A 922,746-nucleotide genomic window follows, 5' to 3' on the forward strand; every position below is an offset into this window, starting at 1 on the left:
GATGGGCATCTCTTTGTTGTCCATCATCACTAAGATTAGGTATGCTTCACCGCATACCTTTTTTATTTCTATTGTTTGCTTTTTGGAGTCCCCTTTGTCAGACCATCAATTCACCCCTCAAGATGAAATCTTCATGCGACGTGCCATCGAGGTGGCCAAAAAAGCGGAGAGTGAGGGAGAGGTACCTGTTGGTGCCGTGCTGGTAAAAGATGGTGAGATTATTTCTGAAGGGTGGAACCGTTCGATTGGCAGCCATGATGCAACAGCGCATGCTGAAGTGGAGACCTTGCGCAAAGCGGGGCAGGTTTTGGAAAATTATCGACTGCTTGATACCACCTTGTATGTCACGCTTGAGCCATGCCCTATGTGTGCGGGTGCCTTGTTACATAGCCGAGTGAAGCGTATTGTTTTTGGTGCGCCAGATCTAAAAGCAGGTGCGGCAGGGACGGTGTTGAACTTGTTTGAAAGCCAAGCTTCTTACCATTATGCCGATGTTGAGCACGGGTTATTAGAGGATGAGTGTCGCGAGCAACTACAGGCGTTTTTCAAGCGTCGTCGAAAAGAGATAAAAGAGAAGCGAAATCAAGAGCGTTTGCTAGAAGAGCAGCAGTTAGAAGCAGACAAGGCGCTTAAAAAGAAATAGCAGCAAGTTTAAGGCACTCTCATCGTTAGAGTGCCAAACCAGCTTACTTGGTTATAGAGTTTACTCGGCAATCATCTGCATGAAAGCACGGTTGCGCCAAATGATCTTCTTCTTATTATTTGAAAGCATACGCTTACGACGGTTTGCAGCAACGGTCTTATCAAGGCGTTTCGATTTCAGTTTCTTCATCATTTCAATGATTTCCTATTGGTCGTCTGACTGTGTCGTTTGGACTAACGATTTAATTATAGTGTGATTCGTCTGTTTTTTCTGTCGCGCAGAGGCTGACATAGAAGAGCAATTCCAGTCTCAAGCCTTTAACTTCGGCCAATGGCCAATAACCAAGCGCAACAGAACGATAATCTTGATTGTGGTGTGTCGTTATAAGGTGCGATTGTTACTGTAATATGACACCGCCTTTATCACGGTCTTTTATCCGCATCTCTCCCTTGTGTAAGCGATAGAAAGCGCAATAAAAAAGAGCAATGCTGGAAGACATTGCTCTTTTGGTTTTATTTCGAAGGCTCAGAACCACTTACTGTTGATTCTGCAGCACTGATGCTGGACTCAGCTCCAGAAGTCTCTAAAGGTGGAATAACGATCAACCCTTCAAGACTCTCTTCTTGTTTTTTATTACGTTTATTAACATGGCCGATGATGCTTTGGTAATAACGGCGAATGTTCTCTACGTAGTTTCTTGCTTCATCACCACGAGCATAACCATAGCGAGTTTGGCTGTAGTATTTCTTCTGTCTTAGTAGAGGCAGTCTGTCTTTTACATCACCCCAAGCATCAGGATCTCCGCCTTGCGCTTTGGTTAAGCGGCGTGCGTCCATCATGTGTCCGTAACCGACGTTGTATGAAGCAAGCGCAAACCAGATCTTTTCGTGTTGCGTGATTGAATCTGGTACTCGGTTCACGATACGACGCAGGTACTCAACACCACCTTGTACCGACTGTTTAGGGTCGAGACGGTTGGTCACACCAACGCTTTTTGCTGTCGGCAGTGTCAGCATCATCATGCCACGAACACCGGTTGGTGAGCGTGCGACTGGGTTCCAGTGTGACTCTTGATACGCCAGTGCAGCAATCAGGCGCCAGTCAAACTCTTGTGAATACTTCTGAAATAGTGGCGACCATTTTGGTAGCTTGCTGTCGAGCGCGCGGATAAAGGCACGAGTATCAACGTAATCAAAAGTGCCGATATGACCGATGTACTTTTCTTCTAGCGAAGCAAGTTCACCGGATTGTTTTAGATTACCGAAGAACTCAATCAGCAATGCGTACAGGCTTTCATCTTCAGACTTCTCTAAGTACCAAGAGATAGGTTGGTCTTCAGTAAGCTCAAACGCCAATGCTACGTCTGGGTACAAACGTTGTGCTAGTGATAGTTCGATAGAATCGGCAACCGTAAATAGGCGCTCGCCCGTCGATACTTCTTTTAGCAGGTCATTGATGTCGGCATTACCTATTGCATCGTAGATGAAGTCATCGTGCGTGTTCTGTAATTGCTTAAGTGTTGGTTCGAAGTGTGAGTCTTTGACCACAACCAAAGAGGGAGTCAGAGTCTCGTTAGGTGACGCGTCTTCTGATTCAGCTTGCGCTTTGATGAATTCAGCCTGGCGTTCGTTTTCAAACTTGATCAGTTGATCTAGGTTTCTTGGACGCCATTGGCCTTTTTTGTACACCACTTGTTGGCTTACGTAGTAATAAGCAGGCGCTGCACGATAAGCTCGCGTCAGTTTGTTGTTTTGCGTTAACCCTGTAGCGATTAGGTCGATCTCGCCTTTCTTTAGGGCGGGGAATAGGCCGGATAGACGGTAAGCCGGTTTAACCTCAAGCTTCACCCCCAGCTCTTGTGCAAACTCACGAGCTAATTCGTAATCGAGACCAGCTGGGCCATCAGGACCAATGTAATAAGAGAGTTGGTTATTTAGAGTTCCGACACGAAGCACACCGCGCTCTCGTATCTGCTCAAGAACACTTTTAGGTTCAGATTCAATCTGGCATGCAGTTAGCCCAAACAGAGCGATAACTAGCAGAAAGAACTTAGACGAAAAGATGAGAGAAAATTTAGGCATCAAAATGAAATCTCGAAAAGTGGAAGCCCCTTTATACCAAACCCCGCAAGGCTGGCAAAGCAGGTTTGATTAAACAGAGGTAAAAGTGGTGATAAATACAGCAAAACTGGCATTTGCGCAGAAACATGAAAAAAATCACGCAAACGGTTGCTTTTGGTGTTACGTCACAAAAAAAAATGCTTTATAATGCGCTCGCATTGAAGAGGTGGGATCGGCATAGGTTTTTAAACCTTCGGGAATAGCTTCGAAGAAAACAGTTAGGTTTTTCCTTTAACCCACTGAATTTATTCCAATATCACCTTAATCAACTGCATAAGAGACCTAAGCACATGAGAATTTTGCGTGGCTCCCCAGCTCTATCTGAGTTTCGTGTTAACAAGCTTTTAGAGCTTTGTCGTGAATTAAGCTTACCTGTAACAGGTATTTACGCTGAGTTTGCCCACTTTGCTGATTTAACAGCAGACCTAGACGCGTCTGAAGTTGAGAAGCTAGAAAAGCTACTGACTTACGGTCCAACGATTGAAGAGCATGAACCTGAAGGTTTATTGCTGCTTGCTACACCTCGTCCAGGTACTATTTCTCCTTGGTCTTCAAAATCTACAGATATCGCACATAACTGTGGCCTAGCGAAAGTATCTCGCCTAGAGCGCGGTACGGCTTTCTACATTGAAACGTCTTCTGAACTTTCTGAGCTTCAACTTGTTGAGCTGAAAGCGATTCTTCACGATCGTATGATGGAAGTGGTTTTCACTGACTTCGAATCAGCAGCAGCATTGTTCACCGTTGCAGAACCAGCACCTTATGCGGAAGTTGATCTTCTTACCGGCGGTCGTAAAGCGCTTGAAGAAGCAAACGTTACCCTAGGTCTTGCACTTGCAGAAGATGAGATTGATTACCTACTTGAAAGCTTTGTCACTAAGCTTGAACGTAACCCGACTGATATCGAGCTAATGATGTTTGCACAAGCGAACTCAGAGCACTGTCGTCACAAGATCTTCAACGCTGATTGGACTATCGACGGCGTTAAGCAAGAAAAATCATTGTTCAAGATGATTAAGAATACGTTTGAAGTGACCCCTGATAACGTTCTGTCTGCTTATAAAGATAACGCAGCTGTTATGACGGGCTCTGAAGTAGGTCGCTTCTTCCCAGATCCAGAAACTCGTCAGTACAACTACCACCAAGAGAAAACACACATCTTGATGAAAGTTGAAACGCACAACCACCCAACGGCTATCTCTCCATGGCCGGGCGCATCGACAGGTTCAGGCGGTGAAATCCGTGATGAAGGCGCGACAGGTATAGGTGGTAAGCCAAAAGCAGGTCTAGTGGCGTTCTCTGTATCTAACCTTAAGATCCCGAACTTTGTTCAACCTTGGGAAACAGATTTTGGTAAGCCAAGCCGTATCGTTACTGCATTGGATATCATGCTTGAAGGTCCTCTTGGTGGCGCGGCATTCAACAACGAATTTGGTCGTCCAAACCTACTAGGTTACTTCCGTACTTACGAAGAGAAAGTAAATTCTCACGCAGGTGAAGAAGTACGTGGTTACCACAAGCCAATCATGCTAGCTGGTGGTCTTGGTAACATCCGTGACGAGCACGTACAGAAGAAAGAGATCCCAGTAGGTGCAAGCCTAATCGTTCTAGGTGGTCCTGCGATGAACATCGGCCTTGGTGGCGGTGCAGCATCTTCAATGGATTCTGGTTCTTCTTCTGAAGATCTTGATTTCGCTTCGGTACAACGTGAAAACCCAGAGATGGAACGTCGTTGTCAGGAAGTGATCGACCGTTGTTGGCAGCTAGGTGATGCGAACCCAATCGCATTCATCCACGATGTGGGCGCTGGCGGTATCTCAAATGCACTTCCTGAGCTAGTAGACGATGGCGAGCGTGGCGGTATCTTCAACCTACGTGACGTGCCAAACGATGAGCCGGGCATGAGCCCACTTGAGATTTGGTGTAACGAATCTCAAGAGCGTTACGTAATGGCGGTTGCAGACAAAGACATGGCAACGTTCGACGCTATTTGTAAGCGTGAACGCGCACCTTACGCAGTGGTTGGTAAAGCAACGGAAGAGCGTGAACTTAAACTTGAAGATTCACACTTCGACAACACGCCAATCGACATGCCAATGGACATCCTATTAGGTAAAACACCTAAGATGCACCGTGACGCGAAAACGCTAAAAGCGAACAACCCTGCGATTGACCGTTCTGGTATCGAAATGAACGAAGCGGTTGACCGTGTTCTTCGCCTACCAACTGTCGCAGAGAAAACATTCCTAATCACTATCGGTGACCGCTCGGTAACTGGCCTTGTTGCTCGTGACCAAATGGTTGGCCCATGGCAGGTTCCTGTTGCTAACTGTGCTGTAACAGCAGCTAGTTACGATTCTTACCACGGTGAAGCGATGTCTCTTGGTGAGCGCACGCCTGTGGCACTACTAGACTTTGGTGCATCGGCTCGCCTAGCAGTTGGTGAAGCAATCACTAACATTGCAGCGACTAACATTGGCGATATCAAACACATTAAACTGTCGGCAAACTGGATGTCTCCAGCGGGTCACCCAGGTGAAGATGCAGGTCTTTACGAAGCGGTTAAAGCCGTTGGTGAAGAGCTATGTCCAGCACTGGGTCTAACTATCCCAGTAGGTAAAGACTCAATGTCGATGAAGACGAAGTGGGAAGAGAACGGCGAGCAGAAAGAAGTAACGTCTCCGCTATCTCTTGTTATCACTGCATTTGCTCGTGTTGAAGATGTTCGTAAAACAATTACGCCACAACTACGCACTGACAAAGGTGCTTCAAGTCTAGTACTTATCGACTTAGGTAACGGCAAAAACCGTCTAGGTGCAACGGCACTAGCACAAGTTTACAAGCAGCTTGGTGATAAGCCAGCAGACGTAGACAACGCAGTACAACTGAAAGGTTTCTACGAAGGTGTTCAAGCACTAGTTGCTAACGACCAAGTAGTGGCTTACCACGATAAAGGCGATGGCGGTCTATTCGTTACTCTTGCTGAAATGGCATTCGCAGGTCACTGTGGTATTAATGCAAACATTGAAGCGCTAGGTGAAGACACACTAGCAGCGCTATTCAACGAAGAGTTAGGTGCAGTAATCCAAGTTCGTAACGATGACCTAGACGCAGTTCTTTCTACGCTTGCAGCAAACGGTCTAGAAGCGTGTTCACACGTTATTGGTTCAGTTGAAGCTTCTGATGAGCTAGTGATTAAGTCTGGCGAGTCTGTAGTGATTGAACGTAACCGTACTGAACTACGTACTATCTGGGCAGAAACAACGCACAAGATGCAAGGTCTACGTGATAACCCAGCATGTGCTGACCAAGAGCACGAAGCGAAGAAAGACAACTCAGATCCGGGTCTAAACGTGAAACTGAGCTTCGATGTTAACGAAGATATCGCTGCGCCTTTCATCAATACTGGCGCTAAGCCTAAGATGGCGATTCTACGTGAGCAGGGTGTTAACTCTCACGTTGAAATGGCAGCAGCATTTGACCGTGCAGGTTTCGAAGCGACTGATATTCACATGAGCGACATCCTTACTGGTCAAGCAGTACTGGATGAGTACAACGGTCTTGTGGCATGTGGTGGCTTCTCTTACGGTGACGTACTAGGCGCTGGTGAAGGTTGGGCTAAGTCAGTTCTGTTTAACGACTCGACTCGTGAGCAATTTGAAAACTTCTTCAAGCGTGAAGATACCTTTTCTTTAGGTGTATGTAACGGTTGTCAGATGCTGTCTAACCTGCGTGAGCTTATTCCTGGTGCAGAGTACTGGCCACGTTTCGTTCGCAACGAATCTGAGCGTTTTGAAGCACGTTTCAGCCTAGTTGAAGTTCAGAAATCTGATTCTGTATTCTTCAACGGCATGGAAGGTTCTCGTATGCCAATCGCAGTTTCTCACGGTGAAGGCCGCGTAGAAGTGCGTGACAACGACCACCTAAACGCGATTGAAAATTCAGGTACGGTTGCTCTACGTTACGTTGATAACCACGGTAACCCGACGCAGCAATACCCGAATAACCCGAACGGTTCGCCAAACGCTATCACAGGTTTAACCACGACGGATGGCCGCGTGACTATCATGATGCCTCACCCAGAGCGTGTATTCCGTACAGTCGCTAACTCTTGGTCTCCAGAAGGTTGGGGCGAGAATGGTGCTTGGATGCGTATGTTCCAAAACGCACGTAAGAACGTGGGTTAATCATGCCGCGTTGATCTAGATTAGATTAAGCAAAAATCAAAAGCGCAGAGCGAAAGGTCTGCGCTTTTTTGTTTCATTTGGTCAGTATGTTTGAAGGTTGCTCAACAATTAATTGTTATTATGAACGAGGAAGTTGTTTTTATCATTAGATCTATTTACTCTCAGAGTAGATGACATCACTTCGGTTCAAATAATTGAATTGCTTCGTTTGGTAAGGCAATTTTTGATAAAGACTCAGTCAGTTCCTCCTCCAATTTATCAAGTAGAGCGTACCTTTTTGAGTAAAGGTTACGCTTACTTCTTTTTAAATGAGTCAGGTCTTTGCGCTCTAATTTAACTGGAATCTGATAAAAGAACTTACTCACTTTTTGTCCGCTCATCTCTTCCCACAAAGAGTCATAATCACTGCTAATAGCACTTCTTTTTGAACCCAAGTATCGCAAAGCTTGATATACATGGCCTTTATTTGATACTGCGATCACTTTGTTCACTTCAAAATACCTAGCAAACATTAAGCTCAAATTGAGCATTAGAGCTTTAGGGCGAAGGCCGTGAAGTGTTCGAGTTATTTCTTTAATCTTAATCTGACTATCAATGACATGACGGTTGGTCCCTTGTAAGCAACCTATGTGTAACACTCTGTCATTTTCATCTTCAGAGAGGTTGCACGTAATTGAATATATGGTCTGGCCAGAATGCAATTCTACAAGCTTAATGCCGATAGACCCCTCTCTTGACTCACCTGGATAAAGCTCAATCGTGTAAGGTTGACCATTTCGATCTTTGAAGGTTGTTATCTCGAATGGTTTTTCATAAAGGTTGATAACTTTGCTATCAAACTTATCAGTTAAAATTTGAAAATGCGATCGTATCAGCTCTAGCCTCTGGGTGGATGAGAAACTAGGAGAGATGAATGGTTTCAATGGCTTTTCAAAGAGCTTGTAGTCGTTTTCAAAGACTGCTGTTAGTTTTTTATCCTTCTGCAAATCGTACATTCCTTGAGTAACTTGGCGATTGAGCAATCCCCACATAACAAATCGAATGTTTTTACGAATGTAGTCTACTCCATAACAATGCGGGTGAACTTTCTTTGATAGATTGTGGAGTTTTTTTAAACTGTGCATGAGAATTTTTTTCGAAATGAGTGGATCAATTGAGATGATTATATAAAACAATAAAACACTGTTCAAAATCTCATGACCATTTAATTAGGTGTTAGCAGGGAGTTTGACCCTCTGAGCTGTTTCTGCCATGTGTCACAGGGTAAGATGAATTTGTTAGAAAGTGTGTATGTTAGTGGATTAAGGGGCGACATACTTTTGGATACTAGCAAAAGAATGAAGAAAGCCGCTGGATTTCACCCCAGCGGCTTCGTATTTTCTAGCATCTAATGCTTGATTAATTGTTGCTGTGTAGCTCGCTGTTCAGTTCAACAGCAGACTTGTTCGCTAGACACTCAATTTGACCAGTGATTGAGTTGCGACGGAATAGCAGGTCAGAAACGCCAGCTAGGTCGCGCGCTTTAATGATTTCTACTTCGTTGCCTTCTTTATCTAGCATGCGAACTTTTGTACCCGCAGTCACGTAAAGACCAGACTCAACAGTACAACGGTCACCCATTGGGAAGCCAAGACCAGCGTTTGCGCCTAGTAGGCAGTTTTCGCCGATAGAGATAACCATAGTACCGCCACCAGACAGAGTACCCATGATAGAAGCGCCGCCACCGATGTCTGAACCGTTACCTACAACAACACCTGCAGAGATACGACCTTCAACCATGCTTACGCCTGTTGTACCCGCGTTGAAGTTGATGAAACCTTCGTGCATTACCGTTGTGCCTTCACCCACATGTGCGCCAAGACGAACACGAGAAGTATCAGCAATACGAATACCTGTTGGTACCACGTAATCCACCATTTTAGGGAATTTGTCTACGCAATCTACAGACAGAGAGCGACCAGCTAGGCGAGCTTCGATTTGACGATCCGCTAGTTCAGGAAGGTCGATTGGGCCTTCGTTTGTCCATGCGATGTTGTGCAGTAGTCCGAAGATGCCGTCTAGTACAGTACCGTGCGGCTGAACTAGGCGGTTAGAGATAAGTTGTAGCTTAAGGAAGCCTTCAGCAACAGATGCTGGCTTCTCGTCTGTCGCAAGAACAACAAGAACAAGTGGCTGTTCAGATGCTGCTGCTTTTCCTGCGAAAGATGCGTTTGCTGCATCGTCGTTTGCTGCGAATGCTTTCGCTAGTTCTGCGCTTTGTGCAGCAGAGATTTCGATAGCTTGGTTGCCTTCAGTGTAACCTGCTACTTCACCTACAGCCGCTACTAGAGCGTCGCTTGGGTTTAGAAGTGGGCTAGGGAAGAACGCTTCAATGATTTTATTGTCGCGGTTTTTGGTTGCCGTACCGAAGGCTAGTGAAAAGAAAGCCATGTTGAATCTCCATGTGTTGAGTCTTGAATTTGCTATTTCATAACAGTGGCTCGAATAACGAGCGTCGTCGTTAGCAAAGTTAATTTAATTGCGTTCATCATAAAGAGAGCGCCCTCGTTATGAAAGGGCGCATCGGGATAAAGTCTGTAAAATGATATTGCTTGTCTTTTGAGAGATATTTTTCTGCAATGAGAAAACGCTGCAGATCAATACAAATTGGCGGATATGTGAGTCAATATTTCCCTTTGAATGACCATTTAAACAAACAGTGCTTTATGAGCTTGCTCGATCCCTTCAATCAACATCTGCATACCAATAACTGCCAGTATCAAACCCATCATTCGAGTAATCACATTCAGTGCGCTTGGTCCTACCGCTTTCACGAAGCGCTCGCCAAACACAAACAACACGTAGGTTAAGGTACACAGTAGGCCGAAAGCGATGATGGTAATGACGGTTTCATAGATGCCCTCGGTGCTGGCAAAGTTCATCGCGGTGGCTATTGTCCCCGGGCCAGCCAGTATCGGCATGGCCAGTGGTGATACTGCGATACTTAGCGCCGCGTCTTGTTGGGCATCTGAGTTGACCTTCTCTTTCGCCTTCGAGTGTGTCGATTCACCTTGTAGCATGTGAAAGCCAATCAAGAAGACCAAAATACCGCCTGTGATGCGCAGGGCATAAAGCGTGATACCAAAAAGGTCGAAGATCAGCTTGCCTGAAATGGCAAACGTACTGACGATGATAAATGCGATAAACACTGAGCGGAACGCGATCGACTTAACTGTCTCCCTGTCGTTGTCGCCTGTTAAACCAAGAAAGATTGGCGTGTTAGCGATAGGGTTCATGATGGCGAAAAAGCCCATGAAAACTGTGATGGTATGGATGATGAGCTCTTTCATATTATTCCTTTAAAAAGATGCAGTTAAATACACATGTTGAATAAGAATAGATACTAGAGCAAGTGTGAATAAAAAACAGCCAGCATAGGGCTGGCTGTATAGTTTTAGTGATGGTAGTAGAGTTTTGACTGTGTGTTGGTGTCGATTTTTCAACTAACGCCTTGGCTTGAGGCGCTAAATGGTGACAATCACTTCTATCATTATGCGTTTTGAGACTCGCTTACCGCGACAGCTAGTGCAACCGTAGCACCTACCATTGGGTTGTTACCCATGCCGATGAAGCCCATCATAGCAACGTGAGCAGGAACTGAAGAGCTACCTGCAAACTGAGCGTCTGCGTGCATTCTGCCCATAGTATCTGTCATGCCGTAAGACGCAGGGCCTGCCGCTACGTTGTCTGGGTGCAATGTACGACCTGTACCACCGCCTGAAGCGACTGAGAAGTAAGGCAGACCTTGGCGAGTACGCTCTGCTTTGTAGATACCCGCAACAGGATGTTGGAAGCGTGTTGGGTTGGTTGAATTACCTGTAATGCTCACATCCACCTCTTCTCTGTGCATGATTGCGACACCTTCACGAACATCATCAGCGCCGTAACATAAGATCTCTCCGCGAGGGCCATTTGAGAAACGGCGACGTTCTGTTTCAACGAGTTCACAGGTTTGGTAGTCGTATTGAGTGCGCACGTAAGTGAAGCCATTGATGCGTGAGATTAAGTACGCCGCATCTTTACCTAAACCATTTAGGATAACTCTTAATGGATTTTTACGTGATTTATTGACGTTTAGTGCGATTTTAATTGCGCCCTCAGCGGCAGCAAAAGACTCGTGACCTGCAAGAAAAGCAAAGCAGTGGCTCTCTTCATTCAGAAGACGAGCAGCAAGCGCACCATGACCAATACCAACTTGACGTTGCTCGGCAACACTACCGGGTTTTGTGAATGCTTGGAGGCCTTCACCGATGATGTTGGCTGCTTGTTCAGCGTTGCTCGCTTTACGGAATAGAGCCATGGCTGTACCTAAGGTGTATGCATCGGCTGCACTTTCAAACGCAATTGGTTGAGTGTCCATCACCAAAGTTTTTGGGTCTACATTGTGGGCTTTACAGTATTGCTCTGCTTGCGCCAAAGAGTCGAAGTTCATTTCTGCCAATGCGCGAGTTACTGATTCATTAAGTTGAGTGTTCATAATATCTTTCCTCTAAATTGGCAAAAATTACTGTTGGCGTGGGTTCATCTTGGTCACGGCTTCATCGAAGCGACCATAAGTCCCTGTAGCAAGGTCAGCCGCTTCATTGGCTGGCACACCTTGATTAATCGCCTTCATCATTTTGCCGAGGTTGAGATACTCGTAACCAATCACTTCGCTGTGGTCATCAAGTGCAAGCTTAGTCACATAGCCCTCTGCGAGTTCTAGGTAACGGACGCCTTTTGCTGCGGTTGAGTAGCTGGTACCAACTTGGCTGCGCTGGGTTTGACCTAAGTCTTCCAATGCAGCACCGATCTCTAGGCCACCTTCAGAGAAAGCAGATTGAGTTCGACCGTAAACAAACTGCAGGAAGATTTCGCGCATCGCGACGTTAATCGCGTCACACACTAAGTCAGTATTAAGTGCTTCTAGGATAGTTTTTCCGGTGAGGATTTCAGCGGCCATCGCGGCAGATTGTGTCATGCCTGAGCAGCCGATAGTCTCGATGAGTGCTTCTTCGATAATGCCGTTTTTCACGTTGAGAGTCAGTTTTGCCGCGCCTTGTTGTGGTGCACAAGTGCCTACGCCATGGCTTAAGCCAGAAATAGCGATGACATCTTTTGGGCTAACCATGGCGCCTTCAACTGGAATTGGAGCCGAGTTGTGAAGATCACCCCTTTGAATAGGGCACATGGATTGAATTTCTGAAGAGTAATGCATAATGTTTTCTCACTAATAAAGTCGTATTGACCTAGGGCGTTGAGAAAACAGGACGTGTTGGAAGAGGTGCGGCTAATTCACTACAGATCTTGAGTATCGATAATCCAAAGGAGTAATGGAACTTGGTCTTAATAGACGCAGCCCATTTCAAAATGGAGGAGTAGCGATACATCCAACAGTATTACCTGTTTTCGATTCTGTAGGAGTCATTAGCACGGTTCAAAAGAACGGGCGGTTGAAGCAAAAGCTTAGGTGGAACCCCATCACCTGATGGCAATAGATTAGATCTTTATCACACTTTTGTGCAAGCGAATGTTTAGAGCTATTTCGACTATAAACAAGCATCATTATATTTCGATAAGTATAAAAAAACGCCAATGACTGACTCTGATTAGAGGTGTCATTGGCGTTTTTTAGAAAGCTTCAGCTAATTAAGCTGCATCTTCTTCTGCGTCTTCAACCGCTTCAAGCTTCTTCGCTTTTTTCGGAGCTGGTTTACGCTTCGCACCTAATGCGTAAAGAACTTCTTCTTTGTTCTTAGCTAGGTACATTGCAAGTTCTTCTTGCTTGCCTTCATCTTCAACTAAATCGCTTTTGCCTAACAGTTCAAAAAGCTCATCAGCCATATCCAGCATTTTGTCGTATGCGTCAGCTTCGGCTTTAGAGGTAAAAGTCATTTTCTCTTCTCCGTTGCGTTCCACCACGTACTTGACGATAACAGCCATGGTTAATCCTCTAAGTTTGATAAATTTTACTGGCTTTTTATACAGTTTCTGAGGCTAAAAGTCCAGTTGGAGCCCGCACTATGCGGTCTTAATCTTGATGTGTCGCCCAGTCTTCACAATAACTCATGAAAGATTTCAGTAATGGGCTTTGGTATTTGTCTTTGTGGACCAGCATCCAGAAGCGACGTTTCATATCAAGTGGCACATTAAGCGCTTTTACTCGGCCTGAATCGATCGCTCGCTGAGCAGCTAAACGAGACAAACAGGCAAAGCCAAGACCGGCAGAAACAGAGTTGATGATTGCTTCTGTGGTGTTGAGCTCAAAAGACTCATACCAATGCTCGATGCGTGGTGCGACGGCTCGTAGGAAAAACTCACGCGTTCCTGAACCGGATTCGCGCAATATCCAATGGCTGTCTTCTAAATCTCGCAACGCGATTTTGTCTTTTGCCACTAAAGGATGTTGATTACTAACGATAATACACATTTCATCGCTACTAAACTGGCTAGAGATCAACTCCGGATGGAGTGTTTTTCCTTCAATTAACGCGATATCCAGTTCATAATCCACCAACTTTTGACAGATCAGGGCACTGTTTGAGATGAACAAACTCTGGTCTTGGTGCTGAGTTTTTTCTCGAAAGCCAGACAAAATAAAAGGCGCAACCTGATTACCGATCGTGTCACTCGCGCCAACCTTGAGATTGCCACTTAAGGGCTGGTCATCACGGAATAGAACATCGATGCCTGCGGCCCGGTGAAGAATCTCATCAGCCAAAGGAAGCAGTTTGTGTCCTTCTTGATTGAGAATTAATCGGTTGTTGACCCGGTCAAATAGAGAGTGCCCTAGCTGTTTTTCCATTTCACCGAGTGCCATGCTAACCGCGGCTTTAGAGAGAAACAGAGCTTCCGATGCGGCGGTAAGTGTCGAATGCTGGGTAATGGTGACAAACACTTTGAGCTGTTTGATTGAGATATTAGCCATCAGGTTCCTACTTTTACGCTGCTGGTGGAATTGGTTGTTCAGTATTGATGAACGCTTGTTATATATAATTGGATATAACTTAACGAAGTGCAAGCGTATTATGGCTTCAACAAGCTGATGAGTTCACAAGTTTTGTGAATTAAGTTCAAGAGAGGCTCACATGATTCAACGTATTAAATATAGATTAACAGGAGCTCCAACACCCATGGCAGGGTTAGCACTAGCAATCGCAAGCTTAGGCTGGTGCTGGGATGGCGTTTTAGTCGCACAAGGTATTTTACACACTCCTGGTTTAGTGCAGTGGATCAGTGCGGGTATCGCGGCGGTATTACTTCTTGTTTTAGCTGTGAAATTTTTGATTCATGGCCATCTATTGCGTGAAGATCTTGCTCACCCTGTAGTGGGGAGTGTAGTACCAACATTTGCGATGGGTTGCATGGTGGTGTCAGCATCTTTAGCGCCGATTTCTCAATTTTTACAAGAAGCGATGTGGCTTGCAGCGGTTGCTCTACACGTTGTGTTCTTAGTGAGCTTTTTGTATCACAGAGCTAAAAACTTTGAGATTCACCATATGGTGCCAAGTTGGTTCGTACCGCCAATCGGTATCATTGTGGCAGACGTATCTTTCTCGGGTAACCCAGTTTTAGAGCCTGTAGCGAACGCGACTTTGGTATTCGGCTTATTGGTTTACGCTGTGATGCTACCACTGATGGTTTACCGTTTGATCTTCTCTCACGAAGTGCCAGATGCAGCAAAACCAACCATTGCGATTATGGCAGCACCAGCAAGCCTATCTTTGGCGGGATACCTAACAGTGACAGCAAGCCCTTCACCAGTGATCATTGGGTTGTTATTTGGTATTGCTGTGTTGATGACGTTCATTATCTACATGGCGTTTTTCAAACTACTTCGTCTGCCATTCAGCCCTGGCTATGCAGCGTTTACCTTCCCAATTGTGATTGGTGCAACAGCCTTGTTTAAATTGGCTGCGTGGATGCAAGCACAAGGTATTGAAGCGCATTACATTAGCCAAGTGTTTAACCTAGCTTATTTAGAGCTGATTGTTGCGACGTTGGTGGTAGGTTATGTCGCTGTTCGTTACTACATGAACTACAAACCTCACCGTGTTTTAAGTGCGGTAGCGGGCAGATTGTAAAGGGCAATAGTTCAAAAGATAAACGGACCTTAAGCTTTCGGTATTTCATAAGCTTATATTCCTCATTCAAACTCAGCACTTATGCTAATCTGGCAGTATATTGTGGCAAGATTAGCGTGAGTGCACTTTGTTTACTGTTTACCATTCCAATAAAGTTGATACTTTAAAAATTCTTCTCGTTCACTTAATCAAAAGTGACCCTTTAGCCAATCCTTTCGAAAAAGAGCAGATCTTGGTTCAGAGCCCGGGTATGTCTCAATGGCTTAAGATGGAACTCGCCAAAGAGTTTGGTGTAGCAGCAAATATCGATTTTCCTCTTCCAGCGACCTTCATTTGGGATATGTTTACCCAAGTGCTTCCTGATGTACCGAAACGCAGTGCTTTTAACAAAGAAGCGATGACGTGGAAGCTAATGAGTTTGCTACCTGCGAAGCTTGACCACCCTGATTTCTTACCCCTACAGCGCTATCTTGAAAACGACGAAGACGGCTCTAAGTTGTATCAATTAGCCGAGAAAATTGCCGATATCTTCGATGGCTACTTGGTGTATCGACCTGAGTGGATGGCGATGTGGGAAGCGGGAGAACCCGTTGCAGAATTGATTGATAGTGAAGGGCAGCAAGAGCACCCTTGGCAGCCAATTTTGTGGAAGGCACTCTACGAGCAAACGCTCTCTCAAGGCCAATCGAAATATCACCGTGGTAATTTGTATCACGACTTCATTGAAGCGTTAGCTAATCAACAAGGCCAGTTACAACACCTGCCGAAACGTCTGTTTGTGTTTGGTATTTCGTCACTGCCTCCTCGCTACATGGATGCCTTGAAAGCGCTTGGCGAGCAGATTGATGTGCACTTGATGTTCACCAATCCTTGCCAACATTACTGGGGCGATATTCGTGACCGTAAATACTTGGCGAGAGTGGAAGCGCAGCGTCGTAAGCAGTTTGCTTTGGTTGATGGTTTACCTCAGCTTGAGGGCGAAGTCTCACCACTGAAAGATGGCATTGAAGCCAATATTGAAGACGAACTGCATACCAGCCAAGCGGTCGGTAATAGCTTACTTGCGTCTATGGGTAAACTGGGCAGAGATAACCTGTTCTTGCTGTCTCAATCAGACAGCGAAGAGCATGAGTTCTTTATTGATGTCGAGAGAGACAGCCTGCTGCATCAACTGCAAGCCGATATTCTTGAGTTAGAAGAGCACCAAGACGATCACATCTTAGACTCCAGCAACCATAAACAAGTGGTTGAGCTGGGCGATCGTTCGTTGACGGTACACGCTTGTCACAGTCCAATGCGCGAGGTTGAAGTTCTTCATGATCAGTTGTTAGCAATGTTTGACGCTGACCCAACATTAAAGCCACGCGACATCATCGTGATGGTGGCAGACATCAATGCTTACAGCCCTGCTATTCAGGCGGTATTTGGTAATGCTCCGGGTGAGCGTTATATCCCTTACTCGATCTCGGATCGAACGGCAGACCAAGAGAGCCCGATTCTGACCGCGTTTATGCAGTTGGTCGCGCTACCAAACACGCGCTGCTTAGCCTCTGAACTTCTAGAGCTACTAGAAATCCCAGCGATGATGGCACGCTTTGGTATTGATGAATTTCAATTCGAGCAAGCCAAGCAGTGGGTTGAAGAAGCGGGGATCCGCTGGGGCGTCGATTCTTCTACCGCAACCGAGTTTGATTTGCCTGCCACCGAGCAAAATACCTGGCTATTTGGTATCCAGCGCATGCTACTGGGCTATGCGATGTCGGATTCTGCAGGTTTGTTTGAAACTGAACACTCTCCAATTGCAGCTTATAACGAAGTTCAGGGCATTAACGCCGAACTTGCAGGTAAGTTAGCGCACTTTATTGATAGTATTGCCCATTACCGTCAACGCCTTGCCAAGACGCAATCCATCGATATGTGGCGTGAAACCTTGCTGCAAATGATTGATGATTTCTTCGCCGTTGAGCTAGAAGGCGAGGTGGTGCTTAAGTCGATTCGTGATGCACTTTCTCAACTGAATGAACAGCTTGATGATGCCTTGTACGAACAAGAGCTATCGCCAAGCATTATCTATCAGTACTTGAATAATAAACTGTCGGGCGCGCGTATTAGTCAGCGTTTCTTAGCGGGGCAAGTGAACTTTTGTACCCTGATGCCGATGCGTTCTATCCCGTTCAAAACTGTTTGTCTATTAGGCATGAATGACGGTGTTTACCCTCGCTCAATGCCGCCAGAAGGTTTCGATTTGATGAATGGGCGCACTCGACCTGGTGACCGTTCTCGTCGTGATGATGACCGTTACCTATTCTTAGAGGCGATGTTGTCGGCGCAAGAGTGTTTATACATCAGTTATGTCGGCCGCTCGATTCAAGATAATACTGAGCGAGTACCGTCGGTATTGGTTTCAGAGTTGATTGAGTACTGCCAGCAAAACTACTGCCTAAGTGCAGATCAAGCGCTACCAAGTGATGGTTCTGGTATCAAGCTGACTCAAGCGATCAGCTTTGAGCACACCATGACGCCGTTCAGCCCGGCAGCCTTTACACAAGGTGATGCAAGTCATGTATTGAGCTACGCCAAAGAATGGCTTCCTGCAGCTAACCGTTCCGGTGAGCGCAGTGGTGAATTCAATCGTGCCTTGGATGACTATTTGCTTGGTGCGACTTATCCGTTAGAACTCGATTTGGTTGAGCTACAGCGTTTCTGGCGCTTGCCAGTGCAATACTTCTTTAATCGCCGCTTAAAGGTAGTGTTTGAGCCGCCGCTTCCGGTAATGGAAGACGATGAGCCATTCGTGCTTAATGGCTTAGAGAGCTTCCAGCTTAAAGATGCTTTGCTCCAAGTACTACTCGATCACCCAGCAGGGGCAGATGAAGCGGTTCGCTTGTTTGTTTCTGAACAAAAGGCACAAGGTCGCTTACCGGTTGGTGCTTTTGGTGATATCGAGTTTGAAACCAACCGTGTTCAAGCGGAAGATTTAGCCAAAGAGATTCGATTTGTAAGTGGGCAGCCACAACAAGATCTCGAGGTAAATATTGAATTTGACGTGCTAGGCGAGGGCAAGCCGGTTCGTTTGATGGGGTGGCTGACTCAAAATTATCAATCGGGCTTAGTACGCTTCCGTAGCGGTAAAATTCGTTCGCAAGACTACTTGGCTGCGTGGATCGATCACTTGTGTTGCGCAGTGATGGGGCACGGCAAAACGACTCATATTATTGGCTACGACAGAAAAGAAGGTGTGGTGCACCAAACGCTACAACCTATCGGCGATACGCAGCAGGCGAAGAGTTTATTGGCTGAGTTAGTACGACTGTTTTATCAAGGTATGACAGCACCACTGCCGTATTTCCCGAAAACCGCCTTGGCCGGCGTTGAAGCGGGCTTTAGCCGTGGTAAATGGGTCGATGATGAAGAGAAGTCGCTCAAGAAAATGGCCGATACTTTTAATGATAGCTTCGCTTTCACGGGCGAGGGTCGAGATAGCTACATCTCGCGTATTTGGCCTAAGTGGGACGAGGAGCTGGCGGCTGAGTCGCGTATGTATTCAACGCTTGTGTTACAGGCGGCAAGGTTGGCTGCTGCCGATCTGGAAGATCAGGAGTAAGTGGCTGTGATCGACAAGATCAGTAGCGTGTGCGCTGAATTAATGAAAAACGAAAGAGAGTCGCTGGTAAGCATTTGGGGTGCTTACTTTCCAGGTAAAGGGAATCAAGGTGAACAGAAGCAAGGTACAGGAAATAAAGTGGCCGCCAGTAAATCATTATTAGTGTAGGGCGTTCGCTGTACGGCCACAGGTCAGAGGGACCATTATTCTGTGGTTCAAAGTAACGCCATAAAGTACAAAACTCGTACGCGCTCCTGAACTCGTGGGCGCATAGTAGCGAGGCGATCCGAATTGATCCGTGAGAGAGATCGCACTAACTATTAACAAATCAGCGTAGGACGTAAATTGAATGACGTTTTCCACGCTAGGTCACATTTGTAACAACACATTTATCAGAAGGCAGTAAGGCATGACGACCACAAGCAGTGTTCAGGTAATTGCTCCACAGACACTCAATACCATGACGTTTCCACTTCATGGCGCGCGTTTAATTGAAGCATCGGCGGGTACCGGTAAAACATTTACCATCGCTGGCTTGTACTTACGCTTACTGCTCGGACACGGCACGGCAGCACCACAAGGCGAGCTCGCGGAAGCTACCCGACATCACGAGCCACTGACCGTAGATCAAATCCTAGTCGTGACTTTTACCGAAGCAGCAACCGCAGAGCTGCGTGACCGTATCCGTGCTCGAATCCATGATGCTCGGATTGCGTTTGCTCGCGGGCAAAGTGACGACCCAGTGATTGCTCCTTTGCTGCAAGAGATCGAAGACCACGCTGGCGCTGCAAAAACACTGCTCAATGCGGAAAGGCAAATGGACGAAGCTGCGGTATACACCATTCACGGCTTCTGTCAGCGAATGTTGACTCAAAATGCCTTCGAGTCAGGAAGCCGCTTTGATAATGAATTTGTGACCGATGAAAGTCACCTAAAAGCGCAAGTGGTAGCTGACTACTGGCGTAAGCAGTTTTACCCGCTGCCGATTCAACTGGCTGGTGAGGTTCGTAATATCTGGGGTTCACCGGCTGCATTATTAGCAGACGTCAATCGTTATCTGACGGGCTCTCCATTGAAGCTAACCGTCGACGCGATGTCGGGGGATTTGCAAACTCTGCACAACCAAAACCTAGATAAAGTGAAGCAACTTAAAGCGCTGTGGTGTGAATCCGAAGCGGACTTTTTGGCTTTGATCTCAGGTTCTGATGTGAACAAGCGCAGTTACACCAAGAAGTCTCTGCCGACATGGTTAGAGGCGGTGACGGCATGGGCGCAAAGTGATACCCATGATTATCAATATCCAGACAAGTTAGAGAAGTTCTCTCAAGCCACTCTAATCGAGAAAACACCGAAAGGCACTGCGCCTCAGCATGCTGTTTTTGAAGCGATTGAAGATTTCTTAAATAACCCTGCCGACTTGAAAGCTCCGTTATTAGCGCATGCGATTACTCACTGTCGAACTATGTTAGCCAAGGCAAAACAGCAGAAGCAGTGGTTATCATTTGATGACTTGTTGACTCAGTTATCCGCGTCGATTGATGTCGATGAACAATCTTTGCTGGTGGAAAGAATTCGCACACTCTACCCGGTTGCGATGATCGATGAATTCCAAGATACCGATCCACTGCAATACAGTATTTTTAGCCGAATCTATCTCGATAATCCGCAGTGCGGCTTGTTTATGATCGGTGACCCGAAGCAGGCTATTTACGGCTTCCGTGGCGCAGATATCTTTACCTATATCAAAGCGAGAAACCAAGTTAGTGCTCACTACACCTTAGGCACTAACTGGCGTTCAAGTGCGGATATGGTTAGTGCAGTAAACCAAGTGTTTATGAACTCGGATAGCCCGTTTATTTACGACCAAGACATACCATTTTTGCCTGTTGCTGCCAGTCCATCAGCCGACAAACGCCAATGGGTGATGAACGGAGAAACTCAGCACGCACTCACCTTTTGGCTACAAGAGGCTGAAGATAAGCCGTTACCTAAGGGCGAATATCACAAGGCAATGGCTGAGGCGACGGCGAGTCAAATTCAAACCATTCTGACCGCTTCTCAAAACCAGCAAGCCTATTTCGATAACGGCAAAAAACAACATGCCGTGAATGCGGGCGATATTGCTGTCTTGGTTAGAACTGGTAGTGAAGGTCGTCTGATCAAGAACGCGCTGTCTGAACAAGGCATTGCAAGTGTGTATCTTTCGAACCGAGACAGTGTATTCACCAGCTTGATTACCCAAGATATTCAACGCTTGCTACAAGCTGTGCTGACCCCTGAAAACGACCGTGCATTGCGCGCGAGCTTGGCCTCTGAGTTGTTCGCTCTGGATGCGGCTTCATTGGATGAACTCAACAATGATGAAGTGGTGTGGGAAAACGTTGTTAACGAATTTCGTGAGTATCGTAAGTTGTGGCTTCAGCGTGGCGTGTTACCAATGCTTCGCAGCGTGATCAGCAAGCGACATTTGGCGGAACGCTTGCTGGAAGAAGACAATGGTGAGCGCTCACTCACTGATTTGATGCACATAGGTGAATTGCTGCAACAGGCAAGACAAGAGCTCGACAGCGACTATGGTTTGTTGCGTTGGTTGGCAGAAGCGATTTCCGATGCACAAAATGGTTTAGGCGGTAGTGAAGATGATATTCAACGCCTTGAATCAGAGAGAAACTTGGTTCAAATCGTTACTATCCATAAGTCGAAAGGTTTGGAATATGACTTAGTATTCCTGCCATTTGTTGCGAGTTACCGAGAAGCGAGCGAAGGCAAATTCTACGACCATGATTCAGACACCACAGTACTGGATATTACCGGTAGTGATAGTGCTTTAGCCCAAGCGGATAAAGAGCGACTCGCGGAAGACCTGCGTTTGATTTATGTAGCGCTGACTCGTGCCGTTTATGGCTGTTTCATTGGCATGGCACCACTGCGTAAAGGGCGTTCAACCAAAGAGCCTACCGGCGTGCATTTGAGTGCGATGGGCTATTTGGTTCAAAATGGTCAAGAGCAAGGTATTGCCGAATTGCATCAGGCTCTTGCAGCCATTGAGAGTAAGAACTCAAGGGTCCTGCTAGCCGAAACACCAACCGCTCACGAGCAAGTGTTTGTACAAACGGAGCAAGTGAGTGAAGACTTATATGCGAACGAACTCAAGGCTTCAATCGACAGGGCTTGGCGTATCACCAGTTACTCGGGGCTTGTAAAGCAAGGCAGTCACGGTGCGAGTCATGACGCGACCATTGAGGTGTCTGGTTTTGATATTGACTCGGCAGATGAGCAGGATGAGTCTGAGTTGATTGAACCTGAACGCTCTATCTTTACGTTCCCTCGTGGTGCTCGTCCGGGTACTTTCTTGCACACCTTGTTTGAGGAAGTTGAGTTTACCGAGCCAGCAACCAGCGAACACAACACGCAAGTAATCACTCACTTATTAGAGTCAGAGCAATACGAATTAGAGTGGCTACCTGTGCTTCAACAACTGGTTGATACGGTGCTGAACACCGCATTGGATGGCAAGAACTTAAAACTAAGCGAGAAAGACTCAACACAACGCTTAGTTGAGATGGAGTTCTTACTGCCAATCGAAGTGTTGGCTGCATCTGAATTGAATCAAACCATTCAATATCACGATCCGTTATCGGCTAAAGCGGGCGACCTAGGTTTTCAAACCGTGCAAGGCATGTTGAAAGGCTTCATCGATTTGGTGTTCGAGCATCAAGGTAAATACTATGTACTCGACTGGAAATCGAACCACTTAGGAGATGATGTTGCCGTCTACCATGGTGAAGCATTGAAATCGGCGATGGCCGACCATCGCTATGATCTGCAATACCAAATCTATGCATTGGCGCTGCACCGCTTTTTGCGTAGTCGTGTTGCCAATTACAGCTACGAACAACATTTTGGTGGCGTGTACTATTTGTTTTTACGAGGAATGGACGGCCAATCTCAGCAAGGTATTTTCTCCGCTAAACCAACGCTGGCTTTACTTGATGAAATGGATCAATTGATTGACGGAAAAGTGATAGACAGACGTTCAGCACAATTGAATGACGATGAAACTGGACAGATGGGGCTTTTATAATGACAACAACGACCACTAATACCAGCATAGATACTGCGAACACAGCAAAGCCAATTTCACTTATTCCTGAGCAACTTATGGATGTACTCAAGTTTCTTGCGGATAAGGGTTCTATTCGTCAGTTGGATTATCAATTTGCTCGTTTTATTGCTCAGCAAGCTACGAGCTACCCTCAAGAGATCGGCTTTCTCGCTGGGGTAGTGAGCCATGAATTAGGCAAAGGGCATATTTGTACTCAGCTGATACAGCAGCACACGACTGGCCACGAACAAACGGCAGATCTAGCTCAGTTACTTGGGTTGTACGGTGAAACGGCTCTGCAATTGAATCAAAAGTTGTTAGGTATTGATTGGTTGGCGGTACTTCAATCGTCCAATTTAGTTGGAGCAACCAATGACTGTGTTAAGCCGCTGATGTTTGATGGGCAGCGTGTCTACTTACAGCGTTACTGGAACTACGAGGTTGTGCTGGCAGACACGTTAAACCGTTTAAGTAAGCCGGTAGAGTTCAATATTGAACAGAAAAAGGCGCTGACGGAAACCCTCAATCAGCTATTTACGCGCAGTTATCACTTTCTGTTTAATGCCTTAGCCAAGGCTGAAGCAAATCAACAAACGTCTCAGGTATTACGTCAACAGCTGGTGTGTGATCATCTTGATATTGTCGATGAGCAATCTCTGAATTGGGGGGCAATCGACCAAGCGATCGTCCAAGTGAAGCAGGTAACGGACTTAGATGTTCTAGATGGTTTAGTACCGCTATCAGCATGTTTGAACTGGCAAAAAGTGGCGGCAGCGGTGGCACTGAGTCGTCGTTTTGCGGTGATTTCCGGAGGGCCGGGTACCGGTAAAACAACCACGGTAACCAAGTTATTGTCGGCGATGGTCGAGCAATCACTAAGCCAAGGTAAAATCCCAACGATTAAGCTCGTGGCACCAACGGGTAAAGCGGCGGCACGTTTAACTGAATCAATCGGTAAAGCGATTGAGCAACTGCCATTAGCGCCTGAAGTAAAAGCCAACATACCAACGGAATCAAGCACCTTACACAGATTGCTCGGTGCGATTCCCAACCGTGCTGAGTTTAGACATAACCGACGTAATCCACTTCACCTTGATATCTTGGTGGTGGATGAAGCGTCGATGGTTGATCTGTCAATGATGTATAAGCTGGTGGATGCGCTCCCTGACCACGCAAGGCTGATTCTGCTTGGGGATAAAGACCAACTGGCTTCCGTGGAGGCTGGGTCAGTGTTAGGTGACATCTGTTCGTTTAACTCTGCTGGTTATAGCAGCGCGCAAGGCAACTTGATTGCGGAGATGACAGGCTTTGATGCGATAGCCAATTCACAGCAGACAAAAGCGGGAGTCGTTAATCCTCCGGCGATTGCAGACAGCCTATGTATGCTGCAGAAGAGTTACCGTTTCGATGCCCGCTCTGGTATTGGTCAGCTGGCAAAAGCAATCAATAACGGCTCTGCGAATCAAGTAGACCAAGTGTTTGCCAAAGGGTTTGGCGATATTGAGAACCATCCTCTATCGAGTGACAGCTATAACTTGATGCTGCGTACCTTGGTTAATGAGTATGGTGCATATCTCAATAGAATGAATGTACCGTTGGAAGAGTTAGAAACTCAAGAAGCGAGAGCCAAATCGGTACTCGATTTGTTCAGCCAATGTCGACTGTTGTGTTCTATTCGTGAAGGTGATTTTGGTGTTAAAGGCCTCAACTACAGAATTGAAAGAGCGCTTGCCGCAAGGCGTTTAGTGAATCCACACAATGATGAATTGTGGTATCACGGGCGACCTGTAATGGTAACGCGTAACGATCATGGCTTGGGTTTATACAATGGTGATATTGGTATCTGCATGCTTGAATCGGATTCAAGCCACTCTGACTCTGCACCTAGATTGAAGGTTTATTTTGAGTTGCCCGATGGCAGCGTAAAGGCGGTGCTACCAAGCCGAGTACCAGATCATGAAACGGCTTATGCAATGACGATTCACAAATCGCAGGGCAGTGAATTTGATCTGACCTTAATGATCCTGCCGCCAGATTTCAGCCCAATTTTGACGCGAGAGCTTATATACACAGGTATTACGCGTGCGAAGAAACGACTGATGATGTTCAGTGATACTAACGTATTAAAGCGTGGAATTAAGGTGAAAACAGAGCGAGTGAGTGGTTTAGGAAGCCGCTTAACTAGCTAAAGGTGATAGAGGTACATGTACAAAGCAACCATCCCTGGTTGCTTTGAGCGTGCTAGGAATCAGTGCCTAAAAACGCTCGAGTAAACGATATGTGGTTTATCTTGTATTTTGCTTGGCAATTCAAAATAAACTCTTTTAGATTTTCGCTCACAGGGAACACGCAGTGAACGTCTAGCCCTTCTAAGAATTGGTTATCAGCCATATCCCAAAAACTTTGCAGCGAGTTACAAACAATGGTTCTCATATCAATGTTGCTCTTTTTGCTGTTTATATCAACGACCAGAGCATCAAGCGCCTGCTGATCGTTAACGGGTATAGCAATCCGTGCAGTAACCACGTCGATTCGCTCAAATGATTTGTGTCATAGGGCGGTCGAGGTGGTCATTCCAATAAAAACATTTGTTATTTTGTTAAAGCGACCAAATTCTAAACAATTTTGTTTGTGAGTTAAAGTGCATACCTAATAAACCTCATATAGAAAACGATTACATTTGCAATTATTTTTCCTGTGAAGTGAGATTTTAGTCCAAAACTTTGTTTACACATTTAACGCTAAGATTTTTGAGTTACGTTGATAGTTGTATAGGCCTTGTTTTTCCATCGGTAGCTCATCAACTCCAATCTCGTAAAACCCTTGTTCACGGAACCAATGCAGGCTATGTGTGGTTAACACAAAAATTTGGTCGATATCTCGAGACTTCGATTGATGACGCATATAGTCCAGTAATATTTGCCCGCGGTTGCCATCACGATAATCAGGATGGATAGCTACACAAGCCATCTCCGCCATATGATCTTCAGGGTATGCGTAAAGTGCCGCGCAACCGATAATCAGCCCATCTTTTTCAATAATGGTAAATCGGTGGATCTCTTGCTCTAGCTGTTCTCTAGAGCGGCGTACTAAGATGCCTTGTTCTTCAAGAGGGCGAATAAGGTCAAAGATGCCGCCAATGTCGTCAATCTGAGCTTGTCTTACTTGCTCGGCGCTCGCCATCACAACTTGGGTTCCAATACCATCGAAAGAGAACAGCTCTTGGATCAGGGCGCCATCCACTTTGTAGCTGATTAAGTGGCAACGAGGTACGCCCGCACGACAAGCGGAAATTGCTCCCTTTAGGAAGCGCATGGTCCCGGTGCTCATGTCTTCAACTGGATTCTGACTTTCGGTTAAGCGCTCTAGAATGAGTTTAGCGTCTTTAGGAAAGAGCTCGGCGAGCACATTGCCGTTTTGATCTGTCACCCCTTGCTCAGAGCAAAAGCCAATAAGCTTGTCGGCTTTTAAACGAATGGCTACCTGGGTTGCAACCTCTTCAGAAAGCAGGTTAAAGCTTTCGCCTGTTACAGAACTAGCAATCGGGCCAAGCAATACAATAGATCCTTGGTCGAGTGTGCGATTAATCCCTTCGATATCGATTCGACGAATACGCCCGCTATGGCAATAGTCGGTGCCATCATCAACTCCCAGCGGCTGTGCCGTAATGAAGTTGCCACTCATCACGTTGAGTTGAGTGCCCGCCATTGGCGTGTTGTTTAAGCTCATTGAAAGACGTGCGGTGATGGCTAGTTGAAGCTGTCCAGCAGCCTGCATAGCCACACCCAGAGCATATTCATCGGTGACTCTAATGTTCTTATGATAGGGTGTGTGGCAATCTTGTTTTGCTAGCAGTTGGTTGATCTGTGGTCTTGCACCGTGAACGAGAACAATCTTTACTCCAAGACTGTGGAGCAGAGCGATGTCACTAATTATGTTACCAAAGTTCTTATCGGCAACGGCTTCGCCTCCCAGCATTATGACCATGGTTTTGCCACGGTGTGCGTTTACATAGGGGGTTGATTGTCTAAAGCCTTTTACTAGCGCAGTACTTCTTAGTTTCACAGAACAAATCCATTTTGTTTATTTATTCGATAATTTAGCATTTAAATTCAAATTTAAACAACATCTTTTTGGAATAAAGCGCAAACAATTCTCATCTAGGCTTCATTATATAAAGTGTCTCAGTGTAGAATGCGCACAGCATCTTCATGAGTAGTAACCGAATGCCACAAGCTTCAGCACAAAAGAATAAAATCGATGAGATTACTAAAGGCCTCTACAGTGAGGCTGAACAGCGCAACCAATCTCCATTGAAGCGCAAGATCATAGAGCGTTGCCTGATGGTGCTGGCTCTGGTCGGTTCGTTTGCTGTCGTATCGCTTTATGGTGATGTCATCACTCGCTTGCAAGAGGCTGCAACGCCAAATCATTTGCTTTATGGCACTTGGATTGAGCAAGATGTGGCTCATTATGCGACGGATGAGTTTGTGTTGAATGCCAATGGGGTTTCTGTCGCTGGATCGATTATCGCGACCAGTTTTGAATTTGACGGCAACTACTTCGAGTATAAAGCGGGAGATAAAACGTACCGCTTCCGAATGACCAATTCTGACAACACAGAAATGACGCTGGATTCAGAGAGTCATTACAATCCCGTCTTTCGTTTAAAAGGCCACACTGATAACTCCGTCCGATAGGTTATCTTCTTGTAAACTCTTACAAACTAAGATTGTGTTATCTGATCGTTTTTGTCATCCTCGATGAATAGAATTTTTAGGATGACTCTTGTGATTAAAAAATGGCTTCCCCTTGTCGCTGCCACTGTTTTATTTGGCTGTGCTCAACCCACCGATCTCGCTCAACAACATCTTGATGATGAATTTCCTCGCACCTTAAATAAGGTCGATGTAGTGGAGTCTAATAAACCAAGAGATTACACGGCATTTGCTGAGCAAGCTGAGATGGTTGTGTCTCGATCACCATCGATGGCGAAAATCTACGAGCCGCTATACAAGCAACTTAATGAGTGGGCGATGCTAAGTGGTGACCCAAGTGAACTCGCAAACTTTGGGGTTCAAACGGCTCAGCTTGGTGGTGGAGATAAGCAGGGCAATGTGCTTTTCACAGGATATTTCTCTCCAGTAATGGAACTGCGCTATGAAGCGAATGAAGAATACCGTTACCCGGTGTATGGACTGCCAGAGTGCGATAAAGAGTGTCCAACCCGTGAAGATATCTACAATGGCGCATTAGAAGGTCAAGGACTTGAGCTTGGCTACGCTGCCAACCGTATCGACCCGTTTATGATGGAAGTACAAGGCAGCGGTTTCGTGCATTTTGGTGATGACGATACCTTGCAGTATTTTGCTTACGCAGGAAAAAACAACAAAGCTTACGTGAGTATTGGTCGTGTTTTGATCGAACGAGACTTGGTTCCCCGCGAAAAGATGTCGTTGAAAGCGATCAAAGAGTGGGTGTTGGCGAATGATCCAGAAGTCGTTAAAGAGCTGTTAGAACAAAACCCATCTTTCGTATTCTTTGAAGCAAGAGATGACCTATCGGTAATGGGCAGCGCAGGAATCCCTCTATTACCAATGGCTGCAGTCGCCGGTGATCGCTCTATCTTGCCAATGGGAACGCCGATTCTTGCAGAAGTACCACTACTAAATGCCGACGGTACTTGGAGTGGAGCACACCAACTAAGACTGTTACTGGTTTTAGATACGGGTGGTGCGGTTAAGCAAAACCACTTGGATCTTTACCACGGTATGGGGCCACGTGCAGGTACTGAAGCGGGTCACTACAAGCATTTTGGTCGAGTGTGGAAATTGGGCTTAGATGGCAGTGCGACTGAAGCGCCTTGGGCTTTACCACCTGAAAAGGTCGAGTAAACGACAATAGAATAGGGCATTGAAAGCGAATCGCTAATCCCCTAGACTTTTTATTCAAGAGTGCGTATAAAACGCACTCTTTTCTTTTTCTCAGAAATAAATTGGCGGCAACAATGCGTGAATTGACTACTCCAGCTTCAGAAAACTATGACCAACGATTCGGTGGCACTCGTCGCCTGTATGGTAATAGTGAAGTCGACATACTTAGAGCGGCACATGTGTGTGTGATCGGTATTGGTGGCGTTGGTTCATGGGCGGTTGAAGCGCTTGCGCGTACTGGCGTGGGTGAGCTGACATTGATCGATATGGATGATGTGTGTGTGACGAACATTAACCGTCAGATTCATGCAATGTCAGGCACGGTCGGTAAGAGCAAAATCGAAGTGATGGCCGAGCGTGTTAAGCTGATTAACCCTGAGTGTAAAGTTAACCTGATCGACGATTTCATCGGTCCTGACAATCAGGCTGAATACCTGTCGAAAGAGTTCGATTTTGTATTGGATGCGATCGATAGCATGAAGGCTAAGGCTTCGCTATTGGCGTATTGCCGCAGCAACAAAATCAAAGTGATCACCACTGGTGGCGCGGGTGGTCAAATCGACCCAACGCAAATTAAAGTGGCGGATCTGACTAAGACGATTCAAGATCCGTTGGCGAAGAAACTAAAAGACACACTTCGTCGTCATCATAACTTCCCAAAGAATCCTGCGCGTAAGTTTGGCATCGATTGTGTGTTCTCGACTGAGCAGCTTAAATATCCTCAAGCGGATGGCAGTGTATGTGCTGCGAAAGCGACAGCCGAAGGTCCAAAACGTATGGATTGCGCGACCGGTTTTGGTGCTGCAACGGTAGTAACTGCGACGTTTGGCTTTGTTGCTGTTTCGCGCATAGTAGAAAAGATCATTCAAAAGCACAGTAAGTAACTCGTTACTGTACGTTTACTAAGAATTTACTGGATATAAAAATGATGTCATTCCCGAGCTCTCCATTTGGCAACGAAATTACTAGTGATGATATTGTCGCAAAAATGCAGGCTTTCAACGGTTGGGAAGACCGTTACCGTCAAGTAATTCAATGGGGTAAGAAACTGCCAGTAATGCCTGATGAGCTGAAAAGTGAGCAGGTAGTGGTATCTGGTTGTGAGAGCCAGGTGTGGTTAGTTTCGCAGAATATCGACGGTGTTTGGTACTTTTGTGCCGATTCAGACGCACGTATTGTACGCGGACTTATAGCATTAGTAATGGCGGCATATGACGGTAAAACATCAGAGCAAGTTCAAGCGTTCGACATTGATGGCTATTTCGACGAGATTGGCTTGATTACGCATTTGAGCCCTTCCAGAGGAAACGGACTTAAAGCGATTGTTGAGCAAATCAAGAACCTCGCTAGCTCGTAACTGTCCCAATACTTTTTCACAATATTGTTTTAAAGAGATTGCAGATACTTTGTTCCTCAGTTCTGGAATGACGATTTCTAACTGTATTTCGTCATTCCCTAAAGCGACGAAGAGGCATAATAAGGAATCTCGTTTGGATAGTATTGCTATTAGAGATTCCAGATACTTCGTTCCTCAGTTCTGGAATGACGAATTCTAACGGTGTTTCGTCATTCCCTAAAGCGACGAAGGAGCGTAATAGGGAATCTCGCCATCCCCTAAAGCATATCAACGGCTTTTTCTATCGCCGCTACGAGCTTTTCAACATCATCCATGTTGTTGTATATGCCAAATGAAATTCGCACGGTTCCTTTTACCTTGAGTGCATCCATTAATGGGTGTGCACAGTGATGACCAGCGCGAACGGCAATACCTTGTTGGTCGAGTAACGTCGCAATATCTTGATGGTGAACGCCATCCATCACAAAAGTAATGACGCTTGAATTGGGCTTATAACCGAGTATTTGGATGTCGTCCAATTGACTGAGTGCTTGATAAGTTTTGTGTTGTAGCTGGTGGATATGATCTTCCACGTCTTGTTGTTCAAACTGATTTAACCACTCGATTGCTGAACTTAAAGCGATAGCACCTGCTACGTTTGGTGTGCCTGCTTCGAACTTACCAGGCAATTCAGAAAACGTGGTGCCAGAAAAAGAGACGCGTTCAACCATTTTGCCACCGCCATGCCATGGCGGCATCGCTTCAAGCAATTCCAGTTTGCCGTAAAGTACGCCAATCCCTGCTGGGGCATAGAGTTTGTGCCCAGAGAATACGTAGAAATCTGCGCCCAAAGTGGCAACATCTACAGGTTCATGAACGATACCTTGTGCGCCATCGACGACAACCACGGCGTTCATCTCATGTGCCTTTTCGATAACTTGCTTAATCGGCTGGCGAGAACCCGTCACATTGGTTATCTGAGCTAGGGCAACAATCTTGGTTCGTTCCGTCAACACAGCATCAAAAGCGGCAAGATCAAACTCACAGTCAGATGTCATCGGGATTTTGATGACCTTAGCACCAGTTTGTTCTGCCACGATTTGCCAAGGGACGATGTTAGCGTGGTGCTCCATTTCGCTCACTAGAATTTCATCGCCTGGTTGAAGGGTACTTCTAGCGTAGGTTTGAGCGATAAGGTTGAGTGCTTCGGTGGCTCCGCGAGTCCAGATAATCTCTTTCGATGAGGCAGCGCCAATAAACTGAGCGACCTTGTCTCTAGCGGCTTCAAATTGGCTGGTGGCGTGCGCGGTTAAGCTGTGACTACCACGATGAACATTGGCATTCTGCTTGGAGTAATACTGGCTAATGGCATCAATAACTACCTGAGGTTTTTGTGTGGTTGCCGCGCTATCTAAGTAAATCAGTGGTTGCTGATTGATGGTTTGTGATAGCGCAGGGAACTGCTCTCGGATGTGATTGATATCAAGCATCTATTCTTACCTAAATCTTGGGAAATTGGTGCCAGCGTTATGCTGAGCTGTATCATTATTTTATCGCGACTTATTGATTGGCGCAGGCTAATCTTGTTTCTTCCAGCTACTTTCTTGTTCTTTGACTTGCGTGAGGAGTGTTTGGTTAACGGGAACGTCGATTTGATGCTTATGTGCTGTCTCTATTAGAAAGCCAGTAATGAAATCTATCTCGGTTCTTCTTTGATAGAACATGTCTTGTTTCATAGAGGAGTTATTCTTTGCCGTCGCTTGAATAACTTTGTTGACGTTAGTTTCCAATTCGTCGAACGAGCAACTAATGCCCTCTGCCTGCATAACTTGCGTCAGCTCTTCAATGATTGCGGTTAGAGTATTACCAAAGCGTGGTTCGGACAGCTCTCCATTCTTGATTTGCTCAAGGCCAGTTAGCGGGTTGATTGCACAATTGATTGCGAGTTTGGTCCACAAAGCGGTATGTATTTCTGGGTTCCAGCTGACGTTAGGCAATGCGTGATTAAGGACATCGACTAAGAAGGTGCATTTCTTTCCAGCTTGATTAAAAGCCCCTAACTGAGTTTGACCAGCACCAGTGTGAGATACACTATTACGATCAGGTTTGAATGCTGCTTGGGTGGTGGTTGCCAATACTATCGGATGAGCATCAATCTGAGTGGCTATCTCATCTACTGCTCCCATTCCGTTGTGCATGAACATAAGAATGGTATCAGGGTCGAGATATTGAAGTAACGGAGTGGTTGCTTCTTCTACTTGCCAAGCTTTGACCGTGACGATCACTAAGTCACTCGCAGATAGCTTTTCGATATTGTTGTTACTGAATGAAAGGGAAGCTTGTCCATCAAGCGATAAGTCAATTGAGTTATAAGTGGTACGACTCCACAAAGACACATTATGACCCGCTTGAAGTAGTTTTATCGCCCATAAAGAGCCGATGGCCCCAGGCCCAACAATCGTGATGTTCACAGCAATACCGAGATAAGAAAGTGATGCTGCAAGGATAGCGAGGCATTAAATGAAAGCAATAAAAAATGGCACCCGAGGGTGCCATTTTAGAAACTTTCTTAGAAGTTCGATTAGAACTTGTAAGTTACTGCTAGGTAGTGACCTACACCTGAAGAGTCAACAGTTTGAGTCCATGGGAGTGCTTCACCATCTGAAAAACCGTAGATGTCTTTGTATAGCTTCAAGCCGTAACCAACAGCGAATTGGTCTGAGTGCCAGTAGATACCGTTAAACATAGCACCGCCGTTTGACGTGTTAGTGTTGAACTTGTTACCAGCCTTGTCTTCCATACCGAATTGGTAATCGATGTAACCTTGGTAAGAGATGAATGAACCGTTCTCGAAGAAGTAGAATGGTTTGAACCAGTTAGTCGAGATTTGGAAACCGTTCCAGTCTTTGTCGTTACCGTAGTAAGAACTATATAGGTTTAGGCCAACTTTACCGAACCATGGAACCATGATGTCAGAGCCAAGACCGATCTTCTGGTTATTTACACCAGATTTACCACCCCATTCCATAAGAGATGCAACGTAAAGTTCTTGAACTGGACCGAAAGAAAGGTCTTTACCAGTTAGTCCGTCTAGAGACATACGAGGTGCGAACTTCATAAAGATTTTTTCTTCACCAGCTTTGTCGCTGCCTGGATCTGAAGTTAGGTTGAATACATCAACGTAACCGTAAAGATCAAAGATTCCCGAGCGGCCGCCAAATTCCATTTCTAAGTAATCGTGAGTTGACTCTGGGCCAGCGCCTTTCTCATCGATTGCAGCCATAAGGTTGAACTGCATCCACTTGTAATCGTTCTTGTGGATGTCGCCGTCAGAATAATCAGCCGCCATTACTGGAGCAGAAGCTGCTGCAAGTAGGCCAAGAGTTAAAAGTGATTTACGCATAATGGAACTCTCTATGTTTGAAATAAGTAACCCGCTAATCCGTGCGTGTTTATGATGTCCGAATGCCGAGCATAATAGCGATTTTGTTCTCAAATAAAAGTGAGAAGCGATGAAAATTGCAATTATTAAGGTGAACTTGATCACACTAATGATCTAAATGATGGAACTTTAAGATGGAAATGCATCTTGATGCACCACTGATTCTATTGATTTTTTGAAATTCGATTATTTTGTGGATAAATTGGTGAATTACTGCTCTAAGCAAACGATTCTACTGAATAGAGTGACATGCATATCAAAATCAACAGTATTCCTTTCTATGTAATTTTCTCTCTAAAAGCGGATAAATCTCTCCTCATATAAACCCACTTCCTGATCTATTTTTAACCAACTTCGTAATGGTGGTGGAATCAATTGATGAACGACTGACGTGATGAGTCGTCTGGAATTTGAACATGGTTGCTTTTTCTGTCACAGAACTCTTGAGACAGTTATTTGTACGAAACTCAAAGATTGCGTGAACGGTTTTTTTTACAGCGGGAACTTGCTCTGTGACATTCTTATTGCTGGCTAATTATCTATTGTCGAGGTGGATTCTGTAGCGACAACCATTAGCTAATGGAGTGTTGAATCAAGTGGTGGTGATTGATGATTCGATGGACGTCGGTTTTCACTTAATCGCGGGTGATACGACGGACTAATTGTGCTCCTAGAGTGACTGACAGTAAAAAAGAGAGGGTAGCGCAATGCTACCCTCTTTTTATTCTGTTTTCTTTTTCTCTTATTCGTGGTTGTTTTTAGCTTTTTCTAGTAAATCTGCGAAAAAGTGGCGCAGCGAATAGAGCATGATCAAACTTGGAATCACCATCAGTGCAGTCAGTATAAAGAAGGTTGACCAATCATTGAGGTAATCAACCAACTCACCACTGAAAGAAGCCAGTGTTGTGCGTCCTAAATTCCCTAAAGAGGCAAGCAAAGCATATTGCGTTGCAGAGAAAGCTTGACCAGTTACCATGGTAAGAAATGAAACGAAGGCCACCGTTGAAAAAGCAGCAGTAAAATTATCAACCATAAGAGTAGCAAGAAATAGCGGCTCATTCGGGCCTACATGAGCAATCCAAGCAAACATTAAATTACTGGCCGCCATCGCTATACCGCCGATCATTAACCCTCTAACTATGCCGAATTTTACGTTAACCATACTACCAATTAATGTGAATAGCATGGTGAGTCCCCAACCAATTAATTTTGAGTAGTAACCGATTTGTTCATTTGAGAATCCGACTTCTTTATAGAAGGTGATCGACATTCTTCCTAAGAAGGCTTCACCTATCTTAAATAGGAAGACGAATAGTATTAAGGTTAAAGCGACTCTGAAACCACTACGCTTGAAGAAGTCAATAAAAGGTTCTGCGACTGTAACTGTAAGCCAAACCACAACAGGATTGCCCACCATTTTACTATGGCGAAGCTCTGCTTCTGCTTGTAAGCTATCACGTCGAGTTTTAGGTTCCCCAACGAGTAATGTGAATAGCATTAGAATAGCGACAATACCAGCCATGCCGTAATACACCCCATTCCATCCAATAGAATCTGCATTAATAAAGGCAAGGTAACCAGGTAGAGAGTAGCCAGTCCACCAACCAACGACAGCCATTGCAGAGGCTTGTGGTAGTTTTGAAGCTTCTGATTTTGGGAAGGTATCGATACGAAATGCATCAATTGCGATGTCTTGAGTGGCTGAGGCAATGGCAATAGTGAGCGCTAACATTGAGGTAAACGCCAAATTCTCAGCAGGATTGACGCCAGCAATTAATAAGGTGCCAGCTAAAACAATAGATTGGCAGAAAAATATCCAACTGCGGCGCTGGCCGAGTATCGCGTGAAGTACCGGTAATTTGACTCGGTCTACCAGAGGTGCCCACAAAAAGTTAATGGCGTATACGGCAAATACACTACCAAAGTAACCAATTGCTGCACGGGTTAAACCTGCGTCTTTAAGCCAGCCAGACATGTTGGAGCCAATAAGAACCCACGGGAAGCCGCTTGAGCAGCCGAGCATGAACACCCACAGTAAGCGCTTATCGAGATAGCTTCGGAAAGTTTGCATCCAAGAAAGAGAGGGGGTGCCTAATGACATAGGTCGTCCTTGTATAGAAAAACGCCCTCAAGAAATAAGGGCGTTGCTTTAGATTACTTAAGAAGGGTCACTTTCGTGATGACAATTGGATCAGCAGGGATATCTGCCATACGACCCATTCTTTTAGTTGGAATGGTCGCCATCTTTTGAATTACGTCAAAGCCTTCGGTTACTTTACCAAATACTGCGTAGCCCGGGTTGCCGCCTTTCGCGTTTAGGAAATCGTTGTCTGCATAGTTAATGTAGAACTGACGAGTTGCAGAGTCTGGTGCGTTAGTGCGGGCCATTGCGATGGTTGCTGTGTCATTTTTCAGACCATTGCTACCTTCATTTTTGATCGGAGCATACGTTGCTTGTTGCTGCATGTCTTGATTGAAGCCCCCACCTTGCGCCATAAAACCAGGAATAACACGGTGGAAGATAGTGCCTTCGTAACTACCGTCTGCTACGTATTTAAGAAAGTTCTCAGAACTAATTGGTGCTTGCTCTTGGTTTAGCTCGATTGTGAAGTTACCTAGCGTCGTCTCCACATTCACTTTAGGGCCAGCCCACACGCTTACGCTCACTAACATGAGTGCGATAGAAGATAGAATACGACCCATTAGAAACGTTCCTTCATGTAAGTTTGCAGTTCTTGGTCATTAGCGATCTCTTTAAGCACTAAGTCGATAACATCGTTAAGTACCATTGCGATATCGTCGTTTGATGCGCTTAATGCTCCAGTGCGAGTTGCTGTACCATTGAATGTCTTAACCAGTTTGCCTTCTGGTGTTTCAGCCGTAACTTCAAGCGTTACTTTACCGTCCATTTGGTTTTCCATAATGGTGTGTTCTACGGTAACTAAAGCTTCTTGAATCTCTAAAACAACAGAGTTTTCGCTGTTGACGCTGGCACGAAAGCCTTGAGACTCAAATTGCTGTGCGATAGCGTTTTCTAGAGAAATGCGCATGTTTTGCTTAGCGTGAATTGGCTGAATGTTTGCTCGGCCGCTATCAACAAGTGCAACATACTGAGCAGCGCGAACATCTTTACTGGTTAGTGTGTAGGTTTTGCCTTGTACTAGGTTGCTTGAGCTTAGTGAAGCTTCTGGCATTACATTGATCTGTTCTTGCTGAGGGGCTGAACATGCTGTCAAAGCCATGATAGAAGCAGCCAAAATCAGTTTTTTCATTCCTTTATCCTTTCTAAATTCACACCAGAAGCTCGGTATTTTAAATTCTTATAAAGCAGTCTACTGCCTATTTGTTAAAATTAGCAGGTTCTCTTGTTGCTTGTAATATCTCAAATTTTTGGTTTAGTTCAAGCGTTTCAACGTTCGCTTCACCAAATAATCTTGCTAGTTTGACATCGTATCCGAGGTGTCGGTTGCCAATAACAATTAATTTGCCTCCATTGCTAAGAACATGCTTTGCATCACAGAACATTTGCCATGCAATGTGATCAGTAATCGCTTGCTGTTGATGGAATGGAGGGTTACACAACACTAGGTATGTGCTGTTTTTCTTAAAACCGTCCAAACAGTTGTTAGCAATGAACTGGAAGTTGCCTTCTTCCCCAAGGTTATCTTTTACGTTTTGACGCGCTGATTCTACGGCCATAAAGCTTTCATCGACACACGTAATACGAGCTTGCGGATTCAGTTGACCAGCTTTAACACTCAGTACACCGTTACCACAACCAAGATCGATGATATGACGTAACTCTGGATCTTGAGGGATATGCTCTAGCATATAGCGAGCGCCCTGATCGAGTGCTTCCCCTGAGTAAACATTTGGTAAATTTTTCAGGCGGATATCTTCACCATCAACGTCCCACTCAACGAATGGTTCAACTTTGTGAATAGGCTGACAGTTTGGAGATGAGAACACCAGACGGTGCTTTTTCTTCGCCAGTGATGTTTTGGTTTCACCCAAGTACTTTTCAAACAGATTCAGCGTTGATGTGTGAATCTCTTTTACCTTGTTGACACCGATCACTTGGCAGCCTTCAGGTAAAGCTTGGCGCAATTGGCTTAGTTGCCACACCAAATGGCGGTTGGTTTTTGGTAGCTGCATCAGTACCAGATCAATACCGTGAGGGATATCATCCATGGTGTTTAAAAAGTTGACGCGATTGCACTGATTACGCTGTAAGTTTTTCAGGCCGCCACGATGAGAGATAAACGAGTCGCTCATCATGGTCACATCGTGATCTTTTGAGAACCAAGCGGATAGGGCACCAAAGCTGTCGTTTAAGATCAGAATGTGTTTGCCAGGTTCAAGGTTCATCTCTTCAACATGGTTAATAATGTATTCGTCGCCCGCATCCCAAGCTTGAAGCGTTTCATTTGAACGTTTAGGGAAACGATGTAAGGTCAAGGTTCTATCGTGAAGGGTAAGTTCAGTTTTCATTACTTGGGATACTTATGTGAGAAATAACAAAGATATTGTCTCAAATGCGAGCTGAACAAGATAGGGAAAACTCGATTAAACCTATGCTGTTCGTTATTAAATACTCAGACAGTAGCCTTGTTAGGGTTTATACTCATCCCACAGATAATGCCAACCCGTTATTAAGGAATCACAATGATCCAAGAAGTTATCGAAACAAAATTGCACAATGAGTTTTCACCAAGTCACTTGAACGTGATTAATGAGAGCTATATGCACAATGTTCCGGCTGGTTCTGAGAGTCATTTTAAGGTGATTGTTGTGAGCGATGCGTTTGAAGGTTTACGTCTTATTGCTCGTCACCGAGCGGTAAATAAAGCACTTTCAGAAGAGCTAGCGAACAATATTCACGCTTTATCTATTCACACTTATACAAAAGATGAATGGTTGAAGCAGCTAGATAACGTGCCAGACAGCCCAATGTGTATGGGTGGGGGCAAGTAATAGATTTAATACATATAAAAAGAGGTGGCTATGCCGCCTTTTTTATCGCCCAAATTATCTGTTTCTTGCCGTTATATCACTCAAACTGATGGCAAATTAAACGTCTAAAAATACCTACAATGAGTAGTGTTTTTATTAACAGTGTTTCAACATAACTCATAAAATATTAGTTTGTGACAGAGTGTTAATCTCTTGTTTAAAACACCTTTCAAAAGCCAATTTATCTGTGCGGCTCGTCAAATTTATACATATTTAAGAGTCCATATGCTTCAATTCTCACCAAATAAACGTGCTATTCAAGTTATTGGTCATGGCATCAAGATGCCAAAAAATGCTAGAATACGGCACCTGATAAATCTCACATGATTTGTGTGAGAATTTTATTAAGATAATGTTGCGATTTTGGTATCTCAAATTTACCAAAACCGGACACTGTAATGTCGTGTCTAAGGGCGATTTTAAAACGTCCTGAATTTACGCAATTAAAAGAATCTTTTTCCCGATAAAGTAGTGCAAGTGCGTATGATTACAATAAAGAAGGGTTTGGATCTTCCTATCGCAGGAACTCCATCCCAGGTGATTAATGATGGTAAGTCCATCACTAAAGTCGCCTTGCTTGGCGAAGAGTACGTTGGTATGCGTCCTACGATGCATGCTCGCGTTGGTGATGAAGTGAAGAAAGGCCAAGTTCTTTTTGCAGATAAAAAGAACCCAGGTGTTGTATTTACTTCTCCAGCAAGCGGTAAAGTTATTGAAGTGAACCGTGGTGCTAAGCGTGTTCTTCAATCTCTAGTGATTGAAGTAGCAGGCAATGAGCAAATCACGTTCAATAGCTATGAAGCTAACCAACTAGCAGATCTTGACCGTGAAACGGTTAAAGCTCAGTTAGTTGAGTCTGGTTCATGGACCGCTTTGCGAACTCGTCCGTTCAGCAAGGTTCCAGCAATTGATTCTGAAACTCAGGCTATTTTCGTAACTGCTATGGATACAAATCCGCTAGCAGCTGAGCCAGAATTAATCATTAACGAGCAGTCTGATGCTTTCGTTGCTGGTTTAGATATTCTTTCAACTCTGACTAACGGTAAAGTGTACGTTTGTAAAAAAGGTACTAGCTTACCTCGTTCAGCTCAGTCTAACGTTGAAGAACATGTTTTTGATGGCCCACACCCTGCAGGTCTTGCAGGTACGCATATGCATTACCTATACCCGGTAAATGCAGAAAACGTAGCGTGGAGCATTAACTACCAAGATGTTATCGCATTCGGTAAGCTTTTCCTTACTGGTGAGCTTTACACTGATCGTGTTGTTTCTCTGGCTGGTCCAGTAGTAAACAACCCGCGTCTAGTTCGTACTCAAATTGGTGCTAGCCTTGAAGAGTTGACAGACAGCGAGCTAATGCCAGGCGAAGTTCGTGTGATTTCTGGTTCTGTACTAACTGGTACACAAGCAACCGGTCCACATGCTTACCTCGGTCGTTACCATCAGCAAGTTTCTGTTCTACGTGAAGGTCGTGATAAAGAGCTATTCGGCTGGGCTATGCCTGGTAAGAACAAGTTCTCTGTTACTCGTTCATTCCTTGGTCACCTGTTTAAAGGTCAGTTGTTCAACATGACAACGACTACAAACGGTAGTGATCGCTCAATGGTTCCAATCGGTAACTACGAGCGCGTAATGCCTCTAGATATGGAACCTACATTGCTGCTTCGTGATCTATGTGCAGGCGACGTTGATAGTGCACAAGCACTAGGTGCGCTAGAGCTAGATGAAGAAGATTTGGCATTGTGTACCTTTGTATGCCCAGGTAAGTACGAGTACGGTCAACTACTTCGTGAATGCCTAGATACGATTGAGAAGGAAGGGTAATTTTCATGGGCCTTAAAAAGTTTCTTGAAGACATCGAGCATCATTTTGAGCCAGGTGGTAAACACGAGAAGTGGTTCGCGCTTTACGAAGCAGCGGCTACAGTGTTCTACACGCCAGGTCTTATCACAAAGAAAAGCTCGCACGTTCGTGATAGCGTTGACTTAAAACGTATCATGATCATGGTTTGGTTCGCGGTATTCCCAGCTATGTTCTGGGGTATGTACAACGCGGGTGGCCAAGCTATCGCTGCACTTAACCACATGTACGCAGGCGCTGAGCTAGCATCTGTAATCGATGGTAACTGGCACTACTGGCTAACTCAAATGCTTGGCGCCTCCTTAGGAGCCGATGCGGGTGTTGGCAGTAAGATGCTACTTGGTGCGACTTACTTCCTACCTATCTACGCAACGGTATTTATCGTTGGTGGTTTCTGGGAAGTTCTGTTCTGTATGGTGCGTAAGCACGAAGTTAACGAAGGTTTCTTTGTAACTTCTATCCTGTTTGCGCTTATCGTTCCGCCAACACTTCCTCTATGGCAAGCAGCTCTAGGTATTACCTTCGGTGTTGTTGTTGCTAAAGAGATCTTTGGTGGTACAGGTCGTAACTTCCTAAACCCTGCGCTTGCTGGCCGTGCGTTCCTATTCTTTGCATACCCTGCACAGATTTCAGGTGACGTAGTTTGGACTGCTGCAGATGGTTTCTCTGGTGCAACTGCGCTTAGCCAATGGGCTCAAGGCGGCGGTAGCGCGCTAGTGAACACAGTATCTGGTGAAGCAATCACTTGGATGGATGCGTTCATTGGTAACATCCCAGGTTCTATCGGTGAAGTATCGACTCTAGCACTTATGATTGGTGCAGCGATGATCGTTTACATGCGTATCGCTTCATGGCGCATCATTGCTGGTGTAATGATCGGTATGATTGCTGTGTCTACGCTATTCAATGTGATCGGTTCTGATACTAACGCAATGTTCAGCATGCCTTGGCACTGGCACCTAGTTCTAGGTGGCTTCGCATTCGGTATGTTCTTCATGGCGACAGACCCTGTATCAGCTTCATTTACCAACAAAGGTAAGTGGTGGTACGGCATCCTAATCGGCGCAATGTGTGTAATGATCCGTGTAGTTAACCCTGCATACCCAGAAGGCATGATGCTTGCGATTCTATTCGCAAACCTATTTGCTCCTCTGTTTGACCACGTTGTAATCGAGAAGAACATTAAGCGGAGACTAGCTCGCTATGGCAAGTAATAACGATAGCATTAAAAAGACGCTGTTTGTTGTTATCGCATTGAGCCTAGTGTGCTCAATCATCGTTTCAACAGCTGCAGTTGTTCTTAAACCTAAGCAACAAGCTAACGCGGTTCTGGATCAGCAAACTAAGATCCTAGAAGTTGCAGGTGTTGACCTTGAAGGTGACATCCCAGCGCTGTACGCAGAGAACATCGAACCTCGTCTAGTTGATTTCGCTACTGGTGATTTCGTTGACGGTGATGCTTCTGCATACGACCAACGTAAAGCGGCAAAAGATCCAGCTCAGTCAATCAAGCTTTCAGCTGAAGATGACATCGCTAAGATCCTTCGTCGTGCTAACACAGGTACTGTATACCTAGTGAAAGACGGTGCTGAAACTACTAAAGTTATCATCCCTGTTCACGGTAACGGCCTATGGTCAATGATGTACGCATTCGTTGCGGTAGAAACTGATGGCAACACAGTTTCTGGTATCACTTACTACGAGCAAGGTGAAACTCCTGGACTTGGTGGTGAAGTTGAGAACCCAACTTGGCGTGCTCAATTCGTTGGTAAGAAATTATTCGACGAAAACCACAAGCCAGCTATCAAGGTAGTTAAAGGTGGTGCTCCTGAAGGTACTGAGCACGGTGTTGATGGCCTTTCTGGTGCAACACTGACCAGTGTTGGCGTTCAACATACATTTGACTTCTGGTTAGGTGATATGGGCTTTGGTCCGTTCCTAGCAAAAGTTCGTGACGGAGGTCTGAACTAATGTCTAGTGCAAAAGAAATTAAAAAGAGCATTTTAGCGCCAGTATTGGATAACAACCCAATCGCGCTACAGGTTCTTGGTGTGTGTTCTGCTCTTGCGGTAACCACTAAGCTAGAAACAGCATTTGTTATGACTATCGCGGTAATGTTTGTTACTGCTCTGTCTAACTTCTTCGTTTCTCTAATCCGTAACCACATTCCTAACAGTGTGCGTATCATCGTTCAGATGGCAATTATCGCATCATTAGTAATCGTGGTAGACCAAGTGCTAAAAGCATACCTATACGATATCTCTAAGCAGCTATCTGTATTCGTAGGCCTAATCATTACTAACTGTATTGTAATGGGTCGTGCTGAAGCATTCGCAATGAAGTCTGCGCCAATCCCATCTCTAATCGATGGTCTTGGTAACGGTCTTGGTTACGGTTTCGTTCTTATCACTGTTGGTTTCTTCCGTGAGCTTCTAGGCTCTGGCAAACTATTTGGTATGGAAGTACTACCTCTAGTGAGCAACGGTGGTTGGTATCAGCCAAACGGCTTGATGCTTCTAGCACCTTCTGCATTCTTCCTAATTGGTTTCTTGATTTGGGCGATTCGTACGTTCAAACCAGAGCAAGTAGAAGCGAAGGGGTAAGGTAGTCATGGAACATTATATTAGTCTGCTAGTTAAATCGATTTTTATCGAAAACATGGCGCTTTCTTTCTTCCTAGGTATGTGTACATTCCTAGCGGTATCTAAGAAAGTTAAAACTTCTTTTGGTCTTGGTGTTGCGGTAGTTGTAGTACTTACAATCGCTGTTCCTGTGAACAACCTTGTTTACACAAACATTCTGAAAGAAAACGCGCTTGTTGAAGGTGTCGATTTAAGTTTCCTTAACTTCATCGCATTCATCGGTGTTATCGCGGCACTTGTACAAATCCTAGAGATGGTTCTAGACCGTTTCTTCCCACCTTTGTACAACGCACTAGGTATCTTCCTTCCACTGATCACAGTTAACTGTGCAATCTTTGGTGGTGTATCTTTCATGGTAACTCGTGACTACAACTTTGCTGAATCTGTTGTTTACGGCTTCGGTTCTGGTGTGGGTTGGATGTTAGCTATCGTTGCTCTTGCGGGTATCCGTGAGAAGATGAAGTACTCTGACGTACCTCCTGGTCTACGTGGCCTTGGTATCACGTTCATTACTGTTGGTCTGATGGCGTTAGGCTTTATGTCTTTCTCTGGTGTTCAACTGTAGGGTAAGCACCCAGTAATAAGGAATAACAAATGCAAAGCATTATTCTTGGCGTAGCGATGTTTACCATTATTGTATTGGCTTTAGTGCTAGTGATTCTATTCGCTAAATCTAAGCTAGTACCATCAGGTGACATCACTATTTCAGTAAATGGCGACCCTGAAAAGGCGATCGTTACTCAACCTGGTAGCAAGCTACTTGGTGCCCTAGCGGGTGCTGGTATCTTCGTATCTTCTGCTTGTGGTGGCGGTGGCTCTTGTGGTCAGTGTCGTGTAAAAGTTAAGTCTGGCGGTGGCGACATCCTACCAACTGAACTTGATCACATCACAAAAGGCGAAGCTCGCGAAGGCGAACGTCTTGCATGTCAAGTTGCTATGAAAACTGACATGGAGATTGAACTAGACGAAGATATCTTTGGTGTTAAAAAGTGGGAATGTACTGTTATCTCGAATAACAACGAAGCTACTTTCATCAAAGAACTTGCACTAGCAATCCCTGAAGGTGAAGAAGTACCGTTCCGCGCGGGTGGTTACATTCAGATTGAAGCTGAACCACATCACGTGAAATACGCAGATTACGATATTCCTGAGGAATACCGTGGTGACTGGGATAAGTTCAACCTATTCCGTTACGAGTCTATCGTTAAAGAACATTCAATCCGTGCTTACTCAATGGCTTCATACCCAGAAGAGAAAGGCATCATTAAGTTGAACGTTCGTATCGCGACTCCGCCGCCAAACAACCCAGACGTAGCTCCAGGTGTGATGTCTTCATACATCTGGTCTCTTAAGCCTGGTGACAAGTGTACGATTTCTGGTCCATTTGGTGAGTTCTTCGCTAAAGACACAGACAACGAAATGGTATTCATCGGTGGTGGTGCAGGTATGGCGCCTATGCGTTCTCATATCTTCGACCAACTTAAGCGTCTTAAGTCTACTCGTAAGATGTCTTACTGGTACGGCGCACGTTCTAAGCGTGAGATGTTCTACATTGAAGATTTCGATGGTCTAGCGGCTGCAAACGAAAACTTCGTGTGGCACTGTGCACTGTCTGATCCTCAACCAGAGGACAACTGGGACGGTTACACTGGTTTCATCCACAACGTATTGTACGAAAACTACCTGAAGGACCACGAAGCTCCTGAAGATTGTGAGTACTACATGTGTGGTCCACCGATGATGAACGCTGCTGTTATCGGCATGCTGAAAGATCTTGGTGTAGAAGATGAAAACATCCTACTAGATGACTTCGGTGGTTAATCCACTTAAGTGATTGATATTATGGCTGACTCCTACGAGTCAGCCATTTGTTTTTCTAAGACAGCTTTTGACAACATACTGGCTTATATAAGAAAGAGTAAGGCATTCAAAATACCTATTTTTTACTCTTATTTTTCCTTATATAAATCCTCAACATTAGACAGGAGTAAGCAAGTGAGAATTTGGCTTGTTGCATTAACTTCTTTGATTTTTCTTGCGGGCTGTGAGCAGTCAAGAGAGCAAGTGCATTTGAGTGGCCCAACGATGGGCACGAGTTACAATATTAAATACATCAACAGTGATGAATTTCCTGAGTCTAATGAAGTTCATACTGAAATCGATCGTCTACTTGAAGAAGTAAACGACCAGATGTCGACGTACCGTGAAGATTCAGAGTTGAGCCGCTTTAACCAATACAAAGGTGCTGACGCATTCGAAGTGTCTGAGCAAACAGCGACGGTTGTGAAAGAAGCGATTCGTTTGAACGGTCTTACTGAAGGAGCACTGGATGTAACGGTTGGTCCATTAGTTAACTTATGGGGCTTTGGTCCTGAAGCTCGCCCTGAAGTTGTGCCATCAGATGAAGAGCTGGCGGCTCGTAAGGCTAAGATTGGTATTCATCACCTTAGCGTTGAAGGTAATATGTTGAAGAAAGACCTACCTAACCTGTATGTCGATCTATCCACGATTGCAAAAGGTTGGGGCGTTGATGTCGTCGCTGACTACCTTGATTCTATCGGTATTCACAACTATATGGTTGAAGTCGGTGGCGAAATTCGTCTGAAAGGTTTAAACCGTGAGAACGTGGGCTGGCGTATCGCGATTGAGAAACCAAGCGTTGACGAGCGTAATATCCAAGAGATCATCGAGCCGGGTGATATGGCTATCGCAACCTCTGGTGATTACCGTAACTATTTTGAACGTGATGGTGTTCGTTACTCACACATCATCAACCCTGAAACAGGAAAGCCTCTTCACCATAAAGTGGTTTCTGTAACAGTTTTAAACTCGTCTTCAATGACTGCAGACGGTTTATCTACAGGCCTTATGGTCTTAGGTGAAGAGAAAGGAATGGAAGTCGCAAACCAACATAACATCCCAGTGTTCATGGTGGTAAAAACAGCAGATGGCTTTAAAGAAGTTGCTTCTGAAGCATTTAAGCCATACTTAGGTAAATAAGGTAAGCGAGAAAATTATGAATACATTTCTGATTACATTTGGTGTTTTTCTAGCTGTGATTACAGCAATGTCTATTGGCTACATCATTCAAAAGAAAGTAGTTAAAGGTAGCTGTGGTGGCTTAGGTGCAGTTGGTATTGATAAAGTATGTAACTGCCCAGAACCTTGTGATGCGCGTAAAAAGCGTGAAGCTCGTGAAGCTTACCGCGAAGAGAAACTGGCCGAGCGTCAGCAAAAAGAAGCTGCTTGGAATAAAGATCGTATTGCTTAATCAGCGATATTGATTGGGAGCGAATTAAGCTTTCCAAGAACAGAAGCCCAAGGTATGTGCCTTGGGCTTTTTTTGTTTTTCGCTAATTGGATTCATGCTTAGAAAGGTTCAGCTACTCGTTAACTAACTGAAGATTATTGCGAGCGCACACTAGCTGGTTTCGACCTTGTTCTTTAGCGGTATAAAGCAGTTCGTCGGCGGCTTTAATCTGTTCATCTAAAGAGCCCATTTGATCGGTTACCCCAATGCTCATGGTCACTTTAATGATTTGTGAATCATGCATCACTTGGTGACTTTCAATTGCATCTCTCATGGATTCCAACTCTTCCACAAACTGTTCAAATGGGCCGCAAGATTGAATGCAAAATTCTTCTCCGCCAAAACGAACGGGTAAGTCATCTTTAAAGTGTTGCTTGATAATTTTTCCAACTTCAATCAACACCGCATCACCACCATCGTGACCATAGGTATCATTCACTTTCTTAAAGAAGTCGATATCCATCATGGCAATATTGCGCTCTTCACAACCTTTACACGTCTGATTAAATAAATAACGACGGTTCCATAGGCCAGTAAGGGCATCCTCGTTAGCGTGACGAAACAGCTCACTCGTCGCTTCTTTCATATCGAGGAGTTGATGAATTCGACAGAAGAATTCTTCTTGATTAAAGGGCTTATAGAGGAAATCATTGGCGCCAGCTTTAAGGAAACGAGCGGTCATGGTGCGGTCATCACTGCCTGATAAGCCAAGGATAGCGAGTTGGTTACGGTCGTGCTGCACTCGAATGTCACGAGTCATCGAAATACCGTCTTTATTTGGCATATCGTGGTCAGTGACCACAACGGTGATATCAGGATCGTTTTGCAGCAGTGCGAGCGCTTGCTCTCCATCTTCTGCCTGAACGGTTTGAATATATTGGTGTTCAAGAAGTTGAACGACATATCGGCGAACCACAGCAGAATCATCAACAACCAGAGCTTTATGGTGTCGATTATTCGAGATTCGTTTTACAAGCGGTAGCAAGTAACTGACCGATGACATGCTGTCTTTGAGGATGTAATCCAACACACCTTTAGCCAGAACTTGTTCTCGTAGGGTGTTGTTGAACATGCCGGTAAGCACGATGATTTTTTGCTGATAGCCGAGCACTAAATCAATGATCTCACCATCTTGGCCGTCAGGTAGGCAGTAGTCGAGCACGGCGCACAAGAAATCCGTCCCTTGCTCTAAGATAGCTTTGGCTTCAGCCACAGATTCTGCGAGCGCAACTTCATAACCATCGTTTTTAAATTGCTGGTAAAGGTAGTTTCTGAATGCGCGACTGTCCTCTACTACTAGTATTTTTTCACTCAAAAGCTATCCCTACTTATAGACTAAATACTCCTAACAATACTATCAGAAGAGTAGGTGGCGATTGAAGCTAAACCTGTTGAGCTGGACTCTAGATCATTTTAAAACCAACAATTATCCATTATACTGTTCATAGATACAGTTGTAAGGTTGAATTACTGGTTGATGTGTAGTGCGGACCAAGAGAAAGTGAGAAAAATAATCCATGTCGATATGGACTGTTTTTACGCGGCTGTAGAAATGCGAGATAACCCGGCTTACCGTAATCGACCGTTAGCCGTAGGCGGGCATGAAAAGCAGCGTGGTGTGCTCAGCACATGCAATTATGAAGCGCGTAAGTTTGGTGTTCGTTCGGCCATGCCGACAGCTAAAGCGCTACAACTCTGTCCTAACTTGTTAGTTGTGCCGGGAAGAATGTCGGTTTATGTCGAGATCTCTAAAAAGATCCGTGAGATTTTCTCTCGATATACTTCGGTGATCGAACCGTTGTCGTTGGATGAAGCATTTCTTGATGTGACCGACTCAAAGCAGTGTCATGGCTCGGCAACGTTAATAGCAGAGTCGATTCGTCGTGATATTTGGAATGAACTTAATCTAACGGCGTCTGCCGGTATTGCTCCTATAAAGTTTTTGGCGAAAGTGGCTTCGGATATGAATAAGCCTAACGGGCAATTCGTTATCCCTCCACAAGACGTGCAAGCGGTGATCGATGAACTACCACTTGAAAAGATCCCCGGTGTTGGCAAGGTGAGCATTGAAAAGCTTCACCAAGCGGGCTTTTTTACCTGCAAGGATATAAAAGAGTCTGATTATCGCGATCTATTACTGAAATTTGGTCGCCAGGGCGCCTCGCTGTGGAAGCGCAGCCATGGTATCGATGAGCGAGAAGTCATTGTCGAGCGTGAGCGAAAGTCTGTTGGGGTTGAAAGAACCTTTACCCAAAACATATCGACTTACGCCGAGTGTTGGCAAGTGATAGAAGACAAGCTGTTTCCTGAACTTGAAACTCGATTGGAAAAGGCGAGCCCAAGCAAAGCGATCATCAAACAGGGTATTAAGCTCAAATTCGCTGATTTCCAACAAACCACTATTGAGCACATTCATGCTTCTCTAGACCGCGAGCACTTCAAAGAGCTGTTAAGTGAAATACTCAAAAGGCAGCAAGGGCGAGAGATACGCTTACTGGGTTTGAGTGTGATGTTGCAGCCCAAAGACCAAATGCGTCAGCTGAGCTTTTTCTAAAGACAGAGATTGGCGAGTGCTTTTCATAAAAACCGACTTCGCTTTGCGGCATAGTCGGTTTTTATCGTTTAGAGTTATCTTGGAAGCTGTTTTACGCGCGCTAAGGTGTCGGCGAAAGGTTGTTGCTCTAACTTTCCGTAGCCAGCCATTTTGCTTGCTTTAAGCTTGGTCGAAAGTGGGGTGGCGATTCCACAGAGAAAACGAGTGATGGCTTCGTCGGTAATCAGTTGCTGGCTTGCAGAAATAAACTCATGAATCCATGTCATGACTGTCTCATCATCGACCGATTCAACATCAACGCTTGGTAAGGTTGCTACTTGACCGCGGCATACAGAGCAGTGACCGCAGGCTTTTGGCGCTTCGTTGTCTGCAAAGTAGCTTGCTAGGCGAGAGCTTAGGCACGTGTCAGCCTCAAAGAAGCTCAGCATTTGATTGAGACGATTTATCTCGCTGTTCTCTTTTGCTTTAAACAACTCTGTAAGTCGCTCAGATAACTGCATTATCTCTTCAGAAGTATTGTGGATCGCATAAACATCGGTGATCTGTTTACTTTCCAACTCAATCCAGCCTTGCTCGTTAAAGTAATCGATAGCGGCAATCACGCGTTGACGATCAGCTTGGAAGTGAGTCCAAAGAGCTTCGAAGTCGACCTGGCACCAAACTCTCGCTTGCGGAGAACACTGGAAGATCGCTTCCACGAAGCTACGACGCTCACCTTGGAACTGTTCGGTTATCTGCTGTTTAGGGCGAATGAACTTAAATTTATAGTCAGCGAAGTAGCTGTATTTAGGCTCAATGACGCCTTCAATTTCAAGGTAAACCAGTAACGTTTTGAGTGGCAGCTGACGAATGTTCGATTCACGCGAAAGCTGGTTAAGCATGATTTCCCATTGATTAGCGCTAGACGGCCCAATATTTTGGTTTTCGTAGATCTCTCTCAATACTGCTTGGATGGATATGTTGTCCGGCGTATCGCCAAACACGAAGTTCTCAAGCGTGCTCAAGCCGTGTTTATTGGCCAGTAAGATACACTCAGAAGTTTGTCCATCACGGCCAGCTCTTCCTATCTCTTGGGAGTAGTTCTCTATCGATTTAGGTAAGTCAAAATGAATCACTCGGCGGATATTTGATTTGTCCACGCCCATGCCAAATGCAATCGTTGCCACAATACAGTGCACGTCATCATTCATGAATTGCTGTTGAATAGCATCTCTATTTTCTGGTTTAAGACCGGCGTGATAAGCCACAGAGTTAACCCCGGCATTACGGAGTTGTTGAGCAACCATCTCTGCCGTTTGCTGCAGAGTAACATAGACAATGGTGGGTGCTTGCGCTGCTTGGTTGACCACATTACACAAGCTTTCTAACTTGTTAGCTTGTTCACATGGCTGAATAGATAAGTCGAGGTTTTTACGATAGAAGCCTGTCACCACAACACGATCTTCATCGATATCGAACTTAGACTTCATATCTTGAATAACAGATGTTGTGGCTGTCGCTGTGAGCAGCAGTACCTGAGGAATGTTAAGCTGCTTTTGATATTGAGGCAGCTTGAGGTAGTCTGGTCTGAAGTTGTGGCCCCATTCAGAAATACAGTGTGCTTCATCGACCACAAGCAACGAGATAGGCACTTGTGAAATAAACTGGCGAAAGCGTTCGTTCTTCAGTCGCTCGACTGAGATCATCAGGATCTTTGTGTCTCCGCTGCGTACGGATTGCATTACTTGCTGGGTGGTTTGCCTGTCTTGGCTTGATTCGATTGCAGCCGCGCTGATGCCTTTGCTGTGTAGGAAAGCGAGTTGGTCTTTCATCAAGGCGAGCAGTGGTGATATCACCAAGGTAAGGTGGGGCAACTCTAAAGCGGGTAGCTGATAACAGAGTGATTTCCCCGAACCTGTCGGGAATATTGCCGCTGTCGAGTGACCAGATAGAACATTATCAATGACTTGCTTCTGTCCGTTTCTCAGTGAATCGAATCCGAATACTTGTTTTAGCTTCTGCTCAATCATTTGTGTTCTACCTGAATTAATAAGTGTTGTCTTGATGCTAAAGCGAGCGCTGATTGACGATAGCGTCGCTTGAGGTATCAAATCTCTTGCACCTGATTGTACCTAATTCTATTCTGTAGCTCCTATAGAAAAGCACCCCAATAGTATGAATAAGTCTGAGCTCCGCCAAATAATCTTAGAGCAACTTGAATCTCGAGTACGTATCGCGCAGTCCGCTACACAGCGTGCCATTGATGCTGCGACTGATGAAGAGACAGTTCCTGAACACAAGTACGACACGTTGGCGCTGGAAGCCTCGTACCTTGCTCACGGACAAGCGGTTAGGGTACAAGAGTGCGAAGAGGATATTCAGTGTTACCGAAACCTAGTTTTACGTGACAGTGAGAAGGTAACAGTGAGTAGCTACGTTGTGGTGATTGACGATCATGATCAATATAAGCATTTTTTCATGGGGCCAAGAGTCGGTGGGCTGTCTGTTACCTGGAATGGTAATGAGGTATCTATTGTGACTGCGAATGCGCCTTTTGGTCGGGCGCTTATGGGGAAAGAAGTCGGCGACGAGATTGAGTTTAGCGTCGCTGATAAACCGTTTTGTTACGAAGTGGTTTCTATTGATTGAGCCCCGGGTAAATTGATATAAAACCTTGCCCTGACAAAGAAGCATAAACTCGGGGTATAGTAATCTGGCAGATTGATGAGAGGATGTTATGAAAAGCAATGTATTTATGAAAAACAGTGTATTAATTGCATCGTTAACAGCGGCGATCTCTGTTGTGAGCCTGCCAACATTTGCGGCTCAATGTCGAGTTGATTTGAAGAATGAGTTGCGAATCGATGACCAAAAAGTCGAAATTCATCAGGTAAATGGTGATACCGCCGTGTTCGATGATAATAATAATCTCTATATTCATGGCGAGAAAGTTGAGCTTGATGCTGACCAACAAGCGGCGATTGAAAAATATCGTGAGAGTATGAGTGAGTACATACCACGAGCTAAGCAGATGGCAAGCGAAAGTCTCGCATTAGCCAATGATGTAATTGATGATATTGCTGTTAGTTTAGACTCTCCAGAATCGTTTGATAACGTAAAAGAGTCGATGAAAACGTTTTTCGCAGACCTAGAGGCCCGCTACTACAAAGACGGTGAATTGGTTTTGCCTGCAGACAGCTTTGAGTCGATGGCCAATGGTTGGTCTGAAGACTTCGAAAAAGCTAAAGAGATTTTTAACCAAGAGTTTATCTCTAGTGCTTTTAATGCCATGTCAGAGAAGATGAAGCAAGAAGGCGGACTCAACCTGACGGAATTGACAGACAGCATGGCTGAACTCAAGCTGAAAGTTGAAGAGCGAATGAAGCAGCACGCCAAGCAGATGGAAGAAGAAAGCGCAGAGTTCTGTGACTCTCTTGATGAGATGGCAGAACAAGAGCAAGAACTGCATGAAATCATTCCAAACTTAAAAGATTATCAAGTATTCACGATTTAATTCGAGTCTAATGATGAATAGCAAGAGCACCAGTTGGTGCTCTTTTTGTTTGTATTGTTCCCCCAATGATAAGTGTCAATTTTGTGGTCTGACTCTGTTGATGATCCTTTGGTGTCTATATTTGTAGAATTATTGAACTGGAATTTTGTTAATTTTGTGGTTCTAAATAGCGCATTGATTGTAAAAATTAGAGAATTGTTCATTTATTGGTTGTGTCTATCATTGCTTTTTATTACTGTACTTCTCAACTAGTTCACTGATTCTTTGTGCGAGCAATATGGACCAACAATCTTCCTCTTCAAGAGAGCTGTTTAGTTCTCGTTTAGGCTTTATTTTAGCTGCGGCTGGTGCTGCTGTTGGCTTGGGTAACATTTGGGGTTTTCCAACTCAGGTAGCGAGTAATGGCGGTGGTGCCTTTCTACTTGTTTACCTCATCATGATTTTCGTGGTTGCGTTCCCTATGCTGGTGGTTGAAATGGCGATTGGTCGTCATGGTCAAGCCAACCCAGTTGATAGTATGCGTTCACTAACGGCTAATCCGCTAGGCAAAAAAGTCGGTGAGTTTGTTGGTTGGATTGGATTAAGTGTCCCAAGTGCCGTACTGGCGTTTTACAGCATTGTTGGTGGTTGGTTAATCTGCTTCCTAATTGGTGCTGTCGCTGATCTTATTGGGCTAGAGGCTGCTGCTGATTGGTTTAAAGGCTTCAGCGTTGAGCGTAATGTATTTGGTACTGTAGCGTTCTACGTACTGACCATTCTTATTGTACAGGGCGGTGTTAAACAAGGTATCGAGAAGTGGTCGACGCGTTTAATGCCAGCACTGTTTGTTTTGTTCGGTTTATTGTTCGTATATATCATGACTCAAGCTGGCGCAATAGAAGGCTTGAAGCATTACCTAGTGCCTGATTTTGAAAAGGTGCGGGATAGAAAGCTAATTCTAGCAGCGATGGGACAAGGCTTCTTCTCGCTAACGATTGGTGGCTGTTCAATGTTGGTTTATGGATCTTACTTAAGTAAGAAAGAAAACCTGCCAAAAATGGCGATGAACGTGACGCTAGTTGATACCGCAGTGGCTTTTATTGCCGGTTTAGTGGTTATGCCTGCGATGTTTGTTGCGATGCAAAAAGGCGTTCAAATCTATGCAGAAGATGGTTCGCTGTTAAGCTCTGACACGCTAGTGTTCACGGTTCTGCCTTTGATGTTTGATAGTTTAGGTATGCTTGGTCAGATCTTCGCGATTGTTTTCTTCTTATTGCTAACCATTGCTGCGTTGACGTCTTCTATCTCAATGCTAGAAGGTCCGGTAGCGCTAGTGAGTGAGCGCTTCAATACCAGAAGAACGCCAACAAGTTGGGTGATTGGTGGTGCAATCGCACTGTTCAGTGTGGTAATTGTCTACAACTTTGCTGCGATGTTTGGCATGGTGGCGATGATAGCGACACAGTACCTGCAACCAATTGCTGCATTGATGTTCTGCCTGTTTGGTGGGTGGGTGTGGAGCCGAGCGTCAAAAGTGAAAGAGCTTGAGCAAGGCTGTCCTGATTTTCAGCTTGGTTGGTTTGGTAAGGTTTGGCCGATGTATGTGAAGTTCGTGTGCCCAATCTTAGTGGCAACGGTAATCTGGGCTTCTTTCGGTTAATTCGCCATTATTATTTGCTTGTCTATCGTCTAGACCTGAATTTAACAAAGCCGCTCTCGTAGAGCGGCTTTGTTGTATCTGAATGGGAACATTACGGTTTGTTGATAAGAAAAAGGCGCATCCACGAGGGGATGCGCCTTTGAAACTGAGGAGATAAGTAATCGCTTACTTAATTTCCATACCTTGTGCTTGCAAGTCTGCATGGTAAGAAGAACGTACAAACGGACCACATGCTGCGTGAGTGAAGCCTAGCTCTAGAGCAATCTCTTTTAGCTCGTCGAACTCTGACGGCGGCACGTAGCGCTCTACTGGTAAGTGGTGACGGCTTGGTGCTAGGTATTGACCAAGAGTCAGCATAGTTACGCCGTGCTCACGAAGGTCTTTCAATACTTGAATGATCTCTTCTTTGGTTTCACCAAGGCCCATCATAACGCCAGACTTTGTTGGGATGTCTGGGTGCTGCTCTTTGAACTTCTTCAGTAGATCAAGAGACCACTTGTAGTTCGCACCTGGACGCGCTTTACGGTACAGGCGTGGCGCTGTCTCTAGGTTGTGGTTGAAAACATCTGGCGGATTGTCTTTCAGTAGCTCTAGTGCGACGTCCATACGACCGCGGAAGTCTGGAACCAGCGTTTCGATACGAATGTTTGGGTTTAGCTCGCGGATCTCACGGTTACAGTCTGCAAAGTGCTTAGCACCACCGTCACGCAAGTCATCACGGTCAACTGAAGTGATTACTACATACTTCAGTTTCATGTCTTGAATTGTCTTCGCCAGTTTCTTCGGCTCTTCTGCTTCAGGAGCAACAGGACGACCATGGGCAACATCACAGAACGGGCAGCGACGAGTACAGATAGCGCCAAGAATCATAAACGTTGCCGTACCGTGGTTGAAACACTCGGCTAGGTTAGGGCAAGACGCTTCTTCACAAACTGAGTGCAGGTTATTTTTGCGCATTGCTGATTTGATTTCTTGGATACGATGGCTGTCTGAAGGAAGTTTAATCTTCATCCATTCTGGCTTACGTAGTACTTCTTTCTGTTCAGCAGGCATATTCTTTACGGGAATTAATGCCATTTTGTCAGCGTCACGATATTTAACGCCTTTTTCCATTTGGATTGGTTTGCTCATGATTTTATGCTTCTGCTGTAATGTTACTGGTGGCTTGAATGTCTACTTGGTCATAGCCGAGCAGCTCTACGAGCTCTTGTATTAACTGTTGCTCAACGTTCTCTAATTCACTTGGTCCGCCTAGCTGGCTTACTTGTGCCATTTCCATACCTTGGTAGCCGCATGGGTTAATGCGTTGGAATGGGGACAGGTCCATATCAACGTTTAGTGCTAGCCCATGGAATGAGCAGCCACGTCGAATTCGTAATCCGAGTGAACAGATTTTCTTGCCATCGACATAAACACCAGGAGCGTCAGGTCGGGCAGCTGAATCTATATTGTAAGCTTTCAGAGTGTTGATTACGAGGTTCTCGATATGAGTAACCAAATCGCGCACTCCGAACTTCTTGCGGCGGATGTTAATCAGAAAGTACGCAACTAACTGACCTGGGCCGTGATAAGTCACTTGGCCACCGCGATCGCTTTGTATCACAGGGATATCGCCAGCATTTAATACATGCTCAGCTTTGCCTGCTTGTCCTTGAGTGAAGACAGGGTTGTGTTCAACCAACCACACTTGGTCTACGTCTTCTTCTGTGCGTTCGTCTGTGAACTTATGCATGGCTTTCCATACAGGTTCGTAATCCTGACGGCCTAATTTTTTTACGATTAGCTTATTTTGCAAAGCGGCACTCCCTCAAGGATTAATAAAGTGAACGCATTATAAACGCGAAACATGATTCTAACTACAGATGGACTGCAAGGTTTTTCAACTTTCTTTGTATTTATTTAAAATTAAGTTGAATGAATTTGACCGTAATAGGGTGCTATAAACAAAAACAGCGGCATTAAGCCGCTGTTTTTCATGCGTAATCGAGGTTACAGGACCATACGAACGATTTCGATCTCGCCTAGTTCTTTGTATAGCGTTTCCACCTGCTCAATTGAAGTCGCAGTGATGTTGATAGAAACAGAGTGGTAGTTACCCTTTGCACTTGGTTTTAGTGTTGGGCTGTAGTCACCAGGAGCATGACGCTGGATCACTTCTAGCACTAGTTCAGTCAGTTCTGGCTTAGCGTGGCCCATTACTTTGTAAGTGAATGAACAAGGGAACTCTAAGAGGTCTTTTAGTTTTGCATCAGAATTGATGTTCATGATTAGCTCCAAAAGGCTAGACTCTCGCAAATTGGCGGAAGTCGATAAAAAGCGTGTTCGGTCAGTAGACTCGAGTAATAAGGCGGAATATTACGTGTAAATATCACTGAACTCAAGATCAACAAAAGCCGCACATGGCGGCTTTTGTTTCGCTAAAGAGTAAATCATGAACTTACTCATTAGGTTAGCTTTCTAGCAAGCTTAGTTTTTGTTTAGAACAAAACCTTGGACTTACTTAGAACAAGCCTTTGAATAGCAGTACTAGGTAATCCCATAGGCGGCTAAATAGGCTGCCTTGCTCTACGTCTTCAAGTGCTAGTAGTGGGTATTCCGCAACATCTTCACCATCAACTTGGTAGAAAAGTTTACCAACAACATCACCTTTGCTGATTGGCGCTTCTAGCTCTTTCTCAAGTACAAAGCTTGCTTTAAGGTCTTTAGCTTGGCCGCGAGGCAGAGTGACGAAAGTATCTTCATCAACACCTAGCGCTACCGTATCTTTGCTACCCATCCAGATTTTTTCTTCTACGAAAGTTTCACCAGCAGTGTGTGGTGCTACTGTTTCGAAGAAGCGGAAGCCGTAGCTAAGCAGCTTTTTGCTTTCTGTTTTACGAGCGTTTGCATTCTTAGTACCCATCACAACCGCAACTAGGCGCATTTTGCCTTCTGTTGCTGAGCTTACTAGGCTGTAACCTGCATTGCTTGTGTGGCCTGTTTTAATGCCATCAACGTTCATGCTCTTGTCCCACAACAGACCATTACGGTTGTATTGGGTGATGCCGTTGTATGTGAATTTTTTCTGTGAGTAGATACGGTACTCATCAGGAACGTCACGAATTAGCGCCTGACCAAGCAGTGCCATATCGTAAGGCGTTGAGTATAGGTTCGGGTTGTCTAGACCGTGCACGTTAGCAAAGTGCGTGTCTTTCATGCCGATAGAGCTTGCCCATGCGTTCATTAGGTCAACGAATGCGTCTTCTGAGCCAGCAATGTGCTCAGCCATTGCTACACAAGCATCGTTACCTGATTGAATGATGATACCGCGGTTCAGTTCTTCAACTTTAACCGTTGTGCCAACTTCAACGAACATTTTAGATGAGTCTGGGAAGTTTTTAGCCCAAGCATTTTCACTGATTACAACATCGTCGTTTAGGTTGATGTTACCACGCTCAAGTTCTTGACCGATTACGTAGCTCGTCATCATCTTGGTTAAACTTGCTGGAGAAAGTTGAGTATTCATCTCTTTCTCTGCTAGTACTTTGCCTGAATGGTAATCCATCAGAACAAAACCTTTAGCGGCGATTTGTGGTGCATCAGGAACAACAATTGGAGCAGCGAATGACGATGTAGCTATTGTTGCTGAAAGCGCAACAGAAGTAGCAAAAATCGTTTTAACAAGTTTATTAGATTTAATCATTTTGAATGCAATTATTTGGTGAACTATTCATATCTTACCAGAATCACTCTGTCACACCAGAGCGCTGATTACCAGAGGTTACTGTCAGATTAATTAGCGAGTTAGCGTGTGTTTCTTGATATAAGCAGAAGGGTAACCCATCAGCTTAACCTGTTCTAATTTCTCTTGAGTCAGAGCATAGTCATGAAATGGCCCAAGCATCAGTCGGTATTGACCATCATTTGGCTGCAAGAAGCTTGCTACTGCTAGCTTTTCGCTGAGATCTTTGGCTAACTTCTCCGTTCTGTCTTCATGTTGCGATGTCGCGACTTGAATAATAAACTGTGGCAAAGCCGCCTTCTTTTTAGCGTCAGTTGGCATTGCAACTTTGATCACTTCAATCTCAACATTTGCGGTGCCAGTCCTTAAGACATCAAGCTTGTAAGCCGCAGCATAACTGAGGTCAATGATTCGCCCTTCATGGAATGGGCCACGATCATTAATACGCACAATCGTTGTTTTGTTGTTGTCGGTATTCGTGACTTTTACATAGCTTGGAATAGGCAATGTTTTGTGTGCCGCCGACATCGAATACATGTCGTAAATCTCGCCGTTAGATGTCAAATGACCATGAAATTTTTTGCCATACCAAGACGCTTTGCCTTTCTCGGTGAAGCCTTCGGTTTCCTTTACGATTTTGTAGTCTTGGCCACGTAGGGTGTAGTCACTGTTACCACCCAGGCTGTAGGGTTCGTATTGAGGATGTGCGTCCTCTAAATGCTCGACTGAAATAGGGGCATCAGGTGCAATATCTGAATCGATATCGTAACGGCCACTTGGCTTCTGCGAGGAACAGCCATTGATTAAAATCGCTAAGCCCAGAACTGAGACTATTTTTTTGACTGGCAGCTCATCAACCAAGGATGCTTTTTTTGAAAACGTTGTAATAGACATCGATTAGGTCGCCTTTGAGAATGCTTTTCTGTGTGTGTGGATCGACATTAAAATACCAAAACCAGCCATTAGGGTAACCATAGAGGTACCGCCATAGCTGACCAAAGGAAGAGGTACACCTACAACCGGTAGAATGCCACTTACCATGCCAATGTTTACAAAAATATAAACGAAGAAGCTCAGTACAATACTGCCGCCCATCATTCGACCAAAGGCCGTTTGCGCTTGGCTTGCGAGGTACAAACCACGTCCAATAATGAATAGGTAGATAGCCAGTAAGAACAAGATACCTATCATGCCCCATTCTTCAGCGATAACTGCAAAAATGAAGTCAGTATGGCGCTCAGGAATGAACTCTAGTTGAGACTGAGTCCCTTGTAGCCAACCTTTTCCGGATATACCGCCTGACCCTATCGCAATCTTACTTTGAATGATGTGGTAACCCGCACCTAATGGATCGGATTCAGGATCAAAAAGGGTTCTTACCCGTACCTTTTGGTATTCACGCATTAAGAAGAACCACAAAATTGGGATAAATGCACCTAAGGCGACAGCAGCACTAGCAATGATCTTCCAGCTAATACCCGCTAGGAATATCACGAAGATACCCGATGCCGCGATAAGGATAGAAGTGCCTAAATCGGGCTGCTTCGCGATTAAAATCGTCGGTACAAACACCATAACCAGCGAGATCGCTAAGGTTTGGAATGTCGGTGGTAGTGAACGCTTACCAATAAATCTCGCCAGCATTAAAGGCACGGCGAGCTTTAAGAGCTCTGAAGGCTGGAATCGAACAAAACCAAAATTCAGCCAACGCTGTGCACCTTTAGAGGCTTCGCCAAAGAAGAGTACGCCTAATAGCAGAATAACGCCGCCAGCGAATAGCACTGGGGCTAGAGTCTCGTAGGTACGTGGTGATATCTGAGCTAAGAAAATCATTACGCCCAAAGACAGTGCCATACGCATCGCCTGGCGATCCATCATCGCTAAGCTCTGTCCACTCGCGCTGTACATGATTAATAAGGCAAAGCCCATTAAAACTAGAATGCCGAGTAAGAGTGGCAGATCGATATGGAGCCTTTCAAATAAGGCTCTGTTTCGTCCTGTTGAAGGATCAAGTTTCATTATTTTATTGGCTCGCTTTGATAATCTTCTGCAAGGATAATGTGGTCTAGAATTCGTCTTACTACTGGGCCGCCATTCGATGAACCACCGCCAGCATTTTCGAGAACGATAGTGACAACGGCCTCTGGGTCTTCAAGCGGTGCATAGCCAGTAAACAATGCGTGGTCACGTAGGTGCTCAGCGATTTCATCGGCGTTGTACTCTTCATCTTCTTTCAGACCAAAGACTTGTGCTGTACCTGACTTACCTGCGGTAACGTAAGACATATTTTGAAATGAGCGTCTTGCTGTCCCTTTTTTACCGTGGTTAGCCAGCTTCATACCTTCTTGAGCGATATCCCAGTACTTCTTCTTAACGCCTGTTAGTGGCGGGTAAGTTTCAATGTCCGACATAACTTGCTCGTCGAATGGGTGACCGTTTTCAATTGTGGCACGCAATAGGTGAGGTGCTGTTACCTCGCCCTTATTGACCAGCACGGAGGTCGCTTTTGCAATCTGCATTGGTGTGGCCGTCCAGTAGCCTTGACCGATACCTACAGGGATTGTGTCACCTTGGTACCAAGGCACACGGTGTCTGGCCATTTTCCAGTCTCGGGTTGGCATGTTAGCTTTACTTTCTTCGTAGATATCGATGCCCGTGTAGTCGCCAAATCCAAACATCATCATCCATTTGGATATGCGGTCTATACCTAGGTCATACGCGATCTGGTAGAAGAAAGTGTCCACCGACTCTTCGATGGCTTTTACGATATCGACTTTACCGTGTCCCCAACGTAACCAATCTCGGAATGGTCGAGTTTTTGAGTTCGGGATCTTCCAGTAGCCAGGGTCGTTACGTGTGGTATTCGGTGTGATGACACCTTCTTGTAAAGCTGCAACGGCCATGAAGGGTTTGATCGTTGATGCTGGTGGATAGATACCAAGTGTGGTTCGGTTTACTAGAGGACGATTTTTGTCCTGAAGTAGTGCGTTATAACCTTTAGAAGAAATGCCATGTACGAACGCATTAGGGTCATAGCTCGGGCTTGAAACCATCGCCAATACGCCATTATCTTTTGGATCCAATACAACTGCTGAGCCACGGCGTCCATCGAGTAGCTTATGAACGTAAAGCTGAAGGTTGATATCCAGGTTCAGTACAATATCTTTACCCGGAACAGAAGGAACAAATTTGAGCGTGCGGATAACTCGCCCGCGGCTATTGACTTCAACTTCTTGATAGCCGGCTGTGCCGTGTAGCAAATCTTCGTAATAACGTTCGATACCGAGCTTACCTATATCACGAGTCGCTTGGTAATTGGCGTCTTTTTCTTCCCGTACCAAGCGCTGCATATCACGGTCGTTGATACGAGAGACATAACCAATAACGTGGGTAAGCACATCACCATACGGGTAGAAGCGCTTTAAAGTACCTGTAACTTCAACACCTGGGAATTTGTGTTGATTTACCGAGAAGACAGCTACCTGTGATTCTGTCAGCTGATTAAGAATGGGTACTGATTTAAAGCGTCGTGAATTACGGCGCTCACGGTTAAATCGTTCAATACGCTCTGGTGGGATCTCAATTAACTCTTGTAGACGGACAAGTGTATCGTCCATATCTTTGATTTTTTCGGGGGTGATTTCTAGGTTGAAAACCGGACGGTTCTCGGCAAGAAGTACACCGTTTCGATCGTAAATCAAACCACGGTTTGGTGCGATTGGCACCACTTTAATACGGTTGTCGTTAGAGCGAGTTTTATAGTCTTGATATTGATTGACCTGAATGTTGTACAGGTTAACAACCAACAATGACATCATGACTATGATGCCTGCAAACGCAACAAAAGCACGACTAGTAAATAGTCGTGCTTCTGCTTTGTAATCACGGATTTGGCTACGTTTACGTAACATTAACGCTTATTCTCGATGATAAGGGTGGTTAGCAGTGATGCTCCAAGCTCGATACAAGCTTTCAGCCATGATAACGCGTACTAATGGGTGAGGGAGAGTAAGCGCAGACAGAGACCAACTTTGGTCTGCGGCCGCTTTACATGCAGGTGCTAATCCTTCAGGCCCGCCAATCAGGATAGAAACATCACGTCCATCCAATTTCCAGCTTTCCAATTGCTCAGCAAGTTGTGGTGTGTCCCACTTTCTTCCTGGGATATCTAGAGTGACAATTCGGTTGCCTTTTGGCACCGCAGCCAACATGGCTTCGCCTTCCTTTTGAAGGATACGAGCGATATCAGCGTTCTTACCACGCTTGCCTGCTGTGATTTCAACAAGTTCTAACGGCATGTCGTGAGGGAAGCGGCGTTTATATTCGTTAAACCCTTCTTCAACCCACTTCGGCATTTTCGTGCCAACCGCGATTAACTGGATCTTCAAGTTTTAGCCCCAAAGTTTTTCTAGTTGGTACAGTTCACGATGCTCTTCTTGCATAACGTGAAGCATACTTGTACCCATATCTAGTACAACCCATTCACCTTCTTGCTGGCCGTCCATACCAAGTGGCTCAAGACCGGCTTTCTTTACTTCGTCTGCAACATGCTGAGCAATTGAAGCTACGTGGCGCTTAGAAGTACCAGTACAAACGATCATGTAATCCGTCACACTTGATTTGCCTTCTACATCGATGGTCACAATAGATTCTGCTTTCATGTCGTCAGCTTTGTCTGCAAGAAAGTCTTTTAGTTCTTCACGTAACACTGGGTGTTCCTTAAATCTGAATTTGGTTCTACTAAGATCATAACACGCTTTTATGCGTGAGATGGTATTGAAGCTGAAGGGATACAAAACTCAACGCTTAACTGATGGATTAGTGGCCAAGGCGACTGCTCATACTGAGTTTTTGTTATCAATTCTGCTTGGGTCAGCAACGCAAACAGTGAGTGTAATTGAGAAATTGAAACTCTTGTTAGCGCGGCGTTATAAAGCGGCTTTTTCGATTGCCAGATACGATGTTTTTCGAAAACCTGACCGATCGGCATGAGTTTCATTTGTTGCTGCATTTGCAGTAGCAATGCAAGTTCTCGTTGTACGCTTCGCAGCAGAATAACCGGTTCGACACCTTCAGCTTCGAGTTGTCTTAGGATTCTCTGTGCTCGATTCCCTTTCCCTGCCAGTAGGGCGTCACTCCAGTGGAATGGCGTAAAGTGGTTGTGGCGGCTCAGAGACTCTTCTAAGCGTACTAAGGTTAGCTTTCCATCTGGATACTGAAGTGCCAGTTTTTCGAGGCTTTGTGTAAGTGCAAACAGGTTGCCTTCATGCCACTGCGCCAGCATCTGAATAGCTTCAGGATCTGGCGATAATCCGACTTGGCGACAGCGTGCTTGAACAAACTGAGGTAGCCTGCTGACATCAGGCGTCAGGCAACTTACCCAATGCCCTTGGCTAGAGAGTGCTTTAAACCATTTAGCGTTTTCTTGAGCTTTTGTCAGTTTGGTGCCAACAAGAATTAGCAAGATATCGCTGTGGATATGCTCAGAGATAGCCAACAGTTCTTTGGCTATTGCGGCATTCACGCCTGACTCTGGTAGTTCAAGCTCAATGATTTGACGGCTAGAAAACAGGCTTAGCGCTTGAGTACAGTCATAGACTTGGTTCCAGTCCATACTATTATCAATCGCAAAGCGGTGACGTTCCTCGAAACCTTGTTGTTTAGCCGCTTTTTGAATCGCTTCTCGGCTTTCTTGCAATAGCAGTGGTTCATTACCAAAGATCAGGTAAACGTTGCTCAGCTGTTTAGCAAGTTGTTCTGGTAAGCGGTCAGCAAAAATACGCATCAAATCAACCTATTATTGAGCAGATTCGCTGAGCTCTGGTTGCTGTTCTGTGCTTGGTTCGATTTCAACGTCGTCAATCTCAACATTCTTGATGTTGTATTGCTTTTCAAGCTCTTTAACTTGCACAGTTTCTAAAGACTCTAGATTCATGCTACCAGCGGCAATGTTGGCTTTTAGGCGAGCCATCTGACGAAGGATTTGGCTAGTTGCTAGCTTGCGCATTTCATCTTCGATCATGTCGCGTTCAACAGATTTTGCAAGAGCCGTTAACGGGTTATCGAGGTAACTGCGGGTAACACTGGTTGAGAAGGTTTTTGCACCGAGATCTGGAATCGTTACGCGGTATGAAGCGCGGAACGTAAGTTCTTTCTCAGCAGCACGAGTATTTTGGTATAGCGATAAAGTACGCTCACCAACACTCTCACTAATGATGTGCAGGTTAGGGGTATTTTCAGCTGGTGGCACAATTTCAACATCATTCATGCGCAGTTGGCCTTTCATCATACGTGTGAACGTACTGTATTGGTCGTAACTGGTTACTGAGATCTTGTTGAGTTCTTCTGGTACTGAGTAGTCACCACGTAGGTGAAAACCACAGGCACTAAGTAGGCTAACGGTTAGAACAACAATAGTAACTTTCAATGAAGATAGTGAAATCAGGCGCATTATTTGATGGCTCTCATGAAGGTAGAATACTTATTTAAAGGCTTTAGTTTGTTGGCGTGAGGTTAGTCACTGAAAGTAAAGCGTTTAAATAAGTAGACAGGGTAATTTAATTACCCTGTCTAAAGACTGCCAAAAACGAATTAAGTTCGTTTTAGTCTACAGCGATTAGTTAGCAACGATGTTTAGAAGCTTACCCGGTACAAAGATGACTTTACGGATCGTTAAGCCATCTAGGAACTTCTTAGCGTTCTCATCGTTCAGACCAAGCTCACGAACCTGCTCTTCTGTTGCATCAGCTGCCACAGTTAGCTTCGCGCGCAGCTTACCGTTGATCATAACAACGATCGTCTTCTCGTCTTCAACTAGTGCTTTCTCGTCAAATGTTGGCCATGTTGCTGAGTCAACATCTGATTCACCAAGAGCAATCCACATTTCGTAAGAGATGTGAGGAGTCATTGGGTAAAGCATGCGAACTACTGCTTTCAGTGCTTCGTCAAGGATTGCACGATCTTGTGCTGATTCTTGAGGCGCTTTCGCCAGTTTGTTCATCAGTTCCATGATCGCAGCGATCGCTGTGTTGAACGTTTGACGACGGCCGATATCGTCCGTTACTTTCGAGATAGTCTTGTGAACATCACGACGAAGTGCTTTTTGGTCACCAGAAAGTGTTGCAACGTCAACAGATTCAGCCGCGCCCTTAGATGAGTGAGCGTGAACCAGTTTCCAAACACGTTTAAGGAAGCGGTTTGCACCTTCAACACCAGATTCTTGCCACTCAAGTGTCATGTCTGCAGGTGATGCAAACATCATGAATAGACGTACTGTGTCAGCACCGTACTTGTCTACCATCTCTTGTGGGTCGATACCGTTGTTTTTCGACTTAGACATCTTGATCATGCCTGAGTGAGCAACGTCACGGCCTTGGTTGTCTTTCGCAGAAGTGATACGGCCTTTACCGTCACGCTCTACAGCAACATCTGTAGGAGCAACCCACTCTTTAGTGCCTTTCTCGTTCTCGTGGTAGAACGCATCTGCTAGTACCATGCCTTGACATAGTAGTTGCTTGAACGGTTCGTCAGACGTTACGTAACCTGCGTCACGTAGCAGTTTGTGGAAGAAACGAGAGTACAATAGGTGCATACAAGCGTGCTCGATACCACCGATGTACTGGTCTACTGGTAGCCAGTAATTCGCTTTTTCTGGATCTAGGATATCGTCAGCTTGTGGTGAACAGTAACGAGCGTAGTACCAAGAAGACTCCATGAACGTATCGAACGTGTCTGTTTCACGTAGAGCTGGTTCGCCGTTGAATGTTGTTTCTGCCCACGACTTGTCAGCCTTGATAGGGCTAGTTACACCATCCATTACCACATCTTCAGGAAGAATCACTGGTAGTTGGTCTGCTGGTACTGGGTGAACTTCACCATCTTCAGTCGTTACCATTGGGATTGGTGCACCCCAGTAACGTTGACGAGATACACCCCAGTCACGTAGACGGAAGTTTACTGTTTTCTTACCTTTGCCTTCAGCTTCTAGCTTCGCAGCAATTGCGTCGAATGCTTCTTGGAAAGCAAGACCATCGAACTCACCAGAGTCGAACAGTACGCCTTTCTCGGTGTAAGCTGCTTCAGATACATCTAGCTCAGAACCATCTTCTGGCTTGATTACTGGAATGATATCGATTCCGTACTTAGTTGCGAACTCGTAGTCACGTTGATCGTGAGCTGGAACCGCCATTACCGCACCTGTGCCGTAATCCATAAGTACGAAGTTTGCTACGTATACAGGAACAACACGACCGTTAAGAGGGTGGATAGCCGTTAGGCCAGTATCCATACCTTTCTTTTCCATCGTTGCTAGTTCAGCTTCAGCAACTTTGGTGTTGCGACACTCTTCAACGAATGCAGCAAGCTCAGGGTTGTTCTTAGACGCTTTCTCTGCAAGAGGGTGACCTGCAGCGATACCAACGTAAGACACACCCATCAGCGTATCAGGACGAGTTGTGTACACTTCTAGTGGTGCTTCTTCACCGTTAACAGCGAAAGATAGCTCAACACCTTCAGAGCGACCGATCCAGTTGCGCTGCATGGTTTTAACCATTTCAGGCCAACCTTCAAGGTTATCTAGGTCATCTAGTAGCTCTTGAGCGTACTCAGTGATCTTAATGAACCACTGTGGAATTTTCTTTTGCTCTACTGGAGTATCACAACGCCAGCAGCAACCATCTTCTACTTGCTCGTTTGCTAGTACAGTTTGGTCGTTTGGACACCAGTTAACAGAAGATGTCTTCTTGTATACTAGGCCTTTTTCGTAAAGCTTAGTGAAGAACTCTTGTTCCCAGCGGTAGTATTCAGGTGTACATGTTGCGAATTCACGATTCCAGTCGTAACCAAAGCCAAGAAGCTTAAGCTGGTTTTTCATGTATTCGATGTTTTCGTAAGTCCATGGTGCAGGTGCTGTGTTGTTTTTTACAGCTGCGTTTTCTGCAGGTAGGCCGAATGCATCCCAACCGATTGGTTGCATTACGTTTTTGCCTTGTAGACGTTGGAAACGAGATACCACATCACCGATGGTGTAGTTACGCACGTGACCCATGTGCAGTCGGCCACTTGGGTACGGGAACATAGAAAGACAGTAGAATTTTTCTTTGTTTGGGTCTTCACTTACAACGAAAGTTTCGCTGTTATCCCAGTGTTGTTGAACCTTTTGTTCAATCTCTTGCGGGTTATATTGTTCTTGCATCGATGGTATCCGGTTATCTTGGAATTTGTGAGTTCGGTTAGAACAGAATCTTACAGATCGTCATAGAATACCTAAAGGAGCTTAGTACAACAATAGTTATACCCTTCATACTTGCAGTTGCTGACTCGTAGATGGCGTAATTTTCACTGAATTTCGCAGGGCAACTATACTTAAGAGTATGAATTGCATTTGTTTGTAAGCGAGAGTGCATAGCAGCGCTTCGTTTACTCACTATAACGTTGGTTATCTTAAGGAGGTTGTTATGCCGAAGAAAAAAGCACTCTATGAAGAAGTGGTTGAAGAGGTTATCGAAACGCTGAAGCATAGTCCTGAAGAGCTCAACAACAAAATCGAAACATCAGGCAAATATGCGAAAGCCGCCAATGACATGACTAAAGATGAGCTATCGCTGATCTCTGCTTACGTGAAGTCAGACTTGAAAGAGTTTTCTGAGAGCTACGAAGAGAGCAAAAGCGGTCCATTTTATCTGATGATTGCTGACTCTATTTGGCAGGGGCTTCTAGATATTACCGATCGCACCAAAGTCGAGTGGGTCGAGCTATTCCAAGATTTAGAGCACCAAGGCTTATATCAAGCTGGCGAAGTGATTGGCTTGGGTACACTTGTCTGTGATGAGTGTGGTCATCAAACTGAATATAACCATCCAACGACCATCATTCCATGTATCAAGTGCGGCTCGAAAGGGTTTAGTCGCAAAGCATTAAAGCCATAAACCTCCCCATATACGGCATAAACACAAAGGGTTGACCAAACGGCCAACCCTTCAAGTTATTTCATGTCGAATCTAGTTCTTTGGTTTTCTCACACCCCAGCCAATTACCAAGCTTAGTAGCACCCAAATATACAATGGCCAAGTACCGACCACGCGGTAAGGGGTTTGGCCATCTGTTGAAACAAGCTCGGCTTTCAGAACTGCCGTTTCAAACTGAGGTATTTGCTTGATGATATTGCCTTTGTAGTCCGTCACCGCTGTCACACCGTTGTTGGTTGAGCGAATTAGCGGCTTACCAAGCTCTAAGGCACGCATTTGTGCGATTTCCATATGTTGTAATGGACCAATTGAACGGCCAAACCACGCATCGTTAGAGAGCGTTAGAATAAAGTCCGTATCGTCTGTCACATTCTGTCTTACTTGATCATTAAAGATGATCTCATAACACAGAGCTGGCGCTAGATGACGACCGTTAGCAACAATGTTTGGCTGGATGAAATCGCCACGACTGAACGATGACATTGGCAAGTTAAAGAACGGTGCTAATGGACGCAATATATCTTCAAAGGGTACAAACTCACCAAATGGTAATAGGTGATGTTTGTGGTAGCGCTCGTCTGGGTCATAGCTGTATTCACCATATGGGTTAACACCAAGAGAAAGAATACTGTTGTAGTATTTCTTATCTTCAGACTGGTTCAGTACACCTGTGATGATGGAACTGTTGTTTATCTTAGCTGCGCTATCTAAGTTACGTAGGAAAGACGGTATCTCGACTTCAAAAGCAGGGATCGCGGCCTCTGGCCAGATAATGATATCTGCATCCCAGTTTTCCCTGCTTAGGTCAGTGTATTTCATCATAGTCGGCCAGCGGTGACTTGGCAGCCATTTGCTGTCCTGGTCGACATTACCTTGAATCAACACCACTGAGGTGGTTTTTTCAGGATTCGGTGTTACCCAATCGATGTTGCGAATACCAAAGCCAGTACTAAATACGACTGCAGGAATAACAACGATGCTCCAGGCTCTGTTTATAACCGCATAAGCAAACGCTGATGCTGAAACGATAATGGTAAGAGTCACTAGCTCGACACCACCAATTGGTGCGAAAGAGCCTAACGGAGAGTCGATTTGGCTATAGCCCAACCACAACCATGGGAAGCCTGTCATTACCCAGCCGCGTAGCCAATCACTGATCAACCATAGTGCCGGAGCGGCTAGGAAGAATCGGCTTAAATTATTAGTGGGGAAGAACTTATTTAAGCTCCAAGTAAAGAGCCCTGAGTATACGGCTAAATAGCCAACGAGGAGTGCCATCAAAAATAGATTGGCCGCTAGTGGCATACCGCCAAAGCCGTCAATACTGACATATACCCAGCTGATTCCTGTGGTGAACTGACCTAGGCCCCATGCATAACCAATCCAAAGTGCACTCTTAGGTGAACGATTGTGGATCAGTAGCAGTAATAAAGCTGGGCTGAGAATGGCAAGAGGCCATATTGAGTATGGAGCGAATGAGAGGGTGGTTATAGCGCCAACAAAAACGGCCGCAAGCGGCCGTAATAGGCGATGAATAAAAGTCTTAGTCATCTAATTTCTGTCATCTCTTTAGAGAGAAGTGGTTATTCTTCGATAGTCGGAAGAGGCTGCTCGTCAGGAATGGTTACCTGTAGCTGAATCACACGACGATTATCTGCTGATGTTATTTTGAAATGGTAGTTTTCGATTTCTACAATTTCGCCACGAACTGGCAGGTGACCGAGTGCTGTCATAACCATGCCGCCTACTGTATCCACTTCATCATCACTGAAAGCAGTGTCAAACGTGTTGTTGAACTCTTCAATGGTGGTTAAAGCTTTAACAGAGAAAGTATGCTTACTCAGCTTACGGATATCCAACTCTTCTTCATCGTCGAACTCGTCTTCAATTTCACCAACGATTTCTTCGAGGATATCTTCAATGGTTACTAGGCCAGAGACACCACCAAACTCATCAACAACGATAGACATGTGGTAACGCTCTTCACGGAACTCCTTAAGTAGGCGATCAACTCGCTTACTTTCAGGAACAACAACCGCAGGGCGAATCACTTGTTCGATATCAAATGGGGCACTGTCTGAACCCAGGTATTTAAGTAGGTCCTTCGCTAATAGAATGCCTTCAACATGGTCTTTATCTTCACTGATCACTGGGTAGCGAGAGTGTTGAGCATCAGTAATCAACGCAATCAATGTATCTAAATCATCGGTGCGCTCTACTGTAACCATTTGAGAACGAGGCAGCATGATATCGCGTACTCGCATCTCTGAAATTTCCATAACACCTTCGAGCATGTCGCGAGTGTCGTGGTCAATCAGGTCATTAATTTCTGAGTCGCGGATTACATCTACGAGCTCTTGGCGGTCTTTTACCTCGCCTTGAAATAGTTGGCCTAGGCGTTCAAAGAAGGACTTTCTACTCGGACCTTCAGATTTTTTACTTCCCTCAGAAGTGGGGGGGTTACCTTCGTTCATGATTTCTCAAAAAATAACGCTATCAGAAGTGTGATAGCACACATCACAACTCAGATTCCTGAAAAATACAGGTTCGATGAGTTATTGTTTCTCTGCAATCTACGTAACTAGAATCGATTCACTTTTCTAGAATATATGGGTCTTCAAACCCCATAGCTTGCATGATTTCTGTCTCGAGTGACTCCATCTCTTCAGCTTCATCATCTTCGATATGATCATAACCTAGCAGATGCAGACTGCCATGTACAACCATATGAGCCCAGTGCGCTAGCAGAGGCTTATTTTGCTCTTCTGCTTCTTTTTCGACAACTTGGCGACAGATAATGAGGTCACCTAGAAGATCTAACTCAATCCCAGGAGGAGCCTCGAATGGAAAAGATAGCACGTTAGTTGGTTTGTCTTTACCACGATATTCATGATTTAGCTGGTGGCTTTCTTCGGTATCTACGATACGGATAGTAAGCTCAGCGCTCTTTTGAAACTGAGGTATAGTCTTATCCAACCAAAACTGAATGTCCTGCTCTGTTGGAAGACCTTGCTCATTTTCGACCGCTAATTGTAGGTCTAGTTCAATAGACATCTATTTATCACCTTGTTCTGCAATCACAGAACTATTTTGTGTTGCTAATTGTGTCGTAACCGCTTGCTGAGTCTCAAGAAGTTTCGCTTCGCGCTCTTCACGTTTACGTTTCTCAAACTCTTTACGCTCTTTCTGGTCTTTCGCTTCCCATTTCTCGTAAGCGTTGACAATACGAGCAACCACTGGGTGACGAACCACGTCTTCAGATATAAAGAAGTTAAAGCTGATGTCATCGACTTCACTTAGAACTTCGGTCGCATGACGCAAGCCAGATTTTGCACCTCGAGGTAAATCGATTTGAGTGATATCGCCTGTGATTACCGCGCGCGAGTTGAAGCCAATACGAGTTAGGAACATCTTCATCTGTTCAACAGTCGTGTTTTGGCTTTCGTCAAGAATGATGAAGGCATCGTTCAGTGTACGACCACGCATGTACGCAAGAGGTGCAACCTCAATCACGTTACGCTCAATCAGTTTCTCTACGCGTTCAAAGCCCAGCATCTCAAAAAGTGCATCGTAAAGTGGACGCAAGTATGGGTCTACTTTTTGGCTTAAATCACCAGGCAGGAAACCTAACTTCTCACCCGCTTCAACTGCAGGGCGCGTCAATAGAATACGACGGATCTCTTGGCGCTCTAATGCGTCTACGGCGGCAGCGACAGCCAAATATGTTTTACCCGTACCAGCAGGACCAATACCAAAGGTGATGTCATGAGTCACCATGTTCATTAGGTACTGTGCTTGGTTTGGGGTGCGCGGCTTAATCACGCCTTTTTTGGTCTTAATGAACACTTCTTTGCCGTGTTCAATATCAGACTCTACATTCTGTTCTAAAACACCAGACTCTTTGATAGCCAGGTGAATCTGTTCTGGCTCGATGTCTGGAATCGTGCCTTTGACCGGAGCAGATTCAACATACAGGCGCTTAACAATATCGAGTGCAGCAGCAGCCGTATGAGGCTTACCAACAATAGTGAAGAAGTTGCTGCGGTAGTTAATCTCGACACCTAAACGGCGCTCAAGGTGTTTGATGTTGTCATCGAATGGGCCACAAAGGCTTGCAAGGCGATGGTTATCTGCGGGTTCTAGATTGATTTCTAGGGTAACGATTTTATTGCTCAAATTAGCCTCTCATTTTGTGCCACCCACTCTTTCCAATAAACAAAGAGCAAGAAGCCCGATTGGTACCGGGCTTCTAGTGGCGATTTCCCTATTTCTAAGATGGTCACTTAGTTAGGTAATTTCAAGCTTTGTTGGTCAGCTTTTTGCTGAACCTAGATGTTTGGCTTATGGCGTAAATGTTGCCACACCCAGCTCATCTTCACGTTTTGTGTTAGCCATCATCTGTGTTGGAGATATGATGCTGCGTAGGTCCATATCCTTCTCTGTACGAACCAACTCACCACGTAGAGAGTTTGCGAATACGTCAGTGATCTTCACATCAACAAATTGACCGATTAGATCTGCGTTACCTTCGAAGTTAACAACACGGTTGTTCTCTGTACGTGCGCGAAGTTCCATTAGGTTCTTCTTCGACGGACCTTCAACCAGCACACGTTGCTCAGTACCAAGCATTAAGCGAGAGTAGCGCATTGCTTGTGAGTTTACGGTTTGTTGTAGTTCGTATAGGCGATCTTTCTTCTCTTGCTCAGGCACGTCACATGGGTAGTCTGCAGCAGGTGTACCCGGACGAGGGGAGAAGATAAAGCTGAAGCTCATATCGAAATCAACGTCTTTGATCAGTTTCATCGTGTCTTGGAAATCTTGGTTAGATTCACCGGGGAAACCAACGATAAAGTCAGAACTGATTTGAATGTCAGGACGTGCTTTACGAAGCTTACGAATAATCGACTTGTACTCGATAGCAGTGTGAGGACGTTTCATCATCGTAAGGATACGGTCACTACCACTTTGTACTGGTAGGTGAAGGAAGCTCACAAGTTCAGGTGTATCTTCGTATACTGCGATGATGTCATCACCGAACTCAAGCGGGTGGCTTGTGGTGAAACGAATACGGTCGATACCATCGATAGAAGCCACAAGACGAAGTAGTTCTGCGAATGTGCAGATATCACCTTCGTGAGTTGGACCACGGTATGCGTTTACGTTCTGACCTAGTAGGTTAACTTCACGTACACCTTGCTCTGCAAGTTGAGCAACTTCGAACAGTACATCGTCCATTGGACGGCTAACTTCTTCACCACGAGTATAAGGTACTACGCAGTATGTACAGTACTTAGAACAGCCTTCCATGATAGAAACGAATGCCGTCGCCCCTTCAGCACGAGGCTCAGGTAGGCTATCGAACTTTTCGATCTCAGGGAAAGAGATGTCCATCACTGGCGCTTCGTTAGATAGAGAAGATTTGATCATCTCTGGAAGACGGTGCAGTGTTTGAGGGCCAAAGATAACGTCTACGTATGGTGCTCGTTGACGGATGTGGTCGCCTTCTTGAGTCGCTACACAGCCACCCACACCGATTACCACACCTTCTTTTTTATCTTTTAGCGTTTTCCAACGACCAAGCTGGTGGAATACTTTTTCTTGCGCTTTTTCACGGATAGAACAAGTATTCAGTAGTAGTACATCTGCTTCCTCAGGTACTTCAGTTAGCTCATAGCCATTTGCGGCATTTAGCAGGTCAGCCATTTTTGATGAATCGTATTCGTTCATCTGGCAGCCCCAAGTTTTAATTAGCAGTTTCTTACTCATTTTTTGTTCGCTCGATCGTTAGTTTAATTTAAGGGAGCAAATCGCCCGGTATCTATCCGCGAGAGTCTATGGCCATAATTAGGTATTCATTTTATGGCTCACCCTAGCGGCAAGCGGCGTATTGTACTGGTTTCAAAACCGACTGACTAGTAGTCTGATAAAATCTCTTCGGAAGTGGTTTTTATTCTCGTTAACACTAGATTTAGCAAGGGGTAACCCATTTTTCAAATAAGGTTTTTGGTTACAAGTTCGTTGTGAAAACGTACAATCAAAAACAGTCAAAGAATCAAACTGATAAGTACAAAATATGAACAGTTACGATATTGTGGTCGTCGGCGGCGGCATGGTTGGTGCGGCAACAGCGATTGGTTTTGCTAAGCAAGGAATGCAGGTTGCTGTGATCGAAGGTTTTGCGCCCCAAGCATTTGATGAGTCGCAAGCTATGGACATTCGAGTATCAGCGATTTCTCAAGCGTCAGTCGATTTACTTGACGATCTTGGCGCATGGCAGAACATTGCTGCAATGCGAGTTTGCTCATACAAGCGCCTAGAAACGTGGGAACACCCAGAATGTCGTACTCGATTTGATGCAGCGTCACTTGATTTGCCTCGTTTAGGCTACATTGTTGAAAACCGACTTATCCAATTGGGCTTATGGTCTCAGTTCGATGCTTATGACAACTTAGACCTGCTGTGTCCTGAAAAGTTGGACTCTATCGAATTTGGCGAAACTAATACTGTTAAGCTTCAATCTGGTATCGAGTTGTCAGCGAAGTGGGTGGTTGGTGCCGATGGTGCGAATTCTGCAGTTAGACAGCAAGCGGGCATTGGTATCACTGCTTGGGACTACCGTCAGCACTGCATGCTGATCAATGTAGAAACCGAGCTCCCTCAGCAAGACATTACTTGGCAACAGTTTTTACCTAGCGGCCCGCGTTCATTTCTCCCTTTGTGCTCTTTTAATTCAGGAGACCAGGAACTTGGGCAGGGCTCGTTAGTTTGGTACGACTCGCCATCTCGCATTAAGCAACTGTCGGCAATGAGCCCAGACAAGCTACGCAATGAAGTACTTGCTAACTTCCCTGCGGAGTTAGGGGACATTAAAGTACTTAACTCTGGTTCTTTCCCTCTTACTCGACGTCATGCGCAATCTTATTTTAAGAACAACTGCATTCTGGTTGGGGACTCAGCACACACGATTAATCCATTAGCAGGGCAGGGTGTGAATTTAGGCTTCAAAGATGTTGCAGCGCTATTAGATGTAACCAAAGAAAAAGGCGAGCTGAATCATTCTGTAGTAAGACGCTACGAGGTGATGAGAAGAGGTGACAACCTAGTGATGCAAAGCGGTATGGATTTCTTCTATAAGACGTTCAGTAATGATATTGGTCCACTTAAGTTTGTGCGTAATGCTGCACTCAAGCTGGCAGAGAACTCAGGGCCGATTAAAACTCAAGTTTTGAAGTATGCTCTGGGCCTTTAATTGAGTATTACAGACACTTTATAAAGAGAAGGAGAGCGAATGCTCTCCTTTTTTGTATTCTATGATGTCTATCGCTGCTGTGTCACACAAACTGGCGCATCTAGCTCTAATGAGTAGCCCGTGTAAACCAGAGAGCCGTCTTCTGTATTTCGCTTGAATGACTTGATGTTGTTAGTGTGCTGGTTTGCGGCGATAAGCCATTCACCGTCATGAGTAATATGAAAATCACGAGGGAAGTTGCCTTCAGAACTATAGCTATCAATAAAAATAGGCACATTCGTTGTGGATTCGATTCTGAAGCAACTGATCATCGATTGATGTCGACAAGAGACATAGAGAAATTGCTCATCCGGCGATAGTTTTATTGCAGCCGTTGCTTCTCCTTTTTCCATATTTGGAAGTGCGTCGATCTCTTCGACAATACTCCATTTCCCAAGAGTTTTCTCCACCATCAGTATCGTTTCAGAGAGTTCACAGATTACATAGGCTTTATTTTCGTCTTTGTTGAAGACGAGATGACGAGGTCCATTGCCCGCAGGGACTTTAATGGATTGCATTGGTTCGTCTAGAAACTCTTCCTGTTCTTCATCAAAGCAATAGAAATTGATTCGATCAGCGCCAAGGTCGACGGTGACAAATTGTGGTGAGTTTTGTAAGAACAGACATTGATGAGCATGTGGAGCGGTCTGACGCTCTTTGTTTGGTCCTGACCCCACCATAGCTATTGTTTTAAGTCGTTTATCGATATTGCCATTGATACTTAAACTAAAAATATCGAATGAACCTGATGAGTATTGAGAAGTAATAGCAAACTTATGGCTAGGATCTATGGTGATATGACAAGGATGATCGCCGGAGATAGCACCTGAGTTACTAGCGGTCTTTGAGCTAGCATTAGCGATATGAATCAACTGTGGCTGTTTGGGTTGCTCAACTTCAGACGCGGTATAGATACCAAGCTCGGTCGCTACGACAAAAGATGGGTTAGTACACTCTGTAATGAGTTCCAAAGGTAATAGTTGACCGTTTTCCAAGTCTAACTGAGCCTGATACACGCCTTGGCTTTTACTGGGAGTGTCTGTGTAGCAACCGATCGTTAAAGTGAGATTTTTCATAAGGCGTCATACTCAATTAGAAAGTGGAGTAGGCATTGTCTTATAAAAAAGTCATGAAGTGATTAAATGGGGAGAAATACTTGGTGACGGAGTTATCAGATTTACATATTCCAGATAAAACAAAACCCAGCTAAAAAGTTGGGTTCTATTTAATGATGGTGCGGTCGGAGAGACTTGAACTCTCACACCTCTCGGCGCCAGAACCTAAATCTGGTGCGTCTACCAATTCCGCCACGACCGCAGCAAATCTTTGTAGTCATACTGAGTATTGGTGACTCAATAAAACGTTGTGCTCATTGCTATTAGCAAGGAGTTATAAATAGTGGCTGGGCTACCTGGATTCGAACCAGGGAATGCCGGCATCAAAAGCCGGTGCCTTACCGCTTGGCGATAGCCCAACAATGACATCATTTAAGACATCTGAATAATGGTGCGGTCGGAGAGACTTGAACTCTCACACCTCTCGGCGCCAGAACCTAAATCTGGTGCGTCTACCAATTCCGCCACGACCGCAGCAAATCTTTGTAGTCATACTGAGTATTGGTGACTCAATAAAACGTTGTGCTCATTGCTATTAGCAAGGAGTTATAAATAGTGGCTGGGCTACCTGGATTCGAACCAGGGAATGCCGGCATCAAAAGCCGGTGCCTTACCGCTTGGCGATAGCCCAACAATGACATCATTTAAGACATCTGAATAATGGTGCGGTCGGAGAGACTTGAACTCTCACACCTCTCGGCGCCAGAACCTAAATCTGGTGCGTCTACCAATTCCGCCACGACCGCAGCAAATCTTTATAGTCATACTGAATATTGGTGGTTCAATAAGACGTTGTCTTTCTATTTCAAAAGAAATAGTGGTGGCTACTGCGGGATTTGAACCTGCGACCCCATCATTATGAGTGATGTGCTCTAACCAACTGAGCTAAGTAGCCAATAATAAATCTAATCGATTCACTATTTGTTCTCTAATGAAAAAGAAATAATGGTGCGGTCGGAGAGACTTGAACTCTCACACCTCTCGGCGCCAGAACCTAAATCTGGTGCGTCTACCAATTCCGCCACGACCGCAGCAAATCTTTATAGTCATACTGAATATTGGTGATCCAATACGACGTTGTATAAGTGGTGGCTACTGCGGGATTTGAACCTGCGACCCCATCATTATGAGTGATGTGCTCTAACCAACTGAGCTAAGTAGCCAATAACGAATCTAATAGACTCACTATTTGTTCTCTAATGAAAGAGAAAATAATGGTGCGGTCGGAGAGACTTGAACTCTCACACCTCTCGGCGCCAGAACCTAAATCTGGTGCGTCTACCAATTCCGCCACGACCGCAGCAAATCTTTGTAGTTATACTGAGTATTGGTGACTCAATAAAACGTTGTGCTCATTGCTATTAGCAAAGAGTTTTAAATAGTGGCTGGGCTACCTGGATTCGAACCAGGGAATGCCGGCATCAAAAGCCGGTGCCTTACCGCTTGGCGATAGCCCAACAATGATATCAATTAAGACATCTAAATAATGGTGCGGTCGGAGAGACTTGAACTCTCACACCTCTCGGCGCCAGAACCTAAATCTGGTGCGTCTACCAATTCCGCCACGACCGCAGCAAATCTTTGTAGTTATACTGAGTATTGGTGACTCAATAAAACGTTGTGCTCATTGCTATTAGCAAGGAGTTATAAATAGTGGCTGGGCTACCTGGATTCGAACCAGGGAATGCCGGCATCAAAAGCCGGTGCCTTACCGCTTGGCGATAGCCCAACAATGATATCAATTAAGACATCTAAATAATGGTGCGGTCGGAGAGACTTGAACTCTCACACCTCTCGGCGCCAGAACCTAAATCTGGTGCGTCTACCAATTCCGCCACGACCGCAGCAAATCTTTGTAGTTATACTGAGTATTGGTGACTCAATAAAACGTTGTGCTCATTGCTATTAGCAAGGAGTTATAAATAGTGGCTGGGCTACCTGGATTCGAACCAGGGAATGCCGGCATCAAAAGCCGGTGCCTTACCGCTTGGCGATAGCCCAACAATGATATCAATTAAGACATCTAAATAATGGTGCGGTCGGAGAGACTTGAACTCTCACACCTCTCGGCGCCAGAACCTAAATCTGGTGCGTCTACCAATTCCGCCACGACCGCAGCAAATCTTTATAGTCATACTGAATATTGGTGATTCAATAAGACGTTGTCTTTCTATTTCAAAAGAAATAGTGGTGGCTACTGCGGGATTTGAACCTGCGACCCCATCATTATGAGTGATGTGCTCTAACCAACTGAGCTAAGTAGCCATCTGAGAGCGAGACAATATAATATAATCTTGCTTTCAATGCCATTATCTTTTTAAAGATAATTACACTTTAAATTGTGGCTGGGCTACCTGGATTCGAACCAGGGAATGCCGGCATCAAAAGCCGGTGCCTTACCGCTTGGCGATAGCCCAACAATGATATCAATTAAGATATCTCAATATGGTGCGGACGGAGAGACTTGAACTCTCACACCTTGCGGCGCCAGAACCTAAATCTGGTGCGTCTACCAATTCCGCCACGTCCGCTTTATTTCCTAAAAACTCTGTATGGTTAAAAACAAGTGTTTAATAACGAATAGAGTGCTTAGGAAATGGTGGCTACTGCGGGATTTGAACCTGCGACCCCATCATTATGAGTGATGTGCTCTAACCAACTGAGCTAAGTAGCCATTTCCAAATTGTTGCTCATTTTGAAGCGTTGCCGCTTCGCTGTGAACGGGGCGCATTATGCGTAGTTGAGTGAAACCCGTCAACTTTTTTTTTGAATAAATCACGAATAAACATCTGTTCGGTTTCTTTTTAGTCAAAGAGGCGTATTTGTCGGCAAAAAATAGGTCAAAAAGGCGATATATATAGGAAGTTAACTTTCTGATGTCGAGCTCTTGCTAAAGAGTAAAAACAAAAAGGCCAGTGAAATTCACTGGCCTTTTAACCGATATTTAATCAGCAATTATACGTTGAAGCGGAAGTGAACAACGTCGCCATCTTTTACGATGTATTCTTTGCCTTCTAGACGCCATTTACCTGCGTCTTTTGCACCGCTCTCACCGTTAAATTCGATGAAGTGATCAAAACCAACAACTTCAGCTCGGATGAAGCCTTTTTCGAAGTCAGTGTGGATCTTACCAGCCGCTTGTGGAGCTGTTGCGCCTACAGGAATTGTCCAAGCGCGAACTTCTTTAACACCCGCAGTGAAGTAAGTTTGAAGAGTCAGTAGTTCGTAACCAGAGCGGATCACTCGGTTTAGACCTGGTTCTTCGATACCCATGTCCGCTAGGAACTCTTCACGATCTTCATCGTCAAGCTCAGAAAGCTCAGATTCGATAGCAGCACATACTGCAACAACAACGTTGTTCTCTTTTGCAGCGTATTCACGAACAGCATCTAGGTAAGGGTTGTTTTCAAAACCATCTTCAGCAACGTTTGCGATGTACATTGTTGGCTTAAGTGTTAGGAAGTTTAGGTAGCCGATTGCTGCCGCTTCTTCTTTCGCTAGTTCAACAGTACGCGCCATACCACCTTCAGTAAGAACTGGTAGTAGCTTTTCTAGTACAGTGATTTCGAATTTAGCGTCTTTGTCGCCGCCTTTTGCTTTCTTAGCGTTACGTTGAATTGCACGCTCACAGCTGTCTAAGTCAGCCAGTGCAAGTTCAAGGTTGATCACTTCGATATCTTCGATTGGAGATACTTTTCCAGAAACGTGAACGATGTTTTCGTTTTCAAAGCAGCGTACAACGTGACCGATCGCGTCAGTTTCACGGATGTTCGCTAGGAATTTGTTACCAAGACCTTCACCTTTAGATGCACCAGCCACTAGGCCAGCGATATCAACGAATTCCATCGTTGTTGGAAGGATCTTTTGTGGATTAACAATTTTTGCTAATGCATCTAAGCGTAGATCTGGAACCGGAACGATACCTGTGTTTGGTTCGATCGTACAAAATGGAAAGTTTGCTGCTTCGATGCCTGCTTTAGTCAGTGCGTTAAACAGAGTTGACTTACCAACGTTTGGTAGACCAACGATGCCACATTTAAAACCCATGATATAAACCTTATTCTGCTTTGAACGTATGTAAGCGATTTTGTGCTTTTGGTAGGCCATCTTTTAATAAGATGTCTAGGCTGCGAACCGATTCGTCAACGACGGCCTCGATACACTCTTGCTCTTTTTGTGGAGCTTTGCCTAATACATAACCTGCAACTTTATCTTTGTGTCCAGGATGGCCGATGCCTAATCTCAGACGATAGAATTCTTTATTGTTACCCTGTTTGCTGATGATGTCTTTTAGACCGTTGTGTCCACCATGGCCACCACCTTTTTTGAACTTTCCAATGCCAGGAGGAAGGTCTAACTCATCATGAGCTACCATGATCTCCTCTGGTTTAATTTGGTAGAACTTTGCCAAAGCTGCAACTGCTTTGCCTGACAAGTTCATAAAAGTCGTTGGGATCAGCAAACGAAGATCTTCACCATGAACCATGATACGACCCGTTAGGCCAAAGAACTTTGGTTCGTTCTTCAGTGTTACGTTGTGTACACGTGCTAATTCTTCAACTACCCAAGCACCCGCATTGTGGCGAGTTTTGGCGTATTCTGGACCTGGATTAGCCAGTCCAACGAGAAGTTTTATTTGTTGGCTCAAGGTATGGATCTCTCTTGGGATTTCAAAAAGCGCCGTATGATATCACAGTTTATGAAAAAGGTGCGAGCTAGCTGATGGCACCATGATTATTCCGAGCTGTGATAAACAACAGTCACCAGGTATAAAAAAAGCACTTCATCAAATGAAGTGCTTAATGTCTTTCTCTAACGAGTTTCTAAAATAAAGCTAAATAGCCTTGATTAGTTGAACATCGCTGAGATTGATTCTTCGTTGCTGATACGACGAATCGCTTCAGCAAGCATGCGAGAAAGGCTAAGTGTTGTTACTTTACCTGTTGCAGCCATCTCTGGAGATAGAGAGATAGAATCCGTTACGATAACTTGGTCTAGAACAGAGTTCTTGATGTTGTTCGCAGCAGTACCAGAGAAAACAGCGTGAGTTGCGTAAGCGAATACACGCTTAGCACCGCGCTCTTTAAGCGCTTCAGCTGCTTTACATAGCGTGCCACCTGTATCGATCATGTCATCAACGATAACACAGTCGCGGCCTTCAACATCACCGATTAGGTTCATTACTTCAGAAACGTTAGCACGTGGACGACGCTTATCAACGATAGCGATATCAACGTCACCTAGCGCTTTAGCCGTTGCACGAGCACGTACAACACCACCAAGGTCTGGAGAAACCACAACTGGGTTCTCTAGGCCACGGTTAGCCATGTCTTCTAGAAGAACTGGAGTACCGAAGATGTTATCAACTGGTACATCGAAGAAGCCTTGGATTTGCTCTGCGTGTAGGTCGATAGTAAGAACGCGGTCTACGCCAACGTTAGAAAGGAAATCTGCAACAACTTTTGCAGTAATTGGCACACGTGCAGAACGTACACGACGATCTTGACGGGCATAACCGAAGTAAGGGATTACAGCAGTAATACGGCCAGCAGAAGCGCGGCGCATTGCGTCAATCATTACCACCAATTCCATTAGGTTGTCATTGGTTGGTGCACAAGTTGATTGAATCAGGAATACATCGCTACCACGAACGTTTTCATTGATTTGAACAGCGACTTCGCCATCAGAAAAACGGTCTACAGTAGCATCGCCAAGAGAGATGTATAGACGATCAGCAATACGTTGGGCTAGTTCAGGTGTTGCGTTACCAGCAAATAGCTTCATATCAGGCACGGTGGAAACCTCGGGTTGCGTCCAGTTTTAAATAGATTGTGGGTGAGCTGAGTGGTATTCAGCCAACGTTTCTTTCAAAGGAGAAATGTTTCGTCCTTTCGCTACAAATGCGGAAACGGTGTCAGGTAGTTTTTCTAGCACCAATTCGGCTTCTTTTCTGCTGCTAAATTCAGCAAAAACGCACGAACCTGTGCCAGTCAATCTCGACGGCGCGTATTGTAGCAGCCATGAAAGTTGCTTATCAACCTCTGGGTACAGCATTCGAACAATTTTTTCGCAATCGTTTACGTATTCTTGCTCTAGAAGCGTTGATAGCGCTCGCTTTGGCGTATTTCTGGTTAATTCTGGATGTGTAAATATGTCCACAGTTGCTATGCTCACTTGTGGCTTAACCACGAGATACCATTTTTCATCCGGATTAGCTGGCAACAGCTGCTCACCGACGCCTTCAGCAAAGGCGGCATAGCCTCGTACAAACACTGGAACATCTGCACCAAGCTTCAGACCGATCTCTGCAAGTTGATCATCAGAAAGATTCAGTTGCCACAAGTAATTAAGTGCAATCAACACAGTTGCAGCATTTGAAGAGCCTCCGCCAATACCACCACCCATTGGTAGCACTTTCTTTAGCTCAATATCCGCACCGAAAGAGGTTGAGGTGTATTGCTGAAGTGCAGTCGCGGCTTTCCAAATTAGGTTGTCTTCAAGCGCTACTCCAGGTATTTCTGGCGTGATGGTTATCGAACTTGTTTCTGAGGTTGCAGTAACCGTCAGTTCATCACCAAAGTCAACGAACTGAAATAGTGTTTGAAGTTCGTGGTAACCATTATCACGTCGGCCAGTGATATAAAGAAATAGATTCAGCTTTGCTGGAGAAGGCCAGTGTGTTGGTGTTGTAATCATTTTTTCAGTGTCCACTTCGAAACTACGATGTTGATTTTGTTTTGGTCTTGCTTGAAAGAGAGTCGAGTAGGGAGCGGAATAGTCTCTACTTTGACCTTGTCTTCATCGGATTGCTGCGCATTCGGTAACTCTGTGTTGCGATAGTTTGGAAAATTCAGAGTCCATAGTTGGTTGCTGACTTGCTTAGTCAGTGACTCAAGGGTGTTCGTTGTATTTAGTTGATAGCTATCCGCTTGGTCTGGAATGCCAAGGAACCATTGTGGCAGGTGATCAACTGGGATTTTCAAGCCTGTAAGCTGTTCAACCAAAATAGAGGCGCTCGCGTGGGTGAATACTTGGTCATCATAAGTGACGACTTTGGCGCCAGATGGATCAATGGTCAGGTTTAATGCGGTCTGACCAAGGAAAGTGGTGAGTCTTAATTGGCTTTGGTTTGGAGAGTGCTTCCAAACAAAATTGAGGCTTTGGCGCTGCTCGGGAGATATGTACGCAAGCTTACCGGAAGCTTGATAGTTTTCTATCTGCAATAGGCGGCTTTGGTGTGCTTGCCATTCAACACTTGTCGGTTGTTCCGGGATAGACGAGCAACCCACCATGATTATGGTAATAAAAATAAGAGACGCGATTTTACGAAGCTTGCCCATATTTGCTCACAACTTGTTCAAATTCATCTAAAAAACGCTTCAACTATAGCATTGAATTCACGAAGTCAGGAAAACAAATCCCGCTTGCTCTTTAAATAGAGCCATGCATCAAGTAAAATTCGCCCCTTGTTTCTATTCCCTGATCGAGAACTTCTGATACATGTCTTTGCTTGCCGTAGGTATCAATCACAATACAGCGTCGGTTGAATTGCGAGAAAAAGTCGCTTTTGGTCCAGATAAATTGTCTGAGGCACTTAAGCAACTTAACGCAAATGCACACGTAAATGGAAGTGTCATACTTTCTACCTGTAACCGAACTGAAGTGTATTGTGACGTTAAAAGCGGAGCAAAAAACAAGCTTATCGATTGGTTGTCGGTTTTCCACCAAGTGAGCCCGGAAGAGCTAAAGCCAAGTCTTTATATCCATGAAGAGCAGGCTGCCATTAAACATTTAATGCGCGTTGCTTGTGGTTTGGACTCTTTGGTTTTGGGTGAGCCGCAAATCTTAGGTCAGGTTAAGCAAGCTTATACAGACTCTCGTGGTAGTAAGTCTGTCGATGCTTCAATGGAAAAGCTGTTCCAGAAATCATTTTCTGTGGCGAAGCGCGTTCGAACGGAAACAGAAATCGGCGGAAGTGCGGTGTCTGTGGCTTACGCAGCTTGTACTTTAGCCAAGCATATTTTTGAGTCGATTGCTGATTCAACCGTGTTGTTGGTTGGTGCTGGGGAAACGATTGAACTTGTGGCTAAGCACCTTTCAGCAAATGGCTGTACTAAAATGATTGTGGCTAACCGAACTCGTGAGCGTGCTTTAGGGTTAGCCGAAGAGTTTGGTGCTGAAGTGATCAGCTTAAATGAAATTCCGGATCACCTGCACAGAGCAGATATCGTGATCAGTTCAACCGCAAGCCCGCTGCCAATTATTGGTAAAGGTATGGTTGAGACCGCTCTAAAAACAAGAAAACATCAACCTATGTTATTGGTTGATATTGCAGTGCCTCGTGATGTGGAATCACAGGTTGGCGAACTGAACGATGCTTACTTGTATTCGGTTGATGATTTGCAGTCGATTGTTGATGGCAACATCGAGCAACGTAAAGTGGAAGCAATCCAAGCTGAAGCGATCGTCAGTGAAGAAAGTGCCGCGTTCATGAGTTGGATGCGATCACTACAAGCGGTCGACAGTATTCGTGAGTACCGAAAGTCAGCGAATGAAATCCGCGAAGAATTATTGAGTAAAAGTTTACAATCACTTGCCGCTGGCGGTGACCCTGAGAAAGTTTTACTTGAGCTTAGCAATAAGCTCACAAACAAATTGATCCATGCTCCAACCCGCGCACTACAAAGTGCTGCTGAGCAAGGAGAACCTGCGAAATTAACGGTCATTAGACAGAGTTTGGGCCTAGAAGACCCTCAATAATATTAGACCTCCAACAAGATAAGACATTATGAAAGCCTCGATTCTAGTAAAGCTTGAAACACTTGTTGAACGCTACGAAGAAGTTCAACACCTGCTTGGCGATCCAGATGTGATCGGTGATCAAAACAAATTCCGTGCACTATCTAAAGAGTACTCTCAGTTAGAAGAAGTGACTAAGTGCTTCCAAGCTTACCAGCAAGCTCAAGACGATCTAGAAGCTGCCGAAGATATGGCGCAGGAAGACGACGAAGAGATGCGCGAAATGGCGCAGGAAGAAATTAAAGAAGCGAAAGAAGCGATTGAGCGTCTAACTGATGAACTTCAGATTCTTCTTCTACCTAAAGATCCAAACGATGAGCGTAACTGTTTCCTAGAGATCCGTGCCGGTGCCGGTGGTGATGAAGCGGGTATCTTCGCGGGTAACCTTTTCCGTATGTACTCTAAGTTTGCAGAGAAGAAAGGCTGGCGCGTTGAAGTAATGAGCAGCAATGACTCAGAGCAAGGCGGCTACAAAGAGATGATCGCTAAAGTAAGCGGTGAAGGTGTTTACGGAGTAATGAAGTTTGAATCAGGCGGTCACCGTGTTCAACGTGTACCAGAGACTGAATCTCAAGGCCGTGTTCATACTTCTGCATGTACTGTTGCTGTTATGCCAGAAATCCCAGAAGCGGATCTTCCAGAAATTAAGGCTGCAGACCTGAAAATCGATACCTTCCGTGCATCTGGCGCGGGTGGTCAGCACGTTAACACCACGGATTCAGCTATCCGTATTACTCACTTGCCAACAGGTACAGTAGTAGAGTGTCAGGACGAGCGTTCTCAACATAAAAACAAAGCGAAGGCGATGGCTGTTCTTGCTGCGCGTATTGTACAAGCTGAAGAAGAGCGTCGTGCTGCTGAAGTATCTGACACGCGTCGTAACCTACTAGGCTCGGGTGACCGTAGTGACCGTATCCGTACTTACAACTACCCGCAAGGTCGTGTTTCTGATCACCGTATCAACCTAACACTTTACCGTCTGAACGAAGTGTTAGAAGGTGACATGCAAAGTCTGATTGATCCGGTTCTACAAGAGCACCAAGCAGACCAACTTGCTGCGCTAGCTGAGAACAACTAAACCCTATGCAATCTGCCTATACGGTTGAAAGTGCATTAAAAGCAGCAATCGTAGCGCTTCAAGAGGGTGACAATACGTCACCCTCAATTGATGCTGCGGTACTGCTTTGTCACGCTTTAGATAAACCAAGATCTTACCTGTTAACTTGGCCTGAGAAGCACCTTACCTCAGAACAAGAATCTGAATTTCAAGCCCTTTTAAAACGTCGCTTAACTGGTGAGCCTGTGGCTTACATTGTCGGTGAACGTGAGTTTTGGTCGCTGCCGTTAAAAGTTTCGCCATCTACTTTAATTCCTCGCCCGGATACTGAGCGTTTGGTTGAAGTTGCGTTGGATAAAACTTATGGCAAACAAGGTGCTATTCTGGATTTAGGGACAGGTACTGGTGCTATTGCATTGGCGCTGGCGTCTGAGATGCCAAATCGGCCAGTGATAGGCATTGATCTTCGTCCTGAAGCTCAAGCGCTTGCAACAGAGAATGCGAAACGCTTAAACATCACCAATGCTACGTTCTTGCATGGCAGTTGGTTTGATCCGCTTAGCGGTCTGGCTTCTGATGGCGATGAGGTTAAGTTCTCCCTGATTGTCTCTAACCCACCTTACATAGAGAAAGATGATCCTCATCTATCTCAGGGCGATGTGCGTTTTGAGCCGATTACTGCGCTTGTTGCTGAAGATAAAGGGCTTGCTGATATTCGCTACATTTCTGAAAACGCACGTGGCTTTTTAGAAAATGAGGGTTGGTTGGCATTTGAACACGGTTACGACCAAGGCTTGGCTGTACGTGAGATAATGCAAGCGCTAGGTTATCTCGATGTGGTTACAGAGAAAGATTACGGCGGTAATGACCGAGTGACATTAGGTCGTTATTGCTCATAGTTCGTTGTTGTTTGCTTAGGGCTAGTAGTTGCTAGCCACTCATGTAATCCTAGAAGGCGAACTTACGAAATTGATACCTTTAACGCGAAATTACATTTGACTCAGTAGTGCATTTAACGCAGAAATACAGAGCACCAACGGGTCCAATGTCGCTCGTGTTAACGAAAGCACATATAAAAATATAAAGGAATACCATGTACGAAGGTTTAAAACATTTTCACCTACTAACGATTGCGATAAGCGTGTCACTTCTTTCAATTCGTTTCGTTCTTATGATGGCGAACTCACCAAAGCTTAAGCACCCTTTCTTGCAGCGTTTCCCGCATATCAACGACTCGTTGCTATTGCTATCGGGTATTGGCTTGATTTTTATCACTGGCTTTATTCCATTTACCCCAGCTGCACCATGGCTAACAGAAAAGCTAACGTGTGTAATGGCATACATCGCATTGGGTTTCTTTGCGCTTAAACTGGGTAAGAATAAACTATTGAGAGTATTCTCTTTCTTCGGTGCGCTTGGCTGGTTAGCGATGGCTGGCAAAATTGCGATGACGAAGACGCCAACATTTTTCGGTTAATGATCTCCTTATTTCGGTTAACTACCTATGTACGAATTTTTTGACGAAGACTTTGACCAGCTAGAATTAGCTGAAGGTGCATTGATCTTAAATAAAGCGATTAACCCAGATACTCAAGACAATTGGGCTGAGCAAGAGCTAGCAAGACTGTTTAAAGAAGCTGAGTTTGCTTTGGTTCATGAAACCGATGAGCAACAGAAGTTTGAATCCTTTATTCGACTATTCTTCGATGAATGGGGCTTTGCGGGTGATAAAGACGCTTATTTCTCTTCAGAGAACGCTTTCATCGATAAAGTGCTAGAGCGTAAGAAAGGCATTCCTGTTAGTCTTGGCGCGATCTTTCTTTTTCTAGGTCGCAAGCTAGGCTTTCCTGTAGAGGGTGTCTCTTTCCCGACTCAGTTTCTTCTTAAAGTGACTTGGTATGGCCAAGCAGCAGTGTATATCAATCCTTACAATGGAGAGTACGTTGGTGAGCAGACGCTACGAGCGTGGCTGATTGGCCATGATGGTCCATTAGCTGAGCTTAAATCTGAGCATTTAGAAGTGGCTGACCATCCAACAATCATTGGCAAGTGGTTAGCGCTATTAAAGAGTGCGCTACTGAGAGAAGAGCGCTATACGCTAGCATTGAAATGTACAGACCTTGCATTAACGTTTGTACCTGACGACCCGTATGAAATCCGCGACCGTGGCTTTATCTATCAGCAGTTGGATTGTCACCAAGTGGCAGCGACGGATTACCAATATTTTATCGACCAATGCCCAGATGACCCTGCATCTGAGTTACTGAAATCTCAAGTGAACGTCATGAATGAAAAGACCGTGGTTGTTCACTAATTAATAATTATTTAGAGAGAATATGATGGAACAGAAAACAGTTCATATTGGCGATATGCCAATTGCTAACGACAAGCCATTCACGCTATTTGCAGGCATGAACGTTCTTGAATCTCGCGATCTAGCAATGCAGATCTGTGAGCACTACGTGAAAGTAACTGAAAAGCTGGGTATTCCTTATGTATTTAAGGCGTCTTTCGATAAGGCAAACCGTAGCTCAGTTCACTCATACCGTGGCCCTGGTATGGAAGAAGGTCTAAAGATCTTCCAAGAATTGAAAGACACATTCGGCGTTAAAATCATCACTGATGTTCACACTGAAGCACAAGCTCAGCCGGTTGCTGATGTGGTTGATGTTATTCAACTTCCAGCATTCTTAGCTCGTCAAACGGACCTTGTTGAAGCGATGGCTAAGACTGGCGCAGTTATCAATGTGAAGAAGCCTCAGTTCATGAGCCCGAACCAAGTTGGTAACATCGTTGATAAATTCGCAGAATGTGGCAACGACAAGATTATCCTTTGTGAGCGTGGCTCTTGCATGGGTTATGATAACCTAGTTGTAGATATGCTTGGTTTTGGCGTAATGAAGAAGTCTTCAAACGGTAGCCCGATCATCTTTGACGTGACGCACTCTCTACAGATGCGTGACCCTTCAGGTGCTGCATCTGGTGGTCGTCGTGAGCAAACGGTTGAACTTGCAAAAGCGGGCTTAGCGACCGGTATTGCTGGTCTGTTCATTGAAGCTCACCCGAACCCAGATCAAGCGCGCTGTGATGGCCCCTCTGCACTGCCTCTAGACAAGCTAGAACCGTTCTTGAAGCAGATGAAAGCACTTGATGACCTTATCAAAGGTTTTGACCACATCGATATTAAATAGTCGAACAGTATAGAATTCCAAGCCGGCGTAATTGCCGGCTTTTTTGTACCTATAGCTAAGGGAATGGCGACTACCTTGAGCTCCTTAAGCTAGCGTTAGTATGAATTTGTGATGTTATAACGTATCTTTCAGGGCTCTGATAAATCGAATAAATTTAATGAAGGTCACTTTGTAGCGCTTTCGAACTGAGTAAATCACAAATAATCTAAAAAATGATGAAAACGTTTGCCTGTGATCACTTATTAGCTCAACTGCAACTTTGTCGCTTTGTTACACACTCGATAGGGGATTATGGTGATCTATCCTACATAAATATGAAATCACTCTGTTAGGTTTACCGTCTTAATTTAAACTACTTCAAGTTTTACCATTCTCTAACCATGTTTCTAAAGTGGACATGGGCTTAAGGAGAGTGGCAGAAGCAGTGGATTCCCCTAAAAAGTTCAAAGGTATGACAATGAAGCAACGCCTTATTCTAAAGACAGCACTAAGTGCTGCAATTCTAGCGACTTTAGCTGGTTGTGCGTCTCAATCTGTTCATGATTGGAACCAAGACGAAACTTATAAGCTAACGATTCTTCACACTAACGACAACCATGGTCGTTTCTGGCAGAACAAATACGGCGAATACGGCATGTCTGCGCGTAAAACGCTGATTGATCAACTTCGTGCAGAAGTTGAAGCAGAAGGCGGTAGCGTGTTGCTTCTATCTGGTGGTGACATCAACACAGGTGTACCAGAGTCAGATCTTCAGGATGCAGAACCTGATTTCAAAGGTATGAACAAGATTGGTTACGATGCAATGGCACTTGGTAACCATGAGTTTGATAACTCACTAGACGTACTACAAAAGCAAATCGATTGGGCTAACTTCCCAATGCTATCTGCAAACATCTACGATAAAGCGACTGGCGAACGTAAGTTCCAAGCTTATGAGATGTTTGAAAAGCAAGGTATTAAAATCGCGGTTATTGGTTTAACAACTGAAGATACCCAAAAGATTGGTAACCCTGAGTTCATCGCAGGTATCGATTTCCGTGACCCTAAAGAAGAAGCGAAGAAACTGATCGCTGAACTTAAAGAAACAGAAAAACCAGATCTTATCTTTGCTGTGACTCACATGGGTCACTACGAAAATGGTCAGCGTGGCGTTAACGCACCAGGTGATGTTGCACTAGCGCGTTACCTAGACGAAGGTGACCTAGACATGATCGTTGGTGGTCACTCTCAAGAGCCTGTATGTATGGAAGGCCCTAACGTTGCGAAGAAAAACTTCAAGCCGGGTGATGAGTGTAAACCTGACCTTCAAAACGGTACTTACATCGTTCAAGCTCACGAATGGGGCAAATACGTAGGCCGTGCTGATTATGAATTCCGCAATGGCGAACTAGAAATGGTGAGCTACGACCTAATCCCAGTTAACCTGAAGAAAAAGGTTAAGATCGACGGTAAGAAGCAACGCGTACTTATCCAAGACGAGATTGCGCAAGATCCAGAACTACTAGAGTTCCTACGTCCATTCCAAGAGCAAGGCCAAGCACAGCTTGAAGTTAAGATTGCTGAAACAAATGGCAAGCTTGAAGGTGACCGTAACGTGGTTCGTTTCCAACAGACTAACCTAGGTCGTCTGATTGCAACTTCTCACATGGAGCGTGCAAAAGCAGATTTCGCAGTGATGAACTCTGGTGGTGTTCGTGATTCAATTGAAGCGGGTGAAGTAACATACAAAGATGTACTAACAGTACAACCTTTTGCAAACATCCTGACTTACACAGACATGACGGGTAAAGAAGTTCTAGATTACCTAAACGTAGTAGCGACTAAACCAATCGATTCAGGTGCTTACGCACAATTCGCTGGTATCTCAATGACAGTAGCGAACGGTGAAGTGTCTGACGTTGTTATCGGTGGTAAGCCACTTAACTTAGAAGAAACGTACCGCTTCACTGTACCAAGCTTTAACGCTGCTGGTGGTGACGGCTACCCTAAACTGTCTGACCACCCTGGTTACGTAAACACTGGTTTTGTTGACGCTGAAGTACTGAAAGAGTACCTAGAAGCGAATAGCCCAGTTGACGTGAACAAGTACGCTCCTTCTGGTCAAATTGTTTACAAGTAAATGGATCATTGAGCGCTAAATGCGATTGACTCTAGCGCCATGATAAATTTAACTAAAGCGACGCTCCGGCGTCGCTTTTTGTTTATCTATCGTTTGGATTTGTTATGACCCCTGCAATCAATATTGCCAAGAAAAAGAAAATCGCTCATACGGTGCATCAGTATCACCACGATGCCAACAATACTAACTATGGGTTAGAAGCTGTTGAAGCACTTGGGCAGGATCCTAAACGTGTATTCAAAACGCTTCTATTCTGCCTAAATGGTGTGGCGAAAGACTTGGCTGTTGCGGTGATTCCTGTCGACCAGAAATTAAATTTGAAACTTGCGGCTAAAGCGGCAAAAGGTAAAAAAGCAGAGATGGCTAACCCAGATATTGCTCAGAAAACCACAGGTTATGTAGTGGGGGGGATTAGCCCGCTTGGTCAGAAGAAAGCGCTGCCGACTTTTGTTCATTCCAGTGCGACGGAGTTTGAAACGATCTGCGTAAGTGCAGGCAAGCGAGGGTTGGAAATTGAACTCGCCCCTAAAGATTTAGCTCAACTGACTCGAGCTCAGTTTACTGATTTGTGCTTGCAAGCTGATGGCTAGTCGTCACGAGGTATGATGTATGAAATAACAAATAAAAACGCCCACTTAGTCGTGGGCGTTTTTGTATACGGAGTTACTCTACTTTTTCAGACCTAGAGTACCACCAACACGTTTTGCTGCTGGTTTATTTGGTCGGTTTGACTCTTGGTGGCGATTAGTCGGCTTGCCACCTCGATTACGATCTGAACTCTTGTTGTCTGAGTTAGAGCGCTCAGAGCGAGAATTCGATTTCCAATTTTCTGTGTTGCCTTTACTCTGGCCTCTGTTTTCACCATTCGATGAATTACGACCACGCTTTGAATTCGGCGCATGACGGAATTCATCCGCGTTATTACCACGGTAAGTACGAGTACGATTCTCTTTTTGATTACGTCGAGCAGTGGAAGCTTGGTTCTCTTCACGGCTATCAAATAGCTTAGCGTCTGTCGCCTTGCGGATACGCTGACCCTTTGCGTTAATTTTAGATGCGTCTTCTGTACTTACAGAACCTTCACACATAGCTAGAATTTCTGCGATCTCTTCCTCGCTCAAGTAACGCCACTTGCCATTAGGGATACCGTCCAAAGAGATGTTCATGATACGAACACGACGTAGTTTGAAAACTTCATAGCCAAGTGCTTCACACATGCGACGAATCTGGCGGTTCAGACCTTGCGTTAATGTGATTCGGAATGAGAACTTAGTCTCTTTCTCTACTTTACATGGCAACGTTACCGTATCCAGAATCGGCACACCCGCTGCCATTTTCTGTAAGAATTCACCTGTGATTGGTTTATCGACACGAACCACATACTCTTTCTCGTGGTTGTTACCAGCACGAAGAATCTTGTTTACGATGTCACCGTCGTTTGTCAGGAAGATCAAACCATCAGATGGCTTATCCAAGCGGCCAATCGGGAAGATGCGCTTATGGTGACCGATGAAATCGACGATGTTTCCAGGAATATCACGTTCAGTGGTGCAGGTAATACCTGTCGGTTTATTTAAAGCGATGTAGATAGGTTTCTCTTTCGAGCGAACCGGTTTGTTGTCGATCTCAACATCATCACCTGGCATTACTTTGGTGCCCATTTCTGGGATCTTGCCGTTAATAGTAACTCGACCTGCATCAATCAGTTTGTCGGCTTCGCGGCGTGAGCAAAAACCAGTTTCACTGATGTATTTGTTAAGGCGTTTAGCTTGGGATTCTTGTGACATGATATTCTCTTAGCGTTTCACAACGGAAATATAGGGAGACAAAAAAGCAACTACAGAGCAGTTGCTTTACGTTTGAATTCGTTAACTGACAACAATTTTAGCACTTGGTTTGAGTCTAGGCACTAAATATCGATCTTGGGGTGAAAGCCCGCTCCAGAATTTCGATGATCAGCTAGTGCGCTTTTGATGACGCTCTCTATTTTCTAGTTTCTTCTCATTGCTTTTTCTAAGCATGACATAAACAGCACCGGTACCACCGTGAAATTGCTGTGCTGAGTGTACACATTGCACATCGTTGATCTGAGTCAGCCAGTTAGTCACGTAGCTTTTCATCATCGCTGGTGGATTTGAGCGTTCTCCTTTCCCATGAACGATAATGACAGTGCGAACATCCATTCTTAAGCATTGGCGTAAAAATGACAGCACTTCGTTGCGAGCGTCTTTCAGCGTCTTTCTATGGAGATCGAGTTTGGCCTGAATGGGGTACTTACCTAGGCGCAGTTTTTTGTATACGCCTTCCTGAACACCATCCTTCTTATAAGCAATAACGTCGTCTGGCTTAACCATCGGAGAGTAATCGAGTGATAGGTAATCTTTCTCATCATCAGAGAGCCACATAGCGGCTTCACGCTTAGCAAGCTGAGACTCTGTAACGCGATGTACTTTCTGGTGTTCTGCGGTGTCATGGTCGATACGTTTAACATCGCCCATCATTTGTTGGAATAGCTCTAAATCGTCATCATGAGACATAGTGTGCATCTCAAGTTGGTAAGAATAGAGTAAGTATACCTAAGTTGGGGTAGGGTTTAAAAATGAAAAAACCGGAGGAGACAAGAGAAGTCAGCTCCGGTGCAAAGCGTTTTCAAATTTACCTATAGTAATGAAGCTTTAGGCTGAGCGACTCTAGTGAGGAGATTTGTCAGTCATAACTTTGTAGATGAAGAAGCCTCCATAAAACATCATGAGACCCAGAGCCCCGAAGATTACTATCATTGAAGATAGTCCCACCGCATTACCAAATAGGAGATCTAGCCAAAAGTCCATGTGTATACCTCAAAGTTATATGACATGGGTTAGTGTATTAAGTGACATTATCAATTTACTGATCTGGATCAATCCTGTTGCATAAGTTAAATACTTGTTGGTAACTGTGTGTTTTTCGTCACATTGAGCTTGTTGTTGTATGTCTTTTGCTCGAACGATTCAAGATCGCAATAAATATGATAAAAAGCCCTTGCGGATAAACTCAGAATCCGTATTATACGCTCCATCGACAGGCAATGAGCCAGTTAGATATCTCGGTGAATAGCGCAGCTTGGTAGCGCATCTGGTTTGGGACCAGAGGGTCGGGGGTTCGAATCCCTCTTCACCGACCACATTAAAGAAAGCCGTAGCAGAGATGCTACGGCTTTTTTGCATTTGAATGTTCTGTTTCGGAACTAGTGGGTAGGGGGCTTGAATGCCAGTCCAATCCAATTCCTCTTCACCGACCACTTATAGAAAGCCTGCTCAATGAGCTAACACTGATCATTTAAGCATTTTTTCGATCAGTTGAACGATCCCATAGATGGTTGACAATACCCTTAAGCACTTTTGTTTAAGGGTATTTTTTATGTTGTCACACTGGTTAATTGATGTTGACGATTTTGCTAATCCAGAATCTCTTTCTTTGTTCCAAAAAGACCTGCCGCTAGATTGGATAAACCAAGCTTTATCTGAAACGAATAAAGCGAGTATGCGCCGTAGAAAGCTACCCGCTGAACTCGTTGTATGGCTAGTCGTTGGTATTGGTCTATATCGAGATAGACCGATCACCGATGTACTCGATAAACTCGACCTCAAATTGTCTAATTCATTGGGTGAGTCTATTGCACCTAGTGCAATTCCCCAGGCGAGAAAGCGCCTCACCGCTAAACCTTTACAGTCATTATTCTCAATCACTGCAAAACACTGGACACAGTTGGAGGATGCCGCTGATACATGGAATGGTTTGAGTCTATTTTCAATTGATGGCACACAGTTTAGAACTCATGATAATCCAAGCTTAGTCGAGCATTATCAATATGTTTACTACCGTAAAGATAGGCATACTGAGTACCCAATAGTTCGAATGTGCGCACTCACATCACTACGCAGCCGCCTTATTCATGATGTGGCTTTTGGGGAAAGCTCTAAAGGTGAAATCAGTTATGCAAAAGATTTAATTTCATCATCAGTTCCGAATTCATTGACCATTTTTGACCGTTGCTATTTGAGCGCAGAACTTATGCTTAACTGGCAACAAGAGCATGGGACAAGCCACTGGATGACCCCAATAAAGTCGAATGTGAAATATGAAATCATCGAGCAACTCGATGATGATGGACATGATCTTATTGTAGAAATGAAAGTCTCCCCCCAGGCTAGAAAACAGGACCCGAGTCTTCCGGAAACGTGGCAAGCTAGGCTGGCTCTATATCCCGATGATGGTGAACGACAACCAAATCATATACAAGGGTTGCTGACATCTCTAACAGATAGAAAATACAGTTTAAAATCATTATTAGATGTGTACTTCGAAAGGTGGGAGATCGAGAATAGCTATGGCGAGATTAAGCATGACATGCTTGAAGATGAAATCCTGCTCCGAAGTCAATCTGTAGAGGGCGTAGAGCAAGAAATATGGGGTATCCTTATCGCGTATAACTTGGTTCGTCTGGAGATTAGCCGGATAGCAAAAGAGGCAGAAGTCTCGCCACTTAGGATAAGCTTCACGATGGCTCTTCGCGATATTCAAGATGAACTAATGTGGTGTGCTATCGCCTCACCAGGTTCGATTCCCCAAAAGTTGCGTGCTATGAGAGAACGAGTGAAACGTTATATCTTGCCCGAAAAACAAAAACGGCCCAAAGATAGGACCGTTCGTTTTAGCAAAACTCGCTACATTGTGCGTTCTAAACATCTTAAATGATAGGTGTTAGCTCAATGAGCAGGCTTTCGTCGTTTAGGAGCGTAGAAAATAGGATTAGAACCTAAGTGGGGTTCGTCTGATACTCGAAATAAGCTCTTTACCGACCATATTAAAGAAAGCCGTAGCACTCTTTGCAATAGGAGGGGCTACGGCTTTTTTTGTATTTGGGCTTTTTGCATTCTAGCTGCTTTGGCTGTTTATGGTTTAGAGCAGAGAGTTAGGTCTATTGAACGAACTCATTAGTAGCCACATTATTCTTCACCCAGATTAAAGCTTGTAAGCGATTCTTCACCTTAATCTTTTTGAATGTATTGTGAAGGTGCGCCTTAACGGTATTCTCACTTACATAAAGCGTGTCCGCAATTTGCGTGTTAGATGCACCATCACCGAGTAGTTTGATGATTTGCTGTTCGCGTTTAGTGAGCTTGAGGTAATAAGGGCTGGTTTTCGCGCACTGCCTCTCTCTATAGAAGCTAATGCATTGGTAAATGAGCTTCCTGCTCATCCACATTTCACCCTGTAAGATACAGGTAAATCCTGTCACTAGCTTATCAAGCGTGTCAGAGGCATAAAAAATACCAACGAGATACTGCCATTTGAGCATTTCAGAGTGAGGGAAGTCGCTGGGCGTATTGAGTAATACTTCATGAACATCACTCTCGATATCATCTCTAAGCTCTTGATATTTTTCGGGGCTTTGTTGCGTAAATCGATGGAACCAAATCAAGAAGCTACGATCTGATCAGCTACACCTTTTAATCGTCGTAGCCTCATGCCTAAACCTCGTTACAAAACAACTAACTGGAAGCAGTACAATCAAGCCTTAACCAATCGTGGTTGTCTGACCTTTTGGATTGATGAGGAAGCGATAGCCGAGTGGAAGCAAAACAAACAAGGCAAGCGTGGTAGACCTCGCCGGTTCAGCGACTTAGCCATTACTACTGCATTGATGGTGAAACGCGTGTTCTCTATGCCATTGAGAGCGCTGCAAGGATTTCTAGACTCCGTATTTAAGCTGGCTAACATCCCACTTGTTTGCCCACACTACACCTGTATAAGCCGCCGAGCTAAGGAAGCTGAGGTTTCATTTAAACCCAAAACCAGAGGAGCAATACAACATCTGGCAATTGATGCCACTGGCCTCAAGGTTTATGGCGAAGGTGAATGGAAGGTCAAAAAGCATGGTACTGATGGGAAGCGCAGAGTCTGGCGTAAGCTACATTTAGCCGTTGATACTAGCAGTCACGAAATAGTCGCAGCAGAGCTGAGTTTATCTAACGTTACCGATGGCGAAGTGCTTCCCAACCTACTTAAGCAGACACGTCGTAAAATCATTGAGGTATCAGGTGATGGTGCTTATGACACAAGACATTGCCATGATGCAATACGTATAAAGCGAGCGGTTCCGCTAATCCCGCCACGCGAAGGGGCTGCCTTCTGGGAGCAATGACACCCTCGCAATTTAGCAGTTGGTTGTCAGAAGCTTTATGGCTCCAACAATAAGTGGAAAAAGCGGTATGGCTATCACAAGCGGTCGCTATCAGAGACAGCAATGTATCGAGTGAAACAGTTGCTAGGTGGGAAATTAAGCCTGAGAAACTACAACGCTCAAGTTGGCGAGACTTACGCTATGATCAAAGCGCTGAATAAGCTTACGGGGTTAGGTATGCCTGAAACTCAGTATATTGTTTAAGAGTCAAGCACATGGGACAGGCATGTCTTCGCTCTGAATTAAGCAACAAAGCCCATCATAGAGGTTCAACACTCTAGAAAACCGATCTTCAGTACAGCGTTGTCCCCCGGTCGTAGACAAGCAAAAGAACGAGCCGCTGATGCAACACGAGTTGTAGGGAATTACATCATTAGATGGCAAGCGGAAAGGCTCTTTCAGGATACTTACGACCTAGACCATGATGAATTTTAAGGAGCCAAGGATGTCGATACTTTTCAGAAAGGCAGCGCTTATTGCGTTGTTAGCTTCCCCTTCGATTTACGCGAGCGAATTAGTTTATACGCCCGTAAACCCCAGTTTCGGTGGAAACGCTTTAAACAGTTCTCACCTATTTAATCACGCTAACGCTATCAATGATTACGAAGATCCAAGTGCTAGGGATATTTTTGATGAACAAGAATCAGCATTAGATCGTTTAGCCTCCAGCTTAGAGTCTCGCCTGATTAGCCAATTGCTTGCTGACGTGGGTAATGGCAATACTGGGCAACTAGAAACGGAAGACTTCTTTCTCAACATCGTTGATGACTCAGGGACGTTATTGGTTCAAATCGTCGACAAAGCGACTGGTGAGTCAACTGAAATCAGCGTATCGGGATTAAATCCAGACCTCTAATCACAAGGGTTGTGTTATGAAATCGATTATTATCGTCTTTCTAACCTTCGTGTTAGGAGGATGCACTTACTCTATGCAAATTCCAGAGACTTCTGAAACACCTAAGCTGATGCCGAGAGGATCGACTTACACCGATCTCAGCTCACTACCTCAGCCTCGCGGTAAAATATTGGTCTCAGTCTATGATTTTAGAGACCAAACGGGGCAATACAAACCTCAACCAAACAGTAACTTCTCAACAGCTGTACCACAGGGCGGTACATCACTGCTCACGACAGCATTGATTGATTCACAATGGTTTGTCCCTCTAGAACGTGAAGGGCTACAGAACTTGTTGACGGAACGTAAGATCATTCGTGCGGCTCAGAAAAAAGACAAAGTCGTGAATAATCATGGTGCGGATTTGTCATCTTTGAGTTCCGCTAACATTGTTATCGAAGGCGGGATTGTGGCTTATGACTCAAATATTGTTACCGGAGGGGCAGGCGCTAAGTATTTAGGTATTGGTGGTTCTGGGCAGTACAGAACGGATCAAGTCACGGTGAATTTGAGAGCCGTCGATGTTCGAACTGGGCAAGTTCTTTTGAGTGTCACTACTACTAAAACCATTTCCTCTCATGAGATCGGCTTCGGTGCATTTCGCTTTGTTGACTATAAAGAGTTGTTAGAAGTTGAGATGGGCTACAGCCAAAATGAACCAGTGAATATTGCCGTAATGTCTGCGATAGATGCGGCAGTGATTCATTTAATCGTTAAAGGAATGAAACGTGGTATGTGGTCGCCTGGTGACCCTAATGCAATGCAAAACCCAATCATTGCACGTTATTCGGAAGCGAGCACTGACATTCTTTAAATAACCGAGTAAGCAGCAAAATAGGGCTATGCGGAAAATGGATCTTACCCGTAGCCCTGTTTTTTATCTGTTACTCAGCTGATTTATTTGACGTCACAAGTAATGTCTTTGATCGGTGTCTCTGAAGTAACAAAACAAACATAAGCTTCTGCTGGATTATTGGGACCAATTCGAATGTAACCCGCCTTCACTTCATCTTCATTAAACGTAGCCGAACTAGAGTTCCCAGTTTGATTATCGTAGAAGCTTGCTTCAAAGTTTCCATTCATTTGGCTGACGATGCGGTTTCTCGTTGTCGATGTTGTGAATGTTATCGTCGCACATCGCATTGGCGGCTTCTCTGTTATGAGAAATTGCCCACTTTCTTTATCTATCACACCCCCCTTTGTATCTGGCTGAATGTCGATAGCTTGAAATTGTTCTACCGTACAAGTTTCTTTGGCAGACACTACTGTAGGCATAAGGACGGCAAAGGCTAGAGGAAAAGCGAAAAGTACTGGTTTCATTAGAACAACACCATTTATAAAAAGAGCGAAAGATGATAGCACCACTATAGCGTTGCTAAATGTAAAATGTCTGTTATTAAGGAAACGCTTTTATAATGAAAAAGTCATGGCATCAAAATTAACTAGTGATCTTCAAACTGACACTGTGCTTTTTGGCTCTTTGATTGTTGCGTCACACTGAACCCTTTATCTTCTAACAACTGCAAAAGATTACCTTCGCCAATTAGGTGTAAGGTGCCGACGACTAACAAGTAGTGTCCTTTCGTATCGAGTTTCCAGTCATTGGATGATAGTTTATTTGCCCAGTCTACGTTGCGATCTGTTAGGAATGCTTTCTCAAGCTCGGTTGGCATTTCAGACAATTCCGCAAAATCCTCAAGTTTGGACTCATCGCCCGCTTTCCAGCTTTCAATGAGGCAATGCACGACACGGTCCGTTTGGTCAAATTCTTCAAGGCTAGTCAACAACCACTCTTTACCCGAATCTTTTTGTCCTGCGATTAGGTCAATTTGAAATTGTAGAGGCTCTAAGCTGATCACCGGAACGTCTTGTATGGTTGCCTTATAGGCTAATGTTGCGTCTACACCGCCCGCCGAGCCATAGCCGAGATTCTTTAATTGCTGCATTTGTATCGATAAAGATGTCGCCCAAGGTGGAGAGCTCAATAGTTGCTGAGTCGGCATCCCCAAAGATTTTGAAATGCTTGTTAGTAACTGCTTTTGTTCTGCGCTGAGCACATCAGCCGTGGTCACTGTTGTAGTCGGGTATACGACACCTTCGGATTTCCTGATATCCGTTTCGATGATTAGGCCATCGCTCTCTTTTAATGTGTCGGTAATCTGCGTGGGAAGTGGATACATGCTTTCATCCCCAACGTGTACAGAACCTAAAATTGTTAAGGTCAGGTCATCTTTTTTGGCTTGCCAATACAGAGGTTCTGCTAAAGCGTGCTTAGTCGTAAAGGTAAGAGCGAGTAACGTTAAGTGTAAGAATGTGCGCAAAGAGAGCTCCTAGAGGAAGACGTAACTCGTTAAAAATGATTTTGACGGAGTTTTTTAACGGTTTTTTTTTGAGAACAATGTCACGTTGTTTGTAAGAAAAGTATAACAATACGCTGAAACTCTAAATCCTTTCTGACTACCAATGACACGATTTTATGAAATCGGTAAAAAAGATTGTGATTCATTTCTCAAATTTTACGTCAAAATTAAAATGACGGAAGTGCCGTTGCTTGTAACTTGATGATTTTATTTAAATTAAATTTATCAATATTTTTGAGATTTGAAGCCGATCACTTTATTAGCTCGATTTAATTCACGGTAAAAAATAAGCCCATATAGTTTATCTAACTTTCGAAGCGCTCCATTTTGCTTCTTACTCAATTTTTAATTTATGGGTGAATACGATGTTGAAGAGAAACTTACTATCTGTAGCGGTATTGGCTGGCCTAACAGGTTGTGCAGTAACGCAAGCACCAGAACAAAAAGTAGTGAATGCACTGGCTGACAATCTTGATGTTCAGTACGAAATTCTAACTAATCATGGTGCGAATGAAGGCTTGGCTTGTCAGGATCTAGGTGCTGAATGGGCGTCATGTAATAAAGTGAACATGACGCTAACCAATGACGGTGAAGCGATTGACTCTAAAGATTGGAGCATCTACTTCCACAGTATTCGTCTTATTTTAGATGTTGATAATGAGCAATTTAAGATCACTCGCGTTACTGGTGACCTTCACAAGCTAGAACCTACTGAAAAATTTGACGGCTTTGCGGCTGGTGAAGAAGTGGTTCTTCCGTTAACGAGTGAATACTGGCAACTGTTTGAAACTGACTTTATGCCAGGTGCATTCGTGACGGGGCCAAACGCAGAACCTAAGATGATTGCATCATTGAATACAGAAGATGTTGCATCGTTCGTAACTGGTCTTGAGGGTAATAACCTTAAGCGTACGCCTGATGATAATAACGTAATGGCGACAGCGGTGACGCGTTTTGAAAAGAATGCTGATCTAGCAACGCAAGATGTATCAACAACGCTATTGCCAACGCCAATGTCGGTAGAAGCGGCTGAAGGTTCAGTAAGTATTGCTGGTGGTATTGCTTTACCAAAAGACGCATTCGACGCTGATCAGTTCGCTGCAATTGAAGAACGTGCAGATGTGGTAAACGTAGATGTGAGTGGTGACCTTCCTGTAAGTGTCGCTGTTGTTCCTACTCAGTTTACGGGTGATTTAGCGAAATCTGGCGCTTATGAACTAAGCATCTCGGAAGAGGGGATTGCGATTAAAGCATTTGATAAAACCGGCGCTTTCTACGCAGTTCAGTCTATTTTTGGCCTAATAGATAGTCAGAACGCTGAATCATTACCACAACTGTCAATTAAAGATGCGCCGCGCTTTGATTATCGTGGTGTGATGGTGGATGTTGCTCGAAACTTCCACTCAAAAGATGCCATCTTAGCAACGCTAGATCAAATGGCGGCATACAAGATGAATAAACTGCACCTTCACCTAACGGATGATGAAGGTTGGCGTTTAGAAATTCCAGGTTTACCAGAGCTAACGGATGTAGGGTCTAATCGTTGTTTTGATTTGGATGAACAAAGCTGCTTACTGCCTCAGCTAGGTTCTGGTCCTACAACAGACAACTTTGGCTCTGGTTTCTTTAGTAAAGCGGATTACGTCGAGATTTTAAGCTACGCTAAAGCGCGCAGCATCGAAGTTATCCCTGAAATTGATATGCCAGCACACGCTCGTTCAGCTGTGGTATCAATGGAAGCGCGTTACACTCGTCTCATGGCGGAAGGCAAAGAAGCAGAAGCGAACGAATACCGCTTGATGGATCCACAAGATACATCGAACGTAACCACGGTTCAGTTCTACGATAAGCAAAGCTTCATTAACCCATGTATGGAGTCATCAACTCACTTCGTCGATAAAGTAATCTCTGAAGTGGCGGCAATGCACCAAGAAGCGGGCGTTCCGCTAACGACTTGGCACTTTGGTGGCGATGAGGCGAAAAACATCAAGTTAGGTGTAGGCTTACAAGATATTAATGCAGAAGATCAAGTGGCTTGGAAAGGCAATATCGATTTGTCTAAGCAAGATAAGCCGTTCCAACAATCACCACAATGTCAGTCATTGATCGCTGATGGTACTGTAAGCGATTTCGGTCATCTACCAAGCCACTTCGCAGAACAGGTTTCTAAGATTGTTGCTGAGAAGGGTATTCCACACTTCCAAGCATGGCAAGATGGTCTGAAATACAGCGAGGGTGAAGAAGCATTTGCAACCGAAAGCACTCGCGTGAACTTCTGGGACGTTCTTTACTGGGGCGGAACTTCATCAGTATACGATTGGTCAGCAAAAGGGTATGACGTGATTGTCTCTAACCCAGACTACGTATACATGGATATGCCATACGAAGTTGATGCTGCTGAGCGCGGTTACTACTGGGCAACACGTGCAACCGATACTCGTAAGATGTTTGGCTTCGCACCAGAAAACATGCCACAAAACGCAGAAACATCATTAGACCGTGATGGTAATGGTTTCTCAGGTAAAGGTGAGGTTGAAGCGAAACCTTTCTACGGTCTGTCAGCTCAACTTTGGTCAGAAACAGTACGTACTGACGAGCAATATGAATACATGGTGTTCCCTCGTGTACTAGCAGCAGCAGAGCGTGCATGGCACCGAGCTGAGTGGGAAAACGACTATAAGGTTGGTGTTGAATACTCTCAAGAAACTAACTTAGTGAATAAGCAAGCGTTGAACAGCGACTTTAATCGCTTTGCGAATATTCTTGGTCAACGTGAACTAGCTAAGCTAGAAAAAGCAGGTATTGATTACCGACTACCAGTTCCAGGTGCGAAGGTTGTTGACGGTAAGCTAGCGATGAACATTCAATTCCCAGGTGTAGAGCTGCAATACTCTGCTGATGGCGAAAACTGGCTAACGTACGATGAGCAACAACGTCCATCAGTTTCTGGTGAGACTTACATCCGCTCTATTTCAGAAAGTGGTGAGAAAGTAAGTCGAGTGACCTCAGTTAAATAATCGATAAGCACTATTAGTAGAAGAGCTCCTGACCTTTATCTTATTCAAGATAAAACGGGAGCTCTTTTTGTTTACTGCGAATTAGGTGTTTATCCAAAACTGAAACATATAGAAATCGCCTTTGTTCATATCATCAACAATGCACATAAGGTGACTTTAATCCCAAAAGTGACGCGCTTCTCATTATTCTCTTCAAAAAATAAGTCCCCTGTAAAAAACTCTAAATCAGATGTGATTCAACTATCTAAATCTAATTTTTCTTCGTGAAATAATGTGATCCCGATCTGTATACTTTTCAATCTTGAGTTTTTTATCAATTTTTATGCCTTTAAGTTATTAATTTTAAAGTGTTAAATAACTTGTCTTTTTTTGATAGTGAGAGGGAACACTCTGTTGCCCCTTTTATTTTGAAACGCAAATTAATTCGAGCAACATAGATTTCATGCCAGGGAGGCGACCAATTACTCAAGCGGTGAAGGTGAATGATATACCGAAGATATGCCGCTGAAAAAATCAAACTAAGGCAGTTTACTATGAAAAAAATTATCGCTCTAAGTGCTCTTTCTCTTGCTTTCGCTTCTAGTGCTTTTGCTGGTTCTTCTTACGTTACAGGTAACGTTCAATTTCATTCTGATTTCCAACCAAACGCTACGTCTACTCTAGAAGCTGGACACACGTTTGACTCTGGTACAACGCTACTAACAGAGTTCGATGGTATCTCTCTTGGTAAGTACGACAATGACGCAATCCAAGATAGCGGCCTAGGTAACTCTCCATACATCACTTTAGGTGTTGAGCAGATGTATAACATCAATGACAACCTATGGGTTGCAGCTGGTTACCACCACCTACTAAATAACGGCGAAACGGTTCAGTATCGTCCATTAGTTAAGATCGGCTACAACTTCGATAACGGTATCTCTATTAGTAACCGTACTCGTTACCACGCAATGGAAGACAGCAAAGCTGATGACCAAACTCGTTTTGACAACCGTATCGGTTACGCAGTAAATGCTGAACTAGCGCTTAGCTACAACAACGTATACGTAATCAGCGACGCTGATAACACAATGGACCACGAGCTTCGTGCTACATGGACTCGTCAAGGTGTTCAACCTTACTTTGAGTACCGTAACCAAGCTGACAATGCTAACAACGCATTCGTATTCGGTGCTTCTTACGGCTTCTAAGCTGATTCGCTTAGCTGCTTAGTCGATTAGATTATTAGCTGAGTGAACTTCTTTGTTAAATAGCTTGCTAGCTAATTAGCGAGGGGAATATAGCGGTACTAACAGCCCGGTTGGTACCGCGACAAGATTTGCTTTACTGTCCAAAAGCAAAGAGCCTAGTAAGCAAACCACAGTCTTGGGTTTGCTTGATACTAGGCTCTATTTTTATGCTTTAAATTTTCTACCTTAGGTGAATTGGTACTCTAGTTACCTTTATAGTGACGGTACTCAAACACCTGACCCTTATCATTAAACGCGTACACAGAGTACTCGTCTTTCTTATCGCCATATTCCATACCCGGTGAGCCCATTGGCATACCCGGAACCGCCAAACCAATCGCATTGCGTGGTGGGTTTTCTAAAAAGGCTTTCACGTCTTCTGCTGGGATGTGACCTTCAAATACATAACCATCAATCTCTGCCGTGTGGCAAGATGCCAGCTCAGGGGTGACCCCTAACTTTTGCTTGATTGGGTTCATATCATCGTGGAGTTTCTCTGTTACATCGAACCTGGAATCACGCATATGCTCCGTCCATTCTGTGCAGCAGCCGCAGTATGGAGATTTATGGTTTAGAACATCAGTAGCTAAAGCCTGTCCTGAAATTGCAGCGACTGCAGTAAGAGTCATAACTTTACGAATCATGGTTAACCTCATGAATATGGTTTTTATTGATATTAGAATGGGTGGGCTTGAACAATCTCAGCCTGTTGGCATTGCTTACCACAGTAATTGACGACATCGCCATAGCAGCTCCTGCAATTACTGGGCTAAGCAGAAATCCAAAAAACGGGTAGAGCACACCGGCAGCAATAGGGATGCCAAGCGAGTTGTAGATGAAGGCCCCAAACAGGTTTTGCTTCATGTTTCTTACGGTCGCTTGAGATAGCTCGATCGCGTTGCTTACAGACAGTGGCGACGAGTTGAGGAGTGTCATTTGTGCACTTTCAATCGCAACATCACTGCCACTGCCCATTGCGATACCTATATCGGCTTGAGCCAGTGCTGGTGCGTCGTTTATACCGTCTCCAACCATTGCTACATTCTTATATTGTTGTTGAAGTTCAACAATATGTTGCGCCTTCTGCTCTGGAAGTACCTCAGAGATAACCTCATCGATACCGACGCTTTTGCCAATCGCTTGAGCAACCGAGTCGTTGTCGCCAGTGAGTAGCACTGTGTGAATTCCGGCGGATTTTAGTTGAGCAATAGCTTGTTTGCTATCTATTTTTAATGCGTCTGAAATGCCTAATATGCCTTCCAGTTTTTGGTCGATGACGACGAAGATTGGCGTCCATGCTTGTGCGCGGCAAAGCTCAATAAAGTCATTACCTATTTGAGTATCAATACCGAGTTGGGTTAGGTATTTCAGAGAGCCGACTTGAACGTGTTTTCCGTTGATATTGGCTTGTACGCCAAGGCCTCGGCGGTTTTCAAAGTCGCTGTGTGAGAGTGCTGAAACTTCTAAGTTTTCGGCATACTGGCAAACGGCTTTGGCAAGCGGGTGTTCTGAACCAACTTCAACCGAATAGGCGTAAGTCAGCAGTTCTTGTTCTGATAGGTTGTGGTAAAACGCTTGCTGCACGCTTGGTTTACCTTGGGTTAGGGTACCCGTCTTATCAAATACCACAGCATCGATTTTGCTCGCTGACTGCAACACATCGGCATCTTTGATCAGAACGCCAAACTCAGCAGCTTTTCCGACACCGACAGTAATAGAAAGCGGAGTGGCAAGGCCTAGAGCACACGGACAAGCGATGATCAGCACAGTCGTTGATACGACAAGCATGTAGCTTGCACTTGGTTGCGGACCAATAAAGAACCAAACTAGGGCGGCAACGGCTGCGATCGCGACGACAACAGGAACGAAAATAGCAGAGATAGAGTCTGCAAGCTTGGCAATTGCAGGTTTACTGCTTTGTGCTTGGCGAACCATCTGGATGATGCGAGCCAACATAGTGCTCGAGCCAATTCCTGTCGCTTCAATAATTAAGCTGCCATCACCATTAATGGTACCTGCAGAGACACTATCATTAACTGATTTTACGTTGGGAAGCGGCTCACCAGTTAGCATGGATTCATCGATGTAAGACTCACCTGATACCACAACACCATCAACCGGCACTTTCTCACCCGGTTTGACGCGTATCTGCATACCCACTTGGATAGCCTCTACAGCAATAAGCTGCTCTTTGCCATCGACGATAACCATCGCTTTTTGAGGCTGTAAATTAATCAGTGCCTGTAGCGATTTTGTAGTGCGAGCTTTGGCTTTGGCTTCGATATAGTGACCTAAAGAAATAAGGCCAATGATCATCGCGCTTGCCTCAAAATAGACATGGTGAGAGGCTTCGGGGAACCATGATGGAATGAGCACAACCAACATTGAGTAGAACCATGCTGCGCCTGTACCCAAAGCTACTAGCGTGTCCATGGTCGCGCGTTTATGCATCAAGGATTGCCACGCGTTAGTGAAGAAGTTCCGCCCAGAGGTGGCTAGTAGCACTAGGCAGATTACACCAATGAATCCCCAAGCCAGTTGATCATTTTGTGTTGCGATGGTCATGCTGCCACCAAAGACGCCCCATGCCATTAATGGTCCGCCAAGCAGTAGCGCACTCACTGAGTTTTTCAGGAAGGCCTGTTGAGTGCGAAGTTGTTGCTCTTGCTGTTTTTGTTGTTGTGTTGCCGCATCATCAACAAACTCGGCGCCATACCCTGCGGCTTTCACCGATTGGATGAGCTTGTTTTCTATCAGGTCGCGTGTCTGAGATGTGAAAACCAAGGCTGTTTGCTCGGCAAGGTTGATCTGAGCTTGATCGACGAATTTGTTGTTTTTCAGTGCTTTTTCGACTGAAGAAACGCAACTCGCGCAGGTCATCCCCTCAAGAACAAGATGATAAGTATATTGACTTGCAACGGGTTCAGTTGGCGTTGTAACTGTGGAGGCTGGTTTTTTATCTTCTTCTAAATCTGAACGTGATGACTGGTGATTAGATTCAGAGTAGGGAGCGGCGTGATAACCGACACTTTCGACCAGCTCAATAACCTCAGATTCAGAAAGCAGAGTAACCAGTGATAATTCCTGTTTGCTGACTTCTAGGTTTGAGGCTTGCTCAGTTTGTTCAAGCGTTTTAGTCAGTTTGCTCACACACTTGCCGCAGCTCAGACCGGATAGCGAAAGGTGCAGCTGATTACCCATAGAATAGCCAAGCGTTGCTAACTGTTCGTTGAGCTGAATGTAACCAAATGGAGTCGAAATATCGATGTAGGTCGGCGATATGTCATTAATCATCGTGCTGTCGAGATCGCTAAACAGTGTGCGAACTTTCTTCGCGCAACCCATGCAATTTAGGCCGTTGAGCGCCGTTGTGTAGTGGTTCATATCGATACTCCAATTCTCATCTACGCCTAACATAAACCTTCCCGTAAGGGTAAGGTCAAACATAAATTCAAGAATTTGATCTTGGTGGAGTGCTAGCTGGTGGTTTCAGTTTGGAATGGAAGAGGGAAATTAAGAATGTGCGGCTATAATCTACTGGCTAAGACTATCTATTTAGAACTTTAAGGGCGTAATTGGCCTTTCAATAACGGCTTTCGTACAACAACAGCGCATTAATCATTCACTACTGATTGTAGATTTAAGCGGTGGTGATAAAATAGTGCCCAAAATTTAGTGATGTTTGACTATTGCAGGCCTTGTAATAGGCTCCACTAAAAGAATCACCTACATAATCAAGGTATTTAAATGACGGTTAAAACTCGTTTTGCTCCTAGCCCAACTGGCTATCTTCACGTTGGTGGTGCACGTACTGCACTTTACTCTTGGCTATTCGCTAAAAACCAAGGCGGTGAATTCGTTCTACGTATCGAAGACACAGACCTTGAGCGTAACTCTCAAGAAGCGGTTGATGCAATTCTAGAAGGCATGCAATGGATGGGTATGGAATGGGACGAAGGTCCTTACTACCAATCTAAGCGTTTTGACCGTTACAACGAAATGGTTGATAAGCTTCTAGCTGAAGACAAAGCATACAAATGCTACGCGTCTAAAGAACTGCTTGATGAAATTCGTGCAGAGCAAGAAGCAAACAAAGAGATGGCTCGTTACGATGCGAACCACCCTAAAATTATTGCCGCTAACGAAGCAGCACAAGAAGGCGATGCGTGCGTTATCCGTTTCCGCAACCCTAAAGAAGGCAGTGTAGTATTTGATGACCAAATCCGTGGTCGCATCGAAATTTCTAACAGCCAACTTGATGACCTAATCATTCGTCGTACAGATGGTGCTCCCACTTACAACTTCGTAGTTGTAGTGGATGACTGGGACATGGGTATTACACACGTTGTTCGTGGTGAAGACCACATCAACAACACACCTCGTCAAATCAACATCTACGAAGCACTAGGCGCGCCAGTTCCAACTTTCGCTCACTGTGCAATGATCCTAGGTGATGACGGTGCGAAACTGTCTAAGCGTCACGGTGCTGTATCAGTAATGCAATACCGCGACGAAGGTTACCTACCTAACGCACTAAACAACTACCTAGTACGTTTAGGTTGGTCTCACGGTGACCAAGAGATCTTCTCTCAAGAAGAGATGATTGAGTTCTTCAGCCTGAACGCAATCAGCAAGTCTGCATCTGCATTCAATACTGAAAAGCTACTTTGGTTGAACAACCACTACATCAAAACTTCTGAGCCTGAGTACGTTGCAAAATACCTGCAATGGCACCTAGACGCGCAGAAGATCGATACAACAAACGGCCCTGCTATCACTGAAGTGATCAAGCTAGTTGGCGAGCGTTGTAACACGCTTATCGAACTTGCTGAGCAGTCTCGTTACTTCTACGAAGATTTCTCTGAGTTTGAAGCGGGCGCAGCGAAGAAGCACCTACGTGGTGTAGCTAAAGGTCCACTAGAGCTTGCTCTTGCTAAGGTTGAAGCTCTTGAAGAGTTCACGACAGCAAACATCAAAGATGGTGTGATTGCTGCAGTATGTGAAGAGTTAGAGATCGGCATGGGTAAAATCGGTATGCCACTTCGCGTAGCAGTAACAGGTGGCGGTCAGTCTCCTTCTGTTGATGCAGTTATGGAGCTTGTTGGTAAAGAGCGCGTAATCGCTCGCATCAAGATGGCTCTTGAGTTCATCGCAGAGCGTGAAGCTAACGCTTAATTGAGCAGTTGTTAGATTCAAAAAAGGGTCAGTAACTTGGTTACTGACCCTTTTTATTTGTCTCAAAATTTATTGTCTAAACGACTTCGTTTATTGTCTAAACAACTCGTTTTATTGTTTAAATAGCTTCGCTATAGCTGGTCGTCGGCAATCATTTGGGTTGCTTGCGCGGCTGATTTCTTATCGAACAATATATCCATCATCGCTTTGATACGTTCCATATCGTCACCAAACTTCGAAAAGTTGCCGCTATTCGGCGCCTTAAACTCTACGTTACCAACGCGCTGTTGATCTTGATAAGCTGAGATCTTTGCGTCTGCCACAAAGGTTCTCAAATCCCAGCTCCAACGAGATACGTAATCTAGCGTGACTTCTTCAGGCTTGTGTTCAGAGCCGTCTGCGACAACCTTACATTTAACTTGATTGTTCAAACACCAATCGAGCATCGAATCAAGAAACACAGTGCGCGTCTTGGTGTCTTCTACGATGGTGATGTTTTTAATGCTGTTCGCTTCTGGCAGTGCGTTTCCTGAATATTTAGGAGCACTACAACCTGCGAGTAAAGTGACAGCAGCAACGGCTAACCAGTTTTTCATTACGTATCCTAGATTTTCTTGAAGATGATTGAAGTGTTGATGCCGCCAAAGGCAAAGTTGTTGCTCATCAGATATTCAACATCCAATTCGCGACCCGAGCCCGTGATGTAATCGAGCTTGCCGCATTGTTCATCGACATTCTCTAGGTTTAGGGTTGGGCTGAACCAACCGCTGTGCATCATCTCAAGGCTGAGCCACGCTTCAATCGCACCACATGCGCCAAGCGTATGGCCAAAGTAACTCTTAAGAGAACTAATAGGCACTTCGCCAAAGATATTCGCTGTCGCGTTACTTTCGGCGATGTCACCTTTTTCAGTTGCAGTGCCATGCGCCGAGACATAGCCAATCTTTTCAGCTGGAAGTTGTGCGTCTCTCAATGCTTTTTCCATACAGATTTGCATGGTTTCCATTTGAGGTTGGGTCACGTGGGCGGCATCGCAGTTGCTAGCGAAACCAATGATTTCGGCATAAATTTTTGCGCCGCGAGCAACCGCATGTTCGTACTCTTCAAGTATCAGAGTACCTGCTCCTTCACCAATCACTAAGCCATCACGCTCGCTGTCGTATGGGCTAGGGGATTTCTTGGGTGTGTCGTTTTTTAAACTGGTAGCGAAAAGGGTATCGAAAACGGCAGACTCAGTTGGGCATAGCTCTTCACCACCACCGGCGACCATGACGGTTTGGTAACCATGCTTGATCGCTTCATAGGCGTAGCCAATGGCTTGGCTTCCTGAAGTACATGCGCTGCTGGTGGGAATCACGCGACCACGCAGACCAAAGAACAGGCCTACGTTTACCGCTGCTGTGTGCGGCATCATTTGAACGTAAGTGGTTGCTGTGATTGCTCGTGTCGACTTCTCATTCAGCATCACACCAAACGCACCAACCGCATCAGTACTGCCGGTTGAAGAGCCGTAAGCGATACCCGTTTCACCATTGGTTAATACATCGTGACCAATTAAGCCGGCTTGCTCCAATGCATTCTCAGTAGCAACCGTTGCTAGGCGTGATACACGCCCCATGCCACGTACTTGTTTACGCTTATAGTGTTTAGGCAGTTGGAAGTCATCAATAGGCGCTGCAAGCTTAGTGTTGAGACCGTCATATTGCTCGAAGCTTGGCATATATTGAGTCGCATTTTCACAGGCTTTTAGCTTTGGCTCTATCTGTAGCCAGTCGTTACCAAAAGCAGTAACACCAGACATGCCAGTTACAACAACGCGGCGGGTCATACTAAGCCTCCATTTACTGAAATCACTTGGCGAGTTACGTAGCCTGCAATATCAGACATTAGGTAGCTGACTAGACCAGCCACTTCTTCCGGCTCACCCATACGGCGCAGTGGTACTTGAGGAAGTGCATGATCTTTCACGTGCTCGTCAACCATACCTGTGTCAATTAAGCCAGGAGCGACACAGTTTACCGTGATCTTGCGTTTTGCGAGTTCTAGAGCAAGAGATTTAGTCGCGCCAATCACACCCGCTTTTGCCGCTGCATAGTTCGTTTGACCACGGTTACCCATAATGCCTGATACAGACGCTAGCGTGACGATACGGCCACCTTTACGCTTTTGCACCATAGGCATGACACAAGGGTGAAGTACGTTGTAGAAGCTGTCTAGGTTGGTATGGATCACGCCGTCCCACTCTTCTTCTGTCATCGCTGGGAATGCAGTGTCGCGAGTAATGCCTGCATTGTTTACTACGCCGTAGTAAGCGCCATGTTCAGCAATATCAGACTCTAGCTTTTCACGACATTCGCTGCGGTTGCTGATATCAAATTGGATAAGACGTCCAGCGCCACCTTGCTCGGTGATCGATTGTAGAGTCTCCTCAGCGCCTTGTTTGTCACCCATGTAATGAACGGCGATTTCAAATCCGTCTTTCGCGAGTTGAATAGCGATCGCTTTACCAATGCCTTTGCTGGCACCAGTGACTAAAACCTGACGGGTCATGATGGGCTCCTAGTTTTCATTTCTTGTAATTTTTGTTCGGTTGGTACGTAAACATTGAGTTGGCATTGAGCTACCAACTCGCCTTGGTCTTCGACTCTTGCGGTAAATACGGCCATACCACTGTCTTCCATAAGCTGCTCGGCATAGATATCAAGGGTCTGACCTTGAGTAAACTCATCACACAGTGATTTATAGCGACGAGAGCCAAGCAGGAAACCAATAGGGGGAGTGGTGCCGTTTTTTAGCGCGTGATATCCAGACCACGCCGCTACAGACTGCGCCATAAACTCGATGCCAACATAAGCTGGGACCGTTTGAGATTCGGCATTAAAGAACAGATTATGGTCACCAATATCGACCTGACAGTGGATCGACAACGCCTCTACGCTGATAGCACGATCGATTAATATCATCGGATCATCGTGAGGGAGAAGTTGGTCTACAGAAGGGATATCAGTCATTTACTACACCAAAAATCAGGCTAATGTTGTTACCACCAAAAGCAAACGAGTTGCTTAAGATATTCTTTACTTTAAGTTTCTGGGAACAGTTTACCAAATCAACCTCAATATCTTCAGCTTTATCCTGACATTTTTGTAAGGGAAGCGGTAAGTCATATTTCAAAATATGCCAAGCAATTGCAGCCTCAATCGCACTTGCTGCGCCTAGAGTATGCCCGGTCAACGGCTTGGTAGAACTTACGGGAACCTTGTTTGCAAAAATACGATGGATGGCTTTGCTTTCCATCGAGTCATTGAGTGGCGTTGCTGTACCATGCGCATTGATGTAACCGATGTCTTCTGCGGTTAACTGTGCAGAATATAAAGCTTTTTTCATCGCTTGTTCAGCTCCATTTCCTTCAGGATGAGGCGCTGAAATGTGGTGTGCATCAGAGCTATCACCACAGCCTAATAAGGCAATTTGAGGTGTGTTTTGAGTAGAATGAACACGCTTGATCTTGGTTTTACTGAGCAACATAAATGCGGCTGCTTCACCAATATTGATGCCATCTCGAGATGCGCTAAATGGCTTACAATGTTTAGTTGAAAGGGCTTCAAGACCATGGAAACCATTGAGTGTCAGCTTACATAAGGTATCCACACCACCTACTAATACGGCATCAGCCATGCCTGAACCTAACAAGCGCTGGGCGGTCAGAAACACGCGGCCGCTGGATGAGCAAGCCGTAGAGATGACGTAGTTTGGCCCCGTCAACGCGCAGTATTGGCTAACGAACTCAGAAGTGTCCCCAAGCTCTTGTTTTGAGTAATGGTAATCTTCTGGAAACTCACCGTTTGTCAGTTTTTGTTTGAAGGCCGCTTCACCATCGGAGATACCAGAGGTACTGGTGCCTATAACAACAGCAATGCGGTCTGCGCCAAATTGTGCCTTGGCAAGTTCAATAGAATCTTTGATTTGGTTGAGAGCTGATAACGCCAGTTGGTTGTTGCGAGTGGCATACTTCACGAGAGTGGACGGAACCTCTGGTAGCGCACCTGCGATTTTGCCAACGACAGTGTGTTTGCCGTCGTTCAGCATATCACTGACTTCAATCATGTTCGGTTCACGTTCGCCTTTTAAGCACCCATGAATGTCAGTAATACTGGAGCCTAGCGCTGAGTGGAAACCACAGTCTTGGATATAAATAGGCATAGTGTTTAGCTCTTACTTGGGGTATCGACAATCGTTGAATTCAACGTTTGTATAGTAATGGTGTAGCCTTGGGTCAAATGTTTAAAAACAATGTTGCCTGCCGTTTTGTGTGTATTCGGTTTGGCTTGGTAATCAATTCGGATGATTGCCTTCTTGTCGTCATCAAACACAGTGCGGCTGTTATCTGTATCGACTAAATGCCAGCCTATACCTTGTAGTGGTTGGGCCCATGCTTCTGCAGGCCACAAGGTGAGCATCAAATTAAACAGTACCTGTTCGGGCTGCGGTAGGGTAGCACCGAGGCCAGATAGCACTTGTGTTTCAATGGCTTGGTTTTGATACTGCAGCGATAATATGCGTGTACCCCAAGAAGAAAAGCCGGCTAAAACGACCTTATCGGGTGTAACTTCAACTTGAACTGGTAACTGCTGGGTATCTTCTTGCCAGCTTGCGCTAATCAACTGACTTGCTGTTAATGAGTACCCAAGTTCTTCGGGTAGGGGCAAGGCGAGTTCTCTGTCTTGATTGATAGTGACGCTCGCACCTGTCGGTTGTTGAGAAACCAGTGAACAGGCATTGAGTAGGAAGCTAAATACGACAGCGAGCGCTATCTTGATTGTCTTGTTCATCTAAATGCCTCACGAGGTTTGTTCTTTTCTGTGGCTTGCTCATTGTTGATGGCGAGCGGGGAAAGCAGCCACGCCACAAAAATTCCGGTTAACACGGTAATCCCGAAGCTATGAATGGCATGAGTCTGACTCAGTGACAGTAAGCCGAATGACAGCAGTGTCGTGAGGCCAGATAAAGTGATTGCTAATAGGGTGCTCAGCGACTTCTTCTGCTCCGCAAAGAACAGGGTGTAGTCGATACCGATCCCTAAAATCAGAATCAAACCAAGCAGATTAAATAGGTTTAATGTTGAGCCTAAAACGCCAGTCACCGCTAACCCCGCGACACCTGCAATTAGAGATGGTAGAAGCATTAATAGGCTTTGTTTCACGCCATATCGCCAACCTAGCACCATGCCAATAGCAGCGAAGGCAATCAATAACAGCTCGGTAATTTTGACGCGGTACTCAGCAAAAAGAGAGGAGATTTCATCTGCTTTATTGAGGTATTTCACACCTTGCTGCTGAGCAAAGTCGGACTCTAACCATTGTGAGAACAGCTCAGTGTTAGTGACGTCTTTGATCATGATAACTGACGCTGCTTGGTTATTGATTGGTTTTAACCAAAGCGGGCGAATAGGTTCTGATACAGGCGACGGTAGAAACTCATCGAGCGTGATCGGACTGTATTTAGGAAGCTCTGGGAAGCTCGGCCAGCCAAGCGTAGTTTGTAGTGTGGCGCTTTGACTATCATAAAGCTGCTTAACCAGCTGATAGTTATGGTGTTGTTCTTGCTCACTTGGCAGGTGTTGATTGACGCTGCGATAGCCTGAGATAGCTTGCTGAGCGACTAAGTTATCAAGATTAGAACTGATCAATGCTAACTTATTGAGCAGCGCTTGGTTGCTTTCGGCAGTAACTAGCAGCATGTTCTGAGCACTACCTAAACCAGATATCTCAGAGATAGCTTGCTCTTGTTGTTTTAGCTCGTCAGGCATTGCTTGAAGCTGCCTGATATCGTCGTCGTAGCGAACCTGAGTGATTGACGCCAAACTTAAGACGGTCACTATCAATGGCAAGCCGATTCTAAACCTAGGATGGCTCCACAAGTTTAACCATGTGTGCCAAAGGCCAGCCAAAGGAAGCGCTCGTTCTTGGCTCGGTTTAGAGGCCAACACGGGGTACCAACACACCACGCTTGCGTAGGCGGCGATAAGTCCGATGGACGAGAATAGTGCAAGTTGTTGTAGACCAGGGAAAGGCGCAACCAGCAGCCCTAAGTATCCGATTAAGCTAGTGATTAAACCTAGGGTGATGGCAACTAAGATGTGCTTTAGCCCTTTGTCACTCTGCCATTGGCTTCCTGCGGCCAAACGGTCAGTAAGGTAATGAAACGAGTAATCGATGGATACGCCAATCAAGCTCGCGCCAAACACCAAGCTGAATAGGTGGACCTTGCCAAAGATAGCGACGGTGCTCGCCAATGCGACCAATAACCCCGTGCTAATTGAGAGTAAAGACAAGGCAAGTGGGAGTGCGCTACGAAACGTTAACCACACCAATAAAATTACGCCCGCTAATGACCCTAAACCAATAGTGCTGATTTCAGATTTCGCACTTTGGGTGCCGTAATTTGCGTAGAAAACCACGCCAGTGTGCTGAACTTTAACGTCAAATTGCTTCTCAATGTCTCGCTCTAAAGTATCTAGCGCGGGTAGTTGTTCTTGAATCGTCAGGCTATAAGGAGAGCCCGCCAGCGTTGCGGTAACGAGGATATGTGATTGCTCTTGAGATTGAGCGGTGAGATAGCCATCTTTAAGTCCAAAGTTACTCGAGCGGGTGCCAACCTCGCTTATATAGTCTCGAAATAACAGGAATGGGTCTAAGGTTAGCTCGGTCGCTGTTACGCCTGAAAAAGGGTTGTACAAGGATTGAATCACATACTGAGCTCGTGACTCAGGTGCGTGCGTCAGAGTCTTTTTTTGTTGCTCTGTTAGTAGCTGAGCTCGATGACGGAAGTAGAAGTCACTCCATTGGCTTTGCGTACTTGAGTTGATTTTACCTTGTACATGCTTGAAGAGTACTGAGCCACCAGAAAACGTGCCATGATTGAGTGCTTTTTCAAAGGCTTTAGTTGCCGCAATAGTGTTCTTGATGTCTGCTCCACTCAAGATAAACACCACTTGCTCACTCATAGAGTTGGAAATCTGCTGGAAAGCTTGTTCAACCATAGGATCTTGTTGATTTTCAGGCAGCAATTTCATTATGTTGCTTTCGATCGGCACTGAAGAAGAAAAAGCGAACTGTTTAATCAACAGTCCGCTAAAAAGCGCCGCAATTACTAGCCAGACAAGGGCGAGCTTAGAGTTGAAATTGTTGCGCTTCGGCATCTGACAATACTTCCGGTTGATGGCTTAGCTGGCTAAATTCGATCACCGTGCTATCTCCGCGAATCTCCTTTAACTCAATACGCTCAATATCACTGTTACCTTGCAGTCTGATAGCCTCAAATATTGCATTCATTGGTGCGCTTTTGGGCTTAAGAGTCAGTGTCCAAGATCCTGTGTTTTGGTCTGAGCTTTGCGCAGTTGCAGGCTGGAATGACAGTGAGAATTGGTCTTGAAGTTTTTGTGTATCACCGTGGAACACAGATAGGAAAATATGGCTGAAATAAAACGCCATTGGGTTTTCTTTATCAGTGATGATCTTTGCGGGCTGGTCGGCAAACCTTTGGCTCAACTTGTTGTCGGTGAGCACTAAGTTCACCGGAAACGGTGTGGTTTGTGTCCAGAGTAGGCCATTTGATTTGTCTAATAGGAATGTACCTTGCGACGTCAGAGGTTGGGCGAACATCTCCATATTGCGCGTTTGAGTGAACTCGCCACGAACAATGCTATTTTCGCTGAGTACCGTCTGCAGCTCTGAGATAGAACCGACAGCAGCAGCGCTCTCTTCAGCGCTTACAAGGCCACTCGTCATTATCGCTGTAAGCCCAAGTAGCACAATATTGATGTGTTTGCGGCTGCGTTTAAACAGATTCATGATTCACCTGCGGTGGGCTAGAGGCCTGAGGTTGCTGTTCAGCTGTGAGAGGTAAGCAGCCAAACTGGTGCCAGTGTTCTACTTTTTCAGTAAACACTTTCGGTGAAGCAAAGCACATTTCTTGCTCTTCAATGGTTACCGCAACCTGCATAGTGTGTGCTCGAGTCATGCGAGCACCGGTTAGGGCATCATGAATTTCATAATCGACGCGCAGGCGGTTTTCCCACTCGGTGAGCTTCGCCGTTACTTTAATTTTGTGATTAAACGGTATCGCCTTAATGTATTTTACGCGGGTATCGATGATAGGCCACATGTAGCCTGAATCCTTCATCTCATGGTAGTTGTACTCAATCTTGTCCATCATGATGCGTCGTACTTCTTCGAAAAATCGGAAGTAGTTGCCGTGATAGATCACGCCCATTGGGTCGGCATCTTGGAATGAGGTGACAAGTGTCACCTCAGATTGTAATGGATGAAGGCTTTCAGACATAAATCGCTCTCAACAATATTGCGTAAAGGGTTGGCTACTTTATAAGGTCATAACTCTATGAGTAAAGTGACCAATGCTGATTTTGAATACGAGTAATAAAGTGGCGTAGATCGCCTTCAAGCGGGCGGTCCTCGACTATAAACTCAAACTCTTTCAGTACTTCGTCGCGAATGTGCTTGAGGTTTTCACTCATATGGTGCTCATCAAGCTCATTGTGGCGTTTACGTAGTTCAAGCGCTTGCGTACCGGCTAGAAGTGACGCTGCTGCCACTTGCTCTGTCAGTTCAAGAACGCGTAAACAGTCACGAGCTGCGATGGTGCCCATGCTCACTTTGTCTTGATTGTGACACTCAGTTGAGCGAGAGAACACACTTGCAGGCATGGTGTGTTTCAATGCTTCTGCTGTCCAAGCTGACACGCCGATTTGTACTGCTTTAAAGCCGTGGTTGATTGGCTTACGTTCGCCTTCAGCACCCGTTAGATTGAATGGCAGACCGTTGTTGAACTTGTAATCCATCAGCTGCGCCATTTGGCGATCAAGCAGGTCAGCAAGGTTGGCTACGGCAGTTTTTAGCGTATCCATTGCCATTGCGATATGACCACCATAGAAGTGTCCACCGTGCAGTACGCGTTCGTTATCACCATCGATAATTGGGTTGTCGTTTGCACTGTTTAACTCGTTCTCGATAATCTGGCGAAGCCAAGGTAGGGAGTCTTGAACCACACCGATAACATGTGGCGCGCAGCGCAGAGAGTAACGATCTTGTAGGCGGTCACTGTTACGTGGCGGGCGATCTGCTTGCAGATCATCACGCAGCCATGCCGCAACTTGTTGTTGACCCGGATGGGGTTTTACTGCGAACAAGGCTTCATCGAAGTGGAAGTCATTGCCATGCATACCGACCGATACCATAGCGGTGATCTTAGTTGATAGCTGAGCTAGGTATTCCGCACGCTTGTAAGCGATACACGCTAATGCCGTCATGACAGACGTACCATTCATTAACGCTAAGCCTTCTTTTGGCTTAAGCTTGATAGGGCTAATGCCTAGCTCTTTGTAGACGTCACTGGTTGGGCGCACTTCACCTTTGTAGATGACATCACGCTCACCAATCAACGCGGCTGCTAAGTAAGACAGAGGTGTTAAGTCGCCACTGGCACCCACCGAGCCTTCTTGAGGAATACGTGGTGAGATGTTTTGGTTGATTAGGGTAACGATCTGGTTAAGCAGATCATGAGTCACGCCAGATACGCCTTGTGACAGCGAACAAAGACGAGTTGCAAGTACCGCACGTGCTTGCTCGTGAGACAGTATTTCACCCAAGCCACAACCGTGGAAGCGTGTTAGGTGAAGAGGCAGTTCATCGACAAGGCTTGGCGGAATCGCAACCGTACAAGAGTCACCGTAACCTGTTGTTACGCCGTAAATCACACCTTCTTCTTTAAGTAGGCGCTCTAGGAATGCTACACCGCGGTCGATTTTTGAAGTGAACTCGTCACTGGTGTTCATCGAGGCTTTTGCGCCCTGTGAGATAGCGACAACATCCTCAATTGTGAGGCGTTCGGCACCAAAGGTGATGCTATTTGGATTCTTTTTCGTCATGGTGCTTGCTCAATGTCCAAAAATTAAAAAAGTTATACCACTGAAGTGGTGCTTTCAGTGTGTAGTGCTGAAGTCGGTCTGCGTATTGTTGAACGACTTGCTTTAAAGATTGTTCGCGTGTTTTTCTGGGTAGCTCGATTCTGTCGCTAAAATGCTCGAAATAGACATTAAAATGCGGTTTTGCTTGTGAATCGTCACGTAACCCAAATAGCAAAAATACGGGTGCTTTGAGTACAGAGGCTAACATAAATGGCCCTTGAGGGAACGGCGCTTCCTTACCCAAGAACTCTGCCCATACCGAGCGGCTCTCTTTGCTGGTGGAAGTTCTATCCCCGACAATAACGATCCACTCACCTTGCTCTAACTTCTGCTGTAAAAGGATCGCCGTATCAGGCCCCATTGAAGTCACTTGAATTAGGTTTAGATCTGACTGCGGATTAACCGCTTTCATTACTGAATTAAAACGCTCTGCGTGTTCTGTAAAAACCAGCGCATTGATTTTGATGTTTGAGTGTCTGCGACCTAAAGCGCGACATAATTCAATGTTGCCTAGGTGTGAGCCTAAAATCAGCACACCTTGCTTATTTGCCACCATGTTTTCGAATTGGTCTTGGCCTTGGATGGTGAGGTTCTCTACTGAGAAATCGCCTTTCCATGCAGCAAGCTTGTCGAGCATGGTATGCCCAAACGAAAGCAGATGGTTGTAGCTGGTTAGTTCGCCGGGTAACTCAATATTTTGCTGTTCCGCATAGGCCTTCAACTGAAACAAGTATTGCTCAGAAGCGTTTCGCGCGCGCTTGCCCGTTAAGTGGTAGTAACGCATCACACCACGTAGAATGAGGTTGAACACACCGCGACCTAACAAGGTATAAATGGCTAATAACAGTTTGATACCTAAAACGGTGCCGCGTTCCTGGGTGCGAGACCAGTGCGGTTGCTCTGAAGTTTGCTGTTCTGAATCCGTCGATGAAGCTTGGTAACTTTCAGCAGAATCGGATTTGAAATGGCGAGCAATCAGCTTTGGTGCTCTTGGCAACATGCCGAAGAACAGGCGCGTATGCATCCAACTGATTTTGATGTTATCCCACAATGCATCGAAATGAGAGATGCCGTTTTCAGGATAGATGACTCGAGTTTCAACGAAGTCTATGTCGCAGCCTTCCCAATACAGGCGAACTAGAATTTCGATATCGAAGTCCATTCTAGAGCCAATATCGTATTTGCTAAGTACCGCTTGTGTTTGGTTGATAGGGTACGCTCTAAAGCCGCACATGCTGTCTTTAATTGATAAAGAAAGGGTTTCTATCCATACCCAAATGTGTGTCGCGTAGCGCCCGTACAGTCTCGCCTTGGGCACACTCTCGTCGTAGACAGGCTGGCCTGATATCAGACGTTGTGGCTTAGCTTGTGAGGCCTCAATTAATGTTGGTAAGGCTTCAAGGTCGTGTTGTCCGTCAGCATCAATTTGAATGGCGTGGCTAAAGCCGAGTTCGTGTGCTTTTTTGATACCGGCCTTTACTGCACCGCCTTTGCCTTGGTTCTGCTCAAGTGTCACCAAGGTTACGTGTGAGTGCTCTGCTAGGGGAGTGAGAAATTGTTTTGTAGCGAGCTCACTACCATCGTCAACGATGATGATCGGCAACTCAAAATGATGGAGTGATGACACCACCTCAGGCATGGTTGCGCCATGGTTAAAGCACGGGATAAGGAAGCAAGCCTTGTAGTTGCTTTCCTTTTTGGGGTGTTGAGAAGTAGCCTCGACGGGAGTGCTATTCACTTTTCTCTCCCAGCTTCATTTTGCCTGATGAATGGGTTTGCTCACCGTTATTTGAGGTGTAGCTGAAGCTCAACTTGCTTTTATCAGCATCCCATTTGAGTGATAGTTGGATTGTGGCGTCAGGCAAGATAGGCTCTTGGAACTTAATGACTTCCATGCCTTTAAAGAAACCAGGAACGCCTAACTCTTGGACTGCGTAGTGAAGTGCCCAATCAATTTGCGTGACGCCCGGTAGAATAGGGAAGCTCTTGAAGTGCCCCTTAAAATCGGTGATATCTCCGCTAACATTAAGTGTCAGGGTCGATTCATTTTCTACAGTGTCTACCGCAATGACGGTTGGTTTTCTTTTATCCATAGGGCGTGCTTAGAATCCTTGGGCAAATATTGGTTCTTTGACAAAAATATAAAAAGATAATCTCAGTGTAAAATACGATCAGCGGTTACTATGATTTTATTAGCTGTTCTATGTGAGACGTTAATCGCTTACCTTGGCTGTTGAGGGGAATCTCATCAACAATACGATATTTTCTTGGGATAGCGATTGGCTCCAACCACTTTCTGAGTTCTGTACGCAGCATCAACCAGAATTTACCTTTACTCATGGTCGATAAAGTGGCTTGGCCTTGATCTGATAATACCAAAACCGAGGCTAGGATGAGGCGCTCTGGTTCTTCAAATGGAATCACCACACACTCGCTTATCCAAGGCAGTTGCTCAAGACGCTTTTCTACTTCAACCAGTGATACTCGTTTCTCTTCAATCTTGATCACCCGGTCCGTTCGACCTTTCAATATGAATTGACTATCTGAGACCATTTCGCACTCGTCGGCGGTTTGATACCAGTTGTTTTTATCGATATATGGCGACAATAACTTAATGCAGTTCTCACTGTTGAGACTAGCCTCAATACAATCAAAAAGTTGCCAAGGCGTTTGAGCGCTCTCTTGCTGACGAAATGCTATGCCGCCAGTCTCTGTGCTGCCAAATACCTCTATTGGTAAATGTCCTAGTAAATCACGCGACTGATGAGCAGACTCGGTAGGCAGTGGACCACCCGAAGAGAAGACTCCTGCAAGTTGTACCTGGTTGGTCTCATGCTTTAATCGCTTCAGTAGTGCAGGGCTGCTGATCAGCACACAGTTTTTATTGGCATGAGATAGAATTTGTTCAGGGTATTCTAGGTTGTTACGAGCAAACGGAATACCAGAGCAGAGTGGCCACAAGACTCTAAATAGTAAACCATAGATATGTTGATGCGAAACCGTGCTTTGAACTTGATTGCCTTTGAGCAGCTTGCCCCAGTTTTTGTGTAGCTGTGCGGTCTCAATATCCAGCAGCTCTAGCGTTTTATTTATCGCTTTTGGTGTACCGCTTGAACCTGAAGTGAACAGGGTCAAATGGGTGGCTGCCAAATCAATGGCCGGAAGACCATCGGACTGAGGTTTTTCTACTTCAGTGCTTGAGTCCAATAAGGTTTGGATATTGCGAACGTCACTCACCTCAACTTCGCCAATCGAGTCATCAACTAGCAGGCAATCAAACTGTTCACCTAACTCAGCAAGTGCACAAGGTTGGTAGTTACCCGGTAAGATGATGTGTTTGTTCGCTGCTGCACACGCTAAAAATGCTATCGAAAATAGGTAGCTATCTTGGGTACAAATCGCAACTCGTTGAAAAGGGGATGAAGATAAAAGGTGCACGAGTTGAGATAAGTCGTCGTTAAAGGTTTGCCACGTAATCTCACTATTGTCTTCAAAGCAGACAATAGATTCAGGGACTCTGTTCTGGCTGAGAAGTTCAGACAACGAGGTGTAAGATACGGTTTGGGTCATAACAATTTAACTCTGACGAATGCGCTGTCTTACTACCCACTCCCCTGCAAAGAGCACCCCTGCAAACAGATAGCTGAGTAAGCCATTGTATAGGGTCCATACTTCTAGCGGCTGGAAGCAGGTGTAAAAAGCAATAGAGCCATTGATAACAAAGAACAAGCACCAAACTTTGGTGACTTTTCTGGTGTAATCAATGCCACTTTGTGGAAGCTCTGGCTCTTGAAGGCGAGCAAGACGTTCGATGATCGTTTGTGGTTGCCATAGGCTTGAAGCAAATACAGCCAGCATACAAACATTAACGATAACGGGATAATAGGTTAGCCAGCCATGCTGCTTAAAGGTTAAACCTAATGTCAGCAGAACAATACCAGCACTTCCACTGATCCAAGCTAGGTGTTTTAGCTCTTTGATTTTTGCCTGGTCGCCGGTAAAAATGCGAACAGCAAAGATAACGGCCAACACGATACCCACGGTTTGCAGGCCAAACTTGTTGAGTCCAAAGTAAACCGCTATTGGATATGTGAAAAGTATGATTGCCGACAGCAAAGTCAGCAGAGGACGCATTATGCGTCCTTCAATAGTTCAACCACAGACTCTACAACGTCATTAACGGTGCGTACTGCTTTGAACTCTTCAGGCTTGATCTTCTTACCTGTTACGTTCTGTAGATGAACGACCAAATCAACCGCGTCAATGCTGTCTAGGTCTAGATCAAGATAAAGATGAGCTTTCGGCGTGATATCTTCAGCATCAAGCTCGAACAGCTCAATCAGCGCATCTTTAACCTGGTTGTATACTTCTTGTTGGTTAGCTTGTGTCATAAAGATCTGTCTAGTTGTTCGTTTGAGATGAGATGTAATTCGCTAGGTTTGCAACCGATGCAAAATGCTCGCGAGTGTTTGAATCATCAGCATCAATTACGATGTTGTACTTCTTCTTGATAGCAAGGCCAAGTTCTAGTGCATCAATAGAATCTAGTCCTAGTCCATCACCAAACAGTGGAGCTTCCGTTTCAATCTCATCAATGCTCATGTCTTCAAGATTTAATGCGTCGATGATCAGTTGTTTCAGTTCGTTGTGTAATGTTTCCACTTTGGCCTACTTAATGCTTTGTCTAAATGCTGCTTTAAGGGGGCGATTCTACATTATATGAGGTATTTTCGAAATGCCGATATCGCCTGTTATGTTATTGATACGCTAAATGTTTTCTTCGGAAGGGAAAATTGTTTGTGCAAGATGATGATTAAGGCGTCTTGCGGCCGAAGTTAAATTATTTGAGCCTTCAATAAATGGTGCGACTTCTATTTTACCTTTCACCGCGACATGAAAAAAGGGCTTCGTCACAGGAACTTGATACCATTTTTTCTCTTTCGTTAAGAATGTCGGAGAAACCGTAATATGAATCACCCGTAAATCAGTTTGTGTTCGGGTGGCAATTTGTGCCGCACCACGCTGTAAGGATGTTTCAATTCCGGGCGTTGTGCGAGTGCCTTCCGGAAAAACAAGTAGCACATTCCCGCGCGAAAAGCGCTCTTCACAGCGTTCTAAAAGATCGTCGGGAGCCTGATTGGGTATGTAGCCCGCGGCTTTGACGATCCTTTTCATAAATGGGTTTTCCCAAATGGCGGCTTTAACGAGGCAATCACATTGAGGAAGTTGCGATGCGATCAATACATAGTCAATCAAACTTGGGTGATTGGCAACGATGATACAGTTGCGATCTTCTCGCAGTAGTTCCGCACCATCAATTCGATAATCTATTGCGCCTGTGAATTTCATGATCTGGCAGAAGGCATTGAATGAGAAGCGAATCAATCGTTGAGCTCTGAGCTCACGCTGAATGGTGTTAGGAGTGATGAGCGCGATAGATGGCAAGATCAAGAAGCTGAGAATTAGGCCTCCCAAGCCGAAGATGGTAAAGCAGAGGCCTGTCGCGAATACTCGCCAATATTGGTCGACCTTGCTCATTATAGTTCTCCGGCTTTCGCGTTGTTTGTCCAAGTCCAATCTTGATGCTTACCTGTTATGGTCCAGCTCTGTGAACCTAGAAGGATGTTTTGTAGCGCCTGCAAGCCTTGTGGTAAAGGAGTGGCTGAGCTTTCGTTAGCTACAGCTCTTGATACTGAGTAATCACTTCCTGAGGTGAGCACTAACCCTAGCGCATAGTCGGTATAACTTTGAGCTTCGAACTCTTGATAGAGCTCTGGCAAAGGCTGGTCGAAATCGATAACTAACACACGATGTGATGGATATTGATTCAGGTAAAGATAGGCTTCAATCAAAGCGTTGTGGAAAGTATCTTGGCCGGCCGCGATAGAGGTCAGAGGGATTGGTGCTTTCGCTGCGATGGTAGTTAACCCTGCAGCTGTATTATGCACGGACTGTGAAAACGCCATTGGCGAGGCATCATCACCTTCCAATATCGACTGGATCAAGGTTGCGGTTCGGTGCAGTTCACCATGTCGACTGGCAAAAACCAGGTAATCAATCGAGTTGTCTTTTAAGAGTGTCAATGCAGTTTGAACGGCCAATTTACTTTGTAGGCTCATTCGGCGGCGCATCATCGGTGGGATCGCTTTAAATTCAGTTGAGCCATCTTGCGGCCAATCTAAATTAGTGCTCCAGGCTTGCCATTCGGCATCAGAATTGAGACCAGCCGAGTTTGCAGACCATTTCTCAATATTAAACGACATTAATTGGGATTGATTTGACATAGAGTATTGATTTGCTTTGGGTCTAACTAAATACTATGCGTGCTTATAAATAAACACAGGTAAGGAATTTTAATGAAATTACTAAAAATAGCCGTTTCAATGTTATTCATATTGGTTCTTGCAGGGTGTGGACGTGTCCAGCCTGTAATGAATGTTGAGGATACTCCAGTTGCACATAATCTTCAAAGTAAACAGGTGAAATCAGCTATTTATGAATCTGCTGAAAATCGAGGCTGGTTAGTTTCTGAGATTAAACCTGGTTTGATCCGCGCTGAATTGTATGTTCGTTCACATCACGCAGTGGTTGATATCCCTTATAACGACAAATTTTACTCTATTCTTTATGTTGAATCAGAGAATTTGAAGTATGACGATGGTGAAATACACCGTAATTACAACCGCTGGGTTAATAACTTAAACGTTGATATTAAACGTAAGCTTGCACAAATGGCAGCTGAGTAACCCTCTATTATTTATAAGTTAGGTTTTTCGTGTCGGAATATAAATTAGATCCATTCAATGCATTAGAAGCAAAAACAGAAGCACAAAAATTATCTTTTGCTCCTATTGTTTTTCATACTGCTCGTACACTTCGTGATTTAGGTATTTTAAAAGCGCTCGATGATGCGGGGAGCGATGGCTTACCTGCTGAGACTATTTCAGAAATAACAGGTGTATCTGAATATGGTGTGAAAGTGTTACTTGATATGGCGCTTAGCGCTCATATTGTTGTTTGGGAAAAGCCTAACTATAAGATAGCCAACCTTGGTTTCTACCTGTTGCATGATGGCATGACTAACGCAAACATGGATTTCACAGCCGATGTTTGTTATGCCGCGATGATGCACCTCACTGAAGCGATTGAAGAGGGCACTCCTGCTGGTTTGAAGGAGCTAGGGGATTGGGATACGATCTACCAAAGTTTGTCTCAATTACCTGAAAAAGCGAAAGAGAGCTGGTTCAAGTTTGATCACTTCTACTCTGATCGCTCATTCCCCGTTTTGCTTGAGAAGGTTTTCAGCAAGACACCTAAATCGCTGGTGGATATTGGCGGTAATACCGGTAAGTGGGCAATGCAGTGTTGCAACCATGATTCTGATGTTGAAGTCACGATTGTTGATTTGCCACAGCAGTTAGAAATGGCAATGGCGAACGCTAAGCAACATGGCCATCAAAACAGAGTGACGCCTTTCCCGGCCAACATGCTAGATAAGCAACAAGCGCTGCCAACGGGTGCGGATGTGTGGTGGATGAGTCAATTCCTCGATTGTTTCTCGCCAATGGAAATCCTTAGCATCTTAAAGCGTGTCCGCTCTCATATGTCAGAACAAGCGACCGTTTATATCCTTGAATTGTTCTGGGATGCACAGAAATACGATGCAGCTTCGTATAGCTTAAACGCGACTTCGCTTTACTTTACCTGCTTGGCAAACGGCAACAGTCGTTTTTACTGCAGTGAAGATTTCTTAGAGATAGTTGAAGAAGCTGGCTTTGAAGTGGTCACTCGCACCGATGATATCGGTCTTGGTCATACGCTTCTTGAATTGAAAGCTAGCGCGCAATAACACATAACAAACATGGCTTAAATTAATGAAAAAACTGTCTACTCAAGTAGTGATCATCGGAGCTGGGCCATCAGGGTCTATTGCCGCGTCTTTATTGCACAAAAAAGGCATCGATGTTCGAGTAATCGAAAAAAGCGTGTTCCCTCGCTTTTCAATTGGTGAAAGCCTATTACCCGCTTGCATGGAAGTGATTGAACAGGCAGGCATGACCGACGCGGTGACCAAGGCTAACTTCCAATACAAAGATGGCGCAGCATTTCGTAAAAATGGTGTGTACACCGCGTTCAATTTTGAAGATAAGTTCTCTACTGGACCGGGAACCACTTTTCAGGTTCAACGTGGTGCTTTTGATAAGGTGCTTGCAGATACTGCTGAGGCACAAGGTGTCACTATTGATTACCAGCATGAGTTGACGGGCATTAATTTTACCGACGACAGCACTATTTTAGATGTTCAAGTACTTGATGGAGAAAGCTATCAGCTCGAAGCACAGTACGTTTTGGATGGCAGTGGTTTTGGTCGAGTGTTGCCGAAGATGCTTGATCTGGAAGAGAAATCATCACTTCCACCTCGAAAAGCTATTTTCACGCACATTAACGATCATATCGCTGAGGTGGATACTGAGCTAGATTATGACCGAAACAAAATCCTAATCTCTGTGCACCCAACCAATCCTGATGTCTGGTATTGGTTGATCCCGTTTAGCAACGGTGTTTCTTCATTTGGTGTGGTAGGGGAGCCGAAGTTCTTTGAGTCTTACCCTGAAGATAAGATTGCCGCGATTAAGCAATTGGCAATGGAAGAGCCGGGTTTGGCTGAAATATTGGCAAACGCTGAGTACCCAAACCCTGCGGGTGAAATCGGTGGTTACTCTGCCAACGTTAAACACCTTGCAACTGACAAATACGCACTACTGGGTAACGCTGGTGAGTTTCTTGATCCTGTGTTCTCGTCAGGCGTGACGATTGCCATGAAGTCGGCGCAGTTTGCGGTTGAGTGTGTGGAAAAGCAGCTCAATGGTGAGACGGTCGATTGGGAACGTGAATACGCGGACCCGTTGATGGTTGGCGTAAACACCTTCAGAACGTACGTTGAAGGTTGGTACTCCGGTACTCTGCAGGATGTGATTTTCTATCAGGATCCCAACCCTAAGATTAAACAAATGGTGTGCTCGATTTTAGCGGGCTACGCATGGGATCAAACCAATCCTTATGTGAAAGATTCAAAACGCCGATTGACGACACTGGCAGAGATTTGCCGAAGCTAGATGGTCTATTTAGTGCTTTGTAATCGTGATAGTTCTATCTCATTGCTCCAAAAATAAAAAAACAGCTGCAAATGCGGCTGTTTTTGTATCTGACTCTCTAGGTAAACTGATTGGAATTTAAGGCTACTTCAGGTCGATGCTGTTGAGGCGTCCCATGAATATGAGTAAATCAATCACGTCTTTGTGAGCGTCAAGTAGTGCGCGCTTAGTTTGGCTGTATGCGGCCAGTCGACCGTGCTTTCTGATGGAGCAGACCTTGGTTTTGTATTTGTAATCGCCGTTATCGGAGAACACGCGCCATTTGGCGATATAGCACTCATCACGATGTTCAGGGTCACTTTGTGTTGGGTTTGGCTTGAATACAATCTTAGGCTCTAAACTATGCGGAAGGCGCGTCATTAGGTAAGGCTCCTTGAGAACCTTCTTCCAAAACTTACCCCAAAGCTCTTTACCCAGCTCGTCTCTCAATTTGATGGTTTTCTTGAGTGCTTTTTCTTCGCCCATACGAACAAAACCGACAGACCGGTGCAGTACCGTGTCTTCTGGTGTGTGGATGTGGATCTTAAAAGCGGTCTTACCTTTCGAAATAAAGCGATAGCCGGTAGCACCAATTAGATTATTCTGACTCATAGCTTGCTAAATGATGATTATGTTATTAGTAAGGTTACGACAAATACGTAAAAACCGAAACTAATACCCATGAAAAAATTAAAGCCTTAACAGAGGTGCTAAGGCTTTATTAGAAACTATGAGTTTAGAGTGCTGCTAACTACATGATTTTTTGCATCACATCACCAATTTGAATGCTTCCCGCCAGGCTTGGCTGATCAATCGTCAGTTCAGCTTCGTTCTCGTAGACGCGAGAAACGGTCAGTGTGATATCGCTTTGTGATACTTTATTGCGAGGTAAACCTCGTTGGTCGATAAACGAACCTGTGTGCCATAGCTGCAGTTTGTCACCCTGTTGTACGCCATGCATTCGGCCCAAATCAATGGTCACTGTATTACCGAAGACGGCTGCAACTTCAGGAAGCGTGATCTTACAAGAGACTTCAGACTCTAAGTCCAACATGATGTTACGGCTAACACGAAGCATCATGCTGCCGTAGGTCGATGCCCAGAAACGAGCACTGCGAGTGTCAACTTCACTGGTTTTAGCAAATGGCCACTTTGCCACTTCACGATAGCTACGGGTGTAGATTTGATGACCTGTCTTACCATCAAATACTTGCATCTCTAATGCAAACTGACGGTTGATGATGTCATCTTTTAATAGCTTGGATTCGATGGTTGCCGTTAAATCGGTAATGTCACCACCGATAATGTATTGCGCGCCCGTGTCTTGAGCGATCATCTTGATCACTTCAGGTTTACGTTTGTCGATGTCGTAATTGGTGGTACCGACAGAAACAAAGCTGCGAGACTCTTTTGCTAGCTGCCTATCAACCACATGGCCGAAATCATCACCGATGTTGTAGATTCTTCCCATCACGGCTTGTTGTGGAGAGGTGACATCGATATTCCCCACCAAGAAGGTTTTCTTGTATTGGCTCTCATGGCAAGCATTTGCCGAAGGGTAGATGTCGACTCTTGCGGTGATCATTAAATTGCCACCGCGTTTCTTCTCTTTATCAACCAAGATGTAGCGTACTTCGTGGTTAGTAAATTGGTATTCCTTTTTCTTGCCATCGAGATAAGGCGTCAGGTTCGCAATACTGCCAATGTCAGCCCCCGAGAACTGAACGGCCTTATAGACCGCGTCTTCCAGAGCGTGGATCCTTGCCGTCTCTTCTGACGAGACGATGGTTGCGGTACCGGTAACTTCATACCATGAGGCATGAGCACTGAAGCTTATGATTATCAGTGAACCTATTGAAAATAAGTAAGAAATTATTTTTTTCATCTATTCGTTACCAGTTGGGTATAAATATTGCTTAACAAATAACTATAAGCTTGAAGCTGACTTAAGTGCGTTTTTCTTAATCTGAACCATTAATGAAAAGCAAAGACTGTTCCAACATTGTAATCCATTGAAAAGAATAATGGCGAGAACATATTGGAACAGGTAGCACTAAAACTATCTGGAGATTAGAGAATGAAAAAATGGCTCGTAGTAATGAGTGTCATGTTGCTGACATCATGCGCTTATTCGCCGATCTATAACGGCAAGACTGAGTATGCCGGCAGTCAGTTCATGCTGATGGACAGCCCTCGTCACACCATGGATTTCTTCGTTGAAAGCATGACTGAAGACTTGATCGTGTCGAACACCAGTATCTCAGCAAGAACGCCTATTGCGATCACCTCGTTTGTTGACCTGCAACACATGGACACAACAAACTGGCTTGGTAATTCAGTATCTGAAGGTTTCATTCATCAGTTTCAGCGTCGTGGCTTCAAGGTGGTCGATTTTAAAACCACGGGTTCTATCCAAGTGACTCATCAAGGTGACTTTGCGATTAGCCGTGACTGGAAAGACTTAGCTCAAGAGCAAGACGTTCAATACGTACTAACGGGTACTATGCTGCGCCAAGAGGGCGGTGTGCTTGTTAATGCTCGAGTGGTGGGCATGCAAACTCGTATTGTCGTGGCTTCGGCACAAGGCTTTTTGCCTGCAGACCGTATTGGCCGTGACCTCGATACTCTGAACAGTATTCGAACTCAAGATGGCGTGATCATTCGTTCTGACCCAACGATCAGTCAGCCTTATACTGTTATTCTTCGCCCTTAGGAGTTCGAGATGAAGAAGTTAATATTTGTGGTTGTTGCTTTACTGCTTGTTGGCTGTCAGCCTTTGCAGAGCATGAGACCAGACGATTTCTTGGTTGCTGTTGGTTACGCGAGTATCAGTGAGCAAAAAGGTCGCAACGACGAAGAGAAGCGCATCCGTGCGATGAGAGCCTCTAAGATCGATGCCTATCGTGAACTTGCGGAACAAGTTTATGGTATGCGAGTCAGCGGCCGTGCTGAACTTGAAGACCAACGCCTTGGTACAGAGCGCACATCAGGTGCGGTTGATGGGGTTATCCGCGGTGCAGAAGTCGTGCGCAGTTACCCAGTTGGCGATAGCTATGTGACTGAGCTTCAGTTGGATATCCGCAAGATGGATCAATTACGTAACTACGGCGAAGTTCAGGCTGTACCTGAGAAGAGACAACAAACGCTGTTCTAGTATCGGAGCATGAATAAATGATATTGGCCGCCAGTCGCTTTCCAGATGGTGTATCGGCAACCAATAACCAGCAAACGCTGCCCAAAGGGTTCGGCTAAAAGCGTTTTACTCTTTGTTGAGGGAGATTTGCTTAGAATGACTAGGCTACTTCCCCCTCGCCGCGATTAAAACGCTTTTGACTAGGCGTCCCCATCCGAACAAAATTTAACCACGAAAGTTCAACACGCCCTAACATGAATATAAAAGCGGCAAGTATGAAAATACTTGCCGCTTTTTGTTTTTGCTGTCTTGGGCGTACTTTCAGATATGTGGGTGTTTGATTGGAGTCGAAATGTAGATAGGCTGAGATACAGATACAGATACAGATACAGATACAGATAGGAAAAAACAATGGTGTTATCGAAAAGGTGTAGCTTAACTAAGCTTTTACGTTGGTTCCCAACGTTGAAATAGTGTGCGTTTGACCGCCGGCGTTGTAAGTCATACCAATTTTGCCGTGGCTTTGTTGCATCATGTTGCTGAGTTTTTTGAAGCTGAGGTGTGCTCGATTTAGGGCCTCGCCATTCACCAGGTTCGCTTGATGACAATCGTGCACAATAGACTTGATGGTTGAGACTAACTGAGCAAGTTCAGGATTCTCGGTCAGTTCTGAGATATTGCTATGGGCAGCGATGCGTTGATCGGTTGATCTTAGCTGTTCGACAAGGACCACTTTTTCCTTGGCAATTCGCTCAATATCTGTCGATTGTCGGCTTGTAATAGCGGTTTTCTCTGAACTTAGTAGCTCAGATAAGGCTTTGGCATTTTGAAGTTGGAAATTAACTAAATCTGCTAGTGCCGCCATAACGTAACCTATCAATAATCTTGTGTGTCTTAAGTTAAGCACTCAGTACAAGAGGGGAGAACTTAAAGACCTTTTAATTCGTTTTCGAACTTCATCATATTGTCGGCCAGTTTTTCTGGGTCAACTGTGTATGAACCGTTCGCGATCGCTTCTTTGATTGCTGCAACTTTTGCAGAGTCAAAGCTTGGGTTTGCTGCCATGTCTTGGTGGAGTTGACCGATCGCTTTGCCTTGTTGGCTTAGTGAAACCGCATCTTTGCTCGCTGGTGATTTAGTTGAAACATCAGAGCGTGATGACTCAGAACTAGAATCAGAGCGTACTGCTGATCGGTTAGTGGTCGTTAGGGTTTGCCCTGAACGAATGTTATCAATGCCTGCCATAGTTAAGCCTTTTTCTTCAAAAATGGGAACCTGTACAGTCAATATCGACCAAGGGTTCGATTACTTTAGCAATTTTTCGCTCTTTAGTCGAAAAGGGATATAACACTGAAGCTACGTATTTCAATGCTAGAGTCGAAAGCGAAATAGCTAACGGTACCGCCAATTGAGAAGTAGAGAGTTAAAAGTAAACCGTGACTTCAGACATGTTGGTAACAATACCTTCAATTATACGCTGTGATTTATCATTTTTCACTCTTACTTGATCACCCATAGAGCCATCAGTTAGCGCTGTGCCTTTAGTCGTAATGGTCATGCCACCTTTTACTGCCTGTATGATAACCTTCTCGTTTCGACATACGACACAAATGTCACCCCTTTCGACAACGTCACCCGGCCTTAGGTTCTTTTTTACCTTGGCGCCGATAACTTGCTCTGGAGCGGTGAAGCCTTGGCGACGGAATTTGTTAAGAGAAATCATCGCGGTTGTCAAGTCGTATTGACCGACAATCTCGCCTCTCGCGAGTGCTCGAGTAGTCGTCACAAGCGGCACCGACATCGAAAGACGTACCGGTACATAAACTCGCCACTCATCAGGAACACATTGCACTAAAACCGTAATACTGCTGCGGGTATTTGTGGTGGTTGAGGCACTTGTCTCAAGAGGAACCGGGCAGTCTGTTGCTTTGATTCTTGAGTCAACATTTGCTGAATTAACAAAGAGTTCGCCGCCTCGTGGCTGCTCAACGGTATCAATAATGTGTCGCTCTGCCGCAGACTGAATCTTCTCAATTTGTTCTGGGGTCGCAGCTTGCACAAAAAAACTAAACAATATTGATAAAATGCCGATAAACTTAGCGACAGTTTTAAAAGTAGCTCTACACATTGCTATAGAAAGAGGTGGCAAATTTGCTTTATAATACGTCATTCCGTTTCTCTGGTGGTTCGTAGCCTGCAGTAGACTAACACTTTTTATACAAAAAAGTTTGATATGGAGATGAGCTCATGACGGGTATTCTTGATTCGGTGAATCAGCGTACGCAACTCGTCGGTCAAAACCGATTAGAATTACTAACCTTTCGCCTAATGGGGCGTCAGCGTTACGGCATTAATGTCTTTAAAGTAAAAGAAGTGCTTCAATGCCCTAAGCTGACGAAGATGCCAAACTTGAACCCACTGGTTAAAGGTGTCGCACACATTCGTGGCCAAACGATCTCTGTGATCGACCTGAGCTTAGCGATTGGTGGCCGTCCGACAACGGATGTTGAAAAGTGTTTTGTGGTTATCTCTGAGTTCAACCGAACCATTCAAGGTTTCTTGGTCAGTTCAGTAGAGCGCATTATCAATATGCACTGGGAATCGATTCTCCCGCCGCCAGATGGCGCTGGTAAAGCGAACTACCTGACAGCGGTAACCAACATCGACAATGAATTGGTCGAAATTCTTGATGTTGAAAAAATCCTAGCTGAAATTTCGCCTGTTGATGAAACTATGGACAGCAAGATTGCCGAAGAAATCGCAGAAGTAGAACAAGAAAAAGAACTCGTTCGCCGCATCTTGATTGCTGATGATTCAACCGTTGCACGTAAACAGGTTCAACGAGCTATTGAGTCGATCGGCTTTGAAGTGATTGCTGTGAAAGATGGTAAAGAAGCCTACGAAAAACTGATGCAGATGTCAGCAGAGGGCAGCATTTACGATCAGATCTCATTGGTGATCTCGGATATTGAAATGCCAGAGATGGATGGCTATACGCTGACTGCTGAGATTCGCCGTCACGCTGAGCTAAAAGATTTATACGTAATTTTACACTCATCATTGAGTGGTGTATTTAACCAAGCCATGGTTGAGCGTGTGGGAGCGAACTCCTTCATTGCTAAATTCAACCCTGATGAGCTTGGTGCAGCCGTTAAAGCTGCTTTAACTAACTAAAAGAGACATTAATGACTGCTATAACAATAAGTGATCAAGAGTATCGCGATTTCAGCCGTTTCTTAGAATCTCAATGTGGCATTGTATTAGGTGACAGCAAACAGTACTTAGTGCGCAGCCGCCTAAGCCCATTAGTGGCAAAGTTTAATCTAGCTTCGCTGTCTGATTTATTGAGAGATGTAGTGACGGGCCGAAACCGTGAGTTGAGAGTGGCAGCAGTGGATGCTATGACGACGAACGAGACACTTTGGTTCCGAGATACTTACCCGTTTGCAGTGCTTGCGGATAAACTTCTACCGGAAATAGCGGCAAATAAACGTCCTATTAAGATTTGGTCTGCGGCAAGTTCTTCAGGCCAAGAACCATACTCAATGGCAATGACGGTGCTTGAGACTCAAGCTCGTAAGCCTGGTATGCTGCCAAATGTATCGATCACCGCAACGGATATCTCAGCAAGCATGTTGGATATGTGCCGCACTGGCGCGTATGACAACCTTGCTTTAGGTCGTGGTCTTTCTCCAGAGCGCCGTCGTACCTTCTTTGAAGATGCAGGCGATGGCCGCATGAAAGTGAAAGACAACGTGAAGCGCATGGTGAACTTTCGTCCACAGAACCTGATGGACAGTTACGCACTGCTGGGTAAGTTCGACATTATCTTCTGTCGTAACGTACTGATTTACTTCTCTCCAGAGATGAAATCTAAAGTGCTCAACCAAATGGCGAACAGCCTGAACCCAGGTGGTTACTTGCTTCTGGGGGCGTCTGAGTCGTTAACTGGTTTAACGGACCGCTTCGAAATGGTTCGTTGCAACCCAGGTATCATCTACAAATTGAAGTAATTGCCGCCACCTAAATATGGTGTGACATTACTGAATAATTTTAAAACCCAGCCAAGTGCCTGTCTCTTGATCACAAGTCTGGTTAATCAAGAGACTTGGCGAGTTCATACCCTTCAAGGATGGTTTGTAACCTAAGCCATCCTTGCCATAACGTCTTTATAGAAGCGCGACCTGTTCGCTTGGTATTCTTCCAACCACCTAACCGAGCAATACCGTTGTAAGCCCATGATATATTAGGCGCTTCTTTCGGTAGTTTTTTGCTCTCCAACTTGAGCCACATTAACTTCCACGCTTTGCCTTTTAATATCTGCTCACAACTGCTCTTAGATAACTCGTCTGATTCATTCATAAACCTCAACTGGAGTAACCGAGTCGCGATAAAAGCCAAAACGACGCTGAGCCTTTCTAAGTTATCCTTACTTTGCATTCTCAGTTGCTCAACTTCAGTCCCTTCACTTTTCCAGACTTTATGAAAATCTTCTATCAGCCAGCGCCGCTCATAATAACTGACGATTTTGAGTGCCTCTTCCTTGCTCGTTATCGGCTCTGAAGTCAGTAAGTGCCATGCGAGCTTATTACCACTCTCTCCTTGTTCTATACATCCCACGTAGTAAAGCGGAATGTTATCGAACTCTTTCTTGTTAGCAGGAGACTTGAGTGTCACGGGGGCATATTTGATATCTAAATGAGCCTTGCGAGCTTTACGACCGCCTTTTTGCGGTATTTCGAGCACTTTCTCTCCGGCTGATAACAGGGTAGAAGCATAGCTATAAAGACGATTATCGTGCTCTTCAATACAGCGGCTTTGCATTGAGCGAACGAGGAACCTTTGTTGTTGCTCTCGCTTGTAAGTGAGGTATTCAAATAGGTCGGCTTCTCTATCGCACACAGAAATGACATCCGAAATTTTATCGCCAAGTCGCTCAGCGACATGGCGAGAGGCTTGTTCCCACTTATAACTTTCTTTCTCTTTGTATGGTCGAGTCGCATGCTGGTGCCTTTGACCTCGCTTTTCTATATCACGAGTCCAGCGCTGTTGTTCAATTAAACCAATAACAGATTGAGTGTCGGGAGCAAAAAGTAAGGTTGAGTGTACAAACATGGCGCGATGTCGATTGCCTTGATTAGAGTGCCCGAGTTCATCTCGAATGCTGCGATGGGAGTAACTGAGAGAAGTGGTGTCTTCTAAGGCAAGAAGTGTTTGTTGCTCTAATGCTTCTTGTGCGGTGACATAAAAACCCGCTTCTGCGATATCTTCTGCTTTGATTTGCTCATTACGGATGAAGCGATAAGCCCCTTCCATTTCAGCAGGGGATATAATGAGTTTCGAGACGGGTACGCCAGGCTGCTCGGCCAGTGAGGCTGCGAGAGCAACGAGTCTTTGAGTGCGTCTAGGGTCATTAAGGTGGGCTTGACCGAACTGTTTTTGTGCCCAAAGGGTTGGCTCTATATAGGTCATGATAATCATCCTTGTCATTGCTTAGATGATCAGATCATGAAACCTAAAAATAGTTCAAAAAAAATCCCCAAGCGTGGCTTAGGGATTTGTGTATAAGAGACAGGCCAAGTGCTGGGTTTTCTTTTTCCGGCTTAACCTATATCTTTAAGTCAGAGTGATATTCCAATTTACTCTATTTTTTGGCTTGTATATTGCAAGTTTACCCACGAGTAACCTGTAAAAGCATAAATAGACCACTTTGTTTCAAAAGTTGGTATATATATTGCTTTGGTTATTTCATAACAGTCAGTTCTTGAGTTGAGGTTTAGATGGCTATTTCTTTTGACAATGCTTTGGGCATTCACCAGCACACAGTTGGTGTACGTGAGCGTAACGCTGAGGTGCTTTCCACCAATATCGCGCAAGCAAACACGCCAGGGTATAAAGCAAAGGGATTAGACTTCAAGAAATCACTGCAGGCGGCAAGTTCTGGGGCAAGCATTGGTCTTAGCCGCACAGACGGTCGGCACATTTCTGCCGAAACGACGGTGAATGGGGAAACGAAGTATCGAATTCCTACCCAACCTGATACAGGAGATGGCAACACGGTTGATTTGGATTTGGAAAGAAACCTTTTCATGCAAAACCAAATTAGGCATCAAGCCTCTCTCGACTTCCTAGGAAGTAAGTTCAAGAATTTAACTAAAGCGATTAAAGGGGAATAATTAGATGAGCTTATTTAATGTATTCAATGTGACTGGTTCTGCGATGAGTGCTGAATCTGTTCGTCTAAATACGACCTCGAGCAACCTTGCAAACGCAGACAGTGTAAGTAGTTCTGCTAAAGAAACTTACAAAGCTCGCCACGCAGTGTTCGGCGCTGAGTTAAATCGAGCACGCAACAGTGACCACACTGTGCCTGTGAAAGTATTAGGTATCGTAGAAAGCGATAAGCCGCTGAGCGCGGAGTACAACCCAGACCACCCATTAGCGAACAACGAAGGCTTCATCTACAAGTCTAACGTGAACGTTATGGAAGAGATGGCAAATATGATTTCGGCATCACGTGCGTACCAAACGAACGTACAGGTTGCTGACTCGAGTAAACAAATGCTGCTGCGTACGCTGCAGATGGGTCAATAAGGATAAGGAGGTAGCACATGGCTGGAATCAACAACAATGTTGGTCAAAGCGGCTTGTCCTATGTTGACCAGCTGAAGAGTCTTCAAGATGGCGCTAAGAAGCCCGACGAAACAACTGGTAAGCAGGATCTTAAGCAAGAAGATTTCTTATCTTTGTTGACTAAGCAACTAGCACAGCAAGACCCTTTTAAGCCGGTTAGCAATGACCAGATGATTGCGCAAATGGCTTCATTTGCGACCGTTGATGGCATCGGCAAAATGAATTCACAGTTTGAAAGCTTGAACTCATCGATGACCTCTAACCAAGCACTGCAGGCCTCCTCTTTGGTTGGTCGTGATGTATTGGTTCCTGGTGCGGCAGGTGTAAAGCAAGGTGATGGCGGTATGGCGGCAATGGTTAAGCTTCCTCAAGCGATGGACAACGTTATGGTCCGTGTTGAGAACGAAGTGGGCCAATTAGTTCGCACTTTTGATATTGGCTCTAAACCTTCAGGCGATACACGTGTTGAATGGGACGGAAAAGACGAAGACGGTAACCCATTGCCGGCCGGTAAATACAACTTGAAAGCGTCGGGTTTACTGGATGGCGAGAACACAGAGTTCCAAGTTTCCAGCTATGCGAACGTGAACAGTGTGCTTCTTGGTAAGGGTGATGGCAACGTACTACTCAATCTGGCTGGTTTCACATCGCCAGTACGACTTGCTGAAGTACTAGAGGTTGGTAAAGCGTAGCTCTTAAGTGAGTGAACATGCTAGCTAGATAGATTAGGAGAATATTGGAATGTCATATGTAGCTTTAAGCGGCCTATCCGCTGCACAATTAGACCTGAATACAACCAGTAACAACATTGCGAACGCAAACACATTTGGCTTTAAAGAGTCTCGTGCTGAGTTTGGTGATGTTTACTCAAACTCGTTGTTCACAAACGCAAAAACGACGTCAGGTGGTGGTGCGCAAGCTAGCCAAGTGGCGCAACAGTTCCACGAAGGTTCAAGTATTTATACAAACAACCCAATGGATCTACGCGTAAGTGGTACAGGTTTCTTTGCGGTAGCGAAAGACCGTATGGTGCCAGAGATTAACGAACTAACACGTAATGGTGCATTTCACTTAAACAAAGACAACTACATGGTTACGGCTAGCGATGAGTTTCTTTTAGGTTACGATGTTGATCCAAACTCGGGTGAAGTTCTTTCTTATGCGCCAAAGCCTCTCGACATTCCAGCTGAATTTGGTAAGCCAAAGCAGACAGAAAACATTGAAGTAGGGGTTAACCTTCCCGCAAACGGTGACCTTAAAGATCCGGCTGCATTTAACTTCAAAGATGCTGATACCTATAACCGTGCAACGTCTTCGACGGTATACGATTCTATGGGCCAGTCTTACAAGTTAACGACTTACTACCTCAAAGATCAGACGCAACCAAATACTTGGCAGACGTACTACACCATGACTGATGAGACTGGCGAGAAGCCACTCAACATTACTGGTGGTGATGCAACGAATGCTCAAGGTCATGTTGGTCATACAATGAAGTTCAACAATGACGGTACGTTAGCAAGCTTGAACAGTGGTCAACCGATAAACTCGGACCCACTAGGTGCTGGTGCGAACCCAATCGACTTGAACGGTGCAGATCCAACACAAGTGCTTAAGTTTGGTCTAGATTCTTCAACCCAATTTGCGGCTCCGTTTGAACTGACTAAGTTTGATGAAGATGGTGCAACAACAGGTTTCTTAACCAAAATCGATTTCGATGAGTACGGCAGTGTTCTAGGTACTTACTCAAATGGTGAAAACGTAATGCTTGGTCGTGTTGGCCTAGTACGCGTACCAAACGAGCAAGGTCTGGATAAGAAAGGCGGTACCCAGTGGGATTCTACTAACGACTCAGGTGACAAAATCTGGGGCGAATCTAACAAAGGTTCATTTGGTAGCATCAACAACGGCTCTCTGGAGCAGTCGAACATCGATATGACTCAAGAATTGGTTGATTTGATTTCTGCTCAACGTAACTTCCAAGCGAACTCTCGTTCTCTAGAAGTACACAACCAACTACAACAGAATATTCTTCAGATTCGTTAATCGTTTCTAACGTTTGAATCATCTGTGAATACCCAATTCAATGTTATTGAATTGGGTATTGTTGTTTGCTTTTTTATTTGCCGCCCTTATTGCCGCCCGGTAATGCCACTGGCAACAATTCTTCCTCAATGATCCTTTTGTGATCACCTTTCTTGTTTGTTTTTTATTTAAGTTGTTGATAAATAACAGTTAAAAATATTGGCACAGTGTTTGCTTTATTAGCCCCAGAAGATGATTTTTGGAGCAAAATTATGGATCGCGCACTGTTTCTTGCCATGAGTGGCGCTAAGCAAAATATGCAAGCTTTGCAGCTACGTGCAAACAACCTTGCCAACGTAAGTACAACGGGTTTCCGTGCTGATTTAGCACAAGCGCGTTCAATGCAAGCGTATGGCGAAGGTATGCCTACTCGTGTTTTCAGCATGACAGAACGTCCAGGACATAATTTTGCGCAGGGTAGTGTTGTTACCACTGGTCGTGATCTTGATGTCACTATCCAAGGTGATGGTTGGATTTCGGTAATGGACAACACTGGTCGCGAAGGCTTAACACGTAACGGTAACCTAAAGGTTGACCAAAACGGTTTGTTGACCAATGCCAGTGGTCACTTGGTATTGGGCGAAAATGACGCGCCAATCACACTGCCAATCCCAATCAGTAAAGTCGAAATTGGTACAGACGGTACGATCTCAGTCATTCCTCAAGGCGCTCCAGCTGAGGAATTGGAGGTTGTTGATCGTATTAAACTTGTACGTCCAGATAATCAAAGTTTGTTTAAAGATACGAATGGTCTATTCCGTTCGAAAAACCCAGATCAGGCATACGAAGCAGATGCAGCTGTCACGTTGCTAAAAGGTGCGGTCGAAGGCAGTAACGTAAATGCTGTAGGTGAAATGACCAGCCTAATTGACTTACAACGTCAGTTTGAAATGCAGGTCAAGATGATGAGCACAGCAGAGGAAATGGACAAGTCGTCTGATTCACTGCTTCGTATGAGCTAATAGAATTTAAAGGAAATTGCTATGCATCCAGCATTATGGGTAAGTAAAACAGGTTTAGACGCCCAACAAACCAATATTTCAACGATTTCAAACAACCTTGCTAACGCCTCGACGATTGGTTTTAAAAAGAGCCGTGCAGTATTTGAAGATCTGTTCTATCAGAATATTAACCAGCCTGGCGGTCAGTCGTCTCAGAACACTGAGTTACCAAGTGGTTTGATGCTAGGTGCGGGTTCTAAAGTGGTTGCGACTCAAAAGGTTCACACACACGGTAACGCGCAGACTACGTCTAACAGCCTAGACATGATGATCGAAGGTGACGGTTTCTTCCAAGTTGAAATGCCAGACGGAGAAACAGGTTACAGCCGCAATGGTCAGTTCACATTGAACGGTGACGGCGCAATCGTGACATCGGGTCAAGGTTACCCGCTACAACCAGAAATCGTTATTCCTGAAGATGCAATCTCAGTGACAGTAGGTAACGACGGTGAGGTATCGGTTCGTCTCCGTGGTGAGCAAAACAACGTAGTGGTAGGTCAGATCACTATTACTGACTTTGTAAACCCAGGCGGTTTAGAACCAGTAGGTCAAAACCTTTACTTGCCGACTGGTGCAAGTGGTGATCCACAAGAAGGTGTACCTGGTTTTGATGGCCTAGGTAATATCCGCCAGTCGATGCTAGAAACATCGAACGTAAACGTAACCGAAGAGCTTGTGAATATGATTGAAGCTCAACGTGTTTACGAAATGAACTCGAAAGTTATCTCGTCGGTAGACAAGATGATGAGCTTTGTTAACCAACAGCTGTAATCGGTTAATTCACCGCTTACTTGTTTCGTATTAATCGACGTGTTCGTCATGACTTGCTGAGAGTATATCGCCATGAAACGTATTTTTTGTTTAGCCTTGTTTTTATCTATGAGCGGTTGTTCTGTATTGGATCCAATTGAGACGCCAGCAGAAGAGAACGCGACCACAGTGGTTGATGCGGTAGAAGGTGATAAATCGGCTCAAGAAAGTTCAGGCATTGTTGATACGCTTCGCGGCCGAACGGACCCTATTGCCGGTGATCCTGCATGGGCGCCAATTAATCCAAAACAGAAGCCAGAGCATTATGCAGCGGCAACCGGTTCACTATTCAACGTAAACCATATTGGCAGCATGTACGATGATTCAAAGCCTCGCGGTATTGGTGACATCATTACTGTGGCATTGGATGAAAATACTCGTGCGACGAAAAAAGCCAATGCAGATATGTCTAAGTCGAATGACTCATCAATGGAGCCTTTGGCTGTTGGTGGTCAAGAGTTAACAATAGACAAGTACAACTTCTCGTACGACCTAAGCAACACTAATACCTTCGCAGGTGATGCTTCTGCTAATCAGAGCAACAGCATCAGTGGTTACATTACTGTGGAAGTGATTGAAGTGCTTGCTAACGGTAACCTAGTGGTGCGTGGTGAAAAGTGGATGACATTGAACACCGGTGATGAGTACATCCGCTTAAGTGGCACCATCCGTCCAGACGATATTGATTTCGACAATACCATCGCTTCAAACCGTGTTTCTAATGCTCGAATCCAGTATTCAGGTACCGGAGTGCAACAAGATATGCAAGAGCCTGGATTCTTGGCACGATTCTTTAATGTATCTCTGTAGAGCTTGAGAGGGTGTCGACATACTGACAGCCCGTGTTACTCAAAAATATTTCGCTAAGTTATTATTAATTAAAGCAATACAGACAGGTTACTCAATGAAAAAACTGACACTCGTACTATTTGGCATGCTATTTCTTGCCACCAGTGCCCATGCTGCGCGTATTAAAGACGTGGCAAAAGTGGCGGGTGTTCGTAGTAACCAACTTGTCGGTTATGGTTTGGTCACGGGTTTGCCGGGTACCGGTGAGACAACTCCCTTTACCGATCAAACATTTAACGCGATGTTGCAAAATTTTGGCATCCAATTGCCGCCTGGCACTAAGCCAAAAACCAAAAACGTAGCGGCAGTAATTGTTACCGCTGAACTGCCGGCTTTCTCTAAGCAAGGTCAGGAAGTTGACGTCACGGTTTCTTCTATCGGTTCGGCAAAAAGCCTACGTGGTGGTACCTTGCTACAAACCTTCCTAAAAGGTCTAGATGGTCAGGTGTATGCCGTCGCGCAAGGTAACTTAGTGGTCAGTGGTTTTAGTGCTCAGGGTAACGATGGTTCTAAGATTGTCGGCAATAACCCTAACGTCGGTATCATCTCTAGTGGTGCAACAGTAGAGCAAGAGATCCCAACGCCTTTCGGCCGTGGCGACTACATCACCTTCAACCTAATCCAATCAGATTTCACAACAGCGCAGCGCATGGCTGATGCGGTTAATAATTTCTTAGGCCCACAAATGGCGTCTGCGGTTGATGCGACGTCTGTAAAAGTACGTGCGCCTCGAGAAATCAGCCAACGTGTGGCTTTCTTATCGGCAATCGAAAACATTGAATTTGATCCAGCTGAAGGCTCAGCGAAAATCATCGTTAACTCTCGTACTGGTACTATTGTCGTTGGTAAGCACGTGCGCCTAAAAGCGGCGGCGGTAACACACGGCGGTATGACAGTCGCGATTAAAGAAAACTTAAACGTGAGCCAGCCGAATGCATTCTCTGGTGGTCAAACGGTAGTGGTTCCAGACTCTGATATCGAAGTCACTGAAGCCGATGGCAAGATGTTTAAGTTTGAACCTGGCCTAACATTGGATGATTTGGTTCGAGCGGTTAACGAAGTGGGCGCAGCACCTTCTGATCTAATGGCAATCCTTCAAGCACTGAAACAAGCGGGTGCGATTGAAGGCCAGCTGATCATTATCTAAGGAATAGAGCATGATTAAGAATAACAACGACATCGGCTTTATTCACGACATTGGTAGCCTAGACCGTCTTCGTCAACAGGCAGTAAACGGTGAAGAGGGCAGTGAGAAAGAAGCACTTACCGCAGCGGCAAAACAGTTTGAGGCGATTTTCACCTCAATGTTGTTTAAGTCGATGCGCGATGCGAACTCTAGCTTTAAATCGGATATGTTGAACAGCCAGAATGAACAGTTCTACCGCCAAATGCAAGATGACCAAATGGCGAGTGAGCTCAGTGCTAATGGTTCACTAGGCCTTGCGGATATGATTGTTGCACAGTTAAGTGCAGGCCAATCTAGCGACGCAACAGAAGATAAGGTTCGTAGCGAAGGCTTTGATACTTCACTGCAAAGACCTCAATTCTCAGGTCGTTCAGAAGATAGAACGTCAGAAATCCAATCTGCGTCAGCAGTCAAACAGCCGGTCTCTTTCGATTCACCAGAATCATTTGTCACTTCAATGAAGCCTTACGCAGAAAAAGCGGCAAGCGCGCTTGGTGTGGACTCATCTCTATTATTGGCTCAAGCGGCACTGGAAACAGGCTGGGGTTCTAAGATGGTCAAGAACTCTCTGGGCAACAGTAATAACCTATTCAACATCAAAGCAGACAGAAGCTGGAAAGGCGATAAAGTGGCGACTCAAACACTCGAGTTCCATGGAAAAACGGCCGTTAAAGAATCGGCTTCTTTCCGTTCTTACTCAAGTTTTGAAGACAGTTTCAACGATTATGTGAAGTTCTTGAACGAAAACCCAAGGTACGAAACGGCGCTGCAGCACCAAGGTAATTCAGAGAATTTCATCAAAGGTATTCATCAAGCAGGCTACGCAACCGACCCGAACTACGCTGATAAAGTATTGCGAGTTAAAGCTAAGATTGATGAAATGAACTAGGTCAAATCGATTGAACACCTAGAGCTTGCCAGTGGCAGGCTCTTTTCTTATATGCTGTATAAGATTCAACACCATCAAACATAGTTATCTCTTTATACTTCAATAAATTAACGCCTTTTGATTATCTTCTTTATCTGTTGGCATACATATTGCTTTTTAAACTGGTAGTTAATCAGTTTATCCTGATTTTGTTAAGTTTTTTGGGGGCATTATGGCGTCGGATCTTCTGAATGTAGGGGCACAAAGTGTTCTTACTGCTCAGAGACAGCTAAACACCACAGGTCATAACATTTCTAACGCCAATACAGAGGGCTATAGCCGCCAATCTGTGATTCAAGGTGTTAATGACCCGCGCCAGTACGGTGGTCAAACCTACGGCATGGGTGTGCATGTGGAAAATGTTCGCCGCTCTTGGGACCAATTTGCCGTCAATGAACTTAACCTATCGACAACCAATGCCGCCAACAAAGGCGACACTCAAGGCAACTTGGACATGCTGTCGAACATGTTGTCTTCGGTGGCTTCGAAGAAGATTCCAGAAAACCTAAATGAATGGTTTGACTCGGTTAAAACCTTAGCCGATACACCGAACGACGTTGGTGCTCGAAAAGTCGTAATCGAGAAGGCTGGGTTACTCACAAAAACGTTGAATGAATTTCATGAGACGGTTCGTCAACAGTCTGATTCTACGAATAAAAAATTAGATATGGGTATCGAGCGAGTCAACCAACTCGCGATCGAGATCCGTGATGTACAACGCCTGATGATGCGAACTCCTGGGCCTCATAACGACCTGCGAGATCAGCATGAAAAGCTAATTAATGAGCTTTCTGGTTACACCAAAGTAACGGTGACACCACGCTCAAATGCCGAAGGCTTCAATGTCCATATTGGTAACGGCCACACCTTAGTATCAGGCAGCGAGGCAAGCCAGCTAAAAATGGTGGACGGTTTGCCTGATGCACACCAGCGTCGTTTGGCGATTGTTGAAGGAAAGTCTTTAAAGCCGATCACCAGCAGTGACATTGATGGAAAAATCGGTGCCATGTTAGACATGCGAGACGAACACATCCCAGCAATCATGGATGAGCTCGGCCGCTTGGCAACCGCGTTTTCGTACAAGGTTAATGCTCTTCAAGAGCAAGGCTTGGATCTCAACGGCAATGTGGGTAAGAACCTGTTTACCGATGTGAACTCTGAGCTGGTGGCAAAATCTCGTGTGACGGCAAGTGGGCAATCCAAAGCGGATGTCGCTGTGTTTATTGATGATACTTCTGCCTTAAAAGGTGGAGAGTACGGTCTTAAATACGATGGTAGTGATTACGTGGTGACCAAGCCAAGTGGCGAAACGGTCAAAGTGAGTACCGATTTGAGCGGCAACGCATTTTACCTTGATGGTATGCGCGTCGAAATTCGTAATCCGCCTGAACTTGGTGAAAAGCTGTTACTGCGCCCAACGCGTAATTTTGCCGCGCAGATTCATATGGCAACCACAGATCCAAAAGACATTGCCGCACAAAGCTATGAGGCATCGACGACGTTTGCCAAGGGTACTGCTGGGTTCAAAATCCTAGAGGCAGGCCAACTGCGTGAGTTTGAAGTGATCGTATCACCCAAGGGTGAGCAATTCGCGGTGACGGATCCAAAAGGCAACATCTTAATGCAGCCTCAACCGTATCCACCACAAGGGCCAGTGACGATTAACGGCACGACCTTCGAGTTGACGGCAGGCGCGTTGGCAAACGACAAATTTACGGCAAACCTTGTCCCATCAGAAGGTGACAATGGCAACTTGCGTAAGCTGCAAGATCTCCAAACGGGCAAGATCTTGAACGATGGTGAGTCTACGATTTTAGACCTTTACCACAACCTGAATACCAATACGGGTCTGAAGTCTTCAACGGCTAATCGCTTGAGTGATATTGCGACGTTAGAAAAGCAGTCAGCCCAGGAGCGTATTGCTTCAATCTCAGGGGTTAACCTTGATGAAGAAGCGGCAAACATGATGAAGTTTCAACAAGCGTATATGGCTTCTTCACGCATCATGCAAGCTGCTAACGATACCTTTAATACTATTTTGGCTCTGAGGTAGGAAGTATAAATGTTAAATCGTATATCTAGCTTCCATAACTACCAGTCCGTACAAAATGACTTGCGCCGCCAAGAGAACAAGGTGCATCACAACCAGGCGCAACTCGCTTCGGGTAAGAAGCTGCAGTCGCCAAGTGATGACCCGTTAGCGACGCACTATTTACAGAATATTGGTCAGCAATCAGAGCAGCTTAAACAGTACGTTGATGCTATTACTCTGGTTAGAAACCGCCTTGAGCACCATGAGGTGATGATCGCTAACTCGGAAGGCTTTGCTGATGAAGCAAAACGAACCGTGATGGAAATGATCAACGGCGCGTTGTCACCTGAAGACCGTTTAGCGAAGAAGCGTGAAATCCAAGAGTTAGCGAATAACTTTTTGTACTTAGCAAACTCTCAAGACGAGTCTGGTAACTACACATTTGCTGGTACTAAGCCAAAAAGTCAGCCCTTCTTTCGCGATAACGAAGGAACGGTGACGTATCAAGGTGACGACTATCAGCGAAAGATGCGTGTAGCGAGTAGCTTTGAAATGGCGATGAATGATCCGGGCAGTAAGTTATTTATGGAAATAGATAACCCATTCGGTGATTACGAGCCTCAATACGAGCTTGAGCCCGCATCTGAATTACTACTTGGTCGTGCAACAAACAGTGCAGAAGATGGTTCTACTTATAAAGTAACCTTTGTTGATATGCAGACTGGTAAGTTTGCGTACCAACTTGAAAAAGATGGCGCTGTGGTTGCTGCTGAAGATTTTGACCCTGCGACTGGCATTGTCTACGAAGGGCTAAATATTCAGTTTAAAGGACAAGTCACTAAGGGCGATTCGATCACCTTAGAGCCGAGAGAGACATTCTCGATCTTTGACACGTTCAAAGAAGCGGCAGAGCAGGTAGAAAATCCAGTGTCCGATGCATCGGCAACGGCAAAACTGCACCAAATGACGGAAGAGTTCCATGCTGCGTTTATCCATTTAACGAAAGCGAGAACGGATGTTGGTGCCCGTTTGAGTACATTAGATATTCAAGAGCAACAGCATGAAGATTTTAAGTTGTCTTTGGCGAAAGCGAAAAGCAACTTTGAAGATTTGGATTACTCGAAAGCCATCATTGAATTCAATGAAAACTCTCGAGCACTGCAAGCTTCACAGCAAGCGTTTGGCAAAACAAAAGACCTAACCTTGTTTAACTATATTTAACGATTGATCGGTATTTAGTGGTGAACTGCTAAATACCACGGAGTCGATTCTTTGCCTTATGTGCTATGCCATACGTGCGAATGACTTCAAAAATTGCCGCTTTTTCGTACGAAGCATAATGTTTCTTGATATAGCGGCAAAAAACGGCAACAAGAGGATGAGGGCAGTTTCATCTTCTAAAAGTAAACAATCATAATCGCGTTTAATTTTCTGTAAGTTTTTGATTATTAGTAAATAAAAAAATTATTTATACAAAATTAAACTTGGCATACAACTTGTATCTGTGTTGGTTATAAATGATTAATACAGATCTTAAACCTTGTGTAAGGTTTATTGAGTAACATACGGTCAGTGCTTATCCATATGAGAGTAAAGCTGGCCGCTTCGCAGAGAGCTTGCGAACTCATAAGGAGAGCAAAATGGCAGTTAATGTAAGTACTAACGTTTCCGCAATGACAGCGCAGCGTTACCTGAACAAAGCGTCTAATGACTTAGCGACTTCTATGGAGCGTTTGTCATCTGGTCACAAGATCAACAGCGCGAAAGATGATGCGGCAGGTCTGCAAATCTCGAACCGTCTAACGGCTCAGTCTCGTGGTCTTGATGTGGCAATGCGTAATGCCAACGACGGTATTTCGATCGCTCAAACAGCAGAAGGCGCGATGAACGAATCGACTAACGTACTACAACGTATGCGTGATCTAGCGATTCAATCATCAAACGGCACTAACTCGCCGGCAGAGCGTACTGCACTGAATGAAGAGTCAATGGCACTTCAAGATGAGCTTAACCGTATCGCGGAAACCACATCGTTTGGTGGTCGTCGTCTACTGAACGGGTCATTCGGTGAAGCTTCATTCCAGATTGGTTCTAACTCTGGTGAAGCAATGATCATGGCTCTGACAAGCATCCGTGCAGATGACTACCGTATGGGTGGTACTACGTTCGACTCAGAAAACGCGAAAGATAAGAACTGGGAAGTGCCGCCAACAGCGAGCGATCTTAAGTTTGAATTCAAAACTAAAGCGGGTGAAGACATCGTTCTAGATATCAACACTAAAGCGGGTGACGATATTGAAGAGTTAGCGACTTACATTAATGGTCAATCTGACTTACTAAATGCATCGGTTACTGATGACGGTCGTTTACAGTTATTCGTAGCAGAACCAGACCTAGCTGGCGCTATGTCAATCTCTGGTGGCTTGGCATCTGAGCTTGGAATTAAGAGCGAAGGCCGTGCAACATCAGTTCAAGATATCAGTCTAACAAGTGTTGCTGGTTCACAGAACGCTATCAGCGTTATTGATTCTGCATTGAAGTACGTAGATTCACAGCGTGCTGATTTGGGTGCGAAACAGAACCGTCTAAGCCACAGTATTAATAACTTGGCAAACGTTCAAGAGAACGTAGACGCTTCAAACAGCCGAATCAAAGATACGGACTTTGCGAAAGAGACGACGCAAATGACCAAATCACAAATTCTGCAACAAGCAGGTACTTCAATACTTGCTCAAGCAAAACAATTGCCTAACTCTGCAATGTCACTATTGCAATAGTTATTGGTTGAACTTGCTGCTCGTGTTCAGACGTGAGCCATGCAGCAAGGGAAACTGGCAAGCATACTTACTAGTGAGTGTTTAGCTCTCTCATCTCTCACCTGCTATCCATTTTTACGGTAAGAATGCAACGGCGAGTCGGAAATGTGTTCATTTCTCGATGATCTCCACACAGGCTCTGACGCGCCAACTAGCCCCGGTTCTCTCAAAGGAAAAGGGGCTTTTTCCTTTCTGAAGATTGTGTTTTATTTTCCCTTCTAACGATCTTTCTTCGTTTTCTCGCTCTGCTAGTTTTAATTTTCTCTGCCGACTTTGTGAAAAACAGCTCACCTTTTTGCCTACTATTTGCCCACAGCCATGAATTTTGCTGATTGATCATTTCTGTACACAGGCTAACTAAAAAACCAGTTTGAACGTTTTTCAAACAACCCACATGCTCTCAATAACAAAAATCTACAGTTATTTTAGAAAGTTTAATTTTTTAAGTTGTTGAAATTTTTATGGTTAGTGATTTTTTTTGTGGTTTTTTAAAAGTTTTTCTAAAGCTTCTGATTTTCGAGCCGTTATTAAAAGTAACTTTGAGAGAACTACTTGGTTTTCCGAGACGTCGGAAACCGCAATACCGGAAAATCAATTGGAGAAATCACCATGGCAGTGAATGTAAATACCAACGTTTCAGCGATGACTGCGCAACGTTACCTAAACAACGCAAACAGCGCACAACAAACATCAATGGAGCGTTTAGCTTCTGGCTCTAAAATCAACAGCGCAAAAGATGACGCTGCGGGCCTACAAATCTCTAACCGTTTGAACGTTCAAAGCCGCGGCCTAGACGTTGCTGTTCGTAACGCGAACGACGGTATCTCTATTGCACAAACTGCTGAAGGTGCAATGAACGAGACAACTAACATCCTGCAACGTATGCGTGATCTTTCTCTACAATCTTCAAACGGCTCAAACTCAAAAGCAGAGCGCGTAGCGATTCAAGAAGAAGTAACAGCACTGAACGACGAGCTAAACCGTATCGCGGAAACGACGTCTTTTGGTGGTAACAAGCTACTTAACGGTACTTACGGTACACAATCATTCCAAATCGGTGCAGATAACGGCGAAGCGGTAATGCTGAACCTGAAAGATATGCGCTCTGATAACGCTCAGATGGGTGGTAAGAGCTACCAAACTGAGAACGCTAAAGACAAAGACTGGAACGTACAAGCGGGTTCAAACGACCTAAAACTATCGTTCACAGATAACTTTGGTCAAGCTCAAGAAATCGACATCAGCGCAAAAGCCGGTGACGACATCGAAGAGCTAGCGACATACATCAACGGTCAGCAAGATTCTGTTAAAGCGTCTGTAACTGAAGACGGCAAGCTACAAATGTTCGCGGGCAACAATAAAGTAAGCGGCGATGTGTCTTTCTCTGGTGGTCTTGCTGGTGAGCTAGGCATTCAAGCTTCTAAAGAAGTGACGGTTGATACTATCGACGTAACGTCTGTTGGCGGTGCTCAAGAGTCTGTAGCAATCATCGATGCGGCACTTAAGTACGTAGATAGCCACCGTGCAGAGTTGGGTGCTTTCCAAAACCGTTTCGACCACGCAATCAGCAACTTAGACAACATTAACGAGAACGTTAACGCATCTAAGAGCCGTATTAAAGATACCGACTTCGCGAAAGAAACGACTCAGATGACTAAGTCTCAGATCCTTTCTCAAGCTTCAAGCTCGATTCTTGCTCAAGCGAAGCAAGCGCCGAACTCGGCACTTAGCCTATTAGGTTAATCGATTAAAAAGCCACGTTGACTATAAGCGTCGTTGAGACAAAGCGTTGACGTAAGGCCTCCACAAATTAGCTCGTGGTGAGAGATGAGCGCTAAACAAACCCAGCTTCGGCTGGGTTTTTGCTTTTCTGCGGTTTGTAAAAGTGTATGGGGGTATGCCTAATTTGGATCGTGGATGATAAGCGAGATTCCCTATCACGGTCGTCCCTCCCTGTAGGGAATGACGGGAATCGGACGATGATGATCCCAGCATTTCTTTATTAGCAATACACATGGCTAGAGTAAGTAACGACTCATTTAGAACAAATATTTTATCGTCATTCCAGAACCGAGTGGAGTGAGAAAGCAGAAATCTAGCTTTTAGAGGAGGTGATTTTTTAGTTTTGGTTTACCACTATCAGAAATGAAGAGCTATCTGTAAGTCGGTGAGGTAATTAGCCGTCATTCCAGAACTGAGTAGAACGAGGTATCAGGAATCTAGTTTTTTGAGGAAGTGATTTCTTTAGTTTTTGTTTGCCACTATAAGAAATATTGGGTTACCTAGGGAATAAGTTGTTCAAAGGACTAAAACAGTAATTCGTCATCCCAGAATCGAGTAGAACGAGATATCAGGGATCTCTTCTGATTTTATATTCAACACCACCCTCATTAACTTAAATAACGGGGCAACTTTAGCGAATGTCGCCCTATTAATTGAATGGCGATCACACTTTTCTTTGTTATTGAAAATAATGCGAAAAAAAACACATTTTTTATTAAAGCTTCTAATTAAGGCGCCGTTAAAGGGATTGAGAGAAATGATATGTACCAATGTAAGGTGAGAGAGACAGTGGTGCGTAAACAAATTGATATGTATTTGTGTGAGGTGAGAGTCACATGAGTGCATTAAAAAATGCCTAAAGGAGATCAACTATGGCGATTAATGTAAGCACTAACGTGTCTGCAATGACGGCTCAGCGTTACCTAAATAACGCGGCTGAAGGTACTCAAAAATCAATGGAGCGTTTGTCTTCTGGCTATAAAATCAATAGCGCAAAAGATGATGCTGCAGGCTTACAAATCTCTAACCGCTTAACGTCACAAAGCCGCGGCCTAGATATGGCTGTGAAAAATGCGAATGACGGTATCTCTATTGCACAGACAGCTGAAGGTGCGATGAATGAGTCAACCAACATTCTGCAACGTATGCGTGACCTTTCTCTTCAATCTGCAAACGGTTCAAACAGCAAGTCTGAGCGTGTTGCTATCCAAGAAGAAGTATCTGCTCTTAACACAGAACTTAACCGTATCGCTGAAACAACCTCTTTTGGTGGTAACAAGCTTCTAAACGGTACTTACGGTAGCCAATCTTTCCAAATCGGTGCTGACTCAGGTGAAGCGGTAATGCTATCTATGGGCAACATGCGTACCGACACTCAAGAAATGGGTGGTAAGAGCTACGGTGTTACTGAAGGTAAAGATGCATCTTGGCGTGTAGGCGCTGGCGCTGATCTGACTATCAAATACAACGATAAGTTTGGCGAAGCTCAAGAGCTATCTATCTCTGCTAAAGAAGGCAACGATATCGAAGAGCTAGCAACTTACATCAACGGTCAAAGCCAAGACGTTAAAGCGTCTGTAGGTGAAGGCGGTAAATTACAACTTTTCGCTTCTAGCCAAAAAGTTGAAGGTGATGTGGAGTTTGGTGGCAGCCTTGCAAGTGAGCTAGGTATTGGCGCAGGTAAAGATGTAACCGTAAACGACATCGACGTAACATCAGTTGCGGGTGCAAACGAAGCGGTATCTATCATCGATGGCGCTCTAAAATCTGTAGATAGCCAACGTGCATCTCTTGGTGCTTTCCAAAACCGTTTTGACCATGCAATCAGCAACTTAGAAAACATCAACGAAAACGTTAATGCTTCTAAGAGCCGTATCAAAGATACCGATTACGCGAAAGAAACAACGGCAATGACGAAGTCTCAAATCCTACAACAGGCGAGTACTTCTATCCTAGCTCAAGCAAAACAATCACCATCAGCAGCTCTAAGCTTATTGGGCTAAACTTACCTCGGTAAGTAGCGGTAAACTCCGCTTTATGTGGAGTTTTACTGTTGGCTCATGAAGGAGGGAGGGAGAGTGTTATGGAAATACCATCTAACGCATCGAACATCCAGCCTTATGGCTCACCTAATGGCATTAAAATTGCAAGCGATGAAGGTAGTAGTGCGTCGAGTATTTCACGCCTGAAAGAAGCAACCTCTTATAGCAAGGTAGAGAAATCGAAAGAAGAAGCTACCGAAGCTGCGATTCAATTAGCTCAAGAGAGAAAAGAGTTGAATGATGAAGAGCGAGTCAAAATGGTGGAGAAGGTAAACGAGTTTATCTCCTCTCTCAATAAGGGGGTTGCCTTTAAGGTCGATGAAGAATCGGGAAGGGATGTGGTGACTATTTATGAAACCACAACCGGCGATATTATTCGTCAGATACCTGATGAAGAAATGCTTGAAATTCTAAGACGCCTAGCAGCCCAAAACTCGAATAGTAGAATATTTGAGGTGAAGGTCTAAGTCGTATTATTGAGGTGGTTTAATGAGTTTTGGCCCAATGGGGATTTCGTCTGGCATGGATATCAATTCCATGGTCAGCAAAATTGTGGATTCGGAGCGTGTACCTAAACAGCAACGAATCGACAATGAAAGAGCGCGAATCGATACCAGCATTAGTGCCTATGGAAGACTCAGAGAATCTCTCGATTCGATGAAAAACCTGATGACAAACTTTCGTCAGGAAAAAGCTTTCGCTGTACGTACAGTAGAAAGTACTGATGAAGAGCTTGTTTCTGCAACCGCGACTACTGAAGCGATCGCTGGCAAATATGCCATCGATGTGTTGCAGCTTGCCCAGAGTCATAAAGTAGCGTCAGATGTTCTATCTGATGACATGAAATTTGGCCCAGGTAAGCTGCAGGTTTCGCTTGGTGATGATAGCTTTGATGTGCAAGTTGGCGACAGATCAAAGCTAATCGATGTTGTTCGCAGCATAAACGGTGCAGATAGAAACCCAGGCGTTCGTGCATCTATTATCAATGATGTCGAAGGCCCAAGACTTATCGTCGCCTCCAACCAATCGGGTGCCGATCAACAGATCAGTATCAGTGTCGACTCTGATGCGTCTAACCCTCTCAAAAAACTCGAATACAAAACCTTTGAAGAACGTGTTGAAGCGCTAGAGAAAGCTCGTATTGCCGCTCAAGACGTACTTGGTCTCACACCTGCTGGAAAAGCCGTTGATCTTATCGATGAGGCTATCTCTGATGATGATCCGAAAGCTGAACAAGCTGTCGACGAAGACGGCAATATCATTCCAGGTTCTCAAGCGGGCTCAACGTCTCCTGCAGAAGATGGCTCTCAAAGCCTTAGCTACGGTGAACAAGCCGCTGCAGATGGTCAAGCTGCCTTAGACGCCGCTCAAGCGGCAAAATCTGTCATGCCTGAAGACAATCTCCCAGGTTGGACGGAAACCGCTTCTGGCACGTTGTTAGATTCTTATTACACACCAGAGCTTGAGCTTGACGAAAAAGCGATCGAGAAGGCGCCTGATGTACCAGGTTGGTCAAACACGGCCTCTGGCACTTTGACTGATTCATACGTGACACCGAAAGAAGCCCAGCAAAAGTTAGAAGCAGAGCAAGCACGTATCGAAGAGAAGATCGCTCAAGAAAAAGCGGATCTGGCCAGGAAAGTAGAAAGCGGCGAATTGACCGCAGAGCAAGCGAAAAATATCGAGCGTGCCAAATTAGAGCCTGAAGAGCGAGAGCGCTTAGAGAAAGTCGACAAGGCGCAAGCTGACTTGGCGCTTGCTCAACAATCTTTTGATAGTTACAGCGGCATGACCGAAGTCCAAGCTGGTCAAGATTCAATGGTGGTACTGGATGGTGTCGCTCAGCTCTCTAGTAATAACAATGTGATTGAAGATGCCGTTGAAGGCATTGATATTACGGTGAAAGGAAAGACGCCAAAAGATAAGCCGCCAGCAGAAATTGGAGTTGAGTACGACCGTAATAGTGTTCGTCAAGACATCGAAGCCTTTGTGAATTCTTACAACCAGTTTTACCAAGTGTCTAAAAACTTGGCGGGTGTCGATCCTGCGACTGGACAAAAAGGCCCACTTTCTGGTGACAGCACGGTCCGTAACGCCGACTCACGATTGAAAGGGGTATTCTCGTCAAGTATTGAAGGGGCGCCAGAGAACCTTAAGTCTTTGACAGAGTTTGGTATCACAACCACTAGGCAAGGCTCGTTAGAGATTAACTACGACATGCTCGACCGACAGCTAAACAATAACTTTGATAAGCTGGGCGAGTTTTTTGGCGGCAACAATGGGTTTGCTAAAAAAGTCGAAGATGCGATTCAGGGCATCACTGGTATTACTGGTTCAATTCGTACTCGAGAAAAGAGTCTGGTTGAGCAAAACTACCGTTTAGCAGACGACCAAAACGCCTTAGACCGCCGTATGGACAGTCTTGAAAGTCGTACTCACTCTAAGTTCACCGCCATGCAAGATGCAACCAGTAAGATGCAGTCTCAGCTTGGTAGCATGATGAATGCGTTGGGTTAATAGATGACCAGTCAGCTTCAAGAGCTTTGTGAACTAGATCAATTAATTATCTCTAAGCTCGAATTTAGTGAAATTAATGCTGAAGAAATAGCGACGCTTGTCGATAACAGAGAACAGTTATTGCAAAACGTGCTTCAATTCATCGATTCACACCCTGACGTTAAGCAAAGTTCGGAGTGGTTTGAAGCCATTTCGAGAACAAGAAAATTAGTCGAATTGATGCAGTCTGAAACTGGCCGGGTAGGGAAAACCCTGCACAAGTACCGACATGGTGCCAAGTCAGTTCAACAATACAAAAAGTTTTTATAGAAGAGGTTTACTATGCGCGGTTCTTTACAGGCATATAAAAAGGTATCAGTGGATAGTCAGCTAACGGCTGCCTCACCGCATAAGATTGTGCAAATGCTAATGGCTGGCGCTATCGAGCGTTTGATCCAAGGTAAAGCGGCAATGCAAGCGGGCAATATACCGGTGAAAGGTGAGCGACTAGGTAAGGCTCTAGACATCATTATTAGCCTTCGTAGCTGCCTTTCTATGGACGATGGTGGCGATATTGCGAAAAACCTAGATCAACTTTATGAGTTCATGATCACGCAAATTTCTGCGGCAAATCACAAAAATGACCCACAGCCTATTGATGATGTTATCGATATTATCCGCGAAATTAAGAGCGCTTGGGACCAAATTCCGAATGAATATCACAACTTGACGTCTGCTGAAGTCGGTATTTAAAGAAAAATTGCAGTTTTAACTAACCTTAGATCCGCTAATTGGTTGGTTGCCTTATTTTTTTAATCAAATAAAATAGAAGCCATTAGATAGCCTAATGGCTTTTTTTCGTTGCTGATTTCATAAATTTGTCCTCGTAAACCATAATCATAGATAGAATTCTTAATTTTATGGAATACGTTGCTCACCGTTTTTCCGCATCGCACCAAAATAAAGGCAATAATTCCTACTTATGCAAGGTTTGGCAAAACTGCTTGTGGTCGACGATAACGCTCAAGATCGTCACAATTTAAGCACAATATTAGAGTTTGTAGGAGAGAGCTGCGAAGTAATCAGCTCTGAACAAGCGCGCAACGTCGACTGGTCACTACAGTGGGCTGGTTGCATTATTGGCTCAATAAAAGGTAAAGGCTTCAACGCATTACTGAATGATAAGCTTGTTCACGCGAATCACATCCCTCTGCTTGTGATTGGCAAAAACAACCACCCGGTTGACGAGCTCACCAATTTTGTTGGTGAACTCGAGCTGCCTCTTAACTATCCCCAATTAAGTGATGCATTAAGACACTGTAAAGATTTCTTAGGACGCAAAGGGGTTCAAGTTGTCTCTTCAGCCCGTAAGAACACACTGTTTCGCAGTCTAGTGGGTCAAAGTGCTGGCATTCAAGAAGTGCGTCACTTGATTGAACAAGTTTCCTCTACCGAAGCCAATGTACTGATTCTTGGTGAATCTGGTACCGGTAAAGAGGTGGTTGCTCGTAACATTCATTACCATTCAAAACGTCGCACTGGTCCTTTTGTTCCAGTGAACTGTGGTGCAATCCCACCAGATTTGCTGGAGAGTGAACTTTTCGGTCATGAGAAGGGCGCATTCACAGGTGCAATTACGGCACGTAAAGGACGTTTTGAGTTAGCTGAAGGCGGCACGCTATTTCTTGATGAAATTGGCGATATGCCAATGGCGATGCAGGTTAAGTTGCTACGCGTACTACAAGAGCGATGCTTTGAACGTGTAGGTGGCAATTGCACTATCCAGGCGAATGTTCGAGTAATTGCGGCTACACACCGTAACCTTGAAGACATGATCGACGATGATTCATTCCGTGAAGATCTTTATTACCGTTTGAATGTATTCCCGATTGAAATGCCGGCATTACAAGAGCGTAAAGAAGATATCCCTCTTCTACTTCAAGAGCTTATGACGAGAATGGAAGCGGAAGGCAGTATGCCTATCTGCTTTACGCCTCGAGCGATTAATTCTTTGATGGAACACGATTGGCCAGGTAACGTACGTGAATTGGCGAACTTAGTGGAGCGCATGGTTATTCTTTATCCGAATAGCTTAGTGGACGTAAACCACCTGCCAACTAAGTATCGATACAGTGATATCCCTGAATTCCAACCAGAGTTTAATAGCTTTGTGTCTGAGGAAGAGCAAGAGCGTGACGCTTTGGCTGACTTGTTCTCGGAAGATTTCAGCTTCGATCAGCAAGATGATATGACTGACAACGCGAATGCACCTCAGGAATTACCACCAGAAGGGGTTAACCTGAAAGAGCTGCTCGCTGATATGGAAGTGAATATGATCAATCAAGCCTTGGAAGCGCAGGGCGGTATTGTTGCTCGAGCGGCAGACATGTTAGGCATGCGCAGAACCACTCTGGTTGAGAAAATGCGTAAATACAATTTGCAGCGTTAGTGTTCTGCTTTTCGAGAAACGGAAAAACAAACACTAAATTTTTAGCTAATCGTTCACTTTAGCTAAGCGATAAGATAAACCATAGTCGAGTTGTTGCTTGCTTAACTATGTGATAAATATAGCAAATAGCCTGACTCGTTTTGTGCGTGTCAGGCTGTTTTAGTATTTGAGGCAAATTTTTGACATGCACGTATCTAACGAACCAGAAAATCAATCACACCTAGATTCAGTTGAACAACAGGTTGAGCGCTATAAGCAAGTGCTCGATGTTATGCCTGCTGGTGTCATCTTGTTAGATACCCATGGTGAAGTAAGAGAAGCAAACCCCGAAGCGCACCGTATTCTTGGCGTCGAGTTGGTTGGAGAGAAGTGGTTTTCTGTTATCCAAAGTGCTTTTGATCCCAAAGACGATGATGGTCACGAGATCTCATTAAAGAACGGTCGAAAGGTACGTTTGGCGATTTCTGCTTCGACTACGGGTCAGCTGATTTTGATTACCGATCTGACCGAGACGCGTTTGCTGCAATCACGAGTTAGTGATCTCCAGCGTCTGTCTTCATTAGGTAGAATGGTGGCGTCACTTGCTCATCAGGTTCGTACACCGCTCTCTAGTGCAATGTTGTATGCGTCAAACCTTGCCGCTCCGAATCTACCACCGGCAACGAAGACACGTTTTCAATCTAAGCTTATGGATAGACTTCATGACTTAGAGAAGCAAGTTAATGACATGCTGCTGTTTGCTAAGGGCGGCGATAATAAGGTGGTGAAACCTTTTACTGTGGCTGAGTTGATCACAGAATTTCAGCCAATGGTCGAAGCGGCGTTGAAATCGAACCAAATTGATTACTGCCAAGAAGTGGAAGGCGAACAGACTCAAATGTTCGGCAATGCCAACGCGATTGCCTCTGCTTTAAGCAATCTAGTTTTGAACGCGGTTCAAATTGCCGGCAAAGAATCACAGATAGATGTATTTTTTAGGCCGGTAAACGGCGAGCTTAAGATATCAGTACAAGACAGTGGTCCCGGTGTACCTAAAGAGCTTCAAGGTAAAATCATGGAACCATTCTTTACCACTCGCTCGCAAGGGACAGGCTTAGGCTTGGCGGTTGTACAAATGGTATGTCGAGCACATGAAGGTCGACTGGAATTGATATCAGAAGAAGGTGATGGCGCATGCTTTACCATGTGCTTGCCACTAGAAAGAAGCGCTTCTATTGAAGGCTAATAAGTTTTAACTGAATTTACACTGGAGAATCCTATGGCTCAAAGCAAAGTGTTAATCGTCGAAGATGATGAAGGTCTACGCGAGGCCCTTGTCGATACACTCGCGCTTGCTGGCTATGAATGGCTAGAAGCAGATTGCGCAGAAGATGCTCTGGTCAAACTAAAAGCGAACTCCGTTGATATCGTTGTCTCTGACGTTCAGATGGCAGGCATGGGCGGCTTAGCGCTGTTAAGAAACATCAAGCAGCACTGGCCAAATCTCCCTGTATTGTTGATGACAGCTTATGCCAACATCGAAGACGCCGTCGCTGCAATGAAAGAGGGCGCTATCGACTATATGGCAAAGCCATTTGCGCCGGAAGTACTGCTAAACATGGTGAGCCGTTATGCTCCCGTAAAATCGGACGACAATGGTGATGCCATCGTTGCCGATGAAAAAAGCATTAAGCTAATGATGCTGGCCGATAAAGTGGCAAAAACGGACGCCAATGTCATGGTTTTGGGCCCGAGCGGCTCTGGTAAAGAGGTGATGTCGCGTTACATCCATAACGCCTCAAACCGTAAAGATGGTCCGTTCGTCGCGATTAACTGTGCGGCAATTCCTGACAATATGTTGGAAGCGACTCTATTTGGATATGAGAAAGGTGCATTTACTGGCGCTATTCAGGCGTGTCCGGGTAAGTTTGAACAAGCTCAAGGCGGTACAATTTTACTCGATGAGATCAGTGAAATGGACCTCGGCTTACAAGCTAAGTTACTGCGTGTGCTGCAAGAGCGTGAAGTTGAGCGTTTAGGTAGCCGTAAGAGCATTAAACTCGATGTTCGTGTACTCGCCACCAGTAACCGAGACCTCAAGCAGTATGTATCTGAGGGTAATTTCCGTGAAGACTTGTACTACCGTTTGAATGTTTTCCCAATCTCTTGGCCTCCACTGTGTGAACGTAAAGGTGATATTGAGCCTTTGGCGAAGCACTTGGTTGAGCGCCACTGTACCAAACTGGGTATGCCAGTTCCGGTTATGTCACCTCAATCGATCAGAAAACTCGTCAATTATCCGTGGCCGGGTAATGTGCGTGAACTTGATAATGTCGTGCAGCGTGCGTTGATTCTGAGCGAAGAAGAAAAAATTTCTGGTGAGCATATCCTACTTGAAGGGGTGGATTGGCAAGACGCCAGCGGCCTACAGCAGATTGTGGAAGGTAGCGATGTGGCAACGCCAGATATCAAGCCTATTGCGGAAGCAAACCCAATCAACAAAATCGCTTCAAGCAGTGAAGGTCTGGGGAATGAGCTTAGAGATCAAGAGTATGCGATCATCCTTGAAACTTTGATCGCATGTAACGGCCGACGTAAAGATATGGCTGAGAAACTAGGTATTAGCCCTCGCACATTGCGCTATAAGTTAGCAAAAATGCGCGATGCTGGAATAGATATCCCAAACTAAGCACAGATTAGTAGTGTCAGCTTTCTGACTAGTGTAATACGATATCTAGTCGTTTTTAGGTATGGCACGTTAATTGCTCTGTCAATAATACAGCAAAATAGATAGTCATAAATTTGACTCCTTGAGGTAGTAAATGAGAATAGATGGTTTACAAGGCGAAATGCAGGCAATGATGGTTGAAGCTGCGAGCGCGCGTCCTGCTGCGACAGGGCAAACGGTCGGTGCAGACTTCGGCAACATGCTGACGAAAGCCATCAACAATGTGAACTCATTGCAAAAGACCTCAGGGGATCTACAAACTCGTTTTGATAGCGGTGACCAAAGTGTGTCGCTGTCTGATGTGATGATTGCTCGTAATAAATCTAGTGTGGCCTTTGAAGCGACAATCCAAATTAGAAATAAATTGGTTGAGTCGTACAAAGAGCTGATGAATATGCCGGTATAAGTTGGGTAGTTAAGTAGTGGCAGATAATAGTCAAACAACAGATTTAACCGTGAGCGATGGTAACGACCACGCACTCATTGCGGGTGCTGAGCTGGACGGAGAAGGGCAAAACCCGGATCTAGGTGAACGTAGTTCATCTAAATTTGATATGGCCGTAGGTGACCTCGATTTACTTCGTCAGGTCGTCTTAGTGCTGTCTATCTCAATCTGTGTCGCGCTTATTGTGATGCTGTTTTTCTGGGTGAAAGAGCCAGAAATGCGTCCATTAGGGGCTTATGAAACCGAAGAGTTGATCCCTGTTCTGGATTACTTAGATCAGCAAAAGATCGAGTACTCGCTTGAGGGTAATACCATCTCGGTGCCAGCAAGTGAATATAACTCCTTGAAGCTTAATATGGTTCGCGCTGGTTTGAACCAAGAGCGAAACGCAGGTGATGACATCCTCATGCAAGACATGGGTTTTGGTGTATCACAACGTTTAGAGCAAGAACGCCTCAAATTAAGCCGCGAAAGACAGCTTGCGAAAGCCATTGAGCAGATGAAGCAGGTGCGTAAAGCGCAGGTTTTATTGGCGCTGCCGAAGCAAAGTGTTTTTGTTCGTCATAATCAAGAAGCCTCTGCCTCTGTATTTCTAACCCTCAAAACGGGTACTAACCTTAAGCAGCAAGAGGTTGACTCTGTTGTCGATATGGTGGCGAGTGCCGTTCCGGGAATGAAAACGTCGCGTATTACCGTGACTGATCAACATGGCCGACTGCTGAGCTCCGGCTCTCAAGACCCTATGTCAGCGGCGCGTCGTAAAGAGCACGAGCTAGAGCGTAATCAAGAGCAAGCACTGCGTGAGAAAATTGACTCTATCCTTATTCCTATTCTTGGATTTGGAAACTACACAGCTCAAGTTGATATTCAGCTCGACTTTAGTGCGGTAGAACAAACCAGAAAACGTTTTGATCCTAACACGCCGGCAACGCGAAGCGAATACACCTTAGAAGATTACAATAACGGCAATACTGTCGCTGGTATTCCTGGGGCGCTGAGTAACCAACCTCCATCAGATGCGTCTATCCCTCAAGATGTCGCTCAGATGAAAGATGGCGCCATGACTGGGCAGGGCTCGGTTCACAAAGAAGCAACGCGAAACTTCGAATTAGATACCACCATCAGTCACGAACGTAAGCAGACTGGAACGGTGAACCGTCAAACAGTATCGGTAGCGATTAAAGACCGTCAATCCATCAACCCAGATACGGGTGAAGTGGTGCACACGCCAATCCCAGCTAGCGAAATCAACGCGATTCGCCAAGTGCTGATTGGTACGGTCGGTTTTGATGAAAGCCGCGGTGACTTATTGAATGTATTAAGCATGCAATTCGCACCACAAATCACAGATGTGGTTCCTGATGTGCCAATCTGGGAGCACCCTAACTTTAATGATTGGGTACGTTGGTTTGCGAGCGCGTTGGTTATTATTGTTGTGGTGTTAGTTCTTGTTCGCCCTGCGATGAAGAAACTGCTTAACCCAGCCGCAGACAATGATGACCAAATGTACGGCCCAGACGGCATGCCAATTGGTGCCGATGGCGAGACCAGCCTAATTGGTGGTGACATTGAAGGCGGCGAGCTGTTTGAATTTGGTTCAAGCATTGACTTACCGAACCTTCATAAAGATGAAGACGTGCTGAAAGCAGTACGTGCACTTGTAGCGAATGAACCAGAGCTAGCAGCTCAAGTAGTTAAGAATTGGATGGCAGATGGCTAACGAAATTGTTCCACAACAAGCTGAAGGCGGTGAAGTGCTTGATGTCTCAAGTGTGGATATCGGCTCTATCTCAGGCGATGAGCGCGCTGCGATCTTATTGCTAAGTTTGAACGAAGAAGACGCGGCCGGCATTATTCGCCACCTAGAACCTAAGCAGGTTCAACGTGTGGGTAGTGCAATGGCGCGAGCTACAGATTTGTCTCAAGAAAAAGTAGGCGCAGTGCACCGTGCTTTCTTAGATGATATTCAGAAGTACACCAACATCGGTATGGGCAGTGAAGACTTCATGCGTAATGCACTGGTGGCTGCTCTGGGTGAAGACAAGGCCAACAACCTTGTTGACCAAATCCTTCTGGGAACCGGCTCAAAAGGCTTGGATTCTCTTAAGTGGATGGATCCTCGTCAGGTGGCAAGTATCATCATCAACGAGCACCCGCAGATTCAAACCATCGTGTTGTCTTACCTAGAAGCCGATCAGTCTGCTGAGATTTTGTCCCAGTTCCCTGAGCGTGTACGTCTAGATTTGATGATGCGTATTGCTAACCTTGAAGAAGTTCAACCTTCGGCGCTTGCTGAGCTGAACGAAATCATGGAGAAACAGTTCGCGGGTCAAGCTGGTGCGCAAGCGGCCAAAATTGGCGGCCTGAAAGCAGCGGCAGAGATCATGAACTACATGGACAACAACGTAGAAGGTGTCTTGATGGATCAAATCCGCGATCAAGACGAAGACATGGCAACGCAGATTCAAGATCTTATGTTTGTCTTTGAAAACCTTATTGAAGTGGATGACCAAGGCGTTCAGAAACTGCTACGTGACGTACCACAAGACGTTCTACAGAAAGCACTTAAAGGTGCTGATGAAGGCCTGCGTGAGAAGATCTTCAAGAACATGTCTAAACGTGCTGCCGATATGATGAGAGACGATATTGAGGCGATGCCGCCAGTGAAAGTCTCTGACGTAGAAGCGGCTCAGAAAGAAATTTTGGGTATTGCGAGGAAGATGGCAGACAGTGGCGAGATTATGCTGTCTGGTGGCGCCGACGAGTTCCTTTAATACAGAAACCTCAAAAGCCCCACACCGTTGGGGCTTTTCTTTATCCAACCTCGAACCACAGATTAATTACAGTTTAACTGCCTGAATTTGAAAGCAGTTGGACTCACTCAGAAATAGGTACTGATATGTCAGGTGATAGAAAACGCGGCTTCCTTCGCCCTGAAGAAGATAATACGGTTGCCCAACCTCAGAAATGGGGGCTACCTGATTACACCTCTGATGTGAGTAAACAAGCCAAAGAAACGGCATTTAACTACGATCCGGGTTGGATGCCAACGGTTGAAGAAGCGATCGAAGAAGAAGAGCTGATTCTGACCGAAGAACAAATCGAACTGATCAAGCAAGGCGCTTATCAAGAAGGTTTGCATCAAGGTCAGGAAGCTGGCTTCAAGCAAGGTTACGAAAAAGGCAAAGAAGAAGGTTTTGCCGCGGGCCATGCCGAAGGTAATGAAGCAGGTAAGCTCGAAGGCGTTACCGCTGGTCAAGAGTACATTCAACAACAAGTCGCTATCTTTATGGGGCTCGCAAACCAGTTTGCTCAACCTTTGGAGCTGATGAACGCTCAGGTTGAAAAGCAGCTGGTGGATATGGTGCTGACCATGGTTAAAGAGGTGGTGCACGTTGAAGTTCAGACTAATCCACAAATCATCCTAGATACCGTGAAAGAATCAGTCGAATCGCTGCCGATCTCTGGCCACGCTATCACCTTGAAGCTTAACCCGGAAGACGTCACGATCATTCGCTCTGCGTATGGGGATACGGAACTGGATTGTCGCAATTGGACATTAGTTTCAGAACCAGCACTTAACCGTGGCGATGTACAGATTGAAGCGGGTGAATCGAGTGTGAATTATCGAATGGAAGAGCGTGTGAAGAACGTTATCCAGAGCTTCTGTGGTGCTAATCGTCATCAAGGTCATGCGTAATGCTTGAGTTAGCAAATCGTCTCAGCCAATACAAAGTCGAAGGGCTAAAATCACGTCCCGTTGCTTCTGGTAAGTTGGTGCGGGTAGTCGGACTAACCCTTGAAGCAACCGGCTGCAAAGCGCCGATCGGCAGTCTGTGTTTAGTTGAAACCATGTCTGGTCAGATGGAAGCTGAAGTCGTTGGCTTCTCTGGTGATAACCTATTTCTGATGCCGAGTGAACAAATCACAGGGATCTTACCTGGTGCTCGTGTCACCCCTATGACCTCTGAAAGTGGTATTCCGGTGGGTATGGAACTGCTTGGCCGTGTTATCGACGGTGTGGGCAACCCATTGGATGGGCTTGGTCCTATCTATACTGAGCAACGCGCATCATTCAGTGCCGAACCGATTAACCCTTTGGCTCGTAAGCCAATTTCTGAACCACTTGATGTTGGTTTGAAAGCAATTAACGGTTTGTTGACGGTAGGTAAAGGGCAACGTATCGGTCTGTTCGCAGGTTCTGGTGTTGGTAAATCCGTAACACTAGGTATGATGACTCGAGGTACCACAGCGCAAGTGGTTGTGGTGGGCTTGATTGGTGAGCGTGGACGCGAAGTAAAAGAGTTTATCGAAGAGATTCTTGGTGAAGACGGCCGTAAGCGATCGGTTGTAGTTGCTGCGCCTGCCGATTCATCACCATTGATGCGACTGAAAGGCTGTCAAACGGCGCTAACGGTGGCGGAATATTTCCGTGACCAAGGTTTAGATGTCCTGCTCTTGATGGACTCACTGACCCGTTTTGCACAGGCTCAGCGTGAAATCGCACTATCTGTTGGCGAGCCGCCAGCAACCAAAGGTTATCCGCCATCGGTATTTGCTAAGTTACCAGCGCTGGTTGAACGTGCGGGTAACGGCAATGATGAGCAAGGCTCGATCACGGCTTTTTTTACAGTATTAACCGAAGGCGATGATCTACAAGACCCAATCGCCGATGCCTCACGGGCGATCCTCGATGGCCACGTTGTGTTGTCGCGTGAAATGGCAGATGCGGGTCATTATCCTGCGATTGATGTTGAGAAATCTGTCAGCCGTGTAATGCCTCAAATCACCACCGAAGAACATGTGTTGATGTCGAAAGCCGTAAGACAAGTGCTTTCTATCTGCCGTAAGAACCAAGACTTGGTGTCGATTGGTGCTTACAAGCCGGGGACCGATCCCGCGATTGATAGCGCCTTCACCTTGAAGCCGAAGTTAGATGAGTACTTGCAGCAGAAGATGAAAGAAACAGTGCCATACGACATGTGCGTCAACATGTTGAAACATGTACTGGGTGGCTAACAGGTGATTAAGGTTAGTCATGGATAACGCATTAGAGTTTCTTCTCGACCAAGCAAAAGACCAAGAAAACCAAGCGGTATTAGCGCTCAACAAAGCGAATGCGGAGCTGCAAGGTTATTACGAACAGGTTGCGCAGATTGAAAAGTATCGACTGGATTATTGTCAGCAACTTGTTGATAGAGGCAAGGCAGGGCTAACTGCCAGTCAATATGGGCATTTGAATCGCTTCTTAACTCAATTGGATGAAACGCTTTCTAAACAGCGAGAAGCGGAGCATCACTTTAAAAATCAGGTCGATAACTGCCAAAACTACTGGATGGAACTGCGGAAGAAACGTAAATCCTATGAGTGGTTGATGGAGAAGAAGCAGAAAGAGAAAGCCAAACTGCAGGATCAAAGAGAACAAAAGCAGATGGATGAGTTTTCGACTTTGCTTTATAGCCGTAAGAAGATGTGATCCCGAGCCATGAATCCTACTGGCGCTGTTCACATGGTGATTAGCCGAGTTTTCTAGGCATGTTTCTTGCTCTGTTTTATATAAAATTGCGCCTTGTGCCTGCCAAAGGTATGAAAAGCATCCGACTTTCTTTTTGTTGCCTGTTTATGGTGGCAAAGCTAGTAGATAGAGCTTGTATATATGAACGTTAGTCCTTCTTCAAATTCAGCGACCAACACAACGTCTTCGTTGTTGGACACCGGTTCTGCCGCTTCAAAGGTAGAGGAAACCGGCGACTCAAAAGGTTTCTTTGAATCTTTCAAAGAAGCTATTGGCTTTGAAGAAAGTGGCAATAAAAAAGCTGAGGTGAAAGGCACAGAAAGTGCTGAGAAATCTGATGCTAAGCAAGCGGCTAAGGAAGGTGAAGCATCAGCTGAAGTGAAGACACCTGACTCTACAGATGAAGTGAGTAAGGCGAAAAGCGAGCAAGTGGCTTCAGAAGTCGAGGGCGAGAAAACCACTGTAGAGGCTGTGTCCAGCTCAGAGCCACAGCTCAAAGCAAATTCAACCGATGATGCAGCTATCGCTAACAAGGCGGATGGGAAAGATGAGTCGGTTAAGAGCAACGACTCTATAGAACCGGTAGCGCAACCTAAAGGCCAAGCTTCATCAGCGGTAGACGAATCGACTCAAGCATCGCAAGCGGCGGCTGCGATGAATGAAGGAAACAAGTTATTAGGTCAGTTGGATGAGGCAAATAAAACGCTGAATCAGACTCCAAACGGCAAAGCCTTGCCACAACAGTCTCAGTTAGAACAGGCTCCGTTCGAAAAAGCTCAAGGTAATACTCCAGGAGCTTCTGTTGCAGGCTTATCTGCTGCAGGTGAAGTGGGTAAGCAACTCCAGCAAACTCACTCAGCGAATCAAGGTAGCGCGCTAGAAGTGGACTCTGAAATTGCTGTGCTGACTGGCGGGAAAGGCGTTTCCCAATTAACAGATGATGAAATTCGTCAGTTGATGGATAAAGGCGTTACTCCAGAGCAGATTGAAGCAAGCATGAGCCGAGATCTCAGCCAGAAAAATGCGGCACAAGCAGAAGTTGCAGGACAAAGCCAAGCACTGTCTCCAGCAGATATTGAGTTGGCAAAACAGGTAGATGCACACACCAAAGCACTCAATCAACTGAATGCTCAGATTGAGTCAAAACAGTCTGTTGTTGATGGTCTACTGCAGAAGCAGCAAAGTGGCGCAAGTTTGACAACAGATGAACAAGCGATGCTGGCTAAAACGACCGCTGAGTTAGACGTTTTGGATAAACAACTCGTAAACGTTCAGCAACAAGCAACGGCTTTATTGAGCCAAGCTCCGGGCGCAAACAATGCCTCTGCTGAGCCTGTTGCGATTGATTGGGATAATACAGATTCAAATGAAGCCAAAGCTTTAGCAGCGGCAGCTTCAACAGCAGCGGTTGCGACAGCTGCGCAGCAAACTACGGCACAAGCTGCAGCGCAATCTGCAAGTCATTCGGCTACCACTCATGCAGCGACGGATAAAGCAGCAATGTTGCACGCTAATAATACGCATGTAGCCCAACAGGCAGCTGCTCAACAAGCTAATGTCACAGCACAACAGCCACAAGCTGCGTTGGATCCGGCGTTAACCGCGCAAGGTGTGGCGCTGAATGCAGCACCCGCCGCGACAAAAGCGGGTTCAACAGATATGTTACTTAAGGCCGGTGCAGGAGCAGCTGCTCTTTCCGGTCTTGGCAAAGCTGGAACTAAGGAAGATTCGAAAGACACCACATTTGCTCAGCAGATCGCTTCTGCGGCTGGCGTGCAAGGCGGAGCGAACGCAGGTTCGGCACCAACACGAGCCGAGATTCAAGCCGCTCAACAGGCACCGTTGCAGCTGACTAAAGAGCTAGCAAACGAACAGGTCGCTGAAAAAGTACAAATGATGATGTCTAAAAACCTTAAGAACTTAGACATTCGACTCGACCCACCAGAGTTGGGTCAGATGAAGATCCGTATGACTATGAACAATGACGTGGCGAACGTGCATTTTACGGTGAACAGCCAACAGGCGAGGGATGTAATTGAACAAACCTTACCTAGATTGAGAGAGATGCTTGCTCAACAGGGTATGCAGCTTGCCGATTCATCCGTTCAACAGCAAAGTTCAGGTCAGGGGCAAGACAGATACAACAGTGGTGAGCAACAAACAGGCTCTAACCGCACAAATGATACCCAAGGTGATGAAAACCTTGATAGTGGCAGCAATCTTGAATTGAATGTCGCATCAAAGCGTGATGGAATTAGTTATTATGCCTAATATCAGGCTGAGCGCATTTAATTGATAGATAGAACCAGCTGATAGAAAGAACCGTCAGTTAATCGAAAGAACAGGAAGTTAGAGTAAAGTATGGCAGAAGTACAAGATGCACCTAAAGGAAAGAGTAAGCTCCTTATTATCATTATAGCGGTCGTTGTTTTACTGCTTGGTATCGGTGGTGCGCTGTTCTTTTTCTTAGGCTCCGATGATAGTGCCTCAGAATCTCAGTCTCAGCCAGCAACAGCTGTGGTTGCAGCAGAGCCTGTTATGTATGTGAATATTCCTCAGCCCTTCTTGTTCAATGTAACAGGTGATAAAAAAGATCGCCTAGTTCAGATAAAGGCACAGCTGATGGTGCGTGGTAGCAAGAATGAAGACCTGGCGCGTTACCACTCTCCACTAGTAGAGAGCACATTGCTCGCAACGTTCGCTTCGGCAACGGTTGACCAACTTCGCTCACCAACAGGGCGAGTGGAACTGCGTGATAAAGCGACAGAAGATATTAAAGCAAGTCTGGCTCAAGCTGTTGGCCAGCCTGTGATTGAAAAAGTGTTATTCACTGACTTCGTAATTCAATAGGTAATTTGTGACCGATTTATTAAGCCAAGACGAAATTGATGCGCTGTTACACGGCGTTGACGATGTTGAAGAAGTTGAAGATGTCTTAGAGACCGACAATGACAGTGCGGTCAATTTTGACTTCTCCTCTCAAGATCGAATCGTCCGTGGTCGAATGCCGACCCTTGAACTTATTAACGAGCGTTTCGCACGTCATATGCGAATTAGCTTATTTAATATGTTGCGTAAAACGGCTGAAGTGTCGATTAACGGCGTACAGATGATGAAATTTGGTGAGTACCAAAACACCCTGTACGTACCAACCAGTTTAAACATGGTGCGTTTCCGTCCGCTTAAAGGTACGGCGCTGATCACCATGGAAGCTCGTCTTGTTTTCATTCTTGTTGAAAACTTCTTTGGTGGTGATGGTCGCTTCCACGCCAAGATTGAAGGCCGTGAGTTTACGCCAACGGAAAGACGTATTATCCAGCTGCTGCTGAAGATTGTATTTGAAGATTACAAAGAAGCTTGGTCACCAGTAATGGGGGTTGAGTTTGAATACTTGGATTCTGAAGTGAACCCGAGTATGGCGAACATTGTGAGTCCAACCGAAGTGATCGTTGTGAGCTCATTCCATATTGAAGTGGATGGCGGCGGTGGTGACTTCCACGTAGTCATGCCTTACTCCATGGTTGAGCCGATCCGTGAACTGCTTGATGCGGGCGTTCAATCAGACAAAATGGAAACCGATGTTCGTTGGAGCACGGCACTGCGTGATGAAATCATGGATGTGCCTGTTAACTTCCGCGTTAACCTTCTAGAGCAAGATATCTCACTACGTGACTTAATGGAGCTGCGCCCTGGTGATGTCATTCCAATGAACATGCCTGAGCACGCGACCATGTTCGTAGAAGAGTTACCGACCTACCGTGTAAAAATGGGGCGCTCGGGTGAAAAACTCGCGGTACAGATTTCTGAAAAAATTCAAAGACCTCATGTGGTCAAAACTGATCTCGCTTTCCTAGGCAAAGACTTAATGTCTGAACTAGAAAACAGCGATGATAACGAATAGCAAAATAGATAAAAGTATAGGAATTGGTAATGGAACCTAGTGAAGATCAAAAGCTAGCAGACGAATGGGCTGCAGCGCTTGGTGAAGACCCTTCTGCACCGTCAATTGATGTTGACGATGTGCTTGCGGCACCACTTGATGAGCTAACTGATTCATCGTCTCCGATTTCTGAAGACGAGCGCCGCAAGCTGGATACCATTATGGATATTCCAGTCACTATTTCTATGGAAGTTGGCCGCTCTCAGATCAGTATCCGTAACCTTCTGCAATTGAACCAAGGTTCGGTTGTAGAGTTAGACCGTATTGCTGGTGAGTCACTGGATGTGATGGTTAATGGTACTCTGATTGCTCACGGTGAAGTGGTTGTGGTGAACGACAAATTTGGTATTCGTTTGACCGACGTAATTAGCCAAACAGAACGTATTAAGAAGCTACGTTAATGCGCTTATCGTCTCTAAGGTTGACGAGTTTACCTCAAGGGCTGAAGAGCTTATCTCGAGCAATAGTTGGAGTAGGGCTGTTTGCTATTCCTTCTGTTGCCTTTGCAGCAACCCCACCTTCTCTTGATTTAGCGACCACTTTTGGGTCGCTAATTTTCGTTATAGCCTTCATTTTATTTATTGCTTGGTTGCTTAAGCGCATGCAAGTGCCAGCGATGTCCAATCAACAAGGTTTAGCGATTGTTAGACAAATCCCTGTGGGCACAAAAGAGCGTATCGCTATTGTGCAAGCGGGCGATGAGCAGTTCTTGGTGGGCATTACCACTCAATCTATTCAGCTGATCTCTAAGCTTGATAAACCTCTTACTCAGGAGATGCTGGAAAAAAGTACATTCTCAAGTCAGCTTTCCCAGCTCATGAAAAAAGATGCAAACAAATAACGGACTTTTGAACTCATCTTACTTTTACCAAACCGGAGCTTTCCGTGTGGTGAAAGTGCTGCTGGTTCAGCTTACTCTTCTCTGTACCCTTTTGTTTAGTGTGTCGGTATTTGCACAGGCTGAAGACGGCACTGTTATTCCCGCCAACACCGCGGGCTCAGAGTCGGTCACCATCAGCACGATGGAACAAGACCAAGCCAAATCGACCACCATGACTACCGGTAGCTTGACGGGTAACGGGGGCGGCATTCCTGCCTTCACCATGACGACCAATGCTAACGGTGGTGAAGACTACTCGATCAACCTGCAAATTCTTGCGTTGATGACTATGCTTGGTTTTTTACCGGCAATGGTCATTCTGATGACTTCGTTCACCCGTATTGTGGTGGTGATGTCTATTCTGCGTCAGGCAATGGGTCTGCAACAAACGCCATCGAACCAAGTCATCATTGGTATCGCAATATTCTTGACCTTCTTCATCATGTCACCGGTGATCAATCAGGTGAATGAGCAGGCGGTTCAACCTTATCTGAATGAACAGATCACGGCACGACAAGCATTTGATGTTGCCCAAGGGCCGATCAAATCATTCATGCTCAAGCAGACTCGAATTAAAGATCTGGAGACCTTTGTTGAGATCTCTGGAGCGGAGGTGACCAACCCTGAAGATGTTTCAATGGCAGTGCTGATCCCTGCGTTTATCACCTCTGAGCTCAAAACCGCGTTCCAGATTGGCTTTATGCTGTTCTTGCCGTTTTTGATTATCGACTTGGTGGTGGCGTCGGTATTGATGGCGATGGGTATGATGATGTTGTCACCAATGATCGTATCGCTGCCGTTTAAGCTGATGCTGTTCGTTCTTGTTGATGGTTGGAACCTGATACTCTCTACACTCGCCGGCAGTTTTGCCTTGTAGCTGGGGGACATCATGAATCCTGAAATATTCGTAGAGTTGTTCCGAGACGCACTTTGGATGGTGTTAATCATGGTTTGCGCCATCATTATTCCCAGCCTGCTTATTGGTTTGGTCGTCGCTATTTTCCAAGCAGCGACCTCTATCAATGAACAAACATTGAGTTTCCTGCCGCGTTTGATCGTGACCTTATTGGCCTTGATGCTGTTTGCGCACTGGATGACTCAGATGATGATGGAGTTCTTTTTTGAACTCATCGAACGTTTACCTCAAGTTCTGTATTAAACTGATATGGAATACCCAACGAGCCTTGTACTAGAGTGGTTAGCCAATTATTTTTGGCCTTACACTCGCATCTCAGCCATGCTGATGGTGATGACGGTCACCGGTGCACGTTTTGTGTCGCCGCGTATTCGTCTGTATTTAGGTTTGGCGATTACCTTCGCAGTAATGCCTGCAATTCCCGCAGTTCCCAAAGAGATTGAATTGCTCTCTTTCCAAGGCTTCCTAACTGTCTTTGAACAAATTGTGATTGGTGTGGCGATGGGCTTTGTCACTCAGTTTATGATTCAAACCTTTGTTATGCTCGGTCAGATCCTTGGTATGCAATCGAGCTTGGGTTTCGCCTCTATGGTCGACCCGGCAAACGGTCAGAACACGCCGGTATTGGGTCAGCTCTTCATGCTACTTGCCACAATGTTCTTCTTGGCGACCGATGGTCACTTGAAGATGTTGCAGTTGGTGGTATTCAGTTTTAAAACTCTGCCGATTGGCAGTGGGTCTCTGACCTCGGTCGATTTTCGCGAGCTGGCATTATGGCTCGGCATCATGTTCAAAGCGGCATTGGCGATGTCATTGTCGGGTATTATCGCGTTGCTGACGATAAACCTGTCATTCGGTGTAATGACGCGTGCCGCGCCTCAGTTAAATATCTTTTCTTTGGGTTTTGCATTTGCGCTACTCGTGGGTCTGTTACTTTGTTGGTACGTCCTTGGCGGCTTATATAGTCACTATGAGCTATTTTGGATGCAAGGCGAGCAACAGATATGTCGTCTAATCCGGTTAGATTGCTAGGAGACTGAAATGGCAGAGTCAGACGGTCAAGAACGCACAGAAGACGCCACGCCCAGACGCTTGCAACAGGCCAAAGAGAAAGGGCAGGTTGCAAGGTCAAAAGAGCTGGCGTCAGCATCGGTATTAATTGTCGGTGCCGTTGCACTAATGTGGTTTGGTGAATCGATGGCGAAGGCGCTGTTCGAGGCCATGCAACGCCTGTTTTCTTTAAGCCGCGATGAAATCTTTGATACCAATAAACTACTGGAAATTGCTGGTGGTTCATTGGTGAACTTGCTGTTTCCGCTGTTCTTAATTCTGATCACCTTGTTTATTGCGGCTGTTATTGGCGCAGCAGGTGTTGGCGGGATTAATTTCTCGATGCAAGCTGCGATGCCAAAGGCGTCTAAGCTCAATCCACTCAGTGGTATCAAGCGTATGTTTGGCCTACAAAGCTGGGTTGAACTGATTAAATCGATTTTGAAAGTGGCGCTGGTATCGGGGATGGCGGTTTATCTGATTCAAGCCTCTCAACATGACTTAATGCAGCTCAGCATGGATGTCTATCCACAGAATATCTTTCACGCCTTGGATATCTTACTTAACTTCATTCTCCTGATAAGTTGCTCTCTGCTAATTGTGGTGGCCATCGATATCCCATTCCAGATTTGGCAACACGCCGATCAATTGAAGATGACCAAGCAAGAAGTGAAAGACGAATTTAAAGACACTGAAGGTAAGCCGGAAGTGAAAGGAAGAATTCGTATGTTGCAAAGAGAAGCAGCTCAGCGCCGTATGATGGCAGATGTGCCTCAAGCGGATGTCATTGTCACCAACCCGGAACACTTCTCGGTGGCTTTGCGCTATAAGCAGAATCAAGATAAAGCGCCAATCGTGGTTGCGAAAGGTGTTGATCACATGGCGATGAAGATCCGTGAAATCGCCCGAGAACATGATATCTATATTGTTCCTGCACCACCGCTTGCGAGGGCGCTGTATCACACCACTGAGCTCGAACAACAAATTCCTGACGGTCTGTTTACCGCTGTCGCTCAAGTGCTTGCATATGTGTTCCAGCTAAAACAGTATCGAAAACGTGGTGGTGAGAGGCCAAAACTGCAAGATTCTAATATGCCGATCCCACCTGATTTACGTCATTAGATCAATTACTTGAGCTCAGCCTTATGAAGCTTGATAATAGAGGCATTAATTAGCTTCTGTTTGCCAACAAAGCGCTGATAAATTGACGTTCGATATTGGTACAGTGTTTGCTATATCAATCCCGAACATTATAAGCCGGTCATGGTAGACCTGATCACTATAAACCTTGTTGCTAAAACGTTGGCAACATAGCTTAGCCCTGAGCCCGACTTGTTGGCGAGAGGCTACAACATAGCGAAACTATCTAGATTTATGAAATTCTCCCTGCCTTTTGCGGACAAGCTACCAAAAATCCCTAACCGTGCCATGCCTGCAATTGGTGCGCCTGTTATGGTACTTGCCACGCTGGCGATGGTGGTGTTGCCGATTCCTGCGTTCTTGCTGGATATGTTCTTCACCTTCAACATCGCACTCGCTATGGTTGTGTTACTGGTATCGGTTTACACTCGAAGACCTTTAGATTTCGCCGCTTTCCCGACCGTTCTTCTTATTGCGACTCTGCTTCGATTGGCTTTGAACGTTGCATCTACTCGTGTAGTTCTACTGCACGGTCACGAAGGTGGCGATGCTGCGGGTAACGTGATTGAAGCCTTCGGTAACGTAGTTATCGGTGGTAACTACGCGGTTGGTTTAGTGGTGTTCTTGATCTTAATGATCATCAACTTCATGGTTGTTACCAAAGGTGCAGGCCGTATCTCGGAAGTAAGTGCGCGTTTTACCTTGGATGCGTTACCGGGTAAACAGATGGCAATCGATGCCGATTTGAATGCGGGTTTGATCGACCAAGATCAGGCTCGTCTGCGACGTTTTGAAGTAACCAAAGAGGCCGATTTCTACGGCTCGATGGATGGTGCTTCGAAGTTCGTTAAAGGTGATGCGATAGCGGGTATTTTGATCCTGTTCATCAACATCATTGGTGGCTTGAGCATCGGTATGGCGCAGTTTGGTTTGGGTTTCGGTGAGGCTATCGAAATCTACACGCTACTGACTATCGGTGATGGTCTGGTTGCACAAATTCCATCTTTATTACTGTCGATCGCTGCTGCGATGATGGTAACGCGTCAAAATACCGATGAAGACATGGGCCAGCAGCTCATCTTCCAGATGTTCGACAATCCAAAAGCCTTGATGATCACTGCGGCGATTCTCGGCGTGATGGGTATTGTCCCTGGCATGCCACACTTCGCGTTTTTGAGCTTAGCTGCGGTTGCTGGTGGTGCGGCTTATTACATCGATAAGAAACAGAAGAAGAAGACTTTGGAGCCGAGCCTTCCTGCGGCTGTTGAGGCCAGTGGCGAGACCGGTTCACAAAAAGAGCTCTCTTGGGATGACGTTCAACCTGTTGATATTATTGGCCTTGAAGTAGGCTATCGCTTGATTCCTTTGGTAGACAGAGACCAAGGCGGAGAATTACTCGAGCGCGTTAAAGGTGTACGTAAGAAGTTGTCTCAAGATTTCGGCTTCTTGATCCCTGCAGTACACATTCGTGACAACCTAGAACTGACACCAAACAGCTACCGAATCACCTTGATGGGCGTTGCGGTGGGTGAGGCTGAGATAAAGCCGGATATGGAGCTCGCGATTAACCCGGGTCAAGTGTACGGGATGATCGACGGTGAGCCGACTATCGATCCAGCATTTGGTCTTGAAGCGGTGTGGATTCGTGAGGAGCAACGTGAACATGCTCAGGCTCTCGGTTACACCGTAGTTGATTCGTCGACCGTGTTAGCAACCCACCTCAGCCAGCTGCTTACTAACAATGCGTCGCAGCTTATTGGTCATGAAGAGGTTCAGAACCTACTTGAGATGCTTAGCCGCTCAACTCCTAAGTTGGTTGAAGGTTTTGTACCGGATCAACTGCAGCTTGGTGTGGTAGTGAAAGTGCTACAAAATCTGCTTAATGAAGCCATCCCAATCCGTGATATCCGAACCATAGTCCAAACTTTGTCGGAGTACTCGAGCAAGAGTCAAGAACCTGACATATTAACGGCGGCAGTTCGTATCTCATTGAAACGACTAATTGTTCAGGAAATCAATGGGATAGAGCCAGAGTTACCTGTAATAACCCTAATCCCTGAGCTGGAACAAATCTTGCATCAAACCATGCAGGCATCCGGCGGAGAATCTGCTGGTATTGAACCTGGTTTAGCGGAACGTTTACAGACCTCTCTTAGCCAAGCGACTCAAGAGCAAGAGCTGAAAGGGGAGCCTGCAGTGCTACTGACTTCAGGCGTATTACGTTCGACTCTAGCTAAGTTCGTGAAGAACACGATCCCAAGCTTGAGAGTGCTGTCTTACCAAGAAATACCGGATGAAAAGCAGATACGTATAGTACAAGCTGTTGGTAATTAAGCCGCCTAATTAGAACGGACAATCGAATTGAAAATTAAACGATTTTTTGCAAAAGACATGCGGACTGCTCTGCTCCAAGTGAAAGAAGAACTTGGTTCAGACGCTGTGATCATGTCTAACAAAAAGGTCGCAGGTGGCGTGGAAATTGTTGCCGCTATTGATGGCGAATCTAGCCCGTCAACAGCGAGCCCAAGACTCAACAAACCTCAGCAGCCTGTGCATAGCCAATACACGCAAATGGCCGCTCCTTCAGCTCCGGCTGGACGCCGCGAATTAGATGATGACAAGGTAAGCCTTCAGTCAAGTTCTGAAGGTGGACGCTCAATGACGAAGCGCTTTGCAAACATGCTTAAGCAATACAGTCATGGTACGGACGATGAACCTCAGCACCGCGCTGAAAACGAAGACTCTCTGTCTGCATTACTCAATCGCCAATCTAGCAATAGCCACTTGTCGAACAACAGCCATCCATCGAGCGGTAGTTTAGATTCAGCATTTGCTCGCGAAACCGGTCTTTCTAAATTGATTGCTGAAGATCGCCGAGTTGAGCGCCCTTCGCCTCGCTTGGATCCGACTCGCTATGATCGCGGTCGTGACAGTGGTCAATCCAAAGGCTCTGATACTGAAATGGAAACGATGCGCGAAGAGATGACCTCAATTCGCCGTCTGTTAGAGCATCAAGTGTCAGGACTGATGTGGCAAGAAGTTGAGCGTCGCGAACCGCTAAGAGCCATGCTTATCAAGCGTCTTGAACGTATGGGCGTGTCAGCAGAGCTTGCTGATCAGATGGCTTGTTACATTCCAGAAGATACCAAACCAGCTCGTGCATGGAAGGCGTTGTTAGCCTTGGTTGCTGACCAGATCTCCGTGACACAGAAAGATATTTTAAAACGCGGCGGAATTGTTGCTCTACTTGGCCCAACCGGCGTGGGTAAAACGACGACGGTTGCAAAGCTTGCGGCTCGCGCTGCCATGGAATATGGAGCAGACAACGTAGCACTAGTGACAACGGATACATATCGTATAGGTGCACATGAGCAGTTATCGATTTATGGTCGAATTATGGGGTGTCCTGTAAGAGTTGCTAAAGATTCTAGCGAACTGGCCGATGTAATATATCAGTTACGTAATCGTCGCCTGATTCTGGTCGATACTGCAGGTATGGGACAACGAGATGTTCGCCTATCTGAACAGTTAGACACATTGATGCAAGAGAGTGGTTCCGTTATCAATAGCTACCTTGTTTTGCCGGCTACAGCGCAACGCAAAGTACTACAAGAAACAATTGAACACTTTAGAAGAATCCCGTTGTCGGGATGCATCATGACTAAATTGGATGAATCCCTCAGTCTTGGTGAATTCATCAGTGTCGTAATACAAAATGCATTACCAGTTGCTTACATAGCAAATGGTCAACGAGTTCCTGAAGATATCGTTATAGCTCAACCAAAGTACATGATTGCTAAGGCAAATGAGCTATTAGAGAAATCTACAGAGAATGAACCTCATTACTGGAATAGCGATTCTGAAGGGCTCTAGGCGGCGGATAAATATGAATGAAAATATGATACACGATCAAGCTAGCGGCCTCCGTCGCTTAACCAAGCCTTCAATCACCAAAGTTATTGCGGTAACGGGCGGTAAAGGCGGCGTTGGTAAATCTAATGTGACGTTAGGTATGGCTATTTGTATGGCGCGCCAAGGTAAAAAAGTCATGGTGCTTGATGCCGACTTAGGCCTTGCGAATGTCGATATCATGCTGGGTATTCGCTCTAAGCGAAACCTTGGACATGTGTTAGCGGGTGAGTGTGAACTCAAAGATGCGATTGTGGAAGGTCCGCACGGAATTAAAATTATTCCAGCGACTTCAGGCACTCAGAGCATGACAGAGCTATCGCACGCACAACACGCTGGTTTGATTCGCGCATTTGGTACACTCGAAGACGAGATGGACATCTTGCTAGTAGATACCGCAGCTGGTATCTCGGACATGGTGATCAGTTTCTCAAGAGCGGCACAAGATGTGGTGGTTGTGGTATGCGATGAACCTACCTCAATCACAGATGCATATGCGTTGATTAAGCTTTTGAGCAGAGAGCACCAAGTTCAGCGATTTAAAGTTGTCGCAAATATGGTCAGAAGCTACCGTGAAGGCCGAGAATTATTTGCAAAATTGACTTTGGTCACAGAGCGCTTCTTGAATGTGAGCCTCGAACTCGTAGCATGTATTCCTTTAGATGATAAAGTACGTCAATCAGTCAAGAGACAGAAAATCGTAGTCGACGCGTTTCCTCGCTCTCCAGCTGCATTGGCAATCAGCTCATTGGCAAACAAAGCATTGACCTGGCCAATACCAAAAACACCAAGTGGACACTTGGAGTTCTTTGTTGAAAGGCTGCTGAACCGTACTGAATTTGTAGAGGAACCATTTGGTGAATAAAGCGCTTACCTACGACCAACACGCTAATCACAATAGCCAACAGGCTTTTTTTGAGAAGTACTCTGTGTTGGTTAAACGTATCGCTCATCACTTGTTGGGGCGATTACCGCCTAATGTATTGGTTGATGACTTGATTCAAGCTGGCATGATTGGCTTGATTGAAGCGCAACAAAACTATGATGGTACCAAAGGCGCAAGCTTTGAGACGTATGCCGGTATTCGAATCCGTGGTGCAATGTTGGATGACATTCGCCGAGGAGATTGGGTGCCGAGATCGGTTCATAAAAACAATCGAGAAATCAGCAGTGCAATTGCGGAATTAGAAAGCACTCTCAACCGCGACCCAAGCGATGCCGAAGTGGCAAAGCATATGGGACTCAGTTTAGAGCAGTATCATAGTGCTTTAACTGATATTAATTGCTCAAGACTGGTCGGGATCGAAGATTTAGGCGTCTCAGATGATGTAATATCTCCGAATGAAGACTCTCAAGATAACGCGCCTTTTCAAGGGGTTGCTGATGAGTCATTCCGCCAAGCTTTGATCGATTCGATAAAACAGCTTCCGGAAAGAGAAGGCTTAGTGCTTTCGCTTTATTACGACGAAGAACTCAATTTAAAAGAGATTGGGGAAGTATTAGGTGTAAGCGAGTCTCGTGTCAGCCAAATATTGAGCCAATCTATGCAGCGTTTACGCACTAAATTAAGTGCTTGGACACAGAACGACTAACAACACTGATTTTTATTCAGTGGAGGCTAATTTGAACAAAAACATGAAAATTCTCATTGTTGATGATTTTTCAACGATGCGCCGAATTGTTAAAAACCTACTTCGCGACCTAGGTTTCAACAACACACAAGAAGCAGACGATGGCTTGACCGCGTTACCTATGCTGAAAAAAGGCGAATTTGATTTCGTGGTAACTGACTGGAACATGCCGGGCATGCAAGGTATCGACCTGCTAAAACACATTCGTGCAGACGCTGAACTTAAGCACCTTCCAGTGCTAATGATCACAGCAGAAGCGAAGCGTGAGCAGATCATCGAAGCTGCGCAAGCGGGTGTTAATGGTTACATTGTGAAGCCTTTCACTGCCGCAACTCTTAAAGAGAAACTAGATAAGATTTTTGAGCGCTTATAAGCATTAAAAATAACCTGTTTTAGGCGCTTCTAGAGAGACATTAACTTTTTAGTTTCCGTTTCTCTCAAACGTTGAAGCGTCACAAATATGCGGAGTAAGGCCGAATTCAGGATGATTTCATTAGAACAAGCAAAAAAATTAGTAGAGTTGCTTGAAAACGATAAGCAGCAAGATGCTGATTCTCTTGTTAGAAGCATTTATGAAGACAACTTTAATCTTCAAGACAATCCAATGCTTCAAGAAATAGGTAGTCTGACTCGCGACCTCCATGACTCTTTGACACAATTCAACTTTGACGAGCGCATTAGCGTTATCGCAAATGATGAAATCCCTGATGCAAGGGATCGCCTTCAGTATGTCATTGATAAAACGGAAGTTGCGGCAAATAAAACGATGGACGCTGTCGATCGCTGTATGCCAATCGCAGACAACCTACACGAGTGTTTACTTCAAGTAAGGCCTCAATGGAATGAACTGATGCATGGCCGCATTGAGCTGGCACAATTTAAAGCTTTATGTCACTGCATTGATGGATTGCTTGTCCAAGTAGAGGGCGATAGTACCGAACTACGTGGGCAACTGACTGAAATCTTGATGGCTCAGGATTTCCAAGATTTAACTGGGCAGATTATTAGCAAAGTTATTACCTTGGTGAATGAGGTTGAAGGGCGCTTAGTCGAGATTCTCACCGTATTTGGTGCGAATCAGGTTGAGCCAACTCCAACATCAGAGAAGAAAGCATCGATTGCTCCAGAAGGGCCAATCATGAATCCAGAAGAGCGCGAAGACGCTGTTGCTTCTCAGGATGAAGTCGACGATTTGTTATCCAGTCTTGGATTTTAAAGGTAACGTATGAGCTACGATTTAGACGAAGATATTCTTCAGGACTTTTTAGTCGAAGCAGGAGAGATCCTTGAGCTTCTATCAGAGCAGCTGGTAGAACTTGAGAATAACCCTGACGACAAAGACCTATTAAATGCTATTTTCCGTGGTTTCCATACAGTAAAAGGTGGTGCTGGTTTCCTAGCATTAACTGAGCTGGTGGATACTTGTCATGGTGCCGAGAATGTGTTTGACATTCTACGCAACGGCCAACGCAGCGTAACATCAGGCTTGATGGATACCATGCTGCAGGCTCTAGACACTGTTAATACACAGTTCCAAGCCGTGCAAGATCAGGAACCTTTAGTGCCAGCAGATCAAGCATTATTGGATGAGCTTCACCGTCTCTGTAAGCCAGAGTCAGCGGATGAAGTCGCACCAGTAGAAGCGCCTGCACCTGTTATCCCTGAGCCTATCGCTGTTGAGCCTGAACCGGTTGTCGAAAGTCCGAGCATCAGCGCCTCTTCAGTAGACGATATCTCTGAAGATGAATTTGAGCGTCTGCTTGATGAACTTCATGGTAAAGGTGGTTCACCAACGTCATCTGCGGCTCCAACACCACCGCCAGCACCAGCTGCACCACAACCTGTGGTTGATAGTGGTGATATCACTGACGACGAATTCGAAAAGTTATTGGACGAACTGCATGGTGCGGGTAACAGCCCGACAAGTGCGGGTTCGACGCCTCCTCCACCGCCAGCTCCTCCTGTTGCTCCAGTTTCGGCGATGTCTGAAGGCGATGACCTGATGACAGACGAAGAGTTTGAGAAGTTACTTGACCAATTACATGGTTCAGGCAATGGTCCATCAGTTGAAGAACTCGATGCCGCGACTAAGCCTGCTGAAAGTAAGCCCGTTGCACCTCAAGCTGCGCCTAAGCCGCAACCCGCAGCGCCAGTTGCTGTAAAAGCTGAACCTGCACCAAGTGCACCGGCAAAAGCGGAAGTGAAAGCGCCGGCTAAGAAGCAGCAAGCGGAAGCAACCGTTCGTGTTGATACTTCTACGCTGGATACCATTATGAACATGGTTGGCGAATTGGTATTGGTTCGTAACCGACTCGTTAGCCTTGGCTTGAACAGTAACGACGAAGAAATGTCGAAAGCTGTCTCTAACTTAGATGTTGTTACTGCAGACCTACAAGGTGCGGTAATGAAGACTCGTATGCAGCCGATCAAGAAAGTATTTGGTCGCTTCCCTCGAGTTGTCCGCGACCTTGCACGTAGCCTGAAAAAAGACATCGTTCTTGAGATGCGTGGTGAAGAAACGGATCTAGACAAAAACTTAGTAGAAGCACTTGCTGATCCACTGATTCACTTGGTTAGAAACTCAGTTGACCACGGTATTGAAATGCCTGAAGACCGAGTGATGGCGGGTAAATCAAGAACCGGTAAAGTGGTTCTGTCTGCCTCTCAAGAGGGTGATCACATTGAGCTGGCTATCGTTGATGACGGTGGCGGTATGGACCCCGATAAGCTTCGTGCTATTGCGGTTAAACGTGGTCTGATGGATGAAGATGCTGCTTCTCGTTTATCAAACAAAGAGTGTTTCAACCTAATTTTCGCGCCAGGCTTCTCAAGTAAAGAGCAGATCTCTGATATCTCTGGTCGTGGTGTAGGTATGGACGTTGTGAAAACGGCGATCAACACACTGAATGGCTCAATTGATATCGATTCTGAGATGGGACAAGGCACCAAGATTACGATCAAGGTTCCACTGACACTAGCGATTCTACCTACCTTGATGGTTGGTGTTTCTGGTCACCCATTTGCGCTGCCTTTGGCTTCGGTTAACGAGATCTTCCACTTAGATCTAAGCCGTACCAACGTGGTTGATGGTCAGTTGACGATCATCGTTCGCGATAAATCGATTCCACTGTTCTACTTGCAAAACTGGCTTGCACCGAAAGCCGGTGATGTTGAGCTACGTAAAGGGCATGGTCATGTGGTTATCGTACAACTTGGCAGCCAACGTGTTGGCTTTGTTGTTGATACGCTTATCGGTCAAGAAGAAGTGGTGATTAAGCCGCTGGATAAATTGTTGCAAGGTACGCCAGGCATGGCAGGCGCAACAATTACGAGTGATGGTCACATTGCATTGATTTTAGATGTGCCGGACTTGTTGAAGCAGTACGCAGCTGCGTCAAGAATTTAATTTAAGGATAAATATGGCGATTAAAGTATTAGTCGTTGATGATTCGAGCTTTTTTCGTCGTCGAGTAAGCGAGATCATCAATTCAGAGGCTCGCCTAGAAGTCATCGATGTTGCGGTAAATGGTAAAGAAGCGTTAGAGAAAGCGAAGCAGCTAAGACCTGACGTGATTACCATGGACATCGAAATGCCTGTCATGGACGGTATCACAGCCGTTCGTGAAATTATGGCGGCGTCTCCAACGCCTATTTTGATGTTTTCATCGCTAACGCATGACGGTGCTAAAGCGACATTAGATGCTCTAGATGCGGGTGCTTTAGACTTCCTACCTAAGAAGTTCGAAGACATTGCACGTAACCGCGATGATGCCGTTGCGTTACTTCAACAGCGTGTGATTCAGATTGCGGCTAAACGTGCTTTCATGCGCCGTGCACCAATTGCACCGAGGGCGACAGCAACGACTTCAACATCCACGTCATTGCGTCAACCGGTTTCTAATGCTACTCCAGCCGCTAGACCTGCGGTCGCATCCGCTGCGAAATTCAGAGCTTCGGGTAAGAAGTATCAGCTAACGGCAATTGGTACGTCGACTGGTGGTCCGGTTGCGCTGCAGAAGATTTTAACGCGTATCCCTGCGAACTACCCGCACCCTATTGTGCTAGTTCAACATATGCCTGCGACTTTCACAGCGGCTTTTGCTAGCCGCTTGAATACCTTGTGTAAGATCGAAGTTCGCGAAGCTCAAGACGGAGACGTGTTGAAGCCTGGCGTTGCTTATCTTGCTCCAGGCGGCAAGCAGATGATGGTTGATGGTCGTGCTGGATCGGCTCGCCTAAGAATCATCGATGGCGGCGATCGCATGAACTACAAACCTTGTGTGGATGTGACTTTCGGCTCTGCTGCGAAGATCTACGGCGACAAAGTGTTGTCTATGATACTGACAGGCATGGGTGCCGATGGTCGAGAAGGTTCACGCATGTTGAAAACCGCAGGCTCGACAGTCTGGGCACAAGATGAAGATAGCTGTGTTGTATATGGTATGCCTCAAGCTGTAGCAAAAGCTGGCATTTCTACTGAAGACCTACCTCTGGACCGCATCGCGGAACGGATCTTGGTTGAAGTTGGGTTAGCTTAGGTAAATCGAGATGATTGTTTGGAGTGTTGCAAACCAAAAAGGTGGTGTTGGTAAAACAACCACGACAGTGACCATGGCAGGCCTGCTTGCTTTAAAAGGGCACCGCGTGTTGTTGGTGGATACTGACCCACATGCATCACTGACCACCTATCTGGGTTACGACTCAGATACGGTGGAGTCGAGCTTGTTCGATCTGTTTCAGCTTCGTGAGTTTTCTGCGCAGACGGTAAGACCGCTGACGTTGCAAACCGAAGTTGAAGGCATCGATATCATCCCAGCACACATGTCATTAGCAACACTTGACCGTGTGATGGGAAATCGAAGCGGCATGGGGTTGATCTTGAAGCGTGCTTTGGCGGCGTTGAAAGAAGATTACGACTACGTGTTGATCGACTGTCCGCCAATTCTTGGTGTGATGATGGTGAATGCATTGGCAGCGAGTGACCGTATTTTGATTCCGGTACAGACTGAGTTTCTGGCGATGAAGGGGCTAGAGCGTATGATTCGTACGCTAACCATCATGCAGAAATCTCGCAAAACACCGTTTAAGGTGACGATTGTCCCTACCATGTACGACAAACGAACCAAGGCATCACTGCAAACACTTACGCAGCTGAAAGAGGACTACCCAAACCAAGTTTGGACCTCAGCGGTACCGATTGATACCAAGTTTAGAGACGCAAGCTTAAAGCGCTTGCCTGCCTCTCACTTTGCATCGGGAAGCCGTGGTGTATTTGCTTATAAACAGCTGCTTATTTATCTCGAAAGGTTGGCGATAAATGAGCGAGAATAAAGATTCAACAATAGCGCGACCAGGCCTATCAAGTGAACAAGCACTGGATGACTATTTTACTGCGCTATTAGGTGATGAAAGCTTTGAAACTGATGAATTTTTAGTTGATGAGTCACAATCTGAAGAGCCAGAGCCAGAGCCAGAGCCAGAGCGTCAATTAGCGAGTCATCACTCAAGCTACGCAGAAATACGCGCAGCTGAGTTTGAAGTACCTAACCTAGAGGACGTTCAGAAGCTACTGAGCCGATTAGAGGCAACCAATGTTGTTGAGGACCTGAATCTTGACGAACTGATGGACCAGAATACGCAGAAAATCGCTCAGCAAGCAGACATGCAAATGTTTGATGCTGCGGTTGAGTCGGTTCAAGTCTCGCTAGAGCCAGAGATTCAAGACTGGAATCTTCCGGAACCAGATTTATCGATAGCGGCAGAACCTCAAGTGGAACTGCAGCCAATCGAAGAACCAACAATAGAAGCTGAGCTTCTAGTCGTTGAGCAGCAAGTCTCTGAAATCGAAGCCGATGCTCCTGACATTGAGTCCGCGACTGAGCCTGAAACACAAGCGGGCGGTGCAGGGCAGTTTACTTCTAGGGAAAGTACGGCTCGAACAGAAGACTTCCAAGTTTTGTATTTCGATGTCAATGGCGTGACCTTCGCGGTACCGCTAGATGAACTGGGTGGTATCCATCGCCTCGAAGAGGTCAATCACATTATTGGCAAACCATCTTGGTACTTAGGGTTACAAACCAGCCGAGATAGCCAGTTAGATGTGGTCGACACCGCAAAATGGGTGATGGCCGAGAAGTTAGCCAGTGACGAATACAAAGAAAACTATCAATATATAGTTATGCTTGGACAAAGCTTGTGGGGGCTTGCGAGCACTGAGCTTAAAGGCACCGAGCTGCTGAATACTGACAAAGTACGTTGGCGAGAAATGGCAGGAAAACGCCCATGGCTCGCTGGTATGGTAAAAGAAAAAATGTGTGCTTTGATCCATGTCGAAGCATTAATCGCCATGCTAAATGCAGGGCTAGATGTAAAAGCATTGAGCTAGTACCAAGACTGGTACAACAAAAGCATCAAGTTAATAATAGTGGTCGGTAACGACGGCAAGAGGATTATCTATGTCTCAAATGAGTGAAGTTGAAGTAAGAAAAGATCAAACGAATGACGAAGTACTTCAATGGGTAACATTCCAGCTAGAAGAAGAAACTTACGGCATCAATGTAATGCAAGTTCGTGAAGTACTGCGTTACAGCGAGATTGCTCCGGTACCAGGTGCTCCTGACTACGTTCTAGGTATTATTAACCTACGTGGTAACGTTGTTACTGTTATCGACACTCGCTCTCGCTTTGGTTTGATGCAAGGTGAAATCACGGATAACACTCGTATTATCGTTATTGAATCTGAGCGTCAAGTTATTGGCATCTTGGTTGATAGTGTTGCTGAAGTGGTTTACCTACGTTCTTCTGAAATCGATACAACACCAAGTGTTGGTACTGATGAAAGCGCGAAGTTCATCCAGGGCGTAAGCAACCGCGATGGCAAGCTGCTTATCTTAGTAGATCTGAACAAACTACTAAGCGAAGACGAATGGGATGAGATGGCTCACCTATAATGTTTGAAGCGCTTCCTTTAAGCCCTGCTGCACTGATTGCTGGAGTCGGGGTTTTTACGTTATTCATTGTGATTTTGATTAGCAAAGTAAAAAGTGCGATTCAAAAGCAATTGGATCAGTCACGCCTGCAAGTCCGAAATTTGGACAAAGAGCTACAAAAGTCGAGTAAGCAATTGCTAGAAGTTCGCTCTGTTGTGGTTGGCCTTGGCCAGAAAGTGACTGAACAACAAGATCTAATCGAACACCTGAATGAACGTATTGTCGAACTGGAGCATGCGGATACCGATGGACGTTTGTACACTCGTGCAACGAAAATGGTTCAGCTTGGCGCTGGGATTAACGAGTTAATTGAAGAATGTGAATTACCTAAAGCTGAAGCTGAGCTTATGATGTCTCTGCAGAATAAGCTTGCCGGTAAAGAGAAAATTCCTTCATTAAGAAGCGACCCTTCCTCGTTTGATGGGCATCCCACCGCCTCTCGTGATCGCAGGGATCCACCTCGACGCCGTTAAATTGAGCGCTACTCGTGATAAACAAATTCTGTTTGTTACACATTCCTCTAAAAAGAAGCTTCGGCTTCTTTTTTTATGCCTGAGTAACTGTTTATAGAACGATATTTATAAGTGCTTGTTAGTATTGCAATATCTCATTTTTGGTCAAAATGTGTAAATTGTGATGCAGTAGTAACAGTTTCTTACCGACTTTGTTCTACTGAAAACGCCTAGTCCTGTTTTGTCACCATATTGGTGTGCTACTATACCCCTCTCATTACTCGACTAAATTTACCTATGCTAGAAGTCTCAAATTTAACTGCTATTCGTGACGAAAGGGTTCTGTTTGAATCGTTGTCTTTTCAATTGAAGCCAGGAGAACTGGTTCAAGTTGAAGGTCGAAACGGTACAGGAAAAACGACACTCCTTAGGATTATCACTGGTTTAGGTGATCGTGACGAAGGCACTATCTCTTGGGATGGCGAGCCAATCGAATCAAGTCGAGATGTGTATCATCAAAATCTGCTTTTTCTTGGCCATCAAACTGGCGTAAAACGTGAGCTTAGCGCTTATGAGAACCTCAGTTTCTACCAGTCAATTCATTGTGGCGAAACGAACAAGGAAGAGCTTTACCAAGCGCTTGCTCAGGTAGGGCTTGCCGGACGAGAAGATGTGCCTGCGGGTCAATTGTCTGCTGGTCAACAACGTCGCGTTGCTTTAGCTCGCCTTTGGTTAAGTAAGCAGATGTTGTGGATTCTCGATGAGCCGTTGACTGCGATTGATAAGCAGGGCGTTAAGGTTCTAGAATCGCTTTTTTCTCAGCATGCGGATAACGGTGGGATTGTGTTACTCACTACTCACCAAGATATGTTTGCTGATAGCCCGAAACTAAGAAAAATAAAGTTGGGTGAGTAATATGATCTCTTCAATGACCACGATTATCCGACGTGAGCTGCTTATCGCTTTTCGACGCCAAGCGGATATCTTTAACCCGCTATGGTTCTTCATTATTGTGATTACACTTTTTCCTTTGAGTATTGGCCCAGAGCCAAATTTACTTGCACGTATTGCTCCGGGTATTGTTTGGGTTGCCGCGTTGCTCTCTGCATTGCTTTCTCTTGAGCGTCTTTTCCGTGATGATTTTCAAGATGGCGCACTTGAACAAATGATGCTGATGCCCATCCCGTTGCAGTTAGTAATATTGTCCAAGGTCATAGCACACTGGTTATTGACCGGGTTACCATTAATTTTAATTAGCCCATTGTTGGCTGTCTTGTTGTCATTAGATTTTGACACTTGGCTATCTGTCGTAATGACTCTGCTTGTTGGAACACCTGCCTTGAGCTTTATTGGGGCGATTGGTGTTGCATTGACGGTTGGGTTGCAAAAGGGCGGGGTGTTACTGAGCCTGCTAATTTTACCGCTGTACATCCCTATTTTGATTTTCGCGACCTCAGCGATTGACGCTGCGGCGTTGGGCGTTGCATACAATGGTCAATTAGCGATTCTCGGCGCAATGTTGATGGGTGCGATGACGCTAACTCCTTTTGCGATCAGTGCCGCACTTCGTGTGAGTGTGAACTGATAACGGTACCAGTATCGTATAGCTATAGATAACCAAAGTGTTCGATGAGACTCATAGAGTCAGCAAAACAGATAGCAGAACAAAGATATTATTATAATTATAGCTTTAGTAGCTGTAAGCAATATGAAGTAAGAGTGAGATTACAACATGTGGAAATGGCTCCATCCCTATGCCAAAGCAGAAACGTCATACCAGCTTGCTGGTAAACTTCTGCCGTGGTTCTCAATCCTAGCGCTATTGTGTCTATCCGTCGGTACGGTGTGGGGCCTTGCGTTTGCCCCTTCTGATTATCAACAGGGTGATAGTTTCCGAATTATCTACATTCACGTTCCTTCTGCCATTTGGTCGATGGGCGTATACATGTCGATGGCGATCGCAGCGTTCATTGGATTGGTATGGCAGGTAAGACTGTCTGACATGGCGGCGTTGGCGATGGCACCGATTGGAGCGGTATTTACCTTTATCGCACTACTGACTGGTGCCGTTTGGGGTAAGCCAATGTGGGGAGCTTGGTGGGTTTGGGATGCACGCCTAACCTCAGAGCTGATTCTTCTATTCTTATATCTAGGTGTAATTGCACTGCACCACGCGTTTGATGACCAAAAAACAGCAGCAAAAGCGGCGGGTATTTTGGCTATCGTCGGCGTGATTAACCTCCCTATTATTCACTTCTCGGTAGAGTGGTGGAACACACTTCATCAGGGCGCAACGATCACCAAGTTCGCAAAACCTTCGATTTCAAGTGACATGCTATGGCCGCTTCTTCTCAACATCTTCGGTTTCGCTTTTTTCTTTGGCGCTTTGACCATGATTCGTTTCCGCAACGAAATCATCAGCAAAGAAAGTCATCGTCCATGGGTTCGCGAGCTTGCGGCTGATAAAGCGTAGTAGGGTAGGTATTTATGTATTTTGAATCTTTGAGTGATTTCTTTGCCATGGGCGGTTACGCGTCATACGTATGGAGTGCATTTGGAATCACATTTCTCTTGATGATTATCTTACTGGTGGTAAGCGTTCGTCGTGGTAAGCAATTACTAACTGAAGTACAAGCTAAGGTTGATCGCCAAGCTCGTATCGATGCAGCAAAAAATATGGAGAACACTCTATGAACCCAAGACGCAAAAAGAGGCTGGGCATTGTCCTAGCGATCTTTTTTGGTATCAGTGCAACTATTGGATTGATTGTCTATGCACTAAACCAGAACATGGATCTGTTCTACACGCCAACTGAACTTGTGAACGGCAAAGATGGTAAGAAACCTGAAGTTGGTCAGCGCCTACGCATTGGTGGCATGGTTGTCGTTGGTTCTGTGAACCGTGATAACGAATCATTGCGAGTTAGCTTCGATTTAGCTGATGTTGGCCCCAAAGTAACAATTTTATACGATGGTATCCTTCCTGATCTTTTCCGTGAAGGCCAAGGTATTGTTGCCCAAGGTGTCTTAAAAGACGCAACGACAATTGAAGCGTTTGAGGTGTTGGCGAAGCACGATGAAGAATACATGCCTTCTGAAGTTGCGGAAGCAATGAAGAAAACACATGAGCCTTTGCAATACACGACTGAACAAAAAGAAGGAAAAGCTCAATGATAGCCGAGATCGGCCATTTTGCGATGATCCTGTCCTTGGGACTTGCATTGCTGCTAAGCGTGCTCCCATTGTATGGAGCCGCTCGAAACAACACATTACTGATGAACAGCGCACGACCTTTGTCGTGGGGCATGTTCGGATTCTTAGCGATTTCGTTTTTTATTTTGTGTTACGCATTTTACACAAATGATTTTACGATTCAGTACGTTGCAAGTAACTCAAATAGCCAACTACCTTGGTACTACCGAATTACGGCTGTTTGGGGTGCACACGAAGGTTCATTGTTGCTTTGGGTACTTATCCAAGCAGGTTGGACGGTAGCAGTAGCGACATTCAGCCGTGGTATGCCTCAAGAGTCTGTGGCTCGCGTATTGGCTATCATGGGTTTGATCAGTGTCGGCTTCTTGCTGTTCATTATCGTAACGTCTAACCCATTCCTACGTACACTGCCTTTCTTCCCTGTTGATGGTCGAGACTTGAACCCACTGCTGCAAGATCCGGGTTTGATCATTCACCCACCGATGCTTTACATGGGCTATGTAGGTTTCTCTGTTGCATTCTCTTTCGCGATTGCTTCTCTAATGAGTGGTCGTCTTGATACGGCATGGGCTCGTTGGTCTCGTCCTTGGACAATTGCAGCTTGGCTATTCCTAACGGTGGGTATCGCACTAGGTTCATGGTGGGCATACTACGAACTTGGCTGGGGTGGCTGGTGGTTCTGGGATCCAGTAGAAAACGCTTCATTCATGCCTTGGTTGGCTGGTACTGCACTGATGCACTCACTAGCGGTAACCGAAAAGCGTGGCACATTTAAAGCTTGGACAGTATTGCTGGCTATCTCTGCGTTCTCATTAAGCTTGTTGGGCACTTTCTTAGTTCGTTCGGGCATTCTGGTCTCGGTTCACGCGTTCGCGTCTGATCCGGCTCGTGGTATGTTCATCCTAGGTTTCCTAGTTTTTGTTATTGGTGGCTCACTATTACTGTTCGCAGTGAAAGGTGCATCAGTTCGTGTTCGTGGTAACTTCGATCTAGTCTCTCGTGAAAATGCGCTACTTGGTAACAACGTTCTTCTGATTGCAGCGCTAGTTGTTGTATTAGTAGGTACATTATTACCACTGGTTCACAAACAGTTAGGTCTGGGCTCGGTATCTATCGGTGCACCATTCTTCGACATGTTGTTCTTCTGGTTAATGATCCCGTTCTCGTTCCTATTGGGTATCGGTCCTCTTATCCGTTGGAAGCGTGACAATTTATCTAGGCTTGTTAAGCCAATGATTATTTCAGGCGTATTCTCGTTAGGCTTGAGTGCGCTAATGGTGACTCTTCTAGCTGACCGCTTCAGTGGTACTGCGTTTGCTGGCTGGGTAATGGCATTCTGGATCATCTTCATGCACGGTTTTGAACTGCATGAGCGTGCGACTCACCGTCATAGCTTTATGAAAGGTCTAACCAAGCTGCCTCGTAGCCACTGGGCGATGGTGTGTGGTCACATCGGTTTAGCCGTAACTGTAATTGGTATCGCAATGGTACAGAACTACAGTATTGAACGTGATGTTCGTCTGGCACCTGGCGAGAGCTACCAGCTTGAAGAGTACGACTTCCTATTCACAGGTGTTCGTGACAAAGATGGTCCAAACTACGATGGTTACATTGCTGATTTTGAAATCACAAAAGAAGGCAAGTACATCAATACGCTTCACGCAGAAAAACGCTTCTACACGACGGCTAAGTCTATGATGACCGAAGCGGCGATTGACCGTGGTGTAACGCGCGACCTTTACATCGCAATGGGTGAGCGTCTAGACGACAACAAATCTTGGGCTGTACGTATTTACTACAAACCATTTGTACGTTGGATCTGGGCCGGTTCTTTGATCATGTCTCTTGGTGGCGCTATCGCTATCAGTGACCGTCGTTACCGTTTCCGTAAGCCAACCAAAAAGTCGGCTCAAGAGCAGGAGGCTTAACTCGAATGAACAAAAAGATTTTATTCATTCCATTGATTGCGTTCATGGTTCTAGCGGGAATCTTTGCAACGCAATTGGTGCGTAACCAGTCGGGCGATGACCCGACTAAACTTGAATCGGTATTGATCGGTAAGCCAGTACCTGAGTTTGATCTCGAAGACTTAGAGCAACCTGGCAAGTTACATGACCAAGCGATCTTTAAAGGTGAGCCGCTGCTTCTTAACGTGTGGGCGACTTGGTGTCCTACTTGTTATGCAGAGCACTCCTACCTGAACAAGCTGGCTGACAAGGGCGTTAAGATTATTGGTCTTAACTACAAAGATGATCGCAACAAAGCGGTTGGTTGGTTAAAAGAGCTAGGTAACCCGTATCTAATCAGTCTTTTTGATGGCAACGGCATGTTAGGTCTAGACCTTGGTGTGTATGGTGCTCCAGAAACTTTCCTAATCGACGCTAACGGTGTCGTTCGCTATCGCCATGTGGGCGATGTAAATCCAACGAACTGGGCATCAACGCTTGAGCCGATGTACAACGACCTGTTGGAGGAAGCGAAATGATTAAGAAGGCACTGATTACTTTATTTGCTACGTTTGCGATTTCAGCGACTGTGTCTGCAGCGGCTATCGAGTTTCATGAATTCGATAACGTTGACCAAGAACAGCAGTTTAAAGAGCTGAGCAACACGCTGCGTTGTCCTAAATGTCAGAACAACACAATTGGTGACTCGAATGCTGAATTAGCGGTCGACTTGCGCCAAAAAGTGTACGAGATGACAAAAGAAGGTAAGTCGAAGCAAGACATCATTGATTACATGATTGCCCGTTACGGTAACTTCGTGACTTACAATCCGCCACTAACACTTGCGACGTCGATCCTATGGATCGGTCCATTTGCAGTGGTTGTGTTTGGATTTGGCTTGATCATTGTACGAAGCAGAAAGTCAAAATCACAAGCGGCAACAGAGTCAGATAAAGACTGGGATGCAGACAAAGAAGCACGTTTAAAAGCGTTACTCGATGAAGAGAACGACGGAGATAAACAGTAATGACTCTATTTTGGGTTTCGACCATTATTCTTTCGCTAGCAGCAATCTTGATGATTGTTCTGCCTTTTATTAATAAAAAGGCAAACAACGATGATGTGCTTCGCGATGAATTGAACAAAGCATTCTACAAAGACCGTCTTGATGAGTTAGAAGTAGAAGCAGAAGAAGGTCTTGTTGATAACCAACAGGAGCTGATCGCTGATTTGAAACAATCTCTGCTTGACGATGTCCCTGCTAAGCAAGAGATGAAAAAGACTCATATCTCAACGCTTGGCGTGGTTGTTCCGTCAATCATTTTGGTTGTTGCAGTTACTTACGGTATGTACTTTAAGTTTGGTGCGTTAGACAAGGTTCAACATTGGCAAGAAGTCAGCAATAACCTTCCTGAGCTATCTAAAAAGCTAATGTCATCAGAAGGCGGTACGCTAACTGATGATGAACTTGAAGATTTGACACTAGCACTACGTACTCGCTTGCATTACCAACCAAAAGATTCAACGGGTTGGTTGCTACTGGGTCGTATTGCGCTAGCTAACCGTGATGTACAAACCGCGATTGATGCGATGGAGCGTGCTTATAAGTTAGAGCCTAAAGACGAAGACGTTCAACTTGGCTTTGCGCAAGCACTGATGTTGTCTCCAGATGAGGCAGAGCAAAACCAAGCTCGCTTGCTTCTAAGTCGTTTGGTTCAAAACGATTACGTTGATCTTCGTGTGTTCTCGCTACTCGCATTCGATGCATTTGAGCGTCAAGATTACCCTGGTGCGGTTAAGTTCTGGAGCATCATGCAACAAATGATTGGTCCACAAGACAGCCGTTATGAAATGCTTTCTCGCAGCATCGAAAGCGCTCAGAAGAAAATGGGCGACGTGATGGGTGTTGACCAAGGCAAAAGTGTGGCAGTAACACTTAAACTATCCGCAGAGGTGGATGCGGACCCTAAGTCAGTGCTCGTTGTCTCTGTGCACCGAGCGGATGGCTCACGTATGCCCATTGCTGCGGCACGTTATCCGCTGGGTTCATTCCCTCGTACAGTTGTACTTGATGACGGTAATAGCATGATCCAAGGTCAAAAATTGTCTAGTCTTGATACTTTGATGGTGAGAGCGAGGCTTGATTCTGATGGTAATGTCTCAACCCGAGGTGGTGATTGGTATGGTGAAAGTAAAGTGGTGGAATTGGGTACGCCAGTAACAATTAACATCAACAAGCAATATTAATTGGCATTTTGCATAGGGGGTAGCTATTCCGATTTTTATATAAACGGTATAGACTTACGCCAACAATTGAGGCTAGCGATTGCTGGCCTTTTTATTATTCCTTATGGAAAGGTGATATGTCTGTCAGTGTTTTAAGACTCTCGAGTTTACTCTTTATCGCAAGCCTTACGGTGGGCTGCTCTAGTGCGCCAGATGAAAGCAATAATAACCTTGAAACCTCTGAATACGTCGAAGAGTCCCACCCGAATGATCCTTTTGAAGGTTTCAACCGAGCGATGTGGACGGTCAATTATGACTACTTAGATCCTTATTTGGTTCGGCCTGTGTCTGTCGCTTATGTTGATTACACACCTGCCCCCATTCGCACAGGAATCTCCAATTTTCTCGCCAATTTAGACGAACCAGCCAGTATGGTGAATAACTTACTTATGGGTAATGGCAGAAAAGCAGTTGACCATTTTAATCGTTTTTGGATTAACTCGACGTTTGGTTTGTTAGGTTTGATTGACATTGCTAGCGAAGCCGGGATCACCAAATATGATGATAAATCTTTCTCTGATGCAATTGGTCATTACGGTGTAGGAAATGGGCCGTATTTTATGGTGCCAGGTTACGGTCCTGTCACGACTCGTGAAGTGACGAGTCAGGTGGACAGCCTCTATGTGCCTCTGTCTTTGTTGAACGTTTGGGCCGGTCTGGGCAAGTGGGCCTTTGAAGGGATGGAAACACGTGCTCAGTTAGTATCTCAAGAAGCCTTGTTAGATGACTCTCCAGATCCATACGCGCTAACACGTGATGTCTACATCCAACGTCGTGATTTTAAAGCTGAGATTGAACCAGAAGAGGTGGATCTTGAAGAAGAAGATTTCATCGATGGTTATCTAGAAGACTACTAGAAACTCGATTTAGGAAACCGATAAAAGAAAGGCTCGATGTTGAAAACAACATCGAGCCTTTTTAATGCTTTCTACTTTTAGATCAGTAGATTAGAAGCGGTAGTTAGCTTGTACACCAACTAGCCAGATGCTACCAGTCACTTCACCTTCGAAGTTACCACCAAATGGTGCAGAAGCTGCGTCATCTTCAACCATTTTTGCGTCTTTCGCTAGGATGTAAGTGAAGCCAGCATCTAAAGTTAGTTGCTCAGACCACTGGTAGCCAGCACCAATACTTAGCCAAGTACGGTCTGTTTCTGGAATCGTTGCTGTGCGGTGTTCTTCGCTTACCGCTGAAGTGTCGTATGCGATACCAGAACGTAGGGCAAGCTTAGGTGTCATTTGGTAAGTTGTACCGATAGCAAAGCGGTAGTTGTCTTTCCAGTTTTCTTCTTTGATATCTTGAGTACGTTTTGAGCCAAACTCAGGAATATCTGCCACAAGCTCTTTGAAGCTGCTCCAATTTGTCCAGTTAACGCTCGCGTGAACCGCTACTTTGTTGGTAAGTTGGTGGAAACTTGCCAGTTCTGCTGTAGCTGGTAAAGCTAGTTCCATCGAGCCACTATATTTTGGTTTTATAGCACCTAATCCAGCGCTTTCAGCTGCAGCCTTATCGAAAGCAGCGCCATTTGCGTGGCCTTCAAGGGTTAGATCTACTTCTGATTTGTAGGTAAAACCAAGGCGGTTATTTTCGTTGATTTGCCAAGCTGTACCTACTTGCCAACCCCACGCAGTATCATCACCTTCCATATATTTCAGAGCAGTACCTGGTTGCAGTGGAGCTAAAGAGTTCGCAGTAGATACCGCACCAAAGCTACCTTCAGCCATGATGTAACGAATACCACCACCAATAGATACGCTTTCAAGTACTTGGTAAGCGGCGTTAAGGTTTAGCTCCATGGTTTTAACGCTTGCTTCGTTGCCGTGGTTTGCGCCACCGAAGTCTGTACCTAGGTCAGTTTCCATGCCGTAGTTCGTGCCAGCCGCAAAACCTAACGCGAATTTGTCGTTGTACTTATGAGAAACATAAAAGTTTGGAATTACTGCACTGTGGGCGAAGTCACTAGAGTTTGAGCTCGTTGTACCACGAGGTGTTGTAGAGGTGCCGTCAATGTCAATGTTTGGATCTACATAGATAGCACCAACTGAAACTTGAGTGCCTTCTAGGTAAGTTAGCATAGCAGGGTTACGCCATTGTGCGTCTGCACCGTCAGCCATTGCTGCTTCACCAGCGTAAGCTCGGCCCAGGCCTGTTGCTGAGTATTCTGCTAGTTGAAAGCCCGCTGCTTGAGTCACCGTAGAAGTTGAAAGTAGTCCAACTGCCACTGCAGTAGATAGAAGAGTCTTATTCATTTTCATTATTATGTTCGCTGAATTATAAGTATTTAGTGTCATGATTCTACTTTTAGAGTTATTACTTTAAAAATGAAATTCGAGTAAAACAGTGTTTTAGCGATTAAATGATAAAATATGACTGATTATTAGCTTAATAGTCTGAATGTTTCGAGTGTGTTATCGGATTTGAGCGTACACTTGTAGCTAGATATGACCTGTGTAGGCTACAGCTGTAAGCTTAAATCGATGTTGGTCAGTGGCTTAGATAATAAAAAAGGGTCGCATAAAGCGACCCTTTTGGATTTGAAATAAGACTGGTGCTAGAATCTGTGCGTGTATTGAACACCAAATAACATAGCAGTAGCTTTAGTTGTCGTATTTAGACTTAAACCATCATTTTCTGCGCCACCGTTGATCGTATCTTCAACTTTTACGTCTTCACCAAGTAGGTATGTGAAGCCAAGGTCAAGTGTTTGGTCTTTGTTGAAGTGATAGCTTGCACCAGCTGAGAACCATTGACGGTCTGAATCTGGTACTGAAACAGAAGTTAGTGAGTCTTGAACGCCTTCATCGAACATATATCCGATACGCGCTTCCCAATTTTGGTTGATGTAATAAGTACCACCGATTGAGTAGTGGTAAGTGTCTTTCCACTTGTAATCTTTGATATTGGTACCGTCAGTAGTTACTAGTGAATCAAAGTCACTCCAACTAATGTATTGGATGCTGTAGTGTACGGCAAACTTAGTGTTTTCGATACGGTGGTAACCAGAAAACTCAGCCATTGAAGGTAATGGCATTTTAAGGTCGCCAATATTATCGTTACCTTGGTAAGAAACTGTGCCACTTGCTTCGATTTCTGGGCTGTAATGGTAGCTTAAACCGAAACGGTTGTTTTCATTAAGTTCGTAAACTGTACCTACATTGAAACCTACCCCCCAGCCTGATGCGTCTACGTCCATCAAGTTTTGAGTCGTTTGGCCTACAGGAGTAAAGTTAACACCGTCAGGAGTGGTAAGAACATTCATCGTACTGTCGCGCTTTAGTTCGCCTTGACCATAAATGATGTCTAAGCCAGCACCAATGCTCCATTGCTCGTTGATACGATAAGAACCAGCGATAAGCAGATTTACAGAGCTTACGTTGGTAGTACCACCAAACGCGTCAGCACCAGGAACGACGGTAGTGCCGGCAGGAGATTTAATTACGCTACCTGTACCAGCGCCCCAGCTGTTACCGAACTCATTAGTTGTACCAAAGTTAGAGTAAGCTCCGAAACCAACTGCAAACTTTTCATTGAGAGGAACCGCAACATACAGGTTAGGAACAACTGATGTTGCATCGTTTGTTGTGTCGTCAATAGATTGAGAGCCTAGAGGTGACGAATATGTTGTACCTTTGACTTCAACTTCGGAGTCTATAACGTTAAAGCCCAATGAAACTTCGGTGCGGTCGAATAATGCAAGAGCTGCTGCATTACGAGCCATTGCTGAAGCGTTATCTGCGATTACTGCATCACCAGCGAAAGCACGGCCAAGACCAGTTGCTGATTGTGAGTTGAGTTGGAAACCTGCTGCCATCGCTTGCGAAGACGCCAGTGTAATTGTTACTGCTAAAAGAGACTTTTTAAACAGACGCGTGTTGTTGGTAGTCATTCATTTATTCCTTTATATTTCCGCCTCTATAGGGCGATTAATTTGAGCAATTGCTCAATGGTGGCTGATCCTATTCGCAAGTATACGATATACAAATCCGACCATTGGAAAATTTGAGTGGAAAATTATGGAAATGACGCCTATCTGGCACGAAAATGGTGCTAAATGCTGTTTTTTAGAGTTTTAACTCTAGAGTTATTTATTTTGTGAATGGATTGGTGCTTTATTTATAAATAAAGCCCAGCAATATCAAGAATATAATTGCTGGGCCTTTAATTGAGAGGCTTTGAGAGTTGATTAGCTCATCGGTTTGATCATTTTCGTCAGCTTTTCTGAGATTTTAGACACATCCTCGCCATTTTCACCAACGAGTATCAAACTGCTGTTATCAATCGGTGTTACCGAGCCTGACATTCCTTTTTCGTCAAAGTCGACTGGTTTGTCTGTTGGGATGCCAGTTAGAAATAGCGTAACTTTGCCTTTTTCACCCTGGAATACCATGTGTACTGCGTTAGACTTCCCAAAACCACAATGGTTCAGGTAATAGACGTGGTATGGGAAGGCTTCATCAAACTGAAAAGCAAATGGGTTCATTTTTGCATTGATTTGCTGTGATGTAACTTGTTCATCAATAGTGCTGACAAAGCTTTTTTCATCGATAACATGCTGCATCGCCGTATCAGCCAAGCTTGCGTGTGCTGGAGAGACTAACGCATTTCCCCAGTTTACCTGGCCAACTAATAGACCAGCAACAAATGCTACGGAAGCGGCCATTGCCATTGCACGTCTCGCAAACGTAGGTCTTACGACTTTGCTCTCTTCGCTTGAGGTTTGATTGAACAGAATGCGATCGGCAAGATCGTCTGGCACGTCTACATTCATTGCAGAGTGGATCTGTTTATCAAGCGATAGTACGTCATCTAAAAAGTTACTGTTGGCTTCGCTATTTGCGGTTGCATCAACAATATCTTGTGTACGCTGTTTAGGTTCCGACAATACACGACGACGAAATTCTAAATCATCCATTATGTTGCCCCCTCTCTGCTTCTTCTGTATCCAGCATCTCTTTCAATTGATTTCGAGCTCTGAATAAACGTGTCATCACCGTGTTTTTGTTGAGATCGAGAATGTCCGCGATCTCGTCACCACTAAAACCACCAATCACTTGTAAGAAGAGAGGTTCACGGTAATCAATTTCAAGTTTCATGATCTGGACTTGCAACCATTGGTGTTGATGGTGCGGGTCATCACTGACACTGGCATCGTTACCATGATCGTCGATATCAACCAGATCAAATTGTTTGCGTTCAAAACGTCGAGCATTCTCGCGGCGCAAGATAGTAATCAGCCAAGACTTCGCGGCTTTTTCATCTTGTAGGCTATCGAGTGATTTCCAAGCACGAAGGCAAGTTTCTTGCACTAAATCTTCGGCAATGCTTTTGTCTTTGCATAACCAATAGGCGTAGCGAAAGAGGTCACGGTGATAGGCACGTACGAGTGCTTCATATTTTCTTTGTTTGTCCATATCAGAGTTGACCGGACGTTTGGCTTTTTTCTTTCCAAACATTTTTATTATTGACACTCGAGCCTCCATAATTGCTCTGCGTATAGCTGTCCTCTATACGTTGTGCTTCGTTTTATAGTCTGTTTCGTCTTTAGAGCGAACGAGCGGCAGGAAATCGTAAAATCACATTAAAATTGATCTACTTCAAAATCTAAGACCCTGAAAAAGTTATAGTACACCTTGTCGTCTAGTTAGTCATTCGTGGCTAGCATGTTGAGCAAGACGGCACTTCCTTTTGAAGGCTGACTTTACTTTCTCCTAATCAGGAAACTGATTATTTCAATTGGCGTTAAGTTAATTGCTTTATACACATTCCGACCACACAGTATTGTGTGGTTTTTTTTGCCTCAAGAAACCCAATCTCCTACATCGCTATAACAGTCTTTACTTACAATAGTTTAGTATCTTAGGACAACCTTTCACCCCAAAAGGTTCGCCTGAATTTGCAGTTATATTTTCAGACAGTGAGATACTCGTATCACGTTTATTTAAACGCTCGTTTGATTTAATTAACAACTTCTTTACAATGCTTCAGGTCAGACCTCTTAACTTTAAGGAGAAACCATGGGCAAACAGGAAGTCAAAACGCGTTCTGGAGAACGTGTTGCCGTTGTCGCTGGATTACGAACCCCATTCGCTCGCCAGAGCACCGAATTTAGTCAAGTGCCTGCGGTCGACTTAGGCAAAATGGTTGTGAGCGAAATGCTCGCAAGAACTGATGTCGATCCTGCGCTTATCGAACAAGTTGTGTTCGGCCAAGTCGTGCAAATGCCAGAAGCACCGAACATCGCGCGTGAAATCGTGTTGGGCACAGGCATGGATATCAATACTGATGCCTACAGTGTGACTCGAGCATGTGCGACCAGCTTCCAAGCTGCAGTTAATGTGACTGAAAGCATTATGGCTGGCACGATTGATGTCGGCATTGCTGGTGGTGCAGATTCTTCTTCTGTATTGCCGATTGGCGTTTCTAAAAAGCTTGCCGCTAACTTGCTAGCGCTGAGCAAAACGAAAACCATGGGCCAAAAACTGAAAATCCTCAAAACACTTTCAGTAAAAGACTTGATGCCAGTGCCGCCTGCAGTTGCTGAATACTCGACTGGTTTATCGATGGGCCAAACCGCTGAGCAGATGGCAAAGACACACGGTATTACTCGTGAAGCTCAAGATGCACTTGCTCACCGTTCTCACTCTTTGGCGTCTCAAGCATGGAAAGACGGCAAGATTAAAGATGAAGTAATGACGGCATTTCCGGCACCGTACAAAAAGTACCTAGCGGAAGATAACAACATTCGTCATGACTCTACGGTTGAAGGTTACGCAAAGCTTCGCCCTGCGTTCGATAGAAAATACGGCAGTGTGACTGCTGCGAATGCAACGCCGCTGACTGATGGCGGTGCAGCTGTGATGTTGATGCGCGAAGGCAAAGCGAAAGAACTAGGCTTAGAAGTGCTGGGTTATATTCGTGGCTATGCGTTCTCAGCGATTGGTGTTGAAACGGATATGCTAATGGGCCCGACTTACGCGACCTCGCAAGTATTGAAAAACACTGGTTTAGAGCTATCGGACCTTACGCTTATCGAGATGCATGAAGCCTTTGCAGCTCAAGTTCTAGCGAATGTGAAGATGTTTGCTAGTGATGAGTTCGCACAGAAGAATCTTGGCCGTGATAAAGCGATCGGTGAGATTGATATGGATAAGTTCAACGTGCTGGGTAGTTCAATTGCTTACGGTCACCCGTTTGCAGCAACTGGCGCGCGCATGATGACTCAAACATTACGTGAATTAAAACGTCGCGGTGGCGGCTTGGCACTGAATACAGCGTGTGCAGCTGGTGGTTTAGGTGCAGCAATGATCTTGGAGGTAGAATAATGTCTACGACTCTTGATGCAACAACAGAAAAAGAAGTAGTCACTAACGCGGAGTCAACTCCAGTGACTGAAGCACCGAAAAAGAAAGCGACCGCATTCTCTCTTAACATCGACGACCAAGACATTGCTTGGCTAGCGATTGATGTACCAGGTGAGAAAATGAACACGCTACAAGCGGCTTTTGCTGAAGAGATGAAAGCGATCTTTGAACAGCTAAAAGAAAAACAAAGCCGCGTTAAAGGCCTAATTGTTCACTCTCTTAAGCCAGATAACTTTATCGCGGGTGCAGACGTTCGAATGCTGGATGCGTGTAAAACCGCTGATGAAGCACAATCTCTAGCACGCCAAGGTCAGGAGATGTTCCAAGCATTGTCTGATCTTCCTTACCCAGTTGTTGCTGCAATTCATGGTCCATGTCTTGGTGGTGGTTTAGAGCTCGCATTAGCGTGTGACTACCGTGTGTGTACCGATTCAGATAAGACTCGCCTTGGTCTGCCTGAAGTTCAGCTAGGTTTACTACCAGGTTCTGGTGGTACGCAACGTCTGCCTCGTTTAATTGGTTTGCTACCGTCACTCGACCTGATTCTTACTGGTAAGCAGCTGCGTGCTAAGAAAGCGAAATCGCTTGGTGTTGTAGATGCTTGTGTCCCAGATACGATTTTGCTTGAAGTAGCGAAAAGCTACGTTGAAAAGAATACGGGTAGCAAAAAAGGTAAGCGCCTTGCTTCTAAGAGCCAAGCTTCGACGAAAGAGAAACTTATCTCTCGCAACGGCCTTGGTCGTAAAGTGATTTTTGAACAAGCTGCGAAGAAGACCAATCAGAAAACTCGTGGTAACTACCCAGCAGCTGACGCGATTCTGGATGTGATTCGTTATGGCCTAGAGAATGGCTTTGAAAAAGGTCTTCAGTATGAAGCGAAGCGTTTCTCTGAGCTAGTAATGACTTCTGAGTCAAAAGCGCTTCGTTCTATCTTCTTTGCAACCACTGAAATGAAGAAAGAACACGGTGCAGACGCAGAACCAAAAGCGGTTAAGCGTGTTGGTGTGTTAGGCGGCGGACTGATGGGCGCAGGTATTAGCCATGTGAGTGTAGCGAAAGCAAAAGTACCGGTTCGAATTAAAGATGTATCAAATGATGGTGTCCTGAACGCGCTTAACTATAACTACAAGTTATTCGATAAGCAGCGCAAACGTCGTATTCTGAGCCGTGCCGGTCTTGAAAGTAAGATGCTTCAGCTTTCTGGTGGTATCGACTTTACTAGCTTCAATCACACAGACGTAGTGATTGAAGCGGTGTTTGAAGATCTAGACCTGAAGCAGTCTATGGTTGCAGACATTGAACAAAATGCGAAGCCAGAAACTATTTTCGCGACGAATACTTCATCACTGCCAATCCATAAGATTGCAGAGAAGGCTCAGCGTCCAGAAAACGTGGTAGGCCTTCACTACTTCAGTCCTGCAGAGAAAATGCCGCTAGTTGAGGTTATCCCTCATGAAACAACGTCAGAAGAGACTATCTCGACGGTAGTAGCATTGGCGAAGAAGCAAGGCAAAACGCCGATTGTTGTTAAAGACACGGCAGGTTTCTATGTGAACCGTATTCTGGCTCCGTACATGAATGAAGCGGCACATCTGCTACTAGCGAATGAGCCGATTGAAAAACTGGATAGTGCACTGCTAGATTTTGGCTTCCCGGTTGGCCCAATTACCTTGCTAGATGAAGTCGGTGTGGATATTGGTGCTAAGATCATCCCGATTCTAGTCAATGAGTTAGGTGACCGTTTCCAAGGCCCTGATGTGTTCGACATTCTTCTGAATGACAACCGTAAAGGCCGTAAGAGCGGTAAAGGTTTCTACACTTACAAAGGTAAGAAGAAGGAAGTCGATAAGTCTGTTTACAAGCTACTTAAGCTGCAACCTGAGCCGAAGCTAAGTGATAACGACATCGCAATGCGTTGTGTGTTGCCTATGCTGAATGAAGCGGTTCGTTGTCTAGATGAAGGCATTATCCGCAGCCCTCGTGATGGCGATATTGGTGCTATCTTCGGTATTGGTTTCCCTCCATTCCTGGGCGGTCCGTTCCGTTACATGGACCAAATTGGTATTAAGTCACTGGTTGAGATGATGAACGACTTTGCTGTTAAGTATGGCGATCGCTTCGCACCATGTGATGGCCTACTGACACGAGCTGGTCTGGATGAATCTTTCTACAAGTAATTCTCTAGTCAGCTAAATATTGAGCCCGTATCAAGCAGTTGATGCGGGCTTTTTGTTTCTGGGCAGTTTGGAATATATGAGATTCCCGACTCAGTCGTTCCTCCTTCTCGGGAATGACGGGGAGAGGTGGGGTCTGTCTGTAAGAGCTGATCGGGATGGGAGATTCTCGACTCAGTCATTTTTCCTTCTCGAGAGTTACAAGGGAGTCATGCGTTCTGTTTGGAAGAGCTGAACGGTATGGGAGACTCCCGACTCGTCCGTTCCTCCCTCTTGGGAATGACGATAGAGAGGTAGAAAGTACAGCTATTGCGTTGATAAGGCAGGTGGTAAAACAGATCTCAATCAAAACTAACGTCATCTCCTAAAGCGACGGAGGAGCGTAATAGGAGATCTGATTTTGTGCTTCATCCAATAAAAAAGGTTGATGCTTTCACATCAACCTTTTGAATTGTTAGCCTATTAATTAGCCAAGCTCAGTATCTTTCGGGCGCAATTGAAACTCATCAATAGAGCCTATTTCCACACCAGCGGATAGTTTCTCTTCCTCGCTGTGAGCGTTACCATGTGCGTGCATAATCAGTCGATTAGCAGTACGTGGCTTAAGCTGACTAACCACAAAACGCATCATATCTGAGCGAGTGAGCCCTTTGAGCTCTTCTAGTACTCGTTCTCTCTGATTGAACTCCAAGTCCTTATTACCTATCGCAACCCATAAGCGCTGAGCACGTCCTCGCAATGTCGTATCTGGTGTTGATATTTGATTCCAAAGGCCTCGTTTACTGCTGTGCCATTGGTAGTCATTGAGTTCCAACAACACCATGTAAAAGGCGTTGAGAAACTCATCGATTGAGACTAGTAAATCAGCAGGAGCAGCATTCGGCGATTGTACATAAAGCACTATGCCGGGATGTCGATTGAGCGGCATATTGCCGGTACCAACCATGTAGCCCAGTTGCTGCTTGGTGCGTATTTCATGGAAGAATGTCGCAGACATCAAATGGTTGGCTAACGAATACAGCGCAATATTCTTTGGCGAAATATCAGGGCATTGATAATAAACCACGATCGCTGAATCATCTTGATTGCAGACTACTTCACGCTGGAAGCTACCGTTTTCACCCAGCATGATTAATGGGCGCAGTGACTCTTCATAAGCCTGGTCTTTAACTCGTAGGGCATCCTTGAGTGTTTCAGCCATCTTGTGTGCATCAGCTTGTCTCCAGTCGCCATACACAAACATTTCAACATGAATCTCGGCCAAAATAGATTGAACAAATGAAGAGAGCTCATCGACTTCAATCGTTTCTAGCGCTTCAATGAGCACCGCATATGGTGGGTTGTTAGGCTGTAAAATACCCGTCATTGCGTTAAACAGTTGCGAAATTGGGCGGTCTTGCGACGCGTTATTCCAGTTTCTGAGAAGTTGATGCTTAATGGTTTCAAAGCGAGTTGGACTAAAGTCTCGTGCCTGAAAGCGCTCTAGGATCATATTGAGCAGTTGTGGTTGCTTTTCGCTGAATCCAGAGAGTGTCAGTGTCACGCCACCTTGATGGGTGTACATGTTGTAACCCATGCCCGCGATTTCAGCTTGATAGGTCTCTTTTTCAAGAGAATCTAAGAACATCTCAACACATAAGCGTGTTTTTACGATGTTTCTTGGGCTGGCTACTGAGTGTGGGCTATCGATGGCGATATACACCACACCCTTAGGAACTCTAAACTGGTGATCCTGCAGGTGCCATAACTTAAAACCATCTAGCTCTTGTAACAGCTGAGGATGCTCAGTGTCACCTTCAAGTTCTGCTGGGTCTAAGTCATAGCAAATAAACGGGTTCTTACCGGGTAGCTCAAACTGCCAACCGGGGTTAATGCAGGTAAAGCATTGAATTTGCTCAGCTGTGAAAGGAGTCACCGAGTAAGGCGTAAAGTACCATTTTGCTTCTCTGTCATATTCAAAACCTTTAGCAATAATGGTCGCACGCATATTGTCGACGGTTAAGTAAGGAAGCAGTGAACGTTGCAGATCTTCGTCGAAATGCGACATTTTATAGTCGCCATACACCACATCTTGTTCTTGATAGTGTTGCATGTTGATAACCAAATGGCTGACGACATCGAGCGGTCTTGCTGGCTCTTGAAAACGGAAAGCGGATTCTAAAACGGCACGTTTTTCAAGGTAACGCCACTCTTCAATCCCTTGTTGTTCAATCAACTTGATATATTGGAACACCGCTTGGATGATGTGATCTGTTTTGGTTAAGCCTTCGATAGTTAGTGAGCAACTCACCGTGAAATCGCGGTAGTTACTGCCGCTTGCGCCACCGCCAGCAGAGAGTGATGTTATCCAGCCTTTCTCTTTGAGCTGCATCATCAAACTGCCTTCTCCTTCGTAACCTAATAGGTGTGCGAAGAATGACAGCGGTTTGACACCGTAGTGTTCATCCATGCTCGGCATAGGGAAGGTTAAGGTCAGTTTGCGGACATCCTTAACCGGTTCTACGTGTACCTGAACTCCAGTGCTCAATTCGCCAACAATGGGCACCTCAACCTTTTTGCCCTGAAGGTTGTGATTGGGGATTGAGTTGAAGCGCTCCTCAACCCAGCTTTGCATCTCATCTAATGATTGATTGCCGGACAGTGTTAGGGTCATTAGGTCGGCGGAGTACTGTTGCTGATGGAATGTGAGAATTTCTTCGCGAATAGTAACGCCATTTCTGTCACCTAACGTATCGATATTACCGACAGAAAACTTCGAGAATGGGTGGTTGTGATTAACCAACTCTTTGGTAACTTGGTATAGGCGTCGCGCATCATCGTTGAGTTTCATCTTGTACTCAGAATCAACGGCTTGGCGCTCTTTATCTAGTGCTTCTTCGTTAAATAGAGGGGCGGTAAAGAATTGGCTAAAGCGATCTAGAGCGCCCTCGAAGGCATTTAATTCGACGTCAAAAAAGAAGCAAGTGTGCTCTGTTCCGGTCCAAGCATTGTTACTGCCACCATGTTGGCTGATAAAACTCTGAAACTCTCCGACCTTTGGATACTTTTCAGTTCCTAGAAATAGCATATGCTCTAGGTAATGCGCTAAACCTTCTCGGTCGGCAGGATCATCAAAGTGCCCGACATTAACGGCGAGTGCAGCTGCGGCTTTTTGAGCACAATGGTCTTGAACCAAAAGCACTCGCAATCCGTTATGTAAGGTGAGGTAACGGTATTGATGTTCATCGTTGGGGCTTAAATGCACTGGAGCATCTCCAAAGAAGGTGGTTTTTAAATTATGTACCCGATGGTTCGGCGTGCAAACCTCGTGATCATATTTTGGGATATGAAGTGCTTTTTTGGCGACTTCTACATCACTTTTATCGATTTTTATCAGTGATTTATTTTCTTTTAACAAGATTGTTAAGAAAGTCGAACTCTTTAGCAAGTGACTTGATATAATTATTTATATAGACTGCGGCTCCCTCTGGATTGAGGGCCAAACGCTAAGTAGCGTATCGCTGATATGGGATATATCGACTTTCGAAATGTTACGTAGACAGGACAGAACATGAAAATATTCATAATGCGCCACGGTGAAGCAGAGCATTTTGCTAACTCGGACGCAGAACGAGCGTTAACTAAGCGCGGTAAAATGGCTTCTCTTGCGGTGGCTCAAGCTGCACATGAGCAGGGCATTAGCCAGTTTGACAAAGTGCTTGTGAGCCCATACTTGAGGGCGCAAGAAACGTGGTTAGAGATATCTCAGGCGTTTTCTGGAAAGAAAGTGGAAACCTGTGATGACATCACGCCTTATGGAATGTCTGACGATGTGTTTGATTTGACCTTGGCAATGGCTGAAGTAGAAAAGCTAGAGACCATTTTATTTGTTTCTCATTTACCTCTAGTGGGCTATTTAACAGCAGAATTTGCAACCGGTATGGCGCCGCCGATGTTCCCAACATCAGGTTTAGCGTGTATTGAATTCGACCTTGAGACACAAAAAGGTGAGCTGCTGTGGAACATCAACCCATAACTTAGGGTTTGAGAGAACATAGAGCGACAGCCAGAATAGAAAAGGGCACCTCAGTAATTGAGGTGCCCTTTGTTATTTGGTGTGATGTGCTTACGACTCGTTCTATTTCTCTGGGATAGAGAGCAACACTAACAGTGCACCATTGCCGCCAAATTCAAGAGGTGCTTGGTGAAAGGCCATCACATCCGGATGCTGAGCCAGCCACAAAGGCACTTTCTCTTTTAAGATGTGCTTACCGATGCCGTGTTGAACACAGGCACACGCGACACCTTCTTTCACACAATGTGCGATCATAGCGCCAAGCTCGCGTTTGGCTTCTTGCTGCGTCATGCCGTGCATATCCAGATAGACGTCTGGTACATAGACACCACGACGAAGTCGTTTCACTTCATACTTGGAGACATCGTCACGCGCATAGCGTGTTGGACCCTCTTCGCTAAGGTGCGGAATGAACTCATCTGAGAAATAAAACTCGCTGTCACTGGCTTGTCTTGCCGTTCGAGTAATTTCTTTTTGTTTGGCATTTCTTTTTGGCTGCTGGATTATGGTATCCTGTTGCAACTTTTTAACGCCCTTTACTGCATCGCTGAACAGGGCGAAATCGTCATCGAAATCGGTGTCTTTTTTGCTCATCAGGTTATGAATTCTAATTTGAAACGTAATTAGCAGTATTGTAGCGCTTTTCGGAGACAATTTTGGATAAGATTTTTGTAGAAGAAGCGGTATCAGAACTACACACGCTTCAAGATGTGATTCGTTGGACTGTTAGCCGCTTCAATGCAGCGGGCCTATTTTATGGTCACGGCACTGATAATGCGTGGGATGAGGCGGTACAACTTATTTTACCAACTCTTTATCTGCCGATTGATGTTCCTTCACATGTATTGAACTCTCGTCTAACGAGCAGCGAGCGTCTACGTATTGTTGAGCGTGTAATCAAGCGTATCAATGATCGTACACCAACGGCTTACCTAACGAACAAAGCTTGGTTCTGTGGCCTTGAGTTCTTCGTTGATGAGCGTGTTCTTGTGCCTCGTTCTCCAATTGGTGAGCTAATTGAAGCTCAATTCCAACCTTGGTTAACTGAAGATCCGACTCGCATCATGGACCTTTGTACGGGCAGTGGCTGTATTGCTATCGCTTGTGCACACGCATTCCCTGAAGCAGAAGTTGACGCAATTGACATCTCTACTGATGCATTGCAAGTTGCAGAGCAGAACGTTCAAGATCACGGCATGGAGCAACAAGTGTTCCCAATCCGTTCTGATCTGTTCCGTGACCTGCCAAAAGAGAAATACAACCTGATCGTATCTAACCCACCATACGTGGATGAGGAAGATATGAACAGCCTGCCAGATGAGTTCACTCACGAGCCAGAACTTGGTCTAGCTGCGGGTACTGACGGCCTGAAACTGGTTCGCCGTATCCTAGCTAACGCGCCAGACTACCTAACTGATGACGGTATTCTTATCTGTGAAGTAGGTAACTCAATGGTTCATATGATGGATCAGTACCCAGAGATTCCATTCACTTGGATTGAATTCTCTAATGGTGGTCACGGTGTATTCATGATCACTCGTGAGCAGCTTGTTGCTTGCGCTGATGAGTTCTCTATCTACAAAGACTAGTTGGTAGCTATTAGGCGAATGATCCGGTCATCGGGCTGTAAGCTTAGAACCTGAAATCTAGTAAGACGTTCGATTTGAAACGTTTTGTTTAAACGCTATGCATTGCTGCATGGCGTTTTTTATTGCCTAGATTAAAGATGTTTGTATTCATATCGAAGACGTTAAGTGCAATATTTAGTTGATTAATATGAGGGCTTATTCCATATTGGTGTTTAATATTTAGTCGTTTTAGTGAGTTAAGGAGAATTCACGATGAGCTTTGATACATGGATCTACTATCTGTTAGCCGTGCTGATTTTGACGGCATCCCCAGGCCCAAGTTCTTTATTGTGCATGACCAAAGGTGTGCAATCGGGCTTCAAATTATCGATATTTACTGCTTTAGGTAGCCTAACGGCGATTACCGGAATTCTCACGCTATCGTTTACGGGACTCGGAGTCATTATTGCCTCTTCTGAAGTGGTATTTAATGTCATTAAATGGACGGGGGCGGCTTATCTTATCTTCCTCGGATGGAAATCGTTGCGCTCGAGTCAGCAAGATTATGACCAACTACCGAGTCAGCAATCAGACTCTAAAGTCGTTAAAGAGAGTATCGTTTCTCACTACGTAAGTGGCTTTATTGTCGGTGCCAGTAATCCTAAAGCGATTCTGTTTTTTACCGCACTTTTCCCGCAGTTTATTGACCCATCACTCGCGCTATTACCGCAGTTTGCTGTGTTTGCTTTAACCTTTGCTGTGATGGAGTTGTCTTGGTTATTGGTCTACGCGTATTTAGGCGCAAAGTCGTCGAATTGGTTGTTCGCGAAAGGCCGAGCTAAGGTTTTCAATCGTGTGACAGGGGGCGTGTTTATTGGAGCTGGAGCGTTGCTTTCAACGACAAGTCGAGCTTAAATCTATGATTTATCAAAGGGGTGAATAGTTACAGAAACTTCTTGGTGCTGTCATAAAAGGTTAACATTAATATGCTTGCTGCTTTTAACAAAAAGCCGATATATTGTAGTTACACCATCACGTTCTCAAGGAGAGGCATATGCAGCATCAAGAAATGATTCAACACAGTAATTTTGGCGTTATCAGCCGTACTTGGATTTTCTCTACCCTTTCTCTAGTGGGTATTCTTGCTCTAATGTAGTCAGCTAAATGGCTCTATATTTCCACTTTTCATTATGAACATATTTGTAAAAAAGTTTTTAAAGTTAGAACTCTTCCTCCTATAAATGTGGCTTTTCTCACCAGCTTAGCCACTTAACCTTTTCCTAAACGCGTCCTTCTTCTTAGTAAAATTACATTTCATAGGGCAACAAAGCCAACTTTCGCACAAAGCTAATCGTGTAACCTCATCTGAAGTTGTTACTAAACTGTGATAATCTTAAATTATCTTTTATTTACAGTGTATCTCTCATGTCTGTCTGGGATTCTATTTCATTTAACAATCGATTTACTGCATTACCTCGACTGTTCTATACCCCAATCCAACCAACTCCGTTAAGCAATGTCCAATGGCTCGCCTGGAATCAAAACCTTGCGACTGAACTCGGCTTTCCGTCATTTGAGAGCGCTTCAGAAGAATTACTGGATACCTTATCTGGCAATGTGGAACCAGAGCAATTTTCTCCGTTAGCGATGAAATACGCAGGCCATCAGTTTGGTGCTTATAACCCTGATTTGGGCGACGGAAGAGGATTGTTGTTAGCTCAAGTTGTCGCTAAAAGTGGCGAAACGTTCGACTTACACCTAAAAGGTGCGGGGAAAACACCGTATTCGCGCATGGGTGACGGGCGCGCGGTTATCCGGTCGACTGTGCGCGAGTATTTGTGCAGTGAAGCGATGGCGGGGCTTAATATCCCAACGACTCGTGCATTGGCAATGATGACCAGTGACACGCCGGTTTACCGAGAGAAGCAAGAATGGGGTGCACTGCTGGTGCGTGCTGCAGAATCACATATCCGCTTCGGTCACTTTGAGCACTTGTTTTACACAAATCAGTTGGTTGAACATAAATTGTTGGCCGACAGAGTCATCGAGTGGCACTTCCCTGAGTGCCTAGATGAAGAAAAGCCATACGCTGCTATGTTTAATCAAATTGTTGATCGCACCGCAGAGATGATTGCGTTGTGGCAAGCAAATGGCTTTGCTCACGGGGTGATGAACACGGATAACATGTCGATCATTGGACAAACCTTCGATTACGGCCCGTTTGCCTTCCTTGATGAGTATGATCCCCGCTTGATCTGCAATCACTCTGATTACCAAGGGCGTTATGCGTTCAATCAGCAACCAAGAATCGGGATGTGGAATTTATCGGCATTGGCACACTCGTTGTCACCGCTGGTGGAAAGGGCTGATTTAGAGGCGGCATTGGAACAATACGAGCCACAAATGAACGGTTATTTTAGCCAACTGATGCGTCGAAAGCTTGGTCTGCTTTCCAAGCAAGAAGGTGACAGCCGCTTGTTTGAGTCTATGTTCGAATTGATGTCGCAAAACAAAGTCGATTACCCAAGGTTCTTTAGAACTCTGTCGAACCTAGACACTTTGCCTGCTCAGGAAGTCATTGATTTGGTCATCGATCGTGATGCAGCGAAGCTATGGTTGGATAACTACTTGCAACGTTGTGAACTTGAGGAGAGTTCAGCTACAGAGCGCTGCGAAAAGATGAGGCAGGTAAATCCTAAATACATTCTTAGAAACTATTTGGCTCAACTTGCGATTGAAAAGGCCGAACGTGGTGATAGTAGTGATGTTGATGCTCTGATGGTAGTACTCGCAGACCCATATGCGGAGCACCCTGATTACGAATACTTAGCTGCTTTACCACCGGAATGGGGCAAAGGTATGGAGATTAGTTGCTCGTCTTAAATTGGCTTACCAGTACAAAACCAACAGATAGCGGTCGCTTAGTTGTGATCTCTATCTGTTTGTTCTTCTAATTTTACAAACATATCAATAATCAAATACTCGACCTGCCTATACACTATGTGAATAAGTTGTAAATTTTATAGGTTTGGGCGATGCCAACAAATACTCGAATTCTCGTGGTGGATGATGATCAAGAAATCCGCGAGTTGCTGGAAGAGTACCTTACAAAATCGGGTTTCGACGTCTCTTCGGTTGGAGATGGGGTTGAACTAGAAACTCACCTAAAGAGCCAAGGTTACCCTGACCTGATACTTCTTGACGTGATGCTTCCCGGTGATGATGGTTTTACCCTGTGTCAGCGCGTCCGTAGAAACTCCAATGTGCCCATCATTATGCTGACTGCAGTGTCGGATGAAACCGATCAGATCATTGGCTTGGAAATTGGTGCCGATGACTATATCGCTAAGCCGTTTAGTCCCCGCCAATTAATGGCACGAATTAAAGCCTTGTTACGACGTGTTCAAGTGACGGAGGACAAGCCTAGTGATGCATTGCCTAAACAGATCATCTTTGGTGATTGGACGCTTGATACACTCGCTCATAGAATTTCACACAACGAAAGCGCTGAAGAGATGGATTTGTCAGGCAGTGACTTCTCACTGTTAATGCTGTTCCTTACGCGCCCAAACGAAGTGTTAGACCGAGATACTATTTCTTTTGCGACCAGAGGACGTGAAGCACTGCCTTTTGAGCGTGGCATTGATGTTCAGTTAAGCCGTTTGAGAAGCAGGTTAGGAGATAGCGCTAAATACCCGCACTACATCAAAACCATGCGTGGTAACGGCTATATCTTGGCTGTACCTGTTCAGTATGAGCACTGAGTAAGAAGTCCGTATGAAGTGGTTGAGAAGTTTAAAGCCAAACTCGTTAGTTGCTAGAACCTTGCTTTTGACCTTGCTAGCCGTCGTCATCGCTCAGGGCATTGCAACGTCGATTTGGTATGGCGAATCCAAACAAAAAGAACTAGAGGGTATTCGCTCCGCTTCATCGAGCATGGCGAACATGTTTGCCTCAACAGTGACTTTCTTCCAGTCTCTGCCCGTCAAATATCGCCATATCGTTTTAGACCAAATTCGTAACATGGGCGGGACGCGATTCTTCGTCTCTTTCAATAAAGAGGCTTTGATTGTTGAACCAATCCCCGATACCCGCTTGAAAACCGCATCGATAGAAGCGATAGAGAGTGTCTTGAGTAGCAAGCTTAATAAGGTGGAGTCAGTTCGTGTCGATTTCTCTCGCCCAGAACATCTTCGCTTGCTTAAAAATGATATCTACTTGAGCGATCTCCCGCGATCGTGGGCGCATCATACCTTAACCTTAGAGCCGCTTAATCCGCCAATTCTGGTTGTTCAAATCGAGCTAGCCAGCCATGAGTGGGTCTATATTGCGGCGCTGTTGCCTGCACCCTATGTCAAACTGGATGACACTATTCTTGGTCGTGAGCAGGTGATCTTTTTGCTCTCTTCAACGTTGATTCTGCTGGTGTTGACCTACTTAATGATTCGCCGCCAAGTGCGCCCGCTTAAAAAGCTCGCAAGGGCTGCTAACGAGATGAGTATGGATATCCAGCAGCCGCCACTTAACGAGGAGGGGGCGACTGAATTGGTCACTGCGACTCGGGCGTTTAATCGCATGCAGCAGCGTATTCGTCGTTATGTGGCCGATAGAGAACATCTCTTCTCAGCTATCTCTCATGATTTAAAGACACCGATCACTCGACTGAGACTCAGAGCTGAGCTGTTGGAAAGCGAAGTTAAGAAAGAGAAGTTTAACAAGGATTTAGATGAGCTAGAGATGATGGTCAAAGGTGCTCTGCAAGCCGTAAGAGATACAGACCTTCACGAAAACAACGCTATTATTGACCTTAATGACATGGTTGCTTCGGTTATAGAGTCGCATAACCAGCATCAAACCTTAGTAGAGTTTGAACCCATCGTAGTTGAGCCGTTAGTCGCTAAGCCGTTAGCGATTAAACGTGTGCTGACCAATCTTATCGATAATGCAGTGAAATACGGCACATCCGCGAATGTCGATATCAGTAGCGATTCTGTGTGGGTCATCGTGACGATTCAGGACCACGGCGAAGGAATCCCAGAAGACAAACTTGAGTTGGTGTTTGAACCCTACTTTAGGCTTGCGACCGACGATCAAGGACACGGTTTAGGGCTTGGAATCTGTCGAAATATCCTGCACGGACATGGCGGAGATCTCATTATTCGCAACTCCCCTCAAGGTGGCTTAGAAGCCAAAGTCTATATCCCACGTGGCCTAGAAGTGTAATGTAACAATTGTGTTACATTGGGCTTACCTTTTGTTTCAATCTTATAAATCAGAATAAGTAGACTCTTTATTGAACCGGGCGTCGAGTCCGCTAAACATGGAAGATTATAATGAAAATCAATAAAACCCTACTTACTCTATCTCTTCTTGCTGCCTCAACATTTTCTCAAGCTGGTGAAGTGGAAGTGCTTCACTGGTGGACTGCTGGTGGTGAAGCTAAATCCGCAGCAGTACTTAAAGAGATGATTGAAGAACAAGGTCATACTTGGAAAGATTTCGCTGTTGCTGGTGGCGGCGGTGAAAGTGCGATGACCGTTTTAAAAACACGAGCAGTATCTGGTAATCCACCATCTGCCGCGCAGATCAAAGGTCATGATATTCAGGAGTGGGGTGGTTTAGGTTTTCTAACGTCTCTCGATGCAACCGCGAAACAAGAAAAATGGGATGACTTACTACCCGCGGTTGTTACCAAAGTGATGAAATGGGACGGCGAATATGTAGCAGTTCCTGTGAACGTTCACCGTGTTAACTGGCTTTGGGCAAACCCAGAAGTGCTCGAAAAATCAGGTGTGACGGTTCCAACCACATTAGATGAGTTCTTTGTCGCTGCAGACAAGATCAAAGCAGCAGGTTTCATCCCTCTAGCGCACGGCGGTCAACCTTGGCAAGACGCGACAGTCTTCGAGGCCGTGGCACTTGATGTACTTGGCAGTGAAGATTACAACAAAGCGTTCGTTGATTTGGATATGGACGTGTTATCTGGCGACAAAATGGTGGAAGTGTTCACCAAGTTCAAAAAGATGCGTGATTACATTGACAGCAACTCTCCAGGTCGTGACTGGAACGTAGCAACCTCAATGGTTATCAATGGTGAAGCGGCAATGCAAATCATGGGTGACTGGGCGAAGGGCGAGTTTACAGCGGCAGGTAAAGTGCCAGGTAAAGACTACATCTGTGCACCAGCTCCGGGCACTGACGGCCAATTTACCTTCAATATCGATAGCTTTGCCTTCTTCGAGCTAGGCGATAAAGAGAATCAAAAAGCGCAACAAGATCTTGCGAAAACTATTCTTACTAAAGACTTCCAAGAGGTCTTCAACCTAAACAAAGGCTCGATTCCAGTACGTCTTGATATGGACATGTCTAAGTTCGACCAATGTGCGTTGGATTCAATGGCAACCTTTAAAGCGAGTGCGGAATCTGGCGACCTTGTACCGAGTATGGCTCACGGCCTAGCAACGACAAGCTATGCTCAAGGCGCTATCTATGACGTTGTGACCAACTTCTTCAATGAGAAAGATGCTGATCCTAAAGAGGCAGCAGCTAAGTTAGCGAAAGCAGTAAAAGCCGCTATCTAATCTCATTTGGTCTAGTAGCAAACCCCCAGGGTGGGTAGGTTCGTAGGGAGCCTATCCGCTCTTCACCTCAATTCTGATATGCGTGATGCTGATGTGGTGCCGAGAGGTAAGCCATTGGCTCAATTGTGCAACAAGGAAAAGTTATGGAGCATGTTTTGACTGAGTCGACTCCAAAACCGACAAGGAGCCAGCCTGCACCAAAGCCCAGTTTTGCTGACAGGTTACAACATTGGTTACCTAAGATTGTGTTGGCACCGACCGCGTTGGTGACCGTGGTATGTATCTACGGCTACATATTCTGGACGGCAGCGCTGTCGTTTACTAATTCTCGATTTCTACCGAGCTTCAATTTTGTTGGCTTTACTCAATATGAAAAGCTGATGGAGAACGATCGCTGGATCACCTCAATCACCAACCTCGGTGTGTTCGGGATCCTATTCATGGTGATTGCTATCGTCTTGGGTATCGGTTTGGCGATTTTGCTTGACCAAAACATCCGTCAAGAAGGCGCGATTCGTACCATCTATTTATATCCAATGGCGCTGTCATTCATCGTGACGGGTACCGCTTGGAAGTGGATTTTGAATCCGGGCCTAGGCATTGAGAAATTGATGCAAGATTGGGGCTTTACCGACTTTAAATTTGACTGGTTGGTCGACTCTGAAATGGCGGTCTACACCTTAGTGATTGCCGCGCTTTGGCAGTCGTCAGGCTTTGTGATGGCGATGTTCTTAGCTGGCCTGCGTGGTATCGATTCCTCCATCATTAAAGCCGCACAAATTGATGGGGCAAGCTTACCCACTATTTATCTCAAAATCATTTTACCTTGCTTGCGACCTGTGGTTTTCAGCGCGGTGATCATAACTTCTCACATTGCGATTAAGAGCTTCGACCTTGTGACGGCGATGACAGCAGGTGGACCAGGGTATTCCTCGGATCTTCCGGCGCTATTTATGTATGCACACTCATTTACACGTGGACAAATCGGCCTAGGTGCTGCCAGTGCCATGATGATGCTGGCCGGTATTTTAGCGATTCTGGTGCCTTATCTTTACTCAGAGCTTAGGGAGAAAAAGTCATGATGAATAACATCAACTTCGCTCGAATGTTTATCTATTCGGCGCTGCTTTTTTTCTGCTTGGTTTACCTAATGCCGCTGTTCGTCATGGTACTGACCTCATTCAAAACCTTGCCAGACATTAAGGCGGGTAACTTGATGAGTTTACCCAAAGAGTGGGTGTTCGATGCTTGGTACAAAGCATGGGACAGCGCGTGTACTGGCGTGAAGTGCGAAGGGGTAAAAGGCTACTTCTGGAACTCGTTCCAAATGGTAATTCCTGCGGTCGCTATCTCAACGCTACTGGGTGCATTCAATGGTTATGTAGTCACTAAGTGGCAGTTCCGTGGCTCAAACCTGTTCTTTAGTTTGCTGCTATTCGGTTGCTTCATTCCATTCCAAGTGGTGTTGTTACCTATGGCGACCGTACTGGGCAAGATGGGTTTAGCAAACACCACTGTTGGTCTGGTACTTGTGCACGTTATCTACGGCATGGCGTTTACGACGCTGTTCTTCCGTAACTTTTATATCTCGATTCCTGATGAATTGATCAAAGCGGCAAAACTGGATGGTGCAGGATTCTTCACCATTTTCTTCAAGATCTTATTACCGATCTCAACACCGATCATCATGGTGACGGTGATCTGGCAGTTCACTGCAATCTGGAACGATTTCTTGTTCGGGGTGGTGTACTCAGGCTCAGAGACTCAACCAATCACCGTAGCATTAAACAACTTAGTCAACACCAGCACAGGCGTTAAAGAGTACAACGTCGATATGGCTGCAGCGATCATCGCCGCACTGCCAACATTGTTGGTGTATGTCTTCGCAGGAAAATACTTTGTTCGTGGCTTAACGGCAGGATCAGTAAAAGGATAATTACCCATGGCAACATTAGATTTAAAACAGATCCGTAAAACCTATCGCAACGCGGACAACGAAACGTTAAAGGGCATCGACATCAGTATCGATTCGGGGGAATTTTTGATACTTGTCGGCCCTTCGGGGTGTGGAAAATCCACCCTAATGAATACCATTGCTGGGCTAGAAAACATTAGCTCGGGTGAGATAGTGATTGATGGTGTCGACGTGGCTCAGGTTGAACCTAAAGACCGCGACATCGCGATGGTGTTCCAATCCTATGCGCTATATCCAAACATGACGGTACGCGGCAACATCGCCTTCGGCTTGAAGATCCGCAAGATGCCGAAGGACGAGATCGATGCTGAAGTGAATCGCGTCGCTGAAATGTTGCAAATCGAACAACTGCTTGATCGTAAACCATCGCAGCTATCGGGTGGTCAGCGTCAGCGCGTAGCGATGGGACGAGCACTGGCGCGTCGTCCTAAGCTGTACTTGTTTGATGAGCCGCTTTCTAACTTGGATGCCAAGCTGCGTGTGGAAATGCGCCACCAGATTAAGCGCCTTCATCAAAAGCTCAACACTACGATTGTTTATGTAACCCATGACCAAATCGAGGCAATGACGCTGGCTGATCGTATCGCAGTAATGAAAGATGGTGAGCTGCAACAGTTAGGCACACCACAAGAGATCTACACTAAGCCAAGCAACATGTTTGTGGCAGGCTTTATGGGGTCACCATCGATGAACTTTATCAAGACTATGGTGGATCTCGACGAAGAGCAGAACCCGATAATCAAGGTTATTGGTACGGCTGATCAGGAGCACCATATTCGTCTGCCACAAAGCATGCGTGAACAAGACGGCAAAGAAGTTGTGATTGGCCTGCGTCCAGAGCACATTACTGAGCAGCAAGGCGATGATCTGTCTGCAACCACTAAACTGGATTTGCAATTGGAAGTGCTAGAACCGACAGGGCCAGATACGATTGCGATGGTTAAGGTGAACGACCAAGAAGTGGCGTGTCGCTTATCGCCGGAATTTGAAGTGTCGGTAGGGCAGATGGCACCGCTGCATTTTGACTTATCAAAGGCGGTATTCTTTGATGCGCAGACCGAAGCGAGAATTGATTTCTAGTTTTTGAGTCAGTCGATCAATTAAAGGCTAAGCTTAGAGCAAGGCAGTATCACCAATTCGTAATTGATAATGTGATGCTGCCTTTTTGTTGTTTTAGCTCGTTTTATTTCCTCATGAAAACAGAGGGATAAACGAGATAAGTAGATTAACTGAAATAATATCGCCAATTAGTCACGGTTAGCTCTATAAAGCGGACTGAGAACAGCGTAGGATCGCCCTACTTTAGACCTAATACTAGGTGCACTTTTGTGCATAGACAGAATAAAACATGAAACTAACAGCAAAACCCTCCGCTAGTAACGCTCTACTTATCTCTATTACGACACCTGATTTTAAAGGTGACGAAGCAAAAGAGTCTCTTGCTGAACTTGCTCGATTAGTGACAACCCTAGGGTTTAAAGTGGTCGGTACTCAGTCACAACACCACAGTTCAACCCAACGACAAAACGTATTGGGTGCCGGTAAGCTTGCAGAAATTGCTCACCTAACCGGTTACCAAGGTTCGATTCAAGAAGTGGAAGACGAAGACTTCATTGATGAGTCTTTTGATTTTCATGCTGGTATTGATGAACTCGATTTTGATGACCTGCCATCTGAAGAGGTGGAGTTTGGTACTGCTGATGTTGTGGTATTTGACTGTGATTTGAGCCCATCTCAACTACGCAATGTTGAGGCTCACTTAGGTGTCGAAGTGTTTGACCGCACCGGTATCATCATCGAAATTTTCAGTCGCCACGCTCGCACTCGTACCGCACGTCTGCAAGTAGAAATTGCTCGTCTAAATTACTTAGTACCTCGACTTCGTGAAACAGCCGACGGTGACAAAGAACGTCAAATGGGTCAGGGTGCTGGTGAAACCTCACTAGAGCTTGACCGTCGTAAAGTTCGAGACCAAATTGCTGCGCTTAAGCGTGAGCTGGTAAGTGTACAAGATGAAATGAAGAACCGACGCACACAGCGTTCGGAACTTTTCACTGTTGCTCTGGTTGGTTACACCAACGCGGGTAAATCTTCTATGATGCGTGCAATGACCGCAACCGAAGTGAGTGGTGAAGACAAGCTGTTCGCAACCCTAGATACCACAGTTCGTGCACTTCAGCCGATCACTCAGCCGCGTATTCTAGTGTCAGATACGGTTGGTTTTATCAAGAAGCTGCCACATGATCTGGTTGCTTCATTCCACTCAACGCTTGCAGAAGCACACGACGCGTCACTACTGCTTTATGTGGTTGATGCTTCTGACGTTTCATTCCGCGCACAGCTTGATGTGGTACATGAAGTATTAGCGCAAGTGGGTGTTGAAGGCAGTGAAAAACTCTTGGTACTCAACAAGTGCGATAGATTGAGTGAAGAGCAGCAGCTTGCGTTGATGGACGAATTCCCTGATGCAATGCTGACCTCGACTCGTGACCCGCTCGATATCACTAAACTGCACAAGTACATCGTGGGTGTGGCTGAGCAAGGAATGATCGAAGAAGAGATTACGATTCCTTATTCTGGACAAGGCATCATCGGTGAGATCCGCTCTAATATGAGTGTGGTGAAGGAAGAGTACGACTACGAGTGCATTAAGCTGACAGTACGCTCAAGTGCTATTGATTTAGCAAGACTTAAAAAGCGTATGCAGAACTTGTAATCATCTGTTCCAGATAATATTTCAATATCCTATTGAGATAACCAGCTCTAAAGAATCTCTATATAAGGCTGCCATTTTGTTTACCGAAGTGGTGGCCTTTATTTTTCCTCCTTACCTCTATTTGTCCTCTAAATCTCTATTTCATCATTGATAGTTTGGTCAACTCTCACCCATTTATAAATATTCTATGGGTCATTTCCCACCCATTAATATTATTGGCTGAGCTCCCTGATGAGCGGCTCGATATTACCAAGCCTTATGGTTAAAGGGTTGTTAATGATTTGTGTCAATATGGCGCGCTAATTGCCTTAGTGAAAGCACGCAGTTCCCATTGAAGGGCTGTTTTGTTTACTAAGGAGAATAATAATGTTTAAGCCTCTTACCCTGCTGTCTGTATCTGCTCTGGCACTCACCAGTTTTAATGCTGCTGCAAACTGTGACCCAGGTGAAATCGTGATTAAATTCAGTCATGTAACTAACACGGATAAGCACCCGAAAGGCATCGCTGCTTCTCTACTTGAAGAGCGAGTAAACACGGAAATGAATGGTAAAGCTTGTATGCAAGTTTTCCCTAACTCGACGCTTTACGATGATAACAAGGTACTGGAAGCCCTGTTAAATGGTGATGTTCAAATGGCGGCACCTTCGTTGTCTAAATTTGAGAAGTTCACTAAGAAATACCGCATTTTCGACCTTCCGTTCCTGTTTGAAGATGTAGAAGCCGTTGACCGTTTCCAAAACTCAGAATCTGGTGAAAAGCTGAAGAACGCAATGAAGCGTCGTGGTCTTCAAGGTTTGGCATTCTGGCACAATGGCATGAAGCAGATGTCTGCAAACAAACCGCTTATCAGCCCAGAAGATGCAGAAGGCTTGAAGTTCCGTGTTCAAGCATCTGACGTATTGGTAGCTCAGTTTGAGCAGTTAGGTGCTAACCCTCAGAAAATGTCGTTCAAAGAAGTATATGGCGGCCTGCAAACTAAGGTTATCGATGGTCAAGAGAACACTTGGTCAAACATCTACGGTAAGAAGTTCTTCGAAGTACAAGACGGCGTGACTGAAACCAATCACGGCATTTTGGATTACCTAGTGGTAACGTCAAACGACTTCTGGAAAGACCTACCTGAAGATGTACGTACACAGCTTGGCACCATCGTCCAAGAAGTCTCTGAAACTCGTAACGCTGAATCTTCAAAAGTTAACCTAGCGAACAAAAACAACATCATCGAAGCTGGTGGTGAGGTTCGTACGTTGACGCCTGAACAGCGTCAAGCATGGGTAACAGCACTTCAACCAGTATGGAAGAAGTTTGAAAAAGACATCGGTTCAGATCTTATCGATGCAGCATTAGCTTCAAACCAATAACACCGCTATAGGGCGGCGGCTCCCTACCGCTGCCCTTTATTAAAACAATTATAAGCGGAGCATTTTATGGAACAGTCTCAAATGGAACAGTCTTTATTTTCCAAAGTCGGAAGAGTCACCGATTTAATTGAAGAGTCTTTAATAGCCTTCTTTCTGGGGGCAATGACCCTACTAACTTTTGCGAACGTGGTCTTTCGATACGCGTTCAATGACAACATTTTATGGGCATTGGAACTGACGGTATTCATGTTTGCATGGATGGTACTGGTTGGCGCTTCTTACGGCGTTAAAAAACACTTTCACATTGGTGTTGATGTCATCATCAACCTTGCCCCTGAAAAGCTACGCAAAGTGTACGCGTTAATTGCCGTCACTAGCTGTCTTGCCTTTTCAATCTTACTTCTCATCGGTTCATGGAATTATTGGTACCCATTCGCGACTGATCGCGCATGGTATGAAACCGATGATATCCCAATGCCAGAGATGCTGCAGTTCTTAGCTGACTGGCTGAATGAAGGTGAGCGATACGAGAAACTACCACGCTTTATCCCTTACATGGCGTTGCCGATTGGTATGGCATTACTAACGTTCCGATTCATTCAAGTTGCTTACCAAGTTGTGACGGGCAAACTCGACCGCATGATTGCAGGTCATGAAGCCGAAGAAGAGTTGGATGCGTTGAAAGCGGATGTACTTGCGGGTTCTGACGAAGACGCGACTGCAGTATTGGATTCGACTACGAACAACAAGACCAGCGCGTCGGGTACAAAGCCTAACGGTAAGGAAGACTAATCATGGCAATGTTATTTCTATTTTTGATGGTAATTGCTTTTATGTTGGTCGGTGTGCCAATTGCGATTTCCTTAGGTTTATCAAGCATCCTGTTTTTGTTGATGCATTCAGATGCGTCATTGGCATCGGTCGCACAAACTCTGTTTAACGCCTTTGCTGGCCACTACACATTGTTAGCGATTCCTTTCTTTATCTTGGCCTCGAGCTTTATGTCTACTGGTGGCGTAGCGAAACGAATTATTCGTTTCGCGATCGCGATGGTTGGCTGGTTCCGCGGTGGCTTGGCGATGGCGTCGGTTGTGGCATGTATGATGTTCGCAGCGTTGTCTGGCTCTTCACCTGCGACGGTAGTGGCGATCGGTAGTATCGTTATCGCAGGTATGATCAAAAACGGTTATTCGAAAGAGTTTGCTGCAGGGGTTATCTGTAATGCAGGTACTTTGGGTATTTTGATCCCGCCATCGATCGTAATGGTGGTATACGCGGCGGCAACCGATGTATCGGTAGGTCGTATGTTCCTTGGTGGCGTGATCCCGGGTTTGTTGGCTGGTGTGATGTTGATGATCGCTATCTACATTGCAGCACGTATTAAGAAGATTCCAGCGCAACCATTTGTGGGTTGGGGTGAGATGTTCGCAGCCGCTAAAGACGCAAGCTGGGGGTTGCTACTGATCGTCATCATTCTTGGTGGTATCTACGGTGGTATCTTTACCCCGACAGAAGCAGCAGCAGTAGCGGCGGTATATGCCTTTTTTATTGCCAACTTTATCTATAAAGACATGGGGCCGTTTGCGGATAAGAGCAACACCAAGCCAGCGCTGGTTAAAGTGTTCCAAACCTTCTTTCATAAAGACACCAAAGACACACTCTATGATGCGGGTAAGCTGACGATCATGCTGCTGTTTATCATTGCTAATGCTCTGATTTTGAAGCACGTGCTGACAGAAGAACGTATTCCTCAGATGATTACCGAATCTATGCTATCGGCGGGCTTAGGGCCGATCACCTTCTTGATTGTGGTGAACGTACTGCTCTTGATTGGTGGTCAGTTCATGGAGCCATCAGGCCTTCTGATCATCGTTGCTCCGCTAGTATTCCCAATTGCTATAGCACTCGGTATTGACCCAATTCACCTTGGTATCATGATGGTGGTGAACATGGAAATAGGGATGATAACACCGCCTGTTGGGCTTAACCTATTTGTGACCGCGGGTGTCGCCAAGATGTCGATGATGAATGTGGTCAAAGCGGCGCTGCCTTGGGTTGGCGTAATGTTCCTGTTCTTGATAATCGTAACTTACGTGCCTTGGGTATCGACATGGTTACCAACCACCTTGATGGGACCGGAAATAATCACTAAGTAGTTGTTTTAGCTTTTTATTAGAATGGAATTTAATTCATAAAAAAGAGGAGGTCGTTAGACCTCCTCATCTATATGTCTTCCTCGCTTAACATGAGGATTGATCTGTTCGTATAGCGCTCTTTTTGCTTCTAATTCTGGCATGTTTAAGTCGAGATGTTCATCGGTATAGTAAATGCCATCTATCTCGAAAGTATCGCTAATCGAAGGAACTCTAGTTTTCTCACCCATAGCCATATCCTTATTACATTTATTGCATAACGTCCTGTTATTGAATTAAGTATAGGTGATCTTGCTCGCAAATCTAATTTAGTTTGATTCTACCTTAAATGACTCTTTAGATAGCTGATGTTTTTGCATCTTATCGTAGAGGGTTTTTCTTGGTAGCTGCAGCCTTTCCATTGTCTCTTTGATACTACCGTTACATTCGATAAGCACTTGCTTTAACGTGTTTTTTTCAAATTCTGATACTAACTCGGCCAAAGACATTTCTTTGGCGGTTGTATTAGCGTTGTCTGATAGGTGAGAAAGCTTACCTAAAAGGACAAAACGTTCTGCAGTATTACGTAATTCACGCACATTTCCCGGCCAATCATGCGCTAAAAGGGCGTGTAATTCACTTTGTGGTAGAGCAGGGGCGGTTTTGCCATAGCGAGCGGCAGCGACCAACAAGAAATGATGGAACAGGGCAGGGATGTCTTCTTGTCTGCTTCTTAATGGTGGCAAATCTAAGGTCACAACGTTAAGTCGATAATAGAGATCCTGGCGGAAAGTGCCTTCTTCAGCAGCCTTCTTTAGGTCGACTTTAGTGGCCGCAATGACGCGGATATCCAGAGGTACCAAACCGTTTGAGCCCACCCTTTCGATAACGCGTTCTTGCAACACACGTAGTAGGCGTATCTGTGCTTGCATCGGCATAGATTCTATTTCATCCAAGAATAGGGTTCCGCCCTGAGCAAACTCAAACTTACCCACGCGTTTACTCTCTGCACCTGTGAATGCGCCTTTTTCATGGCCGTAGAGCTCACTCTCAATTAGGTTTTCAGGAACGGCACCACAGTTTACAGCGACAAAGTTTTGTTCTCTGCGGCTGCTTTGCTCATGCAGGGAGCGCGCGACCAGCTCTTTACCTGTGCCTGTCTCTCCAAATAACAAGATATCGGCGTTGGTGTCAGCGACATGGGTAATCACAGAGCGAAGCTCAGTCATGGACTGAGTATCACCAATGATTCTTGGTCCAAGGGTTTTACTGGCTTTGAGTGAGCGTTTGAGTTCAAGGTTTTCCAAGGTCAGCTGGCGCTTTTCAATGGCGCGTTTGGTGGTCTCGATTAAGCGCTCATTGGCAAAAGGCTTCTCGATAAAATCGTAGGCGCCGTCTTGAATCGCTTGCACTGCCATCGAGATGTCACCATGCCCTGTGATCATGATGACGGGAATCTCTTTGTCTTTATGCATGACAGTGTTGAGCAAGTCATGGCCAGAGATACCGGGTAGACAGATATCGGTAATGATCACATGAGGTAACCCGTTCTCTTGAATCGCGAGCAAAGCTGATTCCGCATCGGGAAAGAATTCGGCGTCAATATCCGCGAGCTCAAAGCTCTGCTCATTCGCTATTCTTAGTTCGGATTCATCATCAATGAAATAGACGTGACACATAGTTATTCCTTTACTCTTTTATGCTGATTATCGCTGAGTTTGTTAGCCCGTATTTGAACGGACTCACTCAGTCTGTTTTTTATTTAGTATGTTGGTTTTTATTCTTTTCGTCTTTGCTGCTATTGCTCGATAAGCGGTAATTCGATGCTAAATCGAGCGCCACCTTGTGGACTGGTCCCTGTCGTGAGCTTGCCGTTGATCCCACTGATTATTTGCTGAGATATGGATAAACCTAACCCAAGCCCGTTCTTCTTGGTGGTATGGAAAGGCTCGAAAAAGTTACCGCTTGATGAAGACGTAAAGCCAGGCCCGTTGTCATCGATGTGAATCAGCAGCGTGTTATCTTGAGCCTCATCCGTTTCTTTGATTTCTAACAAGATGGCTAATTGCTTATCGTCTTGGTCTTCCATTGCCTGAACAGCATTGGTGAGCAAGTTGATAATCACCTGTTCCAGTTGAATGGCGTTAGCGAGTACACAGGCATCGAAGGTTTCGGGTAGCTCATTAAGGTTAATTCGCTCGCTTTTGAACTGTGGCTTCATCAGTTCTTTAGAGGAGTGAAGAATGGGCAATATTTGTAAGGTATGCAGCTCTTCCGCAGTCGACTTTTTAGCAAATGAACGAAGCTGGTGGCTGATTTTCGCCATGCGATCGGTGAGTGCTGAGATACGTGATAAGTTGTCATCGACTCGGTCTGTTTTCTCTTTGGCCAGAAACAATCGCCCATTGTCTGCATAACTACGAATGGCAGCGAGTGGGTTATTCAATTCGTGACTAATACTGGCTGACATCTGGCCTAATACCGCTAGCTTGGCTGCTTGGATGAGCTCGTCTTGGGTATGTCTCAATACTTGCTCGGTTTCGATACGTTGCTTGATCTCTCCATGCAGCTCAGAGGTTCTTTCGAGCACTTGAAACTCAAGCTTTTGGTTAGCTTCAGACTGGAGTCGGTCTATCTGTGCGCGTCGGTGCTGGCGATGAAGGTTAAGTTGGATGACCAGATAAATGATCGCGAATACTAAGCTTAATACCACCATGTAGGCGACCAAATCCCACCAAACCAAGTAGGTAGGGGAGAAGACCCTGACCGTTAATCCAGGGTCAGGTAGAAAGCGTGAAGAGGTAAAAAACTTTTCTCTAACTAAAGGATGAGATGAACGAATGCTGCTGGTCGCGCCCTCTAGATCGCCAGAGAAGTGAAGGCTTTCAATCTGGGTATCGAGATATTGCTGATTCTCCCGAATGCGAGCTTGTTGTGCATTATCGAGAGGCTGAAGACTTTTGAATAGCCATTCAGGATTGCTAGACATAAAGATAATCTGGTCTTTATCATCCGCGACAAAAAAGCTCTGTTTGCCTTGCCAGCTTGCTTCTATCGAAGACAGATCCATTTTTACCACAATTACACCAATGATTTCAGCGGCATAGGAGACAGGGTAAGAATAATAGTAACCACGCTTACCTGACGTAGAACCTAGAGCAAAGTACTGTTTTTCATGCCCTTGAATGGCTTGTTGGTAATAAGGGCGAAAGGCGAAATTACGCCCGACAAAGGAATGTTTTAGGTTCCAGTTACTGGCTGCGATAGTGGTACCGATGCTATCCAATAAATAGGTGTCAGACGCCTGAATAACAGTGTTGACGTGCTCTAGATAGCGATTGGTGAGTTCAATTTGAGCAGTGTTGCTTGGTGAGTGCAGGGCATCAACCAGCTCTTTATCCTTCGAAAGTAGCTCAGGGATATGGGCAAACTTATCCAATTGGCTGGCAATGTGGACGGAAAAGCGGTCTAAGTTAGATTGGTGATCATTTAACAAACTTTGATGGCTCGTATTCCATACCCAGTGACCACCAAGGATCATTAAGACGCTGTAGGCGATCAATAACAGGATACGAATTCTCGAAGCTTGAAACATGCTGGTTCTCCGCTAAATCGGGGGCGACAATATAAAGCCTGCTTTCTCTCATTCATCACAGTAATTAGCGGTAGTTTTTACTGAAAATAGAGAGCCAGTAGATGGAGTTAGGTTAAGGCTTTGTAACGGAGATTGTTGAAAAAGTTATCGACTCTGAGGGGTAAAACAAGAGCAAGATCTCTTTTTAAGGTTTTTAGCAAAAAAAGCCCTCGATTCCCTTGAAAAAGTCGCTATTGTCCCCATTTCTGTTGTGCTAAGTGATGTTCTGAACGTTTTTGTATCATTTAGTTGGACGAATTTAGAGCATTCATCATCAAGCAGAGGTGAACGGCTCGACAGAGATTAAACAGATCGCTAGAATGTCGCGTCTAAAATTTCTGTCCTGAGGCTAATCGGAGATACCTTTCTTGTTTCCGAAAACAAGCTTCGCTGCTTTTTATTAGCCAGTGAAAACTTAGCTCTTAACAAGTATGTGAAGATGAAGATATCGCTGATTAGTCTGGTGTTTGGTTGAATGATCAATTCAAACATCAATGCTCGATTTTAAATTAGGTGTTCGGATAGAGCACTACACAAGGATGCAGCCAACAACGCCGGCTTTTGAATTAAAGCCAAGTTACGGCTCATATGCTCAGATTACTGAGCCAGTTTTGAGGTTTATATAATGCAAGTTACTGTTGAAACGCTAGAAGGCCTAGAGCGCCGTCTTAATATTACTGTTCCTGCTGCTAACATCGAAGATGCAGTTACAGCTGAACTACGCAACATCGCGAAAAACCGTCGTTTCGATGGTTTCCGTAAAGGCAAAGTGCCAATGAAGATGGTTGCTAAAATGTACGGCAAAGCAGTACGTCAAGACGTGATGGGCGAAGTAATGCAACGTCACTTCATCGAAGCGATCGTTAAAGAGAAAATCAATCCAGCTGGCGCACCAACTTTCGCACCAGTTGAAAACAACGAAGGCGCTGACCTAGTATTCAACGCAACTTTTGAAGTTTACCCAGAAGTTGAGCTGAAAGGTCTAGAAAACATCACTGTTGAGAAACCAGCAGTAGAAGTTAAAGACGCAGACGTTGAAGAGATGATCGAAACTCTACGTAAGCAACAAGCAACTTGGACTGAAGTTGACACTGCAGCTGACGCTGGTTCTCGTGCAACTATCGACTTCGTTGGTTCTATCGACGGTGAAGAGTTCGAAGGCGGTAAAGCTGAGAACTTCCCACTAGAGATGGGCGCTGGTCGCATGATCCCTGGCTTTGAAGACGGTATCGTTGGTAAAACAGCAGGTATGGAATTCGAAATCGACGTAAACTTCCCAGAAGATTACCACGCTGAAAACCTAAAAGGTAAAGCAGCTAAGTTTGCAATCAAAGTAAACAAAGTTGAAGCTCGTGAACTTCCAGAACTAAACGAAGAATTCGTTGCTAAATTCGGCGCAACTGACGGCGTTGAAGGTCTTAAAGCTGAAGTTCGTAAGAACATGGAGCGTGAGCTTAAGCAAGCTGTTAAGAACCGCATCAAAGAGCAAGCTATCGACGGCCTAGTTAACGAAAACAACATCGACGTACCTTCTGCTCTAATCGATCAAGAGATCGGTGTTCTACGTCAACAAGCTGCTCAACGTTTCGGTGGCAACACTGAAGCTGCTGACCAACTTCCACGTGAGCTGTTCGAAGAGCAAGCTAAACGTCGCGTAGTTGTAGGTCTTCTACTTGGTGAAGTAATCAAGACTGAAGAGCTAAAAGCTGACGACGAGAAAGTTAAAGCTATCATCGAAGAGATGGCTACAGCATACGAAGATCCATCTGAAGTTATTGCTTACTACGAGCAAAACGAGCAAATGATGAACAACATGCGCAACGTTGCTCTAGAAGAGCAAGCTATTGATGCAATCATCGCTAAAGCTCAAGTTTCTGATAAAGAAGTTAGCTTCAACGAGCTAATGAATCAGCAACCTGCTTAATATAGTAATATCTGACGTAGAAGGTTGACGTACGGTCAGCAATTCTGCTAACAATGGTCCGTATGATTTTATCATTCGGGCCATTTATTTTAGGGACATAAGAATATGAGCTACCAAGAAAAAAATACAATGCCATCGATTATGGACGCACTAGTTCCTATGGTGGTTGAACAGACTTCCCGTGGTGAACGTTCTTACGATATTTATTCTCGTCTATTAAAAGAACGAATCATTTTCTTAACAGGTCAAGTGGAAGACCACATGGCAAATCTTGTCGTGGCTCAACTGCTTTTCTTGGAATCTGAAAACCCAGACAAAGATATCTACCTTTACATCAACTCACCGGGCGGTAGCGTAACAGCTGGTATGTCAATCTACGACACAATGCAGTTCATCAAGCCAAACGTGAGCACAGTATGTATGGGTCAAGCTTGTTCTATGGGTGCATTCTTACTAGCGGGTGGTACTCCAGGTAAGCGTCACGTGCTTCCAAACTCACGCGTAATGATTCACCAGCCACTTGGCGGCTTCCAAGGCCAAGCGTCTGATATTCAGATTCACGCGCAAGAGATCCTAACGATCAAACAAAAGCTAAACAAACTATTGGCAGAGCACACTGGTCAGCCTCTAGAAGTTGTTGAGCGTGATACAGATCGTGACAATTTCATGTCTGCTGATCAAGCAGTAGAATACGGTTTAGTGGATTCAGTTCTTAATCACCGCGGTCAATAATTGCAGGGCAATTGTTTGACGCAAAGTGATGCAAATTGATATACACTCAAACCATAGAGAGTAAAGGCTAAGAGGTTAGCGAATGACAGATAAAAGCAAAGAGGGTGGTAGCGGTAAACTGCTTTACTGCTCTTTCTGTGGCAAAAGCCAGCACGAAGTTCGCAAGTTAATCGCAGGTCCTTCTGTTTACATTTGTGATGAATGTGTCGATCTTTGTAACGACATTATTCGTGAAGAAATCAAAGATGTTCTTCCTAAGAAAGAATCTGAATCGCTGCCAACGCCGCGTGAGATTCGTGAGCACCTTGATGACTATGTAATCGGTCAAGAATACGCGAAAAAAGTGCTAGCAGTTGCAGTATATAACCACTACAAGCGTTTACGTAATGGTGATACGACAGCTGAAGGCGTAGAACTAGGTAAGAGTAACATTCTTCTTATCGGTCCTACCGGTAGTGGTAAAACGCTACTGGCTGAAACACTGGCTCGTTTCCTAGACGTTCCTTTCACAATGGCTGACGCAACTACACTAACCGAAGCGGGTTACGTGGGTGAAGATGTTGAAAACATCATCCAGAAGTTGCTTCAGAAATGTGATTACGACGTAGCGAAAGCGGAACGCGGCATTGTTTACATCGATGAAATCGACAAGATTTCTCGTAAAGCTGAAAACCCATCAATCACGCGTGACGTGTCTGGTGAAGGTGTACAGCAAGCTCTACTAAAACTTGTTGAAGGTACAGTTGCTTCTGTTCCACCGCAAGGTGGCCGTAAGCATCCACAGCAAGAGTTCTTGCAAGTGGACACGTCTAAGATCCTATTTATCTGTGGTGGTGCATTTGCTGGCCTAGATAAAGTGATTGAACAGCGTGTAGAAACAGGTTCTGGTATCGGCTTTGGCGCTGAAGTGCGTTCAAAAGACGAAACCAAAACTATTGGTGAACTGTTCACTCAAGTAGAACCTGAAGATCTAGTGAAGTACGGTCTAATTCCAGAATTCATTGGTCGTCTGCCTGTTACGACAACACTGACAGAGCTTGATGAAGAAGCGCTAATCCAAATCCTTTGTGAGCCAAAGAATGCACTTACTAAACAGTACGCAGCATTATTTGAGCTAGAGGATACAGAGCTAGAGTTCCGCGAAGACGCGTTACGTGCGATTGCTAAGAAAGCGATGAGCCGTAAAACGGGGGCTCGTGGTCTACGTTCTATCTTGGAGGGTGTTCTACTAGAAACGATGTACGAACTGCCATCTTCAACTGATGTAAGCAAAGTTGTGATTGATGAGTCGGTAATCAATGGTGAGTCAGAACCACTATTGATTTACAGCAACTCAGATAATCAAGCAGCTGGTGCAGAGTAGGTCTTTTTTAGACAAGTCGCTCAAATTGAAAAAGGAGGTAAGCAATTACCTCCTTTTTTTTATTCTTCCATTGAATCCAGTCGTTTAAGCCCCATATACTGCTTTATAAGTTAAAGCGGAAGAGAGAAATATATGAACTTGGAACGTTCCGAGCGTATCGAAATCCCCGTGCTACCTCTACGTGATGTAGTGGTTTACCCACACATGGTTATTCCATTGTTTGTTGGTCGTGAAAAATCGATTACTTGCCTAGAGTCGGCAATGGAAGCTAACAAACAAGTACTACTTGTTGCGCAGAAAGAAGCGGACACTGATGAGCCTTCAATTGACGACCTATTTAAAGTAGGTACCGTCGCTACCATTCTTCAGTTACTTAAGCTCCCTGATGGTACGGTTAAAGTACTTGTTGAAGGTCAGCAACGTGCAAAAATTCACGAGTTCAAAGAGAGTGAGTTTTTCCTAGCGGATGCCGAATACGTTGTTACCTCAGAACTTGACGAAAAAGAACAAGAAGTGGTTGTTCGCAGCGCGATCAATCAATTCGAAGGCTTTATTAAGCTAAACAAAAAGATTCCACCAGAGGTTCTAACCTCTCTGAACGGGATTGATGAAGCAGCTCGTCTTGCAGATACCATCGCAGCACACATGCCACTTAAACTGGTAGACAAACAGCACGTACTAGAGATTCTAGATGTGACTGAGCGTCTAGAGTTCCTGATGGGCCAAATGGAATCAGAAATTGATATCCTGCAGGTTGAAAAACGCATCCGTGGCCGTGTTAAGAAGCAGATGGAAAAGTCTCAGCGTGAGTACTACCTGAATGAGCAAATGAAAGCGATTCAGAAAGAACTTGGCGAGATGGACGACGCTCCAGACGAATTCGAGACTCTGAAGAAGAAGATTGAAGAGTCAAAAATGCCTCAAGAAGCTCGTGAAAAAACCGAGCAAGAACTGCAAAAACTGAAAATGATGTCGCCTATGTCTGCTGAAGCAACAGTAGTACGCAGCTACATCGATTGGATGGTTGGCGTTCCTTGGGCTAAGCGCTCAAAAGTTAAGAAGAATCTAGCGAAAGCGGAAGAGATCTTAAACGAAGACCACTACGGTCTAGAGCGTGTTAAAGAACGTATTCTTGAGTACTTGGCGGTGCAGAACCGTATCAATAAGCTGAAAGGTCCAATCCTTTGTCTTGTTGGTCCTCCAGGCGTAGGTAAAACCTCGCTAGGTCGCTCTATCGCGGCTGCTACAGGTCGTAAGTACACGCGTATGGCACTAGGTGGCGTTCGTGATGAGGCTGAGATTCGTGGTCACCGTCGTACCTACATTGGTTCTCTTCCGGGTAAATTAATCCAGAAGATGTCTAAAGTTGGTGTTAAGAACCCACTGTTCCTATTAGATGAAATCGACAAGATGTCTTCTGATATGCGTGGCGACCCATCTTCAGCACTTCTTGAAGTACTGGATCCAGAACAAAACAACGCGTTTAACGATCACTACCTAGAAGTAGATTACGATCTGTCAGACGTTATGTTCGTAGCAACGTCTAACTCGATGGACATTCCTGGCCCGCTACTGGACCGTATGGAAGTGATTCGTCTGTCTGGTTACACAGAAGATGAAAAGCTGAATATTGCTAAGAGCCACTTGTTGGACAAGCAAGTTAAGCGCAATGGTCTTAAGCCTCACGAAATTGAGATTGAAGACTCTGCAATCATCGGCATTATTCGTTACTACACGCGTGAAGCGGGTGTACGTAGCCTAGAGCGTGAAATCTCTAAGATCTGCCGTAAAGCAGTGAAGAACATCCTACTAGACAGCGACCTTAAGTCTGTAACGGTTAACATTGATAACCTGAAAGAGTACTTAGGCGTTCAACGTCACGACTTCGGTAAAGCGGATGAGAGCAACCGTATTGGTCAAGTAACAGGCCTAGCGTGGACTCAAGTTGGTGGCGATCTGCTAACTATCGAAACCGAAGCAATGCCGGGTAAAGGTAAACTAACGCAAACCGGTTCTCTTGGCGATGTGATGAAAGAGTCTATCCAAGCTGCGATGACGGTCGTTCGTTCTCGTGCAGAAAAACTGGGTATTAACTCAGATTTCTATGAGAAACGCGACATTCACGTTCACGTACCTGAAGGTGCAACACCGAAAGATGGTCCAAGTGCGGGTATCGCAATGTGTACTGCGCTTGTTTCTAGTTTAACGGGTAATCCTGTGAAAGCTGAGGTCGGTATGACAGGTGAAATTACCCTTCGTGGTGAAGTTTTACCTATCGGTGGCTTGAAAGAGAAACTGCTTGCAGCACACCGCGGCGGCATCAAAACGGTACTGATTCCGAAAGACAATGAGCGTGATTTGGAAGAGATTCCAGACAACGTAATCGCTGACTTGAAGGTGATCCCAGTTCAGTGGATTGACGAAGTACTGAAAGTAGCGCTAGAACGAGATCCGTCAGGGGTCGAGTTTGACGTGAAAAAATAGTGATGCATAGCAAAAATAAGTAAAGAATTACGCTGATAGGCCCGAAAAGGCTTGTCAGCGTTTTTTTTGGACGCTAAGTTATTGATCAAAGCGGCAGCCCTTTTGCAATAAGGGTTGCGGCTAAATTAAAACCAAAATGGAACGTACAGTCATCGAGAAGTAGTCACAGATGACACATAGGGGAAAAACAGTGAATAAAACACAACTAGTAGAATCAATCGCAGAAAACGCAGACATCTCTAAAGCTTCAGCTGGTCGCGCTCTAGACGCTTTCATCGAAGCAGTTGGCACAACGCTACAATCAGGTGACCAAGTTGCACTTGTTGGCTTTGGTACTTTCAGTGTTCGTACTCGTGCTGCTCGTACAGGTCGTAACCCAAAAACTGGTGAAGAGATCCAAATCGCAGAAGCTAAAGTACCTGGCTTCAAAGCGGGTAAAGCACTTAAAGACGCATGTAACTAATTTCTACTGCTGAAACCTCGATTTTAAAGAGGGGAAGGCAGTAAAATGCGTTTACTGTTTGAAAAATGATGTTTCATTCTTAAACAGTATATGTGCGAAGCACATTGAACTAATTTAAATTATGCGCATCCTACTGATGCGCATTTCTTTTTCTGATAATATCGCGTGAATAGATTTTTATTTTGAAGCCAATGCTTCATATCCGGAGAGCACTTAAATTATGATGGATCGATTACGCGAAGGCGTGAATAGCATCGCGGTAAAAATTATCCTTGGGTTGATTATCCTGTCATTCGTATTCGCAGGTGTAGGCAGCTACATCACCGGTGGCGGTAACAACGCAGCAGCTAAAGTTGGCAATACAGAAATCGGTCGTGGTGAGTTCGAACAAGCTTACCAAAACGAACGTAATCGCATGCAATCTCAACTTGGCGATTACTTCGCTCAAATGCTTGCAGACCCTGCGTACGTAGAGTCTTTCCGTAAATCAGTACTTGATCGCATGATCAACGACGTTCTACTTGAGCAGCAAGCAGAGTCTCTAGGCCTACGAATCAGTGATTCTCAAATCCGTACAATGATTCTAGAAATGCCTCAGTTCCAAACTGCGGGTCAATTCGACCAAGAAGTTTACCAAGCAGCACTACGCCGTGCAGGTTTCAGCGCAGAAAGCTTCGCTGAATACATGCGTCGTGACCTAATGCGCAACCAGCTTGTGACAGCACTTCAAGGCAGTGAATTTGTTCTTAAAGGCGAAATCGACACACAAAGCAAGCTAATCGCTCAAACTCGTGACATTCGCACAGTGACTCTTTCTGTTGCTGACCTTGCGAAAGACGTTGAGCTAACTGATGAGCAGATCGAACAGTACTACACTGAAAACCCTCTAGCGTACACTCGTCCAGAGCAAGCTAAAGTGTCTTACATTGAACTTTCTGCTGAAGCACTTAAGTCACAGCTAGAAGTGAGCGACGAAGAAGCACAAAAATACTACCAAGAACACTTAGACAAGTACTCAACGGCAGAGCAACGTAAAGTGAGCCACATTCTTGTTGAAGGCGACGACGAAGCAAAAGCTCAGTCAATCCTAGACGAGCTAAATGCAGGCGCTGACTTTGCTACGTTAGCAGAAGAGAAATCTGACGACTTCGGCAGTGCAGATGTTGGCGGTGACTTAGGTTGGATCGAACGTGATGTGATGGACCCAGCTTTCGAAGACGCAGCTTTCGCTCTTCAGAATGTTGGTGATACAACTGGCCTAGTTAAGTCTGACTTCGGTTACCACATCATCAAGCTAGACGAACTAAAAGCGCCTGAATCTCAGCCATACGCAGAAGTAGCGGCAGAGATTAAGCAAGAACTTCTAGACCAACACGCAGTAGACCAGTTCTACGAAATGCAAACTGAGCTAGAAAAAGTAGCGTTTGAATTCCCAGACTCGCTAGACGATTCTGCAGAAGCTATCAATGCTAAGATCACAACAACTGATTTCATCTCTCAAGCTGATGCTCCAGAAGTTCTGATGACGCCTGCAGTTATGCAAGCTATCTTGAGCCCTGAAGTGAAAGAAGATGGCCTAAACTCTGAAGTTATCGAAGTGGCTCCTGAGCACGTCATTGTTGTACGTGTTGAAGAGACTCGTGACGAGACGGTTCTTCCTCTTGAAGAAGTGAAAGATCAAGTTGTGGCTGCGCTATCTGCTGTAAAAGCGGAAGAGCAAGCTGTTGAGCTAGGTGTTTCTCTAGTTAACGATCTTAAAGCTGGTAACGAAGCAGTACTAGCGGACAACAACCTTGAGTTCACAGAGCTTGAGACGATTGACCGTAACTCTCCACTAGCGGCTTCTGTATTTGCTCTAGCGAAGCCAGAAGAAGGCAAAGTGGTATTCGGCCAGTCTAAAGACCAAAACGGCAACATCGTTGTTGTAGAGCTGTCTAAAGTAACGGCTGAAATTAACCCTGCATACAGCACTCAAATTGGTGCTCAGTTGGAGCGTGTTGGTAACCAGCAAGATCTGACTAACGTATTAAACGTACTACGCAAAAACGCAGACGTTGAATACTACGTAGTAGGTCAAGGTCAGTAATCATCAATTGTCTTGCTAGTTAGCCACAACTCATATTTGTGAGCCAACAAGCAAGCTGATGAAAATAAGATGTATAACAAAGCGGGTCACTTAGGTGACCCGCTTTATTTTTATCTGGCGCTCATGTTATCTCTTGCTGTAAACGCATAAGTTACCTTTTTTCACAAAGGAATGGATTATGCGCACTCTATACTCAACACTACTTCTTTCACTTCTGATGTTTTTAAGCCCTACAGCACTCGCAGACAGCCCAACTAAGGCTGAGCTTTATGATGGCATTGAGGTTACGGTAAACATTAATACCGCGACCGCAGAAGAGCTATCAGCGTTACTGGTAGGTGTGGGTGATAAGAAAGCCAAAGATATTGTCGACTATAGAACTGAGAACGGTGCATTTGCTACCGCTGACGATTTGGTGAGTGTCAAAGGGATTGGTGAAGCAACGGTTGAGAAGAATCGCGAAAGAATACAGCTTTAGTTCGTTTTTTTGCTCAATACCAATGAAATGATAGCTAGGAAGCCGCCTGCCAGTGCACCTGCTAGGTGGGCTTCAATAGCCACTCTCGCGTTAATTAGCTCACCAGTCGTGCTGGAAGGGCCTACAAATTGCTCCCAAGCGATTTTAGCGACTAATCCTGATACCAACAGCCAACTAGATTTCCTGCCGTTTAAAGCCTCTCTGAGCGCGAATAAGCCAAACAATCCATGCAGTGTTCCTGATAAGCCTACATAAATCTGAATGCTTGAAAGCAACAAAGCCAATCCAGTGATTAAACTGATCATAGCTAACGCAGAGATCAGTTGTTTTCGCGTGGGTTGAAACAGATAACTGATGATCCACAAGCCTGCTAGATTCATTAGCAAGTGTGAGTAGTTGGTATGTGAAAAGTTTCCTGTTAGGATCCGCCACCATTGTCCATCGACAATCGCACTTTTATCCCAAACGACCCAAGCCTGCACTGGCTCTAGTTGGAATATGACGCATAAAAGTGAAGTGAAAATTAAAACAGGGTACACATTACATCCATGTCTCGTTATTGCCCCCAATGCAGCAAGGCGTTGAAAGCTTGTATTTGTCATTGGGTTACACCACTAGAGTCGAACGTTGAGCTTATCATTCTTCAGCACCCATCAGAAGAGCATCGTCCGATGGGAACCGCGCGTATCCTCTCGTTATCTTTAAAAAATAGTGTGACGATCGTCGGTGAAGATCTTTCAGACAATGAACAACTGAATGACATGCTGGCTGATACGCAATATCAGCACGTGATTTTGTACCCGAGTGAACACTCTGCGCCAGTTGAATCTGTAACACGCCCTAATAAAAAGCTACGTGTGATTTTATTGGATGGGACGTGGAAGAAAGCATTCAAGATGTGGCAAGTGTCGAGTAACTTGCATGCGTTGAACACGGTCCACTTACCAAAAGATCTCAAGGGTAATTACCGAATCCGTAAAGCGCCAAGTGAAAATAGCTTGTCGACTGTAGAAGCTGGGTACCATTTACTGAGCTTGTTAGAAGATGGCCGAGATTTCAGTCCGTTGCTAACGGCATTTGACCAAATGATTCAGTTTCAAATCAATCAAATGCCGCCGGGCGTATTTGAGAAAAACTACTTAGCGTAATCTCACTAATACTTATCTAAGTATTGCGAGTAAGTCTAGAACTCTGTATGTGCTGAAAACAACTGTTGGTGCATCTTCTGAGCCAGGTCATCGGTCATTGATGAGATGTAATCGGCGATCACGCGCATCTTTCTGGATCCATCTTGATGTTGTAGCCATTGCTTCTTGATGGGCAGTGGCAACAGGCGTTCAGGATCGGCGCTGAAGGCTTCAAACATATCCATGATGATCTGCTGACCTTTGTACTCAATAACTTGAACCTGCGGCACTTGAATCACGAATTCGCTGACGAAGTGTTTCAGCTTGTCGAGGGTAGCATCCATGCTTGGCTCCAATACGGCATTGTAGGCAAGCAGTGCGTTCTCAAAACTTTCATCAACAGGCTTAATCGAGATACTCGTCAGCAGCGCGTTAACAATCCCACCAATGGCATCTTTTCTGCGGTACTGCTCGCCAGAGAATAACATCTCTGTGATGGAATCTAGATGTTCACAAATCCATGGATCAGCCATCTCTTTTAACTGCGGATAAGCAGATTCAACCCACTGCGCTTTAGTCACTGAACCAAGCACAATCGCATCTTCCAGATCATGCACGCCATAAGCGATGTCATCGGCAAGCTCCATGATGGAACAGTCGAGTGACTTATACTTAGTCTTGTTATGCTCTAGTGGCTCTGTGTGCGACTTTCTTTTCTGTTTGAGAAGCTGTTGGTCGTTCGCTGAGAGTGGTTCAAGTACCCAGTTGAATAACTCTTCGTCATGATCGTAGATACCTTTCGCTGGCATCCAGTCTTTGGCACGAAGTTGTCGCTGGTGCTTAACGGGTTCAGGTTGTTCTTTTGCCTTCACTTCACTGAGTAGTGAAGGGTACTTGATTAGCCCTAACAGGGTACGTCGAGACAGGTTCATCCCGTGGTGCTCTGTGTAAGGTTCTAGCTGGGTGACAATGCGAAAGGTTTGCGCATTGCCTTCAAAGCCGCCGTGTTCGCGCATCATATAGTTGAGTGCAACTTCACCGCCATGCCCGTATGGCGGGTGGCCGATATCGTGAGCCAAACATAAAGAATCAATTAGGCTATCTGAAGGCAGAAGGTCTCGAAACTCAGGTTGCTTTTTCTTGAGCTGCGCGACAATACCAGTGCCAAGCTGCGCTGCTTCTAGCGAATGAGTTAAGCGCGTGCGGTGAAAGTCATTAACCGTGGTGCCGTGCACTTGAGTTTTAGCTTGTAGGCGACGGAAAGCGGCAGAGTGCAGTACGCGTGCTCGGTCTCGCTGATAGGGGCTGCGGTGATCATCACGTCTTATTTTGTGTTCATCGTCATTTCGATGTTGCCACTCTTGTTCGAGTACAAAAGAGGATTCGAGTTGAGAATTCAAAATATCACCTATCAAATTGATTTTATTTAATTACAAGCAACTTATACCTGGCTAGCTTATCTCGTCTAGTGATAATTCAAAGCTTGGGGCAAAGGTGGTGAGAAAGTAGTCCATTTCCGGGCTTTTTCGCTGTGCGAGAGTTTCTTCTAGCCGACGTTTGGCTTGCTCATACTCATGGTTGCCAGCGCTGAGCTCTTCTAAACATTTTAGATACGCACAGATAGTATCGGCTTGTTTTACGATGTTCTGCTCTTCTTTACTGGCAGTGCCGGATATTAAGAAGGGGGCGAAATCATCTTGAAACTCTTCTGGCAGCATCGAAAGTAGCCTTTGCTCTGCAGCTGCTTCTATCTTCTTATACTCTTGAGCGATATCTGGGTTGTAGTATTTGACGGGTGTAGGCAGATCCCCAGTCAGTACTTCACTGGTGTCATGGTACATCCCGATTAGGGCAATGTGTTCTGGGTTGAGTTTGCTATCAAACTTTTTGTTTTTGATAAGCGCCAAGGCATGGGCGACGAAAGCGACCTGTAGGCTGTGTTCTGAAATGTTCTCGCTTGAGACGGAGCGCATCAGAGGCCAGCGTTGGATAAGCTTCATGCGTGCGAGATGGGCGAAGAAATGGCTCTGTTTCATAAATGTCCTATCTAGAGAGTGCTCCACTCGTACTTTTTGTTTGCCACAAACTGCACGAGACAGCGGATACAAAAAAGGCTCCTAAACTGGAGCCTTTTAAGCATAGAAGTGAATGAATACAAGTTAAAGTCTTTTAAAACAGCAAATTGTAGCCATCTTTCTTGTGCTCATTAACCTTCGATGAGGTCGTCTTGATTGTAAGTCTGCAAGAAGCGCTCTAGGCGACCAATTGCCACTTCAAGGTCTTCAATATGTGGCAAAGTCACAATACGGAAGTGGTCAGGCTTAGGCCAGTTGAAGCCAGTGCCTTGTACTAACAGTACTTTTTCTTGCTTAAGGAAATCGAGTACGAACTTCTGATCGTCTTTAATGTTGTACATCTCGGTGTCGATCTTCGGGAACAGGTACATCGCGCCCTTTGGCTTCACACAAGATACGCCAGGGATCTTGTTAATCAGTTCCCATGCTCGGTCACGTTGCTCAAGCAGACGGCCGCCTGGCAGAATCAGTTCATTGATACTCTGATAGCCACCCAATGCCGTTTGGATAGCGTGCTGCATTGGTACGTTGGCACACAAACGCATAGATGCAAGCATTTCTAAACCTTCAACATAACCTTTGGCTAAGTGTTTAGGGCCGGTCAAGAACATCCAACCACCACGGAAACCACAAACACGGTAAGCTTTAGATAGGCCGTTGAACGTTACCATCAGTACGTCTTCAGCTAACGTTGCAACAGAGGTATGTACAGCACCGTCGTAAAGGACTTTGTCGTAAATCTCATCAGCGAAGATGATTAGGCCGTGTTCACGTGCAATCTCGACAACTTGCAGTAGGAAATCACGGCTGTAAACCGCACCTGTAGGGTTGTTCGGGTTGATAAGAACGATGCCGCGAGTCTTCGGTGAGATCTTTGCGCGCATATCATCCAGATCTGGGTACCAGTCTGCATCTTCATCACACATGTAGTGAACCGGAGTACCACCAGAAAGTGCAACAGACGCTGTCCATAGTGGGTAGTCTGGAGCGGGAACTAAGATTTCATCACCATTATCCAGTAGCGCTTGCATAGACATAACGATAAGCTCTGAAGCACCGTTACCAATGTAAACGTCTTCTACGTCAAGATTACGTAGGCCTTTTTTCTGGTAGTGTTGAACAACCGCTTTACGGGCTGAATAGATACCTTTTGAGTCGCAGTAACCTTGAGATGTCGGCAGGTTACGGATTACGTCAACAAGGATTTCATCAGGGGCGTCAAAACCAAATGGGGCGGGATTACCAATATTAAGCTTTAGTATTTTATGCCCTTCTTCTTCCATGCGCTTAGCATGTTTGAGTACAGGCCCCCTGATTTCGTAGCATACGCTGTTGAGTTTTGACGACATCCCGATATTTTGCATTGCCGATTTCCTGAAATTAATTTAAATACTTTATTAAAGTACCGCAAAATGACGTTTGATAGAATAAAAATCTGATGAATGTCGCATTTCAGTGTCACGTTTGGTCTTTTTGTTGTCACCCTTTTCTAAGTTTTAATTCATCGCTTTTATGGTTATTGTCTAAAATGATAGAGGGGCTCGCTTAAAGTCACAGGGATGTTGAAAAGATATCGGACATTCTTGATCTAAGTGGGTGCTACCCATAAAGTATCAAACTAATATAATAAGAATTTAGATGTGAACGAGGTCGATTTGTCACATTTCCAGCAAACTATCTCCGCTTTGATTGAGCGAGTACAAAATGCCCAAGCAAGCGAAGTTCGTTGTGTTGAAGTTCTCACGCAAAAACCATCGTTTGCATTTATCGAATGGCTTCATGCTCAACCGCTTTTTCCTAAGTTCTACTGGCAGTCACGCGACACTCGTGAAGAGGTGGTTGCGCTTGGCCAGTTACACACATTTTCAGATCCAGCACCCGCGTATGCGATTCTAGGTGAAGACCAACGAATCTGGGGTGGACGTTCATTTGACGGCCACACTGAAAAAAATCGCCGCTGCATGGAATCTTTCTTCTTTCTACCTCAGATTGAATTGATCCGCTTTGACGACACTTGGTCGCTGGCGGTTAACTTGTCCCCTGATCGTGTTGTTTCTATTAATGCTTTGAATAAGCTATCCGTAGAAGCCGCGATATTGGCGCCTTTGTCTGCCCATATTGAACAGATAAACCACGTTCCAGAAAGAGAACAGTGGGGCGGGTTGGTTGAGAAAGTACTGAAAGGCATTAGCGACGAAGAGTACAAGAAAGTGGTTTTAGCGCGAAAAACCACGCTACAACTTGATGCACCTATTTGTGCGGCTCAATTCCTTAAGGCTAGTTACCTGCAAAACCACCATAGTTTTCACTTTATGTTGGTACTGGATTCGAAACACAGTTTCATTGGTTCGACGCCAGAGCGCTTATACAGCCGTCATGGCACCGAGCTTGATACCGAAGCGCTCGCTGGCACCATTGGTCGTGGTGAAAACGCGACCGAGGATATGGAGCTAGCCAATTGGCTTTCTCAAGACACTAAAAACCTCAATGAGAACCAATATGTGGTCGACGATATCATTGAGCGTCTAACGCCTCATTCACAATCCGTACACGTAGAGAAAGAAGCGCGTCTGGTTCGTCTGCGTAAGGTGCAGCACCTAAAACGCAATATTCACGCGCAGCTTAATAACGGCGTTAATGGCGTTCAGTTGCTTGCCGCTTTACAACCTACAGCAGCAGTAGCAGGACTACCGCGTAAAGAAGCAATGGACTTCATTCTTGAACACGAACCGTTTGCTAGAGGCTGGTATGCCGGCTCTGTCGGTTACATCAGTCATCAACGAGCGGAATTCTGTGTGGCGATTCGAAGTGCATTGATTGTAAACGATCAAGTACAGCTATTTGCAGGTGCTGGGATCGTGCCTGGATCGGTAGCTGAAAATGAGTGGCAAGAACTGAATAAGAAGATGTCGACCTTGCTTAGCCTAATCTCTGATCACCCACCATTGGGTGTGGCATCATGAGTCACGACCAAGCTGTATTAAACAGAGTTTGGTGTAACACATTACTTGAAGAGCTTGTCCGCAGCGGTGTTGAACATGTTTGCATCGCTCCAGGCTCTCGTTCAACACCATTAACACTCGAAGCCGAAGCTAACTCTAAGCTAACCTTACACACGCATTTTGATGAGCGTGGGCTTGGCTTCCTGGCTTTAGGCTTAGCTAAAGCGAGCAACAAGCCAGTTGCGGTGATTGTTACGTCTGGAACTGCCGTAGCTAACCTTCTACCAGCGACCGCTGAATCTGGATTAACGCGAGAAAAGCTAATCTTGCTTACCTCTGATCGACCGATTGATTTAGTCGACTGTGGTGCTAACCAAGCGATTCAGCAGCAGGGTATCTTTTCGTCTCACGTTGAAACGGCACTAAACCTTCCAAGCCCAACGACACAAGTTTCTTTGAATTGGCTTTTGACGTCGGTTGATAACGCACTGGCGAAACAGCGCAGCGTCGGTGGGGCTATTCATATCAACTGTCCGTTCCCAGAACCTCTTTATTCCGCTAATAGCGCTGAGATGTATGCGGATTATACAAAGAGCGTGGCAGCTTGGAGAGCTTCAACCAGCCTTTACTCGAACACTTATTTACCGAGCCATTTAAACGCTCAGCCTGTTTCAGCAAGTGATTATGTCGCTCGTAAAGGCGCGGTGATTATTGGTTCTATCGAGAATGAAGCTGCAATTAAAGCCAAGCAGTTTGCGTCAGCTTTGGGCTGGCCAGTTCTCTGTGACCCTCAATCGGGTGTCAGCAGTGACTGGAAGCACTATGATTTATGGTTGCAAAGTGACACAGCCAAAGCACAGCTTAGCCAGTGTGACTTTATTATCCAGTTTGGTGAGCGCATCGTTTCTAAGCGTCTTAACCACTGGGTAAAAGGGCAAGCTGCTACATTTTGTTCATCGCAGTACATCGTTGTTTCACCAGATGCGCATCGTATTAATCAAGATCATCTGCCTCAAACTCACATCGTCGCTGATATCGAATATTGGTTATCAGAGCAGCATCTACCGACGCTGTTGGGAGAACATGCTGGTTGGGCGGCACCTTTGGCGGAAGTCGCGAACACAGTTCAACAGTTGGCATTGGCACAAATCTCTAATAATGATCAACTTACAGAGTTGAGCGTCGCCGTTGACTTGTCGTCTAGACTTAAAGGCAGAGGGTTATTTGTGGGAAATAGCTTGATGGTAAGGCTGGTGGATATGTTGTCATCAATATCTGCGACTCAAGTGTACAGCAACCGAGGTGCGTCGGGCATTGATGGCTTGGTGGCAACGGCTGCGGGCGTGATAAAAGCTAACCAGAATCCTTTGATGATGCTGATTGGCGACACCTCTTTGTTGTATGACCTCAATTCGCTGGCGCTACTCACTCATAATACAACGCCAATGGTTATTGTGGTTACTAATAACGATGGTGGGGCGATTTTTGATTTGTTGCCGGTACCTGAGCAACAAAAACAGTCACTTTATCAGATGCCTCATGGTTTCAGCTTTGAGCATGCCGCCGCACAATTCAAGCTCGATTATGCTGCCCCTGAAACCCTTAACTGTTATCAAACGCTCATCGAAAAACATTTCGAACAAGGTCAAGGTACTTTGCTCGTGGAAGTTAAGACGCCTCCCGAACAAGCGTCTACTTTGCTGAAGCAATTCAGCTCAATGCTCACCGAGGCATTAGCCTAAGGACTTTACATGCTTTACTCCAATTACTACCCAGCTGCACAAGTACCTTCTGACAAACCTTTGCTTGTTTTTTTACATGGTTTACTCGGAAGCGGGGATGATTGGAGTGCATGCCACCCCTTCCTCGAAGATTTTCCTCGTCTTTGCATAGATTTGCCCGGACACGGACAAAGCCGCTTTATCGACCCTGTAGGCTTTGATCATTGCTGTACCAAGATAGTTCAGTGCATCACTTATCAATTGGCAGCGAACGATCTTCCTGCCGATTATCCTATCGTGGTGATTGGGTATTCTATGGGGGGAAGACTTGCAATGTATGGGGTGACAAGCCCTTGCTTTGAAACTCTTAACCTAGAGAAAGTCATCATCGAAGGTGGCAACTTTGGCTTGGAGTGTGATGAAGAAAGAGCACAAAGGTTAGTACATGATACGCAATGGGCCGTTCGCTTCGCGCAGCAGTCGATTGAAGATGTTTTAGACGATTGGTATCAACAAAGCGTCTTTTCTTCACTAAATCATGAGCAAAGACAAACTTTGGTCATAAAGCGTAGTGGTAACCTTGGAGTATCCGTAGCAAATATGTTGTTATCTACTTCGTTAGCTAAGCAACCGGATTTACGTGCCACATTAAAATCTCATGAGCATCAATTGCATTATGTGTGTGGTGAAAAAGATCGTAAATTCATGGAGCTAGCTGAGAATAGTGGCTTTGAATATAGTCAGGTTGATTACGCTGGTCATAATGTTCATTTTGAACAACCAGAAATGTTTTCAAACTTGATTATCCAATGTATCGCTAGTCGTTGATGAACTGACTGAGCGAGTCTCTCGTATCAAGCGCTATAGAAAGCAGAGCAACACCGTCGCGACTCTACGCTAGTCGCGCTCTCTAATAGAACAATGGGAATCACCATGGCTAAAACAGTAGGCATCACAGAAGAAGAACTTTACGCAGCCGTTAACTGGCGCGATGAAAGCAGTCAATATGAAGATATTCAATACCACAAGTCTGATGACGGTATTGCGAAAATCACGATTGCTCGCCCTCAAGTGCACAATGCGTTTCGTCCACAAACCGTAAAAGAGATGATCAATGCACTGGCCGATGCTCGTTATGACGAGAAAGTTGGCGTAATCATTTTGACGGGTCTTGGTGAGAAGGCGTTCTGTTCTGGTGGTGACCAAAGTATTCGTGGTGACTACGGCGGCTATCAAGATGATTCAGGTACACACCACCTAAACGTGCTTGATTTCCAACGCCAAATCCGTACTTGTCCTAAACCAGTAATCGCAGCGGTATCTGGCTGGGCTGTAGGTGGTGGTCACGTGCTTCATATGATGGCTGACCTTACTATTGCAGCAGACAACGCTCAATTTGGTCAGACTGGTCCTAAAGTAGGTTCGTTCGACGGCGGTTGGGGTGCTTCTTATATGGCTCGTATCGTTGGTCAGAAGAAAGCGCGTGAAATCTGGTTCCTGTGCCGTTTCTACGATGCTCAAGAAGCATTGGATATGGGCTTGGTGAACACGGTTGTGCCTGTCGCTGATCTAGAAAAAGAAACCGTTCGTTGGTGTCGTGAAGTTCTGCAACACAGCCCAATGGCGCTACGTTGTCTAAAAGCAGCGTTGAATGCTGACTGTGATGGCCAAGCAGGTCTGCAAGAGCTAGCAGGCAATGCAACCATGATGTTCTACATGACAGAGGAAGGCCAAGAAGGCCGCAATGCGTTTAACGATAAACGTCGACCTGATTTCGACAAATTCCCGCGTAACCCATAGTTTTATCCTCTTCAGAATGAGTCGCTAAATAGCGGCTCGTTTTGTTTTAATGCTCCCGTTTTTTAGGAAACCTTATGAATTCAATGAATTCCCAGCGTCACGCTAAACTGTATCGTTATCAATTACCTATGGATAGTGGCGTGGTGCTGCGTGATAATAAGTTGAACGAACGTGTTGGCTACATTATCCATCTTGAGTGTGATGGTAAGTCTGGTTTTGGCGAAGTCGCACCTTTACCGGGCTTTAGCCAAGAAGATGCCGATCAAGCCGGTATTCAATTGCAAAACGAGCTAGAGCTTTGGAGTCATAACAAACCTAACACCCCATTCGATGAGCTTTATCCGTCAGTGGCGTTTGGTTTTTCGATGGCGTTGATGGAGCTTCGAGGCGATCTCAATGCGGAAGGCAACTACCAAGCTGCGCCTCTATGTACCGGTGATCCAGATGAACTGATCCCAGTGCTTAATGAGATGGAAGGTGAGAAGGTCGCTAAAGTCAAAGTTGGCCTTTACGAAGCGATCCGTGATGGCATGCTAGTTAGCTTATTCCTAGAGTCGATTCCTGATTTAACGCTAAGGCTTGATGCTAACCGAGCGTGGAAGCCTGAAAAAGCGAAGCAGTTCATTAAATACATTTCGCCGTCACTTCGTCAGCGCATTAGCTTTATTGAAGAGCCTTGCCAAAAGCCAGAAGATAGCTTGGCCTTTGCCATCGACCATGGCGTAGCAATTGCTTGGGACGAAACACTGCAAGAGGCGGTGCGCAATCCTGAGTTTGATTTAAGTGATTTAACTGGCGTTAAGGCTGTGGTAATTAAACCAACCTTAATCGGCTCGGTAGAGCGTTGTGTGGCAATTATTGAGCGTGCACAGCAACTTGGTATTAAGCCTGTTCTAAGCTCAAGTATTGAGTCGAGCCTTGGCTTAACTCAGATTGCGCGATTGGCACAGCAGTACTTGCCTAATGAAGTGCCGGGGCTTGATACGATTGGTTTGTATCAACAACAGCTTGAAGTGCCATGGCCAGGTTGCCAACTTCCTGTTGCGACTCTTGAACAGCAGCAGCTGATTTGGTCTTCATAGCCCGATTGTTCGGTTGGCTCAATCAGTTTTCAATCTTTAACTTGGTTATCTTATGATGCGCCCACAATCTAACCATCACCCGCTCTGGGTACAGTGGGCGCAGCAGAACCCACATCAAACAGCATTCGTTACTCCAAACTACGCTTATACTTGGCTGCAAGTTGTGGCGTTAGTGAGTGATTACCAACAACAGTTATCTGAACAGGGCCTCTCGGAAGGCGATGTGTTGACCATTGTTGGTAAGAACCAAGTCGAAGTGATCCCCGTTTATCTAGCGGCACTGAACCTAGGCGTGCTTTGCGCATTCACCATGCCTCAACCTTCAGCTCGCTTAACGCAAAAGCTTGAATCGCTTTATAAGCCGTCGGCTAGACGTTATTTATGGTTGCTAGAGAGCAGTGGTTTAAATCAATCAAACCTTGCTGAACCAAACACTCCGTTACTTACATTGCCTTGTTTGAGTGATTTGAATGTTGATAAAAAACTGAATGTTGATGACAAACTAGCAGCAACGTTAGAACTTTCCTGTTTCAGTCCTCAAAACCTCGCGAGTATCGTATTTACTTCAGGTTCTACCGGAAACCCTAAAGCGGTGGCTCACACACTTGAGCAGCACCTATATTCAGCTTCCGGATTACTGGATGCCTTCCAATTTAAAGGCAGTGATACTTGGCTACTGAGTTTACCTATGTACCATGTGTCGGGGCTGGCGATTGTTCATCGTTGGCTCGTTGCTGGTGGCTGTATAAAAATGGGCATTGGTCAGCTTGAATCCGATATCAAGGGCTGTAGTCATGCTTCGTTGGTCGCTACTCAGTTACATAGGATATCAAAGAGTAAGCAAGCACTTACTTTAACTCATGTGCTGTTAGGTGGGAGCCATATTCCAGAAGCGCTTGGTCTTGAAGCTCAGCAAATGGGGATTGAGACTTGGCTTGGTTATGGCATGACGGAAGCGGCCTCAACGGTGACTGCAAAGCCTGTTGATGCGAGCAGCACTGCCGGTTTTTTGCTGAATCATCGTCAATTGAAAATTGAAAACCAACGTATCTATATTGGAGGCAATACCCTCGCTTCTGGTTACTACTATCAAGGTACTTTAACCCCATTAATGGATGAGAATGGCTGGTTTGATAGTAAAGATCTTGGGCAATGGGATGGTGAGCAAGTGTCGATTATTGGTAGAGCTGACAATCAGTTTATTTCTGGCGGTGAGAATATTCACTGTGAAGAAATTGAGCGAGCACTCAGTCAACTTCCTGAGGTTAAGCAAGCCTTTATCATACCCGTTGAAGACAGTGAATTTGGTTTTAGACCCGTTGCAATTATTGACTGTGATGAAATGCCAAGCAAAGTGTGGTTTGCCGAACAGCTACAAGGAAGTCTGGAGCGCTTTAAGTTCCCTATCGACTACTACCGCATGCCAGAGCAAGAACAACTGGGCATCAAGGTATCGAGAGCGGGATTAGCGCAGTGGCTGTTGCAACACAAAAAATCAAAATGATAGAAATGGAGATTTTAATCTGTTTAGTCTCCGTTTAGCAGATTTGGACATTAGATAGTTCAAAACAGAATTTATTGTATTTATAACCATCCATCATAATAAGCCATATAAATAACGGATTATAGAATAAGGTCTTATTATGAAAATTGCCCTCATCATTGCAGTGTTACTGCAGATAGGCCAAGCCATCACATCGTCAGGGCTGACGCGTTCGTTAGCTGAACTTACTGCATTTGTGTTAGTTGTGGTATTGGTTTTGATGAAAAGAGAGAGCCAGAAGAGTGATAAGCCCCTGTTTGAATAGCGAATTGGTCGAAATGTATCAAAAACGATAAAGGCAAAGCCCATATAAGCTTTGCCTTTTTATTTCCTGTTTCGATCTTCGAGCTTAGTGAGCTTGTTAGAGATTTAACTCCCTAGAGGTTATGCGAGGGTCAACCACGCTAATGAACCTGTAGAGATCATCACCCACATCGTAATACCAAACATCAACGGTTTTGGTCCCGCCGCTTTCAGTTTCTCTACAGAGATACCGCAGCCAATTAAGAATAGGCACACAACCAATGCACGCTTAGACACGTCAAAGATGCCTTGGTATACCACTTCAAACTGTGGCAATAAGTCGCTGACTGCGATAGCCGCGCAGTAGAAGAAAATGAAGTAAGGCACGGTAATCTTCTTTTGATCACTCTTGAAGATCATTGCGCTGACCAACGCGATTGGGATGATCCATAGTGCACGAGCGAGCTTAAGTGTGGTCGCGGTTGTCAGTGCTTCTTCACCATATGCAGAGGCAGCACCAACAACTGAAGAAGTATCGTGAATCGCGATGGCAGCCCAGGTACCGAACGTTTGTTGGCTCAATTCAAGTGCATGACCAATCATCGGGAATAGGAATAGTGCTACAGAGTTCAATACAAAGACGGTAGCCAATGCTAAACCAATCTGTTCGTCTTCTGCTTTGATTGCTGGAGCGACCGCAGCAATCGCACTACCACCACAAATGGCAGTACCAGAAGAAATTAGGTAACCAGTAGTACGGTCCAGCCCCATACGTTTTGCTAAGAACCAGCCAATAACCAATGTGCCGATGATAGTGGTAATGATCAAACCAATACCGTCACCAGTCACCGCTAGCGCCTTCTCAAACTGAATGCCAAAGCCCAAGCCGACAATGGAGTAGGCCAGTAGCTTTTTAGTGATTTTGCCAACCTCTACGTTTTCAGGCACTAAGCCTAAGCTTGCAAGCAGAAAACCGACAACCAGCGCGGTAGGTGAACTTACCCATGGAGTTAAACAAAATAGAGCAGCGAGATAAAATGGAATGGATTTATTCATTTTCATTATATTGTTTTTATCGTTTCTGGTTATGGCAGCGTAGCGAAGACTATACGCTTAACTTGATGATAAGTAAGTCTAAATGAATTGAACAAACGTTAAGAAAAACTAAACGTCTGTTCAGGAGGGGCATTTGGACCTATTTTAAGCTAATTACCTGTGAGAGCCACGCAGATCGGCAACGGCCTGACGTAGTGTTTCACAAGATGCATCGGCCGGCGAAATTGGCTCACCCGCTTCGATCTCTAGCTTTGTCCAGAAACGAGTTGGTAATCCTTTGCATGCTCGACCTTTGTAGCGACTGAAGTAGCTGCCCCATAATCCTTTGAGAGCCATTGGAATGACTGGTACGGGAGAGCGTCGGATAATCAGCTCCATACCACGCATGAATTCCGCAACCTCGCCATCTGAGGTGAGTTTACCTTCCGGGAAGATACACACGATATGAGCTTCATGTAGTGCTTGTTCAACCTCGTTGAAAGCGTTGCGAATCGAGCGGCGGTTGGTGGAGGAGATAGGAATCACTCCAGCTCTTTTCAAGAAGCGTCTTAATGGTGGAAGCTTGGCATAGTCTTCTTCCATGACAAAACGAATCAGGCGAGGGCATACCGCGCTGAGCAGCAGTGCATCCATATAGCTGACGTGGTTACAAACAATCAACGCTCCACCATTCTCAGGCAGGTTGTGCAGATTCTTGTGCTTAACACGGTACATGGTGTGAGTGACGACCCAAGTGAAGAAGCGGAAAGCGTAAATGGGTACCTGATAGAACAGGTAAAGCATCACGAAGGTGTTCAACAGCGCCAGCAGCATAAATAGCTGTGGGATGGATAGCTCTAGCACGCTTAAGCATACGATGCCCATCACAGCGCTGCCCACCATGAACAGGGAGTTGTAGATATTTAGCCCTGCAATCACTTGAGCACGCTCGTCTGGTTTTGCGCGTAGCTGCATCAGTGAATAAAGTGGAACAATAAAGATACCACCAGAGATGCCAAGCAGCAGTAGATAAGCAAACAGCGGCCATAGCTCTGAATAAATCACAAATTGCTGGAAAGAGCCAAACTCGGGCAAAGAATCAGGGATGGATGTTGCCATCAGCAAGCCAAAAATTGAAATTCCTAAACTGCCCATTGGCACGATGCCAATCTCAATTCGGTGATTGGAAAGCTTGTCACAGGCTAGAGAGCCAATGGCAATGCCGATAGAGAATAGAGCCAGCAAAAAGGCAACCGAACTCTCAGTGCCATTCAAATGCAGTTTAGTGAAGTTCGGGAACTGGGTTAAGTAGGTCGCGCCAAGGAACCAAAACCAACTGATAGACATTAAAGCCTGGAACGTTGGTCGGTCTTTTTTTGCAATCGCGAGTGTTGCTTTGGTTAGCTTGATTGGTTGCCATTTCACTTTAAGATCTGGCGCATTGCTTGGTGCTTCGGGAATAAAGCAGCTTGATACATAGCCAAGTACAGCAAATGACACAATACAAATTGCTGCAACCAGCTTCGCGCTCTCTTCCGATGCAATAATACCAGCACCCAAAGTACCAATTAGAATGGCTAGAAATGTACCTGTCTCAACTAATGCGTTACCTGAAACGAGTTCTTTTGTTTCTAGTTGCTGAGGGAGTAAGGCGTATTTTACTGGTCCAAAGAAGGCACTCTGCGTTCCCATTAGAAACAGAAGTAGAAGTAATATCCCGTAGCTTTCGTAGATAAAGCCAATCGCCCCCAGCGACATGATCAGCACTTCAAGCAGCTTCACTTTACGGATAAACCAAGATTTTTCGTATTTGTCAGCCAGTACGCCAGCCAAAGCAGAGAACAGGAAGAAGGGCAGAATAAATAAGCCAGCCGCCAAGTTTATGAATAGGTTGCTGGAGATAGGTAGTGTGTCTACGCTTGCGAAAGCAACAAACAGCAACAGAACATTTTTGAAGATGTTGTCGTTAAAGGCTCCCAGAAACTGGGTAATAAAATAGGGTAGGAACCTTTTTTGCGTTAACAGCGAAGATTGGCTGCTGTTGTTCATTGTCTTTCCTTGAATGCTTACCAGTTGGTTAAGTAGTTTGAGACTAGGTTATTAATCAACTCTTTACCATCGATAGGCTCAGATGCGAAAAACTTATCGTCAACACTCAGCAGTGTAATTCCGTGCACGCCAGACCATAATACACGGCTCGCTTTAACGACTTCGCTTTCGGTGTGCTCAGGTGCAATTGCGATTAACAATTGCTCTAGCATGCCAGTCATCTTATCGATACGGTTGGATTGCCATTCAGGTAGGTTTTCACCGTTCATGTTGTGCTCAAAGATAAGCTGCCAACGGTGTGGGTGCTTTTGCGCAAAATCGTGGTAGCAGTATGCAAGATTAAATAATGCTTGTTGCGCATTGCTTGATTGTTCAACGGCAGTTGCAGATTCAGCCGCGAGTTCATCTAGTGTTTTGGCTACGACATGAAGAAGCAAAAGGTTGTAGTTACCGAATACATTTACCAGGGTACTTGGTACATAACCAATCATGTTCGCGATTTTTCGTAGGCTCAACTCGTGATACGAGTGCTGCTCTAAAAAGTCTGTCACTGTATTTAAAGTCAGCTGGATCAATTGTTCTCGAGTGTGGTCGTTTCTGCGTGCCATGAGTAGTTTCTAGTAAATGAACATCGTTCAATATTTTAATGCTGCCCCTGAGTGCCGTCAATCCTTTCGCTAGTTTAGTAATCAACTAATCGCCGCAATATTATGAAACATGTGTAAACACAGTGAATATTTCATTGTGCTTTGTTAACGAGTATGATTAAGGTGTCGAAAGATAAAGAAACCTATAAAGGATAATAATGAAACGATTTTTCTCACTAGTCGCGATTCTGATGGTATCAGTCGCGGTGACACCAATCGCGGAAGCGAAAAAGTTTGGTGGTGGTAAGTCTTTTGGTAAGAGTTTCAAAACGGCTCCTGCACCCAAACAGCAACAACAGAACACGAATTCAATCCGACAAGATCAAGCCGGTAAGAACACAGCGGCTAACTCTAGCAAGAAAGGCCTAATGGGCGGTCTGCTAGGCGGTTTACTTGCAGGTGGTCTACTAGCAGCATTCTTCGGTGGCGCATTTGAAGGTATCCAGTTCATGGATATTCTGATTATGGGTTTGATTGCTTTCCTAGCGTTTAAGTTCCTACGTGGCATGCTTGGTGCGAAGCAGGGTTCTATGAATCAGCAGAATGCACGTGGCCAACAGCCAGCATTCGGCGGTATGGGACAAAATAAGTTTGAACAACCAACGCAACAGCCAAATGTTCATAACTTCGAGCAAGCACAACCTCAATCACAAGGCACTGCTGGTGGCTTTGGTTTTGGTGCGCAAAGCGATGTTCCACATAACTACCCACCGGGTTTTGATCAAGCGGCATTCATCAACGGCTCTCGTGAGCACTACCGTACACTGCAAGGTGCATGGAACCACAACGAGCTAAGCACGATTGAAGAGTACGTGTCTCCAAGCCTTTTCGAAGACCTAAAAGCTGAGCGTAGCAAGCTAGACGGCGATCAGCACACAGACGTAATGTACGTTGATGCTGAAATCGTTCGTGCAGACCATGACGGCAGCAAAGCACAGCTAAGCCTACAGTTTAGCGGTCGCTACCGTGATTCTACGGAAGGTATCGAAGAAGACATCACTGATATCTGGCACTTAGAGCGTGATCTAACAACCGACAACGCACCTTGGTTGATTGTTGGTATTCAAGGTTAATCTCTGGCATGGCTAACAGAAGACGTTAGCAAACCAGTACTTTGATTAATGAAAGCCCCTGCAGAGAAATCTGTAGGGGCTTTTTTGTGTCTGGTCGTTTGAGTCTGCAAGTGTCTAGAAGAGTTCTAGTTAGGGAAGGATTGGGAATAAGGTGGGCTAACCTCAATGCAAGTTACTCACTTTTAATATTTCTAATTAGTTACGTAACTAAATGAAACCGAGGAGTTAGTTGATATGACGAGGTTTTTTGAACCCATATTAGAGCCTGATCTTTCATAGCAGCAGAAACAAAAAATAGTGGATGATTGCGAAGAACCGGTTTCTAAAAACTGCTTAGGCTGCGCAGCTTATTTGGTTTGTAAGCGTCATAAAGAAGTTTGGAGTGATTGATTCATCGGTAGACTCAAGGGTATCAACTACCTTGCTATAAGATCAGTATTGCAGTGTTCTAATGTTTAGAAGCGAAGTTACGTTGAGAGATATGGAACGGCAGAAACGAAAAAAGCCAACTCAATGAGTTGGCTTTTCGATTTTCCAATTAAGGAGAATATGGTGGAGGGAGACGGATTCGAACCATCGAAGGCAGTGCCGGCAGATTTACAGTCTGCTCCCTTTGGCCACTCGGGAACCCCTCCAGGGTGTGTCTTACTTTTCACAAAGTAAGCCTAAATTGATGTTTTCCCATAAGCCCATCAACTAGGTTGTTCTCTTAACTCTTAGGTAGAGGTAAGAAGAATATGGTGGAGGGAGACGGATTCGAACCATCGAAGGCAGTGCCGGCAGATTTACAGTCTGCTCCCTTTGGCCACTCGGGAACCCCTCCAGGGTGTGTCTTACTTTTCACAAAGTAAGCCTAAATTGATGTTTTCCCATAAGCCCATCAACTAGGTTGTTCTCTTAACTCTTAGGTAGAGGTAAGAAGAATATGGTGGAGGGAGACGGATTCGAACCATCGAAGGCAGTGCCGGCAGATTTACAGTCTGCTCCCTTTGGCCACTCGGGAACCCCTCCAGGGTGTGTCTTACTTTTCACAAAGTAAGCCTAAATTGATGTTTTCCCATAAGCCCATCAACTAGGTTGTTCTCTTAACTCTTAGGAAGAGGAAAGAAGAATATGGTGGAGGGAGACGGATTCGAACCATCGAAGGCAGTGCCGGCAGATTTACAGTCTGCTCCCTTTGGCCACTCGGGAACCCCTCCAGGGTGTGTCTTACTTTTCACAAAGTAAGCCTAAATTGATGTTTTCCCATAAGCCCATCAACTAGGTTGTTCTCTTAACTCTTAGGTAGAGGTAAGAAGAATATGGTGGAGGGAGACGGATTCGAACCATCGAAGGCAGTGCCGGCAGATTTACAGTCTGCTCCCTTTGGCCACTCGGGAACCCCTCCAGGGTGTGTCTTACTTTTCACAAAGTAAGCCTAAATTGATGTTTTCCCATAAGCCCATCAATCAGGTTGTTCTCTTAACTCTTAGGTAGAGGTAAGAAGAATATGGTGGAGGGAGACGGATTCGAACCATCGAAGGCAGTGCCGGCAGATTTACAGTCTGCTCCCTTTGGCCACTCGGGAACCCCTCCAGGGTGTGTCTTACTTTTCACAAAGTAAGCCTAAATTGATGTTTTCCCATAAGCCCATCAACTAGGTTGCTCTCTTAACTCTTAGGAAGAGGTAAGAAGAAATATGGTGGAGGGAGACGGATTCGAACCATCGAAGGCAGTGCCGGCAGATTTACAGTCTGCTCCCTTTGGCCACTCGGGAACCCCTCCAGGGTGTTTTTCCTAACTCATAATGGATAGGCTAAAGAGATGTTTTTCCCAACGCATCTCTCAAGTGCGGAGCGCATCATAGCAAACACGTTAAACCTGTAAAGGGTTTTTCTTATGGTTTTGTGTTAAATGCTGCCTTTTTGGGCAAAGGTGGCGAAAAGTACGCATATTGCTCGTGAAGTGAACATCTGTACTAAGGTTTACGTACTGGTGGGTAACGCCTTGAGGTTATTGGCTTTCTGTCTTGCTGTTGTTTTGGCTAAACCACCACGAAACGTAAACGAAATTTAATCTAGATTTACACTTCTTGACGTTACAGCATCCATCAGTTGATAGAATACGGTTAATTTCATTTATAGAGAATAATACCAATCGTAGTAAGTAACTTGTCGTTCTAGCTTATTAAAATGCTCGACAGCTGCGTTAGGATGTTTGATTGTAGGATAACTACTTATCGAAGCTACCCTGTTGAAAAGAGCAGCCTTGTTTTCAAGCCTTTTTCCTACGCTATTGCTAACCACTTACTCACTGTGATTGCTACAAAACTTACTTGCAGACCATAATTATGAAAAATAAATCTGTTATAACCCTGCTGAGCTTGTCTATTCTTATGGCGTCTCCAGCCGTACTTGCAAAGCGCATGGGCCCGAGCACTGTCACTGTTGTTACTGAGCAGGTGGATATTCACCAAGTTAGCCAATCCCTTTCTCTAGTTGGAAAGCTAGAAGCTGAGCAATCGGTGATGATCACTTCTGAGGTGGCTGGGCGCGTTGACTCTATCAACATTAAAGCGAATCAAGATGTGACTAAAGGCCAGATGTTGGTTCAGTTAGATGACGATAAGGCAAAAGCTGCAGTTGCAGAAGCGCAAGCGTATCTAAAAGACGAGAAACGTAAACTAGCGGAATTTCAACGCTTGGTGAAACGTAACGCGATAACGCAAACCGAAATTGACGCGCAGAAAACCAATGTAGAGATCGCCAATGCTCGTTTGGCGGCAGCAAATGCCAACCTAAAAGATCTTCACATTAGCGCACCATTCTCAGGCACAGTCGGCTTTATCGATTTTAGCCGCGGCAAAATGGTGACAGCGGGTACTGAACTGGTAACTCTAGATGACCTTTCAGTCATGCAGTTAGACCTTCAGATCCCTGAACGTTACCTTTCTATGCTATCAAAAGGCATGAAAGTGACGGCTCGAACCAGTGCATGGGGAGATACCGAATTTACAGGTTCAGTGGTTGGCATTGATTCTCGTATCAACGCAGAGACATTAAACCTTCGAGTTCGAATCAATTTCGATAACAACAATGATTACCTAAAGCCGGGCATGTTGGTGTCGGCAGCGATGGACTTCCCACCAGTTGAAGCACCAATCATTCCAGTTCAAGCCCTTGAGTACTCAGGTACTAAACGTTTTGTTTATGTGGTTGGTGAAGATAACAAGGCAACGCGAACGGAAGTCTTCCTTGGTGCTCGTATCGACAACGAAGTTGTGATTGAAAAGGGTATCGAAATTGGCCAGAAAATTGTCGTTCAGGGCATCGTGAACATGCGTGATGGTGTTCAAGTTCACGAACTTGCTATAAACCGACCGGCTGACTCAGCAACCGAGAAAACAGCACAAGAAGGCGCTAACTAATGTTGTTATCTGACGTTTCAGTAAAGAGACCAGTAGCGGCTGTCGTATTGAGTTTGCTATTGGTTGTGTTTGGTATTGTCTCTTTTAGTAAGCTTGCCGTTCGTGAGATGCCTGATATCGAAAGCCCTGTGGTATCGATCAGCACACGCTACGAAGGCGCATCAGCGACCATCATAGAGAGCCAAATAACCTCCAATCTTGAAGACCAATTATCCGGTATCAGTGGTATTGATGAGATCGAGTCCACCACTCGTAACGGTATGTCGCGTATTACGATTACCTTTGAATTGGGTTATGACCTAAATACTGGTGTTAGTGATGTTCGTGACGCCGTGGCTCGTGCACAGCGATCTTTGCCTGACGAAGCTGACGACCCGATTGTTTACAAGAACAACGGTAGCGGTGAGGCTTCGGTATACATCAACCTAAGCTCTACTGAGATGGACCGAACGCAGTTAACCGATTACACAGAGCGTGTGTTGATTGACCGCTTTAGTTTGATCTCCGGCGTAAGTTCGGTGGATATCTCGGGTGGCTTGTACAAAGTAATGTACGTGAAGCTAAAGCCTGCGGAAATGGCAGGGCGTGGGGTTACTACATCTGATATTACGTCTGCATTGAACAATGAGAATATCGAGAGCCCAGGCGGTGAAGTTCGTAATGACGCGATCGTGATGTCCGTTCGTACCGCTCGTTCATACACAGAAGCGGAAGATTTTGAATACCTAGTGGTCAAGCGCGCTTCTGACAACACGCCGATTTATCTTAAAGATGTCGCTGATGTTTACATTGGTGCAGAGAACGAAAACTCGACCTTTAAGAGTGATGGCGTTGTTAACGTCAGTATGGGTATCGTGCCTCAGTCAGATGCCAACCCACTTGAGGTTGCTGACTTAGTACACAAAGAAGTGGAAGCGATTCAGAAGTTCTTGCCAGATGGTACGCGTTTGGCTGTCGATTATGACTCGACCGTGTTCATCGATCGTTCTATTTCAGAGGTTTATAGCACACTCTTTATCACGGGTGGCTTGGTTATCCTGGTGCTGTACATCTTTATCGGTCAAGCTCGTGCCACGCTTATCCCTGCGGTAACGGTACCTGTATCTTTGATCTCGTCGTTTATTGCGGCTTACTACTTCGGTTTCTCTATCAACCTGATTACTTTGATGGCACTGATTCTGTCGATTGGCTTGGTAGTTGATGATGCAATCGTGGTGGTTGAGAATATTTTCCACCATATCGAACGTGGTGAGTCACCACTGCTTGCGGCTTATAAAGGAACACGAGAGGTTGGCTTCGCGGTAATTGCAACGACGCTTGTATTGGTGATGGTATTCTTACCAATCTCGTTCATGGACGGCATGGTTGGTCTTCTGTTTACCGAGTTCTCTGTATTGCTTGCTATGTCGGTGATCTTCTCGTCGCTAGTCGCATTGACACTAACGCCAGTGCTAGGCAGTAAGATCCTAAAAGCGAACGTGAAACCAAACCGCTTTAACCTGTTTGTAGAACGTGTATTTGGCAAATTAGAGTCTGGATACCGCTCGGTATTACGCCGCGCGTTAAATTGGCGTTGGGCTGCTCCTATCATCATTATCGCATGTTTAGGTGGTAGCTATGGTTTGATGCAACAAGTGCCTGCGCAGCTGACTCCGCAAGAAGACCGTGGTGTTATTTTTGCGTTTGTTCGTGGTGCTGATGCAACCAGTTACAACCGAATGTCTGCCAACATGGACATTGTTGAAGAACGTCTAATGCCATTGCTTGGTCAAGGCTTCTTGAAGTCATTCAGTATTCAATCACCAGCATTCGGTGGTAATGCCGGTGACCAAACGGGCTTCGTTATCATGATCCTCGAAGATTGGGACGAGCGTGATGTAACCGCGCAAGAAGCGCTGAATGAAGTTCGTAAGTCACTAGCCGGTATCCCTGATGTACGTGTGTTCCCGTTTATGCCAGGTTTCCGAGGTGGGTCGAGTGAGCCAGTACAATTCGTACTTGGTGGCTCAGATTACTCTGAATTGCAAAAGTGGGCGGAAATCTTAAAGCAAGCCGCTGAAGATTCGCCGATGATGGAAGGCGCAGATATTGATTACTCTGAGAAAACGCCTGAGCTACTGATTACTGTAGACAAGCAGCGTGCAGCAGAGCTGGGTGTGAGTGTTTCTGACATCTCCGACACCCTAGAAATCATGCTAGGCGGTCGTAGTGAGACAACCTTTGTGGAACGTGGTGAAGAGTACGATGTTTATCTGCGAGGTGATGAAAACAGCTTCAACAATGCCAATGACTTGAGCCAAATCTATATGCGAACTCAGTCTGGTGAGTTGGTGACGTTAGATACTTTGACTCACATTGAAGAAGTCGCATCGTCGATTCGTTTGTCGCACTACAACAAGCAGAAGTCGATAACGATTAAAGCTAACCTGATGGAAGGTTACACGTTAGGTGAAGCTCTGGATTTCCTTGATGAACAAGCGATTGAACAACTACCGGGTGATATTTCGGTAAGCTATTCGGGCGAGTCTAAAGACTTCAAAGAGAACCAATCGAGCATCTTAGTGGTGTTTGCATTAGCGATGTTGGTGGCGTACTTGGTACTGGCGGCGCAGTTCGAGAGCTTCATTAACCCGCTAGTGGTAATGTTCACTGTACCTATGGGTATCTTTGGTGGCTTCTTAGGATTGGTAGTGATGAGTCAGGGGCTCAACGTTTACAGCCAGATTGGTATGATCATGTTGATCGGTATGGTAACCAAAAACGGTATCTTGATCGTTGAGTTTGCTAACCAACTGCGTGACCGTGGTATTGAGTTTGAAAAAGCTATCATTGATGCTTCTGCTCGACGCTTACGACCAATCATGATGACGGCATTTACCACGCTAGCAGGTGCTATCCCATTGATTACCTCAACAGGTGCGGGTTATGAAAGCCGTGTGGCAGTAGGTACGGTTATCTTCTTCGGTATGGGGTTTGCGACCTTGGTGACTCTGTTTGTAATCCCTGCGATGTATCGATTGATTTCTGGTACAACTCGTTCACCTGGTCACGTCGAAGCGGTGCTAAACAAAGAGCTAAGCCATGACAATATAGGTAGAACTAGCCACGGTTAATGTAGTGGTATAGATTAGTAATTGATGAAAGCTCGACAACTTACTCGTTGTCGGGCTTTTTATTTTGTTTGCGAATGGTGCCAGAAAAGAGTCAGACTCTATTGCTCGCTCAGGTATTGAATGGTTTCGAGCAGTTCTTCCATAGAGCGGTGGCCTCTTAGTTTCACCATATAGCGCCCATTAATAATAAAGCTCGGAATGCTGCTAATCGACGCTTGTTCGGTCTTAGATACAGCGTCTTCCACAAATTTAGCCCATTGCTGTTGTTGGGCTTGAGTCATGTCTTCTTGTTTCACAAGGTTGTGTTCTTTGAAAAAAGCGTCGATATCCGTTTCTTGCAGCGGTTTTTTAGTTTGAACCAGCGAGAATAATTCACTCAAAAGTGCATGAGACATATCCGGCTTTTGAGCCAACACGGTGTAGTAAATACCTGCAGCTTGTAAGGTCGAGTCGTTAAAAATCACGTGAGTACGATGCAATTTCAGTTCACCAGAGCCTTCTTTATCTTTGAGTAACTCTGTCATCTGCCAACAAGGCATGCAGGTCAATGAAAAGAATTTGTCTACTTGATACTCGGTTGAATAAGGCTTTTCCAAAAGCGTGTATTGTTTTCCCTCTGATGGAGATGCAAAAGCTGTAGCGCTTATAATAAGAGAAACTAATAGGATAAATACGTTTTTTAATCGTTTCATGGGAATTCCGGTTTATCTATGAATGTTTTGAAAAGCCTGCGTTTGCTCCTAGCGCAGTGCGGGCTTTTTTTGTATAACAATATCTGCTCAATACATTAAAAAATGAAAATTATTAAGGGACACTAAAGTGGCTGAATTTAAATACAAAGATCTTTCTCAAGAAGAACAAGACAAGCTGGATGCAGCAACCTTTCGTCGCCTATTAGCACACTTAGACAACAACAAAGATGTTCAGAATATTGATCTGATGATCTTGGCTGGCTTCTGTCGTAACTGCTTCAGTAAGTGGTACAAAGCCGAAGCTGAACAACAAGGTTTAGACCTTGATATTGATGACGCTCGTGAGCGTGTTTATGGCATGACTTACGATGAGTGGAAACAAAACCACCAACCAAAAGCAACACCAGAGCAACTGGCTGCTTTTGAAGCGAAGCAGAAGCCAGAATAGTCTTAGTTTGTCGTTAACCAAAGACACACAAAAAGAGCCCATTAAGGGTAATACCGATCAGTTAAGAAATTTGTGAGATCATTTGACCGATCCTCAAAAGGCTTCAGAATCCGATATTAGGAAACTAATATCGGATTTTTTTATGTCTTTAGAAAGCCAACTTGCCAATACTTTTCAGTCGTGTAATACCTTCCACCACTTTGAAAAATACTCTGAAATTCTTAGTCCAGAGCTTATCCAGCAAGGTTTTGAGCAAGCTGGCGTCGCAACCGTTAGAAGAAGACGGTTACCTTTGGAGGCCGTACTTTGGTCCGTTGTTGGAATGAGTCTCTTTCGTCAACAATCTGTTTGGGATATTGCTAACCAACTCGATATTGTCCTGCCAGACAGACAACGCTTTGTTGCCCCAAGTGCTGTTGTTCAAGCGAGACAGAGATTAGGCGAAGAAGGCGTTAAACAAGTCTTTAAGAAGATGGCTACGCATGGCTATCACTCGTCTAATTTCGAAACTTGGTGTGGACTAAACCTTCTATCCGTCGATGGTGTCGTTTGGAGAACGACAGATACACCTGAAAATCATCAAGAGTTTAAAGCACAGAGCAATCAATCATCGGAGAATATTTACCCTAAGGTACGTATGGTTTGCTTGATGGAGCTTACAAGTCATCAACTAATCGATAGTACATTCTCTGACTATCGCACCAGCGAAATGCGCCTTGCAGAAGAACTCATCGAACAAACCCCCGATCATTCGCTGACTATTTTTGACAAAGGATACTACTCTCTAGGGCTACTTAATCGCTGGAATAAGGTAGGCAAAGAAAGGCATTGGATGCTTCCTGTGAGAAAAGACTTCCAGTATGAAGTCGTTCATAAATACAGTCAGAGTGACGCTATCGTTGATATAAAAACGACACCTCAGGCAAGAAAGAAGTTCAGTGATCTCCCTGAGACAATAGAAGCAAGGTTAGTGTCGAAAATCATCAAAGGGAAGACATATCAGGTACTTACATCAATGCGTGATGGGTTACGCTTTCCTGGTGAAGACATCGTAGAGCTTTATCGCTATCGTTGGGAAATCGAATTAGGCTATCGGGAAATGAAGCAAACCTTGCTTGATAGTGAGTATACATTACGAAGTAAGCGCCCAGATATGGTCAAGCAGGAGCTCTGGGGGATTTTGCTCGCCTATAACCTTATAAGACAAGTTATGACAAAGGCTGCGATTAAATTAGATAGCGTCTGGCCAAATCAATTAAGCTTTACGAGTAGTGCTATGGCTGTGACTCAATACTTCGCGGCTTTACCTTTAACGAGTCCTGGAAAACTTCCTAAACATTATGAAGTCTTACTCAAGCAAATATCCATGTTTACCCTGCCACCTCGAAGAGAAGATAGAAGTTACCCTCGTTGGGTGAAACTGAAACCCCAAAAATATGCAACGAACAGGAAAAATGCCAGTCAGCTTAACTGACTGGCATTACCCATTAAGGGCTCTTTTTATTTTGGACGCTTGTGCTTTGCTTGGTGCTTAAACTAATTCACCCGTTTGAGAGAAAGCTTCTAACTTCGCAGCGTAAGGCTGAAGGTCACCAATGTTGTTGCTCACCCACTCGTCATTGAAGTAAGTGTCTAGGTAACGTTCGCCGCTATCACAAAGTAGAGTCACGATAGAGCCTTTCTCACTACGCGCTTTCATTTCACTTGCCAGTTGAAGCACACCGTACATGTTGGTACCCGTAGATGCGCCAACCTTACGGCCTAGAATGTCAGACAACCAATGTGTCGTTGCAATACTTGCCGCGTCTGGGATCTTACGCATTTCGTCAACCACACCTGGAATGAAGCTTGGTTCTGCACGAGGGCGACCAATGCCTTCAATTTTGCTGAATGTGCTGCCTTTTACTTCTGTATTGCCTGTTTTGTAATACTCGTGGAAAACTGAGTTTTCAGGGTCGACAACGCAAAGTTTAGTTTCATGCTGTTGATAACGAATGAAACGACCAATCGTTGCTGAAGTACCACCAGTACCCGGGCTCATTACAACCCAAGTTGGAACCGGGTGATCTTCCATCTGCATTTGATTGAAAATTGAGTTTGCGATGTTGTTGTTACCACGCCAGTCGGTTGCGCGCTCAGCGTAAGTAAATTGGTCCATGTAATGACCATTGAGTTCCGCTGCTAAACGACGTGACTCATCATAGATTTGGTCAGAGCGGTCAACTAGGTGTGCTTGGCCGCCGTAAAACTCAATCTGCTCGATCTTTTTCTTCGCTGTGCACTTTGGCATTACTGCGATAAATGGAAGGCCAAGTAGGCGAGCGAAGTAAGCTTCAGACACCGCTGTGCTGCCAGATGAAGACTCAATGATCGTAGTTTCTGGGCCAACCCAACCGTTACAGATAGCGTATAAGAATAGAGAACGCGCCAAACGGTGCTTCAAAGAGCCTGTTGGGTGTGTACTTTCATCTTTAAGGTAGATATCAATGCCTTCAATGCTTGGAAGGTCTAGTTTGATAAGGTGCGTATCCGCAGAGCGTTGGTAGTCCGCTTCAATTTTACGAATCGCGTTGTTAATCCATTGATGGTCAGTGCACATAAGCGTTCTCCTGATCGAGTGTAGGAATTTTTTGTATTTGGTATGGTTTTAATTTAGCTAGATCCGGAGAGAAAAACTTTGCCATATTTGCTTTATTTTGACTAAAATGTAGAAAATTATTCTATTTAAAAGCGATTTGGTGAAAGTGTGATAGATGCCGTAGATAAAAAAATATTAGCGTTATTACAAGAAGACAGTACCCTGTCATTGAACGACATTTCTGAAGCCGTCAACCTCACCACAACGCCTTGCTGGAAGCGCTTAAAGCGTTTGGAAGAGAATGGCATCATTGAAAAAAGAGTGGCATTGCTGAACCCTGAAAAGTTAGATCTTTCTTTTACCGCGTTCGTATTGGTGAAAACCAGCGATCATTCTCATGAGTGGTATGGTCGTTTTGTGAATACTGTGTCGGAATTCCCAGAAGTCATGGAGTTCTACCGCATGGCGGGCGAGTACGATTATATGATGAAGGTGCAGGTTAAAGACATGAAGTGCTTTGATGAGTTCTATAAGCGCTTAGTTAACAGTGTGGATGGTATATCAAACGTTACTTCTACGTTTGCGATGGAACCATTAAAGTACACCACCGCGCTACCGCTATAACCAATTTAAAGATAGTGTTTTGAGTTTAGATATCGCCTCTGCGATGAAGAAAAGGATTATTCATGTTTGCAAAAGTTTCTACTGCTATTCAGCTCGTGTTAGCTATCGCCATTTTTTACCTTGGCTACACCATCTATTCATTCACCAATAAAGTCGGTGAAATTGTCGATACCTATCCTCAGGTTATTGAGGATCTTTCTGTGCTCACTAAAGAACTAAAAGTCGAAGAGTTTCTGATACTGGCAGAGCACGTCGATGAATTGGCACCACAGATGTTGAATACCGTCGAAGATGTAAGAAAGACGGTGGAGAAGGTAAACAAAACGGTCGCATCGGTCGACAGTAAAATCCCAGCTATCCTAGACGAAGTGAAAAATGTTCGAGTTGAAGTCGGGCAGGTGAGAACCGATGTGATTCCGCCAACGCTGACCGAACTTAAGCGCTACCGTGTTGATGTGATGCCACCAATGCTTGCCGAAAGTAAGTCTTACCGAGAACAAACGATTCCTGTGGTGATTGCCGAGTCTGAGATGCTGAGAGCCGAAGTCCCTGCGATCTTGGTGCAAGCTAACTTGTTGGCTGACAAGAGTAAGGAACTTGCTCAAAGTGCGGCAGAAGGTGCGGTAAAAGGCGTGGTGTTATCGCCATTTAACTTATTGCGCGATGCGGGTGATGGTATCAAAACGCGAGTACAAGGTGAGTCTAAGCCGGTTGAGCAAGGGAACTAAACACAGTTTCGTTGAACTGCCATTGTGATTAAAAAGAGAAGAGGCTAGGTGCGATACCTAGCCTCTTTTCGTTTAAGGCGTTTGCTTGCAGACGCTCAGAACTATTTGATGGCTATTTAGTAAAGCGCATCACACCTTCTTGAACGGCTGTCGCGACTAAATCGCCTCTCTGGTTATAGATCTCACCGCGCACTAGGCCGCGAGTGTTGGCCGCTGTTGGGCTTTCAATCGCGTAGAGCAGCCATTCATCCATCTTGAATGGACGGTGGAACCAGATTGAGTGGTCTATCGTCGCCACTTGGAAGTTTGGCGTCATTAGAGAGACTTCGTGTGGATGAAGCGCAGTGACTAAGAAGCCCCAATCTGAAGCGTAGGCAAGCAGGTATTGGTGAATCAAGTGGTTGTCTGGCATCGCGCCATTTGCTCTAACCCAAAGGTACTGTTTCGCTTCCGTCTTCTTTGGTTTGAGTGGGTTAACCACCGTTACAGGGCGCATCTCAATTGGCTTTTCACCACAGAAGGTTTTACGCAACTTCTCCGGTAAGAACTCCGCAATATGGCTTGCAAGTTCAGTTTCAGATGCAAAGTTTTCCGGCCCTGGAATATCAGGCATCGGATTTTGGTGTTCAAAGCCCGGTGCGTCACCGTGGTAAGAAGCCGTCAGATAGAAAATAGGGCGGCCATTTTGAATCGCTTTAACACGGCGGGTACTGAAGCTGCGCCCATCTCTGAGGTTTTCCACATCGTAAATAATCGGCTTTTCAGAGTCGCCTGGGAATAGAAAATAACTGTGGAACGAGTGAACACTGCGGTCGTCTTCAACGGTATAACGAGCAGCAGAAAGCGCTTGCCCTAAGACCTGACCGCCATAAACTTGTGGGAGACCGAGGTTTTCACTTTGCCCACGGAATAAACCTTCTTCCAGCTTCTCTAGCTGAAGTAAACTGAGTAATTCTTTTAAAGGTTGACTCATCGTCAGCATTCCTCTTCGTAAAATGAGTGTCAGATTATGGTGTTAATCAATTAGCTTAGTCATATATCTGTCAATAAATCATAGGTTTTCAAGACAGAATATGAAAGCCCTCTTATAATTAGTCTGGAGATTTGCCGAGTTCGGCAAACATGTTGAGAGAAATTGAATATGAAAAAGGCTCTAATTCTTCTAATGTCTTTAGTATCGTTTGGCATGTTAGTCGGTTGCCAAACAACATCTGAAACGAACGCTTCTCAGGAAGTGGTTGCAGAGAATACTCAAGTGATTTCAGGAACAGTTAGCTACCGCGAAAGAATGGCATTACCAGAGAATGCATTGGTTACTGTAACGCTAGAAGATATTTCATTAGCGGATGCTCCATCAACGGTTATCGCGACTCAAGAGTTCACAACCGATGGTAAGCAAGTACCGTTTGCGTTCGAATTAAGCTTTGACGACAACAAGATTCAGCCTAACCACCGTTACAACATGCGTGCAACGATCCATGTTGACGGTAAACTACGTTTCACAACAGATACTATCAAGTCTGTGATTACAGATGTAGAAAACACACAACACGCTGACCTACGCTTGGTCGGTGTTCGCTAATTAGAAATGGATGCCACTGTTAAGGCATCTTGATTGGTTTAATCTAGCCAGTTGAATAGGCGAATGATGGCAGCTCTAGGGCTGCCATTTGTATATTCTGAGTTTAATTTTTCCTGCGTCACTCACTTCAATCCCTTCTTCCACCAAATGCTTCTTTTGGCGTTCAAACGAGTCGCCTTTCAAGGAAATCTCGCCTTTACTGTTGATCACTCGATACCAAGGGAGTTTGCTACCTTCAGGTAACTTACCCAATGCTTTTCCCACATGGCGTGCATAGCCCGGAAAACCCGAGAAACGTGCTATGTCTCCATAAGTTGTTACTTTTCCATATGGAATTTGGTGAATCACAGCAAAGATTTGGGCTAAAAATTGGTCCATACTAAATGTTCCTAGTTCATAAATACCACGGATCGGTAGAAGGAGAGAGCTATGGTCTTTTCAACGTTTCAATTTCTAATTACAACATTATTAGCCGTTGTTTGTGCGAGAGCAATCAGTTTAAGTGAGGGAGATATCCCAGTACTGGCGATGGTGATTCCTGCGTTATGGATCTTACCGCAGGGTGGTATCGCAGGTTTAGCTCTACTTGCTGCCATGACGACTTATGGCTTAACCCTTCCTCTACAGCCAATCACACTCTCTGTTAGCGCGTGGGTGTTGTTCCCATTGTTAATGGTGGTTTTCTCAAGACGCAGTAGTTTGTCGGTAGTGATTATTTCGGGTTTGATCGTGACTACTTTGCAGGTTGGGATTATGGTCACGCAATCAGCAGGTAAGCTTGATGGCACGCCATGGGTGACTCTATTACAAGTCTTGTCCATCATGGTGATTTGGTGGGCTGCTAATCATCTCAAACCAGCGAGTCGACACAGCTGGTGGTCATTGGGGTTAATCTTGCCTCTTTGGATAGCCGATTTACCTTACGCAGCGCTTGTGGCTTTATGTGTGACGGGCATTATGGCGTCAATCGAAGCGATGACGAAGCTGAAAACCTTCCGCTGGAATAAGTTGCTGTGTTGGACGCTACCAACCGCAGGCTTCGCAGCACTGGTGATTACACCGAGCATTGAAGTACCAAGCCCTGTATTTGTAGTCTGGCTATGTTTGTTAGGAACGGCATGGATGACAGACTACATCATTCGCACTGAAGATAACGAAGACATCGATATCTAGTGCCAATTCAATCTAGATGATGTTGTGTGAGAACTTCAAATCGTAGGTAAATGGTGAATTTACCTACGATTTACTTGTGGTTTGAATAAAGGATAAGCACTTAGACCACAATTGCTCAAAAAGAAAGGGGAAGGGCTTGCAATGGCTGCCGGGATGCTTAATAATCCAATCACTCTTTGAGGCAAGCCTCTTAGAAAACGAATCTATGGGGGCCTGGTCCTCCCGCAACAATAGCTCGTGAACTCGGTCAGGTCCGGAAGGAAGCAGCCGCAGCGTGTGACTTGTGTGCCGGGATGTGGCTGGGTTCCCACCCTTTATGAAGCCTGCAATATATGTTCGCATAAATTGCAGGCTTTCTTCATTTCTGCATCATAAGTCTTCATATTTGCACCATAAGTCTTCATAGTCTATTTTTTGTTGTAGGTTTACAACAAAAGTGATTTGCTATGTTCGACCAAACCAAGAAATCATCTCATGTACACAACATCTGTAAGTTCATGAGCTTGAAGAATGATGCTGTTGTTCGCACTCTCTCCATTTTGGAGTTCGATTTCTGCTTTCACCTCGAATATAACGCAAACGTTAAAAGTTTTACCTCTCAACCTTTTGGCTTCCACTATCAATTCAATAATCGTAAGTGCCGATATACCCCAGATTTTTTAGTAACAAATCACAACGAGCAGTCAACCCTCTTCGAAGTAAAACACTCTAGTCAGATTCTCAAACCTGATTTCAGGAATAGATTTGAAGAGAAACAAAGAGTTGCGTTGAATGAGTTCAACAGACGCTTAGTTTTGGTTACTGAGAAACAAATTAGAATGGGACCGACGTTAGATAACTTTAAGTTACTGCATCGTTATTCCGGATTGCGAACTGTGACTGAGTTTCAAAAGTTAGTGTTAGCGTTTATTCAACGTAAACAAATGGTGCAGCTACAAGAGGTGTCTTTGTATTTCGGATTATCGGAACAGGACACACTTATCTCGGGCTTGTTGCAAAAATTGAAGATGTTTCTGAGGTGCCTAATTTAGCACCTCTTTTCATGCGTAGATTCCGAAGATATTGAAGAGTTCATTGAGGAAGGCGGATCTCTCCTGCACCCTCAGCTTCGGCTCATCACGGCGTAACCAAAAATCAAACTGGCCTTTATTCAACATCCTTATCCCCTCAAAACCTTGAATCGTTGACCAAGCCCGCTTTCGAACCTTGAAGCCACCGGTAGCTTCGATAAGCTTTTTGATGGGAGCGTGGTCAGATTCAATGCCATTGTTGAGATATTTCACTTGCCGATGTTCTACATCTTGCCGTAAGCGGCCTTCACTCTTGAGACGATCAATGGCGTTCCCATAAGACGAATGTTTATCAGTATTCAATGCGTAGGGATGAAAGGAGGTTTTATAGCGACGTAGGCAGCGTTTAATAAATTGATAAGCGGCCTCTTTATTACGCTTATGAGAGAAGAAAAAATCCACCGCTTCTCCACGTTTATTGATGGCTCGATAGAGGTAATGCCATTTGCCTTTCACCCTGACGTAGGTTTCATCAAGCTGCCAGGAAGAATCGATGCGAGTGAATTGATAACGGCGTAACTTCTTATGTAGGATAGTCCCATAGTGGATAAACCAACGATATATCTTGGAGCGATTCACGAATACACCGCGTTCGGCCAGCATATCACTGAGGTTTGCGTAGCTCATCGCGGTAGTGCCATACCACCGCACACACCATAAGATCAGTTCAGGGGTGAAATGTCGCCATTTGAATTCAGACTTGGCCATAACGTATTGCTCAGTGATGAATCATTGTTAAAGTCTGGCGGGTTGTGAGGTTTTTGCAACAAGCCCTATAAAACAAGCATTAGCCCTAGAAACGTTACTTTCTAATGAAGCACTTGAGGGAGTTCACCTTGTCTGCGATTTCAAAATTCATGAGTTAGACAGTGAAATGTTGAACAAGCTAGAAGTGAGTAATTTAGAATCTATAAGCTTTTGTGATGATAAGGTTATCTACCCCATAGCGTCACAATCGAGAGGTGACTAAGTTGTGACGATAAAGGTTTTAACTAATTTCTTCGAATAGAAAGTTCACACAATTCCATCAGGTATGTTTTGTAATTCGTCCGCGGTGGTGTCTATCAAATTTTGCATGCAAAATTTGGAGGGGAGGGTGAGTAAAATTAGTTTGGGGCAAGACCATGATATGTTCTCCTTTAAGGTTTCCATCCAAACAACGATTGCTTGAAGCTCTTCGAGGCTGAACTCTCCATCAAGTGTTACTGTTGAATTACCTTTCTCAATTCAACGTAAGGGTTAAGATATTTAATCTCTTCTTCATTAACATTGGAAAAGGATTTTTTAAAATATCTAGTGCATTGTTTTTATGCATAATTTCCTCCGGTAATTAGGCTAACGACAAAGTCACTTAGTAGTTAAGGTACGACAGAATCGCTTGGTGATCACACTTCACAGGTTGAATTTTTACCCGTGGTATTTTCTAGCTCGAAAATGCTCCAAAGTCACTTAGATAAAATGCTCAACACCCTTTAGTGGGCGTGCGTTTTCCGTATAAAACCTAATATCAAGCTCATGGATACTTTACTTACCAGCTTTGCTTTCTTTTCTGTATAAATACAGTTTATTAATTTTTTGTGGGTTATTATAAATTAATCGAAATTCGAGCAGGTAGAAAAAAGAGACTGCCTGTTATTAAAAATGTTAGGGTTTTATGTCAATCTCTGAGGAGAGTTAAGTTGTTATATATTTTTGGTGGCTTACCAGGTACTGGGAAGTCAGAGCTGTCTAAATATTTGTCAGAGATTACTGGTGCAATGTATTTGCGTATTGACACTATTGAACAAGCTTTAAAGAATAATGGTATTAGTAATATTCATGATGAAGGATATAAAGTAGCCGCTTCAATCGCTTCGGAAAATTTAAAACTTGGACAATCAGTTGTTGCTGATTCAACCAACCCCGTAAATGAGTCACGGGAGTTATGGAGAAATGCAGCAACTAGCTCAAGCTCCCAATTTATTGAAATTGAGATTACCTGCTCAGATTTACTCGAACATAAACAACGAATAGAAACTAGAGCTTCAGATATACAAGAGTTGAAACTTCCAACATGGGAGAGTGTTGTTGAGCGTGACTACGATCAATGGATGACTAAAAGGGTTGTTATTGATACCGCTGGTAGAAGTTTAGATCAAAGTAGATATGATTTAATTAATGCTCTTGGGTTTTCAGTGCCAACAAAAACCTAACAAACGTCTAAGGTTTCAACATACTTTTCCTCATCTGACAGAAATGCTGTAGAGCACCAGTTCTAACGCGTTTCTGTCCAAAAGTGTGTTTCATATATGCTCACTATGCTGTGATCACCAAGCGATTCTGTCGTACCTTAATTATTAAGTTCTACTCATAGCGAATTGTAGCTGTTCTTAGCGTTGTGTAACTTTCTTACATTTAACTTTAGTGTTTTCGTTGAAACTTATAGAAAAGACATCTTATGGTTTTAAATTTGGACGTGTTATGGTTTTGGTTTTCATGTAAGTTATTGAAATTTAATTGATTGGTTGGACGCCTTATGGTTACAGCGACATTTAAAAAAGCCGCTCTTAATGAACTGACCCCCAATAGTGGACACCAATTATTGGGGGTCTTTTTATGTCCAAATATAACCGAGAGCTAAAATGTATCATTGCTAAGCAATACTTAGATGGCACATCATCTCTCTACTTAGCAAAACAATATTCAATCCCTTCAAGACAGATACGGTATTGGGCTCAAGTCTTTGCCATCCATGGTGCTAACTCATTTTTATCAACTAAGCATGCTGCTACTGCTCAGGAAAAACGAAAAGCGTTGAATTTAATGTGGACGAATGATTGGTCGCTCACGCACACTAGCGCAGTATTAAACCTCTCATCCCCTGGGATACTCTCTGTCTGGCTCAAAAGATTTAATGAGCTCGGTATCAAAGGGCTCAAAATGCGCCAGAAAGGAAGACCCTCAATGAAACAGCACCCTCAACGTACAACTAAGCCTGGTGATGAAATGACACTTGAGGAGCTAAAAGAGGAGTTGGTCTACTTACGAACCGAGAATGCCGTTCTAAAAAAGTTGGAAGAGTTGGAGCAGGAAAAAAACCGTCGAACAAAGAAAAAGCGATGATAGCTCTAACTCTTAAAGGCAAGTACCCGTTAAAACACTTACTGCATACTCTACAGCTGGCAAAAAGTGTCTTTTATTATCAGGCTCAAACAAGCAAGCGCCCAAATAGCTACGAACGTGAGCTGCGGTTGATAAAGTCAATTTATCATGAACATAAGGGGCGATACGGCTACCGCCGTATTCACTTGGAACTAAAAAATCGGGGATTCGTGCTTAATCACAAAACGGTTCAAAGGCTTATGGCTCAGCTCAACCTTAAATCGACGGTCAGGATTAAAAAGTATCGTTCATATCGAGGAGAGTCTGGAACAGCAGCTCCTAACGTACTTGAAAGAGATTTTAGTGCGACTCAACCCGATGAAAAATGGGTAACTGATGTCACGGAGTTCAGAGTCAAAGAGCAGAAAGTCTACTTGTCTCCCGTTGTCGACTTGTTTACTCAGGAAGTGGTTGCTTATAGAGTGGCCAAAAATGCCTGCTTGCCGCTTGTCACGGATATGCTAACGGAGGCTATATCAACGCTTAAACCCAACTCAAAGCCAATTATACATAGCGACCAAGGTTGGCAATATCGTCATCGACAGTATCAGAAAAAGGTAGCGGAGAGTGGTTTAACGCAAAGCATGTCGAGAAAAGGTAACTGCTTAGATAATGCGGTTGCTGAAAACTTTTTTGCTTTACTCAAAACAGAGATGTATCACAACCAAAGCTTTGAGGATGCAGATGCTCTGATAGAGCAAATTAAAGAATACATCGAGTACTACAATACCAAACGTATAAAAGTGAAACTAAAAGGCCTGACTCCGGATAGAATATCGAACTCAGGCCTTGAAAGCCGCTTAACAGAAATGTCCAACTTTACGGGGGCACTTCATAACGAGCGGCTTTTTGCTATCTGAAGCTTTCCAAATGTCTTGTCCAACACGCTTCAATCTCTTAATTCGCAGGCAACACCACTGCCGACGTTTCTTCCTCAGAATCTTCCTTACCTTCGACTTGTTCAGCAACCCAATCAATTGTCTTGGTTAAATAAAGTTTATTGGTTTCGGTATCACACCAACGCTTTGATAGACCTCTGCGGTTAAATTCGCTGCCAATAGCTGCCAGTGTTTGATTACTCGGCCTTCCGTAATACAAGGTGTCGCACAGTTGTAGGTTCGACATCGACTGCGGGTATGAATTTACGGACGAAGAGTTCATGCTTAACGCTTTCGACTGGTTATGAGTGCAGCCTGATAGGCTTAAGAAGAACAGAAGTGCTACGGTTTTTTTCATTATATCTCTCTAAGGGCAGCTTATGGTGGGTGAGAATTATTGGCATGATTCAGCCATTCATTTGTCAATTTTTCGCCAAGTACCAGCGTAGCACGACCTCGCTCGCAATTAGAAAGCATTATCCCGAGCTTTGAATCTAAAGCTAAAAACAGTATTACCGACCAAAAGCGCAATTTTGTACAAAAGCTACAAGAGCCTATAGAGTAGACTGATAAGTCGTTCGATAATTAACAGGCTTGGGAATTGTTATGGAGAACAAGAAACGTTCTAAAGAAAAGGCCGAATATAAAGTCGCTGAGGAGCTCGGCGGAATTGAAATCCTTAATGCTGAATACGAAAAGCAGAACTTCTCACGTCATAGCCATGAGGGGTACACGCTTGGGGTTATCGAGCAGGGCGCTCAACGTTTCTATCGCACAGGTGGTCACCATATCGCACCACAAGACGCTATTATTCTGGTCAATGCTGACGAGGTACATAGCGGTCATTCGGCAACGGAAGGCGGTTGGGCTTATCGCGCCATGTATCCGCTCCCTGAGCAACTGGCCAAAATTACTCAAGAACTAAACCTTCCTAATTATGGTGCCCCTTATTTCCCTAGAGCGGTCGTTGAAGACCCTGAACTCGCCAATCAACTTAGGCTAGTGTTTAACGCGATTGATGAATCGGATAATCGGCTGCTCCGTGAAACCTTAATGTATGGGATGTTGGTTAAGTTGATTAGCCGACATGGCAAGTCGAGTCTTAAACCTCAGTTGGATAGTAAAACCCAGCGACAACTTATTCTGGTTAAAGAGTTTTTAGATGACTTTCCGCAGGCTGATGTCTCTTTGGAAGAGTTATCGAAATTGGCGGCCTTAAGTCCATTTCATTTAGTTCGTTCATTTCAGAAAGAGTTTGGCCTTCCTCCCCATGCTTACCAGATCCAGTCTCGTTTGAGGCTGTCTCGCAAACTGTTAAAGCAAGGGCATACCATTTCAGATACTGCCCAAGAGTGTGGTTTTCACGACCAAAGCCATTTTCATCGGCACTTCAAAAAGGCCAATGGTTACACGCCGGGGCAATACATTAAGATGTTTTGAATGTCGGCGAAAAATACGGTCGCTTGATCGAGCAAGTTTGTACAATCGAATCCACTCAGGTGTTTTTACATTGAATAGCCAATGTGAAGAGAGAAAAGAACAATATGGACAATCAAAAGATGGATAGGCGAACACAGCTGTGGAAGGGCGTTTTAGCGGGAATGCCTCTGAGTATCGCCGTGATACCGTGGGGAATCTTAGCTGGCTCATACGCTATTGATGCTGGATTGAATCAACTGCAAGCACTAGCGATGTCAGCGATCTTGTTTGCCGGCTCCGCACAACTGGTCGCGGCAGGGATGTTCAAAGCAGGCATTGGCCTTGGCACCATGTTGCTGACCACACTGTTCATCACCTCAAGGCATTTTTTATACAGTGTGTCGATGCGCGACAAAATCAGTCACCTTCCTGCTCGATGGCGCTTATTGCTTGGCTTTTGGTTAACAGATGAGCTGTTTGCGATTTGTAGTGGGCAGTCTCAGCAAGAGTTTAATTGTTGGTATGCCGCGGGTGTTGGCGGCGGCTTTTATCTGGTTTGGAACATAGCGAGCTTCGTTGGCATTGTCGCTGGAAGCCAAATCCCATCCCTCAATGAAATTGGCCTCGACTTTGCGGTTGCCGCGACTTTTATTGCGTTGGTATTCCCGTTAATCAGAACACTGCCTGTTGTGGTGTGCGTGTTGGTTTCATTGGTGACTTCGGTTGCTATGTCGGTGAATAACGTTGAAGGCGGGCTCATGATTGCAGCAATTGCTGGCATGTTAGCGGGCTTTTTCAGTGAGTCATTTCAAGAACGCAATAACGGCAAAAAGCCAATCATGGAAGGAAAATAGAGATGATCTGGTTAACGATATTACTGATGACAGCGATTGTGTTTTTTAGCCGATACTTATTTCTAGAGCCAGCGATTCCGCTTCGACTCAACCAAACGGCGCGACGTTTATTACGTTATTCGAGCCCTGCGGTACTGACTGCGATCTGGGAGCCGATTGTGTTTGCCCCAGAGCAGACATTTTGGCCAAGTTTTGAAAACCCGTATTTAATCGGGGCTCTTGTAACAGGTTTGCTGATATGGAAAACAGGAAATGTACTGCTAACCATTGGTGTCAGTATGGCGGTGTTCTTGATCTACAACCTTGTGGCGATTGATTTCTTATTCTCTTGATGGCCAATCTAAATTTGGTTTGTTATTTGTTATTTGTTATTTGAGGGCGATATATGATTACTTGTTATGTTCGATATGTAATTGATCCTAAAAAGATTAAGGAGTTTGAGAACTACGCAAAAATGTGGATTCCTTTGGTGGCTAAATTTGGCGGTCAGCACAATGGCTACTTTCTACCATCTGAAGGCGCGAACAATATTGCGATGGCACTGTTTTCGTTTGATAGTTTAGCGGCCTATGAAGAGTATCGAACCTTATCCTTAAAAGACCCGGAGTGTATTCGAGCTTTTGAATATGCGGATGAAGTTGACTGTATTGTGAGTTATGAGCGCAGCTTCTTTAGACCCGTTTTTGAGTGATTGACCTTGCAAGACGTGGCTTGGTGACTTCTAATGTATTGCTTCACTGTTTGTGTTGTCAGTTTTTGGTAAGGAGTTAATTTGGCTAAGAAATATTATGTGGTTTGGAAAGGTCGTAAACCGGGTATCTTTACCACTTGGAATGAGTGTAAAGCGCAGGTCGATGGTTTTGCGGGCGCGAGATATAAATCGTTTCCAACACTGGGAGAAGCTGAATCTGCCTTTGGTGGTAGCTCGTCTTTTGCGACTAAGTCTACCTCAGGTTCTAAGTCTGCATTTCAGAAGTCCAGTGGTGCAAACAAGTCAAAGACTCCACCTCTTTCTCAGCAGCAAATTACTGACATGCCATTTGATATTAAAATCTTTACTGATGGTGCATGTGAGCCTAACCCAGGCGAAGCGGGAACGGGTTTAGCGGTTTATTTGAATAATGATCTCACTGAGCTATGGTATGGCTTGTACCAACCGATGGGGACTAATAATACTGCTGAGCTACAAGGTTTAGAACAGGCCTTTATTCTCGCGAAAGAGAAGCTGAAAGCTGGGCTGTCTGTGGCGATTTATAGCGACTCAAAATATTCGATAGACTGCATTACTAAGTGGGCATCAGGCTGGGAGAAAAAGGGCTGGACTAAATCTGGTGGTGAGATAAAAAACCTCGATATCATTAAAGCCGCTTACGCACTTTATCAAGAGCTCGCTTCTCAAATCACTATCTACCATGTGAACGGTCACGTCGGTATTGAGGGCAATGAGCTTGCTGACCGAATGTCTATTGTGGCGATCTCTTCGAAAGAGCAAGGTTTGAGCCGTTATACCGAAACGGACGATCTTGCAGAGATCTTAGCATTGCGCGCGGGTTAACAAGCACTGCTCGTGAGAGTACGAACTATCTAGAGCGTTACCGCTTTGAGCAATGTAACGCTTTGTTTTATTTTCTATTCTACTCGACAGCTTTAGCTGACCCTAAGCTGGGTTCTCTATCCAGTTAGACAACTGCTGGGCTTGCTTGAGAGAGTTAAACATAGTCTCAACTCGTGCTCTGGCTCTCATCCCCATTTCTGCTCTCTCGTCACTGCTTAGCTGAGCCAGCCGCTCGATGGTTTCTCTTAATTCCTCTACGCTTTTCTCATTCACTAAAAAGCCAGTCTCTGGAGTGACAATCTCTTTGCAGCCCATGATGTTTGTGGTGATCACGGGTACGCCAACCGCCATGGCCTCTTTCAGAACTAAGGGGCCGGTATCGACGCAGCCTGTTTCTGAAAAACAGAACGGCGCTACTAAAGTGTCGTACTTGGGCAAATTCTTTTTCACCCATTCGTGTGTTTGAGCCCCGTGGAAAGTAACGTTGCGAGTCAGATTTTGATGATTGACCTGCATTTTTAATTGCGCCTCTAAATCCCCCGTGCCGACGATATCTAAATGGATGTTGAGTGGCCCAGCAATAGGCTCGAGTGCGTCGATTAAGTGATGAACGCCTTTTTGTTCAACCAGTCGACCGAGAAAGATTAGGCGTAGGAGCTTGGTGTCGTTTTTAGGTTGTAGCTTAAACTGTTTGGTGTTCACACCACAGTGCAACAATTTAATGTTCCCTTTCGCCATGTGGTTGAAGTCGTTAAGCATGTCTTTGCACACAGCAATCACGAAATCACTTGAAGATATTTTGTGTTCAATGTCATAAGCAAACTCGTAAACATCATGCCCATGAGCGACAAATGAGCAGGTAATGTTAAGCAGCTTGGCAGCGACAATGGCATGTGCAGTAGTGTGTTGGCAGAAGTGCGCATGTACGTGGTCAATGTCTTTTTCTGCAAGTTGTAAAGCTAGCTTAAACCCATACCCGAAAAGAGACTTCTTGGGCATGCTGTTTTGTCTTGAGACAAATGACAGTGCTTTGACAAATCCTAACCAATTAATGCGGGTTATTTTGCCCATACGAACATCTTGGCCGATTTTAACAATATCGTAGTCGAACGATTTTTCGCTGCTTTCAATTTTGAATGTCATTACGCAGACGTCGTGTCCACAAGCTTTCAAGGATTCCACTTCCGTTTGGATAAAAGTTTCGCTAAGTACCGGGTATGTCGGCGCAATGAACGCTACTTTCTTCATTTTTCTCTCCCTTGACGAAGGTCACTACAGCTAACTAAGCAAGATGCGAACCAAGATTAAAGCTCTTTTGGGAGAGGCTTTTTGATGCTTTTCTTGATCTTATATGACGGTTAACCCTGTTTTTCTCAAAATGGAAATCAATTTCGAATTGAGCATGCTTCAATGCTATTTGTCATTTTGCAAAAGGGCACATAGGTGGCTGATATGAAAGCGATCCAGTAGGTCATGGAATACGGCACAGAACATGCAGTACAAGCTGTACAACGTACAAATGTGAGAGCGTCTTTATGGCTAAAGTAAGTGTTGTTATCCCTACCTACAACTGTTTGGGCTATCTACCAAAGGCCATTGGTAGCGTGCTTAAGCAGACCCACCAAGATATCGAATTGATCATTATCGATGATAATAGCAATGATGGAACCTCGACTTATCTCGCGTCGATTCAAGATCACCGGATCGTTAAGTTATCAACCTTGGGAGTCGGGGCACCACAAGCAAGAAACCTGGGTATAGAGAAAGCAACAGGGGAGTTTATCGCCTTTTTAGACGCAGATGATTTTTGGTTCCCTGAAAAAATTGAGCGCCAACTCGAGTTCCACCAACGATACCCTGAAATGGCAATGAGTTTCACTAACTACGAGCACCTAACAGAAGACTATGAAGTCATCGTTGATTGCTTTAGCTATTGGTCGCAATTTCAAAATCGAGAAGAGCAGTTCATCAACATCGATAACCCACTAGAGTTCATCATTGAAAACAATGTGATTGGTACGTCAACCGTCATGGTGAAAGCCGATGTGTTTTCGCAAACCGATAGCTTTAATGCAGACATCAAGTATGGTGAAGATTGGGAGTTGTGGCTTCGAATGAGCGAAAACCATCAGATTGGTGTGTTGAACTCTGTTGAGGTGGGTTACTTAATGAGAACAACATCTGTGACTCAAACTGAAGACCTCAAGCTCAGAAACCTAGCTTCTATAGAGACCATTCTTCAGCGTTATCAAAATAACAGCCAGCGATGGAATTTATCTCAGTCTAGTTTTAAAGTTGCAAAGGCCAGAATATTAGAGGGCTATGCAGACTATTATCGAGGCTTACAACAGAATAGACAGGCTATTGTCTACAGTTTCCGCTCTTTGGTGATGGCTCCTCAAAAACGTACATTGCGACATTTGATAGGTGACTGTAAGAGTTTCCTAAAGCCTGTTTGGTAAGGGATCGGTGACTCGTATGGGTTCGTTAAAACAGTCAGCCTATTACGCTATTGGCATATTGATGATGAAAGGGATTTCTTTGGTGATGATCCCTTACATTACTCACAAAATGACGTTGGCAGAATATGGATCATTAGAAGCGATCGTCTTACTGGCGGACATCGGTACGATCCTGTTTAGTTTCGGTATTGTTGAATCGATGTATCGTTACGTTGGCGTCGCCCAAGGCGATGAAAAGCGAAAGCTGATATCTAACTGCTTCACGCTTAGCCTAGTGGTGTGTTTACTTGGTGGCGTGCTTATTGCGCTTAGCATGCCTCTGTTGCTGCTGACGTTGCCTGTTGAATTCAAGCCTTATCAGATCGTTCTTCTACTCATTCCAACGATGCTCGATGGGGCAATATCCATCCCTCTTACTTTGATGCGAATGAACGCCATGGCGAAACGTTTTTGCCAACTCAACGTATTGAAAGCCGGTGTTCAGGCTATTATGACGTTTGTCCTGCTCGAAGCGGGTTATGGCATTGATGGCGTGCTGATTTCTGCCGCTGCTTCTAGTCTGCTATTGATGCTTTGTCTGGTGAGTTATCAATGGCAGCAGATGGGCAGTTTAGGTTGTTTTCAATATTCAGCAAAGATCTTGAAATTTGGGTTACCAACCTTGGTTGGCGGGGCATCCATTTACATGATCACCGGGCTAGATCGCTGGGTGATGGCAAGTTTTGTTGGAGTAGAGGAGCTAGCCATTTATGCGGTTAGTGGTAAGTTTGCGTTAATTCTAGGATTGCTACTGCAACCTTACGCGCTTTGGTGGTTTCCAAACCGAGTCGCCATGCTTCAGCAACCTGGCGGTAGCAAGATGTGTGCAGACAGAGCCTTAATCGGAGTTAACCTAGCCATAGTGTTAGGGGGCTTGATGATCTTAACTGTCCCTGGCTTCATTTCTCTTATCTTACCAAGCAGTTATCATCAGGCTGGGGTTATAGTTGTCGCATTGCTGGCTATCGCTGTTATTAAAAGTGCAGGCGACTACCTCAATTTAGGCTGTTTCAGCGGTAACTCAAGTCAATCTCAGATGTGGATACAAGGCGGCTGTGCGGTATTGGCAGCAATTGGTTATTTTACCATCACCCCAATATACGGAGTGTGGGGCGTGATAGCGGTTCTGTGTGCTATTTATACTTTGAGGCTACTGGTTCTGTATTTTGTTAGCCAATCGATGGAGCGTTTGCCTTATGATCATCGTAGATGGATAACTGCACTCAGCATTGCCATTGTCGCTATTGCTGGTGACCGTGTTCTAGGACTTTTCCTGGTCGATGTCCATGAGTTTGTTTTAGGAACCGTTGTTGCATTGATTACGCTGGTGGCCTTTGTGAAATATTCGGTGATCGTTATTCCACAGGCTCTACTTGATAAGCTCATACCGAAAAAACAGTCACACGCCAACTAAATAAAACACTGTTCATTATTGACTAAATTAGATAGTATTTATAAATTAAATGAATGCTTACTATGGAAAGATATATGAATAAGTGGATTGTACTTTCAGCGTTTTGCTCAACTCTGTCTTATGCTTCTACTGAGCTTGTTAACCAAGATTTATTGTCTCACCATTTTAATGCCCCAGAGCCCCCATCTTTGAAAAAGCAACACAGCGTTTGTAACAGCCTTGTCTGTAATTCAATATCAGAACCACAATTAGTTTCTTCTGCGGGGGATTTTCCTGAACGCGAATCGAACCCAACAATAGATACGATAACCAGCGCAATCTACTTTGTGGGTGAAATGGGCGTTGCTGAAAACCTATCAACTCCAGAATATGAAAAATTCTTTGAGAATTAGTTGAAAGTGAGGATGGCCGACCAGTATCTCTTTTTATGGCTTGCTAAAAAGATAAACTTTAATTATGAAGGGACATTTTAACTTTAATGATTCAATTGCCTTGGCATATTGAAACTAGGACATACCAATGGAAATATGGAAGTTGCTGCTGTTTATTCCAGCGTGCTTTGCGCTGAACATGACGCCTGGCCCAAATAATCTTTTGTCTATGAATAATGCCCGTTGCTATGGCTTTAAAGCTGCATTTATCGCAGGGTTAGGCAGAATCGTTGCTTTCTCTGGCATGATTGCGTTGGCGGCGTCTGGCTTGGCCGTCGTTCTTTATACTTCTGAGACCTTGTTCTTTTTTATCAAGCTGTTTGGCGCAATGTATCTATTGTGGATCGCGTTTAATTTATGGCGTTCTCAAGTTAGCCCTATCGTAGGCATCGAACGCAATAAAAACTGGTTTGGTCTAGTTAAACAAGAGTTCGCACTGGCAGCTGGTAACCCTAAAGCGATACTCATCTTTACCGCATTCCTGCCTCAATTTGTTGATGTTTCAGTCAATGTAAACACACAGTTCTTCATTCTAGGTAGCACATTCCTAGTGTTAGAGCTGCTCGCGATATCTATCTACGCTGCCTTTGGTTTATATCTCAGAAATTGGTTCTCCAAGCCGCAAATGGCGAAGCGTTTCAACAAAGCGTGCTCGGTTTTTCTTGCTCTATCCGGTGCTAATCTGCTGGTTAGTCGACAGTAACTCTCGGAATTAGAACAGTTAGTAATAGACAGTGTGAGGACGGTATTCAATGAGCAACAAAGACCTATCTAAAATGGGTTCGGCTAAGGTCACTCTTGTACATCGAAACGGCGTACCTTGTATTCGAAAGCAAGGGGCGGGTGAAGTTGAGATTTCTTTTTACCAACATGCTGCGCAGCATTTGTCTGGTGTGCACAGTCCTAAATTGTTGGCTGTGGAAGGAGATACTCTGTTCATCGAGCACATTCCTCACTCTTTAACACTAAATGAGCTTCAAACAACTTCAGAGGTGTATCAGCAACTATCTCGTATTCATCAGTCTCAATACTCGCCGAGTTTTGCAGTGAAAGAGCATAGATGGAGTACCTGTGACACTGAAGCTGCATTCACGTCTCTGAATTTACCTCAAGTGACTCAAGACAGCTTATTGCGTATCCAGCAGCATAGTGATGTTTTGTTTCACCATAACACCTTGCTTTCGGGTGATTCGAACGAAGGTAATTGGGGCAGAAGATACAATGGTGAGCTCGTATTATTTGATTGGGAGCGTTTTGGTTATGGCAGCCCAGCTATCGATTTGGCACCGCTCGTTTCTCGGATGGGCACTTTGTCTGACTATGAGTTTATTGTTGACCAGTATCTACTTCATAACAATCTGATTTCCCGAGAAGATTTAATAAAACAATTGATCATCGCGAAAAGCTGGATCGTTGTCGAAGTCACGAATATTTTAGTCTCGCGTAACAACCCTGAAGCTTCGAAATACATCCACTGGTTTAGAGATCAATTACCAACTTGGTTAGCTAGCGTGGAAGGTCAGCTGTAACAAGGTTGGAGTCAAATCTATAAAGGTCTATCTATGAATATTGTCTGTGCGGAAAAACAGGAACTGGCTGAAATTTACCAGCTTGAACATGCTTTGTTTGGTGACCATGCCTATCCGCAATTTTTCATTCGTCAGGCATTTGATTGCTGGGGAAAAGGCTTATTAGTCGCTAAGCAAGACTCAAAGATTGCGGGCTATGTCTTAACGACAACCACGGACATGCAGAATGAGTTTTGGGTCCTATCATTAGCGGTAGACCCGAATTATCGCGGTATGGGAATTGGCCGGAAACTGATGCAACAGGCGGTTGAGTAGTTGCCGCGAGACGCTAAGCTTTTGCTCACTGTAGATCCAAATAACACATCCGCTTGCGCGCTCTACGCATCAATGGGATTTTCTACGATCAAACAAGAAGAAAACTATTTCGGTGATGATGAGCCGAGGTTAGTGATGCAGCTCATCATCTAGATTGTTGTTAACGGTTGTCAATCAAAGGCTCATACTTCGAAGGCAGTCTCGTAGCTCTAGGTCAGCATCACGATACCGTGCATCAACACGACACTAGAGGTGAGCTGAGTTCTCATATCAAAGTATCCGTCGGGACCTTGGCTCTGGTTCTCTTCTCTCATCGTCCTTTCAGCTCGCCAAACCGCCATATAACCAAGGATAAGAATCAGAGTTGTCACCAGTTCCTTTTGTTCGCCAAGTAATACTGCCAGCCAAGCGACGAGCACAATCGCGTTGCTTAGCAGTAGCGCTTTGTTGCTTGATTGGCTTTCAAAGTTCTCTATTCCATTTGCCCACAAAATCCCTGAAAGAAAGCTCAAAATTGCCACGCTGTAGGTGATGAAGAGCGTTTCACCGCTTATCCCCATAAATTGGCTGTCGGTGAGCGAAAGGAGAAGACCGAATAAAAACGGAATTAATCCCATGTACCCCAGTTTGGCCATGGTGTTACGGGTTTGAGTTGTTGCCATATAATCTGTATTCATAGCTGCTGCTCGATCGCGTTTTTGAGCGTAGCGCTCACTGGTGATGTGGAGCTAGGGAAGGTGGCGACGACTTTACCTTCTTTACTGATCAAGAATTTGTAAAAGTTCCACTTAGGCGTTACGCCCGCTTGCTGTTGTATCTCTGTAAACACGGGGTTGGCGTTGCTACCAGACAGTGAAGCTCGCGCCATCATAGGGAAGGTCACGCCGTAGTCGAGGTAACAGACTTTTGCCGTCTTCTCTTCGCTTCCCTTGTCTTGGCGAAAATCATTACTTGGGAAACCGATCACGGTGAAGTCTTGGTCTTTGTAGGTTTGATGAAGTTGTTCGAGCTGCTCAAACTGCGGAGTGAAGCCACATTGGCTAGCGGTGTTTACCACCAATAGAGTTTTGCCTTGAAACTCATCACACAGCGCAATTTCTTCGGTCGAATTTAATAACCTCTGTTTACCATTGAGTATCTCGGGACAGCTCGCTGCAAACGCGATGGAGCTTGTGAGGCTTGTAATCAATATGGTTGAGCAAAGTAGTGAACATTTCATAGGGTTGGCTCATTTTAGTTGGCGTAATGGTTATTACTCTTGAGCACGATGAAATGATCACTTTGCGTATTATTTACCGTCTCTTTAACTCGCGCTTTTAGTTGTACATTTGTTCTCTGAGATAAGATATGGAGTGACCAAGCGACTGATATTCACTTTCGCGCCGAGGCGAGCGGCGAGTAAATACATACCTCCGATCTTCCGGTGTAAGAACAGCGCATCGGCGGGAGGGGTGTGCCAATACTCTTGTTCCATGCTCAAAATGGTTCCAGCTTCACGAAGCCTTTGTGCTAATCCACTTGCTTTGAAGTCGTACTCTTCGTCTACCAACATCGGCTCACAAGCCATCTTCACTAGGTTTAGAATCGCTTGGCGTTGTTCGGGAAGAATGGTCTCGCTAAAGAATCCAATCTGCTCTAATGCTTGATTGAGGCCTTGCTCATCGTTGTTAATGACAGAGGAAAAGGCCAAACGATAACCCTCGCTGAAGCGGTCACTGTACTCACGGGTTGCTCCGAAATCTAACAAACCAATTTGTCGGGTGTTTTCAACGTATAGGTAGTTGGCGAAATTGGGGTCGGTTTGCACCATCTTAAAGTCGAACAACTCTCTGAATAGGAGCTCAAGCAAGCTGTGCATTACAAAGTCACGGGTGCTTTGGTCGTAACTTTCTATTTGTTCTATTGAGACGCCCTCAATGAAGTCCATGGCGAGCACGGATTCTGAAGAGACTTGCGGATGGATCTGAGGCACGACGAAGTGTGAGTGTTCTTTTAATGCATTGTAATAACGGGTCGCATAGTCAGCCTCGCGAGCATAGTCTGCTTCATCATGGAGTTGCTTTTTTGCTTCCTCTAACAACCCTTTGTAGTCGACCGATTTTGGTATCAGACCAACAATGTTGAGCAGTGTGCCCACGTTATCTACATCACTGTCGATGCTTTTTCGAATCCCTGGGTATTGGACTTTGACGGCGAGTTTGTCCCCGGCATCGCTGTAGGCTTGATGAACTTGTCCGATGGACGCACTGGCAATCGGTTTAAAGTTGAAGGAAAGGAACTCGGTTTTCCAATCGTTCCCAAGTGAGCTATCTAAGACTTGATTGAGCTGCTTTGTTGGCAGTGGGTCAGCGTCTGAGCGCAGGCGAGAAAGAATGTCGGCTAACTCCGGTTCTAAGACATCCCCCACATCCATTGAAAGCATCTGTCCCAGCTTCATTGCAGCGCCACGTAGGTGTGCAAGTTGGTCGGTCAGGCGAGCAATGTTCTGTGGCGTTAACAACAAGTCTTTTGCCTTGGGCCTGTTGCCCTGTGCGATTTGCTTGGTGCCTTCTGTTAGCACGTTACCTGCGACTCTTGTCGCCAGCGAGGCGAACTTGCTAAATCTAGAAAGTCGATGAGTGGGAAGGTTTCTCTCTTTTGCCGACATAAAAGTTCTCTCTGGGAATCAGGGTTGATACTAATCTTAGTAAATTACTGTTCACGCTAGTTTGTTAAAAATATCGATAACATCGTTAGATTTTTTGATTGTAGAATAACTACTTACTGTGATTGGTATGACTGCAAAGTTCTGTCAATCATTACACAACCTCATGTATTGTTGTGATAACTTGTCGCCTGAATCAGTAACTCGATTGAAAAGGACAAAGCATGAAGTTTATTTGGTTGAAAGTCGCTCTTACCGTATTAGTATTTGCTGCACTGTTTGGCATCGTTTACTACAAAGTCGCCAGTGGTATGTCTTAACTCGATACTATTTGGTACAGCTGTTTCCGTTGCAACGTGATTGTCCGGTTAACCAGAATGAGATCTTATATCGATTCTTGGCAAACCTTAGGTAGCACCAGTCTGCAATCGGCTTAAATATGGCCCAACGCAATGGCGCATAAAGCCAACCTTTTCCTACTAGGTTCCATGCTTGGTAGGTCACATCTAACCCAAGTAGTAGCCTTCCGTTTTCATCAAGAGCATGCAGCACTGTGTTCGCGGCATCCGCATCAATTTGAGGATAGTTGGCAAACCCGTCACTATAGATGTCGATGGTATGAATCTTGTTCTTGATATCGTACTTAGCGAGCGCAGCCATTTCTTTAGCGCACAGTGGACACGTTCCGTCATAAAATATTGTTAATTCAGTCATTGATTTCTTTACTATTTTTGCCATTTTCAAACTATACGCAAATGTCGATTAGGTGGATCATTCTGCCCACATATCCGACACTGTCAGTGTGACGACTGTTTTACGATATCATCTAGAGGTAACATCTGTTCCATGCAATTAGAAATTAAGAGTCGAATTTACATGACAACCAAGCTAATTAACCGCTTTATCATCGCCTGTATCGCGCTCATCTTGAGTGGTTGTGTCAGCTACAGCATTACCGAGCAAGAGATGACAGAATATCTTGCTGATTCAGTCATGCTTGAACAAGAGGTAGGTGTACAAAGCGTGATGTACGCACAAGTGGCAGTGGATGATCTAGAAGTACAAATTGGCCGAGCCGATGAACAACGCGTGTCCGTGTTGGCGAATACCAATGCAAAAGTTCAAGTGTTCAATATGCCGAATATGGGGTTGGACCTAGATTTAGAATTCAGCGCGATTCCTGAATATGACAAGGAAAGTGGTGAAGTGTACCTAAAGTCGTTGCGTCTAGAGCGATTTGAAGAGAAGGAGCAGCAGCTATCTCCTGAGATCGAAAAGCTGCTTAAGCCAGCGGTATCGATGATCGGTTTTGCTTTGTCTCAATCTCCAGTTTACAAACTGGATAGCAACAAGGTGCAAGAGTCGCTGATCAAGTCATCAGAACCGAATCTAGTGATCCGAGATAACAAATTGGTCATTGAGTTGTTTGATTAATCCCACATACATAAGTTTCTACTAAGCTATCACACATAATGGCTGCCTACTGGGCGGCCATTTTTCTTTCTATTGAGTTGGTTCACGAACTCTATCTATTAGGCCATTTATTGAATTAGCCGCGTATCTCACCTTTACTTTACTCTTGTGAGCAAGTCATCGCTTCAGTCATCAAATCATAAGAAAGAAAAGGTGAACGAACTATGAAGAGTCCAGTAATTGCGGATAACAAACCCATCAAAGTAGAGCTGACGAAGGGAGAGGAGTATTACTTCTGTACCTGTGGGAAATCGAAAAACCAACCGTTTTGTGACGGTTCTCATGCCGGTACGGGGTTCAAACCGAAAAGCTTTGTTGCCGAAGAGGACGGTGATGCTTACCTGTGTCGCTGTAAGTATTCTAACAATCTTCCTTTTTGCGATGGCACTCATAAACAGTTCACTGCGGAGCAAGTTGGGCAAGAAGGCCCAGAAGTTCACATTCAAGCGGCAGCCCCTGATTTATCTCCTGCGGCAACCGCAACCAAAGAAGAGCCTACCGTGGAGTTTATTCATCAGTTAGCGCGTGATGGTTTGTCCAAGGTGGGGCACCATGGGCCAATAACTTCTATGGGTGTGCCTAGGCACCTCTTGCCTCACTGGGATGACATTCAAGTCATGGTCGCGCAAATGGCCACCAAGCCTTTATTGGAAAACGTGCCAGTAGGAACGGAACTGATTATTGGCCCTAACGCCAGAAAACCATTGAAGCTCAATATTCCTCTGTTTGTATCGGACATGAGTTTTGGGTCGCTATCTGAGGAGGCGAAAGTGTCTTTGGCGACAGGAGCTGAACTTGCAGGAACCGGGATCTGCTCCGGGGAAGGCGGCATGTTACCCGAGGAACAGGCCGCCAATTCTCGTTACTTTTATGAGCTAGCCAGTGCTCAGTTTGGTTACGATGAAGCCAAGCTCAAAAACGTTCAAGCCTTCCATTTTAAAGGTGGGCAAGGCGCAAAAACGGGAACGGGCGGGCATCTGCCTGGTGTGAAGAATATCGGTAAGATCGCGGAAGTACGTGGTATTGAAGCGGGCACTGCGGCTATTTCTCCCCCTACTTTTAAAGATCTAAAAACCGCAGCGGACTTTAAAAAATTCGCTGATCGCGTGCGTGAAGTGACAGGCGGTATCCCAATTGGCTTCAAGCTAAGTGCCAATCATATCGAAGAAGACATTCAGTTCGCATTGGATGCAAGTGCCGATTACATCATTTTAGACGGTCGAGGCGGCGGTACTGGCGCTGCACCAGAAATGTTCCGAGACCATATCAGTGTGCCAACGATTCCAGCTTTAGCTCGCGCTAGAGCTTATCTCGATAAACAAGGCGTCAGTGACCGAGTTACATTGATCATCACGGGTGGTTTACGTGTGCCGATGGACTTTGTAAAAGCGATGGCGCTTGGCGCAGATGGTGTCGCTATCTCGAACAGTGCCATGCAGTCGATAGGATGTGTGGCAGCGAGAATGTGTAATACTAATAATTGCCCGGCGGGTATCGCGACTCAAAAGGCCGACTTACGCCAGCGTTTAAATGTCGAGAAAGCTTCGAATCAGCTTAAAAACTTCTTCGAGGCGTCGACCGAATTAATGCAAGTGATGGCGAGAGCGTGTGGACATGATCATCTGAATCAATTCAACCCTCACGATTTGGCTACATGGAATCGTGAGATGGCAGAACTATCGGGCGTTGCCTATTCCGGTGTTAGTCCTCTCAATCCACTTAAGTAAACAGCACGTCGATAAAGCACATTCACTGGGTTTTTGAGTGTGCTTGTTTTCTCCATTCAACTATTAACCACTCCAATTCATTTACCCATTCCAATCCATTGCTTTGTAAGCACTTTTAAATTATTTCCTGTTTTTGAAAATATTACTTTACCTCAAGTTAACTTGAGGTTTTATCATCCTTCTCAATCTAAAAAACAAACCATTACCTTGTTACTTTCTAAGGGGGGCAAGTTCAGTAGAGGGCAATCATGAGGTGACAAACAAATCAGGGGTTAGGTATGGAACAGCGTCAAGTCACGGAATATTTTTCAAGAATTGGTTTATCTCAACCAAGCGATACCACAATCGAAAGCCTAAAGGCGATCCATCAACATCAACACCGAACCATTCCGTTCGAGAATTTTGATGTGGTTCAGGGGTTGCCTATTCAACTGTCTCAAGAGGCATTGCATGAAAAGCTGGTGGTTAATCAGCGAGGGGGTTATTGCCAAGAACTTAATGGGTTGTTGTTGAATATGTTAACTCATATGGGCTTTGAAGCGAGAGCTTTACTGGGGCGAGTACATCTAGCGGGAGAGCCGACAGGGCGTAGCCATCGAGTGACATTGGTGACGATTGATGACAAGCAGTGGCTAGTGGATGCGGGTTTTGGCACTTTTACCCCTCGCGCTCCATTGCTTATTGAAACCAATATTGAGCAGTCTAATGACTTACAAACTTTTCGTTTTATCGAAGATGAACGATATGGCTTCTTACTGCAGATAAAGCAGGGTGAAGAGTGGATGAACGTGTACAGCCTAGACATGACGTATGTGGGTGCCAACGACCTAGAGTCGAGCAACTTCTTCACTTCAAACAGTCCGAAATCCATTTTTACATCAAACTGTATTGCGGCACTGCCGATTGAAGGTGGGATTGTCACGCTGCTTAACCAGAAAATTAAAATTAGCAAAGATGGCTCAACCGAGGAATGGCTACTTGAAGACGAGCCTACGTACCTTACTGCATTACAAACGTACTTTGGTTTAGCGCCAAATGTGCCTTTTCAAACTTTAGAGAAATGTTTCTAACCAAATTTAAGGATCAACAATGAAAGTATTAGCAATGGGCGCAACCAACAGTAAAGCATCGATTAACCAACAATTGGCAGCGTACACCGCAAGCTTAGTTGAGGGAGCGCAAGTAGAGGTGCTCGATCTTAATGATTTCGAGATGCCTATTTACAGTGAAGACAGAGAAAAAGAGTCTGGCGTTCATCAACACGCGCAGCGCTTTTTTAGCAAGATTGGTGAAGCAGATACTGTGATCATCTCTTTTGCCGAGTACAACGGTTCATACACAGCGGCCTTTAAAAATGTGTTCGATTGGGCATCACGCATCGATATGAAAGTGTACCAAGGCAAGCCAGTGGTGATGCTCGCTACCTCTCCGGGTCCAGGTGGCGCGACCTCTGTGCTGTCTTCTGCAGTGAACTCAGCGCCTTACTTTGACGCTGACGTGAAAGGTTCGATGTCAGTGCCAAGTTTCTACGATAACTTCGATATGGAAACGGGCGAGATGACTAACTTAAAGATGATCGACAACCTTAAGATGATCATGAAAAAGATCTAGCGGAATAAGCTATCCAATGCATCTAAGAAAAACAGCCATCATTTGACGGCTGTTTTTACGATCTGAATAAGCAGCTTTTACATGATAATTAAAAGCTAATTCGAAAGGGCTAAACTTAAACTTAACTTTAGTTATACTGGTAAATGGACTTGAATGACTAAATGACATGGAAAAGGGAAGTAACAACATGAAAAACATCGTGTATTTAACGATTGGTCAACTCTCGGAACGTAGTGGTGTTGCCCCTTCGGCTCTGCGTTTTTATGAAACCAAAGGATTGATTGCCTCTATCCGCACCAATGGTAATCAACGACGTTATCAATCAGCGATGTTGAGGCGAATTGCCCTTATTCAAGTTGCTCAGTCAATAGGTTTCACGCTAGAAGAGATCACCGAAGAGCTGTCTAGCTTGCCGATGAACCACACTGCAACCAAGCGCGATTGGGAGCGAGTGGCAAAGAAATGGCAAGGGCAACTCGACAGTAAGATGGCACAGATCCGTTCATTACAAGAAAACCTCACAGGCTGTATTGGCTGCGGCTGCCTGAGCATGCAAAAGTGCCATCTATTGAACCCAGAAGATATTCTCCATGACCAAGGGCAGGGTGCTCAGCGTATTGTTGATTAGCCTCCATTTCGTCTGAACATCGAACTCAATTCTATATGTGTTATCACTTGATAGAGCTGTGGTGGTAGGGGTATCTCGTCTAGACAAAGCGGAATTAAGGGTCTAGTTTAGGTGGTTCTTTCAATAAAAGAAGAGGTTAGTTATGTTCAGCCATGTTTTTCTCGGTACCGAAGATATTGAACGCGCGAAGGCTTTTTATGACCCAATCATGAAAGTGCTTGGCTACAGTGAAGGTTCCGTTGACCCTAAAGGGCGCTGTGTTTACGTTAGCCAAACTGGTGTATTAGGTTTAACCAAACCGATTGATGGTCAGCCTGCAACGCACGGCAATGGTATGACGGTTGGCTTTTTGGCCTCTTCACCAGAAGCGGTGGATGAGTGGCATCGTGTTGGTGTAGAAAATGGCGGTACGAGTATTGAAAACGGGCCTGGTGAGAGAGGGTCGGATGAACGCCGACTTTACATGGCGTATTTGCGAGATCCTGATGGAAACAAGATCTGTGCAACTCACTTTATGCCTTAGTTCATGATATGCTTCAGTTCGTTTTATGCCACTGTGGCGTATAATTAAGTCATCTTAGTGGTTCAAACCAAACAGGCTATTGCAAAGGATTGGCGAGATGACTTCAAACGAACTATTTTAAGAGAGCTTTGAGCGTTGCCGGATTGATCAAGCGTTTTTAGAGTCATTCTTGGCCGACTTTTGCCAACATAACCCTAGGTTTTCAGAACGCTTTGAGAAAGTAGGATTGGAGCAACAAACTAAGATGCTCAAGGCTTCCATCATCCTCATCTACAATTCTGCTGGATTACCCAGTGTGCTTAATTCCGTAAAGCGACTCGGAAAGCAGCACAAAGATTTAGAAATGGATATCTCTGAGCAAGAGCTTAATGAGTGGTTTAAATCATTGCTCAATACGGTTAAGAAATACGATCCTCATTACAATGAGCAAGTCGAACAAGCATGGACAGAAACCCTCGATGTTGGCCTTAAAATCATGAAGCAAGAGTGCGTGGTCCCAAGCTCTGTAAACAGCTAGATTCTTGATTAGTTTTTCTCTGTTTTGCTTATTCGCTATTTAAAAATGGCAAGAGCTCGGCATAGCAGATAACACCATTATTATCTTCACGGCTGATAATGGCCCTGAAATAATGACATGGCCTGATGTTGGTATGACACCATACCACGGTGAGAAAGGTACCACGTGGGAAGGTGGTGTTCGTGCTCCGGCTCTCGTAAGCTGGCCGGGTAAAATTCCTGCGGGCAGTGTGGGTAACGGCATCCTCGATGGTATGGACTGCTTGCCAACACTTGTTGCTGCTGGTGGTCCTGCGGATCTGAAAGAGAAAATGCTGAAAGGTTACGATGGCTTTAAAGCACACCTTGATGGGTACAACCAAGTCGATATGTTAACGGAGAAAGGCTAATCGAATCGTAAAGAGATTTACTACTACGAACGTGACAAGCTACAAGCGGTTCGAGTCGGTGATTGGAAAGCTCACTTCGTAGTACAGAATCATGGTTGGAGCGGTCCGAAAGAAGAGTTAAATGCACCGCTACTGTTTAACTTGCGACGTGACCCTTATGAGCGAGCAGCAGAAGAGTCAGGTATGTACTTGAAGTGAATGGGACAAAAAATGTGGGCATTTGGCCCGGCTCAAGCGGCGGTACAGCAACACCTAGCGACCTTCAAAGAGTGGCCACCTAAGACGCCAGAAGCTCAGCCAGACAATACCGGTGGTGTGGGGAATTAGCGTACACTCACTTCCAGAAACTAAATAAACAAAGCTCAGCCCCTAAGTTTTAGAAACCTAGGGTGTTGGGCTTTTGTTTTGCTAAAAGAAAAAGGCTATCAGAAGAAGTGAACTAGTCCTCAAGAGGAAGTTGATAGCTGTTTTTAAGCTCTTTGACTGAAATGTTAGATTGGATTGCGCTTACACCTTTCACTCGTCGAATTGAGCTGATTCGCTCAAAATACTCTTCCAGATCTCTCGCCAAAACCTGAATCATGTAATCGGCACCGCCTGCAATGCAGTGACACATGGTGATCCAGTCTGTCACTGCGACAAATTCTTCAAAAGGCTCGGTGTTTTCAACCTCATGGTTACCGAGTGTCACTAGGGTAAAACCTGCCACATGAAGCCCTAGCTTTTTGCGATTAAGCTGCGCGGTATAGCCATCAATATAGCCCGTCTCTTCCATGCGTTTCCAACGACGCCAGCAAGGTGTTTCACTCAGGTTGACCTTCTCGGCAAGCTTGCTGTTACTCATGCGCCCATCTTTTTGGATATGTCCAAGAATGGCAATATCTGTATCATCTAGCACTTCATTGGTGGATTCTTTCACTTTCATGGTGTTTTTAGAGGGATTCTGCTCAAATTTGATTTTATACTAGCGCATATAGCAATTTAATTCCTACTCGAATCGGTAAACTCTTCTCCCAATAACGTTTTATTTACTAGGAGAAAAAGAATGAGCGCTCAATTAATGCTGGCGTTCTTGTTGTTTTCAATATCGATTGGAATTACACCGGGAGCAGGAAACATTGCATTGCTTGGGATATCAAGCCGATATGGATTTGCGGCAACATTGCCTTTTGTCTCTGGTAACGCTTTTGGCATTATCATCATACTGGCGGGTTCAAGCGCGGGATTGGTGAGCCTGTTTACCCTCTACCCAGAGATCTACACGGTAATGAAGTACCTTGGGGCGGCTTATTTACTGTTTATGGCGTGGTCGATTGCCAACATGGAAATTGAGCAAGAAGAGTCGGTGAATCGCTCAGGATTTATGTCTGGTGTTTTGATTCAAGTATTGAACCCGAAAGGATGGATTGCTTCACTGACTGTATTTTCTCAGTTCATCACCACACAGGCAGATTACCTGATTCAAGTGGTGACGATCACCACCATCATGGTGGGGACCGGTGTGTTGTGTATGTTGGTTTGGGCGTATTGCGGCACTATGTTGCAGCGCCTTCTGCAATCACCAAAACAAATGGTGATGGTTAACCGCTGCTTGGGTGGAAGCTTAGCGTTAGTGGTTGCTTTTATGCTTTATCAACCAGCGTAGAGCGTCTTTATCAAAGAAAAAAACCACTCCTAAATCCATAGGAGTGGTGTCTAAATATCGACAAAGTCGTTAACGATAAACAGTCAGTTAATCATCACTAATAAGTTAATCATAACTGATACGTTAACAAGGACACTTAAGGAAAATTTGATTACAAGATTAAGCGGTTTCAGCCTCTTTAACTGGAGCTGGGTTACGAATTAGGTGGTCAAATGCACCTAAACTTGCTTTCGCACCTTCACCCATCGCAATGATGATCTGCTTGTAAGGTACTGTTGTTACATCGCCTGCTGCAAACACACCTTTCATCGATGTTGCGCCATGCGCGTTAATCTCAATCTCACCGCGTGGTGAAAGCTCAACCTTCGAACCTTTCAACCATTCGCTGTTCGGCATTAGACCGATTTGAACGAAGATACCCGCAAGCTCAATCTGTTTCAGCTCTTCAGTGTTGCGGTCTTTGTATTCCAGACCCGTTACGCGGTTTCCATCGCCCAACACTTGTGTCGTTTGAGCCATTTTGATGATTTCGATGTTTGGCGTTGCGTTTGCTTTATCGATAAGCACTTGGTCAGCGCGTAACGTGTCTGCAAATTCAAGCACGGTCACATGTTCCACAATACCTGCTAGGTCGATAGCTGCTTCGATACCTGAGTTACCGCCACCGATAACCGCCGTTTTCTTACCTTTGAACAGTGGACCGTCACAGTGTGGGCAGTAAGCCACGCCTTTGTTACGGTATTCTTGCTCACCCGGAACGTTCATTTCACGCCAGCGTGCACCTGTACTTGTGATAACAGAGCGAGCTCGCAGTGTTGCGCCACTCTCTAATTCAACGTGGATGTAGCCGTCTTTTGTGTCTTCCGCAGCAACTATGTTGGCAGCACGCTGCTCAGTCATTACTTCTACACCGTACTCTTTTACGTGCTCTTCTAGGCTAGCCACTAGCTTAGGACCCGTTGTCGCTTTAACTGAGATAAAGTTCTCAATTGCCATGGTATCCATGACTTGGCCACCAAAGCGGTCTGCAACGACACCAGTGCGAATGCCTTTACGTGCTGCGTAGATAGCTGCTGAAGAACCAGCAGGGCCACCACCCACAACTAACACGTCAAATGGTGCTTGTTGGTTTAGGTTTGTTGCGTTCTTTTCCGCTGCGCCAGAGTCTACTTTATTAAGGATCTCAGCTAGTGACATACGGCCTTGACCGAATAGTTCACCATTAATGAATACACTTGGTACCGCCATGATATCGCGAGACTTCACTTCCTCTTGGAATGCTGCGCCATCAATCATAGTGGTCTTAATCAGCGGGTTAATCGCTGACATCATGTTGAATGCCTGAACCACTTCTGGACAATTTTGGCACGATAGTGAGATGAAAATCTCTACATTAAGCTCTTGATCTAATTCTTTTATTTGCTCGATTACGTCAGCTTCAAGCTTGATAGGGTGACCACCACTATGAAGCAGTGCCAGTACCAGTGACGTGAACTCGTGACCCATTGGTAAACCGGCGAAACCGATCGCAGTACCTTTCTCTTGGTTCACTACCTGCATGATAGGGCTACGCGTGCTTGCGCTATCATCGCGAGTTACTTCAATTTTATCGGTTAAAGATGCAATGTCATTTGCTAGGCCTTGGAGTTTGTGTGCGGTATCGCTGTCATCTAGGCTCAGTACTAACTGAACATTGGTTTTTAAGTTTTCTAGGTATGCTTTTAGCTGCTGCTTCATTGCTTGATCTAACATAATCGTGCCTGCTCTTAAATTCTGTGTCGTGGTATTGACCAATACCTTCTTGCTGAAAAAGGAAAATAAAAAGGGGGCGCAAGTCGGCAAATTGAATGTGGTGTTGCTGCTTTGAAAGGGGGGCGCGCAACTGCCCTTTAGGAGGGAGGCCGAAGCGCGCCTGTAGAACCGTTTGATTTGTTCTTTTTAGATAGGCATAGATTAAATCTTACCTACTAGGTCCAGAGATGGTGCTAGAGTCTCTTCGCCTTCTTTCCATTTAGCTGGGCAAACTTCACCTGGGTTAGCCGCTACGTATTGTGCTGCTTTAACCTTACGTAGTAGGTCTTCAGCGTCACGACCGATACCTTCAGCAGTGATTTCCATTGCTTGGATAACGCCTTCTGGGTCGATTAGGAACGTAGCACGGTCTGCTAGGCCTTGACCTTCACGCATTACGTTGAAGTTGTTTGTGATAGTGCCTGTTTGGTCGCCTACCATGAAGTATTCGATAGTGCCGATTTTGTCAGAAGTATCGTGCCATGCTTTGTGAGAGAAGTGAGTGTCAGTTGATACTGAGTAAACTTCTACACCGCGAGATTGAAGCTCTGCGTATTTTTCTTGTAGGTCAACTAGCTCAGTTGGACATACGAAAGTGAAGTCTGCTGGGTAGAAGAAGAACACTGCCCACTTGCCTTTAACGTCTTGCTCAGTGATTTCTACGAACTCGCCGTTTTTGAATGCTGTTGCGATGAATGGTTTGATTTCTGTGTTGATCATGTTTGGACTCTCTTTCTAATTTATAGTGTTTAACGCTATCCCGCGTCGATGGAGATATATTGCATCCGCACCGAAAATTAGTGAAATCGGACATTTCTATAGATTCAATAGGTGATTCCTATCTTTGAAAGGAGAAAGTTATCGACAAAAGCTACCAAACGTCGGCAACACCTAATTTGAGTGACTATGCTCGTTAGGTTGTTCTCTAAATTAGGCTTATCTCTATTAGCGTGAGTGCCTATGTATAGTGTGAGTATTTATTTGGCGTTTCTGAAGTGGGTTAGGATCTCATTGGTTTTTTTTGATAATATAAAATTATTATTAATATAAATTATGATAATTTCATTTAATTAATAGCTCTACCTATACTCTCTTCATCGAAACGAAATACAGAAGCTAAGCTTCGAAAGCTCAGAATAAAAACGAATTGGAGAAAGTTATGAAAATGAATCACGTAGGCATCATGGTAGGCGACATGGACAAAGCAGTAGAGTTTTACACTAAAGCTTTAGGTCTAAGAGTCGTAATGAACAAGACTAAGGTGATGGAGGAGCGTGAATCAGCAATAGGCCGTATGTGTATCGCTGTATTTGGTGAAGGCTTCAAAGGCTTCAACATTGCTCACCTAGTAACTTCAGACGGTATCGGTGTTGAGATGTTCGAAATGGTTGACCGCCAAGAGCGTCACGAAGTAGATTTTTCTCGCCTAGGCATTTTCCACTTCTGTCTGCAGCTTCCAAAAGAGCAATTTGATTCAGCTATCAAGCGCGTTGAAGAGTATGGCGGTAAAGTACGTATGGATATCCACCGTTACCACCCAGAAGACGAACTAAAACAAGCGCAAATGGTTTACCTAGAAGACCCGTTTGGCAACCTATTCGAGTTCTACTCTCACTCATACGAAGATACGTACGCGACAGATTACGAGTAATCGTGTTACTACCTTCGATAAGGCAGAAAACCTAGACACCCCCAAAAAGGATTGGTAGAGATACCAATCCTTTTTTGTAGCTTGAACTCACATAGATTCGATTCAAGCGGTTACTAAGTTACCTATGCTGGTTAGATAATTAAATATTGTTAATTTTAGAATTACCAATGAAATCAGAGAGCGCAGTAATTACTTTCTTCGTGATTTAATGAGGTATTTTACACCATAACTTGGTTTTTTTTACCATCCGTTTTGTTTATTTGACTTTTAAATCACTATAGATCGTTGATAGATATAAGATATACGTTGGTACGCAAATTGACTACGAATAAGCCTTTTAGTCAAGAATGTAGCGTTTATTAAACGCCTAGTTACTCACTTTAGGTATTACGAGGTTTTTCGATGATTAATAATCGACTTTTTGTATCAATATTTCTTTTTTTTAGCGTAACTTTTTCGTTTCTAGTTCCCGCTGAGACTCTTACAACTGGAAAAGATATAAAAATATTAGAGAAGGGTTCAAGTGTTACAAGTAGAGAAGAGTTTGTATTAGATACTAGCAGTATTATTTCAGCCATGGCCTCTTATAAAGTGCCAGCTGTGAGCTTTGCGGTTATAGAGAACAACGAGATCGCTAGAGCTGATGCAATAGGCTACATAAATAGTAGTGGATCGAAAGAAGTCGATGTAAACACATTATTTCAAGCAGGATCAATATCAAAATCTATTTTTGCAATTCTTGCTTTAAGCTTAGTTGATAGTGGACTCATTGATTTAGATGACAATGTCGAGCCATTTCTTGGAAATTGGCGTATACCAAACCCTAAAAATCATCAAAATGATGATGTGACCTTACGGACAATATTGAGTATGTCATCTGGCTTGGGTGTTGGTGGGTATTTTGGCTACTCTCCTGGAGAGTCAATACCGAGTCTTCTCGAAACTCTGGGTGGTAAAGAACCTGCAAATAGTAAGCCTGTTGTGTTAACACAAAAGCCTACCACCGCGTATGAGTATTCGGGCGGTGGCTATCAGGTTGTTCAGTTAATTACTGAGAATATCAGTCAAATGACTGCTCAGAGAGCTGCTAATAAGTTTATTTTTGAGCCGCTTGCGATGTTCAATTCAAGTTATGCTCAACCCACATATGATAATTTAGCCAACGCGGCTCAAGCAACTGATAGTGATGGTAAGGCATTTCCATATCAGTGGAGAGTTTATCCTGAATATGCAGCTGCTGGCCTTTGGAGCACACCTACTGATATTGGCAAGTTTATCATATCAATTAATAAAGCTTATAGAGGGTCTAATAAACAAATCGTTAGCCCTTTACTTGCAAGGCAATCTCTTTCTCGTCAGAAAAATACACCTTATGGATTAGGCTTTGTAGTGAAGGGCCAAGGTGATAACCTTCATTTTATGAAGCTGGGCCAGAACTCGGGTTACCAAGGTTGGCTAGTTGGACTACCGAACACAGGTCAAGGCGCTGTGATTATGACAAATTCTGATAATGGAAGAGACCTCGCTCAAGCTCTAATTTATTCGATTGCTGAAACTTATCACTGGCCGATCGTTGGTCAGCTTGAAGATGCTTGGATGATAAAATAGACCTCGGCTTTTATATCACTTATTTTTATTAAAAATTCAATGTGGACAAGCAGCTTTAGAAGCATTTCTTTGTTCAGAAGTACGTGGTTTAAGTATTTTGTGTTCGTTAGTTTCTGAAGATAATCTTGTAAAACTTATTTATAGTTTTTTGTGCATAGGATGCTTTGAACGTTTTTGAGCTTGGTGGGTTATTGATCCTGTTGTTTTCAAAGTACTGATGGATAGGCCGCAGTACTTTGATAGGTTTTGTTAAAGTTGACGTTTTGACGATAAAACCTTTCATGAACATGACTGGAGAAAGCGATCTTCATGAAAACATGGTGCATTCATACCGGATGGTAGCCTTTGCTGAACCGCGACTATACTCAGCATTGTATGGCGAACCAAAACACAACGAAAACAGAGAAAAATGCACAAATTAGCGCACCCAAGTTACATGAAAAAACTGCATATCACTTTTACCGCTCTTATTCTCATGATATTAGCCGGATGCACCTCAACGTCGGCGGTCGGCAGTTCTAAAACAAAGGAATATGCCAAGTCACATGCTTTGACTGGTAAAGCTTCTTGGTATGGTGACAAGTTCCATGGAAAGCTCACTGCAAGTGGTGAGACGTATAATATGAATGCTTACACGGCAGCGCATAAAACCTTAGCCTTTGGCACGATCGTGAGAGTGACTAACACTACCAATAATAAATCTGTCGAAGTGAAAATTAACGACCGAGGTCCGTACGTAAAAGGCCGAGTGATCGACCTTTCACACAAAGCATTTGCACAAATCGGCAACGTTAAGCAAGGCACAGTTCCTGTTAGAATCGAGATTGTTGATGACAGTAATACCTTTAGGTACAAGCATTAATCATCCCTCATTCTGAACTAGTTTTTGAAACTCCAAGGGTTGGTAGATATACCAACCCCTTCGTTTAGGGCTCCAATTTAGGTGCGACAAGAGCGTATTCTAAATAGATTGATAGAAAGGCATCGAGTGCCTCTGTGATAACGCAATCTCTACTCCTCTTAGCCTCAGATAGTGATAGAATCCCTGCATCAGAATTACCGAGAAACTCTATGTTTATCCATCAAGTTAATGACATCGACTGGCTGGTTATTACCGCTTTTGAAGAACTGAAAACTATGTTTATTGAAGATGCAGGCAGGATCCCTCGCTGCTTCTCTGTCGCTAGCGAATTGAGCCTGATTGATCAAGCCAAGCGTGCTTATGGATACTTACCTCCACTTCGCGGCGTTATCACCGATACCGGCACTTTTCAAAGCCCGGATAATGAAGAAGATTTGAATCCACAACTTGCCTGCTTAGTTGAAGGGCGTGGTCGAGTGTTTATCTATCACGGAGGTTTTGTTGCTTTTGTGGATGATGAACAAACCTTCATTACCCGAATGGACTGATCCCTTCATAGCTAAAAATGGAACGCTCTAGCGTTCCATTTTCTATTGATACCTCGGACATTTTTTATTTGTGTGCATCAAGTTATTAGAGCAATCAATCTCGTTTGTTTACTGAAAATGCTGGTGGGTAGCCAAACGCTTTTTTATAAGCGCTGGTGAAGTTAGAAGGGTGTCGATAACCTGCGTGGTAAGCTACCTCAGTGATTGACACCAACCCTTGTTCTAAGTGCTTGCGTGCCATTTCTAGCCGACGACGTCTTATGTAACTTTTGATGCTGCAACCAATCACGTCTTTGAACTTTCTTCTAAGGTTTGACTCGCTAGTGGTCGCGTATTCAGCCAAGGACTTAACTGATAAGTCTTTGTCGAGGTTCTCCTCAATGTAGTTAATCAATTCATCAATCGAGTGCTTTGCACTTTCAGTCGCCGCTGTTTGTGTTTCTGTAACTCCGACTTCTAACGCGGTATCACTATTGGACAACTGTTCGAACACTTCTAATACCAAGCTGTGCGTCAATGCCTCTAGCTTAATCTTCTTAAATGTGTCGCTTCCATCTTGTAACTGGATGATCTTGTCTAGTAGTTTTTGTAATTGATGATTTGATTGCAAGTCGAAATGGGATAAGTGTTGAGAAATGAAATCGTCAATCCGGCTGCTAGATTCTATGCGTTCTTGGATCCAATGGTGCGGGACGAGTACTTTTAATTTAGAAACCTTGTTGCCTTTTTGAACAGTTCGTCGGAAGGTTGCGGGTTTTGCTAGATTGACTACCAAGGCTTGATAGCCATGTTTTGAATCCATAACGAAGTTTGAATCGTCGTAGCCGAAATTGAGTTTTCCTTCTTTTAAAACTATTAAAATTAGAGCCTTACGAGCCGTCGAGATGACTTGGTGATCGTTGAGTTCTGTCGTAGTTCCCCAGTGCAGAGAAAAGTTCTCTTGCACCTTGCAAATATCCACATTGCCTTCAATTAGAGGGACTGTTTCTGAATATTGCTCCGATACCATCTGAAAATTTTCTTCACTCCCTACCCAGCGCACGAGGGCACTTTTCTTAAGAGGTGAAGGTATTCGATTATTCATAAGCTCCTGCCAATTTTCATAACAATCCAGTCACTTTGGATAACTCAATCTGCTGTTCCCAAGTAAAAAAGAAAATTACCATAAATGATAATCAATATCATTAACTGCAATTGGATTATCATGAAATGGATTTTTTTAGTTACCGCTCTGTTCACTCAAATAGTAAGTGCGCAGGCAATGATCGTTGAAGCAAATAAGCCTCAGCGCATTGAGCTCCACTCTCAGCAAGACACGTTTTTAAAGATCAATGAACCAGGTTACTACCGTGGTTTTATCCGAAGCCAAAGCCACATGGAACACGTGATTGCTTTTAATTCCGCTGGCGATCCAATAAAAAAATTACTGAATCATGAGGCGAGAGAGACTGAGATTTTTTGGTATGTCGATCAAGCTGACACTTATCGAATTGAAATGAAGAGTGCTGATACTGAGGTATCTAAGGCTGAAATGCAGCTTGCTCCTATGCCTCTGAAAAAGGATCAGTATCTATCGCCAGAGGTGTCGATGCTAAGCCCAACATTGTCACGTACTGCAGCTGATATTCAGGGCGGTGTAAAAGATGCTGAAAAAAAGTTTTGGCAAATCATTGAGTCTCAGGGAGCACCGCTTGTCGAGTATCAACTTAACAACAAAGCATTCGTTACTTTCTTATTTCGCGGAAATGCAAACAACGTTCGGCTATTAGGTGCGCCATATGGTGGACATGCACAGATGAGCAAAATTGAAGGCAGTGATATCTGGTTTCGCTCTTTTGAAGTTCCAGATTCAACGCGTCTATCCTATCGAATCGCGCCTAATGTTCCTCAATTAGCTCGTGATACTAATCGAGAACAACGCAGAGCAGTATTGGCGACTGCAGCACTAGACCTATTAAATTTGGAGCCCAGCTTTGGCTCTGATACTGGAATATTTGGCTCTGCTTCTACCTTGACGCTTAAACATGCATCAAGCGATAGCGTAGCAACAGAAGAAGGCAACCCCAAAGGTCAGTTAACGCATTTTCTTTATCAGGGGAATTCTGAGGCTGAAGCAAGGCAAATCAGTCTGTATGAGCCAAATAGCGTTTACTCAACAACTGATAAATCACCGCTTTTGATCTTGTTTGATGGTGAACCTTACCTCGACAAAGTCCCAACGCCTCTGGTGATGGATAACTTAATTGCGAGTAAAGCTATTCCTCCGATGAGAGTGGTGTTTGTTAACCCGCCCAGACCGAGCCTTCGAGCAAAAGAGCTGACACCGAATAAAGCGTTTGCCGACATGCTTGCTAATGAGTTTATCCCTTGGCTTTGTAGTACGCACTCAATATGCCCCACAGCTGAAAATACAGTGTTGTCTGGTTCGAGCTTTGGTGGATTAGCGTCAATGTTCATCGCGTTGGAACACCCTCAACGTTTTGGAAAAGTGTTGAGTCAGTCTGGTTCATTTTGGTGGCAGCCAAAGACCGCTAAGAGTATCGCAAGTGATAAACAAAGTTGGATGAGTGAACTGGTCGCATCAAGCGGTAAGAAAGACATTCAGGTCTACCTCAATGCAGGTGTTTTTGAGACTGAGCCGGTGCATGCAAGCATCTATCAAACCAATAAAATCCTTTTTAATACCCTCAAAGAGAAAGGGTACCCCGTTACGTTCAAAAGTGCTGCGAGTGGTCATGACTATTACAGTTGGCGCGTTTTGCTCGCTGATGGACTAACAACACTTTTTAGTAAGTAAAGACCAAGGAAATATCCAAGAAATGGAACACATAAAAATACAAAAAAATAAATTAGCAGCGGCCCTCATGCTGGCTGGATTTGCCTCTCTATCAGTTAAAGCTAGTGAAGCAAAGCACACAGAAACTATGGTTGTTACCGCAAGTCAGTAGGAAACGGCGATAAAAAATGCACCTGCATCAATATCTGTGATTACGCGCGAAGAGATAGATAAGCTTCCTGCGACCGATATCTCTACCGCGCTTGAGAGTGTCGCGGGTGTGCATGTGGCGAGAACAACGGGTGCTGAGCCTAGAATCATAATTCGTGGCTTGCAGAACCAGAATTCAGCCAACGGAAATTACACTCTGTTTTTGATAAATGGTCGTCGTATCAGCTCTAGCGAAACAGTGATTCGTGGGGCGTCGTTTGATTTATCGAGCATTCCAATGAGCGCGATTGAGCGAATTGAAGTGGTGCGCGGCCCAATGTCATCTCTATATGGTAGTGAAGCGATTGGTGGTGTGGTTAACGTGATTCTCAAGCATGCGTCGACAGAGACTCATGTTTCTGGAAGCCTGACTTATAGTATGCCAGAAGATAATAAAGCGAATGCGTTATTGTCTGATGCAGATGGCGAACTCAAAAGTGGCAATGTGTTCGTCAGCGGGTCGATCATTCCCGATGTTCTGACGTACACCACGACAGTCGATATTAGTGAGCGTAATGCTTGGTTCCCGGAAGATGCTGGGGCAAGCTTTTCTCCTCAAACGGAACAAAAAAGAAATGTATTTCGTGGATCTTTGAATTGGTACGCGACAGAGCAAGACGAAATCTATTTTGATCTTTCTTACTCAAAGGATGACCGTGTAGAGAATCGTTACTTGATTAACCCCAACAGGTTAGCAACTAGCTATTATGAGGGTGAAAAGCTAACTGGCACGCTAGGACATATACGTAATTGGGATTGGGGTGAATCAGATACCAGTTATTTCTACGAAACCTCTGAAGTGGATGAAGACAATTCTCACCCAATGGTAGATGCCGCGGTACTGAGCCAAGACAACCACACCGTAGATGCTAGGTTTGTCGTTGATCAGTTTGAAAGCCAGATTTTGTCACTTGGGGCACAAGTGTCTTATACCAGTGTTGAGAACGAGCGTGATTATTCTAGCTCTCGTTCAGTAACGCAAAGTGCCGCTTATGTTCAAGATGAGTACTTTGTTTTGGATGATTTAACCGCAACCGTAAGTGGTCGCCTTACACACAATAACCAATTTGGTAACGACTTTAGCCCTCGAGTTTATTTTGTCTACAACGGCATCGATAACGTGACCTTTAAAGGTGGTTATGGTGAAGGCTTTAAGTCGCCAACGCTTTTTCAATCGTCTGAAGATTTCTCAATAGTCAGTTGTGGTGGTCGATGTACATTGGTTGGAAATCCGGAGCTGAAGCCACAGACTTCGAAGACTTACGAATTTTCAGCGATGTATTCAGGATTTGATGGGTATGTACAGGCGACGGCTTTCTATAATGATGTGAAAAACTTGATAGACCGCGACTTAACTCCATTTTTCAATGGTACCTCCGCAATTATTCAGTATGAGAACGTCGATAAAGTCGAAACCAAAGGTATTGAACTAGAGGGTAGCTATGAGCTTTCCGTAAGCTGGTCGTTTACGGCAAATGCGACGTATACCGATGCGGTGAACAAAGTTGATGATAAAGATATGGCGTACAGCCCTGAATGGTTGGCGAATGCAAATCTCAATTGGTTGGCAACTCGTGATTTAGCTTTCTTTACTGGTTTGAATTATACCGGCAAGCAAAAAGATGGTTCTGATGCTGATCTAGACCCTTACACCATCGTGTCATTGGGCGGTTCGTATGCGTTTAATGACAACTTCAAACTTCGTGCTGGGGTGACTAACTTAACGGATGAGCGCTTGGACCAATCAAACCAAGTGTACGAAGAAACAGAAGTAGGACGTACCTACTATGTGAAGATGGATTTCGATTTCTAAGGCTTTACCTAAATAAAATGGGACGTAAGCGTTCCATTTTTTATTTGTATTTCTGCCACACACGAGTTCATTTCTCCAAGGCTATAGCCTTGTTCGTTTGTTATTTTGGTATTTCTACTTGATCGTTTGTTATGTTGGTGACCGGTAGGATATATACCAGCAATGAAAGTTCAGCTTAACTTTTACCCATTGGATTTCAGTGGCTACTCAATAACGAAGTGAGCTTGGTGGTTTTATGCTCTATAGGTCAGGCGCCTATTTTTATGCTTGTTAGCTTTGAGACTTTATCTATCGTTTTAAATAAGTACATCAAGCGTGCAGCTCTGCCGACTGTACCTTCAGAATAGCAAACAACGCGACTTTTCCGTGTTTCATTTTTTCTTCAACTAGCACATAAATTTGTACAGTCAGAGAGGTGTCAATCAATACTGATGATGTCTATCTTATTGAATATTCTAGTTTACTTTGTGTGTTGAGATTTCTTTACTAATAAACATATATGCATTTTATGTCATATTGGTTGTTAGCACGTATGTTTGTGGAGGGAACCACTACAAATTGATATAGGAAATCCAATGAAAGTAATCTTATCTAACCTTGGGATAGCGACAACATGTCTATTTTCTTCGTTCGTAAATGCGCAACCCCGGCTCCTCGTTCAGCCAGAATTACCTGTTATTGCCAATGAAGTTGAGTATCCACTGTCCCATCAAGCGTTGATTGAGACATCGGACAACCTATATAAACAGCGAATAGAGCATGTGGGGGCATCATTCATTAAGCTTCATTTCAAGTCGCTTGTCGTACCAAAGGGCAGTCTATTGCGCTTGAGTTCGAGCACCAGTGATGAAGTGGTTGAGTATAGTGACAGCCAGACAGATTGGTTCGCTCAGTCTATTTCAAGTGAACGCATGTTGATTGAGGTTGTGCCAAACTCAAAGGGCCAATACGCTGAGTTCGAGATAGATTACTACATGGCGGGCAAGAGTGCAGACGAAGAGGCATTGGCAACGTTATCGACATGTGGTGTTAATGAGCGCAGAGACGTAGCCTGCTGGGAAGAGTCTCATCCAGATAAGGTGGCTTGGACAACTCCGGTTGCAAGGCTACTTATTAATGGGCGTAGTTTATGTACCGCTTGGCGTGTGGGGCCAGATAACCATATGTTCACCAATAACCACTGTGTCGCATCAGAATCAGAACTGAGAAATACAGAGGTATGGTTTAACTATCAGCGTCGTACTTGTGATGGCTCTATGGCTACTACGGTAAAAGTCATGGGGAGTAAGATACTCAGTACTGATTATGATTTGGATTACACACTTTTCACTGTTGATGATTTTTCAAAAATTGAGTCGTTTGGTTATCTAGGCCTAGATGACCAAGAGCCAATCTTTGGCGATGGTATTTACATCCCACAACACGGAGCTGGTAAGCCGAAAGAACTTGCAATTGAAAGTGACCAAAATGGCTCCGGAATGTGTCAGATTGATGTAGCTTCAACTGGTGGGCGAAGTGCTAATACCGACACTGGTTATTTCTGTGACACCATTGGCGGTTCGTCTGGTTCACCTGTTTTGCGTACTGACAACAACAAAGCGATTGCGCTGCATCATTTTGGAGGTTGTGAAAATCAAGGCGTAAAAATCAGTAAGATTTGGCCACTCGTGTCTTCATACTTTGGTGATACGTTGCCAGGTGGCTCAGTCGGTGAGCCGAACAATGATATTCCTGAGGTCACTTTAGGAAACTTGATTAGCGATCTCGCCGCGACGTCCGGACAACAGAAATTGTTTGTGCTCAAAGCAGCAAATCGTACTACGAAGGTGAATGTTATTATGAAGTCTGGAGTAGGGGACGCTGATCTCTACATTCGTTCTGGCACGCAACCAACGAAAAGTACTTACGATTGCCGACCTTATCGCTCTGGCAACTTTGAAACCTGCGAGGTGCCTAGGGCTGATGAAGATCTCTACATCATGATCAACGCGTTCCGAAGTTTTTCTGGCGTATCTCTCTTATTGTCAGAGTCTCAATCATAGTCGTGAAATCAGCTTACGATATGAATAATCAAGGCGAACCTATTAGGTTCGCCTTATGGTTTATAATTAAACAGAATAGTGAATAAAAAGAATCGTTGTTAGTGATAGTTGAATATTTCTTGATTGTTTAAATTCTAAATTATTAATAATAAACGCCATGTCTCTATTAAGTTTCTCTCACTAACTTTATATCCATATTAAAATTAAGTTATTTAACCTTCGATATATAAAATATACCCGACGCCAATCTTTAATATTCATAAAAGCAATCATTGCTTCCACCAAGATCACAAATATTGATATGTATTGTGTTGCATATTTGGTTTCTGAGTTATTTTCCTGCCGCCAATCACAAAGGAAAAATAACAATGAAAAAAACAATAGCTTTATTCTCTGTAATCTCCTCTCTTAGTTCGTTTGCTTATGCTGATAATACTAATGTTATTACTGGCGAATCACCGGAAGAGGTTTACGTTCAATATCAGTCTATCAACCAAGTTACCGAGTCGATGAAGACAGAGGGTTTCACGATGCATCGCTGTGGAATCAAGGCTCTGCGTAATAATATCCAAGCGACTCAGAGCCTTGAAGTTCCTCATAGTCAGATCCAGTGTGTGTACTCTAAACCAGGCGCATCAACCAGTGATGAGTCTGAGTTGATCTACTGGCACCTGAATGTGCTTTATAGCATGGAAAGTGGACACTTTATTGCGGATAGTGAGTTTACCGAACGCTACACTAGCGAGATCTATACACATAGCCCTGAGTACCTTCTTGATATTGGTCCACATTACTACCGTCAGCGTTCTGAAGTTGAAGCGTTGGGAATGAAGGTCGGCGAATGTAATCTACAAAAAATTTATTACTTCAGCGCGCCAACAGAAGAGTCATATTTATCTGATATTGCATCTTGCCCTGTATATAAAGCTGACGGTGAATTGTCTGGTAATATCACCGTTGAAATTAACCATACACCGGCTAATTTCGGCTATAGTGAGAGACTTGTTCAATTTTACGCTATTTAATCCTGGGCATTTTTAAATCGATTTTATATTAACAATCTGACTCCTATTTATTTAGTTATTCTAAATTAGTATTAAATAAAAAAAGGGTTGGTACTAAATACCAACCCTGTAATTGTTAATAAACTACAGCGAACTTTAGAACTTAACCTGATAGTTCAGAGTATAAGTACGTCCACGGCCTTTGTATTGGTACAGCGCATCGCTACCGGTGTACCAGTGTTGAGCACGTTGGCTCCAGGTTGTGTAGTAATCTTCGTTTAGCAGGTTCTTAATACCAAAGCCCAGATTACCAACTGGAAGCTGGTAGCTACCTGTGAAATCAACTACTGTGAAGCCATCTAGCTCACGTTGATCTGCATCTTTGTAGTCAAACATAGTTAGGCTTTGTAGCTTCAGGCTATAGTCATTGTCGTACCAGCCAACCCAAGCCCCCGCTTTAGAAGTGCTCGCTTCCATCGCCTCGTGATCTTCCCAGCCAGTGTCTGTTTCAATTTCTGTCACAACATAGTGACCTAATAGACCAAGCTGTAGCATGTCTGTTGCCCAGTAGCTGATTTGAGCTTCCGCGCCGTAGACACGTTTAGGCTCTGCAAGACCTGATATCGATAGGTCATCTTCGTACTGAACGGTTGCGCTTGAGTGCGAGTAGTAGATTGCAGATTGTAGTGAGATATTATCTAAATCGTTACGGTAACCCAATTCGTAGCTGTCGGTTTTGATTCCATCTAGCTTAGAAGCGGCGACATCTTGAGTAGCGCTCTTGCCGTAGAAGCGATATAGCTGAGGGATATCGAAACCTTGTGAGAAGTTAGCCCAAATCTGAGAAGTAGGATTTAGGTGATAGATAGTACCAAAGTTAAACAAACCTTCAGCGTAATCTGTTGAGCCACCAGGAATGAAGTCCGAACTAGAGGTCGCTTGGAAGTCAGACACGTCTATGTCCATTTTCTGATAGCGATAACCTGTTTGTACTGACCAATCATCAGTAATGCTGTATTCCGCTTGAATGAAGCCAGCGATAGATTGAGTGTCGATCCCCGGGTAACGACCTTGCATTTCACTGATGACGTTTACTAAACCTCCCGTAGCTTCGGTCGTAGCTTGATCGTAGTTCGCTCTGTCGCTATCAAATTTATCGATGTAACCGTCGATACCGTAGGTCAGATTCCAAGAGCCAAATGATCTATTAAGTGCCGCTTTTATTGCAAAAATATCAGTAGATTGGCGAGAGGAGTTAGTCGATAGAGTTGTCTTGCCATCAACTGTGTAAGGCATGAAGGTGTGCTCTTCGGCACGGTAAGATAGTTCAGCAATTAGCTGATGGTTTAAGAAGTTGTTGTTGCTGTATGCCGCACTTAACATGACACGCTCTGTGCCTTGTTCTCGATCCGCTGAGTAGCCCTCTCTCACATCAACAAACTGGAAGTTACCGCTACCATCTTTATCAAAGTAAAGGCCGTAAGGAGTGTCTTGTTGGCTATTGTAGTACTGAGCCAACAAGTGTAGTTGTTGACCTTCAGCAACATTAATTTGTAGGTTACTCAGTAGGTCAATGGTCTCGTTAAACTGAGTCGAACCCTGAGTCATATCTGGAGTTACCATCTCACCATCTGCATCGAAATAGCCTTGTGTTTTGGTGTAAGCGACCGATGCGCGTCCCTGAATTTTCTCGTTTCCACCTGCTATTGACTGAGCCAGTTTGTAGTCAAAATCTTCGCTTGATGAAAAGCCTGAAGTCCCACTAACAAATGATTCAAATTCGACTTCTTCACCAGACGCTTTTTTAGTAATGATATTGATAACACCACCCGAAGCGCCGGCACCGTAAATTGATGTTGCACCAGAGAGTACTTCAATGCGGTCGATGTTGAATGGGTCAATTGAGTCTAACTGACGGCTTATTGATCGAACTGATTGTAGAGATATACCATCAATCATTACCATCAGGCTGCGACCGCGTAGGTTTTGGCCAGCGTGAGTGCGACCACCACTGCTTACATCCAGTGAAGGGATAGTAGCAGCTAGAATCTCATCAAGGCTTTTGCCACCGCGGTATTCTTGCTCGATAGTCTCTGAGTTAATGTACCAAACGGTACCAGGGATATCACTGATGGCTTTAGGCGTGCGGCTAGAAACCACCACCATTTTTTCTTCAGTGGTTAGATCTTGAGCTTGGGCTGTAAATACTGTGGTTACTGCCGCAACTGCTATTGCGACGGTGGAAAGCTTGAAACTTCCTTTTTCGGTCTTCATTTTTTTCTCTGCATTTATCAATGAAAGGCTGCACACATTTCTTTTGGCGCGGTGACTCTATTTTTTATTGTGTTTATCCAGACTCAACAGAGTGGTGAGTAATGACGAATCGGATAGGTGAGTCGTTATTACTGCTGTTTCAGCTCTCAGTCTAAATAAGAATCATTATTATTGTATTTTTGATGCGAAAAAACAATATGGGAGTGCAAATTATTTTTTAAATGTAACAATAACGTCTGTTGTGTAGGATCGTTCAAGCCCAGCCTTTATGTCTGGTTTTATCGTTTTATCCTAAGTTTCTTGATTCAATTTATATTTTTTCGTGATGGCGAGAGAAGACGTAAAGTTAACGCGGAGGAGACGAGCAGCATGAAACTATGCTGCTCCTAGGTTAGTTGTTTTTTCCTGAAATACTGCTGAGTAATTGTTCTCGTTGTTCGTGCGATACGTTCATGACATTGTTGTAGGTGCGATTCATTACTCGTATATCGTTTTCGAGCAATTGGGCTAGCTGTGTTGAGGCACTTTGATTGTCGCCTGCCAGAACCAGTTCCATGATGTCCAAGCGGCGCTGGCATGACTTGACCACGGAAGATTGGATATGCATAGAGACCAAATCAGTAGCCTTACGCAGACGATTTTGTTGTTGCATCATCCCCAACAAAAAGCGGTTTCCGGAGCTGGCTGCGAGCAGTTCATGAAAGTCGACACTTAGTGCGAAGAGTTGACTAGCGGAAGTCGATTTTGGATTGTTGATGGCGTAGATATGGCGATCTCGGCATGCTTCTAGTTCGTTACGCTTTAAGTTCCATGTCGGCTCAAGTAGTCCTGCCGGTTCAAAGATCAAGCGGCATCGATAGCTCTCGGTATGCCTTTCAAGTGTGTTTAGAACACCATCAAGTTGCCATTTATAGCCGGGGCTGCGGCGGAAAATACCATCGCTTTCTAGTAGACGAGTGACATTTTGAATTTCGCCACGATTAGCCTCATATCGTTCTTGTAAGTCTTTTTCCGAGAAGGAACTGTTTAATTCCCCAAAGAACAGGTCCATTAAAATATTCAGGTACAGTTGTTCTTGGCGGGGCTGTTCGTCGCCTGTCGGTACGTCTAGCTTGATATCAGCCGCGTCCATTTGAAGCACCGAACCTTTATAGGGAACAACCTTAGTCATGCCCTGACTCGACAAATGTTTTAAAACGGCGCGTATTGGGCTTCTTGAGACTTCGAATTGTTGTGCCAAAGAAGATTCATTGAGGCTGCTACCGGCTTTAGCGTCTTCGGTTTTTAAGCTAGCAATGACTTTAAATAGCAAGTCTTGTTGGAGCTTTGTAATTGTCGTTATGTCCATAGGGCTGACAAATCAGTTGATTATTGGAACCATGGTAAACATAAAAGTGCTCGAATACCATTTATTGTGTTTCTGCAACCAAAAAACAATTACCAGTATTCCGGATTAGCGATGCCGACTGAGAGGATAAAAGAGGGTTGAGGGGATAAACAAGGATTGAACAGACAAAGATAAAGATAGAATTGAAATAAGCCTCCACTTCGGAGTTCAGCGAAGTGAAGGGGCTTGTTGAAAGGTTACTTTCTCATTAGGTAAAGGAAGTAGCCGCCTCCAAGTAGAGAAGCAAGTAGCCCTGCAGGGAACTGCCAAGGGAACCACAACGTACGACCAATCCAGTCCGCTGCGACCATGATGTTCGCGCCCAACAATGCCGCTGTCAGCATTTGCGGAATTGCTCTATATTGGTGAAGCGAGCGGGCCATGTGAGGTGCTAATAGTCCGATGAAGCTCAGAGGACCAATAACGATAGTGCACAGCGTAGTCAGTGCTGCGACCAATAACAGCAAGGCTAAGCGAACTGTAGTTGTGTTCATCCCCAAACTGCTGGTGGTCACTTCACCCAGGTTTATAAGCTCAATCCAGCGATGTAGTGAAAGGGAAATAGCACCAACCATTGTCACACCAACAGCAAGTAAAACAACATCTTGTGTGGCAACCAGATACGTTGAACCCGATAACCAAGTCAGCAGCGCCGTGGCATTTTCGTTACCTGAACTCATCGTAATACGCAGCAAAGCATCAAGCCCAGCACTTAGCGCGATACCGGTTAACAGAGTTTGCGTTGGCGCGAAGTTGTGCTTTCTGCCCATCAACCAAACTACAGCCGTAACAGATGTTGCTCCAAGTGTACCAAGCAGCATTTGTTCTTCGCGTCCAATCGAGTTGCCCCAGAGTGTGCCGAGAACCAGCGCTAGGGAAGCACCTGAACTTATGCCCAACACTTCCGGACTCGCCATCGGGTTATTTGAAATACGTTGAATAATGGTGCCCGCGAAAGCGAGGCCAATACCGGCTAATAGTGCAACCAGTACTCGTGGCGTGCGCAATTCAAATAAGGATTCATGAATCTCAATACTCCAGCCGAATTGATTTTTACCGACAGTGAGCGCAATCAAACATGTAACCGCCAATACTAAAGACATAGCAATCAAGGTTTTGGCCGTATTAGCTCGCTTGTACTGTTCAATATGCTCGTTACGGCTCTTAAGATCCGACTGAAGTTTAGTACGTTGCAATAGCCACAATAAAAATGGAGCGCCAAGTAATGCCGTCATTGCGCCCGTTGGCAGTAGCTCACCACCAAAACCTGAGAATGGCTGAATCACTAAATCGACAATCAACAGGATTAAACTACCGATCAAGCCACTGGTTAATATTTGTTTAGCTAATGATCTAACGCCTAGTAGCCTTGCAATCGCTGGGGCAACAATACCCACAAAGCCAATTAAGCCCACCTCACTGACTACCGCAGCGGTGATAAAGATTGCGAGAGATAGACACAACAGTTTGATTTGCTTAATGTTCACGCCTAGCGAAGTGGCAACATTATCACCAAACTGCAATGCAGATAATGGCCTTTGCAGGACGAGCAGTAGTAGAGTTGGAATGGCAATCAGGGGTAATAAAACTTGAACGCTAGACCAATCATTTTGGTTAAGCACACCTGCGCCCCATACGAATACACTGGTGAGCTGTTGCTCATGCAGCATCAGTAGCATGGTGTTGAGTGATCCTAAAAATAGGCTCACGACCATACCCGCTAGAACCATATGTAGTGGCGAAAACCCACGTGTAGAGCTGAGTGCAAAGACTAAACCCGTAGCAAGGCAGCCACCAATGAAAGCAGGGATAAAAAGAGGAACAGCGACACTTGTCGGGGTTAAAAGTAAACCCAATACCATACCTAGCTCTGCGCCCGCAGCGACACCAAGTGTCGTCGGTGAAGCAATAGGGTTACGCAATACAAACTGCATCACACAGCCGGCGACTGCTAGTGCAAAACCACAAAGGAGTGCAACTGCAAGTCTCGGTAAATAAGTGAGATGGGTGATCAGGTGTTGGTAGTTCGCTGAATCAAAATGAAAGAGCGTATCCCAAATCAACCCAATGCCTTTCGAGTAAGGTGCGGTTATCTGAAGTAGCGAGCTGATAAGGAGAACAGCCGTAACCGATAGGGCGACTGCTTTAACGTGAGTTCTTGCCACTGCTGAACCTTCAATCTTGGTGGTTGCTATCATTTTTGGGTCAGTAGCTTTGTTATGTGGTCACTAAATCTTTGCGCAGCGATAAGGCCTCCAAAGGTCCAGATGCTCGGAAGCTCATACACTGAATCTGTTCTGGTGAATTCCATGGCCTGCCAAAGTGCAGATTGAGTGAGTTGATTTTTTTTGTTTTCAGTCAAAGGACCAAAAAGCATCACGTTTGCTTGTTGATGTTCCGCGAGTCTCACGACACCTGTGGTGCTAAAGCCCCAAAGGTTGGTCGGTTCCTGCCAATCGTTTTTTAGCCCCATCGCTTCAATGGTCGCTTGCGCTAGTGAACCTTGGCTGTGAATTCGTAAAGTTTTATCGTTGATGAAACGAGCAAAGATCAATGGCTTATCTGAATTGCCTGCTGCTTGTATTTTTTCACCGTTGTCATGAAGTCGCTGCTTTGTGTCTGCAATAATTTGCTGGGCTCTTTGTTTTTGGCCGAATAATTTACCAAGCGATAACGTAATCGCTGTAGCAGATTCAATCGGCTGCTTCTTTTGGCTGTAAACGCTATAAACCAGCACCGGTGCAATTTTATTGAGTTGGTGATAAGCCGCAGCCATGTGTTCGCTAATTAGGATGACATCAGGCTTCAACTTCGTTAATAGTTCTAAGTTAGGCTCGCGTCGAGAACCAACATCGGTGACACCTTGGTTCAGTTCTGGCTTCACAACCCATTGCTGATAACCTTTGGCATCGGCAATGCCCTCTAGCTCAACGCCAAGGCTGAGCACCGTTTCTGACAGAACCCAATCTAAAGCCACAACTTTTTTAGGGGTTGTTTCGAAAGAAGCGGTTCCCATTTCGTGTGTGATTTCTAATGCATGAGGGCTCTCTAGCGCGTAAGCATTAAATACGAATAAGACAGACAGTAGCGTCATCAACTTTTTCATAACAGATTCCTCATCATTTAAGGGATATAACTGATTGGTTGCCCTGTTTCAGGGTGGTCGAATAGCGCCAGCTCCATGCCATAGATTTTCATCAGCGTTTCCGGTGTCATCAACTTTTTCGGAGAGCCAGAAGCGACCACTTCACCGGAGTGAAGAGCAATAAGATGGTCACTGAATTTTGCCGCCATATTGACGTCATGAAGTACCATAATCACGGTCAAACCCAGTGATTGGTTAAGCTCTCGAATTAAAGACAGTAGCTCATGTTGATGGGCAACATCTAGTGCCGATGTTGGTTCGTCTAATAAAATACATTGGCTTTTTTGGGCAAGTAGCATGGCGACCCAAGCTCTTTGTCGCTCACCACCCGATAGGGTTGCAACGAATCTATCTGAGAAATCGTTCAAGCCTACTTTCTCAATAGCTTCATCGACAATTTGGTAGTCTTCTTTGCTGTATCTTCCAAATGCGCCTTTCCAAGGGTAGCGACCAAAGCAAACTAACTCACGAACGGTGACACCATCAGTGATAGGTGGATGCTGCGGTAGGTAAGCGACTTGATGTGCAAACTCTAGGTTACTGTATGAAGACAGTAGTTGTTCGTTGAAGAATACTTCTCCCTGGGTTGGGGCATTTTGTCGACTCAGTAGTTTCATGAGAGTCGATTTACCGCATCCATTATGACCAAGTAATGTGGTGACCTTTTTTGGCTCAAAGGTTAATTGGGTAGGGGAGAGGATCTTCTTACCGTCGATTTCGAACGAGGCATTGGTAAGTTTGTACATAGTGAAATATGAAGTTGAGTTATGGGCTACTAGCCGTTAATGTAACATAATGAAAAACAAATGATAATTATTCTCCAAATCAATTAGTTTACTGCTATTCATGTTGTTACCCACTCACTTGCTTTCAAAAATAGCTTAATCAACCTCGATATTATGTCCGTTATACAAAATAAAAAATTTCATTTAGTGGCTATTAGCCTGATTTCGGCGTTGATGGGCATAGGACAAAACGGTTTACTTGTCTCGTTACCGTTTCTTGTTGAACACTCTGCGTTCAGCTTACCTACGTGGTCTGTATTTATCGCGATTGGAAGTTTGCTGTTTTTGCCTTCCGCCCCTTTTTGGGGAAGGTACAGTGATAAACATGGCCCAAAGAAAGTGGTGTTACAGGCATTATCTGGAATGGCGGTTAGCTTTGCGTTATTGGCACTGTTTGCAATGAATAGCGCCTATTTTCAATCGGATAGCCATAGTGCTCGCGTGTACATTGTCTGTTTTATCGGGCTGGTCATCGCACGAATTCTATATGGCTGCACGGTCGCAGGTTTGGTGCCGGCAAGTCAGCACTGGGCAATATTGTTGTGTGGTGAGAAGAACCGATTGCAGGCGATAACATCGGTGAGTATCGGTTTGAGTGCTGGTCGATTGATTGGCCCACTCATCTCTATTGTGGCACTCAAATTTTCTTATTTCGCACCGCTCATGTTGATGATTCTACTGCCGTGTGTTGCGCTAGTCTTAGCTATTTTCTTGCCTGAACCGGCAATGCTCATTACCAAGCAGGCACAGCGAGAGAGCGCATCGTGGCTGCCCCCAAAAGGGCTATGGGTGTTTTTGTCGAGCGGGTTGTTGCTTTGTGCGACAGTGGCATTAACGCAATATAGCTTCTCGCCAATCATTTATGCTGTTACTAGTTGGTCAACTGAAAAAGTGAGTGATGCGATTGGCGTATTATTAACCATTAATGCTGCGTTTACTTTTGCGACTCAAGTTTTGGTGGTTAAGAAAAGCAAATTGACGCCCACAACTATGTATCGCTTTGGCGCATTATGTTTAGTGCTTGGGTTTATCGTGTTGCTGATACCTGATACCTGATATTTGGGTGTTTGGTGGTGCGATGATGTTGACGGCCATTGGTGCTGCGCTGCTTGTTCCTGCATACACGGTATTTGCGACTGAAAAACAAAATGAAGCCCCGGGTGCTGCCGCAGGCTTCATTTCGATGTCTCACACACTTGGCTATGGAGTCGCGTCGTTGCTGGCGTTTACTGCAACTCTCCATCCGCTATATCCAATTTACTTGTGTCTAGCCTTTGCGATACTCATTCTGGTCACATCGTTGTCAGTATCTAATAAAAACAGTTCCTTAGGGATAGAACGAGGCTAGTTTTAATCTCTCTGCGCATACACCACATCGCTACTTTCAGCTCGTAAGAATATCCAAGCGACTCAGAGCTTGGAAGTTCCTCATAGTCAGATCCAGTGTGTCTACTCTAAGCCTGGCGCATCAACCAGTGATGAGTCTGAGTTGATCTACTGGCACCTGAATGTGCTTTACAGCATGGCAAATGAACACTTTATTGCAGAGAGTGAGTTTACCGAGCGCTACACTAGCGAGATCTATACACATAGTCCTGAGTATCTTCTTGATATCGGACCACATTACTACCGTCAGCGTTCTGAAGTTGAAGCGTTGGGAATGAAGGTTGGTGAATGTAATCTACAAAAGATTTATTACTTCAGCGCGCCAACAGAAGAATCGTACTTATCCGATATTGCATCTTGCCCGGTGTATAAAGCTGATGGCGAACTGTCTGGTAGTATTACAGTGGAAGTTAATCACACACCGGCCAACTTTGGTTATAGTGAGCGACTTGTTAAATTTAGCGCTATTTAATCGTGTAAAGGTTTGAGTAGATTTTATATTAACAATCTGACTCCATATTTATTTGATTACTCTAAATTAGTATTAAATAAAAAAGGGTTGGTAATAAATACCAACCCTTTAGGTCTATAGAATTTTATGTGCTTATAGATATGTCACAGAAAATTTAGAGTCGTGTTTTCATTAGAATGGTGACAATTCTGGGCTATCAAGCATTCAATTTATAAACCCACTATCAAATAGAGATTTAAAAATCGTATTTTAGACCAACTTGTGGCATGAATTCGCCTAAGTCGGCACCTTGAGCTTTAAGTTTTCGATAGCCAAGCGCTGCTTCAAAAGCCCAATTGCTGCCGAATTTCGTATCTGAAATGGCATACGTTTCGTATAAGTCAATGTCCTGACCGCTCTCTTCAAGCTTACTAATGCTACCTAAAACTTTCAGCGTCCAATTCGCACTCATATGAATGAATGAGCCTAGCTCTAAACCATAACCATCCGCGGTGTAGCTCGCATCAGATATGTCAGGTGGTGTTATACCATTTGTGCCAGGAGTAAAGCTTCCGGTTGTACCTTTGTAGCTTTGTTTAAATGATGTCTTGTTTACTTTTACATAAGGTGAGTAAGAGCCTAATTCGAAGTAGTAGCCAATGCCGAAATCTTGCTTAGTTGTTGAAGCATAGGTTGTTGTTGAAAAATGTTGGCTTTGAAAGCTAGGGCCATCAAATGAGCTATAACTGATGTTGTAGTCAGCAAAGAGATGGTCATAGAAATTCCAAGATAAACGACCGTACCCACCAAGGCTACTTTCTGCATGCCCAATTACTGAGTCAGATAGGCCATCATCAATGCCATATTGAGCACCAAATGAGATAGAAGAGAAGTCATTCGCAGCAGCAGGTAAAGACGTTAACACAGCAAGTAAAATTAAATGTTTCTTCATGTGTAGCTTCATTATTTGTAAAAAGTTGCGGCATTGTAATTACTTTATTTAATCTGTCTGTTGCGAAAACTAACATTCTGAAAATGACATGTAACAACTGTTTCTTCGAAGTGAATAATGTTGCTTATTGTTGATTGTGAAAACCATTCACCATTTTGATACATCACATCGCCACGCAATACCGTCATCAACACTTGAGTCTTGGCGATGCCTCTTGCTGACAAGGTGGTGATATCTTTATCTAGAATGGCGAAGTCTGCAGACTTCCCAACTTCAATTGTCCCCGTAATATCATCAATCCCTAGACTTTTAGCCGCGTTGAGGGTGTAAGCGTCGATGGCGGTATAGATATCGGTTAGACCGGTTTTACCCATGATTAAGCTGTTAGCAATACCCACAAGTGGGTTGATATCGTGCACGTTCCAGTCACTGCTTAACGTGATATTGGCGTCGGTTTTGAGGATTGCGTCGAGGTTCATCATGGCTTTTGCGCGTCTTGCACCTAAGAAGGCATTAGCCCATTCGTGATCATGTTGCGCGACGTAGTCTGCTCCAACTTGGAAATCCGCGGTTACGCCGAGTTGTTTAAATCGTGGAACGTCCTCATCATTGATCAATTCACATGGGTGAGCGTGTATGGTTTTTGCGAACCTTGCTCACGTACGCTCTCGATGGCATCTAAAGATTCTCGAACTGCGCCGTCACCAATGGCATGTATGTGGGCACTAAAGCCGATTTTTTCTAGGGCCGTTAACCACTGTCTCATCTGTGCTGGTGGAATGTAGTTCAAGCCATTAGGAGAGCTTGGTAAGTAAGTATCTAAGTAAGGAGCGAGCGTTTTTGCCGTGCCATTGATAAAAATACCATCGCTGTACATTTTCACCTGATCGACCAACAATAGACGACTTTTGTCATCGGAATACATCTTCTCAAACACTTCCAATTGAGAAGGCAATGTCATGGAAGGGTAAACCCAAGGACGCAATGAGACGCGCGCTGTGAGATCTTGGTTTTGCTCGGCTTCTAGCCAAACGTCATACCAACCGCGTTTCCAATACATTCTACCGTCACCTATGGTGGTGATGCCGTGAGCAGCCGCTTCTTCAAGACCGTACATTAAGCCTTGGTAGCTTTGTTCGAAGAGCTCGCTTTGACTGTTCCACGCCATTTCCATGACTTGGTCACCTGCGTTGTCCAGTAAGATGCCATTGAGCTTACCGCTTGCAGGATCTTTTAAATATGCTCCGCCTTGTGGGTCTGGTGATTGGGGACTAATTCGGGCGATTTTTAGTGCTTTGGAGTTAACCCACATTGAATGTGAAGTCTGCTCCATGATCACGACTGGTCGATCGGGGAAGATACTGTCGATGATCTCAAGTGGCGTGTATTCGGAGTCACTGTTGATTGTGGATTCTAATGAAAAACCATACCCCATCAGCCAACCTCTGCCATTTGAATCAGCATTGATCTTACAGGCTTCTAAGTAGGGGATTTGCTCTTCGAGTGTTGCTTCAGAATCGAGTTCACAGGTGCCACCCAGCTCTGAGGCCGCTTCGAAAACATGGTTGTGGTTGTCTATGAAACCTGGCAAAACAAAAGCATTCCCTAAGTCGATAACGTCGGTATTCTGCCCTTGAAACGTTTTGGCTTGCTCGAGATCGCCAATAAAAATGATCTTGCCGTTATGGGTAACGATAGAGTCTGACTCTCGATGCCCGTATATATCGGCATTAATGAAGATCTGGTCAGCCGCTTGGCTTTGCACCGTTGATTTGGTTTGTGCGAGGGCCGGTGATACAGCACTTAACGTTGTGACTAAAGCGGCTAATGCAGTGCGTGGCAGAGTAAGCTTGTTGTTCATTATTGTGTCTTCTATGTTCCACTGTTTAATAAGTATAGAAAGCGAGTGGTCAGTGTGAAACTTTACATGAATGATGAACAAAAGCCGCGATCACCCCGCGTATTGTGGCTTTGGTATGCCTTTCATCACGGTTATTGTTTCAAACTTTTAAGCAAATCATTCTTGTACTCGGCGTATGAGTGATAGCCATAAAGTTTCCACGTATGATCACCTTCAATATTGTGGCTGTAGGTGATTTCTCCGATCCACTGCTGACGTGTGGCATGAATCATATCGCGTATTTTTAATAATAAAGTGTTCATAGTTGCTCTCCTGATTAAGTTCACCTGCAGTATATTTAGCGGAGAAAGTTGGATGAGTACCGTTAGCGCAATGTCCAATACTTTTCAGTCAAAGTGCTCACTTAAATGGTTTGATGGGTATACTTTCAGTATTGGAGGGTCACAGAGTGTCGTAATGAAAGGTTACTTAGAAAAGGTGCCGCAAAGGATTGGTGCGTCATGGCGTTACAAGAAAATCGTTGAAGGCAGCAAGAGTTACGGTTGGCATCGACATGAAGAATATGAGATAGCGATTCATCGTCACTTCTCGGGGCATAGCTTTGTCGGCCACCACCAAAGCGATGTGTTCCATAACCATATGATTTTGGTTGGCCCAGATTTGCCTCATGCCATTTATTCGGAAGAGAGCAGTGATGACTCACGTATTTGCGAAACCCATGTAATTTGGTTTCGTAAAGATTGGATTGAGCCGTTGATCGCATGCTGTCGTGAACTTGAACCGTTACGTACACTACTAGAAGACTCAAAGAAAGGGTTGCAGTTTTCTCCTAATACCGCAGAGAGGGCAACACAACTGCTAGCTAAGGTGATGGATCAGCCTCCTCATCAACAGCTACTGACTCTATTCTCTCTGTTTGCTCTGCTGATTGATGACCAAGAAGTCGTGCAGTTAATTAACCCAACTTTTAACTCGGTTGAAGAAGACGAAGTCAGCGACAAACTAGATAAGGTCGAAGCCTTTCTGATGAATCATTTTATTCATGATATTTCAGTAAATGACTTAGCTAGTCATTTGTATGTTAGTGAAAGCAGCGTCAGGCGTCTTTTTCAAAAGCACTACAACGAGAGCTTCAGTCAGCGGTTGAAGAAAATTAGATTAAATGTGGCGTGTGATTTACTGCTAAATACAGCTCTGCCTGTGAATCTGATCATGGAAAAAGTCGGTTATGACAACCAAGCTAACTTCAATCGCCAGTTCAAATCTTATAAGCAGGTGACTCCGACTCAATATCGAGAGTCAATGAAGCGGCTTTGATTTATTCATCAACGAAACGATGTCCATAAACGTCTGAATAATTTAATGTTATATGAACCATGCTAATGGGGTTCACGTATTAACAAGGGCGTAAGTTAAGACTCAAATGACTTACTCGTATTACGATTAAAACAAGTCGAGGTTAGGATGAAGAAAATACTATTGCTGCTGAGTGTGATTTTATTGGGTGGATGTGTTGGCATGCCAGAAACCGTCAAGCCAGTTCAGCAGTTTGAATTGGATAGATACTTAGGAAAATGGTACGAAGTGGCTCGTTTAGACCACTCGTTTGAACGCGGCTTAAGTAATGTGAGCGCTGAATACAGCCTACGCGACGATGGCGGCGTGAAAGTGATTAACCGCGGCTATTCGGCTGAAGAGGGCGAATGGAATGAGGCTGAAGGCAAAGCGTACTTTGTTGAAGGTAGCGACCAAGGTTACTTAAAGGTGTCGTTCTTCGGTCCGTTTTATGGTGCCTATGTGGTGTTTGAATTGGAAGAGGAAGGATACCAATACGCGTTCGTCTCTGGGCCAGACACTGATTACTTATGGCTACTAGCGAGAACGCCTGAAGTCGCACCAGAAGTGATGGAGAAGTTTAAAGCGATGTCGAAAGAGCGTGGTTTTAATACCGATGAGCTGATCATAGTGGAACATACCCAATAAACCGATAGCTATTATTGGTGAGAGTGACTTATAAACGCTAAGGCACAGAGGATGAATTTCTCTGTGCCTTTTTCATTTTTTCAAAGATAGAGCGACAACTAGCGAGGCTGGTTTCCATTCAAGAAAAGTGCAACGCATTCGCGCGTGTAGCTGAGTCTTTCTTCATCGGATTCACCGCTATCATGACCGAAGAACGACCAATAGGCTGACTTACCATGAAACATCAGCAGCAGTTGACGAGCTGCAATGATCGGTGAGCTAGACGTCGACAGAGTAAGATCACCAGAATCTATTTTCGATTGCAGGTAATCGGCGAGTAATTTTGTCGTTTTTTGAGGACCGCTTTCTAAATAGATAGAAGCGATCTCTGGGTGAGTATTGGATTGACTGACCGCGTTCTGAAAGGTTTGTCGTGACTGTTCATCCAGCAGTAAGTCCTGAAACTTCACACCAAACTTCACCAATTCTTCTTCCAAAGTGGCGTCCATATCAAAGGCTGAATGGCTCAGTTCACGCTCGGCACATTTGGTTTGCATGCAGGTTTCAAAAAGTACGTCTTTATTTTTAAAGTGAGAGTAGACCGTTTGCTTGGAAACATTCGCTGCTTTGGCTATTTGATCCATGTTGATCTTGAAGCCATGTTCAGAGAAAAGCTTACTTGCTGCGGTTAAGATCTGCGATCTCTTCTGTTCACTCTTGATGATTTTCGTCACGTGCTTATTTCTCGCTACCTAGTGCTAACTCGTTGTGCGCTAGCATTATGCTTTTTGTGATGGTTTTATCAATCACTAACGATGAAACTTATTTTTAACATAATCAAACTAGACAGTCTAGTTTGGTTTGGTTAGTCTAAAAAAAGAACATAATTGAGTACCGCATAGGAACAGTGAGTATGTATAAATTGATGAAGGGAAGCGCAGTAGCCGTGGCGTTGTCGACTCTTCTTGTTGGGTGTGGTGAAAGCACACAAGCAGAGACAACCTCCGATGCAGCGAGCACTGCTGAATCGAACAGTGCTGGCTCTACAGTGTTAACGGTAGAAACTGTCGCTCTAGAGCGTTCTCCATCATACGAAGTACAACGTGAATATGTCGGTGTGGTAAAAGCAGGCCAACAGGCGAATCTCGGCTTTGAATTGGCGGGGAAAGTTAACGAGATTCTGGTGGATGTCGGTGACACAGTCACAGAAGATCAGCCGTTAATCAAGTTAGATACTCAGCTGTTGAAGACTGAATCGAGCCAATTGAAAGCGCAAGCTGAAGAAGTGAAAGCGCAATTGAGCCTGGTTGCTGCGAACTTAAAGCGTCAACGTTCACTTAAAGCAAAAGGCTTCAGTGCCGAAGCAGAAATCGATTCGTTAACCAGTGAACAACGTGTATTACAAGCGAACTTGCTACGCATTGACGCTTCGGTAAAAGGTAACGATCTCAAGCTAGTGAAGTCGACGATTCTTGCTCCTTATTCAGGCACCATCGCCACTCGATTTGTCTCGCTCGGCGATGTGGTCAATGTCGGTAATCCAACGCTCACTCTATTGGCATCGGAAGGCAAAGAAGCCTTTATTGGTATTCCTGCCCACCAAATGCAAAAGGTCACCTCACTCTCTGCTCCTAGTATCCGAGTTGGACGTAACGATTATGCAGTAGAGCTATTGAATCCGGGCGCGATGGTCGACACTCAGTCTCGCAGTGTTGGATTACGCTACCTATTTCCCGAGCCATCTTCGGTATTGGAAGGGCAACTGGCCTACCTTCAATTTGATGAACAGGTTGAGGAGCAAGGCTACTGGGTCCCTTTAACTGGATTGATTGATGGCTTGCGCGGTGTGTGGAATATCTTTGTGATTGGCGATGGTAACAAGGTTGAACGTAGAAGTGTTCAGGTGCTGTTTGCCAATAATCAACAAGCTTACGTGAGTGGTGCGATTGAGGATGGTGAGCAGGTTATTGCGAGTGGTTTGCATCGCTTGGTTCCAGGTCAAACTGTGAAGCCAGCTAGCGTTACTGCTGAATAGGAAATAGTATGAAAATCATAGAGACTATTTCCAATACCCGATTACTGATCTTAATGACCGCGCTGCTGATGGTAAGTGGCATTTCAGCCTTCATGACGCTGCCGCGCGCAGAAGATCCGGTGATCATCAACCGTTATGCGAACATCACGACGAGTTTTCCAGGCGCCAGTGCCGAACGAGTGGAAACTTTGGTTACAGAGGTTATCGAGAATAAGCTTCGTGAGCTGAGTGAAGTTAAACTGGTGAGATCAACCTCAAGGCCGAGCGTGTCTATCGTGACGCTTGAGCTTGATGACACTATCACCGAGCCCGAACCCGTTTGGTCGCAAGCACGTGACAAGCTGTCTGATATCGAATCCATTTTACCTGCGGGTGCCCATTCTCCCGATCTCGACAGTGAGCATACCTATGCTTTCACTACCATTGCTTCTTTGACTTGGTCTGGTGCTGATGAGCCTGACCGCTTAACACTAGGGCGTTATGCCAAAGAGTTAGCCAAGCGATTAAGAACCCTTTCGGGCACTGAGTTCGTTGATGAATACGGGATGCCTCAAGAAGAAATCCAGATAAGTCTGCGAACTGCTGATGCTGCAGCGCTTGGTCGCTCTAGTTCAAACATCGCAGAGTCGCTAGAAGGGGCAGATGCTAAGAACTCAGCAGGTGAACTGGTTAGCGCGTATTCTCGATTTGGTTTAGAGATTGAATCGGAACTCGATTCGATTGAACGTATTAAGCAAGTCCCTATCGCGACGGATAGCAATGGTCACATCATCCGCATGGAAGACATTGCTTCGGTAAAGCGTGGTGAGAAAACCCCACAAGATCAGATTGCCATTATTGATGGTGAACCGGGTGTGATCGTCGCGGCGCGAATGCACCCTGATCTTCGGGTTGATAGCTGGACTTCACGTGCTAATGCGTTGATCGACAAGTTTCAACAAGAGCTGCCAAGTAATATCGATGTCACCGTGCTGTTCAATCAGCAGGGCTATACCGAAAGTCGCCTAGATGATTTAGGTAAAAGCTTGATGATCGGTTTCGGTTTGATCTTGATTGTATTGTTCGTGACCTTGGGTGTCCGTGCGGCAATATTAGTGGCTATTTCGCTGCCACTCACTTCACTGCTTACGCTATCGATCATGAAAATGACTGGTGTGCCAATCAACCAGATGTCAGTCACGGGCTTGATTGTTGCGCTCGGGATCATGGTCGATAACGCAGTGGTGATGGTTGATACGATTCAGGCGTATCGATTGAAAGGGCAACACAGGGCAGAAGCAACCATGAATGCGCTGAAGCACTTGTGGGTTCCCTTACTTGGCTCAACCTTGACTACGGTTCTGGCGTTTGCACCGATTATTTTGATGCCGGGTGCATCCGGTGAATTTGTTGGTGGTATTGCGATTACCGTTTCTTTCTCATTAATCGGTTCTTACATTATCTCGCACACCTTAATTGCTGGCTTAGCGACAAGGTTACTGCCGAAACAATTGAGTGATGTGGACAAGAAGGGGCAACATCACTGGTACATGACGGGCTTAAGAGTTCCTGCTCTAACACGTTGGTTCTCATCTTCTGTCCGTTTTGGTGTCACACATCCAATCATCACTATTGTGTTGGTATTGTTGGTGCCGTTTACTGGCTACTGGAGCATGTCTCAACTGACTGAGCAATTCTTTCCGCCATCAGACAGAGACATGTTTGAGATTCAGGTTTACATGCCGCCGCAAGCCAGTATTTATGCGACGAAAAATACCTCGGAAAAAATAGACGACATTATTCATCGCTATCCAGAAGTGGAGCGTATTGATTGGCTAGTGGGCGCTAACTTCCCATCTTTCTATTACAACTTGCAGGCAAGGCAAAACAACGCTCCGTACTTCTCGCAAGCTATGGTCAAAACTGAAAACTTTACTCAGGCGAATGCGTTGATTCCTGAGTTGCAAAAGGTGTTGGATGAAGAGGTACCGGAAGCACAAATCTTGGTACGTAAGCTTAACCAAGGTCCTCCCTTTACTGCGCCAGTTGAGCTGCGTGTTTATGGTGAAAACCTCGATACTTTGAAAGCGATTGGTGAAGATGTTCGATTGATCTTAGCGGGTGTTCCTCATGTAACTCACACGCGAGAAACCTTGCAGCCGGGTACACCTAAGGTGTGGTTGAAGGTTGATGAAGACACGGCAAAACTCAACGGCATTTCACTGAATCAGTTTGCTGGCATGTTGCAAAACACCTTGACTGGTCGCGAAAGTGGCTCTGTGATTGAAGGCAGTGAGTCAGTACCGATTCGTGTTCGTGTTGCGGATGAAGCGCGTGAAAACCTAGTGCATTTAAGCAATATCCGTTTGCCAATCAGTTCTGAGGTCTACTCGACGGGCATTAATGTTTCGACTTTGGCTGAGCTTGAACTGACCACCAGTCGTGGTGCGATTACTCGTCGTAACGGGCAGCGTGTTAACACCATAGAGGGCTATATTGAAGCGGGCGTCTTGCCGCAAACCGTGCTCAATGAGTTCCAACACCGATTGGAAAGTTACGAAATTCCATCGGGCTACAGCATCGAGTTTGGCGGAGAGTCGGCAGAGCGCGATCATTCGGTAAATAGTCTTATCTCGAATGTCGCCGTTGTGGTTGTGTTGATGGTGTTAGTTGTTGTGATGTCGTTTAACTCGTTTAGGCTAAGTAGCATCATCTTTATGGTAGCGGCACTGGCTGGTGGGCTAGGGTTGCTATCGGTGTGGATCTTCGGCTATCCATTTGGTTTTACGGTGATCATAGCGATGCTTGGAATCGCCGGGCTAGCGATTAATGCAGCCATCGTTATTTTGACGGAGTTGAAACTGGATGAACAAGCCTCATCAGGCAATGTCGATGCGGTCGTAGAGGCGGTGATGTCGTGTACTCGTCATATCAGCTCAACTACGATTACAACCGTTGGCGGTTTTATGCCGTTGATTATTGCTGGTGGTGGCTTTTGGCCTCCGTTCGCGGTCGCGATTGTTGGCGGTACGGTATTAACCACACTTATCTCATTCTATTTCGTGCCCGTGGTTTATCACCTGATGACTAAAAAACAGCGCAAAACCGTGGCACCACAAGCTGCATAATTGACAAATCAGCGCCCTTATTTTCCTCGAAGTGGGAGAGTAAGGGCGTGCTTGTCTCTGTATTTTGACGGCAAAACGACTCCTTTTACTCGGCTTTGGCTTGATTAACCTTCTATTTCGATACCCATCATCGTGATGAAATGAAGCTTATTATTCATATTGATAATGAATGCTTCGTGCTAACAATTTTATTTATGAATACCATTAAACTTGTATGTGAATTCATAAGTTTGAACTTGATCACGCTTTGTTTAATTCGCGATTTCTAATGTAGTTCATCGCTGTGGTGGTCGTTGACTACCTGTCTCTTCGTCCATTGTTTCTTTGCGATTCCTTTTCACAATTAGCTTTGCTGATGTAGCACGCTTATCTCGTGCACCTTTCTCTCGACTCATTTCAGCCATTCTACTTTCATAATTGGAAGGTTAGTTTTCAAGTTTGCTGGGTGAGCTTTCAATTCCAACTCCCCATAATGCTCCGAATGTAACAATGTATTTCAAAGTGTAACAATTAAGTCATAATTTTTGTGTGGTTTTAACCGTGCGGTAATGTTTTCACCAAGCAAAATTAGACTCAATTCGGCTTCCCTTTGAGATGCAGCGTTTCACATGCTCAACACATAAATATTCTAATGACCATGATAACCAGTACTCGGACGTTCGATTTGAGACTGGATAACCATCGAGAAAGTTAATGGAAGCTTCAAGATATAAACGCATTTTATCGAGAGCAAACCTGTCGAGGATTGGTTTGGTGGCAACTGCCCTGATGCTCGAAGGATGCAACTCCGCATTGCTCGACCCTAAAGGTAGTGTTGGCGTTCAGGAAAAAGAGCTGATTATTACTGCTTTACTCCTGATGCTGATTGTCGTTATCCCTGTGATCCTAATGACGGTCTACTTTGCTTATAGATACCGCGAAACCAATACTACGGAAGAGTATGCACCTGACTGGGCGCACTCGACCAAGATTGAAATCGTTGTATGGACGATTCCAATCATCATTATTGCGATTCTTGCGACCATCACTTGGCGTTCAACACACGAACTGGAGCCATCTAAGCCTCTAGAAAGTGATGTACAGCCAATGGTGATTGAAGTGGTATCGCTGGACTGGAAATGGCTGTTTATCTACCCGGAACAACACATTGCAACGGTTAACTACGTGGCATTCCCGAAAGATGTTCCTGTTACGTTTAGGCTGACTTCAGACAACATCATGAACGCGTTCTTTATCCCGCGTCTTGGTTCGCAGATCTACGCGATGCCGGGAATGGTGACCAAGTTGAACTTGATTGCAAACCACGAAGGTGACTTCAAAGGTTTTGCGTCGAACTACAGTGGCGAAGGTTTCTCTCAGATGAAATTCACAGCATCAGCACTGCCTGATCAAGTGGCATTTTTAAACTGGGTGGAGACGGTGAAGGCAAGCCCTGATCGCATTGAAGATTGGGAGCAGTTCCGTTCACTGGCTGCGCCAAGTGTCGCTGAACCTGTGACGCTGTTTTCTAGTGTCCCACCATTTTTGTTCACTGATGTTGTGACCCAGCACCCTGGTTCAATGAACTGTTTGCCGGAAAACCAAGGATAATCGTAATGTTTGGAAGATTAACTCTAGAGTCCATTCCCTACCACGAACCTATTATCGTCGTGACACTTGCGGTGATTGCGCTGGTTGGTTTGGCTGTTGTTGCTGCGGTAACGAAAGCTGGGAAATGGCAATACTTATGGAATGAATGGTTTACTTCAGTAGACCACAAAAAACTGGGCTTCATGTACATTGCCGTTGCAATGATCATGTTGATTCGTGGTTTTGCCGATGCGGTAATGATGCGCAGTCAGCAGTTGTTATCAGCGGCAGGCGAGAGCGGTTACTTACCACCGCATCACTATGATCAGATCTTCACCGCTCATGGTGTGATCATGATTTTCTTTGTGGCGATGCCGCTGGTTATTGGCTTGATGAACATCATCGTGCCGCTACAAATTGGTGCTCGTGATGTTGCGTTCCCTTACCTAAACAACCTGAGTTTCTGGCTGTTCGTCGTGGGCGTGATCCTAACCAATATGTCACTAGGCCTTGGTGAATTCGGCCGTACAGGTTGGCTAGCTTATCCGCCACTGTCTGGTATTGAGGCAAGCCCTGGAGTCGGGGTCGATTATTGGATATGGGCGCTGCAAATATCTGGTGTCGGTACAACGCTAACGGGTGTGAACTTCTTCGCGACCATTCTGCGCATGCGTACTCCGTCTATGCCAATGATGAAGATGCCTGTGTTCACGTGGGCGTCTCTGTGTGCCAACATTCTGATCATCATCTCTTTCCCGATCTTAACGGTAACTATCGCGCTACTGACGCTGGATAGATACATCGGCACGCACTTCTTCACCAATGATCTTGGTGGCAACGTGATGATGTATGTGAACCTGATTTGGGCATGGGGACACCCAGAGGTGTACATCCTAATCTTGCCTATCTTCGGTGTGTTCTCTGAAGTGACAGCAACGTTCGCACGTAAAAAGCTATTTGGTTACACCTCACTGGTTTGGGCAACGGTTGCAATCACTATCCTTGCGTTTGTCGTTTGGCTACACCACTTCTTCACCATGGGCTCTGGCGCGAATGTGAATGCCTTCTTTGGTATCGCAACCATGATTATCTCTATCCCGACCGGGGTTAAGATTTTCAACTGGCTGTTCACCATGTACAAAGGCCGCATCCGTTTCACAACACCTATGCTGTGGACTGTTGGTTTCCTTATCACTTTCACCGTTGGTGGTATGACGGGCGTATTAATGGCAGTACCGGGTGCAGACTTCATTCTGCATAACTCAGTATTCCTAATTGCTCACTTCCATAACGTGATCATCGGTGGCGTAGTATTCGGTTGTTTTGCGGCAATTGGCTACTGGTTCCCGAAAGCGACTGGTTTCACTCTGAACGAAGTTTGGGGTAAACGTGCTTTCTACTGCTGGATCATCGGTTTCTTGATGGCGTTCTTACCGCTTTACGCTCTTGGTTTCATGGGCATGACGCGTCGTTTGAGCCAAGATATTAACCCTGAATTCTTACCTCTACTGGCGGTTGCGGCTGCAGGTACTGGTGTGATTGCGATGGGTGTTGTGTGTCAGTTTGTTCAGTTCTTCGTGAGTGTTCGTGACCGTGACCAAAACCGCGATCTTACTGGTGACCCGTGGGGCGGACGTACTTTTGAATGGGCAACGTCTTCACCACCGCCGTTCTACAACTTTGCAAAACTGCCAAAAGGCGATGAGCTAGATGCGTTCTGGTATCAAAAGCAAAGCGGTGAGTTCGATCCAACTCAGGAAGAAGAATACGAACGTATTCATATGCCGAAGAACACACCGACAGGTATTTATGTATCTGCATGGTCGTTGGTATTTGGTTTCGCAATGATCTGGTACATCTGGTGGCTAGCGGCTGCAAGCCTAGTTGGTATTGTCGTGACGTGTATTCAACACAGCTACAACGACGATGTTGACTACTACGTGGAAGTAGAAGAGATCAAAGCGATTGAAGCGGCTCGACGTGCACAGTTAGCAGAAGCGAAAAAACAGTCAGTGGGTGAGAACAGCGCTGACGGTGATAACAACACAAATAAAGATGATTTGGAGACGACGTATGCAAGCTAATACTCCGTCACACACTTACGATCTTGCACACTCGCATGATCATCACCATGACTCAGCGGGCAACAAGCTGTTTGGCTTCTGGGTTTACTTGATGAGTGACTGTGTGCTGTTTGCCACGCTTTTCGCGACTTATGCCGTGTTAGAAAGTGGCTCTATTGCAGGGCCAACGGGCAAAGACATCTTCGAACTACCTTTCGTGTTTGTGGAAACCATGATGCTGCTGTTCAGTAGTATCACTTTCGGTTTTGGCATGATCGCAATGAAACGCCAAAATGTTGCTGGTCTGAAAAAGTGGCTAAAAGTAACGTTTCTACTGGGGTTAGCCTTTATCTGTATGGAAGTGTATGAATTCCATCACTTGATTGCTGAAGGTTATGGTCCTCAAGAGAGTGCGTTCCTATCTGCGTTCTTTACCTTGGTAGGTACACACGGTCTTCACGTGACGTTTGGTCTTATTTGGATGGCAGTGGCGTATCACCAGCTTTCAACCAAAGGCTTAAACGACAACATGTCGATGCGCTTTCAGTGCTTGAGCTTGTTCTGGCACTTCCTAGATATCGTTTGGATTTGTGTATTTACCATCGTGTACTTAATGGGGGTGATGTAATGGAACAGCATCTAGACAGTGGCGCAAAAGATTACGTGATTGGCTTTGTTGCATCACTGATTCTGACCATTATTCCGTTCTATGTTGTGTGGGCGCATGCGCTTCCAAGTACTGAGACTTACGTCGTTCTGTTTGGCTGTGCGCTAGTGCAGATCTTTGTACACTTTAAGTACTTCCTACATATGGAAGTGAAGACAACCGATGGTCAGTGGAACTTAGTATCACTGATGTTTACTGCCATTGTTGTATTGATCCTTATCGCTGGCTCGGTGTGGATCATCTACAACATGAACGTCAACATGAAGTTGTAGGCTAGGGTATGCTGAAAAGTTATTTGTCTATTACCAAACCGGGCATCATTTTCGGCAACCTGATTTCTGTTGCGGCGGGGTTTTTCCTTGCCGCAAAGACAGAACCAGCCAGTGCGATGTTGTTACTGACAACATTGGCGGGTGTGGGGCTTGTGATTGCATCAGGTTGTGTGGTGAATAACATTTTTGATCGCGATATTGATCAAAAAATGAAACGCACTCAGAACCGAGAGTTGGTTCAGGGCAACATCAATACTGACGTCGCATTCATCTATGCGTTAGTCATGTTGCTGGCTGGTACGGCTTTATTGTTCCAATACGTTAATCCAATGTCTGCGGTGGTGGTGTTGCTTGGCTACGTGTTTTACGTCTTTTTCTACACCATGTGGTACAAGCGTAATTCGGTGTATGGCACGCTCGTAGGCAGTATCTCTGGTGCGGTACCGCCATTAGTTGGTTACCTTGGCGTGACAAACTACTTGAGTATCGAAGCGGTACTGCTGTTTATCATGTTCTGCTTATGGCAGATGCCGCACTCGTATGCGATTGCGATGTTCCGCATTCAAGACTACCGAGATGCAGGTATCCCTGTACTCCCGGTAAAAGAGGGTGTCGATAAGGCTCACAAACATATGAAAGCGTACGTGGTTGCTTTTGGCGCGGTTGCTCTTGGGCTGTTCTTGCTCGGAGAAGCGGGGTACGAATACCTAGCGGTGTCGGCAGCAGTATGCTTTATATGGACCAAGGTGACATTCCGTAAGGTGGATTGCGCCAACTACATCCAATGGTCAAAGACGGTCTTTAAAGTCTCTTTGCTGGTGGTGATGAGCATCAGTGGTGTGCTCGGTCTCGAACTGATCCCACTGCCATTTTTGTAGCACAGCACTAATAAAATACCCCGCATCAGCGGGGTATTTTTTTATTCTTAACAGGTTATTTTTTTACCAAGCACCTAGGTAAGACTTGTAAGATTGTAGGCGAACTGTTGCTGCGCCAATCACGTCAATGAAGCCCCAGAAAGGATGCGGCTTCTCCGCTGAAATCCAAGCTGCGCCAGCGGCACCGATAGGAATGTTGTAGCCTTCTGGTTCAAAGATTTCTAGCACTACCGTACGACCTAAACCATTGCTGTTTTGAGCGACGTGCTGACCAACACTTTGTGGGCCTTGCAGTGGTGAAATACTTGATTCACCAGTACCTGCCGTAAAGCTGTGTACTTTGGCACGGAACACGTGACCCGGATATGCATCGACAAAGAATTCCGCAAAATCGCCCACTTGCACGTAACCGTAAGTCTGGTCTGAGATACGCATCTCTAAGAACTTTTTGCTGGTGTTGTACAGGTGCATGTTGCCCATGACAGAGCCTTCAGCAATGTTCACAATCGATACTTGCCCATCAAACTCTGCTCGCACTGTTTTCTTCTCTTGCGCCCAATTCACTTTCTGTAAATCGGCTTTCAGTGAAGCCAGTTCTGCGTGCATCACGCGAAGATCTGAGTGGTACTTTTCAACATCACGAGCATTGAAGATCTCAGGCGACGTTTCTGCACGCTCTAAATCACGCGTCATCTGTTTGATCTGCCCTCTTTCTGAACGATTGAAGATTCGATCTTCGCTTTGTCTGCTGCTGAGTCGATATCGACAAGTGTGTAGATCACGTCGCCTTTCTTTACCAATTGGTTGTGGTTAACGAACAATTCATCAATTTGCTGGCCGAAGATCGGTGACATTACTGCATGCGGCGCTTTTACCGTTGATGATTTGGTCATATCTACCGGAGCCCACAGGCGAGAAACAATTGCCAATAGGCCTAGAATTACCACGCCACCAATCGCAGCCTAAGTGTAGTTCTTAATTGTCTTCTTTAGTGCGCCAGTCGCAAACAGGGACCATACAATCAGAATGTATGGGATCATCATCTCTTTCATTATGCGGCCTCTTTTCCAGTTGCTGTCTGCTCAGACTTAGTTTCTTCTGCTTGTTCACTATCGGACTTTTGAAGCTTCGGTTGAATACCACGGCGAATGACATCACTGATCGATTGACCGATGTGTTTCCAGTTAGCGAGAGCAATGACTAGAGCGATAACCCAGAACGTCTTGTTAATGAATAAGCCACAAAGCGAGAGTGCAAATACAATCTGTACATGGGCACTTTTGTGCTCTTTCGCCTTGTGCACACCGAGCTCATGGATTTGCCACATACCGTAGATAGCAGCGAATACAACCGCGATAGTTACGGAGAACAAGTAACCGGAGAAGTACTCGCTTTGGAAGAAGTTCATCATCATTTCGTTCGGGTGGTTATTGAACTGAGAAAGGTCGATGTCTTTGGAGTGAATTGTACCCATAGGAGCAAGCGCCCAAGCACCAGCAAACATCAGGACCATAAATAGGCAGAATTTGACGAGAACCATCACGACGGCCCAAACTTTCTGCAGAACAATTTTAAGAATTTTCATATCTCAACCTAAATAATAAGGAGAGAGAAAGTGCAGTCTTGGTACAAGACTTTTAGATGACATCTGCAAGAGGTGTTGAATACCAGTGAGCGATACCGCGGACTGAAATCAAAAGTATTAGATGACAATTAAAAATCGCTTTGCCCAAAGAGACAACGCATTCTCGCGAAAACAGTGCTAAAAACACCGAGCGAAATCATTCTTAAACTAGAGTCAACCATTGCGAAGTTCGGTTGTTACAGTAGCTTTTTGCGCCGTCGTCCATGGTGCTTGCAACACTGTTATCTTCACATTTTTAGGTTTTCTATATCGCTTAAGAATTGATTTGTTGGCGAAATAATAGGAAGTGTGAAGGGCGCTATCTACCCAGTATAACGATATTGAACTATCGTAATTACGATAGGTTGATAGGTCATTAAAACGGCAAATGGAATTATTTGAACGGGCTCAAAGTCGGCTTATAAAATATGTCTACTAAATTAGCCTGGATCATAGAATCGGTTATAAAAGTATCAATAAGTCTGAAAAAAATATTGGATACTCCGAATAGTCTAGGGTGGGGTTTGAGTAGATTAAGCTATTCTGGCACTACGAATAGCGTTGGATTCCCAATCTGACGAATGTGGCAGCTATTCGTCACAGTAAGTTGTTCTTATATTTCTGCTCTTTACCGCATGATGCTTCATTATTTGTTTGGACAAATGAGCGATAATTAGCCGTTTTATTCTATCGGTTTTACGATAATATGATTCAATCTATCGCCTATTGAGTAAAGAATCATGAGCAACGACATTCCGAATTTTAACTTGTTAGCTGTATTTTCTGCGGTGATGGAGCTGGGCAGTCTGAGCAAAGCCGCCGATCACTTGAATACTAACCAATCGACAATAAGTACCTCCTTGGCGCGGTTAAAGAAGGAAGTTGATCAAGAGTTGTTTGTGCGCAAGGGGCGAGGAGTGATTCCCACTGCCTATTCACAAAGCCTGTACGAGCAGATCAAAGCGCCGATACAAGAACTCAACGGTGTTTTCCAAGGCATGGCAACGTTTGATGAAATCACAGCGGAGCGCAAGTTCGCGGTGTCGATTCCAGAGCACTTGCAATGGCTATTGTTGAATCGGTTCTTGGACTTACCAAACCAAGGACTCTCGTTAGAGGTGTATGATCAAGCGGACTCGGACGATCAAGTGCACGAAGATCTGTTAACGCAAAAGTTTGATGCGATGATCGATATTGTACTGCCAGAACACCCAAGCACGATGAGTGAGAAGCTATACGAGAGTGAGGTGGTGATTATTTGCAGAAACGGCCACCCTAGGATCAAAGGCGAGCTCACTCTCGATCAGTATTTGAGTGAGAAGCATGCCGTACTTGATCGAACGCGCCGACAAGTGAGAAGCCTCAATCACTACACATCACTGGATTTGTCTCAGAGAAAGATCATGATCCATGGCAGTTCTCTGTTCAGCAATTTATTACTGTGCAGTCAATCCGATTGCATTACAGTAGCCCCCCTTTCTATGGCGATTCAGTTCAAAGAGCGCCTCGATTTACAAATTTTCAAACCTCCGTTTGATTGTCAGCCTATTCCTCATCACCTGATCTGGCTAAAAAAACAGAATAATGATCCCGCACATAAGTGGCTCCGAGAGCAGGTTATTAATACGGTAGAAGAGATGTCAAAGGTGTTGAACAGCTGGAAGGCTTCATACTAGCGTTACTTGCTACTTTGATATTTTCTTAGACCAACTATTCATAACAAAAAATTATTACATTGAGAGGTTATGATAATTTCCTTTGTTTGTAGCCAACTCGTATATTGACCCCATCAGGTAAGTGGATGGTCTCCACTTCAATTATATCGGCCTGCGTCACTGGGCTAAAAAGGGTGAAATATGAAATTCCTACACACAATGATCCGAGTTGCTGATTTAGAAAAGTCTATTGAGTTCTACACCAAAGTTTTGGGTATGAAAGAACTTGAGCGCCACGTAAATAACGATTACCGCTACACCTTGGTTTTTGTTGGTTACGAGCAAGGTGGAACGACTATCGAGTTAACGCATAACTGGGATACCAATGAGTATGAAATGGGCAACGCATTTGGCCATTTAGCATTGGGTGTGGGAGATATTTACGCGGCATGTGACCAGATTAAGTCGCTAGGTGGCAACGTGACTCGCGAAGCCGGCCCGGTAAAAGGTGGTTCAACGCACATCGCATTTATTACTGACCCAGACGGCTACCAAATCGAACTGATTCAACTAGGTTAATCGAGGAAATGACAAGGACAAATGCACTATTTCAACCAATTCAACTTGGTAATATCGAGCTTAAAAACCTTATTGTTATGCCTCCGATGACACGTTCTCGTGCAACGTAACCTGGTAACTCAGCAAACGATATGATGGCGACTTACTACGCTCAACGTGCTACTGCAGGCCTGATTATTGCTGAAGGTACACAAATCTCACCAATGGGTCAGGGCTATGCTTGGACACCTGGTATCTATTCTGACGAGCAGATCGCTGGCTGGAAAAAGGTAACGGACGCAGTACATGAAAAAGACGGTGTAATCTTCGCGCAGCTTTGGCACGTAGGCCGCGTGACGCATCCAGATAACATTGGCGGTGAGCAACCTATTTCATCTTCTGCACTGAAAGCAGAAAATGTAAAAGTATTCATCGACAACGGTACTGATGAACCGGGTTTGGTAGACGTTGTTGAACCTCGTGAGATGACTAAAGAAGACATCAAACAGGTGGTTGAACAGTACCGTCAAGCGGCACTTAATGCGATTGATGCTGGCTTTGATGGTATTGAACTTCACGCGGCAAATGGCTACCTGATTAATCAGTTCATCGACTCAGAAGCAAACAACCGTACTGACGAATACGGTGGCTCTATTGAGAACCGCCTACGCTTCTTAGGTGAAGTGGTTGAAGCTATGGTTGAAGCGATTGGTGCTGAGCGTGTTGGTGTTCGTCTTGCACCGTTTACCTCATTGAATGGTACGGTTGATGCAACGCCAGTTGAAACGTACACAGCGGCAGCAGCGCTACTTAACCTATACAAGATTGTTTACTTACACATCGCAGAAGTTGACTGGGACGATGCACCTGAAACGCCAAAAGCGTTTAAAGCAGCTGTTCGTGAAGCTTATGATGGTGTACTGATTTACGCAGGTAAATACGACAGCGAGCGTGGTGAAAAAGCGGTGGCTGAAGGTGTAACGGACATGGTTGGTTTTGGTCGTCCATTCGTTGCTAACCCTGATTTACCAGCTCGTATTCAAAATGGTTACCCGCTAGCGGCGCACGATCCAAATACACTGTTTGGTGGTGCTGAAAAAGGCTTAACAGACTACCCAGCATACGCAGGCTAAAAACAGCTGCTTGAAGCAGAGTATTGAGATAGTATCTTGATCCTGTTGAATGTTTATAAAAAGCAACCTGGCAGAGTCGGGTTGCTTTATTCGTTATTGGACCGAATAAAATGATGAACGTGAAAGCGATGCGTGGGGAATTGTATCTCCTATTTGCCACCCTGTTAGCCGGGGTCGGATGGATTGCATCTAAGCTGGTGGTATTAGAAATGCCAGGACCAGTGTTCATTGGTGTGCGGTTTGTTGTGGCAAGCCTGATTCTACTTCCGTTTTATATTCACCATATTCGCAAGCTCTCTTTTAAGCAGATTCTATCTCTTTGCGGAGTGGGTTTACTGCTATCGGCTTCATTACAGGTGTGGGTATTTGCGGTTTCGGTGACAGAGACTTTATCTGAAGGGGCATTTATCATGAGCCTCGCGATGATCATTGCGCCATTTGTCTCTTGGGTGCTATTTCGAGTCAAACCTAATCGCGCCTTTTGGATGTCATTTCCGATTGCGATAATTGGTATGTTGTTGCTCACCTTGACCAACGGTTGGCATGTCGAACAAAGTCAGCTCTATTTCTTATTGGCTTCTATGCTGCTGTCCATTCACTTTGTAATGAATAAGCGTGTGATCACCAATATTAAGCCTATCGCGTCAATCTGTGTGCAGCTATTTATTGTGGGTGTGAGCGGTTTAGCGTTCGCTTCAATGACGGCTCAACCTGAGTTCGAGATTACTAAAACCTTGGTTTTCTGGTTTATAGTTTCAGCGGTTGTGGCGACTTCTATTCGTTACTTATTGCAAACGGTCGGTCAGCATTCCGTGAACATGGAAGTGGCGGTATTGATCATGATTCTTGAGCCTGTGTGGACGCTGCTGTTAAGCGTGAGTGTGCTTGGTGAAAGTGTTGAGATACAGAAGCTGCTCGGTGGGGCGGTAATCATTGCTTCACTGTTTTGCTATATCAAATGGTCACGAAAATAAGAAAACCCTCGTCTAGGGCGAGGGTCTATTGGACTGCGTTATTCAGCGGTCGCTGCTGAGTTGGCTTTAAGCTAAATAGCCGCGACCATTTTCTTAAGCAAGCCGATTATTTGTTGCTGCTCATTAGTATCAAGCGCTTCCATCAGCTCTTTGTTTAATTTTATTGGGATAGGAATCAACACTTCTTCAAGTGCTTTTCCTTTTTCTGTTAGGTAGATTCTAAAAGAGCGTCGACTGTTTGGGTCCGCTCTCCGTTCGACCAACTCAAGTTTTTCTAACTTATCTAAGGTTCGTGTTGTTGTTGAGTTTTCTACTTTAGATTTTTCGGCAATATCACGCTGCGTAACGCCTTCTTCTTCCCACAAACACATCAAAGTTGGCCATAAAGCGATGGTTAGGCCATGCTTCTTTAGCTCAAGGTCGAAATCCTTGCTCGCTTTATTCGCGATCACATTGATCATCCATCCGAAACTATTTTGTCTATCAAACTCTTCTGGCATTGGTTAGTACCTAATTTTTATGACATAACAACTATTGTCATCGTAACTAATACCGATGCGATTAGCACCAACAATGCTTTGCTATTTGATGAAAAAGCTAATTGAATGCCACTTTCGAAACTTTCCACTGACGGGGGGTGGCTTTGTTTACCTGTGATCATGGCTAACACCAGTGGTTTTGAACGTAGCTTGTAAGTCATGATTGCCAATACGTGGAGAACGACGCAGACCACTAATATACGTGCTGCAATGCCGTGCACCACACCTGAAACTTCAAATACGCCATCGGTAAGAAGGGTTTCTGAGCCTGGGATCGCATCAAAGAAACCTGCAATAACAAGGCCCGTAATACATTGGATGAACAAGGTGGTGATCATACCGATGACCATCCAAGCCCCTAATGGGTTATGCCCTGGCTTTGGCTGGATTTTACCTCGTAAGTACTGGAATGCAGCGCGAGGAGAGCTAACAAATTGTGAGAAGCGGCTCGTGTCACTGCCAATGAATCCCCAAATCAATCGCCATAAAATTAGGCTAAACAGTGCGAGCCCAAGATAAACATGTGGGCCATTGCCACTAAAACCTGATGCCGCTAGGCCAATGAATAGTAGTGCTTGTAACCAGTGATACAGTCGTGTTGGTAGATCCCAAATTTTCATAGTTCATTTCCCAGTTGTCGTTTACGAAGTGATATTAATTCACACAACAATAGTTGCGTACACAACTGTTGTTGTGTAAATTAAATGCCTCTCATCGATTGGAATTGAAAGATCAGCAAATAAATCAACCAATAAACAGGAGTGACACTATGAAAAAACTGACTATCGCTTTACTTATCGCAGTGCCAATGAGCACTATTGCCGCAACTGAAGCGGTCGACAATCGCCAACAAGCTTTTAGCTCAATAGAAAAACTCAACAAGCAAGTATCTTCAGAATTAGGGAATCGTAATACAGATTGGCAAAAGGTTGAGGGATTAAGTGATAACTTGGTAGAGCACGGACTTATTCTCACCAACAGTTTTGCTGTGAGTGATAAAGGCGGTAAAGCGAAAGATGCGGTATGGAGTAAGCCTGAGAAATTCAATCAACTGATGTTACAGATGAATCAAGGTTTTATTGAGTTACAGCAAGCCAGTCTAGAACAGGACAAAAGTAAAGCTGAGCGTGGTTTAGACTCGGCCAATAATACATGCCGAGCTTGTCATCGTACTTATCGCTCTCGTTGGTAGGTTTTACTTGAGGCTCTACAAACAGAAAGCCTGTACGAATAGAGTCGTGACAGGCTTGGGGGAATCATCGGTTAGATATAATGGCTTTAAAAATGCTACAGCTTGGGCTAGATATTTTCACCTAAGCTAAAGTAGGCTAGCACTTCATTTTCGTTGTTATAGGTGAAATCCATTCGCACATTGATGCGTTCCTGGCGCATTAAACGATAGCGTAGACCGAGACCAACGATAGTAAGTAGGTCACCATCGTCAAAGCTATGATAAGGGGCAGTTGGATTCAGCCTTTCACCAAATACCTTGCCTACACCCGTTAAACCTACCACCACAACGTTGTTCAAAAAGTTAATGGACGAGCCTGAAATCGAGTAGCGATATTCCATTTCAAGATTGGTCATGTGCGAAGCAATGTGATCACCCGCGACGAAACCACGTTGAACATTTCGTCCTTGTCGACCATAGGTGCTGTATGCACTACTTGGGGCATTTTCAGCATCCAGTAGATAACGAGTCACCCAGCGGCTTGCGATGATGTGATTGTCATCCTGCGTTAAGCTGTAAAACAGTCGGTAATCTGAAAAGAGCGAAGAGTAGGTCGCATCTTTGTCATTACCAAGCCATTCTCCATGGTCTTCATAGGTCAGCTCGAATAAAAAGCCATGATAAGGGTAGTAGTGCTCTCGCTCATCCCACAAGAAAGAGAACTTTGCTCCTGTGTCGGCTTGGTACTCTTCACTAAACCCGGTGAGTTTGAGTAAAAGTTTGTCACGCGGTGTATCGGCAAGATAGCGGGCGGTGGAGTAGTCTAAACCCATCCCAAGATAGATACTGTCGTAGACTTTGAAATAGAAATCACCATCGAACGTGTACTCTTGGTGGTTAGTATCAACCAGATCGACCAAGGTAATGTTGGTACTAGAGAAGCCCATTTCACCGCTAAATCGAATTGAATCCTCTTTCAATAAGAGTTCAGCATTGCCTTTGATGTAATAGCTATCATTCTGCGTATAAGTCAGCGTCGCAGATAACGTTGATGCGTTCTTTGATTCGCCGTCAGCGTAGAAGTTATAGATAGGAACGACGGAAATGCCTGTATCTACACTTGGATCGTAAAAGGGAATAGCAATGACACGAAATTGGTCATCCAGTTCAGGTTCTTGTGATTTTCGATTATCAACCTCGAAAGCTGAACTTGAGAAACTGGCAACAGAAGAAAAGAGCGCTGTTGTCCACAAAGAGAGTCGAGTCATGGTTAGAGTTACGTCCAATGTAAGTTGATCGCAATGCTGGAGAAGCTTGCAGATCAGGAGCATAACACGTCATTTAGACTGATGAATAGCGAGGATAGGGTTGATTATATAAATATACCGTACACCAATAAGTAAAGTTGATGATATTGATGGTTATAAATGGCGAGACTGAGTCTCACCATTTGTTGCAGTTTTCGGTGCGACTTATTCGTTGATCGTGACTTTTGTAATCACAATATCTCCACAAGGTACATCTTCGTGACCCCAGCGAATTGTCGTTGGCTCAGCTGCAATCTTATTTACTACATCCATACCTGCCGATACTTTACCGAATACTGCGTAACCCCAACCTGCGTTCGTAGTCGAGGTGTGATCCAGGAAGTCGTTGTCATCAAGGTTGATAAAGAACTGTGCCGTAGCAGAATGTGGTGCATCAGTACGTGCCATCGCCACAGAACCAATCACGTTCTTTAGGCCACGGTTTGCTTCATTTACGATAGGCGCACGTGTTGGTTTTTCTGTCATGTCGATAGTGTGACCACCACCTTGAATCATGAAACCTTCAATAACACGGTGAAATGTCGTGCCTTCGTAGAAACCGTCTTGGCAGTATTTAAGGAAGTTTTTCGACGTTACTGGTGCTTTTTCAAGGTTCAGTTCAATTTCAATGTCGCCAAAGTTGGTAGTCAGAGTGATCATAAAGGTCCCAATATTTGAGTGCTAAGGGTTTGGAGTACGAGTATTTTCAGTACAACAACATAGTCGATGACTTAATAAGGTGCAGTATATGAAAAATTGCTGCGGATGCCAGTGAACAATAGCGCGAGTCTTTAATTTACATGCGCTCTGAGCGCCGATAGAGATAAAAAAGCCAGTGATGAGTTCACTGGCTTGGAGATGAAACGTGACTTAGAGCGTTAGCAGATAGTTAACGAGCTGGTTGTACTCTTCGTAGCTTTTGATTTGGTCCGGCTTTACGATGTACTTGTTATTGACCAGTACACCAGGAACGCCGGTTAGCGTGCTCGCATCAAATTGCTGATCAAAGCGTTTCTGCATCGAGTTAACCGCAAAGCTGTTGTATGCCGCGTCAAACTTCTTAGCATCGACACCGTTATCAATGAATACTTGGCGTAGTTCAGCCTCGTCGCGTGGTGTCTTTTGTTTCTCATGGATCTGAGCAAACATAGCAGGAACCATGCTTTCTTCAGCATCCAGCGCAATCATTGTTGCGTAAGCTTTGGCCATCGGCACTGCCATATTGTTACCCATAAAAGCGACGTGAACTTTTTGGAAGCTTGCTGTTTCCGGTAGGTCTTCTTTTAGGTACTTAATTACTCCTTCGAACTTGTAACAGTGTGGGCAGTAGAAAGAGAAAAATTCAGTCACAACTGGCTTGTCTGCTTTTGCTACATCAAGGACCTTGTAGTGAGTGCCTTCTTCAAACTGAGCGGCGTTGACTGAAGCGCTCATAATTAAAGCAGCAAAAAGGCTAAATAGTTTTTTCATGTGTTTATTTCCTAAATTTGGATGTCGTTAAGCACAGCAAAACTGCTGTTTTTGGGTGGCATGGATTGCCAGTTTGGGACAAACGATTAAGAAATAGGGGGGCGATAAGGTGCTTGAGGTGCAATAATCGCTTTGTGTGAAGGCTCTTTTTCAATGAGAGCCAAAGAGGCAATTTGAGTATCGAAGGACTCAGACACAATCAATGGTGGCATTTTCAACAAGCAGACTGAGCCACAACAATGATGTTCAATGTTAGCTTGGACGATTGGCTGTGAAGGCGAGATACTGTTTGACGGCGTTGATAGATGTTGAGATGCCACGATATTGTTACCCGCAATGCTATCCACACTGATGGTGGCCATTAACATCGCAAGCAGCATAAAAACGTGTACCCAAATTTTGCTTATCAACTTTGGCATGAAATAGTGGTCTTTGTATCTGAACAACGGCTGAAATAAATCAGATTCTGCAACTGGCAAATCGCTCAGCCACAAAACGAGCAAATCATACCTCACTCGTTTGTCTATCTCTAATTAAAACCCGGCAAAACTTAGCAGGGCTCAACTTTTATTTGGCCTGGTACTGTTTGAGAAACATCTCAACCGTTGAGTTCACGATGATGTGCTTGTGCTGTGTGTCGGGAGAAGGGGCATGACCAATGATCTGCGGCCAAAAAGCGAACGACTTAATGAGTGCAATGAATTGAGTTGAAGCAAACAGAGGGTCGAGCTCGACTAAGCGACCATCGGCCTGCGCAGCTTTTATCCAAGTCGTCAGCCCACTCTCTGCTTGAGAGTATTTCTCCATTGCTTGGCTCGCAAGTTCCGCATTATGGAAGTACTCAGAGAAGAGCACGCGAGATAAGTCGATAAAGCCTTCAGACTCTAACAGCTCTAGTTCTTGATTCGCGATTGATGCGAGTTGTTGTTCAAGAGGCAGCTCAGCTTGATAAGGGAAGTGTGTGGCGGCGAGCGTTTTACTCCAAATACTGTCTAGTATTTCCTCGAGAAGCAGCTCTTTACCGGCAAAGTGGTTGTAGACGGTGCGTTTAGATACTTCTGCTCGGCTCGATATTTTATCCATACTGGTGGCCTTATAACCGTGCTCAGTAAATTCTGCGATAGCAGCGGCAACGATCGATTCTCGTTTTCTTTGGCTCAGTGTTTTCTTTACAGTCATTTGGGTACTACTCAATATGTCGCGGTTAGCATTGCATACGTTAATTTTACACCACGAAGTTTACTTTTAGAACTCCCACTATGGTTTTGGTAATTGGAGTGTTAGCAACTGAATCGCTATGCAATGTAACGTGGGTGTCATAGAATCAAAGACGTATTCGAATTTTATTGATATCAACGGAAGAGAATAAACAATCAATGAGTAGTATTTTAGAGTGTATTCGTACAGTTGGACGAGGCGAAAGAGGGCGTAAGCCTTTATCGTTCGAACAAGCCTACCGCATCATGGATGAGTATTTAAGCGGACAGGTCGGTGACGACCAGATGGCTATGCTACTGATGTTAATTCGTGTGCAGAACGAAACCAATGAAGAAATTGCTGGCTTTGTTAAAGCGTTTCAATCTCGAGTGCCCGATTTAGGGGCAGATATTGATTGGCCGTGTTATGCCGGTAAGCGCAATGAAAGCGCTAGTGGTAAGCCTTGGAACTTGCTGGCGGCTAAGATCTTGGCGGATAGCGGCTACAAGGTATTAATGCACGGTTACATGGATAAGCCGAGCGGTAGAACGCACGTAGAAAGCCATTTGCAAGATGTCGGTGTGCAATGTGCTGATAACCCTGAACATGCTAAGTCGATCCTTGAGCAAGATGGCATTGCTTATTTGCCGTTGGCTAATTTTGCTCCTGAAGCGCAAACCATGATTGGTTGGAAGCATCGTTATGGGTTGAGAACGCCGATCAATACAGTGGTTCGAGCACTGAACCCTGGTGGTGGCCGTTTAGGTTTACGTGGTAGCTTCCACCCTGGCTTCCCACAGCTTCATGCTGAAGTTGAACATGTGATTGGCAACAAATCTCATTCGGTTATCTCTTTCAAAGGAATGAACGGTGAGTCGGAATACAATCCTAAAGTGAGTCAAACGGTATGGATGAGCTCTCCTGATAAAGTTGAGTCTTTTTATTGGGAAGAGATGATGAACTCAGATCTACCACTGCCGAGTGAATGTGTACTCGGGACGCCGGCTGAAGAGATGACGTTGATGGCGAACACAGTGGTCGATAGTATGACAGCAATTTTGTTTGCGGAGACGCATGACAAAACTGAGGCCTACCAAAAAGCCGTACGCCTATGGCATGAGTACTGTGCACGTTAGTTGAAAGACTATAGAGCTTGTAAGAGAAGGTCAGCGATTGCTGGCCTTTTTTTGTATCGGGTGTTTCGGTTAAATGCTCAGGACAGAACGACTACTTAACTCGCATCAGCCGGTGCATTTTGTTTTCGAATTGAATTTCAATTACCTGCGATATCTTCATTTTATCAACACGATTGAGCATCTTGGTTTGATAGTCGCGTTTTTTCATCCACTCTAGTGGCTCTTTAAAGCCATCCTCATTTATGACAAATGATTGGTCAGTAATCGAATTTTCAAAGATATGAACCACCCAAATACGGGACTGAAAATCCAGCAATGCACTGAAGTAAGTTTTGATCTTGGAGGTGGCGGTGGATAAAGACATACGAGACCGAATAAAGAGGAGAACGTGTTGTTTATCAAGTATACCGTTTGTTGCTCAAGCTTGTCAGTCTGAATCCGGCAACCATTCGAACATGGCTGCCGTATAGCGAAGGGGTAGTGTGTGAGTTGTTACTTGAGGAACATGCCGAAATCGATTTCTTGCTCTTTCTGGTATTTGACGAGCTTCACTCTCAAGTTGTGTTGCGCCGCCATATCAATCGCTAAGCTCGACATGCTTTTTATCTCTTGTACACAGCGAGAAACGAGTGGCTTCTGTTGGTTATCAACCGTTGCTATCAGTGTGGTTTCTGTACCGTCGTGATGAGTATAAACATACGCGTAGATGGTTTTGTCGTGTTGCATAAACGTCCTAAATCGGGCTTTTCTAATTATTAGTGTGATGAAGGTTACAGGGTTTATCTATTCAAGCCACTATGGCTGAGTAAGGTTAAGCAAGAGAAAGTAAGGCTTTGTAAGGGCTCTTTTTTTACTTTTTTTGGATGTTTGAAAATGCGCTCAACCCTTTATCTGCCTCGCTTTTTTGTCTTGTTAGGTTTTGCCTATCAATAAAATTGCTGAAATCCATTTAGTAAAATCAAGATTTTAGACAACAATTAAATGAAAGAAGCAGATAAAAACATGACGCAAAGTATTTAGGGAGAACGCTATGCATTCAATTAAAGTGAAAGATTACATGACGCAGCAGGTTGTGACATTCACTCCTGATATGCCGTTAAGTCTAGCGTTAGACAAAGTGATGAGCAGTCATCACATGGGTGGACCAGTTATTGATGACAATGAACAAGTGATTGGTTTCCTTTCTGAGCAAGATTTATTAGAGAAGCTAGTTAAGGTTAGCTATTTCTGCCAAGACACACATATTGTTGGTGATTGTATGTACCAAGAGGTGCTATCAGTCGCTTCAGACTTATCCATTATCGAATTGGCAGATATGATGCAAGTAGGCAAACCGAAAGCTTACCCTGTCATCGACAATCAGAAACTGGTCGGCATTATCACTCGAACCGATGTTTTAAGAGCAATCGGCAAGAACTTAGATGAATGTTTCCAACATCCTGTATAGTAGCGTGTTAAGAACGAGTATTTTTCTCAACACCCTGAAATAAAAAAGGCGCACTAGCGCCTTTTTCTTCGTGGAGTTTTTCTAATTAGACCTGTTTGTCGGTCTATAGGTTTAGCCTGTGGTGTTTCAGTTTTTGGAGGTTTCATGTCAAACCAAACTGCAAAGTTTGTAGAAGGTTCAACGATGCGCCACATCTTGGTGATGTCGGGAGCAGGCTCAGTCGGCTTGATGGCATTGTTTGTGGTCGACCTGCTCGATATGCTGTTTATCAGTATGCTAGGTCAGGTTGAACTGGCTGCTGCGGTTGGTTTTGCTGGCACACTCACTTTCTTTTCTACTTCTGTGTCGATTGGTACTTCCATTGCGATGGGCGCCTTGGTATCAAAAGCGATAGGCTCAAAAAATAGAGACCAAGCTAGAAACCTCAGCACCAGCATTATGCTAACCGCGTTTGTCATTAGCTCAACCGTCACTGCTGTGATGTACGCTTATATCCCAGAGTTATTGGCAGCCATTGGTGCGAAAGGCTTAGCCGCTGAGCGCGCACAGGCGTATTTGCAGATTTTGTTACCGAGTGGCCCGTTTTTAGCGCTTGCGATGGCGGCCGGTGCTGGTCTAAGAGCTGCGGGTGATGCCAAACGCTCTATGTGGGCGACATTATCGGGAGGGATCGTAAATGCAATCTTAGACCCTCTGTTTATTTTTGGCTTTGGTTGGAACATTGAAGGGGCGGCTATCGCCTCTGTGGTGGCGCGTTTTTCGGTTCTGTTCTTCTCACTTTATCCTTTGATTCGCAGTCACGAGCTGGTGGCTCCACCATCATTTGTGCAGTGGCGCATCAATATCCGTCCAATCTTAGCAATTGCGATCCCCGCGATCATTACTAACATTGCGACACCTATCGGCAATGCCATTGTCACGACAGGTATTGCACAATATGGTGAAGACTTCGTTGCGGGCTTTGCGGTTATTGGTCGTTTAACGCCGGTGTGTTTTGCTGTGATTTTTGCTTTGTCTGGCGCGGTAGGGCCAATTATTGGTCAGAACTTTGGTGCCGAGAGAATGGACAGAGTAAAAGAGACGCTCAATAACTCTCTATTTGTAACCACTGTGTACACCATTGTGGTTTGTGTCCTGTTGTACTTCCTACAAGATCTCGTGATTCATGGCTTTAGTCTGCAAGGGGATGCGGCGATCATTGTTGCTGCTTTCTGTACCTATGTGGCCATTACTTTCATCTTTAACGGTGCACTGTTTGTCGCGAACACCTCGTTCAATAACCTAGGTAAGCCGCTGTATTCCACCGCTCTGAACTTAGGTAAAGCGACACTTGGTACCTTGCCTTTCGTATATTTAGGTTCTCAATGGTATGGCGCGTTAGGCGTTCTTTACGGACAAGCGCTGGGTAATATTCTGTTTGGCTTGTTGGGTGTTTTAGTACTTCGTTACCACATCTCTGAATTGATGCAGGGATCGAATGTCGAGCCAGTTGAAGATGACGTGTCTATCGTAAGTTTGAATACACAGCCTTTCTGTTCTCATGATGCAGTGCTGATTGATGATGTTTCAGCGAACAGAGAAGAGTGTGCCGAACTTAAGCCTCAATAATAGTGATTTACTTGGTCGAGCCTGTTAAATAAATTGTATTAACCGAAAACTTCTTCTTGACCTTGGAGCTACCTCCAAGGTTTATACTTTCGATGAAGTTGGGGTTGGTTACTTTAATGACTGAGTAGCCACTCCAAGGGTATTGGAATATTAAGGAGATACATTATGTGCGCAAAACACGCAGCGTGCCGCTCAGTAAAAGTGGACGTTCAACCACAAGCAGCCGCAACGAGCTGCTCTAGCCCTAAAACTTCAAGCATTACTGCAGCTGGTACATCATCAGCATGTTGCCGCTCTTCTTCAACGACAGTCGCGTCATCGGGTGATGGCTGTTGTAGTTCAGACAGTGGAGAAGAAGACAGTCAGTCCTTAACGATAACGAACGAAGCCCAATTTTCTCAAAGTTGGTTGGTTTCCGGAATGGACTGTCCAGCTTGTGCCAGAAAAATAGAAAAAGCGATCAGCAATATCGACGGTGTAATTCAAGCGAAGGTGCTCTTTGCTACCGAAAAACTGGTTGTGAAATATAACAATGAAAGTCTTGCTGACACCATCGAACAAGTCTCTATCAACACTGGTTTCCCGTTAACGGAAGTGGGTTCTAAGAAAGAAAAACAACAACCAGAGACATTTTGGCAAGCGTATATCCAACCTAATTTACAGATCATAGCGATAGCCGCTGCGATGCTGTTCGCGGCGTTACTGAAAAGCTCAGCGCCTCAATTAAGTGAAGGTTTATTCATCGCGACCTGTCTACTTGGATTGTATCCGGTCGCTAAGAAAGCCGTTCAGCTCGCTCGCTCGGGAACTCCTTTCGCGATAGAAACCTTAATGAGTGTGGCTGCACTGGGTGCACTATACCTAGGTGAGACCGCAGAAGCGGCAATGGTATTACTTCTTTTCTTAATTGGTGAACGTTTAGAGGCTTTTGCTTCTTCTAGAGCGAGAAGCGGCGTTCAAGCGTTAATGGCCTTAGTGCCTGATAATGCGACCAAGATTATCAATGGTGAACGTGTTGAAGTAGCGGTAAGCGAGTTGGTGCCTGGCGATGTGATTGAAGTGGCTGCGGGTTCTCGTTTGCCAGCAGACGGCCAGTTGATTACCGATGCTGCGAGTTTTGACGAAAGTGCGTTGACTGGCGAGTCTGTGCCTGTGGAGCATATCCAAGGTAATAGCATCATGGCTGGTGCTGTAGTGGTCGATAAAGTGGTACGCATTACGATTACCTCTAAACAAGGTGAGAACGCCATTGACCGTATTCTTCACCTGATTGAAGAAGCGGAATCACGTAAAGCACCGCTAGAACGTTTCCTTGATAAGTTCAGTCGTTGGTACACACCATTGATGATGGTAGTGGCTTTGCTCGTCATCATCACGCCACCATTATTGTTTGCTCAACCTTGGGAAACATGGGTGTACCGTGGTCTAGCACTACTGCTAATCGCATGTCCTTGTGCACTTGTTATTTCAACACCTGCAGCGATCACTTCTGGTTTGGCTGCGGCAGCAAAACGCGGCGCGCTAATCAAAGGCGGTGCAGCACTTGAGCAGCTTGGCAAGATCGAAACTATTGCTTTCGATAAAACAGGCACACTGACCGAAGGCAAGCCTCAGGTGACTGATATTGAGCCACTGTCAGGTTGGCAGAAAGATGCGATGCTTCGTGTGGTTGGTGCTATTGAAGTTGGCTCTACTCACCCGCTAGCAAAATCGCTGGTGGCAAAAGTTGAAGAATTAGGCATCGATATTCCTGAGTCACACAACAAGAAAGCGCTGATTGGTAGTGGCGTGGAAGGTGACGTCGATGGTGTGAAATATCGAGTACTTGCGCCATCTAAACTTGATTTCGCTTTGGATGCACAGGTATCTAAGCAAATCGAATCGCTAGAAGATGAGGGTAAAACCGTTGTTGTTGCATTAGAGGTTAAAGACTCTGCTCAGGCAGCCAACGCGATTGGCTTGATTGCATGGCAAGACACATTACGTAGTGATGCGAAGTTAGCGATTGAGCGCCTTAATGGTCTTGGTATTCAATCGATTATGCTGACAGGGGACAACCCGCGCAGTGCTGCTGCGATCAGTGACAAGGTTGGTATGCAGTACAAAGCGAGCCTGCTTCCAAGTGATAAGGTGTCTTACGTACAAGAGTTGTCTCAACAGTCGCATGTGGCGATGGTTGGAGATGGCATTAACGATGCGCCCGCGATGAAAACCGCTCATGTCGGTATCGCAATGGGTGGGGGCACAGACGTTGCTCTGGAAACTGCTGATTCAGCACTGACTCATAACCGTCTAACTGAATTACCAGCAATGATTGAGCTGTCGCAAGCTACTATCAATAATATCCGTCAAAACGTCGCTCTGGCTCTTGGCTTGAAAGGTGTGTTCTTAGTGACGAGCTTATTTGGTATTACGGGCTTGTGGGTAGCGGTTCTGGCGGACAGTGGTGCAACAGCATTGGTGACATTGAACGCATTGCGCCTGCTACGATTCAAGTCTAAAGCAGACTAAATCCAACGCTCTTATACAAAATTGCCTACTATATAAACGCCTTTAACGGTAATACGTTAAAGGCGTTTTTTGTCTCATTAGTATGCAACGAAGGTACTGAGATTGCTTATTTTTGTGATGCCAATCGGTTTTTTGTGAAACTTGAAATCTTGTTGCTATCATTGATGTGAGCTGTGTCACTTCATTTTATAATAAGCTTAGTTAGAGTGTGTTCGTACCCCACGAATTTACTATGAGCTTAAATAAGGGTAAAAAGCCCAATAAGCCAAAAGGAGCGAACTATGTCTCAAGCTGTTTTCCATTTAGGTGTTACTGAAGCAGATCTTAACGGTGCTACTCTTGCGATCATTCCAGGTGACCCTGCTCGTGTACAAAAAATTGCAGAAGAGATGGAGAACCCAGTATTTCTTGCTAGCCATCGTGAATACACACTTTACCGCGCAGAACTAGACGGTAAGCCAGTGGTTGTATGTTCAACAGGTATCGGTGGTCCATCTACCTCTATCGCTGTAGAAGAGCTAGCTCAACTGGGTGTTCGCACTTTCCTACGTGTTGGTACTACTGGTGCTATCCAACCTCACGTAAACGTGGGTGACATGATTGTTTCTACTGGTTCTGTTCGTTTAGACGGTGCTAGCCTACACTTTGCTCCAATGGAGTTCCCAGCAGTTGCTGACTTCGAAGTAGCGACAGCAATGAAAGCAGCAGTTGAAGAGGCTGGCGCAACAGTTCACATGGGTGTAACGGCTTCAAGTGATACTTTCTACCCAGGTCAAGAGCGTTACGACACGTTCTCTGGTCGTGTAGTTAAGCGTTTCCAAGGTTCTATGCAAGAGTGGCAAGACATGGGCGTTCTAAACTTCGAAATGGAATCTGCAACGCTGCTAACCATGTGTGCAAGTTCTGGTCTGAAAGCGGGTTGTGTTGCTGGTGTAATCATCAACCGTACTCAAAAAGAGACGCCTGATCACGACACACTAAAAGTAACAGAAGCACGCTCTATCAAAGTGGTTGTAGAAGCTGCTCGTAAAATGCTTTAAGTTGAAAAAGTGCTTTAAGTCTTAATCGGACAGCAAATTTTGAAATGGCCGTATCGACTGATGCGGCCATTTTTTATTTACTGGTTAAGTGACAGAGTGAAAATAGATAAGAAAAAGGCGAGTCACTAAATAGCGACTCGCCTTTGTTATTTTGGTTTAAGAGAAGCTTGCTCTTAAATGTTTCTTTTTAGCACTCTTGGTCTTCGTTACCGCCAGCAGCCGTAAACCAAGCGGTTAGGTGCGTTTTAAGATCTTTCAATTCATCTGGGCCGATCAGAGCAAGGCCAAGATCTTCTGCGCGTGTTATGTCGTTATGACGAAGTGGACGGAAGCTCACTAGCATAGCGCGGGCTTGTAGGCCACCTAATAGGTCTCTTAGTGATTCCAGTTTGTATAACGTGTCATCACCGTCATCACGCATGCCTTTCGTCTTACATTCGATGATGTGCAGTTTATTGTTCACCACAGATGCCACATCTAGTTCATTTCGAACTTCACGCTCGCCGAGCTGGCGGTATACCTGAACATTCAAAGAGCGGTCTTGAATGGTTGGCATGTCGTCTTGGATTTGTTTGACGGTGCTGTGAACCAGAGTTTCAAGCCATTCACCATTTGAGAAGCGTCGTGCGTCTTCATTAGCGAAAGTTAAAATACCATTGTCGTAAGTGGCGATCTTAGCTTCAACTAAATCACTCAATAGCATGTTTAGTTCACGATAGCCTTGCTGTTTTTCGGATAACTCAACATCCAGCTTCTGCTCTTTACGACAAGTGGTTGCAAGGTAGTTCAGTGTCGCTAGGCCAGGACCTAATTCAAGTGCGTTACTTGCCCAACGTTCACCTAGCTCATAAAGCTTTTGGTCTAATTGCGGAGGCAATTGCACGTCGCTGAATTCACCACGAGCGCCAAATACCGTGAGGTAATCGTCGATAGTGATGCGGTCTTGAACTTGCGCGTCTTCTTTGCCGTTCGGGTAAAGCCAGCATAGTTTGTCACTATTTGGTTCTACAACGAAGATAGGCCAGTGGTAAGTTCGGAACACTTCGTAGACTGAAAGTAGACGGTGACGTAGACCACAACTTGCGTTGAGTTTCACTTCTTGCCCACGTGCTTTTAAATCTTCGGCGAGGTTTTGAATGGATTCTTTAATCACGGACGTGTTTACGATCGTAGGAATTTCAAAAAACTCACTGGTAATGTCGCGCTTTTGCAAAACGCTGTCTAAGCGCTGATACATATCGACTTGATTTTTGTCGCCAATGAACACGATGTGCGTGCTGACCGTACGGTTATCAAGCAGTGGGGTAAGCAAGCGAATGGGGTCTTGATCGATAATGCCAACATGAACAGCCATATAAATTCCTTAATAGCGGCTCGCTCATAAAGGTGAAAGAAAAACGGGAAGCAGCAAGCCTTAATAATCATATAATGACAAAGCTCATAAAAAACAAGGGCAACTCTTGATAAAAGTTGCCCTTGTTCAAATAGTTACCACTATTGGGTAAGAAGTCCCAACAATCTCACCAAATATCTATGGTTTCATCATTTATCTATAGCTTAAATTGATGAACCAAATCCCCTTGTTGATTTGCGAGAATCGTTAGGTTTTGGCTCGCTTCAGCTATTGATGACATCGCTTGGTAACTGGCATCGGCGATGTGGTTAATGTCTTCAATATTACGCGCAATATCACCCGAGGTTTCACTCTGTTCAGCAGCAGCTTGAGAGATGTGAGTACTCATATGGCTGATTTCTAGAATCAAGGCTTGAATCTCTTCCATTGCACTATTGGCATTCGATGCTTGTTGTACCGACATGTCCATATCACTCATACAGCTTTCGATAACGTTACTTGCGGTTTTCGAGCTGGACTGTAGGTTGCTGATCATGGTTTCGATTTCAGCTGTAGATTGCGTTGTTTTCTGCGCTAACACACGAACCTCATCGGCAACGACCGCAAAACCACGACCTTGCTCACCGGCACGCGCCGCTTCAATTGCTGCATTCAGTGCGAGTAGGTTCGTCTGTTCTGCAATGCCGCGAATTACGTCTAGGATTGAGCCAATTTGGCTACTCATCTGCTGCAGTTCACCCACCGCACTTACCGACTCAGTTAGGCGAGTTTCCAGTTGGTTGATGGTGCTGATGTTGGTGTTCATGATCTGACGACCCGATTCAGAAGCCGTCTCGACTTGTTGAACCATAGTCAAAGAGCTTTGTGCGCTATTAGCAACTTCTTGTACAGAGTGAGACATCTCTGTCATCGCAGTCGCTACTGTCGCAGTTTGTTCACGCTGGCTGTTCAGTTGAGCCTGAGTTTCTGAAGAGGTCTTCTGGTTGACGCTTGCTGTTTTGGTTAGGTCGTCTGACGCATCGTTAAGCTTTACAAGAATATTGTGCAGGTTATCGGCTAAGGTGTTGATGTGACCACTCACGCGGCTGAATTCGTTGTTGTAACGAATGTCGATGCGCTGTGTCATGTCGCCTTCTGTCAGGCCTTCTAGTGTCTTAAGGATGCGCGTTAGTGGCTCTCTTACACTGTGAGCAATGTGGTAGCCAATCGCTGCCGCAAATAGTGTTACAACCACACCGATGGCAATCGCGTTGAATAGGCCTTTATCGTAAATGCTGCTCGCGTCTGCTAATGAAGAGTTGAGTTGTTCTTCGGCTGTTACGTTGAATGAGTCTAATACGGCCATCGCTTGGTCTACTTCAACCGCTAGATTGGCGATGTTTACATACAGGGCTTGCTTCGCTTGTAGGTAGTTGTTGTGCTTATCAAGAACACCGCCTTTTTGGCCTACGTCTTTGGTGAATTTCTGAACCGATTCATCGAATACATTCTTAAGAGCAGGTAGCTGTGTTGCCAAACCACGATAGGCGTAGTTTAGGTGAGTAACGGCTTTCTTGTTTTGGTTTACGGCTTTTTGTACGAATGCCACATCTGAGCTCGCGAGTGCGTCTGATGTGATCACTTCTGCATCTTGCAGTTTGATGAAGTAGCTTTTCGCCATGACTTTCACAGAGATGCTCTTCTGATCGGCAACGTACTCTTTCATGCCAACGGTCAATTCTGAGTGTAGGCGTTGGAAATCACGTGATGCTTTTTGTACTTGCTCTTGCGCTTCAAACATCGCGACGTAGTTGTTCATCGCTTCATCCGCTTCAGCAAAATAGCGTTCTTCCATGGCTCTTAGCTGAGTAATGCGTTCGATGAGTGAGGTGTGGTTTTGGCTTGCCGCTTCTAGATTACCAAGGACTTCTGAAAAAGCGTTTTGTGATGCAGCAAACTCTGTGCGCATTGCAGACATGCGTTCAGTGTTTTGTGTGGTTAAGAAATCTTTGAATGACTTATCAGCAGAAAGCAATTGGACACTTGTTTGATTGGAAAGCGCAACAAGCGGTAATGAGGTTTCTGAAACACTCTCAAAATTGCTGTGTATCTGATTCATGCTGTTCATCATGATGGTTATCGTGACTGCGAACATGATGATGATCAGTGCGAAACCAGCGTACATACGCTTGATCACAGATCCCTTCATGGCTTTCTCCCTAAATTAAATGCAGACCTAATGTCAGGTCAAAGTAAAAATAACAAAATTATCAGCATTCTATTGAGCTCCTCTTACGCATTTTATGACGCACACGTCAAAAATAGCGCTCAGTTATAATCAACATGCCATTCTTGAGAGCTAAGACCAGTTTTCTTTGATTTGAACGGTGTTTTTTATTAAGCTTTAAAGCAGGTTTATTGTGGTTTGTAGCGGCATAGCGCATACTCAAAGCACTAAAAAGTAAATGTTTTATCGGAGAAAAACATGGCTGAAGAAACCATCTTTAGTAAGATTATTAACAAAGAAATTCCAGCAGATCTGCTATACCAAGACGATTTAGTGACAGCGTTTCGTGACATCAACCCACGTGCGCCTAGCCACATCCTAATTATCCCTAATAAGCTTATTCCAACGACCAACGATGTTGAAGTGGAAGACGAAGCAATGATGGGGCGCATGTTTACAGTTGCTCGTAAGCTAGCAAAAGAAGAGGGTATCGCAGAGGATGGTTACCGTCTTATCGTGAACTGTAACTCTCATGGTGGCCAAGAGGTTTACCACATCCACATGCACTTAGTTGGTGGCCGTCCGCTTGGCCCTTTACTGATGAGCTAATCAAATAAGTTAACGAATTAACAAAATAGTTAATGAACGAGCTAGAAAGTTAATGAGTTAATTAAAACAAACAACAAGTTGGAAAATTTGTTGTTTGTATGCCAACTTTAATTGTTATCTGTTGTCTGAATATCGGCTTTGCTTAGCCAGAGCCCGATGAAGCAAGCATTTACTTGCTTGAGATCCTTTTTACAGCACGTTTCGTTTTGATAATGAGACTAGGGGCTGTTGAGCTTTTGAGCTGATTTCACCACGAAAGGTCAGCAGACCATAATAAAGTTGGCATTTTAAACATGCACGGAGACGATAAGTGAAGCAACAGTTTAGATTCGCTTCCATTGCCCTACTATCGGCGCTGACCGCGGGATGCGCGAGTATGTCTGCAGGTAACCTGTTCAGTCATTACAGCGCACAAAATAAAAGTATCTACCAAGCTGTTAAATCTGGAGATTATTCAGAGGCTCAACAAGAGTTACCAGATTACGCAGCAGGCGATATTCTCGATAATTTTGAGAGAGGCAGAATCAATCTGTTGGATCAAAAGTACCCAGAGAGTAAGTCTTCGTTTGAAGCGGCGGATCAGGCTGTTACCGAGCAGCAGAGAAAAGCCGTCATCTCTATCTCAGACAGTGCAACCAGTGTGGGTGCATTGGCTGTGAATGACAACATTACCGAGTATGTGCCGCCGGATTACGAGTTAGGCTTTCTTCACCTTTATCTCGGCTTAAACTATTTAAAGAAAAACGATTTAGAAGGTGCGGTGATCGAAATGCGTCGCGCCAATCAAGTTCAAGAGCAAGCGAAAAAGCAGCGTGAGGCCGAGCTAGAAAGAGCCGCCAACGATGCGAAGAAGCAGGGGCTGTCTGCCAATGTTGGCAGTATTCTCGCGAGTTACCCAGATGCGGGTAAAAAGCTGCAGTCAGTACAAAATGCTTATCTGATGTTTTTATCGGGCCTGCTTTATGAAGCTTCAAACGACTTAAACAGTGCTTATGTTGATTATCGACGTGCGTTGGCGGTGATGCCTGATAACCAAGAGATTATCGACAGAACCATGGCAACGGCGGCACGCTTAGGTATGCGACAGGATTTAGCGACACTCGAGAAGCGTTACAAGCAGTCATCTAAGCTAAGTAGCGGGCAAGGGCGCGTGATTGTTCTTCAAGAGCAGAGTGCTGTTCAAGCAATGGACAGTTGGCGATTGGATTTACCTGTTTATGACAGTCGCGATCAGGGAGCAATATACTCTCTTGCGCTGCCATATTACCCAAGTCAGAACGTAGAGCGTTTTTCTCCGTTACGAATCAGTGGGCAGCCGCTGCAAGAGCATTTGATTACCGACGTAAACGCCATGGCTCAGAACGATCTCTCTGAGCGTATGACGAGCATTGTTATTCGCCAAGCGCTACGTGTGGTCGCAAAGGACCGCATTCGAAAAGAGGCAACAAAGGGTGATGATGTTGGAAACATTTTGTTCAATGTGTGGAACACGCTGACAGAGCAACCAGACACTCGCAGTTGGCAATCATTACCAGCTGAGATTAAGAGCAGTACGTTTGTAGCAAACAGCGGTCAATATACTTTGGAAGCGGGTGCTAAAACCTACGATTTTGATATTCGAGAAGGGCAGACCACTTTGGTATGGATTTCTCGACAAGGAAACAACGCAACAATGTGGCATAAACAGCTAGGGAGGCTGTAATGAAAAAGTGGTTAGTGAGCTTAGCAGCGGTTATGGCTCTGGCTGGTTGTGCTGATAATACAGCTGGCGTAAGGGTTGATAGTCTGACTCAGAACGTATTCTTTGGCGACAATGTATTGGGCAGCCGTTTACAAGTTGAAGATATTCGTACCGATCAGATTGATGGTCACACTCGAGGTATTGTCCGCTTAAACAGTAACTATAAAGGTGACCAACATATCCTTTATCGTTTCTATTGGTATGACGATGCAGGGCTTGAGGTCAACTTGAAGCAAGGGCCTTGGAAGCAAGCGATTGTGCGTGGCTTTGAAAGCATTTCGTTGTCGGAAGTATCGGTAAATCCGAAAGCAACTCAGTTCCGAGTGCAGTTCCGAGAGCAGTAAGAACAGATTTAGTTATAACCGGTGCTAGTCAACGTGGACTAGCACTTAAGAAAGCGAATTGATTCGCACAGATAAAAATTTAAGAGTGTGGGTAACCCCACTCAATGATAAGTTGAGGAAACATCATGAAAAAGAGTGTCATTGCGCTACTAGGCTTAGCGGTTATTTTAGGCGGTTGTTCGAACAAGGTAAGCTACGGTGATGCACAAGCAGTAGAAACCACAACAATCGATTTCGGTTCAACTGACCTTCAAACTATTGCTGGTGAGATGGTTGATAGCATGATGGCTTCTGGTTCAGTGTCGTACATTACTCGTGATCAGCGTCCAATCGTGTTCGTAGAGCGAATCAAGAACAAAACAAGCGAGCACATCGATACTGAGTCAATCACTGACACAATCAGTACTAAAATGCTGAACTCTGGTAAGTTCCGTTTCGTTGAAATGGACCGTGTAGAGTCTGTTCGTGACCAACTAAACTTCCAAAACAACGATGAGCTAGTGAACCAAAGCTCTGCGATTCAGTTCGGTAAGATGGTTGGTGCTCAGTACATGCTGTATGGCAACCTATCAAGCATCGTTAAAAAAGCGGGCAGCGACGAAGACGTGTACTACAAAATGACTATGCGCCTGATGGACCTTGAGTCTGGCTTGATCGAGTGGGCTGACGAGACTGAAATCCGTAAGCAACAATCTAAGAGCCTACTAGGTCTTTAATTTCGCTTAACTGCCAAGTATGAACACTTACGTTTGAAAGTGGATAGGTTGGTCACACGCCAATTCAGTACATGATGTGCTGATATTCGAAGACACTGGCTCTGGTCAGTGTCTTTTTTGTAGGGAAACGAAGACGTTTATAGGGAATGAGCAATGGCAATTTTTTCTTGGTCTGAGGCTAAGCTTCTTGATACCAGTTTGAGTTCGCTTGATGGCTATTTTTCGCAGCCGCCAGTGAAGGCCCAGACACTCACCGGTGGTCTGACTAACCGATGTTGGAAGCTGGTTTCTGCTGATGGCGCTGAATACGTGTGGCGTCCGATCACACCAATTACCAAGGCCTTCTTTATTTCCCGCCATGAAGAGTACCAAGTGTTGTCTGCCATCGAGCGTCTTGGTATTGGACCAAGTCCGATAGTGGTGAATGAGCAGGGATTATTGGTTGAATGGGTTGCTGGGGATACGCTTTATGAAGGTTTAGATATTGATGACCTTTTGAAAACGCTTATCTCTGTGCATTTGGTTAACACAGCACGATTACCACTTAAGCCGTTTAGTTTTACAGCGCGAGTGGACCATTATTGGCTTCAGCTTGATGCTGTTCATAAGACAGAAATCTACAGCACCATTTATAAAGAGTGGCGTACAACGCCAAGTATCCCGAGTGTTGACCTCTCCTTATGTCACTTTGATCTCGGCGGTTATAACCTAGTCAAGAACAGTGACGTTATTAAAATCATCGATTGGGAATACGCGGCAATTGCTGACCCTAGATTAGATCTAACCTTAACCATTTCAGTCGCAGATGCCCCGGTGCAAGAAACGGTTGAAAAGTACTGTCAGCTGCGTGGTATTCACGATGTTCAGCCTTGGTTGGATGGTGTAGAAGCGTGGTTACCACGAAGTCGAATGATGGCAATGTTGTGGTATTTGCTCGCCCATCAACTGTGGGGAGATGAAAGTTATCTGCGTGAAGCTGAGGCTCTCAGTCACACTTTCTGTAGCTAGGATCACGTTTAGGAAGTGAAAAATATAATTTCGATGGTCTTCCCTTTAAAACCTTGTTTTTCGTGTTAGATTGATCAAAACGTACCAATATTCAATGGGGGAGGTACAATGATTATCTATCTTCACGGCTTTGACTCAACAAGCCCGGGCAATCACGAAAAAATACTGCAGTTGCAATTCATTGATGATGACGTTCGTTTCATCAACTACAGTACTTTGCATCCAAAGCATGACATGCAGCACCTACTGAAAGAGGTGCACAAAGTGATAGAGCAATCAGATGATCCACATCCAATTATTTGTGGTGTTGGCTTAGGTGGTTTTTGGTCTGAGCGTATTGGTTTCTTGTGTGGTATTAAGCAGGTAATTTTCAACCCGAACCTGCAACCTGAAAACAACATGGTGGGCCGAATCGATCGTCCTGAAGAGTACGAAGATATTGCGACTAAGTGTGTGGAACAGTACCGCATGAAAAACAAAGGTCGCTGCCTAGTGGTGCTTTCTCGTGAAGATGAAATTCACGACAATAGCAAAACTGCAGCTGTACTCGAAGATTACTACGATGTGATTTGGGATGAGAAAGAGAGCCATAAATTCAAGAAAATCTCTCAACATCTTCAAGCAATGAAAGCTTTCAAAGACGCTTAACATACTAAGTATTTTATAAAAAGCGGCACTCAATGAGTGCCGCTTTTTTTATTTTGAATGTAACGTTACTATTGATGATGCTGTCGTAGCTGCTATGTTGATAAGTTTGCGCAAACGTTAACTATTTGGCGGCGAATCCTCATTGAGGGTAAGGATTTTAGTTGCGGTCATCGGTTTGCTATATATAATGTTCCAAAGCAAAATATTTTGATAAATATCAAAAAAAATTGAGAGCGAGTGATAAACTTGCCCATTATTTGTGTACTACCTCTTAGGTTGTCACCTTTTTTATCCATGTGAGTAAGGCGATAAACGGATGTTTGTTGCTTGTAGCCCCTCTAACTACTCGGTGAGCTGTCGTTATTCTTTTTCGCGGTTATCCAATATGTCACAGCCTTATGTAAAGGCCGGGTAGATACATAGAATTTATCGGTTGGAGTGATCGAGCCGAACCCTATTTATTCATTTTGTAGAGGATTGTCATTGTGACAAAAATTATCGTAGTAGGCGGCGGTGCTGGTGGTTTAGAACTAGCAACTAAGCTTGGCCGCACTTTAGGTCGTAAGAAACGTGCCCAGATTACACTGGTAGACCGTAAAGCAAGCCACCTATGGAAGCCATTACTTCATGAAGTAGCGACTGGCTCTCTAGATGAAGGTGTGGATGCGTTAAGCTACCGCGCGCACGCAAAAAACCATTACTTCGATTTCCAAATGGGCAGCCTGAACGACATCGATCGTGAGCGTAAAGTGATTGCACTTAGCGAGCTGAGAGATGAGCACGGTGAATTGCTGATGCCAAGCCGTGAGCTAGAATACGACATTCTGGTTATGGCACTAGGTTCAACGTCTAATGATTTCAACACTCCAGGCGTTCGTGATAACTGTATTTTCCTTGATAGCCCAGAACAAGCTCACCGTTTCCGTACTGAAATGAACAACCAGTTCTTAAAGCTGCACGCTAAGAATGGTCAAGGTACGGTAGACATCGCGATTGTTGGTGCGGGTGCTACTGGTGTTGAACTGTCGGCTGAGCTCCACAACGCTGTGAAAGAGCTTCGTACATACGGTTTTGGTGACCTAGATTCAAGCAAGCTAAACGTAAACCTAGTGGAAGCGGGCGAGCGTATTCTTCCTGCTCTTCCTCCTCGTATTTCGAGCGCTGCGCACTCTGAGCTAACTAAGCTTGGTGTGAACGTTCGTACCAATACTATGGTAACGCAAGCCGATGCTGATGGCCTAACAACGAAAGATGGCGACAAAATCCCAGCTCAAATCATGGTATGGGCAGCAGGTATTAAAGCGCCGGATTTCATGAAAGATATTGGTGGTCTTGAAACTAACCGTATCAACCAACTGGTTGTGAAAAACACGCTGCAAACGACGCTTGATGACAACATCTTTGCTATCGGTGACTTGGCGCAATGTACACAAGCGGATGGTTCTTTTGTTCCACCTCGTGCTCAAGCGGCTCACCAAATGGCAAGCTGCGCATTCAGTAACATCATTGCTAAGCTGAACGGTCGTGACCTGAAAGATTACATCTACAAAGATAAAGGCTCACTAGTATCACTAAGCCGTTTCTCTACGGTAGGTAGCTTGATGGGTAACCTGACTAAAGGTTCGATGATGGTTGAAGGTCGTATTGCTCGCGTGGTTTACATCTCTTTGTACCGCATGCACCAGATGGCGCTTCACGGAATCATCAAGACGTCACTAATGATGTTGGTTGGCCGTATCAACCGTGTTCTACGTCCAAATCTAAAGCTTCACTAATTAGCTAGCTTTTCGAAGAAGAGTTAAGCTTTCAAAATGCTTAACGCTGATAGTAAAAAAGAGCTCTTCGGAGCTCTTTTTTGATCGTGTCAGTTAAGTGGTAGCCTTGTTGGTTATTGCTAAGCCACCGGTGGCAGTACTGAGTAAACGACCCCATCTTTTGGTTTACCGTTGAAGATGAATCGATTTTTGGCAATGGTTTCTCGCTCTGCGCCGCACTTCTCTATGAGCTTTTGGCTCGGTAGGTTTTCGGTATCACAAACAATCTCTAAACGCGTTAGTTTGAGCTGCGCAAAGCAAAATTCAAACAGAGCCAACATCGCTTCTTTTGCAATGCCTTTTCTCTGAAATTGGTCGCCAACCCAATATCCTAAACTCGCCATGTTAAAGGTGTGGTAAAGCTCATTGATGGCTACCATGCCGACCAGCTTATCGCTTTTTCGCTCAAAAATACCAAAGCCAAACGCATCGGCTTTCACCCAGTTTAGGCGAGTTGCCAGAATGAACTTCTCTGCCTCTACGATAGAGAACTGATCGTGACACCAATCGACCCAAGGCAGTAAGCTAGGGGAAGACTTGATCAGTTGAGAAAACTCTTGTGCGTCAGAAGGCTCAATAATTCTTAGGCTAAGGTTTTGAGTATTGATCTGGAAGTCGGGGCTCATAGGGCGTACCAATTAAATTTGTAAGTACCTGCTGAAAGTAGCCAGCACTTAATAAAACGCCCTCACAATGGAGGGCGTTTTGAGTGATTAATATGAGTATAGCGAGATCGCGAGTAGAGTAACCAGCTTAGTCGCTATATCACTAGAGCCGCTTATTGAGCAACACGACGGACTTGAATCACCATGCCAAGAAGCGGGTGGTCAAGGTAGTGAGTTTCTGTACTACGCATACGACGTTTTTGGTCCATACGGTAGCTCTTAAGGAACTCTTCTACTTGAACGGTCGGTGAAATCTCGGTTAGGTTGCCCACCTGAACATTGCTCTCTGCACCGCTTACTGGAGAATCGAGTTCAATTTGCTGTTCTTGCAGCGTGACTTCACGAACGCTTGGTGCTTTCAAATCTAGAGTGGTTTCAGCGTATAGGTAGTGCTGAACATAGATTTGTAGCTTGCCGTCTAGTTCATAAAGCGGTTTGTCGATGGTCTCTTCTTGGAAGCCATCAGCACTTGCGGTAACCGCGCCTTTTTCAGATCCGTCAGCATTGAACTGTTTAGAGAAGTCTTTACCTGCTTGAATGTGGAAAACAGGTGCTGAGCTCTTACCTTGATCGCCTTGACGCCAAGCCGTATGCATCAGTACTTCAAAGCCAGCGTGCTGCTTTAGCTTATCTTTCTGAGGCGTCAGTTTGTACTCCGAGTAAGGGAGCATTTTTACCCCTTTACTTGCTCGGTACTGGGTGTCCTGAAATGAACCAACGCGCTCAAGTGAAATCTTTGGCTGCGTGTTTGGCCAAGACTCATTCACCTTCTCAGCATCAACTGCGCGCTTAAAAATGATCACTTCTATATCAAATTGTCTCTGTGCCAAACTTGGCAGTGAGACGAACAATAGTAGCAGTGGGATCAGTCTTTTCATTTTTACTCCGTTTTCCAGCCGCACTACCGGCTGGATAAATTATATGTGCAAGTGGATTAGGCTTTACGCTGAAGGCAGCAAGTTCTGTCTGAATTCGCCTAGTAAATCACTAACAAATTGAATTCGTTTCCGTCTGTCGACCAATGGTATCGTAAACTTGAACTTAGTTGGTCCTTCCATTGAAAACTTTTGCGGTTGAGATTGCAACAGTTTAACGAGGTAGTTAGGGTTTATGTCAGCATCCGGGTAGAATTCGATAAATCCGCCTTTATCGTGCGCTTCAATTTTCTTCGCCTTGATAGAGGCAGCAGCCAACTTAAGCTCGGAAACCGATAACAAGTTTTTGGTTGCATCGGGAAGAATACCAAAGCGGTCGATAAGCTCGACTTTTAGCTCTGCAAGTTCATCCGTGTCACTCACGCTCGCAATGCGTTTGTATGTTGATAAGCGCGTGTTGATGTCTGGAATGTAGTCGTCTGGCAATAGAGCAGGAATGCGCATCTCAATCTCAGTTTGCTCACGTAACAGATCATCAAGTGACGGCTCTCGACCTTCTTTCAAGGCCTCAACCGCTTGCTCTAGCATCTCCATATACAGCGTGAAGCCGACAGATTGGATCTGACCGCTCTGTTCATCACCCAACAGTTCACCGGCACCACGGATCTCTAAATCGTGTGTTGCGAGGGTAAAGCCTGCGCCTAAGTCTTCCAGAGATGCAATCGCGTCTAGTCGTTTAATGGCATCTTTGGTCATCGCTTTCGGATGCGGCGTCAGTAGGTACGCGTAAGCTTGGTGGTGAGAACGACCCACACGGCCACGCAATTGGTGAAGCTGTGCTAGACCAAGATTATCGGCTCTGTCCATCAAGATGGTATTGGCTGTCGGAACATCGATACCGGTTTCGATGATGGTTGTACACACCAACAAGTTAAAGCGTTGGTGGTAGAAGTCGTTCATGATGCGTTCTAGTTCGCGCTCTCGCATTTGACCGTGAGCGACGGTTACTCGCGCTTCCGGAATCAGTTTTTGTAGTGACTCTGCGGTTTTCTCAATGGTATCGACTTGATTGTGCAGGAAGTAAACCTGACCACCACGCATGATCTCACGAAGTACTGCTTCTCTCACTACGGCATCGTCACTTTGACGAACAAAGGTTTTGATAGCCAAGCGTCGTGCTGGTGGCGTTGCAATGATCGATAGGTCACGCATCCCACTCATCGCCATGTTGAGCGTTCTTGGGATTGGCGTTGCAGTCAGCGTTAGAATGTCGACATCGGCACGCATCGCTTTTACTTTCTCTTTCTGGCGGACACCAAAGCGGTGTTCTTCATCGACGATCAGTAAGCCAAGGTCTTTGAATTTGATATCACTAGAGAGCAGTTTGTGAGTACCGACTAGGATATCCACTTTACCGTCCGCGACATCTTGCATGATCGCTTTTTGCTCTTTCGCGGACTTGAATCGAGACAGTACTTCAACACGAATTGGTAAATTTGCGAAACGGTCTCGGAAGTTTTCGAAATGTTGCTGAGCAAGTAGGGTTGTCGGAACCAGAACCGCCACTTGTTTACTGTTATCCGTACAAACGAATGCCGCGCGCATTGCGACTTCTGTTTTACCAAAACCAACATCACCACACACTAAGCGGTCCATGGCTTTTGCTTGGCACATGTCAGACATCACCGCATTGATTGCCATCGCTTGGTCATCGGTTTCTTCAAATGGGAAGCCAGATTTGAAGGTTGCGTATTGCTCGCGATCTAAAACAAATTTATAGCCAGGTTTAAGCTCACGCTTGGCGTAAACATCCAGCAGCTCTGCAGCAACGTCACGTACTTTTTCAGCGGCACGCTTACGCGCTTTTTGCCAAGCCTCACCACCTAGCTTGTGCAGTGGTGCAGATTCTTCGGCGCCACCAGAGTATCGTCCAATAAGGTTCAAAGAAGCTACTGGCACGTATAACTTGGCATCGTTTTGGTACTCAAGTGTCACGTATTCGGTTTTCATGCCGCCGGCTTCGAGGGTTTGCAGGCCGATGTAACGACCAATACCGTGGTCAATGTGCACAACAGGTTGACCTGGTTTTAACTCTGCCAGGTGGCGGATAACCGTGTCGCTATTAACGCTTTTCTTATCTTTCTTACGGCGTTGAACAACGCGGTCACCAAGTAAGTCGCTTTCGCAGATAAGCGCGAGGTTTTTCTCTTCGTGAACAAAACCGTGTTCAGCAGAACCTAGGATCAGACTGAACTTGTCTTTAGCCTTAACGGCTGCATCGAGGTTTTCAACTTCGTTTGGTCGTATTTTGATACCGCGAAGTAGTTCGCTCAATGCTTCACGACGACCTTCTGACTCAACCGAAAAAACAACCTTGCCATCGAAGGCTTCAGTGAATTTTCTTAGGTTTGCTAAAGGCTCTTTGTTTTGGTGTTGAACACTGAGATCAGGCAGTGACGTAACCGGAAGGTTGATGCGTCCAGCTTTCTCTTCAATAGATTCTAAGCTCAGGTTGACCTGTGGCTTTTGCTTGAAGTGTGCGAACAGTTCGTCTTTTTTCAGCCAAAGCTGTTCTGGCGCTAATAGAGGACGTAATGGGTCGACCCCACGTTGGTCGTATCGATGAGCGACATCAGCAAGGAAAGAGTCAACGGCGGTTTCGACATCACCTAATACCAGAATCTGTGCTTCGTCAGCGACATAGTCAAACAGTGTTTCTGTGTGATCGAAGAATAGAGGCTGCCAATACTCAATACCAGCAGGCCATGTGCCTTTAGATACCTGCATGTAAACCGATTCTGGTTCACGTCGTGCATCGAATTGTTGACGCCAACGAATGCGGAAATCTTCTATCGCTGTTTCCGAAGTTGGAAACTCGTGCGCTGGTAAGAGTCGAATTTCAGAGATGTCTTCGATAGAACGTTGGTTCTCTGGATCGAAGGTTCGGATGGTGTCGATCTCGTCATCAAAGAAGTCGATACGATAAGGATCTTTACTGCCCATCGGGAACAGGTCAAGAATAGAACCACGGCTCGCGTATTCACCGGGGCCAAATACTTGGTCAACGTAACGATAGCCAGATTTTTCAAGTTGCAGGCGCAGTTTCTCTAGTGAGTAAAGATCACCAGTTTTCACCATTAGAGTGTGCTGTAGCAAGAAGTCACGTGGTGATTGGCGCTGGAGTAGCGTGCTGATCGGTACGATCGTGATGCCGTCTTTTAGCGTCGGCAATGCATAAAGGCGCGCGATACGATCTGAAATGATCTCTTGGTGTGGTGAGAAGCTGTCGTAAGGCAAAGTTTCCCAGTCTGGGAATAGTGCAACTTCGCTCGCCGTAAACTGTTCAATTTCAGATTGCAGCTTGAGTGCGATTTGTGGATCTGGTACAGCAAGTACAGTATGACTGTTGTGTTGCTCTGCGAGTTTAGCGATAGCAAGAGCGAGAGACGAACCAACAAGGTTACCAATGTGCTTCTTGTCACCGGCTCCTTTGAGGGTAGGTAGGGTAAAAATAGATTGTTTGGTCATGTTAATTTACTTGTTATCTCGGTCTAGAGAGCGTTGACGCAAAAGTTTCTGTTGTTGATGAAGTGCCGCTTTGATCAGCAGGTCTTGGTCAGAATCACGAAGATGAGCGTATTTGAAGTTAATTTCGAAACCTGAATCTTTAGGTTGGCTTGCAAACACTTCCGCATAGCAGTAAATCGCTGCGGCAGGGTGTTCCAAGAACAGCTTCGCCTTTACCAAGCGACCTGGCTCGATGTCTGTCTCAGAAAAACAGGAAAATTGGCTCGCACCGAATGAGTAGGTGTGAGTTCGAAACTTCTCATCATCTTGCTGCGATAACATAAAGCTCAACAGCAGGTTTAATTTAGAGTTCTGTGCATCCAATAAACTGGTGACATTCTTCAAGTCGCTGTTTTTCAGTTCAGCGCGAGCGCTGTCGGCTAATAGGTCCAGTTGGCTAAATTCACTCGCCACAACAAAAGGGGCAGGGATCTCGGATTCGAACTGAATTTGAGAGGGTAAAGTGAAGTTACTTTCCATCGGTTCTATATTAGCGGTAAGACTGTGGTGAACAGTGAAAAACTCTTGTTCTGTCATGCGTTAGTTCCTTGAAGTGATCTATTGATTATCGCTATGTGGCGGCAGTAATCAAGGTCAGTTAATTGAAACTATCAAATAGTTGTTTGAAATTTGGTGTTTTGACAGGGTTCTGTTTTTCGGGCCTAACTAATTGAGTTAATTCACTCTATATTTTCAATTAACCCCTACACAGTAACAGCAATACCCGTTACATTAACCCGCATCCCTTTTTGATGGTTCAAAGTATGTTTCATCCTATTTCAATGTTTGTTGGCCTGCGTTATTTGAAAGGCCGTTCAGGTGATCGCTTTAGCCGTTTTGTTTCTTATATGTCGACAGCGGGTATCACCATTGGTGTGCTGTCTTTGATTACTGTTTTATCGGTAATGAATGGATTCGAAGCGCAATTAAAAGACCGAATTCTCGGCGTTCTTCCTCAGGCAGTGGTTTATGAGCAAGGTGGTAAGACGCTACTCTCTGAACAAGCCCCTGGTTTTGCTAAGCAAATTTCGCTTAATGGTCATGTTGAACCGATCGTTCGCAGTGAGGCGGTGATTCAGAGCCCTGCGCAACTGTCAGCGGGCCTTTTGATTGGCATCCAACCCAATTCTGATGATCCACTTCAAGACCACCTCATTGCGGGTAGACTGTCTTCACTAAAAGCTGGGCAATATCAGCTGTTCCTTGGTCATACACTGGCGAGAAACCTAAAGGTATCGATGGGCGACAAGGTTCGCCTAATGGTGACTAGCGCAAGCCAATACACACCACTTGGCCGTATTCCTAGCCAACGTAATTTCACCGTAGCCGGTATCTTTAATACGGGCTCGGACATTGATGCTCAACTTATGGTGACGGATATCCAAGATGCAGGGCGTTTGATGCGCTACAAGTCGGACACTATTTCAGGTTGGCGACTGTTTTTTGAAGACCCATTTGAAGTCGCAGAGCTATCGAGTCAACCCTTACCAGATGGTTGGTTATGGAGCGATTGGCGGGACCAACGTGGCGAGCTGTTCCAAGCGGTTCGTATGGAGAAAAACATGATGGGCCTAATGCTTGGGCTGATCATCGGGGTTGCCGCATTTAATATTATCTCTGCGTTGATTATGGTGGTGATGGAGAAGCTATCTGAGGTCGCGATACTTAAAACCCAAGGCATGACCGATGGTCAAGTGATGGGCATCTTTATGGTTCAAGGTGCAAGTAGTGGCGTTATTGGCGCACTATCCGGCGGCGCATTAGGCGTTGTTCTGGCAATGAACCTTAACCCGATTTTAGAAGCGATGGGTGTTGCTCTATTCTCGTTTGGTGGTCAGTTACCTATTTTGATTAACCCAATTCAAATCGCCGTTGTTGTGGTACTTGCTATTGCACTTAGCTTGATTGCTACTATTTTCCCTTCTTACCGTGCATCTTCTGTGAAACCTGCTGAGGCCCTTCGTTATGAGTAATTTTCTTCAATGTAATGATATCCGTAAAACGTACCGTGAAGGCTCGTTGGATACTGAGGTCCTTAAAGGGGTGAGCTTTGAGATCGAAAAAGGTGAACTGGTTTCTATCATAGGTACTTCTGGTTCAGGTAAGAGTACGTTACTGCATATTTTAGGAGCGCTTGATGATGCTTCTGCGGGGAGCGTGAGCTTTCTGGGTCAAGACTTAGCTAAACTGAGCTCGAACAAGCAGGCTAAGCTTCGCAACCAGCACCTTGGTTTTGTTTATCAATTCCACCATCTATTGTCTGACTTTTCAGCATTAGAAAACGTCGCTATGCCGCTGTTGATAGGTGGTGAAAAGCCTGCGAAAGCCAAACAAGAAGCACAGTTGTTACTTGATAAAGTGGGACTAAGTCATCGAGTTGATCACCGTCCTTCAGAGCTTTCTGGTGGTGAAAGGCAACGTGTGGCGATCGCTCGTGCATTAGTAAATAAGCCTGCTCTTGTGCTAGCGGATGAGCCGACGGGTAACCTAGACCACAATACTGCGCTTTCCATTTATGACTTAATGCGAGAGTTGAATCGCGAATACGATACCGCCTTTTTAGTGGTGACCCATGATGGCGAACTCGCTGGCAAAATGGATCGTCAACTGCACATGCAAGATGGTTTGTTGGTTAACGTAGAAAAAGAGGAGAGCTAAGTGTTTTCTTCTTTATCTCTTTTGATAGGCGGCCGCTTCAGCCGTGCTAAACAGCGAGACAAGATGGTGTCTTTCATCTCTTTGTCTTCGACGATTGGTATTGCGGTTGGTGTGGCGGTGATCATTATCGGTCTGTCAGCCATGAATGGTTTTGAGCGTGAGCTAGAATCGCGCGTTCTATCTGTGATTCCCCATGGTGAGTTTGAAGGGGTCAATGAACCTGTAACTCGCTGGCAGCATGTGGTAGAGCAGTCCGAAAAAAATGACAAAGTCGTTGCCGCTGCGCCTTATGTGAAAATCACAGCGCTCGCTGAAAAGGGCAAAGAACTTAAAGCGATTGAGGTGCGTGGTGTTGACCCACAGCTTGAGCAACAGGTATCGAGTCTATCAAGCTTCATTAATAAGCAAGTATGGAGCAATTTCAAAGCAGGGCAGCAGCAGATCATCTTAGGCTCTGGTGTCGCCAATGTGCTTGGCGCGCAAGTGGGTGATTACTTGACTTTGATGATCCCAACAGTGAACGGCTCGGTTAAGGTTCAGGCGCCAAAGCGGGTACGAGTAAAAGTTGCCGGCTTACTGACGCTGAATGGACAAATTGACCATAGCTTAGCGCTCATTCCGATTGGTGATGCTCAGGTTTATGCGAACTTGGGGGAGGCTGTGACAGGTGTCTCTTTGAAAGTGACCGATGTACTGAACGCTAACGAGATTGTACGTGAGGTTGGCAACCAGCTTGATGTGTATGTTTACCTGCGCAGTTGGCAACAGAAGTTCGGCTTCCTATATCGAGATATTCAATTGGTTCGCACCATTATGTACTTAGTCATGGTGCTAGTGATTGGTGTTGCGTGTTTCAATATTGTCTCTACCTTGATGATGGCAGTAAAAGATAGGGCTTCGGAGATCGCAATCTTAAGAACCATGGGCGCTTCCGATGGTTTAGTTAAACGTATTTTTGTTTGGCAGGGTGTGTTCTCAGGCGTATTAGGTAGCTTAGTCGGCAGTGCGATAGGTGTTTTGGTTGCACTCAATCTGACCACTCTAATTAAGGGTCTTGAGAAGCTGATCGATCACCAATTCCTGTCTGGTGATATCTACTTTGTCGACTTCTTGCCATCACAGCTGAATATGATGGATGTCGTTGTAGTATCAGGTACTGCAATCGCTTTAAGTCTGCTGGCGACATGGTACCCAGCATCTCGAGCAGCGAAGTTAAATCCAGCTTCTGTGCTGAGCTCCAAATAACCAACCGACTGTTTTGACAGATACAAAAAAGGATCCCTTGTGGGATCCTTTTTTATTGAATTCAAACTGTATTATCTAAGACTTTCATTACATGCCTATCATCTAATGGCTTATAACTCGTCTTATTTTCACAGCTATCTCTTAAAGTGGAGAGCGCGTCAGTATAGATTCACTATCTTGCTTGTCGTTTCTTCCAGCTTCTTACTACTGAGTAGCGCCATAAGCCACGAATACCGAAATAACCAATCATTGCTGAAATCACACCACAAATCATACAGCCCAGCAGGAACGGAGGCCCGATGGTACTCATTTGCGCCAAGATAAAGTCCCAAGACAGTTCGAAGTGAAAGGCTTGCGGCGGAACATGCATAACGAATGCACCTACTTTATAGGCAAAGTAGAACAAGACTGGCATGGTTACGGGGTTACTGATCCAAACGAGAGCGACAGCCAGCGGTAAGTTAACACCACATACAACGGCTAGGCCTGCAGACATAATCATCTGGCTAGGTAGAGGGACAAACGCCATGAATAACCCAACAGCGAACGCGCCGGCCGCGGAGCGACGATTAAGGCACCATAAGTTGGGGTTGTACAAAACATTGCCAAAAACTTTTAATGCTTTCTGACGCTTGATGAGCTCATGGTCAGGCATAAATCGTTTGATAAACTTTCTTGGCATAGGAGGAAGCTACTCTCTTGTTTAACACTTGGTTCTTGATTTCATTTGCTGCGACAGTTGTGTCTGCCAGCTTCTGGCCTGTGATGCCACATTGGGTCTTGGCACCATTGATGCTGTTATTACTAATCGCATCAATAAAGTATAGCGTTTTCCGACGTACAAGAGGTCTAGCTACTGCGTTGACACTCGTTGCATGCCTAGGGAATGCGATTGAAATCCAAACAAGTCGCTTATTTCAATCAGGGCAGAATACTACCATAAATGCCTCAGTAGTTAGTCTTTTTAGTGAAAATAGCCATGGTTTTGAAAGCGTAGTAGTAGTTAGATCAATTGACGGTGAAAAATTAATCTTTCCTCAATTGATAAAATTGCGATTGTTTACGCCTTTCAAGCTCACTTTGGGTGATGAAGTTCATTTGTCGGTCAGTATCAAGCCTGTTTTTGGGAAGCTTAATGAAGCGGGCTTTGATTTGGAAAAGCACCTGTTTAGCACTGGGGTTACGGCAAATGCGAATTACCGAACGAATACTAAATATAGAATCCACTCTAGTAACCATCTACGAGCTCGGTGGTTCGAGCGCAGTCTTGATAATCTTAGCCAGCTAAAAAATAACGATTTAATAGTCGCTTTGAGTTTCGGCTATCGAGATCTTATTCCTTCTTTGCGATGGGAGCTGTTGAAAAGTAGCGGCTTGATTCATCTGATGGCGATTTCAGGGCTTCATATCGGTATTGCCTTTGGTATCGGCTATCAGGTGGGGAAGCTAGTGCGTTTGTTGTCTCCTCAGTTGTTATGGTTTCCGACACTGTTTGGTTTAGGCTTCGCTTATTTCTACAGTTGGTTTGCTGGGTTTACACTGCCGACCCTGAGAGCGCTAGTGATGTGTGTCGTGGCAAGTTACTTTCTGTGGCGTGGGCAAAGTATCAGCGTGGCTCGTTATGTTTTAATCAGCTTGTGTATCGTTCTCGTTATTTGGCCTTTTTCTGCGTTATCCAGTAGTTTCTGGTTATCTTTTGGTACATTGGGTGCGGTTCTCTACATTGCGTTCAATAGTGATGCTTCTTCTTCAAATTCTACCTTTATTGAACGAGTGCTAAAGCTCATCAAAATACAGGTCATGCTGACCTTGTTAATTGCTCCCTGTTCGATGTTGTTTTTCAAAGGCGTTAGCTTGATCTCGGTCGTCTACAATTTGTTGCTATTGCCTTGGGTGTCAATGGTGACGATACCTTTGCTGTTTTTGTCGATGTTTCTAAGTTTGGTCACTGAGTCTTTATTTTGGGGAAGTCACTCAATGGCTCGTTTTTCTGCTGAGTTATGGAAACTGGTTGATTTGTCACTTGAACCCTTGGTGTTTAGCTTGCCTTTCTCTGAACAGTTTTGGATTCAGGTCGATAATCACGTAACCGTGTTGCTCGTTTTTCTTATCTTATTCTTCGGTTTTATTGGTCGATACCTTAAACATGGGGTAGCCGCTGTCATCATTGCTGTATTCCTGTTGTGGTGGGAATTTGGCAAAGTGAAACAGGACAGGTTAACTATTGATGTTTTGGACGTAGGGCATGGCTTGTCTCTCATTTTTGAAAAGAACAATCACGTGGTGGTGTACGATTTAGGTAACGCGTGGCCGGGAGGGTCGATGGTCGAGTCACTATTGATTCCTACTTTATCTCAAAGAGGTATAGATGAAATTCAAGGAGTGATCATTAGCCATTTCGATTCTGATCACGCTGGTGGTTACCCTGCATTGCTTGAGAACTATCAGCCTGAATGGATAAGAGCTAGCCAAAGTTTGAATCATCAAATGAGCTCAGTTTTTCAAGCATGTACGTTAGGTGAGGTGTGGGAATGGCAGAACGTGCAGTTTGAGGTGTTGTGGCCGCCAAAACTAGTGAATAGGGCGTATAACCCACACTCTTGTGTCGTACGGATAATTGAACCAGAATCGGGCTTTTCGATGTTGCTCACGGGTGATATTGAACTCGTAAGTGAGTGGTTACTTGCTCGGGAACTTGAACAGCTTCAAAGCGATGCCATGCTAGTACCTCATCATGGTAGTGACAGCTCATCTATCGCCCCTTTCATAGAAGCGGTTTCACCAAAGTTAGCGATTGCTTCGTTGGCAAAGGGAAATCAATGGGGTATGCCAAGCGAATCAGTCGTTCAACGTTACTTACAAAGTGGAAGTGCTTGGCTTGATACAGGTGAAAGTGGACAAATAACCATCACTACCAACCAAGAAGGTTGGCATTATCATACGATTAGAGAGGAACAAGGTCGGCAGTGGTATAGGCAGATGCTTCGTAAGGGAGTAGAATAGATAGATTATTGTGAGAAAATTAAGCGATTTTATGTCAACACAAACAGATGAAACTACCTGGGTCACATTTAAACGACTTTGGACTTATATTCGACTATATAAGGCTGGCCTTGGTGTTGCGGTTATTGCGCTTATTATTAATGCCGTCTCAGATACTTACATGATTTCTTTGCTAAAGCCGTTGCTAGATGAAGGCTTTGGTAGTGCGGAATCAGATTTCCTACGCACACTTCCTCTTATTATCTTTGCCATGATGTTCATTCGTGGTGTCAGCGGTTTCGTATCCACCTATTGCTTAAGCTGGGTTTCTGGCAATGTGGTGATGGAAATCCGCCGTAAAATATTCAGTCACTTTATGCACATGCCAGTCTCTTTCTTTGATAAAGAGCAGACGGGTGCGCTGCTGTCTCGTATTACCTACGATTCGGAGCAAGTTTCTGCGGCAACCAGTAAAGCGCTGGTGAGTATTGTTCGTGAAGGCGCAAGCATCATTGGTTTATTGACCTTGATGTTTTGGAACAGCTGGCAGTTGTCTTTGGTTCTATTTGCGGTTGCTCCACTGGTAGCTTGGGCAATCAGCATAGTATCGAAGCGATTCAGAAAGATTTCTAAAAACATGCAAACCAGCATGGGTCACGTTGCTTCGTCAGCAGAACAAATGCTGAAAGGGCACAAAGTGGTGCTCACTTATGGCGGTCAGGATTTAGAAAAACATCGCTTTGATAAAGTAAGTAACCAGATGCGTCAACAGAGCATGAAGCTAGTAACAGCACAAGCGGCCGCTAACCCAATCATTCAGATGATTGCATCGGTTGCTATTGTTGTTGTACTTGTCTTGGCGAGCGTTGATTCAATTAAGGCTGAACTAACTCCGGGTACGTTTACGGTAGTGTTCTCAGCAATGTTTGGTCTAATGCGTCCACTAAAAGCACTAACTAACGTAACGTCTGAATTCCAACGTGGTATGGCTGCAAGTACGACACTGTTTGGTTTGATGGACTTAGACACAGAGCAGAACACAGGTACCTTGAAACCTGAAACGGTAAGTGGTGATGTTGCGGTAAAAGATGTGACCTTTACTTACGAAGGTGCCGAGAAGCCTGCATTGGATAATGTGAGTTTTAATATACCGAAAGGTAAGACGGTTGCGCTTGTTGGGCGATCGGGTTCAGGTAAGAGTACCATTGCCAACCTATTTACTCGTTTCTATGACGTAGACTCTGGCTCTATTGAACTTGATGGTCACGATATTCGTGATTACGAATTGAGAAATCTGCGTGAGCACTTTGCTCTGGTTTCTCAAAATGTGCATCTGTTTAACGATACGGTGGCTAACAACATCGCTTACGCAGCAGAAGAACAGTATTCACGCGAACAGATCGAACATGCCGCTAAACTTGCTCATGCGACTGAGTTTATTGAAGGTATGGAAAATGGTATTGATACTGTCGTGGGTGAAAACGGTGCGAGCTTGTCTGGCGGTCAAAGACAACGTATTGCGATCGCACGAGCACTATTGAGAGACGCGCCAGTTCTGATTCTTGATGAGGCGACGTCTGCACTAGACACAGAGTCAGAAAGAGCGATTCAATCAGCACTAGAAGAGTTACAAAAAGATAAAACTGTGTTGGTGATTGCTCACAGGCTATCGACGATTGAACAAGCTGATGAAATTTTAGTTGTTGATGATGGTCAGATTGTAGAGCGAGGCCCACACGCAGAGCTAATTGCTCATGATGGTGCCTATGCTCAACTGCATCGAATTCAGTTCAGTGGATAAGATTAGGTCTTTGTTGTGATCGAAAAGATTTGGTTTAACAATCACCCGTTAAAATATCTTCTTTGGCCACTATTGTGGCCATTGAGCCTGCTGTTCAAAGTGATCAGTGGTCAACGTCGTAATGCTTATCTCTCTGGAAAGAAAGAAACCTATCGACCACCTCTGCCTGTAATCGTTGTTGGTAACATTACCGCTGGTGGCAATGGTAAAACCCCTGTTGTGATTTGGTTGGTTGAAATGCTTCAAGCCAACGGTTTTAAACCAGGTGTGGTTTCTCGTGGTTATGGTGCGAAAGCGCCGAGTTATCCACTGGTTTTAGAAGAGAGCACGCCCGCTGAACACTCGGGTGATGAACCCCGCTTGATTCGAAAGCGAACGGGCGCGCCGGTAGCGGTTGACCCAGTAAGAGCGAATGCGGTAAAGGCTTTATTGAATCAAGGCGTGGATGTCATTATCACTGATGACGGCCTGCAGCATTATGCACTTGAACGCGACATTGAGTTTTCAGTTATCGACGGTGTAAGGCGTTTTGGTAACGAGAGTCTGATTCCACTAGGCCCATTGCGAGAGCCTGTATCGCGTTTAGCTGACGTAGATTTCTTGATTAACAATGGTGGAGAGGCACAAGGGCGAGAGTTCTCAATGTCTTTGGCACCAAGTAAAGCGGTTAACCTAAAGACAGGTCAAAAAAAGCCAGTTGCAGAATTACCAAAGCTTGTGGCTTTTGCTGGAATAGGGCACCCGCCCCGCTTTTTTAAAACATTAGACGATCTTGATGGTGATGTGGTTTACACACAAGGCTTCGCCGATCATCAGGATTTTGATAAAGATGAACTTCATGCCTTAGCAAAGAAAGGTATGAATATGATTATGACAGAAAAAGACGCTGTAAAATGCGAAGAATATGCTCAAGACAACTGGTGGTATCTTCCAGTTTCTGCGCAGTTCGAAGAAGAAGCGCAACAGCAAATTTTAAAAAGAATAAAAGAGGTTATGGAATACTATGGATCACCGTCTGCTTGAGATCGTTGCTTGCCCTGTATGTAAAGGTAAACTAACCCTTGACAAGGATAAGCAAGAGCTTGTTTGTAAAATCGATCGCCTAGCTTACCCAATTAAAGAGGGTATTCCTGTTCTTCTTGAACCTGAAGCTCGTACTCTTTCAATGGACGAGGGCAAGTAATGTCTTACACGGTAGTTATACCAGCAAGATACCAATCGAGCCGTTTGCCAGGTAAGCCTCTGGCTGACATTGGCGGCAAGCCGATGATTCAATGGGTATACGAACAGTCAATGAAAGCAGGGGCTGATAACGTAATTATTGCTACCGATGATGCCCGCGTTGAGAAGGCTGCGAAAGCATTTGGTGCGACTGTGTGTATGACGTCACCGAATCACGAGTCAGGTACTGAACGCCTAGCAGAAGTGATTGATGTCATGAACATCCCTGACGATCACATTATTGTCAACGTACAAGGGGATGAGCCACTTATTCCACCGGCGATTATTAATCAGGTGGCGAACAACTTAGCAAACAGCACTGCGCCAATGGCAACACTTGGTGTTGAAATCTCTCACCTTGATGAAGTTTTTAACCCTAATGCTGTAAAAGTCGTGACGGATAAAGACGGCTATGCGCTGTATTTTAGCCGTGCGACGATTCCTTGGGATCGTGATGCTTATGCTAATAACGGTACTGCTGCAGAATCTCCGTTGCTTCGTCATATTGGTATTTACGCTTACCGAGCTGGTTTCATCAATACCTACATCAACTGGGAACCAAGTACCCTAGAGCGCATAGAGTGCTTAGAGCAACTTCGCGTACTTTGGTATGGTGAAAAGATTCACGTAGATGTTGCTGTTGAAGCGCCGGCTGCGGGTGTTGATACTCCAGAAGACTTGGAAGCGGTACGCGCCATCATCGGTTAGACCTGCTTGAAGCAACAAATATACTTAGCCTCGCTCATGCGAGGCTTTTTTATGCCGATTTGTTGCCAATAGAAAGCCTTATTAGCATCAGGTGATTGATATTAGGCCTGTTGCATTATCGAATGCATCATCAAGATTGAATTATCTGAGATTTACCTCGCTCGACTTCCAATTTTTCTCTATAATATGCCGCCTATAAAGTAGTGGCGACTCGCTAGTACAGAATAAAACTTACGACTAAACGTGGAGTAAAAGATGCCTTCTCAAAGCCCAGTGATTACGGTTGATGGACCAAGTGGTGCAGGTAAAGGTACCCTGTGTATGTTACTAGCAGATAAGCTAGGCTTTCATCTTCTAGACTCAGGTGCGATCTATCGCGTACTGGCTTTAGCATCAATTCATCACGGTGTAGATACTGAATCGGAAGACGCTTTAGTTCCTCTTGCAACTCACTTAGACGTTCAGTTTATTGCTGAGGGCGATCTAGTTAAGGTTATCCTAGAAGGTGAAGATGTGTCGGGCGAGCTTCGTAAAGAAGAGACCGGCATGGCGGCTTCAAAAGTTGCTGCATTACCTCGCGTACGTGAAGCATTACTTCGTCGTCAGCGCGCATTCAGCGCTGCGCCAGGTTTGGTGGCTGATGGCCGCGATATGGGAACCGTTGTCTTCCCTGAAGCAGAAGCAAAAATATTTTTAGATGCAAGTGCAGAAGAGCGTGCGACTCGCCGCCTTAAACAGTTGCAACAGAAGGGGTTAGATGTTAAATTTGACGACCTTTTGAGCGAGATCCAAGAGCGAGACGACCGAGATCGTAATCGCCCAGTGGCGCCACTTCGCCCTGCAGAGGATGCTCTAGTGCTTGATTCCACCTCAATGAATATTGAGCAGGTAGTAGAAAAAGCACTACACTATATTGAATCGAAACTAGCTGGGTAATTCTGCCCGGCTGGCAAGAACGTTGGTCGCAAGGATGATGACCGGCGAATTTATCAACCCCATGCGGTAGGATACCCATGGACGTTTAATTATTGAAGATTAAATAATGACTGAATCTTTTGCTCAACTCTTTGAAGAGTTTCTAAACGAAACAGAATTCCAACAAGGCAGCATCGTTAAAGGTACTGTAGTAGCTATCGAGAACGGTTTCGTTCTTGTTGACGCTGGTCTTAAGTCTGAATCTGCTATCCCTGCTGAACAGTTCAAGAACGCTGCTGGCGAACTTGAAGTTGAAGTTGGCGCTGAAGTAGACGTAGCTCTAGACGCTGTTGAAGATGGTTTCGGTGAGACTCAACTTTCTCGTGAGAAAGCTAAGCGTCACGAAGCTTGGATCGTTCTTGAGAAAGCTTGCGAAGAAGCTGAAACTGTTGTTGGTATCATCAACGGTAAAGTTAAAGGCGGTTTCACTGTTGAACTAAACGGTATCCGTGCTTTCCTTCCAGGTTCTCTAGTAGACGTACGTCCTATCCGTGACACTGCTCACCTAGAAAACAAAGAGCTAGAGTTCAAAGTAATCAAGCTAGACCAGAAGCGTAACAACGTTGTTGTTTCTCGTCGTGCTGTTATCGAATCTGAAAACAGTGTTGAGCGTGACGAACTTCTTGAAACTCTACAAGAAGGTACTGAAGTTAAAGGTATCGTTAAGAACCTTACTGACTACGGTGCATTCGTTGACCTTGGCGGTGTTGACGGTCTTCTACATATCACAGATATGGCTTGGAAGCGCGTTAAGCACCCATCAGAGATCGTTAACGTTGGTGACGAAATCCTAGTTAAAGTTCTTAAGTTCGACCGTGAGCGCACTCGTGTTTCACTAGGTCTTAAGCAACTAGGCGAAGATCCATGGGTAGCAATCGCTAAGCGTTACCCAGAAGGTCACAAGCTTTCTGGTCGTGTTACTAACCTAACTGACTACGGCTGCTTCGTTGAAATCGAAGAAGGCGTTGAAGGTCTAGTACACGTTTCTGAAATGGATTGGACTAACAAGAACATCCACCCTTCTAAAGTTGTTAATGTTGGCGACGAAGTTGAGGTTATGGTTCTTGATATCGACGAAGAACGTCGTCGTATCTCTCTAGGTCTGAAACAGTGTAAAGCTAACCCATGGCAGTCATTTGCAGAAATGCAAGCTAAGGGCGACAAAGTTACTGGTAAGATCAAGTCTATCACTGACTTTGGTATCTTCATCGGTCTAGAAGGCGGTATCGACGGTCTAGTACACCTATCTGACATTTCTTGGAATGTTGCTGGCGAAGACGCTGTACGTGAGTACAAGAAAGGCGACGAAATCTCAGCAGTTGTTCTAGCAGTAGATGCAGAGCGTGAGCGTATTTCTCTTGGCGTTAAGCAAATGGAAAACGACCCGTTCAACGCATACGTTGCTGACAACAAGAAAGGTGTTCTTGTAAACGGTACTGTTACTGCAGTTGACGCGAAAGGCGCTACTATCGAGCTAATCGAAGGCGTTGAAGGTTACATCCGCGCTTCTGAGGTATCTCGCGATCGTATCGAAGATGCATCTCTAATCCTAAGCGTTGGTGACAGCGTTGAAGCTAAGTTCACAGGTGTAGACCGTAAGAACCGCGTAATCAACCTATCTATCAAAGCTAAAGATGAAGCTGATGAGCAAGAAGCAATGGCTTCACTGAACAAGTCTGAAGAAGGCGCGTTCGGTAACGCAATGGCAGACGCATTCAAAGCTGCTAAAGGCGAATAATAGCTTCTCATTAAGAGAAATATAGCTATATAGCCAAGAAAGGAGCCGTAAGGCTCCTTTTTTTTTGCTTATTTTTCCGATAGGTCTATAATTTCTAAAAAGAAAACCAACGAGGGTAACTATGACTAAGTCTGAATTGATTGAAAGACTGTGCGCTGAGCAAACGCATCTTTCTGCAAAAGAAATTGAAGACGCTGTAAAAGACATTTTAGAGCATATGGCTTCAACACTAGAAAGTGGTGATCGAATCGAAATTCGCGGTTTTGGCAGCTTTTCTCTGCATTATCGTGAGCCTCGTGTTGGACGTAACCCAAAGACTGGTGACAAGGTAGAGTTAGAAGGTAAATACGTTCCTCACTTCAAACCAGGTAAAGAGCTACGTGAACGAGTAAATACAGGAATGTAGTCTACTTATCGGAATTATGAAAAGCGGCATACTATAATGTATGCCGCTTTTTTATGACCATAATATGGTGGTCTGATTAGTAATTTTCCTGCATAATCGTACAGCTAACCAACCAATGAGTGATGAACTATGAAAATTATAAAAATAGTCGCCGTTATCGCACTTTTCCTAATTGCACTGGCTTTAGGCTCTCAAAACCAAACTATCGTGAATTTTAATTACCTGCTAGCACAAGGTGATTTCCACCTTTCAAGCCTATTAGGTATTGTCTTCATTTCAGGCTTTGCTCTTGCTTGGTTAGTCTTTGGTAACATGCATATGCGATCTCAGCTGAAAATTCATCGCTTGAAGAAGCAACTCAATAAGCAATCAAAGCAGGTAGCTGCTGATACTAAAGCTTAAAGGCTATATTTGATGTTAGAGTTACTGTTCTTACTTTTACCTATTGCAGCCGCTTATGGTTGGTATATGGGTAATCGTAATGCTCAGCAAGAAAAACAAAAGCAATCACACCAGATCTCCCGTCAATACGTGACGGGTTTGAACCTATTACTGTCAGACCAATCTGACAAAGCGGTTGATCACTTCATTGAGCTGCTTCAAGTAGACAATGAAACCATCGATACTCACTTGGCCTTGGGTAACCTATTCCGATCAAGAGGCGAAGTCGACCGCGCTATTCGCATTCACCAAAATCTTATCTCCCGTTCTGGGCTGACTCTCGATCAGAAAAACCTCGCACTGCAACAACTAGCGAAAGACTATATGGTCTCTGGCTTTCTTGATCGCGCTGAAAAAATCTTTGAACAGCTGGTTGATGAACCTGACCACAAAGAGGGTGCTCTGCAGCAGTTAGTTGCAATTTATCAGCAGACTCGAGAATGGAACAAGGCGATTCATTACGGCAATATTCTAGTAAAGCTTGGTAAGAAGAAGATGAAGATGCGTGCTACGGTCGCGCATTTTTGGTGTGAGCTCGCTATGCAAGAACAAGCTGATGGTAATCGTTCAAAAGCATTAGCGCATTTTAAGAAAGCGTTATCTGAAGACCCTAAATGTGTGCGTGCCAGTATCGCTTTGGGTAAATTCCACTTAGCGAACGAAGATTACCAGAAGACGATCGACTGCCTTGAGGGTGTTCTTGAGCAAGATATCGATTTTATCAGTGAAGTGTTACCAACTCTTGCTGAGTGTTATCACAAGCTCGGGCACGAAGCACAGTTGGTTGAGTTCCTTAAAGCATGTATCCAGAAGAAGGCTGGTGTGTCTGCAGAATTGATGCTGGCTCAGCTGGTTGCTCACCATGAAGATGTTGGCTCTGCGCAAGAGCTCCTGACCAAGCAACTTGTTAAAAACCCAACCATGAAAGGTTTTTATCGACTGATCGATTACCACCTAGCAGAAGCAGAAGAAGGCCGAGCAAAAGAAAGCTTAACCACGCTTCAATCTATGGTTGGTGAACAGCTTAAGGTTAAGCCTCATTACCGTTGCCGTCAGTGTGGATTCTCAACACATTCAATGTATTGGCACTGCCCTTCATGTAAGGGGTGGGGAACGATCAAGCCTATTCGTGGGTTGGATGGTGAATAGATTTGTGGTCATTAAAAGACCAAATTATTAATTGCAGCTTTCGGGCTGCATTTTTATGACTGTTATATATCGCCTGCAAGGGTAGATAGATATTTTTTAAGAAAGTTAACTGCGTTAGGAGATGAAATGAACGACCAAAAAATCATTGTAGCTTTGGATTATGACAACCAAGCGGATGCGTTAGCCTTTGTTGATCGTATTGACCCTGCATCTTGCCGCCTTAAGGTGGGTAAAGAGATGTTCACCCTATTTGGTCCTGAGTTTGTTCGTGAATTACACAAGCGTGGTTTTTCAGTATTCTTGGACCTTAAGTTCCACGATATCCCGAACACATGTTCAAAAGCCGTTCGTGCAGCCGCTGAACTAGGCGTATGGATGGTCAACGTACACGCAAGTGGCGGTGAGCGTATGATGACGGCTTCTCGCGAAATTTTGGAGCCTTACGGTAAAGATCGTCCATTGCTGATTGGCGTAACAGTACTGACGAGCATGGAGCAGTCGGATCTAGCGGGTATCGGATTGGATCTAGAACCACAGCAACAAGTGATGCGTTTAGCTTCTCTTACAAAAAACTCTGGTCTTGATGGTGTGGTGTGTTCAGCGCAAGAAGCTTCTTTATTGAAAGGTGCGCTTGGCCAAGAGTTTAAACTGGTGACTCCAGGTATCCGCCCTGTTGGCGCTGATGTTGGTGACCAAAAGCGTATCATGACGCCTTCTAAAGCGATTGAATCTGGTTCTGACTACTTGGTTATTGGTCGTCCAATTACTCAGGCTGTAGACCCTGCAGCTGTGCTTGCTGAAATCAACGGCACACTAGCTTAACTTTCTCTTATAGCTAGCGTGAAACAAATAAGAAGGCCAGCAGTTAGCTGGCCTTCTTTGTTTGGATTGGAGCTGCTTTCTTAGCGGGATTATACTGGTGCGCCACTATGGAATTTAAAGTCGCTGTCGTCTGAGGTGATCAGATCTGCTTCTACTTGAGCGAAGTGGGCGATACGTTCCGAGATATCTTTACCTGCGATTTGCTCTGCTAATTCGAGGTAATCTTGGTAGTGACGAGCTTCTGAACGAAGTAGGGATACGTAAAACTTCTCCATGTCTTCTTCTAAGAAAGGGGCCAGTTTCGCAAAACGTTCACAAGAGCGTGCTTCAATAAAGGCGCCGATGATCAGTTTGTCGACCAGAGCATCAGGCTCGTATGTCTTTACTTGTTTGATCAATCCTTTCGCGTAACGACCGGCTTCGATCGGCTGGTAAGTCACGCCTTTCTTCTCCATTAATTCCATTACTTGATAGAAGTGGTGGAGTTCCTCTTTAATCAACAGCACCATCTTATCGATAAGGTCAGCGCCGTAATTACAGCCTTCTTTTGCTGTGATCTGTTTTGAAACGTTGCTCTTGCCACGAAGTGACTCTAAATCACCAATGCGACGGTAAGCAAATTGCTCGTATGGCAAGATCCATTCGTTTAATTGCTTGGCACTTTCTTTATCTACCGCGTATTTACGGATAAGGAATAAAGCACTTTGAGCAGCCTTGAGTTCACACAACATGTGGTCGCGCAAAATGATGTGGAGGTTTTCAGGCTTTTTGGCTTCATCGATCCATGAATCTGGCGTTTCAGCTTTAAGAAAAGAGTGGATTGGAGCGAGTAATTCTTGATACATGGTCGGAGCAGGTTTGTTGATAATGCGGGATTTTATCACAGCTAATGAGATCTCCCTATACGGAGGAAGGAAATTCATTAGTGACAAAAAAGGTTCATCGCGGATTAGCGGGAACTAAAAACAAAAACGGTAGTAAGTGATATGGTTTAGTCGCCAAACAAAAATCATACACAAACTACCGTTTTCATGCCGAATCATACTTTCCTATCTTCATTCTGGGAAGGCTTTCAAGTCGTAAAGTCTCACCAGACAGCATCACTTATTACCCTGACTCTTGAACCGAACTCTGAGGCTAAGTGCCTTTGTGGTCTCGAGGCCGAGGCTATTCATGAGTATCAATGGCGTCATGTAAAAGAAGCCATGTTGCTCGGTGTTCCTGTTGTTCTTTCTGTTCAAACGCGAAGAATCAAGTGCCGTGAGTGTGGCATAAAAACAGAATCTCTATCTTGGTTGGAGCCTTATGCTCGTATAACGAAGCGCTTAAGAAGCTATATAGAACAATTACTGCCTCTTCTTCCTATTAAGCATATCTCCCGGTTAACGAACGTTCATTGGCACACCATTAAAGAGATAGATAAATCCCGACTTAGAAAAGTGGTACCGCCAGTGAAATGGGAGGAGCTAAGGCAACTCGTCATGGACGAGTTCGCCATCTTTAAAGGGCATCGATATGCCACGGTCATCGCTGACGCTAAGACACACCAAGTCATTTGGATAGGGTTAGGCCGAAGCCGTAAGGACATACGGCCGTTCTTCGAGCAACTAGGCAAGCATGGCAATAATATCGAAGCGGTCGCAATGGACATGAATACGGCTTTTGATCTTGAAGTTAAAGCACACTGTCCGAACGCAAAAATCGTTTACGACTTATTCCATGTTGTTGCTAAGTTCGGTCGAGAGGTGATGGATAGAGTCAGAGTCGACCAAGCCAACAAACTCAAGCAAGATAAAAAAGCGAGGCAATGGATCAAGCGCTCACGCTGGGTGTTGCTAAAAAACAGGGGTAATTTGAATACACAGCAAAACAGCTATCTTACCGAAATATTGAATATCAATAAGGACTTAATGACCACTTATATACTCGGAGCACAACTCAAAGAGCTTTGGTATTGTGAATCAGAAGTACATGCTAAAGGGCTCTGGGAGGCGTGGTGGGCACAAGTACAAGAGAGTGGAATTAAGCCATTGAAAGAGTTCGCACGAAAACTAAGGCCTTATCTTCACGGCATTATCGCATCTGCGAGTTATCCGCTTAACACCTGCACATTGGAAGGGATAAACAACAAGATAAAGCTAATCAAGCGAATGGGATATGGGTATCGAGATACAGACTACTTCTTCTTGAAGATAAAAGCGGCTTTCCCCGGAAAGCCGCGATGAACCACAAAAAAGGCCACCTTAGCGAACTGAGGTGGCCTTCTCGGTGACTTGATTAAGTGGTTACCACTTCTTCTTCTGACCGAATAGGGCATCCATATCGTCATCGCGTTCTTTAGATTCCATTTGCTGTAAATCTTGCGCGTTTTTGTCTTGGCGTTTTTGGTCAAGCTCGTTCAGCATCTGTTGAAGCTTTTCTTTTGCTCTCATTGAGTATGCGTCATTCTTGGTTGCCAGTGCATCAATACCTTTACGAAGCAATTGAATAGCGGTACCTGGTTGGCCGCGTGAAATTGAATCGTTAGCACGTTTAATCACGTTCTCAATGTTGATTCGAATCTGAATAGTCTCTAAACGTGCGTTTTCTACCACATAAGCTTGGGTTTCAAAACGGCCTTTATTGTGTTCGTTACGTACCGTATCGCGTAGGCGCTTAACCAGTTTGAGCATCATGATTGCTTGTTTATCGCTGCTAGGAACTCTAAAGGCCGTGCTTTCGCCACCTTGGTAGTTCTCTTTAAGCTGGGTGATTTGCTGTTTTACGCTTTCAATGCGCTGGGCAAGTTGCTTATTTTTGGGGTCGAGCTGATACATGTTTTCTAATGCATCAAGAATTCGATTATTTAAGCATACAAGAAGATCTTGGCTAAACGGCATGTGGTGCGCGTTGCCAATAAGCTCTTCGGTTCCATCAATAATGGTCAAATAACGAGAAGCTTCCTGTTTCTTCGCTGTTTCTACCTTAACTTTGTACTGAAGCATGATGTTGTAACCTAATACCAACACCAAAAGAATCGCAACTAAGGCAATAATTAAACCAGGGTTATTCATATATTTATGTCTGCTTATGTTTTCTTGAGCTAACTAGAGAGGATACACGATTCCATTGTGTATCGGCACTCGTAAAATGCAATTTCTGATTATCTCTTATTGAGCGTAATCAGCAATCAAAACTATCAACTAATTTATGGGAATGAGGACTAGCTTGCAAAGCCATCGTGGCATTTTTATTTGTTCATCGAGAAAAACTCAATTTTTCTGTCTTTTTAGCGCTTGAAGCGTTATAACTAATAATTATATTACACGAGACTAGAATGCTCTCTTTGCAAATAAGTTAGCACAGAAATGAGTAAAGGATTACGAGGTTAGATATGAAGTTACAGCAACTGAAGTACATTGTTGAGGTTGTAAACCATAACCTAAATGTTTCTGCAACAGCAGAGAGTTTATACACATCTCAGCCAGGCATCAGTAAACAGGTTAGACTGCTTGAAGATGAATTGGGTATTCAGATATTTGAGCGAAGCGGCAAGCATTTGACTCAAGTTACTCAAGCTGGTGAAGATATTATTCGTATCTCTCAGGAGATCCTTGCTCGTGTTGAAAGCATTAAAGCGGTCGCTGGCGAACATACTCACCCTGAGATGGGTACATTGAATATTTCAACGACTCACACGCAAGCTCGTTACGCATTGCCAGATGTCATCAAAGGCTTTACCGCGCGTTACCCTAAAGTGTCGCTTCACATGCACCAAGGTACACCGAGCCAAATGTCTGAGGCAGTAGCTAAGGGCACAGCAAACTTCGCGATTGCGACAGAAGCACTTCACCTTTACCAAGATGCGATAATGCTGCCTTGTTACCATTGGAACCGTTCTATCGTGGTAACAAAAGATCACCCGCTGGCTCAAAAGCAAAATATCACCATCGAAGATCTGGCTGCTTATTCTCTGGTGACTTACGTCTTTGGCTTTACTGGCCGATCTGAGCTGGATACGGCCTTCAATAAAGTAGGTCTAACACCACGTGTTGTGTTTACTGCTACAGATGCCGATGTAATCAAAACTTACGTTCGTATGGGCATCGGTGTTGGTGTGATTGCGAGTATGGCGATTGACCATGAACAAGATACCGACTTGGTTGCCATTGATGCGAGCCATCTATTTGGTGCGAGCACAACCAGTATTGGTTTTAGAAAAGGTACGTTCCTGCGTTCTTACATGTTTGATTTCATGGAACGTTTTGCACCTCACTTAACTCGCCCAGTGGTAGAGCAAGCTATCTCTTTGAAATCGAATGAAGAAATCGAAGAGATGTTTAAAGATATCGAGCTGCCAGTTCGTTAATTCTATCTCGAAAAACAAGATTCTTAATCGGCCTGTAGTGACAGGCCGTTTTTTATCAGCTTTTTAACTTTCACCTCTAAGTTCTCTTTGTCTCCCACCTTTTCATTTACGCCGGTTACCCCTACAATCCACGCATCATAGGGGGAAGCATGCATTCACGATTTAAAATACTCGACTCATTTCTGCTTGAGCACCAAGTTTATTGGCGCTCTGAGCCTTTTCACCTATGCCAAACACAACAGCAGCCATGGAAAGAAGTTAACCCACCCCTTGTGGACTGGTTAAATAGTTTAACGATTGAAAATATTCAGACGCTGAAAGAACTGCCTGATCTGCTGCTTACTGAACTCAGCTATTTTATGCCTCAGCTTGCGGACGCTCACCAAAGCACTCAATTTACGAATACAAATCTCAAAGGATTGCAGCTTCCTAGAGGAACTGAAGACGGTATTCCAGGAAGAAAGTTGCAGCAAATCATATCGATGGGTGAAGCGGCGCTTGAACATCACCAGGGTGAAGAGTGGTTGGAGTGGTGTTCTGGTAAAGGATTCTTAGGGCGAATTTTGTCTCAGCAATCTAACCAAAAGGTGACCAGTTTCGAATGGCAGCAATCACTGTGTGAGAGTGGCCAAAAAATAGCGGATGCACAACATCTAGAAATGACCTTTGTGCAAGGTGACGCTTTTTCTGAGAGTGCTGACAAGGTGTTTAATGCCAATCAACATGCGGTAGCACTGCATGCTTGTGGCGATCTCCATGTTGAGTTAGTTAAAAAGTCCGTATCGCATGGGCTTTCTGCGGTGACTATATCCCCTTGTTGTTACCACCTTATTCGAGACGACAGCTACCAAGCTATGTCTTCAGTGGCAAAAGCCTCAGCGTTAACATTAAGCAAGAGTGATTTACGAATCCCACTCCAGGAAACGGTTACTGGTGGTGAAAGGGTAAAGCGACACCGTCAATTGGAGATGAGTTATCGCCTAGGCTTCAGCCGGTTACTTAAGACTGAAATGGGGATTGATGAATACATCCCAGTACCGAGCATCAAAAAGTCAGAATTATCTGAAGGGTTTGAATCGTTTTGTCAGTGGGCTTCTGAAGTGAAAGAGATAACACTTGGTTCGGATATCGATTTTGAATCCTATTTTGCTCAAGGCGAGAAACTTTTCTGGGAAATGGAGAAGCTGAGTTTGGTTCAACAAGTTTTCAGACGACCATTGGAGATATGGTTAGCTTTAGATAGAGCGATTTACCTACAAGAGCAAGGCTATGAGGCAAGCATCGAAGAGTTTTGTGAGCGCAGTGTTACGCCTAGAAACCTGTTGATACATGGCGTTAAGAACGACTGATAGACGATGCGTCTAGTAGAAAGCATGCTCCTCACAGCTTTCGAACGTTAGTGTTACAGAGACAAAAAAGCCAGTTCGACATAATCGGACTGGCTTTTTTGATGCGTATGATTCAACTGAGCGCCTCAACGAGAAAATTTGACGCTCAGTGACTCATGACATCATTAGTTGAACATCGCGATAGCTTCAGCTGGATCTACGTATTCTAGGTCAAAGCTCTCTGCAACTTCTTTACAAGTCACTTTACCGTGAATCACGTTAAGACCTTCTAGGAAGCCTTTGTCTGATAGAAGTGCTTCGCGGTAACCTTTGTTCGCTAGCTTAACAATGTAAGGAAGTGTTGCATTGTTTAGTGCGTAGGTTGAAGTGCGAGCAACAGCACCAGGCATGTTTGCAACACAGTAGTGAACTACGTCGTCAACGATGTAAGTTGGATCTGCGTGTGTCGTCGCGTGCGAAGTTTCGAAACAACCACCTTGGTCGATTGCAACGTCAACAACCGCTGAACCTGGTTTCATCTTAGCGATGTGCTCTTTTGTAACCAGTTTAGGTGCTGCTGCACCAGGGATCAGTACTGCACCAATCACTAGGTCTGCTTCTAGAACATGCTTCTCGATAGCGTCTTCAGTAGAATAAACTACTTTTGCGCGACCTTGGAATTCTTCATCAAGGCGACGAAGCGTGTCCACGTTACGGTCAAGAATCGTTACATCAGCGCGAAGGCCAACAGCCATACGTGCTGCGTTAGCACCTACAACACCGCCGCCAACAACAACAACTTTCGCTGGTTCAACACCAGGAACGCCGCCTAGAAGAAGACCACAACCACCGTTAGATTTCTCTAATGTTTGTGCACCTGCTTGAATAGACATGCGACCAGCTACTTCAGACATTGGTGCTAATAGTGGCAAGCGACCCATATTATCTGTTACAGTCTCATAGGCTACGCAGACAGCTTTGCTCTTGATAAGCTCTTCAGTTTGTGGAAAATCTGGTGCAAGGTGTAAATAAGTAAATAATATTTGCCCTTCGCGAAGCATAGCTCGCTCGACAGCTTGAGGTTCTTTAACCTTTACAATCATCTCTGCTTTCGCGAAAACGTCAGCAGCAGTAGGAAGAATGGATGCGCCTACAGCGATGTAATCATCGTCTGAAAAACCGATACCAGTACCGGCATTGGTTTCAACAAAAACTTGGTGGCCGTGTGAGATTAGTTCTCTCACGCTAGCTGGGGTCATACCAACGCGGTATTCGTGGTTTTTGATTTCCTTAGGTACGCCAATGATCATCCTGACTCCTTATTTTATTTTGGTTGTTTTATCTATGTGTAGGGTAATTCTGTCGAATTAATATCTAGTATAGATATGTTCAGATAAAATTTGATACTGAATATTAAAAAGTTGTAGTATATTTTTTTGCAAGGAAGTAATAAGGTGGAATAAAAAATGGCAGACAATTATAAGAAGCCGTCCAAGGAACTAGATCGTATTGACCGCAACATTCTTAATGAGTTGCAAAAAGACGGTCGTATCTCGAACGTTGAACTCTCAAAACGAGTAGGACTTTCTCCGACTCCGTGTCTTGAGCGTGTTCGTCGTTTAGAACGTCAAGGTTACATTACTGGGTACACAGCGTTGCTGAACCCACAGTACCTTGATGCTTCACTTTTAGTGTTTGTTGAAATTACGTTGAACCGTGGTGCGCCAGATGTGTTCGAACAATTCAATACCGCTGTGCAGAAACTGGATGACATCCAAGAGTGTCATTTAGTGTCGGGTGACTTTGACTATCTTCTAAAAACACGTGTATCTGATATGGGTGCTTACCGTAAGCTACTGGGTGATACGTTACTTCGTCTACCGGGCGTAAACGACACTCGAACTTACGTAGTAATGGAAGAAGTGAAACAAACCAACCAACTTGTGATTAAAACTCGTTAGTCATAATTGGTGAAATGAAAGAAAGCGGACATTTGTTCCGCTTTCTTGCTTTCTGGAATTGGGTTTTTTGGTTTGATATGGTTAAATCAACAGTAGTTTCATTGAAACGGGCGGCCTGTGCCGCTCGCTATGTTTTTATCTCGTTTAATTATTAAGTTGGTTTATGTTCAAGCAGAGCAGTAATAAAGTAGAAACAATCATTAAAACGAGTGAAGAGCCCCAGTCTTCTCGTTTAAATGGTTCTCAACGCCTTAAAGAGTGCAGCCTGATACTGGGCGTTCTTTTCTCTATTCTACTTGCCGTTGCGTTATTAACCTTTAGTCCAGCCGATCCATCATGGTCGCAAACGGCGTGGGGTGGTGACATTCAAAACGCGGGAGGCTATCTAGGAGCATGGCTAGCAGATACGCTTTTCTTTGTGTTTGGCTCTCTGGCTTATCCACTGCCGATCTTAGTGACCGTTGCCGCATGGGTCTTATTCCGTAAGCGTAATGAAGATGAGCAGATCGACTTTATGTTGTGGGGTACTCGTTTACTTGGTTTGACAGTGCTCATTCTGACCAGCTGTGGTTTGGCAGACATTAACTTTGATGATATTTGGTACTTCTCGTCAGGTGGTGTGGTTGGTGACGTTTTAACGAGCCTCGCACTTCCAACGTTGAACATTTTAGGCAGTACGCTTGTGCTTCTTTTCCTTTGGGGGGCAGGTTTTACGCTTCTTACTGGTATTTCTTGGTTAAGAATTGTTGAATGGTTGGGTGAAGGCGCAATCAAACTCTTTACTTCAACGGTTAACAAAGCTCGTGGTCAAGACCAAGAATTGCTTGAGCCAGAACTGAAAGAGTCAGCAGACCGAGCTCCACAGCAAGAGCTACGTCAACAGCCAACGTACCGCGATGACGAAGTGAAAGAGCAATATGCTGAGCGAGAAGAAGCTCTCGATCCTGCAATGAGCTTCTCAGCGACCAATGAGCCTTCTGGTATTGCAACAAACACATCTAAAGAGAGTGTTGCAGAGAAGCGTCATTACAATATTCATATGCCAACAGAAGCGCCGGTTAAGCAGCAAGCGCCTGTTTCTCAAGATCCAGTTTATCGAGTGACTCAACCGCCTGTTGCTCCTCAACCAGAGCAGCCAATTGCTGTCGCTCCGGTTTATCAAGCGCCACAAGAGCCATTGGAAGAGGGCGTTGAGCGTTCTAAGCAGTTAAATGCGACCATAGAGCAGCTAGAAAGTGCTGCAATGTATGAAGATGATCTTGCTGAGCAAGATCAGACAGATGCACATGAATCTCAAGCGGCTTATCAGCAATACATGCAGCAAGAACAGGAGCCTGTTCGTCCTACTGAACCTATTGTGGATGCGACAACAGAAACAGCTCTTGATGATCAATATGCACAACCAGAGGTTGATTGTGAAGCTCACGAGTCTACAGAGTTTGATGCTGATGACGTTCAGCCTGAATCTTTGTATGTCTCCCCTATGGGCGAGCCAGATGCTGATACTCAAGATGATTTCTCAGCGCACCGTGCACCATTTGATGCGCCTGAAGAGCAAGGCTACGAGCAGCCTTCTGAGTTTGATTCTGAAACAGTAGAGAGTGATATCGAAGAACAACACGAACCATTCTCATATCAGCAAGAGCAAGCTGCACAACCTGCCGTTGTGGATGAAGAGCCTGCGATTGATCTGCCTTGGGAAGAAGTCTCGGAAGATGAAGACCTGAATCAGGATAAAGACGTTGCGGCTTTCCAGAACATTGTTTCTGAAGCGCAAGCAAACATGGCAGCTGCACAAAACCCATTCTTGGTTCAGCAGGAAGTTAATTTGCCGAAACCGGCGGAGCCACTACCGACACTTGAGCTTTTGTTCCACCCTGAGAAACGTGAAACATTTATCGACCGTGATGCACTAGAAGCAATTGCGCGTCTGGTTGAATCCAAGCTAGCGGACTACAAGATTAAAGCGGACGTTGTTGATATTTTCCCTGGTCCAGTCATCACTCGATTTGAGTTGGATTTGGCACCTGGTGTGAAAGTAAGCCGTATTTCTGGCCTATCTATGGACTTGGCTCGCTCATTGTCTGCGTTGGCGGTACGTGTAGTTGAAGTAATTCCGGGCAAACCTTATGTTGGTTTGGAGTTGCCAAACATGAGCCGTCAAACCGTATTCTTCTCAGACGTAGTGGGCAGCGAGCAGTTCCAAGAAGCGAAATCACCAACAACGGTGGTGTTAGGACAAGATATTGCAGGTGAAGCTGTGATTGCTGACCTAGCTAAGATGCCACACGTCCTAGTTGCGGGTACTACGGGTTCTGGTAAGTCGGTTGGTGTGAACGTAATGATTTTGAGTATGCTGTATAAAGCATCGCCTGAAGACGTTCGTTTCATTATGATCGACCCGAAAATGCTAGAGCTTTCAGTATATGAGGGTATTCCTCATCTACTATCTGAAGTCGTTACCGACATGAAAGATGCGTCGAATGCACTTCGTTGGTGTGTTGGCGAAATGGAACGTCGTTACAAGCTGATGTCAGCACTCGGTGTTCGTAACATCAAAGGCTACAACGACAAGCTTAAGATGGCTGCCGATGCAGGTCACCCAATCCACGACCCATTGTGGAAACCGGGCGATAGCATGGACCAAGAAGCGCCATTGTTAGAGAAGCTGCCATACATTGTGGTTATCGTCGATGAATTTGCCGACTTAATCATGGTGGTAGGTAAGAAGGTTGAAGAACTGATTGCACGCTTGGCACAAAAAGCGCGTGCAGCTGGTGTTCACTTGATTCTTGCAACTCAGCGCCCATCTGTAGATGTGATTACAGGTCTGATTAAAGCTAACATTCCAACGCGTGTTGCCTTTACGGTATCAACTAAGACTGACTCTCGAACGATTCTTGACCAAGGTGGTGCAGAATCACTGCTTGGTATGGGTGATATGCTTTACTTACCGCCAGGTTCTAGCCATACAATCCGTGTTCATGGTGCGTTTGCGTCAGATGATGATGTACACGCAGTGGTAAACAACTGGAAAGCACGTGGTAAGCCAAACTACATTGATGAAATTACTAATGGTGAGCAAACGCCTGAAACCTTGCTTCCGGGTGAGAAGATGGAAGGTGATGAAGAGGTTGACCCACTGTTTGATCAAGTAGTCGAGCACGTTGTTCATTCACGTCGCGGTTCAGTTTCTGGTGTACAACGTCGATTCAAGATCGGTTACAACCGAGCGGCACGAATTGTGGAACAGCTTGAGGCGCAAGGCATTGTAAGTGCTCCAGGCCATAACGGTAACCGAGAAGTCTTAGCACCAGCGCCACCGAAAGAGTAATCGCTTAATTGTGTAGATAGGAACTCAACCCTTAATAATCGGTCATAGCTTTATGACCGATTTACCTCGTAACAGGATTATTAATGAAAAAAGTATTCGCACTTTTATTTATGAGCTTCTCAGTGTTTGCTTCTCCGAAAGAAGAGTTGAGTAGCCGCTTGGCATTAAACGCAGGGTTTAGCGCTGACTTTAAACAAGTGGTCACAAGCCCTGATGGCGATGTTGTAATGGAAGGTGAAGGCACGGTTGAAATTGCACGCCCAAGCTTATTCCGCTGGGAAACCACGTTCCCGGATGAGAACCTATTGGTCTCTGATGGTCAGAGTTTGTGGTATTACAGCCCGTTCATTGAGCAAGTCAGTATTTACTGGCAAGAACAAGCGACATCGCAAACGCCTTTTGTGCTGCTGACACGCAACCAAGAGAGCGATTGGGATAACTACAATGTAGCGCAATCGGGTAACCAATTTACGCTGACACCAACGGCGGTTGACTCTAATCAGGGTGACTTCCAGATTAATATCAATGAAAAAGGCATTGTTCAGGGCTTTAATGTGATTGAACAAGACGGTCAAAAAGGCGAGTTTACTTTCAGTAATGTGAATTTGGGTAAACCAGCGGCAGACCGCTTTACTTTTGTGGCACCGGAAGGTGTCGAGGTCGACGACCAAAGAAACTGATCGAATCAAGTCGATCATTTGGTAGTACGTCGATAGGCATTAATGCCATCAACGAATCAAGAGATTGCAATTGAGTAATTACAGCTTAGATTTTGCAGGGGACGAAGATTTTCGTCCCCTTGCTGCTCGTATGAGACCAGAAACTGTAGAGCAGTATATTGGTCAGCAGCATATATTATGTCCAGGTAAACCCCTTCGTAGAGCTCTGGAAGCGGGGCATATCCACTCGATGATTTTGTGGGGGCCTCCTGGTACTGGTAAAACCACGCTCGCAGAAGTTGCCGCCAATTATGCCAATGCAGAAGTGGAGCGTGTGTCCGCCGTGACATCGGGTGTGAAAGACATTCGCATCGCTATTGAAAAAGCGCGTGAAAACAAGCAAGCAGGGCGCAGAACCATCTTGTTTGTGGATGAGGTCCATCGCTTTAATAAAAGCCAGCAAGATGCTTTTCTGCCTCATATAGAGGACGGCACGGTTACCTTCATTGGTGCAACCACAGAAAACCCTTCCTTCGAGTTAAACAATGCTCTGTTATCTCGTGCGCGAGTGTACAAGCTGACATCTCTCAATACCGATGATATTGCGACGGTAATACGTCAAGCGATTGAAGATAAGCAGCGTGGCCTTGGTGATGTACCTGCACACTTTGCTGATAATGTTTTGGATCGCTTAGCTGAGTTAGTGAACGGTGATGCGCGTATGTCGCTCAACTACCTTGAGCTGCTGTACGACATGGCAGAAGACAACGACAAAGGCGAGAAAGCGATCACCTTACAACTGCTTGCTGAAGTGGCGGGTGAGAAAGTGGCTCGCTTTGATAACAAGGGTGATATTTGGTACGACCTAATATCAGCTGTTCATAAATCGATTCGTGGTTCAAAACCTGATGCAGCCATGTACTGGTCGGCTCGAATGATTGCAGCAGGCTGTGATCCGCTTTATATCGTTAGGCGCTTATTGGCGATAGCTTCTGAAGATATTGGTAACGCGGACCCTCGTGCTATGCAGGTTGCTATGTCTGCTTGGGATTGCTTTACACGCATTGGCCCTGCAGAAGGTGAACGTGCGATCGCACAGGCGGTTGTCTATTTAGCGTGTGCACCAAAGAGTAATGCGGTTTATACAGCTTGGAAGCAAGCCTTAACCGATGCTCATAATCTTCCTGAGTATGAAGTGCCTCATCATTTACGAAATGCACCGACAAGTTTGATGAAGGACATGGGCTATGGGCAAGAATACCGTTATGCTCACGACGAACCAGGTGCCTACGCGGCGGGTGAAAAGTATCTGCCTCCTGAGATGGGCGAGAAACAATACTATTTCCCAACAAAACGAGGCTTAGAGACCAAAATTGGCGAGAAGCTAGATTATCTGGCGGATTTGGACGCAAAAAGCCCACAAAAACGCTATGAAAAGTAGTCTTTTTTGGATATCTTTACCTAGTCATAAAATTCAGATTAAATCGTTACAAATTGGTTGAAATAGCACCAGTTTTAGGGGTTTAGTGGTGATTCGGTAGCCAAGCTACTGAATATTCAAATAACTAAAGCATAGGATTAGCAATGCTGGATTCTAAATTACTTCGAGCTGAGCTGGATGAAACAGCGGCAAAATTAGCACGTCGAGGCTTTGACCTTGATGTAGAGACAATTCGTGAACTTGAAGAAAAGCGTAAGTCCCTTCAGATGAAAACTGAAGAGCTACAAGCGTTACGTAACTCTCGATCGAAGTCCATTGGTCAAGCGAAAGCAAAAGGCGACCATGAAGAAGCTGAGCGTATCCTTGCTGAAGTAGGCAACTTAGGCGCAGAACTAGACCAAGCTAAAGCAGCATTGGCTGAGCTTCAATCTGATCTAGAAACGATCACTATGTCTATTCCAAACCTGCCAGACGAGTCTGTGCCAGAAGGTAAAGACGAAGATGATAACGTTGAAGTTTCTCGTTGGGGTCAACCTAAGACATACGACTTCGAAGTGAAAGATCACGTTGATCTTGGCGAAATGTCTGGCGGTCTTGATTTTGCTAGCGCAGTAAAAATCTCAGGTTCTCGTTTCATCGTGATGAAAGGCAAATTTGCACGTCTACACCGTGCGATTGCTCAGTTCATGTTGGACCTTCACACTGATGAGCACGGCTACACAGAAATGTACGTACCGTACCTAGTGAACCACGATAGCCTATACGGCACGGGTCAACTTCCTAAGTTTGGCGAAGACTTGTTCCACACAAGCCCGCTAACTGAGCAAGTAAGTGATGTTCCTCTTAAGACGCTATCACTTATCCCTACTGCGGAAGTACCGGTAACGAACATGGTTCGCGATACCATTACAGACGAAGCTGAACTGCCACTTAAGATGACAGCTCACACACCATGTTTCCGTTCTGAAGCAGGTTCTTACGGTCGTGACACTCGTGGTCTTATCCGTATGCACCAATTCGACAAAGTTGAACTAGTACAAATTACTAAGCCAGAAGACTCTATGGCTGCTCTTGAAGAGCTAACAGGTCACGCTGAAAAAGTACTTCAACTTCTAGAGCTTCCTTACCGTAAAGTGGTTCTATGTACTGGTGACATGGGCTTCGGCGCTGCGAAAACTTACGACTTAGAAGTATGGGTTCCAGCACAAGAGACTTACCGCGAAATCTCTTCTTGTTCAAACATGTGGGATTTCCAAGCTCGTCGTATGCAGGCTCGTTTCCGTCGTAAAGGCGAGAAGAAACCTGAACTTGTGCACACACTAAACGGTTCTGGTCTTGCTGTTGGTCGTACTATGGTTGCGATTCTTGAGAACAACCAAGAAGCAGATGGCCGTATTGCTATCCCAGCAGTACTTCAGCCATACATGGGCGGCGTAACGCACATCGGCTAATCGTTTTACGATTTAATGAGTCCGTAAAATATTGAAAACCCAGCCTATTGGCTGGGTTTTTTATTGCCTTAATAATAGGTTGGTGCATTCCTTAGCTACTTTCATTTCAGTACTATTACCATAGTGTAATAGTATTTTGTTATCTTTGGTTATTATTACTTAATTGATATGTGGCTATAATGTCCTCTTACCGCGGTAGGTAAAGATTTTCTCGTTTATGTATTGAGGAGGGCTTATGGCCGTAGGATGGGCTGGAGACGACAGTGTCAGCCAGCAAATACAAAACACCATCGATGATGAGATCTCTCGTGTAAGAGGGAACCTAGGAGGTGGTGAGAGTTTGCGTTATTGTGATGAGTGTGGCGACGAGATACCAGAACAAAGACGACTCGCGATAAAAGGCGTTCGTTTGTGTATCGAATGTCAGTCATTATTAGAGCATGACGCACATCGACATTCATTGTTTAACCGTCGAGCAAGTAAAGATAGTCAATTACGTTAAACTGACGGATATCTTCAAAATAGATAAGGCCTTACTTTTATGTAAGGCCTTTTAGTTTTATTAAATGGTTTATTATTGAAGATATACGGAAATAACCATCGCTCTTGTTTAGAACAATAAACGCATTATTTAATTACGATTTAAAGCAATGAGCATTTTTTAATGCAGTATCGATAGCAGCGACTAATTGTTCGATATGTTGTGGTTCGCTAATAAACGGAGGCATCATATAAATTAACCTTCCAAATGGACGAATCCAAACGCCTTGTTCAACAAAGTGAGCTTGAATTGTTTCCATGTCGACAGGTGAATGGGTTTCAACTACACCAATAGCGCCCAACCAGCGAACGTCTTTAACCAGTGCATGCTCTCGCAAAGGTGGCAGCAATTCAGAGAAAAGCTGTTCAATTTGTAGGGTTTGATTTTGCCAATGGCCTTGCTCTATGAGGGATAAACTCGCTGCTCCAACGGCACAAGCTAACGGGTTACCCATAAAAGTCGGGCCGTGCATGAAGCAACCTGCCTCACCTCCACATACGGTGTCCGCGACTTCTTTGCTTGCTAGTGTTGCTGAAAGCGTCATATAACCACCAGTCAGAGCTTTGCCGACACACAAAATATCCGGCTGAATATCTGCATGCTCGCAGGCAAACAGTTTACCTGTGCGGCCAAACCCCGTTGCAATTTCATCTAGAATCAACAACACGTTAAACTCATCACAAAGCAAGCGAACTTGTTTCAAGAATTCAGGGTGGTAAATACGCATACCGCCAGCGCCCTGAACGATTGGCTCTAAGATAACGGCGGCGACTTCTTCATGGTGTGCGGATAGCTTTTCACGAAAACTATCAATGTCACTTGGGTTCCATTCATCCCAAAAGCCAGTCTTTGGCGATTCAGCGAAAATATGCTCAGGTAAAAAGCCCTTATAGAGACTGTGCATTGAGTTATCGGGGTCTGTCACTGACATCGCAGCGAACGTGTCACCGTGATAACCATCTCTCAGCGTTAAGAATTTAGAGCGAGGTTGTCCTTTCGCATGCCAAAATTGAAGTGCCATTTTCAGGCTCACTTCTACCGCGACTGATCCTGAATCAGCCAAAAATACGTGTTCTAGATTGTCTGGTGCTAGTTTTAGAAGTTTCTTACATAAATCGATAGCCGGCTGGTGGGTGATGCCACCAAACATGACGTGTGAAACCTTATCGATTTGGCTGTGTGCGGCTTCGTTTAAGACAGGGTGATTGTATCCGTGGATCGTTGACCACCAAGAAGACATGCCATCAATAATTCGATTTCCGCCTTCTAGTTCTAGGTAAACGCCGTCTGCATTGGTAACAGGATAGCAGGTCAGAGGTGTTAACGTTGATGTGTAGGGATGCCAGATATGCTGGCGATCAAAGGCGAGATCCATAACGATTTCCGTTCTTGTTGTGATTAAAAAATAACCAGATGTAAACTTTTGTTATTATCAATGTGTTGACAGTCTAAAGCTTGTCGGTAGACTAGCCAAGCATAAATGCAATCTCTATTGATGGAGATGCGACATCAAATAATAAAAAAGGATCGACACGTGGAAGTTCGTCATGACTGGACAGTCGCTGAAGTAAAGGCACTGCTTGAAAAACCATTTATGGATTTAATGTTTGAAGCACAACTGGTTCACAGACAGTACCAAGAGCACAACCACGTGCAGGTGAGTACGCTGTTATCTATCAAAACAGGTGCTTGCCCTGAAGATTGTAAATACTGCCCTCAAAGTGCGCACTATCGAACTGATGTCGATAAAGAGCGCCTGATGGAAGTTGAACGTGTGCTGGATGCCGCACAAAAAGCGAAGAATGCGGGCTCAACACGTTTCTGTATGGGGGCAGCATGGAAGAACCCTAAAGAGCGCGATATGCCACACCTTACCGATATGATTAAAGGTGTGAAAGATATGGGGCTAGAAACCTGTATGACACTTGGCATGCTAACGCCTAAACAAGCCGGTGAGCTCGCAGATGCAGGATTGGATTACTACAACCACAACCTTGATACCTCTCCAGAGTTTTATGGAAGCATTATCACCACTCGTACCTATCAAGATCGTCTAGACACGCTATCTCACGTTCGTGATGCAGGTATGAAGATCTGTTCGGGCGGTATTATTGGTATGGGCGAAAGCACCAATGACCGTGCGGGCTTGCTAGTTGAACTGGCTAACCTTCCGGTACACCCAGAGAGTGTACCTATCAACATGCTTGTTAAAGTGAAAGGCACACCGATGGAAAACGTCGATGATGTTGAGTCTTTCGACTTTATTAAATTGATCGGGATTGCTCGCATCATGATGCCTAAGTCTGCGGTTCGTTTATCTGCAGGTCGTGAGAACATGAACGAACAAATGCAAGCGATGTGTTTCATGGCGGGTGCAAACTCTATCTTCTATGGCTGTAAGCTACTGACTACGCCAAACCCGGATGAAGATACAGATATGCAGCTGTTTAAGAAGTTGGGTATCAACAGCCAAGAAGTGGCTCAAAAGCCTGATGAAATTCAAGAAAACGAACTGTTAGATCAAGTGGTGGAGCGTGTTGCAGCTCGCCCTACGAAAGATGACATGTTCTACGATGCCACGGTTTAAATCTCGCATTGAAGAAGCCCTTGTTCATCGCCGTGAGCAAGGGTTAACTCGTCAACTCAAGGTGCTTGAAAACAGTAATGGTCCATTGCTTAGTAGTGAAGGTTCATCCTTCATAAACTTTTCGAGTAATGACTATTTGGGACTGGCGAACGATCCTGAGTTGGTCGAAGCATGGCAAAACGGGTTGTCTCAGTATGGCGCTGGCAGTGCAGCGTCGCCATTAGTCACCGGGTTTAGCCCAGCTCATCGAAACCTAGAAGCTCAGCTGTGTGGGTGGCTTGGCTTCGAACGTGCCATTCTTTTTAGTTCTGGATTCAGCGCTAATCAAGCCCTGTTGTTTTCTTTGCTCGAGAAAGATGACGTCTTGCTACAAGACAAGCTTAATCACGCCTCTTTGATGGAAGCGGGTGTACTTTCTCCTGCCACAATGAAACGCTTTAAGCACAACGATGTGCAGCACCTTGAGTCGTTACTAAGCCGTTCTCCCCAATCGTTAGTCGTGACGGAAGGCGTTTTCAGCATGGATGGTGACCAAGCCCCTCTCGATATCATGTCTTGCTTGACCAATCGACACGACAGTTGGTTGGCGGTTGATGACGCTCATGGCATCGGTGTATTAGGCGACAGAGGGGCAGGAAGCTGCAATGCTGCGCAAATCACACCTGATATTTTAGTGGTGACTTTCGGTAAAGCATTTGGTCTCTCCGGTGCTGCGATTCTATGTTCAGCCGAGGTGGGTGATTACTTAACCCAGTTTGCACGTCATCATGTGTATTCGACGGCAATGCCGCCCTCACAGGCTGTCGCTTTGTCTCATGCTTGTCAGATGATTCAAACCCAAGAGTGGCGCAGAGAGAAACTGACTGAGTTAAGTGCTCTTTATGCGGAGCAGATGAAAAGCGTACCGGGCTTTGTTGATACCAAGACTCCGATCAAGCCCTTGGTGATAGGCGAAGCAAAGGCGACATTATCGGTCGCAGATGAGTTAAAAAACAATCAGATTTGGGTGACAGCAATCAGGCCGCCGACTGTACCGGCAGGAACAGCTCGTTTGAGAATCACATTAACTGCCAATCACACTCAGAAACAGGTTAGCCAGTTAAGCAGTTTGTTACTTAAAGCTATCGAATCCAGACCTGTATCAAAGGAAGAGGCTCAGTAAATGTCACAAGAAGCAGTAGTGCATGAATACCTAGGCCAAGACAAAAGTGCAATTGCCGAAGCGTTTGGTAAGGCAGCAACTACCTATGATAAACACGCTGAGTTTCAGCGCGATGTTGGTCACCGATTGCTGGATAAGCTACCAAACGATCTTTCTGGTGTTAAGGTGCTCGATCTTGGTTGCGGGACGGGCTATTTTTCAGAGCAATTGTTGAATCGTGGTGCAGAAGTGGTTTGTGCCGATCTCTCTATTGGAATGCTAGAGAAGGCAAAGCAGCGTTGTGGTTCTGCCGTCTCCTTATATCAACAAGCTGATGCCGAACAATTGCCGTTTGCAAATGGAAGTTTTGACATTGTTTTTTCGAGCTTAGCTTTGCAATGGTGTGACGATTTATCATCGCCTTTGAAGGAGATGAAGCGTGTGACTGTAGTGGGTGGGCGGGTTATTTTCTCAACTTTGCTCGATGGATCACTGTTTGAGTTAGAAAAGTCATGGAGCAAAATTGACGCACATCAACACGTTAACCATTTTATTACAATCAATCAGGTAAAAATTGCGTTAGCGCAATCTAGCTGTACGGTTCATCAACTAGACTTGCCCACCATCACCGTTTGGTACGACACTTCATTTGAACTGATGCGCGACCTTAAAGGTATCGGCGCTAATCACGTAAGTGGTCGCTCACAGGGTTTAACAAGTCGTCGCATGTTGCAGCTTGTTGAACGGGAATATCGAGAGTTTAAAAACCATCAAGGTTTCTTACCAGCAACATATCAAGTTTGTTTAGGGGTTATTCAATTATGATTGATGCAGTATTCATTGCAGGTACGGATACCGAAGTGGGAAAAACTGTGGTTTCAAAAGCGATTCTTCAAGCTTTGGCCGCACAAGATTTATCAACAATTGGTTACAAGCCAGTTGCTGCAGGGTGTGAAAAGTACCCTGAAGGGTTACGTAACAGCGACGCGCTGCATCTTCAAGAAGCTGCAACAAAAGACATCGCCTATGAAGACGTTAACCCATACGCATTGCTACTACCATCATCACCTCACATTGCTGCTAAGCATGACGGCGTAGTGATTGAGGAAGACGTGCTATCGGCTAAGCTAGCTGAACATAAGCAGAACTCTGACATCGTTTTGGTAGAGGGTGCTGGTGGTTGGCGTGTGCCCGTCTCAGACGACGAATACCTGTCTAGCTGGGTTAAGAAAGAAAAGCTTCCTGTGGTTCTGACGGTAGGTATAAAGTTAGGCTGCTTGAGCCATGCTCTACTAACTGCAGAAGCGATTCGTGCAGATGGCCTAAACCTCGTCGGTTGGGTAGCTAACCGTATTAACCCAGGCACAGAACATTACGCAGACATTATTGCGATGCTTGAAGACAAGCTAGGCGCTCCAAAACTGGGTGAGATCCCTTACGTACCAAAAGCTAAGTCTAAAAATATTGGTAAGTACATCGATGTACAGCCATTGCTTGCACTGTAGCTTTGAAGTAACACCTTGAATAAGAAAAGGGCTGCGATTGCAGCCCTTTTGCTATTTAAGCCTTTAAAGAGTCAAGCTTGGGAATTAGTGATCTTTTGTCAGCCCCATTAGTGCTTGTTGTGTCTCTGTGATGTTTGTCTGCGCAGCCTCTGGCGTAAGAATACCGATCTGTTTTTTCGCTTCTTCTTCAGTAATCCCCAGGTGACAGCACAGTAAATCGATAGCCATTTGAGTGTTAGTACCTTCAACCATGATCCTTTCCTTTTGTTACATGAACTAGCCAATCATTAATTGATTAACACTCTAAACTGAACGATAGAGGTAGACCATACTACTTAGGTCTAATGGACGAGTGCAAATTGCGCTACTCCCGTAATCAAATGTTTCAATTTAATGCTTAACCTTGTTTTCTTAATCTAAGACTATATGTATAAGTAAGTATAAGTCGTCAAGGTTAGAATCAATTGCTGTCTGCCTTGTCTATAACAATAAGTTTGATAAAAACAGCTTTCATGCGGAGATAAGTAATGAAGCGAGTAATGTTGTTCCTTGCAACCAACCTTGCGGTTGTATTGGTACTAAGTGTTGTTCTTAATATTGTATACGCAGTCACAGGTATGCAACCAGGTAGCCTCTCAGGCTTGTTGGTGATGGCTGCGGTATTCGGTTTCGGCGGCTCATTCATCTCACTAATGATGTCAAAGAAAATGGCACTTCGTTCTGTTGGCGGTATGGTGATTGAAAGCCCACGCAACGAAACAGAACACTGGTTGATGGAGACGGTAAGCCGTCAAGCTCAACAAGTGGGTATTGGTATGCCGACAGTGGCGATCTACGATTCGCCAGATATCAACGCATTTGCGACAGGCGCTAAGCGCGACGATTCATTAGTCGCAGTATCAACAGGCCTGCTACACAACATGACGCGTGATGAAGCTGAAGCGGTATTGGCTCACGAAGTTAGCCACATCGCAAACGGCGACATGGTGACAATGACGCTAATGCAAGGTGTTGTGAACACGTTCGTTATCTTCCTTTCTCGTTTCATTGCTAACATTGTGGCATCGAACGACAACGAAGAAGAGGGTGGTAGCAACATGATGGTCTACTTCGGCGTGTCTATGGTGCTGGAGTTGGTATTTGGTTTCTTAGCGAGCTTCATCACCATGTGGTACAGCCGTCATCGTGAATTCCATGCCGATGCAGGTGCTGCGCACTTGGTAGGTAAAGAGAAGATGATTGCTGCACTAGAGCGTCTAAAGGTGAGCCACGAGCCACAACTAGAGGGTTCTATGATGGCATTTGGTATCAACGGTAAACGTTCTCTAACAGAGCTTCTAATGAGCCACCCACCGCTTGATAAGCGTATTGCTTCTCTACGTAACATGTAATCTCTAATATATTGAGAGAGTGCTAAAGGCTTCCTACGGGGCTGTCTCTTGATCACAAGTCTGGTTAATCAAGAGACTTGGCGAGTTCATACCCTTCAAGGATGGTTTGTAACCTAAGCCATCCTTGCCATAACGTCTTTATAGAAGCGCGACCTGTTCGCTTGGTATTCTTCCAACCACCTAACCGAGCAATACCGTTGTAAGCCCATGATATATTAGGCGCTTCTTTCGGTAGTTTTTTGCTCTCCAACTTGAGCCACATTAACTTCCACGCTTTGCCTTTTAATATCTGCTCACAACTGCTCTTAGATAACTCGTCTGATTCATTCATAAACCTCAACTGGAGTAACCGAGTCGCGATAAAAGCCAAAACGACGCTGAGCCTTTCTAAGTTATCCTTACTTTGCATTCTCAGTTGCTCAACTTCAGTCCCTTCACTTTTCCAGACTTTATGAAAATCTTCTATCAGCCAGCGCCGCTCATAATAACTGACGATTTTGAGTGCCTCTTCCTTGCTCGTTATCGGCTCTGAAGTCAGTAAGTGCCATGCGAGCTTATTACCACTCTCTCCTTGTTCTATACATCCCACGTAGTAAAGCGGAATGTTATCGAACTCTTTCTTGTTAGCAGGAGACTTGAGTGTCACGGGGGCATATTTGATATCTAAATGAGCCTTGCGAGCTTTACGACCGCCTTTTTGCGGTATTTCGAGCACTTTCTCTCCGGCTGATAACAGGGTAGAAGCATAGCTATAAAGACGATTATCGTGCTCTTCAATACAGCGGCTTTGCATTGAGCGAACGAGGAACCTTTGTTGTTGCTCTCGCTTGTAAGTGAGGTATTCAAATAGGTCGGCTTCTCTATCGCACACAGAAATGACATCCGAAATTTTATCGCCAAGTCGCTCAGCGACATGGCGAGAGGCTTGTTCCCACTTATAACTTTCTTTCTCTTTGTATGGTCGAGTCGCATGCTGGTGCCTTTGACCTCGCTTTTCTATATCACGAGTCCAGCGCTGTTGTTCAATTAAACCAATAACAGATTGAGTGTCGGGAGCAAAAAGTAAGGTTGAGTGTACAAACATGGCGCGATGTCGATTGCCTTGATTAGAGTGCCCGAGTTCATCTCGAATGCTGCGATGGGAGTAACTGAGAGAAGTGGTGTCTTCTAAGGCAAGAAGTGTTTGTTGCTCTAATGCTTCTTGTGCGGTGACATAAAAACCCGCTTCTGCGATATCTTCTGCTTTGATTTGCTCATTACGGATGAAGCGATAAGCCCCTTCCATTTCAGCAGGGGATATAATGAGTTTCGAGACGGGTACGCCAGGCTGCTCGGCCAGTGAGGCTGCGAGAGCAACGAGTCTTTGAGTGCGTCTAGGGTCATTAAGGTGGGCTTGACCGAACTGTTTTTGTGCCCAAAGGGTTGGCTCTATATAGGTCATGATAATCATCCTTGTCATTGCTTAGATGATCAGATCATGAAACCTAAAAATAGTTCAAAAAAAATCCCCAAGCGTGGCTTAGGGATTTGTGTATAAGAGACAGTCCTACGGGGAGCCTTTTTTGATCTCTGTTTAAATGGCTGATAGGAAGGAATGTGTTTTGCCTATTCTGAGGGCTTAGGTCGATCAAAGTGAGGTGGACAGGTAGGGTTTGTGTTCTTGTTTGGTAAGTCTGTGTCTGGGCATGTTATTGCACGTAATAAAAAGGCTTCCACATAGGAAGCCTTCTCATATCTTCTAATTCGAAGATCGAATTACAGCTTGTCAGTTAGCTCGACAGCTTGACCGATGTAGTTCGCTGGAGTCATCTCTTTCAGACGAACTTTCTCGTCTTCAGGGATCTCTAGGCCGTCGATGAATGCGCGCATGCCTTCGCCATCTACACGTTTACCACGAGTTAGCTCTTTTAGCTTCTCGTATGGCTTCTCGACGCCGTAACGACGCATTACTGTTTGTACTGGTTCAGCAAGAACTTCCCAGTTCTTGTCTAGTTCAGCAAGTAGTGCTTCGCGGTTAACTTCTAGCTTGCTAATACCTTTCAGAGTTGAAGTGTATGCAATGATTGCGTAGCCAACACCAACACCTAGGTTACGAAGAACCGTAGAGTCAGTTAGGTCACGTTGCCAGCGAGAAACTGGTAGTTTCTGTGCTAGGTGGCCAAATACAGCGTTAGCTAGACCAAGGTTGCCTTCTGAGTTTTCGAAGTCAATTGGGTTAACTTTGTGCGGCATGGTAGATGAGCCGATTTCACCAGCAATCGTCTTCTGCTTGAAGTGACCAAGAGCAATGTAGCCCCAAACGTCACGGTCGAAGTCTAGAAGGATCGTGTTGAAACGAGCGATCGCGTCGAATAGCTCTGCGATGTAATCGTGAGGTTCGATTTGAGTTGTGTATGGGTTCCAAGTTACGCCAAGAGATTCAGTGATGAACTCTTCTGAGAACTGGTGCCAATCTACTTCTGGGTATGCAGAAAGGTGTGCGTTGTAGTTACCAACAGCGCCGTTGATTTTCGCTAGGATCTCAACGTTTTCGATTTGCTTGTATTGACGTTCCATACGGTACGCAACGTTAGCCATTTCTTTACCCATAGTAGAAGGAGAAGCAGGCTGACCGTGTGTACGAGAAAGAAGAGGAATGTCGCGGTATTCGTTCGCAAGCGTTTTGATTGCGTCGATTACGTTGCGGATCTCTGGAAGAACAACTTCGTCACGAGCTTCTTTAAGCATAAGTGCGTGAGACGTGTTGTTGATGTCTTCAGAAGTACATGCAAAGTGAATGAATTCGTTTACAGCGTGAAGCTCAGGAACGCCTGCTACTTTCTCTTTCAAGAAGTATTCTACGGCTTTCACGTCGTGGTTTGTTGTGCGCTCGATCTCTTTGATACGTAGAGCGTCTTCTTCGCTGAAGTTAGCGGCTAGTTCATCAAGAAACTGGTTAGCTTCTGCACTGAACGCTGGTACTTCTTTGATTGCATCAGTAGCTGCAAGCTTTTGTAACCAACGAATTTCAACGATAGAGCGGTACTTTAGTAGGCCAAACTCACTAAAGATGCTGCGTAATGCAATAGTCTTACTTCCGTAACGGCCGTCTACTGGTGAAACAGCAGTCAATGCTGACAGTTCCATGGTGTTCTCCTGAATTGAGTTTTCTAAATTTTGAGAGGTTTATACCAGTAACAATCTCAATTGTCACGCACATTGCGCAAACGTTTGCGTGAGAGTTGTACTGATACAAAAAACAAGCTCGCGACGAGGCGCGAGCTAATAAGTTACATTCGAGCTAATAGGATTTGAGCCTGCTCGATCATCTTCTTGCGACCGAAGATAAGGTGACGACGTTTGCCGCCAACTTGACGCCATAGAACAGCACTTCGAATCCCTGAGAGTAGTAGGGCGCGAACCTTGTGTTGACTCGAGGTTTGTTGAAGTACCGCTGGTGTACCAGAAACCTGAATACGAGGGCCTATTGGGCTTACAACATCAAGGTAGATGCTCGCTAGGTTGCTGATCATTTGTTCATCAAACAAGTCGAAATGTTCACTCTGGCGCTCTGCTGTTTGAATGCGGTCACCAAGCTGAGACATAGAATCGTTGCGAGATGATAGCTTACGTTCAAGCGCCATTAAGCTGATGATGTAACGAGTAATATCGCTACCAGCAGGAGTACTATCGATACCTTTTACTAGGCACTCAAGCCCAAGTTTTAGGTTAGCTTCACGCCCAAAAACACCCACAGTGTTCGCTGGGTTAGTGTTCAAAATAGCACTGAGTGAAGCTTCGAAGGCATCTTTATCACAATGGCCGTCTTTCGCTACTTGTTGAACCAAAGCCACAGCTTGGCAAATTCCGGCGAAAGCAATAGTACGGTCATAAAGTGTATTAGCCACGTAGTAACTCCTAGTTGTCTTCTATCGTTTGTCGTTCGATCAGTTAGATGCGTTTTTCGATGATACCACCACCAAGACATACGTCATCTTGGTAGAATACTGCAGACTGACCAGGGGTCACTGCGATTTGTGGCTCGTCAAAAATAACCTTAATGTTCTCGTCATCAATTGGGATGATTGTACAAGGAATATCGGTTTGACGGTAACGTGTTTTTACCGTGCATGTCATAACTTCAGTAATTGGTGTGCGATTTACCCAATGAAGCTGAGAAGCGATCAAACCTTCTGATTTTAGAAGTGGGTGATCCTTACCTTGTACGGCAATCAGAACATTACGTTTAAGGTCTTTTTCGCCAACAAACCAAGGGTCTTCGTTACCGCCACCGCCTTTGGTGCCACCAATGTGAAGGCCTTTACGCTGACCCAATGTGTGGTACATCAGACCGTTGTGCTTACCAATCACTCTACCTTCTGGTGTTTCGATATCACCTGGTTGTGCTGGTAGGTATTTGCCAAGGAACTCTGTGAACTTACGCTCACCGATAAAACAGATACCTGTCGAATCTTTCTTCTTCGCGGTGATTAAGTCTTGCTCTTCAGCAATGCGTCGAACTTCAGGCTTCTCTAGTTCACCAACTGGGAATAGGCTGCGCGCAACTTGATCTGAGCTTAGTGTGTAAAGGAAGTAGCTTTGGTCTTTGTTGCTGTCTAGACCGCGTAGCATTTCTGGTTTAACGCCAGCCTCTAGTTCTTCTTGAGTCGGGAAAGTACGACGAACATAGTGACCCATCGCAATGTAGTCTGCGTCTAGTACTTCATCGGCAAACTCTAAGAATGCTTTGAATTTGATTTCTTTGTTACAAAGAATATCTGGGTTAGGCGTACGGCCTGCTTTGTATTCCGCAAGGAAGTATTCAAATACGTTGTCCCAGTATTCTGCAGCAAAGTTGATAGTGTGAAGGTGGATACCTAGTTTGTCACATACCGCTTGAGCATCAGCAAGATCTTCAGCTGCTGTGCAGTATTCTTCGTTATCGTCTTCTTCCCAGTTTTTCATGAAAAGGCCTTCTACCTGATAGCCTTGTTGCTGAAGAAGATACGCCGATACTGACGAATCTACACCGCCGGACATACCGACAATTACTTTCTTTTCGCTGTTTCCAGAGCTGATATCTGACATGTCTAAACACCGTTACTATTACTTGGTCGCAGATTCTAACAGAAAGAGAAACGCCGTGACAGATCCGAGACCGGAATCACAGTTTCATTTGCACAAATAGTGCGCTGAGTTTGTTAGGAATCGCATGAGAGCGAGGTGAGTCGCTAGGATGTCAGAAGTATATGTGGCATAGTCGCTCGAAATCCAAGACCTGAGATAAAAAAATGTCTGAACAAAACGAATTTATGCAAGAAGAGCAGTTGATTGAAATTATTGAAAATCAGCTAGAAGACGGCCAGCCAATTAAGGTAAAAGAGACGTTAATGCGTCTGATGATGACAGGCACAGCGCGTGAAGATGCAATTGCAGCAATGGCATGTGCACTTGCCGTTGAAGTATTTGACGTAATGAAAAATGGCGCAGAGTTTAACCAAAAGCGTTATGCAGAGCATTTAGAGATGCTGCCTGATTTAAGCTTTATGGAAGGCGAATAAAAAAATAGCTCAGCAAACGTTTGCTATAGTTTGAATGATTGCCGCGTTAAATATAGCGCGGTAGAATCCGCCACCTATTTCCCCTTGACTTAGACTAGCCCTATGAAATTCCCTGGACAACGTAAATCAAAGCACTATTTTCCGGTTCACGCTCGTGATCCATTAGTGAGCCAAGCTCAAAGCAGTAAAAGAATGTCACGTACTCATATTATCGGTATTGACCAAACTTTGGTGGATATTGAAGCAAAAGTGAGTTATGAACTTATTGAGAAGTACGGTTTAAGTAAGGGACACTCACTGGTTATCGGTGATGAAGCGGCTGAGTCTTTATATCAAGAACTCAAAGAACAGTGCTTAATTACCAACGAATATGCTGGTGGCACTATTGGTAATACATTACACAACTATTCAGTACTGGCGGATGACCGCTCAACGCTGCTGGGCGTAATGAGCCAAGATATTAAAATCGGTAGTTATGGTTACCGCTATTTATGTAATACATCAAGCAGAATGGATTTGAACCATTTACAAGGGGTAGATGGCGCAATTGGTCGCTGCTTTGCATTAATTACTGAAGACGGTGAACGTACTTTCGCAATTAGCGAAGGTCAAATGAACCAACTAAATCCAGAAAGTATTCCTGAAAAGATTTTCAAAAGTGCTTCTGCTTTAGTATTAACTGCTTATTTGGTTCGTTGTAAACCAGGTGACCCTATGCCTGAAGCAACAATGAAAGCGATCGAATACGCGAAGAAATACGATGTGCCTGTTGTTTTAACACTGGGTACGAAATTTGTTATTCAAGACGATCCTGAATTCTGGAAAGATTTCTTAGAGCAACACGTAACGGTTGTTGCAATGAATGAAGACGAAGCTGAAGCCCTAACTGGCGAAAGCGATCCACTCGCTGCTTCTGATAAGGCGTTAGACTGGGTAGACCTAGTACTATGTACTGCAGGTCCTGTTGGTCTATTTATGGCGGGTTACACGGAAGACGCAGCGAAACGTGAAACATCACTGCCTTTGCTTCCAGGTTCAATTGCTGAATTCAACCGTTATGAATTTAGCCGTCCGGCTCATAAAGATTTATGTGAAAACCCTACTAAAGTTTATTCACATATTGCGCCTTATATGGGCGGTCCTGAGAAGATCAAAAATACCAATGGTGCAGGTGATGCGGCTTTATCGGCTTTATTACATGATATGGCAGCGAATAAGTACCACAAAGAAAACGTGCCAAACTCAAGTAAGCACCAGCATTCATTCTTGACGTATTCTTCTTTCTCACAAGTTTGTAAATATTCAAACCGTGCGAGCTATGAAGTATTGGTTCAGCACTCTCCACGTTTATCTCGCGGCCTTCCTGAAAGAGAAGACAGCCTAGAAGAAGCGTACTGGGAAAGATAAGAGATTTTGTTTATCTGGTGCGCATGAGTTTATCAAATGCGCATCTATGTTTATAAAAAACATTGAAGAGTAACAAAATATAAAAAAGGCTTCTTTCGGAGCCTTTTTTGTTTCTGAATATATTGAAGCCGTAAATAATACTTTGGTCGACTTAAATATTAATTCTATTGCTTAGTAGGTAATTGGATTACTCACTCTGCAAACTAAACGCTTAGATAGCGAAATCTTCCAGAGATTTACCAGCATCTAGTTGTTCTTGGATAGCTGAAGGCGTACGACCTTGGCCTGTCCAAGTTTTCTCGTCACCGTTTGCGTCTACGTATTTGTATTTAGCTGGGCGAGGAGCGCGTTTTGCTTTTGTTGTTTTAGATTTTGCTTCACCAGAAAGTGCAGCAATAAGATCAGCAACATCAATTCCGTCTTTTGCAATTTGCTCAGCAATAGCAGAAAGTTTAGCTTCTTGTGCTGCTTTTGCTGCACGTTCTTCAGCTTCAGACTCTTGACGCTCTTGTACAACAATAGTTAGCTTGTCTAGCGCTTCTTCTAGTTGCTCAAGAGTTAATTCACGTGAGAATGCGCGAAGGCTACGGATATTTAATAGAGTTTTTGTTAATTCAGACATGATATTTTCCATCAAGGTAAACTAAATAATCCACCTAATAATAAACAGAGCTTAGGAATAAAACAAATAGTATTTCTTCTATTACATATTTAAATATAAAAGTGAGATGAATAGTTGAAAATTTCCATGCACCTTTCTATTGAATTTATAATAGATATTAAGATTATCTTAAAAACTGATATGTGACTGGTGGAGTAATTACCTTATGTTGACTACGCTTAGGTTGATTAGTTCATAAATAAAAAGCTGCTTTTCTCGGAATGATATGTTGCATTGTTGCTCTTGATGGGTACAATTGCGGCTACCTGATGCGATGCTTTGGTTAATCATTTGTTAAACTGTTGTTTGATTGGTTAATAATGTTGTCGCACGTAGAGGTGCAATTATAAAAAGTAGTTTTCGTTGGGGTGATGCCAATGAACGGGAATGAAAGGTGTAATTGCCGAAGTAAATTGTATATCTAAGCAATTTGCTGGGGTTGTGCTCAATAGGTACAACACTGCCATAGTCTTAATTTTAAACTATGGAGCGCTACTGTAGGGTTGGGTGAAGTGTTCACTTCCCTTTCGCTTAGTTCAACATGAACTTGGTCAGCCGTATCAAGTTTGTCTGCAGTAGATCTCTAGCCAAATAAAAAACTGGTTTTTGAAGATCATGAATTTAATAGATTTTGCAACATCTCCTTTATCTTTGCTTCCGCCACTTGTGGCTTTAAGTCTTGCTATTGTTACCCGCCGTGTATTGGTTTCTTTGGGTGTCGGTATCGTTATGGGTGCCATCTTACTGGCTGACTATTCAGTAGGTAATGCCGCTAGCTACGTATTTACTAAAGCATCTGGTGTTTTCATCGAAGATGGTGGTATCAATACTTGGAACATGAGCATCATTGCTTTCCTAATTATTCTTGGAATGACAACAGCGCTATTAACGCTTTCTGGTGGTACTCGTGCATTCGCTGAGTGGGCTCAATCTCGAGTTAAGAGCAAGCGTGGTTCAAAACTGCTTGCTGCATTCTTAGGTGTATTCATCTTTGTTGATGATTACTTCAACAGCTTGGCAGTGGGTGCAATCTCTCGTCCTGTTACAGACCGTTTCTACGTATCTCGCGCTAAGCTAGCTTATATTCTTGATTCTACAGCTGCACCAATGTGTGTGATCATGCCCGCTTCTAGCTGGGGTGCTTACATCATTACCATCATCGGTGGCATCCTAGTAACACACGGTGTGACTGAGTATTCTGCACTGGGTGCTTACGTTCGTCTTATTCCAATGAACTTCTACGCTGTGTTCGCACTGCTTATGGTATTTGCAGTTGCATGGTTCGGTCTAGATGTTGGTAAGATGCGCGATCACGAAATCGAAGCGTCTCAAGGCCGTGGTTTTGAAGGTGACAACGATAGCCAGCAAGCTCACGATTTAAACGAAGAGCTAGATATCGAAGAGAGCGAGAACGGTTCTGTTTCTGACCTAATCATGCCGATCGTTTCATTGATCGTAGCGACAGTTGCAGCAATGCTTTACACAGGCGGTCAAGCGTTAGCTGCTGATGGTCAAGCGTTTAACCTACTTGGTGCATTCGAAAATACAGATGTTGGTAAATCTCTTGTTTACGGTGGCATCATCGGTCTTCTTGTTGCGCTAGCGACTGTATTTAAGCAGAAGCTATCTATGGCAGACATCGCAAGAACGATGTGGATCGGTTCGAGCTCTATGTTTGGCGCTATCCTAATCCTTGTGTTCGCTTGGACTATCGGTTCTGTAATCGGTGACATGAAAACAGGTTCGTACCTATCATCTCTAGTAACGGGCAGCATCGATTACCACTGGCTACCAGTTATCTTGTTCCTTCTAGCAGGCGTTATGGCGTTCTCTACAGGTACTTCATGGGGTACGTTCGGTATCATGCTACCTATCGCAGGTGACATGGCAGCAGCATCGGATATCGCACTGATTCTTCCTATGTTAAGTGCGGTTCTAGCGGGTGCAGTATTTGGTGACCACTGTTCTCCAATCTCTGATACGACGATTCTGTCTTCTACTGGTGCTCGTTGTAACCACATCGACCACGTATCGACACAGCTTCCGTACGCGCTGTCAGTCGCATTTGTATCGTGTATTGGCTTTATTACCTTAGGTATTACAGCTTCTATCGGTATCGCATTCAGCGCTGCAGCACTAACGTTCGTAGCTGTATGTTTCGCTCTGGCTTATTTCTCTCGTTGCAAAATGGCGACATGTAAAAGCTAAAAACGAAAGTTAATCAGTAAACTATCAGGGAGGCGTTGGCCTCCCTTTTTTATGCCTGTTAATTTAATTTTAAGTTTCGTGAAAAAAGTTCGAATAAATGGTTGAAAAAGGATCTTACCTTAGTTAGTGTGGAGACAAGACAGCAAACAACCTAAGAGCTGATAAGTATGCGTAAATTAGTAATGAACATTCATCACCATCATCACCCTATCTAGTCTTTCGGGGAGATTTACGTATACCCGGGAGCAAGATTACTCCCGGAGGTTAAGTCAAAAGAATTTAGATTTAAACCCTCGGGATGACAGAGTCTTCCGAGGGTTTTTTAGTTTTAGCGCTTTTAAATAATCAATAAATTCAAATATTTGCACAGGGATACAGCAATGCAGACACAACGCCTAAGAATCGCAATTCAAAAGAAAGGTCGCTTAAGTAAAGAGTGCCAAGACCTACTAAAAAAATGTGGTGTTAAATTTAACATCATGGGTGAGCGCCTAGTCGTTCATTCACTAAATATGCCAATTGACCTGCTATTAGTTCGTGATGACGACATCCCAGGTCTTATCATGGACGGTGTGGTTGACCTTGGTTTTATCGGTGAAAATGAGCTTGAAGAAGTTCGTCTAGATCGCCTTGCTCTTAAAGAGCCTGCAGAGTTCGAAACACTACGTCGTCTAGATTTCGGTGGCTGCCGTTTATCTATCGCAATTAACAAAGATGAAGAGTACAACGGCCCACAAGATCTAGCGGGCAAGCGTATTGCAACAACCTACCCACAACTACTTAAAGCCTACATGGACGAACAGGGTGTTGATTTCAGCACTTGTATGCTAACAGGCTCGGTTGAAGTAGCTCCTCGCGCTGGCCTTGCAGACGCAATCGCGGACTTGGTTTCTACTGGTGCTACGCTAGAAGCAAACGGCCTAAAAGAAGCGGAAGTGATTTTCCAATCTAAAGCGACCTTGATTCAACGTACTGGTGAATTCGACGCAGACAAAACAGCATTGATTGAAAAACTACTGACTCGTATGCAGGGTGTTCAACAAGCGAAAGAATCGAAGTACATCATGCTACACGCGCCAACTTCTCAGCTGGAGCAAATCAAAGCACTACTGCCTGGTGCTGAAGATCCAACGGTTCTTCCACTATCAACGGATAAAGATAAAGTAGCTGTTCACCTAGTAAGTACCGAGAACTTGTTCTGGGAAACGATGGAACAGCTGAAAGAGTTAGGCGCAAGCTCGATTCTAGTACTACCAATCGAAAAAATGATGGGGTAATGACGATGAGAACCGTTGTTTGGCAATCTTTAAGTGAGTCACAGCAAGACTCGGTATTAGAGCGTCCCGCTGTTACTGAAGGTGTAAACATCACAGCGACAGTTTCTGATGTTATTGCAAAAGTACGAAATGAGGGCGATGCAGCGCTTAAAGAACTGACTGAGAAGTTTGACCGCGTGACTCCAAAATCAATTCGAGTAAGTTCAGATGAGATTGAAGAAGCGAGCGCTCGTCTAACTCCAGAAATGAAGCAGGCGCTAGAACAAGCTTACAGCAATATTGCTAAGTTCCACGAAGCTCAGAAACCTCAGCCAATTAAGGTTGAGACGCAACAAGGTGTTGTGTGTGAGCAAGTGACACGTGCAATTAACACGGTTGGTCTGTACATCCCAGGTGGCAGTGCGCCGCTTCCGTCAACGGTTCTTATGTTAGGTGTTCCCGCTCAAATCGCAGGCTGTCGTAAGGTTGTGCTTTGTTCGCCTCCACCAATCGCTGACGAGATTTTGTACGTCGCTAAGCTTTGTAAGATCGATGAGGTTTACAACGTTGGTGGTGGTCAAGCGGTTGCTGCGATGGCTTACGGTACGGAAAGCGTTGCTAAAGTCGATAAGATTTTCGGCCCAGGTAATGCCTTCGTAACTGAAGCGAAACGCCAAGTGAGCAACGACTTCCGTGGCGCGGCGATTGATATGCCAGCTGGTCCGTCAGAAGTGTTAGTGATTGCTGATGAAACAGCAGACGCAGACTTCATTGCAGCTGACTTGTTGAGCCAAGCGGAGCACGGCCCTGATTCTCAAGTGGTGTTGGTCACACCTTCTCCATTGATTGCGGATCAAGTGACCGAAGCCGTTCAAAAACAATTGAAAGAGCTGTCTCGCGCGAGTATCGCTCAGCAAGCGTTGGCATCAAGCCTAATCATCATTGCTGAATCCATCACTCAAGCGATAGCGATTTCAAACTTCTACGGTCCTGAACACTTGATCGTTCAAACCAAGAACCCACGTGAATTGCTGCCATTGCTAGACAATGCAGGCTCTATCTTCCTTGGCGATTGGTCTCCAGAATCTGCAGGCGACTATGCCTCTGGCACTAACCACGTATTGCCGACTTACGGCTACACCAAGACATACTCTAGCCTTGGTTTAGCTGATTTCTCTAAACGTATGACGGTGCAAGAACTGACAGCCGATGGCTTAAAAGGTCTGGCTCCGACTGTAGTAACAATGGCGGAAGCCGAAGGCTTGGATGCACACAAACGCGCTGTGACCATCCGAGTTGAAAAGTTAAACCAAGCAAAATAAGGGCAGGGCATGGAAAAGTTAGCGAGAAAACAAGTTCAGGCTCTTACACCTTACTTGTCTGCAAGACGCATTGGCGGCACGGGTGACGTTTGGTTAAACGCCAATGAATCCCCATTCGATAACGAGTACAACTTAAACCTGTCTCGTCTCAATCGCTACAGCGAATGCCAGCCTAAAGAGTTGATTGATGCTTATGCTCAATATGCAGGTGTGAAATCAGAGCAAACTCTGACAACACGTGGTGCCGATGAAGGTATTGAACTGCTGATTCGTGCTTTTTGTGAGCCGAACGAAGACGCTATTCTTTACTGCCCACCAACCTATGGTATGTACGCGATTAGCGCTGAGACGATTGGTGTTGAGCGTAAAGTTGTTCCTCTAACCGCAGAGTGGCAACTTGACCTTCCAGCGATTGAAGCTCAGCTAGACAACGTGAAAGTTGTGTTTGTTTGTAGCCCAAATAACCCGACTGGTAATTTGGTTGAACGTAAGGACATCATCAAGCTACTTGAGATGACCCAAGATAAAGCAATTGTTGTGATGGATGAAGCGTACATCGACTTCTGCCCAGAAGCGTCAACCGTTGATTTACTTGAGCAATACCCGAATCTAGCGATTCTGCGTACCTTGTCTAAAGCTTTTGCATTGGCTGGACTACGCTGTGGCTTTACGCTGGCGAACCAAGAGCTTATCGATGTATTGTTGAAAGTGATTGCGCCATACCCGGTGCCAATCCCTGTTGCGGATATCGCGGTTCAAGCACTTTCAGAGCAAGGTCTTGCAAGAGCAAAGTTTCAGGTTTTGGACTTGAGCGCTAACCGAGCATACTTACAGGCAGGCCTAATGGGGATGCCTAACGTTACGGTATTTGATGGTTGGGGTAACTACCTTTTGGTTAAATTCCCGAACGGTGACGAATTGTTTAAAGCGGCATGGGACAGTGGCATTATCTTACGTAATTCGCCAATTGAAGACTGTGTTCGAATTAGTATTGGTAACCGGGAAGAGTGCGAAAAGACACTTGGATTCATTCGTAACTTTTATCAGTAGCGAAAGGCTTGCCAGTAATAACATTTGTTAGCCTTTATTCGATGAATAATAGGCTGACAAATGAAATCAATATTTTGGGTTAGCGTTTGATTTTTGCTAGGCCACCAGATTTAAAATTAAAAGGAAGTTCAAGTGAGTAAACAACAGAAAACACTTTTTATAGACCGCGATGGCACCTTAATTGTTGAGCCGCCAGTCGATTTCCAAGTAGACCGTTTAGACAAACTAAAATTTGAAGCGCTAGTGATTCCTAGCCTACTTGCATTGCAAGATGCTGGTTACCGTCTAGTGATGGTAACTAACCAAGATGGCCTTGGTACTGATAGCTACCCACAAGAAGATTTCGATGCGCCACACAATATGATGATGGATTTCTTCGAAGCTCAAGGCGTAAAGTTTGATGACGTGCTTATTTGCCCTCACTTTGACGAAGACAATTGCTCTTGCCGAAAGCCTAAGCTAGGGATGGTTAAAGAATATCTGCAGGGCGGTAAAGTCGACTTCCAACACTCTGTTGTGATTGGCGATCGAGTAACGGATCTTCAACTTGCAGAGAACATGGCAATCCGCGGTATTCAATATGGCCCAGATGCTGAAACGGAAGGCACGCTAAACTGGCCACAAATTGTAAAAGACCTAACGGTTAACGCGCGTGTTGCTGAAGTGGTTCGTACCACCAAAGAAACTGACATCAAGGTAGCGGTAAACCTTGATGAAACCGGTGGCAACAAGATCGATACAGGCATGGGTTTCTTTGACCACATGCTTGATCAAATCGCGACACACGGTGGTTTCCAAATGAACCTGACCGTGAAAGGCGACCTGCACATTGATGATCACCACACAGTAGAAGACACAGCACTTGCGTTAGGCCAAGCTCTGAAAGACGCGCTAGGTGACAAACGTGGCATTGGCCGCTTTGGCTTTAGCCTACCTATGGATGAGTGTCTGGCTCAGTGTGCGTTAGACCTTTCTGGTCGCCCGTACTTGAAGTTCGATGCTAAGTTCAGCCGTGAGCAAGTGGGTGACCTGTCAACGGAAATGGTGGTTCACTTCTTCCGTTCTTTAACTGACACGCTAGCTTGTACGCTACACCTTTCTTCTGCTGGCAATAATGATCACCACATCATTGAGAGCCTATTCAAAGCATTTGGTCGTACTCTGCGCCAAGCAATCAAAGTTGAAGGTAACGAGTTACCGAGCAGCAAAGGCGTTCTGTAAGGAATCGGTATGAAAGAGCAGAAAGTAGTTATTATTGATACTGGTTGTGCCAACGTCTCATCGGTTAAATTTGCGATTGAACGTCTAGGTTACACTGTTGAAATATCAAAAGAGCCTGAAGTGGTTCTTGCAGCCGACAAGCTATTCCTGCCAGGTGTAGGTACAGCAAGTGAAGCAATGAAAAACTTACAAGAGCGCGATCTTGTCGCTCTTGTAAAGCAAGTAGAGAAGCCTCTGCTTGGCATTTGTTTAGGCATGCAGCTTCTTGGTAAGTTATCTCAAGAAAAAGGCCAAAAGGCCGACGAGCTAGTTGAATGTTTAGGCTTGTGTGAGGGTGAAGTTCGTTTACTGGATACGGGCGATTTACCACTGCCACACATGGGTTGGAATACCGTCACTGCAACACCGAATCACCCTCTATTTAAAGACATTGAAGAAGGCGAGTACTTTTACTTCGTTCACAGCTTCGCAATGCCAGTAGGTGACTACACCATCGCACAGTGTGATTACGGCAATCCGTTTACCGCAGCAGTCCAAAGCGGTAACTATTATGGTGTTCAGTTCCACCCTGAACGCTCATCAAAAGCTGGTTCTAAGCTGATTCAGAACTTCTTGGAATTGTAATAAGGATTAGGCAGCGGCTAACGTTGCCATATAAGGAATGTAAATGATTATTCCCGCATTAGATTTAATTGAAGGCCAAGTAGTTCGCTTATTCCAAGGGGATTACGGTCAAGTAACAGAATACAAAGTAGACCCAGCAGAGCAGTTCAACTTATATCACCAAGCTGGTGCTGGCTGGTTGCACCTTGTTGATTTAACAGGTGCAAAAGACACGACAGCTCGCCAGTTGGACCTGATCGCTAAGCTACTTGATAGCACGCCTGCTAACATTCAAATTGGCGGCGGTGTACGTAATGAGCAAGATGTGATTGACCTACTGGAAGCAGGAGCACAACGTGTTGTTGTTGGTTCAACGGCAGTTAAACAGCCAGAGCTTGTTAAAGGCTGGATGGAAAAGTATGGCGCTGAAAAAATTGTTCTTGCTCTGGATATCAACATCGACGAAAACGGCACTCGCAAAGTTGCGATTTCAGGTTGGCAGGAAGATTCTGGTGTGACTATTGAAGCACTGATTGAAGATTACCTGACCGTTGGCCTTAAGCACGTTCTATGTACTGATATCTCTCGTGATGGCACGCTAGAAGGATCAAACGTAGAGCTTTACGTGGATCTTTGTAAGCAGTACCCGCAGGTTCAGTTCCAATCATCGGGCGGCATTGGCAGCCTAGCAGACATCGAAGCTCTAAAAGGTAGCGGTGTGGCTGGTGTGATTGTTGGTCGTGCGCTACTTGATGGTAAGTTCACCGCAGAGGAGGCATTTGCATGCTGGCAAAGCGAATAATCCCTTGTTTGGATGTCCGTGACGGACAAGTGGTTAAGGGCGTTCAGTTCCGTAACCACGAAATCATTGGCGACATCGTTCCGCTAGCACAGCGCTATGCAGAAGAGGGCGCGGATGAATTAGTATTTTACGATATCACGGCATCAAGTGATGGCCGTGTTGTTGATAAGAGTTGGGTAAAGCGTGTCGCAGAGGTAATCGATATTCCTTTCTGTGTCGCTGGTGGTATTAAATCAGCAGAAGATGCAGCGCGCATTCTAGAGTTTGGAGCTGATAAAGTATCCATCAACTCGCCAGCACTGGCTAATCCACAACTGATCACTGATCTTGCGGATAAGTTCGGCGTACAGTGTATCGTTGTTGGTATCGATTCATACTTCGATAAAGAGACTGGTAAGTATCAGGTTTATCAATTCACAGGCGATGAAGCGCGTACTAAAGCAACCAAATGGGAAACCAAAGATTGGGTGCAGGAAGTACAAAAGCGTGGCGCAGGTGAAATCGTACTAAATATGATGAACCAAGATGGTGTTCAAAACGGTTACGACCTTGAGCAGCTCAACATGGTGCGTGAAGTGTGTAAGGTGCCTCTGATTGCTTCGGGTGGCGCAGGTGCAATGGAGCACTTTGCTGAAGCTTATAACAAAACTAATGTGGATGGAGCGCTCGCTGCTTCAGTATTCCATAAACAAGTCATCAATATTGGTGAATTAAAGCAGTATCTAAAACAACAAGGTGTAGAGGTGCGTCTATGAGTTTTGCAGCGACAGAAGTAAATACGCTAGCTGAACGTATCAATTGGGATAAAGACGACGGTCTCGTTCCTGCGATTGTACAAGATTTCCAGTCAAGCCAAGTGCTGATGATGGGTTACGTGAACCAAGATGCGTTAGCAAAGACGGGCGAAACAGGTCAAGTGACCTTCTTCTCTCGTACTAAAGAGCGCCTTTGGACTAAAGGTGAGACGTCAGGAAATGTTCTGCAACTGGTGAATATGTCACTGGATTGCGACAACGATACGTTGTTGGTTAAAGTCAATCCAATTGGCCCTACATGCCACTTGGGTACAACAACATGCTGGGATTCTGATCCACAGGAAGAGTCTCAGATGGTGTGGCTTCATCAACTTGAGCAGCTACTGGCTGCCCGCAAGGACGCAGATCCTGACTCTTCTTACACTGCCAGTTTATATGCCCGTGGCACCAAGCGTATATCGCAAAAAGTGGGCGAAGAAGGCGTTGAAGTCGCGCTTGCGGCGACGTCGGGCGATAAGGCGGAATTAGTGTGTGAATCTGCGGATTTGATTTACCACCTAATGGTTCTTCTTCAAGACCAAGGTCTATCAATGAACGACGTAGTGAATAAACTTAAAGAGCGCCATAAGTAATCTATCTTTAGGATACATCTAGATAAGTAAAGCCCCGCAAACATTGCGTTTACGGGGCTTTTTAGTGTCAATTTATGAGTCGAGTTCTTTGTCTTTATGTCTCGTCACTCCGAGGAGCGTTAGCGACATCAGGAATCTCTTCTATTAAGCTGACTTCCTAGTTGCGCGAGTTAACCGCAGCACTTCTTGTATTTCTTACCACTGCCACAGATACACGGATCATTACGACCGATCTTAAAGCTCTCTACGGTTTGGTTTAGGCGAGGGTCAATCTCAGGTTCAGGTTGGCTTTGTTCTGGATATTCACCATCGATATAGAACCAAAGGCCGTTTTCACGAACGAACCGAGAACGTTCTTGCATGCAGTATTGCGCGCCATCCTCATTAAAATAGGCTTTAAACTCAACAAAGCCCTCGTTTTCGTGAGAACCTTCCGCGGTATCGATAACCTCTAGCCCCGCCCAATCACTGTTGATCGAATCTGCAATGCCTTCTCTTTGTTCTTCGGCATTGCAACTAGGATGATAGGTAGCAACCACATAATCGACCAATCCTAAAACATGCGCGGAATAACGAGAGCGCATCAACTGCTCTGGCGTTTCAACTGAGCTGTGATCAAGGTGTGCTGATTCACAGCACTTTGGGTAAGTATTGTTGCTACCACATGGGCATAAAGACATAGTCAAATCCTGTAAAAATGGCCTCTGAGTAAGAGGCCATAAATGAATGCGTTGGAGTTTAACAAGAAACTAAAGCTCACCAAAGTGTAGTTTCAATTTAAGTAGATTCCTGATGTTTAGGCGGGAGCTAATAAATCTTGAGCCCAAGCCGTCGCTTCGTCATAGGCAAGGCCGAGTTGAGCCTCGCTGAGTTTGAGGAGATTACGAATGCGAGTTGCTTCATCCCATCGAGCTTGCTCATAAGCGACCACCATGGCCAAGACCGCGCCTAATACACCTTTGCGTAGTATTAGTGCTTGTTTTATCTCTTCGTCAATTGGTACTGAATCCAGCACTTGCTTTAACGGTTGATCAAACAATGAATCCAATAACGAGAACATACCGGTTAAGAAAGCTTGTCCGGGTTCAACCTTCACGTTCATCTTTTCGACTAGCAGTTCGCATTGACGAGCGCGAATCACCGCTAAGCCATAAAGTGAATCTGGTTTGTCTTCTTTCGCCGATGCTATCGCTACGAGAGATACAAATTTACGCAGTTTCTGCTCGCCTAAATAAACCAGTGCTTGGCGGAACGAGCGGATCGTGGTTGCTGAACCACCTGCTGAGTTTACGTAGGTTAGTAGCTTATAGGATAGCGTCACGTCTAATGTGATCAGTCGTTCTACTTCACCAAAATCGATAGGATCGTTGGCGATCTCTTTCAGAAGCTGGACGATGGTCAGAAAAGCGGGGTTGAGAGCGCGAGTCTGGATCATTTCAGGTTTGCTGAAGAAATACCCTTGGAAGTAACTGAAACCGGCTTTGTTTGCTTGCTGATATTCCTCGTAAGTCTCTACTTTCTCGGCAAGAAACTTGATATCCAGCCCTTGCATAGAGCTCATAAATATTGAGGCTTTTTCGATAGGTATCAGACGGATGTCGAATTTGATAATCGATACGTAAGGTAAGAAGCGCTTCCACGCCTTACTTGGAACAAAGTCATCCAGAGCGATGGTGTAGCCCGCATCATAGATAGTCTTAATTGCTTCAAGTAACTCATCGGTCGGTTCGCAGTCTTCAAGAACCTCAACGACTAAACTTTCTTTGGGGAACAGAGTCGGGACTAAGTTGATCAGGCTTGCATAGGGAAAATTAACAAAACCCAGCTTATCACCCAAAGTATTGTAGTGGGTCGACAAGAAATGGTCAGATAGCAAACGGCTTGTAGCGAGCTCCGGTTCAACTTCAGGGAAAGTGTTCTTAGGACCATCCCTGAATAGCAACTCGTAACCTATGGTTTTCTTATCTGCATCGAGTATGGGTTGACGCGCTACGTATGAATATTTCAAATTGGTACTGTGTTCGGTTTACTTCTGATAGAGAGATAATAGCTAATTTGCTAGAAATTACCATACACAATCGAAGAAACTCTGACCCACTATAACAATCAAACTGAAAGTTTAAGACTGTTGTTGAAAGCTGTTGCTAAACGCTCGATTCTGTAGTTCAAAACTTTGTGGAGTAAAGACCAGTACAGAGCCTTGTGTATACCAATCACCAAGTACGATACGAGTTTTAGTGCAATTATTAGCATCAAAAGTGTGGACGTTTGGACGATGGGTATGGCCGTGGATCATGAGATCAACATTGTTTTTCTCCATCACGTTTTCGACCTCTTGCTGTGTTACGTCCATGATGTCCAAAGATTTGGTCTGTTTGTCATCTTTAATATCTGACTGAACCTTAGAGACGATCTTCTTTTTAATGAAGAATGGGATTCTGTTGAAGATCCACTGTAGCCATGGTTGATGGACTTTTTCACGGAAGGCGAGGTATTTGACATCTTCAGTGCATAGAGTGTCGCCATGCAGTACCACGGCTTTTCGTCCGTAGATATCGATAGTTGTCACTTCGTCTAGAAGCTGCACACCAGTCTGTTTTGCAAATCTTTTACCGACCAAAAAGTCACGGTTACCTTGCGTGAAGTAACAGGGTACGCCTGTTTTCACCAAATCGATAAACGCTTGGCGAATAGAAGTCGCGAACTCGCTCTTGTCGTCGTCACCAATCCAGAACTCGAAAAGGTCGCCTAACACGTAGAGCGCATCGGCTTCTACCGCTTCATTTTTCATGAAGGTTAGGAAGCAGTCCGTGATGTCTTGTCGTGACGGAGCAAGGTGCAGGTCTGAGATAAAATATGTTTTCATACAGTTTGAAAAAAGGGAGCGAGTGCTCCCTTGTCCTAATTATGATGTATCAATGGTGAATACGAATCGAAGGCTAAATTAAGCTTCGATTGTTGTACCAGTGATGATCACTTCTTCTAGTGGTACGTCTTGGTGCATACCCATAGAACCAGTGCTAACACCTTTGATCTTGTTTACTACGTCCATGCCTTCTACAACTTCTGCGAATACACAGTAACCCCAACCGTCTAGGCTTTCGCTACGGAAGTTAAGGAAAGAGTTGTCGTTTACGTTGATGAAGAACTGAGAGCTCGCTGAATGCGGTTCCATAGTACGAGCCATAGCTAGCGTACCAACTTTGTTCGCTAGGCCGTTATTTGCTTCGTTCTTGATAGTTGCGCGAGTCGCTTTTTCTTTAAGGCCAGAAGTCATACCGCCGCCTTGAATCATGAAACCATCGATAACACGGTGGAATAGTGTGTTGTCGTAGAAACCGTCACGGCAATACTGTAGGAAGTTTGCGCTTGTTTCTGGTGCTTTTTCTTCGTTTAGTTGAACTTTGATGTCACCAAAATTTGTGTGAAGGATGATCATGATTATTACCTTACTGTATTTTTAATATGAAAGGCGATTCTAGCCTAGTTTGATTGAGTTTCAAAATACGAAATCGTCAATAGATAACAAGGAGTTTAGCCGATTTGGTGGTGAAAGGTATTACCTATTAAGGTATGACTTGTTATACTGCGGGCTTATTTTGATTAATCCATAAAATAGATAGAGATCATGCTAAAGATATATAACACGCTCACAAGACAGAAAGAGGAATTCAAACCAATTACAGCTGGCAAAGTCGGCATGTATGTCTGTGGGGTAACCATATACGATCTCTGTCATATTGGTCATGGCCGTACGTTCGTTTCTTTCGACGTTGTGACTCGCTACCTGCGTTACTTAGGTTACGACCTAACGTTCGTTCGTAACATCACAGACATCGACGACAAAATCATTAAGCGTGCGAACGAAAACGGTGAGTCTTGCGATTCTCTGACTGAGCGCCTAATTGGTGAAATGCATGCAGACTTCGATGCGTTGAACATGAAGCGTCCAGACGTTGAGCCTCGTGCAACGGAATTCATTACTGAAATCATTGAGCTTGTAGAAAAGCTGATTGAACGTGGTTTTGCTTATGTAGCAAGCAACGGCGATGTAATGTTTGAAGTTAAGAAGTTTGACGAATACGGCAAGCTTTCCAAGCAAGACCTCGATCAGCTTCAAGCTGGTGCTCGTGTTGATGTTGACTCTGCAAAACGTAGTCCGTTAGATTTCGTGGTTTGGAAAATGTCTAAGCCGGGTGAACCAACATGGGAATCACCATGGGGCCCAGGTCGTCCGGGCTGGCACATCGAATGTTCTGCAATGAACTCATCAATCCTTGGTAATCACTTCGATATCCACGGTGGTGGCTCTGACCTTCAGTTTCCACACCACGAGAACGAAATCGCACAATCTTGCTGTGCACATGGTACTGACTATGTAAACACGTGGATGCACAGTGGCATGGTGATGGTAGACAGAGAGAAGATGTCTAAGTCTCTAGGTAACTTCTTCACTATTCGTGATGTACTGACACACTACGATGCGGAAACGGCTCGTTACTTCCTAATGTCTGGTCACTACCGTAGCCAGCTAAACTACAGCGAAGACAACCTAAACCAAGCTCGTGCATCGCTTGAGCGCCTATACACGTCACTTCGTGGCCTAGACCTTACTGCTGCACCTGCTGGTGGTGAAGAGTACGTAACTCGTTTCTCTACAGCAATGAACGATGACTTCAATACGCCAGAAGCATACTCAGTGCTGTTTGAAATGGCTCGTGAAATCAACCGTATCAAGACAGAAAGCATTGAAAAGGCGAGTGGACTTGGTGCGTTGATGCGTGAACTAGCGGACATCATCGGTATTCTTCACCAAGATCCAGAAGCATTCCTACAAGGTGATGCTGCGGGTAATGATGACGAAGTGGCTGAAATCGAAGCTCTGATCAAACTGCGTAACGACTCTCGTGCTTCAAAAGATTGGGCAAATGCCGATCTTGCTCGTGATAAGTTAAACGAGTTAGGCATCGTTCTGGAAGACGGCCCAGAAGGTACGACTTGGCGTCGTAAGTAATCTTATAAAAAAGGGCTGATTTTCAGCCCTTTTTTCTAGCAAAAATTCTCGAATTTCACCTTTTCTATATTCAACTTTATTAGACAGGAATATTTCTGTGGCTCAGATGTATTTTTACTACTCGGCAATGAATGCGGGTAAATCAACAACGCTTCTTCAATCTTCATTTAACTACCAAGAACGTGGCATGACGCCGGTGATCTTTACGGCAGCACTCGATGATCGCTACGGTATTGGTAAAGTGAGCTCTCGAATTGGTCTTCAATCTGAAGCACAGCTTTTTAAGAGTGACACGAATCTTTTTGAAGCGATTAACGAGCTGAACGAGCAAGAAAAGCGTCACTGTGTACTGATCGATGAGTGTCAGTTCTTGTCGAAAGAGCAGGTATATCAGCTAACAGAAGTGGTGGATAAACTGCATATCCCTGTGCTTTGTTACGGGCTAAGAACAGACTTCCTTGGTGAGCTGTTTGAAGGAAGTAAGTATCTACTGTCTTGGGCTGATAAGCTGGTGGAACTGAAAACCATCTGCCACTGTGGCCGCAAAGCGAACATGGTAATCCGTACCGATGAGCACGGTGTCGCGATCGCGGAAGGTGATCAAGTGGCAATTGGTGGCAACGATAAATACGTGTCTGTATGTCGCCTTCACTACAAAGAAGCGCTATGTAAATAAGCGTTTTTCAATATTTCGGTGATAACTGAAATACAAAGTAATGGAACAAAAAACGGTGGCTCAGTGCCACCGTTTTTTTGTTTTTATTGGTTATCGCTATCTATTCAAAGCCGAGTTTCTTAATCGCTTGATAGGCGTGATCCACTTCCTCTGGGATAGGCATTTCAATCTGAAAACCTTTAGCGGGGTACGATTTAATGCGTTCAAAATCCGCCACCAATGCGCCTAACACCATATCTAATGGCAACTCTTCATTAAAGTAATCGACCCAGTCCTGCCATTTGGAGGTTACGGTTATTTCCGTTGTCTCTTCAGGCCATTGTTTACTGAAGGTGGCGTAGGTTCGTTTCTCCATAAAAGGCTTCTGCACTAAGGTCAGTTTTTTCGGGGATAAGCCACACTCAGTAAGCAATTCGTATGTAAAGCGGACATTTTCACCAGTATTAGTCGCCTGTTTTTCAATGATAATGTCAGATTCCGGTACACCACTGTCTCGCGCAATCGCCGCAAAGGTTTCGGCCTCTGAACGGTCAAAATTGCCTTCAGTGAAGCGTCCAACACCACCGGAAAAAACGATGTAGGGCGCTATTTTTTGGTGATAAAGCTCGGCCGCATATTCCGCGACTCTTCTGTCGTTGCTACATAACACAAAAATACAGTCTGAAGGCTCAACTTTATGACCCATAGACATGAAATTCCAAAGCGTATCGATCGAACGGTGCAGCTTATTTAATGGTTGTTTAGTCATGAAGAGCGTCCAATGTGGATTCAAACTTAAACGAATAGCCTAAGTCGAGAATCTTTTTTGAAGAGATCAGTTTGTCTGGGTCATTAACAATAGGTGGAAGTGGCTCGTTACTATTCGCGCTCTTTAAGGCTGCAGCATAGAACTCCGCTTTGCTTACTGTGTTTGGCGTTGTCACATTCGCGACTTCGTTATGCAGGTGACTGATTGCAAAATCAACCGCACCAATCGCATCATCAAGGTGCAGCATATTCGCTGGGGCTTGGTTACTCACTTGCTTTAGTTTACTAGCAAATCTTGATGGGTGACGATTTGGGCCAATCAATCCACTAAAACGAAGGATGGTGTAATCGATATCAGAATCTATTACCGATTGTTCAGCTTGAAGCATGATTCGTGCGTTATCGGAAAATGAGTTAGCCTGATCGCTGTCAGCGAGTGCAAGCGCAAGTGATGCGTCATCTTCATAAAGAATGCCCGGTTTAGTTGGGTATACCGTCGTTGAACTGACCATGATGAGCTTTTTAATATTGGCTTTTTGGCAAGCGCTAATAAGTAACTGCCAATAGTCGGCATACTCTTTTCCTGCGCCTTTTCTAAAGCCGGGAGGGAAGCTGCCAATTACTATCTCGGAGTTGTTTTCGAGCAGCAAAGAGTAGAGTTGTCCCATGGTTTGATCAGGGTTTGACGAGTCAAAGCTGAATACTTCGCAGGGAATACGTTTACTACTGAGCGTGTCTGCACCTGCTTGGGTCGTTTTAGTGACGACGACGCGATTGCCATGTCTTTCTAGGTGTTCAGATAAAGGTGCGCCTACCCATCCAGCACCAACAATAAATATAGAAGCCATCTTTTCCTCACAACGACAAGCTAGGGATTTAATAAGCCTAACAAACCTTTGGCCAAAAATGAAAAAACTCCACGGCCGAAGCGAGTGGAGTTTTTACTATAACAGTAGCGCTTTATTTAAGTACGCGAAGTAGCTTGTCTGCACGCTCTGCCATCTCAATACCTTCATCGGTTAGGTAACCACCGTCTGGTTGAGTACAAAGGTTTTTTTCGAATAGGCGCTTAACGGCGTCTTGAGTCTCTTGGCTAGCCTCTTGATGAACTTTAATGCCGGTAGCAGCGCTACTTACATCAAATTGAAGAAGGAGGTTTAAATCAGCAATATGTTCAGCGTTGTACTTCATAATTAACCTATAAATTCATAACGTTCTCTACCTTCACCTTAGTGCGCATTCCCGGCTCAAGCAACAGCAAATAAATAGATTTGATAACTGATACCAAATTGAATGATTAATCGTCGCATGGTGAAGTTATTTTGGTTGGATTGAGTGATTTGTGCCCACTTAAATGGCGAATGATGTTTATTGCTAAATGGTTGTAATATATTGTTGAACTAGAAATATATTGCATTCAGCTAATATTGTACAAAAAAGGAAATGCATCAGTGAGAGCAAACAAAGTAGCATTAGTTCTTAGCATGCTATTTGCAATCTCAGGTTGTCAAAGCACACCCTCAGAGCAGACAGACGCAAATCAAACCACAAATAACAACAATGAATCTGCAGCAGAGGTCCGTTCTTTTCATTCAGTACAGGTTGTTTACGCAGAGTGGCAATCCAAGCTTGAAAGTCATGCTCAATTGTCTCTCTATGCTCCAGAGAATTACAATGAGTTGCTAGACGCATGGGAAGACGCTGAAAGTATTTATGCCGATTTACTAAAAGACGAAACGCGTCTGACTAAAAGTTATTCTATTTTTTCGAGCTTAACTTACGCTGAAGCCTTCGACGAGAAAATCGCACTAATCAAATCAAACTATGACGCAATCCTAGTGCTTAAGAAAAAAGCGGATAGAGTACTTGCTGATTCGATCGTGCAAATGGATTACCTAAAATACCTTGGTGCTGACACCATGTTTGCTTCGAGTTATAAGCGTTTGTATTCAGAATACAGTGAACTATTTGAGTATGTATTAGTTGATGAGCTAGAAGACGCTCAAGAAGCTCAAGTTGAATTCCTCAACAATGCTCGGCTGTTGGAAGTGAAAGTCGCACATAAGAAATACATCGAACCGTTAAAAGACGAATTAGAGTATTTAGAAGATGAAGATTTTGATGACGTTGTGCCGTTGACCTTTGCTAAGGCCTCTGCACAAATCGCGTTAGCTGAGAATCAGGTCAAAGCGAGCCCTCGTGAAAAGTCTATCATTGAAGATGCTGTTAAGGCTGCGGAGTTTGAGTTAGACCACGTACGAAGTGTCGCTCATGAAGTTAAAGTACTTGCGAGCATAAAAGGGGACAAGTTCGAGCAATCGGTGTTGAATGCTGAAAATCAGCTATTAAGCATTTCACAAGTGATCAACGATGAAGATTACCGTGACGTTGTGCTACGTCTTCAGTCTCAAAAAATTGTTGCCAGCATTAAAGCGCTTAAAAGCTCAGACATGACAGCTTTGCTGAAATCTGAAATCGAGTCTCTAACTGAACAAGTTGCGACATTAGAAAACGCAAACCAGCAGCAGGCGCAGCAGTTGTCAGAAGCAACAAAACGTAGTCAACTTCTCGACGAACAGATAACCAAGAGTGATGCACATATTAAGAGCTTAGAAGAGCTAGTGGACAGCCTGAAGACGCTTGGTGGTAAAGTTGCTAACGAAAGCGATCCTGATCTAGCACTCCCTAGTCCGGAACCAGACCGTACGGATGCTGCTTTAGAATCTGTGTCTGAAGAAGTGATTGAACCGTCGGTTTAAGACAACGAATCTCTTGAACTGTGATTGAGTTAAAAGCGCCTGAGGGCGCTTTTTTACGTTCTGTTGATCTATGTCAAAATCTAGAAATAAAAGCCTTAAAAACACGGTTTTAGTGTACGCCATTTCTTAGGCTTTAACGTAACTTGTTGATATTTATAGATGTGTTGTTTTTATCGTTGGTGAAATTTCATTCACCAGACTTTTCTTTTTACTACTAAAGTCGTATGAAATTTCAATATCATTCCAGGTTTGGCGTGTTCTTGGTTGGTGAGGAGAATTAAGGCTTAAAATAGCTCTTGAATTAAGAAATGAAAGAGAGGATTATCGCGCTCCCGACGACATGTTTCAAAATGTAAATCATCATGAATCTAAACCAATTTGACTCATTATTACCGCCACAAATGGCTGAGCGCGCTGCAGATATTGGCGTAGGTAAAGCAACCAAAGATCCAATCAAATCTTTTCTTCTAGCGATTTCAGCTGGTATCCATATCGGTATTGCGTTTGTGTTCTACACTATCGTAACGACTGGTGCTGGCGATCTGCCATGGGGTATTACTCGCTTGTTGGGCGGCCTAGCATTTAGCTTAGGCTTAATTCTTGTTGTAGTTACTGGCGGTGAACTGTTTACCAGTTCGGTACTAACCTTGGTGGCTCGTGCAAGTGGCAAGATCACTTGGCACACCTTAGTGAAAAACTGGGCGACGGTTTACATTGGAAACCTGATTGGTGCGTTATTGCTGGTGGCTTGTATGCTACTGACGAAGCAATACATGTTTGATCATGGTCAGGTTGGCTTAAACGCGATGGCGATTTCTCAACACAAAATGCACCATGATTTCATTCAAGCGGTCGCGCTTGGCATCATGTGTAATGTGCTGGTGTGTATCGCGGTATGGATGACATTCAGCGGACGCACACTCACTGATAAGATCGCAGTGATGATCCTACCAGTAGCGATGTTTGTATCAGCAGGCTTTGAGCACTGTATTGCAAATATGTTCCAAGTTCCGCTTGCTATCGGTATCAAGACATTTGCTCCTGCTGAGTTCTGGGCCATGACAGGTGCTAACCCTGCCGATTATGTCGACTTAAACATGATCGACTTTCTGATGAATAATCTATTGCCTGTGACTTTAGGTAACATCATCGGTGGTGGCATCTTTGTCGGCATGTGGTACTGGTTAATCTACCTGCGTGACTAAGATATAGCGCCACTAGTTATCAGTGAGTAGTCAGAGCTGTTGATGAAGCTCACTTAAACACTCAACTTACTTATGACATTAAAAAGACGGTCTGCATTGCAGGCCGTTTTTTATTTGTGGAAAACCATGTCGTTCATGTCCTCAATTACTAAGAAAAGACTCAACAACAATGATCAGCACATGTGTATATGTCGTTGAAAGTAAGCAAAGATCAATGTGAATGATCTTTTGAAAGGGCGAAGTGGACAAAAAAGGATCTATATTGATTTGGTTATCCACAGATTCTGTGGATAACCTGTCTCAAATTCAGTGAGTAACCAGATCTCAAAAGAGGTGAGAGGTTATTTCGAAGGTTGGATTTGGGCGAGAACTCGCCCCTCTTTAGTTAGTGATGTCTTTAAAGATAGGTGTAATGCGAGGGCCAAAGAGCAGCTCATCATCACGAAAATAGCCAACATGATGATCAGTTGATATTTAATTGCGATCATTGGCGAAGCCCCTCCAAGAATTTGTCCTGTCATCATTCCTGGTAGCGTTACTAAGCCGGTCGTAGCCATAGACGCTATAATCGGTGACATCGCTTTCTGGATCGCTGTACGTACAAAAGGTGCAGCAGCGTAGCTTGGTGCGGCTCCTAGGGCGACTGCTGCTTCATATTCTGACCTTTGGGTTTCAAAAGCACCAAACAAGTTCTGCAGTGCCACGATATTACTGCTTAAGCTATTGCCTAATAACATCCCCGCAATGGGAATAAGGTACTGCGCATTAAATAGCGGCGTCGGTTTAATAATAAAAAAGCAGATGAATAGAACAATAGGGACACAGGTCACTGCAAGGCTAACGGCTACCGGGGCTAGCAGTAGCTTTTGGGGCAGTTTGGACTTTTCAACAATTGAGCTCGCACCCACTATTATCATGGCGAACAACCACAATAAGTTGACCCATAAGCTATTCAAAGTGAACAGGTACTCCAAGTAAACACCAACTAGAAATAGCTGAATAGCCATGCGAACAATGCTAATAGTGGCCTCTTTACCCAGACCTAATTTCAGTTTGTGATTAATTGCAATGGGCAGGATAAGAAGTGAGCTAAAAAACAGCAACTGCCACCAAGATATGTCTATAACGTCTTGCATAGTGCTTCCTTTTAATTGGATACACATCATATCTGAAAGTGCCAAATGATGCATTTCAGCTCTTCAACAGTGAATTCAAAAAGTACTCAATAAATTAACAATGCGAGTACAAATTATTGGTCGTTTAAGGCATTTTTAGCTACTACTTAGTAGGTCAAACGTTAAAAACGGTTACAATGTAGTTGCATAGATGTTGGTTTTTAACATCTTTGAAATGTACTTAATTCTTCACATTTGTTAATACTTTTTAATATGTTTCTTTAACTGAAAACAACTCTGGATGAGCTCAAAAAAGTATTGATTAGCAAGGGTTATAACGGGAGATTTCATTGAACCCTACTTTGCGTATGGTTAAAATTTGTTGTTAGATACTCAGAACTTTAGCCCCCTAGAATGGGCTACTCGAAATTACTAAATACAAAATAGGCAAAATGTATGAGTGATGTTAACAAAATTGAAACTGGCGAAAAACGCTCGCTGGAGTGGCAATCTTTCCTCTTCATTGCAGTGGTTCTCTTTCCAATATTAAGTGTTGCTTTTGTAGGTGGTTACGGCTTCCTAGTTTGGGCATTACAAGTGTTTGTATTCGGACCTCCTGGTGCTCACGGCGGCATGTAATGCCCTCTAGTAACAACAATTTTTAAAATCAATATTTAAGAGAGCTAAACATGAAATCATTTTTAGTTAAATTATGGCGCACTATGACTCGCCCAGCAGTACACATCAGTTTGGGTGTACTAACTATGGGTGGCTTTATCGCCGGTGTTATTTTCTGGGGCGGTTTCAATACAGCGCTAGAACACACAAATACAGAAGAGTTCTGTGTAAGCTGTCACACCATGCGTGACAACGTATACGTAGAGCTACAAGAAACGGTTCACTGGAAAAACACTTCTGGTGTGCGTGCTACTTGTCCTGACTGTCACGTTCCACATGAATGGACAGCAAAGATCGCACGTAAGATGCAAGCATCTAAAGAAGTATTCGCTCAAGTATTTGGTGATCTAGACACGCCAGAGAAATTCGAAGCTCGTCGTATTGAATTGGCTAAACACGAATGGGACCGTTTCTCTTCGAACAAGTCTCTAGAGTGTAAAAACTGCCACAACTACGATTCAATGGATTTCGAGAACATGCGCCCAACAGCGCGTATTCAAATGAAGAACGCAGCAGAGCGTGATCAAAGCTGTGTTGACTGTCACAAAGGTATTGCTCACAACCTTCCATTAGATATGGAATCGGCTAGTGGTATCGTTGGTGAGCTTGAGCAAGTTGCTAGCAGCACTTCTTACTCTAATGGTTCAGACGTGATTTCAATTCGTCACCTTCCAATGTACACGGATGAGACTGCAACCGTTGAAGCGGGTCTACTAAGCCCTGCAAGTAAAGTTGCTGTGATCGATGAGAAAGGCGACATGATCAAGATTCAAATCGACGGTTGGCGTAAAGCGAAAGGCTTCGGACGTGTAATCCAAGAAGACTTCGGTATGAACATCTCAACAGCGATCTTGACGAAAGAAGTATCTCAAAGTGACGTAATCACTGTTGGCGAGAAGAAAGAAGATGAGCTAACTGGCCTTCCATGGGAAGAAGTTAACCTAGCACTTTGGATGAAGAAAGAGTCTATGGTTGATAACTTCGATCCAATCTGGAACGCCGCTGGTCAAGCGTATCAATCTAACTGTTCAACTTGTCACTCACAACCAGATGAAGCGCACTTCAGTGCTAACGGTTGGGTAGGCATGCTAGATGGTATGATTGCATTCGTTAACTTCGATACAGATACAGAAGCATTGGTTCTTAAGTATCTACAGAAGCACTCATCAGATTTTTCTGAAGGCCATCACTAATAAGACGTCAATTGGAGTAACACAATGGCAATTACAAGAAGAAGTTTTCTGAAAGGTGTCGCAACGACGAGTGCGGCATCGGTTATCGGTCCAAGCTTATTGGCGTCGGCTTCAGCATCTGCTGCAGAAACAGACGGCACATGGAAAGTCTCTGGTTCTCACTGGGGTGCATTCCGAGCTCGCGTTTACGCGGGTAAAGTACAAGAAATTAAACCTTTAGAAATCGATCAACACCCAACAGAGATGTTGAAAGGTATTAAAGGTATTATCTACAGCCCATCTCGTGTGCGTTACCCAATGGTTCGCCTAGATTGGTTTAAGAAGCACAAATACAGCGCTGACACGCGTGGTAACAACCGCTTTATTCGTGTGACTTGGGATGAGGCACTAGACCTTGTTTACCGCGAACTAGAGCGCGTACAGAAAGATTACGGTCCATGGGCGCTTCACACTGGTCAAACTGGTTGGAGACAAACTGGTCAGTTCCACAGCTGTACTAACCACATGCAACGTGCAATGGCACTTCACGGTTACTCTGTGAAGAAAATCGGTGACTACTCAACAGGTGCTGGTCAAACGATCATGCCTTACGTGCTGGGTTCTACTGAAGTTTACGCACAAGGTACATCTTGGGAACTTATCCTAGAAAACAGTGACAACATTGTTCTTTGGGGTAACGATCCAGTTAAAAACCTTCAAGTAGGTTGGACATGTGAGACTCACGAGTCTTTCGCATACCTAGAACAGCTGAAAGAGAAAGTTGCTAAGAAAGAAATCAACGTTGTTTCTGTTGACCCTGTTAAGAACAAAACAGGCCGTTACCTAGAAAACGAGCAGTTCTACATCAACCCACAAACTGACGTGGCGTTCATGCTTGGTGTTGCTCACGTACTTTACAATGAAGGTCTATACGACAAGAAGTTCATCGAAACTTACTGTCTAGGTTTTGAAGACTTCATCAAGTACGTTCAAGGTGAAACGAAAGATAAAGTTGAGAAGACTCCAGAGTGGGCTTCTGCTATCTGTGGCGCTAGCGCGGATTCTATCCGTGACTTCGCTAAGATGTTGGTTAACGGTCGTACACAAATTCTTGTTGGTTGGAGTATCCAGCGTCAACAACACGGTGAGCAGCCTTACTGGATGTGTGCAGTTATCGCAGCAATGGTTGGTCAAATTGGTCTACCTGGCGGTGGTATCTCTTACGGTCACCACTACTCTGGTATCGGTGTATCTTCAACTGGTTTCGCTGCTCCGGGTTCTTTCCCGCTGAACATCGACCAAGGTCAGAAACCTAAGTACACAAACACAGATTACAACGGTTACAGCCGCGTAATCCCAGTTGCTCGTTGGGTTGATAGCTTGCTAGAGCCTGGTAAGAAGATCAAAGCGAATGGCGCAACGGTAACACTGCCTGATATTAAGATGATGGTATTCAGTGGTAACAACCCGTGGCACCACCACCAAGATCGCAACAAGATGCGTAAAGCATTCAAGAGCCTACAAACTGTAGTTGCTGTTGATTTCGCTTGGACTGCAACTTGTCGTCACTCTGACATCGTGCTTCCAGCATGTACTCAGTGGGAACGTAACGATATCGATGGTTACGGCGCATACTCAGGCCGTGGTTTGATCGCGATGCATAAACTAGTGGATCCTCTGTTCCAGTCTAAGACTGACTTCGAGATCATGTCTAGCCTAACTAAACGTTGGGGTCGTTACGACGATTACACGCGTGGTATGGACGAAATGCAGTGGGTTAAATCTCTGTACGACGAATGTCGCGCAGCAAACGAAGGCAGCTTCGAAATGCCTGAGTTCGCTGAGTTCTGGGAAAAAGGCTTCCTAGACTTCGGTAAAGGTAAGCCATGGACTCGTCACGCTTCATTCCGTGAAGACCCAGAGATCAACGCATTAGGTACACCTTCTGGTTTCATCGAAATCACAAGCCGTACTGTTGGCAACATGGGTTACGAGCACTGTCAGGAACACCCAATGTGGTTCGAGAAATCTGAACGTTCACACGGTGGTCCAGGCTCTGACAAACACCCGTACTGGCTACAATCTTGTCACCCAGACAAGCGTCTTCACTCTCAGATGTGTGAATCTGAAGAGTGGCGTGCGACTTACGCGGTACAAGGCCGTGAGCCAATCTACATCAACCCAGTTGATGCTAAGAAGAAAGGCATCAAAGACGGTGACGTAGTACGTGTGTTCAACGACCGTGGTCAACTACTAGCAGGTGCTGTTCTAATGGATAGCTACGCTCCTGGTGTTGTACGTATCGAAGAAGGCGCTTGGTACGGCCCGATCAACGAGAAAGTGGGCGCGCTAGATACATACGGCGATCCAAATACACTAACTCAAGACATCGGTACTTCTGAGCTAGCTCAAGCGACGTCAGCAAACACATGTTTGGTCGACTTCGAGAAGTTCCAAGGCAAACTGCCTCCAGTAACTTCATTCGGTGGCCCAATCGAAGTTTCTTAAGCATCTCGCTTAAAAGCTAAGATTAAAGCTTGAATTAAAGCCCCTGTAAGCACTCTTACAGGGGCTTTTTGTATTTTATCTACTGAACCTTGTATTTACGGTCAATCAACTGTGTAGCGCGTTTAGAAGCGTATTGAGGGGGAGCTAGTAACTGTATAGGTTAGAGGGCGTTTACAAATAAGAGCGGTGGAGAGTAGGGATTAGAGTGACCAAGGGTTAGAAAGCAAAAAGGTCGATACCAAGTACCGACCTAAATAGGGACTTATCGAGCTTTGAGATCTAAACCTCGAACATAAACCAATATCCGTATGCGCAGATTAATGCGGGCGCACTAGAGTACAACGTAGCGACTAATGCAGCTTTAGGTGCCATTGCAATGGCAGGGAATAGGGCATCACCATCATTTGAAATTGCATTACCTATCTGTGCAGAAAGTGGAAGCGCACCTGAAAGGTAAAGGCTAGTCACCAATAATTGTGGCCCACAGCCCGGTAGCAAACCCATCAGGACTCCAGCCAGGGGGAGCATAATTCCCCAGCTTGAGAATAGCGTCTCAAAATCAACATTTGCTATCACAGAACCAAACTCAAAGAACAAAAAGGCAACCACCACCCAAGCGGTAACAAAGTTTGTGTCCTGAGCGGTCTTTTGAAGTGGGTGAGAGCCGACACACTTTTCATCTTCACTTACCGCCGATTTGTAATCTTCAATCTCGCGAGTTAGCCCCCAAAGAAACATTGAGCTAATCAACAGAATTGCGCCGACCCATTCCATAGACATCTCGGGTAAGGCGAGCAGTTCGTTGACATCAACTTGAAAAGAGCCAAGTAGGGCAACCGCTGCTCCAGGAATAATTAGAACCGACCAAAGGTAGCCTTGCAGGTTAATCGCTTTTTTAGACACCGCTTCTTTGGTCTGAGATTGAGACGAACAGTTAGCGGCAGATACATTTGTCTCAGCTTGTTTTGGGCGTAAGAAATCATCGGCATGGAATAGGTTAATGATTCGGCCTGACGCAGTACCAACAATGACCCCCATCGCCATCATAGCTAATCCCGTTTTTGGCTCGCTGGCGATAAGTAGAAAGGCAGCATCACCCATAGTGGATACGAGCACGGCGACGACAGCGCCAAACCCGAGCTTACCTGAAATAAACTGAGTGGTTACTACGATTGCGCCACCACAGCCGGGTAGGGCACCCATTAAGGCGGCGAACACAACTTGGTTAGAGCGAGACTGATGGACCAGCTTGCTGAATACGTTGTCTTTGTTGATGTAAAGACTCAACCAGTGGTAGACCGCTAGGGTTAAAGCGACATAACAAGATACCGCCCAGAAGGCGTCTGATAATGTGGTTACGGTCAATTCACGCGTTGCAGGTGCCGCGACCAAAGCTGCTAATGAAATAGGTAACAGTAGGCGCTTGAATGAGAGTGAAAACTGAGTTGTTTTCGAAGCGCGACTGCTTGGTAATAAAGAGATTAGTCGGTCCATAGGTGTTACTCAAAATAGATGTCTTAGGATTAATATATACGAATGATAATAATTATCAATTGCATCTTTGTTTTTTTTATCTATTCTGGATGTGGGAGAAACCGACGAAACATGACCAATCTAAAAAAATAGGGTAAAGTATGCCTAATAAAAGAGAGGCTCTATAGGTAGAGTCGTAATTGTTAGTGTAATAGGAAGAAACATGATTTTAGTTGTTGGTCACAAAAACCCTGATAGTGACAGTATTTGTAGTGCGTTAGTTGCAACTGAGCTTCTTAAAGCTCGTGGCGAGGAAGCGACACCAATTCGCCAAGGCGAGATCAACCGCGAAACTCAACACATTCTTGAAGTTGCTGGTGCAGACATGCCAGAACTTCGTACTTCTGTTGCTGGTGAGAAAATCTGGCTAGTAGACTACTCAGATCTAGCACAAGCACCAGATGATGTTGCTGATGCAGAGATCCTAGGTATTGTCGATCACCACCGTCTAGGCGACGTGATGACAGTAAACCCTATGGAAGCTTGGATCTGGCCTGTTGGTTGTACAAACACAGTACTTTTCAACATGTTCAAGATTGAAGGTCACGCTATCTCTCAACAAATCGCTAAGCTAATGATGTCTGCAATCCTTTCAGACACTGTTGGTTTCGCATCTCCAACTTGTACTCAAAAAGACAAAGACGCGGTTGCTGAACTTGCTGAAATCGCTGGCGTAGAAGACGTTGATGCATTCATCAAAGCACTTCTAATCGCTAAAACAAACATCGAAGGTCTATCTGCTGCACAACTAGTAGAAAAAGACCTTAAAGGCTACCCATTCAACGGTCGCGATGTTGTTGTTGGTCAAGTTGAGCTTGCGACTCTTGAGCAAGTTGACGGCATGATCGAAGCGCTTGAAGCGGATCTTGAAGAGCGTTGTGAGAAAGACGGTCTAGCATTTGCAGCTGTAATGCTAACTGACATCACTACTGCTCAAACTCGCCTTCTTTACAAAGGTGAATGGGCTGAGAAATTGGTTAAGCACGAAAAAGACGGCATGCTAATGATGGAAAACACGTTGAGCCGTAAGAAGCAAGGCTGGCCTTGGCTACAAGGTGAGCTTGTTTAATCAAGTCACTTAATAATAAACGCCTGCTAAATTTAGCAGGCGTTTTTCTTTGAAGTGAGCACTTTTCTTCATCGATAATATTTGCAGTTAAAAGCACTCTGCATAAAATAACTTTAAGCGCAAAGTTACTGACTAAAGTAGGAAATTAAGATGACTACACAGCTAGACGATAAAAGAATCGCAGAAATCAATAAGTATACGGGTGAGCAACGCCTAAAGTACTGTGTGAAAGAAATCGTAGCAAACCGTGAAGTATGGATCTTAACCGATGAGCACGGTTGTGTAATGCTAAACACAGAAGACGAAGATTGCGTACCTGTATGGCCAAATCAAGAGTTTGCTGAGTCATGGGCGACAGGTGACTGGGCTGAGTGTAAGGCTGAGTCTATCTCATTAAACAAATGGCACAGCCGCTGGACAAATGGCCTAGAAGACGACGAACTTGCTGTGGTTGTATTCCCTAATGAGCAAGAAGAAGGCGTTATCCTGTTCCCTGATGAATTCGACTTCGAGCTGAAAAAACAGGCTGCTAAGCGCTAGTTCTTTCGTCATACCGTAACATCGTAAGTCAGCGCTGCCTTTCTTAGGTAGCGCTATCATTCAATTATCCCATCTAAGTTGCTTCCAACTTGTATTCGTCAATATCCAATCAACTGATACAAGGGTGCTTGCTGTGCGGCTTTAGAAGCTTGTTGAAGCACACCTGTTTTGCTGTATCTCCTGAGTATCTTTCGAACGCTAGGTTTTACTTCAGATTTTGTCATTCCAGCTTTTAGTTCTGGTTCATACAATAGTTGCAGTAGCACTACATCTAACGGCGATAATAAGTCTTCTGGCGTGTGGTCGTTGAAAATAGAAGGGTAGGCTTTATCTGAATCATTGGGCAGGCCTAGAACCTGAGTGATCTCTTCTACGATACAGGCGACGAGCTTGCCTCGAGATCTTGCCTGATCTACGGGAATTACAATCCCAGCGTAAACAATCTCACCTTGAGAATTGGTTCGATAACCCGCCGTACAGATGGCGCTATTTAAATGCTGAGTTGATTTGAGCTTGAGTACTGATTTCGCCTCAGACAACCACTGACTCTGCCTCGTGTATATCCACTTAACGTTCGCTTCAGACTCTTTATCGACGAGTGAGATAGGATGCTGGGTCACTTGAGCTAAGTGTTGGATATGCAGCTCTGCGAGTTCTTGATGAAGCTCTTTATCGCCGACACGATGGTCAATCCAAATTTTGATCGGTTGCTGCCATTTGGCGAGTGGTTTTGTTCCTGAGGAGTATTCGTGTTGCAGTGCCACGTTATAAAACGCGGTTTCTATGAAGGCTTTATCTAACCAAGTAAGCGGTGTGCTTGCCGCTTTAAATGAGAGGCTAACAAGCAAGAGGGGAAGCATTGTAGCAGCTCGTAACATACTTTCCCTCCTACTGAACATAGCGTGGTTCTAGCTTAGTCGTTTCAGCTTAGTGGTTTGGCGCTTTGGAGAAATGGCTCTCAACCAGTCTTTGGGTGATTTGGTGACCTGGGTTGGTTAACACTTCATCGGTGTCTCCGCTCTCAACCACATCACCTTCGTGCATCACGATGATCTTATCGGTGATGTGCTTAACAATGCCAAGGTGTTGAGATACGTAGACGAAGGATACGCCCATCTCTTCTTGAAGTTCTAAGAATAGGTTGATGATCTGAGAACGCATTGCCATATCTAGACCGTTCAGAGCTTCGTCAGCGACAATGATTGATGGCTGAAGTATCAGGGCGCGAGCTAGACAAACTCTTTGTTTCTGGCCCGCTGCAAGCATCTGAGGGTAGAAGTAAGCATGCTCTGGTAGAAGACCTACACGTAATAGTGTGTCCTTTACACGGCGCATACGGGCTTCTGGCGGCATGTTGGTGTTTCGCTTCAGTGGACCTTCCAGAATACGGCCAATCTGAATACGCGGGTTAAGCGATGTGTTGGGATCTTGGAAGATCATGCGAATCAACTTACAGCGAGTCGAATAGTCTTTATGCTCTAGCTTTTCACCGTTTACACGAATCTCACCCGCAGTCGGTTCTACCATGCCTGCTAGCATTCTTGCTAACGTCGATTTACCAGAGCCGTTTTGACCAATAAAGCCGATCGTTTGGCCTGCTTCAAGCGTAAAGCTTACCGGCTTCACCGCTTGATGAATCTTTTTACGGAAAAGACCAGAGCGAGTCGTAAAGTCTTTGGATAATTCACTGACTTCTAATAATGCACTCATGATTTCTTTTTCTTCTCCATATTCAGAGGGAAATGACAGTTAAACTTATGATTTTTGATTCGTTTAGTATGTGGGATTTCCACACACTGTCTTTGCGCGTAAGGGCAACGTGGACCCAATCGACAACCAATAGGAAGATGTTGTAGTGGAGGAATCGATCCTGGTAGCGACTGAAGTTTCTCTTTGTGTGGAATCCAGTCGTTGAAGTCTGGCATCGCTTTCAACAGAGCCACCGTGTATGGGTGCTTTGGTGCATCCAACAGTTTTTGCGTATCCGCAGATTCAACAGACTGACCACAGTACATAACAGTAATTCGAGTCGCCCATTGAGTGATGGTCGTTAAGTCATGGCCGATCAGGATGATTGTCGTGTTATGGAGCTGATTCATTCGGCTCAATAATCGCAAGATCTGAGACTGGGTAATCGGGTCCAAGTCGTTGGTTGGTTCATCGGCAATCAAGACTTTCGGTTTGGCAGCGATCGCCATCGCGATCATCACCTTTTGACACTCACCATCAGTGAGCTCGTAAGAGTAGCTGTCCAATAGGCGCGAGTGATCTTTGATGCCGACTTTGTGCAACAGAGCGATAGCTTGCTTCTTGCGCCACTTAAATCGTTGCCACCATCGACCTTCAAAGGCGTGTGAGGGAATGGCTTCGATCAGTTGATTGCCCACTTTTTCTGAAGGATCAAGACACGTTGATGGCTCTTGGAAAATCATCGCAATATCACGAGCAATGACACGTCTGCGCTCTTTAGGGGTCAGTTGAAGCAGGTCAACATTCCCGAGTCGCATACGGTCAGCGGATACCTTCCAGTTTTCTTTACAAACACCAACGATCGCTTTAGCAACCAAGCTTTTACCAGAGCCTGATTCACCTACTAAACCACGAATTTCCCCTTCATTGAGGGTAATACTCATTCGATCTACCGCTTTAACCATCCCTTGAGGAGTCTCAATTTCGATAGTTAGATGTCGAATATCAAGTAATGGCATTATTCGATTCCTGCATTTAGCGCTTGGCGAACACCTTCACCGACGAGGTTAATCACAATTACTGTAAACATAATGGCTAGGCCAGGTAGGGTTACTGTCCATGGTGCGAGATAAATAAGTTCTACAGAATCACCTAGGATAGAGCCCCATTCGGTGCTTGGTGCCTGAGCGCCAAGACCAAGGAAGCCTAAGGCGGTGATATCAAGAATTGCGACGGATAACGCCAGTGTAATTTCTAGTGCCACCACAGTAAGAATATTTGGAAGAATCGAGTTCCACAGCAGGTAGAAGTCGTTCGCACCATCAAGGCGAGAAGCCAGAATATAGTCTTTCTCTACCTCAGCATGCACGGCAATGTAGACCGAGCGAATAAAGCGCGGAATCAATGCCAAACATAAGGCCAGCAAGATATTGAACTCGCCAAAGCCAAGGAATGCTACAAAGATGATTGCTAGTAGCAGAGACGGAATCGACATCACCGTATCAAGCAGGTGGTTTAGAGTACTTGATAGCAAACCACGCGTCATACCCGCAAGCACGCCAATGAGACAGCCAATAACGGCAGCGATAAAGGTAATCACGACCGCCGCACCAAAGGTAAGCTGAGAGCCAATGATTAAGCGAGAAAGAATATCTCGGCCTAGATCGTCTGTACCCAAGAAATATTCAACAGTACCTGCTGGATCCCAAGATGGCGGTGTTAAAAGATGACCCGTTTGCTCTTGTGCGTCATGGGGAGCTAACCACGGAGAAGTGATCGTCACCAGAATGATAAGTATCAAACACCACAAGCCAAACATCGCAAGGTTGTTAGAGCGGAAGCTACGCCAGAAGCGCTCAAACTGGGTAGGAATCTGTTCTTCCTGGTAGACGTTATTTGTTAGCATACCATTCCTTCCTTACCAGTGGGTTGACCATAGCGCCTAGCAGGTCAGACAGAATATTTGCAGTCAAAACCAGAGTTGCCACCACAATTACGCCAGCTTGAATAGAAACGTAATCTTGATTCGATAAAGCATCCAATAACCAGCGGCCAATTCCCGGCCAGTTAAAGATAGATTCCGTAATGATCGCAAGCGTTAACATACTTGAAAGTTGAACACCGACCTTAGGAATAATCGGTGGAATCGCATTGCGCAATACATGCTGAGTAACGATCTCTCTTGTTGATAGACCTTTAATACGCGCCGCGCGAATGTAGTTTTGCGTCATTACTTCAGCCACTGATGCTCGCATGAGACGAATAACTTGAGTCGTTGGTGCTAATGCTAAAACAAGACACGGCAGCGCCATGTGCTCGATGACACTTTGCAAAGCGTGTGCGCGGTAGCGACCTTCAGCAAAAAAGGCATCGATGATCGCAAAGCCAGTCACATGTTCAATCTCATAAAGTAGATCGTATCGCCCGCCAACAGGGAACATCTCAAAATGCAGTGAGAAGACCATGATCATCAATAGTGCGACCCAGAATATAGGTGCAGAGTAACCTGCCATCGAGGTAAACGAGATAGTGGTGTCGACAAATTTACCTTGTCTCATGCCCGCGATAGTCCCAAAAGGGATACCAATTAAGAGCGCTAATACAAAGGCAAAGAAACACAGCTCTAATGTCGCTGGGAAAACGACCACAAGCTCATCAATGATTGGTGTACCGTGCTTGCTTAAGCCAAAGTTTAGTGTTGATAGCTCTGTGATATAGCTTATCCAACCGGGCCAGAAATCTTGAATCGCCCACGGTGAGGTTTGATCGAGTCGCAGCAACGAAAAGCCGACCATCGTCAGGATCGCAAGCGTGATAACGAACAGATTAATGCGTCTTAATGTATACCAAAACATCAGTGCACCTCTCTTCTGACTTGATCAAAAGGTTGGGCATTGAACGGGCTCTGTTTGAAGCCAGTTAAAGAACGATCATGTACGCGGAACTGCACTCCGTGAGCCAGAGGAATCACGGGTACTTCCTCGTTGAGAATGTTTTGGGCTTGGCGATACAAGTTTACACGGTGCCTTTGTTGGTTGATCTCTAAGGCTAAGTCCAGAAGGAAATCAAAGTCTGAATTACACCACATCGATACGTTGAGACCTGCGCGCTCAGAGCTGCATGAGAGCAGAGGGCGCAAGAAGTTATCAGGGTCACCAGTATTACCGATCCAGCCTGTTAACAGGAGATCTGTTGAGGCGATCGAAGACAGTTGTGTACGGTCGAATCGATCGTCAGTGTAAAGTTTCAATTCGATGCCGATGTCCGCTAAATTAGCTTGGATAAGTTCCGCAGTTTTACGCGGACTTGGGTTGTAAGCTCTTGGCTCTAGCGGCACCCACATTGAAAGCTCTAATCCCGGCTCTACGCCAGCTTCTTTGAGAAGGGCTATCGCATAGTTTCGGTCATAACGCACTTGAACATTGTCTTTCTGATGAGCCCAAGATGTCGGAGGCAGCAGTGTATAAGCCTTGGTACCTGTACCGTAGTACACCGAATCAAGAATATTCTGGCGGTTGATAGCCAAGTTCAGCGCTTTACGTACGCGAGAGTCGCGTAGGGCTGGGTGCTCTGTATTAAGGGCGATGAAAGAGACATTCACCGCTGGTGTCGCGGATATCTGCAGCTCTTTATGTGCTTGAATGATTGGGATCTGGCTAGAAATTGGCGAGTTCAACACATCACATTCATTGCGCAGCAACTTAGCGAGGGTGCCGGTTCCGCGTTGTGAGGTATCGAAAACCACTTGGTCCATTTGCACATCACCTTTCCAGTAATGCTTGTTCTTTTTAAGACGCACCAAGTCATTGATTTGATATTCATCCAGATAGAATGGACCAGTACCAACCGGCTTCGAGTCGATTTCATTCTTCTCATCAGCAGCCACGAGTTGGTTCGCGTATTCCTTAGAGTGAATCACCGCGTAACTGGTCGCGATGTTATTTAGAAAAGAATTATCTGGGCGACTCAATTGGAATTTAACCGTTAAGTCGTCCACTGCCGTGATATCGACAATCAAATTCTTGAAGTCGATGCCCGCAAACCATGGGTATAGACCACCGCCCACATAGTGGAAGGGGTTGGAACTATCAATGATACGTTCGAAACTAAAAACCACATCTTGCGCGTTCATAGAACGGGTTGGCGTAAACCAGCCTGTGGTCTGGAACGCGACGTTAGGGCGCAGTTTGAAAGTGTATTCAGTACCTGATTTATCGACAGACCAGTTTGTTGCTAGATTCTGCTGTGGTCGATAAGTCATAGGATCGAGTGTGAGCAGCGTGTCGAAGATTTGCGGGCTCAGCGATTCTGCTGTAATTCCACTATCAACCAATTGAGGGTTGAAGGTACTAGGATTACCTTGGCCGCAATAAATGAAGCCTTTTTCACGAATTTGATCGTGATTCACACTCTCACCACATCCGGCTAAAAAGCTCAGCGTGCAGATGCTCAGTGATAGTCTTATTAGTGCTTTCATAAAAAGAAATACTTTTCGAAACGAGGCGTTAGAGGTGCCTCAAGATCCGGATAATTTAACATTTTATTTATTCGGCTCCAAATAATAATCCTATGAGTGTGGCTATTTCTCACTGCCTTGTCCGACAATCGCGTACTTCCTCACCATTCCCCTTAATTGGTTGTAGGTGAGTCCGAGTAATTCGGCGGCGTGTTTTTGGTTGTACTTGCTCTGTTTTAACGCTTGATTGAGCAGCTTGATGTCTTGCTGCTCTTGCCACGCTTTGTAATCAAGGGGCAAAGAAAACGAACCTTCAGAAGAAGTATGGCTGTTGGATGACTCATTGCCAATGTCTTGAGTCGATTCTTGATTCTTATCCCATGCTGTTTTAAACGGGTTAAATACCAAAGATTCAATAGGGTATGGGTTCTTACCATGTTGATAGATGGCACGCTCAATGACGTTTTTGAGTTCTCTTACATTCCCTGGCCAAGAGTATTCCAGTAAGGATTCTATGGCCGATGGCGCAAAGCCAACAAACAACTCGAGTTCTAATTCACGGCACATCTTAATGGCGTAGTATTCAGCCAGTAATGTGATGTCCTCTTTGCGTTCACGAAGCGGAGGGATAGTAATGACATCAAAGGCGAGCCTATCTAATAAATCGGCTCTAAATTCGCCTTTAGATGCCATCTCTGGCAGGTCAGCATTAGTTGCACACACCAGCCTTACATTTGCGCTTAGCGCTTTTTGCCCGCCGACACGTTCGTACTGTCCGTATTCAATAACACGCAATAGCTTTTCTTGCACTGCAAGGGGAGTTGTTGCCAGTTCATCAAGAAATAGTGTGCCGCCTTCCGCTCTCTCAAATCGGCCATGGTGACGACCTTTTGAGCCGGTAAAGGAGCCTGACTCATGACCAAACAGCTCTGAATCAATCAAGCCTTCACTTAGTGTTGAACAGTTTAGCGAGATCAAAGGCTGGTCCCAACGCTTTGAGAGGTAATGCAGCCTTTGTGCAATCAGCTCTTTACCTGTACCACGCTCTCCAATGATCAGAATAGGCCTCTCTATTGGAGCCAGTTGAGAAACTTTGTCCAAAACAGAAAGAAAGCTAGGTGATTCACCAATAAGATTCTGCTGCATACCGGGTCCTTGTGTTAGCTGAGCGCTGGTGGAGGTCATTTAGACTGTAGTGGTGAAAAATACCAATACTTGGTTAAATTCATCATAGCATGGTTCAGGTTAATCGCCATTACATTGTAAGTGACTGATAATTAATGCCTTAAAAGTTGGCACATAACTTGGATTACTTATGGTAGTTTTAGCAACAAACGTAAATTAGCGAGCAAGTGGTGATGAGTCGCACAACGATTTAAATCGCATTTGCCATTATTGAAATTAAGGAGTTCCTCATGGGTATTTTTTCTCGCTTTGCAGATATCGTAAATTCAAACATCAGCGCATTATTAGACAAGGCTGAAGATCCTGAAAAAATGATTCGCCTGATCATCCAAGAAATGGAAGATACATTGGTAGAGGTTCGCACTAACTCAGCAAAAGCTATCGCGGACAAGAAAGAACTCGCTCGTAAAGTTGAAGCTATCGAAACTCAGATTCTTGATTGGCAGAATAAAGCGACACTGGCACTGACCAAGCAACGTGAAGATCTAGCGAGAGCGGCGCTGATCGAAAAGCAAAAGCTGGAAGACATCATCAAGAGCCTTCACACAGAGCAAACGTTAGTGCATGAAACGATTGAGAAACTAACGAATGAGATTGGTAAGCTTGAAACCAAGATCGCAGAAACACGTGCCAAGCAACAAGCACTGATGATCCGCAACAACGCAGCAAGCAACCGTCGTGATGTACAAAAACACCTGCACTCAAGCAAAACCAGTGAAGCAATGGCGAAGTTTGAGCAATTCTCGCGTAAAGTGGATGAATTAGAAGCTGAAGCGGATGTTTACGCGAAGACAGGCAATGCAAAATCGTTAGACCAAGAATTTGCAGAACTACAAGCTCAAGATGAAATTGAAAAAGAGCTAGCGAAACTGAAGCAACAAGTTGAAAACCGCGATAAATAATTCAGGAGTTGTCTATGTCCACATTTCTAATTGCAGGTCCACTGATTGTCTTTTTGATCTTCGTGGCACCGCTATGGTTATTCCTACATTACCGCAGCAAGAAGAAATCCAGTAATGGGCTATCGGAAACGGATCTTCAACGCCTGCACAAGCTTTCAGCACAGGCAGAATCGATGCAAGATCGTGTAACAACGCTAGAAAAAATACTGGATGCGGAGTCACCTAACTGGAGACGAAACTATGAGTAGAGATCTGTATCGCGATCCAATTAACGGTAAGTTGTCTGGCGTGTGTGCAGGGTTGGCGAACTATTTCGGCCTTGAAGTCTGGTTGGTTCGCATCATGGTTATCTCTGCTGCACTGCTCGGTGGTAGTTTTTTGGTGTTATTGGCGTATATTGCTTTGACATTTATGCTTGAAAAACAACCACCTCAGTATGTCGATCAAATGAAGGCTAAACAAGAGCATACGCTCAAGCAAAAGCCTTGGGAAAAAGGGCAAACTGCAGAGTCACTATTGAACACTTTAGAGGGTGATTTCCAGAAGTTAGAGACCAGTGTCCGCAACATGGAAGCTTATGTCACATCCGATACGTTTAAAGTGAACCGCGAATTTAAGAATATGTAGCGGCAAAACCTAAAAAATATAAGATGACGGTTTAGGAAAATTTATTCCAAGCCGTTATTTTTTTTAATAATTGTCTCTAAATAAATCTTACGCCGACTGGTAAGATACATGCGATTAATCTATGTTATAAAAATATTTATAGATATGGATGATCACCAATGTATAGAGCCTCCCTTGTCCTATTGACAGCCTTAGCTGGGTTGTCTGGGTGTGGTAAGGAGCTTCCTCCCGTACCTGAACCTGAATCTAGACCCGCCAAACTCTTCACTGTCTCCGTCGGTAACAATGCTTTTGAGCGTAATTTCCCTGCTACAACTGAAGCCGGTGATAGAGCGGTACTCGCATTCCGTGTTCCCGGATTATTACAGAGCATCGACGTGACCGCAGGTCAGCATGTGTCGAAAGGCGATAAACTCGCCATGCTAAACCCTGATGAATATCAACTGCTAGAGAAGCAAGCAAAAGCGAACTTTCAGCTTGCCGATGTTCAGTACCAACGTGCGATCAAACTGCGTAAAGACCGCGTAGTGTCAGAGCAAGATTTCGACCAAGCGAAAGCGAACCATAACTCAGCTCGCGCGATGCTTAATCAAGCGAATGCGAATCTTCGCTACACCACTTTAGTTGCCCCTTATGATGGCACCATTTCCATTATTCCAGCTGAAAATCATGAGTATATTGCCGCTAAAGAAGGCGTCATGAATATTCAAACCAATCAGATTCTTAAAGTCGTTTTCTTATTGCCCGACCAACTTATTACGCGCTTTTCTTCTGGGTTTGAAACCGATGCGACCATGGTATTTGATGCGTTTCCTGAAAACTCCTACGTACTGACGTTCCAAGAGGTTGATACGGAAGCTGACCCTAAAACGGGTTCATATAAAGTCACCATGGTGATGGAAAGACCAACCGATATCGGCATCTTGCCAGGCATGTCTGGTACCGTGAATCTTGTGTCGGCTCAAGCCGCTGCAACCAAAATCCCGACCTCTGCCATGATGACTGATGGCGATGATGTCTCAGTTTGGCGAGTGAACAGTGATGGTATTGTTGAAAAAGTCGCGATCGTGATTGATGAAAAACGTCATATTGTCTCTGGCCTAAACGACGGCGACCGCATCGTAACTTCTGGTGTGAATGGCCTTGAATCCGGCATTAAGGTTCGAGAGTGGATCAAGGAAAGGGGGCTATAACATGAGTGCATTTAAATTAGCGACAGGACTGTCATGTTTAGCTTTACTTACTGCTTGTGGAGAAAAGCCTCAAGTAGAAGCCGAGAACATTCCATTAGTTAAAGCAATTGAGATTTCAGTATTAGATTTCAATGACAAACTCTATTTCCCAGCTGTTGCCAATGCGGCGGAAAAAGCACATCTGAGCTTTCGTGTGGCGGGCGAGATATACAGGCTCGATGTTAAAGAGGGCGAACGAGTTGAAGCTGGGGATGTGATTGCTGAGCTTGACCCTACGGACTATCAATTGGACGTTGATAATGCTCAAGCTCGATATACCGTGGTGAATAGCCAGTTCAGGCGTTCAAAACCGCTAGTGAAAAAGGGCTTACTCGCGAAGTCTCAGTTTGATGAGATTGCCGCTCAACGTCAGATTGCATACGCCGAGTTAGAACTGGCGAAGCTTCGCTTGTCTTTCACTAAGCTCAAAGCTCCCGTTGATGGCATCATTTCCCGTGTCAGTGTCGACCAATTTGAAAACATTCAAGTAGGTCAGCAAATCGTGAATATTCACAGCGTTGAGGATGTTGAGGTCGTGATTCAGCTACCTGATCAAATCTACGTGAATCAACCTAGCGAAACCATCCTTGAAAATGTGACGGCCTTGGTGCGAGTTCCAAGTGGCAATGAGTACCCAGCTGGCATTAAAGAGTTCACAACAGAGCCAGATCCAAGCACCGGAACCTTTACCGTGACCTTGGCACTACCGATGCCCGAAGACGATCTGATTCTGGACGGTATGGCGGTCGACGTTACCTCACATGGTCGAGATATTGGCTTAGAACTGAAAGCCGGTGTTTTAGTGCCTATTGAGGCGGTATTCAATGCTGACGGCGATGAACTGACTCGTAAGAACTCATTCGTTTGGGTCATTAATGACGACAGCACAGTTTCAAAGCAGAAAGTGGTATTAGGCAAAGCCAACCAGAAAACGTTGCAAATAATCAAAGGATTAGATATGGGGCAACATATAGTTGTAGCGGGCGTATCGCGATTGCGAGATGGGATGACAGTGGAAGTATTATCTCAGGAGGCGAACAATGAGTGAAGCAAATAACAAGCCCCAGAATGACGCTCAGCAGGGTGATGACCAGATCACGGGTGTAGCGGCTTACTTTATTCGCAATAAAGTCATCAGTTGGATGCTCTCGTTGATCTTCCTGATTGGGGGTGTTTCTGCCTTCTTTGGTTTGGGGCGTCTAGAAGACCCGGCCTTTACCATCAAAGATGCCATGGTTGTCACCTCTTATCCAGGTGCGACACCTCAGCAAGTAGAAGAGGAAGTAACCTATCCATTAGAGAAAGCAATCCAACAACTCACCTATGTTGATGAGGTTAACTCTATCTCCAGTCGTGGCCTGTCTCAGGTTACGGTAACGATGAAGAACAACTATGGCCCAGACGATCTGCCACAGATTTGGGATGAACTTCGTCGAAAAGTGAATGACTTGAAAGTGTCACTGCCGCCTGGTGTGAACGACCCACAAGTCATTGATGATTTTGGTGATGTTTACGGTATTTTGCTCGCGGTAACCGGTGATGGCTACAGCTACAAAGAGCTGTTGGACTATATCGATTATTTAAGGCGTGAGCTGGAACTGGTTGATGGGGTCAGTAAAGTTTCTGTTTCTGGTCAGCAGCAAGAGCAAGTATTCATCGAAATCTCGATGAAGCGGATCAGCTCTTTGGGTATCTCGCCAAACACGGTATTTAATCTTTTATCGACTCAAAACATTGTTTCCAGTGCGGGTGCGGTGAGAATTGGTGACGAATACATTCGTATCCATCCTACGGGCGAGTTCCAGAACGTAGAGCAATTGGGTGATTTGATCCTAACCGAAGGTGGCGCTCAAGGCCTCATCTACCTAAAAGATGTGGCAGAGGTAACCCGTGGTTATGTTGAAGTACCAACTAACATTATTGGCTACAACGGCAAACTAGCACTTAACCTTGGTGTGTCCTTTGCGCAAGGCGTAAACGTGGTCGCGGTGGGTGAAGCGTTTGACCGCAGACTTGCTGAATTGAAATACCAACAGCCAGTTGGCATCGACATTTCAGAGGTCTATAACCAACCGAAGGAAGTAGATAAATCAGTAAGCGGCTTTGTGGTGAGCTTGGGGCAGGCGGTTGCGATCGTAATCGTGGTGCTGCTGTTCTTCATGGGTCTGCGTTCCGGTCTGTTGATTGGCTTGATACTGCTACTGACCGTGTTTGGTACCTTCATTTTTATGCAGTACTTCAAAATCGATCTACAACGTATCTCACTGGGTGCATTGGTTATAGCACTGGGGATGCTGGTGGATAACGCCATAGTGGTGGTCGAAGGGATATTGATCGGCACGCAGAAGGGGCGAACCCGGATGCAGGCCGCGACTGATATCGTAACTCAGACCAAATGGCCATTGCTCGGTGCAACGGTTATCGCGGTAACGGCATTTGCGCCTATCGGTTTGTCTGAAGACTCGACGGGTGAGTACTGTGGCACCTTGTTCACGGTTCTACTTATCTCGCTAATGTTGAGCTGGTTTACGGCTATCTCAATTACGCCATTCTTTGCCGATATCTTCTTTAAAGGTCAGAAGGTCGATGCAGATAATGAGGGCAAAGATCCGTATAACGGGATGGTCTTTGTTATCTATAAGAACTTTTTAGAGTTCTGTATGAAGCGTGCATGGTTGACGATGGCTGTGTTAGTCATAGGTCTAGGTGCGAGTGTTTACGGTTTTGGTTTCGTAAAACAAGCTTTCTTCCCATCGTCGACAACACCGATGTTCCAAGTCGATGTGTGGATGCCAGAAGGTACCGATATTCGAGCAACCAACACCAAGCTTAAAGTGCTAGAAGGTTGGCTGGCTGAACAGGACGAAGTAGAACATATCACGACGACTGCAGGTAAAGGCTTGCAACGTTTCATGCTAACTTACGCACCTGAGAAAAGTTATAGCGCTTACGGCGAGATAACGGTTCGTGTGAAAAGTTACGAAGTGCTTGAAGGGTTAATGAAGCGCTTCCGTGATCACGTAGATGGTCAGTTCCCTGAGATCGACTACAAGCTAAAACAGATTGAGTTAGGTCCTGGTGGCGGTGCGAAGATTGAGGCTCGTATTGTAGGTTCTGATCCAACGGTATTACGTTCAATCGCAGCACAAGTGATGGATGTAATGCGCGCTGATAGCGGAGCGTTTAACGTCCGCCACAACTGGCGTGAAAGAACTAAGGTACTAGAGCCTCAATTCAACGAAAGCCAAGCTCGTCGTTACGGTATCACTAAGTCTGATGTTGATGATTTCCTCGCGATGTCTTTCTCTGGTAAGTCGATAGGTGTGTACCGTGATGGTACAACGCTGATGCCGATCGTGGCTCGTTTACCAGAAGATGAGCGTGTCGATATTCGTAACATCGAAGGTATGAAGATCTGGAGCCCTGCGTTAAGTGAATACATTCCACTGCAACAAGTGACTTTGGGTTATGAGTTGGAATGGGAAGATCCACTGATCATTCGTAAGAATCGTAAGCGTATGCTGACAGTCATGGCGGATCCTGACCTACTGGGCGAAGAAACCGCTTCTACACTACAGAAGCGCCTACAGCCACAAATAGAAGCGATTGAGATGCCACCGGGTTATTCTCTTGAGTGGGGTGGTGAGTATGAGTCATCTGCGGATGCGCAGGCGTCACTATTCACAACCATGCCTCTTGGCTACTTGTTCATGTTCTTGATCACCGTGTTCCTGTTTAACTCAGTAAAAGAGCCGCTGATCGTATGGTTAACGGTACCACTGGCTTTAATCGGTGTAACGACTGGCTTGTTGGCCTTAAACACCCCGTTTGGCTTTATGGCTCTGTTAGGCTTCTTGAGTCTATCCGGGATGCTTTTGAAGAACGGTATCGTACTGCTTGACCAAATCGAGATTGAGATGAAGTCAGGTAAGGATCCTTATGTTGCTGTTGTTGATGCTGCACTAAGTCGTGTTCGCCCGGTATGTATGGCAGCGATTACGACGATTCTAGGTATGATTCCTTTGTTGCCTGATATTTTCTTCAAGCCAATGGCTGTTACCATTATGTTTGGTTTGGGTTTTGCGACGGTACTGACGCTTATCGTTGTACCGGTACTGTACCGCCTGTTCCATAAAATTGACGTAGCGTAACTCTAATTTACTTTTGAGCTAATGCCCCTAACTGGGGCATTATTTTTATGTACTTTTATACCAATCGTAGTAAATAACTGGTCATCCTAGCTGGTTAAAACGCTCAATAACTGCGTTAGAAATTTTGATTGTAGAATAACTACTTATCGGAAATTTCGGCCTTGTTCTTAAGCCTTTTTCCTGCGCTATTTATGATCACTTACTTACTGTGATTGGTATTACTTAAGTGAGATTATCGAAATGGAAGCGAATACCGTGGAAAGAACCTGTGCATGGGCACTTAAACACGAACTTGAAAGGGAATACCACGATACGGAGTGGGGCGTACCTGTCTACGATGACCAAGTGTTGTTTGAATTCATCACTTTGGAGGGTGCTCAAGCGGGTCTGAGTTGGATTACTATACTGAAAAAACGAGAAGGCTATCGCGCGGCATTTGAGAACTACGACTTACACAAATTAGCCGAGCTCGATGAAGATAATGTACCCAATATCATTGAAAATTTTGATGTGGTTAGGCATAAGGGCAAGATTGCTTCCGTGTACAACAATGCTCGTGCAGCGCTGGAGCTTCAAAAGGAGTTCGGCTCTTTATCAAATGCCTTGTGGCAATTTGTTGATAATAAGGTGATCGATAATCAGTGGACAGAGATGTCACAAGTCCCTGCTTCTACTGAGCAATCTAAAGCCATGAGTAAGTTTTTAAAAAAGAGAGGCTTTAAGTTTGTAGGTGAAACAATCTGTTACGCGTTCATGCAAGCTACCGGTATGGTTAATGACCATATGGTGTGTTGTCCTTACAAATAAAAGTATTATTTAGCGTCGCGAAATAATTGCTCGAAAATTGGAAAATTCACTAGCCATTTATAAACTATTCAATATTATATGCGACCGAGTTTAAAGATAGAAAACGATAGTGAAACAACAAAACTACCAAATATGTGATGCTAGTTATGATCCCTTGCTTAGGCAGTTTGTGCGTGAAGATGGACACGTAGAAACTATCGCGCCACTTGAAGGTAAGGTATTCCTATTCTTGCTTGAAAATGTTGGCGAGTGCATCGAACGAGGTCTGATATTTGATAGATGCTGGGGCAATGTGATTGTCTCGGAACAAGCGCTTACCAATGTAATTTCAAAGATCAGAAAAACACTATCTAGGGTAACCTGTGGCTGCGCAACGATCCGCACTGTCAGTAAAACCGGCTATTCTCTTGAAATCGACGAGTCGAAAAAGACAAGTTCAAAAAAACAAGCTACGCCTCAAGCAGACCTTGGTGAAGCCCAGTCTGCATCTGTGGCGAGTATGATAGCAAAGCCTGCTATTAAAGAAGTGTCGATTGCACCAGCAAATAAACCATCCACGACAAGCCAAGAGCCTGAAGAGAACTCGTCGACTATCACTTCGGACCCTATAACTTCAAATCAAGCGTACGGTTCGGTTGTACCTGGCTTATCAAGTATTACTAGCAATAAACACGCTATTAAAGCTGGTTATATAGTCGCACTTATTTGTGTTCTCGTTACAGCGTTCAACCTATTTCAAACTTACTACAAGCCAACGCCTTACTTTATTGATAAGTCGGAATATCGTGATAGTTACACAGACAATACTAACCACTATTTTTTCCATATTGTTCATGGAGATTCCTATTCGCTACCAGCGATAACAGAAAAGCTGACCAGTGTGATACCTAGTCACTGCAACGTGGATGTGTTTGTTCGTATTTATCCATCTGTCGACCAACCAGAGAGCGATGCTTTGTACATGTTAGTTCAAAGGAAGGATGGCGAGGCTCTCAATTACGGGGCGACGATTTTCAATGTAGAGACGTCTTTTGACTCATTTGCCGCTCATATGGAAAAGAGGAGCTACTTTTGCGATTAATTGGCTTACTCATTTTATTGGTAATAGCTTCGGCGAGCTTTTTTCTAGACCAAAATGCACTGGCGGGCACTCGATGGCATTGTAAAACGCTAAAAACGGATTTCTTATCTCAGGCATATCAACCTTATCAATCGCTTTATGAGCGTATGAGCATTACTTTTCAGTCTGACCAAACTTTTAGCATGAGAGAGTTTGTGGCGATCACTGAGAAAGACGGCACCGAAGGCACAATGGAAAACCTTTATTCTGGTTACTATGGTTTGGACGGGGATCATTTGTCGATGAGCATTATTGACGTGAGAACCGCCACTCCGTTTCATGATCCGATCATTAACCAGGAATACAGTGAGTACAAAGGAGTGACCATTGATTACTCGATTTTAGAGCAGGAGCAGTCCCTATATCTGTTTAATGAACACCGCTCTGAAATCTTTAATTGGACATGCTACCAAGTTCAATAATGAATTACGAAGCACTGTGCGTTAGTTGTGGAGTTATAGGCTGCTGATGCGCGGAACTGAAAAAGGCAGGAATATCCTGCCTTTTTTGTATGTTGAATATACCGTTTCTAGCTAAACTAGAGCGCTGTAGCGATCCAACCCTGCCTCTAGATCTGCAATCAAATCATCAACATCTTCTAAGCCGATATGTACGCGAATTAAAGTACCGTCGAAGCTTGGATTCGCTACTGTTCTTAGGCTGTTAAAGCTGCTCGGCTCGTTCGCTAGAATTAAGCTCTCAAATCCACCCCATGAGTAACCCATGCTGAAGTGTTTCATACCATCAAGCAGCGCTGTGGTTGCTTGTGTATTCGTATTCTTTAGCACAAACGAGAACAGGCCATTACCACCGGTGAAGTCTCGTTTAAAGAATTCATGACCTGGGCATGATTCAAGAGCTGGGTGACGAACGTGGTCTACTTCAGGTCGAGTTTCTAACCACTTCGCGACTTTTAAACTGCTTTCCGCATGTTGGCGTAGTCGCACATCTAAGGTACGAATGCCGCGCAGGCCAAGGTAAGCGTCATCTGGTGAAACACATTGGCCCATTAAGTAGCTTTGTTCTCTTAATTGATCCCAGCACTTCTCGTTGGCAACGGCAGTACCTAACATCACATCAGAGTGACCGACGATGTATTTAGTCGCCGCTTGAATTGAGATATCAACACCAAAATCAAATGGAGAGAAATTAACACCAGCAGCCCACGTGTTGTCTAACATCACGATGATGTCATGCTCGTGAGCAATACGCGCGAGTGTAGGGACATCCTGAACTTCCATGGTGATTGAACCCGGAGACTCGGTAAATAACACCTTGGTATTTGGCTTGATAAGCTCTTTGATGCCTTCGCCAATTGTTGGTTCGTAGTAGGTGGTTTCTACGCCCATCTTTTTCATGATGGTGTCACAGAAATCGCGAGTTGGCTCGTAGCAAGTGTCAACCATCAGAATATGGTCGCCTGTTTCTACAAAAGAAAGGATCGCATTAGAGATAGCTGCCGTTCCACAAGGGTAGAGTGCACAGCCTGCGCCGCCTTCCACTTCAACCATCGCATCTTGGAAGGCAAAATGAGTGTTAGTTCCACGACGTCCGTAAAAAAGGGTCTTGTTAGCGCGGTTAATCGTAGCTTTACGCTTCTCTTCTACTGAGTTAAATACGACAGTTGAAGCGCGTTGTACTGGTGGGTTAACAACACCATTGGTCCACTTCTTATCACGACCGGCTGTGATCAGTTTAGTGGTTTTGTTCTCGGACATGCTGTGAATTCCTTATCAATCGGTTATGTCCTATTTAAAACATGCCAAGAGTATTCAAAGCAAGAGCGGAGCGGGGTTTTTTACGCTTTTCTTACGATTTTTAATCTTTCACTCAGTAAAGAGCGAAAGATTAAAATGATCGATGGGGAAACGGCGAGCTATTACAGCTCACCGCTTAAATTACAGAAGAGGATTGAATAGATAGAACAGTCTTTCAAAGAAGCGGTTGCGTAAACTTCTTTGCTCCCATTGCTCTAACTCAACTGAGTGGGATGAATCGATGTAAGATTTCTGCAGTTCAGAGAGGTTCTGAGTGAAATGTACATCATCCACCGCGAGCGTCACTTCGAAGTTGAGCCATAAACTGCGCATGTCGATATTGACCGTTCCAATCAAGCAGAACTCTTCATCAATGACTACTGACTTGGTATGAAGAAGGCCACCATAGAATTCGTAGATTTTAACTCCGGCTTCGAGCAATTCGGTATAGAAAGCGCGAGAGGCCCATTTCACCATTAACGAATCATTGTTATGAGGAATGATGAGTTCGACTTTGACACCGCGTTGAGCCGTCATCTTAAGTGTTTCTAATAAGTCCGCACTCGGCACAAAATAAGGGGTCGTAATACGCACGGTATGGTTAGCCTGATTAATCGCAATAGTCAGAACCTGTAGGATCAAATATTCCGGCATACCTGGGCCCGACGGTACCACTTGTACGGGATGATGCGTCACCGCTTCTTCTACTGAACATTCAGGCAGTTCAGGTAGAATGCGGTCTCCGGTTTCTACTTCCCAGTCCCAACCATGGATTGCAGAGAGTACGTTAACGGTTGGGCCTGTCACACGGACCATGACATCGATCCACTGACCCACTCCTGAGCTTTGTTTGAAATGAGCAGGGTCGACCATGTTCATCGAGCCTGTGTAGGCAATAGTCTCATCTATCACGATGATCTTACGGTGTTGCCTTAGATCAAGGCGTCGCAAGAAAATACGCCAAGGGCTTACTTCCAGCGCTTGTACAACCTGCACACCGGCATCTTCCATCATTGGTAGCCAATGGCTTTTGAAAAAGCGTGGACTACCCGCTGAATCGAGCAAAACTTTAACATCTACGCCGCGTTTTGCTGCGCCAATCAGAGCAGAGGCAACCGAGTCTGTTAGGCCACCTGGGTGCCAAATATAGAAAACCATCTTAATACTGGTTTGGGCATTTTCTATATCTTCAATAATTGCGTGTAGGATCTCGTTTGTTGAAGATTGTAGAGATAGAGTGTTTCCACTGAGCGCAGGAATGCCCATTCGATTGTTACAAAGCTCGTCAATCTTATGGATAGGTGAGCCGACTTTCCCTGGTTGGTGAAGTTGGCAATCGTTCAATTGACGGAACCAATCACCAAAGGGAGTAAACATGCGATGTGCACGTTCAGCCCTTTTTCTACCGAGGTTCAGCTCGCCAAAAAGGAAGTAACAAGCCACACCTACAATTGGAATAATGTAGATAACCATTAGCCAAGCGAGAGAAACGCTGACAGAGCGTCGTTTTAGTACAACACGCAGTGTTACACCGGCTACAAGGACCCAGTACAAAGCGACAGAGGCTAAAGTTAAAAAATGGTAGAGCTTTTCCACATTGAATACTCGAAAAAAGAGACACTTAGATAGTAATGCTATTTTGTGGATATGGGAATTTAAGGAATCAACTATTTACAAATTAGAGCAAAAGCTGTAGGCAGGTTATAGTTGTTAAGTTTTGGTTAACTTAAGACGAAAACGATTGTTTTGTATGAAAAGGCGGCATTTAACCATAAAAATTTACATTGGTAACGAAATATGTACGGTTCGGACTTCCAATTTTATTCTTAAACTGGTTTACTTGCTATACAAAGAGCGTCAATCAAATCTTCTAAGTGTGTAAATTCGTTTTTACACCTTATCTTTTAAAGACGCCACCCAAAGCAAAACACAACATCACACAACACAAATTTTGGAGTAAACGTGGCTACTAGTAATACAACCACAACACCCCGTGATACCTGGGGTTCGAAGTTAGGATTCGTAATGGCTGCAGCAGGTTCTGCTGTTGGCTTAGGTAACATTTGGAAATTCCCATACACAGCAGGCGAGAGTGGCGGTGGTGCATTCGTTGCAATTTACCTGTTTTTCGTAATTTTCATCGGTTTCAGTGTAATGCTGACTGAATTTGCTATTGGCCGTCATACGCAAAAATCAGCAGTAGGTGCATTTAAATCAACTGACCGTCGTTGGACGTTCGCTGGTGTTATTGGCGTAGTAAGTGGTCTACTTATCATGGGTTTCTACCCTGTAGTAGGCGGCTGGTCTATCGCATACATCGGTAAGATTGCTGGTGGTCTTCTAGACGCACCTGAAGCAATCGGTGACAGCTTCGGTGGTTTCATCTCTAACCCAGTTCAACCACTAATGTGGATGGGTCTATACCTACTTCTTAACGTTGTTATCGTTATGAAAGGTATCTCGGGCGGTATCGAGAAAGCGGGTAAGGTTTTAATGCCACTGCTATTCCTGATCCTTATCGTGGTATCGATCAAAGGTCTGACTCTTCCAGGTTCTATGGCAGGTCTTGAGTTCCTATTCAGCCCTGACTTCTCTAAGGTAGACAGCAACGTAATTCTAGCTGCACTTGGCCAAGCATTCTTCTCACTATCTTTAGGTATGGGTTGTATGTTGACTTACGGTTCTTACCTTAAGAAGAAAGAAAACCTAGTTCAAACTACCGCTATGGTTACAGCAATGGATACAGGTGTTGCTATCCTAGCTGGTGTTGCAATGTTCCCAGCGATGTTCGCATTCGGTATGGAACCAGCAGCAGGTCCAGGTCTAGTATTCGTTGTTGTTCCTCAGCTATTTGCTGAAATGGGCGGCGTAATTGGTCTTCTATTCGCACTTATGTTCTTCATCGGTCTAAGTGTTGCAGCTCTAACATCTTCTGTTTCTCTACTAGAGGTTGTGGTTTCTTACCTAATCGACGAGAAAGGCATGAAGCGTGTAACAGCAGTACTGTCTGCAAGTGTGGTAATGGCTGCGCTATGTATCTTCGCTTCTCTATCTCTAGGTGGCGTTGGTCCAACACTATTCGACACGGGCGCATTTGATATCTTCGACCTACTGACAGATAAGATCTTCCTAGCTGTTGGCGGTATGTTGGTATGTATCTTCGCTGGTTGGAGACTAAACCGAGCAGACCTAGAAAAAGAAATCACTAACGACGGTGAAGTATCTTTCCCACTATTCGGTCTATGGTACACACTAGTTAAGTACATCATCCCAGTAGCTATCGCAATCGTTGCATTCATGGGTATCTCTTCTGGCTTCGACAGCGGTAAAGGTGCAATCATGCTACTAGGTATTGGTATTATTGCTGGCTCTGCGCTTATCTCTAAGAAGCTATAATCGCAAGCTAAGTAAATAACGAAAAAACGGGAGCAATGGCTCCCGTTTTTTTGTACCTGTAACTTAATAATCGATAAAAAATAATCGTTGGTATTCACTAAAGTTATCCTTCTGGTAGACGATATATTAAATGTTAAGGCTGTATAAGCTGTCGTTTATTTAGGTAGGTGTTGTGTGAAATTGTCAGTGAGAAAGAAACTGTATGCCGGTTTTGGTTCAATTTTGGCGGTGCTTGTTACCTTAGTTACCATCGTCTGGTTTGAAGTCATTGATGCCCATAAAAGCGCAGATGAAATTAGAATGGACGATGTTCCGGGGACTGTTACCTATCTTGTACTGATTGATGAAGCGGGTGATGTATACCGAGATGCGCTGGGTGCAATTACTCAGGTTGATAACGCTTTGAATGACTACCGCACTAATAAGAGCGAGCTCGCTCAGGCTATTGAACAGGCAAAACGTTTGGAAAGCAGAGGCTCTGAAGATCATCGCCGTATTCTGCGTATTGAAGAGTTAATGGGACGCTTCACCCAAGAGTTTGAATCTAAGCTTGTGCCTAAGATCAATGATCAGTCTGAGCTATTAGCCAACATTCAACAGCTGCGTTCTCTATACGAGACCAACTTGATACCCATTGAAAACTTACTGGATCAAGCATCTGCAAGTGAGCGAGCGGATACCGAGCAGTCGTTACTGATACTCACCGATACATTTACTACTATTGAACGCACTATTATGGTGTTGTCTGCGATTGCTATCGTCTTCGGTTGTGTGATCGCGTATATGTTGTCGAGTTCTATCACTAACCGTCTGACTCGTGTTGAACAAGTGGCACGCCGCGTGGCAAATGGTGATTTAACGGCAGGTGACATTACCGATGAATCTGGTGATGAACTTGCTGATCTTGCTGGCTCGATTAACCAGATGCAGAAGTCGTTAGTGGACTTACTCGGCTCTATTTCTTCTGTGACACACGAAGTTCAATCTGTTACGGGCGAACTATCTTCTATTAGCCAAGACATCGTCACGGGAGCTTCCGCTCAAGCTGACAAAGCGAACTTGATTGCAACGGCTTCTGAAGAGTTAAGCTTGACCATTTCAGAAGTGGCACAGCAGGGTACGTCTACTTATGAAGAAGCCCGCCGCTCTGAAACGTCTGCAGAAGATGGGCGTAATGTGATTGTCGAAATGGTGGCGAGTATTCAACAGGTGTCGACTCAAATGAGTGATATGTCACTGCAAATGAATACTTTGGGCTCTCATGGTGAGCAGATTGGTAGCGTTATCAAAGTTATCGAAGACATTGCTGAGCAAACGAACCTATTGGCTCTGAATGCGGCGATTGAGGCGGCACGTGCGGGTGAGTTTGGTCGTGGTTTTGCTGTGGTTGCCGATGAAGTGCGGGCGCTAGCTGAGAGAACAACCAAAGCGACACAAGAAGTGTCTGGCATTATCCAATCGATTCAGTCTGGTACTCAAGAAGCGGTGACTTATACCCAAGATAACTGCCGTTTGGTCGAGATTGGTGTTGAGCAAAGCTCTGGTGCGGTTTCTGCTTTAGAAGCGATTGTAAGCGGTGCGGGCAACGTGCAAAGTATGGTTAACTCAATTGCGACCGCAGCAGAAGAGCAGACCGCTGTGACCAAAGAAATTGCTGCAGACATTACGGCGATCAGCGATATCTCTGAGCAATCCATGCAACTAGCAACACGCAGCTCAGAAAACACTTTAGGTTTGAACGGTAAGGTTGCGGAGCTAGAAGCTTTGGTTGGTAAGTTCAAGCTCGCTTAGTTTCTATTGATAGGGGTTAAAACCTACCCTTAAATGCAGACAGCGAGAAACAAGCCCAACGATTCAATGTTTATTGAGTGAGTTGAGCTTTTTCGTGGCTGGCATCTGGTTTCAGACAGGGTATACTCCACCTTCTATAACGGAGCTAGCCTTTACATGTTCGATATTCTTCTCAATCACTCTGATTTTTTACTCATCAATAAGCACCCTGGAGTCAGCGTCCACAAAGACGACGGCGATACCATGCTGCTTCAAGAAGTCGCTAAGGCAATCAATGAGCCTAAGCTGTATCTCGTTCATCGTCTCGATAAAATGACTTCAGGTATTCTGTTATTAGCCAAGAGTGCATCAGCAGCGAGTGAGCTTTCACAGCTATTTGCTGAGCGCGAAGTGGAGAAGTACTACTTGGCGATTGGTTCTAAGAAGCCGAAGAAAAAGCAGGGTTTGATTTCTGGGGATATGGAGCGTTCACGACGCTCTAGCTGGAAACTCTTAACAACCAAAGAAAACCCAGCGATAACTCAATTTCTATCAGCAGCGGCTGAACCTGGTGAGCGACTTCTTTTATGTAAACCCTTTACAGGGCGCACGCACCAGATCCGCGTGGCGATGAAGTCGATAGGCTCAGCCATCGTTGGTGACCCAATTTATAATCCATCGAGTGAGGCTGACAGAGGTTATCTGCACGCCTTCGCGATTCGATTTACCTATCAATCACAAGCCTACCAATTTGTCTGTGACCCAAGGAGCCTAGACTCTTTAGGCGAGAAGTGGCACCAAGAAACCGTATCTAACGGTTTGGACGGTTGGCTTGAACCTTGGTCATTAAGTTGGCCAAAGCTAAATACTAAGTGAGTGAAATAATGGAAGCATCTGCTTTACCGGTATTTTTTGAACATATCGAACAACAGCTAAACGAAGTACCTAACGAGCTACGTCGTATTTTTCATGGTCGTGGTAAGTTTTGGCCAGGCCTAGAACAGATCACATGTGATTGGGTCGATGGCCAATTATTGGTGAATGTGTTTAAAGAGGTTGATGACGCGTTTTTGTCATCGCTTAAAGATGGCTTGTTAGCGTTGACCAGCAAAGATATCTGGCAAACCAAGCAAGGCACAAGCATCGTGCTTCAACACCGTTATGCTGACGGCGCACCTTCGGAAGTATTATGGGGTGAGCTCAACGACTCCCCAGTAGTTGTTGAGCATGGTCTTAAGTATCAGTTAGACATTGGTCGCAACCAGAACTTTGGTCTGTTCCTAGACATGCGTAATGGCCGTCAATGGGTGCAAGACAATGCCAAGGGCAAGAACGTACTTAACTTGTTCGCATACACTTGTGGCTTCTCTGTGGCAGCTATTGCGGGTGGCGCTCGTCAATGCTTGAACGTTGATATGTCACGAGGCTCACTAAACAAAGGTCGTGATAACCACCGTTTGAATGAGCATGACATGCGTTCGGTGAATTTCCTTGGTTACGACATCTTTAAGTCGTGGGGAAAAATCAAGAAGGGTGGTCCTTATGAGTTGGTGATTATCGACCCACCTTCGTTCCAAAAAGGCAGCTTCGCCCTAACTAAAGACTACAAAAAGATCTTACGTCGTTTGCCGGAGCTTCTAACGGAAGGCGGTGAAGTGATCGCATGTGTTAACTCACCGGCAGTGTCACTTAACTTCCTTATCGAGACGATGGCAGAAGAAGCGCCAAACGTTGAGTTTATTGAACGCCTAGACAACCCACCTGAGTTTGTGGATGTTGACCTTGATTCAAGTCTGAAGGTACTGAGATTTAAGATTAGCGCTTCTACTGACGCTTAATTGATTCTAAACATCAGTTAGAAAAACGCCGCTCATATTGAGCGGCGTTTTTGCATCTTGTTTTTGTCGTTAGATTGCTAACTCTCTTGCTGAGTCTTAAGAGTTTGGAACCCAAAATAGATACGCATGAACGTAGTCAGCCAACACGCCGCCCCAAAGGCATAGGCAATAACCGCAAAGTGTTGTGGCCAAATACAAAAGGCAATGAAACAGGCGATAGTTTCTGTCCCTTCGGTTAGGCCAGACATGTAGTAGAGCGACTTGTACTTATAAACGGGGTTTTCGATTCCTCGTTTGCCTGCCATGACTGCAAACGCCAGAAAGCTACTGCCTGTACCGATAAAAGAGAAGATTAAAAATGCACCAGCAATGGCGTTATGCTCAGGGTTCGCAATCACGAAGCCAAAAGGAATCAACGAATAGAAAAGGAAGTCTAGGCTGATATCTAGGAAGCCACCCGCATCACTGATACCTTGGATTCGGGCCAAGGCGCCATCAAGCCCATCACAAACTCTGTTGAAAATGATGAAACCTAACGCCCACTCATATTGCTCAAACGCCAACGCCGGAAACGCTAAACAGCCGACTAAAAAACCGAATAGGGTGGTTTGATTAGCGGTAATACCGGCTCGATTCAGTACTTTTGCAGACTGGTTTAATGGCCACTTGATGATCTTTATAGAGTACTTATCCAGCATGGTTGCTTCTCCATGGCCAAGAGAGTACCTGAGCCCCTTGAGGCACATCTGCTTCGTCGTGTGTCACCATCAGGGTTGGGATATTGGCTTTGGTTAATTGCTCAAACACCCAGTCTCGAAATTGTGCTCTGAGCTCTTGGTCTAACTTACTGAACGGTTCATCAAGTAGAGCCAATTTAGGCTTAGCCAACAACATACGAGTTAAACTGATTCTCGCTCGTTGACCACCAGAAATCTGATCAGGAAAAGACTCTGCTAAGTGGGTCAATTCAATGTCTTTTAACGCTGCCATGGCTTGCTGTTGGCGAGCAGAGCCTTTAACCGAATTAGGTAGTGAGAATGCCAAGTTTTCCCATACTTTTAAGTGAGGGAACAATAGATCATCTTGAAAAAGAATACCGACCTCACGTTGATGTGATGGGAGCTCATCCAGATGAATGTTATTCAAAACAACACTTCCAGAGTAGGAAAACTCTTCATTCAAGTGGCCTGCGATGGCGTCCAATAAGGTCGACTTTCCGCAGCCACTCGGGCCCATCAACGCCAGTATTTGGCCCGATTCTAATGTTACGTTTAGCGCTGAGAACAGCGAAGCCCCATCGGTTTTACGGATGGCGAGGTCGTTGAGGTACAGACTCATTACTTAAGAAACCTTTGAAAGTAAGACGGCGATATCTGAGTTGAAGTCGGCTGACTAATATCGCTAAAGAGAAAAAGAACAGAGGCAATAAGGCCTGCCAAATGGCATAAATTGCGGTCACTCTGCGGTCGAAGCCGCTCGTTAGGGCGACAGCTTCTGTAGTGATGGTGCTAATACGCCCTGCGCCTAACATCAATGTTGGTAAGTATTGAGCCAAACTCACGCTGATACCAACGGCCCACGCAAAGGCAATGGCAGGTAATAAAATAGGCAGTTTGATGGAGTACCAACTTTGAAATGGTGATTTACCCAAGCTGAGTGATGCTTTAATGAGTCCATCGTTGAAGCTTTTCCATGGTCCATCTAAAGATAAATAGACAAATGGAAAGGCGAAAAATACGTGTGCCCAAATCACCCAGAATTCATAGGCATTGCTTCCTACATAGAGCGTGGTGACTTGCATACCAAATAATACCGATAGTTGTGGTATCAACATTGGAATAGCGATGACGAAACCAGGCACTTGCCACTTGTATTTGACTCGGTATTCATGAGCAATCAGTGCAAGGACCAGCGCAACTGAAGCTGCGATCAGACCAATCCATAAGCTTTGAGCAACGGTACTCATGATGCCATCCCATTCAAATTCCCAAAAGCGCATGCTGTAGCGACTCGGAAGTAAGTCAGGGAAGCGCCAACGTTGAGCCACGCTCCAAATCATCATCAAAGGAATGATTGCGAGTGATAGTGTTGCCAAAGCTGTGAATACGGTTTTTCCTGGTAGTTTAATGCCTGTTCGCCCCGAATATTGCCAAGCTCTAAAGAACTTCAATACAGCCCATTCAATGAAGCGGGCTAAGGCGATGATCAAGGACGCTAAGCCAAACAGAACAATAGCGCCAGCCGCTGCTCTCGGCAGTAGGTTAAGATCGGGATCGTTAAACCATTGCCATACTAAAACGGCAAAAGTAGGCGGGTTAGTTGGGCCAATGATTAGCGCAATATCGACAACCGATACACTGTAAGCGAGCACCGCCAACATTGGGAAGCGAAGCTTGGTGAACCATTGTGGGAAAATGCACTTCCACCATATCTGTGAGCGACTATAACCCAATGAAGCACTCACCTTAGTAATACGCTCAACGTCAATTTGTTGAAGTATCGATATACTCATGAGCAATAAGAAAGGCACTTCTTTAAGTGCCATCATAATGATCAAGCCAAATGCATACGGATCTTTTACGAGTAACGCTAACTCGGAACTGGTCGCGGATTCACCAAGCAAATGATGCACAGCTCTCGCTCCGAGACCTGTCGGGCTAAATAGAAAAGCAAAGCCAATGGCGAAAGCCACATGGGGAATAGCCAGCATAGGTGAAAGGGTCAGTTCGATCTTTCTCCAAAATCGGTTTCCCCACGAAGCTTGGAGAATACAAAAGGTAAGAAAGCAGGCGATATAGCTGCTCACAATCGCAGAACCAAGACTCAAACCAATAGAGTGCCAAGCGCCTTCCCATTGGAATACTTGACTAAAACCGTTGAGAGAGGGCTCCATCAACCCTAGGGGCGGGATATAACTGAGTGACGAAGCCACTACTCCCGCTACCCCAGGAATTGTTGGGATAATGCATACCACTATAACGACAAAATATAGAGCACGTAGCATCGAGCTTAGTTACCGTATCGCTTTAGCCACTCTTTCTCGAGTGCGTTTTGCCAGCTTGGGTGTGGTTCATCAATCGATTTAAATTGCTGAGTATTCTTAGCGCTACCTGTTAGGTACTTGCTGCTCAATACTGAAGGGTCACCCCAAACATTGAGGTCACCTTTGCGCGATTGTGCTCCTGGGCTTAACAAGAAGTTGATGGTCACTTGTGCGCCTGCGGTAGCATTGGCATTCCAAGGGATCGCAAGGAAGTGAATATTAGATAGGGCACCGCTTTCTAATGCATAAGCTTTGGTTGTTTCTGTTAAACGACCACTTGATTGCGCTGAATACACAGAGTTTGGATTGAATGTAATCGCGAGGTCGAGTTGTCCGTCATCCAAAAGCTGAATACTTTCTGATGTGCCTGCCGGGAATTGTTTGCCACCACGCCATGCAACTTTGTGGAATTTATCTAAGTAAGCCCATAGTGGTGCAGTGATCGCTTGGAAGTTCTCTTCTGAAACAGGCTTAGCGAGTTCTGGGCTATTGTTGGTTAGCTCAATCAGTAAAGACTTAATAAAGCTAGTGCCATGAAATTCTGGTGGGCGAGGGTAGCTTAAACGGTTAGGGAATGCCTGAGCGTAGCTCAACATCTCTGAAAACGATTGTGGTGGGTTGTGCAGTGTTTCTTGGTCGTGAATAAACACCAATTGCCCAACGCCCCAAGGTGCTTCTAAACCTTCCGTTGGTTCAGAAAAGTCGACATCAATCGGTAAAGACTTATCGACGTACTTCCAGTTAGGGAGGGATTCTGTGAATGGGCCAAATAACAGTTTGTTGTCTTTCATCGAACGAAAGTTCTCACCGTTGATCCAAACGATATCGACACTGCCTTCGCTATTCTTACCTGCGGCTTTCTCCGCAAGTAGGCGAGTTGCTGTTTCAGCGATATCTGTGACTTTTACATGTTTTAACGTTACGCCATAGTCACTTTGTAACTTCTTGCCTGCCCATTGTAGGTAACGGTTGATCTCTTGGCTTCCGCCCCAAGCGTGAAAGTAGACAGTTTGTCCTTCTGCCTGCTGTTCTATTTGATTCCAGCTATCGGTGGATGTTGCTTCATCAGCATAAATACTTGCGCTGTAGGCAACGGTTGCCATGATTCCTAACGTACTTACTATCTTGTTCATAAACTTTTCCATTTGGTAGTGAACGGGCAAGAGCATTGTGTTTTCGAACTCCCTAACAGTTATTCTATCTGTTTCTCAAATAAATTCTAATTCAACAGTAAATTCAATCAATTACTTGAGAAGACGCCGGAAGTTCTCGGTTGAGTTTTGTTCAATGTGTAGTTATCTATGCAACTCAACAGACTTTGGGCTTTTGCCATCCTAACAACAGACCGTTAAAGCTGTGAATTAATTGCATCTAAATGAGGTTTTTTTATGATTTATCGGAGCTTGGCACGAAAAGTTGGTGTGAAGAGTCGTTTTGGGTAGATTGAACTTTGAAGCAGACAATAAAAAAGGAGCCATGAAGGCTCCTTTTCGGTATTTGATGTCGATGACAGATTAGTTTACCCAGTCACGAATTGTGTACGTTAGCGTGTGTACGTCGTTTTTAAGTACTAGCGTATCTTTTGTTAGGGTTACGTCGCTCCACTCACTTAGAGTAGCAGAAACTGATTGCTCGATGTCCATCGCTGAACCGTGACACATTTTCATTGTCATGCCCATTTGCTTAATGCGGAATTGACCGTCTTTCAGCTCGCCTTGGCCAAAGAAGTTGTTACAACCAGCTACGCCGTTTGCAGTCATCTTTTCACCGATTTCTAGGCGAGGTGTCGCTTGGTGTTCGCTTTTCTCAATGTCCTTGCCATCAATTTGCGCAAGTTCCCAATTATGGTGCTGTAGATCGGTTGGTGTTACTTGCATCGCGTTATCACCTGTTGTTGTGCATGCTGCTAGCATCATAGGTAAAGCGGCTACTGCTAGTAATTTTTTTGAACTAAACTTCATATTATAAGGCTCCAAAGGAAAAAACGAAGTTACCGAAAATCTGTAACTTGATGGGTTAAAAGTATAGTTTACAAAACACTATATGTGTCAGTATAAGGTCATAGTTTAGTATGGATTTCGTAGGCGTGGCGACAACTTAATCGCTTATTTTTGAGATAGTAAGCGTAATTTTGAATGTGTAAGGAGGCATGGTGGAGCAGTTAGAGTTTTTCCAAGTTCCAAGTCCTTGCGTTGGGGTTTGCTCAAGTGATGACAAAGGCTATTGCAATGGTTGTATGCGCAAAAGAGAAGAGCGCTTTAATTGGATGTCGATGACTCCCGCAGAGCAATTGCACGTGATAAAGCTGTGTCGTCAGCGCTATAGACGAAAAATAATGAAGCAAAAAAACTTGGTTGGTAAACAGGTCGACGAAGAGGGAAATACAAGTCCCCAAAGAGATCTTTTTGGCTAAAGAGGATGTATTAAGATTTTATTTAACTCCGAAGTAACTATTACTTTACATAATGGTTGGGGTCTAATATCAAGATAGGTACCTTTGTACCAGAGGAGTGGTGTCGGTATGAATAAAAAGAACGTAAAACTCAACAAGAAACCAGTTAAAGCTTTGGATAGAAAGCGATTAGGGGCTAAAGACGACCCCGAGGAAAGCGCGCGTGACTGGCATACCATGTCAGAAGAAGAGCGCATGGAGATATTGTCTCACCTTTCCGACATGCCTTTTCAATAACATCACTGATTAATTAGAGTCTTTCTTTAACAGAACTTTCTTACACAAACATATGATTCGCTTTCGTAACACCACGATGATACGTGCAAAATGTATCATCGGCAGCGGTGGTCTTGCTGTGAATCTTGATGTTTGTGATGACCTCGACGGCCCCTGCATCGTAACAAGCCTGCTCAGCATTTTTGATGATATCAAGTAATTGATTTAGTTCGCCTTTCATGGTCGTTTCCATCGCACCGACTTGGAAGGGAACACCGGCTTCTTTTCACGACTTCAATTGCTTTATCGACCACTTCGAAGTTGTTGCCTTCTTTAAAACGAGGGATCACTTGGAAGGCAACCATCACTTCTTTTTCTCTTTTTAACTCAGACACTTTCTGCTTACTCAATGATTGGAAGTTGTTGCAGATGATAGGTTAATGCGGAGATTAATTCTACAGCAGCAAAGCTGGTGGTTTATTTACTACCCCAATGATCGCTAATCCAGCCACCAATGTGCTCATCAAAATGGTTTCCACTGAATCTTTGGTTGCGTTCAACTGAAGTATCACAGTCATCTTTGTTGTCGATTAGAGTTTGAATGTAGTTGGCCATCGGGTCATTAGAACGTTGACGATCTCGGCGAGTTGCCACTTCCTTAATCAGTTGTAATCGATATGTAGAGCTAGCACGTTTCATTTCAATGACCTCCTGGTTTTAGACACTAATAGAAAAATCTAGTTGCCAGATATAGGGGCGTCAACGTGTTCAGAAAGTATTTTTTTTGAGCGACCAAGAATCAATACCTTGCCTTCGTAATTCATAAAAATGTCATCTAACGAGCAGCATTATTGTCATATTTAGGTCTAGGAAGCGGCTATCTGAAGCGCAAAAAAGCCCAGAAAATTCTGGGCTGAATTTAATTGAAATGACAGCCTCTAAGTTTGAGCACTGAGGTTGACTCGTTGCTATCGCTCTACTTTGATCTCGTTGGCTTGGTGCTGTTGGGTTTTGAGCTGTGGGATCTAGAGCTATTCGATTTGCTCTTAAACTGTTTTACGCTCTTCTTTTTCGCTGTTCTACGGTTTGCCATTTTGTCTTTTGGTGGGCGCTTACGAGTCGTTGTTTCTGATGCTGGTTTGTCGGTGACTGGGAAGCCTTCCAATGACTGCAGCGGCAGTGCTTTATTGGTTAAAGTGCGAATGGCAGTCAGGTAGTCAGTTTCACTGTGGCTAACCAACGAGATTGCACAACCAGTACTTCCTGCTCTCGCCGTTCTTCCAACGCGGTGTACATAAGTCGCTGCATGAGGTGGTAACTCAAAGTTAATGACAATAGGTAGCTGATCAATATGGATGCCACGAGCCATAACATCGGTTGCGATAAGCACACGGGTATCACTATTTTTGAAGCTGTCTAACGCCTGCGCGCGCTCTTCTTGGCTCTTGTTACCATGTAATGCACTCACGCTGATTTTGGCTTTGTTTAACCGTTTGGTTAATGCGTCTGCATTGTCTTTCGCGCCCATAAACACCAATACTTGTGGCCATGGGGTGTGATTGAGCAGGGCAATCAATGCTTGAGCTTTACTGCCTTTGTTTACCAGATACAGTGTCTCTTCAATGGTTTCTACAACGCTGTTTTCTTTATGAGTGGTGATTTTCTCTGGGTTTGATAAAAGCGTTTCAGCTTGGTTCACCAACGCAGGTGGAAGCGTTGCGGAGAATAACAGTGATTGGCGCTTAACTGGCAGAGCTGCGGTGATCGCTTGAATATCTGGCCAAAAGCCCATGTCGATCAATCGATCGGCTTCATCAAGAACTAATGATGTGCATTGAGCTACCTCTAATTCACCACTTTTGATGAGTGCAAGCAGGCGCCCTGGAGTAGCGATAGCGAGCTGAGGTGCGCTTGACAGTTGCTGCTGTTGCTCATCTGCATTGGCACCGCCCGTGAGCGTTACCGTTTTGATACGTAAGGCGCTTGCGATCGGTTGTAAAGACTCAGTCACTTGAGATGCTAGCTCGCGTGTTGGAACGATGACAAGCGCTTGCAGATTATTCGAATCTTGGTCGATGTTATTGAGCAAAGGTAACCCAAATGCCAATGTTTTCCCGCTACCTGTTTGAGCCAATGCAAGCACATCTCTCCCTGAAACAATCGTAGGAATGACCGCTTGTTGGATCTCAGTCGGCTTATTGAATTGAGACGGGAGAGCAGCAACGGTTTTTGTGTTGAGGGTTAGGTTAGCAAATGACATAAATGAACCAAGTATCAAAAGGGAGGTGGAGTCTAACAGGGCTAGAAATGTTAGAGAATCAGTTTTGTTTGCTTCACGATAAACGTAATTATTATATGCGCTAACTTAGCACGCTAGCCATACTAGTTAATTAAGCGTTAAGCATATTGTAATGGTATCAATTGGACGTACAATGTCTGCCCTAAAAACCTTCACTGTATGAGAACAAAATGAGTTGGGATAGTATCTGGCTGTTCATTGTTATTGTCTTTTTTATTGCCATTATTCCAGGACCGAATGCATTGCTTGTGTTAAGCACAGCGTTGACTCAAAGGAAGCTGTTCGCATTTGTGAATGTGTTAGGCGTGTCATGTGGTTTCTTTTTCCACGCCTTTATTTCTGCGAATGGTATCAGTCTATTACTGTCGAAAACGCCAATGGCATTTGAGGGGCTGAAGTGGGCGGGTGTTTTGTATCTGCTCTGGTTAGGCTACAATCACTTTCGGGCGGCATTGCGTGCTCAAGAGGGTGTGCTTTCTGTCGTGAGTGCATCCGGGAGCAAACTCTATAGCCAGTTTTTTAAAGGACTACTGACTAATTTACTTAACCCGAAGATCGTCCTGTTTTACCTATCGATCTTCCCTCAATTTGTTACTACAGAAGCAATTGTGTCCGACAGCCTGATTCTTGGCGGGATTCAGGCGATGGTCGTTTCAATGTGGTTCTTGGTAGTGATTTTAATGGCAGATACCTTTAAACGCTTATTGGTTCAAAAGCGAACCTCGGAAATGATGAATATTGTATGTGGCGTGCTATTTGTCGGTTTCAGTATTCAGTTAGCCCTGTTTCAGCTTTAGGTTTAATGACCGTTATGAGGTATTGAGGCTAAGACGATACGACTCATATCTCACTTTTTAGTGAATCATGTGGAATCCAGCTATCTCTGTATAATTGCTTAAAGCAATAGCTAACAAAGTCGATATAATAATCAGTCATTAATTTGATGAATATCTAAGTTGAATTACAAACCGGGGCGAAAGGCTATTCGGTTTTTCGATAGTTACTAATAGCCACGAGTCGTCGGAATGAACGGCCAGTTTGCTGCTGCGAATAAACAGAGACAGGGAGTCACAGATGAGTGAAAAGTCATTCATTCAGAAGCGCAAATATTACCGTTTGAAGTACCCACACAAGGCACGTCCGGTGATGCGAATTAAGGATGAGCTTTTTCATGTCAGTGAGGTTTCTGAAAAGGGTGTCCGCCTTATGATACGTAACATCATCCCTGTATATCGTGGCTTCTCAATGGCAGGAACTTTGAGGCTACATGGCAACAATAGTGTTGCTATTAGTGGTGCTGTGTTACGTCAAGAAGGCGATGAAGTGGTTGTTCAGTTATCACAAGGACCAAGCTTCAAAGATATGGTGTCTGAGCAAAGGCACATCAGGAAAAAATACCCAGTCTTTTTCGCGAGCTTGAGAGTCGCATAACGGCCTCTAGAGTTAGGTGGCTCGATAAATCGTAAATCATAGGCAAACATTAAAAAGCCCAGCACTTTCGCAAGTGCTGGGCTTTGTTCTATCTATAGTCTTGGTTTTGATAGCCAAGACACTCGTTGCTTTATAGCTCGTCTACTGTCGCCCAAACCGCCGCTAGCATGTCGTGACCAAACGCAACACTACGTTCTGGCGACCAACCGTAAAGTTCGTCAGCGTGGCTGATGTGATCTTTAAATGGCATCTCAACCGTGTACGCCAAGCACTTGAACTGCTCACCGATCCAGTTGGTACCTACCGTCATGTTCGCTTTGCCTGGCTCATCTTTATCGTAGCCAAACTCGTCTTGGAACTCTGGCGTAATCGTGAGTAGTGCTTGCTTGAAGTGGTTCTCTAGCTTTGCGATGCGCTCATTGTAAGAAGGTGTACCTTCGCTACCTGCCACAAAGTTATATGGAATCGCTTCATCGCCATGAATGTCTAAACACATATCAACGCCAGTTTCTAACATGCGTTCACGCACAAGGAATACTTCAGGGCTACGCTCCATAGACGGTGATTGCCATTCGCGGTTCAGGTTCACGCCGATTGCGTTGGTACGCAGGTGACCACGGATACTGCCATCTGGGTTCATGTTCGGAACAACGCGGAATACTACGCTGTCGAGAAGAGAGCGACCTACTGTGTCTGTTTCGTCAAGTAGGCGCTGAAGCAGGCCTTCAATCAACCATTCAGCCATTGTCTCGCCAGGGTGTTGACGACCAATAACCCAAATATTTTTCTTCTCTTCACTAGGTTCACCAATGGTTAGCAAAGTGATGTCGTTGTTGTCTAGCGTGTGGCCTAATGTTTCAAGCTTACACGCAGGGTGAGTTTGTGCACTGTGCAGAAGATCTTGGTGACGATCGTATGAGTAAGGCGCAAAGTACGCGAAGTACATTGAGTCGTGCTCAGGAATGATGTCAAAGCTCAGCGTGTCACCATCGAACTGAGATGGGATACGGAACCACTCTTCGCGGTCATACGATGCAACTACATCGTAATCCTTCCAGCCCTCAGGGTAAGCAGAGATTGCCAATTGACCGATTTCAAAATGGTGAGCTTGTTGCGCTTCACTTTCTAAACGGAAATGGAACCACTGAGAGATTTCAGTTTGGTTGTCTGCAGGGATAGTCAGTTGAATGTTTTGTGGTGAATCTGCTGAAACGACGTGAATGTTGCCGCTTTCGAAATTGCTGAAAATTTTCATTGTAGTTGTTATCTCGTAGTTGAGTTGTCGTAAGACTAGCACACTTTTTTTCGAGCAAACTACTAACTAAATCGTAATGAGATGTTATTTCAACTATCTATTTCCGAGCTCTCTTTGTTAACAGCATTTTATGTCTATCGACGCTGGCAAGTTGTGCACCCTCGGCAAGCCGAACGCGTGTAACGATCTAACTTACTGCGTTGCACCTTGCAGTAGGCATTTTTCAGGGCTCTTCTTCCAGAAAACCAATCGTCAGGTTTCGACAGGATCAGATAGCCATTAAAGCGTTTCACAAGCTCGACTCTATTTTGGTCGATGAACTTACTATCAAACCCAATTTCAAAGTAATCGAGCGCTTGTTCAATAGAGGTAAAGCTCGCCATTTTTTGCTGGAATTCTGTTTGGCTCATGGAAAGTTAGTTTTTGAATTGGTGAGCATTAATTGTATCCAATTTATGGCCCGACTTTATTGATCTTACTTGTGGCGTACTTGGATTTAAATTATGTTTTTTGGTATGTAGTGATCTTTTTAAATCTACAAGTCTTATAAAGTTCTGTTGCAATTGAGACAGGAAAAGCCCATGAACCGTATCAACCCCAAGAAACTATTTCGTAGTAAGTGGACGGCTGTTAGCCCGGTGAAAAAGGAAAAGCACTTCATGGTTACGGAGGTAGAGTTTGACGAAGGAGAAGTGGTGCGCTGTTTGATCGAAGCGGTGATGACGAAACGGGAAGAAGCGATAAATTGGCGCGACCTCACCGACAATCAAGCGTGGCTCCCTGGTTGGAAGTAGCAAGGAACCCAGCTTCGATTGAACTGCCTAGCTGGAAGCTGCGACGATATATTAGTGGTTACTAGAAGTTCGCTGTTGCCAGTATTTGAGCCCTTCAAGCACGCCTGCTGCATGGGTCGCCTTACTGGTATACACGTTATCTCTGCCCGATAGGTGAGCTACTTCAGGGTAGTGGTTCGCCACTAATATGGAGTTCACCCCTTCGATCGTTAGCATTGATGTATCGTTCGCTGAGTCACCGGCAACACACACCTGTTCGATACTCAAGTCATGCTGCTTCAGGAGGTGATGGATTGCTGTTGCTTTGTTGACGCCTTTTGGTGTGATATCCAGATACCAGTCGTGTGAATAGGTGAGGTGGACATCTAAGCCATGTGATTCTAATTGTGATTCAATTAATGCATGCTGAGGTTCAGACAGCTTACCTTCAAAGGTCATCTTATGGGGACCTTGGTGGCTTTCCAAGCGTTCACCCATAAAGCTGAGTGGTGCTAACGCAGATTCTACCTTTGACTTATTCCATGATGCCTCGAGTTTCTCATGCCAGATATGGTCAGGCTTTTGGATATGGTCGTGGTGAATTCTTGTGCCAACATCACTGATGATGCTGTGTGGTTCTGGGTAGTTATCTGATGCCAAGCCAACTTGAATGGAAGGGAGCGTTCTACCGGTCGCGATGACAAAGCGGATATCGGGTTGCTCTGTAAGGTAATTGAAAAGTTGATTAACCCCATGAGAAGGGCCGCCATCGAGTGTACCGTCAAAGTCACAAACCAACATTTTTATCATTCGAATTCCTTGTCACTCTCATTAATTGTGATGGAAACACTCTCCATCATTTATACAAAGAATGGCTCAGCAATAACAACATCTCAAGTTGTCTTTGGGGATCGATAAGTGAGATTCGATAGTTTGTAGCAGGTATCACACTTGCTGCTATGTCATGGAAACTAAAGATAAATCTATTAATTATTAGGTGCGGATTATGATTGCATTTAGTTGAAATTATGACGGAATGGGGTTGTGTTGTTATACAAAAAAGCCAGCAACCTGGTAGGGTGCTGGCTTTAGTTTTTGCTACTGTTTGAGCCACTCGTTTCTAGCGTTCGCCTTGAACTTCAAAGTCATCACTGACAAGACGAGCTTTACCATCTTCTTGTACTGCCCAGTGTTCATGATGAACTACACCAAATGCTTTATTCATCGTCCAGCTTGCCGTAAGAACGTAGCCGCCTTCTGGGTGTTCTTCCCATTTAACATCTGTGTAATCAACATCTTTGAAACCTTGGTCCATGATCCCTTGCCAGAATGCTTGAATTGCTTCACGACCTTCAAAAGTGCCAAATGGGCGCGCTTCCATTACACAGTTTTCTACATACTGATCTGCACAACCTTTCGCATCTTGGTTGTTGAATGCTTTTTGCCATGCGTTAATGCCTTGCTTACACGCTTCTAATACTTGATTGTTTGACATTGTTTTCTCCATAACAGTCTTATTCTAAACACTGTGTTTTTGATTGGGTTATCTCGATAAGTTGAAAGTAGTTTAGTCTTGGTAATTAATTTGAAAAACAGAGATAATAGAAAATACTGTTTGTAAAAAGAGAACAATAAGATGAGTAAACTAAAGCAGATGTCGATTTTCGCTCATATTGTAGAGCAAGGCTCTGTATCGGCCGCGGCTGAAAAACTAGAGTTGTCTAAATCTGTTGTCAGTCAGCATCTAAAAATATTGGAGCAAGAGCTAGGCGCTTCCCTTCTTAAACGAACAACGCGAAGACAAACCTTAACCAGTATGGGAGAACGTTTTTATCTAAGTTGTAAGGATATTAATGTGATCGCCGAATCGGCGTGGGATATGGCGAAATCGGAATTGGAAGAGCCACAAGGGCGGATTCGTATCACGGCTCCGAATGCGTTGATGGATTTGCTGGTGTTGCCTGTTATTGCAGACCTAATGAAACAGTATCCAAAATTAAAGCCGGAGTTGATTAGTGATGATCAACACTTAGATTTCATGGAGCACGATATTGATCTTGCGGTACGAGTTGGTAGCTCACGTGACAGTAATCTAAAACAGAAACGTTTAGGTAAGTTTAAAGATGTATTGTGTGGTGTCACAAGCATGCGTGAACGCGAGCTTGAATCGATTCCATACATTGCAAATTCATGGCAGGGAAAGCAGGTGACTCACCATTTTAGTTCTCAAACCGAAGAGAACTTTGTCTATCAACAACAAGCTAGTTGTGTGACTAATTCGTTTCACAGTTGTCTTGCACTTATTAAATCGGGTGTTGGTATTGGTGCAATCCCAGACTTCTGCATTCCTCAGTTATCTGGTCAGGTTGTTGATATGCTGCCTAGCTTTGAATTACCGACCAACATGGTTTATGCATTGACCCCATTTACTTCAAACACGCCGATTGCCATCCAATTGTGTGTCCAAGCATTAGAAGAAAAGCTCAAACAAAACTTGACTTGATATGAGGAAACTTTGTTGGAGCATGCTCTAGCTTGATTGCTGTAATTCTTTTGATGGAGGTAAACCTACTAGGTAGTGGTATCTCCATCATAAAGGCATACAGAATGCTGGTCACTCTTGCTTCAGAGCAATATTTTTTTAAGGTTTGTGGTTGGATACTGAAATTGACTCGACATTAGAAGATGCATCGAATCTAACATTGACCAAAACGGTTTCGCGTTCAAAGGTCACATCATCAAAATCTGTCGCTGCGATTTTAAATCCATTTTTAGCAAATAAGCTTGTGACGACCGTGCGTTGTTTCTGTTCCATAGCGTGTGTTAGTAGCTCGTCCATAATTTTCTCCATTGCTGAACACTGTACATAATGTAAAGGTAAAGACTCTTTGTTATGAGATCAATTGCTTAAATAATAGTTTTAATTTATGGATTCTGTTTAATTATTTTCAATATTTAATTCACTGATGATCTTCTTGTATTAACAATGTGTAGCTTATGGTTTAGATAAATTGATGTGAAATTGGTCAAGTTTTTTGGAGCACCGCTGTTTCCTGCAGAAAATTGATTGAAATAAATAGTAACAAAGTAGTGTGTGCTGTTGCGTACTGCCCTCAATTTAGGTTCATCGCGGCTTTCCGGGGAAAGCCGCTTTTATCTTCAAGAAGAAGTAGTCTGTATCTCGATACCCATATCCCATTCGCTTGATTAGCTTTACCTTGTTGTTTATCCCTTCCAATGTGCAGGTGTTAAGCGGATAACTCGCAGATGCGATAATGCCGTGAAGATAAGGCCTTAGTTTTCGTGCGAACTCTTTCAATGGCTTAATTCCACTCTCTTGTACTTGTGCCCACCACGCCTCCCAGAGCCCTTTAGCATGTACTTCTGATTCACAATACCAAAGCTCTTTGAGTTGTGCTCCGAGTATATAAGTGGTCATTAAGTCCTTATTGATATTCAATATTTCGGTAAGATAGCTGTTTTGCTGTGTATTCAAATTACCCCTGTTTTTTAGCAACACCCAGCGTGAGCGCTTGATCCATTGCCTCGCTTTTTTATCTTGCTTGAGTTTGTTGGCTTGGTCGACTCTGACTCTATCCATCACCTCTCGACCGAACTTAGCAACAACATGGAATAAGTCGTAAACGATTTTTGCGTTCGGACAGTGTGCTTTAACTTCAAGATCAAAAGCCGTATTCATGTCCATTGCGACCGCTTCGATATTATTGCCATGCTTGCCTAGTTGCTCGAAGAACGGCCGTATGTCCTTACGGCTTCGGCCTAACCCTATCCAAATGACTTGGTGTGTCTTAGCGTCAGCGATGACCGTGGCATATCGATGCCCTTTAAAGATGGCGAACTCGTCCATGACGAGTTGCCTTAGCTCCTCCCATTTCACTGGCGGTACCACTTTTCTAAGTCGGGATTTATCTATCTCTTTAATGGTGTGCCAATGAACGTTCGTTAACCGGGAGATATGCTTAATAGGAAGAAGAGGCAGTAATTGTTCTATATAGCTTCTTAAGCGCTTCGTTATACGAGCATAAGGCTCCAACCAAGATAGAGATTCTGTTTTTATGCCACACTCACGGCACTTGATTCTTCGCGTTTGAACAGAAAGAACAACAGGAACACCGAGCAACATGGCTTCTTTTACATGACGCCATTGATACTCATGAATAGCCTCGGCCTCGAGACCACAAAGGCACTTAGCCTCAGAGTTCGGTTCAAGAGTCAGGGTAATAAGTGATGCTGTCTGGTGAGACTTTACGACTTGAAAGCCTTCCCAGAATGAAGATAGGAAAGTATGATTCGGCATGAAAACGGTAGTTTGTGTATGATTTTTGTTTGGCGACTAAACCATATCACTTACTACCGTTTTTGTTTTTAGTTCCCGCTAATCCGCGATGAACCTCAATTTAATCGTTCTATCTTGGGTTGGTATTTAAGCAGAGGTATTCGGTTTGGATGTATTGGAACTCATAATTGTTCATGGATATACATTTTCTAATGTTATAAATGTTATTAATTTCATATCCTTGCTTTTTATATTTCCTTGATTTATAAAATAAGCATTCATCGATAAATCCATGATTATATTAGTTTTTACTAACCTTTAATAACATGGAGAAAGGCGATGAATAAGAACCCAACACGCAATAGGTTAGCGAATTTATTGAGGCTGCGTAGAGCATACAAGGCATCTGACTTTCTAGTGAGCTCCGATGAACTTCGAGTCAAGAAGGATGTTTACAGCTTACGTAAAATCAAACAGCTAGAAATTCGCCAATTGGGCATTAAAGAAAACGCAATCAACGTCATTTCATTGGCCTTGATACTTTCTGCAGCAACTTGGGCGTTCGTGCCTCAGTTTGGGTTACCTATGTTCGCTCTGACCTTTATTTTGGCTTTTGTTTCGTGGCGAAAATACGAGCTTCGTGCAGAGTTTAAAGGGTCAGACGAAACTGGTGATCACTGGGTATCTGTAGCTCGAGGCTGTACTCGTGAAGAGTTTAAGATCTTAAAAAGCGTCGAAGTGAATTTGCGAGAACAAGTTGTAAGCTAACTGCGACCTCGTAGTTAGCATGGTTCACCCCTAAACAAGGCTCGTCATCATTGGCGAGCTTTTTACTTTTGGAAAGGCAAGACTTATTAAAAACGATATGAAGCAAATGCCAGTAGCCTTGGGTGCCATCTTTCTTGGCTTCAGCCTTTACACTAATGCTGACACTATTGAGTTCCCTGCTTGTGTTGAAGGTAAAGTGTTGAACACCGAGGTTCATCTTTACATTGACGAGTCTATGTTGTTGGAATACTCGAAGGCGTTTATCGCCAGTAAAGTTGCCACATGGGAAAATTACTCCAACCTAGTTTTGAAAAACTCATGTATTCCTATGAGGAGAAAGGTAACCCAAATTACTTATACATCTGCTATCGATAGCCTTTGGTTTCAAAATGTGAGTGCGGCAGAGAGGCTACTCAAATTATCGATGGAAGATCCAATTGAAGAAATCACAGAGGACGGTCGTCCTGTTTTTACAGGTGTTGTGTTTTCAAATTATCATTCTGCTTTCAAGTCTCGATATTGTGGTGTCGCATCTAAGGTCTCTCGTTTTTTCTCTTTGGCTATAAATTGCGCGGATTCGACAATGGAACATGAAATTGGTCATATGAGCGGCGCCAACCATGACTATAAAACGGTGCTAAAAGATTACGCGACTATCGAACATTTTATCGCTGACAGGTACCCCAAAGCGCCCGCACATTCATTCGGTGCTACATGTGCAGAGAGAGGCACTGTGATGTCTTATGAGCGTGATATTATTCCTGCCTACTCTAGTCCTGAAATTAGAGTTAACGGACAGCAATGTGGAGATAACGCGCATCACAATAATGCGAGAGTGCTTAGAGAGTTCGCAAATACTCATTTAAAGCTAATAGACTCCAACAAAAATTAGTTGAGCTAATACCGAGAATCGTTAAACAGTACGATGGCGTTTGAAAACAGGACAAGGAAAGCGAATGGACATAACGATAAGACCAGCAATGCCTAGCGAATTAGCTGCCATTTATGCTTTGGTTATCTCAAACGATGAGTGGACTAAGTTTAATGGCCCTTATTTTTCGTATTCTCATCCTTCATTAGAAAGCTTTGAAGCGCATTCGTTTAAACGGCTGCTCGAGGGCGATGACCTACAGCTAGTGGTTGTCGACGGTGTACCTGTTGGAACCGTGAGTTGCTACTGGGAATGCGAAGAGACACGTTGGCTCGAAGCTGGCGTGGTCATTTATAACTCTGATTATTGGGGGAAGGGGCTCGCAGCATTAGCACTTCCGCTCTGGATTACTTACCTCTTCGAAAACAAACAGATTGAGCGTGTGGGGCTAACTACTTGGTCAGGTAACCCGCGCATGATGTCTCTCGCTTTGAAGCTAGGTTTCCAGCAAGAGGCGAGGCTGAGAAAGGTGCGATATTACCAAGGCGAGTATTATGACTCGTTGAAATATGGAGTGCTGCGTAGCGAGTGGCTGGAGAGAGGATAACGACAAATATCTGTTTTTTGTTTGATGATTCCTTATCGATTCAGTGGTAACACCCTGATCTAAAAAGTGAGAGTGAGCGTACTTCTACTCAAATTTTAAAGGATGAGTAGACAATGAAATTATCTAAAGAGAGTGAATCAAGAATTATTGAAATGGCGTGGGAAGACCGAACGCCATTTGAGGCAATAGAACACCAATTTGGTTTAAATGAATCACAGGTGATTCGTTTTATGCGTAGCCATATGAAGCCAGGTAGCTTCAAGTTGTGGCGTGCTCGCGTCGCAGGTCGTGCGACAAAACATGTAAAACTTCGTAGCTCTGAAGTGTCGAGAGGTTATTGTCCAACACAATATAAGCGGCAGTAGGTTTTCTACCAACCATTTACCTCTTTCTATCAGTGGCTATCGATCTAAATAGGGAGATTGAGATTGAATAGTTTGATTGGATTAGCGATAGGCTTTTTGTTTGTGATGCCTATCGCCACCTTAGTGCATGAATTGGGTCATGCAATCCCTCAGCTTATTGCGGGTCACAAAGTCGAGGTGGCCCTCGGGAATAGCGAAAAGGCCAAGGTTGTTCAAATTGGCAATCTCACACTGTCAATTTCAAGCTTTTCAATGAATGTTGGCTTTGCCTCAATAACTAAACAGGGCAGTAAATCGTTACAAGCATGGTCTCTAGTTATGGGGCCGCTTACCTCATTACTCCTGTGTCTATCGTTGTATTTTATTAATAGCAATCAACTCCCTTACATCGCTTCTTACGTCATTAATTTTGGTGTCTATTTTTCATTGGCTCAGTTTGTGATGACAGCATTGCCTATCTATTACCCTAGTGCGTTTGGTGCCTATGAAGGGATGCCTAGTGATGGTAGGCAACTACTGGAACTTTATGGCTTAGCAAAGTGTCGAGAGTAGTGGTCGTTAATAGATTGGTTGAATCTTATTGCTTGGCATTTTTTGGATTCAAATGTGGACTCTAATACTGAGTTGAAAGACACTTATCACACCACGTTCGAGCGCACTAATTTTGTGAATCAAGCGACGCAAAACCGTTAGTGCGTGCGATATCATTACTTAAGCTTGAGTGAATTGAGTAGAGGAAAATGGAATATTTATTGGTTCTTCTTCACGTTGCGCTGATTTGGATGCTGGCGGTCGCAACTCCCGGCGCGAATGTGCTGTTGACGATTAACACAGCGCTGCACTACAACCGCAAGCTAGCAAAATATTCTGCTTTTGGTGTCAGTACATCCATATTGCTATGGTCACTGTTTGGATGCACCGGCTTGGTTATTTTGCTCTCCCATTTCCCGGCATTGTTTAGCGTTATGAAGATCGTTGGTGGCAGTTATTTGTTGTACTTGGGTATGCGCCAGATCCTTTCAACACGAAAAGCCAAACAACTAGATGAAGGCCTGAATACTAGCGAAGCGATGCTGCCTTCAAGTAGAAAAGTCTTTATGTCTGCGTTTATCACTAGCATCTTAAACCCTAAAACGGGTTTCTTTGTCGTGAGTTTGTTTAGTGTGTCTATGCCTGAAAATATTACCATCCCGATGGTCATCGCCATTATGCTGACTATGTCTGGTATCACCTTATGCTGGCATATGTTTTTGGCGACAGCCTTTTCACATCGAGCAGCGAAAAGTGTTTATGCACGTATCTCAAGTATCATGGATTATGTAACCGGCGGCTTGTTTACGCTGTTTGGTATTAAAGTCATGGCGTCTTAATGGGTGTTATCTGCTCATATCAATACTGTATCAAAGTGTTTTTCATAGGTTTTAGAGTTCATGATTGAATGTAAGAAGTTTATTTTTGATGTCGATGCAACACTGGTTGATACCCAAGTGGTTATCGACAATATTTGGAAAAAATGGTGCAAGACTGTTGGTGTTCGTTTTGAAACCATGAGTGAGTATATCCACGGGCGAAAAATCGAAGAGACACTGAGCTGTATTGGCATGGAATTCTCTAATGTCACTGAGGTCAATAAAGTCAAAACTATTGCGATCCAAGAGATGAAGCGCGCCAAGGCTATACCAAATTCTCATGATTTTTTATCAAAATTAGGCCCGGATTGCTGGTCAATCGCAACGAGTGGACCTAGAGCGGTCGCAACAACAAGCTTGGAAGCCTCCGGTTTTACGTTGCCAAAGGTCATGATTTGTGCCGAAGATGTGGTACGAGGTAAGCCAGCACCGGATCCTTTCCTTAAAGCCGCAGAAGCTTTGGGCGCAAAACCAGAAGATTGCGTTGCAGTTGAAGATTCACCATCTGGCGTACTATCGGCCAAGAAGGCAGGATGTTTCACGATCGCTCTATTAACCAGCCATACCAGAGAAGAATTAAAATCAGCAGATTTGATCGTAAATGGTTTTGATGAGCTCAAACTTACCTGCAGTCCGATTGGAACCTATCAGGTTCATCGTGCTTATTAGAAACATCCTTTAATTTTATCGTAAGAGGAATAGATAACAATGAAACTAGTGTCGCCCTCCAAAGAATTTGAGTCCGCTTTTAAGGTGTATTACCAAGACTTCTTGGAGCACGACATCGATAACTCTGATTATTACAAAGACGGTGTTCTTGATTTTTCTCGTTATATTGAATGCTTAAATGATGAGGCTAGAGGCGTTAACTTACCCGACGGTTATGTGCCATGTAATCATTATTGGTTGGTAAATGATGAAGGAGAGATACTTGGCGCCATTCGTGTTCGTCATCGTATCGATAATGAGTTTTTGTCACTTGAAGCGGGGCACATTGGCTACGATATTGCTCCCTCAAAGAGAGGTTCTGGTTACGGCAAGGCAATGCTCAAATTCGCTATTCCAAAAGCGAGCTCTCTGGGTATTAAACAAGCTTTGATTACCGCAGACGAAGACAATATAGCTTCACGAAAAGTCATTGAGGCAAATGGTGGTAAGTTCGAAAAAATAGTTTTTGGTAAAGTCTTTCCTGGCCCAGTAGCTCGTTATTGGCTTGACTGCCAGTAACGCCATACAGTTTAGGCGACAGATAAAAAGGAATTTTGATGTTCAAACTAGAAACTGACCGATTAGTTCTTCGAGATATGACGCTTGAAGATCAAAGCGCGTTTGTGGCTATGTCACAGGACGCCAAATATCAGCGCTTCTATAATGAGATTGATTGTGAGCCTAGTAAGTACCATCAACTTACTCAATTGTTTGTTGAACAGGCTGAGGAAGATCCTCGTCAGTCCTATCAATTAGCTGTGGAAAGTAAAGAGTCAGGGAAGTTTATCGGAACCGTGTGTTTGCGCCTTGAAGATAACCAGCAAGCTTCAATGGGTTGCGCTTTTGCGAGAGAGATTCAGGGGAAAGGGCTAGCCATAGAAGCGGCCAATGCTCTGGCTGGTTTTGGGTTTTCAGAGTTAGGTGTTCATCGAATTTATGCGGAAACCATTGGTGAGAATCTAGCGGCGATAAGATTGTGTAAGTCACTCGGGATGAGACAAGAAGCTTGCTTTAAAGAGCACCGATTTTTCAAAAATAAGTGGTGGGATACCGTTGTATTAGCGATGCTTCGCTCAGAGTGGGAAGGTGAGAGTAATGGAAAGTGAACGACTTAAATTAACACCTCCTTCATTAATCCATACTGATGAAATGTTTAACGTTGTTCAAGAATGTATGGCTGAGTTGTCCGAATTCCTGCCTTGGGTTTCTGAATCCTTAACTCGGCAACAACTTGAACTCAATACTCAAGAGGCTGCCAGTAATTTCTCTAATTTTGTGGGGGATTTTTGGTTCAGTATTATTGAAAAGAATACTGAGGCGTTCATCGGCGCCATTGGTTTTATTGTTCGAGACGACTCTATACCTTGTTTTGAAATCGGTTATTGGTTACGAACTTCGAAAACGGGATTTGGTTATGTGAGCGAGGCGATTCAACTCGTTGAAGAGTTTGCCTTTCTTGATAAAGGGGCAAAGCGGGTTGAAATAAAAATGGCAGCAACGAATGTGAAAAGTCAGGCAGTGGCGCAGCGATGTGGCTACCAGCAAGAAGCACGTTTAGCTAATGCTAGGCGTTTACCTTCTGGAGAGTTAGACAGCACGCTGGTTTTCGCCAAAACGTGCTTGTCTTAATTTTTAGGGTGTCTGAATCTTGATGCTTGGCATTCTCTAAGTTTATTTGTGTGCACCAACGCGTTGAGCATTAAACTAGAGCTTAGCTGTCTGGTTCGTCATCTACTGTGACATCGCCATTCATCGAGTTGTAGTAAATAGATATCCCCGGTACGACTCGATAATGATAACGGCATTGGTCGGTGTGGATGTACTCAGCGATATAGTCAGTATTAGTCGGTGAGTTGAAACTAGAAACGCTCGGTGGATCAATCAGGAGAGCTCCCCATACCGAAATACAGTCTTCCGGATTATCCAGCCTTGGAAAATCTTCTGCGTAAGGCCATTGCTGTACTGGGTATCCCCATTCATTGAAGTCAAGCTGGCCGGTGACAGAATCATCATATATAGGAATATTCGTAGATGGACCGCCACCGTTTAAGGTCAAATTTTTTGAGTAGGCAAGATCGACACCTGCTTTGAAAGCAGCGCCAGTACCTTTCACGGCTGCAATATGCGAATCTGTACTCACATCCAGGAATCTGGGCGCTGCCGTAACGGCGATTATTCCAAGAATCACAATAACGACAACAATCTCAATAATTGTAAAACCGTTCTTTTTCATTATGCACCTCTTTTGAAGACGGCAAGTATGCATTATAAGTAACTATTGCCAAAGGAAATTTCTATATTGCAGAGGTGATTTTATTAACCAATAATGAATGTTGTGATTTACATGGCTTTATTTTATAAAACTCAATCTAGAAATATCTTAAGAGCCGGATATCTCACTTCAATATTGAATTTAGATAGACAAGGAGTTTGTTTTCGTGAGCATGGTCGAAACGGCAAAGCAGCATCTTTCAGAAGTGGGTTATCCGAAAGTGGATATCAAAACAGCTCAGGTTCGTTCCATTTCTGCTCAGATTTTTAAGACTCTTGAAGACAAAGATATTTCTAGTGTGTTGTCTCTGTGTACTCAATTATTGGAGCAAAGAGACTGGGCGCTAGGAGTTATCGCGTACGATTGGGCTTTTAGAGTAAGAAAACAATATTCAAGAGACACGTTCCCTGTTTTTGAAAGTTGGTTAACAGAGTTCGTCACAGACTGGAACGATTGTGACGACTTTTGTACTCATGCTTTTGGGGAGTTGCTGTCTCAGTACAATGATTTGTTCGATCTCACAACCAAATGGGTTGAGCATTCGAATTTTGCTGTTCGTAGAGCCGCTGCGGTCATCTTAATTTATCCTATCAATAAGAATCGATACGCTGCGTTGGATCCGTTTCGCGTAGCGGATCTATTGCTCGAAGATAAGCATGACTTAGTACAGAAAGGCTATGGTTGGATGCTTAAAGTACTCAGTCAAAAAGAGCCTCAACAGGTTATTGGTTATCTGAATACCAAGTATGCCGCAATACCAAGAGTGGCTTTTCGTTACGCGATTGAAAAATTGGACAATGAGATTAAGCGAGAGTTAATGTCGCTTTGATAAGCGGTGTTTGAAGTCGAATTATAAGTACAGCCCCTAACGTATACCGCATTTAGCTATGTAGCGATTTTTGTAGCATTTTTTGTTTTTTTGGAGAAGTTTGAAATGAGTGTCACTATCAGTTTGGCCCAAATTCCTGTCGTCAGAGGCAACTGGAGAGAAAACCTTAAGCAACATCTAAAAATGATAGAGCAATCGTCAAAGTACAATGCGGATGTGGTTGTTTTCCCCGAGCTATCACTAACCGGCTATGAGCTTGATTTAGCGGAAGAACTTGCATTGTCTCTTGAGCCATCAAACTTTGAAGAACTCTCCCGAGCTTCGGTTCAAAGTGAGATGATTATTGTGGCTGGTTGTCCCCTGCGAGTTCCAGGCTTATCCCATCCCACCATAGGCGCCGTTATTTGTTTTCCCGACGGCAGAGTCGAGTTCTACTCTAAACAGCACCTGCATGATGGAGAGGGCAACTACTGCTCCGCTGGCGATGTTGATTATACATTTGATGTGAATGGGCATAAAATCGCGCTAGCAATATGTGCTGACTTCATAGAGGCGGATCACTCCCAACGAGCTAAACATCTAGATGCTGATATCTATTTAGCGAGCGCTTTAATCTCTGAGAATGGCTTTGATCCGGATTCTAAAATCTTATCTGGAATTGCGTCGGAACACGGTATACCAGTATTACTGAGCAACCATATCTCTGTGACGGGAGGTTGGGAAACGTGTGGCAAGAGCTCGGTTTGGAGTTCGCAAGGAGAGCTCGTGATCAGTGCAAACTCAAAAGAGAATGGTATTGTTCTATGTACTATCTCGGGCTGTGAAACAGATCCTAATATAGCTGGAAAGTGGCATGCTGAATCAAACTAGAGGTCTCGACAAAGACAGGTTCATCGAAAACCTATACTCTCCTAAGAATATCGCTCCCGAATTCCAAGAGGTTGTGAGTGCCGTTATTGATTCGTTGTTAAGTGGCCTTCCGAATCAAATTGATGGTATCTACCTATACGGAAGTGTGCCGAGAGGAACGGCGGTTGTTGGTCACTCGGATTTGGATGTTTCTATCGTACTCAATACACCTATTGGTCAAAAAGAGAAGCGACTATTTCAGCACCTTTCTGACTGCATTCCCAAAGCATATCCCCAAGTCAGTAAGCTTGATATCGACCCGGGCTCACTTTCAGAAGTTCTGCAGCCACAAGAAAAATTCCATTGGCAGTTTTGGCTCAAGCACTGTTGCTGTTGTATTTGGGGTAATGATTTATCTATTGATTTTCAACGTTACAAACCTAGTCGTGAAATAGCCCAAGCGCTTAATGGTGACTTGTCTACTTTTCTGGATCAAATGGGCCTAGCCTTTAAAACAATGACCGATGCGGATGTCGCTAAGCTGATTGGCAAAAAGTTAGTGCGGGCGGCGTACTACTTTGTCGCTGAGAAAGACGGAAGTTGGCACACCAACCTGATCCAGTGTACTGCAGTAGCCAAGCGTTATTATCCAGAGCAAAGTGACGATATTGAATTAGCCCATCAATACGCTCTCGGGCAATTAACCTCAAAAGTTAAAGCTCTAGAGTTGTATGAAAGACTAAGCAAGAACTTGTCGTGAGCGTTAGTGAGCCTGAAAATCGGTGGGGTAAATTATCGACATATGCATACCGATTCGCATTTGTTTTATAAATCATAGCTAGTTGAATGTATTAAAAGCTGATGTGTTGTAGGGTCTGTGCTTTATTGCCAATAGAGACCAAGGAACAAAAATGTATGCCAATAAGTATTCTAATTTCTGGAGACGCTTCTTTGCTATCTGGATAGATTCAATCGTATTTTTACCTTTGGAGTGGATAGACAACTACGTACTTTCTGGCGTGATTAGCTCGGGTGGTGTTTTTGCTTGGGGAGTGGTGAATTCACTAATTGGTGTCACTTACTACGTTGGCATGCATGCTAAATTTGGGCAAACAATCGGTAAGATGGTTACTCGAGTGAAAGTAGTGGATGTATCTGAAAGTCGAAACTTAACCCTCAAACAGTCTTGTATGAGAGATATTGTCCCAATCATGCTTATCCCCTTTAGTCTCTATCCTTACGCGCAACTGTCTTTCTACGGCGAGACTTGGGAAAGTTTAGAGCAAGGCCGAGCCTTTATTTTGGTTGGGTACGCAATGATCGGTTGGGTTCTTTTAGAGTTCATCTCCATGCTATTTAATCATAAACGCAGAGCGATTCATGATCTCATTGCAGGCTCTGTTGTCGTAAAGAAAGTCTAATTATCTAAACTTCGGCCTAAGGAAAAATCGATGGATGTCCATGAGTGTGTCTCTTTTATCCTGCTCAATGAATCACAAGTATTGTTTCGAGAGCTTAACGAAGAGCTAAACGTTATTCCAACTGAATACACATTCTTATGTTCGCTCTATCACCCAACAAAAGAGTTACAGCTTATTCATTACTTTGTGGTAACCCAATGGCAAGGTGAAATCACAGCACAAGAAGCAGACAGCATCGCGTGGTATCCACTGAATTCTGCGCCTGTCGATATCAGTGCTGATGGTGTCGCTTTGAAAGAAGTAGGGCGTGTGGGACATTACCTGTGACTATTCAGCTACACCAAAAATGTTCCGTGTTTTATAGAGTTGATGAGCAATGAAGAAAATACATCACTACCTATGATTTACTCGTTTCCATACAAAAAACATCACTTGGTTTTCCAGGATATAGCAAAAATAAAACTCTAAAAAAGATAGCTTGGAAAAATAGCATTATAGAGACACCGAGAGACGAGAAAATAAAAGAATAGTCGAACAGATATGAGGAGTAGAAAGCAACCAACGCGTTACCTGATGCGATTACAATGTTCTGTGCTGCTGCGGTCCTACCTGCTATCTCATCGAGCGTGTTTTTTTGTAAGTACGTAGATAAGCCAACAGCTGATAAAGTGGTAGAGATACCGAATGTGAACAGTAAAATTGGTACCCAGTAAAGACTATCGAATAGACCAAAAGACATGAAGGTTGCTATGGCTAGTATTTGATTGAATAATAGTAGGTTATCTGATGATGTATTAGATAAGCTGTTATTTGTCTTTTTTATGAGCATACCTGAAATAATGGCACCAGCAGCATAACTTACACTGAGAATAGATAGCCATATATCACTATTGGAGAACTTTTCTACAACTACAGGTGCAAGGTGAACATAGAAGCCGCCCAAGCAAAATGCTATTGAAAAGCTGCTCAATAATCTGACACTGAAATGCTTTTCTAGTTTTAAAAATTGCCCAAACTCTCTCCAGTTAATTCTGTTTCCATCACCTCTCGCATTTGTAGAGCAATTATAATGTGAGGACGTACAGAATTTTATTGACATAAACAAACACGAAATGTAGATAATTGCCATTGCTAGGAATATGTAGTTTACCGAGTAAAAAGAGAGCATTGCGCCTGTAAGAGTTAGACCGAATATTTGGCCTAGTTGTGATGCTGAGGTTACTCTTCCATTTAGTACTTTAAGCTCTTCTTTTTTTGCTACGGTTCTAATAAGAACAAACAAGCTGGTCCTATAAAATGGCCTGAAGATATAGACAATTACTGCGGCGATAAACAAACTATGGGACAAAAAGTAGTCATACACAGTAAACAAGGAGATAAAAACAATAGAACTGATCGCATTTGTGAATATTAGAATTCTAAGAGGAGAGTATTTATCCGCAATGGAACCTGCATACATTTGAATGAGTGTAACAATGACAAACTCCCCTCCATATGCTGAAGCAAATGCCCATAAACTATTGGTTTCATCAAAAAGTAACTTGCCTAGAAGTAACGTAAATATAGCGCTACTCATCTTTGTAAAAAACTCGATGTATACTGGGATGTTGATCATTTTCACACTTACGTTGCCACGCCTTAAAGTCACCTGCTGCTCAATCGGTGTTGTTTTTAACAAGAAGACTTAGCAGTCTTAACTATCGCTATATTTTATAAAACTACCCTGAAGCGTGCATACTGTCTCATATTTGTGAGTGTGTTTTTGTGATGACGGTTCCTTTTCGGAAGCTTGAAGTAGATCGTAGGAAATTTTCAACCAACTGTTTGACATGGTGTTGATTAGGTATTCAATTTTGGGGCTTTATAGGACGCCTTGTCGAATAATGGTGGCTGCGAGTCGTTCAGCAATCGTGTTAGGTAAACTGCTTGGGAGGAACGTAGATTATTAGTGAACTTTGCTATCTGGATAGATTCAATCGTATTTTTGCCTTTGGAGTGGATAGACGACTACGTACTTTCTGGCGTGATAAGTTCAGGTTGTGTTTTTACTTGGGGAGTGGTGAATTCACTAATTGGCATCACTTACTACGTAGGCATGCAAGCTAAATTTGGGCAAACAATCGGTAAAATGGTCACCCGAGTGAAAGTAGTGGATGTATCTGAAAGCCGAAACCTAACCCTCAAACAGTCTTGTATGAGAGATATTGTCCCAATCATGCTTATACCCTTTAGTCTCTATGCTTACGCGCAACTGTCTTTCTACGGCCAGACTTGGGAAAGTTTAGAGCAAGGCAGAGCCTTTATTTTTGTTGGTTATGCAATGATTGGTTGGGTTCTTTTAGAGTTCACCTCCATGCTATTTAATCACAAACGCAGAGCGATTCATGATTTCATTGCAGGCTCTGTTGTCGTAAAGAAAGCCTAATTATCTAAACTTCGGCCTAAGGAAAAATCGATGGATGTCCATGAGTGTGTCTCTTTTATCTTGCTCAATGAATCACAAGTATTGTTAGAAAAGCGCAGCGATTCTAAGGACACTGACCCCGGCTTAATTACAATACCTGGCGGACATATAGAGCAGGGTGAAAATCAAATTCAGACACTGTTTAGAGAGCTTAACGAAGAGCTAAACGTTACTCCAATTGAATACACATTCTTATGTTCACTCTACCACCCAACAAAAGAGTTACAGCTGATTCATTATTTTGTGGTAACCCAATGGGAAGGTGAAATCACAGCACAAGAAGCAGACAGCATCGCGTGGTACCCACTGAATTCGGCGCCTGTAGGTATAAGTGCTGATGGTGTTGCTTTGAAAGAAGTCGTGCGAGTGGGGATGTTTCTCAAAAATATAGATACTTGCCTGTTTCCAATTTAGTTTAATCGCTAAAGGCGAGGCTACCTCGGGCTTTATCTTATATTTACCTTTTCATCAGCTATTGACCTAAGACAATTCGGGATTACTTCTGTATATGGTTTTGTTATGTTATAACGTTCGTTTATTTCCGGTTTTTAGGTCAAAGCTATGTCGTCAATTCCAGTCACTATTTTGCATGGGTTTCTCGGATCAGGGAAAACCACGTTTTTACGCAATATTCTCCAACAAACCGAGTATTCCGGTGATGAACTGTCCGTTATTGTAAATGATATGAGTGAGCTGGATATCGATGGCGTGCTTATCTTAAATACAGATGCGGTGAGTGAAGATCAGGGCAACTTTGTCACGATCAGTGGCGATAGTATCAGTAGCCCGAGTGGTGTACAGAAACTTGATAAAGCGCTTAAAAAACTCTGTGCAGAAAACGCACCAGAATGGATTGTGATTGAAACGTCGGGTAGTAGCCATCCTTTACCTTTGGTCGAGTATTTCAAAAACAGCGTACAATTTGCACTCAAAGACGTGATTACTTTAGTCGATGCGACTTGGCTGCGAGATGATTTTCAACAAGGAGCTACGTTAATCCCTAAGTGGCAGGAGAATGTTCAGCGAGGTATTAGGGGGGTAGAAAACTTGTTGGTTGAGCAGATCATGTTTTCAAACCGTGTCATGCTAACTAAAACAGATAAGGTGGATGACAATACTGTTCGCAACATTGCGCAGGCGATTCATCCTCTCAATGTGTACACCGAGATAATTAAAACGTCTTGGGGAAATTTGGATGTTCGCATGTTGAAAGGTAAGCAAGATTATAACTTCGTACTAGTTGAACAGTTAATCACAGAACTTCGAGAGGCTGTGAATGAACCGCTGAATTTATCCGATAAAGACGAACAAAGTCTTGTTGCAAAAGTGCTCAAAGATGATCGCCCATTTCATCCAGCTCGTTTATGGAATACCTGCCAACAGTATTTAACAAAAGGTGTATTTCGTAGTAAAGGGTTCTTTTGGTTCCCAACTCGAGACGATGTCTCACTGCTTTGGAGCCAAGCGAACGGTAATGTAGGCCTTGAAATCACGGGCTTTTGGCGCGCTTCGGTAATCGAAGATGAATCGCAAAACTATACAGAGGAGCATCGTCAAATCTTACAAGATAAGATAGACAGTGTTGAAAGCCGCTTTGGTGATCGTCGTTGTCGTCTAACGGTGATTGGGCAAGAAGATGAAGTCGATGCCTTTATCGATGCACTGGAAAGCTGCTTTTTGACTGATGCGGAATTGGAGCAGTGGCAGCAAGGGGAGACGTTTGAAGATCCTTGGCCAAAGAAAATTGCCAAGCTAAACCAGAAGAGAACACTTTGAGTACACTAGTGTATAACACGTCGTTGCGTTGTTACATTTCGGCTTGCTCCAATAAAGGTATCACTGAGTGACCCCATAAAATGTGAAAGCCTCCTAAGTAACGGGAGGCTTTTTGATTTAAGCTATTTACTCTTCCCACTCAGGGAAAGGGTCTTCCAGAGACAACCAATTGTTGCGCCCTTGCTTCACTTCATCTTCTGTCAGCAAACATTCGTTAAGACGGGCAATCAATTTCTCTTGTTCTAACCCCTGACCAATAAACACCAATTCTTGTCGCATATCGCCATAGGGTTCTTGCCAAATGTTGTTGATGGCATCAAGGGAGTCTTGATCCGTCGGCCAATCCTCTTTCGGAATTGATTTCCAAAACATACCAGCGGCACCATAACGTGCGATGCCGCCCGCTTGGCTCCACTGGCCGACGAAGTCCGGTCTTGTTGCTAACCAAAAGTAACCTTTAGAACGAAGCAGTTTGCCGTAGTCTTCTGCGTTATGGAGGAAATCATAGAACTTTTCTGGATGGAAAGGACGCCTCGCATGATATGCAAAGCTGGAAATACCATATTCTTCGGTTTCAGGTATATGTTCGCCACGCATTTCTTTCAACCAACCTGGGGCTTGTTGTGCCTTTTCAAAACTAAAGCTCTGCGTGTCGAGTACCGCATCAAGTTCCACTTCACCATTCGAGATAGGAATAATAGTGGCTGAGGTATTGAGTGTTTTTAGAATCGCTAAAAGCCTTTCGATTTCTGTTTTTTCAGCTAGGTCGGTTTTACTTATCAGGATAACGTCTGCGAACTCTACTTGATCAACGAGCAAGTCGGCGACGCTGCGTTCATCGTCCTCACCCAACGACTCTGGCGTCTCTGTTAAGAACTTAGCTTCATCGTAATCTCGTAGGAAGTTGATGGCATCAACCACTGTTACCATGGTGTCTAAACGGGCAACGTCTGACAGCGAAAGCCCATTTTCATCGGCAAAAGTAAAAGTCTCTGCAACCGGGAGTGGCTCAGCGATACCAGTGCACTCAATAACTAGATAATCGAATCTTCCTTTTTGAGCGAGCTTGGTGACTTCTTCAAGTAGATCCTCACGCAGGGTACAACAGATACAGCCGTTACTCATCTCAACCAATTTTTCTTCACTGTGGTTGAGCGAAACTTCATTCTGAACGGTCGCTGCATCGATGTTGATTTCACTCATGTCGTTGACGATGACCGCAACTTTTCTGCCTTGTCTGTTGTTAAGAATATGACTTAAAACGGTTGTTTTTCCTGCGCCGAGAAAGCCAGATAAAACCGTAACAGGGAGTTTTGGGGTGTTCATGCTCATGCTCATCTTATTAGTGTAATGTTATAATATAACACCAAGCATGATCGGTGATCTTAACTCTGGCATCAAGCAGTTTATTACTGTGTGGAGAGCTGGACTTTATTGGCGTCTTTATTCGTTTTTAAATGGTAGAGGCTTAGATGCACGCAATAAAGTACATCGGACTCTTACCTGGTGTTGGGCTTCTATATACGAAGAGAAAAAGCATGTCATGACAAAAGAAGAACTTGTTGCTGCGCCGAAAAGGGCTATATGAATGAAGCTCTGTCGTGCTTCCACTATTTACCCATTTACTGTCTAAGGCTATGAAAAATCATAATACTGCTTGATTTTCTAAATCCCAAAAACGGTGAAACCCCGATGTTGGTAGCATCGGGGTTTCGAATTTTTAGATTTCTCGATTGGTAAGGTCGATTATCTTTTCTATGCAGAAGGCTGGATTAATCCAATCTTATTCCTTGGTAGGGAATTAGATGCGGATGAAGTCCATGTGCTCAACTTTTGGCTTGAACGCGTGACGTTGAACGTCTTGTGGCTTAACCTTAACTTCTGCGCCGTCAATCAGTAGAGTGATTGCTTCGTAGAACTCAGGCTTGTCCATTTGGTTGATCACTTCGTCGTGATTAAGTTCGATAGATACAGCTGCTGCTTCACCACCGTAGATTACAGCTGGGAATTTACCAGCGTGACGTAGGCGGCGGCTCGCACCTTTACCTAGTTCAGTACGTACTACTGCTTCAAATTTCATAGTTTTACTCTCAAATTAGTAAAAATTAACTTCACATCTCAATGCGACCTTGAGTATGTGGTAATGCTTATGCTGAACGAGTTCATGCTTAAGCGAGCGCGGATACTAACATCACATTTGAATATGAGCAAGTAAGAAGCCTATCACAAAGTGAATTTCCTTCGATATTTGGCTCGTTTGTAGATAAAACGCTCGCTAACCCTATTTTATCGCTTTCTTTACTCTTCTGTCTTGTTCTTTTGCCCTGTTTATATCGTCACGAAATCATCAAGTTAATGAACGGAAAATGAATGTTCGCCTAAGGCTTGGTTAATGCTTGGTTAGGTAACCTTAGTGTTAATTAATCAGCAGAATGAATAGGTGAAAACATGGAACCGGTAAGTATTGTCGTTATTACGTTAAACGAAGAGAAACGCATTAGTCGCTTAATGGAAGAGTTGAGCGTGCAAACCCATCAAGAGTTCGAAGTGATCGTGGTCGACTCAAATAGTGAAGATAACACCAGAGAAGTCGCACAAGCCTATGAAAGTGCATTGCCAAAACTGACAGTCCACCATATGCAAGAACGCGGTGTTAGCCTTGGTCGAAACACCGGGGCTGCTTTGGCACAATACAACAGAATCCTTTTCTTGGATGCCGACGTAAGCCTGCCTCGTAACTTCCTTGCAAAGGCGCTTTATGAGTTAGAAGAGAACAAGCTTGAAGTTGCTGGCGTATACATGAGTTCAAAAGGGCTGCCATTGGTTCATAAATTCGGTTATGGGCTGTTTAATGCGGGCTTATTTGCGACTCAGTTCTTTTTCCCGACCGCGATTGGCGCGTGTATTTTCTCAACCAAACGAGCACATGAAGAGATCGGTGGTTTCGATGAAGAGATTTTCCTTTGTGAGGATTGTGATTATGTAAAACGTGCGAGCAAAACATGGCGATTTAGATTCCTAAATATGACCTTCGGTTTTGACCCACGTCGATTAGACCAAGATGGTGTTGTGAAGACGGGTTCAACTTACCTTAAAGCCAATATAAGACGCTTCTTTAAAGGCGAAATGCGTAACAACGAAATGAACTACAAGTTTGGTCACTACAAAGAACAGTAAGCATTGAGGTTGTTATGTTTGATGGACTAGGGCTGTTTTTGGGAGCATTGGGTGATGCTCTCATTGGCCCAAACTTATTTGTACCGGGAGAGCCATTTTTTATCGCTGCGGGCTTTCAACTGTATTCAGGTGCATGGATGGCGTTGGTGTTTGTAATGTTAGGTGGTTTCGTTGGGGATCAACTGAGTTACTTCATTGGTTTAAAGTGGGGAAGGACAGCCCAAAAGAAGCTAATTCAATTTCGACCAAAAACCAAAAGGCTGATCGCACGGTGTCGTTATCTCATTGCGAAAAAGGGCACATTCATTATAGTCGCGGCACGCCTTTTGGGTCCTATTGCTTGGGTTGTTCCTGTTATTGCAGGTTCTCATCGCGTTAAGTGGCACAGTTTTACGCTGTTGTCTTCGATAGGCTTATTGCTTGGCGGTGGTCAATTCATTGCTTGGGGTATGTTGTTGGCACATGGTGTCGAACAGTTTCCTTTATTGGGTGCGGTTAAGGTTTTCCTAAGCGAGCACCAAAGCTTACTGATTGGCTTAGTTGCAGTGACCATTTTTGTTGTTGTGGGCAACAAACTTAAATGGCGTAAGTTGACCTTAAAAACCAGCGCGTTTTTAGTGGCTTGGCTGTGTTACGCAAATTATGCCCATTTCTTCTGGAAAGCTGATGACTTTCAAAATCAACAAACATCGGCACCGATGAACTCGGTCGACTTACAACACGTGACTTACAAAGCGTTTCCTGGGCTTTCTCCAATCTATGATGCGCAAGCGATTAATGTTGTTTATGTCGGAGAATCGCCTCGTGAACTCATGAACCAGTTGGGCTGGATAGAAAATCAAACGTTCTCTCGAAATGATATTGAGTGGTCGAATTACCTTACTCTCCTAAAAGATAAAACACCGCCTGTATCTGACTTATATTGGCGAAATCAACCACAAGATATGGCCTTTCAATTGCCAGGCAACCTGATGAAGAGAAGCCATATTCGCTGGTGGCGCGCTGGTGTTGGTATTAAAACTAACCAGCCTCAGTGGTTAGGCGCAATTAGTTATGATGATGGCCTTAAAGTCACCCCTTACTCAGGCATTGTGACCGTCCTTCATAACATTGACCCGAATGTTGATGAAGAGCGAGATCGGTTGGCGCAGCAAATTAAATCCACTTACCCAAGTATCGAACTGGTTAACTTGCCTCTCGCGAATGCTGAAGTAATGAATGATCAACATGACTACTACACAGACGGAAAGATCTTGGTTATTGGCTCAACGACATACAGTGATGAATCACAAACCTTAGATGTTACAGTGAATGATATATAAAGCGCGCCTTTAAGACGCTCTCTAACTTAGTTCCCGATAAATACGAACCTTGTTTGAATATCAATCAAACAAGGTTCTGTTATTTCTGCTTATTAAAGCCGAACATCTTTTGAGCGTTTCTATCGTTCTAATAGCGTCAACCTTGTCTATCCGAATTAAGGGTGAACAAGGGCGAAAGCTAAGGACAAAGTATGCAAATGAATCCGGTTGGTTGGTTTGAAATCTATGTCGACGATATGGTGAGAGCCAAATCCTTTTATGAGGCCGTCTTTAAAGTTACGCTAGAGAAGTTAGATAACGAAACGGGCATCGATATTGAAATGTGGGTGTTTCCTAGCGATATGGACAAATACGGCGCGACAGGGGCCTTGTGTTCGATGCCTGATGTTAAGGCCGGGGGCAATAGCACTATGGTGTACTTCTCTTGCGATGATTGTGCGATAGAAGCAAGCTTGGCGGCGGCGAATGGTGGTGTTCTACAAGTACCTAAAATGGCGATTGGACAGCCCGCTCTCTTCATGGATAACAAAGTTTCATCAGTGTGGTTATTGATACCGAAAGCAATGTCATTGGTTTACATTCGATGACTTAAATTTGCAGAGTAAAAACGGCACAGGATCAAAAAGGAGTTTATGCGTGATGCGTAAACTCCTTATTTTTATTCAAGGTATAACTGCTGTTCGAATGTAGTCGTCTTAAGAGGCCTGAGATACCTTTAGAACAAGAGAGGCTTTCAAGCCACCCATTGAGCTTTTGCTTAGCGTTAAGTTCCCGCGGTAACTGTGTGCCATTTCATTCACAATATTCAGGCCTAGACCGGTACCAGGAGTCGTTTCATCCAACCTTACGCCTCGTTTGGTCACCTGTTCGAGCTTTTCTTCAGGGATACCTTGTCCGTCGTCTTCAATAATCAATTCGACATTGCCATCGGTCAGTTCATTAGCGTGAACGCGAATAATACTGCCCGCCCACTTATAACTATTTTCGAGTAGGTTACCGACCATCTCATCTAGGTCAGTTTTTTCTACAGCGACCTCAAGTTCAGAGTCCAGCTCATTGATCATAGTGACTTCATTGGCGGCATAAACTTTATCAAACGCCATCGAGATCGCTTCAACACGTTCACAAGGCGACGACTTCACCGAAAGGATGTTCATTGCACCTGCCATACGAGCACGACCAAGGTGGTAATCTATCTGGCTTTGGATCTGCTGAATGGGTTGCTGTAACAGTTTCTTCTCGTTGTCAGGCAGCATCTCTATTTCATTTTTCATCACCGACAGCGGCGTTTTTAATGCATGGGATAGGTTCCCCGCGTGGTTACGTGCGCGTTCCAGTAATTCTTGGTAATGAAAGAGTAGGGCATTGAGGTCAGATACCAATGGAGAAACTTCTTTCGGGTAGTTATCGCTTAGCCCTTGCTGTTCACCCTTTCTCAGCATTACCAACTCACGCTGCATCTTACTAAGAGGTAATAGAGACCAGCTCACTTGAATACCAATTAACATCAGAACGCCGACAAACAACAACATTAGGATCAACCATACTTGGCCTGTTAGTTCTGCCAGCGTCGACTCGAGTGGGTCTTCGTCAATACCAATGGTGATGGTAATTGGGTCGCTCAGTGAAGGCAGGTAGATATCTTGCTCAATGTAAATCAGCTTCTCTTTTTCAGGTCCCTTAACGGAAGTGTGAATAGGAGAGCGCTTGATGGTGAGGTCTTTGTCCCATAGAGAGCGAGAACGAATGATTTGACCTTGAGTCGAAGCACGCCAATAAATACCGCTGTAAGGTTGGTTAAACCTCGGGTCAGACAGGCGTTCTGCCATGATTAGGTTGCCATTGTCATTGGTCTCAATATTGGCGGTCAGTTCGTCCATGGTCAGGGCAAGTTGCTGCTTCATGTCGTCGACAAGGTAATCGTTCACCAGTTTTGGTATACCAACACCGGCCGCCAATATCATCGCACCTAGCCAAAAAGCCGCAGCGAGAAGCAAGCGGCTTTTTAAACTGATGTTTTTAAGTGTTCGTTTCTTTAGATTCATGCATTTCCAGCCTGCCTTTGCTCATCGTTATCGACTTGTATTTCGATGATCAGCTATTTCGATGATCAGTACAGGCTGTCCACTTAGTGGGGGAGTGTGCTTGATTTCTCTTAGTTTAATTGATGTTTGTTGTTCTAATTAAATAGAGACTTATTCAGCATTCAGTTGGTAGCCAAGGCCACGCACGGTTTTGATGATCTTAGGTGCGATTTTCTTACGAATACGACCAATAAATACCTCAACCGTGTTTGAATCGCGGTCGAAGTCTTGTTTGTAGATATGCTCAACCAGTTCGGTGCGTGAGATAACCTTATTTTGGTTATGCATGAAATACGCGACAACCTTATATTCTAGTGCCGTTAGGCTGACTGCTTGGCCCTGCCACAACACTTTTGAACTGCGGGTGTCCAAGCTTAAATCACCAATTTGAAGAACTGGTGCAGCGCTGCCCGACGCACGGCGAAGTTGTGCGCGGATACGGGCAATCAGCTCAACCATTTCGAATGGCTTAGTGAGGTAATCGTCGGCGCCAGCGTTCAAGCCTTCAACGCGTTGAGTTAATGTGTCTCGTGCACTCAAGATAATCACTGGCGTATTGATGTTCTCGTCTCGAATGCCTTTTAAAACGGTTAGGCCATCAAGCTTAGGTAGACCTAGATCGAGAACAATCGCATCCCACTCTTCTGATGTCGCGCGATAAAGAGCGTCGATACCATCTTGGGAGAGTTCTGGAACCCAGTCGGCTCCCTCAAGTGTTTCAATAATCTGTTGGCCCAAACGAGGTTCGTCTTCAACGACTAAAATTTTCATAATTGTTCTTCTTAATTCTTGTAATGACTGTTCGTCGTACTTAACTATTCGTCGCGCTTAATTAGTCGCCGTGTTTAATTGCGTTTTTAAAGTTGCGGCCTTCAATCTTTAGCATGTCCAGCGTTTCGGCGTTGTATTCAACTTTTATGATGTTGTTTTGGTAATTAATTTTTAACTCATACACCCAAATATCATCATCTTCTTCTAGTTCGACTTTAATGATTCGGCCATGAAGGTCGTTTTCTACCGCTGCATACATCTCAGAGAAAGGGCGAATATAACCTTCTCGAACCGCTTCGTAGACCTCGTCTTGGTCTTCTTCAAATTCAATGCGGGTTCCTGCTTTATGAACGTCTTGCACTAATTCATGACCATTATGATGCGAGTCAGCCCATGCGCCAGCAGAAACAAATAAGCCTAAGCTTATACAAAACAAAGAAATCATAGCTTTACTAAACATAGCGAATCCTAGAGAAGGTTGATAGCGTTCAGTATAAAAAAGTAATTCTGAACAGAAAGTGAACCTGATTAATAATGAGAAATTGATACCTAAAAATTTGACGATGAGAGCGCCTACACATCACGGAGACTAACCATCAAGTGTTAAGAACGTAAGACTTATCTTTAACCTCAACGTTGCTGTAGCTCATCTTCGAATATCTTGTCTCTCATTTTCCAAAAGCGACCAACCTTACGTGCAATCACAAATTGTGGTGGGCGGAATCTATGCTGGTGAGCAACCACTTTTGACGGTGACGTTTCCTCAAAAGGTCTGTGTCTATCTGCAAGGTGAGGGCGAACAAACTGGTCTTTAAAGTTCTGCTTTTGCTTCTTGGTGGTCAGTGACCAAAACTCATGGACTTGCGCTTGGTTTTCACCGCGGTAGGTGACTTTAAGTTGCGATTTGCCTTTGTCGTCCTTCAGAACATTAAGGTCCATCTCTAAACACTCAAACACCAAAGCATCTTTTAGGTTAAGTGCCTCTTTGAGCTTTTTGTCTGGGTCTACCAAGGTAGCGTCACATTCATGGCAAATACGCGCTGCAATGTCATTGTCGGCGCCGCACTCTCCACAGTATTTGGCGCGGAAGCGGTAGTTGCAATGCTCACGTTCACCTGTGTCCTCATCTGTGAAGTATCCTTGGCATTTACGGCCAAAGTGTTCAAGCAAGAAACCGTTGCTGTCGAGCTTACCCCAGAAATTGTTATTGAAGCCGCAAGCCGGGCAGGGGATGGTGATGATTTCACTGTCTGAATCTGGTTTAGGGTCTCCGACTTCTGGTTGGTAAAGGTCATAGCTGTTACCCGCGTAATCGAGAACCAAACACTCTTTTTTGCCCGGAGATAAACGTAAGCCACGGCCAACGATTTGTTGGTATAAGCTGATGGATTCTGTCGGGCGAAGAATCGCAATTAAATCCACATGAGGGGCGTCAAACCCGGTGGTTAAAACCGACACGTTGACCAAGAATTTGATTTTTCGTTCTTTGAAATCGTTGATGATTTGGTCACGCTCGAGTGTTGGCGTGTCACCAATGACAATCGCGGCTTCACCTTCAGGTAGTAAGCCTAGGATCTCTTGAGCGTGTCGAACGGTGGCTGCAAACACCATGATGCCCAGTTTGTCTTGGGCGAGGTGAATGATCTGATCGACAATCTGTGGTGTCGCTCGTTTTGATTGTTCGATAACCATATCAAGTTCGGCTTCTTTGTATCGACCCGTGCTCGCGGGTTTTAATTGTGAGAAGTCATAACTCAATACTGGCGCATCTATCATGCGAGCTGGTGTTAAGAAGCCTTCGTCGAGCAGGTAGCGAATCGGTAACTCAAAGATACAGTCTCTAAAGAATCTTGGTTCTTCCGAGCGCACTTGCCCACGAGTATGGTATTGGTAAATCCACCCCATGCCTAAGCGATAAGGGGTTGCCGTTAAGCCAAGTACCTTGATGCCCGAGTTGTTTTCACGCAAGTGAGTGATCACTTTCTGATAGCTACTGTTCTTTTCATCGGGTACTCGGTGGCATTCATCGATAACCAAAAGTGAAAATTGGTTAGAGAATGAATCGAGGTTGCGTACCACTGATTGAACCGACGCGAATACCACTTGTTGGTCGGTCTCTTTACGGCCTAAACCAGCGGAGAAAATAGAGCCTTTTAACCCATAACCTTCATACTTTTCATGGTTTTGTTCAACCAGCTCTTTCACGTGAGCCAGTACCAATACACGCCCTTTGGCAAGCCTTGCCAGCTCAGCAATGACCAAACTTTTCCCAGCCCCTGTTGGTAGCACGAGAACAGCCGGTGTTTGGTGTTTTCTGAAGTAGTGAATGACTGATTTTACTGAGTCTGCTTGGTATGGGCGGAGTGTATACATATCGCGTCTTGTAAAATGGAGAACAAATAGTGTGAAATAGCTCAACTAATTGAGCAAAGGTGACTATAATAACCGACTTAGATTAGTTGAGGTATTCATGCGTTTAGATAAATTTCTGTGCGATGCACTAGGCATTACTCGAAAAGAAGCAACACACTTATTAAAAACAAAGACTGTGACAGTGAATGATGTCATGCAAAAAAGCGGTTCAGTTAAAGTAACTGAGCAGTGTGTAGTGGAGTGGCAAGGTAATGAACTGAATGTTCATGGCCCACGTTACATCATGTTGTACAAGCCGGAAGGGTTTGTTTGTTCGCATGAAGATGGCTCAAATCGCACCGCATTTGAATTGCTTGATGAAATCAAAATGGACAAGCTGCACTTTGCAGGGCGTCTAGATGTTGATACTACAGGTCTTGTTCTGATTACGGATGACGGTAAATGGTCTCACCGTATTACCGCACCAAAACACAAGTGTGAAAAGATGTACCGTGTGTGGTTGGTTGATCCAGTAGAACCAGACTACGTTGAAAAATTCAAAGAGGGCATCCAGCTGAAAAGCGAAGATGGCCTAACACTTCCTGCACACCTTGAAGTGCGTGCCGAGCGTGAAGTGCTATTAACGATTCACGAAGGCAAATACCACCAAGTAAAACGCATGTTTGCTGCTCTTGGTAACAAGGTAGAAGCACTACACCGTGAACGCATTGGTGAAATCGAGATGGACGAATCTCTTGAGCTAGGTGAGTACCGTTACCTAACGCAAGAAGAAGTTGATTCTATCTGGAAGTAACCCTTAGCTATTAATTTATAGCGCTCTCGTTGCAAAGCCGACCAAGGATGGCGTCGGCTGATGATGTTGACTGGTACTAGGAAAGTCTCAGCCAATCTTTTGACTTGCGTGTTCACGCCGGTCCTAGTTTTATCAGTTAAACATTCGGAGAACCATGCAGACATCTACCCCACAGAGCCCAAGCTCTCAACCAGAAACCCCTCAATTAGGCTTAGTGCTATTTTTGATTCTCGGTGCGATTGGTGCGTTGACGCCGCTCGCGATCGATATGTACTTGCCTGCGATGCCGACCATTGCCAAAGATCTTGGTGTAACGGCGGGCGAAGTACAGATAACGCTAACCGCTTATACCGCAGGTTTTGCGTTGGGGCAGTTATTGCATGGCCCATTAGCTGATAGCTATGGACGCAAGCCAGTACTCTTGATTGGTGTGTTCTTGTTTGCGATTGCTTCTGTGGTGAGTGCGACAACCCATGGCATTGAAGCGCTGACTTACGTTCGTGCTGCACAAGGTTTTGCAGGCGCAGCGGCAGCTGTAATCATCCAAGCAGTTGTACGTGACATGTTTGATCGTGAAGATTTTGCGAGAACCATGTCTTTCGTAACCTTGGTTATGACGGTTGCGCCACTTATCGCACCAATGATTGGTGGTTACTTGGCATTGTGGTTTGGTTGGCGCTCAATTTTTTGGGTACTGGCTATCTTTGCTGTGATCGTCATTCTAGCGGTATCGATGAAGATCCCTGAGACGCTACCGGTAGAAAATCGACAGCCACTGCGTTTCAAAACGACGATTCGTAACTACGCTCGTTTATGTAAGAACCCAACGGCAATGGGGCTGATTTTTTCGGGTGCATTTTCTTTCTCGGGAATGTTCGCGTTCTTAACCGCTGGTTCGTTTGTTTACATCGACATCTACGGTGTTCGTCCAGACCTATTTGGTTACCTGTTTGGCTTAAACATCGTTGCAATGATCTTGATGACGAGCATTAATGGCCGAATCGTGAAGAAAGTCGGTTCTCACGCGATGCTTCGAGTGGGTTTAACCATTCAGCTGTTCGCAGGTTTGGGGTTGTTGGTCGGCTGGTCATTAGATATCGGCCTGTGGGGCATTGTGCCATTCGTGATGCTGTTTATCGGCACACTGTCTACCATTGGTAGTAACTCAATGGCGCTCCTACTTAGTGGATACCCGAATATGGCTGGTACTGCATCATCACTCGCGGGCACATTAAGATTTGGTACTGGTTCTGTGGTTGGGGCAATCGTCGCAATGCTACCAAGTGATACTGCAGGACCAATGGCTATGGTGATGGCAGCATGTGCAATACTGTCAGCATTACTATATTGGACATTAGGAAAGAAGGCATAATGTCAAAATACTATATTGAAATTCAGAAGCTTGTGAACACCGCACTTGGTGAACTTTACGCATTACACAAGTCAGGCAAAGCGATTGACGCTCCTATCGCGAACAACTTATATCTTGTTCGCTGGGTAACTAAGGCAATCAAAGCACAAGCGTATGATCGTGTTGTTGTGCCTGATTTGGTTCGCTGGCAAAAGCAGGGCCGTTCAAAGGGTAACAACTCTGATTTAACTTTTACGTTTAAGCGAATCTCAGCGTTTTACGCTCAGTTCTTCCCAGAAGGTGAAGAGCCTAAATCACTGAAAGACAGTGACGTTGAAGCCTTTATGGACAAGATGTATGAGATGGGTTGGAGCGTATCGAGTGAAGATGAACTAACCACAGGTGACAAAATTCAGTTCTTTACTGATGGTGAGCACTCATTCGCGCTATGTGGTAAGCAGTGTGATGACTCTTTCGACGGTGAGCTTATGGTTAAGCCGATGAACTGGTTTGTGCGTGGTAACCACGCTGAGTTTATCCAAGCGGCAATGGAAGCGGGCTTCATGCTTCATAAAGTGACTGACTATAAGTCTGCCGTGAAGTACCACGGTGAATACATTGTATACCCTGCTAACCAAGGCAACCAATTGGCTGAGATCCCAATTAGTTTTGTTGGTTAATGGGTAGATACGAGATGCGAGATTAGAGATACGAAGAGCGGAATTATCCGCTCTTTTTGTTTGCTTGTCATAGCGCCAGTCGCCACTAGAATCCCCCATTTGCTTTTAGTCTTTGCATCCCGTTACTCGAATCGCGCATCTGCTTTTAATCTTTTCGCATCTCGTTACCCGCATCCCGCATCCGCTTTTAATCTTTTCGCATCTCGTTACTCGAATCCCTCATCTGCTCTTGTGCCTGATTATCTATCGCTTTTACCATGCCTTTAAAAATAAACAGATGAGCAGGCATCATTGCGAACCAATACAGTAATCCTAGGAAGCCTTTAGGGTGCCACCAAGCGGTGATGTTTAATTCACGTGTGTCTCCGTTATCAGAAACCGTGATTTCCAGTCGCCCTAAGCCCGGACCTTTCATCCCGAATAGCAGCGATAGGAATTGGTTCTCTTCACAGCGAATCACTTTCCAAGAGTCAATTTTGTCGCCCACTTTTAGAGTTGGCCCTTCTGGCATTTGTCGCACGGGCACTCCGCCACCAAAGAGAAGATCTAACCACTCCCTTGTGCGCCATAAAGCGTTAGCGAAGAAGTAACCCTGTTTAGGGCTTCCAATCTGTTGCGCTACGTGCCAAAGCGATTCTAGCGAGGCAGTCGACGTGATACTTGCACCTGTCTTCTTTGGGTAGTAACCGTATCCCGCTTGCCAGCGTTTAAAGGCGGTTTTATCAAAGCCCCACACATTACTTTTTACGAAGTTACCCTCAGCATGAATCGCTTGTTCAACCATGCTCTCGAACGACGCGAGCTTTTGCGGATATTTTTCTTGGATGGTAGTCGAGTTAGCTATGAAATCATGCTTTAAACCTGCGAGTAATGCTCTACCTATGTTGGAAGGGACAGAGGTCACCACGCCAAGCCAATAAGAGGCGATCTTAGGTGTAAGTAGGGAAGTCGCCCACAACCGAAGTGGACGATCGGCAGTTTTGGCGATATGCGCGAATTGATTGCGATAAGAGACGATACCTGGACCACCAACCTCAAAGGTCTGATTGTCGCTTGGGGTATCTTGCGCGAGCTTTAACAAGTAGTGATTGAGGTTTTTCAATGCGATAGGGTTGGCTTTCGAATCGACCCATTTCGGCGCAATCATGATTGGTAGGTTGTAAACGAAATCTCGCATTATCTCAAAGGCCGCTGAACCTGGGCCGATGATGACGCCAGCTCGAAGTTCAGTAACGGGAACCGATCCTTTGCGAAGGAGCTCACCGGTTTTCTTTCTCGCTTTAAGGTGTTCAGAATCGCCAGTTTGAGGCTGAAGTGAACTTAAGTAGATGATGTGTTGGTTTTTAGGACCAAGTGCGGAGACAAAGTTACGGGCCAGGCTTAACTCGTAGTCAATGAAATCATGACCTTCCGCCATACCATGGACAAGGAAGAAGATTAGGTCAAAATCAGGGACTAAAGCTTGTGTTGCCGCTTGGTCAGCCAGATCGAGAAATTCGAGTGATAAATTCTCATGAGGCTCGGTTCGCGCTTTTAAGAAGTCGATGTGCCTTGCTGCAGCGGTTACTTGATAACCTTGTTCTAGCAGCAGAGGAAGCAGCTGTGAACCAACATATCCAGAAGCGCCTAAAACCAGTACTTTCTTCATCGTTACTCCATTTATATCTGTGGTTAAAAACCGAACATTGATATAATAGCGTGATATTTATCTATATTCATCAACACGTTCCGTTCAGGTGTGCCTATGCTGCTCTCTTCAATTATCCATCATACACGCGGCGACTTTGTTCGCAGGCTGATTGCTATTGCTTTGCCAATCACCTTGCAGAGCATCATGTTTTCAAGCCGAGGCTTGGTGGATGTGCTGATGCTAGGCCAGCTTGGGGAAGCTGATATTGCGGCAGTTGGTGTCGCGAGCCGAGCGATGTTTGTGACGACTATTATGCTGGTGGGTGTGACCACTGGTGGTGCTCTGCTTACTGCTCAGTATTGGGGAGCTGGTGATAGACAAGGGGTAAGGGAAAGTACCGCATTAACCTGGTTGGTTTCGACCCTGTTTGCTCTTCTGACGATTGTCTTCTTTGTCTCTTTCCCTGCTCAAATCATGGGTGTGACGACCGATTCTCAAGAAGTGATCAGTTTAGGTGTTGAGTACATCGTCATTACCTCTTTTAGTATGTTGGCGGTGTCGTGCGTTAGTAGTATGGCCGTGGGCTTACGAGCGATGCACAAACCCGGGCTAAGTACCTTCTTCAGTGGTATTGGTATCCTATCCAACGTGTTTTTAAACTGGGTGCTGATCTTCGGTAATCTAGGTTTTCCGGCTCTGGGTATCAAAGGTGCTGCGATAGCCACGGTATTAAGTGGCGCTATCGAAGTGGCGACCTTGTTTGGTTACCTCTATTTCTCTAAACACTTACTCGCTTTTGGGCTCTGTGACATCAAAGCTGCTGCGACGGTAGATAAAGTCGTTCGCTTCTTGAAGTTGTCGCTGCCTACAACCTTCAACTTCTTAGCTTGGGCTGGTGGCTTGTTCGCTTATCACGCCATCATGGGACAATCCGGTGTGCAAGGCTTAGCGGCGCTTTCGGTGATGACACCTGTTGAATCTATCTCATTGAGCTTATTGATAGGGATGTCGAACGCAGCTGCGGTATTGGTGGGGAACCAACTCGGCGCCAAAAACAATGAAGCGGTTTATTATCAAGCGCTCGGTATTACTATCCTGTGCTTTTTAACTAGTATTGTGGTCGCGATTTCCCTCTACTTTGTGCAAACACCAATTTTGAACGCGTTTAGTGCATTAACAGAAGAAACCCGAGCACTTTCTGAGAAGTTTATTCTGATCCTCAGTGTCGGCATTGTTATTCGCTCGATTCCGATGACGGTGATTGTTGGTGTGTTGAGAGCGGGCGGTGATGTTAAGTTCTGCCTTTACCAAGACCTGATAGCACAGTGGGTGATTGGTATTCCGTTAGCGGCTATCGCGGCCATCTACTTTAAATTTCCACCCGAGTGGGTGTACTTGCTTTTTCTCACTGAAGAGGTGATTAAGTGGAGCGGTTCGCTGTATCGCATGAAAACAAGAAAATGGATTAAAAACTTGATAGGAAGTTGAAGTAGGGCGCATCAATCGCATCACTTTATCGTTGGCATGTGATCTATCTTTCAAAATACTTCCTCCTAACAGGGAATTAGTGTAGATTCTCCTTCCAAATTCTAACTAATGCGAGCTGTTGAATGTTAAAGCTGTCAGACCTGTGTAAAGGCTATGTTGATGGGGGGGAATTCCACCCTGTTTTGCAAGGTGCTGAACTGACATTGAATCAAGGTGACCAACTCGCATTAATGGGCGAAAGCGGCTCAGGAAAAAGTACTCTACTTAACCTAATTGCAGGTTTGGATCTCGCTGACTCTGGCGAAATCGTTTTTCCAAACTTCAACATGCACGATTCTACCGAGCGTGAACGCACTGCTTATCGTCGAAACAACATTGGCCATATCTTCCAACAGTTCAACCTATTACCAACGTTGAATATCGCAGATAACATCCGTTTTTGCCGTCAACTAAAAGGCTTGCCTGAAGATAAAGGCCTTTGGAGACAGATTCTCTCTGCCTTAGATCTTATGCCTTTACTTGGTCGCTACCCTGAGGAAGCTTCTGGTGGACAACAACAACGTGCCGCGATTGCTCGTGCGTTGTACATGGAACCAAAGATCTTATTAGCGGATGAACCTACGGGTAGCTTAGATGAGCGTAATGCGGAAGCGGTAATGCGCTTGCTGACTTCTTTGGCTCGTCAATTAGAATGTACATTACTGTTGGTCACACACAGTGAGAAAGTCGCACTGCATATGGACGGCCGGATCCGCCTACAAGGAGGGCAACTGCATGTTATGGCCCGTAGTTAAGGCGCTACTCGGTCATTATCGACGTTACCCACTTCAGATTATCTTGGTATGGCTTGGCTTAACGCTAGGCGTATCACTATTGGTTGGTGTTACTGCTATCAACCAACACGCCAAGCAAAGTTATGCACATGGCGAAAAACTCTTTTCGAATCCTCTTCCTTACCGTATTCGACCAAAACACAACGCCAATAAAATTCCGCAAGGTTTTTACATCCAGCTTCGCCGTGAAGGCTTTCAACAGTGCTCTCCTTTTGATCACCATCGTATCACTGATGAAAATGGCGCGAACTTTATGTTGATTGGTATCGACCCTGTTTCGATGCTTCAACTGCAACCGGGCGTAGCGTTAAAAGATCTTAATACGTTGAACCTGATGAAACCGCCGTACCCAATCCTTGTGAGTGACGATCTTGCTGAACATATGGAGTGGAAGAACGGCGACTATATCCACCTTATGGATGGTTCTGAGCTTGGCCCATTAATGGTTGATCAAAATAACATCATTGATGGTACTCGGCTGATTGCCGATATCTCGCTACTTAGAATGCTGAAACGCAGCGCTGGTTTGTCGGTCATTGCGTGTTCAGACATGTCTACTGAAAAGTTTGAACGCCTCAAAAACATGCTACCTAATGGCTTGACGATTTTTCGTAGCTCGAAAGCAGAACTTGAGTCACTCACTAATGCATTCCACTTAAACCTAAAAGCGATGGGCATGCTGTCGTTTGTCGTAGGCTTGTTCATTTTCTATCAAGCGATGTCACTGTCTTTTATTCAGCGTCAGCCATTGGTGGGGATCTTAAGACAAACCGGTGTCTCGGGTTGGCAGCTCACTAAAGCGCTATGTTTAGAGCTATTGATTCTGGTTTTACTGAGCTGGATCTGCGGTAATGTCTTTGGTGTGATGTTGGCTAACCAACTATTACCTGCAGTGTCTTCTAGCCTTGGCGACTTATATGACGCCAATGTTGGCTTGACGATTGACTGGAATTGGCGCTGGAGTGGTTACAGCTTGATGATGGCATTGATTGGTGCGTTCTTAGCGTGTGCATGGCCATTGGTTCGCTTACTCAAATCTCAGCCGATTCGTTTGTCTTCTCGCCTATCGTTGATGCGTTTTGCAGGTACAGAGTTTACATGGCAAGCGTTGATTGGTTGTGGCTTCCTAGTTGCCGCAGTTGCGGTTTATCAAGCACCACAAACCCAAGAGTCAGGTTTTGCCATCATTGCACTAATGCTGGTGAGTGTGGCTCTGTTTACGCCGTTTTTGATGTGGAAACTGTTTAACAGTCTCTCCTATTCATTACGTTGGGTTCGTGCTCGCTGGTTCTTCGCGGACGCAGCATCAAGCATGAGCTACCGTGGTGTTGCGACTATGGCCTTTATGTTGGCGTTAACTGCGAACATTGGCGTTGAAACCATGGTCGGCAGTTTCAGAGACACCACGGATAAGTGGTTAACACAGCGATTAGCCGCGGACCTCTATATATACCCAACCAATAATGCGGCGGCTCGCATGAGTAACTGGTTGTCGGAACAACCTGAAGTAGATTCTGTATGGTGGCGCTGGGAAAAAGATGTCGCTTCTCCAGTGGGCAGTATTCAAGTGGTGAGTACTGGACCTTCAGAAGGCGAGCTTGCTGCACTGACGATTAAACTCGGCATACCGAATTACTGGTATCACTTACACCATTCTAAAGGTGTGTTGATCAGCGAATCCATGTCACTCAAGCTAGGGATTCGCCCTGGCGATTATATTGATCTCTACGATAACTTAGGTTCTGGCTGGCAGGTCGTTGGTGTGTATTACGATTATGGTAACCCTTATCACCAAGTGATGATGTCACATCGGAACTGGTTATACGGTTTTGCAGGTCGTGGTAATGTCGGACTGGGTGTAATACTAAAAGACGATGTGAATGCTATTGGGCTGAGAAGCAGGCTGGAAAGTGTATTTAGGCTTGGTTCTGAGCGTATTTTTGACAACAACAATATTCATAGCCAGGCGATGCGCGTGTTTGATCGAACCTTCGCCATTGCCGATACCTTGGGTAATATCACGTTGGTAATCGCCGTGTTCGGTATTTTCTTTGCGACGGTCGCTGGTGAGGTTTCAAGACAAAGGCATATATCGTTGCAACGATGTTTAGGCGTATCGGCGAAAGAGTTGATCCTTACCGGAAGTTTGCAGCTGTTTGTGTTTGGGCTTATCTCTTCGTTAATCGCAGCTCCACTTGGTTTAGCGTTGGCGAACTTGATTGTTGATATCGTTATCAAGCAGTCTTTTGGCTGGTCACTCGAGCTACAAGTGCTTCCTTGGGACTATTTCGAGACATTTGCTTGGGCAATGGCAGCATTGATGTTAGCTGGTGCTTTACCAGTGATGAGAATGATTCGGAACACACCGATGAAATCATTAAGGGATGCGCTTTAATATGTTTCTAAGGAATAGCTCAACTAAGTTAAGACACCGATTTCTATCATCCCTGTTGTTGATCAGTTTCTTTGGCATCTTTTTGAGTGTTTGGGGCTACTATTCTTATTTTGTCGACCCTGGCGAGAAAGGAGTCAACGAGATTAATTCGGTGTTGGTCAGCGAACACTTCAATGTATTTGAACCTGTCTTGCCTGACCGAGGCGTATCACTTCCACGAGACTTCAAGTTCCACCCGGAATTTCAGCACGAGTGGTGGCACTATTTTGCGTCTTTGAAAGGGGACGATGGCAAAGAATATTCAGTTCAGTGGAGCTTCTTCCGCATTGCAACGGATGAACGTGAAACGCCGGGATGGCAGAGCCCACAAGTTTACATTTCGAACGTGGTGATCTCTTCTAAATCCAAAGTGTGGAAAGAGCAGAGAATGGCTCGTGGTGGCATTGGCCAAGCGGGAATGACCAGTCGCCCATTTAGAATTTGGATTGATAATTGGAACTGGCGCTCACTGGGGAATACACCGTTTCCTGGTCGTCTACAATTACAAACGGATACGTTTGGGCTGCAATTAGATACAGTGGCGAAAGGGCCATATGTACTTAATGGCGAGAACGGTTATCAGAAAAAGCATGATTTGCTACCTGTCGCGTCGTACAACTTTAACGCGCCGTTTTTATCATTGAGTGGTGTACTGAATCTTGATGGCGTAGCTAAGGAAGTAGAAGGCACAGCGTGGGTCCACAAAGAGTGGGGCAGTGGCTTACTTGGAGCCGGTCAGCAAGGCTGGGATTGGTTTGTGTTTAACCTTGATGACGGTACAGCACTGAGCATCAACCGCTATCGCCATAATCAGCAGTTACCCTATGTGTTCGGGACGTTAGCCACTCGTTCTGGCAAGGTTTACCAGTTAACGGAATCGGATATCTCGATTCAGCCTTTGCAAAACACAACGCTAATGAATGGCAGACGAATGCCGCTCCAGTGGATCATTAACGTCCCTGAGCACGATATTAACCTGACTACACGTATCATACGCCGAGATATGTGGCTGCCATTTGTCATACCTTATTGGGAAGGGCCAATAATGGCTAGCGGCAGCCATGAAGCGACCGGCTTTATGCAGCTCACCGGCTACTAAAAAACACCTAAGGCTATCATTTGATAGCCTTTTTTTATGTGTCCTAGTTTTGTTAGCACTCAATGAATTATGCATACAGGTGTGATGTTCTCATCTATACTTAATTTATGGTGCATAACAATATTATGGAATATACGACGTATTGTTTAGTATTTGTAGGAAAAACCGAAGTTAAACATCCAAAGAAGTGATTATCTATCGATAAAGCTTGGATATAAACTCATGGTTATTCTTTGTTATTCGTTTATTTAAATAATAAATATAAGGGCGAAATCATGACCGACGTCATCCGTGACTTCTTTAAAATGGAATCTGCTGGCGGCATCATCCTAGTTATCGCTGCGGCGTTCGCAATGTTTGTAGCAAACTCACCACTGAACGAAATGTACCAGGGCGTCCTGCACAGTTACGTTCTCGGTATGTCTGTGTCTCACTGGATCAACGATGGCTTAATGGCTGTCTTCTTCCTTCTAATTGGCTTAGAAGTTAAACGTGAGCTTTTAGAAGGCGCATTAAAGTCTAAAGAGACTGCTATCTTCCCAGCTATCGCTGCGGTAGGTGGTATGTTGGCTCCTGCACTTATTTACGTGCTATTTAACTCTAGTAACCCTGAAGCGCTTCAAGGTTGGGCTATCCCGGCTGCAACTGATATCGCATTCGCGTTAGGTATCATGGCGCTTCTTGGTAACCGTGTACCGGTAAGCTTGAAAGTGTTCTTGCTAGCTCTTGCAATTATCGATGACCTAGGTGTTGTTGTGATCATTGCATTGTTCTACTCAGGTGACTTATCAACACTTGCACTTACCGTTGGTTTCATCGCAACAGGCGTTTTGTTCATGCTAAACAACAAGCATGTGACTAAACTGAGCGCTTATCTGATTGTTGGTGCAATTCTGTGGTTCGCAGTATTGAAGTCTGGTGTTCATGCAACATTAGCGGGTGTAGTAATTGGTTTTGCTATCCCACTGAAAGGCAATAAGGGAGAGCACTCTCCACTGAAACACCTAGAGCACGCACTGCACCCATACGTAGCTTTTGCAATTCTGCCAATCTTCGCATTTGCAAACGCAGGTATCTCACTGGAAGGTATCTCAATTTCAAACCTTACGGGCATGCTACCTCTTGGTATCGCTATGGGTCTATTGGTTGGTAAGCCGCTGGGTATCTTCCTATTCAGCTGGGGCGCTGTGAAAACGGGTGTCGCTAAGCTACCTGAAGGTGTCAACTTCATGAACATCTTTGCAGTGTCTGTGTTGTGTGGTATCGGCTTTACGATGTCTATCTTTATTTCATCGCTGGCATTTGGCCCTACAAACGCAGATTTCGATACGCTTGCTCGATTAGGTATCCTGATGGGTTCAACGACTGCAGCTATCTTAGGTTACTTCCTGTTAAGTATTTCTTTACCGAAAACTAAGCACCAAGAAGTAAAACTTTAATCGGTAACTGGCTAGGCTAACCGTCGAGCCATTTCCCAAGGAATAAGCTAACTCTTGAGTAGCACCAGCCACTGAACCATTCCCGAGAGCGATGTGGCTACAAATAACAAAAAGCCGCTCGTTATGAAGTGACCCCGTAAAGTTGGACATTTCTGTTAAGCGGCTTTCAAGGCCTGAGTTCGATATTCTATCGGAGTCAGGCCTTTTAGTTTCACTTTTATACGTTTGGTATTGTAGTACTCGATGTATTCTTTAATTTGCTCTATCAGAGCATCTGCATCTTCAAAGCTTTGGTTGTGATACATCTCTGTTTTGAGTAAAGCAAAAAAGTTTTCAGCAACCGCATTATCCAAGCAGTTACCTTTTCTCGACATGCTTTGTGTTAACCCACTCTCCGCTACCTTTTTTTGATACTGTCGATGGCGATATTGCCAACCTTGATCGCTATGTATAATTGGCTTTGAGTTGGGTTTAAGCTTTGATATGGCTTCCGTCAGCATATCCGTGACAAGCGGCAAGCAGGCATTTTTGGCCACTCTATAAGCAACCACCTCCTGAGTAAACAAGTCGACAACGGGAGACAAGTATACTTTCTGCTCTTTTACTTTGAACTCCGTGACATCAGTTACCCATTTTTCATCGGGTTGAGTCGCACTAAAATCTCTTTCAAGCACGTTGGGAGCTGCTGTTCCAGACTCTCCTCGATATGAACGATACTTTTTAATCCTGACCGTCGATTTAAGGTTGAGCTGAGCCATAAGCCTTTGAACCGTTTTGTGATTAAGTATGACCCCCTGATTTTTTAGTTCCAAGTGAATACGGCGGTAGCCATATCGTCCCTTATGCTCATGATAAATTGACTTTATCAACCGCAGCTCACGTTCGTAGCTATTTGGGCGCTTGCTCGTTTGAGCCTGGTAATAAAAGACACTTTTTGCTAGCTGTAGAGTGTGCAGTAAGTGCTTTAACGGGTACTTGCTTTTAAGAGTTAGAGCTATGACCGCTTTTTCTTTGTTCGACGGTTTTTTTCCTGCTCCAACTCTTCCAACTTTTTTAGAACGGCATTCTCGGTTCGCAAGTAGACCAATTCCTCTTTTAGCTCCTCAAGTGTCATTTCATCATCAGGCTTAGTCGTACGTTGAGGGTGCTGTTTCATTGAGGGTCTTCCTTTCTGGCGCATTTTGAGCCCTTTGATACCGAGCTCATTAAATCTTTTGAGCCAGACAGAGAGTATCCCAGGGGATGAGAGGTTTAATACTGCGCTAGTGTGCGTGAGCGACCAATCATTCGTCCACATTAAATTCAACGCTTTTCGTTTTTCCTGAGCAGTAGCAGCATGCTTAGTTGATAAAAATGAGTTAGCACCATGGATGGCAAAGACTTGAGCCCAATACCGTATCTGTCTTGAAGGGATTGAATATTGTTTTGCTAAGTAGCGAGATGACGTGCCATCTAAATATTGCTTAGCAATGATACATTTTAGCTCTCGGTTATATTTGGACATAAAAAGACCCCCAATAATTGGTGTCCAACTATTGGGGGTCAGTTCAATAGGCAATCCTATCGCGGCTTTTCTCTTTTTATGCTTGTCTTCGCGGTTTAGCTTTTGGCTCTGTAACAGCCTAGTCTTTGTCTATTTTTCAAGTGTGGTGAAAATAGTCCATTCCTCAGCGATTTGTTCGCTCAAGCCAACCGCGGTTGCGGTTACTCTACGATTCAAAGCGTGTGATGTTGCATCGTCACCTTCACTTTCTAAACGATCCTCACCGTAACCTACTACTCTAACTCGGCTTGGGTCGATGCCGTTGGATAGTAACTCATCTTCGACGTGGTGAGCGCGTTTCTTTGATAGTTCTAAGTTGTATTCGCTAGAGCCAACTTTACTTGCGTAGCCTTGAATTTCGATGGACGCACTTTGGTAGGTTTCTAAAAACTCAGCTATTGTGGTTATCTGATCTGAGAAAATCGGATTCACTTCGTAAGAATCCTTAGCAAATAGTATATTGAGCTGTCTAACTTCTTCCGCGCGTATGATCTCCCCACAACCTTCGTTATCGACTAACGACGCTGGAGGTGTTGCAGAGCAGGCGTCTCTCGCATTGACGACACCGTCTTTGTCATCGTCTTGTAGGTCGGATATTTGCTCGGCTTCGGGTGTCTCAATATATTCCTCTTCTTGTTGGCTAGAACAAGCGAGTAGGGACATTGTTAGTGCAGGAAGCAGTAAGTAGGTTATCTTCATGATCAATACTCCACAGCCGTTGTCCACTCATCTGGAATATCAACCAGCAGAGCGTTCAATAAAGAACCTGTCGCATTCATTACTCGATACTTAGCGTATTGCTCAGCGTAATGGGCATCTAAGTAATCTTTTCGCGCTTCAAACAATTCATTCTCAGTGTTTAGCAAGTCAAGAAGAGTACGTTTACCTATTCGGTACTGTTTGCCATAAGCGATAACCGTCTCTGATGCTGAATCCACATGGTCAGCTAAGAAGTTCTTTTGTTGTAGTGTTAAGTCTAATGCACTCCAAGATAGGCGCAGCCCTTCTTCGACTTGGCGATAAGCTCTGTCTCTCAAGTCTTTAGCTTTATTCAATTGGTAGGCGGCGGCTTCCGAGTTCGCGCTGTCTGCCCCACCGTTGTATAAGTTGTATCGCATTCTCAGCATCGCCAATGTTTCTTGGCTAGAACCTTCGTCACCACCAGCGTCATCACGCCATGATTGCGATGCCTCTATAGAGAATGTTGGGTAATTCACGCCTTTTAACTGTTTATATTGGAAGTGTGCTGAATCGACATCCGCTTTCGCTACCCTTATCACCGGATGTTGGTCTAATGCATCAATGAGGGCGTCTTGTAACGATAACGGAATCATTGAAATATCTGCTCTTGGGTAAATTAACCCGAGCGGTTCACGGCCTACGACCCTTCTAAACTGGGTGTGCGTATCAAAGAGGTTGTTCTGTGCGGCTAGTAAGTTACCGTGAGCTTTTGCGATCCGAGCCTCGACTTGGGATACATCAGCAGTTGACCCTATACCTGAGCGTGCTCGCTTTTTGATGTCTTGATAAATTTTCTTGTGTTTAGCGAGGTTACTCTCTGACAAGGCTAATACCTCAGTCGCCTCTACCGCGTCTAAGTAAATCTGTGTAACTTCAAGCGCTTTGTCTTCAGCATCTGCTAATAGCTGTAACCGAACCGATTCAGCTTCGGCAGCAGTACGATCCATATCGTAGAGCGTTGCTGAACCATCCCACAACAATTGGGTGAGGGAAATCGTTGCTTCTTTTCTTGTAAGGTCGGTATCTGGGCCATTGTTTGGTGCAGGGTTTATGCCTTCATAGCCAATACCGGCATCAATGTCGATGCTTGGTCGGTAAGCTCCCCCAGAGGCATCGTTCCGCTTTCTCACGCTCTCAAACTCGTTAAAGATACTTTTTATCTCTGGATTGGTTGCCAAAGTGATAGCGACAGCCTGTTCCAAGGTTTGAGCGGCGAGCGGTGTGCTGAAGACTAAGCAACACATCATGGATAATTTGAACAATCTCAAAGTAGCTCTCCTTCTACTCTCATTGTCTCCTCTTTTTCTCAACCAATGTTCCCCGTTGAATTGAGAGAAGTGTACTAACAGAAGCTTAGGACATCTGTAAAAAAATGCGAAGTTTGAAGGCTTATTTTTGTGTGCAAGTAGCTATTGCTGTTGAACAATTTGAAATTAGCTCCAATTGCAAGTTTATAATGAGTTTGTTATCAATAGTGACGCTACTAAATTGATGAAGTGAAGCAACCACATCACTGGATGGGCTTTGATGCGTGTGTGGTTGGTTTTGGGCTGAAGTAGGAACTGAATTATGGGTAGTGTAAACCTTAATATTCTAGGCCTTGCTAGCGGCAGTATTGTGCTTGACGCTCAGGGTCGATTGAGTCAATTAGCACCGGGCGAACAACCAGCTTCGAGTGATGTCGTGATTAGTGTTGCCGAGAACGAAGAGAGTGTGCCAAGTGTTTCGGCACGATTCGTTGATAGCCAAGGACAACAAAGTGAGTTGGATACCGATGACGCCATCGCACAAGTCGAACGTGCAATTGAGGATGGTTTTGATCCAACTGAATTAGGTGATGAGTTTGATACTGCCGCAGGCGACCAAGGATCAAGCCTGACCAATAGCGGCCGGGTCGAACGAACAGGTACAGAAAGCCAGGTAGAAACTGACTTTGAAACGTCAGGCTTCGAATCTCAAGGGCTATCCGTGACTCAGTCACTGACGCTGTTTAACACCATCGCGTTAGCACTTGTGTCTGGTGAAACCAATGCTGTTGAGTTAGAGCAAGATCAACCCAGAGAAGCAGGTGGCTCGCTAACACTAGATAAGCAAGGTGTTATTTTTATTGAGCAAGAGGTCGTTGGTGAAAACGGCTTGGGTACTTTTATTGTCAATGCCGACGGTACTTGGACCTTTTTGGCAAACAACTCTTTTAATGAGCTAGGTATTGGTCAACAGGCCCAAGATTCCACGATAGTTCGAACTTCCGACGGTGTTGAACAAAGAATAACAGTGACCATAGTAGGCACAGATGATCGAGCGATCGCGACCAACGGGTCAGGAAGCGTGACCGAAGATATCGGTATTAATGAAGAGACTAGCAAGTTACAGACATCTGGTGAGGTCACCATTACCGATGTCGATAGCACAACGCCCACCTTTTTACCCAATAGCGCATTTGATGCGGGCAAGTCTACCAATACGACTCAGCTCGGTGAGCTCTCGATTGCTCCAAGTGGTAGCTGGATTTACAACGTCAATAATGACGACGTTCAATACTTAGGGGAAGGTGAGTCAGTGACTGAAACTTATGTCGTTACTGCCTCGGACGGAACGACAAGCGAGATTACGATTGTTATTACTGGAGCTGACGACTCATCTGAGATTTCGGTCGGAGAAGGTGATAGTGATACAGGTAGTGTCATTGAATATGTGGATGTCGATAAAGAATCTAATCATCTTGAAGTGACAGGCACCCTGACTATTACCGACAATTATCTAAACGACGTTCCACGTTTTAACCCAACAGGTGTGTTTACTTCCTTAGGCTCAACTGGCGTAAGTGCGCTCGGTACATTAGCTATCACAGAATCAGGTCTGTGGACTTATGTGGTGAACAATGATCTGGTTCAGCATCTGAACGCAGGTGAAGTGATTACAGAGCGATACAGCATCACTTCGACTGATGGAGCTACACACATAATCGAAATTACGATTAATGGTACCAATGACGCGCCTGTGGCGACAGGTTTCAGTGTTGATGCGTCGGGAGAGCCCCATCAAAGTGGTGGCGACGGTGAGGGAGTCGTTCAATACGGTGATATAGAAACGGCCATCACGTTCAATTCCACGACAGCTGCGCAAGATCGGATATCAGATATAGAAGATGACCACAACGAGGTCGATTTACATATCGTGATTAAATCACTGCCAACATCAGGAACTCTACTTTATACAAACACCGATAGCATTACACGTGAGGTTGTGGAAAGCGACGTATCTGGAGAAACGCAATTTGACCATTCCGGCTTAAGTTACGTTGCCGGTGCAGGTGAAGCATTCCTACTTGGTATCACAGATGTCCCTAATGATGACACGCCAGTGTCTGAAGACGGTTTTTATAACTGGGGTCGTGCGGTTGAGGGCTCTGGAGGAATGAGGCGTGAAGTCGAATTAGCCAATGGCAGCTCGATTTATGTCGAGATAGATAACCTCAACAATAAGCCACTCAAGCAATACAATGCTGAGCAAAGCCATGTGGGTTATGGGATTGGTGATAGTGACGGGCGTGGTATCAACCGAGATGAAACTCTGACCATAGACTTTGCGCAGAACCCAATATCAGAGGTTCGATTTGGCTTAGACGGTTTAGGTCCTGTGTTTGAAGAAGACAACCCTAATGTGGTGAGAGCCGTTTTTTACTTTGTTGATGGCGGCAGCGAAACGGTTGAATACGAGAAAGAACCTGGGGAGACAGGTGTTGAGCGATTATTCTATGAATTCACGTACTCTTCGCCTGGCCAGGTCATTGAACAAGTCGAGTTCTCAAATCAGAAAGGGAGCTGGGAGCTTAGATATATTGGTGGTGACCTAGAAGTGAATGAAGACAGCTTTGATTACCAAGTTGTCGACTCTACCGGGGAAGTAAGTAGCGTTGAGACAGTTACACTTAATGTGGAAGGGGCAACGGCTTATCAAGTTCTGAGTGATCCCGAATCGTCTGACTTTGTTGCGAAGTTAGGTAACGAGATCTTGATTGGTAACGATGCGGATAACATTTTCGAATGGGTAGACTCAGCGCTCGATAACAGCGTCGATGTGGTTAAAGAGTTCACTGTAGGTGAAGACTTACTTGAGTTCAGTGACATTTTAGACGCGACAGGTAGCGACTCAGTCGATGATCTCATTCTCGAAATTGACGCTGAGTTGCAAGGGGACAACTTGGTGATGAGCATTGAACACGATGGAGGTGAACAAACCATTGTTTTGGAGGATGTGAAAGACCAGTTAATCGATCATGTTGTGGATAGTAGCTTTGACAATATTTCAGCGCTTGGCGAGCTAATCAAAAATGATGCCGCTTGATCGGAAAATTGAAGCTTCATCTATTCGAATAAATTAAAGCCTTAACTATTGAATAATTGTTGTGAGGATTTAGTGTCGAAGTAGCGCCAATCACAGGCAAAAAAAAGGTTCATCGCGGCTTTCCGGGGAAAGCCGCTTTTATCTTCAAGAAGAAGTAGTCTGTATCTCGATACCCATATCCCATTCGCTTGATTAGCTTTATCTTGTTGTTTATCCCTTCCAATGTGCAGGTGTTAAGCGGATAACTCGCAGATGCGATAATGCCGTGAAGATAAGGCCTTAGTTTTCGTGCGAACTCTTTCAATGGCTTAATTCCACTCTCTTGTACTTGTGCCCACCACGCCTCCCAGAGCCCTTTAGCATGTACTTCTGATTCACAATACCAAAGCTCTTTGAGTTGTGCTCCGAGTATATAAGTGGTCATTAAGTCCTTATTGATATTCAATATTTCGGTAAGATAGCTGTTTTGCTGTGTATTCAAATTACCCCTGTTTTTTAGCAACACCCAGCGTGAGCGCTTGATCCATTGCCTCGCTTTTTTATCTTGCTTGAGTTTGTTGGCTTGGTCGACTCTGACTCTATCCATCACCTCTCGACCGAACTTAGCAACAACATGGAATAAGTCGTAAACGATTTTTGCGTTCGGACAGTGTGCTTTAACTTCAAGATCAAAAGCCGTATTCATGTCCATTGCGACCGCTTCGATATTATTGCCATGCTTGCCTAGTTGCTCGAAGAACGGCCGTATGTCCTTACGGCTTCGGCCTAACCCTATCCAAATGACTTGGTGTGTCTTAGCGTCAGCGATGACCGTGGCATATCGATGCCCTTTAAAGATGGCGAACTCGTCCATGACGAGTTGCCTTAGCTCCTCCCATTTCACTGGCGGTACCACTTTTCTAAGTCGGGATTTATCTATCTCTTTAATGGTGTGCCAATGAACGTTCGTTAACCGGGAGATATGCTTAATAGGAAGAAGAGGCAGTAATTGTTCTATATAGCTTCTTAAGCGCTTCGTTATACGAGCATAAGGCTCCAACCAAGATAGAGATTCTGTTTTTATGCCACACTCACGGCACTTGATTCTTCGCGTTTGAACAGAAAGAACAACAGGAACACCGAGCAACATGGCTTCTTTTACATGACGCCATTGATACTCATGAATAGCCTCGGCCTCGAGACCACAAAGGCACTTAGCCTCAGAGTTCGGTTCAAGAGTCAGGGTAATAAGTGATGCTGTCTGGTGAGACTTTACGACTTGAAAGCCTTCCCAGAATGAAGATAGGAAAGTATGATTCGGCATGAAAACGGTAGTTTGTGTATGATTTTTGTTTGGCGACTAAACCATATCACTTACTACCGTTTTTGTTTTTAGTTCCCGCTAATCCGCGATGAACCAAAAAAAAGCCCAAACCAACGTGGTTTGGGCGGATACAAGTATAGGAGTTAATAAGGAAAATGCGGTAATTAAGAAAGCAGGGAGAACAGCAAGTTTGACGGCCTGTTAAACTTCGAAATACTCTGTTTTCTACATAATTTATGACTCTCCATTTCTGAATCAGTTCCCAGAAAATTCATTAAATTTTACTTTTTTCTTAAATCTCCCGCGATTCAATCGGTTAGTGACGATATTTTTTAACTGGTACGACCAATTTGTGAAAATGTGATGTTGCTTGCTTGTTAAATAAATGTTCTCGTCGTATATTTCAAACAGTTGTTTAATACGAGTGATTGAAATGGCACCAAGAAGTACAACCAAAGACAAAATCTTAGACGTAGCTGAAGGCTTGTTTGCTGAGCATGGTTTTAATGACACCTCTTTACGCACCATTACGGGTAAAGCGAATGTCAATCTAGCTTCAGTGAACTACCACTTTGGCGACAAGAAAACTCTGGTTCGTGCAGTACTCAATCGCTACTTGGAGGCATTTATGCCTGCACTGCAAGATGCACTAGTGAACTTAAACTTGAACGAAACGTATTCTATGAGTGATGTGTTTGAGTCTCTAAGACAGCCACTACGAGCACTGAATGATGTAAGGCCAAATGGTACCAGCCGATTCATGCTACTTATCGGCAGAGGCTACACGGACGTACAGGGGCATTTGCGTTGGTTCATTACGACTCGTTATAGCGAAGTGCTGACTTTGTTTACTAGCTCAGTAATGAAAGCTAACCCGAACCTCACTAAAGAACAGTTATTTTGGCGTTTGCACTTCACCCTCGGGACCTGTGTATTCACCATGGCTTCGAGTCAGGCTCTCGTAGAAATTGCAGAGAATGATTACGGAAAGAAAATAGATGCAAAAGCAGTGGTCGATATTTTAATTCCATATTTGGCCGCTGGCATGTCAGCAGAAGAATAAAACAATAAAAAGCGAATAAATTCACAACCAATATAGTGAACAAAAGGATCTGAACTATGAGCTCTCTACGACAAAAATGGGTAAGTGACCCAGCTTTTAAACTCTTTAAAAAAGTACTACCACCACTATCTAGCACTGAAAAAGAAGCGATGGAAGCGGGTAGCGTGTGGTGGGACGGAGAGCTGTTTTCTGGTAAACCAGACTTCACTAAGCTGCACCAATACCCGAAACCTCAACTTTCATCAGAAGAGCAGTCTTTTATGGACAATGAGCTAGAAACCTTGCTTTCTATGCTTGATGACCATCAGATTGTGAAAGAAGATCGAGATCTTCCGAAGGAAGTTTGGAACTTCTTACGAAAAGAACGCTTCTTCTCGTTGATCATTTCTAAAGAGTACGGTGGTCGCGAATTTTCGGCACACGCAAACTCAACGATTGTTACTAAGATCGCAACTCGCAGTATCAGTGCCGCAGTTTCTGTAATGGTTCCTAACTCACTGGGTCCAGGTGAGCTTCTATCTCACTATGGTACTCAAGAACAGAAAGATTACTGGCTGCCACGTCTTGCTGACGGTACAGATATCCCATGTTTCGCACTAACAGGCCCAGAAGCGGGTTCTGATGCAGGCGGTATTCCTGATGTTGGTACCGTATGTATGGGTATGCACGAAGGTAAAGAGACCTTAGGTATCAAGCTTAACTGGAACAAGCGTTACATCACGCTAGCACCAGTAGCAACAGTGCTTGGCCTAGCATTCAAACTGCACGATCCAGAAAAACTGTTGGGTGATAAAGAAGATATCGGCATCACGTGTGCGCTTATTCCAGCAGACCATGAAGGCGTTGTGATTGGTGAGCGTCATGACCCACTAGGTCTTGCTTTCATGAACGGTCCAACACGTGGTCATGATGTATTCATTCCAATGGAATGGTTAATCGGTGGCGCGGATTACGCAGGTAAAGGCTGGCGTATGCTAGTGGAATGTCTATCTGCGGGTCGTGGTATCTCATTACCAGCACTAGGTACAGCGATGGGCCACCTAACGGCGAGAACAACAGGTGCATACGCATATGTTCGTAAGCAGTTTGGTATGTCGATTGGTAAGTTCGAAGGTGTCGCAGAGAGCTTAGGTCGCATTGGTGGTTTAACGTATCTACTAGAAGCGACACGAACTCTGACAACGACATCGCTTGATATGAAAGAGAAACCGGGCATCGTAACGGCTATCGCGAAATACCACATGACAGAGATGGCACGTACCATTCTGAATGATTCAATGGATATTCACTCTGGTCGTGCAATTCAAGATGGTCCAATGAACTACTTGGCTGCGCCTTACCTAGGTATCCCAGTTGCAATCACAGTAGAAGGTGCAAACATCCTGACTCGTAACCTGATGATCTTTGGTCAAGGTGCGACACGTTGTCACCCATACGTATTGAGCGAGATGGAAGCGGCAGCTAATCCAGATGAGAAGCAAGGCGCGAAAGACTTCGATGACTTGTTGTTCAAGCATATTGGTCACGCAACTAAGAACACATTTGGCGCGTTCGGTGCTGCATTGACTGGCTCTAAGTTTATTAAAGCGGACATGAGTGGTCCAACTAAGCCTTACTACCAAGACCTGACTCGTCTAAGCCGTGCATTAGCGGTAAGTGCAGACTTCGCGATGCTAACTCTGGGCGGTGAACTGAAACGTAAAGAGCTTATCTCTGCACGTTTAGGTGATGGTCTGAGTTACCTATACATGGCTTCTGCGGCACTTAAGAAGTATGAAGACGAAGGTCGTCAACAAGCAGACTTAGACTATGTACACTACGCGGTTCAGCATTGTTTCCACCATGCTGCAAAGGCCCTACAAGAGGCGTACCGTAACTTCCCGAATAAGGTCGTTGGTCAGGTACTTAAAGGCCTAATATTCCCGGTGGGCAACCACTTCGAGAAACCAAGCGATGATCTGACAGTCCAGTTGGCTGAAAGCTTGATGACTCCGGGAGCACACCGTGAACGCCTGACTCACCTTTGCTACATCGGTCAGGAAGAAGACGATAGCGTTGGCTTGATGGAAAATGCGTTCAATGCGATGTACAGCATCAAACCACTTGAGCGTAAGATCTTCAAAGCAGTTAAAGAGGGTAAAGTTGCTCGTAAAGGTCTACTGCAAGACAAACTTGCTCAAGCACTGGCAGCAGACGTACTGACTCAAGACGAAGTTGACCAAATCATTGCAGCAGACAAACTACGCTACGCTGCAATCCAAGTTGACCACTTCAGTCACGATTACAGTGAAACTTTGACGCGAAAAGAGTTAAAACCTAAGCTAAATAGCGTTGCTTAGATTAAGAAATAATAAAAGGCACCTTAAAAGGTGCTTTTTTTGTTTTTGTCGTGGAAGTCGCAATAGAGGCGTTAACAAATGGTGACTTAGTCAGCAAATAATCACTGAGTGCTCCAACCACTTGCATTTTCACCACATTTTTACAGAAATTAGATGCCATTTGCGTACGAAACTTTTATCCTTAACCTGATTTTTTAAGGAAGTTGAATATGATCATCAAACCTCGAATTCGCGGATTCATCTGTACTACAACACATCCAGTCGGTTGTGAAGCTAATGTAAAAGAACAAATTGCTTACACAAAAGCTCAAGGCCCAATCGCAAACGCACCTAAACGTGTACTAGTTGTTGGCTCTTCAAGTGGCTACGGCTTGTCTTCACGTATTGCGGCTGCATTTGGTGGCGGCGCTTCAACTATCGGTGTTTTCTTTGAGAAAGCCGGTACTGAGAAAAAGCCTGGCACAGCTGGTTTCTACAACTCAGCAGCGTTCGACAAGTTTGCTAAAGAAGAAGGCCTATATTCAAAAAGCCTGAATGGCGATGCTTTCTCTAACGAAGCTAAACAGAAAACAATTGACCTGATCAAAAAAGATCTAGGCCAAATCGATATGGTTGTATACTCACTGGCGTCTCCAGTGCGTAAAATGCCAGAGACTGGCGAAGTAATTCGTTCATCTCTAAAGCCTATCGGTGAAACGTACACGTCAACTGCGGTTGATACGAACAAAGACACAATCATCGAAGCAAGCGTAGAGCCAGCAACTGAAGAAGAGATCAAAGACACTGTCACTGTAATGGGCGGTGAAGATTGGGAGCTTTGGATCAATGCTCTTTCTGAAGCTGGTGTTCTAGCGGACGGTTGTAAGACGGTTGCTTACAGCTACATTGGTACTGAACTAACGTGGCCAATCTACTGGGATGGCGCACTAGGTAAAGCTAAGATGGATCTAGACCGTGCAGCGACAGCGCTGAACGAGAAGCTAGGCCAAACTGGCGGTACTGCAAACGTTGCTGTTCTTAAGTCTGTTGTGACTCAAGCAAGCTCTGCAATCCCTGTTATGCCTCTTTACATCGCTATGGTGTTCAAGAAGATGCGTGAAGAAGGTATTCACGAAGGTTGTATGGAGCAGATCTTCCGTATGTTCAGCCAGCGTCTATACAAAGAAGACGGTAGCGCTCCAGAAGTTGATGACGTAAACCGTCTACGTCTGGATGACCTAGAACTGCGTGACGACATTCAAGAACACTGTCGTAACCTATGGCCTCAAATCACAACTGAAAACCTAAAAGAACTGACTGACTACGTTGAGTACAAAGAAGAGTTCTTGAAGCTATTCGGTTTCGGTGTTGAAGGTGTTGATTACGAAGCTGACGTTAACCCAGCTGTTGAATTTGATGTAGCTGACATCTAATTCAAATTATCGAATCTAAACGAATAGGCGCTCATTGAGCGCCTATTTTTTGTCTTAAAAGCAGATACGGGATACGAAAAGATTAAGAGCGGATTCGGGATGCGAGTGGCGAGATTCGAGATGCGAAGAGTGATGTGGCCCCTAAAAAGTAGACACAGGGGTTTAGTTAATTAGCTCAAAATCCATAGGACTTAGTCCACCTAAAGTCCCATGCCTTCTTATTGGATTATAATAGGTATCAATGTAGATTCGACTCTGCATTGTCATTTCTTGTCGTGAGATCTCTCCTAAGTGGTTCATCCATTCTTTCTTGTATTGCGCGAAGAAGCTTTCAGAACAAGCATTATCCCAGCAGTTTCCTTTTCTCGACATACTAATTTTAATCTTGCGTTTACGATGCCAGCGGATCGTTTCCAACGCTCGATACTGAATGCCTTGATCGGAGTGAAACAAGAGTTCATGACCGAAGGGCTGCCTTTTTTCCCAAGCCTTATTCAGGCTTTTTAGTACTAAACTTGCGTTGTTAATTCGACTTGTCGACCAGCCAATCACTTTGCGTGAAAACAAATCTAAGACGACGCACAGATACTGCCAACCATCCGAACAGCGCACCTGAGTTATGTCTGATACCCAAACTCGATTTGGTTTATCTACCTTAAATTGACGGTCAAGGATGTTATAAGCAGGTATGAGTGTATTTTGTCTAAGCGTTCGTCCATATCGCTTCTTGCTAGCGCAAGAGCGATAGCCCATGTTTTGTAAAAGCCTCTGTACTCGCTTTTTATTACAAATAAAGCCATTAGCGACAGCTGCTTCCCAAAGTTTTCGGTAACCTGGAATACAGTGTTGAGCTTTGCTTTCTCTTTTCAGGTAGCTGCTTAAGCATTCATTTTCTGTCTCTCGTTTCGAGGGTTTCCTCGTAAGCCACTTGTAATAACCAGCAGTCGATACATCTAACCATCGGCATAAACGAATAACCGGGAGCTTCACACTAGCCTTCTTCAGGATGTACTCGAATCTTATTCTTTTTGGCTGTCGAAGAAAGCCTTCGCTTCCTTTAAGAAATCATTCTCCAGCTCCGCCATCTCAAGCTTCTTTTTCAACTGGCGGATCTCCTTCTCCAATTGTGCAACGGATTTCTCAGGGCCTTGGTTAGGTATTGGCAAAGGATTTGTCTTCTTGGACGTCATTTGGCATCTCCATTTAGAAAGTAGCACTGGTGATATCCCTAAGGATAGTGCTACTGACTTAACGGTGTCAGAAGAGTCAAGAGATTGCTGAACCGCTTCTCGTTTAAATTCGTCTGTATATTGTCTTTGTGATTTTACTTTCATAACACTTAATACTCTGTATTAAGTGTCTACTTTAATGGGGTCACATCAAGAGAGCTAAGAGCAGGAGCGGGGAAGGAGGCTTGAAGTGCTAAAAACAAGCAATAAAAAATGCACTAACCCAGATGAATTAGTGCATTAGAAATGAATCGTTTAGCGATGTGTGTCTAGCTGATAATGATGATGAAGGTACCGGCTAAAGTCATCAAGATGTTTGCTATCGCGTAAGTGCCCGCGTAACCCAGTGCTGGAATTGTAGAACGAGCGTGGTCATTTACGATGTCCATTGCAGGAGCACAGGTTCGTGCACCGATGATGGCACCAAACAGCAGTGCACGGTTCATTTTCAATATGTACGCGCCCACTAAATAAGCGAAGAATACTGGGATAACACTGACGATCAGAGCAATACCAATAACCTGCGGACCAACTTGAGTTAAGTGCTCAAATATCTTACCACCGGCGCTTAAACCGATACCGACCATAAAGAACATCAAACCGAGGTCTTTGACCATGTTCAATGCACCCTGAGGTACATAACCAAAAGTAGGGTGGTTTGCACGTAAGAAACCTAACATGATGCCTGATAGCAGTAGACCAACCGCGTTACCTAAGCCAAATGAAACCTGGCCAAATGTCATGGTGATCAAACCAAATAGAATGCCCAAGATGAAGAAGCTACAGAAAGCCATTAGATCCGCCATTTGGCTGTGGATCGAGATGAAACCAATTTTCTCTGCTAGGCCGTGAACACGACTCTTCTCACCACTCACCTGAAGTACATCACCTTTAGCAAGCACGATGTTTAAGTCCATCGGCATTTCAATCTGAGCTCGCACTACGCGGTTAAGGAAACAGCCATATTCAGATAGGTTTAAATCTGAAAGACGTTTACCTGCAATACTATCGCTTTTAACGACGATTTCTTCTTCGACAATACGTAAGTCCAAAAGGTTACGGTCGAACACCTCTTTGCCGTTACGGAAGCTTGGATCCAGACGTGCGTGACTATCTGGGAAACCAACCAATGCGATCTCATCACCTTCCTGCAGAATGGCATCACCATCTGGGTGGGCAAGAATGCCATTACGGCGAATACGTTCGATATAACAACCCGTTTGGCGGTAGATACCCAGTTCACGTAAGTTTTTGCCGTCTGTCCAAGAGATCAGCTCTTGACCAACACGATAAGCACGAATGATTGGCAGGTAAACCTTGCGCTGTCCTGATGCACCTAAGCCACGTTCCTGAGCAATTTGTTCAGCTGAGTCATGTAGGTTCACTTTCTGAAGTTTTGGAATCAGACGGGCAAACATAATCATACTGATAAGGCCGACTAGATAAGCCATCGCGTAACCGACCGAGAGGTTTTCGATAATCAGGCTTAAATCCATGTTTCTTGGCACTTCAGCAAGCCCTGAGTTGAGTGCGTCCTGCGCACCTACCAAGATAGGTGTTGCGGTCAGGGCACCAGCCATCATGCCGGCAGAAAGTCCGAAACCAAGACCTAAGTATTCGCTACAGAAGTAAGTCAGCGCTATAGCGGTAGAGAGCACCACTAAACTTAAGATCAGGTAGTGTTTGCCATCTCGGAAAAAGATACCAAAGAAGTTCGGCCCTGCTTCAATACCGACACAGTAGATGAACAGCATAAAGCCGATGGTTAGGGCATCTGCGTTAAATGAGAAACCAAGGTGACCCATCACAAGGGAAGTAATCAGAACACCGATTGAATTACCAAGTTGCAGGCTACCGAAACGAATTTTACCAATGGCCAAACCAATCGATAAAACAACAAAGATGAGGAGAATGGGGTTTTGTTCTAGCAGAAAAACAACGTCGATATTCACAGTGGTCGCTCAATAATAGGCGTGAAAAACAGGGTAAGTTTGAAATGTGGATTGTATCTAAATATAAATAAATTATAAGTGATATTTTCCCTTTTTACTTGATTTTGACCAGATTCTTATATCGCATGAAAACTGGCTATAAAAAAAGCCCGCTTTAATAAGCGCAATGTAGATCAGATAAGGATCGGTTGACCGATCCTTCTTCTGAGAGATAATCGGAAGCCTGTTTCTAGGCTTCCGATTTTTTATGTCTATCCAAAACTATTTTGTCGATTTCCTCGAAGAAAATCCTGTTGATGTAGCTCAACTCACCACTTTCTCTGAACATATCCCAGATGAATGGGTTGTTAAGGCAGCTAGTCTTTCTGATAAAGCGACTATTCGCCGACGTCGACTACCAAGTGACATGGTCTTGTGGTTAATTGTCGGCATGGCCTTCTTCCGTAATGAACCAATTGCCGAAGTCGCACGAAGAATGAATGTCTGTGCGGATGGCTTGGCTGATGAAGAGTTATTAGCAAAAAGTGCTTTAACCCAGGCAAGACAACGTTTAGGCAGTGCTGCACCAGAGTGGTTGTTTAAACAATGTGGGCGAACGTGGGGTCTTGAACGATACCGTGATGATACGTGGCAAGGATTACAAGTTTTTGCTGTAGACGGTGCTCTTTTTCGCACCGCGGATACGCCCGAACTTAGAGAGCACTTTGGCTCGGGTAATACCTCGAGTAGCAGGCAGACACCACATCCAATGCTAAGAGTTGTGACTATGATGAATGTCCGTTCTCATGTCATCGTTGACGCTGCCATAAGCCCTTATCGGCGTGGTGAAATCCCACTTGCTATGCCCTTCATCGACTCTTTACCAGATAACTCTGTGACGTTACTAGATAAAGGTTTTTACGGTGCAGACTTACTTCTCTCTCTTCAAAATAGCGGTATTAATAGACATTGGTTGATACCAGCAAGGAAAGGGTTGAAATACACACTTTTAGATGAAGAAGAAAGCAATGATATGCTCATCGAAATGAACGTCTCACCGCAAGCTCTCAAAAAGAACCCTAGTTTACCTGAAAAATGGCAAGTCAGAGCGGTGACCTATGAAGTACAAGGTAAGCAGAAAACTGTTTTTACATCCCTTCCAAGAGCAGACTACGACGCGAAAGCGGTAGCCGAACTTTATCATGAACGTTGGGAAATCGAATTAGGTTATCGTGATATCAAAAGCTCAATGCAACACAATGCCTTAGTATTACGCAGTAAAACAGTAAACCTTGTTTATCAAGAACTCTGGGGGCTGTTGCTTGGTTATAATTTGGTAAGACGTGAAGCAAGTCAGGCAGCAGTTGAACATGGAAGAATGCCGAATGAAATTAGCTTTAAATACGCTTGTCAGTTTATAGCGAGCCAACTGAAGGTGATGAGTAAAGCGATATCGCCAGGCAATACACCTAAGCGTTTAAAGAGTCTAAGGGGAGACTTATCAGTCCTCTTTATAGACAAACGCCCTAAGCCTAATCGGCCTAGGGCGGTAAAAATATCAAAGACTCGCTACCCAATTAATCGCAAAGCAGCTCCGCTTAAGTGAACTACATTGCGCTTTAATAAGCGGGCTTAATAGAAATCTTACAGTCTGACACTAAAAATGTTCAGCTGATTATGGGCTTAGCCCAAGGTTTGAAATCTAGATTAGTCGAAAAGACCTAGGTTTTCTTTTGCGTATGCTTCAAATTCTGTGCAGCCGCCGATGTGGTCTTGGTCGATGAAGATTTGTGGCACAGTTTCAACTGGCTTACCAACAGTCTTCTCTAGGTCTGCTTTGCTGATGCCTTCAGCGTGAATGTCAACATAACGGTAGTTGAAGTCATCACGTTTTGCTTTAAGAGTTTCTGCGTGCTCTTTTGCACGAACACAGAATGGGCAAGCTGGGCGACCAAAAATAACTACAAACATTTCATTTCTCCTAAATACGGGATGAGGCTCGTTAACCGAAAATACGTCAACTATTCTTAATTGAACAAGACTCAAAAATTATTGAATCCAACTATGCCCTAATGCTTTAGGGAAATAAAGATGGAATTACCTCTTAATACAATAGGTTTTGCCTATCAGAGCAAATAATGTTCACAAAAGCGATCCGCTCGAATTTTTGGTCAGTATCAAGTCTAAGTACCCTTATTATCAGAATGTGAATTACCCCTAAGAAAGCGACTTTAATGCACCTTTAGCGCGACAAGTTGCACCGCGTCAAAAAAATTGCGATTAGAACGAGGCATCTTATGACTGATTGACGAAAATTAAACGATAAAGGTTAGAACGTTAATACATAACCCACGAAGCATTACCTTTAGACGTGTGGGCTGACAACGAGAGTCGTTTTCTTAATGAGCCTTTTTTAAAACGGGCACAAGGTACAAAGGCAACATTCCAACAACCAAGAGTTCGCAGTTTTGTTTGGTCATAGGCGCAGGAGGCACCATGTTTCAATTTATGACATCTACAAAGATCATCTTTGGTGATGGAGCACTTTCCGCTTCATTGTCTCTCTTCAATCAATACGGTTACAGCGTACTGTTGGTGACAGGTAGCACATTAGAGCGCACATCCATTGTCACCGATTATCTAGATGCTCAAAGCATGCGCTATCAACACATCGCAGTTACTGGCGAGCCTAATATCAAAATGGTCGAAGAGGCCGCGATATCTGCACGACGATTTAAGCCAGATATGGTGATTGCTATGGGCGGCGGCAGTGCGATAGATATGGGGAAAGCGTTAGCAGCCGTACTACCTAACCAAGGCAATCTCTATGACTATGTTGAAGTGGTTGGACGTAATGTGCCTCTCAAAACCAAACCACTGCCTTTTGTTGCCATTCCCACAACTGCGAGTACTGGTGCTGAAGTCACCAAGAACGCAGTGCTTAAATCAGGGCAAGACCAAGTAAAGATAAGCTTAAGAAGCCCAGACATGCTGGCTGACGTAGCGATTGTCGACCCGACTTTGACTTATGGTACTAACCTATACTTGTCAGGGCGCGGCGCAATGGATGCCTTTACTCACTTGATGGAAGCCTATGTATGCGGAGACCCAAACCCATTGACGGATATGATCTGTGAAGAAGGGTTGCGTAAGCTCAGCGGTTCCGTGGTGCAAGCGTGTGTTTATGATGAACCGCAAGCACGCTCTGATCTGGCATTTGCTTCCATGCTTGGTGGTATGGCAATCACCAACGCCAAGCTAGGTGCCGCGCATGGTTTAGCGTCTGCATTGGGCGGAAAGATATCGGCTCCACACAGCGTGATTACTGCTCGGTTAGCCCCATTTGTGATGCTAGAGAATATTGAGGTCGCGAGGGAGCATCAAAGAAGCGATATTTTAGAGCGCTATCAAAGGGTTGCTCAAATAGTCACGGGCAAAGCACAAGCCTCGGCAGAGGATGCCATTCAGTGGTTATCAGAAGTACTCGATACGCTTAAGCTACCAAGTCTATTAGAGTTTGGTGTTTGTGAAGCGCAATTCGAAGAGGTATCGGCTGATGCACTTAAGTCGGTTGCTATTAAAGGGAATCCATTGCCATTGAATCAAGAGCGTTTAATTCATATTCTGCAGCAGGTTTGCGAGAAGTGTGATTGTGGCGAGCGCAGAGGTGCCGAGGCGTTGAAGCACCAAGATGAAGAGTCTTCAATGGTGGAGTCGAGTTTCACGATCATCAACTCTTATGCCTCAGAGAATAGTGTGGTGGAGAAGGGGAACAGCTGGACCATTTAATAGTATTGGTAAATGGCCATGACACTATTGAAGACGTAGATAAATAAAAACGGAGCACTTGGCTCCGTTTTTTAATTCTAATCTTTGGGGTTAGAACTGAGAGTATTTCTCGTAGCGTGAATCACGAAGTGACTCTTTGACACGCTTTAGATTTTCTCTGAAACCTGAGCCACGACGCAATGTAAAGCCAGTTGCTAATACATCGATAACCGTCATTTGCACAACGCGGCTTGCCATTGGCATGTAAACGTCAGTATCTTCTGGCACATCCAATGAGATAGACAGTGAGCTTGCCTTATCAAGTGGAGAGTCTTTCGCTGTGATAGCGATAACCGTTGCGCCGTTTTCACGAGCTAGGTTCGCAATCTCAACTTGGCTCTTCGTGCGGCCTGTGTGAGAGATAAGAACGATAACGTCGTTATCGCTGCAGTTAATACAGCTCATGCGTTGCATCACGATATCTTCAAAACACGTGATTGGGATATTAAAACGAATAAACTTGTTTTGAGCGTCTTTCGCTACGGCAGAAGAGGCACCTAGTCCGAAGAACGAAATGCGTTTTGCTTGAGTCAACAAGTCAACCGCACGGTTCACTTGCATCGCATCTAGACTGTTTTTCGCAACGTCTAGACATGCCATAGTTGATTCAAAGATTTTATGCGTATAAGCATCTGGACCATCATCTTCTTCAACATTACGGTTCACATAAGGTGTACCGTTCGCCAAGCTTTGAGCTAGGTGAAGTTTAAAGTCAGGAAAGCCCTTTGTGTCTAAACGACGACAGAAGCGGTTAACTGTAGGCTCACTTACGTCAGCCATTTTAGCTAAGGTAGCAATGCTAGAATGGATTGCAGTTTGAGGGGAAGCCATAATTACTTCGGCTACTTTACGCTCAGACTTGCTGAAATTTTCCAGGTTTTTTTGTATTTTTTCTAATGTATTCATAGTGTTCACAAGGGTATAGAGAACAACTTGCTAGTTAATATCTTTTTACCAGGGGGTATGGCTGAAACAAATTTCAGTAAACACAATACCAACGCAATGTTGGGTGTTGTAATTACTGCTGTATCAAATAGATATCAAGCTAACTAGCACCATAGAATCAGTATAAACCCAACATACTATTTACTAATACAAAAACACGGGATGAATGCTTAAGAATATGACAGGCCTCAACAAAATTTTAGAAAAGTACAGAATTGGAAGAGGCTTTGAGCAAAAAGAATGCGATTTGAGTATGAACTGACAGCTAAGTTACATCAAAAAGAAATAAATTTTCAATTTGATGCAACTAAAATTGAATGGCTATGCGTTTATTTGCGTAACTAACTGAGTGATTTTACCCATTAAGTTTGGTGCCAGTTTTGAAATTTCACGCTGTTCTTCAAGTACTGAAGAAAGAATCTCATTGCCCGTTAGCGGGTTAGCCAATACTACGCGGAAAACGATGATTGGCTGATGAGCCCACGCTTCAGGGTTTAGGCGAGTACGAGATACAAACGATTTGCCTGTTTCTCGCTGTTTCTTCTGGATAAACTTAGTCAGTTCGTTCAGAAGTTCGTTCAACTCTACACGCTGTTCAGGATCTGCTTTAAGCAGGGCTGCTTTTACCACTTCAGGAACGTAGCGGTAGGTCAGTAAGCAAAGCTCTGGTTCAGATACCAGTTCGAAATCACTTTGTTCTTTGATCAGGTCGGCAAAGTAACGCGCTTTGTTGATGCTTTGATCGATCAGCAGTTCATAGCCTGGACGACTGATGATGTGCATTGCAGCATAAACCAGCATCGCCATACCTGAGCGAGAGCCTTCCAATGTATGGCTACCTAAGTCTTTAGAACCCTTACGTAGGATATATTGAGCGTGGTGCTCAATCGCAGTCATTGCGTCTGGTTTCTTAAACAGAACCATGCCAGCACCCATAGGGATGTAAAGCTGCTTGTGAGCGTCGATAGTGACAGAATCAGCAAGCTCAATACCATCAAGTAGGTGGCGATGATTGTTAGACATCAAAGTCGCGCCGCCCCAAGCTGCATCCACGTGGAAGTGGCAGTCAGACTCGGCACATACTTCTGCAATATCTCTTAGTGGGTCGATATTACCGGTTTCCGTTGTACCTGCCACACCGATAACGGCGAAAGGCTTAATCTTGTTCTGCTTGAGCTGCTCGATCTTCAGTCGTAGGTCGTCAGTACAAATGCGATTGTCGTTATCTGTTTTAACTGATACAAGACCTTCCTGACCAATACCCAGTACGTCAGCGGCTTTTTTCAGGGAGTAGTGACCACGTTCAGAGACTAAGATGGCTAGGCCTTCGTAGTCGTAGTGTTTCATGGCTTTGAATAAGCCTTCTTTCTCGACACCTTTGAACGAGCCCTGTGCTTTTAGTGCATTGTTACGTGCGACCCAAAGCGCAGTAATGTTCGCGATAGTACCACCAGAGCAAAACGCCCCTAATGAGTGATTTGCACTGTGCATCCAACGAGAATAGAACGCGTCATCATCTTGATAGATTAAGCGATGAAGCATACCTAGAACCTGACGTTCTAAAGGAGTGAAAGCTTTTGAAGTCTCGATTTTTACTAGGTTCTGATTCAGCGCAATCATGATTTTAGAAAGCGGCATCAAGAAGTAAGGCAGGGCAGACGTCATGTGACCAATGAAGCTTGGTGAAGACGTATGAACCGAGTGCGATACAAGAGAATCGAGGAGATGCTCAGTATGTTCAGAAACAAACTCAGGCTGCTCTGGGATATGAGCATTTGAAAAATCTTTCTCAATTTCACGCAGTGGCTTTTCTTCAGCCACGATATGTTCACGTAAGAATTGATTCAGGTTTCGTGAAAGTTTGTCTTCAATTTGAGTGAGTGTTGAATCTGGGCCTTCAGGTACCGTGAAGATACGTAGAAGACTGTCGAAGCTAACATCTGCTGTTTTTTGTTCCGTAACCATAGCAAGCGAGTTATTTTTCTAATATTGACGCGAGCGGGACAATCTAAACGAAAACGGGAACAATGTCCCGTCTTAATTATGAAATCCAACTTCTCATAAAAGCCTATTAAATGAGGGGTTACTTACATTTAATCGCTTCAAGTTCAGCAATAGACGTGTTGTAACGCTGCAGTGCTGTATCGATCTGTTTAGGGTGGCTAAGTAGCTCTGCAAACGCAGAACGCAGCTCGTAGTTTTGAGCGTGAGGCTTTGATTGACGGTCGTCGAACGTCGTTTTTGCTACCTTGCCTAGTTCATCATCGCGCTGTGATAGCGTTTTAATGTCATGTTGCTCAAGTTGCAGCCAACCTTCAACAGGTTGCTCTGTAGCTACTTTGCTTGAGTCGTTTACCAAGTAGTAGTGTACCGCTGCACGATTTAGCTCGAAGTGGTGCTTACGGCCTTCAAGGAACCACTCGCTGACTTCTGTTAGCTCTGGGTATTGCTCTGAGGTGAGTTCAGCAAGATCGGCGTACCAATTTAGAGAGGCGTCGATGTAAGCATCGTATTTTTTCGCTTGGCACTGGTTTGTTTCAGACATTGAATCTGCTGCAAAAGAGAAAGTAGAAGTTGAAGCTAGCAGTAATGCGACGCAAAGGCGTTTCATAGCGGATCCTTTTGTAAGTTTATTCTTGTTATTACTTTGTCGTTACAGGTTACCGTGATCATTCTTTGTTGAGCAATGACACTTAGTGTCTTTTTATTTGGGTAACTGTATCGGTATCTTGGGCGTTGGTATTCGAGATGCATTCTAATCTAAATCGATCGCTATTCCTGCGATCTAGTTAGCAAGAGATACAAAGAACAACATCAAAATGGGCACGAGTAGACTTAATATAAATCCACTAACAATCGCGATAGGCACACAGCGAACGCCGCCTGTTGTTTGAATGACAGGCAAAGTGAAGTCCATGGCGGTAGCTCCGGCATAACCAATAGACGTACATGGATAGTTTCGAATGAGCACTGGAATCAGAACTAACGCGACAAGCTCTCTCAGTAGCTCAAGCATGAATGATGCTCCGCCGTAGACCGGACCAAACGCATCGCCCATTAGTATTCCAGCCAAAGAGTACCAGCCAAAACCAGAAGACATGGCTAGCGCTTTAAACAGGGGAATATCCAGCAAGTAAGCAGCGATAACACCGCCTAACATAGAGGTGATAATTATCGTGACAGCGATGACCATGCCATGCTTGTTGAGCAAGATTTGTCTCAGGGTCAGCCCGCTGTTTCGCAGCTGGATGCCAATGAAGAATAGAAGAACGAATAGAATCCACTCACTCGCTGTATCGACCCAATGAAGGCTGATAGGCAGAACGAGTCCTGCGATAAGGCCTGAGCCGACAACCAAAATGAGTTTGGCAGACTCCATTGCCATCGAAGAAAGGGGCAGCTTCTTTTGACTACTGTTTGTTTTGAGTGGCAGTACTTTGTCTATCGCGGGCAATGCCATCAGGTTACAAACACTCAAGCAGACAAAGAAAGTGACTGTGTAAAGAAGGATTGTCTGTAGGTTGTTACCAAGATTATCAAGCGCGGCAAGGCTTAATCCCATCAGCGCTAGAATTACATAGATCAAACGCGATGTAGAGCGGTTAATGAATTCTAGCGTTTGGGTGTTTGAAATTGAAAATAGATACCCCACAACAAGTGGAGCAAATATGAAGATCATCCCTGTAAACATGTTTTCCTCTATTGCAATTACTTCAACTTTTTCTATGACTTAGAAGCCACTAGCGTTGATCACGTCGTTTAGCTTTGCATTAAAATCATGTTTACTCAAGTTGCTTAGATTATAAAGCACTTCTGCACCTGTCACGTTGAGCTCAACTTCGTGATCATCGATGTTCTCATCCTTGTTTCTGAACATCAGTAGGTGGTTAGCAATACGTGCGATATCTAAGTAAGAAACTTCACGTTCTTCTTGTTTGTTGATGGTGTTGCTGCACACGTCAATGAAGTCGCTGTCGAAGCCCCAACGCTTGAGTACTAGCTTGCTGGTGGCTGAACATTGGCCCTGGAAAATCTGAAGCGCGATATCGTGGTCGAGGTAGTTACCGTTTTCAAGGTATAGGTGGTACTCGCTTACTAGGCAGAACAGCCCAATATCGGCTAACAAACCAACTAGCAAAGACTTTTCATGTTCAAGGTAGCGATATTCAGCAGGAGCGATCTCTTTAAAGCCATTGGTCACAAGTACCATGGTTGCGCCTAACTCTTTTGAGACAGAAGCGCTTTGAATCAATAGCTGGTTACACTCTTTATTTAAATCAACTGAGTGCTTGAGTTGTTCGATCGCTTGTGCAGTCACGATGTCACGAACACGCAATATGCCCAGGCGTGAAACGGCCGTCATAATGTCGACACAGGTGATGTTGCGTCTGTTGAAGACAACCGAGTTTGCAACTCGAATGACGATGGCTGTAAGGCCTGGATCTTCAAGCAAGCACTCGGCAACCTCGGCTATCCCAGTCGATTCCAGAGTACAAAGTTTTTGGATTTTAAGTACAACGTTAGGGATAGGAGGAAGGGTTATTTTTCCCGCTGAGATGGAATGTCCAACAAGTTGGGCAAATTCTGATTCTAGGCCCTTAAGAAGAAGCGCCTTGTTTTGTGGTAGCCAGAAAAACGATAAATGATTCATATAAAAAGTAAAAACATGTATGTCCTACCATTTTACAAGCCACAGTGCTGCGAGGCAATACTGATCGGTCCACACGAGCTTTTAAATATTGAACCGGTGTATCATCAAACGTCAAAATTCAATCACGGAATGATAGCTTTGTGTGATGTTAATCATGAAAAAACGGAATACACAATTGATTGATGTGAACTAAGTCCAGACTTATTTTTCTTTTCGAAGTATCATTTATTTAAAGGTGAAAAACGCAACTATAATATTCACCTAAACAATAAAAATTAGATTCAAAATTTTCGCATAAAAAGCTGCTTGTCTGGTGATCAACCTAATCGGGGTAATTTGATTAAGGATCAACGGATATGACCGAGACAGCATTTATTAATTACGTGAATCAATTTGGTGAGCATCAAAAACGTTCTATGTTCGGAGGTATTGGCCTCTTTCAAAATGACGCTATGTTTGCCTTATTGAGTGAAGGTTGTTTATTCATTAGAGGTGGTAAGTCATTAGATAAAAAACTGGCAGATCTTGATTGTGAAAAGTATCGCCATGTGAAAAAACAGACAACAGCAACCGTAAATTACTACGATATTACTGACCTGTTCACATGCGAACATCCTGAATTGGATAGCATTATTCGTACTTCTATCGATAATTCAATTCAGCAGCGCAGCTTCAAGAAGTCATCTGCTAGCCGTAGATTAAGAGATCTTCCTAACATGCAGCTTACGTTAGAGCGCATGGTGAAAAAGGCGGGTGTCGACGATGTTTCTATGTTTATGCAGTTAGGCGCACCAGAAGTATTTAATAAGGTTCGCAAAGCGTACGGAAACGATGTTGACCTAAAACTACTTTGGAAATTCGCGGGTGCGATTGATGGTATCCACTGGAAACTATTACAAGAACCACGCAAGCAGCAATTACTAAAGAGCTGCCACTAAAGAAGTCGTCCTTATATGCTTGAAGTTACAGTTTATAAATAAAAACCGAGGAATAAATCCTCGGTTTTTTTGTTTCTTTCTCAACGAAAGAGGCTAAGTATTCTCTTGGAACCCAAAGGTTCGAACTCGTCAGCTAAGTATTAGTACTTGAAGCGAGCTGTGAACATTAGCTGATCACCGTAGAAGTCGTTGATACGAGCTTCAGCGCCAATAGAGAATAGCTCTGTAGAGTGGAAACGTGCGTAAACAGAACCGATCCAATCATCGTTGTCATCGATAGACACGTAACCACCTTTACCACCAACTTCTAGTTGTGGACCAAGCCATTGGCGAACACCAATGTTAACTTCCATACCAATGTCAGTAGAGCTTGTGTGTTCAGGCTGAACGATGCGCGCTAGCATTTCACCTGTTAGGTCTGCCCAGTTGTTAATTGGAGCGTGGAAACCAAGACCAACAGCAGAGTCGAAATCACTTTCAAATTCTGAATCAATGCGCGCAATTGCGTGAGCATTCGGGTGGATTGACTTACTGAACGCGCCACCAAATGTAACAGGGCTAGCACCGATACGTGCTTCGAAGTAATCGTAGCTGAAGTTGCTCATTACTTGTGGTTGTTCTTCGACAGCTAGCGCTTGGCTCGAAGCCAACAGCATAGCGGTAGTAAGTAGTATTTTGCGCATAACGACCGTAAACCTTTATTAGTGTTAATTCCTTTGGTTTGAGAGAAATCGACAAACCATAAACATCGAGACAGTTTAATCTAACTCACGGAAAAGTAATCCATTAAAATGTAAATCCTTAATCATTTAGTTAAAAAATAAACAAATTAAGGGTCAGTCTGCTACGGAGATCTCATGTTTTGGGGCAAATGAGAAAGTTGGACAAGTGAATCATCCAGATTTTATATGTGTCTGTTCGTGTCTTATATTGACTGCTGTTTATCTCATTGCCCTTCAAATGTTAATCGGAAGCATTACTCTCCAAAGCTTGTGCGCTTATTTGCCATCGAGGTAAGGATGCGCTCTGTATCTAGAACCGAAGTCCAATTCAGTAGTTGTTTATCATTGGCAATCACATAGTCGGTCAGCTGCTGAGTTATGGTGTCTCTGAGTTGGTCGCCTTGCCAAGGTTTGGATATATAGAAATCGAGGGCCGCGTTATTAATGGCAGTTACCGTATCTTCAAGCCCGGCTTGCCCGGTGAGCAGCAGCTTGCGTGTTGGCTTTGTAGAGTCGTGTTGGTTAAGTTCGATAAGAAAATCGATACCTGTTTTTTCCGGCATTATGTGGTCGCATAAGATCAAAGCGAGCTTAATGCCGTCCTGCTCCATCTCTTTGATGACTTGTTTTGCTTCATCGACCGATTCAGCGCCCTCAACGATAAAGTTTTCTTCAAACACGGCTAAATCTTGAAGCACACTATTGAGCACTTCTGGTTCATCATCGACACATAAAATTAAGTACTTATTCATGAGGTGCTCCTTCTTGTTTGAACGGCAGCCATACTTGCATGTGAGTGTGGGTTCCAACCTCAGACTCCACCAAAATAAATCCTTGATGGGCCGAAACAATCTGTTGAGAAATAGATAACCCAATCCCTAAACCGAAGTTACCTTCTTTTTTGGTCGTGAAATTAGGGTTGAAAATAGAATTAATGTTTTCTTTAGCGATTCCGATGCCAGTGTCTGATATCTGCACCACTAGAAACGTTTGATTGTCTTTAGTCTGTTGTGAAGTGGAGATAGAAACCTTGCCTCGCTCTAGAATGGCATCGAGTGCGTTAGAAAGAAGGTTGGTCCAGACTTGTTGCAACGCCAGTGATTGGCAGAGCAAAGGGGGTAAGCTGGTGTCGTAGTTGTTTTCAAGTTGATGGTGTTTTAAGCGGTTTTCAAAGATCACCAAAGTGTCTTCGATGCCTTCGTGTATGTCTGTGTAATGGCGAAGCTCATCGTCTTCACGTGCATAGCTTTTTAGGCTCTTAACCATGTCGGCAATGCGCTTGCTACAAACTTGAATGGATCGGATAGAGTTGCCGACGTAATGGTAATGCTCTAAGTCGTTGAGTAACTCTTTACCCGCAACAGGGGACTCTTTTAGGGTCTCTAAAACCTTAGCATCTTGGCTTAAATTCAATCTCACCGCTTTTTTTGCTAGGGCACGATCATCTATGGTCGATGCTAAATGTTTTACCAGTTGTCTCTCCTGAGAAGTGGAGAGCGGTTTGGCTAATTTTGAACACGCCAGCACCTCTGTTCCTTTATTGGATTCGGGAACTGCGAGGTTCTCGAGTATCTGGTCTAGATGCTCTGATAGCGTTTCAATACTTCTCATAATTGCCGCTATGGGGTTATTAAGCTCATGCGCGACACCAGCGACAAGTTGCCCAAGCACGGCCATTTTCTCTTTTTCAATCAATTGCTGGTGTGCAGACTCCAATGATTCAAGTGTTTGTTGAAGCTTGATTTTGTTGGTGATACTACGTTGTAAGCGGCGATTAAAATGACGGAGCAGTAGGTTAGTAAACAAAGGCAGCAAAGTATTATTGGAATGCATCACCTGAGCAAAACTCTCTTTATCTAGCTTAATGACTCGAGTTGGTGTCAAAGTGATCCCTGTAGAGAAAGAAGGCTCGCCCGTCACAAATGACATTCCACCAACGATGTTGCCTTTAGAGTGACGCACGACCTCTCGCTGCTGTCCTAATTCATCTTTCTTGTAGAGAGCGACTTCACCCTCAATGATCAACCACAAGAAGCGATTATCTTCTCCTTCAACCGTTAACAAATGCTCTGGTGAGTAATCGCGAATCGCTCTGGTCTTGTCATCTTTAGAGAAGACCTCTTGCAAGGCATTGAAGACACGTTCAGCGAGCGCATTGTCTGAGAGCTGGTGGTAATCGTGAATAAAACCTGATTGAAAAGATTGAATATTTTGGTCTATGTGTGCTCTTAATAAGCGCTGTTGATCTAACGCATCACTATAAGACAACAGGTTTTCAGAGTCGTATTGGATAACGAAAGAGGTCAGTTCCTTTTGTGCTGACTTGAAGAGAACCTGATCTTGAACCGGTTTGGTTAAGCAGTGATTAAGTCTGCCTTCGTTTAGCGCAGTTAGAATGGATTGAATGTCTGACGATGCACTGACGAGTATGGTTCTCGCTGTATTACTATGAGGTAACTGCTCGAGCTCAATTAGAAACTGCACACCATTGAAATGAGAGTGATGGTGAGTGATCACCAAAGCAACGGTTTGATGATTGTCGTGGATGTCTTCCAATGCGTGGTGCGCATCTTCAATGTTCTCGGCGGTGTAGATATCGAACACACGAGACAACGGAGCTAATTCCGTACGGATGCGCTCGATGCTAACTGGATTATTGTCCAAACAGATAACAGCGTATTGATTCACAGTTTCCCCTTAGTAGTCGCAACGCTTCTAGCCTAGCAAGAACTGTTGATTAAGGATGAGAGCTAGCCGTTAATTTGCTGAGTGATTTGAAGTATCGAGCAATAGACTGATTTAACTCAATGTTTCTTGTTTGCGACTGATGGGTTAGACTGAAAAAAAACAAACACATGTAGAAAGAGAACTCATGGAACAGTTAAGAAAAATTGGCGCAATTGGCGGCGCAATCTCATTGGCTCTTTGTTGGCCTCTAGCGGTTGGGCAAATTGGACAAAATGCGATTACTGATGGCGTTGCAAAACTTAACAATTCGAGCATTCAAGCTGAGATCGTTGAGTACGATAGAGGTTACCTTTCTTCTAACGTAACCACTCGCATCACTGTGACGGATGAAAACTTAAAAGAACAACTTGCGATTGATGGCTTACCAAGTGAGTTTGTCGTTAATAGTGCGGTTAGCCATGGTTTGGTTAGCCTTAACGCTGTTTCGACGTTAGATAATGCAGACATCCTGCCACTGACTTTAACGACGAGCACAGAGCTGAACGGCAATACGGATTTCGACTTCGAGCTAAGCCAATTCAATCATCAAGGTACTGATGAGAATGGCACCTCGGTGTCTATCACTAAATCTAACCTTACAGGTCATGCGACTGTGTTGGGCCAAGTGGATTACCAGCTTTCTATCCCTTCTGTTCAAATCGATTTTGAAACGGGTGAAGAGGTGACACTGTCAAACCTGAAAGGTACGGGTTCAGGCCAACAAGCTAAAGGTTACTGGCTAGGCACGCAGAACTTCACGATTGATAGTTTCTTGATTTCAGATTCGGCAATGCAGCCATTTATGACTATCGAGAACTCAACCTATGACTTTGAATCTCACCTAGATGAAGCAACTAAGCGTCTACGCAGCAACCTTAAACTGTATATCGCTAATATCGAGACGAGCGAAGGGCAAGTGAACAACTTAAACGTTGATTTCGAAATGTCGAAACTCGACAGTGAGTCGTTCGAGAAAATCTTTGAGATTTACCAGTCTAATCCTGTTCTGACACAAGAAGACGTTGCTGAGATCATCCCATTCATCGACATTCTGTTTGCTAAGGGCTTCGACCTTTCAATGAACAACATGTCATTAGAGTTAGGCAAAGGCCAGTTTGAATCGAAGTGGTTAGTGAGTGTTCCTGAAGGTACAGAAAACATCAGCAGTGAACCTTCAATGATCATGCCAGCACTAACGGGTAACCTCCACTCGAGCTTTTCAAACGGACTGGTAGAAGAGTACCCGTTTATTCGCGAAGGTATTGATGAGTTGATCGTGATGGAAATGATCAAAGAAACAGACAAGGGTTACGAAATCAGTGCTGACCTAAAAAATGGAAACCTAGTGTTTGAAAACGGACAAGAAATTCCACTAATTGCACTACTTATGCCGGCTTTTGTTCAATAAAACTGAGTAGGCAAGAATACTCATAGGGCAATTTAGCGCATTAAGTTAAAGATTTTGTACTGTACGAAACAAAAGAGGTCATAAGACCTCTTTTGTTGTTTTTATGTTGAGTAAAACATGGTATTACTTGCATAGTTATTATTTAGCAGGAGCAATCATCCCCATGGAACTTACATTAGATAACGTATTCAATTTTAGTGCTGGCCCAGCGGCTCTGCCTAAGCCAGTAATGAAACAAGCACAAGCTGACTTCATTGATTGGAACGGTTTAGGCACTTCCGTTATGGAAATCAGCCATCGCAGCAAAGAATTTATTAAAGTTGCTGATGAGTCTGAGCAAGACCTACGTGATCTTCTGAACATCCCAGACAACTACAAAGTTCTGTTCTGTCAGGGGGGCGCTCGTGCTCAATTCGCTGCTGTGCCTTTAAACCTTCTTGGCGATGCAACAAAAGCGACTTACATTGATGCGGGCTACTGGGCTGAAAGCGCAGTTACGGAAGCAAGTAAGTACTGTGAAATCGATGTGTTCAATGCAAAAACGACAGTCGATAGTAAAGCGGCTGTGGTTCCAGCAAAAGACTGGAAGATCGATCCTGAAGCGGCTTATGTTCACTTCTGTCCGAATGAAACCATCGATGGCATTGAGATCAGCGATCTACCACAAACCGACAAGCCTATTGTTGCGGATATGTCATCTAACATCTTGTCTCGTAAGATCGATGTGTCTCAATATGGTGTTATCTACGCCGGTGCACAGAAGAACATTGGCCCTGCGGGTATCTGTATCGCTATCGTACGTGATGATCTGCTTGATCTTGCAAATGACGTATTGCCAAGCATTCTTAACTACAAAGTGCTGGCTGAAAAAGACTCTATGTTCAACACGCCACCAACTTACGCTTGGTACTTGTCTGGTCTTGTTTTCAAATGGTTGAAGGCTCAAGGCGGTGTTGAAGCGATGGAGCGTGTTAACCAAGAAAAAGCAGCACTACTTTACAATGCGATCGATGATTCTGATTTCTATAAGAACGAAGTGCACGCAACAAACCGTTCAAGAATGAACGTACCGTTCCAACTTGCGAAACCTGAGCTAGATGCGAAGTTCTTAGAATTGGCTGACGCGGCTGGTCTTAAGTCACTGAAAGGTCACCGAGCTGTAGGCGGCATGAGAGCATCGCTTTACAATGCGATGTCTTTAGAAGGTGTACAAGCGCTTGTAAGTTTCATGAAAGATTTCGAAGAGAAGTACGCTTAATCTGCCTAACTGATATTAAACGATTAAAAGAGGAGCGAACGGCTCCTCTTTTTTTAGTTTCGCAAACACTTATCTGTAACCCTGACTATCTTCTTTTACTGTTCAAACGAAACTGCTGTGGCGTGACATCAAAAGTCGCTTTGAAGGCTTTGATGTAAGAGGAATCGTTTTGATAACCCACTTGATCAGCAATGCTTTGTATCGAGTTATCTTCGTCTAGCAGGGATAAGGAGTAAATCAGTCGTATTTGTTGACGCCACAGCTGGAATGAGGTGTTGAACTCCTTTGAAAATAAACGCGACAAGGTTCGCTCGGATGCGCCTACTTTTTCTCCCCACGCTTTGAGCGACAAATCTAAATTTGGCTCATCAGTGAGGGCTTCAAATATCAACTTCAAACGCCTGTCTTGTGGCAATAACAACTGAAATGTCTGTACGTTGTCTTTCATTATTTGGTCGTGCAATACGGACAGTAGGCGAGACACTTCTTCATCGCTCACCAATCCTTCACACTGTCTGCGAATTTCTTGTAATAGCTCGTTTAGAAAGGGAGTAAGTGCAATGGTTCGAACCTCGGGCTCATACTTAGTTCCAAAGGCTGGGTTAAGGTAAATGCCAACAAACGTGGTATGACTCAATGCAATAGATTCATGTGAAATACCGGCAGGTACAAATAAAGCTGATGTGTGCGGCACAAGGTGTTGATAGTGTTCTGTTTGAGTTTGTAGCAAACCTTTGAGTGGAAAGATCACTTGATGCCATGTGTGTTGATGCATCGCATCGATGTAACCTTTCGGCATGTCGATAGTCTTAACGAGCGCGGGCGAGTTCGGATTGGCGACCATCATCTTGTTGGAGGTGACCACTCCAGTACGAGAATCGATTTGGCGGGTTAGCATGGTTAAGTGTCCTTATGTCCCTATTCTGACGGAGCGACCCTAGGCTATCATGCTCGACAAATAGAATGAAGCCGAGAGGATACGAGCATGCGCTTTCAAGTAGAGATATCCAAACAAAACCAGCTTTTGTTTAAAGTTGATATTGAGAATATCGACCGCAGAAAGTGTGAAACATCACTCGATACTGTATTAGCTAAGTTTCCAATCGAAGAGGGCTATCAGCGTCATGTGTTGGCTTCTGATAGTGAGACTCGCTACCTCAAAAGCACCGACCAGAGTATTGAAGTGTTGGCGGCGATTCCGATATTTAGATCATTAGGCGAGCGATAGTACTGCTCGTGGAAGACAATATTCTCGCAGAAAGAACAATAAGATTGAGACAAGAAGGGAGAGATATGAAGAAGTTAGGCGTGGTAAACAATGTATTGGTAGGCAAAACAGTCGCTTTCGCACATGGTGCAAAAAGTGCCATCAACAAGCAAGTATTGTTGGATCGTCAACACGCAACGGAGCTGGGTTTTACCAATGATGAGCAAGGTGATCCGCGTTTCCATGGCGGCATTCAGAAAGCCCTTCATATCTACCCAAGCGAACATTACCCAGTTTGGCAACAGGAGTTGGGCGACAAAGGTGTTTTTCAATCAGCTGGCGCGTTTGGAGAGAACATCAGCTCAAGCGGCGTGACCGAACAATCGATTTGCTTAAAAGATAAAATCCGTATTGGGTCTACTTTGTTGGAAGTATCGCAAGGGCGTATGCCTTGTTGGAAGCTCAATGTGCGTTTTGACCAACACGATATGGCAAAAAGGCTGCAAGACACACTCAGAACCGGTTGGTATTTCCGAGTGTTAGAAGAGGGCGAGATCGGTGCAGGTGATGAGATTATACTGTGCGAGCGTCCTTATCCTGACTGGTCGCTTGCTCGTATCATGGGTGCCGTTTTTACCGGTAGCTTAGATAAAGACTTATTAAGCCAAATGACGGCATTGCCATTGGTTGAGTCTTGGGGAGCGCTTGTTGCTCGTCGCCTCGAAACGGGCAAAGTCGAAGATTGGGAAATGCGCTTGGTTGGACCGACAGCGGTATAAACCAGTAGTTAGATAGAGAAAGCCCGCTATTGAGATATCGCGGGCTTTTTAATAGTGATGAGCGTTGTAAGTGCCGTTACAACCAGAAACTCTTCAGCGGCATATCAGGCGAAAAGTGATGAGCAACCTGTGCTTGAAGCAACTCTGCGGTTGCAATCGCATCAGTAAGTGCATGATGTGGCGTGTAGTCGGGTAGGTGGTATCGACGACGGCTTTGCCCTAGTCGAACCGAACCAGGCTTCTTACCTTTTAATTTATTCCATAGGCCGCCAGCCAGTTTGTTCTGGATCTGAGACTCAATCTCTAACGTGTCCAGCACCGGAAACTCGATGCCTTCATTCAATCGCACTTTCAATGCGTTGTTTAAGAAATCTCGCTCAATACGGCGGTAGTGAACAACGGGAATATGGCCAGCCATCGCTTGTAATACTTCATCCAACACTTCATCAAGATCTGGTGCATCGATGATGTCATTGTGGGTAATGCCGTGGATTACCACTGATTCTTCCTCTAGCTTCTGCCTCGGACGCAGTGTCCAGTGCCTTGCTTGTCGAAGGTAGATTCGGTTAAGAGTAAATGGCACCAAACCTATGGTGATGATCCCGTCTTTGGAAGGGTTCAAACCGGTTGTTTCGAAATCCAATGCTAAGAACATCACCTCTGAGAGTGGTGTGTCAGGCGCAGGAAGCGGTTGGTTGTAGAACTGTTTTAAGCGTTCATCCTGGGCACGTTCAAGCTTTTGAGCAAACTTAAATGGCCAATCGACCGCTGGTGATCTGAATAGTTTGTTCATAGGCCCTACTTAAACTTGTTACTGGCTTGGTAACGGAACTTAAGGAAGTTTTGCGCATTACTTAAGATTTGGAACGCATCCTTAAGGTTACGACGTTCAAAATCAGACAGGTTTTCCGGTTCGATGTTGTTATCCGGCTCAACATTGTTATCAACATCGTGCGCTTGGTGGCGAATGCGCACCAGAGAGATGAACTCCATTGCGTCCTTAAGATCTTGTGCTCTGCCTTTTGGCAAAATACCTGCGTCGATAATGTCGTCTAAGCGCTCAAATGAGTTTTTAGAGCGAGAGCCCACCGCTAGCGAGTGGACACGAATCAAATCGGCGAGAGGAGCCGTACCACGTCGTTTGAGGTTGATGGAGTTGTTATGACGACCATCTTTCTCCATTACGAAGTCTTTAAAGAAACCAAGTGGCGGAGTACGGTTGAGCGCATTACGTGCCAGACATGCTAGGAAGCGGTTGTTCTTACGTGCACGTCTTACGATAAAGCTGTTTAGTTGCTCTGCCCATTTCAGGCGGCCATAAACACCATCTAGGTCGAAGAAGATCGATGCGTTCAATAGCGCTTTCGGGTTTGGATCATCAATCCAGTCGGCGAAGCACTCTTCCCATTCTCTGCGTGTCATGCGCCAAGTTGGGTTAGTCGCCATGATGTCACCTGTACAATACACGTAACCACATTGGTCTAAGCCGTCACAAATGAATTTTGAGAGCGCTTCAAAGTACTTGCCGTGTTTTGCTTCGTCATAGGTGTCATCAAGAATGATGGCGTTATCTTGGTCTGTCACCAGCAGCTGTTCATCACGCCCCATGGAGCCTAATGCTAGGAAACAATATGGAATTGGAGATTTGCCTAACTGTTCTTCGGCGAGTTCGATAATACGCTGCTTAAAGCTACGACCAATTACCGACATTGCGGTGCCAACCATGTGAGCATTGGCATCTTCGTTAACGAGACGTACAAAGCTGTCTTTCACTTGCTCAGAGAGCACTTTGAGATCTTCGATGCTTTGTTGCTGGAAGATACTACTTACTAAGAGCAGCGAGTTTTGAGATTCGTAACGGACGATGTCGGTCGCTTCGATAATACCGATTGGCTTCTTATCTTTCAGGACAGGTAAGTGGTGCACGTTGTAGCGAAGCATGGTCATCATGGCTTCGTATACATAGGCATTGTGGTCAAGAGAGATAACCTCAGGTGTCATCACACTAGAGACTTCATCGGATGGATCGAGACCTTCTGCCAGTACGCGAGTACACAAATCTCGGTCGGTAATAATACCGATAACGGGCGTTGAGTCGTCTTCATCATCTTCAACGATGTCAGGGTCGATGATCAGCAAGGAAGAGACATTCTCTTCCGCCATCATGGTGGCCGCTTGTTGAATGGTGCGCGTTTTCTCAATCATCGGCGCTTCACTGGTCAGCAGCGTTTTCACTTTAGATGTCGTGAGGTCGTTGGCATCGTTATTACTTGAGTTTGCCTGACGTAAGCGCGCGTTATCCTCAACCTCTACGAAATCGGCAAAAGAGTCGTAGTTATCGTAGAGTTCTTGGAAAATAGGCTCAGGAATGCAGTAGAGCAGGGTGTCTTCGGTCGCTTTTACTGGGAAGCGCACCTTGTTATTGGTGAGCAGGCCCATTTGACCAAACAGATGGCCTTCATCAAGGCGGTTATACAGCTCGCCTTTACGACGATAGACTTCGACTTCGCCGCTTCGAACCATATACAGGTCATGAATTTGATCACCAAAGTGAATGATAGGTGTGTCTTGGCGGTAATAAGAAATTTCCACGCTACTGGTCACTTTCGTCAACATCTCCTCTGGGAGCTCATTGAAAGGGGGGTATTGTGCCAGAAAGTTTTGAATCTCTAATAACTCAGCATCCATAGTAATCATCCATTGGTTTGTATTATTTCATGGTACAACATTTGATAATAATTTGCCGTCACAAATCAATCTGTGAGCTAAAACCTTTTTAAAGTCTTAGGGATAGACTAACCTTTCAAATAATGGAGTGACAGTTTAAGGATGATGGGAATGTCGAAGTGGAAGCTTAGTTTTGTATCTGCAGTTTTTATGTTTTCTCCAAGTTTGTGGGCAGACACTCACAGTGTGGATATTCTTGATTACGACCACGTTTATGCAACGGCGCATTCAGGCAGTTTAAACGAAGATGCTGGGGGCAATAATAATGCATCGGCGTTTGGATTAGGTATTAGCTACACCATGACAGATGATTGGTTACTGCTTGGTGATTATAGCGCGCGTTTCATCCACCCTGACGAGAGTACTACTCGTATTGATACACTAATGGCTGGTGCGGGTTATCGTTATAGCATCAAGAAAGACTTGGATATTGTCGCTTCTTATTTGCTTGGTGTGACTAAAGGGGAAGTTGAGCTGAATGGCACCAACGAGACCTTAGAGTCGGACACTGAATTTGTCCAAGGTGTTAAGGCCGAGCTTAACTATGGCTTTGCTAAACGTTGGATTGCGAACGGTAGCGTGCAACTTAACCGCAGCGATTTATTCGATGAAGAGATTTACCACCTAGGTTTACGTTATTTAGTGACCAACAAGTTTGCGATTGGTGGCTCATACCAACATAGAGATGGTGAGGGGAGCACAGGCGTAAGTGAGAGGACGAATGAGTTAGGTGTCGAGTTCTTCCTCGAGTACTAATAGAATTAAATCTAACGCGTTACGACAGCTACAAAAAAGCCAGCTTAATCGCTGGCTTTTGCATATCTAAGTGTCTGCAAGAGCAGACTTGGTATTGTTACGATTAAAGAACCGCAGCGATACCTTTACATAGAGGGCCCATGTTTGACTTAGTCATGCCCGCTACGCTGATGCGGCCAGAGCCAACAATGTAGATTGCGAATTCGTCTTTTAGGCGGTTTACTTGCTCTTTGCTCAAACCAGAGAAAGAGAACATGCCGTTTTGGCGCTCGATGAACGTGAAGTCTGCATCAACACCTTCAGATTTCAGTGTTGCAACGAACAGTTCGCGCATCTCTTGAATACGGTCACGCATTTCAGCGACTTCCGCTTCCCATTCAGCACGTAGACCAGCATCGCCAAGGATGTGAGTTACGACAGCACTACCGTGCGCTGGTGGGTTAGAGTAGATAGAGCGAATGATGCTCTTAACTTGAGAGAATGCTGTTGTTGCTACGTCTGCAGACTCAGCAACCAAAGTGAATGCACCAACACGCTCATTGTACAGACCGAAGTTCTTAGAGAACGAGCTCGCGACTAGAATCTCTTTGTTGTATTTAGCGAAAGTGCGAAGGCCAGCAGCATCTTCTTCAACGCCTTTTGCAAAACCTTGGTAAGCAAAGTCGAATAGTGGAAGAAGCTTCTTCTCAGCAACGAGCTTAGCCAGTACTTCCCACTCTTCAGCTGTTGGGTCAATACCTGTTGGGTTGTGACAGCAGCCGTGAAGAAGAACGATATCACCTTCAGATGCTTTCTCTAGGTCAGCAACCATACCAGCGAAGTCTTTGTCTTTTGTTTCAGCGTTGTAGTAGCTGTACTGAGCTGTTTCGATACCCGCAGCAGCGAATACGCCGTTGTGGTTAGCCCAAGTTGGGTTGCTGATCCAGATCTTCACATCGCCAAGTTGGCGCTTAATGAATTCACCTGCAACACGTAGAGCACCAGTACCACCCGGAGCTTGTGCTGTTTTAGCGCGTTGAGAATTTACGATTTCTGCATCTGAACCGAAAAGTAGCTTCTGTACTGCTAGGCCGTATTCAGCTGTACCTTCAATCGTTAGGTAAGATTTGGTTTTTTCGTTTTCAAGAAGTGCAGCTTCTGCTTTCTTTACTGTTTTAAGTACTGGCGTTTGACCATCTTCATTTTTGTAGATGCCAACACCAAGGTTGATTTTCTCTGCACGAGAGTCGTTTTTAAACTCTTCAGTAAGGCCGAGGATAGGGTCGGCAGGCGCAGCTAACACTTTTTCAAACATAATCTTCATCCATGTCAATTGAGAGGGGATAGTATCTATGGGTAGTTATACCTGTATGGAATTTTTAAGACAATACGAAGTGAACAGAAAGACCAAAAAAAATCAATTTCAATCAGATTTATTGACTAAAGAGGGTATTTGATAACAAAACACCCTACGGATTAACCTATAGGGTGCAAGAAGTTAGTGGTTTTTGAAAAGATTATGCGGTGGAAGTAATAAGGCTTTCTCTCTCCCGTTCGTTTTCTTCGTCTTTTCCATCTTTGTAAGTGGCCGCTATTTCAACAAAAAGGCCTTCGACGGCTAAAAAGGCTTGAACAACTTGCGGATCGAAATGAGAACCTGCACCTTCTAAAATGATCGCTTTGGCTTGTTGATGTGTAAATGCTGGCTTATAGACTCGTTTAGAGATTAATGCGTCATAAACATCGGCTAATGCCATTAAACGACCAGATAAAGGGATGTCTTCGCCAGACAATTGATTTGGATAGCCGCTGCCATTCCATTTCTCGTGGTGAGTCAGGGAAATCTCTTTCGCGACTCTTAAGAAAGAACTGCTTCCGAGCTGCTTTTCAGCGATAGATAAGGCTTCAGCGCCAATAGCAGGGTGCCCCTTCATGATTTCAAACTCTTCGTCGGTCAATTTTCCCGGTTTTAACAGCACGCTATCAGGAACGCCTACCTTGCCAACATCATGCAGTGGCGCAGACTTATAAAGCAGTTCGATATAGTTTGGAGTTAACAAGGCTGAATGGGTTTCAGATTTACTAAGCTCTTGTGCGAGTACCTTAACGTATTCTTGAGTTCTAAGGATATGCGCGCCTGTCTCATTATCTCTCGATTCGGCAAGTGCAGATAGACTGACAATCGCGACATCGCGTGTGGTTTTCACTTCGTTTTGCGCTGTTTCCAAGCTATCGATCATGGTGTTGGTCATTGATGCCATTGAGCCAAGTTCGTTATAGCCGAAAATAGGCAGGCGGACACCTTGCTCTCCATTTGTCACCTTGTTTAATGCGCACTCTTGGCTAAGCAAAATACGCTTAATCAGCTTGCTCCACAGTGTCATGATGACAATAGCGTAGCCGCCTAATACAAGTGCTAAATAGATGAATTCTTTGATTACGCTGATCTTGCCTGTGCCATCGAGCAGGCGGGCTGGATTGTGTTCCAGCCAAAAGATGTCTTTGACTGCAATCATGGTTAGCATGCTCGTCAGTGTGACAAGAAGTACCATCACCAAACCAATCATCTGTTTAACTAGCGAGCTTCTTTCACCGACCAGCTGAAAATCATACGTCCCAGTGGCTTCCATATCGTCCATTTGCTTTAGTTTGGCGCTTAGCTGGAGAATGGTGCCGGTAAAGAAGCCAAATAAGCTCATTCCAAATAAGACTTTTAGATTACTGTCTACGGTGAACTCGTAGCTGAGGTTGTAATAAAGTGCGAATGGGATACTCGCTGCGAAGAACAGAAAGGTATCAAGCTGAGCAAACCTGCCTTGCTTAACCAAAGCATGATTGGCGAATAAAAAGTGACGAACAAACCAAACCAAGACAAAAACGATGCTGACGTGAGTGAAAATCTCAAGTGTGGATAGGCTCTCAAGCATCGGACACACTCGGCTACCATAAGTGCCAAAGAGCACCCCGGCGATAGCGTATAACTGGGTCGTTAGCGATTTATTATAGTTAGAAATATCCATCGATAAGCCTTTGTTCTTGTTGATTTACATGAGCCTTAGATTGATTGACGGATAAAGACGCACGCACGATTAACATAGATGACATGAATGAGATCGGAAATTCTATCTATAGCTTTCGCGGATTGATACAAGAAAGTGGTTAGTGTTGGATTTTTGTTAGCTAGGTGGGGAATATTACAGCGTTATTATGAAGAGGTTTGAATAGCCTCGGTTGAGTCTCGAGGCTATTACGTCGATGAGGTTGCGATGAGAGCTGAGAAGATTAGCTACAACGCGACCTAACGATTATTAAAAGGCGATTACTTTTTCAGATTGATTTCAGCTTCAATTGAACCAGTTTCAATCTCTGGGTGTGACGCCAGTTTGTCTGCTGCCCATTGGTTGATGTGCTTAAGAATTGCAGATACCGCGTGCTTTTCAGTAGGTGCTTGATCTTGCTCTACATCTAGCTTCTGCTTTGGATGTGAGCCTGTCGCATCTTCAGCAATATGGAGCCAATCTGGGTGCCAGTAGTATGGCTGGCCACTCGGTGTTGTCCAACTGTGAACACCGTTTGACTCTCCTTTATAACTTAACTGATCTGCTTCTATTTTTTTCATTGTTATCTCGCATGTTTTTGGGTTACATCGAATTATTGAGGCGTAAAGCGAATTTAGCTCTTACCTTGGGTACAAACTTAGCAAAGCTTACAAAGTTATCTGTGAAACAATTCACACAATTATAGAAATTAGGTGCAATCATATGGATAGAAGCAATAGTTGATCACGTTAATGATAAGATCACCCGTCCACAGGAATTTATCTAGGTAGTACAATTAGATGGCGCGTTATGAAGAGCTTGCAAAGGAAATTCGGACTCAGATCGCTAATAATACGTGGCGTTCAGGGGAGAAGATCCCTTCTGTACGCATGAGTTGTCGTAACTATAACGTCAGTAATAGTACTGTTTTACAAGCCTATCAGTTGTTAGAAAGTGAAGGTTGGATCATTGCCAAGCCTCAGTCTGGCTACTTTGTCGCCCCTAAGGTCGACGGCATTGACTACGAAGCGCCAATAGCACGAGAGAAGAAGGCGATAAATGATCGCTTGTTCGATTTCTTAAAGTCCAGCTCAGCAGAAGGCGTCATTCCTTTTGGCTCCGCTTTTCCTGACCCAGACCTTTTTCCTTTACCTACCTTAACTCGTAATCTAGCCAGCGCCGGCAGGAAGATGACGGGTGCCAGTGTCATTAACAATCTACCACCTGGAAGTGAATCTTTAAGAAGGCAGATAGCACAGCGTTATCTACAGCAAGGAATTACGGTTAACCATCAAGATATTGTGATTACTTCGGGTGCGATGGAAGCTCTGAACTTGAGCCTGCAAACCGTGACTCAATCTGGCGACTATGTTGTGATTGAATCGCCGGCATTTTATGGCGCTTTGCAAGCGGTAGAGAGGTTAGGGCTCAAACCGATAGAAGTGGATGTTTGCCCAGTCAACGGATTGGATATTGAACAGTTTGAAAGCGTGCTGAAGAACCATAATGTGAAAGCATGTTGGCTGATGACGACTTTTCAAAATCCGACAGGCACAAGCCTATCAGACGAAGCAAAACGCCGCGTTGTAGAGATAGCAGAGCAGCACAATACCTACATTATTGAAGATGACGTTTATGGTGATCTTTACTATGAAGGACACAAGCCTAAGCCCCTGAAGGCGTTTGATAAAACGGATTCGGTTTTGCTGTGTGGTTCTTATTCAAAAAGTCTTTGCCCTGGCTACCGCGTGGGTTGGGTGGTCAACACTCGCTTCAACGATGCGATTCAGAAGTTGCAACTGCTATCCACGCTCTCTAGTAGTGCGCCGGTTCAGCTTGGTGTCGCACATTTTTTAACTCATGAAAGCTACGATAATCATCTGCGTAAATTACGTAAGAATCTCTTGCAGAGAAAAGCACGCTTTTTAGAGGTCATCAAACAATATTTTCCACATTCTATTCAGCTTGAAGAACCCGCTGGTGGCTATTTTATTTGGATACGTTTCACTGCTGGTTTCGATAGCCAGCAGTTTCATCAACTAGCGATCGCACAGGGGATAAGTGTCGCATCGGGTGATTTGTTTAGTGAGCAGGGTAGTGTGGATAACGCTATTCGACTGAACTTCTCTTATGAACTGACTCAAGAAAGAGAGCAAGCCCTGAAACTGCTTGGAAAACTCGCACATCAGTTAGCGAATTAAGTGCCGACCTAAACGCTAACTGACTCATAAAAAACGACATAATGCTAACTGTACGGTTTTAATGTGGCGAAACTGTACGCCTTATTGGCTACAGAGTTGTGATTCAATAACGGTAGACCAAATATTGGAGAGACTGTTATGTTGAAGATGACTATGGGAAATGAAGTGAAGCTGATTGTTGTCGCGATTGTGTGTGCGCTTCTGCTTATTCTTGGCCATGTATTATTGGCAAAAGCATTCGCTGATATGGCTTGGGCGGAGTACACCACCGCTGCGATTCCATTCGTGATGATGGCGATCTGTGGCTTGGCAATAAAGTACGCTAGTAATCAAGATGTTGATTAGCACACCTATCAGGAGCTTGGTGTGGCATAACTCCTAATAACTTTTTCGTTTGTATTCTGAATATAAAAAAACCTCCGCAATTGCGGAGGTTTTTATTTTCTTTCTTTTAATTCGAGCTTAATGCGGAATTAGAAGTTTGCAGAGCGAGGAGTACGTGGGAATGGGATAACGTCACGTACGTTGCCCATGCCTGTTACGTAAGATACTAGACGCTCGAAGCCTAGGCCGAAACCTGCGTGAGGCACTGTGCCGTATTTACGCAGGTCGCGGTACCAGTTCATGTGCTCAGGGTCGATGCCTACTTCGCGCATACGCTCGTCTAGGATGTCTAAACGCTCTTCACGTTGAGAACCACCGATGATTTCGCCGATGCCTGGTGCTAGTACGTCCATTGCCGCTACCGTCTTACCGTCATCGTTCGCACGCATGTAGAATGCTTTGATGTCTTTCGGGTAGTTCTTAACGATTACTGGCGCTTTGAAGTGTTCTTCAGCTAGGAAACGCTCGTGCTCAGAAGACATATCGATACCCCATTCAACCGGGAACTCGAACTCACGACCTGAATCTAGAAGGATCTGGATTGCGTCAGTGTAGTCTACTTGTGCGAAGTCAGAAGTTACAAACTGCTCTAGACGAGTAATTGCTTCTTTGTCGATACGTTGAGCGAAGAACTCAAGGTCGTCACGACACTCTTCTAGTACGGCTTTGAATACAAACTTAAGCATGTCTTCAGATAGCTTAGCGATATCTTCTAGATCCGCGAAAGCAACTTCAGGTTCAACCATCCAGAACTCAGCTAGGTGGCGGCTTGTGTTTGAGTTTTCAGCACGGAACGTAGGACCGAACGTGTAAACTTTGCTTAGTGCACAAGCGTAAGCTTCACCGTTTAGTTGGCCAGATACTGTTAGGAATGTCTCTTTACCGAAGAAATCTTCGTTGTAGTCAACATCGCCTTTTTCTGTGCGAGGTAGGTTTTCCATGTCTAGCGTAGAAACGCGGAACATTTCACCTGCACCTTCAGCATCAGAAGCAGTGATCAGCGGGGCAGATACCCAGAAGTAACCTTGCTCGTGGTAGAAGCGGTGGATCGCTTGGGATAGGCAGTTACGAACACGCGCTACTGCACCGATTACGTTTGTACGTGGACGTAGGTGAGCTACTTCACGAAGGTATTCGATAGAGTGACGAGTTTTCGCCATTGGGTATGTTTCTGCGTCTTCAACCCAACCAACAACTTTAACTTCAGTTGCAGCAAGCTCAAAATCTTGACCTTTCGCTGGAGACTCAACAATCTTACCTGTTACTTCAACAGAGCAGCCAGTCGTTAGCTTTAGTACTTCGTTTTCGTAATTATTAAGATTATTAGGGACCACGGCCTGAATCGGGTCGAAACAAGAGCCGTCATAAATGGCAAGGAAAGAGATTCCAGCTTTGGAATCACGACGTGAACGGATCCAGCCGCGAACAGTTACTTCACTGTCTACTGCTAGCTTGCCGCCAAGTACGTCTTTTACAGGCGCGTAAGTCATGTTGGTTTCATTCTCCATTGAGGGACAAATTCAACGCAATGTTTGCAATTGATTGTTTATAGTTCGCTACATTTTGAACAAAAAACAATCGAAACATTGAGTTGTATAAACTTTTTAAATCAATGGAACATATTACCTGTCATACGGAGAGCTTCAACCTTTATTCTTGCTTGTAGAAAGAAATATTGTGGATGTCAGCCATAAAACCCAATAAGGGTTGGTTTTTTGTTCGATCTCTTAGTCTGTTTCCACTTATTGCATGTTGTCACGTGCCACGCCTGTGATGAATTGGTCGCTGCTCTATTGTAATCTTTGTTTCCAATAATGATTGTGTGATTGCATTGAACCTCACACTATATTGTCGCGGTTTCTCCTATTTAGGAGACCATTCACCCTCTTTGTTTGTCGCGAATTCACTTTGCTGCGAATTAAAGAATCACCAGAGGAATTTAATATTCACGTGTTAATTACGCCGCCTTAGCCCCTGCATTCTCTCTACACCCGCACTTTTCGAGCGCTCGCTCATTCATGAAAAACAGTCGAATACAATATGTCTGAACAAGGCAGGATATGCTGTACAAGTAAAAGAGAATTACATGCTTAATTATTTAAAAACACACTGGTTATCGAATATCAAAGGAGATTCATTATCTGGGATTGTGGTAGCACTTGCATTGATCCCTGAAGCTATCGCATTTTCCATTATCGCAGGCGTCGACCCTAAGGTGGGTTTATACGCTTCATTCTGTATCTGTGTTGTCACCGCTTTAGTGGGTAGCCGTCCGGGGATGATATCCGGTGCGACAGGAGCAATGGCGCTATTGATGGTGACTTTAGTCAAAGAGTACGGACTTGAGTATCTGCTTGCTGCATCATTTCTTGCTGGTGTCATCCAAATTCTTGCAGGCTATTTGAAGCTGGGTAATCTGATGAACTTCGAGTCTAACTCTGTGATTACCGGATTCGTGAACGCTCTCGCCATTCTTATATTTATGGCTCAATTGCCGGAGCTTACCAACGTACCTTCAAGCGTATATCTGTTGGTTGTGTTGGGGCTGGCGATCATCTACTTACTGCCTTACTTACCGAAATTGGGCAGCGCAATTCCATCACCCTTGGTGGCGATTATTGTGCTCACCATCATCAGTTTGATGTTTGGCCTAGAAGTGAGAACTATTGGTGACATGGGCAAACTTCCTGATTCGTTACCCGTGTTTTTAATTCCGAATATTCCATTCACACTTAATACCTTCGAAATCATACTTCCATATTCCATCGCTTTGTCAGTCGTTGGCATACTGGAATCCTTGATGACTGCGACCATTGTTGACGATCTGACGGATACCGAAAGTAATAAGAACAACGAGTGCAAAGGGCAAGGTGTCGCGAACATTGTTGCGTCACTGTTTGGCGGTATGGCGGGCTGCGCGATGATAGGTCAGTCGATCATTAACATTAAGTCTGGCGGCCTTACTAGACTATCCAGCATGATTGCTGGTGTGGTTCTATTGCTCATGGTGGTGTTCGCTGCAGACTGGTTAAAGCTGATACCGATGGCGGCACTTGTCTCTGTGATGATCATGGTATCGATCGGTACCTTCTCTTGGCGATCGATTGTCGAACTTAAAGATCATACCTTACCGACCAATGTCACCATGCTGGCAACGGTTGTGGTGGTAGTTCTTACTCACAACCTAGCGATTGGTGTCGCGGTTGGCGTGGTGCTTTCGGCCCTATTTTATGCTCACACGAGTAAGTCTATGGTCTTTATCTTCGATGAAGTCGTGACCAATCAAATGCATACCACTCATAAAGTTAAGGGGCATGTGTTCTTTGCTTCTTCTGATGCCTTTGTTGATTTGTTCGATTACGACAAGGCGACGTCGTTGGTCACGATCGACATTTCCGAGGCGTCATTTTTAGATAACACCTCGGTTGAAGCCCTCGATAAGGTGGTCTTCAAGTTTCGTAAGAAAGGGGCTTATGTCGATGTATCTGGAATGGATGAGGTCAGTGCTAAGTTAATCTTCAAACATGCGATGTACCACAAGCATAAAGATTTATCAGCGGTGTCGATTACGCACTAGCGGCTGTTTGAACATAGAGTTTATAGCCTAAGTAATGGTTACGTAGAAAGGTGAAGCGCTCGTGGTTGAGCGCTTTTTTGTTGGGTGACAGTTAGCTATTGTTCTCGGTTTAGGCTTTGTCTTTTCTACAAGATAAAGTGAACTGATTAATCAGGGATTCTAGGTGGTCAGACAGCTCTTCTAGATCAGTACTGATATTACGCGTCTCACCTGCCGATAGTGATGTGTCGTTAGCGTGCGATGTGATGGTTTCGACTTTCTGCTGAACATCTTTGGTTGCCTGGGTAGTAGATTGCGTCTGTTGTTGAATGTTCTGCGCATGGGCGAGCACCTGTTTCATCTCTTCGACAACACTATTCATTTCAATAGAGAGTGCATCAATGTCGGTAGAGCTTTGGTGTGCTTGTTCGCACACGCGATCGGCAGAGGTTAATGACTCTTCGCTGCCTTGTTGGAATTGGTGAATAATTGATTCAATACTGCCCGTGGCCTCTGCTGTTCGAGAGGCGAGGTGGCGAACCTCGTCCGCAACGACTGCAAATCCTCGGCCTTGTTCACCTGCTCTCGCAGCTTCGATTGCAGCATTGAGTGCTAAAAGGTTGGTTTGATCGGCAATGCCACGGATCACACTCAATATCGAAGACACTTCGCCTGTCTGTTCGTTGAGTGTGGTGATCTTATGTTTCACCTCTTCAATACTAGTAACAAGGTTCTTTATCTCGCTACTTGCATCATGGGCTTGGTTCGCACTTTTACATGCCACATCCGAAGTGTGATTGATGAGGTCAGATGCGGTTAATGTCGCTTGTTCTACATTCACCTGCTGAGCTTGTATTCCTTCAACATTACTTTGTACTTCAGCGGTCTCATTCTGCTGGTCGCTGGCGGCTTGCTCAGTAATTTGTGCGACGCTCGTCAGTTGATTAGCGGACGCGTTCAGCTTATGAGAGGTATCTTGTACTTGTTCCAAACTGCTTGATACTGTGCCCATAAACGAGTTAATTGATTTCGCCAGAGTGCCAATTTCATCTTGGCTCTGTTCCGGTAGGCGAGTGGAAAGGTTCTTATCGCTGCTGACTTGAGTCATAAAGCGAGAGGTTTTCTGAAGCGGGCGTACAATGATTTTACGAATCAGCCCCATCGTCAACACAAAGCCAGCAAAAGAGATCACTGCCATGATACCGATCGCAGCCATAGTTTGAGTGTTGATCAGCGAGTTAACATGACTCAGATTGTACTCTAGTCGAATTGCACCCAATACTTCACCTTCTGGTGCCATATGACACGCGACACAATTGGTACCACGATAATTCTCACTCGACTTCATTGGTAGAGCTATCACCAAGCCTTTACCCCAGTCAGCAGAAAATGGTTCGATGACGGTTTCGCCTGACAAGGCTCTTTTGTCAATCTCATCTACGGGTGTTTGGTTCTCGCTACCTGGTCCATATAACTTACTTACGGCATCGGCGCGTAAAACTCGAACGTCTTCAATACCTTCTTGCGCGAGCGCTTTCTGACGAAGCGTTTCTTTCTGTGCCATGGTGCCAGTTAACATCATCATGTTGAGGCTATCGAAGTAGTTGCTCGCTTTATCGTGAAGCTGTTCGCTCAACACCGAATTAACAAGTTGTTTTTGCTGGGAATATTGAAAGTAGGTGGATATTGCCAGTAGAAAGGTGAATACAATGGCAAGAGCAACCAGGATCTTGAAGGTTATTGTTGAGCGCATAGGTGTTTTTATTAATTCTGATGACGCGACTACTGTACTGGTAAGAGACCTTACCACCTATGGGGTATATTGAATTGTGTGACCATACTCCGGTTGTGGTTTTGTTTCTGTGATGTAGCGAGTTTGTATGTCAATTGGCGTCACACATGAGAGTCTAAAGAACGAGGGCTCAGTTTGGGCTGCTAGTGTAGTAAGTGAGTGGCAGCTATTACACATAAAATTGCTGTTTTGGATGGTCGAGTTGTATTAGTCAGGTTGTCTTCTATTAATAATGATTATTGTTTTTTGATGTTTGGTGGTTAATTAATGTCCAAATGCTTGTTTTGTTCAATTTAATAGCAAAAAATGTGGTTATAGCGTTGTGTTTCAGAGTTCATTCGATAATATGAAGTGACCTCTAATGACAGAGGAAGGGCAGCAACGGATACGCTGCTTTAAATAATATGGAATGTGACTTATTGATATTGGACACATACATGAAATTCAAGATTACATCACCGATCATCGAACCCACAGAAGGGTCACCACATCAGAACATGGCTTCTTCATCTGCTCACACCTCTCTATACTCTCGCTTGTACTACTCGTTTTCTACTGCCTTTTCGCGATTTAACTCCGCTTATCGCTCCTATCGATATTCGTTTTAAAGCTTAACTTCTTTCGAATTTTCTTTGCATCTTGGTTGATGACAGAGAACTACACCTATTAAAAACTAAATAAATAAGTTAAAGACAATGAATATTAAAATGATGGGTAGCTCCCTAATTATCGCTGGTACCGCTCTTGGTGCTGGTATGCTTGCAATCCCAATGGTATTAGCTCAATTCGGATTGCTTTACGGCACACTGCTAATGGTTCTGATCTGTTTCGGTACCACTTACGCCGCATTACTACTTCTTGAAGCAACCATCAAAGCGGGTGGTGGCTTAGGATTAAACTCTATCGCTAGAAAGACACTTGGCAAACAAGGGCAGCTGATCACCAATGGTCTGCTTTACGCCTTACTGATTTGCTTGCTAATGGCTTACATCTTAGGTGCGGGTGACTTGCTGAGTAAGTTGCTGTCTAACCTCGGTGTCGATATTACTGCAACAACGAGTCAAATTACTTTTACCTTGATTGCCGGTGCTGTTGTGGCGAGTGGAACAGGCGTGATTGATAAGCTCAACCGTGCACTGTTCTTCGTGATGCTAGCAAGCTTGTTTGCAACGATGGCGTTTCTAGCGCCAAGCATGACGCAAGATAACTTACTGCAGGTAACGAGTCACAATCATGTGGACTTAATCAAAACGAGTGCAATCCTGTTCACTAGCTTTGGTTTCATGGTGGTGATTCCAACGTTGGTTTCTTACAACCATGAAGCAACCGATAAACAGCTTCGTAATATGGTGATTGTAGGCTCGCTTATTCCTTTAGTGTGTTACCTATGTTGGTTGTTTGCCGTGGTAGGTAACTTGAGTGAAGAGCAGTTTAGAAGCTTCCACAATGTATCTGACTTGATGGCTGCATTTGAAGCTCAGTCGCCATGGGTTGGTACCGTGCTATCTATCTTCACTGGTTTGGCTCTGCTGACTTCGTTCTTTGGTGTGGCCATGTCGCTATTCAACCAAAACCGAGATATGTTCAACCAGAACACGGCGGTGACTTACTGCATTAGCTTTATCCTGCCGCTAGCGGGTTCACTGCTGGCTGCGGATAAGTTTCTACAAGTGCTGAACTACGCTGGCATCATTCTGGTGTTCTTGGCGGTATTCGTTCCTCTGGTCATGGTTCACAAGCAACGCTTTATGAAAGTAGCAGAAGACAGGTACAGCGCAGAAGGTGGCAAACCAATGATGCTTTTCTCATTGTTGTTTGGTTGCTTCTTACTTATCTCTCAAGTGATTTAATCAATCGATTCAGTTGCTGTGACTGGCAGCAACTGATAATGAGGTATACAAAAAGGAACGCATATGCGTTCCTTTTTATTGCTCGTTTGTTAGCGAGAGTCGATTAACAAACAACCTTAACAGCCAAACCACCTTGAGATGTCTCACGGTATTTAGCGTTCATGTCTTTACCTGTTTCTAGCATTGTTTCGATAACTTTATCTAGAGAAACAGTAGGAGCAGAAGAACGACGAAGTGCCATACGAGCAGAGTTGATTGACTTCACTGCAGCAATACCGTTACGTTCGATACATGGTACTTGTACTTGGCCTGCAACTGGGTCACATGTAAGACCTAAGTTGTGCTCCATGCCAATTTCCGCAGCCATACAGACTTGCTCAGGGCTACCACCCATAAGCTCAGCAAGACCAGCCGCAGCCATCGAACATGCCACGCCAACTTCACCCTGACAGCCAACTTCTGCACCAGAGATAGAAGCGTTACGCTTATAAAGACCACCGATAGCGCCAGAAGCCGCGAAGTAACGGATGTAGTCTTTCTCAGTCACAGTCTGGATGAACTTATCGTAGTACGCCAGAACAGCAGGGATGATGCCACATGCGCCGTTTGTTGGTGCAGTAACTACACGACCGCCAGCTGCGTTCTCTTCGTTTACTGCGAATGCGAACATGTTTACCCAGTCAACAACAGACATTGGATCGTTTGTTGTTTTTTCTGAAGTCATTAGCTGTTGGCGTAGTGCAGCAGCACGGCGAGGTACACGCAGCGGACCAGGCAGGATACCTTCAGTATTCATACCGCGATCCATACACTCACGCATTGTTTTCCAGATGTTTGCGAAGTAAGTACGAGACTCTTCGTCAGAGTGGAAAGCTGCTTGGTTCTTCATAACCAGAGTGCTGATAGAAAGACCGCTGTCTTTACACTGATTAACTAGCTCTTCAGCTGTTGTGAATTCGTAAGGTGCTTTGATTGGGTTCTCTTCTTCTTTGCCGAAGTTCTCTTCGTCAACGATGAAACCACCACCAATTGAGTAGTAAGTTTTTGAGTATGCAACTTCGTCGTCAATCCACGCGTGGATGCTCATGCCGTTCTCGTGCAGAGAAAGGTTGCTAGTATGGAAGTTCATACCACCATCGCGAGGGAACGAAACTGTGTGACAGTGCATGCCAACAGGAAGGCGTTCAGTTTCTTCTACGCGAGCAATAAAGCCCGGGATAGAATCGATATCAACACGCTCAGGAGTATTGCCAGCAAGACCCATGATGATTGCGATATCTGTGTGGTGACCTTTCCCTGTCAGTGATAGTGATCCATATACGTCAACGGTGATTTTAGTGATGTCGCGCAATTTTCCCATTGAACGTAGGTCATCAATAAATTCTTTACCCGCTTTCATTGGTCCAACTGTGTGCGAGCTCGATGGACCAACACCGATTTTATAGATATCAAATACACTAATCATAGCGATTACCTCAAAAAGAGAGCCTCCCAAGGGGAGTAGGGAGGCTCATTTATTATCATTATATTTTGTGTCTAATCTTGCGATATAAGATGAAAGGCATCTTATAAAAGCTGCTTATAGATTAAAGAGCGCCGTAGATTACAGAACTAATAGCCGCTAGACCACATAAAGCTGTAAAGATTTGTACAGGTGCTGAAGTTTTGTACTTAGCCATTGCTGGTACTTTGTTCATCGCGAATACAGGCATTAGGAACAGGATAGCTGCAATCATTGGAGCACCCATTGTTTCAATCATGCCTAGGATGCTTGGGTTAACTATCGCAACAATCCAAGTAGTCACAACGATGAACGCTAGAGATACTTTTTCGATAGTGCTTACTGAAGAACCAGAGCGAGACTTGATTAGACCAACAAGACCTTCGTGAGCACCTAGGAAGTGACCGAAGTAGCTAGAAGTGATTGCTGCGAACGCTACTAGAGGACCCATGTAAGAGATAAGTGGAGACTCGTGAACGTTAGCTAAGTAAGAAAGTACAGAGATGTTTTGTGCTTGCGCTGTTGCTAGTTGCTCTGGAGATAGAGAAAGTACAACAGAGAATACGAAGAACATAACGAAACCCATTAGCATCATTGCCGCACCGCCAGTGATAGCGTCAGTTTTCTTAACTGCGTTTTCACCGTATACACGACGTTGCTCTTTAGAGAACTGAGAGATGATTGGGCTGTGGTTGAAAGAGAACACGATGATTGGAATTGCAAGCCAGATAACAGAAGGCATTGTTGACCATTCAGGCGTTACTTCCATCATTGAAGTGTTCCAATCTGGAACTAGGTAGAAAGACAGTGCTAGTAGGATGAATACTAGTGGGTAAACCATTGCTGAAGTTGCTTTCAACATTAGTTCTTTACCGAATACAACGCCCGCTGTCATAGCAAGAATAAGTGCACCAGAAAGAAGAGGACGAGGAATAGACTCCATGCCCATTTGGTTTACTAGGAAAGAATCAACAGTGTTTGTGATACCAACACCGTAAATCAGAACGATTGGGTAGATAGCGAAAAAGTAAGCGAAAGTAATAAGGTTTGCGCCGGTCTTACCGAAGTGTTCTTCTACTGTATCTGTAATGTCAGCTTCAGGTTTTTTTGCAGACAGTACGAAACGTGCTAGAGATTTGTGTGCGAACCAAGTCATTGGTGCAGCAATAAGAGCTAGGATAACTAATGGCCAAAAACCACCCGCACCAGCTTTAATTGGAAGGAATAGTACGCCAGCACCAACTGCTGTACCGAATAGTGATAAACACCAGGTAAAATCTTTATAGTTAAACTTGCTTGAATCTTTAACGGCATTTGCCGAAGAAGTTGTTGTGTTCATGTTAAATTACTCATTTTTTGGGAACAGGAAATAAGTCGGGGCTAATTCTGCAGAATTTTCTTCGGCAAAAAATAGATCTAAATCATGTAATGAAACGGCGTGTCACATGATATGCGAAAAACGGATTTTTGATCACGAAAATGCCGTGCTACATGTGATTTATGTTCATGTCTGACATTATTTTTTTTTATCCGAAAGGGGTGCCTGTACAGATTTATACCAAGTAAACGTTTGCGTAAAATTGCATTAATAAATCTGTTCCATGGAAAGGCTGGCGTTTGTTAACAGAGATTAAACAAAACGTAGTTGCTATGTAATTTGTTGCACTACATGTTGCTGCAAGGATTGGATGATTTGTGCCGTGACGCCCCATATAAGGTGCTCTTCGAAGGGCATGGCGAAAACACGATGTTTGATTTTCTTAAAGTTTACTGTGTGGCTATGCAGCTTCGCTTGGTCTAAAACATAGGTAGCTGGAACTTCAAAAATGGACGCAACCTCGTTCTCATCAATGATGGGTTTATAGTCAGGATCGACTAATGCGACAATTGGTGTAACAGAAAATTTACTAATAGTACTCAAGGTGGGTAATTGCCCAACAATTTTAACCTGATCCGATCGAATTCCTACCTCTTCATGAAGCTCTCTAAGTGCAGTAAATTGCATAGATGGGTCGGAAAGCTCGTGTTTACCGCCAGGAAAGCTAACTTGCCCCGGGTGATGCTTTAAATGAGCCGCTCTTTTAGTAAAAATGACATGTAAACCATCTTCCCTTTCAACTAAACCGACCACAACGGCCGCTTTGCGCAATTCATCATCACTAATATGAGAAACGCGCTCTACTGATTCAGGGTGATAACCAGCAGGAGGGTTAAGTTGAAACTGCTGAAGGAAATTATCTCGGTTCATAACATGCCAATATATTGATTATTATGCCTTTAAGTATAGGCACAACCGACAGTGGAACGCCAACCTAACCAGCATCGGAGCTGTTAACCTTTAGAACTGCCTGTGATTGCTTTGGCTACTTACTGTTTCTCGGTTTTTGCTATATTCAATATGAGCATATGGGAGAGTCAACTTGGGCGAGGTCATAAAATTAACCAAGAAAACGTACTTTTTTTGATTAAGAATTTGATAACAACAACTTAGTGACTCATTCTAAAAAGAAATAGATCAAAAGGTATGAGATGAAAGGAATCATATTCACCGAATTTTTAGAGCTTGTTGAAGATAAGTTCGGTTTAGAGCTTTTGGAAGAAGTGCTAGAAATGTCGGAAGATGAGGGGATCTACACAGCGGTTGGTAGTTATGACCATAAAGATCTAGTGAAGCTCATCATTAACCTAAGTAAAAAAACGGATATTGATGCCGCCAGCTTGCAACGAGTGTTTGGCCAATCGGTGTTCAAGAATCTATTGGCTTCAATTCCAAATAAAGCGAGTCTCAAAAACAGCAACACGACGTTCCAATTTATTCAGCACGTTGAGCGTTACATTCACGTTGAAGTGAAAAAGCTCTACCCAGACGCTGAGCCACCGGAGTTTAGCTTTATCACGACAACAGAAGCCCAGCTTGTTTTCGATTATAAAAGCGCACGATGCATGTCTCATGTTTGTTTAGGGCTAATCGAGGGTTGTGCCGAGCACCATGGCGAATCGATTGTAGTTGACATGACACCTCAAAATGATGACCAAAGTGTGGTTAGGTTTAATCTCAAAGTAGACAAGTAATATGAGTTTGGTAACCGCGCTAGAGAACAAACTAAAGCGCCAAATAGCCGCCCGCAAAGTGGCTGAAGCTCTGTTGGAGCAAAAAAGTCTTGAATTGTTCGAAGCCAACCAACAGCTGGAGCTTGCCCTGCGGCAGTTGGAAAAACGTTCCAATGCGAACATTCGTCGTATCGACTTTCAAGAGCAAATTGATAATCTATTGATAGATTTTGGTCGCGCGTTTCTTCGAAGCGACTTAGATGATGTGATGCTGTCTCAACTGACCACAAACGTGACAAACAGTTACCTTATTGAAGCTAGCCGCTTAATATTGCCATCGAAGCTGCTCCCACAACTTCAAACCTGCGATTATGGTGATGCATCGGTTGGTGACTTCGACCCAAAAATCGGAGAAGCACAATGGGAAGGTGATCTACTCACTGTACCGCTTGAAATTGAGAAGGTTATCGTTGGAGCATTGATCGTAAAGGTCAACCTATCTGAACAAGATGTCGATTTTATCGAGAGCCAACTCTTATTGGTGACAGATCTTATCTGCAGTGCCATTACTCACCAATTAGCTATCAATCGAAATATTGAGTCTCGTAAGCGAGCAGAGGAATCTGAACGGGCGACACGCGATTTTGTGGCGATGATTAACCATGAGCTAAGAACGCCGCTCAACGGTTTATTGGGAAGTGCTGAATTAATCAGTGATACCGAGCTCAACAGTTCCCAACGTGAAATTGTGAATAACCTAAGTCAATCAGGTGAGTTTTTAAGGACCATCATCAATGACTTATTGGACTACAGCAAAATCAATGCGGGTATGTTGGAGCTGATTCCAAAGAAGTTTGCACTGCTTGATTTAAGAAACACCATTGAAAGCATCTTTACGAATCGAGCCAAAGAGAAGCAGCTTGAATTTAATATCAGCGTGGCACCAAATGTTCCATCTCACTTCAAAGGCGATTTAGAGCGCATTACTCAGCTCTTTGTAAACCTCATCGGTAATGCGATTAAGTTTACCGAAGAGGGGCATGTGAACGTTGATATTGAATGGGACAACGAGCATTTCGTTTTCTCTGTGGAAGATACTGGGGTTGGGATTGCTAAATCCGCCCACAAAACACTCTTCGAACCTTTTACACAGGCGGATAATTCGAGTAGCCGAAATTATGAAGGTACAGGCCTTGGTTTAGCGATTTGCCGTAAGTTAGTGGCGTTGATGAGTGGCGACATTGGGGTGAGCAGTGTTGTAGGTACTGGCACCACCTTTACTATTTCGGTTCCGCTTCAAGTGGTCGATATGCCAACAGAAAGCGACCAAGTATCGAAAGGCTTTGAAACTGAGGTCGAACTGTCATTACTTAAAGTGTTGGTGGTTGATGATATTAAGATGAACCAGATCATCATCCAACAGATGTTACGTAAACATGAGATAGAGCCAGCCATTGCCAGTAATGGTATTGAGGGGCTGGAATTGGCGTCTCATAATGAGTATGACATTGTATTTATGGATTGCCGTATGCCAGTGATGGATGGTTTTGAAGCAACAGAGAAACTCAGAGCGAAAGGCTATGAAAGATCTATTGTTGCATTGACTGCGGGAACGACCTTAGAAGAGCGTGAACGCTGCATTCAGTGTGGTATGGATGACATTCTGAGTAAGCCATACACTGCCAACGACCTTAAAGATATGCTCAAGAAGTGGGGCATGACTCCGTCCAATGCCGCCTGATTAGTATCCATATATTATTTGAGAGACTAAAAAGCCGAAGTGATCATTTAGATGACTTCGGCTTTCTTATACTTTTAGCGTTTAGTTAGCCCAGCACTCTTCAAGCACGGGTAGGATACGGCTTAGCTTATCTAGCGTCTCTTGGTATTCAGACGCACAATCACTATCGAATACCACACCTCCGCCAGCCCAAGCGTAAAGCGTATTGTTCTCCGCCACTAAAGTACGGATGGTAATGCTGGTGTCCATCCTGCCGTTTCGGCTAATGTAGCCAATGCTTCCACAATAAGCAGATCGTCTATGTGGCTCCAGTTCTTCGATGATCTGCATTGCACGAACTTTAGGTGCACCAGTAATAGAACCACCGGGGAAGCAAGCCCTCAGTAGATCTGTCGCTGAGTATTGATAATCAAGGTCGGCCCTTATTGTACTCACTAAGTGATGCACAGCAGGGAAGCTTTCAATATCGAACAATTTAGGGACATGAACCGTTCCTGGCTTTGCCACTCGCCCGATATCGTTACGAAGTAAATCTACAATCATCAGGTTCTCAGCCTGATCTTTATCTGCGCTCGCTAGGTCTTGTGCATTCGAGTCATCAATCACATGGTCATCCGAACGAGGGCGAGTGCCTTTGATCGGTTTCGTTTCAATAACGTTATCTTTTAGCTCTAGGAAGCGTTCTGGTGAGACACTAATAATGGCACTGTTCGCCAAACGGATAAAACCAGAAAACGGAGCAGAGTTATACTGTTCTAGTTTTTCGTAGGCCAACCATTCGCTGCCTTGGTATTTTGCATTGAAGCGCTGAGCCAAGTTGATTTGATAGCAGTCGCCAGACAGTAGGTATTCTTGAACGCTATCAAACTTCTCTGCGTAGCTCTGCTCGCTCATGTTCGATTGCCACGGTGTCGTCAGGCTAAATTGCTCTGCTTGAGGTTGAGCTTGTTGTTGAGATAACCAATCCCAGTGAGCTTCGATGTTTTGCCCAACCACACAAGCTGTCTTTAACTTGTGGTCAACCACAATCGCCCATTCATAAAGACCCACCGCCATATCTGGTGCATCAATATCACGCGTTGAGGTAGCAGGAAGTGTTTCCACTCGTCGACCTAAATCGTAGCTAAAGTAGCCTAAGGCGCCACCGATGAACGGCAACTCAGAGTGCTCATTCGTGGCCGGTAACAATTGCTGCTGATAGTAGTTTAGCAGTTCGAAAGGATCGGAATCTGAAACCTTACACGTCTCTTTAACATTAATGGCGGTTTTTGCACCAATTGTTTCGAAGGTGGCGATGGGTTGAGCAACTAAAATGTCGTATCGACTATCAACGTGGCTTTCTGAAGCAGAGCGTAATAGCATTGCCCACGGCAGGTTTTCGATATGAGAAAACAGCTGTTTAGCTAAAGTTGGTTGATATTCAAGCGGCTTGATTTGGATAGCGCGAAATTCGTTGTTATTCATTTGTTTAATTTGTGACAAAGAGTTCGATCACTGCATGGCTTGTGAGAGGAAGCAAGAGTATCATAAATTGAAAATAAAATGGGTTCTTGATTAGAACGGTGTAATCCAAGTGGTTTAGTTTAAAGCTATGCAAGCGATTGCTAAAGCAACTAAATACAGCTCAACATTATAAAAAGCTAAACCTACTGATCTCATTTAGCGTTATTCGTTAAATAGTGAACCCACATGGAACTAGAACAATAAAGAGGCATGCAATGACGGTTATTCGTAAGCAAGATGTGATCAGCAGTGTCGCTGACGCACTTCAGTACATTTCTTATTATCACCCTTTAGACTTTGTCCAAGCCCTAGAAAAAGCGTACGAGAAAGAAGAGAGCCAAGCAGCTAAAGATGCGATCGCTCAGATTCTGATTAACTCACGTATGTCTGCGGAAGGTCACCGTCCTATCTGTCAGGATACAGGTATCGTTACTTGTTTCGTGAACATCGGTATGGATGTGAAGTGGGAAACGGATCTAACAGTACAACAAATGGTTGATGAAGGCGTTCGTCAAGCTTACAACAACCCAGATAACCCACTGCGTGCATCTGTCCTAATGGACCCTGCAGGTAAGCGTATTAATACTAAAGACAACACTCCTGCGGTTGTTCACATTAATATGGTTCCTGGCAACAAGGTTGAAATTCAAATCGCGGCGAAAGGCGGCGGTTCTGAGAACAAAACTAAGATGGTTATGCTAAACCCTTCTGATGACATCGCAGAATGGGTAGAGAAGACGCTACCAACGATGGGTGCAGGTTGGTGTCCACCGGGTATGCTAGGTATAGGCATCGGCGGTACTGCTGAGAAAGCGGCGGTACTGGCGAAAGAGTCTTTGATGGAACACATCGATATCCAAGAGCTTATCGAGAAAGGTCCTGAGAACGCAGAAGAAGAGCTTCGTTTAGACATCTTCAACCGCGTAAACAAACTAGGTATTGGTGCACAAGGTCTTGGTGGTCTAACTACCGTTGTTGATGTGAAGATCAAAACAGCACCAACACACGCAGCGTCTAAGCCTGTTTGCCTAATTCCGAACTGTGCAGCAACACGTCACGTTCACTTCACACTAGACGGCAGCGGCCCAGCAGAGCTAACGCCACCTAAACTAGAAGAGTGGCCAGACATCACTTGGGAAGCGGGTGCAAATACACGTCGCGTGAACCTTGATGAAGTAACCAAAGAAGACGTTCAAGAGTGGAAGACGGGTGAAACGGTTCTTCTATCAGGCAAAATTTTAACGGGCCGTGATGCAGCGCATAAGCGTATTCAAGGTATGCTTGAAAGCGGTGAGGGTTTACCTGAAGGCGTCGATTTTAAAGGTAAGTTTATCTACTACGTAGGCCCTGTGGATGCAGTCGGCGACGAAGCGGTAGGTCCTGCGGGTCCAACAACGTCAACACGTATGGATAAATTCACTGACATGATGCTAAACGAAACAGGCATCATGGGTATGATCGGTAAGGCGGAACGTGGCCCTGCTACGGTTGAATCAATCAAAGAGCACAAAGCGGTTTACTTGATGGCTGTAGGTGGCGCGGCTTACCTAGTTGCAAAAGCAATCAAGAAAGCACGTGTTGTGGCGTTTGAAGATCTTGGTATGGAAGCGATTTACGAGTTTGAAGTTGAAGACATGCCAGTAACAGTTGCGGTTGATTCAACAGGCGCAAACGCTCACCAGATCGGCCCTGACACATGGAAAGTGAAAATTGCCGAAGCTGAAAAAGCTTAATCAACCGAAGTCAAAAAGTCGTAATTGATGCTGACTCTAGCGTTTGAATTGTAAGTTTTGACAGAAAGTTAAAGACAAAAGTGCAGCATTATCTGCACTTTTGTCTTATTATCAATGATATAGTGATAAACACATCGTTTGATATAAGAACATAGGAGAGAGGAATGCCTCGTTTTATTCAGATCCTACAAATTATCTTGGCAGTGGTGATTGGTAGTTTCATTGGTTACGATTTGATCTTGCACGGAATCAGCATCTTTAACGAAAAATACGTAACCATTACATGTGTATTGTGGTTGATTGTTGAGATAGCACTGTTTGTTATCTACAAACTCATAGAAGACGATTAGTCTGCTATTCATTAAAAAATTTTAAAGCCCCTGATTATGAATGTAGTCAGGGGCTTTTATTCATCTAGCATTAAGAATGGATATTGCATACTCACTACTATTAGTAAAAGAACAAGCAACAGCATACAAACTATCCCAATAGGGAAAGAACATAGGCTTGCCTCTCTATCATCATAACCAGCTTGCCTAAATATCACGGAGTCGTTCAAATGAAACACCTAACTCAAGAAATGAGTGACTTTATAAGCAGAGGAACGGATTCTCACATTAGAGTAGCGGTCACGGGTCTGTCTCGTGCAGGTAAAACAGCATTCATTACCTCGTTGGTTAACCAACTTCTTCATACCTCTACTCATAAGAATTTACCGCTTCTTGCTTCAGCGAGAGACGGAAGAATTATTGGTGCAAAGCGCATCCCACAACACAACATGATGATTCCGCGCTTCTCTTATGACGAAGCGATGGAATCATTAAATGGTCAGCCACCTGAATGGCCAGTACCGACGCGCGATGTCAGTGAAATTCGCTTGGCCATCAAATACAAGCCGGCAAAAGGCGCGAAGAAGTTACTGAGTAAAAACAGTACCCTTTATCTCGACATTGTTGACTATCCGGGTGAATGGTTACTTGATTTACCATTATTGGATATGGATTTTGAAACGTGGAGCCAATCTCAGTTTGCCGCATTAAAAGGTGACCGAGAAACTTACTCGCAAGAGTGGAGCGCAATGCTTGGCGACGTTGACTTGTTGGCTGAAGCTGATGAGAAGAAGCTGGTCACCATTGCCGATAGCTACACTCAGTATCTTCATACTTGTAAGAGCAATGGACTACATTGGGTGCAACCGGGGCGATTTGTATTACCAGGTGAGCTTGAAGGCGCGCCTGTGTTGCAGTTTTTCCCATGCGTAGCACCACAAGGTAAATTCTCGAAAACAAGTAACTATGCGGTGCTGAAAGCTCGCTATGAAGAGTACCAACAGAAGGTTGTTAAAGCGTTCTACAAGAATCATTTCTCAACCTTCGACAGACAAATTGTGCTGGTGGATTGCTTGCAGCCACTCAATGCAGGTTACGACTCTTTCATGGATATGCGTGGTGCACTTGAACAGTTATTGAAGAGCTTTAAATATGGTCGAAGCAATATCCTGAGACGTTTGTTTGCTCCGAAGATCGACAAGATCCTGTTTGCAGCGACTAAGGCAGACCATGTAACACCAGATCAGCACCCAAACTTGGTGTCACTGCTGCAACAGATGGTACACCCAGCGTGGCAACAGGCGGCGTTTGAGCATATTGATATGAGCTGCATGAGCATCGCATCTATTCAAGCGACCAGCGCAGGTTATATCTCGTCGGGCTCGGACAATGTGCCAGCGCTGCAAGGTGTTACTTTGGATAACGTTCCTCAGACTATGTATCCGGGTGAGGTGCCACGCAAGCTGCCGAACAAGCAGTATTGGGAAACCAACCAGTTTGATTTCACGAGCTTTAGGCCAATGGAGCAACATTCTGATGAACCTTGCCAACACCTAAGAATTGATAAGGTTTTAGAGTATCTCATTGGCGATAAGTTGAAGTAATTGAGGCAATAAAAGATGAGTGAATTAAAAACAAAGCAGGTCTTTAATGAGCCGCTGAAGACCTCTTTTGATGACAATGATTATGCTTTTGGTAAACAAGGCATGGATGAAGCGACCCCAGAATTAGGTGCCCAGCAGTTGTTTACGGAACAAGAGAAATTTGTACCCGTTGCACCACAGGTTGAGAGCGAGCTAGATGGAGAATCCGAGCAACAACTAGAACAGATCATTCGTCCAAGTAAAAAGAGAAAGTGGTTGGGCTCTGGCTTAATGGTTGCTTTCGCGGGCTTAGTGGGCTGGCAGGCGATTGATTCTGTCATCACTGCGATTCAATCAGCAGATTGGCTCGCGCTCGGTTGGGCAGGTTTCATTGCGGCAATCGCTTCATTGGGCTTAGGCGCAATCGGCAAAGAGCTGTGGAAGCTACGCTCATTGAAAGATCACTTCAGTGTTCAAGAGCAGAGTGAAGAGCTACTACTAAGTCAAAGTGTCGGCAAAGGCAAAGCATTCTGTGAAAACATCGCCAAGCAGGGCGGCATTATTGCTGAGTCTCCGGCGTTCGATAAGTGGAGAAACAGCATCAACCCAGCACACAGTGATGCCGAAGTGTTGGATATGTACGATGCGTTGGTTGTTGCACAGCAAGATAAAGTGGCAACTCAAATCGTGACTAAGTTCTCGACTGAATCGGCGGCTTTGGTGGCGGTGAGCCCATTAGCAGCGGCAGACATGCTGCTAGTGGCGTGGCGTAATTTCACCATGATCGACAAGTTAGCTGATGTGTATGGCATTGAACTTGGCTACTGGTCTCGCATCAAACTGTTCAAGTTGGTGTTAATCAACATGGCAGCTGCCGGCGCAAGTGAACTCGCGATTGATGCAAGCATGGACTTAGTTTCCATGGATCTGGCTGGTAAAGTCTCAGCGAGAGCTGGGCAGGGCTTGGGTGTTGGTATCCTGACTGCTCGATTGGGTCTAAAGGCCATGACACTGCTTCGCCCTATGCCTTGGCACAATGAACGCAAAGTAAAACTGGCCGACATGCGCAAAGCCGTCCTTTCTGAAATAAAGCGTATTACCCTTAAATAAAACGTACGTCTTTGAAACAAAATGTATGACATTGAGTGGTTTGCGAGCGAAGAGTAAACATATGTTTACTCTTCTTCTTGACTGAACTCAGACCTTAATTCACACTACTGTCAACTTATCCTGACACCTATAATAGGACTATTTGTGCGTCTTGAAGTATTGTGTGAAGACCGACTCGGCTTAACGCGTGAGTTGCTCGATATCTTGGCCTCAAAAAGCATTGATTTACGAGGAATCGAAATCGATGTTAAAGGCATTATTTACCTGAACTGCCCTGATATTGATTTTGATGCTTTTAGTGAACTTATGGCTGAAATTCGTCGAATTTCAGGTGTAAAGGATGTACGAAAAATACAATTCATGCCAAGCGAAAGGCACAACACTGAGCTGATCGCTTTGCTGGCTAACCTACCTGATCCCGTGATTGCGATTGACCTCAAAGGTTCAGTCGATATGGCAAACCACGCTGCACTCAACCTATTTGGCAAGCAAGAAGACGAAGTCATTGGCGAGCCACTCGCATCCTTCGTACCTAGCTTTAACTTTGGTCGTTGGATCGAAGGTGAAGTGACACGCCACCGTGAAGTTGTTGTGTTGGAGGGTTTAGACTTCTCTATTGAAATCCTACCTATCTATCTGGGTGGTGACGTCAACGAGCCTGTGCTGGCGAGCGCGGTGATGACGATTCGTTCTTGCAACCAAGAGATGAATACGCCCGATGCGATTCCTGAACAGAACAACTTAGGCTTTGAGCATTTTGTTGGTGTCTCTAATCGCCATAAAGCGTTAATCAGCCAAGCAAAAAAACTGGCGATGCTAGATCAGCCTCTGCTGATTGAAGGTGATACAGGTACAGGTAAAGAGATGTTGGCGAAAGCGTGTCATAACCGCTCAAACCGCTCGTCTTTCCCATTCTTGATTCTGAGCTGTGCATCGATGCCTGATGACGTAGCAGAAACCGAGCTGTTTGGTCACGCCCCAGGTTCATTTAACCATGAACAAGGTCATAAAGGCATTTTCGAACAAGCCAATGGCGGTACCGTATTTTTAGATGAGATTGGCGAAATGAGCCCGCATCTACAAATCAAACTGCTTCGCTTCCTACAAGATGGTTCATTCCGTCGTGTGGGTGAAGAGGAAGAGATGCATGCTGATGTTCGTATTATTGCGTCAACGCGCCACCGCCTTTCTGAACTTGCTGATTCAGGCTCGTTCCGTGAAGACTTGTTCTACCGCTTGAATGTACTGACTCTCTCTATTCCAGCATTGCGTGAACGTTCTAACGACGTAGCACCATTACTGGAACTGTTCGTAGCTAAATACGCGCAGCAGCTTGGTATGTTAAAGCCTAAGCTTACTCAAGAGTTAATCGACCAACTTGGTAATTACCAATGGCCGGGTAACATTCGTCAGTTAGACAACATGGTATTACGTGCGCTTACTGAGCTCGATTCAGACACGCTATCGGTTGAGCAGTTCCACTTGCCTCAGTTAGAAACCATGACAACAGGCATGGCGAACTTGAGCTTAGATGGTTCTCTGGATGAGATCATGAAAGACTATGAGTCTCAGATCTTGGAGAAGCTTTACCAGTCATTCCCATCAAGTCGTAAGTTAGCTAAGCGTTTGAACGTGTCTCATACCTCTATTGCGAATAAGCTTCGTGATTACGGTATCAGAAAGAACTGATCGAATAAGACCAAAATTATGGAAGATTTGAGCACACCAGAACGCATTTACAAGCGAGATGGAAATCTGATTCTACGTACCGCTGAGATAGACGATGCGACGATGATCAGTGAGTACTTTCAGGTGAATCGAGAGTATCTCAAACCTTGGGAACCGATTCGTGAAGATGCATTTTTTGCGAGATCAGGCTGGGCACAGCGCCTAATTAAGCTAAACGAGCTTCATAAAATGGGGCTCGGCTACTACTGTTTATTGATTAATGCCGATACTAACGAAATGTTAGGGACTATCTCGTTCAGTAATTTGTCTCGTTTCCCGTTCTATGCATGTAACGTAGGCTATTCACTCGCAGAGCAAGCTCAGGGCCATGGTTACATGCGCAGAGGTCTTAGTATGGCGAAAGACTACATGTTTGACGTGCAGAACATGCATCGCCTAATGGCGGGTTATATGCCTCACAATGAACGAAGTGCGGGCGTACTGGAGCATCTCGGCTTTGTACGTGAAGGTTTTGCTAAAGATTACCTACAAATTAACGGTAAATGGGAAGACCACATACTGACAGCGCTCGTCAATCCTAACTGGGAAGATAGACGCAACATCTAGACACAGTCTATAAGCTCACAAACGAGCAGCGATTAAAAAAGGCAGCGAATATTAAGCGATGTAGCGTTGCTGCCTTTATTAAAAGAACATAGAGCCATGGTTGAACCATCGGCCTGAGAAGATATTAGAGGAATTTTGATGTCATACACAACTTTGGATGAATACCAAAGAAAATGGATTTTTACTCACCAGTCGATGCCACTTCCGGCTGAGGATTTGGAAAAGATTAAGCCAATGACACAGGCAAGAGCGTCTCAGTTTTGGAAAGAGAACGTGAGCCCTCAAAGCCCAGACGCTGAGCGACTAAGCTCGCAAGACTGGCCGAGCAAAGCATCGAACTGGAAAGAAGAGATCAGCTGGATGGCACATTGGGAAGCCGATGAGCCGGAAATGCCAGAAGAGATCCTTAACTTTATTGATTGGCAAGATGACGTAACTGTTTATTTTTGTTATGAAAAGTATAATGTTCTTGAAACCAAATGGGCCGTTTTTAAGAAGCATTGGAAGAACTTTTTGTTCTACGATGATGGTCCAATTCTATTAGGTCGTCGTCGCTCTGAAGCGCTTTGGTTTGCGACTAATGGTACGGTGAAAATCGGTAACCGAGCATAAGCTGAAACGAATTTTAAGTGGTAGAAAAGCGAGCATAGTGCTCGCTTTTTTTATTTTAGTTGGGCGTAACGTTTACTTATTTTGTTTTCGTACATTTGCTCATCCGTTAGTCGAATTAACTCTTCGATAGGTGGAATATTTGACGAGTAAATAAGTGAACCATGGCTAAAAGTTGCGTGGCAATCTATACCTAGTTTTTGGGAATGTTTGTTAAAGTCGGATTGAACTCGGCTTATTATCTTATTTAGGGAGTCTTCGGTGATGTCTCTACACAATAAGAGAAACTCATCTCCTCCAAGTCTTCCACAAATATCATCCTTACGAGTGTTACGTTGAAGTGAATGAGAGAAGGACTTTATATATTGGTCGACAATATTATGTCCGAAGTTATCATTAACATACTTAAGTCCGTCGATATCAAAATAAACAGTTCCAATACTCACGCCATTTTCTATAGTGCTATCGATGAATTTGGGTGACTCGCTTAATATCGCTCTACGATTAAATACTTGAGTCAATTCGTCGTGATTAGACGTATACTTCAATTTGCGTACTCGTTCCGCAGTATGTACTTCTCTTTCTAATAGCGCGCGAATGCTCTCCATTAAATTTATCTGTATTGGTTTATAAGAGGTCTCTTTAGTATCTAGCGCACAAAGTGTTGCAAACATGCTGTCGTCCGATTGTAAGATCGGCAAGCCTAGGTAAGAGACGTAGCCCATCTGCGTGAGCTCGGGATTGTCGCTCCATTCCTCTTTACCAGACGCATTTTTTACATAAAGCATTGCTCTGGTTTCCATCACGGTCTTGCAGTACAAATTGATGTCTCTGGGGATGATTTTGCCAGGGTTCGCTTTAACTCCTGGTGAAGAAGACATCGCAATGTTTTGGAATCCAACTTCAGACGTAAGAATAAGCCCAACAGCGGGAGCATTAAGCACTTCTGCTATGTTATTGAGCAGGCTTTTCCATAAAGAGAGGTCCATTTCTTTCACTAGATCATTGATGGCATATTTAGAGCTGGATTGGTAGATATTGGTAAATGGCATGAATGATCACCTTTTTGGAATGTCATACCGTTGGCTCTAATGTCAAACTTCTTCCTTTGCAATCTGAAATAATATATTTCCTTCCGTTTGTATTTTTAATAAGACAAAGGCATAGCCCATAGGTGGCGTGTTTATAAAAACTATAAAAAAAACGCTACGACCATATTTATTTCTTAATAAAAATAAGTGAACTCTATTTGTTTAAATAATGTGCTTATAAGGCGGTTTTCGATATGTAAATCACAATTTCACTATGGTTTAACCGGAAAGTATTGAATCAATAGGGGAGAGTCCTATATTGGGAAGTGTAGCCTTAGTGGAGGTGAAGTATTATGATTTGGGATACTCTCGAACGTGTAAATAAACTTCGCAAGGAAGCAATGGAGGATCCAGAATTCTTGGATTCAGCAAAAATGCATGAGGAATGGCTTTTGAGCGAAACTCATAACCAGCCAAATAAAGGAGCTAAAGAAAAGAAACCTAAAAAACTGTCTGACATCTATGAGAATACAGACTTTACTATCAACCCAAACGGAACGAAACATTAAACAATGATTAACTGTAACACGGCTGAGGCTCTTAACCCGGAAGCTAAGTACCAACGACACACACCAGCCTTTAGCCACCAATAAAAAAGCCACTTTCAATGTATCGAAAGTGGCTTTTTCTTTTCTAGCTGCTTAGAAGCGATATCTGCATTCAGCCCTAGCTGTTGATTAGGCTTAAGCCGCTTGGTAAAGCATCACCAAACACACGCTTAGATTCGCTCTCGGACAGCTCAGTTACTTCACTAACCAGCGTTAACCAAGACTCTGGAACCTTGCTCTGCTTTAGCTTCTCAATTACTTGATTACGGTAATCGTCAGAGATATCGAACTGTCGGTCGCCAGTCTTGCGACAAATCATCACAGCAGCAAAGGCAATCATCTGCTCTTTCTGCCAGTTCTGCTCAAGTAATTTTGGTAACCACTGCTCTGCTTGCTCTCTAGGAATCATGCTGTGCTGGCTGCCATATAACGGAGTTCTTGAAGCTAATCGACCTAGTGCCCACCAATGCGCTTGTTCAAACTGGTTGTGATTGATCGCTTTGCTTAGGAACCAAGACGCAAGAAGCACTTTGTCTTCCACTTCGAGTTGCTCAAGGGATGCCGCCAATCTAACCATGGCTTCATAACCATTGTCTTGGGCATCTTTAGCACTCTTAGGGTTTTTCATTGCACCTGGGTGAAGGTACTTAGCAATGTCGGCCAAGATTGTCTCTTGCTGCTCTTGGTTTAAACCACCGGCAACACGACGCCAGAAGACCCACCAGTCCGTCCAACCTTGGTGATTCTTAAACTGGATGTTTTGTTGATAAAGGCCCCAAATTTGCTCGATACGCCATGAGTCCGTTGGATCACCAAAGCCAGGGCGCAGCGAGTAACCCGCTAAACGCAGCCAGTTCTTCTCGTGTGCCTCTGAGCGACGACGACGTTTACGACCTAACGAGAAGCTATCGAATAGATGACGGAGGGTGGTGAAATCCCACTCATCGCGTTTACCGAGTCGTTTCTCAAGATCTTTAGACAGAGTCTTGATCTCTTTCGATTCTGCACTCTTCTTATTGCCGCTGTAGAGGCGAGAAATCAGCTCTTTACACTCATCCAATCTTGGATGAAGTTTAGAGTTATCGGATTCTTCACCTTGCTTGTTTCTGACTTCAAATTCTAACAACCAACGTTTCGAGTCATCTTCAGTACTCACGCACTCCATTTTCAGTGTGCCGACTTCGGTTAACTGACAAGCGAGCAGCACTTCAACACGCTCTTTTTGGTTAGCTTGAAGCTCTGCTGTACCTGAGCCTTCCAGCGTCGAGATGTAAGGTGGAAGAGGGGAGAATAGGTCAGGATCAACATCGACCATTACACCGTTTTGGATGGCAGTATCGTGAGCGATTTGATCGTGTGTTGAAGTCAGTAGGTTAAAACGAACCGGTTCGCCCAGCGTCAAAGAGAAACGACGACTGTTCAAACGGATTTCTTGGCCTTCTTCGGTACCTTTAGCAAGTAGACACAACGCTTTACCCATCTTGTTCTTTTCTTGTAGATGTAAGAAATAAGAGCGAGCAGCACCGCCACCGATTTTAAGTTGGGCACCACGGCGTGCCTTACCAAACGCAACCGCACCAAGGGCAACAGACCAATCTGGGTGAGGGTTATCTAATACTGTGATTGGAGCGCCGTTCCAGTTACCTAGAAGCTGAGTAATACGCTCTGTTACAAGTTCACTGTTGAAGACACCACCGTTAAGCAGCACACCGACAGGAATAGCCGGTTTGGTGTCATCGAATTGAACCGCATCTGAATTTTGTAGCGCCGCTTTAGACACTTGCTGATGCGTTGTCAGAAACTCTGCAACGTGTTTACTTACCGCAGGGTCAGCAACGTAAGGTAGGCCGAATTCAACCACCGCGCTGCGACGCTTGTCTGGCGTTTCGGTAAACTCAGAGAGTGGGAAGAAACCTTCGAGTGCGATTTGATGAACTTCTTGCTTGGTTAAGCCAATACTCTTAGTGCCACCTAATAGCTTCGAACCGCTACCGAGCATGGTGATCTTTACATCGTCAGGCGCATCAGCAGAAAGCAGGCTCTCCTTTGCTGCTCGAGTTTGCTGAATCAGCTTGGTGAGGCTAGAGGCATTCAGCTTCTTATTTTGATTGAAGCGCTGTTCGGCTAGGTGAGCGAGGGCTAAATCTAGGTTATCACCACCCAGCATTAAGTGTTCGCCAACGCCGATACGGTCGAGTGCTAGTTGGTTATGACCAGCATTATCTGCATCGCTATCCCCATTGAACTGGGCTTCAATTAAGCTTAAGTCGGTAGTACCACCGCCGACATCACACACTAAGATCAATGGGATCTGTTGAAGCTCATCCGCCGCCGTTTGCTGGTGGCGCGCATACCAGTCGTAACAAACCGCTTGAGGCTCTTCGAGCAATAGAATCTTACCTAAGCCTGCAAGTTCTGCGGCTTCAAGTGTCAGCTTACGAGCTGTCTCATCGAATGATGCAGGAACCGTTACAACAACATCTTGGTCTTCAAGTTTGTTGCTTGGGTTACGGTAGTTCCATGCTTGGCGAATGTGATTTAGGTAGCTCGCACTCGCGACAACTGGCGATACTTTATCGACATCTGCTGCGCCGGCCCAAGGGAGAATGTCTGAGCTACGATCCACCGCTTGGTGCGATAACCAACTCTTCGCACTCGATACTTGTCGACCTTCAACCTTCGCGCCTAATTCACGCGCCCACTCACCGACGATAACATTCTTGATATCGCCTTCAACTGGGTTTGGTTCCCACGGCATAGTTAGGTCTGAAGGGGAGATTTGACCTTGTGCAGGGTGGTAACGAAACGATGGGAGTAGAGGCTTACGAACCACTTCACCAGGGCCGATAAGCTGATCGATTTCGAAAAGGGAAATGGGAGCGTGTTGTAGGTCGTCGTTAATTTCACAGTAGGCAACCACAGTGTTGGTTGTACCTAAGTCAATGCCGACTAAAAAACGAGGAGTTGCCATACAAAACCTTATTCTTCCAGAGTGATGACCAGTGTATTGATAGTTTTGGTCTTATTGTTGTTATTCGTATACGTCGTTCCTGAGAAACAGGTAGGACTGAATTGGGAGCGGTATTGATAAAATAACGGCACCCGCTAAGGTGCCGTTGATTCATTATGCTTCGTCGTTTGAGTCGTTGTTCGAATCTTCACGAACGTCGAACTCAACGTGCCATTTCTGACCATTATCAGTGGCAATCGCTTCTAGGTATAAAGTACCAAGCTCAGTAACGCGAGAAGCCAAAGTAACCGGAACTACTTCACCTTCGCGACGGCCTTCAGAAACTGGCAGTGTTACTTGGATTTCAGGAAGCTCATCGAGCTCTTCTGGCACCCAGTGATCAAGATGAGTACCAGCTTGATCTTCACGGCGAGTTGTTGAACCGAAGAACTGGAAGTGAACTGGCTGACCAATCACTAGGCCAAATTCTTGGCTAGGTACTTGAACGCTTGAGCCTTCTTCCATACCAAATGGAGCAACACATAGCGCCTCCATTGGAGGAGCCATACCTGGGATTGCAGGCATCGCGCTTTCAATACCTACGTAGTAAGCAGAAGCGATACCACCACGGATACGAACGCCTTGACCACGACGTACCGCGCCGTAGTAAGAAGCACCACTTGCAACCGCAAGGTCTAGGTCTAGGCCTGAAAGTTGTTTAGCAAATTCAGCGTCAGCATTGATCAACCACTCGTTGATTGTGTCTGAAAGACGATCAGCAAGTAGGTTAGATTTTAGAACACCACCGTTGAACAGGATTGCTGTTGGTTTGATGAAGTCAGCAGCAGGCGCTTCAGCACCTGGCATGCCCGGCATATTTGCAAACGGATTGAAATCTTGCTGAGCCGTTTCACCATTTCCAGAAAGCGCGTTCGCTTGCTTAGAAAGGAATGCGGCAATGTGACGAGTGATACCTGCATCTTGTGCGTAAGGCAGACCCATTTGAGTCAGTGCACCACGCGTTTTTTGTACCGGGTGATCAGTCACAGCAACTTTAGGGAAGAAGCCATCAACCAATGTTTGTTGTACTTCTTGCTGAGTCAGTTCTGTTTTTAGCGTCGCGCCAAGTAGCTTAGAGCCACGGCTAGGAACCACGATTGGCACAGCTTGAAGCTCTGCATCGTTCAGTAGCGCTTCTTTTGCGTCACGACATGCGTGTGTCATCGCTTGAACTTGCCAAGGTGCCAGTTCTTTGCCTTCTTGTGCTAGCTTCATCTTCAAGCGGTAAGCCAGAGCTAAGTCCATGTTGTCGCCGCCAAGTAGGATGTGTTCACCTACAGCGATACGGTTCAGGCTCAGGTTGCCATCGTCTTGAGTCACTTCAACTAAAGAAAGGTCGGTAGTACCACCACCGATATCCACAACCAATACGATGTCGCCAACGTCTACTTCGTCACGCCACTTGTCGTTGCTGTTATCGATCCAGCTATAAAGCGCTGCTTGAGGCTCTTCTAAAAGCGTTAGATGAGTGAAACCAACATTACGTGCAGCTTCAGCTGTTAAATCACGAGCGGCAGGGTCAAACGAAGCAGGAACCGTGATCGTTACGTCTTGGTCTGCCAGTTTGTGTTCTGGGTTCGCGTGGTTCCAAGCGTCTTTAAGATGCTCAAGATAAAGCTCAGTTGTCTTAAGCGGAGATACTTTTTCTACTTCTTCTGGGCTACCTGCAGGTAGGAAAGCATCACGACGGTTTACACCACCGTGGCATAGCCAAGATTTCGCACTAGCGACCAAACGGATAGGGGTTTTAGAACCAAGGTTACGAGCAATCGCACCAACCAGTGCTTTTGGCTCAGAAGACCAAGGTAGAACACGTGATGCTTCGTTCATTTCGTGCTCGTGCGGTTGGTATAGGAACGAGCCAAGTTGGCTGCGAGTTTCTACTGTACCAGGAGCAGTAAGCTGAGGAATTGGCATTACCTCAACACGTGCATCTTCATTCGTTGTGTCGATGTAAGACAAAACGCAGTGTGTAGTACCTAAATCGATACCAACGCTGAATTTAGGTGCTTGCTGTTCTTGTGAATGTTCTTGGTGTTCCATTATAGCTCTACCTCTGCCGGTGCAATTACAGATGCATCGTAGTTTTCAGCAAGCTTAGGTAGGTTCATGTCAGTTGCTTTCCAGCCTTTGTGAACAAGTGTACCGTTGAATGGTGCGTTACCTGTTACGTTGCCTATTAGGCGGATTTCTTGAGGGTTGAAACCTTCAGCTACTGTGATGCGAGTCTCTTCATCTTCGCTGCGGATATGAGCAAGCGTTACGTAGTCTGCTAGTACTTTTTGACCGCCCGTGTGAATAACACGTGCAGCTGCGCCAACTTCTTCGTCAGAGAACGAAGTCAGGTCTTCTTTTAGGAAGTCGATTAGACGCGCTTCTTGCTGCATGATAGACAGCAATTGCATTGCAGAATCTGTTGGTGCTGTTGCCAGCTTAGATTCAACTTCTACTACTTTTTCGATGACTTTCTCTACTTCAACAACTTTTTCTACTTCGACAATCTTTTCAACTGGCTTTTCAACTTCAACGATCTTTTCTACTGGTTTTTCTACGACTTTCTCAACCACTTTGGTTTTACGAGAAACGGCAATTAGCAGTAGTAAAACGCTTGATGCAGTAAGGCCTGCGTGAAGCATATCAAACGTCTGTGGGATTAGGTTCAAATCAACGATCATAGTGATTTTTCTCTTTAAATTGATTTAACGGTATATTCGTCGGTTTCATGGAATATACAGGTTGGAAAGAAACGCCTTGGCACAAAACCAAAATGGTCGCTTTCAAGCTATAAATATGAATGGATACTAGCATATTCAAGGCTTAAGAGTGGTAATTTATGTTTTCAAACAAGTGGTTTTTGAGTGTGTTAGCTTGAAATTTAGTCGAGATTTGGTCGATTTTTAACCTGCGATGTAAGGGCGAAGTAAACTGTGCACGATTTATGTCATTTTTAGGACGAAAACTTAAATGGAGCATCATTCCCTTCCGTTATATACTTTTAGCTCATTGAGCCTAATTGGAACCTTTATGCCACACACTACCGACCCACTAACAGGGTTGAAGAGACGGACGCTCCCACTGGTCGTATTTTCGGTCAGTTTTTTGATAACAGTGTTGTGTTTTATACTCGTCGCACTTAACCAAAATCATGCTTTAAACATGAATTTGGACAGTTTTGCTAAACACCAAACACTGAGCTTGGAAGCGTTTATCGACAATGATGTGGCCTACATAGGTTCGGGTGCAAACTTCTTCTATTCGAATGATCCTGAAAATTGGGACAAGTTCGATCGATTCGCACAGCAAACCATTAACGGTTCAAAGAGCTTGATTGGCTTGCAGTGGATGCAGAAAGTTGCGGCAGATGAGATTGCCGAACATACCGCGAAAATGGAAGCAAAGTACCCATCTTACCGACTGTTCACCATCCCTAAACATGAACCCAAAACCTATGGTTATCAGTTAGATGGTGGGCCTGCTTTTATTGCTACCGATATTTACCCGAATACTGAAGCGAATGACAGAGTGATTGGATTCTACTCTGCACGCGAGCGATTTAAGCGTATTGTTGAAAATATTAAACAGACGCGCCAAGCGAATATCTCGGACAAAGTACGTCTGATTCAAGATGGTCTAACTCAAGATACGCCTAAGACAGGCATGCTGGTTTATCACCCTGTGTTTGAAGGCGAAAGTGATAACCTACTTGGCGTTGTGATTGGCGTGGTTCGTACCACTTATTACTTTGAAAACCTGCTGGCATCAACTGTCGGTGATATGGACGTGTACATTCGCGTTACGGATACCGGGTTTGAAGCTGAAGACTCCCCAATTCTATTTGAAACTCAAGGTTATGCGGGCGTAACAGGTCACCATATAACTAAGACTATCGAATTGACCAACCGAAATTGGAAGATCGATTACAAGATAGACTCTTGTATCTCATTTTATGGCTACCTTGTACTAATTGGTATCGCGCTCGTCGGAACAACCATCTCACTGTTGTTAGCGTACATCGTGAATATGCAAATCAGAGAGAAAGAGCGCCTGTACCGCATGTTAGATAAAAGAACAGAAGAGCTCCGATTCCTTGCGAACCACGATAGCCTAACTGAAATCTATAACCGACGAGCTTTCAATAAGATGTTTGATAGGGCGGTTAAGCGAAGTGAGTCATTTAGCTTGATTGGGTTTGATGTCGATAAGTTTAAAAGCATCAATGACAAGTTTGGTCACCCTGCTGGTGATGCTTTGCTTGTGCATGTCATCAAGTTGATTTCGGTAAACCTGAAAGAAGGGGATAACCTTTTCCGTTTGGGCGGAGATGAATTCTGTATTATTTCGAGCATCTCAAATCATGAAGCGCTAGACCGCTACTTACAATGCATACTAAATACAGTAAGCCACTCTCATTGTGAGCATAAAGGGCAACAGTTAAGCTGCACATTGAGTATTGGTGCCGCGATTCATACCAGTGAAGATACAGAAGAATTGCTGCAAAAAACAGACAATATGCTTTATCAAAGTAAGTCAAATGGCCGAAATCGAGGCACAATTGCAGGCTAAGTGAGCACTTGATGCAACTGGGGTCGAGTTCTGTATTGGGCTCATGTACAATTTCACAAAATTTTTTACGAGAGAATTAGGCGACGTATGAATCACAATCGAGTGGTGTGTTTCGATTTGGAAATGTGCTGTTGGAGCGAAAATGGTGTAGGAACAACAGGCGAGATCATTGAAGTGGGTCTTGCTGAGATTGATCTAGCATCTGGAACCATCGTGAAACGAGCGCAATACTACGTTAAGCCAGAAAAAGACGAAGTCTCTCAGTTCTGTGCCGAGCTAACCGGCATTACTCCACGCAAAATCGAAAAGCAGGGTCGTCCGCTAGAGTCAGTCATCAAATCGATGATCAAGAACTTCGGTGGTCCTAACAAGATCTATGCTGCGTGGGGACGCGATGACCTGATTTTACACAAAGAGTGTCAAGAGAAAGGCATCGAGCCACCATTTAGCGAGTTCATCAACATTGCGACGCTTTATCGCGTGCAGAACCGCTTGAAAGACAAACGCATCGGCCATCGAGCGGCTCAAGAAGCAAAAGACATCGAGTGGGAAGGTCGCCAGCATTCTGGTTATGTTGATGCTTATAACTTGGCAAAGCTTGCTCTGACGATGCTTTAGTAACTGCCCTTTATATTGTAGGTTGAACCGCGATTAAGTAGAACATCTGAAGAATAAGCGACAAAAACCTCTATTTATCCGTTGGGCAAATAGAGGTTTTTTTATTTATTACTATAAGGTTAGTTGTTCTTTACTTAAATTGTAACTACCACACTTTATTGAGTTCAGGTGATAAGAACCAGGTGTTGTTTTTTGCCCCGCCAGACTGTGCCCATTCTATTATGTCAGGATAAGCGTCAGTGGTGTCAATTCTTTCAAGGGGGTGGGACCAAGACATTGGTATATCTAAAGCCCATGGCAACCCGTTACTTGTCTGATAATATTCATAGTAATCTACACTTGAATCGTCAGCACCGACTCCAAAAAGATCGGTATCTGCTAGATCAGTATTCGGGTAGTTCATCAAGTGAATCTCTTGGCTACGATGGTCTGACTTGTAGATAAATGGATTGAAATTCTCGTCATTAATATTCCTAGTAGAACCATTAATGATCAATGAAATGCTGTATGGAACGACATCTCTATTATCTCCTGATTGTGTATTGTAGAAGTTGTACTCTGCGTTACTCGGCAACATGTTGGTAATGTTTTCAATGACCGTAAATACTAATTCTCCATCATGCCCCATTTCAGGTGACAAATTATCTGTTGAACCGTTATAAGTTTTAGTCAACGAGCTCACATCTGATTCATCTAGACCAAGTAAAGAAATGGCAAAACTGTTTTCTTGTGTAGCCCCTCGAGCAACGGCTTCTCCTTCATAATCAAAACGAGTGACTCTGTTGTTTGCATTCGTATATATTCCCAAAGCGTAGTAAGTAACGAAATCATTGAGATCATAATCGCCTTCATAAGGCCATAGGTCTTCAAAGCTTAAAGTATACCATCCGTCAGTAGGCGTCCGTCTGTAAAAGGCAATCGTTGGATCATTCGGAGCATAATCATTTTCGTCCGGTATGCCGTCCCCATCAGTATCGCCAATTTCTGGCCAAGATATTTCAGCGATACCACTGATCAAATCGTTGGAGTCGATGGCCGTGACTTGAACCTTCCAAAGTTCACCATCAGCCGTTTGGCTCGAAGTCAGTATGGCACCGCTATTGTTACTTTTACCAACGAATTCATCATCTACATAAAAACCTTGGCCAACATCGACGAACCATCGGTAATGGTAGGTGACAGAGTCTGAGTCCGGGTCATGTGGGGTAGGCCCCGTCACAGTCACTATTAGATTGTCATCATTACCAACGCTGTTACTCCAATTAAGGTTAGGCGTAAATGGTGGGCTGTTATCTATTACTTTATAGGTGATGCTTACCTGGCTGTAAGAGAGTGTGGTAAGCCAACCGTCTCTGTTAACATCAATATCTAAGTCGACTTCTACGAGCCCATCATCGAGTGAGGTAACGGGTAAGTCAAATACTGTGGTTGACCACTTTCTATTTGTGCCCTGTAAAAAGCCTGGGGTGAGCGTGGTGCCGTCTACCGAAATGCTATCATACTCGCCGTTTTCACCATGATGTGCTTCCGAATCGACATCATAAGCGTAGATCGTCAGTGTTGCAGCTGTGAATTGTGCTCCAGTAGGTACTGAAATGTCGTGTAGCCATGAATAGTCTTGGTCATGTCTGCTGTATCTACCGAAGCCATATCGATTGCTTGCAGGTACGCTATAATGTGGAGGAGTACTGTTATTATCAATCTCTTGTGTGATAGTGATAGTCCCGTCAGCGTTGATGGTCGAAGAGTTTTTGGACGCGGCACAAAAAACCTGGTTAGAGAAAGCACTCCAAGTAATCGTTCCGAGTAAGATAATGGATGTATATGTATTATTCACTTTCAATCCTCCTCCAAAACAATGCCGCAAGAAACTATCAGTACTGTCTCTATTTCATCTAAGGTGTATGTTGACGTACACTTTTGGCCATTAACATTAGCGATTATGTTTAAACTTTTCCAATGTGCTGGAAACGTAAATACATCAGTTAAGTGGCCGTGTCTATCTGAGAGTCCAGTGTAATAATGGACGGGATTTTTAGGATCTGATGTGTTATATAAGTCTATGATGTGTGAGCCTCGAATGCATCTTTGTTTACCATCCCTCAGTGAAAAACTACTGGTAATATCAACGGTTATTGTCAGGGTTTTGCTACTACTCCAGTCAAAGTTACCCGGCACCACTATATCGCTGAATAAATTAACTGTAGCTATAGGTTCAATTACCGTTGCAATTTCCGGTTCTGGTTCCTCACTTGATGAAGAGCTCCCACCACTGGTGCTGCCACCGTCGCCACCTCCGCCGCCACAACCAGTTATCACAGCACTTAATGACATCGTTAATATCAAAGGAGTTAATGCTTTCATTTTTAATATCCTTATTTAATGAGTGGTATATTGAATTAGCAAGTCACGTGCCATGTTTAAGTAACTGATTTAAAGTGTTTTTTTTGAATGCTAGATGTATCTAGTCAGAAAGCTACCTCATTTTTAAAAAGAGAATCAATTTGACCGAATAGCACCATATAGCGAAAGGGTTAGGCAAGGGAGCTGCCCATTTTGAGAGTTGGCCTCGGAAATTACTTTAAATGTCGGGTAGTTAGCTCTGGGACTGACTTGAATTGCGTCTTATGTGTCGAAAGGTAGAGAATGGTTATCCAAAAAACCTAATTTCAGCGAGTGGCTTATCAATAGTGAATGGCTACATCGCTTATTTAATGAGTGAATAATATTGGTTTGAAATTTAGCTTTTTAATTAATATTAAATCGCAGGTTGCAGCCTTGATTGGGTAGGGCTAGATGATAGCGTTAGCTCACCCAAAACAAGGAGAATAGGATGAAGCACATTATTAAGTATGGATTGGCACTGGGGGCGATAAGCGTCAGTGCGTTGGTTTCGGCAAACCCAGTTGTATTGATAAACACTTTTTCAGTCGAGCCAGCCCATGAAGCCGCGACTTTAGCGTATTGGGAAAGTGCTAGGGACGTGCTAGTCCAACAACCCGGTTATATCTCTACTACATTACATCGAGCGTTAAGTACAGACGCCACTTACCTTTACGTAAACGTCGCAAACTGGGAAAGCCAAAAACACTTCATAGATGCTATCTCTGTAATGAGAGAGGAGCTACCTGCTCTTAATCTTGAAGGCGTTACTGCAAACCCTAACCTTTACGAAGTCATCCGAAATTAATAGAGAGTGTCCTGAATGAAATATGTACCACGACTGTTTTTAGTTATTTTTAGCTTTCTGTTCTCGGTTAATAGCTATTCAGCTGCCTATGGCGTATCGGTTGCTTGGAAAACAAAAGATGCTCAAGCTGTATTTGATGTGATGCCTCAACAGAAGAAGGCATTTGCTAACTTAATTGATGCTGGCTTAATTCACGATATGTTTGTTTCTGAAAGCTTTATTGGCGAAAATCAGTTTCCAATAATTAAATTTGTAATGGAAGCCGATAGTGAAGAGGAAGTAAGACGTGTTATTGGAAATCTTCCTTTTCAATTTAAAGAGCTAGCTGAAATAACAGAAGTAAGAGACATCGGAAGTAAATGGCTAGATACTCAAGTTGCTTATAAAAACTATGCGATTGAGTTGACTTGGAAAGAGCCTGAAGATCAAATGCTGGTAGATAAAATTATTAGTGTTGATTTACAAAAGGTGGTCGATTGGAGCACTCAAGGCGTGATTACTTCGGCTTATATAAAAAATCAATCTATTGCCGAGCCGAAGCCAAATCAGACAGCGATGATTCGACCAATATATTCTATTGCGGTATTGGCAAAGGGTGAGCAACATGCTCTTGATATTGCTAATGAACTTAACGCGGTTAAATTAGGCTTCGCTAGCGTCAATGTCAGTGAATTGGGCTTTAAATTATCCCTGTGATTCTGAAATAATGTAAATTCCCATGTTATTCTAAGGTGAGATTATTAACAGTGTTAGCTCACCTTATGAATAATAATAAATTACAAGAGTATGATTTGGTTATTGAACTTGATGACCGTACATTGATTAACCCGTCATTGAATAAAGTCGTGACATTGTCGCCATCAGAGTGTCTGCTTTTAAAGCATTTAATGGACAACTGCTCACAAACTTTAGGTCGTGAATTCCTTTTAACGCATTGTTGGCCGGGGCGCATTGTTACTAATAGCTCTCTGAATGTCGCAATCAAAAATGTTCGCACTGCTCTCAAAGAAGTAGGGTCCGACTGCAAAGTGATTACGGTACAAAAGGAAGGCTATTGCTTTGTTGCTCCTGAGAATAGTACCGTACCTGATAGCTTTGTTGCGCCTGATAGCTTTGTCGCATCTGATAGCAGTGTCGTATCTGAAGGCTTTATAGGATCAGAAAAATCAGCAGCATCAGAACACTTTGCCGAACAAGACAAAGACATATCGAAATCTGCCAGTTTGGGAGACAAGGAGGATTCTACTCGCTCGGAATTCACTGTGTTGGAGTCAAAATCAGCTTCTGATTTAAATGAATCAGCTGACACTCACGGGCTATCAGAGAATACTCAAGCACAAGGCAAGCATGCATCTTCTAAGTTTATGCCGCTTGTTAGCGGACTCGCGGTAAGTCTGTTTATAGTCATTATCCTGTCTTATCTTGGGTTGTTTATGGAAAGAGCTTCCATCAAGGGTGTCGATGTATACCACGACAATGTCGAGTTAGAACCAGAGTTGGTGGAAGACTTAACCTCACTTGCTAAGCCTGGCGTAGAGGCGATCTATCTCCACCGTATGGGTATAGAGTGTGGTGGCATGCAAGTGGTGGTGTTAGACGAAAGTGGTTGGCACGACATTAGCGCAGATTTCAAATCTAGGCGCTGCTCACAAGGTCAGAAAGAGGCTGAAAAGGTAGAAGGAACTGCAGATGAAGCGTAACTTTTGGCTGCCGATTGTTGTAACGGTATTTGTGATCTTAGCGTTTGGCTTGGTCTCCGGAGTAGCGACCAAAGGTTCGTATCAGTTTGAAAGCCAGTACGATAATTATGGCCGGGAGGTTTTGACCCTTGAGCTAAAAAACGGACGCTCAAAAATGCGCTATGTTGGCTACGACCGAAACGGACGAGTCGTGCAAACCAAACAGTTGTTTGGTGTGTTTTTGCGTTGGGGGAATCACTACTATTTCTATCAGCTTGAACAGCACCAAGCCCACGGGAATCAAACCTTCAACGTTAAAAATCTGTTTATCAAGCACCATGATAACAAGCGTAGTGTTTTGATATCCGATCAGCGAGGTGCGTACATTACGAAAGACGGTACGATCTTAGAGCTCAATGGCATTCTTTATGGGAAGGCAATGCGTTGATTGTGATGCAGCACACTGAGGTGATTAGTGAGATCTGGTTGGTTGGAATGGGGTGTTACTAATAATCTAGAGCAGCGTTGGGTTCATTGCCTAACGCTGCTTGTTTGCATGATTGGCTTAGTCTTCGCCAAGTACGTCAAGTTTGCTCTTGATGAAATCTTTGTGGTCAACGTAGAGCAGTTCAGCAGTTTTTCTGATCACTGAATCTTCAAGTGGATCAATCTCTCCATCGGCATGAGCCACTTCCCACATTGCCTTAATCAGGTCGATTCGCACTGGCTGTGATAGCTCACGCAGTTGGGAGGTGAAATCATACAAAGAAACAGATTGTTCAACTTGCGGCTCAGCTTGTTGTAACAAGGCTTTCGACTCTTCTTCCGTAATGCCCAACAGACGTTGCAGTAAGTTCAACTTCGCTTCTTGTTCTGATTCGTTGATCTCATGGTCTGCGCCTGCGACTTCGCATAACAAACTGGCGATAGCTAAGTTTGGTGAGGCAGTAGGCGTTTTGCCTAAATCAGAGCCTTCGACCAACTGTTTAAATAACGATGTAAGTGAATTAAACATAAGAGCGTTCCAGTAATGGTGAATAATATAACTATTGGGCCTACAGAGTGTGATCGCAAGCCCCTTTACTTAAAACTGACATTACGTATAAGCCAGTAATAAGGAACATATTAGGTTGGCTCTGGAAAACGCGTTACTTTGCCATCGCCGCTTAGGGTGGTGATGGATTGTGGTTTGCCGTCGCTATTTAGCCTTAATTCACCAATCGCGCTGCGGTTCGAAAGGCGATAGAAGGTTTGATTGTCTGGGCTTCGCTTTTCTATTTTTAAACGCTTACGTTTGGTGAAATAGTTAAGCACCGAGCGTGGGCTATACAACAGCCGGTCACATACGTCGCAGAATTTTAGCAATGGCGCAGGGAACTGGTTTTTAATACCGCTGCAGGTAATCTGGTAAATGTTCGGACTGTTGCGGCGATATCTAAGCTTAATGTCGTAAGCAAAGGAGTAGTGTACATCACCAGAAAGTACCACGAAGTTCGTTGGTGTTTTGGTATGAGTAAAGATACTAATCAGCGTGTTGGCACTACCAGGGTGCGCCATCCAGTTCTCAGCATCAATCACCAGTGGCTTACCTACTGTGGTAGCCATCTTTTGCAGCGTTTCAATAAACTTCACGCCAAACATCGGCGCGGCGGAGATAATCACCACTTTATCTTGATGAAGTAACTGATGTTGGAGTTCAACCAATGCTTCCCAGTCCATCAAGCCGGACGGTTTGTTCATCCGAGACTCGGAGCGCCAGCGGCGGGTACGAGTATCCAACACAATCACTTTCGGCGAAGTGTTGATGGTGTAGTGCCACTCTTCAAAGCGATCGAGCATTTCAAGATACTGTTTGTGTCTTGCAGGTTCGAGTTGCCCAATAGGCGCTTCAATAGCTTTTTCGCTCTGATTGGTATTCACCAACTCCGAGAACAGCTCTTTCGTTTGCTCCATAAAATCGTGGTTGAAGTTCTCCGGTGCATTACCCCAACCTTGGCACATCCAATAAGCCGCAAGGCCGTTACCAATGACTTGTGTAGCAAACTGGTTTTGATCCACCGCATGCTCCCAACCAACAGTAAGGTTCCAGTCGTCAGTGACATCATGATCATCGAAGATCATGTACGTTGGAATATGAGCAAATAGACGCTGTACTTGCGGCAGACCGGCAATGAAATCATCGATGATGACACTTTCATCACGCCATTGTTGCTGCTCGGCTGGTGTGAGCTGGCGGCCAGCCTGCATGCAGTTATTCTCGATCAACCGTTCGCGGTTAATGCACTGCCACAAGGTCGGTGACCAAACCAGCAGATACATGGCAATAAATTCAGACAAGGTCACCAAGTGATTTTCACAATCAGTGGAGCTGAAGATGGGTATTCCGCGTTTAGGGAACAACTTATCGAGCAATGAATGTGATGTGTTATGGTGCGGTAGTAAATGATCACGTTGATAGAGGTGATAGTCGCTGTTAAACAGAGCTTCACTGCTATCGATTTTTCCGTCTAATGAATCGGTCGGTAGTGCTTCGCTCACTAATCCAAGTAGCTGAATCACTTGATGAATCGCATCGAGTGTTGGACCGGCAACGTGATCTGCGTAGATCTGGTCGCCGCTCATCATCAGCATATCTGGACGCTCTAATACGGCTTGCTGCTCAACTTTATTATCGGCTGCGACTAGGCTGTCTTTGCTTGGATGATGAGGATTACGACAGGAACCATGCAAGATGTAGTCGGCGCTGGTCGATATTTTAAAGGCTATTCTTGGCGCACCAGTGGTGTCGTGTTGCTCTTGGTACACTAAATGCGGAGCCAACTTGGTTAACGCACCTTGATCAGTCTCTATCTGATATTCCAAAGGCGTGTTGGTTGGAAACTCACCTTTTAATTGAATCAAGCTTACCCAAGCATGTGTGCCGACCTGAATCGATTCGTGTTCGCTCAGTGGTGACCTATAGAAAGGGGCTTCTTGGCCTTGGTTGTATAGCTCTGCATTACCATTGAGTGGTGTGCTCGTAACAACCCAAAGCACAACCTCAGTTTTGGTCGTCTTTCTTAAAATAGGGCCAGCGAGTAAGAAGGGAAGAGAAAATGTCATCGGGCGTTTCAAGTCGATTCCTAAATCTTTGGTGGTTAGTCGTTCAGCGCTTCGGCGTTACATTGTGGAGCGGCCATTTCATGTTCATTGGGTTCAATGTCTGGCTCTGTTGATTCCAGGATTTCGATAACTTCTGAGCTAGAAAGTTCATGTCCCATCAGAAATATTGCTAATAGGGCGTCGGCTTTCGTTTTGGTATCAGAAGGCTCATCCAACACTTGCTCGAGTTTTTCTCGAATCATTGCGATCTCGTGCTCAACAAAGCCACGGCCTTCGCTGTCCCCTTGGTTTTCTTCAGGGGCGTTATCGAATTCAAGAAAGAGCATCTCACCGTCTAACTTTGTGTTGATCAGTCGCTCTGGCAACCATTCCTCACCCATAACGATATCTGGGTCGGAATCATTGGGTAAGTGGTCTATAATGTTTTGTAATTCTGAGACTTTCACAATACTTTCATTTAACCGAGAATATTCTTCATTGTAACGGTCTATTCCGATCAAACCTAAAATTTGTTGGCTACAATGGTCAATAAATGTCTAACCAGTACCACAAAATTTATTACAAAGAGTAATTAAACAAGAATGAAGCGCAAAATTTCACCGAAGCTCATCTCGTATGGGACGATTCTATTAAGTAACGCTTTCTTAGCGAATAGCGTGGCGTGGGCTGCTGAAGAGCAAGAGTGGGGCATTGCGGCAATGTTCCGTACTGCCAGTATCCCGTATGACACGTCTGGTGGTGATAAGACAGTAAGTTCGTTTGTTCCGATGTTGTTCTTTAAAAACGACTACGTGTTCATTGATGGCACGGAAATGGGCGCTTACCTATATCAAACTGAAGATGAAAAATGGTCTTTCAATGCCATATCTCGAATGCGCTTTATTGATATCCCGGCTTCTGCACAGAACGCGATTGAAGGTGATACCGCTGACTATGGTGGACAACTGACATACCAGTTGGACGAACAGTGGGCGGTTGAAACGGAAATCATGAGTGATAGTGAATTCAACCTTCACAGCAATTTGCGTGCGAAAGCGAAGTACGAAACTGGCGATTGGGAGTTCTACCCAAGTGCAACACTGCGCTATAAGAGTGCGGATTTTAACAGTGAGTACTACTCAGCTGCGGGTCAGTCGATCGGTGCAGGTGTAGATTTAAATCTTGGCGTTGAAGCGCGTTACCATGTTATCTCCAACCTTTATCTATTGGGTTCAACCAGTGTGACTCGATTGGATGATAACGCCTACGACTCTTCCATTATCGAAGATCGTTATCAAGGCGAACTTTACCTTGGTTTTGGTTTCTTTAATGACAAAGAGAAAGCGCCTAAGCCTAAGTTAAGCAACGCACCTTATTTACGTGTGGCGCATGGTTGGGCAACGCCGTCGAATATCGGCGACATCATGAAATTCAACACCGAGAAAGACGAGTACAATCACCAACTCACATCATTCTTTTATGGCCACCCTTTGACTGATGAGATCTTTGGTTTGCCGTTGGATATCTACTTAACGCCAGGTATCGCTCACCATTGGAGTTCAGAGGTTCAATCCAGTAGCACGGAATACATCATTGCAATTAAAGCGTACTACACCTTCAACTGGCCAACTCAGTGGCGATTCGGTGTCGCAGAGGGTATGTCTTACATAGATTCGATTACTTATATCGAAGGCTCTGAAATGGATCGTAAGGGCTACACGGCAAGCCACCTGTTAAACTATTTGGACTTCTCATTTGATGTGAACGTCGGTGACCTTATCGGTAAGAATGACCTCAACAATTTATGGTTTGGTTACTCACTGCATCACCGATCGGCGATCTTTGAAAATGCGTCCCAGTTTGGACGTATCAAAGGTGGCAGTAACTACAACACGGTTTACTTCCAATACGAGTTCTAAAGTATTACATCTACTAAAAATGCCGCTCCAAATAGAGCGGCATTTTTTATCATAAAAGAAAAGAGCTAATCACTATTAGTCACTGATAATTAACTATTCTAAAGCCACTTCAACTGAAACCTAATATATGAGTTTATTCTGATTATCTAATATTTCCTGTCTCCTTTTCGGATTTTACTACTATTTGATTATTTAACCTTCTTTCATTACTTGTTAACTTTTTTATATTATTTACAATGACTTATATTATATCGACATCCTGGGTATTTATGGTGTTCTAACTGTGTTTGTTATCTGTTAATCGATTGTTAATCGCTGTGCTGGTCACGTTAATTATTTAATTGCGTCTATATGATGAGCTCGAATTTATATAACAACAACGTCAGCTAGGAAGAATAATGAAAGCATATGTATTTGATGGAAAAGACAGCGCGAAATTGGAAGAACGTCCAATCCCTACAATTGAGAAGCAAAGCGATGTCATCGTAAGAATCGAGAAAACCACAATTTGTGGTACGGATTTACATATATTAAGAAATAACGTTGCGACATTTAAGCCAGGCACAATCATGGGCCATGAAGGGGTTGGTATCGTCGAAGAATGCGGTGAGTTGGTGAGTAACTTTAAGCCAGGCGATCGTGTGATCGTGTCATGTATTACTTCATGTGGTAGCTGCAAAATGTGTCAAGTGTCTAAATTTGGTCAATGTTTAGATGGTGGCTGGCTACTTGGTAATGAAATTGATGGCTGCCAAGCGGAATACGTTCGAGTTCCTTATGGCGATACAAGCCTGCACCTTGTCCCTGACGACATCGATACAGACTCTCTGGTTTTATTGAGCGATATTTTCCCAACGGGTTACGAAGTGGGTGTATTGGATGGTCAGGTTCAGCCGGGTTGCTCTGTTGCCGTTATTGGTTGTGGCCCCGTTGGCCTTGCAGCTCTGATGACCTCTAAGTTCTTCACTCCAAGTGAAATCTATGCAATCGATACTAACCCTCATCGACTGCAAGTGGCTAAAGAGCTAGGTGCAACCCATGCGATCGATAACTCAGATGGCAGCGCCGTACAGCAAATTCTCGACATGACAGACGATGTGGGTGTGGATGTGGTGATTGAAGCTATTGGCATTCCTGCTGGTTGGGATATGTCTCAGAAGTTGGTGTGCCCAGGAGGCAACATTGCGGTGCTTGGTGTTCACGGTAAATCTGCAACGATTAACCTAGAAGACATGTGGAAACGAAACTTCACTATGACAGCTGGCATGGTTCATACCAACACAACGCCAATGTTAATCAAGCAAATTAGAGCGGGTTATCTGGAACCTCAAAAACTGATTAGTCACCAGTTCAATTTAACAGAGTCAGAAGAAGCTTATTCAACATTTATCCATGCTTCAGACCACAAGTCGTTGAAAGTCATCATTTCTAACGATTGTTCATAAACAGCGAATTGTTGAGGTTAGCTTGATTAGTAAACCATTTAAAATACTCGTGATAGGTTTAATCGTGAACCTATCGATCGGTATCCTATATGTATGGGGCGTTTTCAGTGAACCTTTGGCTGAGGCGCTAGGTGTTGATCCTAAGGACGTAGATGGGCCTTACCAGACTTCCGTGTTCGCATTTTCGGTAAGTCTGTTTTTGGCTGGGGTATGGCAAGACAAAATAGGGCCAAGGAAGGTCACAATACTTGGTGTGTTTCTTGTCGGAGCGGGGCTTTTAGCGTCCGGCTATGCCTCAACATTAGCGGAATTGCAGGTTACCTTCGGGTGTATGGTCGGTGCGGGGATGGGCTTTGCTTATGCCTGTATTGGTCCGTGTACTATGAAGTGGTGGCCAGAGAACAGAAAGGGGTTGGTTAGTGGTTTAACCGCTGGTGGGTTTGCGATGGCGGCACTGTATTTGGCTCCGTTATCGACCGTTCTCATCGAACACTATGGCATTTTAGATACGTTCAAGATCCTTGGTGTCGGCTTGCTCTTTATGATCCCGATGGCTTCTCTTCTGGTCAATCCACCCAAAGGGTATGTTTCAGAAATTCCCGGAGGAAAGGCTGCTGAATATGGATCAGACGTAAACATCCAGTGGCTAGATATGCTGAAAACCCCTCAATTTTACCAGATCTGGTTAATGTTCATGGTGTCATCAGCAGCTGGTATCATGCTCATCGGCTCTATTGGCAACGTCAGTAAATCGATAGGATTAACCGCTGAAGAAATTGCGTTAGGTATCATTTTATTAGCGATTTTTAATACCGCAGGGCGAGTGATTGGTGGGGTTGTCTTCGACAGGATAGGGCGTGTTCATACACTGGGCTTAATATTTATGTTGCAAGCGGTCAATATGGTCTTTTTTACAACCATTGAAACGACCATTCCTCTAATGATCGGTATCTCCGCAGGCGCCATGTCTTATGGTGCGTTATTTGGTGTTTTCCCTCCAGTAACAGCGGTGGATTATGGTCTGAAGACGTATGGAACCAACTTTGGAATACTCTATTCAGCATGGGGTGTGTCAGGGTTCTTCGGAGGATTACTCGCTACCGTAGCGGGGACGGCTGAAAATACCTATTTGGCTTACGCTGCTCTGCTGGTTTCGATCACCGTAATGAATTACCTAATGAAGCCGGTCGATAAGTCTGTGCTATTAGAAGACGAAGTTAATCTGGAATATTAAACGCGAGAACGGTGAGGCTCTTATTAAATTCAGAGTCTCTACCGATAACGTGTTTCCACCTAATGTTGGCTTGGGCAATCTAAGCCAACATTTTTAATCGAATCATCGATTGCCTACCAATAATCAGCTTCAGTTTTTAGTATAACAATTGAACACGTTAGTTTGCATTATCCCTTGTTTCAGCAGGCGCTTAGGCAGCTAATATTCCTTGCTTTGTGTTAACTCGTTCCTTTCCTTTATGCTACAATCGCGCGAGTTTATATAAGAGAAAGAATAGGACACGCTGTGACTTCGTCTCCGGAAAAAGCAGATAAAAATAACCATGTAGCGAATACCAACGCGACATCGGACTCTGCTGCTGATCAAGCTAATCAAAAAAAGCAAAACAACAAACAACAAGCACCTAAAGCAAGCGCATCTCAAAATAGCCCAGCCTCTCTTCGTAAGGCCTTAAATGAGTGCATGATGCGCGACCGCTTCCGTCTAAGTAAGCGTATTTCTGGTGCAAGCCGTATTAAGAACGAAAAATCTAAGCATGCTGTTTTCGATGAAATCGCATTAGACATTGCCCAATCGATGATGACGGCAACCCAGCGTGCTGCGCAAAAACCTACCATTGAATACCCAGAAATTCTCCCTGTTAGCCAAAAGCGTGATGATATTGCGAAAGCCATTGAAGAAAACCAAGTGGTTATCGTGGCGGGTGAAACGGGTTCGGGTAAAACCACTCAGCTTCCTAAGATCTGTTCTGAGCTTGGCCGTGGTCGCTTTGGCCTAATTGGTCATACTCAGCCGCGTCGTCTTGCTGCGCGTTCGGTTGCGAACCGTATTGCCGAAGAGATGGAAACCCAGTTGGGTGAATTTGTTGGTTATAAGGTTCGATTCAACGACCAGATTTCTGACAACACACAAATCAAACTGATGACCGACGGTATTCTACTGGCGGAGATTCAACACGACCGTTTCTTAAATCAGTACGACACCATCATTATCGATGAAGCGCACGAACGTAGCCTGAACATCGATTTCATCATGGGTTACCTGAAAGAGTTGCTACCAAAGCGTCCTGATCTAAAAGTGATCATCACGTCGGCAACCATCGACCCAGAGCGTTTCTCTAAGCACTTCGACAATGCACCAATCATTGAAGTGTCGGGCCGTACTTACCCTGTAGATACGCGCTACCGTCCATTAGGTGGTGACGACAGCGATTCTGATCGTGACCAAATGGAAGGTATCTTCGAAGCGGTTGATGAGCTGTGTGATGAAGGCTTAGGCGACATCCTGATCTTCATGAATGGTGAGCGTGAAATTCGTGATACTGCGGACGCACTAAGTAAGCGTAATCTGCGTGATACCGAGATTGTACCGTTGTACGCGCGTCTTTCGGCAGGTGAGCAGAACCGTATCTTCCAGTCTCATACTGGTCGACGCATCGTGCTGGCAACCAACGTGGCAGAAACCTCGTTAACGGTTCCGGGCATCAAGTACGTAATCGACCCGGGTACGGCGCGCATTAGCCGCTATAGCTACCGCACCAAAGTACAACGTCTACCGATTGAGCCGATTTCTCAAGCGAGTGCGAACCAGCGTAAAGGTCGTTGTGGTCGTGTTGCTGAAGGTATCTGTATTCGCTTGTACTCTGAAGAAGATTTCGAGTCACGCCCAGAGTTTACCGATCCTGAGATCCTGCGTACCAACCTAGCGTCTGTAATCCTTCAGATGACAGCACTAGGCTTGGGCGATATTCAAGCCTTCCCATTCGTTGAAGCGCCAGATAAGCGCAACATTCAAGATGGTGTAAGGCTGCTCGAAGAGCTAGGTGCGATTGCATCGGGCAAGCCAAGTAATAAGAACAAGAACCAAGGCGACGATACTAAGAAGCTAACGGCAATTGGTCGTAAGCTGTCTAAGCTACCGATCGACCCGCGTTTAGCGCGCATGGTTATCGAAGCGCCAAACAACCGCTGTCTACACGAAGTGATGGTTATTGCGTCTGCGCTTTCAATCCAAGACCCGCGAGAACGTCCATCAGACAAACAGCAATCGTCTGACGACAAGCACAAGCGTTTCTTCGATAAAGACTCAGACTTCATCACTTTTGTGAACCTATGGGACTACATCAAGAAGCAGCAAAAAGCGCTGTCGAGTAACCAGTTCCGTAAACAGTGTAAGCAAGATTACCTGAACTACCTGCGTATTCGTGAGTGGCAAGATGTGTACTTCCAAATTCACCAAGCGATGCGTGAATTGGATACCAAGCTCAACGATGAGCCGGGTAGTTACGATGGCATTCACCAGTCGTTGCTATCAGGTTTGCTTTCTCACATTGGTATGAAAGACCAAGAGAAGAATGAATACCAAGGTGCGCGTAATGCACGCTTCCATATCTTCCCTGCGTCTGGCCTATTTAAGAAGCAGCCTAAGTGGATCATGTCTGCTGAGCTGGTGGAAACCTCAAAACTTTGGGGTCGTGTGATTGCTAAAATTCAGCCTGAGTGGATTGAACCGTTAGCGAAGCACCTAATCAAGCGCAGCTACAGTGAACCACACTGGTCGAAGAAACAAGCGGCGGTAATGGCGCACGAAAAAGTGATGCTTTACGGAATCCCGATTGTTCCTAAACGCCTAGTGAACTATGGCGCGATTGACCCAACCATCAGTCGTGAGTTGTTTGTACGCAGCGCATTGGTTGAAGGCGAGTGGGAAACTAAGCACGCGTTCTTCAAACAGAACCGCAAGCTTCTCCAAGAAGTGGAAGAGCTAGAGCATAAATCCCGTCGTCGTGACATCTTGATCGATGATGATGAACTGTTTGAATTCTACGATCAGCGTGTAGGCGAAGAGGTGGTTTCAGGCCGTCACTTTGATACTTGGTGGAAGAAAACCAGCAAAGAGACCCCAGAGCTACTTAACTTCGAGAAATCGATGCTGTTCCGCGGTGATGCAAGCCACGTTACTGATTTAGACTATCCGAACTTCTGGCACCAAAATGGCCTGAAATTAAAACTGAGTTACCAGTTTGAGCCGGGCGATGACAACGATGGTGTAACGGTTCACATTCCGCTGCCTATCTTGAACCAAATCGACCAGAACGGTTTTGATTGGCAGATCCCAGGCCTACGTCAGGAATTGGTGGTTAGCCTAATCAAGTCACTACCAAAGATGTTACGACGTAACTTTGTGCCTGCGCCAAATTATGCCGATGCGTTCTTGGCTCGTGTGACACCACTTGAAGCGCCGCTACTGGATTCTCTTGAGAAAGAGCTACGCCGCATGACGGGTGTAGAAGTGGTACGAGATGATTGGAAGTTAGACCAGATTCCAGAGCACTTAAAGGTAACATTCCGTGCGGTGGATCATCGCAAACGTAAGTTGAAAGAACACAAAGACTTACATGAACTGAAAGAGAGCCTGAAAGACAAAGTTCAAGAGACGCTTTCTAAAGTTGCGGATGACGATATCGAGCAGCAAAACCTGCATACGTGGAGCTTTGGTGAGTTACCAAAAGTTTACCAACAGAAGCGCGGTGGCTACGATGTAAAAGCCTTCCCAGCGTTGGTGGATACCAAAGACAGCGTAGAGATCAAACTGTTCGAGACGGAACAAGAGCAGATCTCAGCAATGAAATCGGGTCAGCGTCGTTTGATCTTGTTGAACGTGCCGTCGCCAATCAAATACTTGCACTCGAACTTACCGAATAAATCGAAACTTGGCTTGTACTTCAACCCATACGGCAAGGTTCTCGATCTTATCGATGACTGTATCGCTTGTGGTATTGATAAGCTGATCGAAGAGAAGGGCGGTTTGGTTTGGGAACCAGAGCAGTTTGAAGCATTGAAAGAATACGTACGTGCAGAGTTGGGTGATACCGTGGTTGAGATTGCTCAACAGGTAGAAACTATCCTTACTACGGCATTCAGCATCAGCAAGAAGTTGAAGGGGCGTGTTGATCTTTCTATGGCATTTGCACTTTCTGACATAAAAGCTCAGGTAGAAGGTTTGATTTTTAAGGGTTTTGCCACAGAATGTGGATGGAAACGCTTGCCAGATATCCTACGCTATATGAAGGCAATCGAACGCCGCATGGAGAAGCTGCCAATTGACCCTAACAAAGATCGTTTGCATATGATCAAAGTTGAGTCAGTAATGAATGATTACAAAGAGCTGCTGAATAAAATTCCAAAAGGGATCGCGGTACCAGAAAACGTAAAAGAGGTGCGTTGGATGATAGAAGAGCTTCGTGTAAGCTTCTTCGCACAGCAACTCGGTACGCCTTATCCAGTGTCAGATAAGCGTGTTAAAAACGCAATCGATGCTTGCTAAAGGAATAATGCTAGACGCAATGGCAAGGTTTGGGTATAAATCTTGCTTATTGCATTACTAATTGAATAGTTATTACATACAGGGCGACTTGGTGGCAATTTATTACCACTCAAGGCCTGCCACTAGGACGAAAAAGGTCGAATATGAAAAAAACGTTATTGGCACTAGCACTGCTAGGTGCATCTTCAACAGCAATGGCTGATTCTTGGTTGTACGGCGGTGTAATGGGTGGTCAAAACTCATTAGGTAACGAAGAAGAAACAGCAATGGGTATCCATGTGGGTACAGGTATCCTGCCACTTATCGGTGTTGAAGCGGGTTACTGGGATCTAGGCTCTTTCGACAGCGTTAAGTACGGTAACCGTAATCTTACAAACCTAGATGCGAGCACTGCTTACCTAGCAATCAAACCAAGCATCGACTTCGGTCCTCTTCACGTATACGCGAAAGGTGGTCTTCACTCATACGAGCTGAAAGGCGACAACTTCAAGCAAGACGACGTTGATATCATGTACGGCGTAGGCGCAGAATACTTCATCTTTGGTCCTCTATCTGTAGGCGCTAGCTACCAAAACTTCAAAATGAAAGATGACGACTCTGGCGTATTCACGCTAAACGCAACTATTCACCTACTGTAACTACTCAGTAAGGCGATCGTAAATAACGGTTGTTTAGTCGCTAAAGAGTTCGTAAGAATTCATAAAAAATGCCAGCTTAATTGCTGGCATTTTTGTATCTGTTCATTGTGTTTTTCACACTAGAAAGCGAGTGGCTATTTCTTGCTGTTGAGAATCTGTTGGATTCTTGGATTCAGCGCTTTACCGTGTTTGCTTTCGTACTCTTCACGCTTCAAATCGTTCAAGTTCTTCACTGAGTTAGCGGCAAGTAGGAATTGTGGTAATTCCGTTTCAAGCATGCCTTTCTCGTCTAAACGCTTCGCTTCCAAGTAGTACTTTTTAAACAGGCCATCTAGCTTGTTTTCTGCTGTTCGCTTCAAGTCATATAGCTTGTTTTGAATCAGCCATTTCTCAATCTTGTTCGCAGCGGTGCGAGACAATACTCGAATGCGGCTATCCAACAGCTCTTCTTCCGTCAAAGAGTCTTTCAGAATCCAAAGCTCACCCATTTGCGGTGGCCAGCTGTTGCCAAGTTGAATACGTTCATGACAGTGCATTAGCACGCGGTTGAGGCCGTCAGAATCGACAGAGTTAGCAAACTCAATGAACTTACCGCTTGGTTCACTACCGTATTGGTATTCCCACTGAGTCTCGTACACGCTCAAGAAAGAGCCGAACACATGGATACACCAGTCTGTTAGCTCAAGTTCTGCTGGATCTTGGTCTACGACAGGTACTTGTTGATTTGAGCCAGTGTCTGATTCAACAACAGGTACCGATGGCGACGAAGCTGCCGGTAAAACTTCTGGAACGACTGCAGGTGCAGGATCAGAAGGTTGGCTTTTTGCCTTTTTGAATGAGCTGCTGCCTGAAGCGTTCAGATGGGCTAAGCTTTTGTCGATACCCATTTCCTTGAGCTTGTCCTGCATTTCCTGAATATTGAGAGGTCTTCTGCTGTTGTTGTCTTTCATTTTGCTTCTCGTTAACTAACCAGTACTGCAACTTAGATTCGATGCGAGAGATTGGCATGAGTTCATTGGCTTTGGCTTTATACCAGAGGACAAATTTTTTCCATATTAAGCTATGGTCACCAGCAAGGCCGGAGAATTTAAACGCACGTTCTGCCCATGTTGGAATGATCTCTTCATCCAAGTCATGAGTAGAAACCGTGTTGCTGGTCATTGAGCCTCGACTTTGTGGGCGAGGGGCATGTTGCATGTTTTGCATTGGTGCCGGAGCAGGCTGAAACTTAGGTGCAGGTGCAGGTGCAGGTGCAGGTGCAGGTGCAGGTGCCGTAGAGTAGACCGGAATACTATTGACCGGTTGAGCTTCAACGGGCGCCGCAGCTTGCTCTTGCTCAATGAGCAGTTTGAATACGTGGATCTCTTTTTGATCTCGATAGTCTACTTTTACCTTATCGAGAATACCTTGGTCGACTAGGCACTTAAGGCAGTCGGCTAAACCAAACGTAGAGAGAGCACAAAGCTGACTTGCCGATTGCAGGCACACATTAGTGTAACCGGATTCATCCGCACCATCTGCAAGCATCAATAAAACAAGCTTTTCTGCTGGGCTAGAAGTATTCACTTGCCAAGCTAAATAAGAATATTTGGCGCTCAATATCGTGTTCTCAAAAAAGGTAGGTCGTTGACTCTATTGTAAGTCACCCCTTACTGAATTTATAGCAACTTAGCAGAAAACCACATCAGTGAGACAAATATTAACCATAAGGAGAGGTTTGCCCCATAAAGGCAGCATGACACGCCAATTTTTTCGTAGGATGTTCACATACCCATCACACATTTTTGCTATTGATAATTACCTCACCTATTCACCCAGTTATTCACAGATTATATTAAATTTATAAAACATCTTGATATGATCAATAAATGAGCTATTATGACGATAAGTCAAAAATGACGAAGCGTCACAAAATGGTTAACTACATGAATTTACTATTCGTGTTAACATATTGGATAGGAGTGTTTTAAATACTGGCTAAGCTTAAATAATAGTTAAGCTAAAATACGGACTGAGAAATTATGTTTGGCTTTGGTTGTAAAGGCGATAAACAAGGTATCTTTGGTTGCAAAGGCGTGTTGTCTAAAAAGCAGCAGTCTATTGCAGACCGAGAAGTAGAGTTGATGTTGTTGGCGAAAGATCTGGTTCGAGAACAAGGGTTCGGAAACCTAACAATGGACAAGCTAACGGCAGCGAGCTCTTATTCTAAAGGGACAATCTACAATCACTTTTGCAGCAAAGAAGACGTCGTTTTAGCGTTATGTATTCATTCTCTTAAGACAGAAGCAATGATGTTTGCTCGCTCTGGAGAGTTTGAAGGCAACACACGTGAAAAGATCGTCGCACTGCACGTTGCTTACCGAATCTATGCTCGCATGGAACCGGTATTATCAACCTGTGCGATCATGGCAAAAAGCCCGTGGGTACTAGAGAAAGCGTCTAGTGCACGCGTCGCCGAGATGAATGAACTGGAAGAGTTGGTGATTGAACAATGCGACTCTATGGTTAACCAAGCCGTAGAAGCGGGTGACCTAAAGTTCTCTTCTGGTGTTGGTTCTGATGCCATCGTTTTTGCTAACTGGTCAATTGCATTTGGTTCAAATGCCTTGTCACAGAACGCATCGAACAGTCATTGTATTAAGCGGTTACAAGACCCGTATTCAGTATTACACAACGCGAACATGATTCTAGACGGCCTCAATTGGCAGCCCCTCTCTAGCGATTGGGATTACCGCAAAACTTGGCGTCGTGTAGAACAGGAACTGTTCAGTGAAGAGATCGCTTACTTAGAGTCTGTAGGTCGATAGCTTCCAATAAACCCACATATGTGGGTTTATTAATAACCATTTTTGACGATTCGTCACAAACTTGAGATTGACCGACTGTGGTTGCTGTTTTCTTGAGTGTTTGACTAAGAATTGTGTTTTTTGTCAGCTTCGGCTGGCTTTTTATGACACAAATATGACGAATCGTCACAAATGGAGACTGTGATGAAACATGACAGCCAGAAGCCCACGTTCGATCAGCAAAACCGAGATAACCCTAATGCCGATAGTGCAAACGCAGATCTAAACAGTTGGCACTCAATACCTACCAAGCGATCGTTTATCGTTCTGCTGGTGGTGTTTTCAATCATCATTCTCTCTGCATTAGGGGCCAAGAACCTCTACTTTAGAGGGGACTACAACATCTTCTTCGAAGGCACCAACAAGCAGTTGATGGCGTTCGATGAAATCCAAACCACCTTTGCAAAAACCGACAACCTTGCGATTGTTGTCGCACCTGAAGATTGCAATGTCTTCACCCCAGAAACTCTCACCCTGATTCAAAACCTCACGGTCGATGCGTGGCAGATCCCGTATTCAAGCCGTGTGGATTCCCTTGCCAATTATCAGCACACCGAAGCCATTGAAGATGATCTTTTGGTAGAAGACTTGCTGTATGAAGAGTACGAACACACACCAGAGCGCATCGCCAAAGTAAAACAGATCGCCCTCAATGAACCGTTGCTTAAGAATGCCTTAGTGTCGGCCTCTGGCGATGTGACGATTGTTAACGTAACCGTGCAGCTGCCAGAAGTGGATAAAACCGCAGAAGTGCAAGAGGTGATTGCGGCGATCAATGCCATGATCGGTAAGTACCAAGCTCAGTATCCTAATGTCGAGTTCCATAAAGCGGGCATCATTGCCATGAACAATGCGTTTATGACCTCGGCTCAACAAGACAGCTCAACGCTCGTTCCGTTAATGCTGTTGGTGGTACTGGTGTTCCTGACCTTTATGCTGCGCTCGTTCTTTAATGTGGTGGCGACGCTTATTGTGATCATCTCTTCAATTGTTGCCACCATGGGTTTATCCGGTTGGGCAGGGATGTTCTTGAGTACCGCAACCGTGAATGTGCCTACCTTGGTTTTAACTTTGGCGGTAGCCGATTGTGTTCACGTGATTGTGACCATGAGACAAGCGATGCAACGCGGAATGGAGAAAGCACTGGCCATTCAATACAGTATCAAGCTCAACGCGATGCCGATTCTGATTACTTCAGTGACCACTGCGATCGGTTTCTTGATGATGAACATGTCGGACTCTCCAGTGCTGCGTGACTTCGGTAAATTGTCGGCACTGGGTGTACTCATTGCGTGCTTCCTATCTGTGACTATGTTGCCTGCGTTGCTAAAACTGCTGCCAGTCAAACGCCTATCTGCCAATCCTAAAGCGGAAGACCAAATCACTTTTATGCATAAGCTGGGTGATTTTGTCGTCACCAACCGTAAAGCACTGCTGCCGATTTCAACTCTGGTCATTGTTGGCGCTGCCGCGTTAATTCCACTCAACAAAGTGAACGATGAATCGGTGAAGTATTTCGATACCTCAAGCGAATTCAGGCAAGCGGCTGATTTCATGGAAGAGACCGTAAGCGGCATGACCACCATCAGTATTGCGGTTAAGACTAACGAGTCTCAAGCGATTGCCGATCCTGTGTTTTTGCAAGCGATTGGTGACTTTACTGAATGGCTCCGTGTTCAACCAGAAACCGACCATGTGGCAACGCTTTCCGATGTTTACATGCGTTTGAACAAGAACATGCATGGCGACGATGAAAGCTACTACAAGCTGCCGCTTAACCGTGAACTTGCTGCGCAATACCTGCTGCTTTATGAGATGTCTCTGCCGTATGGCTTGGACTTGAATAACCAGATCAACGTCGATAAGTCATCGATCAAAATGGTACTTACCGTCGACAACCTTGGCAGTGTTGAGCTAGTCGAACTCGAAGAGCGCATTTACTCATGGTTTGCTGCCAATGCACCTCAGTATGAAGTGGTCGCGTCTAGCCCATCACTGATGTTTGCTCACATTGGCGAAACTAACATGGCGAGCATGTTATCGACTCTGCCTATCACCTTAGTACTTATCTCTGGCTTGATGATCTTTGCGTTGCGCTCAGTTCGCTTGGGCATGATCAGCCTAGTGCCAAACATTGCACCTGCGATTATTGGCTTTGGTCTATGGGCGCTTATATCTGGTGAAATCAACCTTGGTTTGTCCGTGGTGGTAACGCTCACTCTGGGTATTGTGGTTGATGATGCGGTGCACTTCTTGAGCAAATACCAACGCGCAAGAATTGAAGGGAAATCAGCAGAAGAAGCGGTTCGATACGCCTTCCACACGGTTGGACGAGCATTGTGGATCACCACAGTGGTACTCGTGGCTGGTTTCTCTGTACTGGCGATGTCGAGCTTCAGACTCAACTCCGACATGGGCTTACTCAGCGCGATTGTGATTTTCATTGCGTTGGTGGTCGACTTCATCTTGCTACCAAGCCTACTGATGATCTTCGACAAGCAGACCCACTACTCAGCTAAAACTCAGCACGAATCAAAGCCTGACAACAAGTCGCAGCCTAGCCCAACAGCTGAACTGACGACATCGACCAAATAAGGAAACGTCAGCCTGCTGCGGTGGGCTGACTCAAGGAGATATTTATGAAAAGCGTTAAACAAACATTCGTTACTACATTATTCGCAGTCAGCTCATTGAGCGTCGGTACGTTAACAATAGGCACATTCGCAACTTTCCCAGTATTAGCAGACCCAGCGAAAGGCTTAGAAATTGCCGAGCAACGTAAAGCTGTCGATGTCGGGTGGGGCGACTCTGTCGCGACTATGGAAATGCTACTTCGCAATAAACAGGGTGAAAGCAGCACACGCCTGATGCGATTGAAATCATTAGAAGTGGATAACGATGGCGATAAAGGCTTAACCATTTTTGACGAGCCACGTGATGTAAAAGGCACGGCTTTCCTAAACCATTCGCACATCACCAAATCCGATGACCAGTGGTTGTATCTGCCTGCACTTAAGCGTGTGAAACGCATCTCTTCACGTAACAAATCGGGCCCGTTTATGGGCAGTGAATTTGCGTATGAAGACTTAAGCTCGTTTGAGCTAGAAAAGTACACCTTCAACTATGTTGAAGACGCGAAACTGGAAGGCGTAGACACCTTTGTTTTAGAGCAAGTACCGACCGACAAAAACTCAGGCTACACCATGCAGAAAGTCTGGCTAGACCAACAGCACTATCGCCCAATGAAAGTCGAGTTTTACGACCGTAAAGGCGCACTACTTAAGACGCTATCGTTCCAAGATTACAAACAGTACCTAAACCAATACTGGCGTGCGCACACTATGGCGATGCAAAACCATCAAACAGGTAAAAGCACCGTATTAACCACGACAGATTTAGTGTTCCAGACCGGTCTTAAAGACAAGGATTTCCAAAAGAACACACTAAAACGTGCGAAATAAGGCAGGAATATGAAAAGGATTGTGGCAACAGGAACCCAATTATCCTTAACCTTGGCAGCGACCGTCGGGCTTATGCAGGTGTCGTTGCCTTGTGTGGCGGCAGGCTTTAGCCCTGATATCGCAGGGCAGGTTAACCTTGAACATAGGCAGTTCTTTAGCGACGGTTTACAAGGGCAAGACAAAGGACAAAGCTCACTGGTGTTGCAGCCAGAGTTTTACTGGGAGCAAGAAGAGGGTAATGGCAGCTTTACCTTTACCCCGTTTTATCGTCTAGACAGCGAAGACGATGAACGAACTCATGGTGATATTCGTGAAGCCTTGTATCTCACTTACTGGGACGACTACGAACTGCGGGCGGGTGTTGGAAAGGTATTTTGGGGCGTAACCGAATCGGCGCATTTAGTGGATGTGGTAAACCAGACCGATGCCATTGAATCGGTCGATGGCGAATCCAAGTTAGGTCAGCCTATGGTGCACTTCACCTCGATAAAAGAGTGGGGCACCATCGACGCCATGTTACTGCCGTATTTTCGTGAGCGTACCTTCGCAGGCGAAGACGGTCGATTAAGGCCAACCGTGCCAGTATCGGACGATGCGCTTTACGAATCTTCGCGAGAAGAAAAGCACCTTGATGTGGCATTGCGTTATAGCCAAATGTACGGTGATTGGGATGTCGGTTTAAGTTACTTAGGCGGCACAAACCGCGACCCTTATTACCGTGTGCAAGGCAACCAACTCAAGCCATACTACGCACAAATGCAGCACTTCGGATTGGATGTGCAAGGCATTATTGGCGACTGGTTATGGAAGCTGGAAAGTATTTATCGCGACAGTTACGACAACCACACCGGCGTAGCAACGGGCTTTGAATACACTTGGGTTGGGGCGCTTGAATCGTACTGGGACATCGGCTTCATCGCTGAATACCTGTATGACAGCCGAGGCAACAATGCCCAAACCATCGGCCAAAATGATGTGTTCCTTGGGGCACGTTTCGCTTTGAACGATGAAGACGGCACCGAAGTGCTGACTGGTATCACTCAAGACTTAGATAACAGTGATGTCTACAGTGCCAAGCTAGAAGCTTCTAGTCGCATCAACAACAACCTCAAGTGGCGATTGAACGCATGGCTGTTTGAGAACGAAACCCCAGAGGACTTGCTGTTCTTCGCTCGCAAAGATGATTTTGTCGAAGTTGCGTTGGAGTATTACTTCTAAAGGCTCGATGTTTTAGCTTCAATTCTTTACGTTCAAATTCAGCTTTTCTATGAATAAACCAAGGAGCGATGGCCTTAAACCTCGCTCGTTGGTTTCTTATCTTAGTTCTATCTACTTATTTCGGTTCCATCCTTCCTATCCAAATCCTGTGAACAACACTGCCTCAACCTAGGTTCGGTGAATGTAATCAAACTGTCTCACTTGGTGACGTTTTTGTATCGGTTTCTCTCTGATTTCACAGATTTCAATGAAATTCTGTTTTCTAACGTTAAATTTGCCGTGTTTTTAGTCAATAACTTGTTCTTTTGGCGATTCAATTTGGCATTGGTTGCGTGTTTGATTACTATGTGTAGCTATCTAAAAAAACTAATCATCCGATACGGACACTACCAACTGGTAGATGAGGAAATGATGCAACATCTAGAAGAGATCATTGCTAATGCAACGACTGCTATTGATACAGCAGATTCGTTAGTCGCACTTGATGAAGTGCGAGTTCAGTATTTAGGTAAGAAGGGTGAACTAACTCTTCAACTACAAAGCCTAGGTAAACTTCCACCTGAAGAGCGTCGCACTGCTGGTCAAGAGATCAACAAAGCGAAAGGTGCTGTTCAACAAGCGATCGCAGCTCGCAAAGACGCACTACAACGTGCAGAGCTTGAAGCGAAACTAGCTGAAGAAACTATCGATGTGAGCCTACCAGGTCGTCGCATTGAGAACGGTGGTCTTCACCCAGTTACTCGCACAGTTGAGCGTATCGAACAGTTCTTTGGTGAGCTTGGTTTTAACACTGAGTCTGGCCCTGAGATCGAAGATGCATTCCACAACTTTGATGCACTAAACATCGCAGACGATCACCCAGCTCGTACTGATCACGATACTTTCTTCTTCAACCCTGATCTAATGCTACGTACGCACACTTCTGGTGTTCAAATCCGTACGATGGAAAACGGCAAACCGCCATTCCGCTTCATTGCTCCGGGTCGTGTTTACCGTAACGACTACGATCAAACTCACACGCCAATGTTCCACCAAGTGGAAGGTATGTTAGTTGATGAGAACGTAAACTTCGCACAACTTAAAGGCATTCTTAACGATTTCCTTTGTAACTTCTTTGAAGAAGAAGTTGAAGTGCGTTTCCGTCCTTCATTCTTCCCGTTCACAGAGCCTTCAGCTGAAGTTGACGTGAAACGTAAAGATGGCAAATGGCTAGAAGTTCTAGGTTGTGGCATGGTTCACCCTAACGTACTTCGCTCTGTTGGCATCGACCCTGAGAAATACTCTGGTTTTGCATTCGGTATGGGTGTAGAGCGTCTAACGATGCTTCGTTACGGCGTAAATGACCTTCGTGCGTTCTTCGAGAACGACCTTCGTTTCCTTAAACAATTCAAGTAATCCGGGGCAGTCGAAACTATGAAATTCAGTGAATCTTGGCTACGCGAGTGGGTTAAACCTGCAATTAACAGCGAAGAGCTAGCTCACCAAATCACTATGGCTGGTTTGGAAGTTGACGATGTAGAACCTGTTGCTGGTGAATTCACCGGCGTTAAAGTAGGTAAAGTGGTTGAGTGCGGTCAGCACCCAGACGCAGACAAACTACAAGTAACTAAAATTGATATCGGCGAAGAAGAGCTGTTAGACATCGTATGTGGTGCATCTAACTGTCGTCTTGGCCTAACTGTAGCAGTAGCAACAGTTGGCGCAGTACTGCCTGGTAACTTCAAAATCAAGAAAGCAAAACTACGTGGCGTTCCATCGCACGGCATGCTTTGTTCTTTCTCTGAGCTAGGTATCGACGTAGAGTCTGACGGCATCCTTGAGCTGCCAGAAGGCACAACGCTAGGTATGGACGTACGTGAGCTTCTTGAGCTTAACGACGTAACTATCGACGTAGACCTAACAGCAAACCGCGCAGACTGCTTCAGCATCCGTGGCCTTGCTCGTGAAGTTGGCGTACTAAACCGTGCAGACGTTACAGAGCCTGCAGTAGAAGCTGTTGCAACAAGCATTGAAGACACAGTATCTGTTGAAATCAAAGCAACTGATGCTTGTCCACGTTACCTTGGCCGTGTGGTTAAGAACGTAAACGTGAAAGCGGAAACACCAATCTGGATGCAAGAAAAACTGCGTCGTTGTGGTATCCGTTCAATCGACTCAGTTGTAGACATCACAAACTACGTGATGCTAGAGCAAGGCCAACCAATGCACGCATTCGATCTAGCTAAGATCGAAGGTGGCATCGTGGTTCGTCTAGCAGAGCAGGGCGAAAAACTAACACTTCTAGATGGCAACGAAGCTGAACTAAACAGCAACACGCTTGTTATCGCTGACCACAACAAAGCACTAGCAATCGCTGGTATCTTTGGTGGTGAAGAGTCTGGTGTAACTACTGAAACTACAGACGTACTTCTAGAAGCAGCATTCTTCGCACCTGATCACATCCGTGGTCGCGCACGTGCTTACGGCCTGCACACAGATTCTTCTCTACGTTTCGAGCGTGGTGTTGATTCAACACTTCAAGCAGCAGCAATGGAGCGTGCAACACAGCTTCTAGTTGATATCTGTGGTGGTGAAGTTGCGCCAGTAAACGGCAGCGAATCTGAAGCTGATCTACCAAAAGCAAACGTAGTATCTCTGCGTCACGTTAAGCTAGACAGCCTACTAGGTCACGAAATCCCATCTGAAGACGTGGTAGAAATCCTAACTCGTCTAGGTTGTGAAGTGGAAACTACGGACGCTGGTTGGACGGCAACGTCTCCATCTTGGCGTTTCGATATCGCAATCGAGCAAGACCTAATTGAAGAAGTAGGTCGTATCTACGGTTACGATAACATTCCAAACCAAGCGCCTAAAGCGGCACTTAAAATGAACGACCACAAAGAAGCTGACCAACCGCTTAAGCGCGTTCGTGACCTTCTTGTAGACCGTGGTTACCACGAAGCAATTACATACAGCTTCGTAGAACCAGAACAGCAAAAACTGATCGTTCCAGATGTTGAGCCGCTAATCCTGCCATTCCCAATCTCTGCGGACATGTCAGCTATGCGTCTTGGCCTAATCCAAGGTCTTCTAAACACAGTTGTTCACAACCAGAAGCGTCAACAGCCACGCGTTCGTCTATTCGAATCTGGCCTACGTTTCATCCCTGAAGAAACAGCTGAAAACGGCATGCGCCAAGAAATGATGCTTGCGGGCGTTATCTCTGGTACTCGTGGCGAAGAGCACTGGGACGTTGCAACTAACACTGTTGACTTCTTCGACCTAAAAGGCGACCTAGAAGCAGTTCTAGAGCTAACAGCGAACGAAAAAGCTTACAGCTTCAAAGCAGCTAAGCACCCAGCACTTCACCCAGGTCAAACTGCGGCTATCGTAGTAGACGCTGGTTTAGAAACAGAAAGGGAAGTGGGTATCATTGGTACTGTTCACCCAGAACTAGAGCGTAAGTTTGGTCTAAACGGCCGTACTATCGTATTCGAAATCGAATGGGCAGCTATCAACACTCGCGAGCTTCCAGAAGCAGTTGCAGTATCTAAGTTCCCTGCAAACCGTCGTGATATCGCGGTTGTTGTTGACGAAGCAGTAGCTTCTGGCGACATCGTAGAAGCGTGTATCGCAGCTGGTGGCGAATTCCTAACAGACGCTAAACTGTTCGACGTTTACGTAGGTAAGGGCGTAGAAGAAGGCAAGAAGAGCCTAGCTATCGCACTGACTCTACAGTCTGTAGAACGCACGCTAGAAGATGCAGACATCGCTGGTTCAGTAGATGCTATCGTAGCTTCAATCTCAGAGAAATTCGGCGCAGCACTTCGCGACTAATCCCTTCTGATAGATAGAAAAATCAAAGGCCTCGCATTGCGAGCAATGTAGATCAGATAAGGATCGGTTGACCGATCCTTCTTCTGAGAGATAATCGGAAGCCTGTTTCTAGGCTTCCGATTTTTTATGTCTATCCAAAACTATTTTGTCGATTTCCTCGAAGAAAATCCTGTTGATGTAGCTCAACTCACCACTTTCTCTGAACATATCCCAGATGAATGGGTTGTTAAGGCAGCTAGTCTTTCTGATAAAGCGACTATTCGCCGACGTCGACTACCAAGTGACATGGTCTTGTGGTTAATTGTCGGCATGGCCTTCTTCCGTAATGAACCAATTGCCGAAGTCGCACGAAGAATGAATGTCTGTGCGGATGGCTTGGCTGATGAAGAGTTATTAGCAAAAAGTGCTTTAACCCAGGCAAGACAACGTTTAGGCAGTGCTGCACCAGAGTGGTTGTTTAAACAATGTGGGCGAACGTGGGGTCTTGAACGATACCGTGATGATACGTGGCAAGGATTACAAGTTTTTGCTGTAGACGGTGCTCTTTTTCGCACCGCGGATACGCCCGAACTTAGAGAGCACTTTGGCTCGGGTAATACCTCGAGTAGCAGGCAGACACCACATCCAATGCTAAGAGTTGTGACTATGATGAATGTCCGTTCTCATGTCATCGTTGACGCTGCCATAAGCCCTTATCGGCGTGGTGAAATCCCACTTGCTATGCCCTTCATCGACTCTTTACCAGATAACTCTGTGACGTTACTAGATAAAGGTTTTTACGGTGCAGACTTACTTCTCTCTCTTCAAAATAGCGGTATTAATAGACATTGGTTGATACCAGCAAGGAAAGGGTTGAAATACACACTTTTAGATGAAGAAGAAAGCAATGATATGCTCATCGAAATGAACGTCTCACCGCAAGCTCTCAAAAAGAACCCTAGTTTACCTGAAAAATGGCAAGTCAGAGCGGTGACCTATGAAGTACAAGGTAAGCAGAAAACTGTTTTTACATCCCTTCCAAGAGCAGACTACGACGCGAAAGCGGTAGCCGAACTTTATCATGAACGTTGGGAAATCGAATTAGGTTATCGTGATATCAAAAGCTCAATGCAACACAATGCCTTAGTATTACGCAGTAAAACAGTAAACCTTGTTTATCAAGAACTCTGGGGGCTGTTGCTTGGTTATAATTTGGTAAGACGTGAAGCAAGTCAGGCAGCAGTTGAACATGGAAGAATGCCGAATGAAATTAGCTTTAAATACGCTTGTCAGTTTATAGCGAGCCAACTGAAGGTGATGAGTAAAGCGATATCGCCAGGCAATACACCTAAGCGTTTAAAGAGTCTAAGGGGAGACTTATCAGTCCTCTTTATAGACAAACGCCCTAAGCCTAATCGGCCTAGGGCGGTAAAAATATCAAAGACTCGCTACCCAATTAATCGCAAAGCAGCTCCGCTTAAGTGAACTACATTGCTCGCATTGCGAGGCCTTTTTTGGTTATTGGAGAAGGATATAAACTCTTCACTGGATAAAAACTAATTCGAAAAATCACGAATGTGCGACTCGTGAATAACTTTTCTTTATCGAAAAATTATCGAAATCTATTCTTATTGTGATAGTAGTAGACTCATACTTGTTGAGTGCGAAAGGGTTACTAGAATGGCAAAAGGCTGAGAACTAAGTTGCTTGAAATTGTGAGAGCAATAGCTAGAGGAAAAAGCCGAGTCTTATTTGACTCGGCCCATTTTTAAGTCGATATGTTAATCATCATGCTGCTTGAGCAACGATATGTTGTGCTGCTTTGTTAGCATCATCCACTTTGAATACTCTGATTTCTTCTTTGTCTGCAATCTCTTCAATCATTTCAAATGAGTTTTTAAGCTTATGAATCATAGCGTCAGTTAAAGTTACATCTGTAAATGATGGGGCGCCAATAATTACTTCATACTTGTCCGGTTTAAACAAAAGATCTGATTTTTTCAATGCTTCAATATCGAATATTCGGGCTTTAATATTAGTGAGTGAGCTAGACAAATTGTTAGGGACTAGTAACCCAAAATTGGTCGCATACTTTTCGTTCAGAAAACCGATACTTGTCAGAGTTTCGCTTCCCGCAACTCTAACTCTTTGGTTGAATGATGGTATAAGTGAAGGCTTTAGTTGTTCAATTTCCCTTTGAATACTGGTCGAGAACTTATTGTTTGACCTCTTGGGACGACTTTCTGGAGTTGTAGAAATTCCTTCGGACAAAAGGTTACTTAGGCTTGAGCTGAATCTTACAGCTTGCTCAATTACTCCAAGTAAATCTATATCTACTGCAACTTGAATTGGACCAAGAGTCACTCCATCTATAGGAGAGCGCCACTCCATAACAGGCTTTGAGCAATTCAAATGACGGGTTAATGTATCAGTTGTCATCTTAATCAAACTTCTCATGTTAGCATTCTGAGAACCATATAAATAGCTCAAGACATCATCACTTAATGTACTCACAACTCGAAAATCATTATCTTCCCCAATAGCACAAATGGCGATTGTTATACGTTCCCCTGAGCCGATTATAGGCTCGAGTTGGACGGCACACCAATTTGCTTTATACAGCGGTAGAGGAGGAAATTTATCGTAAAAGGCTAATTTATTCATAAGTTAACAATTTCCTTTTGTCTCAACTTTATACGTTCATCGAAAAGTACGCGAAGGTGTTCTAATCGAACTGACAGAAAATCGATAACAGCGACAATATCTTCATCATCTAAGAACTGTGTAGCCCCTGACTTTTCAGATAATAAGGCGAAAGGCAGTTCATTAAGCTGGGGAATTATGTCAGATTCAACTTTCTTTCGAACTCGATGCTTATCAAGCTCATTGATCTCAGAAAAATAAGTCCGTAGTAGTTGGTTGTCATTTGTCGCCTTATCAACTTCTAGAGCTTCGGGTATTGCCAACTCGTGGTCGATGAAATACATGTCACTATCACCGCCATAAAGAATGTTGGAGAAGTGCCTGTCACTATTAGCAATCCATTCATCAAACACAGATACATCTAATAGCTGTGGGTGTTTAGCTAAAACTTCAAAAGCTTTTTCATGGTTAATGTCTTCGCTGAACATTCTTAATAAGCTTGGGTGTTGAACGTCTTCAGAACCATATGCTAGTACTTGCTGATCTTCGCTAAACGCGCTGATTGCCTCGGATGTAATTAAAACAATAGATGGCTTAGGAATAGGTAATCCTAGCTCTCGCCCTAAGAGAGCGCATGCACATTCAACAAAAATTGAACGAGGTTCTATTAATTTAACAAAGGCGGGTTTTATGCCAGATTCTGTTTGAATATGAGCTCGCCATGTGGGGTTTCTATTTAAATCTCGAAAAGGTACAGCGCCAGGTAACATCCTAGCCAGTTCTACATTGTCCATTGTTGTTATCTTATTGATATAAAAGAGCCCCCGTAAAGGAGGCTCTATAAGGGAATTTAGCCGTTAATGCTCTAAGCGTTTGGCTCATTGGATGGTGCTAACTTTTGAAGCCTTTTAAGGCGCATTTTTTCTTTATATGCTTCCAATGATTGAGAGTTAGATTCATATTCTTGGAAAAAGTCATCACTAATTGCTTCAAGAGCAGATTGGTACTTTACAAGTGAGTCATTACTTTTTGTTATAGTAATCTTGCTGTTTGATTGTTCTTTTATCATAAAGCATACTCCTTAGATACCATAAGTTTGCTTAGTATAGATAGCCAGTTAATCATTACGTCGTTGAATTCTCGAGAGATTTTCTCTGTCGATTCATCAAGCCAAAAACAAACGTCAGCGCTATCATTCATTTCTAGAACTAAAACACCGACCATTTTCTTGCTAGAGGTGTTAATCGCTGTCTCATTTCGTACTAAATTATGGTTTTCGAATATCGGTAAACAAAGTCTAGTATACGGTTTTCCATTTTTCTTCTGACCCGATTGAATAACGGGGTTATTTTTATGCCAACAGGTGTATACATCAGACTTGCTCATCTTATCAAAAACATATGCGTTGCGAAAGTGGATATCGCTGCCTAAACCTCTCCAACAAATGGCAACAACTTCAGAATCATCATTTTTCACAGAAGAATACAACCATGATCTTACCGACACACCCTCAAACGAAGAGACTGCTAGAATTGCTTCAAGTATATTGAGGTAAAGCTCGGAACCATAAAGGGCGCGAGCCAACTTTGTTGGGTCCCCATTAGCCGCTAGCGCCTTTGACGTAAGTGGGTCGCTCTCGAATGAACGTTTAGCACTTGCTTTACCAGTTTCATACATCTCAAGAATGGAAATATCCTTTAACTCAAAATCAAGTGTATTTATATAGTTGGGTACCCTTACTTGTACTGGTATAGCATCAATTATCGAAGAGAGGATACCGTCACTAGCCTCTAGGGACGTAGTAATGAGGCTCCAAGCAAACTGTATTGCGTTAGGCTTTTCGTATTTGGATTGCTCAAGATCGCACTCTTTATATAGATCAAATGCATAAGTTGGCAGTTTTTTATGGTTTTTATCGTTAAAAATAAATGATGGTAAGTTACAAGAAAGTCCGCCATCGACTAAAAGTCTATTTTCTTGAAGAGTCGAATTAGGCTCAAAGACTAATGGATACGAGGACGAAGCACACACGGCAGCTATGACGCAACTATCTTTGGTCGTTGGGTTAACTCGGTCAAAAACAACGGCTTCACCACGATGAACATCACTAGTTATAACCTTTAACTCCACTTTTGTTACATCATAGAGGTTAGCGAAGCTAATTGTCCCTTTCATGAGTTCTCTGTTGAGACTAGGGTGCTTAGCTTCAAGCAATAACCATAAAATGCTTTCTAGCCGAGTGGTTTTATAAAGTCCATTGTTCGCAAGAGATTTGCTTAGTACTCGATAGTTTAAGATCGTCTTAGATGACGTTAAGTAGTAAAAGAGGGGAGAAGCTATCATTTTAGCTTTCCTAAAAGTCGATTGACTAAACTTATCGAACCATTCCTTAGTGTCTGAGAGCTTTTTTCCATTACCATCTTCGAGGAAGTCACTAAAGCGATAGAATAGCAAGATTGCGAGTAACTCTTTAGGCTGGTAACCAATAGAAGCAAGAAATGCTACGATACTGCCAGCTGATGCACCGCCGTATCCTACAAATTTAATATTACTTTCGTCTGCAGCAGCTAAAGCACCGGCGAGTGCCGCACCTTTTACACCACCACCCTCAAATACTGCGTAGGCTTCCATATGGCTTATCATTCTATTAATTTGGCTGCATACTAACACAAGCTGATTTTACCAAGCAATAAAGTTGATACGACTAAGTTATTAAATTCAATAGGATGTTTGGCTTATGAATGTTAATGAGATCAAACAATCTAACTAAAAGATCGCCCAAAAATTTGGGCACAATGGGTCAGGTCTTGTCTTTCGCTAGCTTCTACTTTGCGTCTAAATCACCCTTGACCCGTCTACAACTTCACACTTTATAGTGTCTATATTGATTGAGAGGGGCGCTTTCTGTGTTCCCTCCAAAGTAAGTAGAGAGACACTATGAAACGTTTAATTCTGAACATCACACTCTTGTTATTCACGGCGCTTGGTAGCTTTAATGCCATGGCTCATGATTCAACGATTAGGTACGGTATTGCGATATCTCACGATGGTGAACAAATTGCGTATGGTAAAAGTGGGAGTGGGGATACGGCGCTGATATTCATTCACGGCTGGAGCCTAGACAGCAGGCTATGGCAAAACCAAGTAAGTGAGTTTTCAAAGCACTACCAAGTAATGACTATGGACTTAGCAGGGCATGGTAACTCATCGTTTAACCGTGAAGAGTACACCATGGTTGCGTTCGCCGAAGACATCAAAGCAGTCATTGAGAAAGAGCAGCTCGAATCTGTCATCTTAGTCGGGCATTCCATGGCGGGTGGTGTGATTGCAGAAGCAGCTAAACTGATGCCGCAAAGAGTGAAGGGCATTATTGGTGTCGACACATCGCAAAACGTTGCACTCGCGGTTTCACAACGCGACCTAGATGCAATGACCAAACCGTTTGAAGCAGACTTCCAAGCGGGCATTACTATGTTCGTGAAAGACTCGTTGCCAAAAGATGTAGAAGCGGATTTACTTTACTGGGTAACGCAAGACATGGCATCAGCACCGCCAGCTATCGCGATAAACCAGTTCCGTCATTATTTAGGTCAATACGTAACAGGCGAAGCCCACCGTGTGTATGAGAGCGTGAACGTGCCAGTGATATTGGTTAACGCTCGCCTATGGCCAACGGATTCAGAAGCGAACAAGAAACACATTAAGGATTACAGTATTTACTACATTGAAGACTCAGGCCACTTCCCAATGCTTGAGCAACCACAGCAGTTCAACACAACCTTGATGAAAGCGGTTAAGTCAGTGAAGTAGGGCGGTTGTAATTGTTTTATTGAAAAACTCAGGCCTCGCGTGTGCGGGCCTATTCTTGATAAGGAGCAGGGTGCTAATTGTAAATGGTACAAAAGCGAGCCAACATACACCTCCCGACCTCCAAGGTGGACATACTATAAATCAAGGCAGTCAAGGCTAACTTATCCCTAATGGAGGCGAATTTTATAACTCTTTTACAAGGCAGTATGTGACATGGCCTTTGGGGTAATCGGGTAACTCACCAAAAACTTTATAGCCACGCTTCTCGTAAAAAGGCTTTGCTTGAAAAATGAGTGTTTCAGTTCGCATGTAACTGAAGCCTTGTTCTTTAGCAAAGGTTTCAGCGGCATCCATTAGTTTGTTTCCGACCTCCTGACCTCGATTCTCATCGGATAGCCATAGTAATTCAAGGATGCAATAGTTCCAGAAAGCACAAGCCCTAACTCCACCTAATACATTAACATTATCGTCTTTTGCAAAGGCCGCAAATCTTGTGTCTGGTTCAAATACCACAGCATCAGGTATGTGTTTTTGATTGAAGGATTGAATGCCCTTACTTATGGTTTCAAGGTCGTTTTTATTGGGATTAGTGGTTACTTCTATTCTCATTTTATATCCGTAATTTTTGAGCTACATCCCTATTATGCACATATAATCATCAAGAGTAATGATACCCCTCTATTCTGTAGGCGCTAGCAAGGTATAAGAGGAAAGAAATCCATCATCGCCTGTTTATTTTTAGGTGAGGTTTGGTCTGTCTGGTGGAAGGGAAGTAAAAATGTCTTATGTCGACACAGTTATTCAAACATAGAGCCTTGATGCTTGGCACATATCGCTTCTTTTAGCGCCGACTGATCTTTCTTGGCACAAATTGGCTATAACTAAATGTTGCGGGTGAAGCCCTCATCCAAAAAAGAGTTGGAGGAGTGAGATGAAAGATGAAGTCATACTAGTGACGGAAGATGATGTGGAAGTCGGTCACTGCGAAAAATTGAAAGCCCATATAGACGGGAAATTGCATCGCGCTTTCTCATTGATGATCGCAAAGAAAACGGTCGATGGGTATGAGTTTTTGCTTCAAAAACGTGCATCTGGGAAGTACCACAGTGGCGGTAAATGGAGTAACAGCTGCTGCTCTCACCCGCGTCCAGGTGAAGCCTTAGAAAGTGCGGTTCAGCGTCGTGTTGGCGAGGAGCTAGGTACCAGCAAGCTATTAAAACTCAGCTCTCTCGGGTCATTCATTTATCAAGCACAACTCGAAAACAACCTTACAGAGCATGAGCTCGACCACATTTTCTTAAGCTTTACTAATCAGCCCTTGTTATCCCCAAACGAATCTGAAGTGAGCGAGGTTGAATGGTTTTCAATCGAGTCCATCCAAGAGATCCTTCACCAACAGCCTGAAGCGTTTACGGTTTGGTTCCCCGACGTTTTTTTTAAAGTGGTCGAGCACCTTAAGGTGGAGTCAGAGAGCGCTGACTAACGCCAATTTACAAATAAGATTTAACGCTGCTTATCATCATTACTGCCCTCGTTGGACTCAGTCTCTTTACGCACAATTTCTAGAGATTCATCCATTTTTAGGAAGTAAGCATGTCGGGTTTGCGTTGAAATAATGTGTGGTAGGGCGATAGCACACACTTGGAAAAGAGTTGTATTCAGAAAGTATTTACATTAGGAAAATGCAGATAGCTATTCGCATGAGAATATTAACCAGTTAATAACTCTAACTTGCCCATTGAGGCCACATAACCCTCTCGATCCTTTTAAATACATTATCAGTTTCCACTTAAACCGCTTTCATTTGCTTTCTCCACTCAATCTAAATCTCATTGTCAATAAATTTATGTTTCAAAAGTTTCTGGTTTGTTATTTTTGTGATCGTGTTTTAACATTTAATCGTAAGGTCTTGAGAAAAGCGAGGAATTCACGAGCAGTACTCGCGATAACCATAGCTAAAGTGAGATGAAAATTATGGAAATTAAACTACTATCAGCAAAGCTCGGCGTGCTGAAATCGACATCTTTCAAAACAAACGTAATCGCAGTAAGCATGTTCGCTGCATTTTTCTATTCAGGCAGTGCTAATGCCGCTGCAAACCTCAAACCAGATGACTTTGTAGGAATATCTTTTTGGTTAATCTCTATGGCGCTAATGGCGTCGACAGTGTTCTTCTTGTGGGAAACACAAGGGGTGACTGCAAAGTGGAAAACGTCATTGACAGTATCCGCTCTCGTGACTCTCATTGCCGCAGTACACTACTTCTACATGAGAGATGTGTGGGTTGCGACAGGAGAAACTCCAACCGTTTACCGATACATTGATTGGCTCCTTACAGTGCCACTTCTGATGATCGAATTTTATCTCATCCTTAGAGCAATCGGTGCAGCTTCTCCAGGCATTTTCTGGCGTTTGCTCATCGGTACGTTAGTAATGCTGATACCTGGTTTTCTGGGCGAGGCGGGTTATATCAACGTTACCATCGGGTTTGTAATAGGTATGCTTGGTTGGGCCTACATCTTGTATGAAATATTCTTCGGTGAGGCTGGTAAAGCAGCCACTAATCAAGCCAGTGACTCTGTAAGATTTGCTTACAATTTAATGCGCTGGATTGTCACTGTTGGTTGGGCAATTTATCCAATCGGCTATGTTCTAGGATACATGATGGGGGCGGTAGACGAAGCGTCTTTGAACTTGGTTTACAACCTCGCTGATGTAATCAACAAAATTGCTTTTGGTCTGCTTATTTGGTACGCAGCAACTTCTGAAAGCCAAAAGGAAGCTTAGCTGGTTAGAGAGCCGACCTTGTTCGGCTCTCTTTAACTTCGCAGAGTTACACTCACTCACATCAGTACATAGGTGGCACACATGAATAGTCCACTGAGATTGTCATTAGCAGATAAAACCAAAAGCGTGCAAAGACAGTGCGAGCGCTTCCTGAACACCCAAGTAGCCGGTCATCAACCTGCAGACTATCATTTGAAAACCGGTGGTAGCCGTACGAGAATGAATATTTGTATCGATGCTTCCCTCTCTTTGGGATTATCTGACAGCGATGCTGTTAGGCTCTCAGCATCGATAGAGTTGATGCACAACGCATCCCTAGTGCATGACGACATACAAGACCATGATCCAACGCGTCGAGGTATGGAAACGGTGTGGTCTAAATTTGGGCACAATGTTGCTATATGTACAGGCGACTACCTCATCACTAAGGCCTTTGGCTCACTCGCGTCGGTGTCTTGTTCTGGAGCTTTGCCATTGCTGCTGGAAGAGATGCAACAAGCCGTTAGCGAAACGATCTATGGCCAGCTTGAAGACTTAACCACAAAGGAGGTGAACTCAGCTAAGCAATATGAGCAGATTGCGGCGAAGAAAGCCGGTCCGCTACTTTATCTGCCGCTCGTTCTTCCACTCGTAGCGTCCAATGAGACCGTTTCAGTTTCGATAGCTAAGCGTTCTGCAACCAACTTTGCCGTCGCTTACCAGATACTCGATGATTTGTCCGACAGCGTGGATGATGGCTCCAAGTCCCGACCAAACTTGCTCAACTTTTACAAGCAACACAACGATCCATCTACGGCGTATAAGCTGACAGTCCAGCGCGCTCGTTATCTTCTGAAAAGTTGTGAAAGAGACTTTGGAAAACTCCCTAATGATTGCGCTGCAGGGTTTTTGAATAAAACGGTATATTTACTCGGCGAGCTTGAGAGGCATACGCATGAAAGCAGAAACCAATAAGCAGTCTACTCCAAGCGCTGTAGTTATCGGTGCGGGTTTCGGTGGAATCGCTTCAGCCCTAAGGCTAAGAGCCAAAGGCTATGAAGTTGCGATTATCGACAAAGGCGATCAACTGGGAGGCCGGGCTCGGGTGTTTCGTCGTGGTGGCTTCGTTTTTGACGCTGGACCTACAGTAATCACAGCTCCCTTTCTCATCGATGAACTTTTTCAGCTTTTTGGAGAGAAGACGCAAGATTATGTGACTATTGTTCCTGTCTATCCTTGGTACCGTTTTCACTACCATGATGGCTCTACGTTTGACTATGGCGGCTCATTGAACCAAATCCTAGCGGAAATCGAGTCCATTTCACCCGAGGATGTGGACGGATATAAGCGGTTGCTAAGTACATCGAGAGACATTTTTGACATCGGTTTCACCAAGCTTGCCGACGAGCCTTTCGACAAACCAATCTCCATGATCAAGCAGATTCCAAACCTAGTTAAACTTGGATGCTACAAAACAGTCTGGCAACTTGTCTCTGATCACTTGCAACATGAAAAGTTGAGACAAGCTTTCTCGATACAACCTCTATTAGTGGGTGGCAACCCATTTGACACAACCAGTATTTACAACTTAATACACTTTTTGGAACAAAAGTGGGGAGTGCATTTCGCCATCGGTGGTATGGGTGCTCTCGTCAAAGCGCTTGAACAGTTAATGCGAAGTAAAGGCATAAAGATCCGTTTAGGCGAAGAGGTTGAAGGTGTCATCGCTGAGGAAAAGAAAGTGACAGCCGTTGATCTTAAGGGTGGCAAAAGGATCCGGTGCGACATCGTTGTTTCCAACGCGGATCCGGCATATCTCTATAAGAAGATGGTGCCAAGAGATCAACAACGCTGGTCAGCCAAGGTAAAAGCCAAATATTCGAAGTTTTCAATGGGTCTATATGTTCTCTATTTCGGTACGACTAAACGGTTCCCAAATATCGCGCATCACACCATATGGCTAGGAAAGCGTTATGAAAGTCTTCTTGACGATATATTTAATCGCCAAGTACTCGCGGATGACTTTTCTCTGTATGTCCACCGACCAACGGCGACTGACCCAAGTATGGCGCCGGAGGGCTGCGACAGCTTTTACGTATTGGCACCAGTGCCGAACTTACAGTCGGGCGTAGATTGGGAAAAAACCAAGAACCAATATGGCGACCAGATCATTGAGGCACTCAATAATAGTATGATGCCGGGGCTGTCAGATTGTATTGTTGAACGCTTCTGCATGACTCCGAAAGACTTTGAGTGTAACTATAATAGTGTCCATGGTGCGGGCTTCTCAATCGCTCCAACACTCACTCAGTCGGCCTATTTCCGTTTCCACAACCGTGGTGAAGGTCCGGAAAACCTATTTGTGGTTGGCGCGGGTAGCCACCCAGGTGCAGGGTTGCCCGGCGTACTTTGCTCGGCAAAAGTGTTGGATAAAATAGTTCCCTCGGTCGAACCGATGAATGCTAGCGACTCTAACATCATTTGGTTAAAGAGCGATGACCAGCTAACACAGGATATTGCCTCTCCCAGCACTAAAGGGGCTGACCAGGGAAGTGGAGGTTAATTATGAAAAATCCAGCGCTCCTTAGCTTGGCAACTCATGGTAAGACATTCAAATTCGCAAGTCTTCTACTTAGCAAGGCACAGGTAGATCAGGCAGCGAGGCTCTATCAGTTCTGCCGTTGGGTTGACGATATAGCAGATGAAACACAGGACAAAAGCTTTGCGAAAGAGATGCTAGACAACGTGAAGCAACAAATCATTACCGGCAAACCACGTAATAAGATAACCGAAGATTTCCTAATATTGTCCGGTGAATTAGGTATACCCATCAACCATGCTCTGACCCTCATTGATGGTGTTTCTAGTGATTTGAATGAGGTTGCCTTTGTTACTGAAGATGAGCTCATTGAATACGCCTATAAAGTCGCTGGGGTTGTAGGGCTGATGATGTGTCCGATTCTCGATGCTAAGCCGCAAGGTACTGCGCATGCAATCGATCTTGGAATCGCTATGCAACTAACGAATATAGCGAGAGATGTGATGGAAGACGCTCAACTCGGGAGAAGGTACTTGCCTCTTGAATGGTGTGGAGTCAGTACACATCAAATCGTCGAGGACTCAGACACAACGGTTCGGCCACAGGTTATGCAAGCGATCAGACGTACACTCGCGCTGGCAGAGTGCTATTACCAAAGTGCGCGTCAAGGGTATCGTTACCTGCCACCGCAAAGCCACAGAGCAATTGTTGTTGCAGAAGCTGTTTACCGAGAGATAGGAGTAAAACTTGAGCGGCAAGGTCTAAGGTATTGGCAAGGAAGAACCACAATTACGCTCGGGGGTAAATTTTGGTTAGCGTCTTCCAGTTTAATCTCTTTCAAAGTACGCGAGAAAGCACCTCACAATCACGACTTGCACAAACCGTTGAGCAAGATAGTCGGTTTTGACAGGCTTGGGCGTAAATCAAATGGTCTTCCACACCAATAACCGGCCAGTTGTGCCGAGTTCGTCTACAACCCCCCAGTCGGAATATAAAGCTGATCTCGTGATGGTGGGGGTAGGACTCTCCTCTTGCTCGTTAGTACTAGCTCTGATTGAAGCCGGATATTCGGGCGAAATAGTTATGCTTGAGCAAGCCGATGTCGTGAATACCAACAAAACATGGTGTTATTGGAGCGACAAGCATATGCCCCGTTATCTATCTCCTCTTGTGAGTAAGCGGTGGCGTCACTGGCGTGTTGCAGAGACAAAGCAATCTGTTTCTAACAACGAACATGGCTACCATTGCATTAAAGCGGCAGATTTTTTTGATTACTGCTTTGAACGTTTTGCCAATTACGGAAAAGTCACCATGCTTTTCAATAAAGCGGTGGATGATATTGCTGTGGGTACCAGCACGGTCACGGTTCGTTCCAATGATTTCAGCATCACCGCCACACATGGTTTCGACAGTCGTCCTCCACCGCTAACCAATGTTGGTAGAGGTAGCTTGCTTCAGTGTTTCACCGGCGCTTGGGTGGAGAGTACCGAACCCATATTTCACCCTCAAACTGCCCATTTAATGGCGGATATAAAAACCGTAGGTGATGCCATTGAGTTTATTTACATTCTTCCTTTAAGTCGGAGAGAGGCGTTGATTGAAGTAACGCAATTCTCCCCGAAAGCCAAATCATTAAAACGTCTCAAAAAAATGACGCTTGAGGTGCTAGATACTTTTGGCTTGGGTAGCGAAGATGTGACTGGTTGGGAGGGAGGGATCTTGCCGATGACAACCTATACCGACCCAACTATTGTCGATGAAAAAGGTAGTAACACGAGCAACCAATGGCGAAACATAGGTATTAGAGGCAACTGCATTAGAGCGGCTACTGGGTACGCTTTCTCTCGAATTCAACAAGATAGCCAACGCATAGCTCGTCAAATTACAGGGCAAAAAATTGCAACTTACGAAGAAAAGACAATATCGTTGAACGCTGGGCTATACACTTGGTTAGATTCTATCTTCCTAATGGCTCTTACTCAGCGTCCTGAATTGGCACCTGAGGTATTCAAAAGAATGGCGAGGGGAACAACGGGTGAGCAGTTTGCGAGGTTCATGACTGAGCGAGCTTCGGCGCTTGACCTTCTCAAGGTTATTGGCTCAATGCCTAAACGAGCCTTTGTTCGCGCAGCTTGGGAGACAATGATATGGAATCGACGTTGAATCATCCCCAATCTCGGCTTTGGCCATTGTTTTGTGTTTATGCTGCCACTTTGGCATTCCTTAGTTTATGGACATCTCACGGAGACACGGCAGTGCTGGTGCTGATTGCGGTTTTTGGTATACCACACGGGGCCTTAGACGTACTCATGATGATGCGCCTTTCAAAAAATCTTAATGGTCGTGATGGCGTAAATGGACGAGTTCGACTTGGTCTGTATGCGTTGGCCTACTTGGTGGCCGTTATTATCTGTTTGTTTTTATGGATGAAGATACCAACGTTGTGTTTGGTTCTACTGCTGATTCTCGCCGCTGGACATTTTGGGGAAGACTGGTCTCCAATTGCTCGAAAAAGCAGAGTTTTTTTAGGGGTTGTAGTCGTGACACTACCTGCCATTTTCCACCCTAATGCCCTGAGCAGTTACTTCGTTGTTCTGGGGGTAAGTGAGTATCAAGCAAGCAACTTGGTAACTATGATGGCTTTGGCATGTCTTCTATCGTGCATAGTGCTGATTACTCAGTTTACTAACCACTCGATGGAATTTATTCTTTGGGTAATAAGCCTTTTCATTGCCGCTGCGCTCTTACCAGTTCTCCAATATTTTTGCCTATATTTCTGTGCGTTGCATGCGCCGCTTCATACTCTAGACGTCAAACAGACTAACCGATTGTCATGGAACCAAGTATTTAAAGCGGCGTTATTGCCGACTGTTGGGACGGCACTCATTATGATTGCTTTTTTCAACTGGCTTCCAGATAAAGGATTGTCTGCTCAACTTCTTAATACGGTTTTTATCACTTTGTTTGCGCTGACCGTACCTCACCTTTTTCTCACCCGAGTTTACAATGGACGTGTACGAACGCACGAAATGATAGAACCAAACAAATAGTAATGAGAAGGCATATCACTCTGCTGAGCCCAGTTTAGTATTATAGGCAGGTACTTCACGATCGCTTAGTCGTTTCTAGTCATATTCGGCATTTGCCCTAGCATCCCATCTTCGCCGAAATGAAATGTTTCAAGTTGGGCTCTGGGTGTAGAGTTCGACTTTATTGAGCTGGTATGGAGTGCTTCATCTTTTGTGCTAGCGGCGTAAAGCTGCCCAGAAAAAGGAATGCTGGTGTCGTAATTTTCAAACCATACTGCCATTGCTTCCGTTAGCAAATTATCAGATTTGTCGACATGCGCTAAATAAGACCTGTGGTTGGCAAATATTCTTAGGTCATGGACTAAATTGGGCGTGTTGTCATCCTGGAAGACCGCAGCCATCAAAAAGCCTGGAATCTTCTGACGCCATATGTCACAGACGGTCTCGAATGACATACCTAAACTTTGTATTTGACCAGGTTTTACATAACGCTTCGTAAATCCAAATAGCGGAGGCCCTTCTTCTCCACCGCCATCAGACTTCATGAAGCCAGCAAGATTGCTTTTAAATTCGTACTTTATACCCGAAGCTGATTTCGTGCGGATTTTTGTTTCTTCGTTCCATCCGCCAAACACGGTTAACGTATCTGGTTTTTTAGACGAATAATCATAGGCATCCCATACAGGCTCTTTTTCAGTAGATCGAGACAAGTAATCGTTAAACGCATCGGCACTTCGGACCCATAAAATATGCCAATATGTCAGAGGATCTTCCGTATCAGGAAAGGCAAAGATAGCCTTGATGTCAGGGTTTTCTTCGTAAGCTGACTTCGAATGCGTTTGGTACGCCTGCTTAAATTCAGCCAGTTTCTCTTTTTTGATATGACGCTTTCCATAAACAAGAATCGGGGTTACGTGTGCCGAGCCAGAGGGAACAACAGTTTTTTCAAATAGGGGTAAAACGGGGTTTGCTTGTTCGTTATCATCTTTTTTTTTTGCATGTCTTCTCCTAACTGAATGTTCATTTCTATTCTTGATAGTTAAAGTTTAGTTTTGATTCTTTTAGCACGAGCATCTTTTATCTTAGGTTTGATAAAAAACTATGCTGCTTTACGTTCTAAGGACACCTTATACACTGTTATCTCTTGTCTGTTCTGATGCCAACAGACCATCCCTGGTTTTGTGGTACGAAGCGTAATAAGTTGCTGGGTGATTTCTCGTTGTCTCTTCACATTTTTCTTCAGTTAATTCTGAGTGAAATACAAAGCCTAGATACAAAAAAACCTCTGGCGATGAATCACTCAGAGGTCTTTTATTGACGCAAAAAACTACCTCCTGAGTGGCCTCATGGTGGTAGTGGTGTTTTTTGCGTTTAGGTAAATTTTGTTCATGGAGATAATTATTAACACCTTGTAGCGACCCGCACAAGGTAAATTAAGATTCCACTAAATAATGCTCGTGATCATCGTAACAGTATATTCAGCGAGAAATAGTTCCGACTTCCTATCGTGAGGATTTCTCAAGAGCTCACCAAACTTCATTCGAGATAGAGATATAGGGAGGTCTGTTTGGCGCATTTTGACTAGCCTTCAGGGAATATTAACGGTAAGTACGTAATGACAACAACGCATTGAGCCCGCTGATATGTTGAAGAAAGCAGTAAAATCATTGGAGTAGGGCTGTCTATTTGTTTAACAAACCAAAGGACTCCTGATACAGAGCCTTCGGTTAATGAGAAGTTTAAGCTTTTACTCTGGATTGAACAAAAGCCGTTTTCGAAAAGTTAAACATAAGCGAGCAATTAATAAAAATCGTGATGGGAGGCCACTTATTATTGTGCTCAGTATTTACGAGTAAAGATAGATGGAGAATGTCACACAAGAGCAGATTAACTTAAGGGTTTAGTATCACTTAATTCTAATAATAAATATTTGCCCACTATTTGAGGAGATTGTTTATGTTGGTGTTCATCTGTCAGTTTACAGTCGCACAAATCATTAAATTCAGCGAAAGAAACTGGTGGACCTAATATATCCGAGTTCTCATCCATCTTCACGCTCCTTTAAAAAGTTTCAATGCGTGACCAATACACAGATACTAAAAGCGGACTGCACGGTAAAAGCCTGAGATGGTAGGCTTTCACAATAAATGCTTTTGGCTATTTTCTCATGCTATCGCTAATATCACATCTGTAAGTTTAATGTGAGTATTGTTGCCTATTGAGTGTAGGCTAAACTTTTACTGTTATCCTAACTTTTAGGGTAAATATGCTTTCAATCTAGCATGTATAATCCACGAGAGACGTTAGGAGATGAATGTCAGCACTTTATGATTTTAAAGAAAGCAAGTTCGTTGTTTTGTTTTTTTGCAAAAGTAACAAGTTCATCAGTGGCAGACTGACACTGCTGCACGGCATTTGCATTTTCATTGACGAGGTCGCGTGCTTTGATCGTAGTGACTGCAATACTTTCTGTAACAGAAAACTGTTGATGAGAAGCTGTAGCAACTAATGCATTCATATCTGAAATTGTTTTAACCGACGCATCAATGTCTTTAAATGCAGCCATCACTTTTTCCGATATATCAACCGATGCTCTTATCGACTCTACATCTGATACGATATTGTCGTTCGCCTGCTTTGATTGGTTTTGCAAGCGCGTGATGATCTCTTGAATGCTGCGTGTAGATTCTTGTGTCTTACCCGCTAAACTTCGAACTTCATCTGCGACCACCGCGAAACCACGACCTTGCTCTCCCGCTCTAGCTGCTTCAATTGCAGCATTCAGCGCCAATAAGTTTGTTTGTTCTGATATAGAACTAATAATATTCGTCACTTCACTTATGTTTATTGCACTATTCATTAGATCTTCAATCAACTCCGCCGTCACTTGAATAGATCCGCTCATTCGCGAAGTAAGTTCTGTTGATTCTTGCAGTAAGTGACTCCCACTTTCGACACTCGACAAAGCCATTCTCGTTTGTTCTTCTGCTTGAGTCGCATTTGAGGAGACTTCACTAGCGGTACTAGATAGTTGGTTGATAGCTGTAGAAATTTCGTCAACCTGAGCTAATTCAGTCTGAGCATTCTTCGCTGTACTCTCCATTACTGTTGATAGCTTACCGGTTGCTAAATTAGATTGTTCTGAAGACAACGTCAGTTCATTAATTAATGAGGTCAATTGCGCCATTGAACGGTTAAAACACTGTCTAATTTTGTAAAACTCATTCTTGGAGGGTTCAGCATTTATTAGCTTAATCTCACCTTTAGCAAAGCAATCTATGGCTACTGAGATATCGTCAACATTTTTTAGAATTGTTTTGCTGGCAAGAAAAAGAATAAGTGCTGAGATAAGCCAACTGATGCCTAAAGTGATTAAAGTCCATCGCTCAAGATTTTCCAATGATACCCTCTGATCAATGGCGCGCTGAATAAGCAATGCCTCCTCTCTTCCAGATGCTTCATCAAGTATCCTTCTTATCTTGTCAACATACGCTTTTCCTGTCGCTTTGTTCACAAATTCAGAAGCTGCTTGGTGCGAGCCAATTTCCCTAATCGCGATACCAGCATCCAAGACTTCACTTTGCCAATTGTTCACCTCGGCATGAACCGAGTTAAAAGCTATCGTTTGGGTGTTGTTGTCTTTAGTGAGTTCAATCAATCCCTTAAGAGCCACATGAATTTTCTTTTTACCTTGGTAATAGGGTGCAAGGAAACTCTTGTTCCCCGTAATCATATAACCCCTGTATCCAGTTTCCATATTAACAACTTGCTCGACTGCTTTATCGACCTCAAGCATCACTCGATATGTATGATTAACCCAATGACTATTTTCACGGATAATTTTATTGGAAGAACTAATAACCAAAAACATTGTTAGGCATGACAATGATATTGCTGACATTATAATAATAAATAACCATTTTGTAGGTGTGTTTTCTAACCTTGACATATAAAATCCATTTTATGACGTTGACTGATTTGAGGTTTAGTATATGAAACAATACACCATGCGCTTGTTATACCCTAGACACATTATTAAATAGCAGTCATTCAAAAATGGTATAGATTAAACCACTTTACTAATGTGGTTAATGGTGGGAGAATTCATTTAAGATTAGAACTATCAGTAATAATCATGGATATAGAATCTTTAAAGATGTTTGCAGTTTTAGCCGAACACTTAAACTTTACCGAAGCTGCAAGCACATTAGAAACAAGCCAGCCTACCTTAAGTCGGAAAATTAGAAATTTAGAAAAAAAACTCAATGTGACATTGGTTCATCGAATCGGAAATAAGATTAGCCTCACACCGCATGGTGAAAATTTTTTGGAGTCCACATTAGATATTTTAAGCTTAGTCGAATACAGCGTCGAAAAGCTCCAAGTCCAAAAACAAGGTATAAACGGTCGGTTACGTATAGGGAGTTTATCTTCCATGTCGAGATTTTTAGTGCAAAACTTTCTACCTACATTCCACCAAAAATTTCCCAACATTGATATCCATTGGCGTACCTTATCTGTCGATAACTTAAAAGTGATGGATAATATAGACTTGGTTATTTCTCCCATAGAACCTAATGACGACAGGATTGTTTGTCGTAAGTTATCTCAGTTCCAGCGCGCTTGTTACGCTTCACCTAAATACCTCAACGAAGCGAGTATGCCGACATCCGTTGATGAACTGAAACAACACCAGTGTATTACCCAGGTGAACAGGGTAGGAGTCGAACGCTATTGGAAATTGGAAAACTCAGATGGAGAAAGACGCGAGGTTAGTGTGGAAGGACAAATGACAACAGATTCCATCGACATTGCAACTTCTATGGCGTTAGAAGGCTTAGGTATTGCCTTACTTCCGATTACGCATGCTAGAGAGTATGTGTTAAGTGGTCAATTAATACCGTTGTTCCATAACTTATGGTTCGAAGTAAATCATCTCTATGCTTTCTATAAGCCAAGTCTACATACTCCTAATCGTTTTAAGTTATTTATTAATGAGCTTGAAGAGTTTCGAAAGCAGTGGCAAAACGGACTCAGCTACACTTAAATGATTGGACCAAAAATGGGGAGCGGGAAGTTGCTAGATAGGTAAAACTAAGGCCTCGTGATCACTTGGCCTTAGTTTTTGAGAATCGTTGAGCCTGCATTTCTAAAAACTCGACTATGTAGGTCGGTACTGATAATACTAATCTTTATTATCAGCGCTTGATACCATTTTCTCCTATGTTTGGTACAAGCAATTCTTACATCAAACCGGCAAAATAATGAATTCTTTCACTTTTATGAGAATCGATTATTTCTTGTTTTGAGAGTCTTGAATTTTTTTTGCAATCCACTGATGCAAATGAAGCCCCGTTTGACGCTCTAAGAGTAAATCTATCCCAACTAAAATTAACAGTCCAATTATTGTACCCATAATCATCTCCACACTTGTTATCGTTTGTAATTCAATTAAATCAATACGTGTTAGTATTTTTAATCCATCGATTTCATCATTTCATCTATATCAAATCCACCAAGTTCCTTTAGGTTATTCTTAATCTCCTCATCTATAGATAATTGACGTTCAACTTGTTTTAATTTTTTCTCAAGAAACTTTTCAACTTCTTGGGATACATTGAACATAAGCCCTTGTTCACGCGCTGCTTTTCTCGCTAGTTTAAGGCGAGCATCCAAGTCTGAAGGGATTTTGATGTTCAGTGATACTTTGGATTGTTTTTTTTGCAATGACATGTTTGTTCTCATTTTTAACTTGAGAATACTATAAAGTTTTCTACCTTTTTAGCAAGAAAATTTTAAAGTTTACCTCTGTCTGAAGCAAAACAAACACCACATCAAGGCGAAAATATCTAATATTTATTGAGACTTAGTCCCACCTCAATGTTAGACGATATAGCCCAGCTTAGTGTGATCTACGTTAAATAAGTCGAGTCAGTGCAGTAAATTGACAGCAAAGTGATGTTTACACACTGCCAGCTCCCGCAGTAAGAACCCCTACCAATAGTTGCGACTTCGCCAAGGTTTCTAATTCATGGTCACACATTGATTTAAACGTTTCATGCGCAATTTGGCTATTTTCTGCTTCTATAATGTCACCTATTGGCTCGAACTCTTGCTCAATAAGTTGAGCGTTTTCTCTCGCAAATGAGTCACTATGTACATCTAAATGTGTTGACGTTGTATCTTTCTTATAAAATTGAAATGAAGCCATATTTACGACCTGTGTGGTCATTAAGTATTCGGATTATGGTGGTTAATGACATATTCAACATCAACAAGTTCTGTGAATAAAAGTGTGTCCAGATATTTAGAGCTTTTTATCTATTAGATCAACTATGGCATGAAGAAGTAGAGGCTTGGAGTGCGGAGGTTAGTCGAGGAAGATAAATTCGTAAGCTGACTCGGAATGTTTTTGGTAAGCATCTCTAGATTTAGCACGTTTCTCTTGTCATATAACGCATGCTGCAAACAAGAATCGGTGTATTTTGTGCCTTGTCCGTGATGGCGGTAGTGCCAGGGGAAAGCGCGTTTTCGACGCTAAAGTAAATTGGGTTCTCGGAGTTGATAAATAACTCTGTATGAACCTTTATGAGACGACTGAAGTGTTAAAATATACAGGATTGCATCGTGTAAATCAGGCAAGGCTTGAATAAACTATTGTTCATCTGAATTTCTGACGGTACATTGAAGGTGATGTGCCTTTGTACTTTTTAAACAGGCGATTAAAGTTAGAGCGATTAGTATAGCCTACTCTTTCTGCAATTAAGCTAATGGGCTGCGACGTTGTTGTGAGCAATTGCGAAGCATGATTCAACCTTAACTTTGTTAAATAGGTGATGTAACTTTCGTTAAAGTGTTGTGTGAACCAACGATGTACAGTGTTTTCACTTACATGTACGTAATTAGCAAGCTTTTTCAAAGTAATATCTGATGAATAGTGCAGATCTATGTACTGGCAAACCTTATCTATTTTGCTGAAATCATTACTAGCCTTTTCTTTTTCTCCTCGCGAATAATAGGGCAGTAGCTCGATAACATGTTGATCAGAGCACAGTTCTCCCAAAACCTGAATGAAGACTGCAAGCTGCGCAATTGGGGATAGTTCACTAAAGTTAATGAGGTGTTGGTAAACCTTCTCTGCTGTTTGTGTTGTAAACCTTATACCTTTGTTGGCATTGCGAATGATAGGAGCCAACTGTCGAAGCTCGGCACTGCTGTACATGAGTTGGCCGATCCACTCCTCTCTGAACCAGATGACATGAGTTTCACACGGATGTTTTTCATCTGAATCTCGTGATTCGAAGCTATGGGCAAGGCCTGGGCCAATTAGTAGTAGTTCGTTGTGTTTTATCTGCCCTTCAAAGGTTTCAATTCTCGATTTACCTTGAAAGTTGCGATGCAAAACCAGTTCAAATTCTTGATGAGCATGCCAGCTTTCCGGTTTGAAGGTTTCTTCAAAATTTTTTATAGCGCCAGGACCAGCCATGCCTTTGAGGTACTTTCTGTATTGTTGCTTTCATTCCAAGCCGTTTTAAATTACTGGTTATGTGAACGCATATTGACACGTATTTTTCAATTATCAATAAAAGTATCACTTTTTAGTGGAATAGTATCACTAATGTAAGGTAGGGCTGATATGTTTGAATCATCGTCAAAGAGTACAGGAGAACACAAGCATGTCTGAATACTTGAATCGTTTAATACCAAAGCTTACCTCACTTGTGGAGGTCAACCAAAAGGCGTTATCTCAAGCAACGGAGTTATTTGCTCAAGCTATTGTTAACGACAATATGATACAAGTCCTAGGGACAGGTCACTCGCACATGGTTGGTCTAGAGGGATTTATTCGAGCTGGTGGCCTTGGTAATGTCAATGCTATCTTAGACTCGGTGCTACTAACCAATGATGGTGCACTAAGAGGTTCGGCTATGGAAAAGTTGCCAGGATTAGCCGAAGTTATTTGGAATGAACAGAATATTTCAGCTAATGATGTAGTGATGGTCATTTCTAATTCAGGGCGGAATGCTCTCCCAATAGAGTTCGCACAGATTGCTAAGTCTAAAGGACATCAAGTTATTGCGATAACGTCGATCGAACAGTCGTCGAAATATCCAAGCCGCCATAGCTCTGGTCTAAAGTTGATGGATATTGCTGATATTGTTATTGATAATCAGGTTCCGCCTGGTGATGGCCTATGTAATGTAAACGGAAAAGTGACGGGCGCTTTTTCAAGCATAGCGGGCATTATGATCATGAACATGTTAGTTGTGGAGTCCCAGAAAGCAGCATTAAATCAAGGTTCTACACCGCTAATTTTCTCGAGTCAGAATGTTGATGGTTTCGACAATGACTATGTATATCAGCATTTTGGATCTCGATTAAAATCTATGTAGATAGGCGCTAGACAATTAGCATTGAAGTAACAATGGGTAAGCGATATGTTTCGATTACACCCGATAGGATGTTCCAAGCTAATCATTCGAATGATACACATAAAATAAAGGATTGTTTTTAGATATAAATTGGTAATGGATTTTCCCTAAAATAGAGAACTTAAATTTATTCAAATTAATAAACTTGGGCCCACTTCGTAGTGGGCTTCTTTAAGTCATATACCTTGAAACTTAGGTTGAGATGGACTTTTCTTCCTGCTTGCGTTCCAACTTACTACGTACCAAATCTGATAGTCGCAGATAACGGTCAGCTCCATTCTTTGGTAGTTCACTTGGCCTTTCGAACGATAAAGGTTCTTTTAACTCCTCTGTATCCCAAAACTGATCACCAGTCGAGTCGAATGGAGTGCCGTCTGGTAATTCATTTGAATAATGTACGCCGTCTTGTTCTTCACCCACAAAAACTTTCCATAGCACTAACTTCCCACCAAAGTAGTCATTTATTATGAGTGAGGACATCCCGCACTGCCCACGGCTCGGGTTGGACGGGTTCCAATTTTCTGGCTCATCAGTGCTGTCTATAGACCAACTGTCCTGAAGAGCTTGCAATACTTCGCTGAGACTTGGATTCATATGTATTCCTGCTATGCCTTCGCGACATAAAACCCCAAGCATTATTGAGGAATCAAGTTAACGATAGTGCTAATTAATTGTAATTGAGTGACTTTGACTAACTTGTGACTTCCGATTTTTGAGCAACGATAGCATTGTAACACTGTGTTGACGGAACCGGATGAGTTAGCCAAGCAATCATAGATAGATAAATTAAGGCTTCAAAGCCTTTGTATTACTATGGAAGTTAGCTATCAGTCCAGCTTAACGAAAGCTTGGGATAATCGCTGGAATGCCTGGTAGAAGGCCAACCAATGCCATCACGCTTGTTAGTACAACAAACATAATGCCCGGTAGTACCCAACGGCTCATCTTACTCAGTTCACCACTACGTTCTTTACAGCCAACTAAGCCTAAGTTGTCTAGCAACATGGTGATAGACCAACCAAATGCTGGGTTTACAAGCGCTGATGAGAACACAACAATCGCTGCTGATTGCGTAGTTTTGCCTTCACGCGTCATCTCCATTCCTGCCTCTAGCAGTGGAACGAATACACCCACAATCAGTGCCACACAAAGTACCGGTTGCCAGATAGCTAAATCCATCGGGTAGCCCCAAATCGCAGCGATGATACAGAACAGAGCCGTCAGCAAAGCACCCGCCGGAATAGGGCGTTTAGCAATCGCCGCAGGTACGATGTAAGTACCCCATGAAGACGTAAAGTTAGTACCGCCAAGTAGCGAGCCGAACGTTTGACGAATAGACGCTGTTGTCATGGTGTCATCAATGTTCATGTGTACTTTTTCAGTGCGCTCTGGGTAGCTGATCTTTTGGAATACTTGATGCCCCAAGAAATCTGGTGACCACATCGCTACTGCTAGAATCGCGAACGGCAGTACTACCATGAAGTGTTCAATCGTCGGTAGACCTAGCATCCAACCTGTATCTTCTCCCCACCAATACATCGGGTTCATGTTAGGTAAGCCTGGCTCAGTGTGGAAAGCAAATGGCGCACCCATAGCAAATGCAATCGTACCACCCAGTAAGCAGCTAAGAGGTACAGCTAACCAACGCTTACGGAAGTGCTCCAATAGCGCATACAGAATAATGGTGCAGAAGATCACCACAAAAGCGATGTGGCTCATGCCGATGCCTTCTGCCCAAGCGAACAGCTTTTTCACTTGAGAAGCGGTGCCCACGAAGCCAAGGTAGAGCAGCAATCCGCCACACACACCTTTACTGGTGAGGTTAGCCAACATACTGCCGCCTTTACTGATGGCTAACAGCAAGCCGAATGCGCCAATCAGCAAGCCAAAGGCCATTGGGTGACCGCCAGCGGCAACAACAATAGGGATTAATGGAATAAGTGGGCCGTGTGTACCTGCGAGGTTAGCCGTTGGTAGTAGAAAGCCAGAGAAAAGAATGATGAAGACAGAGGCGATAAGGAGTTCGTATCGAACGTTTTCTAGAATGAAGTCTTCATTTAACCCGAGAGCACCAGCAAAGGTGGCTGCAATCGCGCCCACCATAACCACTTTACCAATGGTCGCGGCCATGGCTGGGATGGTGTCTTCTATCTCAAATCGATAATCTTTAAACGGTAAATTTGGACGCCAGCGCTTAGGCGACATGATTTGTAATTCGTGCTCTAGATACTGTTCTCGGGTTTCAAACTCTGAGCTTGGTTTGTGTTGCTGTTCATAGGAGAGTTCGTCCTCTTGGGTCTGAGGCTCCTCTCTTGGTATATTTACGGACTCTAAAGTACTGCTCATTTTGATTCCTTTCTTTCACACTCTAAGGTGTGTTGTTCCAACAAACGTTATTGACTCATGCAGATGTGTAAACAATGCGTCAACTTATAATTAAAAATTCGTTAAAATTTAGTTGTTAGTACCTTATACCAAACCCAAAAAAACAAATAGACTCAGGTAGTTAGACATTAGTCGTAGAGTGCCTTGGCTAGCGTGGAAGCCGCAAGATAGTTTGTTTTTTGTAGGAGGTTTAGCTTCAGGGTTAATAAGGTATCGTTCAGTATGAAAGTGCTAGGTTAGAAAGACTCGAGAAAATCGATTGGTTCATGTTTTGTAGCGCACTTGTTGTGATTAGGGAGGGAAGAAACAGAGGCCGTTTAATGGGGGACAAAAATAGCGTCAGAAAGCAATTATTGACGCCATGCTCTTTTGTTAGGCTACGATACCTTGATAAGCTTTAGAAGCCATTAAAGGAATAAATTCAGTAATTGAATACGTGACAGCTCCACTTTTAATGAATGGATCTGAATTTAATACTTGCTCAAGCTCTCGTTTACTTGCATGTTGCGAAATAAGTATGCCCCCAGTTCTAGGTACTTTCCTCCCACCAAACAATAGATTGTTTGATTTATATTCTCCTTCAAGATAATTCTTATGCTTATCAGTTAGCTCTGGAGTTATTTTTGTCATGTCTGTAAAGGTCATATCTACTAGGTACATATAATTCTCGCTTTTCAAATAAATTGATATAAAATTGCTACTTATTTCGTAGCGAATCATATCGCTACTTTTTTAGAAGCGCAAGGTTTATGACAACACCATTACCTAAAAAATTAGTAAGAGGATCTAGCTCGGGTATAGCCATCATGGCTTTATTCGATCTGTTGGGCCGAAAGTGGAATATGAGGATCATGTGGGAGCTGAACTCTGAACCTTTGAGCTTCAGAGGACTACAACAACGATGCGACAGCATGTCCCCTTCGGTTTTAAATACTAGGATTAAGCAGTTAACTGAAGCTGAGTTAGTTTTTACAACATCGGAAGGCTATAAACTAACAGAGTTAGGAGTGTCTTTAATGCAAACACTCGACCCTTTAAGAGATTGGGCGGCAGAGTGGGAAGATAAAATATCGAAGCAATAATAGCTTAACAGATAGACGTTAAATGGATTGAATTATTATCTGCGATAAAAGAAGCCGTCTGTGATAATCAACCACATTTCAAACCAAATAGACTGCATCCGCATATAGGAGTATGTAGATAGGTAAGAAAGTGGTTGGTTGAAATCCTACGAAAATGATAATGCAAGGCTATTTTAGTCTGTAGATAAAGTGCTCAAGGTCGTGTGTGTTACCAACGATCCTTAGTCGACAATACTCTTTAGTTAATGTGCTGTCTGTTAGTGCAAAATGGTGAGCGGACTCGACCAATATTCCGCGGTCATCAAACCAGCTAGCTAAGTTTTCACCTCTTTTATAAGCCAAAAAAATCGGCGTCTCGTCATTTGTCGGCATGACTTCTATTCCGCATTGTTGTAGTTCGTCGATCATCGTCTTTTTGATTTCCCGGCAATCTGTTTTGCACTTCTCAAGAAAGCTGTCGATATTTGGTAACACATCACAAGCGATCTTGATTGACGTCAGTGATGGTGTGAATGGGATAATGATTCTTGACAAATAATCTCGTAAATTAGGAGAGACTACAGCGTAGCCAAGACGACAAGATGCTAAGCCTAACCCCTTAGAAAAACTACGTGTTACCACAACATTATTAAATTCGTTGGCAAACTGAGCCATACTCTCACTCTTTTTTAAATAATCCCCATAAGCCTCATCGATTAAAAGTATTGAGTCAGAATCTTGACAAGCCTTGACTACTGGCTCTAATTCCTCGCGAGAGTATGCTCGACCGGTTGGATTGTTTGGGTTGTCAATATAAACAATTGATGGGGCAGTGGTTCTGATCTCTTCGCAGAAAATAGGAATAATGCCAGGGCTATATTTGAGGGCATTATAAGAGCCTCCGAGCTGTATAAACTCAGATACTGCATCCACGAATTGGGGTCCCAAGCCGAGCATCGTCATATTGTCGCCGAGTAACTTAGAGAAAATCGTCGAAAGCATGGGCATAGAGCCATTAGAGAAAAAAACGCGGTCCGGAGCGGTCCCGATATAGTTAGCCGTCAACACTGATAACTTCGCGATATGGTTAAAAGAGTAATAATCGCTTAGATCATCGAGTAGTGTCTCTTTTATTGCATCAGATAAGGGTGGAGCACCGTTGGGGTTAGTTCCAAGTCGGCAATCAATAGTGTATAAATTGCTAATGTAAGAGGCGTGATCGCCTCTAATTCTTTGATTAATATTCATGTTGTTTACTCAACGCCATCTAACTTTATAGAAGCTTAGTTACCCTAATGCTTCTTGAAACTACCTTTTAAAATTGCTTAGGTTTTACTGGAATTTTGTTTCAAATTCACTGGTTCTAATGCGGTTCTGACTGACCTAGCGATTGCTTTAACAGTAGTGTATGCCACACAAACAAGAGGAAAATTGAAAGCGTTTCTTGATTCCTTCAGTAAGCGTTTTATTGCATATTTTACAGTTGAGTTGAAGGACTCATTCATTAAGTTAGGGCTCTCCTACGCTTTTATTTCCAGTTCACGATAACGTAGTCAAAAAAATTAAACCCTAATTTGTTTCACCTATACCCCTTTAAATCAATGAACACACTGGCTTTTCGAATACTTTTGAGTCGAAAAGTGCCAAGGGTAAATGTGCACTTAATCTGGGGCCCTTGTGGGACAGTTGCTGCCAACGTCGCGGCTGAGAATGAGGTTTGGCTGAAGTCCGGCTCTCTTTTTGATGCTATTGAGCCTATATTTCTCTTCCGATGTTCTTTGCACCTCATGTCATCAATGGCGAAGAACTCATTGACGGCGGAGTGCTCAATCCTGTACCGATTGCATCAACGTTCGGCGATAACACAGATGTGACTGTAGCTGTGAACTTAAGTGGTGACCTGATACGCTTAGACAAGAAAGACAACGGATTTCCAGACGACAAAAGAGAGTAATCTGCGCGATAAGGCTACTCATTTTATCGCTAATCTAGGTAATATCGTAAAAAGCAAAATGAGAATTAACTTTGCAGTTTATGACGCTGTCAACCAAGCGTTTGATGCGATGCAGTCTGCCATTGTGATGGTGGCAAAAGATGTCATCGTGCCCACAAGCATAGAAGAGCAGGTTATCTCTTGGCTAACAACTTACTATCAAAAAAACGCTGATATGCAGATTATCGAGAACGCACACCAGCCAGATAATGGAGCGACTTTGACGCAATGCTGAAACGCCCTTCATAAAGGTAAAAGGCCATACTTACCGCCCAATTTCGTAGTCAATTTCCTATTATCAATATTGCGTCACTGTGAATGAATGGCGCAGATTGTTGATCAATATTTAGCCTCTCAGTGTTTGTCAGGAAGTTATGAGTTACCTTACTTTCCTTTTCAACCTACCAACCTTTGCCAAGGTAATTAATCGTTTACTACCTTGAGGAATGAGGCAATGTAACAATGCTAAACTGTACAAAACAGCATCAATGGAAGCGTTGAAGTAGGGGAGCTGTAATTATTCGATGGATAAAACTTAAGCTTCGCACTTTCGAGGCCCTTGTTTTTGTGGCGAATCAGGAATAAGGCAATACCTTTTGGTTCTGTGCTCAAGATTTTGGACAATAGCAAACTCTATAGTGCACACATTTTTTCTCTAGTCGCTATATATGATAGTTAAACCGCTCTAGATAGTTTCGGTACAGTTATTTTTAGGGTTAGGCGCGCTTTACAAACAGCTAAACCTAAAACTGTCGTTTAAATCCAAAGGTAAGATTAGGGTGCTAAATAGATTGTCCCTAGATTCTTGGCATATTGTTGCTCTCTCATTTGGGTTGTTGACATACTTATCTAAGTACTCCGCTGTTAAAACGGGCTTACCGTGATTAATAAAGGGCAGCAGTGCATCACATTCCTTGTACTCAAAACATTGTTCGTTAACAGCAAAGTCAAAGTACTCGACCAGTTCACCTATTTGGTCCAGATCATTCTTTAATCCGACCGCAAGGCCTCTTTTATGCGCCTCATTTGCAATAAATCGATTGTACGCGAGCTGATCTTGAGACGTCAGATTGAAACCAGAGTTATTGGTGTATCCATCCATATTATCAGGTTTAACACCATCACAACCTTTGTTCTTGGCAATATCCAGACGTTTTGTCATGATTGAATGAACGTTAGCCGAACGAATATCAAGCCAGCGCTCGTTGTCCCAGCCATCAAGAGTGTTTCCAAGTGTGTTTGGCAAGAAGAGCTCTCTATCATCTCGATAATCCTCATAAGAGCCTGCTGAAAAATAACACACCACTTTTATTCCTGATTGTTGTAAATTTTTTATTGTCGTATTGCTCGTATCAAAAAGGTCTACATCATAGAGAGCAACAGAGTAAGAGGTGTTTAAATTGCCTTCTAGCTGCCATTGCCACGTGACTGAAACAGGCGGCCGGTACCAAGAACCGGTTGTAATAGGAGCGACGTTTGTATCAAGAAGGCTTTGTTGCGTAATTCAATGGAACTAAATCCAGAGCCTACGATCTGATCAGCTACGTCCACTACCTCTCGTAGCTCTATGCCTAAACCTCGTTACAAAACAACCAACTGGAAGCAATATAACCAACTGGAAGCAATATAACCAATCACTCATTAACCGTGGTTCTCTGACCTTTTGGATTGATGAAGAGGCAATAAGCGGCTGGGCGCAAAGCAAACAAAATAAGCGTGGGAGGCCACGTCGTTTCAGTGATTTAGCTATCACGACAGCACTCATGGTGAAACGGTTTTTTTCTATGCCATTGAGAGCGCTGCAAGGATTTATCGACTCGATATTTAGGTTAGCCCATGTACCGTTAAGTTGTCCGCATTACACCTGCATCAGTCGTAGAGCCAAGCAAGTTGAGGTCTCATTTAAGACTAAAACGAGAGGAGCGATACAGCACCTGGCCATTGATGCTACTGGCCTTAAGGTTTATGGCGAAGGTGAATGGAAAGTCAAAAAACATGGGACGGATGGCAAGCGTAGAGTCTGGCGAAAGCTTCATATTGCCGTCGATACCAACACTCATGAGATCATTGCCGCCGAGCTAAGTTTATCAACGGTTACAGATGGAGAAGTACTCCCGAATTTACTAAAACAAACACGCCGAAGTATCCTTGAGGTGTCTGGTGATGGCGCTTATGACACAAGAGCGTGTCACGCTGCTATTAAGATTAAGCGAGCCGTTGCGCTTATTCCCCCAAGAGAAAGAGCAGCCTTCTGGGAGCGTGGTCACCCTCGAAATCTCGCCGTGGGTTGCCAGAAGCTATACGGTTCAAATAAGTATTGGAAAGAGCGGTATGGATACCACAGACGTTCATTGTCAGAAACAGCGATGTATCGAGTTAAACAGTTGCTAGGAGGCCGATTGAGCTTAAGAAATTACAATGCACAGGTGGGGGAAACTTACGCGATGATAAAAGCGTTGAACAAGCTTACTGGGTTAGGTATGCCTGAAACTTGTCGTATTGACTAAAAAGCATGCGAAACAGGGTGACTCTGTCTCTAAACTGAATTACGCAACAAAGCCATGCGCACTCGCTGAACAAAGTAATGCAACGCCACTTAGTGTTATTATTCTATTTATCACATAGCCTTCTGTTTAATCGGATAAAAACCAACTAAGCTTAGAAAGTAATCAAAAGATGAATGGAGATAAACATCACATTTATAAATGTAAGCAACATTACTTTTATTAATATATGTGATGTAAAGCAATGTGATATCGACCTGTCAAATGCTTTCACACGCTAGATTATTGAAAAAGGTTCATCTTGGCTTTCAGGGGAAAGCTACTATGACCCAAAATCAGCATTAATCCACAAGCCCTGCCCATAGTAAATATAGCCTCTAGTAAAGTTCGCTTCCGCAACTTCCTTAACAGGATAGACTTGATTTCTGTGCGACCGGGTATCTTTCACTTTTTTAAGTTACTCAATAATAATTATGTGCGAATTTCTCATGTTTTTTACTTCATGATCAGATCGTGATTATCTAAAAAAGTCCTCTATGAGATAAAATCTTTTATTTTCAGTGGTTAAAGTTCAATCCCCCACTTTGTGGGTGGATGGATGTGTGGGGCAGTTTTAAACCGAAATTGACAATTTGGCAGCATGAGACCATGTCTATTAACAAGGCGTGATCCAGCCCTGTCCCCTACATGGCGTATATTCCATACACCTTGTCGCAAAAACTAAAGCGCAATCAGGAGAGGTTAACTATAGTAAATATTAAATTTAAATCGGAGATAGAATATGAAAAATAAATTACATGTGGGCCTGTTGTTAACTTCACTGTTCAGTTTAACGAGTTCTTTCAGTGTTTTTGCTGAAAGCGGAGATTTTATAACCTGCCAAAGCAAACTAAACCAAGTGAATGAAATGTATGGGTTTTTCAATTCAGATAAATTTAAATATTTAACAAAAAAAGATTTAGAGAAATTTTTAGCACCAAATATGGATATGATTACAAATAATAAAATAATGGCATCTGGATATACTGATTTAATGAAACATTTTGAGTTGATCGGATCTGAAATGAAAGAATTCAAGATATTACCTGCTCAATATGTCACCGAGGCTGGGAATGACGTTGTTATTAAGTATGATATAGATACAGTGAATAAATCTGGTGCTAAAGTTAGTTTTTCAGAAATTGCAATTCTATCATTTAATAATGATTGCAAAATAACTCGATGGGATGAAATAGTATATACTAAACAAGGACATTCAACGTTAGAAAATATTCGAGTATCAGATTGATGGCTCAATTAAAATTACCTTAACAATTTCGGGCTCTTAGCAATCAAACTGAAAACCCTCACCAATTATGGCAGGGATACAAAGAAACATAAGTTACCTGAGGCAGGGCAACCGCATGAGCTAGCAAATTGTTACCAGCAACAAATTACCAACAAGTACCAGGGCAAGATTACGAAGCCCCTTGCCCTGTAAGGAATTACGAAAGGTAGCGATTGCTACTTTTCGCTTTTTTTGCTTTCTTTTTATCCCTGCTTTGAAGCAAGTTTCTTCCGTGTAAACCCAATATATACCCGTGATCATTGAAGATACTTGATTTCTCATTAAATAAGGATCGTGCTACTCACCATGAAAATGGCACTAACTCCTGAGCAAAAAACAACAACTTGAACAGATGCACAATACTGAGCGTGATCATCGAGTATGCGACCGTATAAAAGCGGTTTTGCTGGCTTCAGAAGGTTGGAGCCCGACTATGATCTCTCAAGCCCTTCGTATCCATGAATCTACAGTTGCTCGTCATCTTAGTGATTATGCTCACTCTGAAAAACTTAAACCTGAGTTCGGTGTGACCTACACCGTTTAAGGTATTAAAAAGTGGTTACATCACCACGGTTTTTCATACAAAAAGCCCAAAGGTGTAGCACATAAGCTAAAGCCTAAAGAGCATCAAGCATTTATCGAGTATTAAAACGAGGTACTTAAGTCCAAGGATGCGCCTGTACTTTTCATGGATGCCGTTCATCCAACTCAAGCAACAAAGCTTAGCTGTGGCTGGATCCGTAAGGGACAGGGTAAGTTTATTGAAACGACGGGTAGCCGTACTCGAGTGAACTTAAACGGTGCTCTGCCATTAAAAAACATCAGCGCAACGATCACCGATGCTTATGAAACTATAGATAGTGAGAGCATTGTTTGCTTCTTTTGGAAACTCAAGAAAGAGCATTATCCACTAGAGCGGCTTTGGAAAATCATGAATGAGAATGTTAGGTACAATGTTTATTTCCTCTCCAAAACAGCATTTACCTCTGCTATCAAAAAGTTTTTCGATGTGACGTTACCAGAAATTGGCCGCTTACCCAGCCGATATTACGCTTGAGATCCCACGCAATGCCTGTGGCACCTTAGAGTTTGATCGCTCACAAGAGATGATAGACAGAGGCTATCATTTGGCACAGGCGACATTAGGCAATCGACTTTAATGTGATGGTCACTGACTTCTCGGATAGAGCATTTATGGAAACGGAACTCAAACAACTTAAACTCAACGATTCGATGGCAACAAAAGATGTCATCGTGCTCACAAGCATAGAAGAGCAGGCTATCTCTTGGCTAACAAGTTACTATCAAAAAAAACGCTGATATGCAGATTATCGAGAACGCACACCAGCTAGATAATGAGGCGACTTTGACGCAATGCTGAAGCGGCCTTCATAAAGGTAAAAAGGTCATACTCACCGCCCAATTTCGTAGTCAACTTCCTATTATCAATATTTCGTCACTGTTAATGAACAGCGCAAATCATTGATCAATATTTAGCCTATCAGTGTTTATCAGGAAGTTATGATGTGTCGGCTCGCTATGAGTTACCTTACTTTCCTTTTCAACCTACCAACCTTTGCCAAGGTAATTAATTGTTTACTACCTTGAGGAATGAGGCTATGTACCAATGCTAAATTGTACAAAACAGCATCAATGGAAGCGTTGAAGTAGGGGAGCTGTAATTATTCGATGGATAAAACTTAAGCTTCGCACTTTCGAGGCCCTTGTTTTTGTGGCGAATCAGGAATAAGGCAATACCTTTTGGTTCTGTGCTCAAGATTTTGGACAATAGCAAACTCTATAGTGCACACATTTTTTCTCTAGTCGCTATATATGATAGTTAAACCGCTCTAGATAGTTTCGGTACAGTTATTTTTAGGGTTAGGCGCGCTTTACAAACAGCTAAACCTAAAACTGTCGTTTAAATCGAAAGGTAAGATTAGGGTGCTAAATAGATTGTCCCTAGATTCTTGGCATATTGTTGCTCTCTCATTTGGGTTGTTGACATACTTATCTAAGTACTCCGCTGTTAAAACGGGCTTACCGTGATTAATAAAGGGCAGCAGTGCATCACATTCCTTATACTCAAAACATTGTTCGTTAACAGCAAAGTCAAAGTACTCGACCAGTTCACCTATTTGGTCCAGGTCATTCTTTAATCCGACCGCAAGGCCTCTTTTATGCGCCTCATTTGCAATAAATCGATTGTACGCGAGCTGATCTTGAGACGTCAGATTGAAACCAGAGTTATTGGTGTATCCATCCATATTATCAGGTTCAACACCATCACAACCTTTGTTCTTGGCAATATCCAGACGTTTTGTCATGATTGAATGAACGTTAGCCGAACGAATATCAAGCCAGCGCTCGTTGTCCCAGCCATCAAGAGTGTTTCCAAGTGTGTTTGGCAAGAAGAGCTCTCTATCATCTCGATAATCCTCATAAGAGCCTGCTGAAAAATAACACACCACTTTTATTCCTGATTGTTGTAAATTTTTTATTGTCGTATTGCTCGTATCAAAAAGGTCTACATCATAGAGAGCAACAGAGTAAGAGGTGTTTAAATTGCCTTCTAGCTGCCATTGCCACGTGACTGAAACAGGCGGCCGGTACCAAGAACCGGTTGTAATAGGAGTGACGTTTGTATCAAGAACGACCGGAGAGCTAGACTGCTCAGGTTGGGGCTTATTATCATTTGAATTGCAGCCAGAGCTGCTTACTAAAAACAGATATATTAATAACTTTTTCATATGCGATTGTATTTTTTTATGAGTTTTGTGAATGTACATCGCGTGAATATTATTATCAATAATTTTTTAGTGTTGTTTTACTTGTCGCCAAATTACTTACAATTGTTGTTTCCTTAATGGGTATCTAATGTTAGTAGGGGAGGATTACGTATCTGGATTTTGGATCGATTGTTGATCATTAATCACGCGAGTGCAGGCTGTTATTATGGCGAGGGTCTTTATTTTTTAATTGTAAATATTATGTATTGGCGTGTCGTATGAAGAGATTGGCGTAGATTAATTACCTTTATCTGACCACTTTATCGTAAATTTAGATTTTAAAATAAATGAGTTTTTAATGATGGTTAATATTTTAAATAGAGTAAATTACTCAAAAATCTTGTTATCTTTGTTATTTACTTCTGGCTTTGCTAGTGCAGAGTGGCTTTGTTGCGTAATTCAGTTTAGAGACAGAGTCACCCTGTTTCGCATGCTTTTTAGTCAATACGACAAGTTTCAGGCATACCTAACCCAGTAAGCTTGTTCAACGCTTTTATCATCGCGTAAGTTTCCCCCACCTGTGCATTGTAATTTCTTAAGCTCAATCGGCCTCCTAGCAACTGTTTAACTCGATACATCGCTGTTTCTGACAATGAACGTCTGTGGTATCCATACCGCTCTTTCCAATACTTATTTGAACCGTATAGCTTCTGGCAACCCACGGCGAGATTTCGAGGGTGACCACGCTCCCAGAAGGCTGCTCTTTCTCTTGGGGGAATAAGCGCAACGGCTCGCTTAATCTTAATAGCAGCGTGACACGCTCTTGTGTCATAAGCGCCATCACCAGACACCTCAAGGATACTTCGGCGTGTTTGTTTTAGTAAATTCGGGAGTACTTCTCCATCTGTAACCGTTGATAAACTTAGCTCGGCGGCAATGATCTCATGAGTGTTGGTATCGACGGCAATATGAAGCTTTCGCCAGACTCTACGCTTGCCATCCGTCCCATGTTTTTTGACTTTCCATTCACCTTCGCCATAAACCTTAAGGCCAGTAGCATCAATGGCCAGGTGCTGTATCGCTCCTCTCGTTTTAGTCTTAAATGAGACCTCAACTTGCTTGGCTCTACAACTGATGCAGGTGTAATGCGGACAACTTAACGGTACATGGGCTAACCTAAATATCGAGTCGATAAATCCTTGCAGCGCTCTCAATGGCATAGAAAAAACCCGTTTCACCATGAGTGCTGTCGTGATAGCTAAATCACTGAACCGACGTGGCCTCCCACGCTTATTTTGTTTGCTTTGCGCCCAGCCGCTTATTGCCTCTTCATCAATCCAAAAGGTCAGAGAACCACGGTTAATGAGTGATTGGTTATATTGCTTCCAGTTGGCTATATTGCTTCCAGTTGGTTGTTTTGTAACGAGGTTTAGGCATAGAGCTACGAGAGGTAGTGGACGTAGCTGATCAGATCGTAGGCTCTGGATTTAGTTCCATTGAATTACGCAACAAAGCCTCTCAGAGTCGGTGATAGAACAAGATATGTCACCAACTCTAACAGTGCAGTTTGAAGACCAGTCGAATATTCAGGCGAACAAATTTTTGGAGGAAACATTTAAAGCGTTTATTGATCGTGATAAGTCTCACCTAAAATCGATGATATCTGAAAGTTTTGTTCAGAAATTTGGTGATGACAAAAACACACATGATGAATTTATTCAACATGCGTCCGTTTTAACCGAACAGCTGACTAGAATGGATATTGTGTTTGAAGATGTAAACGTTGATGCTGATGGGACTGTCTCAGAGATACACACTGTCGAGGTTACCAAGAACGATGGTAGTCGAGCTAAATTCAAGCTCTACGCTTTTTATTATTTCGATCATATGGGAACGGTTAAGTTAATCGATGAACTATCGATTCAAATCGAAGGTGCAGTAGAGGATCAAGATATGGGGTCAAGAACACGATAAAGTAAAATTTTCACCTCAGGTAAAATGGAAGATAATTTCATTTATATCAGGTCATTAAATACTGTTATGACTTTATATTTTATGATTTATATCGTATCTACATGCTATCTATGCTGTGTCATTATTCAAAGATTCAAAGCTGTTGTTGAAAGTGTTTATAGATAAAATTAAATTTAATTTCTTTGATTTACGGGCGGATAACTCCATTTTAGTGATTTGTTTTAATTATCTATTGAATGGCACAGATATAAATCTTATATATTAACTTCAATTGAATTTTGAGTGAAATATTGTGTTGTCAAATAAGATAAAAAGTTCGTTTCTACCTTTAGTCATTTTTAGCTCGTGTGTTGCTGCAGAAAGCGAATTTGTCATTGAAGACATTTTAGATGGGCAGCAAGTTTCGCATTTTGCCTTAGGTGATACCGATGGGGATGGTTCCGATGAAATAATTTTTATGGACCAATATGGAAACGTAAAAATAGCCAAAAATTTAACAAACCCAAATACGCTCAATATGTTAGTTAATACAAGGTGGAGTTTGTCGGAAAATTGGAAGTTACAATTTCTTGATCAAGCTTATCCGAGTACAGATATCCGCGTTGCCATGACTTATGAACATAATGGTAATGTATTTAAATCAGGTACAGGGCTCGCTTCTAAGAAAGATGGGAAAATAGAGGTGAACATCAATGGTTTTTCTGGAAATCCAGCAGTGACGATTAATTATGTCTCTGTTGCAAAAGGAACAATGAAGGGTAGTTATAAAGATATTCAGTATAGTGGTTCAAGAAGTTATCCGATGAATGCACGTAAAGAATAATCATTACCTAAGTTAGCGTAACTTATATGCGCTGATCTTGTTTAATTATTTCTATTATTGGTTTCTTTCAGACTAAACGTAAATCAAGGTAAAGCAAGCTCTGACCCAGCTTGTTTTACCTATTATTTTATTTGCTTGAGGTAACGAGAAAGTGCCTCCACTAAGTCTGACTTAATCAGTGGTTTCGTTAACACTTCATTTGCACCTGCCTCAATAAAAGCTAGAGTTGATGTTTGCATGATATCGGCAGTCCAGCCAAAAATAACAAGGTCATCATGTCCTGCTTGTCGTATTTTTCGAACTGTTTCCAAACCATTCATTTCCGGCATATGGTTATCAATAATGAATAGGTTGAAAGCGCCTGATTCTAAGTGCGTTAAAGCCTCAAAGCCACTATTACAGGTAACGCACTCTACGTTTAATTTATCCAAGAATCCTTTGGCGATGATAAGGTTCATTTTATTGTCATCTGTCACAAGAATCTTAAATGGAGACAGATCGACTTGCTCTGTTATTGGATGCTTATCATCTTCAGCCTCAATTGATGGTAGGTTTATGACAAAGCTGAACTTGCTTCCTGTACCAAGCTCGCTTTGTACAGTAAGTTTGCCGTTCATCAAGGTCACAAGTTTATGGCAAATTGCCAATCCAAGTCCGGTCCCACCATAGTGCCGAGTTGTTGAGACGTCTGCTTGTTCAAACTCATTAAAGATTGAGCTCAGTCTTTCTGCTGGGATGCCGATTCCTGTGTCTTCGACCATAAACCTCATCGCTGAGTGAGCCAGTGGATTGATGCTGACAGTAATTGAACCGCTCGCTGTAAACTTCAATGCGTTCCCAACTAAATTTAGAATGACTTGTCGTATCCGAACTGAATCGCCCCTGTAGACAGAGGACGTATTGCTGTTATCTAGTAAAGAAAACTCAATCCCTTTTTCTGAACATAAGGTTTGATAAGTGTTTAATACGGGATTAATGACGTCGCACATTTTGAATGAATGCGGATCAATTTCTAAACTGTCATTCTCTATTTTGGCTAAGTCTAGAATATCGTTAAGAATGGCAATTAAGTGCTCGCCTGAGTCGAGGGCTAACTGAAGAACTTCCCTTTGCTCAGCTTTTTCCAAGTCTTCAACCAACATTTGTAGAATACCCAGCAAGCCATTCATTGGAGTTCTAATTTCATGACTCATTGTCGCCAAGAATAGTGATTTTGCATCATTTGCCTGGCGTGCATTATTTGCTTGTTCTTCTAACTCCTTCTCAAGCTGCTTAAATTCTGTGATATCACGTTCAATGGCGATAAAGCGTTCGACGTCACCTTTCACATTCCTTAAAGGTACGATATCAATATCAATCCAGTAGGACGTTTTGTCGATCGCGTAATTCAATATTTCCGCTTTAACTTGGTTCCCCTGTTGAATCGCAGAACCTATTCGATTTGCCGTGCTAACAGAAGTCCCTTCACCTTGTAGAAATGAGCCTGGTCTTAACCCTTTAATGGAGTCTAAGCGATAACCTGTCATTCGTTCAAAAGCGCTGTTTACCCATTCTATACGCCCCTTATTATCAGTTATCACAACGCCATCTCTGGCTGTCTTGACTACGGTGGCAAGAAGGTGACTTTCTCGTTCTTGCTCTGCTAACCGCTTGTTTGATTCCTCTAGTAGCTTTTTAGAACCTGCCAATTCTTTATGTGGGTTAACGAACAATTTTTGCCCGAGAAAAAACACTAAAACAGAGCTGAGTACTAAGACAATCAAAAGCCCATTTAACAGCTCCTTCTGTAAGCTTGAGAGCTGGTCGGTAACAAATAAGCGGCTTACCCCTTGGGTTAATACTAAGCCTCCTCTTGTTAAAGCCGTTTGAGTCAATAACCAGTCTTCTTCACTGTATTTATTTTTAATTGGTATGTGTGAATCATGGCCATGTGAGTGTGTATGCGAGTCATCTTCTCCAATAAGAGATGCTATCGGTGAGCTTATTTGACTGAGCTCGTACCAACGCTCTCGGTTCGTGACAAACGAGCCAAAGAAATCATCATAATCGACAGCGGTTTCACCATATAGCACGCCTACGAAATCACTGCCTTGAAGTAAAGACATAAATAGTTTGAGACAAATATGATTGGTGTCATCGTGCAAAAGGTACAGAATGCGATCGTCGACTTCTTGATTCGCAATTGCTTCAAAGATAGCTTGCTCTTGCTTTGATGCAGGGTGACGAAACGTATCTTCAAACAACAGCTGACCGGTGCGGTCTCGCACGGCAAATTGCATTGATTGGTTCTGTCCCTTGAATCGTTCAAGATGAAATGAGAGCCGTTCTATATTTGAGACCGATACTGCGTCGATGACCCCTTGGTATTGCGAAGCTAAAACAATGCGGTCTTCTGCAACCTCGAGATACTTTTCCATAAAAATTTTGGCAGATTCAAGCTCAAAGCGACTGTTACCGCTTTGCAGTTGTTTTACGGTCGATTGGCTGTGATTAGAGAGCACATAAAGTGAAATGCCGCCGTAGGTCAAAGACGTGAGCAAGAGAAATAGTACAAGCAACACTTTAGGGCTGATTAAAGATAGCTTAGTCATACTTAAATGACTTCCATGTTATTTTTGGGAGTTATATGAAAAATATAGGATAGATATCTTGTTTATGGGCTTGTTTATCCTTTTTGTCGAATAGAATGGGCGATGACTAATTCCATCCTCATTGCCCTTGATTAGCCGAGATATTGCAAAACTTCCTTAAATATCTATGTTTAATATAGGAATACCAATACAAAATGGTCATTAAAGTATGGATGCCACTCCAGTCAAAGTTTTGTTTGTGTGCGTGAAGAAAGGTGTAAGAGCGGCTATCGCCAAAGCGATTGTCGAGCTGCAATCTAATGGGATGATACACGCGAGTTGCTGTGGTTTTGAGCCCGGGCCAACCCCCCAAGTTCTCTTAGATGAGTTGTCTAACATGCTTGATGTTGCAATAATTGGCGAGAGTAAAACACTATTTGAATACAAAAAGACCAATGAAAAATTTGACTACGTGATTACGCTTTGCGACCAAGCAAGTAATGAGCAGTGTCACTTGTTTATTGGATGTGTCAACCTGGTTTGCTCTCACGTACCTCATAGGCTCCATTGGGCTATCCCAAATCTGGTTGCTGCACTAGAGCTATCAGGGAGCGAAAGGACCCAGTTTGTAAGAAAGGTTGTAGAACAGATTGATCTCAAAGTGACGCAACTTGTCGCAATCGCACAAACAGAAGGCTAAATGGTCTCTCAGTTTTCATAAAAGAGGATTTACTTACCTTACTGGTAATTTGGTTTTTGTCTTTACCTGTCCAAAGGCGAAGCTGGATTCAATCGAAGCAATATTGGGCAGGCGAGTTAAATGTTTGCGAATAAACTGCTCGTAGCTTTTTAGAGACTCACTCACCACATGCAATAGGTAGTCGTGATTCCCAGTCATTAGAAAGCACTCTAACACTTCATCTATCGCTTCAATGTGCTGCTCAAAGTCTCGCATGTTATCTTCAGTCGGCTTTTCAAGCTTTACCAACACAAACACGTTTACGGGCAGGCCGCACGCTTCTTGGTCGACACTGGCGTGATAGCCACGAATGATCCCTTGCTTTTCTAGTGCTCGAACTCTGCGTAGACAAGGGGAGGGGGAAAGCGCGACGCGGTCAGCTAACTCTTGATTGGTGAGTCGTGCGTTGCTTTGCAGTTCAGCCAGTATCTTTTTGTCGATCTCATCCATTGGCATATTCCATCAATATCAAACAATATTCGGCAATATTATTGCTCAAAGTGTATGTATTACTTCTTAAATAGCAATCTTTAACATCTATGTAACACTAAAATTAAAGGAGATACAACAAGGATGGAATGACTTAGCAATTATGAATACTGCAACTCAACTTAGCCCACTGCGAAAAACCACCAAACATGAACAAGCAGAAGCCCTTGCCATTGAGCAAGCAAAACACTTTGGTATTGATCTAAGCAGCGATTACGGCACCACGCTGGTGGAATTGGCGACGACACTGTACACAGCCAATACCAAGACCCACGATCTTTGGGCTTTGACGGTTGATGGCCTTTCAGAGCTGGATAAGAGTGACCGTATCGCTTGGTTTAACGCCAAACGCTTTTTGTCGTTCCAGATCGCTAAGATCCTCGATAACCTGCAAAACCCGATGCGTGCGACTTACCAGTCTATTACGACTAACAATGGTAATTTCGCCTCAAAAGGGGCGTATCCTATTTTCGACAATGTGGCAGCTATCTTTTCTGCCAGCCCGGTTATTACTCGCACGGCGACTTATCTGTTTGCCTGTACTGAGTGGATTGAAGATGCGTTCAACGGTAAAGAGCCACTTCACGATATTTACTCTCGATTGCTGAACCCAACATCAATCTCTCTGGCAAACCATATGGTTGATCTTGAAGCAGGATCGAGAGCCAACGAGTACCTTGCTTGGAACTTTAACTCGGGGATGGCGGCCATAGATGGCTTACTAAGTCACTTGCTAGGTCATGAAGATATTGTTTTGGCTTCACGCAACATCTACGGCGGTTCTTATCAGCTGTTAGAAGATTGGTTTGGTAAACCTTCGAACCTCAATGTCGCTGTCGAGTGGGTGGATGGTTACTCCGGTGACGATTTTGCGGCTCGCCTTGATGAGGTCGCACACAAGTATGCTGATCGCCTCGCTGCAGGTAAGAAGATCTATGTCTATCTTGAGTCACCGTGTAACCCACATGGTTACGTGTTAGATGTCGCCAACATTAGTAAGGTGACTCATTCTCGTGGTTGGGATGTGATTGTGGATTCGACTGTAGGTACGCCGCTGTTACACCCAGTTCTCAAGCGTGATGATGTGATGGAAAGGCCGGATTACGTGATTCACTCGTATACCAAAGAGCTGGCCGGATCTGGCACCACCACAGCAGGTGTGGTGATTGGGCGCAACGAGACCATGTTTGTGCCAAAAGGAGAGGAAGTGACTTTCACCAAGCCCAATGGTGAGGGGGTGACGATTCCTTGGAATGAAACCCTGTTTTGGAATGTGTATTACATTAAAGGTGCCTTCTTAGATGCAGACAAAGCGTTTGAGGTGCTCAATGGCATGAAAACTTATGAGATGCGTGTGGTGCAGAAAACCATTAATACGCTGACTCTAGCGAAAATTTTTGATGCTCACCCAGACATTAATGTGTCGTGTCCTGCTTTGCCAGACAGTGATAACTACGAACACTGTCGAAACAATATGTACTTAGGGCTGCCAGCCGCACTGTTTACTATCGATATGGAAGGGAATGGTAATCGAGCACCAATCAATCGAGATGGATTTAAGCAGTTCTTCGACATGCTTGAACCCGCTATCGGTATGCAAGTAAGTCTTGGGCAAACCAATACGGTGGCGCTGTGTCCTGCATTGACCACTCACTCAGAACTGAGCGACGAGGCACTCAATGAGGCGGGAATCAAGCCAACGACGATGCGCATCTCGATTGGTTTAGAAGATCCTCGCATGTTCATTGCACACATAATCGAAGCCGCTAAGTTATCGATTGACCGTAAACATGTTGATTTCTCATCGAGCTTCCCAAGTAACGAGCATATCGACAAGATCTATATGCAAACTTATATGGACGTGCACCAAAGGTTTGTGAAGAGTCTGCCTAAGTTCAGTCAGCTGAGTCAGTAAAGGCGGTTAGAATTTCGCGAAAGCGACTCAAAATGATGAGTAAGCGCCCTCTTTATTTAATAAAATTAGGGCGCTTTAGATTTATCAGATATTTATATCAGTAATCTAGTTTTTCCGTGTAGCAATCTCTTGAATTACACGCTCTGCCGCTTCTAAGGCACCTTCGATAAATCCTCCAAACTCTTTTGCAGATTCAGTACCTGCAAAATAAATGCCCTGTTTTTCTAGTCGTTCTAACGAAGTATGCAACCCATATTGAGGATGAGTGGAAGGGGGCAATTGATCCTCTTCAACGGCTGTGTAAATTTCTTTTGACCAGTCTAACAGCTTCACTTCGGTGGTGTTGTAAGCTTCTGGACCATAGATCCTTGAAAGCTGTTCAACCGCCATGGTTTTTAATTGTGCAGTACCTAGCTTCATTCGTGTTTCGGCATTGAAACCTACAAACCCGAATAGAGCAGCATGCCCATTTTCAGCACTCGCATCATGAATTTCCACCAGTGGGCCAATTTGACTATTTGCGTACCCTGATAATCCATTCTTCCGCCAGAACGGTTTATCATAAAGTGCGAAGAATTTCGCATGGGCGGCCATCCATGTGGGTGCTCTTTTCAGAGCTTCGAGTGCTTTTGTTGGAAGTGCAGGGGAAAAGCGAATGTTATTTGCAATTAAACGGTGAGGAAGTGCAAGAATAATGTTTTCACTTTCTAAGCGTATGGCCTTTTTTTGGTGGAGAACATCTAATGCAAATCCTTGGCTCTCAGTATGATTAACTCCTTGTAATTGATGCCCACACTTAATGTTATCTTGGTTAAGAAGTGCAGCAACGCCCATGGTTAATTGTGCTATACCCCCAGAAACTCTCATGGACTGAGGTGCGGAAAAGAATTGATTAGGTACTTTGCGAACCCCCTTACCTCCCGCCTGCTCTAGCATCATGTCGCCCGTTTCGTATTGTTCTATGATTGGTAGTGATAGGCTATCGACAAGTCTCATAACTCGCTGATTTATTTGAGGCCAAAACCAAGAAGGGCCAAGATCAAATTGGTCACTTGGACTTGTTGCAGTCAAGCTCGAAGATGATAAGACTCTACCGCCGAGCCTTTCTCTAGCTTCTAGTAATAAGTAGCTATAACCAGTTTTTTCTAGGTATGCTGCTGTGTAGAGGCCGCTTAATCCGCCTCCTATTATAATAAAATCGTATTTCATTGCTTGCCTTATATTTGCCTACCTACCGATAGGTAGTTTAGGCTTTTTTAAATTCTATGGCAATACCTATCAGTAGGTAGGTAAAAGTGAAGTTTTCTATTTGAAATATTCTTGATATGAACTTCTTATGAAAGGACACATTTCGACGGCTTTAAAGTGTCGAAATGAGATTCTATGTAGCTTATGCGCTAGCTATTGCAAAAGCTACCGAGCGTCAATAATTACTTTTAAGCTAGCTTGTTATTATAAGGATTGTTGGAAGCTTTAAGGCAGCAGAAAGTGGTTCTGCTGCTTTTGTCTTTGGTGCATCTGAGGGAGTTTATAAAGAAAATTGGGGGGCATCACTATCCATTGATAACACTGAGTGATTGAGCAGGCGTTCATCCCAATCATCTTGTGACTCGTACTGCCACTGTCCGTTGGTATAGACAAATGACCAACCAGAACCAAGTCCTCCAGTTATAGGGTCCGTTATAACGAGTGCGACGGGCCTGCCATTTAGATCAAAAAACATCTGACCAGCGTATCTAATTGTGTTCCAGTTAGTGCCCGCGAGAGTGGTAAAATTATCACTCTTGGTACTGTTGTTTATATCTCTTCCTACGACGCCAATGGAAAATGAACCATCGTTAAATCGAATTCCATATGGATTGTAGATGTCATTACCCTGAGCTTGTTCCTGACCGTATCCATACAAACCAAATCCCAATAGATGCTTCCAAGCGGATGCTTTATACCACGACTTCCAGGACGCCCAGTTTTTATTGTAAAAGCCGCCGCCATTTTTAGCTCTTAAAAATGCAAGTTTTGCGACAGACAAGTTCAGGTTGATCAGATCCCTCTTAATAAGAAACTGTCCTCCTTCAAAGTGAATAGAATCACTTATCGGCTTAGCTCGATCCTTCACATCAAAACTGCATTGGTCTGAGTTACTTGCGCTAGCGCCTTTAAAGAAAGCAGCCCCCATACTAAAGTCGTCGTCATCAAAGTTAGGGCGATCAGGTAAGTCTACATTCATTGATGAGCAGAACGAAGTGAGTAAACTAAAACTCGTAGAAGCCTTTGAGCCTCTTGCGATAATCGATATTCTTTGCAGTAATGCAGATGCCTCTGAAGGGTGTCTATTAATGGTTTGAATTAAAGCAGAAAAGTTTCTTTCTTTTAATGCTTGTACTCTGGAGGGATCTCCATATCCTGAGAAAGTGGGGATTGGCCAATTAAGCTCATTTGCCACATTTTGAGCTAAAATCTCGGTAGGACCATGTCTGTTCAGACTATCGGTGTCAGATGAACCTGTAATATGATGAATTACCTCATGAATTAATGCTTCTTGCCACCATGGGTAGTCGCTTGAATGGATGCTAGGTGCGACGCCTATATTCACGACAGGTGTACCATAGTCGTTCTCGCGAGCTTCATGGCTTGCAATAATTGGCACTTGTTCAGCATCAGAATCTTCGATATCGTCAATTTCTACTTCATCAACATCGGAAAAATCTCCTTCGCGCTCTTCATTCACCTCGTATTCATTTGTGAAGAGAATTTGCCCTACATTTTCTTCGTTATTATGAAGACCAAAAGAAATAGCATGTTGAAATGTTGGCGAATTAAATAGCGCATCTATTAATGTGTATTCTATTGAAGCTGCTGTATGGCGATCGATAATACTTCCATAGCTAGAAACGACCGATTGTGTTATTGCTGAAGAAATAGCTGCTCTTTGAGTACGTGTTAGAGGTTGCTGCATACCAGTGTTGACGACATAGTTAGCATAATCATCACTGTCACGCTCGGGCTTTTCACTTTCAGCAAATGCATCTCTTGGGGTAACAACAGTTAATATCAGGGTTGCAAGTAATACTGGATACTTAAGCATGTTAAACTCAACGCATATTGGGTGGAGTTATATTATTTACTTATCGAAAGCTAAATCAAGTGTTGAAGTGCAAAAATGGGCTTACACTACGAGTCAATCGAACTTAAAAGATTGTAAAGGAATATTCACTTAATTCTCGTATATTCCGTAAAGGAAAATGTTCGGTTGAGCACAAACACGCAGAGTTCTCATTGATCTTTCCGAGTGGTTGCGGTATGGCCGAAATCTATAATTCGGCTAGACATGCCAGGCGACTCTAAAGGGAGCCATTGATTGCAGCGCTTGCAAGTAAAGCAACTCAGGGGCCAAAGGTAACTAAAAAAGTTAACCCACTGATAAGTAGCAGAGAGCTGACAGCTTGAGTTAAACCCCATGCGGTCGCGGCAATAGCAAAACGAGTTCAATGCTTTGGGTTCGAAGAGTCAAGTCTAAAGATTAAAGCGGCTGGCATTGTCATCAGTACGGTAATTACAGCAGTTGTTTGATTAAATAAAACTACTAAACCAAGAAACAACATAATGCCGCTAGTGGTAAAAAGTAGAAGGTTGATTGTAGGAGAATCCCAACTTTTACTAACAAATCCAATTGTTTAGCGGCACTCTACAACTATAGGGTGCCACGCATAAAATTTGAAGATATCAAGATGCTTGGAATTGACCTACTAGTTGGATCTCTGGTCTGGTCGGTATATGTTGGCTCGACAAAAACTACATTGATTCAGTTTCTATAATTTCATTCATTAAACGATCAATTTGGAACACGACTTGGATACTCGCCTCTTCCATTGCTTGAACCGCTGTGATTACGCCTTTTGTATCCCCCGAGGCTGCTTGACTCATGGCTTTTCGACCATTGTCATGTACCTGTTTGTGTGGCTCTTCAAGCAATTGATAGCTTCTCAAATGATTGTAAGCTTTACCATCACCGCGATAATACCATTGTCCTAAGCGACACTCTGAGTGAGTATTGATGGTTTCAGTGAATGAACCACTTTGGAGTAGACGGTAGGTGTTATTTTTCCAGATAGCGTGGTCGAGTTTGACCGAATCCAAGAATGCACGAGTAGAAGCAATATGAATCACTTGCTTCATGTTTTCCGACTTCACAACCACTTCGTTAACAATAGAGCTTATTTGCGCGGAAGATGCTGACACTTCTTCAGCGCAAACTTGGTTCTCCCCAATTGAGATCTTTATCGCGTTTACTTGCACCAAGACTTGCTTGACTAATGAGTCAATTTTTTCGCTAGCTTCACTGGCCTTACCCGCAAGGGTTCTTACTTCGTCAGCGACGACTGCAAATCCGCGTCCAGCCTCACCTGCGCGCGCGGCTTCAATAGCTGCGTTTAATGCTAAAAGGTTAGTTTGATCTGAAATCTCTTGGATAGTCGATACAAGGTTAGAAATAGCACCAGCTGTATGATCCAAAATATCGACAGATTGAATGCTTTGAGACGCCTGATCGCTGATCTTAATTGCTCGGTTGTCTAAGCGTACTAATGCTTGATGTGTTTGTTTAAACATATCATCCAGCTGTTGAAGCTCTTGGTTTTCATGGGCCATCGATTTAGCACTTTCAACCATCTCTTTTTGAATGGTTTTGAGCATATCTCCACCTTTCAAGCAATTAGACATCATTTCACTGCTGTTGTGATGTTGTTGATGTGTCGATTGAGCAAGGTTTTGCGACTTATTTAATTTTATTTCGAGAGCATTAATATCAGAATGATACTTCTTTTTTAGTTCGGCGAGTTTTTTTTTAAGTGATTGGTTTTCTAGTTTTATTGTTTTTATTCCAAACATAAAATACCTATATGTATAAATTAAAAATTTATTGTCGATGCTGATAATATTGGTTTTGTTGATAACTTACTGTTTTTAAAGGTAATAAGAATCTGCGAGATTGTAACAAAATAATACAATGTTGTTAGTCTAAATAGCTTGATTAGGTGATCTGATTAGTAGAAATTATTTACAGTTACTTGTACTAATATTGAACGCGATTTACTTGGAATCCAACTTAAAGACTTAGACTTCATACTAGTTACCATTAGGGCTTCCGTTCTGCGAGTTGTTATTTTACGATAACTTGCTCAAAGACATGAGCATACATAGAGTTAAGTTTTCACTTTGACTCAATGCTTATTTTGAAAGCTTAATAGTGAGCAGATTGATAGAGAACAGCTTTGTTCGTTTCTTGGAATAAAAGGAGTGTTGAGCATTCTTTCTCCCTTGATGTTAATCATATCTGTTTATTATCATGACAACGGTTTTGTTGTTTGAGTGTGATACAAAACATCCAATACAGTTGGAGATCGCCTCCCATGGCCAGGTGGGACACAATGAAGCCTTTAAATCGATGAAAGTACTGTGCTATTTCTCTTGTATTTTGGTTAGTGTTGGCTTTTTTGTACTTCTAGTGCTTGTATAAAGAAAGTCGCATATTCGAAGGAATAATGCGACTTTCAAGGACAAAAGGCCGTTATTGACTGTTATGGAGGGTCAATATGTAAAGGTTTGATCGTTTGGTGAAATAACGCGTCTTATAGGATCGGTTCCATCGTAAAACCAAATTTCAACCAGTAAACTCTTCTGGCTATCAGACATGTTAAAGTCAAACTTCGCCTTACCACTATCTAGAGGAACAGAGACCACTTTGCTTTGATAATCCGCTTTATAGTGTCCCGAACTTTCTTCTTGGTATTGCTTATACAAGCTTAAATGCGCGCGTTGTGAAGAAAAATCACTAATATCGACATCCAGTGAACCAGTCTTTACTGGATCGTAGTTAAACCCTGCCGGAATCACTAAATCCTGCATGGTTGGATTGTGTTCTTGTGATGCTAATATCGGCTCAGCTGTTGGAGGGTGACTAACATCACTGCTCGCATCTGGAGTGTTAGCGCCAGAGCTATCACCTCCAGAACCACCCCCACATGCGGTAAGCAAAATTCCTGTCAGAACTATTAATAAGTATTTCATAATATTTTCTCTCTATGGAAGATTATAGGTTTTGCCGGCTGCTGGTGATTGGTGCCAATTCTCATCTGTGACACCCCCTGATTCAGCCCAAGCTTGGAACTCTGGATAAGCGTCAACGATATCAATGTATTCAAGTGGCCACTCCCAATCTTCCATTATTAGTAGCGCCCACGGAAGGTATGTTGCAGTTTTAAAGTAGTTGTTTGAACCATTTAAGCTGGCATCGACACCAATACCATACAAGCTTGTATCAAATTGCTCGGTAGGTGCTTGTCCTGAGAGGTGAACCTCCCAAGTTCTGCCTGGATGGAATGGGAGCCCTTCGCCGTGATAAGTGTTTGGTGTCGCAAATATGAATGGGTCGTACGGCATGCCGGTAATTGACGAGCGATCAGAGCCTTCGGTAAAATAGACCTCTAAGGTAAAGCTAAACAAAGAGGCACTCGTATCACAGCCCGTTTCGGTTCTAAAGAAAGTACAGCCGCTACTATTGTTTGCGTGCACACTCATGTCTTCACCGATGATAAATATTGCTTCATCGGATATGCTTTCTAAGCCGTTAGAGGGTTGTTCAACACCATCAAACTTCAACGTAGTCAACGTTGATTCAATGCTGCTTCGTGTGATGCCTGGCAGTCGAATAGCAAAGCCATTTTGATACGTTGCCCCATAGGACATCAGCTTCCCTGAAATTTTTATAATTTCAACATGAGTGGCCAATGTGGTTTCCGTAATTTGGAGATCAACTATGACGTCGTTCATGTCATAATCTGCCGTGTACGGCCAGTTGTCCTCAAAGGCGACGGAAGCATAGTCGTCAGCACTTGGGAAATACTCAACGGCGTAGCCATTTGCAGTGATGGTAATGGGGTGGTCTTCTACCTCACCAGACGTTGAACCACCGTTGTAGCTAAGCCCTGTTTGCTGACTGAAACGAAAACGGCTCCAGCTTGTCCCTGCTGTAGCAGACTGAGAGACGATGAATGGTAGAGAGTTGCTACCAGCATTGAGCAGCGTGTCAGTGAAGACTTGCTCTCCCGCATCCTCAAAGTCACCGTCTCGGTTCCAATCAAACCAAGCAGATAAGTAACCAGATGAGGACGCCGTTACCTCAATAACTGAACTTAATCCAGGATCTAGGGCTGCGACGAAACCAATGCCATCTTCATCGGCTGTACCAACGGCATTATCGTCTGTAAGAGCCCCAGAATCACCATCAGGAGAGATGCTACCCAGATAAGTCACACCATCTATGTCATGTCGGGGACCATTTGACGCCAACGTAGTACTGTAAGTGTCAGGGGCATCACCAAAATCAATGTTAGAGTTAGTTGGAACCGCGTCTGCACTAGCGCATCGTGCACCATCATTTGAACCGGATGCCGGACCATTTGCAAAAAAAACACCGTTAACATTCGTTATGTTTGTCGGGTCAGTTAAATCGACTCTGTAGATATTACCGGAACTATTACTGGCGGCGTAAAGGTAGCCGGCACCGTCAAAATAAAGTGCACCAAAGCTATTTCCTCCCAACCCGGTATCACCTAAATTCGTTCTAGCTCCGTCCGAGCGAAGGTATTCGAACAAATCACCGGTATTATTGTCGATACCGTAAATTTTTCCGTTATTTGGGTGGATTGCGATATCTGCGTGGTTGGCTTTGGTGCTGTTGTAAGTTTTGACGGTTTGCATGGTTAAGCTTGCAGAGGAGTTTGACGCTAAGGGGGCTAGGTTAATTTTGAAGATACCTTTCGTTTTGTTGTAGAAATAGAGATAGTCGTCATAGACATCACCGGCGATGAAACTGTAATTAGGCAAATTTGAAACAGTTACCTCTGATGCTAGAAAATCACTGCCCATCCTCAAAACCCTAGAGCCAGTGCTGTCGTAGCCATATAGGTATCCGTCATTCTCACTGAAACCTGCCGCATTAAAGCCAGACTGCCCCAAGCCAATACTTGCTGTCTCTAAGTTGTTGTTACCTGTCACTAAGTCAACGGAATACACTGAGGCTGGCTTACCTTGTATTAGGTAAGCATCACTTGGGCAAGACGTAAATGGTCCTGCCATACTCACTGAACTCGCTGTCAGTCCTGCTGCTATAACCAATAGTCGTTTCATGCTAAGTCCCTTTTGTTTGTCTAAGCATCTATGGGGTTGTCTAAGTGAGTATGAAACTTCTATGCCAGTTATTACTTCATGTTTTATATACTGTTTTTTTTTAGGGGTATCGCAATTGTCATAATGATAGTCAAAAAAGGAGTGGATTAACGCATGCTACGTTTCCACAACACTTGAGCAAAAGCCCATGTTCGCTCATTGGTAACGGTTGTTAGATTAGTAAAGGATAAATGTTATCCTTTTTAGAATTATTCAACTGTTCCGTTTTTATTATTAAATTAGATGGACCCAAAAACTAAAAGTATTATTCATATATACATGCTTTAACTGTAAGGCATTGCTGTATATAGTATTTACTTAATATTAAGATGGTATATCTGGGAATTAATTTGACTATTAACTTGTTTTAAATTATTTGAGATGATAAATATGAATGAGATTCGGTTTTTCATTATTTTGGTGAATTTAAGCTTTTTCTAATTCTTGGCGATCTAATTTTTGGAATATATAAATTAGTAAATTAGTAAATTAGTAAATTAGTAAATTACTGATTGTTGATATAAATAAAGGTGTTTAAATTTTCATATAATGTAAGTTATCATCAATATCCCAATTAAAATATCAATAAGGAAATAGCTTGTGTTATTAAGTAGTTCACATAGAGATGTGGATATTAAAGAAATTGAAGTTATATGCTCAAATAGTGATAGCAACCTAGAAAAAATACAAAAAATGTCTCAAATTCTAGAAGTTGTTAACAAGGAGCTTGCTGAGTATAAATCTCTTTCTTTAAAGGATTACAAGGCTATCGATGATAAGTACTACGTAAGACACTATATAGTCAGCAAGATTAATGATTTAAATAGCTTGATTTTCATACAAAACTTGAAAGTAAGTGTGATGAACACGATTAGCTATCGATATAAAAGTGATGAAAAATCTAGAAACCTCGCTGTTAAATCAAGCATTGCGAGAACAATGATTTATATCGAAAACCTTCTCGAGCGTCGCGATGAAGGCCTGTTAGGGGAACCATTGAACAGTGCAATCAGGAGTTTAAAGTACAGCGAAAGTAGTTTGTACTATAGGTTAGAAAGCGCTCTGATTTATACGTTTTTTAAAGCAGAAAAGCGCCGAGTATTGTTTGCACTTAGCAATTCAGGTTTCAAAGAAGAAATTAAGCTTATTCCCGAATCGGGCGCTAAAATCTCACTGAAAAAAGTAGACGCTATCGTAAAAAGAGCGTTAAGTGGGAATATTCACGACAGCTTAGATGAATTTAATATAGCTAAAGTACTTAGTGATGCTACGAGAGAGGTAGAGATCTACCATGCTTGTTCTCAAGGTGATGATAAAGCTGCTTTCCGTTTAGCTTTGGTGAAAATGACAGCAATATCTGATGAGATGAGCACTTCATTGGATTATTTGGACGAAACTTTCGACCAAATTTTATTAAAAAATAATATACCTAAGAAGGTACTGATCCGAGATGAGTCTAAGGATGGTCTAGAATTTCAGGTAATGGATACCATGGCGTTATTTTACAGTGACGCTATTAAGCTAGACGACATTATTGTTTATGAAAAACCCCAAGTAGTAGAACGATTTAATGATGTTATTCATTTAATTAGTGTACTTTCTGAAGTCATGGAACTGGAGGGGGATGAAAGCCAATCAACTCTCGCTATTGAAAAGATAGTAGGTAGAGAAAATTTCAACTCGGACAGTCAATATTATGCGCAGTTTGTTGAATATAAAAACTCTGATTTCGAGCAGGATTTGGACACTCTGATTCGTGACCAATCAATCTATCAAAGTGACTTGAATAGCAATGTCAGCATTATTTCATCCGCAGATATAATACTGCCTTTCTACAGTAAGAATGCGATTAAAAATATTCTTGATGACTACGTGGTTGGTAAAGCAGAGGGTATTGCTGAAGCGTATCGATTGGTCGAAGAGAAATTTCCGAACTGTGATGATTCAGTGAAGGCTTTCATTGCTCTGTTTGCTAATTTGTTTATGTCTGCTCCGACGACAGAGGCTATATCTTTAGCGATAAAACCAGCGGTGCTGATGCTGCAAACTCATCTAGGTATGAGCGGCAGAATTGTTCTCGCTAAAGATAGCAACCATCGCCACTTCTTAGTCAGCACATTTGCATTCCATCACCGAGTGACTTACCTAGGTGGGGCCGATAATGAGCTTGTTACTCAGTTGATTGAAGTGTTGCCTAAACCGGATGAGAACTGGAAAGATGTATCATACGAAGCGTTAAACGCTATCTTCTTTAAATTGAACATTCCAACAGGTTTTGACGACACTCAGGAGCAACCTAAACCTTTCTTACTGCGCAATCATAGATTTGATAACTTTATGTGGGACGCAGTACAAGAGACGACGCTCCTTAAATTTAACCTGATTGCTCAGTCGTTTAAAAAGGTAGGTACCAAAAAACAGTTCCAAGAGAATTATCTTTTGAAAGATTTGGTTGCCAATGAGTTTAAGTTATCTCTGAGCGACAAATTGGTCGAAATGAAGGAAGTTCTGTTTACTGAAAGCTCAATGGAAGCTGCATTAAACAACAAGGTTCCGTTCTTACAAGTCGCGCAGAAGATGATAAACGATCCTGATTATGAAGTAGATATTCAAGATATTGAGTCGATTTTTCTTGATTCAATTGTACTTCTAGCAGACATCATTCCCATTTTTTCCCCGATTGCTAAGGCGTTGAACGTTAACCTCTCTGTTGTTGTAAATGCTTGTGTAGTGAAAAATATTAGAGTGATTCGTTTATCTAAAACGGCCTTCATGAGAAGCGTTGTAAACGATATCTCTGACGAATTTATACGCCGTTCTAAATTTATATCGAGCGATGCCATCGGCGATCTAAAAAGTAAGATAAGAGCGATTAAAAAGTACAAGTTCCTGAAAGAAACCAGTGAACGTTTAGAAACCATCAAAACGATGGGTTTAAGTGGTGGTGCGGGCAGCTTTAAAGTGAATAGTGCTTACGGTGCCTCTTCTGGAAACGTTGTACTTGAGACGTTTGACTGGTGTTTTAATGGAAAAGGACCCGTTGGAAAAGTCGTATCGGACAATCAGATTCCATTGCCAGCTCAGCCTGAAGTTTTTCAATCTATTATCGATGAAAAGGTCTCTATAGTAAGGCAGGCGGATGAACCGATTCTGATTTCTGGTTGGCGTTCTCCACAAACTGGCCGCATTCATATTCTGGATGGACAGCACAGGTTTATTGCCGCAGCGAAGCTGGGGATTCCCGTTGAAGTAAAAATCAAAAAGTTCGGTACTGTACCAACCCAGGTAGATTGGAGTGGCACTAAGTTTAGCCAATCTACCCCTGCAAAGTACAAGATAAAAGGTGTTCAGAAGCCGATATTCAAAAAAGCTATCGTTCAAAAGTCTACTAACACTAAGGGGAAAGTTGAGAACATACACATTCACCCCGAGCTTAGGATTGGTTCGATTGGTCGACCTAATAAAAACTATTCTACTGGCGCGCAGCTGATGACGTTTTGTGAAAACCTAAAACAAAACAATGTCTCGGCATTGATCTCCCTTGATTCTGGGATGTCGGCAAGAGAGATCGTATCACTAACTAAGCAACTAGCGAGTCACAATATCGAGTATATCTCTAACAAGACGACGTATATTAAGGACTTCTTTTCAATCAAAGCCCTTACACAGCCTTTAAGTGAAGATATCGATGGTCTAGCGAATCGGGTACTGGACTTATTGAGTACACGCGAAGGGAATGTGTTAGTCCATTGTGCGTTAGGTGATGGTCGCTCTGGTATGGTTAAGTCGGCAGTGATAATGAAACAAATGTTCAACGAGAGCCGTTTAGACTTGAGTAATGTGCTCGAGGGGACTAAGGCTTACGTCAAACCTTCCATCGAATCCGAACAAGCCGTTTTATCATATTTGGATGTGAAAAATAGCATTGATACGATTCGTAAAACTCATCCAAAAGCACTCGAACGTTCTGATGATATAGAGGTTTTAAATCAATACCTTGAATATCTTCAAAACAAGAGTGCCACGGTATAATTGACCTTGTACTCGTCTCCGCAGTGATGCTGAGCTGTTAGGTTACACTGCCTCCTCGAATAAGTAATCGAGTGGGGCAGTGGTTAAATCAATCGTGGAAAAATAAATAGGGCTTAGAGCTGCTCTATATTAAGTGCCTTCGCTCTTTCAGCTCACGCTTTTGATGGGTGGTGTTGGTCATCATGGCGATAAGTCTTGCCACTTTTTTACGCATGTTGCGCCTATCTACAATCATGTCTAAAGCACCATGTTCGAGTAAGAATTCACTCTGTTGAAAACCTTCAGGTAGCTTTTCCCGTACCGTTTGTTCAATGACTCTTCGACCCGCGAACCCGATTCTCGCTCTAGGCTCATCGATATTGATATCGCCCAGCATGGCTAAACTGGCTGAGACACCGCCAAAGGTTTGGTCGGTGAGTACCGAGATATAGGGCAGTTTAGCTTCAGACAATCGTTTGAGCGCAGCGCTGGTTTTCGCCATTTGCATCAACGCCATGAGTGATTCTTGCATGCGCGCTCCCCCGCAGGCTGAAAAACATACCAGTGCGCAGTTTGATTCAATTGCTTCATTGACTGCATCCACAAATCGAGCGCCTACAACGGATCCCATTGACCCAGCCATAAAAGCAAATTCGAAAGCACATGCGACAACTGGCATTCCAAGTAGCTCGCCCTTCATCACGACCAGTGCATCTTTTTCTCCTGTACTTTTTTGTGCAGAGGCCAGTCGCTCGGTATAGCGTTTGTTGTCTTTAAAACTGAGCAGATCTATTGGTAGATATTGAGTGCCTAACTCCGTTCGCTCGCTGTTATCGAGAAATGTGTCTAAGCGAAGACGTGCTGTCATGCGCATATGATGCCCACATTTTGGACACACCTGTAGGTTTTCCTTGAGTGCGATATGGTACAAGGTTTGAGTACAAGAAGGGCAGCTGATCCAGACACCTTCTGGGATTGACGCTTTGAGATTACGTTTTAAGTTGTTCTTATTCAATAGTTTTTCTAGCCAGCTCATGGATAACCTTTATTCCCATCGTTCGAGTGATGAATATTGTATAAGCCTGTTTTTGGTAATAAAGTGTCAATTTTGGGTTTCATAATCCAATAATATGAGATTGTATGAGAGGGGATATGCTGGATAAAATTGATCAGCAATGGCTAAAGAGTTTTCATTGTATTTATGAGAACAATAGCTTCAAAAGAGCGGCAGAGTTTCTGTGTTTACCGACTTCAAATGTTAGCCGACATATCGCGTTGTTAGAGCAACAACTAGATGTAAGACTGTTTGTGAGAAGCACGCGTCGTATCGCTCCAACAGAAGCTGGCGAGCATCTTTATCAGCGTACGAAGCCCTTGTTGGATAAACTCAATCAGGCGATAGAAGAGGTCACACAACACTCTCAAGACGTACAGGGACAATTAAACATCTTAGTGCCGGACTCTGCCGAATTAGCTCAAGCTGTTATTGCCTTTTGCAACCAGTACCCTTCGATATCACTGTGTTGTGATACTAGCATTAGTCCACAAGAGGACTTGATCGATGGCTTTGACGTTATTGTCAGTTTTCATAGAGGAAAGCTAGAAGACAACAGCTGGATCGCTAAAGAAATCCAACGCTGGCCGAGTGTTGTCGTTGCCTCACCTAAACTACTTCAAAGCTGCTCAAAACCGTTTCAGATTACAGATTTAAAACACGTGCCTTGTATCAGTAGCTTTACCGCACTGAACGGTACACCTTGGGTTTTTACAGACGATAATGGTGAATGGGTAACGCAGCGAGTCAAATCAGCATTTAAGGTTAATAGTGGTCAGCTTGCTAAGGCTGGAGCATTGGCCGGTTTAGGCTTTGCGATACTACCAGCTGAACTTTGTTGTGAAGAGATTGAAGCTGGTGAACTAGAAATCGTAGAACTCGAATATCAGCCTGCAGACTTAGTTCTGTATGCGTTTTATGCCTCAAGAAAACACATAGCGAAGAAGGTTCCCGCCTTTATAACGCATTTGCAGCAGCGTGCGAAAACAAAGCAGTAGGCCATTCGAGCCTTACTCTTGCTTAGAAAGCGTATTGCGGGTACTGAAAAACTACCCCCCAGTATCGCTAAAGTGCTACATTACAGGTTAACCGCTTGTTTTTAATTACCTTGAGTACCTACGTTATGTCACATACCGCCAAAGATCAGAAAAAACTAAAGGCCCGAGTTAGTAAAATACAAGGTCAGGTCAATGGTTTGAAAAAGATGCTCGATAACGACGAGCAACAGTGCCAAGACGTACTGCAGCAAATCGCAGCGATTCGTGGCGCAGTGAATGGCTTGATGAGGGAGGTCATTAAAGGTCATCTTCTAGAGCATGTGGTACTAGAAGATGACAAAGTTCAGCGTGAAGAAGATATGGAAGTGGTACTGAAAGTATTGGATTCATACATCAAATAGCGCTTGGTTTAGCGGTTCATTTGAGCCTTTCTTTTTACTAGCTCTTTCTTGAGAACATTAACAGCGTAAGGCTTCATTGATTTCCAAGCCTTACACTCTTCTCGTGTTCTACCACAGCCTAAACACCACCCTTTACTGTGTGAAAAGTCGCACATATCAATACAAGGGCTTTTCTGTTTTTTCATATTAGAGCCTATCTAGTACTTTCTCTACACTGGCTTCAAGTGAGCGCAGTCGGTTGAATTCCTCGAACAAACGCTGCTCTAGGTTTTTGAAGTTTAGGGGTAAGGTTCTCTGGCAAATCCCGTAACTGTTGTCTTGAGTTTTATAGCCTTTCCAACTTTCAATGCGAGCTTTCTCTAGTGCTTTAAACTGGCGTATAAATTCTGCTTGGGAAGGGCAGTCTTCTTCCGCATGCATGCAAATAGGAAAGGCCTTTTGCTTAATTTGAGGCCCTTCGATAAAGGTCTCAAAGTGGATACCGCCCTGTTTTTGGTTGAACCATGTCTCTTTATATAACTGAAGGTACTCGCCACGGTTATAGATCTCCCAACCGTCCTCGAACCAGTTTGTTTTTCTTAGCATCTTATCTAGGTTGCGGAAAACACCTTTAACATCTTTCATATGGAAACTCTTAAGCCGTGGTTTGTGAGATAGTGTGTTAAAAAAACTATACTCCCCCTGAGTATAAAATACTACCCCCTAGTATATGTGGTTATTGTACATAACCGAATCTTAGAGCCTATCTCAGTGTGTCGGAATAGGAATTGGCTGTTTTGAAAGGACACTGATGCACCCTGACCCGGCAGTATTCCCCATGTGATTCAAGGCCCTCATGTATGGGGTATTTACGCATTAAAACTGACAAGTTGATGTTTAACGAGGGTACATTTCAGTTATGTAGGCCGCATAAAACAAGGGAAGCGAAATTAATCGGTTCTATCCTCGTTAATTTTCAGGAGAATAGCCGCCCGATGATTAATGTCGGTAGTGAACACGAGGTTTCAGGTATGGCAAAGAAAATTATATTTATCCACGGTCGGGGGCAAAAGCCTGACAGGGAGTCGCTTCAATCATTGTGGTACGATGCTATCGAACATGGATTACAGCGTGACTGTAAAGGTTCTGATTCACTCCAAGCTTTCCAGAATATCGAGAAGCGTTTCGTGTATTTTGGCGACTTATCAAACACATTATTGAACAAGCCAACTGAAGAGCCGCTTGTCCGACAACAGGCTTTGATCGATCTCAAAGGGTACACGTCCCATCAGTTTAATAAGAAAACGTATGGTGAAGTTTCGAAGGCAGGGTTCCTGCAAGAGGCGCTCGCGGATACTTTTTCTTCTGTGCTTAGTCGTTTGAAAATGGCAGAGCCACTTATAGCATTAGTTGCTCCCGATATGAGTCATTATTGGTATGAAGACTCTTACTTTGGTAGCGACGTAAGGTATCGATTAATGGTGGAGCTGAGAGAGGCGTTAGATAACCAAGATGAGGTGATGATCGTCGCACATAGCCTTGGCACAATGATCAGTTATGACGTGTTATGGAAACTCTCCCATTACAGTGAGTACCGAAATGATTACGGCGCCAAAAAGAAGATTGATCTTCTGGTTACGTTAGGTTCACCTTTAGGTGATGAGAGTGTGAAAGAGCGCTTGAAAGGGAGCCGTTTAGAGGGCATGAAAAAGTACCCTTTGAATATTCATAAGTGGGTGAACTTGTCGGCTGAAGATGACTTTATCTCTCACGACAGCAAAATCAAAAATGACTTTCAAGAGATGCTTACACTGGGTTTGATTAATGGTGGAATGAAAGACATTTATCCAATTTACAATCTCAATGTGTGTGACGGGCAAAGCAACCCGCACGCTTCTACTGGTTATCTCATAAATCCTAAATTCATCTCCGTGTTAGATGAGTGGCTTGCCAGTTAGCGGTAGCGCACTGGCCTAAATACGCATATTCAAAGGTAGATAGCCAGATAATCAAATGAGTGTTGCGATACGGATATCTTACTTAATCCAATTTTATCACTGCGATTGTACTCCTCAATAGAGTGGTCGAACCCGTAAGCTGTAGAAGGTGCCATATACTGGGTCATGCCGTGTTGTGTCGTTGTTATTTGATCATGCCCATGACCACAAATGACTTCTCTCACTCTATATTTCTGAAGCACTTTCATTATGGAAAAATCGTTCTCAAGGCGGATTGCTTTCATCCAATCGGCACCGACAGGGATTATGGGGTGGTGAATAACAATGATAGGATGGCTGGCTTTTCTCAGCTGTTTTTTTAATTTGGCCAGACCTCGATTATCGATACGTCCTGAACCGAGTGGATGAACGCTGTCTTTGGGTTTGAGACTAGAATCGAGAAATAGAAATTCACGACCACAAATGGTGGCTCTATCGGTTACGCAGATCGTCGAACCTTTAAGCTCTTCACGCATTAAGCGAGAGTCATCATGGTTGCCTGCAATCGCATAAATAGATTTGTTGGTAAGGTGTCGAACGAACGTTTCTAAGTGAACATAGTCACCGGGTTGGGGTTTACAGCAAATGTCACCTGTTAGGAAAATAACTTCGCATTCTTGATCGTTATTGACGTATTCAAGAGCTCGACGTAGATTTCCATAGCTGAATTCATCGGAGAGGTGGCAGTCACTGATTTGGTAAATGGTGTTCATTATTGGCGTCCGGTCATTTCAAGATAATCAAGCAGGGCTTTTACCTTGGATATGCGCGTCTATGGTGTGGATAGAGCGCGTGTAGATCCGAAGGTTTAAATGCCCAGTCATACAAGATACTAATTAGCTTACCATTTTCTACAAATTGTTCAGCTATGTTGTCTGGTACTCTTTCCTCCTAAGCTCCTGAATCGCCATGCGCCCGTTAGTTTTGATTAGTACAAAAATGCCTGCTGGATGAGCAGGCATGATGTGAGGTAGGTTTAAGAGAGCGGCTCCCTTAAAATAGTGGAGGAAAGCATTCAACCTTAGTGGCTTAAAGAAGCGAACCCCGTTGGAGAGATAAAACCATCATTCGTTCTTTGCTCAAACGTCTGTAAAATTGGGTTGATGTAAAACTCTACGATCTCATCACTATTGATTCGATTCATGTACAACATGACCGTTTGATCAGATTGTACGACAGCGCCATCGATAGCGGTTAATTTATCAACGTCTGGTGCGTAAAAGTCTTTGTTAAGCTCTATGCCAGTATCAAAGTCATAGAATGTTTGAGTCTCAGTATCGAATGCCGATACTTTGACTGTTACCCCTTCCTTAACCCAAGATTCATTGTAATCGACGCAAAACAGGGTATGTTGCGAGGCTCTCAATGCATCGAATGAAGAGTAGGGGCGACTTTTGTCTATCAGCGCACTTTCTCCAACGTAGTCGTAGCTATTCTCATTGAGCTTATTCACTACGCATCCAATATTCATGTCATAACCATTAATTTGTGGGCTGCGCTTACTTGTATTAACGGTATTCCCTTCAGAGCCAGTAATGTCGTATTGGCTTTGCGTCGAGACTAGCTTGTCTCCAACTGGCGTGACAAATGAAAAGTAGTTTGGCTGTGCACGGTCGATCCCTGTTAGTTTGCCATCAACCACTCTCAAGGAATCATAACGTGAATTCGTATCTTGATAGTCTAGTTCCTGATATTCATCTGAAGATTTGATATAGGCATAGTGATTATAATTCACAGCATGATCTTCTGGTGGATCTTGGTAGTCGACGAGAATATTACCTTGTGCGTCTATCTGTATGTCTCGTTCATCGGCATACGCACGACTTTTTAACGTTTTGAAGACAAAGGCATTATCTTCTAGCACTGCTTTGTAGATTCCTCTTGTGTGCCAATGCTCGTCATCTGTAATGTCAAAGCTATATAGCGTCTCATTTGGTGCTAAGTCACCTTGTTTCTGTTGGCTAAGAAATGGGCTCTCGTTTTGTAACTCAGCATCAAATTCCGATACCTTACCGTCAATCACGATGGGATAAAGCTGACCACTTTCTTTGTCCATGATGACAGGGTAATTGCCATGATATGTTTTACCTTTCCAAGCGACCGTTGAGTTGTCCATGTTAAACATGGTGTACTTCTGGTTGATATCGAATACACGTGTAACCGTTGGCATAACCGCTTCGTCACATTGTTCGCATGGCTGGAAGGCAACTTCGAATATGCGCTCGTCACCTTGTAAATTTTTGTACGCCATCGTATTTAATGCCGTATTGCTTGCGGGCTCAATATCAAAATTGGAAGGCTTAATTGTCTGAAAGTTGGTTTGGGGAATATTCAGTGATTTGAGGGCCGGAAGCTTAACAAGCGGTGCTGGATCAATTGAGCCATTACCGTTTGAACCTCCGCCATTCGAGCCTCCACTGCTTGAGCCGCCACCACACCCGGTAAGGGCCATAGATAGCATTGCTGCGATTGAAATAGTGTATTTCTTAATGTTCTTGTTTTGCATGAGCTGACTTGTGTTTTTGATTGTGGGATTGATGCTTCTCTCTAACTTAACTGCCACTTTATTTTTTATCTGAAACCAACATTGGAATCAGGTGTTTTTGTTGTGTACGGTCAATGATTCTGAGCGGAATCATTGTGTATTCACATATTGGGATGAATACGAGTAAGTTAGGACGCTTTGTTTAAATGCCTTTGTAGCCTTGTTAAAGAGTTGCGCGATTATAGTTATTTTTATTGTGTTGCCAGCTGTGCAAACTAATATTTTATAAATGATTGGTTGAATGACTATTTCTAAGTAACTAGCAGCATATATTCGATGTATAGCTATAGCATGATTTAATTATTCTGATGTATTTAGTCAGCCATTTGTCGCTTATTGTTTTTTTTGACGCAGCATATGGTCGTACTTTTAATAAGCTCTTAAAATCTAGCGGCATGTTCAAATGACTATATTATATACTGGGGATATAATCTGGAATTTATCGCTATAAATGCCATTGTACATATTGAAAGTGTGGTGATTAAATAATCTACGTGCTTATTGGGTGGATATTCGGTGGGTAGGGAGCAGAGCGTGCTTCTTAAATCATTCTATTTAATTATAATTCTTTATCTATTTTTGTTTATTCCAAATTTTTATGTATCTCTATAATGGAATCAATTAGTTAAGTGAGCCCTGAAATACTAAAGAATATTTCCATTGCCCAATGGATCTAGTGAAGCCACCGCGTAAGATGTTGTGCTGAGTAGTAGAAATAATATGGTCCACTTTAACATGATAGGTCCTCATTTGTTGGTTCGGTGGATAGGGTATTAGATAGTTTGATGGTGTGTAAAGTATTAATAGATAAGAGTTTTTATTGATAAATTCGTCGAGTTAGCTCGGTGTGAGTACGTGCGAAGACATGAAAACGGCCTAAGGCTTTAATAAAAAAAAGCCACCCCGAAGGGTGGCAAATACAAACGAGAAGAATCATTACAAATGAAAAGCCCTTATTTCATAGTAAAGATATTCTACAAGGTTATGCAGACGGTTGAATATGAACATTATGTTGTAGATGTTGCAAATTTGTAATTGAGAAAGTGTGATATTTGAACAGGAAATACCCGATATACGCACGTTTTGTTTGATCTAGCGCTGATATTTTCCGCACCCAGAGTGTCAATGAACAGGCAAATTAATCGAAGCAATGCTCACGAGTAGGGAATGCCCTATTTCTCACTTCTTGTTCATATTCACTAAATGATGTTTTGATCAGCTGGCTTAGGTCGATGTATTTTTTGACAAACTTAGGTGTATATTCAGTGAATAAACCAAGCATGTCTTCGGTCACTAACACCTGACCATCACATTCGGGTGAAGCTCCGATACCAATAGTCGGGATCGATACAGATCGGGTGATTTCTCGAGCTGTAAGCTCATCGACGCCTTCAACAAGTAATGAAAAGGCTCCAACTTTTTCGAATTTTCGTGCTGTTTCGATGAGGTAGTCCCTTTGGTGTTGTGTTTTTCCTTGAACCTTAAAACCACCTAATACGTTGGCGTATTGAGGGCATAGGCCAATATGAGGCATTACCGGTATACCTCTTTGAATTAGAAACTCCACTGTTTCGAGCATTTCGGGGCCACCTTCGATTTTGATACCTTGGGCACCTGTCTGAGCCATAACTTTGGCTGCATTTTTATAAGCTAATTGTTTCGATTCCTGGTAGCTGCCAAAGGGCATATCTACTATTACGCAAGATGTTTCGGCACCACGGACTACGGCTGAACCGTGGGAAATCATCATTTCTATGGTAACTGGCAATGTAGAGTCAAAGCCAAAAGCCACCATGCCTAGCGAGTCACCAACAATAATAAGATCGACATAAGGATCCATTAGTTGCGTTATGTTTTTTGTATAGGCAGTGAGTGACACTATTCGCCCTTTTCCTTTCATGCTTTTTATCTTAGCGGTTGTGATTTTTGTTTTTGAGGTATGTGTACTCACAATATTTTCCTTTAAACGGTTTTTCGTTTGAGTGACAAATAGTCCGGAACCACTCTGATTTAGGTGTTTTCCCAAATAAGATAGGAGTCAATGTGATTAGGTTGATTGTTTATCTTATTGTTTTATATGGTAATGTAATGCAAGTTCGGTTCTGGTAGCGCCTAGATTAGTGGAGCAACTCATGGAGGCGGTATCGAATATATGTCAATGAATAGAGAATATTTATCAACAATGATTTCAACCTACCCACCTTCGAAAGAGTCATTTGAAAACTTGTGTAGCGAATGCAAAGTGGTCGCTCGTTCAATTCCCAAAGGGGCAAATGTTGAGGCACACAGCCATGCATGGGTTCAGTTGCTTTATGCGAAAGAAGGTGCGTTGTTTTTGTATTTAGACAGATCCAAGGAGAGGATGCTTGTGTCTCCTCAGCAGGGAGTATTGATTCCGGCTGGCGTTAGACATTCGGTAGGAACGTTGAGCAACGTAGAACTTGTTAGCCTTTACATGCCTTCAGAGATCTTTGATTTTTGCTCAGTCAAAGCTCAGCTTGTGGAGATCAATTCTTTCTTAAAATCGCTGTTAATTGAGATGGAAAGAACTCCAACAAGTAATGATGAGGGTGGCCAAAAGTTACTCGTTGATTTGGTCTTTCACCGTCTGAAAAGCGCTAGACGGCTGTTTACTAGCGCTCCTATGCCTCATGATAGACGCGTGCTTCAATGCATATCTTCGGTAGGAATTAAGTCAATATGTAGTATGGACAAGCGAGAGTTTGCATTGCTTTCAAACGTTTCAGAAAGCACATTGTCAAGAATTATACGTATTGACACTAACTTGAGTTATCGACAATGGAAAAGTCAGCTCGTCGTTCATGTCGCTATTGACGAAATGCTAAAGGGTAAAAGTGTTAGCGGGATTTCCTCTGAGCTAGGTTATGACTCCCCATCATCATTTATTCACATGTTTAAGATGATGACAGGAAGAAGCCCGGCGAGATTTATTGAGTTACTTAGAGGTTGATGCATCTTTTAGAAGCTGAGAGCAAAAGACAAATGCTCTCAGCTTGCTTTGTTTGCCTATTTTCAACGGCTTGTTTGGTTCTTCAAAAACTCTTCAAGTGGAATCGGTTTAGCGAACAAGAAGCCCTGTAGGTAGTTGACGCTTCGCTCTCTTAAATAATCTGCTTGTTGCTCTGTTTCGACGCCTTCAGCGATGACATCTAGAGATAAATCGTGCGATAAGGTGATCATGTGTTGAAGTAGGTGGCCTGTGATTGTGTCAACGCCAATGTCTCGGACAAAGGTTTGGTCAATCTTTAGGTAGTCGAGGTCTACTTTTTGTAAGTTAACCAAAGAGGAGTGACCCGTACCAAAGTCATCTATTGCTATCTTGCATCCGAGCGCTTTGATTTTCCCGAAAATATCATCGGTTAAATCGCAGTAGTTTAGCGCTTCTCTTTCTGTGAGTTCTAGAACTAGAGTAACGTCGTCACAGTCAATAATATCGATAAATTCCTGACACGCCTCTAGCAATGTGCCTTTCGAACAGTGCTGGGGTGAGATGTTTATACCCACATGGAAACCACTAGGTAGCTTGTCTATGAAAGGCTTAATTTGCATAGCTGTGAGCCGCATCAATTGGTGTGTCATAGGTACAATAAGACCAGAGGTTTCAGCCTTAGGAATGAACAGATCTGGTCTCACGATACCTTGTACTGGGTGTTTCCACCTCAATAGAATCTCTATGCCTTGTATTGCACGAGTTTTACTATTCACAATCGGCTGAGCGTATGGGACAAACTCTTTTCTCTCCATTGCACGTTCAATTTCGAGGTATAGATTAGAGGGACGCCTTGATAGCCATATAAGATAAAGGGCAAACAGAGTTTGCAGCAGTATGATGGCTACAATGTATTGCTTATCTTTAGCCCAGAATGCCGTCAGCATGTTTGGGTAAGCAAAACCTGCATGTGCGCTATAAGGAAACTGTTTTGATGATACTTGATGCCAAGAAATGAGTTTTTCTACTGGGTTTGTCTTTACGGTCAACTCTTTACTATCAAGCCACTTATCACCGACTGCAATAAATGACCGCAACTTGCTGCCTGAAGTGAGCGACTCTCTTAGGTAAAGGCTATCAATCCCACTTAATGCTGCGTGATCATCCAACGTTGACCTCACCACGATAAGAGGGTGAGAAGTATCAACTTTACTTCCATTAAGCAGCAGTAATTGTCCTGAAGTGTATGCGGTAGGATCATATTTGGAATTGCCTTCACCCCAAATAGAGGTGCAGAAGATAACATTGTCTTTCGCTAGATTGGCACTTCGTACGTAAGGTATGGTTGCTACCAGATGTCTAAGGGCTAGGGCTTCATCTTCACAGGCATTAGAGTTTAGCAATAGCTTTAAAGCACTCGTGTTGGTCTCTTCACCAAACTCAAGAATCTCATCTACCTTTTGAACGATGCTCAATGCTTTCTGGTTCGCTTGTTCATCGAGATAGCGGCCAAAGTTTAGATACAAAAGCGTGAGCGCTAGAACACAAGGTATAAAAGAAAGAAATACTAGCGTTGTTGGGCTAGTTTTTTTGTTTGCAAACATAGAAGGCCTAGTTAATTGAGTCTTTTTTGTTTAAAGAGAAGAGCATTTAACGAGATTGGGGTACCCAAGTGTTTCGGTAGGAATACATAAACGTCAGTATAAAGCATAATTTTAATCTTTCACTTAAGATTTGCTGCTGATTCCACGTTGTCCATTCTCATTTTTGAGAAATAATTGTTCAACACTAAGCATATTGTGAGTGAAAAAATACATATTACCTATTTTATCTGCAAAGATATGTGGTGTACGTTAGTAACTCTTCATAGAATAATCAGCATTAGGTTAGATTATTTCCCTTACGGAAAATATTAACTATAAAGTTTCGATATATCACTATTAATATAAGGTTATTTGGCAGCCGTCTATAGAGGTGAATCCTCAATGGTAAATGCCCACTTGATACACTTTGGTGTGCAAACAAACCCCAAAGTGTATTTTTTTATCATGAATATATAAACGTTTTGTGTTAAATTTTTATTATTTATAGCCGTTATTTCAATCAGTTCTGCCTGTTGAGCTAAGATCTGCTCTTTAGTCTTTTGCAATAAAACGTCGCTTAGTTTTGTATCAAATACATTCACTATTTCATCATAACTAAGTTGCTTCCCCTCGATAGAGATAAAGTAAGCTTTATTTCCAACTTCGTTGATCTCATCGACGCCGTTTTGAGCCAAAAGGCTCATGGCTCCGTTATGGGTACCAGCAATCTTCCATATGAAGCCTTCTGGCGCTGTAAGTATTTGACCGTAGGTCGTACATTTTACATCGGACAGCTCAGAAATTAGGCCTGGCATTCCGGTGACCATATCATCGGGGCCATCTTTACAGGGTATCTGAAACTCTGGATTAACTAGATCGACCAATTGAGCGGCGTGTAATGGTGCTGTGAGTCCCATCAAGGCAATGCTTAATATCATCTGCTTAAACATTTCAACTTCTCTTAATTGTTTTGTTTAAATTGGGCGTGCCCAAGGCCAAGTATTAATCAAAAATTGATTATTTCAAGTGTGGTGCACTTGATGCAATTGTGCAAAAAGCAGGGGAAAGTTTGAGTTCAATTCAATAGGTATAAGCGGTGCTGAATCATCTAGATGAACTCACGCTAAAAACAGGCAGTAGAGCTGTACATGGGGTTTTTAAGAATTAGAACATTGGGTTAAGCTGAGTGCGGTAGGAATCTGTTTTGTAAGGCTAGAAAATATTAAGACCTCAACTCTGAGAGGTCTTAATACACTTATGTTAGTTAGCTTTTGATGCTTTATGTTGCTCAACCATGAAAGTAATCGCGTCATCACTTAGGCACGATTTGCTCACGTATTGGCGTTGCTTCCCAATATGAATGATAAAGCCAAGGTCAGTCTCCTCAAGCTCGTCGATCTGGTTCCACTTGATCGTGTTGGTGGTCTTATAGTTTTTGTAACTCACGCCATCTAAATCACCTTTAAATACCACTTTGCTGCCAGCGCCAGAGCTGATTCTTTGTCGCCACAACCACCAGGTTCGTTTGCAATATACGCTGAACGCTTCGATAACACTCAATACAATGAAGAACCAACCAACGTAGCCGCTCGGTAATAGTTCAAACTCAAGTAGAACCCAACCAAAAAGAAGAAACAAAAACGCCTTCAAATACGCTTTTGGGAATTGAGTCGGGACGCTCGTTTGGTCATAGCACTCAGCAAAGAAAGCTTTGTCGAGGGTGTACTCTGTGGTGAAACCGGAATCTTTAGACATGTATGACTACTTTAAGGTTCTCTGTAAATGGACTTTCAGTGGGCAGGTGTCCCACGCAGCAATTTCGCAACTTGATTATTGTATCGCTTCTCACCGCTTTTATTTAGAGATTTTGGCTCTGTTTTGTAAATCGATGATAATGAAAACGGAATTCATACTATTAGCTATGCAACGTTTGAAAAAAATTAAAGGGTGTTTATGTCAGCGAAGTAAAAAGACCTCTGGCTAAGAGGTCTTTAGTCTGGGGAAGTGTTATGTAGTTGCTAGCAGTGTTAGAGCGTCCCTACAGTTACATAGTAAACACCGGCGACATACCGCTCTCTTGTCCACTCATTAGCAACAAGCCAATTAAGACAAGTAAAACACCACCAAACAGTTGTAAGTAATGACCTGCAGCTTTCAGTGACGCACTGTTATTCTTGTTACCTGCAGCCAAATAGCGTTTTACCAAGTTTTTGCCTGTTAGTGTCATGATTGCAATCGTCGAGGTTGTGAACGCGGTACCTATCGCCATGGCAAAGGCACTGACAACGCCCATCCAATATAAGCCAACCATGTTTGCGAAAAGCAGAACCATAATCGCACCTGTACATGGCCTTACGCCAATCGTAACGATGATTCCTGCATATTCACGAAGTGTTGAAGCTTTGTTTATAGCGTCTGCATCGGCAACATGCTGGTGGCCGCATCCACAATCCGTTTGAGAATGATCTGTGTGAGCGTGTTCAGCACTTTGTAATGCGTTAGATGGCTTCAACATCATTGAACCAGCAGGTACTGATGAGCGAAGGGCCATTGATGATTGGACTGAAATTGGCGAAGACGTATCGGCAGCTAAGGTGGTGATCGCTTTCACTTTCAATTTTGGTGTACGCATTGTGGTGTAGATGTTTTTAAGAGCCTTCCAACAGATCAATGCACCCACTACCGCGACTAACGCGAAACTCAACGAGACAAACATATTGGCTTTGTCATTCACCATTCGCATAGAAGCGCTAAAGCCCCATAGCAACACGCTTGCTAATAATATTGCGACTAATGCTTGTAAAAATGCAGAAACAACCGTTAGCACTAAACTGGCTTTTGCTTTTGTTGGGTGAGTAGCTAAGTAGGTCGAAACGATGACTTTGCCGTGTCCTGGTCCAAGTGAGTGAAGCATACCGTAGATAAAGCTGACCCCGATAAGGTAGCTACCTGCGCCCCAAGGGTTAGACTTCGCATCATAGAGGAGGTCGGCAAGTTCTGAATTAACTTCTCTTTGCCATTGAATGCTGGATATCACCAATGATGGCCACATAACCCACAGTTGGTATGCACCGACGGCAACGAGTGTGAAGGCAAGGACACCTGTAAGGTAGTATTTTGTTTGATTTTTCTGCATTAAATGCACCTTTATCAGAAATCTTTTTCTTGATGATTAGAGAGACTGAACGAGCACAGACGCTTAATTGTCGAAACGCCTAATCGTAAAAATAAAACGCCTTGGTTAAGAACCAGGAACCGCTGCACAATGAAGCTCGACCGACTGAGTGAATAGCTGACCTAATGTGTTGTCTGGGTCGGCATCGGCAGGTAACGACATCGCATAACTCATTTGCTCAGGCGTTGGGTTCGGCTCGATAATTTCTAACTTACATTGTCTTGCGAGCTCTGGAGATAACGCCACATCGTCATTAGCGATCCACGACATATCGACAAAATAGCTCGGATCAAAAATCAACATACGAAGCGAATCACGTGTTACTGGCTTTGGCTTTGAAAGTGGTAGGTCGAACGTGAGAACCATTTTGGCTTTATCACGCTCGAATTTGGCATGTTCAGCAACCTGATATTTAATTGGCTCCTCACCATTGTAGAAATAAGTAAAGTAATGTTCATACATCATGTTTTCGATCACTGAGGCCGCAAGGTTCTTGAACGTTTCTTCCTCTTTTTCTGGAGAAACGTCTTCGCCATCCAGCATATACATAGAGGTCATTGCGTCAAAAGACCACTCCATTGAAAAACCGGTGATCATGCCATTCTCACCCTCTATATGAGTTTTCATTTCGATCCAAGAGTGGGGGTGTGCATGCAGGTTCGGAGCAAAAGTCAGCATCGCTAACCAAAGAGGTAAATGCTTAACAGAGCGTAATCGCGTTGGGAAACGACATAAATATCGTGAGGAGAGGCACCTGAGCACCTTGATTAGACTAAATAGCGGTTTCATGGGACATAATAGTTAACTGATGTAATGTTATACTATAACAACTGGTGGTGCTGTTCACATCAAATTTGTGTAAATCATCAATTCACTTGTAATAATGTACAGCAAGTGTCGATCATTATTTTTTATGAGCCTCCCATACTCAAAGTCATCAAATTACTCAGTGTTGCATTATCTCTATTTTGTATTTGATATGAAACTAAGCTCTAATAATTTTAGGAGTGCGACAAACAAAAGAGTGCCTGAAGTGATGATCACCAAATTGATAAGTGCGACATTATTATGTTTGTTGTTTTTCTGTAGCGTTATCAAAGCAGAGACGAACATACGTATTTTGAATAACACCCGTGAGGATCTTAGCTTATTTATATCCGGAGATGAGCAAGTTATCACCTCAACCGGCGTCAACCATATTAGGCCTTATAGCTATGCTGAGGTTGCTAACCTGAGTCGATATGGTGGTATAAAAGCAGGCAAAGACTACTACTTTTTTATATTTTTAGGCTACGAATATCTCACTCCTGTAGTCAGGCTAAAAGGAACAGCGTGGGGGTCAGATATGTCTTTTACCCTTGTCGATCCTGAAACCACACATATCGGTGACTTATACAGTGATCGAGCAATTCACGGGAACAATAAAGGGGGGTACCGATACTATTATAAGGCTGATTACACCGGTGGATATGATGATATAACGTTTGTTATAAGTGAAGAACCAACGGCTCCATTATCTGATGCGAATAGCATCAATATACTGACTTACAACGTATGGCTGCTCCCTTATATTGGAGAGTATATGAATGATAGAGATATACGAATTGCTGAAGCGGTCAAGAATCATGACGTGGTTTTTATGCAGGAGGTGTTCAGGCGAGAAAATGAACTACGTTTAAATGCGGACATGCAGCGCCACTTTCAGTATGTCAGTCATAAACTCGATGGTGGTGGCAGTAATACCTACGATGGCGGTGTTATTACTTATAGTAAATATCCCATTGTTGAACAGGCACAACATGTCTTTGATAACTGTCGGGGAACCGATTGTGCGGCAGATAAAGGTGTTCTCTATACCAAGATAATAAAAGATAGCCGCCCTTATCATCTGTTTAACCTGCATCTTGGCTCTTGGAATTCCCGCGAACATCGAAATATACGAATGCTGCAGGTCGGTGAAATACTCGCCTTTGTGGAACGGTTAGGTTTACCGGAGGACGAGCCTGTTATCTTCGGTGGTGATTTCAATATCGCCAAGCACAAGTTTCCGCTCGATTTCACTCAAATGCTAAGAGTATTGGATTTGCAAGAGCCTTCTTTAAAGGGGGCATTGACCTATAGTTACGATCCGCTTGTGAATCAAAACCTATCCGATAGTGATCAATCAGCCCAAGAACGATTGGACTATCTGTTGTATTCAAATAATAGCAGCGTGATGGCGAGTTCCAGCAAAATTGAAGTGTTACGCAGTTTTGACGATGATATGTGGGGTGTGTGGGATTTATCTGACCACCTAGCGGTAAGTGCACGTTTTGAAGTGCCCTAGGATAGTGTTTCTTCTATCTTAGCGGTCTGAAAGGTTCATCGATACAAAGTCAGTTTATGTATTAGGCCGAGCTCCAATGTTTTGCAGAATAAATAGGGTTCTCTATAGTTAAAGTAACAACTTTTAAAGCTAGGGCAGCACTGAACTCATCATAAAATATCTTCACTTCTGATCTCACTTGTGCGTTTTCAGTTGATGAGCCTTCATCTTCGATTCAATCCATCGCTGCCCATTCTGGAGGGCTGCTGATGCAAAATTTCTTCAAATTGGCACTTAGATTTTGTGCCGTTTTTTCTCTCTTACTTCTCCCTTTCTTTAGCTCAATGACTTCATCAGCACCACTTAAAGTTGGCGTTTACCCTTGTCCTCCTTTTGTTATTGGTTCGATGGATAATGAGTGGGATGGCCTCAGTATTGAGCTGTGGGAAAAGATCGCCAGGGATATGGATGTTGAGTTTACGATAGAAAACCATCCACTCGATGAGTTGCTTAGCGCTATTGAATCGGAACAAATAGACATAGGTGTGTCTTGCATTTCAATCACTCCAGAGCGAGAGATTTTTGCTGATTTTTCCCATTCATTTTACGAAACGCACCTTGCTATCGCAGTCAAAAAGAAAGGCTATCTTGAAACTTTACACTCGATATTCTTCAACCCAGCCTTGTGGTTGATCATCGGTGTGGTTGTATTTATCGCAGGTGTCATCGGCGCATTTTTCTATATGCTTGAACACGGTGAAAACCAGAAGCTCTATTCGATGAAAAGCCGAACTGGACGCTGGCTAGAGAGCTTTATCCTTGGTTTACTTTTCATTACTCGAGGCCCATTTAATTACTTTGAATTTAAGAGTTTAACGGGGCGGATTGCTACGGTGTTTATTGGCGTATTCAGTATGCTTTTCATTGCCAGTATTACTGCTGTGTTAGCGAGTAAACTTACACTCAGCCAAGGATCTTCTCAGATCAAAGGTATTAATGATCTAGCGAATGTCAAAGTAGGCGCCAAGGTCGCGACGACATCCTCTCTGCTATTGACCAGCTTTGGTATCAGACATGAGAACTATGTTGATATGCCAAGGCTTTTGGCTGCTCTAGAAGAAGGAGAAGTCGACGCCATTGTAGCGGATGATGTAGTGCTTAAATATATGATTGGGAATGGCAGAATGAGTGGCCAATTTGAAGGTTTAGAGGTGTTACCGTATCAGCTAGAGAAACAGAACTACGGTTTTATCATTACGGAAAATAACCCTTACGAAGAAGAGATTAACCGCGCTCTGTTGCAAATTCGAGAGTCTCGCAAGTGGCGTAAAATCTTAGTCGAGTATTTTGCAGACAACTAACCGAGACAGCGATGCATAGCGTGAAGTATTAGCTGTTAGTCTGCTCTGATTCCAGCGCTGAGGTTTTGCGTTTTTTGTAATGTTTAACACCTGTCCAAATGACATAAGCGGCTACAAAAACGATCAATGCAGAGCGGAGTAGGATAGGCGCATCATGCTCTAATTGCTTAACATGGGGGGCGATACTGGCAAACAAACGGCTGGTAAAAAGCATCCCCATTACAAACATAACAACTTTATTCATCTGACTCGCCACTCAATTAGACACGTTACACAGAGCACTTTCTTATCGGTTCGCTTATCAAAACGGCCAAGAACGACTCTGCTCGAAATAAAAGCATGCGCTTCTCAAACAGCATCGTCAACGCGATATCAGCCTATAGCCGGTAAGCTAAAATTCCGTTTTTGGAAGTGGGAGTAGTTAGGTGTAGGAACTGTGCTTGATCGAAGCGTTTATAGACTCATACGAATAAGAACCTATAAACGCTTGTCATTGGTGCGAAAACCTTTCGGTTGGCGATGTTAACCTCAACTCATTAGCTTGCTTTGGCTAGCTCAACCGTCAAGGTGATAGGAGCTTGCAGGTGAGGGTTAATAGCGGCTCTGAGATCTTCTTCATATTGGTCCAGCCAAGCGTAACGTTGGCGGTATAGCTTTCGTTTTTGGCGTTTAAGCGGCTCAAGATCCTTTCTTGTTGCGCGTAAAGGCAACACGTAAAAGCACTTGTTATGTTGTGCTCCGTTATGCTCTTCCCAAAGCTCATCATATTTTAGGTTGATGTCTTTGCTTTTCTTTCCATAGCGGAATGAGTTTGACACATGGCTCGCTTCGTTGACTGCGTAAATGTGGGTTATACCCAGGTCGGAGGCCATTAGTCTTAGTGTTTCAACGATAAATGACTTAGGTCTTAAGCCGTGCAACGCTTTGGTAAACGCTCGGCTGAACCCGTTATCATTGGCACCCCCTTGAACACCACCGATGTAGATATCATTGTTGAAGACAGAGAATGACAGGGTGTACATCTTATTCAATTGTGAATCAGTCAGCGACAGCGTGAGCTCGCCTTCTTTTCTTGAATTGCGCTCAAAACTGAGATTCAGTAAGTAAGTTTGTTCACCAATTTCTAGCTCTAAAAGGTTGATTCTTTCGTTGTAAATATTGTGTCGAGCTGGAGTGTTGAACGTATTTTCAAACCAGTCGTAATGCTTTGATAAAATTTCAATTTTCTGCTTTTTGCTAAAGCCATTACATAGGTAGGGTGTGACAAACTTAGATAGGAAATTCGGTTGCTTTTTAAATAAGAGTTTTCTCTCATCAGAGTTGAAATTCTCATTCATTCTTTTCGTATCTGAGTAATAAAACAATGCTCGAATTGTAAACTTAGCTATCGCTTTGTACTTGCCCTTGTTTTTATGGACATTAGCGTCAATTCCCATACGAACTACATTCATAATCACCTCAAAAGAAGAAGCATCCCCCGAACACATCCGCGTTGGGTTTTACGTTCTTTACACTCATAAACATCAAGGCTGCGATGATAATGAAAAGTGAAATTTAGGTATGTATGGGTATGTATGACAATGTAATCGGAACAATTACTTAGTGTGTGTATTTTGCGCAGATAGAAACGGCTAGTTCACGGGTACTTGCTGGTTAAACAAAAATGCCACTGCAAAGATGCAGTGGCATTGTTTATCTATCGCTTGTTATCAACGCAGGGCTAAATTAAAGCTCTAACAGTTTGGCCAGTTCACGCTCTTCTAGAAGCTCTTCAATACGTTGTCGAGTTTTAGGTGCTTGGTTTTCTGTTGATTTACCTGCTTTTTTAACGCGACTGCTTTTGGCTTTTTCCTTTGGCGTAGTCATCGTCATTTTCCTTATAGTTCTGCGTTTTAGGGCGCTAGCTTAAAGGTTGCACGACTCTTTTAGCGCTTTACTGGCTTTGAATGCTGGTGTTTTAGATGCAGCGATTTGAATTTCTTCGCCTGTACGTGGGTTACGACCCGTGCGAGCGGCACGAGTGTTTACTTTGAAGCTACCAAATCCAAGGATCGCTACTTCATCACCGTTAGCAAGCGTTGTTGAAATACCTTCTACAAGTGCATTTAGCGCGTTACCCGCTTGTTCTTTTGAAATGTCTGCAGATGTAGCGATGTGTTCAACTAATTGAGATTTGTTCATATTCTTGATTCCTTAGTGAGTAAGGCTGGTGTCTACCTTTGGCACCTAGCTTGAGTGATCTTATCAACACCAAGTACGATATTGTCAGTGATTGGGTAGGGCTTTGTTAAGTAACCAACAAGATCGTTTAGAAAACCATCAATTAAAAGCCTAATACAAGTTGTTGATTTTTAGCGTTTTAAATACGAATAGTAAAAGAGCTATCAGGAATTTTAGAGTTGGAGGGAATGGGTGAGTCATCATCGTGCCAATTATCTGCAACCTGAGTTATTCGTTTTACTTGATGATAGATAAAGCAAAGCCCAGCGAATTGCTGGGCTTAAGGTATTCAGGTTGAGCTGCTCTGAGTGAGCTTATTTATTGGTGACGAAAATTTGCTCTGTCTCTAGTGAGGTCATGTCACGAACTTGGCGCCAGATGTAGTAAAAAATACCTAACATCATTAGTAAGCTTGGAATCGCAATCGCAGGGTAGCTATATAGAGTCAATTTACCGAGTTCTTCATTGAACGCTGCTGTACCAGCAGGGCTAGTAACAATCCAAGTCGCCAGGAAATAGTTCATCGCGGAAGAGAATGCGAACGTGCTAGCGAACATGTAGTTAGACGTCATTAGGCAACGATCAAACTTAGCTTGGTTTCCGAATTGCTTTAAACGCTCTTCAATTAGAGCAATGTTCAGCAATGCAGGCGTGAAAATCACTTTTTGGATGAATGGGTAGCGAGTAAAGGTAGAGCCAAGTACCGCTAGGCCAATTAAGCCAGGGATTAAGGCTTCTTTTAGAGCTAACCAACGCGTGTCTAGTTCGAAGAAACCAATACCACCAGTTAGTAACACGCTGACAAAGCCAAGTGCAGCGATGAAGTTAAATTTCTTGTTACGGATTAACTCCATGCCACCGTAAGCAATAGGGAAGGCGAGTGCGACAAGCAGTGCTAAGCCAGTTCCGAGGTGCTCTTCTCCGCTGAACTTCATTAGGATAAATGATGGAAGAAGGACGTTAAATACGACTTCAAAAAGAGGACTCGATTTTTTGTTTTCAGTGTTACTCATAATATCTAAATACATTGTGTTATGGATTTATTCTCAGTGATTGTTGTTTACCTCGACTGAGATGTAAAGCCTAAAGGGGTCATGCTATGTAACGACATGTGACACCGACGACATTAACGCCGCTTCCGAGTGGTAGATTGAACGTTCGAGGGGGAGTGTGTGAGGTTTGGAGTTACGCCCACTCATCAGGTAACGTTGTGATTACCTGATGAGTGTTAGGGCTCGTGTTAACTCACTCTGTAATCGACCTTTATTTATCGAACATTAAGTTGAAGTTGAGTGGCACCTTATCGGAAAGCGCTAATCCGCCTACCGTTGCTGAAAGTTTGTTTAAGTTGTCGGTCGAAATACCAAAATCTGCGCCATTGACGATGACCGTGGATGTTGAATTCACCATGACAAAACCGTCAGAGGGTACGACCATAACAGGGAAGGCGATGGTTTTGGTCACGCCGTGCAGAGTGACTTCCGCTGCTATCGTCGTATTATTTGGTTCACCTGTTAACAGCGAAGGCTCAACGGACCCTGAGATCTCAACCTCAGGAAAGTTCATAGATTCAAAATACAGCTCGTTTAGCCTTTGATCACGAATAGACACTCCTGTGCTAATACTCATCATGTCCAATACGATTGAAAATTTCCCATCTTCGGTAAGCCCACCGGACGAAGGCTTGATGGAAGCGGGTTCAACAACGAACTGCTTCTTAATGGTTGCGAATGTCACATTCGACAGCTTCGGATCTAATGTGTAGCCGCTTTCTGCAAAAGACTGCGCTGATATGGCGGTGCAAAGAAGCCCGGTCGTTGTAAGTAGTTTTTTCATAAGTTGTCACCACATAATGGATTGCCAGTTGAACAAATAGCGCTGTTCGTATTCTGAACAACTTTGAAAAGTATAGGGGCAAGCTCAGCTCAACACCTTACTCATGCACTAAATTCGGTAGGGGGCACACATGTCATATTGGTACGTATGGAACCATGATCTCTTGAGTTGTTTGAATACGCACTGTTATGTTATAACATCTCCTTGGTTTGTTGTTTTGGCAAACAGAGATATTGCCTCTAGAGAATACGAGCGCGCAGCAAGGAGATGAGATAATGAATGCCGTTTTAGCTGAACCTTTGACAACGAGTTGTAATCAATCGTCAAGTATTGATGGAACGCTAGCTCATAAAGGGCAGAAGGGCCGAAATCCATCTTGTAGTGCAGCTTCATCCCCGACAGTGTTGGCTGACATTTACCAGGATGATATCAATGTCGCGATATGGCAGCGTAACTTTGATGAGAGCTTAGCGTCTGAAATCAATGAATTTATTGCGGCTAACCCAAATTTTAGTAAGTCTGTTAGCGTGTCACCTGCAAACGCTTTCGACAAATTGGAATTCGCTACAGACGGAACGGCTTCAAAAGTCCTGCTAGAAAATATGGCTGAGCTGGTGGACATGTTCTGTTGCTTGTTTGAGCTTGAAGAAGTTGGTCTCCGCTTGGCTGTACTGAACAAGGCAATGTGTCCTCGCTTTCATTTTGACCAAGTACCTTGCCGGTTAGTGACAACCTATCATGGCATTGCGACTCAGTGGCTAGAGAACGATGCGGTTGACCGTTCTAAACTCGGTCGTGGAAGTAATGGTCAGCCAGATTCAGCATCCGGCCTATACAATAATCAATCTGATATCCAACAGATGGCCGCCGGTGATGTTGCGTTATTGAAAGGAGAGCGTTGGAGCGGTAATGAAAACAGAGGCCTTGTCCACCGTTCACCTGTCACTTCATCTGAAGAAGCTCGATTGTTACTGACCATAGACTTCGGTTAGTTCTTTTTGGCGGATGAGATGAGCAAGCAACAGGAGTGTCGCTCGCTCTTTTCATTTAGGCGAAGATTCGAATGCGGTGGCCGTCTGGGTCAACTGCGACAAAGTTGATACCAAACACGGACTCTTCAGGCGCTTGTTCAAATTGTATTCCTTTCTCGCTCCATTCTTTATAAAGGTTTTCTAGAGTATGTTTATCTGTTACTGGCATGGATAGTTCAGTGCCGCCGCCAGTTACTTTGCTTACTGGTGTTAAAGCATCAGATTGCTTGAGGGTGATCTTTACGTTGCTTGCAAAAGTTATGGCAGCAAACGTTGGTGATAGCAGTGTTGGCTCACAGTCAAAGGCTTTGGAATAAAAATCCATGCTGCTGTGAATGTCAGTGACATAAAGGACAAGTGAATCGATAGTAAACATAGCTGCTCCTAGTTAGGTTATCTGGTGTGGTGCTTCTTTGGACAACAGGAATATATCCCTAACTAGTGACAGTTTTTGTCAGTAGCGAATCACTTTGTCTGTAATTCCTTCCATGCTTTGCCACTCTTTGAGTAAGCTATTCCGTGACTTCGAATATTTTTCTTCCAGTTTGGCCCATTTGCTAATTCTATCGAGCCTGAAGTTTCGATAGGCACTGCGTGTTTCACACCAAGCGACCAGCACATAATAGTTTTCAAATACGCCGATCAGCATTGGCCATACGACCCTAGAACTGACTTTTGCCTTGGCGTCTGTGTAGTGAATTTGAGCTTTGTTTTGCTGCTTGATCGCTCGCTTTATCTCCGACAGTTCAAAACTTAAGTCTGTAACCTCAATGATTGAAGCAACACGAATGATATCTTCACTGCGCCTAGCTTGATGGTCAGAAGGGAGCACGGCCGAGATCTTGGCAATCGCATTTCTAGCCGACTCACTAAATTCTCCATTAGCTTGCTTAGCGATCCATTCCGCACCGAGTCGCAACGCTTCTAGCTCTTCCGAGGAGAACATCATTGGTGGCAGAGTAAAGGTAGGTTTGAGCAGGTAGCCCACACCAGCTTCGCCATCGATTTCCGCGCCTTGTGCTTGTAGTGTTGCAATATCACGATAGATGGTACGTGTACTGACATTCAGTTCTTGAGCAAGGTGAGCGGCAGGCACGGGATATTTGTGACAGCGCAATAATTGAAGCAAATCAAAGAGGCGTTGGCTTCGAGACATAAGCAAACTCTATGGACATAACGACTTATAAGATTATTCGAATCATAGGGTAAACGCTAGGTTACCTCCATAGGTAACTGATTTAATGAAAATTGTTTGTTGACTTAGAGTTAGGTTGAAGTTTTACACTCCTTAACGTTAAAAACACAGCTTAATAGGGCAACAGAATGTCACGTAAAAGATTGAAATTTTATAATCCTGAAAAACTTTTTAACCCAACTCCTTTTGGTTTTTGCCATACGGTGAAGACCTCCGCGAACGGAGAGTTTGTTTTTATTTCAGGGCAAAGCGGTGGTGAAGGACTGGAACATGAATTAGACATAGATTTTCGTCGTCAGGTTAAGGTTGTTTTATCTAATCTTGATGTTGCGTTACGGGCACATGACTTAGGTTTTGATGATGTAGCTAAGATTACCGTCCTGATTGTTGATCATGATTCAGATAAACTTCATATCTGGGGCGAAGAAATGCTTAAATGTTGGGCTGAAGAGCGCTTACCCGCGAGCACACTGATCCCAGTTCCGAAACTCGCGTTAGATGGAATGCTAATTGAAGTCGATGCTATAGCTTTTAAATCACAGACTCCTAGTTGTCGTAATCAATAAGACAAAACTGTCAGTACATACCATTTTTACTTTTTATCAGCGTAAATTCTCCGGACAATATTAAACATGCTAAAAAATTATTTAACGTTAATCGCTATTGGGCTGATTTGGGGTTCCCAATTTATTTTCCAAGAAATTTCAATTCAAGGGTTCTCTCCAGTCTGGGTAGGGACACTTCGAGCTGTACTAGGTGCAATGACACTTATTGTTATATGTAAACTTATAAGAGTTAAAAGCATTAGCAATCAGTGGGGGCTTTTTGCTCTTATAGGGCTATTAGAAGCTGCGATCCCTTTTGTTCTTGTGCCTTGGGCACAGCAGAACTTATCTAGTTCAATTACGGCGATATTGATGGGCACACTGCCTTTTTATGCGTTATTGCTATCACCTGTATTTATAAAAGGAGTAAGAATAACTAAGGGAAACGCTGTAAGTGTCATCGTCGGCTTTAGCGGGTTATTGGTCTTATTCTCCCCAGAAATGTTGTCGAATACTGGCAATATAGATTTATTGAGCGCAGCCGGCATAGTTGTTGCGGCCGTGAGTTTCGCAATAGCGCTTTTGTTACTGAACCGTGTTCGAGATGAACATCCATTGATTGTCGCGCGAAATGTACTTTGTATGGCGAGCATTCAACTGATGTTGATTGCGGCTTTGACTTCGCCAATCTTTAGCGTTAAGCCTACCGCTACATCAGTGTTTTCATTGGTTTACTTAGGAGTGATGTGTGCGGGTGTGGTTTATTATCTTTATATGATGAGTATACAAAACGCCGGGCCGGTATTTACTTCAATGACTAACTATCTTGTACCCTCTGTGGGTGTGTTTATTGGAGTATTACTTGCGAATGAGCCTGTACACCCCACAACATGGTTAGCGTTGGTTATCATATTATCTGCACTGTTTATCAATCAAAAGCTCGCCGAAAACCGTTAGCGGCTGTTTAGAAATATGTAAATTCATTTCTTTAAAAGTGAACATGAATTGCGTAAGTCACGTCTCTATAGATAGGAATTAAAAGGTCTCGTAACGACGAGATCTTTTGTGTGGGGCTGTGATTGATGTTGAAGCGATACGCGCGGCATTTACCAATCACATGATACTGATGAATTAATATGGGAGCCTTAGCGTATGATGTTCGACCTTTTGGTTTGATCTGGATCTATCTTTCGGCTCACATATACCTTAAATACAATATCTTAGGGCATTTTATAATTTATTTTAATATGTAAAATATATCAGCTTGCTTTCAGCGTGGGAACGGTCCTGTTTCCAGCGCTATTTATACAAAAATTATAGGTTTCCTATGTTAAAGAAACTCTCACTTAAGAATAAGCTGGCGATTTCTGCCAGTCTGGCCATCATCCTGGGGGGGATTTTGGTTGAAGCACTGTCATTTCGTGCTTCATTGCAGCGTTTGGATACAGAAGTTGAACAGCGTTTAGAAGGTGCATCGGCTTCATACAATCAATACGTATCGGATTGGATCTTATCCAAAGAGCGTGCGCTTACTTCTCTGTCTCAAGAGTCTCAAAAGGAGAGTTTGGTTACTCACCTGAAACAGGTTCGCGATTCAGGCTCTTTTGATAATGTCTTCTTAGCGTATCCTGATGGCTCACAAGAAAATGCCAATGGGGTAGTGTTACCACCGGGTAATGATGATCCTCGTTTGTGGGGCTGGTATACCAATGCGGTTGCTAATCCAAGTAAGGTTTTCATGGACAACCCTACGGTTGCGGCTGCAACGGGAGCGAATGTAGTGTCACTAGGCACCGCAATGCAACTGCATGGCCAACAGGTCGTATTGGGCGCGGATGTTGAAATAACCGATATTCTAAATAGCCTTGAGCAAGTAATTCTTCCAGGTGAAGGTTACATGTTTATCGCGACCAACAAGGGCACGGTTTACACGCACGCAGACACTAAGCTACTGAACAAAGATATCAGCTCACTTGGTTTGAACTTTTCAGATGTGCAAAAGGCGTTGGTAAGCGGTAAGGACATCTCTATTGAGTTGAACGGTACTGACTATGTGCTGTATGCGCGTGCAATTGATGGAACCAATCTAATTACGATTAGCGTAGTGAATCATGACTCTTTAGTGGCACCACTCTTTGACGCTGTTATCGGTCAAGTGTTGGTGACATTGCTAGTAGTGGTGGTTTGTACGGTACTATTTAATTTGCTTTGTACCATTCTATTCCGTCCACTGAATCATGTGTCTCAAGCTCTGGCGCAAATTGTGAACGGCAGTGGTGACTTAACTCAACGCATTCATGTTGATAATCAAGATGAAGTGGGCGAGCTTGCTCAGAACTTCAATACGTTTGTCGGCAGCTTACAGCAGTTGATAGGTCATATCCGCGGACAATCAGAGCAGCTCAACAGTCAGTCAGAGCAAAGTGCTCAGCGTGCGAACCGCTCTGTGGATGAGCTAAACCACCAGCAGCAAGAAATCACTATGGTCGCGACGGCGGTAACTGAAATGGCCTGTGCAACTCAAGAGATTGCATCACATGCCGAGCAAACAGCGAAAGCTGCACAAGACTCAGCGACAAACACTAACAGTGGTCACGCTCTGGTTGTCGACACTAAAGGCTCAATCAATAACTTGGCCAATGAAGTGAACGAAGCGGGCAACGTGATCAGCGAGCTAAACAAGCACGCTCAAGAGATCTCAACAGTATTAGCGACAATCCAAGGCATTGCAGAGCAAACTAACTTACTTGCTTTGAATGCAGCGATTGAAGCTGCTCGTGCTGGCGAACAAGGTCGTGGCTTTGCTGTGGTTGCTGATGAAGTACGTGTGCTTTCGCAGCGTACTCACTCTTCAACAGAAGAGATCAAATCAACGATTGATATCCTACAGCGCACAACGACCCAAGCCGTTGAGCTGATGGAAAGTAGTTCTAAACTGGCAATACATTCAGTAGAAGATGCCGACAGAGCTTCGCATGCGCTTGAAGAGATCAATACGGCAGTTGCTTTGATTAGCGATATGGCGACTCAAATCGCCACGGCTGCTGAAGAGCAAACACACGTGACTGGTGAAATTACCCAGAACGTGACGACCATTAAAGATGTCACTGACCACTTAGTTGTGGGCGCGCAGGACAGCTTAACTGAGTCGAACGAACTTAAGAGCCAAGCCGCTGGTTTAAGTGACAAAGTGGCGACTTTTAAGCTTGCTTAACGGTCTTGTTCTCTGATGCCTGATCAGTGAATGAACAGTAAGCAATAAGCCAAAGCGACGTAGATTACGTCGCTTTTTTTGTGGCGATTGTTAGACGGTAGAACAAGATAAGTCACTGAATTAATCGAGTAGATGATGGCACATCAGTTCAATAAAACTGACTGGCGATTCAAGCATTGGGGTATGTGACACGCATTCAAGCTCAATGAGTTCTAATGATTTAAACGCCCCTCCTAAATCCAGCCAAGTGCTCAAAGGTGCGATACTGAAATCGAGTTCGCCAATAGCAACAATAACTTCTAGCTGATTGACCATAGGCAGAGTCGCTACATCTATACTGTTAAAAATATCCCCCCATAGTGCGTCAAGTACTGTTGTGTTGGTGTGTACTCGTTCCCAAAGGGGAAGTTCATTAAAGCTAGGATCTGCCCAGCGCATAGGGCTTAATCGATTACATAGATGGACAAACTTTTTATGTGGTTCTTTGTTTATGTCGTGTTCGAGCTTTCCAATATTTTGTTTAAATAGGCGCTTTCGTTCACCTGACGCATGACTTTCCCAGTGTGAAAACTGTTTGGCTTTCATCTCTTCAGATAAGCTTGGTGATGCTCCAAAAATCATAACCTTCTCAATATGAATATTGGAAGAACTGGCGAAGTGAAGCGCCATGTAAGCATGCCCTGAATGACCAAGAACAAAGGCTTTTCGTATATTAAAACTCTCGCAGATAGCTTCAATATCGTCAGAGATAATATCTAAATTAATTGTCTGGTTATCTTTTCCCGTTAAAGCAAACCCACGATGGTCTAGATATAGGCAGGTAAAGTAGTCGTGTAGCGCTTTCGGTATTACTCGCTTGTAGTAATCAACACTACCAATAATCAATAAATTTGGTCCTTCGCCGTGTTGTTCGGCTTTAAGTTGATACCCATCGCGCTTGAAGATTGTCTGGTTTTTAGTTTTCATCACTCTTAACTCACATCGTTTTTTTGAACCTTATCGCGATAGATAATCCTGATAAATAGGCTAATATGAGATTCAGTATTGGTAGTTTTGGGATAATAAGATTGGAAAGGATCGATAACGCTTGGTTAAACTCATTCCTTTGTGTGTATGAACAGAACAGCTTCATCAAGGCTTCGGAGCGCTTGTTAATTCCGAGCTCTACGGTAAGTCGTCATGTTCAACAACTTGAAAATGAGATTGGCAATAAACTGTTTTATCGGACTACCCGCAAGGTTACGCCAACCTCAGCGGGCGAGATTCTGTATAACGAGATAAGAGAGCCGCTTCGTCGCCTGAGTCAGACGTTGCAAAGCCTCACCATTTCAACTGAATCAGTAAAAGGAAGTATTCGCTTAAGCACGCCAGACGTTCCGTTCATTGGCGATGTTCTTGCTGATTTTGTGGTCGACTATCCCAATATATCTCTGTTCTGTGAACACAGTACGTCCATCGAAAGCGCACTCAACAGTGACCCAGATATCGTGATTAGCTTTGAGCGAGGATCGCTGGATGATAGGGATTGGATTTCTCGTCCTTTATGCCAATGGGAGAGTGCTGTTTTGGCTTCTCCAACTTGTTTGGTGGAACACGGTTCTCCAAGTAAAATTGAAGAGTTAAGAGCGTTGCCATGTATCTCTAGCTATAAAGCTTTTGGCGGCAACCCTTGGGTCTTTAGCAGGACAAAAGACGACTCGAAGGGCTTGGATATCAAGTCAAATATTAATGTCGATGGTGGGTTTATCGCGAAAGCCGCTGCGATCCGCGGGCTTGGTTTTGTTGCTTTACCAAGAGAGTTTTGTCGTGAGGAAATAGAGCGGGGCACATTGGTTGAACAGTACTTAGATGACCAATTAGCGCCCCTGACGATATATATTCATTACCGTTCGATGAGTTATCACACACATCTAACTAAGCTGTTAGTCAACTTCATACGTGAACGAGCAAACTGATCGAGTTATTCGGCTTCTGAAAACTCTCTAAGCGCGCTCATTGCGGCTTCAGCTTTGTCTTTCTGAACGAAGATATGGTCGTGGTAATAGCCAGCAATCACGTTGGCGCTAATACCGTATGAACCAAGCTTTGTGGCGAAAGCAGCGGTTAACCCAACCGCTTCAAGGCTTGAGTGTACAGACAAAGTAATCAAGCTAAACACACCATCGAAACTTAACTGCGCTTGAGTCGCCACTTCTTCTGTTAGTACTAAAGTTAACCCTTCTTTTTCTCGAAAGGTCGCCATCGGATTGAGGTGGACATAGTCGGCTAATTCTCCCTCTACCGTACAGAAAACATAGTTGCCTTCAATGAGTTCTGGTGACATGGACTTTAGCAGAATGTTTAAATCGGTAATGGCGGTCATCGTCTTTTTCCCTGCGTAATCGCGTTTGTTTATGGTGTTGGATAGTGCAGTCAAGATAGAGGTAAGCTGTCGGCGAGTACAATTAATAATATTTATTCACTATAAGCACGACTAATCGCCCGTAATTTTAATTCTGTATTTTTCGGTTTTTGCAGCGTTTTGGTGTGTTATGTGTCAATAGTGAAGATCATTCCGCTTCCATATACCATTTTTAACCAACCATTCGACTTTTGTTAAAATTAGAGCTTTTGATCAAATTATATAAAATGTGATTGCATAAGCTTTTCAAAATAGTTTGCCCCCACTCGAAGTTCCTAGTGAGATGAATATAAATTAATAAGCAATCTCATTTTTATTGTCTTAGGTTGAATTTGTAACACTGTTGCTTCACGTATTGAGCGTATAACGCTAGCTGTCTGCATTTTCGTGTTTGTCGTAGGTAACAACCAACAAACCTAAAATATCAAGGAACAAGCTATGTTAAAGAAAGTATTAAGTTGTTGTATTGCAGCCACATTTGGTATTTATTCTGCATCAAGTTTGGCTCAAGGTTCGGCTTTAAATTCAACTGAAAACTTACAACAACCTATTGCTCCACTGATGTTGGCTTCATCAGATGATGCGATCACTGATCGTTATATTGTTGTATTGAAACAACCGCAGATGCTAATGAATGACGCGGCTGGATTACAGCAGTTCACTCAACAAACGGTAGGCCAGATGGCCAATTCGTTTTCAATCAAAACAGACGATGTTTTTGATAGCTCCATTATTGGCTTTGTGGCAAATCTAGACGCACTTCAATTAAAGCAACTCAGACGTGATTCTCGCGTTGAATATATAGAACAAGACCAAATACTCAGTATCGATCCTGTTGCTTCAAATGAAGCCGTTCAAAGTAACGCGATTTGGGGGCTAGACCGAATAGATCAAAGAAGTCTTCCTTTGGATCGAAACTATAATGCCAATTTTGATGGCTCTGGTGTAACAGCATACGTGATTGATACGGGCGTTAATAATAATCATGAGGAATTCGGCGGGCGCTCGGTTTCTGGCTATGATTTCGTGGATAATGATGCTGATTCGAGTGACTGTAATGGGCATGGTACCCACGTTGCAGGAACGATTGGCGGTAGCCAGTACGGTGTGGCTAAAAATGTCGATATTGTTGGGGTAAGAGTACTTAGCTGTTCGGGCTCAGGAACCACATCTGGCGTAATATCTGGTGTGGACTGGGTTGCTCAAAATGCATCAGGGCCTTCAGTCGCAAATATGAGCTTAGGTGGCGGTCGTTCAACCGCATTGGATAGTGCGGTACAAGGCGCAATTCAATCTGGAGTGAGCTTTATGTTGGCAGCGGGTAACTCAAATGCCGATGCGTGTAATACATCACCAGCTCGTGTACCAAGTGGTGTGACGGTGGGCTCAACAACCAGCTCTGATTCACGTTCAAGTTTCTCGAACTGGGGCAGCTGTGTTGATCTATTCGCACCGGGATCTCAAATTAAGTCTGCTTGGTATGATGGCGGCTATAAAACGATTAGTGGAACTTCCATGGCGACGCCACATGTTGCCGGCGTTGCAGCCTTGTACTTACAGGAAAACAACGGCTTAACACCGCTTCAACTCGCAGGGTTACTGAACTCAAGAGCCTCGGAGAATAAGGTTTCTGACACAAGAGGAACCACCAATAAACTGCTGTATAGTTTGACTGATAGTGGTTGTGAACCGGATTGCGGTGGTCCAACACCTGGACCAGATCCAGATGGAAAACTAGTCTCTGGCGTGCCGGTTAATGGACTGAGTGGCAGTCGAGGACAAAAGGACTACTTCTACATGGACTTGGAACAGGGTCAACAGCTGACAGTGGTCACCATTGGTGGCACAGGCGATGCGGATCTGTATCTACGTTTCGGGGATAAACCAACGCTTAGTACGTGGGACTGCCGACCTTACCGATCGGGCAACAGCGAGACTTGTACGGTGAATGTCACCCAAAGCGGCAGATATCACGTGATGTTGAATGCATACTCGGCGTACAGTGGTTTGACGCTTCAAGCAAACTTTTAAATTTAGGTTTGAACAATGGTTTCAAAAAGTCACTCACTAGTTTAGTCAGTTCAGAAGACTGATAGCCAAAGCCCACCTTGTTGTGGGTTTTGTTTTTGGTTTGTAGGAGGCAACAAAAGGATATGGCGTTGCTTGCTTTGGTTGATAAGCAGGAATTGGCGGTACTTCGACGAACTTTCGGTTACGTCTCAGAAAAGCTCGAAGTTTGTATGCTAGATTTAATAGTGATACACAACTGGAGATATCGATGATCTGGCTTTCGGTGAAAGTACTACAGATTGGACTTGTCTACGGATACACGAAGTATCAACAAACAAAAAGAGCTCCAGTGTAGGGCAATGTAGATCAGATAAGGATCGGTTGACCGATCCTTCTTCTGAGAGATAATCGGAAGCCTGTTTCTAGGCTTCCGATTTTTTATGTCTATCCAAAACTATTTTGTCGATTTCCTCGAAGAAAATCCTGTTGATGTAGCTCAACTCACCACTTTCTCTGAACATATCCCAGATGAATGGGTTGTTAAGGCAGCTAGTCTTTCTGATAAAGCGACTATTCGCCGACGTCGACTACCAAGTGACATGGTCTTGTGGTTAATTGTCGGCATGGCCTTCTTCCGTAATGAACCAATTGCCGAAGTCGCACGAAGAATGAATGTCTGTGCGGATGGCTTGGCTGATGAAGAGTTATTAGCAAAAAGTGCTTTAACCCAGGCAAGACAACGTTTAGGCAGTGCTGCACCAGAGTGGTTGTTTAAACAATGTGGGCGAACGTGGGGTCTTGAACGATACCGTGATGATACGTGGCAAGGATTACAAGTTTTTGCTGTAGACGGTGCTCTTTTTCGCACCGCGGATACGCCCGAACTTAGAGAGCACTTTGGCTCGGGTAATACCTCGAGTAGCAGGCAGACACCACATCCAATGCTAAGAGTTGTGACTATGATGAATGTCCGTTCTCATGTCATCGTTGACGCTGCCATAAGCCCTTATCGGCGTGGTGAAATCCCACTTGCTATGCCCTTCATCGACTCTTTACCAGATAACTCTGTGACGTTACTAGATAAAGGTTTTTACGGTGCAGACTTACTTCTCTCTCTTCAAAATAGCGGTATTAATAGACATTGGTTGATACCAGCAAGGAAAGGGTTGAAATACACACTTTTAGATGAAGAAGAAAGCAATGATATGCTCATCGAAATGAACGTCTCACCGCAAGCTCTCAAAAAGAACCCTAGTTTACCTGAAAAATGGCAAGTCAGAGCGGTGACCTATGAAGTACAAGGTAAGCAGAAAACTGTTTTTACATCCCTTCCAAGAGCAGACTACGACGCGAAAGCGGTAGCCGAACTTTATCATGAACGTTGGGAAATCGAATTAGGTTATCGTGATATCAAAAGCTCAATGCAACACAATGCCTTAGTATTACGCAGTAAAACAGTAAACCTTGTTTATCAAGAACTCTGGGGGCTGTTGCTTGGTTATAATTTGGTAAGACGTGAAGCAAGTCAGGCAGCAGTTGAACATGGAAGAATGCCGAATGAAATTAGCTTTAAATACGCTTGTCAGTTTATAGCGAGCCAACTGAAGGTGATGAGTAAAGCGATATCGCCAGGCAATACACCTAAGCGTTTAAAGAGTCTAAGGGGAGACTTATCAGTCCTCTTTATAGACAAACGCCCTAAGCCTAATCGGCCTAGGGCGGTAAAAATATCAAAGACTCGCTACCCAATTAATCGCAAAGCAGCTCCGCTTAAGTGAACTACATTGCCAGTGTAGGGGCTCTTTTCTTTTGTTTTTCGAATAAACGCGTTTTATGTTGCGTGGTAAGGAAAGAAAAATCGGTTCTGTCCGGTTTAATAACGAGTAGCTAAATGACTTCCCCTTAATACCTCTTAACCGATAAGCGAAAGTATGTTGAAAATTGAACCCATTACACCTCACATTGGCGCTCGTATTCATGGATTAAATCTTTCGGATTGTAGTGAGAGTGAACTCGATGATGTGTACAAAGCACTTGTTACTTATCAAGTCATTTTCTTGGATGAACAAAGCCTCTCGCCTGAACAACACTTAGCACTTGCAAAACGGTTTGGAGATCTCGAACCCGCTCATCCTTTCTTTCCGAGTGTAGAACAAGTTCCGCAAGTCAGTGTGATAGAAACTACTCGAGGTAATGCGCCAATGGAGAGTTATTGGCATACCGACTTAACGTGGCGGGAGCTGCCATCTAAAGCCTCTCTATTACATGCTCAACATGTACCGGATATCGGTGGCGACACGATTTGGTGTTCAATGACCGCAGTGTTTGATTCATTAGATGAAAGCATGAAAGACAAGCTAAGGGGCTTATCGGCAACGCATTCTTTAGTCGCATTTGAGGGTATTGAATCGGACCAAATCGAGCTAGATTGGCATAAGTCGCTGCTGAAAACTGCGCAAGAAAACCCGCCGGTGGTACATCCCTTAGTGCAAGTTCATCCAGAAACGGGCAAAGAGACGTTATATATCAACGAGCAATTTACCCGTTACATCAATGAGCTTGAGCGTGAAGAAAGTGATTCATTACTTAGCCAGTTGTTTGAAATTGCACGACGACCAGAATATCAAGTGCGTTTTAAATGGAACAAGGGCTCAATGGCGATATGGGACAACAGGGTCACTCAGCATTATGCCGTTATTGATTATGGTGATACTCCACGAAAAATGCACCGGGTAACAGTCACCTAACGTTGTAAATCAAGCCCAAGACGAAGCGACTAAATATTTTGACTCATCGATTAATGTGATTTACTTTTAGCGCTAATGTTCAACTCAAGACAAATACAAGGAGGATTTTTATGAAAGTGTGTGAATTTAACTTCGCGCATATTTTTTGGTACGACCAAAACTCAAGTTTTAACACTATCGTGCTGCGATAACCAAAACTTGAGCGAAGCATTTCAATATAACCTTCAATAGAGTTTCTTCACTCTAGTTTACTTGGTTGTTGTCAGCGAATGACGACAGCGCTTTGTTGCGCTTGAAACTTGAGTAAACAAATGACTACATTAATATCTACATCATCCATTTCTTACGATCTAACATCATACCGCCTATTTGATGGGCTTTCCTTTACCATTAAAAAAGGCGACCGCATTGGCCTTATCGGCAGTAATGGCTGTGGAAAAAGTACTTTATTACGTCTGTTAAACAAAGATTTACCTGACTTTGTGGGGAATGTTTCCTTTGCTTCGAATGCTGTAGTTGCTTTGATTGAGCAACACCTACCCAAGCGACTGTTGAGCCTCTCAATGCTTGATGCTGTGACCGATAACCTTCCTTTAAACATGCAGCAAACAGAACAATGGCGAGCGCAAATTACTCTTTCTAATTTAGGGTTTGATGAAAGCTATTGGAACCAGCCTGTAGGCACTTTAAGTGGTGGTCAATACGCGCGAGTGTTAGTCGCGAGAGCATTGATTCTTGAGCCAGATGTCCTGTTGCTAGATGAACCAAGTAACCACTTAGATCTACCGACGTTACTTTGGTTAGAGCAGTTTCTGAAAGATTGGAGAGGGACGTTTGTCATGGTTTCGCATGATCAACGATTACTCGACCACGTCACCGATTCTACTTGGGTGTTACGTGACAAAAGGATACTTAGCTTTAGCCAAAAATGCACCGAAGCTAGAAAAGCACTGGAAGATAAAGATCGAACGGATGCTGAAAGGCAACAAGCAGAAAAGAAAGAGATCGACCGCATCGAAAAGAGCGCTCATCGTTTAGCGATTTGGGGGCGTGACTTTGACAATGAAGGTCTGTCACGAAAAGCAAAAAGCATGGAAAAGCGAGCCGAAGGGTTACGCTCGACCATGACTCGTTTAGACTCCGTTGAACCATGGACACTAAGTTTGTCCGGTGAATCCATGAAGGCCAATCGACTACTTGAATTGTCGGAGGTGCCAATTAGTGCCGCTGATGACCAAGCGCCACTGTTTGAAGTGCTGTTCCAACAGATAAAGAGCGGTGACCGTGTTGCTGTGCTAGGCAAAAATGGGGCGGGTAAGTCATCGCTTCTGAAAGTACTGTGGGCGAATTATCAGGCGTGTCAACTTGGAGATAATGATTATTTTCACCCCAATGCTGAAGTCGGGTACTACGATCAAAGCTTGCACCAATTACGTGATGACCATTCACTACTGGATTCACTTTACTCATTTTATCCTGTGTCTCAGGAAGCTAGAAAAATGGCTTTGATTAGCGCGGGTTTTTCCTACGAAAGACACGAGCAAAAGATCGCTGAGCTGAGTGGTGGAGAGCGTTCTCGACTGCTGTTCGTTGGGCTATCGCTAGCGAAGTATCACTTCCTGTTGTTGGATGAGCCCACTAACCACCTTGATATTGAAGGCAAAGAAGAGCTGGCGAATTGCTTAACACAATTCGAAGGGGGGCTACTGTTGGTTAGTCATGATCGAGAGTTGATCGAAAAATCATGCAATCGATTCTGGTATATCAATGAAGGTCAACTTGTGGAAATGACTTACTTAGATGCGGTGTATGAGGCGATGTCTGTCAGCCATCAAGGTCATAACGTGGAACCTTGCTCTGCGTCGATTCAGTCTAACTCTAAAGCCTGTGTCGATTCAGGTTCTGAGCTGCTTAAAACAGATGAGCAGATTTCGCAAAATGATGAAGAGTGCCTTTTAGAAAGGCTATTAGAGCTCGAAGAATTACTCAGTAAGGATCAAGCTCGTAAAGCAAAGCATCAGAAGCCTGATCTGCAAATGAAATGGCAACAAGAAATAGTTCGGATTAATGCGATGTTGGGACTGAACTAGCCCAGTTTGTAATCCAGTAGGCATCACAATGCTCAATATCTATTGTTGAGTAGGATTCGGCTCTTTAGTGCTGCATTGGCTAAAGAGCCTTTTGTTACGACTTAATATAGAATTAAACACAACAGTTAAGTCAGTCTCGCAATCTCAATCAGGCGAGCTTAACGCCTCGTCGGTATTATCTCTCCGAATTCTTTATTGGGTAACAAAAATGAATGTAGCGAAACATCACGAGCGACGAATACGAAATGTGTGTGACTTCATTGATAGACATTTGGATGAGTCATTAACTTTGGATCAGCTGAGCTCAGTGGCGGCGAGTTCAAAGTACCACTTTCACCGGATCTTTAAGTCGTTTATGGGGATTAGCACTATTCAGTATGTGTTGTTTGCTCGGTTAAAGCGCGCTTCTTTTCGTTTAGCTTTTGAGCCCGAGTACAGTGTCACCGATATTGCATTGGAGGCTCACTTTGAGAGTCTTGAAGCATTCTCTCGAGCATTTTCGAGGCACTTTGAGCAGACACCTTCTCAATTTAGAAAACAACCAAACTGGCCATATTGGCGTTCAAAGTATGAGTTTAACTCACCAAAGAGTGGAGAAAAGATAATGGATGTGAAAGTCGTCGATTTTTACGAGACAGAGGTTGCACTGATTGAGCATAAAGGAAGCCCAAAGCTGGTTTACAATACTGCTGCTAAATTTATTGATTGGAGGAAGTCGACGGGTTTTTCTCCGGTAAAAACCAGTGACACATTTGGTGTGGCTTATTCTGACCCTTCAGATACCCCTGAAGATGAATATCGCTTTGATATTTGCGGAAGCCATAACGGGGATGTCCCAGAAAATGTCTTTGGTGTTAAGAGGGGGATCATTCCGGGCGGTCGTTGTGCTGTAGCTGTTCATAAGGGCAACCATGATTTAATCGCTGACACGGTCAGCTACTTATATCGTGAGTGGTTACCTAAGAGTGGCGAATCTTTGAGGGATTTTCCGTGCTTTTTCCAGTACCTTAATCTAGTCCATGAGGTGGATGAATGTGATTTGCTTACTAACATCTACCTGCCGATACGCTAGCTTTATGTGTCACAGATAACAAAAAATGAAATCATATTAGGCCTCGTATTAACGAGGTCTTCATGTATTTGGCAGCAGAGTTGAAACAGATTAAATGCAAAAGCGTGTATATATTTGATTCAAACCTCACTGCTCGGAGGTGATGTGTAATATAATCGTTCGGTTATATAAAAACAAAAACTCAATCATAAAACGAGTAAACGTCCGGGCTTAGAGAATAAAGAATTTCGTATGAACGCTATTCGTAAAGTTTATCAATATGCTGAACCGAATCTAACCCTAGTAGGTTGGATGGGCTTTGTCGGTTTCCCTGTTTACTTTGTTGTGTGGGAGTATCTGTTCCCGCAGCCTTATGAAAATCTGACTCTCCGCCTATTATGCTCGGTGTTGTTCTTCGGCATCATTTTCCGTAAACACGTTCCATTCGAATGGCGAAAGTATCTGCCTGCGTATTATCAAGTCGCGATTACGCTCTGTCTGCCATGTTTCTTCTTTTATATGTTGCTGATGAACAATTGGTCCAATGTTTGGGTCATGTCTTTCATGTCGGCAATATTCCTCCATATTCTTTTGGTTCATGTCACAGGAGTGATGTTTGCACAAACCTTTGCCGGAATAGGGATTGCAACGTTTTGCGCTTGGGTAGCACAAGGCTTCTATCTTGAGATAACCATGAACTGGACGCATGTGCCGATTTTTTGTTTATCTATCTATTCGGTAACCTGTTCTATTTCCGTAATCAGGTGGAACACGAGAACAAGGTGTCCCTAGCAAAATCTTTTGGTGCCGGTATTGCACACGAAATGAGAAATCCTCTTAGTGGCTTATTAACTTCTATTGATGTTATTCAATCGATACTGCCAAACCCAAAGAGTGGTGACATCAAAGAGCCATATGCACTGAGCGCCGAAGAGTTAAAACAGCTGCGTGACGTGGGTGACGAGGCCATGGAAATCATCCATTCAGGCAACGAGACCATCGATCTATTGTTGACGTCGATTGACGAGAACCGAGTATCTCGTTCAACCTTTAAAAAGCACTCTGCACAAGCAGTGATCGAATATTCAATCGACAGCTTTAACTACAAGCGCGCGTCGGATAAATCAGCCATCTCTTTGGATGTACAAAGCGACTTTGATTTTTTAGGAAGCGACACTTTGTTGAAGTATGTGATGTACAACCTGTTCAAGAATGCGTTCCATCACCGTAGCCCGGAAGACTTTCATATTCATGTCACCATGAGTAGCGATGACGTTAGCAATCAAATTGTGGTGACGGACAACGGGGCTGGCATCTCTAGTGATGCAATACGTCATATTTTCCAAGACTTCTATACGACTGGTAAATCAGGTAATTATGGGTTAGGTCTACCATTCTGTCAGAAGGTGATGCGTTCGTTTGGTGGAGAGATTAGATGCCAATCAGAGCTCGGCCAGTGGACTCAGTTTACGATGACGTTCCCGTCTTTAACGTCAAATTCAGTCAATGAGATTAAGAGTGAATTGAGAAAGTTAAAGTCGGTATTGATGGTGAGTGATCAAACAGTCCTGAATAAGAAAATGACGGAAATGTCTCGATTTATGGGATTTGACCTCACGACTTTGGATGTGGCATCTGCACTTAAAAACAAAGAGTATCAGTTCGAATTTGATTTAGTGTTCGTCGATATGGAGAGTTTGGATTTGAGGGCAAGCAGCCTTGATAAGCTTGAGTCTTTGTTGTCGTTTACAGAAGCGCGAATTGTTTACTTGTATGAGCATCATCCTGTTCACCGAGTTCGTAATGTGTCGTTTGAACCTATTTGGGTGGAGACACAAGTTTGGCTGCTGAACACCAAAGCAACGATTGACCGTTTACTGTTTGACTCGAATTACGTGATGCCTATGTTGGCCGCTAGGCCGATTGAAAATGCAAATAAGCGTACCATTATGGTCGTGGACGATAATGAATCTTTGCGTCGTTTTACGGCAATGTTACTGGAAAAGCAGGGTTTTGATGTCGTACAGAAAGAAGATGGTCAGCAAGCATTGGATGCGCTGGATTCAGACGATGTAGACTTGATCCTGATGGATATCGAAATGCCTATCATGGACGGTGTAGAAGCGTCTCGACTCATTAGAAGTGCGAATAAGCCTTACTCTTCGGTACCGATCATTGCACATACAGGAGACAGCTCGCCAGTCACGCTAGAGAAGATGGAGTCATCAGGAATGTCGGACTTTATTGTGAAACCAGCAGACAAGAACCGATTATTCGACAAGATTGCTCATTGGATATAGTGGTTCTAAACACAAGTGTGTTTGAGGTTTGAAGTAGACCGAGTCAATTTAATGAAGAGCTCAGCGATAGGCTGGGCTCTTTTAGTTTTGCGACATGATAGCGTCCATTCTGTCCTGCCGTTGGGTTGGCTATTAAATTGGTGTGTACAGCGTTATACGAACTCCAGCTCTGGATGATGATATGCCTGGTGACAAACCGTGAGCACATGATCGATATCTCTTGGTGTTATGTCTGCATTCACAGAGAAGCGGATGATGTTTTTGTTCTTGCCAGTCGCTGGGCGACAAAATACCGCACCGAACACATCTCGCTCCTCTAAGAAATCACGCACTCGTTCAGTATTTCTCTCGCTACCACACTCTAAAGCGATGATCTGAGATTCACTGCGGATGTTAAAGCCAATCTGTTTAAGTCCCGTAGTGAGTGATTTAGCACGTTCGAATAAGACTTCGCGCTTATCGTCAGAACTTTTAATGACCGCCAAGGTTTTCTCTAAGCGAGCGACTTCTTGTGGCAATACGGTCGAGCTAAAAATCGCAGGATAGGCGACAAAGGGCAGTGTCTCAGACAATTGTTTGGGGCCTAAGATCGCGCCAGCACGGTATGCAAAAGTTTTGGCCAAGCTTACAGTAATGAAATCGACTTGGTTAGTGAGCCCAAGTGCTTCAACGAGGCCAGCACCTTTGGTGCCATGAGTCCCCAGAGAATGCGATTCATCAACCACGAGTGCACAATCAAACTCTTGCGCCATTTCGTAGATGTCGCGGAGTGGGGCAATCGTGCCAATGGTGCTATAGACCGAATCTACAATAATGACGCCAGAGCCATAGCGCTCAAGCTGCTTGCGCAGATGGTTCATATTGTTATGCATGAACGGATGCGCGCTCGCACCTGCGGATCGAATACCTTCCCATAAAGACATGTGGGCAAAGAAATCAATATACACAGGAGTTTGTGGTGGGCAGATGGTTTGCAGTAAGCCGATGTTCGCCGCCCAGCCAGACTGAGACAGCAAGCAGCTTTCCATACCTACGTAGTTCGCGAGCTCATTTTCAAAGGCGGGTTTTGAATCCTCGTCTTGTAAGAAAATCGCCGACATGACGATGTTGTCATCATGTTCAGCAATTGCTTGCTGGTGGGCTTGTTGAATCTGTTTGTTGTGCGATAGCGCGAGGTAATCATTGCTTTGCATCACAACTGAATTGCGCCTAGGACGTTTACCCAGAACTAAGTGTGTTTGGCTTTCGTTCTGGGTAATGAGATCTTCAATGTAATGGTTTAAGCGTTCTTCAATAAAGGAAGGTAGTGGTTTATTTTTGGTTTTATCACTCATAATTATTCTCTTCATATACAAGATAACGCCAGCGCTGACAGGTGTATATTGACGACAAAAAATGAGGTGTCATTAGCTAAGTTGCATAAATGGGCACACCCTTGCAAACTCAATATTTATGGGTTTTAAGGTGAGTGGATTTCCTTACGGTAACGAGCTTTAGCCCCGTTAAAATCAGAATAATAAATGCCTTTTTTATAATAAATAACGATGAAAAAACTAAAGCTCAAAGCTTGGGTGGAAGCTATTTGCTGACACATTGTCGGATAAGTTTAATCAAGTCATCTAGCTGTTGTTTGGCCGCTCCCTCTAGTGAATAACCAATGTTGATGCGTAAGCAGTTGCTATAGAGATCAAGAGTACTGAATAGGTGTCCAAGTCGAATATCAATCTTTTTCTCGGTAACGGCTTGAGCAAAAATTGGTTGATTCAGATTTGGAATCTGTAGCCAAAGTACCATGCCACCTTGTGGGTTACTGATCTTTACATCTGGAGGCAGGTGTTGGGTTAAATAGTTGAGGTATCGTTGGCGCAACGATAGGATTTGAGAGCATCTTCTTCGAACGTGTTTTGCGTATTGACCAGATTCAATAAAGTCAGCGACAGCGAGTTGAGTGGGTAGAGCAACGCCGTAGCTTGCAGCAGAAAACTGTGCCTTGTACTCATTGATATACCTTCCCGGTAAGCACCATCCTAAGCGGTAACTCGGTGATAAGCTCTTCGAGACAGAACCACACCATAAAACATAACCACCTTTGTCATAGTATTTGGCAGGCAGTGGAGTGTGCGAAGAATAAGAGAGTTCCAGGTAGACATCATCTTCAATGATTGGAACTTGATACTCATTTGCTAATGCTGCCAATTTCTGCTTTTGGCTAGCAGACATATTGATCCCTTGTGGGTTCATATGCGAGGTACAGAAGATAGCGGCATCGACGCGTTTGCTTTTGAGATGTGTTTCTAACTGTTGTAGGTCTACACCGTCATCTAGAGATGGGATCTCGATGATCTTACGCGACATCTTGCCAAGTAATTCGAGTATTCCGTTGAAACATGGTGAGCTAATGGCAATGGTATCGCCTTCTTTGGTGCATGATTCAAGAGCGGCTTTTATTGCCGACATACAGCCAGCCGTGACCACCAGTTCGCCTGGTGAGAAATGTACATCAAGCTTGGCAAAGTGAGTGGACAATGCTTGTCGTAATATCGGCTCGCCTTGAGTATCAGGGTAATGGTTGAGCCTGTTACCCATGCGTTTTATAGATCGACGGAAACTGCGTTCAAGTTCAACGACCGATTGCTCATCATTGGTGGTGCTAGAGACTCCTAAAGGCCCATTGATTGAGTTGTGAGTCGATGAGGTTTGTCTCACTCTGGAAACTTTACTCTCAAACTGTGCCCATTCAGGTGTTGAGTGAGCTGGCTTATGAGGAGAAACAAAATACCCGGCTTGTGGTCGAGAGTGAATCCAGCCCTGTGACTCTAGCTCTTGGTAGCAACTTACTACGGTCGACATGCTAACGGCTTGTTGCTTAGCTAATTGACGAAGCGAAGGCATGCGCCCACCTTCGGGTCTTTTTCCACTTTCAATCTCATTAATAAACTGATTCGCAAGTTTTCGGTAAATGCTCATGGTAACGGTTGTGGTTAACTGTACTGGTTTTTGTTTCAAAAATTGTATCTGTACCCTTTTTGTTGTTCAAGGGATACTTTTTTAAAACAAAAGAGGGGGACAGTATGAAAAGAAATGATTTGTTGTTAGCGGTTTTGGTGATGGCAATTTGGGGATTCAATTTCTCGATGATCAAAATGGGCGTAACCAATGTTCATCCTTTGTTGGCAACGGCCGCGCGTTTCTCGCTAGCCGTGATACCAGTGATATTCTTTGTCGCAAGGCCGAATGTCGCGTGGCGTTATCTCGTGAGTTATGGCTTTGTCTTTGGGGTTGGTATTTGGGGTATGGCATCATGGTCAATCACAGCAGGCCTCTCATCTGGGCTTTCCTCAGTATTGCTTTCAAGCAACGTGCTTATTGGAATGGCAGTTGGGGTATGGGTTTTCAAAGAAAATGCGTCGGTTCGTAAGTTAATTGGTGCGATGCTAGCCCTGTGTGCACTTGCAGTTTTAGTCTCAGCGGCGAAAGGGAATGTCACCGTTAACGGCGTTATCTTGATTATGATTGCAGCGTGCAGTTGGACCTTAATGGGCGTCATTGTTAAGGCTTCCAGAACTAAGCAGGCGTTTGCATTTAATGTATGGGGAATGCTGTTTGCACCAGTGCCGTTGGTGTTATTTGCTGTGATGTTACACGGTGATCAAATCATCTGGCAGGGGATTGAACAATGGGACTGGAACACAACGATTGCGGTGCTATTTCAGGCATATCCAACCACGCTATTTGGCTATTGGGTGTGGAACAAGCTGTTAATCCAATATCCATTAAGCACAACCGCACCGTTAACCTTGCTCGTGCCAGTCTTCGCGCTGATCAGCGGATACTTTATGTACGATGAAGTGTTGTCACTCGCTCAAGTGGTTGCATCGGTGTTGTTCTTAATCGGGATTGGTTTGATCGTTAAACCTGCAACAGCGGTGAGTAGCGGTACATCCGGTGACAGAGAAGTGGAAAGAAAACTCGCTAAGCAATCATGATGTCATTTTCATTAACGAAGAGGGGTTTGAAGTAACCTTTATAGCCGTTATACCCCGATGACCATGATGTTGAACTATGAATTAAAGCCTCGCAAGCGCGGGGCTTTCTTATGATGGGATGAGTACATGAAATATGATCATTATCTAGGGTTCTCGATTTTCTTTCTAGTTATCAGGTGTTTTCTTGTTCTCTCTTTTAGAGAATGATTTGTCTTATTGTTATGTTATATTGTAATAATAGGGCAGGGTGACTTGCATCTTCGATACTTGGAAATCAATTACATGGAAAACACCAAACAAGTCCTACTGGTCGCCGGAACTCACGGTAACGAACTCTCTGGAATTTACCTACATAAACTTATTAAAGAGCGCTTGTATGCCGCTGATCGTTCGACATTTTCTACCGATTCAGTTATCGCAAACCCAAAAGCGGTAGATCAGAACGTAAGGTACTTAGACACGGATTTAAATCGTGAGTTTTCTCAGCTCAACAATGACGACACGCTAGGTTTAGCCGAGCATACCGTAGCTCGCCAGTTTGCAGAGCGATACGCAAGCAAAGAGCAGCAACTCATTATCGACCTACACAACACAACCAGCAATATGGGCGCGACACTGATCTTGCTTTCCAACGATGCTTTCTATCAAAAAATGGGCGCGTATGTGAAACAGCGAATGCCGGAAGCGAATATTCTATTTGAAGATAGGAAACCGTGGGATGAGCAGCCTTACCTTTGTACTACAGGGAAGTGCGGTGTAATGATTGAAGTGGGTGCTCAGGCACATGGTTCGCTTAAATTCGACACGCTTAAACTGATGAAGCAGATGCTGACCATGGTGCTTGATTATGTTGAGAAGAATAACCTCAATCAGCTGCAAGCATTAGAAGACTACGATGCGTTTTTCTATGTTGAAGAAGTTAATGTTCCCCTTGGCCCAGACGGCATGCGTGTTGCTACTGTGCACCCAGCGATATGTGGTCGGGATTTCGAGGTCGTTAAGCAAGGGCAGCCGATATTGGCGACGTTCTTTGGATATGATATTTATTGGGAACGTGAACAAGACATATACCCGCACTTTATCAACGAGAGTGCCTACGCTAAAGCCAACATCGCTATGGCACTTGCCGAGAAGCGATTGGTCTCAGTGAACTAGTGTGTTGAACCTATAACGGATTGGTTAAAAAGCCCTATGAATGCAGTAATTCATAGGGCTTTTAGGTTGGGGTAAGGGTTAACCAGGTCTGGCTAAATCTGACACGCCAACAATTGGTTTTCTAGATCGTTGTCGATGCTATAACCAATGACTTCTATTCTGGTTTCACTGCACTCATCGAGTTCTGATTCGGTCAAACCATCCTCTGTTAAGTTGTAGCCAAAGATACCATTTGGAGTAATAAACACCGCCTTCATACGTTCAACTTTCAAGCCGACTAGAAAGTGTCGTAAACGCTGGTGGTCAAACAGTTTATCGGCTGCAAATCGCCAGCCAATACTCTCGAAGCCTTCACCTTGGTTACTTGCCTTTATCATACCGCTCTCTGGCATCGGTAATTCTGAAGCGAGTGGCTTGTCTTGTTTATGATGATGGTGGTGATGGTGCCCATGAGCTTGATGATGGTAAAAGCTGGTGTCTCCATCAAACTCATCGAAAGGGATCTTACCGTGATGAGCAAAGATCAGCTTAGTGTCAGGGTGACAAATCTGAGCAACGTACTCGGCAAGTTTTTCGGCATCCCCCTTGTTATAAAGGTCTACTTTATTGCCGACGATCGTATCCGCAATGGTAATTTGTTGGTTGAAAGTATCGTGGTCAGAATAACGAGTATCAGACAGCTTGCGAGCATCTACCAAGGTGATGTTCTTTTGCAGTGATAGCACTTTACGATAATGTACAGAAGATAATACTTCTAACACTTCTTTCGGGTGGCCAAGGCCAGTAGGCTCAATCAGTAAGCGGTCTGGCTTCGCTTCAGAAAGCAACTGATTGAGTGCTATCTGCATGGGTAATCCCGCGGCACAGCACATGCAGCCACCGGGTACTTCCCGAATAAAAACTTGCTGTTGTTTGGTTTGATTGCCTTCGAATAAGCTTCCATCAACGCCAATTTCACCAAACTCATTCACCAAAATAGCCCAATTCTCATCGGCTGGTTTGTGCTTCATTAAGTTAAGAATCGCAGAGGTTTTTCCTACTCCGAGAAACCCAGTAATAATGTTGGTCGGAATCCCAAGCAAGGGGGATTTATTAGAGTTCATTAGCAATCCTTCTATAGCCTTGAACAAGAGTATGGTTGGCAGAGACAACCGATTCTGAAAACGCCGAGTATTCTGGTGGGACTTTTGAAATGCTGTTTAGGTCAAAGCCTGAACCTATGTTGGTCATCGGTGGTACATGAAAATTCTCAGGAAGGTCGAGTCCGTCCACCACGCAGTTATGACGAATCACGCAACCTTTACCAATGACGGCATTGAAAACGACAGAGTTGAAGCCGATAAAGACATCGTCACTGACTTCACAAGGCCCATGGATAATGGAGCGGTGAGCGATAGAGGAGCGTTCTCCTATGGTTACCGCAGCACCGGCCTTTGAATGGATAACCACACCATCTTGAATATTCGTGTCTCGCTTAATCACGATGGCTTCCATATCGCCGTGTTCATTAACCTCATCGGCACGTATCACGGCATAAGGACCAATGAACACGTTATCTTCAATGATCACCTTGCCACATATAATGGCCGTTGGATCAATGAAAGCGGTTTCCGATACGTTTGGCATATGGCCGTTAGGGTTTCTTCTTAACATATTGATTTCTTTTGATTGGTGGTAATAACTGCTGAGTTAGCGATCGAATGACAGCCTCATTGCTGGAGTGACCATGTCACCCGGTATTTCTTTTGATGTGTCAGCGGTAGGCGTATTTTGGTTATCAGGGGATTCTGGATTGCTATACACCTTGGCACCATTGACCCAGGTGTGCTTGATCTGAGCAGAGAATTCGTGCCCTGCGAAAGGTGACCATCCACATTGATGTAAGCTGTTTTCATTACTAACTAAGGTTGTTGCTAGTGGATCGACTAACACTAAATCGGCGAAGTAGCCCTCACGGATATAGCCGCGTTCCTGTATCGCATAACGAATGGATGGGTTATGTGCTGTTTTCTCTACGACTTGCTCTATGGTCATGGTTCCGGCATGTACGTGGTCAAACAGAGTTAAGAGGGCGTGTTGTACTAGAGGCAAACCGGCAGGCGCTTGCTCATAAGGAACTTGTTTTTCTTGCCATGTGTGTGGCGCGTGATCTGTCGCGATGATGTCGATTTCGCCCGTGTTCAAAGCTTCTAATAGAGCGTCTCTATCACCTGGGGATTTGATAGCAGGGTTGCATTTGATTTGGTTCCCTAATCTTGGGTAATCTTCATTACTGAACCAAAGGTGATGAACACACGCTTCAGCGGTTATCCGCTTACCTTCGATTGGCCCTTTATCAAATAGTGCTAACTCTTTCTCTGTAGTGATATGCAATACATGAAGCTGGCTATTGTGCTTTTTAGCGAGCTCAACGGCATAACAAGAAGAGGCATAGCAGGCTTTGTCATCTCCCAGGATAGGGTGGTCTTCAATCGTTAAGTCTGCTTTATCTTTTCTTAATTGCTCTTGGTTTTTAGCGATCACAGGCCCGCTTTCACAGTGGGTGACAATCAGGACGGGAGAGTCACGGAATATGGCATCGAGTGCTTGAGGATCTTCAACCAACAGGTTACCCGTTGAAGCACCCATAAATACCTTTACACCACAGTGTTTGGTTGGGTCGAGTTTCTTAATTTGGTCTAGATTGTCCTCTGTTGCACCGAGGTAAAAGGAGTAGTTAGCCAGTGAGCTCTGTGCTGCAATATCAAACTTTTTCTCTAAGGCCTCAATATTTGTTGTCGCGGGGGTGACGTTTGGCATTTCCATGTAGCTAGTAATACCGCCGGCGACAGCGGCACGTGATTCTGTCGCGATTGAGCCTTTGTGGGTTAACCCGGGCTCGCGAAAATGGACTTGATCGTCAATCATCCCCGGGATGAGGTAGCAACCTTTTGCTTCAATGACTTCACAATTTGAATTGGGCTGTATATTGCTTGCAACCTTTTCAATTCGTTGGTCGACAATTAATACATCTGTCTCGGTAATGGTACCTTCATTGACCACGTAGGCATTCTTAATGAGCGTTGCAGGCATAGCGTTTCAATCTCTCCTTGTTGATTAGGCTAATACGGTTGGAATCTAGTTATTCGATGTAGGTATTCTTAGCAGGGCATATTTACTTCGGGCTTAGCACACTCATCACAAACACAGCTGATCTCTATCTGAGGGCTTGTGACGGTGAATCCTTGTTGTTTCGCGTGAGATTTAAGATCGCGAATAATAGAAGGGTTGATGGTTTGTTCACTTATCTTGTCGCACTTAGAACAAATCAAAAACTGTGGGATGCCATGTTCGTGCTCGCAAAGGGTGTGATCACAAAGTATGTATTTATTTGATACCTTGATCTTGTGTGCTAGGTGATGTTGTTCTAAAAAGTCCAAGACTCGGTAGACCGACATCGCCTGAACATGTTGATCAAAATGTTCTTTGCAATAGTCAACTAACTCGTAGGCAGACAGCGCTTTATCGGCATGGGCTAACGCGCGCAGTATCAGCAGCCTTTTGGCGGTAAACTGTTTTCCATTGTCTCTACATCCTTGCTTGACGTGCTTAATGATCGCTTCAATATCTTTCATTTTAAGTACTAAAATTTACCCTGTTTGATATGTTATAACATATCAATTGCGAGCTGTGAAATGTACTTTGTTAAGTGGCACCATTGAATTATAGGGTTGAACGCCCTCGGACTAGGGGGGAATTGCAATAAGAGTCAGCACGCAATCAGAGATTACATTGCCCAACTCGAATTAAATGCTGAAATGATACAAATCTCATATTTAATACTGCTTATTAAGTAATCTTTGTTGACCTTGATATCAAATCAAGTGGCTGATTTTATTGGGTATAGGAGAAAAGTCTCAGAAATTAATACTTAGATAACTAAAGTTTTAAATTCTAATTTATCAATAGTTGTTGGAATATAGTTCTATTTGGGAACTGTTAAGCAGATGTTTTTAGCCATATATATGAAATTAAGAGCGTGTTATGTTTCTGATTTGAAAGAATAATCTTACAGTTCAAATAAAAAAGTTGGCGAAAATCAGAAGCTTGGCATACACTTTCCTTGTAAATGACCTTATCTCATTGATTGAATAGGGTAAATGCTTTGGCGCTACTGGCGATAGTAGCAATGATTAACATAGCTTTGAGGAAAGTTTTATGGCACTCACGAAGGCCGATTTGGCTGAGAACCTGTTTGAGACACTCGGATACAGCAAGCGGGATGCCAAGGAAACGGTTGAAGTGTTTTTCGAAGAAGTTCGTAAAGCGCTTGAAAATGGCGAACAGGTAAAACTGTCTGGTTTTGGTAATTTTGATCTTCGCGAGAAAAACGAGCGACCTGGTCGTAACCCGAAAACTGGTGAAGACATTCCAATTTCTGCTCGACGTGTTGTTACTTTTAGACCGGGACAAAAACTAAAGGCCCGTGTCGAAAATATTAAAATCGAGAAGTAGCCAAGCAATTGACCACGCCTAGCGTGGTCTTTTTGTTTTTGTCACCATATTTATTCTTGCCTTCCGTTTTCATTCTTTTATCTTCTCGTATCTGATGTGACCCCATTAAAGTAGACACTTAATACAGAGTATTAAGTGTTATGAAAGTAAAATCACAAAGACAATATACAGACGAATTTAAACGAGAAGCGGTTCAGCAATCTCTTGACTCTTCTGACACCGTTAAGTCAGTAGCACTATCCTTAGGGATATCACCAGTGCTACTTTCTAAATGGAGATGCCAAATGACGTCCAAGAAGACAAATCCTTTGCCAATACCTAACCAAGGCCCTGAGAAATCCGTTGCACAATTGGAGAAGGAGATCCGCCAGTTGAAAAAGAAGCTTGAGATGGCGGAGCTGGAGAATGATTTCTTAAAGGAAGCGAAGGCTTTCTTCGACAGCCAAAAAGAATAAGATTCGAGTACATCCTGAAGAAGGCTAGTGTGAAGCTCCCGGTTATTCGTTTATGCCGATGGTTAGATGTATCGACTGCTGGTTATTACAAGTGGCTTACGAGGAAACCCTCGAAACGAGAGACAGAAAATGAATGCTTAAGCAGCTACCTGAAAAGAGAAAGCAAAGCTCAACACTGTATTCCAGGTTACCGAAAACTTTGGGAAGCAGCTGTCGCTAATGGCTTTATTTGTAATAAAAAGCGAGTACAGAGGCTTTTACAAAACATGGGCTATCGCTCTTGCGCTAGCAAGAAGCGATATGGACGAACGCTTAGACAAAATACACTCATACCTGCTTATAACATCCTTGACCGTCAATTTAAGGTAGATAAACCAAATCGAGTTTGGGTATCAGACATAACTCAGGTGCGCTGTTCGGATGGTTGGCAGTATCTGTGCGTCGTCTTAGATTTGTTTTCACGCAAAGTGATTGGCTGGTCGACAAGTCGAATTAACAACGCAAGTTTAGTACTAAAAAGCCTGAATAAGGCTTGGGAAAAAAGGCAGCCCTTCGGTCATGAACTCTTGTTTCACTCCGATCAAGGCATTCAGTATCGAGCGTTGGAAACGATCCGCTGGCATCGTAAACGCAAGATTAAAATTAGTATGTCGAGAAAAGGAAACTGCTGGGATAATGCTTGTTCTGAAAGCTTCTTCGCGCAATACAAGAAAGAATGGATGAACCACTTAGGAGAGATCTCACGACAAGAAATGACAATGCAGAGTCGAATCTACATTGATACCTATTATAATCCAATAAGAAGGCATGGGACTTTAGGTGGACTAAGTCCTATGGATTTTGAGCTAATTAACTAAACCCCTGTGTCTACTTTTTAGGGGCCACATCACTCTCGTATCTCGTATCTCGTATCTCGTATCTCGTATCTCGTATCTCGTACAATTTCTAATCAGCGTTCAGTTCTCCTTAACGGTAGTTAATTCTAATTGAATTTAAATACACCGCTCTATTTGCTGTAATGCGTCCACTTTATGACCGATCAAACTGATTTTTTGATCCAGATCTTAGGAGGATGTGTGCGAAAAGCCGCTTTAGCTTGGGTATTGCTTTTATTTCCCGCGATAGGCCAAGCTGCCGATTACCAACAAATTGCCAATATGTGCGTCGCTTGCCATGGCAGTACTCAAGACACTTCTTTTCCTTCTATTCCGAACCTGAAATGGCAGAACAAGCCTTACGTGGTTGAACAGCTCACGGCTTTTAAGAGTGGAGAACGTTCCGATAAAACCATGTCTAAAGTCGCCCAGCTTTTGTCTGAGCAAGATATTGAGCAGCTTGCCACTTACTTTTACACACTGAATCACAAAGGATCGCAACAATGAGTTTAGATAGAAGACAGTTCCTGAAAGCTGCGTTAACTGCAACCGCGGCGTCAGCGTTGCCGGTCTCTTGGGTGTTTGCTGCTAATCGCCCGGAAGGTTTAGAGGCCCTGGATATCAATGCGTTAACGTGGGCAAAAGCAGAAGATTTGCCGGATTACTATACCATTTTAAATACCAACCCTTTGAATGCTTATCCGCCAGAAAGTATGCTCGCCCCCGCTGTTACGCCCGCTGATGTTCCATTTGTTCGATGGAATGGTTTAATGCCAGATTTCAATAAAATGGATCCGGATACTTGGACGTTCGAAGTGAAAGGGGAGTCTGTAAAACAGAGTAAAACTTACACAATAGCGGAACTCAAATCTAAGTTTAAACACCATACTCAAAGCCTAGTATTGGAGTGTGGTGGCAACAGCCGTAATAACTTTTACCCAAGCACTAAAGGCAATCAGTGGAACAATGCAGGCGTGTACTGCGCACAGTGGACAGGTGTGTTGCTCAGTGATGTGCTAAAAGACTGTGGTATCAAAGATGACGCGGTTTATGTGGGCAACCATGGCTTTGATAAGCACCTAAGTGGTAAAGGTGAAGCGATCTCTCGCGGCGTACCGATTGAAGCCGCAATGACTGACAATGCCTTGATTGCATGGGAAATGAATGGCGAACCTATTCCATATCTTCATGGTTTTCCGTTGAGAACGGTATTTGGAGGTCGCCCAGCTTCTGTCTCTCAAAAGTGCACTACGGGCATTAGTATCCGAAATAAAGTTCATGATGGCCATAAAATGGCAGCACCCGCCTATCAAGTGCCTAAGCACCCAATCGCGCCTGGTGAAAAAGTAGAAAACAAGGATTTTAGAATCATTGAAGAGATGATTGTGAAATCGCTAATTACCTCGCCAAAGAGTGGCACTGAGTTTGCGCTTGGTAAAAAGGTCAAAGTGAGCGGGCACGCGTGGGCTGGGCTGAGAACCGTCGAGAAGCTCCAAGTTAGTTACGATTACGGTACCACTTGGCACGATGCCAAGCTGAATAAACCGGTAAACAAGGGCGCGTGGCAGCAATGGGAAGCCGATCTAGAACTTCCTATGACAGGTTATTATGAGATCTGGGCGAAGGCGACCGATAGCGAAGGCGATAGCCAGCCAGTGGTTCAACCGCAATGGAATCCAAAAGGGTATCTGTTTAATGGTTGTCATAGAGTCGCGGTAAGAGTTTCGTGAGGAAAGCCATGTGTGATAATTCAACTCAGCCCAACAAGCGCTCTTATCGTAAAGGAATTATGAGAGCGGCACTGGTCTGTAGCTTGTCAACCTCAATGCTTGTTCATGCCGATGAAGTGCCGGATAACCCGAAGGCTTTCTATGGGGTAGATAAGAGTTCAGGTTTAATCATGGCTCCGGGATGGGAGTTAGTGAAAGGCCAATGTAATGCGTGCCACACGAGTCTTATTGTGGCGCAGAACAGTGGTACTCGAGAGCAATGGCGTGAAACGATTGAATGGATGGTAGACACTCAGGGACTATGGGACTTGTCTGATACATGGGACCCAGTACTGGACTATCTGAGTACCTACTATCAAGACAAAGGGATCGACATGAACAAGTATCGACGCAAACCTATTGATAGCGCTCTGATGCCGCCTATGCCGGGAGAGCAATAATGAATCTAACTAAGTTCACGCTGCTATTGGTAACGTCGACTGTTGCTATGATGTCACTCTCCGCATGCACTGACGAAAACACTGAAACGGTGGGAAAGGTTTCGCCAAAACTAACAATACAAAGTGACAAAAGAGAACCATACATACCAAGCTTGATGGTAGGTGAAAAGCTCGTTAACAACTTATGTAGCCAGTGCCACGGCGATAAAATCATCCCTTTCGTACAGTCTTATCCGAATATTAAGGGGCAGAAATCCAGCTACATCCTTAAACAATTGCGTGACTTTAAAAGTGATTCACGTCAGGACTTATACATGCAGTCAGTCTTGAAGTCTCTATCTGATAAGGATTTACAGGATGTCGCTGCTTTTTATAGCACCTTAAAGCCATTGGACTTGTATGAACGCTCCCAGGAGTATTACCACCAATAGCGTTCGCTTGTGATTCACAAGAGAAACACTGAAATTAAAAAAGGGCTGCGAGTGCAGCCCTTGTTCGTTTTTGGCTTTGTAGTAGCGGTAAGGTTGGTGTTATGCCGCTTTAATATGAGTCGTAATGTATGGTTGCCATGCTTGTTGGTATAGCTCTAAAGATTGGCGTCTTAGGCTATTGATTTGCGCAGCTTCAATGTCGTTGATTGGGCGCTTTTCGGCAATGGCATGGCGCTCAATACCTTGGATGATCTCGTATAGCTCATGTTCAGGACCACTTTTCACATCCGCTATCGCTTTTAAGTGAAGTTGAACCTCGGCGATCATGTTAGTTTTTGGTAAGCGAACCAGTAAGTTAAGGTCACGGTAGCCAGAGTCAGCTGGTGACTTAAACTTGTTTTTCACTTTTACCACGTCCGCTTCACGGCTCAGTGCTTCGTACACTTCAACTAAGCTTTCTACATCATTAGCGATGATTGTTGCGCGAGCTAGGTCGGTAATTCTTGTGTTGTCACCATCCAGTTCTAATTCAATTTTCTCTTGAGCGCGAGCTTGAGATTTAACACCAGCGAATAGGGCATCTGAATTAGTGAGAAGAGCAGTACTTTTACAGATTGTCTCTAGCTCTGCTTGCGCTTGGTGAGCTTTGCTGTAAAGGATGTCGAAGTCGGTATAAGGCTGAGTTGGACGCGAGTCGAAGGCCTTGATGCCATATAGGCCGCTTAGGCTGTGGCGGAATACGTTTGATGAAACTTGGTTTTGCGAAGACGCTGTGCGCGATTGATCAGTTGAACTCGTTGAAACAGGTGCTGCTGCGAATGCAGGCGCTCGGCTCAATACTAGAAGCATTAGGGCCGTCGTACGGAGAAATACACTCATTCAAACTCCAAAATACAAGGTTACAAAAACGGGTAGTTAAAAGGGGTAACCAGTAACGCATAAGAGTAAAAAAGCTTAACTAAACTCACTACATATTAAATGGGGCTAATTAAGACAGAAACCAACTCTAACGTTTAATATTGCTTTAAAATGTGAACATATAGACAAATAATTCCAGCGTTTGTTCCGCAATTTTAAGAACTTTGGACCTAGCCAGTTTCTGGTGTTACTCGAAACCAATTTGACACTTTAAGCCAAGCTAAGGTTGCTCTTACTTCTCTATACTGTACCCTTGCATTATGACTGTTTAACATGAACGAAAGATGAATAATCCTGAATTTTGGCACAATAAATGGGCAGCCAACCAAATTGGTTTCCACCTTGAAGATGTAAACCCACTTTTGGTTGAGTTTTGGAAAGCAACTGAGCCTAGCTATGAGAAGAGTGTTTTTGTTCCTCTATGTGGCAAGAGTGAAGATCTGATTTGGCTAGCGTCTAAACATGAAGATGTTCAAGGTGTGGAATTGAGCCAGATTGCGGTTAGAGCTTTTTTCTCTGAGCATTTTTACACGCCAACCGTAACTCAAATAAACGGTCAGCATGAGCTTTATCAATTTGATGAGTTGAGTGTTTACACTGGGGATTACTTCACTGCGCCAATTCAGCCGGTCGATATTATTTATGATCGTGCTTCTTTAGTTGCTTTGCCTGCTGAGATGAGAGTGCAATATGTAGAACGCTTGAAGCAGTTATTGAAGCCTGGCGGCAAGATCCTGCTTGTAACGCTAGACTACGACCAAGACGAAATGGCAGGTCCTCCGTTTAGCGTACCTAAACTAGAAATCGATCAGTTGTTTGCGGGTTACAAGATTACGTTATTGAATCAAGACATTGCAGACCAAGAGCACCCTAAGATTGCTAAGAAAGGTTTGTCTCGATTCAGTGAGGAAGTGTACTTGATTGAGTCGGAAGTCTAAGCTCAGTTTGCTTTCGAAAAGATAACACCAATGAAAAGACGGGCGCATGGCCCGTCTTTTTGATCGTTAAGACTTCATGTGTGAAAGCCTAATTAGTAAATCACTTTAACTTTAGATGCGCTGGTGATTGCATCTTCAATCGCGGTTTCTGTGCTCTTACGGCGTGTTAGTGCAACACCAAGGCGACGACGACCATCGATGTCTGGCTTACCAAACAGGCGAACTTGTGTTTGTGGTGCATCTAGCGCTTCCGCAAGGCTTTCAAAACGGATGTTCGTTGATGTGCCTTGTCCAAGGATTACTGCAGACGCACATGGGCCATACTGAGTAATTGATTTAATTGGCATACCTGTAAATGCACGTACGTGCAGCGCGAATTCTGATGAGTCTTGAGACATCAAAGTCACTAAGCCAGTATCGTGTGGGCGAGGGGATACTTCGTTGAAGATCACATGGTCACCTTTAACGAACAACTCTACGCCAAAGATACCATGACCGCCTAAAGCATTAACCACTTGCTCTGCTGTGTACTGTGCCGCTTTTAGAGCGTTGTCTGACATGATTTGTGGCTGCCATGATTCGCGGTAATCACCATCTTCTTGGCGGTGGCCGATAGGTGCACAGAAATGGACACCGTCGACGGCGCGAACGGTTAGAAGAGTAATCTCATAATCAAAGTCGATGAAACCTTCAACGATCACACGACCCGCACCAGTACGACCGCCTTCTTGTGCGTAGTCCCAAGACTTCTGGATATCTTCTTCGGTTTTGATAACGCTTTGGCCTTTGCCTGAAGAACTCATTACTGGTTTCACAACGCAAGGCATACCGACAAATTCAACCGCTGCAGCGAAATCTTCAAAGGTGTCTGCAAAGCGGTAAGGGGATGTGCTTAGCTTGAGTTCTTCTGCTGCCAGGCGACGAATACCTTCACGGTTCATCGTTAGCTTAGTGGCGTTAGCTGTTGGAACGACATTCAAGCCTTGAGCTTCAAGCTCTACCAACTTGCTGGTGGCGATAGCCTCAATTTCAGGCACCACGTAATCTGGTTTTTCTAGTTCAATGATGGCTTGAAGTGCATCGCCATCTAACATGTCTAATACATGGCTGCGATGCGCAACTTGCATAGCTGGCGCATCTGCATAACGGTCACAAGCAATAACTTCTAAACCTAAACGTTGGCACTCGATAGCCACTTCTTTGCCAAGTTCACCTGAACCTAATAGAAGTACACGAGTAGCATTTTCACGAGTAGCAGTACCAAACATAGAAATTCCTTCCGATCTTTTGAACGATTGATTGAAAACGGGGTGATCATACTTATTTAAACGACAAAAGCAAACGTTTGCGTAAGTTGTGGTGTTAATTACAAGCATAAAAAAAGCAGCCCTATAAAAATGGGCTGCTTATTTAAAAGGTTGTTAATTAGATGTACTTAGATTGCTAAGTAAGTCACTGGAATGTCAGGATTAATCGCTTCTAATGTAGATTGCGTATCCGCTAGGTGACTGATACTACCCTCGGCGATTTCAACCAATGCTGCACTTTCAATTTGTTCAAAATCGAAGCCCGCAAGTTTTAGTTGAATCAGCGCAACTTGTAGCGGTGGAAGGCTAGGGTTGAATGCTGCGTTTTCAGCGTAAGCACCAGTGAAGATCTCACCAGTTGTTAGCTGTAGTGATACACCACTTAAATTTTTGGTGTATGGCGCATGGCTGCGGTTAAGGGCTGCTAATGCTTCAACTACGATAGGAGTGGTCTCTTCCGTCGTGTACTTATGATCAAGTTCAGACATCAAGCCTGTTGTTACACCAAGATCAGAAGGTCCAAATGAATCAGGTAGGTACTCTTGTAGTGACATTTCATCACGCTGTGGCAGCTGAACTTTAAGCTCTTTCGCTGTAGTCAACTCATTCATAAATTGACGACAGTGACCACAAGGGCTGAAGTTAATTGTGATGTCCGAGATGCCTCGCTCGCCTTTCATCCAAGCGTGGCTGATTGCAGATTGCTCTGCGTGTACGGTTTGGCCAAGTTGCGCACCCGCGATTTCAAGGTTTGCACCAAAGTACAAAGTACCAGACAAACCACGCACGATCGCGCCAACGTAAAAGTCAGATAGCGGAGCGTATGAATACGCTGCAGCAAAAGGAAGTAGTGCGATGCGTAGTTCGTCATCCGCTAAGCCGCTTGCTTGAAGCAGGCTAGAGAACTGTTCTGGAGACAATGTCGCGTCAAAGTTGTCTGCTAATACGATGTCACTTAAAAGCGCTTTCATTGATGATGGAGCACTTTCCAGCGCCAGGGTAATACGACTGTTCATGTTGAATCCTTAATTGACCTTAGGCTTTAAGTTTATGCAATGCTCAGGAATTTTCTGTGATAAAGATCACTATTGTATTGTTGTTGTTACATTGGATTGCATAATTAGAGTGAGGTCACACTTGAAATCGATTGCAAGGACCATTTTTACAGCTGATATCGCACTTATTGTTCAAAATCACCGGTGATTAGCTGAATAAATGGCAATAAAAAGCCCAAGCAAACACTGAAATCAACAGGGCTGCGCTTGGGCTGATACGTTTTGTGAGCACTTCCGCTATGAATAAAACCAGACGACCATGCCAAACACGCTAGGTGCGATGATTGAGGTGATAACGCCACAAAGCACTAGCGCCAGTGAACTGAAAGCCGCATCTTCTTGGTTCTTTTCGGCACAAGTCGCCGTACCTAACGCGTGAGAAACCGTGCCCATGGTTAAACCCCTAGCAATAGGGCTCTTAATACCAATCAGATTGTAGATAGGGTAAGCAAAAATTGCCCCGAATAAACCAACGATAAGAACTAGTATTGCAGCAATAGCCGCTTCACCACCAAGATGGCTTGATACTTCCATTGCAATGGGTGTGGTGACTGATTTGCCCAATAGACTCGCAATCAAACTTAGGTCAGCTTTGAAAGCGACGGCAATCATTGCCGCTGTGGTCATCGACATCACACTACCCAGTGTGCATGCAAAGGTTATGATTCGCCAGTTAGCTCGAATTTGAGGTAGCTGCTCATATAAAGGATAAGCTAGGGCGACAACCGCTGGCTGAAGCATGTACGTAATCCAAGTATTGTCTGCGTAGTAGGTCTCGAACGGGACTTTAAAGAACGTCAGAATTGGAATGATGATGCCAATGCTTATTAGAAGCGGGTTACATAGCGGGGAGTTCACTTTCTGACTTACCCAACGGGCAAACAGAAACACCACCATAGTTAATAGAATCCACATGGTTATTTACCTCTCGCCAGCAAGCGGTCTAAGAACCATGACAAAGATACCAATACGATGAGTGTGCCGCCCACCGCGCTCGCCATAATCGGCAGTGCGTTAGCGATAAGCATGTCAAAATGTTCCATAAGCCCGACACTGATCGGGACAAACAGCAAAATCATCAAACGAATAATTAGGCTGGCACCAGGTTGTACCCAGTGCGCAGGCACAATACCTATCACCATGGCAGTAAACAAAATCAACATACCAAAAATACTGCCAGGGATTGAGTTGTCTAAGTATTGTTGTAACGCGTTGCCTGCAGTGAGAGCACCTATGATTAAGGTGAAGGAGATTAAGCAGTAAACGAGTTTGATCAATCTTTCTTTCAAGGTTTTACATCTCTCGATAATGGGTTAACTAGCTAGCTTTTCTACGTATTGATACACCGCTTTCAAGATAGCCATTTTCTTCTCGTCACTTTCATGTTCGTGTGCGAGGTTCTCTAGGTTGAGCATGTACTCTTCTAAGCGGCTTTCGTAAAACTCACGACAATGGTTTGCCCACTTAAGTTGCTCGGATTCATCTAGCGTCCATGGGAAGTTACGTGCGCGGTAACGGAACAACAAAGGCTTAATACGTTCGTCACTGAAGGTGATGTCTAATGCTGCTAAGTTATTTGGGTCAGTCTCACGAATGATGTTCATCGCGGTTTTATCTGCCGGTGAGAAGAAGCCATCGTAAATCTGTGTATCTACATCGTCGCTCTTTTCGTACTCACGTTCCTGTGAATATAAGCCAATCAATTTTTCACGAATTTCTGGGTGCTCGCGCAGGATCGCGAGGTTCTTCAAACACTGCTGACGATCAATACCAATGGTTTCTGCATTTTCAGCGGTTAACGTTTTTGCTGGCGCTAGAATAGGGCACTTGTTGAGTTGAACCAGCTTAATTGGCACTGGTAGTTCGTCTTCATTTAGGTCGCTGCGCTTGGTGTAAAGTCTTTCTCTGAGTTCATCAGTATCAAGTTCCAATAGCGGGCTTGGGTCTTTTGCTAGGTCGACAACAATCACCGCATTTTGATTGGTAGGATGCCACGCCATAGGAACAATCCAGCTTGTGTAATTGCAGTCACGACCAAACATGCCTGACACATGCATCAAAGGTGTCATGTTTACGATGTCGACTAATTCGTTCAACTTGCGCTTGTGACGCATGTTGTAGAGATAATCAAACATCTTAGGTTGTGCGGTTTTCAGCTTTTTCGCGAGTTCAATTGTCGCGATAACATCCGCCATCGCATCGTGCGCGTTTTCATGTTCTATGCCGTTTGCCACAGATAGATGTTCCAGTTTGAAGCTTGGGAAACCTTCTTCGTTTTCTGGCCACACAATACCGTCAGGGCGCAGAGCGTGTACGGCACGCATCACGTCTAATAGATCCCAACGAGAGTTACCGTTTTGCCAGCTCCATGCATATGGGTCAATGAAGTTACGGTAACAGGTGTATCGCGTTACTTCGTCATCGAATCGAATACTGTTGTAGCCAAGGCTTGTGGTGTTCGGTTTTGCAAGCTCAGCATGTATCTTGGCGATGAACTCAGGTTCCGGTAGGCCTTGAGACATGGCTTTTTGTGGAGTGATGCGAGTGATCAGTGCGGCTTCAGGTGCAGGTAGATAATCAGCAGGAGGTTGGCAGTAGATGACCAATGGCTCACCAATAATATTGAAATCTTGGTCGGTACGAACGCCGGCAAACTGACTTGGACGATCTTTTGCTGGGCTCACGCCCCATGTTTCGTAATCGAAAAAGAAGTAGGTTGGCTGATTATCTGAACTCATTGAATTTCCTGAACAGTCTACGGGCAATCGTGTACTGTGGCTGAAGGTTAGTTTTGTTCAGTATCTGATAGTATGCGGTACGCGTGCAACCCAGATCACAAATAAATTGCAGGAAAGTGCTGCATTCCTATTCAATCAGACTGCGATCGAGGACTTGGTATCTTAGATTGCTTATTTATTGGCAAGATCAACCAACAAAGTGCTGTGACAAAGCGCTCGAAGGGGACACCATTTGGGGGGTTAAAATCAGCTCTGGATAGCCAAAACATTTTGAGTCTATGAAGAGTGTGTTACTGCTTGTATCTGCCTTACATCACGCTTTTAACGTTACGCGCTTTGTTGCACTAAACGCTCCTGAGAGATGAAACTGAATAGGTCATTAGAGTAAATCGTAGAACCAATCATAGATATAAAATTATTACCCTAAATGATGTTATTTTATAGTTTTAATGACCACAATAAATAATCATGTTAGATAATTTGACATGTCTTAATTTTAATACATTATAAATTTTGAGGGTAAATAAGTCACCTTTGATTTCTTAATATTTCAATTTTATTACAATGAGAATATTAATCTAACTTGTTTCAATTTTGAGAATTTATTGCAACATGATGATCTATATATTTCTTTTTTTGGTGTGACTTCAGTTTATCTTGGTCGGTATTTCTGGATATATTCCAATAAATAGGTTTTTACTTGATTAAATAAATGGTTAACTAACTAATTAGTATGTAAAACGAGTTTTATATATCATTGGATGGAATGCTCTAATAACATTATTTTTATTAGTGTTATTTATATCAATTTGCGTGATCTTATTCTCACTGCTCTCTATTTCTTTATAAATAAGTGTCAATATATATATTTTCTAAATAGGATTGTTGTTACTTAATTGTTAACTATGGTTGGCTGTTAGGTAACCCTAATAATAAAGTCGAATTTATATAAAGGATTAAAGAAATGAACAAAGTCTTTAAGGTTGTTGCTGTCTCTGCACTTTCTATCTCTTCAGCGAACGTTTTCGCTGTGAGTGACACTTTTGATGCAACATTAGAAGTAAAACAAGCAATTACAATGACAAAAACCAGTGATTTAGACTTCGGTATCATCACTTCAGACAACACTACTGATGTTGTTGTCGCTCAAGGTGATGCAGGGGCTGCGGCGTTTACGCTTTCTGGAGAATCTGGTGATACGGTAACAGTCAGTATTTCAGATACCAACTTGGTTAACGGTGTAAATACAATCGCGGCAGAATTTGACTTTAATAATGCGATAACTCTTACCGGGGGTACTGCGGATCTTAATATTGGTGGCACTGCACGTACTTCGAGCGCAACATTAGTCGCTGGTACTTATACTGCAAACGTTGCAGTAGATGTAACTTACCAGTAATCAAATGAAACTAGTCTAATATTGTGGCTGTTATATTGCAGCCGCTTTTACTATGAAGTCTCTATTTAGATGTGTAGTTAAGTACACGGCTTATATTGGTCTTATTTTTTATTCAAGCCCGTTCTATGCTCTGGAAATAATTCCTGAGAATATGGAAGTAAAATTTCCGGGCATGTATGTTTCTGGTTCTGGACAAAATGCCGATGCTAATCCGGCTAATGGTCAGATTTACGTGGTTCGTTTTTATGTTGAAGGCGATCCGGGAAAAAAGATCGTGGTTTCGCTTCCTTCTAATCAATATCTTAACCATTCTCAAAAATCGAAACGTCTTCGAATCAGGAAATTCTATTTTGGCTGCGGCTTGTCGAAAAGGGGCAGAGCGAAAATAAAAGGGAATGGCAGAAGTAAACTGCTGTGTATTGGCGCAAGAGTAAAAATCGGCGCGAATCACCCAGCTGGCGTTTATACCAGTACCATTCCTTTTGAGGTTAATTATAAATGAAGTTATTTATCTCATGTATTGTCGGCTTACTTTTCACTGCACAAGCCTATGCTCAACTCCTTATTGCACCAACACGTTTCGTCTTAGATGCTGATACCTCTGTGACAGAAAAAGTCGTGGTAGAAAACAATTCAGATGAACCGATTCGATTAGAGATAAAACCTATTTATCGACCAGTAAAGGCGAGTGGGCTGGTGCGTACTGATGCCAATATTGCTGAGTCTGAAAACATCGCTGATTGGATTAAAGTGTCACCACCGATTATTCGTGAATTGAAGCCTAACCAAAGGCGCACCGTTCGCCTGCGTATGAACGCCTTACCTGCGGACATGCCTGATGGTGAATACCGTGCTTATCTATGGTTCTCTCCGATAGCGAAAGCGCCCGAAGCCTCACCGCCAGACCTGTCCAGAAAGGTACGATCTAACAATGGTTCAGCGTTCCAGCTTAACTTCCACATCAACAGTTATGTGCCGGTTTACGTACAAAAAGGTGAACAGGTCCAAGATGTTAAGTTTGAGTGTGATGAACAGTACCTCAAGATCACCAATGATGGTAAGTTTCAGTTCAGCGCCAAACTGAATGTCGACGAACACAGCGAAAAGGTGGTGTTGCTGCGTAATGCTGAATTAACCAAATCGCTTCCAAAAGGCTCAAAGATTTCACTGGTTCAAAACGACGAGTCTTTGCACGAATGTGTTCTATAACTTGAGCTGTATGTTGTCAGTGCTTACGCGCTCGATTGAGTGACGATAAGATTCATGTTCCAGCACCTGTTATGTCGACTTGTCTTGCTTTGCTCTTTGCTTCCATTTGTCGCTTATTCGCAGTCAGAACAGGAAAGCGAGGCGAGTGAACTCTATCCTGCTCATATAGAGGTGCGAGTAGGACAAGTCGGTGATAGCTTTTACCGTGTGATGATGGATGACTACGAAGAGCCGTTCATATCGATATCCAATGCGGCTTTTTCGCTGTTAGAGATGAACGGGCAGTGCGATGACGTGGGTTATTGTGAAATCTACTTGCCGCAAGATCTGGGTAGAGAGTCTCCCCCCTATATTGTTGATACCCAGCAAGCGCTTTGTTATCGCGATGACAATAATATCCAATCAATTAAGTTTGAAGTGATTGAGTCTGAAACCTATATCCACTGGTACAGCCTACAAGCGTGTATCCCTGCCAAAGTCCGATGGGACATTGATGACTATCAGCTGACCGTTTCTCCGGAATTCAGCTCCTTGACCGAGTTGGAAGCGGTGATCTCGAAGATCAAAAGTGAGTCTCGTAAGAAAGCGGAGGAGTTAAAAAGAGCCTCTAACGTGCCTGCGGTCGATCCCCTTCCTGAGGTGGGATTAGCGACACGAGTAGCAACGTCTGTATATCACGACAGTGAAGAGGGCGGCGATGTTTACGTTATTTCCGATACCATTTTAAGCACCGAACATTCCTTATCTCGATTGTCTATTGATTCGAGAGAAGATCAGCCCATCGTTTATTACAACATCGTGGTTGAGACAAACGATGGTGAGGGCTCGCTTGAGTTAGGGCATGTATTGTTGGATGGCAGCGTTTTTACGAATAACCAAACTCTTGAAGACGGGCTTTACTACACCAATCGAAACCGTCAGCCAGAGTTCGGCAACTTACAATTGGAACGTACAACCCAACCCAATATCAGCATTGATGTGTTGGTTAATGGTATCTATCAAACCACTTATCGTTCTGATGAGTTTGGACGTTTTGTCATTGAAGAAGACAACATTTCCCCTGGTGACACCATAAAGTTTCGTTACTACTTATCTAAAGGGGTGTGGCAGGAAGAAGAGATCACCGTTGCTGGTTTAGAAGATGCCTTTTTACCACACAATGAATGGGGCGTTGAGGTGGTAGGTAATGAAGGCGCGGATCGAGCTGGCGCTGTCTCGTTAGAGTATGGCCTCGCTGATTATTTTACCGTGGGTAGTGCTTTCAGACGACAGCATGGTAAAGACTTAGTCGGTTTTCAGGGGCGATATTTACCGACACATTGGTTTGCTGGTCATATTGGTTGGTTGCCCGATTTTAATCGGTTCCCCATGGAATTTGATATCTTGCTAGGTGCCGATCAGTCCGCATCGATTGAACTTAATAAGACCGATGAATTGGATTTGGAGTCGATGGAGTATGATGTCTTCAAGTACAACTTGTCACTTGCAAACCTCACTGCCTTTTTAACGGTAAGAAACGATGACGACGAGTTAAGTGTAGAGCCAAAAGTGAACGCCAAAGTGTCGAGTAAGCTGTTCCTTTCTTATGCAGGGGATTATCGATACACGAAAGATACCCACCAAGATAGTTACTTGCATACCGTCGAGCTCGCCAAAAGCGGCTTCTCTGACACATCGTGGAATATATCTGGAACAGTGAATGGATCTGGACATCATGAACGCACTGAGCTCTCTTTAAGAAATGCCTGTAAAGAGTGTGTGCTTGATCCTTTGAAGGTATTTCAAGAGCTGACCACTAATGTATCGGCACGTTACCAGAAACAAGAGGTCTCATTTACTGCCTCCTTGGAAGCACGCGTGAATCCATATCTGCTCTTTAAATTGGAAGGCACAGAAGACCGATATGGCGTCGAGATGACCACGGAATTTGGTGCGAAAACCTATTTTGACGAAGATATTGGCGAGTTTGTTGAATGGAATCGATACAACCACTCTAAACTGACCGGCATCGTGTATGACCATCACAAGCAACCTATAGCCGGAGTCAGCTTACAGGTCTTAGACCAACGTGCTGTCAGTAATTCAAAAGGAAGGTTTGAGTTTTCAAGTGTTCCTGCTAGAGAAAAGCTACCAATTTATATCGATGAAGGAGCGTTAGACCTCAACTTAACACCAATTCAGAATCCAGTGTTTGTAAATACTAAGCAGGTGGGACAAACCCATGCACCGATCGAGATGATGGTGTCATTTGGTGTGGATGGCACTGTGGAAGGGGATATAGAGAGCAATGCGTACCTGCATTTTAAACACATCCAGAAAGGCACCGAATATTCCAGTGAAATAGAGAGTGATGGCTTTTACATGGTCGAAGGGCTTATCGCGGGTAAATATATTGTGATCTTAGAGATGGGAGACAAACGATTCGTACAAGGTGCCGAGTTGGATGGGGATTTTTGGGTAAGCGACTTAACATTTCAGCTGATCGACTTTCATAAGGTCTATTAGTGATCGTTAAGGCTGAGGAAAGATGTCCTCAGCTTTTATCATAATGCCTAATGTTTCGTACCTAACGGCAAAGTCACTAGTAGATACAGGCTTCTGCTACGGTGAGGTTTTCCCCTGAATGGAGATCTTTTATAGGGCGCGTGCCGACCTGTTCTGCTGATACCTCGCGATAGATCACTTGATTTCCCTCCGGCGTGGTATTGATCGCCGTGACCTCAAACAGAGAGTTTCGATTAACCAGCACCTCTAATTCATCATCGCGAACCGTGGGTATCACGATTCCATGTTGACCAAGGTTAAGCTCAAATCGAGAAAGTTGCCCATTATGAAAAGTATAAGAAGATGTTTTCGAGATAGACGTAGATAAGTATGAATTGGGACTGACGATATCTCCAACTTTTACAGTGTCTCCGTAAGCGGAGAGTAAGCTCTCCCCACGAAACACTGTCCCTTTGTATTTGATGCCATGTTCGAACGCTGAGTCTATTTCATTGATTAATGATTCTGTCTCCGAGTCCATTCTCCCTTGCGCTAACCCTCTTCTTATCGGCTGATAGGCATCATCTTGATACCTTTCTAGTGCATCAATCTCACTAGGGTTTAGGTGTTGGTTTTGCGCTCCTGCTTGTTGGTACAGCTGCGACCGGATCTTAGCGAAGTCTCCATAATTCGATTCGAATCCTGGGTCAGACCATATCCTCAAGAATGGCTTCAATGTTATCAGCACTGTAATACTGAGCGTTATATTTGAGGGCGGCGAGTGAAGTAAATGGTAGTGCAGAGAGGCAAAGGGCAAGCAAATAGCGAATGTGTAATGTTTTCATTTTGGTAATAATAATCAATTTCTAATAGCTTTTTATTATACATATTATGCCTTCTGTTTAATATGGGTTGTTGCGTATCTATCTGATTATTTATAGATAGTTCGCGTTCTAATTAGTTCAGAAGATAAATGGAGGTGTTATTCGAAAGCGAATCACAGTTTGATTTATTGGCACGATCGTGAAATTGATTTATCCCATAAAGCGAACCACTCTGCTTACTTTGTCCTGTTAATGGTAATTATTATCAATAACAATAGTAACTGAGAGAGTAGAAATTTTAATGAAAACGATCGTAACTTTATTGTCAGCGATACTCCCATATGCCGCAGTCGCTAGTGATTCACAAGTCACTGAATTCATGGAGGCGTTTCATGAATCTCCCCAGACGGTTATGGATGCTATTCCAGAAAAAACTGGTCAGGTTATCTTTTCCAAGAACTCCGAGTATATGAGTCGTCATCGAGACTTGATGAGAGGCACCATCATGAGAAGGGGAGAGGCAAACTCAGAAATATCAGAGTTCTTATTATCACCGATTCGACAAAACGATAATCCTGCTCGTTTAGTTGATGCAGGGAACGGACTGATTCGAAACTTAAACCAATTGGCTCAAGTGGTACCTAATCAAACACGACTTGATGTTCAACCTTGGTCAGATACCTATTGGCCTCTTTATTCTGGTGCACTTGCTTGGCGTTATGCCGATAAGGAACTGAGAGCGAACAATTGGCAAGACTATTTCAACTTCAGTCATTCGCAAAAACCACTAGAGTATTATCAGGGCAAAGACCGTGATGACCTGTCGCCAGCAGAAAAATATGATCTTCTGGTTGGAGATGAGAATTTCACGCTGACCCAACTTTCATGGGAGTCGGGGAAGGGATATTATGAGTCTCGTGGCCACGTCGAGCGTTGGATGGGGCTTTGCCATGGCTGGGCACCTGCTGCCTATATGCTTCCTCGACCAAAGCAATCGCTGATTGTACCTGACGCGAATGGAGAGCCGCTTACTTTCTACCCGTCAGATATCAAAGCTCTCGGGACATTACTATGGTCTGAAGCGCCGTTTAGTTCTCGCTTTATTGGTGGGCGCTGTAACATAAAAGACCCGGAGAGAGATGAAAATGGGCGTGTTGTCGACCCGAATTGTGTAGATACCAACCCAGCCAGTTGGCACTTATCGATCTTAAATCAACTGGGCATTTCCAAGCGTAGCTTAATCATGGATGCAACCTATGACTATCAAGTTTGGAATCAACCTGTTGTTGGTTATAAGGTGACCTATTTTAATCCACAAACGAACCAAACCGCTTCTCAACCAGCAGCGGTAACCATTGACCTGAGTGATTACCGTAAAGATAGATTTTCTAGTTACCGTTCTTCAAATGCCCAAAGTGTGGTTGGCGTTCAGATGGTGGTCAGTTATGTCGTTGAGACGTCCCCAACCCATAGAACCAGTGACTCACCGCGTTACGATGGTATTACTAACGTTACTTATTACTACGACTTGGAGCTTGATCAAAATGGTAATGCGATTGGTGGTGAATGGTATCAGAACCGACATCCAGACTTTTTATGGACACCGACTCCTCAATCGGTAGCTAAGTCATACTATGATGGTCAAGGGCTGTGGGACATTACACAGCCTGTTCCTCAATCTTGGCAAGATAACGCTCGTAGAGCATCACGCAGCACTCAACCACTGACATCAGTAGTACAGGCTCTGTTCGAAGCATCGAGTGGTACGCAGACCGCTGGTGAATGGCGAAGTATTGTTACTGAGTCAGAGGATGGATTGAAATGTCTAGATGCTGAAGTCGATGGCTCTAAATCAGGTTTAGTCATTTATGGTTGGCGCTGTCACGATGGTGATAATCAAAAGTGGAAAATGAATGCGAATGGCAAGTTGATCAACAAAGCCGCACCAACTATGTGTCTTGACCAGAATGGAATAGATATTAGCTTAGAGTTGTGCCGTAATCATGAGACTCAACAATGGCGTTGGGATAATGGTCAGTTGAAGAATGGCTTAGCAAACTCACTGAAATGGAATGACCGCACTTGGCGGGTGGGGGCTGATATCAACGGTAGCCAGTGGCGTTGGAAATAAACTGAATTGGTGGCCCGCCTAATGTGGGCCGTTTTCTTCCATCAATTCGCGGGTGTTAATCAGAAGGCGGAGAGAGCATTAACTTAATTTTCTGCATCCTAGATAGCTGCGTATTCTTGAGGTCTGTCCATATTAGCCTCCATTCTTGGAAAGTAACCGTGATGGGATTAAAACTGTCCACTGGTTTGGTGACGCCGTAACGCACGATTTCCACTTCCGGTTCAAAAGTACCAAAGAACTTATCCCAGATAATAAGCACACCAGCGTAATTTTTATCGATGTATTGCGGGTTCCTGCCGTGGTGCACTCGGTGGTGCGATGGCGTGTTAAAGAGGTACTCTAGAGGCCCTAAGCTTCGAACCCACTGTGTGTGAACAAAGAACTGCAAACCTAGGTTTAAAAGCACCACGAAGACCACCCACTTGGGGTCGAACCCTATGATGACGAGTGGCACCCAGAATAGCCACATCCCCGCGATTGGGTACATTAAGCTTTGACGAAATGCGGTACTAAAGTTCATGCGCTCTGAACTGTGATGCGCGACATGTGCGGCCCACATCCAGCGAACCCGATGACTTGCTCGATGGAACCAGTAGTAAAAAAAATCCTGTAAAATCATGAGCACAATGAAACTCAACACGCCCATCTCTATGTCCATTAAACGCCAACCAAATAACCATAGGTAAAGCTGAACGATCAGCAGCCCGGTCAATAAGTCCGAGAGCTGATGCATACCTGCCAGTGTGAAATTACATACCACTTCAGATAGCTTATAGCTTGAGTTATCTGGTAATCGTCCTTGTTTCTGACCAATAAAATACTCCGCCAGCATGCAAATCATGAACAAAGGCGCCAGTACCAATAGTAGCCATTCTGGGTGATTGATTAATGCGTCGATATTCATCCTTTATCCTTGTGGGTCCACTCTGAGTGATGAGGTGATATGTTGAGTTAATCGCTATTCATTAATTCGCCTAGGTAGCAGGTTTTTCTACCAGCGAGCGAAGTGATCTTCGGTTAAACCAAGCACCTCATCGAGCTGGTGGATTGTCCCTTCGTTGTCTTTAATTGAGCCAGAAAAGTGACCGATGAACTGGCGAAAGTTACTCTTTAACAGCCATAGGTTGAGCTTTTCGCTGCGGTGGTTGCAGGGAGTAAAAGTCAGGTTGATGCGTCCATCTGCAGACGTTATCTGCCAAGGCAAATGGGTATCTTGGCGGCTAAATGTAAACTGTGCATCACTAAGTAAGTGTCGGGTCCCATTAATCCACAGTACGTTTTCACAGCCACCTGTTTCATTAACTCCAGCCGCGAGGTTAAGCCCAATGTTCGTGTTATCAACTAGCGCATTGATGCTAGCCCAGCGCCAACTGGTTTCACGTCTCATGTATCCAGCAGAAAAGTCATAGCCAGCACGTGCGTCGTTGAGAGAGACCGCTCGTTGGTTGATCTCAAGCGTTCCAGTTACTGTTAGTGCATTGTGCTTTTGGGTGTAGGTCCACCCTGAATAACCGGTTGGTGTGCACATCGCCATAGGCAAGCTTTGGGGCTCTGGTCGCAGGTTAAGTTGTGCTTTCACATGCTTGGTGTTAAGTGAGATGCTCCAATGTCCGTCTTTAATATCAAAGACAATACTATGACCTGCGATTTTTGTTGTGCCTTGAAAGGGGGAGTGAGTAACTTGCTTATCAACTCCTAAAGGTCGCAGCCAATTGGACTCTTCTAGGTGATTACTCTCTATGTCGTATACGTAACAAAACGCCGAACTCAAGTAACGAATGTCAGCAATAGCAACGCCAATGATGTGAGTCTGTGTAACTAGGCTCGCAAACTGAAATTGCTTGTAATGGAAGTGCTTACTCCAAGCGCTTGTTTTTGCGTCCATGGCGTTTCGATAGTCAAACTTATCGATGTTGAGATGTTTTGGGACACCATCGAAATGCCCAATGATTGGCTGACCATTAGAGTTAATCACGCAGTCTGGAGCTGGAAGTGTGTTTATCATTGCGATGGTTCACATTAATTTAACAATTAACCCCATTGTGCGGTGAGTTTAGTAGAATTTGGAGGTCATATTCGGACAGGAGCGGGTTTCTAATCACGATCTTACCTATTTAGGGGCGATAGTGAGCGGTTACGTTGACGGAGGGGATCTGATTTAGGGAGATTCGATTGAACATTATCGCAGAGTACATGCCAACCGAACACCGCCGTCACCTGGGCGCTTTAGATGTGGGATTATTGCTCAATGCCATAGAACAAAGAGGCGTGAATACTGAAGAACTACTCTTTGGTTTAGGACTTGAAAGTGCCGATTGGCGAGATCCCAATACGAAACTGACTTACGCGGATAAACTGTCTATTTTCAGTGCTGTGAACCAAAGCTTTCCACATGATGGTTTGGGTTTATGGCTTGGGGAAAACGCTAGCTTGAGCCACTTTGGTGTGTTGGGGTATGTGTTATCGACCAGTCAAAACGTAGAAGAGGCGATCAAGGCAGGTTTTAAATACCTACGCTTGAACGGGCCGATCTTCTCGGTAAAGTTGATTCGAGATGGTGAGAAAGCTGCGATACTGATCGACAACACATTAGAGGTTGGGGACCTGCTTCCTTTCTGCAGCGAGTACTTTCTTAGCTCGATCCTTTCTTTGTTTCAGGAACTGACTGGCTCTGTATTATCGATTGAAACGCTGTTGTTGCCTTATCCGCGCCCCAATTACGCCGCATTGTATAATGAACGGTTTGCGTGTGATGTCGCCTTTGATCAGGCCAGTTGTGAGATGCGATTTGATGGATCGGTGTTGTCCCAAACCCTACCAACTCATGACGCCGCAACTCTGAAACGTTACCTCACTTCTTGCCAATCGATTGTTGATACCTTGGATTCAGAGCATCTATTAACCAACCAGATAAAAACGATCTTCTACCAAACGGTAGGTCACTTTCCCGGTATTGAGCGACTCGCAGAGCAGTTTGGTTGCAGCTCTCGTACACTCAGGCGCGAGCTGAACGCTCATGATTCCAGTTATCAGACATTATTATCGGAAGTTCGCATTGAGTTAGCCAAAGAGCTTTTACTTGCGACAACCATGAGCATTGAGGATATCGGTGAAAGGCTTGGCTACAGTGATCCTGCAAACTTCAGAAGGGCATTTAAAGGCTGGCTTCATAAAACACCAGCACAGTTTCGCAATGACCTCAGCTGATCCGATACCACGGTAGTTGGCTGGTGATTTGAAGCTAGATTGTCCAAAGAGGTTATTTAAAGAAGGTCTCCCGAAAGCCAGACACCTGTTGTTGATAGTATGTATCCCACTCTTGGGTGCTCCAGTCCCTATGGCTGGTAGACCGCAGTATATCTAAGGACGACTTTAGTTGAGCGAATTGTTCATGATAAGTTGCCACCGTTTGCTGTTGCTTCGCTACTTGTTGTTCACGAGCCACAATGTTGCTTGCTTGTGATTCATCCAAATATATCTCTTGCAGTTCTGCCTTAATGGAGGCTAGCTCGGTAGGGCTAAAGCTACTCGGAAGTAATGACATAGCGAGCTCGTATTGTTGTGCTTTAGTTTCTACGTTTAATGCTTCGGCTTTACTTTGCCACTGCGACAGTAATTTTTGATAGTGCAAAGTAAACTCGTTCGCTTCTATCGAATTAACTGCCTTTGCACTAAGCGTAAAGTCTAAATGCGCAAATTGATCGGAAAACAGCTGGTGGGCTAACTCACCCCATATCTGTTGCGCGGATTGCTTAAACAAGGCAACGCGCGCCTCTAAGTCATCTACAGAGTCGAGAGGGATGGTACTTTCCATAGTTTTCCACTCTGAATAGAGAGCAGGATAGTTGCTCAGTAATTCAAACCATTCTTTTGGTAACTCAGATTCTAGTTGCGATAGTTGTACCGTACAGTTGTTGGCCTGTTCGCATTGTGCCCAAAATTGGTCAAACTCACTGAACAAGCTTTTACCTTCAAGGCTAACCAGCTGCTCTGCATACGCTTTGCCATCAATCGTTACAGGCTGATTGGGTTGGCGCAAAGTGTCTTGCTGTCTTTCGGTTCCATGATTCTCAATGAGAGGGTAATCATCGCTTGGTTGCGCAACTGCTTCCTGTTCAACCAAAGCCGTGGGTGTTTCTGGTGTTTTCGATGACCATGAATAACTAATCATGCCCACCAATGCGGTGAGCATGATGATTAATATAACGCGCTGCATTTCTTATTCACCACGTTACTTGATGACTGCACTAACAGGGAAGTGGTCTGAAAGATTGTAATGCTTCCAAAGCTCATTACTGGTAGAGCGGGGAACGTCAACCCGGTTATTGTTATGCGCTTTCACTGCGTATTCGGAACTTACCACGACATAGTCTAGGTATTCGGCGTTTTCCCCACCAGACATTGGCTCGCCAGCGAAGTTATTAATACGTGGGTCGAATGTCGACGCCGTATAGCCTGAATACTCGGGTTCAGTCGCTTGAAGATTAGCAAACATCTCTTGGTAATCACTTGGGAACTTAAGCTTATTAACGTTGAAGTCACCGCTATAAATCACAGTTTCTGATGCAGGGATATCGAGCGATACGGCTAACTCGCGCATTTGTCTAAATTGACGTTGTCGGTAGTTGCGTGCCGTTGTGGTGTCGAACGATGCGGTGTGAGTACCAAATACGTGATATGCCTGTCCATTTTTGATGATCTCTGCGTAGTTCACGCCCTTGTCAGCAAAACAGTCAGTACCAGTGCAGTCGGGAAACACATATTGAGCTTCGTTAACAATAGGATAGCGGCTGACAATGATGACGCCGCCGTCATAGATGTTGATGCCATCTTTATCGAGCATCTTGGTTTGGTAAGGGTATTCTTTGGCCAGCTCACGTAAGAATTCATCTCGGCCGTTGGCAAACACCTCTTGAAGTGCGAGTACGTCGTAGCCTTTGACATACTGAGGGATCAGGTCGTAGCGGTCACCAATATGGGAGGCGATCGCAGGAAGAGCCCAAATGTTATACGTCATGACCTTCAACGTATTCGCATCAGGGTTTGGTTGCTCGTCTACTTTTTCTGGAGTGATGGTGTAGTGAATGTCATCGTAACGTGCTGTGTTATCAGCTTTGAGTGCGAGCTCGGTATTCAGGTCAAAGGTATCGGTCGTACTGCGATGAATATTACGGTCATCGTAGAGTCTCAAATTAACATCAGCAGCACTTAAGCCATGTTGTAGAGTAGAGTTGTACCAGTGTCCATTCATGGTTTGATTAAGAGTGATACTTTCACCCACAGTATTCGAAACCACAGTATTGAATTGATAAGTTTCCCCTGATTTGACACCCGTCCAACGATTAAAGCTGATCAGTTTTTTGGTTTCCCAAGGGCCAATTTGTTCAACGTGTTGTTGCCATTCGTCTCCATATTTAAGGAGGTCAGTACCACTGTGACTGGCTTGAATCGTCATTACTTGATTGGTGTTATTGGTCAGATACACGTCGGTATCGGCGATAGCCGGGGTAGATAAGAATGAAGCTGATGCGAGTAATGCACTTAAGCTAGTCCATTGATTTTTCATTGGTTACGTTATCCTTACTAATGGGTGTAATGAATAACGTAGTCAATAGATATTGCGCTTGAGTTGTAACTCTATAAGCAATATTAAATTATGAGATATATGCCAAGGTTTTATAAATTTGACCATCTATTGAAGATGAAAATATTGTTCTGATGGAATGAGAAGTGTTACGCGCGCGCAATAAAGTTGGAAGGTGAATTGGTATCGGTTAAGAGAATGAACAATAAGTCGTTTTGAGAGGATGTGTTAATTTTGGAATTGTTGAGTAATTTACTCTTGTCTGGTAAACAGAAACTCGAAAAACAGGTATGATAGTGCCGTTTTTAATCCTGAACTGGGAAAGTCATGGCAAAGTTAACACTCCAAGAGCAGATGCTTAAAGCTGGCTTGGTAAATGAGAAAAAATTAAAGAAGGCGAAGAAAGGCTCTAAAAAGTCTCGCGTTCAAGCTCGTGAAGCAAAAGCAGCGGCAGAAGAAAACAAACTGGCGCAGCAAGCAAAAGACAAAGAATTAAACCAGCAGCTGAAAGAGAAACAGTTGAGCAAAGAGATCAAAGCTCAAGTGAAACAGCTGATTGATATGAATAAGATTGACCAGAAAAATGGTGAGATCAAATATAACTTCACCGACGGTACTTTGGTTAAATACCTATACGTAGAAGAGCTGACTCAAAAGCAATTGAGTAAAGGTATCTTGAGTATTGCGCGTCAGGGCGAAAGCTATGTGGTTATTCCAACAGCGGTAGCAAACAAAATCGCTATGCGTGATGAAGAATCAATCGTTGATACTCAAACGGCAAGTAGCGATGAAGTTGATGAAGATGACCCGTACAAAGACTTCGTTATCCCAGATGATCTTATGTGGTAATGGTTAGCTAATTACTTCTAGATTCGCTGTATGTTTATGGCGCTGAAAGACAAAAAAAGCCCTGATGATATTAACATCAGGGCTTTTTAATTTTGGTGAATATAAACGTAAGCCGAAACGATTTTCTAGCGAGACAAACTCCGTTTTTCAACTCTATTAGAGCTAGTCAGCGATGACCTCTACGATATCGAACGCTGAATCTTGTGGGTAGTCTTTGAGCTGATGATATTCAATATGAGATTGCTCATACCCGTCAAAATAGCAGTCACCGATTTCGTTACGTGGACAAATGTGTACATCATCTCGTGATATGAGCTCTGTTGAGCAACATGGACAGTATTTCATAGCTCCTCCTGTTAGGGATCTCTGTCTTTAGCCGGCTTCATTAACTCAAACTTTTGTGTCGTTGTGATTGCATTTTTAAGTCACGCACCGAGTTTATTTGTCATAAACCAGCCCTTTGCTATTGCGTTTAATCACTAACAAAGGGCCGGTTGTATACGACGTTTTACTGATGTCAAACCGTCTTTTTGAGCCTTATTTATTGGATACTACATATATTGAAGCGAGAGCGGCTGCCACCTCCAAGCACTCTTACATTGTCTTTTCTTCTTAGTGATTTCCAGGCTGTGCTCTCTTCTGCGCTGAGGTTTGATGGTTGGTAATCCAAGTTAGCGTATCGCGATACCACTACTTGTTTTTGCATGTTTTCTGAAAGGTTGTCGATAATATTGGTTGTCACTTTGCCGTCAGAGTAGGCCATCACTAACACTTCGTCATTGTCTTCCAGTGCCGAGGTTAGGGCTGTTTGGTTGCCTTCGTTATATTGAACGTCTCGGTAACCTTGTGTCTCCCCTGTTTTTTGACCGGAAATCGCTCGGTATAGCAGGTTCTTTTTCCTTTTTTTAAGCGAGCTCAGTGGCGTTTCGTTCGCGTCACTGTATAGGTTGACCACTTTGATGTCGTTCTGTGCTGCGTATTTCAAAATGGAACTCTGGTTACTAAGGCCTCTTCGTGTGAGCGCTGGTGAGTTTTGTAGGCTTTGGGAAAGGCGCTGTTCGGTTGCATCAACGATAACAATCGCAGGGTTATTCCCTTCACTTAATGATTGTTGGAGCGCTTGTTTAACTTCTATATGAGCTTGCTTTCCTTCTAAGGTATCCCATTTAGGTGCGTGCTGAGGTGTTGCAGATGGTCTAGTTTCAAGGGGGTAGGGTTGATAGTCGTAATGCTCTTTTGGCCAATAAGTATTGCGCTTCTCTTTTCCTAGATCATCAGCTAAATGAAACTCGCTCACCACTTTTTCATTTTTTAAATACGCCTTAGCCTTTTCTTGTCCGAGTGCTTTCCAATGGAAATACATCTCTTCGCGAAGGTTGATCATTGATTGTCTCGCACTACTGATTTCCGTTACAGGATCTCGCCCATTTTCAGCATTGTTGTAGTGTGTAATTCCTGTCGTTTGGTACTCATAATTCGGAATGACATATTCTGTGATTTGGTTGGTGTCGGGATGTCGATGAGACAGAGGTGTACTGCCTTGTGGAACAGCGCCAGAAGAAAAATCTCGAGCGTGGATCAGCTCATGTCCTAAAGCGACGGTTTGATCAAATGGTGTTTTCTTTCCTGGAATGTTAACCATCTCTGTGGTGGAGAAGAGAATCGTATTCGATACACCTTTGCCATTGAATTGTCGTTGCCATGCCAGTGAAGCCTTTTGCTGGTCTTCGAACAACGAAGGTACTGTCTCGAATAGTCGGCCTGGGCCTTCAGGTTCCCTGATCACCGTGACAACAGTAGCCTTTGATTGATCGACTCCGATCGTATGTTCTATTAGCGGTTCCACAGCATCATCGGGTGCATTTACTGGTTCGTAGGTAGCGATTTGTCGCAAAATCTCACGCCCTGTTGGCGATAGTTGCAGGTTGCGAATCAACACGCTCATGTCTGCAAGGTAGGCGTCACTCTTGGTTTGCACGTATAGATTTCTGGACATGCGATAAAGGTTTCCATAAGCCCCGGAATTGTATCCTTCGATGACTCTTACGCCGTCTGGATCATCATAAAAGAGTCCAAATTCAGATCCTTTTCCAGCAAATGTATGGCTTGAATTGATGAGCAGCATCAAGGTCAAAAGGGTTAGTGTAATTTTATGTTTCATAGACTTATTCCTCTAATGCCAATTGAATTTCAATCCAATCTTCTAGCTCTCTAAGCAGCATATGGTTGATGTGTGGAAGCATGGTAAAGTCATCCTCTTTAACGATGGCTCCTAATTGTGTTACTGCCGTTTGAATATCCCCTTGGCTTAACGCGCTCTTGATATCAACTAGGTCCGACCAAAGCTGGTGGGTAGAGATTTCCCCAATTTGAAACGCAATGTTGTCTTGATGGTCTTGTGATAGGTAGCTCAGATGAAGAGGTGATAGCGTGCTGTTGAACAGTTGATGTTTACTGTTGGTTGATATATTTGATTCTGACTGTTGATGCTGTGCGATTTGAAGATAGAGAGAAAGATCGCCCAATAAATACTGAAGTTGGTTGGCACTTGTCGCTTTCATCGCCTTTTCCGTTATGCTGTCAATGGCGTTTTGAAAGTTTTGCTCAAAGTGAGAGTCAGGTTGCGACATCACGTTATCGAGTATGTCTGCCATTTGAGGGGCATAAAACCTAAGGTTTGCTGCAGAGTATACGCTTGGGTAGGGTACTGAGTAATTGAGAGAGCGTATGTAAGAAAGGGTAATAGCGATCTTGAATTGAGGCTGAATAAAGTGTTTAAAAATTTCATATTGTTTGATTTGATCTAATACCCCACCACTTGGTCGTTCTGTTAGCAGCAGCTCGTACCAACGGCTAATCTGATACCAACTGTTGCGATTATTGGGGTCTGAGCTGTCAACTCCTTTGCTCTCCAAGTAATCATTGAAAGACGTTTGGTAGGGGAGAGCTTCTATGTTTGCTAACTTGGACAGGAGATCTTCAAATAGTTTGTTCGACGACTGGCCAGATATATAGGCGTTAGCAGTACTGATTAATTGAGTTTTAAATAAGCCAACTGGCCAACCAGCAATAACTCTCGATGCAACATGCTCTTCGACATTAAGTTCAACCTTTTTTAGCAACACTTCTGATAACTCTGGGTCCTTTATAGGGTGGTAAGTATCGTATAATGCACCAGAATCTTTACATGCATCGACAGAGGCTTGAATGCCTCCGGGTACAATGGCAGGAACTCCCCAACACTCTCTGGCTGGGCGTATCAGTAAGGTAGCCGTTTTAAGTTGCTCTTCACTGAGATAATCAAGCCCCCAAACTTCGTTTGCATACTCTCTCAATCCACTTTGCCTGACTTGAAATTCCAATGTACTTCGGTTGATTTTGCTGTGTGTTATGATCGATGCGACGTGAGGTTTTGCCCTTTCTATTAGCCTGTTAACTATGTTCATTCTGTGCGTGGATAGTCGGCGTAAAGCGATTTCAACGAGCTCTCTTTTCTTGCTATGTAATTTTAAAGCGAGCGCGTGGTAGTCATCTTTGCTTAGGTTATTAACTAAATTGTCAATTCGTGAGGGCCCTTCAGTACGAATACAGCGTTCTAGTTCTGTTAAAGAAGAGTGAACGTTGTGGCATAGCGGCTGGTGCAGATTTGATTCAGGCGATACATGCGCGATAGATTTCAACATTTCTAAATCAATGCGTGCCATTTGTTTAGAAAGTTGCCTATCGTATGCAGCGGTCAGTCGGCGATATTCTGTGTCAGCTTCAAGAAGTAAGTGGTCGACATACATTTCGGCACTCTGTAATACGTGATTGTCGTATTTGTTAAGTAGAGCAATTGCGTCCTTTTTTTTGTGATGGAAGCGATAAAAATCTGGCGAGTGGTCACTAAACACGTAATGTGATTGGTTTTCAAACTCTTCAATTTTTTCTTTCGCTGCGAAGTACTTAATATCATTCGACAATAGGTTTAACTCATCACCAACGAGAGGAACGATGGAAAAAACAGAAGCGGCTTCATCAAGACGAGTAGAGGATTCCTGAGAGAATGTACTTACCATGTTGTCTAGCCAAAAGCCCACGGCGACCGCATCTCCAACTGGCCCTAAAACTTCGAGCGTAGAAGAGCCCGCTTTACCGAGGCGGTTGAATAGACTTTGTTCGCTTAGTGTACTTTCAAAAGTTTGCGGGACGCTCGCCAGTGCTTGCTCTGTTTGTGGCCAAGCTGCCGAGAAAGAGTTTGTATGAGCATCGTGCTCAAGTTCGCCTAGTGCAATGCCAAACTGTGGCTCTGAATAAACTTCGTTTCGAGCCCAGGACGTAATACGATTCTGGTTAATCGCATCTAATGATTGAGTATCTTGGACGTCGTCACTAAGACAAAATGCGACGGATAAGGGGCTATAGACAATGGCTGCGAACCGCCATAAATGGATTTTCTTGGTCATATTTAGATAGTGCCTTTCTTTGGTGGTTGGGAGGAAAAACACTTCTCAAACAGTGTTCACTGACGACAGAGGGAACCTGCCCAGAACAGTTGTTGAATAAGTGCTTTAGTTTACTTTTGGATACGGAGGTAACACAAAGCTCACCACCGGAGTGATGAGCTTAGTGTTTGAGTACAGGCGTGTTTTTAGTGTTGTATTGGAGTAATCATTAGCTGAGCATCGTGATAACCGAGTCGATTTAGTGCTTCAGGATCGAAATCGGTCTCAACAGTTATATCGCCCGCATAGTAGGTTTTGTGGTTGGTTAATATGTTCACGGCATCAAATGAATCGACAGAGTGCTCAGCACCGATATCGATCATCCCAGAGTATTGTGACTCGGCATTAAACTGACCAGAAACATAAGAGTAGAAGGGGCGAACACTCGCGCCAGCGGCATATTGCATGCTGCTCAGGCCATATTCGTTGATTGCCCAACTCCAGTCCCACCATTTCATCTCACCGGGAATATAACGGTGGTCCCATTGGTAGCGGATATTCGCTTGCTCTTCGCTGTTGGTGCCCATGGTAAATGTGTGAGAGAGCGTAGGGCGGTTAGTCGGGTGTGAAACCAACGCATTACCACTGTAACGAAGAAAGCCTGTGAAGTTTACGTCGTAACTCATATTAGCTTTGATGCGATAAGGGTAAGAGATGGTAGAGCGTAAGAACTCAACTCTAAATGGTAATACTGATCGAGCAGGTACCGTTAAGATGGCTTGAAGGTCACTCGCCTTAGAGCGCTGCCCACTATTGGTATCAGCGAAATGCTGGCCTTTTTCTAACACCACTCGAACATCGGTTTTTCCAGCTTGAGGCCAGTTAAAGTCTTCGTTCATCAAGACAACATCTGCAAGGTCAAAACGATTGGTCTTATTCCACTGCGTTGATTGTAAGAAATGAAGATCGACGATGATCTGTTTAGGCTGCTCGGTCTTATTGATGGCGTAAGCTGAAAGGGTGTTAATTAGCTCTTGGTCTGTTTCTTGAACGGTACCGTATGAGAAGCCTTTCGTATCGAGCGTGTAAGCGAAGTTATCGACGGTGATTGTCGTTTTCTCATTACAACGGTCACCTGTACAACTGCCATTACTATTTCCCTTGATCTCCCAGCCATCGTTAAGCTGATTTATCGCCATGTCTTGGCCCACATAGAGTCCGTCATCGCCACCTACCCATGCATAACCAAGGTTGTGTGCGAGATATGCTAAAGGCCTGATGAAGTACGCATTGTCATTGACCAAGCTTCTCTGAACCCCAAGGTTACTGCTTTCTTGGATTGCTTGCGCTGGGTAGTATGGTAACCCCGCTTCTGGTTTATTGGGGTAACACCAGGTTTTGTCACTTAACTCTCCATGCTTAATAAGCCCGTGGTAACCAGAGCCCATGATCACCCAATCATCTTTAAGACCAAAGATATCCCAAACGTTCATACGAGAAACAAGCGCAGCTTTGTGTTCCTGCGCTTCAGTATGAGTCAGTGGGCGATAGTCGGAGCGACAAACATCCTCACCGAGGTTATCCAACACGACTTGGTCTGAATAGATTTTGGCATTAACAGAATAAGACGTTAATGATGTGGCAGCGATAAAGAGCGCAGTTTTACTGACGTTGAACATTAATGAGTTCCTAATTGCCATTGTTTGGCTTTTTTATTAGATATTATTTATATGTGTTATTTGAAGCCGAGGGCTCCTAGCGGCGTGTACTCTGTCATATAAAACGATCGCAAAAATACTGAATTGAATTGAAAAGAAATTCTCTTTAATTTCAGTTATTTTTAGTGATTAAAGTGTCATTTGATAAAGATTTTTCTCTTTATTCTCTGTCTTTTTTATTGAGCGGTGCGTACTCAGGTACGGGATACCTTTTGAGGTGTGTGTAAGGCTTTCGATGAAATGATGAAAGGTGGCGAGTTCAACAAACAGGTTGATACTGATTGTCTTGCATAGATGGTAAAGAACATAGACAAAACAGATACAAAAATGCAGCGATAACCCAAGGGTTGTCGCTGCATTTTCATTTATAGTGATTTGACTACCTTACTTAGAGCAGCCTTCGGTAATCGGCGAGTGTCTTCTTACGCGTCGCCTGGTTTTTCGCGTTTGCTGTTCCAACCCATAAAGTTGTAGATGTTGTATCGCGCAAACCCGATTTGTTCATGCAGAGCAAAGTCTGTTACCGCAAAGTTATACCATAATGGCAGCCATGAAGTTTGAGCTGCCATGTAATCAGCTCTCACTGGAATCACGTTCAATCCAAAGTGGTTGAAGTAGAGTTCACTACGGCGAATGTGCAGGCCAGATGAAACCAGCACAATGTTGTCGAATTGGTGATGTTTCATCAGATCGCTGGTCAGCTGCGCATTTTTCCAAGTGTTCACGCTGTTCGGCTCCTGGATAAGGTCGGCGATTGGAACACCCAGTCTAAGCAGTTGTTGCTCGTAAATTTCAGCCTCTGTGACACCGTTATTCTGAGCATCACCACCACTGATGATTACTTTGCATGTAGTTTGCGTTTTAGCACACTCTTTATATTGGCTTGCCGTTTCACTGATTCGGCCATAAGAGAAAAAGGTGGGCTCGAACTCTTGTGTGCTTTTAATTAGCTGCGTGCCTGCACCAAGAAGAACAATCGCATTATTATCCGACCATTGGATCTCAGGCTTGCTTTCGTAATTCGCTTGCAGGTCGTCTAGTAAATAACGAGGAATTAAACCCGTACCAATCAGCACAAATGACGATATAAGAACAAGAGATAAAAAAGTGGAAGTTGCTCGCCATTGAAGTAAGCGAGTTATGAAAACCAATAGTAGAAGAAGTAAAAGTATAATAAAGCTCATGGTGATCCCGTTATCGAACTGGTGTCAATTTAATGCAGCATATTGAGGTGTTGAATCATATATCAATCACGGTGATACTTCATAGCTAACTCATTGTATTATTGAACAAATGCACGCTTAACATTTAAAAAGCAACTCCGGCACCAAATAGACAATAAAAAACCGATGCATGGGCATCGGTTTTTTGTTGATCGAGCTGTTTGAATCAGAATTAAGCGTTCGCCTGTTCCAGATCTCGTTGCTTGTCTTTCTTACGTAATAGGCGACTTGTAATCGTACCGGCTGTCATCGCACCAGATACGTTAAGCGCTGTACGAGCCATATCGATAAGTGGCTCGATAGAGATAAGCAGTGCTGCAATCGTTACAGGAAGGCCCATAGCTGGAAGTACGATAAGTGCTGCGAACGTTGCACCGCCACCCACACCAGCGATACCGAAAGAGCTCACCGTGATGATTGCAATCAGAGACAGAATGAAGTTGATGTCCATTGGGTCAATACCAACCGTAGGTGCAACCATAACTGCAAGCATTGCAGGGTAGATACCCGCACAACCGTTTTGACCAATTGTTGCGCCGAAAGAGGCCGAAAGGTTAGCAATTGCTGGTGGCACGTTTAGCTTCGTGATCTGAGCTTCAACATTCAGTGGAATCGTTGCAGCAGAGCTGCGCGAAGTAAAAGCGAACGTTAGAACAGGCCAGATTTTTTGGAAGTATTCTTTCGGGTTTACGCCAACAAAAGAAACCAACACACCGTGAACCACAAACATCAATAGAATAGCAACGTAAGACGCTACGATGAAACCTAGTAGGCTTAAGATGTCAGAAGCACTTGATGTTGCGACTACTTTCGCCATTAACGCTGCGATGCCGTATGGCGTTAATGCCATGATCATCTTAACTAAGCGCATCACGATAGATTGAGCTGCTTCAACGAACGTACGAATTGGTGACTCTAGCTCTTCTTTCTCTGCCATTACTTTACGAGCAGCAATACCCGTTAGCACACCAAAGATAACAACTGCGATGATAGATGTTGAGCGAGCGCCTGTTAGGTCTGCAAATGGGTTGGTTGGAATGAAGCTAACCAGCATTTGTGGAATTGTTAGGTCTGAAACGCTGCCAATGCGGCTTTCTAGCGTTGCGATACGTGCTGTTTCACGCGCACCTTCTGTCAAACCTTCAGCAGATAGGCCAAATGCCTGAGTTACTACAATACCAACAATCGCAGAAATCGCTGTGGTGGCTAACAACACAGAGATCGTGATGCCAGAGATTTTGCCCAGTGAACCGCCTTTCTCAAGCTTAACTACCGCCGCAATCATCGAAACTAGTACTAATGGCATGATGACCATTTTCAGTAAGCCAACGTAACCACGACCAACAATGTTTACCCAGTCTAGCGTTTCGTTAATAACAGGGTTGCCTTCACCAAATAGCAGCTGAAGACCAAGGCCGAAAGCACTACCAAAAACTAAACCTAATAGAACCAAGCGCGATAACGTGTGTTCTTTTTTCTGCTGTCCGTAGAGAAAGAAGAGGATACCAGTGAATACCGCTAAGGCAGCGATAGCTGAAAATGACATTTGTTTTCCTTATGAATTTCTTTAAATCGATAGGGCGCTTGGATATATGGGCGCAAATACTGTTAGCTACAGTAGCGACCTGTAACAAAACGTAAAATAAGGAAAAGTAATTAAATAGAACGATAGGTAATATCCACCGAATGGTATGAGTGGATATACAACATTATGGTGAATAGATGAGCTTTTTAGCGATATTTTGCCAATAAATTGAGCATGTCATTGGATGAGTAAATTTCGATATTTTGGAAATTATTTTCGAACAATCGGAACAACATGGCCTGAGCGACATCTTTTGATTGGATAGGGCGTAGGTTTTTGAATTTCCCAAACATAAAAGGCGACAGAAGAGGAAACACGCTTTGTAGCAGCTTTTCATCGGCTCTTGGTTCTTCTCGCTCGCCAACCAACGGCCCAGGGCGTGCAATGAACAGTTGCTTGAAGCCGATACGCTTTAAGTTCTGCTCCATTTGCCCTTTACACTTGAGGTAGTGCGAATAGGAATCAGTGGACGCGCCATAACTGGACACAACCGCAAGGCGTTGAACTCCAAGAAACTTCATCGACTGAGCTACGTGGCTGACCAACTCTACATCGACTTTACGCAATGCTTCTTTCGAACCTGCCTTTTTCTTGGTGGTGCCTAAGCAGATGATCCCAAGGTTGGGTGTAGTTTTGGTATCGTCCCAACTGGTGACTTGCAGATCACTATGAATCAGCGTGTGGAGTTTTTCTGAGTGGAACTGTGAATCGAGTGCCCTTCGGGACAAAGCGTAAATGTGCTGTATCGCAGGCTCGTTGATGAGCAGGTTCATCACATGATGACCAATCAGTCCGGTAGCACCAGCCACTATGATTGATGTCTTATCTCCAGAAATACTCATAACTATCCCTAACGTTTACGTAAGTCACTGTTTCAATCTAAACCTTCTTGTTCAATGACGAAAACTTGTTCGCTTTTAATGTGAAGGCACGTGCAAATTAAAGACGAGCCATCGGCATTAGCTATAAGAAAATAGTGTTGTGGAAACAAGAAAGCCCGCGTATACGGGCTTAAAGAGATCAGGCAATATAATGAACGTAATAGATTTTTAAGTTAAGAGGTTAACACCCGTCATAGAATTTATTGATTGTTAGATCGCCAATATTGATGAGTTGAGTTTGATCTAAGGTGTAAGATCGCGTGAATTGAACAAAACAGTTATAGCCCTTTAATTCTCTAAATTGCCTTTCTCTACCCGTGTAGACTATGAGGGTTGGGTTGAATTTCGGTCCATAGCTGAGCAACTGATAGTCATGAGTTTGCATCGCGTTTTTAATATTGTCTGAATCTAATGCAATAGCGCCCCATCTAATCCATACATCTTGGTCTGGCAATTGAATGAGTTTTTCTTTCTCTAAGCCTTCGATGGCTGCTTTGCCCATGACTATTTCATTGGTTGCGTTAAAAGCGCCGATGAAGCCATCGAGCGTTGCTTTTGTTGCATCCGATTTGATGTTTAAAAATCGAGGTGCTGCTGCCACAGCTATAATGCCTAAAACAGCGATTACGGCGACTAACTCGATTAATGTAAAGCCTTTGTTTTTCATAAATACCCTTAACTATTGATGGGGTAAGTCTATCAATAAGGGGAAGGGAGTAAATAAATGAAATTTTGTTATAACTTTATGAAATATAAGGGTATTTTTACGAAGTTTAACAAGTGAACTAATACTTGAAATCTAATTGGTTTATTGGTTTTAAAGTGTACGGATTGTCTAACTTATGAGATCTGATGATGGCGCGATGAAGTGATGCATTAATCTATTTTTAGCCTCAAAAATAACAAAGCCCGTTGGGCGACGGGCTTGTTACTTTCTTCGCAAAATTTAGGTGAAGGACAGTGGGATTTTCCTTACCTTTTTGCTTACTTTCTTACCTGATTTATTTGGTTTTCTTTTGCTTGAGTTTGGAATCATCGCACCTCCTAAATCATTTTTCTGAGCTTTATTTTTTTCAACCGGTTGTGTTGCTTGGTGTTGCATTTTGTAACTAACAGCGTGGGTGTTCACTGTATGGGTACTTATCAATGGAGAGATTAACAAGCACATCATACAAAGCATAAAGGGTGCCAAAACGTAAGTCATTGATTCTTCGTTTGTGTAGCTCTAGGAGCTCAACTACGCTGTCTTTTTGATTCTCAATTTGAGAAAAAGTGGTTTTGAATTGCTTAAATTAAGAACACTCTCTGCGGTTTCTGTTACTTAGGCATAGATACAGCTTTGCTTAACACGTAAACTGGGTCGTAATTCACATAGACCAAGGACGTGCTATGAACCTCAAGCTTGATACTCTCGCTCCCACTCAGGTTTATCACCTGATGACTCAAACCGTCGTTCCTCGCCCGATCGCGTGGGCATTGACGGAATCTTCTGATCAAGCGTACAACCTAGCGCCTTTCTCGTATTTCACGCCTGTTTCCAGCAATCCGCCGCTACTGATGTTATCGGTCGGGAAGAAGCCATCGGGAGAAATCAAAGACACCACTCGTAATGCCCATGAGACGGGTAAGCTAGTTATACATATTGCATCGTCGAGTTCAGCTGAAGTGATGACCGCGACTGCAGCTACTCTTGAGCATAATGAGTCAGAAGTAACGGCGAATGACATTGAATTAGTTGAATTTGAGGGTTTTTCCTTACCGAGAGTGAAGCAGTGCGCTGTGGCTTTTGGTTGCACACTCTACGAGGTCAAAGAAGTCGGTGAAGTACCGCAAAGCCTTATCTTTGCTCAAGTTGAACAGGTGTATATCTCTGAAGGTGTGATCGATAAAGAGAGCGAACGCTTGAAGATTGATGCACTAGCACTTGATCCTTTATCCCGACTAGGCGGAGGCGAATATGCCACGCTGTCTAATGTCTTCTCTGTCGCTCGTCCTAAATAAGCGTTAACTATTTAGCTCCAGCGGATAAGATCGTTAAAACCCGTTCCTCAATCTAAGTGCCACATAATTTTATGTTAGATACAAAATACTCGCAGTACATCCAACATCGTATTGACCAAAAAACTAAGCCGCTTGGCGCATTGGGCTTACTCGAAAAAGTTGCCTTTCAATTAGCATTAATTCAGAGCCAAGGACAAGAGTCGGCGGCCGAACATATTGAATTAAATAAACCGCGTATCATCATTTTTGCAGGTGATCATGGTGTTGCTGATGAAGGCGTGAGTATTGCCCCGAGTGCCGTCACACAGCAGATGGTATTGAACTTCTTAAACGGCGGCGCAGCGATTAACTGTTTTTGTGCTGTGAACCACATCGATATTACGGTGGTCGACACAGGAATATTGTTACCAATCGAATCTGATAACCCAATGTTGATCTCCCAGCGTTTGGGTACACGAACCAATAACTTTGCCAATGAAGCCGCAATGAGCTTAGAAACGGTAGAACGTGGGATTGAATTGGGCGCAGAGCTTGTATCTAGAACCATTTCGAATGGCACCAATATCATCATGTTTGGCGAAATGGGCATCGGTAATACCAGCAGCGCTTCAGCGATTTTGAGTGCACTAGCAAACCGTACTGCAGATGAGTGTGTTGGTCTAGGCACTGGTATCAATAACGAGCAGTTAGCAAGAAAAGTCGCGGTGGTTGAACAGGGCGTAGCTCGCTGCAAAGGACTCGACCCTAAATCGATTTTGACCCAAGTCGGCGGTTATGAAATCGTTCAAATGGTCGGTGCTTTCCTTGGTGCTTATCAAAACCGGACTCCAGTATTGGTCGATGGTTTTATCGTGTCAGTCGCTGCGTATGTCGCGACCTTAATTGAACCGAATTGCCGTGACTACATGATCTTTGCGCATCGCTCTGAAGAGTCAGGTCACAAAATCTTATTAGAGCTGCTCGACGCTGAGCCACTGCTTGACCTTGGCTTGAGATTAGGCGAGGGCACGGGCGCAGCTTTAGCTATGCCAATCATCCGAGCGGCAGCGGAGTTCTATAACAGCATGGCGAGCTTCGAGAGCGCTGGAGTCACAGTTTAATGAGTGATTTTCTGGACAGATCTTGGAAAGATCGTGCTGCGTATCAATGGGGGCTGTTTTCGTTGGCAATGGGCTTTTTTTCTCGCTTGCCGATGCCGAAGAATACGCCTTATTCAGAAGAGCGTATGAACCGTTCTGGTCGCTACTTTTCAACAGTTGGTTTGTTGCTGGGTGTCTTGTGCGGCGGTTTGTTTCTGTTGCTTGATACTGTGTTACCGAGCTCGATTGCCATCTTTTTGATGATGAGTTTTAGCTTAATGCTCACTGGCGCTTTCCATGAGGACGGTTTGACCGACATGGCGGATGGCATCGGTGGTGGTATGACATTGGAACGTCGTTTGACCATCATGAAAGACAGCCGCATCGGTACATACGGTGCGTCTGCGCTGATCATGGCTTTGCTTGGTAAGTGGGTTCTGCTCAATGAACTCGTGAGTATGACTGGATTGTTTATGGTCATCGTGACGAGCTACACCTTTAGCCGAGCGATTGCGGCCTCCCTTATTTATGACATGCCTTATGTTAGCGACTTGGATACGAGCAAGAGTAAGCCTTTAGCCAACAAACAAACCAAGGGGGAGCTTGTCTGCCTTATGTTGGTTGGCCTGTTGCCAAGCTTGTGGTTTGGGTTAGCGTTTACGTGTGTTTTAGCTGTGATTGCTTACCTGTTTAGAGTGGGCTTCAAAAAGTGGTTAATTGCACGCATTGGTGGCTTTACTGGTGACTGTTTGGGCGCGGCTCAACAGTTGATGGAACTGCTGATTTACGTTGTGTTTACCGCTGCGTTTTATAACGGCTTTATGTAACTCATTCAGGATTTTAGAGGCAACACATGACAACCAATAATCAAGCGTATCAGAGTCATCACCATCTTGTTTTAGGTGGCGCGCGCTCAGGTAAGTCGAGTTTTGCAGAACAACAAGCATTATGTGCAATTGAAGCATGTTCAAATGGGCGTCTACATTACATAGCGACTGCGACCTATTTAGACGATGAAGTGCGTGAACGAATCGCACACCATCAACAACGTCGTGGCGAGCAATGGATTGAGCATGAAGTACCCGTCGAATTAGCCGAAAAATTGCAGTCTTTTGAGAAAGAAGATGTGGTGCTGATTGACTGCCTAACATTGTGGTTGAACAACATCATCTTTGAACTGGGTGACGACGCAACCAATGAACAGGTTGAAGCCGTGGTTGAAGTATTGGTCAAAAGCGTCGAGCAAAGCCCGGCACAGATCATCATGGTATCGAACGAGGTGGGTTTAGGGGTTGTTCCACTCGGGAAAGTATCGCGCTTATTTGTTGATAATGCTGGTCGTATGAACCAAGCAGTTGCTCGCGTTGTCGAACATGTCACTCTAATAGCCGCGGGGTTGCCACTACACCTTAAGCCTTCAAATCATTCTATTAACGCTCAAGGCTAGGTCACTGATATGGTCAATGGAACCACCAAAAACATCTATTTGCTCAGACATGGCAAAGTGGAAGGGAAGGCTGCGCTAAACGGTGTCTCTGACGTATTGGTCAATCCGGAGCTTCAACAGCAGATTTGTGACGCTTTGGTACATCAGGATATAGCGGTTGATGCGGTCATCACTTCACCGTTGAAGCGTTGTAGCGATTTAGCTCACTTGTACGCGGAGTGCATGTCTGTGCCTTTGTCTGATGCTCCTGAATTTCAAGAGATGAACTTTGGCGAAGTGGATGGTATCGCATTTGATGAGCTTGAGGACAAGTGGGCAATGCTCGACACTTTTTGGCAAGACCCATCGAACCATAAGCTCAATGGTGCAGAAAGTTTACGGAGCTTCCACGAAAGAGTAACTCAAGCTTGGTCGCAAGTTTTGAACGCTCCAAGTGACAATCTATTGTTGGTTACCCATGGTGGCGTTATTCGTATGTTATTGGCGCATTGCCTTGATATTGATTGGAAAAATCCGAGTCTGTACTCAAAGTTGTCGATCGAGAATGCATCGATAACCCATATTCAAGTGACCCAGTTCGCGCAGAGCTTTATCAGCGTCAAAGCGATAGGCCTGCCTGTTCTCTGAGTGTCCAAAAACACAGTTTAAGAATTAACAATCTTAGAAGTATTAAAAGTAATTAGAAGTATAAAGCGGCGTTAACAGTCGCTATACCAGATTGGTATTACTACCTACGTGAAAGGAATTTAGTCATGACAACACCGAGTTGGGATCTGAGCATTGCTTATCGCGATCTTGATGATGCAAAAATTGAACAGGATATTGAACTCATTCAACAGTGTATCGAACTCTTGTACCTCCATGTTGAAAAGCGTCACATCATTCTGGCAATGCAAAACGCAATCCAGACCTCAGAAGCCGCAGGCACGCTACTGAGCACAATTAACACCTTTGCTAACTGTCACGCTTCAGTAGATGCGACTCATACAGAAGCCAAAGTGCTGCTTGGCCGTGTCGCAAAGCTGAACTCTGAAATGTCACAAGCGTTTAGCCCTTATGAAGATACGCTGATTCACGCAGAGCCAGAGTTTATTGATGCCGTTTTAGAACACGAGAGTGCAGATGTTGCAGGCCAACGCTTCGCGATTGAAAGCTCACGTAAGCTATCAAGCAGCCGTCTCAGTGTGGCTGAAGAACAGCTTTTAGCAGCCATGAAAGTCGATGGCCGTGATGCATGGGGTCGTTTATACGATAACCTTACCGGCTCATTGAAACTGTCTTTGAAACTTGATGGTGAAGAAGAAGCACTTGGTTTCTCGCAAGCGGCGAGCTTGTTGTACGGTAGCGAATTCGACAAACAAGAGCCTGCATGGCGCGCGGTTCAAGGTGCAATGAAGACTCACCAAGAGTCATTTGCTTCGATTCTAAATGCGCTTGCAGGTTGGCGTCTGACTGAAAACAAAAAGCGCTCGAAAATCGCAGATGTGCATTTCTTAGATCCAAGCTTGCACGGCAGCCGAATTGTGCCTGAAACGCTAGACACAATGATGTCTGTGGCGAAAGCTAATCGCGCAGTAGGTCAGAAAGCAGGTCTGTTGATGGCAAGAGTTCACGGCTTAGATGAAATGAAGCCATGGAATCACTTAGCTGCAATGCCGCCACTTGGTGACGCTGAATCTAAGGTTTACCCATTTGATGAAGCGATCGAAGTGATCAAAACCGCTTTCGCAAAAGTAAATCCAGAGATGGCTGATTTTGTCGCTTTGATGGTTGAGAATGGCTGGATTGATGCCGCACCAGCTGCCAACAAACGTTTAGGCGCGTACTGCACCAAGTTTGCCGCGACACGCACACCGCTTGTGTTCATGACTTGGAGTGGCAGCCGCTCTGACTTAATGACATTGGCACACGAGCTAGGCCACGCGTTCCACAACTGGGTAATGAAAGACATGCCGTTGTGTAAGACACGCTACCCAATGACGCTCGCAGAAACAGCTTCTATCTTTGCTGAAAACATCGTTCGTGACCACTTGTTAACGCAAGCCCAAACACGAAACGAGAAACTTGAAATGCTGTGGGAAGAGCTGTCTTCTTCATTGGCTTTAATGGTCAACATTCCAGTGCGCTTCGAATTCGAAAAAGCATTTTACGAGCAGCGTGAAAAAGGCGAGCTGACGGCGCAACAATTGTGTGACCTGATGGAAAGCACTTGGAAAGAGTGGTACGGCGATGCGATGACCGAAGCAGACCCTTACTTTTGGGCGAGCAAGTTACACTTCAGTATTTCTCAGGTGAGTTTCTACAACTACCCATACTTGTTCGGTTATCTGTTCAGCAAAGGTGTTTATGCGCAACGTGATGCGAAGGGCGAACAGTTCTATGGCGACTATGTGTCTTTGTTGCGAGATACGGGCAGCATGATGGCGGAAGAAGTGGTTCAAAAACACTTAGCAATGGACCTGACTCAAGCCGATTTCTGGCAACAAAGCATCGACATGGTCAAAGTTCAGATCGATGAATTTGAAAGATTGCTCGATCAGGAAGATTAATTGATCTCAATCTGTTCATAGCAGGTAAGAGCTGTGTTAGCTTACGTGGCTCTTATCTTGCTGAAAGAACTTGATATAACCAAAAGTTGCTTTAAATAGAGAAAGTTATTTAGCACAGGCCTCGGTTTGTTAATAAGCAGGAAATATAAAATATATGGGTAGTATTTGTGAGTGATAACGGAGTTTCTATTGATAAGTGCGATCCTAGCAACACAATTTCTATGTACAATTTATTAACATACGGCCGTGCAATTAAGGAGTAACGCATGACGAAGACCCTCTTTCGCCAATCATTTCTTTTTGACAGCCTAGATCTTGAGCAAGAAGTGTTTGCAGGACAGACCGTACTGAGTAACGGTGTTCAAATTAAGCTTCATCAACGTGGTGTGTTGGAAGTGATTCCCGCTGATTACAGTTCTGAAACCAAGAACATTATCTTTTCAAGCGGTGTACACGGCGACGAAACCTCACCAATGGAGCTGATTGATAAGCTCGTTGAGGATATTGAAACAGGCTTTCAGGCAGTGAACGCTAGATGCTTGTTTATCATAGCTCACCCAGAAGCAACCAACGCGCATACCCGTTTTCTTGATGTGAATATGAACCGTCTGTTTGATGAAAAGCAGTACGAGAGCAATCGAGAAGTGGATATCGCCCAGAACTTAAAGTATCTGGTGACAGAGTTTTATAAAGAAACCAAGCCAGAAACACGCTGGCACTTAGATTTGCACTGTGCAATCCGTTTATCTAAGCACTATTCATTTGCAGTGAGCCCTAAGGTTCGCCACGAAGTACGTAGCAAAGAGTTATTCGACTTCATCAACAGTGCTCATGTTGAAGCCGTGTTGCTGTCGAATGCACCTACCAGCACGTTCAGCTGGTACAGCGCTGAAAACTTCGGAGCGCAGGCTCTGACAATGGAACTCGGGCAGGTTGCGAGAATTGGTGAGAACCAACTCGATAGACTAACGGCTTTTGATCTCGCCATGCGTAATTTAATCGCGGAAGCTGAGCCTGAGCATCTGCCCAAGCCAACCATTACTTATCGTGTGAGCCGCACCATTGTTCGTTTACATGATGATTTCGATTTCATGTTCTCAGATTCTGTAGAGAACTTTACTGCATTCAAGCACGGTGAAGTCTTTGGCCATGATGGTGATAAACCATTAATGGCAAAGAACGAAAACGAAGCGGTGGTGTTCCCCAATCGCAATGTTGCTATCGGTCAACGAGCAGCTTTAATGGTGTGTGAAGTGGAAACGCGATTTGACCACGGGCAGTTGGTTTACGATTAATCGGTAGAAGTGCTGACGGTTCGTTGAATAACCGCTCAACTGGTTGAAATATCAAGGTTCACATTACGGTGTGAACCTTGAGTTTATTTGGGGATACAGGTAAGGTTACGCGAACAATTTCAAAGTAGCTTGATATGGATTTCCAACAACTTCTTCACCAAAAACAGCGTAAATGGATGCGAGCCATTTATCTGATGGCAGCACTGCTTATCGCGCTGAGTGCTATTTACCTAATGGTTGGCGATCTCTTCATTTCCCCTCTGGGCACCTTGTCCACATTAGAACAAAAACTACTGATTGATTTACGCTTACCTCGATTATTGGCGGCGATTGCCATCGGGGCAGGGCTAGCTGTATCTGGCGCAAGCTTACAAGTCTTGTTAGGCAATGTATTAGCAGAGCCGGGTGTGCTCGGCATTTCTGGTGGTGCAAGCCTCGCCATGGTGATTGTGTTGTTCTTCTTGCCGTTTGCGCCGACTCCAGAACTCTTCATGGTCGCGGCGGTATTAGGGTCACTCTGTTTCACAGTGATTTTGGTGAGTATGGTAAAGGCAATGCGGCTTACCACGACCAAGCTGCTGCTGGTAGGTGTCGCATTAGGTATTCTTTCTGGTGCTATGGTGACATGGGCATTCTATTTCAGTGATGACATGAGCCTTCGTCTCTTGATGTACTGGCTAATGGGTAGCTTAGGCGGCGTGACTTGGTATCAACACTCGCTGACATTAGTGATGATTCCTGTGATTATCTGGTTGTGTCTGCAAGGCAGTAAGCTCGACAAACTGATGATCGGTGAAACCCATGCGGCGCAACTTGGCGTGAATGTGCCTAAGTTACGTTGGCGCTTAATCTTCGCAGTATCCATTTTGGTTGGCTGTGCGGTGGCGTTGGGCGGTGTAATCAGCTTTGTTGGTTTGGTTGTGCCACACTTACTGCGTTTAGCTATTGGTACCGATAATAAATATCTACTGCCTTTGTCTGCCGTCGCTGGGGCTGCGCTGCTGGTGTTTGCTGATATTTGCGCACGAACTTTACTTGATTCTGCAGAATTACCTTTGGGTGTGATGACCACAAGTATCGGTGCGCCTATCTTCATTTGGATGTTAATTAAAAATCATGATTCAAATTAAGAGCCTGAGCGTCGGCGCTCGTTTATTACCATTATCATTTGAGCTCAAGCCGGGCCAAGTAACTCATGTTATTGGGCCTAATGGCAGTGGCAAGAGTACTTTGCTGGAGGCCATTTCAGGCATAGGTGACAGCTACAAAGGTGATATCAAGATCGATGAGAAAGACCTATCTGACTTATCGTTACAGGACTTATCATTGCAACGTGCGTACTTGTGTCAGAGTGCAAGACCGGCTTTCAACTTAGAAGTGTTCCAATATCTGGCATTATCACTACCAAGCTCGTCACAAGGGCTTGAAACTGAAATCAATGCAGCCTTGGAAGAGATAACCCAGATGCTCGACATTGCGGATAAGCTTCATCGCTCAATTCAAGCTTTGTCAGGTGGTGAGTGGCAGCGGGTTCGATTGGCGGGCATGTGCCTACAAGTTTGGCCAACACTTAACCCATATGCGAAGTTACTGATCTTAGATGAACCGGCGGCACCGTTAGACATTGCGCAAGAGGCGTTACTCTATAAGCTCATTGAAAGAGTGGCGCAAAAGGGCATCGCCATAATCATGGCAAACCACGACCTTAACCGCACCCTAAGACACGCCGACCAAGTGCTACTGCTCGACAAAGGCGTTTTACAAGCTTGTGGTACTGCGGGGGAAGTACTGACTCCAGAACAACTTGAGTCTGTATTCAACACTCAAGTGAAGAGTGTGGCTCTTGATGGAATTATGGTATTGCTGTTTCAATAAACCAAGGGACAGTCAACTGAAAAATAAAACCCTAAGTTTTATTTCCGCGTAAGGGTTTATCGCCGATTTTTACCCAATCTTATTCTCTTTTATATATTACTTCTCGAAATCTTAATGTTAACAACAGTCTGTATTTGATAACAAGTGTTTTACTTCAAAGCTATTTGGCTCCATAAAAAATCAAGGTGACAGTTGTTTTATCATAAAATAAAATTATTACCTCGCTATATTGATTTTTTCGTGTGATGTTTGCGTTGCATATGCTCTTTGTATGCCTCTGGGTGTTTGAGTTGTTTTTTTGTGATGATTTATTCGTTAAAAACAACTCTTATTAGCATAAATACTTTTAATTTGTGTTTGCACTGTAATCAATCCAATCTATCAAATACTGAGAAAACATATGAGTATTACTATAAGGAAGCTAGCACTGGGCATATCATGTGCCATTGTCCAGTATTCTGCATTTGCTGATCACAATACCTTTCCTACACTCAACAGTTCACATGAACATAAGTTTAAAGCCAATAGCCAGCTTTCTAGAGAATCTGAATTAACTTTCAACTTCGTGTTAAATAATGGTCCTAGAAATAAGTTAGATACTTTATCTAAGTCTTACTTAAATCAAATTGAAATTATTGATAAGAATAATCCTTTATATGATGAAAACCGTGTTAACCGTGATGCAGTAAAACAAGAGGTGGCTGAATCAATACAATATTATTTAAAGCATCAGTTAGTGTTGAACCCAAGGTTCGCTATATTGGACGGGAAAGTTGAAGAGTGGTGTTTGGAAGTACTTGACTCTAACTGTGTAAGTCCGATCGAGCCATTTGGACAATTGGCACACCTGGATAGTGCAATGGCACCTTCGGGTGGTTTTACACTTGTTGTCGGCAAACCTAATAGTCAAGCAACAATTAAAACGATACTTCAAACCGTACCTGGGCAGCGCTATACGCTTTCTTTTGACATCACTGGTGAATTTGTTAAGCATCCCGGACTCTCATATACATATCAACCACTAAATACACTTGTGTCCATTGGGGGGGAGGATACGCTAATCACTAAAGCGCACCCTTTAATTCAAGAAGAGTTTTGGTCTGGGGGCGTTTATGGGGTTGTAGATGCACCGTGGGATAACAACGAAAACGGCCGAAATCATTGGGAAAAGGTTGAACTGCAGTTTGTAGCGACGCAAGAACAAACTATCTTAAGTTTTACAAATCTTGCTAGAACGAACAGTGGTCAGCAGACATCACCAACAATGCTCTCTAACATAATGGTTTATGATGATGTGACAGCAGATAAAGGCCTTCAGCCAGGTAAGGTTGCGGTTATCGCCACTGCTGGCGTTAGCGTTGCTGCGCTTGCTGGGACGACAGTTTATCTGGCTCGCAAAGGTGTTTTTCAAGATGTATTCCAAGCTCTTGGATATTCTGCAACTACAGTTGGTCCTGGTACTGACGCTATGAAACTAAATGCGTCTTTCGATGATATGTATGAGATCCTGCAAGGAAATGGTGGTAAGCAAGCTTTAGAAAATTATTTAACCTTCCCTACTCGAGAGTATGGCGCTGAATATTTTGAGAATCAGATTTCAGAGTCCGATCTTAACTTTATGACTGATATGGGATTTAAAGAACTCCACACTGGTTTGCCAGCCAATCAGCTCCCATTTGATGAGAGCGCGACATACATCACAAAAACGGTTTCAGATATCGCGCCTATAGAAGAACAAACTGTCATCAAGTTTGACTCTCAAGAGGCTGCTGCAAGTTTTGTTAGGCAGTTAGATTCGTACTTATTGATGGAAGAAGACGCTATCCCAGGGATCAGTCAGCATGTGAGTAGTATTAGTGTCATTGTTGGTACTGATGAAGCAAATGCTGTTGCGGCTGAACATGAATCTGTAATTATTCTTCACAGTGCTAGTGAGTTTGAAGCTGGCGATGCTGGTCTTATGGGAGTAGGCGAATTTGTTGCGAGGTTTGCGGTTGCCAGCGGTTTTGAACAGTCTATCGTTGATAGTCTGCCGTTCATCTACAACTCAACAAGCCTCGCAGGTGTTGGTTGGAGTTCAGTTGTAGAAGACGTAAGTCAGGCTGCAACTACTGCCATTCATAGTTCCTACCAAGCAGGGATGACTGCAGAAGAGTTTTCTGCAGCAGCAATGGAAGCTTTGGAGGTTGCTGGTATCGTAGCGTTACTCTAGTTCCAATTAGATAATTTAATTAACGGGGTGATGAAGTATAAGTATTGTGCTTCTTATGGCCTATCAATTCTAACGCCCAGCACCTTGACCATGTCGACTTTACAAATTTAGTGAGACAGCAATGGAAAAAGTTGGACTAAGATCTCATTCATCTAGCTGATTTAATTCTTTTTTGACTATGAGAACCCCAAAGCGGCTTACTCATTAAGCCGCTTTTTTCTTCACTTTGAATATTGTTTCTACAATCAAGACAGAATACTGAAATCCAATAATTAGAAGCAACATCATCTATCTACAACGCTTTTGTTTGAGTTGTGTGATTCCGATTCCTATCGATATAAAACTCACTGTTATTGATAAAATTGACGTATATATTTTTCGTTGTTCTTTAAACGAAAACTATAAATCCTTGAACTACAATCCTGATTGACTAGCAGTCATTGGCATTGTTTAGGGTAAAATAATAGAGAGTGGGAAAGTGACAACAATAAATCATAATTTTCTTAAAGCAGCAGTAGGTATGGCTTTGCTATCGAGTGTGCCGTCAGTGGTAAATGCTCATGGTTGGTCTGAATTTCCAAGTGCACGTCAGAATACCTGTTACGAGCAAGGTGGCATTTGGTCGGGGACACCACCAAACGCAGCATGTGCTCAAGCTAAAGAGATTTCTGGCTCATATCCGTTTGTTCAGCGTAACGAATATGCAAAAAATATTCAGGATTTCAACAACATCAATGCTGTAAAAGCAGCGATTCCTGACGGCACGTTATGTTACGCCAATGATTCGCAAAAGCGCGGTATGGGCGCACCTCACACGGGTTGGACTCGTACCGAGCTAAGCACTGGTACGTTTGAATATGTATTCAACGCGACGGCACCACACAACCCTTCATTTTGGGAGTTTTACCTAACCAAACCAAATGCAGACTTGAGCAAAGGCCTAGCGTGGGGTGACTTAGATCTTATCCAAGAAGAGGGCAATGTCCCTGTAAATGGTGGTAAATACCGCATCAATGTAACCATTCCTTCGGACCGCTCTGGTGATGCAATTTTATTTGTGCGCTGGCAGCGTAATGATTCGGCAGGTGAAGGCTTCTACAACTGTTCAGACATCACCATTACTGGTGGTACAACTCCTCCGCCAGATCCTACTCCGCAACCAGATCTAGTACGTGGCGACCTGTTTGTGTCTGATCAGTTCGGTACACCAGAAATTGGCGATACAGTTAAGTACGACATCATCAACAAGTATGGTGAAATTGCACGTAGCTTCGACATTGTGATTGATGCGAGCAATGTGAACGATTGGGCTCGTCTGCTAGCTTCTGAAATTAACGGTTGGCATGAAGAGTTCAAAGACGGTGCGATCTTCATCGGTGACTGGCATGCTGAAATGCAGCACTACATGTACTTCCAAAACGATCCGTCTCGTAATTTCTTTAACTCAAAAGATAGCCGTGCTTCAGGTCAATTGACGTTGATTGACGGTGGTGATGGCGGTGTTGAACCGTTGAAAGGCGATATCTACGAACTTGTTAAGAGTGACAATGTAGTGAATGCGGGTGACAAAGTTGTGATTGCAACCAGTGAAGCCGCTAACCTTACGCAAACACAAGGTTCTACAGTAAGCATCCAAAACAATGGTACGGCTTCAATTGTGATTGATACTACAGCGATCACTGCGAACGAAACGTTATCTTTCGTTGCTAGCTCTATTGAAAGTGAGAGTGTTGAAACCTTCACATTCGAAGTGATTGCTGAAGATGGTGGTGTGACACCAGACCCAGATCCAACGCCGGATCCAGATCCGACTCCAGACCCAGACCCTACACCAACCCCGGGCACATGGGATTCATCTAAGGTTTACCTTGGTGGTGAAGTTGTGACTTACTCTAACCAGTCCTGGAAAGCGCAGTGGTGGATTCAGGGTGGTGAAAACCCTAAGGCAACTTACGAAAACGACAAGTGGGGCGTTTGGCGTCCAGCTAACTAAGGCCTGTTAACTGTTCCCCTGATGATTCCATTTGGGCTGAGTTTATTATCGTATAAATGGCGCTACAGAGATGTAGCGTCATTTTTTGTTCAAGGTGTTTATCGCCTCGTGGCACGAAATGGTAAAACTCAGTTGGAAGGATTGATTAGAATTATTTCAAACGCGACAAGTGCATAGGAAAAACACGAGTCACTTTATCTTATTTGAATGGATGCTTATTAATTCGAAAGAGGACTAATAATGTACGAACTAACACTGATTCTTAGCTTAATGATGGGTGGCGCACCAAGTACGGCTGAAATGGAAATTAATACTCAATTTACGACTCTTGAGCAATGTAATGAAGAAGGCGCAGCACTAGCCGAGAAGCTAAATGCAACCGACCTTAAAGTGCTCCAAGTTCAATGTGAGCGTGACTAATCAAGAGAGCTAGTTTAACAATATGGGCACATATCTTTGTGTCCATATCACATCAATATAATAACCTATTCCTTACTCTCTCCATCGGCAACTCTTCCGTTAGCCACTACAAATAAAACCATACTGTTAACACGCCTTCGTCCAAATACTATTTCCCTTCCACTTGGTAATTATATAATTTGAAACAATTTCATCTGACCTATTGTTAAATATTCACTATTTGATAGTGTGTCTAGGTGCACATAAAAAAGTGTACTTCAGATTTAGCAAAGAATAATAACAGTAGGAGTTGCGATGAGTATTGTAGTGAGACGCTCTGAACCGTCAGATGCAAAGGGAATAAAAGAAGTTTACGAATGCACTAATGCTTATACCTGTACGCTGCAACTCCCAAATCCATCTCTGGAAACTTGGCAAAAACGAATCTCAAATGTTCCAGATAATGTGTACTCTTATGTCGCGTTATTGGACGGAGAAATTGTTGGCAACCTAGGTTTAGAAGTGTGTGTAAATCCAAGAAGGCGTCATGTCGCTTCTTTTGGTATGGGTGTTAAAGACGATGTGTTAGGCAGAGGTGTAGGTAGCCAATTACTCGCAACGGCAATCGACTTATGTGACAACTGGATTAACATCAAACGACTGGAACTCACCGTCTATACCGATAACGAACGAGCGATCAGCCTATATAAGAAGTTTGGCTTCGTGATTGAAGGGGAGTCAGCAGGGTTTGCCTTCAGAAATGGCGAATATGTGGCGGCTTACCATATGGCGCGACTGGTATAACGTCTAGGTTCGATTAATAGGTAATAAAACGCCACGTTGTTATAACGTGGCGTTTGCTATTTCAGTTAGCTGCTTACTTAAAAGCCAATATTTGATGCACTTAAGCCGTTAGTGGCTCAAGGTTTGCCGGGCGGTAATGCACTGATTTCAGAACTTTACCTTGGCGAACTGTTTTACCTTCAGATACGAAATCTTCCGCACATTTAGCGATGATGTATTCACCTTTTTGAACCGCCATTAGCTTGATGTTCTGTTCAGCATAGAAAGCTTCAGTCTCTGCGTATTCTGTCTCGTTACGACATACTTTACTCATGTTGCTTGAGTGTACTTCATCCCAGCAAGGTAAGAAGTCGATTGAGCGGTTTTTAGCAACGTTCAACAGAAGATCGATCAGGTAGCTGATCGCTAGGTTGTCTTCTACTTTAGATTGACCAAGGTGAACCAAACGTCCCATCAAAACATAAACGCTGTCTACAATAGCGTCCGCTTGTTCGATTTTAGAGTCAGCTTCTGCCAATTCAGTCAGCTCTTCGATCGCTAGAGAGGTATGTAGCGTATCGCCTTTTTCATCCATTGTTTCAGGAGCTGCAACAGGCAGATCAAAAGTACTGCGGAACTCTTCAATGTCGCGGTAAAGGTGATCGTAGATTTCTTGGTTTAGTTGAGAAAGGTTCATATTCCTATCCATTCTGTTTCGTTAATGGGTCATTTTAACAAAGGTAAGAATAGGGTGCTAACGCAAAGTCGAAGAACTCGACTTTTATTCATTGGACCATTGAGGTATTTTGCACACAAATCAATTGATTATTATGATTTTCTACTTTTTACTCTTGTTTATATTAGAAATATTAATGTTGTCGCTAACTTAGGCAGCAGTGGGATATCGTTATGCACCAAGCTAGTGAAAGCGAAATTGTTATACGCCGCTTGTATCAAATTACTAATGACTATCGAAAGGGCTTCAATGTTCAGATTGCTCAGTTGCTCACAATGGGGCTTGAGCGTTTTGATTTGGATATCGGTATATTGTCTAAGGTAGAGGGTAATACTTACCTTGTGGAGCACTGTGTCACACCTGAAGGCGTTGACCTGAAAAGTGGTGATATGTTCGATTACCGCTCAACTTATTGCGAGATCACATGCAGCTCGAGTGGACCTATCTGCATAGAGCACTGTGGTGAGAATAATACTTACGCGCGACACCCTGCTTATCAATCCTTCGGCTTAGAGTCTTATATCGGTATTCCTATCTTTGTCGATGATGAACTTTACGGCACGCTTAACTTTTCGAGTGGTAACCCTTACTACCGCGAGTTTAAAGAGTTTGATATCGATGTGATGAAGCTGATGGCCTCATGGATTGAAGTAGAGCTTGTTCGCAGGCAGCAAGAGAGAAAACTACAAGAGTTAAACGAAAGACTCGAGTATCAGGCGCTTTATGACCCACTGACGCATTTACCCAACAGACGCTTTTTATTTAAAACGTTAAACGCAGAAGTAAAGCAACTTAAGGGTTCTTTAGGCAAAGGAACGTTAGCGGTGGTTGATATTGATTTCTTTAAGTCAGTAAACGACGGCTATGGTCACCAAATGGGTGATGTTGTCCTGAAGAAAGTGGCCAATGTGTTGAGTAGTAATGCTCAAGAAGGAGAGTTTGTTGCTCGCTTTGGTGGCGAAGAGTTTGTGATTTGGTACCCGAGTACGCCGGTCAACACGGTTGAGGATAAGCTTGCGACGCTGCTTGAGGAAGTGAAGAAGATTACTCTAGATCGAAAGCCTATTACTATCTCTATTGGTGCTTGCCATTTCGAATTAAGTTCTGGTGAAACAAGGAATGAACGAATGTCGGCGTTAGACTCATTAATTAAAGTGGCCGATGAGTGTTTGTATGTTGCAAAAAAAAATGGACGAGATCAGTTCGTGTCTCGTCCATATTACCAATATTTAGATGCTTAATCTTGAAAGCTGAGAGCTTAACTAAACAGGTACGGGAATAGTTTGCGACGCTCTTCTGGCGTTAACGATTCAACTCGAGCGATGTTGGTATCTGGAATCGCTTCAGGGTTAGGGTAATGCTTCAACACCTTTTCCATGCTCGCTTCACGAATCAAATGGTAAACCGGATATGGAGAGCGGTTCGTCAGGTTTTCATCGTCTTCAGGATCCGCACCGCCAAAGCAGTAATCAGGATGGAAGGTCGCCACTTGGTAAACGCCTTCCCAATCTTGCTGCTTTATCAAAGCCTCTACCCAATCGATGAACATGTTGTAGTCGAAGAAATCTTGCAGCATGTTAGGAACAACCACCAGAGTCGTTTCTAGCTCAGCGACTGGTGTGTTATCCAACTCAACAAATTGAGTCATGATGTCTTCTAGCAATGCCTCTTCGGTTTCTGCCTCACTCACAAAGATCTTAATCTGCTTATTACGTTGTGGCTTTGCTGCAAATGGGCACAGGTTTAGGCCAATAACAACATCGTCTAACCATTGCTTTACTTGGTCATGGATGGTTTGAAGATCAGTGTTTTGAGTGTTCGACATAACAGGTTCCGAAATGAAATTTTGCGTAGGATATCAGAACGGTTGTTAATCAAAAGCACTAATTGTCTTGAAAATGCCGTTGTTTCTACGCTTCAGCGAGTTTAGATGTCGATACTTGAAGTTGTTTCAACTGATAGACCCAAGCAAATATCGCGACATAGAAGACTGAGCCTCCTGCAATCACGCCATTCCAACCAAATAACTGCCAGCAGTATAAGAGTAAGAACCCGCCCAAACTGCCACCAATATAGTAGTGCACAAGGTAGAGTGCTGTTGCCGTCGCTTTGGCGCTTGGCGCTTTTTGACTGACCCAAGAGTAGGCTAGGGTATGCGAGAAGAAAGCCCCGCCACTTATCAGCAATAACCCTGCAAGCATGAAAGGAATCTCATCAACCGCAGATACCAGCATTCCTAGCAAGCTTATACACACACCTAACAGAATTCCGTTTAACGGGTCGAAACGTAGCGTCCATTTATTAGACAGCTTCGAGCTGACGGTACCCGCTAGGTAGCAGAGAAAGATCAGTGATGCTAAGCCAACAGGGACTGAGTGAGGCTCGGATACTAATCTAAAGCCCATTACTGAATACAGGTTCACGAACAGAGCGAAGTTGGCTCCACCAATCAACATAGCAAGCCATAAGGTACGGTTTCTTAAATGCATCACAACTGAGCGATTATGATGAAAGAACAGCCCTTTTTGCGGCTTGAAGTTTTGCTGGTCTGGTAGTCGATAGGCAATAAATAAAGCGCCTAATAGTGAGCCCACAACAAAGATCAGCACGGTAGCGTGCCAATCGAAATAGTCTGTAAGCAAGCCGCCTAACACACGGCCAAAGATCCCTCCCAATGAGTTGGCAGCAATATAGCCACCAATCGCGACAGCAAAGGCTTTGGGTGTTAACTCTTCGACCATATAGGCGACAGCGACACCAGCAAAAGCTGCGACCGCAATTCCCATGCATGCTCTAGCAATAACGAGTTGTAACAGCGTGGTGGTGAATGCCATGCCTAAACCAATTACTGGAATCGCAAAAAGGCTAAATAGGATGATAGGCTTTCGACCAAATGACTCTGAAGCGATAGCCCACGGTACTAAGCTAATCGATAACCCAAGCGTGGTTGCGGCAAATAGCCAGTTAATTTGGGTTTCCGACACTTGGAAGTGTTCAGCCATGTGCGGCAAAATAGGTTGAAATACGTAAAGGTTGCAGAAAATGATAAATGAACCAATCGCCAATGATTGAGTGATCCGTTTGTATTGAGTACTGCCTTTGTCGAACATTTATCTTGTGCCTATGCGGAATAATTAAGCTGTTTGTGAACAAGTTATCAGTACAAGGTGGATTAAAGAAATATATTAAAAATATCACCTCTATATATTTAATATATCGATATGCTTGAATCAAAACCACTTCGCCATTTTCTCGCGGTTGCACAGTTTGGGAATTTTACCCAAGCGGCCAAAGCCTTACATATCGCTCAACCTGCCTTGAGCATATCCATTAAAAAACTCGAGCAAACACTTGATTTGATTTTGTTCCGACGCGGAGATAAATCGGTCACTTTGACGGAGGAAGGAAAGGTACTGTTTGAGCATGCCAAGCGAATCACCCAACAGTTTGATGATGCAGAGCTGGCGATGAATGAATTAAAAGGCTTGGAGAAAGGGGAGGTACGTTTGGGAGCGCCAAGTATGATGGGAAGCTACTTCTTTCCACAAGTCGTTATGGCATTTAAAAGCCAATACCCAAATCTCAAGCTGACGTTGATCGATGCGGGCACGGCTTCGATTCGTGAAATGTTATTAAACGGCGAACTCGATATCGGTGTTATCAATCATGAAAATGTACCGGATGACCTAGAAACTGACCACTTACTCAGTTCTGAAATGTTAGCTGTTATCGGTAAAGAGCACCCATTGGCGTCACAGTCATCCATTACCTTTGAAGAGTTTTTTGAGCAAGAGTTGATCATGTTTAAGTCAGGCTATTTCCATCGTGATTTCATCGACGCGACCTGCAAAAAATACGATTTAGATATGACGATCGCATTCGAGACTAATTTGTTGCCAATGATTCTTTCTATTGTAAAGCGCGAGTTCGCTATTACCGCATTGCTTAGCTTGGTAACAGAGTATGAGGACGACGTGGTTGGAGTGCCATTTAAAGACCCTGTAAAACTTAATCTATCTTTGGCATGGCGAAAAGAGGGCTATTTGTCTAAGGCTGACAGAACCTTTATCGATTTCGTTAAACAATATGTGTGATTAGTAACATATTAACTCCGCAAATACTTGGGACTAATGTCACATTTTTCATGGCTTTATGCGACGCATATCACTATGCGTGGCGCGGATATTAACAGTTTCTAATTTACTTGGTATGCATGCCCGTTAAATAATACTAGTACTTTTTGAGTAGTTAGTGAGGGGCTATGAAATGTGGATGTAAGGAGCAAACGTTAATACGAATTCGTAGAACGTTGCTCGACCGAGTGTTAGGAATCAAGGGGCGATATAAATGCAGCAAGTGCGATACTGTCATTAAAATAAAGGGCTAGGTATTGAGATGAGAGTAATGAGCCCGTTTGAAAATTAATTCGTCGATTATATTATGCTGTGAAAAATGTGTGCCCTACAATATGGTTAACAAGCAGTGATTGGTAGATATTAGTTGCCTTTAAATTAATCAATTAGGCAACCCTAGCTCCATGAAATGTAAGTGTAAAGAACGAAGGCTCATTAGAGTTCGTAGAACATCAGTTGACAAAGTTCTCGGTATAAAAGAGAAATACAGGTGCGCGTCTTGTAGTGGTGTTCTGAAGGTAAAAGGATAGTGGCGAAAAGGGAAGGTAGACCTTGGTTTCCTATACTGATAACACAAAGCCCGAATATCTTTGGTGAGATATTCGGGCTTTGTTGTAAAGAGGTATAACAACTTACATAGCGTTAAGTGTTTTTTGAGTTATACATCTTGTCGAAGTTCTTTTGGTTCCATCCGACCATGATTTGGTCACCGATTTTAAGAACCGGGATAGAACGAGCCCCCATCGCTTGTAATTCTTTGCGGCCACGTTGCATCTTGGCATTTGTTAGGCGGTAAACAATCTTCTTAGAGTCCAAATATCTTTGGGCATCTTTACAGTGCGGGCATTTGTCTGCGACGTACAATACAACACGTTTCATTTTTACATTCTCTTGCTGAGTCTAGCTCTTGATGAATCTTGTTAAAGTGTAACGAATCCTAGGTGATTAGAAAAGTGTGATCAGTTACACTATGCGGCTCAATTTTCGACGTCATAACATTTTGATGTGACGTAACTTGTACGGTCTTACTGCATGCATCCTTCATTACGCTATATCCAAGGCTATCCAAAGCACATTATCGATCCTGTCACTCAGCTTGTTGAGTCAGGTAAATTGGTGCCATGGTTTGAAGCTCGCTACCCAAAGAATCACGAAATAAAAAGCGAGAAAGCCCTGTTTGATTATGCGATTGAGATTAAAAATCGCTATATGAAGAAAACGCCACCCATCAGTAAAGTCATTTATGATGGCAAGATTCACCTAATCAATAATGCACTAGGTTTGCACTCATATGTCGCCAAAAACCACGGTGGCAAGATCAAATCGAAGAATGAGATTCGTATCGCCAGTGTTTTTCGTAATGCTCCTGAGCCTTTGTTGAGAATGTTGGTGGTGCACGAACTGGCGCACATTAAAGAGAAAGACCACGACAAAGCCTTTTACCAACTATGCTGTCACATGGAACCGGAATATCATCAACTTGAGTTAGATGCCCGTTTATTCATGATTTATTTAGATTTAAAGAAGTAGCCCAATGAGCCAATCACAAAATAGAACCACGTTAAGTCTGTCAAAAAACAGTGCTTCTGATAAAAACCGTAACAGTACGGATTCAAAAGTGGCTGGACAGAACAAAGCTAAGCGAGCTTCTGGTAAACCAAACAACAAAGGCGGGAAGGGCAAAGCTCCTTTTAAAAAAGACACTTCTAATAAGAACGCACCCAAAAGATCGAGCGGCTCTCAAAAGCCTTCTGGCTCGAAGCGCACCGGTGGTTCACAACGCAATAAGAATACCGTAAAGCCAGCAGCGGGTTTGCACCCAAGAAACCAGCACACAGGGCGCTACGACTTCGAGCTATTGGTCGCGGCTTTGCCAGAACTAAAAGCGCGCTTAATTAAGAATCCAGTAGGCGAAGACACGATCAATTTCTCTGATCCATTGGCGGTTAAACTACTCAACAAAGCGTTATTGGCGCATCATTATGGTGTTAAGCACTGGGATATTCCTGCTGGATACTTGTGCCCACCTATTCCTGGTCGAGCGGATTACATTCACAGAGTGGCAGACATTCTTAATAGCGATGGCCAGGGCAAACCTTATAATCATCAATCAGTGAAAGCGCTAGACATCGGTGTTGGTGCGAACTGTATCTACCCAATTATTGGCGCCACAGAATACAAATGGCGTTGCACGGGTAGTGATGTTGACCCAGTGTCGGTGAAAGCCGCGAATTTCATTGCTGAAAGTAACGTTAATTTAAAGGGTAAGATCAAAGCACGTTTGCAAGCTGACTCTGAATCTATCTTTAAGGGCGTAATCAAAGATAACGAACGTTACGATGTCACTATTTGTAACCCTCCATTCCACAGCTCTCTAGAGGAAGCAGAAAAGGGCACACAGCGTAAACTAGACAACTTAGCGGCAAACCGAGCTAAGAAAGCGGGTCAAACGTTCAAACCTGAAACGAAAAAAGCCAAGCAAAATAAGCCAATTTTAAACTTTGGCGGTCAAAAAGCGGAGTTATGGTGCCCAGGTGGTGAAGCAGCATTCATCATGAAAATGGCAAGAGAGAGCCAATTGTTTGCGACTCAAGTGCTGTGGTTCACGACGCTAATTTCGAAGAAAGACAACGTTGATATGCTTCGTTCTGAACTTGGTAAGCTTAAAGCGAAACAAGTGAAAGTCGTAGAGATGTCTCAAGGCCAGAAAGTGAGTCGCTTTGTAGCATGGACTTTTATGGACGACGAGCAAAGACAAGAATGGATCGCGCTTAAATAAGGGTTCACACGTTAAACTAGAAAGTATCGTGAATTCTATTAAATAAAAACGGGCTTGTTGTTCAATCAACAAGCCCGTTTTTATTAGATTTGGTTAAGCAGAGAGCAATTCATCCAACTTACTTTGGTACTTCTTCTCAAGCGCATGGTTTCCGGCTTTCTTTTCGAGATCGACTAAAATTTGAAGCGATGGAATTTGATAGCCATACCGCTGGTGGAACTTAAACAGACGAAGCCTAGCGTCATTATAATCGGCTTCACTCACTTCAATTTTAGATAGCTGTAATATCGACTTTACTCGGTTCGGATCATGGTCAATGGCGCGCGTGAAGTAATACTTGGCTTGTTCTGTATTACCTGCCTTAAAAGCACAAAACCCCGCATTCTCATAACTGGCGGATACTAAGTAGTAATAGGGCTGGTCAATGGCGCGATTAAAGTACTTATCGGCTTGTTTATACTCGCCTTGCTTACACAAAAACGTCCCGTAGTTATTGAGCACGTTACCGTTTCTTGAGTCTAGGCTTAACGCTTTTCGATATGCAGAACTCGCTTCATCGACTTCACCCACTTGTTCATAGTAATGGGCCATAGAGAGCCGAGCACGGTAATAACTCGGTGCGTGTTTGATAGCAAGTTCTAGATTTTCACGAGCCCTTACCATGTTGCCTTGGCCCATGTATCCCAAACCTAATTCAATGCGAGATTCTGACATAGCAATAGGATCGCTTTCTATTTTCGGTGGTCCTTCTGTTACAGAGACACAGCCAGACAATGAGATAGAAGCAATCAGAGCTGAGAATAGGGGATTTGAAAACAACGACTTGGCAGGCATGTGAAGCTCCTTATGAACACCAGACAATCATATGAAATTGGTAAACATAAGGTGGTAAATCTATGGTGGAATGCGACCCACTCTCCATAAAAAAACTGCGTACAACTGGCTTGTTTTCATCGTTAAAGGAATCAACAGCTTATTGTACGCAGCTTTCTTTTACTGACTAAATAGCGAATAGCTAATCGTCTTTGGTGAAGTTCTCTTCGCTGAAGTGATCCAAATCGTAAGGCGTTTGTTGGTAAACGCAGTAGTTTAGCCAATTTGAGAACAGTAAGTGACCGTGGCTGCGCCAGCTTGCGACCGGTTTGTTGTCTGGGTTATTGTTCGGGTAGTAGTTGATAGGGATGACTGGCTCCATGCCTTCACCTAAATCACGGATGTATTCATTGTGAAGCGTGTGTGCATCGTATTCAGGGTGACCAGTCACAAACACGTTTCGCTTGTCTTTGGTTGATGCTAGATACACACCAGCGACATCTGAAGTTGCAAGCACATCAAGGTCGGTATGCTCTGCTAGATACTCTGGTGAGAAATCCGCATAGCGAGAGTGTGGCGCTAAGAAGGTGTCATCAAAACCACGCAGAATAGGGTGGTAAGGGTTGTGAATCTCGTGGTTGTAAACGCCCGAAAGCTTCTCTTTACGAGTACGCTTCGGTAAGTCATACAGCAGTTTCAAGCCCGCTTGAGCAGCCCAGCACACATAGAGAGTCGAGGTAACATGCTTGTTAGCCCACTCCATGATGGTTTTTAGGTGGTCCCAGTAGATAACATCTTCAAACTGAACCAAGCCCAGTGGCGCACCAGTGATGATCAGTCCATCAAAGTTACGGTTTTTGACCATCTCAAATTGACGGTAAAAGTTATCCAAGTGCTCGGTCGGTGTATTTTTACTTGGACGATCATCGATTCGAAGCAGCTCAACATCCACTTGCAACGGGCTATTGGATAGTAGGCGTAAGAATTGAGTCTCGGTTTCAATCTTCTTCGGCATTAGGTTGAGGATCAAGACTCGAAGTGGACGGATTTCCTGTGTCGATGCTCTTGATAGCGGCATAACAAAGATGTTTTCTTCACGAAGAACATCGCTCGCTGGCAATTGGTCTGGAATGCGAATAGGCACAGCTTTCTCCCTAAGCTAGATATGTAGACGTCTATACTTCTAAATCTATAATAGTTTGATGCGCTTGTCGATATACAAAATGGATAGTTGTAAATTATTTGTGTTTTTATCAAGAGAGCACTTAGTCGTCTTGTGGTTATTGTCTCTGCTCAACAATGCAAAGACGTGTAGAAGAGTGATTGAGTACGGATATCGGTAGTAATCAGAGCAACAGAGTACTATTTACGATAAACTCATGTTTTTGATTTAAGCCGTAATGTATCAATGAAGTTAATACTCATTCGAGGGCTGCCAGGTTCGGGTAAGTCAACAAAAGCAAAAACTTATGACGCCTTGCATGTCGAAGCCGATATGTATTTTGTCAACGAACAAGGTGAGTACTGCTTTGATCCTAAACAGTTACAACAGGCCCATGAGTGGTGCCAGAACACCGCTGAAAATGGTCTAAAGCAAGGGAAGGACGTCGTCGTATCGAATACCTTCATTAAACACTGGGAAATGAAGGCTTATCGTCAACTTGCTCTCAAATACAAGGCGGATTTAGTGATTGAAGTTTGCCGAGAAAACTACGGCACTATTCACGATATTGAACCATCGGTGATTAAGCGCATGGCGAGAGATTGGCAAGAGTAGCTCTACATTCATGCCGCTCCATAGAGTGGGTAAACCCTCATATTAAACTAACAAAGCAATTCCAAGGTAACGATTGAAATGGCAAAACGTTCTGTTGTCGTAGAGATGACTTCTTACGGTATTTACTCCACGTGGGATTCTAAATCTAAAGACCTACCAAAAATCCAAGAGTTTACCACCACTGTTGACGCTGAAATCGACGTTGAATTTGGCTATATCTTGAATATCAAAAAAGCCAAAGGTGAAAAGATCCGTTACTGCATTTATCACCCGGATATCACAACCGACAAAGGCGAAGTGCTTGAGCCGTTCGATGGTGAAGAGTACGTCGGCAATAACGATTGGGATTTCTACCTAGGCGACACCATTTGGGCACCAGTCTCAAACAAGATCGGTAAATGGCGCATGACGGTCGAACTTAAAGGCAACATCATCGCAGATAAGACATTCGACCTAGTAGCAAAAGATCAAGGCCAGTTCTGGAAGCGCAGGGGGTTCTAGCCTCGAACTTCTAGACAAATTTGAACAATAAAAAAGCCGAGTCTTATAGAACTCGGCTTTTTGACATTAGCTAGGTGACATTCTTTATCTAGCTTAGAAGTAAGATTATTGCGTTACGTAAGCCACAACAAACTCAGTGATAGCAACCATGTCTTTCACTGCTATGTACTCTTCAGTGGTGTGCACTTTCGCCATACCTGTAGATAGGTTAACGGTTGTTAGACCTTTCGCATTGAAGTTATTTGCATCACTGCCGCCGCCGGTGCGCTTGGTGTTTGCAGTAACGCCAAGCTTCTCGAACGCCGATTTGATAGAAAGAATGTGCGGGTTATCGTCTGCAATAACGAATGCATCGTAAGCACGAGTTGATTCGATTTCTACTTCAGCACCGAATTGCTTTGCGCTCTCTTCAAACGTTGAAATCATATGTTCAACTTGCGCTGTTAGCTTGTCGCCATTTAGTGAGCGAGCTTCCGCAACCACTTTTAGTTCTGGCATAACGATGTTAGTCGCTTGACCGCCTTCAACAATACCCACGTTCGCAGTTGTTTCTTCATCAATACGAAGTAGGTTCATTTTAGTAATAGCGTCTGCTGCTACTTGAATTGCACTGATGCCTTCTTCTGGTGCTAGCCCAGCGTGAGCAGGGCGACCTTTGATAGTTGCAACGATCTTTTGTTGGCCTGGAGCAGCGTTTACGATTGTGCCGATAGGGCCGCCTGTATCTAGAACGATAGCATGCTCAGATTGAATGTAAGACATATCGAAGTTCAAAGACCCGAATAGACCGCCTTCTTCGAATACGGTGAATGCAATTTCAATGGTCTTGTGTGCTTGACCTTCAGCTTGAATGCAGCGAACGGCTTCCATGATAGCCGCAATGCCAGACTTGTCGTCACCACCTAGGATAGTGTTGCCCTTTGAACGGATGATGCCATCTTCGATGATTGGCTCAATGCCGATACCTGGGGTTACTGTGTCCATGTGGCAGCTGAATACTGTGCTACCCCGTAGCGTGCCGTCTAAACGCGCGTAGATGTTGAAGCCATTCGATACTTCTTCAGGAACCGCCAGTTTATGTACGTCAAAACCTAGTTCGCCTAACTGCTCAGCCAGCGCTTCAGCAATTACTTTTTCGTTGCGAGATTCACTATCGATTTTCACAAGATCGCAGAAATGGTCGACTAGACGTTGTTCATTAATTTGGGTCATTGTTAATTCTCATTATGTGTCCGCTAGCTATAAAAAACTACGGAGGTAGGAACAGGAAAATCACTATAACGCCTCTTTGTAGGATGATTGCCTGAGTTAAATCAAGAAAACCGCCTGAATATTCCAGATTATGAGAAAAACAAGATCCAGTTCTATAAGTTGACAACATTTTAATCTGTATATTGCTCGGGTATACTGCAAACCGAAATTAACCATGCAGAAAGTAAGAACACTGCCCGAATAGTAAGAGAACTATGCGATTGATAATGGCACTTATAAATTAATAAAAACAATGTTTTAGGGTCATTCCTGCTTGTTGTTACAATGAGTGCTTTTCTGGGCTTCTTTCTGCTGTATCCAATCAACGATGTAGATTTGACTAACTCGCAAGTCAACGAGCCCGCTGTTTACACCCCAGAAAAAGAACTTTCTAAAACAGAATATGGAAAAAAGCTAATTCATATTCTCGATTTGTCTCGAAGCGATCCCATATTCGCTGATAAAGCGCTGGCTCAACTACCTCGCCTGCATCCAACAAGAGACTTAGTCATCTACAAAGCGTACCGTCTTATGATATTGACGAACGTGGCGCAACATCAGCAAGACACTAAAGCCGTGATGGGATATTTAGACGAGATCAACAACCTTGCTGAACAAGAAGGTATGTTGTGGTTGAAATCGCAGTCATTGGTTGAATCTGCAATTGAATATCTTAAAGAGGGCGACCTTGCAGCGTCTGAAATTCAGATTCGTTCCGCTATCGGGATTGCAGAGTCGATTCGTTACGATGAGCTATTGGTCAAAGCTTACAACACGGCGGGTGCAATCAATAATGTGCGTAATGACCTTCAAGATGCGCAGTACTTCTTCCATAAAGGGTTACAACTAGGGAAGAAGTACCCAAAGCATATTTATAACAGCAAGCTCATGTCGAACATGGCTTTGCTTTACATCTACTTAGAAGATTGGCCGAAAGCACTAGGCATTCTAGAAAAAGCCAAAAAGCTCTATTTTGACAGTGGTCTATTTGAAGATGAAGCCATTGGCATCCTTTATATCAACGAATCGTTCAGTTACTTAAGTAGTGGTGATTTAATCAACGGTCGTATTGCTTATGAAAAGGCAGAAGCGCTCAACAGCGATAAAGTGAGCAATCGATATAAAATACTCGTACTAAGAGCGTACAGTGAAGTGCTGTTGGCGGAAGGAAAGTTAAACGCTGCACTTGCAGTCGCCAATCAGTGCCTAAGAATAGCTGTAAACTCTTTGCTTTGAAGGGCTTTCTGCCAAGACAGTTCCAACGCTTCACCTCCTTCATTAATCGTCAGATGATCAACTAAAAGTTTTAAGAATCGTCCTTCTAATGCCATCAGAAAGTCAGTCTTCGTAGGGAAAGGATGGCTGATTCCCGTTCTTGAGATTTTGGTTGCTTGGCTTAACGTGGTGTAAGACATGTTTTCGTAGCCAACCGTCAATAACTGATGACAGCTGGTATCGAGGATGAGTTGAATAGTGCGACAGGTATCGATCTTACTACGCTTAGCCATCTTTAAGAGCGCCTATATAAAGAAATCAAAGTAAAAGCATACTCTCATATGAAATGCTATTCCATATAGTGAGCCGGTTAATGAAGGAAAACTTAGATCTATGTTTTGATTCTAGCTTCTTATTTTATATTTATAGCTGAGTTTGGTGTTGGGTTTAGTATAAGCTGTTGGCTTTTACAAAATCATTGCTAGCAAGTCGAAGAGCTTAAAGAAAAGCCATTCCGACCTAGGTTAGATAGAATGGCTCGAATGGATTTACTGTCGCTAATATTAAAATGTGTTGGAGAGGTAGGGAGTATTAGCGCGTTTAGCTATTTAATTGGTTTATGTTATTTGGCTATACCTTGCAGCATCTCAACCAACTCACCCTCTGTGGTTGGCTCTTTTGCTAGCTCGATGACAGCAGAGGCGCCGCCTTTAAGCATATAGGCTTGAGTGCCACAGTGGTCATAGTGGAACCATTTACCATCTACACATACGTCGGTATAACATCTTGGGTCTTGTTTGAGTTCCATATCAATTTCCTCATTAACATTTGGATAACGTTTTTTAGGCCAATTGATCACAAAATGCTGAGAATTGATCTAGATCAATCAGGTGCTTGAATAGTTGAACAATGTTCAAATAAGAGAGCTGTGTCGAGGTGCCAAAATTCACTATCAAGCACTTAGGTAACTGATATCTTCTAAAGCACGTGATTATCGTTAACAACTGATTCTCTTTTTCTTGCCAGTTTCTTGTTTTCTACTTACGCTACAAATTCTTTATCTCCCTGAATCTTTGACTGTGTTTTACTAATGACCAATATATTTATCGTTGTAGTGGTACTTGTTGTCTTCTTTTACTTCATTCAGAAGTACGTATTCAAACATGACGACACCAAAGACCACGCTTATCAAAAGAGAGGTGCGTTGCTCAACATGCAACAAGCCGCGTTTTACAATGCACTGACTACGGCGGTTGGTACTCACGGTGTCGTGTTTGCCAAAGTGAACATGTCGAATGTGTTGGCACCTGCGAAAACGAATACTAAGAAGAACTGGTTTATCGCGAATAATAAGATCTCTCGTAGCTATTTTGATTTTGTGGTCTGTGACCCACGAACGTTGGAACCGCGCGTGATCATCGAGCTTGATAATGGTAAAGAGCTAAATAAAGGCAAAGTGGATCGAGAGAAGCTGCTTATCCATGTGTGTAAGTCTGCTGGTTTGCCGCTTATTGGCGCTTCAGTAAAACACAGTTACCAAGTGAGCCGTTTGAAGAGACTGCTCGCGACACATATCGATCTTATCGAACCTGCCAAGGAGGTTCGATTCTGTAAGAAGTGCGGTAGCCCGATGATCATCAAGCTGGCTAGCCAAGGTGACTACAAAGGACGACGTTTTTTCACTTGTAGTCGTCAACCGAACTGTACTTATACCGAAAACTACAATGTTGTGTTCGATGTAGAAGAGGAATAACAAAGAGTAGGGCACAGGCTCAGTGTGACCTAACTCAAGTTTATTTCTGTTTCACGTCTAAAAAATCAACGTATTGATGCGAATAAGAGCAAACGGTTGATTCAAGTGCAATTTCCACTTGCGCCACAATACATCAGTCGTTAATATCTTCCTCGTTCTTAAGGAATGGGTCCGTAGCTCAGTTGGTTAGAGTACTACCTTGACATGGTAGGGGTCGGCGATTCGAGTTCGCCCGGACCCACCATTCCTTCTGTTACTTGTTGTCAAAGTAGCGGCTTTTGATTTAGTCACAATCGTCATAAAGAAGATTAAAAACATTGTGCGTCCGTAGCTCAGTTGGTTAGAGTACCGCCTTGACATGGCGGGGGTCGGTGATTCGAGTTCACTCGGACGCACCATTATTCGTTCTTAGGAACAAGCAAAAAAGCCCACCTAGTGTGGGCTTTTTTGTGTCTGAAATTCGCCAATTTACCCTGGCCTAGTTCTACTTAACGCTCGTCTTACCTACATCAACAGTTCTTAGATTTTCTTTAATGCCACATCTGTTGCTTCAAGTCTGCAAGTCACATCCTCAAGTGCCAGCGGGCGTCAACCTACTAGAACGCCTCTCTGTGCTTTAGCATCGAACTCATTTTTAACCTGCTAACTCACGCATGAATAAGCCATAGTGAGCTCATTACCTACGTGTTGAATACGTGTTATCTAACGCTATCCACGTTTTAATACCCAAAAAATTACTTATAAACATTGGAGATTATTAAACGTGATTAAGCTGTTTATATCGATCAAGCCGAAGCAATGAAGGTAATAAACAAAGTTAGTTTATACATAATGAGCTATACAATAAAAAAATATGGGATTTCAATTTATATTTATTTTCTATGGTTTGTTTCGGTTCTATATCAAGAACTACGCGAATGTTAAGTAATTCACCAAGGGCGCTCTACTCACCAGATGTGACTATCAGTATTTAAGAGAGCGTTATTGAGCTAAATCCGCAATAAATGTTTGTTGGTAGTGAGTGCTGGATTTGAGCTCTTTTTTGATCCATTGGTTAAACAAGCTAAAGTCAGAATGTATTTGCCAGAAAAGGGAAGCAATAACTCGTTTACCAAAAAAATCAGGGTGGTCTGTAATGACCTTAAGTCTGTTATCTTTTACATGACTATCGATCAGGAAGCTAGGTAAGAATGCGATGCCTTTTTGAGCATTACATAAATCGATGATGGTATCTAAATCATCCAGTCGCCAAAGGTTATATGCTGCAATAGTCGATAAGTTAAGCAGTTCTTCACACCCATCCATTAATAGAACTCGCTGAGATGGTGCATGAGACTTTATAGGCCCCAAATCCTTATGAGCGACCCACCAGCAGTTAACGTGAAATAACTCCTCTACATTGAAGTCATAACTTGTCTTGTGGTAGGGGTTACCTAGCGCTAAATCTATCTTACCTTCATTGATATAGTTACCTAAAACGAAACTGGGTTTGGTGACGACCAATAAGTCCACGTTTGGGAATGCTTCTGAAAATGCCAGTAATGTCCTCTTTACATTTTTATCAAACACCAATGGATCGATACCTACTCGGTAAACGATTTGGTCTGAAATATTCATTTGTTGAGCAACGGTCACCAAGTCCCGATATTTCGACACCACAGGTAAAGATAATTGGAAGAGGCGTTCTCCTTTTTCTGTTAACCAAACTTTAGAGTGTTCTCTATTAAATACATTGAAACCTAAATCTGACTCTAGATTTTGTACAGCTGTACTAACTGTCGATTGTGATTTTCCAAGTTTGCGAGCAGCAGAGCTAAATGAACCTTCTTCAACTACTGCTATGAACGAAACAATATTTTCGAAATGTAGTTTCATGATTCCACTAACCTTTTGACACAAAGAAATTATAATTTTTATGGTTTTCTGATTCGAAGAACAATAGCGTGATGATCTTCGTATTTCAACAATTTTTATAATGAATAATAATGACTGATAAATTATTAAGTTGTTTATATCTAAAGGTTATATAAGAGCGATATAACTAAAAATATTGAGCTGAGTCTTACTTTTTCAAGTTTATAAAATAAATTAAATATTGATCTTTGGAACTGATTTCATATGTAACTTGTTGTTACATATGGATTTGTTTTCATAGTTAGTGTGGGGGGGGTATTTTATTTTGATCATTTTTTGTTCTGCTTATTGATAAAGTCGATAGGGGTTATTTTCCTTACCTTTGACCTGCTAATTATAATGGCGACGAATTTTCAACAGCCCTTATAGGAATAAATAATGATTACTAAGCTATACGTGAAAACAACCATGTTTTTATCTCAATTCAAGAACGATGAGCGCGGCGTAACTGCGATTGAATATGGTCTAATTGCTGTGGCAATGGCTGTATTAGTAACGACAGCAGTGGGTGCAGACGGTTTCATTGGCAAGCTTGAAGGTGCATTCGAGCAAGTTGCTACCGCTATTGATACTGCGAGCAGCTAACATTAAGCCTTATTGGCTAGTGTAGATGATATCGAAAGATATTTGTGCCAGACCTATGTTTTGCATCGGTCTGGCTTAGTTAATTTATGATGTTAAATAAGATTAATTCTCACCAAGTTTAGGCGGTATTCCCTATTTTTAGTCATGAATTGTATTTAGTGACTTTGGCAGTATTGAGTTTATACGTGTCGGCCACTGATTTTCTCTATCGTAAGATACAAAATTACGCCTTGTGCCTATTACTCTTCTTGCAGTGTTTTTTATCTCCGCTAGATATTCAAATTATGAGTTTTTTACTGATGTTAGGTATCGGACTTATTCTTTATAAACTGATTTGGATTGGGGCGGGTGATATTAAATACGTCGTTATTTTGTCGCTTACCATCCCTGTTAATGACTTATTATTGGCGTTTATTCTGACGGCTTTTTCTGGTGGTATTTTAGCTATCTCTTATCTAGTGAGTAAAAAATTAATAAGAAATAAAGTTGGTTTTCAAGAGGGTATTCCATATGGGATCGCTATTAGCATCGGCTTTTATTTAGCAATTTTAACTCAATCTACGCCATATATATAATCCTCAAAATATGAGCACATTATGAGATCACGACTGGTATTACTTGTCGCCATTGCTGCCTTAATCATCGGCGCACTAGGCGTTATCGATCTGTTCAAAAGTGAACCTAAACCAACAACAACTGATGAAGTGGTCGCTGAAAAAAGCGAAAAGCATGTTGGGGTTTGGATTAGCACCAAAAGCTTTGAAAAAGGGTATGCAATCAATGCACAAGGTGTCGTTAAACAGCAATTGCCTCTCAGTGAAGCATTGACGCTTGGTGTTAGAGAAGATGCTCAGATCAGCTTTTCACCTTCCATTCTATTAAATCGAAATCTTAAAGCAGGCGATGTTGTATTGCCTGAATATCAAGTGAGCCCGGGCAAGCCTGGCTACATTGACCTTCTAGTTACAGAGGGCATGACGTTATACCCACTCAAGGTCAGCGATAAAAATCTGATTAATGATTACATCCGACCGGGTTCGTTTATCGATGTACTTACGGTGAGTTCACCTAACGCCAATTTGGCTGGCAACATCGATAAGCCAAAGCGCTTTAGGGGAGTGAAGGCGTCGATGTTTTTGAAACACGTCAAGGTACTCAATATCGGTAATGATGACACGGGTGATAGTTCTATTACCGCTCGCTCTCCGAGCAAAGAAGATGGTCTGACAACCGTTGTTATTGAAGTGAGCCCGGATGAACTACCAAAACTCGCGCTTGCGCAACGAACCATGCATATCGAAATCTATCGCAGTCAACACTATTTGCAGCCGGAGTTCGCCGAGGTACGCAATATCATCGATAACTATACAGGCATTGTTGAGTTACGTGGTAACGAGAACACCCCAAGAGAGGCTTTGTGATGAGAATTACCCATCGAGTTAAACGAGCACTGTTTGGTTCTATTCTAGTAACGCTGGTTGGCTTACTTTCTACCACAAACACTTTTGCGGCTGATCGTTCTATCACGCTCAATGATGGTCAGCACATCCAATTTAAAAGCCCAATCGGTCAAGTGTTCATTAACAACCCAAGTATCGTTGACTACAAGATAATCAATGACAATACCCTTGTAGTATTTGCCAATAGCGTGGGTCAATCGCGTTTGATTGTCTACGGCGTTGATGACGATGTACTGCTATCAGACCGTATTATTGTTGACCTGAACTTAACGGACATCAGGCGACAACTCAAATTCCTTTTCCCTGATGCCAAGGTCAAGGTTCAGTCAGTGGGAGAGCAAGTCGCAGTGAGTGGCGTTGTTGACTCAGAAGCAACGCGTGACGACATCTACCGCTTGGTCGCGACGCTGCTAGGTCGAGAAAAAACGGAGAAATGGGACAAAACGCAAAAGCTAGAGTTTAAATCTGATAGTTCAGACTATGAAGAACCTGAAAGCATGGTGTTTGCCCGCAATATGACGTGGGAAGGGATCATTGAACGGATTGAAGTCGCGACGACTCAGCAAGTGAACGTCAAGATATCGGTCGCTCAAGTAACAGAATCGTTTGGGCAAACCGTCGGTGTTGATTGGAGCACCGTTGGCTCAAGTGTGGGTGAGTTTGTTTTCGACCAATTTGATGCGGTTAACCTCAGCACCTTAATCATGGCGTTAGGTAACGACCAAATCGCAGAGGTTCTCGCAGAGCCAAACTTGACGGTCTTGTCTGGCGAGTCTGCAAGCTTTCTCGTTGGTGGTGAAGTGCCAGTTATCGTCTCTACCAGCAGTAACGTAAACATTTCATTTAAAGAGTTCGGTATCAAGCTGGACCTGACGGCCAAAGTGTTGAGCCAAGACAAAATCCGTATGCAACTAGCACCGGAAGTGAGTGAGGTTGAGGGTTACGTAGAAGCCGCCGGTATAAAAGTACCGCAATTGGCCTCTCGACGTGCCATGACAACCGTGGAGCTTGCCGATGGAGATAGCTTTGTTCTCGGTGGTTTGATGAGCAGTGCTGACTTGGAAAAAATGCAGAAGATCCCTTTTGTTGGCGATATTCCAGTTCTTGGTGCCGCATTTAGAAAAGCAACCACTGAAAGAAAACGCACCGAATTGATCATCGTAGCCACCGTAAACCTCGTGGAGCCGATGAAGCCGAAAGATATTCAACTGCCATATATCAAGAAAACATCGACATTGGCACGTTGGCTGAACATCAAATGGGATGGTAAAGAGGTGACGTCTTCTGATGCAACGATTCGTCTGCTGTCGCAAGGAGGATTTATCCAATGAAGAAACTAGTATTGATGGCGTTGTTCGCGATTTCACTATTCGGCTGTGCTTCTGAACAATATTTTGTCGGTCATGGTTCTGAAGCCCTGGTATACAAAGAGCATCACAGCTTTAAGTTCGAGATTAAAAGCCGTGCAGAAACCACCAAGCAACTCGACGTTTTAATACACAAGATTGAGTCGATGGATAAAGAAGCGACCTACTTGGTGGATTATAAGTCGGCCGTTAACAAGAAGATGTTGCAGGGGATCTTTGAACAGTACCCATCGCACATCATCGCCCCACAGAGAGTGGTTTATCGACATGCCCAGTTATTACCAACTGATCTAAATATCCAAGTGACGTTAACGGGATTGAAGAGCCAAGAATGTACACCAGCACAGATTCATGTTCGTGCAAGGCAGTCCGATTGTTTTGTTGAATCGATGAGATTGAAGCAAGTCGCGTACAAGTCGAGATTGGTAGGAGAACAATAATGTTTGATCTAACGAAAGCATTAACAACGAAGGCTAAGCCAGTTCAGGCAACCTCGATAGGTGTCGCTGGGTGTACGTTGTTTTACCAATCACAAGAGTGTTTAAGCCTGGTTCAGGAAGTGTTTCGCTTTGAAGGTTGGAATGAGCCTGCGTGTGTGAAAGCGACAGCGGGCATCACCAAAATCACCGAGCAACAAAGTAGTCATATCGTGATTCTAGAGCTTAATGAGTCGAGTAATGTGGTGGAAGATGCGAAAGCTTTTGCCAGCAAACTGCCGACTCATAAAGGTGTGGTCGTGATTGGCAAAGAAGATGCCATTTCAACGCTTCGTTCTCTCAAAGACATGGGTTTCTATTATGTGTTCTGGCCTGTGAATAAGCAGGAGTTCGCAGATTTCTTAACGCACGTAAGTAAGAACCTAAAAACCTTCTCTGGTGTCAGTCAGAAACGTAAAGCAAAGCGTGTTGCCATCGTTGGCGCAAAAGGCGGCGTAGGCACGTCGTTTATCTCTACTGAGCTCGGGTCACTGTTGTCGACACAGGGCTCAGACACCATTCTTGTTGATCATCAATACGCCGACACCAACATTGATGTGTTGCTGGGTTTAAAAGACTTTAAGCCACGAACTATTGATGAGTTTACCGCGCCACTGCATGAAATGGATGAAGAGGGGGCATTGAGTTACCTCACGAGCGCTCGTAAGAACCTGCGTTTGCTCGCCATTGACGGTGACATGAGCCAAAACGACGTGCTTAATTACAACCAAACCTTGTGTGAGTTGTTGGCAAGAAACGCTAACTTCATCATCGAAGACTTCTCTGGCGCTGTGGACTTCAAAGTTGAACCACAACTCTTGGTAGAAAACTTTGATGTGGTCGTGTTGGTGTTCGACGCGTCGGTGTCATCCGTGAGAAGTGCGAAGCGACTGTTTGAAAAGATAGCGAGCTTACAGCTCACGTTATCATCGCGTACGCGCGTCATTATGGTTGCCAACTACCATCGCCCGCAAGGCGCTTATGTGTTGCAGAAACCCGATCTAGCGAAGTATCTCGGAGCAAATGTTGATCTAGAGGTCGACTATTGTAAGTTGTTGGCGCACATCATTATCGATGGAAAGCGAGCCCATAAACACGACCGTCATGTGAGTCGTTCTATGGAACAGTTGGTCAAGCTGATTAATGGACAGCCGATTGACCAAAAAGCGATGAATTCTTGGTTAAAGAAGGTGCGTGTTAAATGAGTTCAAACAAAGACTTATATCTCACTTTTCGTGGTCAAATCTTTGAGGCATTAGATGCAGAAGCGGTTCAGAAAATGAGCCGTAAAGACCTAGAATCACAGATTCAAGCCGCGGTTGATTTGCTGGCAAACAGTTACCAAAGACCCATCACATCGATGATGAAGTCTGGTTTGGTGAAAAGTTTAATCGATGAGCTGTTTGGTCTTGGTCCACTTCAGCCTTTGGTCGAAGATCAGTCTATCTCCGATATTATGGTGAACGGGCCAAATAACATCTTTTTCGAACGACATGGCAAGGTCAAAAAATCTGAAGTCTCGTTTGTGAATGAAGAGCAGCTATTGGCGATTGCTAAGCGTATTGCCTCGCGTGTTGGACGACGTGTCGATGAGCTTTCTCCTACGGTCGATGCAAGGCTAGAAGATGGCAGCCGTGTGAACATTGTGATCCCACCGATTGCATTAGACGGTACCTCAATCTCCATTCGTAAGTTCAGAGAGCAGAACATCGGATTTGAAGACCTGATCGGTTTCGGTTCGATGTCTCCAGACATGGCGAGAGTACTGATGATTGCTTCTCGCTGCCGTATCAATGTTTTGATCTCTGGCGGTACGGGTTCAGGTAAAACGACGCTACTCAACGCGCTCTCTCAATACATTGCGGAAGACGAACGTATCGTCACGATTGAAGATGCCGCTGAATTACGTCTACAACAACCCAACTTGGTTCGACTTGAAACGCGAACCTCCAGTGTTGAACAAACCGGAGCGGTCACCCAGCGAGACTTGGTGATTAACGCACTGCGTATGCGTCCTGATCGAATCATCCTTGGTGAGTGTCGTGGCTCTGAAGCATTTGAAATGTTGCAAGCAATGAACACTGGACACGATGGCTCTATGTCTACGCTCCACGCGAACACTCCAAGAGATGCGATTGCCCGTGTTGAGTCTATGGTAATGATGGCGAATTTAAATCAGCCTCTAGATGCGATTCGTAGAACGATCGTCAGTGCCGTGCAGATGATTGTTCAAGTGAATAGGCTGCGTGATGGGTCTCGTAAAATTACCAGCATCTCAGAAATCGTCGGGCTTGAGGGCGATAGCGTGGTGATGGAAGAGATCTATCGCTTCCGTTACGACGATGCTCATTTCGGTGAAAACGTGAAAGGAGATTTTGTCACCAACGGCATTATGCAGCGATCTGAGCTTGTGAAAAAAGCGCAATTCTTTGGGCTCTATGAAGAGCTTATCGCATCCTTTAAGGGGGCATAACATGCTTTGGATTTCGTTGATCCTATTCGCTTTTGTGCTGCTTTTGATTCGGGACTCAAAGGTAAAAAAGGTCAATCAATTCTTTAATATTGAAGAAGCGGAAGCGGAAAACTTTAACGCTATTAACGTGAAATCATTGGTTCGTAAACAGAGCTGGCACACGTTCAAAGAGTCCATTTCACCAACCTTGATGGTGTTGGGGCCGCGTTCTACCTTGTACATCGCGTTATACATTACGGGCAGTTTAATTACCTCGTGGTACATCGTGATTGACTTGCTTTCGATGACAAACTCCTGGTGGGTACCTGTGTTGGCTTCGATTTTTTCCTTTTTCGGTTACCGCTTCTTGGTGACCAGAAGGCGTCGAGATTTCGAGAATACCTTCCCAGATGCGTTGAACATTCTGATGAGTGCGGTGACGGCGGGTGACAGTTTGATGCAAGCCATTAGTTATGTTGGCGAAGTGATGGACAACCCTATCGGGCGTGAATTTAAGCTGATGGGCGACCGATTGAAATTAGGTGAATCGCCAGAAGTGGTGCTTAAGCGATCGTGCAAAAAATACCCGTATCCAGAGTTTTTGTTCTTCACCGTGACGCTTAGAGCCAATATTGCGCGCGGCGGGCAGCTCAAAGGTGTGTTAGCTCGATTGATTCGCGTACTAGTGGATTCCAGAACGTTAGAAAAAAAGAAGATGGCGATGACTTCGGAAGCGAGGATCTCCGCCAAGATTGTTGCCGCTATACCTTTGGTTTTTATGATCATTCTGAATTATGTAAACCCCGACAATGTCAATTATGTCCTGTATGACGAATCAGGTCGTGTGGTGTTGTTTTACGTACTTGGCAGTGAGCTGTTCGGCTTGTTCATCGTTTGGCTATTAGTAAGAGGTGTACGAGCATGATGATATTAGCTTCGCTTATCGTTCTGTTTTTTTCGCTGCTCTTTTTGATTATTGAGTCGGTGCGTTCTGATCAAAGGCAAAAGAAGGTTGCTGCGTATATTGGGGGGGATGCCATTAAACCACCTTCGCGCATGAACCGCTTCTTTGTTCGATTTGGTAAGGAGCATAGACATGAACTTGAACAGAAACTAATAGAAGCAGGTTATTACAACACCGAATGGGCAAAGTTTTACTTTCCAGCCAAGGTGTTGGTGTTAGGCCTTGTTTCAGGTTTGGTTCTGTTAGGGGACATGACATCGACCAACAAATTGCTGGTGGTGATTGTCTCTCTAATTGCGGTGATTGTTGTTCCGGATACCTTGTTGCAAATGCGACGCAAGATGTTGATCAGCAAAACCTCAGCACAGCTCCCTTATTTACTAGACATGATGTCGGTATGTGTACAAACCGGCATGACAATAGAGGCATCTTTAGTGTACTTGGGTAAAGAGCTGGCCGAGTTTGATTCCGACCTTTGCTACCAAATTAAGCGTACCTCTGACTCTGCCAAGATACATGGTGTAGAGAAGGCATTGAACGATTTGACTGAGCGTATTCCAACTCCCGCCGTTCGAAGCTTTGTTCTGACGATTATTCAGAACTTGCAATACGGTACTTCTGTCGCTCAAACACTCAGTGACCTTGCTGAAGATATGCGAAAAGTTCAAATCCTCACGGTTGAAGAAAAGGTAGGTAAGCTCTCTGCAAAGATGAGTGTGCCGTTGATCCTTTTCATCATGTTTCCGATCGTCATCTTGATTCTCGCACCGAGCATCATGCAAATGACATTGAGTATCTAGGGGCGTGAAGCATGAATAAAAAAACGATGTACCTGATGCTGCTAACGCTAAGCCTGTTAGCCGGGTGCCAATCGACACCTTCCGAGCAAGACCACCAGCTTGCCGAGGTGACCAGTATGGAGAAGGTCAAAAACTACGATGGTCTCATTAACCATTACAAATCTCAGCTTGAGCAAGGCTCCCAAGATCCAGTGGTGAAACAGAAACTAGCATGGGCGTACTTCTATAAAGGCGACATCGAATCCGCAGATTTTTACGCTCAACACCTGAAAAAAGAGGGCATCGAAAACCCAGACCTTTATCAGTTAGAAGGGCAAGTATTTGATGCCAAAAATGACACGGATAGTGCGATAGCTGCTTATATTGCATCTGTCGAGGCTGGTAATAGGGCTGGTCAAATTCACGTATTACTCGGCGTGTCATACACAAAAATTGGTCAGTATGAGAAAGCATATCAAGAGCTGAATCTGGCACGCTTACGTGGTTATAACGATGTGGTGGTTAAGAACAACATCGCGATGGTCCAGATGGCTAATGGTGAGTTCCAGCAGGCGATTGAAACATTAGCGCCAGTGTTGAAAGAAGAACCAACCAATCAGATTGTAAAAGCGAACTTGGCGATAGCATTGATGAAAACCCAGCAGATTGATTCGGCCCAAAAGCTACTTAAAGGCGACTTTTCGGCGCAAGAAATTCAAGTGATTGCCGCTGAATTGACTCAACTGGGAGTGAGCGATGAAGCGTCTTAATAAGCAGAAAGGGGTGACAGCGATTGAGTTTGTTTTAGGGGCTCTGGTGCTGTTCTTCGCAACCTTTGCGATCTTTGAGTCGAGCTACCAAATCTACGTTGTAAACATGACCGAATACTCGCTTAGAGAAACGATCAGAAATACCAAGATCTATGAAGGTAAAGGGATCAATGAGCAATACGAGAACAAGTTCCGAAGCTTGATTGAAGATGATGACAATCTATGGAGCTTTTTGATTGATGGCTCACGCTTCTCGATGAAGGGTCAGTATTTCAAAACCTACGACGATTTTGTTGAGAACAGAGGGCATTCGGACCAAGGTTTGAACTTCAATTACGATCTGGCCGAAATTACCGTGACTTATCGCTACACACCAATCATTAAATTGGCTGGTGCAGCAGATAGAGATATTTCACGCACAATGGTTTTGAACTTAGAACACGAGGGGTGGAACGATGATGCGCCGTAACCCAGGAGCGTTTTATGGAAATCGCCAACAAGGTTCTTTTACCGTTGAGTTGCTGTTCATCCTTGTCGCGTTGTGGGGCGTTTATCTTTTTGGCGCCGATTTAAGCCATCAGCTGCTCGCACGCGCAAAGCTCGATAGGTCCAGCTTTGCTTTGGTGAACGTGATTAAAGAACGCACGCGTTATTTTGAAGCGGATGTATTGGCGGGGCAGAACCTGTCTGTGACTAACTCAGAATTACAAGACATGACGAAGGTAGCAAGTCGAATGCTCAATACACCCGTAGACAATGTGGCAATCAAGATCGAGTCGTTAACGAACAACAGTAATGTCGCTGAGTTTAGTAGCAGTAAGTTCAGAAGCTTAAATTGCCAGACGGATTCAATTATTGACCATGCGGATTTAGCGCCGGTAGATAAGGGCGTTGTTTACCCCTTGTATCGCGTTAGCCTTTGCGAAGAGGAAAGCTCTTGGTTCAAGCCGTTCTTTAATGATGGTACGAGTACCACGGTTAAGATTGCCTCTTCTTCTATCATGCCTGGGAGATAATGAAATGAAAATTCAGCATGAACGTCATATCAATCGTCAGTATCTCAGTCTACAAAGACAGCAAGGTGTCGCCGCAGTATGGATGGGCTTATTGCTTGTTCCTATCATGGGAATGACCTTTTGGGCAGTTGAAGGTACACGCTACTTGCAAGAGACCAGTCGACTTAGAGATTCCGCAGAGGCTGCGGCAATAGCGGTGACTATTGAAGATCAGCCTGATCTTGCGCGTGGATTAGCAACTCAATATGTCGAGAATTACGTGAGGGACATTAAGTCTACCAATCTTTCTGCACAGAGATTTCATCAAGCGGAAGATGAGGGAGCAGGGATTCTTGAATATATCCAATACACGGTTAATGCAAAGACCACTCATGACTCTTGGTTTGCGAGCAGTTTTATCCCTTCGTTTGATGAGCAGCAAGATCTGGCAGGGCGCTCACTAGCGCGAAAATACCCCGTTTACCTTGGTGATAACAACATCGACATTGTGTTCGTATCAGACTTTTCTGGCTCGATGGATGATAGGTGGGGGTCAAGTCGTCATAAAAAAATTGATGATTTGAAAACGGCCATCGATCAGATATCTAGCAAGATCCTGTGCACATCGACTGACTTAGAGTACGTCGATGGTGAGTGGAAAGAGGTGTGTGATGAACCTGGAGAAGACACCACCGGAGATAAGTTACTTAACCGAGTGGGCTTTGTGCCTTTTAACGTGAGAACGAGGGAAATCGTCTCAGGTGGTCGAGCGAACGCTACCAGTCAGTTGAGTTATAAACACAATTATAAACCCAACGTGTCCCCTTATTCTTACAACGATGTTAATTGGGATTATTGGCGTGCGTATTCGCAGAATGAGGTACTCAATTGCGCGAATTGGCAGTCCTACTGCCCAAGCCCAAAATCGGACAATCAAAAGTACGCTAAGCGCATCAAGGATGTGATCTATTTAGATAACTATCACGTTGCTGACGTATACAACTATGTTGATTTATCCACGTCTGTAGCCACGATGTTTACGGACAAGTCGGGGTTAAGACCCAACTTCTATGGTGTGAATGGAACGGATCTTTTTAACGCTCATGGTTCTTCAAGTTCAACGCAGTTTAAAAACATTCGATTATCGAACAAATTGTCCGATCTAAACCCGATTAGTTCTATGTGGGCAGACGGTGGCACCGCCGCCTTTCAAGGGATCTTAAGAGGCTCTCAAATCCTTAAGGATGGCGATCCCAATAGCTCGGATGACGAAGAACAGCAAGCATACAACAAGAAAATCAAGATGCTGCTTATTTTGAGTGATGGTCAAGAAAGCCCTAATAACGGCATTCTTAAAGGGCTTGTTGATAGAGGCATGTGTGACAAAGCAAGAGAGGAGATACCTGGCTTATATATTGGTGTCATCGGTATCGATTTCCGTGCTTCTCAGCAAAGCGGTTTTCAAGACTGTGTTATCGACCCAAATGAGGACATCATCGACGTATCTAACCTTGATGAATTGATTGAAAAGATAGAAGAACTCATCCGTAAAGGCTCAAAAACAAGCGGCATCACTAAGTTGTATTAGAGGAAAATATGAAAAAGTTAATGATCGGTTCCATTGTCCTGTCGACATTGCAATTTAGCCTTCACGCCAATGCGGAGGACGGCATAAGCGTTTATTGCGACACGGCATTCAGTGAATATCAACACAGTGTGAGAGTTGATGATGTTGTTGGTGTCGCGCAGCACAGGTTGGGGGCGCTACAAATAGAGCAACAATCCGATAGCAACGAGTTGAAACAGGCATTAGCCAGCCAATCGAGTCTAGGTATCAATAAAGCCGGATGTAAGACTTGGATCAGCAGCCAAGAGCGCCACAGATTGTTGGCTCGAATCCACTTTGGTTTTGACCAACACAGTCTAACACCAATGGGCAGCAAAGCACTGAGCCAACTCGCTAGTGAATTACAAACCAGTGGCAGTTCGGTCACGGTCGATGGGCACACAGACAGCACTGGTGATGAAGGCTACAACCAAGCTTTAGGGCTACAAAGAGCGCTCACTACTTCGAATGCTTTGGTTGCTGATGGGGTAGAGAAGAATCGCTTGGTTATTCGTTCTTTTGGTGAAAGTAAGCCTATCTCTTCTAATGAAACGAGTGAATGGCGAGCAAAGAACAGACGAGTCGAGATCTGGACGTCGAATGATGATGCTACAGAACGAGTGAACTAAGAGCATATCTTAGCGTTCAACCCAATATAAATAGTTAATGGAGTCAGTGGCTTGTGATGTGGCTAAGAAAAAGTCTTAGCCATCAATCTGTCGGAACCCCACTCAATATTACCTTGCTTAGAATTTTTGTTATAACGGATGCTAATGAATATTCAATCAAATTTAACTATCTGATACTAAAGAATAATTGATGCTATTTGACAGAGTCTCTTCTGAAGGGATGGAACAAAATATCGACGTAGATACTTGGATATCTATATTGGACAACATATGCGACATTATGGACGCATCGAATGCGGGAATCATCACGATCTCCGATTTTACTTGTTTGGGATTTGAGAGCGTTTTATGTTCTTCAACCAAGTTATGCGAGCAGCACAAAAGTAAGATCAGTTGTTTTTGTGAGTACGTATACAAAGAGAACCGCACGGTTTATTTGAGTGGATGTTCTTGTGGTGAGGCAACTGTTGAGAAGGAGCCTGACGACTATAAATCATTTTGTGGCATCCCCATCAGCGGCACAGATGGAGAAGTGTTTGCCATCCTATTTGTGTTTGACTTGAATCCAACCGAGTATACGGAAAGCCAAGTGAACCTGATTGAGAACATTTCAACCTTACTACGCTCTGAAATCCTCTTGAAAGAAGAGAGCAGGATTTTATATAAAAACAGCCACTTCGATATCATGACGATGTTGCTCAATCGAAGGGGGTTCTTTTATGAGTTCAACAAAGCAAACATTGATGATGGAGAGATCGTTTGTCTGTATTTTGACTTGGATAATTTAAAGTACATCAATGATACTTATGGGCACTTTAAAGGTGACGACTATATTTCTGGCTTTGCTTCGTGCATAAGAAATAACATCAAATACAACACAATACCGGCGAGAGTCGGTGGTGATGAGTTCATTGTGGTTATTCATTCAGAAGAGCCCGGATACGCTTGTGAATTGGTTCGTAAAATTCGTGCAGATTTTCATGAGTTCATTGAAGGGTTTCGTGGTGATGATGATGTTTCACTTGGGTTTTCCTATGGGTGCGGAACTTCTGATTCTCAAAGTTTGAACATCATTAACTTGATCAAGTCATCAGACGAGAACATGTATCGCAATAAGAAAAATAAGCTGTAAGTTATACAACTTTTATATGCCGATGACAGGTACGAAAAAGCCCACCAGTGTGCAATGTAGTTCACTTAAGCGGAGCTGCTTTGCGATTAATTGGGTAGCGAGTCTTTGATATTTTTACCGCCCTAGGCCGATTAGGCTTAGGGCGTTTGTCTATAAAGAGGACTGATAAGTCTCCCCTTAGACTCTTTAAACGCTTAGGTGTATTGCCTGGCGATATCGCTTTACTCATCACCTTCAGTTGGCTCGCTATAAACTGACAAGCGTATTTAAAGCTAATTTCATTCGGCATTCTTCCATGTTCAACTGCTGCCTGACTTGCTTCACGTCTTACCAAATTATAACCAAGCAACAGCCCCCAGAGTTCTTGATAAACAAGGTTTACTGTTTTACTGCGTAATACTAAGGCATTGTGTTGCATTGAGCTTTTGATATCACGATAACCTAATTCGATTTCCCAACGTTCATGATAAAGTTCGGCTACCGCTTTCGCGTCGTAGTCTGCTCTTGGAAGGGATGTAAAAACAGTTTTCTGCTTACCTTGTACTTCATAGGTCACCGCTCTGACTTGCCATTTTTCAGGTAAACTAGGGTTCTTTTTGAGAGCTTGCGGTGAGACGTTCATTTCGATGAGCATATCATTGCTTTCTTCTTCATCTAAAAGTGTGTATTTCAACCCTTTCCTTGCTGGTATCAACCAATGTCTATTAATACCGCTATTTTGAAGAGAGAGAAGTAAGTCTGCACCGTAAAAACCTTTATCTAGTAACGTCACAGAGTTATCTGGTAAAGAGTCGATGAAGGGCATAGCAAGTGGGATTTCACCACGCCGATAAGGGCTTATGGCAGCGTCAACGATGACATGAGAACGGACATTCATCATAGTCACAACTCTTAGCATTGGATGTGGTGTCTGCCTGCTACTCGAGGTATTACCCGAGCCAAAGTGCTCTCTAAGTTCGGGCGTATCCGCGGTGCGAAAAAGAGCACCGTCTACAGCAAAAACTTGTAATCCTTGCCACGTATCATCACGGTATCGTTCAAGACCCCACGTTCGCCCACATTGTTTAAACAACCACTCTGGTGCAGCACTGCCTAAACGTTGTCTTGCCTGGGTTAAAGCACTTTTTGCTAATAACTCTTCATCAGCCAAGCCATCCGCACAGACATTCATTCTTCGTGCGACTTCGGCAATTGGTTCATTACGGAAGAAGGCCATGCCGACAATTAGCCACAAGACCATGTCACTTGGTAGTCGACGTCGGCGAATAGTCGCTTTATCAGAAAGACTAGCTGCCTTAACAACCCATTCATCTGGGATATGTTCAGAGAAAGTGGTGAGTTGAGCTACATCAACAGGATTTTCTTCGAGGAAATCGACAAAATAGTTTTGGATAGACATAAAAAATCGGAAGCCTAGAAACAGGCTTCCGATTATCTCTCAGAAGAAGGATCGGTCAACCGATCCTTATCTGATCTACATTGCACCAGTGTGGGCTTTTTGCTTATTTGACTTGTCTAAGCTCGAATGATCATTTGGTCGCGTTCTGGACCAACCGATACCATTACAATTGGTACGCCCATCAGTTCTTCAATGCGAGTAACATAATCCTGTGCAGCTTGAGGAAGGCTTTCAAAAGTGCGACAACCTGTGATGTCTTCGTCCCAACCCGCCATGTCTTCATAAACTGGCTTTAGCTCAGCCGTTTGTGGCCAAATTGGGTTTTCGCTGTGCTCACCTGCGTATGCAGTACAGATCTTTAACTCAGCCAAACCAGACAGGCAATCAATCTTAGTGAGAGCGATTTCTGTCGCTGCTTGCAGTTCAACACCGTTGCGCGTTGCTACAGCATCGAAGTAACCCATATCACGTGGGCGACCTGTAGTAGCACCGTATTCATTAGAGCTTTCGCGGAAGCTATCTTGTTCTTCCATTGCAGTAACGAGGGTACCTGTACCCACAGAAGAGCTGAATGCCTTAGCCACTGCAATAACGCGCTCAGGTCGAAGGGCAGGTAAGCCACTACCAATACCCGCGTAAGCTGCCGTTACATTTGATGATGTTGTCCAAGGGTATTCACCGTAAACCAAGTCACGACCTGCACCGAGTTGAGCTTCAAACAGTAGGTTCGCGTCTTGTGCTTGAAGTGCCTTAAGAGGCTCAGTCACGTTGCAAATGAACGGACGCCAAGCTTTCGTCACTTCAAGTAGCCATTCAGTCATTTCTGAAGCGGTCTGAGTGAAGTCACATTTAGGGTAAAGGGCCTTTAATTGAGGCATCTTCCAATCCAGCATGAATTGAATGCGCTGCTCTAGAACCTCTGGTTGATTTAACCAACCCACAAGGATGCCTTTCTTCATCACGCGATCGCCGTATGCTGGCGCAATGCCTTGACGAGTCGAACCGTAAGCAGCATCACCTAAGCGTTCTTCTTCAAGCGTATCTTCGAGTGCGTGCAGTGGTAGGCACAGTGTAGCTCGATCAGAAATAGCAAGTTTCACGTCAACATTTGCTGCTTGAACTTCTGCGATCTCTTCGCTTAATGCAGCAGGGCTAATCACCATGCCAGGGCCAAGTACAGCCGTACAGTCAGGGTTAAAAATACCACTAGGAAGCTGGTGCAGTTTGAATGTACCGAAGTCGTTAACTACGGTATGGCCTGCATTGTTTCCGCCTTGGAAACGGATGCTCGCAGATGCTTCAGCTGCTAAAAAATCGACGATGCGGCCTTTGCCTTCGTCACCCCAGTTTGCACCCACAACAACGATAGATGGCATAAGTTTATCTCCTGACTGATTGAGAAATCATGTTAGTGCTGCGTTGTGGATAAGAGAAATTAATTATCTTTATTATCTTGATAAGGATTCCATATAACTCTAAAGTCTTAATCACAAGCGAGAATCCCTATCACGTTCAATGGTATGGACTCCCCACCTCAACTGACAGCGTCAGCTAAAGTTACAGGTGCGAACCAAAAACAGGAGCCCATACCATGAATAAATTTAACACAATCTCGATTGATTTAGCCAAATCCGTCTTTCAAGTCGCGGTATTTAACCGCCATGGCAAGCGTAAGTTGAACCAAGCTATGTCTAAAAAGAAAATGCTAACGGTCATCAGCCAACACCCTTGCGCAACCATTTGCATAGAGGCCTGTGCAGCATCTCATTATTGGGGACGAACGTTTCAAAGCCGTGGTCATACCGTCAAAATGATACCTCCCCAAAAAGTGAAGCCGTATCGCAGTGGTAATAAGAACGATGCTAATGATGCTATCGCGATTTACGAAGCTTCCTTACGCTCCGATATTCATGCTGTACCTGTAAAAACACCGGAGCAGCAAGATATCGCAATGCTGCTGAGTTTAAGACAAAGCTATATAAAACAACGCACGGCAGTAAGTCTACGTATCCGTGGCTATGCAGCGGAATGTGGCATTACCTTCCCACAAGGAGCCAATAAACTGCGAGAACTACTCCCTTTCGTTATCGAAGATATGGAGAATGAATTAACACCGACAACTCGATTCGTTCTCCGAGAATTACATGCTCAGCTACTAAATCTTGATGAGCCTATCGAGAGAGTTGAATCGCAACTTATAGACTTTGCAAAGCAAATACCCGCTTGCCAGTTATTAATCACTTTACGAGGTGTACGTTGGGTGATTGCAAGTGCCATTTTTTCCCGTCTGGGTGACGCTTCGGCCTATAGAAATGGTCGAGGAGCTAGTGCGAGCTTAGGTTTAGTTCCGGCTCATACTGGCAGTGGTGGTAAGAACAAAAACCACGGAATAAGTAAATCAGGTGATAAAACCTTACGCTCTCTTGTCGTTCATGGAGCAAGAGCGGTGGTAGCGAATATCCGAGATAAAGAAGATCGCTTAAGTTGCTGGATACGAAACTTATTAGAAAGAAAGTCGTTTAACCAAGTGGTTGTCGCCCTTGCGAACAAAACGATCAGAATGGCTTGTGCCATGCTGAAAAGCAATCAATCTTATAATGAGACGTTAATCGCTTAACAGTTGATTTTATAAGGTTAAGGGAGACATCAATCCCCCCATGTAAGCAAGTAAATTATGGTAAAGAGTAAGCATAGCAAGCAAAAGAAACTCTGAGAGGGACGAAGGTGATAATACACCACACGCTCGATAAGAATTTTTGCTGAGTGGATTAAGCCATAGAGGTTCGGGGTAGCTCCCCATAAAGAAACCGAATATACGTGCACTTGCATACCTTTACTCGTTTCCTTGCAATACTAGGGGAGTCCATATACGTTCCTCACTGTAGGGAATGACGGAACTGGTGAATTGTGAAATAGAGAGTGACGCGTTTGTAGTTCTTTTCTTTGGAAGTGATGAACCGAACGTTCACTCGGTTTGTTAGCGTCATTCCAGAACCGAGGAACGAGGTATCAGGAATCTCAAACCACAAGCGAGATTCCTTATTACGTTCGTCCCTTACCGTAGGGAATGACGGAGCAGCGGGACTGTGAAATAGAGAGTGACGCGTTTTTAGTGCCGAACAATTGGAAGTAACACAAGAGAGAAGATGATGCTTGATATCAATTTGTTGAACACGTTTGTGACGTTAGCCGAACACAAACATTTCGGTAAGGCGGCCAACGCTCTACATATGACACAGCCAAACGTAAGCTTGCATTTAAAACAACTTGAACAACTGACACGCATCAAGCTGATAGAAAGAAGCCCATTTCAGCTAACTCAAGCGGGCGAAAGGCTCTTAGAAACCAGCAAAAGAACCTTGCTTGAGTTGCAGGTATGTCAGGCTGATCTCAATGCGATTAATGACCTCAAAATTGGCACGCTAACCATTGCGGTTAGTGACATTATCTCTCGATTTTTATTGATTCGTCCTTTCCAGAAATTTAAAGCGCAATATCCGGGTATCGACCTCACATTGCTCAATACCACCTCATCTCAAGCATCGAGTTTGGTGAAGAACGCTAAGGCTGACCTTGGCTTTGTGATTGCGAAAGAGCAGCATAACGAGTCGCTCTATTTTACTAAGCTTCAAGAGTTATCATGGTGTGCGCTAGGAGATGGTTTGGATCCTCAAAATTCTGACTATTCAAAGGATAATGATACTCAGAATGATGAAGTCGATTCTGAACTGACCTTGATCCTACTGGGTCATGATACGAGAACGCGCGACTTCATCGATGAAGGTTTACCCAGTTTGAATCTACCCAATCACAGAGTCATGGAAGTAGGGAGCGTCGACGCACAAATTGACTGGGCGGAGGCGGGGTTTGGTGTCGCTATCATTCCTGAGTTTGCGATCTCAACTAAGCAACACCTTAAGTCCAAGGTCACGCCATTAATCAACTTTTCTAGCACCAGTCTTGGTTATATCGTAAGGCAGAATCAAGTCTTATCGAAAGCCACAAAGCAACTTTTAGGATGGGTGAATGATGAGATTACATTGCTACAAAGAGGCGTTGATTAGCGTCGCAGCAAACTCGCATAACAACCAATAAACGATTCTGAGCCCACTGTATGTGGGCTTTTTTGTCGCTGCCATATACGTCACAGGAAATACCGCATTGACAGTGTTTGATTATCAAACTAAATTTAGCATCATTAAATTTGATAATCAAACTACTTGATTTTCAAATTAGTTTGACTGATCAGCAACATCAACTTTGAGCATAAGACTAAGGACACCATTTTGAGCTTTACAACCCATCACCACCACAACTTCTCTTCACATAACAGCCAAGGTGAAAAGCGCACTTTCTATGTCCTGCTACTGACTGTCACGACCATGTTTATCGAAATCATCGCAGGTACTGTGTATGGCTCGATGGCATTGCTTGCAGATGGTTGGCACATGGGCACACACGCAGCAGCGTTTGGCATCACTTTGTTTGCTTATCGTTACGCAAGAAAACATGCCGATAGTGCTCGTTTCTCTTTTGGTACAGGTAAAGTGAGTGTGTTAGGGGGCTACACCAGTGCTATTGCTTTGGGGATTGTGGCTCTGTTGATGCTGGTGGAATCGGTACATCGTTTTTTCAACCCTCAAGCCATTCAATTTAATGAAGCGATTATCGTCGCTTGTATTGGTCTTACGGTGAATGTTGTAAGCATGTTCTTGTTGGGAGACCACCATCACGACCATGATCATGGACACGCTCACGGGCATTCGCATAGTCACTCACATAGCCATGATGATACGCATCATCATAGTCACACTGAGCATCACCATGATCACAATCTACGCGCTGCGTATATGCACGTTCTAGCGGATACGTTAACTTCGTTACTCGCAATTGTCGCGCTGCTGTTTGGTAAGTTTTATGGTTGGAACTGGTTAGATGCAGTGATGGGGATGGTCGGCGCGCTGGTCATTGCCAAGTGGACTATGAACCTTATGAAACAGACTAGCCCAATCTTACTCGATGAAAATATCCACCAGGAATACCGTGACTCGGTGATCGAAACGTTATCGCCTTATGCTTCCGTGACCGATTTTCATATGTGGAAGGTGAGTGGTCATCATTATTCAGCAGCGATTACTCTTGAATCAATCAGTGATAAATCCGTTTCTGAATATAAACAAATGCTCGCCAAGTTTGATAAGATAAATCATCTTACTCTTGAAGTGCACTCAAACGGCCATGCAAAACATAGAACAGCTTAACCAAATATTGACTGAGTTCTACGATAAAATGTCTTCGTGGGAGCAATCCGTTGTTAAAGAAACGGGTTACTCGCTCGCGCAGGTCCATACGATTGAAGTATTGGGCATGCATGGCGCATTGAGAATGAAAGAGCTTGCCGAAAAGCTTGGTATTACAACAGGCACACTTACTGTTCAAATTGAGAAGTTAGTTAAGGCAGAGTTGATTGAACGACATGAACACCCAACCGATCGCCGAGCAATTGTGGTTGCTTTAACTGATGAAGGGCAAAAGATCCACGTTCACCATAACCAACTTCACCTAAATCTTGTCAATGAGCTAACCCAACGTATAGAAGAACAAGATAAAGCGGTGCTATTGAAGTGCTTAACTAAAATGGTGAAAGCTTTTTAACACGTTGCAGGTTATCAGCTCCTATCCAAGGGTAGGACAATTTGTGTGTCACGAGGTGAATCTACAAAGCCGACAGTTGATGTCGGATTTTTGTTATTTAGTGAGCGGTTACGACGTTCATTGATTAGTGACTCGTTTATTAAAATTAAACACACATCACCTGGAACTCATCTAAACAAAAGGGTCGATTAGAAAATACACAGACCCTTTTGTTTTAAAGGTGTTAGGGCTGTTTTTAACGTTTGTATCAAACATGAGAAACCTTTGTATCCCAATTTTAAAATCTTGCTAATGTACATCGTACTAATTTGTGTTATTGATAATTTTAACCTTAGTGGGTAATCTTATTTGCACTTTCAATGAATGTGCAATAGCGAGATATAGAGGCAATACAGCCCCTGTAAAGCGCCCATTATTGGTAAAAAGATAAAAATAACGAAATAGCATGGGCAAGATAACACAGTTAAATGCCCAGCCTTAGATACCTAAATTTAGTAAAGACGAGTCACATCTATGGATATAAAGAAAAAGCTCTATTCATTGGGAATGTTTTCCATTTTCGGCATGATTTCATTGCTGTTTACCACCTCGCAATTCGCAGATACGACTGCTCAAATGAGCGAAGCTAAACAAATTACTAAAGAACTAGAGGTTCGCTTGCTTAACCTCCGCCGTAATGAGAAAGACTTCTTGTTGCGAAATGATATGAAGTACCTTGATAAGTTCGACGTAAACTACGACAAGTTTTTGGCTTCAGAATCACAGCTCAATGTTGTTCTGAACGATTTAGGTTTAGTAAACAGTACACACTTACGTGAAGACATCGAGGCTTACCATACGAGTTTTGTAGAGTTGGTAAAAGCAACGGAAGTCTATGGACTCGCGAGAGACAAAGGTCTTTTGGGACAGTTTCATGAAGTGCTAGATAGCATGAGTGCAACCGCGAGCGCTGAGCAAAAAGTAGAGCTTTATCTTTTTAATGATTTGATTGAAAAAGGTACCTTTGATCCGAGCATGCTTTCTTTAAGCTCGAGTGCCTTGCTAGAGACAGCAAAGCAAGTGGTTGAACAGAAGAAAGTTATTGGACTTAAACACAATGAGGGCCTTCTTGGGGAAGCACGCTCTGGTTCACATGTGATTGAGACTCAGTTTAAAGAGTTTTCAGCAGTACTCGACCAAGAAACTCAAAAGGAGATGGACAAACTATCACTGATCAACAACATCCTTTGCGTCACATTACTTGTGTCGATCATTTTGTTCAGCTGGTTAATCGTTCGCTCTATCATTGGTAAAATTGAGTCATTGCTTTCGGTGATCCGCAATATTGTCGATTCCAACGATGTGTCAATACGTTCACACCTTGATGGTAAAGATGAGTTGAGCACGTTAGGTCAATACTTCAACCAATTGCTTGATCAGCTTGAAGGCTTGATTTCGGCCTCTCAATCTAAGTCTCTACAACTGACTCAAAGTACTTCTAACATGCACGACGAGCTTGAGTCTGTAATCAAACAGTTTGAAGTTCAAGCTAACCACACCTCAACCATGACAACATCTGTTCAAGAAATGGTATTAACGATTGGTGAAATTTCAGAAAGCACCTCTGTTGCTGCAGAAGGCGTTCAACAAGCGAAAGTGAATGCAGACAAGGGGCGTGAAGTCGTGGTCGATACTATCAATAACATTACTCAGTTGTCTGAACGTCTATCAAGCAGTCAAGATTCAATCAGCTCACTGAACCATCATGTTGATCAAATCGGTGATGCAGTCAACATTATCCAAGGCATTGCTGAACAAACTAACCTACTAGCGTTGAACGCTGCAATTGAAGCAGCACGTGCCGGTGAGCAAGGGCGTGGCTTCGCAGTGGTAGCAGATGAAGTACGCGCACTAGCAAGCAGAACACATCAGTCGACGACAGAGATAACCTCGGTGGTGAGTGCAATTCAAAGCCAGATGCAGGCATCGATGACTGAAATTGGTGAGTGTAACCAGCAAGGTCAGCTAACGCTTAAAGATTCAGAAGAGCTGGATGCTAGTCTGCAGCTTATCTTAAGCGACATGCAGAGCATTCAAGGTAACTCTGAACGCATTGCGTCTGCAATAGAAGAGCAGGGTGCTGTGATGGCACAAGTGAGTGACTCCATCACGGAACTCAATGCCATCTCACACGATAACAATGCCTCAGCACAGCACTGTTTAGTTGAAGTAGACAAAGTGGCAGAGCAAGCCCATGAGATGGATAAAGCAGTCGCACAGTTCAAAACGTCCTAATCAAGCACCAAAATAACTAAAACCAAAGGCGCAGACTATCTGCGCCTTTTTGTATTTGAAAGGTATGGACAGGCACGAAGATAGAGGATTAAGAATAAGGCATTCCAAATCGGACTTAAGTATCTATGAAATAAGGTTAAAATAATCATCGTCTATTAAGCTTAGTTATACCTTCACGATACAATCTGTACACATTACTTTATCGTGAATGGCTGAATCTCACGGGAAGAGGAACAAAATGCATTACGACGTATTCAACGGAGATGCAGATGGCATCATCGCATTGCTTCAACTGCGCCTACATGAGCCTAAAGAGAGCACTTTAATCACGGGGGTGAAACGCGATATCAAGCTGCTTTCGCAGGCTGTTGCCCAACTAGCGGAACAGAATCTCCAAAGTGATGTCACATCGGTGACTGTTTTAGACGTGTCGATGGAGAAAAATCTACCCGCATTACAATCACTGCTTGCTGATGAGGTTACTGTCTTTTACTGCGACCACCATCGTACAGGGGACATCCCCAAGTCTGAGTACCTTGAGACTCTGATTAATACAGCACCGGAGTGTTGCACAAGTCTTTTGATCAACCAAAAACTCAAGGGAGAATATGTAGCGTGGGCAATCGCAGCAGCGTTTGGTGATAATTTAAAAGCGGTGGCTGCACGATTAGCGCTAACAAATGGATTTGACCAACCTCAAACTGAATTTTTGGAAGAGCTAGGCACGCTAATCAACTATAACGGCTATGGCGCGTCATTGAGTGATCTGCACTTTTCACCGACTGAGCTTTACCAAGCGCTTTATCAATATCCGAACCCATTCGATCTCTTGGATGATAAAGATTCCGTGTTTTATCAACTTCGCATCGCTTATCAAACTGACAACCAACAATTATCAAACCTTACTCCGATCTATGAGAGTGAAGTCGCGCGCGTGTTCGAATTGCCTGCAGAGACTTGGGCTAGACGAATCAGTGGCGTGTTTAGCAATGAAATAGTGAATCAAGACCCAGATCGAGCACAAGCGGTGTTAACAAAAAACACTGATGGCCAGTCTTACACTGTGAGCCTAAGAGCGCCTTTATCAAACAGAGTTGGTGCAGATGAAATTTGTTCGAGTTTTGATACTGGGGGCGGAAGGAAGGCCGCTGCAGGAATAAATTCGCTTAAAGAAATAGATAAGCTGAGTCTGATTGAACGAATAGAGAACTATTATTCAGACCATTCGAAATGATCATGATGTTATATTTATTTGATTTATTAGTGTAGAGGTTTATATGTGGGATTTAATTGGGCTTGTACGTCCAATTAATCCATTTGCAAGTTTTGGTGATATCACTCGAAAAATAAAAAATTTATAAATATCATAAACTTTAGAGCTTTTATTCAGTTCGTTTGACGATCTTACCCTCGTATATAAAGCTTAATTTTCTTCGTGAATTAACGCTGCTTAATATATTTATATGGTCAATATAAACTGCTAGAAATGAGCTTGTTTCGCATTTTAATTTGAATGAAAAGTCAAAATTATATTGATTCTAATATTCAATCTGTGACTTAAAATCACAAGTTAAATCAAAGGTCGTTATTTCCTATAAATTCCAATACTTCTCTATAAATATTCATGATTAAAATGAATTGGTTCGGTTGTGATTGGCACAGCTGTTAAGTAAGGAAGTGGGACTAATGTTGAAACGTAAAGCTCTACAATTAGCAGTATCAGTCGGCATGGCGGCCATGTCGGGCGCGGTTTATGCAAATGGATCTGACATGACGAATCCAGATTCAGGAGTCGTGGTAGGTTATTGGCACAACTGGTGTGATGGCGGCGGTTATCAAGGTGGTAATGCACCTTGCGTGACATTGGATGAAGTGAACCCTATGTACAACATCGTGAATGTATCATTCATGAAAGTGTACGATGTAGCGGATGGTCGAATCCCAACTTTTAAACTGGACCCAACGGTTGGGCTCTCAGAAGAACAATTTATTGACCAAATCTCAGAACTCAACAAGCAAGGTCGCTCTGTACTATTGGCTTTGGGTGGTGCAGATGCACACGTAGAGCTAGAAACCGGTGATGAAAGAGCCTTTGCTGATGAGATCATTCGTCTTACGGAGCGCTATGGCTTTGATGGTCTAGATATCGACCTAGAACAAGCGGCCGTTACTGCTGCAAACAACCAAACCGTTATTCCAGATGCGCTGAAGCTAGTGAAAGATCACTATCGTGCAGAAGGTAAAAACTTCCTTATTACAATGGCACCTGAGTTCCCGTACCTAACGACGGGTGGTAAGTATGTTCCTTACATCGATAACTTGGAAGGTTACTACGATTGGATCAACCCGCAGTTTTATAACCAAGGTGGTGACGGTATCTGGGTTGAAGGCGTAGGTTGGATCGCACAAAACAACGATGCATTAAAAGAAGAGTTCATCTACTACATCTCTGACTCACTAATCAACGGCACTCGCGGTTTCCATAAGATCCCGCACGACAAGTTAGTGTTTGGTATCCCTTCAAGTATCGATGCTGCAGCAACTGGTTTTGTGCAAGAGCCACAAGATTTGTACGACGCATTCGATAGCCTAACGGCGCAAGGTCAGCCTTTACGTGGCGTGATGACTTGGTCTATCAACTGGGATATGGGTACTAACAAAGCCGGTCAAGCGTACAACGAACAATTCATTAAAGACTACGGTCCTTTTGTTCACGGCCAAGTGACACCGCCACCGGTTGAAGGTGAGCCTGTGTTGAAAGGTGTTGAGAATACACGTGTTCTTCACGGCACTGTTTTTGACCCAATGGAAGGCGTGACAGCAACAGATAAAGAAGATGGTGATTTAACTTCATCAATTGATGTTGAAGGTTACGTTGAAACCAGTGTTATCGGTACTTATGTTCTAACCTACCGCGTGAAAGACAGTGATAACAATGAAGCAACTAAAGTAAGAACGGTCGAAGTTTACAGCCAAAAACCTGTATTCGATGGCGTGTCTGATACTACTGTCATGTTAGGTAGCGCATTTGATCCGATGGCTGGTGTGACTGCAAACGATGCTGAAGATGGTGACCTAACAAGTTCTATTACACACACTGGTAGTGTCGATGTGATTGAAATGGGCAACTACACGCTTGTATACAGTGTGACAGACAGTGCTCATCAAACCGTCACTGCTGAGCGTAAAGTGTCAGTGACTGATGGTTCTAACTGTGCTGCTGCATGGGATGCCGACACTGTTTATGTTGAAGGTGACCAAGTATCACACGACGGCGCGACTTGGGGAGCAGGCTGGTATACCCGTGGTGAAGAGCCAGGAACGACAGGTGAGTGGGGCGTTTGGAGAAAGGTTTCAGACAGCTCATGTGGTGGAAACCCTGATCCAGGTGGTGACCCAGAACTGAACGTATCTGGCTTTCAGTCGGAATACGTACTAGATAACGGCAATGTACGTTTACAATTCACACTGACATCAAACGAAGCGTTAGATGTAACAGCTATGGTGATTAACAGCGCAGGTACTGTAGTAGAGCAGACCAAAGTTAACCTAACTGACAGTCGTGCAATAACAATGGATCTGTACGATGTAGCCGAAGGCCAATACAAGCTTGAAGTCGTTGGTAAAGCAACAGACGGCGAAATGGTGATGGTCGATAACTCATTCGTTATCAAAGAAGAGGGCGGTACAACGCCACCTCCAGGTGATTACCCTCCGTATGAAGCCGGAACGAACTACGAAGCGGGCGATATTGTAGTCGGCAGTGACAATGGCTTATACGAATGTAAGCCTTGGCCATACACAGCGTGGTGTGCAAGCGCATCTTATGCTCCAGGAGATAGCCAATACTGGCAAGACGCTTGGACAAAGCTTTAATCTGCTAGCTCTGTATACTTAACACCATAAAGCAAAAGACCAAAGAGAGGCCATTGTGCCTCTCTTTTTTTATTAGTTAATCCAAATCGAATCATGACCTCGGTCTTATTAATGTCACAACTATCATTACCAATCAAATATAAGAATGAATATCATGTCTGAGAGATCCCTTTTTACTCGTAAGCCTTTATCGATCGCAGTCGCTGTTATTTGTACTTCACTTTCGCCAAACCTATTAGCGCAAGAGGAAGTGAAGGATACAGATGAGCAAATGGTAGTTACCGCTACTCGTACAGAGATGGCGTTGAAACAAGCACCAGCTTCTATGTCTGTAATTACTGCTCAAGACATCGAAGATAGCCCAGGTATTACCTTGGCAGACATCGTTGCTGAATCAACGAGTGTTGAGTCTGACTTTGATAGCACGCGTGCTGGCCGTCAGATGATCTCTATTCGTGGTATGGATTCTGATTACACGCTTATCATGGTAAACGGTCGACGTTTAAGTTCAGCAAGTGCCATTATCCGTGGCAACGATTTCGATCTTTCTACAATTCCTACTGAATCTATCGAACGTGTGGAAATCATCCGTGGCCCAATGTCGGCACTATACGGCTCTGACGGTATGGGCGGTACCATCAACATTATTACTAAAGCCCCTGTCAATGAGTGGAGTTCGACATTAAGTATGGATACCTCGTCACCAATGGATGGTAATGGTGGGCAGGAGCAGTCTGTAGGTCTAACGACCTCTGGTGCTTTGATTGAAGATGAGTTGTTTGCTCGTTTCTCTATTAACCAAACGAGCCGTGATGCATGGCAGTCATATTCTGGTATTCACTCTTCGGGTCGTGATAGAGAAGATGTGACTGCACTAGAAGGCCGCGATACGTTAAGCCTATTAGGTACGTTAACTTGGCATGCAACTGATAATCAAACCATCGATTTAGACTTAGGTTACAGCGACGACCAACGTGATGGTTTGGCTGAATATGCTACAGGTGCAAATCCAATTGACAGTAAAGTTGTACGTAACAGCCAAGCGATAATACACAGCGGTTTTTGGAGCTGGGGTGATACACAAGTGCGTTACTCGCGTGAAAACGTAACTGATAGTGACGCAGCTGATTTAGGAAATAACTACAGCAGTGATGTTGAAGAATTGACGCAAATTGTAGAAGCTTCAGCAACAACCTATCTAGGTGATAGTCATACCGTTACGTTTGGTATGGATTACCAGTTAAGTGAGTTAACGAACAGAGAAAACCTAGTTAACGGGACATCCGAGGCTTACCAAGGTGCATTGTTTATTCAAGACCAATGGTTAATGACGGAGCAACTAACAGCAACAATCGGTGGTCGTCTAGATAAACACGAGCTATACGGTGAAGAATTTAGCCCGCGAGTGTACTTGGTTCACCAAACAACGAATGACTTAATCATCAAAGGTGGTGTTGGTAAAGCATTTAAGGCGCCATCTTTAACACAAAACCAAGCGGATTACACAGTGAACAGTTGTAAGGGTGTTTGTGATTTACATGGTAACGAAGACCTTAAGCCTGAAACCAGTTTGAACTACGAGATCGCTGCTATCTATAGCCAACCTCGTTGGAATGTCGAAGGTGCATTGTTCCGAAATGAAATCAATGACCTAATTGATCGTGATGATACCTATTGTGAGAACGGTGGAGTATTTGAAGCGGGTAAAGGGTGTGCAGATAGTTCAAGCTCAACAGGTTATGTAAACGGTAAACGTACTTACACTAATGTTTCAGAAGCAGTAGTCCAAGGTGCAGAGCTTACGGGTCAATTCCAAATCACCGACGAGTGGGGTATTTCTGGTAACTACTCTTTCCTAGACACAGAAGACAAATCAACGGGTGAAGAGCTGTTAGAGCGTTACAAGCATTCTGGTTTGGTTAAGCTAAACTGGAGCCCAACTTACGATCTAAACACCTTTATTAGCGCGCGCTACCGTGGCGAACGTAATATCGAAACGGATCTAACTCAAGATGCGTATACAACATTGAATATTGGTACGGTTTACAACGTGAATGATTCTGTTCGTATTCGTGCGGGTATCACTAACTTGACGGACGAAGCGGTATCTCAAGAGCTTGAGAATATGGGTTACGTCGAAGAACCACGTACTTACTACGTAGGTATGACGGCTGACTTCTAATCAATCACCGTTTGATCCGATAAGTTAATACACATGAAAAAGACCCCACATGACTTAACGTTGTGTGGGGTCTTTTTATTTTAGTGCTCGCAGTAGAGCGAACATAGGTTCCGAATTTACTCAGCTTTTCACACACGCAATGAGCGCATTACCTGAGTGCGTATCCCAAGGTAAAAGCTTCTCATAGTCATGCTCGAAAATGTGAACCTCAAAGTAGGGCTTCAAAATTTCGATTAACTCTTTAAATGAGAACGCAACCATTGGGTGTTCATCGTTCCATATCTGAGTCTCACCAGCAGTGGTTTTCTCGATGCTGAGCTTCAATGCTTGCTTGTCGCCTTCACCCGAGTAATACCAGCCTGAGCGGAAGGTAAAATCGTCCTGTTCTTGATTGGTAGTATGACGAACAAACAGAGCATTACTGATCTTATTTTTGTCGACCACATTGAAACAGAACACACCGCCTTGTTTTAGCGCTTTATGAACGCTGGCAATGCACTCTTTTAACTTCTCGATACCATCGTTGTAGTGGATCGAATATAAGAAACAAGTGATGAGGTCGAACGGTTCTGATACCTCGAAATTACTCATGTTCTGTACTGAAAAGTTGGCCTCAGGGCAGCGTATTTGAGCGATATCTAACATGGGCTGGTTTAGGTCAAGTCCATTGCTTTGATAGCCATAATCAATAAAGTGACGAACGTGTGGGCCAGTGCCACAACCAAGGTCTAGGTGAGTTCTTCCTTCATTTCCAAAAATCTGATGTAGCCTACGAACGCAGTGACTTTGCGCTTGGTAGTCAATATCAACACACATTAAATCATAGTAACCGGATAGGTCGGTATAGAGCGCGTTGGCGGACATGTTTGCCTGCAGCATTTGCTGAAAAAATTGGGGTGGCGCATAGTAAACTAGAACTTGAAAATAACAAGAAAATCTTTGATTGATTTATCGAGTTAATAAACCTTTATTGATGCGTAGCAATTCTTTCATTACTCACATTCTGCGCATTCACATTCCGTGTTGACCGACACTCTATTTTTACCATTCGATTTAGCCTGATAGAGGGCATCATCTGTTACACGAATCAAGTTATTGAGCGAGTTACTTGTTCGTATTATACAGCTGTCGGTGACACCGATACTGACACTTGTGCTAAATGATTTTCGGTTAAAACCGATGAATTGATGGCTTCGAAATTCTTCACAAATACGCTCACCGACAATTGTTGCCTGGGATTCTGCCGTGGACAATGCAGTGGCATGGTTTGTCTGAGACTTCGGAAAGAAGACAATAAATTCTTCACCACCCTAACGGCCAACAACACCATTTAGAGCTTTGACATGTTTCTTGATGATGGTTGCGAGTGTGCGAATGACGGTGTCACCGACGCTATGTCCAAATTGGTCGTTCACATTCTTGAAGTCGTCAATATCGAGTAGCAAGCAAGACATATTAGCTTGATTGTTAGTCGGTTTTTTTAGCCAGTCATAAACCGCCTGACGAGTTAATACCTGCGTAAGGTCATCGTGAAGTGCGCGATGAATTAACTCCTTTTCTAGTGCGACTTTACTAGTGACATCTTCTACCACCACTTGAATCGCTTTTTCACCTTCCCAGTAGATGATGTTGTCGTAAATATTGAAGTATTTTTTACTTCCATCAAGGCAACGGTTTTCGACCACTGAACTAAAACTCGGCGTGTGACCGGCCATAATATTCTGGCTACGCTTTAGAGCGTTGATACGATTGTCGGGTGGAATAATAGAGATGACCGAATTCATAGCAAGGACTTGCTCAATAGATTTAGCACCCTGCATTTCAACCCATGCCTGATTGACCATCAAAGGTTTGAAGTTTTGATGAATGAGCACACCTTGTTTCGAGCTTTTCAGTAGCGTCCGGTACATGTGGTCTTTTTCTTGGAGCTTACGCTCAGATGCGACAACTGCCGTAATATCGACAAGCATAACGCGGAGAGCTGGACGGTTGTTGAGCTTAATCATGTGCGCAAGGCTAAACAAAGAGAGTCGGCGTCCATTAATAGGGATATCTTTATAGACTTTACCTTTTTGTAGCTGACCTTTGATTGCAGAAACGTAGCGTTCACGCACTGTGCCATGGTAGCTATCGGGTATTAAGGCATAGACGAAATCGACATTCTTTAATAGCGATTCTCGGTCATCGTAACCAAATAGGGTCGCGATATTATCGTCGACATCAATGACCTGATGATCCTGGAGGGTAATGTAGCCTTGGGCAGAATCGAAGTTCTGGCAAGGTAAGGCTGTCGTTAAGTCTAGTTGGATACTCATATCGGTCTGATCAATTAATCTCTACCGCAAAAAGGTGCTTTGCATTAACTTGGGTATATCGCTGATAGACAGGGTAAATGCAGCGAGACTCTACATGCAAAGTATGATATTTATCATTTAACTACACTAGCGTAATTTTACTGAATGGAAAACGGATTAAAATTTTATTAAGGATAATTAAAGCGTTATGAAAATAAAAATTGATGATTTGTCAGGCGGAGAGGTTATTCGGCTATTAGAAGAGCATTTAGCTGACATGTATGCGACGTCGCCACCAGAAAGCGTTCATGCACTCGATCTTGATGCTTTGAGATCACCAGAGATTACTTTTTTCAGTGCATGGAAAGACAGTCAATTATTGGGTTGTGTTGCTATTAAAGAGTTGGATTCCCAACATGCCGAGCTTAAATCGATGCGAACCTCTCAGTTTGCTCGCAATACAGGAGTAGCGAGCAAACTCTTGCAGCATGTTTTAGACACGGCTTCAAACCGCCAATATCAAAGAATCAGCTTGGAAACGGGCTCTGAAGAGTATTTTAAGCCTGCACGTAATTTGTACGAGAAGTTTGGGTTTGGTTACTGCGAACCCTTCGCGGATTATGAACTAGACCCTTACAGCCAGTTCATGAGTATCGAATTACGCTAAATATGGTCTAGTAGAATTACACCGTATAAAGAGATTCCCTATCACGTTCAATGGTATGGAATCTCTGTTGTTGTTGTGAAAAGCAAAAAGGTTGCCTCGGGCAACCTTTTTCATAATTAATCAATAGATAATAAGGTGTTAGCGTGTTTCCAACTCTGTGAATATAGCCTCAGCGTCTACCACACCGCCAGAAATCGATAGAGTGTTGAAAGGCACTAAATCTGTCGGGCTAGAAGGCTTTTTAACAAGTAATTCTGGATAGACTTTTGATTCGTTCATTAATAGCGACTTCAGTTCTTTCACTGATAGGTCAGGATAGCGAGACCACACTAAAGCAGCGACACCTGAAACCACAGGTGCTGCCATGCTGGTACCACTTTTCGAACCGTAAGTGTTGCCTGGTGTAGTTGAAAGAATGCGATACCCAGGAGCAAATACATCAACAGATTTTTGTCCAAAGTTACTGAAGCTTGCCACTAAGCTTTGGTCTGCGTATTTTGCAGATGCACCTACATCTAACCATGTTGAGATAGGCTTTGAACGGTAGTGCTTAGCGTAGCGGTTTGGAAAGCTTGGTTTGATGTCGTTGTCGTTACGGCTATTACCCGCAGAGTGGACAATCAGGACCCCTTTACGAGCGGCATAGCGGAATGCATGGTCAACAATGTACTTGCGAGGTGAGTAGCTTTTTCCGAAACTCATGTTAATGATCTTTGCGCCATTATCGACGGCATAGCGCACCGCGTTGGCAATGTCTTTATCTCGCTCATCGCCATTTGGCACCATGCGTACCGCCATAATTTGTGCATGGTCTGCAACCCCATCGATACCGATAAAGTTTCCTCGTTCAGCAGCGATGATTCCCGCAACGTGAGTGCCGTGTGAGCCAACTGGCCCCTTTACATCGTTGTTACCGTAACCCTTTTCCCATGGGTTATTGATGTCATCTAACACGATGTCGCGACGAGTATCGAGCTCAAGATTTAAATGGAAGTCTAAAGAGTCTTGATAGCGGCTACGACGAGATTCCAAGTATTCAAATGAGTACCAAGATTCAAATAGGCTAAGTAGGCCTTGCGCCGCTGCAACGACGCTAGCGTTTTCGTTATCTAATAGCGTTTTTAATCCGTTCGTCGAAAAGTCTTTCTGATCAACGTATTGAAGAATCTCTTGTTTGTATTCGTTGGCTTGGTCAATCGCGGTAGTGACACGATTTAACGCATCTTGATCGTCTTTTAAAGAGGAGAGGTAGTCGGACTCAACGCCTTCATAGTACTTTCGTTTTTTGCGTGGAATCCAACGCCCATTTTCTTTCAGTTTCAGGTACTTCTTGTATTCCCGTGTGACTTCTAATGTATCTTGGTCAACGTTGATCCCTAAGGAGTTTCCGAGAAAGTTCCATCCGTGAATATCGTCGATGTAGCCATTGCCGTCATCATCAATACCGTTATCTGGGATCTCGCCTTTGTTCGTCCAAAGCTTGTTTTTCAGGTCTTCATGTTCCACATCAACGCCCGAATCAAGAACAGCCACGATCACTGGCTCTGGCTTAAGTGGTGGCATAAGGTAGTCATATACCACGTCAGAACCTACGCCTTGAAGCCTTGTGTAGCTCGCAGATAAATTGAACCAATCGCCGCGCTGTGAATCAGCAGAGCTCATCATTCTCATTGAGAACAAGGATGGTTGAATGGTTTGTTTAGAGTAATCTTCAACAATCGTACCTTTTACGTCTTGTATGAAAGGCGAATTGACGATATGTGGCGTAACACTCTCTTCTTTGACTGTTGTAGCGGTGGCGTGTGAAGAAGCGATGATAGCTAAAGCGAGAGTGGTAAGTCTGTATCCGTATTTCATCTGTGTAGCGTCCTTATAGTTATGCGGCTAAAACTGTTTTTAAACGCAATGCGTAAACACGCGTTTAGCCAGTTTAGTGAGCGGGAAATGCCCGTCCAAAAAGCAGTCAAAAGGTAATATGCAATTAGACTTCTATCATTCGCTTGGTCAATGAAATGGTATTGAGATCTCACTGTGATCGATTTTTAAGCTTTAAAGTTTGAGCTGAATTCTATTAATAAATTAAACATTTATAAAATACGCATTGGGGGTTAAACTTCTTAAAAATCAATTGATTAATTTGTTATTTAGCAGGCGGTAAGGTTTTCATTGAGCCAGTGGAAAGGAGGGGGTAAGGAGCTCGATCTTCTTATTGAAGGAACAGAACGAGCATCCTAAGTGTGTTTGTCAGTTCAACCTTAAGGTTGTTTTAGAAGGTTAGTCATTTGGATTAAATACAAAGTTAGCATCAATAGCAAAATGGTCGGATAAATGCCAACTTCCCCAAGTTTCTGAGTTTAGTCTTTGGTTGAGCTTCACCGTATTTGTGTTACTGATTGCTTGCCTATGCACTCTACTGACAAAAACGTAATCTAGATACTCGACATCATCACCACCCGAATATTTGTTCGCGGCGTATGGGTTGATGGTCGGATCAAAAGTTGCTCGGGTGTAGCCCCTGAACTCTGGCGGATCAACATCCAATGTCGCCAACATCAGAAGATATTCCATGAAGTCACTATTTTTGTCGATATTGAAGTCTCCGGCGTAGATAACCGCTTCATTGGAAGGGATGCCTTTAGTCAACATAAAGGTTCGCATTAGGCCGAGTTGTAGGCGTCTTAGACGCTTGGCTGAAGGTGTGTTGAAAGAGGCAAGGTGTGTATTGAAAATGTGGTATATCTCGCCATCCTTATTAATCTTGGTATATACAACGCCTTTATCCGCGTAGCAGTCAGTGCCTGTACAGTGTTCGAAAACGATACTATCGGTTTCGATGATTGGATGTCGGCTAAATGTCACCACACCGCCATCGTACAGTGCATTACTGTTACCACCAACAACCTCGGTTCTGTAAGGAAATTCATCCGCTAACTTGTTGAACAAAATTTCTCTATCGATCGAAAAAGCTTCTTGCAGGGCGAGTACATCAAACCCAGAAAGGCTATGGCTCATGATGCTTGCACGGTCTGCAATATTGGAAGACACAGAAGGAAGCAACCATAAATTGTATGATGCGACGTTGAGAATGTTTGGCTCATATTCAGTGTCATTGATCGTATGCTCAGACACCACAAATTCAACGTCGTCAAAACCCGATGTGTATACCGCTTTAACGCCGAACTCAGAGTGATATCCATCTTGATTATATCGATGAAGAATGTACGGGTTGTAGTCGGTCATCATGCCTTGACCTTTATACCCATAAGACAGCGTAGTACCTGAACTATGACCAACCAACTTAAGTTGAGCGACGGGTTCTTGCGGTTTGACTTCCCATGTTCCCTCATCAGTCAATCGTGATATTGTCAGAAAGTAATCATATGTAGCGCCATTCACAATTCCATAATATCGATTAAAATCAGCCACTTTAGCTTTTTGATAGGGCCAAATTACTAAGTCATTTCCTGTTAACCTGTATTGGTAACCATTACTGACAGGCGCACTGGAGTCTACTGAAAGGTTTATCAATATGGGTTTGTCAGTGCGGTTTATATAATAAAGCGATGTTGCGAGTGCTTGGCTCGCTATTGCCCAAAGTATCAGTGTTAAACATACCTTTTTAATCATGTTTCTTCCTTTGATTACATTCCTAAAATCGAAGTCAGAAAGTAGCCCTCATATGCATGTGGTTGCAATTTGATTGTGTTGGTTTTGTGTTGTGTAACGGATATGTGATCATATTGTAAAAATTATGAAAAGTTACACCATTTTATAGTAACTTATGATTATCCAACCTATTTCGAAGTACATTTAATGACGACTTATTTTGCTGGTTTCTCCCTCGGACTTTCGCTGATCCTTGCGATAGGTTCGCAAAATGCTTTTGTACTAAAGCAAGGCCTAAAGAACCAACATGTTTTGGTAATTTGTACGGTGTGTGCTGTCTCTGATGCATTGCTGATTAGTTTGGGCGTCACAGGCTTCGGGGCTGTTGTTAAGCAGTTTCCTCAAATCGAACAGATTGCTCGTTATGGTGGAGTAATGTTTTTGGGTGTGTATTCATTTTTAAGTTTCCGCTCTGCATTTACTGAAAATCATGCGCTAGAAGCAAGTGCTGAAACCAAAGACTCGTTAACCAAAGCGATAGCCATGTGCGTAGCGTTTACTTGGCTAAACCCACACGTCTATTTGGACACCTTGGTGTTATTAGGTTCCATTTCTACTCAATATCAACCTAATCAGTTGTTATTTGGATCTGGAGCGGTATCGGCTTCTTTTGTGTTCTTCTTTTCTCTTGGCTTTGGTGCGCGTTTCTTGGCTCCGATGTTTAAGAACCCGCGAGCCTGGAAGGTATTGGAACTTGTTGTGGGTGTAATAATGGCATCTATAGTAATTTCTTTAATCGTTTAAGTGGCTGCATTTCTTAATTTTTAGAAAAATAGAATTAGACTTCGTCTTTTGTTGATGACGCTCGTCTTAGGGATGTAAATACAAATTAATGACCTGATACGGAGTCAACAATGATTAAACTGATTAACTTTAAAAACTGCCCATTTTTTCAACGTGTAATGGGGGCTCTAGTTATGAAAAAAGTGCCGTTTGAAATCGAATACATTGAGCTTAACAACAAGCCACTGTGGTTTTTGGATATTTCCCCAAATGGACAAGTGCCTGTGCTAGTGACGGAAGATGACACCGTATTATTTGAATCTGATGCGATTGTTGAATACCTTGACGATAAATACGCGCCTATTGAAGAAGTAACGGCCGAGCAAAAAGCACTGGATCGAGCTTGGTCTTATCAAGCGAGCAAACATTACATGCCACAATGCGGAACGATGGGCAGTAAAGACAAAGATACGTTTGATACGCGCTTGGCAAACCTTCAAAAAGCGTTTCTTAAAGCTGAAAATAAATTAGGCGATACTCAATTCTTTAAAGGTAATTACATTTCAAATGTCGATATTGCTTGGCTGCCACTATTACACCGTGCATCGGTGATAAAAGAACGTTCAGGTTTTGATATGTTAGAAGGTTTTCCTAAAGTGCAAGCATGGCAGAGCGCTTTGATTAAGTCGGGCTTAACGGAGAAAACGGTACCTCAAGATTTTGTAGAAAAGTTTAGTGGCTTCTATTTAACGAATACCTATTTGGCAAGCCTTGCTGAAGCTCATTAATATTACATTCACTATTTTAAATATACTTTAATGGTACCTCGCTCTGAAAGGTTTGAAAGGATAAATTAAAGCTCACTCTATTAATCAATAGCGTGAGCTTTTTTGTTTTCCAAAAAGGGGAGTATTAAGTAATAGCTAGAATATACCAACCACTCTATATGATTGATTGTTCTATAACTGACTGTTTTATAGCTATTTATTTAATGCTGATACTGCGATTCTTACTCATCTTTATGCTTTTGCTCTATTTTGTCTCATAAATAAGACTCTATAAAATTTATGAACTATTCGCTTGGTGAATGAAAGTTGTCGTGATAATTTCCCAATCACTCCGCAAATGAACAGTGTTTTATTGTTTGTTAGGAGTCGCTTGAATAATTTATTTAAACAGTATCGCAACCGTTGGAATAGTGTCGGAAACCTATTAATAGTTGATGAACGGTACTGTGGAACAAACTAAAAAGGGTATTTTCATGCTTAAATCAACATTTCTATTAGGCCTAGTTGGCTTGGTTTCACTTCCTACATTTGCTGCTGGTATTGAGGGTGGTCCATACATTGGTGCTGGCCTTGGTGTATATCAAGATTCAGACACGGACGGTGGCGCTAATTTAGATTCTGACGGCATGGGTTACAACCTTTACGGCGGTTATCACTTCAACCGTATTGTCGGTATCGAACTAGGCTACACGGACTACGCTGATTATGAGTTATTTGGTCAAAAGAAGCTTTCACCAACGTCTCTCTCAGTAGCTGCGAATGTTGGTTACACTTTCGATAACTCAATCCGTCCATTTGTACTAGCGGGTTTAAGCTACGTAGATTTGAACTCAAGCAACAGTGCTTTCTATGGTGATGACTCCGGCGCAGGCTTCCACTTCGGTGTTGGTGTTGAATACACGCCAGTAGAGAACCTAACACTTCGTCTGATCTCACAAGCTGATGCCGTGAACGTTGAAAACTTCGCTTATATTAACGGTAATAAAGTACGTCTAAGCAGCCGAGATGTAGCATTTAGCACAGTAACACTGGGTGCTTCTTACAATTTCTGACGCATGTTGAGACCTGAAATTGTTTATAGTTGATACGAAAGCCGCTCTGATTATGAGCGGCTTTTTTGTAGCTATAGCCTATGACGCGTTCATGCGTAAAATTAGTTGCTTTTCACAAGCTTATAAAAGGGAATTGTATGAGCGATTTTGGTAGATTATAGGTATTACCGACTTCCAGTGAGCAGCAATGAAGATTCTTCACACGTCCGATTGGCACCTTGGCCAAAACTTCTACAATAAAAGCCGTAAGAATGAACATGAACGTTTCTTACAATGGTTACTTGAGCAAGTTACTGAACATGACATCGATGCGATCATCGTTGCTGGTGACATTTTCGATACCAGTACGCCACCAAGTTACGCTCGTGAGATGTATAACAAGTTTGTTGTCGATTCGAACATGATCGGCTGCCAATTGGTACTGCTAGGCGGAAACCACGATTCCGTTTCGGTCCTGAAAGAGACCCAACAGCTGCTCAAATACATGGGCGCTGACGTCATCCCAAATACCAACGAAGAACATGCGACTCAGGTTGTTGAACTCAAGGGTAAAGCCGGTGATGTAGAAGCGCTTGTGTGTGCCATTCCGTTTATTCGTCCTCGCGATGTGCTGACCAGTCAAGCCGGTGTAACTGGTGTTGAGCGTCAAAAACAGCTTGGCGATGCAATCAAGCAGCACTACCAAAGTGTTTATGAAGCAGCGGTCGCTAAGCGCTCTACCTATGAAAACCATGAGCACATGCCAATCATCGCTACGGGACACCTTACTGCAATGGGCGTTCAACAGTCAGATTCTGTACGTGATATTTACGTTGGTAACCTAGATGGCTTTGCTGCGGACGGTTTCCCTGATGCCGACTACATTGCTCTTGGTCATATTCACCGCCCACAAGTAGTGGCTAAACGTGAATACATTCGTTATTCCGGCTCTCCAATCCCACTTAGCTTTGATGAGCTTAAATCTCAAAAGCAGGTGTGCGTGGTTGAGTTTTCTGAAGGCGAACGAACCATTTCTCAATTGGTTGTCCCGACATTCCAACCGCTTGCTGAAATCAAAGGCGATTTGAGCGAGATAGAGTCTCAACTGAACCAATACATTGGTTTGGATGGTGAACAAAGTGTTTGGTTGTCGATAGAGGTGCAGGCTCAAGATTACCTATCTGATCTACAAGAGCGTATGCGTGCATTGACTGAAGGCTTGAACGTGGAAGTATTGCAACTGCGCCGCGCAAGAGAGCGTCGTAACCAAGCGTTGGAGCAAGAATCAGCAGAAACCCTGTCTGAACTTAGCCCAATGGATGTGTTTACCAAGCGTATTGCCTTAGAAGAGTTCGAAACTGAGTCTGAAAAAGCACGCTTAGAACGAATGACGGTGAAGTTTAAGCAGGTCATGGTCGAAGTGTCTGAAAGCGCTCAAGCAACAAACAAAGTAGAAGAGTAACGAGTATGAAGATTTTAAGCCTAGAATTTGAAAACCTTAACTCTTTGAAAGGGCGTTGGAAGCTCGATTTCACCCAATCACCGTTTGCAGAAAACGGCCTGTTTGCAATCACGGGCCCAACAGGTGCGGGTAAAACGACTATTCTGGATGCAATTTGTTTAGCGCTATTCCACCGCACGCCTCGTTTGAAAAGCATAGCTAAAGGCAATAACGAGCTGATGACTCGCGGTACAGGTGAGTGTTTCGCTGAACTTGAATTTGAAGTACAGGGCAAAATTTACCGTTCTAACTTCCACCAAAAGCGAGCTCGCGGCAAGCACGATGGTGCACTGCAAACACCAACATGTGAATTTGCTGATGCAGATACCGACAAAGTCTTAGAGACCATGCTAACCAAGAAGACTAAGTTGGTTGAGCAGGTGACTGGTTTGGACTTCTCTCGCTTTACTAAGTCGATCATGCTGTCTCAAGGCGAATTTGCCGCCTTCTTAAATGCCAACGCAAATGACCGAGCCGAGCTTCTAGAAGAGTTAACCGGTACCGAGGTCTACAGCCTAATATCAGAGCGTATTTATGATCACTTTAAGTCGAGTGAACAATCACTCAACCACCTGAAAGCGAAAGCTGAGGGTGTGAGTTTACTGTCTGATGAGCAGATTCAAGAGCTGACAACAGAGCGTGACACCTTAGAAATTGAACAGAAACGTTTAGCTGAACAATTAAAAGAGTGGCAAGCTCACCTTAGCTGGTGGAAAGACGTCACCAAAGCGCAGCATACTATTGCGACCAGTGAACAGGATTTAAAAACAGCGCAAGGTGATTTAGAGCAAAACCAATCATCCTTGGTTCGTTTGGCAAACAGCGAACCTGCTGAGAAATTGCGACCGTTGCACAAAGACCTAAAACGCTGCGAGCATGAGCTCAATCTTACGAAAATTAACCTAGATAACAGTACTAAGTTGCTCACAGTGCGGGAGGCCGAGAAGTTAGACGCCCAAGCCAAGCTGACTCAAAGTAGCGAATCGGTTGAAAAAGTGAAAGCCGAGCAACAGGATCAAGAAAAGATCATTGAGCAAGTCCGCCCACTGGACAACCAAATATCGGTACTCAAAGACAAGCAAACCTCGGCGGTTAACGCCGCAAATACGTTGAATGAACAACACGCACAGCAACGTAATCAACAGCTTATGTTGGTGCAACAGATTGACGAGTTGAAACAGCAAGAAAAGCTAAGTGCTGGCTATCTAGAGGCGCATCAGGCGGACCAACACCTCGAAAAGCACTTAGGTCAGTGGCAAGCCAAAGTTGAGCAAGTGCGTACGTTAGAATCTCAGCATTCGCAACAACTCAACCTAGCGAAGCAAACCTATACGGCGCTAGAAGCTCAACAAGCTGTGATTAAAAACGCACAGCAAACCAAAGCATCGCAAGATCAAGCTCTGGCTGAATTGGTGCTGGCCGAGAACAATACCAAGCAGCAATGGGAAGCGCTAAACGCGAACACCAGTGAAACAGTATTACTTGCTCAAAAAGAGTTGTTGGAGCTTTGGAATCGCAACACCCACTCATTGTTTGAAATCAATCGTGACTTTTTAAACGCACAGCAACAGCTCACAGTTAAGACACAAGCCCATCAAACTAACGTTCAGCAAGCTGACAAGCTATCGAAAGAGCGTGAAGTACTGGTAGAAAGATACAAAGAGAAAGAGACATCACTTGAGCGCTTAACCTTGTTAATTGCGCAAGAGGGAGAGTTAGCTAAGTACCGTGCGAAATTGGAATCTGGCTCTGAATGTCCGCTGTGTGGTTCTACTGAACATACGGTTGAGCAGTCACAAGATATTGCGAACTTGATTGCTCAGCAAGAGCGAGAAAAAGATGAGTTAGCGGTCATTAAGAAAGATGGTCAAGAGCATCGCCAACAGTTGGATTCTCTTGCTCCTATGATCACAGCACTAAGCGATCATATTCAACGAGCACAAGCGGATATCCAGCAAGCTCAACTTAATTGGCAATCTGTAATAGGTAAGCTTCAACAGAGTTTGTCTGACTTTCCTAATGTGACGCTGGAGTTAACACTGCTTTCTGTGACTGACTTGGGGAAAGAGATGGCGGTGACGGCTTTCGTAGAGCAATGTGAGCTTCACGTAAATCAAACCCAGCAGCAGCTGAAAGTCTTAGTGGATGCTAAAAACAGCTATGCTGAGGCGGAAAAACAACGTTTATCAGCGAGTGTTACGGCTGATAAAGCGCAAACTAATCTTGTGTTAGCGGAGGAGCGCTTCAACGACCTCAATAAGCAAAACCAAGTCGCGAATGAGCAAGCGGCTCAAACCACGCAAGCCAAAGAGCAACAATGGCACTCACTCAAAGAGAGCATTGTGGAAACCTCAATTGAGGCACCTGAACTTGAGTACATTGATGCTTGGTTTGCTGAAAAACTGCAAGCCTCAAACACATGGCTGCAAACCAAACAGCAACAGTCTGAACTAGAGAAGCGTTTGATTACCGAATGTGCTGAGCAAAAAACACGGGATGACAAGCTAAGCAGTGCGCAGAAAGAACTGGACACGTTAAGCAAAGAAAGCGAATTGCTAACAGCGGAGTTAGCTCGTATTAGCGGTGAAAGAGCACAGTTGTTTGGTGAGCAAGACATTCAAGTCGCAAGTCAAGCAATGAAGCAAAAGGTAACAGATGCAGTCACAACATTTGACGCGGCTCAGCTGGTTCTCAATCGCTGTGAACTGGAACATCGAACCGAACAAACCAAACATACAGGTTTTTCTGATGAGTTAACCGCGAAGCAAACAAGCCTCACGCAAGCGAAGAATGTTTGGTTTGAAGCTTTGCATGCGAGCCCGTTTGAAGAGGAAGTTGATTTTGAAGCGGCACTGCTTGATGAGGAGTTGCGAACTCAATTACAAAACCTTAAGAAGTCTCTGGATGAAGCAATTGTCAGTGCACAAGCAAGGCTGAATACGGCAAAAGCCGCGCAAGTGGAGCTACAAAACCACGAAAATGCGCAAACATGGCAAGAACAAGATCAACAGTTAGTGGAGCAGGCAACGGCTGAGTGCCAAGAAGCTCAGCAAAGTCATGCGAGCAAAATTGGCGCAATTTCTGCCAACCTTGAAACAGACAGTCAGAATCGAAGTAACCAGCAAGATTTGTTTAAGCAGATCTCCGAACAACAAGTCGAGTTTGATGATATTTCTCGTTTGAATTCGCTGATTGGTTCTAAGAACGGTGACAAGTTCCGCAAATTTGCCCAAGGCTTAACACTGGAAAACTTAGTGTATTTAGCAAACAAGCAATTACAGCGTTTGCATGGTCGATATGAATTAAAACGCAAAGCCGACGATGGCTTAGAGCTACAGGTACTAGACACTTGGCAGGGCGACGTAATGCGCGATACCAAAACTCTGTCTGGTGGTGAAAGCTTCCTGGTGAGTTTGGCGTTGGCATTAGCGCTTTCTGATCTTGTTAGTTATAAAACTAGTATTGATTCTCTGTTCTTAGATGAAGGCTTTGGCACGCTTGATAGTGACACGCTAGACATCGCATTGAACGCACTCGATAACTTGAATGCATCAGGCAAAATGATCGGTGTCATTAGCCACGTTGAAGCTTTGAAAGAGCGTGTGCCTGTTCAGTTGAAAGTAACCAAGCACGCAGGCCTTGGCGTTAGCGAGATGGAAAAGCAGTACAAAGTGGTTGCTTAATATCTCGAGATTGGTCGTCTGGCATCAAAAGCCCAGCGTGTTGAGTTGAAATGGTTTCAGCTTCAACAAAAGCAGATCCCCAACTCAGTCGTTCCTCCTTCTTGGGGATGACGGAATGGGGCTCTGATTTGTATACCAGTGCTGGAAGAGATGGTCGGACGATAGAGAGTTCCGACCATTATTTGAAGTTGGGTAAGTTAGCTTGGGTATCACAACTATCACCATTCCCTGTAGCGATGAACGAGCTTAATAGGGCATCTTTTTGTTAGAACTTCAATTGATAGGCCAAAACACAAGGAACATTCATGCACAAAAAGCCGCACCTCCCGACAAAGACATGCCCTGTGTGTCAAAAGCCATTCGCATGGCGCAAGAAGTGGGAGCGCTGTTGGGATGAAGTGGTGTACTGTTCCGAGCGTTGTCGACGTAATAAACCTAAACAGGGTTAGATTTTGTTAGCGCAATCTTCGTTATTTTCTACAGCGAGGGTCGTATATGGACTCCCCTAGTATTGCAAGGAAACGAGTAAAGGTATGCAATTGCACGTATATTCGGTTTCTTTATGGGGAGCTACCCCGAACCTCTATGGCTTAATCCACTCAGCAAAAGTTCTTATCGAGCGTGTGGTGTATTATCACCTTCGTCCCTCTCAGAGTTTCTTTTGCTTGCTATGCTTACTCTTTACCATAATTTACTTGCTTACATGGGGGGATTGATGTCTCCCTTAACCTTATAAAATCAACTGTTAAGCGATTAACGTCTCATTATAAGATTGATTGCTTTTCAGCATGGCACAAGCCATTCTGATCGTTTTGTTCGCAAGGGCGACAACCACTTGGTTAAACGACTTTCTTTCTAATAAGTTTCGTATCCAGCAACTTAAGCGATCTTCTTTATCTCGGATATTCGCTACCACCGCTCTTGCTCCATGAACGACAAGAGAGCGTAAGGTTTTATCACCTGATTTACTTATTCCGTGGTTTTTGTTCTTACCACCACTGCCAGTATGAGCCGGAACTAAACCTAAGCTCGCACTAGCTCCTCGACCATTTCTATAGGCCGAAGCGTCACCCAGACGGGAAAAAATGGCACTTGCAATCACCCAACGTACACCTCGTAAAGTGATTAATAACTGGCAAGCGGGTATTTGCTTTGCAAAGTCTATAAGTTGCGATTCAACTCTCTCGATAGGCTCATCAAGATTTAGTAGCTGAGCATGTAATTCTCGGAGAACGAATCGAGTTGTCGGTGTTAATTCATTCTCCATATCTTCGATAACGAAAGGGAGTAGTTCTCGCAGTTTATTGGCTCCTTGTGGGAAGGTAATGCCACATTCCGCTGCATAGCCACGGATACGTAGACTTACTGCCGTGCGTTGTTTTATATAGCTTTGTCTTAAACTCAGCAGCATTGCGATATCTTGCTGCTCCGGTGTTTTTACAGGTACAGCATGAATATCGGAGCGTAAGGAAGCTTCGTAAATCGCGATAGCATCATTAGCATCGTTCTTATTACCACTGCGATACGGCTTCACTTTTTGGGGAGGTATCATTTTGACGGTATGACCACGGCTTTGAAACGTTCGTCCCCAATAATGAGATGCTGCACAGGCCTCTATGCAAATGGTTGCGTCAGGGTGTTGGCTGATGACCGTTAGCATTTTCTTTTTAGACATAGCTTGGTTCAACTTACGCTTGCCATGGCGGTTAAATACCGCGACTTGAAAGACGGATTTGGCTAAATCAATCGAGATTGTGTTAAATTTATTCATGGTATGGGCTCCTGTTTTTGGTTCGCACCTGTAACTTTAGCTGACGCTGTCAGTTGAGGTGGGGAGTCCATACCATTGAGCGTGATAGGGAATCTCAGTGATGTTCTGATATTCCCAAACTTGTACTTCTACTTTACCAAGGTAACTGTTCCCCGTTATACGCGTAAAAATGTCCGCTTTGCTCTGGTGTGGCGGTGCGAATAATGTCGACGAGTTGATGTGCCACGTAAGCCGAATCAAATAGCTTACCTTCCGGTACATTTGCTTGAAAGGGTTTCGACAACGCAGTATCGGTCGTCCCTGGGTGCAGCGCTAATATGGTGCCTTTCTTAATGGTGCGACCCCATTCAATCGACATGGTTTTAATGAACATGTTGAGGGCTGCTTTTGATGAACGATAGCTATACCAGCCACCTAATCGATTATCTGTAATACTGCCAACCTTGGCGGAAACCACCGCAAACTTGGGGTTGTCGCTTGCTTTGAGAAGAGGAGTAAAATGCTTAGCGAGCAACAAGCTTGGTAGGGTATTCACAGACATGTTTTTGAGGAAGAACTCTGGGTCGATGGACGAAAGATTCTTTTCAGGCCCAAGTTCTGGAGTATGTAACATCCCAACGCAGTTAATCAGCCAATCGAGTTGTTCAAATTGAGATCGTAATGAGGCAATATCGGATTCTTGAGTCACGTCAACCTGGTGCCAAGTCAGGCGTTTGTCATCAACCTCAGGCTTTTTAGAATGGTAAGTCGCTGCAACACGAATATCGAGAAAATCAAAGCGAGACAGCTCAGAGAGTAGGTGTTTAACTACGGCGAGGCCAATGCCGCCACTACCACCAATAACCAATATATGTAATCTGAGTTGCTCCACCATTATAAGTTCTCCAAATTAGTTAGTCGTTGTTCTGCGGTATCTAGTATCGCTTGCTGTTCTTGTTCATCCATGTTGTCCCAAGAACGATAAAGCATTCCCATGCGAGGGTTTCGGTTTAAGGCATCGCGGTGTTGATCCATAAAGCGCCAATACAAACTGTTGAACGGGCATGAACTTTCACCAGTGCGCTCTTTAATCTTGTAATGACAGCCTTTGCAGTAGTCACTCATGCGATTAATGTACGAACCGCTGGCAGAGTATGGTTTGGTTCCTATGATCCCGCCATCCGCAAACAGTGCCATACCTCGCGTATTTGGCATTTCAACCCATTCAATTGCATCAACGTAAATGCCGAGGTACCAACTGTCGACTTGGTCTGGTGCAATGCCTGTGATTAAGCAAAAGTTGCCCGTTACCATGAGCCTTTGAATATGGTGGGCATAAGCATACTCTAGAGACTGATCAATCGCGTGCTTCATGCAATTCATCTTAGTGTGGCCATCCCAAAAGTAATGCGGCAACGCTCGGTCTGCTGAGTAGTGGTTCTTGGTAGCGTAAGCCGGCATGTTCGCCCAATACACCGCCCGTATGTATTCACGCCAACCCAATATCTGACGAATAAACCCTTCGACCTGTGCTATATCGATAGAGGGCGCACCTTGCTTAGAGGATGCGTGATAAGCTGAAAGAGCTGCATCAATAACTTCGCTAGGGCTAAGAAGCTTGCTGTTTAACGAGAACGAGAGTCGGCTGTGATACAAGCTCCATTTTGAGTCGTGTTCCACGGTCATTGCGTCTTGAAAGTGGCCAAATAGCGGCAGACAAACTTGGCAGAAGTGAGCGAGCAAAGACAAACTTTGCGCTCGATTCACAGGCCAAAGCAATTGGTCGCTAACTTGCCCCATAGTTACTACTTGATGTCGTTCGATGCGCTCTAGGATGGATGAGATATCGTTGGCAAACATCAAGGGTTGTGGCAGGTTTTCGATGTCCTGTTTCTTGAGTTTCTTACGGTTGTTTGCATCATAGTTCCATTTACCGCCGACTGGCTTTCCGTCGTCTAAGAGAATGTCGAAACGCTTCCTCATTCGACGATAGAAGTGCTCCATCATGATGTGTTTATCCTTCGGGAACTGTTCCTCGATTTCGGAAAAAGGAAACATGAAGTGCTCGGAGTCGCAGCTCCCTTTGACAGTGTTAGGTAATTTGAGCTTGTTAAGTTGTTCTAATAGACGATATTCGTCTGGTCTCTGGTATTCAAATTTCTCGGCGTTAAACTCGTTTGTGTAGTGCTGAAGAACGGCGTCGAGATCTTTAAACTGTGCCGTATCATCCAAGGTTAAATGCAACACTTGGTGCCCACGTTGTGTTAGTTCTTCAGCGAAATAACCCATTGCAGAAAAGAACGCCGCCACTTTTTGGATGTGCGAGGCAACATAGTCGGTTTCCTGCTTAAGTTCGGCGATGATGTAGATTACGTCATCACTAACATGATCAAACCAAGAGTGCTCTATATTGAGCTGGTCACCTAAAATTAGGCGTACAGTTTTGTATTTCATATTACGTCCTGATATCGAATTGACGCTGATGTCTCGTCTTCCCGGTGCCACTTGTTGATAAAGGCGTGCTCTGGGTCATACATTTCTGTCTGCTTAACAAGATCGAAATGACGGGATTTAGATTGTGATTGATTGGCTGCATTTTGTTTGTTGGCGTTTTGCGCAGCCTGTGAATTTAAAGCTCCGGCGATATAAGCCCAATTACCCCAATTCGACGCGACATCGTAATCAATGAGTTGGCTTTCGAAGTAGGCGGCGCCGTGGCGCCAATCAATACCGAGCTCATGAATCAAGCAGCTCGCGACCAGCTGTCTGCCTCTGTTAGACATATAACCCGTTGCGTTAAGCTGGCGCATGCAGGCATCAACAATTGGGTAGTTGGTGTTGCCGCTTTTCCACTTGACGAAGCTTGATCCCGAAGTGGTGTCGAGCGAATGTTCATTTGGCAGATCACTAGATTCTCGACCAAACAGCGATGTCCCCAGCGTTAAACACTTCCAGTAGAAATACTCACGCCACAACAACTCAAAATAAATCCAGTAGGTAGAATCGTTCGCGCCACGATGCGCTTCGAAGTGCTTTAAGTGACGGTAAATAGTTTTTGGCGATACACACCCTAATGCTAGCCATGGCGAAAACTTAGTAGAGTTTTCGATGCCATCTAATGCGTTTCGAGTCTGTTTGTAGGTACCAGCATAGTCATTTGAAAAGTAGTTTTCTAAGTGGATTAACCCTGCCGTTTCGCCGCCTACGTAATCACCTGCATCTGAGGCTTCCGATTCAAGTATCGGCTTTCTATAACACTCGGTAGCGGTTTGTGGCGCTGGTGGAAGGGAAGTTATTACACTCTCTTCTATCTCAATCTCTAAATATTCAACTTGAAGACGGAACTTAGTGAACGAACGAGGTAGCTTAGTAAGTTCGAAGGGGAACGCATCACTCTCAAACAAAGTCGTGTGATGTTGTTGAGAGATGAATAAACCAGGGCACTGCGTTAGCGTATCAATTACTAACTGTCGCTCGTCATGGGCACAATGCGAACTGGCAAAAAAGTGTGTCACTTGCTGAGATTTGACGAGTTGAACTAAGTCCTCACTCGTATTTCGCTCTAACACAAAAAGGCGTTGTCCAAGACGCGCCAAACTCAAGGCTAAATCATCTATAGCTTGCTTAATGAAGAGGTGACGATGCGCCCCGTTTTCCTGTTCTTGTGAAAGTCGAACAGAGTAGGTAGAAAGCCTTGGTTCGACCGCGACGCATAGTAGCTCATCGACGAGCTGAGACGCCCGGTGCAGTAGTGTGTTGTCGTTTATTCTTAAGTCATTTGTAAAAAGATAGAGACCAATCTTTTTCATGATTACACTCGTGAATTGTTAATTATTAGACGCTTACGAGTTGATACGCTAACAAGATCACAAATGATGTAGGGAAATCGGTAGTACGTAGCCAGCGAAAAAGGGACGAGTACAGAAGGGTATTCGGCCAACCGAAATATGCCAACCAATAATACCGATAGAGGTTGGCAATGCTGAACGTTTTAACCGTTTAACAGAAAGCTGCTATTCCATCGGAACGACCAAGATATCAATCGGAGAGGTGTCGATTATCTGTTTCGAGTGGGAGATAAGCTTATGCCAAAAATCATGGTGATGGCCGCACATTAATAGGTCAACGTTATTTTCTGAGATCGTGTTCTTGAGCTTATCGTTCAAATCGCCCGTACCTACAAAAATATGCTTAATAGGGTGCTTTGCGTAAGCCTCGAACTCCTTCAAGTGGTTAACGGCATCTTGATTGATGGGTAAATCCCCGTCATTTGCTTGAATATCAACTAGCTCGGGGTAGATTTCTCCATGCGTACCATCGATGTAGACAAACGAAATACCCGCATCGAGTTTATCCGCGAAGAAAGTCGCTCTATCAATCAGTACTTTGGTGTCGTCAGACAATTCAACGGCGACTAGAATATGTCGGTATTCCATAATTTAAGCCCTTTGTTGTGGGTTATGTAACAAGCATAGTTTTTGTTGGCGCAAATGATATCGAAGAGGTCTCATATTAAGGAAAATCATCATTCAAAGATCTTATAAAGGCTATCCTGTATATAGCGCTTTGATTGATAAGAAATTTACAAAAGGTTGATATAGTGGATGAGGCGCTAGCTTATGCTGTTATATAGGCTTGAAAGATCAATGCGCCACCAATGAAGAGGCATCAATGACAGCATTACTCACCATTCCCACCCGAACACTTGGCTTTGATTACGATATCGAGATTCGTGATTGGTCACAAAAATTGGTTGGCTTCCATGTGTTTGAAGACGGACGACGTCCACTCGATGGTGGTATTGGGTTAAGCCTTAATCTCATAGAGCAATTTGATGTTAACGGGCAATGGTTAGAAACTCTGCCTGCACGTTACCGTGAAATCACAGACAACTTTCCAGAATACCAGTACCAAATGTTGTGGTTGGCGGCGAACACTTATGAAGCGGCACAACTGTTGGAATTACGGCCAGTGATCTTGGCGCTGATTTGCATGAAATACAGTGTTGATAACCAGAAAGCTCTGGAGCTGAGTCGTTTAGGGCAAAAGAAGATCCTGGCTAAGCTTGGTTTAGACAGCAGCAAAGCGACGCTAAAATTTATCGATAAGCTTGAGCTGAACTACAACGTTGGCGATGAACTCGACCATATCGTGCGAATTCTAGAGCCCCTGCAAAGAGGTGTTCTTAAATTTAAGCACTACTCAAAGGTTGGCTACACGGCACTGCGTTTGGACCAGGTACACCCATTTTTAACTGGCAGTCGATTGGGCATTGCAATGGTTGAAGAGGGTAGACTCAACTCTCCGTCGAAGATGGCCATGTTCCAAGATGCGATATTGTTAGGGCAGGATTTAGAAATTGATGATCCTTTACGTTCAATAACCAGTCAGAACTCGTTCGCAATGTTCGAACAACTCCACGACCATTGGACTGAGCAGCGTCAAATGCGACGTTTAGAAGGCAGTCGCCCTATGGACATTGATATCCCTTATCCGGTCCCTTTGCTTGGGAATGAAAACATTCACCCAATTACGGATTACTTTGATCTTGAGAAAGAGGGCATCGAACAAAAGCACTGTATTGGCGTGTATCATAATCGCATTATGAGTGACCGCTATGTTGTGTTTCGAATGATGAAACCTCAGCGCCTAACCATAGGTTTACGTCGTGTTCCAAATAAAGCGTTTCCGTTTGAGATTGACCAAATCTGTGGAAAAAGAAACGCGCCACCGACTGAGGCAGCTCGCCAAGTGATTCACGATTGGTTGGAAGAGAGCAAGCAAACGTACCCTAATCAAAAGTGGGTAAAATAGACTGGGTAAAGTAGAAGGGAAGCTATATGTATCAACAAGGCGATTTATGCCCACACTGTGGTTTGATTATTGCGATGCCCACGGACTTACAAGCGGAATGCTTAGGTTGTGGAGAAGAGATTAATCAAGACGCAGACTATGATCATTATGAGGAAGAAGAGTAGCGTAATACTGATTTTGAGTGAGTTGTTTCACTCAGTGGATCTCATTTATATCGTTCGTATTGAAAAAGGAAGTTTAAATGCAAAAAGTCGTTTTTAGACAATGTGTCCAGCACTCTCCACATTGGCAAGATCTCGAACGTCTTTTTCAAAGTGAATGGGCGAACTTTGAGTTTAAATCAGCCTATCCGGAACAATCGGTCCCAACCAATGCTCATCTTCCGCCAGTTATTGTGGTCATTCGCGAAAATGTTGTTATCGGTGGTTTAGCGTACTCCCATTTTCAAGAACCTCATCAAGTAAGGGATGTCGTCTGGATTAACGCTGTTTATGTTGATGAGAAATGGCGAGGCCAAGGCATTGCGAGTGAATTGATTAAGCGAGCGGTTGAACAAATGCCAGCCTTCTACCAATCTAAAACCGCAGAACACTCTGCGTCTAAGCTTTACGCCTATACAAATATACCGTCCTTGTATCTATCTCTCGGTTGGTCGAGCGTCAATATTGATACCGACCCAGACCATCATGTGATGTGCGTTTCTTTTTGAGTGAAGGTATCGGCTTAAGATGTTAAAAGTGTTTAGTTTTATGTAAGAAATAGGGCAAATATCGCCAATAAATCAAACAACTAGACGCTGATTAAAGCTATCAATACGATTTATTACGGCAGTTGTTGAGCACAAAGCCTATATTGACTAGAATGACGCACTTTTTTTATTTACGTACATACAGGTAATGAACATGAGCGATACTAATTCAAGACCAGCTTTACCAGATCATCTTGCAGGCAACCCACGCAGCCCACACCACGTGGCTGAGTGTTTCGAATACCCAATCGGTATCCGTCTAAATGGTAAAGAGCGTACTGATGTTGAAGAATACTGCATCAGCGAAGGTTGGGTGAAGATTCCTTCTCCTAAAGCACTTGATCGCTTCGGTCAGCCAATGCTTATTACTCTTAAAGGCACTGTAGAAGCTTACTACATCGAAGAATAATAGATGGTTGTAGCTGAAATCAGCTGCGGAATACTGTTTATAGAAGGGTCTAGAGAAATCTAGGCCCTTTTTGTCTTTGTACCGTCCTAAATATGCTTTCGAGAAATAGAAAGTTGTCTTGTCGCCATCGTAAAACGCAGTATTCAATATGCCGCAAGGACAATAATACGACGTACTGTGCTTGCTTAACGCTCGATTGCTCACTTCTGGCTAGTGCTTGCTCGATTTACAATTGGTTGAATAGTAAACGAATCGTCAAAAATATGAAGCGTGATCTAATTAAATGAAACTAATTTGCTGTATTTAAACAATTTTATTGTTAATAGCTATATGCATCACAGAAATTATCCCTGAAGCACATACAATCCCTCTTGTTTTCGAATGAGCGTATATTTTTTCGTTCGAGCATTTTATATTTCCTTCGCCCAATAATATGAGGTTCCTATGTTTGGAATATTCAAACCTATGGCGCATATCGATCGCTTGTCATCAGATAAGATCGATAGCACTTACACACGATTACGATGGCAACTGTTCATCGGTATTTTTGTTGGCTATGCGGGTTACTACCTAGTCCGTAAAAACTTCAGTTTGGCAATGCCTTACTTGATTGAACAGGGTTTCAGCCGTGGTGAGCTGGGTGTGGCATTAGCAGCCGTATCTATTGCTTACGGTTTATCTAAATTCTTAATGGGTAGCGTTTCTGACCGTTCTAACCCTCGTTATTTCCTCAGTGGTGGCTTGTTAATGTCGGCACTGGTTATGTTCTGCTTTGGTTTCATGCCTTGGGCAACCGGCAGCATCACCGCAATGTTTATTCTTCTATTCTTAAACGGTTGGTTCCAAGGTATGGGTTGGCCAGCGTGTGGGCGAACCATGGTGCACTGGTGGTCACGTAAAGAGCGTGGTGAGATCGTGTCGGTATGGAACGTGGCTCACAACGTGGGTGGTGGCTTGATTGGTCCAATGTTCTTATTGGGTCTGTGGGCTTTTAACGACGATTGGCGAACCGCTTTTTATGTTCCTGCATTTTTTGCCACTCTCGTTGCTATTTTCATTTGGTTCACAGTAAGAGATACCCCTCAATCTTGTGGTCTACCGCCGATTGAAGAGCACAAAAACGACTACCCAGATGACTACGACAAATCTCACGAAACTGAGATGACAGCGAAAGAGATCTTCTTTAAGTACGTATTCAATAACAAACTGTTGTGGTCTATCGCGATTGCAAACGCGTTCGTTTACCTAATTCGTTATGGCGTACTGGACTGGGCTCCTGTTTACCTAAAAGAAGCGAAAGACTTCTCTGTAGATAAATCTTCTTGGGCTTACTTCTTGTATGAGTGGGCAGGTATTCCTGGCACGCTATTGTGTGGTTGGATTTCAGATAAGCTATTCAAGGGCCGCCGTGCTCCAGCAGGTATCTTGTTCATGGTATTGGTGACTATCGCCGTTCTAGTTTACTGGTTTAACCCGGCAGGTAACCCAACTATTGATATGCTGGCACTGATTGCGATTGGTTTCCTAATCTATGGCCCAGTAATGCTAATTGGTCTATACGCACTTGAACTTGCACCTAAGAAAGCTGCGGGTACAGCGGCAGGTCTAACAGGTCTATTTGGTTACTTAGGTGGCGCAGTTGCAGCAAACGCAGTGCTTGGCTTCATGGTTGACCATTACGGATGGGATGGTGGTTTCACTATCTTGGTGGGTGCTTGTGTTGCTTCAATCATCTGTCTGCTGTACGCGTTTGTCGGTGAGCGTAAGCACCATGAAGAGAAAAGCCTTGAGCGAGAGAAAGAGGCAATAGCTTAATCATTCTTTAACTCAACAGCATCATACTAATAATTAAACGAGGCAGGGATAACCTGCCTCTATTATATCAAGGAATAGAACAATGAAAACAACGTCACTGTCCCTGACTCTATTGGCTCTAAGCTTATCGGCTAACGCCTTTGCCGATCCTTTGGTTATTGCTCACCGAGGCGCATCGGGTTATTTACCTGAACACACTCTGCCTGCTAAGGCTCTTGCTTATGCAATGAAGCCGGACTACATCGAACAAGATGTTGTGATGACCAAAGACGACCAACTTGTCGTACTTCACGATCATTATCTAGATCGCGTTACCGATGTTGCTGAGCGCTTTCCTGACCGTGCGCGTGAAGATGGGCGCTTCTACGCGATAGACTTTACGCTCGCTGAGATTAAATCATTAAGAGTGACAGAAGGCTTTAAGCTCGATGAGCAAGGGAACAAAGTCGCAGGTTACCCAACACGCTTCCCAATGTGGCAGTCTGATTTCCGAGTACCAACGTTTGCAGAAGAAATCGAAATGATCCAAGGCTTGAATAAGACCCTTGGTTATGACGTTGGTATCTACCCAGAAATCAAAGCACCTTGGTTCCACCGTCATGAAGGGAAAGACATTTCTAAAGCGGTACTGGCTACCTTGCATCAATATGGTTACCTATCTAAAGACGATAAGGTCTACTTGCAGTGTTTCGATGCGAACGAACTAAAACGTATAAACGACGAACTCATGCCTGCGATGGAAATGGACCTCAAGCTGGTTCAGCTAATGGCTTATACGGACTGGAATGAAACCATGACTTACAAAGGCGATGTAGCAACACCTTATAGTTACGATTGGATGTTCGAGAAAGGCGGTATGGCAAAAGTGGCGACTTATGCTGACGGTATTGGCCCTTGGAAACCTATGCTGGTGGACGATGCATCAACCAAAGACAACATCATCATAAAGCCGTTGATGAAATCAGCGAAAGACGCAGGCTTAGATGTTCACCCATACACATTCCGAGTTGATCCAGGCCGAATTCCAGGTTATGTCGATAACTTCGATGGGATGTTGGATGTGTTTTATAACCAAGTGAAAGTCGACGGTGTGTTTACCGACTTCCCAGATAAAGCGGTAGACTTCTTAAACCGTTAATTGGTTAATCCAAAACAAAATACAAAGAGTTAAAAGCACTGCCTGAAGGTGTTTTTAGCTCTTTTTTTGGTCTAACAATCTCGCATTAAATCTACTATCTCAACACACTTTCATTATTACTTGGTTTACACCGTTTGTACTCCTTGATAGGTTACGCGCAATGCAGTCAGTTGCTCAATATGTAGCGCTTCTGGCTGAAGCGAATATTGAAAATGGACACATCATGGAAGAAAGAAGCAAAGCCTATCTAGATAGTTATCTCAATTCACTGCCGGCTGAAGTTGCCAAAAAATACACCTCATTCAGTGCCGACTATTACTGTGCGGATGAATACAACGCCAATCTATGCGCGCAGCTGATACTGAAAGGTGAAAAACAAGCCTCATGCAGCATGGAATATTGGTATAGCCATGAAGGCGAAACCATGCCCGTTGTTGGACATTTACAGGTGGTCACTGATTGGCACGGTGAGCCTGTCTGTATTGTTGAACTTACCTCGGTGTCATTGTGCCGATATAACCAGGTGACGGCTGAGTTTGCTGCCGCTGAAGGCGAGGGTGACAAAACGTTGGAATGGTGGCGAGAAGCCCACTGGAACTTTTTTTCTCGTGAGTGTGAAGAATTAAAGATCACACCAAGTGAAGACATGATGTTGGTGCTTGAGCGTTTCAAAGTCGTCCATCAATAATTGGTTTGATCTATACAGAGTGTCACAAGTTAAATGAATCTTGACCCGTGGCATTAAAAGCTCAAAAACGGCAAAGCAATTGAACAAGGAGTGTGTAGTGAAAATTGCGATATTGGATGATTATCAAAATGCAGTAAAAAGCCTCGAGTGTTATCGTAAGTTAGAACAACATGACGTCACCGTGTTCACCGAGACCTATCCAGAAAATGAACTAGTGTTGAAGCTGTACGACTTTGAGGCGCTTGTGCTCATTCGCGAGCGTACCGAAATCACGGAGTCGCTGCTATCTAAACTGCCAAATCTAAAAGTGATCAGCCAAACCGGAAAAGTCAGTAATCACATCGATCCACAACTGTGTGAACGTTTCGGTGTGAAAGTGCTAGAAGGACGAGGTTCACCTGTCGCGCCCTCTGAGCTCTGTTGGGCATTGATTATGGCGGCATCTCGTCACATTCCTACTTACGCTTCAAACCTTAAACATAACCAATGGCAAGATTCAGGCGTACTTGGTTTAGGTAGAACGCTGAGGGGCTTAAAGCTTGGCATTTGGGGCTATGGAAAAATCGGGCGCTGCATCGCGCAATACGCCAAAGCGTTCGGGATGGATGTCATGGTGTGGGGTAGCCAGAATTCGCGAGACCAAGCACATGCCGATGGTTTTGAGGTGGCAGCAACCAAGCCGGCATTTTTCGAGAGTGTTGACTTACTCTCATTACACCTTCGTTTAAACAGTGTTACTAAAGGCTGTGTTACTGCCAGTGACCTCAGCGTAATGAAACCTGACTCGCTATTCGTGAATATCAGCCGAGCGGAGTTAGTCGAACCAGAAGCCTTGCTTAACGAACTCACTAAGGTACCAAGCAAAAGAGCAGCAATAGATGTGTTTGATATTGAACCTGCGACACCAGATAACGAACCTCTGCTATCTCTACCAAATGTGACTGCAACGCCGCATTTGGGCTACGTTGAACAAAATAGTTACGAACTCTACTTTGATATCGCTTTTGATAACATTCTGTCCTATCAAAAAGGTGGTATATAGAGCTAGAATCTGCCCAAGGAAAAAAAAGGTAGAGAAAGTATGAGCTTAACAATCAGACAAGTTACAGTAGATGATGCTCAGGGTATTATCGATGTATTAAACCCAATCATCATCGAAGGGCGTTATACCATCTTAGATCAGACGTTTACGTTGGATGAAGAGAAAGGTTTTATTGAGTCGTTTCCCGAACGTGGCGTGTTCAGTGTTGCTGTTAATCAAACGACTAATCAATTGCTTGGTTTTCAAAACGTAGAACCGTTTGCCTCTTATACGAAAGCCTTTGATCATGTCGGTATTATTGGGACTTATGTTGACGAAAACAGCCGTGGGCAAGGCGTCGCAAAACAGTTATTTGAACATACGTTCGAAGTCGCAAAAACCAAAGGCTACGAAAAGCTTTTTGCTTATGTTCTAGCTGGTAACGAACGCGCATTAGCGGTTTACCTTAAACAGGGCTTTGAAACTGTCGGAATAGCAAAGAAACACGCCAAGATTGGCGGCCAGTACTATGATGAGATTCTTATCGAGAAGTTCTTATAAGTACGGTGAAATATTCGCTACATCATCGATGCAGGAGGCATGATGACCAAAGCTACAAAATCAACGGCTCAAATCAAGCTGACCAAAACCGTCTTATTTGATTGGGGCAACACCTTAATGATCGACTTCCCAGATGCACAAGGGAAAATGTGTGACTGGGAAACTGTACAAGAAGTGAGTGGGGCACAAGCCTTACTCGCTCAATTGTCGAAGCATCACAACATCTATGTTGCCACCAATGCGGCCGATTCTAGTAAAACTGACATAATCCACGCGTTTGAGCGAGTTGGCTTGTCCCAATACATTGATGGCTACTTCTGTAAGGCGAGTATTGGCTTATCTAAATACGAACCGGGCTTTTATCCTGCGATCATCTCGCAACTCGGGATAAAGCCACAAGAGATCACCATGATTGGCGATACCCTAGAAAAAGATATTTACCCTGCGCTTGAAGCTGGCCTACAGGCTGTTTGGCTGAATACCGAAGGCGCCATTACAGATACAAACTTACCTATCGTTGAGGTTCAAAACCTGACCGAACTACTGGAGTTATACAATGGATGATCATTCAGAGATTTGGCGCCAGTATTATCAAAAAGCCTTAGATAAGCCTCATTCAAAAAGAACAGAATTCGCTATGAAGCTTAACGAGTCACGCTTAAACGTTGCGATCGACTGTGGCTGTGGTACAGGAAGTGACATTGCGTTTTTAGAGCAACAAGGTTATCAAGTTTATGGTTTCGACGTTAATCCTGACTCAATATCGATATGTAGAGACAGGTTCGGTCAAAAAGCTTGGGTCGAGATATCTCAAAGCGCATTTGAAGATTATGATTATCCCAAAGCCGGGCTAGTGACCGCTAATTCCAGTCTATTTTTTGCAGAGCCGAATCAGTTTGATGAAACGTGGCAACGAATCATCAATAACATTGAAATCGGTGGTGTATTCGCAGGTGATTTCATGGGGGTAGATGATAGTTGGGCTTATGGTTATCGAACCTCTACAACGCCTCTCACAAAGGCAAAAGTACTGAGTCTATTTGATGCGTTCGAAGTTATCCGTTTTCACGAGCGAGACGAACAAGCGCTTACATCATTAGGCAAGATGAAGCATTGGCATACTTACTCTGTTGTGGCGATTAAGCGACGTCCAACCTAGTAACGTTCAACTAAAATTTTCTGTGCGTTCATTTTGAAAGCAACTTCTCATTTGTTGTCTAATTAATACTCTAAGCTAAGCCTATATTTCTAATAGAGGGGCAAGGTTATGAGTATCGAACGTCATGGAATATCGGTTGGAATTGAGCGTGTTAGCGGCGAAACCATCATCGTGTTCAAAGCGAAAGGGAAATTAACGCACGACGACTATCAAGCAATGATTCCCATCTTAAAAACCACCATAAAAGAGATCGATTCGTCCACACTGAAGATGCTTGTCGATATCTCCACATTAACGGGCTGGGAACTGCGCGCCGCGTGGGATGATTTCAAACTCGGGCTAGAACTCAACTCCAAGATAGACAAAATCGCTATTTGTGGTGATCAAAGCTGGCAAGAACTGGCATCTAAAGTGGGAAGCTGGTTTGTGTCTGGTGACATCAAGTCATTCGAAGATCACGACTCTGCGATAGAGTGGCTTGTTGATTAGTTTCGTCACATCATTATTTCAAATGACAGCCATTGGTAAGCTTTAACCTTTAACGAACCGCATTGATGGCTGTCATTCATCGACTCCCAATATCATTTTTTATGTAATTCAATAGAATATGCTGACTGCTGTAGGTAACATGCCGCCCATGCGATATCGTCGCTTTAATTAGAATAAGAAGCACAATAACAAGGTCTAAGAACATGAATAAGGTAATTGATAAGCTCGCTTGGGTATTCATTCAAGATGGCAAGCTGTTAATGGTGAGATCAAAAGGTAAAGAACGGTTTTACTTACCGGGTGGAAAACGTGAAGCGGGTGAAAGTGATGAGCAAGCATTGCTTCGTGAAATCAAAGAAGAGATTTCAGTCGATTTAGTGCCTGATTCACTCAAATACGTTGAGACGTTTACTGGCCAGGCTGATGGCAAAGCGGAAGGTATTTCAGTGCAATTGACTTGTTACGTTGCAGACTACACGGGCGAATTATCACCAGACGCTGAAATCGAAGAGCTTAAGTTTGTCGATGGCAATGACAGAGAAGTATGTTCATTGGCGGCACTGGTTGCGCTAGATTGGTTAGAAGAGAATCAGTACTTGTCTTAACGACTAGGTAAAATCCTTAAAAGATCACAATTATGAAAAGCTTGAAGGGCGACTTCCTTTCATTAAAAGGTCGAGTCTTCTTTGAGCTTTTTTCGTATCTTGCAGATCCACCACTTCAATCATCTCACACTCATCCCTCACCATTTCATTGATTAGGCTAGGGTAGTGTCGGCAATCTTCTGGGCGGTCTAAGTAAATACTGCAGGTGTATTTTGCTTGAGCATTTGTGTCTTTATTGGGGACGAGTTCTAGAAACGGGCAACGAGTTAAACGCTCACCAGAATGAGGATCAAACCAAATCTCACCACCACGAACATATTCAAAGATGTCTGGGTTGAACAGTTCCCACAAGTCAATCTCTTCTTGAGTCGCGGCGAGGTCGCCATCTCCATATTTGATGCAGCATTTTCCGCATTGATTACAATCTTTCATTCTTGGCTTCTTAGTTAGCTAACTCTTGTAATGTTATCACTGATACGCGTGGCACGTTGATTTTGTTGTCCAGAGCTTAGAAATAGCGCGAGGCGCAAACAACCATTGGCAAAGTGAACCGACGCACTGCCATAAACAGTGATACAATTTGGCTTCATAAGTGATTAATACAAAGGCTCCAAATGAGAACGATCTACACCACTGAAGGCGACATTAACGCAAAGAAACAGAAAGACGCTTATCCAAAACTGGCGTTATGTGAAAACTGTGTGCGTGACTATGTGGTGATTGAACAAGGAGAGCGCACTTACAAGCCTTGTGCTAAATGTGGTGCCGACGATTAATGCGCCTTGATAAATACCTTTGTAAAAGCACAGACCTCACTAAGTCACAAGCCATTAAAAGCATTCATCATGGTGAGGTTAGTGTAAACAGTGAAGTCGTGCTTGATGAATCCACTCAAGTACACGAAAGTAATACCATCTTGCTGAATGGCGACGCATTAACGCTACGCGCGTTTCGTTATATCTTGATGCACAAGCCAGCAGGCACCATCTGTTCCAATATCGACGAAGTGTATCCATCTCTTTTCAATTATTTAGAGTTAGATAAAGCGTCTGAACTGCACATCGCAGGGCGTTTAGATGCTGATACCACAGGATTAGTGTTAATCACCGATGATGGTCGTTGGTCTTTCAACATCACATTGCCCACAAAGTCGTGTAAAAAGGTGTACCGCGTGACATTGTCACGAGATGTTAAAGACGATGTCGCTGATAAGTTTAAAGCAGGGGTTCCGCTGCAAGGTGAGAAGAACCTTACGCGCCCGGCAGAACTAGAAGTAATTAGCCCAAAAGAAGTGCTCTTAACCATCACCGAGGGTAAGTTTCATCAAGTTAAGCGAATGTTTGCTGCTGTTGGTAACCGAGTGGTTGGGCTACATAGAGAGCAAATAGGCGACGTCCGTTTAGATGTTGAAGAAGGCCACTGGCGTTACCTCACTGAAGATGAAGTTAACTCCTTTGGCCAGTAACCTAAAACAAATTTAAGCATAATGCACAAAGCTCAGCGATACTTCTGGGCTTCAAAACAGAAGGAATTGTTTATCATGGGAAACCTCAAAGTCACTGAAATAAAATCGTTTGTGCCCGCAAAAGATTTCGATCTATCTAAGCGATTTTACCAAGCTCTGGGGTTTGAGCTCATGTCTGAGTTCCATGATATCGCTTATTTTCGTCACGATGATTATGCATTCCTTTTACAAGATTTTTACGAACCTGTACACTGTCACAATTACATGATGCACTTGCTCGTAGAGGACGTAAAAAGTTGGTATCAGCATGTACAAAACTCTAATGTAATGGCGGAATTTGAAGTAACCGTTACCGAGGTGGTTGAGCAACCTTGGGGAATGCTTGAGTTTTGTATCACTGACCCAAGTGGCGTGTTATGGCGCGTTGCCGAGAACATAAGGCCGCGTAACTCGTAACTTGTTTTGAGACCAATGAAACGCTTCAAATTATCCATATGTCGCTTTATTTATGCCGTTCTTCGGTAATTATCAAATAGGTTCAAACATGGATATAAAGGCAAAAATGCACAGCCAAGACGTTTATTACTGTGATGACGTTGATCTGGTCGCCGAGCAAACGCAATGTTTAGAAGTGCTGTACGATTTCAACCACACTCGCCCGAGTGAAGGTAAAAAACGCCAACAAATTATGAAGCAACTCTTCGCAGAGGTCGGCGAGGGTTGTTACATAGAGCCGCCACTACACGCCAACTGGGGGCGTCATACTCACTTAGGTAACAACGTATACGTAAACTTCAACCTAACGCTTGTTGATGATACCGACGTATTCATCGGCGATAACGTAATGATTGCACCTAACGTAACCATCGCGACAGGCACACATCCCATCAGCCCAGAACTCAGGCTCAAAGCCGCCCAGTTCAATGTTCCTGTCCGTATCTGCAACAACGTATGGCTTGGCGCGCGCACAGTTGTTTTACCGGGCGTTACCATAGGTGAAAACTCGGTTATCGGAGCGGGCAGTATAGTCACCAAAGACATCCCAGCCAATGTGGTAGCTGTTGGTAACCCTTGCAAAGTAGTGAGAGAAATCAACGAACGCGACCGAGAGTACTACCACAAAGATCGCCGTATACCAGAAGAGCTTAAGTAAGCCGTATTGACCAGATTCTTAATGTGTGTGGGGGGGGGCATACTAGACAGAAAAATTCCGCATTTTCTCTAGCTCCGCCCCTAGCTGTGATATAAGCCATTGTTATATAATGATTAGATTGCACATAAGGTGTGAACGATAGAAACTAGACAGAATTATTCTGCATTTAAATACAGAATTTTTCTGTCTAATAGAGCTGTTATGCGTCAGGGCTAAAATTGGACTAATAATATGAAGTAATTTCATGGTATGTTTGCCGCCTAACATCTATTAACGGGAAATTTCATGTTAAATCGTGGCGCATTATTACTCCGATATACTCAAGAAGCAGTGGATTGGCTGAACAAAGTTGATACAACTGGAGTTTCTGACTTGACGGTAGAGTCTGCAAATGAAGATCGCACTGTATATTTAGTAAGTAGTGAAGTCGCTGATTCACCTGATACAGTCAAAGAGTGGGTGAAATTGAACTGCGATGTACTTTTTGAGGGTGAACTGTTTGATTGGTATGTAGACCAATCACTTTGGCCGCAAAAACGTAACTGGGCGTTGTTTCAAAAGTGGTTCAAAATCGAGTGCCACTCAGTCATTGAAGATACCATGTTAGGCTCTCCGATCGTGGATGAAGACGCATAACAAAGCGTTTAAGACAGATTCCCAACGCCTGGCATTTTTAGTGCTATCGTTGGGTTTTGTGTTTACGGTGCTGTAGTTAGGTTTTGTGGTAGCGTTGCTCACTACTTAACGCGGCGTTGATATGACCCCCACTGTCAATTAAAAACGTAGAAGTTTCTGCTCCCTCATTTCAGAGCCTTTGTTCATTTTGGGATAGTGTTACCGCATAGATGAAGCAAGTAATGTCGTCGGTTCTCATGCTGATATACGTGGATTGCTCATCGTTTGATGAGTAGAGCCTACTTTACTTGTTCCGTCGTAGCACCTGTCTTCAGTCTATGCTCGTGGTTCAATACAGCCGAAGCTATATTGCCGTCCTAACGCCGTCGGTGTTTGTGCCACTCCCCATTCACCGTTGCTTGGATATTATTGCGAAGAAGAAAGCCCTTGAGTTGGAACTTTGCGTCTTTGAGATCTTTCATTGCCATTTCTCTGGCACGCGAGAGATCTCGAATAGCTTCATCTTCGGCTTCTGGTACATAGATGGGTGTAAGCTCTTCGGCTTTTAACAGCTTGGCGAGCTTTGCTGCGTCTCGTTTGTCAGTTTTAACTCTATCGCCTGGCTTCTTAGGTATAAGTGATGGAGCGACGACATAGCAGCAGTGTCCAAGGCTCGTAATCAGGCGATAAGTCCAGTAACCACATGGTCCTGCTTCATAGACAAAGTGCAGAGTGGCTTTTGGATACTTGGATTGCAGTTGTCTGGCCAATTTAATAAGCGCGGACTTGTTAGATTTAATACGGCCAAGGTGTTGTGGGTTTGCCCCTCGATGTTCTTGTAAAACAGCGACTTGAATAAATGACTTATGCGTATCTAAGCCAATGAAAATTATGCTATCTTTACTCATGCTAGCCTCCAAATTTAGTTGTTTGACGCACTAATTATGGCTCTGGCTTAAAGCTAACCCACTATATTGGAGGCTAGCACCTTTCGTGGGGGTCATTATGTCTATGTACATAGGAGGGGCAGTGAAAAATACAGTATTAATAGATTTTGACGGTGTAATTCGTCATTGGTCCAATATTGAAATGGAAGAGTATGCTGATACGTTGGGACTAGTACGCAACCCTTTGTTCACATGTGCTTTTTCTGAAAAGCACCTAATTCCCGCAATCACTGGCAAAATTTCTCATGATGAATGGTGTAACAATGTTTGTTACGACTTGTCGCTAGTTCATGGTGAGAGTACGGCGGCAAAGTTGGTTAACAAGTGGCGTTCACTGAACGCTGAGATTGACTATGAGTTCCTTAATAATATCCGAAGCCTACTTTCTAACGGTAGGGTTGTTTTGGTCACCAATGCGACAAGTCGATTAAACAATGACCTTGTTAACGTGGGTTTAGAGAAAGCATTTGATGAAATTGTTAACTCGTCAGAAATCGGCATTGCCAAACCTGACTTTTTGTTTTTTCAACGCTTATTGAAGCGCCTCAGGGTAAAGTCGAAGCATTGCATCTTTATTGATGATACCCATCGAAATGTGGAGGCCGCTAGGGCTATGGGGATTGAAAGTCTTTTACATACTAGTACAAAGGAAACACTGGATTTCATCAAAGATAAATGTACATAACCAAGCGTTCAATTGGACAACCAACGCTTAGCAGTTTTGGCTCACAGTTTGGTTTTAGTGTTTATGTCACAATGCTTTAAGTTTGTGGCTGCGTTGTCTGCCTATTAACGCGGCTACATGGATCCCCCCGGTTGTCAAACATCCGCTAAACTTATGTTGATGGGTTTTGGACTGCCGCTCTACATTCGGCCTACTTATCGACGATTCGCATACGTCGTGGCCCTGATGACTTTGCGCGACTGCGGTGCCTTATTCGTTAGATGGCATCTAGTGTGTCCACCGCATTAACAGGCTCTCCGCAAGTGGTCTTAACCTATCTCCATCATTAGCGTCTGCAATGACCCGGTGGGTTTAACTCTTTATGCTGCTTAAGTTTCTACTTAAGCAGCATAGTTTTCATATTCTGTTTGATTGTGTAAAAGCGACCATATAATTCGTGCGTTCTTCGCGGCAAGTGCCACTATCGCTCGATTCATTCCTCTGCGCTCTAGAACGCCTCGACACCACTGACTTAACTTATCTTGCTTGTCGCCAAGGTTGGCAATCACGGTCCTTGCCCCGTGAACTAATAGTGTTCGCAAATATTTGTCGCCGTGTTTGGTTATCCGGCCTAAACGAGGCTTTCCTCCTGTGGAATATTGCTTTGGTACTAAGCCTAGCCATGCAGAAAAATCACGGCTTTTATCAAATTGAGTGCCATTGCCTATCGAAGCGAGTATCGCAGTCGCGGTCTGAGGGCCAATGCCCCGAACCTTCATCACTCGTTGAACATTAGTGCTGACCTTAGCAAAAGAATCGAAGACTTGCTCAGTATCGGCGATACGTTGATTGAGTTCGTCAAGGTGATGATAAGCATCGGCTATCACCGTTCTTGCGAGGTGTGGCAGTTCATTTTCTGCATCTTCGAGCATTAAGGGAACCTGTTTCATCAATGAAGAGTGACCAACAGGAATGATTAATCCGAATTCTGAAAGCAGGGCACGCATGCGATTCATAAGCGCGGTGCGTTCACGAACCCAATGTTCTCTCATTCTATGTACCGATATAGGATAGCTTGCTGCTCGGGGGATTTTACGGGCACAAAGTGAGTTGATGGGCGCTGAACAGCTTCGCATATGGCAGCAGCATCATTAAGGTCGTTCTTTCCCTTAGTTCGATAAGGAACTACGTATTTAACGGCCATGATACGGGCGTCGTGACCCAGTTTATTGAGTGTTCTGCCCAATAATGTGCACCACCACACGCTTCAACGCCTATACGCATGAGTGGCATATTTGCTATTGTAGTCAGCAGTTTAGAGCGAGTTACTGACTTATGAAGTATGACCTTACCGTTTTGGTCTATGGCATGAAGACTAAAGTGGTTTTTTGGCTAGGCCGATACCGCAGAAATAAGAATAATTAGAAATAGTGCCTCCGGTGCAATTAAGTACCACATAAGTTTGGCAGATCCTCGGTAGGGGGAATCCATGTCATGCGTTAGGCTGCAAAATTAATATACGGAAAAAAATGGATTATTTGAGTATAAATAAAGAAGCATGGGATAAAAGAACCAAGGTACACGTTGAATCGGAGTTCTATGATATCGCATCATTTAAGAATGGTAGATGTTCTCTAAATCCAATCGAGCTAAAACAAGTAGGAAATGTTCAAGGAAAGTCTCTATTGCACCTACAGTGTCATTTTGGTCAAGATACCTTGTCTTGGGCTCGCTTAGGTGCAGAGGTCACAGGTGTCGATTTATCTGCTAATGCAATCAAGCATGCTAATTCACTAAAAAAGGCTTTGGATTTAAAAGCGGATTTTATTGAAAGTGATGTTGTTCAATTTGGTCATGAAAATAAGCAACAATTCGATGTCGTATTTACTTCATACGGTGTGTTGTGTTGGCTACCCAACTTAGTTGATTGGGCACAGACTATTGCCAAGTCACTAAAAGTCGGCGGGGAGTTTCACCTAGTTGAGTTCCATACGTTTCATGACTTGCTATCTGGCTACTCGTATTTTCCGGATAGAGCGCCTGACGTTGAAGAGGGCGGCACTTATACAGAAAACTGCGATGGTACAAAATCAACTACGGTTACTTGGTCTCATCCAATAAGTGAGGTTATAAACGCCTTAATCGATACAGGTTTAAAGATTGAGTCTTTCTCTGAGCATCCATATAGCCCATATAACTGTTTTGATGATTTGGAGTCAGTACCAAACTTGGGATACCAAATGTTGTATAAAGGTCGACAGATTCCTTTGTTATATTCAATCAAAGCGCGAAAAGTCGCCTAACAAGATGATTGGACTCCCCATCCCCAATCCGCCTATCTTTTAATAGGAAGCAACACGGGAGTCTGATTATGAAAAATCTCATTATTGGCGTTGATCTAGTCGCTAAGGTTATTCAAGTTTGCGTTTACGCAGATAAAAAGGCGCAATCTAATCGAGAAATGACACCGAAACAGTTCAGCGCTTATCTCAGTAATCTGTCACCCTCTCTGGTGGTGTTTGAAGCTTGCGCAAGCTCTAATTATTGGAATCAAATTGCCACATCTTTAGGCCACACTTCGAAGTTAATTTCCTCTCGTTTGGTTAAAGCGGTTCGTCAGAATCAAAAAACAGATAAGAATGACGCTTTAGCGATCATTCAAGCCTCACAGTTACCTGAAGTAACTTTCGTTTCTGGTAAGACGAATAGCCAACAGCAAGCGCAATCAATGCTGAAATTACGAGAGCAAGCTGTTAAACAACGGACGGCATTAAAAAATCAATTAATAGGATTGATGAGGGAGTTTAATCTTCCAGTCTCGAGGAACCATCAAGGCTTTACTCAATCGATAGAGCTGATTTTGGAAGACGCGGACAATGAGCTAACAGCTGATTTTAGGCATATGCTGAAAGTGTCACTCGACTTATATTTGGTTTTGTGCGAAGCCATTGATACTTATGATCATTCCCTTGATCAATGGATAAGGTCAATCCAAGAATGCCAAAAGTTAATGAAGATTGAAGGTATCGGTAAGTTAAACGCAGTTCATTTGTACATTGCTTTGGCATCAGGAGAACTTGGTCAGTTTAAAAAGGGAAAAGATGTTTCCGCTTGTATTGGCTTAACACCACTCCAACATTCTTCTGGTGGTAAAGCGAAGTTGGGACATATTGATAAACGGAAAAACTCAACGTTGCGCAGCCTATTAATTACTGGCGCAATGTCTGTGGTTCAGCAAGTCGTAAAACGCGATGCTAAAACAAAGAAAGAACAGTGGCTACAAGCATTAGTAGTACGTAGAGGTAAAAAATGTGCAGCGGTAGCGCTGGCAAATAAAACAGTTCGTACCGCTTTTGCTATGCTTAAATCTGATACGGAGTATAGAGCATCTATGCTCTGACAGTTTGACAAAATGAAGCGTAAGATAAAAGTTAGGTGATACAGAATAGTCGAAAGAGGAAAAGCTCGCTAACAAGCATTGTACCCTAACAGCCGAAATTATCATTGAGCAGAGGTAGCTCCTCAATAGTAGCTCGTATATAAGCACGCGAATATCTATCGTTCTTTTTGTTGAAACGGGGGAGTCCATATAAGAGACTATGGCGTCAATAGTTAATTTTTGACGCTATCTTTATTCCACATTGCGCCGTCTCTTAGCATTGAATTGAGTGTTACAACCATCTTTCTCATGCAGGCAACTATCGCTACTTTTTTAGGTTTTCCTGCCGCAAGTAATCGTTCATAAGTAGCCTTAAATACAGGGTTGCATTGGATAGCCGACATCATTGCCATGTACATGACTGTTCTAACTTGAGGCCGACTTCCTTTTATCATCCGTTTGCCTTTGAAGCGTCCGCTCTCTCTTGTTATAGGTGCGACGCCAATGAGAGAAGAGGCTTGCTTGTTAGTGATAAAACCGAGTTCGGGTACATTGCTAATTAGGGAGGCGGCTAGGATCTTTCCTACGCCAGGCATGCTTTGAAGGATGGTGTTCTTAGCTTGATACTCAGGGCAGCTCTCAATCAGCTTTTCTATCTTTGCCTCTACTTTTTCAAGCTGATTTTTTAGAGCGGTTAGAATCGGAGTAATAGTCGATAAGATGTTTTTGGGTAATATTTGTAGTCGGTTTCTTTCCATGGTTTGCATGGTGAGTAGTTGGTTCCGCCTTGTGACTAAGTCACTCATAAGGCGTATGTTTTCGCTTTTTAGCTTGGTAAGTTCGGGCTGAACTCGTTCGGCATAATGTGCGATGAGCGCGGCATCTAAACGGTCGTTCTTAGCTCGTTGATCAATGGCTTCAGCAAACCTTTTAATACGTAGTGGATTGGCAACGACATAAGGCAATTTGGCTTTATCACAGGCGAGTATGAAGGGCATTTCTAATCGACCTGTAGCCTCGATAACGACGCGTTGAGGTTTGTGTTTCTTAATTGCTTTGATGGCATCGCTGATGCCTTTATCGGTGTTTGGTACGGTGAAGTAAATGTCGAGTGGACGGATATAGATATCTAATTGTGACTTACCAGTATCAACGCCAATATTAATGTTTTGAAGTGTGTTTGTATTCATAATAAGCTAACTCTTGCTTGCAAATGCGGGCTCGAGACCCAGAAGACTATTCGAGTGTGGTGCTTGGAGTTCTATCTGGCGTTCGTACTTGTTATCGGTCTCTCAATAGAGGAGCCACTGTTCAATCGAACTACCAGATAGAAGAACTTTAGTTGCAGCTAAAGTCTGGGTCTCACCTTACCCGATTGGAGTGCTTATTATCCATACAATTTGTTCAAGCATACAGCTAACAGTTGGCGATTTTGGTTTGGATTGAGTGTAGTGGTGGTTAGCTGCAACTTGACAAGGCGTTATGTATTTTAATCAGTGTTTTAGGGTAACTGACTAATTAATGTTGGAGCTAATATCAATGCTACTAGATACGAGTAAAAGTATGATTCGTAGTGTTAAGAGAATTTGTGGGTCACACTATGCGCCTGCAGTTCTCATAGCCATTTTTATTATGTCGACAAGTGTTGTAGAAAATAGAGTTATTGAGGGTCCATACACTGATAACGATGTGTTACACCATAAAGCTGAAGTAACAGGTAAGCATGGTGCAGCTGGTCGTGGATTAACTTATCAAATTATTTTCGATAAAGAATACAAGTACGATATTAAAATTCAAGGGTATGACTTTAACTCAATAAATCATGACTATTCCCTAGGCTATGGTTCGCGTAAAGATATAGAAAATCTGAGTGTTGGACTAGTTAGAACGCATATAGATAATATTTATTATACTGTTTACGTTAACGCTGGAGATGAAGTTCTTCTTTCGAGCTCTGATGGCCTTCATAGGGTAAATAAAATCAATGCCGAACAAATTAAATGGCGCGTTTGCTCAAGTCTTATAGCATTTGCTTTTCTTTCTCTATTCTTTAGGTTTCTAAGGAAGTAGTGTCCGAAATTCCTGTATAAAGTTTGCTATTAAATTTGTAAAACCAAAATGCATAACAAACTGTATAAAATTGATTCACAATGCGTGGTACTTTTACTATACGTTGGTTTAAGTGTTTAGGCGGGTATGCGGTAGTTTTTGTTTTGCGTTAATCACCCTTTAACAGGGAGTTATATCTAATTTACATCACACATTACTACTGTATGGATGTACATGCTTTGTATTGGTATACTATTCACCGGTTTTTTAGTTATAGAGTTATAAAATGACCAAGTACTTAGAAGCTGGCATCAGAGAGCTAGTCGAAGAATTTGAATCTAATGGCAAACCTTGCCCTTCAGCACAAACAATTGTTGATCGCCGGGCAGGCTATATTGGTAGCGCTGTACTAGCTGGTGAAAGTCCTAAAATTGAAAGCGAATACTTAGATGTAATTAATAGTATTCCGGTTAAGATTTACAAGCCTACAGATGAAGTGAACTTACCTATAACGGTCTATTTTCATGGAGGCTGTTTCATCAGTGGTGGCTTTGGTACACATGATGCTCAGCTAAGACAAATTGCTCTTCTATCCAACTCGATAGTTATTTGCATTCAATACAGGCTTGCACCTGAACATGCTTATCCAGCAGCACACGATGATGTATACCAAGCTGTACTCGGTATTAAGGAGCAAGCGCACAAGTATGGGGGGGATTCAGAGCAATTAGTATTTGTTGGCGATAGCGCCGGAGGGCAATTAGCTTTGGCTACGACGCTTAGATTGAAAAAGCTAGAGCAGTGGTTACCTCGTCAGCAAATTCTTATTTATCCAATGCTGGATCCAACAGGCAATTCGAAAAGTTATAGAGAAAATGGTTCAGATTATATTATAACGGCAAATATGCTTCTTTCTGGTTTCGAGTTATACGCGAATTGCAGCTCTAAAGAAATTGTTGAGCCAGAGCTCAACCTTTTAAACAGAGACTTCAGCGGTTTGCCCATCACAACTATTATTACCGCGGAGTTTGACCCGCTACGTGATGAGGGGGAGCACTTATACAAGTTGATGCTTTCACAAGGCGTAGAGGCTTACTGCGAACGTTATTTGGGTGTGATTCATGGTTTCTTTCAGTTGTCCGGCGTTTGTAATTCGGCAAAACGCTGTATTAGTGCAATTTCAAACCAAATAAAAAATTAGATTGAACAAGCTGTTTAAGAGTGACTCACAACGCTTGGCTTTTTTGCTGTGCGTTGAGTTTAGTGTTTAAGGTGGTAAGGGGCGGCTTCGGTGTTGCGTTGCTTCCCCCTTAACTTCGCGTTATATCCATGGAGGCATTAAGTGATTAAAACGGAGCGTTTAGAGCTCAGAAAATTTACGCAGCAAGACCGTAGTGAAGTTATAAAATTACTTGGTAATTCTGATTTTATGGCGTTTTCTCCAACTGGCGCAATGACACATGAGCAAGCAGATACGCGTTTTGAAGAGCTTGTTAGTGCATTTCAATATAAAGGTATTGGAAAGTTTTGTGTTGTGGAACGCAGGACTGGCGAGCTAGTTGGTTATTGTGGGGTAGAATCATTTAACCATAAAGGCGAAAGTGTAGTTGAACTTGGATATCGGCTTAAGGTTTCAGCTCGGGGTAAAGGGTATGCATTCGAAGCAAGTTCTGCCGTTCTTTCTTTTGCTAATCAAATTGGTTATACGAAAATTCTTGCTATAACTGAACCTGAAAACATGCCTTCGCAGCACATACTTCTTAAACTTGGGTTCAAGGCGTGTGGTGACGGTTCCTATCAAAATATGCCAGTTCAGTACTTCGAAAAATGCATATAACAAACATTTAAGAGCGATTCGGCACGCTTGGCATTTTTGGTTCTGGTTGAGTTCAGTGTTTACGGTAGTCAAATTAAGTGTCGTTGTTGAATGCTTCACATCTTAATTTGGCGTTGATATGACCCCCACTGTCAATTAAAAACGTAGAAGTTTCTGCTCCCTCATTTCAGAGCCTTTGTTCATTTTGGGATAGTGTTACCGCATAGATGAAGCAAGTAATGTCGTCGGTTCTCATGCTGATATACGTGGATTGCTCATCGTTTGATGAGTAGAGCCTACCTTACTTGTTCCGTCGTAGCACCTGTCTTCAGTCTATGCTCGTGGTTCAATACAGCCGAAGCTATATTGCCGTCCTAACGCCGTCGGTGTTTGTGCCACTCCCGATGCTTTATCCAATGCGATAACACTAATTCTGTCTTCATGCCGGTAAACGAGCGATTCGAGTTCTAGGATCCACATCGCTGATGACAACTTCACGCGCAATGGCCCAGATGTAAGCGATCATCTCTCTTGCGATGGCGACCACAACGACATTTCGGTGTTTACCTTTTTGTAGTAGTCGTTGGTAACGACGACATAACCTTTGCTGGGCTTGCCAAGCGATATCAACTATCTCTTTAGGCAGCCCTTCTTGCCTTAGTTGCAGCTCTACAGATATGTTCGCTTTATGCTTATAGGTGTGTGCGCCTTCAACGAGTAACCGTCTGGCTCGACTGTTGCCACACTTTGTTAAGCTGCCACGACGAGTTTTCCCTCCACTGGAGTTTTCTGTTGGAACAAGCCCAAGGTAAGCCATAAGCTTTCTTGGATGGTCGAACCGCCGTAAGTCACCCAGCTCAGCTATTGTGCCAAGAGCTACGAGTAACCTTACACCCCGCATAGCTTGAATGGCTTTCACAACAGGATAGTATCGCCAGTTTTTGACCTGATGGAGCAGTTCATTATCGAGTCGTTGCAGCCGCTGTATCCGCTCATTGATAGTAATGATCATCTCTTGCAAGACGATTTGTTGACTATGGTGAGGAAGAATGAGATCGGTCAGCCACCGTAGATGCTTTTTAGACCAGTTATCATTCACCGTCGCTTGGATATTATTGCGAAGAAGAAAGCCTTTGAGTTGGAACTTTGCGTCTTTGAGATCTTTCATTGCCGTTTCTCTGGCACGCGAGAGATCTCGAATAGCTTCATCTTCGGCTTCTGGTACATAGATGGGTGTAAGCTCTTCGGCTTTTAACAGCTTGGCGAGCTTTGCTGCGTCTCGTTTGTCAGTTTTAACTCTATCGCCTGGCTTCTTAGGTATAAGTGATGGAGCGACGACATAGCAGCAGTGTCCAAGGCTCGTAATCAGGCGATAAGTCCAGTAACCACATGGTCCTGCTTCATAGACAAAGTGCAGAGTGGCTTTTGGATACTTGGATTGCAGTTGCTTGGCCAATTTAATTAGCGCGGCCTTATTGGATTTAATACGGCCTAACTGTTGTGGGTTTGCCCCTCGATGTTCTTGTAAAACAGCGACTTGAATAAATGACTTATGCGTATCTAAGCCAATGAAAATTATGCTATCTTTACTCATGCTAGCCTCCAAATTTAGTTGTTTAACGCACTAATTATGGCTCTGGCTTTCAGCTAACCCACGATATTGGAGGCTAGCACCTTTCGTGGGGGTCATTATGTCTATGTGCTTCTGATATCAATCATTCTGTCAAGTGTTTAAATTAGAAAATAGCATGGAAGGTAATCATGGAATATAACAGCCCCATTAGCCCAAGTTGTATAGATAACTTACTAGATGAGCTATGGCTAAATGAGGACTCTTTAGTCTTAGATGTTGGTTGTGGTAATGGCGAGTTAATTAAAAGAGTTATAGAAAAATTTAATTGTCGGGCGGTAGTCATTGATAACGATGAATTGGAAATCGCTAAAGCAAAGGAAAATCTGGAATCATATTTGGACCAAATTACCTTTCATACATCTGCATTCAAAGATGTTGAGTTGCCTAGGGGCGCATTTGATGCGTGTTTTAGCTTAGGCTCTACTCATGCTTTTGGCGATGTTGGTGAAGCTTTAGACAATGCATTATCTGACATGAAATCACTTATAGTTTCCAATGGCGTAATTGTACTTGGGGATGCGTATTGGCGAAAAGAGCCAGATGAGGAATACTTACTCGCAACAGGTATTGATCCTTTAGAATTAAGGTCAAACTTAAAAAATATAGAAGCAGGCAATCAGTTAGGCCTCGAATGCGTTTATGTTGTTCACTCTTCCTATCAAGATTGGGACACATTTGAAAGTTCGTTTTGGTTGGCATCCGAACGAGAGTTGCTACTAGATCCTGCGAATATTGAGTTGTTGGACAAAGTCAAAACGATACGACACTGGAAAGATGCGTACTTAAAGTGGGGACGTGAAACAATGGGTTTTGCACTATACCTGTTTATTAACTCTACACACCGACCCACTTAACAAGTGTTTAAGAGTGATTTACAACGCGTGGCATTTTTACATTGCGTATCATGCGGAGGGTAAGGTACCACGTTCCTCAAACCTTAACGGTGCTTTAGTACGGGGTTGACATCAAAGGTCATGAGTTTTGGTGTTTCTGGCTAAGTGCGAGGAACGAATCCTTTTCTAACTTTAAATCAGTAAAAGTAGGGGAGTTCAGTTCGTTTTCCTCTAGCTAACTTTCGCCTCTTAATCGAGTTTAAGTTTTGTAGCTACCCGCCTCACTTCATTATTAAAAAGCTTTTGTATAATTTGAATTTTAAATATCTTGTGGCATATAAATAGAAGTCGTGCATGTACTAACAAATGACCCAAGATTGATTTGTAACACATGGCATTCTCTATGCGTTGGTTTCAGTATGTAAAGTGGTATGCAGGGGCTTTCTATTACGTTACTGCCCTTAGCAGGGCGTTATATGTTTTCATCAATTTAGGAGTAATTTAATGTCTTACGTAGAGACTAACTGTCTATGTGGCGCTGTAAAAATCAAAGCAAAAAGCATCAACCCTAACTTTACAGTTTGTCATTGTCAGTCGTGTCGAACTTGGGGAGGTGCACCATTTTTCGCAGTTAAATGTGGAACTCAAGTCAAAATTGAGGGGCAAAACAAAGTAAAAATGTACAAGTCATCCTCTTGGGCCTCTCGTGGTTTCTGTCTGGAGTGCGGCACTCATTTGTTTTACAAGTTCAAAGAAACAGGTGAATACAATATGCCTGTAGGTCTGTTCCCAAACTTAGAAGGTTTGAAAATGGACATGCAATACTTTAGCGACATGCGTCCAAGCTATTACTGCTTTGCCAACGAGACTAATGAAATGACTACAGAAGAAATCATGTCTTATTTTGCGGACAAGGTGTAACTAAACATATAACAAACATTTAAAAGTGGTTCGTAACGTATGCAACTCTGATAGCACTGAGTCTCTTGTATTGTTTAGAACTTCATTGAGGTTAGGTCCCCAGGAAATTAAGGAAGCATAAGTGAAACTATCAAAGGAAATTCTGGTTGGTGTTTGGTCTTTAGATGAGTTCATCATCCATAGAGAATCAGGTGAAATGTTTAATTGGCCGGGGAAACAAAACGGTACTCTAATTTATACAGACAACGGGTTTGTTAGCGTCGCACAGAATAGAGATCCACTAACTAATCCTACAGACGAAGATAAAAAGAGAGAATCAAACTTTTATACAGCTACTTATGAATTAGATTTAGAGAACAATCGTGTGTTTCACTTTGGGCTTCAGTCTAGCGTGAAATCTGTTATAGGTGAACGTATGGAGCGTGAAGTTAAGCTACTAAAAGATGGTCGATTATGGTTATCTGGTAAAGGGCTAAAAGAGCGAGTCACACTCGTATGGTCAAAAGTTGATACCACGCAAACTGTTCAAGGGTGATTCACAACGCTTGGTATTTTTACTCTGAACCGGGTTACGTTCAATTTGAGGTTGTTTCTGTAAATCTCGTTTCAACCTATGCGTACAGACATCTACAAAGGATTAGAAACAGATGCTTATCAATGACTATACCGAAAACACGGAGTTTACAGAGCTAACTAATGACCTGTTAGACATCCGTAAAATATCTGATGATATAGTGGGTATATGTAAGTTTGTTCAAGGGAATCTTATTCACTCATATTGGTTAGAGCACTACGGTGTTGAGGCTGATCCGTTAAACAAGCTGACCGAAATGCAGACTCGGTATGCTAAAGATTTAGTCTCTTTAGCAATGTCGAAATCAGGTGAGCCTTCACACGTTTTCAAGAAACCAAACCATAGAGTGATCAGTATTTGTAGAGACTTTTCACTATTAGTTTGCGCAGTATTGAGAGCAAAAGGAATACCAGCGAGACTAAGGAGTGGCTTTGCGACTTATTTAGCTCAAAACCATTTTGAAGATCACTGGGTATGTGAGTATTGGAACAAAGAAAAAGGGTGGATAGCCGTCGATGCTCAGTTAGACGATATTCATCGCCAAGTCTTGAACTTTGAATTTGATCCGTGTGATGTACCGTCATCAAGCTTTATCCTAGCTGGGCGGGCTTGGAAGCTATGTCGTCAAAACGCTGAGTCTGATGAAAATTTTGGTTTTCGAGATTTCAAAGGATTAGCCTTTATCAAAGGGAGCCTAATTCGAGACTTATATGCATTATCAAAATTTGAAATGCATACGTGGGATACCGGTTGGGGCATACTGCCTAAATTTATAACCCCTATTTCTGGAGAGTGGGAATTAACTCTGCTAGACGAACTTGCAGAGGTCAGTTGTTCTTCAGATAGTGTTAAAGCTCTTGAGTTAGTGAAGTCGTGTAATGAAATAAGGCTTCCAAGCGGCTGGGATTGTTCTCAGTTTCCGACATTGAGTGAGCTCTATGCTTCACTGTAGCTATGTGGCCTACGAAAGCAAAGAAATTAAACTTGATTCATATTCCAGTGATTTTATCAGTCGTTGAAAGGTGATAGGTGAACACTGTTCTGAGAGTATTTTAGTTTGGTGTTTGGTGAATTTTTGATCTATTTCATTCATTTTAAAGGAGTAAATAGTGAGTTCTGAAAGGATAAAAAATATTGTTTTCGACATCGGCAATGTCGTCGTTCGTTGGTCACCTGAAGAGATTATTCGTCTTACTTTTGGAGATTGCGCATCAGCAGAAGAGAAAGCGAAGTCTGTATTTCAGTCTGATATTTGGTTAAATCTAAACAAAGGGCTGTTATCTGAAAATGATGCAAAAACCCAATACCGTGATGTGCTAGGTTTCACTGAATTAGAATGTGAACGTCTATTTTACTACGTTAAGCAAACCCAAATCTTGATTTATGGCTCCGTAGAGCTTATTAGACGTTGTAAATCTGCAGGTTATAGAGTTTTTGCATTGACTGATAACGTCCATGAAATTGTTTCTCATTTAAAAGCAACATATACATTTTGGGACTTATTTGAAGGCGCTATTGTTTCCGCTGAGGTTGGTCTACTTAAACCTCAAGTTGAAATATACGAATCATTGCTCTATCAGTATGGCTTAGAGGCATCAGAAACCGTTTTCATTGATGATATGCCATATAATGTGGCTGGCGCAGAGTCAGTTGGTATGAACGCAATTCTCTTTAAAAACACTTATCAATGTGCACAAGCTTTGAAAGCACTGGGTGTCCAACATTGACAATATAACTGTCACTAGATCGCAAAGTCTGATTCATGGTTCTCGGCATTTGTTGTTCGAATTGGTTGAAATATCTATCCTCAAGATCAGGTTTGACGGCTTTGTTTAATGAAAATATTTTGTTACTAAAATGGAGGTAACTTTGAGAACAGAAAAGCTAGATTTAGAGCACCTTCCCCTTCAAAGTGAACTAATTCGCTCTGTTTGCTCAGCCTTTATGGTAGAAAGTGACGTAGTAGCGGCTGTGCTATTAGGCTCATTAGCAGCAGGGAAAGGTGACCGAGTTTCGGATGCTGATATTCTTATTTTTACGAAGAACAACTTCCATAAATCTGCCAATAAGTGCTTCTCAGTTTTTGAACACGACAAGGAAATATTTTACCTACTTGACGGCTTTCACAATGATAATGCTTACTTTAAAAAGTATATCTTCAATGATTTAACGAGTACCGAAGTTCACTGCTTAGATTTGAGTGAACCGTTCAGTATTTCAAAGCCATTCAAAGTACTATTCGATAAAACAGGCATCATCGAACAAAGGGTAACCAGTGAACCCGCTCCAAAGCATGAGGATTTTCCTGCCTATACGAATGGTGATAAAGGCCTTACTTGGGAACTTTTTGATTGCATTAAGTGGATGAGTCGAGGGAACCATGAGTTGGCTAAGAACCATTTAAAGAAGCTTGTCGATAAACTTAAACCGACTGCATAAAAAAAAGAACGATAGTTTATTCTTTACGAGAGCATTATTTTTTCAACCAAATTAAGGAAAAATCATTGGATATCGTTTTTACTCACTCGCCGAGCCCTCAAGATATCGATCAGATTTACCAAGGGCTAGGTGATTTCAATCGAAGATTTATACCAGAAATCACAGATGAGTCTTTTGCTATTTTTGTTCGCGATAAATCAGGAGAAATTCTCGGAGGTTTAACTGGTTTTATCTATATGACTTCAGTTCAAATTAGATTTTTGTGGTTAACAGAAAAGGAAAGAAATCAGGGGTATGGAGCTGCACTAATACGAAAGATAGAGATGTATTGTAAAGAGCGAGAAATACGTAATATTGCAGTTGACACTTATACGTTCCAAGCCCCCGACTTTTATGAGTCTCATGGTTTCAAGGAAGTAGGTCGTTATAAGGACTATTTGAAAGAAGGAGTAGACAAAATCTTTTATCAAAAAGTATTAATAGACGACTAACAAATGGAAGCGTAAGTGACTTATAACTAAGGGTAAGAGGAATCATGGAAGGTGTTTTAGTCGAAAAAGTTGTTTTAGGTGAGATTGTACACTTGCTTTATTGCAATAAAGAGTGGGTGAAAAGCCCTTTAGTCATCATCTGTCATGGTTGGAACAATGATAAGTATGAAGGTTCTAATTTGGCGTTAAACCTAGCTCTCCAGGGTTATTCAGTCATCTGTTTTGATTCAGATAGCCACGGTGAGAGGAATGATGGCAATGCTCAGAGCATGGATAGCCACGCGCGTTTTATTAAAAGGGTGACACAGGTTATCAAGCAGAACGCAAACGACATTGATACACTTATTAAGCATTATCAAGAAGATATTCGGATTGACCCATCAAGGATAGCACTTGTCGGCATTTCAATGGGGGCACTGTCTACATTCTATTCGCTGACTCAAAATAACCAGATTAAAGTTGCGGTGCCTATTCTTGGTTCTCCTGATTTCGTCGGTTTGGAGAAGTTCGCATTAAAAGCAGATTCGGACAATAAGACTTTCAACGAAGACGAAAAGTTAGCAATTAGGTATATGAAAGAGATCGATCCATGTTTGTATCTTCTTGAAAATGAAAGTCGCCCAATGCTAATTATAAATGGCGAGAGAGATGATTGGGTTCCAGCCAAGTTCGCGAAAGACTTTTTTGAAAAGGTTAAGAGTAAATACGATAAAAATAATACTGAAATTGCGTTCAATTTGGCTGACGAATCACATTATTTTTCGAATGATATGCGTGATCATACGATATGTTGGTTGAATAAACATCTGTAAACTACCACTTATATTTGGAACGAAAAACAGCTAACAACTGTCACCATTCTGATTCATAAGGCTTGGTGATTCTGTTTCCGGTGAAAGGTGCAGTTTGGAATATTTCAAGACTATGTGTTTTTAAAAATCGGCAAAGTACAAGAAATCTAATGTAAAGACTGATTTATCGATTCAATATGCAAGCTTGAGGGATTCAGATTAAAAGCATTTTAACAGTTCGCTAAGTCTTGAGGCTAGAGAAGCTTATCAATCCTCGCTGTCGAGCTTTGCATCACATCCCACTGAGGAAAAATATGACGAAAGTAAAAGATACTGCAAGCTTAATAGGTGACACTTTTAACCCGTTTCCAGAGCCATACAAATCAATTCTGGGGGACTCTGAATGTAAGGGACTGGGAGACCTATTTGGCTTAAGCCAGTTTGGAGTGAACCTAGAGATACTTGAACCCAATGCGCAATCAGCTTTAAGACATTGGCACACAAAATCCGACGAGTTCCTATATTTGCTTGAAGGTGAGCTGTGCTTAATCATGGATGGCGGTGAGCAAGTTATGAAGCGAGGAATGTGCGTTGGTTTTCCCGGTGGTGTCGAGAATGGGCATCATTTAGTAAACCGAAGTGACAAACAGGCAAAGTTTATTGTTATAGGTAGCCGCGTAGCAGGTGATAAAGCTCATTACCCGGACGACGATTTTAAGTGGGTAGAAGCAAGTTCTGGTAATTGGGTGGCATGCAGAAAGGACGGCACGCGCTATTAGCCTTTTTCATATTAGTAGATAGGAAGGGAGTTTTGACATTCACAAGACAATTCGAATGCTCAGACCTTACATTTAGGCCAGTGGTCGTTGATGACGCTGTTTACTTGCTCAAATCTGTAGGTTCAGATTTGTTCCCTAAGTCGCTTCCTTTAGCAGACATCAAAACGCTTACACAAGCACGGGAGTGGTGTTTAGAGCGTGCTTTAGAGTGGGAAGAGGGTAAGTGCTATGTTTGGAGTTGTCGGCATTTAAACGATTCGCAAGTTATTGGTCAGGTCACGTTACTCCCTTTGGAAAATTGTCTTGCGTTAGCTTATTGGATTAGCCCCAAATGTTGGGGGAAGGGAATTGCTACGCAAATGTGCAAAGCATTATTGTCACAAGTTCAGAGTTCCGGCTATCAAGGCGAAATTTGGGCTGGTGTTCACTCTTGGAATCACAAAAGCGCTTCGGTGTTGAAGAATTTGGGCTTTCAAGAGATTACCTCTAGTAACGCAAATACTGTGGAGTACCATTTAGCAATGGCTGAATATCAAGTTTAAGAGTTGCTGGCATTTAACCTGTGGTAGTAAGTCTTTAGAGTAACCATCATTAGGTATTGCTTGCCCGTTCCGCTTAAACGCATTTTTATAGGTATTAATAAGGAGTATTTGAGTGAAAGGTAACTGTTTATGTGGCGCTGTCTCGTTTGAGTTGTCAGGCGTGTTACCCCTTATTTATCAATGTCACTGTTCATTGTGTCGCCAAGTCTCGGGGTCTTCATCAAATTCAGCTTTAATTATAAAAGAGTCGCAATTCAAATGGTGTACCGGCGAGCATCAAATTAAGTCATTTTCTACTCATTCGGGTTTTAAATCGGAGTTCTGTTCTCAGTGCGGTAGCCCTGTACCCAACATGAGTTCTAGCGGTGAATCTTATTGGGTTCCAGCTGGTTTGCTAACTGAAGCGGTAGATACAAAAGTTGCTGCCCATGTTTATGTTGGTTCTCACGCTAATTGGGATGTAGGTTTTGTTAACGACGGGATCCCTCAGTTTGAAACAATGCCAAGTGAACAAGATTGGTTAGCGCTAAGCGGGAAATAACTTCGTTAAGTGGGCTTTCCTTTTCTGCCCCAAAAGTAGCCTGAACTTAACCATAGTACTTATAACGTCGTCCATATTATCGTTTCTATTGCTCATTGATGCGCATCGCTACTCAGTTCCGTATATATCTTTATGATTGGTGTTTTTGATATTTAATCAGTGGCTTATAGTCGATTAGTCACTTGTGAGTTAGCTTCATAGTTTTGTCGATGCTATGAATACGAAAGTGTTTGGGTGACTCAGTTAAACGCTAGTAATGAGGTATTAAATGGTTTTAGGAAGTTGTCTCTGTAATGCTGTACAGTTTAAAGTCACTGGTGACTTTAAGCGTATCGTCAATTGTCACTGTAATTTATGTCGAAAAATGAATGGAGCTGCATTTTCAACTTACGTTGCAGTACTGCAGACAGACTTTGAGCTGGTTACTGGTGATTTATCGTTTTGTGATGTGACGGAGAATGCGCGAAAACACTTTTGCGGTGAATGTGGCACACCGATATTCAATTCAAATCCAAAATACGCAGGGTTAAATATTCTACATCTCGGCTGCCTAGACTTAGATTTGTTAGGTGAGCTAAAACCAGATGTAAATATCTACAATGAGTCGAAAGTCGGTTGGTTAGAAAACATTTCAGGTTTGCCCACTTTCGACAAGGCAATAGGTTGACGCTAAAGCCCGTTCATTAGCATAGTTGAACTTGTTTATTTCATAGGTAGGCCCTTCAATGGAAGTACAATTAATTGAGATTAAAGAACAAGAACGGAAAGTGCTTGAGAACTTGTTCTCTTATTACATATACGATATGACCGAGTATATGAAGTGGAGCCCTAACAATGAGGGCAAATTCAGCTACGACTCTTCCCAGTTTGACGTGTACTGGGAGCGAGAAGATCATATTCCCTATTTCATCTATGTGGATGCCGAGCTCGCAGGGTTTGTATTGGTTCGCCGTTATCCTAGTGATTTATCGAGCTATGATATTGAACAGTTTTTTGTACTCAGAAAATTTAAAGGGCAAGGTGTTGGCAAGGAAGCCTTAGCACAGGTCGTTTCTGTATTTACAGGCAAATGGCAAATTCGAGTGTTGTTAGAAAACTCTGGGGCTCTATATTTCTGGAAGTCTGCTGTTTCTCGCATTGTTGGGGACAAATTTAGAGTGACGAAAGCCAATGATGTCGACCTTTTGATGTTCTTCATACACTTTGAAAGCAACGGTTATTGATTAGCGAAAAGTAGTTTCCGAGCTTCGTTGACATGGCTTCAAGTGAGTTAAGAATTGATAAGACAGTAGTAGCAATTCTCACTCAGTCGCTTAGCATCGTATTACTGAGTAAGTTTGCTTGACCTCAAGTTAAGTTGAAGTAACAGAATGTTTTCGATTGTTATTCGTATCACTAACTAGAGGATTATTTAGCATGACTCAGATAGAGCATTTAAACATTACTGTTCCAGATATTGATGAAACCCTGATGTTTCTTAGTATTGTCGCCCCTGACTTTAAAATACGTAAAGATGTGGACCTCCCTGGCCGCCATCGTTGGGTTCATGTTGGAAATGAGCAAAGCTATTTCGCTCTTCAAGAGCCTCACTTAGACTCGCTCGCACCAAGAGCTATGCAAGAAACGTATAAGAACCATGGGGTCAACCATATTGGTTTAGTTGTACAAAATCTACAAACAATAGAAACTAAACTTGTCGAACAAGGCTATCGTCGAGGTATATATGCTCCAAGAGAAACGCATCGAAAGCGAGCATACTTTTACGATAAAGCGGGTTTTGAGTGGGAGCTCACAGAGTTTTTATCTGACATACATGATGAAATGTACTTATACGAGTGATCGTAGAAATATGTGTGACTAGCAATAAAAAGTTTACACTCGATGGCTATTACGCAATGGCTTTGTCATAAGTGGTTTTCTTGCCTATGTAGTACTCAAGGCTGCAACGGAGCCAAGGCCACAAGGAAATTAGCACCAAAGTTGCATTGATGTTTGCGCTCTGAAGAGTGGGCAAAAAATATAAGAGAAACGATGAAAATAACGACGTTAGTTGATAATAATCGCTTAGACAGTAGGCCTGATTTAGCTGTTGAACGCGGGTTGTCACTGCATATCAAAACTGAGTCGCTAAGCATGTTATTCGATATGGGAGGTGGCGGTACTTTTTGTCAAAATGCGCCTTTACTCGACGTAGAGATCAAAGACGTAGACCTAGCCGTTATATCACATAGACACCACGACCATTGTAATGGCGCCATCGATTTTGTTCGCCATAATTCTAATGCCAATGTGTTTTTGAAACACAGTGATGAGCGTAGCTACTACTTCCGTGCTTATGGTTTTAAAAATAATGTCGGTATTAATCCGGATTTACTGAAAAATAGTAGTGGTCGTTTGAAATTCGTGAATAAGACGACCGAGATTGCGCGTAACGTATTTATCATTACTGATATCAGCGATAAATACGAAAAGCCAAAAGGGAATCAGTACCTTTACACAAAATCTCAGGACAAATGGAAGCAGGACTCATTCGATCATGAGCTTTTGTTAGTAATCAAAGAGGAAGACGGCATCGTTATTTTTACTGGCTGTGCGCATAGTGGTGTCCTAAATATGGTCGATACCGCGGTTACTCATTTTCCAGAAGAACGAATTAAAGCCGTTGTCGGGGGCTTTCATTTAGTGGGGTTACCCTTATTTGATAGCATTGGTGGGACTACGAAAAACATAAAAGACCTTGGACTTGCGTTATCAGAGTATCCAATTGATAAGCTCTACACGGGGCATTGCACCGGAAAAAAAGCATATAAGTTGTTAAAAGAAGTATTGGGAGAACGCCTGGAGGCGATTCCAACAGGTAGCTGTATCATTGTGTAGTTACTCTCAAACTGGTTCCAATCAAATGTCATTTTGAAGGAGTGGGGATGGCAATTTTGTTATATAGCGCAAAGGGCTCGAATAGCTCTGAACGGGTAGAGTGGGCGCTTAATTTCAAGCAAATAGCTTACGATAGAATTGAAGTTAGCTCTAATGAACTAACAACAACATACCTCGATATTAACCCGTTTGGTTATGTTCCGGCACTTTCTGTTGATGGTCTGATTTATTCTGAATCGATGGCAATCATTGAGTACCTTGAAGAACGCTTCCCTAATCCGAGTTTGTTTGGAAAAAACCTTGATGAAAAAACTCACATTCGTCGAGTTTGTGAATACGTGAATAGCAGCATCCATTCACCCCAAAATAGAACAGTATTGCGATTTCTGCGCCCGCAATTATGTGAGCAGTCAAAGCGTGAACTCCGTGGAGACTGGATTATGCAATGTCTAAAAAAATTAAGTTCGTCGATTTGCCTTAAATCAGGGTTCGCTGTGGGGTTTGATTTTAGCGCAGCGGATATCTTTGTTGCTTCAATTTATAAAAAGGCGTTACTACACGGTTGTGAAAGAGATAACTTCTATGACGTGCATTTGAAGTACCTCCTTGAAAATGAGAGTGTTAAGCTTTCAGAGCCACAACATTGTTAGGTCTTAAGCGAATTATTCAAAAGGTCCAACGCTTAGACGCATGTTGAGTTTCTATAAGAGGAAAGAAATGGAGTTAAAGTGTCACTGCGGGAATGTAAGTTTGATATTAAGTTCGCTCCCTAAAGAAGTTGGCGACTGTAATTGTTCTATTTGTCGTCGTTATGTTGCAGCTTGGGCGTACTTTTCTCCCGAGCAAGTTCAAATCAATATGATTGAACCAACAGATTTTTACTGTTGGGGAGACAAAGAAGTAGAGTTTCACCGTTGTAAGTCATGTGGGTGCCTGACGCACTATCTAACAACGGAGGAATGCTCCGAGGATATTTTGGCAGTAAATATGAGAATGGCTGAAAATGAAGTTATCTCGCGTATTCCTGTTCGTAAGATCAATGGTGCTTCCTACTAGTCATCCAATAACACAAGCCGATGAGGAATTATGGCTAAAATCTATTTCGTATGTGGTTTTATTGGTTCCGGTAAAACGACTTATTCCAAGCAGCTTGCAGCTAAACATAACGCTTTTCGTTTTTCGATTGATGAGTGGATGATTCCTCTTTATGGTGAGCACATGGAACGAGATGTGTTCGATAAGCGGTTAGCTACGCTCCAAGACTTATTTAAAGAAACTGCACTTCAGCTTTTTTCTCTCAATGTCCCTGTTATTTTCGACTTTGGTTTTTGGAAGAAGGCAGACCGAGATGCTTTTAAAACATGGGCATTGACAGTCGGTGTTGAAAGTGAAGTTCATTATCTTGATGTATCGTTTGAGACATGTAAGCAGAGGGCATTGAAGCGCAACGCAGATCTGGACGGAAAGTCGTATGAAATGACGCCTGATATGCTAGCTTTGTTCTGGTCTTGGTTTGAAATACCAACCTCAAATGAAAATGTGGTTTGGGTAAAGACCCCCTCCGAGTAGATATTCGATAGCCTTATTGTTTGTTCGGTACATTAAGAGTCTGGGGTTAATATTTATTATTCACTTCCGAAACTGGCGAGTTCTTTGGTATGCCTGTTGTTAGCCTATGTCTGAAACCAAAACACTTTAAGGAGTATCAGACATGTTTAAGACTATGCACACCGCATCAAAACCACTTGTTCTTTGTAATGTTTGGGATGTAGCAAGCGCCTTAATTGCAGAGCAAACCGGCTTTTTAGCGATTGGGACATCGAGTGCGGCGATTGCACGCAGTCACGGGCTTGATGATGGTGAAAATATCGAATTTGAAGAGATACTATCGGTGGTAAAAGCTATTGCACAGGCAACAGATCTACCTCTGAACGTGGATATTGAATCAGGTTACGGAGATACGCCGCAGGCAATCTATGACAATATTACTGAGTTGGTGAATGTTGGCGTGGTCGGAATCAATATTGAAGATAGCGTAGTCGTTAATCGTGAGAGGCGACTTTGTGATTTGATGATGTTCTCGCAAACGTTGAGAAAAGTTAAAAGTATGCTCAACAAAGCCAACCTAGAAGTATTCATTAATGTCCGCATTGACACATTTTTAATGGATGTAAAAGAGCCTCTAGTGGAGAGCATCAAGAGAATCCAAGCCTATCAGCAAGCAGGTGCTGATGGAGTTTTTCTTCCATGTATCAAAGGAACCGATGATATTAAAGCCGTTGTAGATAGCACGTTGCTGCCCATAAATGTCATGTGTGTTCCTGAATTACCAAATTTTAAAGAGTTAGAGGCTCTTGGCGTGAAGCGCATCAGTATGGGTAATTTCTTGTACGAAGCGATGCTTTCCTCATTGCAAAAAAACCTGATAACCATAAAACGTGAGCAATCATTTAGAACATTATTTTGATACCGCAACCCTAAATAGGGTGCAAGCGATCGGAACTTTAAGCTACAGCACTTGTTTTCAAACCAAGTGTGACCCCGTTCCCGTGCGCGGATAAGAATTGGGACTTTAAAACTCCACAGTTGATTCGCTTGATTTCAAAGGTTATGGAAATCTTAATGCACGGGAGTCAATCAAACCAAAAAGGATAAATAAATGCAGTTTGCTAAAGCATTTGAATACAAAAAATGGGCAAATAGTCAGCTACTCGACTTTGGAGAGAGACAATTTTCAAAACTGCCGGAAAATGATGGCATATTTTTCTTAAGAATTCTGAATCATACGACTGTAGTGGATAGTCTTTTTACAAGTCGAATCCTAGGAGAACCGGAAAAATACACTGCTGATAATACGGTTGAAACTCCTTCTTTTTCAGAGCTGCGTGAGCGGATGGCTCATAACGATACTAGGTTAGTGCAGTATGTAATGTCAGCCTCAAAAGATGAGTTAGACAAAGTCATTCAGTTTAACTTCATAGATGGTGATATAGGGACAATGTCTGTTGAAGAAGTCCTTCTCCACTTGCTTACACACGGTAATAACCACAGAGGCATGGCTTCTAGAGTGTTAGCTGAAAACAATTTAGAACGCCCAAAGGACACATTTACCCTTTACCTTCATCTCGTGGAGCCGACACGCAGAGGTAGCGCGGTGTTGAAAGAAAAATAGCAGTAAGTGAATTTGGGAATTCAATATGATGACTTTAAGAACTGCATACACGCATGAGTTAGATGATATTTATCTTATGGGCTTTGATGTATGGAGAGGTTCCGCATCTGTCGATGAGTATCTAGCTTGTTGTAATAAAAGTAATAAGTATCAGAAGGGAACTTGGTATGTGCTTATTGAACATCAAAAAATCTTATCTTCCTTGATTGTTTATCAGGGAGTGTTTGGTCTTGAAGATGGTAGCTGCGGGCTTGGTTCCGTTGCTACACCTCCAGAGCTAAGAGGCAAAGGCTATGCTTCAAAGTTAATTAACATGATAAAGAATGAGTTACTCCAGAATCAAAATAATACGGTGTTGTTCTTACATAGTGATATCGACAAAACGTTTTATAGGCGGTTAGGGTTTACAGTGACTGAAGGTTCTGACTGCATGTACATTACGAGTGATGGTAGGGCATTTAAAGGGACCCTGCCTAGATACTTCTAATCGCAGATGTCATGTAAACTTTTTCGTAAAATAAATCACCAGTGTTAGAAGCCTAAGGCTTGGCACTTAATTGAGGGAACGAATGAGAGTTTTGATATCAGGCACCAGTGGTTATATTGGTCGCCACGTTCATAAAGTGTTCGTAGAAAGTGGCTTGGAGGTCTTTCGGTACTGTAGGCACAATGGTGTTGTTCCTTACTCGGTTCATTCTAAAAACGTATCGACAGGGTATGAAAATTACTTTGATGTGATTATCAACTGCGCGCGTCCTCATTGGGCAGAGTATTCAGCAAGTGAAATTGTCGATATTGAATCCAGGCTAATCAAGCAGCTTGATAATTTTGCAAGTGAAAATGCAATAAAGATTCACACCTCGGGAGTTTGGTTATTTGGCCGTGCATCTCACCAAGATCTTAAAGAGTTTAGACTTAACCCGCTCACAGCCGTTGAGTTAGACGTAAGAACAATTGAACATGCGATGAGTTCTAATTGGAATATTGTTTACTGCCCGAGTTTAGTGTACGGCGGTGACAATTGCCAATTAAAGCGAATCGTCGAGTCCCTTACTGAACAAACGGTTCAAGTTGCTGTTCCGTCGACAGGGTACAATCAATACGTGCACGTTTATGATGTCGCCAAGTTTTATTTACTTTTGGTCTTAAACCCAACTTCGGAAACGCAGCACTTTATTGCAGAAACTAAGGGGTATAGCCCAGAACAGTTTTCTCAACTCTTATTTGAATCAAACGTTATCGAAAAAGTCGATAAATGTTCTTGGAGTGAATTTGCGAGACTGAAGGGCCATGATGCAGCAGATATAGAACGATTAAATCTCACCCTTCCAGTTAGCTCTTTATTCGAATCGACAGAACTTATTAGCGACTACATAACAAGTTTATGTACTCAAATTAATTGTAGAACGCCTAGGTAGTTGCCGTGTTACAGTGTGAAGCATCAGTGACGAGTTAAGGGTAGCGAATCGCCTTAGCTATTGCTCAAGGAAGCGTTCTTTATTTCCATCATAATCCATTCAAGGAAGAAGCATTGTGAAACTCGCTCAATTAAATATCGCACTCGCGAAATACCCTTTAGACGCACCAGAGATTAAAGATTTCGTCGATAACTTGGAATTGGTAAATGGCATTGCCGAAAGTAGTGAAGGGTTTGTGTGGCGCCTTAAAGATGAACCTGGCGATGCAACCAACATAAAAGCGTTTGATGATCCGAACATGATCGTCAATATGTCTGTCTGGGAATCGGTCGACGCGTTAAAGAACTTTATGTTTCGAACTCACCATCGTGACTTTATGCGAAGAAAGGGCGAATGGTTTCATCGCTTAGCGGAAGACACATATGTGCTTTGGTGGGTTAAGGATGATCACATCCCAACCCTTGATGAAGCGATTGAACGTTTAGAGCACCTCAGAGAAGTGGGAGACTCTCCTTACGCATTTACCTTCAAAACAAACTTCACTGAGGAAGAGGCTCCAAGATAGTCTGCTGTCGGCGCTTGTTGGTGATCGGCTTACCTCAATAACTGGGTTATAAAACATTTTATCTATAGTAGCTCTTTGTTAATAATGTGTATCACTACGCACTTCCGCATCTATCCGGAATGGAGGCATATTTGCTATGGTAGTCAGTACGTTACGGAAATGTATTAGCCAGTTAGCGAAGGTTTATAACTTCTTCTAACCACTCAGTTTTGACCTTTTGCTGCTGTGTTCTCCTTTCCTAACATACTAATTATTAACAGGGCGCCTCCGATAAATAAGTACCACATCAATGTGTCAACTTGGTGGTAGTAGAATCCGTGTTGCCATAAATTTGGTTTAGGAGGAAATTCATGATCAGGGAAATGTCTAAATCTGACTTTGAGTCATTTTGGCCTACTTTCTCGGCTGTGATTCAAGCGCAAGAAACCTACGCATTTGATCCGGAAATGACGATGGAACAAGCCTTTTCGGTTTGGTGTGAACAGCCATCACAAACTTATGTCTATACCGAGAATGACGTTGTTTTAGGCTCGTATTACATAAAGCCTAATGCAATGGGTCCAAGCGGTCATATTTGTAACTGCGGTTACATGGTTTCCGAAGAGGCAAGGGGGCAGGGAATTGCTCGGTCTTTGTGCGAACACTCTCAACAAGTCGCGATTGAATTAGGCTTTGAGGCGATGCAATTCAACAGTGTAGTGTCGACGAACAAAACGGCAATCAAACTTTGGGAAAGGCTTGGCTTTAGTATTATCGGTGCCATTCCAAAGGCATATAAGCATCCTAAATTTGGTCCAATTAACAGCTACATCATGTACAAGTCACTCAAAAAGTAATGAAGCGCGATGTACGGCCTATAGCCCTTTAAGAAGGTAAGTGCTCAACACTGAAACTTGGAGATTTTAAATGACAATAGTCGAAAAAATTGTTCGCCGCGAAATGGAGGCTGTCATAGTTTACGAATCTGATGATGTGGTTGCGTTTGCTGACCACAATCCGATCAACTTTGGGCATATTTTGATTTGTCCCACACACCCTTACACCAACTATATCGATGTACCAGAAGTTGTTCTCACTGAAATTCATTCTGTCGCTAGGCAGGTGTATCGACGTATTGAAGAGGCATTTAAACCTGATGGTATTTCATTCTTGCAAAATAACGGTGAGTTTAATGAGTTGTCTCATTATCATCTACATATCTTTCCAAGATTTGAGGGCGATCAGTTTGGTTGGAAAAGTAGTGAACTCGGCATCCAAAGTATGGAGAAACTGCGCGAGTCATTAAAAAATTTGTAATTATAGTGAAAATTAGATGCACAAAAGTGCACGAAGAGGCTTAACAATGAGTGAAATAAAAACATTAGAACAATTAAATGAGCTTTATGCCGAGCCGAGTAAAAGGGCTAAAAATAAAGTACTTCCAGCACTGGATGCCCATGCGATTACTTTGATCAACCATTGTCATTTCGCGGTTTTGGGGACGACAGACTCTCAAGGCTTTGGGGATCTGTCTCCAAAAGGCGGTGAGCCCGGTTTTATTAAGATTGTCGATGAGTCAACGGTCCTAATACCTGACAGTTCGGGAAACAATCGAATTGATGGTTTAAAAAACATCATCAATAACCCAGAAGTTGGATTACTGCTGATGGTTAATGGGATTGATGAAGTGGTACGTCTTAAAGGTAAAGCCAGCATTCATACCGATCCAAATTTGCTTGCCGCTTGTCCTGACGGGAAGAAAGCCCCAAAAGTCGTGATTAAAATCGCCGTAGAGTCTATGTACTTTCATTGCGCTAAGGCGGTAATGAGAGGCAAGCTTTGGTCTGATACGTTTAAAGTCGAGCGTTCTATTCTACCTTCACTGGCACAGATTTTTAAAGATCAACAAAAATCTGAAGGCCAAGCGATCAATCAAGACGAGATGGTTAAATATTATCATTCGACACTGTAATATTTATGAAAAATATAGTTCAAATTATCTTTGTATCAGGGTCCAAATTTTTACTGGGTTTTCGTCAAAATACTGATGCGTTCGACCAATACTGGGGATTCCCTTCTGGAAGAATAGAGCAAGGGGAGTTACCTCGGACCGCAGCAGAGCGCGAAGCGCGAGAAGAGGTCGCAGTTGACGTTGGTAACTTAGCATTGTTCGCGATTGTCTCTGATCCAGAGCTACCCATTTGTCACTATTTCTACTTATGCCATGAATGGGCTGGCGACATACAGAATGCTGAGCCCCATTTATGCCAAGAGTTACGTTGGTTTGAGCATGATGAGCTACCCGAAAATTGCACACCGATAACTTACTTGATCACTCAGCAATTGAATGACACCGCGCTTACAAAAAACATAAAGCCTGAGATTGACCAACCAAAGCTTTGTGCGTAAGCCGTTCTGTGTTGAGTAACCGATTTTTCATTTAGGCCAGTGGCGTTGGGTATGAGTCAAACGTCACTTTGTACCAAAACTAAACACAATAACAGGGAAGATATGTTTACAGGTATTGTACAAACCGTTGCTAACATTGCTGAAGTGAGCGATAACAATGGAATAAGAACGTTTGTCATAGAGTTTCCGACAGGCTTTTGTCACGAGTTGGAAATTGGCGCCAGTATCGCAATTGATGGTGTGTGTTTGACCGTTACTGAGTTGCTGTCAGACGTTCGAGTAAAGTTTGACGTCATGTTGCAAAGCCTATTAATTACCACGCTAAGCAAGTATGAAGTTGGTCAATCAGTGAACGCCGAGAGGGCGGCAAGAGACGGCGCTGAAATTGGTGGTCACCCACTTTCTGGTCACGTTGACTTTAATGTCGCGATTATCCAAATATCCGAAATTGAAGATAACTACTGCGTGCGCCTAGCTCTTCCTAATGAGTGGAAAAGATATGTATTCCCGAAAGGTTATATTGCAATCAATGGGGCTAGCTTAACCGTTTCTGACGTTAATAAAGTCGAAGGGTGGTTTGAGGTTTGGTTGATCCCAGAAACCCGTCGAATGACCGTCTTCTCATCGAAATCAGTAGGTAACTTCGTCAATATCGAAATCGAGCGTGGCACTCAAGTCGTCGTTGACACGGTGCGTGATACTCTAAATGAAAACTTAGGTCCATTGTTGCCTTTATTTGAGAAGTTACTTTCAGAGCAAGGTATCGATTTAGATGCATTGGGTTATAAGCCTAATACATTGGGTTTCTCAAGCGAACCAAAGTAATGCGGATTGGTACACCAAAAAGGTGAGCAGTTGAAATGTTAGAAACGGCACGAACTCAGATTGAAGCAATGGGTAAGCAACACGCAGCAGCGCTTTTACAATATCACCTAGAAAATCGCTGTCATTTAGCTCCTTGGTCTCCCATGCGTGACGAGCAATTCTATACCTTGGGGTATTGGGAAGACTTTTGTCATGCCAGTGAAGCGTTATTCGAGAGCGGGAAAGAAATTAAATTTGTCGCAATCGACAAAGAAACGAGAGAAGTTGTCGGTGTCTGCAGTTACACCGCCATTGCTCGAGGTGTTTTTCAGGCATGCTTTTTGGGCTATCACATGGCACAAAAATATGAAGGTAAAGGTTTTATGACTGAAATTCTTGAGGTCACACTTCGATACATGTTTGACGTTGTCGGTCTCAATAGAATTATGGCGACCTATATGCCACGTAATAAAGCGAGTGAAAAGGTTTTGTTTAAGCTTGGTTTTGAAAAGGAAGGCTACGCCAGGAAATACCTGAAAATCGCAGGGAAATGGGAAGATCATATTCTTACCTCGAGGATTAGCGACAACTAGAAAGTACAATGATGAGCAAATGCTAAGTGAGCAACTTGAATTGAATGATGGTGCTAAGGCTTATCTCAACAGCTTGAAACTTGCTGGCAAAAAATGCGGTGTGGTGAGCTCTGCGGCAACTTGGATGGTTGAAAATATCTTAACCTCGTTAAAGCTTGAAGATACCTTTGACCTAGTTATCACACAGGAACATGTGACTAAGCATAAGCCTGATCCCGAAGCATACAATCTTGCTTTGTCTGGGCTTAACGCTTCACCAGAACAGACTATCGTGTTTGAAGATTCAGCTGCAGGTATTCAAGCAGGTAAAGCAAGTGGTTGTGATGTTGTTGCAATCTAGCATGAGTTCAATGGAAAGAATGACCTAAGTGACACCATAAAAATCATCAATACATATGAAGAAATGTCTCTTTGAGTATCTATCAACCATATGGACTGTAACCCTAATCTGTTCCATCACCTTTTTATCGTCAGGTGCTCATACCCCAAGCTACGCAAGAGATCGCCAAAAAGTTTGAAGGTTGGCTTGTTGCCCCGGCAGAAATTTCAATAATGAATGAGTCATTTTATACAACTCGACAGACTAGGAGTACGTAGCAAATGGAATACGCGTTAGATACCGACCCATCAGATAGTGACATCAACGAAGTTCGCGCTGGTCTAATCAAACACAATACGCCATTTCTTGAAGGCATACCTAAATCTCAAGTAGGCTATTACGCCATGGAGGAGGGTGTTAAGGTTGGTGGTGTTATTGCGGATCTTTGGGGAAACTGGCTATTGATCAAGTTTCTTTGGGTCGATGACTCAATGAGAGACAAGCAGGTCGGCAGCCAGTTACTGCAACACCTAGAAGAGTACGCACAGTCTCAAGGCTGTACGTCATCACTGGTCGACACGTTAAGTTTTCAGGCCAAACCTTTTTATGAGAAGCATGGCTACCAATGCCAAATGGTGCTTGAGAATTATCCTCTAGACTCATCATTAGCGTTTCTCACCAAGTCGCTAACAGAGTAATCATATAGGGCAAGGATGAACACAAACAGACACAAGGAAAGTGAAGTGATTAATATTCGAGAGATGTGCATCGCCGATTATGATTCTGTGATTAACTTATGGTGCGAAACCGAAGGTATGAGCATTCGCGATGCAGATTCAAAACAGAGCATTGCAACTTATCTCGAGCGTAACCCCGGCTTGAGCTTCGTTGCAGAGTCTAAACAAGGCGTGGTTGGTGCGGTGTTAGTAGGGACGGATGGCCGTCGTGGATATTTGCAGCACCTAGCGGTCAGTACTGAATTTAGAGGACAAAATCTAGGTTGCCAACTAGTAACTGAAGCGGTTAACGCATTGGCTGGGGTAGGTGTCTCCAAGACACATTTATTCGTGTATAACGATAATATTAACGCTCAGAAATTCTATGAAAAGTTAGGCTGGTTTCCACGTGATGAAGTGCGTATGTATTCGTTTAATAGCTCGGGTAACAGTAACGCCTAACGGATCGATATAGTCAGAAAAAGCGGCACATAACAAATACCAGGTTAACCAAAGGAGTAAGATTTGCCTCATTGTATTATCGAACACTCGTCGACGATTAACGCCGAGCAACTGAACAAGAAAGTGTTTTTAGGAGCACTGAACTCAGAGTTATTCGAAGCCGATGGACGAGACATTAAAGTTCGAAGTATCGCTTATGAGAACTACCAAACGGGTACAGAAAAAGAAGATTTTATCCATGTGACTGTGCGTATATTGTCTGGCCGAAGTGACACAGACAAAGCAATGCTTTCTGAGACAGTGATGACGCAATTGCTGTCTTTGTCCCTCAGCAGAGCATCGATCACCGTTGAGGTGGTAGATATGGACAGACATGGTTATGCAAAGGTCGTTGTTTAACAGGGTGAAAGCCGCATTTTTGCGCTGATCTTTGTATCTTCACTGCAACTCGCTACAGGAATATTGGGAAATGTTGTTTATCCATAAATCTCAACCTTTGGTTCATGGCTCGGAACTATGCTTTGAGCTCGCCGATTTTTTAACTGAAAATAAGAGTAAATTTGAGGACCGACTGGTACCAGACCTGTCGTACATCGATGATATGGCACATGTGGTCAACGGAATCAAAATCAAAAGCGTACAACATGTGAATTATAACCAGTATCGTCTTGAATATGCGTTCGACTGGGAGCTCTTTCTCGGATGTTCTGATAGAAATGAAACGGGCGTTGAGAATGGGCGTGTTCTGTTTATCTTGGAAGACGATAATAATCTTAATTTCGATTTTCCAGATAGGAGCTCAAGAGATACTTGTGACGAGTTTTAACTGACACGTGGGGCATTGCTTTGGATTGGTGTTGATTCTTAAGGCTTGGCATTAACGATGCACAATGAGTAACCCGATAAAACATTTCTGCCATTTGAGGCGAAGTTTGAATAGGAGTAGTAATGAAAATAGTAGAAGCACAACACTCTGATTTAGAGAGTTTGTTCGTACATCTGGATACACAGTTGTCAGAAATCGCATTAGAAGAGACACCGCTATTCCAACCAGTCTCAAAGTCAGAGTGTAAAATGTCTGAAGCACATAAGGCTCGCTTTTCTGATGGGTTTAAGTTTGAGTTTGGAGAGAATGGCTGGCGAAAAATTTGGTTAGCTAAAGATTCGAATGGTGCTATTCGTGGCCATATCGACTTGCGCCATCATAATGGTAATTACTGTTCTCACCGTGTGTTGCTTGGAATGGGCGTCGACAGCAGTGTGAGAAAGCAAGGCTTAGGCTCCAAGCTAATGAATGTGGCGACTCAATACTGCCGAGAGAGCGAAGCGATTGATTGGCTGGACCTTAATGTATTGTCAAACAACCTTCCGGCTAAAAATCTTTATTTGAGAACAGGGTTTACGGTTGTCGGCGAAATGGAAGACTACTATCGAATTGATGGTCAGTCGGTGTCTGAACTAACAATGACATTACAGACGAAAGGGTAAAACATCCAAGTCAATCAGGAGACTAACTTGAGCAAACCAATAGCAATTCTGATTCATGTCCCAAACATAGAGCAGGGACTAAGTTGGTATCAAGCGGCCTTTCCTGAGTCTGTCGCCACCTATCATCCGTCTTCTGACTTTACGACTCTAGATATCAATGGTTTTTCTATTGAGATTGTGCAAGCGGATGGGAAAGTTGGCTCTGGCAAAAAGGGGACAGTCCTTTATTGGTCTACAGAGGACTTTGACAAGTCACTTTTGCATTTTCAGTTAATTGGGGCTCAGTTATACCGAGGTCCAATGGAGATTGAAGGCGGGTTGACGATGTGCCAAGTCGAGGACCCTTTTGGAAACCTGATTGGTTTACGCGGCATTCGTAAAAATATCGCTTGTAATGAGACACGACTAGATAGCGAATAAAGGAATAATAATGATTACTATAGAAAGACTTAATGATGCTCATATTGAGCAAGTTAACGAAATTCAGCTTGCGGATGAACAGGTTAAATTCGCAGGAACAGCAGCGGACTTTCTGTCAGATGGCAGCGAGACCACGCATCTACACATTATTAAATATGGCAGTGAGGTGGTGGGCTTCTTTAAGCTTGATGTTGCTTACCCAGCGGGCTACAAATTTTGCCCTGAAGGTAGTGTTGGCTTAAGGGCGTTTGCACTTGATAAAAACCAACAAGGAAAGGGGCTAGGTACTGGCGCGGTGCAAGCGCTATTTCCTTATCTAGCAGCCAATTACGAAGGGTATGAATGGATTTACTTAACGGTTAATTGTAAAAACCCCTCAGCCTATAGGTGCTATGTTAAAGGTGGTTTTGAAGATACCAATGAACAGTACCTTGGTGGCGCCGCTGGGCCACAGTTCATTATGCGTGGAGCTATTAACGCTTAACTAAAATCTGTTTATCAAAAGGCAACTGGGAATCAAAGGAATGGCCATGAAAGTTCAATATCTTGAAATTGTTACCTCTGAAGTAGATACGGTTTGTGCGACTTACGCGCAGATCTACGATGTGAAGTTTAGTGATGTGGATTTGAACTTAGGTGGTGCTAGCTCTCTAATGGTGGAGTGATTGGCGTAAGGGGACCACTTCGTGAAACTGAGGAGCCAGTCGTTCGCCATTACACGCTAGTGAAAGACATTGAAGCGGCAGTAAACGCAGCTGAAAAGTTGGGTGCTGAAGTAGCAGTTCCACCAATGGAGTTACCACGTCACGGAATGTGTGCCATTGTCATTCAAAGTGGTGTTGAACTCGGTTTTTGGCAGCTGTAGCTGGTCGTTTGACTAAGAAGTTTAAAATTTAAAGTGGCATTTGTTCTAAGGAGGGAACATGTCAATTACATCCGACACCCTCAACAAGGTATGTTATGAAACAAAATATTGTCCATATTGCACTTGTCGTAAAAGACTACGATGAAGCCCTAGATTTCTACGTGAACAAACTCAAGTTTGAGCTTATCGAAGATACCTACTTACCAGAAGAAGATAAGCGTTGGGTTGTAGTTGCTCCACCCAATTCACACGGTGTAAGCCTACTATTGGCGAGAGCATCCAAGCCCGAGCAATTGGATTTTATCGGCAACCAAGCTGGTGGCCGTGTGTTCCTCTTCTTAAATACCGATGATTTTTGGCGTGACTATGAACGCATGGTGTCTCTGGGAATCAAATTCGTTCGAGAGCCGAAAGAGCAAGCCTACGGAACAGTGGCGGTATTCGAAGACCTTTATGGAAACCTATGGGATCTTCTGCAATTAAACCCAGACCACCCGATGGCAAATCGATAAACCTGAATCTTACAAGCCAACACCAAATAGCACCGGAGCAACATGGACATAACCAAAATTTCAGCGGATAACGTGCTGCCCATTCGTCACCAAGTACTCTGGCCAAACAAACCAATGTCGTTTTGTGCGGTAGAAGGCGATGAGCATGCCTCGCATTATGGTGCTTATATTGATAACCAATTAGTTTGTGTTGCGTCTGTTTACGTTCAAGGGAAGCAAGCCAGGCTACGTAAGTTCGCTACATTGCCAGAATACCAAGGGCAGGGTGTTGGCTCTAAGGTGATCGCGCACATCATCAAAGATCTACAAGCGGATAAAGTGAGTTATTTTTGGTGTGATGCTCGCACAACCGCTTTGGGTTTCTATCAAAGGTTTGAGATGCAGGTTGAAGGCGTTGAATTCCAAAATCAGGAGTCTCTTACTACAAGATGTCGGTTCGGTGGGGGTAAAGACGTTCACTGTAACCCTGTGCATCAGTCGTATATCTAAAACATCAATTCAAGTTAAGGAAGCGTATCGTGGAAGAAATCAAAGGCATTTTGCAATTCATGGCTGAAGTGGAAAAGTTGAAGGATGTTCATAGACAAACGAAGCCAGTTGGTTTGGATCGCTATGAAAACTCCGCTGAGCATAGCTGGCATGTCTGTTTGAGTGCTCTGATGTTGAAAGACTATGCGAATGAAGAGATCGATATAACCCGAGTGATGAAGATGTTGCTGATACACGATCTCGGTGAAATCGATGCAGGTGACACGATTATTTACGCCAGTGAAACGGAAGAAAACAAACTTAAAGAGAGAAACTGTGTCGAGCGTTTGCTTGGGGCATTGCCGAGCCATCTAAGATCCGAATATTTGGAGTTATGGCTAGAATTTGAAGCGGGTGAGTCACCGGAAGCAAGGTTCGGTAAAGCGATCGATAGAGTGCCCCCTTTACTTCATAACATCCATGGTGGCGGTCATAGCTGGAAGAAGCACAATATATCTAAAGATAAGGTACTGACATTCAACGGTGAACGCATTTCTAAAGGCAGCAAGGCACTGTGGAGCGAACTAGAAGTTCAACTTGAAGCCGTCGCCGACCAAGGGTTATTGAAGTAAATTTAAATCCAGATTGCCAAGGGTGATGGAAAAGGAATGACATCATCCACACCTTTTAGGCGCTGATATGCCCTTTAGATTGTGACATTCTCATCAAAATATCTAGGCACTGTTTATTTACACAGTTGTCGTGTGTATTCTCACAGCTCATTAAAAGGAGTAGTAAGAATGGCGTTCAATTACGAAGAGAAAGTCCCTAATCCAGCCGAGTTTTGTGAGATGCGAGTGAAAGCAAAATTATCACCGAAGTCACTGAAGGCAGCCACAATCGCTTTACCAAATAGTTTATACGGCATTTCTATTCGAGATGGTGACCAACTCATTGCGATGGGGCGTGTTGTTGGCGATGGCGCGTGTAATTTTGAAGTGGTTGATGTTGCAGTCGATCCAACCTATCAAGGGCAGGGTTTAGGTAGAAAAGTGATGGAATATATCGATAATTACCTATCTTCTGTTGCACTGGAAGGGTCGTATGTTTCCATGATTGCTGATGAACCGGTGTTTTATGAAAAGCTCGGTTATAAGCTTGTATCTCCAGCTAGCCAAGGCATGACAAAGAAGTTTCCACCCAAGCGTATGTAATAAAGAATTGTGGCTCTACCATGACGTTATGCGAAGAGCCTCAAGTTTAAAAGGAACACATCAATTAATGAAAAATAGAATCTTTGCGTTATCGCTGCTTGGCCTATCAAGCAGTGTATTCGCTGATAGTGAATTACCAAGCACTAGTTATGAAATGACCGTTGCAGTGGAAGAGCAATCCCTAAAGCACGACTTTCCATCTGTTAAGTTTGATTACCTTGGCCAGACGCTTACCACGAGCGTTGATGAGTGTTCGTATACTGGAACGCTCTCTGAAGATGACGACAACACGATTCTTCTATCGGCCACGATGTCATGTACTTATGAAAGTGGATCAAGCTACAGTGAGATGCCAGACTTCGTGCTCAAGCATGAGGGTGGTGAAGCGAGTATGAGCTTTGGTGATGGCGAGACTGATATGTGGACATACTCCGTCACAGTTAAGAAGCTCGATTTATAGTTAACCTTCATTAGCAAGTTGACACGTTAGCCATGGCACTCTTGTCGCCTCTTGCTGCGTAACTACATGCCATGAGACGTCGATCAATATAATAAGTTAGATAATCCAACGTTAGATTGTTACTATGCAATCAACTTTATAAATGCGTATTGGTTTATATAAATGATTGATAGTAAGTACATTAAACACCCATACTACTGTGAAAACTGTAACTCAATGACTCCACACCTTGCTATGAGCAGCTCTGTTGAGGAGCAAAAGGAGCAGGCGGAATCAGAAGCAAGGCAGTGGAAAATAGGGATGATGGTGGAGTATATCGTAAACCTGCTCTTTAAAGACGACAAAGACACGCCTGGATTTTTCATAGACCAAGAATATCAATATCAGTGTGAAAAGTGCGGCACCAAGTCATGGCATTGATATTATGAAATTTTGTTTCAGTTGATACCTAACTTTTAGCATCTAAAACTTCAGCTAACAAGGCTCATTCTGCAGTTTCCTTTTTGTTATGGAGGACAAAGGAAGTGATTTACCCAAAGGCTTTAAACATCGGTGACAAAATTGGTTTTTTCTCACCGTCTTCCCCTGCGACAGTGTTCGCTCCCAATCGGTTTGCCCGCGCTAAAAACTACTTGGAATCGAAAGGTTTCACCTTGGTTGAAGGCTCATTGACGGGGAAGTCTGATGGCTACCGTTCTGGCTCTATTCAAGCAAGAGCCGAAGAGCTAAACCAACTGATTCGAGATCCTGAAGTACGCTGCATTATGTCTACAATTGGCGGCAACAATAGCAACTCGTTATTACCGTATATTGATTATGAGTCACTCAAAAAGGATCCAAAGATCATCATCGGTTACTCCGACGTAACCGCGTTGCTATTGGCGATTCATGCCCAAACTGGGTTAGTAACGTTTTACGGCCCGGCACTTGTTGCCTCATTTGGTGAGTTTCCACCGCTGGTTGATCAAACGTTCCAATCATTTAGTGAGTTGTTGTGCGAGAGTACAAGTCAACATCAATACAGCATGCCCAAGGTATGGACGGATATTAAACATGATTGGGAAACTCAGAACTCCGCGAAGCCAGTCTACGACAATGAATGGAAGTTTATCGGCAAAGGAAAAGTCAGTGGCCGAGTGATTGGTGGTAACTTGAGTACGATGGCTGGGATATGGGGTAGCCAATATATGCCCGAAATTCTCGATGGCGATATTTTTCTTATCGAGGACTCATTGAAGGGTATTGAAACCGTAGAGCGGTCTTTTGCACACCTATTGGCTTGCGGAGTATTTGATAAGGTGAGCGCCATCATCTTAGGTAAGCATGAGTTGTTCGATAATAAAGGGACCGGACGAACGCCACTCGATGTGCTTCTTGAAGTGTTAAAAGGGAAAAGCGTGCCGATATTGTATGGATTTGATAGCTGCCACACTCATCCAATGTTAGTCACGCCACTTGGCGTTCAAGGGAGTATCGACTTTGATAATCAGACCTTTGAGCTGCGGGGACCTTGGGTTACTAACTTCTAGTCTCATCGTGTCTCGGGAATCCATTTGGAGCAAGGAAGTGCATGGAAATCATATCTGAAATTGAAGTAAGTAAAGAGCAGCATCAAGCGATTACGACACTCAGGAACAGTGCATTCCCAGAGCATCAGGTTCAACGCTCATACTACAAACAACTCCCTCATATGCGCGCTCTGAAACACCATGAAGGACAGTTGGTTGGTTATCTTGGCCTTGATTATCGAATGATCAACGTTGGCGGTCATGCTTTTAAAGTTCTAGGTGTTATTGATTTTTGTATCGCCGAGGACGTTCGAGGTAAAGGTCTTGGTTCAACAATGCTTTCTGAACTCGATGCTTATGCAAAGGAGAGGGATGTTGATTTCATTATCTTAATCTCCGAGTTACACAGCTTTTATTCATCGCACGGTTACAACCGAGTCGTTGCCGACCATTCTTGGCTAAGGCTCAATGAGCATCTAAGTTATGGCATCGCGGTCGAGGAAGTTGACGACCTGTATGTCAAATCGATCAGCGGTGTCAGTTGGCCATCTGGGAACGTCGATTGGTTAGGGTACATGTATTAACACTAATAATAGGATGTATTGGAAAGGTGATCCTCTCATAAACCTGTCTATACTGAGTTAGGTTACGCCACGACGTTAGATGGCGCTATGAATGTAAGTTTGATTAGGTTAAATCTCAGAGGTGACGATGAAAAAATTACTACCACTATGCGCCATTCTACTTTCTGCATCCTTTTCAGTTGCCGCTTCCGATGGTTTGATAAAGTACCAAAGTAATTACTCAGTGAAAGAGACGGCAGACCGTTTTGAAGAAATGGCCAAAAGCAAAGGTTTAACCTTGTTTGCAAGAATCGACCATCAGAAAAACGCGAGTAAGGTCGATCTTGAATTGAGACCAACGGAAGTCATCATCTTTGGTAACCCGAAAGTAGGGACACCATTAATGCAATGCGCTCAAGAAGTCGCGATAGATTTACCGCAGAAGGTGTTAGTCACGGAGGATTCTAATAAGAAAGTATGGTTGTCTTACAACGATCCTAATTACTTGGTAGAGCGTCACGCGATAAATGGCTGTGACGAGGTGATTAAGAAGATTTCAGGTGTGCTTAGTAAGTTGTCTGAGGCGACGGTTGCTAAAACGAAATCTTGATTAGGTCGCGCTTAGAACTACGTGCGAAAGAGTAAGAGCTTCACATCATAAGAAGTGTGAGCGAGTTAAACAGTTTTGTGCATAAACAAGTAACTGATTGACTGACTTTTTCATGGTTGCCATATTTGTTATATGCATCTTTGATTCTATAAAATGCCTTGAGATTAATTGAAGCTATGTCATATTCATATATCTTAAGTCTCTGTTATCAATAGGATTATAGATAGGATGTATGGAAGCGAACAAACACGAGCATTTTGTTGTAGCTGCAAAGCGCTAACATTGCACAAATACACTTTGTTCAGTAGCCAAGCACAAAAAGCACCACAAGATGAGAAGAAACCAGGCTTGCTGATGCAAATCTTGTCTGGGTTTATTTCCAATGGAGCAACGGGAGATTACAAATGCACTCGATGCGGTACCTACTTAGAGACGCCGGACCATCTAGATTGATGAAGGGTTTAAGTAAATAAAAACGGGAAGATCTCAGCGATCTTCCCGTTGTATTTCGTTTTGCTATTGGCAATTCAATTTAGAAGTCTTAAGCGCAACACTTCTTATATTTCTTACCGCTACCGCAAGAGCATGGGTCGTTGCGGTTAGGTGTCTTTTCAAACGTCATCGTTTTTGGCTTGTTTAGGAATGTATCAAGCTCGACGGTGTTCTCTTCTTGTTGCGCTTCTATCGTGATATCTATAAAGAACTTTTGCTCTGCAGCCAGTGTTTCGATCTCAGTTTTGCGAGCTTCGTTTTGAACCGTTACTTTGATTGGTGCTTCTTCAGTACCCGCTTTTACATCGCGGTTTACGTTATAGCCTGCAAGAACGTGGTTTTGTCTTGTTTCGATACGGCCTTTGAAAAATAGTTTCGACATGGGGTACTCATTCAGAAATAGTGTAATTGCGCTCATATTCATGTTGATGGCGCATGGAGCGGGGGATTATACGCATATATTCCAATTGATAAAGCTGAGATCCAAACATAGACAGCAATCTTTTTTACACGGTAATGTCGATCGGTGTGGAGTATTGACAGCAACTTAATCTGCACGGCTCGCGATGAAAAATAGACGATTTGTAGAATGGAGGCCATGACCAAAAACATGCGGCCTGACAAGGTTTTAGTATTATTTTAAGCTCGGTATTTGCTGAAGCCTAGCTCTAACGTTAATGTGTGTTAAATCAGAATAATAGCGAACATGAAGGATTAGGTAATGACATCAAAAGAGGTGGTGCTAAATTTTTGGGATGCAATGCGTACTAACGATTTTGCAAAAGCGAGCGAATGGTTGGCGGAGGATTTCCAAGGTTATTGGCCACAGTCATCTGAGCTAACCGTCGGGCGAGATAACTTCACAGCGATCAACTCTGAATACCCAGCAAATGATGTATGGAAATTTACGCTCAACTCGATTGTATGTGAGGGCGATACTGTTGTTACCGATGTGTCGGTGACTGACAGTGTTCTCAATGACCGTGTGATTACCTTCCATACCGTGGTTGACGGCTTGATCCAAAAGCAAATCGAGTTTTGGCCAGATGGCTTTGCTCCGCAAGAGTGGCGCTCACAATGGGTTCAGTTAGTCAGCCCTGAATCACTCAATCAATAACCTCAAATGCCACAACACGAGCGCACAGTAGCGTACGTGAATAACAACAATCAGATAAATTGAAAGTCAGCAAGTTAGGAGAGTTCATGAACAAGGTCGTAATCGTTACTGGAGGAAGCCGAGGTATTGGTGCTGCAACATCTAAGCTATTAGCAAAACAAGGCTATGCGGTTTGTGTCAATTTCATCCAAAATGAATCAAGAGCTGAAGCGCTAGTTAGCGAAATTAGAGAACAAGGCGGCACTGCTATCAGTGTGCGTGCTGATGTCTCGGTTGAATCAGACGTTAAATCCTTGTTTGAAATTGCACGCAATAAACTCGGGCCTGTGACTCATTTGGTAAACAATGCGGGCATCTTATTCACTCAATCTGCATTAGAAGATATTGAGCTTGATCGCTTTGAAAAGGTAATGAAGTCAAATGTGTCGAGCTGCTTCCTCTGCAGTAAAGCCTTTATCAAGCAAGCGGATGGTGCTGGCTCGATTGTGAATGTATCGTCTGCGGCTTCACGTACCGGAGCGCCATTCGAATACGTAGATTATGCAGCTTCGAAAGGTGCAATGGACTCCCTTACTAAAGGTTTGTCCCTTGAACTGGCGTCAAGAAACATCCGTGTCAATGGCGTAAGGCCGGGTTGTATCTATACTGAAATGCACGCCGATGGTGGTGAGCCAGGAAGAGTGGATAGGTTGGCTTCACAATTGCCACTACAACGAGGTGGTACGCCAGAAGAAGTCGCGAACTCTATCGCTTGGTTATTGTCAGATGAAGCTTCTTATGTGACAGGGTCATTTATTGATATTGCTGGTGGGCGTTAGGGTACTAAGGCTTTTACGCAAAAATGGAAATTAGTTAGAATCATAACGCAATAAAGAGTACCCAACTAAAAGAACGAAACTAAGAGTACAAATATGAATAACTATTTTGAAAGCCCATTCGTGGGTAAATCACTTAAAGAACAAGTAACCAACCCAAATATCATCGTGGGTGAGCACAGTTACTATTCCGGCTACTATCACAAGCATAGTTTTGATGATTGTGCGCGCTACCTGCTTCCTGACCGAACTGATATCGACAAGTTGATCATCGGTAGCTACTGCTCGATTGGTTCTGGTGCCGTGTTTATGATGGCAGGCAATCAAGGTCACCAAAACCAGTGGGTCAGTACATTCCCATTTTTTTATCAAGATGATGAAAAATTTGAAGGGGCAATCGACGGCTTTAAACGTTCTGGAGACACTGTGATTGGCAATGATGTTTGGATTGGCACAGAAGCGATGATCATGAGTGGCGTAAAGGTTGGCGATGGGGCCATTATCGCCAGCCGCGCAGTTGTAACCAAAGATGTTGAGCCGTACTCAATTGTTGGTTCTAACCCAGCTCGTCATATCCGCTATCGTTTTGGTGAAACTGAAATTGCGCAGTTGCTAGAAATGGAGTGGTGGGAATGGAATGAAGAGCAAATCAAAGGTGCAATGACCTTAATGTGCTCTTCTGATATCGATGGCTTGTACCAGTATTGGAAAACCTTTGCTTAGCATCTTCTGCTTGGTACATTGAACCGTGATTTAGCTAGATACCGGCTCCGACTTGAAAGTAGAGTGCGGTATCTTCTTCGCTGAACGCAATATCAATCCCTGAAATCAGGCCATAACGCCTTGCGATAAGGTATCGGAAACCAACGCCATACGCTGCGTGTGAGCTTTGTTCGAACATATCGCTGTCACTGTCGCCAGCATAACCAATCCCAGTAAACACACCGGTAGACCAACGTGGCGTCCATTGTTTGCTTACTTGCACCTCTGCCGCAAAGGTATGCTCTCCTTGATAGCGGTTTCTCGCAATCCCCCTTAACTGAATGTCTGGATAGTATTGAGGTGAGAGAAAGCGTTCATCAGTCGACAAGGATTTGTATTGTCCGCGCAACGCGAGATTCCATTCCTTGTTGAGTTCCCAATAGTTCAGCCCTTCAAGATTGAACGTTTGGTAGTTGTAATCACTGCCAAGTCCATCGCCAAACCATAGATACTCAGCGACATAGTTATAGCCTTGAGTTGGATTTAGAAAGCTGTTTTTACTGTCGTACTCCGCGATTAAACCTAAGCCTGATGAGGTAGGTGAGGTATTCCCAATATTGTTTAGGATCTCTTGTGCTTTAGGGTGGTTATTGAGTGACAATTTAGGTGCAAAAAACTGTTGAGATAGGCCAACTAACCATGGCGAGTCTTGGATTCTAAATTGAAGCTTTTGTATCCCTCCCATGCCTTTTAAACCAAGCTCGATACCTTCATTTGGATCGAGTGGAGAAAGGGCATTGGGAGAACTTTGTCGGTAGAAAGTCATGTTGATATCGCCATAACCTAAACCACCAAGGTAGCGTATCGAATCCTCTTTCCAGCTGCGCTTGTGACCAATAAATGCCATCCAAGTGCCATTTTCTGTCGCAAAGCCACCGACCGCGGTGATTGCAGGTGTTAAGAGTTGTGCGCCGCCGTCAAGGGACTTCTCCGCCAGTGCTTTGCGTGTGTTTTTCTGCTCTTCTGATTCATGAAGGAAGATACCGGTGAAACCACCACCGTAGCCAACCGCTGGCTCTGTAATGAGAATCGGGACGGGTAAAAAGCCATGGGCATTTTCAGCTAGGTATTCACCCATGTCCAAGTGACCATCGATTTGGTCGATAAAACTCACCGCACCTGCTGTTGTAGAGACCAGCACGAGAGCACTTGTGGCTAGGGGGTTGAGTTCATAACGTTCCGTATTATTCACTGTCCAATAATTTCAGTTTAATCAATCGAATAGATAGCGCAATAAAACGAACGTTATTAAGTAAGAACTGTGTTTAAACGTGAACCGAATAACAGTTATCGTTGGATTGTCGCTATGTAGTCAAGAACATCAATCGCATCTTGCTTTGTGATAACGCCTTGCCATGCGGGCATACCTTCCTCGATATTGCCTTCTAAAATCTCATCAACCAAGGAGTTCTTTGTCGTAAAGAATTCGCCAAGCTTATTGGGAATATTGGCGGGTTTGCTTGGCAGAGATGCTGTTGTTGGTCCATCACCTAAACCTTTGTCACCATGACACGCTTGGCAAAGCTGTCGATATTTGGTCTTGCCGTTGGCGAAGTGGCTCGCATCATTCGCTGTCGCGGCACTCGCGGTGAATGACATGATTGACGCCATTAAACAAAAAATGAAAAGGGCTATGTGTTTGGTGGTTTTCATTGTCTGGTTCTCGGTTACTACTGAACAATGAAAGCATAAGCAAAGGTGAGTAGAAGAAACGTGAATAACAAAAGTGGGACTATGATTAAAACCATGATCATATGGTGTATGGCTGTTTCAATGTGATATGAGTAAATGATTGATTATAAACAGTTTGCATAGAATGGTATGTCGCATTAGTGTGGTGGATTAATGGGAGGCATTATGATTAGTTGCAGTGATTACGATTATATTGAAATTGTGTGTATGCACAGATACCCAATTAAGCTCACTTTACGTTCTGGCGAACAGGTCGAGGGTGTTGCATTAGATACCCAGCGTAACCAAGACAAAGAAGAATGCATTAAGCTAAGTGTCTCTGGTCAAGAACAACTTGTTGTATTGACGGGAATTACTGAATTAGAAGTGTGTGTCGACAACCCTCATTTTAAGCAAAAATCTTTCAAAACGTCATAGGGTGACATATGAGTAATTCAATAGAGCAAAGCTACTGCACATCTTGTCGTGATCGTACGCAACACGTTGTTGTTTTGGTTAGAAAGGAGAGTGCATTTGCAGGCAAGCCAAACCAAAAGCGGCATGAATTTATCGCAGGCTTAATTAAAGGGTGGTTTCTTGGTCCTTTTATCGCCTCTATGGATGAGTTTTCTCGCCATGTTGTTTGTGAAAAGTGCGGACACAAAGAAATCCAAGATTAGAATCGATTTGGCTTAATCGTTGATGTATTAAAATGGCTTAGGAAATAGAAGAGTGAAAGAACAAATATTAGAAGCGGTAAAGGCATATGGTTTTTCGGTAAGAACCAACAATACCGACGAGGTTGATCCAGCAAAGGCAAAAATAGGGCAATTGTGGCAAGGCTTTTTCGAACAAGCTTTCCCTAAGCTGACCCCAGACTCAAAGGTATACGGCGTTTACACCAACTACGAGTCAGATTTTACGGGTGACTTTGATGTGATTGCTTGTACCAATGCGCTTACTGATAACGACATTGACCAATTGCTCGAAACAAAAATTGAACCTGGAAAATACCTGACGTTCTCGGCACAAGGCGAATTACCACAAGCGGTGATCGATTTGTGGGGAGAAGTATGGGCGTATTTTAACGCGCCAGATTGCCCACATACACGAACGTACACAACCGACTTTGAGCTGTACAAAGGCGAAACTGAAGTCGAGATATCAATTGCGATTCAATAATCTTTGAGCACTGATATATCCTGTAAAAGTTAATGAAATAAAAGAGCCGCTCGGTTTGAGCGGCTCTTTTGCTATTTGGAATTATCCAAAAAGACAATCTTGCTTGGTGTCATTCCATAATGGGTACTGTTTCATTACTTGGGTATAAAGTTTACTTTCGAGGTGCGATCGCAACCAACGCCCGACGTTCTGGTATTCAGACTGCACAAACCATTTCTTTTCTACTCTTACAAACTGGCTCACGAATGGCATTACGGCAAAGTCGGCTAGGCTAGGGAAATCTCCAAACAAATAGTCGTGGTGGGCGAGCTTAGCCTCAAGTTCGCTGATAAAGGCTTCGCACAAGTTCCTACGTTGCTCGATGCCGTCATTGCGATAGCGAACAGAAGCGCGATACTTCTCTAAGTGACCAATAAACTCATTGTCATTACGTTGAATAAGCTGGTGGATTTGCTCACTGAGCGAAGGGTTACTCGAACGTAGAAGATCTTGAGGATCGTTCTGTTGAAGCGCCCAAATCATCACATCTAAGCTCTGCTCAATAACCTTTCCATCGGATAACACTAGAACTGGAACTGTACCTTTTGGCGAACTGGCCAATAGTTCACTAGGCTTGTCTTTGGTGACGATTTCTCTTAGTAGTACTTGTTGTTTCGATAAAGCGATGCCCATTCTTCCACGCATTGCGTAAGGACAGCGACGAAGAGAGTACAGGACGGGTAGAGCTGAAGGATTAGGCATTGTTGAGGTCATTGAGTTTGAAAAGTGTTGTACAGTGGTAAACAGATCGTGATGTGGGTAGAATACGCGGCTTAAAAATTATAAGTAAGTGAGCGACTTCAAAAATGAGCAGAAAAATTGAGTTATTAGCCCCTGGTGGCGATGTAGAAGCGATTAAAGCAGCCATCGTAGCCGGAGCAAATGCAGTTTATTGCGGTTTAGATACCTTCAACGCTCGTAACAGAGCTTCTAACCTGTCGTTAGATGAGTTGAACGGGGTAATCCGCCTTGCTCATGAATACGGTTGTGAGATCTTTCTAACTCTTAACGTTGTGCTGCTGGAGCACGAAACGAAGAGCATCACTAAGCTATTAAACCAGCTGGTGAACACCAAGGTAGACGGCATCATTGTCCAAGATTTGGGCTTGTTTAACTTAGTGAAGAAGCACTTCCCATCATTAGATGTTCACGCTTCAACTCAGTTAACCACACACAACGAAGGTCAGATTAAGTTCCTGTCTAAGATTGGCGCATCGCGCGTTAACTTGTCGCGTGAGTTGAACCTGCCTGAAATTAAAATGCTGACCGAAGTCGCACACGACCATGATGTACTGACAGAAGTGTTCGTACATGGCGCGTTGTGTATCGCGTTTTCGGGTCAATGTTACTCAAGCTCAGTAAGTGTGGGTAACTCAGGTAACCGCGGTCGTTGTAGCCAAGCATGTCGTGATGAATATGAAATCACCAATGCGGGTAACCGCTTCCCACTGAACCTAAAAGACAACTCTGCCTATTACGACTTGCCTGAACTGGTAGACGCAAAGGTAGACTCGCTTAAAGTCGAAGGCCGTATTAAAGGCGCACACTACGTTTACACAGTGGTAGATACGTGGCGCAAGCAGATCGATAGCTTTGTACAAGAGGGTTTGTTGCTTGAAGACGATTCTAACCTACACAAAGTGTTCAACCGTGAATTCACGAACTCTTTCCTTAAGGGCAACCTAACGAAAGACATGTTCATCGATAACCCTCGTGATAACAGTATTAACTATGCGGTTGAGCAGGCGAAAGAGAAGAACAACGAAATCTCAGTGGTTCAGATTCAAGAAGCGACAGTACAGCTGCATGAAGCGAAAGATGTACTTGGTGACGAAATGCGTGACAAGATTAAGTTCCTTGATATCCGCAAAACGCCGGTTGCTATGTCTTTCAGCGCAAAAGCAGGTCAGCCATTTACGGTGGCAGTGAAGACAGAAAAAGAGAATTTCACCCTGCAATCTAAATCGCTGCTTACTGCAACAGAAGAAAAAGCGATCACTCAAGAGCTACTTGAGAAGCGATTCAAAAACGTGAAGAGTGCGGTTCACACACTAGAAAGCCAAGATTTCAGCGAAGTGGACCCTGGGCTAGTGATTCCGTTGAAAGAGGTGTCTGACCTTAAAGACGAAATTGACTTCATTCTAAACGGTTCTGTTGAAGTGATTAAGCACGTTGAAGTGCCAGCACTACCACAGCACCCTAAAGTGAACGAGAAGCCGACTATGTCGATGCTTATCGCTGACGTTGCAGACTTGCACCTATGTGATGTGACGGACGCGGACGTTTACTTCAAGCTCCCAGAAAGCTTTAAGAAGCGTTGTAACAAATACATCGATATCTTAGCGGCAAACCCACGTTTGATTCCGTGGTTCCCAGCAGTATTGATTGGTAAGGACTACGACGAAGCTGTTCGTATTCTTGAAGTCGTTAAGCCTGCTCGCATCGTGACTAATAACACGGGTATCGCATACAAGGCTTACGAAATGGGTATCGAGTGGGTTGCAGGTCCATTCATGAACACGACAAACTCTCACGCACTAGTGACGCTTAAAGAGGAGCTAAACTGTGCGGGCGCGTTCATTTCGAACGAGATCAACAAAGGTCAGATTCGTCATATTCGCCGCCCAGAGAACTTCAAACTGTTCTACAGCATTTACCACCCAATCTTGATGATGACTAGCCGCCAATGTTTCTTCCAAAGAACAGTAGGCTGTAACAAACCAAGCATCGAAGCAGGTTGTATGTTGAAGTGTGAGAAAGCGACCACGATTACTAACGTAAAAGGTATCTCGTTCGCGGTTGATAAACAGAAGGGTGGCTACCCAAGCATTTACAACCATGAGCAGTTCCTAAACCATGACGCTGTAACGGATTTCTCTGGCCTGTTTGACGAATTCTTTATCGACCTAACCAACATTGGCGCGGGTTCTAAAGAAGTTCAAGACAAGGTAGAGCTGATCAAGCACTTCGAAGGTTTAATCAACGGCGTTGAAGGCTCACAACAACACCTAGAGCAACTTGTCGAGATTCGTACTAACGCTCAGTACGTTCAAGGTTTATAGGGTCCAAGGTTTATAGGGTTAAAAGTCTATAGCGGTAAAGTTCTTTAGGGTTCGCGGCTATAGGGGGGGAAGGTTTATAGCTCTCAATACCTATATCCCAAAGCTAATAGGCTCAAAAAACCAAACAAAAAGCCACTCAAACGAGTGGCTTTTTCTATATCTGAGGTTTCTAATTCGGTCTGAATTAACGAGTCGTTTATTCCGCTACTGCTTCTTGTTTGAAGCATGGGCTTTTTAGCGTGTTCATTCGTTCAATTTCACTGGTTAGACGCAGTGACAGCAGCGCTTTTTGGTTCGATGCAAAGTCAAACATCACGATAGTCGCGGTACCGACAGTCGTAAGCTTTTGCTGCGCTTTACTGACGATCGCGTATTCCATAGTAAAGCGGTCGTCTTGAATGTCGGTGACTCGTGAACCCACCATCAAAGTATCAGGGTAGGTGACAGGTCGGAAATATTTACAATAAGTGTCGCCAAGAACAGGACCAACCTTAGTGATTGCCATCTCTTCCATCAGTTCTACGTGCTTAAAGAAATCTAAGCGAGCGGTTTCGAAGTAACGAAAATACACAGCGTTGTTGACGTGATTGAGTGCGTCCATTTCTCCCCAAGCGACTGGGATTTCTGTTACTACCGGGTAGTCAGATAATAATGCTTCCATGCGAACTCTCTTATTGTTATTTATCCTTCATTGGAATAAAAACCCTACCGCTAATTTAACAAAACTGCAACACGTGTGATTTAAGTTTTTGAAGCTAGAAATCACACGTTGTCAGAGGCTTGGCTGTTAGCTACTAACTGGTTCGTCACTCAGGTGTTTGAATTGGAGTTCAACCAAGCGTTGGTATAGTTCACAGCTATTGATGAGCGACTGGTGGTTGCCGATGTCTACAAGCTGTCCTTGATCGAGCACCGCAATTTGGTCTGCGTGTTTGATTGTTGATAAACGGTGGGCGATGATGATCGTCGTTCTGCCGCGCATTAATTCTTCCAATGCTTGCTGAACATGATGCTCACTTTCGCTGTCTAGAGCGCTTGTTGCTTCATCCAGTAGTAAGATGTTGGGATCTTTCAAGATGGCACGCGCGATGGCAATACGCTGACGTTGACCACCAGACAGCCTTACGCCGCGCTCTCCTAGGAAACTCTGGTATCCATCTGGTAGGTTCTGAATAAACTCGTGAGCGTGCGCTTTTTTCGCCGCTTCAATCACTTGCTCATCAGTCGCTTCTGGGTTGCCGTAGCGAATGTTATGGAACACATCGTTACTGAACAGAGCGGGTTGTTGAGGAACAAGCGCCATCTGCTTTCTTAGTTCGTTCGGGTCAAACTGATTGAGTTTCACGCCACCTAGCGTCACTTTACCCATTTGAGGGTCGTAGAAACGTTGCAGCAATTCAAATAGGGTGGTTTTACCTGCACCGGATGGGCCAACTAACGCCAATACTTTTCCTTCGTGCGCGGTTAACGACAGGTTGCTTGTTGCTGGTTGATCAGGTCTAGACGGGTAACAGAAGGTCACATTATCAAAAGCGACTTCTGGCGTTAAGTTATCGAGCGATGTTGGATTCTCGACTGGGGCAACGATGTGGCTTTCCACTTGCAGAATCTCAATTAAACGCTCGGTGGCACCTGCCGCACGTTGCAGTTCGCCCATCACTTCAGAAATTGTCCCTAGGGATGAAGCGACCATAATCGCGTAAAAGACAAATGCAGCCAGATCGCCGGCGGACATGGTGCCGTTGATAACATCAGTACCACCCACCCAAAGCATGCCTGCAATCGCACTGAACACGATAACAATCACGCCAGAGATAAGAATCGCGCGCTGTTTTACGCGTTGACGACCAATTTCATAAGCCTTTTCTACTTCAAGTGCGAACGACGCTTTCTCTTGGGCTTCTCGGCTGTAGCTCTGCACGGTTTTGATGTGCTCAATCGCTTCTCCCGCATAAGAGCCAACATCTGACATCGAATCTTGGCTTTTACGTGATAGCGCTCTTACGCGACGCCCGTAAACCAAAATTGGAATCAAGATAAACGGCACCGAAGCCAGCACGATAAGCGTGAGTTTAATGTTGGTGGCAAACAACATGATGATTGCACCAAGGCACATTAGCGCGCTGCGCATCGCCATCGAGAACGAAGAGCCGATGATACTCTGAAGCAGGGTGGTGTCTGTTGTGATGCGCGACATGATGTCGCCACTGCCATTGGTTTCAAAATAACTCGGATGAAGTGTCACAACGTGATTGAAGACGGATAAGCGGATATCCGCGCTTACACGTTCACCAACGGAAGAAACCAAATAGAAGCGGAAGAAGGTACCAATAGAGATCAATACCACCACGACCATGATGAATTGGATAGCGCTACCTAAGTCTGATAACGATTGTTGGCTAAAACCCTGGTCAATCAGAAGGCGAATACCGTGTCCCACAGAAAGGGTTAAGCTCGCCGTGAAGATCAAAGCGATCAGAGCTGCAATCACGCGGCCTTTGTAAGGTTGAATAAATTTAATCAGCTCAAGCAAAATGCTGAGGCTTTTCTTCTCTGGTTTTGATTCTGGATTCTGTTGAGCTTGTCGCTGAGTTGCCTCAAGCGTAGAAGAGACATCGTTTTGCATATGATTGCCTTAGTGTTTGTCGCTTTAAGAATAGATGACTGGTTACTTGTAATACGTCTTGTTCGCTGGCAAGTGCTAGTTATTGAGAATAGATGCCATTAAAGCATTTATTGGAGCGTAACGCTTCCTAGGAAACTCAATTTTCTATAACTCGTGTGCATTCGATGCGTACGTGGAAAGCTAAACAAAAGGAAAATTAAGCACACTTATTCGCTGCTGTCAGAGTAATAATAGGGTGGTTATCCCTGATTTTTATTCAGGTGTATAGGTTCAATTAAGAGTCTACTACCTTCGCTTATTAAGTGGGTTTGGATTTATAAAAACGTTTGCTTTTTGGTGTCATATTCTAGTTTTCAATAGCTTGGATGAAAAAGAGGTATGAGCAGTTAATGAGGCTGTTTTTTGCGCAGTATTTGTTACAAAAATTCAACAAATTAATTTTTTATACATTTTTCTTGCATAAAAGTTCAGTTTAAATAGAATAACCAACAAATGACAATTAATGCAGTATTTTGGCATGAGTATTCAAGTAAAGAGCATCAACAAATCATACGGCGATATCCAAGTTCTTCACGACATCAGTTTTAACTGTGAGAGTGGCGAAACCTTGGTACTGCTTGGCCCAAGCGGCGCCGGTAAGAGTTCACTACTGCGTGTTTTGAACCTGCTAGAAATTGCTGATAACGGTGAGCTAGACATTGCGAATGAACAATTCGATTTTTCTAGCCAGATCCAAGAGAAGCAGGGGCTGAAACTTCGTCGTAAAGTCGGCATGGTTTTCCAACAATACAACTTGTGGCCACACATGACGGTAATGGAAAACTTGATTGAAGCACCAACTAAGGTTGCAGGCCTAGATAAGCAAGAAGCGATCAATCAAGCGCAAACAGTTTTGAAAACTTTACAGCTTGCAGACAAAGCAGACGCTTGGCCGTTACAACTATCTGGTGGTCAACAACAACGTGTCGCGATTGCTCGTGCTCTTATGATGAAGCCGGATGTATTGCTGTTTGACGAACCAACAGCGGCTCTTGATCCAGAGATCACTAACCAAGTAGTTAGCATCATTAAAGAGCTAAGCGGCACTGGAATTACTCAGGTGGTAGTGACTCACGAAGTTGACTTCGCCAAGAAGATTGCGAGCCACGTTCTTTACCTTGAAAAGGGGTACATCGTGGAACACGGCACCAGCGACGCATTTATTAATCCGCAGACTCCAGAGTTTGCTGAATATTTGACTCACTAAGTCACTGACTAGATTTACCTAAACACAACATCGATTAAAACAATCAAATTATAAGAATGGCCACAGGCCACTATCACAATGTATTCGGAGTAACAAAATGAAAAAGATTCTACTAGCTTCACTTATCGGTCTTGCTTCTTTCAATGCAGCAGCTCAAGAAGAAATCAAATTCGCAATGGAAGCGACTTATGCACCATTCGAATACATGGATGAGAACAACCAAATCCAAGGCTTCGACGTCGATCTAGCAAACGCACTTTGTGAAGAGATGAAAGCAACGTGTACTTTCCACAACCAAGCATTCGATAGCCTGATTCCAGCTCTTAAATTCAAACGTTACGATGCGGCTATCTCTGCAATGGACATCACTGAAGCACGTCTTCAACAAGTAAACTTCTCTGACGCTTACTACGACAACTCTGCAGCATTCATCTCTATTGAAGGCAAAGTAGCAGACCAAGCAGCACTAGAAGGCAAGCGTATCGGTGTTCAAAACGGTTCTACTCACCAAAGCTACCTTCTTGAGCAACTACCAGGTGTGACAGCAGTACCTTACTCAAGCTACCAAGATGCATTCATCGATATGAAAAACGGTCGTATCGATTCTGTATTCGGTGACACAGCGGTAGTCGCTGAATGGTTTAAGAAAGAAGACAACCTAACGTACGTTGGCGACCAAGTAACAAACCAAGAGTACTTTGGTAACGGCTTTGGTATCGCAGTAAACAAGAGCAACCCAGAGCTAGTTGCACAACTGAACACAGCACTTGCAGCAGTTAAAGCAAACGGCGAGTACGACAAGATCTTCAACAAGTACTTCGGTAAGTAATTTATGGAATTAACGGGTTACTCTTTAGGGCTCGTCGAGGCAAGCTGGATGACTGTTCAGCTTGCATTCGTAAGCCTATTGGTTGGATTAATTTTAGCGGTAATGTTTGCAGGCGGTGAAATGTCTCGTCGTGTCGCAATCAAATGGCCGACAACCGCGTTCGTGACAATCGTACGTGGGCTACCAGAAATCTTGGTGGTTTTGTTTATCTACTTTGGCTCAACACAAGTGCTCTTCATGATCACTGGTGACTTTGTTGAAGTTAGCCCGTTCTTATCTGGTGTTGTTGCGTTGTCACTTATTTTCGCTTCGTACGCTTCACAAACTATTCGTGGTGCATTGAAAGCGGTAGGTAAAGGGCAGAGAGAAGCGGCGAGTGCATTGGGTATTCCACAATCTAACGCATTCTTCAGAATTGTTTTGCCACAAGCAGTAAGACACGCACTACCAGGCTTAACGAACCAGTGGTTGGTTCTATTGAAAGATACTGCACTGGTTTCTCTGATTGGCGTAACTGATCTACTGAAGCAAGCGCAGTTAACATCAGCAGCAACGCACGAAGCATTTACTTGGTACGCAACGGCGGCAGCTATCTACCTAATCATCACATTGATCACGCAAAGAGCAGTAAAAGTGATTGATGGTAAGTTCTCTATTCAGGGTTTGGGTAACAAAGGGGCAATGGCATGAATCAACAATACCTCTCTCAAATGCTTGAAGGTTTAACGACCAGTCTTCAACTCACCGGCGCGTCACTGCTTGTTGGTTGTATCTTGTCGCTACTGATGACGGTAACACTGATCCTAAGATTACCTGCGATTCACTGGGTAACACGTGGCATCATTACCTTGTTCACTGGTACACCATTACTAGTTCAGATCTTCTTGGTGTATTACGGCCCAGGTCAGTTCGATTGGATTCGTGAAAGCTTCATGTGGACATGGCTCAGCCAACCTTGGTTCTGCGCAATGTTGGCATTGGCTTTGAACACGGCGGCATACAGCACGCTACTGTTCAGAGGCGCATTCAATGCGATTCCTGCAGGGCAGTGGGAAGCATGTCGTGCACTAGGTATGGACAAAATCACGACGCTTAAAGTGCTTCTGCCATACGCATTACGCCGTGCCGTTCCAGCTTACTCAAACGAAGTGATTCTAGTCTTCAAAGGCACATCACTAGCAAGCACCATTACCATCATGGATTTGATGGGCTACGCTCAGCGTATTAACGGCCAAACGTACGACACACTGACTGTGTTCGGTATCGCTGGTGCATTCTACCTAGCAGTAAACGGCATTTTAACACTTATCTTCCGCCAAGTAGAAAAGAAAGCCCTCGCATTTGAAGCGGCGTAAGCTAGCCAGTCAAAAGCTTAACTAACGTATAAAGCCTGCCATTTATGTTCGCATAGATGGCAGGCTTTTTTGTGTTTTCAACATAGCTCGGAGGGCTGTGGACACATACAGTGCGAGGCGGGTTTAGCTAGATTCATAACATATGGAAATATTCTGTATTTTGTTATTTGATATGCCTATCTATGTTTTAAGTCACTGAAATAATGTAATAAATCGTGCTAGATTGCTATGCATATGAAACTAGATAGAATGATCCTGTATTTAAATGAAGAATTTTTCGATCTAATAGCTGTTATGCCCTTTTCGGTTTTTTGAGGTTCTATGAAAATAAGAAAAATGAGTTCACCTGACTTGCCAGCTTTGTATGATATTTACACTGACAAAGAGGTTGTGAACAACAATCGTTACTTGCCTGACATCAAAAGGGAAGAGTTCGACTCAATGTTCAATGACAGCCAGCTTAATTTTGTCGCGGTTGAAAGCGATGGAGAACTCTTGGGTCATTTGGCTATTAACTCAACGTCTAAGCCGAGGTTAAAGCACTCTGCATCTTTTGGTATTGCGGTCGCCAAAACTTCCCGAGGAAAGGGAGTGGGTCGTTTCTTAATGGAATACTTGCTGTCGTATTGTGATGAGCAGCTAAACTTGACGCGTTTAGAGTTAGAAGTGCATGCAAACAACGTTGCAGCGTTGGCTCTTTATAAATCCTTTGGCTTTGAAGTTGAGGGTACAAAACGCAAGGCTGTGCTTGTTGAAGATAATCTAATAGACATCGTCATCATGTCGAGAGTACGGACATAACAAACAATTTAAGAGTGATTCAGCACGCTTGGCATTTTGGTTTGGGTTAAGTTCGGTGATTATGGTGGTCAAATTGAGTGCCGTGGTCGCGTGCTTCACACCTTAATTGGGCTACATGGACTCCCTCTTTTGTCAACAATAGCTCCCGCTGACAACAGTGGATCGGACAGCAGCTCTACATTCGGTGTTTAATCGGAATCGTTCCGTCACCTTGATGATATTCGCTTGATGCCAGCCTCATTCGTTAAACAGTATTTATTACTTCCCAATTAAACAGGTTTAGGCATCTCGGTCTGGTCGTATTGTCATCATTTGCTATTGCTTTGACTCGGTGAGTGTTAACCGTTTACATAGTTAATCTTGTACTCTTTTCCTGTTGTTAATAATGCCCAAATTATACGAGCGTTTTTTGCTGCTAGGGCGACAGCTGCTCGTTTATAACCTCGTCGTTCAACGAGTTGATTTAACCAAATACTGTTGCGATCGGTTTTCTCTTTACATCGTGCAATAACGGCTCTTGCGCCATGAATAAGTAGAGTGCGAATATGTTTTTCGCCTCTTTTGCTGATGCGACCAAGATAAACATGACCACCTGTTGAGTATTGTCTTGGAACCAACCCTATCCACGCGGCAAATTGGCGGCTAGATCCAAATTGTTTGGCGTCATTGACTGTCGCGACAATGGCACTTGCACTGTGTTCACCGACACCTGGAATATCCATGAGGGCTTTGGCTGAAGCCATCTCACGAACTAAAGCAGAGACTCTACGATCATAGTGCAATACTTCTAGGTTAGGTGTTGAATCTTGTTCGATAGATCTTGAAGTAGCTCTCGAGCGAGTATAGGCAAACCATTTTCTGCATCTTCAAGGACGCTACCAATGGTGTTTTGAGCCGAGTAGCGACCCTGCGGCATCACAATGCCAAATTCGGAAAGCAAACCTCTGAGCTGGTTAATAGTCGCCGTTCTTGTTTTAATTAGCCCCTGTCGAATACGGTGCAGGCAAAGCACAGCTTGTTGTTCTTCACTTTTTATAGAGACAAATCGTGTTTTGGGTCTAGATACCGCTTCACAGATGGCCTCTGCGTCATTGGCATCGTTCTTCTCATTTTGTCGATATGGAATAACGAATTTTGACGCCATAATTTTCAGGTTATGACCTAGTTTCAGTAGCTCTCTCGCCCAGTGGTGTGCACCAGAGCACGCCTCCATACCGATGAGGCAGGGCGGTAACTTCGCGAATGTGTCTAAGAGTTTGTTTCTTCTGACAGTTTTGCGTAGGACGCACTTGCCATATGCATCAACGCCGTGAATACTGAATACATTCTTGGCGAGGTCAACGCCAATAGTTTGAATGGTGGACATAGTAACCTCCAGTTCTTCAGCGTGTACTAAGTATGGCACGCAGAGTGTCAGGTAGAGGGAGTCCATATCATTCGTTAGCATTCGACAGGAGATAACATGTACATTTTGGTAGTAAGTTCGAGCTTGGATCCAAACAGTCGAAGTCGTCAAATCGCTAAGCTATGTATTGATGAACTACAATCGTTGGATAGACAAGTTAAATTTGTTGATTTGGCCGAACTTAATGTGCCAAATTTTGATAACGACAAAATATATCAGACAGAACAATATAAGGCGTTACATAAGTTAACGTCTGAGTCGAGTGGTATCGTTTTATGTAGCCCAATTTATAATTGGGGGTGTTGTTCTGAGTTAAAGAAATACATTGAATATGTTGGGTCTACACCTCCTGATGGTAGTTTAACTGGCGCGCTCTTCGATAAAGTCGTGACGTTTGTAACCTCAGCAGGGCTACCTCATAGTTACATGGCTGACTCTGCGCTCTCGACGTCACTAAGCATTGATTTCAAGTGTATTATCAATCCCTACAACTTGTATGTTCATAATCGTCACTGGGTCAATGATACCCTTTCGGATGAAAGGCTACCCAGGCTTGAAAAGTCAATGAAAGTAATGGACGAGCTCTGTAGTTTATTGAGTGCTAGAACATATAAGTCTGGGTGGGAACTGTGATGCATACAATCTGTTTAAGAGTGATTCGTAATGCTTGGCATTTTTGCTATGCATAGTGTTTAGTGTTTAAGGTGATATGTAGCGGCTTTAGTATTGCGTTGCTCACCCCTTAACAAGGCGTTGATATGACCCCCACTGTCAATTAAAAACGTAGAAGTTTCTGCTCCCTCATTTCAGAGCCTTTGTTCATTTTGGGATAGTGTTACCGCATAGATGAAGCAAGTAATGTCGTCGGTTCTCATGCTGATATACGTGGATTGCTCATCGTTTGATGAATAGAGCCTACCTTACTTGTTCCGTCGTAGCACCTGTCTTCAGTCTATGCTCGTGGTTCAATACAGCCGAAGCTATATGGCCGTCCTAACGCCGTCGGTGTTTGTGCCACTCCCGATGCTTTATCCAATGCGATAACACTAATTCTGTCTTCATGCCGGTAAACGAGCGATTCGAGTTCTCGGATCTACGTCGCTAATGACAACTTCACGCGCAATGGCCCAGATGTAAGCGATCATCTCTCTTGCGATGGCGACCACAACGACATTTCGGTGTTTACCTTTTTGTAGTAGTCGTTGGTAACGACGACATAACCTTTGCTGGGCTTGCCAAGCGATATCAACTATCTCTTTAGGCAGCCCTTCTTGCCTTAGTAGCAGCTCTACAGAGATGTTCGCTTTATGCTTATAGGTGTGTGCGCCTTCAACGAGTAACCGTCTGGCTCGACTGTTGCCACACTTTGTTAAGCTGCCACGACGAGTTTTACCTCCACTGGAGTTTTCTGTTGGAACAAGCCCAAGGTAAGCCATAAGCTTTCTTGGATGGTCGAACCGCCGTAAGTCACCCAGCTCAGCTATTGTGCCAAGAGCTACGAGTAACCTTACACCCCGCATAGCTTGAATGGCTTTCACAACAGGATAGTATCGCCAGTTTTTGACCTGATGGAGCAGTTCATTATCGAGTCGTTGCAGCCGCTGTATCCGTTCATTGATTGTAATGATCATCTCTTGCAAGACGATTTGCTGACAATGGTGAGGAAGAATGAGATCGGTCAGCCACCGTAGATGCT

841 protein-coding genes, 29 tRNA genes, 1 other RNA gene, 33 pseudogenes, 2 riboswitches and 1 other annotated feature (1 of these 907 only partly in view) are annotated in these 922,746 nt (G+C 44.1%); of the genes and pseudogenes, 546 read left to right on the plus strand and 358 right to left on the minus strand.

The features are described 5' to 3' along the window. Positions 1–94: 94 nt before the first annotated feature. On the plus strand, positions 95–643 hold the full coding sequence (gene tadA, locus OCV52_RS03350) for a tRNA adenosine(34) deaminase TadA (RefSeq protein ID WP_137407372.1): 549 nt from the start codon (positions 95–97) through the stop codon (positions 641–643). A gap of 60 nt (positions 644–703) precedes the next feature. Here tadA and OCV52_RS03355 read toward each other — a convergent pair whose 3' ends face one another. Further along, complete coding sequence (locus OCV52_RS03355; RefSeq protein ID WP_017059878.1) at positions 704–835, minus strand: hypothetical protein; 132 nt, start codon at positions 833–835, stop codon at positions 704–706. A gap of 320 nt (positions 836–1,155) precedes the next feature. Further along, positions 1,156–2,724: a membrane-bound lytic murein transglycosylase MltF gene (mltF, locus tag OCV52_RS03360; protein ID WP_137407371.1), complete on the minus strand. Its 1,569-nt coding sequence runs from the start codon at positions 2,722–2,724 to the stop codon at positions 1,156–1,158. A gap of 329 nt (positions 2,725–3,053) precedes the next feature. Between mltF and purL the strand changes: the two genes are divergently transcribed. Further along, on the plus strand, positions 3,054–6,950 hold the full coding sequence (gene purL / locus OCV52_RS03365; RefSeq protein ID WP_137407370.1) for a phosphoribosylformylglycinamidine synthase: 3,897 nt from the start codon (positions 3,054–3,056) through the stop codon (positions 6,948–6,950). Positions 6,951–7,126: 176 nt separating this feature from the next. Here the strand turns inward: purL and OCV52_RS03370 are convergent, their stop codons facing one another. The 7 genes from OCV52_RS03370 to OCV52_RS03400 all read right to left on the minus strand — a co-directional run bounded on the left by OCV52_RS03370 (position 7,127) and on the right by OCV52_RS03400 (position 13,896). Further along, the gene (locus OCV52_RS03370) at positions 7,127–8,074 is read right to left on the minus strand and encodes a VirK/YbjX family protein (RefSeq protein ID WP_032554025.1); all 948 of its coding nucleotides are present in this window, start codon (positions 8,072–8,074) and stop codon (positions 7,127–7,129) included. 274 nt (positions 8,075–8,348) lie between these two features. After that, on the minus strand, positions 8,349–9,380 hold the full coding sequence (gene dapD / locus OCV52_RS03375) for a 2,3,4,5-tetrahydropyridine-2,6-dicarboxylate N-succinyltransferase (protein ID WP_137407369.1): 1,032 nt from the start codon (positions 9,378–9,380) through the stop codon (positions 8,349–8,351). A gap of 257 nt (positions 9,381–9,637) precedes the next feature. Continuing rightward, positions 9,638–10,279 (minus strand): MarC family protein, encoded by a 642-nt coding sequence (locus OCV52_RS03380; protein ID WP_004737591.1) that lies wholly within the window; start codon positions 10,277–10,279, stop codon positions 9,638–9,640. 200 nt (positions 10,280–10,479) lie between these two features. Next, positions 10,480–11,469 (minus strand): GGGtGRT protein, encoded by a 990-nt coding sequence (locus OCV52_RS03385; protein ID WP_137407368.1) that lies wholly within the window; start codon positions 11,467–11,469, stop codon positions 10,480–10,482. Between the two features lie 24 nt (positions 11,470–11,493). Then, positions 11,494–12,186, minus strand: a complete 693-nt coding sequence (locus OCV52_RS03390) for an iron-sulfur cluster assembly scaffold protein (RefSeq protein ID WP_137407367.1) — start codon at positions 12,184–12,186, stop codon at positions 11,494–11,496. Positions 12,187–12,379: 193 nt separating this feature from the next. Continuing rightward, positions 12,380–12,463: riboswitch (Fluoride riboswitch) on the minus strand. Positions 12,464–12,617: 154 nt separating this feature from the next. Further along, the gene (locus OCV52_RS03395) at positions 12,618–12,911 is read right to left on the minus strand and encodes a YebG family protein (RefSeq protein WP_008223840.1); all 294 of its coding nucleotides are present in this window, start codon (positions 12,909–12,911) and stop codon (positions 12,618–12,620) included. An 88-nt stretch (positions 12,912–12,999) separates the two neighbouring features. Then, positions 13,000–13,896 carry a LysR family transcriptional regulator gene (locus OCV52_RS03400; protein WP_019823882.1) on the minus strand — a complete coding sequence of 299 codons (897 nt, stop codon included), beginning with the start codon at positions 13,894–13,896 and terminating at the stop codon, positions 13,000–13,002. A 160-nt stretch (positions 13,897–14,056) separates the two neighbouring features. Here OCV52_RS03400 and OCV52_RS03405 point away from each other — a divergent pair, with 160 nt between their 5' ends. The 5 genes from OCV52_RS03405 (at position 14,057) to recD (ending at position 24,950) form a co-directional block, all read left to right on the plus strand. After that, positions 14,057–15,052, plus strand: a complete 996-nt coding sequence (locus OCV52_RS03405; RefSeq protein ID WP_170222439.1) for a TDT family transporter — start codon at positions 14,057–14,059, stop codon at positions 15,050–15,052. 127 nt (positions 15,053–15,179) lie between these two features. Continuing rightward, the gene (gene recC / locus OCV52_RS03410) at positions 15,180–18,656 is read left to right on the plus strand and encodes an exodeoxyribonuclease V subunit gamma (protein WP_137407365.1); all 3,477 of its coding nucleotides are present in this window, start codon (positions 15,180–15,182) and stop codon (positions 18,654–18,656) included. Between the two features lie 6 nt (positions 18,657–18,662). Then, a complete protein-coding gene (locus OCV52_RS03415; protein WP_170222438.1) occupies positions 18,663–18,824 on the plus strand; it encodes a hypothetical protein in 162 nt (53 codons plus the stop codon). Positions 18,825–19,065: 241 nt separating this feature from the next. Continuing rightward, entirely contained in the window at positions 19,066–22,740 is a 3,675-nt protein-coding gene (gene recB, locus OCV52_RS03420; RefSeq protein ID WP_137407364.1) for an exodeoxyribonuclease V subunit beta, read from the plus strand. Further along, positions 22,740–24,950, plus strand: a complete 2,211-nt coding sequence (gene recD / locus OCV52_RS03425) for an exodeoxyribonuclease V subunit alpha (protein WP_137407363.1) — start codon at positions 22,740–22,742, stop codon at positions 24,948–24,950. The genes recB and recD overlap by 1 nt, the downstream gene beginning before the upstream one ends. A gap of 52 nt (positions 24,951–25,002) precedes the next feature. Here the strand turns inward: recD and OCV52_RS03430 are convergent, their stop codons facing one another. Further along, entirely contained in the window at positions 25,003–25,194 is a 192-nt protein-coding gene (locus tag OCV52_RS03430) for a hypothetical protein (protein ID WP_008223046.1), read from the minus strand. Between the two features lie 294 nt (positions 25,195–25,488). Beyond that, positions 25,489–26,826, minus strand: a complete 1,338-nt coding sequence (gene argA, locus OCV52_RS03435; RefSeq protein ID WP_137407362.1) for an amino-acid N-acetyltransferase — start codon at positions 26,824–26,826, stop codon at positions 25,489–25,491. Positions 26,827–26,987: 161 nt separating this feature from the next. On the opposite strand from argA, the gene OCV52_RS03440 reads away from it, so the two are divergent. The 4 genes from OCV52_RS03440 to csdE all read left to right on the plus strand — a co-directional run bounded on the left by OCV52_RS03440 (position 26,988) and on the right by csdE (position 30,051). Beyond that, positions 26,988–27,461 carry a DUF2850 domain-containing protein gene (locus tag OCV52_RS03440; RefSeq protein ID WP_004737604.1) on the plus strand — a complete coding sequence of 158 codons (474 nt, stop codon included), beginning with the start codon at positions 26,988–26,990 and terminating at the stop codon, positions 27,459–27,461. Between the two features lie 81 nt (positions 27,462–27,542). Beyond that, positions 27,543–28,655, plus strand: a complete 1,113-nt coding sequence (gene mltA / locus OCV52_RS03445) for a murein transglycosylase A (RefSeq protein ID WP_137407361.1) — start codon at positions 27,543–27,545, stop codon at positions 28,653–28,655. A gap of 113 nt (positions 28,656–28,768) precedes the next feature. Then, a complete protein-coding gene (gene tcdA, locus OCV52_RS03450; protein ID WP_004737606.1) occupies positions 28,769–29,578 on the plus strand; it encodes a tRNA cyclic N6-threonylcarbamoyladenosine(37) synthase TcdA in 810 nt (269 codons plus the stop codon). A gap of 41 nt (positions 29,579–29,619) precedes the next feature. Continuing rightward, the gene (gene csdE, locus OCV52_RS03455; RefSeq protein WP_137407360.1) at positions 29,620–30,051 is read left to right on the plus strand and encodes a cysteine desulfurase sulfur acceptor subunit CsdE; all 432 of its coding nucleotides are present in this window, start codon (positions 29,620–29,622) and stop codon (positions 30,049–30,051) included. A 257-nt stretch (positions 30,052–30,308) separates the two neighbouring features. Here the strand turns inward: csdE and csdA are convergent, their stop codons facing one another. The 7 genes from csdA to OCV52_RS03490 all read right to left on the minus strand — a co-directional run bounded on the left by csdA (position 30,309) and on the right by OCV52_RS03490 (position 37,963). Beyond that, on the minus strand, positions 30,309–31,520 hold the full coding sequence (gene csdA, locus OCV52_RS03460) for a cysteine desulfurase CsdA (protein WP_137407359.1): 1,212 nt from the start codon (positions 31,518–31,520) through the stop codon (positions 30,309–30,311). 87 nt (positions 31,521–31,607) lie between these two features. Next, the gene (gene panE, locus OCV52_RS03465) at positions 31,608–32,501 is read right to left on the minus strand and encodes a 2-dehydropantoate 2-reductase (protein ID WP_137407358.1); all 894 of its coding nucleotides are present in this window, start codon (positions 32,499–32,501) and stop codon (positions 31,608–31,610) included. Positions 32,502–32,611: 110 nt separating this feature from the next. Then, positions 32,612–33,433 (minus strand): nucleoside-specific channel-forming Tsx family protein, encoded by an 822-nt coding sequence (locus OCV52_RS03470; protein ID WP_102285238.1) that lies wholly within the window; start codon positions 33,431–33,433, stop codon positions 32,612–32,614. A gap of 781 nt (positions 33,434–34,214) precedes the next feature. After that, entirely contained in the window at positions 34,215–35,573 is a 1,359-nt protein-coding gene (locus OCV52_RS03475; protein ID WP_137407357.1) for an AmpG family muropeptide MFS transporter, read from the minus strand. Between the two features lie 53 nt (positions 35,574–35,626). Then, positions 35,627–36,175, minus strand: coding sequence for a peptidylprolyl isomerase (locus OCV52_RS03480; RefSeq protein WP_102423845.1), 549 nt, complete (start codon positions 36,173–36,175; stop codon positions 35,627–35,629). Beyond that, positions 36,175–36,744 (minus strand): YajG family lipoprotein, encoded by a 570-nt coding sequence (locus tag OCV52_RS03485; protein ID WP_004737614.1) that lies wholly within the window; start codon positions 36,742–36,744, stop codon positions 36,175–36,177. Before OCV52_RS03485 ends, OCV52_RS03480 begins: the two co-directional genes overlap by 1 nt. Positions 36,745–36,811: 67 nt before the next feature. Further along, on the minus strand, positions 36,812–37,963 hold the full coding sequence (locus OCV52_RS03490; RefSeq protein ID WP_105024445.1) for a methyltransferase: 1,152 nt from the start codon (positions 37,961–37,963) through the stop codon (positions 36,812–36,814). 174 nt (positions 37,964–38,137) lie between these two features. On the opposite strand from OCV52_RS03490, the gene bolA reads away from it, so the two are divergent. The 9 genes from bolA to nqrM all read left to right on the plus strand — a co-directional run bounded on the left by bolA (position 38,138) and on the right by nqrM (position 46,258). Then, positions 38,138–38,446 carry a transcriptional regulator BolA gene (gene bolA, locus OCV52_RS03495; protein WP_004737616.1) on the plus strand — a complete coding sequence of 103 codons (309 nt, stop codon included), beginning with the start codon at positions 38,138–38,140 and terminating at the stop codon, positions 38,444–38,446. Between the two features lie 522 nt (positions 38,447–38,968). Further along, entirely contained in the window at positions 38,969–40,309 is a 1,341-nt protein-coding gene (locus OCV52_RS03500) for a Na(+)-translocating NADH-quinone reductase subunit A (RefSeq protein ID WP_102423847.1), read from the plus strand. Positions 40,310–40,314: 5 nt separating this feature from the next. Next, the gene (locus tag OCV52_RS03505) at positions 40,315–41,559 is read left to right on the plus strand and encodes an NADH:ubiquinone reductase (Na(+)-transporting) subunit B (protein WP_032551421.1); all 1,245 of its coding nucleotides are present in this window, start codon (positions 40,315–40,317) and stop codon (positions 41,557–41,559) included. After that, complete coding sequence (locus OCV52_RS03510) at positions 41,549–42,316, plus strand: Na(+)-translocating NADH-quinone reductase subunit C (protein ID WP_102423848.1); 768 nt, start codon at positions 41,549–41,551, stop codon at positions 42,314–42,316. The genes OCV52_RS03505 and OCV52_RS03510 overlap by 11 nt, the downstream gene beginning before the upstream one ends. Beyond that, positions 42,316–42,948, plus strand: coding sequence for an NADH:ubiquinone reductase (Na(+)-transporting) subunit D (locus tag OCV52_RS03515; RefSeq protein WP_102423849.1), 633 nt, complete (start codon positions 42,316–42,318; stop codon positions 42,946–42,948). The genes OCV52_RS03510 and OCV52_RS03515 overlap by 1 nt, the downstream gene beginning before the upstream one ends. Positions 42,949–42,955: 7 nt before the next feature. After that, positions 42,956–43,552 carry an NADH:ubiquinone reductase (Na(+)-transporting) subunit E gene (gene nqrE / locus OCV52_RS03520; protein WP_004737621.1) on the plus strand — a complete coding sequence of 199 codons (597 nt, stop codon included), beginning with the start codon at positions 42,956–42,958 and terminating at the stop codon, positions 43,550–43,552. Between the two features lie 29 nt (positions 43,553–43,581). Next, entirely contained in the window at positions 43,582–44,808 is a 1,227-nt protein-coding gene (nqrF, locus tag OCV52_RS03525; RefSeq protein WP_063522726.1) for an NADH:ubiquinone reductase (Na(+)-transporting) subunit F, read from the plus strand. 174 nt (positions 44,809–44,982) lie between these two features. Beyond that, a complete protein-coding gene (locus tag OCV52_RS03530; protein WP_102424961.1) occupies positions 44,983–45,987 on the plus strand; it encodes an FAD:protein FMN transferase in 1,005 nt (334 codons plus the stop codon). A gap of 16 nt (positions 45,988–46,003) precedes the next feature. Then, positions 46,004–46,258 (plus strand): (Na+)-NQR maturation NqrM, encoded by a 255-nt coding sequence (gene nqrM, locus OCV52_RS03535; protein WP_004737624.1) that lies wholly within the window; start codon positions 46,004–46,006, stop codon positions 46,256–46,258. Positions 46,259–46,370: 112 nt separating this feature from the next. On the opposite strand, the gene OCV52_RS03540 is transcribed toward nqrM, so the two are convergent. Continuing rightward, positions 46,371–47,612 carry a diguanylate cyclase gene (locus tag OCV52_RS03540; protein ID WP_137407356.1) on the minus strand — a complete coding sequence of 414 codons (1,242 nt, stop codon included), beginning with the start codon at positions 47,610–47,612 and terminating at the stop codon, positions 46,371–46,373. A gap of 162 nt (positions 47,613–47,774) precedes the next feature. Between OCV52_RS03540 and dinB the strand changes: the two genes are divergently transcribed. Next, positions 47,775–48,851, plus strand: a complete 1,077-nt coding sequence (gene dinB, locus OCV52_RS03545) for a DNA polymerase IV (protein ID WP_105024448.1) — start codon at positions 47,775–47,777, stop codon at positions 48,849–48,851. Positions 48,852–48,925: 74 nt separating this feature from the next. Here dinB and OCV52_RS03550 read toward each other — a convergent pair whose 3' ends face one another. Beyond that, positions 48,926–50,860 carry a RecQ family ATP-dependent DNA helicase gene (locus OCV52_RS03550; protein ID WP_137407355.1) on the minus strand — a complete coding sequence of 645 codons (1,935 nt, stop codon included), beginning with the start codon at positions 50,858–50,860 and terminating at the stop codon, positions 48,926–48,928. 145 nt (positions 50,861–51,005) lie between these two features. Here OCV52_RS03550 and OCV52_RS03555 point away from each other — a divergent pair, with 145 nt between their 5' ends. From OCV52_RS03555 to OCV52_RS03565, 3 genes are all read left to right on the plus strand, one after another. Beyond that, positions 51,006–51,479 carry a GreA/GreB family elongation factor gene (locus tag OCV52_RS03555; protein WP_137407354.1) on the plus strand — a complete coding sequence of 158 codons (474 nt, stop codon included), beginning with the start codon at positions 51,006–51,008 and terminating at the stop codon, positions 51,477–51,479. 88 nt (positions 51,480–51,567) lie between these two features. Next, positions 51,568–52,344: a YggN family protein gene (locus tag OCV52_RS03560; RefSeq protein ID WP_102425976.1), complete on the plus strand. Its 777-nt coding sequence runs from the start codon at positions 51,568–51,570 to the stop codon at positions 52,342–52,344. Positions 52,345–52,621: 277 nt separating this feature from the next. Next, on the plus strand, positions 52,622–53,983 hold the full coding sequence (locus OCV52_RS03565) for a sodium-dependent transporter (RefSeq protein ID WP_137407353.1): 1,362 nt from the start codon (positions 52,622–52,624) through the stop codon (positions 53,981–53,983). A 165-nt stretch (positions 53,984–54,148) separates the two neighbouring features. Here the strand turns inward: OCV52_RS03565 and lipA are convergent, their stop codons facing one another. From lipA to leuS, 12 genes are all read right to left on the minus strand, one after another. After that, positions 54,149–55,114: a lipoyl synthase gene (lipA, locus tag OCV52_RS03570; protein ID WP_004737631.1), complete on the minus strand. Its 966-nt coding sequence runs from the start codon at positions 55,112–55,114 to the stop codon at positions 54,149–54,151. Positions 55,115–55,118: 4 nt separating this feature from the next. Continuing rightward, positions 55,119–55,778, minus strand: coding sequence for a lipoyl(octanoyl) transferase LipB (gene lipB, locus OCV52_RS03575; RefSeq protein WP_137407352.1), 660 nt, complete (start codon positions 55,776–55,778; stop codon positions 55,119–55,121). A gap of 194 nt (positions 55,779–55,972) precedes the next feature. After that, positions 55,973–56,251 (minus strand): DUF493 family protein YbeD, encoded by a 279-nt coding sequence (gene ybeD / locus OCV52_RS03580; RefSeq protein ID WP_026084358.1) that lies wholly within the window; start codon positions 56,249–56,251, stop codon positions 55,973–55,975. A 232-nt stretch (positions 56,252–56,483) separates the two neighbouring features. Next, a complete protein-coding gene (locus tag OCV52_RS03585) occupies positions 56,484–57,665 on the minus strand; it encodes a serine hydrolase (protein ID WP_081090352.1) in 1,182 nt (393 codons plus the stop codon). Positions 57,666–57,758: 93 nt separating this feature from the next. Continuing rightward, entirely contained in the window at positions 57,759–58,598 is an 840-nt protein-coding gene (locus tag OCV52_RS03590; protein ID WP_137407351.1) for a septal ring lytic transglycosylase RlpA family protein, read from the minus strand. Between the two features lie 3 nt (positions 58,599–58,601). Further along, the gene (rodA, locus tag OCV52_RS03595) at positions 58,602–59,723 is read right to left on the minus strand and encodes a rod shape-determining protein RodA (protein WP_105059129.1); all 1,122 of its coding nucleotides are present in this window, start codon (positions 59,721–59,723) and stop codon (positions 58,602–58,604) included. Continuing rightward, a complete protein-coding gene (mrdA, locus tag OCV52_RS03600) occupies positions 59,723–61,615 on the minus strand; it encodes a penicillin-binding protein 2 (RefSeq protein ID WP_105059130.1) in 1,893 nt (630 codons plus the stop codon). The genes rodA and mrdA overlap by 1 nt, the downstream gene beginning before the upstream one ends. Positions 61,616–61,621: 6 nt before the next feature. After that, positions 61,622–62,092: a 23S rRNA (pseudouridine(1915)-N(3))-methyltransferase RlmH gene (gene rlmH, locus OCV52_RS03605; protein ID WP_004737638.1), complete on the minus strand. Its 471-nt coding sequence runs from the start codon at positions 62,090–62,092 to the stop codon at positions 61,622–61,624. Between the two features lie 3 nt (positions 62,093–62,095). After that, on the minus strand, positions 62,096–62,413 hold the full coding sequence (rsfS, locus tag OCV52_RS03610) for a ribosome silencing factor (protein ID WP_008224165.1): 318 nt from the start codon (positions 62,411–62,413) through the stop codon (positions 62,096–62,098). A 50-nt stretch (positions 62,414–62,463) separates the two neighbouring features. After that, on the minus strand, positions 62,464–63,489 hold the full coding sequence (holA, locus tag OCV52_RS03615) for a DNA polymerase III subunit delta (protein ID WP_137407350.1): 1,026 nt from the start codon (positions 63,487–63,489) through the stop codon (positions 62,464–62,466). Positions 63,490–63,501: 12 nt separating this feature from the next. Then, positions 63,502–64,155, minus strand: a complete 654-nt coding sequence (locus OCV52_RS03620; RefSeq protein ID WP_137407349.1) for an LPS-assembly lipoprotein LptE — start codon at positions 64,153–64,155, stop codon at positions 63,502–63,504. 165 nt (positions 64,156–64,320) lie between these two features. Next, on the minus strand, positions 64,321–66,897 hold the full coding sequence (gene leuS, locus OCV52_RS03625) for a leucine--tRNA ligase (RefSeq protein WP_137407348.1): 2,577 nt from the start codon (positions 66,895–66,897) through the stop codon (positions 64,321–64,323). 262 nt (positions 66,898–67,159) lie between these two features. Here leuS and OCV52_RS03630 point away from each other — a divergent pair, with 262 nt between their 5' ends. Next, positions 67,160–67,630 (plus strand): zinc ribbon-containing protein, encoded by a 471-nt coding sequence (locus OCV52_RS03630; protein WP_061033217.1) that lies wholly within the window; start codon positions 67,160–67,162, stop codon positions 67,628–67,630. Between the two features lie 72 nt (positions 67,631–67,702). Here OCV52_RS03630 and lnt read toward each other — a convergent pair whose 3' ends face one another. The 5 genes from lnt to miaB all read right to left on the minus strand — a co-directional run bounded on the left by lnt (position 67,703) and on the right by miaB (position 73,435). Next, complete coding sequence (gene lnt, locus OCV52_RS03635; protein ID WP_137407347.1) at positions 67,703–69,220, minus strand: apolipoprotein N-acyltransferase; 1,518 nt, start codon at positions 69,218–69,220, stop codon at positions 67,703–67,705. Between the two features lie 32 nt (positions 69,221–69,252). After that, positions 69,253–70,143, minus strand: coding sequence for a CNNM family magnesium/cobalt transport protein CorC (corC, locus tag OCV52_RS03640; RefSeq protein WP_004737645.1), 891 nt, complete (start codon positions 70,141–70,143; stop codon positions 69,253–69,255). Between the two features lie 118 nt (positions 70,144–70,261). Beyond that, a complete protein-coding gene (gene ybeY, locus OCV52_RS03645) occupies positions 70,262–70,723 on the minus strand; it encodes an rRNA maturation RNase YbeY (RefSeq protein ID WP_004737646.1) in 462 nt (153 codons plus the stop codon). Next, on the minus strand, positions 70,724–71,845 hold the full coding sequence (locus OCV52_RS03650; RefSeq protein WP_137407346.1) for a PhoH family protein: 1,122 nt from the start codon (positions 71,843–71,845) through the stop codon (positions 70,724–70,726). It lies immediately after the preceding gene. A 165-nt stretch (positions 71,846–72,010) separates the two neighbouring features. Next, complete coding sequence (miaB, locus tag OCV52_RS03655; RefSeq protein WP_004737649.1) at positions 72,011–73,435, minus strand: tRNA (N6-isopentenyl adenosine(37)-C2)-methylthiotransferase MiaB; 1,425 nt, start codon at positions 73,433–73,435, stop codon at positions 72,011–72,013. A 307-nt stretch (positions 73,436–73,742) separates the two neighbouring features. On the opposite strand from miaB, the gene OCV52_RS03660 reads away from it, so the two are divergent. Next, positions 73,743–74,918 (plus strand): 2-octaprenyl-3-methyl-6-methoxy-1,4-benzoquinol hydroxylase, encoded by a 1,176-nt coding sequence (locus OCV52_RS03660; protein ID WP_137407345.1) that lies wholly within the window; start codon positions 73,743–73,745, stop codon positions 74,916–74,918. 68 nt (positions 74,919–74,986) lie between these two features. Here OCV52_RS03660 and OCV52_RS03665 read toward each other — a convergent pair whose 3' ends face one another. The 25 genes from OCV52_RS03665 to lolB all read right to left on the minus strand — a co-directional run bounded on the left by OCV52_RS03665 (position 74,987) and on the right by lolB (position 83,412). After that, positions 74,987–76,033: a lactonase family protein gene (locus OCV52_RS03665; RefSeq protein WP_137407344.1), complete on the minus strand. Its 1,047-nt coding sequence runs from the start codon at positions 76,031–76,033 to the stop codon at positions 74,987–74,989. A 156-nt stretch (positions 76,034–76,189) separates the two neighbouring features. Beyond that, a tRNA-Leu gene (locus tag OCV52_RS03670) sits at positions 76,190–76,274 on the minus strand. 82 nt (positions 76,275–76,356) lie between these two features. Next, positions 76,357–76,431 (minus strand) — tRNA-Gln (locus OCV52_RS03675). A 30-nt stretch (positions 76,432–76,461) separates the two neighbouring features. Continuing rightward, positions 76,462–76,546, minus strand: a tRNA-Leu gene (locus OCV52_RS03680). 82 nt (positions 76,547–76,628) lie between these two features. Further along, positions 76,629–76,703 (minus strand) — tRNA-Gln (locus tag OCV52_RS03685). Positions 76,704–76,733: 30 nt separating this feature from the next. Continuing rightward, positions 76,734–76,818 (minus strand) — tRNA-Leu (locus OCV52_RS03690). 72 nt (positions 76,819–76,890) lie between these two features. After that, positions 76,891–76,967 (minus strand) — tRNA-Met (locus OCV52_RS03695). Between the two features lie 51 nt (positions 76,968–77,018). Then, a tRNA-Leu gene (locus tag OCV52_RS03700) sits at positions 77,019–77,103 on the minus strand. 55 nt (positions 77,104–77,158) lie between these two features. Then, a tRNA-Met gene (locus OCV52_RS03705) sits at positions 77,159–77,235 on the minus strand. Between the two features lie 52 nt (positions 77,236–77,287). Continuing rightward, positions 77,288–77,372: transfer RNA gene (locus OCV52_RS03710), tRNA-Leu, on the minus strand. Positions 77,373–77,454: 82 nt separating this feature from the next. Next, positions 77,455–77,529: transfer RNA gene (locus tag OCV52_RS03715), tRNA-Gln, on the minus strand. A gap of 30 nt (positions 77,530–77,559) precedes the next feature. Continuing rightward, positions 77,560–77,644: transfer RNA gene (locus tag OCV52_RS03720), tRNA-Leu, on the minus strand. Between the two features lie 82 nt (positions 77,645–77,726). Continuing rightward, positions 77,727–77,801: transfer RNA gene (locus tag OCV52_RS03725), tRNA-Gln, on the minus strand. Between the two features lie 30 nt (positions 77,802–77,831). Continuing rightward, positions 77,832–77,916 (minus strand) — tRNA-Leu (locus OCV52_RS03730). An 82-nt stretch (positions 77,917–77,998) separates the two neighbouring features. Further along, a tRNA-Gln gene (locus tag OCV52_RS03735) sits at positions 77,999–78,073 on the minus strand. Positions 78,074–78,103: 30 nt separating this feature from the next. After that, a tRNA-Leu gene (locus tag OCV52_RS03740) sits at positions 78,104–78,188 on the minus strand. 72 nt (positions 78,189–78,260) lie between these two features. Then, positions 78,261–78,337, minus strand: a tRNA-Met gene (locus OCV52_RS03745). A gap of 77 nt (positions 78,338–78,414) precedes the next feature. Further along, a tRNA-Gln gene (locus tag OCV52_RS03750) sits at positions 78,415–78,489 on the minus strand. A 29-nt stretch (positions 78,490–78,518) separates the two neighbouring features. Continuing rightward, positions 78,519–78,603: transfer RNA gene (locus OCV52_RS03755), tRNA-Leu, on the minus strand. Between the two features lie 66 nt (positions 78,604–78,669). Further along, a tRNA-Met gene (locus OCV52_RS03760) sits at positions 78,670–78,746 on the minus strand. 281 nt (positions 78,747–79,027) lie between these two features. After that, positions 79,028–80,119: a redox-regulated ATPase YchF gene (ychF, locus tag OCV52_RS03765; RefSeq protein ID WP_063523318.1), complete on the minus strand. Its 1,092-nt coding sequence runs from the start codon at positions 80,117–80,119 to the stop codon at positions 79,028–79,030. A gap of 10 nt (positions 80,120–80,129) precedes the next feature. Next, a complete protein-coding gene (gene pth / locus OCV52_RS03770) occupies positions 80,130–80,720 on the minus strand; it encodes an aminoacyl-tRNA hydrolase (RefSeq protein ID WP_004739815.1) in 591 nt (196 codons plus the stop codon). A 200-nt stretch (positions 80,721–80,920) separates the two neighbouring features. Beyond that, the gene (locus tag OCV52_RS03775; RefSeq protein ID WP_004739814.1) at positions 80,921–81,865 is read right to left on the minus strand and encodes a ribose-phosphate pyrophosphokinase; all 945 of its coding nucleotides are present in this window, start codon (positions 81,863–81,865) and stop codon (positions 80,921–80,923) included. 27 nt (positions 81,866–81,892) lie between these two features. Beyond that, complete coding sequence (gene ispE / locus OCV52_RS03780) at positions 81,893–82,768, minus strand: 4-(cytidine 5'-diphospho)-2-C-methyl-D-erythritol kinase (RefSeq protein WP_137407343.1); 876 nt, start codon at positions 82,766–82,768, stop codon at positions 81,893–81,895. Beyond that, positions 82,765–83,412: a lipoprotein insertase outer membrane protein LolB gene (lolB, locus tag OCV52_RS03785; RefSeq protein ID WP_137407342.1), complete on the minus strand. Its 648-nt coding sequence runs from the start codon at positions 83,410–83,412 to the stop codon at positions 82,765–82,767. The genes ispE and lolB overlap by 4 nt, the downstream gene beginning before the upstream one ends. A 160-nt stretch (positions 83,413–83,572) precedes the next feature. Here lolB and hemA point away from each other — a divergent pair, with 160 nt between their 5' ends. The 8 genes from hemA (at position 83,573) to ybaK (ending at position 91,828) form a co-directional block, all read left to right on the plus strand. Further along, positions 83,573–84,832 (plus strand): glutamyl-tRNA reductase, encoded by a 1,260-nt coding sequence (gene hemA / locus OCV52_RS03790; protein WP_008224514.1) that lies wholly within the window; start codon positions 83,573–83,575, stop codon positions 84,830–84,832. Between the two features lie 28 nt (positions 84,833–84,860). Further along, positions 84,861–85,949 carry a peptide chain release factor 1 gene (gene prfA, locus OCV52_RS03795; protein ID WP_004739807.1) on the plus strand — a complete coding sequence of 363 codons (1,089 nt, stop codon included), beginning with the start codon at positions 84,861–84,863 and terminating at the stop codon, positions 85,947–85,949. A 5-nt stretch (positions 85,950–85,954) separates the two neighbouring features. Further along, positions 85,955–86,827: a peptide chain release factor N(5)-glutamine methyltransferase gene (gene prmC, locus OCV52_RS03800; RefSeq protein ID WP_137407341.1), complete on the plus strand. Its 873-nt coding sequence runs from the start codon at positions 85,955–85,957 to the stop codon at positions 86,825–86,827. A gap of 194 nt (positions 86,828–87,021) precedes the next feature. Then, positions 87,022–87,405: a SirB2 family protein gene (locus OCV52_RS03805; RefSeq protein WP_004739804.1), complete on the plus strand. Its 384-nt coding sequence runs from the start codon at positions 87,022–87,024 to the stop codon at positions 87,403–87,405. Positions 87,406–87,432: 27 nt separating this feature from the next. Beyond that, entirely contained in the window at positions 87,433–88,242 is an 810-nt protein-coding gene (locus tag OCV52_RS03810) for a SirB1 family protein (protein ID WP_137407340.1), read from the plus strand. A gap of 25 nt (positions 88,243–88,267) precedes the next feature. Continuing rightward, on the plus strand, positions 88,268–89,119 hold the full coding sequence (gene kdsA, locus OCV52_RS03815; protein ID WP_061034145.1) for a 3-deoxy-8-phosphooctulonate synthase: 852 nt from the start codon (positions 88,268–88,270) through the stop codon (positions 89,117–89,119). A 457-nt stretch (positions 89,120–89,576) separates the two neighbouring features. Continuing rightward, positions 89,577–91,238 (plus strand): bifunctional UDP-sugar hydrolase/5'-nucleotidase UshA, encoded by a 1,662-nt coding sequence (gene ushA, locus OCV52_RS03820; RefSeq protein ID WP_137407339.1) that lies wholly within the window; start codon positions 89,577–89,579, stop codon positions 91,236–91,238. A gap of 104 nt (positions 91,239–91,342) precedes the next feature. Continuing rightward, a complete protein-coding gene (gene ybaK / locus OCV52_RS03825) occupies positions 91,343–91,828 on the plus strand; it encodes a Cys-tRNA(Pro) deacylase (RefSeq protein WP_137407338.1) in 486 nt (161 codons plus the stop codon). A 78-nt stretch (positions 91,829–91,906) separates the two neighbouring features. Here ybaK and rluF read toward each other — a convergent pair whose 3' ends face one another. The 3 genes from rluF to OCV52_RS03840 all read right to left on the minus strand — a co-directional run bounded on the left by rluF (position 91,907) and on the right by OCV52_RS03840 (position 94,069). Further along, positions 91,907–93,025 (minus strand): 23S rRNA pseudouridine(2604) synthase RluF, encoded by a 1,119-nt coding sequence (rluF, locus tag OCV52_RS03830; protein WP_137407337.1) that lies wholly within the window; start codon positions 93,023–93,025, stop codon positions 91,907–91,909. A gap of 168 nt (positions 93,026–93,193) precedes the next feature. Next, complete coding sequence (gene smrA, locus OCV52_RS03835) at positions 93,194–93,775, minus strand: DNA endonuclease SmrA (RefSeq protein ID WP_102423873.1); 582 nt, start codon at positions 93,773–93,775, stop codon at positions 93,194–93,196. Between the two features lie 153 nt (positions 93,776–93,928). Then, a complete protein-coding gene (locus tag OCV52_RS03840; RefSeq protein ID WP_004739790.1) occupies positions 93,929–94,069 on the minus strand; it encodes a DUF3149 domain-containing protein in 141 nt (46 codons plus the stop codon). A 255-nt stretch (positions 94,070–94,324) separates the two neighbouring features. Here OCV52_RS03840 and OCV52_RS03845 point away from each other — a divergent pair. Further along, a tRNA-Pro gene (locus OCV52_RS03845) sits at positions 94,325–94,401 on the plus strand. A 236-nt stretch (positions 94,402–94,637) separates the two neighbouring features. Continuing rightward, entirely contained in the window at positions 94,638–95,975 is a 1,338-nt protein-coding gene (locus OCV52_RS03850) for an IS4 family transposase (RefSeq protein WP_137408666.1), read from the plus strand. A 223-nt stretch (positions 95,976–96,198) separates the two neighbouring features. On the opposite strand, the pseudogene OCV52_RS03855 reads toward OCV52_RS03850, so the two are convergent. Further along, positions 96,199–96,675 (minus strand): annotated as a pseudogene (locus OCV52_RS03855) (LuxR C-terminal-related transcriptional regulator); the annotation flags it as partial. Positions 96,676–96,747: 72 nt separating this feature from the next. Here OCV52_RS03855 and OCV52_RS03860 point away from each other — a divergent pair. The 4 genes and pseudogenes from OCV52_RS03860 (at position 96,748) to OCV52_RS03875 (ending at position 99,173) form a co-directional block, all read left to right on the plus strand. Then, a pseudogene (locus OCV52_RS03860) lies at positions 96,748–97,668 on the plus strand (IS5 family transposase). 57 nt (positions 97,669–97,725) lie between these two features. Beyond that, positions 97,726–97,899: a curli production assembly/transport protein CsgE gene (locus OCV52_RS03865; RefSeq protein ID WP_261900871.1), complete on the plus strand. Its 174-nt coding sequence runs from the start codon at positions 97,726–97,728 to the stop codon at positions 97,897–97,899. A 10-nt stretch (positions 97,900–97,909) separates the two neighbouring features. Next, positions 97,910–98,320, plus strand: a complete 411-nt coding sequence (locus OCV52_RS03870) for a curli assembly protein CsgF (protein ID WP_004739781.1) — start codon at positions 97,910–97,912, stop codon at positions 98,318–98,320. 16 nt (positions 98,321–98,336) lie between these two features. Then, the gene (locus OCV52_RS03875) at positions 98,337–99,173 is read left to right on the plus strand and encodes a CsgG/HfaB family protein (RefSeq protein ID WP_137408643.1); all 837 of its coding nucleotides are present in this window, start codon (positions 98,337–98,339) and stop codon (positions 99,171–99,173) included. Between the two features lie 83 nt (positions 99,174–99,256). On the opposite strand, the gene OCV52_RS03880 is transcribed toward OCV52_RS03875, so the two are convergent. Both OCV52_RS03880 and OCV52_RS03885 read right to left on the minus strand, forming a co-directional pair. Next, positions 99,257–99,679, minus strand: a complete 423-nt coding sequence (locus tag OCV52_RS03880; RefSeq protein WP_137408642.1) for a hypothetical protein — start codon at positions 99,677–99,679, stop codon at positions 99,257–99,259. A 122-nt stretch (positions 99,680–99,801) separates the two neighbouring features. Beyond that, a complete protein-coding gene (locus tag OCV52_RS03885; RefSeq protein WP_137408641.1) occupies positions 99,802–100,680 on the minus strand; it encodes a TraB/GumN family protein in 879 nt (292 codons plus the stop codon). Positions 100,681–101,084: 404 nt separating this feature from the next. Here OCV52_RS03885 and OCV52_RS03890 point away from each other — a divergent pair, with 404 nt between their 5' ends. Next, positions 101,085–103,736 carry a beta-N-acetylhexosaminidase gene (locus OCV52_RS03890; protein ID WP_137408640.1) on the plus strand — a complete coding sequence of 884 codons (2,652 nt, stop codon included), beginning with the start codon at positions 101,085–101,087 and terminating at the stop codon, positions 103,734–103,736. Positions 103,737–104,269: 533 nt separating this feature from the next. Next, positions 104,270–104,926 (plus strand): oligogalacturonate-specific porin KdgM family protein, encoded by a 657-nt coding sequence (locus tag OCV52_RS03895; protein ID WP_019824160.1) that lies wholly within the window; start codon positions 104,270–104,272, stop codon positions 104,924–104,926. 242 nt (positions 104,927–105,168) lie between these two features. Here OCV52_RS03895 and OCV52_RS03900 read toward each other — a convergent pair whose 3' ends face one another. Both OCV52_RS03900 and OCV52_RS03905 read right to left on the minus strand, forming a co-directional pair. Further along, complete coding sequence (locus tag OCV52_RS03900; RefSeq protein ID WP_137408639.1) at positions 105,169–105,609, minus strand: DUF411 domain-containing protein; 441 nt, start codon at positions 105,607–105,609, stop codon at positions 105,169–105,171. Then, positions 105,599–108,412, minus strand: a complete 2,814-nt coding sequence (locus OCV52_RS03905; RefSeq protein WP_137408638.1) for a heavy metal translocating P-type ATPase — start codon at positions 108,410–108,412, stop codon at positions 105,599–105,601. The genes OCV52_RS03900 and OCV52_RS03905 overlap by 11 nt, the downstream gene beginning before the upstream one ends. A gap of 300 nt (positions 108,413–108,712) precedes the next feature. On the opposite strand from OCV52_RS03905, the gene gltX reads away from it, so the two are divergent. Next, on the plus strand, positions 108,713–110,140 hold the full coding sequence (gene gltX, locus OCV52_RS03910) for a glutamate--tRNA ligase (RefSeq protein ID WP_008218185.1): 1,428 nt from the start codon (positions 108,713–108,715) through the stop codon (positions 110,138–110,140). 131 nt (positions 110,141–110,271) lie between these two features. On the opposite strand, the gene OCV52_RS03915 is transcribed toward gltX, so the two are convergent. From OCV52_RS03915 to OCV52_RS04000, 18 genes are all read right to left on the minus strand, one after another. Then, a complete protein-coding gene (locus OCV52_RS03915) occupies positions 110,272–110,736 on the minus strand; it encodes an Sbal_3080 family lipoprotein (RefSeq protein WP_137408637.1) in 465 nt (154 codons plus the stop codon). 8 nt (positions 110,737–110,744) lie between these two features. After that, entirely contained in the window at positions 110,745–111,968 is a 1,224-nt protein-coding gene (locus tag OCV52_RS03920) for a beta-ketoacyl-ACP synthase (protein ID WP_102424522.1), read from the minus strand. Then, the gene (locus tag OCV52_RS03925; RefSeq protein ID WP_019824153.1) at positions 111,965–112,690 is read right to left on the minus strand and encodes a 3-ketoacyl-ACP reductase FabG2; all 726 of its coding nucleotides are present in this window, start codon (positions 112,688–112,690) and stop codon (positions 111,965–111,967) included. Before OCV52_RS03925 ends, OCV52_RS03920 begins: the two co-directional genes overlap by 4 nt. Continuing rightward, positions 112,687–113,151 carry a hotdog family protein gene (locus OCV52_RS03930; RefSeq protein ID WP_004739763.1) on the minus strand — a complete coding sequence of 155 codons (465 nt, stop codon included), beginning with the start codon at positions 113,149–113,151 and terminating at the stop codon, positions 112,687–112,689. Before OCV52_RS03930 ends, OCV52_RS03925 begins: the two co-directional genes overlap by 4 nt. Then, positions 113,144–114,343, minus strand: coding sequence for a beta-ketoacyl-[acyl-carrier-protein] synthase family protein (locus OCV52_RS03935; protein WP_137408636.1), 1,200 nt, complete (start codon positions 114,341–114,343; stop codon positions 113,144–113,146). The genes OCV52_RS03930 and OCV52_RS03935 overlap by 8 nt, the downstream gene beginning before the upstream one ends. A gap of 5 nt (positions 114,344–114,348) precedes the next feature. Continuing rightward, positions 114,349–114,972, minus strand: a complete 624-nt coding sequence (locus tag OCV52_RS03940; RefSeq protein ID WP_137408635.1) for a DUF3261 domain-containing protein — start codon at positions 114,970–114,972, stop codon at positions 114,349–114,351. Beyond that, complete coding sequence (locus tag OCV52_RS03945; protein ID WP_137408634.1) at positions 114,969–117,341, minus strand: MMPL family transporter; 2,373 nt, start codon at positions 117,339–117,341, stop codon at positions 114,969–114,971. The genes OCV52_RS03940 and OCV52_RS03945 overlap by 4 nt, the downstream gene beginning before the upstream one ends. Continuing rightward, positions 117,313–117,993: a LolA family protein gene (locus OCV52_RS03950; protein WP_137408633.1), complete on the minus strand. Its 681-nt coding sequence runs from the start codon at positions 117,991–117,993 to the stop codon at positions 117,313–117,315. The genes OCV52_RS03945 and OCV52_RS03950 overlap by 29 nt, the downstream gene beginning before the upstream one ends. Next, entirely contained in the window at positions 117,980–118,483 is a 504-nt protein-coding gene (locus tag OCV52_RS03955) for an acyl-CoA thioesterase (protein ID WP_137408632.1), read from the minus strand. Before OCV52_RS03955 ends, OCV52_RS03950 begins: the two co-directional genes overlap by 14 nt. 55 nt (positions 118,484–118,538) lie before the next feature. Further along, positions 118,539–120,086 carry an HAL/PAL/TAL family ammonia-lyase gene (locus OCV52_RS03960; protein WP_137408631.1) on the minus strand — a complete coding sequence of 516 codons (1,548 nt, stop codon included), beginning with the start codon at positions 120,084–120,086 and terminating at the stop codon, positions 118,539–118,541. Then, on the minus strand, positions 120,064–121,863 hold the full coding sequence (locus OCV52_RS03965; RefSeq protein WP_137408630.1) for a glycosyltransferase family 2 protein: 1,800 nt from the start codon (positions 121,861–121,863) through the stop codon (positions 120,064–120,066). The genes OCV52_RS03960 and OCV52_RS03965 overlap by 23 nt, the downstream gene beginning before the upstream one ends. Then, positions 121,856–122,218 (minus strand): ApeI family dehydratase, encoded by a 363-nt coding sequence (locus tag OCV52_RS03970; protein ID WP_004739748.1) that lies wholly within the window; start codon positions 122,216–122,218, stop codon positions 121,856–121,858. Before OCV52_RS03970 ends, OCV52_RS03965 begins: the two co-directional genes overlap by 8 nt. Before the next feature lie 88 nt (positions 122,219–122,306). Next, positions 122,307–123,695, minus strand: coding sequence for an AMP-binding protein (locus tag OCV52_RS03975; protein ID WP_137408629.1), 1,389 nt, complete (start codon positions 123,693–123,695; stop codon positions 122,307–122,309). Between the two features lie 6 nt (positions 123,696–123,701). After that, on the minus strand, positions 123,702–124,259 hold the full coding sequence (locus tag OCV52_RS03980) for a COG4648 family protein (RefSeq protein WP_137408628.1): 558 nt from the start codon (positions 124,257–124,259) through the stop codon (positions 123,702–123,704). Then, positions 124,259–124,516: an acyl carrier protein gene (locus OCV52_RS03985; RefSeq protein WP_137408627.1), complete on the minus strand. Its 258-nt coding sequence runs from the start codon at positions 124,514–124,516 to the stop codon at positions 124,259–124,261. The genes OCV52_RS03980 and OCV52_RS03985 overlap by 1 nt, the downstream gene beginning before the upstream one ends. A gap of 10 nt (positions 124,517–124,526) precedes the next feature. Beyond that, complete coding sequence (locus OCV52_RS03990; RefSeq protein WP_004739743.1) at positions 124,527–124,787, minus strand: phosphopantetheine-binding protein; 261 nt, start codon at positions 124,785–124,787, stop codon at positions 124,527–124,529. 105 nt (positions 124,788–124,892) lie between these two features. Continuing rightward, on the minus strand, positions 124,893–125,663 hold the full coding sequence (locus tag OCV52_RS03995) for a lysophospholipid acyltransferase family protein (protein ID WP_137408626.1): 771 nt from the start codon (positions 125,661–125,663) through the stop codon (positions 124,893–124,895). Further along, a complete protein-coding gene (locus tag OCV52_RS04000; RefSeq protein WP_137408625.1) occupies positions 125,663–126,409 on the minus strand; it encodes a beta-ketoacyl synthase chain length factor in 747 nt (248 codons plus the stop codon). The genes OCV52_RS03995 and OCV52_RS04000 overlap by 1 nt, the downstream gene beginning before the upstream one ends. A 72-nt stretch (positions 126,410–126,481) precedes the next feature. Here OCV52_RS04000 and OCV52_RS04005 point away from each other — a divergent pair, with 72 nt between their 5' ends. Genes OCV52_RS04005 through OCV52_RS04015 form a run of 3 tightly spaced genes read left to right on the plus strand, consistent with a single transcriptional unit; the run spans position 126,482 to position 129,241 of the window. Then, complete coding sequence (locus tag OCV52_RS04005; RefSeq protein WP_061034114.1) at positions 126,482–126,871, plus strand: hypothetical protein; 390 nt, start codon at positions 126,482–126,484, stop codon at positions 126,869–126,871. 29 nt (positions 126,872–126,900) lie between these two features. Beyond that, a complete protein-coding gene (locus OCV52_RS04010) occupies positions 126,901–127,974 on the plus strand; it encodes a methyltransferase (RefSeq protein ID WP_137408624.1) in 1,074 nt (357 codons plus the stop codon). Between the two features lie 25 nt (positions 127,975–127,999). Beyond that, positions 128,000–129,241 (plus strand): NAD(P)/FAD-dependent oxidoreductase, encoded by a 1,242-nt coding sequence (locus OCV52_RS04015; protein WP_061034112.1) that lies wholly within the window; start codon positions 128,000–128,002, stop codon positions 129,239–129,241. A gap of 123 nt (positions 129,242–129,364) precedes the next feature. Here the strand turns inward: OCV52_RS04015 and OCV52_RS04020 are convergent, their stop codons facing one another. Further along, positions 129,365–129,871, minus strand: a complete 507-nt coding sequence (locus OCV52_RS04020) for a Fe3+-citrate ABC transporter substrate-binding protein (protein WP_102426549.1) — start codon at positions 129,869–129,871, stop codon at positions 129,365–129,367. Positions 129,872–130,010: 139 nt separating this feature from the next. Beyond that, positions 130,011–131,144, minus strand: coding sequence for a flagellar assembly protein FlgT (locus tag OCV52_RS04025; RefSeq protein ID WP_116870182.1), 1,134 nt, complete (start codon positions 131,142–131,144; stop codon positions 130,011–130,013). A gap of 192 nt (positions 131,145–131,336) precedes the next feature. On the opposite strand from OCV52_RS04025, the gene OCV52_RS04030 reads away from it, so the two are divergent. Both OCV52_RS04030 and flgP read left to right on the plus strand, forming a co-directional pair. Further along, positions 131,337–131,972, plus strand: a complete 636-nt coding sequence (locus OCV52_RS04030) for a FlgO family outer membrane protein (RefSeq protein WP_032498316.1) — start codon at positions 131,337–131,339, stop codon at positions 131,970–131,972. Positions 131,973–131,981: 9 nt separating this feature from the next. Continuing rightward, positions 131,982–132,413 carry a flagellar assembly lipoprotein FlgP gene (gene flgP, locus OCV52_RS04035; RefSeq protein ID WP_102426547.1) on the plus strand — a complete coding sequence of 144 codons (432 nt, stop codon included), beginning with the start codon at positions 131,982–131,984 and terminating at the stop codon, positions 132,411–132,413. Between the two features lie 418 nt (positions 132,414–132,831). On the opposite strand, the gene OCV52_RS04040 is transcribed toward flgP, so the two are convergent. The 3 genes from OCV52_RS04040 to flgA all read right to left on the minus strand — a co-directional run bounded on the left by OCV52_RS04040 (position 132,832) and on the right by flgA (position 134,562). Beyond that, on the minus strand, positions 132,832–133,257 hold the full coding sequence (locus tag OCV52_RS04040) for a flagella synthesis protein FlgN (protein WP_004739725.1): 426 nt from the start codon (positions 133,255–133,257) through the stop codon (positions 132,832–132,834). A gap of 62 nt (positions 133,258–133,319) precedes the next feature. Further along, positions 133,320–133,637, minus strand: a complete 318-nt coding sequence (gene flgM, locus OCV52_RS04045; RefSeq protein WP_061034108.1) for a flagellar biosynthesis anti-sigma factor FlgM — start codon at positions 133,635–133,637, stop codon at positions 133,320–133,322. Between the two features lie 178 nt (positions 133,638–133,815). After that, positions 133,816–134,562, minus strand: a complete 747-nt coding sequence (gene flgA, locus OCV52_RS04050) for a flagellar basal body P-ring formation chaperone FlgA (protein WP_137408623.1) — start codon at positions 134,560–134,562, stop codon at positions 133,816–133,818. A gap of 77 nt (positions 134,563–134,639) precedes the next feature. Between flgA and OCV52_RS04055 the strand changes: the two genes are divergently transcribed. Both OCV52_RS04055 and OCV52_RS04060 read left to right on the plus strand, forming a co-directional pair. Beyond that, positions 134,640–135,566 (plus strand): chemotaxis protein CheV, encoded by a 927-nt coding sequence (locus OCV52_RS04055; protein WP_004739721.1) that lies wholly within the window; start codon positions 134,640–134,642, stop codon positions 135,564–135,566. Between the two features lie 11 nt (positions 135,567–135,577). After that, entirely contained in the window at positions 135,578–136,405 is an 828-nt protein-coding gene (locus OCV52_RS04060) for a protein-glutamate O-methyltransferase (RefSeq protein ID WP_008218231.1), read from the plus strand. Between the two features lie 82 nt (positions 136,406–136,487). Here the strand turns inward: OCV52_RS04060 and OCV52_RS04065 are convergent, their stop codons facing one another. Then, positions 136,488–137,864, minus strand: a complete 1,377-nt coding sequence (locus OCV52_RS04065) for an IS4 family transposase (RefSeq protein ID WP_261900842.1) — start codon at positions 137,862–137,864, stop codon at positions 136,488–136,490. A 308-nt stretch (positions 137,865–138,172) separates the two neighbouring features. Between OCV52_RS04065 and flgB the strand changes: the two genes are divergently transcribed. The 58 genes from flgB to OCV52_RS04355 all read left to right on the plus strand — a co-directional run bounded on the left by flgB (position 138,173) and on the right by OCV52_RS04355 (position 197,376). Then, entirely contained in the window at positions 138,173–138,568 is a 396-nt protein-coding gene (gene flgB, locus OCV52_RS04070; protein WP_004739719.1) for a flagellar basal body rod protein FlgB, read from the plus strand. A gap of 4 nt (positions 138,569–138,572) precedes the next feature. Next, positions 138,573–138,986, plus strand: a complete 414-nt coding sequence (gene flgC, locus OCV52_RS04075) for a flagellar basal body rod protein FlgC (protein WP_008218235.1) — start codon at positions 138,573–138,575, stop codon at positions 138,984–138,986. A 17-nt stretch (positions 138,987–139,003) separates the two neighbouring features. Next, positions 139,004–139,717 carry a flagellar hook assembly protein FlgD gene (flgD, locus tag OCV52_RS04080; RefSeq protein WP_137409099.1) on the plus strand — a complete coding sequence of 238 codons (714 nt, stop codon included), beginning with the start codon at positions 139,004–139,006 and terminating at the stop codon, positions 139,715–139,717. 49 nt (positions 139,718–139,766) lie between these two features. Continuing rightward, entirely contained in the window at positions 139,767–141,071 is a 1,305-nt protein-coding gene (flgE, locus tag OCV52_RS04085; RefSeq protein ID WP_137409100.1) for a flagellar hook protein FlgE, read from the plus strand. 251 nt (positions 141,072–141,322) lie between these two features. Then, positions 141,323–142,072, plus strand: a complete 750-nt coding sequence (locus tag OCV52_RS04090; RefSeq protein ID WP_004739714.1) for a flagellar basal body rod protein FlgF — start codon at positions 141,323–141,325, stop codon at positions 142,070–142,072. A 21-nt stretch (positions 142,073–142,093) separates the two neighbouring features. Next, complete coding sequence (gene flgG, locus OCV52_RS04095; RefSeq protein ID WP_004739713.1) at positions 142,094–142,882, plus strand: flagellar basal-body rod protein FlgG; 789 nt, start codon at positions 142,094–142,096, stop codon at positions 142,880–142,882. 72 nt (positions 142,883–142,954) lie between these two features. After that, complete coding sequence (flgH, locus tag OCV52_RS04100; RefSeq protein WP_102426545.1) at positions 142,955–143,731, plus strand: flagellar basal body L-ring protein FlgH; 777 nt, start codon at positions 142,955–142,957, stop codon at positions 143,729–143,731. Positions 143,732–143,825: 94 nt separating this feature from the next. Next, positions 143,826–144,917 (plus strand): flagellar basal body P-ring protein FlgI, encoded by a 1,092-nt coding sequence (locus OCV52_RS04105; protein ID WP_008218243.1) that lies wholly within the window; start codon positions 143,826–143,828, stop codon positions 144,915–144,917. 10 nt (positions 144,918–144,927) lie between these two features. Continuing rightward, positions 144,928–145,845, plus strand: a complete 918-nt coding sequence (gene flgJ, locus OCV52_RS04110; protein WP_137409101.1) for a flagellar assembly peptidoglycan hydrolase FlgJ — start codon at positions 144,928–144,930, stop codon at positions 145,843–145,845. A 211-nt stretch (positions 145,846–146,056) separates the two neighbouring features. After that, positions 146,057–147,937, plus strand: a complete 1,881-nt coding sequence (gene flgK / locus OCV52_RS04115) for a flagellar hook-associated protein FlgK (protein WP_137409102.1) — start codon at positions 146,057–146,059, stop codon at positions 147,935–147,937. A gap of 9 nt (positions 147,938–147,946) precedes the next feature. Then, the gene (gene flgL / locus OCV52_RS04120) at positions 147,947–149,137 is read left to right on the plus strand and encodes a flagellar hook-associated protein FlgL (RefSeq protein ID WP_008218248.1); all 1,191 of its coding nucleotides are present in this window, start codon (positions 147,947–147,949) and stop codon (positions 149,135–149,137) included. A 419-nt stretch (positions 149,138–149,556) separates the two neighbouring features. Further along, complete coding sequence (locus OCV52_RS04125) at positions 149,557–150,693, plus strand: flagellin (protein WP_008218250.1); 1,137 nt, start codon at positions 149,557–149,559, stop codon at positions 150,691–150,693. A gap of 648 nt (positions 150,694–151,341) precedes the next feature. Further along, a complete protein-coding gene (locus OCV52_RS04130) occupies positions 151,342–152,475 on the plus strand; it encodes a flagellin (protein WP_008222983.1) in 1,134 nt (377 codons plus the stop codon). Positions 152,476–153,386: 911 nt separating this feature from the next. Next, on the plus strand, positions 153,387–154,517 hold the full coding sequence (locus OCV52_RS04135; protein ID WP_008218254.1) for a flagellin: 1,131 nt from the start codon (positions 153,387–153,389) through the stop codon (positions 154,515–154,517). 80 nt (positions 154,518–154,597) lie between these two features. Continuing rightward, positions 154,598–155,023 (plus strand): flagellar protein FlaG, encoded by a 426-nt coding sequence (gene flaG / locus OCV52_RS04140; RefSeq protein WP_137407286.1) that lies wholly within the window; start codon positions 154,598–154,600, stop codon positions 155,021–155,023. A 22-nt stretch (positions 155,024–155,045) separates the two neighbouring features. After that, the gene (gene fliD / locus OCV52_RS04145; RefSeq protein ID WP_137407287.1) at positions 155,046–157,073 is read left to right on the plus strand and encodes a flagellar filament capping protein FliD; all 2,028 of its coding nucleotides are present in this window, start codon (positions 155,046–155,048) and stop codon (positions 157,071–157,073) included. A gap of 3 nt (positions 157,074–157,076) precedes the next feature. Beyond that, the gene (locus OCV52_RS04150) at positions 157,077–157,382 is read left to right on the plus strand and encodes a flagellar protein FliT (protein ID WP_004739828.1); all 306 of its coding nucleotides are present in this window, start codon (positions 157,077–157,079) and stop codon (positions 157,380–157,382) included. A gap of 12 nt (positions 157,383–157,394) precedes the next feature. After that, positions 157,395–157,805, plus strand: a complete 411-nt coding sequence (gene fliS / locus OCV52_RS04155; RefSeq protein WP_008218262.1) for a flagellar export chaperone FliS — start codon at positions 157,395–157,397, stop codon at positions 157,803–157,805. 229 nt (positions 157,806–158,034) lie between these two features. Beyond that, positions 158,035–159,501, plus strand: coding sequence for a sigma-54 dependent transcriptional regulator (locus OCV52_RS04160; protein WP_137407288.1), 1,467 nt, complete (start codon positions 158,035–158,037; stop codon positions 159,499–159,501). A gap of 184 nt (positions 159,502–159,685) precedes the next feature. Continuing rightward, on the plus strand, positions 159,686–160,726 hold the full coding sequence (locus tag OCV52_RS04165) for a sensor histidine kinase (protein ID WP_137407289.1): 1,041 nt from the start codon (positions 159,686–159,688) through the stop codon (positions 160,724–160,726). Between the two features lie 33 nt (positions 160,727–160,759). Then, positions 160,760–162,169, plus strand: a complete 1,410-nt coding sequence (locus tag OCV52_RS04170; RefSeq protein WP_137407290.1) for a sigma-54-dependent transcriptional regulator — start codon at positions 160,760–160,762, stop codon at positions 162,167–162,169. A gap of 133 nt (positions 162,170–162,302) precedes the next feature. Beyond that, on the plus strand, positions 162,303–162,614 hold the full coding sequence (gene fliE / locus OCV52_RS04175; RefSeq protein ID WP_137407291.1) for a flagellar hook-basal body complex protein FliE: 312 nt from the start codon (positions 162,303–162,305) through the stop codon (positions 162,612–162,614). A 16-nt stretch (positions 162,615–162,630) separates the two neighbouring features. After that, a complete protein-coding gene (fliF, locus tag OCV52_RS04180) occupies positions 162,631–164,373 on the plus strand; it encodes a flagellar basal-body MS-ring/collar protein FliF (protein WP_102423452.1) in 1,743 nt (580 codons plus the stop codon). After that, positions 164,366–165,427 carry a flagellar motor switch protein FliG gene (gene fliG / locus OCV52_RS04185; protein ID WP_004739838.1) on the plus strand — a complete coding sequence of 354 codons (1,062 nt, stop codon included), beginning with the start codon at positions 164,366–164,368 and terminating at the stop codon, positions 165,425–165,427. The genes fliF and fliG overlap by 8 nt, the downstream gene beginning before the upstream one ends. Positions 165,428–165,552: 125 nt before the next feature. After that, positions 165,553–166,353 carry a flagellar assembly protein FliH gene (fliH, locus tag OCV52_RS04190; protein WP_004739840.1) on the plus strand — a complete coding sequence of 267 codons (801 nt, stop codon included), beginning with the start codon at positions 165,553–165,555 and terminating at the stop codon, positions 166,351–166,353. Further along, the gene (fliI, locus tag OCV52_RS04195; protein WP_061033695.1) at positions 166,353–167,672 is read left to right on the plus strand and encodes a flagellar protein export ATPase FliI; all 1,320 of its coding nucleotides are present in this window, start codon (positions 166,353–166,355) and stop codon (positions 167,670–167,672) included. The genes fliH and fliI overlap by 1 nt, the downstream gene beginning before the upstream one ends. A 19-nt stretch (positions 167,673–167,691) precedes the next feature. After that, on the plus strand, positions 167,692–168,129 hold the full coding sequence (gene fliJ, locus OCV52_RS04200) for a flagellar export protein FliJ (protein ID WP_008218280.1): 438 nt from the start codon (positions 167,692–167,694) through the stop codon (positions 168,127–168,129). Positions 168,130–168,309: 180 nt separating this feature from the next. Continuing rightward, the gene (locus tag OCV52_RS04205) at positions 168,310–170,439 is read left to right on the plus strand and encodes a flagellar hook-length control protein FliK (protein ID WP_137407292.1); all 2,130 of its coding nucleotides are present in this window, start codon (positions 168,310–168,312) and stop codon (positions 170,437–170,439) included. Between the two features lie 90 nt (positions 170,440–170,529). Beyond that, positions 170,530–171,018, plus strand: coding sequence for a flagellar basal body-associated protein FliL (gene fliL, locus OCV52_RS04210; protein WP_004739848.1), 489 nt, complete (start codon positions 170,530–170,532; stop codon positions 171,016–171,018). 7 nt (positions 171,019–171,025) lie between these two features. Next, the gene (gene fliM, locus OCV52_RS04215) at positions 171,026–172,069 is read left to right on the plus strand and encodes a flagellar motor switch protein FliM (RefSeq protein WP_004739850.1); all 1,044 of its coding nucleotides are present in this window, start codon (positions 171,026–171,028) and stop codon (positions 172,067–172,069) included. A gap of 29 nt (positions 172,070–172,098) precedes the next feature. Beyond that, complete coding sequence (gene fliN, locus OCV52_RS04220) at positions 172,099–172,509, plus strand: flagellar motor switch protein FliN (protein WP_004739851.1); 411 nt, start codon at positions 172,099–172,101, stop codon at positions 172,507–172,509. Beyond that, positions 172,509–172,949 carry a flagellar biosynthetic protein FliO gene (fliO, locus tag OCV52_RS04225; RefSeq protein WP_008218293.1) on the plus strand — a complete coding sequence of 147 codons (441 nt, stop codon included), beginning with the start codon at positions 172,509–172,511 and terminating at the stop codon, positions 172,947–172,949. The genes fliN and fliO overlap by 1 nt, the downstream gene beginning before the upstream one ends. Next, the gene (gene fliP, locus OCV52_RS04230) at positions 172,936–173,865 is read left to right on the plus strand and encodes a flagellar type III secretion system pore protein FliP (RefSeq protein WP_206383564.1); all 930 of its coding nucleotides are present in this window, start codon (positions 172,936–172,938) and stop codon (positions 173,863–173,865) included. Before fliO ends, fliP begins: the two co-directional genes overlap by 14 nt. Positions 173,866–173,877: 12 nt before the next feature. After that, complete coding sequence (gene fliQ, locus OCV52_RS04235) at positions 173,878–174,147, plus strand: flagellar biosynthesis protein FliQ (protein WP_004739854.1); 270 nt, start codon at positions 173,878–173,880, stop codon at positions 174,145–174,147. Positions 174,148–174,153: 6 nt separating this feature from the next. Continuing rightward, positions 174,154–174,936 (plus strand): flagellar biosynthetic protein FliR, encoded by a 783-nt coding sequence (fliR, locus tag OCV52_RS04240; RefSeq protein WP_137407293.1) that lies wholly within the window; start codon positions 174,154–174,156, stop codon positions 174,934–174,936. 9 nt (positions 174,937–174,945) lie between these two features. Continuing rightward, positions 174,946–176,076: a flagellar biosynthesis protein FlhB gene (gene flhB / locus OCV52_RS04245; RefSeq protein WP_004739856.1), complete on the plus strand. Its 1,131-nt coding sequence runs from the start codon at positions 174,946–174,948 to the stop codon at positions 176,074–176,076. 252 nt (positions 176,077–176,328) lie between these two features. Next, positions 176,329–178,428 carry a flagellar biosynthesis protein FlhA gene (gene flhA / locus OCV52_RS04250; protein WP_137407294.1) on the plus strand — a complete coding sequence of 700 codons (2,100 nt, stop codon included), beginning with the start codon at positions 176,329–176,331 and terminating at the stop codon, positions 178,426–178,428. A gap of 27 nt (positions 178,429–178,455) precedes the next feature. After that, entirely contained in the window at positions 178,456–179,967 is a 1,512-nt protein-coding gene (gene flhF / locus OCV52_RS04255; RefSeq protein WP_137407295.1) for a flagellar biosynthesis protein FlhF, read from the plus strand. Between the two features lie 13 nt (positions 179,968–179,980). Beyond that, positions 179,981–180,868, plus strand: a complete 888-nt coding sequence (locus tag OCV52_RS04260; RefSeq protein ID WP_008218303.1) for a MinD/ParA family protein — start codon at positions 179,981–179,983, stop codon at positions 180,866–180,868. After that, complete coding sequence (locus OCV52_RS04265) at positions 180,861–181,595, plus strand: RNA polymerase sigma factor FliA (protein WP_004739861.1); 735 nt, start codon at positions 180,861–180,863, stop codon at positions 181,593–181,595. The genes OCV52_RS04260 and OCV52_RS04265 overlap by 8 nt, the downstream gene beginning before the upstream one ends. Positions 181,596–181,638: 43 nt before the next feature. After that, a complete protein-coding gene (cheY, locus tag OCV52_RS04270; protein WP_008218307.1) occupies positions 181,639–182,007 on the plus strand; it encodes a chemotaxis response regulator CheY in 369 nt (122 codons plus the stop codon). 111 nt (positions 182,008–182,118) lie between these two features. Further along, positions 182,119–182,850 (plus strand): protein phosphatase CheZ, encoded by a 732-nt coding sequence (locus tag OCV52_RS04275; protein WP_137407296.1) that lies wholly within the window; start codon positions 182,119–182,121, stop codon positions 182,848–182,850. Positions 182,851–182,859: 9 nt separating this feature from the next. Continuing rightward, a complete protein-coding gene (locus tag OCV52_RS04280; RefSeq protein ID WP_137407297.1) occupies positions 182,860–185,040 on the plus strand; it encodes a chemotaxis protein CheA in 2,181 nt (726 codons plus the stop codon). Positions 185,041–185,053: 13 nt separating this feature from the next. Next, positions 185,054–186,172, plus strand: a complete 1,119-nt coding sequence (locus OCV52_RS04285) for a protein-glutamate methylesterase/protein-glutamine glutaminase (protein ID WP_150897802.1) — start codon at positions 185,054–185,056, stop codon at positions 186,170–186,172. Positions 186,173–186,182: 10 nt separating this feature from the next. Continuing rightward, entirely contained in the window at positions 186,183–186,965 is a 783-nt protein-coding gene (locus tag OCV52_RS04290; RefSeq protein WP_116870191.1) for a ParA family protein, read from the plus strand. After that, complete coding sequence (locus tag OCV52_RS04295; protein ID WP_137407299.1) at positions 186,952–188,019, plus strand: chemotaxis protein CheW; 1,068 nt, start codon at positions 186,952–186,954, stop codon at positions 188,017–188,019. The genes OCV52_RS04290 and OCV52_RS04295 overlap by 14 nt, the downstream gene beginning before the upstream one ends. A gap of 70 nt (positions 188,020–188,089) precedes the next feature. Continuing rightward, on the plus strand, positions 188,090–188,584 hold the full coding sequence (locus OCV52_RS04300; RefSeq protein WP_004739873.1) for a chemotaxis protein CheW: 495 nt from the start codon (positions 188,090–188,092) through the stop codon (positions 188,582–188,584). Beyond that, the gene (locus OCV52_RS04305; protein ID WP_137407300.1) at positions 188,584–189,096 is read left to right on the plus strand and encodes a DUF2802 domain-containing protein; all 513 of its coding nucleotides are present in this window, start codon (positions 188,584–188,586) and stop codon (positions 189,094–189,096) included. Before OCV52_RS04300 ends, OCV52_RS04305 begins: the two co-directional genes overlap by 1 nt. 276 nt (positions 189,097–189,372) lie before the next feature. Next, complete coding sequence (gene ccmA, locus OCV52_RS04310) at positions 189,373–189,990, plus strand: cytochrome c biogenesis heme-transporting ATPase CcmA (RefSeq protein ID WP_004739877.1); 618 nt, start codon at positions 189,373–189,375, stop codon at positions 189,988–189,990. A gap of 1 nt (position 189,991) precedes the next feature. Next, positions 189,992–190,660 carry a heme exporter protein CcmB gene (gene ccmB, locus OCV52_RS04315; RefSeq protein WP_063523604.1) on the plus strand — a complete coding sequence of 223 codons (669 nt, stop codon included), beginning with the start codon at positions 189,992–189,994 and terminating at the stop codon, positions 190,658–190,660. Positions 190,661–190,807: 147 nt separating this feature from the next. Then, positions 190,808–191,548, plus strand: a complete 741-nt coding sequence (locus tag OCV52_RS04320) for a heme ABC transporter permease (protein WP_137407301.1) — start codon at positions 190,808–190,810, stop codon at positions 191,546–191,548. A gap of 14 nt (positions 191,549–191,562) precedes the next feature. Beyond that, positions 191,563–191,769 (plus strand): heme exporter protein CcmD, encoded by a 207-nt coding sequence (gene ccmD / locus OCV52_RS04325; RefSeq protein ID WP_105024522.1) that lies wholly within the window; start codon positions 191,563–191,565, stop codon positions 191,767–191,769. After that, positions 191,766–192,248: a cytochrome c maturation protein CcmE gene (gene ccmE / locus OCV52_RS04330; protein WP_137407302.1), complete on the plus strand. Its 483-nt coding sequence runs from the start codon at positions 191,766–191,768 to the stop codon at positions 192,246–192,248. The genes ccmD and ccmE overlap by 4 nt, the downstream gene beginning before the upstream one ends. Next, complete coding sequence (locus OCV52_RS04335; protein WP_137407303.1) at positions 192,245–194,215, plus strand: heme lyase CcmF/NrfE family subunit; 1,971 nt, start codon at positions 192,245–192,247, stop codon at positions 194,213–194,215. The genes ccmE and OCV52_RS04335 overlap by 4 nt, the downstream gene beginning before the upstream one ends. Before the next feature lie 5 nt (positions 194,216–194,220). Beyond that, the gene (locus OCV52_RS04340; RefSeq protein WP_008218327.1) at positions 194,221–194,772 is read left to right on the plus strand and encodes a DsbE family thiol:disulfide interchange protein; all 552 of its coding nucleotides are present in this window, start codon (positions 194,221–194,223) and stop codon (positions 194,770–194,772) included. Continuing rightward, positions 194,769–195,260 carry a cytochrome c-type biogenesis protein gene (locus OCV52_RS04345; RefSeq protein ID WP_137407304.1) on the plus strand — a complete coding sequence of 164 codons (492 nt, stop codon included), beginning with the start codon at positions 194,769–194,771 and terminating at the stop codon, positions 195,258–195,260. Before OCV52_RS04340 ends, OCV52_RS04345 begins: the two co-directional genes overlap by 4 nt. Then, positions 195,260–196,480, plus strand: a complete 1,221-nt coding sequence (gene ccmI, locus OCV52_RS04350) for a c-type cytochrome biogenesis protein CcmI (RefSeq protein ID WP_137407305.1) — start codon at positions 195,260–195,262, stop codon at positions 196,478–196,480. The genes OCV52_RS04345 and ccmI overlap by 1 nt, the downstream gene beginning before the upstream one ends. Positions 196,481–196,596: 116 nt before the next feature. Then, entirely contained in the window at positions 196,597–197,376 is a 780-nt protein-coding gene (locus OCV52_RS04355; protein WP_137407306.1) for an MlaA family lipoprotein, read from the plus strand. 90 nt (positions 197,377–197,466) lie between these two features. On the opposite strand, the gene OCV52_RS04360 is transcribed toward OCV52_RS04355, so the two are convergent. The 4 genes from OCV52_RS04360 to OCV52_RS04375 form a co-directional block, all read right to left on the minus strand. Then, positions 197,467–198,774 (minus strand): outer membrane protein transport protein, encoded by a 1,308-nt coding sequence (locus OCV52_RS04360; RefSeq protein WP_102425174.1) that lies wholly within the window; start codon positions 198,772–198,774, stop codon positions 197,467–197,469. A 296-nt stretch (positions 198,775–199,070) separates the two neighbouring features. Then, positions 199,071–200,405 (minus strand): outer membrane protein transport protein, encoded by a 1,335-nt coding sequence (locus tag OCV52_RS04365; RefSeq protein ID WP_137407307.1) that lies wholly within the window; start codon positions 200,403–200,405, stop codon positions 199,071–199,073. A gap of 297 nt (positions 200,406–200,702) precedes the next feature. Continuing rightward, on the minus strand, positions 200,703–201,431 hold the full coding sequence (locus OCV52_RS04370; protein ID WP_137407308.1) for a DUF3379 domain-containing protein: 729 nt from the start codon (positions 201,429–201,431) through the stop codon (positions 200,703–200,705). Next, a complete protein-coding gene (locus OCV52_RS04375) occupies positions 201,424–201,972 on the minus strand; it encodes a sigma-70 family RNA polymerase sigma factor (protein WP_004739895.1) in 549 nt (182 codons plus the stop codon). Before OCV52_RS04375 ends, OCV52_RS04370 begins: the two co-directional genes overlap by 8 nt. Positions 201,973–202,533: 561 nt before the next feature. On the opposite strand from OCV52_RS04375, the gene fadI reads away from it, so the two are divergent. After that, entirely contained in the window at positions 202,534–203,841 is a 1,308-nt protein-coding gene (fadI, locus tag OCV52_RS04380; protein WP_004739896.1) for an acetyl-CoA C-acyltransferase FadI, read from the plus strand. Continuing rightward, complete coding sequence (gene fadJ / locus OCV52_RS04385; RefSeq protein WP_004739898.1) at positions 203,841–206,057, plus strand: fatty acid oxidation complex subunit alpha FadJ; 2,217 nt, start codon at positions 203,841–203,843, stop codon at positions 206,055–206,057. Before fadI ends, fadJ begins: the two co-directional genes overlap by 1 nt. 463 nt (positions 206,058–206,520) lie before the next feature. Here fadJ and OCV52_RS04390 read toward each other — a convergent pair whose 3' ends face one another. Next, positions 206,521–209,298: an insulinase family protein gene (locus tag OCV52_RS04390; RefSeq protein ID WP_137407309.1), complete on the minus strand. Its 2,778-nt coding sequence runs from the start codon at positions 209,296–209,298 to the stop codon at positions 206,521–206,523. Positions 209,299–209,604: 306 nt separating this feature from the next. Between OCV52_RS04390 and sixA the strand changes: the two genes are divergently transcribed. Next, the gene (gene sixA / locus OCV52_RS04395) at positions 209,605–210,069 is read left to right on the plus strand and encodes a phosphohistidine phosphatase SixA (RefSeq protein WP_137407310.1); all 465 of its coding nucleotides are present in this window, start codon (positions 209,605–209,607) and stop codon (positions 210,067–210,069) included. Positions 210,070–210,171: 102 nt separating this feature from the next. Here the strand turns inward: sixA and smrB are convergent, their stop codons facing one another. Continuing rightward, complete coding sequence (gene smrB, locus OCV52_RS04400; protein ID WP_061033674.1) at positions 210,172–210,702, minus strand: endonuclease SmrB; 531 nt, start codon at positions 210,700–210,702, stop codon at positions 210,172–210,174. Between the two features lie 62 nt (positions 210,703–210,764). Here smrB and prmB point away from each other — a divergent pair, with 62 nt between their 5' ends. The 13 genes from prmB (at position 210,765) to OCV52_RS04465 (ending at position 226,466) form a co-directional block, all read left to right on the plus strand. Beyond that, complete coding sequence (gene prmB / locus OCV52_RS04405; RefSeq protein WP_137407311.1) at positions 210,765–211,697, plus strand: 50S ribosomal protein L3 N(5)-glutamine methyltransferase; 933 nt, start codon at positions 210,765–210,767, stop codon at positions 211,695–211,697. 252 nt (positions 211,698–211,949) lie between these two features. Continuing rightward, the gene (locus OCV52_RS04410; RefSeq protein ID WP_061033673.1) at positions 211,950–212,591 is read left to right on the plus strand and encodes a LysE family translocator; all 642 of its coding nucleotides are present in this window, start codon (positions 211,950–211,952) and stop codon (positions 212,589–212,591) included. Between the two features lie 510 nt (positions 212,592–213,101). Next, positions 213,102–214,559, plus strand: a complete 1,458-nt coding sequence (locus OCV52_RS04415; protein ID WP_137407312.1) for a protein adenylyltransferase SelO — start codon at positions 213,102–213,104, stop codon at positions 214,557–214,559. A 152-nt stretch (positions 214,560–214,711) separates the two neighbouring features. Continuing rightward, a complete protein-coding gene (locus tag OCV52_RS04420; protein WP_137407313.1) occupies positions 214,712–215,440 on the plus strand; it encodes a response regulator in 729 nt (242 codons plus the stop codon). 13 nt (positions 215,441–215,453) lie between these two features. Next, positions 215,454–216,899 carry an ATP-binding protein gene (locus OCV52_RS04425; protein WP_150897803.1) on the plus strand — a complete coding sequence of 482 codons (1,446 nt, stop codon included), beginning with the start codon at positions 215,454–215,456 and terminating at the stop codon, positions 216,897–216,899. A 110-nt stretch (positions 216,900–217,009) separates the two neighbouring features. Beyond that, positions 217,010–218,257, plus strand: a complete 1,248-nt coding sequence (locus OCV52_RS04430; protein ID WP_137407315.1) for an ABC transporter substrate-binding protein — start codon at positions 217,010–217,012, stop codon at positions 218,255–218,257. A 143-nt stretch (positions 218,258–218,400) separates the two neighbouring features. Continuing rightward, positions 218,401–219,339: a carbohydrate ABC transporter permease gene (locus tag OCV52_RS04435; protein ID WP_137407316.1), complete on the plus strand. Its 939-nt coding sequence runs from the start codon at positions 218,401–218,403 to the stop codon at positions 219,337–219,339. Beyond that, positions 219,336–220,193 (plus strand): carbohydrate ABC transporter permease, encoded by an 858-nt coding sequence (locus OCV52_RS04440; RefSeq protein WP_008218366.1) that lies wholly within the window; start codon positions 219,336–219,338, stop codon positions 220,191–220,193. Before OCV52_RS04435 ends, OCV52_RS04440 begins: the two co-directional genes overlap by 4 nt. 6 nt (positions 220,194–220,199) lie before the next feature. Then, entirely contained in the window at positions 220,200–221,312 is a 1,113-nt protein-coding gene (locus OCV52_RS04445) for an ABC transporter ATP-binding protein (RefSeq protein ID WP_137407317.1), read from the plus strand. 268 nt (positions 221,313–221,580) lie between these two features. Further along, entirely contained in the window at positions 221,581–222,948 is a 1,368-nt protein-coding gene (hflX, locus tag OCV52_RS04450) for a GTPase HflX (protein ID WP_137407318.1), read from the plus strand. A 366-nt stretch (positions 222,949–223,314) separates the two neighbouring features. After that, positions 223,315–224,310 carry a TRAP transporter substrate-binding protein gene (locus OCV52_RS04455; RefSeq protein ID WP_128161586.1) on the plus strand — a complete coding sequence of 332 codons (996 nt, stop codon included), beginning with the start codon at positions 223,315–223,317 and terminating at the stop codon, positions 224,308–224,310. 66 nt (positions 224,311–224,376) lie between these two features. Then, positions 224,377–225,102 (plus strand): TRAP transporter small permease, encoded by a 726-nt coding sequence (locus OCV52_RS04460; protein WP_061033665.1) that lies wholly within the window; start codon positions 224,377–224,379, stop codon positions 225,100–225,102. Positions 225,103–225,104: 2 nt separating this feature from the next. Next, a complete protein-coding gene (locus tag OCV52_RS04465; RefSeq protein ID WP_008218377.1) occupies positions 225,105–226,466 on the plus strand; it encodes a TRAP transporter large permease in 1,362 nt (453 codons plus the stop codon). A gap of 53 nt (positions 226,467–226,519) precedes the next feature. On the opposite strand, the gene OCV52_RS04470 is transcribed toward OCV52_RS04465, so the two are convergent. The 3 genes from OCV52_RS04470 to OCV52_RS04480 form a co-directional block, all read right to left on the minus strand. Continuing rightward, positions 226,520–226,693, minus strand: coding sequence for a hypothetical protein (locus OCV52_RS04470; RefSeq protein WP_170222435.1), 174 nt, complete (start codon positions 226,691–226,693; stop codon positions 226,520–226,522). A 78-nt stretch (positions 226,694–226,771) separates the two neighbouring features. After that, entirely contained in the window at positions 226,772–228,121 is a 1,350-nt protein-coding gene (locus tag OCV52_RS04475; RefSeq protein WP_102425022.1) for a sigma-54-dependent transcriptional regulator, read from the minus strand. Positions 228,122–228,240: 119 nt separating this feature from the next. Further along, positions 228,241–230,037 (minus strand): sensor histidine kinase, encoded by a 1,797-nt coding sequence (locus OCV52_RS04480; protein ID WP_137407319.1) that lies wholly within the window; start codon positions 230,035–230,037, stop codon positions 228,241–228,243. A 163-nt stretch (positions 230,038–230,200) separates the two neighbouring features. Between OCV52_RS04480 and OCV52_RS25570 the strand changes: the two are divergent. From OCV52_RS25570 to OCV52_RS04515, 8 genes and pseudogenes are all read left to right on the plus strand, one after another. Continuing rightward, a pseudogene (locus OCV52_RS25570) lies at positions 230,201–230,383 on the plus strand (hypothetical protein); the annotation flags it as partial. A gap of 318 nt (positions 230,384–230,701) precedes the next feature. Next, on the plus strand, positions 230,702–232,000 hold the full coding sequence (gene tig / locus OCV52_RS04485; protein WP_004739926.1) for a trigger factor: 1,299 nt from the start codon (positions 230,702–230,704) through the stop codon (positions 231,998–232,000). A 105-nt stretch (positions 232,001–232,105) separates the two neighbouring features. Next, entirely contained in the window at positions 232,106–232,732 is a 627-nt protein-coding gene (gene clpP / locus OCV52_RS04490) for an ATP-dependent Clp endopeptidase proteolytic subunit ClpP (RefSeq protein ID WP_004736080.1), read from the plus strand. Positions 232,733–232,814: 82 nt separating this feature from the next. Continuing rightward, complete coding sequence (clpX, locus tag OCV52_RS04495; protein ID WP_137407320.1) at positions 232,815–234,095, plus strand: ATP-dependent protease ATP-binding subunit ClpX; 1,281 nt, start codon at positions 232,815–232,817, stop codon at positions 234,093–234,095. 132 nt (positions 234,096–234,227) lie between these two features. After that, complete coding sequence (lon, locus tag OCV52_RS04500) at positions 234,228–236,579, plus strand: endopeptidase La (protein ID WP_137407321.1); 2,352 nt, start codon at positions 234,228–234,230, stop codon at positions 236,577–236,579. A gap of 169 nt (positions 236,580–236,748) precedes the next feature. Beyond that, a complete protein-coding gene (locus OCV52_RS04505; RefSeq protein ID WP_012604504.1) occupies positions 236,749–237,042 on the plus strand; it encodes an HU family DNA-binding protein in 294 nt (97 codons plus the stop codon). A 220-nt stretch (positions 237,043–237,262) separates the two neighbouring features. Continuing rightward, on the plus strand, positions 237,263–239,128 hold the full coding sequence (ppiD, locus tag OCV52_RS04510; protein WP_137407322.1) for a peptidylprolyl isomerase: 1,866 nt from the start codon (positions 237,263–237,265) through the stop codon (positions 239,126–239,128). 178 nt (positions 239,129–239,306) lie between these two features. After that, positions 239,307–239,606 (plus strand): ComEA family DNA-binding protein, encoded by a 300-nt coding sequence (locus OCV52_RS04515; RefSeq protein WP_061033659.1) that lies wholly within the window; start codon positions 239,307–239,309, stop codon positions 239,604–239,606. Here the strand turns inward: OCV52_RS04515 and rrtA are convergent. Next, entirely contained in the window at positions 239,603–240,145 is a 543-nt protein-coding gene (gene rrtA, locus OCV52_RS04520; RefSeq protein ID WP_137407323.1) for a rhombosortase, read from the minus strand. The genes OCV52_RS04515 and rrtA overlap by 4 nt on opposite strands. A 9-nt stretch (positions 240,146–240,154) precedes the next feature. On the opposite strand from rrtA, the gene OCV52_RS04525 reads away from it, so the two are divergent. Next, entirely contained in the window at positions 240,155–240,754 is a 600-nt protein-coding gene (locus OCV52_RS04525) for a tRNA-uridine aminocarboxypropyltransferase (RefSeq protein ID WP_137407324.1), read from the plus strand. Positions 240,755–240,789: 35 nt separating this feature from the next. Here the strand turns inward: OCV52_RS04525 and OCV52_RS04530 are convergent, their stop codons facing one another. The 3 genes from OCV52_RS04530 to OCV52_RS04540 form a co-directional block, all read right to left on the minus strand. After that, positions 240,790–242,133: an anti-phage deoxyguanosine triphosphatase gene (locus OCV52_RS04530; RefSeq protein ID WP_137407325.1), complete on the minus strand. Its 1,344-nt coding sequence runs from the start codon at positions 242,131–242,133 to the stop codon at positions 240,790–240,792. Positions 242,134–242,184: 51 nt separating this feature from the next. Next, a complete protein-coding gene (yfbR, locus tag OCV52_RS04535) occupies positions 242,185–242,769 on the minus strand; it encodes a 5'-deoxynucleotidase (protein WP_137407326.1) in 585 nt (194 codons plus the stop codon). A 170-nt stretch (positions 242,770–242,939) separates the two neighbouring features. Beyond that, complete coding sequence (locus tag OCV52_RS04540; protein WP_004739935.1) at positions 242,940–244,172, minus strand: pyridoxal phosphate-dependent aminotransferase; 1,233 nt, start codon at positions 244,170–244,172, stop codon at positions 242,940–242,942. A 276-nt stretch (positions 244,173–244,448) separates the two neighbouring features. Between OCV52_RS04540 and OCV52_RS04545 the strand changes: the two genes are divergently transcribed. The 7 genes from OCV52_RS04545 (at position 244,449) to OCV52_RS04575 (ending at position 252,161) form a co-directional block, all read left to right on the plus strand. Continuing rightward, positions 244,449–245,771, plus strand: a complete 1,323-nt coding sequence (locus OCV52_RS04545; RefSeq protein WP_170222436.1) for an isochorismate synthase — start codon at positions 244,449–244,451, stop codon at positions 245,769–245,771. Further along, on the plus strand, positions 245,768–247,492 hold the full coding sequence (gene menD, locus OCV52_RS04550; RefSeq protein WP_137407327.1) for a 2-succinyl-5-enolpyruvyl-6-hydroxy-3-cyclohexene-1-carboxylic-acid synthase: 1,725 nt from the start codon (positions 245,768–245,770) through the stop codon (positions 247,490–247,492). Before OCV52_RS04545 ends, menD begins: the two co-directional genes overlap by 4 nt. Before the next feature lie 9 nt (positions 247,493–247,501). Beyond that, positions 247,502–248,299 carry a 2-succinyl-6-hydroxy-2,4-cyclohexadiene-1-carboxylate synthase gene (menH, locus tag OCV52_RS04555; RefSeq protein ID WP_102423833.1) on the plus strand — a complete coding sequence of 266 codons (798 nt, stop codon included), beginning with the start codon at positions 247,502–247,504 and terminating at the stop codon, positions 248,297–248,299. A gap of 105 nt (positions 248,300–248,404) precedes the next feature. Next, positions 248,405–249,271, plus strand: a complete 867-nt coding sequence (gene menB / locus OCV52_RS04560; RefSeq protein WP_137407328.1) for a 1,4-dihydroxy-2-naphthoyl-CoA synthase — start codon at positions 248,405–248,407, stop codon at positions 249,269–249,271. Between the two features lie 74 nt (positions 249,272–249,345). Further along, positions 249,346–250,353, plus strand: coding sequence for an o-succinylbenzoate synthase (gene menC / locus OCV52_RS04565; RefSeq protein ID WP_137407329.1), 1,008 nt, complete (start codon positions 249,346–249,348; stop codon positions 250,351–250,353). Positions 250,354–250,405: 52 nt separating this feature from the next. Continuing rightward, positions 250,406–251,857, plus strand: a complete 1,452-nt coding sequence (gene menE, locus OCV52_RS04570) for an o-succinylbenzoate--CoA ligase (RefSeq protein ID WP_137407330.1) — start codon at positions 250,406–250,408, stop codon at positions 251,855–251,857. Positions 251,858–251,996: 139 nt separating this feature from the next. Next, the gene (locus OCV52_RS04575) at positions 251,997–252,161 is read left to right on the plus strand and encodes a hypothetical protein (RefSeq protein ID WP_004739942.1); all 165 of its coding nucleotides are present in this window, start codon (positions 251,997–251,999) and stop codon (positions 252,159–252,161) included. A gap of 119 nt (positions 252,162–252,280) precedes the next feature. Here OCV52_RS04575 and OCV52_RS04580 read toward each other — a convergent pair whose 3' ends face one another. From OCV52_RS04580 to OCV52_RS04590, 3 genes are all read right to left on the minus strand, one after another. Continuing rightward, positions 252,281–253,201, minus strand: a complete 921-nt coding sequence (locus OCV52_RS04580; protein WP_004739943.1) for a YeiH family protein — start codon at positions 253,199–253,201, stop codon at positions 252,281–252,283. 147 nt (positions 253,202–253,348) lie between these two features. Then, positions 253,349–255,223, minus strand: a complete 1,875-nt coding sequence (locus OCV52_RS04585; protein ID WP_137407331.1) for an MFS transporter — start codon at positions 255,221–255,223, stop codon at positions 253,349–253,351. Positions 255,224–255,240: 17 nt separating this feature from the next. Beyond that, positions 255,241–255,831 (minus strand): TetR/AcrR family transcriptional regulator, encoded by a 591-nt coding sequence (locus OCV52_RS04590; RefSeq protein ID WP_004739945.1) that lies wholly within the window; start codon positions 255,829–255,831, stop codon positions 255,241–255,243. Between the two features lie 197 nt (positions 255,832–256,028). Here OCV52_RS04590 and OCV52_RS04595 point away from each other — a divergent pair, with 197 nt between their 5' ends. Beyond that, positions 256,029–256,943, plus strand: a complete 915-nt coding sequence (locus OCV52_RS04595; RefSeq protein ID WP_137407332.1) for a Tim44 domain-containing protein — start codon at positions 256,029–256,031, stop codon at positions 256,941–256,943. A 550-nt stretch (positions 256,944–257,493) separates the two neighbouring features. Here OCV52_RS04595 and OCV52_RS04600 read toward each other — a convergent pair. The 7 genes from OCV52_RS04600 to OCV52_RS04630 form a co-directional block, all read right to left on the minus strand. Then, positions 257,494–257,578, minus strand: a tRNA-Tyr gene (locus tag OCV52_RS04600). Positions 257,579–257,681: 103 nt separating this feature from the next. Continuing rightward, positions 257,682–257,766: transfer RNA gene (locus OCV52_RS04605), tRNA-Tyr, on the minus strand. 103 nt (positions 257,767–257,869) lie between these two features. Further along, positions 257,870–257,954, minus strand: a tRNA-Tyr gene (locus tag OCV52_RS04610). Between the two features lie 103 nt (positions 257,955–258,057). Further along, a tRNA-Tyr gene (locus tag OCV52_RS04615) sits at positions 258,058–258,142 on the minus strand. A 103-nt stretch (positions 258,143–258,245) separates the two neighbouring features. Continuing rightward, positions 258,246–258,330: transfer RNA gene (locus OCV52_RS04620), tRNA-Tyr, on the minus strand. Between the two features lie 103 nt (positions 258,331–258,433). Next, positions 258,434–258,518, minus strand: a tRNA-Tyr gene (locus OCV52_RS04625). Positions 258,519–258,622: 104 nt separating this feature from the next. Further along, positions 258,623–258,707 (minus strand) — tRNA-Tyr (locus tag OCV52_RS04630). Between the two features lie 129 nt (positions 258,708–258,836). On the opposite strand from OCV52_RS04630, the gene OCV52_RS04635 reads away from it, so the two are divergent. The 3 genes from OCV52_RS04635 to vexH all read left to right on the plus strand — a co-directional run bounded on the left by OCV52_RS04635 (position 258,837) and on the right by vexH (position 263,462). Next, positions 258,837–258,998: a hypothetical protein gene (locus tag OCV52_RS04635; protein ID WP_170222437.1), complete on the plus strand. Its 162-nt coding sequence runs from the start codon at positions 258,837–258,839 to the stop codon at positions 258,996–258,998. A gap of 274 nt (positions 258,999–259,272) precedes the next feature. Beyond that, positions 259,273–260,349: an efflux RND transporter periplasmic adaptor subunit gene (locus OCV52_RS04640; protein WP_137407333.1), complete on the plus strand. Its 1,077-nt coding sequence runs from the start codon at positions 259,273–259,275 to the stop codon at positions 260,347–260,349. Then, positions 260,349–263,462, plus strand: coding sequence for a vibriobactin export RND transporter permease subunit VexH (vexH, locus tag OCV52_RS04645; protein ID WP_137407334.1), 3,114 nt, complete (start codon positions 260,349–260,351; stop codon positions 263,460–263,462). Before OCV52_RS04640 ends, vexH begins: the two co-directional genes overlap by 1 nt. A gap of 98 nt (positions 263,463–263,560) precedes the next feature. On the opposite strand, the gene OCV52_RS04650 is transcribed toward vexH, so the two are convergent. Continuing rightward, positions 263,561–264,154, minus strand: a complete 594-nt coding sequence (locus tag OCV52_RS04650; RefSeq protein WP_137407335.1) for a thioredoxin domain-containing protein — start codon at positions 264,152–264,154, stop codon at positions 263,561–263,563. 127 nt (positions 264,155–264,281) lie between these two features. On the opposite strand from OCV52_RS04650, the gene OCV52_RS04655 reads away from it, so the two are divergent. Both OCV52_RS04655 and OCV52_RS04660 read left to right on the plus strand, forming a co-directional pair. Next, positions 264,282–264,602 carry a DUF1244 domain-containing protein gene (locus tag OCV52_RS04655; protein WP_004736423.1) on the plus strand — a complete coding sequence of 107 codons (321 nt, stop codon included), beginning with the start codon at positions 264,282–264,284 and terminating at the stop codon, positions 264,600–264,602. A 142-nt stretch (positions 264,603–264,744) separates the two neighbouring features. Continuing rightward, positions 264,745–266,076, plus strand: a complete 1,332-nt coding sequence (locus tag OCV52_RS04660) for an IS4 family transposase (protein WP_137409199.1) — start codon at positions 264,745–264,747, stop codon at positions 266,074–266,076. Between the two features lie 57 nt (positions 266,077–266,133). Here the strand turns inward: OCV52_RS04660 and OCV52_RS04665 are convergent, their stop codons facing one another. Continuing rightward, positions 266,134–267,201, minus strand: a complete 1,068-nt coding sequence (locus OCV52_RS04665) for a PLP-dependent cysteine synthase family protein (protein WP_137407020.1) — start codon at positions 267,199–267,201, stop codon at positions 266,134–266,136. Positions 267,202–267,348: 147 nt separating this feature from the next. Between OCV52_RS04665 and OCV52_RS04670 the strand changes: the two genes are divergently transcribed. Together OCV52_RS04670 and OCV52_RS04675 are read left to right on the plus strand one after the other, a co-directional pair. After that, complete coding sequence (locus OCV52_RS04670; protein ID WP_004739953.1) at positions 267,349–267,804, plus strand: Lrp/AsnC family transcriptional regulator; 456 nt, start codon at positions 267,349–267,351, stop codon at positions 267,802–267,804. Between the two features lie 62 nt (positions 267,805–267,866). Then, entirely contained in the window at positions 267,867–268,532 is a 666-nt protein-coding gene (locus tag OCV52_RS04675) for a hypothetical protein (RefSeq protein ID WP_137407019.1), read from the plus strand. Between the two features lie 112 nt (positions 268,533–268,644). Here OCV52_RS04675 and tesB read toward each other — a convergent pair whose 3' ends face one another. Further along, positions 268,645–269,505, minus strand: a complete 861-nt coding sequence (gene tesB / locus OCV52_RS04680) for an acyl-CoA thioesterase II (RefSeq protein ID WP_105024560.1) — start codon at positions 269,503–269,505, stop codon at positions 268,645–268,647. 168 nt (positions 269,506–269,673) lie between these two features. Here tesB and OCV52_RS04685 point away from each other — a divergent pair, with 168 nt between their 5' ends. Continuing rightward, on the plus strand, positions 269,674–270,114 hold the full coding sequence (locus tag OCV52_RS04685) for a YbaY family lipoprotein (RefSeq protein WP_137407018.1): 441 nt from the start codon (positions 269,674–269,676) through the stop codon (positions 270,112–270,114). Positions 270,115–270,189: 75 nt separating this feature from the next. Here the strand turns inward: OCV52_RS04685 and OCV52_RS04690 are convergent, their stop codons facing one another. After that, positions 270,190–270,492, minus strand: coding sequence for an MGMT family protein (locus OCV52_RS04690; RefSeq protein ID WP_004739957.1), 303 nt, complete (start codon positions 270,490–270,492; stop codon positions 270,190–270,192). Positions 270,493–270,543: 51 nt separating this feature from the next. Here OCV52_RS04690 and OCV52_RS04695 point away from each other — a divergent pair, with 51 nt between their 5' ends. The 3 genes and pseudogenes from OCV52_RS04695 to OCV52_RS04705 all read left to right on the plus strand — a co-directional run. Further along, positions 270,544–271,287, plus strand: coding sequence for a VP0952 family biofilm-associated protein (locus OCV52_RS04695; RefSeq protein ID WP_137407017.1), 744 nt, complete (start codon positions 270,544–270,546; stop codon positions 271,285–271,287). Between the two features lie 211 nt (positions 271,288–271,498). Next, positions 271,499–271,595: signal recognition particle sRNA small type (gene ffs / locus OCV52_RS04700), an RNA gene on the plus strand. Between the two features lie 138 nt (positions 271,596–271,733). Continuing rightward, a pseudogene (locus OCV52_RS04705) lies at positions 271,734–272,279 on the plus strand (Tn7 transposase TnsA N-terminal domain-containing protein); the annotation flags it as partial. A gap of 48 nt (positions 272,280–272,327) precedes the next feature. Here the strand turns inward: OCV52_RS04705 and OCV52_RS04710 are convergent. Continuing rightward, positions 272,328–273,065: an IS6 family transposase gene (locus tag OCV52_RS04710; RefSeq protein ID WP_137407015.1), complete on the minus strand. Its 738-nt coding sequence runs from the start codon at positions 273,063–273,065 to the stop codon at positions 272,328–272,330. Positions 273,066–274,036: 971 nt separating this feature from the next. On the opposite strand from OCV52_RS04710, the gene OCV52_RS04715 reads away from it, so the two are divergent. The 3 genes and pseudogenes from OCV52_RS04715 (at position 274,037) to OCV52_RS04725 (ending at position 276,302) form a co-directional block, all read left to right on the plus strand. Further along, complete coding sequence (locus tag OCV52_RS04715) at positions 274,037–274,549, plus strand: AAA family ATPase (RefSeq protein WP_137407014.1); 513 nt, start codon at positions 274,037–274,039, stop codon at positions 274,547–274,549. 403 nt (positions 274,550–274,952) lie between these two features. Then, on the plus strand, positions 274,953–275,459 hold the full coding sequence (locus OCV52_RS04720) for a helix-turn-helix domain-containing protein (RefSeq protein WP_137407013.1): 507 nt from the start codon (positions 274,953–274,955) through the stop codon (positions 275,457–275,459). After that, positions 275,456–276,302: pseudogene (locus OCV52_RS04725) on the plus strand (IS3 family transposase). The gene OCV52_RS04720 and the pseudogene OCV52_RS04725 overlap by 4 nt, the downstream one beginning before the upstream one ends. 93 nt (positions 276,303–276,395) lie before the next feature. On the opposite strand, the gene OCV52_RS04730 reads toward OCV52_RS04725, so the two are convergent. After that, the gene (locus OCV52_RS04730; protein WP_137407011.1) at positions 276,396–276,734 is read right to left on the minus strand and encodes a hypothetical protein; all 339 of its coding nucleotides are present in this window, start codon (positions 276,732–276,734) and stop codon (positions 276,396–276,398) included. 248 nt (positions 276,735–276,982) lie between these two features. Here OCV52_RS04730 and OCV52_RS04735 point away from each other — a divergent pair, with 248 nt between their 5' ends. The 5 genes from OCV52_RS04735 (at position 276,983) to OCV52_RS04755 (ending at position 280,204) form a co-directional block, all read left to right on the plus strand. Further along, positions 276,983–277,816 (plus strand): AraC family transcriptional regulator, encoded by an 834-nt coding sequence (locus tag OCV52_RS04735; RefSeq protein WP_137407010.1) that lies wholly within the window; start codon positions 276,983–276,985, stop codon positions 277,814–277,816. A 104-nt stretch (positions 277,817–277,920) separates the two neighbouring features. Next, positions 277,921–278,649: an AzlC family ABC transporter permease gene (locus OCV52_RS04740; RefSeq protein ID WP_137407009.1), complete on the plus strand. Its 729-nt coding sequence runs from the start codon at positions 277,921–277,923 to the stop codon at positions 278,647–278,649. A gap of 2 nt (positions 278,650–278,651) precedes the next feature. After that, a complete protein-coding gene (locus OCV52_RS04745) occupies positions 278,652–278,981 on the plus strand; it encodes an AzlD domain-containing protein (RefSeq protein WP_137407008.1) in 330 nt (109 codons plus the stop codon). Positions 278,982–279,034: 53 nt separating this feature from the next. Next, positions 279,035–279,340 (plus strand): NIPSNAP family protein, encoded by a 306-nt coding sequence (locus OCV52_RS04750; RefSeq protein ID WP_137407007.1) that lies wholly within the window; start codon positions 279,035–279,037, stop codon positions 279,338–279,340. An 81-nt stretch (positions 279,341–279,421) separates the two neighbouring features. Further along, a complete protein-coding gene (locus OCV52_RS04755; RefSeq protein ID WP_137407006.1) occupies positions 279,422–280,204 on the plus strand; it encodes a ribonuclease H1 domain-containing protein in 783 nt (260 codons plus the stop codon). A 102-nt stretch (positions 280,205–280,306) separates the two neighbouring features. Here the strand turns inward: OCV52_RS04755 and OCV52_RS04760 are convergent, their stop codons facing one another. Then, positions 280,307–281,452 (minus strand): glycosyltransferase family 4 protein, encoded by a 1,146-nt coding sequence (locus OCV52_RS04760; RefSeq protein ID WP_137407005.1) that lies wholly within the window; start codon positions 281,450–281,452, stop codon positions 280,307–280,309. Between the two features lie 287 nt (positions 281,453–281,739). On the opposite strand from OCV52_RS04760, the gene OCV52_RS04765 reads away from it, so the two are divergent. From OCV52_RS04765 to OCV52_RS04790, 6 genes and pseudogenes are all read left to right on the plus strand, one after another. After that, positions 281,740–282,666, plus strand: coding sequence for a glycosyltransferase family 2 protein (locus OCV52_RS04765; protein ID WP_137407004.1), 927 nt, complete (start codon positions 281,740–281,742; stop codon positions 282,664–282,666). A gap of 16 nt (positions 282,667–282,682) precedes the next feature. Continuing rightward, complete coding sequence (locus OCV52_RS04770) at positions 282,683–284,119, plus strand: lipopolysaccharide biosynthesis protein (protein ID WP_137407003.1); 1,437 nt, start codon at positions 282,683–282,685, stop codon at positions 284,117–284,119. A gap of 74 nt (positions 284,120–284,193) precedes the next feature. Continuing rightward, positions 284,194–284,511 carry a hypothetical protein gene (locus tag OCV52_RS04775; protein ID WP_128161475.1) on the plus strand — a complete coding sequence of 106 codons (318 nt, stop codon included), beginning with the start codon at positions 284,194–284,196 and terminating at the stop codon, positions 284,509–284,511. 127 nt (positions 284,512–284,638) lie between these two features. Further along, on the plus strand, positions 284,639–285,253 hold the full coding sequence (locus tag OCV52_RS04780) for a LysE family translocator (protein ID WP_137407002.1): 615 nt from the start codon (positions 284,639–284,641) through the stop codon (positions 285,251–285,253). 49 nt (positions 285,254–285,302) lie between these two features. Beyond that, positions 285,303–286,079 carry a phosphotransferase family protein gene (locus tag OCV52_RS04785; protein ID WP_137407001.1) on the plus strand — a complete coding sequence of 259 codons (777 nt, stop codon included), beginning with the start codon at positions 285,303–285,305 and terminating at the stop codon, positions 286,077–286,079. Between the two features lie 33 nt (positions 286,080–286,112). Beyond that, positions 286,113–286,547, plus strand: a pseudogene (locus OCV52_RS04790) (GNAT family N-acetyltransferase). A 56-nt stretch (positions 286,548–286,603) separates the two neighbouring features. Here OCV52_RS04790 and OCV52_RS04795 read toward each other — a convergent pair. The 4 genes from OCV52_RS04795 to OCV52_RS04810 all read right to left on the minus strand — a co-directional run bounded on the left by OCV52_RS04795 (position 286,604) and on the right by OCV52_RS04810 (position 289,752). Next, on the minus strand, positions 286,604–287,071 hold the full coding sequence (locus OCV52_RS04795) for a DUF3429 domain-containing protein (protein ID WP_137407000.1): 468 nt from the start codon (positions 287,069–287,071) through the stop codon (positions 286,604–286,606). Beyond that, positions 287,068–287,613, minus strand: a complete 546-nt coding sequence (locus OCV52_RS04800) for a glutathione peroxidase (RefSeq protein WP_137406999.1) — start codon at positions 287,611–287,613, stop codon at positions 287,068–287,070. Before OCV52_RS04800 ends, OCV52_RS04795 begins: the two co-directional genes overlap by 4 nt. Before the next feature lie 84 nt (positions 287,614–287,697). Then, on the minus strand, positions 287,698–289,041 hold the full coding sequence (locus OCV52_RS04805) for an ABC1 kinase family protein (protein ID WP_137406998.1): 1,344 nt from the start codon (positions 289,039–289,041) through the stop codon (positions 287,698–287,700). Between the two features lie 324 nt (positions 289,042–289,365). Next, positions 289,366–289,752 (minus strand): thiol-disulfide oxidoreductase DCC family protein, encoded by a 387-nt coding sequence (locus OCV52_RS04810; RefSeq protein ID WP_137406997.1) that lies wholly within the window; start codon positions 289,750–289,752, stop codon positions 289,366–289,368. 162 nt (positions 289,753–289,914) lie between these two features. Here OCV52_RS04810 and OCV52_RS04815 point away from each other — a divergent pair, with 162 nt between their 5' ends. The 8 genes and pseudogenes from OCV52_RS04815 to OCV52_RS04850 form a co-directional block, all read left to right on the plus strand. After that, complete coding sequence (locus OCV52_RS04815) at positions 289,915–290,472, plus strand: DUF1439 domain-containing protein (RefSeq protein ID WP_137406996.1); 558 nt, start codon at positions 289,915–289,917, stop codon at positions 290,470–290,472. A 203-nt stretch (positions 290,473–290,675) separates the two neighbouring features. Further along, positions 290,676–292,238 (plus strand): glutamate synthase-related protein, encoded by a 1,563-nt coding sequence (locus OCV52_RS04820; RefSeq protein ID WP_137406995.1) that lies wholly within the window; start codon positions 290,676–290,678, stop codon positions 292,236–292,238. 278 nt (positions 292,239–292,516) lie between these two features. Then, positions 292,517–293,308, plus strand: a complete 792-nt coding sequence (locus OCV52_RS04825) for an arylamine N-acetyltransferase family protein (RefSeq protein WP_137406994.1) — start codon at positions 292,517–292,519, stop codon at positions 293,306–293,308. Between the two features lie 19 nt (positions 293,309–293,327). Further along, complete coding sequence (locus OCV52_RS04830) at positions 293,328–293,849, plus strand: NADPH-dependent FMN reductase (protein WP_137406993.1); 522 nt, start codon at positions 293,328–293,330, stop codon at positions 293,847–293,849. Positions 293,850–294,036: 187 nt separating this feature from the next. Continuing rightward, entirely contained in the window at positions 294,037–294,477 is a 441-nt protein-coding gene (gene soxR, locus OCV52_RS04835; RefSeq protein ID WP_008220909.1) for a redox-sensitive transcriptional activator SoxR, read from the plus strand. Between the two features lie 142 nt (positions 294,478–294,619). Next, positions 294,620–295,000, plus strand: coding sequence for a VOC family protein (locus tag OCV52_RS04840; protein WP_137406992.1), 381 nt, complete (start codon positions 294,620–294,622; stop codon positions 294,998–295,000). A 142-nt stretch (positions 295,001–295,142) separates the two neighbouring features. Next, entirely contained in the window at positions 295,143–295,517 is a 375-nt protein-coding gene (locus tag OCV52_RS04845) for a globin (protein ID WP_240700662.1), read from the plus strand. A 43-nt stretch (positions 295,518–295,560) separates the two neighbouring features. Next, positions 295,561–296,232 (plus strand): annotated as a pseudogene (locus OCV52_RS04850) (sulfatase-like hydrolase/transferase); the annotation flags it as partial. Between the two features lie 112 nt (positions 296,233–296,344). On the opposite strand, the gene OCV52_RS04855 reads toward OCV52_RS04850, so the two are convergent. Continuing rightward, positions 296,345–296,830: an Lrp/AsnC family transcriptional regulator gene (locus OCV52_RS04855; protein ID WP_137406991.1), complete on the minus strand. Its 486-nt coding sequence runs from the start codon at positions 296,828–296,830 to the stop codon at positions 296,345–296,347. A gap of 120 nt (positions 296,831–296,950) precedes the next feature. On the opposite strand from OCV52_RS04855, the gene OCV52_RS04860 reads away from it, so the two are divergent. Beyond that, the gene (locus tag OCV52_RS04860) at positions 296,951–297,550 is read left to right on the plus strand and encodes a LysE family translocator (protein WP_004739990.1); all 600 of its coding nucleotides are present in this window, start codon (positions 296,951–296,953) and stop codon (positions 297,548–297,550) included. A gap of 159 nt (positions 297,551–297,709) precedes the next feature. On the opposite strand, the gene ahpF is transcribed toward OCV52_RS04860, so the two are convergent. Together ahpF and ahpC are read right to left on the minus strand one after the other, a co-directional pair. After that, positions 297,710–299,302 carry an alkyl hydroperoxide reductase subunit F gene (gene ahpF / locus OCV52_RS04865; protein ID WP_137406990.1) on the minus strand — a complete coding sequence of 531 codons (1,593 nt, stop codon included), beginning with the start codon at positions 299,300–299,302 and terminating at the stop codon, positions 297,710–297,712. 201 nt (positions 299,303–299,503) lie between these two features. Continuing rightward, entirely contained in the window at positions 299,504–300,061 is a 558-nt protein-coding gene (ahpC, locus tag OCV52_RS04870) for an alkyl hydroperoxide reductase subunit C (RefSeq protein ID WP_137406989.1), read from the minus strand. 439 nt (positions 300,062–300,500) lie between these two features. On the opposite strand from ahpC, the gene OCV52_RS04875 reads away from it, so the two are divergent. From OCV52_RS04875 to OCV52_RS04890, 4 genes are all read left to right on the plus strand, one after another. Further along, on the plus strand, positions 300,501–300,992 hold the full coding sequence (locus OCV52_RS04875; protein WP_102423472.1) for a VOC family protein: 492 nt from the start codon (positions 300,501–300,503) through the stop codon (positions 300,990–300,992). A 402-nt stretch (positions 300,993–301,394) separates the two neighbouring features. After that, positions 301,395–302,600, plus strand: a complete 1,206-nt coding sequence (locus OCV52_RS04880) for a serine hydrolase domain-containing protein (RefSeq protein ID WP_137406988.1) — start codon at positions 301,395–301,397, stop codon at positions 302,598–302,600. Between the two features lie 409 nt (positions 302,601–303,009). Beyond that, the gene (locus OCV52_RS04885) at positions 303,010–303,462 is read left to right on the plus strand and encodes a septal ring lytic transglycosylase RlpA family protein (protein ID WP_137406987.1); all 453 of its coding nucleotides are present in this window, start codon (positions 303,010–303,012) and stop codon (positions 303,460–303,462) included. A gap of 209 nt (positions 303,463–303,671) precedes the next feature. Then, complete coding sequence (locus tag OCV52_RS04890; RefSeq protein WP_004739996.1) at positions 303,672–304,010, plus strand: hypothetical protein; 339 nt, start codon at positions 303,672–303,674, stop codon at positions 304,008–304,010. Between the two features lie 94 nt (positions 304,011–304,104). Here the strand turns inward: OCV52_RS04890 and OCV52_RS04895 are convergent, their stop codons facing one another. Continuing rightward, positions 304,105–305,094, minus strand: a complete 990-nt coding sequence (locus OCV52_RS04895; RefSeq protein WP_240700661.1) for an AraC family transcriptional regulator — start codon at positions 305,092–305,094, stop codon at positions 304,105–304,107. A gap of 120 nt (positions 305,095–305,214) precedes the next feature. Here OCV52_RS04895 and OCV52_RS04900 point away from each other — a divergent pair, with 120 nt between their 5' ends. The 5 genes from OCV52_RS04900 (at position 305,215) to OCV52_RS04920 (ending at position 311,876) form a co-directional block, all read left to right on the plus strand. Further along, complete coding sequence (locus tag OCV52_RS04900; protein WP_137406986.1) at positions 305,215–306,807, plus strand: alpha/beta hydrolase; 1,593 nt, start codon at positions 305,215–305,217, stop codon at positions 306,805–306,807. Positions 306,808–306,829: 22 nt separating this feature from the next. After that, positions 306,830–306,958 (plus strand): hypothetical protein, encoded by a 129-nt coding sequence (locus OCV52_RS04905; RefSeq protein WP_261900859.1) that lies wholly within the window; start codon positions 306,830–306,832, stop codon positions 306,956–306,958. 36 nt (positions 306,959–306,994) lie between these two features. After that, the gene (locus OCV52_RS04910) at positions 306,995–308,809 is read left to right on the plus strand and encodes a TonB-dependent receptor domain-containing protein (protein ID WP_240700660.1); all 1,815 of its coding nucleotides are present in this window, start codon (positions 306,995–306,997) and stop codon (positions 308,807–308,809) included. 575 nt (positions 308,810–309,384) lie between these two features. After that, entirely contained in the window at positions 309,385–310,851 is a 1,467-nt protein-coding gene (locus OCV52_RS04915) for a serine protease (RefSeq protein ID WP_137406985.1), read from the plus strand. A 368-nt stretch (positions 310,852–311,219) separates the two neighbouring features. Then, entirely contained in the window at positions 311,220–311,876 is a 657-nt protein-coding gene (locus OCV52_RS04920; protein WP_137406984.1) for a hypothetical protein, read from the plus strand. Positions 311,877–312,011: 135 nt separating this feature from the next. Here OCV52_RS04920 and OCV52_RS04925 read toward each other — a convergent pair whose 3' ends face one another. The 5 genes from OCV52_RS04925 to OCV52_RS04945 all read right to left on the minus strand — a co-directional run bounded on the left by OCV52_RS04925 (position 312,012) and on the right by OCV52_RS04945 (position 319,407). Further along, positions 312,012–314,129 (minus strand): TonB-dependent receptor, encoded by a 2,118-nt coding sequence (locus OCV52_RS04925; protein WP_137406983.1) that lies wholly within the window; start codon positions 314,127–314,129, stop codon positions 312,012–312,014. A 391-nt stretch (positions 314,130–314,520) separates the two neighbouring features. Beyond that, a complete protein-coding gene (locus OCV52_RS04930; RefSeq protein ID WP_137406982.1) occupies positions 314,521–315,477 on the minus strand; it encodes a GntR family transcriptional regulator in 957 nt (318 codons plus the stop codon). A gap of 236 nt (positions 315,478–315,713) precedes the next feature. Beyond that, positions 315,714–317,714, minus strand: coding sequence for a Fe(3+)-hydroxamate ABC transporter permease FhuB (fhuB, locus tag OCV52_RS04935; protein ID WP_137406981.1), 2,001 nt, complete (start codon positions 317,712–317,714; stop codon positions 315,714–315,716). After that, positions 317,711–318,622 (minus strand): ABC transporter substrate-binding protein, encoded by a 912-nt coding sequence (locus OCV52_RS04940; RefSeq protein WP_137406980.1) that lies wholly within the window; start codon positions 318,620–318,622, stop codon positions 317,711–317,713. The genes fhuB and OCV52_RS04940 overlap by 4 nt, the downstream gene beginning before the upstream one ends. Positions 318,623–318,639: 17 nt before the next feature. Then, positions 318,640–319,407 carry an ABC transporter ATP-binding protein gene (locus OCV52_RS04945; RefSeq protein WP_137406979.1) on the minus strand — a complete coding sequence of 256 codons (768 nt, stop codon included), beginning with the start codon at positions 319,405–319,407 and terminating at the stop codon, positions 318,640–318,642. 153 nt (positions 319,408–319,560) lie between these two features. Here OCV52_RS04945 and OCV52_RS04950 point away from each other — a divergent pair. Next, positions 319,561–320,794: pseudogene (locus tag OCV52_RS04950) on the plus strand (MFS transporter). A gap of 69 nt (positions 320,795–320,863) precedes the next feature. After that, positions 320,864–321,304, plus strand: coding sequence for a hypothetical protein (locus OCV52_RS04955; protein ID WP_240700659.1), 441 nt, complete (start codon positions 320,864–320,866; stop codon positions 321,302–321,304). A gap of 235 nt (positions 321,305–321,539) precedes the next feature. On the opposite strand, the gene OCV52_RS04960 is transcribed toward OCV52_RS04955, so the two are convergent. From OCV52_RS04960 to OCV52_RS04970, 3 genes and pseudogenes are all read right to left on the minus strand, one after another. Beyond that, the gene (locus tag OCV52_RS04960; protein WP_137406978.1) at positions 321,540–322,235 is read right to left on the minus strand and encodes a BamA/TamA family outer membrane protein; all 696 of its coding nucleotides are present in this window, start codon (positions 322,233–322,235) and stop codon (positions 321,540–321,542) included. A 155-nt stretch (positions 322,236–322,390) separates the two neighbouring features. Continuing rightward, positions 322,391–324,096, minus strand: a pseudogene (locus OCV52_RS04965) (amidohydrolase); the annotation flags it as partial. Positions 324,097–324,227: 131 nt separating this feature from the next. Further along, entirely contained in the window at positions 324,228–324,398 is a 171-nt protein-coding gene (locus OCV52_RS04970) for a hypothetical protein (RefSeq protein WP_170222425.1), read from the minus strand. 52 nt (positions 324,399–324,450) lie between these two features. Here OCV52_RS04970 and OCV52_RS04975 point away from each other — a divergent pair, with 52 nt between their 5' ends. Together OCV52_RS04975 and OCV52_RS04980 are read left to right on the plus strand one after the other, a co-directional pair. Then, entirely contained in the window at positions 324,451–325,413 is a 963-nt protein-coding gene (locus tag OCV52_RS04975) for a helix-turn-helix domain-containing protein (RefSeq protein ID WP_137406977.1), read from the plus strand. 147 nt (positions 325,414–325,560) lie between these two features. Further along, positions 325,561–326,079, plus strand: coding sequence for a lipocalin family protein (locus OCV52_RS04980; RefSeq protein WP_137406976.1), 519 nt, complete (start codon positions 325,561–325,563; stop codon positions 326,077–326,079). A 98-nt stretch (positions 326,080–326,177) separates the two neighbouring features. Here the strand turns inward: OCV52_RS04980 and OCV52_RS04985 are convergent, their stop codons facing one another. Further along, positions 326,178–326,792 carry a TetR/AcrR family transcriptional regulator gene (locus OCV52_RS04985; protein WP_137406975.1) on the minus strand — a complete coding sequence of 205 codons (615 nt, stop codon included), beginning with the start codon at positions 326,790–326,792 and terminating at the stop codon, positions 326,178–326,180. A 179-nt stretch (positions 326,793–326,971) separates the two neighbouring features. On the opposite strand from OCV52_RS04985, the gene OCV52_RS04990 reads away from it, so the two are divergent. The 7 genes from OCV52_RS04990 (at position 326,972) to cyoE (ending at position 336,649) form a co-directional block, all read left to right on the plus strand. Further along, positions 326,972–328,093, plus strand: a complete 1,122-nt coding sequence (locus tag OCV52_RS04990) for an efflux RND transporter periplasmic adaptor subunit (protein WP_137406974.1) — start codon at positions 326,972–326,974, stop codon at positions 328,091–328,093. Between the two features lie 8 nt (positions 328,094–328,101). After that, positions 328,102–331,200: an efflux RND transporter permease subunit gene (locus OCV52_RS04995; protein WP_137406973.1), complete on the plus strand. Its 3,099-nt coding sequence runs from the start codon at positions 328,102–328,104 to the stop codon at positions 331,198–331,200. Between the two features lie 693 nt (positions 331,201–331,893). Continuing rightward, positions 331,894–332,790 (plus strand): ubiquinol oxidase subunit II, encoded by an 897-nt coding sequence (gene cyoA, locus OCV52_RS05000; RefSeq protein WP_008221709.1) that lies wholly within the window; start codon positions 331,894–331,896, stop codon positions 332,788–332,790. A 5-nt stretch (positions 332,791–332,795) separates the two neighbouring features. Then, positions 332,796–334,853 carry a cytochrome o ubiquinol oxidase subunit I gene (cyoB, locus tag OCV52_RS05005; RefSeq protein WP_102424600.1) on the plus strand — a complete coding sequence of 686 codons (2,058 nt, stop codon included), beginning with the start codon at positions 332,796–332,798 and terminating at the stop codon, positions 334,851–334,853. Then, a complete protein-coding gene (gene cyoC / locus OCV52_RS05010; protein WP_105024590.1) occupies positions 334,843–335,460 on the plus strand; it encodes a cytochrome o ubiquinol oxidase subunit III in 618 nt (205 codons plus the stop codon). The genes cyoB and cyoC overlap by 11 nt, the downstream gene beginning before the upstream one ends. After that, a complete protein-coding gene (gene cyoD, locus OCV52_RS05015) occupies positions 335,460–335,771 on the plus strand; it encodes a cytochrome o ubiquinol oxidase subunit IV (RefSeq protein ID WP_004740018.1) in 312 nt (103 codons plus the stop codon). The genes cyoC and cyoD overlap by 1 nt, the downstream gene beginning before the upstream one ends. Before the next feature lie 8 nt (positions 335,772–335,779). After that, entirely contained in the window at positions 335,780–336,649 is an 870-nt protein-coding gene (gene cyoE / locus OCV52_RS05020) for a heme o synthase (protein WP_137406971.1), read from the plus strand. 63 nt (positions 336,650–336,712) lie between these two features. On the opposite strand, the pseudogene OCV52_RS05025 reads toward cyoE, so the two are convergent. Both OCV52_RS05025 and OCV52_RS05030 read right to left on the minus strand, forming a co-directional pair. Further along, positions 336,713–337,701, minus strand: a pseudogene (locus OCV52_RS05025) (efflux RND transporter periplasmic adaptor subunit). Further along, on the minus strand, positions 337,701–338,234 hold the full coding sequence (locus OCV52_RS05030; RefSeq protein WP_137406970.1) for a magnesium transporter: 534 nt from the start codon (positions 338,232–338,234) through the stop codon (positions 337,701–337,703). The pseudogene OCV52_RS05025 and the gene OCV52_RS05030 overlap by 1 nt, the downstream one beginning before the upstream one ends. Positions 338,235–339,013: 779 nt before the next feature. Between OCV52_RS05030 and OCV52_RS05035 the strand changes: the two genes are divergently transcribed. From OCV52_RS05035 to OCV52_RS05050, 4 genes and pseudogenes are all read left to right on the plus strand, one after another. Beyond that, positions 339,014–339,949: a LysR family transcriptional regulator gene (locus OCV52_RS05035; RefSeq protein WP_137406969.1), complete on the plus strand. Its 936-nt coding sequence runs from the start codon at positions 339,014–339,016 to the stop codon at positions 339,947–339,949. 180 nt (positions 339,950–340,129) lie between these two features. Continuing rightward, the gene (gene gloA / locus OCV52_RS05040; protein ID WP_137406968.1) at positions 340,130–340,507 is read left to right on the plus strand and encodes a lactoylglutathione lyase; all 378 of its coding nucleotides are present in this window, start codon (positions 340,130–340,132) and stop codon (positions 340,505–340,507) included. 8 nt (positions 340,508–340,515) lie between these two features. Then, positions 340,516–341,619: pseudogene (locus OCV52_RS05045) on the plus strand (alkene reductase). Between the two features lie 110 nt (positions 341,620–341,729). Beyond that, the gene (locus OCV52_RS05050; RefSeq protein ID WP_137406967.1) at positions 341,730–342,593 is read left to right on the plus strand and encodes a DMT family transporter; all 864 of its coding nucleotides are present in this window, start codon (positions 341,730–341,732) and stop codon (positions 342,591–342,593) included. A 71-nt stretch (positions 342,594–342,664) separates the two neighbouring features. On the opposite strand, the gene OCV52_RS05055 is transcribed toward OCV52_RS05050, so the two are convergent. Further along, positions 342,665–343,093, minus strand: a complete 429-nt coding sequence (locus OCV52_RS05055; protein WP_137406966.1) for a MarR family winged helix-turn-helix transcriptional regulator — start codon at positions 343,091–343,093, stop codon at positions 342,665–342,667. 17 nt (positions 343,094–343,110) lie between these two features. After that, the gene (locus OCV52_RS05060) at positions 343,111–343,752 is read right to left on the minus strand and encodes a cytochrome b/b6 domain-containing protein (RefSeq protein ID WP_137406965.1); all 642 of its coding nucleotides are present in this window, start codon (positions 343,750–343,752) and stop codon (positions 343,111–343,113) included. Between the two features lie 149 nt (positions 343,753–343,901). Between OCV52_RS05060 and OCV52_RS05065 the strand changes: the two genes are divergently transcribed. Further along, complete coding sequence (locus OCV52_RS05065) at positions 343,902–344,324, plus strand: c-type cytochrome (RefSeq protein ID WP_137406964.1); 423 nt, start codon at positions 343,902–343,904, stop codon at positions 344,322–344,324. Between the two features lie 107 nt (positions 344,325–344,431). On the opposite strand, the gene OCV52_RS05070 is transcribed toward OCV52_RS05065, so the two are convergent. The 5 genes from OCV52_RS05070 to OCV52_RS05090 form a co-directional block, all read right to left on the minus strand. Continuing rightward, positions 344,432–345,571 carry a BamA/TamA family outer membrane protein gene (locus tag OCV52_RS05070; protein WP_137406963.1) on the minus strand — a complete coding sequence of 380 codons (1,140 nt, stop codon included), beginning with the start codon at positions 345,569–345,571 and terminating at the stop codon, positions 344,432–344,434. 204 nt (positions 345,572–345,775) lie between these two features. Then, the gene (locus OCV52_RS05075) at positions 345,776–346,270 is read right to left on the minus strand and encodes a peptidylprolyl isomerase (RefSeq protein WP_137406962.1); all 495 of its coding nucleotides are present in this window, start codon (positions 346,268–346,270) and stop codon (positions 345,776–345,778) included. Between the two features lie 210 nt (positions 346,271–346,480). After that, on the minus strand, positions 346,481–347,080 hold the full coding sequence (locus OCV52_RS05080; protein ID WP_137406961.1) for a thiol:disulfide interchange protein DsbA/DsbL: 600 nt from the start codon (positions 347,078–347,080) through the stop codon (positions 346,481–346,483). Positions 347,081–347,166: 86 nt separating this feature from the next. Further along, positions 347,167–347,499, minus strand: a complete 333-nt coding sequence (locus OCV52_RS05085) for a hypothetical protein (RefSeq protein WP_137406960.1) — start codon at positions 347,497–347,499, stop codon at positions 347,167–347,169. Between the two features lie 148 nt (positions 347,500–347,647). Further along, positions 347,648–348,259: a TetR/AcrR family transcriptional regulator gene (locus OCV52_RS05090; RefSeq protein ID WP_137406959.1), complete on the minus strand. Its 612-nt coding sequence runs from the start codon at positions 348,257–348,259 to the stop codon at positions 347,648–347,650. A gap of 167 nt (positions 348,260–348,426) precedes the next feature. On the opposite strand from OCV52_RS05090, the gene OCV52_RS05095 reads away from it, so the two are divergent. Continuing rightward, positions 348,427–349,413, plus strand: a complete 987-nt coding sequence (locus OCV52_RS05095; RefSeq protein WP_137406958.1) for a glycosyl transferase family protein — start codon at positions 348,427–348,429, stop codon at positions 349,411–349,413. Positions 349,414–349,504: 91 nt separating this feature from the next. On the opposite strand, the gene OCV52_RS05100 is transcribed toward OCV52_RS05095, so the two are convergent. Then, the gene (locus OCV52_RS05100; protein ID WP_137406957.1) at positions 349,505–349,777 is read right to left on the minus strand and encodes a hypothetical protein; all 273 of its coding nucleotides are present in this window, start codon (positions 349,775–349,777) and stop codon (positions 349,505–349,507) included. Between the two features lie 128 nt (positions 349,778–349,905). After that, a complete protein-coding gene (locus OCV52_RS05105) occupies positions 349,906–350,139 on the minus strand; it encodes a hypothetical protein (RefSeq protein ID WP_137406956.1) in 234 nt (77 codons plus the stop codon). 304 nt (positions 350,140–350,443) lie between these two features. Here OCV52_RS05105 and OCV52_RS05110 point away from each other — a divergent pair, with 304 nt between their 5' ends. The 4 genes from OCV52_RS05110 (at position 350,444) to udp (ending at position 356,019) form a co-directional block, all read left to right on the plus strand. Continuing rightward, complete coding sequence (locus OCV52_RS05110; protein ID WP_137406955.1) at positions 350,444–350,860, plus strand: CBS domain-containing protein; 417 nt, start codon at positions 350,444–350,446, stop codon at positions 350,858–350,860. Between the two features lie 144 nt (positions 350,861–351,004). Continuing rightward, entirely contained in the window at positions 351,005–352,468 is a 1,464-nt protein-coding gene (locus OCV52_RS05115; RefSeq protein WP_137406954.1) for an MATE family efflux transporter, read from the plus strand. A gap of 165 nt (positions 352,469–352,633) precedes the next feature. Further along, positions 352,634–354,979: a zinc/cadmium/mercury/lead-transporting ATPase gene (locus OCV52_RS05120; protein WP_137406953.1), complete on the plus strand. Its 2,346-nt coding sequence runs from the start codon at positions 352,634–352,636 to the stop codon at positions 354,977–354,979. A 281-nt stretch (positions 354,980–355,260) separates the two neighbouring features. After that, the gene (udp, locus tag OCV52_RS05125) at positions 355,261–356,019 is read left to right on the plus strand and encodes a uridine phosphorylase (protein WP_008221668.1); all 759 of its coding nucleotides are present in this window, start codon (positions 355,261–355,263) and stop codon (positions 356,017–356,019) included. A 187-nt stretch (positions 356,020–356,206) separates the two neighbouring features. On the opposite strand, the gene OCV52_RS05130 is transcribed toward udp, so the two are convergent. Together OCV52_RS05130 and OCV52_RS05135 are read right to left on the minus strand one after the other, a co-directional pair. After that, on the minus strand, positions 356,207–357,373 hold the full coding sequence (locus OCV52_RS05130) for a DUF1887 family protein (RefSeq protein ID WP_061031798.1): 1,167 nt from the start codon (positions 357,371–357,373) through the stop codon (positions 356,207–356,209). A 196-nt stretch (positions 357,374–357,569) separates the two neighbouring features. After that, positions 357,570–359,561, minus strand: coding sequence for a methyl-accepting chemotaxis protein (locus tag OCV52_RS05135; RefSeq protein ID WP_137406952.1), 1,992 nt, complete (start codon positions 359,559–359,561; stop codon positions 357,570–357,572). 276 nt (positions 359,562–359,837) lie between these two features. Between OCV52_RS05135 and hinT the strand changes: the two genes are divergently transcribed. From hinT to OCV52_RS05170, 7 genes are all read left to right on the plus strand, one after another. Then, positions 359,838–360,188 carry a purine nucleoside phosphoramidase gene (gene hinT, locus OCV52_RS05140; RefSeq protein ID WP_004736268.1) on the plus strand — a complete coding sequence of 117 codons (351 nt, stop codon included), beginning with the start codon at positions 359,838–359,840 and terminating at the stop codon, positions 360,186–360,188. Positions 360,189–360,498: 310 nt separating this feature from the next. Beyond that, a complete protein-coding gene (locus tag OCV52_RS05145; RefSeq protein ID WP_137406951.1) occupies positions 360,499–361,890 on the plus strand; it encodes a COG3014 family protein in 1,392 nt (463 codons plus the stop codon). Next, positions 361,890–362,273, plus strand: a complete 384-nt coding sequence (locus OCV52_RS05150) for a YcfL family protein (protein WP_004741950.1) — start codon at positions 361,890–361,892, stop codon at positions 362,271–362,273. The genes OCV52_RS05145 and OCV52_RS05150 overlap by 1 nt, the downstream gene beginning before the upstream one ends. A gap of 125 nt (positions 362,274–362,398) precedes the next feature. Next, entirely contained in the window at positions 362,399–362,989 is a 591-nt protein-coding gene (gene lpoB / locus OCV52_RS05155) for a penicillin-binding protein activator LpoB (protein ID WP_137406950.1), read from the plus strand. A gap of 153 nt (positions 362,990–363,142) precedes the next feature. Next, a complete protein-coding gene (locus OCV52_RS05160) occupies positions 363,143–363,997 on the plus strand; it encodes a phosphotransferase (protein WP_137406949.1) in 855 nt (284 codons plus the stop codon). A 108-nt stretch (positions 363,998–364,105) separates the two neighbouring features. Then, positions 364,106–364,645, plus strand: a complete 540-nt coding sequence (gene ycfP, locus OCV52_RS05165) for an alpha/beta hydrolase YcfP (RefSeq protein ID WP_137406948.1) — start codon at positions 364,106–364,108, stop codon at positions 364,643–364,645. 485 nt (positions 364,646–365,130) lie between these two features. Beyond that, positions 365,131–366,420, plus strand: coding sequence for an NAD(P)/FAD-dependent oxidoreductase (locus OCV52_RS05170; protein ID WP_004741956.1), 1,290 nt, complete (start codon positions 365,131–365,133; stop codon positions 366,418–366,420). Between the two features lie 119 nt (positions 366,421–366,539). On the opposite strand, the gene OCV52_RS05175 is transcribed toward OCV52_RS05170, so the two are convergent. The 4 genes from OCV52_RS05175 to OCV52_RS05190 all read right to left on the minus strand — a co-directional run bounded on the left by OCV52_RS05175 (position 366,540) and on the right by OCV52_RS05190 (position 372,103). Further along, entirely contained in the window at positions 366,540–367,085 is a 546-nt protein-coding gene (locus tag OCV52_RS05175) for a GNAT family N-acetyltransferase (protein ID WP_008223879.1), read from the minus strand. Between the two features lie 152 nt (positions 367,086–367,237). Then, complete coding sequence (locus OCV52_RS05180; RefSeq protein WP_137406947.1) at positions 367,238–368,002, minus strand: peptidoglycan binding protein CsiV; 765 nt, start codon at positions 368,000–368,002, stop codon at positions 367,238–367,240. A 63-nt stretch (positions 368,003–368,065) separates the two neighbouring features. Further along, a complete protein-coding gene (gene mfd / locus OCV52_RS05185; protein ID WP_137406946.1) occupies positions 368,066–371,527 on the minus strand; it encodes a transcription-repair coupling factor in 3,462 nt (1,153 codons plus the stop codon). A gap of 6 nt (positions 371,528–371,533) precedes the next feature. Then, positions 371,534–372,103: a PilZ domain-containing protein gene (locus tag OCV52_RS05190; RefSeq protein WP_137406945.1), complete on the minus strand. Its 570-nt coding sequence runs from the start codon at positions 372,101–372,103 to the stop codon at positions 371,534–371,536. Between the two features lie 227 nt (positions 372,104–372,330). Between OCV52_RS05190 and lolC the strand changes: the two genes are divergently transcribed. The 3 genes from lolC to lolE are packed head-to-tail and all read left to right on the plus strand — an operon-like array spanning position 372,331 to position 375,469. Beyond that, positions 372,331–373,539: a lipoprotein-releasing ABC transporter permease subunit LolC gene (lolC, locus tag OCV52_RS05195; RefSeq protein ID WP_137406944.1), complete on the plus strand. Its 1,209-nt coding sequence runs from the start codon at positions 372,331–372,333 to the stop codon at positions 373,537–373,539. Continuing rightward, positions 373,532–374,224, plus strand: coding sequence for a lipoprotein-releasing ABC transporter ATP-binding protein LolD (gene lolD, locus OCV52_RS05200; protein ID WP_061031789.1), 693 nt, complete (start codon positions 373,532–373,534; stop codon positions 374,222–374,224). Before lolC ends, lolD begins: the two co-directional genes overlap by 8 nt. Then, a complete protein-coding gene (gene lolE / locus OCV52_RS05205) occupies positions 374,225–375,469 on the plus strand; it encodes a lipoprotein-releasing ABC transporter permease subunit LolE (RefSeq protein WP_137406943.1) in 1,245 nt (414 codons plus the stop codon). It abuts the gene before it with no gap. 172 nt (positions 375,470–375,641) lie between these two features. On the opposite strand, the gene OCV52_RS05210 is transcribed toward lolE, so the two are convergent. Further along, positions 375,642–376,151: a DUF2062 domain-containing protein gene (locus OCV52_RS05210; RefSeq protein WP_008223866.1), complete on the minus strand. Its 510-nt coding sequence runs from the start codon at positions 376,149–376,151 to the stop codon at positions 375,642–375,644. Positions 376,152–376,168: 17 nt separating this feature from the next. On the opposite strand from OCV52_RS05210, the gene OCV52_RS05215 reads away from it, so the two are divergent. The 11 genes from OCV52_RS05215 to pyrF all read left to right on the plus strand — a co-directional run bounded on the left by OCV52_RS05215 (position 376,169) and on the right by pyrF (position 387,712). After that, on the plus strand, positions 376,169–378,472 hold the full coding sequence (locus OCV52_RS05215; RefSeq protein ID WP_137406942.1) for a DNA internalization-related competence protein ComEC/Rec2: 2,304 nt from the start codon (positions 376,169–376,171) through the stop codon (positions 378,470–378,472). 31 nt (positions 378,473–378,503) lie between these two features. Continuing rightward, positions 378,504–380,252 (plus strand): lipid A ABC transporter ATP-binding protein/permease MsbA, encoded by a 1,749-nt coding sequence (msbA, locus tag OCV52_RS05220; RefSeq protein WP_061031786.1) that lies wholly within the window; start codon positions 378,504–378,506, stop codon positions 380,250–380,252. Positions 380,253–380,267: 15 nt separating this feature from the next. After that, positions 380,268–381,275 carry a tetraacyldisaccharide 4'-kinase gene (lpxK, locus tag OCV52_RS05225; protein WP_137406941.1) on the plus strand — a complete coding sequence of 336 codons (1,008 nt, stop codon included), beginning with the start codon at positions 380,268–380,270 and terminating at the stop codon, positions 381,273–381,275. Then, positions 381,256–381,435, plus strand: coding sequence for a Trm112 family protein (locus OCV52_RS05230; protein WP_137406940.1), 180 nt, complete (start codon positions 381,256–381,258; stop codon positions 381,433–381,435). The genes lpxK and OCV52_RS05230 overlap by 20 nt, the downstream gene beginning before the upstream one ends. Next, positions 381,435–382,181: a 3-deoxy-manno-octulosonate cytidylyltransferase gene (kdsB, locus tag OCV52_RS05235; protein WP_137406939.1), complete on the plus strand. Its 747-nt coding sequence runs from the start codon at positions 381,435–381,437 to the stop codon at positions 382,179–382,181. Before OCV52_RS05230 ends, kdsB begins: the two co-directional genes overlap by 1 nt. A gap of 255 nt (positions 382,182–382,436) precedes the next feature. Continuing rightward, positions 382,437–383,117, plus strand: a complete 681-nt coding sequence (cmk, locus tag OCV52_RS05240; RefSeq protein ID WP_137406938.1) for a (d)CMP kinase — start codon at positions 382,437–382,439, stop codon at positions 383,115–383,117. 106 nt (positions 383,118–383,223) lie between these two features. Then, entirely contained in the window at positions 383,224–384,894 is a 1,671-nt protein-coding gene (gene rpsA / locus OCV52_RS05245; RefSeq protein ID WP_061031784.1) for a 30S ribosomal protein S1, read from the plus strand. Positions 384,895–385,015: 121 nt separating this feature from the next. Beyond that, positions 385,016–385,300, plus strand: a complete 285-nt coding sequence (gene ihfB, locus OCV52_RS05250; RefSeq protein ID WP_004741980.1) for an integration host factor subunit beta — start codon at positions 385,016–385,018, stop codon at positions 385,298–385,300. Positions 385,301–385,429: 129 nt separating this feature from the next. Next, the gene (locus OCV52_RS05255; protein ID WP_004741981.1) at positions 385,430–385,702 is read left to right on the plus strand and encodes a LapA family protein; all 273 of its coding nucleotides are present in this window, start codon (positions 385,430–385,432) and stop codon (positions 385,700–385,702) included. Between the two features lie 12 nt (positions 385,703–385,714). After that, a complete protein-coding gene (gene lapB / locus OCV52_RS05260; RefSeq protein ID WP_102425557.1) occupies positions 385,715–386,890 on the plus strand; it encodes a lipopolysaccharide assembly protein LapB in 1,176 nt (391 codons plus the stop codon). Between the two features lie 126 nt (positions 386,891–387,016). Beyond that, positions 387,017–387,712 carry an orotidine-5'-phosphate decarboxylase gene (gene pyrF, locus OCV52_RS05265; RefSeq protein ID WP_061031782.1) on the plus strand — a complete coding sequence of 232 codons (696 nt, stop codon included), beginning with the start codon at positions 387,017–387,019 and terminating at the stop codon, positions 387,710–387,712. A gap of 89 nt (positions 387,713–387,801) precedes the next feature. Here the strand turns inward: pyrF and miaE are convergent, their stop codons facing one another. Then, a complete protein-coding gene (miaE, locus tag OCV52_RS05270; RefSeq protein ID WP_275245645.1) occupies positions 387,802–388,596 on the minus strand; it encodes a tRNA isopentenyl-2-thiomethyl-A-37 hydroxylase MiaE in 795 nt (264 codons plus the stop codon). A gap of 147 nt (positions 388,597–388,743) precedes the next feature. On the opposite strand from miaE, the gene OCV52_RS05275 reads away from it, so the two are divergent. After that, the gene (locus OCV52_RS05275; RefSeq protein WP_261900840.1) at positions 388,744–389,937 is read left to right on the plus strand and encodes an ISL3 family transposase; all 1,194 of its coding nucleotides are present in this window, start codon (positions 388,744–388,746) and stop codon (positions 389,935–389,937) included. 60 nt (positions 389,938–389,997) lie between these two features. Here OCV52_RS05275 and OCV52_RS05280 read toward each other — a convergent pair whose 3' ends face one another. Next, the gene (locus OCV52_RS05280; RefSeq protein WP_008224295.1) at positions 389,998–390,765 is read right to left on the minus strand and encodes a hypothetical protein; all 768 of its coding nucleotides are present in this window, start codon (positions 390,763–390,765) and stop codon (positions 389,998–390,000) included. 320 nt (positions 390,766–391,085) lie between these two features. Here OCV52_RS05280 and cysB point away from each other — a divergent pair, with 320 nt between their 5' ends. Both cysB and OCV52_RS05290 read left to right on the plus strand, forming a co-directional pair. Then, entirely contained in the window at positions 391,086–392,060 is a 975-nt protein-coding gene (gene cysB / locus OCV52_RS05285) for an HTH-type transcriptional regulator CysB (RefSeq protein WP_004741986.1), read from the plus strand. Positions 392,061–392,209: 149 nt separating this feature from the next. Next, positions 392,210–393,409, plus strand: a complete 1,200-nt coding sequence (locus tag OCV52_RS05290) for a methyltransferase (RefSeq protein WP_137409012.1) — start codon at positions 392,210–392,212, stop codon at positions 393,407–393,409. A 164-nt stretch (positions 393,410–393,573) separates the two neighbouring features. Here OCV52_RS05290 and ald read toward each other — a convergent pair whose 3' ends face one another. Next, entirely contained in the window at positions 393,574–394,698 is a 1,125-nt protein-coding gene (gene ald / locus OCV52_RS05295) for an alanine dehydrogenase (RefSeq protein WP_008224299.1), read from the minus strand. A 156-nt stretch (positions 394,699–394,854) separates the two neighbouring features. On the opposite strand from ald, the gene lrp reads away from it, so the two are divergent. From lrp to OCV52_RS05325, 6 genes are all read left to right on the plus strand, one after another. Next, positions 394,855–395,349, plus strand: a complete 495-nt coding sequence (gene lrp / locus OCV52_RS05300; RefSeq protein WP_004734558.1) for a leucine-responsive transcriptional regulator Lrp — start codon at positions 394,855–394,857, stop codon at positions 395,347–395,349. A gap of 163 nt (positions 395,350–395,512) precedes the next feature. After that, positions 395,513–398,683, plus strand: a complete 3,171-nt coding sequence (locus tag OCV52_RS05305) for a DNA translocase FtsK 4TM domain-containing protein (RefSeq protein ID WP_137409011.1) — start codon at positions 395,513–395,515, stop codon at positions 398,681–398,683. Positions 398,684–398,766: 83 nt separating this feature from the next. Beyond that, entirely contained in the window at positions 398,767–399,363 is a 597-nt protein-coding gene (lolA, locus tag OCV52_RS05310) for an outer membrane lipoprotein chaperone LolA (RefSeq protein ID WP_004741992.1), read from the plus strand. Positions 399,364–399,433: 70 nt separating this feature from the next. Continuing rightward, positions 399,434–400,783 carry a replication-associated recombination protein A gene (locus OCV52_RS05315; protein WP_137409010.1) on the plus strand — a complete coding sequence of 450 codons (1,350 nt, stop codon included), beginning with the start codon at positions 399,434–399,436 and terminating at the stop codon, positions 400,781–400,783. Between the two features lie 143 nt (positions 400,784–400,926). Beyond that, complete coding sequence (gene serS / locus OCV52_RS05320) at positions 400,927–402,234, plus strand: serine--tRNA ligase (protein ID WP_137409009.1); 1,308 nt, start codon at positions 400,927–400,929, stop codon at positions 402,232–402,234. 235 nt (positions 402,235–402,469) lie between these two features. After that, positions 402,470–402,736 carry a DksA/TraR family C4-type zinc finger protein gene (locus OCV52_RS05325; RefSeq protein ID WP_137409008.1) on the plus strand — a complete coding sequence of 89 codons (267 nt, stop codon included), beginning with the start codon at positions 402,470–402,472 and terminating at the stop codon, positions 402,734–402,736. A gap of 133 nt (positions 402,737–402,869) precedes the next feature. On the opposite strand, the gene bioA is transcribed toward OCV52_RS05325, so the two are convergent. After that, entirely contained in the window at positions 402,870–404,150 is a 1,281-nt protein-coding gene (bioA, locus tag OCV52_RS05330; RefSeq protein WP_137409007.1) for an adenosylmethionine--8-amino-7-oxononanoate transaminase, read from the minus strand. Between the two features lie 159 nt (positions 404,151–404,309). On the opposite strand from bioA, the gene bioB reads away from it, so the two are divergent. From bioB to bioD, 4 genes are read left to right on the plus strand one after another with little or no spacing between them, the layout of a single operon-like run. Then, positions 404,310–405,362, plus strand: coding sequence for a biotin synthase BioB (gene bioB, locus OCV52_RS05335; protein WP_137409006.1), 1,053 nt, complete (start codon positions 404,310–404,312; stop codon positions 405,360–405,362). After that, the gene (gene bioF / locus OCV52_RS05340; RefSeq protein ID WP_137409005.1) at positions 405,349–406,524 is read left to right on the plus strand and encodes an 8-amino-7-oxononanoate synthase; all 1,176 of its coding nucleotides are present in this window, start codon (positions 405,349–405,351) and stop codon (positions 406,522–406,524) included. The genes bioB and bioF overlap by 14 nt, the downstream gene beginning before the upstream one ends. Then, positions 406,525–407,328 (plus strand): malonyl-ACP O-methyltransferase BioC, encoded by an 804-nt coding sequence (gene bioC, locus OCV52_RS05345; RefSeq protein ID WP_137409004.1) that lies wholly within the window; start codon positions 406,525–406,527, stop codon positions 407,326–407,328. Continuing rightward, entirely contained in the window at positions 407,325–408,008 is a 684-nt protein-coding gene (bioD, locus tag OCV52_RS05350) for a dethiobiotin synthase (RefSeq protein ID WP_137409003.1), read from the plus strand. The genes bioC and bioD overlap by 4 nt, the downstream gene beginning before the upstream one ends. Positions 408,009–408,092: 84 nt before the next feature. Here bioD and OCV52_RS05355 read toward each other — a convergent pair whose 3' ends face one another. Then, entirely contained in the window at positions 408,093–408,260 is a 168-nt protein-coding gene (locus OCV52_RS05355; RefSeq protein ID WP_170222481.1) for a hypothetical protein, read from the minus strand. A gap of 275 nt (positions 408,261–408,535) precedes the next feature. Here OCV52_RS05355 and htpX point away from each other — a divergent pair, with 275 nt between their 5' ends. Then, complete coding sequence (htpX, locus tag OCV52_RS05360; protein WP_061031768.1) at positions 408,536–409,399, plus strand: protease HtpX; 864 nt, start codon at positions 408,536–408,538, stop codon at positions 409,397–409,399. A gap of 64 nt (positions 409,400–409,463) precedes the next feature. On the opposite strand, the gene OCV52_RS05365 is transcribed toward htpX, so the two are convergent. The 4 genes from OCV52_RS05365 to mnmA all read right to left on the minus strand — a co-directional run bounded on the left by OCV52_RS05365 (position 409,464) and on the right by mnmA (position 414,466). Then, a complete protein-coding gene (locus OCV52_RS05365; protein ID WP_261900842.1) occupies positions 409,464–410,840 on the minus strand; it encodes an IS4 family transposase in 1,377 nt (458 codons plus the stop codon). A 314-nt stretch (positions 410,841–411,154) separates the two neighbouring features. Continuing rightward, positions 411,155–412,525 (minus strand): adenylosuccinate lyase, encoded by a 1,371-nt coding sequence (gene purB / locus OCV52_RS05370; RefSeq protein ID WP_137407817.1) that lies wholly within the window; start codon positions 412,523–412,525, stop codon positions 411,155–411,157. A 143-nt stretch (positions 412,526–412,668) separates the two neighbouring features. Then, positions 412,669–413,286, minus strand: a complete 618-nt coding sequence (gene hflD / locus OCV52_RS05375) for a high frequency lysogenization protein HflD (protein WP_061031766.1) — start codon at positions 413,284–413,286, stop codon at positions 412,669–412,671. A 43-nt stretch (positions 413,287–413,329) separates the two neighbouring features. After that, a complete protein-coding gene (mnmA, locus tag OCV52_RS05380) occupies positions 413,330–414,466 on the minus strand; it encodes a tRNA 2-thiouridine(34) synthase MnmA (RefSeq protein WP_137407816.1) in 1,137 nt (378 codons plus the stop codon). A 203-nt stretch (positions 414,467–414,669) separates the two neighbouring features. Between mnmA and OCV52_RS05385 the strand changes: the two genes are divergently transcribed. Continuing rightward, entirely contained in the window at positions 414,670–414,939 is a 270-nt protein-coding gene (locus OCV52_RS05385) for a hypothetical protein (protein WP_102426520.1), read from the plus strand. Positions 414,940–415,041: 102 nt separating this feature from the next. After that, positions 415,042–416,346 (plus strand): inosine/guanosine kinase, encoded by a 1,305-nt coding sequence (locus OCV52_RS05390; RefSeq protein ID WP_137407815.1) that lies wholly within the window; start codon positions 415,042–415,044, stop codon positions 416,344–416,346. Positions 416,347–416,557: 211 nt separating this feature from the next. Here OCV52_RS05390 and OCV52_RS05395 read toward each other — a convergent pair whose 3' ends face one another. Next, on the minus strand, positions 416,558–416,968 hold the full coding sequence (locus tag OCV52_RS05395; RefSeq protein ID WP_061031763.1) for an H-NS family histone-like protein: 411 nt from the start codon (positions 416,966–416,968) through the stop codon (positions 416,558–416,560). Positions 416,969–417,332: 364 nt separating this feature from the next. Beyond that, positions 417,333–417,510: riboswitch (Lysine riboswitch) on the plus strand. A gap of 112 nt (positions 417,511–417,622) precedes the next feature. On the opposite strand from OCV52_RS05395, the gene OCV52_RS05400 reads away from it, so the two are divergent. The 9 genes from OCV52_RS05400 (at position 417,623) to hisIE (ending at position 426,856) form a co-directional block, all read left to right on the plus strand. Beyond that, positions 417,623–419,215, plus strand: a complete 1,593-nt coding sequence (locus OCV52_RS05400) for a Na+/H+ antiporter NhaC family protein (protein WP_137407814.1) — start codon at positions 417,623–417,625, stop codon at positions 419,213–419,215. 190 nt (positions 419,216–419,405) lie between these two features. Beyond that, positions 419,406–419,542: a sequence feature (His leader region), on the plus strand. Positions 419,543–419,595: 53 nt separating this feature from the next. Continuing rightward, positions 419,596–420,492 carry an ATP phosphoribosyltransferase gene (gene hisG, locus OCV52_RS05405; RefSeq protein WP_061031761.1) on the plus strand — a complete coding sequence of 299 codons (897 nt, stop codon included), beginning with the start codon at positions 419,596–419,598 and terminating at the stop codon, positions 420,490–420,492. Beyond that, complete coding sequence (gene hisD, locus OCV52_RS05410; RefSeq protein WP_137407813.1) at positions 420,492–421,793, plus strand: histidinol dehydrogenase; 1,302 nt, start codon at positions 420,492–420,494, stop codon at positions 421,791–421,793. The genes hisG and hisD overlap by 1 nt, the downstream gene beginning before the upstream one ends. A gap of 9 nt (positions 421,794–421,802) precedes the next feature. Beyond that, the gene (gene hisC / locus OCV52_RS05415) at positions 421,803–422,843 is read left to right on the plus strand and encodes a histidinol-phosphate transaminase (RefSeq protein WP_137407812.1); all 1,041 of its coding nucleotides are present in this window, start codon (positions 421,803–421,805) and stop codon (positions 422,841–422,843) included. A 132-nt stretch (positions 422,844–422,975) separates the two neighbouring features. After that, positions 422,976–424,064, plus strand: coding sequence for a bifunctional histidinol-phosphatase/imidazoleglycerol-phosphate dehydratase HisB (gene hisB / locus OCV52_RS05420; RefSeq protein WP_137407811.1), 1,089 nt, complete (start codon positions 422,976–422,978; stop codon positions 424,062–424,064). Between the two features lie 9 nt (positions 424,065–424,073). Beyond that, the gene (gene hisH / locus OCV52_RS05425) at positions 424,074–424,688 is read left to right on the plus strand and encodes an imidazole glycerol phosphate synthase subunit HisH (protein WP_102423424.1); all 615 of its coding nucleotides are present in this window, start codon (positions 424,074–424,076) and stop codon (positions 424,686–424,688) included. A 43-nt stretch (positions 424,689–424,731) separates the two neighbouring features. Continuing rightward, positions 424,732–425,469 carry a 1-(5-phosphoribosyl)-5-[(5-phosphoribosylamino)methylideneamino]imidazole-4-carboxamide isomerase gene (gene hisA / locus OCV52_RS05430; protein WP_004742025.1) on the plus strand — a complete coding sequence of 246 codons (738 nt, stop codon included), beginning with the start codon at positions 424,732–424,734 and terminating at the stop codon, positions 425,467–425,469. After that, positions 425,451–426,224 (plus strand): imidazole glycerol phosphate synthase subunit HisF, encoded by a 774-nt coding sequence (gene hisF / locus OCV52_RS05435; RefSeq protein WP_137407810.1) that lies wholly within the window; start codon positions 425,451–425,453, stop codon positions 426,222–426,224. The genes hisA and hisF overlap by 19 nt, the downstream gene beginning before the upstream one ends. Beyond that, positions 426,221–426,856 carry a bifunctional phosphoribosyl-AMP cyclohydrolase/phosphoribosyl-ATP diphosphatase HisIE gene (gene hisIE / locus OCV52_RS05440; protein WP_137407809.1) on the plus strand — a complete coding sequence of 212 codons (636 nt, stop codon included), beginning with the start codon at positions 426,221–426,223 and terminating at the stop codon, positions 426,854–426,856. Before hisF ends, hisIE begins: the two co-directional genes overlap by 4 nt. A 170-nt stretch (positions 426,857–427,026) precedes the next feature. Here hisIE and OCV52_RS05445 read toward each other — a convergent pair whose 3' ends face one another. From OCV52_RS05445 to OCV52_RS05460, 4 genes are all read right to left on the minus strand, one after another. Beyond that, complete coding sequence (locus OCV52_RS05445; protein WP_137407808.1) at positions 427,027–427,536, minus strand: YchJ family protein; 510 nt, start codon at positions 427,534–427,536, stop codon at positions 427,027–427,029. 116 nt (positions 427,537–427,652) lie between these two features. Then, positions 427,653–428,864: an EAL and HDOD domain-containing protein gene (locus tag OCV52_RS05450; protein WP_137407807.1), complete on the minus strand. Its 1,212-nt coding sequence runs from the start codon at positions 428,862–428,864 to the stop codon at positions 427,653–427,655. 111 nt (positions 428,865–428,975) lie between these two features. Next, the gene (lpxH, locus tag OCV52_RS05455) at positions 428,976–429,722 is read right to left on the minus strand and encodes a UDP-2,3-diacylglucosamine diphosphatase (RefSeq protein ID WP_137407806.1); all 747 of its coding nucleotides are present in this window, start codon (positions 429,720–429,722) and stop codon (positions 428,976–428,978) included. Between the two features lie 78 nt (positions 429,723–429,800). Next, the gene (locus OCV52_RS05460) at positions 429,801–430,295 is read right to left on the minus strand and encodes a peptidylprolyl isomerase (RefSeq protein ID WP_004742032.1); all 495 of its coding nucleotides are present in this window, start codon (positions 430,293–430,295) and stop codon (positions 429,801–429,803) included. A 189-nt stretch (positions 430,296–430,484) separates the two neighbouring features. Between OCV52_RS05460 and cysS the strand changes: the two genes are divergently transcribed. Then, a complete protein-coding gene (gene cysS / locus OCV52_RS05465) occupies positions 430,485–431,870 on the plus strand; it encodes a cysteine--tRNA ligase (RefSeq protein WP_137407805.1) in 1,386 nt (461 codons plus the stop codon). Positions 431,871–431,967: 97 nt separating this feature from the next. Continuing rightward, positions 431,968–432,546 carry a thymidine kinase gene (locus OCV52_RS05470; protein ID WP_137407804.1) on the plus strand — a complete coding sequence of 193 codons (579 nt, stop codon included), beginning with the start codon at positions 431,968–431,970 and terminating at the stop codon, positions 432,544–432,546. Between the two features lie 100 nt (positions 432,547–432,646). On the opposite strand, the gene OCV52_RS05475 is transcribed toward OCV52_RS05470, so the two are convergent. From OCV52_RS05475 to OCV52_RS05485, 3 genes are all read right to left on the minus strand, one after another. Further along, positions 432,647–433,294 carry a YdcF family protein gene (locus OCV52_RS05475; protein ID WP_198778793.1) on the minus strand — a complete coding sequence of 216 codons (648 nt, stop codon included), beginning with the start codon at positions 433,292–433,294 and terminating at the stop codon, positions 432,647–432,649. Next, complete coding sequence (locus tag OCV52_RS05480) at positions 433,287–434,141, minus strand: NAD(P)H-binding protein (RefSeq protein ID WP_137407803.1); 855 nt, start codon at positions 434,139–434,141, stop codon at positions 433,287–433,289. The genes OCV52_RS05475 and OCV52_RS05480 overlap by 8 nt, the downstream gene beginning before the upstream one ends. Positions 434,142–434,253: 112 nt before the next feature. Next, positions 434,254–434,484, minus strand: coding sequence for a TIGR02647 family protein (locus OCV52_RS05485; protein WP_008223560.1), 231 nt, complete (start codon positions 434,482–434,484; stop codon positions 434,254–434,256). A 260-nt stretch (positions 434,485–434,744) separates the two neighbouring features. Between OCV52_RS05485 and OCV52_RS05490 the strand changes: the two genes are divergently transcribed. Together OCV52_RS05490 and focA are read left to right on the plus strand one after the other, a co-directional pair. Further along, entirely contained in the window at positions 434,745–436,052 is a 1,308-nt protein-coding gene (locus OCV52_RS05490; RefSeq protein WP_137407802.1) for an ATPase, read from the plus strand. Positions 436,053–436,414: 362 nt separating this feature from the next. Further along, positions 436,415–437,257, plus strand: coding sequence for a formate transporter FocA (gene focA / locus OCV52_RS05495; protein ID WP_137407801.1), 843 nt, complete (start codon positions 436,415–436,417; stop codon positions 437,255–437,257). 341 nt (positions 437,258–437,598) lie between these two features. Here focA and OCV52_RS05500 read toward each other — a convergent pair whose 3' ends face one another. Next, positions 437,599–438,393 carry an ABC transporter permease gene (locus OCV52_RS05500; protein ID WP_137407800.1) on the minus strand — a complete coding sequence of 265 codons (795 nt, stop codon included), beginning with the start codon at positions 438,391–438,393 and terminating at the stop codon, positions 437,599–437,601. A gap of 435 nt (positions 438,394–438,828) precedes the next feature. Between OCV52_RS05500 and torE the strand changes: the two genes are divergently transcribed. Genes torE through torA form a run of 3 tightly spaced genes read left to right on the plus strand, consistent with a single transcriptional unit; the run spans position 438,829 to position 442,730 of the window. After that, positions 438,829–439,011 carry a trimethylamine N-oxide reductase system protein TorE gene (torE, locus tag OCV52_RS05505; RefSeq protein ID WP_137407799.1) on the plus strand — a complete coding sequence of 61 codons (183 nt, stop codon included), beginning with the start codon at positions 438,829–438,831 and terminating at the stop codon, positions 439,009–439,011. A gap of 50 nt (positions 439,012–439,061) precedes the next feature. Continuing rightward, positions 439,062–440,243 carry a pentaheme c-type cytochrome TorC gene (torC, locus tag OCV52_RS05510; RefSeq protein WP_061031748.1) on the plus strand — a complete coding sequence of 394 codons (1,182 nt, stop codon included), beginning with the start codon at positions 439,062–439,064 and terminating at the stop codon, positions 440,241–440,243. 24 nt (positions 440,244–440,267) lie between these two features. Beyond that, positions 440,268–442,730 (plus strand): trimethylamine-N-oxide reductase TorA, encoded by a 2,463-nt coding sequence (gene torA / locus OCV52_RS05515; protein ID WP_116870293.1) that lies wholly within the window; start codon positions 440,268–440,270, stop codon positions 442,728–442,730. Positions 442,731–443,009: 279 nt separating this feature from the next. Here torA and OCV52_RS05520 read toward each other — a convergent pair whose 3' ends face one another. Beyond that, positions 443,010–444,224 carry a putative manganese transporter gene (locus tag OCV52_RS05520; protein WP_137407798.1) on the minus strand — a complete coding sequence of 405 codons (1,215 nt, stop codon included), beginning with the start codon at positions 444,222–444,224 and terminating at the stop codon, positions 443,010–443,012. A gap of 202 nt (positions 444,225–444,426) precedes the next feature. On the opposite strand from OCV52_RS05520, the gene OCV52_RS05525 reads away from it, so the two are divergent. Both OCV52_RS05525 and OCV52_RS05530 read left to right on the plus strand, forming a co-directional pair. Further along, a complete protein-coding gene (locus OCV52_RS05525) occupies positions 444,427–445,332 on the plus strand; it encodes a manganese-dependent inorganic pyrophosphatase (protein WP_061031745.1) in 906 nt (301 codons plus the stop codon). Positions 445,333–445,482: 150 nt separating this feature from the next. Further along, entirely contained in the window at positions 445,483–445,872 is a 390-nt protein-coding gene (locus OCV52_RS05530; protein WP_004742050.1) for a DUF2750 domain-containing protein, read from the plus strand. 98 nt (positions 445,873–445,970) lie between these two features. Here the strand turns inward: OCV52_RS05530 and OCV52_RS05535 are convergent, their stop codons facing one another. From OCV52_RS05535 to pspF, 7 genes are all read right to left on the minus strand, one after another. Beyond that, positions 445,971–446,750, minus strand: coding sequence for a DUF2927 domain-containing protein (locus tag OCV52_RS05535; RefSeq protein WP_137407797.1), 780 nt, complete (start codon positions 446,748–446,750; stop codon positions 445,971–445,973). Between the two features lie 49 nt (positions 446,751–446,799). After that, positions 446,800–447,582, minus strand: a complete 783-nt coding sequence (locus tag OCV52_RS05540; RefSeq protein WP_137407796.1) for a peptide ABC transporter ATP-binding protein — start codon at positions 447,580–447,582, stop codon at positions 446,800–446,802. Then, positions 447,579–448,580 (minus strand): peptide ABC transporter ATP-binding protein, encoded by a 1,002-nt coding sequence (locus OCV52_RS05545; RefSeq protein ID WP_137407795.1) that lies wholly within the window; start codon positions 448,578–448,580, stop codon positions 447,579–447,581. The genes OCV52_RS05540 and OCV52_RS05545 overlap by 4 nt, the downstream gene beginning before the upstream one ends. Further along, positions 448,580–449,467 (minus strand): putrescine export ABC transporter permease SapC, encoded by an 888-nt coding sequence (gene sapC, locus OCV52_RS05550; protein WP_061031742.1) that lies wholly within the window; start codon positions 449,465–449,467, stop codon positions 448,580–448,582. Before sapC ends, OCV52_RS05545 begins: the two co-directional genes overlap by 1 nt. Continuing rightward, the gene (locus OCV52_RS05555) at positions 449,454–450,416 is read right to left on the minus strand and encodes an ABC transporter permease (RefSeq protein WP_061031741.1); all 963 of its coding nucleotides are present in this window, start codon (positions 450,414–450,416) and stop codon (positions 449,454–449,456) included. Before OCV52_RS05555 ends, sapC begins: the two co-directional genes overlap by 14 nt. Further along, positions 450,416–452,038, minus strand: coding sequence for an ABC transporter substrate-binding protein SapA (gene sapA, locus OCV52_RS05560; RefSeq protein WP_137407794.1), 1,623 nt, complete (start codon positions 452,036–452,038; stop codon positions 450,416–450,418). The genes OCV52_RS05555 and sapA overlap by 1 nt, the downstream gene beginning before the upstream one ends. Positions 452,039–452,140: 102 nt before the next feature. Beyond that, positions 452,141–453,163 carry a phage shock protein operon transcriptional activator gene (pspF, locus tag OCV52_RS05565; protein WP_137407793.1) on the minus strand — a complete coding sequence of 341 codons (1,023 nt, stop codon included), beginning with the start codon at positions 453,161–453,163 and terminating at the stop codon, positions 452,141–452,143. Positions 453,164–453,432: 269 nt separating this feature from the next. Between pspF and pspA the strand changes: the two genes are divergently transcribed. The 9 genes from pspA (at position 453,433) to OCV52_RS05610 (ending at position 462,463) form a co-directional block, all read left to right on the plus strand. After that, positions 453,433–454,104 (plus strand): phage shock protein PspA, encoded by a 672-nt coding sequence (gene pspA, locus OCV52_RS05570; RefSeq protein ID WP_063522377.1) that lies wholly within the window; start codon positions 453,433–453,435, stop codon positions 454,102–454,104. Positions 454,105–454,118: 14 nt separating this feature from the next. After that, positions 454,119–454,352 carry an envelope stress response membrane protein PspB gene (pspB, locus tag OCV52_RS05575; protein ID WP_004742066.1) on the plus strand — a complete coding sequence of 78 codons (234 nt, stop codon included), beginning with the start codon at positions 454,119–454,121 and terminating at the stop codon, positions 454,350–454,352. Continuing rightward, on the plus strand, positions 454,345–454,731 hold the full coding sequence (gene pspC, locus OCV52_RS05580) for an envelope stress response membrane protein PspC (RefSeq protein WP_008222647.1): 387 nt from the start codon (positions 454,345–454,347) through the stop codon (positions 454,729–454,731). The genes pspB and pspC overlap by 8 nt, the downstream gene beginning before the upstream one ends. Positions 454,732–454,889: 158 nt before the next feature. Continuing rightward, positions 454,890–455,924 (plus strand): efflux RND transporter periplasmic adaptor subunit, encoded by a 1,035-nt coding sequence (locus OCV52_RS05585; protein WP_004742069.1) that lies wholly within the window; start codon positions 454,890–454,892, stop codon positions 455,922–455,924. A gap of 1 nt (position 455,925) precedes the next feature. Then, positions 455,926–457,011, plus strand: coding sequence for an efflux RND transporter periplasmic adaptor subunit (locus OCV52_RS05590; RefSeq protein ID WP_137407792.1), 1,086 nt, complete (start codon positions 455,926–455,928; stop codon positions 457,009–457,011). Further along, the gene (locus OCV52_RS05595; protein WP_137407791.1) at positions 457,004–460,114 is read left to right on the plus strand and encodes an efflux RND transporter permease subunit; all 3,111 of its coding nucleotides are present in this window, start codon (positions 457,004–457,006) and stop codon (positions 460,112–460,114) included. The genes OCV52_RS05590 and OCV52_RS05595 overlap by 8 nt, the downstream gene beginning before the upstream one ends. Before the next feature lie 240 nt (positions 460,115–460,354). Then, positions 460,355–460,921, plus strand: a complete 567-nt coding sequence (locus tag OCV52_RS05600; protein ID WP_137407790.1) for a DNA-3-methyladenine glycosylase I — start codon at positions 460,355–460,357, stop codon at positions 460,919–460,921. 109 nt (positions 460,922–461,030) lie between these two features. Continuing rightward, the gene (locus OCV52_RS05605; RefSeq protein WP_137407789.1) at positions 461,031–462,002 is read left to right on the plus strand and encodes a winged helix-turn-helix domain-containing protein; all 972 of its coding nucleotides are present in this window, start codon (positions 461,031–461,033) and stop codon (positions 462,000–462,002) included. Beyond that, complete coding sequence (locus OCV52_RS05610) at positions 461,993–462,463, plus strand: hypothetical protein (RefSeq protein WP_137407788.1); 471 nt, start codon at positions 461,993–461,995, stop codon at positions 462,461–462,463. Before OCV52_RS05605 ends, OCV52_RS05610 begins: the two co-directional genes overlap by 10 nt. A gap of 111 nt (positions 462,464–462,574) precedes the next feature. Here OCV52_RS05610 and OCV52_RS05615 read toward each other — a convergent pair whose 3' ends face one another. Beyond that, the gene (locus OCV52_RS05615) at positions 462,575–463,759 is read right to left on the minus strand and encodes a cystathionine beta-lyase (protein ID WP_137407787.1); all 1,185 of its coding nucleotides are present in this window, start codon (positions 463,757–463,759) and stop codon (positions 462,575–462,577) included. Positions 463,760–463,939: 180 nt separating this feature from the next. Beyond that, entirely contained in the window at positions 463,940–465,394 is a 1,455-nt protein-coding gene (gene cls / locus OCV52_RS05620; protein ID WP_137407786.1) for a cardiolipin synthase, read from the minus strand. A gap of 366 nt (positions 465,395–465,760) precedes the next feature. Here cls and OCV52_RS05625 point away from each other — a divergent pair, with 366 nt between their 5' ends. The 4 genes from OCV52_RS05625 to OCV52_RS05640 all read left to right on the plus strand — a co-directional run bounded on the left by OCV52_RS05625 (position 465,761) and on the right by OCV52_RS05640 (position 470,802). After that, on the plus strand, positions 465,761–467,194 hold the full coding sequence (locus OCV52_RS05625; protein ID WP_105059285.1) for a sodium-dependent transporter: 1,434 nt from the start codon (positions 465,761–465,763) through the stop codon (positions 467,192–467,194). 174 nt (positions 467,195–467,368) lie between these two features. Then, a complete protein-coding gene (locus tag OCV52_RS05630) occupies positions 467,369–468,985 on the plus strand; it encodes a methyl-accepting chemotaxis protein (RefSeq protein WP_137407785.1) in 1,617 nt (538 codons plus the stop codon). Between the two features lie 156 nt (positions 468,986–469,141). Continuing rightward, positions 469,142–469,840: a TIGR01621 family pseudouridine synthase gene (locus OCV52_RS05635; protein ID WP_137407784.1), complete on the plus strand. Its 699-nt coding sequence runs from the start codon at positions 469,142–469,144 to the stop codon at positions 469,838–469,840. Between the two features lie 8 nt (positions 469,841–469,848). Next, a complete protein-coding gene (locus OCV52_RS05640) occupies positions 469,849–470,802 on the plus strand; it encodes a class I SAM-dependent methyltransferase (RefSeq protein WP_137407783.1) in 954 nt (317 codons plus the stop codon). Between the two features lie 77 nt (positions 470,803–470,879). Here the strand turns inward: OCV52_RS05640 and OCV52_RS05645 are convergent, their stop codons facing one another. The 5 genes from OCV52_RS05645 to OCV52_RS05665 all read right to left on the minus strand — a co-directional run bounded on the left by OCV52_RS05645 (position 470,880) and on the right by OCV52_RS05665 (position 475,806). Further along, on the minus strand, positions 470,880–471,500 hold the full coding sequence (locus OCV52_RS05645; RefSeq protein ID WP_137407782.1) for a CDP-alcohol phosphatidyltransferase family protein: 621 nt from the start codon (positions 471,498–471,500) through the stop codon (positions 470,880–470,882). Continuing rightward, on the minus strand, positions 471,490–472,140 hold the full coding sequence (locus OCV52_RS05650) for an ATP-binding cassette domain-containing protein (protein WP_137407781.1): 651 nt from the start codon (positions 472,138–472,140) through the stop codon (positions 471,490–471,492). The genes OCV52_RS05645 and OCV52_RS05650 overlap by 11 nt, the downstream gene beginning before the upstream one ends. Further along, positions 472,106–473,806, minus strand: coding sequence for an ABC transporter permease (locus OCV52_RS05655; protein WP_137407780.1), 1,701 nt, complete (start codon positions 473,804–473,806; stop codon positions 472,106–472,108). The genes OCV52_RS05650 and OCV52_RS05655 overlap by 35 nt, the downstream gene beginning before the upstream one ends. A 5-nt stretch (positions 473,807–473,811) precedes the next feature. Then, complete coding sequence (locus tag OCV52_RS05660; protein WP_137407779.1) at positions 473,812–474,978, minus strand: ABC transporter substrate-binding protein; 1,167 nt, start codon at positions 474,976–474,978, stop codon at positions 473,812–473,814. Between the two features lie 381 nt (positions 474,979–475,359). Continuing rightward, a complete protein-coding gene (locus OCV52_RS05665; RefSeq protein WP_061031726.1) occupies positions 475,360–475,806 on the minus strand; it encodes an META domain-containing protein in 447 nt (148 codons plus the stop codon). 188 nt (positions 475,807–475,994) lie between these two features. Here OCV52_RS05665 and OCV52_RS05670 point away from each other — a divergent pair, with 188 nt between their 5' ends. Both OCV52_RS05670 and OCV52_RS05675 read left to right on the plus strand, forming a co-directional pair. Then, positions 475,995–476,258, plus strand: coding sequence for a DUF1289 domain-containing protein (locus OCV52_RS05670; protein WP_081090307.1), 264 nt, complete (start codon positions 475,995–475,997; stop codon positions 476,256–476,258). A 108-nt stretch (positions 476,259–476,366) separates the two neighbouring features. Beyond that, the gene (locus tag OCV52_RS05675; RefSeq protein ID WP_170222451.1) at positions 476,367–476,534 is read left to right on the plus strand and encodes a hypothetical protein; all 168 of its coding nucleotides are present in this window, start codon (positions 476,367–476,369) and stop codon (positions 476,532–476,534) included. A 40-nt stretch (positions 476,535–476,574) separates the two neighbouring features. On the opposite strand, the pseudogene OCV52_RS05680 reads toward OCV52_RS05675, so the two are convergent. From OCV52_RS05680 to OCV52_RS05690, 3 genes and pseudogenes are all read right to left on the minus strand, one after another. Beyond that, positions 476,575–476,878: pseudogene (locus tag OCV52_RS05680) on the minus strand (thiamine-binding protein). A gap of 112 nt (positions 476,879–476,990) precedes the next feature. Further along, positions 476,991–477,212, minus strand: coding sequence for a hypothetical protein (locus OCV52_RS05685; protein ID WP_102422914.1), 222 nt, complete (start codon positions 477,210–477,212; stop codon positions 476,991–476,993). A gap of 277 nt (positions 477,213–477,489) precedes the next feature. Beyond that, the gene (locus OCV52_RS05690; protein WP_137407778.1) at positions 477,490–478,773 is read right to left on the minus strand and encodes a DEAD/DEAH box helicase; all 1,284 of its coding nucleotides are present in this window, start codon (positions 478,771–478,773) and stop codon (positions 477,490–477,492) included. A gap of 209 nt (positions 478,774–478,982) precedes the next feature. Between OCV52_RS05690 and OCV52_RS05695 the strand changes: the two genes are divergently transcribed. Both OCV52_RS05695 and OCV52_RS05700 read left to right on the plus strand, forming a co-directional pair. Further along, positions 478,983–479,609 (plus strand): LysE family translocator, encoded by a 627-nt coding sequence (locus OCV52_RS05695; RefSeq protein ID WP_137407777.1) that lies wholly within the window; start codon positions 478,983–478,985, stop codon positions 479,607–479,609. 277 nt (positions 479,610–479,886) lie between these two features. After that, positions 479,887–480,243, plus strand: coding sequence for a PilZ domain-containing protein (locus tag OCV52_RS05700; RefSeq protein ID WP_137407776.1), 357 nt, complete (start codon positions 479,887–479,889; stop codon positions 480,241–480,243). A 130-nt stretch (positions 480,244–480,373) separates the two neighbouring features. Here OCV52_RS05700 and OCV52_RS05705 read toward each other — a convergent pair whose 3' ends face one another. Further along, on the minus strand, positions 480,374–481,498 hold the full coding sequence (locus OCV52_RS05705) for a M14 family metallopeptidase (protein ID WP_137407775.1): 1,125 nt from the start codon (positions 481,496–481,498) through the stop codon (positions 480,374–480,376). A gap of 134 nt (positions 481,499–481,632) precedes the next feature. Beyond that, positions 481,633–481,908 (minus strand): nitrogenase-stabilizing/protective protein NifW, encoded by a 276-nt coding sequence (locus OCV52_RS05710; protein ID WP_105024663.1) that lies wholly within the window; start codon positions 481,906–481,908, stop codon positions 481,633–481,635. Between the two features lie 171 nt (positions 481,909–482,079). Here OCV52_RS05710 and OCV52_RS05715 point away from each other — a divergent pair, with 171 nt between their 5' ends. Beyond that, positions 482,080–482,292: a TIGR02450 family Trp-rich protein gene (locus tag OCV52_RS05715; protein ID WP_102423016.1), complete on the plus strand. Its 213-nt coding sequence runs from the start codon at positions 482,080–482,082 to the stop codon at positions 482,290–482,292. A gap of 51 nt (positions 482,293–482,343) precedes the next feature. Here OCV52_RS05715 and OCV52_RS05720 read toward each other — a convergent pair whose 3' ends face one another. Then, complete coding sequence (locus OCV52_RS05720) at positions 482,344–483,081, minus strand: HAD-IIB family hydrolase (protein WP_137407774.1); 738 nt, start codon at positions 483,079–483,081, stop codon at positions 482,344–482,346. A 310-nt stretch (positions 483,082–483,391) separates the two neighbouring features. Continuing rightward, complete coding sequence (locus OCV52_RS05725) at positions 483,392–483,766, minus strand: YybH family protein (RefSeq protein WP_137407773.1); 375 nt, start codon at positions 483,764–483,766, stop codon at positions 483,392–483,394. Positions 483,767–483,907: 141 nt separating this feature from the next. On the opposite strand from OCV52_RS05725, the gene OCV52_RS05730 reads away from it, so the two are divergent. After that, a complete protein-coding gene (locus tag OCV52_RS05730) occupies positions 483,908–484,774 on the plus strand; it encodes a LysR family transcriptional regulator (RefSeq protein WP_137407772.1) in 867 nt (288 codons plus the stop codon). Positions 484,775–484,912: 138 nt separating this feature from the next. Here OCV52_RS05730 and OCV52_RS05735 read toward each other — a convergent pair whose 3' ends face one another. Both OCV52_RS05735 and OCV52_RS05740 read right to left on the minus strand, forming a co-directional pair. Further along, entirely contained in the window at positions 484,913–485,110 is a 198-nt protein-coding gene (locus OCV52_RS05735; RefSeq protein ID WP_004742124.1) for a hypothetical protein, read from the minus strand. A gap of 285 nt (positions 485,111–485,395) precedes the next feature. Continuing rightward, the gene (locus OCV52_RS05740; protein ID WP_261900860.1) at positions 485,396–486,589 is read right to left on the minus strand and encodes an ISL3 family transposase; all 1,194 of its coding nucleotides are present in this window, start codon (positions 486,587–486,589) and stop codon (positions 485,396–485,398) included. A 318-nt stretch (positions 486,590–486,907) separates the two neighbouring features. Between OCV52_RS05740 and OCV52_RS05745 the strand changes: the two genes are divergently transcribed. From OCV52_RS05745 to OCV52_RS05790, 10 genes are all read left to right on the plus strand, one after another. Next, positions 486,908–487,336, plus strand: a complete 429-nt coding sequence (locus tag OCV52_RS05745) for a hypothetical protein (protein WP_137408705.1) — start codon at positions 486,908–486,910, stop codon at positions 487,334–487,336. A 106-nt stretch (positions 487,337–487,442) separates the two neighbouring features. Then, on the plus strand, positions 487,443–488,228 hold the full coding sequence (locus tag OCV52_RS05750) for a hypothetical protein (RefSeq protein WP_137408706.1): 786 nt from the start codon (positions 487,443–487,445) through the stop codon (positions 488,226–488,228). 64 nt (positions 488,229–488,292) lie between these two features. After that, entirely contained in the window at positions 488,293–488,814 is a 522-nt protein-coding gene (locus OCV52_RS05755) for a GNAT family N-acetyltransferase (protein WP_137408707.1), read from the plus strand. Positions 488,815–488,927: 113 nt separating this feature from the next. After that, entirely contained in the window at positions 488,928–489,179 is a 252-nt protein-coding gene (locus tag OCV52_RS05760) for a TIGR03643 family protein (protein ID WP_008222468.1), read from the plus strand. A gap of 63 nt (positions 489,180–489,242) precedes the next feature. Then, a complete protein-coding gene (locus OCV52_RS05765) occupies positions 489,243–489,731 on the plus strand; it encodes a hypothetical protein (protein WP_116870317.1) in 489 nt (162 codons plus the stop codon). Positions 489,732–489,919: 188 nt separating this feature from the next. Then, positions 489,920–490,549: a LysE family transporter gene (locus tag OCV52_RS05770; protein ID WP_004742137.1), complete on the plus strand. Its 630-nt coding sequence runs from the start codon at positions 489,920–489,922 to the stop codon at positions 490,547–490,549. A 60-nt stretch (positions 490,550–490,609) separates the two neighbouring features. After that, entirely contained in the window at positions 490,610–491,257 is a 648-nt protein-coding gene (locus OCV52_RS05775; RefSeq protein ID WP_137408708.1) for an HAD-IA family hydrolase, read from the plus strand. Between the two features lie 39 nt (positions 491,258–491,296). Beyond that, positions 491,297–491,815 (plus strand): GNAT family N-acetyltransferase, encoded by a 519-nt coding sequence (locus OCV52_RS05780; protein WP_137408709.1) that lies wholly within the window; start codon positions 491,297–491,299, stop codon positions 491,813–491,815. 38 nt (positions 491,816–491,853) lie between these two features. Beyond that, a complete protein-coding gene (locus OCV52_RS05785; protein WP_137408710.1) occupies positions 491,854–492,402 on the plus strand; it encodes a GNAT family N-acetyltransferase in 549 nt (182 codons plus the stop codon). After that, complete coding sequence (locus OCV52_RS05790) at positions 492,392–492,925, plus strand: GNAT family N-acetyltransferase (RefSeq protein ID WP_137408711.1); 534 nt, start codon at positions 492,392–492,394, stop codon at positions 492,923–492,925. Before OCV52_RS05785 ends, OCV52_RS05790 begins: the two co-directional genes overlap by 11 nt. A gap of 82 nt (positions 492,926–493,007) precedes the next feature. On the opposite strand, the gene OCV52_RS05795 is transcribed toward OCV52_RS05790, so the two are convergent. Beyond that, positions 493,008–493,529 (minus strand): prepilin-type N-terminal cleavage/methylation domain-containing protein, encoded by a 522-nt coding sequence (locus tag OCV52_RS05795; RefSeq protein WP_137408712.1) that lies wholly within the window; start codon positions 493,527–493,529, stop codon positions 493,008–493,010. Positions 493,530–493,734: 205 nt separating this feature from the next. Here OCV52_RS05795 and OCV52_RS05800 point away from each other — a divergent pair, with 205 nt between their 5' ends. From OCV52_RS05800 to OCV52_RS05820, 5 genes are all read left to right on the plus strand, one after another. After that, positions 493,735–494,397, plus strand: a complete 663-nt coding sequence (locus OCV52_RS05800) for a DNA alkylation repair protein (RefSeq protein WP_137408713.1) — start codon at positions 493,735–493,737, stop codon at positions 494,395–494,397. Between the two features lie 105 nt (positions 494,398–494,502). Then, positions 494,503–495,267 (plus strand): carbon-nitrogen hydrolase family protein, encoded by a 765-nt coding sequence (locus OCV52_RS05805; RefSeq protein WP_137408714.1) that lies wholly within the window; start codon positions 494,503–494,505, stop codon positions 495,265–495,267. Next, positions 495,251–496,006, plus strand: coding sequence for a nucleotidyltransferase domain-containing protein (locus tag OCV52_RS05810; protein ID WP_137408715.1), 756 nt, complete (start codon positions 495,251–495,253; stop codon positions 496,004–496,006). The genes OCV52_RS05805 and OCV52_RS05810 overlap by 17 nt, the downstream gene beginning before the upstream one ends. Positions 496,007–496,157: 151 nt before the next feature. Next, complete coding sequence (locus OCV52_RS05815) at positions 496,158–496,667, plus strand: RDD family protein (RefSeq protein ID WP_137408716.1); 510 nt, start codon at positions 496,158–496,160, stop codon at positions 496,665–496,667. Between the two features lie 30 nt (positions 496,668–496,697). Beyond that, entirely contained in the window at positions 496,698–496,994 is a 297-nt protein-coding gene (locus OCV52_RS05820) for an NUDIX domain-containing protein (protein ID WP_137408717.1), read from the plus strand. Positions 496,995–497,064: 70 nt separating this feature from the next. Here the strand turns inward: OCV52_RS05820 and OCV52_RS05825 are convergent, their stop codons facing one another. After that, positions 497,065–498,345 carry an MFS transporter gene (locus OCV52_RS05825; RefSeq protein WP_137408718.1) on the minus strand — a complete coding sequence of 427 codons (1,281 nt, stop codon included), beginning with the start codon at positions 498,343–498,345 and terminating at the stop codon, positions 497,065–497,067. Between the two features lie 270 nt (positions 498,346–498,615). On the opposite strand from OCV52_RS05825, the gene OCV52_RS05830 reads away from it, so the two are divergent. The 3 genes from OCV52_RS05830 (at position 498,616) to OCV52_RS05840 (ending at position 500,907) form a co-directional block, all read left to right on the plus strand. Beyond that, positions 498,616–499,092, plus strand: a complete 477-nt coding sequence (locus tag OCV52_RS05830) for an RDD family protein (RefSeq protein ID WP_137408719.1) — start codon at positions 498,616–498,618, stop codon at positions 499,090–499,092. Positions 499,093–499,122: 30 nt separating this feature from the next. Beyond that, entirely contained in the window at positions 499,123–499,545 is a 423-nt protein-coding gene (locus OCV52_RS05835; protein ID WP_137408720.1) for an NUDIX hydrolase, read from the plus strand. Positions 499,546–499,692: 147 nt separating this feature from the next. Further along, entirely contained in the window at positions 499,693–500,907 is a 1,215-nt protein-coding gene (locus OCV52_RS05840) for a CobW family GTP-binding protein (RefSeq protein WP_137408721.1), read from the plus strand. A 126-nt stretch (positions 500,908–501,033) separates the two neighbouring features. Here the strand turns inward: OCV52_RS05840 and zigA are convergent, their stop codons facing one another. Both zigA and rplY read right to left on the minus strand, forming a co-directional pair. Beyond that, the gene (gene zigA / locus OCV52_RS05845) at positions 501,034–502,233 is read right to left on the minus strand and encodes a zinc metallochaperone GTPase ZigA (protein WP_137408722.1); all 1,200 of its coding nucleotides are present in this window, start codon (positions 502,231–502,233) and stop codon (positions 501,034–501,036) included. A 475-nt stretch (positions 502,234–502,708) separates the two neighbouring features. Beyond that, positions 502,709–502,987 carry a 50S ribosomal protein L25 gene (gene rplY / locus OCV52_RS05850; protein WP_004741321.1) on the minus strand — a complete coding sequence of 93 codons (279 nt, stop codon included), beginning with the start codon at positions 502,985–502,987 and terminating at the stop codon, positions 502,709–502,711. Positions 502,988–503,355: 368 nt separating this feature from the next. On the opposite strand from rplY, the gene OCV52_RS05855 reads away from it, so the two are divergent. From OCV52_RS05855 to OCV52_RS05865, 3 genes and pseudogenes are all read left to right on the plus strand, one after another. Beyond that, a complete protein-coding gene (locus OCV52_RS05855) occupies positions 503,356–504,084 on the plus strand; it encodes a glycosyltransferase family 2 protein (RefSeq protein WP_137408723.1) in 729 nt (242 codons plus the stop codon). 14 nt (positions 504,085–504,098) lie between these two features. Beyond that, a complete protein-coding gene (locus tag OCV52_RS05860) occupies positions 504,099–505,406 on the plus strand; it encodes an LssY C-terminal domain-containing protein (RefSeq protein ID WP_137408724.1) in 1,308 nt (435 codons plus the stop codon). A gap of 191 nt (positions 505,407–505,597) precedes the next feature. Continuing rightward, positions 505,598–505,998: pseudogene (locus OCV52_RS05865) on the plus strand (VOC family protein). Positions 505,999–506,101: 103 nt separating this feature from the next. Here OCV52_RS05865 and OCV52_RS05870 read toward each other — a convergent pair. From OCV52_RS05870 to OCV52_RS05885, 4 genes are all read right to left on the minus strand, one after another. Beyond that, entirely contained in the window at positions 506,102–507,451 is a 1,350-nt protein-coding gene (locus OCV52_RS05870) for an ATP-binding protein (protein ID WP_137408726.1), read from the minus strand. A gap of 150 nt (positions 507,452–507,601) precedes the next feature. Continuing rightward, positions 507,602–508,261: a response regulator transcription factor gene (locus OCV52_RS05875; RefSeq protein WP_004741316.1), complete on the minus strand. Its 660-nt coding sequence runs from the start codon at positions 508,259–508,261 to the stop codon at positions 507,602–507,604. A gap of 61 nt (positions 508,262–508,322) precedes the next feature. Then, a complete protein-coding gene (locus OCV52_RS05880) occupies positions 508,323–508,721 on the minus strand; it encodes a PepSY domain-containing protein (RefSeq protein ID WP_137408727.1) in 399 nt (132 codons plus the stop codon). A 170-nt stretch (positions 508,722–508,891) separates the two neighbouring features. Next, on the minus strand, positions 508,892–510,634 hold the full coding sequence (locus OCV52_RS05885) for a DEAD/DEAH box helicase (RefSeq protein WP_137408728.1): 1,743 nt from the start codon (positions 510,632–510,634) through the stop codon (positions 508,892–508,894). A 97-nt stretch (positions 510,635–510,731) separates the two neighbouring features. Here OCV52_RS05885 and rsuA point away from each other — a divergent pair, with 97 nt between their 5' ends. The 3 genes from rsuA (at position 510,732) to OCV52_RS05900 (ending at position 513,458) form a co-directional block, all read left to right on the plus strand. Next, entirely contained in the window at positions 510,732–511,427 is a 696-nt protein-coding gene (gene rsuA, locus OCV52_RS05890) for a 16S rRNA pseudouridine(516) synthase RsuA (RefSeq protein ID WP_008222807.1), read from the plus strand. Positions 511,428–511,581: 154 nt separating this feature from the next. After that, entirely contained in the window at positions 511,582–512,799 is a 1,218-nt protein-coding gene (locus OCV52_RS05895; RefSeq protein ID WP_137408729.1) for a Bcr/CflA family multidrug efflux MFS transporter, read from the plus strand. After that, a complete protein-coding gene (locus OCV52_RS05900) occupies positions 512,799–513,458 on the plus strand; it encodes a DUF2913 family protein (protein ID WP_137408730.1) in 660 nt (219 codons plus the stop codon). The genes OCV52_RS05895 and OCV52_RS05900 overlap by 1 nt, the downstream gene beginning before the upstream one ends. 187 nt (positions 513,459–513,645) lie before the next feature. On the opposite strand, the gene OCV52_RS05905 is transcribed toward OCV52_RS05900, so the two are convergent. Then, complete coding sequence (locus OCV52_RS05905; RefSeq protein ID WP_137408731.1) at positions 513,646–515,106, minus strand: DUF2867 domain-containing protein; 1,461 nt, start codon at positions 515,104–515,106, stop codon at positions 513,646–513,648. Positions 515,107–515,202: 96 nt separating this feature from the next. On the opposite strand from OCV52_RS05905, the gene OCV52_RS05910 reads away from it, so the two are divergent. From OCV52_RS05910 to nhaA, 5 genes are all read left to right on the plus strand, one after another. After that, a complete protein-coding gene (locus tag OCV52_RS05910) occupies positions 515,203–516,576 on the plus strand; it encodes an MATE family efflux transporter (RefSeq protein WP_137408732.1) in 1,374 nt (457 codons plus the stop codon). Between the two features lie 122 nt (positions 516,577–516,698). Further along, on the plus strand, positions 516,699–517,370 hold the full coding sequence (locus OCV52_RS05915) for an ABC transporter ATP-binding protein (protein ID WP_004741308.1): 672 nt from the start codon (positions 516,699–516,701) through the stop codon (positions 517,368–517,370). Further along, complete coding sequence (locus OCV52_RS05920) at positions 517,351–519,804, plus strand: ABC transporter permease (protein WP_137408733.1); 2,454 nt, start codon at positions 517,351–517,353, stop codon at positions 519,802–519,804. Before OCV52_RS05915 ends, OCV52_RS05920 begins: the two co-directional genes overlap by 20 nt. Next, the gene (locus tag OCV52_RS05925; RefSeq protein ID WP_137408734.1) at positions 519,794–520,942 is read left to right on the plus strand and encodes a lipocalin-like domain-containing protein; all 1,149 of its coding nucleotides are present in this window, start codon (positions 519,794–519,796) and stop codon (positions 520,940–520,942) included. Before OCV52_RS05920 ends, OCV52_RS05925 begins: the two co-directional genes overlap by 11 nt. A 275-nt stretch (positions 520,943–521,217) precedes the next feature. Next, on the plus strand, positions 521,218–522,381 hold the full coding sequence (gene nhaA, locus OCV52_RS05930) for a Na+/H+ antiporter NhaA (RefSeq protein ID WP_137408735.1): 1,164 nt from the start codon (positions 521,218–521,220) through the stop codon (positions 522,379–522,381). 155 nt (positions 522,382–522,536) lie between these two features. Here the strand turns inward: nhaA and OCV52_RS05935 are convergent, their stop codons facing one another. From OCV52_RS05935 to OCV52_RS05950, 4 genes are all read right to left on the minus strand, one after another. After that, positions 522,537–523,469: an IS3 family transposase gene (locus OCV52_RS05935; RefSeq protein WP_315973357.1), complete on the minus strand. Its 933-nt coding sequence runs from the start codon at positions 523,467–523,469 to the stop codon at positions 522,537–522,539. Next, positions 523,376–523,885, minus strand: a complete 510-nt coding sequence (locus OCV52_RS05940; RefSeq protein WP_261900861.1) for a helix-turn-helix domain-containing protein — start codon at positions 523,883–523,885, stop codon at positions 523,376–523,378. Before OCV52_RS05940 ends, OCV52_RS05935 begins: the two co-directional genes overlap by 94 nt. Positions 523,886–524,014: 129 nt before the next feature. Next, the gene (locus OCV52_RS05945) at positions 524,015–524,626 is read right to left on the minus strand and encodes an OmpA family protein (protein WP_137409166.1); all 612 of its coding nucleotides are present in this window, start codon (positions 524,624–524,626) and stop codon (positions 524,015–524,017) included. Next, a complete protein-coding gene (locus OCV52_RS05950; protein ID WP_137409165.1) occupies positions 524,626–525,933 on the minus strand; it encodes a TolC family outer membrane protein in 1,308 nt (435 codons plus the stop codon). The genes OCV52_RS05945 and OCV52_RS05950 overlap by 1 nt, the downstream gene beginning before the upstream one ends. Before the next feature lie 301 nt (positions 525,934–526,234). On the opposite strand from OCV52_RS05950, the gene OCV52_RS05955 reads away from it, so the two are divergent. Continuing rightward, entirely contained in the window at positions 526,235–529,012 is a 2,778-nt protein-coding gene (locus OCV52_RS05955) for a VCBS domain-containing protein (protein ID WP_137409164.1), read from the plus strand. Positions 529,013–529,121: 109 nt separating this feature from the next. Here the strand turns inward: OCV52_RS05955 and OCV52_RS05960 are convergent, their stop codons facing one another. Further along, the gene (locus OCV52_RS05960; RefSeq protein WP_261900840.1) at positions 529,122–530,315 is read right to left on the minus strand and encodes an ISL3 family transposase; all 1,194 of its coding nucleotides are present in this window, start codon (positions 530,313–530,315) and stop codon (positions 529,122–529,124) included. A gap of 433 nt (positions 530,316–530,748) precedes the next feature. On the opposite strand from OCV52_RS05960, the gene OCV52_RS05965 reads away from it, so the two are divergent. The 3 genes from OCV52_RS05965 to fabV all read left to right on the plus strand — a co-directional run bounded on the left by OCV52_RS05965 (position 530,749) and on the right by fabV (position 535,129). Next, the gene (locus tag OCV52_RS05965) at positions 530,749–531,378 is read left to right on the plus strand and encodes a TetR/AcrR family transcriptional regulator (RefSeq protein WP_061031656.1); all 630 of its coding nucleotides are present in this window, start codon (positions 530,749–530,751) and stop codon (positions 531,376–531,378) included. 56 nt (positions 531,379–531,434) lie between these two features. Continuing rightward, positions 531,435–533,717: an acyl-CoA dehydrogenase gene (locus tag OCV52_RS05970; RefSeq protein ID WP_137409167.1), complete on the plus strand. Its 2,283-nt coding sequence runs from the start codon at positions 531,435–531,437 to the stop codon at positions 533,715–533,717. A 209-nt stretch (positions 533,718–533,926) separates the two neighbouring features. After that, complete coding sequence (fabV, locus tag OCV52_RS05975; RefSeq protein WP_137409168.1) at positions 533,927–535,129, plus strand: enoyl-ACP reductase FabV; 1,203 nt, start codon at positions 533,927–533,929, stop codon at positions 535,127–535,129. Between the two features lie 162 nt (positions 535,130–535,291). Here the strand turns inward: fabV and OCV52_RS05980 are convergent. Both OCV52_RS05980 and OCV52_RS05985 read right to left on the minus strand, forming a co-directional pair. Continuing rightward, positions 535,292–536,463 (minus strand): IS3 family transposase gene (locus OCV52_RS05980; RefSeq protein WP_137409204.1). Its coding sequence is split into 2 segments (ribosomal slippage): positions 535,292–536,181 and positions 536,181–536,463, totalling 1,173 coding nucleotides; the frame shifts between segments, so codons are not numbered across the junction. Positions 536,464–536,627: 164 nt separating this feature from the next. Next, positions 536,628–538,310, minus strand: a complete 1,683-nt coding sequence (locus OCV52_RS05985; RefSeq protein WP_137409192.1) for an aspartate:alanine antiporter — start codon at positions 538,308–538,310, stop codon at positions 536,628–536,630. A 247-nt stretch (positions 538,311–538,557) separates the two neighbouring features. Between OCV52_RS05985 and OCV52_RS05990 the strand changes: the two genes are divergently transcribed. Then, on the plus strand, positions 538,558–539,895 hold the full coding sequence (locus OCV52_RS05990; RefSeq protein ID WP_137409200.1) for an IS4 family transposase: 1,338 nt from the start codon (positions 538,558–538,560) through the stop codon (positions 539,893–539,895). Between the two features lie 101 nt (positions 539,896–539,996). On the opposite strand, the gene OCV52_RS05995 is transcribed toward OCV52_RS05990, so the two are convergent. Further along, positions 539,997–540,260: a GrxA family glutaredoxin gene (locus OCV52_RS05995; protein ID WP_004741562.1), complete on the minus strand. Its 264-nt coding sequence runs from the start codon at positions 540,258–540,260 to the stop codon at positions 539,997–539,999. 525 nt (positions 540,261–540,785) lie between these two features. Here OCV52_RS05995 and OCV52_RS06000 point away from each other — a divergent pair. Next, a complete protein-coding gene (locus tag OCV52_RS06000; RefSeq protein WP_137407541.1) occupies positions 540,786–542,078 on the plus strand; it encodes an iron-containing alcohol dehydrogenase in 1,293 nt (430 codons plus the stop codon). 90 nt (positions 542,079–542,168) lie between these two features. On the opposite strand, the gene OCV52_RS06005 is transcribed toward OCV52_RS06000, so the two are convergent. The 5 genes from OCV52_RS06005 to OCV52_RS06025 form a co-directional block, all read right to left on the minus strand. Beyond that, a complete protein-coding gene (locus OCV52_RS06005) occupies positions 542,169–543,023 on the minus strand; it encodes a MurR/RpiR family transcriptional regulator (RefSeq protein ID WP_004734686.1) in 855 nt (284 codons plus the stop codon). 360 nt (positions 543,024–543,383) lie between these two features. Further along, entirely contained in the window at positions 543,384–545,027 is a 1,644-nt protein-coding gene (gene panP / locus OCV52_RS06010) for a pyridoxal-dependent aspartate 1-decarboxylase PanP (protein ID WP_137407540.1), read from the minus strand. Between the two features lie 118 nt (positions 545,028–545,145). Beyond that, a complete protein-coding gene (locus tag OCV52_RS06015; protein ID WP_008224391.1) occupies positions 545,146–545,673 on the minus strand; it encodes a hypothetical protein in 528 nt (175 codons plus the stop codon). Between the two features lie 174 nt (positions 545,674–545,847). Further along, positions 545,848–546,753: a lysine exporter LysO family protein gene (locus tag OCV52_RS06020; protein ID WP_137407539.1), complete on the minus strand. Its 906-nt coding sequence runs from the start codon at positions 546,751–546,753 to the stop codon at positions 545,848–545,850. Between the two features lie 39 nt (positions 546,754–546,792). Next, positions 546,793–547,713 carry an HDOD domain-containing protein gene (locus OCV52_RS06025; RefSeq protein ID WP_102424829.1) on the minus strand — a complete coding sequence of 307 codons (921 nt, stop codon included), beginning with the start codon at positions 547,711–547,713 and terminating at the stop codon, positions 546,793–546,795. 356 nt (positions 547,714–548,069) lie between these two features. On the opposite strand from OCV52_RS06025, the gene OCV52_RS06030 reads away from it, so the two are divergent. Beyond that, positions 548,070–548,651: a TfoX/Sxy family DNA transformation protein gene (locus OCV52_RS06030; protein WP_004741568.1), complete on the plus strand. Its 582-nt coding sequence runs from the start codon at positions 548,070–548,072 to the stop codon at positions 548,649–548,651. Positions 548,652–548,791: 140 nt separating this feature from the next. Here OCV52_RS06030 and OCV52_RS06035 read toward each other — a convergent pair whose 3' ends face one another. The 3 genes from OCV52_RS06035 to OCV52_RS06045 form a co-directional block, all read right to left on the minus strand. Further along, on the minus strand, positions 548,792–549,334 hold the full coding sequence (locus tag OCV52_RS06035; RefSeq protein ID WP_004741569.1) for a hypothetical protein: 543 nt from the start codon (positions 549,332–549,334) through the stop codon (positions 548,792–548,794). 293 nt (positions 549,335–549,627) lie between these two features. Then, entirely contained in the window at positions 549,628–550,125 is a 498-nt protein-coding gene (locus OCV52_RS06040) for a response regulator (protein WP_137407538.1), read from the minus strand. After that, positions 550,118–552,061: an ATP-binding protein gene (locus OCV52_RS06045; RefSeq protein ID WP_137407537.1), complete on the minus strand. Its 1,944-nt coding sequence runs from the start codon at positions 552,059–552,061 to the stop codon at positions 550,118–550,120. Before OCV52_RS06045 ends, OCV52_RS06040 begins: the two co-directional genes overlap by 8 nt. Before the next feature lie 184 nt (positions 552,062–552,245). On the opposite strand from OCV52_RS06045, the gene OCV52_RS06050 reads away from it, so the two are divergent. After that, on the plus strand, positions 552,246–553,508 hold the full coding sequence (locus tag OCV52_RS06050) for a DUF945 family protein (protein ID WP_137407536.1): 1,263 nt from the start codon (positions 552,246–552,248) through the stop codon (positions 553,506–553,508). Between the two features lie 163 nt (positions 553,509–553,671). Further along, entirely contained in the window at positions 553,672–554,766 is a 1,095-nt protein-coding gene (gene serC, locus OCV52_RS06055; protein ID WP_137407535.1) for a 3-phosphoserine/phosphohydroxythreonine transaminase, read from the plus strand. A gap of 85 nt (positions 554,767–554,851) precedes the next feature. Here the strand turns inward: serC and OCV52_RS06060 are convergent, their stop codons facing one another. After that, positions 554,852–555,664 (minus strand): AraC family transcriptional regulator, encoded by an 813-nt coding sequence (locus tag OCV52_RS06060; RefSeq protein ID WP_137407534.1) that lies wholly within the window; start codon positions 555,662–555,664, stop codon positions 554,852–554,854. A gap of 87 nt (positions 555,665–555,751) precedes the next feature. Here OCV52_RS06060 and OCV52_RS06065 point away from each other — a divergent pair, with 87 nt between their 5' ends. Both OCV52_RS06065 and OCV52_RS06070 read left to right on the plus strand, forming a co-directional pair. Then, positions 555,752–555,994, plus strand: a complete 243-nt coding sequence (locus tag OCV52_RS06065; protein ID WP_105059333.1) for a hypothetical protein — start codon at positions 555,752–555,754, stop codon at positions 555,992–555,994. A 65-nt stretch (positions 555,995–556,059) separates the two neighbouring features. Then, positions 556,060–556,752: an MOSC domain-containing protein gene (locus OCV52_RS06070; RefSeq protein ID WP_137407533.1), complete on the plus strand. Its 693-nt coding sequence runs from the start codon at positions 556,060–556,062 to the stop codon at positions 556,750–556,752. A gap of 76 nt (positions 556,753–556,828) precedes the next feature. On the opposite strand, the gene OCV52_RS06075 is transcribed toward OCV52_RS06070, so the two are convergent. Both OCV52_RS06075 and OCV52_RS06080 read right to left on the minus strand, forming a co-directional pair. Continuing rightward, positions 556,829–557,545 (minus strand): 3'-5' exonuclease, encoded by a 717-nt coding sequence (locus OCV52_RS06075; RefSeq protein ID WP_137407532.1) that lies wholly within the window; start codon positions 557,543–557,545, stop codon positions 556,829–556,831. Between the two features lie 5 nt (positions 557,546–557,550). Beyond that, positions 557,551–559,440 carry a DUF294 nucleotidyltransferase-like domain-containing protein gene (locus OCV52_RS06080; RefSeq protein WP_061031638.1) on the minus strand — a complete coding sequence of 630 codons (1,890 nt, stop codon included), beginning with the start codon at positions 559,438–559,440 and terminating at the stop codon, positions 557,551–557,553. 150 nt (positions 559,441–559,590) lie between these two features. Between OCV52_RS06080 and OCV52_RS06085 the strand changes: the two genes are divergently transcribed. After that, positions 559,591–560,235, plus strand: coding sequence for an outer membrane beta-barrel protein (locus tag OCV52_RS06085; RefSeq protein WP_105059336.1), 645 nt, complete (start codon positions 559,591–559,593; stop codon positions 560,233–560,235). Between the two features lie 103 nt (positions 560,236–560,338). Here the strand turns inward: OCV52_RS06085 and OCV52_RS06090 are convergent, their stop codons facing one another. From OCV52_RS06090 to OCV52_RS06100, 3 genes are all read right to left on the minus strand, one after another. Continuing rightward, the gene (locus tag OCV52_RS06090) at positions 560,339–561,529 is read right to left on the minus strand and encodes an amino acid aminotransferase (RefSeq protein WP_061031636.1); all 1,191 of its coding nucleotides are present in this window, start codon (positions 561,527–561,529) and stop codon (positions 560,339–560,341) included. A 202-nt stretch (positions 561,530–561,731) separates the two neighbouring features. Then, positions 561,732–563,234: an HD-GYP domain-containing protein gene (locus OCV52_RS06095; protein ID WP_137407531.1), complete on the minus strand. Its 1,503-nt coding sequence runs from the start codon at positions 563,232–563,234 to the stop codon at positions 561,732–561,734. A 299-nt stretch (positions 563,235–563,533) separates the two neighbouring features. After that, the gene (locus OCV52_RS06100; protein ID WP_063522463.1) at positions 563,534–563,833 is read right to left on the minus strand and encodes a hypothetical protein; all 300 of its coding nucleotides are present in this window, start codon (positions 563,831–563,833) and stop codon (positions 563,534–563,536) included. A gap of 219 nt (positions 563,834–564,052) precedes the next feature. Between OCV52_RS06100 and OCV52_RS06105 the strand changes: the two genes are divergently transcribed. Continuing rightward, entirely contained in the window at positions 564,053–565,453 is a 1,401-nt protein-coding gene (locus OCV52_RS06105) for an aminotransferase-like domain-containing protein (protein ID WP_137407530.1), read from the plus strand. Between the two features lie 138 nt (positions 565,454–565,591). Beyond that, positions 565,592–565,798, plus strand: coding sequence for a hypothetical protein (locus tag OCV52_RS06110; RefSeq protein ID WP_004741584.1), 207 nt, complete (start codon positions 565,592–565,594; stop codon positions 565,796–565,798). Positions 565,799–565,926: 128 nt separating this feature from the next. On the opposite strand, the gene asnS is transcribed toward OCV52_RS06110, so the two are convergent. Beyond that, complete coding sequence (asnS, locus tag OCV52_RS06115; RefSeq protein WP_137407529.1) at positions 565,927–567,327, minus strand: asparagine--tRNA ligase; 1,401 nt, start codon at positions 567,325–567,327, stop codon at positions 565,927–565,929. Positions 567,328–567,923: 596 nt separating this feature from the next. Here asnS and OCV52_RS06120 point away from each other — a divergent pair. Further along, entirely contained in the window at positions 567,924–569,414 is a 1,491-nt protein-coding gene (locus OCV52_RS06120; protein WP_137407528.1) for a SulP family inorganic anion transporter, read from the plus strand. Positions 569,415–569,523: 109 nt separating this feature from the next. Here the strand turns inward: OCV52_RS06120 and OCV52_RS06125 are convergent, their stop codons facing one another. Then, complete coding sequence (locus OCV52_RS06125) at positions 569,524–571,146, minus strand: methyl-accepting chemotaxis protein (protein ID WP_137407527.1); 1,623 nt, start codon at positions 571,144–571,146, stop codon at positions 569,524–569,526. A 734-nt stretch (positions 571,147–571,880) separates the two neighbouring features. Between OCV52_RS06125 and OCV52_RS06130 the strand changes: the two genes are divergently transcribed. Further along, the gene (locus tag OCV52_RS06130; protein ID WP_170222443.1) at positions 571,881–573,035 is read left to right on the plus strand and encodes an amino acid permease; all 1,155 of its coding nucleotides are present in this window, start codon (positions 571,881–571,883) and stop codon (positions 573,033–573,035) included. Between the two features lie 103 nt (positions 573,036–573,138). On the opposite strand, the gene OCV52_RS06135 is transcribed toward OCV52_RS06130, so the two are convergent. From OCV52_RS06135 to OCV52_RS06145, 3 genes are all read right to left on the minus strand, one after another. Then, on the minus strand, positions 573,139–574,500 hold the full coding sequence (locus OCV52_RS06135; RefSeq protein ID WP_137407526.1) for an L-serine ammonia-lyase: 1,362 nt from the start codon (positions 574,498–574,500) through the stop codon (positions 573,139–573,141). A gap of 121 nt (positions 574,501–574,621) precedes the next feature. Then, positions 574,622–575,875: an aromatic amino acid transport family protein gene (locus tag OCV52_RS06140; RefSeq protein WP_137407525.1), complete on the minus strand. Its 1,254-nt coding sequence runs from the start codon at positions 575,873–575,875 to the stop codon at positions 574,622–574,624. 309 nt (positions 575,876–576,184) lie between these two features. Continuing rightward, positions 576,185–576,784: a CoA pyrophosphatase gene (locus OCV52_RS06145; RefSeq protein WP_137407524.1), complete on the minus strand. Its 600-nt coding sequence runs from the start codon at positions 576,782–576,784 to the stop codon at positions 576,185–576,187. 281 nt (positions 576,785–577,065) lie between these two features. Between OCV52_RS06145 and OCV52_RS06150 the strand changes: the two genes are divergently transcribed. Both OCV52_RS06150 and OCV52_RS06155 read left to right on the plus strand, forming a co-directional pair. Further along, the gene (locus tag OCV52_RS06150) at positions 577,066–577,608 is read left to right on the plus strand and encodes a heme NO-binding domain-containing protein (RefSeq protein WP_137407523.1); all 543 of its coding nucleotides are present in this window, start codon (positions 577,066–577,068) and stop codon (positions 577,606–577,608) included. Position 577,609: 1 nt separating this feature from the next. Then, positions 577,610–579,328 carry an ATP-binding protein gene (locus tag OCV52_RS06155; protein WP_137407522.1) on the plus strand — a complete coding sequence of 573 codons (1,719 nt, stop codon included), beginning with the start codon at positions 577,610–577,612 and terminating at the stop codon, positions 579,326–579,328. Positions 579,329–579,409: 81 nt separating this feature from the next. On the opposite strand, the gene pabB is transcribed toward OCV52_RS06155, so the two are convergent. After that, positions 579,410–580,792, minus strand: a complete 1,383-nt coding sequence (gene pabB, locus OCV52_RS06160; protein ID WP_137407521.1) for an aminodeoxychorismate synthase component I — start codon at positions 580,790–580,792, stop codon at positions 579,410–579,412. A gap of 254 nt (positions 580,793–581,046) precedes the next feature. Between pabB and OCV52_RS06165 the strand changes: the two genes are divergently transcribed. The 7 genes from OCV52_RS06165 (at position 581,047) to OCV52_RS06195 (ending at position 588,493) form a co-directional block, all read left to right on the plus strand. After that, positions 581,047–582,564 (plus strand): fumarate hydratase, encoded by a 1,518-nt coding sequence (locus tag OCV52_RS06165; RefSeq protein ID WP_004741550.1) that lies wholly within the window; start codon positions 581,047–581,049, stop codon positions 582,562–582,564. A gap of 164 nt (positions 582,565–582,728) precedes the next feature. Then, positions 582,729–582,914, plus strand: a complete 186-nt coding sequence (locus tag OCV52_RS06170) for a hypothetical protein (RefSeq protein WP_137407520.1) — start codon at positions 582,729–582,731, stop codon at positions 582,912–582,914. 209 nt (positions 582,915–583,123) lie between these two features. Then, complete coding sequence (locus OCV52_RS06175) at positions 583,124–584,497, plus strand: YcjX family GTP-binding protein (RefSeq protein WP_137407519.1); 1,374 nt, start codon at positions 583,124–583,126, stop codon at positions 584,495–584,497. A 15-nt stretch (positions 584,498–584,512) separates the two neighbouring features. Next, complete coding sequence (locus tag OCV52_RS06180) at positions 584,513–585,586, plus strand: YcjF family protein (protein WP_137407518.1); 1,074 nt, start codon at positions 584,513–584,515, stop codon at positions 585,584–585,586. A gap of 144 nt (positions 585,587–585,730) precedes the next feature. Next, complete coding sequence (gene tyrR, locus OCV52_RS06185) at positions 585,731–587,275, plus strand: transcriptional regulator TyrR (protein ID WP_137407517.1); 1,545 nt, start codon at positions 585,731–585,733, stop codon at positions 587,273–587,275. A gap of 18 nt (positions 587,276–587,293) precedes the next feature. Beyond that, positions 587,294–587,881: a ribosomal protein S5-alanine N-acetyltransferase gene (gene rimJ / locus OCV52_RS06190; protein ID WP_137407516.1), complete on the plus strand. Its 588-nt coding sequence runs from the start codon at positions 587,294–587,296 to the stop codon at positions 587,879–587,881. Between the two features lie 138 nt (positions 587,882–588,019). Further along, positions 588,020–588,493, plus strand: a complete 474-nt coding sequence (locus OCV52_RS06195; RefSeq protein WP_004741544.1) for a DUF2947 domain-containing protein — start codon at positions 588,020–588,022, stop codon at positions 588,491–588,493. A gap of 50 nt (positions 588,494–588,543) precedes the next feature. Here the strand turns inward: OCV52_RS06195 and OCV52_RS06200 are convergent, their stop codons facing one another. Continuing rightward, complete coding sequence (locus tag OCV52_RS06200; RefSeq protein ID WP_137407515.1) at positions 588,544–589,542, minus strand: sensor domain-containing diguanylate cyclase; 999 nt, start codon at positions 589,540–589,542, stop codon at positions 588,544–588,546. 332 nt (positions 589,543–589,874) lie between these two features. Between OCV52_RS06200 and OCV52_RS06205 the strand changes: the two genes are divergently transcribed. After that, positions 589,875–590,090 (plus strand): hypothetical protein, encoded by a 216-nt coding sequence (locus OCV52_RS06205; RefSeq protein WP_008222272.1) that lies wholly within the window; start codon positions 589,875–589,877, stop codon positions 590,088–590,090. 157 nt (positions 590,091–590,247) lie between these two features. Here the strand turns inward: OCV52_RS06205 and OCV52_RS06210 are convergent, their stop codons facing one another. The 3 genes from OCV52_RS06210 to OCV52_RS06220 all read right to left on the minus strand — a co-directional run bounded on the left by OCV52_RS06210 (position 590,248) and on the right by OCV52_RS06220 (position 595,814). Further along, positions 590,248–593,100 (minus strand): Hsp70 family protein, encoded by a 2,853-nt coding sequence (locus OCV52_RS06210; protein ID WP_137407514.1) that lies wholly within the window; start codon positions 593,098–593,100, stop codon positions 590,248–590,250. A 153-nt stretch (positions 593,101–593,253) separates the two neighbouring features. After that, on the minus strand, positions 593,254–595,182 hold the full coding sequence (locus OCV52_RS06215; protein WP_137407513.1) for an Hsp70 family protein: 1,929 nt from the start codon (positions 595,180–595,182) through the stop codon (positions 593,254–593,256). Then, on the minus strand, positions 595,182–595,814 hold the full coding sequence (locus tag OCV52_RS06220; RefSeq protein WP_137407512.1) for a DUF2760 domain-containing protein: 633 nt from the start codon (positions 595,812–595,814) through the stop codon (positions 595,182–595,184). Before OCV52_RS06220 ends, OCV52_RS06215 begins: the two co-directional genes overlap by 1 nt. 349 nt (positions 595,815–596,163) lie before the next feature. On the opposite strand from OCV52_RS06220, the gene OCV52_RS06225 reads away from it, so the two are divergent. Together OCV52_RS06225 and OCV52_RS06230 are read left to right on the plus strand one after the other, a co-directional pair. Next, positions 596,164–597,702 carry a sensor domain-containing diguanylate cyclase gene (locus OCV52_RS06225; RefSeq protein WP_137407511.1) on the plus strand — a complete coding sequence of 513 codons (1,539 nt, stop codon included), beginning with the start codon at positions 596,164–596,166 and terminating at the stop codon, positions 597,700–597,702. 87 nt (positions 597,703–597,789) lie between these two features. Then, a complete protein-coding gene (locus OCV52_RS06230) occupies positions 597,790–598,320 on the plus strand; it encodes a 3'-5' exonuclease (protein WP_061031613.1) in 531 nt (176 codons plus the stop codon). Positions 598,321–598,465: 145 nt separating this feature from the next. On the opposite strand, the gene OCV52_RS06235 is transcribed toward OCV52_RS06230, so the two are convergent. Together OCV52_RS06235 and OCV52_RS06240 are read right to left on the minus strand one after the other, a co-directional pair. Further along, positions 598,466–600,157, minus strand: coding sequence for an LruC domain-containing protein (locus tag OCV52_RS06235; protein WP_137407543.1), 1,692 nt, complete (start codon positions 600,155–600,157; stop codon positions 598,466–598,468). 2 nt (positions 600,158–600,159) lie between these two features. Next, positions 600,160–600,684 (minus strand): hypothetical protein, encoded by a 525-nt coding sequence (locus tag OCV52_RS06240; RefSeq protein ID WP_137407510.1) that lies wholly within the window; start codon positions 600,682–600,684, stop codon positions 600,160–600,162. A 469-nt stretch (positions 600,685–601,153) separates the two neighbouring features. Here OCV52_RS06240 and OCV52_RS06245 point away from each other — a divergent pair, with 469 nt between their 5' ends. The 4 genes from OCV52_RS06245 (at position 601,154) to OCV52_RS06260 (ending at position 603,637) form a co-directional block, all read left to right on the plus strand. Further along, entirely contained in the window at positions 601,154–601,510 is a 357-nt protein-coding gene (locus tag OCV52_RS06245) for an antibiotic biosynthesis monooxygenase family protein (RefSeq protein WP_137407509.1), read from the plus strand. A gap of 15 nt (positions 601,511–601,525) precedes the next feature. Continuing rightward, positions 601,526–602,206, plus strand: coding sequence for a hypothetical protein (locus OCV52_RS06250; RefSeq protein ID WP_137407508.1), 681 nt, complete (start codon positions 601,526–601,528; stop codon positions 602,204–602,206). A 65-nt stretch (positions 602,207–602,271) separates the two neighbouring features. Beyond that, on the plus strand, positions 602,272–603,210 hold the full coding sequence (locus OCV52_RS06255) for a winged helix-turn-helix domain-containing protein (RefSeq protein WP_137407507.1): 939 nt from the start codon (positions 602,272–602,274) through the stop codon (positions 603,208–603,210). Further along, complete coding sequence (locus tag OCV52_RS06260) at positions 603,200–603,637, plus strand: hypothetical protein (RefSeq protein WP_061031608.1); 438 nt, start codon at positions 603,200–603,202, stop codon at positions 603,635–603,637. The genes OCV52_RS06255 and OCV52_RS06260 overlap by 11 nt, the downstream gene beginning before the upstream one ends. 117 nt (positions 603,638–603,754) lie before the next feature. Here the strand turns inward: OCV52_RS06260 and OCV52_RS06265 are convergent, their stop codons facing one another. The 4 genes and pseudogenes from OCV52_RS06265 to OCV52_RS06275 form a co-directional block, all read right to left on the minus strand. Next, on the minus strand, positions 603,755–604,204 hold the full coding sequence (locus OCV52_RS06265) for a tellurite resistance TerB family protein (RefSeq protein WP_008222106.1): 450 nt from the start codon (positions 604,202–604,204) through the stop codon (positions 603,755–603,757). A 110-nt stretch (positions 604,205–604,314) separates the two neighbouring features. After that, positions 604,315–605,037, minus strand: a pseudogene (locus tag OCV52_RS25635) (alkaline phosphatase family protein); the annotation flags it as partial. An 80-nt stretch (positions 605,038–605,117) separates the two neighbouring features. After that, positions 605,118–606,303, minus strand: a pseudogene (locus OCV52_RS25640) (alkaline phosphatase family protein); the annotation flags it as partial. A gap of 23 nt (positions 606,304–606,326) precedes the next feature. Then, on the minus strand, positions 606,327–606,791 hold the full coding sequence (locus OCV52_RS06275) for a VC1380 family protein (RefSeq protein WP_137407505.1): 465 nt from the start codon (positions 606,789–606,791) through the stop codon (positions 606,327–606,329). 81 nt (positions 606,792–606,872) lie between these two features. On the opposite strand from OCV52_RS06275, the gene OCV52_RS06280 reads away from it, so the two are divergent. The 5 genes from OCV52_RS06280 to OCV52_RS06300 all read left to right on the plus strand — a co-directional run bounded on the left by OCV52_RS06280 (position 606,873) and on the right by OCV52_RS06300 (position 615,832). Next, positions 606,873–608,189 carry a MipA/OmpV family protein gene (locus OCV52_RS06280; protein ID WP_137407504.1) on the plus strand — a complete coding sequence of 439 codons (1,317 nt, stop codon included), beginning with the start codon at positions 606,873–606,875 and terminating at the stop codon, positions 608,187–608,189. A gap of 398 nt (positions 608,190–608,587) precedes the next feature. Continuing rightward, the gene (locus tag OCV52_RS06285; protein WP_137407503.1) at positions 608,588–609,634 is read left to right on the plus strand and encodes an alcohol dehydrogenase catalytic domain-containing protein; all 1,047 of its coding nucleotides are present in this window, start codon (positions 608,588–608,590) and stop codon (positions 609,632–609,634) included. Between the two features lie 22 nt (positions 609,635–609,656). Beyond that, the gene (locus tag OCV52_RS06290; RefSeq protein ID WP_137407502.1) at positions 609,657–610,868 is read left to right on the plus strand and encodes an L-lactate MFS transporter; all 1,212 of its coding nucleotides are present in this window, start codon (positions 609,657–609,659) and stop codon (positions 610,866–610,868) included. Positions 610,869–611,330: 462 nt separating this feature from the next. After that, a complete protein-coding gene (gene hrpA / locus OCV52_RS06295; protein WP_390903399.1) occupies positions 611,331–615,194 on the plus strand; it encodes an ATP-dependent RNA helicase HrpA in 3,864 nt (1,287 codons plus the stop codon). A gap of 143 nt (positions 615,195–615,337) precedes the next feature. Beyond that, positions 615,338–615,832: an outer membrane beta-barrel protein gene (locus tag OCV52_RS06300; RefSeq protein WP_004741598.1), complete on the plus strand. Its 495-nt coding sequence runs from the start codon at positions 615,338–615,340 to the stop codon at positions 615,830–615,832. Between the two features lie 134 nt (positions 615,833–615,966). On the opposite strand, the gene OCV52_RS06305 is transcribed toward OCV52_RS06300, so the two are convergent. Both OCV52_RS06305 and OCV52_RS06310 read right to left on the minus strand, forming a co-directional pair. Beyond that, positions 615,967–616,719, minus strand: coding sequence for a hypothetical protein (locus OCV52_RS06305; protein ID WP_137407542.1), 753 nt, complete (start codon positions 616,717–616,719; stop codon positions 615,967–615,969). Next, positions 616,640–617,431: a hypothetical protein gene (locus tag OCV52_RS06310; protein ID WP_128161037.1), complete on the minus strand. Its 792-nt coding sequence runs from the start codon at positions 617,429–617,431 to the stop codon at positions 616,640–616,642. The genes OCV52_RS06305 and OCV52_RS06310 overlap by 80 nt, the downstream gene beginning before the upstream one ends. Positions 617,432–617,853: 422 nt before the next feature. On the opposite strand from OCV52_RS06310, the gene OCV52_RS06315 reads away from it, so the two are divergent. The 7 genes from OCV52_RS06315 to OCV52_RS06345 all read left to right on the plus strand — a co-directional run bounded on the left by OCV52_RS06315 (position 617,854) and on the right by OCV52_RS06345 (position 628,637). After that, positions 617,854–618,639 carry a TetR/AcrR family transcriptional regulator gene (locus OCV52_RS06315; protein ID WP_004741595.1) on the plus strand — a complete coding sequence of 262 codons (786 nt, stop codon included), beginning with the start codon at positions 617,854–617,856 and terminating at the stop codon, positions 618,637–618,639. Between the two features lie 171 nt (positions 618,640–618,810). Further along, positions 618,811–621,273 carry an efflux RND transporter permease subunit gene (locus tag OCV52_RS06320; RefSeq protein ID WP_240700677.1) on the plus strand — a complete coding sequence of 821 codons (2,463 nt, stop codon included), beginning with the start codon at positions 618,811–618,813 and terminating at the stop codon, positions 621,271–621,273. Between the two features lie 44 nt (positions 621,274–621,317). Further along, on the plus strand, positions 621,318–622,139 hold the full coding sequence (locus OCV52_RS06325) for an outer membrane lipoprotein-sorting protein (RefSeq protein WP_137407499.1): 822 nt from the start codon (positions 621,318–621,320) through the stop codon (positions 622,137–622,139). A 9-nt stretch (positions 622,140–622,148) separates the two neighbouring features. Further along, positions 622,149–623,357 (plus strand): hypothetical protein, encoded by a 1,209-nt coding sequence (locus tag OCV52_RS06330; RefSeq protein ID WP_137407498.1) that lies wholly within the window; start codon positions 622,149–622,151, stop codon positions 623,355–623,357. A 411-nt stretch (positions 623,358–623,768) separates the two neighbouring features. Then, positions 623,769–624,752, plus strand: a complete 984-nt coding sequence (gene pheS, locus OCV52_RS06335) for a phenylalanine--tRNA ligase subunit alpha (RefSeq protein WP_004741591.1) — start codon at positions 623,769–623,771, stop codon at positions 624,750–624,752. Positions 624,753–624,770: 18 nt separating this feature from the next. Then, entirely contained in the window at positions 624,771–627,173 is a 2,403-nt protein-coding gene (gene pheT, locus OCV52_RS06340) for a phenylalanine--tRNA ligase subunit beta (protein ID WP_137407497.1), read from the plus strand. A 126-nt stretch (positions 627,174–627,299) separates the two neighbouring features. Next, positions 627,300–628,637, plus strand: coding sequence for an IS4 family transposase (locus tag OCV52_RS06345; protein ID WP_137409200.1), 1,338 nt, complete (start codon positions 627,300–627,302; stop codon positions 628,635–628,637). 303 nt (positions 628,638–628,940) lie between these two features. Here OCV52_RS06345 and OCV52_RS06350 read toward each other — a convergent pair whose 3' ends face one another. The 4 genes from OCV52_RS06350 to OCV52_RS06365 all read right to left on the minus strand — a co-directional run bounded on the left by OCV52_RS06350 (position 628,941) and on the right by OCV52_RS06365 (position 632,426). Then, positions 628,941–629,816, minus strand: coding sequence for a hypothetical protein (locus tag OCV52_RS06350; RefSeq protein ID WP_137408870.1), 876 nt, complete (start codon positions 629,814–629,816; stop codon positions 628,941–628,943). After that, positions 629,813–630,589 (minus strand): HipA family kinase, encoded by a 777-nt coding sequence (locus tag OCV52_RS06355; protein ID WP_137408871.1) that lies wholly within the window; start codon positions 630,587–630,589, stop codon positions 629,813–629,815. Before OCV52_RS06355 ends, OCV52_RS06350 begins: the two co-directional genes overlap by 4 nt. Positions 630,590–630,660: 71 nt before the next feature. After that, positions 630,661–630,864: a hypothetical protein gene (locus OCV52_RS06360; protein ID WP_050654454.1), complete on the minus strand. Its 204-nt coding sequence runs from the start codon at positions 630,862–630,864 to the stop codon at positions 630,661–630,663. Further along, positions 630,861–632,426 (minus strand): patatin-like phospholipase family protein, encoded by a 1,566-nt coding sequence (locus OCV52_RS06365; RefSeq protein ID WP_170222475.1) that lies wholly within the window; start codon positions 632,424–632,426, stop codon positions 630,861–630,863. The genes OCV52_RS06360 and OCV52_RS06365 overlap by 4 nt, the downstream gene beginning before the upstream one ends. A 306-nt stretch (positions 632,427–632,732) precedes the next feature. Here OCV52_RS06365 and OCV52_RS06370 point away from each other — a divergent pair, with 306 nt between their 5' ends. Further along, a complete protein-coding gene (locus tag OCV52_RS06370; RefSeq protein ID WP_137408873.1) occupies positions 632,733–633,605 on the plus strand; it encodes an alpha/beta fold hydrolase in 873 nt (290 codons plus the stop codon). Positions 633,606–633,788: 183 nt separating this feature from the next. Here OCV52_RS06370 and OCV52_RS06375 read toward each other — a convergent pair whose 3' ends face one another. After that, entirely contained in the window at positions 633,789–634,214 is a 426-nt protein-coding gene (locus OCV52_RS06375) for a GNAT family N-acetyltransferase (protein WP_137408874.1), read from the minus strand. A gap of 322 nt (positions 634,215–634,536) precedes the next feature. Between OCV52_RS06375 and idi the strand changes: the two genes are divergently transcribed. The 7 genes from idi (at position 634,537) to OCV52_RS06410 (ending at position 641,960) form a co-directional block, all read left to right on the plus strand. Beyond that, positions 634,537–635,088 carry an isopentenyl-diphosphate Delta-isomerase gene (gene idi, locus OCV52_RS06380; protein WP_137408875.1) on the plus strand — a complete coding sequence of 184 codons (552 nt, stop codon included), beginning with the start codon at positions 634,537–634,539 and terminating at the stop codon, positions 635,086–635,088. 491 nt (positions 635,089–635,579) lie between these two features. Next, entirely contained in the window at positions 635,580–636,392 is an 813-nt protein-coding gene (locus OCV52_RS06385; protein ID WP_137408876.1) for a bacteriorhodopsin-like, read from the plus strand. 81 nt (positions 636,393–636,473) lie between these two features. Beyond that, positions 636,474–637,346 (plus strand): polyprenyl synthetase family protein, encoded by an 873-nt coding sequence (locus OCV52_RS06390; protein ID WP_137408877.1) that lies wholly within the window; start codon positions 636,474–636,476, stop codon positions 637,344–637,346. After that, complete coding sequence (gene crtI, locus OCV52_RS06395) at positions 637,327–638,934, plus strand: phytoene desaturase family protein (protein ID WP_137408878.1); 1,608 nt, start codon at positions 637,327–637,329, stop codon at positions 638,932–638,934. Before OCV52_RS06390 ends, crtI begins: the two co-directional genes overlap by 20 nt. Before the next feature lie 2 nt (positions 638,935–638,936). Continuing rightward, entirely contained in the window at positions 638,937–639,857 is a 921-nt protein-coding gene (locus tag OCV52_RS06400; protein WP_137408879.1) for a phytoene/squalene synthase family protein, read from the plus strand. A 61-nt stretch (positions 639,858–639,918) separates the two neighbouring features. Then, a complete protein-coding gene (locus tag OCV52_RS06405; protein WP_261900873.1) occupies positions 639,919–641,073 on the plus strand; it encodes a lycopene cyclase family protein in 1,155 nt (384 codons plus the stop codon). Beyond that, on the plus strand, positions 641,058–641,960 hold the full coding sequence (locus tag OCV52_RS06410) for a Brp/Blh family beta-carotene 15,15'-dioxygenase (RefSeq protein ID WP_137408881.1): 903 nt from the start codon (positions 641,058–641,060) through the stop codon (positions 641,958–641,960). The genes OCV52_RS06405 and OCV52_RS06410 overlap by 16 nt, the downstream gene beginning before the upstream one ends. Positions 641,961–642,025: 65 nt before the next feature. Here OCV52_RS06410 and OCV52_RS06415 read toward each other — a convergent pair whose 3' ends face one another. The 3 genes from OCV52_RS06415 to OCV52_RS06425 all read right to left on the minus strand — a co-directional run bounded on the left by OCV52_RS06415 (position 642,026) and on the right by OCV52_RS06425 (position 645,888). After that, complete coding sequence (locus tag OCV52_RS06415; protein WP_233090536.1) at positions 642,026–642,649, minus strand: hypothetical protein; 624 nt, start codon at positions 642,647–642,649, stop codon at positions 642,026–642,028. A 1,177-nt stretch (positions 642,650–643,826) separates the two neighbouring features. After that, a complete protein-coding gene (locus OCV52_RS06420; protein ID WP_170222476.1) occupies positions 643,827–643,988 on the minus strand; it encodes a hypothetical protein in 162 nt (53 codons plus the stop codon). A gap of 268 nt (positions 643,989–644,256) precedes the next feature. Then, positions 644,257–645,888: a methyl-accepting chemotaxis protein gene (locus OCV52_RS06425; RefSeq protein WP_137408883.1), complete on the minus strand. Its 1,632-nt coding sequence runs from the start codon at positions 645,886–645,888 to the stop codon at positions 644,257–644,259. 186 nt (positions 645,889–646,074) lie between these two features. Between OCV52_RS06425 and OCV52_RS06430 the strand changes: the two genes are divergently transcribed. Then, positions 646,075–646,986 (plus strand): LysR family transcriptional regulator, encoded by a 912-nt coding sequence (locus OCV52_RS06430; RefSeq protein WP_170222477.1) that lies wholly within the window; start codon positions 646,075–646,077, stop codon positions 646,984–646,986. 246 nt (positions 646,987–647,232) lie between these two features. Here the strand turns inward: OCV52_RS06430 and OCV52_RS06435 are convergent, their stop codons facing one another. The 4 genes from OCV52_RS06435 to OCV52_RS06450 all read right to left on the minus strand — a co-directional run bounded on the left by OCV52_RS06435 (position 647,233) and on the right by OCV52_RS06450 (position 649,425). Beyond that, a complete protein-coding gene (locus OCV52_RS06435; RefSeq protein ID WP_261900862.1) occupies positions 647,233–647,355 on the minus strand; it encodes a hypothetical protein in 123 nt (40 codons plus the stop codon). 59 nt (positions 647,356–647,414) lie between these two features. After that, positions 647,415–647,672 carry a hypothetical protein gene (locus OCV52_RS06440; protein ID WP_105025161.1) on the minus strand — a complete coding sequence of 86 codons (258 nt, stop codon included), beginning with the start codon at positions 647,670–647,672 and terminating at the stop codon, positions 647,415–647,417. Positions 647,673–647,901: 229 nt separating this feature from the next. Beyond that, a complete protein-coding gene (locus OCV52_RS06445) occupies positions 647,902–648,150 on the minus strand; it encodes a hypothetical protein (RefSeq protein WP_137408884.1) in 249 nt (82 codons plus the stop codon). A 450-nt stretch (positions 648,151–648,600) separates the two neighbouring features. Next, on the minus strand, positions 648,601–649,425 hold the full coding sequence (locus OCV52_RS06450; protein WP_240700704.1) for an AraC family transcriptional regulator: 825 nt from the start codon (positions 649,423–649,425) through the stop codon (positions 648,601–648,603). A gap of 190 nt (positions 649,426–649,615) precedes the next feature. Between OCV52_RS06450 and OCV52_RS06455 the strand changes: the two genes are divergently transcribed. After that, positions 649,616–650,332 (plus strand): sugar isomerase domain-containing protein, encoded by a 717-nt coding sequence (locus OCV52_RS06455; protein ID WP_137408885.1) that lies wholly within the window; start codon positions 649,616–649,618, stop codon positions 650,330–650,332. Positions 650,333–650,563: 231 nt separating this feature from the next. Here the strand turns inward: OCV52_RS06455 and OCV52_RS06460 are convergent, their stop codons facing one another. From OCV52_RS06460 to OCV52_RS06470, 3 genes are all read right to left on the minus strand, one after another. After that, positions 650,564–650,965: a YunG family protein gene (locus OCV52_RS06460; protein ID WP_137408886.1), complete on the minus strand. Its 402-nt coding sequence runs from the start codon at positions 650,963–650,965 to the stop codon at positions 650,564–650,566. Between the two features lie 243 nt (positions 650,966–651,208). Then, entirely contained in the window at positions 651,209–652,717 is a 1,509-nt protein-coding gene (locus OCV52_RS06465) for a DUF3360 domain-containing protein (protein ID WP_137408887.1), read from the minus strand. 411 nt (positions 652,718–653,128) lie between these two features. Then, positions 653,129–653,416 carry a YciI family protein gene (locus OCV52_RS06470; RefSeq protein ID WP_137408888.1) on the minus strand — a complete coding sequence of 96 codons (288 nt, stop codon included), beginning with the start codon at positions 653,414–653,416 and terminating at the stop codon, positions 653,129–653,131. An 89-nt stretch (positions 653,417–653,505) separates the two neighbouring features. Here OCV52_RS06470 and OCV52_RS06475 point away from each other — a divergent pair, with 89 nt between their 5' ends. Further along, entirely contained in the window at positions 653,506–653,838 is a 333-nt protein-coding gene (locus OCV52_RS06475; protein ID WP_004741737.1) for a winged helix-turn-helix transcriptional regulator, read from the plus strand. A gap of 168 nt (positions 653,839–654,006) precedes the next feature. On the opposite strand, the gene OCV52_RS06480 is transcribed toward OCV52_RS06475, so the two are convergent. Then, complete coding sequence (locus tag OCV52_RS06480) at positions 654,007–655,065, minus strand: aminotransferase class I/II-fold pyridoxal phosphate-dependent enzyme (RefSeq protein ID WP_137408889.1); 1,059 nt, start codon at positions 655,063–655,065, stop codon at positions 654,007–654,009. Positions 655,066–655,490: 425 nt separating this feature from the next. Here OCV52_RS06480 and OCV52_RS06485 point away from each other — a divergent pair. Next, a pseudogene (locus OCV52_RS06485) lies at positions 655,491–655,895 on the plus strand (patatin-like phospholipase family protein); the annotation flags it as partial. Beyond that, positions 655,881–656,160: pseudogene (locus OCV52_RS06490) on the plus strand (hypothetical protein). The pseudogenes OCV52_RS06485 and OCV52_RS06490, both read left to right, overlap by 15 nt. 377 nt (positions 656,161–656,537) lie before the next feature. Here the strand turns inward: OCV52_RS06490 and OCV52_RS06495 are convergent. Continuing rightward, entirely contained in the window at positions 656,538–657,314 is a 777-nt protein-coding gene (locus OCV52_RS06495) for an endo alpha-1,4 polygalactosaminidase (RefSeq protein ID WP_315973358.1), read from the minus strand. A gap of 63 nt (positions 657,315–657,377) precedes the next feature. Between OCV52_RS06495 and OCV52_RS06500 the strand changes: the two are divergent. Continuing rightward, positions 657,378–658,317 (plus strand): annotated as a pseudogene (locus OCV52_RS06500) (IS5 family transposase). A 325-nt stretch (positions 658,318–658,642) separates the two neighbouring features. On the opposite strand, the pseudogene OCV52_RS25645 reads toward OCV52_RS06500, so the two are convergent. Beyond that, positions 658,643–658,762 (minus strand): annotated as a pseudogene (locus tag OCV52_RS25645) (ISAs1 family transposase); the annotation flags it as partial. A gap of 333 nt (positions 658,763–659,095) precedes the next feature. Between OCV52_RS25645 and OCV52_RS06505 the strand changes: the two are divergent. The 4 genes and pseudogenes from OCV52_RS06505 (at position 659,096) to OCV52_RS06515 (ending at position 661,138) form a co-directional block, all read left to right on the plus strand. Continuing rightward, complete coding sequence (locus tag OCV52_RS06505) at positions 659,096–659,602, plus strand: hypothetical protein (protein ID WP_137409183.1); 507 nt, start codon at positions 659,096–659,098, stop codon at positions 659,600–659,602. Between the two features lie 345 nt (positions 659,603–659,947). Next, positions 659,948–660,698: pseudogene (locus OCV52_RS06510) on the plus strand (winged helix-turn-helix domain-containing protein). Further along, positions 660,661–660,801: pseudogene (locus tag OCV52_RS25650) on the plus strand (patatin-like phospholipase family protein); the annotation flags it as partial. The pseudogenes OCV52_RS06510 and OCV52_RS25650, both read left to right, overlap by 38 nt. Positions 660,802–660,835: 34 nt before the next feature. Continuing rightward, a pseudogene (locus OCV52_RS06515) lies at positions 660,836–661,138 on the plus strand (hypothetical protein). A gap of 395 nt (positions 661,139–661,533) precedes the next feature. On the opposite strand, the gene OCV52_RS06520 reads toward OCV52_RS06515, so the two are convergent. Both OCV52_RS06520 and OCV52_RS06525 read right to left on the minus strand, forming a co-directional pair. Next, positions 661,534–662,391, minus strand: coding sequence for an endo alpha-1,4 polygalactosaminidase (locus OCV52_RS06520; protein WP_261900863.1), 858 nt, complete (start codon positions 662,389–662,391; stop codon positions 661,534–661,536). Between the two features lie 476 nt (positions 662,392–662,867). Further along, positions 662,868–663,807: pseudogene (locus OCV52_RS06525) on the minus strand (IS5 family transposase). A 105-nt stretch (positions 663,808–663,912) separates the two neighbouring features. Here OCV52_RS06525 and OCV52_RS06530 point away from each other — a divergent pair. Beyond that, positions 663,913–664,344 carry a hypothetical protein gene (locus OCV52_RS06530; protein ID WP_137408441.1) on the plus strand — a complete coding sequence of 144 codons (432 nt, stop codon included), beginning with the start codon at positions 663,913–663,915 and terminating at the stop codon, positions 664,342–664,344. Between the two features lie 292 nt (positions 664,345–664,636). Next, positions 664,637–665,167, plus strand: a complete 531-nt coding sequence (locus tag OCV52_RS06535) for a hypothetical protein (protein WP_137408440.1) — start codon at positions 664,637–664,639, stop codon at positions 665,165–665,167. A 122-nt stretch (positions 665,168–665,289) separates the two neighbouring features. On the opposite strand, the gene OCV52_RS06540 is transcribed toward OCV52_RS06535, so the two are convergent. Further along, complete coding sequence (locus tag OCV52_RS06540; RefSeq protein WP_137408439.1) at positions 665,290–667,758, minus strand: PAS domain-containing hybrid sensor histidine kinase/response regulator; 2,469 nt, start codon at positions 667,756–667,758, stop codon at positions 665,290–665,292. 208 nt (positions 667,759–667,966) lie between these two features. Here OCV52_RS06540 and OCV52_RS06545 point away from each other — a divergent pair, with 208 nt between their 5' ends. Continuing rightward, positions 667,967–668,437, plus strand: a complete 471-nt coding sequence (locus tag OCV52_RS06545) for an arsenate reductase/protein-tyrosine-phosphatase family protein (protein ID WP_137408438.1) — start codon at positions 667,967–667,969, stop codon at positions 668,435–668,437. Between the two features lie 33 nt (positions 668,438–668,470). Here OCV52_RS06545 and OCV52_RS06550 read toward each other — a convergent pair whose 3' ends face one another. Beyond that, on the minus strand, positions 668,471–668,926 hold the full coding sequence (locus OCV52_RS06550; RefSeq protein ID WP_137408437.1) for an Lrp/AsnC family transcriptional regulator: 456 nt from the start codon (positions 668,924–668,926) through the stop codon (positions 668,471–668,473). Between the two features lie 142 nt (positions 668,927–669,068). Between OCV52_RS06550 and OCV52_RS06555 the strand changes: the two genes are divergently transcribed. Next, positions 669,069–670,880, plus strand: coding sequence for a trans-sulfuration enzyme family protein (locus OCV52_RS06555; protein ID WP_137408436.1), 1,812 nt, complete (start codon positions 669,069–669,071; stop codon positions 670,878–670,880). A gap of 105 nt (positions 670,881–670,985) precedes the next feature. On the opposite strand, the gene OCV52_RS06560 is transcribed toward OCV52_RS06555, so the two are convergent. The 5 genes from OCV52_RS06560 to OCV52_RS06580 form a co-directional block, all read right to left on the minus strand. Further along, complete coding sequence (locus tag OCV52_RS06560; RefSeq protein WP_102424774.1) at positions 670,986–672,089, minus strand: flavin monoamine oxidase family protein; 1,104 nt, start codon at positions 672,087–672,089, stop codon at positions 670,986–670,988. Positions 672,090–672,408: 319 nt separating this feature from the next. Then, entirely contained in the window at positions 672,409–673,965 is a 1,557-nt protein-coding gene (locus tag OCV52_RS06565) for a M85 family metallopeptidase (RefSeq protein ID WP_137408435.1), read from the minus strand. Between the two features lie 707 nt (positions 673,966–674,672). After that, positions 674,673–675,767, minus strand: coding sequence for a methyl-accepting chemotaxis protein (locus tag OCV52_RS06570; protein ID WP_137408434.1), 1,095 nt, complete (start codon positions 675,765–675,767; stop codon positions 674,673–674,675). A 699-nt stretch (positions 675,768–676,466) separates the two neighbouring features. Further along, positions 676,467–676,946 carry a hypothetical protein gene (locus OCV52_RS06575; RefSeq protein WP_137408433.1) on the minus strand — a complete coding sequence of 160 codons (480 nt, stop codon included), beginning with the start codon at positions 676,944–676,946 and terminating at the stop codon, positions 676,467–676,469. Positions 676,947–676,958: 12 nt separating this feature from the next. Then, positions 676,959–679,067 (minus strand): LruC domain-containing protein, encoded by a 2,109-nt coding sequence (locus OCV52_RS06580; RefSeq protein ID WP_137408432.1) that lies wholly within the window; start codon positions 679,065–679,067, stop codon positions 676,959–676,961. A 639-nt stretch (positions 679,068–679,706) separates the two neighbouring features. Between OCV52_RS06580 and OCV52_RS06585 the strand changes: the two genes are divergently transcribed. Then, the gene (locus OCV52_RS06585; protein ID WP_137408431.1) at positions 679,707–683,138 is read left to right on the plus strand and encodes a dual specificity protein phosphatase family protein; all 3,432 of its coding nucleotides are present in this window, start codon (positions 679,707–679,709) and stop codon (positions 683,136–683,138) included. Positions 683,139–683,262: 124 nt separating this feature from the next. Here OCV52_RS06585 and accD read toward each other — a convergent pair whose 3' ends face one another. Continuing rightward, positions 683,263–684,153, minus strand: coding sequence for an acetyl-CoA carboxylase, carboxyltransferase subunit beta (gene accD / locus OCV52_RS06590; RefSeq protein WP_137408430.1), 891 nt, complete (start codon positions 684,151–684,153; stop codon positions 683,263–683,265). Positions 684,154–684,269: 116 nt separating this feature from the next. On the opposite strand from accD, the gene OCV52_RS06595 reads away from it, so the two are divergent. Together OCV52_RS06595 and rcnR are read left to right on the plus strand one after the other, a co-directional pair. After that, positions 684,270–685,169: a LysR family transcriptional regulator gene (locus OCV52_RS06595; RefSeq protein ID WP_137408429.1), complete on the plus strand. Its 900-nt coding sequence runs from the start codon at positions 684,270–684,272 to the stop codon at positions 685,167–685,169. A gap of 125 nt (positions 685,170–685,294) precedes the next feature. Further along, the gene (gene rcnR / locus OCV52_RS06600; RefSeq protein WP_008223718.1) at positions 685,295–685,570 is read left to right on the plus strand and encodes a Ni(II)/Co(II)-binding transcriptional repressor RcnR; all 276 of its coding nucleotides are present in this window, start codon (positions 685,295–685,297) and stop codon (positions 685,568–685,570) included. A gap of 8 nt (positions 685,571–685,578) precedes the next feature. On the opposite strand, the gene OCV52_RS06605 is transcribed toward rcnR, so the two are convergent. Together OCV52_RS06605 and OCV52_RS06610 are read right to left on the minus strand one after the other, a co-directional pair. Beyond that, positions 685,579–685,755, minus strand: coding sequence for a DUF1289 domain-containing protein (locus OCV52_RS06605; protein ID WP_063524636.1), 177 nt, complete (start codon positions 685,753–685,755; stop codon positions 685,579–685,581). A gap of 1 nt (position 685,756) precedes the next feature. After that, positions 685,757–686,194, minus strand: a complete 438-nt coding sequence (locus OCV52_RS06610) for a hypothetical protein (RefSeq protein ID WP_137408428.1) — start codon at positions 686,192–686,194, stop codon at positions 685,757–685,759. Between the two features lie 386 nt (positions 686,195–686,580). Here OCV52_RS06610 and OCV52_RS06615 point away from each other — a divergent pair, with 386 nt between their 5' ends. After that, positions 686,581–687,507, plus strand: a complete 927-nt coding sequence (locus OCV52_RS06615) for a hypothetical protein (protein WP_137408427.1) — start codon at positions 686,581–686,583, stop codon at positions 687,505–687,507. 29 nt (positions 687,508–687,536) lie between these two features. Here the strand turns inward: OCV52_RS06615 and OCV52_RS06620 are convergent, their stop codons facing one another. The 3 genes from OCV52_RS06620 to panB all read right to left on the minus strand — a co-directional run bounded on the left by OCV52_RS06620 (position 687,537) and on the right by panB (position 692,042). Further along, positions 687,537–688,259, minus strand: coding sequence for a metallophosphoesterase family protein (locus OCV52_RS06620; RefSeq protein WP_137408426.1), 723 nt, complete (start codon positions 688,257–688,259; stop codon positions 687,537–687,539). Positions 688,260–688,567: 308 nt separating this feature from the next. Further along, positions 688,568–690,052, minus strand: a complete 1,485-nt coding sequence (locus OCV52_RS06625; RefSeq protein ID WP_137408425.1) for a hypothetical protein — start codon at positions 690,050–690,052, stop codon at positions 688,568–688,570. Between the two features lie 1,177 nt (positions 690,053–691,229). After that, positions 691,230–692,042: a 3-methyl-2-oxobutanoate hydroxymethyltransferase gene (gene panB, locus OCV52_RS06630; RefSeq protein ID WP_137408424.1), complete on the minus strand. Its 813-nt coding sequence runs from the start codon at positions 692,040–692,042 to the stop codon at positions 691,230–691,232. 201 nt (positions 692,043–692,243) lie between these two features. Between panB and OCV52_RS06635 the strand changes: the two genes are divergently transcribed. Then, positions 692,244–693,062 carry an AraC family transcriptional regulator gene (locus OCV52_RS06635; protein WP_137408423.1) on the plus strand — a complete coding sequence of 273 codons (819 nt, stop codon included), beginning with the start codon at positions 692,244–692,246 and terminating at the stop codon, positions 693,060–693,062. 62 nt (positions 693,063–693,124) lie between these two features. On the opposite strand, the gene OCV52_RS06640 is transcribed toward OCV52_RS06635, so the two are convergent. The 5 genes from OCV52_RS06640 to OCV52_RS06660 form a co-directional block, all read right to left on the minus strand. After that, positions 693,125–694,645, minus strand: a complete 1,521-nt coding sequence (locus tag OCV52_RS06640) for an EAL domain-containing protein (RefSeq protein WP_137408422.1) — start codon at positions 694,643–694,645, stop codon at positions 693,125–693,127. A 362-nt stretch (positions 694,646–695,007) separates the two neighbouring features. After that, positions 695,008–695,574, minus strand: a complete 567-nt coding sequence (locus tag OCV52_RS06645; protein WP_102425812.1) for a hypothetical protein — start codon at positions 695,572–695,574, stop codon at positions 695,008–695,010. Positions 695,575–695,884: 310 nt separating this feature from the next. Then, positions 695,885–696,379, minus strand: a complete 495-nt coding sequence (locus tag OCV52_RS06650; protein ID WP_137408421.1) for a YcxB family protein — start codon at positions 696,377–696,379, stop codon at positions 695,885–695,887. Between the two features lie 289 nt (positions 696,380–696,668). Then, entirely contained in the window at positions 696,669–697,760 is a 1,092-nt protein-coding gene (locus OCV52_RS06655) for a nickel/cobalt transporter (protein ID WP_137408420.1), read from the minus strand. Between the two features lie 105 nt (positions 697,761–697,865). Further along, positions 697,866–698,588 carry a DUF1007 family protein gene (locus OCV52_RS06660; RefSeq protein ID WP_137408419.1) on the minus strand — a complete coding sequence of 241 codons (723 nt, stop codon included), beginning with the start codon at positions 698,586–698,588 and terminating at the stop codon, positions 697,866–697,868. 247 nt (positions 698,589–698,835) lie between these two features. Here OCV52_RS06660 and OCV52_RS06665 point away from each other — a divergent pair, with 247 nt between their 5' ends. Then, the gene (locus OCV52_RS06665) at positions 698,836–700,125 is read left to right on the plus strand and encodes a sphingomyelin phosphodiesterase (protein WP_137408442.1); all 1,290 of its coding nucleotides are present in this window, start codon (positions 698,836–698,838) and stop codon (positions 700,123–700,125) included. 248 nt (positions 700,126–700,373) lie between these two features. After that, complete coding sequence (locus tag OCV52_RS06670; protein ID WP_137408418.1) at positions 700,374–701,465, plus strand: transporter substrate-binding domain-containing protein; 1,092 nt, start codon at positions 700,374–700,376, stop codon at positions 701,463–701,465. A 28-nt stretch (positions 701,466–701,493) separates the two neighbouring features. Here OCV52_RS06670 and OCV52_RS06675 read toward each other — a convergent pair whose 3' ends face one another. From OCV52_RS06675 to OCV52_RS06700, 6 genes are all read right to left on the minus strand, one after another. Next, entirely contained in the window at positions 701,494–701,709 is a 216-nt protein-coding gene (locus OCV52_RS06675) for a hypothetical protein (RefSeq protein ID WP_137408417.1), read from the minus strand. Positions 701,710–702,001: 292 nt separating this feature from the next. Then, the gene (locus OCV52_RS06680; protein WP_137408416.1) at positions 702,002–702,916 is read right to left on the minus strand and encodes a VirK/YbjX family protein; all 915 of its coding nucleotides are present in this window, start codon (positions 702,914–702,916) and stop codon (positions 702,002–702,004) included. A gap of 274 nt (positions 702,917–703,190) precedes the next feature. Further along, positions 703,191–703,331: a hypothetical protein gene (locus tag OCV52_RS06685; RefSeq protein ID WP_162884293.1), complete on the minus strand. Its 141-nt coding sequence runs from the start codon at positions 703,329–703,331 to the stop codon at positions 703,191–703,193. A gap of 39 nt (positions 703,332–703,370) precedes the next feature. After that, the gene (locus tag OCV52_RS06690; RefSeq protein ID WP_137408415.1) at positions 703,371–703,646 is read right to left on the minus strand and encodes an HU family DNA-binding protein; all 276 of its coding nucleotides are present in this window, start codon (positions 703,644–703,646) and stop codon (positions 703,371–703,373) included. Between the two features lie 353 nt (positions 703,647–703,999). Beyond that, positions 704,000–704,698: a VC0807 family protein gene (locus OCV52_RS06695; RefSeq protein WP_004741780.1), complete on the minus strand. Its 699-nt coding sequence runs from the start codon at positions 704,696–704,698 to the stop codon at positions 704,000–704,002. 250 nt (positions 704,699–704,948) lie between these two features. Then, positions 704,949–705,521, minus strand: coding sequence for a YceI family protein (locus tag OCV52_RS06700; protein WP_137408414.1), 573 nt, complete (start codon positions 705,519–705,521; stop codon positions 704,949–704,951). A 275-nt stretch (positions 705,522–705,796) separates the two neighbouring features. Here OCV52_RS06700 and OCV52_RS06705 point away from each other — a divergent pair, with 275 nt between their 5' ends. Continuing rightward, complete coding sequence (locus OCV52_RS06705) at positions 705,797–706,513, plus strand: DUF1826 domain-containing protein (protein ID WP_137408413.1); 717 nt, start codon at positions 705,797–705,799, stop codon at positions 706,511–706,513. Positions 706,514–706,568: 55 nt separating this feature from the next. On the opposite strand, the gene OCV52_RS06710 is transcribed toward OCV52_RS06705, so the two are convergent. Then, a complete protein-coding gene (locus tag OCV52_RS06710) occupies positions 706,569–706,928 on the minus strand; it encodes a VOC family protein (protein ID WP_137408412.1) in 360 nt (119 codons plus the stop codon). 78 nt (positions 706,929–707,006) lie between these two features. Then, positions 707,007–707,708 (minus strand): helix-turn-helix transcriptional regulator, encoded by a 702-nt coding sequence (locus OCV52_RS06715; RefSeq protein WP_137408411.1) that lies wholly within the window; start codon positions 707,706–707,708, stop codon positions 707,007–707,009. A 167-nt stretch (positions 707,709–707,875) separates the two neighbouring features. On the opposite strand from OCV52_RS06715, the gene OCV52_RS06720 reads away from it, so the two are divergent. The 3 genes from OCV52_RS06720 (at position 707,876) to OCV52_RS06730 (ending at position 711,506) form a co-directional block, all read left to right on the plus strand. Further along, positions 707,876–708,313: a RidA family protein gene (locus OCV52_RS06720; RefSeq protein WP_137408410.1), complete on the plus strand. Its 438-nt coding sequence runs from the start codon at positions 707,876–707,878 to the stop codon at positions 708,311–708,313. Positions 708,314–708,379: 66 nt separating this feature from the next. Further along, positions 708,380–709,249, plus strand: a complete 870-nt coding sequence (locus OCV52_RS06725; protein WP_137408409.1) for a DMT family transporter — start codon at positions 708,380–708,382, stop codon at positions 709,247–709,249. Between the two features lie 370 nt (positions 709,250–709,619). Next, complete coding sequence (locus OCV52_RS06730; RefSeq protein WP_137408408.1) at positions 709,620–711,506, plus strand: methyl-accepting chemotaxis protein; 1,887 nt, start codon at positions 709,620–709,622, stop codon at positions 711,504–711,506. Positions 711,507–711,626: 120 nt separating this feature from the next. Here OCV52_RS06730 and OCV52_RS06735 read toward each other — a convergent pair whose 3' ends face one another. Beyond that, complete coding sequence (locus OCV52_RS06735) at positions 711,627–712,472, minus strand: alpha/beta hydrolase (RefSeq protein ID WP_137408407.1); 846 nt, start codon at positions 712,470–712,472, stop codon at positions 711,627–711,629. A 143-nt stretch (positions 712,473–712,615) separates the two neighbouring features. Here OCV52_RS06735 and OCV52_RS06740 point away from each other — a divergent pair, with 143 nt between their 5' ends. Then, the gene (locus tag OCV52_RS06740) at positions 712,616–713,461 is read left to right on the plus strand and encodes a LysR family transcriptional regulator (RefSeq protein ID WP_315973359.1); all 846 of its coding nucleotides are present in this window, start codon (positions 712,616–712,618) and stop codon (positions 713,459–713,461) included. A gap of 5 nt (positions 713,462–713,466) precedes the next feature. Here OCV52_RS06740 and OCV52_RS06745 read toward each other — a convergent pair whose 3' ends face one another. Further along, complete coding sequence (locus OCV52_RS06745; RefSeq protein WP_102431758.1) at positions 713,467–713,868, minus strand: ACT domain-containing protein; 402 nt, start codon at positions 713,866–713,868, stop codon at positions 713,467–713,469. Positions 713,869–714,345: 477 nt separating this feature from the next. Here OCV52_RS06745 and OCV52_RS06750 point away from each other — a divergent pair, with 477 nt between their 5' ends. The 6 genes and pseudogenes from OCV52_RS06750 to OCV52_RS06775 all read left to right on the plus strand — a co-directional run bounded on the left by OCV52_RS06750 (position 714,346) and on the right by OCV52_RS06775 (position 724,105). Next, a complete protein-coding gene (locus OCV52_RS06750; protein ID WP_137408405.1) occupies positions 714,346–715,938 on the plus strand; it encodes a S8 family peptidase in 1,593 nt (530 codons plus the stop codon). A gap of 419 nt (positions 715,939–716,357) precedes the next feature. Further along, entirely contained in the window at positions 716,358–717,695 is a 1,338-nt protein-coding gene (locus tag OCV52_RS06755; protein ID WP_137409200.1) for an IS4 family transposase, read from the plus strand. A gap of 153 nt (positions 717,696–717,848) precedes the next feature. Beyond that, positions 717,849–718,664, plus strand: a complete 816-nt coding sequence (locus OCV52_RS06760) for a TauD/TfdA dioxygenase family protein (protein WP_137409072.1) — start codon at positions 717,849–717,851, stop codon at positions 718,662–718,664. 311 nt (positions 718,665–718,975) lie between these two features. Continuing rightward, complete coding sequence (locus OCV52_RS06765) at positions 718,976–720,754, plus strand: ABC-F family ATP-binding cassette domain-containing protein (RefSeq protein ID WP_137409071.1); 1,779 nt, start codon at positions 718,976–718,978, stop codon at positions 720,752–720,754. A gap of 208 nt (positions 720,755–720,962) precedes the next feature. Beyond that, positions 720,963–721,826, plus strand: a complete 864-nt coding sequence (locus OCV52_RS06770; protein WP_102426347.1) for an AraC family transcriptional regulator — start codon at positions 720,963–720,965, stop codon at positions 721,824–721,826. Between the two features lie 231 nt (positions 721,827–722,057). Continuing rightward, positions 722,058–724,105 (plus strand): annotated as a pseudogene (locus OCV52_RS06775) (response regulator). Positions 724,106–724,257: 152 nt separating this feature from the next. Here the strand turns inward: OCV52_RS06775 and cqsA are convergent. Both cqsA and OCV52_RS06785 read right to left on the minus strand, forming a co-directional pair. Beyond that, positions 724,258–725,439: an alpha-hydroxyketone-type quorum-sensing autoinducer synthase gene (gene cqsA / locus OCV52_RS06780; protein WP_137409070.1), complete on the minus strand. Its 1,182-nt coding sequence runs from the start codon at positions 725,437–725,439 to the stop codon at positions 724,258–724,260. A gap of 244 nt (positions 725,440–725,683) precedes the next feature. After that, positions 725,684–727,072, minus strand: coding sequence for an aminotransferase-like domain-containing protein (locus tag OCV52_RS06785; RefSeq protein WP_137409073.1), 1,389 nt, complete (start codon positions 727,070–727,072; stop codon positions 725,684–725,686). A gap of 104 nt (positions 727,073–727,176) precedes the next feature. On the opposite strand from OCV52_RS06785, the gene OCV52_RS06790 reads away from it, so the two are divergent. Both OCV52_RS06790 and OCV52_RS06795 read left to right on the plus strand, forming a co-directional pair. Next, positions 727,177–728,091: an EamA family transporter gene (locus OCV52_RS06790; RefSeq protein WP_137409069.1), complete on the plus strand. Its 915-nt coding sequence runs from the start codon at positions 727,177–727,179 to the stop codon at positions 728,089–728,091. A gap of 282 nt (positions 728,092–728,373) precedes the next feature. Then, positions 728,374–729,246: an aspartoacylase gene (locus tag OCV52_RS06795; RefSeq protein WP_137409068.1), complete on the plus strand. Its 873-nt coding sequence runs from the start codon at positions 728,374–728,376 to the stop codon at positions 729,244–729,246. 92 nt (positions 729,247–729,338) lie between these two features. Here OCV52_RS06795 and OCV52_RS06800 read toward each other — a convergent pair whose 3' ends face one another. The 4 genes from OCV52_RS06800 to OCV52_RS06815 form a co-directional block, all read right to left on the minus strand. Next, positions 729,339–730,349: a CobW family GTP-binding protein gene (locus OCV52_RS06800; RefSeq protein WP_137409067.1), complete on the minus strand. Its 1,011-nt coding sequence runs from the start codon at positions 730,347–730,349 to the stop codon at positions 729,339–729,341. Then, complete coding sequence (locus tag OCV52_RS06805) at positions 730,339–730,899, minus strand: LbetaH domain-containing protein (RefSeq protein WP_004741797.1); 561 nt, start codon at positions 730,897–730,899, stop codon at positions 730,339–730,341. Before OCV52_RS06805 ends, OCV52_RS06800 begins: the two co-directional genes overlap by 11 nt. A gap of 36 nt (positions 730,900–730,935) precedes the next feature. Further along, on the minus strand, positions 730,936–732,318 hold the full coding sequence (locus OCV52_RS06810; RefSeq protein WP_137409066.1) for a dihydroorotase: 1,383 nt from the start codon (positions 732,316–732,318) through the stop codon (positions 730,936–730,938). A 68-nt stretch (positions 732,319–732,386) separates the two neighbouring features. After that, entirely contained in the window at positions 732,387–732,860 is a 474-nt protein-coding gene (locus OCV52_RS06815) for a Fur family transcriptional regulator (RefSeq protein ID WP_137409065.1), read from the minus strand. A 583-nt stretch (positions 732,861–733,443) separates the two neighbouring features. On the opposite strand from OCV52_RS06815, the gene ihfA reads away from it, so the two are divergent. The 6 genes from ihfA to OCV52_RS06845 all read left to right on the plus strand — a co-directional run bounded on the left by ihfA (position 733,444) and on the right by OCV52_RS06845 (position 737,671). Then, positions 733,444–733,740: an integration host factor subunit alpha gene (gene ihfA, locus OCV52_RS06820; protein WP_004734853.1), complete on the plus strand. Its 297-nt coding sequence runs from the start codon at positions 733,444–733,446 to the stop codon at positions 733,738–733,740. Between the two features lie 140 nt (positions 733,741–733,880). Continuing rightward, positions 733,881–735,052, plus strand: a protein-coding gene (locus OCV52_RS06825) for an IS3 family transposase (protein WP_137409204.1) whose coding sequence is annotated in 2 segments (ribosomal slippage) — positions 733,881–734,163 and positions 734,163–735,052 — 1,173 coding nt in all. Because the reading frame shifts where the segments join, the coding sequence is not laid out codon by codon here. A gap of 219 nt (positions 735,053–735,271) precedes the next feature. Continuing rightward, on the plus strand, positions 735,272–735,577 hold the full coding sequence (locus OCV52_RS06830) for a c-type cytochrome (RefSeq protein ID WP_105057835.1): 306 nt from the start codon (positions 735,272–735,274) through the stop codon (positions 735,575–735,577). After that, entirely contained in the window at positions 735,574–736,800 is a 1,227-nt protein-coding gene (locus OCV52_RS06835) for a sulfite oxidase (RefSeq protein ID WP_137407716.1), read from the plus strand. The genes OCV52_RS06830 and OCV52_RS06835 overlap by 4 nt, the downstream gene beginning before the upstream one ends. 8 nt (positions 736,801–736,808) lie before the next feature. Next, on the plus strand, positions 736,809–737,240 hold the full coding sequence (locus tag OCV52_RS06840) for a cytochrome C (RefSeq protein WP_137407717.1): 432 nt from the start codon (positions 736,809–736,811) through the stop codon (positions 737,238–737,240). Further along, entirely contained in the window at positions 737,240–737,671 is a 432-nt protein-coding gene (locus OCV52_RS06845; RefSeq protein WP_137407718.1) for a c-type cytochrome, read from the plus strand. Before OCV52_RS06840 ends, OCV52_RS06845 begins: the two co-directional genes overlap by 1 nt. Before the next feature lie 99 nt (positions 737,672–737,770). Here the strand turns inward: OCV52_RS06845 and OCV52_RS06850 are convergent, their stop codons facing one another. Further along, positions 737,771–738,550: a RelA/SpoT domain-containing protein gene (locus OCV52_RS06850; RefSeq protein ID WP_116870434.1), complete on the minus strand. Its 780-nt coding sequence runs from the start codon at positions 738,548–738,550 to the stop codon at positions 737,771–737,773. Positions 738,551–738,873: 323 nt separating this feature from the next. On the opposite strand from OCV52_RS06850, the gene OCV52_RS06855 reads away from it, so the two are divergent. Further along, positions 738,874–739,527 carry a thiopurine S-methyltransferase gene (locus OCV52_RS06855; protein WP_137407719.1) on the plus strand — a complete coding sequence of 218 codons (654 nt, stop codon included), beginning with the start codon at positions 738,874–738,876 and terminating at the stop codon, positions 739,525–739,527. Between the two features lie 92 nt (positions 739,528–739,619). Here the strand turns inward: OCV52_RS06855 and purT are convergent, their stop codons facing one another. The 5 genes from purT to sbcB form a co-directional block, all read right to left on the minus strand. Beyond that, positions 739,620–740,795, minus strand: coding sequence for a formate-dependent phosphoribosylglycinamide formyltransferase (purT, locus tag OCV52_RS06860; RefSeq protein ID WP_137407720.1), 1,176 nt, complete (start codon positions 740,793–740,795; stop codon positions 739,620–739,622). Between the two features lie 167 nt (positions 740,796–740,962). Beyond that, on the minus strand, positions 740,963–741,850 hold the full coding sequence (gene cdd, locus OCV52_RS06865) for a cytidine deaminase (protein WP_008217477.1): 888 nt from the start codon (positions 741,848–741,850) through the stop codon (positions 740,963–740,965). Between the two features lie 276 nt (positions 741,851–742,126). Then, positions 742,127–742,804: an LrgB family protein gene (locus tag OCV52_RS06870; RefSeq protein ID WP_102426041.1), complete on the minus strand. Its 678-nt coding sequence runs from the start codon at positions 742,802–742,804 to the stop codon at positions 742,127–742,129. 2 nt (positions 742,805–742,806) lie between these two features. Then, complete coding sequence (locus OCV52_RS06875) at positions 742,807–743,178, minus strand: CidA/LrgA family protein (protein ID WP_137407721.1); 372 nt, start codon at positions 743,176–743,178, stop codon at positions 742,807–742,809. Between the two features lie 24 nt (positions 743,179–743,202). Further along, positions 743,203–744,627 (minus strand): exodeoxyribonuclease I, encoded by a 1,425-nt coding sequence (gene sbcB / locus OCV52_RS06880; protein WP_137407722.1) that lies wholly within the window; start codon positions 744,625–744,627, stop codon positions 743,203–743,205. A gap of 964 nt (positions 744,628–745,591) precedes the next feature. Here sbcB and OCV52_RS06885 point away from each other — a divergent pair. The 4 genes from OCV52_RS06885 to OCV52_RS06900 are packed head-to-tail and all read left to right on the plus strand — an operon-like array spanning position 745,592 to position 749,740. After that, positions 745,592–746,026 (plus strand): DUF4402 domain-containing protein, encoded by a 435-nt coding sequence (locus tag OCV52_RS06885; RefSeq protein ID WP_008217484.1) that lies wholly within the window; start codon positions 745,592–745,594, stop codon positions 746,024–746,026. Between the two features lie 52 nt (positions 746,027–746,078). Then, complete coding sequence (locus OCV52_RS06890) at positions 746,079–746,528, plus strand: DUF4402 domain-containing protein (protein ID WP_240700679.1); 450 nt, start codon at positions 746,079–746,081, stop codon at positions 746,526–746,528. Beyond that, a complete protein-coding gene (locus OCV52_RS06895) occupies positions 746,525–747,235 on the plus strand; it encodes a fimbrial biogenesis chaperone (RefSeq protein ID WP_137407723.1) in 711 nt (236 codons plus the stop codon). The genes OCV52_RS06890 and OCV52_RS06895 overlap by 4 nt, the downstream gene beginning before the upstream one ends. A gap of 54 nt (positions 747,236–747,289) precedes the next feature. After that, positions 747,290–749,740 carry a carboxypeptidase-like regulatory domain-containing protein gene (locus tag OCV52_RS06900; RefSeq protein ID WP_137407724.1) on the plus strand — a complete coding sequence of 817 codons (2,451 nt, stop codon included), beginning with the start codon at positions 747,290–747,292 and terminating at the stop codon, positions 749,738–749,740. A 76-nt stretch (positions 749,741–749,816) separates the two neighbouring features. Here the strand turns inward: OCV52_RS06900 and OCV52_RS06905 are convergent. Continuing rightward, positions 749,817–750,564: pseudogene (locus tag OCV52_RS06905) on the minus strand (ADP-ribosyltransferase). A 280-nt stretch (positions 750,565–750,844) separates the two neighbouring features. Here OCV52_RS06905 and OCV52_RS06910 point away from each other — a divergent pair. Beyond that, the gene (locus tag OCV52_RS06910; protein WP_137407725.1) at positions 750,845–752,674 is read left to right on the plus strand and encodes a ricin-type beta-trefoil lectin domain protein; all 1,830 of its coding nucleotides are present in this window, start codon (positions 750,845–750,847) and stop codon (positions 752,672–752,674) included. A 55-nt stretch (positions 752,675–752,729) separates the two neighbouring features. Here the strand turns inward: OCV52_RS06910 and OCV52_RS06915 are convergent, their stop codons facing one another. Both OCV52_RS06915 and OCV52_RS06920 read right to left on the minus strand, forming a co-directional pair. Next, positions 752,730–753,578, minus strand: coding sequence for a sterol desaturase family protein (locus OCV52_RS06915; RefSeq protein ID WP_137407726.1), 849 nt, complete (start codon positions 753,576–753,578; stop codon positions 752,730–752,732). A gap of 87 nt (positions 753,579–753,665) precedes the next feature. Beyond that, complete coding sequence (locus OCV52_RS06920) at positions 753,666–754,679, minus strand: DUF2804 domain-containing protein (protein ID WP_137407727.1); 1,014 nt, start codon at positions 754,677–754,679, stop codon at positions 753,666–753,668. Between the two features lie 167 nt (positions 754,680–754,846). Between OCV52_RS06920 and OCV52_RS06925 the strand changes: the two genes are divergently transcribed. After that, positions 754,847–755,881, plus strand: a complete 1,035-nt coding sequence (locus OCV52_RS06925) for an AraC family transcriptional regulator (protein WP_137407728.1) — start codon at positions 754,847–754,849, stop codon at positions 755,879–755,881. 52 nt (positions 755,882–755,933) lie between these two features. Here the strand turns inward: OCV52_RS06925 and OCV52_RS06930 are convergent, their stop codons facing one another. Both OCV52_RS06930 and OCV52_RS06935 read right to left on the minus strand, forming a co-directional pair. Further along, on the minus strand, positions 755,934–756,890 hold the full coding sequence (locus OCV52_RS06930) for a chromosome partitioning protein ParA (protein ID WP_137407729.1): 957 nt from the start codon (positions 756,888–756,890) through the stop codon (positions 755,934–755,936). 15 nt (positions 756,891–756,905) lie between these two features. Continuing rightward, positions 756,906–758,240 carry a sphingomyelin phosphodiesterase gene (locus OCV52_RS06935; RefSeq protein WP_137407730.1) on the minus strand — a complete coding sequence of 445 codons (1,335 nt, stop codon included), beginning with the start codon at positions 758,238–758,240 and terminating at the stop codon, positions 756,906–756,908. 345 nt (positions 758,241–758,585) lie between these two features. Between OCV52_RS06935 and OCV52_RS06940 the strand changes: the two genes are divergently transcribed. Further along, positions 758,586–759,107: a DUF2058 domain-containing protein gene (locus OCV52_RS06940; RefSeq protein WP_008217508.1), complete on the plus strand. Its 522-nt coding sequence runs from the start codon at positions 758,586–758,588 to the stop codon at positions 759,105–759,107. 162 nt (positions 759,108–759,269) lie between these two features. On the opposite strand, the gene OCV52_RS06945 is transcribed toward OCV52_RS06940, so the two are convergent. The 9 genes from OCV52_RS06945 to OCV52_RS06985 form a co-directional block, all read right to left on the minus strand. Next, the gene (locus OCV52_RS06945; RefSeq protein ID WP_137407731.1) at positions 759,270–759,452 is read right to left on the minus strand and encodes a hypothetical protein; all 183 of its coding nucleotides are present in this window, start codon (positions 759,450–759,452) and stop codon (positions 759,270–759,272) included. Positions 759,453–759,648: 196 nt separating this feature from the next. Then, the gene (locus OCV52_RS06950; RefSeq protein WP_137407732.1) at positions 759,649–761,268 is read right to left on the minus strand and encodes a M91 family zinc metallopeptidase; all 1,620 of its coding nucleotides are present in this window, start codon (positions 761,266–761,268) and stop codon (positions 759,649–759,651) included. A gap of 4 nt (positions 761,269–761,272) precedes the next feature. After that, positions 761,273–763,552 (minus strand): hypothetical protein, encoded by a 2,280-nt coding sequence (locus tag OCV52_RS06955; protein ID WP_137407733.1) that lies wholly within the window; start codon positions 763,550–763,552, stop codon positions 761,273–761,275. Positions 763,553–763,737: 185 nt separating this feature from the next. Then, positions 763,738–765,210 (minus strand): aerolysin family beta-barrel pore-forming toxin, encoded by a 1,473-nt coding sequence (locus tag OCV52_RS06960; RefSeq protein ID WP_137407734.1) that lies wholly within the window; start codon positions 765,208–765,210, stop codon positions 763,738–763,740. 461 nt (positions 765,211–765,671) lie between these two features. Continuing rightward, positions 765,672–766,433, minus strand: coding sequence for a YdcF family protein (locus OCV52_RS06965; RefSeq protein ID WP_137407735.1), 762 nt, complete (start codon positions 766,431–766,433; stop codon positions 765,672–765,674). Between the two features lie 211 nt (positions 766,434–766,644). Continuing rightward, complete coding sequence (locus OCV52_RS06970; protein WP_137407736.1) at positions 766,645–768,018, minus strand: L-cystine transporter; 1,374 nt, start codon at positions 768,016–768,018, stop codon at positions 766,645–766,647. A gap of 185 nt (positions 768,019–768,203) precedes the next feature. Then, a complete protein-coding gene (locus OCV52_RS06975; protein WP_137407737.1) occupies positions 768,204–768,899 on the minus strand; it encodes an NAD-dependent epimerase/dehydratase family protein in 696 nt (231 codons plus the stop codon). 220 nt (positions 768,900–769,119) lie between these two features. Further along, positions 769,120–769,605, minus strand: coding sequence for a type II secretion system protein (locus tag OCV52_RS06980; RefSeq protein ID WP_137407738.1), 486 nt, complete (start codon positions 769,603–769,605; stop codon positions 769,120–769,122). A 279-nt stretch (positions 769,606–769,884) separates the two neighbouring features. Next, positions 769,885–770,040, minus strand: coding sequence for a hypothetical protein (locus tag OCV52_RS06985; RefSeq protein WP_170222449.1), 156 nt, complete (start codon positions 770,038–770,040; stop codon positions 769,885–769,887). A 287-nt stretch (positions 770,041–770,327) separates the two neighbouring features. On the opposite strand from OCV52_RS06985, the gene OCV52_RS06990 reads away from it, so the two are divergent. The 13 genes from OCV52_RS06990 to OCV52_RS07050 all read left to right on the plus strand — a co-directional run bounded on the left by OCV52_RS06990 (position 770,328) and on the right by OCV52_RS07050 (position 784,592). After that, positions 770,328–770,939, plus strand: coding sequence for a flavin reductase family protein (locus tag OCV52_RS06990; protein WP_137407739.1), 612 nt, complete (start codon positions 770,328–770,330; stop codon positions 770,937–770,939). Positions 770,940–771,010: 71 nt separating this feature from the next. Further along, positions 771,011–772,039 (plus strand): nicotinate-nucleotide--dimethylbenzimidazole phosphoribosyltransferase, encoded by a 1,029-nt coding sequence (gene cobT / locus OCV52_RS06995; protein ID WP_137407740.1) that lies wholly within the window; start codon positions 771,011–771,013, stop codon positions 772,037–772,039. After that, positions 772,039–772,845, plus strand: coding sequence for an adenosylcobinamide-GDP ribazoletransferase (locus OCV52_RS07000; RefSeq protein WP_137407741.1), 807 nt, complete (start codon positions 772,039–772,041; stop codon positions 772,843–772,845). The genes cobT and OCV52_RS07000 overlap by 1 nt, the downstream gene beginning before the upstream one ends. A 26-nt stretch (positions 772,846–772,871) precedes the next feature. Further along, complete coding sequence (gene cobU / locus OCV52_RS07005) at positions 772,872–773,465, plus strand: bifunctional adenosylcobinamide kinase/adenosylcobinamide-phosphate guanylyltransferase (RefSeq protein WP_137407742.1); 594 nt, start codon at positions 772,872–772,874, stop codon at positions 773,463–773,465. Positions 773,466–773,474: 9 nt separating this feature from the next. After that, a complete protein-coding gene (locus OCV52_RS07010) occupies positions 773,475–774,092 on the plus strand; it encodes a histidine phosphatase family protein (RefSeq protein ID WP_137407743.1) in 618 nt (205 codons plus the stop codon). A 125-nt stretch (positions 774,093–774,217) separates the two neighbouring features. Further along, positions 774,218–776,014: a M3 family oligoendopeptidase gene (locus tag OCV52_RS07015; protein WP_137407744.1), complete on the plus strand. Its 1,797-nt coding sequence runs from the start codon at positions 774,218–774,220 to the stop codon at positions 776,012–776,014. Positions 776,015–776,280: 266 nt separating this feature from the next. Beyond that, on the plus strand, positions 776,281–777,309 hold the full coding sequence (locus tag OCV52_RS07020) for a succinylglutamate desuccinylase (protein WP_137407745.1): 1,029 nt from the start codon (positions 776,281–776,283) through the stop codon (positions 777,307–777,309). Positions 777,310–777,443: 134 nt separating this feature from the next. Next, positions 777,444–778,439 (plus strand): vitamin B12 ABC transporter permease BtuC, encoded by a 996-nt coding sequence (gene btuC / locus OCV52_RS07025; RefSeq protein WP_137407746.1) that lies wholly within the window; start codon positions 777,444–777,446, stop codon positions 778,437–778,439. Then, entirely contained in the window at positions 778,426–779,184 is a 759-nt protein-coding gene (gene btuD / locus OCV52_RS07030; protein ID WP_102425734.1) for a vitamin B12 ABC transporter ATP-binding protein BtuD, read from the plus strand. The genes btuC and btuD overlap by 14 nt, the downstream gene beginning before the upstream one ends. A gap of 400 nt (positions 779,185–779,584) precedes the next feature. Further along, complete coding sequence (locus OCV52_RS07035) at positions 779,585–781,396, plus strand: hypothetical protein (RefSeq protein ID WP_137407747.1); 1,812 nt, start codon at positions 779,585–779,587, stop codon at positions 781,394–781,396. Positions 781,397–781,916: 520 nt separating this feature from the next. After that, positions 781,917–783,389, plus strand: coding sequence for a lytic polysaccharide monooxygenase (locus OCV52_RS07040; protein ID WP_137407769.1), 1,473 nt, complete (start codon positions 781,917–781,919; stop codon positions 783,387–783,389). A gap of 240 nt (positions 783,390–783,629) precedes the next feature. Continuing rightward, the gene (locus OCV52_RS07045) at positions 783,630–783,809 is read left to right on the plus strand and encodes a hypothetical protein (RefSeq protein WP_137407748.1); all 180 of its coding nucleotides are present in this window, start codon (positions 783,630–783,632) and stop codon (positions 783,807–783,809) included. A gap of 294 nt (positions 783,810–784,103) precedes the next feature. Beyond that, a complete protein-coding gene (locus OCV52_RS07050; protein WP_004741639.1) occupies positions 784,104–784,592 on the plus strand; it encodes a GNAT family N-acetyltransferase in 489 nt (162 codons plus the stop codon). 100 nt (positions 784,593–784,692) lie between these two features. On the opposite strand, the gene OCV52_RS07055 is transcribed toward OCV52_RS07050, so the two are convergent. Further along, on the minus strand, positions 784,693–785,268 hold the full coding sequence (locus OCV52_RS07055) for a nucleoside triphosphate pyrophosphohydrolase family protein (RefSeq protein ID WP_008217561.1): 576 nt from the start codon (positions 785,266–785,268) through the stop codon (positions 784,693–784,695). A gap of 212 nt (positions 785,269–785,480) precedes the next feature. Here OCV52_RS07055 and OCV52_RS07060 point away from each other — a divergent pair, with 212 nt between their 5' ends. Next, a complete protein-coding gene (locus OCV52_RS07060) occupies positions 785,481–786,548 on the plus strand; it encodes a sensor domain-containing diguanylate cyclase (RefSeq protein WP_137407749.1) in 1,068 nt (355 codons plus the stop codon). Between the two features lie 17 nt (positions 786,549–786,565). On the opposite strand, the gene OCV52_RS07065 is transcribed toward OCV52_RS07060, so the two are convergent. Together OCV52_RS07065 and OCV52_RS07070 are read right to left on the minus strand one after the other, a co-directional pair. Further along, a complete protein-coding gene (locus OCV52_RS07065) occupies positions 786,566–787,132 on the minus strand; it encodes a DUF1415 domain-containing protein (protein WP_004741642.1) in 567 nt (188 codons plus the stop codon). 85 nt (positions 787,133–787,217) lie between these two features. Further along, the gene (locus OCV52_RS07070; protein WP_137407750.1) at positions 787,218–788,417 is read right to left on the minus strand and encodes an MFS transporter; all 1,200 of its coding nucleotides are present in this window, start codon (positions 788,415–788,417) and stop codon (positions 787,218–787,220) included. A gap of 111 nt (positions 788,418–788,528) precedes the next feature. Between OCV52_RS07070 and OCV52_RS07075 the strand changes: the two genes are divergently transcribed. Next, complete coding sequence (locus OCV52_RS07075) at positions 788,529–789,401, plus strand: LysR family transcriptional regulator (protein WP_137407751.1); 873 nt, start codon at positions 788,529–788,531, stop codon at positions 789,399–789,401. A gap of 681 nt (positions 789,402–790,082) precedes the next feature. Here the strand turns inward: OCV52_RS07075 and OCV52_RS07080 are convergent. Further along, a complete protein-coding gene (locus OCV52_RS07080) occupies positions 790,083–790,319 on the minus strand; it encodes a glutaredoxin family protein (RefSeq protein WP_004741645.1) in 237 nt (78 codons plus the stop codon). A 153-nt stretch (positions 790,320–790,472) separates the two neighbouring features. On the opposite strand from OCV52_RS07080, the gene OCV52_RS07085 reads away from it, so the two are divergent. Beyond that, complete coding sequence (locus OCV52_RS07085) at positions 790,473–790,970, plus strand: M48 metallopeptidase family protein (RefSeq protein WP_061031460.1); 498 nt, start codon at positions 790,473–790,475, stop codon at positions 790,968–790,970. A gap of 4 nt (positions 790,971–790,974) precedes the next feature. Next, positions 790,975–792,219, plus strand: a complete 1,245-nt coding sequence (gene rlmF, locus OCV52_RS07090; protein WP_137407752.1) for a 23S rRNA (adenine(1618)-N(6))-methyltransferase RlmF — start codon at positions 790,975–790,977, stop codon at positions 792,217–792,219. Positions 792,220–792,312: 93 nt separating this feature from the next. Here rlmF and pilW read toward each other — a convergent pair whose 3' ends face one another. Together pilW and metA are read right to left on the minus strand one after the other, a co-directional pair. Then, the gene (gene pilW, locus OCV52_RS07095; RefSeq protein WP_137407753.1) at positions 792,313–793,053 is read right to left on the minus strand and encodes a type IV pilus biogenesis/stability protein PilW; all 741 of its coding nucleotides are present in this window, start codon (positions 793,051–793,053) and stop codon (positions 792,313–792,315) included. A 181-nt stretch (positions 793,054–793,234) separates the two neighbouring features. Then, positions 793,235–794,176, minus strand: a complete 942-nt coding sequence (metA, locus tag OCV52_RS07100; RefSeq protein WP_061031457.1) for a homoserine O-acetyltransferase MetA — start codon at positions 794,174–794,176, stop codon at positions 793,235–793,237. Between the two features lie 264 nt (positions 794,177–794,440). Between metA and OCV52_RS07105 the strand changes: the two genes are divergently transcribed. Together OCV52_RS07105 and OCV52_RS07110 are read left to right on the plus strand one after the other, a co-directional pair. After that, a complete protein-coding gene (locus OCV52_RS07105) occupies positions 794,441–794,809 on the plus strand; it encodes an AAA family ATPase (RefSeq protein WP_004739680.1) in 369 nt (122 codons plus the stop codon). A 78-nt stretch (positions 794,810–794,887) separates the two neighbouring features. Further along, positions 794,888–795,310, plus strand: coding sequence for a DUF3859 domain-containing protein (locus tag OCV52_RS07110; protein ID WP_137407754.1), 423 nt, complete (start codon positions 794,888–794,890; stop codon positions 795,308–795,310). Positions 795,311–795,415: 105 nt separating this feature from the next. On the opposite strand, the gene OCV52_RS07115 is transcribed toward OCV52_RS07110, so the two are convergent. Continuing rightward, entirely contained in the window at positions 795,416–796,522 is a 1,107-nt protein-coding gene (locus tag OCV52_RS07115; RefSeq protein ID WP_137407755.1) for a M20/M25/M40 family metallo-hydrolase, read from the minus strand. A 279-nt stretch (positions 796,523–796,801) separates the two neighbouring features. Here OCV52_RS07115 and OCV52_RS07120 point away from each other — a divergent pair. After that, positions 796,802–797,773, plus strand: a pseudogene (locus OCV52_RS07120) (GGDEF domain-containing protein); the annotation flags it as partial. On the opposite strand, the gene OCV52_RS07125 reads toward OCV52_RS07120, so the two are convergent. Both OCV52_RS07125 and OCV52_RS07130 read right to left on the minus strand, forming a co-directional pair. Then, positions 797,761–798,069 (minus strand): TetR/AcrR family transcriptional regulator, encoded by a 309-nt coding sequence (locus OCV52_RS07125; RefSeq protein WP_198777736.1) that lies wholly within the window; start codon positions 798,067–798,069, stop codon positions 797,761–797,763. The pseudogene OCV52_RS07120 and the gene OCV52_RS07125 sit on opposite strands and share 13 nt — an antisense overlap. Positions 798,070–798,398: 329 nt before the next feature. Next, positions 798,399–798,584: a hypothetical protein gene (locus tag OCV52_RS07130; RefSeq protein WP_105025039.1), complete on the minus strand. Its 186-nt coding sequence runs from the start codon at positions 798,582–798,584 to the stop codon at positions 798,399–798,401. Positions 798,585–798,866: 282 nt separating this feature from the next. Between OCV52_RS07130 and OCV52_RS07135 the strand changes: the two genes are divergently transcribed. The 3 genes from OCV52_RS07135 to OCV52_RS07145 all read left to right on the plus strand — a co-directional run bounded on the left by OCV52_RS07135 (position 798,867) and on the right by OCV52_RS07145 (position 799,927). After that, positions 798,867–799,529, plus strand: a complete 663-nt coding sequence (locus OCV52_RS07135; protein WP_061031453.1) for a DUF2726 domain-containing protein — start codon at positions 798,867–798,869, stop codon at positions 799,527–799,529. 167 nt (positions 799,530–799,696) lie between these two features. After that, positions 799,697–799,773 (plus strand) — tRNA-Val (locus OCV52_RS07140). Between the two features lie 77 nt (positions 799,774–799,850). After that, positions 799,851–799,927, plus strand: a tRNA-Val gene (locus OCV52_RS07145). 583 nt (positions 799,928–800,510) lie between these two features. Here OCV52_RS07145 and OCV52_RS07150 read toward each other — a convergent pair. Then, positions 800,511–801,404, minus strand: a complete 894-nt coding sequence (locus OCV52_RS07150) for a LysR family transcriptional regulator (RefSeq protein ID WP_137407756.1) — start codon at positions 801,402–801,404, stop codon at positions 800,511–800,513. 417 nt (positions 801,405–801,821) lie between these two features. On the opposite strand from OCV52_RS07150, the gene OCV52_RS07155 reads away from it, so the two are divergent. From OCV52_RS07155 to OCV52_RS07225, 15 genes are all read left to right on the plus strand, one after another. After that, complete coding sequence (locus tag OCV52_RS07155) at positions 801,822–802,028, plus strand: Flp family type IVb pilin (RefSeq protein WP_061031451.1); 207 nt, start codon at positions 801,822–801,824, stop codon at positions 802,026–802,028. A 149-nt stretch (positions 802,029–802,177) separates the two neighbouring features. Then, the gene (locus OCV52_RS07160) at positions 802,178–802,603 is read left to right on the plus strand and encodes a prepilin peptidase (protein WP_032498247.1); all 426 of its coding nucleotides are present in this window, start codon (positions 802,178–802,180) and stop codon (positions 802,601–802,603) included. A gap of 21 nt (positions 802,604–802,624) precedes the next feature. Then, entirely contained in the window at positions 802,625–803,449 is an 825-nt protein-coding gene (cpaB, locus tag OCV52_RS07165; RefSeq protein WP_137407757.1) for a Flp pilus assembly protein CpaB, read from the plus strand. Next, positions 803,449–804,819, plus strand: a complete 1,371-nt coding sequence (locus OCV52_RS07170; protein WP_137407770.1) for a type II and III secretion system protein family protein — start codon at positions 803,449–803,451, stop codon at positions 804,817–804,819. Before cpaB ends, OCV52_RS07170 begins: the two co-directional genes overlap by 1 nt. Further along, a complete protein-coding gene (locus OCV52_RS07175; RefSeq protein WP_137407758.1) occupies positions 804,816–805,295 on the plus strand; it encodes a hypothetical protein in 480 nt (159 codons plus the stop codon). The genes OCV52_RS07170 and OCV52_RS07175 overlap by 4 nt, the downstream gene beginning before the upstream one ends. After that, complete coding sequence (locus OCV52_RS07180) at positions 805,295–806,536, plus strand: AAA family ATPase (protein ID WP_137407759.1); 1,242 nt, start codon at positions 805,295–805,297, stop codon at positions 806,534–806,536. Before OCV52_RS07175 ends, OCV52_RS07180 begins: the two co-directional genes overlap by 1 nt. Then, a complete protein-coding gene (locus tag OCV52_RS07185; RefSeq protein WP_137407760.1) occupies positions 806,533–807,804 on the plus strand; it encodes a CpaF family protein in 1,272 nt (423 codons plus the stop codon). The genes OCV52_RS07180 and OCV52_RS07185 overlap by 4 nt, the downstream gene beginning before the upstream one ends. 1 nt (position 807,805) lies before the next feature. Continuing rightward, positions 807,806–808,708, plus strand: a complete 903-nt coding sequence (locus OCV52_RS07190; protein WP_137407761.1) for a type II secretion system F family protein — start codon at positions 807,806–807,808, stop codon at positions 808,706–808,708. After that, the gene (locus OCV52_RS07195) at positions 808,705–809,547 is read left to right on the plus strand and encodes a type II secretion system F family protein (protein WP_137407762.1); all 843 of its coding nucleotides are present in this window, start codon (positions 808,705–808,707) and stop codon (positions 809,545–809,547) included. Before OCV52_RS07190 ends, OCV52_RS07195 begins: the two co-directional genes overlap by 4 nt. Before the next feature lie 11 nt (positions 809,548–809,558). After that, positions 809,559–810,296, plus strand: a complete 738-nt coding sequence (locus OCV52_RS07200) for a tetratricopeptide repeat protein (protein WP_137407763.1) — start codon at positions 809,559–809,561, stop codon at positions 810,294–810,296. Beyond that, positions 810,283–810,765: a TadE/TadG family type IV pilus assembly protein gene (locus tag OCV52_RS07205; RefSeq protein ID WP_137407764.1), complete on the plus strand. Its 483-nt coding sequence runs from the start codon at positions 810,283–810,285 to the stop codon at positions 810,763–810,765. The genes OCV52_RS07200 and OCV52_RS07205 overlap by 14 nt, the downstream gene beginning before the upstream one ends. Next, a complete protein-coding gene (gene tadF / locus OCV52_RS07210) occupies positions 810,755–811,312 on the plus strand; it encodes a tight adherence pilus pseudopilin TadF (RefSeq protein ID WP_105057041.1) in 558 nt (185 codons plus the stop codon). The genes OCV52_RS07205 and tadF overlap by 11 nt, the downstream gene beginning before the upstream one ends. A gap of 4 nt (positions 811,313–811,316) precedes the next feature. After that, the gene (locus OCV52_RS07215) at positions 811,317–812,879 is read left to right on the plus strand and encodes a TadE/TadG family type IV pilus assembly protein (protein ID WP_137407765.1); all 1,563 of its coding nucleotides are present in this window, start codon (positions 811,317–811,319) and stop codon (positions 812,877–812,879) included. A gap of 8 nt (positions 812,880–812,887) precedes the next feature. Beyond that, the gene (locus OCV52_RS07220) at positions 812,888–813,526 is read left to right on the plus strand and encodes an OmpA family protein (protein WP_137407766.1); all 639 of its coding nucleotides are present in this window, start codon (positions 812,888–812,890) and stop codon (positions 813,524–813,526) included. Between the two features lie 190 nt (positions 813,527–813,716). Then, the gene (locus tag OCV52_RS07225; RefSeq protein WP_137407767.1) at positions 813,717–814,658 is read left to right on the plus strand and encodes a sensor domain-containing diguanylate cyclase; all 942 of its coding nucleotides are present in this window, start codon (positions 813,717–813,719) and stop codon (positions 814,656–814,658) included. Positions 814,659–814,719: 61 nt separating this feature from the next. On the opposite strand, the gene OCV52_RS07230 is transcribed toward OCV52_RS07225, so the two are convergent. Both OCV52_RS07230 and OCV52_RS07235 read right to left on the minus strand, forming a co-directional pair. Further along, complete coding sequence (locus tag OCV52_RS07230) at positions 814,720–816,057, minus strand: IS4 family transposase (RefSeq protein ID WP_137409200.1); 1,338 nt, start codon at positions 816,055–816,057, stop codon at positions 814,720–814,722. Positions 816,058–816,173: 116 nt separating this feature from the next. After that, the gene (locus OCV52_RS07235) at positions 816,174–817,433 is read right to left on the minus strand and encodes an adenylosuccinate synthase (RefSeq protein WP_137409198.1); all 1,260 of its coding nucleotides are present in this window, start codon (positions 817,431–817,433) and stop codon (positions 816,174–816,176) included. A 215-nt stretch (positions 817,434–817,648) separates the two neighbouring features. Between OCV52_RS07235 and OCV52_RS07240 the strand changes: the two genes are divergently transcribed. The 8 genes from OCV52_RS07240 to OCV52_RS07275 all read left to right on the plus strand — a co-directional run bounded on the left by OCV52_RS07240 (position 817,649) and on the right by OCV52_RS07275 (position 830,044). Beyond that, entirely contained in the window at positions 817,649–818,674 is a 1,026-nt protein-coding gene (locus OCV52_RS07240; RefSeq protein WP_261900864.1) for an IS110 family RNA-guided transposase, read from the plus strand. 529 nt (positions 818,675–819,203) lie between these two features. Next, a complete protein-coding gene (locus tag OCV52_RS07245; protein ID WP_137408891.1) occupies positions 819,204–820,121 on the plus strand; it encodes a LysR family transcriptional regulator in 918 nt (305 codons plus the stop codon). Between the two features lie 222 nt (positions 820,122–820,343). Next, a complete protein-coding gene (dmeF, locus tag OCV52_RS07250) occupies positions 820,344–821,318 on the plus strand; it encodes a CDF family Co(II)/Ni(II) efflux transporter DmeF (RefSeq protein WP_137408892.1) in 975 nt (324 codons plus the stop codon). Beyond that, complete coding sequence (locus OCV52_RS07255) at positions 821,296–821,712, plus strand: MarR family winged helix-turn-helix transcriptional regulator (RefSeq protein ID WP_137408893.1); 417 nt, start codon at positions 821,296–821,298, stop codon at positions 821,710–821,712. The genes dmeF and OCV52_RS07255 overlap by 23 nt, the downstream gene beginning before the upstream one ends. A 564-nt stretch (positions 821,713–822,276) precedes the next feature. Beyond that, entirely contained in the window at positions 822,277–823,986 is a 1,710-nt protein-coding gene (locus OCV52_RS07260) for a methyl-accepting chemotaxis protein (RefSeq protein ID WP_137408906.1), read from the plus strand. Between the two features lie 238 nt (positions 823,987–824,224). Next, positions 824,225–825,220 carry a DHH family phosphoesterase gene (locus tag OCV52_RS07265; RefSeq protein ID WP_137408894.1) on the plus strand — a complete coding sequence of 332 codons (996 nt, stop codon included), beginning with the start codon at positions 824,225–824,227 and terminating at the stop codon, positions 825,218–825,220. A 452-nt stretch (positions 825,221–825,672) separates the two neighbouring features. Further along, entirely contained in the window at positions 825,673–827,862 is a 2,190-nt protein-coding gene (locus OCV52_RS07270) for an immunoglobulin-like domain-containing protein (protein ID WP_137408895.1), read from the plus strand. A 154-nt stretch (positions 827,863–828,016) separates the two neighbouring features. After that, positions 828,017–830,044, plus strand: a complete 2,028-nt coding sequence (locus OCV52_RS07275; protein WP_137408896.1) for a TonB-dependent receptor domain-containing protein — start codon at positions 828,017–828,019, stop codon at positions 830,042–830,044. A gap of 120 nt (positions 830,045–830,164) precedes the next feature. Here OCV52_RS07275 and OCV52_RS07280 read toward each other — a convergent pair whose 3' ends face one another. Next, the gene (locus OCV52_RS07280) at positions 830,165–830,908 is read right to left on the minus strand and encodes a class I SAM-dependent DNA methyltransferase (protein WP_137408897.1); all 744 of its coding nucleotides are present in this window, start codon (positions 830,906–830,908) and stop codon (positions 830,165–830,167) included. 128 nt (positions 830,909–831,036) lie between these two features. After that, positions 831,037–832,359: pseudogene (locus OCV52_RS07285) on the minus strand (sensor domain-containing diguanylate cyclase). Positions 832,360–832,546: 187 nt separating this feature from the next. Here OCV52_RS07285 and OCV52_RS07290 point away from each other — a divergent pair. Continuing rightward, positions 832,547–833,005 carry a GNAT family N-acetyltransferase gene (locus OCV52_RS07290; RefSeq protein WP_137408898.1) on the plus strand — a complete coding sequence of 153 codons (459 nt, stop codon included), beginning with the start codon at positions 832,547–832,549 and terminating at the stop codon, positions 833,003–833,005. Between the two features lie 138 nt (positions 833,006–833,143). Here OCV52_RS07290 and OCV52_RS07295 read toward each other — a convergent pair whose 3' ends face one another. Beyond that, complete coding sequence (locus OCV52_RS07295) at positions 833,144–834,862, minus strand: S8 family peptidase (protein WP_137408899.1); 1,719 nt, start codon at positions 834,860–834,862, stop codon at positions 833,144–833,146. A 417-nt stretch (positions 834,863–835,279) separates the two neighbouring features. After that, positions 835,280–836,632 (minus strand): sphingomyelin phosphodiesterase, encoded by a 1,353-nt coding sequence (locus tag OCV52_RS07300; RefSeq protein WP_137408900.1) that lies wholly within the window; start codon positions 836,630–836,632, stop codon positions 835,280–835,282. A 186-nt stretch (positions 836,633–836,818) separates the two neighbouring features. Between OCV52_RS07300 and OCV52_RS07305 the strand changes: the two genes are divergently transcribed. The 6 genes from OCV52_RS07305 (at position 836,819) to OCV52_RS07330 (ending at position 844,846) form a co-directional block, all read left to right on the plus strand. Beyond that, positions 836,819–837,415: a LysE/ArgO family amino acid transporter gene (locus OCV52_RS07305; RefSeq protein WP_137408901.1), complete on the plus strand. Its 597-nt coding sequence runs from the start codon at positions 836,819–836,821 to the stop codon at positions 837,413–837,415. 110 nt (positions 837,416–837,525) lie between these two features. Continuing rightward, positions 837,526–838,182: a glutathione S-transferase family protein gene (locus OCV52_RS07310; protein ID WP_137408902.1), complete on the plus strand. Its 657-nt coding sequence runs from the start codon at positions 837,526–837,528 to the stop codon at positions 838,180–838,182. A 473-nt stretch (positions 838,183–838,655) separates the two neighbouring features. After that, entirely contained in the window at positions 838,656–839,234 is a 579-nt protein-coding gene (locus tag OCV52_RS07315) for a porin family protein (RefSeq protein WP_137408903.1), read from the plus strand. Between the two features lie 187 nt (positions 839,235–839,421). Then, positions 839,422–840,675 (plus strand): exonuclease subunit SbcD, encoded by a 1,254-nt coding sequence (sbcD, locus tag OCV52_RS07320; protein ID WP_137408904.1) that lies wholly within the window; start codon positions 839,422–839,424, stop codon positions 840,673–840,675. 5 nt (positions 840,676–840,680) lie between these two features. Then, the gene (locus OCV52_RS07325; protein ID WP_137408905.1) at positions 840,681–844,397 is read left to right on the plus strand and encodes an SbcC/MukB-like Walker B domain-containing protein; all 3,717 of its coding nucleotides are present in this window, start codon (positions 840,681–840,683) and stop codon (positions 844,395–844,397) included. Positions 844,398–844,702: 305 nt separating this feature from the next. Continuing rightward, complete coding sequence (locus tag OCV52_RS07330) at positions 844,703–844,846, plus strand: DUF2256 domain-containing protein (protein WP_102425723.1); 144 nt, start codon at positions 844,703–844,705, stop codon at positions 844,844–844,846. 296 nt (positions 844,847–845,142) lie between these two features. On the opposite strand, the gene OCV52_RS07335 is transcribed toward OCV52_RS07330, so the two are convergent. From OCV52_RS07335 to OCV52_RS07355, 5 genes are all read right to left on the minus strand, one after another. Next, entirely contained in the window at positions 845,143–846,168 is a 1,026-nt protein-coding gene (locus tag OCV52_RS07335; RefSeq protein ID WP_137409202.1) for an IS110 family RNA-guided transposase, read from the minus strand. Between the two features lie 133 nt (positions 846,169–846,301). Further along, the gene (locus OCV52_RS07340; RefSeq protein ID WP_137409039.1) at positions 846,302–847,042 is read right to left on the minus strand and encodes an SDR family oxidoreductase; all 741 of its coding nucleotides are present in this window, start codon (positions 847,040–847,042) and stop codon (positions 846,302–846,304) included. Next, the gene (locus tag OCV52_RS07345; RefSeq protein ID WP_137409038.1) at positions 847,042–848,601 is read right to left on the minus strand and encodes a cryptochrome/photolyase family protein; all 1,560 of its coding nucleotides are present in this window, start codon (positions 848,599–848,601) and stop codon (positions 847,042–847,044) included. The genes OCV52_RS07340 and OCV52_RS07345 overlap by 1 nt, the downstream gene beginning before the upstream one ends. Continuing rightward, complete coding sequence (locus tag OCV52_RS07350; RefSeq protein WP_137409037.1) at positions 848,598–849,956, minus strand: DASH family cryptochrome; 1,359 nt, start codon at positions 849,954–849,956, stop codon at positions 848,598–848,600. The genes OCV52_RS07345 and OCV52_RS07350 overlap by 4 nt, the downstream gene beginning before the upstream one ends. 204 nt (positions 849,957–850,160) lie before the next feature. Beyond that, positions 850,161–850,583 carry a universal stress protein gene (locus OCV52_RS07355; RefSeq protein ID WP_105025005.1) on the minus strand — a complete coding sequence of 141 codons (423 nt, stop codon included), beginning with the start codon at positions 850,581–850,583 and terminating at the stop codon, positions 850,161–850,163. 235 nt (positions 850,584–850,818) lie between these two features. Between OCV52_RS07355 and OCV52_RS07360 the strand changes: the two genes are divergently transcribed. The 13 genes from OCV52_RS07360 (at position 850,819) to OCV52_RS07420 (ending at position 860,594) form a co-directional block, all read left to right on the plus strand. After that, positions 850,819–851,961 carry a PcfJ domain-containing protein gene (locus tag OCV52_RS07360; RefSeq protein ID WP_137409036.1) on the plus strand — a complete coding sequence of 381 codons (1,143 nt, stop codon included), beginning with the start codon at positions 850,819–850,821 and terminating at the stop codon, positions 851,959–851,961. 26 nt (positions 851,962–851,987) lie between these two features. Next, on the plus strand, positions 851,988–852,125 hold the full coding sequence (locus OCV52_RS07365) for a hypothetical protein (protein WP_008223140.1): 138 nt from the start codon (positions 851,988–851,990) through the stop codon (positions 852,123–852,125). Between the two features lie 77 nt (positions 852,126–852,202). Continuing rightward, entirely contained in the window at positions 852,203–852,670 is a 468-nt protein-coding gene (locus tag OCV52_RS07370) for a GNAT family N-acetyltransferase (RefSeq protein ID WP_137409035.1), read from the plus strand. A 193-nt stretch (positions 852,671–852,863) separates the two neighbouring features. Then, a complete protein-coding gene (locus OCV52_RS07375) occupies positions 852,864–853,118 on the plus strand; it encodes a DUF3297 family protein (RefSeq protein WP_004739610.1) in 255 nt (84 codons plus the stop codon). 444 nt (positions 853,119–853,562) lie between these two features. After that, positions 853,563–854,933 (plus strand): glycerol-3-phosphate transporter, encoded by a 1,371-nt coding sequence (glpT, locus tag OCV52_RS07380; RefSeq protein ID WP_137409034.1) that lies wholly within the window; start codon positions 853,563–853,565, stop codon positions 854,931–854,933. An 82-nt stretch (positions 854,934–855,015) separates the two neighbouring features. Then, the gene (gene glpQ, locus OCV52_RS07385) at positions 855,016–856,071 is read left to right on the plus strand and encodes a glycerophosphodiester phosphodiesterase (RefSeq protein WP_137409033.1); all 1,056 of its coding nucleotides are present in this window, start codon (positions 855,016–855,018) and stop codon (positions 856,069–856,071) included. Positions 856,072–856,294: 223 nt separating this feature from the next. Next, complete coding sequence (locus OCV52_RS07390; protein WP_137409041.1) at positions 856,295–856,759, plus strand: ASCH domain-containing protein; 465 nt, start codon at positions 856,295–856,297, stop codon at positions 856,757–856,759. A gap of 97 nt (positions 856,760–856,856) precedes the next feature. Beyond that, a complete protein-coding gene (locus OCV52_RS07395; protein ID WP_137409032.1) occupies positions 856,857–857,801 on the plus strand; it encodes a D-2-hydroxyacid dehydrogenase family protein in 945 nt (314 codons plus the stop codon). A 39-nt stretch (positions 857,802–857,840) separates the two neighbouring features. Beyond that, the gene (locus tag OCV52_RS07400; RefSeq protein WP_137409031.1) at positions 857,841–858,341 is read left to right on the plus strand and encodes a GNAT family N-acetyltransferase; all 501 of its coding nucleotides are present in this window, start codon (positions 857,841–857,843) and stop codon (positions 858,339–858,341) included. A 42-nt stretch (positions 858,342–858,383) separates the two neighbouring features. Next, positions 858,384–858,905, plus strand: coding sequence for an HAD family hydrolase (locus tag OCV52_RS07405; protein ID WP_137409040.1), 522 nt, complete (start codon positions 858,384–858,386; stop codon positions 858,903–858,905). Further along, positions 858,898–859,500 (plus strand): class I SAM-dependent methyltransferase, encoded by a 603-nt coding sequence (locus OCV52_RS07410; protein ID WP_137409030.1) that lies wholly within the window; start codon positions 858,898–858,900, stop codon positions 859,498–859,500. Before OCV52_RS07405 ends, OCV52_RS07410 begins: the two co-directional genes overlap by 8 nt. Positions 859,501–859,608: 108 nt before the next feature. Beyond that, positions 859,609–859,989: a SpoIIAA family protein gene (locus OCV52_RS07415; protein WP_137409029.1), complete on the plus strand. Its 381-nt coding sequence runs from the start codon at positions 859,609–859,611 to the stop codon at positions 859,987–859,989. A gap of 203 nt (positions 859,990–860,192) precedes the next feature. Next, positions 860,193–860,594: an NUDIX hydrolase gene (locus OCV52_RS07420; RefSeq protein WP_137409028.1), complete on the plus strand. Its 402-nt coding sequence runs from the start codon at positions 860,193–860,195 to the stop codon at positions 860,592–860,594. Positions 860,595–860,624: 30 nt separating this feature from the next. Here OCV52_RS07420 and OCV52_RS07425 read toward each other — a convergent pair whose 3' ends face one another. After that, entirely contained in the window at positions 860,625–861,026 is a 402-nt protein-coding gene (locus OCV52_RS07425; RefSeq protein ID WP_137409027.1) for a YkgJ family cysteine cluster protein, read from the minus strand. Positions 861,027–861,208: 182 nt separating this feature from the next. Between OCV52_RS07425 and OCV52_RS07430 the strand changes: the two genes are divergently transcribed. From OCV52_RS07430 to OCV52_RS07450, 5 genes are all read left to right on the plus strand, one after another. Beyond that, positions 861,209–861,370 carry a hypothetical protein gene (locus OCV52_RS07430; protein ID WP_008224207.1) on the plus strand — a complete coding sequence of 54 codons (162 nt, stop codon included), beginning with the start codon at positions 861,209–861,211 and terminating at the stop codon, positions 861,368–861,370. Next, positions 861,370–862,059, plus strand: coding sequence for a pseudouridine synthase (locus tag OCV52_RS07435; RefSeq protein ID WP_137409026.1), 690 nt, complete (start codon positions 861,370–861,372; stop codon positions 862,057–862,059). Before OCV52_RS07430 ends, OCV52_RS07435 begins: the two co-directional genes overlap by 1 nt. Before the next feature lie 75 nt (positions 862,060–862,134). Continuing rightward, positions 862,135–862,515, plus strand: coding sequence for a VOC family protein (locus OCV52_RS07440; protein ID WP_137409025.1), 381 nt, complete (start codon positions 862,135–862,137; stop codon positions 862,513–862,515). A gap of 88 nt (positions 862,516–862,603) precedes the next feature. Further along, positions 862,604–863,212 carry a sugar O-acetyltransferase gene (locus OCV52_RS07445; RefSeq protein ID WP_137409024.1) on the plus strand — a complete coding sequence of 203 codons (609 nt, stop codon included), beginning with the start codon at positions 862,604–862,606 and terminating at the stop codon, positions 863,210–863,212. A gap of 285 nt (positions 863,213–863,497) precedes the next feature. Further along, positions 863,498–863,848, plus strand: coding sequence for a PH domain-containing protein (locus OCV52_RS07450; RefSeq protein ID WP_137409023.1), 351 nt, complete (start codon positions 863,498–863,500; stop codon positions 863,846–863,848). A 359-nt stretch (positions 863,849–864,207) separates the two neighbouring features. Here OCV52_RS07450 and OCV52_RS07455 read toward each other — a convergent pair. Further along, positions 864,208–864,735 (minus strand): annotated as a pseudogene (locus tag OCV52_RS07455) (IS110 family transposase); the annotation flags it as partial. 121 nt (positions 864,736–864,856) lie between these two features. On the opposite strand from OCV52_RS07455, the gene OCV52_RS07460 reads away from it, so the two are divergent. Continuing rightward, positions 864,857–865,459, plus strand: a complete 603-nt coding sequence (locus OCV52_RS07460) for an HAD family hydrolase (protein ID WP_157938898.1) — start codon at positions 864,857–864,859, stop codon at positions 865,457–865,459. A gap of 380 nt (positions 865,460–865,839) precedes the next feature. Here OCV52_RS07460 and OCV52_RS07465 read toward each other — a convergent pair. Then, positions 865,840–866,867 (minus strand): annotated as a pseudogene (locus tag OCV52_RS07465) (IS110 family transposase). Between the two features lie 100 nt (positions 866,868–866,967). Here OCV52_RS07465 and OCV52_RS07470 point away from each other — a divergent pair. Next, positions 866,968–867,741, plus strand: a complete 774-nt coding sequence (locus tag OCV52_RS07470; RefSeq protein ID WP_137409190.1) for a class I SAM-dependent methyltransferase — start codon at positions 866,968–866,970, stop codon at positions 867,739–867,741. A gap of 68 nt (positions 867,742–867,809) precedes the next feature. Then, positions 867,810–868,838, plus strand: a complete 1,029-nt coding sequence (locus OCV52_RS07475) for an IS110 family RNA-guided transposase (protein WP_261900865.1) — start codon at positions 867,810–867,812, stop codon at positions 868,836–868,838. 212 nt (positions 868,839–869,050) lie between these two features. Here the strand turns inward: OCV52_RS07475 and OCV52_RS07480 are convergent, their stop codons facing one another. Next, positions 869,051–870,007, minus strand: coding sequence for an IS110 family RNA-guided transposase (locus tag OCV52_RS07480; RefSeq protein WP_261900866.1), 957 nt, complete (start codon positions 870,005–870,007; stop codon positions 869,051–869,053). Between the two features lie 349 nt (positions 870,008–870,356). Between OCV52_RS07480 and OCV52_RS07485 the strand changes: the two genes are divergently transcribed. The 3 genes from OCV52_RS07485 to OCV52_RS07500 all read left to right on the plus strand — a co-directional run bounded on the left by OCV52_RS07485 (position 870,357) and on the right by OCV52_RS07500 (position 872,703). Beyond that, a complete protein-coding gene (locus OCV52_RS07485; protein WP_240700717.1) occupies positions 870,357–870,887 on the plus strand; it encodes a hypothetical protein in 531 nt (176 codons plus the stop codon). Positions 870,888–871,152: 265 nt separating this feature from the next. Next, complete coding sequence (locus tag OCV52_RS07490) at positions 871,153–872,067, plus strand: alpha/beta hydrolase (RefSeq protein ID WP_137409180.1); 915 nt, start codon at positions 871,153–871,155, stop codon at positions 872,065–872,067. Positions 872,068–872,208: 141 nt separating this feature from the next. After that, entirely contained in the window at positions 872,209–872,703 is a 495-nt protein-coding gene (locus tag OCV52_RS07500; protein ID WP_004741073.1) for a GNAT family N-acetyltransferase, read from the plus strand. A 418-nt stretch (positions 872,704–873,121) separates the two neighbouring features. Here the strand turns inward: OCV52_RS07500 and OCV52_RS07505 are convergent, their stop codons facing one another. Next, complete coding sequence (locus OCV52_RS07505) at positions 873,122–874,276, minus strand: IS110 family RNA-guided transposase (protein WP_261900867.1); 1,155 nt, start codon at positions 874,274–874,276, stop codon at positions 873,122–873,124. A gap of 167 nt (positions 874,277–874,443) precedes the next feature. Between OCV52_RS07505 and OCV52_RS07510 the strand changes: the two genes are divergently transcribed. From OCV52_RS07510 to OCV52_RS07750, 48 genes and pseudogenes are all read left to right on the plus strand, one after another. Then, positions 874,444–875,169, plus strand: a complete 726-nt coding sequence (locus OCV52_RS07510; protein WP_004741072.1) for a class I SAM-dependent methyltransferase — start codon at positions 874,444–874,446, stop codon at positions 875,167–875,169. Positions 875,170–875,652: 483 nt separating this feature from the next. Further along, entirely contained in the window at positions 875,653–876,069 is a 417-nt protein-coding gene (locus OCV52_RS07515; protein WP_004741071.1) for a GFA family protein, read from the plus strand. A 121-nt stretch (positions 876,070–876,190) separates the two neighbouring features. Further along, positions 876,191–876,604 carry a lipocalin-like domain-containing protein gene (locus OCV52_RS07520; RefSeq protein ID WP_102426578.1) on the plus strand — a complete coding sequence of 138 codons (414 nt, stop codon included), beginning with the start codon at positions 876,191–876,193 and terminating at the stop codon, positions 876,602–876,604. A gap of 112 nt (positions 876,605–876,716) precedes the next feature. Then, complete coding sequence (locus tag OCV52_RS07525) at positions 876,717–877,595, plus strand: transglutaminase-like domain-containing protein (protein ID WP_150897814.1); 879 nt, start codon at positions 876,717–876,719, stop codon at positions 877,593–877,595. 157 nt (positions 877,596–877,752) lie between these two features. Continuing rightward, positions 877,753–878,370 (plus strand): HAD family hydrolase, encoded by a 618-nt coding sequence (locus tag OCV52_RS07530; protein WP_137408507.1) that lies wholly within the window; start codon positions 877,753–877,755, stop codon positions 878,368–878,370. 193 nt (positions 878,371–878,563) lie between these two features. Continuing rightward, positions 878,564–879,082: a nucleotidyltransferase domain-containing protein gene (locus OCV52_RS07535; protein WP_390903400.1), complete on the plus strand. Its 519-nt coding sequence runs from the start codon at positions 878,564–878,566 to the stop codon at positions 879,080–879,082. Positions 879,083–879,147: 65 nt separating this feature from the next. After that, positions 879,148–879,573 (plus strand): GNAT family N-acetyltransferase, encoded by a 426-nt coding sequence (locus tag OCV52_RS07540; protein ID WP_137408505.1) that lies wholly within the window; start codon positions 879,148–879,150, stop codon positions 879,571–879,573. Positions 879,574–879,617: 44 nt separating this feature from the next. After that, positions 879,618–880,385, plus strand: coding sequence for an alpha/beta hydrolase family protein (locus tag OCV52_RS07545; RefSeq protein WP_137408504.1), 768 nt, complete (start codon positions 879,618–879,620; stop codon positions 880,383–880,385). A gap of 293 nt (positions 880,386–880,678) precedes the next feature. Then, positions 880,679–881,143, plus strand: coding sequence for a cupin domain-containing protein (locus OCV52_RS07550; RefSeq protein ID WP_137408503.1), 465 nt, complete (start codon positions 880,679–880,681; stop codon positions 881,141–881,143). Positions 881,144–881,175: 32 nt separating this feature from the next. Continuing rightward, positions 881,176–881,685 carry a GNAT family N-acetyltransferase gene (locus tag OCV52_RS07555; RefSeq protein ID WP_239931045.1) on the plus strand — a complete coding sequence of 170 codons (510 nt, stop codon included), beginning with the start codon at positions 881,176–881,178 and terminating at the stop codon, positions 881,683–881,685. A gap of 112 nt (positions 881,686–881,797) precedes the next feature. Next, entirely contained in the window at positions 881,798–882,226 is a 429-nt protein-coding gene (locus OCV52_RS07560; protein WP_102423354.1) for a GFA family protein, read from the plus strand. A 268-nt stretch (positions 882,227–882,494) separates the two neighbouring features. Then, positions 882,495–882,893, plus strand: a complete 399-nt coding sequence (locus OCV52_RS07565; RefSeq protein WP_137408502.1) for a GFA family protein — start codon at positions 882,495–882,497, stop codon at positions 882,891–882,893. Between the two features lie 58 nt (positions 882,894–882,951). Continuing rightward, the gene (locus OCV52_RS07570; RefSeq protein WP_137408501.1) at positions 882,952–883,449 is read left to right on the plus strand and encodes a GNAT family N-acetyltransferase; all 498 of its coding nucleotides are present in this window, start codon (positions 882,952–882,954) and stop codon (positions 883,447–883,449) included. Positions 883,450–883,642: 193 nt separating this feature from the next. After that, positions 883,643–884,065, plus strand: a complete 423-nt coding sequence (locus tag OCV52_RS07575) for a VOC family protein (protein WP_102425725.1) — start codon at positions 883,643–883,645, stop codon at positions 884,063–884,065. Positions 884,066–884,257: 192 nt separating this feature from the next. Next, positions 884,258–885,103 (plus strand): MBL fold metallo-hydrolase, encoded by an 846-nt coding sequence (locus tag OCV52_RS07580; protein ID WP_137408500.1) that lies wholly within the window; start codon positions 884,258–884,260, stop codon positions 885,101–885,103. Between the two features lie 47 nt (positions 885,104–885,150). Next, a complete protein-coding gene (locus OCV52_RS07585; protein ID WP_137408499.1) occupies positions 885,151–885,753 on the plus strand; it encodes a glutathione S-transferase family protein in 603 nt (200 codons plus the stop codon). Between the two features lie 67 nt (positions 885,754–885,820). After that, positions 885,821–886,159 carry a GFA family protein gene (locus tag OCV52_RS07590; RefSeq protein ID WP_137408498.1) on the plus strand — a complete coding sequence of 113 codons (339 nt, stop codon included), beginning with the start codon at positions 885,821–885,823 and terminating at the stop codon, positions 886,157–886,159. Positions 886,160–886,189: 30 nt separating this feature from the next. Next, a complete protein-coding gene (locus tag OCV52_RS07595; protein WP_137408497.1) occupies positions 886,190–886,672 on the plus strand; it encodes an AAA family ATPase in 483 nt (160 codons plus the stop codon). A 142-nt stretch (positions 886,673–886,814) separates the two neighbouring features. Then, positions 886,815–887,570, plus strand: coding sequence for an isocitrate lyase/PEP mutase family protein (locus OCV52_RS07600; RefSeq protein WP_137408496.1), 756 nt, complete (start codon positions 886,815–886,817; stop codon positions 887,568–887,570). A 192-nt stretch (positions 887,571–887,762) separates the two neighbouring features. Beyond that, entirely contained in the window at positions 887,763–888,275 is a 513-nt protein-coding gene (locus OCV52_RS07605; RefSeq protein ID WP_137408495.1) for a DinB family protein, read from the plus strand. Positions 888,276–888,300: 25 nt separating this feature from the next. Continuing rightward, a complete protein-coding gene (locus OCV52_RS07610; RefSeq protein WP_137408494.1) occupies positions 888,301–888,762 on the plus strand; it encodes a GNAT family N-acetyltransferase in 462 nt (153 codons plus the stop codon). A gap of 82 nt (positions 888,763–888,844) precedes the next feature. Continuing rightward, on the plus strand, positions 888,845–889,693 hold the full coding sequence (locus OCV52_RS07615) for an NAD-dependent epimerase/dehydratase family protein (RefSeq protein WP_137408493.1): 849 nt from the start codon (positions 888,845–888,847) through the stop codon (positions 889,691–889,693). Between the two features lie 115 nt (positions 889,694–889,808). Further along, positions 889,809–890,258, plus strand: coding sequence for a DUF3291 domain-containing protein (locus OCV52_RS07620; protein ID WP_137408492.1), 450 nt, complete (start codon positions 889,809–889,811; stop codon positions 890,256–890,258). Positions 890,259–890,608: 350 nt separating this feature from the next. Continuing rightward, complete coding sequence (locus OCV52_RS07625; RefSeq protein WP_004741049.1) at positions 890,609–891,094, plus strand: GNAT family N-acetyltransferase; 486 nt, start codon at positions 890,609–890,611, stop codon at positions 891,092–891,094. Positions 891,095–891,164: 70 nt separating this feature from the next. Continuing rightward, complete coding sequence (locus OCV52_RS07630; RefSeq protein WP_004741048.1) at positions 891,165–891,554, plus strand: HIT family protein; 390 nt, start codon at positions 891,165–891,167, stop codon at positions 891,552–891,554. Positions 891,555–891,600: 46 nt separating this feature from the next. Beyond that, positions 891,601–892,209 (plus strand): pyridoxamine 5'-phosphate oxidase family protein, encoded by a 609-nt coding sequence (locus OCV52_RS07635; protein WP_137408491.1) that lies wholly within the window; start codon positions 891,601–891,603, stop codon positions 892,207–892,209. Positions 892,210–892,214: 5 nt separating this feature from the next. Further along, a complete protein-coding gene (locus OCV52_RS07640) occupies positions 892,215–892,646 on the plus strand; it encodes an NUDIX domain-containing protein (RefSeq protein WP_137408490.1) in 432 nt (143 codons plus the stop codon). A gap of 102 nt (positions 892,647–892,748) precedes the next feature. Beyond that, complete coding sequence (locus tag OCV52_RS07645) at positions 892,749–893,471, plus strand: riboflavin synthase subunit alpha (RefSeq protein ID WP_137408489.1); 723 nt, start codon at positions 892,749–892,751, stop codon at positions 893,469–893,471. Between the two features lie 35 nt (positions 893,472–893,506). Next, entirely contained in the window at positions 893,507–894,043 is a 537-nt protein-coding gene (locus OCV52_RS07650; protein WP_137408488.1) for a GNAT family N-acetyltransferase, read from the plus strand. 13 nt (positions 894,044–894,056) lie between these two features. After that, positions 894,057–894,458 (plus strand): annotated as a pseudogene (locus tag OCV52_RS07655) (HAD family hydrolase); the annotation flags it as partial. Between the two features lie 185 nt (positions 894,459–894,643). Further along, positions 894,644–895,060, plus strand: a complete 417-nt coding sequence (locus tag OCV52_RS07660) for a GNAT family N-acetyltransferase (RefSeq protein ID WP_137408487.1) — start codon at positions 894,644–894,646, stop codon at positions 895,058–895,060. Positions 895,061–895,105: 45 nt separating this feature from the next. Beyond that, positions 895,106–895,540 (plus strand): GNAT family N-acetyltransferase, encoded by a 435-nt coding sequence (locus OCV52_RS07665; RefSeq protein ID WP_137408486.1) that lies wholly within the window; start codon positions 895,106–895,108, stop codon positions 895,538–895,540. A gap of 63 nt (positions 895,541–895,603) precedes the next feature. After that, on the plus strand, positions 895,604–895,939 hold the full coding sequence (locus OCV52_RS07670) for a 5-carboxymethyl-2-hydroxymuconate Delta-isomerase (RefSeq protein WP_105024969.1): 336 nt from the start codon (positions 895,604–895,606) through the stop codon (positions 895,937–895,939). A 70-nt stretch (positions 895,940–896,009) separates the two neighbouring features. Continuing rightward, positions 896,010–896,366 carry a hypothetical protein gene (locus OCV52_RS07675; RefSeq protein ID WP_137408485.1) on the plus strand — a complete coding sequence of 119 codons (357 nt, stop codon included), beginning with the start codon at positions 896,010–896,012 and terminating at the stop codon, positions 896,364–896,366. A gap of 122 nt (positions 896,367–896,488) precedes the next feature. After that, positions 896,489–897,028 (plus strand): GNAT family N-acetyltransferase, encoded by a 540-nt coding sequence (locus tag OCV52_RS07680; protein WP_137408484.1) that lies wholly within the window; start codon positions 896,489–896,491, stop codon positions 897,026–897,028. A 27-nt stretch (positions 897,029–897,055) separates the two neighbouring features. Next, positions 897,056–897,448 carry a VOC family protein gene (locus tag OCV52_RS07685; protein WP_137408483.1) on the plus strand — a complete coding sequence of 131 codons (393 nt, stop codon included), beginning with the start codon at positions 897,056–897,058 and terminating at the stop codon, positions 897,446–897,448. 10 nt (positions 897,449–897,458) lie between these two features. Beyond that, on the plus strand, positions 897,459–897,932 hold the full coding sequence (locus OCV52_RS07690) for a GNAT family N-acetyltransferase (protein WP_137408482.1): 474 nt from the start codon (positions 897,459–897,461) through the stop codon (positions 897,930–897,932). Between the two features lie 46 nt (positions 897,933–897,978). Then, positions 897,979–898,313 (plus strand): annotated as a pseudogene (locus OCV52_RS25575) (hydroxylase). Positions 898,314–898,408: 95 nt separating this feature from the next. Further along, positions 898,409–898,825 (plus strand): VOC family protein, encoded by a 417-nt coding sequence (locus OCV52_RS07705; protein ID WP_105024963.1) that lies wholly within the window; start codon positions 898,409–898,411, stop codon positions 898,823–898,825. 42 nt (positions 898,826–898,867) lie between these two features. Further along, a pseudogene (locus OCV52_RS07710) lies at positions 898,868–899,274 on the plus strand (GNAT family N-acetyltransferase). Positions 899,275–899,343: 69 nt separating this feature from the next. Further along, on the plus strand, positions 899,344–899,925 hold the full coding sequence (locus tag OCV52_RS07715; protein WP_137408481.1) for an HD domain-containing protein: 582 nt from the start codon (positions 899,344–899,346) through the stop codon (positions 899,923–899,925). Positions 899,926–900,093: 168 nt separating this feature from the next. Next, on the plus strand, positions 900,094–900,507 hold the full coding sequence (locus OCV52_RS07720) for a GNAT family N-acetyltransferase (protein WP_061031371.1): 414 nt from the start codon (positions 900,094–900,096) through the stop codon (positions 900,505–900,507). Positions 900,508–900,574: 67 nt separating this feature from the next. Next, positions 900,575–900,967, plus strand: coding sequence for a hypothetical protein (locus OCV52_RS07725; RefSeq protein ID WP_137408480.1), 393 nt, complete (start codon positions 900,575–900,577; stop codon positions 900,965–900,967). Positions 900,968–901,129: 162 nt separating this feature from the next. Further along, the gene (locus tag OCV52_RS07730) at positions 901,130–901,387 is read left to right on the plus strand and encodes a hypothetical protein (RefSeq protein WP_137408479.1); all 258 of its coding nucleotides are present in this window, start codon (positions 901,130–901,132) and stop codon (positions 901,385–901,387) included. A 104-nt stretch (positions 901,388–901,491) separates the two neighbouring features. After that, positions 901,492–902,496 (plus strand): S66 family peptidase, encoded by a 1,005-nt coding sequence (locus OCV52_RS07735; protein WP_137408478.1) that lies wholly within the window; start codon positions 901,492–901,494, stop codon positions 902,494–902,496. Positions 902,497–902,537: 41 nt separating this feature from the next. Beyond that, the gene (locus OCV52_RS07740) at positions 902,538–903,059 is read left to right on the plus strand and encodes a GNAT family N-acetyltransferase (RefSeq protein ID WP_105057113.1); all 522 of its coding nucleotides are present in this window, start codon (positions 902,538–902,540) and stop codon (positions 903,057–903,059) included. Positions 903,060–903,186: 127 nt separating this feature from the next. Continuing rightward, the gene (locus tag OCV52_RS07745; RefSeq protein WP_137408477.1) at positions 903,187–903,648 is read left to right on the plus strand and encodes a DUF302 domain-containing protein; all 462 of its coding nucleotides are present in this window, start codon (positions 903,187–903,189) and stop codon (positions 903,646–903,648) included. Positions 903,649–903,876: 228 nt separating this feature from the next. Next, complete coding sequence (locus OCV52_RS07750) at positions 903,877–904,101, plus strand: hypothetical protein (RefSeq protein WP_116870525.1); 225 nt, start codon at positions 903,877–903,879, stop codon at positions 904,099–904,101. An 88-nt stretch (positions 904,102–904,189) separates the two neighbouring features. Here OCV52_RS07750 and OCV52_RS07755 read toward each other — a convergent pair whose 3' ends face one another. Further along, a complete protein-coding gene (locus OCV52_RS07755) occupies positions 904,190–904,522 on the minus strand; it encodes a PBPRA1643 family SWIM/SEC-C metal-binding motif protein (protein ID WP_137408476.1) in 333 nt (110 codons plus the stop codon). A 339-nt stretch (positions 904,523–904,861) separates the two neighbouring features. Between OCV52_RS07755 and OCV52_RS07760 the strand changes: the two genes are divergently transcribed. From OCV52_RS07760 to catB, 3 genes are all read left to right on the plus strand, one after another. Further along, a complete protein-coding gene (locus tag OCV52_RS07760) occupies positions 904,862–905,257 on the plus strand; it encodes a nuclear transport factor 2 family protein (RefSeq protein ID WP_137408475.1) in 396 nt (131 codons plus the stop codon). Between the two features lie 86 nt (positions 905,258–905,343). Then, entirely contained in the window at positions 905,344–906,075 is a 732-nt protein-coding gene (locus tag OCV52_RS07765; protein ID WP_061031361.1) for a glucose 1-dehydrogenase, read from the plus strand. Positions 906,076–906,168: 93 nt separating this feature from the next. Further along, positions 906,169–906,795: a type B chloramphenicol O-acetyltransferase gene (gene catB, locus OCV52_RS07770; protein WP_137408474.1), complete on the plus strand. Its 627-nt coding sequence runs from the start codon at positions 906,169–906,171 to the stop codon at positions 906,793–906,795. A 34-nt stretch (positions 906,796–906,829) separates the two neighbouring features. Here catB and OCV52_RS07775 read toward each other — a convergent pair whose 3' ends face one another. Together OCV52_RS07775 and OCV52_RS07780 are read right to left on the minus strand one after the other, a co-directional pair. Beyond that, positions 906,830–907,912 carry a BamA/TamA family outer membrane protein gene (locus OCV52_RS07775; protein WP_390903401.1) on the minus strand — a complete coding sequence of 361 codons (1,083 nt, stop codon included), beginning with the start codon at positions 907,910–907,912 and terminating at the stop codon, positions 906,830–906,832. A gap of 209 nt (positions 907,913–908,121) precedes the next feature. Further along, the gene (locus OCV52_RS07780) at positions 908,122–908,487 is read right to left on the minus strand and encodes a c-type cytochrome (protein WP_137408472.1); all 366 of its coding nucleotides are present in this window, start codon (positions 908,485–908,487) and stop codon (positions 908,122–908,124) included. 204 nt (positions 908,488–908,691) lie between these two features. Here OCV52_RS07780 and OCV52_RS07785 point away from each other — a divergent pair, with 204 nt between their 5' ends. From OCV52_RS07785 to OCV52_RS07795, 3 genes are read left to right on the plus strand one after another with little or no spacing between them, the layout of a single operon-like run. After that, the gene (locus OCV52_RS07785) at positions 908,692–908,943 is read left to right on the plus strand and encodes a Rho-binding antiterminator (RefSeq protein WP_105024956.1); all 252 of its coding nucleotides are present in this window, start codon (positions 908,692–908,694) and stop codon (positions 908,941–908,943) included. 8 nt (positions 908,944–908,951) lie between these two features. After that, complete coding sequence (locus tag OCV52_RS07790) at positions 908,952–909,185, plus strand: hypothetical protein (RefSeq protein ID WP_008217774.1); 234 nt, start codon at positions 908,952–908,954, stop codon at positions 909,183–909,185. Between the two features lie 52 nt (positions 909,186–909,237). Beyond that, positions 909,238–909,687: a GyrI-like domain-containing protein gene (locus OCV52_RS07795; RefSeq protein ID WP_137408471.1), complete on the plus strand. Its 450-nt coding sequence runs from the start codon at positions 909,238–909,240 to the stop codon at positions 909,685–909,687. An 81-nt stretch (positions 909,688–909,768) separates the two neighbouring features. Here the strand turns inward: OCV52_RS07795 and OCV52_RS07800 are convergent, their stop codons facing one another. Next, positions 909,769–910,428: a glutathione S-transferase gene (locus OCV52_RS07800; protein ID WP_137408470.1), complete on the minus strand. Its 660-nt coding sequence runs from the start codon at positions 910,426–910,428 to the stop codon at positions 909,769–909,771. 104 nt (positions 910,429–910,532) lie between these two features. Here OCV52_RS07800 and OCV52_RS07805 point away from each other — a divergent pair, with 104 nt between their 5' ends. Further along, the gene (locus tag OCV52_RS07805; protein ID WP_137408469.1) at positions 910,533–912,788 is read left to right on the plus strand and encodes a peptidase U32 family protein; all 2,256 of its coding nucleotides are present in this window, start codon (positions 910,533–910,535) and stop codon (positions 912,786–912,788) included. Between the two features lie 196 nt (positions 912,789–912,984). On the opposite strand, the gene OCV52_RS07810 is transcribed toward OCV52_RS07805, so the two are convergent. Both OCV52_RS07810 and OCV52_RS07815 read right to left on the minus strand, forming a co-directional pair. Beyond that, a complete protein-coding gene (locus OCV52_RS07810; protein ID WP_004741007.1) occupies positions 912,985–913,449 on the minus strand; it encodes an acyl-CoA thioesterase in 465 nt (154 codons plus the stop codon). A 126-nt stretch (positions 913,450–913,575) separates the two neighbouring features. Beyond that, a complete protein-coding gene (locus OCV52_RS07815; protein WP_137408468.1) occupies positions 913,576–915,414 on the minus strand; it encodes an ABC transporter ATP-binding protein/permease in 1,839 nt (612 codons plus the stop codon). 517 nt (positions 915,415–915,931) lie between these two features. On the opposite strand from OCV52_RS07815, the gene artP reads away from it, so the two are divergent. The 5 genes from artP (at position 915,932) to OCV52_RS07840 (ending at position 919,645) form a co-directional block, all read left to right on the plus strand. Next, positions 915,932–916,660 (plus strand): arginine ABC transporter ATP-binding protein ArtP, encoded by a 729-nt coding sequence (artP, locus tag OCV52_RS07820; RefSeq protein WP_061031351.1) that lies wholly within the window; start codon positions 915,932–915,934, stop codon positions 916,658–916,660. Positions 916,661–916,757: 97 nt separating this feature from the next. Beyond that, positions 916,758–917,489 (plus strand): arginine ABC transporter substrate-binding protein, encoded by a 732-nt coding sequence (locus OCV52_RS07825; protein ID WP_102424729.1) that lies wholly within the window; start codon positions 916,758–916,760, stop codon positions 917,487–917,489. 3 nt (positions 917,490–917,492) lie between these two features. Next, positions 917,493–918,179 (plus strand): arginine ABC transporter permease ArtQ, encoded by a 687-nt coding sequence (gene artQ / locus OCV52_RS07830; protein ID WP_137408467.1) that lies wholly within the window; start codon positions 917,493–917,495, stop codon positions 918,177–918,179. Beyond that, positions 918,176–918,844, plus strand: coding sequence for an arginine ABC transporter permease ArtM (gene artM / locus OCV52_RS07835; protein ID WP_137408466.1), 669 nt, complete (start codon positions 918,176–918,178; stop codon positions 918,842–918,844). Before artQ ends, artM begins: the two co-directional genes overlap by 4 nt. 336 nt (positions 918,845–919,180) lie before the next feature. Further along, complete coding sequence (locus OCV52_RS07840; protein ID WP_105024948.1) at positions 919,181–919,645, plus strand: GNAT family N-acetyltransferase; 465 nt, start codon at positions 919,181–919,183, stop codon at positions 919,643–919,645. 338 nt (positions 919,646–919,983) lie between these two features. Here OCV52_RS07840 and OCV52_RS07845 read toward each other — a convergent pair. After that, a pseudogene (locus OCV52_RS07845) lies at positions 919,984–921,011 on the minus strand (IS110 family transposase). Positions 921,012–921,107: 96 nt separating this feature from the next. Here OCV52_RS07845 and OCV52_RS07850 point away from each other — a divergent pair. After that, positions 921,108–921,683: an NADPH-dependent FMN reductase gene (locus OCV52_RS07850; RefSeq protein WP_004742171.1), complete on the plus strand. Its 576-nt coding sequence runs from the start codon at positions 921,108–921,110 to the stop codon at positions 921,681–921,683. A gap of 425 nt (positions 921,684–922,108) precedes the next feature. Here OCV52_RS07850 and OCV52_RS07860 read toward each other — a convergent pair whose 3' ends face one another. Continuing rightward, on the minus strand, positions 922,109–922,746 hold the 3' portion of the coding sequence (locus OCV52_RS07860) for an IS110 family RNA-guided transposase (RefSeq protein ID WP_261900869.1). 517 nt of this gene lie beyond the right edge of the window; 638 of the gene's 1,155 nt are visible here — the last part of the coding sequence; the start codon falls outside the window, past its right edge; the stop codon is at positions 922,109–922,111.

It is taken from the genome of Vibrio chagasii, from assembly GCF_024347355.1.
In the GTDB taxonomy this organism is placed as follows: Bacteria; Pseudomonadota; Gammaproteobacteria; order Enterobacterales; family Vibrionaceae; genus Vibrio; species Vibrio chagasii.

Coding starts and splice junctions, on each gene's coding strand:
- OCV52_RS06210 (WP_137407514.1), bottom strand. CDS start 593,100: ATGGCAACTCCTCGTTTTTTAGTCGGCATTGACTTAGGTACAACCAAC.
- OCV52_RS05860 (WP_137408724.1), top strand. CDS start 504,099: ATGTTTGATGGACTAGGGCTGTTTTTGGGAGCATTGGGTGATGCTCTC.
- holA (WP_137407350.1), bottom strand. CDS start 63,489: ATGCGTATTTTTGCTGACCGCTTACCAGAACAACTTGCTAAACAGCTG.
- OCV52_RS06105 (WP_137407530.1), top strand. CDS start 564,053: ATGGCGCGTTATGAAGAGCTTGCAAAGGAAATTCGGACTCAGATCGCT.
- OCV52_RS06025 (WP_102424829.1), bottom strand. CDS start 547,713: ATGAATCATTTATCGTTTTTCTGGCTACCACAAAACAAGGCGCTTCTT.
- OCV52_RS07405 (WP_137409040.1), top strand. CDS start 858,384: ATGACCAAAGCTACAAAATCAACGGCTCAAATCAAGCTGACCAAAACC.
- mfd (WP_137406946.1), bottom strand. CDS start 371,527: ATGACCAAACAATCTATTTTTACCCTACCTACCCTCAAAGGAGCCGGT.
- OCV52_RS04280 (WP_137407297.1), top strand. CDS start 182,860: ATGAGCTACGATTTAGACGAAGATATTCTTCAGGACTTTTTAGTCGAA.
- OCV52_RS05400 (WP_137407814.1), top strand. CDS start 417,623: ATGAATTTAATAGATTTTGCAACATCTCCTTTATCTTTGCTTCCGCCA.
- OCV52_RS03370 (WP_032554025.1), bottom strand. CDS start 8,074: ATGCACAGTTTAAAAAAACTCCACAATCTATCAAAGAAAGTTCACCCG.
- OCV52_RS05650 (WP_137407781.1), bottom strand. CDS start 472,140: ATGAGTCTGTACCTCAACGACCTCGCCATCCGTAAAACCGATGGGGCT.
- OCV52_RS07740 (WP_105057113.1), top strand. CDS start 902,538: ATGGAAATCATATCTGAAATTGAAGTAAGTAAAGAGCAGCATCAAGCG.
- OCV52_RS04710 (WP_137407015.1), bottom strand. CDS start 273,065: ATGGCCAAGTCTGAATTCAAATGGCGACATTTCACCCCTGAACTGATC.
- OCV52_RS07355 (WP_105025005.1), bottom strand. CDS start 850,583: ATGGAATACCGACATATTCTAGTCGCCGTTGAATTGTCTGACGACACC.
- OCV52_RS07545 (WP_137408504.1), top strand. CDS start 879,618: ATGGAAGGTGTTTTAGTCGAAAAAGTTGTTTTAGGTGAGATTGTACAC.
- OCV52_RS07580 (WP_137408500.1), top strand. CDS start 884,258: ATGAAAATAACGACGTTAGTTGATAATAATCGCTTAGACAGTAGGCCT.
- OCV52_RS06670 (WP_137408418.1), top strand. CDS start 700,374: ATGCAAAATTTCTTCAAATTGGCACTTAGATTTTGTGCCGTTTTTTCT.
- OCV52_RS04775 (WP_128161475.1), top strand. CDS start 284,194: ATGAATAAGTGGATTGTACTTTCAGCGTTTTGCTCAACTCTGTCTTAT.
- fliS (WP_008218262.1), top strand. CDS start 157,395: ATGCGCGGTTCTTTACAGGCATATAAAAAGGTATCAGTGGATAGTCAG.
- OCV52_RS05280 (WP_008224295.1), bottom strand. CDS start 390,765: ATGAATAACCCTGGTTTAATTATTGCCTTAGTTGCGATTCTTTTGGTG.
- OCV52_RS06990 (WP_137407739.1), top strand. CDS start 770,328: ATGAACCTCAAGCTTGATACTCTCGCTCCCACTCAGGTTTATCACCTG.
- OCV52_RS04480 (WP_137407319.1), bottom strand. CDS start 230,037: ATGTTTCAAGCTTCGAGAATTCGTATCCTGTTATTGATCGCCTACAGC.
- gloA (WP_137406968.1), top strand. CDS start 340,130: ATGAAATTCCTACACACAATGATCCGAGTTGCTGATTTAGAAAAGTCT.
- OCV52_RS05770 (WP_004742137.1), top strand. CDS start 489,920: ATGGAATATTTATTGGTTCTTCTTCACGTTGCGCTGATTTGGATGCTG.
- OCV52_RS06015 (WP_008224391.1), bottom strand. CDS start 545,673: ATGAAACGCCTTTGCGTCGCATTACTGCTAGCTTCAACTTCTACTTTC.
- OCV52_RS07230 (WP_137409200.1), bottom strand. CDS start 816,057: ATGTCTATCCAAAACTATTTTGTCGATTTCCTCGAAGAAAATCCTGTT.
- OCV52_RS03930 (WP_004739763.1), bottom strand. CDS start 113,151: ATGACTGATATCCCTTCTGTAGACCAACTTCTCCCTCACGATGATCCG.
- OCV52_RS07420 (WP_137409028.1), top strand. CDS start 860,193: ATGAATAAGGTAATTGATAAGCTCGCTTGGGTATTCATTCAAGATGGC.
- OCV52_RS07150 (WP_137407756.1), bottom strand. CDS start 801,404: ATGAAACTACATTTCGAAAATATTGTTTCGTTCATAGCAGTAGTTGAA.
- OCV52_RS03895 (WP_019824160.1), top strand. CDS start 104,270: ATGAAAAAAATTATCGCTCTAAGTGCTCTTTCTCTTGCTTTCGCTTCT.
- OCV52_RS06320 (WP_240700677.1), top strand. CDS start 618,811: ATGGAGACTGTGATGAAACATGACAGCCAGAAGCCCACGTTCGATCAG.
- OCV52_RS07260 (WP_137408906.1), top strand. CDS start 822,277: ATGATTTCATTGCTGTTTACCACCTCGCAATTCGCAGATACGACTGCT.
- OCV52_RS04595 (WP_137407332.1), top strand. CDS start 256,029: ATGAAACGATTTTTCTCACTAGTCGCGATTCTGATGGTATCAGTCGCG.
- OCV52_RS03995 (WP_137408626.1), bottom strand. CDS start 125,663: ATGAGCAAGGTCGACCAATATTGGCGAGTATTCGCGACAGGCCTCTGC.
- OCV52_RS07705 (WP_105024963.1), top strand. CDS start 898,409: ATGAAACAAAATATTGTCCATATTGCACTTGTCGTAAAAGACTACGAT.
- OCV52_RS04785 (WP_137407001.1), top strand. CDS start 285,303: ATGAGCAACAAAGACCTATCTAAAATGGGTTCGGCTAAGGTCACTCTT.
- OCV52_RS07490 (WP_137409180.1), top strand. CDS start 871,153: ATGACCAAGTACTTAGAAGCTGGCATCAGAGAGCTAGTCGAAGAATTT.
- OCV52_RS06755 (WP_137409200.1), top strand. CDS start 716,358: ATGTCTATCCAAAACTATTTTGTCGATTTCCTCGAAGAAAATCCTGTT.
- OCV52_RS06410 (WP_137408881.1), top strand. CDS start 641,058: ATGGAATCGACGTTGAATCATCCCCAATCTCGGCTTTGGCCATTGTTT.
- OCV52_RS03890 (WP_137408640.1), top strand. CDS start 101,085: ATGTTGAAGAGAAACTTACTATCTGTAGCGGTATTGGCTGGCCTAACA.
- ccmA (WP_004739877.1), top strand. CDS start 189,373: ATGCTAGAAGTCTCAAATTTAACTGCTATTCGTGACGAAAGGGTTCTG.
- OCV52_RS06325 (WP_137407499.1), top strand. CDS start 621,318: ATGAAAAGCGTTAAACAAACATTCGTTACTACATTATTCGCAGTCAGC.
- OCV52_RS06145 (WP_137407524.1), bottom strand. CDS start 576,784: ATGAACCGAGATAATTTCCTTCAGCAGTTTCAACTTAACCCTCCTGCT.
- OCV52_RS06705 (WP_137408413.1), top strand. CDS start 705,797: ATGAATGCCGTTTTAGCTGAACCTTTGACAACGAGTTGTAATCAATCG.
- OCV52_RS07270 (WP_137408895.1), top strand. CDS start 825,673: ATGTTGAAACGTAAAGCTCTACAATTAGCAGTATCAGTCGGCATGGCG.
- OCV52_RS05210 (WP_008223866.1), bottom strand. CDS start 376,151: ATGCCAAGAAAGTTTATCAAACGATTTATGCCTGACCATGAGCTCATC.
- OCV52_RS06700 (WP_137408414.1), bottom strand. CDS start 705,521: ATGAAAAAACTACTTACAACGACCGGGCTTCTTTGCACCGCCATATCA.
- OCV52_RS06375 (WP_137408874.1), bottom strand. CDS start 634,214: ATGAGAATAGAAGTAACCACTAATCCCAATAAAAACGACCTTGAAACC.
- cysB (WP_004741986.1), top strand. CDS start 391,086: ATGAAGTTACAGCAACTGAAGTACATTGTTGAGGTTGTAAACCATAAC.
- OCV52_RS07335 (WP_137409202.1), bottom strand. CDS start 846,168: ATGAATAAATTTAACACAATCTCGATTGATTTAGCCAAATCCGTCTTT.
- OCV52_RS07345 (WP_137409038.1), bottom strand. CDS start 848,601: ATGAAATACAAAACTGTACGCCTAATTTTAGGTGACCAGCTCAATATA.
- OCV52_RS06580 (WP_137408432.1), bottom strand. CDS start 679,067: ATGAAACGACTATTGGTTATAGCAGCAGGACTGACAGCGAGTTCAGTG.
- OCV52_RS07730 (WP_137408479.1), top strand. CDS start 901,130: ATGATTGATAGTAAGTACATTAAACACCCATACTACTGTGAAAACTGT.
- OCV52_RS07510 (WP_004741072.1), top strand. CDS start 874,444: ATGGAATATAACAGCCCCATTAGCCCAAGTTGTATAGATAACTTACTA.
- OCV52_RS07415 (WP_137409029.1), top strand. CDS start 859,609: ATGAGTATCGAACGTCATGGAATATCGGTTGGAATTGAGCGTGTTAGC.
- OCV52_RS03810 (WP_137407340.1), top strand. CDS start 87,433: ATGTACGAATTTTTTGACGAAGACTTTGACCAGCTAGAATTAGCTGAA.
- OCV52_RS05660 (WP_137407779.1), bottom strand. CDS start 474,978: ATGAACAAGATAGTAAGTACGTTAGGAATCATGGCAACCGTTGCCTAC.
- tadF (WP_105057041.1), top strand. CDS start 810,755: ATGCGCCGTAACCCAGGAGCGTTTTATGGAAATCGCCAACAAGGTTCT.
- cpaB (WP_137407757.1), top strand. CDS start 802,625: ATGAGATCACGACTGGTATTACTTGTCGCCATTGCTGCCTTAATCATC.
- OCV52_RS04170 (WP_137407290.1), top strand. CDS start 160,760: ATGGCTCAAAGCAAAGTGTTAATCGTCGAAGATGATGAAGGTCTACGC.
- OCV52_RS05840 (WP_137408721.1), top strand. CDS start 499,693: ATGTCGTCAATTCCAGTCACTATTTTGCATGGGTTTCTCGGATCAGGG.
- OCV52_RS05925 (WP_137408734.1), top strand. CDS start 519,794: ATGCGCTTTAATATGTTTCTAAGGAATAGCTCAACTAAGTTAAGACAC.
- OCV52_RS03510 (WP_102423848.1), top strand. CDS start 41,549: ATGGCAAGTAATAACGATAGCATTAAAAAGACGCTGTTTGTTGTTATC.
- torC (WP_061031748.1), top strand. CDS start 439,062: ATGAAATCATTTTTAGTTAAATTATGGCGCACTATGACTCGCCCAGCA.
- OCV52_RS06615 (WP_137408427.1), top strand. CDS start 686,581: ATGGCAAAGAAAATTATATTTATCCACGGTCGGGGGCAAAAGCCTGAC.
- OCV52_RS03515 (WP_102423849.1), top strand. CDS start 42,316: ATGTCTAGTGCAAAAGAAATTAAAAAGAGCATTTTAGCGCCAGTATTG.
- OCV52_RS06770 (WP_102426347.1), top strand. CDS start 720,963: ATGAATGTAGCGAAACATCACGAGCGACGAATACGAAATGTGTGTGAC.
- OCV52_RS06050 (WP_137407536.1), top strand. CDS start 552,246: ATGGAACAGTTAAGAAAAATTGGCGCAATTGGCGGCGCAATCTCATTG.
- ycfP (WP_137406948.1), top strand. CDS start 364,106: ATGATTATCTATCTTCACGGCTTTGACTCAACAAGCCCGGGCAATCAC.
- OCV52_RS04885 (WP_137406987.1), top strand. CDS start 303,010: ATGCACAAATTAGCGCACCCAAGTTACATGAAAAAACTGCATATCACT.
- OCV52_RS03905 (WP_137408638.1), bottom strand. CDS start 108,412: ATGTTTGACCTTACCCTTACGGGAAGGTTTATGTTAGGCGTAGATGAG.
- OCV52_RS04300 (WP_004739873.1), top strand. CDS start 188,090: ATGTCTCAAATGAGTGAAGTTGAAGTAAGAAAAGATCAAACGAATGAC.
- OCV52_RS06840 (WP_137407717.1), top strand. CDS start 736,809: ATGTGTGATAATTCAACTCAGCCCAACAAGCGCTCTTATCGTAAAGGA.
- OCV52_RS05760 (WP_008222468.1), top strand. CDS start 488,928: ATGAAATTATCTAAAGAGAGTGAATCAAGAATTATTGAAATGGCGTGG.
- OCV52_RS06095 (WP_137407531.1), bottom strand. CDS start 563,234: ATGGATATTTCTAACTATAATAAATCGCTAACGACCCAGTTATACGCT.
- pspB (WP_004742066.1), top strand. CDS start 454,119: ATGTCCACATTTCTAATTGCAGGTCCACTGATTGTCTTTTTGATCTTC.
- OCV52_RS04590 (WP_004739945.1), bottom strand. CDS start 255,831: ATGGCACGCAGAAACGACCACACTCGAGAACAATTGATCCAGCTGACT.
- OCV52_RS05255 (WP_004741981.1), top strand. CDS start 385,430: ATGAAAATTATAAAAATAGTCGCCGTTATCGCACTTTTCCTAATTGCA.
- lolC (WP_137406944.1), top strand. CDS start 372,331: ATGTTTCATCCTATTTCAATGTTTGTTGGCCTGCGTTATTTGAAAGGC.
- fliI (WP_061033695.1), top strand. CDS start 166,353: ATGCTTGAGTTAGCAAATCGTCTCAGCCAATACAAAGTCGAAGGGCTA.
- OCV52_RS07325 (WP_137408905.1), top strand. CDS start 840,681: ATGAAGATTTTAAGCCTAGAATTTGAAAACCTTAACTCTTTGAAAGGG.
- rcnR (WP_008223718.1), top strand. CDS start 685,295: ATGTCACATACCGCCAAAGATCAGAAAAAACTAAAGGCCCGAGTTAGT.
- OCV52_RS07125 (WP_198777736.1), bottom strand. CDS start 798,069: ATGGCTAAGCGTAGTAAGATCGATACCTGTCGCACTATTCAACTCATC.
- OCV52_RS06570 (WP_137408434.1), bottom strand. CDS start 675,767: ATGTTTGGAATAAAAACAATAAAACTAGAAAACCAATCACTTAAAAAA.
- OCV52_RS06100 (WP_063522463.1), bottom strand. CDS start 563,833: ATGAAAAAAATAGAAGCAGATCAGTTAAGTTATAAAGGAGAGTCAAAC.
- OCV52_RS06610 (WP_137408428.1), bottom strand. CDS start 686,194: ATGAAAGATGTTAAAGGTGTTTTCCGCAACCTAGATAAGATGCTAAGA.
- pyrF (WP_061031782.1), top strand. CDS start 387,017: ATGAACGACCAAAAAATCATTGTAGCTTTGGATTATGACAACCAAGCG.
- cobU (WP_137407742.1), top strand. CDS start 772,872: ATGACAACCAATAATCAAGCGTATCAGAGTCATCACCATCTTGTTTTA.
- OCV52_RS03550 (WP_137407355.1), bottom strand. CDS start 50,860: ATGATTGAGCAGAAGCTAAAACAAGTATTCGGATTCGATTCACTGAGA.
- yfbR (WP_137407326.1), bottom strand. CDS start 242,769: ATGAAACAGAGCCATTTCTTCGCCCATCTCGCACGCATGAAGCTTATC.
- OCV52_RS05085 (WP_137406960.1), bottom strand. CDS start 347,499: ATGCCAAAGTTGATAAGCAAAATTTGGGTACACGTTTTTATGCTGCTT.
- OCV52_RS06725 (WP_137408409.1), top strand. CDS start 708,380: ATGCTAAAAAATTATTTAACGTTAATCGCTATTGGGCTGATTTGGGGT.
- OCV52_RS03630 (WP_061033217.1), top strand. CDS start 67,160: ATGCCGAAGAAAAAAGCACTCTATGAAGAAGTGGTTGAAGAGGTTATC.
- OCV52_RS07675 (WP_137408485.1), top strand. CDS start 896,010: ATGTTGTTTATCCATAAATCTCAACCTTTGGTTCATGGCTCGGAACTA.
- OCV52_RS06565 (WP_137408435.1), bottom strand. CDS start 673,965: ATGCTTAAGTATCCAGTATTACTTGCAACCCTGATATTAACTGTTGTT.
- kdsB (WP_137406939.1), top strand. CDS start 381,435: ATGTCTTACACGGTAGTTATACCAGCAAGATACCAATCGAGCCGTTTG.
- OCV52_RS06560 (WP_102424774.1), bottom strand. CDS start 672,089: ATGAAATACGATTTTATTATAATAGGAGGCGGATTAAGCGGCCTCTAC.
- OCV52_RS05955 (WP_137409164.1), top strand. CDS start 526,235: ATGGGTAGTGTAAACCTTAATATTCTAGGCCTTGCTAGCGGCAGTATT.
- OCV52_RS04740 (WP_137407009.1), top strand. CDS start 277,921: ATGGACAATCAAAAGATGGATAGGCGAACACAGCTGTGGAAGGGCGTT.
- OCV52_RS06175 (WP_137407519.1), top strand. CDS start 583,124: ATGAAACACCTAACTCAAGAAATGAGTGACTTTATAAGCAGAGGAACG.
- OCV52_RS07235 (WP_137409198.1), bottom strand. CDS start 817,433: ATGCCATCTATCGTTGTTGTGGGTGCAAACTGGGGTGACGAAGGCAAA.
- OCV52_RS06330 (WP_137407498.1), top strand. CDS start 622,149: ATGAAAAGGATTGTGGCAACAGGAACCCAATTATCCTTAACCTTGGCA.
- OCV52_RS06225 (WP_137407511.1), top strand. CDS start 596,164: ATGCCACACACTACCGACCCACTAACAGGGTTGAAGAGACGGACGCTC.
- OCV52_RS07315 (WP_137408903.1), top strand. CDS start 838,656: ATGCTTAAATCAACATTTCTATTAGGCCTAGTTGGCTTGGTTTCACTT.
- OCV52_RS06470 (WP_137408888.1), bottom strand. CDS start 653,416: ATGTACCTAGTAGATATGACCTTTACAGACATGACAAAAATAACTCCA.
- OCV52_RS06195 (WP_004741544.1), top strand. CDS start 588,020: ATGTCATACACAACTTTGGATGAATACCAAAGAAAATGGATTTTTACT.
- hisH (WP_102423424.1), top strand. CDS start 424,074: ATGAAAGAGCAGAAAGTAGTTATTATTGATACTGGTTGTGCCAACGTC.
- OCV52_RS04135 (WP_008218254.1), top strand. CDS start 153,387: ATGGCGATTAATGTAAGCACTAACGTGTCTGCAATGACGGCTCAGCGT.
- smrA (WP_102423873.1), bottom strand. CDS start 93,775: ATGTCTCATGATGACGATTTAGAGCTATTCCAACAAATGATGGGCGAT.
- ychF (WP_063523318.1), bottom strand. CDS start 80,119: ATGGGTTTTAAATGTGGCATCGTTGGTCTACCAAACGTTGGTAAGTCA.
- OCV52_RS07410 (WP_137409030.1), top strand. CDS start 858,898: ATGGATGATCATTCAGAGATTTGGCGCCAGTATTATCAAAAAGCCTTA.
- OCV52_RS07205 (WP_137407764.1), top strand. CDS start 810,283: ATGAAGCGTCTTAATAAGCAGAAAGGGGTGACAGCGATTGAGTTTGTT.
- OCV52_RS07805 (WP_137408469.1), top strand. CDS start 910,533: ATGAGCAGAAAAATTGAGTTATTAGCCCCTGGTGGCGATGTAGAAGCG.
- OCV52_RS03870 (WP_004739781.1), top strand. CDS start 97,910: ATGTCGATACTTTTCAGAAAGGCAGCGCTTATTGCGTTGTTAGCTTCC.
- OCV52_RS05775 (WP_137408708.1), top strand. CDS start 490,610: ATGATTGAATGTAAGAAGTTTATTTTTGATGTCGATGCAACACTGGTT.
- pheS (WP_004741591.1), top strand. CDS start 623,769: ATGCAACATCTAGAAGAGATCATTGCTAATGCAACGACTGCTATTGAT.
- OCV52_RS06895 (WP_137407723.1), top strand. CDS start 746,525: ATGAAGTTATTTATCTCATGTATTGTCGGCTTACTTTTCACTGCACAA.
- OCV52_RS05100 (WP_137406957.1), bottom strand. CDS start 349,777: ATGTCTTTATCCACCGCCACCTCCAAGATCAAAACTTACTTCAGTGCA.
- OCV52_RS07195 (WP_137407762.1), top strand. CDS start 808,705: ATGATGATATTAGCTTCGCTTATCGTTCTGTTTTTTTCGCTGCTCTTT.
- OCV52_RS04415 (WP_137407312.1), top strand. CDS start 213,102: ATGTCTGTCTGGGATTCTATTTCATTTAACAATCGATTTACTGCATTA.
- vexH (WP_137407334.1), top strand. CDS start 260,349: ATGTTGTTATCTGACGTTTCAGTAAAGAGACCAGTAGCGGCTGTCGTA.
- OCV52_RS06220 (WP_137407512.1), bottom strand. CDS start 595,814: ATGATCGTTGATTTGAACCTAATCCCACAGACGTTTGATATGCTTCAC.
- OCV52_RS07450 (WP_137409023.1), top strand. CDS start 863,498: ATGTTAAATCGTGGCGCATTATTACTCCGATATACTCAAGAAGCAGTG.
- OCV52_RS07755 (WP_137408476.1), bottom strand. CDS start 904,522: ATGTCGAAACTATTTTTCAAAGGCCGTATCGAAACAAGACAAAACCAC.
- OCV52_RS07640 (WP_137408490.1), top strand. CDS start 892,215: ATGAAAAATATAGTTCAAATTATCTTTGTATCAGGGTCCAAATTTTTA.
- rimJ (WP_137407516.1), top strand. CDS start 587,294: ATGGAAGATTTGAGCACACCAGAACGCATTTACAAGCGAGATGGAAAT.
- artM (WP_137408466.1), top strand. CDS start 918,176: ATGAATCAACAATACCTCTCTCAAATGCTTGAAGGTTTAACGACCAGT.
- OCV52_RS06440 (WP_105025161.1), bottom strand. CDS start 647,672: ATGTCATTGCAAAAAAAACAATCCAAAGTATCACTGAACATCAAAATC.
- OCV52_RS06465 (WP_137408887.1), bottom strand. CDS start 652,717: ATGAGCAGTACTTTAGAGTCCGTAAATATACCAAGAGAGGAGCCTCAG.
- cyoB (WP_102424600.1), top strand. CDS start 332,796: ATGTTTGGAAGATTAACTCTAGAGTCCATTCCCTACCACGAACCTATT.
- OCV52_RS07625 (WP_004741049.1), top strand. CDS start 890,609: ATGATCAGGGAAATGTCTAAATCTGACTTTGAGTCATTTTGGCCTACT.
- OCV52_RS03500 (WP_102423847.1), top strand. CDS start 38,969: ATGATTACAATAAAGAAGGGTTTGGATCTTCCTATCGCAGGAACTCCA.
- asnS (WP_137407529.1), bottom strand. CDS start 567,327: ATGACTTACGCGCCTGTAAAAGACGTACTTGGCGGCAAGCTAGCAGTA.
- purB (WP_137407817.1), bottom strand. CDS start 412,525: ATGGAACTGTCAGCATTGACTGCTGTTTCACCAGTAGACGGCCGTTAC.
- OCV52_RS05290 (WP_137409012.1), top strand. CDS start 392,210: ATGCATTCACGATTTAAAATACTCGACTCATTTCTGCTTGAGCACCAA.
- OCV52_RS04000 (WP_137408625.1), bottom strand. CDS start 126,409: ATGTCAAATCAATCCCAATTAATGTCGTTTAATATTGAGAAATGGTCT.
- OCV52_RS05705 (WP_137407775.1), bottom strand. CDS start 481,498: ATGAAAATTTTCAGCAATTTCGAAAGCGGCAACATTCACGTCGTTTCA.
- OCV52_RS05970 (WP_137409167.1), top strand. CDS start 531,435: ATGAGCTCTCTACGACAAAAATGGGTAAGTGACCCAGCTTTTAAACTC.
- OCV52_RS06420 (WP_170222476.1), bottom strand. CDS start 643,988: ATGGATGAGAACTCGGATATATTAGGTCCACCAGTTTCTTTCGCTGAA.
- OCV52_RS03665 (WP_137407344.1), bottom strand. CDS start 76,033: ATGAAAAATCTCACTTTAACGATCGGTTGCTACACAGACACTCCCAGT.
- nqrE (WP_004737621.1), top strand. CDS start 42,956: ATGGAACATTATATTAGTCTGCTAGTTAAATCGATTTTTATCGAAAAC.
- OCV52_RS07295 (WP_137408899.1), bottom strand. CDS start 834,862: ATGAAATACGGATACAGACTTACCACTCTCGCTTTAGCTATCATCGCT.
- leuS (WP_137407348.1), bottom strand. CDS start 66,897: ATGCAAGAACAATATAACCCGCAAGAGATTGAACAAAAGGTTCAACAA.
- lpoB (WP_137406950.1), top strand. CDS start 362,399: ATGAAAAAGAGTGTCATTGCGCTACTAGGCTTAGCGGTTATTTTAGGC.
- OCV52_RS07595 (WP_137408497.1), top strand. CDS start 886,190: ATGGCTAAAATCTATTTCGTATGTGGTTTTATTGGTTCCGGTAAAACG.
- OCV52_RS06070 (WP_137407533.1), top strand. CDS start 556,060: ATGAAGAAGTTAGGCGTGGTAAACAATGTATTGGTAGGCAAAACAGTC.
- OCV52_RS06920 (WP_137407727.1), bottom strand. CDS start 754,679: ATGATAAACACACTTCCAGCTCCAGACTGCGTGATTAACTCTAATGGT.
- serC (WP_137407535.1), top strand. CDS start 553,672: ATGGAACTTACATTAGATAACGTATTCAATTTTAGTGCTGGCCCAGCG.
- OCV52_RS06355 (WP_137408871.1), bottom strand. CDS start 630,589: ATGGACAATGTAGAACTGGCTAGGATGTTACCTGGCGCTGTACCTTTT.
- OCV52_RS05870 (WP_137408726.1), bottom strand. CDS start 507,451: ATGAATCTAAAGAAACGAACACTTAAAAACATCAGTTTAAAAAGCCGC.
- OCV52_RS04815 (WP_137406996.1), top strand. CDS start 289,915: ATGACAACCAAGCTAATTAACCGCTTTATCATCGCCTGTATCGCGCTC.
- hisG (WP_061031761.1), top strand. CDS start 419,596: ATGCAGACACAACGCCTAAGAATCGCAATTCAAAAGAAAGGTCGCTTA.
- gltX (WP_008218185.1), top strand. CDS start 108,713: ATGACGGTTAAAACTCGTTTTGCTCCTAGCCCAACTGGCTATCTTCAC.
- OCV52_RS06135 (WP_137407526.1), bottom strand. CDS start 574,500: ATGATTAGTGTATTTGATATCTATAAAATCGGTGTTGGTCCATCGAGC.
- OCV52_RS06250 (WP_137407508.1), top strand. CDS start 601,526: ATGAAATATGTACCACGACTGTTTTTAGTTATTTTTAGCTTTCTGTTC.
- OCV52_RS05720 (WP_137407774.1), bottom strand. CDS start 483,081: ATGATAAAAATGTTGGTTTGTGACTTTGACGGTACACTCGATGGCGGC.
- OCV52_RS03975 (WP_137408629.1), bottom strand. CDS start 123,695: ATGACCCAAACCGTATCTTACACCTCGTTGTCTGAACTTCTCAGCCAG.
- OCV52_RS04745 (WP_137407008.1), top strand. CDS start 278,652: ATGATCTGGTTAACGATATTACTGATGACAGCGATTGTGTTTTTTAGC.
- OCV52_RS04585 (WP_137407331.1), bottom strand. CDS start 255,223: ATGAACAACAGCAGCCAATCTTCGCTGTTAACGCAAAAAAGGTTCCTA.
- fliP (WP_206383564.1), top strand. CDS start 172,936: ATGCAAACAAATAACGGACTTTTGAACTCATCTTACTTTTACCAAACC.
- OCV52_RS03490 (WP_105024445.1), bottom strand. CDS start 37,963: ATGAAAACTGAACTTACCCTTCACGATAGAACCTTGACCTTACATCGT.
- OCV52_RS06950 (WP_137407732.1), bottom strand. CDS start 761,268: ATGAAACATAAAATTACACTAACCCTTTTGACCTTGATGCTGCTCATC.
- ald (WP_008224299.1), bottom strand. CDS start 394,698: ATGATCATTGGCGTACCTAAGGAAATCAAAAACCACGAATACCGCGTT.
- OCV52_RS07470 (WP_137409190.1), top strand. CDS start 866,968: ATGGATTATTTGAGTATAAATAAAGAAGCATGGGATAAAAGAACCAAG.
- mrdA (WP_105059130.1), bottom strand. CDS start 61,615: ATGTTACGTAAACGTAGCCAAATCCGTGATTACAAAGCAGAAGCACGA.
- OCV52_RS06085 (WP_105059336.1), top strand. CDS start 559,591: ATGTCGAAGTGGAAGCTTAGTTTTGTATCTGCAGTTTTTATGTTTTCT.
- lolD (WP_061031789.1), top strand. CDS start 373,532: ATGAGTAATTTTCTTCAATGTAATGATATCCGTAAAACGTACCGTGAA.
- hisA (WP_004742025.1), top strand. CDS start 424,732: ATGATTATTCCCGCATTAGATTTAATTGAAGGCCAAGTAGTTCGCTTA.
- OCV52_RS04820 (WP_137406995.1), top strand. CDS start 290,676: ATGAAGAGTCCAGTAATTGCGGATAACAAACCCATCAAAGTAGAGCTG.
- OCV52_RS06090 (WP_061031636.1), bottom strand. CDS start 561,529: ATGTTTGAAAAAGTGTTAGCTGCGCCTGCCGACCCTATCCTCGGCCTT.
- OCV52_RS07825 (WP_102424729.1), top strand. CDS start 916,758: ATGAAAAAGATTCTACTAGCTTCACTTATCGGTCTTGCTTCTTTCAAT.
- OCV52_RS04540 (WP_004739935.1), bottom strand. CDS start 244,172: ATGCAAAATATCGGGATGTCGTCAAAACTCAACAGCGTATGCTACGAA.
- fadJ (WP_004739898.1), top strand. CDS start 203,841: ATGTCTACGACTCTTGATGCAACAACAGAAAAAGAAGTAGTCACTAAC.
- OCV52_RS04940 (WP_137406980.1), bottom strand. CDS start 318,622: ATGAAAAAGTTGATGACGCTACTGTCTGTCTTATTCGTATTTAATGCT.
- OCV52_RS07085 (WP_061031460.1), top strand. CDS start 790,473: ATGCATCCTTCATTACGCTATATCCAAGGCTATCCAAAGCACATTATC.
- flgD (WP_137409099.1), top strand. CDS start 139,004: ATGGCTGGAATCAACAACAATGTTGGTCAAAGCGGCTTGTCCTATGTT.
- rluF (WP_137407337.1), bottom strand. CDS start 93,025: ATGTCACAAGAATCCCAAGCTAAACGCCTTAACAAATACATCAGTGAA.
- OCV52_RS06795 (WP_137409068.1), top strand. CDS start 728,374: ATGGAAAACACCAAACAAGTCCTACTGGTCGCCGGAACTCACGGTAAC.
- OCV52_RS05230 (WP_137406940.1), top strand. CDS start 381,256: ATGGATCACCGTCTGCTTGAGATCGTTGCTTGCCCTGTATGTAAAGGT.
- fliG (WP_004739838.1), top strand. CDS start 164,366: ATGGCTAACGAAATTGTTCCACAACAAGCTGAAGGCGGTGAAGTGCTT.
- OCV52_RS06720 (WP_137408410.1), top strand. CDS start 707,876: ATGTCACGTAAAAGATTGAAATTTTATAATCCTGAAAAACTTTTTAAC.
- OCV52_RS07180 (WP_137407759.1), top strand. CDS start 805,295: ATGTTTGATCTAACGAAAGCATTAACAACGAAGGCTAAGCCAGTTCAG.
- OCV52_RS04925 (WP_137406983.1), bottom strand. CDS start 314,129: ATGAAGACCGAAAAAGGAAGTTTCAAGCTTTCCACCGTCGCAATAGCA.
- OCV52_RS04750 (WP_137407007.1), top strand. CDS start 279,035: ATGATTACTTGTTATGTTCGATATGTAATTGATCCTAAAAAGATTAAG.
- OCV52_RS05755 (WP_137408707.1), top strand. CDS start 488,293: ATGGACATAACGATAAGACCAGCAATGCCTAGCGAATTAGCTGCCATT.
- OCV52_RS04295 (WP_137407299.1), top strand. CDS start 186,952: ATGAGCGAGAATAAAGATTCAACAATAGCGCGACCAGGCCTATCAAGT.
- OCV52_RS04275 (WP_137407296.1), top strand. CDS start 182,119: ATGATTTCATTAGAACAAGCAAAAAAATTAGTAGAGTTGCTTGAAAAC.
- OCV52_RS04340 (WP_008218327.1), top strand. CDS start 194,221: ATGAACAAAAAGATTTTATTCATTCCATTGATTGCGTTCATGGTTCTA.
- OCV52_RS07575 (WP_102425725.1), top strand. CDS start 883,643: ATGACTCAGATAGAGCATTTAAACATTACTGTTCCAGATATTGATGAA.
- panP (WP_137407540.1), bottom strand. CDS start 545,027: ATGGTTACGGAACAAAAAACAGCAGATGTTAGCTTCGACAGTCTTCTA.
- OCV52_RS06555 (WP_137408436.1), top strand. CDS start 669,069: ATGAATACTGCAACTCAACTTAGCCCACTGCGAAAAACCACCAAACAT.
- OCV52_RS05555 (WP_061031741.1), bottom strand. CDS start 450,416: ATGTTTTGGTATACATTAAGACGCATTAATCTGTTCGTTATCACGCTT.
- OCV52_RS05915 (WP_004741308.1), top strand. CDS start 516,699: ATGTTAAAGCTGTCAGACCTGTGTAAAGGCTATGTTGATGGGGGGGAA.
- OCV52_RS07080 (WP_004741645.1), bottom strand. CDS start 790,319: ATGAAACGTGTTGTATTGTACGTCGCAGACAAATGCCCGCACTGTAAA.
- OCV52_RS04515 (WP_061033659.1), top strand. CDS start 239,307: ATGCGCACTCTATACTCAACACTACTTCTTTCACTTCTGATGTTTTTA.
- OCV52_RS07605 (WP_137408495.1), top strand. CDS start 887,763: ATGCAGTTTGCTAAAGCATTTGAATACAAAAAATGGGCAAATAGTCAG.
- artP (WP_061031351.1), top strand. CDS start 915,932: ATGAGTATTCAAGTAAAGAGCATCAACAAATCATACGGCGATATCCAA.
- htpX (WP_061031768.1), top strand. CDS start 408,536: ATGAAGCGAGTAATGTTGTTCCTTGCAACCAACCTTGCGGTTGTATTG.
- OCV52_RS06855 (WP_137407719.1), top strand. CDS start 738,874: ATGAATAATCCTGAATTTTGGCACAATAAATGGGCAGCCAACCAAATT.
- OCV52_RS04685 (WP_137407018.1), top strand. CDS start 269,674: ATGAAAAAGGCTCTAATTCTTCTAATGTCTTTAGTATCGTTTGGCATG.
- OCV52_RS03470 (WP_102285238.1), bottom strand. CDS start 33,433: ATGCGTAAATCACTTTTAACTCTTGGCCTACTTGCAGCAGCTTCTGCT.
- OCV52_RS06965 (WP_137407735.1), bottom strand. CDS start 766,433: ATGAGCTTTATTATACTTTTACTTCTTCTACTATTGGTTTTCATAACT.
- OCV52_RS07785 (WP_105024956.1), top strand. CDS start 908,692: ATGATTAGTTGCAGTGATTACGATTATATTGAAATTGTGTGTATGCAC.
- OCV52_RS06845 (WP_137407718.1), top strand. CDS start 737,240: ATGAATCTAACTAAGTTCACGCTGCTATTGGTAACGTCGACTGTTGCT.
- OCV52_RS04460 (WP_061033665.1), top strand. CDS start 224,377: ATGGAACAGTCTCAAATGGAACAGTCTTTATTTTCCAAAGTCGGAAGA.
- OCV52_RS07240 (WP_261900864.1), top strand. CDS start 817,649: ATGAATAAATTTAACACAATCTCGATTGATTTAGCCAAATCCGTCTTT.
- OCV52_RS05645 (WP_137407782.1), bottom strand. CDS start 471,500: ATGCTGGATAAGTACTCTATAAAGATCATCAAGTGGCCATTAAACCAG.
- OCV52_RS04365 (WP_137407307.1), bottom strand. CDS start 200,405: ATGACTACCAACAACACGCGTCTGTTTAAAAAGTCTCTTTTAGCAGTA.
- OCV52_RS05805 (WP_137408714.1), top strand. CDS start 494,503: ATGAGTGTCACTATCAGTTTGGCCCAAATTCCTGTCGTCAGAGGCAAC.
- OCV52_RS05780 (WP_137408709.1), top strand. CDS start 491,297: ATGAAACTAGTGTCGCCCTCCAAAGAATTTGAGTCCGCTTTTAAGGTG.
- OCV52_RS05050 (WP_137406967.1), top strand. CDS start 341,730: ATGATGAACGTGAAAGCGATGCGTGGGGAATTGTATCTCCTATTTGCC.
- OCV52_RS07350 (WP_137409037.1), bottom strand. CDS start 849,956: ATGAAAAAGATTGGTCTCTATCTTTTTACAAATGACTTAAGAATAAAC.
- OCV52_RS03850 (WP_137408666.1), top strand. CDS start 94,638: ATGTTGTCACACTGGTTAATTGATGTTGACGATTTTGCTAATCCAGAA.
- OCV52_RS07690 (WP_137408482.1), top strand. CDS start 897,459: ATGATTACTATAGAAAGACTTAATGATGCTCATATTGAGCAAGTTAAC.
- OCV52_RS06445 (WP_137408884.1), bottom strand. CDS start 648,150: ATGGCTTCATTTCAATTTTATAAGAAAGATACAACGTCAACACATTTA.
- OCV52_RS06305 (WP_137407542.1), bottom strand. CDS start 616,719: ATGGGTATCGACAAAAGCTTAGCCCATCTGAACGCTTCAGGCAGCAGC.
- btuD (WP_102425734.1), top strand. CDS start 778,426: ATGATTCAAATTAAGAGCCTGAGCGTCGGCGCTCGTTTATTACCATTA.
- mltF (WP_137407371.1), bottom strand. CDS start 2,724: ATGCCTAAATTTTCTCTCATCTTTTCGTCTAAGTTCTTTCTGCTAGTT.
- OCV52_RS06650 (WP_137408421.1), bottom strand. CDS start 696,379: ATGTCTAAAGATTCCGGTTTCACCACAGAGTACACCCTCGACAAAGCT.
- rpsA (WP_061031784.1), top strand. CDS start 383,224: ATGACTGAATCTTTTGCTCAACTCTTTGAAGAGTTTCTAAACGAAACA.
- OCV52_RS05670 (WP_081090307.1), top strand. CDS start 475,995: ATGGTGGAGCAGTTAGAGTTTTTCCAAGTTCCAAGTCCTTGCGTTGGG.
- fliD (WP_137407287.1), top strand. CDS start 155,046: ATGAGTTTTGGCCCAATGGGGATTTCGTCTGGCATGGATATCAATTCC.
- OCV52_RS07645 (WP_137408489.1), top strand. CDS start 892,749: ATGTTTACAGGTATTGTACAAACCGTTGCTAACATTGCTGAAGTGAGC.
- OCV52_RS05325 (WP_137409008.1), top strand. CDS start 402,470: ATGGCCGTAGGATGGGCTGGAGACGACAGTGTCAGCCAGCAAATACAA.
- OCV52_RS06035 (WP_004741569.1), bottom strand. CDS start 549,334: ATGCGCAAAATACTACTTACTACCGCTATGCTGTTGGCTTCGAGCCAA.
- lolB (WP_137407342.1), bottom strand. CDS start 83,412: ATGGGCAAGCTTCGTAAAATCGCGTCTCTTATTTTTATTACCATAATC.
- OCV52_RS06970 (WP_137407736.1), bottom strand. CDS start 768,018: ATGTCATTTTCAGCTATCGCTGCCTTAGCGGTATTCACTGGTATCCTC.
- OCV52_RS06715 (WP_137408411.1), bottom strand. CDS start 707,708: ATGTCTCGAAGCCAACGCCTCTTTGATTTGCTTCAATTATTGCGCTGT.
- OCV52_RS04425 (WP_150897803.1), top strand. CDS start 215,454: ATGAAGTGGTTGAGAAGTTTAAAGCCAAACTCGTTAGTTGCTAGAACC.
- ccmB (WP_063523604.1), top strand. CDS start 189,992: ATGATCTCTTCAATGACCACGATTATCCGACGTGAGCTGCTTATCGCT.
- OCV52_RS03980 (WP_137408628.1), bottom strand. CDS start 124,259: ATGCGTCCTCTGCTGACTTTGCTGTCGGCAATCATACTTTTCACATAT.
- OCV52_RS04465 (WP_008218377.1), top strand. CDS start 225,105: ATGGCAATGTTATTTCTATTTTTGATGGTAATTGCTTTTATGTTGGTC.
- OCV52_RS04455 (WP_128161586.1), top strand. CDS start 223,315: ATGTTTAAGCCTCTTACCCTGCTGTCTGTATCTGCTCTGGCACTCACC.
- OCV52_RS03840 (WP_004739790.1), bottom strand. CDS start 94,069: ATGGACTTTTGGCTAGATCTCCTATTTGGTAATGCGGTGGGACTATCT.
- OCV52_RS07720 (WP_061031371.1), top strand. CDS start 900,094: ATGGCGTTCAATTACGAAGAGAAAGTCCCTAATCCAGCCGAGTTTTGT.
- OCV52_RS04920 (WP_137406984.1), top strand. CDS start 311,220: ATGAAAAAAACAATAGCTTTATTCTCTGTAATCTCCTCTCTTAGTTCG.
- OCV52_RS05690 (WP_137407778.1), bottom strand. CDS start 478,773: ATGTCATTTGCTAACCTAACCCTCAACACAAAAACCGTTGCTGCTCTC.
- fliJ (WP_008218280.1), top strand. CDS start 167,692: ATGGATAACGCATTAGAGTTTCTTCTCGACCAAGCAAAAGACCAAGAA.
- menB (WP_137407328.1), top strand. CDS start 248,405: ATGGCTAAAACAGTAGGCATCACAGAAGAAGAACTTTACGCAGCCGTT.
- OCV52_RS05115 (WP_137406954.1), top strand. CDS start 351,005: ATGTCAAACCAAACTGCAAAGTTTGTAGAAGGTTCAACGATGCGCCAC.
- OCV52_RS06885 (WP_008217484.1), top strand. CDS start 745,592: ATGAACAAAGTCTTTAAGGTTGTTGCTGTCTCTGCACTTTCTATCTCT.
- OCV52_RS03585 (WP_081090352.1), bottom strand. CDS start 57,665: ATGATTAAATCTAATAAACTTGTTAAAACGATTTTTGCTACTTCTGTT.
- hisD (WP_137407813.1), top strand. CDS start 420,492: ATGACGATGAGAACCGTTGTTTGGCAATCTTTAAGTGAGTCACAGCAA.
- soxR (WP_008220909.1), top strand. CDS start 294,037: ATGAAAAACATCGTGTATTTAACGATTGGTCAACTCTCGGAACGTAGT.
- OCV52_RS07840 (WP_105024948.1), top strand. CDS start 919,181: ATGAGTTCACCTGACTTGCCAGCTTTGTATGATATTTACACTGACAAA.
- OCV52_RS06315 (WP_004741595.1), top strand. CDS start 617,854: ATGTTTGGCTTTGGTTGTAAAGGCGATAAACAAGGTATCTTTGGTTGC.
- bioA (WP_137409007.1), bottom strand. CDS start 404,150: ATGGATCTCGCCTTTGATCGCCAGCATATCTGGCATCCCTACACATCA.
- OCV52_RS06985 (WP_170222449.1), bottom strand. CDS start 770,040: ATGCAACACCAAGCAACACAACCGGTTGAAAAAAATAAAGCTCAGAAA.
- OCV52_RS05795 (WP_137408712.1), bottom strand. CDS start 493,529: ATGAAAAAGAACGGTTTTACAATTATTGAGATTGTTGTCGTTATTGTG.
- OCV52_RS06675 (WP_137408417.1), bottom strand. CDS start 701,709: ATGAATAAAGTTGTTATGTTTGTAATGGGGATGCTTTTTACCAGCCGT.
- OCV52_RS03395 (WP_008223840.1), bottom strand. CDS start 12,911: ATGGCTGTTATCGTCAAGTACGTGGTGGAACGCAACGGAGAAGAGAAA.
- pspC (WP_008222647.1), top strand. CDS start 454,345: ATGAGTAGAGATCTGTATCGCGATCCAATTAACGGTAAGTTGTCTGGC.
- bioC (WP_137409004.1), top strand. CDS start 406,525: ATGTCACAAGAAGCAGTAGTGCATGAATACCTAGGCCAAGACAAAAGT.
- OCV52_RS06505 (WP_137409183.1), top strand. CDS start 659,096: ATGAAAAATAAATTACATGTGGGCCTGTTGTTAACTTCACTGTTCAGT.
- OCV52_RS06680 (WP_137408416.1), bottom strand. CDS start 702,916: ATGAATGTAGTTCGTATGGGAATTGACGCTAATGTCCATAAAAACAAG.
- OCV52_RS04890 (WP_004739996.1), top strand. CDS start 303,672: ATGTTTATCCATCAAGTTAATGACATCGACTGGCTGGTTATTACCGCT.
- miaB (WP_004737649.1), bottom strand. CDS start 73,435: ATGAGTAAGAAACTGCTAATTAAAACTTGGGGCTGCCAGATGAACGAA.
- OCV52_RS03805 (WP_004739804.1), top strand. CDS start 87,022: ATGTACGAAGGTTTAAAACATTTTCACCTACTAACGATTGCGATAAGC.
- OCV52_RS04880 (WP_137406988.1), top strand. CDS start 301,395: ATGATTAATAATCGACTTTTTGTATCAATATTTCTTTTTTTTAGCGTA.
- OCV52_RS04440 (WP_008218366.1), top strand. CDS start 219,336: ATGATGAATAACATCAACTTCGCTCGAATGTTTATCTATTCGGCGCTG.
- OCV52_RS04765 (WP_137407004.1), top strand. CDS start 281,740: ATGGCTAAAGTAAGTGTTGTTATCCCTACCTACAACTGTTTGGGCTAT.
- mnmA (WP_137407816.1), bottom strand. CDS start 414,466: ATGTCAGATATCAGCTCTGGAAACAGCGAAAAGAAAGTAATTGTCGGT.
- OCV52_RS06005 (WP_004734686.1), bottom strand. CDS start 543,023: ATGAATACATTAGAAAAAATACAAAAAAACCTGGAAAATTTCAGCAAG.
- purL (WP_137407370.1), top strand. CDS start 3,054: ATGAGAATTTTGCGTGGCTCCCCAGCTCTATCTGAGTTTCGTGTTAAC.
- OCV52_RS04830 (WP_137406993.1), top strand. CDS start 293,328: ATGAAAGTATTAGCAATGGGCGCAACCAACAGTAAAGCATCGATTAAC.
- clpP (WP_004736080.1), top strand. CDS start 232,106: ATGAGCTACCAAGAAAAAAATACAATGCCATCGATTATGGACGCACTA.
- csdA (WP_137407359.1), bottom strand. CDS start 31,520: ATGCTTGATATCAATCACATCCGAGAGCAGTTCCCTGCGCTATCACAA.
- OCV52_RS03400 (WP_019823882.1), bottom strand. CDS start 13,896: ATGGCTAATATCTCAATCAAACAGCTCAAAGTGTTTGTCACCATTACC.
- OCV52_RS06750 (WP_137408405.1), top strand. CDS start 714,346: ATGTTAAAGAAAGTATTAAGTTGTTGTATTGCAGCCACATTTGGTATT.
- hemA (WP_008224514.1), top strand. CDS start 83,573: ATGTCTTTGCTTGCCGTAGGTATCAATCACAATACAGCGTCGGTTGAA.
- OCV52_RS05475 (WP_198778793.1), bottom strand. CDS start 433,294: ATGACTAAACAACCATTAAATAAGCTGCACCGTTCGATCGATACGCTT.
- corC (WP_004737645.1), bottom strand. CDS start 70,143: ATGAACGAAGGTAACCCCCCCACTTCTGAGGGAAGTAAAAAATCTGAA.
- OCV52_RS06390 (WP_137408877.1), top strand. CDS start 636,474: ATGAATAGTCCACTGAGATTGTCATTAGCAGATAAAACCAAAAGCGTG.
- OCV52_RS07475 (WP_261900865.1), top strand. CDS start 867,810: ATGAAAAATCTCATTATTGGCGTTGATCTAGTCGCTAAGGTTATTCAA.
- cqsA (WP_137409070.1), bottom strand. CDS start 725,439: ATGAGTGATAAAACCAAAAATAAACCACTACCTTCCTTTATTGAAGAA.
- OCV52_RS05055 (WP_137406966.1), bottom strand. CDS start 343,093: ATGCCAGAAGAGTTTGATAGACAAAATAGTTTCGGATGGATGATCAAT.
- fliO (WP_008218293.1), top strand. CDS start 172,509: ATGCGCTTATCGTCTCTAAGGTTGACGAGTTTACCTCAAGGGCTGAAG.
- rodA (WP_105059129.1), bottom strand. CDS start 59,723: ATGAAACTTGATCCTTCAACAGGACGAAACAGAGCCTTATTTGAAAGG.
- OCV52_RS07390 (WP_137409041.1), top strand. CDS start 856,295: ATGGAAGAAAGAAGCAAAGCCTATCTAGATAGTTATCTCAATTCACTG.
- OCV52_RS04905 (WP_261900859.1), top strand. CDS start 306,830: ATGGAACACATAAAAATACAAAAAAATAAATTAGCAGCGGCCCTCATG.
- OCV52_RS04860 (WP_004739990.1), top strand. CDS start 296,951: ATGAGCGCTCAATTAATGCTGGCGTTCTTGTTGTTTTCAATATCGATT.
- OCV52_RS06430 (WP_170222477.1), top strand. CDS start 646,075: ATGGATATAGAATCTTTAAAGATGTTTGCAGTTTTAGCCGAACACTTA.
- OCV52_RS03970 (WP_004739748.1), bottom strand. CDS start 122,218: ATGGATAAAAGAAAACCAACCGTCATTGCGGTAGACACTGTAGAAAAT.
- OCV52_RS05105 (WP_137406956.1), bottom strand. CDS start 350,139: ATGCAACACGACAAAACCATCTACGCGTATGTTTATACTCATCACGAC.
- OCV52_RS06745 (WP_102431758.1), bottom strand. CDS start 713,868: ATGACCGCCATTACCGATTTAAACATTCTGCTAAAGTCCATGTCACCA.
- dapD (WP_137407369.1), bottom strand. CDS start 9,380: ATGGCTTTCTTTTCACTAGCCTTCGGTACGGCAACCAAAAACCGCGAC.
- OCV52_RS04445 (WP_137407317.1), top strand. CDS start 220,200: ATGGCAACATTAGATTTAAAACAGATCCGTAAAACCTATCGCAACGCG.
- OCV52_RS07515 (WP_004741071.1), top strand. CDS start 875,653: ATGTCTTACGTAGAGACTAACTGTCTATGTGGCGCTGTAAAAATCAAA.
- smrB (WP_061033674.1), bottom strand. CDS start 210,702: ATGAGCAAAAAAGACACCGATTTCGATGACGATTTCGCCCTGTTCAGC.
- sbcB (WP_137407722.1), bottom strand. CDS start 744,627: ATGAGTTCAGATAATCAGCCAACCTACTTCTTTTTCGATTACGAAACA.
- OCV52_RS04335 (WP_137407303.1), top strand. CDS start 192,245: ATGATAGCCGAGATCGGCCATTTTGCGATGATCCTGTCCTTGGGACTT.
- OCV52_RS06020 (WP_137407539.1), bottom strand. CDS start 546,753: ATGTTTACAGGGATGATCTTCATATTTGCTCCACTTGTTGTGGGGTAT.
- OCV52_RS06400 (WP_137408879.1), top strand. CDS start 638,937: ATGAAAAATCCAGCGCTCCTTAGCTTGGCAACTCATGGTAAGACATTC.
- OCV52_RS05715 (WP_102423016.1), top strand. CDS start 482,080: ATGAACCGTATCAACCCCAAGAAACTATTTCGTAGTAAGTGGACGGCT.
- OCV52_RS05120 (WP_137406953.1), top strand. CDS start 352,634: ATGTGCGCAAAACACGCAGCGTGCCGCTCAGTAAAAGTGGACGTTCAA.
- OCV52_RS06300 (WP_004741598.1), top strand. CDS start 615,338: ATGAAAAAAACGTTATTGGCACTAGCACTGCTAGGTGCATCTTCAACA.
- OCV52_RS05815 (WP_137408716.1), top strand. CDS start 496,158: ATGTATGCCAATAAGTATTCTAATTTCTGGAGACGCTTCTTTGCTATC.
- OCV52_RS05600 (WP_137407790.1), top strand. CDS start 460,355: ATGGAAGCGAATACCGTGGAAAGAACCTGTGCATGGGCACTTAAACAC.
- OCV52_RS07565 (WP_137408502.1), top strand. CDS start 882,495: ATGGTTTTAGGAAGTTGTCTCTGTAATGCTGTACAGTTTAAAGTCACT.
- OCV52_RS06060 (WP_137407534.1), bottom strand. CDS start 555,664: ATGCTAACCCGCCAAATCGATTCTCGTACTGGAGTGGTCACCTCCAAC.
- pilW (WP_137407753.1), bottom strand. CDS start 793,053: ATGCCTGCCAAGTCGTTGTTTTCAAATCCCCTATTCTCAGCTCTGATT.
- hinT (WP_004736268.1), top strand. CDS start 359,838: ATGGCTGAAGAAACCATCTTTAGTAAGATTATTAACAAAGAAATTCCA.
- hisF (WP_137407810.1), top strand. CDS start 425,451: ATGCTGGCAAAGCGAATAATCCCTTGTTTGGATGTCCGTGACGGACAA.
- OCV52_RS03875 (WP_137408643.1), top strand. CDS start 98,337: ATGAAATCGATTATTATCGTCTTTCTAACCTTCGTGTTAGGAGGATGC.
- recD (WP_137407363.1), top strand. CDS start 22,740: ATGACAACAACGACCACTAATACCAGCATAGATACTGCGAACACAGCA.
- OCV52_RS05905 (WP_137408731.1), bottom strand. CDS start 515,106: ATGAAGAAAGTACTGGTTTTAGGCGCTTCTGGATATGTTGGTTCACAG.
- OCV52_RS03880 (WP_137408642.1), bottom strand. CDS start 99,679: ATGAAACCAGTACTTTTCGCTTTTCCTCTAGCCTTTGCCGTCCTTATG.
- OCV52_RS06385 (WP_137408876.1), top strand. CDS start 635,580: ATGGAAATTAAACTACTATCAGCAAAGCTCGGCGTGCTGAAATCGACA.
- OCV52_RS05730 (WP_137407772.1), top strand. CDS start 483,908: ATGAGTAAACTAAAGCAGATGTCGATTTTCGCTCATATTGTAGAGCAA.
- OCV52_RS06935 (WP_137407730.1), bottom strand. CDS start 758,240: ATGAAAAATCAATGGACTAGCTTAAGTGCATTACTCGCATCAGCTTCA.
- OCV52_RS07525 (WP_150897814.1), top strand. CDS start 876,717: ATGCTTATCAATGACTATACCGAAAACACGGAGTTTACAGAGCTAACT.
- ybaK (WP_137407338.1), top strand. CDS start 91,343: ATGACCCCTGCAATCAATATTGCCAAGAAAAAGAAAATCGCTCATACG.
- mltA (WP_137407361.1), top strand. CDS start 27,543: ATGACTCTTGTGATTAAAAAATGGCTTCCCCTTGTCGCTGCCACTGTT.
- OCV52_RS07480 (WP_261900866.1), bottom strand. CDS start 870,007: ATGAATACAAACACACTTCAAAACATTAATATTGGCGTTGATACTGGT.
- OCV52_RS06605 (WP_063524636.1), bottom strand. CDS start 685,755: ATGAAAAAACAGAAAAGCCCTTGTATTGATATGTGCGACTTTTCACAC.
- ybeY (WP_004737646.1), bottom strand. CDS start 70,723: ATGTCTATTGAACTAGACCTACAATTAGCGGTCGAAAATGAGCAAGGT.
- OCV52_RS04525 (WP_137407324.1), top strand. CDS start 240,155: ATGTCTCGTTATTGCCCCCAATGCAGCAAGGCGTTGAAAGCTTGTATT.
- OCV52_RS07040 (WP_137407769.1), top strand. CDS start 781,917: ATGGCTTTGCTATCGAGTGTGCCGTCAGTGGTAAATGCTCATGGTTGG.
- OCV52_RS05750 (WP_137408706.1), top strand. CDS start 487,443: ATGCCAGTAGCCTTGGGTGCCATCTTTCTTGGCTTCAGCCTTTACACT.
- OCV52_RS06915 (WP_137407726.1), bottom strand. CDS start 753,578: ATGAATATCGACGCATTAATCAATCACCCAGAATGGCTACTATTGGTA.
- OCV52_RS04945 (WP_137406979.1), bottom strand. CDS start 319,407: ATGTACAAACTTACCAATGCCTCGTTCGAAATCGACGGTAAGAAGATC.
- purT (WP_137407720.1), bottom strand. CDS start 740,795: ATGTTTGGTACTGCTACTCGTGAAAATGCTACTCGTGTACTTCTATTA.
- OCV52_RS06665 (WP_137408442.1), top strand. CDS start 698,836: ATGATCACCAAATTGATAAGTGCGACATTATTATGTTTGTTGTTTTTC.
- sapA (WP_137407794.1), bottom strand. CDS start 452,038: ATGAAAGCACTAATAAGACTATCACTGAGCATCTGCACGCTGAGCTTT.
- OCV52_RS04720 (WP_137407013.1), top strand. CDS start 274,953: ATGTCCAAATATAACCGAGAGCTAAAATGTATCATTGCTAAGCAATAC.
- OCV52_RS05075 (WP_137406962.1), bottom strand. CDS start 346,270: ATGATCACTCTGACTACCAACTTTGGCGACATTGAAATTGAACTGAAC.
- OCV52_RS03430 (WP_008223046.1), bottom strand. CDS start 25,194: ATGAGAACCATTGTTTGTAACTCGCTGCAAAGTTTTTGGGATATGGCT.
- OCV52_RS03925 (WP_019824153.1), bottom strand. CDS start 112,690: ATGACCCGTCAGGTTTTAGTCACTGGTGCCAGCAAAGGCATTGGTAAA.
- OCV52_RS07190 (WP_137407761.1), top strand. CDS start 807,806: ATGCTTTGGATTTCGTTGATCCTATTCGCTTTTGTGCTGCTTTTGATT.
- OCV52_RS06120 (WP_137407528.1), top strand. CDS start 567,924: ATGCTTAATTATTTAAAAACACACTGGTTATCGAATATCAAAGGAGAT.
- OCV52_RS06735 (WP_137408407.1), bottom strand. CDS start 712,472: ATGAAAACTAAAAACCAGACAATCTTCAAGCGCGATGGGTATCAACTT.
- OCV52_RS04055 (WP_004739721.1), top strand. CDS start 134,640: ATGACGGGTATTCTTGATTCGGTGAATCAGCGTACGCAACTCGTCGGT.
- OCV52_RS06980 (WP_137407738.1), bottom strand. CDS start 769,605: ATGAAAAACAAAGGCTTTACATTAATCGAGTTAGTCGCCGTAATCGCT.
- tesB (WP_105024560.1), bottom strand. CDS start 269,505: ATGAGTCAACCTTTAAAAGAATTACTCAGTTTACTTCAGCTAGAGAAG.
- OCV52_RS04895 (WP_240700661.1), bottom strand. CDS start 305,094: ATGAATAATCGAATACCTTCACCTCTTAAGAAAAGTGCCCTCGTGCGC.
- OCV52_RS07615 (WP_137408493.1), top strand. CDS start 888,845: ATGAGAGTTTTGATATCAGGCACCAGTGGTTATATTGGTCGCCACGTT.
- OCV52_RS03660 (WP_137407345.1), top strand. CDS start 73,743: ATGAACAGTTACGATATTGTGGTCGTCGGCGGCGGCATGGTTGGTGCG.
- OCV52_RS03405 (WP_170222439.1), top strand. CDS start 14,057: ATGATTCAACGTATTAAATATAGATTAACAGGAGCTCCAACACCCATG.
- OCV52_RS07010 (WP_137407743.1), top strand. CDS start 773,475: ATGGTCAATGGAACCACCAAAAACATCTATTTGCTCAGACATGGCAAA.
- OCV52_RS07300 (WP_137408900.1), bottom strand. CDS start 836,632: ATGATTAAAAAGGTATGTTTAACACTGATACTTTGGGCAATAGCGAGC.
- fhuB (WP_137406981.1), bottom strand. CDS start 317,714: ATGATAGCAACCACCAAGATTGAAGGTTCAGCAGTGGCAAGAACTCAC.
- OCV52_RS07445 (WP_137409024.1), top strand. CDS start 862,604: ATGGATATAAAGGCAAAAATGCACAGCCAAGACGTTTATTACTGTGAT.
- OCV52_RS04040 (WP_004739725.1), bottom strand. CDS start 133,257: ATGGCGGCACTAGCAGATTTAGTTAATTTCCAACTTCAAAATGCCAAA.
- OCV52_RS05745 (WP_137408705.1), top strand. CDS start 486,908: ATGAATAAGAACCCAACACGCAATAGGTTAGCGAATTTATTGAGGCTG.
- OCV52_RS04375 (WP_004739895.1), bottom strand. CDS start 201,972: ATGTTTGGAAAGAAAAAAGCCAAACGTCCGGTCAACTCTGATATGGAC.
- OCV52_RS04165 (WP_137407289.1), top strand. CDS start 159,686: ATGCACGTATCTAACGAACCAGAAAATCAATCACACCTAGATTCAGTT.
- lrp (WP_004734558.1), top strand. CDS start 394,855: ATGGCAGACAATTATAAGAAGCCGTCCAAGGAACTAGATCGTATTGAC.
- OCV52_RS05445 (WP_137407808.1), bottom strand. CDS start 427,536: ATGTCTTTATGCCCATGTGGTAGCAACAATACTTACCCAAAGTGCTGT.
- ccmE (WP_137407302.1), top strand. CDS start 191,766: ATGAACCCAAGACGCAAAAAGAGGCTGGGCATTGTCCTAGCGATCTTT.
- OCV52_RS06800 (WP_137409067.1), bottom strand. CDS start 730,349: ATGAACTCTAATAAATCCCCCTTGCTTGGGATTCCGACCAACATTATT.
- OCV52_RS05710 (WP_105024663.1), bottom strand. CDS start 481,908: ATGAGCCAAACAGAATTCCAGCAAAAAATGGCGAGCTTTACCTCTATT.
- OCV52_RS04980 (WP_137406976.1), top strand. CDS start 325,561: ATGAAGAAAATACTATTGCTGCTGAGTGTGATTTTATTGGGTGGATGT.
- OCV52_RS05150 (WP_004741950.1), top strand. CDS start 361,890: ATGAAAAAGTGGTTAGTGAGCTTAGCAGCGGTTATGGCTCTGGCTGGT.
- OCV52_RS06040 (WP_137407538.1), bottom strand. CDS start 550,125: ATGAATAAGTACTTAATTTTATGTGTCGATGATGAACCAGAAGTGCTC.
- sapC (WP_061031742.1), bottom strand. CDS start 449,467: ATGCTAACAAATAACGTCTACCAGGAAGAACAGATTCCTACCCAGTTT.
- OCV52_RS06930 (WP_137407729.1), bottom strand. CDS start 756,890: ATGCAGCGCGTTATATTAATCATCATGCTCACCGCATTGGTGGGCATG.
- flgG (WP_004739713.1), top strand. CDS start 142,094: ATGCATCCAGCATTATGGGTAAGTAAAACAGGTTTAGACGCCCAACAA.
- OCV52_RS07340 (WP_137409039.1), bottom strand. CDS start 847,042: ATGGTGGAGCAACTCAGATTACATATATTGGTTATTGGTGGTAGTGGC.
- OCV52_RS06835 (WP_137407716.1), top strand. CDS start 735,574: ATGAGTTTAGATAGAAGACAGTTCCTGAAAGCTGCGTTAACTGCAACC.
- OCV52_RS07745 (WP_137408477.1), top strand. CDS start 903,187: ATGAAAAAATTACTACCACTATGCGCCATTCTACTTTCTGCATCCTTT.
- OCV52_RS06625 (WP_137408425.1), bottom strand. CDS start 690,052: ATGCAAAACAAGAACATTAAGAAATACACTATTTCAATCGCAGCAATG.
- OCV52_RS05700 (WP_137407776.1), top strand. CDS start 479,887: ATGAGTGAAAAGTCATTCATTCAGAAGCGCAAATATTACCGTTTGAAG.
- OCV52_RS06155 (WP_137407522.1), top strand. CDS start 577,610: ATGAGTTTGGTAACCGCGCTAGAGAACAAACTAAAGCGCCAAATAGCC.
- OCV52_RS03915 (WP_137408637.1), bottom strand. CDS start 110,736: ATGAAAAACTGGTTAGCCGTTGCTGCTGTCACTTTACTCGCAGGTTGT.
- OCV52_RS06280 (WP_137407504.1), top strand. CDS start 606,873: ATGAAGCGCAAAATTTCACCGAAGCTCATCTCGTATGGGACGATTCTA.
- OCV52_RS07425 (WP_137409027.1), bottom strand. CDS start 861,026: ATGAAAGATTGTAATCAATGCGGAAAATGCTGCATCAAATATGGAGAT.
- OCV52_RS07330 (WP_102425723.1), top strand. CDS start 844,703: ATGCACAAAAAGCCGCACCTCCCGACAAAGACATGCCCTGTGTGTCAA.
- udp (WP_008221668.1), top strand. CDS start 355,261: ATGTCTCAAGCTGTTTTCCATTTAGGTGTTACTGAAGCAGATCTTAAC.
- OCV52_RS05305 (WP_137409011.1), top strand. CDS start 395,513: ATGTTCAAGCAGAGCAGTAATAAAGTAGAAACAATCATTAAAACGAGT.
- OCV52_RS05545 (WP_137407795.1), bottom strand. CDS start 448,580: ATGCCATTACTTGATATTCGACATCTAACTATCGAAATTGAGACTCCT.
- prmC (WP_137407341.1), top strand. CDS start 85,955: ATGCAATCTGCCTATACGGTTGAAAGTGCATTAAAAGCAGCAATCGTA.
- fabV (WP_137409168.1), top strand. CDS start 533,927: ATGATCATCAAACCTCGAATTCGCGGATTCATCTGTACTACAACACAT.
- recB (WP_137407364.1), top strand. CDS start 19,066: ATGACGACCACAAGCAGTGTTCAGGTAATTGCTCCACAGACACTCAAT.
- OCV52_RS04735 (WP_137407010.1), top strand. CDS start 276,983: ATGGAGAACAAGAAACGTTCTAAAGAAAAGGCCGAATATAAAGTCGCT.
- OCV52_RS04150 (WP_004739828.1), top strand. CDS start 157,077: ATGACCAGTCAGCTTCAAGAGCTTTGTGAACTAGATCAATTAATTATC.
- OCV52_RS04305 (WP_137407300.1), top strand. CDS start 188,584: ATGTTTGAAGCGCTTCCTTTAAGCCCTGCTGCACTGATTGCTGGAGTC.
- OCV52_RS06790 (WP_137409069.1), top strand. CDS start 727,177: ATGAAAAGAAATGATTTGTTGTTAGCGGTTTTGGTGATGGCAATTTGG.
- pabB (WP_137407521.1), bottom strand. CDS start 580,792: ATGAATAACAACGAATTTCGCGCTATCCAAATCAAGCCGCTTGAATAT.
- OCV52_RS06900 (WP_137407724.1), top strand. CDS start 747,290: ATGTTCCAGCACCTGTTATGTCGACTTGTCTTGCTTTGCTCTTTGCTT.
- OCV52_RS05175 (WP_008223879.1), bottom strand. CDS start 367,085: ATGAGCCCCGACTTCCAGATCAATACTCAAAACCTTAGCCTAAGAATT.
- OCV52_RS06435 (WP_261900862.1), bottom strand. CDS start 647,355: ATGGGTACAATAATTGGACTGTTAATTTTAGTTGGGATAGATTTACTC.
- OCV52_RS06785 (WP_137409073.1), bottom strand. CDS start 727,072: ATGAGCATTTACCGAAAACTTGCGAATCAGTTTATTAATGAGATTGAA.
- menE (WP_137407330.1), top strand. CDS start 250,406: ATGATGCGCCCACAATCTAACCATCACCCGCTCTGGGTACAGTGGGCG.
- torA (WP_116870293.1), top strand. CDS start 440,268: ATGGCAATTACAAGAAGAAGTTTTCTGAAAGGTGTCGCAACGACGAGT.
- pheT (WP_137407497.1), top strand. CDS start 624,771: ATGAAATTCAGTGAATCTTGGCTACGCGAGTGGGTTAAACCTGCAATT.
- OCV52_RS07115 (WP_137407755.1), bottom strand. CDS start 796,522: ATGACCCAAATTAATGAACAACGTCTAGTCGACCATTTCTGCGATCTT.
- cyoC (WP_105024590.1), top strand. CDS start 334,843: ATGCAAGCTAATACTCCGTCACACACTTACGATCTTGCACACTCGCAT.
- OCV52_RS06460 (WP_137408886.1), bottom strand. CDS start 650,965: ATGAATCCAAGTCTCAGCGAAGTATTGCAAGCTCTTCAGGACAGTTGG.
- OCV52_RS06690 (WP_137408415.1), bottom strand. CDS start 703,646: ATGAACAAATCTCAATTAGTTGAACACATCGCTACATCTGCAGACATT.
- bolA (WP_004737616.1), top strand. CDS start 38,138: ATGATCCAAGAAGTTATCGAAACAAAATTGCACAATGAGTTTTCACCA.
- OCV52_RS04695 (WP_137407017.1), top strand. CDS start 270,544: ATGGTCTTTTCAACGTTTCAATTTCTAATTACAACATTATTAGCCGTT.
- torE (WP_137407799.1), top strand. CDS start 438,829: ATGAGTGATGTTAACAAAATTGAAACTGGCGAAAAACGCTCGCTGGAG.
- OCV52_RS07310 (WP_137408902.1), top strand. CDS start 837,526: ATGATTAAACTGATTAACTTTAAAAACTGCCCATTTTTTCAACGTGTA.
- fliQ (WP_004739854.1), top strand. CDS start 173,878: ATGAATCCTGAAATATTCGTAGAGTTGTTCCGAGACGCACTTTGGATG.
- cyoD (WP_004740018.1), top strand. CDS start 335,460: ATGGAACAGCATCTAGACAGTGGCGCAAAAGATTACGTGATTGGCTTT.
- OCV52_RS03355 (WP_017059878.1), bottom strand. CDS start 835: ATGATGAAGAAACTGAAATCGAAACGCCTTGATAAGACCGTTGCTGCA.
- OCV52_RS04760 (WP_137407005.1), bottom strand. CDS start 281,452: ATGAAGAAAGTAGCGTTCATTGCGCCGACATACCCGGTACTTAGCGAA.
- OCV52_RS05535 (WP_137407797.1), bottom strand. CDS start 446,750: ATGTTACGAGCTGCTACAATGCTTCCCCTCTTGCTTGTTAGCCTCTCA.
- OCV52_RS05525 (WP_061031745.1), top strand. CDS start 444,427: ATGATTTTAGTTGTTGGTCACAAAAACCCTGATAGTGACAGTATTTGT.
- OCV52_RS07485 (WP_240700717.1), top strand. CDS start 870,357: ATGCTACTAGATACGAGTAAAAGTATGATTCGTAGTGTTAAGAGAATT.
- flgE (WP_137409100.1), top strand. CDS start 139,767: ATGTCATATGTAGCTTTAAGCGGCCTATCCGCTGCACAATTAGACCTG.
- OCV52_RS06455 (WP_137408885.1), top strand. CDS start 649,616: ATGTCTGAATACTTGAATCGTTTAATACCAAAGCTTACCTCACTTGTG.
- OCV52_RS06260 (WP_061031608.1), top strand. CDS start 603,200: ATGAAGCGTAACTTTTGGCTGCCGATTGTTGTAACGGTATTTGTGATC.
- OCV52_RS07760 (WP_137408475.1), top strand. CDS start 904,862: ATGACATCAAAAGAGGTGGTGCTAAATTTTTGGGATGCAATGCGTACT.
- OCV52_RS06030 (WP_004741568.1), top strand. CDS start 548,070: ATGACCGAGACAGCATTTATTAATTACGTGAATCAATTTGGTGAGCAT.
- OCV52_RS06645 (WP_102425812.1), bottom strand. CDS start 695,574: ATGTTTAAGCAGATGATATTAAGCATTGCCTTGATGGGACTCACAGCA.
- OCV52_RS07550 (WP_137408503.1), top strand. CDS start 880,679: ATGACGAAAGTAAAAGATACTGCAAGCTTAATAGGTGACACTTTTAAC.
- fliH (WP_004739840.1), top strand. CDS start 165,553: ATGTCAGGTGATAGAAAACGCGGCTTCCTTCGCCCTGAAGAAGATAAT.
- OCV52_RS06960 (WP_137407734.1), bottom strand. CDS start 765,210: ATGTTCAACGTCAGTAAAACTGCGCTCTTTATCGCTGCCACATCATTA.
- OCV52_RS05910 (WP_137408732.1), top strand. CDS start 515,203: ATGCTGCTCTCTTCAATTATCCATCATACACGCGGCGACTTTGTTCGC.
- OCV52_RS05735 (WP_004742124.1), bottom strand. CDS start 485,110: ATGGACGAGCTACTAACACACGCTATGGAACAGAAACAACGCACGGTC.
- OCV52_RS05590 (WP_137407792.1), top strand. CDS start 455,926: ATGAGTGCATTTAAATTAGCGACAGGACTGTCATGTTTAGCTTTACTT.
- OCV52_RS04130 (WP_008222983.1), top strand. CDS start 151,342: ATGGCAGTGAATGTAAATACCAACGTTTCAGCGATGACTGCGCAACGT.
- OCV52_RS04640 (WP_137407333.1), top strand. CDS start 259,273: ATGAAAAATAAATCTGTTATAACCCTGCTGAGCTTGTCTATTCTTATG.
- OCV52_RS05835 (WP_137408720.1), top strand. CDS start 499,123: ATGGATGTCCATGAGTGTGTCTCTTTTATCTTGCTCAATGAATCACAA.
- OCV52_RS05725 (WP_137407773.1), bottom strand. CDS start 483,766: ATGTCAAACAATCAAGTATTAGAAGCGTGTAAGCAAGGCATTAACGCA.
- OCV52_RS07790 (WP_008217774.1), top strand. CDS start 908,952: ATGAGTAATTCAATAGAGCAAAGCTACTGCACATCTTGTCGTGATCGT.
- OCV52_RS05785 (WP_137408710.1), top strand. CDS start 491,854: ATGTTCAAACTAGAAACTGACCGATTAGTTCTTCGAGATATGACGCTT.
- OCV52_RS06870 (WP_102426041.1), bottom strand. CDS start 742,804: ATGTGGATTCTATTAACTATGGTGGTGTTTCTGTTTGCCCGTTGGGTA.
- flgM (WP_061034108.1), bottom strand. CDS start 133,637: ATGGCAGGCATTGATAACATTCGTTCAGGGCAAACCCTAACGACCACT.
- OCV52_RS05500 (WP_137407800.1), bottom strand. CDS start 438,393: ATGCAAGACGTTATAGACATATCTTGGTGGCAGTTGCTGTTTTTTAGC.
- OCV52_RS04370 (WP_137407308.1), bottom strand. CDS start 201,431: ATGGATGATTTAGAATTTCGTCGTCGTGTATTGTCGGAACCTAAACAG.
- OCV52_RS04420 (WP_137407313.1), top strand. CDS start 214,712: ATGCCAACAAATACTCGAATTCTCGTGGTGGATGATGATCAAGAAATC.
- OCV52_RS05365 (WP_261900842.1), bottom strand. CDS start 410,840: ATGACCTATATAGAGCCAACCCTTTGGGCACAAAAACAGTTCGGTCAA.
- OCV52_RS04825 (WP_137406994.1), top strand. CDS start 292,517: ATGGAACAGCGTCAAGTCACGGAATATTTTTCAAGAATTGGTTTATCT.
- nhaA (WP_137408735.1), top strand. CDS start 521,218: ATGACCGACGTCATCCGTGACTTCTTTAAAATGGAATCTGCTGGCGGC.
- hrpA (WP_390903399.1), top strand. CDS start 611,331: ATGATGCGCGACCGCTTCCGTCTAAGTAAGCGTATTTCTGGTGCAAGC.
- OCV52_RS06730 (WP_137408408.1), top strand. CDS start 709,620: ATGTTAAAGAAACTCTCACTTAAGAATAAGCTGGCGATTTCTGCCAGT.
- OCV52_RS05065 (WP_137406964.1), top strand. CDS start 343,902: ATGAAAAAACTGACTATCGCTTTACTTATCGCAGTGCCAATGAGCACT.
- OCV52_RS05810 (WP_137408715.1), top strand. CDS start 495,251: ATGCTGAATCAAACTAGAGGTCTCGACAAAGACAGGTTCATCGAAAAC.
- OCV52_RS04875 (WP_102423472.1), top strand. CDS start 300,501: ATGAAAATGAATCACGTAGGCATCATGGTAGGCGACATGGACAAAGCA.
- tcdA (WP_004737606.1), top strand. CDS start 28,769: ATGCGTGAATTGACTACTCCAGCTTCAGAAAACTATGACCAACGATTC.
- OCV52_RS07370 (WP_137409035.1), top strand. CDS start 852,203: ATGCAAAAAGTCGTTTTTAGACAATGTGTCCAGCACTCTCCACATTGG.
- OCV52_RS04855 (WP_137406991.1), bottom strand. CDS start 296,830: ATGAAAGTGAAAGAATCCACCAATGAAGTGCTAGATGATACAGATATT.
- OCV52_RS06150 (WP_137407523.1), top strand. CDS start 577,066: ATGAAAGGAATCATATTCACCGAATTTTTAGAGCTTGTTGAAGATAAG.
- OCV52_RS05480 (WP_137407803.1), bottom strand. CDS start 434,141: ATGGCTTCTATATTTATTGTTGGTGCTGGATGGGTAGGCGCACCTTTA.
- OCV52_RS05595 (WP_137407791.1), top strand. CDS start 457,004: ATGAGTGAAGCAAATAACAAGCCCCAGAATGACGCTCAGCAGGGTGAT.
- OCV52_RS07800 (WP_137408470.1), bottom strand. CDS start 910,428: ATGCCTAATCCTTCAGCTCTACCCGTCCTGTACTCTCTTCGTCGCTGT.
- OCV52_RS06450 (WP_240700704.1), bottom strand. CDS start 649,425: ATGGCTGGTCCTGGCGCTATAAAAAATTTTGAAGAAACCTTCAAACCG.
- OCV52_RS04285 (WP_150897802.1), top strand. CDS start 185,054: ATGGCGATTAAAGTATTAGTCGTTGATGATTCGAGCTTTTTTCGTCGT.
- OCV52_RS05885 (WP_137408728.1), bottom strand. CDS start 510,634: ATGTATACACTCCGCCCATACCAAGCAGACTCAGTAAAATCAGTCATT.
- OCV52_RS07810 (WP_004741007.1), bottom strand. CDS start 913,449: ATGGAAGCATTATTATCTGACTACCCGGTAGTAACAGAAATCCCAGTC.
- menC (WP_137407329.1), top strand. CDS start 249,346: ATGAATTCAATGAATTCCCAGCGTCACGCTAAACTGTATCGTTATCAA.
- btuC (WP_137407746.1), top strand. CDS start 777,444: ATGGATTTCCAACAACTTCTTCACCAAAAACAGCGTAAATGGATGCGA.
- OCV52_RS04020 (WP_102426549.1), bottom strand. CDS start 129,871: ATGAGTCAGAATAATCTAATTGGTGCTACCGGCTATCGCTTTATTTCG.
- OCV52_RS04575 (WP_004739942.1), top strand. CDS start 251,997: ATGAAAATTGCCCTCATCATTGCAGTGTTACTGCAGATAGGCCAAGCC.
- cobT (WP_137407740.1), top strand. CDS start 771,011: ATGTTAGATACAAAATACTCGCAGTACATCCAACATCGTATTGACCAA.
- OCV52_RS04470 (WP_170222435.1), bottom strand. CDS start 226,693: ATGGGTGAGAAAACTAGAGTTCCTTCGATTAGCGATACTTTCGAGATA.
- OCV52_RS06360 (WP_050654454.1), bottom strand. CDS start 630,864: ATGATAAAAGAACAATCAAACAGCAAGATTACTATAACAAAAAGTAAT.
- OCV52_RS06850 (WP_116870434.1), bottom strand. CDS start 738,550: ATGAGTGTATTTCTCCGTACGACGGCCCTAATGCTTCTAGTATTGAGC.
- OCV52_RS07850 (WP_004742171.1), top strand. CDS start 921,108: ATGTACATTTTGGTAGTAAGTTCGAGCTTGGATCCAAACAGTCGAAGT.
- OCV52_RS07600 (WP_137408496.1), top strand. CDS start 886,815: ATGTTTAAGACTATGCACACCGCATCAAAACCACTTGTTCTTTGTAAT.
- OCV52_RS06910 (WP_137407725.1), top strand. CDS start 750,845: ATGAAAACGATCGTAACTTTATTGTCAGCGATACTCCCATATGCCGCA.
- OCV52_RS06245 (WP_137407509.1), top strand. CDS start 601,154: ATGAAGCACATTATTAAGTATGGATTGGCACTGGGGGCGATAAGCGTC.
- OCV52_RS04015 (WP_061034112.1), top strand. CDS start 128,000: ATGAAAAAACTGTCTACTCAAGTAGTGATCATCGGAGCTGGGCCATCA.
- ccmD (WP_105024522.1), top strand. CDS start 191,563: ATGTATTTTGAATCTTTGAGTGATTTCTTTGCCATGGGCGGTTACGCG.
- OCV52_RS07570 (WP_137408501.1), top strand. CDS start 882,952: ATGGAAGTACAATTAATTGAGATTAAAGAACAAGAACGGAAAGTGCTT.
- OCV52_RS04990 (WP_137406974.1), top strand. CDS start 326,972: ATGTATAAATTGATGAAGGGAAGCGCAGTAGCCGTGGCGTTGTCGACT.
- OCV52_RS06265 (WP_008222106.1), bottom strand. CDS start 604,204: ATGTTTAATTCACTTACATCGTTATTTAAACAGTTGGTCGAAGGCTCT.
- OCV52_RS05520 (WP_137407798.1), bottom strand. CDS start 444,224: ATGGACCGACTAATCTCTTTATTACCAAGCAGTCGCGCTTCGAAAACA.
- OCV52_RS06975 (WP_137407737.1), bottom strand. CDS start 768,899: ATGAGTATTTCTGGAGATAAGACATCAATCATAGTGGCTGGTGCTACC.
- cmk (WP_137406938.1), top strand. CDS start 382,437: ATGCCTTCTCAAAGCCCAGTGATTACGGTTGATGGACCAAGTGGTGCA.
- OCV52_RS05540 (WP_137407796.1), bottom strand. CDS start 447,582: ATGAGTGCATTATTAGAAGTCAGTGAATTATCCAAAGACTTTACGACT.
- menH (WP_102423833.1), top strand. CDS start 247,502: ATGCTTTACTCCAATTACTACCCAGCTGCACAAGTACCTTCTGACAAA.
- OCV52_RS04770 (WP_137407003.1), top strand. CDS start 282,683: ATGGGTTCGTTAAAACAGTCAGCCTATTACGCTATTGGCATATTGATG.
- OCV52_RS06255 (WP_137407507.1), top strand. CDS start 602,272: ATGAATAATAATAAATTACAAGAGTATGATTTGGTTATTGAACTTGAT.
- OCV52_RS06710 (WP_137408412.1), bottom strand. CDS start 706,928: ATGTTTACTATCGATTCACTTGTCCTTTATGTCACTGACATTCACAGC.
- OCV52_RS06125 (WP_137407527.1), bottom strand. CDS start 571,146: ATGCGCTCAACAATAACCTTCAAGATCCTGGTTGCTCTTGCCATTGTA.
- OCV52_RS06370 (WP_137408873.1), top strand. CDS start 632,733: ATGAAACGTTTAATTCTGAACATCACACTCTTGTTATTCACGGCGCTT.
- OCV52_RS05990 (WP_137409200.1), top strand. CDS start 538,558: ATGTCTATCCAAAACTATTTTGTCGATTTCCTCGAAGAAAATCCTGTT.
- accD (WP_137408430.1), bottom strand. CDS start 684,153: ATGAGCTGGCTAGAAAAACTATTGAATAAGAACAACTTAAAACGTAAT.
- OCV52_RS05390 (WP_137407815.1), top strand. CDS start 415,042: ATGAAATTCCCTGGACAACGTAAATCAAAGCACTATTTTCCGGTTCAC.
- glpQ (WP_137409033.1), top strand. CDS start 855,016: ATGAAAACAACGTCACTGTCCCTGACTCTATTGGCTCTAAGCTTATCG.
- OCV52_RS04995 (WP_137406973.1), top strand. CDS start 328,102: ATGAAAATCATAGAGACTATTTCCAATACCCGATTACTGATCTTAATG.
- OCV52_RS07070 (WP_137407750.1), bottom strand. CDS start 788,417: ATGTTCGACAAAGGCAGTACTCAATACAAACGGATCACTCAATCATTG.
- OCV52_RS07245 (WP_137408891.1), top strand. CDS start 819,204: ATGATGCTTGATATCAATTTGTTGAACACGTTTGTGACGTTAGCCGAA.
- OCV52_RS06685 (WP_162884293.1), bottom strand. CDS start 703,331: ATGACTACGCCAAAGGAAAAAGCCAAAAGCAGTCGCGTTAAAAAAGCA.
- lipA (WP_004737631.1), bottom strand. CDS start 55,114: ATGAGCAAACCAATCCAAATGGAAAAAGGCGTTAAATATCGTGACGCT.
- OCV52_RS07725 (WP_137408480.1), top strand. CDS start 900,575: ATGAAAAATAGAATCTTTGCGTTATCGCTGCTTGGCCTATCAAGCAGT.
- OCV52_RS03485 (WP_004737614.1), bottom strand. CDS start 36,744: ATGAAAAAACTGATTTTGGCTGCTTCTATCATGGCTTTGACAGCATGT.
- OCV52_RS05790 (WP_137408711.1), top strand. CDS start 492,392: ATGGAAAGTGAACGACTTAAATTAACACCTCCTTCATTAATCCATACT.
- OCV52_RS06760 (WP_137409072.1), top strand. CDS start 717,849: ATGTTGAAAATTGAACCCATTACACCTCACATTGGCGCTCGTATTCAT.
- OCV52_RS05995 (WP_004741562.1), bottom strand. CDS start 540,260: ATGTTTGTAGTTATTTTTGGTCGCCCAGCTTGCCCATTCTGTGTTCGT.
- OCV52_RS04345 (WP_137407304.1), top strand. CDS start 194,769: ATGATTAAGAAGGCACTGATTACTTTATTTGCTACGTTTGCGATTTCA.
- OCV52_RS07765 (WP_061031361.1), top strand. CDS start 905,344: ATGAACAAGGTCGTAATCGTTACTGGAGGAAGCCGAGGTATTGGTGCT.
- OCV52_RS03390 (WP_137407367.1), bottom strand. CDS start 12,186: ATGCATTACTCTTCAGAAATTCAATCCATGTGCCCTATTCAAAGGGGT.
- OCV52_RS07360 (WP_137409036.1), top strand. CDS start 850,819: ATGACAGCATTACTCACCATTCCCACCCGAACACTTGGCTTTGATTAC.
- OCV52_RS05695 (WP_137407777.1), top strand. CDS start 478,983: ATGAGTTGGGATAGTATCTGGCTGTTCATTGTTATTGTCTTTTTTATT.
- msbA (WP_061031786.1), top strand. CDS start 378,504: ATGTCAACACAAACAGATGAAACTACCTGGGTCACATTTAAACGACTT.
- OCV52_RS07110 (WP_137407754.1), top strand. CDS start 794,888: ATGGCAAAACGTTCTGTTGTCGTAGAGATGACTTCTTACGGTATTTAC.
- OCV52_RS06205 (WP_008222272.1), top strand. CDS start 589,875: ATGATTTGGGATACTCTCGAACGTGTAAATAAACTTCGCAAGGAAGCA.
- ppiD (WP_137407322.1), top strand. CDS start 237,263: ATGATGGATCGATTACGCGAAGGCGTGAATAGCATCGCGGTAAAAATT.
- ccmI (WP_137407305.1), top strand. CDS start 195,260: ATGACTCTATTTTGGGTTTCGACCATTATTCTTTCGCTAGCAGCAATC.
- OCV52_RS07305 (WP_137408901.1), top strand. CDS start 836,819: ATGACGACTTATTTTGCTGGTTTCTCCCTCGGACTTTCGCTGATCCTT.
- OCV52_RS07780 (WP_137408472.1), bottom strand. CDS start 908,487: ATGAAAACCACCAAACACATAGCCCTTTTCATTTTTTGTTTAATGGCG.
- OCV52_RS03560 (WP_102425976.1), top strand. CDS start 51,568: ATGAAAAGCAATGTATTTATGAAAAACAGTGTATTAATTGCATCGTTA.
- OCV52_RS07275 (WP_137408896.1), top strand. CDS start 828,017: ATGTCTGAGAGATCCCTTTTTACTCGTAAGCCTTTATCGATCGCAGTC.
- OCV52_RS03955 (WP_137408632.1), bottom strand. CDS start 118,483: ATGTCTGAAAGCCTTCATCCATTACAATCTGAGGTGACACTTGTCACC.
- ahpC (WP_137406989.1), bottom strand. CDS start 300,061: ATGATCAACACAGAAATCAAACCATTCATCGCAACAGCATTCAAAAAC.
- OCV52_RS03900 (WP_137408639.1), bottom strand. CDS start 105,609: ATGATTCGTAAAGTTATGACTCTTACTGCAGTCGCTGCAATTTCAGGA.
- OCV52_RS07170 (WP_137407770.1), top strand. CDS start 803,449: ATGAGAATTACCCATCGAGTTAAACGAGCACTGTTTGGTTCTATTCTA.
- OCV52_RS04730 (WP_137407011.1), bottom strand. CDS start 276,734: ATGAAAAAAACCGTAGCACTTCTGTTCTTCTTAAGCCTATCAGGCTGC.
- OCV52_RS06170 (WP_137407520.1), top strand. CDS start 582,729: ATGCCTCGTTTTATTCAGATCCTACAAATTATCTTGGCAGTGGTGATT.
- fliR (WP_137407293.1), top strand. CDS start 174,154: ATGGAATACCCAACGAGCCTTGTACTAGAGTGGTTAGCCAATTATTTT.
- OCV52_RS06480 (WP_137408889.1), bottom strand. CDS start 655,065: ATGAATATTAATCAAAGAATTAGAGGCGATCACGCCTCTTACATTAGC.
- focA (WP_137407801.1), top strand. CDS start 436,415: ATGAATCTAAACCAATTTGACTCATTATTACCGCCACAAATGGCTGAG.
- OCV52_RS06285 (WP_137407503.1), top strand. CDS start 608,588: ATGAAAGCATATGTATTTGATGGAAAAGACAGCGCGAAATTGGAAGAA.
- OCV52_RS04505 (WP_012604504.1), top strand. CDS start 236,749: ATGACACATAGGGGAAAAACAGTGAATAAAACACAACTAGTAGAATCA.
- OCV52_RS06000 (WP_137407541.1), top strand. CDS start 540,786: ATGTTTCAATTTATGACATCTACAAAGATCATCTTTGGTGATGGAGCA.
- OCV52_RS05110 (WP_137406955.1), top strand. CDS start 350,444: ATGCATTCAATTAAAGTGAAAGATTACATGACGCAGCAGGTTGTGACA.
- OCV52_RS05060 (WP_137406965.1), bottom strand. CDS start 343,752: ATGAAAATTTGGGATCTACCAACACGACTGTATCACTGGTTACAAGCA.
- OCV52_RS05080 (WP_137406961.1), bottom strand. CDS start 347,080: ATGAAAAAACTATTTAGCCTTTTTGCTGCTTTAATTATGAGCGCTTCA.
- OCV52_RS06660 (WP_137408419.1), bottom strand. CDS start 698,588: ATGAAACCGCTATTTAGTCTAATCAAGGTGCTCAGGTGCCTCTCCTCA.
- OCV52_RS05855 (WP_137408723.1), top strand. CDS start 503,356: ATGGAACCGGTAAGTATTGTCGTTATTACGTTAAACGAAGAGAAACGC.
- cysS (WP_137407805.1), top strand. CDS start 430,485: ATGCTAAAGATATATAACACGCTCACAAGACAGAAAGAGGAATTCAAA.
- OCV52_RS04205 (WP_137407292.1), top strand. CDS start 168,310: ATGAACGTTAGTCCTTCTTCAAATTCAGCGACCAACACAACGTCTTCG.
- OCV52_RS05395 (WP_061031763.1), bottom strand. CDS start 416,968: ATGTCTGAATTAACAAAAACTCTATTAAATATCCGTAGCCTTCGCGCA.
- OCV52_RS06230 (WP_061031613.1), top strand. CDS start 597,790: ATGAATCACAATCGAGTGGTGTGTTTCGATTTGGAAATGTGCTGTTGG.
- OCV52_RS04780 (WP_137407002.1), top strand. CDS start 284,639: ATGGAAATATGGAAGTTGCTGCTGTTTATTCCAGCGTGCTTTGCGCTG.
- OCV52_RS04810 (WP_137406997.1), bottom strand. CDS start 289,752: ATGACTGAATTAACAATATTTTATGACGGAACGTGTCCACTGTGCGCT.
- OCV52_RS04105 (WP_008218243.1), top strand. CDS start 143,826: ATGAAAAAACTGACACTCGTACTATTTGGCATGCTATTTCTTGCCACC.
- OCV52_RS04795 (WP_137407000.1), bottom strand. CDS start 287,071: ATGAATACAGATTATATGGCAACAACTCAAACCCGTAACACCATGGCC.
- OCV52_RS05355 (WP_170222481.1), bottom strand. CDS start 408,260: ATGGTTGAAGGTACTAACACTCAAATGGCTATCGATTTACTGTGCTGT.
- OCV52_RS06530 (WP_137408441.1), top strand. CDS start 663,913: ATGTCACCAACTCTAACAGTGCAGTTTGAAGACCAGTCGAATATTCAG.
- flhB (WP_004739856.1), top strand. CDS start 174,946: ATGGCAGAGTCAGACGGTCAAGAACGCACAGAAGACGCCACGCCCAGA.
- flgA (WP_137408623.1), bottom strand. CDS start 134,562: ATGACGTATTATAAAGCAAATTTGCCACCTCTTTCTATAGCAATGTGT.
- OCV52_RS04580 (WP_004739943.1), bottom strand. CDS start 253,201: ATGAAAATGAATAAATCCATTCCATTTTATCTCGCTGCTCTATTTTGT.
- OCV52_RS07035 (WP_137407747.1), top strand. CDS start 779,585: ATGAGTATTACTATAAGGAAGCTAGCACTGGGCATATCATGTGCCATT.
- OCV52_RS06200 (WP_137407515.1), bottom strand. CDS start 589,542: ATGCCATTTACCAATATCTACCAATCCAGCTCTAAATATGCCATCAAT.
- OCV52_RS05875 (WP_004741316.1), bottom strand. CDS start 508,261: ATGAAAATTTTAGTCGTTGAAGACGAACCTCGTTTGGGCCAACAGATT.
- OCV52_RS04430 (WP_137407315.1), top strand. CDS start 217,010: ATGAAAATCAATAAAACCCTACTTACTCTATCTCTTCTTGCTGCCTCA.
- bioD (WP_137409003.1), top strand. CDS start 407,325: ATGATTGATGCAGTATTCATTGCAGGTACGGATACCGAAGTGGGAAAA.
- rsuA (WP_008222807.1), top strand. CDS start 510,732: ATGCGTTTAGATAAATTTCTGTGCGATGCACTAGGCATTACTCGAAAA.
- OCV52_RS04800 (WP_137406999.1), bottom strand. CDS start 287,613: ATGAAATGTTCACTACTTTGCTCAACCATATTGATTACAAGCCTCACA.
- OCV52_RS07750 (WP_116870525.1), top strand. CDS start 903,877: ATGTATGGAAGCGAACAAACACGAGCATTTTGTTGTAGCTGCAAAGCG.
- OCV52_RS06640 (WP_137408422.1), bottom strand. CDS start 694,645: ATGTTTGCAAACAAAAAAACTAGCCCAACAACGCTAGTATTTCTTTCT.
- flhA (WP_137407294.1), top strand. CDS start 176,329: ATGAAATTCTCCCTGCCTTTTGCGGACAAGCTACCAAAAATCCCTAAC.
- fliL (WP_004739848.1), top strand. CDS start 170,530: ATGGCAGAAGTACAAGATGCACCTAAAGGAAAGAGTAAGCTCCTTATT.
- OCV52_RS06405 (WP_261900873.1), top strand. CDS start 639,919: ATGGTGGGGGTAGGACTCTCCTCTTGCTCGTTAGTACTAGCTCTGATT.
- prfA (WP_004739807.1), top strand. CDS start 84,861: ATGAAAGCCTCGATTCTAGTAAAGCTTGAAACACTTGTTGAACGCTAC.
- OCV52_RS05460 (WP_004742032.1), bottom strand. CDS start 430,295: ATGATCATCCTTCACACAAATTTTGGTGACATCAAAGTTCAACTAAAC.
- OCV52_RS06815 (WP_137409065.1), bottom strand. CDS start 732,860: ATGAAAGATATTGAAGCGATCATTAAGCACGTCAAGCAAGGATGTAGA.
- OCV52_RS07635 (WP_137408491.1), top strand. CDS start 891,601: ATGAGTGAAATAAAAACATTAGAACAATTAAATGAGCTTTATGCCGAG.
- OCV52_RS07365 (WP_008223140.1), top strand. CDS start 851,988: ATGTATCAACAAGGCGATTTATGCCCACACTGTGGTTTGATTATTGCG.
- OCV52_RS07660 (WP_137408487.1), top strand. CDS start 894,644: ATGGAATACGCGTTAGATACCGACCCATCAGATAGTGACATCAACGAA.
- cyoA (WP_008221709.1), top strand. CDS start 331,894: ATGGAAGCTTCAAGATATAAACGCATTTTATCGAGAGCAAACCTGTCG.
- OCV52_RS06520 (WP_261900863.1), bottom strand. CDS start 662,391: ATGAAAAAGTTATTAATATATCTGTTTTTAGTAAGCAGCTCTGGCTGC.
- OCV52_RS07680 (WP_137408484.1), top strand. CDS start 896,489: ATGAAAATAGTAGAAGCACAACACTCTGATTTAGAGAGTTTGTTCGTA.
- OCV52_RS07020 (WP_137407745.1), top strand. CDS start 776,281: ATGACGAAGACCCTCTTTCGCCAATCATTTCTTTTTGACAGCCTAGAT.
- OCV52_RS03590 (WP_137407351.1), bottom strand. CDS start 58,598: ATGTCTATTACAACGTTTTCAAAAAAAGCATCCTTGGTTGATGAGCTG.
- OCV52_RS06080 (WP_061031638.1), bottom strand. CDS start 559,440: ATGGATGCTGAGTTATTAGAGATTCAAAACTTTCTGGCACAATACCCC.
- rlmF (WP_137407752.1), top strand. CDS start 790,975: ATGAGCCAATCACAAAATAGAACCACGTTAAGTCTGTCAAAAAACAGT.
- OCV52_RS05685 (WP_102422914.1), bottom strand. CDS start 477,212: ATGAAACGTGCTAGCTCTACATATCGATTACAACTGATTAAGGAAGTG.
- OCV52_RS07215 (WP_137407765.1), top strand. CDS start 811,317: ATGAAAATTCAGCATGAACGTCATATCAATCGTCAGTATCTCAGTCTA.
- serS (WP_137409009.1), top strand. CDS start 400,927: ATGCTGGATTCTAAATTACTTCGAGCTGAGCTGGATGAAACAGCGGCA.
- OCV52_RS06765 (WP_137409071.1), top strand. CDS start 718,976: ATGACTACATTAATATCTACATCATCCATTTCTTACGATCTAACATCA.
- OCV52_RS07375 (WP_004739610.1), top strand. CDS start 852,864: ATGAGCGATACTAATTCAAGACCAGCTTTACCAGATCATCTTGCAGGC.
- OCV52_RS07220 (WP_137407766.1), top strand. CDS start 812,888: ATGAAAAAGTTAATGATCGGTTCCATTGTCCTGTCGACATTGCAATTT.
- OCV52_RS06110 (WP_004741584.1), top strand. CDS start 565,592: ATGTTGAAGATGACTATGGGAAATGAAGTGAAGCTGATTGTTGTCGCG.
- OCV52_RS05090 (WP_137406959.1), bottom strand. CDS start 348,259: ATGACTGTAAAGAAAACACTGAGCCAAAGAAAACGAGAATCGATCGTT.
- crtI (WP_137408878.1), top strand. CDS start 637,327: ATGAAAGCAGAAACCAATAAGCAGTCTACTCCAAGCGCTGTAGTTATC.
- idi (WP_137408875.1), top strand. CDS start 634,537: ATGAAAGATGAAGTCATACTAGTGACGGAAGATGATGTGGAAGTCGGT.
- OCV52_RS04065 (WP_261900842.1), bottom strand. CDS start 137,864: ATGACCTATATAGAGCCAACCCTTTGGGCACAAAAACAGTTCGGTCAA.
- ahpF (WP_137406990.1), bottom strand. CDS start 299,302: ATGTTAGATCAAGCAATGAAGCAGCAGCTAAAAGCATACCTAGAAAAC.
- OCV52_RS07175 (WP_137407758.1), top strand. CDS start 804,816: ATGAAGAAACTAGTATTGATGGCGTTGTTCGCGATTTCACTATTCGGC.
- OCV52_RS05895 (WP_137408729.1), top strand. CDS start 511,582: ATGCAGACATCTACCCCACAGAGCCCAAGCTCTCAACCAGAAACCCCT.
- OCV52_RS04030 (WP_032498316.1), top strand. CDS start 131,337: ATGAAAAAATGGCTCGTAGTAATGAGTGTCATGTTGCTGACATCATGC.
- OCV52_RS03380 (WP_004737591.1), bottom strand. CDS start 10,279: ATGAAAGAGCTCATCATCCATACCATCACAGTTTTCATGGGCTTTTTC.
- OCV52_RS07400 (WP_137409031.1), top strand. CDS start 857,841: ATGAGCTTAACAATCAGACAAGTTACAGTAGATGATGCTCAGGGTATT.
- OCV52_RS04090 (WP_004739714.1), top strand. CDS start 141,323: ATGGATCGCGCACTGTTTCTTGCCATGAGTGGCGCTAAGCAAAATATG.
- pspA (WP_063522377.1), top strand. CDS start 453,433: ATGGGTATTTTTTCTCGCTTTGCAGATATCGTAAATTCAAACATCAGC.
- OCV52_RS07590 (WP_137408498.1), top strand. CDS start 885,821: ATGGAGTTAAAGTGTCACTGCGGGAATGTAAGTTTGATATTAAGTTCG.
- OCV52_RS06425 (WP_137408883.1), bottom strand. CDS start 645,888: ATGTCAAGGTTAGAAAACACACCTACAAAATGGTTATTTATTATTATA.
- OCV52_RS07435 (WP_137409026.1), top strand. CDS start 861,370: ATGCGCCTTGATAAATACCTTTGTAAAAGCACAGACCTCACTAAGTCA.
- OCV52_RS03475 (WP_137407357.1), bottom strand. CDS start 35,573: ATGTCATTAGGCACCCCCTCTCTTTCTTGGATGCAAACTTTCCGAAGC.
- OCV52_RS05135 (WP_137406952.1), bottom strand. CDS start 359,561: ATGAAGGGATCTGTGATCAAGCGTATGTACGCTGGTTTCGCACTGATC.
- OCV52_RS06695 (WP_004741780.1), bottom strand. CDS start 704,698: ATGAGTAACACTGAAAACAAAAAATCGAGTCCTCTTTTTGAAGTCGTA.
- OCV52_RS05675 (WP_170222451.1), top strand. CDS start 476,367: ATGAATAAAAAGAACGTAAAACTCAACAAGAAACCAGTTAAAGCTTTG.
- OCV52_RS07650 (WP_137408488.1), top strand. CDS start 893,507: ATGTTAGAAACGGCACGAACTCAGATTGAAGCAATGGGTAAGCAACAC.
- OCV52_RS04360 (WP_102425174.1), bottom strand. CDS start 198,774: ATGAAAATGAATAAGACTCTTCTATCTACTGCAGTGGCAGTTGGACTA.
- flgC (WP_008218235.1), top strand. CDS start 138,573: ATGAGCTTATTTAATGTATTCAATGTGACTGGTTCTGCGATGAGTGCT.
- lolA (WP_004741992.1), top strand. CDS start 398,767: ATGAAAAAAGTATTCGCACTTTTATTTATGAGCTTCTCAGTGTTTGCT.
- OCV52_RS06130 (WP_170222443.1), top strand. CDS start 571,881: ATGAATATTAAAATGATGGGTAGCTCCCTAATTATCGCTGGTACCGCT.
- ihfB (WP_004741980.1), top strand. CDS start 385,016: ATGACTAAGTCTGAATTGATTGAAAGACTGTGCGCTGAGCAAACGCAT.
- OCV52_RS07050 (WP_004741639.1), top strand. CDS start 784,104: ATGAGTATTGTAGTGAGACGCTCTGAACCGTCAGATGCAAAGGGAATA.
- OCV52_RS04320 (WP_137407301.1), top strand. CDS start 190,808: ATGTGGAAATGGCTCCATCCCTATGCCAAAGCAGAAACGTCATACCAG.
- OCV52_RS04290 (WP_116870191.1), top strand. CDS start 186,183: ATGATTGTTTGGAGTGTTGCAAACCAAAAAGGTGGTGTTGGTAAAACA.
- OCV52_RS05275 (WP_261900840.1), top strand. CDS start 388,744: ATGCCGAATCATACTTTCCTATCTTCATTCTGGGAAGGCTTTCAAGTC.
- OCV52_RS07440 (WP_137409025.1), top strand. CDS start 862,135: ATGGGAAACCTCAAAGTCACTGAAATAAAATCGTTTGTGCCCGCAAAA.
- OCV52_RS05635 (WP_137407784.1), top strand. CDS start 469,142: ATGTTCGATATTCTTCTCAATCACTCTGATTTTTTACTCATCAATAAG.
- csdE (WP_137407360.1), top strand. CDS start 29,620: ATGATGTCATTCCCGAGCTCTCCATTTGGCAACGAAATTACTAGTGAT.
- OCV52_RS05180 (WP_137406947.1), bottom strand. CDS start 368,002: ATGAAAAGACTGATCCCACTGCTACTATTGTTCGTCTCACTGCCAAGT.
- OCV52_RS07630 (WP_004741048.1), top strand. CDS start 891,165: ATGACAATAGTCGAAAAAATTGTTCGCCGCGAAATGGAGGCTGTCATA.
- OCV52_RS03985 (WP_137408627.1), bottom strand. CDS start 124,516: ATGACACAAGCTAACCAACAAGAAGTATACAACCAGGTTAAAGATGCG.
- cyoE (WP_137406971.1), top strand. CDS start 335,780: ATGCTGAAAAGTTATTTGTCTATTACCAAACCGGGCATCATTTTCGGC.
- OCV52_RS03940 (WP_137408635.1), bottom strand. CDS start 114,972: ATGAACAAGACAATCAAGATAGCGCTCGCTGTCGTATTTAGCTTCCTA.
- OCV52_RS07775 (WP_390903401.1), bottom strand. CDS start 907,912: ATGGGTGAATACCTAGCTGAAAATGCCCATGGCTTTTTACCCGTCCCG.
- OCV52_RS05920 (WP_137408733.1), top strand. CDS start 517,351: ATGTTATGGCCCGTAGTTAAGGCGCTACTCGGTCATTATCGACGTTAC.
- OCV52_RS07585 (WP_137408499.1), top strand. CDS start 885,151: ATGGCAATTTTGTTATATAGCGCAAAGGGCTCGAATAGCTCTGAACGG.
- OCV52_RS07265 (WP_137408894.1), top strand. CDS start 824,225: ATGCATTACGACGTATTCAACGGAGATGCAGATGGCATCATCGCATTG.
- OCV52_RS07130 (WP_105025039.1), bottom strand. CDS start 798,584: ATGGAACTCAAACAAGACCCAAGATGTTATACCGACGTATGTGTAGAT.
- ihfA (WP_004734853.1), top strand. CDS start 733,444: ATGGCACTCACGAAGGCCGATTTGGCTGAGAACCTGTTTGAGACACTC.
- OCV52_RS03555 (WP_137407354.1), top strand. CDS start 51,006: ATGAATAAGTCTGAGCTCCGCCAAATAATCTTAGAGCAACTTGAATCT.
- OCV52_RS03920 (WP_102424522.1), bottom strand. CDS start 111,968: ATGACCCGCCGCGTTGTTGTAACTGGCATGTCTGGTGTTACTGCTTTT.
- OCV52_RS04690 (WP_004739957.1), bottom strand. CDS start 270,492: ATGGACCAATTTTTAGCCCAAATCTTTGCTGTGATTCACCAAATTCCA.
- OCV52_RS05665 (WP_061031726.1), bottom strand. CDS start 475,806: ATGAAGTTTAGTTCAAAAAAATTACTAGCAGTAGCCGCTTTACCTATG.
- OCV52_RS06540 (WP_137408439.1), bottom strand. CDS start 667,758: ATGACTAAGCTATCTTTAATCAGCCCTAAAGTGTTGCTTGTACTATTT.
- flgB (WP_004739719.1), top strand. CDS start 138,173: ATGGCTATTTCTTTTGACAATGCTTTGGGCATTCACCAGCACACAGTT.
- fliE (WP_137407291.1), top strand. CDS start 162,303: ATGAGAATAGATGGTTTACAAGGCGAAATGCAGGCAATGATGGTTGAA.
- hisIE (WP_137407809.1), top strand. CDS start 426,221: ATGAGTTTTGCAGCGACAGAAGTAAATACGCTAGCTGAACGTATCAAT.
- OCV52_RS04805 (WP_137406998.1), bottom strand. CDS start 289,041: ATGTCGGCAAAAGAGAGAAACCTTCCCACTCATCGACTTTCTAGATTT.
- OCV52_RS04355 (WP_137407306.1), top strand. CDS start 196,597: ATGTCTGTCAGTGTTTTAAGACTCTCGAGTTTACTCTTTATCGCAAGC.
- OCV52_RS05130 (WP_061031798.1), bottom strand. CDS start 357,373: ATGGCTGTTCATGTTGGCATTATCGATCAAGACCCCATTCGCTTGCTT.
- OCV52_RS07185 (WP_137407760.1), top strand. CDS start 806,533: ATGAGTTCAAACAAAGACTTATATCTCACTTTTCGTGGTCAAATCTTT.
- OCV52_RS05030 (WP_137406970.1), bottom strand. CDS start 338,234: ATGAAAATTCTTAAAATTGTTCTGCAGAAAGTTTGGGCCGTCGTGATG.
- cheY (WP_008218307.1), top strand. CDS start 181,639: ATGAAAATTCTCATTGTTGATGATTTTTCAACGATGCGCCGAATTGTT.
- OCV52_RS03620 (WP_137407349.1), bottom strand. CDS start 64,155: ATGCGCCTGATTTCACTATCTTCATTGAAAGTTACTATTGTTGTTCTA.
- OCV52_RS03565 (WP_137407353.1), top strand. CDS start 52,622: ATGGACCAACAATCTTCCTCTTCAAGAGAGCTGTTTAGTTCTCGTTTA.
- OCV52_RS06165 (WP_004741550.1), top strand. CDS start 581,047: ATGACGGTTATTCGTAAGCAAGATGTGATCAGCAGTGTCGCTGACGCA.
- OCV52_RS06635 (WP_137408423.1), top strand. CDS start 692,244: ATGTCAATGAATAGAGAATATTTATCAACAATGATTTCAACCTACCCA.
- OCV52_RS04635 (WP_170222437.1), top strand. CDS start 258,837: ATGCTGCCTTTTTGGGCAAAGGTGGCGAAAAGTACGCATATTGCTCGT.
- OCV52_RS06655 (WP_137408420.1), bottom strand. CDS start 697,760: ATGCAGAAAAATCAAACAAAATACTACCTTACAGGTGTCCTTGCCTTC.
- OCV52_RS06140 (WP_137407525.1), bottom strand. CDS start 575,875: ATGAACACAACAACTTCTTCGGCAAATGCCGTTAAAGATTCAAGCAAG.
- lpxH (WP_137407806.1), bottom strand. CDS start 429,722: ATGAAAACATATTTTATCTCAGACCTGCACCTTGCTCCGTCACGACAA.
- OCV52_RS05070 (WP_137406963.1), bottom strand. CDS start 345,571: ATGACTCGACTCTCTTTGTGGACAACAGCGCTCTTTTCTTCTGTTGCC.
- OCV52_RS05640 (WP_137407783.1), top strand. CDS start 469,849: ATGGAAGCATCTGCTTTACCGGTATTTTTTGAACATATCGAACAACAG.
- OCV52_RS04675 (WP_137407019.1), top strand. CDS start 267,867: ATGTTTGCAAAAGTTTCTACTGCTATTCAGCTCGTGTTAGCTATCGCC.
- OCV52_RS07075 (WP_137407751.1), top strand. CDS start 788,529: ATGCTTGAATCAAAACCACTTCGCCATTTTCTCGCGGTTGCACAGTTT.
- OCV52_RS04650 (WP_137407335.1), bottom strand. CDS start 264,154: ATGAAACGATTAAAAAACGTATTTATCCTATTAGTTTCTCTTATTATA.
- OCV52_RS06240 (WP_137407510.1), bottom strand. CDS start 600,684: ATGAAAGCATTAACTCCTTTGATATTAACGATGTCATTAAGTGCTGTG.
- OCV52_RS05615 (WP_137407787.1), bottom strand. CDS start 463,759: ATGTCCGAGAACAAAACCACTAAACTGATCACAGCCGGTCGTGATAAG.
- OCV52_RS05530 (WP_004742050.1), top strand. CDS start 445,483: ATGACTACACAGCTAGACGATAAAAGAATCGCAGAAATCAATAAGTAT.
- OCV52_RS07815 (WP_137408468.1), bottom strand. CDS start 915,414: ATGCAAAACGATGTCTCTTCTACGCTTGAGGCAACTCAGCGACAAGCT.
- OCV52_RS05940 (WP_261900861.1), bottom strand. CDS start 523,885: ATGTCCAAATATAACCGAGAGCTAAAATGTATCATTGCTAAGCAATAT.
- hflX (WP_137407318.1), top strand. CDS start 221,581: ATGAAACTAACAGCAAAACCCTCCGCTAGTAACGCTCTACTTATCTCT.
- OCV52_RS06350 (WP_137408870.1), bottom strand. CDS start 629,816: ATGAATAAATTAGCCTTTTACGATAAATTTCCTCCTCTACCGCTGTAT.
- OCV52_RS04915 (WP_137406985.1), top strand. CDS start 309,385: ATGAAAGTAATCTTATCTAACCTTGGGATAGCGACAACATGTCTATTT.
- OCV52_RS03935 (WP_137408636.1), bottom strand. CDS start 114,343: ATGCCTATTTATATCCAAGACTGTGGTTTCCACTCAGCGCTAGGCTCC.
- rplY (WP_004741321.1), bottom strand. CDS start 502,987: ATGAAATTTGAAGCAGTAGTACGTACTGAACTAGGTAAAGGTGCGAGC.
- OCV52_RS06345 (WP_137409200.1), top strand. CDS start 627,300: ATGTCTATCCAAAACTATTTTGTCGATTTCCTCGAAGAAAATCCTGTT.
- OCV52_RS07060 (WP_137407749.1), top strand. CDS start 785,481: ATGCACCAAGCTAGTGAAAGCGAAATTGTTATACGCCGCTTGTATCAA.
- OCV52_RS06475 (WP_004741737.1), top strand. CDS start 653,506: ATGACAACACCATTACCTAAAAAATTAGTAAGAGGATCTAGCTCGGGT.
- OCV52_RS05035 (WP_137406969.1), top strand. CDS start 339,014: ATGAGCAACGACATTCCGAATTTTAACTTGTTAGCTGTATTTTCTGCG.
- flgH (WP_102426545.1), top strand. CDS start 142,955: ATGAAACGTATTTTTTGTTTAGCCTTGTTTTTATCTATGAGCGGTTGT.
- tig (WP_004739926.1), top strand. CDS start 230,702: ATGCAAGTTACTGTTGAAACGCTAGAAGGCCTAGAGCGCCGTCTTAAT.
- OCV52_RS03950 (WP_137408633.1), bottom strand. CDS start 117,993: ATGAATCTGTTTAAACGCAGCCGCAAACACATCAATATTGTGCTACTT.
- OCV52_RS03945 (WP_137408634.1), bottom strand. CDS start 117,341: ATGCCGAAGCGCAACAATTTCAACTCTAAGCTCGCCCTTGTCTGGCTA.
- fadI (WP_004739896.1), top strand. CDS start 202,534: ATGGGCAAACAGGAAGTCAAAACGCGTTCTGGAGAACGTGTTGCCGTT.
- OCV52_RS07505 (WP_261900867.1), bottom strand. CDS start 874,276: ATGAGTAAAGATAGCATAATTTTCATTGGCTTAGATACGCATAAGTCA.
- OCV52_RS04665 (WP_137407020.1), bottom strand. CDS start 267,201: ATGTGCACTGACCATCAATGGATTAACAACGCGATTCGTAAAATTGAA.
- flgP (WP_102426547.1), top strand. CDS start 131,982: ATGAAGAAGTTAATATTTGTGGTTGTTGCTTTACTGCTTGTTGGCTGT.
- OCV52_RS07055 (WP_008217561.1), bottom strand. CDS start 785,268: ATGAACCTTTCTCAACTAAACCAAGAAATCTACGATCACCTTTACCGC.
- OCV52_RS07065 (WP_004741642.1), bottom strand. CDS start 787,132: ATGTCGAACACTCAAAACACTGATCTTCAAACCATCCATGACCAAGTA.
- OCV52_RS06550 (WP_137408437.1), bottom strand. CDS start 668,926: ATGGATGAGATCGACAAAAAGATACTGGCTGAACTGCAAAGCAACGCA.
- OCV52_RS07105 (WP_004739680.1), top strand. CDS start 794,441: ATGAAGTTAATACTCATTCGAGGGCTGCCAGGTTCGGGTAAGTCAACA.
- OCV52_RS05485 (WP_008223560.1), bottom strand. CDS start 434,484: ATGAAGTACAACGCTGAACATATTGCTGATTTAAACCTCCTTCTTCAA.
- OCV52_RS05160 (WP_137406949.1), top strand. CDS start 363,143: ATGGCAATTTTTTCTTGGTCTGAGGCTAAGCTTCTTGATACCAGTTTG.
- nqrF (WP_063522726.1), top strand. CDS start 43,582: ATGCAAAGCATTATTCTTGGCGTAGCGATGTTTACCATTATTGTATTG.
- OCV52_RS07045 (WP_137407748.1), top strand. CDS start 783,630: ATGTACGAACTAACACTGATTCTTAGCTTAATGATGGGTGGCGCACCA.
- OCV52_RS05820 (WP_137408717.1), top strand. CDS start 496,698: ATGGATGTCCATGAGTGTGTCTCTTTTATCCTGCTCAATGAATCACAA.
- flgK (WP_137409102.1), top strand. CDS start 146,057: ATGGCGTCGGATCTTCTGAATGTAGGGGCACAAAGTGTTCTTACTGCT.
- cdd (WP_008217477.1), bottom strand. CDS start 741,850: ATGAACAGTCGTATTACCCTGGCGCTGGAAAGTGCTCCATCATCAATG.
- OCV52_RS05880 (WP_137408727.1), bottom strand. CDS start 508,721: ATGTTTAGTAAAGCTATGATTTCTTTGTTTTGTATAAGCTTAGGCTTA.
- fliN (WP_004739851.1), top strand. CDS start 172,099: ATGGAACCTAGTGAAGATCAAAAGCTAGCAGACGAATGGGCTGCAGCG.
- OCV52_RS06180 (WP_137407518.1), top strand. CDS start 584,513: ATGAGTGAATTAAAAACAAAGCAGGTCTTTAATGAGCCGCTGAAGACC.
- OCV52_RS07000 (WP_137407741.1), top strand. CDS start 772,039: ATGAGTGATTTTCTGGACAGATCTTGGAAAGATCGTGCTGCGTATCAA.
- OCV52_RS05960 (WP_261900840.1), bottom strand. CDS start 530,315: ATGCCGAATCATACTTTCCTATCTTCATTCTGGGAAGGCTTTCAAGTC.
- ushA (WP_137407339.1), top strand. CDS start 89,577: ATGAAGCAACGCCTTATTCTAAAGACAGCACTAAGTGCTGCAATTCTA.
- sbcD (WP_137408904.1), top strand. CDS start 839,422: ATGAAGATTCTTCACACGTCCGATTGGCACCTTGGCCAAAACTTCTAC.
- OCV52_RS04160 (WP_137407288.1), top strand. CDS start 158,035: ATGCAAGGTTTGGCAAAACTGCTTGTGGTCGACGATAACGCTCAAGAT.
- OCV52_RS04410 (WP_061033673.1), top strand. CDS start 211,950: ATGAGCTTTGATACATGGATCTACTATCTGTTAGCCGTGCTGATTTTG.
- flaG (WP_137407286.1), top strand. CDS start 154,598: ATGGAAATACCATCTAACGCATCGAACATCCAGCCTTATGGCTCACCT.
- OCV52_RS03960 (WP_137408631.1), bottom strand. CDS start 120,086: ATGACGAAAAAGAATCCAAATAGCATCACCTTTGGTGCCGAACGCCTC.
- OCV52_RS04005 (WP_061034114.1), top strand. CDS start 126,482: ATGAAATTACTAAAAATAGCCGTTTCAATGTTATTCATATTGGTTCTT.
- OCV52_RS04475 (WP_102425022.1), bottom strand. CDS start 228,121: ATGTGTCACGTCTATTTCATTGATGATGAATCCGAACTAAGAATAGCG.
- OCV52_RS07280 (WP_137408897.1), bottom strand. CDS start 830,908: ATGTCCGCCAACGCGCTCTATACCGACCTATCCGGTTACTATGATTTA.
- OCV52_RS06545 (WP_137408438.1), top strand. CDS start 667,967: ATGGATGCCACTCCAGTCAAAGTTTTGTTTGTGTGCGTGAAGAAAGGT.
- OCV52_RS06365 (WP_170222475.1), bottom strand. CDS start 632,426: ATGGAAGCCTACGCAGTATTTGAGGGTGGTGGTGTAAAAGGTGCGGCA.
- ispE (WP_137407343.1), bottom strand. CDS start 82,768: ATGATTACAACACCAACACACTGGCCTTCTCCAGCAAAGCTGAATCTA.
- lon (WP_137407321.1), top strand. CDS start 234,228: ATGAACTTGGAACGTTCCGAGCGTATCGAAATCCCCGTGCTACCTCTA.
- OCV52_RS05385 (WP_102426520.1), top strand. CDS start 414,670: ATGTCTGAACAAAACGAATTTATGCAAGAAGAGCAGTTGATTGAAATT.
- artQ (WP_137408467.1), top strand. CDS start 917,493: ATGGAATTAACGGGTTACTCTTTAGGGCTCGTCGAGGCAAGCTGGATG.
- OCV52_RS06215 (WP_137407513.1), bottom strand. CDS start 595,182: ATGGAACACCAAGAACATTCACAAGAACAGCAAGCACCTAAATTCAGC.
- OCV52_RS04125 (WP_008218250.1), top strand. CDS start 149,557: ATGGCAGTTAATGTAAGTACTAACGTTTCCGCAATGACAGCGCAGCGT.
- OCV52_RS04900 (WP_137406986.1), top strand. CDS start 305,215: ATGAAATGGATTTTTTTAGTTACCGCTCTGTTCACTCAAATAGTAAGT.
- OCV52_RS04930 (WP_137406982.1), bottom strand. CDS start 315,477: ATGGACATAACGACAATTACAAAGCTCCAACAAGACTTGCTATTTAAA.
- OCV52_RS07290 (WP_137408898.1), top strand. CDS start 832,547: ATGAAAATAAAAATTGATGATTTGTCAGGCGGAGAGGTTATTCGGCTA.
- OCV52_RS03440 (WP_004737604.1), top strand. CDS start 26,988: ATGCCACAAGCTTCAGCACAAAAGAATAAAATCGATGAGATTACTAAA.
- clpX (WP_137407320.1), top strand. CDS start 232,815: ATGACAGATAAAAGCAAAGAGGGTGGTAGCGGTAAACTGCTTTACTGC.
- OCV52_RS06595 (WP_137408429.1), top strand. CDS start 684,270: ATGCTGGATAAAATTGATCAGCAATGGCTAAAGAGTTTTCATTGTATT.
- OCV52_RS07015 (WP_137407744.1), top strand. CDS start 774,218: ATGACAACACCGAGTTGGGATCTGAGCATTGCTTATCGCGATCTTGAT.
- menD (WP_137407327.1), top strand. CDS start 245,768: ATGAGTCACGACCAAGCTGTATTAAACAGAGTTTGGTGTAACACATTA.
- OCV52_RS07155 (WP_061031451.1), top strand. CDS start 801,822: ATGATTACTAAGCTATACGTGAAAACAACCATGTTTTTATCTCAATTC.
- lnt (WP_137407347.1), bottom strand. CDS start 69,220: ATGACTAAGACTTTTATTCATCGCCTATTACGGCCGCTTGCGGCCGTT.
- OCV52_RS04060 (WP_008218231.1), top strand. CDS start 135,578: ATGACTGCTATAACAATAAGTGATCAAGAGTATCGCGATTTCAGCCGT.
- OCV52_RS05740 (WP_261900860.1), bottom strand. CDS start 486,589: ATGCCGAATCATACTTTCCTATCTTCATTCTGGGAAGGCTTTCAAGTC.
- zigA (WP_137408722.1), bottom strand. CDS start 502,233: ATGAACACCCCAAAACTCCCTGTTACGGTTTTATCTGGCTTTCTCGGC.
- OCV52_RS04970 (WP_170222425.1), bottom strand. CDS start 324,398: ATGAACACTTTATTATTAAAAATACGCGATATGATTCATGCCACACGT.
- OCV52_RS03505 (WP_032551421.1), top strand. CDS start 40,315: ATGGGCCTTAAAAAGTTTCTTGAAGACATCGAGCATCATTTTGAGCCA.
- glpT (WP_137409034.1), top strand. CDS start 853,563: ATGTTTGGAATATTCAAACCTATGGCGCATATCGATCGCTTGTCATCA.
- OCV52_RS06575 (WP_137408433.1), bottom strand. CDS start 676,946: ATGAAATACTTATTAATAGTTCTGACAGGAATTTTGCTTACCGCATGT.
- OCV52_RS04840 (WP_137406992.1), top strand. CDS start 294,620: ATGTTCAGCCATGTTTTTCTCGGTACCGAAGATATTGAACGCGCGAAG.
- catB (WP_137408474.1), top strand. CDS start 906,169: ATGAATAACTATTTTGAAAGCCCATTCGTGGGTAAATCACTTAAAGAA.
- OCV52_RS05965 (WP_061031656.1), top strand. CDS start 530,749: ATGGCACCAAGAAGTACAACCAAAGACAAAATCTTAGACGTAGCTGAA.
- OCV52_RS07430 (WP_008224207.1), top strand. CDS start 861,209: ATGAGAACGATCTACACCACTGAAGGCGACATTAACGCAAAGAAACAG.
- OCV52_RS07135 (WP_061031453.1), top strand. CDS start 798,867: ATGACCAATATATTTATCGTTGTAGTGGTACTTGTTGTCTTCTTTTAC.
- OCV52_RS05190 (WP_137406945.1), bottom strand. CDS start 372,103: ATGACAGAACAAGAGTTTTTCACTGTTCACCACAGTCTTACCGCTAAT.
- bioF (WP_137409005.1), top strand. CDS start 405,349: ATGCCACGGTTTAAATCTCGCATTGAAGAAGCCCTTGTTCATCGCCGT.
- OCV52_RS04960 (WP_137406978.1), bottom strand. CDS start 322,235: ATGAAGAAACATTTAATTTTACTTGCTGTGTTAACGTCTTTACCTGCT.
- OCV52_RS04975 (WP_137406977.1), top strand. CDS start 324,451: ATGAGTACCGTTAGCGCAATGTCCAATACTTTTCAGTCAAAGTGCTCA.
- OCV52_RS04660 (WP_137409199.1), top strand. CDS start 264,745: ATGTCTTTAGAAAGCCAACTTGCCAATACTTTTCAGTCGTGTAATACC.
- OCV52_RS06065 (WP_105059333.1), top strand. CDS start 555,752: ATGCGCTTTCAAGTAGAGATATCCAAACAAAACCAGCTTTTGTTTAAA.
- OCV52_RS04025 (WP_116870182.1), bottom strand. CDS start 131,144: ATGAAAAAAATAATTTCTTACTTATTTTCAATAGGTTCACTGATAATC.
- OCV52_RS06810 (WP_137409066.1), bottom strand. CDS start 732,318: ATGCCTGCAACGCTCATTAAGAATGCCTACGTGGTCAATGAAGGTACC.
- OCV52_RS06955 (WP_137407733.1), bottom strand. CDS start 763,552: ATGACCAAGAAAATCCATTTATGGCGGTTCGCAGCCATTGTCTATAGC.
- OCV52_RS06805 (WP_004741797.1), bottom strand. CDS start 730,899: ATGTTAAGAAGAAACCCTAACGGCCATATGCCAAACGTATCGGAAACC.
- OCV52_RS06890 (WP_240700679.1), top strand. CDS start 746,079: ATGAAGTCTCTATTTAGATGTGTAGTTAAGTACACGGCTTATATTGGT.
- OCV52_RS05900 (WP_137408730.1), top strand. CDS start 512,799: ATGTCAAAATACTATATTGAAATTCAGAAGCTTGTGAACACCGCACTT.
- pspF (WP_137407793.1), bottom strand. CDS start 453,163: ATGCAGCAGAATCTTATTGGTGAATCACCTAGCTTTCTTTCTGTTTTG.
- OCV52_RS07200 (WP_137407763.1), top strand. CDS start 809,559: ATGAATAAAAAAACGATGTACCTGATGCTGCTAACGCTAAGCCTGTTA.
- sixA (WP_137407310.1), top strand. CDS start 209,605: ATGAAAATATTCATAATGCGCCACGGTGAAGCAGAGCATTTTGCTAAC.
- lapB (WP_102425557.1), top strand. CDS start 385,715: ATGTTAGAGTTACTGTTCTTACTTTTACCTATTGCAGCCGCTTATGGT.
- OCV52_RS06620 (WP_137408426.1), bottom strand. CDS start 688,259: ATGAACACCATTTACCAAATCAGTGACTGCCACCTCTCCGATGAATTC.
- nqrM (WP_004737624.1), top strand. CDS start 46,004: ATGAATACATTTCTGATTACATTTGGTGTTTTTCTAGCTGTGATTACA.
- hisC (WP_137407812.1), top strand. CDS start 421,803: ATGGAAAAGTTAGCGAGAAAACAAGTTCAGGCTCTTACACCTTACTTG.
- OCV52_RS07255 (WP_137408893.1), top strand. CDS start 821,296: ATGCAAAACATAGAACAGCTTAACCAAATATTGACTGAGTTCTACGAT.
- flgL (WP_008218248.1), top strand. CDS start 147,947: ATGTTAAATCGTATATCTAGCTTCCATAACTACCAGTCCGTACAAAAT.
- OCV52_RS07225 (WP_137407767.1), top strand. CDS start 813,717: ATGCTATTTGACAGAGTCTCTTCTGAAGGGATGGAACAAAATATCGAC.
- OCV52_RS03480 (WP_102423845.1), bottom strand. CDS start 36,175: ATGGGTCGTATTCTATCTTCTATCGCACTCATGTTAGTGAGCGTAAGC.
- OCV52_RS04260 (WP_008218303.1), top strand. CDS start 179,981: ATGAATGAAAATATGATACACGATCAAGCTAGCGGCCTCCGTCGCTTA.
- OCV52_RS06075 (WP_137407532.1), bottom strand. CDS start 557,545: ATGAACAAACTATTCAGATCACCAGCGGTCGATTGGCCATTTAAGTTT.
- dinB (WP_105024448.1), top strand. CDS start 47,775: ATGTGTAGTGCGGACCAAGAGAAAGTGAGAAAAATAATCCATGTCGAT.
- OCV52_RS06940 (WP_008217508.1), top strand. CDS start 758,586: ATGGCAAAGTTAACACTCCAAGAGCAGATGCTTAAAGCTGGCTTGGTA.
- flgJ (WP_137409101.1), top strand. CDS start 144,928: ATGATTAAGAATAACAACGACATCGGCTTTATTCACGACATTGGTAGC.
- OCV52_RS06945 (WP_137407731.1), bottom strand. CDS start 759,452: ATGAAATACTGTCCATGTTGCTCAACAGAGCTCATATCACGAGATGAT.
- OCV52_RS04435 (WP_137407316.1), top strand. CDS start 218,401: ATGGAGCATGTTTTGACTGAGTCGACTCCAAAACCGACAAGGAGCCAG.
- OCV52_RS05585 (WP_004742069.1), top strand. CDS start 454,890: ATGTATAGAGCCTCCCTTGTCCTATTGACAGCCTTAGCTGGGTTGTCT.
- OCV52_RS05655 (WP_137407780.1), bottom strand. CDS start 473,806: ATGCTACGTGCTCTATATTTTGTCGTTATAGTGGTATGCATTATCCCA.
- OCV52_RS07610 (WP_137408494.1), top strand. CDS start 888,301: ATGATGACTTTAAGAACTGCATACACGCATGAGTTAGATGATATTTAT.
- kdsA (WP_061034145.1), top strand. CDS start 88,268: ATGGAACAGAAAACAGTTCATATTGGCGATATGCCAATTGCTAACGAC.